The organism is Cutibacterium sp. KBN10P07758 (assembly GCF_050286205.1).
In the GTDB taxonomy this organism is placed as follows: domain Bacteria; phylum Actinomycetota; class Actinomycetes; order Propionibacteriales; family Propionibacteriaceae; genus Cutibacterium; species Cutibacterium acnes.
In genome coordinates this window covers 743,921-1,666,666 of sequence record NZ_JBNNQV010000001.1, presented here as the reverse complement: position 1 = coordinate 1,666,666, position 922,746 = coordinate 743,921, and the positions used below count along the sequence as shown (strand labels likewise).

The window sequence follows — 922,746 nt, the reverse complement described above, 5'->3', positions numbered from 1 at the left end:
CGGAGTCGCTAGTAATCGCAGATCAGCAACGCTGCGGTGAATACGTTCCCGGGGCTTGTACACACCGCCCGTCAAGTCATGAAAGTTGGTAACACCCGAAGCCGGTGGCCTAACCGTTGTGGGGGAGCCGTCGAAGGTGGGACTGGTGATTAGGACTAAGTCGTAACAAGGTAGCCGTACCGGAAGGTGCGGCTGGATCACCTCCTTTCTAAGGAGTTTTTGTGAGTGGAATGTTGGCGTCCTGCCTGTGATGGGTGGGGTTGGGGGCATGCTGTTGGGTTGTGGGGTATCACATGTGTGGTGGCCTGTGCGGTGCTGTGTTGCGTGCGTGTGTGCGTGATGTGGTGTTCGTGTGGTGGTTGAGAACTGTATAGTGGATGCGAGTATCTTTATTGTTGTATGTGTTTGTGCGACGTGGTGTTGTGCAAAGTTGTGTAGTGCGATCGGTGGATGCCTTGGCACCAAGAGCCGATGAAGGACGTTGTGACCTGCGATAAGCCCTGGGGAGTTGGTGAGCGAGCTGTGATCCGGGGATGTCCGAATGGGGAAACCTGGAATGTCCGGAGTAGTGTCCGGTGGCCCTGCCCTGAATGTATAGGGGTGTGGGTGGTAACGCGGGGAAGTGAAACATCTTAGTACCCGTAGGAAGAGAAAACAAGTGTGATTCCGTGAGTAGTGGCGAGCGAAAGCGGAGGAGGCTAAACCGTGTGTGTGTTCAAGCCGGCAGGTGTTGCATGTGCGGGGTTGTGGGGGCCTTGTGGTTCTGCTGCCGCAGGATTGGCCAGTGAGAAATGTTGCGTGAAGGTGAAGCGTCTGGGAAGGCGTACCGGAGTGGGTGAGAGTCCTGTAACTGTAAGCGTGGCACTGGTGTGGGGTTGCCCCGAGTAGCGTGGAACTCGTGGAATTTCGCGTGAATCTGGCGGGACCACCCGTCAAGCCTAAATACTCCTTGGTGACCGATAGTGGATGAGTACCGTGAGGGAAGGGTGAAAAGTACCCCGGGAGGGGAGTGAAAGAGTTCCTGAAACCGGTCGCATGCAAGCCGTCAGAGCCTGTGTGGTGATGGCGTGCCTTTTGAAGAATGAGCCTGCGAGTTAGTGATGCGTGGCGAGGTTAACCCGTGGTGGGGGAGTCGTAGCGAAAGCGAGTCCGATAAGGGCGTGAGTCGCGTGTTCTAGACCCGAAGCGGTGTGATCTATCCATGGCCAGGATGAAGCGTCGGTAAGACGTCGTGGAGGTCCGAACCCACTTCAGTTGAAAATGGAGGGGATGAGTTGTGGATAGGGGTGAAAGGCCAATCAAACACCGTGATAGCTGGTTCTCCCCGAAATGCATTTAGGTGCAGCGTTGCGTGGTTCTTGTTGGAGGTAGAGCACTGGATGGTCTAGGGGGCTTATCGGCTTACCGAAATCAGCCAAACTCCGAATGCTGGCAAGTGTAGCGTGGCAGTGAGACGGCGGGGGATAAGCTTCGTCGTCGAGAGGGAAACAGCCCAGATCATCAGCTAAGGCCCCTAAGTGGTGACTCAGTGGGAAAGGATGTGGAGTTGCGTAGACAACCAGGAGGTTGGCTTGGAAGCAGCCATCCTTGAAAGAGTGCGTAATAGCTCACTGGTCAAGTGATTCCGCGCCGATAATGTAGCGGGGCTTAAGTTATCCGCCGAAGCTGTGGCAACCTGTGTGGTTGGGTAGGGGAGCGTCGTGTCAGTGGTGAAGCTGCCGGGTGACTGTGTGGTGGAGTTGATGCGAGTGAGAATGCAGGCATGAGTAGCGTGTGACGGGTGGGAATCCCGTCCGCCGATTATCCAAGGGTTCCAGGGTCAAGTTTGTCTGCCCTGGGTGAGTCGGGTCCTAAGGCGAGGCCGACAGGCGTAGTCGATGGGTAACCAGTTGATATTCTGGTACCGGCTTGTCACCGTCCGTGTCGAGGTGTGTGATGCTAAGCATGTGAGCTTGTCTTGGGAGTGTTTTTGATGCTTCTGGGGTGGGTGAGTGTGTGAACCGATCATGTAGTAGGCAAGCTGCGGAGGGACGCAGTGAGGTAGCTCATCCCCGGTGATGGTTGTCCGGGGCTAAGTGTGTGGACTGTCTGGTAGGTAAATCCGCTGGGCGTGAAGGTTGAGGCATGATGGGGAGCCCACGGTTGTGGGTGAGTGAGTGATCCTGTACTGTCGAGAAAAGCTTCGTGAGCGAGGTGGCGGGTCCGCCCGTACCCTAAACCGACACTGGTGGATAGGTAGAGTATACCGAGGCGATCGAGTGAATCGTGGTGAAGGAACTCGGCAAAATGCCCCCGTAACTTTGGGATAAGGGGGACCTGAGCTGTCGTGCACCCGTGCGGTGTGGTGGCGGTGAGGGGCGCAGAGTCCAGGGGGAAACGACTGTTTACCAAAAACACAGGTCCGTGCGAAGTCGTAAGACGATGTATACGGACTGACTCCTGCCCGGTGCTGGAAGGTTAAGGGGAACTGTGAGTGTATGCGTAGCGGTGAACTTAAGCCCCAGTAAACGGCGGTGGTAACTATAACCATCCTAAGGTAGCGAAATTCCTTGTCGGGTAAGTTCCGACCTGCACGAATGGAGTAACGATTTCCCTACTGTCTCCACCATGAACTCGGTGAAATTGCATTACGAGTAAAGATGCTCGTTACGCGCAGCAGGACGGAAAGACCCCGGGACCTTTACTATAGTTTGGTATTGGTGATTGGGACGGTTTGTGTAGGATAGGTGGGAGACGTTGATGCGGCCACGCTAGTGGTGGTGGAGTCGTTGGTGAAATACCACTCTGATTGTTCTGGTTATCTCACTGTGGACCGTGATCCGGTTCAAGGACAGTGCCTGATGGGTAGTTTGACTGGGGCGGTCGCCTCCTAAAGGGTAACGGAGGCGCCCAAAGGTTCCCTCAGCCTGGTTGGTAATCAGGTGGTGAGTGTAAGTGCACAAGGGGGCTTGACTGTGAGACTGACAGGTCGAGCAGGGACGAAAGTCGGGACTAGTGATCTGACGGTGGCTTGTGGATGCGCCGTCACTCAACGGATAAAAGGTACCCCGGGGATAACAGGCTGATCTTGCCCGAGCGCTCATAGCGACGGCATGGTTTGGCACCTCGATGTCGGCTCGTCGCATCCTGGGGCTGGAGTCGGTCCCAAGGGTTGGGCTGTTCGCCCATTAAAGCGGCACGCGAGCTGGGTTCAGAACGTCGTGAGACAGTTCGGTCCCTATCCGCTGCGCGCGGAGGAATCTTGAGAAGGGCTGTCTTTAGTACGAGAGGACCGAGACGGACTGACCTCTGGTGTGCCAGTTGTTCTGCCAAGAGCATGGCTGGTTGGCTACGTCGGGTTGTGATAACCGCTGAAAGCATCTAAGCGGGAAGCACGCTTCAAGATAAGGGTTCCCACAGGAGTGTTCCTGGTAAGGTCCCCGAGAGATGATCGGGTTGATAGGCCAGACGTGGACGCATCGTAAGGTGTGGAGCTGACTGGTACTAATAGACCGAGGACTTTCATTAACACCATACGCGTGTGTGCGCGTGACTCGTATCCACTATACGGCTCCCAGCCCCTTCACGGGCGGCGCCGTTCATACATTAATGATATGGTTTTATCAGGTTTTCCGGTGGCCATAGTGGAAGGGAAACACCCGGTCCCATTCCGAACCCGGTCGTTAAGCCTTCCAACGCTGATGGTACTGCACGAGGGATCGTGTGGGAGAGTAAGACGCTGCCGGAATACTTATACTGTTCCTTCCCCCCAAGGGGGAAGGAGTATGCGTGTGTGGGTGTATCACCCCTCCAGCCAGACTGGCTGGAGGGGTGATACACCCACACACGCATACCCACACGCCCAGGCCCCAGCCAGACTATAGGTCGCATTATTGCTAGACATAACCAGGCCCGGGTGTAGGGGAATACGAGTGTGGCCTGACACCACACCACCAGATTATGTAGCCATGCCACGTGGGAGGCATGGCTAGCGTGTCCTAACACTCACTGAAACCACCACACCAACACTAACTGCTCGGCGCGCTAGCACTACGACCAGCCGGAGACGAGGTCGTCGTACTGCTTATAGCTTGGTAGGGAAATCGTAAGAACGCTTACCCAAGATTTCCCGCAAGAGACGTGCGGTTTGTTGATGGACCCCTTTTCCGACGCTCGTGTCTACTCGGCATCTGCTGTGTGTTAGAGAAGTGGTCTGAATCCGGCGATAGATGCGTCCTATCGTTCATGATGGCTCTGCTATTCCCCGACGTCTACGCGTCGGGGGTGTCCCGGTCGGTTCGCCATGAGGCCCATCTGTGCGGGAGAATGTCAGCATGGCAGATTCTTCCTCCCCTAATAATGGTCGATCTGGCGGAGGCCGTCGAGGCCCGGGCCGCAACGGATGGTCCAGTAAGTCTGGCGGACGCGGCGGTTGGACCTCTAAGTCCCGTGACCGTCGTGGTGACCATGAGCGTCGCGGGGGAGACAGCGGGCGTCGCTGGGCTGATGACCGCAAGCCACGGCGCGATGGCGGGCGTCGCTGGGACGATGATCGTAAACCACAGCGCAAAGGTGACGCAGACCGTCGTTGGCGTGATGACCGTGACTCTCGTCGAGACGATCAGCGTCGTCGAGATTTTCGTGGGAATCGGTGGGACGACAAGGATCAGCACGACAGTCGCCGTGACGTTCGGAAGGATGGGCGCGGCGACGGCCATCGCGATGATCGCTCGGTCGATAACACTGCCGTCCAACCCACCGAAACGCCCGCATCCGGTGAACCGATGGCTCCACTGGACTTCGATGAGAAAGCTCTTCCGGCACCGGTGCGTGCTGAGTTGCGTGGTGTCCCAGCCGACACCGCTCACATCATTGAGGGTCATCTGGTTGCTGCTGCTGAACTTCTCGACGAGGACCCGGCTCAGGCAAATGCCCACGCTCAGGCCGCTCGTCGACGCGCCCCGCGTCTGCCCATCCTGCGCGAAGTGGCTGCCGAGGCCGCATATCAGGCGGGCGAGTATGCCTCTGCCCTCAATGACTACCGTGCGCTTCGACGTATGACTGGTAACGACAACTTCCTTCCAGTGATAGCGGACTGTGAGCGTGCGCTAGGACGCCCGCAGGCAGCTCTTCGGCTCATCCGTGAAGGGCAGGAGGCGGGTCTTAACCCAGCCCAGCAGATCGAGCTCGTGCTTGTGCAAGCCGGTGCACGTCGTGATCTTGGCCAGAGAGATGAGGCTGTTCGCCTGCTTCGTGAAGCCGTCAAAAACCTTAAAGCTCCTACTGAGGCGACTGCGCGCCTGCACTACGCCTACGCCGAGACGCTGTTGGAGGAGGGTGACACAGCTGGCGCTCGAAAATGGTTCGTCTCAGCCCAGAGACACGATCCTGCCAACTTCCTCGACAGCCAGGACCGCATTGACATCATTGATGGTCGAGAGCCAAGCGGGGACCCTGCTGACGACATGCTCTTCATCGAAGACGACAATGAGGGCGAGGAGACAGACCAGTGAGCGATGCCCTCATTGATGAACATGACGCTGCCCTCTTTGACTTAGATGGAGTGGTCTACCTGGGGCCGGATCCGGTTCCTGCAGCACCTGACACCATTGCCGAATTACGGCGTCGCGGGGTCAAGGTCGGCTTCGTCACCAATAATGCCGCTCGTTCGGCTGAGGTTGTAGCTCAACACCTGACCGACATCGGTATCCCGACCGAGCCTAGCGACGTCGTCACCTCAGGACAGGCGATTTCTGATCTCGCTGCCGATACATTGCCTGCTGGCGCCAGGGTGCTCATCGTCGGGACGGAATCGTTACGCGATGAGGCGCGGGCACGCGGGTTGCAGCCGGTCGAGTCCGCTAGGGATGATCCTGTCGCCGTCATCCAGGGGTACGACTCACAGATTGCCTGGCCATTGCTCGAGGAGGCAGGATTCGCCTTGCAGGCGGGCGCGATGTGGTATGCCGCTAATCCAGACATCACTCGTCCAACGGATCGCGGCATTGTCCCGGGGATAGGTGCTCAGCTCCAAGTCGTCGCTACTACGTGCAATGCCGAGCCAGTTATCGCCGGAAAGCCCTACCGCCCGTTGTTGGAGGCCACCATTTCCCGATTAAGGTCTACCTCACCAATCTTTGTTGGGGACCGTTTAGACACCGACGTTCGTGGCGCAAACACGATGGATGTTGACTCGCTATTCGTCTTTACCGGTTCTCACGGTGTCGCTGACGTGCTAGCTGCTGCTCCTGAGGATCGGCCGCAGAATATTGCTGCCGATCTGTCCGGGTTGCTTGAGCCCAAGCGCGAGGTCGATGTGTCCGGCGACCGCGCGCGTTGCGGTGGGAGCATAGTGTCGGTGCACGCTGACCGAGAGGTCCGTGCGGAGAGTACTCCCGATGATATTTGCGGGCAGCTCGATGCCGTGGCCGCCATGATGGCCCTTGTCTATGGGTCGAATGTGACTATTCCCGACGATGCCGGGAGGCTCTTCGACAAGCTTCACTGAACGGTGTTCAATTGGTCCCAACGGCTGCCCATGTGGTCAGCCGCTCTATCTCGTCATGGGAAGGAACCCGATGTCGTCACGCAATGGTTTCCAGGCCACCGACCTGGCTCTTATCGCGGTATTTGCAGCCCTCGTCGCTGTGCTAGCCGTCATCCCGCCGATGTTCATGGTGGGGGCGGTCCCTTTTGCCCTTCAGATGGTTGCCGTCATGCTGGCGCCGATGGTGCTGGGAAGTATCCGTGGCGGATGTGCGGTAAGCTTATATATCCTTGTCGGCGCGCTGGGACTGCCCGTCTTTAGCGGTGGGTCTAGCGGGATTGGCGTCCTGGTGGGTCCCACTGGTGGGTATCTATGGGGATGGCTGATCGGCGCTTTCGTGGCGGGTGCAGTAGCTACTTCCGTGCTGCGTCGACGTCCACGTAAGTCGATGCTTCCGGTATGGCTTTTTGTCGTCGCACTAGTGGACCTAGTGTGCGTCTATCTTGGTGGCATCTTCGGGCTGATGGGCTTCGCGAAGTTGAGCTTGAATGCAGCCCTGGCAGCCAATCTTGTCTTGTTCGGCCTCGATGTGGTGAAGGGGATTTTGGCTTGTCTCATCGCTACTGCGGTGCTGACTGCCTTTCCCCGGCTCATGCCGTGATCGAGTTCACAAATGTCAGCGTTGACGTTGACGAGTATGACGTTGAGGGCCGCCACCGTCGGGTGAAGATTCTTAGCACGATGAACCTCATTGTGTCGGAGCGTAGGGTCGCCGTTATCGGCCCCAATGGGGCCGGCAAGTCGACCCTTCTCAGACTCGTTAATGGGCTAGTCGAGGCGACGGATGGCACCGTCACTGTCGATGGGATTAACCCCTCTGAGGATGGTCGTGCGGCCCGTCGCCACGTCGGCTACATCTTTACCAACCCGATGAGCCAGCTCGTCATGTCGACGCCAGTAGCTGATGTTGAATTGTCTCTTCGTCAACGGATTCGTAACCGACTTGAACGACATGAAGCGGCCATGCAGATCCTTGCCGATCAGGGACTGGAAGCCGTTGCTGGACGCAGTGTGCACGCTCTCTCAGGAGGGGAACGTCAATTGGTGTCCCTGGCGAGCGTACTGGCCGTCGAACCATCAGTCATCCTCGCCGACGAGCCAACAACCCTGCTGGATCTGCGAAACCGGGAGATGGTGCGGCACGCCTTTGAACGCTTGGATCAGCAAATCCTGTGCTGCACCCATGACCTGGAATTGGCGGCGTCGTTTGACCGAGTGCTGGCTGTCGAAGACGGTCGAATTGTCGACGACGGCGACCCGGGGGAGGTTATTGCCGACTATCGGGCCCGGATGGTGTCCGGTCAAGGCGGGGTCGTGCCTCGACGCGGTGGACAGGATAAGAGCCGATGAAGACTGACGCTTCGGCCTTCTTTGGCGGATACCGAGCTGGGAACAGTCCTGCTCACCGTATGCCAGTCTGGTCGAAGTACCTACTCGTTTTGCTCGTCGGCGTAACCCCCTTTTTCGTCAAACAGTGGTGGTTTTCCCTGGGCTGCCTGGTGGTGGCCGTCGTCATCAACCTGGTTGTTGCCAGGATCCCGGTGCGCACGGCGTTATCTATTGGTGTGCCGTTGTGGATCGCGAATGCTCTCATCCTCGCGTATCACTGTTTTTTCACGATGTGGCAACGAGGAGTGATATATGTTGCTGGGCTGCTGGCCTGTCTCTACATCGCCCGGCTGGTGACGTGCACCACGGATCCCGGTGCGCTCATGGACGCCATTGTGGCCTTGGCTCGGCCGCTGCGGCCGTTGGGTGCTAAACCTGAGAAATTCGCACTTACCATTGCGTTGATGTGGACCACAATTCCGTACCTCGTTGGATCCATAGGCCAGGTCAGGGACGCCGCTAAAGCACGCGGGTTGGAACGGTATAGCTGGAGGTTCCTCATTCCGATGTTCGTAGGGGCGGTCGGCCATGCTTTGGAGATTGGGGAGGCCCTCAAAGCTCGGGGGTTGGGGGGATGAAGAACCTTTCTGATGTCTATATCGTGATATCGATATTCACAGAGTGAAGAAGTTCTTCGGGGTCCGCAGTACTGCGTAGGCCTTACTGTCAACGGTGCTACAGCTTTAGTCAGCAGTTGGCGGTCCCCCTTGTGCGGGATCCTACCTGGGAGATATACGACGACGCTCACGAGATGATGTCTGAACACCAGATGCAGGCAGGACGTGAGTGCAATGCGACGATTAACGCTGTGGACACTGCGTGGCAGAAGACCTGCTACGCCGACGGATGAGGCTGCCGCCGATGGATGCACCAAGGTCTCGGAGGTGGCAGTCTGTCCCTGTGAGACTTGACCAGGCCCTTGTTGAAGCCGGACTGGCACGTTCCCGCACTCTTGCCACACGCCTAGTGCGGGAAGGCAGAGTGACGGTCAATAGAGTCGTCGTTACTAAACCGGCGATGAAAGTGAGTACCGCCGACGTGCTGGTCGCCGACGAAGAGGTGTGGGTGTCTCGCGGAGCACACAAACTTCTAGGTGCCTTGGATATCCTTGGCGTCCAAGTGCCGTCAAGAGTGCTTGATGCTGGTGCGTCCACCGGCGGGTTCACCCAAGTTGTGCTGTCACGGGGAGCCAAACTTGTGCATGCCGTCGATGTTGGTCACGACCAGATGTCTCCGGTGCTGCGGAATGATCCCCGTGTCATTGTTCATGAAGGCTTGAACTTGCGTGATCTTCAGCCTGCAGACCTGGCGGTTGACGGCGTTGTTGAGCCGGTGGACCTCGTGGTCGGAGATGTCTCTTTTATCTCCTTGACGATGATCCTTGAACCCATGTCAGCTGTTGTCAGCCCAGACGGCCTCATGCTGCTGCTGGTGAAGCCTCAATTTGAGGTTGGTCGCAAGGCTTTGGGAGCCCATGGCGTTGTCACGGACCCGGCCCTGCGCTTGCAGGCCATCGCGGGTGTCATGGCAGCAGCGGTAGATCTGGGTTGGCGTATGCGTGACGAGTGCGATAGCCCGTTGCCCGGGCAGGATGGAAACGTTGAGCACTTCGTCTTGCTGGAACGTACGGGTCGGTGACAGACGTCCGGGCAGATCATGGGCCGCTACTGTGGTCTTGTGAACGACACGAGCCCTTCGAGATACGTTGTCGTCGTCACCCATGCCACGCGGGACGACGCTTTTGACGCGGCTGCCGAATTCATCTCTGAAATGGCGGGGCGAGACATTGGTTGCGCGGTTCCGGATGATCAGGCGAAGCCGATGTTAAGCAAGCTGCCAGGGATCGATCTTGAAAGCTTGGGAGAGTTCGCCCACGAGGCGGAGGTGGTCGTCGTCTTTGGCGGCGACGGCACGATCTTGCGAGCTGCTGAATGGTCATTACCTCGCCACGTTCCCATGATTGGCGTCAACCTTGGCCATGTCGGTTTTCTGGCTGAGCTGGAGCGCTCCGATATGGCGGATCTAGTGAACAAGGTGTGTTCGCGCGACTACACCGTTGAGGATCGCCTCGTGCTTAAAACCACCGTCACCGAGCATTCCGGACAACACCGTTGGAGTTCTTTCGCCGTCAACGAGTTGTCTCTGGAAAAGGCAGCCCGGCGGCGCATGCTCGACGTTCTGGCGTCTGTCGACGAGTTGCCGGTGCAACGCTGGAGTTGCGACGGGATCCTGGTCTCGACCCCGACCGGATCGACGGCTTACGCGTTCTCAGCTGGCGGCCCGGTCATGTGGCCCGATCTCGATGCCATGCTCATGGTGCCGTTGAGCGCTCACGCTCTCTTTGCTCGGCCGCTGGTCATGAGTCCAGCTGCTCGAGTGGACCTTGACATCCAGCCAGACGGTTCAGAATCGGCGGTTCTGTGGTGCGACGGGCGCCGATCGTGCACCGTACGACCGGGGGAAAGAATCACCGTCGTCCGCCATCCCGACCGTCTGCGCATTGCTCGTCTGGCCGCGCAGCCCTTCACATCGCGTCTGGTCAAGAAGTTTGAGCTCCCGGTCAGCGGGTGGCGTCAGGGTCGTGACCGTCATCACCTAGAGGAGACTTCGTGATACGTAGTGTGCGAATTCGTGGACTCGGCGTCATCGATGAGACGGTCCTCGAACCCTCGTCCGCGCTGACGGCAGTCACCGGCGAGACCGGCGCCGGAAAGACCATGGTGGTCACCGGTATTGGTTTGCTGCTCGGCGACAAGGCTGACACTGGATTGGTCCGGCATGGCTGCGATCGTGCCGTCGTCGAAGCCGTCCTCGACACGCCTGATGCCGGTCGCGTCAGCGAGCTTGGCGGAACAGTCGAGGATGGCGAGGTTATCTGCGCTCGACACATCACGAGTCGTCGCTCTCGAGCGCTGCTTGGAGGAGCTCAAGTTACCGCTAGTCAGCTGGCCCACATCGTTGGGGATCAGGTGACCATCCATGGCCAATCTGAACAAGTGAGGTTGGTCGACGCAGCGCGGCAGCTCGACGTCGTTGACCGGGCTGCCGGAGATGAGCTGGCAGGCTACCTAAGTCGACATGCACAGCTGTGGTCGGAGTTTCGTGCTGCATCCCAGCGCCTTCAGCGCCTCAACGAGGATCGCGCTGGGGCCGAGATGGAACGCGAGGTGCTTACGCGTCGGGTCAGCGAGGTTGACGCTGTTGATCCTAAGCCCCATGAGGACGACGACCTCATCGCCGAGATGGCGGGGCTACAGGCTGCTCAGTCGATCCGGGAATCCTTGAACAAGGCTGATGTCCTGCTCAATGGGGTAGAGACGTCGACCGGTCCGCAGCCGGGTGCGCTTGCTTTGCTGGAACAGGCCGTACATGAGCTGGATGGCACTGGGGATGCTGATCCTCACGCTGCTGAGTTGGCTGAGCGCGCCCGCCAGATGTCGTATGACCTTACTGACCTCGCTGCTTCGGTCGCTGGCCATGCGGCTCGGGCTGAAGCTGATCCGCAACGGCTTGAGGAATTGGGGGGTCGTTTGGCGGCTATTCAGCGGCTGTTGAGGGCGCGCACCACTACCCTCGACGATCTCCTCGACTCCACTGCGGCAGACCGACACCGACTTGCTGAGCTTGACCCTGGCGCGACAGATCTCGATTTCTTGGGACAGCAGGTTGAACAACTGCGATTCGAGTTGAGGCGATCCGCGGACCACATGAGCGCGGTGCGCCGTCGCACGGCCGTCCGGCTTGCTGCTGAGGTGCGTCCTGAGCTGGCTGCTCTTGCGATGCCGCACGCCCGGCTGGAATTTCGTGTCGAGCCTGCACCTATGGGGCCACGCGGCGCTGACTCGGTGACGATCATGTTGGCGGCCAACCCCGGTTCCGATTTGGCCCCGTTGGCTAAGGCCGCCTCGGGCGGAGAGCTTTCACGAGTGAGACTGGCCTTAGAGGTCGTCGTGGCCCAACCCCAGGTTCCGCAAACTTTCGTCTTCGACGAGATCGATTCGGGCGTCGGAGGCACGGTCGGTATCGAGATCGGACGACGACTGCGTCAGTTGGCAAGACGGCACCAGGTCATTGTTGTCACTCACTTGGCCCAGGTGGCTGCCTTCGCGGACACGCATGTCGTTATCACTAAGGCTTCCGACGGGGCCATCACTAGTTCGGGGCTGCGCGAGGTCACTGGATCGGATCGGGAAATCGAACTGTCTCGGATGATGAGCGGCATGGTGGACTCAGAATCCGGGCTAGAACATGCTCATGACCTGCTGCGCGAGGCTGGTGAGATGGATTGATGACGGCGTTGGCGCATGGGACGACTGGACCATTTCGAAAAGAGCAACGCATTCATCATGGAGGCGACGGTGGTGACTCTGTCGACGAGTGCTGAAATAGAAACGGCGATCTATCTGGACCCGGTCGACGTGGGGCGATTCGTCGATACCGACGAGCTGGCGATCCTCATGACTTGTGCGCAGATGCACGGTCATTACCACATCCGGTGCCCCATCATGTCCAGAGTCCGGGCGTGAACACGATGCTTGTGATGGCTGACCTCATCCGACTTATGAGGCTGGCCACTCCGATTGCAGTTGACGTCGAATCAATGTACTTCGTTGCGGAGGGATGGGAACTGATCGACCCTCCACCTAAGAGCAAATGCGTACATACTTGATGTATGAATCGATGCGATGTTTCTCGCCGCATCTCGGTCATACACAGTGAGCAACGTTCGAGGTCCATGAACTTCGATCCGGATGTCGTGAGACGCGAAATATCGATGATGTATCCCTATGATCCGGAATATCCGTGGCCTGGGTATTCACCGGAGGTGATGGATGGTTCCTTGTCGTGGCGCATGCCTGACGATCTGGTCGTTGTGGAATGACTTTTCGACGCCATAACCATTTCTAAATGGACAGCCACCAGAGCTCCTTCATGCCGTTCCATTGACAGACGAGATTGACCATACAGGCGCGCTATGATCCTCAGCGTCGCGAGTCGGGTACGGTCGTGGGGGCTTGCCCCGAAGTCGTGGTGATCGGTTAGGCTGGAGGTCCGTGGGCACCGACAATCACTGCAGCAAGCACGTTTTCGTCACTGGAGGGGTCGTTTCCTCCCTGGGAAAGGGGCTCACGGCCTCCTCCCTCGGGTCGCTTCTGAAGGCGCGTGGCCTTAAGGTCACAATGCAGAAGCTGGACCCTTACCTCAACGTCGATCCGGGAACGATGAACCCGTTCCAGCATGGCGAGGTGTTCGTCACCGAGGACGGCGCGGAGACTGACCTCGACATCGGCCACTACGAGCGTTTCCTTAACGAGAACTTGTCAGGGCAGGCCAATGTGACCACTGGCAAGGTGTACTCCGCGGTCATCGCCAAGGAGCGTCGGGGCGACTACCTGGGAGACACTGTCCAGGTGATCCCCCATATCACTAACGAGATCAAGGAACGTATGTTGGCGATGGAGGAGGGCCATCCCGATGTTGTCATCCACGAGATCGGTGGCACCGTCGGCGACATCGAGTCGCTTCCTTTCCTCGAGGCCGCCCGCCAGGTGCGTCACGAGATCGGCCGGGAGAATGTTTTCTTCCTGCACGTCTCGCTTGTTCCTTACATCAAGCCGTCCGGCGAGATGAAGACCAAGCCCACCCAGCATTCGGTGGCCGCGTTACGTGAGGTCGGCATCCAGCCCGACGCCATCGTGTGTCGATCCGAGCGTCCAATTGGCAAGGGCATCAAGTCGAAGATCGCTCTCATGTGCGACGTCGAGGGCCCGGCCGTCGTCTCCTGTCCGGACGCTCCGTCGATCTACCTCATTCCGAAGGTTCTGCACCGTGAAGGTCTCGACGCCTACGTCGTGCAGAAGTTGAGCCTGTTTTTCCGCGACGTCGACTGGACAACCTGGGACGACCTGCTGGATCGCGTCCGTAAGCCGCGCAGCGAGGTGACCGTGGCCTTGGTCGGCAAGTACATCGACTTGCCGGACGCTTACCTGTCGGTGACCGAGGCGCTGCGAGCCGGCGGATTCGCCAACAAGGCGAAGGTCAACGTGGTGTGGGTGGCCTCCGATTCCTGCGCCACTGCCGAAGGTGCTGCCCAGCAGTTACGTGATGCTGATGCCATCTGCGTTCCGGGCGGGTTCGGGATCCGCGGTGTTGAGGGCAAAGTCGGTGCCATCCGCTACGCCCGCGAACACAAGGTTCCCTTCCTGGGGCTGTGCCTTGGCATGCAGTGCGCCGTCATTGAGGTTGCCCGCGATCTGGCTGGCATCAAGGATGCCGCATCCAGTGAGTTCGACTCACAAACCCCCGATCCGGTCATCGCGACGATGGCAGAGCAGGTCGAGGCAGTGGCCGGCAAGGCCGATCTCGGTGGAACGATGCGTCTGGGGGCCTACCCGGCCAAGCTTGCCAAGGACTCCCTGGTCGCCGAATTGTATGGCACGACGACAGTTACCGAACGCCACCGTCACCGTTACGAGGTCAACAACGCCTACCGTGACCGTCTGGAGCAGGCTGGGCTGCGTATTAGTGGTACTTCCCCCGATGGCGGCCTTGTTGAGTTTGTCGAGTTGGACCGTCAGACCCATCCGTACTTCGTGGCCACCCAGGCTCATCCTGAGCTCAAGTCCCGTCCGACTCACGCCCACCCGCTGTTCCGCGGACTCGTCGCAGCGGCCGTCGGGCATGCCAAAGCAGCATCGAAGGGAGCGGCCAAGGAGTCCTCCACCAAGGTGGCCGACAAGTGAGTCAGGAGCGCTGGGATAAGGACGAGTATTGGCAGGTCGTTGACCACCAGGTAAAGGCCACGGGACAGGTGTGCGATTTCATTGATGACGCGGTCATTACCCCGTCGGGGGAGCGGATCAACCGTCAATACGTGAGCCACCCCGGCGCAGTCGGCATCATCGCCCTTGACGATCAGGATCGCGTCGCGGTCGTCAGACAGTATCGTCACCCGGTGCGCATGGTGTTGGTCGAGCCGCCGGCTGGCCTGCTCGATGTCGAGGGAGAAGACTTTCTAGCGGCTGCCCAGCGTGAATTGGCTGAGGAGGCCATGTTGTCGGCCGACGATTGGCGGGTTCTCGTCGACATCGTCACCACTCCGGGCGGGTGCCAGGAGTCTTTGCGTATTTACCTGGCCCGGGGTCTTCATGAGGTACCGCGTCCCGAGGGATTCCTGCTAGAAGGCGAGGAAGTGTCGATGAAGGCTGGTTGGGAGCCGTTGGACGACCTTGTCGAGGCAATTTACGCCGGGCAATGCCAGTCTCCCACCCTCGTGACGGGCGTGATGGCTTTGGAACTGGCTCGTCGCACTGATCGAGTTAACGAGCTGCGTCCCGCTCATGCGCCGTGGCCGATTCGGGAGCGTCCTGGTGGTATTGACGGAGTTCGCGCAGAGTGACCTCGTTGGTCGGCGGTCAGGCCGAGGATTACTTGCGTCACCTTGTAGTGGAGCGGGGTCTGTCCGATAACACGGTGCAGGCCTACCGACGTGATCTGTTGCGTTACCAGGAATACCTTGGTTCGCGGGGGATCGGATCGTTAGCCGAAGTGACCCGTGTCGACGTCGAGGAGTTTCGACGCCATCTGGATCACATTGGCCTGGCCCCCGCGTCTGTGACGCGTTGTGTGGTTGCAGTACGAAATTTGCATCGTTTCGCAGTGGGGTCTGGGCAACTCCAGGCCGATGTCACCGCTGGGATGTCCCCAGGAACCCGTTCCCGTCGGCTCCCGAAAGCCTTGTCGATGGATCAAGTTGAGTCCTTGCTCGCTGCACCAGACACCAGTACGGTCGAGGGGCTACGGGACGCTGCCCTGCTGGAGCTGCTCTACGGTACGGGGGCGCGAGTTTCGGAGGTCTGTGCTCTTGACGTTGACGACATCCGTCCCGTGTTGGATGACCCTGACCTCGGTTTGAGGCTCATCGGCAAGGGGGATAAGGAGCGCATCGTTCCGCTGGGTAGCTACGCCGCTAAAGCCGTAGATGCCTGGTTAATAAGGGGACGTCCTGCATGGGCTGAGATTGGCAACGGGGAACATGCCCTACTGCTCAATACCCGCGGTCGGCGGCTGTCCCGACAGTCAGCGTGGGCTGTCATTCGTCGTGCCGGTGAGGCTGCCGGGCTCGACGTTGAGCACCTATCCCCGCACAGTCTTCGACACTCCTACGCCACCCACCTACTGGACGGTGGTGCCGATGTTCGTGTCGTGCAGGAGCTACTGGGGCATTCGTCCGTGACGACGACCCAGATCTACACCCTCGTGACGGCCGATCACCTGAGGGAGGTCTACCGCTCGTCGCACCCTCGCGCCGTCTAGGCTCAGCATTGCGGGTGGGTGTGGTTGTCGGTTGTGCCCACTATCGTTAGGAAGAGCAATATTGCCGCGACGTCGAGAGGAAGGTCACTACGTGTCCGAGACTGCCCCCGAACCGTTGTTCCGCGTACCCGGTCCGGGCCGGGAGGCCGAAGAGGCTGCCGAGAACTCGATCGGTCCGACCGGACGTCCGCTTCCTGACCTTACTGAGCCGACGCCGGCTCTCGGCGGCCCGAAACATGCCACCGTCATTTCGATGTGTAACCAGAAGGGTGGTGTCGGTAAGACAACAACCACCATCAACTTGGGTGCGGGACTGGCCGAATACGGACGACGCGTTCTGTTGGTGGACTTCGATCCGCAGGGCTCCCTCTCGGTGGGCTTGGGGATTAACCCCCATACTCTCGAAAATTCCATCTACACCCTGCTGATGTCGCCTCGTGACGACGTTCATGACGTCATCCAGCCCACTGAGACCGAGGGTATGGACTTGTTACCGGCTAATATTGATCTGTCTGCCGCTGAGGTGCAGCTCGTCAGCGAGGTGGCCCGCGAGCAGACCCTCAAACGGGTCATTGACCGGATCCGCGGCGAATACGACATGATCCTCATCGACTGTGCACCGTCGTTAGGTCTGCTCACCATCAACGCTCTGACCGCTTCCGACTACGTCATCATGCCTTTGGAATGCGAGTTCTTTGCCTTGCGCGGAATTGCTCTGCTCACCGACACTATTGAGAAGGTTCAGGACCGTCTCAACCCCGACTTGGAGGTCCTCGGCATCCTTGGAACCATGTTCGACCCGCGTACCCTGCACGCCCGGGAGGTCATGGAACGGGTGGTACAAGCCTTTGGTGACGTCGTATTCCACACCGTTATCAAGCGCACTATCAAGTTCCCCGAGACCACCGTCGCTGGGGAACCCATTACGAGCTACGCCTCCTCATCTCCGGGAGCTCAGGCCTACCGTGACCTGGCCAAGGAGGTACTGGCCCGATGCCGCGCCGCGTGAGCCTGCCGGGGGCGAACGAGCTTTTCCGTCCAACGGTTGGTAGCCACGAACCCCAGTCAGTTGAAGTTCCCCAACAGTCCAAGGCACACAGAGCACGCAAGACGTCTCAAGACGCCACCTCTCGTGGGAAACATGCTGGTAGCGGGCGAGTGCGCCATGATGAGAAGATCACCGTCTACGTCTCTACGGAGGAGCTCATCGCTCTGGAGACTGCGAGGCTGACAATGAGATCCCAGGGCATTAATGCTGATCGAGGCAGAATTGTGCGTGCCTCGGTGGCGATGGCCCTGGCCGATTTTGAGGAGAATGGTGAGGACTCTGCTCTCGCCCATCTCCTCACGACTGACTGAATACTTTAAGGACACATATGAGTAACGAGCAAGGCATCCGGCTGCAGAAGGTGCTGGCCCAGGCCGGTCTGGCATCCCGCCGTGCTGCTGAAGACATGATCGCGGCCGGAAGGGTTGAGGTCAATGGTGAACTCATCGTTGAGCAGGGGCGACGTGTTGACCCTGAGCGCGATGAGATCCGGGTCGATGGGTCCCGTATCCCGACTGCGCGGCGTCACGTCTACTACGTACTTAATAAGCCGCAGGGAGTTGTCTCTACTATGGACGATCCGGAAGGCCGCCCGTGCCTGTCCGACCTCGAAGGAGTGCCGCGCGGTATCCGTCTGTTTCACGTCGGTCGTCTCGACACTGAGACCTCGGGCCTCATCTTGCTGACCAATGATGGCGAATTCGCTAACCGGATGACCCACCCGTCCTACAAGGTTCTCAAGACCTACTTGGCAGATGTTGAGGGCCGCGTGGATGACAAAGTCATTCGCCGCCTTTCGAAAGGGCTGACCCTTGAAGACGGCCCTGTCAAGCCCGACGCCGTGCGCCTAGTACAGGCTGGCGAGGAGCATTCCTTGGTTGAGGTGAGCCTTCATGAGGGCCGCAACCGGATTGTGCGTCGCATCATGGATTCGGTCGCTCATCCAGTGCGTCGACTGTCTCGCACCGCGATCGGCCCGGTCCGATTGAAGCGGTTAGGGCGCGGAGATATGCGTGAACTTACCCATGAAGAACTGGGCCAGCTCCTCGACCTCGTCGAACTGTGAGTTCTCGCGCATGGCTGGAATTGTCCTCAAGCATCGCTCGGGTAACCTCAAGCAGGTGAGTTCGAACAAGTATCGTCTGGTCAACGCCGCGGCACTCGCTGCCGTCCTGTGCGTGTCGTCACTGGTCCTCGCTTCCTGTAACAAGTCGTCGTCGAGTCCGAAGCCTTCGGCGAGTGTCTCCAGCGTTTCGGCCCCCGCTTCTGCCAGCGCCAAGGCCTCCTCTTCCCCAACGAAGAAGCCGACTATGGTCACTAACCTCGACCAGATCAAGGTGTCTGGCGAGGACGGCAAGGCGCCAAAGGTTGAGGGAGCCTGGCCGCTAGCTATTGCTAAAACCGAGTCCAAAATCCTCAAGGAGGGCACAGGCGAAAAGGTCGACAAGAACGCCACCCTCAAAGTGAATTATGTCGGTGTCAACGGACGTACTGGCAAGGAATTCGACTCTTCCTATAAGCGTGGCACTACGGCTGACTTCCCATTGGCCCAGGTGGTTCCTGGATTCGCTAAGGGTCTTGTTGGAAAGCATCAGGGCGACCGAGTACTCATCATGATGCCCGGCTCTGACGGCTATGACTCCCAAGGTGGTGCCCCGCAAGCTGGCATCATGAAGGGTGACTCCCTTATTTTTGTCGTCGACATCGTTGCCATACCTTTGCCCAAGGCGACGGGTGAGACCGTCAAACCGGCGGCTGGTCTGCCCACCGTCAAGGAGGTGCAGGGTGCTCCCGCGGTAACCATCGGCAAGGCCACCAAGCCGAATAAACTCGTCGTCCAGCCCCTCATCAAGGGTAAGGGAGCTGCGGTTACTGCTCATGACTCCATCGACGTCAAGTACCGCACTTATGCTTGGTCCTCTGGGGAGCTCATTGAGGACGGATACTCCGGTGAGCCTGTGACTGGATCCATGAACTCCGTTATTCCTGGATGGAAGAAGGGATTGACTGGGCAGACCGTCGGTTCTCGGGTGATGCTCATCGTGCCGCCCGCTGACGCCTACCCGAACGGCAGCACTAACCCGCCGGTAAAGAAGGGCGAGACCCTGATCTACGTTATCGACATCCTTTCGGCTCAAAAAGAATCCTGAGTGGCGATGGCTTTGCGCGAGACATGTCGGCCGATATGTGTCTTAGGGTCGACGGGTCTCGCGCAGCACCGCCACATCGAGAACCGCATCACTCCACCACCCCATCGCTCCGCCAAGAGGCCTAGGATCTAAGCGGTGAATGCCCGCAACAGGGGTAGGCGGTGTCAGGGCCACATTGTTGACGAGCTCATGGGGATCAGCAACTTCAGGGAGTCCGAGGGAACGGCAGAGCCACGCCACGACCTGGCGGTGGTCAATACCTGAATCCACGAGATCGGACAGCCCCGCCGCACCCGCCGACTTTGACAAGCGTACCCCTCCTGGACCGGTGACAAGACCGGTGTGGGCGTAGACCGGAGGGATAAATCCGAGCAGTTCGGCCAACTGGGCTTGGCGAGGGGCCGAGGACCATAGGTCTCGGGCTCGAACGACCTGATCGACCCCTTGCAGACCGTCGTCGACGACTACCGCAAGGTTGTAGGCCGGCGTGCCGTCATTGCGCACCAGGACAAGATCGTCCACCCGTCCTCGAGCACAGCCGCGAGCGAGGTCGGTCGCTTCGAAAGTGTTCAGTTGACTGGCCAGTCGGGTGGCTGGCGCCCGGGTGGTCAGACGTTCGTGTCTCTGCTGGACGGTGAGGCGGCGGCAGGTACCCGGATACGGGCGCCAATCGGCCTTGTTGGGGGCGGTAGTGGCCGCAGCGATTTCCCTGCGAGTGCAAAAACAGGGGTAGGTTTCCAGACCCGCTACTGCGTCGGCGTACAAGTCGAGGCGCTCAGACTGTCGGACGACTGGACCATCCCAATCCAGACCTAGGGACTCCAGGTCGCGTAGTTGAGTCGAGGCAATTTTTCCGGCCGCGGCCACCCGCGCACGATCTAAATCCTCGATGCGTACCACGAACCGACGACCTGTCGAGCGTGCCAAAAGCCAGGCCGCTAATGCGGTGCGGAGGTTCCCCAGATGCAGTGCTGAGGTTGGGGAGGGGGCGAAACGGCCAGCTGCGTGTCGAAGACCGGAGTGAGTGGTGGCGAAATCGGTCACGAGCGGCAGTGTAGGCAACAATTGGGGTGACGCGGCGGGCATGCCCCCGTCAGATGGGTAGGCTGGGACGCTGGAAGGAGGGTGCCGATGGCTGCACAGCGTTCGGAGAGATTGGTTAACCTCGTCATCGCTCTCCTGGTCACCGACCGTCCTCTCACGCGTGCGCAGCTGCGTGACATGATCGAGGACTACCGCAAGGTTTCCGAGGTAGCGTTTCAACGGTCCTTTGAACGCGACAAAGAGGAGCTGCGTCGAATCGGTATCACCGTCGAATCGGTCACCCTCGACACCTTCTTCGGTGACGAGGTCGGCTACCGCATTCCCCGTGCCGATGTGGAGCTTCCCCCTGTCCAATTTACGCAAGCGGAGGCTGACGCTTTAGCGACCGCAGCCCGAGTGTGGCGCGAATCCGTCCTCGACGAGTCCTCCACGTCTGCCCTGGTGAAGTTGCGTGCCGCAGGAGTTGAGCCCGACACGGAGGCCGGCATCGCGACCCAGGTCGTCACTGGCGCAGACGCGCCATCGTTCTCTGATCTGTGGCGGGCCACTATTGACCGGTCCAGGGTCCGCTTCGGTTACCGAGGGGGAAAGCACCGTACCGTAGACCCCTGGCGAATGGCCTTGCGGCGTGGTCGTTGGTACCTCGTTGGACGAGACGTCGACCGCGATGAGCCACGACTATTTCGGCTGTCACGTATCAGTTCTGCCGTGACGACCGTGGGAGAACCCGGCGCCGTCGCGAGTCCTGAACCTGAGGTGATCGAGGCCCACCTCAATCGCCTCGAGCCACCTGAACCGGAGGAGGTTGACGTCACGATGGCCGTCGCCCCCGGAGTGCGTTTAGGGGTCATGACTACGCATGCCGAATGGGATGGGCCAGTTCCCGAGGGCTACGAAGTTGTTACCGGTGGGTTTGGCGGATATGACGAGGCCGCGACAGCCGTGCTACGCGCCGGCGGTCGTATCATCCTGCTTGCCCCCCAGGAGGCTCGCACTATATTAGCCGAGAGGATCAATGCCGTGCTGCGGTTGGAAGAGAACGCCTCATGACGGCTCGCACTGATACCGCCCGTCTGCTAGCTCTTATTCCCTATCTGCGATCTCACCCTGGGGTGGCCGTCACCGAGGTTGCCCGAGTGTTTGGTGTCAGCACTGACCGTGTGATTGCCGATCTCAAGATTTTATGGATGGTTGGTCTGCCCGGTGGGATGCCAGACGACCTCATCGACATTGACATGGACGCCGTCGACTCCGACGGCACCATCACCATCACCAATGCTGATGCCCTGCCACGGCCTATGCGTCTGACGCCCGACGAGGCGTGGTCTCTGCTGGCCGCCTTGCAAGTCATCGCCGATTTGGCTGACGACACCGTTCGTCCTGCAGTGGAATCCGCGGTAGAGAAGTTGCGCCAGGTCTGCCCGCAGGCTGGTCCAGATCCGGTGGAGGCCAGCCTCGAAGCCGATTACGACCCTCGCTCAGAGTGGTTCACCGGGGCCTGTGCTAACAAGTGGCGGATTGAGATCGTCCATCGACGCGGTGACGACCCTACTCCGCATACCCAGATCGTCGACCCGGTGCGTGTCGAAGTTCGCGACGGTCATCGCTACCTCGTCGGATGGTCGATGGCTCGCAAGCAGTGGCGCACGTGGCGGCTTGACCGCATCGTCACTGGCAGGCGAGTTGGGCACGCCACGAATCACGGACGTCCGCCCGAAACCCTCGAATGGTTCTCTGACGTCGTGGACGAGGTGACGCTGACCCTTGCTCCGCGCGCGGGCTGGGTTGCTGAGTATCACCCGGTGCGCCATGTTGAGAAGGACGGGGACGTGTGGAAGGTGACTTTTGCCGTCGCCTCTGCGACGTGGCTTGCTGAGCTCATGGTGGGCCTCGGACCAGATGTTCTCTCCGTTGACCCACCTCATGCTGCAGCTCCTGCCCTTCAGCTGGCGCGCGCTGCGGCTGCCGCAAATAGCATTGAGATTTCGAACCGTGAGGCGGTAGAGAAATCCTGATGTGGTGGATCTGGGTGTTGGTCTTTGCCGGTGTGCTGCTTGTCGTGGAGATCGTCGTTGGCACGATCTGGTTGTGGCGAAAGCTCGCGGCTATCTTGGGTGAGGTTGAGCGGGTAACCGGTCGACTCGATGAGTTGGCTCACATTCTCGAGGATGTCGATACCACGATGAACAAGGACATGACGGCTCCCGAAGCGCCCTGATCATCGTGGTAGCCTGAACGCCGATCGTCGAGTTGGTAGCCTTCCTGTGCGGTACGGGGATGGGATGCCAGCCAAGTCTGGAAGGAGAGCCTCAATGGCTCCTCTGCTCATTGCGAATGAAGCAACCATCATCATCATCGTGCTTCTCGCGCTCGTACTCTTCGGTGGTTCCCGCATCGCTGGCGTCGGTAAGGGTGCTGGCCGCGCTATCCGTGAGTTCAAGGAAGAAACAGCGGGTCTGAACAAGGGCAAGGATGCGAAGGCCGAGAAGGACATTGAGGCTACCGAGGCTGACGTCGCCAAGGACGAGACCAAGCCAACTGAGTGAGTCATGGCCACGGATACTCGGCAGTCCGATGAGGATCACCGCCGGTTTGCCCGATTCCGTCCGCCCCAGGCTGGGGAGGGCGGCACAATGTCGCTCCTGGACCACATCCGGGAGCTCCGTTACCGGATCATTGTGTCGTTTATAGCGGTGGTCATTACGAGCTCCGTGGCCTTTGTCTTTTACCGTCCGCTGGTTGAGATCGTCATGCATCCGTACCAGCAGGCGAGCCTCGCCATCAAGGCGAAGAACCCGAGGGCCTCCCTCCAGGTAGTCAATACTGGTGTCGTCGCCCCGTTCGTGCTGAATATGAGGGTGACCATTGTTGCTGGCCTCATTGCTGCCTGCCCCATTTGGCTCTATCAGGTCTGGGCTTTTATTGTTCCTGGCTTGCTCGTCAATGAGAAGAAGTGGGCTCTGCGATTCCTGGGATCGGCTATCCCCCTGTTTCTTCTAGGATCAGTACTGGGGTATTGGGTGCTCCCGAAGGGTATTGCCTTGATGCTGAACTTCACGCCTCACGGCATGGGCATTACCAACCTGCTCGACATGAATGCGTTCTTGGCACTGGAGATTCGCGTCATCTTGCTCTTTGGAGTGAGTTTCCTGCTGCCGGTGGTCTTGGTCTTGCTCAATCTGATTCACGTCTTGTCGTCTGCGCAGCTGAAGGCGGCACGGAAGTGGTCCATCTTTGGATTCTTCTGTCTGGGCGCTTTTGTGAACCCGTCTGGTGACCCAATTTCCATGTGCGCTTTGGCTATTCCGCTGAGCGTCATGTATGTCATTGCGGAATGGATTTGCCGCAGCAATGAACGTAAGCGCTCGACCGACAATATGGGTATTGATAAGTCAGAATTCGATATTCAGATCGATTGAGCGGTGTCAGTCACACCACAAGCGTTCAAGCCGCTGATATTTCGTGGCTTGCCACGGTCAAGGTGACCGGCTCGTTGTCATGGGATGGTGACGGCATGCGGATACGCTCGCGCCCCAGCGTCGTCGCCCGACCCCTTGTCGGGGTTCCCGGAGAGTCGTAGCCTCCCGCTAGGTTGGAGGTATGAGCGAGACTCTCGATCGGTTCATCGCCGGGCTGTCCTTTGAACCTGACGACTACCAGGTAAAGGCCTGCCAAGATCTCGATGACGGCGCGGGTGTTCTGGTGGCCGCTCCTACTGGAGCTGGCAAGACGGTGGTGGGGGAGTATGCCACTGATTTAGCTCTGGCATCGGGGCTGAAGTGCTTTTACACCACACCCATTAAGGCGCTGTCCAATCAAAAGTTCCATGACCTTGTCACTAGACACGGTGAAGACCAAGTAGGCCTTCTCACCGGTGACGTCACCATCAACTCCGAGGCACCAGTCATCGTCATGACGACTGAGGTATTGCGCAATATGATCTACCGCAATTCCCATACTCTCGACACCTTGGGGTGGGTGGTGCTGGATGAGGTGCACTACCTCGCGGACCGTTTCCGCGGCCCGGTGTGGGAAGAGGTCATCCTTGGGCTCGATCCGCGCGTCAAGATCGTTGGTCTTTCGGCAACCGTCTCTAATGCCGAGGAATTTGGGGAGTGGCTCGACGAGGTGCGTGGCGACGTCAGGGTCGTCGTATCCGAGCGTCGCCCGGTACCGCTTGTCCAACACGTAGCGGTGGCGCGGCGTCTTTATGAACTCTTCGATTCGCGCCGTCCTACGGAGGTCAACCCCGAACTAACCTCCATTGCCAAGGAGGAGGCCCGGTTCCAGCGTGATGACTCCCGTCGTCCGCGAGGGAGGTCTGGCAAGGGGAAACGCAGTGTGTCTTATGGAACTGGCCGATTCGGTGGGGCTTCGGCACAGCGTCGGGGGCGTGGCGGTCGGCGTCGTGGCCCTCGCAACCAGACGAGCCGTATCCAGGTGGTGCGTTCCCTCCACAAGGTCAACCTCTTGCCGGCCATCATCTTCGTGTTCTCCCGGAGCGGCTGTGACGCTGCTGTCAGCCAGCTGCTTAACACCGACCTGGTGCTCACTAGCCAGCAGGAAGCTCGTCAGTTGCGTCGCATCGCTCAACGCCGTGGGGAAGGATTGACTGACGAGGAACGCCGCGCGGTTGGCTGGAATCACTTCATGGCAGCCTTCGAACGTGGCATTGCTGCTCACCATGCCGGTCTGCTCCCGGTGATCAAAGCGATCGTTGAGGAGGGGTTCGTCGCGGGATTACTCAAGGTCGTCGTCGCTACCGAGACCCTCGCCCTGGGCATCAATATGCCAGCTCGTACCGTCGTGCTGGAAAAACTCGTCAAATACAATGGCCAGACTCACGCTGACATCACCCCCGGGGAATACACCCAGCTCACCGGACGCGCCGGACGTCGTGGGATCGACACCCAGGGGCACGCCGTCGTCTGCTGGCAACCAGGTATGGATCCGCGTGCGGTGGCCGGACTGGCGTCGCGTCGTACGTACCCGCTCAATTCGACCTTTGTGCCGACATACAACATGGCCGTCAACCTCGTTGGATCGATGGGGCGGGAAAAAGCTCGTGACCTACTGGAGCATTCCTTCGCACAGTTCCAAATCGATCGCAGATTGGGAGGCTCGGCAGTTCGCAACCGGCAAACCCAGGCCGACATCGAGGCCTACCTCAAGGCGGCCCATTGCGAAAGGGGAGATTTCACCGTATACGCCCGGTTGCGGGAAAACATTAGGGAGCTGGAACATGAGCAGGCGAGGTTGCGCAAAGTTGAACTTCCTAGCCAGGTTGCCGACTCACTGTCGAGCCTTGATCCTGGGGACATCATCGCCGTGCCATCTGGGCGTCACGCTGGGTGGGTCGTTGTCGTTGACCCTGGCACCCACGGCACGAGAGGTCAACGGCCTCGCCCCCTTGTCATGACTCCGGATCGGACGGTGATTCGTCTGGGGCATCAGGATATTGACGCCCCCGTTACGCGAGTAGCCGGCGTGAAAGTCCCGCGCCATTTCCACCCCGACAACCAGGCCGATCGTCGCTGCCTCGGCAAGGCCTTCGATCGGGTACTTGAGGGGCTGGGGAGGCCAGTGGTGAAGCCGCGTCGTGCTGCGGTGGATGCTGAGCTTTCCGACCAGATCACCGAGCTGCGCTCCCAGATGAAGGCTCATCCCTGCCACTCCTGCCCTGATCGCGAGTCCCATGCGCGTTTCGCTGAACGTGCCATGAGACTTCGCCGTCGCAGTGAGAGGGAATTGACGAAAGCACGCGCGAAGGCGACGTCGATTGCCACCCAGTTTGAGCGAATTGTGCTGGTACTGGAGGCTTTGGGATACCTCGGTACGGGTGGGGATACTGTCACGGACGCTGGCCGGATGCTTTCGGGGATCTATTCCGAACTCGACTTGGTGACGGCTGAGGCAATTCGGCGAGGCGTCTTTGACGGCCTGGATTGTCCGCAGTTGGCGGCGGTGTTATCGACCATCGTTCACGAGTCGCGGCCGGGGGACCGGGGCCACCTTCATCGCATGCCCGATGGGAAGAGCGAAGCGGCGGAGTCACAACTGCGTGCGGTCCGAGCCGAAATTGGTCTGCTCGAGCGTGACCACCGCATTGAGCGTCCCCGAGATCTCGACATTGGTTTTGCCGAGGCCAGCTATGCATGGGCTGCCGGTGCCGGTCTGGACACCGTACTCGACGACATGAGTGCTGGTGATTTTGTGCGCCGGGTGCGTCAGGTGTGCGATCTAGCTGGACAGATTGCCCATGCCGGGGTTGGGGAGAATCTGGCCCACACTTGTCGTCAAGTGGTGGGTGCCATGCAGCGTGGGGTTGTCACCATGGACCGCGAAGAAGACTGATTCGTGCGCCCACTAACAAGGGGGATGTGCGGCCCGGTAGCCTGAGGTCATGGCTGTGGCTATACGTGTCATTCCATGTCTGGACGTTAAGGATGGGCGGGTCGTTAAAGGGGTTAACTTCGTCGGTCTGCGCGATGCCGGTGATCCCGTGGAGCTAGCGGCGGAATACGGGCGGCTCGGTGCCGACGAGGTGACTTTCCTCGACATTTCTGCCTCAACAGAGGGGCGCGCCACCACTCGCGAGATGGTGACACGGTGCGCTGAGACAGTTTTCGTGCCCCTCACTGTAGGTGGTGGGGTGCGCGGGGTCGACGACGTCGATGTCCTGCTGAGGGCGGGAGCTGACAAAGTTGGTGTCAACACCGCAGCGATTGCTCATCCCGGGATGATCGACGAGGTCGCTGACCGGTTTGGCAATCAGGTCATCGTGTTGTCTGTCGATGCCCGTCGCGAACCAGATCGGCCATCCGGTTTTGGGGTGACGACCCATGGTGGCACCCGTTCGGCAGGGTTGGACGCCGTTGAGTGGGCTTGCCAAGCCGTGGAGCGTGGGGCAGGTGAGATTCTGCTCAATTCGATGGACGCCGATGGTACGGCTGATGGCTTCGATATTGAGATGATCGAGGCAGTGAGAGCAGCTGTCGACGTCCCCCTCATCGCTTCAGGTGGAGCTGGAAAGGTTGCCGATTTCGTCGAGGCGGCGCGCGCCGGAGTTGACGCGGTGCTCGCCGCGTCAGTTTTTCACTATCACACCCTGACGATCGCGCAGATCAAGGACGGCCTGCGTCATGCCGGCTTTGAGGTCCGCTGAGTGAACACGTACTGCACGCCTAGCCGATGTGGTAGTCATAACTTATGGACTGCCTTTTCTGCTCAATCGCTGCGGGAGACATCCCAGCGACGATCATTGACTCGGACGACGCCTCAGTCGCATTCCTCGACATCGAGCCTTTCCAGGATGGCCACACTCTCGTCATCCCGCGTAGGCACGTTACAAGCGTTCTCGACGATGATGGTGAGCTCGGACGTATCAGCCCGATGGTCACGAAGGTGGCTCGTCGCCTCGTGGACTCTCTGGGGGCTTCTGGAGTCAATGTCGTCTCAAACGCCGGTGAGGTTGCCGGTCAGAGTGTCCATCATCTGCACGTGCATGTCATTCCCCGGTACGACCGTGAGCCGGGCATCAACGCCATTCGGTCGGCCATGCCTCGTCGCCCTATTGAGGAGGTTGCGGCCATGGTGACTGGGGAATCGAATCGCAAATAGCTCATAATGTGAGACGTTTGTCCGAAACTGTTGACGGTTAGTCGTGCACACAAGGATCAGTGGCATGAACGACCAGCTTCTTGTTATTGGCTAGTGTCCTGATCCTCCCGGACAGCACGACCTGCCCGATATCTCTGCCTGGGTGCGTCAGTTACAGCGGATGAAAAACCTATGCACTCACATGGTGAAGAAACGCCCGAGGAAGAAATCTCCCCCCGCAGCAGGTCATCCAGCGCGTTGGTGCTTTGGCACCCCAAGACACCGTGCTCGGCATGGTGCGCCAGCGGCAGAACCTGTTCTTTTGATTGTCGGTTCTTTCACATGGATCTGCACTCCGACCCCTTACCAGACTTCGTCAAGCTTGCTGAAGCATTGGGGTGCGCTGTTTTCCGGGTCGCAGACCGGGCATGGTCGACGAGACGATCACAGCTGCCAACACGATCAATGACCGCCCGGTCGTGGTGGAATTCATCATCCGCACTGACGCCATGGTCTGGCCGATGGTGGCTTTCGGAGCCAGTAATGATGAAATCACGATCGCCCGAGATATGGCTCCGGACTGGGGTGACGTTGGAGACGACGTTGCTCCCGGCGACGAGGACAGCAACGATGATGAGGCCGGGAAGATGAGTTGACCAGACGCGTACTGTCGGTGTCGCCGACTGACGATCCCAGTGAGACCCGGATGACGATCGGAGTGGACGCCGTCTCCGCCCAGGCCCTTGAACAAATTATCAAGCAACTTAACAAACTCATTGAGATTCATAAGATCGCCGAACCAGAGCCGAGCACGGTCACCCGTGAGCTCATCCTGGTCAAAGTGCGTTCCAACGTCGAAAACCGTTCAAAGATCATCGACACCGTTGCTCTACGTCGTGCCAAGGCCGTCGACGCCTCACTGGAATCGCTGACGATCGAGGCCACCGGGTGACGTGAGAAGCTGGATGTGTTACTGCAGGTGCTGGAACACTTCGGAATTGTCGAACTTGTTCAATCCGGACAAGTGGCCCTCAACCGTGGTGTGGCTGTTCTCGGGGCGAAACGCCCCGGGTGACGTTCCCTAGATCCCAAGACAACCCAGACCCCCAACAAGGAGAGAAATACGCTATGGCAAAGATCTACTACGACGATGACGCCGATCTGTCCATCATCCAAAACCGTCAGGTTGCCGTCATCGGTTACGGTTCCCAAGGTCATGCTCACGCTCTCAACCTGCGCGACTCCGGTGTCGATGTGCGTGTCGGTCTGCGTGACGGCTCCTCGTCTATCGCCAAGGCTGAGGCTCAGGGGCTGCGGGTGCTGTCCATCGAGGATGCCTGCGAAGAGGCCGACTTAATTATGGTGCTCGTTCCCGACCAAAACCAGCGCCAGCTCTATGCTGAGCACATTGCCCCGCACCTCAAGGACGGTGACGCTCTCTTCTTCGCTCACGGCTTCAACGTCCACTTCGGCTACATCAAAGCTCCCCAGGGCGTCGACGTCTGTATGGTTGCCCCGAAGGGTCCCGGTCACATCGTGCGTCGGGAGTACTCTGATGGTCGCGGAGTCCCGGTGCTGGTGTGCGTCGAGCAGGATGCCTCTGGCATCGCCTGGGACCTCACGAGGTCTTACGCCAAGGCCCTCGGCGGTTTGCGCGCCGGCGGCATTGAAACGAGCTTCCGTGAGGAGACCGAGACCGATCTTTTCGGTGAGCAAGCGGTGCTGTGCGGTGGCCTGTCCCACCTCATCCAGGCCGGTTTTGAGACTCTCGTTACCGCCGGTTACCAGCCGGAGATGGCCTATTTTGAGGTTTGTCACGAGATGAAGATGATCGTCGACCTCATCATCGAAGGCGGTATCTCCAAGCTGCGTTGGTCAATTTCCGATACTGCTGAGTATGGCGACTACGTGTCTGGCCCGCGTGTGATCGACGACCACGTCAAAAAGAATATGAAGGCGGTCCTAGACGACATCCAAAATGGCGCCTTCGCTAAGCGTTTCATCGCCGATCAGGATGCCGGTGCTCCACAGTCCAAGAAATTTCGCGAGGGTGAGGCAAAGCATCCGATCGAGGCCACCGGTAAAGAGCTTCGCAAGATGTACTCCTGGCTGGCAGCTGCTGATGACGACTACACCGAAGGCAGCGTGGCTCGTTGAGCCTGCTGGCCTGACGTTGAGGGCCCGTAGGTACCGCGGGCCCTCAATTCTGTATCCTCTGCCTCGTCAGCCTCGAGCAGATAGCCGACAGGCAACGATGGCCGCCATGTCGGAGGCAAGCTGAATCTCGGTGGCGTGCACCTTCGGGTGGGTCAGCCAGGCCAGCCTGGTGGTATCGACGGTGCCATTGATGTCGTGGGGAGGAAAACCATGGCTGGGGGGCATATCGTCGATGACGACGAGGCCTCCGACCGAGACCGCCTTGAGAATCTCGTCAACATCGTGCGCTCTCGCTACTCGGATCGGTACCGAGAGCAGGCCGAAGGGGCCGTGATCGAGCAGGTCATCCCAGGTGCCCTCGATGACCTCGATATCGAGGTCAGCCAAGACCTCGCGAGCTCGGGCGCAGACCGTGGGATCTGGTTCGTAACTGACAACCCTGGTGCGTTTTCGTGCCCCCAGTCGTAGCCAGGCAGCTCCTGCCCCAGACCCCGTTTCGCACTCCCCAATGGCGCCATGTACCCCGGCCGCCAGGGTAGCCATGAATCGGCCGGTCTCATTGCGGGTGGTGGTGAAATAGCCCATCTCCAGTGCGTTATGGAGAGCTTTCGTCACCGGTTCAGGGATCTCGGGAATGGGTAACACGGGGCCATTCTGCCAGTCGGTATCTTCGAACTTTTTGTGAGGGCGGTTAGCTGGTAGTTGGTTGGGTCAGATGCGTTGGGCAATGTCTCGCCCGATCTCGCTGGTCGTTCGAGCGGGGCCGGAAGCCCTAGTGGCATTGTTCGCCGAGACAGCCTCGCGGACGCGGGCTGCATCCTCAGGGCGGTCAAGGTGATCTAGCAGCAATGCTATCGACAGGATCGCTGCCGTCGGGTCAGCCTTACCAGTGCCAGCAATGTCAGGCGCTGAGCCGTGCACCGGCTCAAACATCGACGGGAATTCGCCGGAGGTATTGATATTGGCGCTAGGGGCGAGCCCGACGCCACCGGTCACCGCTGAGGCAAGGTCGGTGATGATGTCACCGATGAGGTTGTCGGTGACGATGACGTCGAATCGCTGGGGGTCTCGTACCAGAGCGATCGTGACAGCGTCGACGTGCAAGTAGGTCGACGTGCAAGTAGTCAGTGGTGACACTCGGGAACTCTTGAACAACTTCGTCGACGATCCGACGCCACAAGGTTCCGGCATTGACGAGCACGTTGTGCTTGTGGATCAGGGCGAAATGGCCGCGCTCCAAATAAAACTGACGGCACCTCTGTCGAGTCAGGGGTAGCACCGACAGCGTCGAGCACGATGGCGACTTCCTGGGCAATCTCGGCCAGAGTGGAGTTGTCAAGAACCTCTCCCGTGGCCTTCCAATGTGCGGCGCCAAGATGGTACTCGTGGGTGGCAAAAGCATCAGATCCGACGGTCTGCTCCAGCACGTGGAGTGCCTGCTCGGTGACTTCGGGGCCAATTCCGTCGCCGCCGATGACGGCGGGTTGCGTTACGTCGTTGGTCATAGGTGAACCATACTCAGCACGTCCACGATATGATCCGTCGATTCAAAAAATGGAACGAATGGCTCGGCGTGGGTGTAATGTGTGGCTATGAGTTTGCGCTTTGCTTCTGCTGACGATCTGACGTGGTCCTCCGACGAGCGGATCGCGCTGGAACATGCCAATCCACGATTTGGTGCGGTCCTTGCCGACCATATGGCTGTTGCTACCTGGCAGGCCGGTGAAGGCTGGGGAGACGACGCCGTGGTCAACTACCACGGACTTGATATCAATCCTGGCAGCGCTGTGCTGCATTATGCCCAGGAGATTTTCGAGGGCCTGAAGGCTTACCGCCACGCTGACGGTTCTATCTGGCTCTTCCGCCCTGATCAGAACGGTGAGCGTTTTGTTCGGTCGGCCAAGCGTCTCGCCCTGCCCACGCTGCGAGTCGAAGACTTCGTTACTGCTTGTATGCGCTTGGTTGAGGTCGACTCCCGTTGGGTCCCTGAGCCCGGTGAGGGTGGAGAGAAGTCCCTCTACCTGCGGCCGTTCATGATCGCCTACCAGGATTTCCTCGGTCTTGCCGCGGCAAGTACCGTGCTGTTTTCCGTTATTGGTTCTCCCGTTGGCGCTTACTTTGTCAGCGGGGTGAAACCGCTGCGGCTCCTCGTCGAGCGTCGTCAAGCTCGAACGGCCCCCGGCGGTACCGGTGAGGCGAAGTGCGGTGGCAATTACGCAGCTTCGCTGCGTTCCCAGATCGATGCCAAGACCCGTGGCTGCAACGAGGTGCTCTTTGTCGATGCAGTTGAACATCGCTGGATCGAGGAACTGGGTGGTATGAACTTCATGGCCATCAGCAAGGACGGTCAGCTCGTCACCCCCGAGTTAGCTGGCACCATCCTACGTGGCGTGACTCGCAGATCCATTCTGGAAGTTGCCCCCGACCTCGGTCTTGAACCAGTGGAGCGCAAGATCGATGTTGACGAGCTCCTTGATGGCGTTCGCTCTGGCGAGTTCCCGGAAGTCTTCGCCTGCGGTACCGCCGCGGTTGTCACACCGATCGGCTCTTTCCTAGATGGAGATACCGACGTGAAGGTCTCTGAGCCCACCGGAAAGACCACGATGGAGATCCGTCGCCGTCTGCTGGATATCCAGTTCGGACGCGCTGAGGACACCCGTGGCTGGTTGAAGCGAGTCTGCTGACGGCGTCGACGTCCATTGGGGCCGGCCCCAATGATATGTTCACGACTGGGCTACGACGGTGTCGATGACAATGTCTTGCGGCTGGAAGGTTTGCCCGACGGTGAACGCGTTGGTCATGGCATCCTCGGCCCGCGCAATGGAGTCGGGGGTGTCGGTGAGCAGGGTGGCCAATGGCTGGCCTGTGACAACGCGGTCGCCGGGGCGAACTCTTAACATGATGCCAGCCGCAGCTTGCACCGGATCCTCTTTGCGGGCGCGTCCGGCACCCAAACGCCAGGCAGCTAGGCCAACGGACATGGCATCAATCCCGGTGATGACGCCAGCCTCGGTGGCGACGATGTCCTGGGTGTGGTGGGCCATCGGTAGTGGAGCGTCAGGGTCGCCGCCCTGGGCACGAACCATGTTGCGCCAGACATCCATTGCCTGGCCACTGGCGAGTACATCGGCCGGGTCGATGCCGTCCAATCCAGCCACCTTCACCATGTGACGGGCCAGGGCGACGGTGAGCTCGACGACGTCGGCAGGACCTCCGCCGGCTAACACCTCGAGGGATTCGGCAACCTCGATGCCGTTACCGCAGGCGTAACCCAGTGGGACGTCCATGTGGGTCAGTAGGGCGGTGGTACGCACCCCGGCGGCTTCACCTAGCTCGACGAGACGGCTGGCGAGTTCGCGGGCGTCCTTATCTGTCTTCATGAAGGCACCCGAGCCGGTCTTGACATCGAGGACGAGGCTGTCGGTGCCCTCTGCGATCTTCTTGCTCATGATGGACGAAGCGATCAGCGGGATGGACTCGACGGTGCCGGTAACGTCGCGCAGGGCGTAGAGCTTCTTGTCAGCAGGGGCTAGTCCCGGGCCCGCTGCGCAGATGACGGCGCCGACTTTCTCGAGCTGGGCGACCATCTCGTCATGAGAGAGATCCGCCCGCCATCCGGGAATGGCCTCCATCTTGTCGAGGGTGCCTCCGGTGTGGCCCAGGCCACGCCCAGACAGCTGTGGGACGGCAGCACCGCACGCGGCCACCAGGGGAGCCAGCGGCAAGGTAATTTTGTCGCCCACGCCGCCAGTGGAGTGCTTGTCGACAGTGGGGCGGGACAGCCCAGCGAAGGACATCCGCTCGCCCGACTTGATCATGGCCGTCGTCCAGGCTGACAGCTCAGCGTCGTCGAGCCCCTGGAAGTACACCGCCATCGCCATGGCAGACATCTGCTCGTCGGCGACGATGTCGTCGGTGTAGGCGCGGATAAGCCATGCGATTTGGTCGGAGTTGAGAGTCTGGCCTTCGCGCTTAGCGCGGATAAGGTCGACGACGGAATAGGTGCTGGTCATGGCGCAAGTATGACAGGGCTTACCCTTCTTCAGTGCGTGGATGCCCCGGTTATGTCGCGTTATGTCGTTAGTCTTAACTCATGCGTATTGCCCGGTTTGTCACCGCTGGTTCCGACCCTGCCTTCGGGATCGTAGAGCTTGCTGCCGATCATGGAGATCATCCCGAGACCATCGCCGTTATCACTGGAGACCCAGTGGCGGCACCGGTTCAATACACTGGTGCCCGTCACGACCTTGCCGATGTGCGGTTGCTGTCTCCGGTGATTCCGCGATCGAAGATCATTGGGGTTGGTCGTAACTACGCCGATCACGCCAGCGAACTGGGCAATGAGGTTCCCCACCAACCGCTTCTATTTGTTAAGCCGAATACCTCGGTTATCGGCCCTGACGAACCCATTGTGCGACCGACTGCGTCCTCCAACCTGCACTACGAGGGGGAGCTGGCCATCGTTATCGGACGGATCTGTAAGGACGTGCCAGAGGACAGAGCTCAGGAAGTCATCTTTGGGTTCACCGTTGCCAATGACGTCACTGCCCGCGATCTGCAAGATTCTGACGGTCACTGGGTTCGCGCCAAGGGGGCTGACACCTTCTGCCCGCTGGGGCCATGGATGGTTACCCACTTCTCCATTGCAGAAGCGTCTCACCGCCAGATTGTGACTCGACTAGACGGTAGGGAGGTTCAGCACGGTAATACCGACCAGATGGTCCACACCATCCCCAAGCTCATCTCCTATATCTCTTCGTTCATGACCTTGTTGCCGGGCGATGTCATCCTCACGGGTACCCCCGCTGGGGTCGGGCCGATGGAGCTCGGACAGCGCGTCGAGGTTGAAATTGAGGGGATCGGGACGCTAACGAACACTGTCGTGGAGGTCTGATGGCGGCTCGTGTCCTGTCCCGCCATGTGACGGTGACTGACCCCGAGCCACGGGTCGACTACACCCGGGTTCTCGTTGATTCGAGTGCTGGCCCGGGTCCCGGACTGCTGGGGCTCATCGGGTTGCTGTTGGGGTATGCCGTCGTCGTTCCGGGCTTGCTATACGCCTTCCTTGGCGTCGGTTGGCTCCTTGAGCGTACCGACGGGGAAAGGTTCAGCGCCTATTACACGCGAGCAGCCGGGTATCACACCGTCGGAGGGCTCATAGCCACACATGTAGCTCTAGCCAGCCTGATCGTCGTGGTGCTTGTGCTCGCCCGCTACCTTAACCATCGTGTGCCGCGATGGGTGGCTTCGGTACAACCAGGAATTCGCTGGAGATTCGGGTTGTTGGTGGGCCTTGTCGCTGTAGTGGTGCTCAACCTCACGCAGTTACTGGTACGAGGAGGGGTCAACGCCCATTACATCGTTCCCCGGCACTGGTGGGCGTGGTTGTTGGCAATCATCATAACTTCGCCGTTCCAAGCGATCGCCGAGGAGATGTTCTTTCGCGGCTACCTCATGAACGTCATCTCTGGACTGTCGGTGAACCTGCCGGAAAAAGCCGGGCGCTGGACGTCGGTAGTCGTCTCCGCACTGGTTTTTGCCTTCATGCATGGCACGCAAAACGCGTGGCTTTTCGCGGATCGATTCGCCTTTGGTTTGCTCGCCGGTTGGCTCGTCATCGTCACAGGAGGCATCGAGGCTGGCGTGGCGGCTCACGTCGTCAACAACCTTTTCGCCTTCGGTTATGCAGTCTTTCTGGGAGGGGTGTCGCAGGCCCGCGGCATGACCGCGATGAGTTGGGTGGATGCCGCGTGGGACGTTGGTGGCTTCTTGACGATCGCTCTTGCCGGATGGTGGATCGGAAGTCTCATGAGAGTGGCCCGACGGACACCCGCGTGACAAGGAGTTTCGCCCTGATTTGCAAAGTTGGTGGATGGGCCATTAGAGTTTCTCGTCGTTGCGCCACCGAGGTTCATCACGGTGGAATGACATTGGGGTATGGGGTAATTGGCAGCCCGACTGATTCTGGTTCAGTTAGTCCAGGTTCGAGTCCTGGTACCCCAGCGCGGGAAACCAAATCCATGAAGTTGCACAGATAGCGGATGGATTGCTAGAGTTTTCCAGCCCGGTTTGGAAACGAGTCGGGGGACAATCGAAGAAGGTTTTCAAGACCGAACTCGACGGTCATTGATAACTTCATGGCCCCGTAGTGCAGCGGCCTAGCACGCGGCCCTCTCAAGGCTGAAACGGCGGTTCGAATCCGCTCGGGGCTACCAATGGTAGATGGCCCGGATCTAGCAGGATCCGGGCCATGGCAGCATCTTGGCGAGATGCCATCCCCCAAGGTGCGAAGAATTACCCTCTCACACCCCTGGTCGCTTTGGGCAGCACTGTGACCCTCATTGCGCGGACCGGCGCAGCACCTCCGATAAGCGCTCTCCCGCCGCGACGACGGCAGGAGCGTGAATACGTCCCGGCTGACGGGTGAGACGCTCGATCGGTCCTGACACCGATATAGCCGCAATGACCTTTCCTGAGGGAGAGCGCACTGGGGCCGAGACCGATGCCACACCGGCCTCACGCTCACCGACAGATTGAGCCCAGCCGCGCTTGCGCACGGCTGCCAAGGTGACTTCGGAGAAGGCAGAGTGGCTTAAGCCACGGCGGATCTTGTCGACGTCTTCCCATGCCAGCAGGATCTGAGCGGCTGAACCGGCGTCCATCGACAACACCGACCCGACCGGAATGGTGTCGCGAAGACCGGTGGGACGTTCAGCAGCTGCGGCACAGACACGGCTGCCGGCCTGGCGTCGGTACAACTGAGCGGACTCACCTGTGATGTCACGCAGCCTGGCCAGGATCGGCCCGGAAGCCGCCAAGAGACGATCTTCGCCGGCGGCTGCGGCAAGTTCTGATAGCCGCGGGCCAAGAATGAAACGCCCCTGTAGATCGCGTCCGACGAAACGGTGGTGTTCCAGAGCGCGCGCCAAGCGATGGGCTGTCGGGCGAGCCAATCCGGTCATTTGAACCAGCCCTACTAAGGAGGCCGGTCCGGTCTCGAGGGCTGCCAATACGAGGGCGGCCTTGTCCAATACACCAACACCACTTGATTCGTCCATATGCCGATACTAGCGTTCCAAATCTTGACCGTCGAACCAAAATGGGTGTTGTCAAGAGGGGGATCACACTGCAAACAACGGATGGGAAGGTGCGGTGGGGAGGACGTTGAGCGAGAAACTCTGGGACGCTCACATCGTTCAGGCATGGGGCACGACGGGGAGCGTGATCTTCTCTACATCGACCTTCACCTCGTCCACGAGGTGACAAGTCCGCAGGCTTTCGATGAGCTTATTAGTTGGGCGCTCGGCTCGTCGTTCGGTTCTGACCATTGCCACCGAGGACCACAACATCCCTACCGTCGGCAGTATCGAGCCAATTGTTGACCCGGTCTCGCGCGCTCAGGTCGAGGCGTTGCGAGCCAACGCACCTGAGTTCGGTGTGCCGCCTTTAGGGGACGCCGATCAGGGGGTCGTGCACATCATCGGTCCCCAACTGGGTCTCACCCAGCCGGGGATGACTGTCGTCTGTGGTGACTCCCACACCTCTACACACGGCGCCTTCGGGGCCTTAGCCTTCGGTATCGGTACCAGCGAGGTTGAGCATGTGTTGGCTACCTAGACCCTCCCGCAGGTTCGTCCCACAACGATGGCCGTCATGGTGGATGGGGAAGTGCCTGAGGAGGTCACACCTAAGGACCTCATCCTGGCCCTCATCTCCGAGATCGGCACCGGTGGGGGACAAGGTCATATGGTCGAGTATCGCGGCGAGGCCATCGAGAAGATGTCGATGGAGGGTCGCATGACGATCTGCAATATGTCGATTGAGTGGGGAGCTCGCGTCGGCATGGTTGCTTCTGATGAGACCACCTTCACCTACCTCAAGGATCGTCCGCACGCTCCGCGTGGTGCACAGTGGGACAAGGCTGTCGCGTACTGGCGCACTCTGCGTACTGACGACGATGCGACCTTTGACGCTGAGATCCATGTGGACGCCTCGAATCTCGCCCCCCTTCGTTACCTGGGGTACCAACCCGGGGCAGGGAGTCCCCCCTAGGCGGTGTGGTGCCGGCCGTCGAAGACTTTGAGGACGAGGTAGCTCGCAGCGCAGCGTTTGGAGTACATGGATTTGACCCCGACGAGATCGGTTCCCGGTTTGCTGACATCTTTCGCAATAACTCTGCGAACAACGGCTTGTTACTGGCTCAGGTTGATCCCAAGGTCGTCGGAGAGTTGTGGGACTTTGCCGAGCAGCATCCTGGTGAGCAGCTCACCCTCTCCCTCGAGAATCGGACGATTAACCTTCCGGGTCGCACGACCTACCCGTTCCATATTGATGACGTCACGCGTCAGCGTCTGCTGGCCGGTCTTGACGCCGTCGGCGAGACCCTAGAACACGCAGACGATATCGCCGCATATGAGGCACATCGGCCGTCCTTCATGCCGACTACGTCTTGACCTGGCGCGCCTATCGATCAACCAACCCGGTCGATGATCGCTCGCAGAATCGACGAATCGGTAGGGTAGGGTAATCTAGCTCATTCAGGAGGGACAACCGTGGCTTTGCCCGCCGTGACTAACCCAGCCGACGCCCCCGGATTGATTTTCCGAATGGGGGTAGGGACGTTGTATCCGCTGGCTCGTATCCTGACGCGGTTTGATCATCACGGTGGCGAGAACCTTCCTGGCCCCGGGCCGGCGCTCATCGTCAGCAACCACATCTCGAATTACGACCCAGTCGTGCTGGGGGCTTTCCTTGTCGCCAACGGACGGTGGCCGCACTGGCTGGCGAAGAAAGAGCTGTTTTCAGTGCCGATCGTCGGCTGGGTGGCCTCGGCTAGTGGACAAATCCCGGTCGACCGGAAAGGTCCCAACCCGGCCAAGGTCCTCCACGACGCTAAGGCAGCCCTCGATAAGGGCATGACGGTCGTGATGTACCCCGAGGGTACGATCACCGCTGATCCGCTTCACTGGCCCATGACAGGACGCACAGGAGCGGCACGTCTGGCGCTGGAGACGGGTGTCCCCGTCATTCCAGTTGGACAATGGGGACCCCAAGAGGTCATGGGCTACAAGGAGATGACCTTCCCGAAACTGTGGCCGCGTAAGACCATGAAGCTGTACTGCGGCACCGATGTTGAGCTGTCAGACTTGCGAGGTCGTCACGACCTTGCGTCTGTCAGGGAGGCCACGAATCGGATCATGGACGCCATTGACGCCCAAGTTGCTCGGGTTCGGGGGGAGTTCCCACCGCCGGATCGCTACGACATGCGCAAAGGGGCACGTATTCCCAAGTCCATTGCTTCCGCGCGGCCAGTCGTCGACCCTCACTGAGGTACTGGCTCGGTAAGGTTGAGTGCCGTCATACGGAAAGGACCTCACATGAATCGCATCCACGTCGCTGTCATCTTCGGGGGGATGAGTTCGGAGCATTCGATCTCCTGCCTTTCGGCGGCGAACGTGGTAGCTGCGATTGACGCCGAACGATTCGATGTCTCCGGTGTCGGTATTAGCCCCGAGGGGATCTGGGTGCGATATGGGGCCGACGAAATCCTCGCTCTTCCCGGTACCGGACAACTTCCTACTGTCGAAGTGGGAGATCGTCCTCTGGTGTCGGTCAAACAGATGCCCGAGGGCACCTGCATCGTCGATACCGAGGGTAATGTCGATGCAGTCCAGGTGGTATTTCCAGTATTGCACGGACCATTCGGTGAAGACGGCACCATTCAGGGCCTGCTGGAGATGGCCGGGGTGCGATATGTCGGGTGCGGGGTGGCAGCCAGCGCTAACTGCATGGACAAGCACCTCACCAAGATGATCCTCTCGGAAGCTGGAGTATTGGTCGGACCCTACGTTGTCGTGCGTGATCATGAGTGGCGTGAGGACAGAAATGCTGTCCTCAAGGCTGCATCTCGCCTGGAATACCCGGTATTCGTGAAGCCGGCCCGCGGTGGATCTTCGATCGGCATTTCTCGCGTGACAAGCCCAGAACACCTGGAAACTGCGATTGAGATGGCCCGCGAGCACGACAGCAAAGTCCTCATTGAGCAGGGGATTCGTGGTCGCGAGATCGAGTGCTCTGTCATTGATGGCCGTCATGGTGCTGCCCCTCGGGCCTCCGTGCCCGGTGAGATTGTCGTTCATGACCCTGACGGCTTCTATGACTTCGAAGCTAAATACCTCAGTGGAGAGCAGAAAGCATCCGTTCAGGCTCATGCAAATCTGGACGATGCGACCCGCAGACGGGTGCAAAAAGTCGCGATCAAAGCGTTCCAGGTGCTTGGCTGTGAAGGGCTTGCCCGTATTGACACGTTCGTCACCCTTGACGGCGCCGTTTACGTGAATGAGCCCAACACCATGCCCGGATTTACCCGCAGCTCAGGATTCCCACTTATGTGGCAGGCCAGTGGCATGACGTACGCCCAGATTGTCAGTGAGCTCATTGAGTTGGCTTTGGAAAGGCCCCTCGGCCTGCGCTGATCGGGGTGTATCTCACTGGCAAGCACGTACTTGGGGCATTTTCTTAATGGCTGCTGAAAGATCGACCAGGGCGTCCGCCTGCGGGGCGTAACTAGTCGGAACCGTCACCTCGATGTTGCCTGCTCTCCCAATAGTGGTGAATCGCCAGCCGTCGTCAATCTGCTCAGAAAACCATCCGACATCGTTGACGACGTCACAGGGTGACGTTGGTTGGAGGCCAGCAGGCTTGTCGACCCCGCAGCGCAGCACGATATGCGGATCACCCCAGGTTGCCACGGTCGTGTCGTGGTCGTTGAGCGTCGCCCCGGCAACCGTTTGCGGTAAATCTGCCATGACTGCTCGACACCCCGCCGCAGCAGGGCCGCTGGGAGAAGGATGGGCGATCGGCTCATCCTGGCCGGAGCAGGCAGTGGTCAGGAGGAAGACCACTAGCAGGGTTGCGACCGGGGATGCATGATAGATGCGCACATATTCACGCTAGCGCCGATGACCGGTTGATAAGGAGATCCCATGGCCACCACGACGACCATTTCCCAGGTAGGGGAGTTTCCCCTCATCTCCTCGATGGTCGGCGACTTGACGATGGACCAGGCTGTCACTCTCGGCCCGGGAGACGATGGCGCGGTGTTCCAGGTAGACGGTTCCGCAGTTGTCTCGACCGACGTCCTCGTCGAGGAGGTTCACTTCCGGCGTCGATGGTCGACGGCGACCGACGTGGGCCGAAAGGCCGTCGCCGTCAACGTTTCCGACATCGAGGCAATGGGCGCCGTACCAGTAGCCCTCGTCGTCGGGTTTTCCGCTCCCGGTGATCTTCCGGCGTCCTGGGCCCGCGAATTCATGGCCGGGATGACCGCCGAGTCCCAGAAGGCAGGAGTCAGCGTCGTCGGTGGGGACACCACGGGCGGCCCGGTTGTCAGCATCGCCGTAACAGTTATCGGACAGACCGCTGGCATGGCACCTGTGCGTCGTGACGGTGCTGTACCCGGCGATGAAGTTGCGGTGATTGGCCAACTCGGTTTGGCAGCTGCCGGACTGGCCCTTCTCGGACGCGGTTTCCGTTCTCCACGTGCCGTTGTGGCTGCCCAGCGTTGTCCCGAGGTTCCCTACGGTCAAGGACGGGTGGCGGCTAAGGCTGGAGTACACGCCATGATTGACGTGTCGGATGGTCTGCTGGCTGATTTGGGCCATATCGCGGAGGCATCCGGATTCGCCATGGATATCGACACTGCGAAGCTGGATATCACCGAGTCAGTCCGCACCGTCGGTATGGCCACCGGTGTGGACCCGCTGACGTGGGTGCTTGCCGGTGGGGAGGATCATGCGTTGGCAGCGACTTTCGCTCCCGGCACTGTTCCGGATGGGTGGACCGTCGTCGGACGGGTCCTACCTCCCGATGAGGCACCAGATCCCACGGTTCTCGTTGATGGCCAAGTCTGGCAACAGGAACGAGGTTGGACCCACTTCCATTCCTGAGGTGGCGACGGCGTTTACAGTGCCGTCGAGTTTCGCGCCACGACTACCAATCCCGTGACTCCCCGCTTCACCTCTGGGCGGGTGGTGGCCATGGTTGATAACGTCAATGACATGGCGACCCGTGCGTCTTCCCCAGCGCGGCCCCGAAAGACGGCGGCGAAAAAATCGTCGCGTGGCTCGGGCGCGCGCTCGAACGGAAGCAACAAGAAAACGTCGGCCAGCTCGCGGAGCAGGTCGACGCCCTCCAGCGCGTCCACTTCCCCTAACCCGGTGGCCCAGGTGCTGTCAGCGACGTGGTCCGGCATTGCGAGGGGATTGGGAAGTATGATTCGTGGGATCGGTGGACGTCCTTCCGAACCTGATATCACTCATGACGGTACTGGCCTCGTGCTGTTGCTGCTGTCTGCCCTTGTCGCAGCTGGCTTTTGGTTCGACCTGCCGGGCGGGTTTGGCAATGGGTTGCGAATGGGAGTCTCGACGATCTTCGGGGCGCTGTCCTATGCCCTTCCGCTCTTCGGCCTAGCCGCGATGTGGCATACCCTGCGTCACCCAGTGACACTTGGGACCGGTGGACGCCAGGTGCTGGGCTGGGCTTGTTTCTTTCTTGGCTTACTTGGGGTTATCAATATTGCCCATGGCCTGCCGCGCCCCGATCATCCTGAGGTAGTGCGCGCCGCCGGCGGGATGCTCGGTTACATCTCCTCAAGTTTGTTCGCGGATCTGTTAACGAAATGGGTCGCTTTGCCGCTGCTCCTCGTCATGACGGCTCTAGGGGTGTTGCTGGTAGTGGGACGGCCGTTAATTGACGGTGTAACCCACATTCGTAGCGCTTCGCACCGGGCCGTGGTTAAGCCTCGTGAAATTGAGTCGCGTCGCGCCTATGACACCCCGCTGGTGGGGGATACCCTCGTCGATCACCGTGATGATGACGTCGATACCCAGCAGATGGATCCTGTTAAGGAGCGTCCTCGAAAGCGCAAGAGCAGTTCCGAGCGCACTAACGAGAGCCTTGACGCGATCTTTGATGCTGAAATTGTGGACGAGACGCCGTCGGCCTCAGCTGAGGAATCCCTGCCGCGTGACGTGCCGACGGACGATGAGCTGAATAAGGCGCGCACAACTGCCGGGTTGCCGCAGGGCTTTACCGTTCACGAACATACCGATCTCGAGCCGCCGGCTCATGAGCCGATGCCGGCCCGAGTGGAACAGTTGCAACTGTCCGGGGACATTGCCTACACCCTGCCGGCCTCGGAACTGTTGCGTCCAGGTTCAGTGCCGCAGGCGCGTACTGATGCCTCCGACGCTGTCGTTTCCAAGCTGTCAACGGTTTTCGACGAATTTGGTATCGATGCCCAGGTGACTGGCTATTCCCGTGGCCCGACGGTCACGCGATACGAGGTCGAGCTTGGTGCGGCCGTCAAGGTGGAGAAGGTCACCGCCTTGAGTAAGAATATCGCTTACGCTGTTGCTTCTCCCGACGTGCGTATCCTGTCGCCGATTCCTGGAAAATCCGCTATCGGTATTGAGATTCCAAACCGGGACAAGGAGGTCGTCTCCTTGGGCGACGTGCTGCGCTCTTCGAAGGCTCGCAATGATCACAATCCGCTGGTCGTCGGCCTGGGTAAGGATGTCGAGGGCGGATTTGTTATAGCCAACGTGGCCAAGATGCCCCATCTGCTGGTCGCTGGTGCCACTGGTTCCGGTAAATCGAGTTTCGTTAACTCCCTCATTACCTCGGTCATGATGCGAGCTACTCCTGACGAGGTGCGGATGATGCTCGTTGACCCCAAGCGGGTGGAGCTGACCCAGTATGAGGGGATTCCACACTTAGTGACGCCCATTATTACCAGCGCCAAGAAGGCCGCCGAAGCTCTGCAATGGGTCGTGCGTGAGATGGACCAGCGCTATGACGACCTGGCTGCGTTCGGATTCCGTCACGTCAAGGACTTCAATAAAGCTGTACAGGCTGGCGAGGTCACCTTGCCTCCGGGATCGGAACGGGTCTTGGCTCCCTACCCGTACCTGTTGGTCGTCGTTGACGAGCTGTCCGATCTCATGCTGGTAGCCCCTCGTGATGTTGAAGATTCCATCGTTCGTATTACCCAGTTGGCACGTGCTGCCGGTATCCACTTGGTGTTGGCTACTCAGCGTCCATCGACCGATGTGTGCACCGGTCTTATCAAGGCCAATATTCCGTCTCGGTTGGCTTTCGCGACCTCCTCAATGACCGATTCGCGAGTCATTTTGGACCAGCCGGGTGCCGAGAAGCTCGTTGGCCAGGGCGATGGGCTCTTCCTGCCGATGGGTGCTTCGAAGCCAGTGCGTGTGCAGGGAGCGTGGGTGTCTGATTCCGAGATCCATCAGGTTGTCTCCCATGTCAAGTCCCAGATGGAGGCTCATTATCGCGACGATGTCGCCGCCCCGACGGCCGCGATGAAGGTGGCTGAGGATATCGGTGACGACATGGAGCTTGTGCTGGAAGCGGCGAAGCTCGTGGTCGAGCTGCAACTGGGATCGACGTCAATGTTGCAGCGTAAGCTGCGTGTGGGCTTTGCTAAGGCGGGCCGTCTTATGGACATCCTCGAGACCCGTAATGTCGTGGGGCCGTCTGAGGGGTCTAAGGCGAGGGACGTTCTGGTCAAGCCTGATGACCTTGACGATGTGTTGGCCAATTTGCAGGCGGAGGGTTGAGCGATGATGTAGGGGAGGGTCCGAGCACTTGGCGCGGACCCTCCCCCACATGAACCCTGGATCACTCGGTGACGGGCAGAGGCTCCTTGTCGTACTTCTTCCATGCTTCGGGATGAGAATCCGAGATGACGAAGATAAGAAGGATGATATTGACGACGAAGATGGCGACGAAGAGAACGATGCCGATCGTCAGTAGGGCCATAGATGGTTTCCCGTCATTTGCGGCGGCGGATACAAGTGCGAGAATCATCATGATCGCGGACGCGATGCCGCAGAGAGTCGGCGCCATGACCCACCATCCCGAGTGGTTGACGTCGTGGAGACGGCGCACCGTGAGGGCCAAGCAAGGAATAATAATAGCGAGTAGCCAAGCAAGGGGCAGCATCGTGAAGATGACGCCGGATGTCGACATGGCGGAGAATTCGGTCGTGGAGTTCGAGGTAATGGCCGACATGAGACCGACGCCTTGGAGGATGGGCATGAGCGCCTGTATCGCGACGGCGATGATGAAGTTGAACAGAACGGTCCACCAGTACTCTGAGCGGGAGGCGCGGCCTCGAAAAACCGCATAGTTCTTGAAGAACAACTTGATGGCCAAGCCGAAGTCGACGTACGGGCGGCGATGATTCTCAGCTACTGGAAGGCCGCTCGAGTAGGGGGCGGGCATCTGGTAGGGATTGCTGGGCTGTCCGTAGGGATCACGTCCGGCCTCGCTCGGCCACCCTGAGACACCGGCCTCATCGGGTCGGTGTGGATTGTTCGGCTCCGTCATATGGACACCTCTTTTCGTGTGATTGATACTGGCGGGATGCACGGTATCGTAAAAACGTTTAATGTCCGTAGTTAATGCAGAAGCATGGACACCGTGGGCTGGAATGCCGTGCACTTGGCACGGCCATTCATTGTGGAAGTGGGCGCAGCCGGGCTCGAACCGGCGACCTCCAGCGTGTAAGGCAGGCGCTCTGACCAACTGAGCTATACGCCCCAGGTGCACTTACTCTACCGATGTATCACGTGAAGCACACTTCCCGGGTGGAGAATCATCGCACCGGAGTTGTCGCCACGTCCCTGTAGAGTTGCTCAACGTGGCATTGGTAGACCTTCAGCAGACCGTTGAGGACCTCGACGCATCCCTGTCCTCGATTGAGAATGTTCTCGATCCGGAGGCTAAGAAAGCGGAGATCGCGGACCTCGAGAGGCAGGTGGCCGTTCCCAATCTCTGGGACGACCAAGAGAATGCGCAGCGGGTGACTTCTCGACTGTCGGCCCTGCAGGCTGAGATTGAACGTCTGGAGCGGTTGCGCGCGCGGATCGAGGATGTCCACGTGCTGTTGGAATTCGCGGCTGCTGACGACAAGGAATCCCTAGCTGAGGCGACGACCGAGACGGTTAAGCTTCGTGAGGAGATTGACGCTCTCGAGGTGAGGACCTTGCTGTCGGGGCAATACGACGAGCGCGAGGCCGTCGTCACGATTCGTTCAGAGGCTGGCGGTGTTGACGCTGCCGATTTTGCGGAGATGCTGCTACGCATGTACCTGCGTTGGTCCGAACGTCACGGCTACAAGGTTGAAATCCTCGACACTTCGTACGCTGAAGAGGCAGGCATTAAGTCGGCGACGTTCGTCGTTCATGCCCCCTTCGCCTACGGCACTCTTTCGGTCGAGCAGGGCACCCACCGTCTGGTGCGCATTAGTCCCTTCGACAACCAGGGGCGCCGTCAGACATCCTTTGCCGGTGTCGAGGTGTTGCCCGTCGTTGAGGAGACCGACCACGTCGACATCCCAGAGTCCGATCTGCGCGTTGACGTCTTCCATGCCTCGGGCCCTGGTGGCCAGGGTGTGAATACCACCGACTCTGCCGTTCGTCTGACACACCTTCCGACCGGCATCGTAGTGAGCTGTCAGAATGAGCGTTCCCAAATTCAGAACAAGGCCGCCGCCTTGCGAGTTCTTCAGGCCAAGCTGCTTGAGAAAGCCCGTGAGGAACAGGAAGCCGAAATGAATTCATTGAAGTCGGAGGGCAACTCTTGGGGAGCCCAGATGCGCTCCTACGTGCTGCATCCCTACCAAATGGTCAAGGATTTGCGTACGAATCATGAGGTCGGTAACACTGATGCCGTCTTCGACGGAGATATCGACGACTTCATCGACGCTGGTATTCGTTGGCGTCGCAAGAACGAAACCGACTGACGGGGACAGACGTGATCACCTTCGATAGTGTCACAAAGACATATACCGGGCAGAGCCAAGCGGCTCTATCTGACGTCAATGTCGACATCGACAAGGGGGAGTTCGTTTTCCTCGTGGGTCAGTCCGGATCAGGGAAGTCGACCTTCATCCGACTCATCTTGCGTGAGTACCGACCCACCCGCGGCACCCTGTATGTCGCCGGGAAGAATCTTAACCAGTTGAGGTCGTGGAAGGTGCCCGCGTTGCGTCGCCAGATAGGCACGGTCTTCCAGGACTTCCGCCTGCTTCCGAGGAAGACGGTCTATGAGAACGTCGCCTTCGCGATGCAGGTTATCGGCAAGCCGACGAAGGAGATTCGCAGCGTCGTCCCCGAGACCCTTGAATTGGTTGGCCTTGATGGTAAACAAAAGCGGATGCCCGACGAACTTTCCGGTGGCGAGCAACAGCGCGTCGCTCTGGCTAGGGCTTTTGTTAACCGCCCCAAGATCCTCATCGCAGACGAGCCCACTGGAAACCTTGATCCGGATACTGCAGTGGGCATCATGAAAGTGCTTGATCGCATTAATCGCACTGGCACGACGGTCGTCATGGCTACCCATGATTCGACGATTGTCGACCAGATGAGGCGGCGAGTGATCGAACTCGAGTTCGGACATGTTGTCCGGGACGAGAACGAGGGCGTCTACCGTAATTCTTGAGATCCCCGACACGAGTACAGAACGAGGAAGTACATGCGTCACACCTTGCGAGAGACGTGGTCTGGACTACGCCGCAACGCAGCGATGACCCTGGCCGTCGTCGTCACCATGTGGGTGTCCCTGTCCCTATTCGGGGCGGCTCTATTGGCCACCCAGCAGGTCGGTCTGCTCAAGGGCAAGTGGTACGACAAGGTTGAGGTATCTGTCTTTCTGTGCGTGGATGGTGTTCCTGGGGCCCAATGCTCAGGCGAGAAAGCTGCCACCCAGGCCCAAAAGGACGCCATCCGTGAGGCATTGGAGTCAAACCCACAAGTTTCCCGCGTCTACTACGAATCCAAGCATGAGGCGTTCGAAGAGTATCAGCGTATCTATGCTGATTCTCCGGTGCGTGACGTCTTGACAGAGGACACCATCCAGGATTCGTATCGTGTCAAGCTGGTTGACCCTCAGCAGTACCAGGGGGTGGTGACGGAGGCTCAAAGTCTGCCGGGAGTGCAGTCGGTTGTCGACTTGCATAACGTATTGGACCCGATATTCCTGTGGATGAATGCTCTGAGATGGGTCACCTTTGGGATGTCTGTGCTTCTGCTCGTTGCGGCAGCCTTGCAGATTGGTAACACAATTCGGATGGCGGCTTTCTCCAGGCGTCGAGAATTGGGAATTATGAAACTTGTAGGTGCGTCCAACACCTATATCCTCATGCCCTTCCTCCTTGAATCTCTCATCGCAGGGCTTCTTGGCGCGCTGCTTGCTTGTGTGACCCTGGCTTTGGGCGCTGATGTGGTCGTCATGCGTAAAATGGCGCATTCTATTACGACGTTGGCATGGGTTGGGTGGCCCCAGGTGTGGAAGTCCATCGCGTGGATGGTTGTCGTAGCAGTCGTGCTATCTGTGGCGCCAGCCTACGTTGCAACAAAGAAGTACCTTAGAGTCTAATTTCTTCGTATAGGATGAAAGATCCTGTGTCGAAGGAGGTTTGTCATGCCCAGGGAGCAGGGGGTCAGGGTCGTTGCGCGTAACCGACGCGCCACCCATGACTACACCATCGGTGACACATGGGAGGCCGGGCTCGTTCTGCAGGGAACCGAGGTGAAGTCCCTGCGGGCTGGCAAGGCCACGTTGACTGATGCTTTCGCTCAGGTCGATGAACGCGGTGAGGTGTGGATGTATAACCTCCATATCCCCGAATATGCCTTCGGAACATGGCGAAATCACGACGTGATGCGCAAGCGCAAACTCTTGCTCAATAAGCGTGAGATCGCCAAGCTGTCCCGCGAGGCGGACGGTCCGGGCAAAACGATCGTTCCGTTGCAGCTCTACTTCAAGGACGGCTACGCCAAGGTCGAGATTGCCGTTGGCACCGGTAAGAGGGACTGGGATAAGCGCCAGGCGATCCGCGAACGCGATGCCAAGCGTGAAGCTCAGCGAGTTCTGGCAAATCGGGTGCGCAACCGCAAACGCTGAATCTTTGATGGCCGCCGTCGCACGTATAGGTGCGGGGTGGCCGTTCTCGATCACATTGTGAGTCGGGGTTGGTCTCGTGGGCGATCGAGTGTATAAATATGCACATGAGCGCAAAAGGATTCACTGTTGCCGTTGCCGGAGCTTCCGGGTATGCGGGAGCCGAAGTCGTACGCCTGCTGTCAGGGCATCCCGCGTTGACGATGGGAGATCTTGCTGCGCACAGCCAGGCTGGACTTCCATTGGCGCACGTCATGCCTCACCTTGTCGGTGTGGCTAAGGAGCGAACCCTTTCCGAGATCGACGTTGAGCGTCTCGCCTCCCACGACGCCGTCGTGCTGGCCTTGCCTCATGGGGCTTCCGGGCAGATTGTCCAGGAGCTTGTCAAGATGAATCCCGACCTTGTCATCGTCGATGCTGGAGCGGACTTTCGGTTGTTATCAGCGTCAGACTGGCAGCGTTGGTACGGCAGTGACCACGCTGGTACCTGGACGTATGGACTTCCCGAGCTGCCACGAGCTGAGGGCGGCTCGCAACGTGACATGCTGTCAGGTGCAACCCGCATCGCTGCGCCAGGGTGCAATGCCTCCGCGGTTGCCCTGGGACTGGCACCCCTCGTCGGCCTTGTTGACATTTCTCACTCGACAGCCACCCTTATAGTTGGGACATCCGGTGCTGGAAAATCCAGTCGTCCAGATCTCACATTCTCCCGAATGAGTGGGGGAGCCCATCCCTATTCGGTTGGTAACGCTCATCGTCACATTCCTGAAATTCTGCAGTCACTTCGCATGGCGGGAGCTGAGAAACCGCACCTGAGCGTTAGCGCCGTGCTGGTGCCGATGACCCGGGGAATTCTCGCCGTGTGCACCGCACCATCACAGGCTTCCTCTGATGATTTACTCGCGCGGTTGCGCGAGGTCTATGGTGACGAGCCACTCATTCACGTCACTAACGCCTACCCCGATACCCATGACGTCGTCGGGTCCGCTATGACGCACATCAATGCTGTGGGCGATCCTGATAACGGCCTTGCCACCATCGTTGTCGCTCTGGACAACCTTGTTAAAGGGACGGCTGGTGCCGTCATTCAATGTCTCAACGTGGCCTTTGGTCTCCCCGAGACTACGGGGTTGCCTCTCATTGGTCTTAATCCGTGACAGGAGGATTCATGTCGGTCACCTATCCACTCGGATTCCGCGCCGGGGGTATTCAGGCCGGGTTGCGAACCACCCCAGGCCTGGACCTTGCACTCATCGTCAACGATGGACCCGCCGACGTCGTTGCCGGGGTATTCACAACAAACCGCGTGTGCGCTGCGCCGGTCCAGTGGTCGCGTCATGCCACTGCCGACCACAAGGCTCGTGCTGTCATTGTCAACGCGGCTGTCGCTAACGCCTGTACCGGGATCAATGGCTTCGCCGACTGTCAGTGCGAGGCTGAGCATGTTGCGACCCTTCTCGAGTGCAAGCCGCACGAGGTCGTTATCGCCTCAACTGGAGTCATCGGAGTCAGGCTCGACATGCCGTCCATTCTGGTGGGAGCGAGCACTATCCACCGCGCCCTAGGCAGGGGAGACAACGCTGACGCCTCAGCGGCTCGAGCGATTATGACGACCGACACCGTCCCGAAAATGGCAACTGTCGATGCAGGCGGTGCGCGATTCGGCGGGATCGCTAAGGGCGCCGGAATGCTGGCTCCACAACTAGCGACGATGCTCGTCTTTCTTACTACTGACGCTATTGTCGACCCCGAGGAGTTCCAGGATTCCCTGGCCAAGGCATGTGACATCACCTTCAGTCGGGTTGACTCCGATGCCTGCATGTCGACCAATGACACAGTTGTCGCTATGGCCTCGGGGGCTTCCGGTATCAGCCTGACGGGTGATGAACTTACCGACGCACTCACCGAGCTGTGCGCCATCTTGGCTCGCCAGCTTGTCGCAGATGCTGAGGGATCCCACCACGATGTCAAAGTGACCGTTACAGGTGCCATCAGTACCGAAGCTGCTGTGGCGGTGGCCCGGGAGGTCACGCGTTCCAACCTCGTCAAAACGGCTATCGCAGGAAATGACCCCAACTGGGGTCGCATCCTCGCGGCGATCGGATGTGTTCCCGAGAATGTAGCTCCCTTCGATCCCGACCAAGTGGATGTGTCTATCAATGACATCCAGATCTGTAAGGCCGGGGGTATCGGGGAGGACCGCAACCTCGTCGATATGAGGCCACGAGAGGTTCACATCGATATTGAGCTGCATGCGGGTGACGCCGAAGCTGCGGTATGGACCAATGATCTGACCCACCAATACGTCGAAGAGAATAGCGCGTATACATCATGACCCTTGCTCTTGACATCCCCCTCAACGACACCCAGTTCTCGGCTCAGCGGAAATCTGAGGTCCTGGTAGAAGCGCTGCCTTGGATCAGGCGGTTTCAGGGCCGCACTGTCGTCGTGAAATATGGCGGCAACGCGATGGTTGATCCCGGCCTGCAGCAGGCCTTCGCCGACGACATTGTGTTTATGGCCTCTGTGGGGATTCGCCCTATTGTCGTCCACGGTGGTGGCCCTCAGATCAATGCGATGCTTGCTGAATCTGCTACCCCAGTGGAGTTCCGTAATGGTTTGCGGGTGACATCTCCGGAGGTCATGGAGGTTGTCCGGATGGTGCTCGTCGGGCAGGTGGGCCGTCAGCTCGTTAATCGAATCAACGCCTATGCGCCGCTAGCAGCTGGCATGTCAGGTGAGGACTCTGGACTTTTGTCGGCCCGGAAGTCGCGGGTAATTGTTGATGGCGAGCAAATAGACATGGGTTTGGTGGGAGACATCGTTGACGTCAACATCGATCTCGTTATCTCTATGCTTGATCGCGGTCAGATTCCGGTCATTGCACCGGTGAGTCCCGAGGTTGACGCGGCTGGTCGTCCCACCGGACAGGTTCTCAACGTCAATGCCGACACTGCCGCCACCGCTATTGCTCAGGCACTACGTGCGGAAAAGCTCGTCATGCTGACAAACGTCGCTGGTATTTATGGCACCTGGCCTGACCCTCACACTCTTATCTCTGAGGTCTCCGCGAGTGATTTGCGTGCCATGATTCCGCGTCTAGGTGAGGGTATGCGTCCGAAGGCGCAGGCTCTGCTTGATGCCATTGACGGCGGGGTCTCGAGTGCTGCGATTGTAGACGGACGCATTGAACACGCCCTTTTGCTGGAGATTTTCACTACCAGGGGCGTCGGAACAATGGCACGCAGCGACGACTATGTCTGAGAGGATGACGATGGCGGAGCAACAAACGAACGGCAATTGGCAAGAGCGCTACCGCAATGCACTTCTCGGCGTGTTTGGCAATCCTCAGCTGTGCCTAGACCACGGCCAGGGTTGCGTCGTTGTCGACAATGATGGCAAGGAATACCTGGACTTGCTGGCTGGAATTGCGGTCAACGCCTTGGGATATGCCCATCCAGCGTGGGTCGAGGCTGTGAGCCATCAGTCAGAGACACTGGCTCATGTCTCGAACTTTTTTACCACGGGGCCCCAGCTGGATCTCGCAGAAAAACTCCTCGCACTGGCGAAAGCACCAAAGGGGTCGGCAGTGTTTCTCTCGAACTCTGGTACTGAAGCCAATGAGGCGGCCATCAAGATCTGTTTGGCTCGTAAAAACGGACGTATCATCGCCCTTAATCATGCTTTCCACGGTCGTAGTCTCGGCGCTCTTTCGTTGACCCACAAGATCGCTTACCGTCAACCGTTCGGTCCCTCGGCTGTCGATGTCACCTTCATAGCTCCCGAAGACCCAGACGCATTAGCTAGTGAGCTAGACAGGGGCGATGTTTCCGGGGTCTTTATGGAACCCATTCAGGGTGAGGCTGGGGTCGTCCCCTTGTCGGATGAATACCTACAGCAGGTACGCGAGCTGACGGCCTGCCACGATGTCCTCATGGTCGTCGACGAGGTGCAATGTGGCATGGGACGTACCGGTCGCTGGTTTGCGCACCAGAGCGCCCACATCACCCCCGACGTGATGACTATGGCGAAAGCACTGGGAGGCGGCTTTCCTATCGGTGCGACGATGGCGTTCGGATCGGACGTATCTGGGATCCTCGCAGCCGGGCAGCACGGGACTACCTTCGGCGGCAACCCGCTAGCTTGTGCTGCGGCGTTAGCGGTCATTTCTACGATCGAATCCGATGATCTACTGACTCACGTCCGTCAGATCGGCACCTTGATGTCGACCGCGCTGCGCCAAAGTCATCCGCGCATTACAGAGGTACGGGGTACCGGTGCTCTCCTTGGCGTCCAGTTCGATTCGGACATCGCCGCCGATCTTGTCGCGGCTGCCCGCGATGCTGGGTTCATCGTCAACGCTGTTAACCCATCGACACTGAGGTTGGCCCCGCCCTACATCCTCACGAAGGCGGAGGCCGAGTCCTTCATCGCTGCCCTTCCCCGTCTCATTGACGCGGTGCAGGCCTGACGATCCTCCTTGATGCCGTGGGATGGGGTTTGAAGACGGTGTGAAGGACGGTAGGTAAGCTGAAAATCCCCGACAGAGGAGTTCTTTGTGACCACCGAACCGTACGACCATTCTCAGAACAACGCCCAGGCCGATCGCCCGATGGCGCTGTGGGGTGGACGATTCTCTGGCGGCCCGTCTGAGGCGTTGGCGGCGCTGTCAGTCTCCACCCAATTCGATTGGCGACTAGCCCGCCACGACATTGCTGGATCGAGTGCTCACGCCGGGGTACTTCATGCCGCAGGTCTCCTCGATGACGATCAGTACGAGGGGATGATGAAGGCTCTTAACGCCTTGGAGGAGGACGTTGTTTCGGGCCGTTTCGTGGCTCAGCCAGAGGACGAGGATGTCCATACTGCTCTGGAGCGCGGTCTCATGGAGCGTGCCGGGAAAGATCTCGGAGGACGGCTACGTGCCGGGCGTTCCCGCAACGACCAGATTATTGCTCTGCTGCGTCGCTACCTTCGTGAGGAAGCCCGCAGTCTTGCTGGGGAGCTTCTGGGACTCGCTCATGTGCTAAGTCGACAAGCCGAGGACGTCGGTGACGCGGTTATCGCTGGTCGTACCCACATGCAGCACGCCCAGCCGGTGTTGCTGGCTCACCAGCTGCTGGCCCACGCGTGGCCGCTGCTCCGCGACGTGCAGCGTTTTCGCGATCTCGATGCGCGACTGGATTGTTCGCCATACGGATCCGGGGCACTAGCAGGATCATCATTGGGTCTGGATCCAGAGGCGGTTGCACGTGATCTGGGGTTCTCGTCGTCAGTCCCGAATTCCATTGATGGTACTGCGGCTCGAGACGTTGTTGCTGAGTTCGCCTTCGTTGCCGCCCAGGTCGGAGTCGACTTATCGCGGTTGAGTGAAGAGATCATCATCTGGAATACCCGCGAGTTCGGTTACGTCACTCTCGACGATTCCTTCTCGACGGGTTCATCGATCATGCCGCAAAAAAAGAACCCGGACATCGCTGAGCTTGCCCGCGGCAAGGCAGGGCGTCTCATTGGTGATCTTGCCGGTCTCATGGCTTCCCTTAAGGGCCTGCCACTGGCCTACGCCCGTGACCTTCAGGAGGATAAAGAGCCGGTTTTCGACCAGATTGACCAGCTCCACCTGCTGTTGCCAGCTATCACTGGAATGGTGGACACCGCCGTGTTCAACACCGATCGCATGGCCGAGATGGCTGGTCAGGGGTTCTCATTGGCTACCGACGTTGCCGAGTGGTTGGTACGCCAGGGGGTTCCCTTCCGGGTCGCCCACGAGTTGTCCGGGGCTTGCGTGCGCGAGGCAGAGTCTCAGAATAAGGAGTTGGCCGATCTCACCGACCAGGAACTTACCGCGATCGATCCCCGTCTAACCCCGCAGGTGCGCGAGGTCATGACAGTTCAGGGGTCAGTACGCTCTCGGGCCGGACGCGGTGGGACCGCACCTGAGCGCGTCGCTGAGCAGATCACCGAGCTGCGCGAGGCCATTGCGGGCTTGCGCAGTTTCGGAGAGGCCGAAACCCGATGAATTGGGGGACCGACGACTCGTCGCTGCGGGTGACGAATGAGCAGCGAGACCGGGTTCTCGACCACATCAACGACGCTTATGCCCACGGTGCCATTGACGATATGGAGCGAGAACGCCGCACTGAAACCGCATTATTGGCGCGAACTCGCTGCGAACTCGACGAGAGCTATCGCAATCTGCCGTCCTTCAAGCCCTCCGTCCCCGAGGGGATCAGGACACCATTGCCGGACATCCCGGACAAAAGGCCTACGACGGGAGTCGGGCTGTGCGGTCTGTCAGCTCTGGTTAGTGGTCCGATTGGACCGGCTGTCGGTTTCGCGCTGACGGCTCAAGGGTCATGGGCGCACAGCAAGATCAAACTCCAGCTGGTGACCCAGATCGTATTCTTCGCCTTCGTGGCAGGCTTTGGTATAAGCCCGACGGGCTTTGGCTTGAATCACCGGAACGCGGGCTTCCTGTCACTGATCTGGACGGTGGTCACGATTGTGCAGGCAGTTCGAGGGTTCAAAGGGCAAGACTGAGACACAGGTATCGCGGTTGTGGGCGGCACCTATGACCACGGTCTACCTCAAGGTGAGTTCGGTTGGTTAGGCCTTGCTGTCGGTTCATCCTGGAAAGCATGAACAGTTGGCAGACGTGGCAAACCGGAAAAGATGGCTGGCTTGTCAACGACGTCGACCGTGATCGAGTCGTGGCCTTCTTGCGCGATGCCTACGTTGACGGTCGGCTCTCGCCCGACGACTTCGACGATAGGGTGACTCGCGCTTTGGGGGCGGTGACTCGCGCTGATCTCAATGCCGCCCTGACCGGACTAGCGGTCGTCGGTGGACAGGCTCACGGTTCGCGTATCGCCGCAGGCGAGACGTTGGCAGCTGGCGTCATTGGGCTGTCCCCATTGTTCCTTGGGCCTCTTGGGCCGATGCTGGGAGTTGCTATCTCGCCACGGGGGTCCTGGATACGTCGTCAGGCGGCCCAACAGGCCAATTTCCAGCTCGTCGCGCTGCTCCTGGCGATAGTGGTATTGGGAGTTGCCGTCAAAACGAACCTCATGATCGTGACCTTCCCATTCGTCGGTATGGCGTGGTTCGCTGGCACGATCATGCACGCTGCTAAAGCATTCGAGGGAATTGAGTGGACGAACCCCCTCCTACGGGTGATCCCGCTGAGATTTTTCGATGATGGACGACGGCGTGCGGTAGGTTCGTTAAGTCGTGGTCGATGAGATACACTTAACCAACACAACTCAACAGGGGGATGACTGGTTTCGACTTGGAATGGTTGTTCCAGGAGAAGCGGGCCGAGGACCCAGGGTCAACTCGTTAACGATCCTTGGAAACCTATAAGTGCTGAGAACACTCGCACTGACTTCGCTCTCGCTGCCTGATCAGTGATCGAAGGGTCAGCCCGGATGTAGCCTTCCGTCCGGATCCTGGCCTCGTTTAGAAGGCTTGCCGTACAGCTGTGGTCACGGGAGCTGTACGGGACGTTTCCGTGACTGGGCTTGTCTGCACCATGTCGGTGTGAGTGCAGGAGCCGAGCAATAACGACAGCATCGACTGCGCCCGGAGAATGTCTGGACGGTCTTTCAAGGACGCGGGTTCAATTCCCGCCATCTCCACTAGAGGGGAGTGTTGAACTCTGCAGCCGGAGTCAGCATTTTCTCATTTTGTCTACATGAGATTTCTGTGTGCGATCTCTTCTTCCCTGTTTTGTAGAACCGCGACGCTATGGTGGGAGTTTTTCGACCGGCGGAGTACTCCAGCAATGAGTCCTGTGTCTCATGCTCGCCCGTGCTGGCCTTCGCGTAGCGCTGGTTCAAGCACAGTGCGATGAATGGACAGGACTTTTACGGTCGCTTCGGTAAGGTAATCTGATTCTGGACATCGGAGATGTTCAGGTATCATTTCTTCCGAGGAGAAGAGAATTTCGTGTCATTCAATCCTGAATCCAATGTTCCTCCGCAGCGCGGCGAGGTTTCGTTCGCGTCCTAGCCGTATTCTGACCAGGATTGGCAGACCTATGGTCAGCCGTTGTCCTAAAGCCAGCAGCCATGTGACCCGCGCAGTGTCCCGCAGCCTTGCGCTCCGGCGTTTCAGATGGGCACTTTTGACACCAACCGGTCCCTGCTCAAGTACATTCTGCTGGGGATAATCACCTTCGGCATCTACGACGTCTGGGTGCTGGCCCGGGCCGGCGAGGACCTCAATGTCATCGCATCGCGGTGGGACGGCCGACGTACTATGAATTTCTGGCTCGTCGCCCTGGTGATCTCTCCGCTGACTATTGGAATTGCCATGTACATCTGGATGCATCAGGTCTGTGGGAGTATTGGGCGCGAACAGAATCGATGAGGCATGAAGTCTGGCGTGACGGCGGGGGATTTCTGGTTGTGGGCAGTGTTGGGCGGGTTCATCATCGTCGGCCCGTTTATCTTCATGCACAAGTTCCTGCACGCCGTGAATGCGCTGGCTGCCGACTATAACGTGCGCGGCTGACGTTGTCACTGATGCGGATCATGCTGTGGCGGTGCCAGTGACAGGGCCGATATCCTGATCAATTCGGTTGGCGTCAGCGCAGTGATAGCCGAGCTGTAGTGCAGCGTTTTCCGGACGGTTGTTCCAGGAGAAGTGGGGTGAGGGCCCAGGGTCAACTTGTTAACGATCGTTGGGAATCTATAAGTGCCGAGAATACTCGCACTGACTTCGCTCTTGCTGCCTGATCAGTGATCGAAGGGTCAGCCCGGATTCTGGTTTCGTTGCGATGACTTGCCGCCCAGTTGTTGTCGTGGTGACTGGGCGGAATTATTTCTACGATCGAGTTTGTTTGCACCATGTCGGTGTGAGTGCAGGAGCCGAGCAATAACGACAGCATCGACTGCGCCCGGAAAATGTCTGGACGGTCTTTCAAGGACGTGGGTTCAATTCCTGCCTCTCCACTAGGCAGAGACCCGCAGGCGCTTCTCGGTGACCCGTTTAGGGACTTGCCGTTCGTAGAAGGCGGTGAGCATGCCGGTCAAACCCAAACGCCTCTGCTCCCACCCTGGCTGTCCCGATTTCACTTCTGACGGATTCCGCACCGCGTACGTCAAAGCCGAGGACGTTTGTTACCGACGCTTTCAATGTGACTCGGCAATTAACAAGCGTTATGACCACCGGTGGCGTGAGCGTCCGGGACGCTCACGCCACGGCTCATCCGTTGTGCGAGCACTGCGTAGCGGTAGGACGGGTAACACCCGTGCAAGATGTGGGCCACGCCATCCCTCTCGAGAGGGATGGCGGCCATGACAAGGCGAACTTGAGGCCGTGCCACTCAGCCAAGACTGCCCGTGAGGACGTTTGGTGGAGGAAGGCTCCGCGCGTCTACTTCTACTAATGCGGCGCCGTTGCGCCATGTCTCGCGGGCCTCAACTTTGTGAGCTTCTGGGGCCAGTTCGCGCGACGTGGCGCATCCTCACGGCGTTGGTGAGAGGTTGGGGCCGTCGGGTCTTTAGAGTTGGCCGGCTCCTCAACGAGTGGGGCCAGCCACGCACAAACCCCGAATTCAAACATGATATTGGCCCTTAGCGGGTCAAGAAGCGACGTTAGCGTGCGAGGATCCTCGCGTAGGTGCGGGTTTTCTTGGCCGCCCACTCGTAGTGGGAACTGGTCGCCGACACAAAGTAGGAACCCAAGCTGGTCGTCCCCGTCCACCCGAAGTGCTTCTTGGTGAACAGCTCGTCGTTACTGAAACCTTCAATAATACCGAGTACGTGCTGGTGTGATGCCGCCAAGAGATCGCGAGCTGCTTCGTAGGTCGTATTCTGATGTTGGCGGACGAACTGTTCGTTGAGCGCGGCGTAGTTACGCCATGTGTACGGTTCAGGAGAGGGTGCCAGCCTGATTGGCACTGACCCATACGGTGACGAGATTGTGCCATTCATGCAGGTGGATCACGACGTCACGTAGGCACTTGTCGCGCTGCCAATGTGCCTCAGTACCGCCTGTCAACAGCGCTGCCGGGAATGGCGCGTGGGCTTGCTCGGGAGTGAATCCGTCCCACAGCGTCGTGAGCTTCTTGAAGGAGGCACTCGCTGCGGCCAGCAGTTCGCTCTTCGTCGTCGGTCTGGGCATGCGATCATCCTAAACGACCTGAACCGCACGGGCAGGATGGACTGGAGGCACCCTCGGCGCCGTGATCACGTGTGCAGGCCAGCTTTGAGGGTAAATCCGTGGTCCAGCTGTCGCGCGATACCGGTATCGAATACGTCACCCTTGGCCGCTATCTTCGGGTCAACGAGACCTGCCGATATCCGTGGTCTACCGGTGGCTCTCCATTTGGCAGTCAACGTTAAATCTCTTGTCCACGAAGCCGGGCAAAAGATGGGATGGACAGTCGAATAGAGAGGCCTCGGTCGTTTTGATAGCGCTCATGAGGCCACTTTATCGGCGTGGTAGTCGTCATCATCTTGAGTTGTGTCTTGCATAACCTTGATTGTGTAGGTCATATTTGGGGTGCGGAGTTGAGGTTCACGCAGGCACCGGGTCGGCAAGGCTCACGTGCGTCACGTCGTTGCTACTTGTGAACCCACTCCGATTGTCACCAAGTGTGGAGACGAAGGGCGGTCGTACATCGGGCCGACGAACTCGTTGAGGCGGCCACTGAGGCCCGCGGTGCGGGTAGGCCATCGCTGAGTTCCCCCGGCGTGCGTTCGCCGTCGGTGACCGTGCGGCTTCCCCAAGGACTCAACGCCAAGCTCGACCATGAAGCTGCGCGCACTGGGAAGCGACGCTCCGAGATTGTGCGTGAAGCGCTCGAGGCTGCGCTCGCATGAGGACTAGCCCCCCAACACCTGATACGCGCAGGTTAACGGCGCTCATGCTGCCGCCGCCTCGTCGGAGTCGATGAGGTCGGCAAAATCGTCGGTGCTGCCGTGAAGCCAGTGCAGGAAGGACAAGCCCTTCATGGTGACACGGATTGTGGGTGCGTGAGCCTCGAGTTCGCCTGTGCGATGGTTGAGGAATGGGCTGGAAAGCTTGTGGGCGAGCCTGCAGTTGTCGATTTAGGTCTGGTAGGCGTGCCATTGTTTACGCTCGCCTGACCGATAGGGCGGTCATGTCCATCCTGCCAGTTGTCGCGTCGAGCACGGCGACGAAGGTCTGGAGAATGTCTTGAGGGCGCGTTCACTCTCACCAGTCTAAAAAGCCTTGTCAGTCATCATTTTACCTTCCTTGTGATGTCGAAGAGCTTGGATTCAAGGCGGCCTGGTTCTCGAGCGCGTAGTACCAGATGGGTCATAGGGCGTCCTGATCTTCCACATTTTGGTGGCGATGTTCTTGACAGTGGAGATGTTCGATGCCTGCTGTTTCAACGTGCTGTTCTGGTTTTGCGTCATGCGGATATCGCGGGCCATTGCTGAATGGATGCCTTGATGAGTTTCGTGATCTGACTGATGTTGGCATGGTGAGTTCGTCTCCTTCTGGCTAGGTTGGGTGTCCTTGCATGATGGCCATGAACCTGTCCTAGCGGAGCCCATCAAGGTCCGGGGTCGTCGTCGTGGTCGGACTTGTGAGGCGCCGAACTGTATATTCCCGCCATATCGGCCCGTATTTGGGCGGTGGAAAGCTTGCGAGTGGGGACATGGTGACGGGTGCAAATGTCGCGCGCGAGAATGCGGTCTTCTCTACGGCACCCACATCTGGGTGATAACCACTGCTCGTGGATATAGGCATGTGGCCGGCTGGCAAATGAGGCATCGGAGTTGCTGTTGGAGCATATTTCTATGCTGATGTAATGGGTATGTAGGCGGGCGTGATGGACGACTGTATCCTCGAGTATACATCGAACCTCCATGGATATGTTACCCATGTAATGGGCAGGGGTGGATCGAGTTGTTGAGGTGACATATTCTGCTACTGGCACCGCTTGCCCTAATAAGGGCGACAATAGGAATCCAGAATCGGGGCATCGTGAGTGAAGTGCCGGCTGTTCTGGGATAGATTGTGGTGGCGTTCGTGATGACAGGGTGGAACATATATCGCGGCATTTCCTCCTCTCTTAGGTTGACTAGAAAGGGGATGTGACACCCATCGTCCTGGGTCTGACAAGGGTAGACGCTATAGCTTAGAAATATACATAAGTAAGATGTTTCTCGCAATGAAAGACGATATGTCACGAGCTTCCTGGTGCTGTTTCCCGACATGGAACTGTTAGTTTGAATCAATTTTGAACTGAGGACGCCAAGTTGACCCCCTGGTGTGCAACGATGCTTCTTGCTTGCAGTTGCGAGCAATTGTTCCCGATGAAAGGAACCCACAAATGAAGGTTAAGTTCTTAGCAGCGCCGCTGATTGTTGGTGCCTTGATGGCGCCGGCAGCTTTCTCTGGAGCGACAGCTTATGCTGCCCCGGTTGCCCCCATAGTTGCGGTGAGCGCCACTCAGCCCAATAAGACCCTTTCTGTTGCGGAAGCGCAGAAGGAGCTGCAGGTTGTCAATGCCCGTATTGCCTCGCTTCTGGATACCCAGAAGAGCGCAAAGGAAGCCTTCGCGCCCGCGAACGTCCTCAATATCATTGGCAAGCTCCTGGAGACGGCCAGACGGATCAAGGAAGCACTCGTCAACGTGATCAAGGGTGGGATTGCTTTCCTTAAGTCGATCCCCACTCGTGTCGAGTTGCTGGTAACGATGGTCGATACCGTCAACGGCGCAGCCCACACCTTGCAGGACAAGGCCCAGCCAGCCCACTCCCACGTGTTCCTTGAGTTGGTCCACGCCAGTGTGCTACTGGTGACCGTGAGCGCCACTAGCGATCAGCTGAAGGACGAAATGGCGGCTGTGAAGAAGGCTCTTGCGGAGGCTCAGAAGATGCCTGACCTCAAACCCAACGATGTGGCCACCTTCTACACCAAGACCAAGCTGTCCCGTGTGCTTCGCCAGATTCGTTTCGATCGCAACACCTGCGTGCTGCCCTTTAAGCGCTTGGGCACCATTTACTTCATGAGCCGTGCCCTGCTCAAGGCTACTGGTGTGCTGATGGAACCGCTGGTGCGTGTTTCCGAGGTCGATCAGGCCATCACGGACGTCAAGGCTGCCTACCAGGATGCCCTCAAGGCTCCCAACAGGTTGCTGACTCCGGCAGTGCCGTCCGTCTGCCTGCCTGCTCCGGCCGCCTCCTGATGCTGTTGTCCTGACACTTGCATCGAAATCATTTACGGCATGGGCCCATTCCTCTTGAGGGGTGGGCCCATGTTCGTGTTCACAGTCTCTTCTCCTCCGGGCTCGATTGAGGTGTCGGAGTGGGGCGCATGGTCACGTCCCGCCACGACGCCGGATGCGTCATCGCTGAAATGAACTACGGGGTGACTGGACACGCACCCAAGTGATGAAATACCTTGCCCTTTTTGGCTTTCGAAATCCGCTGGTCCAGCCGGGTCGGCGGGGACGGAATGCCTGTCGGTGTTATCGGGTCCTCGGCTCCCCTTTGGTATCCCGAGTGGGCTTATTGGCCCTGGCACATCTACGTCCCGAACTGGCCCCAGCTCACACCCCTGCGGGGCGTGGCGGCAACCCGTCAACGGCCTGGCACGTCGCATCGAGGTGGAATCGGGGTCGGTCTGTGATTATCTTAAGAGTCCGTTGACGATCGTGCCCCGGTTCCCTGCCCGTGGGTGACACAATGGACCTCGTGATACTCGCGAACCCTCTCAAGGTCGGTGACTTGCTTGTGGCAAGTCGCCAAATTGACGAGGGTATTTTCTACGAATCCGTCGTTTATCTCATCGACGTTGCTCTTGATGGCGTCCTTGGAGTTATCGTCAACCAACCATGCACAGCGGGAACCTTGCACAGACAACTTCCTGGCTGGGTGCATTTAGCTACCCCGCCGCAGGATCTCTTCCTCGGCGGTCCGATGTCGCCAAATGGGGCCATCTGCCTGGCCCGAGTGCAACGCTCGAGTGAGGAACCTCCCGGATGGCGACGTGTCCAAGGACTAACTGGTCTGCTCCACCTCGACACCCCGACTGAACTTGTGGAAGGTGCGTTCACCGACGTCCGGATCTTCGCGGGATACGCCGAATGGGTGCCCGGCCAGCTAGAGGCCGAACTCATTCGCGGAGACTGGATCAGAGCCGTGGCTCACCCCGAAGACATCTTCTCCTCTGAGCCGCGAGGTTTATGGCGGGCGGTGCTGCATCGTCAGAACGGCCCCGCGGCGTTGCTCGCAACGGCGACCGACACCCCTGCCCTCAACTGATCACCGGCCAGGAGTATGGGGGCTACCATATGCACCATCTCAGAATCCAGTCAGGAGGTCCACGGTGGACGCCGCCGGTGATTATGGGCCGATTCTTGTCGTTGACGACGACGCGGCCCTAGCGGAGATGCTTCAGCTTGTCCTCATCAAAGAAGGGTTCTCGACGGCATGGGTCGGGCACGGCAGTGATGTCATGGACGTATTCCGCGAGCACCGGCCCGCCCTGGTCCTTCTCGACCTCATGCTGCCCGGTCGTGACGGTATCCGGATCTGTCAGGACATCCGACGTGAGTCAGGCGTCCCGATCATCATGCTCACTGCCCGCACTGACACCCCTAATGTCGTCCAAGGACTTGGTGCTGGAGCCGACGACTACGTCTGTAAGCCGTTCCGGTCCGCCGAGCTCATTGCTCGTATTCGTGCCCGGTTGCGCACACCCGTTTCCCGGCGTGAGGAGGGCGAGGTCATTACCGTCGGGGATTTGACCATTGATCCCGTTGCCCATCTGGTTCAACTAGGAGGCGAGGAGATCTCACTCACTCCGTTGGAATACTCCCTGCTCGTTACGATGGCCCAATACCCCAATAGGGTATTTAGCAGGGAGACCCTGTTGCGTGAGGTATGGGGATACACCAACATCACCGATACTCGGTTGGTCAACGTCCATGTGCAGAGACTGCGTTCCAAGGTGGAGCGCAACGCGGACCACCCCCAGATGATCGTCACTGTTCGTGGCATCGGTTACCGCATCAACACCCCTGGGGAGGAAAGCTGATCACCCTGGCGGGGCGCGCCGGTCGTGGTTGGCGGCCGGGTTGGTGCCCATCATGGCTGACCGGACCTCGACGGCTGTGGTGGTCTTCCCTGCCGCTGCGCACGGTTACTGTCACTTTGTCGAGTAGCCTCGTCATTCTCATTGTTGGTGGCTTCTTCCTCGTTCGTCAGGCCACCGCGGGCATCGTTGAAGCTAAGCGCACCTCAGCCGTCGCCGAGACGACCGCGACCATCAATCGGATTCAGGGACAACTGCGCGACACCGATCTGCGTACGGCATCTTTCTATGAGCGGCTCAACCTTCTTGCCGACGACGCCGCGAGCCAGTCCGACCAATACCACGTCCTCATTCAGGGACCGGTTTCCGGCCTCATCTCCCAAGGCGTGTCCCCAGATTCGGTCCCGACGGACCTGACAGCGACGGTGGGGGAGTCCAACGGCATGTGGACTGCCCCCACGACGGTGCACTACACCGACCATGTCCGTCCAGATGTCCCCGGAATCGTCGTTGGGTCGACGCTGTGGTCGCCAGAGGCCAGCCAATCCATCCCGGTATATTTCATCTTTCCCGAGACTCAGGAGGTTGCTGCCGTCGAGCTATTGCGTCGCAGTGTCATTAGCGTCGGTGCTCTCATGGCCTTGGCTATTGCAGTTACGACCTATCTGGCGACTCGTCATATTTCCTTGCCGATTCGCCAAGCGTCCATTACTGCTTCAAAACTGGCCAAAGGCGCCCTTGACGAGCGGATGGTGGTGCGCGGGACCGACGATCTGGCGACCCTAGCATCGTCCATGAACGACATGGCTGCGCAGCTGGACCTACGCATCGGTGAGCTCGAGAAGTTGTCGAGTCTGCAACAGCAGTTCGTTTCTGACGTATCCCACGAGTTACGCACGCCGATGACGACGATGCGGATGGCCTCGGAAATGGTCGAGGCTAACCCGGACGATCCGGTGCAAGTGCGATCCGTGGAGCTCATGCGCGACCAGATGGAGCGGCTAGAACTGCTTCTCGCCGACCTGTTGGAGATCTCGCGGTTTGACGCCGGTGCTGCCCAACTCAGCCTAGAAGACTGTGACATTGTTGACTTGGTGCGGTCCGAGATCAGCGACGTCACACCGTTGGCCGATCGTCTAGGAGTATCGATCGTGCTCGTTGCCGAGGCTGCTCAGACCGCAGAGGTAGATCCGCGTCGTATCAGCCGCATCGTCCGAAACCTGGTATCCAACGCCGTCGAGCACGCCGAGCGCAAGACCGTTGAGGTTACGGTGGTGGGCAATGACTGTGCGGTGGGAGTCGCTGTGCGTGATCACGGTGTCGGGTTTGAGGCATGGCAAGCTGAGAAGGTCTTCGGACGATTCTGGCGAGGCGACCCATCACGGGTGCGTACTGTGGGCGGCAGTGGCCTAGGGCTGGCGATCTCGCGTCAGGATGCGAACCTTCATCATGGCTGGCTGACAGCCTGGGGACGCCCGAACCAGGGGGCCTACTTCCGATTGGTGGTTCCCAGACAGCCCGGCGGAGTCATCGTCAAGTCCCCGCTCCCCGCATCTCCGACCGATGCCGACCGCTCTGACGACGAGGAAGAACGATGACCCTACGCCCTTCCCGGCGTGCTGTGCTGTCAGCTGCTGCTGTTTTGCTCACCGGATGCTCCGAAGTACCATCCCAGGGCCCAGTGAAGCGAGCTGATGCTTTCCCGCGCCGCCGCGCGGGAAAGCATCGACGTCGCTCCCCATCCTCCTGCAGACGGCGCGTCCATCGACCTCGTGGTGGGCGGGTTCCTGCAGGCGATGGCGAGCGTGCGTGACGACTACCGGGTCGCGAGGTCTTACCTCACTAGCGACATTGCGGATCGATGGGATCCCCATGCGAAAGTCACCATCTATGACGCCACGAACCATAAGCCGGCCAGCACCGTCGCTACCGCAGCGCTTCAGGCCCCCGTGGTGGGGCAGATCGATTCCAGAGGCCACTATCATCCGACTAGTTCTCAAACTCTCAATCATGACTTCGGAATGGCGCAGGAATCGGGTCAGTGGCGTATCTCCCGGCCTCCAGAAGGGGTGCTCATTTCCCAGTACACCTTTCAACGGAGCTGGTCGACGATTCCCATCTACTTTTTGACAGAGGCGGCGGACCGCCTCGTGCCCGACGTCATTCATCTTCCCAGCGCCGCCGCCGACCCAGATGCCGCTCTTCGGGCGATGACAGCCGGGGTTCCCGAGCCTCTCGACGCGGTGCTGCGAACGGCCTTGCCGGACGGGGTGACGGTCACGGGGACGACGTCGGTGGATGCCGTCGGTGTGGTCACCGTTCCGTTGAGTGCTTCGGCGGCCCAACTGTCGCCATCCCAGCGGCGTCTGTTAGCCAGCCAGGTGACATGGACCCTGAATGGTTTCGCAGCGATATCGCGCATCCGGTTTACTGCCGGTGGCTCTCTGCTTTCGCTTCCGGAGGCGGCCGAAGATCAAAGCGTGTCCGCAGATCTTTACGCCGAGTTCATCCCCTTTCCCGCTACCCACTCACCGACCGTGGTCGCCGTCATCAAGGGGCAGATGGGGCGTGTCGCGGCCTCAGGACACAACTTCCGGATCATGCCCGGAGCACTGGGGCGAGGGGCGACCACGAACAACAGTGTGGCGGAGGTCGCATCTACTCAGTTTACGATGCCAATGATCTCCCCGCGCAGCCCAGGTGCGATCTGGCATGCGGTCTCAGCAGATCGACGTTCATTGCTCACCTGGCAGGAAGGTAGCGAGGATATCCAGGTGCTGGCCACCGGCGTGAACTTACGGCGGCCTCAAGTGCTTCGCGACCACAGCATCATGACCTTTTCGGACACGGATCCGACGCTGATCGTCGTCGGATCAGATGGCGCCCGAATGTCGACCGTCGTCGATCTCGGTGGGTGCAGGGTGACGTCGTTCAGCGTGGCCCCTGATGCGGTCCGGGTCGCCCTCGTCCTTGAACGGGGGAAGACACGTGCGCTGGGGATTGGGCTGCTGTCCCGCCAGGAAGGCGCGGTCCACCTCAGTCACATAACCGACATCCCGCTGTCCTCCTCAGACGTGAATCTGTCGATCATTACCGACGTTGCATGGCTATCTCAGACTCGGTTGTGCGTGCTGGGTCGTGCCATCGATGCTGGTGTCACGACCCCTTACGAGATCGTCGTCGACGGATCTGGCGCGACGTCAATGGGTCAGCTCACCGCCACTAGCATGGCGGCCGTCGTCGCGTTGCCGACGGAAATGGGCACCGAGGCGGTCGTGCTGTGCGAGGACGGGACGTTGCTGCTCCACGAGGAGAGTTTCCGCTGGCGTCAGATCCTTCAAGGTGTTAACGCCGTTGCGGTCACTACTTGACCCTTCCGCCGAAGCAGGCAGAGCCACGAAACTAATGGATCGTGAACACACTCGAATCGCTGGCGGATCTGTTTCTGGGGGCATGTTGTCCCGGTTGTACAGCGCCTGGAATCGGAATCTGTCAGGCGTGCCTGGAAGCCGTGAATCCGGCGCCACGGGTCATCCTTGACGGACCGCCCCCGATCATCGCCTGCATGGGCTACCACGGTCCGATTCCGGGGATCGTCACCGCCCACAAGGACCGCGGTGCTACGTGGCTCACTGATCAACTCGGCCAATGGCTGGCCTGTGGACTAGCACCGGCCGTGGCGGCCGCTCCTGGGCACGTTGACGTTGTCCCAGTGCCGTCATCGAGGCGGGCAGTCAGGAAACGAGGAGCTGACCATGCTGCCGACATGACTCGTTCGGCCTTGGAATGGCTTAAGGTACCTGGCGCAACCGTGAACCAGCTGTTGCATCGAACCCGTCAGGTGGCCGATCAGCTCGAGGTCGGCGATGAGCAGCGTGGTGTCAATCAACGAGGGTCTATGAGGGCCGATTCTGGGAGCGGAGACGTCATTATTGTTGATGATGTACGCACGTCCGGAGCGACGGTGGAGGAGGCCTGCCGCGCCTTGACCCGGTCGGGACGACAGGTGCTGGCCATCGTCGTCCTGGCTGACGCCGCGACCGCGACGCGATGGCCGTGATCACAATGAGATCCTCGGTATGATCACGAGGCTGGTCGCATCGTCACTGAGCGCGTTGAAGCTTGCCAAACATCTGTTGGGAGCGCCCCGTTTGGGCTAGCGTAGATGCATGGCACGACCGAACGGCACCCGGATCTCTCATCAGAGGGTGGAACACGGTCGTGCCTTTTGTGTCAGCGTCGGAAAGACCGATGCAAACCCCAGCGCAGGAGGTTGTCATGGAGGTCATCGTTTCGGGACGGCATTGCCACGTCAGTGACGACGTGCGCGCCCAAGTCGAGGACAGGCTCTCCGGGGTCGAAAAGTTGAAGGACCGGGTCCAGCGCGCCGAGGTGGTTTTCACCGCCCAAGGCACTAAGGGACCCAAAGACCAGGCCATGACGTGTGAGATCACGCTGCGCGCTAAGGGGCCGGTAGTGCGAGCCGTCGGACAGGCGGAGGACAAGATGGTTGCCTTTGACATGGCCGCCGATCGGCTTCGCACCCAGTTAGTCAAGGCTGCGGATCGTCGTCGCAGCCGCCGCGGGCTGCGTGTTTCCCAGGTCCTAGACGTTTTACCTGAGGAGAGCACTGACGATGCACCCGATATCCTCACCACAAGGACGATCGCAGGTGACGTGGAAGTCACCGGGGATAGCCCTATCTACGTTAAGGAGAAGATTTTCCAGGCTGTTCCTCTAACCCTGGCCCAGGCTCTCGACGAGATGGAACTAGTCGGTCACGATTTCTTCCTCTACCTTGATCAGGATTCCAAGCGGCCTAGCGTCGTCTACCGGCGTAAGAAGGGATACAACTACGGCGTCATCCATCTCGACCTTGACCACGAGTAACACTTACTGAGGTTTTGAGGTCGCGGCGATGCGGGTCTTCCCGCATCGCCGCTTGTCATGGGGGTAATCGACTTTCCGCAGCTTCCGGTGCCGGCATGGCAGAGATGCCGGCACCGCGTGTTCATGGGGTAGATCGAGCTGCGCGTTCTTGGTTCGGCCGAGGACCCCCTAGGATGGGGGCGGTGGCTTCCCTATGCCACTCGTCGGGCATATGCTCGGACGGTTACGACGTCTACTCCTTGAAGGACCCGCCCCGTGAACCTCATGGATCGCGTGCTGCACGCCGGTGAAGGCAAGATCATCCGCCGACTCAACCGCATTGTCGGCCAGGTCAACAGCATTGAGGAGGACTACGTCGCCATGGACGACGACGAGTTGGCCGGTCAGACCGCCGACTTCCGTCAACGTCTTGACAATGGCGAGAGTCTGGATCGTCTCCTCCCAGAAGCCTTCGCGACGGTACGTGAAGCCTCAAAGCGCGTGCTGGGTAAGCGACACTTCGATGTTCAGATCATGGGTGGTGCAGCCCTCCACCAATGCAACATTGCCGAGATGAAGACCGGTGAAGGCAAGACGCTGGTCGGTTTGCTTCCTGCCTACCTCGAGGGCCTGCTCGGCGAGGGTGTACATATCGTCACCGTCAATGACTACTTGGCTCGGGTGCAGTCAGAGCAGATGGGCCGTGTGCATCGGTTCCTAGGTTTGTCGATCTCGGCGATCCTGTCGGACATGCCGCCGATGGCCCGCAAGGAGGCCTATAAGGCCGATGTCACCTATGGCACGAACAACGAGTTTGGCTTCGACTACCTGCGTGACAATATGGCCAGTTCGCTCAGCGAGTGCGTGCAGCGCGGTCACCATTACGCGATTGTTGACGAGGTTGACTCCATTCTCGTTGACGAAGCTCGTACCCCGCTGATCATCTCTGGACCTGCCGAGGAGAACAAGCAGTGGTACCCGGAATTCGCCAAGATCGTCTCGCGGCTCGAACGCGACGTCGACTACGAGGTAGACGAGAAGAAACGCACCGTCTCTGTACTTGGGCACGGAATCACCGTCGTTGAGGAGAGGCTCGGTATCGAGAACCTTTATGAGTCAGCGAACACTCCGCTTATCGGGTACCTCAACAACGCCATCAAGGCCAAGGAGCTTTTCCACCGCGATAAGGACTACGTCGTCGTCGGTGGTGAAGTCCTCATCGTTGACGAGCACACCGGCCGGACCCTTGCTGGCCGTCGTTACAACGAAGGCCTCCACCAAGCCCTTGAGGCCAAAGAACACGTCGAGATCAAGGACGAGTATCAGACTCTCGCCACGATCACCCTGCAGAACTACTTCCGCATGTACGACAAGCTCGCCGGCATGACGGGTACCGCTAAGACCGAGGAAAGCGAGTTCCAGAAGATTTACGGTCTGGGAGTCATCCCGATCCCGACGAACCGTCCGATGATCCGCAAAGATCAGAAGGACCTCATTTACCGCACCGAGGATGCCAAGTTCGATGCCATCATCGCCGATGTTGTTGAGCGTCACGAGGCGGGCCAGCCGATCCTTATCGGCACTGCGTCGGTGGCCAAGTCGGAGCTGCTTTCCGAGAAGCTCAAGCGTGCCGGTGTTCCGCACAAGGTGCTGAACGCCAAGCACCATGAGTCTGAAGCCGCGATTGTCGCCTTAGCTGGCCGTAAGGGGGCCGTGACGGTGTCGACGAATATGGCTGGCCGTGGTACCGACATTATCCTCGGCGGCAACCCCGAGTTCCTCACTGAGCTTGACCTACGGGAAAAGGGCTTGGACCCCCTCGAGGACCAGGACGCGTACCAGACTGCGTGGAACAACACCCTGGCCAAGTATGAGGAGCAGTCCCAGGCTGAACACAATGAGGTCGAGGGGCTTGGCGGCCTTTATGTCATTGGCTCGGAACGTCACGAGTCTCGCCGTATCGACAATCAGTTGCGAGGACGTTCCGGTCGACAGGGCGACCCCGGTGAGTCGCGGTTCTATCTGTCGCTGCAGGACGAGCTCATGCGGCTATTCAAGCCCGAGGTCATTGACCGTGCCATGGTGACCCTCAAAATGCCCGAGGACATGCCCATCGAATCGAAGTGGGTGTCGCGACAGATTGAGAGTGCCCAGAAGCAGGTCGAAGCGCAGAACTTCGAGATGCGAAAGAACGTCCTTAAGTACGACGATGTCATGAACCGTCAGCGTCACGTCATCTATGGCGACCGTCGCAAAGTCTTGGAGGGGGCTGACGTTGAGGCTGAGTTGCGTGCGACTACCGACCGCGTTGTTGAGGCGGGCGTCCGCAAGTACGCCGAGGGTTACTCGGAGGACTGGGACCTTGACGCAATGTGGAACGAGATTGGGACTGTATATCCGGTTGGTTTGGACCTTGACGAGTATGCCGATTGCCAGGACGTTGAGGAACTTATTGAGGACTTTAAGGCCGACGCCCAGGAGGCCTACGATCGCCGCGAGTCCGAACTCGGCGAGGCAACTATGCGGCAGCTTGAGCGTGAAGTCCTGCTGACGGTATTGGATCGCAAATGGCGCGAGCACCTCTACGAGATGGACTACTTACGCGAAGGCATCGGTCTGCGAGCTATGGCGCAGCGTGATCCGTTGGTCGAGTACCAGCGCGAAGGTGGCGACATGTTCAACTCGATGATGGATTCTTTCAAGGAGGAGGTCGTCGGGTTCCTGTTCAACCTCGAGATTGAAACCGGCCCGCAGGTCGGCCTGGTCACCGACGATGGGGGCAACCCGGTCACGGCTGACTCAGTGCTTTCCAAGGGGAATCGTCCACGACGGGCCTTGACCTATTCGGCGCCGGATGAGCAAGGCGAGGCAGAGACAACCTCAGAAGGCGGACAGAAGCCCCGCGGCGAGGGGAACCGCGCCGCCAGAAGATCCGCGGCGTCGAAGAAGCCAAAGAATCGCCGCAATAAGAAGCGTCGGTGAGTGGTCGACGGCGCCAGTTCTACGTGGCTGGCGCCGTCGTTATTATCCCAGCCCGACGGTCTCACAGGTGATTTTCTTCAACGTCAATAACGTGGCCACTTTGGGGTTGAGGACCAGTTCGACGGCGTCGAGACGCCAGGCACGTTCCTCAAGTATCAGGCTGGTGGCCAGTGGTAACCGTCTGCCCCTGAGGTCAAGCAGACCCACACCGTCGACCCGGTTGTCGTCGTAACTTACGCGTGGCTCACCAACGAGGAGCATACGGCTCCAGCCCGGGCCGCGAGGCCAACGTCTCATCGTCGCAACTGCACGAGTGCTACTGGCCTTGACGAGCTGGCTCATAGGTCGTCGTCCAGCCATCGTCTCCACGATGATGATGTGGGCTGCGCGGGTGAGCCTTACCGCCTCGTAACGAGCTTGTGAGTCATCTCCGTTGCGGCTCAGTGTCGGTGCCGATGAGACGATACATAGTTCGTCAGGCCACCAATCCCGATCAAGTTCCAAGAAGATCCCGGAATGGTCTACCAGTGCCGAGTTGAGGGGTATAGGCGAGGATGTCGTCGTCATGTACCCAAGGACAACGCATGAGATACCGTAAGCGGAAGGGTTGTTCGGGAAATCTGTGGACAACTCTGGTGAGCGAATCGTTCCATCATCTGGGATGTCGCGAACCAATATATGGTTCTTGCTCGCACTTGAGTAGCGTGGATCATGGATCTGAGGCCACGCCGACCAAGGAGGGTTCAATTGTCGACATCCACCATCGTCTTCATCCCGACCAGTGCGGAGCGGGCTCATCAACTCGTTGCTGCACCGGGGAAACAGGTAACGGCTTTCACGGTTACTGAGGAGTTGCAATCCATCCTTGATGTCACCGATCCGGAGGAAACCGAGCATGCCGCCATGGTTATCGGTTCTGTGTGGGGATTAACCCACACTGGTCGACGCTTGGTACTCGTAGCTCACGTCCCGCCTGAGCAGATCACCGACCATGAGGAGGTCGACAACGGCGGAGTGACTCTGACACATCTCGAGCCTTCTCAGATCACCGCGTGGTTCGCTGATGATGACGACGCTCACTCACGGGAGGCGGCGGAGGCAGTCAAGGGCATGACTATTGATGACGCGTGGAACGACGTCACTATCCAAACCCTTATCGGTGAGCACGAGTTGTCATGGCATGACGTCACCGAGGAGCTTCCTGCGGTCAGCACCGACCCGGAGGGTTTCCGCGGTCTTGAGTGATGCTGACCGCCTCGCGTGGTCCGGTGTGGTGTTCAGTGAGAGGCCAACCAGTCGTTGCCAGCATCCTGTTGCATGTTAAATGCCTGAGTGATGTGAGGAGCTGCGGCTTTTTCGAGTTTCTTACCAACTAAAGGCACCGACACTGTGAAGGTTCCGGTATAGATAACCTCAGTTCCGGTGGCGTCGGGGCGCACTGATGCGTGTCCATCCGCTTTCGCAGGCATGCCTTGAGGGACGATCTGGAGGGTACCCTCGCGTGATCCGTTGGGGCCGGCCGGTTGCCACGACAGCGTCTGCTTGGCGGTCAGAGTCGAACCGACGAACGTGGTGATCTGGCTGGGGGCTGGCATAGCTACGTCCAAACTCAGTGAATCCCCTGTAACGACGGCGTTGCTGGTCGTGCCACCGCCACGACGGTGGACGTCTTGCCACCATGCCGGATCAGTCATCATAGCGACGACTTGGTCGGGGGTTGCGTCGAAATGGGCCCGTGAATTGATGTCCATGCCACCATGATGCCGGACGGTTACGGCACATCTCACACTATGCCTGTGCGTGGTGGTTCACGCCAAGGCATTGACCCTTGTAGAGTTCTCGATGAGGACCACGTGGAGGTGGCCCCGTGACCATGACGAAAGTGACCTGATCGTGTCAGAGATGGATGAAGTCATCCCGGCTCTCGTGGCAGCTGTGCAAGAGCAGCATGCCACCGGAGATCATTACCGTGACGATGCGATTCGTCAAGCGATGGAACACCAGGCGCAGCTTGCGCTGCGACCTGGGCCGGTTCGCGTTGACGTCATCGTCGATCCGCCGTGGTCAGACGGGCAGATAAATTCTGTTCAGGTCGTGACGGGTGACCGTCCTTTCCTTGTCGACACTGTGGCGTCCTGCTTGCTGAGGCACGGGTGGAGGGTCGAGGACGTCCGGCATCCGATCATCGGTGTGAAACGCGACCGCGGCACGATTGAGGCGGTCGGAATGCCCGGTCGGGGAGGTTGTGCCTCGGAGTCGTGGATCCACATTGATGCGACGGCCCCGCTTGGTACCGATATCGGACAGGCAGCCGAGCAACTTCGTGACGATTTGTGTGCGTGCCTTGATCAGGTTGTTTGTGCCACCGATGACTGGGGGGCAATGCATGAAGCAATGCTGCGCACTGCTGAGCTCGTCAGCGCTTCCTCAGGACCAGCCGATGATCGCGATTCGAGTCGTGAGTTACTTGAGTGGCTGGCTGATGATCACTTCATGTACCTCTCCTACCAGGAATTCACGGTTGATGGCGAGACGATGACTCCGGTCGCAGGTACTCATCTTGGCATCGCTGAGGAGGGGCCGCGATTTGACGCCGTTCCGCATAATGACGATAAGGCGACCGTTATCGTCACCAAGGATTCGGTGCGCTCGGCAGTACAACGCAATGGTTACCGCGATTACATCGGGGTAAGGATTCGTGACGAGCACGGCGCCGTCGTTGCTGAGCACCGGTTCCTTGGCCTGCTGGGGTCCGCGGCGTACACGGAGTCTGTGGCCCATATTCCGGTCTTGAGGGGTAAGGCGTCTCGTATCCTCGCGCTGTCTGGCTACCGCGCTAACTCTCATAGCGGAAAGGCGGTTGTTCGCACGATTGCTGAGTTCCCGCGTGATGACTTCTTTGAGGCGTCTGCCGAGGAACTCGTGCCGCTTATTATGGCCGTTGTCGATCTGCGTGAGAAGCAGCGCTTGCGTGCCCTGGTGCGTCGGGGCCCATGGGGTCGTTTTTTCCACCTTCTTGTCTTTGTTCCGGCAGATCGTTTCGACGCCAGCACTGTCGGCGTCGTTGAGGGAATTGTGGCTAAACGCACTGGCGCGGTGGAAGTTGACTCGACCACCATGATGGGGGAGTCCTCGCTGGTACGGATCACAGTGACAGCCAAGGTTGCTGATGGACAGGTGCTACCACCGATCGACGACGAGAAATTGCAGGCTGAACTTGCAGATGCCACCTCGAACTGGGATGACGAGTTCATCACCTTGGCCAGTGGCATTCCTAGCAACCGACGAGGAGTCGATTTCGGCCCCGAATACAAGCAAGAGTTCACCGCCAAGCAGGGCATTTTGGATCTGGAGCTCCTCAACGGCCTGGCTGAGGATGATCTGGGACTAGTGATGTATCGCCCCGATGACCCAGCTGATCCGTCTGATTTGCGACTAAAGATCTTCAACCAACGGGCTCCGATGACACTTTCTCAGGTGATGCCACACCTGTCGAGCCTGGGTGTTCAGATTATTGATGAACATCCCCATCGCATCATATTGCGCGGGCGAGAAGTGTGGCTGTTCGACCTTGGTCTGCAAACTCCTGGTGAGCTATGGAAGGTCGCTGGACGACGTCGTTTCACCGAGGCGTTTGCAGCGTCGTGGAAGGGGGAGTGCGAGTCTGACACCTTCTCCGGATTGGTGACTGAAGCTGGACTGTCGTGGTCCCAAGTAGCGATGCTGCGCTGTATCGCTCGGTACCTACGACAGCTCGGTAGCCCTTTCTCACAGACGTACATGGCGCGGGCTTTGCGGGCTAATCCGAACCTGGCAAGGGACCTAGTGGGGATCGTTGAGGCGAAGTTCGATCCCACTGCTTTTGATGATGGAGTTGATGCCGGTCCGCAGCGTTTGGCTAAGGTCGAGGAACTGTCCGAGTCCTTCCTCACTGACCTTGAGGAAGTGGCTTCGCTTGACCACGACCGCATCTTACGCATGATGCATGCCGTCATCAGAGCTATGATCCGTACGAACTGGTGGCAGAGCGGTCGACGGGCGTTGGCCTTCAAGGTCCGTCCTACCGATCTCGGCTTTGCCCCGGCCCCGCGGCCCAAGTTTGAGATTTTCGTCAACTCGCCACGAGTGTCCGGAACCCACCTGAGGTTTGGCGCCGTCGCGCGAGGTGGCCTGCGGTGGTCCGATCGCCCCGAGGATTTTCGCACCGAAGTACTCGGCTTGGTCAAGGCGCAGATGGTCAAAAATTCGGTTATCGTCCCGGCCGGTGCCAAGGGCGGATTTGTGCCTGCTCATCTACCTGATTCAACGACCAATCGCGCGGAATGGGCTGCGGAAGGCAAGGAGTGCTACCGCATTTTCGTGTCTTCGTTGCTGTCGCTGACAGATAACGTTGTTGAGGGCAAGGTCGTCGCACCTGAGGACGTGGTTCGTCACGACGGTGATGACCCGTACCTTGTTGTTGCGGCCGACAAAGGCACAGCCACCTTCTCTGATACCGCAAATGCCATCGCTGCCGAACACCACTTCTGGCTTGGTGACGCCTTCGCCTCTGGCGGTTCGCATGGCTACGACCACAAGGCGATGGGTATCACGGCCCGTGGCGCGTGGGAATCAGTCACTAGGCACCTGGCAGACCTAGGGATTGACCAGGCTACCGAGGATTTCACGTGCGTTGGCATCGGCGATATGTCGGGCGATGTCTTCGGTAATGGCATGCTGTTGAGCAGGCACATCAAATTGGTTGCTGCTTTCAACCACCGCCATGTTTTCGTCGATCCGAACCCAGATCCTGAGGCGTCGTGGCAAGAGCGTCGCCGTCTCTTTAACCTTCCTCGCTCAAGTTGGGGCGACTACGACTCTTCCCTTATCTCTGAGGGTGGTGGCGTCTGGGATCGCACCTTGAAGTCGATCCCAGTGAGCCCGCATATGCACGAGGCTTTAGGAATTGACGCTTCGGTGAACCGGATGACGCCCGATGACCTCATCTCCGCGATCCTGCGAGCCCCCGTCGATCTGTTGTGGAATGGCGGCATTGGTACCTATGTGCGCGCTACCAGTGAAACTGATGCTCAGGTAGGCGATCGTGCTAACGATCCGGTGCGTGTCACCGCCAAGGACGTTCGTGCGAAGGCTGCCGGTGAAGGTGGAAACCTAGGTTGGACTCAGGCTGGCCGTATCGAGTATGCCCGCAATGGTGGCCGCATTAACACCGACTTCATCGACAACTCGGCAGGAGTAGATACCTCGGACCACGAAGTCAACATCAAGATCCTCCTGGACGCTGAGGTTGCGGCAGGCCGAATCAGCGAACAAGAACGCGATGAATTGCTGCCGGCCATGGCGGATGATGTTGCTTCCCTAGTGTTGCGCCACAACCATTCACAAAACTTGGCCTTAGCTAACGCATTGAGCTCAGATGGCCCGACTGCGGGAGTGTTAGAAGCGTGGATGTGCGAGTTGGAAGAGTCGGGTCATCTTGATCGCGCTGTCGATACCATGCCGTCGACCACTGAAATGAACCGGAGAATGGCCGCAGGGGAGAGACTCGCTAGTCCGGAGCTGTGCACTCTGCTGGCTTGGACGAAGATCGCCCTGTGTGATGCCGTGCTGGCGACAGACTTGCCGGAGGATCCTTTCGTTGCGGACCGCTTGGTGGGCTACTTCCCGCCACTTTTGAGGGAGAGGTTCACTGAGCGGATGCCGACACATCGGCTGCACCGTGAGATCATCACGACCGAGGCCGTGAACCGTTTCGTAGATTCGCAGGGTATTACGGCCTACTACCGGTTGCACCTACAGACGGGGGCAGACATTGCCCAGGTCATCCGATGCCAGCTCGCAGCACGCTCGGTGTTCGGACTAGGGCGAGTCGAAACGGATCTCACCCACCTCGGGTTGGATGCTGTCCGTACCGCCAAGATTCGACTTGCATTGACAGATCTTGCCATGCATACCACCCGGTGGTTCCTCAACCATGGTGGCGCCGACGACATCGCTGGCACTATCGAGACCTACCGGCCTGGTGTAGCTACGCTTGTTGAGAAGTTGTCTGAGCGGCTGCTTGGCGACAGCGCGGATGCCTGGCAGGAGAAGGTCGACGAGGTCACCGAGCTTGGGCTTGATCGTTCTGACGCCGCAGTTGTTGCCGCTTATGACTGGAGCCCAGTACTCCTCAGCATCGTAGAGATTTCGGAAGAGGGCCACTCTCTTGACGAGGTTGCGGATGCTTATCTGACGCTGGCCCGCCGCGTCGACATGATTCGCCTCACCAGGCTCGTCGAGCAGCTTCCGCAGGATCGTCCGACGGATGCCAGAGTGCGGGCGAGTTTGCGAGAAGATCTGTTGCGAGTGATGTCGGACGCGACCCGACGCGCCCTTGTGATTGGAACAGACAATGTTCTGGCAGACGGTGGTCGTATTGTGAAGTCGATAGCGGCAAATCCGGATCTAGCGCACTGCGTCGTGATGGTCAGTGATCTACGGTCCGCCGTGGGCCAGGAGGTCACATTGTGAGAATTGATCTTCACACCCACTCCACGATCTCAGACGGGACAGACTCACCGACCCGCCTCATGATGAAAGCTGCCGGGAGTGGTTTAGACGTTGTCGCCCTGACCGATCACGACACCTTTGATGGGCTGGAGGAGGCCCAGGCAGCCGGACAGCGTTTTGGTGTCCGGCTGCTGCCCGGCTTCGAGATGACATGTCATATCGGCGGCCGAGACGTGCATCTGCTCGGTTACGGGGCCCGTCCCGACGATCCGGTATTAGGTAGGGAACTGCAGGCCACCCGAGCATCGCGAGCAGGACGTCTAGACGCTATCTGTCAACGGCTGTCTGACGCCGGGATGACGGTAACAATTGACGATGTGCACCGGACCTCCGGGTCTGCTTCCAGCCTGGGTCGCCCTCATGTCGCGGATGCAATGGTGGCTAAGGGATATGTCGAGGACCGTGATGAAGCCTTCCGCGACTGGTTGTCAGACGGAAAACCGGCCTATGTGCCAAGGCGCAGCGTGGCACTAGAGGAAGGCATTGACCTCATCCACAATGCCGGTGGTGTTGCTGTGCTCGCCCATCCGTGGGGAAGAGGAGCGCAGCAGGATCTCACCCCGCAGGTGATCGCGTCCCTGTCGGCGTACCACCAGCTGGACGGGATTGAAGTCGAGCATCAAGATCATGACCAGGTCGCTCGTCGGATGCTTTTCGACTTAGGCGGAAGGCTCGGATTGGTCCGGACTGGCGCAAGTGATTATCACGGGTCCGGCAAAAAGGATCACCAGTTGGGGTGCAATGTGACCCGTGAGACTGCGTATCGAGAGCTGGTGACGAGGATTCAGCTGCGCGGTGGAGTCCTTCGCGTCCGGTGAGACTGCTACAGTGACCACTATGACGAGTGCACCTGCGATTGCCACCTCGTGGTGGCGTCGCTGCGTGCGGCACTGACATTGTGATGGCCGCCTTGCCTGGCGGCGTCTCCTCGTCGCCGGGAGCGAGCGGCGAGGAAGGATTAACGATGACCAGCGACGTCCCCGGGATTGGCTCGAACGCCGCCACTTTGGCGCGTTCCCAGGCTCGCAGTGACAAGGTCGAGGCTGATTTGGCGGTCCATCCCGACAAGTGGCGCATTCTTACCGGGGACCGTCCTACTGGCAGCCTGCATATCGGTCACTACTTCGGGTCGCTGGCGAATCGGGTACGCCTGCAGAGCAAGGGCATTGAGTCTTTCCTTGTCGTCGCTGACTACCAGGTTATCTATGACCGCGACGGGGTCGGTGACCTGCAGGCCAATGTTATGTCGAATGTCGCCGATTACCTGGCAATCGGCATTGACCCAGCGCTTACCACGATTTTCACCCACTCAGCGCTGCCAGCTCTCAACCAGCTGCTGTTGCCCTTTTTGTCCTTGGTGACTGACGCTGAGCTGCGTCGCAATCCGACTGTCAAGGACGAGTTGGCTACGTCAGAGCGTCCGATGTCCGGTCTCATGCTCACCTTCCCTGTACATCAGGCCGCTGACATCCTCTTCTGTAAGGCGAACCTTGTTCCCGTCGGGCGTGATCAGCTTCCCCACATCGAGCAGACCCGTGTCATCGCGCGTCGTTTCGACGAGCGGTACGGGCGCGCCGAGGCCTCCAAGCCCGTCTTTCCCGAGCCTGAAGCATTGTTGTCGGCGACCCCGCACGTTCTCGGCTTGGACGGCACCAAGATGAGCAAGTCGAAGGGTAATGCCATCGAGCTCGGTATGACCGCAGATCAGACCGCAAAGCTTATCAAGAAGGCCAAGACCGACGCTGACCGTCACATCACGTGGGATCCGGAGAACCGCCCGGAGGTCTCCAACCTGCTGCTGCTCACCGCCCTGTGCGAACACGATGATCCGGCTACCATCGCTGAGGAAATTGGTGATGGTGGCTCTGGCACTCTCAAGAAACGTCTCACCGCTTCCCTCAACGACTATTTCGCCCCCATTCGAGAGCGTCGTGCCGAACTGGCAGCTGATGAGGGTCACCTTCGTGAGGTTCTTCGTGATGGTAATGCGAAGGCCGCTGCGGTAGCTGACCAGACGTTGGCGGAGGTGCGCGAAGCTATGAAAATGGTGTACTAAGGGAGTTGTTTCGTAGTCTTATCGCGCACCAGTGTGCCAGCAGCCTCATGGTGTGGGACCTCGTCAAAAAGTGATGTCTTCCTGGGCGTTGAGCTCGGGATGGCGCGCCTTGTTGCGTTTAACGGCTGGCCAGGCGACGAGCATAACGGCGATGTACACCAGGGATGCGGCCAATACAATTCGGTTCTGGGGATCGAGCACCATGAGGGCCGTCACCCCGGCCAAGCTGACGATTCCGAAGATACCCGTAATTGGGTAACCCGGCATATGGAAACCCGAATCTGTGATCCGACCCTCATTCACTTGTCGGCGCAACACCAACTGGCACCAGAAGATCGTCGCCCACGTCCAGATGACACCGACCGCAGCCGTGTTAATGGATATCTCGAAGGCACGCTCGGGAACGACGTACTCGAGTCCCACCCCCAGTAGGAAAACGCTGGCGGTCATAAGGATGCCACCGGAGGGTGTCTTGAATCGGTTGAGAGTACCCGCGAATTTTGGAGCTTCTCCCGCGGCCGCCAGCGATTTGAGGACTCGACCCGTCGCATACAGCCCGGAGTTCACTGAGGAGAACGCAGCGGTGATGACGACGATATTCATGGCGTCGCCTATCCATCCCACTCCCATGGCCGAGAATGCCGTAACGAAGGGCGATTCATCGGCGGAGTATTCCTTATACGGTAGCAACATGGCCAGCAAGGCCAAGGACCCTAGGTAGAACACAACGAGCCGGAAGACAACCGCATGGACGGCTTTGGGGATAACTTTGCGGGGATTCTGCGTCTCCCCGGAGGCGGTGCCCACTAACTCGATGGTGGCATAGGCGAAGATGACGCCTTGGATGACCAGGATGAGGGGCAGAACCCCCTGTGGGGCGAATCCGCCGTCGAATCTCCATAGGTTCGACACCGCCGCTCGGTGCCCACCGACGTTGACATGGGAGGCCACTAGGCCGATGGCCACGATGATAAACGCTGTCAAAGCCACAACCTTGAGCAACGCCGCCCAGAACTCGAATTCTCCGAATGCCTTAACACTGATGAGATTGACCGACACGAGGATCATCAAGGCGACAAGTGAGGGTACCCACATCAACAGGCTGGGCCACCAGAATTGCAGATAGGTACCGATGGCGGTCAACTCAGCGATGCCCGATGTCATCCAGTTCAGCATGTACATCCAGCCAACGGCATAGGCCCAGCGATCGCCAAGAAGTTCCCGGGCATAGGACACAAAAGAACCACTAGAGGGGCGGTGAATGACCAACTCGCCGAGCGCTCGCATGACGAGGAAGGCGATGACCGCGCAGAACGCGTAGGAGATGAGGACCGCTGGTCCGGCACTGCGCAGGCGGCTCCCTGCTCCAAGAAAGAGACCGACCCCGATCGCCCCGCCAATCGCCATCATCTGGACCTGGCGATTGGTCAGGGTCTCGGCATAACCTTGGTCGCCGCGATCGACGATCGGTTGGATCTCTTCAATTGTGGCGGCTCGGGGATCGTCACGGGTCGCGGTGACCTTGGGGCCTTGCGGATTGCCCTCGTGTGATCGCTGGGTTGTATGGGTCATCATCGACCTTCCAGTACGACTGATTAGGCTGCACGTGGTGTTCCGGTGAACCGGAAACGCCGCGCATTTTGTTCAGTGTAGGGGGTGATGCGGTCACTCCGTGGGCATCTGCCCGCACAAATTGTGGATCAGACGTGATCGTTACAGCCTGTTTGATGGTCGGTTGTGCAGGGCATTCCGGGCGCGTCGGTGTCTCGGCCGCGCCTCGCGCGGGCCGGCGACTATATCGTGATGGTTGCTGTTTGCTGCGTGTCGGTTTTGGTTTGCTTTCTGGTGAGGTGGCTGGGCCACGGGGTTGGGTGAGGAGCCCCTGACTACTTTGCCGTTGCGGCGGCGAATGCGCTTTCGCCGCGCTTTATCTCCATCCTTGGAAGCATCACGGGAGTGCCGCCGTGTGGCCTTCTCGTGGTGGGAGCCATCGTGGCCGTGGCGATGCTGTCGCCGTTTCTTCTCGGTAGCGGCCTTCTCAGGATCGATGATCTGTCCCTGAGCGTCCTCGGGTATGTCGAGATCGGTGTAGAGGTGGGGGGAGGTGGAATAAGTTTCGACTGGCTCGGACAGCTCGAGGTTGAGGGCCTTGTTGATGAGCTTCCAGCGGGTGACGTCAGCCCAATCTACGAGGGTGACGGCGAGGCCTTTGGCACCCGCGCGGCCGGTGCGACCAATGCGGTGGACGTATGTTTTCTCGTCTTCGGGACATTCATGGTTGATGACGTGGGACACCCCGGTGACGTCAATGCCACGGGCAGCGACATCGGTCGCCACCAGGATGGTCGCCTCGCCATGACGGAATTTCTTGAGCGCCTTTTCACGCGCGACCTGCGTGAGATCACCGTGGATGGCGCGGGTTTTGAAACCGCGGTCGTCGAGGTCGTCAGAAAGCCGCTGGCATGCACGCTTGGTGCGGCAGAAGATAATGACCTTCTCGACGTCGTTGGCCTGCAGAATGCGTCCAATGATCTCAATCTTGTCGAGGGGATGGGCCTGGTATACAAACTGCTGGGTGTCGGGCACCGTGGTCTGGGTGTCGGCTCCTTCGGCGCGGACGTGCACCGGACGACGCAGTTGGGACCGGGCTAGGGCCATAATCGGGGCCGGCATAGTGGCCGAAAACAGCATCGTCTGGCGAGAGGCTGGAGTGCGTCCGATGAGATTCTCGACGTCAGGCAGGAAGCCGAGATCGAGCATCTCGTCGGCCTCGTCAAGGACGACGATGCGCACATGGGACAGATCGAGGTCCTTGCGCTGGGATAGGTCAAGAAGGCGTCCAGGAGTACCGACGACAACATCGACCCCCGCTTTAAGTGCGTCAATCTGCGACTCATAACCAACCCCACCGTAGACGGTAAGGACGCGTGTGCCGCGGACAGAAGCGGCAGTGGAGATGTCTTTAGACACTTGGAGAGCTAGCTCCCGGGTAGGGCACATCACGAGTGCTTGGGGCTTGCCTTTGGTGGTGAGTTCTTCCCAACCTTCGTCACCGGGCAGGGTGATGCGCTGCAAGATGGTGATGCCGAAGGCGAGTGTTTTGCCAGTGCCAGTACGCGCCTGCCCAATAAGATCCGTGCCCTCGACGGCAATCGGGATCGACATGGCCTGGATCGGGAACGGGGAGACAATTCCCACCCCTTCCAGCGCCTGGCAGATATCTTCTCGGACGCCGAGGTCGGCGAAGGAGGTGGGAACGGAAACAGTAGTCTCGGTCAGTGTCTTGGCCTCTTCGTGCGTGGGCCCGTCAAGGCCCGGTGTCGTTCTTGTGACGTCGTTTAATGCCACGTCTGGTGTGGACCAGCGAAGATACGCGTTCGACACACCATCAATCATTTTACCTCTCATGCCATCAACCCTCTAACCTGATGGGGTGAGCGTCGACGACACGAACCCCAGCCACACCGCCGTTGCGACGATTTTTTGGTCTGTCTCGGCATCTTGCGCCCTGCATGGATTCTCGGCGATAGTTTCCGGCATGGCGTTAGCTCCCGGGCTTGCGGAACGGTTCCTCATCGTTGATCGCAGCGCCGAAATCCAGCGCATTCTGGCGGAGGTTAGGACGCGGCTCGCAGACCGCGAAACCCTCGCTGAGGTCGAGCCTCTCATCGGCTCGGTGGAGGAATACGTTCCCGCCCAGGACTGGTCGCAGGTCCTGTTGCGCGACCACATCGTGGTAAGCCTTATTTCCGACTTCCTGGATCGAGTTGAGCCAAATCTTGAGCCCCAGCTTCGTCCTAGAGGTGGGTCCTTTGGCCCGTGGTTGGGACGAAGTACTGGAAACCGGGTGAGGTGGGACGCCGCGATGCGCCAGGTCCTCGCAGCGCATCAAGACAAGTCTGGTGACTCTCTTTTTGCTCGGCGGCTTGTAGGTGAGGTGTTGTCAGTGGCCCAACGACTCTTTGCTCGACATCAGAGCCTCACCTCTGCACTGACTCAGGCTGGCGGCGGTGAATTCGATGATCTTGATCTCATCAATGAAGTGATGGCCGGCGTACTTGGCGCCCACGATCAGCGCATGATTGAACTTGGCTTGGAGCCCTAAGGACGCTCCGAAAGCTCCCACAGCTTCGTCGTGACTTAGGTCAGAGGGTTCCGAACCCCACTTGACGGCTATTGGGCTGGCCCAAATCGAGGTAGGCAATTCCATGAGCCGGAATGAGGACCTTGCGGCCTTTGGCATCAGTCAGAGTGAGGACGGCGTTCGGCTGAGCCAGACTCTCCCTGAGTTGCTGCTCGATGGTCTCGGCGCTCTCCTGAGCATCGATGCTGACTTCGCGCGCGGCGTTGACGATACCGATCTTAATCTCCATGAGTACCAACCTACCGTCGGATCAAGAATCCCGGCGCCACAGAGCCACCGTAATATTGTCATGACCGCCGCAATTATTGGCGTAGGCGATAAGTCCGTCGGCCACGCCTGCCGGAGAAGCGTGGCCGTGGTCATCAGTGTGCGCTTTACTGACGAGGTCGGCCATAAGCCGGGCGAAATCGCCGGCATCCGGTACGTGGTTCCATAATCCGTCGCTGCACACCAATAGCCATCCAGATTGCTGAGGTTTATAGGCCATGACACGAGGCGCAACGTCGGTAGCCGATGCGCCGATCCATTTTGTGATGGCATGAGCACCTATCCCCCTCTCGGCCTCTTCCCGAGACAATCCCAGGTCCATTTGGGCCTGGGCCATCGAATCATCAATCGAGAGGCGAATGGGGTCGCCGTCATCAGGGAACCAGTATGTACGAGTGTCGCCAATATTGCCGACGACAATGCGATCGTGGGTAGCAACTGCTGCAGCGAGTGTGCACGCACCGATCGGACCCGATCCACTGACTACCGCCTCATGGGCTTTCTGAAAGGTGCGTTCGAACAAGGTGACGGTGTCGTCATCGTTGATCGGCAGGCCCTGGTCCATTGTTGCCGCGAGGTAGTCACGCGCAGTGTGGGAGGCGACCCTGGCGCATTCCTCGGCTCCCTCAGTCGAGGACACGCCATCAGCGACGACAAGGACAATGTGATGTCCTGACCCGTCGATACCGAGCGCTGCGGCATCCTGATTGGTCTCGTGACGCAGCCCAATATGTGACGCACACGCGACATCTCCACGCGCTGCAGCTGCGTCAGTGAGGTCCACTCGTAAGGTGGCGGCGGTACCGGGTGTCACGGTGTAGGACTGGTCCGACTTGTTCATGAAAGTCCTCAGGCTGAGCGGGTGTTTTCCGCGTGGACCCTGGGGTCACGAATCGTGCTCACTTTGGTCGTGTGCCAGTGGTGGATGGACATCTACCGGCACGTCCATAGTGAGCTATTCGGCGCGCGGATGTGCCTCATCCGTATGAGGCAACAACTCCACTTTTTCATATCGCAGGCAGCTGCGGCTAGGAAATGACTCCTGACGACGCTGTTCTGTGTCATCAGCATCGGGCTTCGCTACCCCCTGTCGGAGGCATGTGGTGGCATGTGTGTCATGCATGGTTGGGATGGCCTCCAGACTCGAGTGCTTGCCGATGACGCCGGTACGGTTCTCGTCATGGGCGGGCCGGGCACGGGGCGGACGAGCGTATGCCTCGAAATTGCGGCGCGGCACGTTGCCTTTGGGGGGCGGTTGTCTGAAGTCTTGGTGTTGGCACAGACCAGACCGTCGGCCCAGGCGTTACGTACAGCGCTTGTTCGTCGACTCGGAGGTGCTCACCTAGACCCTCAGGTTATGACGGTCCACGCTCTCGCTCGTCGTATCGTCGCCTCCCCGTCGAAGCGGTTGCTCACGGCACCGGAACAGGAATTTCGGATGAGGGAACTGCTCGCGGCGCGAGACATGTCTGACTGGCCGGAGGAGTTACGTACTTGTGCTGGTACGGCTCAGTTTGCCTCTGATGTCCGGGTGATGGCGTCGCGTCTGCGGCAGGAAGGATGTGATCCGCAGGATTTGACTGAGGCAGGAACCGCATCGGGGGTGCCCGAATGGCGCGTGTTGGGGCCCTTCCTGGCCGACTATTTGGATGTTCTCGATTTGGAGGGGTCACTCGATTATGCCGAGGCTGTTCATCGGGCTCGGATTGCGTTAACTCGGCCGGGAGCTGATGTCGAGGTGCGATCACGGATCAAACTTCTGATCTGTGACGACCTGACGGAATGCGACCCGTCCCAAGTTCGTCTCCTTGCTCAGATCGCGCGATGCCACGTCCCCTGTGTATTGACTGCGGATCCCGACCAGACGATCTATGGGTTCCGCGGCGCAGTGGCGGAAAGGCTTGACGAGGTTATCGACGAGTTCCCTGACGTGTCGGTCCACCACCTGACAACGAATTATCGCAACAGTCAGCACATCGCTGAGGTTGTCGAGAGCTTGCGAACGGGGATGCCTGTGATGCCCTCATCGAGTCGGTTACGTCGCCGTGCTAATCACAGCACCTCCACTGAGGCAGGAACGGTGGCCGCGCTGCGAGCCCCTAGTATCACGCGATTGGTGAGAAAGATTGCCGGCACACTTCGTCATGCCCGCGTCGCTGATGGTGTGGCGTGGCGGAGTATGGCAGTGGTCACACGCCACGGCGGTGAGCTGGACGTGATTGCGACGATACTTGCCGCCGAGGGTATTCCGGTTCTGAGGTCGCGTGATGAATACGCGCTGTCGGATATCTACGCCGTTACGCATATCTTGAATGCGTTGGAGATGGCAGTGGCTCTGGCATCGGGGGCACAGCCCAGTGCTCGAGACGTTGCAACACTGCTGTCGAATCCGCTAGCTGGGATCGATCGCAGTGTTATTCATCGGTTAGAAACCTGGTGTCGGCTGGTGCGCGGCGTCGATGTCGACTGGGCGCTGCTAAAGGAGCTCGGTGCTGATCCGACGATCACGGCAGCTGGGAAGTCCGAGCGAACTGACGACGCTAGTCGATCCGAGGATGCCAGTACGGCAGAACTCGACACCGTATGCGAAGTGTACTCAGTGCCTCCAGGCTTACGGGCTCTCGCTCAGCCGCTAGCCGTGATGACTCAGCGGGTGCAACGTGCTGCGGATCTCTTGCGCTCTGGTGCTACGTGTCATGAAGCGTTGTGGGCTTTATGGCAGGGTAGTTCGTGGGCGGCGTCATTGCGTAGTCGAGCCGTGGCAGGAGATTCGACTGCTAACCGTGATCTGGATGGTTTGTGCTCTCTTTTTGACATGGCCGAGAGTGCTCAAACGATGGCGGGAATTGCAGGAGGCCAGCGTCTCATCGAAGTAGTGCGGCAGGAACAGATCCCAGCTGACCGAGCACGTGAATCCGATGAGGACCGTGATGGGGTGAACGTTGTGACGGCCCACCGCATTAAAGGTCGCGAATTCGACGTCGTTACCGTGTGTGGTCTCGAAGAAGGTAATTGGCCTGCTGGTAACCACACAGGGTCCCTTGTTCGCGCAGACCGCTGGTCTCCCGACGGCCTCGTAGCGGCGCCTGGATGGTCAGAAAACCTTCGGGCTGAAACGAGGCTATTACTCGTGGCATGTTCACGGGCGCGTCACCAGCTGCTGTTGTGTTCGGTCGACTCTGCTGAGGAGGGGAAACGCCCATCGGGGCTGGTCGCCGGACTTTCCCACATCGAGGACAATGCGGATTCGCTCAGTTTTACTAGCCTCACTGAACTCGTCGGCGAGCTGCGTCGAGTCATTGCTGATGAGTCTGAATCGCCGGGAGTTCGAGCCGAGGCTCAAGCACTACTTGATGATTTGCGCAACGAGGAGCATCACGGACGGCGATTGGTGCCACAAGCTGACCCGGCGACCTGGTGGCGCCAAGGGGTACCTCGCCAGGCCGACATGGCCGGGGAGATAGAGCTCAGCGCGTCCCATATCGGGGAATTGCTCACTTGCCCGAGACGATGGTTTATGACCCGCCGTGCCGGTGCCAGCAGCGGATCAGCGCTTCGGGCAAGTATTGGCTCTCTTGTACACCGGATCTGTGCGGGAAACATGGACCAGTGGTCACTACCTGAGGCCCTGGCCGAATTGGAAGCCGCATGGCCTGAAATCGAGTTGTCGGCAGAATGGCAGCGCAGCGCGGAACTTGCGGATGCGAAAGCAGCTGTGCAGCGCTTTGACGGGTGGTTGCAGTTACGTAACCGTCAGCTCATCGGAACTGAGGTGCGGGTCGACGGCACGATCACGGTGCCTTCCGGAACAGCACGAGTGCGGGGCAGCATCGATCGGCTCGAGCGCGACGCAGAAGGTGCGTATTACGTGGTGGATCTCAAAACGGGGACCAGCCAGAGCGATGAGATAAAACAATCTCACCGACTACAAATTGGTGTGTACCAAGCTGTCGTTGCATCTGGGGGAGTCGAAGCCATAGGTCCGGCGTCGGTGAGCGGCGCGGAATTAGTACATCTTCGGATTGGCGCAGGTATAGGCCAAGCAAATCCGAAAGTCGATTATCAGAGTGGTCTTGTTGATGTGCCTTGGCCTGACGAAGCCGAGCCTGTTGACGGCTGTTGTAACTGGGTCGAAGCCAGCGTCGATAAGGCATTGAGAATTGTTACATCGGGCGAGTATCCCGCAATTGCGAATAGGGGCTGCGGTCACTGTCCCGCTCGAGCAGGATGCCCCGCGCTGGTACCGATGGATCCGGCGACTGTCGGTTCTGACCGACGAAGGAATGTCCCATGACGAGCTTGATTGGTAACGCCCCGGTTGATGGCGTCGACGTGGCAGCGCTGCTAGGCATCCCCATTTCCGCCGAGCAGGAGCGAGCAGTTCAGGCGCCACTCAAACCCTGTGCGGTGATAGCTGGAGCAGGCACGGGTAAGACGACGGTGATGGCCGCTCGCGTGGTGTGGTTGGTTGCCAGCAGACTGGTAAGCCCGGAGGAAATCCTCGGGTTGACATTTACCAACAAGGCGACTGCGGAATTATCCGAGCGCATTGAATCCAACCTCACTCGGGTGGGCCTGTTGACGTCAGAGCAGCCCCGTCCGACAGTGGCGACCTATGACAGTTTTGCGGGGACACTGGTAAACGATTACGGAGCCTGGGACGGTATTAGCACGGGGGCACATCTCATAACTGGTGCCAGGGCTTACCAGCTCGCGGCGGAGGTCGTCATGGGACTTGACAAGGCTCCGCTGGCCGCTACCCATATGGGGCCAACGTTCATAGCCCAAGCTGTAGTGAAACTGGCTGGAGCCATGGCCTCACACGATGCGAGTCCGGGCAAGGTCAGGAGAGCTGATGCCCGGTGGCGCCAGATGCTCCTTGCCGCTCCGACAAAAAGGGGAGGGGATAGATACGCTGATATCGATAAATGGCTCTCGCGAGTCGATGAACGCGAAGAACTCCTTGATCTTGTTGCCGCCTATCAGAATCTCAAGAAAGAACGCGGATTGGTCGAGTTTGGCGACCGTATGGTTCAAGCCCTCCACCTAGTAACTCATCACCCGCGAGTGGGGGAGGAACTGAGGGCCAGATACCGTGTTGTTCTCCTCGACGAGTATCAAGATACATCGTCGGCCCAGGCTGATGTGCTTGCTGCCCTATTTTCGGGTCCGGACTCAGCTCATGGCATGGGCCACCCAGTGATGGCTGTCGGCGATCCGCTTCAGGCCATTTACGAATGGCGTGGCGCGGCCGCCAGTAACATCTTAGAATTTCACCGGCGCTTTCCGAATAAGGAAGGGACGCCAGCCCAGGTGCTCTCTCTCGCAACCAACCGCAGATGCGCCGATCAGATTATCAATGCGGCGAACGTAGCGTCAGAAGAGTTGCGACAAACGCTGTCGTCAGCGGTGGAGTCTGGCGATCATGACCCTGCTGACGATCGGGCTGAGGTGGCAGTTGGGCAGCCGCTTGTCGCGCCCGAGGGGAATCGACGTGGCGAGGTCACGGTGGCCGCATATCCTGACTGGGTTAAGGAATGTCAGGCGTGCGCCGATATCTTGGTGGAAGCCAAGGAACGTGGCACCATCGCACGCTGGTCTGATGCCGCAATCCTTGTTCGACGTAATTCAGACGTGGCCGACCTCTACGACTCCCTTACTGCTCGTGATGTCCCGGTGCGATTTGCGAACTTGTCTGGATTGCTTCGACTCCCGGACATTGCCATGGTGGTCGCTCATCTTCGGGTGTTGGTGGATCGTCAGGATGATGCGGCGATGGCGACTCTACTTGCCGCACCACGTCTTGGACTCAGTACGGATGATCTGGCGATGGTGTATCGGCGCGCCCGCGCTCTGGCGAAAGCTCGGGCCAAGGACGATGGGCTAGACCTCGATGATGTCGAGATCCACCTCTCTGACGCTGTGATGGAAGGACGACCCGGTGGTCATGAACGACTGCAGTGTGCCCTGAAACGGGTATGTGCCGAGATCGTCGAGGTTGACGCGCACCGGGCGGATAGCCCCGATGACTTGGTTCTGCGCATTGAGGCCATTACAGGACTCGTCGACGATATGGCTGCTGACGACCCGCACCGGAGTGCAGCACGGCGAGATCACCTGGATGCGCTGTGGAATGCGATACGTGAGGCTCGTCGCAGCGATCCCACTATGACGATCGCAGGAATCGTCACTTGGTTGGCGGCTGAAGAAGATGTTGGCGACGGGCTTCCCCGAGCCGCTACCGACGATCGCGACGCTGTAACGGTGTCGACAGTTCATGGAGCCAAAGGCCTGGAATGGCCGTTAGTCATCATCCCCGACATGGCTCAAGGTGTATTTCCGTCAACGTCGACTCCAGACAACTTCACCTCGGAGGCTGCTGTCCTGCCTTCCTTCGCTAGAGGAGATGCCAGCGACATTAGCCATCCACTATCGGGAAGTGTCGTCGATACTAAAGCGTACGTAGCGGCGCTCAAGGAGGATTCACAGTGGGCGGAGGCTCGACTCGCCTATGTGGCCCTTACCCGTGCCAAAGAACGATTGGTGGTGTCGTGGCATCAATGGCGCCCACGCCGCAAGGGTAGTTTAGGGCCAGGTCGATATGCAGACCTTCTCGCCGACATGCTTGGAACGGTGTGGCCGGACTTTGGTGAGCGTCCTGACGACGATATCCAGGCTGGCACGCCCTGGCCTGTGTTCGCTAAGGATGTGGGTCACGGCCTCATCGACAACACATCCCGGTCCGTTGATGATCCTGGACAGGCTGATCGGGTGAAGGCGTGGCGGACTGACGCTGATACTCTGCTCAAAGATGCGAGACGACACATCGATCTGCAGGATGAGGTGGCGCTTCCACCGCGCCTGACTACCTCGCAGATCGTGAGGCTCCACGCCAATCCGCAGGCGTTCCGGGACGATTTGCGCCGCCCAATGCCTCGACCAGCTGACAGAGGAGCTGGAATTGGTACAGCATTCCATGAGTGGGTGAGCCAACGGCTCGCGCCTGCAGAACCGATCCCGCTGTTTGATGCCGAGGAAATTGCGGAGCTTGACGAGGAGAGCATTACACAGGAGGCTGTCGCAGTTGAGCCTAGTGGTGCCGAGAACCGTGCGCTGCGGAGCCTTTGCCAAGCCTTTGAAGAGAGTCGCTGGGCGGGCGCCACTGTACTGGCAGTAGAGAAATCCTTTGTTATGACGATCGGTCAGACGGTCGTGCGTGGTCGTCTTGACGCCGTTGTCGCTGATCCGGATCACCCCGGAGATGAGCTCGTCATTGATTGGAAGACCTCACCACCACGCTCAGCAGACCCGCTCCAGCTATCCATCTACCGGTTGGCGTGGGCGCAGGCGAGGGGGATTGATCCGTCGAGGGTGCGGGCGGTGTTCCATCATGTTGGCGCAAATGAGACTATTAGCGCCGAACCTCTCTTAGATGCGGACCAGGTAGCAGCTATTTTGACGGCATCGTCTTCCGGGAACAGGCCGACGAAGAATGCGTCTGACGCGTGATAATCGGATGGTTCATAACGGGTATAAAGTGGCCGCGTGAATAGGATCAGTGATTCCCGCATCGTCGGGCGGCCTTTATTAGACCGCTGCCATGCTGATCGGAACGATGATAAGGCAAATCGGGCTAGGTGGGATGATCCGGCTGCCCAGTTGTTGCTCATTGATCCCTACGACAAGGTTGTCATGGCTCATGACAGGGTGGTCGCGGTTCCCACTGAGGGTGAGCGCGACGATCAGCACGACCTACTGCTTGGTGTCGTCGACGGGGTGCCTTGGTTTACCCGTCGTACCAATGAGCCACGTCCGGAGGCTCGGAGTGTGCGCGCGGTTGATCTTGTCCCGGTTGATCGGGAACTCGTCATGTCGGCGGTGGCAGCGCTGGCTTGGCATGAGAGCAACCCGTTATGCCCACGATGTGGGCAGTCCACCCGCGTTACGAGCGGTGGGCCGGCCCGAGTCTGTCCCCAGGGCCATTACGTATTCCCGCGTACAGACCCGGCCATCATTACCGCAGTACTTGACGACGAGGACCGCATCGTGCTTGCCCGTCAACGTTCCTGGGAACCGCATCGTAGGTCGGTATTGGCGGGATTCGTCGAAACTGGCGAACCAGCAGAGCATGCTGTGGTACGTGAGGTTGCCGAGGAAACAACTCTGACGATCACCTCGGCCTGCTATATAGGGTCGCAGGCATGGCCGTTCCCCCGATCGCTCATGTTCGGCTACGTAGCTCGGGCGACCGGAACCATCGATGTCGGCCACGACGAGCTAGCGGAGGCTAGTTTTCTCAGCCGTCAAGAAGTATCCGGCCAAGTTAATGCTGGGCGTCTCCAGTTGCCACCGACTCTGTCCATAGCAAGAGCCCTTATTGACGCGTGGTTAGAACACCGACTTCCGGAGCCAGAGAGCGGGTTTGACTTATCGGCCCCACTGAGGTGATAGCCCATCGACCTTGAGACTCCGGTCTCATCAGGAAGTGCGACTTTCTTCCCACCGGCGCTGAATCCCAGAACGTCGATCATTAGCCCGGTCAATCGCCCTCTCCACAGACTCCCTTGTGCCCACCACAGTGAGGTGTTCACGTGCACGCGTGATGGCGGTATAGAGCAACTCACGAGAGAGGAGGGGCGAGTCGGGTGGTGGCAGGACCACCGTTACGTCCGTGAATTGGCTGCCCTGCGCTTTGTGAATCGTCATCGCCTGTAAGGGTTGCAGCGATGGGATGAGGGAACAGGGCAACCGTCTGGGGACTCCACCGGGTCCCGGTAGAGCTATCGTGGGGACGGGCCTTGTTTCAACGATGACCCCGCAATCGCCGTTATTGACTCCCAATTGTGCGAGGTTATGCGTTACTATTGCAGTTTCGCCGAGAACCCACCGGCCTTGGCCAACACCAGGCAACACATCTGAAAGTACAGTAACCATGCGCTGAGACCACTCGTCTACCCCGTATGGCCCCTCTCGGTGAGCGCACAACAACCGGTGGGCATCGACGAGTTTGAGAGCAGCAGCGTCGGCACTAGCCTGAGCAAGCTCAAGCATTCTTGCCCCGGTGCGTGCGATCACCTCCGCGACCGCCGGAAGGTCGGCCATGGTGATACTCGCCGGGTCAGCGTCGATCCACGTAATACTGCGACGACCACTGATCGTCGCGATGCTATCGGGGGAAGGAGAGTCATGTGTCACGCCAGCAGCTGTCGCCAATACGTCCAACGCAGTGCTCTTGTCTCCCTCGCGTACCGCCTCCGACAGCCGTGCGATATCTCCTCTCGAGCGGTGGTTACAGGTGAGGATCGTGACAGGAAGCTGCGCTTGGAGGGCATCAGCCGACGAAACGATGTCGGCCAGGACACTACCGGCGTCCACCGAGACAAGCTGCCCTGGGTCCCCGACGAGAATTAGACGAGTTTGAGGCCCGATTGCAGAGAGGAGGCTAGCGGCCAGAGGCAGAGAAAGCATTGATGCTTCGTCAACGACGACGACTCCGAACGGAAGCTTGTGTTGCTCGTCATATCCGAATGAGGTTCCCGGCCCCTGCCATTTCAGCAGTGAGTGGACGGTAGTTGCGTCAGCAACAATCGGTTTCAGGTCATCGGGCATTCGCTCTGAAACTTGCGAAACTGAGTCACGCAAGCGTGCCGCTGCTTTGCCGCTGGGAGCCGCAAGGGCCACGGCTCCAAGATGAGGGTCAGCCTGTTGCAAGGCAGCTAGGAGGGCGCATACCGTAGTTGTCTTGCCGGTTCCGGGGCCACCTGCAAGCACACTAACTCGGTGCATAATTGCGGCGATGGCAGCATCAGCTTGAGCTGGATCCAACATAATTCCGGATGCTGCTAAGGCATTACTGATGCTGGAAACAACATCGTCGGCCGACACTGGGCCTTGGCTTGGCGGATCCGCAGCGAGGGTAGCGAGATCGCGGGCGACATCATGCTCAGCTTGCCAATATTTCTCTAGGTAGACCAGGTCATCATCAAGCCGAGCCGGCAACCGGTTGAGCGGATCATCACGGCCAGCAATGACGGGACTGGCCTCTAGCGTGGACAGCCACTCGCCTGGAGGTGGCCATTCCAATTCCGCGAATAGGGCTGCCTGGTCGCTGGTTTCGATGTCTGGAATTGCCGGATCAAGGATTTGCTGGCGGACGACGTTTGCGATTTCATGTGGGTCCCAGAACACGGACCCGCGCCGAAGCTCACGGCATGATAAAGCGATGGCGAGGCTGACATCGCAGTTGGTCTCGCCACCGATGCGGCACACTAGATTGGCTAAATGGATGTCGCTGGCCTCGAGGACTCCGGCTCGGGCGAAGGGCTCGAGCCGACTTCCTGCTGCTACCGGGACGAGGTCAGTCATGGAGACCTCCCAATCGCTCGCTGATCGCCTCAATGAGTTCAGGCCTCGGATGCCAGGTAAAAACTCCGTCAGGCATGTCACCGTCGGGTACTGGACGATCAGCCATACCTCGAACAAAAAGGTAGCCGATGGGGCCGAGATGGGTTGCGGGGTCGTATCCAGGCAGACTTGATGCCAGGAATCGATGCAAGGCTGCCGAATACAACAATCCTTGCAGCGGGTAGTGAGAACTGAACATCATGGTCCTCATCGTGTGTGCGTCATACATATGAGGACTGAGCTTGTGGACTCCAGGAATTCGGTTCGTCTTGTAATCGACAACTAGATGACGACCATCGGGTCGCCTTAAGACCGCATCGATCGAACCGGTGAGAAAGCCGCGTAGCGCCTGGTCGCCATTGGGGATATGGGCCAATATTTCGCCGTAGCCGCTGATGGGATCGTCGGGTGGCACCAGACTCGGATCGCAGAGGAGGGACGCTAGGTCTGTCATGGTGGTCGATCGTCCGGACTGGGCCATGGCAAGTTCGAAATTCATCTCAGCCAGTCGATCCGCCGGGGAAAAATCTGCCAAGGTCATGCCCGGGGCCAAGGGTCCGAGATCACTGTGAAGAACCTGCTCCAAACTGGTGGCGAGTTCGGATGGCGGGACGTCTGGTAAGGGCGACATTCGAAGGGCTCTGCGGGTGATTGAGAGTACCTCGCTGGAGAGGTCGATGGCCGCGGTGTCGATGTACTCAAGGACCGTGTGAACCAGGGTGCCGAAGGAGGTTCCTCCGGGTAACCCACACAGACCGGGGGCTGTGTCATCGACGGTCTCGTCGTCAACGGGTTCATCGATGAGGCCGTCAGTCATAGGTTCTGACACGGCTGCGTGGAGGTTGGCCGTCAGTCCTGAATATGAGGTTCGGGCAAACGCGGTGTCGAGTGGTCGCGTCAGCGTCCTAGGGACAACGCAGGCACGAGGCTGGGCGCTGACCGACCGGGTAAGGAGTTTCTGGTTAGCAGGCGCTATTACTGTCGCAATCGGTCCGGAGTTGAGCCAGGGGAGAGTTCCGGGGTCGGTCCCGGCAACGCCTGAGCCGAGCTCGCCCGTCGTGCGGTCCATCTCGACAAGGCGTTGGAAGGCGGACCATCGATGACGCAGAGGACAAGGGGACCACCATAGTCGTACAGCAGATCGGGCGCGGGTGAGGGCGACGTACAGCAAGCGAAGGTTCTCGCCCCGCTCGTCCTCTTCGTGGCTCTCGATTGCTATGGAACGATCGGTTCCCTGCGAACTGATGTCCAACACGCGCCGTTGCCCGTCGTGCCACACGATCGGACCATTGATGCTCTGCTTCGGCGCCCATCCATTGGTGATGTCAGGCAATAACACGACGGGGAATCCCAGACCCTTTGCCTCATGGATGGTCATGATGATGACAGCCTGTTGGTCACTATCAAGGCGACGGGGTTCGTCGTCGCCTGCCAGTTGCTGTTGCTCGCGGATCCACGCTGCGGTTGCCGTCGCCGTCAACCTTCCTTCACAGGCCGCAATATGCGCCTTTTGTGCCACCTGACGTAGATCGGTGACGTATCGCTCACCACCTGCCATGCTTACCAGACGCACCAGCACACCGGGGCGATGAAGGGCAGCCTCAACCGTTCCCCATACCCCCGTCATCGTCCAGGTACTCGACCAGCGAGCCAGGTCAATAGCCAGGTCAGAGCGCACCCGTGAATCGGATGCTGCCAAATCGGCTGGCGTTGCACCGATGAGGTCAGACAGGCACAATCTGGTCCGCAGCCTTTCATCGGTATTCTCGAGAGCCTCGAGCAAGGTTATAAGATCTTCAGCCGCCTGAGACGACCACACCGGTGAAGCACCAGAGAACACTGCAGGCTGATGGGCCTGTGATAGCGCTGTCGCAAGTTCGGCACCCCTGCGACGTGTTCGCACCAGGATCGCGATGTCGGTGGGGCGAAGTGGCCTTAACCCGTCGCCATCTTGAACGACCGTTCCGCCCTCGAGCATCATGATTACCTGATTAACGAGGTCTTCAGTGACGAACTGATCGGAGGTGGCTGTGTTGAGCTGCGCGCCGGCAGGAGCTTGGAGACAGCGGATCTGGAAGGGTTGAGACCAGTGGTAGCGCGGTCCATCGGTGGCCGCTGTCTTAATTCGAGATTCCTGATGATGGGCCGTCACTAACTCCATTGAGATATCGTGGCCCAACTGAGCGTTGCTAAAGAGGGTATTAACGGCCTCGACAATGGGCTTATCAGTTCGGTAGTTGACGTCAAGATGAAGGACATGGCTGGCAGATTGGGCCGCGTCTTGATAAGCGTGGATGTCAGCCCCTCGGAAGGCGTAGATCGACTGTTTTGGGTCGCCGATCAGCCAAAGGTTGCTGTGGCCGTGGAAGGCTCGCCGCAGTATCTCCCATTGCAGGGGATCAGTGTCTTGGAACTCGTCAACCATGACGAGTCCAAACCGATGAGCAAGCGTTGCGCAAGCTAACGGGCCACGGTATGGGTCACGAAGAGCCTTGACAAGATCGCCAATAAGGTCGTCAAAAGTATGAACCGACCGCGATTTGGAGCGTCTCCGGACGTCTTCTCGTACTGATAAGGCCCACAGCACGTCTTGCACAGGCGTGTCTGCATCGTCCTTGGAGAAGATCGGAACCTCGCCGTATTTCACCGCGACATCTCGAGATAGCTCGCGTTTGTCGCGCACTGAGGGCGGTCGGTCACAGTCGAGATACTGTGCCAGGTAGTGGTCATCGGATACCTCGGTTGCTAGGGGGGCAAGATCAGTCATCAGCACTGAGGACGGGTCATGGTCTGATAACACTCCCAACTCCACAAGCATTCGGGACGCGAACTCATGGGTGGTGGTGATAACCGCCCTGTCGAAGTTATCGAGAGCAGACTCCACTCGTGTGAGTCCTGCCTGGCCACATCGGATAAGCGACCAATCGCAGGGGTCAGAGGGTTCCCGGGCGCCTGCTAGTAGCAAACGGGTGTTGACAAGGCGTTCGTAGACTCGTCCGCGCAGCTCGCGGGCAGCTGATCGGTTGAAGGTCACCAGGAGAAGGTTCTCCATGTGAACCAGACCAGTCGCGATAGCTTTCGCGCACACCGCCGAGATGGTCCATGTCTTTCCAGTCCCGGCACTTGCTGCCAGCAGGACGGTTCCTTGTGGCAGTGGTTGAGTGATGTCAAAGGAGGTGTTGGTGGTCATGCCCTCCTCCCCGAATTCGAAAACTGTGCCATCGTCGATGGTGAAGACCCAGCCCCTCTCAACGCCTGCTTAATCGGATCGAAAAGCCATTCGGAAAGTTCCGTCAAGGTGGTACCTAACTCATGGCAGCAGGCGATGAGCTCACCCACATCGGTTCCCAAAAATGCCGCCCAGTTTGGATCCCATTCTCGCGACCACTGCACTTGGAGGGCGCTGGCTCCGGTGCGATAGTCGTTATGCGCCATGGGGGACAACTCGACGAGCGCGTGTGCCAATTTCACAGGCAACGGGATGAGTTGCTGGTTGCTCCACCAGGCGACTCGGGCGAGCCCAGCCAGGATGTCGCGAGCATGATCCGGCGCTGGGGAAGCCATCCGCAGGACGTCGCCGTTCGGGACCAGGACTCCAAACCATCCGGGTTCGTCAGTGGCGACGGTCACAGCGAGCAGATCGACCCACAGGTCGAGGAGCGGTCTAGCATTCGCCCGGGATGCGACAGCGTGGACAATCTGATGGTTCCTCACACCGACTCGACCATGCAGGTGAACTGGGTGCATGGGATCGACAATGAGTTCGTCAGGCCATAGCAATGGGGGGCTGTTACCCTCATCGAGATCGAAGTCAATTTCGATGAACTGCTCGTCTTGGTCGCCACGGAGCCGATTGGCCCTCTGACAAATCTGCATCGCGTCCTCAGCCAATTTGGTGACGATGTGCTGGCCCAGGTGCCCTGGAGGAGTAGAGCCGCGGAGCCGTTCAGCATTGATGGCGTCGTCTAGCAGAAAACCGTGTTCCAGGTCAGCCAGGATCCGGGAACGTATCCAGTATTTGTCTAATGAGCTTGGTGCCAGTGGCAGGTCGACCGGAAGGTCAGTAGATCTTTCATTAGCTGGTGCACCAGCACGGGCTCGCAAGAGCGTCCGTGCCGGGTGAGACAGGGCGAGAGTGAGGTCGATAAGGGACATCCGGGATTCAGGCAACTTGGCTACCGGGGGCAATACGACACGATGGGGTCGAGGCTGTGATCCAGGATGACACCCTGCCGCTGCGGCCGCGGTGTTGTCGAATCCACTCCAAGCGGTATCACTGTGATGAGAGAATTCATCGGCAGAGAATGGTTGCAAACCGTGTTTAACGCAACGCGGTGTTGCGGACTGCGCCTTGAGAGCTTGAGAGAGGGTTCTCGTAAAGGGGCCCGGCAGCACGGTGAGGTTGCTCACAGGGCTGCGCGCCTGCCTCACGACGACCAGGAGGGTTCTGGCTGACAGAGCGACGTCGAGAAGGTCTTGTCGTGCTTTAGCAGCCGGATCGAGGTTTTCATCTCGCAAGCCTTGAAGGAGATCGGCATGAACAGCTTCTTGGTCGGGGTCGACGACAATCACGACTTCGTGGTCGACGGGGGTAAGCTCACCCGGACGGCACACCTGAATTGATCCATCGAACCAGCTGTGCCGCCCACGATGGATGCCTGAGAGCCAGTTGAGGAGGTCAATGATCTCCTGGCGATCAAACTCTCTGTCTTCTGCGACCCCTTCCAGACCTGTCAGCAGGGCAAGAGTCTGTAGCGCCGATCGAGGAGCGTCTGCGGGAGCGGCAGCAAGGTTGTCAACGATCTGGCTGACCCGGCGTTTCCAGGTGGCAATCGGTGCAGGTGTTTCAGTGTCGAGGAACGCCTTGCGCATTCGGGATACGAGTTCAGCGAGTTTCCCGACGAGGGGGATTGTTGTCGATCCGACGTCAGTAATCGGCGTCACTGTCCCCAGATAAGTTGGTGGTGTAGACGACATCGCGATGGCGAGAATCATCCTTTCGATGCCAGCCAGCCAGGTCGATTGTTTGATCCGGCCCAGCCCTGCCTTGTCCCTTGCGGCAGGGTCAACTCCCCACCGGATATCGGCCTGGCTCACCAGCCGTTCAATCGCCTCCTGGTCGTCATCGGAGAATCCGAATCGAGTCTGCACCGCAGGCATGGCGCACAGACTGAGTAAGTCTTGTCCCGTGGCACGTGAGGAGGCCAGGCCCAAGATGGTCGTTACCGCTTCAGTGACGGGATTAACATGCTCGCGTTGCGGAGGGGTCGTGAACCGCAACTGATGTGCAGGGTGATCGATATCTGCCAAAGTCCCAGCGGAAAGAAGGTGGGCGGTGTCCTGGCGCCCGCAACATATGACGACGATGTCCCTGGGTTCCAAGGTTGGGTAGTCGGCGAGAGCTGCGCATACAACATCACGCACTACTTCGGCCTGACGATCAACTCCGTGGCATTGGTGTATTTCGACTGTTGGCAGCTCTTTGCGGTGGGTAACCGCGCTTTGCGCTGTACAGATCGATGACGATGTCCATCGCGCGGTCGTGGCAGAGCGCGCCCGGTCAAAGGTCCGCCACGGATCCGCACCACTAATGCCATGATCGAGATGGACGATGGTGACGTCGTGTGAGGCCGACAACGCTTCCGCCAAGCTGACGTCGTGCTGAGCCGTGGTCGTCGATGAAAACCACACGATCGGCGGTTCAGATCGTGACTGAGTGAGTATCGCGTCGACGAGGAGCTGGTGTCGGCTCACGGGGTCCGGAACATGGCATGGTTCGGCAAGAAGGGTACGCCACAGCGGGGCCCACCACGCGCGGGCGGGATCCAGGGGGTCACCCGCAAGGTCAGTATCACCCTGGTGAGTTGTGGGGGTGGCACCGTCGGCCCAGGCATTCAAGACGTCGTGAGAGTCGCGAGCTAGCGCGCAGATCGCGTCTGCAGCTTGTCGTGCAGTTGTCCATGTTGCACGCGGCACTCCTTGCCGACGGCTGGCTTCCAGATGGGCTGAAACAACCTCAAAACCGGGGGAATTGTTCTCAATGACGCGGCATATACGCAGGGCCAGGGACCCGGGCTGCCACGGATCGTTTTCCCGCTTGACTCCCAGGAGATCTTCCTCGAGTCGTTCTCGTAGGCCCAGCGGCGTTGTTGTATCGATACCGGCGGCGATTCCATGACGGCGGGCAAGGGATTGCAGCAAAGATCGAGACTGAGCATTGCCAGGAGCAACCAGAATCGGCCGGACGAATGGATCGGTGGTGGGCTCCGACAAAGCTGCTACGACGGCGTCACTGACGCAGCGCCAGGAATGGAAGACCTTCACCACACCGGCCATCGACGCACCTCCTCGTGATAGCTCGGCCTTCTGCCGAACTGATTAATCAGTTTAGTGGCGAGTCATGACAAGTTGACGAGTCAGCTGTGGTACACGTGCGGAACACTCACAATGCCACGGCGGCATGTTGCTGTCGGTCACGACCCTTATGGTGATCGCTGTGAGAACCCGAACGGCAGATGCGATTCTGGCGGCACTGGATCCTGAACAGGTTAAGGTTGCGAAGACCTTCGATGTTCCAGTGTGCGTCATAGCTGGTGCCGGGACAGGTAAAACTCGTGCTGTCACTCATCGCATTGCCTACGGCGCAGTGACAGGCAAGCTTGATCCGCGTCGTACCCTCGCGGTCACTTTTACGACTAAGGCAGCTGGCACGATGAGAGGTCGACTCGCCGATCTGGGGGTTGTTGGTGTGCAGGCTCGCACTATTCATTCTGCGGCGTTGCGGCAGATCAAGTTTTTCTGGCCTCGTGCATATAACTGTGAGTTGCCACCGGTGAGTGATTCTCGTTTCTCGATGGTGGCGGAGACGACCCATCGCATTGGTCTGGGCAATGACAAGGCGCTGCTGCGCGACTTGTCCGCCGAGATCTCGTGGGCGAAGGTCTCAAATGTGCCGACTGATCAATACGCATCCCTGGCTAGGGCGGAAGGCCGGGTGGTGGCGGGAGTTTCGGCAACTGACGTAGGACGCGTCCTCGCTGGATATGAGGCTGTGAAGAAGGAACGCTGCGTCATTGATCTGGACGATATTTTGTTGTGCGCGGTGGGATTGTTGGTTCAGCACCGTGACATCACTGAGGAGATTCGGGCTCGGTACCGACATTTCGTTGTCGACGAATACCAGGACGTTTCTCCGCTGCAGCATAGGTTGCTTGAACTGTGGTTTGGCGATCGAAATGATGTATGCGTCGTGGGAGATCCGCACCAGGCCATTCACTCTTATGCAGGCGCACGAGCTGACTACCTCCTCGACTTCGTTGCCGATCATCCTGGCGCTAAACGCATCGATTTGGTTCGCAACTACCGCTCCACTCCCGAGATCGTTCAGTTGGCCAATGAAGTTCTTGTCAACCGTATGACTCCAGAGGAGGCTCTGGAACATGGCAGGGGAGTCACATTGGTTTCGCGGGGTCGATCCGGTCCCGAGCCCATCTATCAAGCTCTCGGGGACGATGCCTCCGAAGCTTCAGCTGTAGCAATGTGGATTGAATCGCGCCATGCTGCGGGAATCCCATGGTCTGAGATTGCCGTCTTGTACCGGATTAATTCTCAGGCAGCCCAGCTTGAGACCGCGCTGGCCGAGAGGTCCATCCCATATCTTGTGAAGGGGTCTGAGCGCTTCTATGACAGGGGCGAGGTGCGACGCAGCCTTGACGCTTTGGCTCGGCTTGCTGCTGATGAACCAGGTGCGGATCCGCTACGGGCTTTTGATCGGATACTCGCAGCTCAAGGTTGGTCGGCTATTGCGCCCGACGGAGAAGGTGATGTCCGGCAACGGTGGGAATCGTTGCAAGCTTTGCACGACCTGACGGTCTCGGTTGTAGACGACGGGACGAGGACGCTGGAAGAACTGGCAGCCGTGTTCTCCCGTCGGGCGGCCACTCAGGAGGCGCCGGTCGGCGACGGCGTTACCTTGGCAACCTTGCATGCATCTAAGGGGCTCGAATGGGATGTCGTGGCCCTCTATGGCATAAATGACACGATGGTGCCCTTCATCATGGCTGAAGCTCCGGCTGAGGTGGCTTCGGAACGCCGGTTGTTGCATGTTGGCGTAACTCGAGCACGACGAGACCTGTGGGTCTCGTACTCGTGGTCTGGAGGGAACCGGGACCGGCAGGGGATCTCGCGATTTTTGCGCGGCCTCCCTGGGACGGGGGAAACGACCGACAAACCCCCGCGACATCGCCGGAAACGTCGTGCCACGATCACAGTCTGCTCGGTGTGCGGCAAAGCCCTTACGGCGGCCAGAGACCGAAAACTCGGCCATCACCTTGCCTGCGAGGTGGGGGTCGACCCAGTTCTCGTCGAGAGGTTGCGGCAGTGGCGCAGCGAACGCGCGGAAGCCGATCGAGTGCCAGCTTTCGTCATTCTCACGGACGCTACCTTGCTGGGCGTGGCGGAGAAACGACCTAACTCTATGGAAAGTTTATTGCAGGTCCCCGGAATTGGTAGGCGCAAGGCCGATCTTTACGCGGCTGATCTCATCAAGGTGCTGCACGGTTCCTCGGATAACCAACAGTGACATCCAGGCTGGGCTGGCACCTCAATACTGCGTTCGCCGGCAATGGTACGCACGTGGAAGGTTTTCGGTCGACGGGAGACCGTCGAGTCGCGGATAGATAGTGCGGCACGTTCAATTCGATTGACAAGCCACTCGGTGACTGCGGGATCGTACTCCCCCTCCTTCATACTGCGAGCCATCGTCACCCAGTCAGGGTCGCGGGCTGCCATCGCCATGTCAGCACAGTGTTGGCATCCGGGGCTGCCATCGCTGATAGGGCCAAGCACGGCCCAATGATGGCGTCCCCATGCGACGACCGACGGGATCCCCGCGCGATGACATTGCTCGGCCACATCGCGGCCTCCGAGGAGGGTGCGGGGGCAAATAACAACGACATGAACGTCAAGATTGGCATGCCCACTGATGCGACGAAGATCGCGGGTGTTTCCGGGCTCAGGCGTTCTTACCCACGTTGTGATGTCGATGCGACGCGCTGTGAGACCCCGCACCAGATCGTCGGAACAGCCATGATCACTGACGACCGCCACTCGAAGATCGCAGGGCTCGGTGGCTACGCCCGCTTCATATAAGTGATGCGCAACTTTTGCCGGGACTTCGACATGTCCATCGGCGCTTGCCGTCGCGCCGCGCAGTCGGAAAGACCGGCCATCCGGAGCGAGGAGGCGTAACCCGCCTGAAACCGGGACCCAAGGACAATCAAGTTCAACGTGCATGACCTGAGTTTTCCCAGGACCTGGGAGCTTACGTAAGTCCCGGCGAAGAAACGGGCAACACCATGAGGAAAATGGGCAACAACTTGAACCATTCGGACAACATCTCATGCCGTTGGGACAACACGTCGTCAGGACGCTACCGAAGCTGACTGGGAACGATACAGATACATAAAACCCCCGGACCATCACGATGTGCCTTCCCCTGCACATCTGAGATCCGGAGGCTAACGTCAATCTAGGACAGGCTCTAGTTCTCGTCAACTTCGTACGTCCTTTTGCCGAAGTCAGTGGTGTCAAAAGTGTCCTTCTCACCCGGCATGATGGGCGTTATGGCTGACATGGCTGTTCCGGACGAGATCATCGAGGCACGAGATGGTAGACCTGAGATCATCATTCGACGTAGCGCTCGTAGACGTCGCACCTTGAGCGCCAGGATGGAGGGGAGTTCCGTCCTCGTCATGGTGCCCATGGGTATGCGAAAGGCTGACCAGGATCGTCAAGTGATGGAACTGGTGGACAAGGTGACGAAGTCCGATGCTCGTCGGCGACACCATGACAGCAATGACGAACTGACTCGGCGCGCCCTTCGGTTGTGCCAGAAGTATCTCGATCCGCGTGTCAACGACACGGTCGAGCCGGCGTCGGTGCGGTGGGTGTCCAATCAGAACAGCCGCTGGGGTTCATGCACGCCGTCGACCGGTCAGATTAGGCTGTCTGACCGCATGATCGGATTCCCCGACTGGGTCGTTGACCATGTCTTAGCCCACGAGCTTTGCCACCTCGTGGAGGGCCATCACAATCGACGATTTCACGAATTGCTCGCCGGGTTCCCTAACGCCGAACGGGCGGAGGGTTTTCTGACTGGTTTTCAGTGGGCTGTTTCCGGGGAAGCTGATAACACCAGGAACGATCCTGACGATAACCCAGCGGATCAGTCGTCGTGACCGTGATCTCGCAGCAGCTTCTCTAACTCAGCGTCGAGGTCGTCGCCGCCCTCCGAGGGATCTTGGCGATCTCCCGAGACATAGCCCAGTGGATCGTCGAGGTCGGCGGCAGTGGGGACGAGGTCGGGGTGGTTCCACACATGGTCCCGCCCGACTGTTCCTCGGGCCTCGCGCAGCGCTGCCCACAGATTTACGGCATCGCGCACCCGGCGGGGACGTAACTCGAGACCGAGCAAGGACTGGAAGAAGACCTCTGCAGGGCCGGATGTGGCACGGCGACGTCGTACCGCCTCGGCAAGCTGATCGTGACTAGGAAGCCAGGTGCGAGCAACCTGGAAGGTTACCTCGTCAACCCATCCCTCAATAAGTGCCAACAGGGTCTCTAGACGCTGAAGCACGCCATCCTGCTCTGGTGTGCGGGTTGGCTCGAAGAGGCGTCCCCGTAAACGCTCCGACATTTCCTGGGCTTTTTCTGGCGTCAGCTGGGAGAGGTCGTCAATGTCGATGGCATCTTCAATAGCCGAGGAATCGATGCGGATCTCGCGAGCATAATGCTCGACCAGGGCTAGCAGTTGCGGGCCGAGCCAGCTCACCGCGTTGAATAGGCGTTGGCGAGCGGATTCACGCAGTACGAGGTAGAGCTCAACGTCCCTCGGATCGAGGTCTAGGTCGTTCCACGCGGCGGCGATATTGGTGGGGAGGATGACGACTTGGGGTACAGATAGCACCTGTAGGCCAATCTCGCTGCCGGTGACTGTTGAGGTCGACAATTCTGCGAGCCCCTGGGCCAGCTGGGCCCCGTACAGCATCGCTGACATCCTGCGCAGTACCGGGCCCATCATCTGGGTAAGTGCGGCCATCGGATCGTTGGGGCCGCCCGGGGACATCAGCCCGGTCATGGCTTCCGTGAGGGAGACCAGCACTGGCTCGACGACAGACTGCCAGGAGGAGAAGGTATGTTCAATCCACTCTGCACGACTCCAGCACGCTGGCTGGACGTTCACCTGAGCGAACTCGCATTCGCGGTCGAGCCAGCTCTCTGCAAGACGGGACGCATCGAGTAAAACTGTGCGTTCCTGCTGACCTGGCGCCGGGTCAGGGCCATGGGAAGCGGTGATGTGCCTAGCCATGTCTTTGATGTGAGACCAGTCGACTGGTCCATCACTCGGGTTTGTCCCGGGCATGCCAAACCCTACCGAACTACCGGATCCGAACATCTGTGACAACTGTGTCATAAATGAGGTGAGATCACCGCTGACGGGTAGGCCTAACTGCTGCATCATGCGACGCAATTGCTCAGCCATCTCCTCGGGGTCGGGTTGCCCAGGATTCTGGGGTCCGTCGTTCATTCCCGTCTCCGTTCGCTCGTCGTGCGGTCTTAACCAAGTCTAGGGCTGTGGCAGTCGTGGAAAAGTCATCGTTCGCAGCGGCTAACATGACCATCATGTCCGAGCCAACCACGCCCACGTCGCAGGCGCATGACTCTGGCGCGTCCGCCAACGTAATAGCAACGGTCGAGACCGAAATCCGGCAAACGGTGCGCTTTCCTACTCGCTGGACAGCGATCTCGTCTGCCCTCGTCGTGTTGCTATGCGTCTTGGCCTTAATTCTCGTCCCGATCCCGTTCGTGGCGCGGTCTCCCGGCCAGACCGTGAATCTGCTCTCGACGAACGAACGGGGCAAGCCAATGATTCAGGTCGACGGCTTGACCACTCGGCACGGTGAGGGCGAGATGCGGATGACGACCGTCTCTATCACCCGTGCTGATTCACGTCTCAGCATGGCCGAGGCGTTAGTCGCTCATCTGCGCGCGGACCATGACGTACTTCAGCGGGAGGCCATTTACCCGCCGGGACGGTCTCCTCAGCAGGTCGATGCTGATGAGTCGTACATGATGGACACATCAGAGCGTGACGCCGCCGTGGCCGCTTTACGAGCTGCCGGTCAACCTGTCACTGAGATGCCCATGGTCAGTGCTGTCAGTGCCGCAGGTCCGGCGCATGGAAAACTCGCGCCCGGGGATCTCATTGAGAAGGTGGATGGGAAACCAATGGCCTCCGTTCTCGACGTCGGCAAGGCCGTCCGGAAACATACGGTGGGGGACACCGTCGTGTTTGTGGTTCTGCGCAATTCGTCTGTGAAAACCATTGCGGTGACGACAGTTTCGTCAGTAAGTGATCGACGCGCCCCGGCAGTAGGTGTCACTATCGATACGGGCTACCGATATACCCCAACGATCACCTATAACATTCCGGGGGATATCGTCGGTCCATCTGCTGGGCTTGCGATGGCATTGTCGATTTACCAAATGGTGGCCCCGAACGACCTCATCGGTTCACTGCGGATCGCGGGAACTGGCGGCATTTCCCCAGACGGTAACGTTGTTGCTATTGGCGGAATTCAAGAGAAGATCGCGGGAGCTGAGCGCGACGGTGCGAAGATCTTCCTCGTTCCAGCCGGCAACTGCCGCGATATAAGTGGAGTCGAGACTTCCATGAGACTGGTCAAAGTATCGAGTCTTAAGGACGCCATCGCTGCTATCCAGAAAATCCGTGCCGGGGGAACGGGAATACCGCATTGTTGAATGATGAGGACGTGGAGATGACGCAGGATCCCCAGGTCGCACAGGGAGTATCAGAGTCGGCTGATGATGCCTTGATTGCGTGCTTGACTGAGATCGAGAGGTTTGTTGCTTCGTCGAGCTGGGGCGGTCCGCCTCGTCTATTCGCGCTGGTGCGTACCGTCGATCTTGTGAAAGCTGAGCCAGCGCTGGCTGGTCAGCTTGCCATCGGTAGCCATGACAGCTTGTCGAGTATCGAGCAGGACGACTTTCGTCCCGGTGAAGACCTTGCTCAGGCCCTTGCCACCACGACGTGGGGTGATGCTGTGGATGGGGCCGCTATCTGCGTCGAGAGGATATTCTTACCCGATGACTGCGCCGATGAGATACCTCACGATCCGGAAAAAGCTGCGGCGTTTGTAGCTGCTCATCCGAAACGTCAAGAGGTACGAGTGGTGGCCGGGGCGCTTCGCGATGGAAGCCACTACGGTGTCGCCCGTCTCGTCGAGCACCCCGACGAGCTTCTTGGCTCGATTGATCTGGTGCCTGCGCTGGAATCAGCCGTGCTGGAGACCCTGCGCTGACGACTTGGCGCGAAAACTGCCTTCTGGTCGGTAATGTGCGCGGTGGTGCCGCCACATCTAGGAGACGATCATGACGGATCATCAACCAGTCCATGAACAGGTCCGTGTCCAGGACCAGACCGACCACGGGCCACGTCGCACGCCCGGAAGATATCAGCGTTCACCTCGCGGAACGATGAAGTGCCGTCCTGTGATCGTCGCGATCATGCCGGGCATCCCGAAGCCGGTGTTGGAGACGGGTGTCGAATACGCGAAGGCCATGGGCAGCAAAATTGTGTTCGCGCACGTGGCGACGGACCGAGTCTCTAGTCCGTCGAACCCCGACACCAGCCATCCGCTTGACCCGACAGCGCAGCGGATCTCAATGGAAACTGCCAAGTCAGCCATTTATAGCGCTCTCGACGCTTTCATGTCTGACTATCCGGAAGCGGATTGGGAGCTGGTATATCTGTCTGGTTTGCCGGATCAGCAGTTGGCGCATCTAGCTCACACCATCAACGCTGGATGTTTCGTCCTTGGTACCCGTAGGCCCGGGTTCCGCGCTGGCGTTCAGGAGTGGTTGGACGGCTCGGTTGCCGTGCAGTTGGGACGCCGTCAGCTGCGGCCGGTCATCATCGTGCCGCTTCGAGGCGAGGATTGGAAACACCCACTCTGCTCGTGATGGCAGCAGGATCGTGGGCCGCTGTTCGTCGCCATCTCATCGGACGTTCCGTATCTCCAACGGGCTTGCTGCCGGACTGACGTGACGGCTGCGCCTCGCGCATGTTCTTGCACGTCAGGCGTGCTGTGGGGCATGAATCCTCCCTTCGAACATCCGGTTTGAGGCGAGTTCTGGCCAGTTTTGTAGAGTCTGCGACGAATCACATGTGATCCGGACGATCTGAGAAACTCTGGTCGACGTGGCCGCTCAATCTCGTTATTTTCTGAATAAACTGTGCTATCTTACATATTGGAGACGATACCCAAGGAGAAAGCGGTGGGGGAGCACCTACCTTTTGGGGGTATCTCTAGAAATTTTCTTGCTGGAGTGGTGTTATTGCGTATGAGGGTTCAATGTCTACGAATTGACTCATCCTGAAGTCCTTGTTCTGAGTGTTCTGCTCGACACCGTTTGCATCCTATGGGGAGTGGAAAACTATGTGCACCGTGAGTGCGCCCGCATGCGTGGCAGGATTGTCTAAATAATTTGGGAGGATATGTTGGGTTGGATGTGGTCGAAAAGCGTGAAAATCTCCGATGTAAATCCATTGTTTGGATCTCCAGTGTTCCAAGACGCACGTGCAGCCAAGTACTGAAGTTCATCTGCATACCTTTGCCTTCAGTATCACTGGCACGATCACCAACGTCGACCACACCATAACCGCCTAACTCGCCGCCGGAATGAACGGAACCCTCGACGTCAATCAGCTCAACGAACTTATCCCCGCCCTCGTCCTCAAAACTCGCCACCTTCGGCACTAACACCGAGCTGTCTAAGTCAATCTCAGCCGAGGAATGATGCATGGAGCGTCGGGGCCATGAATAGCCACGCCACATCCTGGCCTCGAATACATAAACTCACCAAAAAGCTGAGAGTTCCCATTTCTATTGACATCAACGGGTTATATATGTCTATAACAGAGGCGTCGGTAGCCCGGAATGTACATTACTTCTCCCCGGTTAGCGCCGACGATCTGATCCGCGACTCGATCGAGCAGATGGCCGCGAAACAGAGACGTAAGAACCAACGGTGAAGGCGGTGGCGCGGCCGGCTGCCGCGCCACCGCCTCAGCGAGTAAGGGACAGCGGAATGCTTGAAGACCAGCTCAGACTCCAAGGCCAAACCCACTCTGGGTTCTCGTCATCTCTCCCTACTTTTATCGCGAAGATAAACCGTTGTATCCCCGGCGGCGTCAAGGTAGGCGCTAATAGCCGAGCGCATAATGTCAGCGGGCTTGCGTCCAGTCTTAGTCGCGAGATCATCGAGCCGCGCATCTGTCACAACATCGAGGCGTACTTGGCGGTGCCGCAAGTTGCCTGTTTGACTGCGCCCGGTCCCGGCACGAGTGATCCGGCCAGCTTCGACATTGGGATATCCAGCCCACGCCAACGCGCGGCGCCCAGCAGCACGAGCAGCTGCGCCACGAAGTATCCGGCCCGGCACGGTCACGGGTGCATCCGACTCAGCCCATGCAGCCAACTCCGCGTCAAGTTCGTCAGTCATTGTTCTTCCTCCTCATTAATTCAAAGGTTTTCTTTCGACACTTCATGTCATGGAAAATTACGAGTGTGTGATCTGACCGCGTGTACCCCATGACCTCAATGGCCACCCCGGACAAGGCAGGCCTAATATGCAGGCTCGGATCACCATGTCTTGGGAACTCTTGACGCCTCGAAATCCTCTTCAACAGTCAGGGCATTGCGCATCTCGTAGAGCACGTCAGCCTCGGTAAAACGGTGTTTTTTAGCGCTCCGCTTAAGGATAATGCGCGCAGTAAATATTGTACGACGCTGTGGGGTCATAAGCCGAGCGTTCGAAAACGACCGTTTTCGGGCGCGTCGAGGGGTGGCGTGTAGTGAGGTCGACCGCTCTGCCGTGCGGGTTGTCGCGCGGTTGGATAAGAGTCTCGGCGTCGGGTGTGGGAGCTCATTTTGGGCTGCGCGGTGTCACGTCAGGATCTCAGTGTATTCAGGGTGATATGACGCCCCATCAGGTGTCTACGGGGTCGTCTTTGCTTTCGGTGCTGGTGATCCGGGGACGAAGTTGCCGTATCGGCGGATCAATTCGTGCTCGTGGTGGATCGGTGATCCCACTGCCCCTGATTACAACCGGTGGCGTCAGGACTGTCGCGCGTTGTCGAAGTCGGACAACGAGCTACGTGGGCCGTCAGTACCGGCAAGCAGCCGTACTGGATTTCAACTATGGCTCGCCGGCGCGTCATGGTGCTGAGTCGGGGGCAGCGATCTTTTTGCATTATGCGACGCGTTACACTGCTGGGTGTGTGAGTATGGACTCACTGTCAAAGCTGACTAACACGCTGCGATGGATTGACCCGGCTCAGAATCCCAAGATCATTATCTTGGGGTGAGATCGTGATTCATGCTGTCGCCTGCATGACTTCCTTGTAGCGCGTGCATGTGAGGTGATGTTAGCTTGCGGCATCGAGGTAGTCGATGAGGGCGGTGCGCATGATGTCGGAGGGGCTGCGCCCGGTCTCGGCCGCTCTCCTGTGCCCATCGTGGCTAGCGAGCGGGGCTGACCGCGGCGTTGATGCCGCGGTCCAGGATCATCCCGCAGACAGTGCACACGCATGTGCGTTCAGACAGGGGCAGCCCCGCCACAGGTTTGGACGAGTGGGAGCGAACCTTGGTGCCGTTCTAGCCGAATTTTCCTGACTCAAACGACTTGATGCGGAGCATCTTTCTTAAATCACCGCACATCGGCCGGACCCAGGGAACCTTTACCAGTGAAGGCATCCCTGGAAGGAAAACACACCGTGACTCCCGTAGCTTTACCGAGCATCGCTGATCTCGACCATGCCGTCAACAACCTCACCGACGCCCTTATCACCGCCACCGACGCCACCGAGACCAGTACCGACAGCGGCTGGTACATCGAAAGCGCCATCGAGGAGCTACGCACCGCCTTGACTGAAGTCGCTTCTCTCAGCCGCGCAGCAGGGGCCCCGGCATCACTGCTGGCCGGCGCATCGCGCGCATGGCAGGCCGGACAGGTCGAACTGATCGAAACCTCAGGACAGGTCGCCGACAACCTCATCGGCTGGCTGGCCGTCCACCCCGAGAAGGCAGCATGAACGGCCCCACCGGAGAAGGAAACAACGGATGCGAAGAAATCCTCGCCTTCATCGTTGTTGGTATCGGAGGGATAGCCCTGCTGAAGAAGATGGCCCCTAAAATCATCGGTCATCTCGGAGCATGGCTTCGCGATCACGGGCTGCTCGGCGTTCCCGGGCAGGGCCTGTTTGATCTTGGGTTGTTGGGGTCGGTTAGTGCTTCCCACCTGGTGGTCGCCGTGGGTGTGCTGATCGTGGTGGGCGCATTGGGGACTTGGTTCGCTGGTTGGGTCTTCGCGAGGGGCAGTCGGGGGTGTAGGTGACTGGTGAGTGGGCCCGGTGTGGTGCCGCGAATAGGTTTTCCCGGTCAGTGCTGGCTAGACACGTGTGGGAAGGCTCCACGGCCGGGCTGTCGCAGGAGGTGTGAGGATCACTCGTCGCCCAGGCTGAGTGCTGTTTTCTCGGCTCGGGTGAGCTGGGAGGGGTCTTCGCGCGGCTGGTCGGCGTGCCTCATAGAGTTGATGGTCTTAGCGCTGCGTTTGTAGAAGGCAGCTCGGGACAATCCGGCAGCCTGGGCGAGGAAGGTCACGGAAAGGCCAGCGTCGGCGGCGTCGCCGAGGATGTCGGTGAGGATGTTCTCGGCGACGCGCAGCTGGTTGGCTTGGTGGTTTCGGGCAGCGAGGGCGTGGTCGACGAGGGCCTGCCAGTTCTCGGGGATCACAGTCACCTTGGTGAGGGTGGTGGGGTCCTCGGGGGTGGTCCATCCGTGTCGGTGGAGTTCGTCGGCCAGTTGGGCTGGTGTGGTCGGGGTCGGGTCGGGGGTCCAGGTGTCGAGGGGAGTCCAGGTCCAGTCGTGGTCGGTGGTGCTCCAGATGCGGACGGTGATCTGGATGTCGGTGTGGGTAAGAACAGCGCGGTATAGATGCACGGGGACTCCTGGTAACTGGCTGCTGGCTGAGCCCTTCGATTCAACCATGTTTGTGTGGGGTCTCATGCGCAGTCGGCTAGCTCGAACAGGGCGGGCTGGAACGTTTCGGCATCCTCGGGCCCGGGCTGGGGCGAGGTAACCGGAGTCTGGGACGAGATAGGCGGGGTGCGGGGGTGGCCGCAGCGGCGGACGGGCTGGCTGATGAGCATGTCGTAGGTGGCCTGGATGCGGGCGGCGGATAGCCGGGTGACGTAGAGGGCCTTGGGGGTGGTGGCCAGGTCGAGGTCGGAACTGGTCAGCCAGCGGCTTAGATGCTCATCGGTCCAGCCGAGGGTGTGCAGGGCTACCAACAGCTCGCGGGATTCGCGGGCCGGGATACGGTCGGTGGACGCTGAGGCGAGATCATCGATGCCGATATCCATCAGGGCGCGAGCATCATTGATGCCGATCCATTCCACGGGTCGACCGTTGCGGCCGAATAGAAGCCGGTGCATGGAGGTGGGGGAGACCCCGGCCAAGGCGGCGACGATACGCCAGGGCATCCCGGAGACGTGCACGAGTCTCCTGGCCCAGGACCGGTAAAGAGGAGCCTCGGCGCGGTCGTCGGGTTTGTGGGTCCGGTCAATGTCAATGTCGCTGGTCATGTCGTTGTACCTCCGTTCACTGATGAAGGGTCCGGTAAGGGGCCTGAATGTGCGGAGGCGTCGCGTGATGCCATCCATCGGTGATGCGGGCGGCCTCGATAAGGGTGTCGAGGAAGCCGGGGTTGTCGGCGACCTGGTCGAGCCAGCGCCGGGCAGTCAGCTCGGCGTCCTTACTGAGAGGACGCACGCGGTGGCCGAGAGTGGGCCCGGTCAAAACGGTGACGTCCCACACCAGCAGCAGGGCCCCGGAAGGAAGGGACCTCATGGGGGACCGGCCGTGTCGGCGCAGTGCGATGCTGGGAGGCTCGCCCCAGAACCGTGCTGGCCCGCTGGGGGAGATGATGGCCACGCGGGGCGTGGTGGAGATGGTTGTGGGTTCGATCATGCCCCAAATGTGTAAATCATGGTTTACACATTTGGGAAGGGGTGAGACCGTGGTGATGGATTTATTGAAAAAGTGGCTGTGGTTCCGCACATCAACCCCGGCTGTGGCACCTTCATCTATGAAGGCGCAGAAGCAAGGAGAGACCATGAGGATCAACGCGACCCGGACCCCGCTGCCGCCGGTGCGAACCATGACCGCCAGCCAGTTGAAGATCGGGGACCTGGTTGCAGGCCACACCGCGGACGGCTCCTACCCGTTCCATGTCGAGAGAGCCGACAGCTACGACGGCATGGTCCACCTCCGTCTGATCGAGATCAGCCACGCTTCGGGACTCACCGATGAGCAGCACCCGGGCATCGAGTCGGTTCATGCTCCCGACGAGCCGGTCATCACTCTCTCGCGCCACTTCGGGGTCTGCTCCGAGTGCGGCAGGCTGTCGCCGTGTCCCGACGAGCTGGCTGAGCGTCGTTTGGAGAAACTATGGCAGGGCGAAGCCGAAGAAGCCGTTCACACATCAGCATGATTCAAGAGTCGTGGGAATTCTCCTTGTCATGGCATCGCAGCGAGATCACCGAGATCATGGCAGGACACCTTCGTTCTGCCTTGCTCATCCCGATCGCAGCAGGCGTGGAAGCCGCGATCATCTGGGCGTTAAGAGACTGGATCATCTGCGGGAACTGGCCTGGTCAGGGTGAGCTGGCCATGATCGGGGCCGCAACGCTCGTCGTCGTCGCGGTGATCATGGTGGCCCTCGAAGCCCACCACTGGCGTACCGCGACATGGCGAAGCTGGCAGACCACACCGGACTGGCATGGCGGAGCCTACGTGGCCCCGCCAGCGCGCCGCCACGGCCCCATGCTCATGTGCGTCCACGCCGTCCCCCGCACTCAAGGCCACGGCTCACAGATCCTCACACAAGTCTGCCAATGGGCCGACGAGCACGGTCTCACCCTCGAACTGAAGCCCTCCGGGCCCGCTGCGGAGCGGTTCTATAAGCGGTTTGGTTTCGTTAAGACGTCGCGGCGGGTCATGAGACGTGAGTGCCTGTCTGGGCGGGCGGATCCACACAAAGGCGTCTAGCACACTTGACTTTGCGTCAAATTAAATAGACACTGTGTCTAGCTCATTTGACAGATAGGGGAGGGTGAAATGCCCAGCTACCGAACCACCCCAGACGGGAAAGATTATCGTCTGGTCATCACAGTCACCGACGAGGTCACCACGTGCGTCATCGAACGCATCCGAGAGGGGACGTGGGTACCAGTCCAGACCTGGAACACCGACGTCACTGCCCGCACCCGCGCACCTGAGCGACGCCTCAAGATCACCGAGTCCGCCGCCAATCACGGCTGGCAAGTCCCCGCTGATGCATGGGGCCCCATCCGCCACAACCGAATCGTCGTCAAGACCATCCACCCCACAGGGTGGGCCTCCGTAGTGGCTGATGCCACCCGCCGCCGCGACGAAGCTCTAGCCCAGCTGGGAACCATTGACCTGGCCTGGCGTGACGTCCTTGCCGACGCTGCCGCCATCGGCCACCTGCCGGCCACCACCATCGCCGAGGCAGCAGGAGTGTCACGAGGCCGGGTCTACCAACTACGCGAAGAACAACGCGAGCGCATGAACGCCCTCGACGCCGGCCGCTCCCTGGCCCAAAGGAGGAAACCATGAGAGACGACCAGGAGCAGCGCCGTCCCGCCCCACATCGGCCCCCCGACCCCGAAACAGTGTGGCTAGACATCGACACCGCCCGGGGAGTCGACGCGGCCGGAAACGAGATCCTGCCAGTGCTGGGGGGACGACGCACCAAGCACGCGACCCTGTCAGACCTGCTAACAACCGCGCTACACCACAACGCCCGACGCCTGATCGTCTGCGGTAACATCCCCGACCAGCCTCAATCCTGGCTGCTGCCTGACACCCCCGCTCACACCCGCGAGTTCAACCAGGACTGGCACGTGCGGGGCCTGTTCATGCTGTCCGGGCGGCCCGCCCGAGGCCGGTTCACCCACAAAGAAACCGACCGCAACCTCGACATTCTGGTCGCTGATGAATGGTTCCCTGGCCAGACCCTCACCCCAATCCAGGCCCGCTGGGCATGGCGCGAATTAACCCACATCATCGCCACCAGAATCGACCGCGACTGGGCCCTCATGGACCGCCCCGGAGCAGAAGGAATCAACCTCTGGAAGCTACGGACCCCCGAGTCCTATCGCATGGAGCCGATGGACCCCGAACTGGGCGCACTCATCCAACACACCTCCCCTCAGCACCGCTACGAACTATGCGTCGACGACGGCAACCCCGAGGACCGCGAAAAGGGCTGGCGCCCCACCGTGCCTGCCGGCCCTATCCCTAACTTCGTGTACATCGACGGCCGATTCATGTATGCCGGATCAGTGACCGGAGAGATCGGTGCCGCACCCGCCACTCTGCTCAGCGCCACCGAAGCCCGCGACCTGTTCACCAACAACCCCTGGCACCCGGCCCGCTACCACATCCGCTTCACCGTGCCATCCTGGTGGGACGACATCGGCCTACTACCGGTCAAACGCACCAAAGGACGAGCAGGATGGTTTTGGCCCAACGTGCCCGGCACCACCCACGAAACATGGGTCGATACCGCCGAACTGAAACTAGCCATCGACGAAGGCTGGGACACCGAAGCCGGACCAGATGGGCCCATCACCCAGCCCATCGAGTTCCTCGAAGGGATCAAACTGACCAAAGTCGATCCCATCCGAGGATGGGTCAAAACCATCCAAGACATGATCGACATCGCCGAGAAACGCTGGGCAGACAAAAACCCCACCGCCACGACAATCCTCACCTCCGCGTTGAAAAACATGCTGCGCGTGACCATCGGCCAAATGTCGGCCTCCAACCCCGTCACCACCACCGTCGTCTACGACGCCGACGACATCCCCTCCGACATCGAAGGCTTCGACGTCATCCGCAACAAAACCGGTGACACCATCGCCTACCAATACCAAACCGCCCGCCGCCGCCCCGACCCCGACACCTGGCACCCCGAAATCGCCGCCCGCATCTGGGCCCTGTCCCGCGTACGCACCCTCAACACACCCATCGCCGACCCCACCACCGGAAAAAACGCCACAACCAAGGGAGGAGCACTACGCATGAACTCCCGCACCCTGCTGGCTATCCACGGCGACGCCATCTACACCAGCAACGTGCCCCCCTGGGCGCTCCCTGTGGCCCAGGGGGGCGGCGATGACGGCAAGGGCGGGCGGCTGCGTGTCAAAGGTGTCTTGCCGGGCCCTTTGGAAGCGCCTCAGACCGGATCGGAGCGGGCTGCTCTATCAGAGCAGGCCGAGCAAGTAGGACTCCCCGAGGAGGCGACCAGTGACTGAGCGTGACAATCGGGCTCAGGACCTGGTGCGCACCCTGTTAGCCGAAGGGTGGAGCCAAGCCGAGATTGCCCGACGAATCGGCCGAGACCCCCGCCTGGTGCGGTTCGTGCTAAAAGGGCTTAAGCCTGGCACCAACCTGGTCGAGGCGTTAACACAGTTGGAGCGGGGCGAGGAGGTTACCCCGCCCGGCGTCGGCATGATCGCAAAGGCCGGACCGCGAAGGTACGCGGTAAGCGCGGAAAACCATCTCACCGTCCCACCGAACCGGATGCCGAACTCCTGCACCCGAGACGAAGCCGCGCACCACAACAGTCCGACGAGGAGGTGCTGGGCGAGGAACACATTGAAACCCTGCCGAGGAAACGCCGCCACGGCACAACCCCGTCAACGAGTCAGCCCGAGCGCCTCGAACGGCAGATGCGCAAGCGCAACCTGCTGCGTCACGAGGTCACAAACCTGCCCCACCACCGTTCTTCCCACACACTCCAATTCCCTCGCGACAACGAGGATGCGCGAGGACAAGCCTCCGATCTGCTCACCGAGATCCTGTCAGAAGGCCGCGGCCAGCGGATGCACGCGAAACTATGGATCGAAGTCGATGAAGGTGGCCGTCGGGAGCTCCAGATGGTGCGGTTAGGGGATAAGGGCGGCTACGACTGCGGTTTCGCTTTGGAAGACGTGCGGATGTTCCGGGATGCGTTGTCGTGGCTAGAGGACCAGGCGGGTCAGCAGTATGGCAATGTCGCCGATAGGGGTCGGCTAGTCGGTGTAGAAATCGATGTTTGGTGAAAGCCATGATTTTGATGGGCAGACTTAGGCCTGCGAGCTTTGCGTAGGGATTGAGTTTGGGCACCGTACGGGGGTATGCGAGATGCCCAAGAGCATCATGATGCCTATGTATTTTTGTATTTGTGCATCGTGTGGTGGCGGGTTCGCCTCTCTCCCGCCGTCCTCGATGCTGGTGTGGTCTTGGTGAGGGTACAGTGCTAAGTGTCAATCTGGTAATGGATTGATGCCCCGGATGATCTGGGGAAGCTGACGAAAGTCGGAGCATCAGACCGTGTGGGGCAGTTTCAGGTTCCGTTGTGGATTCACGGACATCGGTGCCAAGGTGCCAATGCCGTCTGCGAGCCCCCCGGAACGCTTCTGTGAAGGAGCGATATGGCATCAACAATGGTACGTAAGCTTGTGTCGGAACTGGTGGTAGCGGCGGATCGGTTTTGTAAACCTATCCTGCAGGCCTTGTTCGACGTAGTGATCAACGACGGTCTCTTGGCTCCCAAGGGGGGATGATCCGGACACCGCCCATGCCTACCGCATCTGTGCTTCTGCGGTCATCAGTTAAGTATGGACAAGGATCGGAAGAGCATGATCTGTGAGGCATTGCCAATGCGATGGGTTCCATCCCGCGCCCCCCAAAAAAAGAGATAGTGCGGGTCCAGGGCTGTCGAGAGTCATCGTTGGTGCCTCGACAGACATCGCTGTAGTCGCCCATAATTTATCGGTTATAGAAGTCGGTCGATCTGCAAATTTCAATAGTCGTGATGCGGAACTATGAGATATCTTTCCCTAAGGTAAAATTGAAGAAAGTTTTCCTTATTCGTAGTAAACATACTAGAAACTGTCTTACTCAATGAAAAAGTGGTCCGAGTCATAGATCGGATATCTCAAGACCAGGTTGCCATTAATAGTGCATTGAGAGTTGATGAAATTGATGAAAATTAGTAGTAGCTGTGAGTTATCATCGTATCTTCCGCTAAACCAACTCGTATGGCATGAGGAATGTGAGACTTTGCGTCTCAAGCGTCTTACAAAATTGCTAGAACATGAAGCATTACGAGAAAGCATCCACGTAGCCCAAGGGGCACCTTACATCATCCTTGATGGAGCCCACAGGTGTCGAGCAGCTTTTTATTTAGGATTCGATTCCATACCAGCACATGTTGTCCCGATGGCTCCAGAGCAATCCGTATCTGGTTGGGTACATGTCTATAATACTCGGAAATTTTCTTTCATGCCACCATTGGTGCATGGGGAGGATCGGGGACCCACTATCGCTATTTTACACGATGGTGACTTGCGACAAGAAGTCCATTCGAAGAGCGATTTGGCCTCGGATCTATTTTATGCTTATTGGGATCTTGCGGAGCTCTTGGGTGGATTTTATTATCGACGTTCAGCGGATGTACCTGCTCAAGGACAGTCTGTGGAATGGGTTCTTCCTTCATGGGGAGCTATAGCCAAGATAGCTACTAATTACGGGCCACTACCAGCAGGTATAACTCGTTTCGGATCAGTTTTTTTCAAAAAGTGCCCACGATGCATTGCTGAGCGCGAAAAATCTATCATGAGTGATCCAGTACTTGATCGTGACGAGGTGAAGAGCCTAGCTGTCATGAAGGATTGAAAGAGATATTTAAGCCGCATCTCTCCTGGTGAGATATGATCTCTGTTAATGCTTTTCTCGAGGCGACTTGGAATTTTGATAATTACAAAATGATCTTAACTAAGATTGGGCAACCAACGAAGTTGCTCTTGAGGTTCTTCTGAACAGTGAGATGGTGGCAGTCCATCTAGTAATTCTTGCCCGCTGACGCAAGAGATGACGACTTCCTCGCCGTGGCCACAGACAGAGATCACATGCGAGTTATCGGCATCGCACCAACTATAAAACTGAATACCGTCTGTCATCCCTTCAGCTGGCGACAGCAAGGTTTGATCTATTACTGAAAAAGAATCTAACTGAACAGTGAGACCCAACCCCAGATATTTGAGGTATGCCTCCTTCCGTGTCCAGATCATCGCTCGAGCGATGGAGAGGGGAGCCGTAGCGGTTGTCCGCAAGGCCTCCACTTCTTCCACTGAAAAATCGTTCGAGACCACCGCTAAACCTGGCTCAGCGACTGCCTCGACGTCTACGCCTACAGGATGTGGGCTTGTGGCACAGACAATCCACTTCCCATCGTGCGACAAGTTGAACTTAGGACCATCGCGGTTTGCTAGTAGCGGCTTCCCGAAAGCGTTCTTCGATACCTCTGACTGTACTGGCACCTTGTAATCAAGCTTCAATGAATAGGCCCGGAGTTCGTCAGCTATGAGGCAGCGCAAGCAGTCATCGATTCGCACGTATCTTCGTGCTCTATCTCGTCGTTCAGGACTAGCTCTTTCCATCAGCTGTGGCAAGGCACTCTTGGGGAATGTATCGAGTGACACACGAGAGATGTAGATCAATTTTTGGTCCTCTCTTTTATGTGGTCCTATAAGGAGATAGACTAGCTCATGAAGTAGGTGACAAGTTACTTCAGCGTGTATCACTAGGGAGGTCACGCATATGTGTTGTTGTCTCTGTCATTCTATCAACGCCATTCGTAGGCAGGATCAACATGATCAAGATCCGTAACTTCTTGCCTAAACCTCTTCTAATAACGCCCATAGCCTGTACAAGACTCCTCATTATAATTTGCTTGTATGTTATGAAAACTTCCGATGGCATGTCATGCGCAGTAGGAGCACATAAATGATTGCAGGATCTATTGAAGAACTAGATGAAAACTCTCAATTTGTCCGCTTGAAAAATTCATTTCCTAAACATGATGTTTACGCAAAATTAGAAGGTTTAAACACTGCTGGTTCCGTAAAACTCAAGACGGCTATTGCACTCGTCGATAGCTTAGAAAAGCTTCATGGTCTTCAGCCAGGAGGTTGGGTCGTAGAGTCTTCTTCTGGGAGTTTAGGCATAGCACTTTCCGGTGTATGTGCGCGCCGAGGATACAAATTAACAATTGTTACAGATGTGAATGCAAATTCAAGGTCGATTTCGCATATGCGTGCACTGGGCGCGGAAGTGGAAGTTGTTCAATCATTGGATGCAGCGGGCGGATTTCTTGGGACGCGACTTGCTAGAGTTCGCGAATTAGTAGAGATGCCAGGAGGGCCTTTATGGACAAACCAGTACGAAAATGTAGCCAATCCTGAGGTTCATTCCAAGAAGACATATAGAGCGATCGTCGAAGAGTTAGGAGATCCTGATTACCTATTTGTAGGTGCTGGTACCACTGGCACGCTTATGGGTGTATCTAGGGCTGTCATGAAGCGTGGTTCATGCACCAAAGTTTGTGCTATTGATAGCACTGGTTCAGTGACTTTCGGAGGAGCTCCTTCGCGGCGATATATCCCTGGTCTAGGCGCTAGTGTAAAGCCACCAATCTTTGACGAAAAATTTCCTCTAAAACGGTATTATATTGATGAAATCGATACCGTGAGACAGTGCCGACGCATTGCGCAGGTAGAAGGATTTTTACCGGGTGGATCGACTGGCACTGTGCTAGCAGCTTTTGATGCTCTTCGAGATAAAATTCCCGAGGGAAGCCGCGTTGTCATTATTGCGCCGGATCTTGGTGAAAGGTATCTGGATGGAGTATATAACGACGATTGGGTTATGGAAAACTTTGGGGAATCAGCATTTAATTATGCCATTCGTCCTGTTGCGCACGAAGTGAAAGAAACGGAAGGTATTTAAATGACGAAATATGGTGAAATGCTAATTATAGACGCCAAGCTTGTCGAAACATTTTTAAAAGGCAGAGAGTCGTTTCTCATCGATCTTGTTGAACGTGTTTATCGAGCACATCACGCTGGAAATACAGTATGTCCCGATAGTTATTTTCTTCGGTTTCCAGATACTCCACGAGATCGTATCATAGCGTTGCCATCTTATATCAATGATCAAACCTGTGTGTCGGGAATTAAATGGATTTCTAGCTTTCCTGAGAATGTTGATCATGGGCTACAAAGAGCTTCAGCAGTCATCGTGCTAAATAACACAGATAACGGCTATGCTTATGCGTTCATCGAGGCCAGCCGCATTAGTGCGGCTCGTACAGCTGCCTCGGCTGCGCTTGCAGTTCGAGTTCTTCACGGTGCTCCTACGAGTATCGGTGTAGTAGGCAGTGGCCCTATCGCACAGACAACTTTACATTTTATTAAGTCGCTATACACGACAGCGGTTCCAGTGAAAATTCACGATTTAAATAGTGAATTAGTCGCACGTATAGTCACTCGCCACGGCCCCGAGTGTTCGGTAGTCAGTTTAGAAGAAGCTCTTGGCTGTGATCTCGTGCTATTAGCCACCAGCGCCGGAACTCCTTATGTGCCGATGAGTGTACGTTTCCAACCGAACCAGCTCGTTCTCAATATCTCGCTTCGTGATTTACACCCTGAGACCATTCGAACGGCTAATAACGTGTTTGATGATGTTGAACATTGCCTGAAGGCAAACACTACACCCCACCTCCTCGAACAATTGAACGGAAATCGAAATTTCATCACAGGCACACTGGCGGAATTCATATGCTCTGAGAAGCAGCTTGACCCTGATCATCCAACCGTATTCTCTCCTTTTGGTTTAGGAATTTTGGACCTTGCTGTTGCTCAAAGCTTGTACGAGCACGTTCAAATATCCGGCGATGGATTACGTGTTCCAGACTTTCACGGAGACATGAAACGGTGAATATAGAGTGATAAACCTTACCAAAAGTTTGGAAAAAAATGGGTTGAGCTTGCTCGCTACCGGGAGTGCACTGGTCGGGGAAAACGTCGACTGGCCTTTAGAACGCACACTCTACTCGTATTTAGTTGAATGGGCCCAGATCACTTCACATCACGTTACCGTAATAGATATTCATGGTGAAGAAATCACCTACGAAATGTTATTGAATCGAGTTAACAATCGAGCCTATCTCTTGGAAAAGAAACATGCCTTTGGGAGGGTAGTCATTTCAGAGCACTCGCGCGGTATCGAATGTCTTGTCGATATCCTAGCTTGTAGTGCCGTAGGTGCCATCTATACACCCATTGATCCTCAGTGGCCAGAGGCTCGTCGTAAACATATTAAGACGATCACGAACGCGGCCGCCATTTTCACTGAAAATACCTCGCACGTAACGGAAGCAAAGGCACCATTAGGAGTCACATTTCTGGAGCGTGTGGATGATCCTTTCAACACTCCAAGCTACTGCTTTTTCACCTCGGGTAGCACAGGTGAACCGAAAGGTGCGCTAATCGCGCATATGGGCATGATGAATCACTTGCATAGCAAAGCCCATCTCCTTCATCTTGGTGCTGACTCAGTTGTGGCCCAGACGGCACCCACCACCTTTGATGTATCCATTTGGCAATTTTGCTCAGCCTTACTGGTAGGCGGTGCAGTACGTATCGTCCCCAACGGTATTTCACAGGATCCGCATGAGCTTTTTTCTTTACTGAAAGAGAAACATATAACACACATTGAACTAGTTCCGACAGTATTTCGTGAACTTATTCACGAAATCGGGCCAAGCGTGTCTTTCTCTGGGCTTGAGTATGTTCTGGTGACTGGCGAAGAATTACCCCTTCGGTTGGCTAAAGACTGGGCAGAAAAATTCCCGTCTGTCCCGTTAATTAATGCGTATGGTCCTACGGAATGTTCTGACGATGTAACGCATGCGATCGTGGATGGCGAATCGCTTAACTCAGGTGAAGTTCCCATCGGAATTCCAATACCTAATGCGTCTTTATACGTCCTAGAGTATGCAGAAGGTACTTGGCGTCCAGTTCCTCCTGGAGCGCAAGGTGAGCTTTTTGTTGCTGGTCTTTGTGTGGGTTTAGGTTATATCGGAAGCCCAGATAAAACCGCTCAAGCATTTGCCAGGATTGACGGATACCCATTCCGAATATACCGCACCGGAGATCTCGTTCACCAGCGAGCGGATAGTCAACTGGTTTACGATGGCCGCGCTGATCGACAGATAAAAATTAGTGGAGTACGGATTGAGCCCGGTGAAATCGAGAACCGTATCCTTCAAGAAATCCCAGAGCTTGAAGACGTTGTAGTAGTTAAATTCCACCCTCGTGTCCGTGAACGTCGCGCAATGGTGCTCCGAGAAACGACGCACCAGTTTCTTCGCCAAGGAGACGCTAGCTTGGCTGCATTCTATCTTCCTCGCGCCGATTGTTTAATTACTCCCAAAATGCTTAATAATCGCGCGAAAAGCAGTCTCCCGAGAGTGATGTGTCCATCCCGTTGGATAGAGGTTACTGATATTCCCACTACTTCAAATGGCAAGGTAGATATTAAGTTATTAGAGCGCCGTGCTGGGGAACTGTTACTGAATGAAATTCAAGAGTCAAGAGAGGGATCCATTCCCGGTAGAGTTGAACAGAATCAGGACTCTTTCATTCTTCTCGTTCAGGACGTGCTTGGCACTCCTGTGAATCCAGAACTAACATTTATCGAATCCGGAGGCGATTCTCTTCGAGCAATTCAGCTAGCCAATATTGTCCGCTCACGAGGATCTTACGTAAGAGTACGAGATTTGCTTTCTTCATATACGTTAGGCTCTCTAGCAAAAGAATATCAAGCACAACAGATATCTCCGAAGAAATCGACCTCTGCAAAAAGATCTCCTTCCCGCTTTGATGACGTCAAAATTCCTTTGACTTGTGACATGAATCCGGCTCAGCAAGGAATTTATTTTCAATGGCTACTGGAGCCTGAAAGCCCTTACTATAATTATCAGATACTGTTAGAATGCGCTGGGTCGAACACCGATAGAATCCGTCGTGCTCTTGGCCAGGCATTACGGGCGAATCCACAGCTAATGGCGAAGTTTGGAGTGGATTCAACTGGGAGATTTACACAGACGTTTCCTATCTCTGCTATCGATATGGATGAAATCTCAATACACGAAGTGGCCTCTGCGCAAGAGGCTCGTAAGATCTGTTGGATGAAAGCAGCAGTCCCTTTTAACCTGGAGGAAGGTCCCGCTATCGCCGTGGACGAGATCCGTATAAATGGATATTCTACCTGGTTCGTTTTGACCATGAACGAGATCCTTATCGATGGCTGGGGAGCAATGAAGTTCATGGAACAGTTAATTTCTCTTTTTGAGTGTCGTAACATGGACGATCAGAAGATCGAAGTCAAGACAGCTATGACTTCAGCTCTGGAATATTTCCAACATCTGTCGAAACCTGAAGAGATATCCGCTGAAGCACGAGAATTTTGGTCAAAATCACTCGATGGAGTGAAATCATGTTTCCCATTGCGCGATACATTAAATAGTTCGTGTGATCCCTACGCTGCTTCTGTTATAGAGGTCTCTCTAGATGACGAAGCGACTGCTGAGATCCGTTCCACTGCGCATGCATTGAGTACAAGCCCATTTGCAGTATTTGTGGCTGCTTATTCGTTAGCGTTGGCAGCGGTCTCTGACCAACATGATTTTGTTGTCGGTGCACCAGTAGCAGGGCGAAACGATGAGTATGAAATTGGCGTCCCAACTCTGATGCTTAACATGATTGCAATACGAACTCGTATAGATGTCGAAAAGAAAATTAGTGACACAGTACGTTCGATGATATCTAATGTGACTGAAGCTGTCTCATTCGGTGACAGCGTATTTAGCAAGGTTGTTTCTGAGTTCGCTGATCACACGAACGAGGATCCATTGTTTAGCACGATGGTTAATATGCTTACTTACCCGTCTCTGGAGTTTTGGGATGGTAATCGAAGCCTTCACTTAACTGAATTGAATACTGGGTTTACGAAATATGATGCGTCTCTTTATATCCAGCGACACGGCGAAGATTATACCTTGCAACTTGCTTATAAAGTGGCGTATGTGACACCAGAACGCGCTAATAAAGTACTGGCTCTTACAGCGTGGTTCCTTACCTCTGATTGGCTCTCGGGGAAGACGACTGTCGCTAATGCCATAAAAACTGCCCTTAATGATTGTGATACATCTCAGATAACAATGCTCAAAAGCTATTGATGTAGTATGAAGGGAAATAAAGATGCAACCGTCACATGATTTGCTGGAGGGGTTTCGTAATATAGTCATTCAGAAACCAGGTGATGTCTGTCTGACCGGTCCCGCCGGCGAGCAATGCTCATGGGAACAGCTAGTTAAAAATATCCTTGCGTGGAGAAGGTGGTTCAACCGAAAACAAAGTGAGGGCGTTACTTTTGCTGCTCGACTCGATTTATCCGCCAAATCTGTTGCCCTTGTAATAGCAGCTGTGACGTTGCCTGTCAAAATTGCTTGGATTCCGTTGAATATTCCGGCTTCACGAGAGCGGGACATGATTATTAATCTTGGGCCTAAAACGGTTCTGATCGACGACTCAACAGCGGAAGAAGCGATTTTTGCAGGGAACTGGATAAGTGATGTCAGGTCCTTGACCTGGAGCGGTAAATCAAAATTCTTATATTTCACATCTGGATCAGAAGGAGTTCCGAAAGCCGTCCAAGTAGGAATGGATGCGGTGCGGAACCGTATCACGTGGATGTGGAACGCCTACCCTTACGAGTCAAGCGATCTTGTGGTCGTCCAGAAGCCACTCTCATTTGTTGCTTCATTTTGGGAAGTGTTGGGGACTCTGCTGGCAGGTGTTACTGGTGTTTTGATTACTAATATCGAGCGTAGCAGACCTGACGTGATGTTCGATCGACTTGCGTCTAGTGGTGCTACCCACCTTTTTACGACACCTCCAGCACTAGCCAGCTTGTGTGACATTGCCACAGAGCAAGGGAGCACTCTTCCTCAGCTCCGTCTAGCGTGCAGCAGTGCAGACCAGCTGATGGCAAGCGTTGTCCGTCAATTCTTCGAGATCGCGCCCCGTGCGCGAGTAGTGAATCTTTACGGAGCTACTGAGACGTCGGCTAACACAACAAGTTTCGAGGTTTCTCGGTCAGGTAGCATTCCGGACCCTATCCCCCTTGGCGAGCCGATCTGTGCTACGAAAATTGTAATTCGGGACATGAAAGGTAACGAAAAGTTATCTGGGGAAGAGGGGCAGATATGCGTACAGGGTGCCCCAGTGGCCGATGGATATATCGTTAATGGTCAACTCAGTCCAGGGGACGATGCGTTCTTTACACTTGGAAGTGGACAACGTGAAATACGGACTGGTGATCTGGGAATCATCAAGGATGGTGTCCTTTCACTGGTTGGCAGGCTCGATAATGCGGTAAATATCGCTGGATACAAGATCCACTTGGAAGAGGTTGAAAGAGCTGCAGCTCGAGTTGCTAACTCCACGAAACAATGTGGTGCAGTTTATCACCAAGGCAGTGGTGGATTTTTGGCGCTCGTGATTCCACGCGAATGGGAATCTCAGGTCACGACTTCTCGTCTTGCCGAATTTCTACCTTCCTATATGATTCCTCTCAAGATCGTAACTACGCAGAATGTTCCTAGATCAAGAACGGGAAAAATCGATCGGAGCGAGTGCCTGAAATTGGTAACACAGAGCGAACTCTACGATCACGACAGAATATCCCAAGGACAAATGCAGCGTAACAGTGTTCACGATCAAGTGCAAAATATCTGGGATATGGTCCTTGGAAAGAAGAGCCACGGTGAAGATCGTGATTTTTTCTCCGCAGGTGGAAATTCGTTGCGCGCTGTTCAGCTTTTGACCGCCATCGGTAAACAGTTTGGTGTTCGTGTCCCCTTGCGGAACTTCTATTCCAATCCAACGATTTCCTGCTTGGTCAGCTTGCTGATGCCTGTTGAGGAGCGCGAGCAGTGAATCCGGAAGTTTGGCAGCGTATTAGTTCAGCAACTACCTCTTGTTGCTCCACAGTCCTGATATTCCCTCCTACGGGTGCCGGAGCTCCTGCCTTTCAATCGATGTCTGTCTTAGAGGGGGATACTACAGTTTGGAGTTACTGCCCGCCTGGCAGGGGACAACGATTACTTGAACCCGGCATCAGAACCATGGGAGAGTTCGTCAGCAAGTTTCGATCATCCTTCGATATTCCGACTGGGCCGTTGATACTCGCCGGGGTTAGCTTTGGCGCGATGCTAGCGTTCGTAGCTGCTCATATTTTAGAAAATGACGGAATCTTCGCGACTCGTTTAGTTGCCTTATGCGGGCAAAGTCCTAAGAGTTACAGGGGGGAGCGAGAGGGATGGAACTTGGAACGTGCACGGCAGCGTATGCGTAGCTACGGATTGACTCCTAAAAGTATTCTGAACTCCGATGAATCCGATGATCTGTTTGTTCGCCCTACGCTCGATGATCTCTTACTGGCGGAATCGTGTTGTGGTAACCAACTTAAGCAGATTCATGTCCCTATAACCTGTGTTTCCGCTATTGATGATAAGATTGTTTCTTCCGAAGAGGCCATCCAATGGCGTGAAGCTACGAGTGAGACGTACAGATTGATCGAAGTGACCGGAGGGCATTATGCACATGAAGGTTTTAGAAGAAAGGAATGGTTAAATGTTTTCTCGTGACAGCGTAGTGGCTGAAAGAAACTGGGCAGTGTTGGTAGGTGTCACCACATCTGGATCTCATGCCTCAACGCGTTGGTTTAAAAGCTTCTATGAAGCGTGCCAGAAGCGCCACATAATGATATGTGGCGTAGATTTCGAGGAAGAACTAAAGAACAAAATTCCGCCGATTTCTGTTGATTGTTTAATTAGAATATCCGGACCCTACAGGAGAAGCTTAGATGCTGATGAGATCGCTAAAATAGCGACAGAAATTGAAACCCGATGCCCTGGAAGGGTAGCTCTTTCAACGGCACTGCGCGAAAATTATCAGTTGCAGAATAGTCTTTTAGCTGAAGCTATTGGTGTTGCTAGAAATACTGCTGATTGCATTGAACGTATCCAAGATAAACCAGCGTGCCGCGATGCGCTTCGAAAAGCTGGTATCTATCAGCCACAAAGCTTGCGTATTGTTGGAGTGACTTCTGATGGGTGCCTACAATTTAGTGATGCATCAGGTGCTGTCGTTGAAAAACCAACCGATAGCCCAAGAGGCTGGATTGTTAAGCCATCCATAGGAATGGGCAGTGTTGGCGTTAGACACATCTTAAATGTTGAAGATACTTCTGGACTTGATGCTGTCGTTCTCGAGGGGAATTACTGCTTAGAAGAGTTTATCACGGGTATTGAGTACTCAGTTGAGGGTATTGCTATAGATGGACGGGTATGCATCTACACAACCACAGCAAAAACAACCAATGAAGATTTCGTTGAAATTGGTCATATCCAGCCAGCTGATCTGAACAGTATATCCAGCAAACTTGAATTTGAAGAACAGCTTCAAAGCTGTGTAAATGCGCTTGGAATTGAGTGTGGAAATCTGCATGTTGAATTTTGGGTCACACCTGAGAAAAAAATTGTATGGGGAGAATTTCACGTGCGTCAAGGCGGAGATTTTATTGCGCCGGATCTTGTGTCAGCTGTGCGACCAGGGATCGACTACTATGGAAATCTGATTGATTCTTTGTGTGGACTTCCTCTCCATCCTTTGCCTGAGATAACCCAGTGTGCTGCTTCAAAGTTTATCGAAGCCTCGCCTGGAGTGGTATCAGAGGTTTCGCTCTATGACAGTGTCCCTGAAGAAATCGATTTGTATTGGGAATGCTTCCCAGGAGAAGTAGCACATGCAGTAAATGGTTCGCATGCAAGGGTAGCTGCTATTGTTGCCCGTGGCAATGACGAGCATACAGTGACTCAGTTATTGGATCGCGCTGCTAATGCTTGCGTAGTGCGTGTCGCTCCTGTAAGCAGAGATTAGTTGCGTGGCAGTAGATTTTACGGCGAGCAGTGAAACACACACCATGACTATATTATGCGGCACGCTACGATAACCTTGTTCGCAGCTTTAAACATCGTCGTCAGTCGCGTGGCTGGAGTTGTCAACGTCCAATATCGCCATCAAGGGTTTTCTGTCTCCTCTAGGAAGGATTGCACCTAATTATGAATAATTTCTCTACGCACAAACATGTTGAGATGCGTGATTGGGTCGCTGCTAATATGAGTTCCGTGTTCAACTATTCCCACAGCGGCTCGTGGTTGAGCTCTCGGTCGAGGTGTGTTCTGGCGTCATAGACCGACAGGCCATCAGCTATGTGAATGATCGGAACCAGTGAAGACAGCACCACTATTCGCACCCTTCGCCAACCTCTGGAACGACCGATAATCTTCGCATGAACCAAGAGCATAGATATAATGTCTAATATTCACTAGAGAAAGCTTTATGCATCGAATATGTCATACCAATATGAGCATTAAACTCGAAGATTCGTGCGGGAAGATAAAGTTTGTGATGAAGCGATTAAAGAAGCTGTTAGCGTCGTTGATTGGACTCAAGTCTAGGGGTGCCAGTGAAGACAATAGGGACACGAAGTAAACCGTCAAAATCGCGGCTTCCTGGGCGTGTATTCAACCTCATTATGGCAGACCAAGTTCTCAGCCAATCATCTTACTTTGCGTTGCTACCGGTCCTCCCTCTATTGCTTACATTGAAATTTGGAAGTACGCAGGAACGGCTCATCGCGGGGTCGGTAAGCGTGCTTACACTGATGACTCGTGGTGGTGCTCTATTTCTTGCTTCGCCACTTCACCGTTTATCAGTGCGAAGTTGCGTAAGAATTGCTCTTACTCTGATCTCGGTTTCTTACGCTGTTGTGGCGCTTACGGCAAACCCCTATGCGATAATTGCTGCTCTGGGCGCTGCGGGCCTAGGGTTCAGTGTTAATGGTACTGGTGTGCGAAGCTTTATAGCGCTAGCAACTCCTGATAGAGCTTCCCAGAACCGCGGTTTCGCTGTCATTCAAGTTGTCGCGAATTGCACTGCGGCGGTAGGTCCTATTATCGGTAATATGATACTTGATAGAAATATTTATGAGCAGTTTCTATTAGGAGTCAGTGTAGCGCTCTTTATCGCTGCGATATTAGCGCCAATGGCTGCCCCGAAAGGCGTGATGATGAGCGAAGGTTCCCTGAGGCCGCCGATGGGGATCAAAATTTTTCGTGAATTATTCAGGACGGCTGATGCGAGAAAAATAACGATCGTAGCACTAATAGGCAGTATCCTGATAGGGCAATTCTTTTCAAGTTTTTCCCTAGTCTTTTCTGCAATAGCGACAAGTTCTATGATGAGGTCGCTGTTCTATACAACTAATGGAGTGCTTGTCGTGTTGATTCAAATTCCGATATCTTTGCTTGTGGAACGCCAGCTAAAAATTGGAGTGAAAGTCCAGAAGATCATGATGTCAGGAGTGTGTACTCTTGGCATATCGATGCTATTCTTTAATGCTTCAAGGGGATTGCTTGGCGTAGTCCTTGTATTCTGTGGGGTGTTTATCTTTTCGTTGGGGGAGACGGTATTCACGCCAATTCTTAATGTTGCTTTTGCTAACCTCACCGAGGGCCGACCTGTCGTGGAATCGATGAACATGAGGCAGCTCACCTCTGCTGTAGGTGAGACGGTCGGTGTTTGGATAGGACTGTCCGTCTACAGCCAGTTGGAGCATGCCCATCTTGGCCTCATGTACTGGATTGCTTTGACAGCCCTGGCTGCTCTGTCGCTGCGTTGCAAATGATGATGGACAGTCCGTTCGATGGTTCCCAGACAGATCCTGTACCGGGCGGCTTTCTGGAAATTATGCTTGGAAGAAGCTACCGCGAGTCCTTTTACCAGATTGGACCATAATCGTACGGTTGTTTCGGAATGCTTTGTCGAACAGGGGTAGCTCTTAGAGCTTTCCTCGGTTTACCGCGCCCGTTTTTATAAAGGTGTGGTTAAGGAGGTGATATTAATGGCTATGGTTTCCTTTGAAGAGTGTCCTCAAGGGGTTGTTAGTGTCAGTGGCACGGTGCTGTTTCGAGGGTGGTCTGAATATGCTGCTTAATGGCAGTGTGAAGCGTTTCGGTGTTGGTGTGGGCTGTGTTGAAGTTGAATGGGCCGAATGTATCGAGACCGATTATTTGAGGTGTCTTAACTGATGTCGGCCGTTTTCGCCTTGGCCGGCTCGGGTGCGTCGGGGTGATGAGGATGTTGAGCCGGTGCGGTGGGCCACGATCGGATTTGATGGTGCGGGGCGGGTAATCGAGGTGGTGTTTGTTCGTGGCGCTGACGGGTCCGTATTGGTGATTCACGCGGATTGGTTGACGAAAGGGTTTCTGGCTTAGATGAGGAGGGCGAGATGAGTGAGTTTGTTGCCGACAATGGTGTTTTATTAGCGATGAGATGGTCAGTCGGTGGGCTGGTGAAGCTGAGTCAGGTTTTGAGGGGTTGCAGGTCGAGTCGTTCGGGGGTCGAGCTTGGGAGGAAGTGGAGACTGAACCCCTGGAACCTTGCACGATCCGAGTGAGTGCCAGCGTGTGGAGGCTGATCGAACGGGATGTGTCCCGGCAGGGCATGACCGTGTCTGCGTGGACTTGTCAAGCGCTCACCCGTGAGGTCACCCAGACCCTCAAAGCTAGCTGAGGGTCCAAGAGCCAGGGGCGCGTGGAGTCGTTGTGGGGCCGTGGTTTCCGTCGAGGCTGACGTGGGCCAGGTGCTCGAAAATGGCAGACCAGATGTGAGGCCTGCTGGCCGAGGTGCGAAAGTATCGAGATGTGCACTGGCTCGTGCTCAGACCGCAGAGGGAAAACTCGCCAAGTCCGACCTCGGACGTGCCCGACTTATCGACCAGAACCGGGCTTACCGGGCACAGTTGCGACACGATTTCTGGACATAGCACCCTGAGCCGGCGACCCGTTGCCCCTTCATGTGGTAATATTTTACTGCTTTTCGATTAAATCGACAGAAAGAAAAACAGTGAATCTCATTTCATTTGTCTGTGCATTCATTAATCCTCCGTTGAACATTAGCTCAATTTCTCTTTACTGATAAATTTATGAGCAAACGAGAAATTCTCCGCAGGGAACAAGAGCGCGAATCACTCAAGATGAAGCGCCGTAAGATCACCTATGTCGCCGTGGGCGTACTGGCCCTCTCTCTTATCATCTTTGGTACGATACTTGCTATTAATAAGTCCCGCCAGGGTCCCGCTATAGAGACTTCCCAGGATACGATCTCTAAGGCGATTGTCTCCATTCCTAAAAGCGTTTATGACAAGGTTGGCCCCGGTTCTTCGGAGCTCCAGGTCACCAAGATTGGGAATAAACCTGACAAGGACGGCAAGGTAAAGCTCTTTTATGTGGGGTCTGAGTTCTGCCCCTTCTGCGCGATGGAAAGACTCCCTCTCGCGGCAGCTTTGTCTCGATTCGGAACCTTCAGCGGGCTAAAAGACACCCTGTCAAGCCCGGCAGAAAAGGAACTTTCCAACATTCCTACGATTACTTTTAGGAACTACAAGTACAGCAGTAAGTATGTTGACTTGGACGCCTATGAGTTAGCCGATAGGGAAGGTCGGCAAATAGCAAACTTGCCGGAATCTAAGCAAGATATATTTAGCAAGTACAACCCAGGACGAGGCATCCCTTTCTCCTACTGGGGCGACATCACCACATCGAATCCCAGCTACATGCCTTGGATGGCGAGGGAAGATCCGAAAAACGTGGTAAAAGCTCTTTCTAATCCAAATTCAAAAGAAGCGCAGGCGATCGTAGGAGGGGCGAATCTCTTCACTGCCGAAATTTGCTCCAGGACTGGTAACAAACCTGCGAACGTCTGCACGTCGCCTGGCGTGAAGGCAGCAGCTGAAAAACTGAGGTGACCCGCAGCCTTGGTCTAGGCGCATGGCAAGACAAAACCCCTCGTGAGCAAGTCCAGTTCAGGAGGGGTTTCTGTGAGTGCAGGCTTGAGGCTGAGGGTGTGGTTTAGGCCGTGACCTCATCGCTTACGCGGTGTCTTGATCGGGTCGAGTCTCGAGCTGGTCACGAAGGGTGCGCTGGTAAGGGGTGTGGGGTCTTGACGCGGATCTGGTGGGCTCCTGTGAGGGGTGCAGCTCCTGTGGGAGTTGTCTCTTCATAAGATCTCGGAGTTGGTGTCGGCTGGGGGATCGTTGTATGTGGGCTGGGTTTTCTTCTCACACCACGCCGATACATAGATGTATTGATGCACTGATACATGTGTGTAATGATGCAGATATGTCACGGGTTATTTCTGTTGTTAACACCAAGGGTGGGGTTGGGAAGACGACCACGGCGGTCTACCTGGCTACGGCCCTGTCTTGCCAGGATCGGGTCGTCTTGTTGGATGCCGATCCGCAAGGATCGGCGACGTCTTGGGCTACTGATGCTTTTGAGGCCGGTGACCGGCTGAATTTTGAGGTCCGCCCGGCTAATGCCCCCATTGTCAGGCGTTGCCGTGACATCGATGCTGACTTGGTCTTTATTGACACTCCTCCTGGTGACTCTCAGACGGTTACCGCAGCCCTCGAGGTTGCTGATGTGGTTATTATCCCGACTGAGTCGGGGGACCTGGATATGGATCGAGCGTTGATGACCTACCAGGTGGCCCACGGCACGCGCCGGGCCTTGCTCTTCAACAAGGCCGATTGGACCAGGCAATACCGTGACGCCTATGAGGGGGCCGCCGCTGTCGAGGGCCTAGACGTTCTCGACGCGGAAGTTCATCGGCGGGTCGCCTATCGGCAAGCCATCGGGACCCGGCCAACAGATCTAGGAGAGTTCGCCCAGGTTGCTGCCCAGATCCAGGAGATGCTGAAGTGAGTAAGAACCGCAAGCCCACCGCCGCAGACAAGGCCAGCCGTTACACCGGTCGGATGGCGGCAAGTCAGGGAGCTAGTGTCTCTGAAACCTTTCAGTCAGCCAAGACTCCGATCACCGCGTTCAACGTCAAGCTACCCACCGCTACCCACACGGCGCTGAAGATGAGGGCCGTCGAGGAGCACACGACTATGAACGACCTTTTGCGCAAGGCCCTGGAACACACTTACGGCTTCCCTTACGACCCCTACCAGTAAGGGGACGAGACATAGGGTACGAGGCTGGCGACGTACTAGGTGCGTCGCCGGTCTCGTTGGTGATAAGGAAGTCGTGAAATCTGGGGGAGGTCTAACGGGGCCGGGCGTGTATCGATACCAACAGGTCACCGGCTCATGTCCGCTGGTGTCCTGGCGCAGCTGGAGCGAGCAGGCGTGACGAGTCCGAAGGAGTGAAAGTAATGAGCATGACAGCAGAAGTTGGGACGGTCTATGACGTGATCGCCCATCGTGAGGTCTCACCTGAGGCGAATTTCTGGGTATTCGAGATTCCGGCCCTCGGGGCGGTTGGGCAAGCAGTGAAGTTGGGTCAGGTCGCAGACGAGGCCCGCGGAATCATTACCGCCTGGGATGAGGATGGACCCGATGAGAAGGCGTTTAAGGTTCACGTTCGCTTGGATGGTGAGGCCGACGCCCGCCGCATGTGGGAAGAAGGTGAGGAGGAAGAGCACCAAGCCCGGAAGGTGCTTGATCACGCGGCCACACGCAAGCGTGAGGCCGTCACTCTGCTGAGGGTCGAGAAGAAATACAGCGCCACCGACACCGCCCGCGTGCTTGGGGTGACCCGCCAAAGGGTTTACCAACTCACCCGCTGATGCCCCTCTGAATACTTACCAGCTGCTCGAAAACCACCGTTTTCGAACGTGGCTCAGAATGGCAGATCCTGTCGATGAGACCGTCCTCCCACGGTCACGAGGCTCTTCCGCTGGGGCTGGCGACAAACCGGACTAGCCGCTACCGGATCAGCGACGATATTTCGGGAACCGAACTGTACGCGGCGGCGCGGCGAGTCTGACCGATTGATCATCACAGTGGCGACCGGGAGACCGACACTGACAAGAGTGAGGGGGCAGACACCTCTTGCCCCTCACATGCGCAACCCGAACCAGACCTCAGTCAGGTCGTTGGCTGCCGATTCACCTGACCTCACAGCGATCGGCTCACCATCGTCGCCGTGAGCTACGTGACATACCACGCGTTGCGGGTGAAACTAGCTTCCCGATAAACATCGTGCCAATCAACGTTAGTAGCCCAGCACGTCGCACACTACGCCCCACATAATCAGTAGCGGGATGTGAACCCGGACGTCGCTTACGCCAGTGATGTACAAAAAACGGCACCGCAATCGCCGCAGCAAGACAGGCGTACACAACCACATTACCTACCACGTGGTAGAAGTGTTTATAAGGAACATACTCAGCAAGAACAGCCGCCATGATCACTAGGACGGTACTATTGATCGCCACGACACCTACACCAACGATGTCTTGGATAATTTCAGCCACAATGTGCCCAAACCGTCCCGGATGTCTCTTGCTCATCGTTGCCACGTTCAACACATCCTGCCAGCGCAAAGACCCACTTATACATACACCATAACGGTGCCGCTCATGTCAGGCCAGCCCATACCGGACACACGTCCCTAGCGCCGGTTCCACTCTGATTGCGGGTAGCTGGGCGGCTCAGAGGTCGCAGTGGAAGAAGACCCCACTTTCCCTTCTTGGGATTCCCCCATGACACTGCTACCGGCCGCTTGAGCCCTGAAACAGCTCAGCTCAAACTACTGCAACAGAGTTCGTCAACCGGCATGCAGAATCGGTCCAGAAAGCCGCAGCTAACATTGCCTCGCCATGACCACTACAACTAGGCCTGTGCTCACCGCGCGGGCCTTCACCATAACGGTTGTTGGTACCAGTCTAATAGTGACACCCCTGAGGCCATCGCTTCACTTATCCCACGATGCTGACGTGCCGCCTCACGCAACGCACATCGTTTAACGGTAGCCCTCGAACTCCTGCTCGCGTCACCACTCCGACCGCCCAGCCTGGATCAACGCCCTCGGACTCGTACCCGACGCGATCACCAGCCCTGAACTGCGTGCACGTTGGGAACACGTCGCTCGGCGCATCAACGCCTACCGCGACTTCACTGGATGAACCACCCCAACATCATCCTGCCCGCACCTAACCAAGCATCAACAGCCCTGCCCACTACCACCGCACTGGCCACCCCACCACACCGGCACCTGACCATAACCCAACGCCTTTACCCGAATAGGAGACACGATTGACGATGGCAAGAAAAGAACTAGCGTGGCGGCCCCACATCGTAACAGTGAGATTGTGACTCCAGACACAAAGAAGCCCCCGGCTTCGGTCCGCGTCGTGCTGGACATCCCACCGGGGGTTGGGTGGGATGTCCTCAGACTCCCACTCCGTTTTCGTAGGAATAGGCTATTACGCAACATCGCGCTAACACAAACCTTGGAAGAAGCCGATGAACACACGACTGTTATGGCGCTTAGAGGACTACCAGGCTGCAGACCTCTACCAAATAGGGGGGTGTGGAGGAGTGTGTCACCAGTGTCACAGTGGATTTGACTAGGGGATTCACGAACCATTCCAGGACGACGGTCACGGCCACTATGACGCCGCGAGACGCTATCGGGCACCCGTAAACGCCACACCGATTGCGCCCGATGCAGCCCACCCTGTTCCGCTCGCTCACACCCACGAAGACGCTCAATCAAGCCTGCGCCTACTAACATCCACAGCCCGAAACACCGTCCGCCGCGACGACGACGTCAACTGCGACAACGTATCCACCCTCGGCCACGCCAGATCATCATCAGCAAAATTCGCCAATGCGGCCAACACCAACTTGTGAGTCGGATTCACAAGCGAGGCGTACTTTCGGGCTATACGGCAGACGAAGCTGTGGGGATCACTGTCAACTCACTCATGTTCAGAAAAAGGCTCACTCGGGTGGAGCTGGGGCGAGCTTTGGGGGTTACCCCAGCGGCCGCTGGGCGAAAGCTGCGCGGGGAGATTGGGTGGTCTATCGGCGACCTATTCCATGTTGCCGAATTTCTTGGTGTAGAGGTCAGTACTCTGCTGCCCGCGCGGGGTAGAAAAATCCCCGCCAACCCTGAAGCTGACGGGGAACTGGTAGCGGGGACAGGATTTGAACCTGTGACCTCCGGGTTATGAGCCCGGCGAGCTACCGAACTGCTCCACCCCGCGTCGGCTCGCTTCACTATACAGATCACACTGTTGCAGTACAAATCAGATGTGGGAAAGCCCGACCGAAAAGCCAATGGTGGTGGGTACTCATTCTCGGGCGCCCTACCACACTGATCTCGAGGGGTTCGCGTAGGGCGCACAGGGGGTCTATGCTCGCCGGCAGGGCGCCGAGCCCGAAGGGAGCATGACTAGACGATGCGAGACCAGCTCAAAGCTGCAGGGCTAGCCGTTGCGGTAGCTTTGTCGGCCACAGGAATCGCCGGTTGCCAGTCGACTGACGACAACGTACTCACCATCGGGGCAACAGCAGCCCCTCCAACCCTCGACTTAGTGTCCAACGCGGCCGCGGCGATTCCGCAGGTCCTGCTCTATAACGTTTATGAGACTCTCGTTCGGGTTAATGATTCGGGCAAGCTCGTCGGGTTGCTGGCGAAGTCGTGGAAGCTTTCTGATGACGGTCTGAGACTCACTTTTCGCCTTGACCCCAACGCCCGGTTCGCGTCTGGCGCCCGGGTGACTTCGGCTGCCGTCAAGGCTTCCCTAGAGCTTATGAGGGGTGCGTCGGCAAGCCCGGTGAATCAGGCAAACCTGGCTGCGATCAAGGCTATTCATACCCCGGATGACTCCACCGTCATCCTCGATCTGTCGAATCGCGACAACTTCCTATTGTTTAACCTGGCCAGCACGTCGGGAGTTGTCATCGATCCGGCGACGAAGGACCTGGCTACCCGACCTCAAGGGTCCGGACCCTATGTCGTCACTGAGTTCACCCCAGGACATTCGGTGACCTTGTCTCCGTCTCCGCGACCTTGGCACGAGGGGAATCGCCCTACCGTCCGCTTTGCTTACTATTCCGACCCGACATCTCAGACGGCAGCCCTGCTGTCGGGGGATCTCGACGTGGTCTCCGACATGACGACTCCGCAAGCGTTATCCCGGTTTACCGGTAACCCGAACTATCGGGTGTTACGTGGGACCACCAACGGCGAGGTGGTCCTCGGAATGAACAATACGTCGAAGGCTCTCTCAGACCGGCGGGTGCGTCAGGCCATCCTTATGGCGATTGACCGGAAGGGTCTGCTTGACGTCGTCTGGAACGGGCAGGGAACTCTCATCGGGTCGATGGTTCCTCCCACTGACCCCTGGTATACCGACCTGTCTCATACCTGGCCACATGATCCGGTCCGGGCACGAAAATTGCTTGCTGACGCCGGGTATGGCAACGGCCTTACTCTCAGGCTCCGTACAGCCGCATTGCCCTACGCGACTGCAGCGTCCAGGGTGGTGGCCTCTGAGCTTGCCCAGGTTGGCATCAACGTCGTCACCGACGAGCTGGAATTTCCCGCCCGTTGGCTCGATGTCGTTTACACCCATGCGGACTACGACCTCACGATCGTCGCCCATGTCGAGGCTCGCGACATTGTCAACTGGGCGAACCCGGATTACTACTGGCGTTACCACAATAAGGAATTTAATCGTCTTATCGAGTCGGCGCGCACTGGTCCGGCCGATCGCACCAACGAGACGATGATGCAGGCCAGCCGGATCCTGGCTACCGACGCCGCGGGTGGGTTTCTCTTCCTTATGCCGAAGATCACCATCAGCAAGTCTGGCATCACCGGTCTGCAACGCAACTCAACGTCAATGAGTTTCGATCTGACCAAGGTGAGGAGGTCGAAGTGACCGTCCTCAAACGTGTCTTAATTCCCTTAGGGGAGCTGCTGGTGTGGCTAATCGTCGCTTCCTTTGTCGTTTTTGCGCTACTCAGCTTGCTACCCGGGGATGTCGCTCAGGTTATTCTTGGCGCCAATGCCGACCCCAAAGCTGCTGCTACTGTGCGCTCTCGGCTTGGACTCGATCTTCCCTGGCCCCAGCGTTACTGGGACTGGATTAGTTCCCTAGTTCGGGGTGACCTTGGCACCTCAATGGTTTCCGCCGAACCCATCGGCCCGCAGATTGCTTCTCGTCTTGCGGTGACCGGCTGGTTGGTTGGGTTGTCCCTCGTGCTCGCTCTGCTGGTCTGCTTACCGGTAGGAGCGTATGCAGCTGTACATCGTCGGAAAAGTCGCGGCTTTGTGGCCTCAGCACTGTCCCAGGTTTTGATGAGCATTCCTGCCTTCTTAGCTGGCATCCTACTCATCTTGCTGTTCTCCGTGACTCTCGGTTGGTTACCGGCTGGCGGCTACGTTCCCCTGCATGAGGATGCCGGTGCATGGGCAGCCCACCTCATCTTGCCTGTGTTGTCTCTCTCGATCGTTCAGGCAGCCGTCATGATGCGGTATGTGCGCAGCGCCTTCATCGATGTGCTAACTGACGATCACATGCAGACGGCGCGGGCGGTCGGGTGGCGGCTGTGGCCGGCCCTGCATCGTCATGGGTTGCGCAATGCCTCGATCAGTCTGGCCACCGTGCTTGGACTTCAGGCCAGCGCGATGCTTGTTGGCGCCATCGTCGTGGAAGAAGTGTTCGTCATTCCTGGACTCGGGTCGTATCTTCTCGACGCAGTCAGCACCCGTGACTTGCTTGTCGTGAGCGACGTCGTCATGGTCATCGTGGCGATTGTGATGGCCATCTCTTATCTCACGGACCTCATCGTCGTCGTCCTCGATCCGCGCCTACGAACAACGATCCGCGCTGCTCAGGAGGAGCATTCATGAAACGGGCAGGTCTGGTCATTGGATGTGTGCTGGTTGGAATCGTCGTCATCGCGGGGGCGACTTCCGCAGTGTGGACTCCGCACGATCCCAATCTTGTTGTCCCAGCTGAACGGCTGACGGGGCCTAATGGGCAGTACTGGCTAGGCACTGACGGATTCGGTTCCGATATTGCCTCGCGAATGTTTGTGGGTGCTCGTACTTGTCTGCTCGTTGGCGTGGTCTCAGTGCTCATAGCAGCTGGTATCGGGGTGCCTTGGGGGGTTACCTCGGCAATGCTGCCTCGTCCGTGGTCAACAGTCGTTGGTCGAGCCGCAGACCTTCTCTACGCTTTCCCGGCCCTGTTGCTTGCCATCATCCTGGCGGCTGCCGTAGGCGGATCGACGCTGACAGGGATGATTGCGATCGGGGTATCGACGGTGCCAGTGTTCGCACGCATTACCCGAACTGCCAGCCGCCAGATCCTCGCGCAGGACTATGTGGTTGCCGCGCGCAGCTCCGGGATGGCATGGAGGTCTGTGGCTTTTAACCATGTTCTTCCCAATATCGCTCCACTGATTGGGGTGCAGGCCTCTGTCTCCTATGGCACGGCGATCTTGGCCGAGGCTGCGCTGAGCTACCTCGGTTTAGCGACACCGGCGACCGTCCCGACCTGGGGGCGTATGCTGCGGGACTCGCAGGTGTACCTTTTTGATTCACCCTGGTTGACCGTGGCGCCAGCCGTGGCTATCGCGGGAGCCGTGATGGGATTCACCCTTCTTGGTGACGGATTACGAGACTTCCTTGACCCGCGTTTGAGGGAGGTTCGTTGATGCCTTTGCTAGAGGTTAATGACTTGGTTGTCGACTTCGGACGGCATCGGCGGGTCGCTGTTGACCACGTGAGCTGGTCTCTGGAAGCCGGTGAGCGACTCGGACTCATCGGCGAGTCTGGGTCGGGCAAATCCGTCACAGCCCTGGCGATCATGGGCCTGCTGCCTGGCAACGCGCACGTGTCTGGCTCGGTGCGCTGGCGCGGTAAGGAGCTACTAGGTGCCTCGGACCATGCCATGTCGGCCCTTCGGGGCGGCAGTATTGGAATGGTTTTCCAGGAACCTATGACCGCTCTGGACCCAACTATGAAGGTCGGTCGGCAAGTAGGGGAGGTACCGCTCCTGCATCGCACCGTCACTCGCGGCCATGCTCGTGGACGCGTCCTTGAGATGCTTGAGCAGGTCGGTATTGAGGATCCAGCCAGGGTGATGGATTCCTATCCGCATCAACTGTCCGGTGGCCAGCGTCAACGGGTTCTGCTTGCCATGGCGTTGGTGAACTCGCCGGATCTGCTCATTTGTGACGAGCCGACGACCGCCTTGGACGTCACGGTGCAGTCTCAGGTACTGGCGACTATCGATGAGGTGCTTGACTCGGTTGGTGCCGCATGCCTATTTATTACCCACGATTTGGCGGTTGTCTCGCACATCTGCCGGGAGCTTATCGTCATGACGTCGGGCAAGGTCGTTGAAGCCGGATCAGCGCGTGATGTGTTATCTCACCCTGATCATCCTTACACTCGTCGCTTACTGCGGGCTGCCCGACTCGACCTTGTCGAGCCTGGGACGACAATCGCGTTGGAGGATTGATGACGGCTCAGATCGAGGTCGAGGATTTGCACCTGCACCTGGGATCAAGCAGTGGAGGCACCAATGCTCTTGATGGAGTTTCGCTGCACGTTAACGAAGGACAGCGGCTAGGTCTAGTCGGCGGGTCTGGCGCTGGAAAATCCACCCTGCTCAAGGCGATGATGGCGCTACGACAGCCAGATTCGGGGACTGTTCGTTTTAGGGGGACATCCCTCACAGATGCCAACGCTATCCGGGAGCTTCGGCGATCCGCTGCGATGGTGTTCCAGGATCCACGGTCCTCCCTCGACCCTCGTATGAGTATTGGAAGGGCGATCACTGAGCCGTTGCGGTCGCCGGTTGCACGACGAACGACTCGTCAGCAGCGCAAGGACAGGCTGGCGAAGGTCATGGTTGACGTTGGCCTGGATCCCGAATCTGCTAGTCGCTTCCCACACGAGTTCTCAGGCGGGCAACGACAACGTATCGCCATTGCGAGGGCCTTGGTGACTGAACCCGATGTCCTGGTTGCTGACGAACCCGTGTCGGCGCTGGATGTGTCGGTGCGGGCCCAGGTCCTTAACCTACTCAATGATCTAGTGAGGGAACGCGGTCTGACGATGATCTTCGTTTCCCATGACCTAGGCGTCGTGCGACATTTATGTGACACGGTAGCTGTCATGAGCGTCGGGCGGATCGTCGAGCGGGGTAAGCTCGCGGACGTGTACCGTGACCCGCAGCACGTGGTTACTCAGGAGCTACTAAGAGCGATTCCACGCATTCGCGTCGATGATTCCACCCATTGAGACGCCCGCAACGGGTCGCGCTTGCCCCCTCCATAAACTGGCGGTTATGAAGGCGCTGCTACTCGAAAACATCCATGACGAAGCGGTCCGAACACTGAAAAAGGCCGGATACGAGGTCGAGCGGGTAAGTGAGGCCCTTGACGAGGATGACCTCATCAGCGCCCTTGACGGAGTTGACCTGTTGGGCATCAGATCACGTACCCGCGTTACTCGTCGGGTCGTTGAGGCCTGCGGCGACAAGCTCCATGCGGTTGGCGCTTTTTGTATTGGCACTAATCAGATGGATCTTGATGCGTTAGCCGAGGCTGGCGTTCCCGCTTTTAATGCTCCTTATTCCAATACCCGTTCAGTCGTTGAGCTTGTCATGGCAGAGATCATCGCTCTAGCTCGTCGTTTAGGCGATCGCAATACTCAAATGCACAACGGTGTGTGGCGTAAGTCCGCAATTGGGTCGCACGAGATTCGTGGACGTCGACTAGGCATTATCGGCTACGGCAATATTGGCCAGCAGCTGTCGGTCGTGGCAGAGGCCATGGGCATGCAGGTGTTTTTCTATGACATCGCTGATGTTTTACCTATGGGCAACGCTCACAAGTGTGATTCCATGGAAGAGCTGCTTGGTAGCGTCGAGACGGTGTCTCTTCATATCGATGGACGCCCCAGCAACACCGATCTTATCGGGGATCGCGAATTCGCCATGATGCGACCGAGGTCCCTCTTTCTAAACTTGTCGCGAGGCAAGGTCGTCGACATCAATGCTCTGGTGGACAACCTACGTACTGGACACATCGCTGGCGCAGGAGTGGACGTGTATCCCGAAGAGCCGGCCTCCGGAAAAGAGCCCTTTATCTCTCCGTTGCGCGAGATGGACAATGTTATTCTGACCCCGCATATCGGCGGGTCCACCCAAGAGGCTCAAGTTGATATCGGTCGTTACGTCGCCGGGAAACTTATCGACTATGTAGATAACGGCGCGACCGGAATGAGTGTTAACATTCCTGAGATCACCCCATCGCCTCGCACGGGTGCTCGCATCGGCTATCTACATCGCAATGTCCCAGGTGTCATGGCGACCCTGAACCGACTCGTTGCTGATCAGGGGGGAAACGTCACTTACCAGGCTCTGGCGACGAAGGGCGAGCTCGGTTACTGCATTCTCGACATTGCGGAGACTGACAGTGGGCTGCTCGCCAATGTCACCGTTCTTGAGGGGACAATTCGGGCTCGTATCCTCTAACTGGCGATGCGCAGCGGGGACAGGGGCGTCCGGCGACCGGTGCTCACTCCTGGGGCTGGACCATGGCTAGGGCCTGGTCATGAAGGAAACCATTCGACGCCAGAGCATTCCCAGACCACGGGCCGTCTTTGCCATCGAGACCGGTGAACTTACCGCCCGCCTCGGTGACGATAGCGTCGAGGGCGGCCATGTCGTGCAGGCTGAGTTCCGGCTCGCATGCCACATCGACGACACCTTCTGCCACCATCATGTAAGACCAGAAATCGCCGAAGGCTCGGGTCCGCCACACCGACCGCATGAGTTCACCGAACCCGTGCCCTCGTCCGCTCTCGACCCATCCGTGCAGCGAAGAATAGGACAAGAACGCGTCGGCAAGATTGCGCACATTCGAGACGTGGATCGGTGTCGCTGAGGCCAGGGATTTGCCCGACCATGCTCCTGAGCCACGGGCTGCCCACCAGCGTCGCTTGAGGGCAGGAGCAGAGACCACAGATGCGACAATCTGGTCCTCGACGCTGAGGGCAATGAGGGTGGCCCACACTGGGACCCCACGCAGAAAATTCGCAGTGCCGTCGATCGGATCAATGATCCACCGGCGGGGTCCATCCCCGGTATCGGCACGTTCCTCGCCGTGGACGGCGTCCCGGGAGCGCATCCGAGACAGGGTTCTGCGCACCGAATCTTCGACGGCAAGGTCCGCGTCGGTGACTTCGGAATGGTCAGGCTTAGTCGAGACCGTCAGATCTCGGGCGCCAAAACGAGACATCGTCAAAGAATCAGCGTCGTCAGCGAGGATATGTGCCAGGCGGAGGTCATCGGTGTGGTCGGCCATATCCACACCATACTGGGATACCGGCAGATCGAGGAGATGAAGCCTCACGGTGCCTTGCGACTGGCGGCCGTAGGCTGAAGTTATGACGGCACACGAAACTCCCACCAAGGCTCCAGCGGAACCAGTCCCAACCGACGATCTGGTGATAACCCACTTGCGAGGCCGTTGACGTTTGTCTATAATGGCGTGCCTGGGTCCTCGTCAGTGTGGTTGCATATGGGCCTCGTGTCGTCGACCTCGGTACTCCCGAGCAACCTGCTACCCCGCCCTTCCACCTCATCGACAACGAGCACACTCTGCTGCGCGAGACAGACCTCGTCATTATGGACGCCATGTCGACGGGGTACTCCCGCGTCGTTGACGGACACGATCCCAACGAGTGGCACGGCTGGAGTAAAGACGTCGAACTGGTCAGCGAACTCATCCGGTTGTGGGTTACCCGCTACGGGCGCTGGGGGAGTCCGCTTTATCTTCTTGGCGAGTCGTATGGAACCGTCCGAGCCGTCAGTGTTGCGCAACGGTTGCAGGACACCTTCTCGATGTACCTCAACGGCATCATCCTGGTGTCGTCGGTTCTCGACTTTGGTACTCAAGATTTCGAGGACCTCACCTGGGATCGGGCGTGCATCGGTTTTCTTCCCACCTACGCGGCAAACGCCCATTACCACGGCCACAATGCCGATCGCACTCTCGAAGATGTCCTTGACGAGGCCGAGGGGTTTGCAGACGGCCCCTATCGCAAGGCGCTAGCTGCGGGCCACCGCCTCGATCCGGCTGACAGGGCCCAGGTTGTCGCCACTGTTTCGCGGCTCACAGGTCTGGACGTCAATTACATTGAGCGCGCTGATCTTCGTATTGAGCATGTGAGGTTCTGCACTGAGCTGCTGCGCAGCAAAGGTAAAGCCGTTGGTCGCATCGACGGACGTTATACGGGTGCTCTGCCGAGGCGGACTTACGAGGTCGCCGATACCGATCCTAGCGGGGACGATACTGTCGCCATTTTCGTACACGGCTTCTAGCACTCCCTGCGTAGCGAGCTTGGCGTCACCACGGAGTCGCAGTACAACCTCGGTCTGCTGTTGTATAAGAATTGGGACTATAAAGAGTTCCAGGGGTGTCCGGTCAACGTCACAGACAAGCTGGAACGCATTCTGCGGGCCTAGAAGGGGCTGCGTGTGCGTGTCGAGTACGCCCACTACGACCTGGCAACCCCGTACTTAGCGGCTCGAGACACCATCAACTATCTCAAGTTGGACGATCGCGCGCTTGATCGCATCGAAGAGGCTTTCTTCGACACCGGGCACATGCCTTACGTGGGATGCCGGGAGGAAGAAGCGGACGGTATCGCTACATTCATCCGGACGTCTCAGGGTGCTCCAAAATCGATAGCCAGGACGAGCTTGGCAACAAGAATTGAGCGTGCTCCCCGTCCGCTGATCAGCGGGGAGCGGTGGCGCTCAATAGCCGACGCAGCGAGTCCACCCGAGATTGCTGCACCCGTCCATCGGACACGGCGTCGTCGAGTGCACACTCTGGGCTGCTATTGGTGTGCTGGCATCCGCGAGGGCAGTCGACGGACACGGCATCGAGCTCTTCGAATCCGGCCAGGATGTCCCCAGTGGGGACGTGGGACAATCCGAAGGAGCGCACCCCTGGGGTATCGATGATCCAACCGCCTTCGGACAACGGGATCGCTTCAGCGCTAGTAGAGGTATGGCGTCCTCGCCCAGTGACGTCATTGACGTGGCCAGTGACCCGGTTGACACCAGGAACCAGAGCATTGATGAGGGTTGACTTACCAACACCCGAGTGGCCGACGAGAACGCTCACCTTGCCTCTGAGAAGTTGGTGCAACTCGGCAAGGTCTGCTCCGGGCTGGCTTGTGGTGACGGGTATTCCCAGCTGCGAATACATTGCGACGAAGTCGTCGCCGGAGGCGAGGTCAGCTTTAGTGAGACAGAGGATGGGGGAGACTCCCGCAGCATGGGCTGCCACAAGGATGCGATCGATTATGCCTGGACGCGGTGGGGGGTCAGCAAGAGCCGTAACGACGACCACCTGATCGGCATTAGCGACGATAGGGCGCTCATGGGGGTCAGTGTCGTCTGCGGTACGCCTGAGCACAGTGACGCGTTCTTCAGTGTGTACGATTCTAGCGAGGGATCCCTCGGCTCCCGACACGTCGCCGTCAAGCCGCACTTTATCGCCAACAATGACTGACTTCCGACCAAGCTGCCGGGCCTTGGCGGCGGTCACTTCCACACCGTCATCAAGACGACAGCGATAGCGGCCACGATCAATGGTGATAACGGTCCCAATCGGCAACGACGAGTAGTCAGGACGCTGCTTGGTTCGCGGCTTGGTGCGGCGCTTGGGACGGTCATAGGAGGACCAGTCACGCATGTCGATCCCAGAGGAGGCTAAACGTCGAGGAGACACGTCAAACCTCCTCGACGAGGTTGGCCCACATCTGCGGGAACTGCGGCATGGTCTTCGACGTGCAAGTGATGTCGTCGAGCTCAACCCCGTCGATGACAAGTCCAAGAAGAGCCCCGGCATGAGCCATTCGATGATCGGCGTAACATCCAAATTTTCCACCGTGCAGCTTGTCAGCACCTCGACCAGTGATGTCTAGGCCGTTGTCGGTTTGCTGGACCTCAACGCCCAACTTAGCCAGTTCGTGCTCGAGAGCGGCAAGGCGGTCTGTTTCGTGGCCGCGAATATGCGCCACACCACGGATACGCGAGCGGCCCCGAGCAAGAGAGGCCACAGCTGCAACGACTGGTGTAAGTTCACTGGCCTCATGGAGGTCGACGTCAAGAGGCCGCAACTCTTGCCAGCCTTGGGCGGCGATAGTCATTGAGCCGTCAACACGGGATACCATCGCTCCCATCTTTTCGGCGATCCCCATGAACTGTGCGCCAGGCTGGGTGCTGTCTGTCGGCCAACCAGGCACTGTCACAGACCCGCCGACAATTAAGGCAGCTGCGAGGAATACCGCGGCATTGGTGAGGTCGGGTTCGATGACGTCATCGAGGGCATGTATTGGTCCAGGTCGCACCACCCAGTGGCACGGCTCGTCTGAGACTACGGTGACACCTCGGTCCGCCAACATGGTACAGGTCATGGCGATGTGAGGGATCGACGGCACTGACGCCCCATTATGACGAAGGTCAATTCCCTGCGGGAAACGAGCTGAGGCTAGCAACAAGGCCGAGATGAATTGGCTCGATGTCGCCGAATCGATCGTGACCTTTGGGCCGCACATGCGGTCCGGGGCGTTCAGGGAAAACGGCAGTCGGTCAGAATCGACCTCGACGCCGAGCTGGCGCAACCCATTGAGAACTGGCGCGATAGGGCGTCGAGAGGCTTGCTCGTCTCCCACGAATCGGGTCTGTCCAGGCACCAGCGCGGCCACGACCGGAAGGAACCTCATCACGGTACCGGCCATTCCACACTCGATCGGGCCGGTCGGATGAGCCAGACCTGGCATGACTTGAACGGAGCCGGGGCCGATGGGCTGGATGTCTGCTCCGAGGAGCTGCAGCCCGGCTGACATGAGATAGGAATCTCGGGATGCCAAAACGCCCTCAAGGACGCTAGGCCCGTCACTGAGAGCTGCGAGGACAAGGGCACGGTTCGTCTGGGACTTTGACCCCGGGACCGTGACACGCCCCGCGAGAAGGCGCTCGGCTCGCGGGGCGTTCCACAGATGCTGGTCAGTCAGCAATCTTCTTCTGAGCTTTCTTGGCCTTTTTCTGAGCCTTCTTCTGAGTCTTAGCGGCTTTCTTCTGGGCCTTCTTCAGCTTCTTACGGGCCGATTTTGACAAGCCATCAACCGACGAGGTAATGGCTTTGCGCTGGCCGCTTGCTGCCGAGGAAACGCGGCGCTGGGTGTCGGCGGCGCGCCAGGCCAGGCTGGGGTGGCCTGCGGTGTCGCGGGAGGCCATCATCGCCCCACCGAGCAACGCGACGTTGCGCAGCAAGACGGAACGGGCGGCAGTGCGCTCATCCTTCGGTGAGGTCTTGTCGGGAATAGAGGCGAGCACATGCGGGACCATCGTTGCAGCAACGACGCCGGCGCCAGCGCGACGAGCAAGGCCGGTTGCCATTCCAAGGCCGCCGAAGGCCTGGGCAGCACCGGTGGCGCGGACCAGGGTCTTGGTGTCCTCAGGAATGTAGGCACTGATAGACGCCGGCAGCGCGTGCTGCACCACAGGGAGGAGACGGTCAACGACCGGCGCGGCATCTTCCACGAAGGAATCGGGCTTCATCGCGGAATTCGTCCCCTTAACGATGAAGTAACTGGCGAACATGGTCCGGCCCAAGCCTCGGATGATACTCATGGACATATGTCTACCGCGCCGAAGGCTTCTGCGGTAGCTAACTGGGCATAATTTTCGCCAGATGATGACTAGTTGCGGGAATACAGTAGCCTGGCATGTGTGTTGACGCACCATGACCGCTGCGCTTATCGCGCCCCGTACGTTGCGGAGGCCTCGCTTTTTCGAGGGCCAACGCTGTGCACTAAGCTGGCACACGATGATCACACGTGAATCCGAGGACAGGATGGATCGTCGCGTGGATGCGTCGGGCACCGTCGACGTCGCTGAAGAGACGAAAACCCAGAGGGCGCAACGTTTCGAGCGTGACGCCCTCGAATACCTTGACCAGCTCTATGGCGCCGCGCTGCGCATGACCCGCAACCCGGCTGACGCCGAAGATGTTGTCCAAGAGGCCTATGCCAAAGCTTTTTCCTCGTTCCACCAGTTCCGACCTGGTACGAACCTCAAGGCTTGGCTGTATCGCATTCTGACGAATACCTACATCAACTCGTACCGCAAGGCTCAGCGTCGCCCCCAGACATCAGATGACCAGGACGTCGAGGATTGGCAGATCGCTAAAGCTGCGTCCCATGACAGCAACGGTTTGCGGTCTGCCGAGTTGGAGGCCCTAGATGGGCTGCCTGACCAGCAGATTCTAGACGCTCTGGACGGGTTGTCGGATGAGTTCCGCCAGGTCGTTTTGCTGGCTGATGTCGAGGGCTTCGCGTACAAGGAAATCGCTGAAATCATGGGCACCCCAATCGGGACCGTGATGAGTCGGCTAAATCGTGCTCGCAAGCAGCTGCGTAAACAGTTGGTCGACGTCGCAGGCGCTCGAGGGATCGGTCCTCGCGCCGGGCAAGTAGATGAAGAGGATCTTGGTCGTTCTGCGATAGCCCGTAGAGCAGGAAGGGAGGGATGACGATGACCCAGTCCGCTGGTAACGAGGAATCCTGTTATTGGGTCATTGACCATCTCCAGGAATTCCTCCATGGAGAAATGAGTGAGCACGATGCTGATGCCTTCCGCCGTCACATCGCGGCGTGCGAAAGTTGCATGGATGAAGCCGATATGGAAGCTGCCGTCTCTCGAGCTCTCAAACGGTGCAACCGCACCGTCGCAGCTCCTATGCAGTTGCGGAGTCGTCTCGTGCAAATGCACGTCACGTATCGCTGGCAGGCCTGAGCTCGGTGTGAGTCCCTGAGCATGGGGGGGAGTCAGCACGACGAGTAAGGCCCCCGTCCCTAGGGACGGGGGCCTTACTATCCCAAACCTCAAGCGTTGGGACGCTTGCCGTGGTTGGCGCCCTTCTTACGACGCGCACGACGCTTACGACCAGTTTTGCCCATGGCGCTCTCCTTCCTGAGGGGTCATAAACCTCCCTACTGATGAAGGAGGGTCCGCGCGGATGCGCGGCAACGACGGTCAATTCTGCCGTATCGGGCGGTCTTGACCCAAATCGAATCACTCATTTTTGCTGATCTCGCTACCAGCTGGAGCTGGGTTGATTTCTGTCACTAGAGTGACGGCATGCCTGCCCTTAACCGCATCGTCGCCGACCGGACTCGTCTCGACGACGCCGATATCACCTGGCTCGAGGACCTCGTCGACGACTGGCAGATGCTTGCCGATACGTCGTTCTCCGACCTCATCTTGTGGGTTCCCGATAGGGACCCGAACGTATTCTGGGCCGTTGCCCAGGTGCGTCCAGATACTGGCCCGACTGCTCTGGAGGACGACGTCGTCGGTGAGTCTGTCGCTTATGATGACGAGAGCCTGGTCACCGAGGCCTTTATGAGCGCCGAGATGTGTGAAACCAGCGATAACAAACTGTCTGCAGGCATCCCGGTTGATATCTGGGCGATCCCGGTCGTTCGTCGTGGGGAAGTCATCGCTGTCGTCGAAAGGCACACCAATCAGATGGGGGTGAGGGCGCCGGGTAACACCGAGGATAACTACCTTGAAATCGCTGATATCCTCTCCGAAATGCTCCATCATGGTAGGTTCCCGCAGTTTCCGGGCTCTGACCGAGCGCTTGCTCCCAAGGTTACTGACGGCGTGATCCGCGTGGCCGCCACGGGCATGATCACGTTTGCCAGCCCGAACGCGCTATCGGCATTTCGTCGTCTAGGCCTTGCCGGTGACTTGGATGGGGAATACCTCATTCCGACGGTGCGAGAGCTGTGTCCGAGGCTGCGTGAAGTCGGTCAATCGCTGACCCTGGACTTAGAAGGGCGCTGGCTCACCGAGACTGATATCGAAAACTCTGATGCCACTGTGCGGGCTCGCGTCATTCCGCTGCAGACCTGGCTTGACGATGTTGAGGTTTCGGCTGGCACGTTGATCCTTATTCGTGATCTCACCGAGTTGCGGGACAGAGATCGCCAGCTCGTAACTAAAGATGCCACGATTAGGGAAATCCATCACCGGGTGAAGAATAACTTACAAACAGTTGCGGCACTGTTGCGGCTGCAGTCACGACGTATGAGTAACTCGGACGCGAAGGATGCCCTGAAACAGGCCATGGGAAGGGTATCGGCCATTGCTGTCGTCCACGAGATTCTCTCGCAGAACTTCGAGGAACAGGTGGCCTTTGACGAGGTTGCTGACCGTATCCTCCACATGGTCGGTGATGTGGCGGCTTCATCCGGGTCGGTGGTAGCTCGACGGGAAGGCAGCTTTGGCGAGGTCCCTGCTGAGACTGCTACCGCGTTGTCGCTGGCGACGACAGAGTTATGTCAAAACGCCATCGAGCATAGCCTGGATTCATCCTCTGGGAATGTCATCGTGCGGTCGCACCGCACCGATGACGCCCTTGTTGTCGACATTGTCAGCGACGGTAAACCGCTGCCAGAAGGGTTCTCGCTAGATAACCACCGCAGCTCGCTGGGATTGTCAATCGTGACGACCTTGATGCAGGACCTCGGTGGCACGTTCACCCTCGAGGACAACTCCGACCGGGTCGGAACCTGTGCCAGGCTCGTAATCCCGCTCCAGCGGCTGTGACCATCGACGAGCGGAGAACTGTGAGCAGGTCAGGAACGACGCACGCGGGAGCGGGACTGACGACGTTTGATAGCGCGCCTCTCGTCCTCGCTCATGCCGCCCCACACACCGTGGTCCTGGCCGGCTTCCAGAGCCCAGGCCAAGCACTCGGCGCGAACCTCGCACCGGGCACAGACCTTCTTCGCCTCCTCGATCTGGGCAAGGGCCGGGCCAGTGTTTCCAATCGGGAAGAACAGCTCGGGATCCTCACTCAGGCAGGCAGCCCTGTGGCGCCAGTCCATGCCTCTTCGACTCCTTCTCCCCGGCGCAACCCAGGGCACGTGTGATAAGTGCGGGCGGATAACCCATCGTGCCGCATAGCCGACGAAGTGACTATGCGGCAGGTAGCCATGAAAGTCTGGCAACCGGCGAATACTTTGGCAAGAGCATCCGCCGTAGGACGAACATCCTCGCATGAATCGCTCGGACGCGATGCACGTTGGTCCAGGCGAGCACGCTATGAGGAGTCCGCAGCCAGTTCGATTATGATACGTCCTTGGTCTACCCGCGCAGGAGTAAAGCCATGATTCCGTCAAGTGAACACGATGTGCGATCGTCTGTGAGTCATGGCAGGGTCCCCGCGGCCGTGTTGGTTGCCGTAGCTGGGACCTGGATCAGCACGGTGGTTTTACTCATTGTGGCCATCAGAGTTATGGTGTCGGGCCGTGACATCTTCGGTGCTGGGGTCGGGGCGATGCTCATAATTTATGCGAGTCTCGTAGCCCTGGTCGGATGGCTAGCCATCAAGGGTCGGTCTTCGGCCCAGGGATTGCTCGTGGCAAGCGGCATGTTGCACCTCGTGGTGTTGGTGTCGACGCAGCGTTCCGGTGGACCAGCGTGGTTCTGGGGCTTGGCCATCATCCCTGCAACAGTCATCGTCGCTTCTTTGGTGCCACGATCTCGGACCTGGCTTAGAGGCTGACACTCGGCTCCCTGGCCAAGACTGACCCGATTGCTGCGGGTTGGTGTATGCCGCCTACTCGTCCTCGTCGTCGAGCCTGGCGAGGAAGGTAGCAAGGCGTTCCACGGGAACCTCAAATTCAGGGTTGAGGTCGACAAAGTGACGCAACTCATCGGCGAGCCAGGTGAAGGTGATCTCCTCGTCTCCACGACGGTCTTCTAGTTCCTCGATACCTCTGTCAGTGAAATACATGGCCCCATCATGCACCACGGCGTCACCTGGTGAGAGATGGCGCCGTGGTGCACGTCGTCAGGTCGCTCAGGCCATAGCCTTCTCGAGTAACTCCTGCTCTTCACGGATGTGGACGCTGTGCTGTCCCACCGACGGAGCTGAGGACGGTGGGCGGGTGATGCCGACTAACCCATCAAAGAATCCTGGCAACTTCTCCGACATGGCCTGGGGCAGGTGGGTCAGCATGTAGTACCAGGCGCCCTGGTTCTCTGGCTCTTCTTGGACCCAGCGGACATCCGTGACGTTGGTGTAAGGCGCAAGAACCTCAGCCAACTCGTCGACTGGTAGCGGGTAGAGACGCTCCATCGGGATGATGGCGAGCTGTCCGTCAAGACTGGTGGCCTTACGTTGCTTGACTAGCTCCCACCGCGCCTTGCCAGAGCACAAGATAATCCTCGTAACGGCCGTCGGGTCGGTGATCGATGGGTCGGGTAGAACAGGACGCCACCTACCGGTGGTGAAGTCTTCGGGATCCGAGGTCGCCATCTTGTTGCGCAGCATCGATTTCGGCGTTGCGATAACGACTGGACGATGCATATTGACGTACGCGTGCTGACGCAATAAATGGCTGTAGCTTGCCGGGGTCGAGGGCTGGCAGACGGCCAAAGCGTCTTCACTGCATAGATTGAGGAAGCGCTCCAGACGGGCCGATGAGTGATCAGGCCCCTGACCTTCGTAACCGTGCGGCAGCAGCAGCACGACTCCCGACTTCTGACCCCACTTGGAGCCAGCCGAGGCGATGAACTCATCAATGATCGTCTGAGCACCGTTGGTGAAATCGCCGAATTGGGCTTCCCACAGCACCAGAGAATCCGGACGGGCGACAGAGTAGCCGTACTCAAATCCCATCGCTGCGTACTCGTTAAGCGGAGAATCGAAGACGTCGAGGTGCGCCTGTTCGCCTCCAAGGTGGTTAACCGGGACGTAGAACTCACCGGTTTCGTGATCTACCAGCGCCGCAAAACGCTGGGAGAAGGTGCCGCGGCGGCTGTCCTGACCGGCTAGACGGACGTGTACGCCATCACGCAGAAGGGAACCCAATGCGATCATCTCTCCGGTGGCCCAGTCAATACCGCCCTCACGGATATGCTTGGCGCGCCGTGTCATCTGTGGGGCGACCTTGGGGTGAGCATTGAAGCTTTCTGGCAGATTCTCATGAGCCCTGGCGACGGCCTCCATTGTGTCAGGCTCGACCTTGGTCTGGTGCAGGCCACTGTGCTTGACCGGGTAGTCTGGCACACCGCTGTAGGGCTCAGGCGTCGAGGTGGCTTCGCGAACCTCCTTGAACACTGTCTCCAGACGAGAGCGGAACTTTGTCATCACAGCCTCGGCGTCCTCGGTAGTGATATCGCCACGACCGATGAGGCTCTCGGTGTAGAGCTTGCGGGTCGAGCGCTTTTCAGCGATGAGGCCGTACATGTGCGGTTGTGTGAAGCTCGGATCGTCACCCTCGTTATGGCCGCGCCGGCGATAGCACACCACGTCAACGACGACATCGCGATGGAAGGTCTGGCGATACTCGTAGGCGATACGAGCCGCGTGGACCACCGATGCCGGGTCATCTCCGTTGACGTGGAGGACCGGTGCGCCAACAGCCTTAGCGACATCGGTGCAGTAGGTTGAGGAACGACCGTCGCGCGGGGAAGTGGTAAAGCCAACCTGATTGTTGACGATGACGTGAATGGTGCCGCCAGTGCGGTAGCCCCCAAGCTGGCTCATCTGCAGGGTTTCGTAGACGACACCCTGACCCGCGAACGCAGCGTCACCGTGCATGAGAATGGGCAGTACCGGGAAACCTTCGGGGTTGCCGAGGGCGTCAAGCTTGGCACGGCAGATACCTTCGAGAACCGGATCGACTGCCTCGAGGTGGCTGGGATTAGCGGCGACAGATGCCTTGATGGTGTTACCCGAGGCTGCGGTGAACTGGCCTTCATCACCGAGGTGGTACTTGACGTCACCGGACCCCTGAGAATTCACCGGCTCGGCATTGCCCTCGAATTCACGGAAGATCTGTCCGTAGGATTTCCCGATGATGTTGGCTAGCACATTGAGACGGCCACGGTGCGGCATGCCGATGCAGACTTCGTTGAGACCATCGTCAGCTGCGCGATTGCATAGGGCTGCCAGCAAGACGATGGCGGACTCGCCGCCTTCCAGGCTGAAACGCTTCTGACCGACGAACTTGGTCTGCAAGAAGGTCTCAAAGATCTCGGCCTCGTTGAGTTGGTCGAGGATCTGCAAATGCATCTTCCGAGAGAGCGGCTGATGCTCCTTCTCGAAACGGTCCTGGAACCACTTGCGCTGCTCATAGTCGGCGATGTGCATGTACTCGATGCCCATCTTCGAGGCGTACGAGTCACGCAAGATCGTGAGAATCTCGCGCAAGGACATCGTGGCGCGGCGCTGACCAGCGAAGTTCGCGATCGGGAAGGTACGGTCGAAGTCCCACAGCGTCAGCCCGTGGCTGTTGAGCATGAGGTCGCGGTGGAACCGCGGCCGGTACTCGATGGGATCGAGATCAGCCGATAGGTGTCCGAAACGACGCCACGCATCGATGAGTTCGATGACGCGAGCTTGCTTTCCTACCTGATCAGCGCGATTAGCAAGACGGTCACTTGCCCACTGAACCGGGGCGTAGGGGATGCGCAGTGACTCGAAGATGTCCTCATAGAAGCGGTCAGCTCCCAGCAACAACTGATGCATGCGGCGCAGGAATTCTCCGGACTGAGCACCCTGGATGATGCGATGGTCATAGGTAGAGGTGAGCGTCGTCACCTTGGAGATACCCAACTCCGCTATTCGAGTAGGGGAGTTGCCCTGATAGGCGGCGGGATAGTCAATCGATCCAACCCCGAGGATCATGCCCTGGCCAGGCATAAGGCGAGCGATGGAGTGATTGGTGCCAAAGCCACCCGGGTTCGTCAGGGAGGCGGTAACCCCCTTGAAATCGTCGACGGTCAGCTCATTAGTGCGCCCCTTCCGGACGATCTCCTCATAAGCTCGCCAGAAATCAAGGAAGTCCATCTGCTCGGCGCCCTTGATAGCAGGCACAACCAGCTTGCGCGATCCATCCGAGGCAATGACGTCGATGGCCATGCCGAGGTTGATCTGATGGTTTTCGATGAGGTGCGGTTTACCGTCAATCTCGGCATATGCATTGTTCATGGCGGACACCGTTTTGAGGGCCTGGACCATGGCATAAGCCAGGATATGGGTGAAGGAAACCTTGCCGCCTTTGGCCTTCTTAAGGAAGGAGTTGATCATGGTGCGCTGTTCGATGACCAATTGCATCGGTACGTCACGTACCGTCGTGGCCGTCGGCATGGTTAGCGACTGATCCATATTCTTGGCGGTGCGCATCGGCGCACCCTTCATTTTCGTTACCGTCGGCTCAACAGTCTCGAGCTTGGCGCTATGTCGCGGTGCGTCTGCGGACATTGGAGGACGCGGAGGCTGCTTTTGGGGCTTCGGGGCTGTGATGGGCGCGGGTTTCGCAGCAGGAACAGGCTGCGGCTTCGTCGCAGGCTTGGGGGCCGACGCGCCTGGGACATCCTTAGCGGCAGATTTAGTCACCGAGTCGGTGGACTCGACTGCCTCCTTGCGAAAGAACGTAGCCCAGGCCGGATCGACCGAATTCGGATCACTCTGATACTGGTCACGCATCTCTTCGATGAGCCAGTCGTTGGCTCCAAAATCAGGAGAGTTGTTGGACTTGTCGTGTGGGGCGGGACTCACCACTGCCTTCTTCCGTCAAACCGTCGTCTCGAGCGCTCGCGGAACCTTTAGACAGGCCCTTCGAGCTGCGCTGCTCTGTCTGTGTTTATCGACCCAGACGTGATGATGGTAGCCGGATTAGCCGTGTCATCCCAACAATTTAGACATATCGGGGAACAACTGGCGCCAATCCCCAAAATGTGATATAAATCACCGTTCATTAAGTGCGGCGTGACGCGGTCTCGCTGGCGTTACGGTCGGCTGTGCGGGCACGTGCATACGAAGGCTTGCCACCAACGTTGCGATGCACGCCGCAAAGGTCATGACGACCAGCATGTTGCGACTGACGAGCAACCAGCCGGTACTTGATGAACCCCCGAGGATCTTTTGGTAGTGCAGTGGGTACACCTGCTGGGTCATGAAGGTGGTGACGGCCATCAGCACGGCGACGATCCAGCACCACGTGCGTGCCCAGGATAGGGCGTCGGAATCACCAGGGTCCTTGGCCTCGGCCGAGACACGATCCAGGATCATTGCAGTCGGAGCGGCCCACCAAATGAAATACTGTGGAGACAGGGTCTTGTTAGCCACGATGAGGGCGCCAATGATGACGAGGTCTGCCATGACAGCGGTCCGGTGATCAAGGCCGTTTCGGTGCCACGAGACAACGGCCAAACCGATGGCTAGGGCGACCGCGAGCACCATGAGGCCGGTGGAGACGGACTTCCAGCTAGCCACGCTTGGGCCGAAGATCTCGTATGCGTTATAGCTCGACATCCTGACGGTGTGGTCGCCGTGAGGGTTGCGGAAATAGTGGAGCATCGGAATAGTGGCGGGCACCGATTCGATCTGCAGGCCGCGGCCGGACTGCCACGTCAGCGGTGAGACGAGACGTTCCCAGCCGCCCGCGAGAAGTGATGCCAGGGCGAGCCCAAAACCAGTGATAGTGAAGGCGATGAGACGCCGCACGGCAGCTCTATGTCGGGAGATCATGGGCAAGATGAGGAGGGCAGGCCATAATTTTGTCGCGGCACCTAATGCGATCATGGCGCCGCAGGCTGCCGGATGGCGTCGGTACCACAAGGCTGCCAGTCCCATGCAGACTGCAGGAACCATGTCGAAGCGATTCCACATGATCGGCCCAAGGAAGGGCACCAGGACGATCCACCACAGTGCCCCCGCGCGATGGCCGTCATGCCACATCGCCACTGCGAGGATGGCGTCGAGTAGCAGCATCGTCATTGAAAAGGCCATAGGGAAGTAGGTGTCGCCTCCGGCCCAATAGAGGGTTCGCATGAACCACACAACAGGCAGCGGGTATTCCGGCAGGACGGACGAATCTGGTTGTCCGCTCGACATCCACCACAGGTAGTACCGGAGGTCACCCGTGATGTAGTTCGATGACGGCTGGATAAAGACGTGAAGCATGACGAGTCGACCCACTGTCCACAGCACGATGGCACCTGCCGCAGAAAACAGCGCAGCTCGGGATCCTTGGCGAGCGGTTTTGGCGTCACGAAATGGCACGAACTGACACCCTACCTGATAAATCCAGGTACGCCGCTAAGGACATAGCTCGAGCGCTCCCGGAGGGATTCGAACCCTCGCTCCCGCCTCCGGAGGGCGGTGCTCTATCCCCTGAGCTACGGGAGCCGACAGGCCCGAAGGCCCCGACCACCTGTGGAGTTTAGCGCACCGGTGGGCTGCTCGCCATTCAAGATCGCGAGCATGGACACTCTGCGATCGTGTCGGTGGCCTCTGGCAAGGTGTAACCATGACGCACATGCACGTTGCCGGCTCGGTCCACGCCGACGTCGCAGCTGCCGGTCCGCAGTGGCTGACCTTGCCTGATGACGTTAACGCATTGGACCCTGCGCTCTGGTCAGCATCGACTGATCGTGATGACGATGGAATCGTTGAGGTGGCCGGGGTGACCGTCACCGAGCTGTTGTCGCAATACGGATCGCCTCTTTACGTGCTTGACGAGTCCGACCTCCGGCAGCGGGCACGGGCCTTCCGTGACGCTTTTTCCGAGTGGGACGTCTACTACGCCGGGAAAGCTTTTTTGACCCGCACGATCGCCTCATGGATTGACCAGGAGGGTCTGTTCCTAGATACCTGCACCGGCGGCGAGCTCATAACAGCCCTGCAAGGTGGGATGGATCCTGCCCGGATCGGGTTGCACGGGAATAACAAGTCAATTGACGAGCTTAAATTGGCTCTTAGCGTCGGAGTGGGGCGGATCATCGTCGACTCCCTAGATGAAATCATGCGCATCGAGCAATTGTGTCGGGAAAACGGCTGGCATGCCCGCGTCATGGTACGAGTAACTGCAGGTGTCGAAGCGCATACTCATGTATACATTGCCACCGCCCACGAGGATCAAAAATTTGGTTTCTCAATTACCAATGGCGCCGCGATGGTTGCCATGGTGAGGTGCCACACCAGTGACGCCATCGACCTGTTAGGCGTCCACTCCCACATCGGTTCTCAGATCTTCGATACCGCTGGTTTCGAGGTGGCGGCTCGTCGCACTATGAAGCTTCTCGAGCAGTTCCATCAGGCCACCGGGAGCGCCCTCCCCGAACTCGACCTTGGCGGTGGGTTCGGTATTGCCTACACCAGTCAAGATTCTCCGGCCACCGTCGAAAGCTTAGCTGGGGCCCTTCGCGAGATCGTCACCCTTGAAGCCCGGGGAAGGGGTATGGAGGTTCCCCATATTTCTCTGGAGCCCGGCCGTGCCATTGTAGGGCCGACGACGATGGCCCTATACACCGTCGGCACCGTGAAACCAGTCGACCTGGATACTGGTGCCCAGCGAATGTACGTCTCCGTCGATGGCGGGATGAGCGACAATATTCGCCCTGCCCTGTACGCTGCAGAGTACTCGGCTGTTATTGCCAACCGGACTTCGGAAGTGGCGCCGGTGCTGTGCCGCATTGTGGGCAAGCACTGTGAGGCCGGAGACATCTTGGTGCGCGACGTCTACCTGCCCGGTGACGTTTCCCCAGGGGATGTCATAGCGGTGCCCGGAGCCGGGGCCTACTCAAGGTCGATGGCTTCCAACTACAACCATGTACCGCGTCCGGCGGTCGTGAGCGTGAACGAGGACCGGGGTGTGTTGGTGCTGTTGCGCCGGGAGAACATCGACGACCTTCTTGCTCTCGATCCAGGGCCGATCCGTGCCGAGGTGCCATGCCCGTAACGCATCGAAAAGTCCTATTACGCACTATCTGTGAACTTTCATCAGCTGACAACAACGAGGTGAGGAAGAGATGACGAATACCACCGATTCCGCGTCAGCCCAGCCGATACGCGTGGCCTTGCTGGGGTGCGGGGTTGTGGGGTCCCAGGTGGCCCGGATGATTGAATCGAGGACGGAGGATATCGCCGCTCGAGTGGGGCGGCAGGTCGAGCTCGCTGGTATTGCTGTCGCCCATCCTGATCGCCCGCGCCAGGGCCTTGACTCGCGTCTTTTTACCGATGATCCCACAGTGCTCGTTAACCGGGACGATGTGGATATCGTCATCGAGCTCATCGGTGGCATCGACCCTGCCCGTCAGCTCCTGACAGCTGCCCTCGGCAAGGGGCACTCCGTTGTGACGGCGAATAAGGCCCTGTTGGCAGCTCACGGGACTGAGTTACACGCTGTGGCCGAGAGCAACGGCGTCGATCTGTACTACGAAGCTGCGGTAGCCGGGGCAATTCCGATCGTCCGCCCGCTGCGCGAGTCTCTTGTCGGAGATCAAATCACTCGTGTTATGGGCATCGTCAATGGCACGACCAACTACATCCTTGACCAAATGACGACTACGGGTGCCCGGTTCGATGAAGCCCTTGCCCAGGCGAAAGCTCAAGGGTATGCCGAGGCCGATCCGACGGCTGACGTGAAGGGTTATGACGCTGCGGCTAAGGCTGCGCTGCTGTCGTCGCTTGCGTTCCATACTCAGTTGCGCGGCGACCAGGTGTATCGAGAAGGGATTACCGAGATCACCCCAGATGACATCCTCGCTGCACATGATATGGATTGCGTCGTCAAGCTCTTAGCTGTGTGCCAGGCCGGCCCCGACGGTATTTCGGCTCGCGTCCATCCGGCCCTCGTTCCTGCAACCCATCCTTTGGGGAGTGTCTCAGGAGCCTTCAACGCGGTGTTCATCGAAGCTCGTGAAGCCGGACGCCTCATGTTCCTTGGCCCTGGAGCCGGAGGCTCTCCCACGGCATCAGCCGTTATGGGAGACCTCGTCACTGTGGCACGTAACCTCGTGCGAGGGGTTGCTGGTCCGCCTCAGGACGTCTACGGGGAGTTCCCGATCTTGCCCATGTCCGAGGTCCACACCCGGTTTCACCTACGGTTGCAAGTTCGTGACGAGCCCGGTGTGCTCGCCGAAGTCGCAAAGATCTTCGCCAGCCACAGGGTGTCCTTGCAGACTGTGCAACAGTCTGCAGTGGAGGGTACTGACCGCGCTGATGGATGGTCAGCTACCCTCAAGGTCCTCACTCACGAAGCCCGAGAATGTGACGTCGACGAGTGCGTCAACGAACTCACCGGCCATCACTACGTCAACTCCGATCCTCGTGTTATCCGAGTGGAGGGAATGTGATCATGAGCCAGCAGAATCGTCTCTTCGGCGTGATTGAGACCTATCGAGACCGTCTCCCTATGGACGGAATTGACCAGATCGTGACGTTGGGGGAGGGGGCGACCCCGTTGGTGCCTGCCCCACGATTGGGCGCCGAGCTTGACGCGACGGTATGGGTTAAAGTTGAAGGGGCCAATCCGACCGGATCGTTCAAGGATCGTGGCATGACGATGGCCATGACGAAAGCCCTTGCCGACGGCTCGAAAGCCGTGGTGTGTGCCTCTACCGGTAATACCTCTGCCTCGGCATCGGCTTACGCCTCCCGAGCCGGCATGACTCCGGTCGTGCTCCTTCCCCAGGGCAAGATTGCAGCTGGCAAACTCGCCCAGGCTGTTGTCCATGGCGGTCGAATCATCCAGATTCTCGGCAACTTCGACGATTGCCTGCGTATTGCCCGCGAGCTGGCCGAGAATTTCCCGGTCTCCCTGGTGAACTCGATCAATCCGTACCGCATCGAGGGACAGAAAACTGCTGCCTTTGAGGTCGTTGACGTTCTTGGTGACGCTCCTGATATCCACGCTCTTCCGGTGGGCAACGCAGGCAATATCACCGCCTATTGGAAGGGTTACCGCGAGTACGTAGCGGACGGTCCTGCCAGCCACACGCCGCGGATGTTCGGATTCCAAGCCGCTGGCGCAGCCCCCCTGGTGCTGGGCCACGACGTTAATGACCCGGAAACGGTAGCCACCGCTATTCGTATCGGTCGTCCGGCCTCCGGCAAGCTGGCGTTGGCCGCTCGAGACGAGTCGGAGGGGCTCATCGACGCTGTCACGGACGAGCAAATTCTTGACGCCCAGACTTTCCTAGCTGCTCGAGAGGGCATTTTTGTTGAGCCGGCATCAGCAGTCGGAGTGGCAGGTTTGTTCAAGTTGAAGTCCGAGGGACGCCTGGATCCTGGACTGCGCATCGTCGTCACGGTAACTGGAAACGGTCTGAAGGACATTGACACTGCATTGAGTCGCACTACCTGGTCAACCGAGGCTGTGGAAGCTTCGACTGACCAGGTTGCCGCTTTGTTGGACTTCTGTTCCTGAGGAATTGACGATGGACAACAGCGTGCGGGTGCGTGTTCCCGCTACTTCTGCGAACCTCGGTCCCGGTTATGACTGTATCGGCTTAGCTCTGGATCTATGGGATGAGGTTAGTGTCGGGGTACTCGATCGTCCCGGGGTGATGATCGACGTGACAGGGGAAGGGGCTGACACGGTTCCCCATGACGAATCCCACCTCGTGATGGCGACGTTACGCCAGGGTTTGGTGGAGCTGGGCTATCCCCACCCTGATGCTGGGTTGCATCTGACCGCTATCAACTCCATTCCGCAAAGCCGAGGTCTGGGATCGTCGGCTGCGGCCGTCGTGTCCGGGTTGGCATTGGCTTGGGGGCTGGCCCGCCCTGGGTTCCCGCTGGATCGCAGTGCGCTTCTGACGATGGCTGCCGCTATCGAGGGTCATCCGGACAATGCCGCTCCCGCGATCCTCGGGGGTGCGCAGTTGGCGTGGCTCGATGGCGAGGCCGTCAACCACATCGGCTTGACTGTCAACCCGTCCATTGTGTTTCGGGTATATGTTCCCGATCGCCTCGTACCAACGGCCTTGGCCCGTCAGGTGCTTCCCGAACAGGTCGACCGCGTTGACGCGGTCCATCAGGTCCTGGCGGCGTCACTGCTTGTCACTGCCCTGACAACCTCACCTGAACATCTCTTGGCGGCAACTCAGGACTGGATCCACCAACCATACCGGCGCGCTCTTATGCCGGAATCGGCAGCGCTCACGGATAGATTGCGCGGACGTGGCGTCGCCACTGTCATTTCTGGCGCTGGGCCTACCGTTCTGGCCCTGGGGAGCCGTGACCAACTCGAGAAGGTGTCTGACGTCGATACTGCCGGGTTCGTGGCACATGACCTAGTTCTTGGTGAAGGGGTCCATTTCTTCTGATCCTCGGTATGAACACGATCCGGTATGTGCGTTATAGTAGTGATGTAGCGCGCTGGACGTGCGCAAATCCCCACTGACGATCGTCTCGTGATCCCGGCGTCACAGTCTTGTCCCTGGGGACCATGTCTTCGGCGTTCGAGGGCCTCGAACGCCACACCACGGCCGGAGGTCCCTGCTCCGCAAACCGTTCGGTTCCCGTGGTGTCAGCCGCCCGACCTATAGTCGATTCCGACGGCAGGCCCGATGAAACCGCGCCCACCGGACGTTATACCGGCCGGGGCAGTTCGAAGGGACTTACGTGACTCAAACCTCACAGCCGGATGGATCCTTGGATCTGTCCACTAAGTTGCTCCCCGAGCTTCGTTCTATCGCTACTCAGATGGGAATTAAGGGAGCTCGTGGTATGCGCAAGGCTGACCTCATCGCGGCTATCTCTGAAGGGGGATATCCGGGAGTCGGGAGGCCAGCTGAGCGTCAGAATCGCGGTCAGGAATCCGGTACTTCTAGTGATGAGGGCCGGCAACAGCGCACCCAGCGACGCCGTCGCGCGGAGGCTTCTGAGGACTCCGAATTCAATAAATCTGCAGGGGGGAAGAAAACTCCGTCGGTAGGCGACCTACTCGACGCCGCCGAGGCTCAGAAACAAGCGGAAACAGCCAAGAAACCTGACGACCAAGATCCGGGTCAGCAGGATGGCGGAGCTGATCGCCCGGGCCGTGAGCGCGGTGACCGCAGTCGTCGAGGCGATTCACCTCGACGACGAGCCCGCAATACCTCACGAGAAAATTCCAACAGCAATTCTGGCGATAGCAACATCAACGACGAGGTTGGTGCCCGGCTTGAAGCGCTGTCTCGCGGTCAACGCGGTGAACGTAACCAGTCCGATCGTGGCCCTCAACATGATCACAACAACGACTCTTCTGTCGATTCCGACGACGAGTACGGTCGGTTCTCGGAATACGGCAATGGCGGGCGACGTTCTCGCCGCCGTCGCCAGCGTGACCGTCAAAACCGTCGCAAGCGTTCTAACGACCGCTACTCCGATTCAGAACCGAATGTGCGTGAGGACGACGTCCTTGTCCCGTGCTCGGGCATCCTCGACATTCGTGACCAGTATGCCTTTGTGCGCACTTCGGGATATCTTCCTGGCGCCAATGATGCCTATGTCTCGATGGCTATAGTGCGTCGGCACCGCCTGCGCAAAGGCGACGTCATCGTCGGTCAGATGCGTGCTCATCGCGAAGGGGAGAGGCGTGAAAAGTTCGCGCCGCTGGTCAAAATCGAGCAGGTTAATGGTGTTGATCCCGAGCAGATGAAGCAGCGTCCGGAGTTTTCTAAGCTCACTCCGCTGTATCCGCAGGAACGTCTGCGTCTCGAGGACGACCCCAAAAACATGACTGGGCGGATCATCGATCTCGTCAGTCCGATTGGTAAAGGCCAGCGCGGTCTCATCGTTTCGCCTCCAAAGGCTGGCAAGACGATGATCATGCAATCGATCGCAAACTCGATCACTCGCAATAACCCCGAAGTTCACCTCATGGTGGTGTTGGTCGACGAGCGCCCCGAGGAGGTCACTGACTTCCAGCGCACTGTCAGCGGCGAGGTCGTCGCATCGACTTTCGACCGCCCTGCTGACGACCATACTCAGCTGTCCGAGCTGGCCATCGAGCGTGCCAAACGTCTCGTGGAGCTTGGTCACGACGTCGTCATCTTGCTGGACGGCATCACTCGTCTGGGACGTGCGTACAACTTGGCTGCCCCTGCTTCCGGTCGGATCCTTTCCGGTGGTGTCGACTCAGCTGCTCTGTACCCGCCGAAGAAGTTCTTTGGCGCTGCTCGTAATATCGAACACGGTGGGTCCCTGACGATCCTCGCCACCGCTCTGGTTGAGACCGGGTCGAAGATGGACGAGGTGATCTTCGAGGAGTTCAAAGGCACTGGCAATATGGAGTTGCGGCTCCGTCGCGAATTTGCCAATAAGAGGCTGTTCCCTGCTATCGACGTTGACGCATCCGGTACCCGTCGCGAGGAATTGCTGCTGTCGCGCGAGGAGACAGCGATTATGTGGAAGCTGCGCAGAGTGCTGTCTGGTCTGGAAGGCTCTCAGGCTCTCGAAATGATGCTTTCGCGGCTACGTAAGACACAAACGAACGTGGAGTTCTTGTACACCATTTCGAAGACGACCCCTAACCAGGATTGATGTCGTCAGGTGGACCGTGGCTGGCCGTCAGGGGTAAACTGACGCGCCGGTTCCGGTTCACGCCCGTTCGTACCAGTCGGGCGACCCGGAGCGCGTTTGATAAGGAGATCACAACATGAAGCAGGGAATCCATCCCGATTACCGTGAGACGACCGTGGTGTGCACCTGTGGGAACACCTTCACTACCCGCAGCACTTCGCAGTCTGGCACCCTTAATGCTGACGTCTGCTCGAAGTGCCACCCGTTTTATACCGGCAAGCAGAAGATTCTTGACGCTGGTGGCCGCGTTGCCCGGTTCGAGCGCCGCTATGGCAAAAAGAACTGACGTCGTCTACACGTACTGACGTCGTCTATACCTATGACCATGACGCCGGGCTGCGGCTCGGCGTCATGGCTCGTTTCGGGGGTACAACACCCGACCCAGGCAACGCTGGTCAGGAGGGGGCATGAGCGAATCTGCGCAACAGGCGATTGATGAAGTTCGTCGTCGTCTGCGGGAGATCGAGACCCAGTTGGCCGATTCTGCGGTGCTATCAGACCCCTCTGCTATGGGAAGGCTCGGTAAGCGCCATGCACGCCTTCGCCATGTGGTGTCAGTCGCCGACCGCGTCGACCAGCTAAGGGCCGACGTTGAGGCAGCCGAGGATCTCACTGAGGAGGATCCCGCTTTTGGGCTGGAAGCTGAGAGGCTGCGTGGCCAATTGGACCTCGCCAGTACAGAGCTCACCGAGTTACTTGCCCCTTCTGACCCCCTGGATCAGGAAGATGCTTTAGTCGAAATCCACTCTGGCGAGGGTGGAGAAGAATCTGCCCTCTTTGCTGCTGATCTCTTACGGATGTATACCCGGTATGCCGAACGGGTGGGGTGGAGCGTTCGCGAGCTCACCAGCGAACCGACAGATCTGGGAGGATATCGCACGGTCGTGATTGCCGTTGCGGGGGTTCCATCGCGCCCAGCCTATGGCTACCTCAAGCATGAAGGTGGCGTCCACCGCGTGCAGCGGGTGCCAGTGACGGAGTCGTCGGGGCGTATTCATACCTCAGCAGTCGGAGTCCTTGTCATGCCGGATGTCGACGAGACTGAGGTCGATATTGACCCAGCTGAGGTTCGCGTTGACGTGTACCGGTCTTCGGGGCCAGGCGGCCAAGGAGTCAATACCACCGATTCGGCTGTTCGTCTTACCCACTTGCCTACCGGCATCGTCGCCAGCTGCCAAAATGAGCGCAGCCAGTTGCAGAACAAAGCGGAAGCGATGCGGATGTTGCGGGCAAAAGTCGCGGCCTTAGCGGCGCAACAGGCTGCTGATGAAAATGATCGAATGCGTCGAGACCAGGTGCGTACTGTCGATAGATCGGCTCGAGTGCGTACCTATAACTTTCCCGAGAATCGCCTGACAGATCATCGTATTGGGTACAAGTCCAGGAAACTTGACCAGATTCTGGCTGGCGACCTAGGTGATGTTCTAGACGCGCTCCATGCCGATGAGGTGAGGCGTCGGATGGCACAACGGCCCGAAGGTCAAGAATCCTAATGGCAGATCCCAGCCCATCTCTCCTCCTGGCACGAGCCACTCGACAACTGACCACCGCGGGGATTGAGACCCCGGCAGCAGATGCACGCATGTTGCTATGTGAAGCACTGAGAATCCAACCGTCACAACTCATTCGTGTGGCGAGCGTTAATGCTGATGATGAGGATCGTTTCAATCAGATGGTGGATCGGCGGCGAAGCGGGGAACCAGCGCAGTACATCATCGGTCATGCCTGGTTCCGTGGCCTTCGGCTGGAGGTCGGGCCAGGAGTGTTTATACCCCGCTTGGAGACCGAGTTGGTGGCCGAACAGTCCATCCAGGAGGCTCGACGATTGGTGATGTCTGGCGCTTTCCCTAGTGTGATCGATTTGTGCACCGGTACGGGAGCTATTGCTCTTGCGGTGGCTAGTGAAGTCCCGGGTTCCCGGGTCAGCGCCGTCGAAGTGGATGACGCTGCTCTGACGTGGACCCGACGCAATCTGTGCGACTCCGGAGTTGAGGTTCTCGCGGGCGACGCTTTGCGGGTACCTGACGATAGCCGACGGTTCGACGTCGTCGTCACAAATCCGCCGTACTTGCGTCGTAGTGATGCTTCGTCTATCCCTGGGGAAGTCACCGAACACGAGCCTGACCTTGCCTTATTCTCTGGTGACGACGGGCTCGACCTACCGCTGCTCCTCATCGGGCGAGCTGCCGAACTGCTTACGCCGAGCGGCCTGTTCGTCATGGAACACGACGAGACCCAACGTGAGGAGCTCGTCGCTGCGATGGCGACTTCCGATATGTGGGAGCAGATCGAGGACCATGATGATCTGGCAGGTAGGCCGAGGTTCGTCACGGCTCGCCGACGGTGCAAGGATGGATGCCATGGATGAGACTGACCAGACGATGGTCAATACCGACGAGCTGGCCGGGCCGGTCGCAGAAGAGAAGTCGACAGTCAGCGGTATCGAGCCAAGAGGAGACGCAGCGGCTGAAGATTCCGGGATTTCCCCGTTCATCCTTGACGTTGCTAATCCTGATTCCTGTGAAGACGCCCTAGAACAGGCTGCGGACGCTATTGCCGATGGTGAGTGCATCGTGCTACCGACCGACACCGTATACGGTATTGGTGCTGACGCCCTCAACGCTTTAGCAGTACAGCGTCTGCTCAACGCTAAGGAGCGGGGCCGCGATATGCCGCCGCCAGTTCTCGTCAGCGATTCGGTCGCGTTGCCAGCCCTATGCCAGCACATACCGGCGGGGGCAAAGGCTCTTGCCGAGAAGTACTGGCCTGGGGGTCTCACTCTTGTTTTGCGTGCTCAGGAGTCTCTTGGCATGGATTTGGGTGAGACTAACGGCACTCTTGCTGTTCGCGTGCCTGACCAGGACCAGACTCGCGAGTTGCTGCGCATGACTGGGCCGCTTGCCGTCTCTAGTGCGAATAAGTCTGGCCATCCAGCGGCCTTGACTGCGCAGGAAGCTGCCGATCAGTTGGGCGTTGAGGTGGCTGTCTACCTTGATGCCGGTCCAAGTCGGGTGGGGGAGTCTTCGACGATTATTGATTTTGTTTCGACGACGGACGGAAAAGTGGTGCGTCAGGGCGCCCTATCACTGGAGGCTATCCACGAGGTTACCCCTGACGTTATTGGGATGGAACCGCCGGCTATCGACCAAGATTCGTCCGAAAATCATGGTTCTGATGTTGCCCCGACCGAGGCCACATCGACGCAGTCAGAGATCGAGGGCTGACACTCGTCATGCGTGAATACCTCTTGGTGATGCTGACATCGGGTTTGACAACTTATCTGCTGTCTGGCTTGTGTCGGCAGGCTGCCCTCAGGTGGGGAGCTGTCGCCAAAGTGCGTTCACGGGATGTCCATACCGTCCCTATTCCTTACTTTGGCGGGGTGGCCATGCTGGGGGGAGTGGCCTTGGCGTGTCTGCTGGCCCGCAATATGCCTTTCCTGGGCCGCCATCTTCTGGTTGCTGACGACGCGTTGACGATCTGTCTGGCTGGTGTAGTGATCTGCGCTGTGGGTGTCGTCGATGACCTGCTCGACCTTCCTGCCTTGGCCAAGGCAGCTGGCCAGGTATTAGCGGCCGGCATCGTCGTCACGGGCGGAGTGCGAATGTTTTGGATCCCGCTGCCGAACTCCATCATTGCTTTGGGGACGCCTACTTCGATCTTGGTGACGGTGTTCTTCATTGTGTTGTGCGCCAATGCGGTGAATTTCATTGATGGACTTGACGGCCTGGCATCCGGTGTGGTGGCCATCGGGTCCTTGGCTTTCTTCTCATACACCTACCTGCTGGCTCACGAACAGGACTTTGTTGTTGCGACGACTACCAGTCTCATTACGGCTGCGACGGCGGGCGCCTGTCTCGGTTTTTTGCCCCACAACTGGCATCCGGCGAGGATGTTCATGGGTGATTCCGGAGCTCTGCTACTTGGCTTATTGCTAGCTACCTCGACGATCTCGTTGACCGGACAGATCGATTCGACGGCTCTGACAGCACGGGGCGGCGGATTGGTCCCCGCTTACTTGCCAATCGTCGTGCCACTGATGGTGCTGGCCATCCCTTTTCTGGACCTTGTCATGGGCTATGTCCGGAGGACATGGCGAGGGACGTGGTTCTTCGTTGCGGACAAGCAACACCTTCATCACCGCTTATTGCAACGAGGCCACTCTCACATGCGGGCTGTCTTGCTGATGTATCTATGGACCACCGTGCTCACCTTTGGGACGGTGTTTATTGGCCTGGAACAAACATGGTGGGCGATCGTAATCGTGGTAACGGGACTCGGAATGTGCGTACTCCTCACTATGGCGAATTCACATCACCCAGCCGCCCAGGCCTGAGATGACGACATCGTCACGCGTCATGTGTTACCTTTTCATCGAGGATGTCCTCAGCAGGCATACCGCCACTCGATTCATAGCGTCGCGTTGCCGAGTCCAGATGCCCTGCGTATTCACCACGGGAATCTGCGGCCGTGATCACGGGAGGATGATGAGATGGCACGTCTCGCCATGAGTCATGCCCGCGTTGACCGCCGTGCGCCGGTGACATCTCGTGTCGTGTCCCGTGTTTACCGAAGTGGGCTGCTATGGGCTACAATAGTCGGCCTGCTTGTGACCTTAGTGATGACCGTCATCGTTCGACCCCGCGTACCGTCAGCCTTCAGTGGTCTAGCTGGCACCGTCGTGGCGGTGGCGTTTTTGGCGTGCGGCCGTGGCGTTCATCTGCTCAACCGGAGCGGCTCCTGGCTTCTGGCCGTTGGGCTCTTCGTCATCCAAGTTAGTGTTCTGGGCGGCCTTGGGGCTCTGGCATCTGAGTACCGCACTGGGCTTATTCCGCTTCCATGCACATCAGCAATGATCGGGTCCTTGCTGGCCTGGACTGTCGGCGTGGTCCTAGCTGGTTGGCAGCCGCAGCGAATCTATGAAGATCCTGAAGATCACGATCCAGCCAATGCCGAGTGTCGTCAGGCCGATGGCGGTCTTCGATGAGTACTAGTGGGGTTATGGCTGCTAAAGTCAGCATAGACATGAGCACGAACTCAATGAGACGAACGAGTACCAGCTCCGCGCCGTCCAGTGACGGCGACGCTTGGGGTGTTTTGAGCTATGTCCTAGCGGGCATGCTGTTCTATGGTGGCATCGGCTGGCTGCTGTCAAGCCACTTCCATCAAGTGTGGATTTTTGTCGTCGGCATGATCGTCGGCTTTGCGGCGAGCGTTTATCTCATTGTTAAGCGCTACGGGGTCGTGCCCAACCAGAACAACGACCGGGAGGGTCAGTGAGCGGGATCGTGTCTCCTTTGGAGTTTCACACTCCAGGGCTCGAGGACTTCAAGTTCGGCGGGACCTTCGGGGTGGCTTGGATGGACAAGCCGTTCTGGCAAGTGATCATTGCATTCCTTGTTGTCATCGTCTTCTGGGTGTGGATAAGTCGCGGCCTTAAAGTTGTACCAGGCAAGCGTCAGGTCTTTGGCGAGTATTGTTACAACTTCATCCGTAATTCTCTGGCGCGAGACACCATCGGCCACGGATTTGAACCGTGGTTGCCATATCTGGTTGCCCTCTTCAGCTTTATCCTCATCAACAACTGGTTCGGTGAACTATTCGTCTTCATGTTCCCAACTTTTTCCCATGTCGGATACGTTTACGGCTTAGCTATAGTGTCCTGGTTCGTCTACGTCATCGCTGGGTTTAAGACCAAGGGAATTCGCTACCTTAAGGACTCGGTACTGCCGCCCGGCGTGCCCTGGTACCTACGGTGGTTCATCATCCCGCTGGAGTTCTTGTCAAACTTCGTCACCCGCCCACTAACGCTGTCGTTGCGACTGTTTGCCAACATGGTCGCCGGCCACTTGATCATCATGATCTTCGTCGTTGGTGGCGGATTCCTTCTCACTTACCCGTCCAGCATTATTTACAACGTTGCTGGCGGTCTCTCCCTGATCCTCAGCTTCGCGCTCTTTGCGCTGGAGTTGTTTGTGGGCTTTTTGCAGGCTTACGTATTTACCGTGCTGTCGGCTCAGTATGTAGCATCCTCGATGTCCGAGGAACACTGACGACACACCACCTCTAGGACCTCGTCGTCAAACCGACCGGCGACGAAGACAACGCCCCCGGACGGGGCACAAAATCCGGAAGGAAACACCATGGTACCCATGCTCATCGGTGGCTCGCTCAACGTGCTCGGCTATGGCCTGGCCGCCCTCGGCCCGGCTCTTGGCGTGGCGTGGATCTTCGCAGCCGTCATTAATGGCACCGCTCGTCAGCCTGAGGCTCGTCCGGCCATGATGACGACGGCATTCATTGGCTTCGCTGTGGTCGAGGCTCTCGCGCTGTTCGGTTTTATCCTCGCCTTCATCGTTAAGTGAGCCCGGACGTATGAACATCCTCGAGATGGATCTTGGGCCGCTTGCTCCTGAGCATCCCATCGAGATTATCGTCGGAGTCATCCTTGTGTTGCTCCTCACGTGGCTCATCGCCAAGGCGGTTGTTCCCCGTTTCGAGAAGCTTTACGAGGAGCGCACCGAGACGATTCAAGGTGGAATTGAGAGGGCTGAGAGGGCTCAGGCTGAGGCTAAAGCGGCTCTTGAGAAGTACCAGGCTCAGCTGGCCAGCGCGCGCGATGAGGCTGCCCAGATACGTGATGACGCGAAGAGTCAGGGAGCACAGATTATTGCGGAGATGCGTGCCAACGCCCAGGAAGAGGCCGATCGGATCACCGAGCGTGCCAACGCTCAAATCCAGGCCGAGCGCGATCAGGCGGTGCGCGAGGTGCGTGCCGAGATCGGCGGCCTTGCGACCACCCTGGCCAGTCGGATCGTGGGGGAGTCCCTACAAGACGACCAGCGCGTCCAGGCGACCGTCGACCGCTTCCTCTCATCGCTCGCCGACGAGCCCTCGGCGTCTAATTCGCGGACGGTGAATCGGGCATGACGACGGCGGTGGGCGCATCACAGCAGCTAGACGAGGTCGGCGACCGACGTGGTACAGGTACCGAGTTCGCTAATGAGATTTTCGCGGTCGTTGACGTCCTGAATCGTGAATCTGGCTTACGACGGGCAGTATCCGACACAGGTTCTGAGACCAAGGCTCGTCAAGGGCTTATCGACGCGGTTTTCACGTCGAAGGTCTCGCCCGATTGCAAGGAACTCCTGGACGCGACAACCACCTGTAAGTGGCGATCTCCGGCGGCGCTGACTCGCGCTCTGGAGCGGCAAGGGGTTCGTGCTGTGCTGCGTGGAGCCCGGCAAGCTGACCGCTTCGAGGCAGTTGCCGACGAGTTGTTCCACGTGAGCCGACTCGTGCGCGGGCAGGCTGCGCTGCAGGTGGCACTGGGTGATCCCAACCGTTCGGTGGCGGATCGCCAGGAGTTGCTCATGAAGTTGGTGGGAGGCCAAGTGAGCGAGGAAACCCTCGTATTGGCTCGCCGAGCTGTGGTGGCTTCCGACAGCACCTTCGAGCAGGTGATCGACGGGTACTTGCATGTTGCCGCCGAGATGGCTGATCGCAGGCGTGCGATCGTGACGACCGCCAAGGCACTGACCGACGCCCAGCGCGCGGAAATGGTGAAGCAACTAGAACGGATCACCGGCAGCCCGATCGAGTTGTCTGAAGTTGTTGACCCGACGGTGCTCGGGGGTGCGCTCATCAACCTCGGTGACGAGGTCATTGATTCGACGGTGGCCCACCGTTTGGACCAAGCCCGACGAGAACTGGGCTGACATACGTGACCCTCACCTCGGGTGCGGGATGGGGGAGCTTACAAGGAGACGCAATGGCGGAACTGACGATACGTCCGGAGGAGATCCGCGACGCCCTGGACAACTTCGTCCAGAATTACGAGCCGGAGACGGCGGTCCGTGAGGAGGTCGGCACCGTCGTCACATCTGGCGACGGTATCGCCCACGTCGAGGGGCTTCCCTCGGCCATGGCCAACGAGTTGCTGCGCTTCGAGAATGGAACCATGGGCATTGCCCTTAACTTAGAAGAGCGGCAAATCGGTGTGGTCGTGCTCGGCGATTCCGACGGTATTGATGAGGGATCGACTGTTCGTGGCACTGGGGAAGTGCTGTCTGTGCCGGTTGGCGAGGGATATCTCGGTCGCGTCGTGGACGCGATGGGTAACCCAGTTGATGGTCTCGGCGAGATCAAAGGTGTTGAGGGACGTCGTGCCCTCGAGATCCAGGCTGCCGGCGTTATGGACCGTCAGGAAGTTCGTGAGCCGTTGCAGACTGGTCTTAAAGCCATCGACTCGATGATCCCGATTGGTCGTGGTCAGCGTCAGCTCATCATCGGTGACCGCAAGACTGGTAAGACCGCCATTGCGATCGACACCATCATCAACCAGAAGGGCAACTGGGAATCTGGCGATCCTCAGAAGCAGGTTCGCTGCATCTACGTCGCCATTGGACAGAAGGGCTCGACTGTTGCGGAGGTGAAGGGTGCTCTGGAGAAGGCTGGTGCGATGGAGTACACCACCATCGTCCATGCCCCTGCCTCCGATCCTGCTGGCTTTAAGTACATCGCTCCCTACGCCGGTTCGGCCATTGGTCAGCACTGGATGTACCAGGGTAAGCACGTCCTGATCATCTTCGATGACCTGACCAAGCAGGCCGAGGCCTACCGAGCTATGTCGCTGCTGCTGCGTCGTCCTCCGGGCCGTGAAGCTTATCCCGGTGATGTCTTTTACCTACACTCCCGCCTGCTGGAGCGTTGCGCGAAGCTGTCCGACGACTTGGGTGGCGGTTCGATGACCGGTTTGCCGATCATCGAGACCAAGGCCAACGACGTCTCGGCCTTCATTCCGACGAACGTCATCTCTATTACCGATGGTCAGATCTTCCTCCAGTCGGATCTGTTCAACGCCAACCAGCGTCCGGCCGTCGACGTCGGTATCTCGGTTTCGCGAGTCGGTGGTGCTGCCCAGATTAAGGCAATGAAGTCGGTCGCTGGCACCTTGAAGATCTCTTTGGCTCAGTACCGCGATATGCAGGCCTTTGCGATGTTTGCCTCCGATTTGGATGACACGTCCCGTCGCCAGCTGGATCGTGGCGCTCGCCTTATGGAGCTACTCAAGCAGGGCCAATTCTCGCCCTACCCGGTAGAGGAGCAGGTCATTAGCGTGTGGGGTGGCACCACCGGCAAGTTCGACGATGTTCCGGTCGGCGATGTATTGCGGTTCGAGGGTGACGTTCTTGAGTACTTGCGTAGTCACAGCAACGTGCTCACGACGATCCGGGAAACCGGCAAGTTCGACGATGAGGCGAAAGATGCGGCGGCTGCTGCCTTTGAAGAGGTCAAGAAGGGATTCAAGACCTCTGATGGAAAGATGCTGGCTGGTCATGAAGAGTTCTCGCCGATGGCTGATGAGGACATCGACCAGGCCAAGATCGTTCGCGCGAAGAAGGGCTGAGCCGTGGCGTCGAACCTGCGTGAACTGCGGGAGAGGCGGAACTCCGTCGCAACGACGAAGAAGATTACTCGCGCGATGGAGTTGATTGCCTCATCGCGAATTATCAAAGCGCAAAACACCGTTAAAGCAGCGGGCCCGTACTCGCTGGAGCTGACTCGTGCGCTTTCGGCAGTAGCCGCCCATACTCACGAGGAACATCCGCTGACTTCGATGAATCCAGACCCAAAGCGATCTGCCGTGCTGGTTATTACCTCGGATCGTGGCCTGGCTGGCGCCTACTCGTCGAATGTGATCCGGACCGCTGAGGAGTTAACGACCGCCCTCCAGCCGAAACAGGAGATCGCGACGTACCTGTGTGGGCGCAAGGCAGTGCAGTACTTTGAATTCCGAGGACGCAAGGTCGACCATTTGTGGAGCGGCTTTTCTGATTCGCCGAGCTACCGGGATGCTAAGGATATCGCAGACCATCTCATTGAGGATTTTTTGCGACCGACTGAGGAGGGCGGTGTCGATGAGATCCATATGGTTTATACCGAGTTTGAATCGATGCTGACCCAGACCCCGAAGGTGATTCGTCTGCTGCCGTTGGCCGTCGTTGACCCGCAGGACACTCCAGAAGGTCAACTTGCTGAAGGCGATCCTGGCGTTGGAGCTAACGCTGAGGAGATCTTTCACGAGTACCGCTTTGAGCCTAATCCAGTGAGTGTGCTTGATGAGTTGCTACCGCTGTACGTCGCCAACCGCGTCCACTACGCCTTGCTGCAATCGGCTGCCTCGGAATTGGCTAGCCGTCAGCGTGCTATGAAGGCTGCTACCGACAATGCCGAGCAGCTCATCCAGACATTGACCCGGCAGGCCAACCAGGCTCGTCAGGCCGCCATTACCCAGGAAATCACCGAGATCGTGGGTGGCGCCGCTGCCCTTGCAGAGTCTGCCCCACAGGAGTGAGAGAGAACACCATGACTGCGACAACAATTACCCCCGAGACGAAGGACGAGGTGGTCGGCGTTGGGCGAGTCGTCCGCGTTATCGGCCCCGTCGTCGACGTCGAGTTTCCGGCCGGTCAGCTGCCGGAGATTCTCAACGCCCTGCACGTCGATGCTGAGGTGATGGGAGAGACTCATACCATCACCCTCGAGGTGGCCTTGCACATTGGCGAGAATGTCGTGCGAGCCATCTCCCTCAAACCGACTGACGGTATGCGCCGCGGCACTGAGGTGCGCGACACCGGTGCCCCGATTAGCGTGCCAGTGGGTGACGTCACTAAGGGTCACGTCTGGAATGTGACAGGTGACGTTCTTAACGCCGATCCCTCCACAATCGAGGTGACTGAGCGTTGGCCGATCCACCGGGATCCCCCGGCCTTCGATGACCTTGAGCCCGAGACCGAGATGCTGGAGACCGGTATTAAGGTCCTTGACTTGCTGACTCCTTACGTCAAGGGCGGCAAGATTGGCCTCTTTGGCGGCGCTGGTGTGGGTAAGACGGTGCTCATTCAGGAGATGATTTACCGTATCGCCCACAACTTCGGCGGTACCTCGGTTTTCGCCGGTGTCGGTGAACGTACCCGTGAGGGTAACGACCTCATCAACGAGATGGACGAGGCCGGTGTGCTCAAGGACACCGCTCTGGTATTCGGCCAGATGGACGAGCCCCCGGGCACGCGTTTGCGCATCGCTTTGACCGGTTTGACGATGGCTGAGTACTTCCGCGATGTTCAGAACCAGGACGTGCTGTTGTTCATCGACAACATCTTCCGGTTCTCCCAGGCTGGTTCTGAGGTTTCAACCCTGCTAGGTCGTATGCCCTCGGCGGTGGGCTACCAGCCCAACTTGGCCGACGAGATGGGCCAATTGCAGGAGCGAATCACCTCGACCCGTGGCCACTCCATCACCTCGATGCAGGCCGTCTACGTCCCCGCTGACGATTACACCGACCCGGCTCCGGCGACGACCTTCGCCCATCTGGATGCCACCACGGAGCTTTCTCGTGAGATTGCCTCTCGTGGCCTGTACCCGGCTGTGGACCCACTGACGTCGACCTCTCGTATCCTCGACCCGCTGTACGTAGGCCAGGAGCATTACGACACCGCTACTCAGGTCAAACAGATTCTGCAGCGCAACAAGGAGCTTCAGGACATCATCGCTATTCTCGGTGTGGATGAGCTGAGCGAAGAGGACAAGGTCACTGTGGCGAGGGCCCGCCGCATCCAGCAGTTCCTGTCCCAGAACACGTACACTGCCGAGAAATTCACTGGCGTCGCTGGATCGACGGTTCCGATTGCCGACACAGTTGAGGGATTCCAGATGATCTGCCGTGGCGACGTTGACCACATTCCCGAGCAGGCCTTCTTCAACGTTGGCAGCATGGACATGGTGATGGAGAACTGGGACAAGATGAAGAAGGAGGGCTGAGTCCTATGGACCACCCGCCGCTTCAAGTCAAAGTCGTCAGCGCCGATCGTGAGGTGTGGAAGGGGGAGTCGGTCAATATCATTGTTCGGACTACCGAGGGTGATATCGGTCTGCTCCCCGGTCATGAGGCCTTTCTTGCGGCCCTCGCGCCGTGCGCGGCCCAGATCATCACTACGGACGGTAACCGTGAGGTCATCGCTTGCGACGGTGGCTTCGTGGCTCTGGATAATGACGGACAAGTCTCGATCATCACCCAGTACGCCACCCGGTCTGAGGAGATCTCGGTTGACCAGGCGCGGCGTGATCGCGATAGCCTGCGAAAGAAGCTGAACGAGCATGAGCGTTCCGAGCAAGACCCAGAGGTCGTCCAGGACCTTACTCATCGTCTACATCTGGCCCAGGCCCAGATCGCTGCCGCTCGACTAGCCGGAAAGCAACGCTCCTGAGACAACTAGCCGTGGGTCGTTGTAGTGGCCGCTGCAACGACCCACGCTCCTGTCAGCGAGAAGTTAGGCTAGCCTTCGTAGACTGCCAGAAGTGCGCCGAATAGCGTTGGAACATGCACGTGTCCATCGCTCAACTCGGGTCTACTCAGATGCTGTCGACCTTGGCGATGGATGCTGTCATTGTTGGTCTCATTGTGTGTTGTGCCGTTCTCTACATGATGTGGCTTCTTATTAGGCACCGCGTTCTCATGCGTAGACGCGGTGCTTTTTTATGCGGTCTTCGCGTGATGGGTGGCCCCAAGCCGGGCGGCTGGATGATTGGGAGCGCTCGTTACGCTGATGGGGCCTTTGAATGGTACCGAGCTATCGACCCTCGCCACGTCCCAACGATCGTCTTGAGGCGGGGCGGTCTGGCCATGAGGGAGCACCACCCACCGGTCGTGGAGGACGCCTTGGCTTTAGCCTCTAACGCCTACGAAATTGTTACTCTTGAAACTGGGCATAGAGGCCGATCCTCGGTGTGCCAGATCGTTGTCGACCCTCGGGTTGTTACTGGGCTGATGTCGTGGCTGGAGGCCGCACCCCCTGGTGGCGTGGAGTACGCCACCGAAGGGCATCTCGTGTGATTATTCCTGGCCGTCGTTGGTCATCTGCGTGCTCGGGTTGCGTTCCCCGCCGGGAACCCACACCACCTCATCGGAGGAGTCTTCGCCAGCTTTATTTGCGGCTCGAGACAGGATAAATAGCAAATCGGAAAGGCGATTAAGGTAGGTGATTGCGAGCTCATTAACCCCGCCAGGTGTGGTTTCTGGATCATTCGATGTCTCGGTTCCGTAGATCTCGGCAGCTCGCCACGCAGCGCGCTCAGCCGTGCGGATAGCAGTACGGCAGACATGAAGTTGAGCACCCACGGGGTTGCCACCAGGAAGAATGAAAGACCTGAGAGTTGGCAACTGATCGCCGAATTCATCGCACCAGCGCTCTAGCCGATCGACACTCTCCTGGACAGTTCGCAGTGGTTCCCATTTTGGGTTAGCAACAAGTGGATTGGCTAGATCTGCTCCGACGTCGAACAGCTCGTTCTGGATGATGCCGAGAGCTTCTCGAACCTCTCTCGAGAGAACCTTCGTCGTGGTGTCGAGAGCAATTGCTAGGCCGATGCTGGCGTTGGCCTGATCGATGAGGCCGTAAGCCTCAACGCGGAGATCTGATTTTGCTGTCACAGAATTATCGACCAAGCGCGTAGAGCCATGATCGCCGGTACGGGTGTAGATCTTGGAAAGAATGACCATGATCCCAGCCTACGGTCGTTGCCAATGCTCGGAAGACGAACGGCGGGCGGGATTGTTTGCACTGTCTCGCCATCCTTGCCGAGATGGATACAGTTTTCCTGAGTATCGATTAAGCTGCCGAATCTGGTGACGGTGTTGCGCCTGCACTCATGGAGGTATTCCTCAGGTAGTGGCCAGATCCCGGAGCGTGTTGACGGCGTCGTCAAGCATGCTGCGAGTGAGCCGTCCGGTGTTCGTGTTCTGACGACTGACGTGGTAGCACCCCAGTACGACGATGATGGACCCGTCGGGCCGGACGAGTTGAGTGCGGGTGCCGTGACCAAAGCGGGGTGCAGGGCGCGGGACCTGCCATCCAAGACGACGGGCGGCTGCCAGGGTTGAGGTCCAGGCAATCTGCCCTAGGCACATCACTGCACGCAGGGCGGTTAAACGCGCTAGCTCATCATCAAACCAGATAGCGCAAGTGCGCTTCTCGTCGGGTCGAGGCCAGTTGTCTGGTGGTGCGCAGTGTACCGGGGCGATGATGCGACAGTCGTGAAGGGTGAGACCATCCGCAGCGTCAATGCTCTGTGCTTGTGAGGCAATGTCGGCGTCATATAAAGCGCGGTAAAGCCAGTCCCCGGACTGGTCACCGGTGAACATTCGTCCTGTGCGGTTAGCTCCGTGTGCGGCGGGAGCCAGGCCGATGATAACCATGCGAGCGGATGGATCGCCGAATGACGGTACGGGTCGCCCCCAATAAGGTTCATCACGCCATTGAGCGCGCTTAGTGACCGCTATGTCCTCGCGCCACTTGACGAGGCGCGGGCACGCGCGGCATACCGAAATAGTAGCGTCGAGATCCTCAAATTCGCTGCAGTGTGCAGCGATTCTCGCTGCATCCTCGGCGCATTTGGCGACGGGGGTGTCCGGTGATGCCGGATCTCCTGGCCATCCGCTGCCAGGGGCTACCGGTGACTCGAACAGGGTGGCGATACGTGGATGGGGGAGTGGTGTCATAGCTACTTCTTGATGATGCGGTCGTGTTGAGTGGCTCTTGGACGAAATGTTTCATGTGGTGGTGTCGGCTCATCACAGCTGTGACGACGAGGATTGCCATCACTAAGGCGTTGGTGACGGAGATGAGCGTTGGTGGCGACGAAGACGAGGTCAAGGGCTAGCTCAATGGTAGTGATGGTGGTCGTCTGTTCCTCCATGCTGGTGGACTCTGGTAATTGGCTCGCTCGTAGGCCCTCGATGCTGATGCTGTAGGCGTCATGTTTGTGCGCATTCATGCTGTTGGAATCTGGCGGTCGTGTCGGCGGGTGAATTATTACGGAAACCGGAGTATCCTCCCTGCCCGTGAGCTCAGAACACCCCATTCCCCAGCAATCTGGTCCGCTTGAGGCCGAGCTGGCGGCGGATCTCGTCCTTACCTGTGGACGAATCCAGCGGTTAGCGAAGCGGCGTGCTGGTATACCGCCTTCTTCCGTGACGTGGCGGGTGCTGCACACTCTCGAGGTGATGGGCACGATCAGCACCGGAACCTTGAGCCGCGTCGAGGGAACTAGACCCACGACGACGACAGACATCGTTGAGAGGCTTGAACGGGATGGGTTAGTAGCGCGACAACGTGATCCCCATGATGCCCGCAGTCGTCTCGTTGAGATTACGGATGCCGGGCGTGAGTACTGCCGCAACTGCGAACTGTCGGTGGGGGAGTCCGTCGTGCCGGCGCTAAACATGTTGAGCGATAGGGACCGAGATCTGCTGATGAGAGTTTTGCCCGCCTTGCGCCGGGCTGTCGAAGTGCTGTCCGAGAATGATGAGAGGACGACGAGGAATTGACGATGAGTAAAGAGCCTGTCAGACCGGCTGTGTGGGCGGTCACCATTGCGGTGGCGTTCTCCTACATGGGGGTTGGGGTGGTCGACCCGATTCTTCCCGAGATCTCTTCGGCCCTGAAGGCCAGCCCAGGTCAGACCGAGCTACTGTTCAGTACCTATCTCTTCGTGTCTGCAGCGTTGATGTTTTTTGCTTCCTGGGTCGCCACTCGCATTGGGCGCAAGAAGACCCTGCTCGTCGGCTTGGCTATCATCGTGACCTTCGCGGCGGCGTGCGCATTATCTGGGCATGTCGATCTCATCATTGGATTCCGCGGCGGTTGGGGGGTGGGCAACGCCCTGTTCGTCTCAACCGCTTTGGCCACGGTGTTAGGAGCATCCGCCGAACCCAGGCGAGCGATCATGCTCTACGAGGGTGCCTTGGGAGCTGGTATGGCTCTCGGTCCGCTCGTCGGCGGAGCCCTCGGATCGATCTCGTGGCGTGGCCCTTTCCTCGGCACAGCCGTTCTCATGGCTGTCGGACTGATCGCCATTGTTCTGTTCGTCCCGCCTACACCGATCGAACGATCTGCACGCCGCTCGGCAATCGAACCATTCCGTGCCCTCGTCGATTCGCGGGTGTCGATCCTCATGTTGGCGGCATTGGTCTACAACTATGGCTACTTCACCCTGCTGGCGTACGCGCCCTTTCCAGTAGCTGAAGCCTCCATTCGGGCCGGTGGTCAGTTCACGCCCTTGGATCTCGGCCTAGTGTTCTTTGGTTGGGGCTTGATGGTGGCGCTCGGATCGGTATGGCTTGGTCCCCGCGGTTGTGAGCATGTGGGGATTCGTCGAACGGTTGCGGTGACCTTGATCCTGTTCACCATCGACGAGATTGTCCTTGCCACCTGGATCTCCCCGATCCCACAAGTGATCGGGGTCGTTCTTGGTGGCCTGTTAATCGGGATCATTAACACTGCCATGACCGAGATCGTGATGTCGGCCAGTGACATCCAGCGCGAGGTGGCCTCTTCGGCCTATTCTGGTGTTCGGTTCCTCGGTGGCGCGTGTGCTCCAACCTTGGCTGGTGCCTTGAGCTCGATGTGGGGGATCGGAGGCCCGTATTACATTGGAGCCGTCGCCCTCGTCTTGACGATCATCCTGCTGTGGATTGACCGTCAACGTCGCATGCAAATGACCGCACACAGCGTTGCTTTGGGGTGATCTCCTCAACGACCTGGATCGGGTCTGGTAGACGAACACAGCCCAGGCGCGATGCGCAAAAGGTGCCCCGGAACTTTCGTACTATTCGATGGTGACTGATCGGATCAGTGGACTGGAAGTCCGTGACACCTCTCATGTTGAATAGTTGAATGCCAGGCCTGGATCAGAGGGGGAGACATGGTGAAGGTAGGTGACATTGAGGTTGTTCCTGGTTTCATTATCGCTGAGACAGATTTGCGGGAGAGATTTTCACACAGTTCTGGTCCTGGCGGGCAAGGGGTCAACACGACCGATTCCAGAGTGGAACTGATGTTTGACGTCGCTCGTTCCGGTGCCGTCCCGGACCGTCTACGCCCGGTAATCATGTCGGTATTGAAAAATCGACTCGTAGACGGTGTGTTGACGGTAACGGTTCATGATGAGCGGTCTCAGCTTGCGAATCGCAAGCTAGCTCGCGCTCGTCTCGTCGGACTGTTGCAAACGGCGTGCACTCAGCCGCGGCGACGTCGCGCCACCCGGCGTACTCGTGGATCCCAGCGTCGCCGCTTGGATGCTAAGAAACGGCGTGGTGAGCTCAAGAGGAATCGTCAACGTCCGACGTGGTGACGAGGATTTGTCTCCCGCAGTGCAATGCTCGTTGTGGAGGGGCAGTGTGAGGGGAAAGTTCCAGGCACCATCGTGCGGTGTCTCCTTCTGCAAAATGACATAATGTCTCTTATCGGTCAACTAGGTTAGCTGGGGAGACTTCCCACCAGCCTTGTCATTAGCCTGGGTCGTGGCAGGCGCAAGAACTGGGTTTATTGTCCCTGGTCGTTCGACGATCGATCATGCAGAGTGACGCTCACAAGCAGATCGACCAACGCTTTAGGCTGCTTTAGAAGAAGTCATACCTCGTAACCCCGCTCGTTGCTGGCGCACTGATTTTGCCCGCGGCACTGCCCGCCACGGCTGCACAGGCTAGTGCTCCTGCCCCCGCTGCCGTTTCGACCGTGAACAAGACGGCGCTGACCACCGATCAGATCAAGGCTGAGCGTTCTGCGCTTAACTCGCGCATCAACATGCTCCAAGAGACCCAGAAAGCCATTCCAGGGTCGCAGTACGCTGACCAGATTGAGGATCTTATTAAGACCGCTCTGGATCTCAGTGGCGCCATCGACACGATCGCTCACGGTGGCGTTCCAGCCTATGACCCGGCCACCATCGTGCCCCGCATCCACCTCGCCATCGACGCTGCTGATGCGATCAAGACCGGCAACACCACATTGCAGCACAAGGTCAAGAAGGCTCACGTTGAGCTTGGTCTTGAGATTGCCAAGGCGTCGATCGTCGCTATTAATCCGGCGAGCTCCGTCGCCCAGGTTCAAGACGAGATCAAAGCTCTCAAAGCTCGTATCGACAAGGTTTCCGCCTACCCTGATCTCAGCAAGGATGACACTGCGACTATCGCCTACAAGCAGACGCTGCGCAAGACAATCCACGAGGTCCGCGTCGGGCGCAACAAGAACATCGTTGGCAAAAAGGATCAGGCTGTCGTTGACACTCTGAACAAGGAAATCAGCAAGGCTGACAAAGTCCGTGCCAACGCGAAGTCCACGGTGGCTCAGGTTGACACTGCCGTCGATCAGCTTCGTGCCGCTTACCAGACCGCTCTCAACGCCCCCGACAAGGCGAAGAAGTGATCGACTCGTAACTTCCGGACATTTTCGCAGAGGCCGGCCACGGGAGGATTCCTCCTGTGGCCGGCCTTGTTCACCCTCAATCCGTGCCTGTGGTGGGGGCGAACGTCTTCAGTGGTGATCGGGATACATTAGTGAGGTGCAACTTGGCATTCGAGGGTCGGTGATGCGTGGTGAATGACTACTTGGTCAGGCGATCTTTCAACGTTCTGTACATCTGGATTGACGCAATCTTGCTACTGGCTTTCCTCTGCATACTGGCGCGAACACGGCGCCGTGCTGCCCTCGTCGTCGGATTGCTCGGTGGCGTCGCCTACCTCGTCGTCGATTACGGCTTCTTCTACGCTCTACTTGGAACGCGTACCGTCGTTGGCATGAGCGTCCTGCCACTGGAAATTTGGCTGTCATTCAGCTACGGCATTACGAATATGGCGTGGATGTGGCTATGGTTCGACGAGCCCGGAAACCGTTGGGAGTGGTCGATCCTTTTCCCCGCTGGGTGGCTGACCAGCGCTTTGGTCAGTCAGGGGTTCGGTGGAATGTTCCATAGTGTGCAGATTGCGCGTCATGTCAGCAGTTACCACGGCATCATGGTCGCTTTCGCGCTCGTTGGGTACGGATGGCTTGCGATGCACAACTTGCGTCACCCTGATGAGCGCTATTCGATTCGCTCGGCCTTGATAATCGGCATCGGCATCCAGTTCACCTGGGAGGCAGTGCTGATGATCTCGGGTATCAGGCCGTTGACATGGCACCCGCTTGTTATCGATTCTCTCATCGAGACGAATCTCGGCGCTCCGTTCATGTTGCTCATTGTGAAAGCTTGGCGCGCGCGCCATCCGAAGGAATTCCTGGCTCTACCAGTCCGCGCCCGACCGCCCGTGGCACAGCGCGAGTCTATATGAGGGATGATCTTGTTTCTCGACGCCTTCTACAGCGTCCTTGAGAGCCTCTGCGAGCGAAGGGCGCGGGTGTAGGTCTCCCCGGGGCTCGTTGTGGTCCCTCCTCTGCGTGACGCAGAGCCGTGTGATGAGGCGAAGTCATGACCGGGATCGATAGTTACGGTAGAAGCCGGCACGCGGGTATGTTGATATCGCCATTTAGCGATATCATCGCCATATGGCAATTGATACTGTCGATGAACCCGATGTCGAACTCGGTGACCTCACCCGTCTGGCGGCCGTCTTCAAAAGTCTCGGGGACCCTCACCGGCTCGTCATCGTCCAGCACCTGTTCCGTGGTGAACACCGCGTCACTGATCTGGTCGCTCATCTAGGGCTGGCTCAGTCGACGGTTTCTTCCCACGTCGCCACGCTGCGAGACGCCGGCCTGTTGGCAAGTCACGCTCATGGCCGGGCGATGTATTACACGTTGGCGCACCCACAACAAATTCGTCGTTTGATGCTGTTGGCTGACATTCTGATAAGAGACGGCGGGGAGTGCGCTGAGCTATGCGGCATGCTCGATGTTGAGTACCGTGGAGAACCCAGCGATGACCATATCGGCGGCAATGACGACGCAGTGAGGGAAGAATATTGAGCAATCACAGGCATGATCATTCTCTACCCTCGGACGCGGACTCCCGATACCTCGTTGCTGCGCTTACACTCCTGGCGGCGTTCATGATCACGGAGATCATCACAGCTGTCATCTCCGGGTCGCTGGCGCTGCTCTCCGACGCTGGCCACATGCTGTCGGACATTGGTGCCATCGCCATTGCCCTGTGGGCTGCGAGACTCACTCGGCGCCGTCCGCAGGGATCGTGGACGTGGGGTTGGAAACGAGCCGAGATCATGTCGGCTGCGGTCAATGGCGTCACGCTGCTCGTGGTCGCCATCCTCGTCGGAATCGAGGCTGTTCGACGCCTCGTCACTCCCCCTGCCGTTGGCGGAGGGCTGGTTATGGTCATCGCCGCTGTAGGCGTTGTCGTCAACGTCGCGGTTGCTTGGCTGGTGGCACGAGCCAATCGCCGTAGTCTCAACGTCGAAGGTGCCTACCAACATATTCTCACTGACCTATTCGGGTTCATCGGCACCTTGGTGGCGGGCCTGGTCATTGTGACGACCGGATGGACCCGTGCGGATGCCATTGCCTCCCTTATTATCTGTGGTCTTATGCTCCGCGCTGCGTGGTCCCTCCTTAGCCAGACGGGGCGGATACTGATGGAGGTTGCGCCCGCCTCCCTCGACCTTGATGAGGTGCGACACCATCTTATGGACCTTGACCATGTGAGATCGGTTCATGATCTCCACGCGTGGACGGTGTCGAGCGATCTACCAGCGCTCAGCGCCCATATCGTCGTCGAGGACTCCTGCTTCGCCGATGGTCATGCCCCCATCCTCTTGGCACAGATCCAGCAGTGCTTGTCGGGCCACTTCGACCTCGACCATTCGACGCTACAGCTAGAACCACCCCGGCACGCCGGCACCGAAAATCAAACGATGTGACGCGAAGGGGTCCCAGCTCGGAGGCTAGGACCCCATGATCTTGCATGATTACTGAGCTTCAACACATGTCACAGAAATCATGTCACGGAAAGATCAGAAGTTGATCATGTGTCCCTCGACGCCTTCCGCAGCATCCTTGAGAGCTTCCGACAGCGACGGGTGCGCGTGGATGTTGCGGCCGATCTCCTCAGCGGTGATGTCCCACAGCTGTGCCAAGGTTAGTTCGGGGAGCAACTCGGAGACGTCATGGCCGACTAGCGAGGCACCGAGAAGCTCGCCGTGACGGGCGTCGGCGACGATCTTCACGAAGCCGGTGCCATCGCCCAGACCCCACGCCTTGCCATTGGCGGCGAACGGGAATTTGGACACCTTGACGTCGTAGCCCTTTTCCCGGGCCTGGTCCTCCGAGTAACCGAAAGAACCAACCTGCGGCTGACAGTAGGTAGCGCGCGGAATCATGTCGTAGTTGATGGGCATGGTCTGTGCCCCAGCAATTGTCTCGGCGGCGACGACGCCTTGAGCCTCGGCGGTATGGGCCAGCATGAGCTTGGCGGTACAGTCGCCAATGGCGTAGATGCCGTCAACGTTGGTGCGCATAAAGTCGTCGATCTCGATGGCGCCACGCTCGGTGAGCTTCACGCCGGTCTTCTCCAGGCCGTAGCCCTCAACCCGCGGAGCGAATCCGACGGCTTGCAAAACGCGGTCGGCTTCAATGACCTTGGACTCCCCACCCTTCGACGGCGAGATGGTGACCTTGACCTTGTCACCGGAGTCGTCGATGGAATCGACCTTAGTGGAAGTCAGCACCTTAATGCCGAGTTTCTTGTAGGCCTTAGCCAGCTCGGCCGAGACCTCCTTGTCCTCGTTCGGGACCATACGATCGAGAAATTCAACGATGGTCACGTCACAGCCGTAATTAGCCAGCACATAGGCGAACTCAGTACCGATGGCTCCAGAACCGGCGATGACGATGGATCCAGGGACGGTGTCGGAAAGGATCTGTTCCTTGTAGGTGACGACCCGACCGGAGAGCTGGGTGCCTGGCAGAGTCTTGACGACCGAACCGACTGCGATGATCGCGTTGTCGAAAGTGATCTCGTCGGTCACCTTGCCGTCAGAGTCTTTAACAGAGATGGCCTTGGGGCCGGTGAACTCCCCCCAGCCGTTGAACTCGGTGATTTTGTTCTTCTTCATGAGGAAGTGGATGCCCTTGACCATGCGGGCAGACACTTCGCGGGAACGACTGAAGGCTTTGCCGAAGTCGACGGTGATGTCCCCGCCAATACCGAAGGTCTTGGCCTCCTTGGTGACGATGTGGGCTAGTTCTGCGTTGCGCAAAAGTGACTTGGTGGGGATGCAACCAACATTGAGGCAAACACCACCCCAATACTCCTTCTCGATGATGGCGGTCTTCTTACCGAGCTGGGCGGCACGAATGGCGGCAACATAGCCACCGGGGCCGGCTCCAAGGACAACGACGTCAAAATGTGAGCTCATAGGTAACACTCTAGTGGGAACATCGGTCTGTGACGAAGATCTCACTGAAGAGATCTCGACTGGCTTGCTCGACCCGTTCTTCCCGAGGGGAGGAACTCAGATCTGATATATCCTGGTCAGGAAATGAGTTGTCGTCGAAAGGATCTGCTGTGGACAACATCACCCCAGCTTCGGTCGGTCGTCTTATCCGCGACGCACGCAAGCAGCATGGAATGACGCAGAACCAATTGGCGGAGATCCTGAAGACCTCCCAGAGCGCTATCCACCGGGTGGAATCAGGCACGCAGAACCTCTCTCTGGAGTACATCAACCGCATCGCGGAGGCGTTAGAGTCTCCCATCATCACCCAGCCGGGAAGCGGTACCATGAATTACCGCATCGAAGGAGGTCATCAACTTTCGGGCTCTATCGAGGTGCGGTCCTCCAAAAACGCGGCCGTCGCGCTGCTATGCGCCTGTCTCATCAACAGGGGCCGTACCGTGCTACGCGGTATCGCCCACATCGAGGAGGTTAACCGCATTCTTGAGGTGCTGACCTCCATCGGCGTCACCTACGAGTGGTCTGACGACGAGCATGATCTCACCCTGATTCGTCCGGCTGAGCTCAACCTTGACGATATGGACATCGAGGCTGCCCGACGTACCCGAAGCGTCATCATGTTCCTCGGACCGTTGATGCGGTTCTACGACACCTTCAAACTCCCCTACGCCGGCGGCTGCAACCTCGGCGCTCGAACTGTCGAACCTCACCTGCAGGTGCTACGTGCTTTCGGCCTTGACGTTGTTGCCACCGAGGGCTTTTACCAGTGCCACGTCACCGATCACACCGTCAAGGAGCGTCACATCGTCCTGACTGAGCGTGGCGACACTGTTACCGAGAATGCTCTGCTGGCTGCCGCCCAGACCCCCGGCGTGACTGTGCTGCGTAATGCCAGCTCGAACTATATGGTTCAGGACTTGTGCGTGTTCCTATGCCAGCTCGGTGTGCAGATTGAGGGCATCGGAACGACGACCTTGCGAATCCGCGGCGTTGAAGAGATCGACGTTGATGTCGAGTACGCCCCGTCTGAAGATCCGATTGAGGCTATGAGCCTCCTCACGGCGGCGGTCGTCACCAAGTCGGAGCTGACGATCACACGCTGCCCGATCGAATTCCTTGAAATTGAGCTGGCGATCCTGTCTGAGATGGGTCTGGATTTCGACCTCTCCCCCGAGTACGTCTCTCGCAACGGGTTCACCCGTCTCGTTGATGTCACGGTGCGCCCCAGCAAGTTGCGAGCGGTAGCTGACAAAATCCACCCGATGCCCTTCCCGGGCCTCAACATCGACAACCTACCGTTCTTTGCGGTTATTGCTGCGGAGGCAGAAGGCCAGACCCTCATCCATGACTGGTGCTACGAGAATCGTGCGATCCACTTGCTCGACTTGGGCAAACTTGGCGCTGACGTTCAGCTGCTCGATCCGCACCGTCTCATCGTGCGGGGCCCGACCCGTTGGCGTGGTCGCGAACTCATCTGCCCGCCGGCCTTGCGTCCTGCCGTCTGTCTGCTATTGGCCGCTCTGGCCGCTTCGGGAGAAACGACCCTGCGCGACGTCTACATGATCAACCGCGGTTACGAAGATCTCCCGACCCGGCTTGGGGCGTTGGGAGCCAAGATCACCGTCTTCCATGGCTGAGCCGCGGCGTCCTCGGGCCACCAGTCCAACTCGTCACCAGGATGCGCCACGGTGCGCTCGAGGACAGTATGTACGACACCGGCTGCTTTACCGAGCGTGGCATCCAGTGGCTCCCCTTTCACCAACCCTGCGGTGAGAACGGCACTGGTGAGGTCGCCTGCGCCGTTGAAGTAACGGTCGAAGAGAGGGCCGTGGGTCAAAACAGCTCCCTCCCCCGTCACCCCGACCATCGCGATGCCGTCGCCACCGTCGTCGTGGTACGGCACCGAGGTGACGATGACGAGGTGCGGTCCGGTGAGACTTCGAGCCGCTCTGACGATGTCGTCAAGAGTGCGAGGCTCGGTTCCCGTCAGGATGCCCAGCTCGGCGAGGTTTGGCACCACGACGTCGGCGTGTTGAACGGCATCCGTCATCAATGACACGGTTTCGTCAGGGACGTATGCCCTGAGCTCGCCGTCTGGGGTCATGTCCCCCATGACGGGGTCGCAGACCCATATCGTGTCGGGGTGGAGGGCACGGCACCGCTCCACGGTTCGGAGCACTGCTGGCCCGGTGCGCGGGGTGAGGTACCCGGACAGCACCGCATCAACATGTTTGAGCTCACCATTGGAGTCAAGGGCGTTAACCATGGCGTCGATCTGCTCAGAATCGATAGGGATACCTGCGACGCTGGAGCGTCCATTGTGGTTTGACAACAGTGCTGTAGGCATCCCCCAGGCGCGCACGCCCATAGCCCGCATCACGGGAACAGCGATGCTGTTGCCGACGGTTCCCTGGACGACGTGGGACTGCAGCGATAAGACAGTAACGCTCACACTAGGCCATGGTAGTCACTCATCTGATACTTCTCCGGAGCACAATGGACTGCTGTGAGAGCCACTGACTATCCCTATTGCCAGAGTCCGTTCACCGTCTTAGCTCATCGTGGTGGTGCTGGCATGGCCGTCAACAAGGGAATTGAGAACACCCTTGCTGCCTTCGGCCACGCGGTCGAGGTGGGATGCACCTACCTTGAAACTGACGTTCACGCGACCAGCGACGGGGTGCTAGTGGCCTTCCACGATCCGATACTCGATCGCGTCACTGAATCAGGCGGAGTCATCGCCGCCATGCCGTGGCACAAGGTCAAACAAGCCAAGGTTGGTGGCGAACCGATCCCCACCTTAGATGAGATTTTCGACGCCTTTCCCGAGGCGTTCATCAATATCGACATCAAGCATGATGGCGCCACCATGCCGCTCATCGACGTTCTTTCCCGTCACCGGGCTTGGAGTCGGGTTTGCGTCGGGTCGTTCAGCAGTAAACGCATCCAGACCTTCCGTCGCCTGGTTCAGGGACGCACTGCGACTGCGGTGGGGCCGGTGGGAGTCGGCTGGGCTGTCATCGGCCCTCATAGCATGCAGATGGCACAGTCCCATGGGAATGCGTACCAGGTGCCGCATCGCTTGACCCGGTATGGGGTGCCCCTTGTGACACCGACCTTTATTAAAGCTGCCCATCGTCAGGGGCGAGCTGTTCACGTCTGGACGGTTAATGAGATCTCAGAGGCTCGAGAACTGATGGATATGGGGGTCGACGGCATCGTCACAGATCGCCCAGACCTCATGTGCGAGTTTGCCCGCGTTCATCAACCGAAAGAAGCGCCAACTCTCATCCCGCGGTGATCCCACTGTGATGGCTGACATTATCGGCCACTACCGTACGTCCACGAAGTGAACGTACGGTAGTGGCCATCCGTTCTGCTCCCCGAGATTTGTGACTTGTGGGATGCTGGGGTTATTGAGGCCCAACCAGGGCCTGATGCCTACAAGCAGGAAGGAGCATCATGGCCGACCGTGCGCTACGAGGCATGGGGTTAGGATCCAAGAGTTTTGAGGATGAAGAAGGCGTTGAGATGGCCGAACGCCAGCAAATTGGCTTTGACTGTCAAAACGGCCACCACTTCGAGCTCACTTTCTCCACCGAGGCAGAACTGCCGAGCTTGTGGGAGTGCCCGCGTTGCGGTGCAGAAGCGTTGCGTAGCGACGGTACTGATCCTCAGCGGAAGAAGCAGAAGCCGCAGCGCACCCACTGGGACATGCTTACTGAACGCCGCTCGATACCCGAACTTGAAGAATTACTTGCCGAAAGGCTGGATGAAATCCGTAAGGAGAATTAATCCCGCCGAGGTGCGCCCCGCGGACGCGATGTGATCCATGGGGCGCACGTCTGGTCAGTGGCGAGAACGACGCTCTTTGATGTCTCCGGCGATCTTTTCAGCTCGGTCCAAGGCCACGTGGCTAAGATCCTTGAGCTGGTGGGAACGGTAATCGAACCCCCACATGGTCGTGCGCAACAATGCTTCGACGACGATGTTCTTGCTCATTTTGGAGCTGCCGTACTCTCGTTCGATGAACTCGATCGGGACCTCAGCGACGGTCATGCCCTTCTTGAGGGTGCGCCAGGTGAGGTCGAGCTGGAAACAGTAACCAGCCGAGGCGACGTCGTCGAGTCCGATGGCGCGCAGGGTGTTAGCACGGAAGGCGTTGAATCCGCCGGTGGGATCTTTGACGCCGATCCCCAGGCACATCCGCGTCCACAGACCGCCACCTCGGGAGATGAGTTCGCGGTACTTTGGCCAGTTGACCACCGATCCACCCTTGACGTAGCGGGACCCTTTGACCATATCGGCCTGCTTAAGGGCTTTCAGCAGCAGCGGCAGTTGCTCAGGCTGGTGGGAGCCGTCGGCGTCCATTTCGACTAGGGCGTCATAGCCATGGTCAAGGCCCCAGTGGAATCCGGCCAGATATGCGGCTCCCAGGCCTTCCTTACCTTTGCGGTGCATAACGTGGACGTGGTCGTCGGCAGACGCAATGCGGTCGGCAATCTCTCCAGTACCGTCCGGCGAATTATCATCGGCGACCAGAACGTCGACGTTTGGGTTGGCGCGGCGGGTCCGCGCAACGATGGTCTCGACATTCTCGACCTCATTGTAGGTCGGAATGATGACAAGGACCTTGTCAAGCCGGACTTCAGTGTCGGTGGCGGACATTCCTCTCCGATCTGTTGTGATTCGCTTGTGCGAGCATAGCGCGACGGCGTTGCAGCAACGACATCGCGATAGCCCCTGCTGTCATAACGAGGACGATGATCCGCAACCATGGTGCAATCTGTACTCCGATGGTGAGGCCGGATTCGAGAGGTATAGTCACCGTGAAATGTGTATGGACTCCCTCCTCAGTGCGCAGTGCCACGGATCCGTCAGGGTTCACCAGCCCCGAGAAAGAATTCGTGGTTGAGACGACGATATGTCGTCCAGTCTCAACTGCCCTTGCCCTGGTGATCTGCCACTGTTGCGGTGTCTGGGCAGTGTCGATAAAAGATGAATTGTTGGACTGGACAGCCAGGATTTTCGCCCCGTGACGCACTGTGTCGGCGACCGTGCTGTCGTAGGCCACCTCGAAACAGACCACCACGCCAACCGGGACTCTCCGACCAGCAATGGTGGCATCAACAACGCCTGGAGTCGTCCCTGGGACGGATTGCCGTCCAATCTTTCCCAAGATAGGAATGAGCGGAAGGAAGAAGGACCGCGCGGGGATCCATTCGCCGAAAGGAACCAGGTTGCGTTTGTGATATGTCGACGTTGGTTGTGGTGACGATGGTGGCCACCACATAGATGTTGTCTGGCGCTCATTATGGCCGGGACCGTCAGTCACAGCACCAACTAAGGTCGGTCGATTCGAGAGAGTCAGCGCGCCTATAACGATCTGGTGACTTTCGAAATCGAGAACCGGATCGATATCGGTGGAGTTCTCCGGCCACAACACCATGTCGGGAGCCGGTCCGCCCGACGTCCTCTGCTCCGCGAGGGCCATGATTGTCTGGGAGAGATGATTGTCGGTGACCGAGCGTGCATATCCCATCGCGTATGGGCCGGCGGTTCCGTCCACTCCTCCCTGCACTACCAGGGTCCGCACGGAGCGTTGGTGTGAGATATCGCGGCTTACGACAGTGACACACATGGTCCCCGCCAAGGCGACGACGAGAAGCTCCGCGACGAAAACGATGCTGGCGCGACGCTGACTGCCTCCCCGGGCTGAGACGACATAGACTAATAGGCCGGACGCCAGGGCGACGAGGAAGCTCGTACCGATACTGCCCGCCCATCTGAGGACACCGACCCACGGTGTGTCGACGACTGTCCATGCCAGTCGTACCCAACCGAATCCGCCCAGCGGAATGGTGGCAGCCCCGATCTCAGTGGCCGTCCACACCATCGCCTGCCATACCGGTGTCCCTGGCAAGACGCTGACACACCGAATCGTCCACCCGGCCAGCAGACACCACAACGCCATGACAGCGATGAGAAGTATCGCCACCGGCGGGCCCATGACGCCTACCCAGGAAATGGTGGTGGTAAGCAGACCGATGCCGAAGAGATACCCCAGTCCTGCCGCGGCCCGACCACTGGCGTTGCGCACCAGCAGGATGAGCGCAGCGAGACCGGGAATGACGAGGATCCACCAGTTCAGTGGTTGGAACCCGGTACCGGTCGCGGCCCCGGCGGCAACAGCAGCTGTACCACGCAGCCACGAGGTGCGCCGCAGGCGAGAAATCACCGGGTTCCCAACATGCCGAGGTCGTCGAACATGGTGTCGAGGACGACGACTGTCTCTGTGCCGCAAAGACATTCTTTGCGAATACGCGTGAGCAACTGATCGAGGTGGCCGGCGCTGGGCGCTTGGACTCGTGCCAGATAGGACGCTGCCCCAGCGATGGAGTGACAGCCTCGTACTTCGGGGAAGGTACGTAGAATACCGGGTATCGTTTCGTCTTCTTCGGGATCGATGGGGTTGAGGAAGATAAATGCGGTGATACCCGCACCGATCGCCTCAAGGTTCAGCGTGGCGTGATATCCAGTGATGATCCCCTTGGCTTCAAGACGTTTGACACGTTGTTGGGCGGCTGAGGTCGATAGGCCGGTCTGGTGGCCGAGCTCGGTCCACGACATCCGACCGTCTTTTTCAAGCAGGGCGAGGATGTGACGATCGGTGGCTTCGAGGATCGGCGACCGATCCTCATCCTCTTCGTCGTGGTGTTTGGTCATGAATGGTTCCTCCCTGTCCCCGGCTCGACCCAATGGGATTTCAGCACACGAATGGTTGATCCGGCGAGCAAGTTTGGTGCGGCAGATGCTACCCGCGATGGACGTCCCCTGCCGTCCAGGCACACCCTGTTCACGACCTTGAGGTTAAAGCTTGCGAACCACTCCTCGAAGTCGGCGACCCCTGCATAGGACTGGCTAAGGGTGTCATGCCAGGGATACGGCAGATCGTGGGGAATCGGTATCTTCTCACCTATAATCTTAAGGCGGCTACGCCAGTACACGACGTTCAGCACCAGAAGGATAAGCACAGTCCCGATACGTGCCATTTCGGCACGCACCACATCAGGGCAGACAACCGCCTGCAAGATCTGGGACAAGATGACAACGTCATAGGAATCGTCGTGAAACTCTCCCAGATCCTCGTTGAGGTCCAACCCCAGTGCGAGCACTCTGGCCGACATCGCTGTGACCAACGACGGATGGTCGAGTTCGATCCCAGTGCCTAGGCAGTCCCTGGTGGTGATGAAGTGACGAAGGAGTAAACCGTCATCGCAGCCCAGGTCGAGAACCCGGGAGTAGGACGGTACCAGCGAGGCAACTATGCCGGGACGAAGTATCACAGCGCCGTCTCCTTCGTACACAGGTGGCCGGTGTGGCCCCAGGAAGACGCAATCGTTGCAAAGCTGACCGGGTTGATGCCGAACTCGCGCTCGACTGATTCGGGCTGACGGGATCGCCCGAACTTTTCGGCAAAAGCATCCTCCGATCAGTACGTGATGTGGGCGAGTATCCGGGCGATCGACAATTCGGTGTTGGGATGCGCGTCGTGGTAGTCGCCTTTGGCAAAGTCCGGATCCTAATCGAAGCTGGTCCCGTGGTGCCAGAACAACCCCCCAAAGGTTTGATGACATGACAAAGAAATGGCTAGTGTCAATGATGTGACCCGGCCCGATAGTGATATTCCACCACTCTGGACGGACTACACCGGGGTGAAATCCGGCTGCATGGGCATCACCAGTAAGCGCATGACAGGTATAGACCGCATTGTCGCTGGACGTATTGAGCTTCCCGTAGGTTTCGTAAGCGACAGTGATGTGATTGAGACGCCCATCTGCAACCAGATGAAGAGGGTCGTCCGGTATCGCGACAGTTGTGTACTGAGTCTCGACGGTACCGACACCGGGACTCTCTGAGCTGGTTCTAGGAGCTGGTAGACGGGATGACATCAACTCTATTCTGCCAGTTTTTGTCATCATGCATGTGACCCGGTTGTGAGCCACTACTCTCTTTGTCGTGCGCATGATAAATTTAGCCGACCTCGAACGCGTTCTAAAAGGTGTGACAGGCCGACCTCGGGTGGTGTGTGCTGGTTCCGGTGCCACTCCCCTGCCCCTCCTCGACGCCGTTGACCGATGCTTAGAGACGTGGCGATTTGCGTGTGTCAACGCCCCGGTTGGCGTGCCGACGCGCAAAGGAGTCATTCACCAGACGGTCTTTATTGGTCCCGGATCCCGTCACGCTGAGAATCTCGAATATGTCCCGTGCCGGTTGAGCCTTGCCCCACGACTCTACGAAGACCGTTTCGCCCCGGACATTCTCCTCCTCCACACCAGCACGCCTCACAACGGCGCGGTGAGCATGGGCATTGAGGTGCAGGTTCTCCCCGCTGCGCTGGAATCAGCGAAACGCCGAGGAGCCCTCGTTATTGCTCAGGTTAATCCCAGCATGCCCTATGTTTTCGGGGACGGAATTGTCGATGTTGACGACATCGATATCGGAGTCATTGTCGACACCCCGTTGCCGACGGCCGCTATGCCGTCGCCTGGCCCGACTGCGTGGAGGATTGGCGAGCTCGTAGCCTCCCGGGTACCCGACGGAGCAACCCTCCAAGTCGGTATCGGCGCTGTTCCTGACGCTGTGGTGGCGATGCTGCCTGATGATAGGGCCTTCGGCGTGTGGACTGAACTACTTACTGACTCGATCCGGCTGCTCGAGGAGGCTCACAGCCTTGACGACCGTCTCCTCACCGGGACTTTCGCCATGGGAACGCCTGCCCTTTATGAATGGTTAGATGAAAACCCGCGAGTACAGTTGTTGCGCTGCGAGAAAACGAATAATCCGAGTTTTATTGCAACTCAGCCGAAAATGGCTAGCATTAATGCGGCCCTGCAAGTCGACCTGTTCGGCCAAGTCAACGCCACCCGGCTGCGCGGAAAAATCCATTCTGGGATCGGTGGGTCAACTGATTTCCTGGTCGGGTCAATGCATTCCCCTGGCGGACAGGCGCTTATTGCCATGCTGAGTTGGCATCCAAAAGCTGACTGCTCGACGATTGTCGGACTGTTGGGCTCCCCTGCGTCAGCGACCCAGCCCTCGGTGGTCATCACCGAACAGGGCATCGCAGATCTTTTCGGGAAATCCCAAGAGGAGCAGGCGCGACAACTCATCGACAATGCCGCTCATCCTAATGCCCGAGAAAAACTCTGGCGCGAGGCCAAAGAGCTATCCCTGGTCTGACCTGTGGCCGTCACGTGATCGGGACGCGGGTACCTAGCAACGCGGCAAGGACCGTAATGACGCCGTTTTCGGTGTTCGGTGGTGCCACGTAATTCGATGCTTTGACAATGTTGGGATGGCCGTTGGCCATGGCAAAGGACCACTTCGCCATGGGCATCATCTCGAGGTCGTTGAGAAAGTCGCCAAAGATGGCTGTTTGATCAGCAGTGACGCCAAGGTCGCGCTGGACAGCCTCGACGGCACTGCCCTTGTTGACGCCTGGGTTCATGATGTCGACCCAGTTAGGGGTGGCGAGGATTACTTGGTGCTCGGGGGCGGTGCGCTGCATCGTCGGGTAGGTGGCCTCTGAGGCTTCCCTGAAGTCGTAGATGGAGAGCTTGATGACGTCGTCGGTGTGTTCGCTGAGATCCTTGACGATTCTGTGGCTGTGGTAGTAAGTCGCTACATGGGAAACGAAGGGGTCGTCTCCGCGCTCAAGGTAAGCGATGGATTTGGTGGCGACGACCAAGCCAACGTCATGGCCGTCGTTGCGAAGTTGCCGAACCCCTGTAATGACCTCACGGGTGAGGTTAGGATCGATGGTCGACGACGAGATATCGACACCGTCACGGACGACGTAGGTTCCGTTTTCCGCGATGATTGGCATGCCCTGCAAGTGAGAGCCGAACATCGTAGATAGTGTGGTGCATTGGCGGCCCGAGGCCGGTACGAAGGCGATGGCACGATCCCTCATCGTCTCCAGTAGGGGCCATAGCTGCGAGGGAATGTTCCCGTCGCCGTCAAGGAGGGTGCCATCCATGTCGGAGACCACCAGGCGAAGGTCGTCTGCGGGGGCAGGGAACGGGGTTGGATTTGGCATGTCCACCTGGTCAGGATAGCGAAATCGTCTTGCTGCGTGATCGGTATAAATACTGCACTGACTATGTGTGGGCGACGTCTGCAATGCAACGGGACGATCGGCTCCCTATACCAGTTTCGTGGTGGCGCTCGGTATGCCTACGGATTAGGCTCACCAGCGTGCCTTCATCGTCTCATGGTCGCACTAACGGCCGAAGAGCCCTCAGTTCTCGCCAGATGATGGCTCTGGACGCTGCTCGGCTGTACCACCTACGAGGGCTAGATCAGGCTGCTGTAGCACAGGTCCTGCACGTGTCACGTCCCCAGGTCTCGAAACTATTGGCAACCGCGCGTGAGTTGGGATACATCCGTACCCATGTTGTTGATCCACGCGAATCCGATCGGGAACTCGTGCAGACCCTGACTCAGCATTTTCGAATCGCCGGACTACTCCTCGTCAGTCCCTCCGGTCCGACGACCGGAGACCTGCTACACGCTCTGGGTGCCGGTGCTGCCCACTTGACGAGCAACCTCGTTCTCCCCGGTGAGGAAGATGCTTCGTTCTGGTGGTCACGGACGGTGCAAGCTTGCGCGCTGGAAATGGCCTGTGCGCCGCTGCGGCCGCGGGCTTTGTATCAATGTGCAGGCACGGCTCCGGGCCACGACATTCACCTCTCGATGAGAACGTTTATGGAACGCACGGATGTGGAAGTCCACCCCTGCCCAGTGCCATTGCTACATCCCAGTGTCACGGCGCGATTGACAGCCGAAGAATCACCAGAAGCGCGGCAACACGAGAGTCGACGTGCTAGCAGTGCCGTACTCATACTTGGCTCCTCTCGACAGGATATGGACCTTATCTGTCGTAGTGATCTGGTGACTTCGCAGGAACGCGAACAGATCCGTAGAAATGCGGTGGGACACCTTTGTGGGCGATTCATCGATGCTGATGGACGAGTGGTGGCCCCGACCTTGGGTCAACGCACCTCGAGCCCCACCCTGGCTCAGCTGCGTCGGAGTCGACGCACCGTGCTCATCACTCACGGAGCACATCAAGTCGAGTTTGTCCGCGCTGCGACATTAAGAGGTTATGTGGACCACATCGTCACGGACGTGTCTACCGCTGAGCTGCTTCTCAAGTACGCCTGACGACGGCCCCGCGTCATGTCGTGGCCTCGCATTGGCACGAATGTGCCACCCGAAAGGATGACGGCGGCCCTACAGTGATCGTTCTGAGCAAAGGAGTTCACATGAGCATTGCCGCTCTCATCGATCACACGCTGTTAGCCCCCGATGTCACGGCGCAGCACATCAGGACCCTGTGCCGCGAGGCCGTCGATCATGGTTTCGCCACTGTTTGTGTCAGCCCAACCCGGGTGAGGCTGGCAGCAGACGAGCTAGCCGGACACGCCCCACGTGTGTGTTCGGTCATCGGTTTCCCCTCTGGCGCACACCTGAGCGAGATTAGGGCCGCTGAAACCAAGGCTGCCGTCAATGATGGCGCTGATGAGATCGACATGGTCATCAACGTAGGAGCCGTCAAAGATGATGACTGGGACACCGTCGAGTCTGACATATCCGCCGTCGTCGACGCCGCCGGTATGGCCATAGTCAAGGTTATCCTTGAAGTCAGCGAGCTCACCGACGAGGAGATTACCCGTGCCTGCCAGGCCGCCGAACGGTGTGGAGCCGATTTCGTCAAGACATCTACGGGATACTCTCGACACGGTGCTACCGCCGAGGCTGTCTCACTTATGCGCCGTACTGTGGGCGATCGGCTAGGGGTCAAAGCATCCGGCGGCATTCGTACCCACAACGACGTGGCGACGATGCTAAGGGCTGGTGCCACCCGCATCGGTGCCTCCGCCGGGGTCGCCCTCCTTGTTGACGAGGAGGCACTGTGATCACCAAAGACACCACTGTCGTCAACGACACGGACGTGGATCGTGGCATCCCCAACGCGTCGTGGGGCCTCATCAAGGACCACACCTTGCAGTTGCGTGACGGATACCTGAATCGCACCCCATTCTTCCAATTCATTCTGCTGTCGATATGTTTCCCGATGTGGGGAATGGCGGTGAGCATGAACGACATCCTCATCACCCAATTTAAGGCTGTGTTTGCTCTTTCGGATCTTGCTAGTGCATTCGTGCAGTCAGCCTTTTACGGCGGCTATTTCCTTATCGCCATACCTGCGAGCCGAGTAATTCGTCGCACCAGCTACAAGACGGGCCTGCTCATTGGTTTGAGTGTGTACATTCTCGGATGCCTGTTGTTTTTCCCGGCTTCGCGTGTGGCTACGTATACGGTATTCTTAGCTGCCCTGTTTTCCATCGCCGTTGGCTTGTCTTTCTTGGAGACTTCAGCGAACACATATTCGTCGATGATCGGTGATCGGAAACATGCAACTCTGCGCCTTAATATTTCTCAGACATTCACGTCGTTGGGATTCTTGGGTGGGGCCCTCATGGGAAAATTCCTCGTGTTCACCGACGGCGCTGCGCTGCACGAGCGCGTAGCCCACGCCCACACGGTGGCTGAGCGCGAGGCTATCACCGCCGAAGCGTTGGGGCGTACGCTCGATCCCTACAGGATTATCATCATTATGTTGATAGTGCTCGTGGTGCTCATCGCCATCACCCAGTACCCGCACTCCAAGCCGTTGCGCAACGACGCGGAAGAAGCCAAAGCCCCCATCGGTGAAACTCTTGCATACCTAGCGAAGAACCGTTTGTTCCGTGCTGGAATTTTTACACAGTTCCTCTATGTGGGCTTGCAGACGTCATTATGGACCTTCACCATCCGGCTGGCTTTGAATCTTGATCCGGCATTAAACGAGCGTACTGCCGCGAACTATTTGATTGCTGCATTCATTTCTTTCTTCCTTGGAAAAACCATCGCCAACCTGCTCATGACCCGAATGAGCGAGAACGGCATTCTCATGGCGTATTCGTTGCTCGGAGTGTTATGTATCACTTACATCGTCGTGGTGCCAAGCTTCACAACCGTCTATGCAGCGGTGATCGCCTCGGCGCTGTTGGGGCCGGGATGGGCGACGATCTTCGCACGAAACCTTGACCTCATCGAGGACAAGCGCTACACCGAGACTGGCGGTGCGATCATCATTATGTCGATCATCGGTGGTGCTGCCATTCCAGTAGTGCAGGGCTTCCTGTCCGACACCACAGGATCCATGAGACTCAGTTTTATCGTAAACGCCTTCTGCTTCACCGCGATCTTCGTGTTCTTCTTAGTCGTCGATCGTCGCGATCAGAAACAAATCTGTGACATCGCACCTGCTGCTCTGAAGGAGGCCCCTCATGCCAACCACTGACCTCGAGATCATCCTGTACCCAGAACTGTTTGACGAAAGGCGACGTGACGTTCTCCGAACGGGTGAATGGATCGTAACTGCGTGGCGGTACTCCACCGGGATTGCGGCTTTGCGGATCAGCAATTCCCGTGGGTATATCGAGGCTCTTCCCTTTATGGGTCAGATTTTGTGGGATGCCGTGTTTGACGGTCAATCTCTACGAATGGACAATATGTTCGATATGCCAGTGCCGGCCAGGCAGATCGTCGAGACGTATGGGTGCTTCGCCTTCCACTCCGGTCTGCTGGCGGCGGGATGCCCGTCCCCAGAGGACGATCACCCACTACATGGAGAGTTTCCCTGTGCACCAATGCGCTCGGCAAGTCTTGTTACAAGGCACGAACCCTGTGGCGTTACTGCCGTCACATTGTCCAGTGAATATGAGTACCGCATAGGTTTCGGGCATCATTATTTTGCGCGACCCACTGTAACTCTGCGAGCCGGCTCAGCCATGTTTGACATCGGCCTTGAGGTCACCAATTTGTCAAAGTATCAATCGATGCCATTGCAGTACATATGCCACATGAACTATGCGTTTATTCCGGAGGCCCGGATGAGCCAGTCCTTGCCCGACGGAGCCTTCCAACTGCGTCGCAGCGTACCGAACCACGTGGCGCCAACACGCCAGTGGCTCCGGATTAATGAGGACATTCTCGCTGGAAAGATCGATGCTGACTCGTTGGTCGGTGCCGAGGCATTCGATCCCGAGATCGTGTATGTCGCAGACGACTTACCGCAATATGGCAAGACTGCCGAGTTCAGAATGCAGGCCCGTGCTCATCACAACTTCGTGACCCGCTTCCGTACAGACCAGTTCCCTGTCGCCACCCGGTGGATACTTCACAACGCAGATCAAAGGGTGGCCGCATACGTGCTGCCAGGTACCAGCAGGCCGGAGGGGCGACTGGCTGCCGAAGCTGCGGGAACCCTCATTCATCTGGATGCTGGTGCGACCCGCACGTTCTCTGTAACTACCGGGCTTCTTGCTCAAGGCGAGGCCTTTGACCGAAAGGCGCAGTGACATGGATATCGCCGTTGTTGGGTCCAATATGGTGGACCTCATCTCCTACATTCATCGCATGCCATCAGACGGTGAAACCGTCGAGGCTCCCGAATTCCGAATGGGATGCGGCGGCAAAGGTGCGAATCAGGCAGTAGCTGCGTCACGTCTCGGTGCAGAGGTCGTGATGGTCACCCGAGTGGGCAACGATGTGTTCGCCGACACCACGTTGGACAACTTTCGCAAAAACGGTATCGATACTACCCATGTGTTGCGTACCGATGCGAGCTCCGGGGTGGCACCGATCTTCGTCGATCCAGAATCGCGTAACTCCATCCTCATCATCAAGGGAGCTAACGCTCAGCTGAGTCCTGCTGATATCGAGGGTGCCCGACAAGACATTGCCACGTGCAAACTCATCATGCTGCAGCTGGAGATTCCGTTGGAGACGGTCTACGCCACGATTGAGTTAGGGGACGTACTGGGGATCCCAATACTCCTCAATCCGGCTCCGGTCGCACCAGAACTGGATCTTGAGCGAATCCGCGGAATTGAGTTCTTCATGCCGAACGAGTCCGAGCTTGAACTCATAACGGGGATGCCAGTAGACACCCTCGATGATATCGGCAAGGCTACTGATGTGCTGCTGGGAGCGGGCATCACGAATATCATCGTAACTTTGGGCTCGCGTGGTGCGATGTGGGCCCACGCAGAAGGACGCAAAATCATCAAGGCCCCGGTTGTTCAAGCCGTGGACACGACAGGTGCTGGCGATGCCTTCATAGGCTGCTTTGCTAAAGAATGGGTAGATCACGGCGACGTGATAGCTGCGATTCGTGCAGGAAACAGGTATGCGGCTGACTCGGTCACACGCCACGGAACTCAGAGCTCGTATGCCTTGGCCGATGGAAGTCTCCCGGAGTGGCTGAGATCATAGTGGGTCTGGGACATTGGGAACCCGGCCCCACCATCCGACGATCCCTGTAGTACCTAGAACAGGAGCCCGAGGAGCTTGTGACGTAGCTTACGAAACTAGGTATCGATCCGGCCGATCGAGCTCCACCGGGAAGTCTGCAATGAATCCGCTGGGCCTGGCGAGAAGACTACGACGCGATTTGATAGCGGCAGGGCCTCCTCGACGAGGCATTCCTCGCGGTGAGGAGGGCACGACACGAAACAGTTGCACATCCGGATCCGGCGGAGTCGGAATCCGTCTGGACGATAGCTCCGGAGGGCAGCACCATAGGGGGCTGAACTGGTGGTGACGACGAAACGGGCTGTGCTGCAGGTTAGAATGAGCGCAGATTACGTCGCAAAGCATCCCGGGCAACCGCTCTAAGATAGATCCGATCTGCGCTCACATCGGCTGTTAAGCCCGATAGGCCTAGGCATCAGCCCGGAGGCGTAGACTCGTGGGAACCTCAAAACGTCGGGCTGACAGGATTTAAAGCGAGTTGCTGTTTCCCCTAGCTAAATCGGTTGCATGCTTGGCTGGAATGCTTTTTGGGCACTTTTTTGGGCGCTTGTCTTTTTCTCTTCACCGACCGTGCCATCATCGAGGAAGCTGGACTGTGCAACAACAAACACTTCCGGCACACTTTTGTTATTTCATCAAGGTTTCCGGAAGTTTTCATTGTTTCGTCAACCTTTCCGACAGCTTCACGAACTGTTGACAATGACGACAATGACTCAAGTGCCAAAAGTTTCACACAATTGTCGAAAATTACTCCATCAGACACATGAGACAGTATTTCGGCTCCCCTGGCCACATATCGACTTCGCCCAGCCGCCGTTGAGACATCTTCGTCAATTGTGGAAATCATGTAATCAATGAGTGAAATTTCGTTATTGTCAACAAATTCGCGAAGTTCATCAACTGTGTGAAGTTTCCGGAAGCTTCGTCTAGTTTCGGTAAGTTTCCACAGATTTACGAAAGTGTTTGAACTCTTCTGCTTGTTACAGAGAGTCACAGGTAGTTGTTTTAGAGAAGTGTTTGGAGGCACGAGTAGTTGTTTCTGTAAGTGTTTCTGATATTGGTTGATGGCGCTGGTGGATGGTCTGCTGGTGTAGAAGTAGGAAAGGTGAGAAAGATGAAGTTTAGGGTAGATGCAAATGAAGCAAATAAGCACATGGTTATTATGTCTTTGGCTGGAATGAAAGCCGATGACTATTCTCCCAAGCAGAAGGACGGGAAGAACGTTCTATCTGAAGATGGGAAACAACTGTATTCGGTGCGCAACGTTCATGCCTACGATACGGATCGTCAGCGTGAGATGCAGAACACGTTCATCGCTGTAATGGAGCCTGCTGAGATTCATCCGATGGCTCGGTATGTCTTTGACGGCGATGTGTGGATCAAGCCCTACGCAATGAACGGGCGATTGGGTATGACGATTGAGGCTACTCGTCTTGTTTCAGTTAAGTGACAGTTGATTGTTGGATGGGCGGATGGTGTTGAGCACTGTCCGCCTCGTGGAGGTTTAAAATGTCTATAATTCAAGAGCATTTTGAGAGTAAGGATGTCCAGGCTCGGCAAGAGCATCCATTCATGTATCTGCTCGGGCAGGCTATTGGCTGGGTTGTTCGAACTATCTTCAGTTTCATTCGCTGGTCGTGGTTGTCGATTCTGTGGGTATGCGCTGCTGTATTGTTGATGAAGGCTATTTCTGGTTTCTGGGGCAAGTTCTTGGCTATTGCTGTGCTGCTCGTTCCGATTTTTATTCCTCAGACTCGGCGGTTTTCCTTCGCTGTTCACGATTGGCAAAGGTTTCGGGCACACCGATACGAGGTGAGGGCCCTTGAGAACGGAAATAAATTTTTGCGGCGTATGGGGCTTGTCCATGACGATGACACGACTTATAACGTGGCATTGTATTTCGGTGCCGATGAGTGTGTCCTTGCGTGTCATGAAATGATTCCCGGTCTTGCTCCGCAGCGCCTCATTGACTCGTGTAAGGCTTTCATGACCGATCTCGATGCCCAGTCAGTTCGATCTGAGAACCTGGGTGGTGGTCTATTTAATATTCACTTTATCTTGAATGATCCGCTTGATGCATCGACAGAAATTACCCAGCCCAAACCACTCGACCTCACAGATATGAGTGTTGAGATCGGCAAGGATGCTTTTGGAGATCCATTCCGTTTGAAACTTAAGGATACTGCCGGTGTACTGGTTGGTGGAGTTCCCGGTTCGGGAAAGTCGGCTTTTCTGAATGCTGCTTTGGGCTCGTATGCACTTGCTACCGACGATGTCTCGATGACCGTCATCGACTGTAAAGGTGGACAAGACTTCTCTGCTTATGAATCACGAGTCGATACGTTTATTTCTGAGGCGACGGATTTCACCGAAGTCCGTGACGTGCTGCGTAATACGGTTGAAGAGATGAACAAGCGAGTCAAAACGAATGGTGCTGTTCTGGGTGAGAGCAATTTTTGGAATGTGGCCCCTTCTGAACGTCGCTCTAAAGGTGTGAAGATGAAGCTTATCGTTATCGATGAAGCTCAGGCACTTTTCGATCTGAGTGGCATCACCGATAAGGAAGAGAAAAAACTTAGGCAAGAGATTACACGGGCATGTACAGACTTAGTGAAACGTGGTCGTAGTGCCGGTGTGCTCACAATCTTCGCTACGCAGAAGCCTACCGCCGATGCCATCCCCACCGCCATTCGAGACAATGTAAATGTGCGTATCGCCTTGCGTGTAACGACCTCGGAAGCAGAACGAGCCATCATGGGCTATGTTCCCGATGAGCTCGATGTTCCCCGTGCAACAAGTATTCCTGCGTCTCGTAAAGGAGGTGCAGTAATTGAGTCGGAAGGAGGCACGAGGAAGATGATCCGCTCCTACTACTTCCCTGAAAAGAAGCTCCGCGCTTTTCTGGCAGGGCATGGGGAAGCACTCGCGGAGCGATGCTGACCGGCGGCGTATTCAGAGCGCCGATTTCTCTAGTATTACAGGCGCTCTGTGACATGTGTCAACGGTATACAGAAATGCCTTTTAAAGACTTGTGAAGCCGCTTTTGATACAGTTGCGTGAGACACAACTATTTTATTTTTGTGACCAAATTGATGTGATGGGTGTGATGTGATGATGACTACGGATCGTTGCCGCGATTGGATGCTTACCTTGCCTGAGGAATACTACTCTCGAGACATCGTTGAGGACAAGCTGCGATCGTATGACTACATTGGACAACTGGAATCTGGTAAGGAGAGTGGCTATCGGCATTTCCAGATCTATGTTGAGAACAAAAATGCAATCAAGTTTGAGACACTGCGCTCCAAGTTTCCTAGGGGTCATTATGAACCGCGGCGTGAGTCTAAGTCGCAGTGTTTGAAGTATTGCACTAAATCTGATACTCGTGTGCCTGGACATTCTCTGCTTGCTGGTGGTAAATTTGTTGGCAAGGATGTGGACGAGTTGCTGAAGGATCGTTTGCCTAGGACGAAGAGAGATATATCTGCTGAGATTAGTGAAAAGATGCTTAAGGAAAACGTTCCCGCCAGTACTCTTATTCAGGATCCCCGATATGCCCAGTTTCTCAAATATATTGAGGCGCTAGAGACTATTCGTCTCAAGAATCTTGGCTTGGAGGATCGAGATGCTCTTGAAGTCCATTATCTATATGGTCCATCGCGTGTCGGCAAGACATATAAGATTTTGCATGGTTTGAACTACGATCTCACAGATATCTATCGGGTCTCGAATTTTAAGTATCCGTGGGATAACTATGAGGGGCAGTCGGTGCTGCTTCTGGATGAGTTTGCTGGTCAAATTTCCTTTGAATTTCTTCTTCAGGTGTTGGACAAATACCAGCTGGAGCTGAACGCACGTTACCGCAACAAGTGGGCCTGCTGGACGCAAGTCTGGATCGTTTCAAACTTGCCGATGGAGTCTCTGCCGTACTATCGCCGTGTCTCTCCTGAGCAGTGGAGGGCGTTGTGCATGCGGTTCACCTCGTATCAGCGAATGGAGTCAGATCGGAGTTTGGTCAATGTACCGTTTCCTTCTGCCTCGTAATCTGCATTGTACACATTGTGATGCTCATAGACGTTGCTTAGTCCTTCTAATGCCTTACGTTGTTGATCCGCATTGATGATCGTGTAATAGAGCGTCATTGCTTCTGAAGAATGGCCTAAAATGCTCATGGCTGTTTGAATATCGACTCCACCCCATGCCAGCCACGAGGCGCACATCTTCCGGCAGGTATGGGGCCGCCAATAGTGTTGTTCTTCTTTCCATTCTTGCCCTTCTTTGGCCATGTAGGTGACGATGGTGTTACGCCAGAGCTTGTTGTACATGGAGTACGTAATGGGGCCACCTGCAGGGGTGAGAAACACGAGATTGTTCCACTCTGGTGCTGCCGCTGTAAGGCTTTTCTGTCGCTGCAGTAGGAATGCTTCTTTCCATCTCTCGGGAAGCATGAGGGTGCGGTTCTTGCCGGTTTTGGTGCTGTTTTGGATAATGTAGGATCCATCGTTTTGCCTCATGAGCTGTTGCTTGATGGTGAGCTTGTTCATGCACTCATCGAAGCAATCCCATGTGAGTCCAAGGAGTTCAGCGCGTCTCAGCCCTAGAAGCATGGCAATGGTCAGTGTGTACCGATCGTGCAGTTCGCATTCTGGCTGTGCAAGCCATTTACACATCTTGTCCATAATGCGCGACCAATATTCGATGTGTGCTGTGTCCTTCTCCCCTGCTGCTGATCTCTGTCGAGGTGGGGTGAGCTGCTTCATGGGGTTGAGGTCGACTTCCCCCGCCTTCACCGCACTATTGAGGGCTGCATTCATGGTCTTGAAGATGTTGACCGGAATGGCGTGGCCTTGTTGAGCTCCAGCGGCGATAACCTCTTGTATTTCTTCTGCTGTGAGGCGTTTTACTGGTCTACTCCCGAGCTTGGGTGCGATCCATTGCTTGTACCTGATCTTGTGCTGCTGGGCCGTTTGAGGCTTCATCTGCTCGCTGGCTTGCTTGGTTGCTAGCCAGATGTTTACCCATTGATTGAGTGTGAGTCCTCCTCGTGGGCCAGTGGCTGTTCTGGTGCCATCGATGCGCTGACGAAGATTCTTGTTCAGGCGTTTTGTTGCCTCTGCTCTGGTGGCTCCTCGCCCGCGTACTCGCTGCTTGGTGCCATTCTTGTCGTAAAAGCTGCTCTCTGCGGTCCAGTACTCCCGTATATAGGTCTTGTCTTTGTAGGTACGTACTGACCTTTCCCTGTAATACATGAGGGGAGCAGTATACAACTTTTTTGGGCACCTTTTTGGGCGCAACCATCCCCTGCTGCGACCCACTGCCCCGCGTCATTGCGTGCTCAACAGCCTCTGGTCGGGCTGACAGGATTTGAACCTGCGACCCCTTGACCCCCAGTCAAGTGCGCTACCAAACTGCGCCACAGCCCGTTTGGATCACTCGGTGACCCGAAGAAGTACATTAGCGTACTTCCGTTCCGCCGACAAAACTGTTCACTTCCTCTGCCGCTTCGCCCGAGGTCGGATCTCCACATGGACGGGTGAACCGGCGAAGCCGAAGTCTTCACGCAGCCGCCTGATGATGAACCGCACATATCCTTGGTCGAATACCCCCGATGTGAACAGGGCGAACGTCGGCGGACAGTTGTGGGCTTGGGTCCCGAAGAGGATCCTCGGTTGTTTCCCTCCCCGCACCGGGTGTGGGTGGGCAGCTGCAAGACGTCCAAGGAATGCGTTGAGCTTGCCGGTCGAAATGCGCATCTCCCAGCCTTCTGCGGCCGTCTCAATAGCCTTCTCGAGCTTGTCGACATTCCGGCCGTTGAGCGCAGAGATGTTGACCCGCGGCGCCCACGAATAGGCCTGAACGTCGCGCTCGATCTCGCGCTCTAAATAGCGGCGTCGCTCTTCATCGGTCAAATCCCACTTGTTGTAGGCGATGACCATCGCCCGACCCGCATTCTCGACCATCGTGAGGATGCGAAGGTCCTGGTCGCTGATCGACTCCGAGGCATCAATGACGACCACGCAGACCTCGGCACGCTCGATGGCAGCCTGGGTGCGCAGTGAAGCGTAGTACTCGTGCCCGGAGGCCTCCTTGACCCTCTTGCGCAAACCAGCGGTGTCAATGAACTGATAGACGGTGCCACCAACGGTGACTAACTCATCAACGGGATCAACCGTCGTCCCGGAAATATCCGAGACGACTACGCGGTTCTGACGCGCTATACGGTTCAGAAGAGACGACTTGCCGACATTCGGCTTGCCCACAATGGCGACCCGACGCGGTCCGTCCGATGACTCGTAGCTAGCCTGCTCCTTCGGCAGTACCGCAATGAGCGCATCAAGAAGGTCACCTGAACCGCGTCCGTGCATGGCGGAAACGGGGTGGGGCTCCCCCAGTCCTAGGTTCCACATTGTCGCTGCTTCAGACTCGCCGCGTGCATTGTCGACCTTGTTGGCAGCTACCACGACGGGCTTACGAGACTGCCTCAGTACCTGGACGACGGCCTCATCTTCGTCGGTGGTGCCCACGTTCGCGTCAACGACGAAGAGAACGGCGTCAGCAGTTGAGATAGCCAATTCGGCCTGCTCGGCGATCATGGCCGCCATGCCAGAGGCATCGGAGGCCCAACCGCCGGTATCGACGAGGACGAACTGGCGACCAGACCACTCCGCGTCATAAGACACTCGGTCACGGGTCACTCCCGGGACATCCTGTACGACAGCTGCTCTGCGGCCAAGGATGCGATTGACGAGGGTGGATTTACCGACATTGGGCCGACCGACGACGGCAACAACAGGCTTGGGAAGAGCCTCCTCGATGTCGTCGCTGGGGTCGTTGCGAAACTCGGGCGAGTCAGACATGAAGGCACGCTCCTGCTAGGGGACTAAACCACGGTACACGGTGTGGCGCTAGGAAAAATACTGCTCAGCGCAGCGTGACGGGCACCAGATCAATGACAGCGTCGATGACTTGATCCAAATTGAGGTGGGTGGAGTCGACCACAGTGACCCCCTCAGCCGGCTCCTCAAAGGTCGACACAGTCGAATCGTCCCGGTCACGACGCACGATCGAATCAATGACCTGGGCCATATCGACTTTTTCCCCCAACTCAGCCTGACGCCGTGCGACGCGAATGGCCGGGTCAGCCACGAGAAGCACTCTAACCTGTGCGTCGGGGCATACCACAGTCGTGATGTCGCGTCCTTCCATCACGATACGACCACGGTCAGCTGCGACTTGACGCATGCGAGCAGTTAGAGCATCACGAACCGGCTGAATCGTTGCTACCGCAGACACTTTCGCACTGGTTTGCGGGTCTCGGATCTCCTTGGTGACATCTTCCCCATCGATTACGACGCGGTCATCGATAGCTGAGGTATCAATCTCTAGGTGACAGCTTTGAGCCACCTTGATGGCATCACGTGGATTCGTGGTCGGATCAATACCTAGATGAGCAACGCGGCAAGCTACCGCGCGGTACATCGATCCGGTGTCGAGGCGAGCTAGCCCGAGCCGGTTCGCGACCCCGCGAGAGGTCGACGACTTGCCGGACCCGCTGGGCCCGTCGATGGCAATGACGAGAGGTGAGGTTGACACGTTCTGCCTGCTTTACGATGGCGATCTGACGGGGCGAGACTATCGGCATCGACCGACACGTGTCAGGATCGTACCGACCAGCCGTGATTGCGCATCGACGCGGTCAACTGTTCGGCACGACTCGGGGCAACGTCAATCGACAAGAAACCAGTCTCACGGGCTGGATTATGTTCCACCGACAAGTCTTCGATATTGATTCCAGCAGCTTCGACGTCAGCAAATAATCGTGCCAAAGCACCAGGGGTGTCCGGAATCTCGACGACGACGGCAGTCGTCTCCACCATCTGATGCCCATGCTTACCTGCTACCTTGCGGGCGCCGGCCTGACCAACGCTGAGGAACTCTTCTAAGCGTTCCGAATCGTTAAGACGAGACAGCAAGTCATCGAGGTCGTCACGAATAGCTTCCAACTGGCTGCGGACCTCAACACAGTTGGAACTGAGGATCTGACGCCACATTGTCGTCTGGGAACGAGCGATCCGGGTGACGTCGCGAATGCCGGGCCCTGCGAGGCTCAGGTGCTCAGGACGAGCACGGCGCAAATTTGCCGCAGTGAGGATGCTCATGAGATGGGGTAGGTGAGACACCTCCGCGACCGCTCGATCGTGCTCGTGGGCATCCATGCTCACCACCCGAGCACCGCAGGCCCGGGCCAGAGCGACGACTTGTTGAACGTCATCGTAACGGTTGTCGGTGCGAGGGGCTACCACCCAGGTGCGGTCGACGAAGAGTTCGGTGGAGGCTGTCAGAGGGCCGGTGCACTGGGTTCCGGCCATGGGGTGGGAACCCACATAGCGGGAAATGTCGATTTCGTGCTCGGTAGCCAGCGTGGTCAACTCGGCCAACACAGCCCCCTTCACTGACGCGGTGTCGGTGACCACGGCTTGGGGATGTCGCGTCAGCCGCTCAACGACCGTCTGCGCGACAACGGCCGGTGGGGTCGCGATCACGATCATCCGGTACGCATCGTCAGCCAGGTTACCGAGTCTGCCCGCTCCGTGCCCGGCTGCAATGAGGGAATTATCGCGATCGATGTCCCACAGATGAACATCGGTTCCCTCCCGCATCAGGGCCTTACCGATGGATGCCCCAATAAGGCCGACACCAACGATAAGGACCGGTCCGGTTAACGTCGGCTCGACGCGATTAGGATCCGTCACCGTCGGCCTCCAACACGGTCGCGGCGTCGAGACGTCGGAAGTGACGACGCGTCGAGGCGTGGCGGTTAAGCAAACCCACCTCAAGGTTCGCGGGCTCAACGTCAAGGACATGTGCCGCAGCTCGCACGACCTCGGATACCGGCGCGTTATTGGGCAGGTCGAGGGAGTTCTCACCGGTTGCACCCATCAGGATGGGGCCTGTGCCGGCACGTACAGAACCGTCGAAATCAATCGTGTAAAAGCGATCCTCCGAGGGGACCAAGCCAAGCTCGGCGACCGTGACCTGGACTTGATAAGGCTTAACGTCGATGCGGGCAAACGTCTTGCCAATAATTCGCGCATACATACTGGCCAGGCTGCGTCCGGTGACGTCGAGGCGGCCGTAGGCGTAGGCGCGCAGGTCGGCAAAGCGGATACCGGCCACTCGGAGTTCGTCTGCCTCGTGAAACAGACCGACGGCTGCGAAGGCTAGACGATCGTGGATTTCAGAGACCGATCGCATGCCCTTAGGAAGGTCGGCTCCGCACTGACGCGCTAACAACGCGATCCCGTTGGCGCATCGAGCGACGACGATACCGTCGCCGCCATTGCGAATGGAATCTGAGACAAACGTGGAACGATCAGTTACCCACTCACTCGGTGGAACATAGGCTGGAACCGTCATCATTGGGCCTCCTCACGATCAGATTCGGCGGTGACCTGGTCGACTAGCCGTTTCGTCAGTACCGCCACCTCCTCGGTGGGCATTCGGGTCACGCCATGGGAATCTACACATGCCACTGTCGGGTACAGGCCGCGCGACAGATCAGGTCCCGACAGAGACGACGGGCTGTCATCGCTGATAGCTGTGTCAAGGGCGCGGATAGCCAGCGCCACGGATTCATCCCGATCCATCCCTGTTCGGTAGTCTTCGTTGAGAACGTCGCTTGCAAACAGAGCTCCCGACCCCACACAGGCATGGGAATGTTCTTCAGTTTGCCCGCCAGTACCGTCGTAGGAAAAGATCCGGCCGCGATGGGCCAACTCATCCCAGCCTGCCAGTAATGGTGTGACGGCGAGCCCCTGAGCCATCATCGTTCCATGAGAACGCACCAGACTTGACAGCCTGACGGCGCAGCCATCCATGCTGATCCGCTGTCCTTGAATCTTCTCGAGGTGGTCGACCTCAGCTTGGAACAGGCGAATCATCTCCCCTGCCAGGCCGGCTGCCCCGGCGACGCCAATAACGCACCGGTCGTCGGTGCCGAGAATACGGTCGACGTCGGTCTGACCGAGGCGTCTTGCCAATGCGGAGCCCAGATCAGCGGCAACGACGACTCCCCCGTTGTAGCGAATCGCCAGCACAGTTCTGCCGTGCCTCAACAGTTCGGGAACGCTGGTGTCGACGGTCGTCGGGGGTAAGAGTTCAGGAGCGACTCGCCGTAGAAGCACGGCGAAGGAATCGGTGGTCGTACTCGACATGAGGTAATCCCCATCGAGATCGGATAACGACAATGGCATGACCCTCCTCGTCACGACGACACTCGGGTTTTCTACCCTAGCCGACCGATTTGGGCTGGACCCTAGAGACGGATACCATTGGCATCCGATACCGGTGGTACCGCCACCGATCTAGTTCTGGATTCCTCGAAAGACGACAACTTGTGATGCCTGCCGCAGTAGAACGACCTCACCGCGATGAGGTGAGAAGCAGAATACTTGCCGCAGCCGCCCACAACTTTGAACGGGACGGCTATGTCGGCGCCAGTCTGCGACGCATTGCCACGGATGCCGGATTCACCAAGGGGGCGGTGTACTCCAACTTCGGATCGAAGCCCGATCTGTTTGGTCAGGTGTGCGCTGCCCGCCTTACTAACGGGGAGAGGGATCTTGTTGACGCTCTGTCCCCCATCCTGTCCAGTTGCGAACGTCCTGACGACCTCATGCGTAATATTAGTGAGAAGCTCACGGAAATTCTTCTGGAGGATGCCCCGTGGCAGGTGATCCTCGCGGAGTTCCGCGCCCTTGCTCGTCGCGACGCGGAGATCGCTAAAGCCTATTCGAAACTCCAATCACAGCGGATCGCCCAACTGGCCGAGTTGATGACCCAGTACGGTGTCCTTGACCACATCGAGTCCGCTGACGCTGCCAACCCACGCAGTCTCGCGGTGGTTGTCCTCAGTTTGGTCAATGTGCTTGCCTTGGAGTTTTCTGTGGCAAGTGCAGTTATTGACCGCCAGGTCATTACCGATGTCATCGAACGTGCAATCAGGGGGTTTCTTCAGTGATGCGTTTCTCGAAACGTCCTTCGGTCGACGCCCAGGCCGTCGAGGACGCCTCGGGAGCGGTGCTCTACGCCCGCGACCTGAATGCTCAAGGGCGTAAGGGAATGATCTTTGGCCCCCTTGATATGGACCTGGCGCCGCGACAACTGGCCGTCATTCACGGCCCTGCTGGGGCCGGCAAGTCAGCGCTTCTGCTAGCACTGTGCGGACGGTTCCGTCGAACGAGGGGAACCCTCATTATCGACGGTATCGACGCCATGGCAGAGCCCTACCGAGCTATCCAACGAACCTCTGTAGCTCGAATCGGTGACTACGTTGTGCCTGAAGATCGTCTGACTCTCAATGAATCTGTCGCTGAGCGATGTCACCTTGATGCCGTTAACCTCAAGAAGGCTGAAAGCAGGGTGCGTCAGATCGAAGAGATTGTCGGGTTTCGTATCGATCGCTCTTGCGAATTCGAGCAGCTTGAAGCCATTGAACGTGCCGTCGCATCCGTGGCCCTGGCCATGCTCAGACAGACCAAGGTGATCGTCATTGACGACGCGGACGTCATGGTGCCGCATAACCAGCAGAAATTGCTGTTCGAGATATTTTCGAGACTCACTGAGCTCGACGACTCGACGATTATTGCGGCCACCGTCGATGACGACATGGCACCACCGGGATCCCTGGATGTGGAACTGCCGGCTCACAACCGTGTCCATGCTGTCAGGGATATCCACACTAACAAGGATGCTGATGGCAACTCCCAGGACCCTGAAGCTCCCGAGGTGACACGGATTTCCCTCGAGAGCAAAGACAATATCCGGCCCGACGTCCCTCGAGAGATCTATAGCGCGCTCGATGACATATCCGACAACAACTCCTCGACAGAAAATGACTGTCCCGATGACTCCCCTCGGAGATAACGCATGCTGACTCGATTTATAAGGCTCGTACAGTTCGAGTTTCGGCGCTTTAAAGGACGCTCCAAACTCGGTTTAATCTTTATCCTTATCATTCCGCTACTCTATGGTGGTATTTATCTTCACGCTAACTGGGATCTGTACTCCAACACCAACAAGGTCAAGATCGCTGTTGTTAACCATGACAAGCCGGCTACATTCGGTGGACGTACAGTTAATGGCGGTCAAGAGTTTCAGAACTCCCTGAAGAAAAACCCGCGTTTCGATTGGCAGTTCTTGGGCACTGACGAAAATAAGGCCTATCAGGGGCTCCGTGACGCTGAGTACTTTATGATTATTGAGGTACCAGAGGATTTCTCGACAAATATCGTGTCAGCGGGGGACTTCAGGCCTGCGCGAGCGACCCTCCAACTTCACCGTGATGACGCGAACGGATTCATTATCGGTCTGTTGACCTCTCAGGTGCAGACTGCCTTGGAACAGGCCTTGGACCAGAGTGTCTCTGAAACGTATTTCAACGCGCTCTTCGTCAACCTGGGTGTCATCAAACAATCGCTATCGAAAGCGTCAGATGGATCTGCGCAGATCGATAATGGATTAAAGACTCTTGACGCTGGAGTCACCGAGATGAACAACAAGGTGTTGGGGGCAACGAAGGCTGTCGGTGATTCCACCACTACCGTCAACCAGGTGAATTCTGCGTTAGCGAATGCCGACTCAGCGGCAGCAAAGACGTCGAGCGCCGTTACTCAGACGCGCGTGGGTGCCCAGGCGATTACCGGCGCTGCTCAAAATGTCATGGCTGATTCCCAAGCTGTCAACTCAGCCATGGTTCCGCTTATTAATAACGTGACAAAGAATCTTCCTGCCTTGCAAAAACAGGCCAGGAATCTCGTGTCAGTGACCGGTACCCTGCAGAACCCCAACGGTGATTCTGTCATTAAGATTCAACACGACGTCACAGGTGTCGTTAATAAGGCGACTGCCCTTGCTGCGAAACACCCTGAACTCGCCGGCGATCCTGATTACATTGCCTTGGTAAAACAGATCAATGGCGCCGCGAGTTCTACCACAACCGTGTCGTCCAACATTGCAGCAGTGGCGAATGTGTCGGCTGGCCTTAACCTCAGCCTCAACCAACAGAATGCGGACACTCTAGCGAATAATGCCACTGCGGCGCTGGGGCGGCTCAACAAAGATGCGCAGCAAGTCAACAACGGGTTGGAAACGATTAACGGCGCCATGGACACCGCTGATTCAGTCGCTAAGGACCTTAATAAGGCCGTCAATGATGCCACTGACGCTGGTCGATCCTTTACTGCGAAAGCTCCTCAGATCGTATCCGGCGTCATGCAGCTGAGCAATGGACTGGGACAGCTCAAGACCGGTTCGGACAATCTGTCCAAGGGCGCGACTCAGCTCCATCGAGGTCTCGACTCTGGTGCCAAGCAAATCCCCGGCCTGTCGGACGATAAGCGTTCGAACCTGGCCAATATCATGAGCTCCCCAGTCGACATTGAGCAGACCATCCTTCACTCCGCGAAGTATTACGGTCGTGGGCTGGCGCCGATGTTCTTCTCGATCGCCATGTGGATTGCCTGCATCTCGACCTTCCTCGTCGTGCGTACCTTCTCCGGGCGCGCCATGACTGGTAGGGCGAACAGTCTGTCGATTGCCCTGGTTGGCTTCGGTCCACTAGCCGTCATCGCCTTGGCCGGTGCATACATCATGGCCTTTGGTGTATGGCTTATCTTAGGCTTAGATCCTGTTCATCCCTGGTATTTCATTGGATTTGTGACATTGGCATCTCTGTCGTGGATGATGCTGGCGTTCTGGATGAGGCTTATCTTTGGATCGCCCCAGACGGCAATCTTCCTTATCCTTCTGGTGCTCCAATTGCCCACCTGTGGCGGAACCTTCCCCGTGACGATGCTGCCGCCCGTCTACCAGAAACTGGCGGTTGTTATGCCGATGAAGTACTCCGTTGATGCTTTCCGTGTGCTCATCTCAGGTGGCCCGATGTCGACACTGGCACTTGGATTCGCTGTTGAGGGCGGTATCCTCGTCATCTCGATGATCATCACTTTGGTTCTTGTTCACCGCCACAAGCTGTTCCGCATGCGTGACTTGCACCCGCCGATGATCACTTCGACTTCTACAGCAGACTTCGCGTTCTCGGTCAGACCGCGATGAATGACGAATTGGCATCTCCATCGGTACGACGTGCGCTGGTCGCTGACGTTGTCTGCGTGATTCTCTTCGCGACGATGGGGAGGGCCAGCCACGGTGAGGTACTGTCACCGGGAGGTTTGCTTCGAACCGGCACCCCCTTTGTGCTGGGTCTCGTCGTCGGATGGGTCATCGTTGTAACGGCGCGTGTCGCGGCTCTGCGGTGGCTAGCTGGGGTGGTGCTGTGGGTATCCACCCTCATCGTCGGGATGGTGGTGCGCTACTTCACAGGTCAAGGCGTAGCGGTGATTTTTGTCACCGTCGCGGCAAGCTTCTTGGCTCTTACCCTCGTCGGTTGGCGAGCCATAGCAGCAGCCATCCGAGCAATGCGACGCAAAGAACACCCGTGACAAAAGAAGGAGGGCCGGCAGAATGACCCGCCGGCCCTCGTACAACGTGAGATAATAATTGTCAGTGACGGTCGTCACTTCTCCTCTTTGGGCAGCCGCCACTGGTCGTGCTCGGTGATATTGCGCGGACGCGGGCCGTGATAATCAGGGCCGTAGGCTCCCGGAGCGGGGCGACGTTTACGCATCGGTGCCGCCACCCCTGGCGCAAGACGACGTGAAATGACAAGGAATCCGGTATGGCCCGTCGTTCCGTGCGCCGGACGAATCGCCAGCCCTTCAGCATGCCAGTCACGCGTCGTCGTCTCGGTAGCCGATGGCTCAGTCCATCCGCCATGAGCGCGGAGAGTATCCATGACTCGCCCCATCTGAGTCGTTGTTGCGACATAACAGCACAGCACACCGCCAGGGACCAAAACCTTGCCCACCGTCTCGACGCACTCCCATGGGGCGAGCATGTCAAGGATAGCCCGGTCAATTGGTTCTGAGCTGATACCAGAGACCAGGTCAGACACTTTGAGATCCCACGTAGATGGAATCTCTCCGTAAAAGGATTCGACATTCTTGCGAGCGACATCAGCGAATTCCTGACGCCTTTCGTAGGAATGTAGGCACCCCTTCGTACCGATGGCACGCAACAGTGGGATCGACAGTCCCCCGGATCCAACGCCAGCTTCTAGTACTCGTGCCCCGGGGAAGATATCGGCCCACATGGTGATCTGGGCTGCTTCTTTGGGATAAATAATGGCGGCTTCGCGCGGCATCGATACTGTGAACTCACTCAGGATCGGGCGCATAGCCAAAAAGTCCAAACCACCGACAGAGGTGACGACCACTCCCTGAGGCCCTCCGATAAGGTCGTCATGACGTACCGCCCCCTTCGTGGTGTGGAAGATGCCGCCGGGTTGCAGAACGATCGAGTGCTTACGGCCCTTTGGGTCGGTGAGGGTGATTCTTTCGCCAGCGCGTAGGACTCCCCCACCGCCGTTAGCTACCGGGGCCGCTGGTTCGTCAGCGAGATGCCAGAGACTGACCACGTCAGCCAACGACAAACCTGACAGGTCGGGACGATGAACCCGCCGTGGACCTGGGCCGACCTTCGCCAGTCCGGTGACGGTCAGCACCGCAGCGCCGGCCGAGGTGGCCGAGGTTGCTCCCTTCGGGGAGTCCTCGATGGCCAGGCAATCAGTAATACTGACACCGAGGCGCTCAGCGGCAAGAAGATAAGGGTCCGGGGCAGGTTTAGCCGTCTCCGGGATGACATCATCGAAGGTTACGACAGTGTCGAAAGGGTTACCGATCCTCTCAGCCATGGCCTCCAATACCGGCTCGACAACAGCATGAGCAGACCCGGTGACGATCCCCATCGGGATACCGGCCTCGCGGATCTCGGTGAGGAGGTCCAAGACGCCGGGGCGCCAAGGCACATCACGTTCCCGATTGAACTGCGACACCATGGTGATGAGCTCACACCGGACGTCGTCGACGGTAACTGAACCGCCCAAGTCGGCAGCCATCGCCTCACAAACATCAGTCAGCGGTCCCCCGGTGAACTCATTGGCTTGTTCAGGTTCCCAGACGATCCCGTGTGAGGCGAGGATTGCCAATTCGGCCTCGACCCACCGGGACTCAGTGTCGACGAGAGTACCGTCGAAATCCCACAAGACAGCGGCGAAAAAACGGTCGGCGGTCGCGGTGTGCGTCTCACTTGGCATTGAAATAGTTTGCCTCCGGGTGATGGGTGACGAAGGCGTCGGTGCACTGTTCAGGATGAAGTTGGAACTCCTCTGACAGTTGTACACCGAATCCCCGTCGGATCGAATAGTTTCACCACCTTGGCGCGATCTTCGAGGTTCGGGCAGGCGGTGTAACCGAAACTGTACCGGCGCCACCATAGGGGTGGTGATCGATGGCGTCGACGCCAAGGGATTCACCGTCAACGTGACACCGGTTTCCGACCCCATGAGCATGGTCCCAGTAAGCGTCGTGGAGTCTGGACATGACGTCGGGACAGTGATGTTGAGGATTTCGTTGCAACCTTCGAGTCCTTGAAAATCGTCCACCGTCACGTCGCTGCTCTGCAGCATCGTGCCCATTGCCCTATCGATAACATGAACGTGCTGGGACACAGCGGTGCGAAGGGCCGTGAGTCGCAGACGAAGGCGGGGGCTAACCTTGGCACCATGCGATTTCGACACATGGACCGGCCATGGGTCGTAGTGGCCTTCGGCGGCTGGAATGACGCCGGAACGGCCGCTACCCAGGCGGCGAGTCTCATCGCTGAGTATTCCGACGCGAAAATATGGCGCACGATTGACGGCGAGGTGTTTCACGACTTTCGTCAAACCCGCCCCGCCATCACCGTCATGAACGACCTCGAAATCGTCAGTTGGCCGAGTACCGCCATCAGGGTCGGGAGATGGCAGGGCCAACCCATCGTGGTCGTCGATGGGCCTGAGCCGAGTTTGCGCTGGCGGACTTACTGCTTCCGGCTGCTACGGCGGCTGCGTAAACTCAATCCAGCTGGCCTTGTTGTTCTGGGCGCGATGGCCACCGACGTGGCCCACACACGACAGCTTCCAGTCATGGTGTCTGCCACCGATCCCAATCTCATCAGCGAGCTGGGGGCAGAGAAACTCGAATATGACGGGCCTACTGGTATCCCCTTTGTCTTCGTTACCGAGGCACGTCGTCACGGAATGAATGCCATCGGTCTATGGGTGGGAGTGCCACAGTATGCTTGTGAGTCGCTTTGTCCGCCCGCGGTGCAGGCCCTCTTGGTGCGGATCGAGGAACTCACTGGGATCGCGATCCCACAAGCTGGACTCGAAGAGGATAAACGGGATTGGGTTGCCGCAATCGATGAGGCCTTAGTCGATCACCCCGAGCTGGCCGAATACATCGCAGCGTTGGAGACCGAGCAGGATGCTGCGCTCTCGGAGGGACTGACAGGAGATGTCCTCGCGGTAGAGTTCCAGTCCTATCTACGCCATCGCGGTCATTAACACTGTGCGCGGACTGTCAGTGGGCACATACCTGCGCAGCCAAAGCCCGGTTGCGCAGTGAAGCGACGACGTGGTCGGGGTTGTCGGAACGGTACACGGCGGATCCTGCCACGAATGTGTCGGCTCCTGCTTCGGCAGCGCGTTCGATGGTGTCAGCTGAGACGCCGCCGTCAATTTGCAACCAGATATCCTTACGTGTCGCGTCAATGAGCTTGCGAGCCTTGCGGATCTTGGCAAGCACTGGGTCGAGGAATTTCTGGCCACCAAAACCAGGCTCGACTGTCATGAGGAGGATTTGGTCAAATTCAGTTAGGATGTCGGCGAGCTGTTCGACTGGGGTTGCCGGGCGCAGAGCTACCGACGCCCGTGCTCCCATCGACCGAAGCTCACGAGCGAGTTTGATTGGCGCGGTAGCAGCTTCCAGGTGGAAGGTGACCGATTGCGCTCCCGCCTCGACGTACTGCCGTGCCCACCGATCGGGATTTTCGATCATGAGGTGAACGTCAAACATGAGGTTAGTGGCTGGTCGCAACGATTCCACGAAGGGCGCCCCCATGACGAGATTCGGCACGAAATGGCCATCCATGACGTCGATGTGTAAACCGTCAGCTGAGGGGATGCGTCCTACCTCACTGGCGAGATTGGCGAGGTTGGCGTTGAGGATTGACGGTGTGATGCGAACTACCATGGTGCCAGCCTAAGGGATCGGGCAGACTCGGATGGATGCCGCTGACATGCTGAAAAGTTTGGAGGGGAGCCTCGGAATGTGTTGGCTAAGACTGAACTAGACCGCGGCAAACATTGCGCACGCGATCCTCAAGACCACCACAAGCAGTCTCGAGGATCGCGTCTGGGAATGAGATGTATCAGGCAACAGCTACGGGAGCGTCAGCGGCCGGCATACAGGAGGACGGTGAAGCCGGGGCGCTCTTTTTGTTGGGGGCCTTGAGAGCATCCTGGTAGGCGGCTTTCAGCTCTTTGATAGCTTGGTCGACATCGGCGACTCGCACCCACGCATTGCTACGGACCTGCCCAGCCCTGATAATGGCACGGTTGAGCAGACGGACAGCGTCCCTATCCTTGTAGTTGATGACACAGGTGTTGCGGTCGAAGCGGACCTGCACCATCAGGCGGCCCAGCTTGGCGCGTACGTACTTTGTAGCAACGTCAGTCGGCTTGAGGTCGGGCATGGCCTGAGCCGCAGCAATGGCCTTCTTCAGGGCCGCTACCTCGTCGGTCAGCTGGGCGGGGGTGGAATTAATGGTGATCAGCACATTGATAGCGTGAGCGATCGCAAGGAAGACGGTGGAGTGCGCGTTCTGCACCTTGTCCTGAAGGGTGAGGGTGGCGGTGTGCGTGGTATCACACATAGCTAGGAACAGCTCAACGCGAGCCGGAATCGATTTGGCGAAGGTAACGACACCCTTGACGATCTTCTCGAGTTGAGCCTTGAGCTGTTTGGCCTGTTTCAAAAGATCAGCGATGGTGTCGATGACTTCCATGGGAGACAGGGAAGCCTTAGCGACCTTCAGATCGTCGTTGAGCGACGTGATACGACCGTTGACACCCTCGAGCAACTTGTGTGCGTCTGCAGTGTTACTTGACACGGCGGGAATAGTCGGAACGGCAGCCTGAGCCGCGGGGGTGGAAAGAGTAGCTGGAACCATCAGGGCACCGGCAACCAACGGGGCCGCTATGAATTTGATCTTCATAGAGTTCTCCTCTTTTTCGACGAATTGTCCGCGACTTCGGACCCGTCTATCATCTCGTATGAGGCTCAACTTCGAGAATGCGAAAGCCTGTTGTTGCTCCGAAAGACGTCGTCGTATATACCAAGGAGCTCCACGAAACGATGTCCACTAAACTTTCGTACACCGTGCCGTGACTTAAATTGCCCCAGACGGTGGCTCTATGCACTCTACAAGGCTGCCAGCTACTGTCCTTAGCTCATGGCGTGGTTGCCTCGAGCTTCGGGCAACCACGCCAGACCGGTCTCACTTCGCGACGATACCCAGTGCGTTGAGAGCTGACTTCAGCGTGGATTGAGCTGTTTGGGCATCTTGCGCAGTTACTTGGATCATCTGATCATCATTGAGCCACACATATGCCTGATAAGAGGATGTCTTAGGACCGTTTCCGCTTGAGCTCACGGTTGTGTAAAGGGATGCCTTTTTAGAGATGTCTTGGTAGCCCTTGATTGGGGTTAGCTTCATGGTCATCGTCGTCTTATGACCCTGCAAGTCCATGGCCACATGACCGCACTTAGAAAATTGCTTGTCCTCGGTTTCGAACGACTTCTTCTGGCGACTCGACATGGTCGTATTGAAGGTGACAGTAGTTGGTGCCGACTGGTCGCTACCAATTGCGGAAATGATGTTATTGAGCTCCCCGCCAGTGACGCTGGAGATACTCTGTTTGAGGATCTTTCCGCATTCCGCAGGGGAAATTTTGGCCTGACTCATGACCTTGGTGACCTGGTTCATCTGGGCGGCGATCTGAGAATTGTCCACGATGGTGAACGTTTGGTTATTGATCTTCTTACTCGAGATGGCCTTGGTGAAGTCATCCTGGCTGAGATGCTTGGGTGCCTTAGTCTGCTCGTGCTCGACGGGTGTCGGGGACGCCGTGACCGACGTCGAGGAACGTGCGACAGTGGTGCTAGCGGGCGTACCGGTGGATGATGAATTATTCCCACATGCGACAAGACTGAAGGTCATTGCACCAGCCATGCCGAGCAGACAAGTCTTCATCAGCGTTGTGGTCATCCTGAGGTCTCCTAGTACAGATGTGCGGTATGAACTCGGATATTCGCAACGGGTAGCTTGAGCGCCCGCGCTCCCAGTCAGGGTAATTTTACCACGGATGGCGATCATGGACGCCAGATGAGGTGCGAACTCTCATTGCTCAATATGTACCTGACTCGTCGCGTTTGCGTAACAGTGCACAGAACATGGCATCGGTGCCGTGACGGTGTGGCCACAGCTGGATGGTGTTGGTGTTTCCAGACGCAGCAATATTAGGAATGTTAGGGAGCATGGCAGGAGCGTCGAGGACATCGACAGGTAGGGTCGCGCATGCAGAATTGATGATATCGATGGTTTCGGCTCGATGCGGTGAACACGTGACGTACCCAATGACCCCACCTGGTCGGGTGAGATTGACCGCTGAGATAAGAAGTCGACGCTGGAGCTGGGTTAACTCTTCGACGTCAGTTGGGGTACGACGCCACCGAGCTTCTGGGCGTCGGCGTAGCGACCCCAGACCGGAGCACGGAACGTCAGCAAGAACGGCGGCAAAAGACTGTTTCGGTAGTGGCGGGTGCGTGCCGTCGGCAGTCATAACGCGATGGTCGCCCGGGATGGTCCTGAGGGCTTTCGAAACGAGATCAGCACGATGCTCGTGCAGTTCCACTGCGGTCAAGCTGGTGTCGTGCTGGTTCGCGAGTCCAGCTAGCAGTGCGGATTTGCCGCCAGGGCCGGCACACAGGTCGAGCCACTGGCCAAAGCAGCTGTTTGCCTTGGCCGCGCGTACCAAGGCCAGGATGACGAGTTGGGAACCCTCGTCTTGTATGCCAGCTCGGCCTTCACGCACCGCAGCGACATCAGAGGGGTTTCCGGGACGCACAACTCCCCACGGGGAATATCGAGTCGGGGTCCCGGACCCAAGTTCGTCGCGCTGAGCGAGCCCGGGACGAACAACCAAGGTGGGGACCGGCGGCTCGTTATCGGCTAGCAAGGCGTCTTCCACCTCGTCTGCACCCAGACGGTCCTGAAAGGCTTTAACGATCCAGGTGGGATGAAGGGTACGCAACGCCATGACGTCAACGGCATCGCGTCCGCCGATCTCGGTAGCCCACTCCTCAAGGCTGTGGGTACTGATACGACGCGATATCGCGTTGACAAGGCCAGTGACGCGCTCCCCAATGACCTGACCAGCAAGATCAACCGATGACGCCACGGCTGCCCTCGTCGGCACCCTCATAGCCAGGATCTGATGTGCCGCCATGCGCAACACCACCCGGACTCCCGGCTGGAGTTTGGCGGGAGCCCGGCAGGAGGCGGCCTCAATAATGCGATCCCAAGTGCCCGTCCCACGGGAAGTTCCATCCACCAGTTCAGTGGCAAATGCCGCATCGCGCCCAGTCAACTTGGCAGCACGCAAGTGATCTGCCAGGGCTAGGTTGGCATAGGCGCCGTGGGTCTCCACCGCTAAGAGAGCGGAATAGGCCAGTCGTCGCGCTGGGTCAGCCTTACGACGTTTCTGATGCACACGCTGAGTCATCTCAGCCTAGTTCCAGCGTCGATGTCGGCCCCTCGGGCCCAGTCAGCCCCACTCATAGCTCTCTTACCGAAAGCTTGCACCTGCAGCAGCTCGAGGGGCTGCGAGCCAGTACCGAGAAACAGCTGCTTTCGGGTTGCGACGAGTTGACCAGGTTGGGCTGTCGCCACGGTGCTCGGGACGCCATCTCCGGCTTCAAGACAGCGGGTCCGCAGGATCTTGAAACGTTTGCCGTCTAATTCAGCCCACGCCCCAGGAGTTGGGGACACCCCTCGGACGAGGTTGTCGATCTCCTGGGCAGCAGCGGTGACGGTAACTCGGACGTCATCGGGATGGATTTGTGGAGCGATTGTCACTCCTTCAACAGATTGTGGCGTTGGCTCGACTCCCGCCTCAATGTCCTCCAAGGCCTCAATGACGAGAGGCGTTGCGGTATGAGCCAGCTCGTCAAGAAGCTCACCGGCTGTTGTCATCGGGCCTATAGGAACCGTCATGGTGCGGTATACCGGCCCGGCATCGAGGCTTTCAACTAGCTGAAAGACACAAGCGCCCGTCTCCTCATCCCCCGCCATGATGGCCCGTTGTATGGGAGCAGCGCCGCGCCATCGCGGTAGGAGAGAAAAGTGTAAGTTAATCCAGCCGTGTCGTGGTACTGCCAGCAGATCGGCGGGAATGAGACCTCCGTAGGCCACGACGACGGCTACGTCGGCATCGAGGGAAGTGATGGCATCGTGACCCTCGCCGGACTTCACGCTGGTCGCCTTAATGGCGGGGATACCGAGTTCCTCGGCAGCCTTGGCGACCGGGCATGGACGTGGAGTACGGTGCCGTCCTACTGCTGCATCCGGACGCGTCAGGACGGCAGCTACCTCGTGACGGGGATCGGCTACCAAGGCGGTAAGCGTTGGGACGGCCACGTCCGGGGTACCAGCAAAAAGAAGTCTCACACCGCAAGCCTACCGACCTCACAACAGGTTGGCCGGGTCGATGACCACGCGTAAGCTTCCTGGCTCGCGGCTCATAGTGTGCTTGGAACGTAGCCGAAATAGACCTTGGGAAAGCTCGGCGAGAGGCATCGTGCCACGAGGACGCACGATAATTCGATCCCGTTCCGATTCGCTGGCACGGCGTGGTTGTGGAGCTGGGCCAAGCATCTCAAGGTCGGTTCCGAACCACTCGCGTAGTCGCTGTGCCGCTGTAGCCACCGCTTTCGGGTCACCGTCGACAATTCCGCACGGCACCGCGGGCGGGAAATGTGCCTCCCGACGATCGGCGAGTTCACGTGTCGCCCACCCGACTGGATCATTTCGAACCATGGCCTGCAAGGCGGCGTCCTCCGAAGGCCCGACGATAACTGCCCGGCCCCCATCCCGCACTGATCGGACCAAGGCCAGGATTGCCATCCACCGATCGACGGTCTGCTCCACCGCCGCCAGGCCAGGCCTCGACAAGGAGGACACCGCATCCAGGATGACAGCACAGGCATAGCCCGATTCTGGTGTGGGTTCGGCCCCTGGGGTGGCAACGATTAATCGGGGAGTTGAATCGACCCTCTCCCGAACGTGATTGCCGGACGAATCAACCACGGGAACATCTGGAAATGCCCGGCCCAATTCTGCGGCCGTCGTCGTCGCTCCCACAATGCCTGACCTCACTTCAGTGGAGCCGCATTCGGGACAGCGCCACGGTGGTAAGTGACTGCCACACCAGGTGCAATGGAGGTTGACTCCAGATTCAGTACGCCGCCCGGTAACCGGTCCACCGCACGAAGAACATCGCACTGGAGTTCGGCAGCGTGCACACGATGGGGTGACGAGATCGCCAACTCGCGGAACGGAAACCAGAACGGGGCCATGCAACAATCCATCACGGATGGTCGTCATAGCAAGATCGGGAAGCCGAACTGATCGCGCCAACGGGTCACGTTCCATAGCGATATCGGAGTCACCGGGAATGCGAACCGGTGCACAGACTGCTCTCATCGTTGGACGGTCCGCGCCGATTCCGACGAGCCAACCTGACCCTAGCCACGAGGCGCTGCGCACCGAACAGGAATAGCTCGCCAATAACAACGCACAGTGGTCAATCTGGGCTCGCAGGGCAGCGACATCGCGGGTATTCGGGTATGGAGCTCGTGGTTCGTCATGGAGGTCGGATCCTTCATCCCAGACAGCGATCAATCCCAGGTCCGTCATTGGCGCCATGACGGCCGAGCGAGTTCCTACCACAACTTTCGCTGTGCCACGAATGACTGCCAGGTAGTGGCGCCAGCGCGTTGACGCTGGTTGATCAGCGTGGAGCACCGCGACGGTTCCAGCTCCTAAAACAGCTTGGAATCTCTCATGTAGGGTGATGACGTCGTCAACCGTTGGGCAACACACCACCGCACTGCGTCCTGACGTCAACGTGGCGCAGACTGCTTGCAGTAAACCGTTGCCCCAATCTCCGAGGTGATCATCATCCCCCGGACCACAAACTGGACTGACCCGCCAGTGGGCGCGAGGGCGTTCTCCGGCCTTAAGCAGTGCAAGGAAGCGGCGCCCCCGGTCTAAGGCCGTCAAGGTTCCAGACGGCATCGTCGTCATCGGCGTTGGCCACGGTGGAGGATTGGCTGCCTCTGTCGTGGCGTGCCGGGTAGGGATAGCCCATCTGAGCACCTCGTCCAGGGTGCCTGCCCAGTGGTCAGCCACATGACGGGCAAAGTTGAGCTGATCTGGTGTAGCAACTACCTGGTCGGACACCAGTTTTTCAACCGGGGCCAACGTGACCCCAGGCTGTTGCTCATGATCGACGGCCACCACGACGCCGTCACACAGCCGACCGGCGAGTTTGACCCGCACTCGTACCCCAACCTGGACTCGATCGACGAGGTCGTCAGGAATCAAATAGTCGAAAGGACGGTCAAGGTGGGCCAAACCGGAAGAGACGGCGACATGGGCGATCCATGACGTCGTCTCCAATAGCGGTGCGGTCATGGGGCACATGTTACGGCCCACCACCGACGGCGTCGCGGTGTGTTCTCTCAGAGACGGGCGGTTGCTGCCAAGGCCTCGGCGCGGTCCGTCAGCTCCCAGGTGACCCCGGGAAGCTCACGACCGAAGTGGCCACCAGCAACGAGCTGGGAATAGATCGGTCGCAGCAGGTCGAGGTCCGCGATGATCGCACCGGGTCGTAGATCAAAGACCTCACCGACAGCGCGCTCGATGACAGTCTCGGGCACGTGGTTGGTACCAAAGGTGTCAATACGGAATCCCACCGGGCGGGCAGCACCGATGGCGTAAGCCACTTGGCACTCGCAACGATCGGCTAGTCCAGCTGCGACGACGTTCTTGGCTACCCAGCGCATCGCATAGGCACCGGAACGGTCGACCTTGGACGGATCTTTGCCGGAGAAGGCACCTCCCCCATGACGTGCCATACCGCCATAAGTGTCGACGATGATCTTGCGGCCGGTCAGCCCGGCGTCACCCATAGGGCCGCCGATAACGAACTTGCCGGTCGGGTTAACGAGCACCCGCATGTCCTTATGATCGAGGTCGTAACGCTCCAACACCGGGTCAATTACAAGGCGACGGAGATCGGGGGTCATCGTCGCGTCCAGGTCGATTCCCGCACGATGCTGGCTCGACACGATGACGGTGTCCACCGCCACGGGTTTATCGTCCTCGTTGTAACGAATTGTCACCTGGGTCTTGCCGTCAGGGCACAGATAGTCCAGTGCACCTTCTTTGCGGACCTTTGTCAGCTGCAAGGACAGCGCATGGGCCATGTCAATAGGTAACGGCATGAGAGAAGGGGTCTCGGTGCACGCATATCCGAACATCAAGCCCTGGTCTCCAGCACCTTGGGAGTCAATAAGATCGGTGGAACCATGACGAGTTTCGTAGGCCGCGGTCACCCCTTGGGCAATGTCAGGGCTCTGAGCATCGATTGCGACCGAAACGCCACACGAAGCTCCGTCAAAACCCTTGGAAGACGAGTCGTAACCGATGTCAAGAATGCGGGAGCGGGCGATGTCGGCGATGTCGACATAGGCCTCGGTGGTGACCTCGCCACACACCATTACCTGCCCGGTCGTCACGACGGTTTCCACGGCAGCGTGAGAATGGGAGTCCTCGGTCAACATAGCATCAAGGACAGCGTCGGAAATGGCGTCGGCAATCTTGTCCGGGTGGCCTTCCGTTACTGATTCCGATGTGAACAGACGAGTAGGCATGACGTTTCCTGTCCGCGCGGCCACAAGCCGCGCATCGTGTTACTGAGTAGCCAGCAGCGCGCGGACCTCGTCAAGGATGGCGACAGCCGCCTGCGACTTCGATCCGGTGATACGACGACCCGGCCCCTGCTGGTGAACCATGGTTACGTCGGTGCCGACCTTGCCGAACACCTTTCCGCCGCTCACATCGTTCACGACCATAAGATCGCAACCCTTGCGTGCGAGCTTGGCCTGGGCCAGCTTCAAGAACTGGTCACGGTCTGGTGCCGTTTCGGCGGCAAATCCGACGACAACCCTGTTCTGTACCGATTGAGAACAGATGCGGGCCAGGACGTCGGGAGTCTGGTGAAGTTGGAGGGCCATCGTTGCACCTGTGGCGTCGTCGCCCTCGTGTTTTTTAATCTTGGTGTCAACAGCGACTGGCGCAAAGTCAGCTGCCGCAACGGCTTGGATGACAATATCGGCTTGCTTGGCTAGGTCGTCCATGGCCTCAGCAAGGTCTTCGGTGCTATCAATGCGGGTAATCTGCACGTCTGACGGTATAGCGACGTCAACGTGGGCAGCGACAACGTGGACATCGGCCCCGCGAGCAGCGGCGACTTGAGCGATAGCCCTGCCCATTCGACCTGACGACGAGTTACCGAGGTAACGCACAGGGTCGATGGCTTCCCGGGTTCCACCCAGGGAGATGACGACGCGTTTTCCAGCAAGGTCCTGCTGGGCCATCGCGGCGGCGCACTCAGGCACAGTGATGAGAAGATCAACGAATTCTGCAATCTCGTCGGGATCAGGTAGACGCCCCGGGCCTGAGTCACGACCAGTAAGGCGCCCAGTAGCTGGGGCCTTAACGACAAGGCCATGGCGACGTAGGGTCGCGACATTATCGACGGTTGCTGCGTTTTGCCACATTCCGGTGTGCATAGCAGGTGCGAGCAGCACCGGCGCTGACGTGGCGAGAACCGTCGTCGTCAGGAGGTCGTCGGCATGGCCTCCCGCAAGGCGCGCCAAGAGATCGGCAGTTGCTGGAGCCACCACGATGGCGTCGGCGCGCTCAGCCAAGCGGATATGCTCCACATCGGGAACGTCGTCAAAAACCTCGGTGTGGACCGGATGCCCACTCAGCGCCTCCCACGTCGGGCGTCCGACGAATTCAAGGGCAGCCCTAGTGGGGACAACGTGGACCTCGTGGCCGACCTCAGAGAGGAGCCGCGCGAGCAGGCATGCCTTGTAGGCGGCGATCCCTCCCCCGACACCAAGAACGACGACACTCACGCCGGTCTCAGATCAGGCGTTCGGATCAGCGAGGTCAGCGAAGGGGTCATCCAGCTCAATAGCCGGGGCCTCTTGGGCCGCAGCGGCCTGGGCGGCGATCTCCTCGGCATCCATCTCGTGGGCTTCGACGACGCCGGCCTGGATCTCACGCATGGCGATAGATAGTGGCTTCTCCTGGTTGGTGGTTTCCACCAGTGGGCCGACATTCTCCAGTAGGCCTTCCGCCAGCTGCGAGTAGTACGCATTGATCTGACGGGCGCGCTTCGCCGCGAAGAGGACGAGGCGGTACTTCGAGTCGACGTGCTCGAGGAGCTGGTCAATGGGCGGGTTGACGATGCCTTCAGGGGTGGTCTCAGTCAAGGAATGTCCTCCAGATATGGTCACAGACTTAGTAATTCTACCAGATGCGCAACTGCGTGATCTACGGTGTCGTTGACGACAACGGCGTCAAATTCATCCGCGTTGGCCAGCTCAACCTTTGCAGTCTCCAGACGCTGCTTCTGTTGCTCTGGTGTTTCCGTGCCGCGACCGATCAGACGGTGGACTAGCTCCTCCCATGAGGGTGGCGCGAGGAAGATCTGGGTCGCCTGAGGATAGGTTTCGCGAACTTGGCGAGCTCCCTGCAGATCGATTTCCAGCACGACCGTGCGATTGTCAGCAACTGCCCGTTCAACAGGACCGCGCGGTGTGCCGTACCGGTGGCTGTTATGGACGGTTGCCCACTCAAGGAGACCCTCGCCGTCAACGAGCTTGTCGAACTGCTCAGGGGTGATGAAGTCGTAATCGATCCCATCGCGTTCAGTGGGGCGCGGCGGACGGGTAGTCACCGACCTGGAAACGACGATCTCCGGATGGCTACGCAGCAGCGCCCCTACCACGGTCCCTTTACCAACTGCGGTAGGTCCGGAGACGACAGCCACGGTGACCGGGCCGGTGTGACGAAGCCCTCGGGCCTGAGGGATGACGGGGACGCTACTCATAGGAACACCTTAATGGTCCATAGCGACACAGTTGCGCCGAGGCGCGCGTCATCTTTAAGAGCGTTGGTCAAACTCAGCGCGTAGCCCGGCAATCTGATGGTGTCCTAGGCCCCGGATACGCCGGTTAGGGGCAATCTCAAGATGCTCCATGATTTCGGCTGCGCGCTTGTCCCCGACCCGTGGTAAAGCCTTGAGCAAGTCGACGACTTTGACGTGAGCGAGTACCTCGTCGTTGGCGGCCTTATCGAGAGCCTCAGACAGCGTTATATTCCCAGAGCGAACCTTGGCTTTGAAATCAGCACGGACTCTCCTTGCCCGTGTCGCTGCTTCACGAGCAGCCGAAAGCTGTTCAGGCGAAAGAGTGGGTATGGACACGAGCCCCTCCAATTCAAGTGTGCAGCGCCTCCGCGCGACAGCGGATGATCGTCTCCACCGGGGACCCGATGGAGACGATCGGCACATTAGTCCGCTTAGTCGTCGGTTGTGTCCTTTTTGTGGAGATCTGTAGCCAATTCATGATCTTTGGAAGTTGGGTGTTCTCCGCCGGTCAGCTCAAAATCATCAGCAGAATTTTCAGGATCGCTGGCATTTCCGCTAGTCGTGTCCACATTGCCCACCTCTGCAGGGAACGAGTCTGAACTGCTAGCCATGGATCCGACATCGTCAACTGTGATGGGCGGCTGCTCACTACCCCCGTCCGGCGCGGGGCAAGTTAAAGAGGCTGCGTCGTCGGACGGCTGATCCTCGACGCGGGCGGGCCCATGAGTGATGACCGCACCGAGAAGCCCATTGAGGAAAGGCGCCGAGTCGTCGGTCGAGAACTCTTCGCTCAACTCGATCGCCTCCGAAATCACCGCCGGATTCGGGGTATCCGTATGCAAGATCTCAAACGCACCGAGGCGGGCGAGAATACGGTCCACCCGCGGCATCCGGGCCAGTGTCCAGCCTTCAGAAAGGCAATCAGTCAGGACCGAGTCAAGGCCGACTTGGGTGGCTGCCACACCACGGACCAAATCAGCCGCGAACGGCCTCACTGGGTTGGTGAAGACACCTGGACGCGCTGCGAGGACTTCGAGCGGATCAGTACCTATGAGGTCTGCCTCGAACAGAATGTCGAGAGCCTGTTTACGGGCTTTGGACCGTGTCGAGAGGTCTGCGTGTTCTTGGATGTCCCCACTGACGCGCCTGACCTCGAGGTCGCCGATCCACTCGGTGGGGCCCTCGTCGTCAGGGGTGGGAACGGTATTCGTACTCACTTCTCGGAGATGCGGCCGAGGTAATCGCCGGAACGGGTGTCGACCTTGACCTTTTCACCCGTAGTGATGAACAGCGGCACCTGGATCTCACGACCAGTCTCGAGGGTCGCAGGCTTAGTGCCACCAGTGGAGCGGTCGCCCTGCAGGCCAGGTTCGGTGTAGGTGATCTCCAGCTCAACCGAGGCCGGCAGATCAATGTAGAGCGGGTTACCCTCGTGCAGAGCCACAGTTGCGGTCTGGTTCTCGAGCATGAAGTCCTTGGCATCGCCGACGACCTCGGTTGGAATCGGCAGCTGCTCGTAGGTTGACTCATCCATGAAGATGTAGGTGTCGCCATCCTGATAGAGGTACTGCATATCGCGACGATCGACCTCAGCCGATTCAATCTTGACGTCGGAGTTGAAGGTGCGATCAACGACTTTCCCGCTCAGCACGTGCTTGAGCTTGGTGCGCACGACAGTGTTGCCCTTACCCGGCTTATGGTGTTGGAACCAGATGACCGTCCACAGCTGGCCGTCAAGGTTGAGAACGGTGCCGTTCTTGATGTCATTGGTGGAGATAACCACAGGTCGGGCCCTTTCGGAGTCGTCGGATGGGGAGATGGACGGGTAGGGACAGCTAGTCGCTCTAGCCCACCCTCGATAAGTGTAGCGGAATCCCAGTGCGGCCCGTTGCTCAGGAAGGCGTTGCCTTAGGCACCGTACAGTCTCGCCTGGTGAGATATTAGTCACAAAATGGGGCCCTCGTGCTGGGCAGGTGGAGACCTGTTGAACATTGCAGAGTCACCGTCCGTTCACTGTGAGGCTGCCCCGCGCACCCCATGATCACGATAACGTGAGGCCATGTACGACCTCGGTTCCAGCCAGCTGCCGACTAGTTTCGACCCCGCTACGGACTCCGACCAGCACTCGCTGCGCGAGTTCATTGACCTGGTCGCTGATGCTGGATATGTCGTCGACTCCGATGAGCATGGTGACGACCCCGAACTCATCGCCCCTGACGGCTCTGCCGTGGAAACCTGGCACGAAGATTATCCGTACCCCAACCTCATGGATCGTCGTGAATACGAAACCCAAAAGAGACTGCTGCAGATTGAACTACTGAAACTCCAGTACTCGATCGACGATACCGGTGAGCGTCACGTCATCATCTTTGAAGGTCGCGACGCCGCAGGCAAAGGTGGGGCCATTAAGAGGTTTAGCGAACACCTCAATCCGCGTCGTTGCCGCGTCGTAGCCCTCGATAAGCCATCAGACCGCGAACTGGGCCAATGGAATTTCCAGCGTTACATTCAACACCTTCCTACGGCCGGCGAAATCGTGCTCTTTGACCGCTCGTGGTATAATCGTGGCGGCGTCGAACGGGTCATGGGGTTTTGCACCGATGAAGAGCATCGAATCTTCCTTCGGCAGGCTCCAATCCTCGAAGAGATGATGATCGAATCGGGCATTCATGTTACGAAGTTCTGGTTCTCGGTCACCCGGCAGGAGCAACGCACCCGGTTCGCAATTCGTCAGCTCGATCCAGTTCGTCGCTGGAAGCTCTCCCCGATGGACTTGGAGTCGCTGGGGCGCTGGGACGATTACACCCGTGCTAAAGAGGAGATGTTTGCCGCAACTGACACTGATGCCGCGCCGTGGATATGTATCAAGTCTAATGACAAAAAACGCGCGCGTCTTAATGCGATGAGGTACTTCTTGTCGCAATATGATTACGAAGGCAAAGATGTGGATGTCGTCGGACAGCCTGATCCGAGGTTAGTGCGTCGAGCTCGAGACATGGTTGGAGACTAAATGGTGCTGCCTCGACGAGGATGGGCGATAGTTGCCTTGATTACCGGGATTATGGCCAGCGGATGCGCAACCACGCCGCCACCTGACGACACCGGAGTACCCCTCCCTGCGGCCTCATCAAGCGCGTCGAAGGCCTCCTCCATGCCATCACGATCGACCGTTGAACCCACGCCTGCAAGGGCGACGTCCGCTACGCCCACGAAGATAGCCACCACCCAGCCATTGATCCATCGCAATACCAACGGATCACTAACTGTCACTGTCTCCGGGGACCTGCTCTGGCACCCTTCCACGTGGGGCACGGCGCGGGAGGATGGCCACGGAAAGAACGATTTCGCGCCGATCTTCGGAACCGTTGCTCCCATCCTTCGCAACGCCGACGTGTCGATCTGTCACGAGGAGGTACCTGTCGCTCCCAAAGGTTCTCAGTACTCCGGCTATCCAGAGTTCGCAGTGCCCGCTGAGATCGCCAAGGGGATCGCTGCTGTTGGATTCGACGCCTGCAGTACCGCCTCGAACCACTCCTTCGACCGTGGCTTGCCAGGTGTGAAGGCTACCCTTGACGCTCTGGACGCCGCACATGTTAAGCATTCCGGCACAGCCCGAACTAAAGAAGAGGCTGACACCCCCGTCATCGTGAGTCACGGCCTCAAGTTGGGTCTGGTCTCGGGAGCTTACGGCCTCAACGGATCGACTCCTCCCAAGGGCAAATCATGGGCGTGGAGTGACATTGAGGCAGACCACCTCATTAAGAGAGCAGAAGCGGCAAAGAAGGCTGGCGCAGATATCGTTATCGTCGCGGCTCACTCTGGCCTCGAATATCACCATGAGCCGACCGGGGAACAGATTCGGCTAGCGCAGCGCCTTACTGCATCTCCTGCCGTCGACATGGTTTACTGCCACCACAGCCATGTCGTTGAGCCATGGACGCGGATGAACGGCAAGATCGTCATGTATGGGCTGGGGAATCTCGTTGCCCAGCAGTCGTCTAACATGCCCGGTACCGACGAAGGAGTCGTCGGTCGGGTCACCTTCACGGTGCGATCTGGGAAGGTTTCGACGACGAAGGCTGAGTACATCCCGATCCTCATCGGTTCTAAGAACGACGGTCCGATCCGGATTCATGCCGTCGATACTGAACTTAAGTCGGGTATGGGGAATCAGGCGAGGCTCAAGAGTGCCCAACAAGATATTTCCCGAATCGTCACATCACTTGGGGTCGACGGCGTCACGGAGGCCTGAATGCCGACTGACCCGCAGCCACATGTTCATTTCCGAACGTTTTTACCGTGCGGAACACCGGTCGTAGCACTCGGCTAAAGCGGCCTCGTCAGGGTCGACGATCATGGCGACCTGACCGGGTTTGTGAATACCGACAAACCGCAACACTTGACGCCCGGTCTGCGGGTCTACCCTGGTTTTCTTGTCCACGTTCATCGTCTTGCGCAGATCTGCCCACTTAATCTCGTCACAGGTAACAGGCAATCCGATCTCAGACAGGATAGTGCGGGTGCGCGCAACGACCTCATCGGACAGTCCCAGGTACCGGTGCGACAGTTCGGCCGCAAACACCATGCCCACCGCGTCAGCCTCGCCATGACGCCACGTGAAATGCTTGTGGGCCTCAATAGCGTGGGCCAAGGTGTGACCATAGTTGAGCCTCTCGCGTCCGACCTCTTCTCTCGAAGACGTCCGCTCGTGCAGATCAGCGCTCACCACACCAGCCTTGACGGTAATCGCACGCGTCAGCACCTCAACGAAGGTCTGGGAAGTGACGTCGAGGGCCAACCGCGGATGGTTGGAGATGACGTCGAGAATCACCGGGTCTTTAATAAACCCGCATTTGACGATCTCAGCCAGGCCAGAACGCACCTCTCGCGCTGGCAGGGTCGTCAGCAGTTCCGTGTCACACAAGACGCCGATGGGCTCATGGAAGGCTCCAACAAGGTTTTTCCCGGCAGGAATGTTGACACCAGTTTTGCCGCCAATCGCAGCGTCGGCCATAGCCAGCACAGTCGTCGGAACGTGGATGACGTCAATCCCTCGCATCCATGTTGCGGCTAGAAACCCTGCAACATCGGTGGTAGCTCCTCCGCCAAACCCGACAATGATATCTCCACGGGTCATGTTGGCCTCGGCTAGCCGGCGCCAGCCATTAACGAGAACTTCAGGCGTTTTGGCGGCCTCAGCGTCGGGAACCTCGATGACCACAAGATCGTCAATACCAAAGCGAGGTACCAGATGCACCAGAGTCTGTGGGCAGACCACAGCTGCACGGCGTCCTGCCACCAAACCAGCCAACTCGTGGACCGCTCCTGAACCGATCCTCACCCGGTAAGGCTTGGTCGTGGCGACCTCAACAAGGTTCACGGCTACTCCTTTAAGTCGGCCAGTTCAGACACGATGACGTCGACGACTTGCTCCGGTGTCAGCGTGTCGGTGGCCACCCGGATCGTTGCGGGGCGCTGGTAAACCGCCCGCCTCTCCTTCATGAGGCGCACTAACTGCGAATGCACCTGGCCTCCCAGCAAGGGGCGACCAGTGTCTTTGAGCCCGACGCGATCGGCAGCAGTACGAGCCGAGACGTCCAGCCAGACAACGCACATTCGGTCCAGCGCGTTCCCGACCTCGACGTCGGCCGGAGCCCCCCCGCCGAGAGACACCACCCCGCCGCGCTCGATGGCGGCAAGCGTCTCTCGTCTCTCGACCTTGCGAAAATACGACTCTCCGTCAATGAGAAAAATCTCCGGAATATCACGACCCTCGGCCTGCTCAATCACGGCATCGACGTCGACGAACTCTTCTCCAAGGCGCTGGGCCAGCAACGGCCCGACGGTCGACTTGCCTGATCCAGGAGCACCGATGAGAGCTATCATGGGGCCACCGCCAGACCGCGCGCGGCAAGACGATCCAGGTAGGCCTGCGCATTGCGACGGGTCTCAGTTACTGAATCCCCGCCAAATTTCTCCAACGCGCACTCAGCCAACACCAATGCGGCCATGGCCTCAGCAACCACACCGGCGGCAGGAACCGCACACACGTCGGAACGCTGGTGGTGGGCATTGGCAGCTTCACCGGTGGTCACGTCTACGGTCGGCAATGCTCGCGGTACGGTGGCAATCGGTTTCATCGCCGCACGCACCCGTAGTATCTGACCAGTCGACATGCCACCCTCAGTGCCACCGGCACGATCACTCACTCGATGGATACCGCCCTCAGTCGGCTCCATCCAGTCGTGAGCCTGCGACCCTCGGCGACGGGTCAGGTCGAAACCGTCGCCAAACTCGACCCCCTTAATAGCTTGAATGCCCATCAAGGCTCCGGCAAGACGGGCGTCGAGCCGTCGGTCCCCCTGACTATGCGATCCCAACCCGGCCGGTAGACCGTAGGCCAGTACTTCCACGACACCTCCCAGGGTGTCGCCTTCCTTGCGGCAGGCCTCGATTTCCGCAACCATGCGCTTGCTCGTGACTGAATCGGCGCACCGCACTGGATCCGCATCGATACGGGTCAGATCGCTTGGATCCGGACGTGGACCATTTGGAGCTGAGACAGGGCCCAAGGACACCACGTGGGAAAGCACCTCGATGCCGAGAGACTGCTTAAGGAAAGCCTTCGCAATCGCTCCCAATGCGACGCGGGCGGCTGTCTCGCGGGCAGAGGCGCGCTCTAGGATTGGCCGGGCCTCATCAAAGTCGTATTTCTGCATGCCAGCAAGGTCAGCATGGCCTGGGCGGGGTCGCGTGAGCGCAGCTGCACGGGCATGCCCGGCCAGATCCTCGGGAGCTACCGGACCAGGAGCCATGACGGTGCGCCACTTCTCCCATTCCGAATTGCCGATCCGGATCGCAAGGGGATCGCCTAACGTCTCCCCGTGTCGGAATCCGGCAAGCAACTCCAACTCGTCAGCTTCGAAAGACATGCGGGCTCCTCGTCCCGCCCCGAGACGGCGACGTCGCAACTCCTCGGAAATCTCTACAGCCCCGACCTGGACGTGAGCCGGAATGCCCTCCATCGTCGCGACGAGAGCAGGGCCATGAGACTCCCCGGCAGTGAGATAACGCAGCATAACATTCAGTCTTTCAAAGGCGGGCGTGCTCAGCCAGGCCGTTCTGCGCTGTGGACCTCAAAACGTCCATCGGCACCGGGTAGCCAGTCATGAGTTGCACCTGGCCGACCGCCTGCCCAGCGAGCAGGTCCAAGCCGTCAATGACGGTTGCACCAGCGATCTTCCCAGCCACGGCCAAAGGGGTTGGCCAGGGATCATAGACGACGTCAAAGACCGCATTAGCTCGAGCAGCGAGATCTTCAGCACGCCTTATCAAGGAACCGGCTGGAACCGTCGAGACTATGAGGTTGCACCGCGGAGGCTCCGATTCGAAAGGCAACCAGGCAACACGAATGCCGAGGCCATCAGCAAGTTTAAGGATCTTCGTGGACCGTTCGCGCGAGCGCGACATCACGACGGCTTCGCCCGCTCCCATCCCAATGGCAGCCGCAAGAACAGACCGGGCTGTTGCGCCCGCCCCCAGCATGACAACCTTCTCGACATCAGTCACTCCCCTGGCACGAAGCGCAGCCTCTGCCCCCGTGACGTCGGTATTGCGGACGATGGTCGTGCCGTCACGACAAACCCAGGTATTCGCCGCTCCCAACATGTCAACCGTCGCGTCGGTCTCCCCCAACTCGACGAGATCGGCCTTGTGAGGCATCGTCACTGATAGCCCTCGCCAGGAACCGTCGAGCCCCTCAATAAAAGCACGCAAACCACCAGGCTCGACGTCGATGGCCTGGTAGGACCACTCCAGGCCGAGGACCTGGTATGCGGCGCGGTGAATTGCCGGGGACAAGGAGTGAGCCACTGGATGGCCAATCACCGCACAGTGCATCGCCAGTCCTCCTAGATCAGCACGTATTGTCCTAGCACTTCCCCTTGTGGTCCTGACACCAAGCTTGGAATTTCTTGACATTTTTCTCGTGCTCAGCCAGCGTCTTGGAATACGCCGTAGTGCCCTTGTCAGGATCTGTAACAACCCAATAAAGGTAGTCACTCTTAATCGGTGTCACAGCTGCCTCCATAGATGTCGCACCGGGGTTGTCGATAGGGGTAGGCGGCAAGCCGTTATACAAATAGGTGTTGTACGGCGAATCCTTGGCACGCTGTTCGTCGTTCGTTGTCAGCTTGCCTTCGACGTGGTTGGCGTAGAGCACCGTAGCATCCGACTCCAACTTCATTCCTTGTTGGAGGCGGTTGTAGATGATCCCGGCGATCATCTGCATATCTTTTGGCTTTTTGGCCTCTCTTTCCAAGATGGAGGCGACGATGAGGGCATCGTAGGGGCTACGTTTAATAGTCTGAGCCTGGCCAATGAAATTCATCGTGTTAACCTGCTTGGCGAACTGATTCGTTTGCATCTGCAGGATTTCTAGCGGAGTTGGATTTGACCCCACCTCATAGGTGTCGGGAAAGAGGAAGCCCTCTGGGCGCCCCTTGGCCCAGACCGGCAGGCCTAGTTTCGCAGTTTGCTTATACGCATTCTGGAAGCTGCCAACTGGCATCGTGGTTCCCTTGGCCATGATCCCGAACTGTTGCTCTGTGGTTAAGCCCTCGGGCAGGGTGACACGGGTGCGCTGGATATTGTCCGGATTGTCCAGAATGGACACGGCCTTTGCGGCGTTCATATGCGTCTTGAGCTTGTACTGACCAGCCTGAATAGTAACGTCAGATTCCGAATCGCGAAGGGCCTTGTTATATGCCTTCGTTGACTTGACGACGTCGTTATCGAGCAGGATCGAGCCAACTTCGCTTACCGATGCGCCAGCAGGTACCCGAACTAAGACGTCCTTCTCGCCATCTCCGAGGTAGTCGTCAGCAGACTTGTACGAGATGTAGCCGTCGTAGACCTTCACACCGACGAAGACGCACCCGCCGACGAGCACGGTCAGGGAAAGGATGACGGCGACCGCGCTGCGAAGTTTGTACCAAAATTCCGCCTTCGGGTCATCGTGCTCGTTGAACGGTCCGCTCACGAATCCGCCCCTCCCGTCGCCGTCTCCGATTGGCCTAATCGGACTTGCTCCAACACGTGTTCCAGTATGGCCACAGCAGCGGCCTGATCAATCACGCCACGCTGTTTACGTGCGTTGCGCCCCGCCTCGTGAAGTGCTCGAGCCGCCGTACGCGTGGTCATTCTCTCATCGACCCAGCGCACTGGGATCGGGTTAATAGCCTCGGCCAACTGGCGTCCGGCATCCCGAACGTCTTGCGCGGCCAACTGCTCGGTCCCATTAAGGGCAACCGGAAGCCCCATGATGACCTCAACTGGTTCGTACTCGGCAACGATTTCGGCCAAGCGCTGCACGGGGCGGTCGGCGGTATGCACCGTCTCAACAGGGAAGGCCAGAATCGCGTCGCGGTCGCTCGCGGCCACGCCAATCCGTGCTTTTCCCCAGTCGATGGCAAGTCTCACACCGCACAGAGACGTGTCCGGACGTTCGGCAGGGTTCACAGCGCGGTCAGTTCAGTGTTAACAGCACGCAGAGCGGCGTCGATACCGGTGGGGTCGCTGCCAGCCCCCTGGGCTATGTCGTCCTTACCGCCACCGCGGCCACCAATCGGAGCAACGCCGACCTTGATAAGAGCACCTGCTTTGGCACCAGCAGCGCGTGCTGACTCAGTGGTGGCGACGATCATGGCCGGCTTGTCATGAGTGCCGCCGATTAGGGTGACAACGGCGGGACGATCCTTGACGCGGGCTCGGATCTCAGCGGCGAGGGTACGCAAGTCGCTACCCGCGACACCTGGAACCTTGGCAGCGACGAGGTCGAAGGACCCGGCTGGAGTAGTCCCGGCAACGATGTCATCAACCTGACCCAAGAGCTCACGGGTTCGAGCAGCGCCGAGCTTACGCTCGGCCTCCTTGAGATCGGCCGCGAGCTTCGAGACACGGTCGGCGAGCTGATCCGGCTGCACCTTGAGGATTCCGGTCAACTCGTTGACGAGCGCCCGCTCAGCCGCCATGTGACGGAAAGCATCAGTGGAAACGAGGGCCTCGACGCGCCGGGTACCCGAACCGACCGACTGCTCCCCTAGCAGACTTAGCATGCCAATACGACCGGTGGAGGCAACGTGAGTGCCACCGCACAACTCGCGCGACCACGGGCCAGCCAGCTCGACGACACGCACGATCGGCGGGTACTTTTCGCCGAACATGGCCATCGCTCCCATGGCTTTGGCATCCTCCAGCGGCATCTGGGTATCAGTAACCTCGAAGTCGTCATGAATGGCAACGTTGCAACGCTCTTCGATTTCGTCTTTCAGAGAGTCTGACAGACCCTTGGTAGCGGAGAAATCAAAGCGCAGATAGCCGGGCTTGTTGTAGGAGCCGGCCTGGGTGGCCGATGGCCCTACGAGCTCGCGTAAAGCGGCATGGATGACATGGGTGGCGGTATGGGCCTGGCAGGCTCCAAAACGAGTGGCCGGGTTGACCAGGGCTGTCACCCGATCGCCAACGGCGAGATCACCGTCGAGATGTACCTTGTGGACGATCAGGCCTGGTACCGGACGCTGCACGTCAAGAACCTCAAAGTCGATCCCGTTGGCGCGAATGATGCCAGAATCAGAATCTTGGCCACCCATCTCGGCATAGAACGGGGTCTCGGCCAACACGATCTCGACGACGGCCCCCGGCTCAGCAGCCGTCACGGAAGTACCGTTAGCGATGATGCCAGTAACGGTGGTATCGACCGTCAAATCGGTGTAGCCGAGGAATGGGGTTTCACCGAGGGCACGAACTTGGGAGTAAGCCTCCCGATCCGTGAGTAGGCCCTTCTTCGCCTGAGAGTCAGCTTTAGCGCGGGCACGCTGCTCAGCCATGAGGGCGGTGAACTTGTTGCGATCAACCTCTAACCCTTGCTCGGCCGCCATTTCGAGAGTGAGGTCGATTGGGAACCCGTAAGTGTCGTGAAGCTGGAAGGCTTTCTCCCCCGAGAGGGTCTTTGACCCGGAGGCCTTAGTTTCGACCACGGCTGCATCGAGCATCGCGGTACCCGAGCTTAGAGTGCGTCGGAAGGTGTCCTCTTCCGCTGTGGCGGCACCGATGACGCGATCCCACTGGGTGAGGACATCAGGGAAGGAATCAGCCATAAGATCACGAGATACCGAGAGCAACTCGGGTAATATTGGATCCGCCACACCGAGCAGACGCATGGCGCGAACGACGCGACGCAGCAGACGACGCAACACATAACCGCGGGCCTCATTACCAGGGGTAACTCCGTCGGTCATGAGCATGAGACCGGAACGGACGTGGTCAGCAACTACGCGTAGTCGGACGTCGTCCTCGTGGCGAGCACCGTACCGCTTGCCCGACATCTCGGAAGCTTTCTCAATGACAGGGAATACCTGGTCAGTCTCGTACATATTGTCGACGCCCTGGAGCAGATAGGCAATACGTTCGAGACCGGCACCAGTGTCGATGTTAAGGCTGCGCAATGGGCCTGCGATGTCGAAGTCATCTTTAGCGCGCACCGCTGAGAGATCCTCGGTCTCGAATACGAGGTTCCAGATCTCAAGGTAACGGTCCTCATCTGCTTCTGGACCACCGTCGGGACCATAGGCTGGGCCACGATCGATGTAGATTTCCGAGCACGGGCCGCCGGGGCCGGGAACCCCCATATGCCAGTAGTTGTCCTTAAGGGAGCGACCCTGAATCTGCTCGTCAGGGATACCCGCAGCACGCCACGCCTCGCGCGCCTCAATGTCGCCCTCCGGATAGTCAGGGTGAAACCCAGGTCCAAGGACCGTCACCCAGATGCTGGCAGGATCGAAACCCAATCCGCCCTGTTCTGCCGGCTTAGTGACGAGCTCCCATGCGTACTGAATGGCCTCGTTCTTGAAGTAGTCACCGAAGGAGAAATTCCCCAACATCTGGAAGAAAGTGCCGTGACGAGTGGTCTTGCCAACCTCATCAATGTCTAAGGTGCGCACGCACTTCTGAATACTGGTGGCCCGCTTCCACGGGGAGGGCTCAGTGCCCATAAGGTAAGGCTTGAACGGCACCATGCCGGCGTTAACGAACAGCAAGGTGGGATCGTTGTAGAGCAGTGAGGCGCTCGGCACTACGGTATGACCCTTACTTTCAAAGAAGTCGACGAAGCGCTGTCCGATCTCCGCTGTTCTCATGCCTAGCCCTTCTTGACGTGGTCGCTTTTTGTGGCCCGTAAGGGCCGTCCCGTATCGGGACACCGCAGTCCAACCCTACCCGCACGTGCGGCCGGCGACATCTCACCGCGCCACAGAGGGGGTGCGTACTCGGCGTTCTACCAGATCAGTCTTGTTCGCCGCCGCCTTCGGCCGCAGTGGCGCTGTGGCTTACCTCGGTAGGACTGACCGTATTCTCAACCTGGGACTGACGCATCCGACGCTTCGGACGATGAATTGTTCGGCGCACTCCTTCACCAAAGGCCGCAGCCTTGACCATCGGCGTCCCGACGGTCTGGGTAAAGGTTTGGGCCAGCTCGGCGGCCTGGCCAGTAACGATGGTGCCATGCCCAGAAATGGTGTGGATGTCCTCGATCACCTGATCGAGTTTGGAAATCTCGCCATTGGTTATGACGACAGTGCTTTTAACCTCCTCGAGGATCGGCACAGTGGACTCGTCGACGTCACAAACAGCTTTGCGTACCTCGTCGAGGACGCCGCCAAGTTTGAGCAATGGAACCGCGCATAGCGCGACCAGCACTACCGCCGCGAGTGCTGCGATGAGTCCGGCTATCTGACCCAAGGTCATGACTTCTCCTCCTCAATATCTCGCCCAAGCAGCGCCCGTATCTGGCTCAGACGTTGTGCAATAGCAGCCTCATTGCCATGATCGGTCGGGTCGTAATACCGGGTCGAGGCGATATCGTCGGGCAGATACTGCTGCTTGGCAACCCCATGCGGGAAATTGTGGGCGTAACGATATCCGACGCCGTGGCCCAGATCGTGGGCTGATGAGTAGTGGGCGTCACGCAAGTGGGCGGGAACTTCGCCCCCCTTTCCAGCGCGTACATCGACCAGGGCCCCATCGATAGCGGTGATGACGGCGTTGGATTTCGGGGCGGTGGCTGCGGCAATGGTGGCCTGGGCTAGGTTGAGACGAGCCTCGGGCATCCCGATCAGTTGGACGGCCTGGGCTGCCGCGACACAGGTCTGGAGCACACTTGGGGCGGCCATCCCGATGTCTTCACTGGCGAGAATGATAAGGCGCCGTGCAATAAATCGGGGATCCTCCCCTGCCTCAATCATCCGGGCCAGGTAGTGCAGTGCGGCGTCAACGTCTGAGCCGCGCACGGATTTGATGAAAGCGCTGATGACATCGTAGTGCTGGTCGCCGTCACGGTCGTAGCGCACTGCGGCACGATCAACCGCAGTGGAGACGATCTGACTCGTGATCGTGTCAGTACCTGCCGCACTCGCCCCGGCAGCGGCCTCTTCAAGATAGGTGAGGGCGCGTCGTGCGTCTCCCGCAGCCAGTTGCAGCAGGTCAGCGCGAGCATCGTCCTCCAGGACGTAACGCCTGTCGGACTCAGTTCGCAGGCCGCGTGGATCGCTCAGGGCTCGATCGAGTAACGATGAAACGTCAGCCTCGGTGAGTGGCTTGAGGGTCAACAATAAGGAGCGCGACAACAGCGGGGAGATGACCGAAAAAGACGGGTTTTCGGTGGTCGCCGCGATGAGGGTCACGGTGCGGTTCTCCACTGCCGGGAGCAGGACGTCCTGCTGGGCCTTAGAGAAGCGGTGCACCTCGTCGACGAAGAGAACGGTCGGCTGTCCCAAGGCTAACTGACGTCGGGCAGTGTCAAGTTCCCGACGGATGTCTTTGACTCCGGCCGTTACAGCCGAGATCTCCACGAAGCGTCGGTTCGTGGCGTGGGAGACGACCGAGGCAATCGTCGTCTTACCAACCCCGGGAGGGCCCCACAAGAACACGCTCATGGCCCCGGTCCCCTCGGCCAGGCGGCGCAGGGGTGAACCGGGGGTCAGCAAATGCTGCTGCCCGACGATCTCATCAATGGTGCGCGGGCGAAGCCGAACTGCTAGTGGCGCGTCAGGGTTGGGAGTATCCAGGGACCCACCACTGGTCGCGTCGGATTGAGCCGACGTGACGTTGCCGAAGAGATCCTCACTCACCATGGCACCATATCGCCGCGTTGCGACAGCGAGCCGCTCACGTATGTTCGCGCAGTAACGCTCGGGCAGCGACTGATATCGCCGCCGCCCGTCGTCACCGGTCGTCACGTCGTGGACTTATATGCCTCCGCATTCGAGGTTTGACCGCCGGAAGGCTCCTTCGGCTTGGCATCGACGCCGGCTTCGCGCCGCTGGGCAGGGGTAATTGGTGCAGGAGCAGCCGTCAGCGGGTCATAGCCGTTACCAGTCTTCGGGAAGGCAATAACGTCACGGATAGTCTCGAAGCCGCCAAGCAGCATAACTAGACGATCCAAACCGAAGGCGATGCCACCGTGCGGCGGCGCGCCAAATTTGAAGGCATCCAGTAGGAAACCGAATTTCTCTTGGGCCTCTTCGGGGCCAATACCCATGACGTTGAAGACCCGCTCCTGAACGTCACGGCGATGGATACGGATCGACCCGCCGCCTACCTCGTTGCCGTTGACGACGAAGTCGTAAGCGTAAGCCAAAGCTGAACCCGGATCGGTGTCGAAGGTATCCAGGCAGTCGGGGGTCGGGCTGGTGAAGGCGTGGTGGACGGCGGTCCAGGCGCCCGTGCCAACGGCGACGTCGCCGGAAGCCTCTGCTTCCTTGGTGGGCTTGAACAACGGGGCGTCAACCACCCAGCAGAAAGCCCAGTCAGATGGATCAAAGAGTTCGCAACGGCGGCCGATTTCCAGACGGGCGGCGCCGAGTAGCTCTTGGGAGGAGGTCTTCGAGCCAGCAGCAAAGAAGATGGCATCACCAGGCTTGGCACCGACCTTCTCGGCGATGCCAGCCTTCTCCTCCTCGGAAATGTTTTTGGCAACTGGACCTTCTGGCACGCCCTCGTCAGAGATCGTGATGTAGGCCAGACCCTTGGCTCCGCGGGTGCGCGCCCACTCCTGCCAGGCGTCGAACTGACGGCGTGGCAGGGAGGCTCCGCCGGGCATCACCACGGCACCGACGTAGGGAGCCTGAAAGACCCGGAACGCAGTGTTGGCAAAGAAATCGGTAACCTCGGTGATCTCGTTGCCAAAGCGCAGATCCGGCTTGTCAGAGCCGTAGCGATCCATCGCCTCGTGCCAGGTGATGCGAGGTAACGGCGTCGGCATGTCGACGCCAATGATCTTCCAACAAGCCGCCATGGTCTCTTCAGCCAGCGCGATGACATCGTCCTGGTCAACGAAGCTCATCTCGACATCAAGCTGGGTGAACTCAGGCTGACGATCGGCACGGAAGTCCTCGTCACGGTAGCAACGAGCGATCTGGTAATAACGTTCCATACCCGAGACCATGAGCAGCTGTTTGAACAACTGAGGGCTCTGCGGCAGGGCGTACCAACAGCCCGGGGCCAGACGAGCCGGAACCAGAAAGTCGCGAGCGCCCTCAGGGGTAGACCGGGTCAGAGTCGGAGTCTCGATGTCATAAAAATTGTGACGATCCAGCACCTCACGAATGGCGTGGGTCACGTGAGAACGCAGCACCAGGGCTTCATGCTGATGCGGGCGGCGCAGGTCGAGGTAGCGGTACTTCAGACGGGCGTCCTCGCCGACACTGACGTGCTCGTCGATCTGGAAGGGTAGCGGCGCTGAAGGATTGAGCACCTCGAGCTCGGTGATGGCAACCTCAATCTCGCCGGTGGGTAGGTTCGGGTTGGCATTACCCTCTGGACGTGCCTCAACGACTCCGGTCACCCTGATGCAGTACTCGTTGCGCAGGTCGTGAGCGCCTGAGGACTCCAAAATCTCATCGCGGATGACGACCTGGGCCAGGCCTGAGGCGTCGCGAAGATCGATGAAGGCGACGCCACCGTGGTCGCGACGATGCCCAACCCATCCGGCGAGAGTCACTTCCTTGCCGATGTCGCTGGCTCGTAGGGTTCCTGCGTCATGGGTTCGCAGCACGTTTCATCCTTCCGTTGTCGCAGGCCACGCATAGACGGTACGGGCCGTAAAACAGCATACCGACGGGCCATGACTGTCGCCATCCGCACCCAGATGCCCATGAGCTGCCCAGCCATAGCATCCGAAACTACGGACGCCGTGGCGATCACAACCGCCACGGCGTCCGTCCCTCAAATCGGATCACACCTGGATCTCAGGGAACCACTCTTCGATCTGCTTACGCATAGCTTCATTTCCGCCAGAACGCTGATTGTGCTCGAGGATCCAGTCGCGGATCGACCCTCCGGCGAGTTCATTAATAGCATTACGCGCAGTCTGTGGGTCGTTGAGTATTTCTTTAAGCATTGAGACCGCTTCGTCGCTAGTGCGGTAGAAATACGGATAATCCTCAGGGACCGTCTTACGTGCCCAGGTGGTATCTGGGAAGACACCGATGGCACCGGCGACGAGAGCCTCGAGGTACTCGAAGCCATAGGCCTCGTTCTTGGCGGTGGCTAGGAAGGCCGTCATGCGGGCTAGGGACTCCCAGTACTCCTCGCGCTGACCGAAGAGGGGGCCAACCGAAGCCCACTTTGGCGACGACATCTTCATCGCCATGACGCTAGCGAGATCGCGCTGACTTAGACGGGCTTCCATTCTCACGTCCATGTCTGCAGCGACGCGGTTCATAACGTCGAGAAATATCTTCGGGCGTTTGGTTTCTGTGAGGTGAATCGCTGGGTAGAGAACCGTCGGAATTTCGGGATCAACGTGCTCGCGAGCGAGGTCATCACGAATGCCAGGCTGGATCCAAGCGACTCGGGCCTGGTGAGCCAGCGGGGAGATCGTCCAGCGGCGAACGAGCTCGGTCACCTCACCAGCAGTGCGCTCGCCAGAGCACAGTGTCGGGAAGAGGGCGTACGCGAGGCCCATAGCCGCAAAGTTCACTTTGTGGTGGTAGTGGGATGGGGGCAACCACTGAAGGTTAAGGATCTTGGGCTCGGCACCCTCGCGGTGCATGGTTTGGAAGACGCCAACCGAATCGATGACGTCGAGGTTGATGACAAGGGTTTCAAGCGGTTCAAGGCTGGTCAGCTTCCTGGCCTCGAATCCATCGCACTGACGATCCTCGTAGTTCACGACGACGGCCCCCGGGTACATGTCGAGAAGCCGCTCAACGAGAGCGGTTCCGCCCCCTCGACTAACAAGTCGACCCTGGTCGTCGACGATCGGACTGTCATCGAGAAAACCCATCTTGATTGCGATGGTCATTGGTCATCTCCCGTTATCTGTGGGCGTCAGGCGCGGCCATGCGCCAAGCTTTGACTGCGACTCTATCGCTAGCCGTGGCACTACGGTAAGTGAACCGACCTCTCCTGCGGCAAAAAGTGTTAACCGTTGATGGTCGGTCCAGTGAGGGTGCTCTGTAGGGCAGGCCCCTCCCGGCCGATGAGTTCTGCCGCCGGAAGATTTGCTAGGGACTGCAACCCAATGACGTAGCGAGCCGTGAAAATCCCCAGCAATTGCGAGAGTCCAAGAGAGGCCCGTATCCCCGCCTCTTCTGCACCGAATCGGGGAATGAGTAAATTGACAACTGGGGCCAAAATTTCCTCGGTGTAAAACTGACGCATCATGTCGAAGGCGTCAGGCTGGGTGAGAAGTGCCTGCACCACACCTTGCATTTGCGGATCCGGTCCTCCCAGGCCAAGGTGACCATCCCAAGCATCGATGAACGCCTTGACCAGGGCCTCCCCCAGATGATCAGGGTCAGTTCGCGAACACACCTCAGCAATAATCCGGTGCGGACCATTGGGAAGGGACATCGCCTCGTTGTAGAGGGATTGCTTAGATCCGAAGTAGTAGCTCACCAACGAGGTGTCCACCTCAGCTTCGCGGGCTATAGCTCTTAGGCTCACTGACTGGAAGTCACCGGCCAGAAAAAGGGAGCGGGCTGCGGCCAAAATAGCGGCTCTCGCAGCCCCAACCTCACCACGTGGACCACGACGAGACGATCGTGCGCACTGTGACTGAGACATGCCATGACCGTACTCCTCAATGACTTGGCTGAAAAAGCCCCCCTACTGCTGCGAAGTGATTTCCACGGTGATGAAATGGAGACATGGACGCACACATCGGCAATGCGATTCCACCGGACGCGCAGGACCTTCGGATGGGTCTTGACGTCGGATCAACGACGATCAAGGCCGTCATCCTCGATCCCGACGAGAACATCCTTTTCGAGGACTACAGACGTCACCACGCCGATATCACCGGCGCTATGGCCTCTCTGCTCGGCGACGCCGCCGATGCTCTTCCCGGCGCAAAGGTGCGCACGACCGTTACCGGATCGGCGGGATTGGGAACCGCAGAGGCATTGGGCCTTACTTTCATTCAGGAGGTCATGGCTGAGACGGCCGCCGTCCAACGTTGGAATCCCGACGCCGACGTGCTTCTCGAACTCGGTGGTGAGGATGCCAAGATCACCTACCTCAAGCCGGTCCCCGAACAGCGCATGAATGGTTCGTGTGCTGGTGGCACCGGTGCCTTCATCGACCAGATGGCTACCCTGCTGCACACCGACACTCCCGGCCTCAATGACCTCGCATCCCGGGCCAAGACCATCCATCCGATCGCCTCGCGCTGTGGTGTTTTTGCCAAGTCCGACCTTCAGCCCCTCATTAACGAGGGAGCCCGCCACGAAGATCTGGCTGCTTCGGTCCTGCAGGCTGTCGCCACTCAGTGCATTGCTGGCCTGGCATGTGGTCGCCCGATTCGAGGTAAGGTCATCTTCCTTGGCGGTCCGCTTCACTTTATGCCAAGTTTGCGAGACGCTTTCTCGCGCGTCCTCGACGGTAAGGTTGATGCGTACATTACCCCAGACCGCGCTCAGCTATACGTGGCTATGGGAGCAGCCCTGACGTCAACGTCTGAACCGGTAGATCTCGCGGAAACTGCGAAACGTTCACGACACGCTCGTACTCAAAACGGGATTTCCCAATCCATGCCACCGCTATTTCGTAGCGAGGAGGAATTGGACGAATTCAATCGGCGGCATTCTCACGCCAAGCTGCCACGCCTACCTTTACATGACGCTCGCGGTAGCCTCTTCCTGGGCATCGACGCCGGATCAACGACTATCAAGTCGGTCCTCATTGATGAGTCCCTCAACATTGTCGCCTCTCACTACGCCTCTAATGAGGGTGACCCGGTAAGCGCGGCGGTGCAAATCCTCGCCGACCTGTACGACACCATGCCAGCAGAGGCCACCATCGCCCGTACCTGCACCACTGGGTACGGTGAGGGGCTCGTTAAGGCTGCGCTAGAGGCCGAAGACGGCGAAGTCGAAACTATGGCCCATTACCGAGCCGCCGATCATCTGCTTCCCGGGGTGACCGCAATCATTGACATTGGTGGCCAGGACATGAAGTATTTGCGCGTCGTCGATCAAGTCATCGACTCTATCTCTGTCAACGAGGCGTGTTCGTCGGGATGCGGGTCCTTCTTGCAAACCTTTGCTGCCGGCATGGATACCGATATCGAATCATTCTCCTCCATGAGCCTGCTGGCTCAGCATCCGGTAGATCTAGGTAGTCGCTGCACCGTCTTTATGAACTCCTCAGTCAAGCAGGCACAAAAGGAGGGGGCCTCTCCCGCTGATATTGCTGCCGGACTGTCCTACTCAGTGGTTCGCAATGCCTTGTACAAGGTCATTAAGCTTACTGATCCGGCACAACTAGGGAACAAGGTTGTCGTCCAAGGTGGAACCTTCCTCAACAATGCCGTCCTACGTGCCTTCGAAAAGCTCACCGGTCGCGAGGTCGTTCGTCCCGCTGAGGCTGGCCTCATGGGAGCCTATGGAGCTGCCCTGACCGCTCACGCCCGGTTTCATGCCGGAGAGCCCACCACCTCTGAAGGTTTACGGGAGCGCGCTGAACTCGATGGTTTCGCTGTTGAGACTCATCGCGACGACTGCGCGTTGTGTCAAAATCACTGCCAACGCACCATCGCCACCTTCTCCGATGGTCGCGTGTTCGTCTCGGGTAACCGTTGCGACCGTGGCGCCGAGGTTAATAACCGCAAGATGGCCAAGCTTCCGAAGTCTGAGCTGCCCAATGTGTTCGAGGACAAGTACAAGAGGCTCTTTAGCTATCGGCGTTTGACGGCTAAGAAGGCCTTTCGCGGTGATTTAGGCCTGCCTCGCGCTCTCAACATGTACGAAAACTACCCATTCTGGTTCACGACTTTATCGGCACTCGGATACCGTGTCATGATCTCGGGACGCTCCTCCCATGCCCTATTCGAAAAAGGCATGGAATCGATTGCCAGCGAGAATATTTGTTATCCCGCTAAGCTCAACAACGGTCACGTTGAGGACCTTGTGCAGCGTGGGGTGAAACGGATTTTTGATCCCTGTATCCGCTATGAGCAGGTCAGCGTGGCCGACGCCGACGCGCACTTCAACTGCCCGGTGGTTGCCTCGTACCCCGAGGTCATCAGGGCTAACGTCGAAAGTCTACGAGACAAGGACGTCGAGCTTATCTCGCCCTTCCTCTCGCTGGCTGATCCTGACAAGCTTGCTGAGCGGCTGGCTGAGGTTTTCGCCGATGATGATGTCACCGTCGATGAAGCCCGACGCGCCATTGCCAAAGGTTTGGAGGAAGATAAGGCTTTCCATGACGAAATCCGGAAGATGGGCGAGGATGCCTTGGCCTATATGGCCGAACACAACGTCCCGGGAATCGTACTGGCAGGCCGTCCGTACCATGTCGATCCGGAGATCCATCACGGAATTCCCGAGATGGTGAACTCCTTGGGAATGGCGGTACTAACCGAGGACTCGGTAGCCCATCTGGGAGCCGACTTACTGGAACGTCCACTACGCGTGCGCGACCAGTGGATGTTCCACTCCCGCCTCTACCAGGCTGCCGCCTTCGTCGGATCCCGTCCCGACCTTGAGTTGGTTCAGCTGAATTCATTCGGCTGTGGCCTTGATGCCATCACCACCGATCAGGTGCGTGAGATCCTGGCCGCGCGCGACCGTATCTACACCACCCTAAAGATTGATGAGGTATCCAATCTGGGCGCGGCTCGCATCCGAATGCGCTCGCTGCAGGCCGCATCGAAGGAACGAGCTAGCCATAACCGCAACCTTGTAACTCATCCGTTATCGGATGACCGGGTGCCCTTCACCAAAGAGATGAAAGCTACTCACACTATTTTGGTGCCGCAGTTGGCCCCCTACCAAACCTCCATCGCCGAGGCTGCCTTGCGGGCCTCTGGCTATCAGGTCGAAGTACTGAAGCAAGCTTCCCGGGAGAACATTGATTATGGCCTGTCGGTGGTCAACAATGATGCTTGTTTCCCGGCTATTGTCGTCATTGGGCAACTCGTGTCGGCACTGAAATCCGGCAAGTACGACCTTGATCACACCACCCTTTTCCTTACTCAGACCGGCGGCATGTGCCGTGCCACCAATTACATCGGTCTGCTACGCAAGGCTCTCAAGGATGCCGGGTTTGGCAATATCCCGGTCATCGCAGCTTCCCTGCAAGGAGTCGAGGATAACCCGGGCTTCTCCCTGACTGCTCCCCTCATCCACCGCATGGTGCAGGCTATTACCCTTGGCGACCTGCTGCAGAAGGTGCATCTTCGTACCCGTCCTTACGAAGCAGTTCCAGGATCGGCTGATAGCCTCATGCGCCGCTGGACGACCATAGTGCGCGAGCATTTCCTGAACGGTGGACATTCCACGACTTGGGGACGCCGCACGTCCTACAAGGCCATGATCAACAGCATCGTTGACAATTTCGAACATCTCGAATTGGTCGATGGACCGCGTAAACCGCGGGTCGGTGTGCTTGGCGAGATTTTGGTGCAGTTCCACCCTGACGCCAATAACCACATCGTCGAGACCATCGAATCCGAGGGTTGTGAGGCTGTCCTGCCGGGCCTGATGTGGTTCGTCTACAACTGCTTGTCTGCTGGTGACTACAACTACAAGACCTTCGGCACCGACAAGTGGAGCCGTCACGTCAAAAAAGCTTTCCGAGCCCTGCTCATGCACTACCAGAAGCCGGTCACCACAGCATTGCGCAAGTCGACTCGGTTTGAAGTCCCGACCCCAATCACCGAACTCATGGCGGATGCCCAACGCATTGTTCAGCTCGGTAACCAGGCCGGTGAGGGCTGGTACCTCGTCGGTGAGATGGTCGATATGATCCGTGAGGGCGTACCGAATATCGCCGTTGTGCAGCCCTTCGCGTGCCTACCGAACCACGTCACCGGGCGTGGTATCTTCCGCGAGATCCGCCGTCAGTTCCCGCAGGCCAACGTGGTGTCTGTCGATTATGATCCGGGGGCTTCTCAAGTAAACCAGCTCAACCGCATCAAATTGATGGCCGCTACCGCTCGAGATCGCAACGTCAACGAGGAACGTGACGTCGGCCAGGCGGTGCGCCCGGAACCTGACGAGAAGATCCCAATCTCACCGCCGACAGCTTCACGCCCAGATCTCAAAGGGAAACCGGTTATGGAGCTGTTTGTGCATCTGTGAGGGTCCTTGGGACCCGGTGCTATTGTCACCGTCATGAAACTGGTTGGCACACATCCGATCCACACTGATCGGCTGGTGCTCCGCCGATGGTCAGTTGACGACGCCCAACAGATGTACGACAACTTGGCTAGTGACACCGAGGCCACCCGGTTTGTGACCTGGCCGCCGCATCCCAACGTCGACGCGACCCGGTTGCTGCTGACCGGTTGGGTACGCGGCTACGACGACCCCGCCACCTTCAATTGGGCAGTGTGGCTGGACGAGGTCATCATCGGGCAGATTGCTGTCGTGGACGTTGATACGAGAGTCAACCTCGCCGAACTGGGCTACTGCCTTGGCAAACGCTGGTGGAATCATGGCTACGCGACCGAAACGGTTAAAGCGGTGATGTCTTACTTGCTCGACACCGCTCAGGTCAACAAGGTTGAGGCCCGCCACGACCCGGCGAACATCGCCTCCGGGAGAGTAATGGAGAATGCGGGAATGGTCATCGAAGGGTTGCGGCGGGCATGTGTGATGGATTCGTGCGGCCCACGAGACTCCCAGTACCATGGCCTGCTGCGCAGCGAATGGAGAGGCCAGCAGGCTGATGACTGATCGTCGTGAGGTGACCTGCCGACGCTGGCGCGCTACCTTCTTCGTCCTCGCCTCGCTTGCCTCGCTTACCTGGGCCTTCGCGGGAGTGCTCAACCCGGCCATGAGCCAGCTGCACGCATTCGTTTCGGAGTATTCGGCGCGTGATCAGCCGTGGCGTTACCTCTTCCAGACCACCGATGTCATCATGGGGACATTGCTGTGTCTGGCAGGTCTGGCAACTCTCGTGTGGGCCCGACACCGCCCCCTCGGACGTCAGGGATGGTCGGGAGTCGGCTTCGTTGCAGGAGGGTTCTTCAGTGTCCTCGATGCCCTGGTTACGATGGACTGCTCTCCCACTCGTTCCCAAGCGTGCATGGCTGCTGAAGAGGCCGGACACGTCAGTGTGAACCACATAGTCCACGTCGGGACCTCGACGATTGTCGTCGTCGGATTCGCGCTACCGATCCTGCTGCTCAACTCGACCATGACGAGATTCCGCGGATTCGGCCTTGTGGTGACGTGGGCTTGGGTGGTTTTTACCCTCCTCAACGGCATCGGTGCCGTAGGTTGGTTTGTCGGCACACCGATGGACTACACGGGAATCTGGCAGCGATTCAGCTTGGGACTGGGAACGCTGTGGTGGCTCATTCTCGCTGCTGATGACATCGTCACGGCGCGTGTTCAAGATCGCGCGCGCTCCTGCTGAGTTCCCTCACGCGGTCGTAAGGTCCCAGGTTTACTGGGAGCCATCCTGGCCTGAGGTCACCAGGTACCGATCACACCGGGATGAAGGTCTTCGGTAGGCGGGTTCCACGCCCCAGCATCAGCCTCAACCTGATCGCCCGACCGAATGTCCTTGACGGTGTCGGCGTCACGGTAGTCGGCGTGTTTGACGCCCGGGAACCACACAAATGGTATGCCGCGACGATCAGCATGCTTGATCTGCTTCCCGAACTTGTCAGCCTTCGGAGCTACCTCGCATGGGATGCCGCGGGAACGCAATGCGGAAGCGATGACCTCCGAAGTAGCGCGATCCTCCTCAGTATTAACGGCAACGAGAACCGCCGAAGGAACCGAACGTGAGGAAGACAGCTCGCCGCGGGAAAGGATCGGCGCCAGCAAACGGGTGAGGCCCAGAGAGATGCCCACACCCGGGTAGACATGTTTACCATCGGAGGCAAGGGACTCATAACGACCTCCCGAGCACACTGAACCCATCGACTCGTGACCGGTGAGCTCAGTTTCGTAGACGGTTCCGGTGTAGTAGTCGAGCCCGCGCGCGATTTTGAGGTTGGCAACCATGCGTCCGGGAACCGCCTTATTAACGGCAGCAACTACCCGGTTGAGGGAGTCCAGGCCCTCTTCGAGCATGTCATTGGCCACCCCCAACTCGCGTACCTTGGCAATAAAGGAGTCGTCGGTCGACTGAATGGAGGCCAGAGCGACGCACTTAGCCGCGGCGTCATCAGAAAGGTTCAACTCGTCGACAAGCAGTTTGCGGACGGCGTCCGGGCCAATCTTGTCGTACTTGTCGACCCGCTGTAGCACCGCCATCGGATCGGCGATGCCGAGCCCGCGATAGAACCCTTCGGAGAGCTTGCGGTTGTTGACGTGCATCGTAACGGTCGGAAATCCCAGCTCAGTGTGCAGTCGTTCAAGGGCTGACAGCATCACTAGCGGGGTTTCGACGTCGTGGTGCTCAGCAAGGGTCTGGTCGCCAACAATGTCAATATCGGCCTGGGTGAACTCGCGGTAGCGACCCTCCTGCGGACGCTCGCCACGCCACACTTTCTGAATCTGGTACCGGCGGAACGGGAAATACAGATGTCCAGCATTCTCCAGTACGTAACGTGCAAACGGGACGGTCAGGTCGAAGTGCAGGCCAAGGCGATCCTTCCCGGAACGCGTGTCGTGCGGGTCGGCGTGCAGCCGGTCGACGACGTAGACTTCTTTGTCGATTTCTCCCTTGCGAGTGAGCTGTTCCATCGGCTCGACGGCGCGAGTACGAATCGGTGCGAAGCCATGAAGCTCGAAGGTCTCCTCAAGAATCCGGGTCACATGGTTCTCTACCATCTGTCCTGAGGGCAGGAACTCGGGAAAACCGGACAGGGGCTTGAGACGGGCCATGAGGAAATCCTTCGAAAAGTTGAGTACAACAGCGGGTCACCCCGCAGCCTTTATTGTGCCAGTCTGAGGGCGATCGGGTGCATTCGCATGCGGTGAGGCCTAGCGGCGCCCCAAGAACGGATTGGTCAGACGTTCATTGGCCATCGTCGTTGGTCCGCCGTGTCCGGGCAGCACATGGGTGGAATCATCCAGGGACCACACGACGTCGGAGAGGCTGTATGACATCTGGGCAGGGTCGCCGCCTGGCATGTCAGTACGTCCGATAGATCCGGCAAAAACGACGTCTCCTGACATGACGATGGGACCGAACTCGGCGTCGATCGTACGAATCATGGAACAACCCGGGGTGTGGCCCGGTGCATGCAAGAACTCCAGGTCGAGGTTGGCGAACTGGTGATGGGAGAAGGGCTCGACGTCGACGACTTGTTCTGGCTCACGCAGGGTCGTCGACCCATACCACTGTTCGATAAGCGGGCGGGCGAAATCGGAGAGCCCGGCCATCGGGTCGCTGAGCAGGTGACGGTCGTCACGAGGGCACAGCACCGGGATGCCGTACTCGTCCCCGACCTGTCGAGCAGAACCAATATGGTCGATGTGGCCGTGGGTCACAGCGATCGCCACTGGAACGAGATGATGGGTTCTCAGGGCATCACCAAGGAACTCTTCAGCGCCCATACCGGGATCGACGATGACGCACTCAGACCCCTGTTCGCGCGCTAGCAGATAGCAATTGGTCTGAAAAGGACCTGTGATAAAGGACGCGATGAACACGTTTGGCAGTTTATCGGGCAAGATGGGGCGTATGAGTCACGCACAAGCTCCGCAGTCCTTCGGCCGCGTCGATGATGACGGCACCGTTTACGTCCGAACTAGTGACGGGGAGAGGTCTGTCGGCCAGGTGCCGGACTCCACTAGCGAGGAAGCCCTTGAATTCTTCGTGCGCCGCTATCGCGCCCTCGAGACCGAGGTGTCGCTGCTGGAATCACGAGTGAGCTCGGGCACCGCCTCGCCGGAGGAGGCACGGTCGGCCGCCAGTAAACTCGTCACATCTATCCGTGAGGCCAATGCCGTTGGCGATCTGGAATCTCTCGCAGCCCGAGTGGAGGCATTGACCCCCACTATTGACGCCAAGGCGGAGACCCGCCGTGAGGAGCGCGCTGAAGCTAAGGCCCGCGCCAAGCAAGCTAAGGAGGAGATGGTAGCCCAGGCAGAGGCTATTGCTGCTGGCAGTGACTGGCGTGGTGGCATTGGAAAGTTCCGCGATCTACTTGACCAGTGGCGCCGTCTCCCCCGTATCGACAAGACGACTGACGACGAGTTGTGGCACCGTTTTTCCGGTGCTCGCACCGCATTTACCCGTCGTCGCAAGCAGCACATGGCTGAGCAGAACCACCTGCGCGAGCGCGCCCGCATCGTCAAGGAGCACATCATTGAGGAGGCTCGTCCGCTGGCCGAGTCGACCGCTTGGGGTGAGACCTCTCGCCAGTTCCGCGACCTCATGAACCGATGGAAGGCCGCCGGACCTGCTCCCCGCGATGTCGATGACAAGCTCTGGAAGGAGTTCCGCGCTATCCAGGACACGTTCTTCGACGCCCGCACCGCGGCCCAAAGCCAGCAGGATGAGGAATACCGCGGTAACCAGGAGGTCAAAGAGCAGCTCCTTGACGAAGCAGAAAAGGATATTCTGCCCGTCAAGGACATTGAAGAGGCCAAAGTCAAGCTCCGCGCATTCCTCGAAAAATTCAATGAGGTTGGTCGAGTTCCTCGCGACGCCATGAAACGTATTGACGCCCGCGTCCGTGACTTGGAGCGTCAGGTCCACTCCGCTGAGGAAGCCGAATGGAAACGCACCGATCCGCAGGCTCGCGAACGTGCTCGCGCCACCGTCGATATGTTCAGCGCCCACATCGACAAGCTGAACGCCCAGGTCGAGAAAGCTGAGGCCGCTGGTCGTACTAAGGATGCCGACAAGGCTCGCGAATCGATCAAGACCTACCAGACCTGGCTCGACGAGGCTCAGAAGGCACTCGACGAATTTAGCGCCTGATGGTCACCGCTGACGGCCTCGGAACACTTCCCAGACCCGGGGCCGTTGGCGTTCTAGGCAACCTTCAAGACTTCACACGGAAGACGTCGTAAACCCCCGAGATTCGACGAATCGACTCAGTAAGGTGCTTGAGGTGAGTCGGATCGGGGGCTTCGAAGGTAAGCCGCAATCGAGCGAGATGAGACTTTGACGTACTCATATTGGCTGAAATGACGCTTACCCCCTGCTCGGCGAAAACCCGAAAGGTATCGACCAACAAACCGGCACGATCAAGGCCTTCCACCTGGATAGTGACCTGATAGCTCTCTTGCCGATCATCAGACCACGACACCGAAACGATGCGCTCCGGGTGCTCAAGAAGATTCTTGGCATTGGAGCAATCCGTTCGATGTACTGAAACCCCGTCATAGCGCGTCACGAACCCCATGATGGGATCGCCGGGCAGCGGGGTACAGCACCGAGCCAGCTTCACAAGCATATCCGGATCGCCGTCGACCATAACCCCAGTTTCGCTACTGCGACGACGACGCGGCGCCTTGACGCCAACTGCCAGTTCTTCCTCGACGTCAGCGGTAGCCTCTTCCGGGCCGCCACCCAACGCGATGAGCTTCTCGACGACGGACTGGGCGCTGGCGTTGTGCTCTCCTACCGCCGCATACAAGGCGTTGATGCCGGGCACCCGGAGGTCGTCGGCCACCGCGCTGAGGTATTCGACAGTTAGCAACGACTGTAACGGCACACCGGCTTGACGTAGCTGCTTTGCAATAGCGTCCTTGCCGGCTTCAATGGACTCCTCGCGGCGCTCCTTAGTGAAGTAAGACTTAATCTTGGAACGAGCACGGGGAGAAGCGATGAACCCCAGCCAGTCCCGACTGGGACCCGCATCAGGCGCGTTCGACGTGAGGATATCGATGACGTCGCCGTTGTTAAGTTTGGTATCGAGGGTGACAAGTTTGCCGTTCACCCTGGCGCCAATACAGCGGTGACCAACCTCGGTATGGACGGCATAGGCGAAGTCAACCGGAGTGGCGCCCTGAGGAAGGCTCATAACATCGCCCTTGGGGGTAAAGACATACACCTCGCGAGAGTTAATCTCGAAGCGCAGCGAGTCCAGGAACTCGCTGGGATCAGATTCCTCCTTGGACCACTGGTTGAGAGACTGAACCCACGAAAGATCTGTGCCATCAGGCTGAATCCCCCGACCGACAGCATTGGGGTTTTCCTTATACTTCCAGTGGGCTGCTACACCATACTCAGCACGCCGGTGCATCTCGTGAGTGCGGATCTGCAACTCGACCGGCTGGCCGCCCGGCCCCAACACCGTGGTGTGCAAAGACTGGTACATGTTGTACTTGGGCATCGCGATGTAGTCCTTAAACCGACCCGGAAGAGGGTTCCATCGCACGTGCATGACACCGAGGGCTGCGTAACAATCGCGTGGAGTGTCGACAAGGATGCGCAGACCGGTGAGGTCGTAGATGTCAGAGAAATCCCGGCCCCGTACCACCATCTTTTGATAGATCGAGTAGTAATGCTTCGGTCGTCCGTAGACGATGGCCTTGATGCCTGCTTCGTCAAGGTCCTGACGAACGATTGTGATGACATCTTTGAGTTGGGCTTCCCGTTGCGGAGCCCGCTCCGCAACCATATGGACGATCTCGTCGTAGAGCTTCGGGTTAAGGGTGGAGAAGCACAGGTCTTCCAGCTCCCACTTGATGGCATTCATCCCAAGGCGGTGAGCTAGCGGGGCGAAAATCTCGAGGGTTTCCTTGGCAATACGGTTTTGCTTATCGGGACGTAGAAACCCTAACGTGCGCATATTATGCAGCCGATCTGCCAGCTTGATGACGAGAACCCGAATATCTCGGCTCATCGCGATGACCATCTTGCGAATGGTCTCAGCTTTCGCAGAATCCCCATATTGGACTTTGTCGAGCTTAGTGACCCCATCGACGAGAAGGGCGATTTCTTCACCGAAATCAGCAGTGAGCTGTTCGTTGGTGTAGGACGTGTCTTCGACGGTGTCGTGCAGGAGGCCGGCGCATAGAGTCCGCTCGTCCATGCCAAGCTCAGCGAGGATCATCGTCACCGCAAGTGGATGTGTGATGTAGGGGTCACCAGACTTACGAGACTGTCCGCGGTGGTAATGCTCAGCAGTGCGATATGCCCGCTCGATGATAGCGGTGTCGGCCTTGGGGTGGTTGGCCAGCACTACCGAAATTAAGGGATCCGTGACGCTTTGCGTCGGTGCTGGTGGTTTCGGCGTCCCCCACCGGACAATGCGCTCGCGCATCCGCATACGGGGCTGGGGACGCTGTTGGCCGGGCTTCGGCTTGCCCAGGGTTCCCTTGCCCGAACCGTACGGGCCATAGACGCTATCGTCGGTCATCGCGTCACCTCCTGGCAAGCTAGACCTCTCATTCTAGTGGTATGCCGCGTCTCAGTGTCGGTTGAGTGTGCTGCCCGAGGGCTAGGTGCAACCAGCGCTGACAGCAAAGTCAGTCCTCTAGCGCTGTTCTCAGCGCACCAGGTCGCTTTCAGTTTGTGATTCATGGCGACGTGGAACCGCTTTGCGCACGACCACGATGACGTCACCGGCCTGCAGCTGACCCACCGAAGGATCGTAGAAGTTGCGCAGCACGTCGTTTCGAATGACGGCTAGCACCCGTTCGTTTTGAATATCGGCTGGACGTGCGCCCACCTCGCTCTCGGAGACCATTCGCTGAACGACTTCCATGCCCTTGGAACTGGATAACAAATCGTCTACGACGGTACCAACGTACGGGTTAACCGACGACAGCCCGAGCAATCGTCCCACCGCGTCAGCAGATGTGACGACAGCGTCGGCACCAGATTCGCGCAGCAACGGGAGGTTCTCGTCCTCTCGACCGGAAACAACGATGTGACAACGCGGGTTGAGCTAGCGCACCGTCAGCGTCGTCAGAATCGCCGAGTCGTCTCGGTTGAGGGTAATGACGACCTCCCGCGCCTTACTAATCTCAGCTCGCCTCAAGAGATCACGGCGAGTGGCGTCTCCCTCGAAGGCGGCCAGCCCAGACCGGTTGGCCTCAGCTACAGCAGAGGGGCGGGAATCAATGACGACGATCTTCTCGACGGGGACATCGTGGTTACGCAACGTATTGACCGCGCTTCGACCTTTCGTGCCATACCCAATGACGACGGTGTGATTCCTCATACGCTTCCTCCAAGCACTATCGAGCAGGCCGCGTCGCCCCTCATTGGCCAGCATCTCAAGGGTGGTACCAACTAACAGCACCAGGAAAGTGATGCGTAGCGGCGTGATGATGAGGGCGTTAATGAGCCGCGCATGCGGCGCGACTGGGGTGATGTCACCGTAACCCGTGGTGGTGACGGTGACCGTTGAATAGTAAAAGGCGTCAATGAGCGAGACGCCGTCTCCAGCGGTGGAATCAACATACGAGTCTCGATCGACCCACACAATCAATGTACTGATCAGCAGCAATACCGCCGACCAGGCCAACCGCTTAACCAGCTCCCAAAAAGGTTCAGTCGCTTTGAATGGAAGCTTGACCCGAGCGGTCTGTTCGAAGACGCTATGGCGCCCCGAGGATTCGGGTGATTCCGAGACCATGATCAGATTGTGAGAACTGCGTTGACAGGACCGATTCCGGCGCGATCGAGTTTCTCGCGACCGCCCAGAGCCGACAGCTCTATGAGTACCGATACACCAACCAGTTCTGCGCCCAACTGCTCCACGAGGGAGGCCGTAGCGCGAACTGTGCCGGCTGTCGCGAGGACGTCATCGACGATGAGCACCTTGGAACCGGGCTGCACCGCATCCTGATGGACTGTCAGGGTCGCAGAGCCGTACTCCAGCACGAATGACTGAGAGTAGACGTCACCAGGAAGTTTCCCGGGTTTGCGGACAGGAACAAATCCGGCTCCGAGGGAGAGAGCTACCGGCCCGGCGAACATGAATCCACGTGCCTCCATACCGAGGACGACGTCCACGTCACGAGAAGCAGTGTCTACGAGTTCAGAGATCGCAGCCGCATAGCCATTGGGATTTGCCAGTAGCGGAGTGATGTCCTTAAAAGTGACCCCGGGCTCCGGAAAGTCCGGGACATCCCGGATCAGGCTGGCAATGAGGTCCTTACGGTAGGTCATTTCTTCCTCTCGGCACGGGTAGAACGACGTGGCTGGTGACGATCGCTCCCGGTGATAGTCGTAACGTCGCGTGGACCTTCCGCGGCAACGGTCTCAGCGGTTACCCGTGGTGCCTTCTGAGCGGCCCGCTCACGACGACGCAAAACACGCGCGGTGTGCTCTTTCATGGCTGGCTCGTGCTCACGCAATTGGGTAAACACCGGGGTTGCAATGAAGATCGAAGAGTAGGCACCAACGATCATTCCGACGAACAGGGCCAGACCAAGGTCTTCGAGCGGCCCGGACCCCAGCACAAAGGCACCAGCGAAGAGCAGCGCGGCGACAGGTAGCACGCCCACGATGGTGGTGTTAATAGACCGCACCAGCACCTGGTTGACGGCTCGGTTAGCGCCCTCAGCAAAGGTGTAATCACGCTTGTCGATGTCCTGGACGTTCTCGCGCACCTTGTCGAAGACCACGACGGTGTCGTACAACGAATAGCCCAGAATCGTTAGCACACCAATGACTGTTGACGGTGAAACCGTGAATCCAACCAACGCATAGATACCGATGGTGACGATGAGATCGTGTAAAAGGGCCACCAAAGCAGCAATAGACATCTTCCAATGCCGGAAATAGGCCCAAATCTGCAGCATCACCAAGACCAGGAATACGACCAACGCCTTAATGGCCTTGCCGGTGATCTGCTCACCCCACTGACTGCCGACCTTAGAGTAGGTGACCGAGCTCATCTTCGTCCCGGTGGCCTTAGCAATGGCCTCCTGAACCTTCGTAGTTTCGTCATTGTTAAGAGCCCGAGTCTGCACCTGGACAGCATCGGAGCCGAGGCTGACGACCTCGGTTGCGTCCATATCGGGAGCACCCGAGGACAGCACCGACTTTCGGACGTCGTCAATAGTAGAGGTAGCAACGTGGGCCGGAGCTCGGAACTGCACGCCACCCTTGAACTCAATACCGAGGTTCAGACCGCGTACTAGCAGGCCGATAAACGAGATGATGATGACGACTGCAGTGATGGTGTACCAGACCTTGCGGCGCTGGATAAACCCGTAGGAGATCTCACCGGTGTACAGGGCATGAGTGAAGCTACGCTTGCGCTTCTTGCCGGTCGCGCCATCACTAGGACGCTTTGTGGCAACAGACGACGTCTGGGCGTTCATGTCGTCAGTCATCTCAGGCCTCCTCCGACTCGATGGTGCGCTTTGCTCTTGAAGCAGATCGTCTGCTTCTCCGACCAAGCAGCTGGCTCTCAGTCACGCCCATATGCTCCGCCTCGAGGCCAGAACCGCGTCGACCTTGTCCCCAGAACCTTGTGCGTCCCAACACGGTCACGATGGGATGGGTGAAGAAGAAACAAATAATGAGGTCGATCACTGTGGTCAGACCGAGAGTGAAGGCAAATCCCTTCACCTGATCTACAGACAGCACGAACAAGACGATGGCAGACAATAGGGACACGCCGTCAGCCATGAGGATCGTGCCCCGGGCCTTTGCCCAACCAGTCTGAAGAGCCGTACGTAGTGTACGACCCTCGCGGATCTCGTCTCGGATGCGTTCAAAGTAAACGATAAAGGAGTCTGCTGTCACGCCGATGGCCACGATCGCGCCGGCGATACCAGCCAGCGAAAGGGTGAATCCGACGGCCTCGCCGAGCAACACCATGGCTGCGTAGGTAGTGATACCGGCAATGACGAGGGAGCCGAGGGTCACCAATCCCAGGCCCCGGTAGTACAGCAAGCAGTAGCCGCCGACCAGAATAAGGCCAATGATGCCAGCGATAATGCCAGCTCGAAGCTGCTCACCCCCAAGGGTGGGCGAAATGTTGTCGACGCTGGAAATATCGAACGACAGAGGAAGAGCACCGTATTTCAAGACGTTGGCGAGATCAGCCGCGCTGTTTTGGGTGAAGTGACCAGAGATCTGAGCCTCGCCACCGTTAATCGGGCAGGACGTGCCGGTATTGCCGTTGAGCTGCGGGGAAGAGATAACTTTACCATCGAGGACGACCGCAAACTGATTCTGTGGGCTCATCTTAGAACACAGGTATGTCGTAGCGTCACTGAACGAGGTGGTGCCAATGGAATTGAATTTCAAGTTAACCACGTAGGACAACTGCCCCTGCGGGATGCCTGAATCAGCACTGACGACCTGGGTGCCGGTAATGGCGACCGGGGACAACAAATATTTCATGGTGCGTTCACGATCACAGGTCACGAGTGGCTTATCACCTGGCGAATCAACCGACTTCGCACACTTATAGTCCTCGAAGGCCTTCTGATCTTCGGGCGTGGGCTTCCACTCCTCGGCAGCCTTTACCATCTTGGCAGCCGACTGAGGATCCTTCTCGTTGTACTGCGAAGCACTGGATGTGGTACCACCCTTGGAACTAGCAGACGCATCTGGGGCAGCCGAGGCGCTGGCACTGGGCTCAACAGTAGGAAGGGCAGATGGTGCAGATGGCTTTGCCTTTCCGGGGGTCGGGCTCTTCTGGCTCACTGGTTCCTCTGCATAAACCATACGGAATCCAAGTTGAGCGGTCTGACCGACCATCTCCACAAGCTTGGAGCTCTCGACGTTCGGGGCCGACACGACGATGTTGCGATCACCCATCGTCTTGACCGACGACTCGCCCACTCCGAGCGCGTTCACTCGCTGCCCGATGATGAGACGGGCCTGCTCGAGACTCGTCGCTGACGGAGCTTTGCCGTCTTCGGTCTTGGCTGTCAGAGTAACGGAGGTGCCTCCCCTGAGGTCCAAGCCGAGCTTGGGTGACCAAGTACGCATAACTCCCATGAGCACGTACATGACAATGATGATTACCAGGAAGATCACCAGGGTTCTACCCGGATGGTGTGTTCGCTTTTTCGTTGCCACGTCGAATAAATTCCTTGATCTTGGTGGATATCAGGCCTGCGGCTGCTCGTCAGAGGTATGAGCATTTACAGCCGACGCCTCGGGAGAGGTCAGCACATCATTCGCCGATTCGGTAGCGACATCGTCATGAACCGTGGAGTTCTCGGTCGGGACGTCGTCAGCGAACGCGAACTCCTCCTCGTCACCAGCGGGCCGAACAATCGCCTGCTTGAGAACGCTCACCTCAACGCCCGGGGCGAGCTCAACCACGGCCTGTTTGTCCCCGATATGGGTAATGGTTACGAACAGGCCGCTGCTCAGCACGACGCGAGTACCAACCTCAAGACGTGACTCGAGTTGAACGCGCTCCTCCTGCTGTTTTTTGACCTGCCGCTTACCCTGCCACAACGTGAAACCAATGAGCACGATAAAAATGATCAGCAGGGGCATGAATCCGCCCAGCGGGCTAGCGAGAAGAGGCATAAAACGTTCCTTGTCTTCGGGTGTGACCGGGGTCATGCTACCCCGACTCGGTCAATGTGGTCAGAACAGCCCCTCACCGGAACTGTCGGGAGGTGGTTCAAGGCCGAGATGTCGCCAAGCTCGATCAGTAGCGACGCGGCCCCTCGGGGTGCGCATGAGAAAACCAAGTCGTACCAGGAAAGGTTCAGCAACTTCCTCAACCGTCTGTGGCTCCTCCCCCACGCTAATAGCAAGGGTTGACAAGCCTACCGGCCCGCCCCCGAACTTTAGACACACCGCATGGAGAACCGCCCTGTCGAGGCGGTCCAGACCCAACGGATCAACCTCGTAGAGGTCAAGGGCGGTCTCGGCTCCTTGCGGCGTCACAGGAGACTCATGATGAACGTCTGCCCAGTCACGGACCCGTCGCAGCAAGCGGTTCGCGATACGGGGCGTACCGCGAGACCGCGACGCAATCGTGTGTGCCGCACCTTCAGCAAGCTCAACTCCGATGACCCCGGCCGATCGCGTCACGATCCGTTCGAGATCAGCTACCTCGTAGTAGTCAAGCTGGGCAGTAAAGCCGAAGCGGTCACGCAACGGCCCCGGAAGCAGCCCAGCTCGCGTTGTTGCCCCCACCAGGGTGAACGGTGGGATCTCAATCGGAATCGCGGTAGCTCCCGGCCCTTTACCCACAACAACGTCGACCCGGAAATCCTCCATAGCCAGGTAAAGCATTTCTTCGGCAGGCTTGGACATCCGGTGGATCTCGTCAAGAAAGAACACTTCGCCGGGTACTAACGAGGACAAGATCGCAGCCAGATCCCCGGCGTGCTGAATGGCAGGACCCGAGGAAATACGGATTGGTGCCGACATTTCGGAGGCAATAATCATGGCCAAGGTCGTCTTCCCAAGACCTGGCGGCCCCGACAGCAGAACATGGTCGGGGGTCGTACCACGGGACTTCGACGCGGCAAGGACCAGACCTAGTTGATCGGCGACTCGCTGTTGTCCTCCGAACTCTGCCAGCGCGCCAGGACGTAGAGCTGCTTCTTCAGCCTTTTCAGGGGGTTCGGCCGACGGATCGACGGGCGAGTGTTCCACCGACATTCTCCTTCCTGACGACTCTTATCAGTCTGCCAGAGGCATCCGACATGTCACCGCGCCAAACTACGCAATGCCGCTCGCATGAGGTTGCCGATGGTCATAGCTGGATCGGCTTCCTTGAGAGCAGCCACCTTGTCGACGGCCTTCTCCGCGTCTTTAGCCGACCAGCCCAAGCCGACCAGCCCTTCCGCCACCTGTTCCCGCCACGGTGCGACCACATGGGTCGCTCCGCTCACCGAAGCTCCACGTGGGGTAAGGGCTGCGACCTTGTCCTTGAGCTCCAGGATCATTTTCGCCGCACCCTTGCGACCAATTCCGGGAACGCGGCATAGAGTTGCGTCATCTTCTTCGGTTATCGCCGTGGCTAGCTGAGCAGCATCAAGGACACTCATAATCGCTGCAGCTAATTTGGGACCGACTCCCGACGCGGTTTGCACCAGCTCAAAAGCATCGCGATCATCAGCTTCGACGAACCCGTAAAGAGTCAGGGACTCCTCTCTCACAACCAGGGAGGTGTGCAGGGACATATCTTGGTTGATGCGAGCACTCGCAGCTGTGGCAGGAGGGCACAGCACCTTGATACCAACCCCATGATTGTCAAGGACGACCCACGTCGGGCCAGCGGCACTAACCATGCCGGAAAAATGGGAAATCACCGGGCTAGGTCCTTCCAAGAACGGGGTACACGCCGACCGCGTCGTTGCGTAGCCACAGCGGCTTCAATGCGACGAGCCGCCCCGCCACGCCACAGGTGGCAGATCGCCAAAGCGACAGCGTCGGCAGCATCAGCAGGCTTGGGAGGCGCCGATAGCCGCAACACCCGTGCCACCATGAAGCCCACCTGGGCTTTATCGGCTCGTCCTGAACCCGAGATTGCCGCTTTAACCTCACTTGGAGTGTGAAGAGCGACCGGAAGACCATGCCGGGCGGCAATCATCATCGCCATTCCGGCTGCCTGAGCGGTACCAGTTACTGTATTGCGGTTGTGTTGGGCAAACACTTTCTCGACAGCGACGGCATCCGGGCGGGTGTGGTCACGCCATTCCTCCAGCCCGTCGTGGATGCGCAGTAGTCGGTGTGCATGATCGAGGTCGGCAGGAGTACGAATGACGCCCACGGCAATGAGCTTCAGAGGCGATCCTAACCCACCTTCAACGACGCCAACCCCGCATCGGGTTAAACCAGGGTCGACCCCCATGACCCTTGTAACACGCGGGTCGGGGGTCGACTTTGGAATGCTCACTCCTCCTCGTCAAGAGCTGCTGCAACCTCGGCGGGGATATCAACGTTGGAGAACACGTTCTGGACGTCATCGAGATCTTCGAGAGCATCAAGGATCCTGTAAAGCTTGCGGGCGTCCTCAAGCTCGACACGCTGGGTGAAGTCTGGCTTGAACGACACCTCAGCGGAGTCGTAATCAATACCGGCATCCTGGACGGCTTTACGGACATCAACAACAGCGCTCGGATCCGAAATAATCTCAAAGACCTCGCCCTCATCAACGATGTCCTCAGGCTCAGCGTCGATGGTTGCCTCCATGAGCTGGTCCTCATCCACCTCACGGGTCTCTGTCTTGCGGCCCTCCTCAACCTCGTAGGTCTTCGAGACCGAGACAACACCCTTGCGCTGGAACAGACGCTGCACAGAACCGCCGTCAGCCATGGTTCCGCCGTTGCGGGTAACGGCCACGCGGACGTCAGAAACGGCGCGATTGCGATTGTCAGTCAGGCACTCGATAAGGATGGCAACGCCAGCGGGGCCATAGGCCTCGTACATAATCGTCTCGTAATTGACGGCGTCAGCGCCCTCACCAGACCCACGCTTCACAGCACGGGTGATGTTGTCGTTAGGAACCGAGCTCTTTTTCGCCTTCTGGATGGCGTCGTAGAGGGTCGGGTTGCCCGACGGGTCTCCACCCCCGAGGCGGGCGGCCACCTCAATATTCTTAATCAGGCGAGCGAAAAGCTTGCCGCGCTTGGCGTCAATGGCCGCCTTCTTGTGCTTGGTGGTGGCCCACTTGGAGTGACCGCTCATGAACGGTGTCTCCCTTCCTCGAATGTCGCAGTTATTGGCCCAGCGGGGCTAAGCATCCGGCGCAGGACGAGCCTACGCACACAATAGGACAGTCTACACTCCCCGTCTGAGAACGAATCAGAGGAAGAAAAACCACGATAAATCGACGCTCAGTCGGTAGGAGGCATCGGGGATGAATCAGCCGGGATGGGGGCCCGGCACACATCCAAGGCCGCAGGCAAGGTGAAATTGCCGACGTACAGAGCCGTCCCGACGATCGCGCCCTCAACACCGATCGGGACTAAACCGCGCAGGCGTCGCAAATCCTCCAGCGTGGCAATACCACCTGAAGCGACAACTTTGCCTTGGGTACGAGCGCAAATCCGCCCCAGAAGCTCGTAATTAGGGCCGGTTAGCATGCCATCACTGGCGACGTCGGTAACGACGTATCGCCTACACCCGGCGTCCTCCAAGCGCGCCAGAACGTCGAGAACCTTTCCGCCCTCGCGCGTCCATCCACGAGCCGTCAGCTGATCGCCACGCACGTCTAAGCCGATTGCTACTTGTTCGCCATAACGCCCGACGACTTCGTCACACCATTGAGGGTCCTCGAGGGCAGCGGTACCGATATTGACCCGGGTCGCGCCAGCGGACAACGCGGACTCGAGACTCCTTTGATCTCGGATACCACCCGAAACCTCAACGTTAATGTCCAACTGCTCAACGACGCTGCTGATGATCTTCGTATTGGATCCATGTCCGAAGGCAGCATCAAGGTCAACCAGGTGAATCCATTGGGCTCCCAGGCCTTGCCACTTCTGAGCGACATCGAGAGGGTCGCCAAATGCCCGTTCAGAACTGGCCACCCCCTGTTGCAGCTGGACGGCACGACCGCCCTGGACATCAACGGCTGGAAACAGCGTGAGTTCTCCGGTCACAGAATCAGGCTATCAACTCAGCTGATTCAGCCAGCGTGTGAGCAGAGCGAGACCTGCTGTCCCCGACTTTTCAGGATGGAACTGCGTGGACGTCACCGGACCATACTCTGCGGCTGCGACAAAGGTGGCTCCCTGATGGGTCGCAGTGGTGAAGTGGTCGTGAGGTCCGGTAACGACCACACCATAGGAATGGACGAAGTAGAACCTCTCTTGCACGCCCTGAAATAAGGCTGAGTCGGCGGCCGGTATCACCGTGTTCCACCCTATATGGGGCAGTCGCTCTGCCGGCAGCTCCTCAACGACACCAGGAAGAACACCAAGGCACTTGACGTCAACGTCGCGTTCACGTCCTCGCTCGAAAAGCATCTGATGGCCCACGCAGATACCCAGCAGAGGTCGTCCCTCGTCAACCCATTGACGGACAAGACGCGCCCCGCCCATAGCCCGCAACCCTGTCATACACGCCGCTAACGCTCCCACTCCGGGGAGGACGAGAGCGTCGGTATCGAGTAAGGCACTCGGGTCGTTGGAAACGATCACTTCGGCACCTACCTGACGCAATGCACGTCTAGCGGAGTGAAGGTTTCCTGATCCATGGTCGATAATGCCGACTCGCACCGGATCAGACATTGAGAGCGCCTTTAGTGCTGGGGACGCGACCGGCATTACGGGGATCCGGTGCTATCGCAATTCTCAGCGCTCGGGCCAGCGCTTTGAACTCGGCCTCGCAGATGTGGTGGGGGTCGCGTCCTGCCAGCAGACGCAGGTGGACGCACAGACCGGCGTTGAAAGCTAAGGACTGCACAACGTGGTAGGTCATCGCACCCGGGTAGGGCACGCCAGAACCACCAATACGAGCGTACGCCTGCCCCTCAGGTTCACCCGAACACACCACCCACGGTCGTCCGGCAACGTCGACAACGCATTGGGCAAGCGCCTCGTCGAGGGGAACCACGGCGTCACCAAAACGCGTGATACCGCATTTATCCCCCAAGGCCTGGGCAAGAGCCTGGCCTAAAGCAATAGCCGTGTCTTCAATACTGTGGTGACCATCGATCTCGACGTCACCGGAAGTAGTGATCGTCATATCGATACCTGAGTGCTTCGACAATGCCGTCAGCATATGGTCGTAAAATCCAACCCCAGTAGAAATGGTGGACTCCCCCGCCCCATCGAGATCAATTGCGACGTCGACAGTGGATTCCGAGGTCTCGCGGTAAACGCGAGCGCGACGATGGGTCATTGATCCTCCTCGAGGACGAGACGCGGAGCGGTGGGAAGGACGTCAAGCAAAGCGGTACGGAAAGCGTCGGTCTGGCGTGGAGTTCCGGCGCATACGCGCAAGTAACCAGTTGGTCCGACCTCTCGGATAAGCACGCCGCGATCAAGCAGCGCCTGGAATACCGCGTGACGATCAGCGAACCTGCCGAAGAGGACGAAGTTCGACTGTGAGGAAACGACGTCCAACCCGTGCAGTTGCAGCCAGTCCTCCAGGTTTACGCGGGTCTCACGCAACTCGTCGACCCGCGCAAGCATCTCAGGGGCATGAGCAAGGGAAACTCTCGCCACCACCTGTGACACGTCGGAGAGATGATAGGGCAGCCGCACCATCCGCAGCGCGTCAACGACGGCCGGTGCGGCCACCGCGTACCCCAGTCGGCCACCTGCCAGGGCGAAGGCCTTGGATAGGGTGCGCACCACAATGAGCCGACCGTACTTCGGAAGCAAAGCAATCGAGGAGTCCTCCGGAGCGTCTGTGAACTCCTGATATGCCTCGTCAACGACGACAATGGTGTCGGTGCCAGCACACACCTCGTCAATGACGGCGACCGGGATAGTGGTTCCGGTGGGGTTATTTGGCGTCGTCAGTAAGACGACATCCGGCTTGACCTCCTCGATTGCCGACAGTATCTCGTCAGTTGTCAGTCCCCAGGAGGCGTTGCGAGGACGAGTGACGTAATTCGTGTGAGTATTGCGGGCATACTCGGGATACATCGAGTAGGTCGGTGTGAAGGTCAGCACAGAGCGTCCTGGACCACCAAACGCCTGCAAAACATGGGTCATAACCTCGTTGGAGCCATTAGCAGGCCATATCTGGGAGCTGCTAATACCGAAGCCAATATATCGGGCCAGATCCTCGCGAAGGCCGGTGGCTTCCCGGTCGGGGTAGCGGTTAAGACTCTTGGCGGCCTTGGCAACAGCCTTGGCCATGTCCTTGCGCACCGCCTCCGATGGCGGATACGGATTTTCGTTGACGTTCAGGCGTACCGGGACGTCAAGCTGCGGAGCCCCGTATGGTTGTGCCCCGACAAGTTCCGAACGCAGCGGAAGATCCGCCAACTGGATAGAGTTAGGCTCCGGCTTAGCCACCGGACGGGGCTGGCTGGTCTGTCGATGCTGAGTCAACGTGACCTCCTCACAGTGATGGCATTGGCATGGCCGGGCAAGTTCTCCGCCAAGGCAAAAGCCTCAACGGAATCGGCCAGCTCAAGTAGGGCATCCTCGGTGTAATCGATGACGTGGACGGCGCGCATGAAGGAACGCACCGACAGACCAGACGAGTGGCAGGCTGCTCCTGCCGTGGGAAGGACGTGAGTGGATCCGGCTGAGTAGTCCCCAAGAGAGACAGGCGCCCACGGGCCGACGAAAATGGCGCCAGCGTTCCGGACCCGAGCAGCGACTGCGGCAGCATCAGCCGTCTGGATCTCGAGATGCTCGGCGGCATACGCATTGACCACTTCGAGGCCCTGATCAATATCACGTACCATGACGATGGCCGACTGCTTGGATGTCAGCGAGGTGCGAATGCGCTCGGAATGTAACGTGGCACTGACCATCGGGGCAAGTTCTCGTTGCACAGCTTCGGCCAGTGTGGTCGAGTCTGTGACAAGCACTGCGGCAGCCAGCGTGTCATGCTCAGCCTGGCTCATAAGATCAGCAGCAATGTGACGCGGGTCGGCAGTCTTATCGGCCAGGATGGCGATTTCGGTGGGCCCAGCCTCCGAATCGATGCCGACGGTGCCACGCAGGCAGCGCTTTGCCGCGACTACGTAGATGTTGCCTGGACCCGTAACCATGTCGACGCGCGGACAGGAATCTGCCTCGTCGGAGCCCTCAACGCCGTAAGCGAACATGGCGATCGCTTGGGCACCGCCGACGGCGTAGACCTCATTGACACCCAGTAGATGACACAGCGCCAAGATGCTCGGGTGCGGCAACCCACCAAACTCCGCCTGGGGCGGAGATGCTACAGCGATAGACGAAACACCGGCCTCCTGCGCAGGAACGACGTTCATGATGACCGACGATGCCAGCGGAGCGAACCCACCCGGAACGTAAAGGCCTACACGCCCGACCGGGACGATGCGCTGGCTCACCCGCGCGCCGCCTGCCACCTCAACCGGTTGGGAAGAGGCCTCCACCTCAGCTTCCTGACATACGTGACGACGACGTCGAATAGATTCGCTGAAAGCCCGACGCAAGGTGCCGTCGAGGTTCGCAGCTGCCGTGGCGAGAGCCTCGACCGGAACGCGCAGATGCTCGGGAACCACATGGTCGAATTTCTCGCTGTACTCACGTAGCGCCTCAACGCCACGATCCCTCACCGCAGAGCAGACGGGGATGACGGCCGCCATGGCGGCATCGACATCGAAGTCCGCGCGAGGCACGGCGCAACGCAGGTCGTCAGTGGTCTCACTGGTCACATCGACGATTCTCAGCACATTGCTAGTCTAATGAAGCCCCGGTCGACGTCTTTGCGCGTCCGGTCCGCGAAGCGCCACGTCTGGCCGCCAGCAGGGACGCGATGAGCATGGGCACCATGGCAGCGAGCAGCCATACCAGGACTGCCACCCAGGTATGGAGAGCGAAATCGATGGGGATAACCTCCCCAGACTTAGCTGAAGCGATCCGTTCGGCAAAAGAGTCCGGGCCGATAAGAACACCCACCCACCAACACGCTAGAGCCGACAGACATGCCGAGATCCCAGCGGCTAAAACACCCCAGGCTCCCCGCCGCCGCATGAGAACCCAGCTCAGACAGCCGATGATGAGTCCCACGACCAGACCGATGAGACAGTACGTAGCGTCAGTTGAGAAGACCTGGGTGAGACCCTTCTCCGTCGTCGTAGCTGCACCGTCAGAGCCGACGGTGTACGTCGGCAGGGTCACCATTGAGTGCCATAGCGGAGCAGCCAGTCCTCCAAGGACGATCCCCATCGCGATCACGAGCAGGCTCAGCCGCAAGATCGCAATCATACGGGCACGAGTCATCTCGTTCACTGCTGCCTCCTCGGGACGCACGACGGGCCAAGCAAAGCCTTGAGGTCTGCCATGAGCGGCTGACCTTGGGTGACCTTAAGTTCGTCGGCAAGCCGGAATGTTGTTGTCACTTTGCCGTCAATGAGCCGCAACCTCACCTCGGAACTACCCGGATGGTTGCGCAGCACCCCGCGCAGCTCTTCGAGCGTGCCACGGGTGCAGCGTCCGCGACGCATATCGATCGTCATTGGTGCCTTGCTAGCGTCAGTGAGATCAAGCAACCAGATGTCGTTGGCCGACATTTCAACCGTCTCATCGCGTTCCCGGACGAAGCCGCGTACCTTCAGGATGCTGTCCACCGCTAGCAAGGGTTCCACTCGTTGATAAACCTTTGGGAAACAGGCGATGGTGATGGACGCATCAAGGTCCTCCAGGGTCACTGAGGCCCAAATGTCACCGTTCTTAGTCGTACGCCGCACGATCTGGGTGACCATGCCGACCACGGTGTACCGGCCCTCGTGATGGCCCTCAGGATTAACGAGTTCCGCCACCGAAATATCTGATTCAGCCTCCAGAGCAGCCTCGAGCCCACGCAGCGGGTGGTCCGACACATAGAGACCGAGCATCTCGCGCTCGAAGGCGAGTTTGGTACTGCGATCCCAATCGTCGTCGGGAACGACCCTCTCGACCCCCATCTGAGTGGGCTGGGAATCATCCCCCATGCCGAATAGATCGTCTTGACCGTTGGCTTGGTTGCGCTTGATGTCGATGACGGCGTCGACGGCCTGCCCGTAGACAGCCATGAGCCCACGTCGAGAGTGACCCATAGAGTCGAAAGCGCCAGCCTTAATGAGGGACTCGATGAGTCTCTTATTGCATACTGTCAAGCTGACCTGATCGAGGAAGGTGAAGAAATCGGGGGCTGGACCGTTCTCCTCCCGGGCGCGAATAATCTCAGCTACGGCATTGGCCCCGACATTTCGGATGGCCCCCAGGCCGAACCGAATGTCCTCACCGACAGCGGTGAACTCAAGGGAGGATGCGTTGACGTCGGGAGGAAGGACGTTGATGTGCTGGGCGCGCATGTCGGCTAGGTACATTGCCATCTTGTCTTTATCGTCACCGACGCTCGTCAGCAGAGCAGCGCCGTATTCAGCCGGGTAGTTGGCCTTGAGGTAAGCCGTCCAATACGAGACAAGTCCATAGCCAGCAGCGTGGGATTTGTTAAAGGCGTATCCAGCGAAGGGGACCATGACGTCCCACAAAGTCTGGATGGCATCGTCGGAGTAACCGTGTTCACGCATACCCGCCTGGAAGGGGATGAAGTTTTCCTCCAGGATGTGCTTCTTTTTCTTACCCATCGCTCGGCGCAACAGGTCGGCGCCACCCAGGGTGTACCCGGCAAGTTTTCGGGCGATCGACATGATCTGCTCCTGGTACACAATGAGGTGGTACGTGGGAGCAAGGATCTCGTCGAGGTCTTCCTTGAGTTCGGGATGGATCGGAATGACCGGTTCCCGGTTGTTCTTACGCTGAGCATAAGAGATATGCGCATTAGCGCCCATAGGGCCCGGGCGATACAGGGCTAGCACGGCAACAATGTCGTCGAAGCATGTCGGACCCATGAGCCGCAGCAACGACCTCATGGCCGTGCCATCAAGCTGGAAGACGCCTAGGGTGTCGCCGCGCGCCAGCATCTCGTAGGTTGTCTTGTCATCAAGGGCGATGTTTTTGAGATCGACATCAATCCCCCGGTTGGCCTTGATGATCTTGATGCAATGATCCATGATACCGAGGTTGCGCAGGCCCAGGAAGTCCATCTTCATGAGCCCCATCTCCTCGAGCTGGGGGTACGCGAAGCCGGCAATGATCATGCCATCCTTATCGCGCTTGTGCATCGGCACGAGGTCAAGCAGTGGGGTACTCGACAGGATGAACGCGCAGGCGTGCACGCCGGTGCCTCGAATCAGCCCCTCGAGGCCTTTGGCAGTCTCAACAACCTTGGCTACGTCAGGGTTATCTGCCACCAGCTGACGGAACTCCTGGCCTTCGCCATACCTCTCGTGGGAGGAGTCGAAGATCTTGTCCAGTGGAACGCCCTTGCCCATCACGTCCGGGGGCATTGCCTTGGTGATCTTGTCGCCGAGGGCGAAGGGATAGCCGAGAATACGGTTAGCGTCTTTGACAGCGGCCTTCGCCTTAATCTTGCCGAAGGTGTTGACCTGGCTGGTGTACTCAGCCCCGTACTTGTGCGTGACGTAATCAATGACCTTGTCACGCTGACGATCGTCGAAGTCAAGGTCGATATCGGGTGGATTGACGCGCTCCGGGTTGAGGAACCTCTCGAACAGTAGACCGTGTTCTAGCGGGTTGATCGCGATAATGCCGGTCAGGTAGGCGACCAGGGAACCAGCCGCTGAACCACGTCCGGGCCCTACCGGTACCCCCATCGAACGTGCCGCGTTGCAAATATCGGAGACAACGAGGAAGTACGAGGAGAATCCCAGCGGTTCGATGACCGACAGCTCGGTCTCGAGACGCTCTAGGACCTCTTTGGGCGGGTTCGGACCGAATTTCTCGTCGAGTCCTTCCTGGAGTTTCTTACGCAGCCAGGACTCCTGAGTCTCCCCCTCAGGAACATCGAACTGCGGCATCCGGTCGACGTACTTAAACACCTCGTCGTAGGAGCCAATCATCTCGGTCAGCAGCAAGGTGTTGTCACAGGCCTCCGGATGGTCGGGGAACAGCGCCCGCATCTGCTCCGAGGATTTGATGTAGTAGCCGGAACCGTTGAACCGGAACCGGTTCGGATCGTCTTTGTTTCGGCCCACACCGACACACAGCAAAGAGTCGTGGGCGTCGGCCTGATCCTCAGTGACGTAGTGGGAGTCGTTGGTGACCAGCAACGGAATGTCTAGTTTTTTGGCCAGCTTCAGCAGGTCGGACCTCACCTGCTTTTCGATCGGGACGCCGTGGTCCATCAACTCACAAAAATAGTTTTCACGGCCAAAGATGTCCCGATAATCGGATGCAGCTTGGCAAGCTTCCTCAAACTGGCCGAGGCGCAGCCGGGTCTGCACCTCACCCGATGGGCAACCGGTCGAGGCGATGATGCCACCGGAGTACTGGCCCATGAGCTCGCGATCCATACGCGGTTTCATGTAGTAGCCCTCATAGGACGCCAAGGACGAGAGTCGGAAAAGGTCGTGCAGGCCTTCGGAATCCTTCGCCCACATCGTCATATGGGTGTACCGACCGCCGCCAGAGACGTCTTTGCCGCCCTCGGCATCCGGATCTCCTGCATCACGAGAGGTCCCCCAGAATTCCTGTACTCGTGACTTGCGGGTGCTCGGAGCGACGTACGCCTCGATACCAATGATCGGCTTAATGAGAGGATTCTGGTCCCCGTCGTACTTCTTGGAAATCTGGAAGAACTCGTAGGCACCGAACATATTTCCGTGGTCGGTCATCGCGACCGCAGGCATCCCTTGACGTGCCACCTCGGCGAAAAGTTTCTCGTTGCTGGCAGCGCCGTCCAGCATCGAGTATTCGGTGTGGGTGTGGAGGTGGACGAAGTCGGAACGGGCCACAGGCCCTCCTTTCACATTCCGACCCCAAGCCCTTGGGATCGTGCCTTGCGATCGTGCTGACCTAGACAGAGTAGTCGGCACCAAGGACATCTCGAATCACCCCTGGTGCGAACGCCAAGTATTGACGTACGACGTGGGTGAGACAATGTGTGAAGCTGTCGCGTGGGCAACGTGACGAGGCCAATTCTTTCTTGGCACCACCGTTGCCGTGGTGTTGTGACTTGTCGTTGGAAACCTGCGCCAAGTGGTCGACAGACTGTCCCACGACGTCGCAGCTAAAGTCAGTGTCGTGGCTTCGTCGCCGCTTATCAGACTGCTGAGCACCTTCATGCGTCTGGGGTGATTGCAGTCACGGCACTCGGGGCCAACCAGCGAGCGCGTGCAGCCGACAGCGAGACCCGTATTGCGCGATTAACCCTATGGGAGGTCGTCAACCCGCTAATCACCGGAATTGCGTCCGGGTATTAGCAGCGCCGTGCTCTTGACGTGGAGCCGAATGGGCGAACTGGCGACTTTGACACTAACTCTGACCTACCTGAGATGGGCAGGCCGAACCTTAGGTTGGGCAAACACCTGAAAAGCCGTGTTATCAGCTCGTAGCAGTATCGCGACATCGACCTGAGACTGGCCGACGGGGCGCTGCGGTTCCTTGACCGACGGATGATAATCGTCACGCGTCACGGTTGATCACCGCTTCCGATACATCGTTCTGTCACCAGGCCGGACGCGAACATCGGGGCCCGCGCGGGATGAAGGACTGAGGCAAGCTACTAAGGCCCGGGGACTCTCGGGACGGCGAAACGAAGGCAGTCATAGTGCGCGCCGCGTCGCCCGGTAGCCCCTCCTCACATCGACGCACCCACCTCATGGGACCGCGCCACAGAAATCTGTACCCTGCCGCATACCGGGCACCACGCGAAAACACTCAAGTAGCGCACCTTCCAAACTCATGATAATCGAGCAGTCACTTCCCTCCGTTCATACCTATGTCTCGAATTAGCCCAATCATGTGTTCAATGAGAGACTGTTCTGACATCGTCGTCATCAACTGATCTTGGGCATGGACGAGCAAAAGCGACATCGGCAGCGAGCCGTTGAGATCACGCGTGATGAGCTCGGTCTGCACATCATGGGCCTTCTTCAACTGTGTGTCCGCCTCAATCATGCATTGTTCACTCTCAGCCATCTCACCAGCCCGAGCTTTGTCAAGAGCCTGATACAGCGACGCACGCGCCTCACCAGCACTCGTGATGATGGTAAAAATGGCAGTTTCGATCTCTGACATCACCGCCCCACCATCCGGGCTGTCACTCCCACACTGTGAAGTCATGCTCCACCTTCTTCGCATCGTTCTTTTTTGAGTTGATCCCTGTCATACATCCTCATGAATGGATAATAGATGACAGTAGAGATTAATATATTTACAAGGCACAGAACGATAGCACGCCAGTCGCCACCTGTCGTCAAGAATGCGCCTATTGGAGCGGGCAACGTCCACGGCGGCTGAACAGCCATGTACGTGACAAAACCCCAACTGAACGCAAACCAAGTTACCACGCATAGCACCAACGGCGCGAGGAGGAAGGGTATAATAAAAAACGGATTCATCATGACCGGGAGACCGAACATGATCGGCTCACTAATATTGAATAGCGCAGGAACCGCGACCGCTCGCATGATTGACTTGGTATACCTTGCTCTCCCAACTAAAAACCCGGCAATAACTAGACCAATAGTCGCCCCAGAGCCACCAATGGAGACGAACCACTGAAAGAACGTTTCCGGTGCGATGTGAGGAGCCGGGACACCGGAAGCCACGGCGTCAGCGTTGTCGCTCAGATACTGTAACCACACCGGCCGGGCAACCGATCCAACTACCGAATCTCCGCTGATCCCGAAGAACCATAAAAATACGACTAAGAAAGCCGGTACTAATACTCCCGGTAACGAATCGCCAGCTTTAACTAGAGGTGACAGACCCTGCTGAACAACATCGACGAAGTCGATCTTAAAAACCACAGATATAAGGGTCATAACACCCATGATAATGAAGGCCGGAACGACCGCGCCAAAAGATCGGCTGACGGACTCAGGAACCTGTTCGGGCATCCTGAATGTCAGGTTATGCTTATAGCAGATGCGCATCACTTCAACGGCCAGCAGCGCTAAGATCATCGCAGGGAATAGCCCTTTTGAGCCTAGACTTTCAAGCGCCACATAGATTCCACCTCCAAGTGTCTTTGGGGTCAGGCTAAGTAGAAATGCAGCGACACCAAGTTGGCCACCAGCAAGGCCACTAAGATCATAACTACGAGCAAGACTTGAACCGACTCCGAAGCATACATATAGGGACATGATGCCGAACGTCATACGATATGGAATGAGAATCTGTTCCGCATGGTCCTTCGCCCACATGGCAAATCCCGACGTTTCAGGGACCGGCGGAGCTGCTATAATAAGAATTAAGCTGCCAGCGATGATGAAGGGGATAGCGGAAATTACACCGTCGCGAATAGCCCGGATATGTCGCTGCTCCGATATCATCGACATCGGGCCAGCCACTCTCCTATCCAAGAAGTTAAAGAACTTCTCCATGGCGATCACCCGAGATGTTCTTTGACAGTCTTTACCAGTTCTGAACCGCCAAGCGGACCGTAGGCAATCGGAGGAATCGCGCAAATCGGGATCCCATGTCGATCGGCGTACTGTTGAAAAGTCTTCAATCTATTTCGCACCTGGGGAGCGACCAAAACGAGATCCCATTCCCCTGCCGATATTTCGTCCTGCGCCTGCCCTGACCCGACAGCCTTAGCCCGGAGCGGCTCACCCAGCTTCTGGAATTCCTTCTCCAAATCCTTGAGAACGATCGCACTCGACATACCACCAGAGCAAACCAGTAAAACATTAGACATGACCAATCCTCCTTGATTGTGTATCAATCACCTATGAGAGGCGATGAAGTCGCGATACCAATAGAAACTATCTTTCGGCAACCGTTTATAAGTTCCCCGCCCTTCGTTGTCTGCGTCGACATAGACGACACCGTACCTTTTCTCCATTTCGCAACTACCGGCACTGACGATGTCAATGATGCCCCAAACGAAATATGCTTCTATATCTACACCCTCCCGCACGGCAAGCTCAGCCTGTTCCATATGGCGCTCGAGATATGATATTCTATAATTATCGTGGATACGCCCATCAGAGTCGACATTATCCCGCGCACCCAATCCATTCTCAGCAACCATTATGGGCTTCCGGTACCGGTCGTAAACCTTGTGAGCCGTAATCCTCAAACCCATGGGGTCTATCTGCCATCCCCACTCGGTAGCTTCCAAACTAGGGTTTCTCAATGTTGGTACCAGGTTTCCAGGGACTTGTTCACGTTTTTCGTCTACACTACAAATCGACGATGAATAGTACGAAAATGACACGATGTCACAGGTATTCGACCTGAGTATGCCACGGTCCTTGTCCGTGATGTCGAGTACTACCCCATGGTCGGCCAAGAACTTCTCTGTGTAATACCCGTATTCACCTGTTGCTAGTACATCTGCACACCACCACTGATTGATCTGCTCGTCGTGAACGAGCTTCATGTTGTCCTCAGGTGTGGGATGGAGCGCATAGTAATCGAAACAGCTCACCATGCACACGAACTTTCCTCGTGCTCCGATATCGCGACCGTATTTTGTTATGAGGGCGCTTGCTATCATTTGGTAATGAAGACCATTAAAGACTGACCGATAATCATAGGAGTAATCGATGGTTCCTATTATTCCGAGTCCATTATAAGGACTGAAATACCCGGAATTAATCTCGTTTACAGGAAGCCAATAGTCTACATTTTCTTGCCAGCGATCGACGACAAATTTCGCCATCTTAAGATACAGATCGATGACGTCACGATGTCGCCAACCTCCGTACTTGTCAACGATCGCAATCGGCATCGCATAGTGATTGATCGTGATGAAGACTTTAATTCCAGCATGTGCAAGGGTGCGAATAATCCGGTCATAGTACATCACCCCTTCCGGATTGGGCTGGTCCTCGAAACCAGTGGGAAATAGACGGGCCCAGCTAATCGAAAGACGATATACATCTAGGCCAAGACTGGTAATGTAGTGTAAGTCTGATTCCCAGTATTCGTAACCCCGCGATCCCATACGGAACGGGAACCGGCAGTCGTCAGAACGAGAATTCTTTGCGTTTCGAATATCAGCCTCGGTGAGGAGACGAGTTTGTATCGTATCATTCGATAGCCGCGGAATCCATCGACGACAGTCTTGGGTGTCCATTCCCTTTCCGTCGTAGAACCCGCCTTCATATTGACTGGCCGCGGTAGCCCCACCCCACAGAATGCGCTTCATCTCACGTACCTCCCATGAGCGCCTTGCGATCCGCTAAACCGTCTAGGCCAACAACTCTTAGCCTCGACCAACTGCTTCAACTCGTCCGGAGTCATATTCCTGTCGGCAGCAATTTCTGCCAACGGCGCACAGACGTCGGTGGGGCCCATCACCTCGGTGTTCCACACGTTCCAAGGTCGGTCGACTCGCGTTACGACAGCGCGATGAATCTTGTCTTCGGAGACACACTTAATTCCATAACCACCATTGATGTCGGTGTGCGATCCATTGGATGACCAATAGCGCACAGTTCCCACCCTATGCCTGGAACGGTTACTGTGACTCGACCGCCCTAAGACAACCACCATGTGGCCACGTTCATCCTTTCCGATTTCGTCATTCCAAAATATTTTCATGAAGTCGTACCTGCGGATACTCGCGAACATCTCGTTGCGATCCGCGAGGTTCGCATATTCGCCCGTAGTACCGATGTACAGGTTGGTACCAATTTTCAATTCATGGGCCAGTTCAGCCATGCCCGGTCCGTTGGCATTTGCACGCCCCCACGCTCCGACGCCATCGTTCTGGATCGGGTAGGGCCTGTGGTCCACCGTGTAAGGCTTCAGGTATTCCCACTCCTTCCTGGGCGGCATGACGCCGCAGGTTTTCTCGTATAGTTCAAGGCTCTTGAGCAGCAAAAGATAGGTGGCTGAGGAGCAAAACGACGGTGTCGCAAGGTAAGGGTCCACGCAAACGCCAGTCGCCGTGACCCGAACCGCACGGTCCAATCCTGTCCACGCTGTTTGTCGAAAGCCAGGCGGAATATTTCTGCCGGTGTGGTAGCCGCCGCCAGTAGGAAAGCACTGTAACGCGCGCTCAACACACTGCTGCCACATGACCCTCGGCCTTCCTAGGTCGGTCTTAGCCTCTGCTGTGGGAGCAGGACTCATCATCGCGGCCACCGTCGCGACGCACGTTGCCGACATTACGGTCCTGCGAGTGATTAACCTGTCAGTATTCATTGTCATCGTCTCCTGGAATCCGAACGAACCTCTAATGCATTCATCAGATCGACTTTGTGCAGCTCGACACCTCGTAAGCGCCCGGCCGCCCAGCATGCCCCGACGACCGGGTGGCTCGCATATGGGCACTCACCCAGCGAGTCCTCCATCATTGCCCGCAACGTGTTAGGTCGTTGGTGATTGTGGCTTGTGTTCGGCGCAAGCAAGCCTCCTGCCAGGATGACGTGCTCAGCACCAACACTCTTCACGGTCGTCACCAGCTCCGATGCCGCATCAGCCAGGATGATCGACGCGATCTTGTCGTCTTGAGCGGACAATACGATTTGAGCAAAGCTTGCGACGTCTGCCGGTCGAAGCTCCTTCGTCTTGCCAATGAGACCCTGAACGGTACATCCACGAGGCAATCCAAGAGCCTCAACAACCCCACGCGTGATAGTGGTGCTCGGGCCACGACGATCAAGGTCCGCCGCCGCAGCTCGCAAGGCTTTTCTCCCAATCCAATAGCCGGAGCCATGATCCCCCAGCAACCACCCAGCTCCATCTCGGCGATCGACACAGCGCCATTCCGAGAAGCGACCGGCTATCGCACCAGTACCTGCCACGAGAATCGAACCATCCCCCAAAACTGCGGCAGACCAGTAGGCAATCTCAATGTCGGTCACCACCTGAGGGGTGACATCTAGGCCGACGGCGCGAAATGCCTTCTCGACACTCTGACAGACGTCGTGATTCCCAGTCGGACCCGCGCCTGCGGCTCCGACGACAGCGGCTTCCACATGCACAACCGAAGATTGAGCCAACACCGTGCCTAGACAGTCATTGATAGCCTGCCATAAAGATTCGTGACTGACGCGTGCAATACGCTGATAACCCAGTATTTTCCCGCCCGCATCGGTAACGAGGGATCTCACACTCGTTCCGCCAATGTCAACTCCCAAGAAACACATAATCCTGCTCTTTCTCGTCATCACAGGAACGGGTCTCATTGGGCAGCTCTTCTTCCGTCAAAGTCACCGCCGCTCCCGTACGGTGCAATACGATGATCCACGCGTTGCCATACCGCTCGTACTCTAAATTCGGTAAGCCACGACGTAGCGGAGCTCGCAGTCCCATCTCTGCGAGAATAAAAGCCACCAGAAGACCGCGATCTGTGAACAATCGCGGTCGTTCCACACGCCACCTACTGGTGATTTCAGCGCCAGGACGCGGGCAGGAAGTACGACATCCGACGCGCTTCAGAGCGACCAGAGTGAAGGATTTCGCGTACTCGGTTTCAGGCACCTGTAGCGAGGCGAATATGACCTTGCTGTGCGAAGCAGCCTGGCGAGCAACCAGCCCACAACTCTCGTTGGTCAGATATACGGACCGCATCATCGATCAGTCCATAATGCGTTCGGCCATGGAATCCTTGAAACCGAACAGGTAAGTGAGCACAGCTCCCATGATTACTGAAATGAGCCAGCCACCGAGATACCAGCCCCACTTGCCGGCCGAAATCACCGGTGCCATGAGTAAGCCCGACAGGCCAAAGGCCTGGGAGCCAAACGTTCCGGAGTTCTGCGTCCCCCACGCTATAAAGGCACCTCCGAAACCGCCACCAAGACACGCGGTGAGGAAGGGGTACAGTAACGGTAACGAGACCCCGTAAATGAGGGGTTCGCCCACACCAAGGATGCCAATTGGTAGCGCGCTCTTAATCACAGATCGCAGTTTCGGATTCCTGGTTTTCATAAGAACGGCAATAGCCATTCCAACCTGAGCCGCGCCAGCCATCGCAAGAATGGGTAATAGTTCGGTAAAACCATGATTAGCGATGAGTTGAGCATGAATTGGGGTGAGTCCCTGATGAATGCCCAACATCACCATAGGCAAGAAGAAGGTTGCGAGGATAAATCCGCCGATGATTCCACCTTTAGCAAGGGCGAAGTCGACGAGCAGCCATGTGAGGCCCTTCATCAGCAAAGATGACAACGGCATGATCACAAAGATTGACGCTGCGGCGCCGAGGAGCAAAGTTACAGCCGGCACAAGAAAAAGTTCGATAGCCGCCGGGACGACCTTTCTCAACCGCCTTTCGATGACGGTGAACAGCCAGGCGGTGATCATGACGCCGATGACACCTCCCAGTCCGGGTTGAAGCTTCCCGAATATTGGGATCGTCAGCGGGATAGCTGCCGTCTTGTCGGTTGCTGCCGTACCCGCCAGAGCGGGCATATATGGAACCCCGCCCGCGATGAGGCCTAGCACCGGGCTGCCACCACATTCTTGAGCTGTGTTGTGGCCGACGATGAAGTTGAGCGAGGCAATAACGATCCCTCCCAGACCAACTAAAACCAGGAACCACCCGTCATCGGCAACCGTGGGGTCAATTGTCTTCCAAATCCCGCAGATGGCGGTCACTAGCCCACAGGCAATGAACCCTGGGATGATCGGGACGAAAATGTTCCCGATGTGACGGAACATCGCTTGAACCCGAGATGTTTGCGTGCCTCGGACCATCTTCTTGGTGCGAACGGCTATATCTGTATCACCTTCCAGGACTGAACTCGGCTCTGTTTCGACCACTGCAGAGTCCACACCTCGCTTTGCGGTGCCAGGCGGCGTGACTTGAGTCGTCGCGTCTGTGTCGGTGGCAGGAGTATAATCCACCGACCCCATGACCTCACCGAATGCTGACCGTAATCTTTCCGCGTGACCAGGCCCAACGACGACTTGCAGCTCCTTACCCTCGACGACTCCAAGGACCCCGGCCAGCCCATTGATGGCCTCAGCATCAGCAGTCTCGGGCCGGATGAGGTTGAGACGCAGCCGCGTCATGCAATTGGTAAAAGACGCGATATTGTCGGGCCCTCCAACAAGATCGAGTATTTCTCGTGCAAGTAAGTGATAGTCCATGACTTCCTCCCTGGAAGATTCACAGGCGAAGGTGGTTCTCATCGACGGCTACCCGGACTACGCCGCCCGCTTCAGCCAGTCGGGCTCGAGCTTGAGTCGCAGTCATCCCCAACAGCACCATGACAATGGCCGTCTTGGCATGTCCGCCAGCCTCGTGCAACGCCGTGATGGCATCATCACAGGAGCATCCCGTGGCAGCTATGACAATGGACATGGCCCGCTGCCGTAGCTTCTCGTTGCTCGGAGAGACGTCAACCATAAGGTTGCCATATGTTTTACCTAGGCCGACCATGGTTGCCGTGGAGATCATGTTGAGGACCAGCTTCTGCGCGGTCCCTGCTTTAAGGCGGGTCGATCCCGTGAGAACCTCAGGGCCAGCGTCGATTTCCACCGGAAGGTCTACTTCGCTGCTGATGACCGCACGATGGTTGCAACATACTGAAGCCGTCACTGCCCCAGCTCGCTTCGCAGCGCGCACCACACCTAGAACCCAAGGAGTTCGTCCTGAGGCTGCCAGACCGACGACGACGTCGTGGGGCCCAGGCTGAAGCATGTTCAACTCCTCAGCGCCACGATCCGCATCGTCTTCAGCTCCCTCCACGGCCTGAAACATCGCCTGCTGTCCACCTGCGATGAGGCCGACGACCATCGTGGGGTTGGTGCTAAACGTCGGTGGGCATTCCGCCGCATCGAGGACCCCTAGACGCCCACTCGTTCCGGCACCGGCATAGATCAAACGGCCTCCGGCCGACAGACCCTTTACTGCAGCCTCCACGACGGCAGCGATGGCTGAAAGTTGAGAAGCGATAGCATCCGGAACGCGGTGATCCTCGTCATTCATGAGGCGGAGCACGTCGAGGGTCGGCAACTGGTCGAGTTCTTCGCTGGCCGGGTTCCTTCCCTCAGTCGTTGCAAGATTCGTCAGGCTGTCCATGGAATCTCCTCCCCGAATCGAGACTTTGTGGTTCCATGTCTGCGATGACACACCACGAAACGCGCCATCCCCACGGTGTGAAATGATTGTACACAAAATCCAACTTTAATGGAAGGATGTTTCACATGGATGACAGCCTGCTGCCTCGGATCGATATGGCCAGAACGACCATGCGTCCTGCAGAGGCCCAGGTTGCCGCCGTCATACTGGCCAAGCCCGACTGGACACTCGCTGCTTCAACGAGCCAACTTGCTGAGGCTGCCGGCGTATCCCCCGCGACTGTCGTGCGCTTTTGCCGAGCCCTTGGGATGAGTGGTTATCGGGAGCTTCGCACCGAGCTTGCGCGCGACTTATCTCGACGCACCCTCGAGCTAGAGAGGTCCTCAGTGGCTGAAGGCACTATTACTCTCGACGACTCTCTAACCCAAATGATCACGAAGATCGCGTTCCATGAGGCTCGCACGATTGAGAATACTGCGCGGGCCGTTGACGCCGACGAGCTTGAGGCTGTCGCCAGCGCTATCTCGATCGCCCCGCGGACTGCGCTTTTCGGGGTCGGATCCAGCGGTCTTGTCGCAAGCGACCTATCTGAGAAACTGGAACGCATTGGCCTTGTCTGCCAGCATCATCAAGACACCCATATGCAGCTTGTTCATGCCGCATTGTGTAAACGTCCCTGCGTAGCCTTAGGAATCTCTTTTAGCGGTAACACCCAAGAAGTCGTTGAGGCTCTCACCGTGGCGCAAAAGCACGGCTCTACTACTGTCGCTATGACAGGCCTACCCGACTCTCCCGTCGGACGGCTTGCCGACCACGTCCTCGTCACTTCAGCACGCGAAACGCAGGTTCGCGCAGGTGCGATGTCCAGTCGGATGGCACAGCTAGCCGTTGTGGACTTTCTTTTCGCGCGCGTCGCCCAGCTGTGCATGGATGACCTCGAGACCCTCCTGAGTAGTACGCGAACCGCGGTAAGCACGCACAGAAAGTCCCTCACGTAGACTTAACGCATGTCGTCACAGACCCTCAGCAAGACCTGGAAGTCGATCTGGTGGATTCCGTTCACCAAGGGGATCCTCGCAATCGTTGCCGCAGTGGTGGCCCTGCTCTGGTCCCGCCAGACGATGACTGCTCTTGTGATCATCGTCGGTATCTACGCCATCATCGACTCCGTCATGACCCTTGTCAATGCCCAGGCCCTCCATGGCATGGCCGGCACCGGATTCATGAAGGGCTGGGGCATCATCGGCATCATCATCGGCGTGATCCTCATCCTTCATCCTGGATTCTCCTTGCACGTCATTGCCATCTTCATGGGAGTGTGGCTGGTGCTCCTGGGCGTGTTTGCTACCAGTTTCGCCCTGCCCTTGAGACTCGTCACGCAGAAAGCCTGGGGCTGGATGTTTGGGGGTGGCATCAGTCTATTCGTCCTGGGCATCGTCATCCTCGTTCATCCTGGATTCGGCGTAGTGGCCATGAGCTGGCTGCTAGCGCTCGGGGTACTGCTCTATGGCGTTGCTAACCTTGCCATTGCCGTAGGAATCCGCAAGATCACAAGCTCTATCTCGCTGGCGATGCGTCGCAACCCCCACAACACCATCATTGAAGGCGACGTGGTTGACAGCCCTGACACTTCAGCCCATCCCGAGCTGAAGTGATGATCTGATACACAGTAATTGCACCACTGTTGCTCCGGCCTCATTGCTAGGGGCTGCAGTCACGTCCGGAGTCATGCTCCCGTATCCAAGAAGATGGTCTATCGACTACTGCGACGACGGGGAACAACACGAAACCGATGTGAGCTGGTTGGTGAAGAAGCGGCACGTTCGAGTAACGGTGCATCAACGTCGGTCACTCTCCCGTCCTCAGCCAATGCCGAATACACTCGAGAGATGAGCCCCACATAATGCGCAAGCGGGAAGGCCCCAGCAGCAAACTCGTTCGGTGGCTCAACGACCGGGCTGTGACGCATATTAGTCAACAGCACGATCTGGATGTCACGTATCGGATCGACCATTGTGATTGTCCCGGTCCAGCCGGTATGCCCGAAGGCTGCCTTACTTGGCCCGCCATGGAAGTAGTAGTAGCCGTTCGTTCTCCAACCCAACCCGTAAGTCGCGCTATCACCATCAGGGGTGAGAAACCGACGCTGCACATCGGCGGGGAAGTACTCTCGGCCCTGGTACATGCCCTCGTTGGACATCAACTGCAGCAGCACCCCCAGATCGTCAGCGGTGGAGAAAAGCCCCGCATGCCCCGACACCCCAGACATGGTGTAGAAGGCTTTCTCGTCCTGAACCTGCCCACGAATAGTCTGGGTACGGATGAACACCGGGCTGCCGTCAGGACGAGTGCCGAAGCCGACATTACCGTCCCGGGTGTTACCGTTCAGCTCGGTCGCAGCAATGAGGTCGGGGGGTGTCCTGATGTCAAGTGGCCGGAATCCAGTCCGCTCGAGCCCCAGGCGACGGTAAACGCCCTCTTGGAGGTATTCGTCGAGGCGTTTACCGACGACCTGCTCGACGATCAGGCCAAGGATCATGTAGTCGACGTCGCTGTACGCCCTCTCGGTGTGCGGTGCATACATGAGAGGTGTACGGCAAATCCGGTCGATCACGTCAGTACGGTTCGAGATGTCGTCGAGGTTCTGCAGGTATAACTCGCCTGCCACTGTCGCGTTGGGATATTGCGGATCCGGAACGAGCCCACCTCGATGATGCATGAGGTCGACCAGTCGGATGGTCTTCTTGCCAGTGAATGGGCTTTTGATACCGCCGGGGCCCCCGACCGTCCACGAGCCGGTGTAGACCGTCGACTCGTCCCGGAAAGCCTCCCAGCCGGGAAAGGTACACACCTGACGCGACAGGTCGATCCGCCCCTGCCCCACAAGCATCTGCAAAGCCAGGTTGACCGCATACATTTTGGTATTCGAGGCGATATCGAAACGAGTCGTAGCCGTCACGGGAACCTGTTTGGCAGGGGGTAGCAGTCGCGCCTTGTGCACCGTGTGGTCAATGACCTCGGTGGAGTACTTGAGGGCCTGACCGGCATGATGACGCCAGGCAATCTGGCCATGACGGCAGACCAGCACACTCGTTCCGGAAAACCCGGCCTTGACCTGATCGTCGATCCAAGAGCCGACTCTGGCCAACTTAGACTGATCAAATCCCAGAGCGCCGACGTCGCGGCTGGTGCCAAGCACATCAAATCCAACATGCATCCGTTCCAAGGCGATAAGTTGACGGCCGACCCTAACCAACCTGACATCCCACAGCCGCCGCACGACACCGGCGGTAAGCCAGTACTGTCCACCAACGACCATCCCATCGACTGGCTGGATCATGAGGTTGGGCTCGTCGTGGAAGAACTTCTCCTCGAAGTTGCGGGCATGAAGATTGCGGCGAGTGTCGAAGGTCTCGACGTCGCCACCGCGTCGCACCGTCAGCAGGTCAGACGGAACACTAGACAGTCCATCGAATGGAACTGCCCCCCTCGACAGAGGCCAACCGGCGGCCCTCGCCAACCAGTCGACGCTGATCCAACACCGCCCGGACATCACTCGCACGCCTTCGGACGGGACCGGGAGGGCAGTGCGATAGGTGGCGGGATCCTCATGGTCGCCGTCACGCATGATCCACACTTGGTCAGCATCACCTCTGACTAGCCACCGCCAGCGTCCTGAATCCATGCGCACCGCGAACCTGCGTGACGGGACGCTCACGATAGCAACCCGCGACAAGGCCTCCGGACGGGTAGAGAATCGACGGATGCGACCGTCGAGACCTCGCACTTCCACCCGGCTCGTTGTCGGGGCACCTACGAGGTGAATCGTCAGGCCCCGAGTGTCAGATCCGAACGCTCGTAATGTCCGGTCTGCCAGCGGTGCAGTGACAATCGCTGTCATTGAAGCACCCAGTACGGTTCTGCGTCGGATATCGTCGATCATGGCGACAGACTAGACAGCCGGCGGCTCACGCCGGTCATTGCCCCTGGCATCGTCCTCGATGTCGAGTTCACAATCGAGACGGTCATCCAAGACACGAGCCCTCCGCTGGGAGGCCAAGGAGGCCCACCAGACACCCGCACCAATGATGCCCAAGAAGGACGCGGCCCCACCAAAGGCGCCCAGGACGAATCGTGGATCACTCTGGCTAGGTGCCGTAAGACCGATGACATCGAGTACCACAAACAGTGCCACGCACACCCACGTCAGCGCTTTGGCGTGGCGAATCATCGAGTCGAGCTCCTCCTCGTTACCGTTCACCCCAGCAGTTTCCTCCTGCACGGCGCCTCCTGTCGAGCCTAAGAGATCACCTCGGGACTACACCGTCATCTGACGATCCGACGGTTTTACCGGCTTCGGTAGCACCGACGGTGATCCTTTGAGATACGCATCAACACCGTGAGCAGCTGCGCGTCCCTCCGCGATGGCCCACACCACGAGGGACTGCCCGCGGCCAGCGTCACCACAGGCGAAAACCCCCGGCACATTAGTCTCATACGCATCATTTCTGATAATATTGCCCCGTCCGTCAAGTTCCAGCCCCAGCTCGGCAACAACACCGTCATACTCCGGATGAGCGAATCCCATCGCAAAGATCACTAGGTCGGCCGGCAGATCATGTTCGCTGCCCTCGTCCGCAATAAACACCCGGTTCTCATCGCGATGGCCTGAGACCACCCGAACTGCCTTGACGTGGCCCCGGTCATTACTGACGATCTCGACGGTGTTGGTCGAGTACACCCGCTGTCCGCCCTCTTCATTGGAGCTGGAGACCCGTAAAATGAGCGGATAAGTGGGCCAGGGATAGTTAGCCGATCGGTCCTTGGGCGGCTCCGGGTTGTACTGCAGCTGGGTAATTGAGGCCGCGCCCTGACGCACTGCGGTGCCTACACAGTCGTTGGCAGTGTCTCCGCCACCGATGATGACGACGTGCTTACCGTCGGCGCGGATCTGATCAAGCACCTCTGCCCCCGCCACGACGCGGTTTTGCTGAGTGAGATACTCCATGGCATAACAGACCCCGTCGAGCCCAATACCTGGAGCATCCAGCATGCGTGGAACGGTGGCACCAGTAGCCAAGACGACGGCGTCAAACCGCTCGCGTAGCTGCTCGCCAGTGATATCGACGCCGATCTCAGTATTCGTCTTGAAGACGGTACCCTCCAACGCCATCTGCTTAATCCGACGGTCGAGAACCGACTTTTCCATCTTAAAATCCGGAATGCCATAACGCAGCAACCCGCCGATGGCGTCGTCACGCTCGTAGACGACGACCGTATGCCCAGCACGGGTGAGCTGCTGGGCGGTTGCCAGTCCTGCGGGGCCAGATCCGACCACTGCAGCCGTCTTGAGTGAATGCCACTCAGGCACCACTGGAATGACGCGGCGGTCTTCCCAGGCCTTATCAATGATGGCAACCTCAACGTTCTTAATCGTTACCGGGGCGCGGTTAAGCCCTTCGACACACGCCGTCTCGCATGGAGCGGGGCACAATCGACCGGTGAACTCTGGAAAGTTGTTGGTGGTCTGCAAACAGCTGAGAGCCTCGCGCCATTCGTCTCGCCAGATGAGGTCGTTCCAGTCAGGGATGAGATTACCCAACGGACAGCCGGTATGGCAGAAGGGCACACCACAGTCCATGCACCGGCTCGCTTGGTCTGTAATGATGGGCAGCAGAGCGTGACCAGGTCCGCCTGGGTAGACCTCTTTCCAGTCCTGGACGCGCTCTTCGACTGGACGACGCTCCGCCTCCTGTCGAGTCACATTCATAAAGCCGTGCAGATCAGCCATGAGACACCTCCATGAACGTCGTCTCGTTCTCGTCCAGGCCGTGCTCCTCAGCGTCGACCATGGCCTTCATCATCGTGGCGTAGTCGCGCGGCAGCACTTTCATAAAGGACTCACGAATTCCGCCAGCCCCTTGTGCCAGAATCTCCCCGGCGAGGGTGGACCCAGTCTCGGTCTGGTGCAGCTCCAGCAGCTCGGTAACCCGATCAACATCGGCTTGTTCCATCGGGAGGGCGTCGACCATATCTGCATTGAGGCGGCTGACGTCGAGGTTGCGCACCCAAGCCATCCCGCCAGACATGCCAGCAGCAAAGTTCCGCCCGATAGCGCCAAGCACCAGCACTTCTCCCCCGGTCATGTATTCACAACCGTGATCGCCAACTCCCTCCACAACGGCAGTGACTCCCGAGTTTCGCACACAGAATCTTTCGCCCGCTTGACCACACAACAGGATTTCACCGGAGGTGGCACCGTAACCGACGACGTTTCCAGCAACGATCTGGTCACGTGGTTGAAACGGCGTTTTGAGCGGTGGAGCGACGATCACCCGACCGCCGGAGAGCCCCTTACCGACATAATCGTTGGCGTCACCGATGAGCCTCATCGTCATGCCCCGTGGCACGAAGGCGCCGAAACTCTGTCCAGCAGTACCGGTGAAGGTGAGGTCGATGGTGTTATCAGGAAGACCCTTGCCTTGGGTGGCAACCGTCACACGGCTACCCAACATAGTTCCCACGGTGCGGTCGACATTGCGAATGCTGACCTCCTGACGGACGGGGGTGCCATTAGTCAAAGCCTCAGTACACATGTCGATGAGCTTCATATCGAGACTTGTCTCGAGGTCATGATCCTGATCGCGAACGTGACGCAGCGGGGAGCCGTGGGGAAGATCCACCTGATGCAAAATCGGCGACAGGTCAAGACCCCTAGCCTTCCAGTGCGTGATGGCCTTGCGGGTATCCAGTGCCTCAACATGGCCAACAGCCTCGTCAATGGAGCGGAATCCGAGCTCAGCGAGAATTTCGCGAGTCTGCTCAGCCATCATCATCATGAAGTTGACGACGTGGTCGGGATCACCGGCGAATTTCTCACGCAATTCCGGATTCTGAGTAGCCACACCTACCGGGCAGGTGTCGGTATGGCACTTACGCATCATGACGCATCCCTCGACAATGAGCGCGGTAGTTGCGAACCCAAACTCTTCGGCGCCAAGCAAGGCAGCTACGACGACGTCGCGTCCGGTCTTGAGCTGACCGTCACACTGCACCACGATGCGGTCACGAAGACCATTAAGCAGCAAGGTCTGTTGAGCCTCGGCCAGGCCTAGTTCCCAGGGCCCACCAGCATGCTTGATCGAGGTTAGCGGAGCCGCACCGGTTCCACCGTCATGGCCCGAGATAAGTACAACGTCGGCCTTAGCCTTCGAAACGCCGGCAGCAACAGTGCCAACACCGGTCTCGGCCACTAGTTTGACGTGGATCCGAGCCCGAGGGTTAACGCACTTGAGGTCATGAATGAGCTGCTTGAGGTCCTCGATGGAGTAGATGTCGTGGTGCGGGGGCGGAGAGATGAGTCCGACGCCTGGGGTCGAGTGACGAGTTTTAGCTACCCACGGATAGACCTTCGAGCCGGGGAGCTGACCACCCTCGCCCGGTTTGGCTCCCTGAGCCATTTTGATCTGGATGTCGTCGGCGTTGACCAGGTACTCGCTGGTTACGCCGAATCGTCCCGATGCCACTTGCTTGATAGCCGAACGACGTTCTGGATCGTAGAGACGCTCAGGATCCTCGCCACCCTCTCCGGTATTCGATTTGCCTCCAATCCGGTTCATCGCGATGGCCAAGGTTTGGTGCGCCTCTATGGAAATCGAGCCGTAGCTCATCGCACCTGTGGAAAATCTCTTGACGATCTCGTTGGCTGGCTCGACTTCCGCGAGCGGCACTGCTGGACGAGCGTGACGGAACTCTAACAGGGACCGCAGGGTCATAAGCCTGGTTGAGTTGTCGTTGATATGGTCGGTGTAGCGACGGAATTGCTCGTAGTCATTGGTACGCGCAGCCAACTGCAGCCGGAATATCGACTCGGGATCGACGAGATGCTGCTCCCCCTCCCGACGCCACTGGTAGTGGCCGCCAGGTTTGAGGGTACGGTGGGCCAGATGCACCCCTGTCTCCGGATACGCGCTGAGGTGACGAGCCAGAATCTCTTGAGCGATCTCGGTCAGGCCGACCCCCGCGATGCGACTCGTCGTTCCGGTGAAGTACTCATCAATGAGTTCCTGCGATAACCCGGTAGCCTCGAAGATCTGGGCTCCGGTATACGACGAGATAGTGGATACACCCATCTTGCTCATCGTCTTAAGGACGCCCTTGCCAAGAGCCTTGTAAACGTTATGGATAGCAGTTTCAGGGTCAGTAGACACCCACACCTCGCGCCGGGCCATGTCCTCGGCTGACTCGAAGAGCAAATACGGGTTAACAGCCGAGGCACCATAACCCATGAGGAGGGCGACGTGGTGCACTTCGCGAACGTCACCAGCCTCGACGACGAGTCCGGCCCGGGTACGGGTCTTCTCCCTCACCAGGTGGTGGTGGATAGCTGAGGTGAGGAGCAGGGACGGGATCGGCGCCAGCTCGCGAGTGGCGTGGCGGTCCGAGAGCACAATGATGGTAGTCCCCTCAGCAATGGCCTCAGAAACTTCGGCACGAATCTCCTCGATACGCCGACGCAAGCCCTCGCCACCCTCTTCGACAACAAAGAGGCCCCTCACCACGTGGGTTTTGCGATCCGGATGCTCCCCGTCAGCGTCGATGTGAATGATCTTGGCAAGCTGGTCGGAATCGACGATCGGGTAGTTGACGACCACCTGCCGACATGATTCCGGGCCAGGCTCAAGCAGGTTCGCTTCCGGGCCGATGGTGCCCGTCAGGGAGGTGACAAGCTCCTCGCGAATAGCGTCCAAGGGCGGATTGGTTACCTGAGCGAAAAGCTGACTGAAATAGTCCCAGAGCATCCGCGGACGGTTAGATAGCACGGCCAGCGGGGTGTCGGTTCCCATCGCTCCAGTAGCCTCGACCCCCTGGTTTGCCATGGGGGCGACAAGCATCTTGAGCTCCTCAGAGGTATATCCGAAAAGCTGTTGACGCCGCGTCACCGACGCGTGAGAGTGAATGATGTGAGTTCGCTCTGGCAGGTCGTCGAGGTCGATGCGGCCCTGGTCAAGCCATTCCCCATAAGGCTTAGCAGAGGCCAGTCGAGCCTTAATATCAAGATCGTCAACAACCCGATGCTCTGTCAGGTCGACCAGGAACATCCGCCCTGGCTTAAGTCGTCCTTTCTCGACGACATGGGCGTCCGGCAAGTCAAGCACCCCCGACTCGGAGGCAAAGACAACAAGGCCGTCGTCGGTCACCCAGTAGCGCGCCGGGCGCAGACCGTTGCGGTCCAGCACCGCACCAATCTGGTTACCGTCAGTAAAAATGACACAAGCCGGACCATCCCATGGTTCCATGAGGAAAGAGTGGAACTCGTAGAAGTCGCGCAGTTCCTGAGACATCTCGGTGTTCTCTTGCCATGCCTCCGGGATCATCATAAGAACGGCGTGGGGCAAGGAGCGTCCACCCAGGTGAAGTAGCTCTAGAACTTCGTCAAAGGAGGCGGAGTCCGAACCAGACGGGGTGCAGATCGGGTAGAGACGGGCTAGATCGCCCGGAATGAGGTCGGACTGAAGCAGAGCTTCGCGAGCCTGCATCCAGCTACGGTTACCGCGCACTGTGTTGATTTCGCCGTTGTGAGCAATAAGGCGGTACGGATGGGCCAGCTCCCATGAAGGGAAGGTGTTGGTCGAGAACCGCGAATGGACCAGCGCGACAGCGCTAGATAGATCTGTGTCATGGAGTTCGGGGAAGACCTCCTCGAGTTGATGAGTCGTCAGCATGCCCTTGTAGACGAGCGTGCGCGAAGAGAGCGAAGCAAAGTACACCCCAGCTTCATGCTGGGCACGCCGCCGCAGCACGAACGCTAAATGTTCCAGGTCCATGCCAACACGACCATCGCGAGCGCGTATCAGTAGGTGTTCAAAATGGGGCATAGTACCCAGCGAGATTTCGGAGAGAGTATGGGTATGCACAGGAACTTCACGCCAACCCAACACCTTGATGCCCTCATCAGCAGCGATGAGTTCAATGGCAGCCCTGGCGCGAGCACGCTGAGCCTCGTCAACAGGCATGAAGGCTAGACCGACGGCATAGGATCCGGGCTCAGGCAGCCGGATTCCGGTGGTCCTCCGCAGGAAGGCGTCAGGGACCTGGACGAGGATGCCGGCGCCATCCCCCGCGGCTGGGTCGGCTCCAGTGGCACCACGGTGATCCAAGTTACGCAGTGCCTCAAGACCCTGCTCCACGATCTTATGGCTAGCCACCCCAGTCATGGTGGCCACGAAGGCCACCCCGCAAGCATCGTGCTCGAATTGGGGATCATAAAGGCCCTGTCGGGGGTGGTGGCCGAAGATCATCGGTGGTCCTTTCGACGGAGGCTGGGTGGGCCACGGTACGCAGACGCACCGGAAGACAGATTGTCACACAATGACCGCGCCTTGATACATACGTCCAATTCGTGGACTCATCACGACGAGATCACCGAGTTTTATGGGCTGGGCAAGAGCTGTGCTCGTCACCCTTGCCGTATCGGCGCTGCAGCACGATCAGTATGACGACCGCACCCGTAAAAACGACGAGAGCGGTAACGTCATTGAGCCGCCATTGTCCCACGTGATGGGCCGGATCGATGCGCAGCCGCTCCACCCAAAAACGACCAAAAGTGTAGATCGCCACGTACAGCGTGAACAGACGACCGTGATCGAGCGTCCAACGCCGATCGACCCACAATAGAAAGACAGCACCAACCAAGCTCCATACCAGCTCATAGAGGAAGGTGGGATGAAAGGTCGCGTACTGAAGATATCCCGCTGGGCGATGACTCAGGTCGATCTCAAGACCCCATGGCAGGCTCGTCGGGCGGCCAAAAAGCTCCTGGTTAAACCAGTTTCCCAACCGTCCGATCGCCTGGGCCGCCAGAATGCCCGGGGCAAGGGAATCTGCCACGGACGCGAAGCGAATGCCCTTGCGGCGGCAATATAGCCAGATCGCTAGACCACCTAGAGAAATGGCCCCCCAGATGCCTAGGCCACCCTGCCAGATGAAGAAGCAGTGGTACCACGTCCGACCCGGGCCAAAGTACAGCTGATGGTCGGTAATGACGTGGTAAAGCCGTCCACCAATAATTCCGGCAATGACAGCCAGGGCGCACAATTCCTCAAATTGTTCCTGCTTACCGCCACGAGCCTGATAGCGACGCCCACCACTGATATAGGCGACGACGATGCCCGCGAGGATGCATAGGGCGTAGATGTGGATGGTTAGCGGTCCAAGATGAAACGCTTCGATTGATGGGCTAGGGATCGATAGCTGACTCACTGGCGTTCCGCCCGCCGTACTCCGGCCGCCAGGTCGTCGACGATGGCGCACATCCGGTCAATTCCTACCGTCACTGAGTCCCCCCGATCCTCAGCCTCATCGGGGGTGGTGAGCCCTGAGCCACCCGCGGATGCCAGATCGCGAGCATAAGCGTCGACACCGTAGTGCTCGACAAGGTTCCAATAGGTCATAATCACGCACGGAGTTCCGGTCCCGGCCACGGCCTCTGTGGCCAATAGGGTGTCGCGAGTGCGTACCCCGCGCTCTAGAGCCCCGGTAGTGACGTGCTGAATGACGGTGCCGTCCATCATCGGGTCGGAGTAAGGCATTCCGATCACGACGAGGTCGACACCGGTCCCAGTAGTGCCCGTAGTCAGTGCCTTCATAGCATCGATCGAGTGAGGAACTGACGGGTGTCCCACCGGGAAGTAACCGACGAGGGCCGGGCGGTTCTCTTGGTGGGCCCTGAGGTAGACACTGGCGCTACCGGTCATTCCATACCTCCCGTAGTGGCGTCGACGCTGCCGTCCATGGCAAACCACTTCAGGGCAGTGTCAACATCTTTATCCCCGCGACCCGACACCGTGACGATGACCACTGACGGCTCGCCGTCGTGAGCAGGCAGGTCTTTCGCGATCTTAAGAACGCCGGCGACAGCGTGGGCCGACTCAATGGCCGGCATGATGCCTTCGGTGCGGGTGAGGGTACGTAGAGCCTCCATGGCCTCGCGGTCGTTGACCGGGAGGTAAGTAGCACGCTTCCGGGCCGCTAACCAAGAATGTTCGGGGCCAACTCCGGGATAGTCCAGGCCGGCCGATATGGAGTGAGATTCCATCGTCTGGCCGTCCGGATCTTGCAGAATGTAGGTGCGAGTGCCGTGCAGTACACCAACGGAACCCCTGGTGATCGATGCTGCATGGCGACCGGTCTCGACACCGTCACCGCCCGCCTCGAAACCGTAGAGACGAACCTCGGGGTCGTCGATGAACTCGGCGAACGATCCGATGGCATTCGACCCACCACCGACACACGCACAAATGGCGTCGGGAAGGCGTCCAACCCGATCAAGGCACTGCTGACGGGCCTCCGCAGAAATGACCCGCTGAAACTCTCGCACCAGTTTAGGGAACGGGTGTGGCCCAGAAGCGGTACCGATGAGGTAGTGGGTGTCCTCAACATGGGCCACCCAATCTCGCATGGCCTCGTTCATGGCGTCCTTCAACGTGCGCGAGCCGGCTTCCACTGCAATGACCTCGGCGCCCAACAGCTGCATGCGAGCCACATTGAGGGCCTGACGCTCAGTGTCGATCTGGCCCATATAGATCCGGCACTCCATGCCCATCATCGCGGCCACGGTTGCCGTCGCCACGCCATGCTGTCCAGCTCCCGTCTCCGCAATGAGACGGCGCTTGCCCATCTTTCGAGTCAGCAGGGCTTGGCCCAACACATTGTTGATCTTGTGAGAACCGGTGTGGTTCAGGTCCTCGCGCTTCAGAAGGACTCGCACCTGATGACCGGTCTGTTGAAAGATGTATTGAGAAAATCGCGGTGCCTCTGTAAGCGGAGAGGGGCGTCCGGCGTACTCCCGGCGCAGATCCTCCAGCTCAGTGAGAAAGTCAGGATCGGTTACCGCGGCCTCGAAGGTCCCCGTAAGCTGGCTAAGAGCAGCTTGGAGAGCTTCTGGAACGAATCGGCCACCGAAACGGTCGAAGTGTCCCCGAGCGTCGGGCAAGTCTCGTGCGGACATGATCGTCCTTTCCATTGAATGTCAGGGTCACACGGTGGCACGGTGGATCTTGCGCAATACTTGTGCTGGTTCACCGTGGCGGACCAGCATCTCCCCCACCAACACCGCGTCAGCACCAAGGTCATATACCTCGACGGCCTCGTCCACGCAAAGAATTCCGGATTCCGCCACCTTAACGACGTTTTCAGGCAGCTCACCAAGGAGTTCCCTGAAAATGGTCTTATCGACTTCGAGGGTCTTGAGGTTGCGCGCATTCACACCCACCACACGGGCACCAAGGGCTGTAGCTCGACTTACCTCTTCAGGGGTATGAACTTCAACTAGCGGGGTCATGCCCAGCTCGATGGCAAGGTCATATAGGCGTTGCAAGTCGTCGTCAGATAACGCGGCAACGATGAGGAGGATAAGGTCTGCCCCGTGTGCACGGGCTTCGAGCACCTGGTATTCCGCGACAACGAAATCCTTGCGGAGTACTGGGATCTCAACTTTCGCACGCACCGCGTCAAGGTCGGCCAGGGATCCTTGAAATCGGCGCTCCTCAGTCAGAACGCTGATAGCAGCGGCTCCACCGGAGCGGTACTGATCAGCCAGTGCGGCAGGGTCATGAATAGCAGCCAGCTGGCCGTTTGACGGGCTCGACCGCTTGATTTCTGAGATAACCGACAGGCCAGGCGCTGTCAGCCTCGGGATCGGATCGATAGCAGGGGCCACGAGCTCAGTGGCCTCACGAAGATTGTCCGAGGTAACCATGAGTTGGCGCTCATGAAGATCTTCGAGAACACCGGAAATGATTCCGTCAAGGACCGTTCCGGTAACAGTGGGCGGCATTCAGCGAGCCCCGCCGTAGCCCATAGCGCGCATCACCAGGGTGACGACTCCACCCAGCACAACTAAGGCGGCACCCATGATGCAGGTAGTCCAACTTGGCCCGGCCATTGCACCGACGGTAGCCACGATGAAGCCGATGAGGGCGACGATCGAACCTGCCCAGTTTGCGGGGCTCCCGCCGTACTGGTAGTGACGGGTGGCGCGATCAGCACTCATGTTCCCTCCGGTGGTCAGGCGCGGATTTTCCACGCAGCTGGTCAAAGATGCGGAGTGCACCCGCGAGTTGGTCGAGGATGGACGTCCGCAACTCGGTGAATCCAGTACAAATCCTACCCTGATGTACCATCAATACGGGTTTGCTGACCATTGTGTGAGCCGCTGCTGTCGCTATGGACCGACTTGTCAACGGTCGATTCCGATGATCCTGGACATGACGCCTCATTGTGGGACAGCGGGAGGGCTGACTCGACCTTCTCGGCTGGCACCTCTACAACATCACCGACTGTCGGATCCTCCCCCCTGTCTAAGGCATCCCAGACCGACCGAGGGTCACCGGTCAGCTCGCCTGTGCGCCGAGCGGATCGACTAGGCCAACGGTCTGCTAACACTGCTAGCCCAATTCCGCTCAGTATCGTCAATGCCCCAGCGACGAGGCATACCCAAGGCCATGCGCTGACATGAACCTGAGGAGCTCCTGCATCGACGCCCTGAGCAGCCCATTGATGCGCTGTGGCAGTGCGATGGGTAACCACGATGGCCACGATCCCTATCCCTACGAGAGCTTGCAGGACACCGGTGACGCGACGACCAATTGTCCTCACCACAAACAAAAAAGCCACAGTCACGATGAGCATCAACGCCGTGGCCGTCATCAGTCCACCCGTAACGTCGGCCCCCGTCAAACCGATTCCGGCTCGTTCGAGCCAGATACGACGCGAGGACACGCTGACAAGGACCGCCGTCATCATTGGGACAGCACCGAGCACGACCCGCCAGCCACTTGGGATCGGCGGCGTCACCGCTCATCCTCCCGCAGCGCGGACAGCGATCCGGAGCTCTGAACCACCTGGATAACCGCAACAGCTTTGCTCTCGCATTCGGCGTTGTCGCGCGATCCAACCAAACCCAGCACACTTCCGGCACCAGCCTGAACATGCCTCACCCGATCCTTAAGCGCCACGGTGCGACCACGCAGTCGAATTCTGGCGACGGAATAGGTCATTGCCCCAACAGGAGTGTCATCATCACTCACCAGCGCGGTTCGCACCGGCACGACCGTGTGATTGACAGCACGAGCCACGAACTCTTCACGCGAAGAGGCGACGTCGATCATGACTCGACCTCCTCGGCTAGCAAAACATCAGCATCAAAACAGGTGTGATCACCAGTGTGGCAGGCACCATCGACCTGGTCGACGCGCAGCAGGAGCGTATCTCCGTCACAGTCGAGTCTCACCGAACACACATGCTGAGTGTGACCAGAGGTTTCCCCCTTGACCCAGTACTCCTGACGAGAACGGGACCAATAAGTGGCCCGTCGGGTTGCTAAGGTGCGGGCCAAAGCAACGTCATCCATCCACGCCATCATGAGGACGTCCCCGGTCGCAGCGTCTTGCACCACGGCGGGCACCAGCCCAGCGTCATTACGGCGCAACCTTGCCGCGATTGCGGGGGCCAGGGTTGGTTCTTCAGTCTGCACGCGCCTCATTGAACACCGGACCACCGACACCTTGGACCGACGCCGCGTTTCGGACCGGTACTGGCAAGATGGACCCATAGCCCGAAGGAGGACCCGGATGTCCATTGCCCAAGACGAACGAGCTGGCTTGGCCGCAGATCTGTCACGACTCGGCCCCGACGCCCCGACACTGTGCAAGGGATGGACGGCCCGAGATCTGCTGACCCACCTCCTGTTAAGGGAGAACGACCCGCTTGCCGTCCCCGGGATGGCCGTCAACGTCTTTGACGCCGTCACTCAGGCGCGCGCCGACAGATTAGAAGCCTCAGGATCTTTCGAGAATCTCGTGGCCCGGTTCGCCCACGGTCCAGGTCGCTTCTCGGTCTTCCGCATCCCCGGTCTCGACTCCGCGGCTAACTCCATGGAGTACTTCATCCGCCATGAGGATCTGCTGCGAGCCCAACCCGACTGGCGTCCTCGAGAGCTCGGTCATCGGACCGAATTACGGTTGGCTGACATCATTCGCAAATACGGGCGGGCCCTCGCCCGCCGCTCTCCCGTCGGTGTACGCGTCGAGATGACTGGACAAACAGATCCTGTCACGCTCCACCCCGGCGATCGCATCGTCACCCTGGTCGGAAAGCCCTCGGAAGTCATTCTGCTTCTCACCGGACGCACATCGGTGGCCCAGGTGGATGTGCTTGGCGAGCCCGCAACGATCGCGGCGTTCATGCGCTCCGACCGCTCACTGTGAGTTAGCCGGAGCGCATTACGAGTCAGGACAGCTTCTCTAAGATGAGCTCCCTGACCCGCTTGGCGTCGGCCTGGCCCTTCATGACCTTCATAATCTGACCGATGAGGGCACCAGCGGCCTGCACCTTCCCACCACGGATCTTCTCCGCGATCTGCGGGTTAGCGGCGATGACATCGTCAACGGCGGAGCCCAAGGCCGCGTCGTCAGAGACGACAGCCAAGCCACGACCGTCGACAACCTGCTGGGGGTCCCCCTCACCAGCAATCACTCCGTCAATCACCTGACGAGCTAGTTTGTCGGTCAACGTGCCGTCATCGACGAGCTTTTGCAGCTGAGCGACCTGACAAGGCGTCATACCAACCTCGGCCAAGTCCACACCAGCCTCGTTGGCGCGACGCGACAGCTCAGTCAGCCACCATTTACGGGCCGCAGCGGGCTGGCAGCCGGCATCGACTGTCGCCTCGAGGAGGTCAAGGGCACCTGCGTTGACGGCCGAGGTCATGTCCGCTTCGGAGAACTGCCATTGGGACGACAGACGCGCCTTTTTGGCGGCTGGCAGCTCTGGCAACTCGGCACGCAGCTGCTCAACCCACTCCCGCGACGGTGCAATCGGCACCAGATCTGGCTCGGGGAAATAGCGGTAGTCCTCGGCGTCAGACTTGTCGCGTCCGGCGATGGTGTATTCGCCGGCCTCTTGCCACATTCGGGTCTGCTGACGGACCTTGCGTCCCTCAGACAGCAGGTATCCCTGACGCTGAATTTCGTACCTCAGCGCTCCTTCCACAGAGCGCAACGAGTTGACGTTCTTCGTCTCGGTACGGGTGCCTAACGTCTCGCTGCCACGCGGCATGAGGGAGACATTGGCGTCGCAACGTAGGTTGCCGCGCTCCATTCTGGCCTCGGAAACCCCAAGAGCGATCATGATGTCCCGTAACTGAGCCATATAGGCACGCGCAACTTGAGGTGCTTTGGCTCCCAGCCCACGGATCGGTTTAGTGACGATCTCGATGAGGGGAACACCGGCCCGGTTGTAGTCCATGAGGGAGTGACTAGCACCGGAAATACGCCCGTCGGAACCTCCGACATGGAGGGATTTTCCAGCGTCTTCCTCCATGTGAGCACGCTCGATCTCGACGCGAAAGGTCTCGCCATCGGCCTCGACGTCGAGCCAGCCGTCATAGCAAATTGGTTCGTCGTATTGGGAGGTCTGATAATTCTTCGTCATGTCCGGGTAGAAGTAGTTCTTCCGGGCCATGCGGCACCATTGGGCAATGTGACAGTTGAGAGCCAGACCAATCCGAATGGCCGATTCGACGGCATGACCGTTGATGGCCGGCATGGATCCGGGCAAACCCAGGCAAACCGGGCAAACATTGGTATTGGGATCCTTGTCAGTATCGGTTGAGCATCCGCAGAACATCTTGGTCGCGGTGGACAGCTCGACATGTACCTCCAGCCCGACGACCGGCTCATAATTGGCCATCACTTCGTCGTAGGGCAACAGCTCGTCGGTCATCGCTCTCCCCTCACTTCGGGAGCCTTCGCTAGCAGCGGGGCGCCCCACTTCTCATGTAGTAATCGTTCTAGAGCGGCCCCAACTCGGTAGATTCGATCGTCCGCCATGATTGGCGCCATCACCTGCATGCCGACGGGCATGCCGTCGGTCTCTGATAGACCGATCGGGAAAGATCCTGCGGGACTTCCGGCCATATTGGCCGGGACCGTGCATAGATCGGATCGGTACATCGCCATCGGGTCAGCAGTACGCTCACCCAGCCGGAAGGCAGTCGTTGGCGTGGCCGGTGACACGAGCACATCGCACATCTGCCATGCTTTCTCGAAGTCGCGTTGGATGAGGGTACGGACTTTCTGAGCCGAGCCGTAGTAGGCGTCATAGTACCCAGCCGACAAGGCATAGGTACCCAAGATGATGCGACGCTTGGCCTCGGCCCCAAGTCCAGCACCGCGGGTGGCTCGCATCACCTGCTCGGCAGAATGCTCGCCGTCGTCATTGACGCGTAAGCCGTAACGCATGGCGTCGTAACGAGCCAGGTTGCTAGACACCTCGGCAGGCTGAATAAGGTAATAAGCAGGTAAGGCGAGGTCAAAGTTCGGGCAAGAGACCTCAACGACCTCAGCCCCCGCCTCTATTAGCATCTCGACAGCCTCGTGGAACCGGGCCTCGACCTGGGGGTCGTAACCCTGCCCGCTCAACTCCGTGACGACGCCAATGCGCACGCCGGAAACGTCTGTTTGCCGCGCAGCCTCAACGACCGCCGGGGTGGGCTGATTAATCGTGGTCTGGTCCATAGCGTCGTGACCGGCAATGGCCTGATGGAGCAACGCGGCGTCAAGGACGGTACGGGCGCAGGGCCCAGGAGTATCCAAAGATGAAGCCATAGCGATGACGCCGTATCGGGAGGTCGAACCGTAGGTCGGCTTGATCCCGACGGTGCCGGTCACCGCTCCAGGCTGGCGGATCGAGCCACCGGTATCAGTGCCCAAAGCCAACGGGGCCTGGAAGGAAGCCAAGCTAGCCGCCGAACCACCACCGGAACCACCCGGTACCCGTTCAAGGTCCCAGGGATTATGGGTAGGCCCGAAGGCCGAAGTTTCCGTTGACGACCCCATAGCGAATTCATCAAGGTTCGTCTTGCCGAGGATCACCATTCCGGCATCCTTACAGCGGGTGACGATAGTGGAGTCGTACGGGGGGATCCACCCTTCGAGCATCTGGGAGGACGCTGTAGTGGCGATCCCTTTCGTGCAGAAAAGATCCTTAACAGCCAGCGGCACCCCCGCCAGCGGACCGAGATGCTCGCCATCTGCAATGCGGGCATCAATGCGACGAGCAGCGTCGAGAGCCCCAGCGTGGTCAACGAGCAGGAAGGCATGGATGTCGCCGTCAACCTCGCTAATGCGATCCAAATGCGCCTGGGTGACCTCTTCGCTAGAGATCTGTCGGGCCGCAATCCGCTCGCCTAACTCGGCGGCGGTCAACGTCAGAAGCTCGTTCACTGTGCCTCCTCGTCCAGGATGCGAGGCACGCGAAAACGTTGGTTCTCACTGCGCGGGGCCATGGCCAGAGCGTCATGGGAGGACATTGACTCCTTGATGACGTCCTCGCGGAAGACGTTAGACAGCAGCAAAGCGTGCGAAGTAGGTGGCACGTCGTCGGTGGCGACGCCTGACACTGCAGCTACTGCGTCGAGGATCGCGTCCAGCTGCGGAGCAAGATACGCGGTCTCGTCGTCAGTGAGATCGATGCGTGCCAGGCCGGCCAAACGGACGACGTCATCCGGCGTAAGGGCCACGATGAATCTCCTGGTTGACGGCATGGGGTGGGAATTCCCTTTAGCTATCCTAGAGCCACGAGCGCACGTGGCCACGAGAACGACTCCTATGCGGGCCGTGACCCGCCCAAACATTGCTGCGGTTTGGGGATCGTCGGACCAACCCGCAACAATGAGGGAGTGCTCATGATTCGTATTCAGCTGCCAGACACGCCGGGTTCCCTGGGCTCGGTGGCTACCGCTATGGGCACTGCCAATGCTGACATCTCTGCTATCGAGATCGTTGAAAAAGGCCCCGACTACGTCATCGATGACTTCATCTTGACCTTACCACCCACCACGATGCCTGACACCCTGGTGTCGGCCTGCGGCATGCTTGACGAAGTGCACGTCCTATGGCTTAGCCGGTATCCAGAGAATTGGAGCATTGAGTCCGATATCGCAGCCCTTAATAGGATGTCGGAGGACCCCGAGCATTCCGCGGAGATCTTGTGCGGTGCTGTTCCGGTCGTCTTCCACACCCAATGGGCGGCCCTTTTTGATGTTGACGAGCAGGTCATTATTTCGACCGCGCTCGCCCCCGAGTTCACTGCCGAGGGAATTGCGCGATTGGCCCCCATGGACCGCACCCACACTGCGGAGCTAGAAGCCGACTGGATGCCTGGATGGGGAGATACCATCATTGCTGTTGTTCCGTTGTCGCAAGGGCGTTGCCTGGTTGTCGGTCGTCAAGGTGGACCGGGGTTCCTGGCCTCCGAGCTCAACCGACTCCAGCACATGGCCGCATTAGCCAACTGAGGACGTATGGAGGTCTATCTCACCTGGCAGTTTTGGTACCAGGTCCTCTCGGCCTTCGCCTTTGGCGTCGCGTCAAGTCTCGTCCCGGTTCTCAATTCCGAGTTGTTTATTGTCGGAGCCCTGGGATCGCGATTATTAGGCCCCCTTGAGGTGGCATTGGGCCTGGCTCTTGGCCACGGGGTTGGCAAGCAGGTCATGTTCGTCGGCATCCGCAAAGGGTCAAACTCACGGTGGATCAAGCACAAAGAACCCAAGCCAGTCGCGGTGGGGTCCTGGCGATGGCGGCTGCGACGATGGAATGATCAGGCTGCGCACATCGTCGAGACCCCACGATGGGGAATGCCCCTGCTATTCTTTTCTGCCATCACTGGGATCCCGCCAGTGTATCTCGTTGTCATTTACGCCGCGACGACCAAGATGAATTTTTGGTGGTTTTCTTTGTGGGTGACGCTTGGATTCTTTATACGATGCTATTTGCTAGCCCTAGCAACCCAGTATGGGTTCCACTTCATTATCTGAATAAATAGGGGTCTGACAAGATACGTCAACCACCAACGACAATGATACGGAAGAAGTAATACCCCACTCCCACTAATACGGCAAGGGCGACGCTAAAGGCAATGGGGGCGAGAACCCTTTGGGCCTTTTTGCGTTTCGTCGTAGGCACTGCCGCCGGGGCCCACTGCTCCTCACCCACGCGCGGCCGGGTACGTACCGGAGTCTGGCCATCCAAATTGAGATTGGTGAAGAAGCCCACAGTCGAAACCCTACCTGCTCGCCTGGTCTAGCTGCTCGTCAACGAGGTCGCCAGCTCGCTTGACAGTGCGGCACACCTCGGCAGCGTCATGACGCGACCAGCCGGCCAGACCGCAGGCTGGGCTCAGGATGCCAGACTTCAACACAGCCGGATCAATCTCGAGACGCCTGACCAGCCACAGCACCCTGTCAATAAGACGATCAACAAGAGGTACTTTATCTACCTGCATGGTGTCGACAACCCCCATTCCAAGGCGCGCACCAGATTCCACCCACCCAGCAACCCGATCCAGGTTGAGCAGCGAGGCCACCTCGCACCACATCGTCGAGAATCCCGCTTTCCTCGCCAATACCCACGGTATCGGCGCTCCGCAACAGTGCATACCCACCTCAGCTTCTCCGCAGCCTGACACGACGGTCTGCCACAGCTGAACCGCTGTCGAACCTGCCATAGCTGGGTAGCGATACAAGCCAGACTGGGTGGGAACCGCGCCGGAAAGGACTGCGGGAGCTGAAGGTTCGTCAATCTGCAGTGTCCAGGTGACCCTCGGCATCCGCCGTCGCAGTTCCGCTATAAGCTGACTAACTCCCTCAGCCAGGCTCGTGGTGACGTCTGCTAGCGCCGATCCGTCGGCCAAGATTGACTCCCCTGCTCTCAGGTGCAGACCGGTCGCCAAGGTGAGGGGCCCAGCGAACGAGAGCTTGACACTGGCTTCCTTGTCGGCCAGGACTTCCTCGAGATCGTCGAGGTCGCTGCGCAACCAGGACCGTGCCGATCGAGCAGCGTGGTCAGTGGAATCAGCCAGCCGCCATCCCCCTGGACCGTGGTCGACTGGAAGGTCGACGAGCACAGCCGTTGCTCGTCCAATCATGTGGGCGCCTACCCCACGTGCTGGTAGCTCGGGCAAGGGTATGAGCTGGTCAAATGTCTCCGCCATCGCCGCCAGACTTCCGCGCATGTCGGTGCCTGGCAGGGAACCAATTCCGGTCGCAATCACGCTGCTTGCTCCGCCTTTACGCCAGCGCGGTCGGTACCGCAGATGGTGGCCGATCCGACGACAAGGTCACCGTCGTAAAAGACGGCTGCCTGGCCGGGAGCGACTCCACGCAGAGAATCCTCTAATTCAACGGCTACCCCGCCGGGAACTGCGGAAATTATGGCCGGTACCGGGTCTCCGTGGGCACGGACCTGGGCCTGACCGTGCCAAGTCTCGACAGGCTCGCTAGAACACCATACCGGCCGGATGGCCTCAATATGATGCACGGTTAGCCCCTCCGCTCCTCCGACGACCACGGTGTTGTTAACCGGCTCGATATCCAAGACGTAGCGCGGCTTGCCGTCGGGAGCCGGAACTCCCAATCGCAGACCACGCCGCTGGCCGATAGTGAAATGGTGATAGCCATTGTGGTGACCGACGAGGGCACCGGACTCGTCACGGATCTCACCATCTGCCGAGCCGATTTTCTCTGACAGCCAACCGGGAGTATCTCCATCAGGGATAAAGCAAATGTCATTGGAATCAGGCTTATCAGCCACAGATAATCCAAGCGCCGCAGCTTCCTGACGTACATTCATTTTAAGGGAATTCCCGAGGGGGAATAGCGAGTGAGACAGCTGGTCCTGGTTGAGGACCGCCAATACGTAGGACTGGTCTTTCCCCGGATCAACTGATCGATAGAGCTTCGTCACACCGTCAACGACCTTCGTCCGGGCGTAATGGCCGGTCGCCACAGCGTCGTATCCGAGGTCCAGCCCACGCTCTAGCAGGGCCGCGAACTTGATCCTCTCGTTGCAGCGCAGGCAGGGATTTGGGGTGCGACCGGCCCGGTATTCGGCGATGAAGGGGTCAATGACTTCCGCAACGAAACGGTCCGAAAAATCCCATACATAAAAGGGGATTCCCAGTCGGTCCGCAGCGCGCCGCGCGTCGAAGGAATCTTCCAGCGAGCAGCACCCTCGCGATCCCTCACGATGAGAGCGCGGGTTGCGTGACAAGGCCAGGTGAACCCCAGTGACGTCATGCCCAGCCTCGACGAGACGGGCTGCTGCGACAGCGGAGTCGACTCCTCCCGACATAGCGGCGAGAACCTTCACAGTGTGTCCTCTCACAGTGACGTAGTGTTGTGGCGGCTTGATCTGACCCCCGCATAGGGGGAACCTCAATGATAAGCGTTGACGCCCACTTACCGGGCTCCGCTTGCCTTGCGTATCGTTGCGGGTAAGGTGACGAGCAAACGATCGATATCGACATCGGTGGTGGTATATCCCATCGAAATTCTTAATCCCGAGGACGCAGCATCGTCGTCTCTCCCCATGGCAAGCATTGTTGGGGAGGGGCGCGATACTCCAGCGTGGCAGGCCGAACCGGCGGAGAGGTCAATGCCATCGCGGTCAGCGAGCATGACAAGATCAGTCCCGCGGGCTCCAGCAACACTAAGGTGAATGATCGACGGGCTAGTCATGGGCGCATCGTCAACAGTTACTTCAGGCTGTTGACGACACCACGCGATGACGCGCCGCCGCCACGACTGCCACCGGGCCGTCATGGTGTCGAACTCATCGACACAGGCGCGTAAAGCTGCGGCGAAGCCGCAGGCCAATGCCACCGGCTGGGTTCCCGAGCGCATGCCGTACTGCTGACCTCCCCCTGGGGAAACGGGGTGCAGTTCGACTCCCCGTTTCACCCAGAGTGCTCCAATCCCAACCGGCCCACCAATCTTGTGAGCGGAGAAGGAAGCGAGGTCTACCCCCCATCCGTCGAGGTCAACAGGGATGTGGCCAAGGGCCTGGACGGCGTCGGTATGCATGAGCGCCCCAGCCTGGTGGGCCGCCTCAGCGACCCGCGAGACGGGCTGGCAAGCTCCGGTCTCGTTGTTGACAGCCATGACGGAAACAACGTCAAGATTGCCGGAGTGTCCGCCCACCTCATCCGGGTCGACAAGCCCGGCATGGTTCACCGGTAGCAATTCACATCGCTTGCCAAGAAGCCACGGGGAGACCAGACCGCCGACGGCTGGATGTTCAACTGCTGACACCAGCGCGTGGCCGTCGCGAACAGCTCCCATCACCGCAAGCATGTCCGACTCGGTTCCTCCACTGGTGAACACAATCTCAAGCGGACCGACCCCTAGCAGGCTGGCGATCTCCTCGCGGGCATCCTCTAGAAGTGCCCGCGCTGCACGGCCTGAACCGTGAATGGCGCCAGGGTTGCCCGGTACCGTACATGCCATTGCCTCACGTGCCTCGCGGCGTAGTGGGGATGTTGCCGCATGGTCGAAGTAGGCGCGGTCGTGGTGTACTGATCCGGGCTTCAGCTGCGACATACCTGTCCTTCCTGGCGACTCCTCGACGCTACTGCCCAACAGCAAGACGTGGAAGGCGCGCATCATCGCCCTTACGGACGCTACGACCAACCAGATTAAACTGTGACGTCAGCCCGTTAATGTTCCGGCCATTATCCCCGACGAAAGGCCCCTATTGTGACCGACACCAACACGGCGCCATTCGACACCAGCGCCTTGGGCTCGACCCTCATTGACGGCGGCTGCCGCTTTGGGTTGTGGGCGCCTCGCGCGGAGCGTGTCGAGTTGGCCCTCGTGGCGGATGACGGGTCACAGGTTAACCACGACATGACCAGGGACGAGCACGGTGTCTGGACTGTTGAGGTCTCCGACGTCCAGGCCGGTCAGCGCTATGGGTACCGAGTCCACGGGCCGTGGGATCCTGACCGCGGCATGAGGTTCAACCCTGCCAAGCTATTGCTCGACCCTTATGCCAGGGCCATCACGGCAGGAGTCGATTATCACGGCCCGATTATGGACCACACGCCGGAATCCAACTACGAGCCTGACCTGACCGACGATGCGACGTCGGTCCCGCTCGCCGTCGTCATTGACGATCCCGGCCCGCCTACGCCTATTGCGCGCCGCCACGACATCAGCGAATCGGTCATCTATGAGACCCATGTCAAGGGCTACACCCGCCTGCACCCCCTCGTTCCTGAACACCTGCGCGGCACCTATGCCGGGCTTGCCTATCCGGCTGTTATCGAACACCTCAAGTCAATCGGAGTAACAGCCATCGAACTACTACCCGTCCAGCAGTTCGTCTCCGAGCCATTCATCGTTGGGCGCGGCTTATCCAATTACTGGGGTTACAACACCCTGGGTTTCTTTGCGCCGCATGCTGCCTACTGCTCCGTCGGCTCGATGGGAACCCAGGTGCGCGAGTTCAAGGACATGGTGACGTCTTTCCACGAGGCCGGCATCGAGGTTTTCCTCGATGTCGTCTACAACCACACTGGTGAGGGCGGCCATGAAGGACCGACTCTGTCTTTCCGCGGCATCGATCACGAGTCTTATTACCGCCTCACCAACGATCACCGCAATGACTATGACGTTACCGGCTGTGGCAATTCTGTGGACACCTCTCATCCGGAGGTCCTCGCCATGGTCCTCGACTCTTTGCGCTACTGGGTCACCGAGATGGGTGTTGACGGGTTCCGTTACGACCTTGCCACCACCCTCATCCGCGATAAGTCCCATGGGGTCGATCAGAACCACCTATTTAAACAAGCTCTGGTCGAAGATCCGATTCTCAACAAGGTCAAGCACATTGCTGAGCCCTGGGACCTCGGCCCATATGGCTATCAGGTAGGTGCCTGGGGGCCACATTGGAGCGAGTGGAACGACCGTTTCCGCAATTATGTCCGTGACTTTTGGCGTGGGGCCGTTCGCGGAGTCGAGGAGCTGGCAACCAGGCTCTGTGGGTCACCGGACCTGTATGGTCAGCCGACCTCCAGCGTCAACTTCATTACCGCTCACGACGGCTTCACGATGCGTGACCTGGTCACCTACAACATGAAGCATAACCAAGGCAACGGCGAGGATAACCACGACGGGTCTAATGACAACCGGGCCTGGAACTGTGGTTGGGAGGGCGAGACTACCGATCAGTCCATCGTCATGTTGCGGCATCGTCAGGTGCGCAACCTGGTCGCTACTTTGCTATTAGCTACCGGTGTACCAATGATCACCGCCGGTGACGAAATGGGACGCACCCAGCAGGGCAATAACAATGCATACTGCCAGGATTCCCCTATCTCGTGGATAGATTGGGAGGATGCCGAAGCATGGTCCGATGTGACCGACCTCGTCAAGATAATTACGGCACTGCGTCGCGAGCACCCCGCTCTTCGTCCATCAAGGTATCGTCATCACGATCCGGTCGGGGACGCGAACGATTCGTACCCGCGCCGTGCTGATCTAGCGTGGTTCTCCGGCCACGGCGGGGAAATGGTAAACAACGACTGGCATGACGAAAGCCGACGCACCCTCGGTATGTACACCAGTGACGACAATGAGGCCTTCCTCATCTGGTTTCACGCCGGTGACCGCCCGATCGAGATCATCTTGCCGAGCGTTCGATGGGGCGAATCGTGGCACGTTGTGGCCTCAACAGCTCTGCCTGGGGAGATTCCCGACGAAGCCGTACCAGCAGGACTATCGGTTACTCTGCCGAGCAGATGCGTCGTCGTCATGCAAGCCTCCCCTTTCGGCCTGACTGCACCGTTACGCGCCAAGCGCACACTTGGCGGGTGAGCGCGCCTTCACCCGCCGATCTCGCCGCTGTGGGTCCCTCATCCAATGGTCAGAGGCACTTCTTCCTCCTGTGAAGAGTCGGATCAATCCAAGATTGACGCTGGCTTGAATCATGACGCGTCGAAACGGGCCACGGTAGCCTGTGACTTGTGTGGAGGATCAATAGGCGAGACCGCCGTCACGACGAGAATGGCTCCGACGACGAGGAGGTGCAGGTCACTCCTTCGGCCCCAGAACCGTCACCCAAACCGATGGCTCCTGCCTCCCCCGCCGACTCCCCTAAGTCAGCCCCTGCTCCTGAACCATCACCCGTACCGCCGGAATTTCCAGCACCGCGTCGTGCTGCCGAGCATGCCTTTGGCAATAATGCTCTTTTCACTGCCACGAGCGCCATTGATTCTCCTGGATATCCCCCGCTACGCGGATTTGGACGTATCCCTGTACACAACGTCCGTCCCGAGGTCGAAAGTGGCCACCTGCCGATCTACTCGGTCGTCAATGAGGAATTCGAGGTCACCGCGAATGTGTTCCGCGAAGGCCACGACGCCGTCGGGGCTAGTGTCGTTCTCACCGATCCCGAGGGCAACCGTCACCTCACTGACATGCACCAGGTCGAGCCCTGGGGACTAGACATCTGGAAAGCCCGAGTCTCCGCTGACATCGAAGGCGACTGGGCTATGCACGTTGAAGGCTGGTCAGACACCTGGGGCACGTGGCATCACAACGCCAATGCCAAGCTCGCCGCTGCCATCGACGTCGAACTGGTGTGCGCCGAAGGCCATGCCCTCATAAACGAGGCGGTCCGGCACGCCGAGCAATCCGGGGATACTGACGCGATCACGGCTCTGCGCGAGACCGATGCCAACCTAACCCTTGACCGTGCCCCCGACTCGCTACAACAGGTCATCAACACCTACGCGTTCTGCGAGGCCATGCGAGTCCATGCCCCGCGGCTGTTGACCTCGCCCACACTCCCGGCCCCGCTGCGGGTGGAGAGACGTCGGGCCCTCTACGGGTCCTGGTACGAGTTTTTCCCGCGCTCTCAGGGTGCTTATGTCGATGCGGACGGTCACTGGGTTTCAGGTACTTTCGACACCTCCTGGGAGCGCCTGGACGCCGCCGCTGCGATGGGATTCGACGTCGTCTACCTGCCGCCGATCCATCCCATTGGCACAGCCTTCCGCAAGGGCAAGGACAACACCCTGACCCCAGGTCCGGACGATCCGGGATCGCCGTGGGCCATCGGATCGTCTGATGGCGGCCATGACACCATTCACCCCGACCTAGGCACCTTCGACGACCTCGACCGTTTCGTGGCCCACGCTCATGACCTAGGCATGGAGGTGGCCCTAGATTTTGCCTTGCAGGCCTCCCCAGACCACCCGTGGGTACACCAGCACCCGGAGTGGTTCACGACCCGCGTTGATGGCACCATCGCCTATGCAGAAAATCCACCCAAAAAGTATCAGGACATCTACCCGATCAACTTCGACAATGACCCTGACGGTATCTACCAGGAATGCTTGCGGCTGCTGGAGTTATGGATCTCCCACGGCGTGACGATTTTCCGCGTCGATAATCCACATACCAAGCCCCTGAATTTCTGGGCCTGGCTCATGGAACAGGTTCATCGTCGTCACCCCGAGGTCATCTTCCTGGCAGAGGCCTTCACCCGTCCCGAGATGATGGCTGCCCTCGGCAAGGTGGGTTTCCAACAGGGTTACTCCTATTTCACCTGGCGCACCACCAAGTGGGAGCTCGAAGCGTACCTCGACGAGGTCTCCCACCAGACCTCGCACTTCTACCGTCCAAACTTTTTCGTCAATACCCCAGACATCAACCCTATCTATCTCAATGACGGCAATCCGGCCGGCTTCGCTATCCGCGCGATCCTAGCCGCGACGATGAGCCCGTCGTGGGGCATGTACTCCGGATTTGAGATTTGCGAGCACGAGCCGCTGCCCGGACGCGAGGAGTACGCCCACTCCGAGAAGTACGAGTACCGGCCCCGCGATTACGATTCCGAGCCGAACATCACGCTGCTCGTCACTCGCCTCAACGAGATCCGTCGGGCTCACCCGGCGTTGCAGCAACTGCGTGACACTACGATCCATCACGCCCCACACGACAACGTCTTCGTGTTCTCCAAGAAAGCGGGAAATGACGTTGTGATCGTTGTTACCTCCTTGGATCCGGTATGGGGTGTTGAGTCTCAGATCATGCTCGATATGGCTGCCCTCGGCTTCGATAATGACGACACGTTCACCGTCCACGATGAGCTCACTGGAGCCGATTTCACGTGGGGCCAGCAAGCCTTCGTCAGGCTCTACCCCGCTCAGCCCGCCCATATCCTGCATGTGCGAAAGACCACCTCATGACCCATGTCCCCTGCACCCCCGCCGCGGAGATCCCTGAGACCCTGGCTCCTACCGGGGCTCTCGGGCTGACCTCGGCCCAGTTGCAGGCCAGACTCGATGAGATCCACCCGGTCGGTTCTATCGATCGCACCGAGACTGAATGGTTCCGCACCGCTGTCTTCTATGAGGTTCTGGTGCGATCCTTTAAGGACTCCAATGGTGACGGAATTGGCGACTTTAAAGGGCTGACGGGAAAACTCGATTACCTACAATGGCTCGGGGTGGATTGCCTATGGTTACCACCCTTCTATGACTCTCCTCTCCATGACGGAGGTTACGACATTCGTGACTATCGCTGGATCCGTGAGGAGCTGGGCACCATTGAGGACTTTAAGGTTTTCCTTGACGCAGCCCATGACCGTGGCCTTCGCGTCATCATCGACTTCGTCATGAACCACACCTCGGATTCCCATCCGTGGTTCCAGTCCTCACGCGCCGATCCGGATGGTCCTTACGGTAACTACTACGTATGGTCGGACACTGACGAGGCCTACTCCGATGCTCGTATCATCTTCTGCGATACCGAGGACTCGAATTGGTCCTGGGATTCCCAGCGTAAGCAGTTCTACTGGCACCGATTCTTCCATCACCAACCCGATCTCAACTTTGAAGAGCCTCGAGTTATGGAGGAAATGCTCGACGCCGTCCGCTTCTGGATGGACTTGGGTATTGACGGATTCCGACTCGACGCCGTCCCGTACCTCATTGAGGCCGAGGGCACGAACTGCGAGAACTTGCCAGGAACTCACAAGATCCTCAAGCAGCTGCGCGCCATGGTCGATGAAGAATACCCAGGCCGCATCCTGCTGTGTGAAGCTAACCAGTGGCCTGACGACGTCGTCGAGTATTTTGGCAACGGTGACGAATGCCAGATGGCCTTCCACTTTCCGGTCATGCCACGCCTGTACATGGGACTGCGTCGCGGTTCACGGGAGTGCATTAGCGAGATCCTGGCTCACACTCCACACATCCCGGACGGCTGCCAGTGGGGGACCTTCCTGCGCAACCACGACGAACTCACCCTCGAAATGGTGACCGAAGAAGATCGTCACTACATGTGGGAGGAATATGCTCCTGAATCCCGGTGGCGGTGCAACTTGGGCATTCGTCGCCGCTTGAGCCCTCTTGTCGATAACGACGATGCGAAGATCCGGCTACTTAACGCCATGTTGCTGTCCCTACCCGGCTCTCCGGTGCTGTACTACGGCGACGAGATTGGCATGGGGGACGATCCCTGGCTGCCTGACCGTGATGGGGTGCGTACCCCGATGCAGTGGGATGACTCGGAGACGGCTGGCTTTTCCACTGCCCTTCCAGAGGACTTTCATCTACCTCTCATCCGCACCTTTGGCCACGATCCAGAGCACGTCAATGTCGCCCGCCAGATGGACGACCCGTCCTCCTTGCTGGTGTGGACGCGTGCCATGCTCGGTATCCGCCGCCACCACCCCGTCTTTGGGACCGGCGAGTTCACCGATCTAGGCGGGCCGGACATGGCGGTGATGTCCTTCCTGCGTCACAACGAGCACGAAACGGTCCTGTGCCTGGCTAATTTCTCCGATACTGAGCGGATGGTTGCCCTTCACCTTCCACAATTCGCGGGCGTGACGGGCTCTTCTCTCATCCATGGTCAGGACGCGCAACCAGTAAAAGCTGACGGAACACTGTCCGTACCGTTGTGGCCATATGGCTATCGATGGCTGCAAATGTCCCGCGAGGAGAGGTCATGACCGTTTGGGACGACGCCACCGTACGGGAACGCGTCTGGGACCACATCAGTGGAGCCCGATGGTTCTCAGGTAAGGGCCGGTGTGGTTCCCTGACTAGGCTGCTGCCGTTGGCTCCCGTCGTCAACGAGCAAGATCTGCAAGTGCTCCCTGTCATCGCACATGTCGGTTATCCGCAGGCCGCCGACGAGTATTACCAGTTGCTTTTAGCATTACGCCCAGGACGCGTTGCTGGCCTGGCGGAGATCGTCGTCAACGGTCAACCTTTTACCGTCACTGACGCCACTGAGGATGAACTAGCTCTCACTGCTTGGGCTCGTATCCTCCTCGAGGGAACTCCTATCGCCATGGATGGATCGTGGCAGCTGCATCGCCGTCGAGCGGCCCCTGAGCCGGTTCGGTTCGTTAAGCGCTTCGGTGGTGAGCAATCGAACACCTCGTTCATGGTGGGCGACGCCATCATCATCAAAATGTTCCGCCGCCTGGAGCCCGGCGACAACCTTGACATTACCGTGCATAACGCCCTCAACGATGCCGGGATCTCATCGGTGGCCACATTGTACGGTTTTATGTCCGGACAGATCCCCGCTGAGGAACACATCCCGGTCGATCTAGCTATGATCATTGAGAGGTTGCCGCAGCCCCGGGATGGCTGGGAACTCATCACTGCCAAGGCAGTCGATCTCGTCGACGTCACCGACCTCGTAGCCGGTCTGGGACAGTGCTTACGCACCATTCACGAGGCACTGCGGCATACTTTTAGCACTGTCGAAATCGACGGGTCGCGCGTCGCCGACGATATGGTGCGCCGCCTTGACGCCGCTGTTGTCACAGCGCCAGCGCTGGCTCGCTACCGGGGCACGCTGACTGCCCGGTTTGAGAAGCTGCGCGGACGCCACCTCGCCGCCCAGCGAATCCACGGGGACTTTCACCTCGGCCAAACTCTACTGACACCTGGCGGCTGGCGGATCATCGACTTCGAGGGAGAACCCCTCAAACCCCTCGCCGAGCGACGGCTACCAGACTCCCGCTGGAGCGATGTTGCCGGGATGATGAGGTCGTTGTCCTACGCCACCTCAGCTCATGCCAGGCCGACGGCACCGCAGACTCTTACCTGGGCGCGCCGTGCCAGCGAGGCATTCCTGACGGGCTATGGCTGGCCGAATACCGCTGAACAGGACCTGCTGGCCGCCTACGAGGCTGACAAAGCTAGTTACGAAATCGTCTATGAAACCCTTAACCGACCGACATGGGTAGACATTCCACTGTCGGCTATTCGAGCAATGGGGCAGGATTGACGATGCTCAAACTCACCCACGGATTCCCGTTGGATTATCGAACTGACGGCCACACCAACGACATGCCAGGAGGACGACATGGCTCACGATGAGTTCGGAGGACTCACCGGTTGGGACCTCGAGGGGTTCCACTCTGGTGGGGACACGGAGGTGTGGAAGAGGCTCGGGTCCCATGTCGTCACTATCGACGACGATGAGCGCGGTCCCATCACCGGCACCCGCTTCGCTGTGTGGGCCCCAAATGCCCAGGCGGTTGAGGTCATCTCTGACTTCAACTGGTGGACTGGTGACCGTATGCGCCTCATCCCGGGGTCCGGAGTCTGGGGCACCTTCGTCGAAGGAGTCGACGAGGGAACCCTCTATAAGTTCCGCATTCAGGACCAGTGGGGTACCTGGCACGAAAAGGTTGACCCAATGGCCCGTTATTCAGAGCAAGCTCCTCAGAATGCTTCCATCGTCAACGAAACCCACTACGAATGGAATGACGATGAGTGGATCGCCCGCCGCGAGGCCTCCCGCGCTCACGCCGAACCGATGAGCGTCTACGAGGTCCATTTGGGCGGATGGCGTCACGGGCTGAGCTACCGAGAGTTGGCTGACCAGCTGGTGAGCTATGTCACTTGGCAGGGCTATACCCATGTGGAGTTCATGCCATTGGCTGAACACCCATTCGCTCCCTCCTGGGGATACCAGGTCACCGGGTACTTCTCTCCCACCAGCCGCTACGGATCTCCCGACGACCTGCGTTACCTCATCGATAAGCTACATCAGGCCGGCATCGGAGTCATCATGGATTGGGTTCCCGGCCACTTTCCCAAGGACGACTGGGCCCTGGGGCGCTTCGACGGCACCGCGCTTTACGAACACGCCGATCCACGCCAGGGCGAACACAAGGACTGGGGAACCTACATCTTCAACTACGGTCGCAACGAGGTGAAATCTTTCCTCGTCTCAAGCGCGCTGTACTGGATTAGCGAATTCCACGCCGACGGACTGCGCGTTGACGCCGTCGCCTCGATGCTCTACTTGGACTACTCTCGCGAAGAGGGCCAGTGGGTGCCCAACAAGTATGGCGGCCGGGAGAACCTAGAGGCCATTGACTTCTTGCGCTATGTCAACTCTCACTTGTATTCGCGCCACCCCGGCATCCTCATGATCGCTGAGGAGTCCACTAGTTTCCCCGGCGTCACCAAGCCGGTCGACGACGGTGGGCTGGGGTTCGGGTTCAAGTGGAATATGGGCTGGATGAACGACTCGCTGCGATATCTGGAGCTCAACCCATTCCACCGCCAGTACCACCATGGCGAGATGACCTTTGCCATGGTCTACCAATACTCAGAGAACTTCATCTTGCCGATTAGCCACGACGAGGTCGTGCATGGCAAAGGATCCATGATCACCAAGATTCCCGGTGACGACTGGCAACAGTTCGCGTCCCTGCGAGCCTTCTACTCCTACATGTGGTCTTTTCCCGGCAAACAGCTGGTGTTCATGGGTCAGGAATTTGGTCAGCGCCACGAGTTCGACGAGTCGGTAAGCCTTGAGTGGTTTGTCGCCGACCTGTGGGGACACGGCGGTCTCAAACGCCTCTTCCGCGACCTTAACAAGATTTACAAAGAAAACCCCGCATTGTGGCAGCTCGACAGCGATCCGCGCGGATTCGAGTGGATCAACGCCGACGATGCCGGTAACAACCTGTTCTCCTGGTTACGCCGTTCCGATGATGGATCGACGATTGCCTGCTTCACGAACTTCTCTCCCAATCCGCAGACCGACTATCGTATCGACCTACCGATGGAAGGGGTGTGGACCGAGATCCTCAACACCGATTCCCTGGAGTACGACGGCACCGGCGAGTTCGGCAATCTCGGCCAAATCGTAGCCGCCCCACTGCCAGCTCCCGATCGTCTCCGTGCGGTTGCCACAGTGTGCGTTCCGCCGATGGGATCGGTGTGGCTACGTCACAATCCGTCAGCAACCGCTGCCCTGCCCGGCGATCCGGGCGTGCAATGACCGTGCCACAGGAGGAATAATTCGTGGTCGATGACGAATCCGGTTCCGAGGATTTCAGAATCCAGGTCGAGGTGGTAGATGACTCCGGTCGGCTACTCCTTGATGATCCGCCATATCCGGAGGGTTTGACACGCGCTATCTCGCTGGCGTCCGACGACGCCATCATCGGGCACGACGTGCGTCGTCTCGAGGCACGGGTGGCCGTCGATGACGATGAGGTCATCCACGCCTTGCACCATGCTGGGTATCGTCGCGAGGGTCGGCTGCGCCAGGCGCGCGTGCGTGAAAACGGCTGGATAGACGAACACATCTATTCCCGACTGGCAACCGACGAGATCTATACCCGCACCGGCCACACCGGGATGCTCGATTCTGTTCTACCCACCAAACGGGTCATCTCCCACGTCCTCCTCCGTGATGATGCCGGGCGGGTGCTCATGTGCGAGACGACATATAAGCCGGATTGGGAACTGCCCGGGGGCGTCGTCGAACCTATAGAATCCCCGCATGCCGGAGCCGTCCGGGAATGCCGGGAGGAGTTAGGAACCCCCCTTGACATTCCGGGCACGCCGAGTCTCATCGACTGGATGCCTCCGGCGTTGGGATGGTCTGACGCTATCGAGTTCATCTATGACGCTGGTGTAGCCGAGCCAAGCCTCGTCAAGGTCATGCACCCAGCCGACTCGGAAATCAGTCGCCTGCATTGGGTCGAGCCGCAGCTGATACCCGATCACGTGACCGCACTGTCGGCCCGACGCATCGAGGCCATCTTGTCCGATTGCATGCCTCGCGCCACAGAAAACGGATTCCCTGTGTGAGGCCCGCGTTAGAAGGTTCGACCCTCCTGCCCCGGGGAGCCTCGACTGTGCCCCCCGAGAATCCGCGCGGCAGTCTCAGCACAGCGACGCGCTCGATAATGTTTGCGACGTATACATTACGCTATCTCACAACTCCCAGGAGATTCGCGACCGCAGCACCAAATCGGTGGATCAAGCCGGGACCTACCCCGGTGTGGTAACAGCATCCTGGAACGATTAGAATTCTGCCTCGCTGCCCTGGGCGGCAATATTACAGGAGGACCACATACATGTCATCACCCGCGTCCCAGATCGTGGATGCGGTGGGCGGCCCCGACAACATTGTCGGTCTCACTCACTGCGCCACTCGTCTGAGGTTCCAACTTCGCGATTCCTCGCCTATCGACAAGGCTGAGGTCGAAGCGATCCCAAGCGTCATGGGAGCCGTTCCTCAGTCGGGCAATCGCTACCAAATCGTCATCGGAGGCGCCGTTGCCGGCGTCTACAACGACATCATGGACCTACCCGCCATGAAAGGGCTTTCTTCCAGCAGCGGCAATCAGTCGGACGCGGACGTCAAGGCCGAGCATCGCTCCAAGGGTCCCCGAGGCAAGTTCTCGTGGCTCGACAACCTCTTCGAGTACCTGTCCGACTCTTTCCGGCCGATCATGGGTGCCCTGCTCGGCGCCTCCCTGTTCATCACGTTCATGGCCCTCATGGGTTCTCTGGGCGTCATCGGAAACTGGGCCGACTCGCGCGTCACCCTGCCCCCGAGCTGGCAATTCGTCAACTTGGCTTGGCAGTGTGTCTTCTACTTCCTGCCACTGTTGGTCGCCTACAACGCCACTAAGCGTCTGAATGCCGACCCGTGGGTTGGGTTCTCCGTCATGGCTGTCGTCATGCTGCCTGCGTTCACCGAGCTCGGCAAGACTGCCCATCCACTGACCCTCGGCGGATTCAAAGTCAACGTGGTCGACGTTTTCGGCCTACCGCTGACGATCTTTAATTACGGCTCCCAGGTGTTCCCGCCGCTCATCATGGCTGCAATCCTGGCCCCGCTGTACAAATGGCTCAAGAAGATCATCTCCCCCAATGTCCAGATGATCTTCGTACCCTTCCTCACCATGCTCATCATGATCCCGCTGACGGCCTTCCTCATCGGCCCGATCGGTGTCTACGCCGGTGCTGGGCTGGCCAACGGGCTCAAGGCGGTCAACGACGTCAGCCCTTTCATCTTCGCGGTCCTCATCCCCCTGCTGTACCCATTCATGGTTCCGTTGGGCCTACACTGGCCGCTCAACGCTGTCATGCTGCTCAACATCCAGACTCTGGGTTACGACTACATCCAGGGCCCGATGGGTGCGTGGAACTTTGCCTGTTTCGGTGCTACCGCTGGCGTTCTCTTCCTGTCTGTGCGTGACAAGGACGTGACAATGCGCCAGACCGCGATTGGCGCCCTAGCCGCCGGTCTGCTCGGTGGTATCTCCGAGCCCAGCCTCTACGGCATCCACCTGCGTTACAAAAAGATTTACCCATCCATGTTGGTCGGCTGTCTCGTCGGTGGTGTCATCATCGGTGCGGGCGGCGGTCTGCACACCCCGGCCTTTGTCTTCACTTCCCTGCTGACCATCCCGGCCTTCGACAAGATCGGGCTGTACTCGGTAGCGATCGCAGCTTCGTTCTTCACCGCGATGGCTCTGGTTATCGTGCGCGACTATCGTGATAACGACGAGAAGGCTGCAGCCAAGGCCCGTCGCCGTCAGGCCAGCGCTCACGAGGCAGAACCAACCGCCGCTGCCCCAGCTGCCGCCACCGAATCCATAACCGAGACCGCAACAGTCGAGGGGGCCGAGGCCCCGACTGCAGCCGAAGTTGCCGCCGAGGCCGTCACCGTCACCTCTCCTCTTGAGGGACGTGCCGTGCCAATCTCTGAAATCCCCGATCCGGTTTTCTCCACTGGTGTCGTCGGTGATGGCATCGCCATCGAGCCCACCAGCAACACTGTTGTCTGCCCAGCCGACGCCACCGTTGTCACCGCCCCGGATTCCGGCCACGCTTTCGGGCTCAAACTGGATTCGGGTGTCGAGCTACTCATCCATGTCGGCATCGATACCGTCGAGCTCGGTGGCAAAGGGTTTGACGTCAAGGTCAAGGCTGGCGATCACGTCAGTGCTGGACAGCCCCTGGTCGTTTTTGATCCCACCGTCATTGACGAAGCCGGATACTCCAAGATCACCCCGGTGTTAGTGACCAACGGGTTCGACTACTCCAACGTGACCGGCATTCCTGCTGACGACGTCACTACAGGTACCCCGGTGATCACTGTTGTGAAGTGAGTTCGAGGCAAACCGGGTAACCGGACCGCACCGTACCTCCACGATATGGAGGAGGCCGACACCGCGAATGGTGCCGGCCTCCTCCCGTCGTTATCAGTCTCACGACGTCGAGATCGGAGAAGAAACAATCGTCTCAGCAATGCTGCCGGGAACTTCTGCAGTGATAAGAGAACCGTCAGCTCGACGCAAACCCGAGATCGGATGGGTAACCCGCAGGCTAGGACGCAACGGCCCCTGATCGGACAACGGCACCCTCACCGGCTCAACCCCAATGTGGTAGAGCTCACCGCGCACTGTCACGTCGCGGTCATGGCCCGACAGAATCTGGAACGTAATGGCGTCACGTTCCAGGAAAACGAGCATGTGAGAGTCGCCAATGAGCATGTGGTGTTTGATCGACGTCCATTGGGCTGGAAGTCTCGGATCAAAACGCAAGTTCTCCCGGTCATTGCGCATGCCAACGAAACCGTGCACGAGGCATCCCCACACTCCACCGGTCGAGGCAACGTGAACTCCGTCCGAAGCGTTGTGATGGGTATCAGCCAGGTCGCAGAAGAGCGCGTCGAGAAAATAGCCCATCGCCATCTCCTGATGGCCAACTTCTGCCGCCATCACCGACTGGACTACCGCCGACAGACTCGAATCACCGGTGGTGATGGGGTCGTAATACTCAAAGTCAGCAAGCTTGACAGCCTGGGTGAATTGATCTCCCTGCAGGAACAAAGCCAGCACAACGTCTGCCTGCTTGAGTACCTGGAATCGGTAGATCACCAGCGGGTGATAATGCAGCAACAGCGGCCGCTTGTTATCAGGGGTGTTCTTGAGGTCCCAAAGCTCACGTGAAAGGAATTGGTCATCCTGCGGATGGATACCGAAGGTGTCGTCGAACGGGATCACCATCCCCGCCGCACACTCCTCCCAGCCACCAACTTCATCTTCGGTGAGGTCCAACTCTGAACACAGGTGCTCGTACCACAGTGGGTCCTCGTCACGCATACGCCTAATAACACCGGCGGCATCGATGAGGTTGGCCCTCGCCATAACGTTGGTGTAGAGGTTATTATTAACGACAGTGGTGTACTCGTCGGGCCCAGTAACCCCGTGGATGTGGAACTCTCGACCACCGTTGATACGCCAGAACCCAAGATCAGCCCACATTCGTGCGGTCTCGACGAGGACCGGTGCCGCGTCCCGGAAGAGGAAGGTCTTATCTTCGGTCGCCCGGGCGTGGTTCATAATCGCATGGACAATATCGGCATTGATGTGGTATTGAGCAGTACCCGCCGCGTAATAAGCTGACGCCTCCTCACCGGTGATTGTTCGCCACGGGAAAAGGGCACCTCGTTCAGACAACTCCTTAGCCCGACGTCGAGCTTGCGGAAGGGTATTCACCCGAAATCTCAGCGCATTCTCAGCGATTCTTGGATGAGTGTAGGTCAGCATCGGGATGACATAAACCTCAGTGTCCCAAAAGTAGTGACCTTCATAGCCTGACCCGGTTACACCCTTTACCGGAATGCCAAGTTGATCTGCACGGGCTGATGCCTGAGCAATCTGGAAAAGGTTCCACCTGACAGCCTGCTGAATACCGGTCGGGGCACCTTCGACCTCGACATCAGCCGTTGCCCAGTAATCATCAAGCCATGCACGTTGTTCGTCGTAGTAGACGTTGTGCCCCTGTTCACGCACTCGATCTAAGCTGCGGCGCACTCGGTCAAACAGTTCATGTACCGGCACGCCGCGAGAAGTGTGATAAGCAACCGCCTTATCGATGCGAATTGGTCGGCCTTGGGTGGCCTCAACACGATACACCCGTTTTCCCATCCCGGGCTCGGTATCGATAAGGGCCGCGTACTCATTTTCCGTGATGATCTCGTGATCGGCGCCTACAGCCAGGGTCATCCCCGAACGTGCGGTGCGGAATCCCAAAATCATGCGCCTGTCAGAGTGCCAATCTTTTTCAGGAATGAGTACCTTGTCGGCAAATTTACGAGCTTGGCGAGGGTCGGCAGTCTTCTCGATGTCGTCAGGTCGAGCGTGGTACTCGTCCATGCCGTCCTGACGGTTAAGGATTTGCGAGCTAATGACGATCGGGGCGTCGCCCTCGAGCATCGTCACCTCGATGCTAATCAGAGCCATGTGCCGGTGAGTGAAGGAGACCATCCGCGAGGTTGCCACCCGCAGCAACTTGCCCGCCGGAGTGCGCCATACCAGCTCCCGACGCAGGACACCCTCTCGGAAGTCGATCCACCGTTTATACGACTGGATCTCGTTGATGCTGAGCAGGAGCGGTTCGTCATCCACGTAGAGCTTCATAAGCTTGGCGTCCGGAACGTTGACAATCGTCTGACCGGTACGCGCGAAACCGTAGGCATTCTCAGCGTGATGGATGTCCCAAATTTCATGGAACCCGTTGATGTAGGTGCCGTGACTGAAAGAGTCGCGGCCCTCCGACGGATTACCACGCATACCGAGATAGCCATTACCAATTGAAAACAGCGTCTCAGTAGTTCCTAGATCATCTGTGCTGGGGGCAGTCTCAACAATCGCCCACGGATCGTCGGGAAAGCGCCATCGATCCATCGGGTCAGTGCCCGTCCGCGTCATGCCATCTCCTCAACCATCTCATCTAAGTCATCCACCACCCGGTCGGCGCCGGCCTCACGCAGCCGGTCGGCCCCGACACCACGGTTGACGCCAAGCACCATTCCAAATCCTCCGGCAGCTCCCGCGCGTACTCCCGACACCGCGTCCTCGACGACGACGCACTGTTCAGCAGGCACACCGAGTAGCTCCGCTCCTCTCAGGTACGTATCGGGGGCCGGCTTGCCGGGTAATCTTTCAGTCTTCGACCGGTTGCCGTCCACCAGCACTGAGAAATCCTCGACCATCCCCGCCGCCTTGAGCACTGCTGCGGCATTGCGTGACGATGAGACCACCGCCATCGCCATACCACTCTCGTGCAGCCTATCCACCCAACGTCGCGACCCCGGGTAAGGCTGGATGCCGTCCCGGGCCAGCACTGTATTGAACAGGTCGTTCTTGCGGTTGCCTAGCCCACAAATCGTCTGGGCAGCAGGGCCGTCAGACGGGTCACCCTCTGGAAGAGTGATGCCGCGGCTGGCAAAAAAATCGCGTACCCCATTATATCGGGGTTTGCCATCGACGTAGGCGAAATAATCCTCGTCGGTATAGGGGTTCTGGTCTTGGTGCCGCGATAACTCCTCGTTGAACATCTCCTGCCAAGCACGCATATGAATGAGCGCGGTGGGAGTCAGAACGCCATCGAGGTCGAACAGCACAGCATGGAACTTCTCATCGAGGGAGGGCGAGTCCATAATCCTCATGCTATTCACCATGTGGGGAAGGGTCATCTCGATTCGATCTCCAGGAGGTTGCTTGCGATCTCGCCTGCATCGAACGGCGGACACGATTCAGCTTCCTTGTGGGCTGAAATCCGTGGATTTCTGAAGCGAGTCATATGAATTGATCAGATGACTTCCCTGTCCTCCAGCTCACGCGCACACCAAACCAAGCGAACCTCAGAACAGCACGGCCGCCAACGAACGGCGAGCTGCGGCAACCTCGGGGGCAGATTGTCCGACCATCTCAAAAAGGTCAAGCAACCGGGTACGAGCAGTCTCGCGCTCCTCGTCATGGGTGGAACGCACCACCTGGATGATCCGGTTGAAGGCGTCAGCGGGACGTCCCCCCATAAGCTCGACATCCGCGGCAGCCAGCTGGGCGTCAACATCATCAGGACGCTGTTGGGCAGCGGTCAACAAGGCAGCAGGATCTTTACCATCCAACCGTCCAAGCAGTGCTGCTCCGTTACGGCCAGCGATAAGGACCGGATCGTTAGGCTCCGAGGCCAGTAATGCATCGTAGGCCGCGACAGCCTCGTCGAACTTTCCGGCATCCATGAGCTTCTCAGCTTCCACGGTACGAGGATCCGGGCCGACCGGTTCCTCACTGCTCACCTCGACCATCACCGGTTCCGCGCGCCCCACCATGCCCGCTGACGTAGCTGCCTGGATGACCTGCTCAGTGAGCTGACGGAACTGCTGCTCGTCGATGGTGCCCTGAGCCAGCGGGGCGAGTTGACCACCAATGACGGCAACGAGCATGGGAACGGCTTTAACCCCCAGACTCTGAGCCAGTCGGGGCTGGGCGTCGATATCGACGCGGACCAACAACCACTTACCCGCGGCCTCATCGGTAACCCGGCGCAGGAGCGACTCCATCTCTTTGGCGCCGTGGGCCTGAGGCGTGGTGAATTCCACCAGCACTGGATGTTGCACCGACTTTTGGAGTAGCGAGTTGAAGTTTTCTTCGGTGCCCTCGACCACCCAGGTCCTGGCAGTTGCCGAACCGACGTGGGCAGCCGGTCCAACAGGAGAGTCAGCGGAACTGGCTGCGGCCGCCAGCCCCGACAGATCGACGGCATCGTGACGATGAATCGAGTCAGAAGACATGTCATCCATTCAACCAGATGCACCGACCGAGCCTCGCCGAGATGGCTGACGATCATGACCGAGAACCACGTTAACGAGGTTGTTCCCGGCAGTAATCTGTTGTGGCGCACCAGTCGGTGAGAGAATGGCCGCATGGCTCATGAACGTGCTGGGAAACCTGCCCAGGAATCCGACCTCATCGATGTCGATGCCGTGTTGTCGGCCTACCACGACATCTCCCCCGATCCTTCGAACCCTGATCAGATGGTCGTCTTCGGCACGTCGGGTCACCGCGGCTCCTCTCTCGACGGCGCTTTCAATGACGCTCACATCGCCGCTACCACCCAGGCAATCGTGGAATACCGCACCTGTCAGGGAATCGATGGCCCGCTCTTCATTGGCAAGGACACCCATGCTTTATCCATGCCAGCATGGACGACCGCCATTGAGGTACTGTGCGCCAACGACGTCGAGGTCATCGCCGAGCATGACGATGAGTGGACTCCAACCCCTGCCGTCTCACGGGCCATCATTGTTCACAACCGTTTAAGCGAAGGACGCCAGGCTGACGGCATTGTCGTCACCCCCTCACACAACCCGCCACGCGATGGCGGATTCAAATACAACCCACCGCACGGTGGCCCGGCCGATACGGACGCCACCGGTTGGATTGCTGACCGCGCCAACGAGTTGCTCGCCGATCCATCTGGTATCCGTCGTAAACCTTATGAACAGGTGCGCAACGAGGTCTCCCGTTACGACTACCGCAGCGCATATTGCGACGATCTGCGCAATGCCATAGACCTCGACGCTATTGACGAGGCCGGCGTCCACATCGGCGCCGATCCGCTCGGTGGGGCCTCGGTTCAGTACTGGGAGTACATCGCAGACCACCTCGGTATTGACCTGACGGTCGTTAACCCCACGGTTGATCCAACTTGGCGATTCATGACCCTTGACTCTGACGGCAAGATCCGGATGGACTGCTCGTCCCCTTCAGCGATGGCCTCTCTCATCGCGAACAAGGATGCTTACGACATCGCGACTGGAAACGACGCCGACTCTGACCGCCACGGCATCGTCACGCCAGACGCCGGCCTTATGAATCCGAACGCCTACCTAGCTGTGGCGATTGGTTACCTCTTTGCTCATCGTCCAGGGTGGCGCCCTGACGCCGGTATCGGCAAGACTCTCGTGAGCTCCTCCCTCATCGATAAAGTGGCGGCTGACCTGGGACGTCGTCTCATTGAAGTACCAGTGGGTTTCAAGTGGTTCGTTCCTGGCCTCATGCGCGGGGATATCGGTTTTGGTGGCGAGGAATCAGCCGGAGCGTCGTTCCTTGATCTCGACGGCCAGACGTGGACCACGGATAAGGACGGCATCCTGCTGGCCCTGCTCGCTAGTGAGATTAAAGCTGTTACTGGCCGCTCCCCGTCCGAGCATTACGCCGATCTAGAGGACCGCTTCGGCAAGTCTTACTATGCCCGTATCGACGCCGATGCCAACCGCGAGCAGAAGGCCCGCCTCAAGGCTCTCTCCCCTGACGACGTCTCCGCTAACACTATCGCTGGCGAGAAAATCGAGAAGATCCTCACCAAAGCCCCAGGCAATGGCGCAGCGATTGGTGGTATCAAGGTCATGACCGAAAATGCCTGGTTCGCAGCTCGCCCTTCGGGCACCGAAGACAAGTACAAGATCTACGCTGAGTCCCTGCGTGATGCTGACCATTTGGCCGCCGTCCAGGAAGAGGCCCGCCACATCGTCGATCAAGCTCTCAAAGGCTGAAGGACCCAACGCAATATCGCCCCGACCCCTCGAAGTGGTCGGGGCGATATTGCGTTGCGTATGGTGGTTGTGGATAGGCCACATTGGTCCGCAGGCCAACCATCTCAATCACCCACTGGATCGTCAGATCGCACTCCTCTGACTCGTCGACATAGCTAATCTCAGGTAGACCCTCATCCCTCCAGACTCGAAGGCGACATGGCCGTAGCCGAACACCGCCCCAGGAACGGTGGTAGAACAGAAATATCAAAGATGCACGTCTGAGCATCGCGCCAGCTGCTGATCGGAAATCCCATGCACTCGCGCATAGCGGTAGTGACCAAACGGCCCATGTGACCGAGATGAAAGCGAGGCGCTCCCCACGCGGCTGCTATCACTGCCATGAGAAAGGGGGCGTCTCACCACAAGACTCCTTGCTCGACACGCAGCCGGACACAAGGGCGCTCTATCACCACTCTTGACGCAAGAATGGCCTGCTCACCGCGTCGGCATTATTTGTCCGGCGGCGAGCTGTGCGAACCACTGAGCACAGAGGCCACAGCGTTCCATCGCCTGCAGCACACCTGTGCATAAGGCTCCCGGAATACCTACCCCGCCTGGTTGGACCCTGGTGGACAGTGCAACGATTGGGCCATGGAGAACTTCAACAACGATCCTTTTGCGTGTATTGATCACGTCGGTTTTGCCGTCAAGGACATGGACGAGGCCATCAAGTACCACTGCGACGTGCTGGGCTTCCGGGTGCTCTTCCGTGAGAAGAACGAGGGACATGGCGTCGAGGAGGCCATGCTCGGTACCGGCAAGCGCGGCGAGGAGTCGACCGTCGTTCAGTTGCTCGCCCCGCTCAGCGAAGACAGCACCATTGGAAAGTACATTTCCAAGAATAAGAATATGATCCAGCAGGTGTGCTACCGCACCTACAACCTGGACAAGACGATCGCCACCCTCAAGGAGCGTGGCGCCGTCTTCACCGGCGAGCCCTCCATCGGAACCGCTGGCTCCCGTGTCATCTTCCTTCACCCCAAGTACACCGGCGGTCTCCTCATCGAGATCACCGAGCCCCCGGCCGGCGGCATGCCTTACAAGGACTAACGTCACGTCACTGAGGTTGACCCCGGGACCGGTTTATCTTGGCCCCGGGGTCTGTTTCGTTCCGGTGAGTTGCACAGTTGTCATTCGGTCTTGATTGGTACCGTTGGATTCACCTACTGGAAGGGGACCATCGGTGAGCACAAAAGACGTTTCTGACGGCCAGTTCGACGAAGAGACCGGACTCAACCTCTTCGACGACACCGCCAGCGCGGCCGGTAGTTTCACCCATTCAATGTGGGGTTACGACCGCACCAGCGTCGATAACTACGTCCGAGAGATTGAGCAACAGGTATCGACCCTGAAACAACTCACCCGGCACCTGCGTGGGCAGGTATCTCAGGCCCAGGCCGAGGCTACTCAGAGTGATTTCAAGCGTCTGGGGGTGCACGCGACCGAAATCCTAACCGCCGCCGAAGCCCAGGCTAAAGACATCGTCGCCATGGCCGGTCGCGAAGCCGAGCGCATCAAAGAGGAGGGACGCCGGGTTGCTGCCGATATGCGAGCCGCGGCCCAGACTGAGTCCGACGATATCCGGGTCGCAGGGCTAGCCAACCAGCGCGAGCTGCGCGATCAGGCGGCCAAGGATTCACGAACCGCAATCGAGCAGGCCCGCCTACAGGCCCGCACTATCGTTGAGCAGGCCGGCACTCATGCCGAGGCGATTGTTACCGAGGCTCGCACGAAGGCCGCCACCATCGATCAGAATACTCGCGCCCAGGTTGCCCAGATCCTCGATCAGGCTCGTTCGGAGGCCGCAACTATCACGACCAAGGCGCGGCAAGAAGCCGAGAACATTACTAACGAGGCCCGCACCAGCCACGATGAGGCCACAGCCAAAATCAAGCAGCTGCTCGAACAGGCGACCGTCCATCAGCAGGCCAGCAGCGACAATGTCACCAAGCGCACCCAGGAGGCCGACGCTATTCGTCAGAGCGCTCTGGAAGAGGCCGAGACCACACGCAACCAGGCTGCTCGTGACGCCGAGAATCGTATCGCGACTGCCCACCGTCAGGCCGCCATGATGAAGGAACGTCTCGAAGAGCAGTACGCCTGGCGTAAGGAACAGCTTGAGCGCGAAACTGCCGCTCTGCTCCAACGCAAGAAGGCTGTCATCGCGCAGCTCAATAATCTCAAGGCCCTGGCCGGAGAAGCCGAAAGCGATTACCCCGACACTGATCCCTTCGCTGAAGAAGCAGAGGGGGCGACCGCCGATGACGCCACCATCGTCATTAGTCCGAAGAGTTCACAGGCCCAGCAGAAACCAGCCGCCAGCCAGAATACTCAGGCCGATCAGTCGATGGCCGACGATAAGGAGACTGCTCCTCTCAACGACCCGGCCAGTCAGCGCACGCAGGTTATTCCGGCAGTCAAGGATGGTGAGTCCGCCCAACCCAGCGGTGCAACTGCTGCCGACGAGGCTGACAATGAGAAAACACAGGTCCTTCCTCAAGGCATTAGGCCTGGGAAGTGACGTTGATAACACGGCGGCGGGACCCTGGTCAGGAGGTCATAAGCCCCGCAGCCGTGTGCACGTCAGAAGAGACGGTCCTCCGGATGGTCCATGCCACGCAGAGCGTCGTAATCGATAGTGACGCACTCGATCCCGCGATCAACGGCTAGGGTACGCGCCTGCGGCTTGATCTTTTGGGCGGCGAAAACCCCGCGCACGCGATCACCTAACAAGTGATCTCTATTGAGCAGTTCAAGATACCGGGTGAGTTGCTCCACCCCATCCATCTCACCGCGCCTCTTGACTTCGACAGCGACATAGACCCCGTCGGCATCGCGACAAAGCAGGTCAACCGGACCGATAGGCGTCATGTACTCACGACGGACCAGCGACCAGCCATCGCCGAAAGTGTTAGGATTCTCAGCCAGTAATTCCTGGAGATGAGCCTCTACCCCATCCTTCTGCAGGCCCGGGTCAATACCCAATTCCTCGGTGACATCGAGCACCTTCGGTCCCAGCAGGATTTGGAGATGGTCGCCGGTCGGGGCGTCAACTTCCCAAACCTCTTCGGCGTCGACAGCGGCGGTGGCCGCCGGTTCATCGGGCAGGCAAGGACGAATCGTCAATGTGCACGGGGAACTCATCCAATTCAGGGGCTTATACGCCCGGTCGTCTGCGTGAACGCTTACCGAATTATCTGATTTGACGACGATGAGCCGCTTAGCCCACGGCAAATGGGCAGTAAGACGGCCGGTATAGTCGACCTGGCACTGGGCAATGACGAGACGCACGGTGTGGAACTCTACCTCGTCGCCCCTCGAACTCATTGACACAAGGTCCGTCTCTCGGCATTGTTCTCTCGGCCACCACGTGGGGCACAATGGGACCCATGGGTCGTCATCATGGTTCGCGCAAATGGCAGCGCCCGCCCCGACCCCTCAATACGGCTAGTCACCCGCGCCCTGAGCACAAGAGAGATGGTCAGCACGTCGTGCGCACGGTGCCCGCCGGCCGAGCGCTCAAGGTTTATACCTGTCCGGGGTGTCTGCATCCAATCCAGCCAGGAACCCCACATGTCGTTGCCTGGCCACATGAACCATCGATGTTCTCCAGGTCCCCGGTCGAGGAACGTCGTCACTGGCACACCGGGTGTTGGAGATCTCGCCCATGAATAAGCTTCATCTGACCACCCTCGGGAACGGCCAGCAGGACGTGTATTGGTGTCACGGGGTATTTGGGCAAGGAAAGAACTTCACCCGCGTGGCGAAGGATCTCCTTGCTACCGACCCCGACGCCTATCGCTGTATCCTCGTCGATCTGCCGAACCACGGCCGATCTCCCTGGACCCAAACTTTTTCTTATCGCGACATGGCCGACTCCTTGGCAGCCACCGTCAAAGCCACCAGTGGGAACCGTCCAGCCCACCTGCTGGGTCACTCGATGGGTGGCAAAGTTGTCATGCGGACGGTCCTCGACAACCCTGACTTAGCCCGTAGCCTCACCGTCGTCGACATGGCCCCGGTGGATTCGCGTCTCACACGCCTGGCACCTCTCGTCGACGCCATGAAGTCGGTGAATCTGACAGCCTTGACCACCCGCCGACAAGCCGAAGAGCACATGTCCGACGGGGTGCCTGACCCGAACATCCGGCAGTTCCTCTTGCAAAACTTGCGCCATGAAACCGGCAATCATGAACGCTGGTATTGGCAAATGAATCTCGATCTATTGGGCAATGGACTGTCCGATATCGGTTCCTGGCCGCCGGTTACCTCGATCTGGGAAGGGCCAGCGCTCTGGATCACCGCCGAGCAATCGGACTATGTCGGCCCCGACCATTCCCAAGCCATGCACGAACTTTTCCCCCAAGTGCGCCGAATCCGTATTAAGAATTCCGGCCACTGGGTGCATTCAGACCAGCCGGGAGTCTTCGTGCAAGTGCTAGCGGCCTTCCTATCACGGTGCCAGGGGCCTCTCACCCCTCGCTAAGGCTCAGCCCATCACAACCGAGCCAATCTTGGTGTCGACCTTTGGAGTAAGGCCATCGTCAGCGAGCCCCTTATGAGCGATGTCAGAGATGCTCCCAGCACCGTCCTTATCGATACTTCCAATGACGAGGAAGGAATCCGACAGCTTGGAGTCACCATAAACCAGGGCGAATTGCGAGCCCAGCCGATGCTGGGAATCGGCGACCAAGGCAAGAGTGCCGGAGCCAACTGATCCTCCGGCCTTGGCTTCCTTCTCAACGGGATAGGAGTATCCTGAACCACCATTCCCGGTTCCGGAAGGGTCACCGCACTGGAGGTACTTGGCATCTCCCGTAGATAATTTGTGACATGAGGTGTCGTTGTAATAGCCCTGCTCGGCCAACGAGATAAACGCGTTGGCGGCACAGGGGGCCATCGCCCGATCAACAGTAAGCACCACGGGAGCGTCATTAATCGTAAGAGTGACGGTGGTGGAACCAGTCTTTTCGATATTGTCAGAAGGCGGCATATCAACTGGGCGAGCAGCCTTGCCCGCGACGGCATAACCGCACGGACCGCTGGCCGCTGCGGGCGCTGGAGTGGTCGTCGCTGATGCCGTACCGGCAGCGTGCGTAGCCGCCCTGGAGTTGGCAGACCCACTCGTCGCAGACGGTAAGCTCGTCCACCACGCATCAGGGGAGTCGCTGACCCCGGGCACTGTTCCGTTGGTCTGTGAGCACCCGGCAAGCAAGGACAGCCCTGCCACGGCGACTGCGGTTGTTGCTCGGCGCGTCATCCTCATGTAATCCGTCCTTCGGTCGATTGGCGACGCGGTCAGGCTACCTATCAGCACAACGGAATAGAGTGAAGACTCACGGGGTTATACCAACCTGCCCCGACGGAAAGGAGGACGCCCATGGATCGGCAGAGCAATCGCTTCAGCTGGCATCCCGGAATCGTGGGTCCTGATCAGGAGGTGTCCGCTCTCATCACTCTGGTGCAGTCTTTTAGTGACACCGGTCTGGTACAGGCACGGGTGCGCGACGCCATCTTATCCCAGCTTCCCCACCACGAGCTCGGGGAATTCGACATTGATCTGTTGCTGGACCATCGCGATTCCCGTCAGCCCATCATCTTCGACACCGACCACTTCGAGGGGTACGAGCGCCCCCGCCTAGTGCTGCACGAAGTCACCGATCAACTTGGCCAAGCGTTCCTTGTATTGGAAGGCCCAGAGCCGGCTCTCGGCTGGGAATCGTTGGTGTCGTCTCTAACGAGTCTTGTCGACTCTATGGGGATCCGACTGACCGTCATTACCGATTCGATCCCGATACCGACCCCTCACACCCGTCCTGCCATAGTCACACGCTGGGCATCACGACCTGAACTCATTTTGGGCTCGACGTCTCCCTTCGGCCGCCTTCAGGTACCGGCCTCATTCCCCGTCGTACTCGGTCAGCGGTTGGGGGAAACGAACCACGCTGTCATCGGGCTTGCCTCCCATGTACCCCATTACTTAGCCGATCTGGATTATCCTGAATCGGCTCGCGCCCTCGTGGAGGCATTACGAGGAGCAACCGGCCTGGCACTACCCATCAACTCCTTGGCTGTAGCTGCCAACACAGTCCGCGCCGAGATCGATACCCAGGTCAATAATTCTGAAGAGCTCAAAGCTATGCTCCATGCTCTAGAGGAGCAGTATGACTCCCGGGTTGCCCAGCGAGAGCTCGGCACAACGCAAGTTGCCGTCCCAGATGCCGAGGACATCGGTGCTGAAGTCGAAGACTTCCTGCGCTCGATCGACGAGGATGATGGACCCAGCAACGACGATCCCGACACTCAAGGCTCTGGTCCCCGACGCAGTAGCGATGATACTTCCGACGACGACAAGCCTGATTATCACCCCCGCCGCGGGGGCGACCTGGACAACTGACGGCGGTGTCGGTACCCGAGCCTAGACTGCCCACCATGGATCTGGGAGTCGACCTAGGAACCACCTACAGTGCGGTGGCTGCTATGGAATTTACTCTGCGTCGGGAACGCAACCTTCTCGTCGATCTGGATTCAACGATCCTACATATTCCGATGGCCGAGGTGGCACGAGCGTGCAAGCCTCTCATAGATCGCACTATTGAGACGATGGAGCCACTATCCTCTCTGCTCAACGGTGCTAATTCTGACATCGCAGGCATCCACCTTGTGGGCGGGACGACATCTTTGCCCATCGTCCCGCGCCGTCTACGTGAGTTATGTGGCCGAAAGGTGCACCGCTCCCCTCATCCGACGCCTGCAACCGCCATCGGCCTGGCTGTCGCAGCCGACGCTGGCACCCTCGGCATCGGTGATCGTCTATCGCGTGGCTTCGGTGTTTTCCGTGAGACAGAATCCGGAGGTGGGATTGAGTTCGACGTCCTTACCGACCAAACTACTCGGATAGCGGGGACGACCATCATCACGAGAAAGTACCGCTGCCGCCACAACATTGGCGTATTCCGCTTTGTGGAGTTCTCGCGAACCGACGCCATCGGCGAGCCGGTAGGCGACCTCATTCCCCCTCGCTACCGTCGTTTCCCCCCTTGACGAAACCCTGCAACACTCCAGCGCTGAATTCGATGCTGACCAGGTCGAGGTGCAGGAAACCAATAACGGCCACGTCATTGAGGAGACTTACACTATTCTTGAAACTGGCATGATCACCGCGACAATTACCGACGTGGACACTGGCTGGTCTATTACTGCCACTAAGGGCCGGCCTACGACGAGCACCGGTACGGGTCGCGCATGAGCAAACCCAACCAGCCGTCGAAGCCTCGGCAGCTGATACGCAAACTCATCACAATTCATTCTGCCCCTGGGCGCAGCCGCCAGGCGGTCATCTCCGTCATCCCGATAGCTGTGTCCCTCGTGACTATGGGCCTGATCGTCAGCCCGACGCATGCGGCTATGGGCATGATAGGAGCAATGGGCGCCCTAGCCGGCAACAACAATGCTCCCTTGTCACGAGCCCGAATCCTTTTTGGAGTTGGTACTGCGACGATCTTTTCTCAATGCCTAGGCCTGATGTCGGTGCAGATCGAATGGCTTCTGCCCATCATCCTCGCTAGCTGGAGCCTGATCGTCATCTGGGTATGGCACGCCCTGCAGCTGGGCCCGCCGGGCCCACTTAATATTCTCTTCGCAGCCGCATTCGGCACCTATATGGCCAGTCGCGGCTGGACGGTCAGCACGGTATTCACTTCCACCGTGCCGTCCTTCCTCATCGCCGCTATCGTATCGATGATCATCATCCTCGCCTCTCCGCACCGCCCGGTCCGTGCCGCAGTTAAAAAGGCTGAAAACGCAGTCAACGCCTACTGCGAACCTGATGACGATGCCGACAGCCACGAAGTTGCACGACTACGTTCAGCGGCCCACGCGGCCATTCACCTAGCGTGGTGGGCCTACAATGACGGTCACTCCTCCGGCGTGGACAACCCGTCCGAGATGTCCGAGCTGTCGGATTTGCGAGCCCGCCTCATCACCGCCCACATGCGACTCGAGCACGAGCTGCGACTGGAAGCCTTCCCCTCGGCCGATGTTTCCCTGCCGGACCATGTCGACTGGACTCCGCTTGGTCGCCCCAAAGCCAGCTACCTGCTGCGAACTGCGCTGGAACGGGGATCGCGACCGACGATGGTGGCACTGCGCGCGGCAACAGGTGTCTTCTTCGCCTCTCTGCTTATGATCCTGTTACCGTTCGGCCATCCATACTGGGCGGTACTGAGCGTCCTCATCATGATTCACATGGACGCAACTCGCTCGGACATGACGATCCGCGCCATTCACCGGGTGCTCGGTACCGTCGTCGGCCTCGGCCTGTACCTGGCGATCGCCGCATTCGGCCCCTCAGGCTGGGTCAAGATCGGTCTCATCATCGTTTTCCTGTGGACCATGCAAGCCCTGGTGACGCGCAATTACGGTCTCGCCTGCATCTTTATCACCTGTTTCGCACTATTCATGACGCCACTAACAAAGCCCGGTCAGATGTACCAGCTCGCCCAGGACCGCATCGTCGAAACTATTGTGGGTTTGACAATCGGCATCGTCACCATCCACATCGTCGGTCGACGCGCCCCAGTACTGCTGGTGCGAAGTCAATATCGCCGAACCCTTCGTTCCATGATGCCAGTACTGAGATCCCTATCTCAGGGACGCACCAAAACCCCGCAAGCTCAGATCGAGCGCAATCAGATGGTCCACGAACTCATTCAAGGTTCGGCCTTGCTGTCGGCCACCCGTCCTGATGCTCCGCAGGCTTTACAAGACTGGTCCAAGGTAGACCGCACTGTCACCGAAACCGGCTACGACCTGCTTTCGGTCTGTTGGCACACTGGTAACGGACCGGTGCCTTGGGCTCGGCGGCTGCTGGCCGATATCGCCATCTTCATTACAGGTCTTCCGCCGATCTCGAGCCAGAACCTTGACGCCCACAGCGTCGCCGAAGAGATGGAGAAGATTCGGATGGATATGGTGACCTCTCTACCGGGGGTCAAGTGATCGAGTACAGCGTTCTAGCAGGCCCAGTTGAGACAGAACTTGAGATCAAGCGATCAGTCTTCCTCACCCGGCTGGTGCGCGTGACCTGTGAGGACGAGGCTCGGGAGGTTATCGCCCAGGCTCGGCACGACGGCCACAACGCCCGCCACCATGTCTCCGCCTTCGTACTGGGAGCAGATCGTGGGGTTCAGCGGTGCAATGACGACGGCGAACCTGCCGGCACAGCGGGAATGGCCACCTTGGCGGCCCTCACAGCGGCGGATCCGAGAGGAAATCCGGATCTGTCCGATGTCGTCGCCGTCACCAGTCGGTGGTTCGGCGGCATCAAGTTGGGGACCGGAGGTCTCACCCGGGCCTATGGGAACGCCGTTAGCAACGCTCTAACAGTGGCTGCCTTCCACCGACGGGTCATGATGGACACCTTTACGACTACCATCGGCCTGCGTCGAGCTGGTCACGAGGAGGGCGTTATCCGTGCCGCCGGGCATGACGTCACCAACGTGGAATACACCGCTAAGGGGTCCATCGTGACGTTGGCGTGCCGCGCCGACCGTGGGAGTCAGATGGCTATCGATCTGGCCAAGCTGCTGGGTCGCGAGGTCAGACTTACGCCGGCGCGCCAGTGTTGGGTCGACATCGAAGCGTGAAGAGACACACGAGGGGCTGCGGTAAGATGCCCTACGCTAGCGGCGTGCAGACATTTCAGCCCCGCAAGGTGGCAGTAGTCCACAACTCTGTCAAGACGCAGAACAACCCTCACTGGCACGACCTCATCGAAAAGAAGTGCCGTGAGCACTGCGGCGTCACCCCTGTTTTCTTCCCCACGACAGCCGACGACCACGGCCAGGGTCTAGCCTGTAAGGCCGTCGATGAGGGGGCCGAGATGGTCCTCGCCCTTGGGGGTGACGGCACCGTCCGTCAAGTCAGTGCAGGCCTAGCCAACACTGGGGTCCCCATGGGAATACTTGGGATGGGCACTGGGAACCTCTTGGCCCGTAACCTCGAGTTGCCGCATACCGATCTCGCCGCATCCCTCGATGCCGCGCTAACCCGCCCGGTTAGGGCAATTGATCTGGGCTATGTCCGATTCGATGAGTCCGAGGAAATCTGCTTTACCGTCATCATTGGGATGGGAATGGACGCCCAGACAATGGCCGGTACCCGAGACCGACTCAAGGACAAGGTCGGCTGGCTAGCCTATGTCGCCTCGGGTGCCCTGACCCTGGTGCAGCCGGGATTCCAAGTCAGAGCAAGCGTCGACGGACGCCGCCCCGTCATCACTCGGGCGCGAACGATGTTGGTCTGCAATTGCTCAGTACTTCCCGGCGGCGTCGTTCTCGTCGCCGACGGTCGCATTGACGATGGGGCCCTTGACGTCCTCACGCTGTCTCCCCATGGCATTGTCGGATGGATCGCCGTCCTCAACCACTTTGTCACCCGACATCGGCACGGCCATCGCCTCGTGCGCCACGCGACGTCGCGAACAGCCCTCGTCATGTCTGGTTCCGGCCCGATCCTGGCGGAAGTTGATGGAGACCCCATCGGCACAGTGACGACAATGAGGACCCGTGTAGCCCCAGGGGCCCTGCTCGTACGAGCCTGACAGCCTCGTCAAGCCGTGAGCCTGTGCTGCCGAGCTAAGGCGTGAGCGAGGTCGCGGCCACGATGGGCCGCGTTGTTAAGGAATGCTGGAAAATCCGCTACCGCATCACCGTCGGCAGAGTCGGACAGAATCCGCACCACAGCGAAAGGCACACCGAGACGATTGGCTGCCTGTGCTAGAGCCGCACCTTCCATTTCGACGGCGCTAGCCCCAAATGTGGCGCGTAGCCAGGCGACCTTCTCGGCCTGAGCGATGAACTGGTCTCCACTGACTATTGGCCCCGCCACCACTTGATGGCCACGAGGCTCCTCCAGCGCGCGCAATACGTCTAGCACTAGGGCGAAAAGGACGGGATCCGGTTCCCAGTACGGTGGTTCCCCAGGAACAGTACCGATCGGGTTACCAAATGCGGTGTCGTCAGCATCATGCTGCTGGAACCTATTGCCGACAACGACGTCACCGATTCCTAATCCGGGCGCGACAGCCCCAGCGACTCCGGTGAAGACGATGCGTGTTGCGCCAGCCTGAACCATTGCTGAAGCAGCTAACGCAGCATTCACCTTGCCGATACCGCATTTAGCCAGCACTACTGGGGTACCGTCTAACCGTCCGCGCAGTAATTCGCACGGACCATCAAGCTCTTCGACGTCGTCGAGGTCAGCTCGGATGAGGCGCACCTCATCCTCCATCGCCCCCATCAGACCAAGCACTCTCTTACAACCCTCCGTCAGCAAACCATGTCCATAGGCTTATGGCCTCATTCGAAAAGTGAGGGGTCCCCGGCACCCCGACGGGTGACGACCGCCTCACCGGAGGTGAAGTCAACCACCGTAGTCGGTTCGACGCCACAGTCCCCTGAGTCGAGGACAGCATCGAGTTGGTCACCGATCTCGTCTTGAACCTGCCAACCGTCGACCATAGGTGTGTCCTGACCGGGCAGGATGAGGGTGGAGGAGACAATGGGCTCATTCAATGCTTCCAGCAGGGCCAGGGCTGTCACATGCTCGGGAACGCGCACCCCAACGGTTTTCTTTCGCGGGTGCAGCATGACCTTCGGAACATCACGAGTGGCATTGAGAATGAAGGTATATCGCCCTGGCACAGCGGCACTGACGGCACGAAACACCCAGTTATCCATCTGGACATACTGGCCAACCTGCGCAAACTGGCTCATGACCAGGGTGAAGTGATGCTTGTCAGATAACTGGCGAAGTTTGCGAATCCGGTCCACGGCATCCTTATTCCCTAGCCGGGCACCGAAGGCATAACCCGTGTCTGTCGGGTAGGCGATAAGACCGCCATGGTGCAGGATGTCGACGATCTGATTGAGAGAACGCTGCTGCGGGTTCTCCGGGTGGACCGGAAAATACTTAGACACCTCATCATTGTATCGCTGCAACGGCCTCAGCGAGCCAGCAAAGTACACATTTCGCTCGCCCGACCGTGTACTTCGGTTAGTCCAATAAGGGCTAATAGACGAGTAGGCCGGGTGATTTCCGTCGCGACGCTGACGGCGTCTCCATTGACATCGATGACAAGCTGGCTTAGTCCATCCGCTTTAGCCCTTCGCGCGGATGCCTCCGCCGCCATACGAGCAGCACTAGACCCATCTTGACCGACGAGCTGTGCCGCGGATCCTTCCTCACACCCGGCTCGAGCCGCCTCGGCGGCAACAGTGTGGGCGACGCGTACTGCCCGAGATCGCTCTGCACCATCGACTGCCACCCCCGCGGATATCAGAAGGATTGGCAGTAACACGGTGACAAGAACAGACATACTCACGCCGCGATCGTCACGACGTCGCTGTGGGGAGACAGGGAAACGCCATCGCGAGAGCGGTGGGGTCGAGTGTCGATCGCACGAGGGATGCATCGTCATGCCAGCAGAACAGCACGACAACCATCGGTCCGGCAAGGGTTGACTTTTACTCCCCTGTGTGCCGGTTCGACACATACCATAGGCTTGCTAGCGTTACCCCACACGACAAACGAAAGGTTTCCCTATGGCCGTCAAGAAGGTCGCACTCCTCACCGCGGGCGGATTTGCGCCGTGCCTATCCACCGCGATCAGTGGATTGATCCAGCGCTACACCGAGGTAGCACCTGAGGTCGAGATCATCGCCTACAAGCACGGCTACGAGGGCCTGCTCAAGGGAGACTTCCTCGAGGTCACCGACACCGTTCGCAAGAATGCCGAGATCCTCAAGCGTTTTGGTGGATCCCCGATTGGCAACTCGCGGGTCAAGCTGACCAACGCCGCCGACCTCGTAAAGCGTGGTCTGGTCGCCGAAGGCGACGACCCGCTCAAGGTTGCCGCCGATCGTCTGGTTGCCGACGGGGTTGACATTTTGCACACCATCGGTGGTGACGACACTAATACCACCGCCGCCGATCTGGCCGCCTATCTGGCTGAGAATAACTACGGCCTCACCGTCGTTGGCCTGCCGAAGACCATCGATAACGACGTCGTGCCGATTCGTCAATCGCTAGGTGCTTGGACGGCTGCGGAACAAGGTTCCCGCTTTGCTCAGAACATCGTTGGCGAGCACAACTCCGGATCACGCATGCTCATCGTCCACGAAGTCATGGGCCGTAACTGCGGCTGGCTCACCGCCGCTACCGCCGCCAAATACCGCGAATGGCTCGATACTCAACAGTGGCTACCTGAGATCGGGCTGTCCAAGAAGGCCTGGGATGTCCACGCCGTATATGTCCCCGAGGCTCACATCGACCTTGAGGCCGAAGCCGCACGCCTCAACAAGGTCATGGACGAAGTTGGCAACGTCACTATCTTCCTGTCCGAGGGGGCTGGCCTGGACGCCATTATTGAGGAGATGGAAAAAGACGGTCAGGAAGTCCCGCGCGATCCCTTTGGTCACGTCAAGCTTGACAAGGTGAACCTGGGTGCTTGGTTCGGCAAACAGTTCGCCGACAAGCTCGGTGCCGAAAAGGTCATGGTCCAGAAGTCCGGCTACTTCTCCCGTTCGGCAGCCTCGAACGAAGCTGACCTGGAGCTCATCGGCCGCTGCACTGACCTCGCTGTCGATTGCGCCCTGGCCGGTAAGACTGGCGTTATCGGCCAGGACGAGGAGAACGGCGACACGTTGACGAACATCGCCTTCGATCGGATCAAGGGCGGCAAGCCTTTCGACACCACTCAGCCGTGGTTCACCGCCATGCTCAGCGAGATCGGGCAGGCCTGACAGCTATGGCCCAACAGTGGCCCTTCCGAATGAACGTGGTCCCCGTCGGGACTGGTTGACAACGGAAGGGCCACCTTGCGCTAAGCCCAAGTTGCCATTCGCTGCTGGGAGCGGCCGACCGCGAGCACGGAAAGGAACGCCCAGAACATCAGCAGCGCGAGGTAGATGAATACCAAGCCATATCCCAGCCGTTGAGCCAGATAAGAACTGAACATCGGTCCGGCAAAAGCCCCAAAAATGCCGTAGGCGCTGAAAGCCAGGCCGAAGATCGGACCAAAGTGCTTGATACCGAAAAGGGGCGTCAATAGCACAGGGGAGATCGTGAAGATAGTCCCCAAAGCGACGCCAGCCAGAAAAGCCACGACGATGAGTGCCCAGCCACTGGCGACGAACCCCAACAGCATGTAGCCAAAGGCGAGGGTCACGGATGTAACACCCCCGATCACCGTCGGGCCAATATGGTCGAGCAGCATCGCGTTAACCACCCGTATCAGTCCATTTCCGGAAACGAAAGCTGTGACGGCAGCCACCGCACTTACTTGCACCCCAATATCGTTAAGATGTGCGGAGTAAGTGGCAGCAAAAGTCATCATCGTAATGGCAGCCCCACCGCCAGCGAACCACATCGCCCACACCTGCCAGAATGCGGGAGTCCGCACAGCTTGAGCAGTTGTCACCGCCGGCCCAGAAATCTCTCTCCGCGCGACTGCCAACTCTTCCGCATGTTTTTTCTCAAGCCAATATGGGGTGGAAAGAAAAATCACCATCATCTGTGTCAGGGCGACGGCAACCATGAGCGTCAAAACCGTGGCTGTGAATCCCCAATTTCTCAGCATGCCCGCCACGATAGGGGCCGCCGCAGCAGCCGGAAGCGCAAAACTAGCGTTGACCAATCCGGTGACCAGTCCCAACCGTCGCGGGAACCATTCCTGGACTGCGGTCAATGAGGGAGAATAGGTGAAAGCCGAGGATGCCCCGGACAACAGCGCCCAAACATAAGCGATGGGTAGCGACCGTGGGTTAACCAGCACGACTGCTAGAGACACAAGCATAAGAACCGTCGCCACAACATACATCCAGCGGGTACCCACCTGCTGCCGGACGATCCCAGCGACATAAGTCAGCATCCCCGACGCAAGGACCGCGCACGTCGTCACCCAACCCAATGATGCGTCCGAGGCCTTCGTGACGGCCCCCCACCATGCGGTAAACAGGGGAGGCAACGTGAACATGACGACTCCGGGAAACAACGTACCCAGAAGACTGGCTGCTAAGGCGCAATTGGCTCTCCGTGACGAAGACCCTTGCAAAGTCGCAATTCCCTTTCTGGGTCCGAGAGGACCCGACGACGTGGGGACTTATCACACCTTGGACGAGCGCCACCAAGGCCACAGCTGGGCAGCTTAGTTGAAGTCGCCTCGCCGTGAGCGGACCAGACATCACACAACACGCAATCAGTGGTTCAACGTTCCTCGCGGCGTCGACCGAGTATGGCGCTAACTGCCATGCCCCCGATAGCACCGACAATACTCGCACCAATGATTGGCCAACGGTGAGGCTTGGTGTACGACGAGGCAACCGTGCCAGAACTCGCGGGTGCGTTGTCGAGGCTTACCGCGTCTTCCGTCTTATAACGCCATTGGTCTCCCCCATTGCTGTTTTCTCGAGCAACGCCATCAACGACCGTGTACCCCGGGGGAACGACCTCCTTATCATCCTCGTCGTCCTTCGTCGCCTGCTTAGCGGTGCGGTCCGCTAAGGCTGCTTCCCAGTGCCCTTCAGCCGTCATACAATCCTCGCGTCCAAGCAACGGCTCGTCGCAATCGTTCCATTCCTTATCGATAGCCGGCTGGTTCGCAGTCGCAATCCACGACGCAATAAAGAGGATCAATCGAGCGACGAGATCAAAGACCAGCATGACAATGATGATCGACCCGAAGGCTTGAACAGCTTTGTTAGAGTTGAAGGCCCGTACGAGGTATCCGGCACCCACCTGCACCAGCGCAAGGGCGAATCCAGCCGCCAGGGACCCTTTGAGAATTGGCGGCCAACTCGTCTTGACTCGCGTCATAACGGTGTATAAGAAAATGAAGAGGAGCCAACCCGCAATCGTCGTCGCCACTAGGCCTGCCAGCGTTAGCAACAAGCCGTATCCAGGAACCGAATCGAGGCCGGTCCACCGGGCCAGCATGCCGGTCATGGAGGAGCCAACCTGGGAGGTGATGATCGTCAATAAGGTCACCAGTAACAAACCGAGGAATGTGAGCATATCGGAGAGTTTGGCTCGCATGAAACCACGGTCATCACCAACCATGTCAAAGTCGGGAGCCCACTCCGCTTGAATTCCCTTGCGGATGTTTCCGACCCACCCAATTCCGGCCCACAACGCAGTCAGGATAGAGACAACGAACGCCCAGACAGATCCACCGACTTTCATGGCATTCTCAATGATGGCGCGAATCTGTTGCTTATCGCTGGATTCGGTAGCCAGGCCTACGACTGAATCCACGACCTGGTTAAGCAAGTAGGGGCTCAAACGGCTTAACACCAATCCCAACACCGCAAAGGCAAATGCAACGACCGGGATGATCGCCAGCACCGTGAAATAAGTAATGGACGCGGCGAAATGATTGCCAAGACGTCGGTTAAACCGGGTGTGGGCTCGCAGCAGATGGGCGATGCTGGGCCGCTTCATGATGGCGGTGATGGTGTCCTTCACGGGAGCCTCCTCGTTGAGATCATCGCATGGAGGAAGCTCTTGATGCACGCTCACCGATCGTAAGGAGGAAACCGAGCGAGATCATCTCCCCCTCGATGACCACGTAATCAGGAGGCGTGCTTGGCGATTCTGCGTGCAGTGAACTCGTCGAGCTCAGTGTCCACGACCGGATTGAGACGCTCGCTAGGCAGTTCGGCAAGACTTCCCTGAACGTCGCGCCACACCCCTCCTAGCGCAATAGCGAACATCCCCTGCCCGCCATGCAGCAGGTCAATGACTTCGTTGTCATTAGTGCACTCGTACACCGAGACCCCGTCGCTCATGAGAGTGACGCGAGAGAGGTCCTCAGCCCCGTTGCTGCGTAGATGGTCAATAGCCACCCGGATCTGTTGAAGAGATACCCCAGCGTCAAGGAGACGCTTAACAACCTTGAGCATGAGGATGTCGCGGAAAGAGTACAGGCGCTGACTTCCCGAGCCACGAGCTGCGCGAATCTCCGGACGAACCAAGCCGGTTCGCGCCCAGTAATCGAGCTGACGATAGCTAATGCCAGCAGCACCGGATGCGACCGGGCCTCGGAATCCGATGTCCTCAGGCAGCGGGGCAAAGTCTCCCTCGAAAAGAGCGTCCTGACCGCGACGCGCGTGGCCGTCGAGGGGAATCTCAACACTCGGCTGCTCACCGGTCGTTGCCATATCGTCACCCTTCACCAGTTCTACTCATGGTCTCATTGACGAAGCGTGGCGCCTCGCCGACGTCCTTGACGCTACGGCGCAAGCCTCCAGCAGCGTCGAAGCCACGCCGCCTGCCTCACATCGTTTGCACTCTCCTACCTCAAACATGCATTTCACTAGGTGTTTTACTGTAGCCTTAAGGTCAACCAGAGGTCGAGGGTCCCGGCCCAAAGTCGTCAGGGCTAACGTCATCAAGGAAGTGCCGGAACTCTTCGAGAGCGTCCTCAGGGCCAGCATCGAGGAGAATCCCGGCCGTGGAGATGACTTCCTCGGTGCACCAGATCGGTACTGGAAGACGTAGGGCAAGGGCCACCAGATCGGAGGGTCGAGCGTCGATACGCATATCGCCTAGCACCAGTTCACCGAACCAAATGCCGTCCTCAACCTTGGTAATGATGCACTGCGGCTCTTCCTCACACAGGACTGCGATGGCACGCGCCAGTAGGTCGTGGGTGAGGGGACGCACAGGCTCCGTTTCGTTGATGGCATCCGCAATAGCTGTTTTTTCAGGATCCGCGATCCATAAGGCAAGATGGCGTCGACCATCAGCTTCACGGAGCAGCAGCACCGCCGCTCCGGAGACAGGCTTGGTCCGAATCTCGGCAACCTCGAGCAAGACCATGCGATCAGCCTAGCGCGGACCCCATGTCGATCAGTTACCCGACCAATGTTCCAACATGTCGTAGACCATGGCGGTATGAGCGTGCATCATTACCTTGGTCGTCTCAGCAGCAATCTTTGAAGCCTGCTCAGGATGCCGCGCGTGTGGGATAAGGGCCTGTTCTATAAGTCCGGCTTCATGCTCCGCAGCCTGCCTGATGGCACGCATGTGACGAGTATCCATGCCGTAAGCCGCCAATCGACGTGCTGCGACACAGATAACGAGGGCCTCTTGACCGAAGTACGAGGCTCCCCGCTTGGGCCGTACCAGCTGGTGACGCTCAAGCTCCATGAGCATGGCCTCGGTAATGCCAGAGGCACGGATGAGTTCACGTCGGTTCATCCGGATAGGGCCACGGGTCCGGACAATTCCTTGACCTGTCGGCTGAGGCTGAGGATCAGGAGTCCCCTCGTTCTCAGTGGGCAAAGGAGGTGCCTCGGAAACCGGGGGCTCCTCGCCTCGGTCCATCATTTCCAAGTGGTCCCTGATGACCCGCAATGGTTGGAAGTGGTCACGCTGGCAGGTCAGGATATACCGCAATCTCTCGACGTCAGAATCGGAGTACTTGCGGTATCCCGATGGTGCCCTCTCAGGGGACAACAGGCCCTCGGACTCTAGAAATCGGATCTTGGAAATGCTCAGATCGGGAAAATCCGGTTTGAGAGTCTTCATGACCTGTCCGATAGTGCGGACAGACCTTGGCATCAGACGCGACCGGCCCCACTCGTCCCCGATGCCGTACCACCGGTGTGGTAGGTCATCCGGAACTTTCCGATCTGCACCTCGTCGCCATCGCGTAGGACCGCCGACCCATCGACAAGAGTGCGATTGACGTAAGTACCATTGAGACTGCCTTGGTCCTCAACGACCATTCGGCCATCTTGACGAATGAACTTCACATGGTGACGAGACACCGTGATGTCGTCAAGGAAGATATCGGAATGCGTAGAACGCCCTGCCGTCGTCTCGTCCTGATCCAGCAGAAATTGGGCGCCGAGATTCGGGCCACGTCGCACAATCAGCATGGCGTTCTCAGCAGGAAGATCGGCGATGTCCTGCAAGACGCCGGCTGGAAGATCCACATTGGGAGAGGTTTCTTCAGCCACCGTTGGTTCGGTAATGGTCGGGATCACGCCAGTGTTGTCCCCCGGTGTGTCAATGGGCACCCCAAGACGGGTCCCACATCGGGAGCAGAAGTTTGCGCCATCCTCACTGACGTGGCCGCACATGGGGCACTTATTCATGTTCGCGTCCTCGCTCTCGGGGGTCTCCGGAGTAGTCATTTTAGGGGTACCTCCCCCACGCTCGCGAGGTATTCGTCAGGGTCAAGCAACTCGTCCAACTGCTCGGGGTCTGACAGTCTCACGTCGAAGAGCCATCCGTCCCCCCACGGGTCCGCCTCAACCTGGTCAGCGTCAATCGACGGGTTCACCGCAACAACCTCTCCGGCTACTGGCGAAATAATCTCCCAGGTACGCACGGAAAACTCCACGTCTCCACAGGAATCCCCGGAAACGACCTCCTCACCGTCATCGGGAAGAGACACTGATTCCACCGGTCCAAAATGGTCCAGGAGGACTGACGTGACTCCGAGTCGCACCCGGCTACCGTTGCCGGGCCTAATCCACAGGTGATCCGAGGTGCACAATACATCATCGGGAATCTCGGTCATCACCACCTCCATGACACGGGCGACGTAAAAATCTTTATACTCGCAGAGTACCGCGCCGAGAGCATTGATGCCTGCCTCATCTCACCGGTGTGGCGTGGGTCATCGGTTGTGGACGGGCCACCGCCGTAATAGTGAGATCGCGCGAGGTCGTGACCTCGACACTGGCACCTACCTTGTCCGATTCCATCTGGGAAACCAAACCACCACGGAACTTCGCTCCCTCTTTGAGAGCGTGTGGTTGGCCAATAATCGTCAACGTGTACGGGCGGGTGACGGTCGTACCGCTGACTTGCAGGCCGTCTGGGCTTGCCGCAAACCATGTATCAGCAACGATACGCACCTTGTTATTGAGAACCATGGCTTCGGCCCCGGCATCACGCATCTCTTCAACGGCATCAAGCACCATATCTGAAGTAACCTTGTCCTCAGAATCATCAATGGTGATCTTGATACCGGGTCCGTGGACGGGGATCGTGCCAGCCAAGATTTTCATCCGAGTGAGCCGTTCTTCAGCTTCTTGCCGAGCCACCTTGCGCGAATCAGCACCCGACTGGAGGTCCCTTGTCGTAGCGCGTAGGTCAGCGATCTCAGAATCAAGCTGGCGTGACGAATCCGATAACGAATCCAACATCGTCACCAGGTCGGCCCGACTCATCGTCGAGTAGGCGTCCTGATCGTGCCGGGATCGTACTTGAGTGACGACCATGAATGAGCACAAACACAAGATGATGGCGACGAGGATCTGGCCAGTAGACACCGAGGCCAGATCCTTGCCGATCTTGCGCCAGTGATTCTCGGCCCACTCCCGTCGATCGTGATGATCAGGCATGAAGCACCTCACGCCGGATGGCGGCAGCATTAGTAAAGATGCGGATGCCTAAAACAACGACGACAGCGGTCGACAGTTGCGATCCCACGCCAATCTGGTCTCCCACCCAAACGATGAGAGCCGCAATGGCAACGTTGGACAAGAATGAGACGACAAAGACACGATCCGAGAAGGTATGGGCTAAATAGGCACGCACCGCACCAAAGATGGCGTCCAGAGCAGCGACGATCATGATCGGCAGATACGGCTGCAAACCGGGAGGTAGAGTCGGGTTAACCACGATACCGATAATGATCCCGACCACCAGGCCGATGAGCGCAATCATGGGTGTCCTTCCTATGTGCCATTGCCGTTCATCGTCTCATTGTCAACGATGAGGGCTCGCGTGACTCACCGATGCCTTCGATCCTGGAACTGAGACCCGATCCTTCGTCGTTACTTGGTAGGTGATTGACGAATTGTCCCTGAGATAGGTCATCCAACGGCCGCCAGGTGTATCTGCCAACTCGGCCGGCAGCTTCTGCGGTGAGCCAATAGCTTCGACAACGTACGGGCGAGACAGCGAAACGTAGTCCACCGTGATCGCCGATCCAGCAGAGCGAATCGCAGTGCGAGGTCCAATACGGTGTCCGTTGATGGCTACCGCTTCCGCCCCGGACTGCCACACCGCATTGACTAGCTTCCGCATATCCTTATCGCCAAGTTCATCGGCAGGAGCAGCATTCGCGTCATCAAGGATGATACGCACCCCTGGACCCGCCATCGGAATCATCGCGGAGTCTTGACCGGCCTCATCGTTGCGTGGCGTAGCCTCCGCAGCCTTCATGACATTAACAGACGCACGAAGCTTCGCCAATTCGGCGTGCTGGGCCGACTCGTGGGCCTGAGCTGATTGCACGTGGGCGACAAGATTTTTGCGTTCCCGCGCGTCTAAGGGGGCCCGTGCAACGGTCGACCGCCACGCGATACCAATGAGCACGCCCGTCACCAGAAGCAACGCCACCGCTATTACCCCGACTGGGCGGCGAGAGGTGGCGCCAGGGTTCCGATCGTGGTGTTCCTGGTAGCCCTGGTCCAAGGCCTGCCCGCGAACCTCCCTCAGCAAGTCCATTGACGCATCTGGACGCTGCTTCACGAATACTCACCCCGCGAACTGATGCGTGGCAGCGTCCGAACGATGCGGATGGTCTGAACTAGGTAGAGGAAGAAAGCCCACCAGTAGAGACCTGTCCCCCATACCGCGAAGGCCCATCCCAGCACCCTACACGCCGTCCATCCACCGGTACCGAAGCGCCCAAGTAACACCAGCGGGAAGGAGTACAGCAGGCAAAAGGTCGCTGCTTTTCCGACGAAGTGCACCGGCAGAGATGTAAATCCACGTGTACGCAGAGCTGGCATGAGACAGGCCATACACACGTCGCGAGCGATAAGGACAATCACCAGCCATAACGGAATTACGTCACGTAGAGTCAGGGCAATAACGGTTGCAAAGATGTAGAGACGGTCGGCAACCGGATCGAGCATCTGCCCAATGCGGGACACTTGGTGCCAGCGGCGGGCTATCCGACCGTCAAGCCAATCCGTCAGGCCTGCCACGGCAAGCACTGCGACTGCCCAACCGTCTGCGCGCGGCCCTAAAGCCAACCACAGGAAAATGGGTACACCGATGAGTCGGATGACCGACAGGACATTAGGAACCGTCCAGAACCGGTCGGTATCCCACGGGTTGGCCTCGGAAACTTCATTAGGCGGCAAGGTGCGCGTCACGACATCCACCCTAGTCATCGGCATCCCTCATCCGGGAGCCCGGCCACCCTGTGAAGTCCTTTCTCACGACTCACACGCCCGACGCACCGCCACCATCCGTTGGACGACGGTGATTGCTCCTGCCAGCGTCAGGTAGCACAACGCAATTGGCAGCGCTACCACACACCAGTGTGGGAAGGCTCCTACTCTGGCAAGCCCGGTGATCTCGATGGCCACCAGGCTCACCAGTAGACGGTCCGCACGAGTCGCGATGCCCACCTTAGCCTCCAGGGCGAGAGACTCAGCTTTGGCACGCACATAAGAGGTCGCCATACCGAAGACCAACGCCGCGCAAGCCATCGCTGTCCAGAGCACGCTGTTCCCTGGTCCTGCGAAGTACAAGGCCACTCCAGTAAAGATCGCGGCGTCACCGAAGCGGTCCAGGGTAGAGTCCAGGAAGGATCCCCATTGGGAGTGACGACCCAGTTTGCGAGCCATGTTGCCGTCAAGCGAATCGGAGAAGATAAACAGAGTAACCAACCATGGTCCCTGCCACAGCCAGCCCTGCGGGAAGCAGATAAGCGCCATCAGCACGGCGCCAATGGTTCCGATCCAGGTGACCACGTCAGGGGTGACATGGGCTCTCAGCAAGGCGTCGGCAATGGGATTCATGACCTTGGCCCAGCCAGCACGGAAGTGCTCAAGCATGACCCACCCACGCATCGGCAAGCATCTGGCGCCCATCGCCGAGCAATTGCGGTACAGCACGGACCCCGGCAACGATGGGCAGAAAGTTGGTATCGCCGGTCCACCGCGGGATGACGTGTTGATGCAGGTGCGCGGCAACCCCGGCACCACCGGATGCCCCCTGATTGATGCCTACGTTGAACCCTTGTGGACGGGACACCTCCTGGAGGGTCCGGATGGCATCCTGGGTGAGCTCGGCCATCTCGACGACTTCGTCTTGGGTTGCATCGACGTACCCAGCAACGTGGCGGTAAGGGCATACCAGCATGTGCCCAGGTCCGTAGGGATAAAGGTTCATAATGACGTAGCAGTGCTCGCCACGGTGGACGATAAGGGCGTCCTCGTCGCTACGCTGCGGGGCTCTACAGAAGGGACAACCATCCTCCGGCCGGTTACCTCGAGGCTTATTTTCACCAGAGATATACGCCATCCGATACGGGGTCCAGAACCTCCTGAAGGGATCCGGAACCCCGACCAGTTCCTCGGCGAACTCGAGACGGTAATCCTCAGTCATCAACGACTCCGCGCAGCGTCTCGGCAGTCGGATCGTCGTTGCGGTGCCGACTGTCCCAAGCTGCAATGATACGCACTGCCTCGTCCAGGACGACGCCATTGACCTGAGAGCCATCACGCAGCCGGAAGGATACGGCACCAGCCTCGGCATCCTCACCGCCCGCGATGAGGATGAAAGGCACCTTGTCCTTAGAGGCGTTGCGGATCTTCTTGCCAAACCGGTCCGAGGACAGGTCCGTCTCGACCCGAATCCCGCGGGAACCCAACACCTCTGCGAACCCGGTGACGTAGTCGTTAAAGGCCTCAGCCACCGGCACCAAGCGCACCTGGACCGGAGAGAGCCATACCGGGAAAGCACCGGCGTAATGCTCGGTAAGCACACCAATAAACCTCTCGACACTACCCAACTTGGCTGAGTGCAGCATGATCGGACGCTGATGGGTGCCGTCAGCAGCCGCGTATTCCAAGTCGAACCGCTCAGGCTGGTTAAAGTCATACTGAATCGTCGACATCTGCCAGGTACGCCCGATGGCATCCCTAACCTGCACCGAGACCTTCGGGCCATAGAAAGCCGCACCACCCGGATCAGGGACCAGCTGCAAACCAGTGCTACGGCACACCTGGTCGAGGGTGTCGGTGGCGACCTGCCAGTCCTCATCGGAACCGATGAATTTCTCCTTTTTCGCGCTGTCGCTCTCACGAGTAGACAGCTCGAGGTAAAAGTCATTGAGGCCAAAATCGGCCAGGATCGACAGGAAAAACTCGATCTGCTTCTTGATTTCGCCGGGGGCTTGCTCACGGGTGCAGTAGGTATGGGAGTCGTCCTGGGCAAAACCCCGCATACGAGTCAGTCCATGCACGACGCCCGACTTCTCGTAGCGATAATCGTGGCCCATCTCGAAAAACCGCAACGGCAACTCACGGTACGACCGACCCCGTGACCGGAATATGAGGTTATGCATCGGGCAATTCATAGCCTTGAGGTAATACTCCTGACCGGCTCGAGTGACGTTGCCCTCCTCATCTCGCTCCTCGTCGACAAGCATCGGCGGGAACATAGTGTCGGCGTAGTAGGGCAAGTGACCCGAGGTGTGGAACAGACCTCCCTTAGTGATCTCCGGAGTGTGGACAAAGTTGAACCCAGCCTCCATGTGACGAGCGATGACGTGTTCCTCGATGAGATGACGCAGCATCGCGCCCTTAGGGTGGAACACCACCAGGCCCGGGCCGATTTCCTCAGGGAAGGAGAACAGATCGAGCTCGGCTCCCAGCTTGCGGTGATCGCGCCGCTCGGCCTCTTTGATCCGCTGTTGGTAGGCCGCCAAGCCCTCACGGCTGGCCCAGGCTGTTCCGTAGATGCGCTGCAACTGGTCGTTGGCTTGGTCACCCTTCCAGTACGCGGCCGAGAACTTTGTCAGGGCGAAGGTATTGGCCAAGTACTTGGTCGAGGGCACATGGGGGCCGCGGCACAGATCCTTCCATGCCACCTCGCCATTGCGACGCACATTGTCGTAGATCGTCAGCTCGCCACCGCCGACTTCGACTGAGGCACCCTCAGCACCCTTACCCTTGGTGCCAATGAGCTCCAACTTGTAAGGCTGGTCGGCCAGCTCCTCGCGGGCGGACTCCTCAGTGGTGACCCGACGCACGAAGCGCTGATTCTCTTTGACGATCCGCTTCATCCGCTTCTCAAGCTCAGAAAGAACCTCGGGGGTGACGGGCTCAATATTGCCGAAGTCATAGTAGAACCCGTCGGTAATGAACGGACCAATACCCAAGTTCACCTCGGGGTACAGCTGCTGGACGGCCTGAGCCATGACGTGGGTAGCCGAGTGCCGGATGATGTTGAGCCCGTCCTCGCTGGTGGCCTCAACCGGCTCCACCTCGGCGCCATCATGGAGTTCACGCTGCAGATCGACGAGGTTGCCGTCGACCCGCATGGCAACGACGGCACGGTCGGAGCCGAAGAGATCCAGTCCGGTGGTCGTAGTGTCCACCTGCTGGGTCCTGGAGGTACCGGAACGGTGCAGGGTGATGCTGATGGACACGATTGACTTCCTCACTCGATTACAGTCCGACTGGTGCCGGACACTGTCTAATCATGCCGTACCCGGTGAGGTTGATTCGACCCCCGGGTCAACGAATGAAACCAATGTCTCGAGCTTTGGCGACAGCTGCACTTCGAGAGGTAACGCCAAGTTTGGTGTAGATATGCGACAGATGCGTCTTGACGGTCGCTTCTGACACCACGAGAAACTCCGCAATCTGTGCATTCGATAGTCCCTGCGCAGAAGCCTCCAAGACATCAAGCTCGCGGGCCGTCAGCGACGTTCGTGGCGAGCGCATACGAGCCATGAGGCGGGTAGCGACGGCTGGGGCCAGGGCTCCTTCGCCTCGTGCAGACCGGTGGATAGCCGACAGCAGGTCCTCAGCGGGGGCGTCCTTGAGGAGATAACCCGTAGCTCCGGCCTCTACCGCGGCCAAAATATCCGCATCCGTGTCGTAATTGGTAAGGATGAGGACTTCAGGCGCATTAGGTTGAGACCGAATCTTTCGCGTCACATCAACCCCAGAAGGCGCGTCGGCGTCGCTACTGAACTGCAAATCCAGCAGGACGAGATCGAGGTCAACGGTAGCTGTAGCAGCAAGAGCCTCGGAAGGGGTGGCTGCGGTCGCAACAATCTCAATGTCGGGATCGGTGTCTAGCAATGCCGTAACCCCGGCTCGGACCACCGGATGGTCATCTGCGATGAGGACGCGCACCGTCATGACGATTCTCCTTGGCTGTGGCGATCAATATGCGGTGATGCTGCACGGCAGGGAAGATCGACTTCAACGCGGGTGCCCTCCCCTGGTTTAGAGGTTAAAGAAACCTCGCCCGACGCGGCCTCAACCCGTTGCCGAATAGCTTGCAACCCAAATGCCCCGTCACGAACAGGCGCGTCCAGATCCATGCCGACCCCATCGTCACTAACTCTCAAGAGCACATGCCCGGGGTTGGGACGCACAATCCGGATCGACGCATGACGGGCGTGGGCGTGACGCACCACATTCGACATCGCTGCCTGGCATAGTCTCAGCAATGCCGTCTGGATCTCCATGGGTAAATCGGACGTATCCGGGCAGTCCACGTCGACGTGCAACCCACCGATTGACCATGTCGTGGCCCCAAGCCGTTCGAGTACCGCGGACAGTCCCTGATGGACGACCGTGGGCGGAGCCAACTCAGCAATGAGACCACGGGTCTCTGAAAGGGCGTCTGAGGAGGCGAGATGGGCGAGTCGAATCTGTTCGATGGCGGGGTGGTCAGGGGCAGTACGCTCCACCGCAGAAAGCAACAGTCCAATGCTTGACAGAGATTGAGCGACGGTGTCATGGATCTCACGGGCTAATCTGGCTCTCTCCTCCAGTACACCGGCCTGACGCTGGGAGTCAGCCAACCTCTTTTGTACCGCCAGCAAGTCCACATTGAGACGTTCCAACTCGGCCGCCTGAGCCTGCATGGCCTTGAGAGACAGACCGACGACGACTGCCACAGCGGCACCCGCGACTGGGCCGACGATTCCCCCCACACTCCAGCCACCGGTCAACCCGACCCCAAGCAGGATAGCCACCGCTCCGACGACGACCGCAACACATGCCTGCAGTGGCGGCAGATGATCCAAGTACACGAAGGACAGCGGGATCGTCAGATAGGCGGCATAAGGGAAATCAATAGCCAGCAGGATCGACACAACGACCATGACTGTCACCAACAACGGGCGCCACATTTCGCGGCGGGAACGGCTCATCACGTGGGTCCCCATAAGGGCGGTATACACAACGATGAGTAAGGCCGCCCATCCGAGGATTCGCCCCAAACGCGGCGGAGACAACACCAGGGCCATAACTAGGGTAAAGATGACAAGGCCAGCGAACAGCACCTGGATGCCAACCTGCATCCCCACCTCGATAGCCACCGCACGTCCCCGGTGACCGGCGTCCATGCCACGCCAACGGTACAGCCCATCCCGGGCTAATGTGGTTGTCCTCATCGGCCCCGAGTGTAGGTCCTGACGTAGGTGTAGCGCCGAGGCCCCTGTAACTCGGATCCGCACGTCGCACAATCCAAAGAATCGAGAGACGCCTCTGGCCAGAACCGACGCATGACCAAGTCGTACACCGATGCCAAGGTGTCTCGGGAAGATGGAGTGGACGACAGCCAACCCGTCGGTATCAATTTCACGCCAATTCGCGGTGGCATCGGCTCATCGCTCATCCAGCTCCGACTGCTCTGAAAGTTGCAGTGTCAATAACGAAGCGGAATCTCACATCGCCCGCAACCACCCGGTCATATGCCGCGTCGACCTCGTCAACCCCGATCTTTTCCACCCATGCCCCGAGGCGATGCTCGGCGCAGAAATCGAGCATATCCTGGGTCTGGGGGATGCCACCGATATTTGAACCGGCAAGCACCTTGGAACCGTTGATGAGAGAACCAACCTGCAGTCCAAGTTCCTCAGGTGGCAGACCGACACAAGCCATGACGCCACGCGGCTTGAGTAGCTTAAGGTAAGCCGACACGTCAATCAGAGCACTAATGGTGTTGAGTATGAAATCGAACTCTCCCCGGTGATCACGGAAGAAGTTGTCGTCGCTGGTAGCAAGGGTCCGCGTGGCCCCGAGCTTTTCGGCGAATTTCTCCTTGCGCAGGCTACGTGAGAGCACCGTAACATCCGCTCCTTTAGCAGCGGCAATCTGGACCCCCATATGGCCCAGTCCGCCGAGCCCCAGCACGGCTACCTTCTGGCCAGGTCCGACGTTCCACTGGGCGATCGGCGAATAGGTGGTGATGCCGGCGCACAGCAGCGGAGCTGCCTTTACGAAGTCCAGGGAATCGGGGATGCGGCAAACAAACCTCTCGTTGACGACGATTTTCTGAGAGTAGCCGCCCTGGGTGATACTTCCGTCGACATCATGGGCGTTGTAAGTACCGACCGGCCCGTTGAGACACGCCTGCTCCTCCCCGGCCTCGCACTGCTCACAGTGTCCGCACGAGTTGACCAGACATCCGACGCCTACTCGGTCTCCAGGTTTGTACTTCGTGACCTCGGAACCAACAGCCTCAACGATTCCGGCAATCTCATGACCGACGGTCAGCGGGAAGTGCGCCTGGCCCCACTCGTTGCGAATGGTGTGAATGTCAGAATGACAGATTCCAGCAGCTTTAATGTCGATGACGACGTCGTCGGGACGCGGGTCTCGTCGTTCAATCTCGACAACTTTGAAAGGCCGGTCCGGTCCATCCTTCTGAAGCGCCTTGACGATGATGGGCATGAATGAGCCTCCTTGATCCCTAATGTCTATCTCCCGGCACTGACGTAGCCACAATATTGCGGATTTGCCTATGACACGGGGCTAACTATGGAATCAGTCCTCCGAGCCGTTCTCCCCGGGGATCACACACAAGAAGCAACATTGGCTGAGAATACTCTGCCCAGCCACCAATGTCGGTGGGCGATGCGGGGTTCGAACCCGCGACCCCTTCGGTGTGAACGAAGTGCGCTACCACTGCGCCAACCGCCCGTTGCTGGTGAAACTATGCCAGAACCAGCACTGCTTGTCCAAGCCGGCCACAACATCGTTACTGGGTGGAAGCGTTTTGCGATCAAGTAGGGGTGATCGCCAGACCAACTTCAACATCGCAGCATGTGGCGACAGCGAGGATGATCCTCGGCCCATTCTCCGCCCGTCCCCCGTCGGTTGAGCTCATCGATCAGGAACCCGCAACACGCCGGCAGGCAACAGTGATGAAATTTAACCTGACTAGGAGAAACGCCAGGTTTCAAGGCGAGACGCCCACGTCGATTTGCATTGCCTGCGAAACATCCCCTAGAGTACTTTCTCGTCGCCCAGCAGGAACGACAAGGTGCGAAAGCTCCTCAAAGGCCCGCTGGCTAGCATGCGGACGTGGCTCAGTTGGTAGAGCATCACCTTGCCAAGGTGAGGGTCGCGGGTTCGAGTCCCGTCGTCCGCTCGGAGAGGTCTTTCGGACCTATCCACGTGGTGGAGTGGCCGAGAGGCGAGGCAACGGACTGCAAATCCGTGTACACGGGTTCAAATCCCGTCTCCACCTCGGGCGGTTGGCGCAGTGGTAGCGCGCTTCCCTGACACGGAAGAGGTCGCCAGTTCAAACCTGGCATCGCCCACAGAGCAGGGTTGGCCGACGACAAGTTGGCCAACCCTTTTGTCATCCCCACCCACTTGAATACCACTCCAACCGGCCACCTGCCGAACCCCAATTCAGACCCCACCCATTCAAGCCTGCTCAAGACGCCTCTTTTCAGCCTCGACATCGAAATTGGCGGGTGGCCAAGTGAGCTTCATCGACCGCATTGTCTCCAGCAGTATCCGTCCCATTGCCCAGTTGCGATACCACTTATGATCCGACGGGATGATGTACCAGGGTGCGACGTCGGGGTTACAGCGGCTCAGTAATTCGTTGTACGCCTCAATGTATTCCGCCCATTTCGACCGGGTATCAAGATCGCCCGGATCATACTTCCAGTACTTAGCAGGGTCATTGAGGCGGGCCGCCAGCCGTTCCTTCTGAACGCCCGGTGATATATGCAGGAAGCATTTGATGATGTTGGTGCCTCGAGCAGCCAGGTTCATCTCGAAATCGTTGATGAGGTCGTAACGCTTTTTCCAGACCTCCTCCTCGACGAGATTCTCGACGCGAGGGACCAGGACATCCTCGTAATGGGAGCGATCAAACACACCAAGCATTCCGGGTTCCGGCAGAGCCTTCTTGACGCGCCAAAGGAAGTCATGTCTGAGTTCCTCCTGCGTCGGGGCTTTGAAGCTGTGATGGTTGATGCCTTGCGGGTCGACCATCGCGACAACATGTCGTACCACTCCGCCTTTGCCGGCAGTGTCCAGCCCCTGTAACACGATCAGTACCCGACGGGCGTGGTCAGGGTTGTTGCGTCCGCGGGCGAAAAGTCTCTCTTGAAGCTCCGACAACTCCTCAGCCATCGGCTGGAACTGCTCGAGCGTCTCCCTTTTGCCTCCAGGAGCTTGCGGAGTGGCGTCGGTATTAATGCTGTTGACGTCAACGGGAGCTTGTGGGCAGCGCAACACGTCGGACAACTGGGGGAAGTTGTCGGCCATCGATCTCATCCTTCCTCGATTACTGTCCCCATCCTGCCGCTATCGCGGACCAGCAAGCCCGGAGACACCGACAAGACGATCACCATTTCTTGACATTTCACTGAACACAGAACGCGCGACACACGCCACCGGGGGGAGAGAGAGTTGAACCGCAAACACATCACAGCACTCGACGTACAACCACGACCGGTACTAACGGCCAACCAGTGGCACGAACGTTTAACCAACATGGAGCACCACTGAGCTGGACCGTCCCGTTGCGATGAACCATGTCCAGGGCGCACGGACAAAACCTGCGTGCACAGCCCGGATCAATAACCCACATGGGGAATCGCGCCGGGCCCGCACGCGCTCTAGGCTCTGTTCTCCCCGCTACCGGGGCAGTACGCTCGTCCCCTCAGGCATGACGGCGTCGCACCAGGCAGGACACGTCATAACCCACCCACAGCAACGCCAACCAGACGGGACCAACAACGAGTGCCACTCGGTAGCTCGGCATCATCGCCATGATGACCACCACGAGCGCCAGAAAAACCAACACCACGTAACTGGTGACGGGATTACCGGGCATCCGAAATTCCAACGCTGCGACACCTTCAGGACCGATCCTTCGCCGAAACTTTAGGTTGGTGATGATGATCATCGTCCAATTGATGACCCCAGAGATCAAGGCGATCGAGATGATGTACAAAAACACCTTTCCAGGAATCAAGTACGTCAGCAGCACCGCTGTTGCCGTCACCACCGAGGAGGCGAGCACTCCCACCCACGGCGCCCCCAGCCGATTCGTCTTCCAGAAGATCCCGGGAGCGTTGTGCTGAGCGGCCAAGCTGTAAAGCATCCGCCCGTTGGAGTATAGGCCCGAGTTGTAGGCCGACATGGAAGCGGTAAGCACCACAACATTGAGGATATTCGCCGCACCTGCGACTCCGATTTTGTCGAAGATCGTCACGAAGGGGCTGCCTGCCTTGCCGATCTGGTTCCATGGAAAAAGACACAACATGACCGAAATTGCACCGATGTAGAAAATGAGGATCCGATACACGACTTGATTGATCGCTCGCGGAATAGACCGACGCGGATCGTCAGCCTCCCCTGCCGTAATCCCGATGAGCTCGACCCCTCCAAAGCTGAACATCACCACGACAAAACCGCACAGCATCCCGCTGATGCCGGTTGGAAAGAATCCTCCGTGTCGCCACAGGTTACCTATCCCGGTCGGAGGGCCACCACCCAGGCCAGTTGCAATGATAAGGACACCCAGCACGATCATCGCAAGAATCGCGACGACTTTGATGACAGCGAACCAGAACTCGAATTCTCCGTAGGCTCTCACTGCCGTGAGGTTGATAATAGTAATGAGCACGAGAAAGGCCCCTGCGGACAACCACTCAGGTATCTGTGGGAACCAGAAGTTGACGTATTTTCCCACCACCGTAAGCTCAGCCATGGAGACGGCGATGTAGTTAAACCAGTAGTTGTAACCAGAGACGAATCCAGCGCGTGGGCTCCAGTTGCGGTAGGCGTAATAGCTGAAAGCCCCTGAAGTTGGGTGCTCAACGCTCATCTCTCCCAAGGCTCGCATGATGAGAAAGATCACAGCTCCGCCGATCAGATAGCACACCATGATGGCGGGCCCCGCCTGCTCGATAGACTCAGCTGCGCCATAGAACAAGCCCGTTCCGATCGCCCCGCCCAGGGCGATAAACTGGATGTGCCGGTTCTTCAGCCCCCGTTGAAGTCCTTGCTCCTGCTCTGTTCCACTCGGCGCTCCGGATCCCGCCGCACCGAAGCGTGACGGTACGGCGGGGCACCCAGCGGCCGGGGAAGAGCCTCCCAGCCGGGTGGACATCTCATCACCGAATTGGTTCGAGTCGACTTGTGAAATGGCGCAAGACCGGAGGCTCCCATGTAATGCGGTATCCGGGTACTTTTTCAGGCTCCCGGGCAATCTTGGTAACGGCCTCGGCGACGACGTCCATGTGAGACTGGGTGTAGACCCGTCGCGGCACTGCTAGCCGAGTGAACTCGAAGGGCGCCTGTTGCTCCTCCTGGGTAACGGGGTCCCGGTCCATAAGGTAAGAACCGATGTCGCAGGATCGAATTCCTGCATCCAAGTACAGTTGGGTAGCGAGCGCGTGCCCTGGGTACTGTTTCCACTCCAAATGCGGCAGCATGCGACCGGCGTCGATGAATACTGCATGACCGCCAACAGGGCTCTGGAAAGGCACGCCAGCCTCCTCGAGCTGGTCGCCAAGGTATTGGATTTGGCCGACACGGTACCGCTGCCAGTCCATGTCGAGTCCCTCCTCGAGGCCAACGGCCAACGCTTCCAAGTCGCGACCTGCCAATCCCCCATAGGTAAGGTAGCCCTCAAAGGAGATGACGTTGCTCTTGACCTTCTCAGCTAGTTCGCCATCTTCGCGGACGCCGAGCAAACCACCCATGTTGACGATGGCGTCCTTCTTCGCGCTCATGACGAACATGTCGCCGTAGCGGAACATCTCCGCGACGATATCGCGTAACGAACGGTCCTGACATCCCTCCTCGCGCTCATGGATGAAATAGGCGTTCTCGGCATAGCGAGCAGCGTCAAGACAGACTGGAATTGCGTACTTGTGAGCCACCTCGTAGGTCTCTCGCATGTTCTGCAGAGAAACCGGCTGACCGCCGACCGAGTTGTTGGTCACGGTCATGACGATCGCAGCAATGTCGTCCCCGTGCTCAGCAATGAGTTTCTCCAGGCCCGCGACATCCATGTTGCCCTTGAACGGGGCTACTTTGGCCGAATCCAAACCCTCCGAGCAGACATTGTCGACCGGACGCCCACCGGCAAGGCCGACGTGGGCACGTGTGGTGTCGAAGAAGGTGTTCGCCACCACGAGCTGGCCGGGACGAGAGACCAATAGCGGCATGAGCACTTTTTCCGCAGCACGGCCTTGATGCACCGGCTGAATGTAGCTGTAACCAAAGATACTGCCGGCAACGTCCATGAGGTGCATATAACTGCGCCCACCGGAGTACGCCTCGTCACCGCGCATCACGGCCGCCCACTGGGCATCACTCATCGCGCCGGTACCGGAATCGGTGAGCAGGTCGATGTAGACGGACTCGGCGGGTAGGCCGAACATGTTGTAATGTGCCCGTGCGAGGATGTTGGCGCGCTCCTCCCGGGAGGTCATCGCAATCGGTTCGACCATCTTGATCTTAAACGGTTCGGGGATGTACTTCATTGCACACTCCTTCGTGGGCCTGTAATACCTGCTGAACGGATGTTGACCAATTTCCGTTGATTCCCTCAACGGAAATTGCAATCCTCTCACCTCGCATCATACGTGTCAACGGTTTGTTGAACTTGATCACGCATCCGAGTACCACCGCGCCACATCCCCGGCTGCCCATCCTCACCTCGGAGACCCTATGAATCACATGTCAAGAGCTTCTCGGGAAGCGATGATCACCGCACTAGCCGGTCTCGTCGATCCTCTCAAACGATCCCTCATCGGCAGCAGCGAAGTCGTACTGCACGACCTGTCGAAAATGCCCAACAGCATCGTGGCCATCTCTGGTCACCTCACCAGTCGTAACATCGGCGACCCCGCAACCGAAGCGCTACTGCGCGCATGGCGCGAAGGAACTATGCAGACCCGGATCGGTTACGAAAGCACGTCCCCCGAAGGGCGGGCCCTGCGCTCTTCCACCATCCTCATCGAGGACGCTGACGGCCCGTTCGCCGCCTTATGCACAAACACCGATGTCTCTGTCTGGCAGGGAGTCCATGACATGACCGCCGCGATCCTGCACGGCGGGCCTTGGCCTGGGGAGACCCCGGCCCCCCAGATTCCCCACCACCAAGACCCACCACGTGACATCAAACAGGTAGCAGCCGGGTTGATGCGCGAAGCAATTGATCAGGTTGGCGTGCCGGTCAGCCTCATGCGTAAAGATCACAAGCTCCGCGTAGTCGACGAACTGCGCCGTCGCGGCTTCTTTCTGCTCAAAGACAGCATCGAGGCGACTGCGAACAGACTGAAGGTCTCGCGGTTCACCGTCTATAATTACCTCAACGAGCTTGAGGAACGCGGTGACGCCGATACCGACGACAGCGGTAAATCCGCCTGACGAGCCGAGGTAGACGACAGAGGTCGCAGGTTCAAACCTGACGTCGCCCACATTGATCAGCAACAAGGCGATCTATCATTTGTCACCCCCGACCCGACCAGCGTGGCAACTGGAGATCCTCCCATCCGTCCTCAACAGCCGTCGAAGACGTGCACACCGGTTCACAGCGATACTTCAGGCAAATTGAAAGCGTCACTTCGATAGGCTGAATGCAAAATGGAGGATTTGTCACCCTCAAGGACCGGAAGGAAGGGAGCAGTCCGATGGCAGCGCCAGTACTCGATCTCGTCCTCCCGGCCTTGTCCGAAACCTCCGCCAATCTCATCGGCCAGAGGTTACGCCAGCGGATGTCACACCTCCATCCCCACATCGAGTCTACGGTGAGCTTCGTCCCAGCTGCCGGGCAGTACAAGGCACCTCGGATCAAGCTTTCCTGGCGTGAACTGGTCCTGGTGCCCGTCAATGCCACCCACCTGCACTCCAATCCCCCACAAGTTGTCCAACACGCCGCAGAATTGCATCGCAGCCACCCGGACCTTGCCATCAAGGTGGCCCGCCCCACCGGACCAGCACCGGTGCTGCTCAACCTCGTCGATGCGCGATTGCGTCTGGCAGCTCATCGCGTCCATGCCCAGGAGCTGGACTCACTCGTATTGTCTTCCCCTGATGGCGGCGATTTACGTGGCGCGGCAATGCTGTCCAAGCTGACCCGGCTGTGGTCCCAGCATCATCACCTTCCGGTCCGCATCGCCACCAATCGTGGTGGGGCTACTGCGGTCGAGGAGGTCGTCGCCCGCCTGCGACAGGAAGGGCGCCGTCATATCGCAGTGGGAAGCCTGTGGATTTGCGACGACGAGAATTTCCGCATTCATACTCGCCGGGCTTTGCACGCCGGCGCCGAGGTTGTTGCCGCGCCGTTGGGAGACGACCCAGTACTTGCCTCACTCGCCTTCGAACGCTACTGCTCGGCAGCAATGGGGCTGGTCCCACAACCCACCGACAGCCCACCCCACCCACCTGAGCTCCACTCCAACTGACCGCCTGGTGAGCTCCTGGCCCAAGCGCCGTAGCACGTCGGACAGCTGGGGAAGGCCGTCGGTCATGAGTCTCATCCTTTCTCGATTACTACTTCCCGGTCTCGCCGCAATCCGGTAACTCAGGAATGCCGACAAGTCCCTCGCCGTTTCACTGAACACGGAACACGCGGCACATGCCATCGGAGGGAATATGGACCACGAACACACCGCGACATACGACCTACAGCCTCACCTCGTGCTCACCCCTGAACAGTGGCACGAGCGTCTAAGCGACGAGGAATACTACGTGTTGCGCGAAGCGGGGACCGAGGCTCCCTTTGTCGGCGAATACACCGATACCACCACCGAGGGCGTGTATCGCTGCCGTGCATGTGGAGCCGAGTTGTTCCGCTCTACCCAGAAGTTTCACTCCAGCTGTGGTTGGCCATCTTTCTATGCGCCGCTGGCTGAGGACCGGGTGCGGTACCTCAACGATGAGTCTCTTCCTGGTCGCCCACGCACCGAAGTGAGGTGTGCCCAGTGTGATTCCCACCTCGGCCACGTGTTTGCAGGCGAAGGTTTCGACACCCCCACTGACTTGAGGTATTGCATTAACTCCATCTGTTTGGACCTGGTACCAACCGACGAGACCACGTGATGGTACCGCGGTTGCAGACCGAAACCCTCAACCTCAACCGCATAGATCCGCAGCACGCGGCGCGTCGAGAGGGCGTCGCAGGTGTCAGCCCCCATAGCCTGAAAGGGTGATTCGGCAGATGTATCCCGTGGTTTTTGACGAGTTGCGTTCCCGGATCCTCGGCTATTCGTGGTCTGACAAGCTCGAGGTCCATGAGATCCCCGCTCCTACCCGCATCTCGCCGTTCTCGGTAGCAATTGAAGGTTCGGTCGCGATCAGGGAAGACGAACTCGGCAGCGGGCGTCTCATCCTGTTGCACGATCCTTCCGGTTCTGAAGCCTGGCAAGGCACCAGCCGTTTCGTCGCCATGATCCGAGCCGATGTTGATCCGTCAATGGCTTCTGACCCACTAGTGGGCCGCGTCGCGTGGTCATGGCTTACGGATTCTTTGGAATCTCACCACGCCGTCTACCATGCCGAAGCCGGTACCGTCACCTCAGTTGTGAGCCGGCCCTTCGGACAGCTCGCTGCAGACCCTGAGTCCAACCACATCGAGCTGCGTGCCTCGTGGACACCAACTTTCTCAACCGCCGAAGACGTCGATTCCCATTTGGGATCATGGAGTGACCTCTGCCTGCTCTCCTGCGGGGTCTCTCCCATTCCCGACGACATTGCCGCCATCTCTCCCCGACGGGCCGAATTCGCGTGAGCGACCTCCCTATCCTTGCTGAACCTCGCGAGGGAGTGCCGCCGGTCGTCAACACTCCCGACAGTCTCACGCACACCTGTCGGGCCCTCAGTAACGGGCATGGTCCGATTGCGATCGACACTGAACGAGCCCACGGGTTTCGCTATAGCCCCCGGGCTTGCCTCATCCAGCTACGCCGAGACGGATCGGGCACACACCTCGTCGATCCCCTCGCTCTCGGTGGAGCCGTCGGCCTCAAGCCTCTCGCCAAGGCGCTGGCTGGAACCCAGTGGATTCTTCACGCCGCCACGCAGGACATGCCCTGCCTTGCCATGGACGGCCTGCGTCCTGATGACCTCTTCGACACTGAACTGGCAGGTCGTCTTCTCAACCTGCCGAGGGTCAGCCTGGGCCCGATGGTCGAGCGTTACTGCGGAGTGACCCTACTTAAGGAGCACTCCGCCTCTGATTGGTCGCGTCGACCCCTCCCCCGCGATTGGCAGGTGTACGCGGCCCTTGACGTCGAACTCCTCAACGACCTCAGGGAAAAGATCCTTAGCGATCTTCATGAAGCTGGAAAAGAAGAATGGGCTCGTCAGGAATTTGCCCATCTTGTCGAGGTAGCAGCGGACTTGCCGAGCGAGGAACCAGGAATCGATCCGAAGCGCTGGCGCAAGCTTAGCCATATCGGTGATATTCACAGTCGGGCTGGACTGCAATTAGCGCACGATCTGTGGCTAGCACGAGAGAACCTCGCCCATGACCTCGATATTATGCCCGGACGTCTGCTCCGTGACGAAGCCTTGGTCGCCGCGGCTCGTCACTGCGACCGCACTGGCAACGTTGACGTCGAAACAGTTCTTGCCATCAGGGGATTTCATCGAGGACGGGCGAAAAAGTACCGCCAAACCTGGGCCGAGGCCATCAACCACGCACGAAGCGTGTCACCGACGAAGTATCCGCCGTTGCGGGAGCCATCCTCAGGCATCCCCCACCCCCGGTCGTGGGAGCGCCATCATCCGGAGGAAGCCGCACGGTGGGCAGCCGTAAGACCAGCCGTCAACGACGTGGCCGCCGACCATGACGTCCCACCCGAAAACCTCTGCACCCCAACATGGCTGAGGCATTTTGCATGGCAACCGCCTGAGGATTGTTCAGTCGAGGGGGTTGACGTTTTCCTGGAGGGGCTCGGCGCACGGCCGTGGCAACGGGAGATTCTCTCGGGGCCGCTAAGCGCGGTTATGGCCACGCTGTGAATCCCGGCATCCCCTTCACGAGTACTCACCATCAAGTTGGGCAACCAGTTGGCTGACGGCATCAGCGATACCTCGAGAATCTAAACCAAGCTCAGCCATGATTGCCGAACGCGAGTCGTGATCGAGGTAGCGCTGCGGAATGCCGAGGCTACGTATCGGTCGCCACATACCCCGCTGCGACAACGCATCAGCCAAATGAGATCCGAGCCCGGAAACGACTAGCCCGTCTTCAACACTAACGACTGCGCGAGCTCTTGCAGCTTCCTCAATAAGCCCGCCACACACGGGGAGAGACCACCTGGGGCTGACGACGCGAACCGGGGAGTCGAGTTGATCTACTGCAGCGAGAGCCTCTGCACAAAGCTGACCGTGGGCGACGAGAAGAATCCCATCCTCAGGACCATCACACAACACGTCGAGACCGTCATGGGAGGTCACAATGCGGATGTCGTCAGGTATGGGGTCCTTGGAATACCGGATGACTGTAGGACGGTCGTCAATGTCGACGGCTTCATTGAGCACGGACACGAGGTGCTGACGGTCACGTGGGGCCGACAGCATCAGACCAGGAACAATCCCGCACATAGCCATATCCCACATACCGTTGTGAGATGCGCCGTCAGTACCTGTGATACCAGCCCGATCCAGCACGATAGTCACACCCGCATGGTGCAACCCGGCATCCATAAGGAGCTGGTCAAAAGCACGATTAAGGAAGGTCGAGTAGAGAGCCACAACGGGGTGTAACCCTGCGGCGGCCATGCCAGCAGCAGATGTCACCGCATGCTGCTCGGCGATACCGACATCGAGAACCCGATCCGGGTGTCGGGCTGCGAACGGTGCGAGACCGACGGGGTGAAGCATGGCGGCGGTCACCCCGACAATATCGGGGCGCCTCTCCCCCAACTCAACCATGGCGCCAGCAAAAGCCTGGGTCCACGAAGCACCACCCGAAGCCTTAAGAGATGCACCAGTGACTGGGTCAATCCTTCCGACAGCGTGAAAATGATCCTCCTCATTAGCCTCAGCAGCAGCAAATCCCTTGCCCTTGGTCGTCATGACATGGACGATGACGGGATGCCCATAGCGCTTAGCAAGCTCGAGGGCTCGTTCGACAGAGAGGACATCGTGGCCATCAACCGGGCCGAGGTACTTGATACCCAAATCGGAGAAAATCCCATTGCCGATGAGGGCGTCTTTAACACCGGCCTTAGCGGCATGCATGAGACCGAAAACCTGCTTGCCGAGTGGCTTGTCGGTGACATGCCGCTTCATCCGGTCGAGAGCTTCCTCGTAGTGAGGATCAGTGCGGATAATGGCAAGTTGGTTCGCCAAACCCCCCACTGTCGGGGTGTAGGAACGGCCATTGTCGTTAACGACAATGACTAGACGAAGGCCCTGCTGGTCGGCGATGGAGTTCAGCGCCTCCCATGCCATTCCACCCGTCAACGCTCCGTCACCAATGACGGCGACGACGGTGCGATCCTCGCCCTGAGAAAGAAATCCCTTGGCCATGCCCTCGGCCCAAGACAACGAGGCCGAAGCGTGGGAGTTTTCCACCCAATCATGGACAGATTCCGCGCGACTGGGATACCCGGAAAGTCCCCCACGCTGGCGCAGCTTCTCAAAACCGTTCGCGCGCCCGGTAAGGATCTTATGGACGTAGCTCTGGTGACCGGTGTCAAAGATGATGGGGTCGTGGGGTGAGTCGAACACCCGGTGCAAGGCGATCGTCAACTCAACGACGCCGAGATTCGGCCCGAGGTGACCACCGGTACGCGATACTTTGTCGATAAGGAAGGCACGAATTTCCTCGGCGAGATCCTCGGCCTGCTTAGTGGTGAGTTTCCTCACGTCGTCGGGACAGCCGATGTCGTCGAGAAGAGCCATACGTGGCATCTTAGGACCTACCGCTGTCACACTGTGCCTCCTTAGCGCTCCATTTCGCCTCACGCTCACTATCTCGTCTCCTTCTCAGAGATGGAGTGGGCCCGCGCGGATGGGGCCAAAGACCGCCGCGCATAGCTGAGAGTGAGCCGGGCCAAGTTCCTCACCGCTACCCGCAGAAACTGGGGCTGGCCGGCCGATCACGAGGGAAGGGCCAACCCCGCACTGCCTTGAGGACAAGAGGCGGGTCTTATTACTGAAGGATATCTGAGGGTCGAACACAATCTCGAACACAATATGGGGCGGGAACCACCCGATTCCCGCCCCAGTACATCAACTACGTGCCATGTTCCTCAGCACATACTGCAAGATGCCACCGTTGAGGTAGTACAGCCGTTCTCCAGGGGTGTCAATGCGCACGACCGCGTCAAACTCGACGACCTCATCGTTGACGGCCTTGACGTGGACCGCCTCCGGGATCATCTCGTTAATCTTGTCAACACCGGTAATCTCGAAGGTTTCCTCGCCAGTCAGACCGAGGGAAGCGGCTGATTGGCCCTCCGGGAACTGCAGCGGCAGGACGCCCATTCCGATGAGGTTGGAGCGGTGGATGCGCTCGTAACTCTCAGCGATAACCGCCTTGACACCGAGCAGCTGGGTGCCTTTGGCAGCCCAGTCGCGCGAGGAACCAGAACCGTACTCCTTACCACCCAAGACGACCAACGGGATGCCTTGCTCGCGGTAATTCACCGAGGCGTCGTACACCGTCGTGACAGGCCCGTCAGCCTTGGTGAAATCACGGGTGAAGCCACCCTCAGTTCCTGAGGCAAGCTGATTGCGCAGCCGGATATTAGCGAAGGTACCACGCATCATGACCTCGTGATTCCCACGCCGGGAACCATAGGAGTTGAAGTCGCGGCACTCGACGCCATTGCCGGCCAACCACTGGCCGGCCGGAGAATCAGACTTAATGTTGCCCGCCGGGGAAATGTGGTCAGTGGTTACCGAGTCACCCAGCTTGAGCAGCACGCGAGCGCCAGTGATGTCACCAACCGGCTCCGGCTCAGCCTTCATACCGTCAAAGATCGGTAGCTTGCGTACATAGGTAGAAGCCGGGTCCCAAGCGAAGGTCTCACCCTCGGGGGTATCGAGCTCCTTCCAGCGCGGACCGCCATCGAAGACGTCAGCGTAACGCTCTGAGTACATCTCGGCGGAGATAGACGACCCGACGATCTCCTCAATCTCCTCGGTAGAGGGCCACAGATCAACCAAACGAACCTCACGACCATCCGGGGTGGTGGCGAGAACGTCATTGTTGAGGTCGATGTCCATAGTGCCGGCAATCGAGTAGATGACAACCAGCGGAGGGCTGGCTAGGTAGTTCATCGTGACGTCGGGGCTGATGCGACCCTCGAAGTTGCGGTTGCCAGACAGGACGGCCGTGACGGCCAGATCGTTCTCATTGATGGCAGCCGAGACTTCAGGAATAAGCGGGCCGGTGTTGCCAATACAGGTAGTGCAGCCATAGCCAACGAGGTCAAAACCCATCGCAGCAAGATGTTCAGAAAGCCCCGCACGCTCAAAGTAGTCAGTGACGACTTGGGAGCCCGGAGCCAGCGACGTCTTGACCCACGGCTTCGGAGCCAAGCCCAACTCGTGGGCCTTCTTGGCAACGAGACCGGCAGCGATCATGACGCTCGGGTTCGAAGTATTGGTACACGAGGTGATAGCGGCGACCGTCACGGCACCGTTGCGTAGCTCGAAGGAGCGACCGTCAGCGAGGGTAACGGGAACGGCCGCACCAGGGTTGGTGGTGTAGTCACCAACAGTCTTTTCGAAAGATTCCTTGGCCTCAGAGATAAGGATGCGATCCTGCGGGCGCTTCGGGCCAGCGATGGAGGGCTTGACCGTTGAGAGGTCGAGCTCTATGTATTCGGAATAGCGGGCCTCATGCTGCGGATCGTGCCACATACCCTGGGCCTTAGCATAGGCCTCGACGAGCTTGACCTGGGACTCGTCGCGACCGGTAAGACGCAGGTAGTCCAGGGTGACATCGTCGATCGGAAAGACAGCAATAGTCGACCCGTATTCGGGGCTCATATTGCCCAACGTAGCGCGGTTAGCTAGCGGCACAGCAGCAACGCCAGGACCGTAAAACTCGACGAATTTACCGACGACCTTATGCTCACGCAGCATCTGGGTGATCGTCAAGACGAGGTCGGTGGCGGTGACGCCATCGGACAGCTCACCGGAGAGCTTGAAGCCAACGACGCGCGGAACCAACATGGAGACTGGCTGACCGAGCATGGCGGCCTCGGCCTCGATGCCGCCAACACCCCAGCCAACGACGCCTAGCCCGTTGACCATGGTGGTGTGGGAGTCGGTGCCCACACAGGTATCTGGGTAGGCGACTTTGGTGCCGTCGTCGTCACGGATGAAGGTCACCCGGGCAAGGTGTTCGATGTTGACCTGGTGAACGATGCCAGTGCCCGGCGGAACGACGCGGAAGTTCTCGAACGCGCTCTGGCCCCAACGTAGGAACTGGTAACGCTCACGGTTGCGCTGGTACTCGATGTCCTTGTTCTGCTCGAAGGCTTCCGGAGTGCCAAAGCGCTCAACGATGACGGAGTGGTCAATGACCATCTCTGCTGGTGACAGTGGGTTGACCTTGCGGGGATCACCACCGAGGTCGGCAACAGCCTCGCGCATGGTGGCCAAGTCGACGATACAAGGCACGCCGGTGAAGTCCTGCATAATAACGCGGGCCGGAGTGAACTGGATCTCCTTGGACGGCTGGGCGTCGGCGTCCCAATGACCTAGTTCAGTGATCTGCTCGGCCGTGATGTTGGCGCCATCCTCGGTGCGTAACAGGTTCTCAAGCAGAACCTTGAGGCTATACGGAAGGTTGTCGGAACCATCAACCTTGGTGATGTCGTAGATCTCGTAAGACTGGCCGTCGACGTCGAGGATTCGCCTCGCGTTGAAGCTGTTGACACTCATGTGGACTCCTGACTGGTCGATGCGGTTCTCATCATCTCGCGTCGAGTCCCGCCCTCGTGGCGGAACAAGGTATCTTGACGTCAAGATACCTTGTCGAGAAGCCACCTCCAACTAAGGGAAGGCTTAGTTGGGAATGTATACTCAGTCGAGTCCTTCGAGTCGGGGATCTGTACCTAACTCATCATCGTCCGTCGTATCAAGAGGGCTGACCTCCGGTAGCTTGTTTGCCTTTCTGCATGCTGCTTTTCTCGACTTCACGAGCTCATCTCGCAGAGCATCGTCGCCCATAACGAGGTACACCAACCCGCAATCTTGCGGACCCGTCACGTACAGCTGACACAGACTGCATGGATCCCCGGGACGTAGCGGACATTTCGGAACTGGACCTGTCATCTCAGATCTTCGGTTCCAGAATCGCCACGGCTTCGACGTGATGAGTCATCGGGAAGACGTCAAAAGCACGGATTGATCGAGGCAGATACCCGTTGACGTCGAACAAGTGCAGATCGCGAGCCAAGGCGGCCGGGTCACAGGCGACATGAGCGATCGCCCGAGGCGAAGTCCGAGCCACAGCCTGGACGACAGTTTTCCCAGCACCCTTGCGTGGCGGATCCAGCACCACAATGTTGGCTTTAGGCGCCATCCGAGGTAGCACTCGCTCCACGCGGCCAGCGGTGAAACGGCCGCCCGGCACATTGCGTCGCGCCAACGCAACTGCCTGACGCGATACCTCAACACCACGGACTCGAACTCCACGATCGGCCAAGAGTCCTGCGAAGAGTCCAACACCGCAATACAGATCAAGAGCTTCGTCACCCTGCTGGGGTTCCAGGCTACCGATAACTGCATCCGCCAAGGCTTCAGCAGCCCCCGGATGCACCTGCCAAAACCCACCAGCGCCGACCTTCCACCGACGCTGGCCAACACGAGCTGTCATTGTCTCACCGCCAGCAACAAGCTGCCCATCTGCGATGACGCTCACTTCCGGATCCTCGCTTAGACAACTAGTCACCATGACAATCGCGTGCTCAGCCGTATTACAGGCAGCTTCAGCAGCAGGGCGGCCCGCAGGGTGCGCGATCGGGCAACCGCCTTCGGGAACTTGTACTAAATCATGACTACGATGACGACGCAGCGCTGGACGCTGGTTGAGGCTGCGATACTGCATGCGCGTACGCCAGCCCAGACCATCGGAGGAACCGGTAACAGCCTCCACAGTCCCCGCCCACTTAATCCCAGCGAGGCGACTGAGTTGCTCAGCGACGACACGCCGCTTAAGCTCGCGCTGAAACTCAACATCGACGTGTTGGAAGTCGCAACCCCCACACTCTCCCGCCACTGGGCATGGCGGAACAACGCGATGCGAATCGGCCGAGATGACGTCGACAGCCTGTCCAAACCAGTGCGAAGCCTTCGATATGTCGGTCAGCCGAACCCGGACCTCCTCCCCCGGCAACGCGCCGCGGACGAAGACTACCCTGCCATCGAGACGCGCCACGCAATAACCACCGTGAGCGATATTGCCCATGCCAAGGTCGAATTCATCGCCCTGGGACGCACCAACAGACTCATGCATTTATCTAAGTCTAAGGCCCTCGGTGGCATCTCAACGCCGGGGAGTGATGGTGGCACCAGGATCACGCCAAGAACGAGGATCGTTACGCTTCCAACGCTTTTCGAGAATCGCCGAGCTACGCAACTGGTAAGGAACTGAGGAGATAAGCACACCCGGCATAAAGTGTAGCCGGGCACGCGCGACGAGCGCCGTCTGGTTGTGCAGCAGATGTTCCCACCAGTGGCCAACGACGTACTCCGGAATAAAGACCTCGACCATGTCTCGCGGATTTTCGCTGCGGATACGGCGAATGTGATCGATTAACGGGTTGGTGATCTCGCGATATGGGGAAGCAATGATCCTGAGGGGGATGTCGATGTCCTCCTCGTCCCAGCGCTCCAGCAGGCGCTCCGTAGCGTCGGAGTCAACGTCGACGATGACAGCCTCCAAGAAAGTTGGGACAGTAGCCTTCGCGAACTGTATAGCCCTCATCGTCGGCTTGTTGAGGTCAGAAATCATGATCACCGCATGTACGCGCGAGGGCAAGGCGCGATCAGACGGGCTATTGAGCTCCAACTCGCGGGCCACCGAGTCGTAATGCTTCTTAATCGACGTCATGAGCACGTACACCACGGCCATCGCAATAAGCGCCAGATAAGCGCCATGAATGAACTTCGACGCCAAGATGATGATCAGAACGATACCGGTCCCGACCAAGCCAATGCCGTTAATGATCCTTGAGTGCTGCCAGCGGCGACGTTCCTTGGTCCCGGCCGAAGTATCGGTACGCAACAGGCGCGTCCAGTGGCGCATCATGCCGGTCTGGCTCACCGTGAAGGAGATAAAAACTCCAACTACGTAAAGCTGGATAAGCGCTGTCACGGAGGCGTTAAAGACCAGCACTAAAATGATGGCACCGGTGGCAAGGGTCAAGATGCCGTTGGAGTAGGCGAGACGGTCACCGCGGGCATGGAGACGACGCGGCAGGAAGCCGTCACGGGCGAGGATCGAGCCCAGCACCGGGAAACCGTTGAAGGCGGTGTTGGCAGCCAAGAACAAGATGATCATCGTACAGACGATCATGATGTAGAAGCCCGGTTTGAACGAGTCATAGAAGACGGTGCGCGCCAACTGACCAACAACCGTCACTTGCTCTTTAACAGCGTGTCCATGCGTATCGACGAGATGTGACTCCCCCGTCTCATCGAACATCTTGACACCGGTGACACTGGCCAAGACGAGAATGCCCATAAGCATCGAGACAGCAATCCCGCCAAGCATCGCCAACGTCGTGGCGGCGTTCTTTGACTTCGGTTCACGAAAAGACGGCACGCCGTTGGAGATCGCCTCGACCCCTGTCAATGCGGCACAGCCTGACGAGAAAGTACGCGCCATAAGAACGACGAAAGCAACACCGACCAAGCCGGTGTACTTCGGTGCACCGACGACGGTGAAATCTGCGGTTGGGGCGCGAAGATTGTCTCCTAGGACGAAGATCCTCGTGAGGCCCCACACCACCATGCAGATCACCGAGATCATGAAGGCATAGGTGGGGACAGCAAAGAATGTTCCTGATTCCCTCACGCCTCGTAAATTCATGGCGGTGAGAATGGCTATAACGACGGCCGCTGCAACACCTTCATGACCAGCGAGTCCGGGGATCATCGCCTCGGCGTTCTGGACACCCGACGACACCGAAACGGCCACTGTCAGCACATAATCGACGAGAAGCGCGCTGGCCACCACGAGCCCAAAACGTGGACTCAGGTTGGCTGTCGCAACCTCATAATCGCCACCGCCTGAGGGGTAAGCGTGCACTGTCTGGCGGTAGCTCATTACCACGATGAGCATGACCAAGGCGACGGCAATACCAATTTTCCACGAGAACGCGAACCCAGCAGTACCAGCCAAAGACAAGGTAATAAGGATCTCGTCGGGAGCGTATGCCACGCTCGAGAGCGCGTCGGAGGCGAACACGGGCAGCGCGATCCGCTTCGGAAGGAGAGTCTCGCCCAGCGCACTGCTCTCGAGTTTGCGCCCGATGAGCACCCTTTTGACGGCTTGGAAAACCTTCACGGCGGGCCACTCTACTTGCGTACGACATCATCGGCACGTCGCCACCACCATCCCATCCGGCAACCTCATCATCGTCAGGTCGACAAACGCCCGCAAACGAGACAGCTAGACCAGAACGCGGCACAATAGCACCGACAACTACGACACAGATGGGTGCCAGTGCCACCCATGAGGAGGGGTCACGTGCACATCATCATTATGGGGTGCGGCCGAGTTGGATCAAGCTTAGCCATCCTCTTGGAAAAGCGCGGGCACGACGTGTCAGTGATTGACATTGACGATAACTCGTTTCGCCGCTTAGGACCTGACTTTAAAGGGCGCACAGTCAAAGGCGTCGGATTCGACCGTTCTGTACTCGAAAAAGCTGGAATTCGAGAAGCTGATGGATTCGCCGCTGTTTCCAGTGGCGACAATTCCAACGTCCTGTCTGCCAGAGTGGTTCGCGAGGAATTCGGCATCGACAACGTCGTCGCCCGCATCTACGACCAGGGCCGGGCTGAAGTCTATGAGCGTCTTGGGATCCCCACGGTAGCTACCGTGCGGTGGGCTGCCGACCAAGTGTTGCGCAGTCTCATGCCGGAGGGATCTGAGCCGGCGTGGCGCGACCCATCCGGCCAGGTCCGTTTGATCCGTGTCAACACCCATACCGACTGGGTCGGGATGAAAATCTCCGCTATTCAGGAGCGCATCCACACCCCGCTGCCATTTTTATTGAGATTCGGTCAAGGCATGGTCCCCGACGGAGCCACCTTGCTGCAGGATGGCGACGTAGTCTATGCCGCAGTCGAGGTCGAGCGCATCACCGAAATCGAGGGCCTATTGGCCAAGCCGCCGGTCAAACGTTGATCGTCACGGACAACGCCGTTCACCCGAGGCAAGGAGAATCGTGAGAATCGTCATCGTTGGAGCCGGCAATGTCGGCCGATCCATTGCCCGTGAGCTCACCGCTCATGGACACCAAATCCTGCTTATCGACAAGAACCCGAAAGCTATGAAGCCCGACACCGTTCCCGAGGCGGAGTGGCTGTGCGCAGACGCATGTGAGCTGGCTACCTTGGAAGAGGCCCGCATTGACAACTGTGATATCGCTATTTCAGCCACGGGCGATGACAAGGTCAATCTAGTACACTCCCTGCTCGCGAAGACTGAGTTTGGGGTACCAAGGACAGTTGCCCGTGTCAATCACCCCGGGAACGAGTGGATGTTCGACCAGGTGTGGGGCGTCGATGTTGCCGTTTCAACCCCTCGGCTAATGGCTGCTTTAGTCGAGGAAGCCGTTACCGTCGGTGAATTGGTGCGCCTGTTTACCTTCCAGAAGGGACGCGCGAACCTTGTGGAGCTCACCCTGCCTGACAATTCACCCCGAGTCGGTGATCGTATTCGAGACATCTCGATGCCAGGAGACGCAGTTCTAGTCGCCATTATCCGCGATGGGCAAGGCCGAGCGCCCGAGCGTGAGGCCGCGTTGGAAGCTGGCGATGAGCTGCTCTTTATGATCTCGCCCAATTACGAGCCCGATCTGGTTGACCTGCTAGCGCCACGCTAACCATGACAAACCTCACGCCCAGTGGGAGTTGACTAGGCCGTGAGGCGAACGGAAATCGCAAGGCCCGCCGAAGCTACTTCTCAGTCGGGAAGAATTGTGTACCTGGGGTTGTATATAACCCGATGTCCATCAGCCTCGGTGATCATCCCCTCAACGTTCACGTGCCGACCAGCCCGCAGACCGGGAATGCGCCTGCGCCCCATCCAAATGAGAGTCACCGCACCGGTGCCATCCCTGAGCTCCGCTTCCAACCACCGATTACTCCCACGTGGGTTCAGGGTCAGCACCTCGATGCGGCCTTGGAGGGATGCGCGAGTACGCAATTTAGCCTCGGCAATCGTCGAAGCCCCAGCATCAAGACTAGAACGCTGCAGATCGTCATCAGCTAGGGCCTCATTGGACGCCGTCACACGGTGCAGCACTCGACGAAGCTTCGACTCACGATGAGCACGAGCATCGGTGCCTCGAACCATGATCAGGACTCCTCTGGACGCAACCCCTCAGGCACCCTCAAGGGGATAACGTCGCCAGGGACGCGCGGGCTGTCGTCACGATGCACCACAAGGTTGCAGAAGAACTCCAGCAGCAATTGCCCGGTAGCATCGAGCTTCTCGCCCAATGCCGACTCGCCCATAAGGACACCACGCAGCAACCAGCGCGGCCCTTGGGCCAACCAGGTGCGGGAGACGTGGTAGCCGTCCTCACCATCAGGGCCCTTCATCGGAACGATACGGCGCAGCTCAGCACCCATCGGGCCAGGACCGACGTTGGCCTCACCCCCCTGGGCTTCGGTTCCTCGCACCATCTCCTCATGGACCTCATCGATCATGAGGGTTGAAGCGGGAGCGGCAAACAGAGCAATCTCAATAGCCGAATTGCCCTGGACGACGAGCAGGCTCTGCACAGCACCCGAGGTCTGATCCAGCTGGATCTGCATCTGCATATTCTCAAATGGGGTAACGATGAGGGAGCCGAAGTCGATCCGCTCAACGTCGTCAGCGTCGAGATCAACCTCGTCAATATCGAAGGGGCCGTCTTCGCGATCGAGGTTGATTCGGTAGGCGGAGGTGTCTTCCTCCTCACTGGACTCATCCTCTTCGGGGGCCTCCTTGGCGTCGAGGTCGTCCGGAGCCTCCTCAGTAGTTTCGAAATCCTCGTCGATGACTTCATCCGTCTCGACGTCGTCGTTACGCTTCTTGCGACCGAACATTGTGTCCTTCCTCGACCGACACTGTGGTGTCAACGAATGCAGTCTATCCGTCAACCGGAGGCATAGCAGAAACGCCGGTGGAACCGTAGCCTCCTTGCCCGCGCTCAGTATCGTCGAGATCCTCGACCGGCTCAAAGATCGCCTCCGCTACCGGGACGACGACGAGTTGGGCGATCCTGGAACCAGCATCAAGATGTACTGGCTCCCGCGGATCGGTATTGACGAGCAGCACATTAATCTGCCCGCGGTACCCGGAATCGATCGTTCCAGGCGCATTGACGATCGATAGTCCGTGACGCGCGGCTAAGCCCGACCGGGGATTGACGAACCCGACATAACCGTCAGGCAGGGCGACACGCACTCCCGTCTCAACCATCGCCCGTTCCCCAGGGGCTAGATCGACATCGTGGCGGCAGGTGAGGTCGGCCCCGGCATCGCCAGGCATGGCATATCGAGGCATCGCCTCGGGAACCGCCACAGTGGGCACAACGACATCAGCCATGGTTGTCCTCCATAGAGTTCTCAGACAAGTTCTCGGAGCTGGACGGGGATCCCGGCACCACAATGTACTCACCGACAATGGCCGCCAGCTTGCCAGGACGACGTGTACTCACGATCCACGCCTGATGAGGATCAGCAGGGTCGGCAAGCCTCAAAACGAGCCCAGATCTAATCCACGGCCGAGTCACCAAAAACGACCCCACCTGATGGCTGGACCGCATCACCGAGTTCATGGTCTGGGCATCCATACCCCGCACCCGATCGACCCAATGCCACTCAATCCAGGAACGCCCAACGCCAAATCCTTCTTCAGTGACCACAATCCGCACGCTTCCAGCCTTGATGAAAGCCGCGACGACTACCACCACAACGATGACAGCCACGATGCCCCCGGTAGCCAGGCTCGTCCATGCTCCAATTGCGACGATGAGCGAAAGCGCCACCGCAGCCCCAATAAGCCACCACGACAACGGCGCCCAGAGCCTCTCGGAGTAGACCACTGATCCTGAAGGGAAATTCACCATCACAGCCTAATCGACGGACCGTCACGCCATATGATGACAACATGATCCCAGAAAAGATCCTATGGAAGGTTTACGCCGGCGCCCTTGGCGCGGTCACCACCATTGTGAGTCAGAAGGTCGTCGAAGGCGTGTGGAAATATGTCACTGGCGACGAGGAGACCCCTCAACCCGACGACCCCGAGATCTCGACGACGAAGGCACTTTCGTGGGCGCTCGCTAGCGGCATCGGCATTGCCGGATCTCAACTGCTCATGCACCGCTTCGTCAATAAACGTTGGATGAAGTTCAGCGCTGTCAACCCCATCACAGGCAAGAATCTCAATGCCGAAGACGACGACTGATCGTCTCCCGTGACAACAGCAACGGACCCCCGCCACTCTGGGCGGGGGTCCGTTCGTTCTCCTAGGAGATCAAACGCAGTCGACGCAGTAAAACTGGCCGTCGCGCTCCTCAGCTAGCTGAGAACGTCCCTTGACGAGAAAGCACGACGCACAGGTAAATTCGCCGGACTGACGAGGAAGGACACGAACCGTCAACTCCTCATGGGAAAGGTCAGCACCGGGCAGCTCGAAAGTCTCAGCGGCCTCGACCTCGTCCTCGTCGACCTTTCCAGAGTTCTTATCGTTGCGCTGGTTCTTGAGCTCCTCGATGGAGTCCTCACTGACCTCCTCATCAGTCTTACGCGGAGCGTCATAATCGGTAGCCATGGTCACCTTCCAGTAAGGACTCGAGACGTCGACAACTCGCTTGCTGCGAGCTGCGACCGCACAACATTCGCCCCCTTGTGTATCACACCTGTCAAGTCAGCAGACAGCGCGCAATGACATCTGAGCGGTAGCATCACGCCCGAAGGCAGTAAGTTGGTGACTCACACAGCCAAACCCCGGCCATCAAGGTCGGGAGGGAAGGTGGACGATGGACAGCGCTCTGAGCCCCCGCGAGATTCAATCGCGGATCCGTTCTGGGGCCACTGTCGAGGAAGTGGCCGTTGAGGCGGGCGTCGGCGTCGATCAGGTGGAACCATTCGCGGTGCCGGTCCTTGCTGAGTTGGACCACATCATCGAGGTTGCCATGACGTGCCCGGTTCGCCGCGCCGGCGCACCTGGATCGCACCGCACGTTAGGTACCGTGATCTCGCGAGTCGCCAAGGCCAACTCGATCCCTGAGGCGACAATCTCCTGGCGATCCTGGCGCCATGAGGACCGTACCTGGGCCCTTGAGGCGCGATGGCCTGCCTCCACGGAGGGCGCTCCCCACTCTGCGACCTTCCGGTTCGATCTCAAAGGACGCCACACCTCCCCCGAGGATGCCGGTGCGCGGTGGCTCGTCAACGATCGCTCCCCCGCGCCTGCCGAACCCTTACCTGAAGGGGCTTCAGACCCTGACCAGGAACCAACCCTCGATCTCAACGACGAGCTGGCGATCGTGCGGGCCGTCAGTAACCGTCAAAGCCAGACCGCTGATCCTGAGGCGGTCGCCGGAATGACGAAGCACGACGGGGTCTACGACTTCGACACCTCATCCCCAGCTGACACCGACATGCTCTACGAGATGCTTGCCGGGTTTCAAGAGGACTCGGTCAACATCTATGAAGGTCTCGCCACCCCAGTCCTTGACGCTGCGTCTCATCCGGAGGTGAATCAGGATCCTGAGCCAGCTACGCCCCAGGCTCCCCAGCCAGCCGGGGCTCCGCATGCCATCGAGACATCCCAACCAGATCAGGCTGGGGGGAAAAGCGAGGCCCAGCCACCCCATGACGACACCTCCGCGCAGGATACTGCGGCGTCGAAGCTACGCACATCGACGAAGAAGACCTCGACTTCGACTTCTCGCTCACAAGCGTCAGCTCAAGCTGCCGATGAGACTCCCCAGCAGGACGCCCTCGTCGAGGAGGGTAGCCGCCCCCGCAAGAAGCGCAAACCGCGTAAATCGAAGCGGGCGTCGATCCCTTCTTGGGATGAGATCATGTTCGGCGGCCCCACCCCGCATACCTGATATACCACCCACCGCGGGAAAATCCTTGACCGCACGCGAACCCTGGGGCCACGCTCGTCAGGACCTGGAGCCATCAAAAGGTAGGGTCTGCTCCGACAAGGTCGCCCTGGAAATTTCCCCGGTAATCCCTTGACGGTGGTGACGGCGGCATAGCACCTCATAATGGATCTCTGATCCACCACCGATGTCTCCGACGCCGACCTGGTCACCCTCACGCACCAACTTCCCATCCACGATGCGGGCATTATGGGTGGCAGGACGGCCGCACCAGCACAACGGCGAGACCGGGGGCTCAACGACGCGGTCGGCCAACTCAACGAGACGTTTTGATCCGGGAAATAGCTCTGTCCGAAAATCGGCCAGGATTCCGAAGCAGTAGACGTCGATGTCGAGGTCATCGACGACTCGAGCCAGCTGGTCGATCTGCTTAGTTCGGTAGAACTGGGCCTCGTCGCAAATGAGGTAATCAATTCGTCCTCCGCGACTCAGCCGCGAGACGATGTCCTGGTAGAGGTCCAGGGAGTCAGTGACCTCGACAGCTTCGACACTCAAACCAATCCGCGAGGTGATCCGAGCTCCACCAGAGCGGTCGTGCATCGCGTATCGCACCCCTTGGCGGTCGTGAGCGGACTGCGCATGGTCCATCTGCAGTGCGAGGGTGGACTTGCCAGAGTCCATCGGACCGGTGTGGAAAACAAGCTCAGCCATCCTCATCCTTCACAGATCTGGGCCAGCAATGGGATCCGCATTTCACACGGAGTGAGCGATCCGTGCATGCCCACGAGGGTGAGTTCCTTGGGGGTAGCGCGGCTCATGATGGCCCAATCACCACGAGTAATCGCTAGTACGTCACCGAAACGGGAACGGGTAGACACGTCAACTGGTCCAAACAGGTCAGCCGCAACAGCATCGTCGCCAATGACAACCTGAGCACGATCCCCGAGTACGCGTCGCCATCGTTGCGCGACCTCATCGGGACGACGAGTGTAAATGTGGCGGAACCGAGGCTCACCAGCCAACAAGGCAACGTCAGCGAGCAGTCCACCCTCGTCCTCCACCATGACGCGGTGGTCGTCGGGGATGTCAACCATGCCGTGATCAGCAGTGACGACCAGGGCGGTTCCAGGATCGAGCTCATCGAGAAGAGCACCAACGAGCTCGTCAACCCACATGAGGCGCGATCTCCATGCTGCCGACTGCCATCCTTCACCATGCCCAACGTGGTCAAGCGAACGCTCGTACACGTACGTCAGTGAAGCGTCACCCGAACGCGAGGCTTTAAGGGTTTTGTACACACGCTCATCGACATCGTCTTCGTCGCGGATGGGAATGAATCGCGGCCCACGTAGACTCGCGCGCGTCAACCCCGATCGCTGGAAGCGTGCTGGGCCGATGCTGCTCACCGTCACCCCAGCAGCAACTAGTGACTCAAACGCCGTAGGGTGCGGTTGGATGACCTCGGGATCATCCCCATTGACCCAGCTCAAGGCGTTCATGACGCGACCAGAGGGTGCGCGGAAGGTGTAACCAACAACGCCATGGCATCCGGGGACCGCGCCGGTACCGATACAGCTCAGCGAAGTAGCCGTCGTCGAGGGCACATAACAAGTCAGGTCGTGGCAGTTCTTCATCTCCGACAGAGTTGGGGCAAGATGGCGAAAATGCTCGAGGTTCTCCTGGCCCATTCCATCAACCAGCAGGAATACGTACCGTGTCGCATCAGGCAGCCCCAGGCCGGCCGGTCCCCCGCCCGTTAACGCCTGACCCATCGCGGGCACCAAATCAGAAAGGGTCCCGGGACCGGGCGGCATGAGATCAGCAGCAAGCAGGGAACTCATCGGGCTGCTCCAGTGACGGCCTGCATCCGCGTCGCGAATCCCATGAGACGCTCGACTTGATCGGCACCGTCGGCAGCCGGACTCATCCTGATGACGATGTCATCTCCACTGAATGTACCGGTATAACCATGGTTTGCGGTGCACATCGGGTCCCCGCACGTGGCTGGCTCGAGTTCAAGTCGTGAGACTGCCCCCCACGTCATCTGGAGCCAGGCTTCAACCGTGGTCGACGCAGGATCTGTACCGAATCGGTCAGGGTGCTGCACGACCCGTGTCAATACCACCGAACTCACGTGAGATAGCGGGATGGACTCGCTCGAGGTGATGGCTTGCAACTGGCCTCCCTCTGCGCGCTCGTCGGTGTGGCCAATCAGCATACGGGTAGCAGTACGCAGGATCAGGGTGAGATGACGATGAACCTCGTCGTTGTCGAAGGTCGCCTCTAGGTGCAGCAGATGGTCGAGAACTTCGTCCCCCGCCAAAGAGGTCTCAGCGAGGTCAATAACCAGCTCTGGGAAAAATCCGCAAGATTGGATCTCGGCTGCTAATGCAGCCGGCAGAGGGACTCGGGCTTGATCGGCAGACTGACTCACCGGCCCATCGTCCCACGATGAAGCCTGATCCAGTAATCTCCAAGACATGTCGAACCGGCCGTTCATCGGAGCCCGAGTCGAGGATGCCGTCCATAAGCGCCTCAACACGACACTGCGCAGACGAGGCTGGGTGCCGTGCGTCATCGGTTACCGCAGTTATGGATCGGCCACCCATCTGCGTGTACTCGGACGAGTCATCCTGACCAGTCCGCCCGGGCGGAACCCGGAGCAGAAACGTCAGCCAGATCGGTCTCCGCTAACTCGACGAAATCTGTTGTCCATCGAGTTATTGTCCCAACGTGGTTGGCGCAACTTCGTCGGCCTGCCTGCCCCAGGCGCAGAGGTCGTCGTCGACGTCAACGGTGAGAAAATCACAGTACGAGCAGACCGTGCCGGATACGTCGACGTGCGCATCAAAAATCACGGTTTACAACCAGGCTGGCATGAAGTCACCTTGTCAACCAGCGGTGATACCACGACGGCAAAGGTTCTCGTGGTGTCCCGGAACACTCGATTCGGAATCATCTCTGACATTGACGATACTGTCATCTCTACTTCCCTACCCCGGTCTCTCATCGCGGCTTGGAACTCCTTCGTGCTCACCGAGCAGGCCCGCAAATCCATTCCCGGCATGGCACGGATGTACCAGAAACTCCTGGAACGACATCCCGACGCCCCGGTGGTCTATGTGTCGACTGGCGCGTGGAATACCTACCCATTTTTGGTAAGGTTTCTGGCCCGCCACGGGTATCCGCAAGGGCCTTTGTTGCTGACCGACTGGGGCCCGACGAACACCGGATGGTTCCGTTCTGGGGTAGACCACAAGCGCACTGCTCTGCGCGAGTTGGCTCGTGACTTCCCTGACATTGAATGGGTCCTCGTCGGTGATGACGGACAGCACGACATCCGGATTTACTCCGAGTTTGACGAGCTTCAGCCGGGCCATACCCGAGCCATCGCCATCCGTGAACTCTCGACGACCCAGCAGGTGCTTGCCCATGGCACAACGACCGTGCTGGAGGATCGTCATCGAGTGCAGTGGACCCCTGAATCTGCGCCGCTGGTGCGCGCTCCCGACGGTGATCAGCTCGCCCCGCTCCTTGACAAGGTGCTCAACCACGAGGATCCCCCTCAGCCCTGATATGCAGATTTCGCGCCAATCAACCAAAATAGGTCGTTAGCGCGTGCTGCTTGGGAGGTAACGATGACTAAAAAGACGGTGGATGACGACTTCACCGAGAACATTATCGACGTCGACGTCTCCCGCGAGATGGAGAACAGCTTCCTGGAGTACGCATACTCCGTCATCTACTCCCGCGCCCTGCCTGACGCCCGGGACGGCCTCAAGCCCGTACAGCGCCGCATCCTTTACACCATGGGAGACATGGGAGTTCGCCCTGACCGTCCCCATGTGAAGTCAGCGCGAGTCGTCGGACAGGTCATGGGTCAGCTGCATCCCCACGGCGACGCTGCCATCTACGACGCCCTGGTACGCACCGCTCAGCCATGGGCGATGAGGCTCCCCCTCGTCGACGGTCACGGTAACTTCGGATCCCTTGACGCCGGCCCCGCTGCCATGCGTTACACCGAGTGTCGGATGGCACCGCCAGCTCTTACCATGATCGATGGGCTCGACGAAGACACCGTTGACTTCGAACCTAACTACGACGGCAAAGAGACCGAGCCCTCAGTGTTGCCGGCCGCCTTCCCGAACCTGCTCGTCAACGGGGCTTCGGGTATCGCAGTGGGTATGGCAACCAACATCCCACCACATAACCTCGTCGAGGTTGTGGCAGCTCTCCGTCATATGCTCGATCATCCAAACGCCGACCTTGACGAGATCATGAGGTTCGTGCCCGGACCGGATCTGCCGACCGGTGGACGAATCATCGGTCTTGATGGCATCGCCGACGCCTACTGCACCGGCCGTGGCTCCTTCAAGATCCGTGCTACCGCCCGCATCGAGAAGGTTTCTCCACGACGCCGCGGCATCGTCGTCACCGAGCTGCCGTACATGGTCGGACCAGAGCGAATCATCGACCAAATTAAGACCCTGGTGCAGTCCAAAAAGATCACCGGTATCGCCGACGTCAAGGACCTCACCGACCTGACCAACGGCACCCGTCTGGTCATTGAGGTCAAGAACGGCATCAACCCTGAAGCCCTGCTGGAGCGGCTCTACAAACTTACCAAGCTGGAGGATTCCTTCGCCATCAATGCGGTAAGTCTGGTGGAGGGACAACCCCGCACCTTAGGCCTGCTAGAAATGTTGCAGGTCTACCTCGACCACCGTCTCGACGTCACCCTGCGACGCACGAAGTTCCAACTCAACAAGGCCCAGGACAGGCTGCACCTCGTCGAGGGTCTGCTATTGGCCATCGTCGACATCGACGACGTCATCGCGATCATCCGCTCCTCCGAAGACGCCGCAGCAGCCCGTACCCGCCTCATGGGAACCTTCGACCTCGACGAGGTGCAGGCCAACTACATCCTGGACATGCAGCTGCGCCGCCTGACCAAGTTCTCCACTATCGAACTGGAATCTGAGCGTGACGAACTGCGCGAACGCATCGAAGGGCTAACGCTCATCGTCAATGATAAGGCCGAGTTGCGTCGCGTGGTGTCCGGAGAATTGGTCGAAGTGTCGTCCAAATACGGCACTCCGCGTCGCACTGTGCTGTTAGGAGCCGCGCCATCGGTCGCAGCAGCATCAGCCCCCCTCGAGGTGCCAGACGACCCGTGTTGGGTACTGCTGTCGGCAACTGGCTTGCTGGCCCGTATCGATACCGCCGACGGCCTTCCCAGTGACGGGGACAGGGCCACTCACGATGTCATCATCTCTAGCGCTCGCACCACCGCCCGTGGTGATTTCGGCATCATTACTAGTGCCGGTCGTCTCGTGCGTGTCCATGCTGTCGAACTCGCAAGCCTGCCGATAACCGCAACTGCGCCGTCAGTAGCCGGTGGCACCCCGCTAGCCGACCTTGTCGGTTTGGAGAAGGGCGAGCGAGCTCTAGCCGTGACAAGCCTGTCAGGAGCGGGCCCTTCCTTGGCTCTTGGTACCCGAAACGGCATCGTCAAGAGGGTCAACCCGGAACTACTCGGCAAGGAGTCTTGGGAGGTTATCGGTCTTAAGAACGGTGACGAGGTCGTCGGTGCCGTCGAAATGGGCGACGAGGACCTCGAACTGTGCTTCGTCACCCAGGGCGCCGCCCTGCTTCACTTCCCTGCATCCGCAGTGCGCCCGCAGGGACGCTCAGGTGGCGGTGTGGCCGGTATCAAGGCCAAGGATCCAGTGATTTTCTTTGGCGCTGCCCCCCGACGCGGATCCTCGGTGGTAACGGTGGCCGCATCTTCCCCCGCCGCCGCAGGTAAGGAACCCGGCTCGATCAAACTCACCCCCTTCGACCAGTACCCGCCCAAGGGACGAGCCACCGGTGGTATGAGGTGTCAGCGATTCCTCAAGGGAGAGACGGCCCTGGTGTTCGCTTGGATCGGCCCCGATCCGGCCGTGGCCTGTGCCGCGTCCGGGGTGCCCATCGAACTGCCAGCACCTAATATGCGTCGAGACGGCTCCGGTGATCAGGGACGTCAACCGATTCTGGCCGTCGGGAGTCGTCGTCACGGGTCTAACAAGGGTAATCCGGTATCCGACGGATCGAACGATGCATTGGATTCCGGTGACCCGTTATCGACTAATGAGAAGCAGATCGATTCCCAACCCGAACTGTTCAGCTGACCGATAGCGAGCGGGTTCTGGCCCGCTTGGCTTAGGCAATGCTCGCTATGCCGAATCCTTTGACCCAGCAGACCCGCCCGGACTGGCTGCTAGAGGAGTCTGATCCCATCTGTTCGGCATCAACCGGGTCGTCGTCGAAATATAACGTCACTACGCACGTCAATCGGGTTGCTGAGGGCTAATTCGTATGAGTCTTGCCGCGGATCTCAGCAGTGCTGACCGGAATCGTGGCCGCCAACCCCGCCAATAGCACGAGGACGATGCCCATGATTCCCCAGTACTGGTTGTTGTCACCACCGGTGATGGCATGGCCCACCGTGACAAAGAGGCCAAATAGTGCCGGTGCCAGGAACGAGACGGCTTTGCCAGTGGTCGCGTAGAGACCGAAGACCTCTCCCTGGTACCCGGGCGGGCAGATCTGAGTGAGGAGGCTCCGCGACGCGGACTGAGCCGGTCCGACGAAACCACACATGATGAGGCCGAGCACCCAAAACACCATGGCAGAACCAGCGTGGCCGATGAAAACACCCATACCGCACGCTGACAACACGATCAGTGAAAAAATGATGAGTCGCTTCGGACCGATGCGATCATCCAGGCGCCCCAGCAAGATTGTGGAAATTCCGGCGATAAGGTTGGCCACAATACCGAAGATGAGTACACCTGACGCACTGAATCCAAAGGTTTGACGAGCGAGTGGCCCACCGAATTGGAAAACGCCGTTGAGCCCGTCGCGGAACAAGGCGGAAGCGATAAGGAAAATGATCGTGTTACGGCTGACGTGCCAAATCCTCACCACGCTGCGCCACAGCTCGGCGTAGGAATGCCCGAGGGCCCGCAGACCATGCGGCCGGGGTTCAGACGATTCGATCGGCCGTGGATTATCGCGCAGGACACAAAAGGTGGGTAAGGTCAGCGCCAGGATCCATACCGCACAAAACAGCATCGCCACGCGGATGTTCATGCCTTCGTGGTTGGTTACTCCAAACCAACCCACTTTTGGTTTGATCCAGGCGATGTAGATGACGAGTAAGGCAATAATCCCACCCAGATAGCCCATACCCCATCCGAGACCGGAAATCCGTCCGACTTTGCCAGACTCTGCAACGTCATCAAGCATGCCGTTGTATAGGGAGCTCCCGACGTCCGAGATGACCGTCCCAATGCCCAACAGCACCAATCCGAAGACGAGATAGGACGGATGAGGCTTGACGAAAAAGAGCAATCCCGACATCACCGCGAGAGTCCAGGTAAGCCATTTCAGGGCAGTCACCTGCCGGCCTCGTCGACCTGCCCATTGCCCCACGACAGGTGCCAGCAAGGCAATGGTCAGGCCCGCCAAAGTCATGGTCCATGACAGCGCAGTGACAGTGCGGTCTTTGGACCCGAAGGCGTCGCCGACAAGATAGACGGCAAAGACGAAGGTGGTGATGACCGAAGCGAAGGGCTGGGTTCCTGGATCCCACATGGCCCAGGCGAAGACGCGTTTGCGTTGATCGGCCGGCACGTCGGTGTGGCTCATGGCTGTTGAGTCTACCGGTGCCTAACGAACCACGATCGCGCCTCGTCGAACCTCATCCCAGCACAATGGGGGCCCAGAAAGCTCCCAGTAGGACCGTCACCGCAATCGAGACGGTACCAGGAAGGACGAAGGGGTGGTTAAGGACGATACGTCCGACTCGCGTCGATCCGGTGTCGTCCATCTCCATAGCTGCAACCGTCGTGGGGTAGTTCGGCAGCAGGTAGTAGTTGGCCACAGCCGGGTAGCAAGCCAGCATCACCATCGGAGACAGACCGATCTTGGCCACCACCGGCATGAAGGCGACGGTCGTCGCAGCGTGGGAGAACATCAGTGGTGCAGCCAAGTACAGGATCACCGAAAGGAACCACGGGGCCGAATGCAGGATCGAGGCCCCCGCGTGGGTCAGGACATCCATATAGTTATTGACGAACATATTTCCCAGCCACGCCAGTCCCAGAATGCAGATCGCGGCAGACATTCCGGCCCGGAACGTCGTCTGGGTGGTGAGCTGCTTGACGTCCTCACGTGACATCATGCAGATGATCATCGCCGTCGTCAGCATAATGAGCATGATCGCCGCCGATGACGTCATAGGCGGTTTGGTGAGCACACCGACCTCTTCCGATGAGACAGTGGCGTAACCAACGACCACAACAAGAGCGACGAGGAAGGCAACAAGGCTGGGAATGGCAGTCCGTTTTGGCCTCCACCCAGTGTCGGCGACAGCAGCGTTGTGGCTCACCAGTCCCTTAGCCTCGCGTTCCTGATAGATCGGATCATCGATGAGATCCTTGCCCTGACGCGATGCCACGACGGCACCGACGGCACATCCGATGAAGGTGGTAGGGATCGTCACCGCGAGGATCTCAAGGTAACCCACTCCCAACGGCTCTAGAACTCCAACCAAGGCCAAGGTCGCCGCTGAGATCGGCGAGGATGCGACCGCGACTTGGGATGCCACAACGGCTATGGAAAGCGGCCTCGACGGCCGGATCTTATGTTCCTTAGCCACCTCCACGATAACGGGCAGCACTGAATAGGCGGTATGTCCAGTACCACACAGCAAGGAAAGCAGGAAGGTCGTCAGCGGCGCGAGGTAGTTGATCTGGTTGGGATGCTTGCGCAGCATGACCTCAGCCAGATGCACAAGATAGTCCATCCCGCCCGCGAGCTGGAGGGCAGCGATGGCGCAGATGACGGTCATGATAATGCCGATAACCGTCCAAGGGATGTCCTCAGCCACCTTCGTGTGAAGACCAGTGGCCACAAGGACGATACATCCCGCCCCTCCCGCGAGTCCGACGCCCACCCCACCGAGGCGCGAGCCGATGATGATAAAGATGATGGCCACGGCCAGGTGGAACCAGATCACCGTTGCAGCCCCCTTGCCGACGATCCCCCGTTAACGTTGCACGTGTCGTTGCGTCCGTCACCGGATCGTCGTATTCGACCCACCATGCCAGCTCCCCTGTTCCATATCTATCTATTTAGGGCCACAACATCACTCGTCATGGACCTCGAAAGAACCTTAGCGGAACACATTCCGTCACTAAGACGGCCTGCTGTAACTTGTCATACACACCTCACAGCGAGAACGATTGTGCATATAACGAACCCGTCGCCCCTAGGCCAACACTTAGACAGCGAGGAGCATGCGCCTCGCTAGACCTCGCGTCTCCGCGAGGCCACTGACGCGCAGGGACGCGAACGAGCCCTCTTAAGCGTCGATCTGTTCAGCATCGAGACGGTAAGCCCCCTCGACGATGAACTGTTTACGCGGGGCTACCTCATTGCCCATAAGGATCTCAAAGGTGCCCTCGGCCTCCGCGGCGTCGTCGACGGTGATGCGACGCAGAGTGCGATGGCGCGGGTCCATCGTCGTCTCCTTGAGTTGGGAAGCGTCCATCTCACCGAGACCTTTGTACCGCTGCGGTTCCTTGAACCGCACCCCTTTCTTCGCCAGTTGGGCGGCGGTGCGCTGGTACTCGGCATCGGTATAGGTGTATAGGTACTTGTCCATCCCCCGTTTAGGGTTGATGAGTTCGAATCGGTGCAACGGTGGTACCGCCGAGAACACCCGGCCAGCCTCCACCATTGGGCGCATATAACGGAAGAACAGGGTGGCCAGCAAGCAACGAATATGGGCACCATCGGAGTCGGCGTCGGCCATGAAGATGACCTTGCCATAACGGGCCTGGTCGAGGTCGAAGGTCTTGCCCGACCCGGCACCAACGACCTGGATGATCGAGGCGCACTCGGCGTTCTTGAGCATGGCACCGAGATCAGCCTTCTGCACATTGAGAATCTTGCCGCGTATCGGAAGCAAAGCCTGGTGCTCGGAGTTACGAGCCACGTTGGCCGTTCCGAGGGCGGAATCACCCTCGACGATGAACAGCTCGGTAACGTCCGGATCGGAAGATCGACAGTCCTTGAGCTTGGGCGGCAGGTGAGAGGATTCCAGAGCATTCTTACGACGCTGGTTCTCCTTGTGTGCCCGGGCAGCCACACGGGTCCGCGAAGCATTAACGACCTTCTCCATAAGGGCGCGTGCTACTGGTTTGTCAGCCGCCTTGGCCGAAGTGAGGAAGGCAGTCATCTTGTCCTCAACAATGCGCGCCACAAGGCGTCGAACCGGCGGAGTACCCAGCACCTCCTTGGTCTGACCCTCAAACTGGGGCTCTGCCAGGCTCACCGTCACCACGGCCGTCATCCCCTCAAGGACGTCATCCTTAACGATCTCTTCTGAGGACTTGAGGATGCGTGTCCCCTCTAGACCGGCACTGAAGGCTCGTAACAGACCCTGTTCGAACCCCTGAACGTGGGTGCCCCCCTTAGGAGTAGCGATGATGTTGACGAAGGAACGCACCGTAGTGTCGTAACCGGTCCCCCATCGCAGGGCGATGTCGACCCCGAGGTCCCGATCGACGTCGGTAGGCGTCATACCACCGTTCTCGTCAAGCATGGGGACGGTCTCGGTGAAGGAAGTCTCCCCCTGCAATCTCATGACATTGTTGACAGGCTGGTCAGTGGCGAGATACTCAGCGAACTCAGAGATGCCGCCATCGAAACGCATCGTTTCTGAGACCGTCTCCAGCACATCGCCAGTCTCAGGATCAGTCTGAATACCCCTCTCGTCAGTAATGACGATCTCCAAGCCGGGGACGAGGAAAGCCGTCTGACGAGCACGGTCAGCAAGTTTGGACCATGACAGCTTGGCATCAGGAAGGAAGATCTGACGATCGGGCCAGTACCGAACGCGAGTACCGGTCACACCACGCTTGGCCTTGCCTACTTTGCGCACCCCCGATCCAGGGGTAAAGGGGGCATCGGGGCCCTCCCCCTCAAAGACCCCAGGAACGCCACGGCGAAAGCTCATCCCCCACACCGTGGACTTGCGATCCACCTCCACATCCAAGCGCACTGAGACGGCATTGACGACCGAAGCACCGACGCCATGCAGCCCACCTGAGACGTTATAAGCCCCACCGCCGAATTTCCCGCCCGCATGCAGTTTGGTGTAAACCACTTCGAGGCCGCTGAGTCCGGTGCGCGGCTCGACGTCAACCGGGATGCCACGACCCTCGTCAGTAACGAGGATCGACCCGGCCTTCTCCAAAGTGACGGTGATGCGGCGTCCATACCCAGCAAGCGCCTCATCAACACCGTTGTCGAAGATTTCCCATAGACAGTGCATGAGACCGCGGGTATCCGTCGACCCGATGTACATGGCCGGACGCTTGCGTACCGCCTCGAGCCCCTCCAACACCAATAAATTCTTGGCGCCGTACTCCCGGCTAGTCGACGCCGTGCGCACGGTATCGCCCTTACCACGTGGCGTTTCCGAGCTGTTGGCTGATGAGGTCGAGATGTTGTCCATGGTCACGGTGGCAGCTTATCGACAGCCGACGACACGGAATCCCGGCACCGTGTTCGCCCCCAGCCATCCATCTTTCGATACGTATGGGAACATTCCGACGATAGCGTAGGTTGTCTAGTAGGTGATCCGATGATTCAGATGGAGGAGGTTGTCATGAGCACCACGATGATCGAACACCAAGCCCTCACCACTGCGGACCGTTGTGATCGTTGCGGCGCACAAGCCTATGTGCGCATCACGCTGCGCAACGGTGGCGAGCTCCTTTTCTGCGCGCACCATGCCCGAGCCCACGAAGACAAGCTCAAGCAAGTCGCCCTGCATATTCAGGATGACACCACCAAGCTCTCGTCCCATGTGTGAGGACCATCGTCGGCTGAGGCAGCGCTAGACCTATGTGCTGGCATGCCGACGAGCCACGGGAGCTACCCATCCATCATCACTGCGACTCGATGATGTCCTCGCGGATCAGCCGCTGCAGCTCTACCCCGCCGAGGGAATCGTCAACGGCACCGTCGGCCGCGTCGACGTGGAACCCATGGCGTTGGTAGAACGAAATGGCGCGAGCATTATCGGCAAAGACCCACACATAGGCCGACCGGTTCCCGATACAAGCATCGAGGAGGTTGTCTGACGCTCCGCAGTTTCGCGCCTCTGGCAGTACATGGAGGGTCGCGATCTCCCACGGTGTGGGAGCATCAGAACTTGTAGAGACCCGGGCCATGGCAACCCCGACAGTCCTCATATCGAGGCGATCAACAAGGATCTTGAAGATCGCACCATCATCCATAAAGTGGTTCCACTGCTCAATGGTGGTGTGGACGATACCGGGGCCAGTGACCTCGGTAAGGACGTCATTAGGGATCACCCCCTGGCCGATCTCTCGGACGCACACGGCCTGAACAGCCGCGGCTTCAGGCAGGTCCTCGTGACAGGCATCTCTGACGACGAAACGACCGGGAGCGGTGGCCGGTTCGTGCGCCGGTCTTGACGACGTGTCGACATTGACTGAAGTATCCATAACCCGATCCTACCGGCCCGAAGCCTCACAGAGGCCCGGTTCGCGACGGTCGATGGGGGGGTGGTACCGAACCCGGTACCACCCCCCATTCTCATCCCCGCAGCAATGCGGGAATACACCTCACACGAAGAACCGCGTCACCAGGTCCTTCGAGTAGTGGCACACCTCGTCGAAATTACCGAAACTCATAATTTCTCCGGCGTAGAAGGTGTTGCGACGACCCTGCATTCCCTCGACCTTCTCGTACCACCCGGCCTTGTAGTCCTCCGAGCTAACGTGCGGGAAGTAGTACCAGGTCTGCTCCTCGATGATCTTCTCGACCGGATGACCGAAGGTCTCCATGTCGTCGAGGACCATCTGGCGGCACTCCTCCTGAGTCTTGTCCGCGTAGTCCGGATGGTTACGTAGCAGGTAGGTCGTGATGATCTGGTGCGGATCATCAGCCCAGCGGTGGTAGTAAACCATGACGTGCCCGAGACGTTCGGGCCTCATGTTGTCGGGGACGTACCCGGAGATGGTCGGGTACTCCTTCACCAGGCAGGCATCCACCATGTACTGCTGGTGGATGATCTTCGAGAAGTACTCCCGCTCGTCATCGTCCGCGTCGGAGTAGTCGAGGAACTTTTCCAGTGGGACGGTGAGGACGAGGACGTCGGACTCGCGATCCCAGTCCGTGGTGTGGATGTGGACCTTGCCGTCCTCGCGGGTGATGCGAGTGATGTCAACGTTGCGTTCGGCCGGGTGCTCCAGGGTGGCGTTGAGGTGCTCGAACATCGCCTGGGTGCCGTCGGCCCACGTCCACAGATCTCCCTTGGCAAAGGACATCATGGTGACGAAGTCGAGGTACTTCAGCACGTAGGCGGCCGGGACGTTGTCGAAGTGCCCGTAGCCGAAGGCCGTGAAGGGGTTGATCCACAGGTCTCGGGCGGCCTCGCACCCGTTGAGGGCGAGGAACTCGTCGAAGGGCAGCATGAGGTCCTCGTGAACCTTGTTGTAGTGGCCGTTGGCGTCATATCCCTGGTACTTCGTCGCGAGCAACTGGCCCAGCTCCTGCACTGCTGCCATGACCTGCGGACCACGCACTGGATCCTTTTCCGGGACGTAGATCTCGCCGTCCTCGTGCAGGAACTCGCGACGCAGTTTCGGCCCGTCGACCTTGTCGCCAGTGCGATCCATGATCTCCTGGATGGTGTCGTAACTGGGGACGCCCATGATGGCCCCCATCTCATAACGACGGCCGTGGTAGTTCGGTGAGTGGCACTTGCCTCCGACATGGTCGGTGCGTTCCAGGATCGTGTAGTCGTGAAATCCGGCCTGTTCGAGGTACATTCCGGCAGCCAGCCCGGCCGGGCCAGCGCCGATGATGGCGATACGTGAATCCTTCGAGATGGACATCGTTCTTCCTTGTCGATGTAGTGGTGAATAAGTTCGGCGATGAATGGGGTCGGTAATGGTCTAGGTCGCGAAAGATCTCAGCGGGCAGTTCGCCGACCACGTGCCATCTCATCGAGATGTGCTGCCAGCTCCTTGGCACGCCGCTCGGCCTCGGCATCATTGGCGGCCGGGGTGTCCTCGGTCCACCCGTTACGGGCATTGTTGCCTTCGATGTCGGCGTGGTACTCCTCCCCCGGGGCAGGCGGCCAGTTGGGATCCTCGGTGAAGGAGGCCCGTTCGCTGGCCACTCGAGGGAAGTCGCGGGACCAGCGGATCTCCGGGTACGGAACGCGGTACTGCAGGTCGTCGTCAGTGCCGTAGGACTTGCCCATGAACCGCTGATAGGCGCGCAGGAACGATGTTCTTGCGAGCAGTTCCGACGGCAGCCTTCTCCAGCCCTTGGAACATCCGACGGTTCATCATGCCGCCGCCGTCCATCATGACCAGATCCATGAGGAAGACCGAGATCGGACTGGACTCCTCGGAGGCCGAGATGTTCCACCGGGAGTAGATGCGCGTCCGGTTGCCACTGTCGAGGGGTTCCAGGGCGATGACCCAACTCCAGCGGTTCCACGGCATTCCAGGCGGTAGCAGGAAACTTGCGCCCGGTGTCCTGGTGCCGTCACGGGTGTCAGCGAACCACACCAGATACTTGCCGGGGACCATGTCGGCGACCTCGGCACCGAAACCGGCGTAACTCCAACAGAACATGTCACCGGGCTTGTAGTAGTCCGGGGCCTGCCAAGCCTGTTCCACCATGAAGGTGTTGTCGACCGACAGTCCGAACATCTTCTCGAAGAAGGTGAAGGAGTAGAAGCCGGCGGTCGTGGTGTTGAGCTGGTAGACGTGCTTCCAGACCTCGTCGCAGGGGGCGTCGAGATCCTCCACATGGGTGAGGCGCTTGAAGCGCGGCGAACCTTCCGGGACGAGGTCGTCACCAGGAAGGGTCATCTTGTACTGCTCGGGAGTTCCGTTAACCTGGCTGGAATAGAACTTCGTCGCCCCTTTAAGAAATCCGTAAGCACCGAGGGCAGCGGCCACCGGCGCTGTGGCAAGGGCGGCAGCCTTGCACTTTCGTGGTGTTATGGACATGGCACTCCTTCGTGACTCACGGCCCGGGACCGGGTCGTCATCCCCTGAGCCGGTCCCACTACGTCGTCGTGGCGCATCGACACAAGAAATAAATAAATTTAATTTATCCTAGCTTGTCGCGAGCAAGAACCAAGGGGATTCAGCGAATCCAGCACTCCAGGACGTAGGCCGGATCCTCGTCGCGGTAATCGTCGAGATGACCATCGGGAGAGAATCCGTTACGGCGGTAGAATGCCTTGGCCTGGGTGTTGTCGGGATAGACCATGACATAGGCCCGGGAATCGCCGATGACGGTATTCATGAGGGCCTGGCCGAGCCCGGTGCCGTACAGACGAGAACGGACGTAGAGACTTTCCAGTTCCAGCGGAGTAGGTTCGTCAAGGTGCACCCCGGCCCAGGCGAATCCGAAGACCTAGAGAAGGCCATCAACGACTGACTCGGTGTCGACAGCCAGCCAAACATACTCGCCGTGGGACATCCGCGCGACGGCCGGCCTGTCTCCGGTAGCAACCTGTCTGATCCTGATAGCCATGGGTCCCTCCTGCGCGAAGATCCTATCGACCATGTCCCGTGAGTACGGTGGACGCGTGGCTGACACGAAAACCTCCCGTCATTCCTGGCTACGCATCACTTCCGGTCTCGTCGGGCTGATCCTGACCCTGCCGGTACTGGCGTGGTCAGTGGCCGCGATCCTCCCCTCACACAATGCCCTCACCTTCATCTCCTCCGTTCTGGTGGGATCGTTGGCTGTACCGGCTCTGGTCATCGCCGTCATCGCCTTCGTCCTCGCTCTTCTGGGACGAGGTGGTCTGCGAGTGGTGGCCGTTGTCTTCTCGGTGATGGCCCTCATCGTGCCAGTGGCGGCAACGGCGACGACGGCGTGGATCACGGACCGCGCCGGTGGACGTATCAACGTCGTCTCGGCAGCTGCGGTGTCGTCGATGTCCGACCACCCTGACGAAACGGTCCGGTATGGATCCGGCCCTGACGAGACGGCCCAGATCTACCGTGCCCATAACCACAATGCCCCGGTACTTGTCGACATTCATGGTGGAGGATGGAGCACCGACGCCACCATGCCCGCCACGTTGAGATGGTTTTCCGATCATGGCTGGTTAGTCATTCGCCCCTCGTACACCCTGGCCACCCAGGGCCACCCCACCTGGAATACCGCCCCAAAACAGGTCGCATGTGCCTGGGCCTGGAGCCTGTCCCACGTGAAAGAACTCGGTGGCGACCCTTCACAGGTATCGATCATGGGTGATTCCGCTGGTGGTGGAATGGCCATTAATCTCGCCTACGGCGCCGCCAGTGGAAAGTTGAAGAGTTCCTGCGGCTCAATACGGGCCCCGAAGTCAGTCCTCGCCCTCTATCCAACGGTGGATGTCGGTACCGTCGAGTCGGTCACCACACTGAGCGCGGGCAATGCCGCCAAAATGTATATCGGTGGCACCCCCAAGCAATTCCCCGACCGTTATCGCGCTGTCAACAGTTCCACCTGGATCACTCCTCAGGCACCACCAACAATGGTGATCCAGGGAAATCACGACACCTTTGTTCCGCCATCCAGTGTGCGGAAATTCGTCAATCGTGCCCGCCAGGCTGGAGTCCGGGTCGATCACGTACAGTTACCGATGCTCAATCACGCTTTCGATTCCCAGGCGCGCAACTCACTGGGATTCCAGGTCGTCACGAGCCTTGGGCAACGTTTCCTTACTGACCACTGAGCGAGTAGTCAGTACTCGAGCTAACGCCTCAAGATCGCCCGCGATATCAGTTGCCTGGTTCTGTATCCACCGCATCTGTAAGCCCTCAGCCGCGGCAACTACCAGTCGGATGGCCTGCTCATCGTCGATCCCGAGGGCCATTCTGACGACGTCGTGAACTCGCTGACGGTGTCGCTCCATGAAAGTATGGGCCGGGTGATAGGGATCGGCGGCGGCCACACTCATGTCGACAAAGAGCTTGGTCAGCCCCGGAGTGCGGGTCGTCTGAGCCAAGTATGCCCACACATGGTCAGGGTCGGTGAGGCCACCAGCATCGACCGCGTGAGCGTCACGAGCTTCAAGAATCGCCACGAATAATTCGTCCATCGATCCGAAGTAGTGCAGAACGCCTGCCTCCGTGAGCCCAACTTCGGCAGCGATGGCGGCCAGTGTGGGCCGCTCCCCCGAACTTGCGCCATAGAGCCGCAGAGCGACGTCAAGAATCTCAGCCCTACGAGCAACCCCCTTAGCGTATGGTCCACGTCGGGTGAGGCTCTTCGTCGTCACTGCCATGGACCCAACCTTAGGAGGAAATCCCAGAGTTATCCTCCCCAACCATCAGCGAATACCAAGTCGTGCTAGGTTTTAGGTGTACTTTGAGCCACCAAAGGAATCCTCATGAGTGCACCATTCCAGCTGACCTCTAGCGATCCGAGTGTCATCGATCCTGTCGGATTAGCCGCAGATACCCACGAGTGGATCGAGGCGGTGGTGCCAGGAGGAGTGCACGAAACCCTGATAGCGGCTGGGATCATCGCTCATCCATATGTAGAGGATCACGAAAAAGACTGTCGTTGGGTGGAGGATCGCGCCTGGTGGTATCGCGGAACGGTGCCGATCCCGGCGGGAGACGATCCGCTCGTATTGACCCTGACCGGCGTCGATACCGTTGCAGACATCTGGGTCAACGGACACCACGTCGGTCGTCATGCCAACCAGTACCGACCCTTCCAGGTTACGCTTCCGCCCATCGACGCCAACAAAGCCAAAGTACTCATCCGCTTCGCACCCCCATTAGATGGCCTGGCCGAGCCGCCAGCCACGAGAGCTATGGTCAACGCCGTCAGTGACTTCCTTAATGCCGCGGCCCCTCAGAACCTGGACGCCGAGCCTGGCTCGGGGATTCTCACCCTCGATCTGGCCGCGACTCGACGCCGTAAAGGCATGTTCTCGTGGGGATGGGATTTTGCTCCCCGTATCCCCTCGATCGGCCTGACGGGTCCCGTGGAGTTGACCCGTCGTTCACCGATCGAGGTGAGCCATCACGTCGACACGATGGCCATCGGTGACGGCGACAGTGCAGACGTCAACGTCGTGGTGTCCACTGTCCACCACGACGGCCCTGCACCCTGTACCGTTGATGTCACCCTCACTTCGCCAGATGGTGATCGCGTCAGTGGACACGCCCAATTCAAACATGGTTCAGCCACCGTGGATCTCCAGCTGGATAACCCGCAACTGTGGTGGACCCATGACCTGGGCAAGCCTTCCCTCTACCAGGTCGACATCAAGATCTGCGATAAGGACGCCAACACGATCGCTACTGATTCCGGCATGGCAGGTATCCGCACCATCGAGGTGGACTGCTCCCCCGACACAGACGATCCCGAAATCGACGGGCCTGCCCGTCACTTCACGTTCATTATCAATGGCGTGCCAGTCTTTGCCCGTGGCGCCAATCTGGTCCCGCAGTCGATGCTGCCGGGATCGGTGACTCCCCAGCAGGATCACGACCTTGTCCGAGCCTGCCGCGATGCCAATATGACGATGGTGCGCGTCTGGGGCGGCGGTGTCTACGCTTCCGACGCCTTCATGACTGCCTGTGACGAATACGGCATCCTCGTGTGGCACGACTTTATGTTCGCCTGCATTGACTATCCCGGCGACGATGAAGAGTTCATGTCCGAGGTCCGTACCGAGGCTGACTATCAAACCCGCCGTCTCGCTAATCATCCGAGTCTGGCGCTGTGGGCTGGAGGCAATGAGGTGCAGGCCATGCACCAGGCGGTCTGGAATAATCTTAACCCGGGCCCATGGGGATCCGAGATCTTCGACGAGGTCTTGCCTGAGGCGGTTCGTCGCAACAGCCCCACCGTGAACTATTGGGCCAACAGCCCGGCCACTGATGTTGACACCGACCCTCGCGTTAATGGCACCAGGGCCGGTGATCGTCACGCATGGGAAGTGTGGCATGGCGCGGACGTGGGAGCAGGGACGCACGAGGATTATTCCAGCCCTGCCGAAGCCATGCACTATCACCGCTATAGCTATGACACCGGGCGGTTCATTAGCGAGTTTGGCATCCACGCCAGTGCTGACCTACCCGCCCTCGGCAGGTGGTTAGGGAATGATCACCTCAACCTCGACGACCCCATTCTTCTCGCGCGTAATAAGGACACCCCGAAGGCCAAAGGGATGGCCCTCATTGATTACGAAGTAGGCAAACCGACATCGGTTCAGTCCTACGTCACCTACAGCCAGGTGGTGCAGGCCGAGGGACTCAAATTCGGCATCGAGCATTACCGGCGCCGTTGGCCTCACTGCGCTGGCGCCCTAGTGTGGCAGCTCAATGAACCTTGGCCTGGAATGACGTGGTCCCTGCTCGACCACGACCTCGGGGCCAAGCCGGGCTACTACGCTACAGCTCGAGCCTTCGCCCCGGCGCTGTCCATCCTGCGCCTGACTGACGATTCACTGGAGGTATGGGTCAGCAATGCGCGTCCCACCCGAGTCACCGATACCGTGACAGTCACAATCGAAGGATTTGACGGAAGCATCGACCAGACACATCGAATCAAAGTATCCGTTCCTGCGTCCACCTCCCAGATGGTGTGGTCAGTACCGCGCGCCCAGATCCCCGTCAACGGCAGCCACTACATATGGGTCGAAGGATCGGTTCTGCCTGCTAACCGACTCTTCCTGACACGCATCGGCGACCTCAACTTGCCCGAGGCGCACCTCGACGTCAAGGTAGACGTGACGGAACCAACTACGGCCACAGTGACGGTGGCAACGACGACGTTCGCCTACTTTGTGCGAGTTCTGACGCCGTGGCCGGGTGCGCGACCCGACATCTCAGCCCTTGATCTACGTCCCGGAACGAAGGCCGTCGTCACTGTGACTGGTCTTCCCGAAGGGTTCGACCCCGATGAGATCACAGTTCGCCACTTCCTCGACGACGTTGACCGATGACGTCGTCGGACTGACCGGCTCAACATGACGGGGGGCGCCCCAGTGGGCACCCCCCGTTCATCTGCTAAATCCTCAGTCGAGGTAGTCGCGCAGTACCTGAGAGCGACTCGGATGACGCAGTTTCGACATGGTCTTGGACTCGATCTGGCGGATGCGCTCCCGAGTAACACCGTAGACCTTGCCGATCTCATCCAGGGTCTTGGGCTGTCCGTCGGTCAAGCCGAATCGCATCGACACAACACCGGCCTCTCGCTCGGACAAGGTATCGAGGACATCATGCAGCTGCTCCTGCAACAGGGTGAAGTTGACGGCGTCTGCTGGCACGATGGCCTCAGAATCCTCAATAAGGTCACCAAACTCAGAATCGCCATCCTCACCCAGTGGGGTATGCAGCGAGATCGGCTCGCGACCGTATTTCTGCACCTCAATGACCTTCTCTGCGGTCATATCGAGTTCGCTGGCAAGCTCTTCCGGGGTGGGCTCACGACCTAGGTCCTGGAGCATCTGACGCTGGACGCGAGCCAGCTTGTTGATGACCTCGACCATATGCACAGGGATACGAATAGTACGAGCCTGGTCGGCCATGGCGCGGGTAATGGCCTGCTTGATCCACCACGTCGCGTACGTAGAGAATTTGTAGCCCTTGGTGTAGTCGAATTTCTCGACGGCACGAATGAGACCGAGGTTGCCCTCCTGAATGAGGTCAAGGAAGAGCATGCCGCGACCGGTGTAACGCTTAGCCAAGGAGACGACCAGACGGAGGTTGGCCTCCAATAGGTGGTTCTTCGCCACCTTGCCGTCCTCGGCGATCCACTCGTAATCCTCGCGGTCCTTCTCCCGGATCTTGGCATCCGGGTCGGCTAGCTGCTCGCCGGCAAACAGACCGGCCTCAATGCGCTTGGCGAGATCAACCTCTTCGACGGCATTGAGCAGAGCTACTTTGCCGATCTGCTTAAGGTAATCCTTAACGGGATCTGCGGTAGCGCCGGCGACCATGACGGTCTGCTCGGGCTCGTCAGCGTCATCGTTATCAGACAAGGAGAACGCCTCGGTCTCCTTGTTGATCTGCTGCTCGTCCTTAGCAGCCTCGGCCGGGTCGTAGTCACGCTCGTCAACATCGTCGAGGGAGCGCTTCTTGCCGCCAATAGTCAGCACAACGTCGTCACCGTCGCGCTCCACGGTCACATCGACCTCACCGGATGCGGCTTCGGCGACGGTCGTTTCCTTCTTCGCCTTAGTGGTCCGCCTCTTAGTTGTCGACTTTTTGGCACCACCGGACGACGCGTTTCCAACAGTCTTCGTACCCGAAGACTTCGTCGTCTTACTCGCCGCTGTCTTGGTGGACTTCGCGGCCGTCTTAGTGCTGGTGGGCTTCGTCGTGGTTTTGGCCCCAGATGACTTAGCCGTGGGAGTCTTGGCCCCACCAGCGGACTTGTGAGCCGACGACTGGCTTGCCTTCGTCGCAGTGGTCTTCTTCGCCCGACCGGTCGTACCGGTCTTAGCAGAGGTGGAACGTGTACTCTTCCTCGCGGTGGCTATCTTCGCCTCCTCGTCTGCAGCGGTGTTTGCAGTGCTGGACGTGGTGGTCGACACGGGTATCCTCTCCAAGGACTGACCAGTCCTTCAGTGCTGTCCCCTCCAAATGGGCCCATAAAAGATCGACGATCACCGCCCCATGAGACCCAAGGGCATACGACGCCCAGGAGGCGTCAAGACCCTGCATTTATTGTGGCATCATCCGCGCGTTAACACAAACTGGCTCTCACCAGTTCCCTTCTCCTGCCACGGAATGGCTGCGTCGAGCAGCCATGTACGACCACAGTCTGATCCTCTGATGTTACCCACGACCGCAGACACTCATCGGCCACTCAGGGATGACATTCGACCCTCTATGACGTTGATATAGGTGTCAACCAGTCCGACGGAGAAAGGCGAAGCATATGGACACCAAGTCCCGGGTTCGTACCACCGATGGCATTGATGGTAAGGACGCAGTCGGCCTCTACCTAGACGGGATCGCCCGCACGCCCCTACTCAACGCCGCAGAGGAGGTTGCGTTAGCCCGCCGGATCGAAGCGGGCGTGTTTGCACGCGCCATTCTCGAAGGCCACGCGGAAACCACATCGGATACCACCACTAAGGAACTACACCAGATTGCAGCCGACGGAGACGAAGCCCTGGCCCACTTCGTGCGCGCTAACCTGCGTCTGGTCGTGTCGGTGGCCCGCAAATACGGTCGGTCTCAGATGCCGTTACTTGACCTCGTGCAGGAAGGCAATACCGGGCTCATACGCGCCGTCGAGAAGTTCGACTACGCCAAGGGATTCAAGTTCTCGACCTACGCCACCTGGTGGGTCCGTCAGGCTATCAGCCGAGGCATCGCGCAGCAGGGTCGCATCGTCCGCCTTCCGGTGCACGTCGCTGAACAGGTGAATCAGGTGTCGGCTGCCCGCCGCAACCTCGAGCGTCAGCTGGGTCGCGAGCCCGAAACCTTCGAAATCGCCGACGAGTTGGAGATCACCGAGGAGCGTGTCATCGAGCTCATCCGCTTTGGACGTGACCACGTCTCTCTCGACGCTCCGGTTGAGGACGACGGCGACACTAGCCTGGGCGACCTCATCGCCCGCGAGACCTCTCCTGGTCCTGACGACATTGTGCTCGACGCCGAGGACCGCAGTCGACTTGAAGGGCTCCTTGACGATCTCGACGAGCGCTCTGCCGACGTGGTGCGTCGCCGCTACGGACTCGTCGATGGACGCCAAGCCAAGCTTGCCGACATCGGCAAGGTGTGGGGAATCACCGCCGAACGTGTGCGTCAGATCGAACGTGCTGCCCTAGCCAGCATGCGTCAACGTAACCTCGCCACGATGGCGGCCTGACATCTGCACACGGTGGCTCCGGACCCTTCCGGGGCCACCGTCGCGTTCAGAGGACATCACGTGCCACGGCCAAGCGGAAACGTTACTGAGGCGTCGAGGTCGTTCACATCTACCAGCCTCATGACCCCCTCCTGGCAGCAGGACGCGATGAGTTTGCCATCCTGCATCAGTCGGCCCATGGAGAAACCGAGCAGGCCTGATGCGCTCGGAGAAACCTGGTCGTAGAGCATCCAGCAGTCGGCCTCGGCAGTCCGGTGGAACCACATGGCGTGATCCAGCGATGCCGGATTGACGACCATACCCGATGGCACCGATCCCAGGTGTGGCATAACAGCACCAGCCATGAGACTGATATCGGAAATGTAGGCGAGGATCGCACGCTGCACAACGCGGTCGTCAGGAAGGCTCGCGGTGGTGCGTACCCACAAACTCAAGTGGGTGACGTGGTTGGGATCGACGAGCTGCGATCCGTCACCGGCCAACCGCACGTCGAGCGCATCCCACTCCTTGACGGTGGGCATAGGTCGCCCGAACATCTGTTCGAGGGCCTGGGCTAGGGTCGGACAGCGATCCGGGTCCGGAAGACAGTCCGGCATCGGATCGGAGTGCTCCGGGCCGTCCTCGCGGTTCTTGAAGGACAGTTCCGCGGTGAAGATCGTCCGACCGTGTTGGCGAGCGTTGACACGGCGAGTGCTGAAGGTGCGACCGTCACGAATTCTCTCGACATCAAAGATCATCGGCAGATCGGTGCGTCCAGCATGTAGGAACAGCGCGTGCATGGAATGGGCGGTCCGCTCAGGAATAGTGCGGGCACCAGCAACCAGAGCCTGAGCCAGTACCTGGCCCCCGAAGGTCCGCTGCCACGTCGTGTGTGGTTGCCGGCCTCGAAACAGATCGAGATCGAGGTCTTCAAGATCGAGCAGGTCAAGCAGTTCAGCAGTCGTCGATGGCACCTAACCACTGTGCCAGATCAGGCAACGTGTCATGGCAGCTCTCGCCAAGGCGGCGCACTCACTAGCAACAACGGTTGAAGAAATCGATCCGCGCCTGGAAGAACTGGGAGGGCGAAAGACCGAGCGTAGGCTCGGATCTCGCGCACATAGCCAGTGCACGACGTTAGGACAGCTTGGCTATCGCCATACGAATTCGCTTGGGTGACACACTGACACGAGTACCGAGTTTTTGAGCGAAGTACTGGACGCGCAACTCCTCCAGCATGAACCCAATCTCCTCGACCTCGGCGGGTAGTTTTCCAGCCGGTTGCTCCTCGCACAGGGCGTCATAGTCGGCCAGGAGAGGCTCCAGCTCGGCCATCTGGCGGGGATCGCGTGAAGGGTTGGTCATCAGGGACTCGATCCGCACGCTCACCCCCTGAATCCAGCGCGGCATGTCGTCATACCAAGGGTCCGGGGTGGCCGAAATGAAATTCTCGAAGACGAGGTCATTAATCTGAGCAACGATGTCAGCATGGATCGCCGGATCCGAGACAGTTGCCAGAGCCTGACGAGCAGCGACGACACGACTGAGGATCCTGCCAGCAGTACGCACCACTCGAGCCATCCGGTCGGCCTGGTCTTGACGAACGACTAGAGCGAGGTCGTCGAATGTCTTCTTGTCGCGAATCCCTGACAGATCACCCGCCTTCTCCTGAGCCACCGAAGCCACCGCCTTATGACGGGCATCGGCCAGTAAGGCTGGGACGCTGGGGTACGGAGACGTTGCCAGGGCCAGCTTGGTGGCGTTATCCATATGCGTAACAACCCACTTCGTCGGGTCAGGAAGGTTGAGGACAAGCAACTTCACGACGCCGGAAGCATGGCTGGTGCGCTGGGCACGAGGAGTGTCGAGGACGGTGGTGCCGACGGAGTCACCTTCATCGACCAGGCATGGGTAGCCGACGGCGTCAGGGCCCTTGCGCGACAGATCAACCCGTTTCGGAATTGGGTCGAAGGTCCACTCCTTCGCACCGTGGATCTGGGGTTGGCCCGCGGCCTTAGTCAAAGATTGGGACACCTTGGGAGCCAAATCAGTCTGCAGGGCGTCGAGATCCTCGGAGCGGGCAATGGGTGCGGGCTGAGATCCCTTGAGTTTGTCCTTACCATTCTTTTTGGATTTCTTACCGACAGGTCTTCCCTCGGCGTCAGTAATGTCGAAACCAATCCGCAAATGGGCCGGGATAGCGGCAATATTCCAGTCATCAGGGTTGATGATGACCCCGGTGAGAGTTCTCAGGGCTCGTCCGAGTTCATTGGTGAAGGGGGCGTGGCGGTCAGCATCGTGGTCTTCCAGCCAGGTTAGCGCCGCTCGGGCACGGTCGGGGGCAGGTACCAGTTGAGTGCGAATGCGCTTAGGAAGGGCGCGAATGAGTTCCGTCGCCAACTCGGTGCGCAAGCCTGGCACCTGCCAGCTGAACGGTGCTGTGGGCACCTGGTTGAGCAGTGCTAGCGGGATAGTGACGGTGACGCCGTCGTGCCCGGATCCCGGCTCAAAAACGTAGCGCACTGGAAGTTCGAGGTTTCCGACTTTCCAGTGGTCAGGGAAAGCGTCGGCGTCTACGGAGCCGGAGTCGACGAGATCGTCGATCGACAAGTCAAGCTGGTGACGGTCTTGCACCCGACGCCACCAAGCGTCGAAATGGGAACCAGAGACGATCCCGTCAGGAATCCGACGGTCGTAAAAAGCGAAGATGGCGTCGTCGTCGGCTACCAGGCCGCGCTGACGACTGCGCTCCTCAAGATCTGCGGCCTCGTCGCGAACTCGATCGTTGTGTTTGAGGAATCCATGATCGGATCGCCAGTTCCGCTCTACGAGAGCCGAACGGATAAAAATCTGTCGGGACGCCACCGGATCGATGCGGCCATAGGTGACGCGACGGTCAGCCCATAACGGCACCCCAAAGAGGGTGCCACGCTCAGTAGCGACCACTGACGCTGTTGATGCTGCCCAATGCGGAACCGCCCAGGAACGCCTGATGAGAGGGCCCGCAACCTCCTCCACCCACTCGGGCTGGACGGCGGCAACTGTCCTAGCCCACAGCCGAGAGGTCTCCACGAGCTCAACAGCCACGACAAGTTCGGGCGACTTACGCGCCAGCAGCGATCCGGGATTAATGGCGAACTTCGTGCCGCGAGCACCGAGGTATTCCTGAGGCCCGGGGCGCTGGCCGTGCCGTTTGGCCGGCTGCCGGACCTGGACCAGCCCGATGTGAGACAACAGTCCCGAGAGTAGGGCAACAAGAACCCGGTCGGTTGGGGCTGAGGTGCGGTTGACCTCCAGGTGCAGTTCCTTGGCGATCTGGCGGAGTTGGCCGTGCAAATCGTCCCACTCACGCACCCGCAGATAGTTGATGTACTCGGCCCGACACATTCGGCGGAAGGCTGAGGACCCCATTTGACGACGCTGGTGGCGCAGGTAACGCCATAGCCGGTGGATGGCCATGATGTCGCCACCCTCGTCAATGCCGCCCGCCTGGGGGCGTGGGGAGATCTTCCCCCTGGTGTGCGGGGTATGACGTGCCGGAGGTCCTGGTTTAGCAGTGTTGGCGGCCTCCTGGTGAATATGCTGGCGGCGGACCTGAGACCAATCCCCCACCTGGTTGTTATCGGTGTTGTCGGCCGCTTGGAGGGTCTGCAGTAGGTTGGCTTCGGTGGCAAAACGGCGATGAAAAGCGTCGGCCTCCTCGCGCTTATCTGCGGGACGCTCCCGGACGTCGCGAATCGATAGAGCCGCGACGATGACCAAGACCTCGGCCAGGCTACCTTGCCTCGCTCCTTCAAGGAGCATACGTCCCAGCCGTGGGTCCAATGGCACCCGGGCCAGCTGGTGTCCGATCTTTGTTAGGCGCGGAGCGTCACGGTGTCCCGGTTTGAGAGCTCCTAGTTCGTCGAGGAGCCGGATTCCGTCATTGATCCGGGAGCGGTCCGGGGCTTCGACGAAAGGAAAGTCGGTGATGGCTCCGAGCCTGGCCTGGGCCATCTGGAGGATGACCGCGGCTAAATTGGTGCGCAGGATCTCCGGCTCGGTGAATTCGGGACGAGACTCGAAACTGGTCTGGGAATACAGCCGGATGCAGATGCCCGGTGCCACGCGGCCACATCGTCCGGCGCGCTGGTTGGCGCTGGCCTGGGAGACCGGCTCGATAGGCAGGCACTGGACCTTGGTGCGCACCGAGTACCGCGAGATACGGGCAGTTCCCGGATCAATGACGTAGCGGATTCCAGGCACGGTCAGGGAGGTCTCGGCGACGTTGGTGGCCAGCACGATCCGTCGTCCGGTATGCGGAGTGAAAACCCGATGCTGTTCTGCGGCCGACAGGCGGGCAAAGAGTGGCAGGACTTCGGTGTTAGACAGATTGAGGTCCGCCAGCGCCTCGGCGGTCTCGCGGATCTCCTGCTCACCAGCTAGGAATACCAGGATGTCACCGCTCTCCTCGCGGCAAAGTTCCTGGACCGCCCGGCAGATACCGGTGACTTGGTCGACAACCTCGTCATCCGGGCTCGTCAGGGACGGGGCTGATGGACGATGGAGGAGCTCATCTTCGTCGTCAATGTCATCTTCGTCATCGGGGCGGATTTGCTCAGAGGGATCCAGCGGGCGATAACGCACCTCAACGGGGTACGTGCGCCCCGAGACCTCAATAACTGGCGCGTCGTCGAAGTGGGCGGAAAACCTGGCGGTGTCGATAGTGGCCGAGGTGATGATGACTTTGAGGTCTGGACGTCGTGGCAGCAACTGTTTCAGGTAACCCAGCAAGAAGTCGATATTGAGGCTGCGCTCGTGAGCCTCGTCAATAATGATGGTGTCATGGGCGCACAAGTCGCGATCGTGGGAAATCTCAGCAAGCAGTACTCCGTCAGTCATGACAGTCAGTGCGGTGTCGGAGGAAGCGCGCCGGGTGAAGCGCACTTGATAGCCGACCTGTTCCCCCAGCTCGACCCCCATTTCCTCGGCAACTCGTTCTGCGACGCTGCGCGCGGCGATCCGTCGGGGCTGGGTATGGGCAATCTGACGACGTCCCAAGGCCAGGCAGATCTTGGGCAGCTGGGTCGTCTTTCCCGAACCGGTCTCGCCTGCCACCACCACGACTTGGTGGTGCTTGATGAGGTCAGCAATCTCGTCGGCGTGTGCCGCTATCGGAAGGTCAGTGTCGAAGGTGACGACTCCCCCACCAGGCAGCTCACCTTCCAGTCGTGAATTAGGCATGACCGGTTTAGTCTATGCGGGGCTTCCAACACCCGGCGACCACTAGCCGTTATCAAGCCGAGAAGATCTCCGTCTATGTGGATTCGGTTGGCAATCTTGCCAATGCCTACGCACCTGGCCAACCGCCGGTAGCTTTCGCAATTCGGCTCGTAGGCGGGGATACTTCACCGATCAGGCCTCCACAGGGGTTCAGGGACGGTGCCTTCGTCGATCCCGGTGTTCGGCGTGATCTTAGTGTCACCACCCGCGGCATATCCGGCTGTCTCGAACCTGGCTGCACTATGACGACCATGGCCGACAGCGAGAGATCCGCAGACACGCCAGACGACTGTTTCCTCAACGTCAGTACATGGTGTTGTAGACGACGGTGAAACGCAGGCGAACGCGTCCTGAAGCCGCCGACGCGACGAGAACAGCAGGCCAGCAGCTCGATATCAGTGGCAGATAGCCAGCGGCGACTGAGCGTGCGCCATGATGCCGCGACTGACACCACCTGCGGTCCAGCCCAAAATCGGGTGCTTCTTCATACCAATCACGAGGAGGTCAACGTTGCCCGAGAGGTCGACTAAGGCGTCGACGGGTTCTCCGGACAGCACGCGGGTCTCGACCTCGACATGGGGATGCTTATTAGCGAGCGGCTTGACGACCTCGTTGAGTCGTTTGAGGGCCTCGTCGTGCACCTCTTCGGAGTCGTTACCAGGAACCGTCACTGCGAGCAGCTTGCAGCCACGGTGGTCAGCTTCAGCGAATCCGAATCCGACAGCTGCAGTTCCTACGCTCTGGGGGCCGACCGCGACCGCAACACATTTCTTGCCACCAGTCGGATCCGGGGTCGAAGCGCGGGAGATGACCACGACGGGCGCTGCCGACATGCCCGCCACAGCCACAGATGTCGACCCGACGAACATACGCTCCAGACCCGAGGTAGCGCGACGGCCGAGCACAACGAGCTGGGCATCGGCGCTGCGATCGGCCAGAATGGCCGCCGGGTTACCCAAGACGACCTCTCCAGAGATCCGATCGGGGTCCATCCCCCGCTCAGTCGCAACATGGATGGCGTCATCAACAACGACCTGACCGGCATCCTGCAGAGCGGTCGGGTCATAGACGACTCCCCAGGCGCCCGCAACGGCAGCGTCATCAACGGCGTGAAGGACAATAAGATCAGCATCTCTCTTGATCGCTGATGCTGCGGCGTAACGGGCGGCACGTAGGCCGTCCTCGGAGCCATCGACTCCGACGATGATGACAGTGCGTTGAGCCTTCGATGAGGTTCGGTCGTCAGTCATGGTGGTCCTCCTCAGTGAGACATCAAAGGCGTTGGCCCTTGTCACATTGTCCCACCATTTGCCCTGAGACAAAGGGGGTCCGGTCAGGAGCCCTCTTCAAAAGTGGTTCTCCCCCGCAGTTTGCGGGCCAATTCGTTGTCCAGCCCATCGGCCAGTCGGGACATGATGGAGACGGCCTGGTGAAGATGCGCGGCGACGAAAGGGCGGGCCATCACCGACATCGTCACGAACACTCGATCTTGATGAAGGGCGAAACGCCCGTAGCGGGATTGCACATTGAGGTCATTGAGTACCTCAACGGCACGAGAACGCCCCTCAACGTCATGGACGAGAGCAGCAAAAAGCAACAATTCCGAGGCATCGGGGGTGGTACGTACGAAGACCATGCACGTCCCTACTCGGATAGCAAAGTCGCCCTCGCTATCGCGGATGGCCGGATGGCCAAACATGTGGGACAACTCATCAGCAACGAGACGGTCGAGGTGATCTTTGTCTACCGGCATGATGGCGGGGACGCTAGCCGCCTCTGTAGGCGACAACGGGGGCTCAGGCTGCAAAATCTCCGCAAGCTGGTCGGGGGCCAGAAACACTGGATGGGGAACACCGAAAATGTCACGCAAAGTCGTTACTGTCAATTCGGCAAGTTGCTCAGAATCGTCCTGACTGCGGTACACCCAGTAGTTATCGGTTTGGTGGACCTTGCAGGTTCCAGGGGCCTGCCATCCTAGGGATCTCAGGCCGTCAAGCTGGCCCGACGTAAGGCATGCACTCTCCGGTAAACAGTTATTGCTGGATGCTTCGGCAAGAATCATCGCGGTATCGTCGCTGCAACCAGGATCATCTTGCACGAAGCGTATAAAGGGAGCCGTGTCGGTGCGCGCGGACAGGGTTGAGATCGTTAGTTCGCCGTCGTCGTCAATGACAGAGACGACCTCCGCCAGACGCTCGGCGAACTGGTCCCACGCCTGCGCTGTGCTGCGATCCAGATCGAACGCAAAGTCTGGTGGCTCGTCCATGGTTCCAACCTAGTAGGTCGCGCCGCTATCTGCAGCTGCCTCTCACGATCCTGCCATCCAACGCATAGCTATCAGCCTCTGGCAGCCGTTATGGACCACACATGGCGTGGGACACAACAGCGGGGGCGTAGCACCCGCCCCGCCCCCGCTCATAGCGTCATCAGCTACAGCCGCTAGTTGAACCGCACCCCTCGCAGACATAGCACGATCCCGAGGGACGCATCTTCGTCCCGCAAGTCAAGCACAGGGGGGCGTCAACTTCACGACCGATCTGCTCTTCGAGAAGCTCAGCACTGGTGTGTGCCTCACCAATCTGCTCGACCGCCTCCTGAGTTGCGAAAAGACCGGGCTGGTTAGCTCCGTCTTCATGCACCCGGACGCGGTCGGCCGGCGTGTCCTTGAGGGTCTCAGAGTCGATAAGCTCATCCTCCTCATCAGACAGGTAAGAACCCGTCTGGACATAGCGAGCACGCTCGGCAGCGGTGTAAATACCCAGCTCGGCACGCTCATCAAAGTCAAGGTAGTCGAGGGCCAGACGACGGAAGACATAGTCAATGATCGACGAGGAGATCCGAATATCGGGGTCGTCGGTCATGCCAGCTGGCTCAAACTTGAGGTTGGAGAACTTTTGAACGAAGGATTCCAGCGGCACGCCATATTGCAAGCCGATAGACACCGCGATAGAAAAAGCGTCCATAACACCGGCAAGGGTGGATCCCTGCTTACCAAGCTTGAGGAAGATCTCGCCCAAGCGCCCGGAGTCGTAAGCGCCAGTAGTGAGGTAACCGCCGGCTCCTGCGACCTGGAAGCTGGTGGTGCGGCCCATGCGCGACTTCGGTAGACGCTGACGACGCGGGCGGTACTCGATGCGAACTTCCGGCTCGGCCTTCTCTTCCTCTTCCTTTTTCTTGGCCTCAGAGAGAGGCTGACCGACCTTACAGTTGTCGCGGTAGACAGCCAGAGCCTTGAGGCCAAGCTTCCAACCCTCCATGTAAACCCCGGCGATATTCTCAACCGTAGAAGACTCCGGCAGGTTGACAGTCTTAGAGATAGCACCGGACAGGAAGGGCTGAACGGCAGCCATCATCCGTACGTGACCCATCGGGGCGATGAACCGGGCACCCATAGCGCAATCGAAAACCTCGTAGTGGGCCTCATCGAGATCAGGAGCACCAACGACCGAACCGTTGTCGGCGATGTAGGCGACGATCTTCTCAGCCTGCTCGGGGGTGTAGCCGAGGTTCTTGAGGGCACGCGGCACCGTCTGGTTGACGATCTGCATCGAGCCGCCGCCGACCATCTTCTTGAACTTGACCAGCGAGAAGTCTGGTTCGATACCGGTGGTATCGCAGTCCATCATGAAGCCAATGGTGCCAGTCGGGGCAAGAACGGACGCTTGGGCATTGCGGAAACCATTGGTATGCCCGAGCTTGACGACCTTGTCCCACTCTGCCTTGGCGGCGGTCAAGACAGCGGTGTCATTGTTGTGCAAAGGGTGAACCTGACGGTTGGCATCACGATGCCTAGCCATGACTGCCTGATGTGGCTCAGCGTTTTCGGAGTATCCGCCATAGGGACCGACGATGGCAGCCAGTTCAGCGGAACGCCGGTAGGAGACGCCAGTCATGAGGGACGTGATGGCAGCTGCGAGGGCACGTCCACCATCCGAGTCGTAACCCAGGCCCAGCGCCATGAGAAGGGCGCCCAGGTTGGCATATCCGATACCGAGCTGACGGAAGTTACGTGTCGTCTTACCAATGGCCTCAGTCGGGAAGTCAGCAAAGCAAATGGAGATATCCATCGCGGTGATGACGAGTTCAACAGCTCTGGTGAATTTCTCGACGTCGAAATGGTCATTTTCGTCGAGGAACTTCAGCAGGTTAAGGCTAGCCAAGTTACATGAGGAATTGTCTAGGCTCATGTACTCCGAGCACGGGTTGGACGCGTTGATTCGTCCGGAATTCGGGGTGGTATGCCAGGCATTGATGGTGTCGTCATATTGCAAGCCGGGATCGGCGCACTCCCAAGCAGCCTGAGCAATCTTGCCAAAAAGTTCCTTGGCGTCAACGGTGTCAAGCACCTTGTCAGGCTCGGTGCGGGACATCAGACCGAAGGGCTTACCCTGCTCAACAGCGGCCATGAAGGCGTCGGAGACACGCACCGAGTTGTTGGCGTTCTGATACTGAACGCTGACGATGTCGCGCCCGCCCAGGTCCATGTCGAACCCGGCATCGCGCAGAGCACGAATCTTGTCCTCCTCGCGCGCCTTGGTCTCGATGAACTCTTCGATATCGGGGTGATCGATGTCAAGGACGACCATCTTGGCAGCACGACGAGTGGCGCCGCCTGATTTGATGGTTCCCGCTGAAGCATCAGCACCACGCATAAAGGAGACTGGACCAGAAGCCGTACCACCGGAGCTCAGTAGTTCCTTCGAGGAACGGATACGAGAAATATTGAGACCAGCACCAGAACCACCTTTAAAGATGAATCCTTCTTCTCGGTACCAATTGAGGATCGACTCCATCGAGTCATCCACCGAAAGAATGAAGCAAGCGCTAACCTGTTGGGGACTCGTGGTACCGACGTTGAACCACACCGGGGAGTTGAAGCTGAAGTACTGGTGCACCAATAACCAGGTCAGTTCCTCGCCAAAGACCTTGGCGTCGTCATCAGACGCGAAATAACCGTTCTTACGCCCAGTGGTCACATAGGTATTGACGACTCGGTCGATGAGGGTCTTGAGGCTATCCTCGCGGGCCGGGGTACCTAGAGCACCACGGAAATACTTATTGGTAACGATGGTCGAGGCGTTAACGCTCCAGAAGTCGGGGAACTCGACCCCGCGCTGCTCAAAAACCACATCGCCGGTACGCCAGTTCGTTTGCACGACATCACGGCGTTCCCAGGTCACCTCGTCATAAGGATGAACACCTTCAGTGCTGAAGATGCGCTCAACGTGCAGCCCCTTAGAGCGGCTCGTCCTGCGTGGTGCGGACTTGGTCTCAGTCATGGCTCCCTCTGAATTTTCAGTGATACGGGTGGTTGGTGTCGGTACTTAGTGCGAACTGTGGCACGCTCGGCACACAGCTCGTCAGAACAGTGGCTCGTCCTGCTTTGAAAGCCGTTTACGACTCGAGGACTTCGTTTTATCGGAGGATTCGTCGCGCAACCGATCAATCTCAGTAGCGAAGTCCTCGATGGTGTTGTAGTTCAAGTAAACGCTGGCAAACCTCAGGTAGGCGATGGAATCAAGTTCACGCAGTGGCCCCAAGATCGCCAACCCGATTTCCTCGCTGGGTATCTCCGCGACTCCTCGGGCCCGTAGACCGTCCTCGACGCGTTGTCCCAGCAAAGCTAGATCGGCATCTGTGACCGGGCGTCCCTTGCATGCGTTGCGCACACCACGGATCACCTTGTCACGGGAGAAGGGCTCCTCGATGCCGTTGCGCTTGTGAACTGTCATCTGCATGCGTTCGATGGTCGTAAACCGTCGTTCACACATCGGGCACTGCCGCCTCCGACGGATCGCAGTACCGTCTTCGCATACCCGCGAATCCAGGACTCGAGAGTCATCATGCTGACAGAACGGGCAGCGCATCATCGCCTCCTTCCCCAACCTCACGAGGTTCCGAACAGCTGGCTTACCGTCGCTCTGGAAGACTACTCCTAACTGGGGCCAAAAACACAACTTATAGGGATCATGAAACTACCTGCCACAACATCTGGTATTCAAGGATGATTTTTCGAGGGCGATGCTGGACCGTGCGTCAAGTCGCCACGCGCGACACGCCGAAGACGAACGCCCCTGCGACCGGCCCCTCGTCAGGATCTGGCATCGGAGGGTGCCCCAGGTTGATGCGCGTCAACCTGGACAACGCCCATATGATCCTCATGCCCACTGGCAGGATCCCCTTGCCACATCTGGCCGAGGCGCCCTAGGGCGAGAATCACCCCGACGATCACGACAGCGATAGTTGCCAGCACAGCAGCATCCCAGAACCGGTTGTGAAGGGACTTACGGCGCGCAGTAGCGCTAGGGCGTCCCGCCATCAATTCCCGTCGATCGATAACGACCACCGGTTCGGCCAACTCATCCTGCCACGGTCCGACGACCAGGTCACCTCGGCGACTGGACGTCGTCTCGATATACCACTCGTACGTCTGAGCACTCATCGGATCACCTCTCTGTCGACGAGAGCCATCCGCTCCCGTCAGCGGCCCCGGGAGATATCCCGGGGAGGGTCCGGCGGCCAAAGGTCCGCCGGTGTCATCAATGACATTCCCCCGAACCGACAAGTTCGCCGTCATAACCATGGAACACGAGGAGAACAACCTAGTCAGAGCGGATTAGGTGCCCAGTTTTTGCCCCCACACTCCTCGCACGGAGCCAAAACGCCACTGATGGGGAAACTGTCGTAGCTGCCCTATACCGTGACTGCCATGATCACCGATACGCCCGGAACCGATACCTCGGACCCGGCCGCCGTCTCGTCGGCTGTTCCGTTCACGAATACCCGTGAGCCCTCTGCCAAGGAACGCGAAGTCTTGGCAGCCGTCAAGGAAGGGCTGCGTCGCGACGGCAAAGCCCCAACAGTTCGCGCCCTTGCTGAGATGACAGGAGCTGCGAGCACATCAACAGTCCAGCGGCGTATTTCGTCCCTCATCGATCTAGGGCTGCTACGTCGAACCAATGGCACCCTCGAGGTGGTCGAAGAAACCGTCGAGTCCAGCGATCCGCACGGACCGCAAGCCTTTCAAGTCAAACTCCTCAATCCGAGTAACGAAGAACACGATGAAACCGTCATCGCGGTGCCACCTCAGCTTCTAAGTCACGGCGAGCACGCAGTGATCATCGTCCGCGACGACGGAATGTCTCCCGATATCCACTCCGGAGATCTTGTAGTGGTGCGACGTATATCGGTAAGCGATCTGCCCGACGATCCACCTGAGACATACCTCGTAGCAGCCACAGCGGGCGGAACGACCGTCGTTCGCACTTTATCCAACGTCTCGGGACGGCGATGGCTGTTGGCATCCAACCCTACCCACTCACCAATCAATCTCGATGATGCTTCTCTGCTGGGTCAGGCTGTGTCCTTGCTGAGACGACTCTAAAGCGGCCCAATAAACCACCTAGCCGCAGGGCTCTCTCCCCTATCCTTGGTGTGCCTCGGCCGAAATCGATCACGACGAAAATACCGGGTCCGGGTCAAGAACTTCATCATTATTCCGCCAGTCTTCGCAACGCCCCAACAGCCATCTCTCGATCGGTCGTAGTCCAAAAGGGCGGCATCGACGCCCGCAGAAAATTGCCGTACCTAGCAGTCACCAGCCGTGGGTCGAGAACGGCGATCACCCCGCGATCGTCAGCACGACGGATGAGACGACCAGCCCCCTGGGCCAACAAGAGCGCGGCATGGCCAGCCGACACCGTCATAAATCCATTGCCACCAGCGTCCTCAACAGCCTTACTCCGGGCTGCCATGAGCGGGTCATCAGGACGTGGAAACGGAATCCGATCAATAACAACCAGACGGCAAGTGTCGCCAGGAATATCGACCCCCTGCCACAGCGACACAGTTCCAAATAGACAAGTACGCGGATCAGCCGCGAATCGCCGAGTGAGATCAGCCAGGTGCCCTTCTCCCTGGCACAGGACCGGAATATCAGGCATAGCACTGCGCATGTGCTCAGCAGCAGCTATAGCATTGCGCTGGGAAGAAAACAGTCCTAAAGTCCTCCCACCGGCTGCCCACACGAGCTCAGCAAGATCATCAAGAACCTCAGGTGCAATACCGTCGCGCCCCGGGCGGGGCAACGACCTACCGACATAAAGAATTCCTTGCTTTGAGTAGTCGAAAGGTGAACCAACATCAACTCCCCGCCATCCCATCTGAGTCTCGAGGATTTCCGGAGCGTCTCCCTCAATTTGCTCGAGCGGGGACAGTCCGACATCGCGCGCTATCGCGAGAAAATTACCACCAATGCATAAGGTCGCCGAGGTTAATATCGTCGTGGACTGAGCAAAGACATTCTCTCGTAGCAAGCCGCCAACACTCAGCGGAGCGACGTGAATGCTGCGGTATCCCTTCTCAGACTCAGAGACCCACACCACGTCGGCGGCGGCCAGCCTCACCATGCATTCGGCGGTCTCGAAAACCTCCCGCATCGCGGCTTGAGCCTGTGCTCTCTCCGCATCGACTGGTTCCCTAGAGTCCTCATCATTTCGGCCCAGCTGGCTGACTGCCACGCGAGCAAGGTCACGCAACACGGCACAGGTCTGGATGACTTGGGCGTCCGGCGTGGTGACCCGACCTGGGACGGTGGCCTCCAGGGCATGATCCATGGAATCAGCCTGATTCAACAGGTCGGCGCCCACGTCGTCATCGAGCCACGTCATAGCCCGCTTCGCCGTCGTCGTCACGATAGCTGGAGAGAGGTCCTTCGAAGCGGCCCTGGTAAACCGGTTTACCAACTCATGGGCTTCGTCGATAATGACCGTGTCATGCTCCGGTAGGACGCGTCCGCCATTGAGAGCATCGATCGCGAGCATCGCGTGATTGGTGACCACCAGGTCAGCATTTCGGGCCTGCTCCCGCGCAGCCTCCGAGAGGCACTCACTGCCAAATGGGCACCGCTGAACCCCAAGACACTCATTGGCTGGCACGCTCACCTGAGTCCATGCGAGCGGAGTATGGGCAGGAGCATCGTCGCGATCACCCAGTCCAGATTCCTCAACCTGTTTTTCGGCCCATTCCCGCAACATGACAACCTCGGCGCCCAGCGTAGATTCCGGAGCTGCTTCGACCTCCCGACCGTCGTCGGCGGCGGCGACAACGAGATCTGCGCCGGGGACGAGGGCATCCTGTCCCTTGGTGCGGGTTGAACCACCCCGCACCTTATGCAGGCAAATATGGTTGTTCCGTCCTTTGAGGACTGCCACCCTCGGCCTACGAGACAAAACCTTCTCAGATGCGTCAAGGATGGTCGGAATATCCTTGTAGGCAAGCTGAGTCTGCAAGGCAAGCGTAGCGGTAGCGACGATGACTTGTGCCCCTTTTTCGACGCAATAGACCAGGGCCGGAGCCAAGTACCCGAGGGACTTTCCCGTTCCTGTGCCGGCCTGGACCAACAAGTGCAGCTTGTCGCGCATAGCTTGGTCGACAGCTTTAGCCATCGCGACTTGGCCCGGCCTCTCTTGACCACCCATCTCAGAGACGGCAGTGCTGAGCAGGTCACGACACATCTGACTGACGTCTGCCGGCTCAGACCCCATCACAAGCCTCTTCGACCTCGGCCGCTAGAGCAGGGTGAAGGTGAGCGACGACATGAGTGCCATCAGCAGTGTGATCAATGAGTCCGATAGTTCCGTTGTGGTGAATCTTGTCCATAAGATCCCCACGCGCATAAGGAATAACGACGTCGACGCGCTGGGAAGGTATGGGAAGTCCGGCCTCGATGGCCTCGACAAGCTTATCGATTCCTTCACCTGTATGAGCAGAGACTAAGTAAGCCCCCGGGAAGGTAGAGCGCAAGGTCAAGATGGTTTCATCGCTAAGACGATCAATCTTGTTAAGGACGAGAATCTCAGGAATATTACTGGCCCCAATCCCCGACAGCACCCCGCGTACTGCGTCGACCTGGCCGAGTGGATCTGGATCATCTGCATCCACAACGTGGAGGAGCACATCGGCCATCGCCGTCTCCTCCAGAGTAGATGCAAAGGCCTCGACGAGGTCGTGCGGCAAGTGTCGAACAAATCCCACCGTGTCAGTGAGGGTGTAGACCCGACCGTCGGAGGTGGTGGCGCGTCGAGTCGTGGGGTCAAGGGTTGCAAACAGAGCATTCTCGACGAGTACCCCGGCGCGGGTAAGCCTGTTGAGCAAGGAAGACTTACCAGCGTTGGTGTACCCGACGATGGCCACTGATGGCACCTTGTTTCGGATGCGATCGGCCCGTTTGGAGGCACGGGTGGACTCGATGTGCGTGAGACGACGACGCAACACCGCAATCCGATGGCTAATACGTCGACGGTCAGTCTCGATACGGGTCTCACCGGGACCACGACCACCGATACCAGCACCTCCGGCGGCTCGTCCACCAGTCTGACGCGAGAGATTGCCGCCCCAACCACGCAATCTCTGCTTGAGATAATTAAGCTGGGCCAGCTCCACCTGAGTACGACCCTCAACGCTGCGCGCATGTTGAGCGAATATGTCGAGAATCAGGGCCGTCCGGTCCACAACTTTGACCTTGACCCGATCCTCGAGGTTGCGCAACTGAGCGGCGTCAAGTTCACCATCACAAATGACAGTATCGGCGCCAGTCGCCCACACCACCTCGGCAAGCTCTGCCACCTTGCCCGAACCAATGTACGTCGCCGGATCCGGGGTAGTCCGATGTTGCATGACAGCTTCGAGTACCTGAGATCCCGCCGTTTCAGCAAGGGCTTTCAGCTCCGCCATAGCGTTCTCGGCGTCTGCGGCAGTTCCCTGAGTCCACACCGAACACAGCACCACTCGTTCCAGCCTCAGTTGACGGTACTCAACCTCGGAAATATCCGACAGATCAGTTGACATACCTGGCACGCGTGTCAGCGATAGGCGTGCATCCAGATCAAATTGGTCACCGTCGTAGTCACTCTGATCCTCGCTAAAACCGTTGTTGTTCTTCAGCGCGTCTTCGCGCTCGTTATCGATTTGTTCGATCTCGCTCACCCGGTACCCATCCTCACGCCCCAATGCCATCGCGCTAAGTGTAGGAGGACGTTCCGACAGGTTGACAAGAGCGTGTTCGCCCTCTCATCCATTCGGCAGATCCACCTTGCCAGCGGCCAGGATCACGGCAGGACCGGTAAGGATAGCCCGGTAGCCGTCATCGGAAGGGCTCAGCGTGACGACGACTCGCCCACCTGGAACTTGGACGGTCCACGGTCCTCGATGTCCGGTGCGAGTGGCCATGGTTGCAGCAACTGCCACCGTCCCCGTACCGCAAGACATCGTCTCCCCCGAGCCCCTCTCATGGACTCGCATCGCCACGGTGTGCTGGTCTATCTGCTCGACAAATTCGACGTTGACGCCATCAGGGAATGCAGATCGTGGCCGCCAAGTCGGTGAGTCATTAAGGTTAATACCACAGACTGTGGTGTGGTCGGTCACAACAACAGCATGCGGGTTGCCCACGTCAACTTTGCACGCCGGCCACCACATATCTTGATGCTCGATGGTCACCTTGCCGGACTCAACCCGGACTGTTCCCATGGTCACGGACACATCGCCACCGTCATGCAGTCTGACATGGCGCACCCCAGCGCGCGTCGCGACGTCAGCCTCAGTAGTCGTCATGCGCCCGGTCTGGACGAGATAGCGTGCGAAGACACGCAAACCGTTGCCACACATTTCAGCGATCGTGCCATCAGCGTTGCGATAATCCATGAACCACAGGTCAGGATCGCCATTCCAGTCCTCAACATCTCCGGCTCGCAGAGCTTGCAAGGTACCGTCGGCCCCGATCCCGAATCGGCGATGGCACAGCCAACGCACCTGCGCGGAAGTCAGCGGGTCCTGCTGGTCGACGATGACGAAGTCATTGCCGGTACCGTGTCCTTTCCAGAAGGTCGTCATAGCGTCAATCCTCCTCGTCGGTCGTCAGGGCGGTCAACACCCTCGCCACAACCCGGTCATCAAGGTCTGGGGCGAGGGCATTGAACCACTCAATGCGATCGTCACGGCGGTACCACATGAGCTGTTTACGGGCGAAGCGACGAGTGCCAATGATGGTCCTACGACGGGCCTCATCCTCGTCGTAGTCCCCATTCAGATATTCCAGCACCTGGCGGTACCCCAACGCACGGCTCGCCGTCAGCCCTTCGCGGAGACCGACGTTAGCTAGGGAACGCACTTCGTCGACGAAACCGTATGCCCACATCTGGTCAACCCGATCGGCAATACGCTGGTCTATGTCTTTGCGCGACAGTTCTAAGCCCATTTGCACCGTCTTAGGCCAGTGGAGGGTCCCGTCGGGGATCGTGGCAGTAAAGGACCCTGTCAGGTCAATAACTTCGAGGGCACGAACGATTCGCCTGCCGTTGCCGGGCAAGATTGACTCAGCCGCCTTGGGATCGCGACGGGCAAGCTCGTCATGCAGAACTCGCGGCCCCTCGGCATCTAGCTTCTCCTGCCACCGAGCCCTCACTTCCGGATCAGTTGGCGGGATGGACATTTCGTCAATGATGGCCTTGGTGTACAGCGCAGACCCTCCCACCAAGACAGGGATGACACCACGCGACAGACAATCCTCGACGGCATCACGGGCCAGCGTCTGCATCAGTACTAGCGAGGAGGGCACAGTCACATCAAGAATCGACACCAGGTGATGCACTACCGTGCGCTGCTCGCGAAGTGTAGGGGTGGCAGTGCCAATGTCCATCCCGCGATACACCACCATCGAGTCAGTATTAATAATTTCGGCGGGGTGCTCATCGACATACAAGCGGCGGCACACTCGCACCGCTAGCCCTGATTTTCCGCTAGCAGTGGGCCCGACGAGGCAGATGACCGGCAAATTCACATATTCATTTTTGCGCACCGTCGCGACATCCTTACAACAACGCGTAGAGCGAAAAACCTCGCAAGGGTGGACTATCCCATGTGTAGCCTTGCAAGAGTCATCCCCGAGAGGGGGAAAACTCCCGAAAGGAGATCACATGGGACTCTTCGATAAGGCCAAGGACGCCATCAGCGACCGCCAGGACGACATCAAGAATCAGGCCAGCCAGCACAGCGATCAGGTCGAGCAGGGCATCGACAAGGCTGGCAACGCTGTCGACGACAAGACCGGCGGCAAGTTCTCCGATCAGATCGACAAGGGCCAGGACGCCCTCAAAGACAAGCTTGGCGACCTCTGAGTCGTCCACAACATAACGCAGTCTGTCCCAGGGACCCGCTCCGGATGGGAGCGGAAGTGCTGCAACACGAGGGGTGGTGCTCCATTGAGCGCCATCCCTCGTCTATCTTCCTCACTGTCCGTAAAATGCCATACCTGTAAGACCCATCGATCAGTGTCTCGGGACTCCCACGGTGGGAAGCCCGAGCACCGTAGAAGTACCCTGGGACACCTGCCCCTGACGGGCGTGCCACGCGTCTCCCCCGCGAGTACGACGTAAATTCACCAAGCCACCATCAGCGACCAAGTGATGCGGGTGACCAGACGTAATAACAACCTCACCGATATCACCGGGACGCGGCACATCATCACCGGGGTTAAGACTGACGTGAACCAAGCGGTTGTCACGGGCACGGCCCGTAACGCGATGGGTAGCTTCGTCCTTGCGACCCTCCCCTTGCGCAAACATGACCTCGACAGCCCGTCCAACCTGGGCCTTGTTCTCTTGCCAAGCAATGTCGTCAACGAGCTCGACAAGTTGCTCGTAGCGCTCCTGGACGACCGGTTTTGGAACCTGATCCTTCATGACGCCAGCCGGAGTGTTAGGACGGATGGAATATTGGAACGTGAAAGCCGCAGAGAATCTCGACTCCTCGACGATTCGCATCGTCTCGGCGAAATCTTTGTCGGTTTCACCCGGAAAACCGACAATGATATCAGTAGTAATAGCAGCGTGAGGGATGGCCTCGCGCACCCGGTCGAGGATGCCCAGGAACTTCGTGGATCGATACGAACGGCGCATCCGACGCAGCACCTCGTCAGAACCGGACTGCAGCGGCATGTGCAAGCTTGGCATGACGTTAGGAGTCTCAGCCATAGCCTCGATAACGTCGTCGGTAAAAGCGGCCGGATGCGGCGAGGTGAACCTCACCCTCTCTAGGCCGTCGATGTTTCCGCAGGCGCGAAGCAGCTTAGCAAAAGCGCCACGATCGCCGAATTGAACTCCATAGGAATTGACGTTTTGGCCTAGTAGCGTAATCTCCTGGACTCCCTCGTTAACGAGGGCACGGATCTCAGACAGGATCTCGCCGGGACGGCGGTCAGTTTCTTTGCCACGCAACTGCGGGACGATGCAAAAAGTACACGTATTATTGCAACCCACCGAGATGGACACCCACGCTGAGTAGGCGGAATCGCGCCTGGCAGGCAAATTCGATGGAAAGGTGACCAGAGACTCCTCAATCTCCACCTGAGCTGTTGCATTGTGGCGAGCTCTCTTAAGTAGAACCGGCAACGAACCAACGTTGTGGGTACCAAAAACGACGTCAACCCACGGAGCTCGCGCAACCACGGTGTCCTTGTCCTTCTGAGCCATGCAGCCGCCGACAGCTAGCTGCATCCCAGGATGGGCCGACTTTACTGCAGCCATGTGGCCGAGGGTGCCGTAAAGACGATTATCAGCGTTCTCTCGCACCGCGCAGGTGTTGAAGACGACGACATCAGCTGGCGCCAAGGTGTCAGTTCTAGGATCGGGAACGTAGCCGGCCTCCTCGAGAAGCCCGGCGATGCGCTCGGAGTCATGGACATTCATCTGACACCCGTAGGTCACGACCCGATAAGTCGGAGCCTCGGTGTGCTGCAAGGTATTATTGGGCATGGCGCACACACTCTACGTCATGTACCCGTCGCAACGTGTACTCGCTGACGAACGTGTCGATCACACCACCGTCTGAAGCACGAGCAGTATCCCGCCATAGACGAGGACAAACACCACCAACGGCCACACGAACTTCAGCCAGTGTGAGTACTTAATGTCCAGCATCTGCAGGGTTGCCATTACCAGGCCAGTAGGCGCCAAGAAGAGCATCGCGTACTGACCCCACTGATACGCACACAGCACAGTAGCCCGCGAGACTCCTGCGGTGTCTCCTAGCGGCGCCATGATCGGCAAGGCCAAGACTGCCAGTCCTGACGATGACGGCACGATGAAGCCGAGCAAAAAGAATACGATCAGCAAGGACAGTACAAAGACCGGACCGCTGACATGAGAGACGACCTTTGCCGACTCATACAGCAACGTGTCAGAAATCAATCCTTCATTGAGAATGTGGTTAATCCCACGCGCCAAGCCAATAATGAGAGAGACAGCAACAAGGCTAGATGACCCTGCACTAAAGGAGTCGACCAATTCTTTCTCACTGAGCTTGTTCGTCCCCGTAGCGGCAATAAGCATGATAATAATCGTAATAGCAAGAAAGGACGAAGCCATAGCTGGGAACCACCAGCCTCGAGCCATGACTCCCCAGACCATAATCGGGAAAGCTGCGGCAAAGAGGAACAGGATAACCTTACGCCGCCAGTCGAAACCGATCTCAGCACCGTCATTACCTAGCGACCACTGGGCTGCGAAAGCTTCTCGGTCTTCCCACGCATAGGAGAATCCAGGATTGGCCTTGACCTTCTTTGAGTACCACGCCAAATAGAGCACCACGGCAATAGCACCTCCGACAAGTCCAATGACGCGCCAGGTCATCCCTTCAGTAAGCCGGATACCAGCGGCGTTCGCACCAATTGCAGAGGAGAACGGATTGATAGTCGAGAAACAGGTACCAATCGATCCAGCAAGGAAAATTGAGCCCACAACAACGAGAGCATCATATCCCATTACTATAAATACCGGTGCTAAGATTGGATAGAAAGCAACTGCTTCTTCTTCGAGTCCACAGGTCGTGCCACCTACGATCATGAAGAGAGATACGAAGAGGACAAGCAAAAACTCCTTGCCCTTCGATCTCGCAGTAAGTCGACCAAGGCCAGCTTCGAATGCGCCGCTCGCCTTCACTACCCCAATGAGTCCGCCCAAAACGAGAATGAAGACAATAATGTCGACGGCCTCAATCGTGCCGGTCACCATCCCGTTAGTGATATCCCCAATGCCTGCGGGGTGAGAAGCGACCCGCTCATAGGTGCCTGGCACTGACACTGATCCCGTTATTGATCCCGATGTAAATTCCGAGATCTTCATTGCGACACCGTACTTGTCGAGAGTCGCCTGAGTTGCGGTATGCTTCGTCGTTGCTCCATTGGGGTCCACAATGACCAACTGGTTAGAGCCAGCGGCGTAACTCATCTTTGAGTAACTCCCCGCCGGAATAAACCAGGTACAGACAACAGCTAGCACCGTCAGTACAAAAAGGATGGTAAAAGCCGAGGGAACCCGTAGACGATGGCGGGCCTCGATAGCATCGTTACTAGACAAGGTGCACCTACTTTCTCCTCGCTACAGCGAAGCGACCGATGACGCTGACGGACCCTTCACTGGGCACCGTTACGCCATGAACAATAGCGTCACCACCGGAAATTCGTAGACACCGGGGTTTAAAGACTCGTGCCCGCAAAGCGCACGGCGCTAGTCTTTCGCCATGATCAATGACGCCATACTCCCCACCGGCACCCAGTATGAGATCTCCCATGGCCCTTGGCAGGCCATCGTCACGGAGCAGGGCGCCACCCTTCGCAGCCTTCACTATGAGGGAACAGACGTCATCAAATCCTTCGATGCTGATCAGTCGCCGACCTCATCTCAGGGCCAACAGCTCCTTCCTTGGCCCAACCGCATCCGTGACGGTCACTACACCTTCGACGGTATGGAGCAGCAGCTGGCCGTGAGCGAGGTCGATCGCCACAACGCTATTCACGGTCTAGTGGCATGGTCTCGCTGGTCTTTAGTGGAACATACCGACACATCGGTGACTCAAACAATCCGAATCATGGCTCGTCCTGGTTGGCCTGGAACCATCAGCGTGCGCCTTACCCACCGCTTAAGCGACGCCGGTCTAGCTGTTGAAGTCACCGCGCGCAATGTCGGTACGACAGCGGTGCCGTTTGGATACGCAGCACACCCCTATCTCTGCCTGGGTGGCACCATCGACGACTGGACAGTCGACGCCCCGTTTACCTCGTGGTTACAGGTCGATGATCGGCTGCTACCAATGCAGATGCGCGAGATGGATAGCATCCACACGCTGAACGGTCTCACGGTCGGACAGCGCACCTTCGATACCGCTTACACCGTGAAAGGCGACGGAACCGTCGGATCGCCCGCATGGCGTATCCGGGTCTCCAACGGTGAAACGAGCCACGAATTGTGGGGCGACGCCGCGATGAGCTGGGTGCAAATCTACACTCCAGACGACCGCCACAGTCTGGCCGTCGAACCAATGACCTGCGGCCCAGACGCATTTAATGAGGGCCCGACCCACGGTGACGTCATTCGACTAGAGCCCGGTAATGACGTCACACTGCACTGGGGCATCGCCTGACCCGCGGAAGCTCGAAAGGACAAGGACGGGAGGGCAGGATTCACGCGTCCCCGACGGTCTCTATTGCCTGGAACGAACGGATCACAGTAACCCGGGTCCGTCCGGGAACAGTGACCTGCTCCCCTATTGCAAGGGCGATCTGGCGGGCAAGGCGCGAGGCTTGGTGATCGTCGACGGCGCCCGGGTCGACAAGAATCTGCATCTCACGCCCTGCTTGCAGCGCAAACGCGCGCACGACCCCGGGAAAGCTGGTAGCTATCTCTTCGATGGTGTCCATCCGCCGAACGTGGGCTTCGAGGGACTCACGTCGAGCCCCAGGCCGAGCAGCAGAGATAGCATCCGCGGCCTTGACGATGAAGTCAGTGACACTCACCGGATCAATCTCGTCGTGATGAGCGGCGATAGCGTGAATAACCTCCTCCGATTCACCATAACGACGTGCTAGCTCGGCACCAATAGCAGCATGACTACTTCCCTCGACACCTGGAGTGAGGGATTTGCCGAGGTCGTGTAAAAACGCAGCCCGACGACAGATCTCGATATCAGCCCCAATTTCGGCAGCCAGGTTGGCTGCCAGCCGAGCGCACTCAACGCAGTGATCTAGCACCTGCTGACCATAGGAGGTTCGGAATCTCAATGAGCCGAGGATCGGCAGCAGACGGTCGTCAATATCGTCAATTCCCGCCCTCGACAGAGCGTCAGCGGCAGCATCCAGGCACATGTCCTCGATGCGGTCGACCGCTCGTTGATGGGCTCTTTCGATACTGATGGGGTGAATTCGCCCGTCCTCGACCAAATCGGTGAGAGCCTGCCGAGCCACCTCACGGCGCATTGGATCGAAGCAACTCAATAGCACGATCTCCGGGGTGTCATCAATGATGACGGTCACACCAGTGACTTGCTCAAAGGTGCGAATATTGCGACCCTCTCGACCAATGACTCGGCCTTTCATCTCGTTGCTAGGCAACGGCACGACACTGACGACGGTGTCAGCAACCATCTCGGAGGAACACCGCTGGATAACCTCCGCCACGATATGGCGAGCCCTAGCCTCAGCCGACGCCGTCGCCTCGGTGACGATGGCACGGGCACTGTTTTCGGCGAAGACGCGAGCCTCCCGTCCCAGATGCTCAACGAGCTCATCGCGGGCCTCACCGAGGGACATCCCGGCGACCCGTTCCAATTCGGTAACGATCTGACCATGACGTCGATCAAGCTCGGCATCACGCTCATCAAGTTGTGAACTACGTTCGGCTAGCTCCAACCGGTCCTGCTCGATCTTGTCGAGCCCCTCTTCGAGATGGCGGCGAGCTTCTTGCAGCCGGTGATCGCGTTCGGTCAGTTCTTCAACGGAGCGACGATTAATCTCTAAGAGAGCCTCGGCGCTACGCCGGGCTTGATCAGCATTGTCGGCACGGCGAGCTTCATCGGAGGCCCGGGTGCGGCTGGACTCGAGCTCCGCTCGAGCCTTAGCGACATCCTTGCGGCTATCGGCGAGATCTTGACTTGCCCGGGACAACCGTTCTTGACTTCGGGAGAGTTCCAAGGCCTTGACGTCGCGCTCTGACTCCGCTCGCTCCGCCCTCCTGCCAATGGCTCGACGGTCTGTCAGCGAGCCGATAATAGCTGCTACTGCGAGCACCGATACTGCGATGAGTGCGATGAGCATGGCCCTGTCCTCTCTCACATCCTGACTCGGATCTGCATCGTCGCCCTCATCGTGCCCGGTACGAGGACCGTCAGACACGAGGCAAGCGGTAAACGATATGACTTTAGTCGAACAGCCCAGTCGTCGGAGCCTCGGGGGGCTCCTCACCGAGCTCATCACGTGCCGCACAAATGGCAGCCCACGCAATATGGGGACCGTACCCTTTACGGGCCAGCGTCCCAAGGACTCGTCGAGTCAGCCGAGCTTCTTCAATTCCGCGTCCTGCACGCAGTTTGGTTATCGCCAGTTCCGTGGCGGCATCGAGTTCGTCAGCGTCGGTGATCTGAGACGTCGCATCCTCGATGACGTGAGAGTCGACCCCCTTACGAGACAGCTCGGCAGCCACGGCTCTACGTGATAATCCTCTCATCCCATGTCGAGATGCCGTCCAGCGGTTCGCAAAGTCAGCGTCGTCAATAAGCCCCACCTCGGTGAGGCGATCGAGGACCGCCTCACGCACAGGTTCGGGCACCCCTTTGGAATCGAGGATATCCGCGAGCTCACCGCGGGTATTAGCCCGACGATCCAGTCGCTTGAGGCAGATCTCCCGAGCTTCCTCATACCACTGGTCATCAGTCAATTCTGGCTGCAGATTCTGGCGTCGGCGACTCAGAATTCCACCTCGCCAGTTCGGGGATCGACACCTTCAGGGACCTCGGCTTCGCGCAGGCCAAGGTGAGTCAGGATCTTGTCCTCAATCTCATTGGCAACATCCGGGTTACCTCTGAGGAACTTTCGGACGTTCTCCTTACCCTGACCTAACTGCTCATTGTTGTAGCTGAACCACGAACCGGATTTGGTGATGATGCCGCAATCTACGCCCATGTCGATGAGGCTTCCCTCGCGAGAAATGCCCTGTCCGTAAAGGATGTCAAACTCTGCCTGCTTAAAAGGTGGGGCGACCTTGTTCTTGGCAACCTTGACACGAGTGCGGTTACCGACCATCTCTGATCCGTCTTTAAGAGTTTCGACACGCCGCACGTCGAGGCGCACGGACGAGTAGAACTTGAGGGCGCGACCACCTGTCGTTGTCTCCGGGGAGCCAAACATGACACCGATCTTCTCGCGCAGCTGATTAATGAAGATGGCAGTGGTACCGGCCGCATTCAACGCACCGGTCATCTTGCGCAGGGCCTGGCTCATAAGGCGGGCCTGCAAACCAACATGGGAATCACCCATCTCGCCCTCGATCTCAGCCTTCGGGGTCAGAGCGGCCACCGAGTCAACAACGATGAGCTCCAAGGCACCCGAGCGGACGAGGGTGTCAGCAATCTCGAGAGCCTGCTCACCATTGTCAGGCTGGCTCACCAGCAGGGAATCTGTATCGACCCCGAGTTTGCGTGCGTATTCCGGGTCGAGAGCGTGCTCGGCGTCAATAAAGGCACAGATGCCGCCTTCAGCCTGGGCATTAGCGATTGCGTGCAAAGCCACCGTCGTCTTGCCGGAGGATTCGGGACCATAGATCTCCACGATTCTGCCACGTGGGAGGCCTCCGACACCCAACGCGACGTCGAGGGCCACCGAGCCCGTGGGGATAGCGGCGATCTTAACGGTCTCCTGCTCGCCAAGGCGCATGATAGAGCCCTTGCCGTGCTGCTTCTCGATCTGCTGCAAGGCCGTGGCAAGGGCCTTTTCGCGGTCAGCGGTCGCTGCCATGTCGTTCCTTCCTCGAAGGCGGTCTCCCGCCCCATTTGACGCGCGGCACCGCCGCGACGTTGATCATATGTGGCGATGAGAGAACCCCACCGAGCTCCCTGAGCCATCACCCAAACTGTAGGAGCGGAGTCGGACAATTCGTCAGGCAATTTTGTACCTGTGGATAACTTGCCAACGTGCCCGTCCGCTCAGCTGTGGACAACCCTGCCAAATACCACCGACGACTATCGAGCACGCCATGTTCCGGTTTTGTTCCGCTGCTGTTCGGCTCCGCAACCATGTCACCGTCGCTGACCGCTACACCTCCAGATCACCGCAAGGAATCGGACAGCTCTAAGGTTTTCCAACACGCCCGCCAGATCATCTTAGCGTCGACTCCATCGGCCAACGCTTCCTGTACGGTCCGCGAGTCAAGACCCGGAACCGCCTGCTGCGCAGCCCAGATGCGGCAGTAGTCGTCGCCAAGCGCCTCGGCTAACCGCGTCCACAATTGGGTCTCTGTCATAGTCCAAGCCTATGCGCTCCCGCACAACCGAGCCCTGCCCATCCCAACCGCATGTACTCCCAGAGCCGTCACGAGCAACTAAGGGGCAATAGTGATCGTCAAGAAACGCCGTTACTGTGCTCACCGGTGTGGCCCTACCTGATCGAGACACCGGGGAATCGGCGCAACAGACTACGACACGGCATACCTGTCGTATCACGCTTCCATTGCCGAGCATCACGTGATGGGGGGCCACAAACGATGTCAACTATGCTGCACCCTTGCTCCCATCACTGCTACCAGCACGGTAGGATCAGCACAGAAACGCTCACAATGTCACGCAAGCCCGTCAGGCGAACTGGGAGGGGACAATGCCATCGGACGCCCATTCGACGTCTTCTCGCCGCAATGATCGTATGGTGGCCATTTTGGCTATGCTACGGGATCGCGACGAGGTTCCCCTCCGCGACATGGCATCAGCCTTGGGGGCCAGTGCGGCCACGATCCGGCGTGATGTCGTCTCCTTGGCCGAGCAAGGCTTGCTTATTCGTTCACACGGAACTGCGCGTCGCGCCGGAACTGGCGCCGAACTACCCGTCAATCTACGGGACGGTCGCCGTCGTCGTGCCAAAGAAGCCATTGCCCACGCCGTAGCTTCCGAACTGCCGATCGGACGTCACGCTATTGGTCTGACCGGCGGAACCACGACAACCGAAATCGTCCGGGCCCTGCATCATCGCCACGACCTGACCCTCATTACAAACTCCGTCAGCATTGCCCTCGAAGCTGCTAGTCAGGGCCAGCAGAGGGTCCTGATTACTGGTGGGGTTCTGCGACCATCTTCCCTCGAGCTCGTCGGTTCCTTGGCCGAATCCACCTTCAAACAGGTCAATGTCGGAACAGCCATCGTCGGCTGCGACGGCATGAGCGCCGAGGGTGGTCTGACGACTCATGACGGTATCGAGGCAGCTACTAACCACACCATGATCAAACGGGCAGCACACATTATTGCGGCTGTCGATGGGTCGAAAATCGGTCGAGTAACCCTCGCCAAACTGGCTGAGGCCAAGGACGTCGACCTCCTCATTACAGACGACTCTGCTGACCCCGAAGAACTAGCCCGGCTGCGCGCACTGGGTATCGCGATTCGAATCGTCCACGCGCCCATCGACTGACGGTCCCTCGGCCACCCGCTAGCGCGCTAACTATCCGCTGTCTCGTCCTAAATGTAGACGTTCCCGGTCCCGGGACCGGGAACCTGACAAGCTTGGTACGTTCAAGCCGCAACAGTGATGCGGTGTTCCGGGGCGTCTTCGTTCTTGAGCATCTTGTCACTGACAATGCGCATGAGATCGGACTGGGGAAGATCCAGAGCAGTGCAGATGGCCGAGATAAGCTCGCTAGAAGCTTCTTTCTGGCCTCGCTCCACCTCCGACAGGTATCCAAGGGACACGCGTGCGGCAGAAGACACCTCACGCAAGGTTCGCCCCTGTGCGAACCTCTGCTCCCGCAGAGACTCGCCGAGCATTTCACGCAACAGAGTTGATTTCATGGGTATCTCCTCCCAGGTGGTTCATCCATGACAACGCATCGCCTTCATGAAACATTCCCCACACCGCGGAATTTTTCACTTCTTGCTTGAGGTGCGCGTCCTCAGCCTTCCGAACCGAGAACAACCTCACATCCCAAATCGAGGAGACGCTCCACTGTGCCGCACCGAATCTCCTCGCGCGAACCCTCAAGTTGGAGACGTTTAACGACCGGGGCCCCGCGGTAGACCACCGCTATAAACACGGTCCCAGCCTGTTCGCCGTCCTGGGGATCAGGCCCAGCAACTCCGGTACATGCCATCCCGAGATCAGCGTCGCAAACCTTGCGACACCCCATGGCCATCTGGGCGGCAGTAATGGAGTTGATCACGCCGTTCTCCGCTATCCACTGTGCGTCGACCCTTGCCAGGGTCGATTTAAGCTCGCTGGCATAGGTGACCAGGCCGCCACGAAACACTGTTGATGCCCCCGGAACGGTGGTAATCGTCGCGGCGACAAGACCAGCCGTTAGAGATTCGCAGGTTGCGGCCGTCATTCCATGCTCAGACAGCACCGCAATGAGCCGACGGGCTCCTTCATCGCCAGTCATTTGAGCGTGCGCTTCCGGGCCGGCCTGGACTCGGTCATCTTTGCGCGGTTACGAATGAGAATGGCGTCGCGGATGTACACCAGGCCGGTAATCACTGTGAGGACGAAGGCAATGATCATGACCGCCCAGGCGATGACGTAGACAAAAGTAGGCATGCGCCACAAGCCCAGGCAGAACAGCGTAATCGCCAGCGACTGCATGGCCGTTTTCAGTTTGCCGCCCTTGTTAGCCGCCATCACCTTGTACTTGAGCATCTTCATTCGCATGACGGTGATGCCCCATTCACGCAACAGGATGATAATCGTCATCCACCACGGGAGTTCGCCGATAATCGAGAGGCCGATAAAGGCCATGCCGGTCAGTGCTTTGTCAGCAATCGAATCACCGATCTTGCCGAAGTTGGTGACGAGGTTGTATTTACGAGCAACCTTGCCATCGACGAAGTCGGTGAGGATCGCCACCATGAAAACGATCGTCGTTGTCGTCCGCCAGCCACCTTCATGAGCATGGGCTAATAGCATCCATCCGAAGATGGGAACCGCAACGACCCTCAGCAGGGTCAGCGCATTGGGAACGTTGATGCTGCTGGGACGGTCCTTCTTCGTGGCCATAGGCTCAGTATGTCGCGTGACGATGCCTCATGCGACTCACCGCCCTGGAAGCGACTCGGATTGATCACTTTTTGGCAGCGCGCTGAGATCGACGGCTAGTCGCGAGGCTTAGGCATTCGCAGGCCGCGCGACGAGATCAACACCGTCAGAACCGACGAACTCGACGTCGACGATGTCCCCCACGCTCACTGCGGCTGCGTCGACCAGGGTGACGCAGCCATCGACTTCCGGCCCCTGATGTTCGGCCCTGCCGATAACAGCCTCATCGATCTCCTCGACCATCACCCGCCCCCGGGTTCCAATCCGGTCCTCAGCACGCTGGGAAACGAGTTCGTCGGTCAGATCAGCGAGGTCTTCGCGACGAGCAGTGACGACGTCCTCGTCTACGTGTCCATCAAGTCCGGCGGCCTCGGTGCCCTCCTCGTCGGAGTAGGCGAAGACGCCTGCAACATCGAGGCGGGCGCGCTGTAAAAAGTCAGCCAAAACTGCGACGTCCGCATCGGTCTCACCAGGGAAGCCGGTAATGAAGTTCGACCTCAAACCGGCCTCCGGGCAGCGGGAGCGAATGGAATCGATGATATTCAGAAACGACTCGGCGTCACCGAATCGACGCATGCGACGCAGTAACGGTCCCGACGCGTGTTGGAAGGACAGATCGAAATAGGGCACGACCTTGTCGGTGGCCAATATCGTGTCAATAAGCCCCGGTCGCAGCTCTGCTGGCTGCAAATAAGACACTCGGATCCATTCCAGACCATCAACCTGATCAAGGTTGACGAGCAACTTCTCCAACAGCCTGAGATCTCCTAAATCTTTACCATAGGAACTGGAATTCTCGCTGACGAGGAATACTTCCTTGACGCCGTGGTCCACCAACCAACGAGCCTCCTCGACGATTTCTGCGATCGGGCGAGAAAGGTAAGAGCCGCGAAAACGCGGGATGGCACAGAACGCACAACGACGGTCACAGCCCGAGGCCATCTTCAGCGGTGCACTGGGCCCTGTCCCGAGCCGTCGCCGAGTGGCTCGGGGGCCGGAATCCGGAGTCACGGAGGCTGAAAGGTCGGGGGCCGTGCCGTGACCGGGAACAGAAACCTCAGCGCGTGCGGTTGGTCGATCGACCGGACTAATCGGCAACAGGGTACGTCGGTCACGGGGAACATGGGTCTCAAGCGATCCGCCGTCCAAGATGGTTCGCAACCGACCCGCGATGTCGCCGTAATCGTCAAAACCCAGCACCGCGTCAGCCTCAGGCAAAGACTCCGCGAGCTCACGCCCGTAACGCTCGGCCATGCACCCAACCGCAACGACTGAGGTCGTGATGCCATTCCCCTTGAGATCGGCGGCAGCCAGCAAGGTATCGACGGAATCCTTCTTGGCCTGCTCGATGAAGCCACAAGTATTGACGACAACGGTCTCCGCCTCAGCAGGGTCGTCGACGAGGCGGAACCCACCAGCCTCCATTCGGGCCGCAAGCTCCTCGGAGTCGACGTCGTTGCGGGCGCAGCCCATCGACACTAGATGGACTGTCATGAGGTGATCAGCGGCAGACACGAGACTCCTGATGGACGAGGTGGTTTCGACTGCATCCTACGCGTCTACCGTAGGATCCATGACCTTCCGCAAGACCGACCACCACAAGAACGCCATTGACTACGAGGTCGCCGGACTAATGTGGCTCGCTGCTGCCCGGCCAGATGGGGCCGGCATCGTCGAGGTGCTCGACCACGGCAAGGGATGGCTCACCGAACCCGAATTGTCCACTGGGCATCCCACCCGCGAGGCAGCCGAGGACTTTGGCCGCCGACTGGCTCACACCCACGCAGCCGGGGCCTCACACCTGGGGGCTGCACCTGACGGGTTTGTTCCCGACGATGGGTATATCGGCCGTGCTCCCCTGCCACTGCCGTCCGAACCAATCTCCTCCTGGGGAGAGTTTTACGCTCAGTACCGCATCGAACCATATATGGACAGTCTCGACGCTGACGCTCGCGCGATCATGTCCAAGCTCGTCGACCGCCTGGCAAGCGGGGCGCTTGATCACGATGAGCCGGCGTTAGTCACCTGCCCTGCAGCTCGCACCCACGGGGACATGTGGGCTGGCAACCTCATGTGGACCCCCGACGGTGTCGTCCTCATTGACCCTGCCGCTCAGGGTGGTCACGCCGAAGAAGATCTCGCGGCCTTGTCGGTATTCGGTGCCCCATTCGCCGAGCGAATCCGGGCCGCCTACAACGAGGAATCGCCACTGGCTGACGGCTGGGAGGACCGAATCGGGTTGCACCAACTCCATATGCTCATCGTGCATTGCTGGCTCTTCGGCGGCGGATACGTCGACCAGACCGTCGCGATCGCCCGGCGATGGGTGTGATCCCGTTTCGCGGTCACGTACCTCTCCCCGTGGTCCCATAGCAAACGGACCGGGCCACCACCAAGGTTCCATGCGGTCGGCGCATGACCACAACTGCTCGACGTGCAGGGCGAAAACGCCACTGCCACCCAACCAGCCAGCGTGTCTGACAACCCTGACACCCGAGCAGTTCGGCCGACCCGATAACCGCGAACCGTCTCTGTGATCAGCATTAGTGGCGGCTTTCAGGGCCGGGGCCGGAACACGCCGCACGACGTCGATGGCAAGGGCCTCGCCCGGCACCTGCTCCAGGAACCCACGCGGATTTGCCAACGAGATCGCGAGGGTTTGCCACCCGGAGACGAGACTCAGTCAGCGGGTCAAGAACGCCAGCGGGCTCATCAGTGCGCGTCCGACCAGGCTTGTGGATCCGACGACCACGTCGCCAACGTCGCCTGCTGCTCAGATGTGATCCGCCCAGACTCAGCAGCCACCTCGATCAGGATCGGATAATTCGACAGGGTATACAGCGGCACTCCCGCCTTCTCGAAGGCGCGGTGTCCCTTCTCCAGCTCGTAGGAGAAGAGAGCGAGGACGCCGACTACCGTCGATCCCTCACGCTCTACCGCCTGGGCGGCTTTGAGCACCGAGCCACCTGTGGAGATGAGGTCCTCGACCATGATGACCTTCGAATGAGCTGGAATACGCCCTTCAATCTGGTTGCCCCGCCCATGGTCCTTTGGAACAGAGCGCACATAGGCCATGGGTGCGCCAAGCCGATCGGCGGCAAGAGCAGCATGGGCAATGCCGGCAGTAGCAGTGCCGGCCACGACGTCGACCTGATGGAAATTGGTGCGAACAAGTGAAGCCAGCCCATCAGCAATGAGATCACGAGTCTGCGGATCCGAGAGGGTCACCCGATTGTCGCAGTAGATGGGCGAGTGTAGCCCGGATGCCCAAGTGAACGGGGCATCCGGAGACAGCGACACGGCCTCGATGGCTAGCAGGCGCTCAGCAAACTCGCGGGCGATCTCGTTATTGGTCACGGTCATTGCGATTTCCTCCAGGTCGTGTTGTCGTCAGGCCTTACGCCCGGCATTCCAGTCATCGCGAATAGCGTGATAAGCGGCTACCGGGTCGTCAGCTTTGGTAATGGGCCGCCCGACCACGATCGCCGAAGACCCCATCGAGGCGGCGTTGCCCGGAGTGGCGACCCTGGACTGATCCCCTACTGCGGACCCTGCCGGACGAATTCCCGGCGTGACGCGCAGGAAGTTTGGACCGGTTACCGAGGCGATATCGGCGGCCTCGTGAGCCGAACAGACGACTCCGGCCAGTCCAGCAGCCTGGGCGAGCTTGGCGTAGTTGCGCACCGACTCGACAAGCGGCACATCCACTAGCTGCTCAGTTTTCAACGCCTCCGGGGAGGTGGAGGTGAGTTGAGTAATGGCGATGACACGAGTGGTCTCGGCGGCATCTCCCAGGCCCTCAAGCGAAGCCTCCATCATGCTCCTACCACCGGCTGCATGGACGGTGAGTAGGTCCGCGCCCAGCCTGGAGAGGCTAGAAGCGGCACCCTTGACGGTATTGGGAATGTCGTGAAGCTTGAGGTCACAGAAGACGTCGTGCCCGGCCTCCTTGAGGCTGGTCACCACACTAGGCCCCGCTGCGTAAAACAACTCCATGCCGACTTTGACGAAAAGATTCTCCCCGTCGAATCGACCTACGAAGTCAAGAGCTGCCTCGGCGCTAGGAAGATCGAGAGCGATAATCGGGCGGGTGATGTCCATATGAACTCCTTGAGTGGTGGTCGGATCAACGAGACTGCCTAACCTGAGTCCGAAGGTCCTCAAGGCTGGCAATGCTTAAGTCGTCCATGAGAGGCTCAAGACCGTTAATGATCTTGGGGCAGGCCAACGGATCGGTGAAATTAGCGGTCCCGACGCCAACTGCCGAAGCCCCAGCCATCATGAGTTCGAGGGCGTCAGCACTTGTCATCACGCCGCCCATACCGATGACGGGGATGTCGACGACCCGGGTAACGGCGTCAATCATCCTCACCGCGATAGGCAGAACGGCTGGTCCAGACAGACCACCGGTGGCGTTAGCAATAACAGGCGTACGCCGTGCCAGGTTGATCCTCATCCCGGTGAGAGTGTTGATGAGGGTTAGACCGTCGGCACCGGCATCGGCGGTCGCACGCGCGATCTCGGTAATGTCGGTGACATTGGGCGACAACTTGACGTAGACAGGCACACTAGCGGCTGCGACGACGGCCTGCGTCAGGTCATGGGCTGCGGTCACATTAGTGCCGAAAGTAATTCCACCGCGCTTGACGTTGGGACAAGAGATGTTAATCTCCACAGCGGCCACATTGGGGGCCGTCGAGATGACCTCGCAGACCCTGACGTAGTCCTCGGTGGTGTAACCGGCGACGTTTGCGATGATGGGCAGGTCCGGAAAGTGCTCAGCCAACCACGGCAGCTTCTCGGCCATGACGACGTCGAGGCCAGGATTTTGCAGGCCGATGGCGTTGAGCATGCCTCCTGGGGTTTCGGCCACCCGAATAACCGGATTGCCACGGCGAGGCTCGAGGGTGGTCGCCTTGACCATGATCGACCCAAGCACCGACAGGTCGTAGTACTCCGCATACTCGGCGCCAAAACCAAAACACCCGCTGGCGGGCATGATCGGGTTCTTAAGGTTCAGGCCCGGAAGGGACACGGCCAATCTAGTCATAGCAGAACCTCCTCGGCCGCGAGCACGGGACCGTCGAAGCACACCCGAAACTGGTGATCGGGGTCTCGGGCATCACCGACGACGCAGGCGTAGCACGCGCCTACACCGCAAGCCATTCTCTCCTCCAGAGATAGCTGGGTACGCACGGTCGGCGCTAGTGCAGACTTCACCCATCTCAGCATGGGGAGAGGCCCGCAGGCCTGCACGAGATCGGGGACAAAACGGCGAGCCTCGTCAGTCTCGGCAATCTGAGCGACAGTCCCCTTCGTCCCGACCGACCCGTCGTCAGTGGAGACGAGAACCTCACCGAGCTGGCCGAAGCGCTCAGCCCAAAAGATGTCGTTTCGATCGCGGAATCCCAGCCGGAACTGCACCTCGACGCCACGTTCAACAAGTCGCCGTCCCAACAAGTACAGCGGCGGGATCCCAACTCCTCCACCAATAAGCAGGGCCCGCCCCTCGGGCTGAACCGCGTCAACGTCGAACCCATGACCGAGCGGACCCAAGACGTCTACCTCTGCCCCGATCGGCTTTACCGAGAGCGTGTCGGTTCCCTTCCCTACCACCCGAAAGACAAGGGTGTATCCCTCGTCATCGGCGTCCGCAATAGACAATGGCCGGCGCAGCACGTGTCCACCACCGAGCAACAGATCAAGAAAAGTCCCTGGTACAACGTGTGGCACAGGTTCATGAGGGATGAGTCGCACCGAATATATTCCGGTGGCAATCTCGTGACGGTCGGCAAGTCGCATCATCTGTGGGCCACGACGAAACCCAGTCGTCTTTGTCATCAGATCGACTCCGTCGAGAAGACCCGCGATTCCATGACCCGGCAAATCGCCGCAGCGGTATCCAGCGAGGTGAAAAGTGGGATGCCACGAGCGATGGCTTCGCGGCGAATCTGTTTACCGTCGATGATGGTGTCCTGGCCGTTGCCCATGACATTGATGACGGCGTCGCAGCCGTTGCGGCTAATGAGGTCGAGGACGGATTCCGTCGATCCAGCCTCCCCTGACCCAATCTTCTCAGCAACATCGATGCGCAAACCACCCTCGTCAAAGAAGCGAGCAGTACCCATCGTTCCCACGAGCTGGAACCCAATCCGATCGAAGCGACGAGCCAGCTGAAGTGCCTCTGGCTTGGCGTCATCGGTCACTGTGATGAGGATCTTGCCATATTCGGGAACATGTAGGTTCGCTGCCTCGAACACCTTGTACAGCGCCTTTTCGACGGTGTCGTCGGATCCCATGACCTCACCGGTCGACTTCATCTCCGGGCCAAGGTGGGAGTCAACGAGATCGAGTTTCGAGAAACTGAATACCGGGGACTTGACGTGGATGCGCTTCGAGAACGGCAATAGGCCAGGACGCAATCCCAGGTCAGCGAGGGTCTCGCCGAGGATGATTCGGGTGGCTACCTCAGCCATCGACACCCCAGTTACCTTCGATAGGAAGGGCACGGTACGCGAGGCTCTCGGGTTAGCCTCAATGACGTAGACCGTCTCCTCACCGGTCGCCGGATCATTGGCAACGACAAACTGGATGTTGAGGATCCCCTTGGTCTTAAGGCCTCGAGCCAGCTTCGTCGTCACCTCAATAATCCGGTCGGCAACCTGCTGGCTCATCCGCTGCGGCGGGTAGACGGCCATCGAGTCACCGGAGTGCACACCTGCGCGCTCGATGTGCTCCATGATGCCGGGGATCAGGACGTCAGTGCCGTCACAGATCGCGTCGACCTCACACTCCAGACCATTGAGGTAGCGATCCACCAACACCGGCTTGTCAGGGCTGGCATGCACAGCATCGCGCATGTACCGCTTAAGTTCCTCAGCACTCGTGACGATGGCCATAGCACGCCCACCGATGACGTATGAGGGGCGCACCAGTACCGGGTAACCGAGCTCCTCAGCGACTGCAAATGCCTCCTCGGAAGACCGTGCTGTGCCACCTGGGGCTTGCGGAATACCCAATTCGGCGAGCAGAGACTCGAATCCTTCCCGGTCCTCAGCACGGTCAAGATCGGCCACCTGGGTTCCCAAGATCGGCACCCCGGCCGCCGAGAGCGGTCCGGCCAAGTTAATCGCCGTCTGACCACCGAACTGGACGATGACACCGTCGGGCTGCTCGAGGTCGATGACGTTCATGACGTCCTCAAAGGTCAACGGCTCGAAATACAGCTTGTCGGAGATGGAGAAATCGGTAGACACCGTTTCCGGATTCGAGTTCATGATGATGGCCTCGTACCCGGCAGCCTGGATGGCCTTGACGGAGTGAACGGTAGCGTAGTCGAACTCGATCCCCTGGCCAATGCGGATCGGCCCGGAACCCAAGACGAGAACGCTAGGGCGCTGCGACTTTTTCGACTCGTTCTCCATTTCGTAGGTCGAGTAGAAGTATGGGGTTGAGGATTCGAACTCTCCGGCACAGGTATCGACCATCTTGTACACTGGCACAATCCCGTTGTCGACCCGACGAACCCGCACGTCATCAGGGGTCTCGCCCCAGATTCGTGCGATGGCCGGGTCGGAGAAGCCATTGCGCTTGGCAATCCATAGCGCCTCAGAGTCATCGGGGCAGGCTCGTAGCCTTTCCTCAATTTCGAGGATGTGGGCAACCTTGTCGAGGAAGAACACGTCGATCCTGGTCTGTTCGTGCAGCTCTTGCACCGTGCGTCCGCGTCGGATCGCCTCAGTCAGGCAAAACAGACGGTCGTCGCGAGCATGCAGCAACCGCTCCTCAAGGATGTCGTCAGGTAGATCAGCGACCTCACGCAGAGCTAAGTGGTCGACGCCGATCTCCAGAGAACGCACCGCCTTGAGCAGGGACTCCTCGATGGTGCGTCCCAAGGCCATGACCTCACCAGTCGCCTTCATCTGGGTGCCTAGACGACGATCAGCCTGAGCGAACTTGTCGAAGGGCCAGCGTGGGATCTTGGCGACGACGTAGTCAAGCATGGGCTCGAACATCGACCACGTCGTCCCGGTGACGGGGTTACGGATCTCGTCAAGGGTCAATCCGACGGCGATCTTGGCGGCGATCTTGGCGATCGGGTAGCCAGTGGCCTTTGAGGCCAGGGCTGAGGAGCGCGAAACTCGTGGGTTGACCTCGATGACGTAATACTGGAAGGAATTCGGATCGAGAGCGAGCTGGACGTTGCAGCCGCCCTCGATCCCAAGCCTCCGAACGATCTCAATCGAGGCATCGCGCAGCATCTCGTGTTCGACGTCGGTGAGGGTTTGGGTAGGAGCAAAAACGATGGAGTCGCCGGTGTGAACCCCGACAGGGTCAAAGTTCTCCATGGTGCAGACCACCATGGTGTTGTCAGCGCCATCGCGCATCATCTCGTACTCAATCTCCTTGAACCCAGCGATCGACTGCTCGATCAGGCACTCGGTGACCGGGGACAGCTCTAGCCCCTTCCCGACGATACGTACGAGTTCGGCCTCATCGCAGCACATACCACCGCCAGTGCCACCGAGGGTGTATGCGGGACGGACGATGAGCGGGTACCCAATGGTGTTCCCAACCTTGACCGCCTCATCAACGGTGTGAACGACCTCGGAGGCCGGAACCGGCTGACCCAGCTCATCCATGAGCTGCTTGAAAAGATCACGATCTTCGGCTTTCTCGATGGCCGAGAGCTTGGTGCCGAGCAACTCGATACCAAGTTCGTCAAGTATACCGGATTTAGCCAGCTCAGTGGCCATATTGAGGCCAGTTTGGCCCCCAAGGGTGGGGACGATGGCGTCGGGGCGCTCCCGACGCAAAATTGAAGAGACGAACTCGAGGGTGATCGGCTCGATGTAGACCTTGTCGGCGACGTCACGGTCAGTCATGATCGTGGCGGGATTGGAGTTGACGAGGATGACCTCGTACCCCTCCTCCTTGAGTGCCAAACAGGCCTGAGTACCGGCGTAGTCGAACTCGGCAGCCTGACCGATGAGGATCGGCCCGGACCCGATGACGAGAATGCGGTGCAGGTCGGTACGGCGGGGCATCAGTTCTGGCCTCCAGTGTGATTGGCGTCCATGAGAGCGACAAAGTCGTCGAAGACGTGAGCGGCATCGTGAGGTCCAGCGGCGGCGTCGGGGTGGTACTGCACCGAAAAAGAACCGAGTCGGGTATGACGCACACCCATGACGGTCTCATCATTAATCTCGATGTGGGTCACCTCCAACTCGGTGCCGGACACCGATTCGGGATCAACGACGTAGCCGTGGTTCTGGCTGGTGAAGTCGATCCGACCGGTCGACAGCTCGCGGACGGGGTGGTTGAAGCCGCGATGGCCGAAACGCAGCTTATAGGTATCGGCACCGTTAGCCAGAGCAAAGATCTGATGGCCCATGCAAATACCGAAGACCGGGTACCCCTCCTGCAGTTCTCGCACCACATCCTGTACCCCCGGGATGGATTTCGGGTCCCCGGGGCCGTTAGAAAGCATGATGCCGTCGGGCGCCAGGGCCCGCACCCGATCGGCTGAGATGTTCCACGGCACAACGGTCACGGCACAACCTCGCCTGCTCAGCTCCCGCAAGATGGAGTGCTTAAGACCGAAGTCGAAGAGCACCACACTGCGCCCGCCCAAGGGTGACGGGTAGGCGGTGCGGGTGGACACCTGGGCGATCTGGTCGGTAGGCAAGTGGATGTTTCGCAACTTCCCCAGCTCAGCGTCGAGATCAGCGTCAGGGGCCAGCAACACACCCTTCATGACTCCCGCGGTGCGCAACCGACGCACCAAAGCACGAGTATCAATCCCAGCCAGACCAGGGATGCCGTGGGTGGTGAGAAATTCGCCAAGGCTACGCCGATTGCGCCAGTTGCTAGCCAGTCGCGGCACCTCGCGGCAGATGACCCCGGCGGTCGTCGGGAATAGCGACTCCATATCATCACGGTTGATTCCGCAATTGCCAATAAGGGGGTAGGTGAAGGTGACGATTTGTCCGTTATAGGACTGGTCGGTCAAAGTTTCCTGGTAGCCGGTCATGCCGGTAGTGAAGACGACCTCGGCACTCACCTCACGATCGGCCCCGAAAGCCTCGCCCTGGTAGCTTGTCCCGTCGGCCAATAACAGGGTGCGTCTGCTCACTGCGGGTCTCCCATCTCGTGGTCGTCAGTCTTCCCTATCGGCTGGCCGCGACGGTAAACCGTCTGGCCACCGACCATCGTCAGCACGCAGTCACCGCGGACGGAACGACCAGCGAAGGGGGTGTTACGCCCCATCCCGGCTCCGTCCCCGGGAATAATCGTCATCTCGGTGCGCAAGTCGAAAGCGGCCAGGTCGGCCGGTCCTCCCACTCGCAGCCGACCGGCCTCCGGTATCCCGAAGGTCTCGGCCGGCCCGATGGTGAGCCAGTCGACAAGCTGGTCGAGTCGGAACCGCCGGTCAAGCACAAAGTTGGTGTACAGCAGGGCAAAGGTGTGCTCGTTAGTGATGACCCCAAAAGCGGCATCGCGGAAGGAACATGCCTTTTCTTCAGCCGCGTGCGGGGCGTTATCGGTGGCGATACAGGTCAAGGTCCCGTCACACAGACCCTCGACCATAGCGTTGAGGTCGTCACGGGTGCGCAGCGGCGGATTCATCTTGTAGAACCCATCATCGTCGGGGATGTCGTCGTCGGCCAGCAGCAGATGGTGCGGAGCCGCCTCACCGGTGACATTCGCGCCGTCCTCACGGCCCCGACGCAGAGTACGAATCGACTGCCGGGTCGAGGCGTGGCACAGATGGTAGTGGGCAGCAGTCTCCTCGGCGATCATGACGTCGCGGGCCACCTGCACAGTCTCGGTAAGACGAGTCATGGGAGGTAGGCCGAGTTCCCTAGCCCGACGTCCGTCGTTGATCACCCCGCCCCGCACCAGGGACTCGTCCTCGGCGTGAGCAGCGATCGGACGGTCGACCGCGGCGGCTGACCGCATCGCGTCGTACATGACTCCGGCCAGCTGCACTCCCTTGCCGTCATTGGAGAAGGCCACTGCCCCGGCCCGTGTCAAGGCCTCAACGTCAACAAGGTCATTGCCCGTCAGTCCAACAGTGATGGGGGCGATGGGCAACACCCGCACCACGGCCGATTCCTCAACCCTCCGGTTGAGGTCGGCCATGAGCTCGGGGCTATGGGGGTCAGGAACAGTATTGGGCATCGCACAAATCGTCGTCCAGCCGCCTCGGGCGGCCGCCGCAGTGCCTGAGGCGATAGTCTCCTTATGTTCCTGACCCGGCTCGCGCAGATGAACGTGCAGGTCCACCATCCCGGGAGTCACCAGAGCCCCACCAAGATCGACGACCTCAGCATCGGCCCCGTCGAGGGCGTTGGACCGCCCTCGTGAAATAGCCTCGATCCGCTCATCACGGATGAGGAGCTGGGAGGGAACCGGGGTGGCTCCCACCAGCATGGTCAGCCCGGTGAGGAGGACCCGGCGGCTCATTTTGTCTCCCTGCCGTGCAACACCTGTTCCAAAATAGCCATTCGCACCATAACTCCGTTCCCCATCTGCTCAAAAATACGAGACGAGGGAGCCTCTACGAGGTGACCGGAAATTTCACATCCTCGGTTTACAGGAGCCGGGTGCATGATGATCGCATGAGGCTTCATTCGCTCTGCGCGCTCGTCTGTGAGCCCAAACGTATGTAAGTAATCAGTTGCAGAGAAGTCTGGGCCAGCATCGAATCTCTCGTGCTGGACGCGTAGCATCATCGCGACGTCGACATCAGCAATGACCTCGTCGAGAGTCGCCATCGTGCCAAGTCGGGTGACGTCATGGTCCATCCACTCACGCGGTCCAGTAAAGACAACGTTGGCCCCAAGCCTGGTAAGGATTTGAGCATCAGAACGAGCTACTCGCGAGTGCACGATATCGCCGCTGATCGCAACCGTTAGACCGTCGACATGGCCAAACTCCTCAGCGATAGTCATGAGGTCCAGCATGCACTGACTAGGGTGTTGACCAGATCCATCCCCACCATTGACGACCGACAGGCCGAGCATCCCGGTTGCGAGCAGGTAATCGTAGTAGTGGTTGGTGGAGTGACGTATGACGGCAACCTCGGCGCCAATGGCGTCGACGGTGCGCACCGAGTCGTAGAGGCTCTCCCCCTTGGTGACGCTGGAGTGGCCCGGATCGAAGTCGAGGATCTTCATGCCGAGACGGTGCTCAGCCATCTGAAAGCTGGTCATCGTTCGGGTGGAGTTCTCGAAGAACATGTTGATAGCGACGTGACCCGGCTCCACGCGCGGAGCGTCACCGGCCTTGAATTGCCGACCACGCTCGATGATCCGCATGACGTCATCACTGGACATATCTTCGACCGACAAAAAGTGACGTCCGGTGTAGTCGGCGTCGAACTCTTCAACAACCTCAGTGCTCATCGGGAAGCCACCTTTCGAATCGTGACGGAGTCTTCGCCATCAACTTCGGTGACGTGGACGTCCACGGCCTCACCCAACGAAGTGGGGATGTTTTTACCAACGAAATCAGCGCGGACCGGAAGCTCTCGGTGGCCGCGATCAACCATGACCGCCAGCAGAATACGGTCGGGACGTCCGGTATCGACCAGGGCGTCAAGGGCCGCCCGGACGGTACGACCGGTGAACAGCACGTCGTCAACAAGCACGACGGTCTTACCAGCCAAGTTTGAAGGAACGTTATTGCCCGAGAGCACCGGGGTTTTCGGGCGCTCGCGGTGCTCATTGGGGTCGAGGTCGTCTCGATACAAGGTGATATCGAGCTCGCTGACAGGAACGTCGACATCGCCGAGGGAAGACAGCTTGGTAGCCATGCGCCGTGCAAGATACGCACCACGGGTGCGAATTCCGACGATGACCAACTGGTCGAGCCCCTCGTTGCGCTCGACGATTTCGTAACAAATTCTCGTCAGTGCCCGCTCCAAAGCCTTGGAATCGAGAACGGTCACTGGACCAGATGACTGGGTGAGTTGCATAGCAGGCTCCTACCTCTGGACACCGCAGGTGCGAGGGTAGAGCACGCCAGACGACGCGCATATACGCAATCGCCTACTGGCACGACCTTCGCGACCTCACGGGATCGCCATTAAAGGGCGTCTCTAGGAGAGTAGCACGACTCGAGACAGATCAGAGGACGTGGTCGGCCAGCACCGACTCAATACGCACTCTCTCATCGTCGGTGAACGGGGTAGTTCTAAGCGCATCGATATCCGAATCCAGTTGTGGTACCGAGGAAGCCCCCACAAGCACGCTGGTAATGCGGGGCTCACGCAGGATCCACGAGAGGGCCATCTGGGCCAACGTCTGGTCACGGTCTTTGGCAACCTCGTTGAGGGCAGCAATTGCAGCGCGGGTGACGTCGTCGATCTGATCGGGTCGCAGCGAGACCGCTCCCATGCCAGCACGCGACTGGGCGGGAACACCCCTCAGGTATTTGTCGGTGAGGATTCCCTGAGCCAACGGAGAGAAACAGATGATGCCCATCCCCTCCTGCTCACAGGTATCGACGAGACCATCCTCAATCCATCGATCAAACATGTTGTAACGCGGCTGGTGGATGAGTAACGGGGTGCCAAGGTCACGCGCAATGGTGGCAGCACGTTCTGTCTCCTTGGGATCATATGAGGAAATACCTGCATACAAGGCACGACCTGATCGCACGATCCGGTCGAGAGCTCCCATTGTCTCCTCGAGCGGAGTTTCCGGATCGAACCGGTGAGAATAAAAGATGTCGACGTAGTCCAGCCCCATCCGTTTAAGAGACTGGTCGCAGGAGGCGATGAGGTACTTGCGAGACCCACCCTGCCCATAAGGGCCTGGCCACATATCGTAGCCAGCCTTGGAACTAATAATGAGTTCGTCCCGGTAGGGCTTGAAATCAGTCGCCATGATGCGACCGAAATTGATCTCGGCCTGTCCATAGGGCGGACCGTAATTATTAGCGAGGTCGAAGTGGGTGATACCGCGATCGAAAGCGCGACGCAGCACGGCACGCTGCGTAGATCCGGGGTGAAAATCTCCAAAATTGTGCCACAGCCCTAGGGAGACAGCGGGGAGTAATAAGCCGCTCGTTCCGCAACGTCGATACTCCATGGTGTCGTAGCGATCCTGGGCTGCCTCATAGGTGCTCACTGCCATGGCGTCAGCGTACCTACAACCAGACGTGGTGAAAGGATGTGTCCATGACTTCGTCACACCGTGCCCTTCTCGTCGTGGACGTCCAGCCGACCTTCTGCGAGGGAGGCGCTCTGGCTGTCACGGGTGGCAATGCCTGCGCCGAGCGGATCGCGACGTATATCCCAACCCACTACAATTGTTACGACATGGTCGTCACCACTCAGGATTGGCATATTGATCCCGGTAACCATTTCTCCAACAACCCCGACTTTGTGGACTCCTGGCCGCCACATGGGGTTGTTGGCACCGACGAAGCTGAGATTCATCCGGCGATCGCTAAGATTCCTGTCGACGCACGGGTTAAGAAAGGCCAATACGCTGCAGCCTATTCCGGTTTCGAAGGGACTACCGAGGACGGGTCAATTCTCGAGACGGTATTGCGTGATCGCGGAATCGAGGCTGTCGACATCGTCGGCTTGGCTCTGTCCCACTGCGTCAAAGACACGGCTCTGGACGCCCAGCGTCTCGGGTTCGTCACGACATGCCTGACCGACCTCAGCGAGCCGGTCAGCCCAGAGATGGGCAACGCAGCCGTGGCGGTCATGGAAGATGCCGGAGTAACGGTCACCACTAGTTCACAGCTCTGAGCGTCACTGACGAACCTTCGTCATCCGTCTGGTAACCATCCGAGACCATCGCCGTCAAACTGTCCGACATCCCTGCTCAACTCAACGTCCCTGGAGAATTCCAGCACGTGCACTACGGGGAGGACAAATACATCGGTTATCGAGGTCTCGACACCACGAATTGTCCGGTCGCCTACCCCTTCGGTCACGGCCTGAGCTACACCAACTTCGCCTACCCCGGCCTTGATCTAGCCATCTGCCCTGTCACCGAGTCCACCGGGGCAAGACAAACCAGTGCTAACCGTCACCTTCACCGTCTCCAACACCGGAGACCGCGCCGGCGCTGCTGTGCCTCAGGTCTACCCGGGTTTCCCCAACACCACCATTGACCGCTGCGTGCGCGAGCTCAAAGCCTTCCGTCGTGTGGAACTAGAGCCCGGCCAGAGGCAGACGGTCACCGTCGCGCTGACCCGGCGCGACCTGTCCTACTGGGACATCCTGCCGCACCCCCTACGGAGCTATGCCGTAGGCAGCATATGAAAGAAGACGGGTCAGCGCCGCCCGCCGCGCGGGCGCACAATTTTGTGGGCTTGCCAGTCCTTACTAACGTCGTAGCTGGTGGTCAGCACCATTCCAGCGGTGTCTGTGCCGTCAGACAGATCAGCCGGATCGATAGTGCCCGGGCGTCCCACCTTCGGGGTGACGAGGACGATGAACCCGTCGTCAGACAAATCACGCATAGCATCAACCAAGCCGTCGGCTACATCACCGTCATCGGCACGCAACCACAACCAGACGATGTCAACGGCGTCGATCGAATCTTCAATCATGTCACCGTCGATGATGTCCATAACCTCTTGACGGAGGTCCTCGTCAACGTCATCGTCCCAACCGAGCTCCTGGACGACCTGCCCGGCCTCGAAACCGAGCTTGTCCAAATCGCTGCCGCTTCCCACGAAATCCTTCGCTTTCCCTTGCTCTGCGTGACAGGAAGTTCTCACCTTCATCAGTGTGCCAGAACATCCCGCCGACGACCACCGTGGGGCCTTTTCTTCGACGGTCACTGTCGAAGTCGCCGCCTTCCTTCCAAGGCTGTCGTCATGGCCTGCACGAGGGACGGGTTCGTCGACACCCGCAAGTCGTACGTCATGAAGACGCCATAACCGTCATGGATAGTTTGAGAAGCCATCGTCTGGATCATTTCGATCGACGTATGTCCCCAGTCAACTGCCGCCGCCCCCACATGACTTCGAGGCATACCCAGCACCGATGGTTCCTGATAGGTGCCATACCACGGGTTCCACGCATAATCGAGGTCATCTGATGCATTGCCCGCGGACGAAACAGTTCGATTAACCGATGGCCCAATCGAGTACAAGGTGAGGAGTTTATGAGGCCCTAGGTGGCGTCGCAGCGCACGAACAAACCAAACAAAAAAGTCTTCATTGGGCTGACCGGTACCATTTTTGCCATATTCGGAATATTCATCATCTAGGTCGACGCCATCAAGGTGATACCTATGAACAACACTTGCTACCTGAGCCGCGAACCGGTCAGCGTCATGCCGGGTTGGAAAGTTGGCGAATCCGGCGCCCTCATGATTGCCAAGGAGCGACAAGAGTACCTTCGTCCCACGACGCTGCAACGGACGAATCTGAGTTTCAGCAGCTCTGAGCGTTTCCATAACTCGCTCGTTCAGGTGCAGGTAAGCCGTGCACCCGTCATAGTTGATATTCGCCGCAAAAATCATAGCCAGATCGAAGACCGGGCGGTGAACCCCTTCTCGGACGAAGGCCCCGACAGTCGCGAGATCCTCGTGATTGACCTCGATGTAGACCGCAGTGGTCACTGCCCTAGAAGCCCTACGAGGCCTTGCAAACGCGATACCTGCGGGCGTCTGTGCCGTGATCAACGCCGTCGAAACTACCCCAACAGTACTAGCGAGCACGTGACGACGACTCAACCTCATGTGTCCTGCTCCTTTGATCTCCACCCCTCGCAGCGCCGTTACCACGAGAGCTAATTCGGTTTAGTTTAGACGCTAAAAAGGCTAGCAGGAGTATGGCGGAGGCAACGGACTTCAACGAAAACCGGGGCAGCCCACATCATGGAATGCCCCGGTTATTCGACGGTCTATCGATCAGGCGTCGCCACCAGCGTTACCGGACGCCCCCGCGTTGACGTTGAGGAGGTCGTACTTCTCGGCAGCCTTGGCAGGCCAGTCCTCGGGAACCTCACCACGCTCGACGAGCATCTGGAGGGCACGCACTGTCATGGACGGTCCATCGATGTGGAAGAATCGGCGCGCTGCCGCACGGGTGTCGGAGAACCCGAATCCGTCAGCACCTAAGGAGGCATAATCCCCCGGCACCCACTGGGCGATCTGATCGGGCACCTGACACGTGTAATCGGTGGTCGCAACGACTGGACCAGGGGCGTCGGCCAGGCATTGGGTGATATACGGGGTGCGCCTGCCCTGTTCGGGGTGTAGGAAAGTCTGTTCCTCGGCCTCCATAGCGTCACGACGTAGGTTGTTCCACGACGTCACCGACCACACGTCGGCAACAACGCCAAAGTCACCCTTAAGGAGCTGCTGAGCCTCAATGGCCCACGGCACGGCGACGCCGGAGGCCAGCAGCTGAACGCGGCGGGCATCCTCGCCGACGCCCTCAAAGGAGCCCTTCGAGAGCAGGTACATGCCCTTGACGATGCCCTCGGCGTCAACGCCCTCTGGCTCAGCCGGCTGGACGATCGGCTCGTTGTACACCGTCAGGTAGTACATGACGTCTTCGGCGTTCTCGCCGTACATGTGCTCCAGACCTGCCTGAACAATGTGGGAGATCTCGTAAGAATAAGCCGGATCGTAGGAGATGACAGCTGGGTTAGTCGCAGCCAGAACCGGCGAATGGCCATCCATGTGCTGGGTGCCCTCACCGGTCAGCGTGGTGCGTCCGGCAGTGGCGCCAATAATGAATCCCCTCGTCATCTGATCACCAGCTGCCCAGAAAGAATCACCGGTACGCTGGAACCCGAACATCGAGTAGAACAGGTAGATCGGCACCATCGGCACGCCCTGAGTGGAGTATGCCGAGCCTGCGGCAATGAAAGCAGCCGCCGAACCAGCCTCATTGATGCCAGTGTGAATGATCTGCCCGTTCTTGGCCTCGCGGTAGCTGAGCATGAGCTCGTGGTCGACAGGGGTGTAGTTCTGGCCGTGAGGATTGTAGATCTTGATCGTCGGGAAGAACGAGTCCATGCCAAAGGTACGGGCCTCGTCAGGAATGATCGGGACGACGTGCGGAGCGAAATTCTTGTCGCGCATAAGGTCCTTGAGCAGACGCACGAAGGCCATCGTGGTGGCGACCTCCTGTTTGCCCGACCCACGCTTGACACCATCGAAGGCCTTCTGCGCCGGGATGGGTAGTGGCGTGTGCCTCGTACGGCGCTCCGGCACGAAACCGCCGAGAGCGCGACGACGCTCCATGAGGTACTGGATGCGCTCGTCATCGGCTCCGGGATGGAAGTAGGGAGCACGGTAGGGGTCGGCCTCCAGCACCTTGTCCGAAATCGGAATTTCAAGACGATCGCGGAACTGCTTGAGGTCCTCAAGGGCCAGCTTCTTCATCTGGTGGGTAGCGTTGCGGCCCGCAAAGTGAGTACCAAGATCGTAACCTTTAATAGTGCAGGCAAGCACCACGGTCGGCGCTCCCTTGAACTGCGTAGCCGCCTTGTAGGCGTTGTAAATCTTGCGGTAGTCGTGACCGCCACGGCGTAACGCCCAAATCTGTTCGTCAGTCCACTTGTCGACCATCTTGGCAGTGCGCGGGTCGCGGCCAAAGAAGTGCTCGCGGACATAGGCGCCGTCGTTGGCCTTAAAGGTTTGGTAGTCGCCATCACGGGTGTTGTTCATGATATCAACGAGGGCACCGTCACGGTCTGCCTGCAGCAACGGGTCCCAGCCGGATCCCCAAATGACCTTGATGACGTTCCAGCCAGCACCACGGAAGACAGCCTCAAGTTCCTGGACAATCTTGCCGTTGCCACGCACCGGCCCGTCTAGACGCTGCAGGTTGCAGTTGATGACGAAGGTGAGGTTGTCGAGCTCCTCGTTGGCAGCGACCTGCAGGAATCCGCGCGACTCCGGCTCGTCCATCTCACCGTCGCCAAGGAAAGCCCACACGTGCTGATCTGCGCAGTCCTTGACACCGCGATTGGTGAGGTACTTATTCATAGACGCCTGGTAAATGGAATTCATCGGGCCCAGACCCATCGACACCGTCGGGAACTGCCAGAAGTCGGGCAACATGCGAGGGTGCGGGTAAGAGGGTAGACCATGCCCGGCCTTCGACTTCTCCTGACGGAACCCATCGAGATCGTCCTCGCTGAGACGCCCCTCCAAGAACGCGCGAGCGTACATACCGGGCGCGGCGTGCCCCTGGAAGAAAACTTGGTCACCGCCGCCGGGGGCGTCCTGCCCGCGCCAGAAGTGGTTCTGACCGACCTCGTAGAGGGTCACGGCAGAGGCATAGGTGGAGATATGACCGCCGACGCCAATACCGGGACGCTGCGCGCGATGCACGGTAATGGCGGAATTCCAGCGCAGCAAACGACGGATGTTCCGCTCGATCTCGGCGTCGCCGGGGTATTCTTCCTCGTCCTCGGCTGCAATGGTGTTGATGTAGTCGGTGGAGGTGAGCGCTGACAGCCCGAGACGACTGTGGCTACGAGCCCGCTCCAACATCTTGAGCAGCACGATCCGGGCACGATTCGGACCATCAGTCTCGACCATCTTGTCGAGGGACTCGATCCACTCCTGAGTCTCCTCGGGATCGACGTCAGGCAGGGTTGTCGGAAGTCCGTTGAGGACTGGTCCGCGTTCTTCGCGTGGGATCACGCCGGGTCCTTTCTCATCGACAGCGACGCACAACCGGCGACATCACCGGTGACGGTTCAAGGTGGCAGCCCGAGGGCCCGCCGTGAACTTATTGTGTCGTCTTATGGAAGAAAAGTCACTCGGAAGTACCGTAAATCACCCCAGCGCCTCATCCCCCGAATCTGTTCGCCATCTGCTGTCGCCCCTGCGCTTAAGGCATCACCCCACTAGACTGACCGAAGTCTCGCCGAGGGAGGCTTAGGTGGCCAGGAATGACATCGGGACGACGTCTACGCGTCGAATAGGCAGCGGACGTACGTCGAGTACCGGCCGTACGGTGGTGTCTTCTGACCGCACACGCAGAGCTATCGCTAAAAGATTGATGGCCCGCACCTCAGCTATGACGACGGCCACTCTAGAGGAAATGGGTCGTCGACACTCCTGGTTCCGTGATCTGTCAGCCGAAGAAAGATCGTGGATCTCGATCGTGGCTCGCTCAGGTATTGACGGCTTCGTCCAGTGGTTTGCTGACGATGACGCCGAGCCCTACTCCCCCACCGACGTCTTCGACGTGGCGCCCCGGTCCATGACCCGCAAGATCTCCTTGCACCAGACAGTCGAGCTCGTCCGCACCACGATCGACGTCGTTGAGGCACAAATTGAGACCGAAATGCCGCGCGGCGATCGCCAAGTGCTGCGCACTGCCATCGTCCACTACTCCCGCGAGGTGGCCTTCGCCGCCGCCGAGGTTTACGCGCGAGCCGCCGAACGTCGCGGTACCTGGGATGAACGTCTGGAATCCCTCGTCGTTGATGCGGTCGTGCGCGCCGACGCCGATGAACAGCTCATCTCGCGAGCTTCCACTCTCGGCTGGCGCCCGGGCATCAATCTCTGCGTCGTCGTCGGACGGGCCCCGACGACCGAGCATGAACTCCACGTGCTGCGACGTGATGGCGAACGCATGCAGATGACGGTGCTAGCCGCCGTACAGTCCGACCGGTTAGTTGTCATTTTGGCCGGTGAGAAACTGGTTGACGATCCAGCAGCCGTAGCCGCAAGCGAAGCTCTCGCAAACCACTTCGCGCCAGGACCAATCGTCGTCGGACCCGTCGTGGCCGACCTCACGCTGGCCCCGGCATCCGCTCGTGCCGCCCTCTCCGGAATACGTGCGGCACGAGCTTGGCCGGAAGGTCCGCAAGTCATGGCAGCCGTCGACTTATTGCCCGAGCAAGTCCTCTCCGGTGATACAGATGCCATTGCGTGGCTCGTCAACGAGGTCTACAGCCCCCTCGCGACAGCCAGTGGAGACCTCATGGACACAACTGTCTCCTTCCTCGATCACGGCTGCTCAGTGGAAGGCACGGGTCGGGCGATGTTCATTCACCCCAACACCGTGCGCTACCGACTTAAACGAATCCAAGACGTCACTGGCTACTCCCCGTCGGATCCTCGAGAAGCCTATGTGCTGCGCCTAGCAATCACTTTGGGGCGGCTGAGGAGCTGACGCCGTGAACCCATCTCGCATCTCGCACTCACCCCATCGAAGGCGAGTCAGCCTTGGGCCACCGAGCACCGTTGTTCCAATAGTCCTGGATCTCCTCAAGCGAGCGACCGGACGTTTCCGGGGCGTACCTCAGCAGGAATAGCAGCGCAACGACGAGGAGCCCACCGTAGACCCCGAATGTTCCTGCCAGCCCGATACCGTCGAGCATCGCAGCTCCCAATTGGGCAGTGATCGCATTCGCGATCAAGTCTGCCGTAAGCACCAGAGATGCACCGAGTGAGCGGTAGCGAGCCGGGAAAATCTCACCCGCGTAAACCCATACGATGGAACCGAAACCGAAAGTAAACCCCATAGTAAAAAGGGACATCTCAACGAGGCCAATAATACCGGCAACAGCACCTTCAAAACCACTCGCCAAATATGTCACGATGAGCACGATAGTCGCTACAATCATCGTAGATATTCCCGTGATAAGAACGAATCGACGCCCTACCTTATCAATAACGAGCATCGAGATGACAACACTTATCAATGATAGGAACTGCACCAAGGATGGCACCAGATAGGTTGTCGCAGTGTCAGTAAATCCCATTCGCGAATAGATTCCAGGCGCATAATAGATTGTTGCATTAATTCCAGTGATCTGGATTGAAAATCCCAGAACGATAGCAAAGATCGTGGCACGAGCCATGCCCCCATGGAACATCTCACGCAACCGCCCCCACACAGATCCAGAGGGCCGAGAAGACAACGAGTTGCGGATCTCATCGAGGCTCGGCTCAACCAATTCAGCAACCTCGATGCGCTCCATGGCACGACGAGCCTCATCTTCACGCCCCTTGAGCATGTACCAGGAGGGGGTTTCCTGGGTGCGAACAAGCATCAGGAGCACAATAAATGCTGGGACGGCTGCGACACCGAGAATCCAACGCCACGTGTCCGTAGGCAGCAGGGAATAACCGACGAGGTACCCCAAGATGATTCCGACGACGCACGTCACTTGATACGCGGTTGCCAGCCCGCCCCGCCGCGACGCCGGAGCGGATTCGGCGATAAACACCGGCACGACGGTAATGGAAAGCCCGATAGTGATACCCAACAGAACCCGCATAGCAAGGAACAGTCCAGCGGACGGGGAGATTGCTGTCAGGATAGCGAAAATAGTATATCCAGCCGCGATAACCAGCATTGACTTCTTACGTCCGATGGCATTCGCCATAGGGCCGCCAAGAATGGCACCTGCTATTTGACCTACCACGGAGGCCGTGTTGATGGCGCTATAGATACCAAAGTCTCGCTGTACAAATTGCAAAGCGGCCGCGGTATTAGAAATATCATAACCATAAGTGATTCCCAGGGCTGCTGCCGTCACCGCAATGAAGACGGCCCGGCTCGTCTGACTATTTCTCGTCGCACCAGCTGACCCGGAATCACCAGGCTTCATCTCTACGCGCGCATGACCATTCGACGCCATAAAACCGCTTTCTCTAAAACTGAATTGCAAACCTCAACCGAGCGCCTATTGCTCGGTCAAGACACTAACGCTACAGCTCACGGCCGTCACTGCGCCTCTCAGCACACCGCATCAGGTCGTTTCCGCCACCGAACTCGCCATCGTGGGAGCTAGGCTCTCATTATGAACGTCATGATCCCCGTTCGTCCGGACGGCTCAGTGGAGCCACGATTCGGTAAGGCGCCTATGGTAGCCGTCGCACAGGTTGACAACGACGGTCACGTCACCGACTGGCACACCTTTAAGGTTGAGTGGGACCGCCTCCATAATGAGGGCACTGAAGGTCGTCACCACGCCCGCATCGTTCGCTTCCTGCGTGAGCACGACGTCGTAGCATGCGTCGCCACCCACGCTGGGATGGGAATGCAGCGCACCCTGGCAGCGATGAAGGTCCCGTTACTGCCGGCCACGTTGCCTCGTGCTAGGGAATCAGTGGAGCACGCCATGATTTCGGCATATGCGGACACCAAGGGCACGGAGGAATCATGAAAGCAGCAATCATCGGAGCCGGGGCCATCGGCGGTTTCTACGGGGCGGCCCTCGCAGATGCCGGGATGGACGTCTCCTTCATCGCCCGTGGCAAAACCCTCATCGCCATCCGCGAGCACGGTCTGCGCCTGGTCGGCAATACGGAGTTGACCCTTGATGTACCCGTCACTGACGACGCAGCCGAGATCGGCCAGGTTGACGTCGTCTTGCTATGTACCAAGACCTTTCAAGTTGCAGAGGCCGCACGCACATACCTGCCCGCGCTTATGGGCCCCCACACCCTGGTCGTAACCACCCAAAATGGCGTCATCGCGCCGCACGAGCTTTCGGCGATTATTGGCCCTGAGCACGTCGCACCAGGGGTATGCCGACAGTGGGTCAAGATCGTGGAGCCAGGTCTGATTATGGACTTGGGCGGCCCTCGAATGTTCGAGGTCTCGACCATTGACGATTCCCCCAATACCCTCGTCAATGAGTTGCGAGAGGCTTGCCGGAAGGGCGGTCTCACCTCTCCCGACGTGGAGAACATCACCACCACTTTGTGGGTCAAGATGTGTTCCGTCGTCCCCCCAAGGAGCCTGTGGTGCAGTACTCGACGTCTCCTTGGGCGACCTCCTTGGTCCCTACCGCGATGTCTTCGCTCGGTGTATCGACGAAACTGTTCAGGTGGCTCGCGCTCACAGCGCCAGGATCGCCGACGACTTCATCGAGAAGAACCTCACATTCCTTGCTGGGCAGGATCCCGCGTCAACAACCTCCTTCCAGCGCGACATCCTTGCTGGACGCCCCAGCGAATACGCTGCTCAGGTAGGAGCTGTCCCCCGATTGGGTGACGAGGTCGGCGTCGATACTCCGATCAATGACGTCATTGCTGCCGTCCTAGGACGACGGGAAGCTCAGAATCGCGCCTGATACGACCCACACATCCGGTTTTTGGAGGATCCCCCCTGTCATTTTGTGGGGATCCCACAATGACCACCGTGGGTACTTCGTCGGTTCCCTGTCTCGCGTCCGACCCTTCAAGGGGGCACAGTGGGGATGTGCTTGCAATTGTTGCTCCCGGCCAAGGGGCCCAGAAACCAGGATTCCTGTCGGATTGGATGTCAGACGCCACTTTCTCTGACCACCTTGCGTGGCTCTCAGCAGTGGCAGATATCGATCTGGTGACCCATGGCACGACTTCCGACGAGGCAACCATCAAGGACACTGCGGTTGCCCAGCCACTGCTGGTCGCCGCCGCGCTGGCCACAGCCTGGTCAGTTGATCCCAAGATTTTCTCTCAGGCCGACCTGCTCGCCGGCCACTCTGTCGGGGAGATTGCCGCTGGCGCTGCTGCTGGGGCTTTCTCTGCCGAAGCCGCCATGGTTCTTGTGCGCGAGCGCGGTCGGGCCATGGCCGAGGCCGCGTCACGCACTGCCACCTCCATGACTGCTGTCATCGGGGGCGATGCCGACGAGGTGCTGACCGCCATTAAAGCCGCTGGGCTCACCCCAGCCAACCACAATGGCAAAGGCCAGATCGTAGCCGCAGGCACCGTCGAACAGCTCGAAGCTTTCGCAGCCGAGCCGCCGTCTCGTACCCGACTCTTCCCGTTGTCGGTCGCGGGGGCCTTCCACACGGCTCATATGGAACCGGCGGTCGATCACCTGCGCGAAGTAGCCGCTGCCATGCCGACCACGATCCCGACGGTGGCCCTGCTGTCCAACCTTGACGGAGCCGTCGTCGCAGATGGTCGCGAATTCGCTGATCGTCTGGTCCAGCAGGTGGCCCATCCGGTGCGATGGGACCTGTGCATGGACACCATGGCTCAGCGCAATATCACCGGACTGCTCGAACTCACGCCCGCCGGAACACTGACAGGCATCGCCAAGCGCAACTTGAAGGGAGTGGAGTTGTTCAACCTCAACACCCCCGATCAGATCCCGGCTGCCCGCGAGTTCATCACGACTCACTCCAGCAAGGAGAATGCATGACGGCCATCAAGACCCGTCCCGTCCACGGCTACTCGAAATTCCTGTCCACCGGATCAGCTCGCGGATCGCGAGTAGTCACCAACAAGGAGATGTGCACGCTCATCGACTCCACCCCAGAGTGGATCGAACAGCGTACCGGCATTACCGAGCGGCGCTGGGCCACCAACTCTGAGACTGTGGCGTCCATGGGCACCACAGCCGCGCGTACCGCCCTAGAGCGATCCGGGCTGGAGGCATCCCAGATCGATGCCATCATCGTGGCGACCGTGTCACATCATCGTCCTTCCCCCAGCTTGGCGGCTTACATCGCCCGGGAGCTCGGCTTGGGTGACGCTGCTGCGTTTGACCTCAACGGCGCATGTGCTGGGTTTTGCTACTCAACCGCTCTGGCTGACTCAATGATCCGCACCGGATCGGCGAATTACGTCCTCGTTATCGGCGTCGAGAAGCTCTCGGAAATGACGAATCTTGACGACCGCTCCACCGCCTTCCTCTTCTCTGACGGGGCTGGTGCCGCAATCATCGGTGCCAGCGATGAGCCGGGGATCGGCCCGGTGGTGTGGGGATCTCGCTCTGATCAGCTCAAAACTATCGAGCTCGAGGACTGGCCGACGGCTAGCGCTGATCCCAACAAGATTCACCCCCTCATTCGCATGGAAGGTCGCGCGGTCTTCAAGTGGGCTATGACTGACGTCGCCAAGCGCGCCGCCGAGGCCATCGCCGAGGCCGGAATCACCCCCGCCGACCTCGATGTCTTCATCCCCCATCAGGCTAACGACCGGATTACCGACGTCGTGTCCCGCCACCTCAAGCTGCCTGAGTCAGTGACGGTGTGTCACGACATCGCGGATATGGGAAACACCTCCGCCGCATCCGTGCCGATCGCTATTGACCGTATGCTTCAGCGTGGACAGGCCCACAGCGGGGACCTCGCCCTCATCATCGGATTCGGAGCCGGGCTGGTCTACGCCGGCCAAGTCATCCGCCTCCCCTGAACCCCACGTTCATCACGAGAAAAACACCCACAGACTTCGGGCGCACAGCCCGAGGATAACGACAAGAAGAGGAACAATCATCATGGCTGACAAAGACCAGATCCTTGCCGACATGGCTGACATCGTCAATGACATCACTGGTGTCGACCAGTCCGAGGTCACCCTTGAGAAGTTCTTCGTTGACGACCTCGACGTCGACTCGCTGTCCATGGTCGAGATCATCTACGCCTGCGACGAGAAGTTCGGCGTTGAGATCCCTGACGAAGAGTCCAAGAACATCAAGACCGTTGGCGACGCCGTCAACTACATCATCGAGCACCAGGGCTGACTTCCACGGCGTCCGGGGCTCGCCGGCCCCGGACTGCGGCCCACATAACCCATCCACCGATACTGGAGAACTCATGAGCGACGTCGTCATCACTGGTTTCGGGACCACCACACCGTTGGGACCCGACGCCCCTAGCACCTGGCAGGGGCTGCTGGAAGGGCGAAACGGGGTACACACCCTCGACTTCGACTGGATTGACGACGTTCCCGTCAAATTCGCCGCACCGGCGGTCGATGATCCGGCCAACCACCTGCCCCGTCCACAGGCTCGCCGTCTAGACCGCTCAAGCCAGCTGGCCCTTGTCGCTGCCAAGGAGGCCTGGGCCGACGCCGGCCTGGAGCTTCCCGAAGCCGACGACAACTCCGGTTCCAACGGCATCGACCCCGAACGCTTGGTGGTGTGCTGCGCTACCGGTATTGGTGGCCTGCACTCTTTGCTCGGCCAGTGGGACATTCAGAAAGACAAGGGCTTCAAACGGGTTAGTCCCTTTACCGTCCCGATGCTAATGGCCAATGCACCGGCGGCCAATATTGGCTTGATGGTGCATGCCAAGGCCGGCGTCCATACCCCCGTTTCGGCTTGCGCTTCATCTTCCGAAGCAATCTCGCTCGGCCTGGATCAGCTTCATCTGGGGCGAGCCGATATTGCCGTCGTCGGCGGCGCCGAGGCCATCATCCATCCGTTGCCGGTGGCCGCTTTCGCCCAAATGAAAGCCTTGTCGACTCGCAACGACGATCCTGAGCACGCTTCACGTCCATGGGACGTTGATCGTGACGGCTTCGTCATCGGCGAGGGAGCGGCGATCATGGTCATTGAGACACTCGAACATGCTCAAGCCCGCGGGGCAAAGATCTACGGCACTCTTGCCGGATCCGGTATTTCGGCTGATTCGCACGATATCGTTCAGCCAGATCCCACTGGTTCCGGCCAGGCATCCGCGATGCACAAGGCTCTTGCATCCGCCGGGCTATCCCCCTCCGACGTCAACCACGTCAACGCCCACGCCACCTCGACCCCACTCGGTGACACTGCGGAGGCCCACTCCATCGCCGCGGTCCTAGAGAAAGCCACTGACCAGGTGCTTGTCAACGGCACCAAGTCGATGACGGGACACCTGTTAGGTGGAGCTGGGGCTTTGGAATCCTTCGCAGCGGTGATGGCCCTACTGAAGCGTCAGGTGCCTGGCACCATCAACGTCGAACACCTCGAAGAGGGCTTGGAAATCAACGTCGTCACCGAGACGACCGACCTACCCGACGGTGATCTGGCTGCTCTTAATAACTCTTTCGGGTTCGGAGGGCACAACGTCACCTTGGCGTTCACTAACACCAACGCCACTCGCTGACATCCATGGGATGAGGGGGCTGGTCATCGTGATCAGCCCCCTCTCATGGTTCCTCGTCCTTGGACTCCCGACCGAGCAGCCCCTGTTACCCGGCAGACAGCCACGGCACCTGCAGCGACGGGTCACAGGCTCGATATGGTTCCAGCTCAACGTCCCACGGCTCGCCCAGCAAGTCGCAAATCTCATCGTCGAGACGTAGCCCAGTGCGACGTGCAGCGGTAATCGCCGAACGTAACCTCATCTCATCAACGAGAACCGAGCCGGCCTCATCGATGGGCGCGGAAAAAATACCCAGATCGGGAGTGACGCTCCAGCGATGCGGGGCAGCCCCTGTTTCGACGGTCAGCTCGACCCGCACCCGCTGCCAGGCGGCAAGCGTGGAAATGAACGTGCGGGCATCAACGACGTCACCACACCACGCCGATTCTGCTCTCCAAGTACCCGGTTCTACTGGTTGGCTGGTCCACCGCAGCGGCGCGGGCATGACAAACGCGGCATCGGCTGCCCATTCAATATGGCTGCGCAATGCCGTCGAAGCCGAGTGAATAAAGAGAGTTCCACTGGCCAGCTGTGTCGTTTCCACGGTCGTCCTCCCGGTACCACGTGCCTTCCCCTGCAGTGGTGCGGTACGGACTTATCGATAACGATAGACGACTGAACTTACGGACGCCATGTCCGTGCCGGATCGCGAGCGCCGAAGATGTCAGTGCCGATACGTACCTGGGTGGAACCATGAGCAATGGCGATCTCCAGATCCCCTGACATTCCCATGGACAATTCGGACCAGTCGCTAGTATCGCCCGCCTCCTGGCGCAGCTTCTCTTGAGTTGCGACAACGAGGTCAAAACAGTCGGCCACGGCCCGCTGGTCAGAACTATTGAGGGCCACCGTCATGAGCCCGCGCACATCGAGAGAATCAAAGGCGGCCAGTTCACGGGCGAAGTCGACAGCTTCCTCGGGAGCGATCCCAGATTTTTGAGGCTCAGCCGAGGAATTCACCTGGACCAATACCCGTAGTTGACGTCCTTCCTTTTGTAACCTCTTGTCGAGTTCATGGGCAATCTTGAGCGAATCGAGGGCTTGAAACTCGGTGGCGAAGCGGGCCACGTATTTGGCCTTGTTGGTCTGCAAGCCGCCGATGATGGACCATTCCAGCCCGGGGTGATTGGCATCCATGAGTTCAGATTTCGCGAGTGCATCTTGCACCTTGTTTTCGCCGAAAAGCCGGTAGCCAGCCCGATACGCCTCATCGACCATGCTGGGAGGCTTGGTTTTGGAGACTGGTAGCAACGACACCTCGCCGGGATTTCGATCACAAGCTCGGCAGGCATCATCAATGCGGGTACGCACCGCCGCTAGGTTGTCAGCCATACTCATGGGAAACTCCTTACAAGACGCCAACGAATCTACTCTGGAGGCAAGGGATTAGGGCCAACGGGCGCATAAACTGATGACGGAGGCCGCCGTCAGCACCACGAGAGCTAAGGCGACGCCAACGTACTTGTCAGTCACTTCCCCGAAAACCTTCTCATATCCCACCGATTGGGCGATGGACTTATAGACGTCTGACAACTGACCTAAGGACTCTGCGGAGAACTTCTCGCCTCCGGAGGCCTTCGCTATCGCCGCCAACTCATAGTGGTTAACAGGAACAGGCTGACGCTGGCCACCTTCGACGACATACCCGCCCGCGGTGCCGTAAGCGATGGTGTACACCGGCACATGCTGACGTCCGGCTTCCTTGGCTGCTTCAAGAGAAGGACGGCCAACATTCGTTGCACCGTCAGAAAGGAGCACGATCGCCGCTGGTGGCTTCTGTCCGGGATGTTTCGGATCGTCCGGAACCAGTTTGAGAGCGTTGAGGGAGGAATAAATCCCCTCGCCGATCGCGGTAGATGGCAGCACCTGGAGGTTCGTGATCGCAGTCGATACGGCGGCACGATCGGTCGTGGGGGGTACCACGACCTGAGCAGATGCTGCGAACTTCACCAAGGAGACATTGAACCGTGGCGGCAAATCCCCCAGGAAATCCTTCGCAGCAGTCTTAGCAGCGGAAAGTCGAGAGGGTTCAACGTCCGTCGCCACCATTGAGCGCGACACGTCAATAGCAACAACGACAGTCGCTCGATCTCTCGGTACCTCGTGGTAGGCCTTTGGCTGGGCGAATGCCAACACTATGATGGCCATCGAGAGTACTGACAACCCCATCGCCAGATGCTGCTTCCACGGCCGCGAGCTAGGCAACAACCGCTTCAACTCATTCCGACCCTGGTGCGGCTGGCGACGCCACATCACCACTACAAGGTAAACAGCGAGGAAGACTACCGGCACCACGAGCCACCACAGTCGTCCAGGGCGTCCAAAAGCAATCAGGGTCATCATGGCCATCTCACCGCCACTGACAAGGTGGCCAGCCCAGAGACGACGGCAAAGCAGAAGGCGTAGAAAGCCCACGTTGCCGTCACTTCCTTTCTTACCGGCTCGTAACCCACCGACGAGTGCACCTGCTGATAAACCTCCTGGAGCTTGTCCGCCGAGTCGGCGGTCCACGATTTAGCGTGAGTACGGTCGGCGACAGTAGATAAGAGTTTGGTATCGGGTGCAACTCTCTCTCGCTGCCCGTTAAGGTCGACATACCCGGTCTCGGTACCAAAGGCGATGGTGTACACCGGGACTTTGGCCGCGGCAGCTCGGTTGGCCGCCACCAGGGGAGAACCGCCTTGGGTATTATCCCCATCACTGAGCATGACAATGGCGGCCGGAGCCGGATTTTTAGACCCCCCGGGAGCCATCTTGACGGCTTCAAGAGACTTATCGATGGCGCCACCCAGCGCAGTGCCATCCTGCAGCTCGATCCCGTCAACAGCACGTAACACGGTAGGCCGGTCGGTCGACGGTGGCATCCGAATCTCCGGATGCTCGGAAATGCTCACCACTGCGACATTGAATCCGGTCGGAAGACTATTGATGAAATCCTTGGCCTTGGCCTTGGCCGCGGCGAGACGAGTGGGGGAAACGTCGTCAGCTTTCATCGACAAAGATGAGTCGATGGCAACAACGATAGTGGCGCGGTTGCGCGGCACCTGTTCGATACCCATCGGCCGAGCCCATGCAACAGTGGTAGTTGCCACGCATAGCAAAGCAGCAGCAACGGCGATGTGCCTCTTCCACTGCGGCTGCTTACTCATCACCGCGCCAAGGATGGCGGTATTGGTAAATCTCATCGCCGTAGATCGGCTGCGATGCGACGCCCAGATGTAGAAGACCAGCAGCACCGGGACGAGCAGCAACAGCCAGGGCACCCACGGCGACTTGACCTCAGGTAGGCCGAGAAAGAGCGGCGTCACTTGGTCACCCCCTGAGGCGGCTGATGCAAGATTGCAGCAGTGCGCCGGTATCCGAGGACGAAGCGTGCGATATCGGTAACCCAGTCGGAGTCGGTGCGCAGCTGTAGGTGTCCTGCCCCCGCACGTCGGATAGCCGCCGAGATACGCTCGCGCTGGGCGCGGGAGGCAGCGTTCATCCGCTCGCGGGTGGCCTTGTCAGCGGTATTGACATAGTGGGCGAAAGACGTTTCTGGGTCTCGGACCATGACGTCACCCACGTCGGGAAAGTCCAGCTCAGCAGCGTCAACAACTTCGATGCACAGCACCTGGTTTCGCACCGACAACCGACGTAGGGACCGTTCCCACTCCGGGCGATCATTGGGATTCAGAACATCGTCACCGGGAGAAAGGAAGTCAGAAACGACGACCTTCATACCGCGACGCCTCCCCGAGGCAGCGAGATTTTCGATGCCTTTGGCCAGAGTCACCTGTCCGGGAGCGTTGTCGGCGACGATCGGCTCAGTCAGCATCGAGCGCAGCAGTCCATAAAGGGCTGTTCGCCCGGACCGGGCCGGCAAACGACGCACCGAATCGGGGCGCATAATGACCCCGCCAAACCGGTCCCCCATTCGCTGGGAGAGAAAACCGATGGTCGCAATAGCGGCGATACCCAAGTCACGTTTCGTCATGGACACCGTGCCCCAGTTCATGGAACCGGTCACGTCGAGAAGTGCCCATACCTCGAGTTCACGGTCGACAATGGTCTCACGTACGTGGGGGACGGTGGTACGGGCTGTAACGGCCCAATCCATCATGCGCACATCGTCTTGACCGGGTTCGTAGGGACGGGCGTCGTTAACGTCGGCTCCAGTCCCGGGCAGCAGACCCAAGTGGTCACCGTGGAGGAATCCCTCCAATCGGCGCACGATCGTGAGTTCCAAGCGACGCAGCGCGGCCTCGGGGGCAAGCTGGTTAAGCGGCAGAGTCGCCCCAGTAGGTGGACTCACCAGCGTCTGCGCCACTGACGGTGCCTGCGGATCGCGAAATGTTGGTCGCGCCATAACGGACGCCTCAGAGCTGGGCGGGCGGGGTCGTCGGAGCAGGGTATTGGCCCAGATCGTTAGGGTAATTGTGCTGAGCAGTCTGACGCTGCTCCTCGTTCCACACCGGGGTTGGCGGCGGCACCATGGCGACAACCCTCTCAATAACGTCGGAAGCGGACACATTGTCAGCAATAGCGTCAAAGCTGAGCACCAAGCGGTGAGCCATAACATCAACAGCCACAGCCTGGACGTCGGTCGGAAGGACGTAATCGCGACCGTGGACCAGTGCCAAGGCTCGAGCCGCTGCGACTAGACCGAGGGTAGCTCGAGGGGAGCAACCAATTTGAATGACGTTGGCGAGGTCAGACATCCCGAAATCACCAGGATTACGGGTAGCCAGGACCAGACGCACGACGTACTCGGCGACCAGGTTGTGTACGAAGACGTCGGAGGCCATATCCTGCAGGGCGACGACAGCCTCAGGTGTCAACACTTGCTGAGGCTGGGGAGCCTTGACGCTCATCCGGCGTAAAATCTCAAATTCCTCATTTCCACGTGGGTATGGAACGTCGATCTTGAGCAAGAAGCGGTCGCGCTGAGCCTCGGGAAGCGGGTAGACACCCTCAGACTCCACCGGGTTCTGGGTAGCGATGACGCTAAATGGGTGAGGTGCGGGGAAAGTCTGCCCGGCGATCGATACCTGCCTTTCAGCCATGAGTTCGAGCATGGCCGACTGCACCTTTGCGGGAGCTCGGTTAATTTCATCGGCCAGCACGAAGTTCACGAAGACTGGACCGAGCTCGATATCGAAGGTTTCCTTCGATGCCGAGTAGATGCGGGTGCCGACGATGTCGGAAGGAACGAGGTCCGGGGTGAACTGGACGCGTGCGAAACTGCCGCCCAAAACGGTCGCAAAGGAGCGTACGGCAAGGGTCTTAGCGACGCCTGGAACACCCTCAAGAAGGATGTGGCCCTTGGCAAGCACCCCGACCATGAGCTGCTCGACCATGCGCTCCTGGCCAACGATGACCCGTTGTACTTGCCCGATGGCTTGACCGATGAGACGAGCTGCCTCGTCGTTCGACATCGGGGCATCCTGGTTCCCCTTACCGATGTCCTGACCATCCGAGTAGTGCTGGGTGCTCACTGACGTCTCCTGCCTGGCTTGCGCAAGACCCGCGACGGGCCCGCACTCACGATACCGTGACAGTGCCACAGCCCAAGAACGACGAAGAACCAGTGCCAGTAAGCACCCGTCGTTCGCGGGTCGTGGCCCAAATGTGGTGAGATGATAGACGATGTCGAGTAATCCATGGCCTCCTGAGGCACTACCCCTGCAACCGTCTGACCCGCCGCGGGTCGACGAGTTTTGGCTCGACGCCCGTCTCCTAACGATGCCATCAGGCACAGTGTTTTCCGCCCATGATGACGACGGTCAGGGTGTCCTCGTTATTGTGTTATCTCATGGCGCTGCCAGTGATCCCGCCTCATGGGACCGGCTTGCAGGGGAGGTCAACCATCTCCATTCCGACACTGTTATTGCCCGCGGTGGCGCCGGACAGAGCACAGGTCGCCTCAGTGGGCTGTACCGCCCCGGCACTGGTCCCGAAAACGGTGGTCCGTCGTTGGCCCCGTGGGTCGCCCTGGTCAATGATGGCTCACGTGCTGCAGTGGCAGAGGCACGCCGGATCCTCGACGCCGTCGACATGTCGGCTCTGTCGGGAACCCCGGTAGCTGGCCCAAGTTTCCGTTTGCACTGGATCGACGACACCGCCGCGGGCCGGGTTCATACGTGGCCGTTGCCGTGGCCAGGTCGTCGCGATAAGGCTGGTTGGTCAACCACCGTGATCGCCTGGTTACTGACCCTCTTCATCGCCTTGACAGGTCTGCTCATCGCAGTGCTGCTATTCCAAAATGTGCCGCCATCTCCCCCGCCTCCCCCGGTTCCGACGTCTGCATCGTCGAATCGTTCGGCACATAGCTCCTCAAGTCCCACCCCGAGTCGAAGTTCGGGACAGAGCGCATCGCCGTCTCACAGCAGCAAATCGCCGAGTCCCTCAAAGGGGCAGACCCCCTCACCGACTAGTACGTCCCCCTCGACAGGTCGTAGTGGGTCTCCTACGCCGTCGAATAATCCGTCGACGTCACCATCGCGCACCCCATCAATGCAGTCACCAGGTGCAGGCACCGGCACCTCGTCAGGTACCCCGACTGGACGAGGAAGGCTGTAATGATTGCGCTCATTGCCACTGATTTGGACGGCACTTTCCTGGGCGCCGACAAGCTGCCCAGTGCCGAAAACACCGAGGCCATGTTCGCTGCTGCAGATGCCGGCGTACACGTCGTCTTCGCCACCGGACGTCCCTACCGCTGGCTGACGGTCCTCGACCCATTCCGCCCGATCCACCCAACACTGTTGGCTTCCAACGGAGCGGTGAGCGTCAATGCCGCTACCGGAAAGGTTCTGCACGACCTATACATGACCCCGCAGACGGTCGCCGGCATTGTCTGTGACGTCCGCCAAGCACTCCCGCACGCCCTGTTTTGTACCGAGGAGGCCACCCAGTGGTTCTCCGAAGAAGGGTTCGACCGCTGGCAGATCAGCGGCCCGCCGGACGGTGAGGGCCAGATCGAGAGTTTCTTGGGAGATGATCACCGCATCGTCAAGCTGCTAGTGCGAACCTTTGGCTTTCCCAGCGACGAGTTGTTCCAGATCGTCAAACCTATCGTCGGGGACCGTGGCACAGTATCTCTTTCCGCAACAATGACGGATGGTCTGGTAGAGATCGCCGGACGGGGGGTCTCCAAAGGTTCAGCGTTGAAGCAGGTCTGCGATGATCTAGGCATCGATCCGGCCGACGCTGCCGCCTTCGGCGACATGCCAAACGACCTCACGATGCTGGAAACGGTCGGACACCCCTACATCGTGTCAGGTGCTCACCCGGTACTGCGCGACCGTGGATTCGCCATAATCGGCAACCACGACGAGTCGGCGGTGGGACGGAAGGTACGGGCTTTACTGGATTGAGTCGCGCGTCAACCCCAGACCCGCCTCACCGTCCTCCCCGGTCGTCATTACCCCCCCACCGACGAGGCTAGCGGTCGCCTTAACTTTGTCTGGAGGGCAGGGTATTGAAGACGACCTGGAAGGCAACCGGATCGTAGGTAAACCCGAGGCGGTCATCCCCGCCATCACTGGGCTCACCGCGGAAGGTAGATCCTGCAAGCTGCTGTGGCAACGACTCGACGTTGTGCCTGTCTGCACAGCGAGCTTCGGCGGCCGGGACGGTCAAGACCAGCCAACGTGGCTAGACCGTAAGACACTCGTGTGTGTTCGACGGGACGAGGCCAATATTTATTGACATAACAAGCCAGAAATGCGGCACTAGAACGAATATCACCGGCGATGTCGACCCATTCTCGAGGTAGGTCTAGAATGTTGTAATTAAGGGTGAATAGGAACAGGCCAGCCAATTTAAGCTGGGGCGCGTAAGGTGCCGATGAGAGTAACAGGGCAAGCACCTAGGACAGGCCTACACGTAACGTCGTTAATGCCTTTAAGATTGGCCCCCGCATGCGAATGCGAGTACTGCGAGGCCACGAGCCAGGTGTAGAACTGTGGTCCTGTGCCATTAAATGGCACGCCATCGGGACTATGCGGAGCGGCTACGTCGCCGGGGTGATCGGGAGTGATTCCCGAGTAGCCCGCGAGGTACTGGCCATCATGGTCATCGGTAGCGCAGTCGCGGCGGCCGCGACGACAGCGAGGACCGACCTGCGTAGCTTGGTAGATCTCAGGAATGCCACTCCTTATCGATAAATAACCTGGCCCCTATGCCAAGGTAACAATCACGCTACTGGGATAATGGTGCAGCCCCTGCAGCATCTCAACGCACAGTTTCTCGCTTGACGACAGGTCCATATACGTCATTTACCTGATACTTGAGCATCCGACTGAATGATTCCTTTCATCATGTGAATGAATGACCACCTACAGCACATTCATTCCGGGCTCGACGGACGATTTCACACTTCGACGCCACGGAACCCATAACCGCAGTGGCGGGCGCTAGCCAAGGACTACCCGGGTAAATTGCAGGATCGTATGAAGTGGGGCGTGCGGGGCTCGAACCCGCGACCCAGGGATTATGAGTCCCCTGCTCTGACCGGCTGAGCTAACGCCCCGAGACAAGTAGCTACCTTACCGGGTAAAACGTCCGCGAGCACCTTGCGTTGCTGACCCTGACGTCTGACCACCGAACGGCCCCGGTGGTTGACAGCCTCGCGGTAGCACTTCTGGGTGACGTCGTGGTGGCTGGAAGCCTCAAGCATGGCCATCCTCGTTATCGTGATGATGTTTGCCTTTGTTCGCCCCACGTGGCCTGCCAGAAGCCACCACTGCAGTGACCGGTATGCCTGATCGGAGCTATCAGCTGGACGGAAGTTGGCCATCAGATCGCGACTATGGAGCCAACCGCTATCTTTCCCGCGGCTGTGCTAGCCCTGCCAGAGCTGGCAAGATGAAAGGGGTGTTCCAATGCCGGTGAGCTCCGACCCCACCTTTACGCCATCGCCCACCTGGCCAATACTGCCTCCCTGTTACTGCCAGTCTCCAATCTCACCAAGTTGCTGACGGTAGCGGCGGTGACCAAAACTCACCTTCGAACGATTTCACTGCCATCATGGCTATACCCTGACTGCTGTCAATCAACAGTCTACCCGCAGTATTGGTACTGATCCCCATCGTTTTCCCTCCGGGTTGGGTGGCAGTTTTGACCATGCTTATCGGAGTCAATATCGGGCCGAACCTCAGCTGTGCTGGATTATTAGCGACTTTGTTATGGCGTCGCATCATCGAAGCACATCACCGGCCGGCCCGGCAGGTTTACTCGCCTCGGCGTACTCACGGTCCACGCAAACATCCTCATCTCGGTATGCACGATATGAGCAATGAGCGGGTTTCGGACTGAGACTGCGGTTAATCTGAGGTATCGTCAAGATGCCCCGGTGCCCACGTGATGCGAATGACGCACCCGGGCAATAACTGCACCGATGATTCCCGCCGCCAGCCAACCCAAACCCACAATGCGGGTCATCTCCTCAGTCTTTGCCAGAGCAACCAGGAGAGTAAGCGCACCAAGAATCGGGACAATGAGGTGACGCACCCAGTTGTGTGATCTTTCCTTGACGATGCACTGGACGATGACGTCAGCATGCAACAAGACATAACTAGACAGGGCCCCGAACGTCACCAGAGTCGTCATAGTTTCAACGTGAGAGTCAAAGGTGATAGCCAGGATCGCGGTAACGGTCGCTACGACGATGATGGCCACCCACGGGACGCCTTTGGAGTTGGTACGCGAGAGCGCCGGAGGCATGACCTTGTCACGAGCCATTGCGAAGATCAGCCGGGCCGTCGAGGAATGCGCGACCACAAGACAGGCAAAGATAGCGACAAAGGCGTTGACGACAATGAAGACCGGAATAAACCATGCTGGGCAGACGGTGTCAACGGCGTGATAGAAGGCCCGGTCAGTCGCCCCACCGGGGGCGAAATGAGTGGCATCGGAAACCAATCCGGCAGCCATCACCTGAATCCCGAACAAGACGGCGAGCAGACCAACAAGGGACAGGGTGGCTATGCCGACGGCACGGCCCCCACCACGGGCTTCCTCGTTCAGGGTGGCAACGGCGTCAAACCCCAGGTAACTCAGCGCCGCAATAGAGACGGCGGAAGCTACCGAAGTCCATGATGTTCCCGAACGCCACAACGCGTGCCAGCTCCAGACAACGCCTCCGCCAGCCAACCCAAGTCCGACGCACACCAGGAAGAAGGCGATCGTTGCGAGCTGGATGGTCAACAGCACGATGCCCACCCGTGTCGTGACAGTCATGCCCTGCAAATTGAGTGCCATAGAAGCGAACACAAAGACAAGGGAGAAAATCCCCATGGGGACGCTGGGCCAAATGTGGGACAGTGCGACCGCCGAGAGCACCGTGAGCAGTGCGGGCATAAGGATGTAGTCGAGCAGGATGAGCCATCCGGCTATGAATCCTGGGGTACGTCCCAAAGAGAAACGGGTGTACCCGTAAACCGATCCCGCTACCGGAAAGCGCAATGCCATTTCGCGGTAGCTGATAGCTGATAGCCCCATAACGGCTGCTGCTACCAGATATACCAACACCGGCACGCCTCCGGAACGGTTAACCACCAGCCCAAAGACGGCCACCGGGGCCATCGGGACGAAGAAGAGCAGCCCATAGACCAATAACGAGCCAAAGGGTAGCTGACGGTTGAGGCTGGGCTGGTAGCCCAGGTCCTTCAACTGGGAGTCAGGGGCGAGGGTTGTGCTCACTGAGTCTCTCCAAGGTTCCGGGCCGTCTGCTGGACGGCTTCGGGGTCTTTACCTATGCCAGCGGGAATGACTCCGACCAACGGAGCTCCGGCGGCATCCTCGATTTCTTCGAGGTTGCACCTCTCGGCAAGGTCGGGCCGGTCCGGCCACGAGCCGATGACGATAGCGTCGACCTGATGCCCCCGATCGCGGATGGCATTACAAGTCAAACCAGTGTGGTTGAGGGTACCGAGCACTGAGCGAGTGACGACGATGACGTGGGGCTCGTGCCCACGCCGGGTAAGAGCATCCATAAGGTCAAGGACTCCAGACCCGTCATTGTCCAAACCAACGAGGATGCCGCCTGCTCCTTCGACGAGGGTGGCGTCATGGCCGTCGGAGTCGACGAGGATGCGGGTTGCGACTTCCTCGATCGAGGGAATGGTCATACCAGCTCGGGCAGCCGACGTGGTCGGGGCCAGCGGTTCGGGGCAGCGCACATACTCCAGCACGTTGTCGGCGTCAATGCTGGCGAGCCGTCCAGCGTCGTGAACGTCGCCAGGCTCATCGTGATCCAGACCGGTCTGGTACGGCTTGATGATGGTGACATCTTTGCCAGATTGCTTGAGTGCTGAGGCGATGACCGCAGTAGTGACTGTCTTGCCGACGTCGGTGTCAGTTCCCGTAACGATGACAATTCCGTTGAGATCGGTAATGTTCATGATTCCTTCCGATAATCGGTACTGTCCTGAGCAGCATCAAGTTGATCTATGACAACGGCACGCATCCCAGCGGCCATGGCCTCCAGATCATCGTTGGTACAGATATAGGGCGGCATGGCGTAGACGAGATCACGGAAGGGTCGAAGCCACACCCCGTTCTCGACGGTCGTGCGAGTCGCCCGTCGCATGACAATCGGGGTGTCGACCTGGACCGCGGCGATAGCTCCGAAGACGCGGACGTCGATGACCCCGGGCACATTGCGCAGTGACGCTAGCTCCCTGGACATCACATCGGCGATGCGGGTGACGTCGTCGTTCCACTGTCCCTGGGAGATGATCGCTAGGCTCGCTGCAGCGACGGCACTGGCCAAAGGGTTTCCCATGAAAGTGGGGCCGTGCATAAGGGATCCGCCTGGGCCTCGGCTGACCTCACTGGCCAGCTCGTCGGAACACAGCACGGCCGACTGGGTCAGGTATCCGCCAGTCATGGATTTCCCAACCACCATGATGTCAGGAACGATATCGGCCCACTCGCATGCGAAAAGTTTGCCAGTCCGCCCAAATCCAGTAGCGACCTCGTCGGCGATAAGAACTAGGTCAAGTTCATCAGCACGACGGCGCAGGTGCTTCAGACAGGACGGAGACCACGGCCACATGCCTCCGGCTCCTTGCAAGATGGGCTCGACAATGATCCCGGCCAGGTCGTCGCGGTGGGTGTCCAGGATTTCATCGGCCTCGCTGCACCACGTCTCCACGTCGGCCTCGTCGGCGGCGAAAGAAGGAGGGCGCGGCAGGAAGATCTGCTGGGGAATAGAGTCGCTGAACATGGCGTGCATGCCACCGATAGGGTCGCACACGCTCATAGCACCGAGAGTGTCACCGTGATAGGCGCCTCGCAGAGCGGCAACGCGTGTCCTCGTCAAAGTGCCGCCGCGCGCTGCGGTGCGAGCGATTTGCACCTGACGAGCCAATTTGAGACTCACCTCGACGCCGACAGACCCGGAATCAGCCAGGAAGATCCGGTCGAGGGGCCCCGGGGCCAGGCGCACTAGGGACATGACGGCGTCAACCGCGGCCTTATGGGTGAGTCCGCCAAACATGACATGACTGAACTGGGAGCTTTGACGGTTGAGGGCCTCGTCGAGGACCGGGTTTCGGTAACCGTGAATCTGGCACCACCACGAGGCCATCGCATCGATGACCTCGTGGTGGTGTTCCCCATCATGCAGCTGCAGCCGGACTCCGTTGGCAGCCGTCACTGCAAGCATTGGGTCTGCCCCGATCGTCGGTGCGTAGGGGTGCCAGACATGACGTCGGTCATATTCGAGAAGCTGCTGTTCAGGACTCACAGCGAGGAATGCTAGCCGCCGTCCTTGAACAGTGTTCAGGAGGGGTCGTCATGAGCCCTTGCGGTAACTGTCAGACTTCCTCAGACACCTGGCGCAACCAGGTGCGGTGTACCCGGTCGTCGTCAGTCTCTTCAGGGTGGAATGACAGGGCGAGGACGTTCCTCTGCCTCACGCCGACGATGGCCCCGCTTACGTTGCCTGCCTCGTCAGGCAGCTGAGCAATGACCTCGACACCGGGTCCCACCCGGGTAATGACGGGAGCCCGGATGAAGGTAGCCGAGACCCCATCCCCAACCCCGTCGATGTCGAGGGTCCCCTCAAAGGAATCCAACTGGGACCCGAAGGCGTTGCGACGCACAGTAACGTCGAGCAAGCTGAGGGTGTGTTGGCCTTTTGCCGCGTCCTCCAGATCAGTAGCTAGCACGACGAGCCCAGCACAGGTGGCCAGCACCGGAAGGCCTCTGCGCACGGCATCTTTAAGCGGTTCCGCCAAGCTGAACGACCTCATGAGCTTGTCAATAACGGTCGACTCTCCGCCTGGTAAGACAATCCCGTCGAGACCCTGAAGATCAGCGCTCCGACGAACCCGACGAGTATTGGCCCCCAGCGACTCGAGAACCTCAATGTGCTCGGCGAACCCGCCCTGCAGGGCCACCACCCCGACAAGCGGGGCCATCTCACCAACCTCGCTCAGCCAGACGGTGCGGGGCTGGTACATCAGCGACATTGATGCCGACCATGGCCTCGCCCAAACCACGAGAAACCTCGGCAATTGTGTCGGGATCATCGTAGGCGGTCGTTGCCTTGACGATAGCCGCGGCCCGAGCGGCCGGGTTACCGGACTTGAAGATGCCCGAACCCACGAAGACGCCCTGGGCCCCCATCTGCATAACCAGGGCGGCATCGGCGGGAGTGGCCACTCCCCCAGCGACAAAAAGCACCACCGGCAGCTCTCCCGTGCGAGCTACCTCGGCAACGAGGTCGTAAGGAGCCTGCAGCTCTTTGGCCGCAACATAGAGCTCGTCGGGAGACATGCTGCTCAACCGCGCCATTTCAGCACGGATGGTACGCAAGTGACGGACGGCCTCGGAAACATCTCCGGTGCCCGCCTCTCCCTTAGATCGGATCATCGCAGCGCCCTCGGTGATGCGGCGCAGAGCCTCACCCAGGTTCGTCGCCCCACACACGAAGGGGACGCCAAAGGCCCACTTATCGATGTGATTGGCGTAGTCAGCCGGGCTAAGCACTTCCGACTCATCGATAAAGTCCACCCTGAGGGACTCGAGCACTTGAGCCTCGACGAAGTGGCCGATCCTGGCCTTGGCCATCACAGGGATGGAGACAGCCTCGATGATGCCCTCGATAAGGTCGGGGTCGCTCATCCTTGCCACGCCACCCTGAGCTCGGATATCGGCAGGGACTCTTTCCAGGGCCATAACGGCACAAGCTCCGGCATCCTCGGCGATCTTCGCCTGCTCGGGGGTGACGACGTCCATGATGACGCCACCCTTGAGCATGTCGGCCAGTCCACGCTTGACTCGTGTCGTTCCAGTGCTATTCGTTGCAGGGATGTGTTCACTCATGGACCCCATGAAATCCACGATTGTGGTTCATGACAAGATCCATATATGACCACTTTCGTTAGACCACTTTTCGGTCCACCGTCATGAGACCAGACCTCGTCGTCGACCTGCCGCTACACCTGCCTGACGATCCGCGACCGTTACCGGTCCGGATCTGCGAAGAAGTGCGTGGACTCATTATGGACGGCGTACTCGCTCCCGGGGATCACCTACCAAGCACCCGAGTCCTGTCAGCACAACTCAGGGTGTCACGGGGAACCGTCGTCGCCTCTTACGAACAGCTTGAAGCGGAGGGCTATCTCGTGGCCGCCGCCGGCTCAGGGACCCAGATCAATCCCGACCTGCGTGGCCTTCACCGTCGCTCTGCCACCACGGCATCGGTCCCCCGACCTCAACGCCATCGGGGAATCGACCTCACCCCTGGAGTCCCGGACACCGCTGGACTGGCGAACTCGGCATGGCGCTCGGCTTGGCATCGAAGTTGCGTCAACCCGTCCCGTATCACCGACCCGCTGGGCTCACCGCACCTGCGCCACGAAATTGCCGAACATCTGCGTCAGATGCGCAGCCTACTGGCCGATCCGCGTCAGGTCGTCGTCACTGGAGGCGCCCGAGCAGGGCTGGCAGAGCTCATCCAGGTGCTGTGTGATGGGTCCCGCCGCCTGACGATCGGTGTGGAAAGCCCGGGATACCCCAGCCTGAGGAGGGTACCGACGGCCCTCGGGCATCGGATCGTCGGGCTGCCGACCGACGACCAAGGTCTGGACCCTGCCAGCCTCCCCACCGGACGTGATAGGAAGCGCCTAGACGCTGTGCTCATCACCCCGAGCCACCAGTACCCGTGGGGCGGGTCACTGTCAGCAAGCCGCCGAGCAGCCGTCATCGAGTGGGCGGAGATGGCCTCATGCTGGATTGTCGAAGACGACTTCGATTCTGAACTGCGTCATGTAGGCGCGCCTCTGCCCGCCCTGGCCTCCCTAGACGAAGAGCACACCATCCTGTTAGGAACCTTCTCCTCCGTGCTCACCCCAGCGCTCGGGTGTGGCTATCTTGTCGTACCTCCTGATCTCGTCCATTCCTTCGCTCGGCAGCGTCGAGCTACCGGCCAACCCGTTCCAGCCATCGTCCAAGAAGCCGTGGCGGATTACCTCTCCACTGGAGCGCTGCGCCGGCGCACCCAACGAATGCGTCAGGTCTACCGACGTCGACGCCGCACCGTCATCGACACCTTGGGATCGTTACCGGGGACAACCCTGCAACCGATCGACGGCGGGCTGCACGCTGTCCTGGTATTTGATGGGTCCGAGGATGACGTCGTCCAGCGATGTCGGCAGGAGGGAGTCGGCGTCACACCATTGTCAGCATACTGGGGATCTAGCGACGCCGGAGTGGCAGGGATCGTCCTAGGTTTCGGCAGCCACGACGACGCGACCCTTGCTTCCGCGCTGAAGATCATCGCCGGTGTCGTAACCACGCATGGCCGCTTATCGTCGTAACAGGGTCATGCCATGGCCGGCACCCCAAACGATGCCGGTCATATACCTCACGAATATGTCCTCAATCGAGGAGGCCTTCGAAGAGAGCGGTCGACAGGTAGCGCTCACCAGTGTCAGCGATAACGACGACGATCGTCTTTCCCGCAAACTCTGGACGAGCGACTACCTGACCGGCAGCTTGCAGGGCCCCGCCACCGGAGATACCCGTGATAATGCCCTCTTCTGCGGCAGCGCGACGGGCGAAGGCGATGGCCTCATCACCGGGAACCAGCAGGATCCCGTCAACGACGGACTTGTCGAGGTTATCCGGGACAAAGCCCGGGCCCCAGCCCTGGATCTTGTGCGGAGCCTTGTCACCTTTAGTAATGACGGGGGACTCGGCGGGCTCGGCACCGAAGATCTTGATCTCGGGATCCTTCTCCTTGAGGTACTTGCCAGCGCCAGAGATGGTGCCACCGGTACCGATACCGGCGACGATGGCGTCGACCTCACCCTCGGTATCGTTCCAGATCTCCTCACCAGTGCAATCATGATGGATCGCAGGATTAGCGGGGTTATCGAACTGGCTGGCCAGGATGGCACCGGGGGTATTCTCGACGATCTCGGCAGCCTTGCTGTTGGCTCCTGGCACGCCGTCAGCGCCTGGGGTGAGCACCAGCTCGGCACCCAGCAGACGAATGATGGCGCGGCGCTCCTTCGACATTGTCTCAGGCATAGTGATGATGACCTTGTAACCGCGAGCCGCACCAACCAGAGCCAGACCGACACCTGTATTACCGGACGTGGCTTCAACAATCGTGCCTCCCGGATTGAGCTGGCCGGAAGCCTCAGCCGCGTCAACGATCGACGTAGCGATACGGTCCTTGACGCTCGAGGCCGGGTTATAGAACTCGAGCTTGGCCAATACGGTGGCCTGGGAGTCCGGGAACAGTTTATTGATCTTGACCAGCGGGGTATTGCCGATGAGCTCGGTAACGTCGTTAGCGATCTTCGCCATGGTGATAAGTCCTTTCGATTGACTATCCGGTGATTGCAATTGCTGATATGCGTAAGTGTGGGGTCATGTCTTTTCGGCGGTAATCTTCCGACCGGCATCACCTCTTTCCAACAAGATGGCCGGTACGGGTCATGGCGAATTCCATTCACGACGTTTCGACGACTCCAATACAGAAGTCACCTTGACTACGATCACCGAATGTCATGGATCATGATGCGCACCTCTTCAGACACGAGAGCGATATGCATCCACGGAGCCGCTCATGCTCGGCGTGCTGGCTAAATCAGCAACAACACCGACATATACACACCATCATGGCGGAGGTCATAACCGATTGACCGGCACGATTACTCCAGACACGGTGTGTGCTCACCATTCCACCTTTCCGCCAATTAGCCACGACCACCGACCGAACCGCAACATTTACCGGTTTTCGAGCTACTCCGTGCGGCGTCAGTCATCAATGGCGTCAGAAAGCATGCAAGCACAGCTGCCCTGACCTTTCAAGAAAATGCCGAATTTATCTTATATTACGAGATTATATATCACATTTCGACACAGACGCGATCTGCGAGGTCTCTCAGAAAGGCTGAGATTCCCTCGGTCTGATCACAGATGACATCGGCGTAGTCAGCCATTAATGGCTGCTCCCCGGAGAAACTGACCACGCGGGCACCAGGGTGCCCCGCATTGATCCACTCGGCTACCACTTCGAGAGCAGGGACATCACCCAAATCATCACCGCACATGATAAGAATCTGCGGCTCGACCTCGTCAATGAGCTCGCGTAAGGCCTGAGCCTTCGTCGTGACGGCCGATTTCACCTCGATGATATTGCGCCCATCTTCACAGTGCAGGTCCAGGTCGGTGGCGATCTCACGCACCCTCGGCACGGCGGTAGCCAGGGCATGAGTCGGGTCGGAGGCTCGCCGGGTGTGCAGTGCGACGGCGCGCCCTTTGTCCTCGGTCCAACAACCCTTATCTCGCGGATCCTCCCGGCCGAGCTCCTCCGCAAGCTCTTCAAGACGCCCCTTGGCGAGGCGCACCGCTTCAGGAACTTCCGGATCTCGCAGGACACCAGAGGCAGCGTCGTATCGCTCCACTCCGTACTGTCCAAGCACCACCAAGTGCTCTAAGCCTGGTTGCTGGTCGACGGCCGTCATACGTCGCACTGCTGCAACCTCTCGTCCGGTGACGATGGCCATCGCGGCTAACTTGCCGTCCATGCGGGACATCGCTTCCCGGGACTCCTGTGCCATCGTCGAGGCAGCAGGATCGTCAACGATGGGAGCCAAGGTCCCATCAAAGTCTAATGCGAGCACAACGGTGGCCGGAGCAGTCGCCACAGCGTCCAGGATCCCCCTTCCGGCATCGGTCAAAGCGGTCCACGACTTATCGGCTGGTACAGGACGGTCCGTCATGAGGCAATCGTCACACATACCAGACTCATGGTGGGTCCGAGCCGCCAAATAGCAAAGAATAACCTCGAATGGGAACCAACGGTTGGTAGCGTGAAAGTGGCCTTGCTGCACAGCATGACCGCCATGAGAGGTGTGATCAAAGATGTCGGAGACCGTCCAGGACAAGGTCGACTTCCTTGTCATTGCAAACCGCTTACCCGTAGACCGCAAGGTCGACGACGACGGCAGCGTTAGTTGGAAGTCCTCCCCCGGCGGCCTCGTCACCGCTTTGGAGCCTGTCATGCAACGCAAGGGCGGCGCATGGATCGGATGGCATGGCGCGCCTGACGAAGTCGTCAAACCCTTCCACCATGACGGTTATGACATCCACCCGGTGCCACTGAGCGCCCAGGAGGTCGAGGAGTACTACGAGGGGTTCTCTAACGCGACCCTGTGGCCGCTGTACCACGACTGCATTGTCGAGCCAGTCTTCCACCGTGAGTGGTGGGACGCATTCCAGAAGGTCAACAAGAGGTTTGCCGAGCAAGCTGCTGAACAGGCCGCAGAGGGCGCCACCGTGTGGGTGCAGGATTACCAGCTCAACCTCGTACCGAAGTACCTGCGTGAGATGCGACCAGATCTGCGCATTGGATTCTTCCTTCACATTCCGTTCCCGCCGATTGAGCTTTACAGCCGTCTGCCGTGGCGCGAAGAGCTCGTCGAGGGCTTGCTGGGAGCTGACCTCATCGGGTTCCAGACTCCCGGAGCTGCTGCCAATTTCCAGCGCTTGGCAAGGCACCGCCCGGGGGTCACTGCCGCTCGTGGTCGCGCTCATACCCCGGATGGCCGCACCGTCGTCATCCGTGACTTCCCGATCTCGATTGACTCACGTGGTTTCCATGAACTGGCCACCTCAGAGAAAGTCAAGGCTGAGGCTGCCAAGCTTCGCGAGGACCTAGGTCACCCAGGAACGATCATCTTCGGCGTCGACCGTCTCGACTACACCAAGGGTCTTCGCCAACGTATCCGTGCCGTCGGAGAGCTGTTCAAAGAGGGCAAGCTCGATCCCCACGAGGTCGTCTTCCTACAGCTAGCCACCCCGTCGCGGGAACGCGTCGAGGAATACAAGATCCTGCGCGACGACATCAACCTGCTCGTCGGCCAGATCAATTCGAAGGTCGGGTCGATCGCCAACCGCGCGCTGGTCTACCGCAATGAGTCAGTTCCGCGTGAAGTGCTAGCAGCGATGTACCAGATGGCTGATCTTATGCTCGTCACCCCGGTACGTGACGGCATGAACCTGGTCGCCAAAGAGTACATTGCCTGCCGCTCGAACGACGACTCCGCGCTGGTACTTTCCGAGTTCGCTGGTGCGGCCCGTGAGCTCAAGCAGGCCTACATGGTGAACCCGTATGACATTGACGGTATGAAGGCCACCATCATGAAAGCGCTTACGGACTCCCCCAAGATCAAGGCCCGCAAGATGCGTTCCATGCGTCGTCAAGTCTTCGACAAGACGATCGATGTCTGGGCAGACAACTTCCTCACCGAGCTAGAAGGCCAGTGAGGGCACATGGCTGGACCACCAGATGAGAAAGGACGAGACCGTTGAAACTGAGCGCCTTGGAGCAGATTCCGCTGTTTGTCGGACATGACGTCACCCAAACCCTTGACGAGACCGTCACCTTGGCACAAAAACTTGAGGAGATCGGTTTCCACCGGTTCTGGTTGGCCGAGCACCACAACACCGACCACTTCCTGTCGAGTGCGCCAGATCTGCTCATGGCGCGCATCGCGACGGCGACGCAGTCGATCCGGCTTGGGTCTGGCGGAGTGATGGCCATGCACTACGGGTCCCTGCAAATGGCGGAACGGTTTTCGACCCTCACAGCGTTCTTCGGTGATCGTATCGACATGGGGCTGGGCCGAGCTCCCGGCGGTGACATGCTCTCCGCCCATGCCCTCAATCAGGGGCAGGTCATCCGCCCTGAGGCCATTAATTCCCTCATCGCCGAAACGGTAGGGTTCGTGCGCGAAACGCTGCCGCCGAAGCATCCGTACGCAAAGGTCGTCGTGCCCCCGGCAGGTCAGATCCAGCCACAGACGTGGCTGCTGGGATCGTCGGGCCAGTCAGCGGCGTGGGCTGGTGAGCAGGGTATGGACTACGCCTACGCCCAGTTTTTCACCGGGCGCCAGGACACCGGGATCATGGATCACTACCGCGCGCACCTGTCCGACGGCTTCCCCGGCAGGACCCTCTCGGCAGTGTGTGTATCGGCTGCTCCGACACGACAGGAGGCCTTGGAGCAGTCGCTCATGGCGGCGAACTTCCGGGTGAGTCTGGGGACGGGGCGGCCGGTAACCTTTGTCACGGCCTCTCAAATGGACGCAGAGACCCGTTCGCTGCTGACGAGCTACGTCCTATCGAACGAGGACACGATTTTCGTTGGGGATTACGACGAGGTGGCCGACAAACTCACCGCCTTCCAGGATGCTCACCACGTCGACGAGTTGATGCTCATCAGTTACATCGACAACGTGCAGACCAAAGTGGAGCGGTACCGTCAGCTCGCAAAGCGGCTGATCTGACCGTGGGAGTGTCAGGGGGGTGCGGTCCATCGACCGTAGTTGCATTGAGGAGTGTTTAGCCCTATCTGGCCGACACGCGGTATCGAGTATTAGCTCTCAGGCCACGGCCCGACTTAATCTCCAGTAGGAAGTCACTTCAAAAAGCTCCCCCGACTGGACTCGAACCAGTAACCCTCTGATTAACAGTCAGATGCTCTGCCAATTGAGCTACAGGGGATCAGCGCCCTAGCGCAAGATGAAACATTAGCAGCATCGCTCGTGCGAAAACAAATCACGCCATGTGCACGCCCTCATACCACTGCACCGCATCACGTCATCCCCACTCGTTCTTCAGGGAATCAGTTGCCTCCATAACTGCCTGACGCGTCTCAGGATCGTTGAGGTCAGCCGAGTCTCTTGCCACCGCCGTCCAGGCAATGGCTCCATCGGCATCGGCCAGGCGTCCAGCCGGAATACGGCCCGCAATGAGGACATTCCCACCGTGCACAGGCACTGTTCTCGTCGCTGCAATGGACTCGGTAATCTTGGCTCGGAATACTTCGGGGATCTTGCCCGGTTTGCTCAATACCACTGAAGCGCTGGACCCATCCAGGAACTCCCAGCTGAGAGTCGACGCTTCACCATTCCACCTGCCGCGAACGATCTCGTGCCACGCCACCGCCGAGTCAACCTCGTCGGTGAGCACGACCAATCCCTCGGTCACGGCGATAACAATAGCCCCGTCGCCCCGCCCATGAGCGAGCACCTTCACGTCGTTAAACCCGAGAACAGCTCGCAGACGGGCCATCTCGTCAGCACTTGGTCCCTTCGTCCACCACATGCCCTCCATCCTGTCATGCAGCCACGACCTGCTGCAGATGACGCCTCAGCCGTCCGAGAGCTCGCTGCTCGATGCGTCTGACGTTCGACGCCGATAGTCCTAACTCATGGGCAACTGCAGTGATCGTCATAGGCTCACCTTCAAAACCGTGCCTCAGCTCCACGATGCGTCTCTCCTGACCCGTCAGCAGGCCAATGAGCCCAGACTCGGGATCGTCGCAACTTTTCTGAACAACAGCCACCTGCTCGAAAAAACTGGTTTCTACCTCCCAACATTCGACCCTCCTCTTCTCCACCCACATAACGTCCTTGCCCATCCGTGCCGCGATCGCATCACTACTGGGCACACTTTGCCAGCGTGCCGTCAGCTCCTCTTCGATACGAGCAACCTCCGCCGCCTCTCGCATCACTGACCGCGATCTGGCCCCGCTTAATCGAACAACCTCTTCACCGATGCGACGACGAATCCACGTCCAGGCAACGGTAGAAAACCGTGCTCCGCGACGCACGTCGTACCTCTCGATAGCCTCTCCCAATCCGATGCAGCCAGCTTGGATAAGGTCCTCGACGCTGCACCGGTAGGACACAGCCGCCTGACGAGCCTGGGTCAAGACGATCGCCAACATTTGACGCCACAGCGTTTGTCTGGCGCCCACTCCGTCGTCGGAGATCCTGCGCAGCTCTGCCTCACTGACCGGGACTGCTGCCAGGAAGTGCCCAGCGAGAATAGCATCAGCAATGGCACCAGCATCGAGCCTGCGAAACAGATCGTGCTCCTCCGCAGGATCCAAGATTCCGACGCCGTCGATGAAATCCGTGTATCTCATGGTCCGACAATGACGCGTATTGGACCATGATGGAACCTCTCATAGACAATCTGTGGACACAGAAAAAGTTGTCCACAGATGCCACGTTAGGCTGAGGCAGCTCCGCCCGCCACAATAAGACTCTTGCGTAGCGCCTCAAGGGTTACCAGATCAGAGAACATGGCGTTGTAGAGCTTGCGGTCCTGGTTCGGGTTCGTGCGTTGCAGGCGCGATTTCAGGTTGGCGATGTCGTCGGTAATTGACAATAGCCGCACCCGAGCCGCGTACGCCTCTGCGTAATCCCGGTCAGGCTCTTCGCGCAGCACCGACTCCACCAACAAGGCCACTTCAAGTTGCTTCACTTGCGGATCCGGGGTCGCCTCACTAACTTTCTCCGTCCATCTGTCCTGGCCACGCGGCACAGCCAGCACAGCCTCGAACACGGCCTGATAGGCCGGATGGCGCAAATCCTCGACCTCGACCTGGTCCCATTCTTCGTTAAAGAGGTCGGGATGTTGCAGAGCAAGTTTGAGGAATCCTCGTTCAGCTGACAAGGAAACATCAGCCGGATCTGGCCACGGGATCCCCGAACCTTGCTGCGGTTCAGGAGGGGGAACGATGGTCAACTGCGGCTCAGAACGATGCTGCCTTCGGGTATGCGAGACCTCTCGACGTACCAGGTCAACGTCAGTACCTACCACTTGGGAGAGCTCACGCAGATAGCCGTCCACTAAGGACTGGTCGCGAATGCTGGTAACTAGAGGGGCTGCTGCCCTAATGGCAGCAACACGGCCATCCGCACGATCAAGGTCGAACTGGCTAACTGTGTTCTCCATGACATAGCGGTACAGCGGGATTCGACGTGCTACGAGCTCTCGAACGGCTTCTGGTCCGCGTTGCATGAGTAGGTCGCACGGATCTAGCCCAGTGGGCTCGACGGCGACGTAGGTCTGAGAGGAGAACTGGTTATCGCCACGAAACACCTTGAGGGCTGCCTTCTGGCCGGCAGCGTCACCGTCAAAAGTGAAGATGACCTCTCCGTTGAGAGATCCGCTGTTGCCCATGAGGCGCTGAATGAGCCGAGCATGGTCATCGCCAAAAGCAGTGCCACAGGCCGCGACGGCGGTATCTATGCCGGACAGGTGCGCCGCCATGACGTCGGTGTACCCCTCGACGATGACGGCCTGGCTCTTCTTGCCGATGTTGGCCCGGGCCAGGTCCAGTCCGTACAGGACATGTGATTTTTTGTAGACCGGAGTTTCGGGGGTATTGACGTACTTGGCGGGCAGACGGTCATCGTCGTAGACCCGTCTAGCACCGAAGCCGAGCACGGACTTGCCCGAGTCTTTGATCGGCCACAACACTCGTCCCTGGAAAAAGTCCCATCCTTGGGAGCGCACCAGACCTGACTCAATGAGGACCTTGGGAGCAAAGCCCTTCGCCATCAGGTGGTCGCGCAGCACGTGGCCATCGCGCGGTGCGTAACCCATCCCGAACTGCACGGCAGCATCGGGAGAAAAACCTCGTCCAGCGACAAATTCCCGAGCGATACGACCCTCATCGGTCGACATCTGGGACTGGAAGAACTCCGCTGCTGCCTCATTGGCGGCGAGGATCTGCATCCGCAGGCCTGGCTCAAGGCCAGGACGACCATCGTCGATGATGCGTAGCTGGACGCCAACTTTGTCGGCAAGACGCTGAACAGCCTCGACGAAGGTGAGGTTGTCGATCTTCTGAACGAACGAGATCGTGTCGCCACCCTCACCGCAGCCGAAACAGTAGAACAGGCCGCGCGAGGGTGTCACTTGGAAGCTGGGGGTCTTCTCGTCGTGAAAGGGACATAGGCCTTTCAGAGAGTCGCCGCCGGCATGGCGCAAGGTGACGTACTCACCAACGACTTCGTCGATCCGGGCCCGTTCCCGAACCAGGGCGATGTCCTCCTCGTTGATCCGGCCAGCCATACCTACGATCCTACCCATGTGTGGCCGGAGCACCCGAATGGTGCAAAACTGTCCGCCGTGACCGTAAACCCTACTTGGCAGCTCGGGTTAGCAATGGTGCTGCTCGTCGCACTGGCCGTCATCGCTTCCCTTCTTGGACGTCTGGGTGTCGCCAAGGCTTCCGTTATCGCCTCTGTGCGGGCAGTGGTGCAGCTCGGAATCGTCTCCGTCATCCTTGCCTATGCTCTGGCCCATATGTGGGCGGCATGTCTATTCACGGTGCTCATGTTCGCCATCGCTGTGCATACGACTGCGAATCGTTCCGGGGTTTCTGCAGCATGGATGTGGGCGGCAATAGCCATGATCGCCGGCGTCCTTCCGGTGCTTCTTATCATCTTTGCGACTGGCTGTGCCCCGTTGAGTCCGGCGTCCCTGATCCCAGTGGCTGGCATCATCATCGGCAACATTATGAGTGGTCACACCTTGGCCTGCCGTCGTTTTTTCGCCGATTTGCGCGAGGGAATCGGCATCTTCGAGGCGGGCCTAGCTGTCGGTTTTCCACGTCGTGACGCCATTGCGCTGGTTACCGAACCCAGCGTCACCGAATCGGTACTGCCGACTGTCGACCGCACCGCGACCGTCGGTCTGGTGACCTTGCCGGGCGCCTTCGTCGGCGTGCTCTTAGGCGGAGGCTCAGCCCTGCAAGCAGGTGCTGCACAAGCCCTCGTTCTCATCGGCATTCTGGCTGGCCAGGCGGTAACCGTCATCGTCGCTCACGAACTCGTTAAAGGGGCCAAGCTGCTACCTGAAGATCTCACAGGCAAGCTTCACCCGTGAGTAAATTCATGCCGTCTTGTCAAAAGCCCCTACCCATACCTCTAGGCAGACGGCGTCGGTCCCATCCCAACAGCTCGGCGGCATGGGAAAAAGCGAATTGATCCGTCATTCCCCCCACATACGCGACGACCTGGTGAATCCGGTCAGCGTCAGTCTCCAGAAACTCTGTAGGCACCTGGTCTATATGGCCTTGGTAATAAGCCACCAGCCCATGCAAGACCTCGACGACAGCCTCTGCCTGCCCGAGTGACTCAGGGCGGGTATAAATCCGCTCATAGTTAAAAGCTCTCAGCGCTGCCAGGGCTTCAGCGACGTCTGCGGACATCCCGACTCGACCAGTAGCACAGGTAGTGTCAATGACACAGCGAATGAAAACCGACAGCTGGGTGCGTCGATCTGTTCCAGCCACCTCGGTAACAACCTGCGGCAATTCTTTAACGGTAACGATCCCTGCTTTGATGGCATCTTCAAGGTCGTGAGCACAGTAGGCAATCCGGTCGGCAAAAGAAACTACCTCTCCCTCCACCGTGCCTGGCGCCGGATGCGACCAGGAATGGTTACGAATGCCATCGAGAGTTTCAGCACACAAATTCAGGCTGGCCAAGCTGACGTCAGCTCCCCATGGACCGTGGTCAAATCCTTCCGGGATAAAGGCATCAAAGGCCTGCTCGGAGGCGTGCCCTCCCGGCCCGTGACCGCAGTCGTGGCCTAGGGCCATAGCATCGGCCAGGGTGATATTCGCCCCGATCCCCGCCGCGATCGACCGTGCGACCTGAGCCACTTCGAGGGCATGGGTGAGGCGAGTGCGCTGGTGATCAGTGGGGTGGACGACGACCTGGGTTTTGCCAGCCAGCCGTCGGAACGATGTGGAATGGACGATACGATCCCGATCACGCTCGAAACAGGTACGCTCCGGATCTGGATCCTCGGCAACGGCACGATTGCCGGCACCCCTAGCTCGAGTAGCTCCTGGACGCAGTAGCAGGTTCTCGCGCTCCTCGCGGGCTTCACGTCCAACGACCTCGCCGATGTCGATCCGCGCGGTACTCGATGGATGGGCGTGAACAATGTCGTCAAAGCCACGGTGGCCAGCCATTGTCAGAGCCCAGGCTCGAGCGCGTTCTCCCACTTCGGACATGTCCCTATACTGTCTTAACCAGAGTCGCGGGACCAGCCCGAGGCGAGATCATCCCCCGGAAGCGTCGATCTCAGCAGCGGACAGATCATCGTCGTCAAGGGTGTGAGTGTCCAGCCATCCGTGCGGCATGACGACCTTTCGCCGCGGGGCGCCCTGACGACCACGGGCCTTGCCAAGCTCCTTAATTGGGAAAGGGGCGTCGTGGTCAAGGGTGGCCAACAAGGAATCGAGTTCGTCGAAACTGGAAATCTGGCCGAGAACATGACGGGTTTCCCCACCTACGGGGAATCCCTTAAGGTACCAAGCCATATGTTTGCGCATGTCCACCAGACCATGCATTCCCTGATATTTCACCAACAGTTCGGCATGGCGACGGATCATGGCGCACACTTCACCCAAGGTCGGCAAGGTGGTGGTGTCACGACCGGCGAAGGCATCGGCCAAGTCACGGAACAGCCACGGACGACCGAGACAACCACGACCAACCTCGACGCCGGCACAACCCGTTTGCCCGACCATGGCCGTTGCGTCGCTGGCCTCCCAGATGTCACCGTTTCCAATGACGGGGACATCGACGGTCTTGACAAGCTCGCCAATGGCATCCCAGTGGGAGTGCCCAGCGTAGGCCTCGGCGACAGTGCGAGCGTGCAAACACACCGCAGCGGCGCCGGAATCGACCGCAGCCCGGGCTGAATCAATGTAGGTGATGTGCTCGGGGTCAATGCCGATCCGAGTCTTGACGGTGACCGGGACCCCATGGGCGTCACCGGCCTGGACAGCCGCAGAAACCACGGCCGCAAACCGGTCGAGCTTCCACGGCAGGACTCCCCCACCACCCTTGCGGGTGACCTTGGGCACTGGACAGCCGAAATTAAGGTCGACGTGATTGACTCCGTACTTCTCGCACAGGATCGATGTCGCCTCGCCCACCATTCCCGGGTCGACGCCATAGAGCTGAACGGACCGGACATCTTCACACTCGGCAAAGGCAAGCATGCCGTGGGTCTTGTGGTCCCCGTAAACCAGGCCACGCGACGTGATCATTTCGCAGACATACAGGCCCGCACCTTGTTCGGCACAAAGCTGGCGGAATGCGGCATTGGTAACGCCGGCCATGGGGGCCAGCACCACCGGGGTATCTACCGAAACGGTGCCACCAGAGGGCGCGATCAAGGTCAGGGGATCGGAAAACACCAGCCCATGGTAAGCGTGGCAATCCGGTTGAGCAGAAACCGTCGTGCCAGCGCCAGTGGCACAACGAGAAATCACGACCCGCATTGCCACACCATCCCGGCCACAGGCCGCTGCGGGCCGAGCACTACCCTCATGCTGTGATCATCCCTGACGAGAACCCATCTACCAGCCGGCGCTGGGACCGCCCTATTCCCCGAATCGGAGACACCACTTCTTCTGCCACCCGAGCCGCAGCTCCCACCGGATGGTCCCTGGGCGACCAGGTACAACAGGGGCTGGACACCGCTATCGATACTCGACGTGACATCCGCCGTTACCGCCACGACGACGTCCCCAAAGAACTCGTCAACACCGTGTTGTGGGCCGGCCATCGCGCTCCGAGCGTTGGCCATAGCCAGCCGTGGCGGTTCATCGTGGTGCGCGACGCCGACATTCGTGATCGCGCTGCCGTGATGGCCGACCGAGAGCGACTGCGTCAGGCTGAACTCCTCACCCCCGATCGGCGTGCCCACCTCCTCGACCTCCAGCTCGAGGGGATCCGCGAGGCCCCCGTCGGCATCGTCGTCGCATGTGACCGTCGAGCACCGGCCTCAGGGGTACTGGGACGCAACACGTTCACCGACGCCGACATGTGGAGTTGCGCCTGTGCCGTCGAGAATATGTGGCTCACTGCCCGAGCTCACGGCCTGGGGATGGGGTGGGTGACCCTCTTCCAGCCCGAAGAACTGGCCGAACTACTTCACCTTCCGAACGACGTTGAGACCCTGGGTTGGCTATGCCTAGGATGGCCCGACGAACGTCCTCCGGCTCCTGGCCTTGAGAGGCGCGGTTGGTCGCGTCGTGTGCCGCTCAGCGACGTCACCTTGGCGGACCGCTGGCCCGATAGTGCTCAGCCTGAGGCACCCGTTTCGGCCTTGCGTCAGACCCTGCACTCCCCCAATCGTTACCAGGTTGTCGCCGCTCACGACGACGCTGACCAGCTCCTCACCCCGCCCGGGTCTCTCGGCCTGCTCGACCAGACCCTCGACCGAGTCGAGGCTGCGGGTGGAACCGAGATCACCGGCGGCACCCTTGTCTTAGTCGGAGCGGACCACCCCGTCGCTCACCTCGACGTCACGGCGTTCGAGGCCTCGGTGACCCACGACGTCATGGCAGCCTCTGTCGCCGGAACCGGGCTGGGCGTTTCCACCGCAACTGCCGCCGGGCTGTCCCACCTTGTCGTCGACGCCGGGGTTGCTCAGCCGGTACAGGGTGCCAGGTCCGTCCGCATCCGCGGAGAGCGTGGCGACCTCCGCCACGCTGACGCCATGACCCCTGTCCAGGTAGAAGCTCTGCTGCGCGACGGGCAGGCCCTGGGGGCAGAAGCATCCCATGATGGACTGGTATGTCTCGGCGAAGTCGGGGTCGGTAACACCACCATCGCCACAGCCCTAGCCTGCGCTATGACCGGGTTGGGCCCCGACGAGGCCGTCGGTTTGGGAGCTGGAAGCGATACCGCCATGGTGGAACGTAAGGCCGAGATCATCAAGGCTGCTCTGACCCGTACTCACACCGACCCCAACGACCCCGAGCGCCTTCTTGCCGCCTTGGGAGGCCCTGAGTTCGCTGTTCTGGCAGGGGTGTGCCTGGGTGCCGCCGAGGCCGGCTCCCCGGTGGTCCTTGACGGTCTGGCTACCAGCGTCGCAGCCCTCATCGCGACCAAGTTCTCGCCGGGTCTCCACGGCTGGCTCGTCGCTTCGCAGGCATCACGAGAACAGGTTCATCACATTGTGCTGGCTGAGTTAGGCCTGGAAGCCCTCATGGAGTTGCGGATGCGCGCTGGCGAAGGCGTCGGAGCATGTTTTGGGGCCCAGATGATTCTCACCGGTCTGCAGGTTCGCCGTACCGCCGCGCGAACCTGCTGAGCTCGTGAACTTGTTTTCTTTAACCTTCTCTCCACATCATCGACGTCGTCACCGAGGAAGGACCGCCGTGTCGGCACCATCACCCACTTCGCCCCGATTCTCAACATTGGCCTGGACTTCGACTGCGCCCGCAACTGCATGCCGAGGGCTGGTACCCGGAACCTCCGGGTACCAGCCCTTCACTACGCGACCAAACGCTCAGTTGTCCTTACTGCCTGCTCCCCGGAATCCGGCACGCCAACGCTCCCGGTTGACCCGGGCGACGGCTACCAACGGAATGCTCACCGGGCAGGCCTCAACGCACTCGCCATACAGGGAACACGGACCGAACTCCTCATCAAGGGCGTTGATCATGCGTCGCGCACGCTTCGAACGCTCCTGACGCCCCTGCGGCATCATCGCCAAGTGCGACAGCTTCGCGCCGGCGAAAAGCATCGCCGCGCCATTTGGACAAGCCGCCACGCACGCTCCGCATCCAATACACGATGCGAAGTCGAGAGCTTGCTCGGCCTCGGCATGCGGCTGCGGCACCGAATCTGCATCAGGGGCCGTGCCCGTCATAACGTCGACCGTTCCACCGGCCTGTATCAGGTGATCCATGCTCGTACGGTCGATGGCTAGGTCACGGATGACCGGAAAGGCTGCCGAGCGGAATGGCTCAATTTTGAAATGGGTGATATGGGGGAATGCCCTCAAATGCTGACGACACGCCGGGGTATTCGGCAGCGGACCATGGGGCTTGCCGTTGACCATGAACCCACAGCACCCGCACACTCCCTCACGACAATCAGACTCGAAAACAATCGGATCACCGTCATTTTCGACGATCTGATCGTTGAGCCGGTCGAGCAATTCCAGCAGGCTCCACTCCGGCTCGGCATCTTCGACAACGTGGTGCTCAAAATGTCCTTTGGCGTCAGGGCCGTTCTGACGCCAGATATCCAGTTCCACCCTCATCGGTAATCCCTCACCTGCAGATCGATCAACGAGAACGACAACGGTTCGCTATGCCGCACCTTGGTGCCATCAGGACGTGTCTCCCATGCCGAAACCGCACACCAGTCACCGTCATTACGTTTGGCTTCACCGGCTTCGGTGGCGTACTCGTTACGGAAGTGTGCACCTGCCGATTCCCGGCGGTCCAGGGCGTCAAGAATCATGACCTCGCCGAGCTCGATGAAGTCGGCCACTCGACCGGCCTTCTCGAGTTCCTGGTTGAGTCGGTTTCCCGTTCCGACCACCTTGACGTCGCGCCAGAACTCCTCACGCAGCTCGCGCACCTTTGTAAGGGCGTCGAGCAGCCCGGCCTCGTCGCGGGCGACCCCGCACCCCTCATAGAGGATGTCGCCGAGCTTGCGGTGGAACCATTCCGGGCGGTGTGTTCCGCCGCAGTTGAGCAAGGCATCAGTGCGCTTCTGCACCCTCTCAATGGCTGCGCTGACCTCGGGGGCGTCCAGGGGTAACACGGGCTTTCCGACGAACCCAGCCAAATAGTTCGGCACCGTCAGTGGCAGGGTGAACCACCCGTCGACACTGGCCGACAGCAAGGAGTTAGCCCCCAATCGGTTCGCGCCGTGGTAGTTGTTTGACGCCTCACCACCGACGAACAGACCCGGGATGGTACTCATCTGGTCGTAGTCAACCCACAGACCGCCCATCGTAAAATGGGCTCCTGGGGCGATGCGCATGGGCACCTCGTAGGGATTCTCCCCCGTGGCGTCGAGATACATGTCGAACAAGTTGCCATAGCGCTCGGCAATCGTCTTCTTTCCTAGACGCTCAATGGCATCACGGAAATCCAGGTACACCGAGTTCTTAAGCGGGCCCACTCCGTGGCCGCTCTCGATCTGAGTCCGAGCATTGCGGGAGGCGACGTCGCGCGGCGTTAGGTTTCCGAAGGCCGGGTACTTGCGCTCCAAATAGTAGTCGCGCTCCTCTTCCGGGATGTCATTGGCTGGACGATCATCGCCGGCTTTCTTGGGCACCCAGATCCGGCCGTCGTTGCGCAACGACTCGCTCATGAGCGTGGTCTTGGACTGCCAGTGCGAACTGACGGGCAGCGCGGTCGGGTGGAACTGCACGAAGCAGGGGCTGGCGAAGTATGCACCTTGACGGTGAGCACGCCACGTCGCGGTGGCGTTGGACCCTTTGGCCAAGGTGGACCAGTGGTACACCGATCCATATCCGCCGGTGCATAGGATGACGACGTGGGCCGTCCATGCCTTGATCTCGCCGGTGAGAAGGTCACGGGTGACGATGCCCTGAGCCTTACCGTCAGCAACGATGAGGTCAAGCATCTCGGTGCGGTTGTGCATCGTCACCGAACCGGCATCAATTTGTGCCTGGAGGGCCTGGGAGCAGGCTACTTCGAGCTGCTGACCGGTCTCCCCGCGGGTGTAGTAGGTGCGCGAAACCTGCACGCCTCCGAAAGATCGAGTAGCCAACTGACCGCCATATTCTCGGGCGAACGGCGCGCCGATGGCGTACATATGGTCAATAACCCGTACCGATTCGGTGCCGAGTCGAACAACATCGGCCTCTCGGCCCCGGTAGTCACCACCCTTGACGGTGTCCTTGACGAACCTCTTAAGGGAATCGCCGTCAACCTTGCGGGCACGTGCAGCGTTGATACCTCCCTGGGCAGCAACTGAGTGGGCTCGACGCGGGGAATCGTGGAAGCAAAAAACGTCGACGTGGTAGCCGAGCTGGCCGAGGGTTGCGGCAACCCCGGAACCAGAGAGGCCGGTTCCCACCACGATGACGTTCATCTTGCGACGGTTCGCCGGATTGACGAGCTTGTACTCGCTTTGACGACGGGTCCACGCGGTGAGTGGATCCCCCTCGGGAGCCTTGCCGTCCAATTCGTCACCAACAAGGTAGCCGGCCTTCTTCTGCGCCGGGCCGAGAATGTCACGAGCCTTGGGACCCTTGGCAGCCCGTCTCGCCACCGACGACGACTCAGCCCGTCTGGGCTGGAGCTGCTCGGGTTTCACTAGTTCAGCGCCAGGCTCCTCGGGTCTAGCGCCCGCATGACGCCCAGTAATCATCTCGAGAGGCTTCTTGACGGCCTCAATCCAGTTATTCATGAGATCACCCCGGCAAGAATGAGCATGGGAAGTGCGCCGTTGCACACCACAATGGCCAGCGCGATGAGGAGACCAATCACCGTCCAAATAGCGCGCAGTCGGCGTCCTGTACCGCCAAAATCATTGATGGTGTTACGTACGCCCTGGGCGATGTGCAGCCCAATGATGATCATGACGACGGTGTAAAAGATCGCCATCCACGGACGCGACAGGCTGGCGACGAGGTTCTGGTATGCGGTGATGTGGATGTCAGGAGTTCCCTCATTAACTGGCGCCCGGAAGGATGAGGACTGTACGCCCATGCCCAAGGTCAGATCGAGGATATGCACCACGACGAAAGCCAAGATGACAATTCCTGACAGCACCATCGTGCGGGCTCCCCAACCCAGGGCCTTCATGTTATGCCGGGAAAATCGGCCGCGTGCTCGTCGCCCCCTCACCCAGATCGTCAGACCGGCCCACACATGCAAGACCAGGCACACAAGCAAAACAATCCGGAAGCACCACAAAACCCCACCGACGGGAAATAGCGGGTACAACACGGTTCGGAGAAACTCGGCGTAGGCGTTGTAATCTCCTGGCCCCATAAAGGCCTTCAGGTTTCCGACCATATGGACGAAGACGAATAACGCGAATATCGTCCCCGTAATGGCCATGATCAATTTTAATGTGACGTTGGAAGGACGTGCCGCGCTATGCGTATGAACCGCTACGGCATCTCCCCCGCGTTCAAGGTCACGACGGTCTCGAACGTCAGGCACACTCATGGAGTCATCACCCTTTCGCTGCTACGCGACCAGCCTAAACGATGATGTTTTCTCCAACGACACCGGGGTCAGGATAATCGTCGTGAGTGCCCCGACCCCGGTGTGCCGAGATGCTTTCATGCATAAAAGGTATAGCAGATCAGCAGCCGAGAAGTTTACCGCCGAGGTATTCCTCAACCTTGTCAATGCTGACACGCTGCTGAGCCATGGTGTCACGCTCACGAATCGTCACGGCGTCATCCTCAAGGGAATCGAAGTCGACGGTGATGCAGAACGGGGTACCAATCTCGTCCTGACGGCGGTAGCGCTTGCCAATAGCCTGGGCATCGTCGAAGTCAACATTCCAATGCTCACGTAAACGAGCAGCAAGATCGCGGGCCTTCGGCGACAAGTCAGAATTACGGCTCAGTGGCAGCACCGCAGCCTTGACCGGAGAAAGACGCGGATCCAGCTTAAGCACGGTGCGCTTGTCAACCCCACCCTTGGCGTTGGGTGCCTCATCCTCGGTGTAAGCATCCACCATGAAGGCCATGAGCGATCGAGTCAATCCTGCCGCCGGCTCAATAACATAAGGCAAGTAGCGCTTGTTGTTGGCCTGGTCGTAGTACGACAGATCCTTACCAGAGTGCCTGGAATGGTTACCCAAATCGAAATCAGTACGGTTAGCAATACCTTCAAGCTCACCCCAGTCAGACCCGGAAAACCCAAACTTGTACTCAACGTCGACAGTGCGCTTCGAGTAGTGGGAGAGCTTTTCTTTAGGATGCTCGTAGTGGCGCAGGTTATCCGGGTTGATGCCGAGATCGGTGTACCACGCGGTGCGAACGTCGATCCAGTACTGATGCCACTCCTCGTCGGTTCCGGGTTCGACGAAGAACTCCATCTCCATCTGCTCGAACTCACGGGTACGGAAGATGAAGTTCCCAGGCGTGATCTCGTTGCGGAACGACTTACCTGTCTGCGCGATGCCGAATGGCGGCTTCTTGCGGGCACTGGTGAGCACGTTCTGGAAATTGACGAAAATGCCCTGGGCGGTCTCGGGACGCAGGTAGTGCAGACCCGACTTATCCTCGACGGGGCCGAGGTAGGTCTTAAGCATCATGTTGAAGTCTCGGGGTTCGGTCCACTGCCCCTTGTTGCCGCAGTTGGGACAGTTGACCTCCTCGAGCGAGATGGAATCAGGGTCGGCGATCCCGTGCTTGGCGGCGTGGCCCTCCTGTAGATGATCAGCGCGCATCCGCTTGTGACACGACAGGCACTCGGTCAGAGGGTCGTTGAACACTCCGACGTGTCCCGAGGCCACCCACACCTCACGAGGCAGGATGACCGAGGAGTCAAGACCAACGACGTCATCGCGACGGGTGACCATGGCACGCCACCACTGCCTCTTAATGTTCTCCTTAAGCTCTACGCCGAATGGGCCGTAATCCCACGCAGCACGGGTGCCGCCATAGATCTCCCCACACGGGAAAACGAATCCGCGTCGCTTACAGAGGTTGATGACATTGTCGAGTGTGCTAGTGGAGGCCACAGCCGTCCCTTTCTTCCAAGTCCTCATTGGAGTGGACACCCGGATGGCGCCCACGCGGGCAGCGCCGCCTACGGAACATATCTGGGCGGCGAGGCCGTTAACTAGCTTAACGGTAACTACACTACGCATGACTACCTCGTCAGCCAGCAGACAACCACTGGGAAATCGACAAGCTACTGGAGTACATTTGGCCTAGTTCGACCCCCGGCAGTGAGGTGATCATGGTGGAGAATCGGCGGCGCACGACCAAACAGCGCCTTGCCATTCGTGCTCTGTTTGACGACGAGCCGTTCTTCCTCACCGCCCAGCAGGTCCATGATCAGCTACGCAACCGCGGAGATCAGGTTGGTCTGGCAACCGTCTATCGGAACTTGCAGACGATGGCTGAGGACGGAGAGCTCGATGCCATTCGCGCTGAAGACGGCGAAATGACCTATCGCCGTTGTTCCTCAGCGCACCACCATCACTTGGTATGCCGCAATTGCGGCAAGGCTGTCGAAATTGGGCCTGAGAAAATCCTGGAGGATTGGACTCGCGATATCGCCGCGAAATATGAGTTCAGCGAGACCGGCCACGAACTGGAATTGTTCGGAATCTGTTCGGAGTGCTCCGCAGTGCACACCAGGTCAGTGTCGTAATCAGCGACGCAGCCGGGGGATGACTAAGCCCAGCTCGCATGCTCTCACGAGAACCTCAAGACGACTACGCACTCCCAGTTTCTTTGCTAGATGACCAAGACGCTGCTTAACCGCGGACTCGCTGAGACATAGTTCATCTGCGATGGCAGCGTTCGACAACCCTTCGGCGAGAAGCTTCAGAACGTCGTCATCAGCATCAGACAATTTCACCGGAGTCAAATCAATCTGATGAGACCCCCCACCACAGGGCCGAGCTGAAAAGACCTCAACAACACCTCGGGCAATCTCCGGAGACACTGTCACTTGACCTGCCATGACAGCGCGAACCCCTGCGATAACGGCCTCCGGCTCAGATTCCTTCAGAAGGTATCCGGCAGCACCAGCAAGGATGGCCTCAACGACGATATCCCGACGAGCAAAAGTCGTCAGGGCAACAACACGGACCGAAGGATGGCGCGAGACGATCATTCGGGTAGCTGTGAGACCGTCCATTTCAGGCATCTTGAGGTCCATAAGGACAACGTCGGGCAATAGCTGATCAACAAGCTCAACGGCTTCACGACCATTAGTGGCCTGGCCGACAACCTCCATCTCCTCAACACGAGAGAAATAGCCGGCAAGAGCCTGCCTCATGATCGGATGATCGTCAGTAACCACGAGTCGAACTGACATCACTCCTCCTTACACTCACGTTGGGCGCTGCTGAGCCCAAGTGAACCTCCTCACCCACGGTGATCGCGCGGCGCCAACGATCAGACATATAACGCCTGCGACGCGAAGTATCTTGTCAACCTCACATTACTTCCCATCCTCGCATGCCGCAGCAGTCTGTATAGCAGCAGCGGGTTAGCAACGTGACTACCGGTAACCAAATGTCTATGGTCAGGCCGACCATCTGGCCAGATGATCAGCCAACCGGCGCATCCTGCGGCTTACTCTCTGCACGTGCTAGCCTCCTCGCATCACTTTTGCCTGACCGTTGTGGAGGGCCCCTCAAAGGAGATACATTGTGCCCATGAAGAAGATCATCACCGGCATCGTGGCTGTCTTAGCAATCAGCTCCTTCTCGGTCGCCGTCCCCGCTCAGGCCACCACTGACTCCGCCCCCACTCAGAACGCTGTGAATACGCAACCCAAGGCCCATGTTAAGGGAATCATAGACGGCCTTTGCACCCTCTACCCCGACTGGTGTTTTAACTGATCCCGCGCCTATGCCCAATGCATGGGCTGTCTAACACGCGGAGAACGCATCTAATGAATAGTGGTTCGCCTGGCCGTAGCTTCATCTTCAAAAAGAGCAGTCGAACCACTGTCGTTACGGCTATTACCATCGCCGTATTGGTGCTGTCCGGGCTGGACGATCTACGTGTAGCTGTCGTAACTCACCGGAGCGACAGTGCGACAGTCTGGATGGTTGTCGTATACGTCTTTAGTATGGCCGCGCTCTTATGTTGGAAGCATCCCCTGGTACAGGAATTGTTGCTTCTCGTTGGCCTGGTCAGCAGCGCCATCGCCGGAGACATAGCGTTTAGCATTCCGCTGTTGGTTGTGCTCGCCTTCTTAGCTAGCCAGCATGGCCTGAAGCGCCATTGTATTCCGCTGATTATCGGCGCCACGGTCATCGCTGCTATGGCGGCCGTTTATACGGAACGCTGGGTATCCATTTTTTTGGTGGCATGCCTTGCTTGCGCAATCGGCATCGGATTCGGCTCCGCTTTCCGCTGGCTCGATAACCGCCGCGAACAGGCCGAGGAACAAGCTGCCGACGCTCTTCAGCAGGCAGCGCATGCCCGCGAAGAAGAACGTCAACAGCTTGCGGCCGAGCTCCACGACGTCGTTGCCAAGGACCTCACCGTCATCACCATGCTGGCAGGTTCCTTACGCCTCAACACCGCCAATGAGGACGTCATCACGGCCTCCAAATCGATCGAAAACACGTCTAGAGCTGCCCTAGACGATCTTCAGCGTCTACTCTTAGTGCTGCGTAACCGTAACCTTCCATTCATCTCCTCTCCCACCCACGAGGACTCCGTCGAGGCTACGGTGGCCGCTATGGTCACGCGGCTGGAAACGCTCGGCTGGCATGTCGAGTCGTCGGTTGCGTGCGCTCCAATGCCGGTGAGCGTCTCCGATGCCATCAACCGAATACTTGACGAATCCACTGCCAATGTCATCAAGCACAACGGTCCCGCTACCGCCAGGATCACCGTCATGGATGAAGGGGACGACGTCGTAGTAACCGTCTCCAACCCCACCACCGACCCGGAGATAGAACCCGTTCGATCGACTGGAATGGGTATTGCTCGTCTCAAGGAGCGCGTCTCTCTTCTTCGTGGCAAGATCTCTATCGGTCTGCGCAATGGTTGGTGGGTGGTTAATGCCCGTATTCCACGCGCAAAGCCAGTTCGTGAGACCTGACCCGGGAACGACAATTGACGCGCCACGCCAACCGAAAAGACGAATCAGGGCTGAGCTCCGTATGCCGAAGGCCGCTCGTAGTGCAACTGATTTGCGATCAACGCTCCAGAAGGGGCATTGACCGCAAACCACGATCCATATGCCAAGACACAAATGCTGCCACCAGTCCGGACCCCTCCCGAACCCTCGACCACGCAACATCACGCGTCGCAGTCCAGTCCCCCACCAGCAAAGCCCGCAGGTACGAAATCGTCTCCTCGTGCGGATGAGGAGTTCCGGGCGGCTGACAATTAATACACACCACGCCCCCCAAACTGGGCGAAAAACCCTGGTGCGGCCCAGGTGTCCCACACCGGACACAGTCGACCAGATCCGGGGCATATCCGGATGCTGAAAGAGAGCGCAACAGGTAAGAGTCCAGCACCATCTCGGGTGGCCGTGGACCGTCCGTCGTCCCCTGGCCGAGCACCCGCAGAGCTCCTGCCAACAATCGGTATTGTGCCGGGGCCGGTTCACGGTCCACCGGCACCAGATGGTCGGCAGCCTCCACCATGACCTCAGCCGCGGTGAACAGAGAATAGTCCTGACGCAGCGGCGCCGAGTAAGGATGCAAACACTCCACCTGGGCGACGACGTCGAGATTGCGTCCCTGAACCAACTGCAGGTCAACCAGATTGAACGGATCCAGACGGGCACCAAATTTGCTGGAGGTGCGTCGAATCCCTCGTGCCACCGCCCGAATCTTGCCGTGCTCACGCGACAACATCGACACGATCCGATCAGCCTCACCTAGCTTGTGCGTGCGCAGAACGACGGCTTGGTCACGGTAGGTGGGCATGACACCTATTGTCTCCCCGTATGGCGTGCAGCCGAAACATGCTCTGCACAGAATCGCTGTGAGAGGGTAGGAGGTGTTCATCGCAGGTCGACTACCGTTGGAACCCCCCCCCAGGAGACGCCCATGGATTCCTTTGTCGCGCTGCTCGGCAGCGTCTGGTACCTGGTGCTCGTTGCTGCTATCAGTCCCGTCATGATCCTCAACGCAAACGCGGCAGTTCACGGTCAAAAGCAGAACCACGGTTGGGCTTTTGTCTCTGGGGCAGGTCTGGTGCTTGGCGCCATCGGCGTCACGAGTTTCGGCCTGCTGGGAAGCGCTGCCACCGACTTCGCCTCTCGTCAGCTGGCCTCACGTACCGTCGACCGTGTACTGGGCGTTTTACTCTTCTTATTCGGCTGCTATCTGGCGCGGACGAAATGGGTATCCCACCGCGTCCAAAAATCTCGAGTCAAGAAAACTTCTGGGCCGCGGTCCGCTGGTGCCCACGGCATGTTCACCTGGGGGGCTCTCGGAATGGCTACGAATTTCACTACCATTCCGCTATTCATCTCGTCGAGTCAGCGCATCGGGACTGCCGATCTGCCACTCGTCGTCAGAATCCTGACGCTCATTATCTCATGGTGGATCGTCCTCATTCCGGCATGGCTTCCAGTCGTCATTGATCGGCTGCGACCCAATTCCTCCGGTATTTCTGGGCGCACTCGGGAACGTATCAGTCATTGGACGAGCGTTGCCTCGATCATCGCCTGTCTCGGCTCCGGAATTATCATCGTGTGGACGACCCTGTGACATCATCGAGGCCTTGAACCTCGGATAACTTACCGTTGTCACCGTCACGAGGGCACCAGTCCGGCCCCACTACCGTCCTCGACGCCACTACGCTGTGACCCATGGCCCGAATCACACCGCGACCCCCGAAGCGCGGCCCGCTGCCGCATCCGTCTGGAGCTCGTCCACCCGAGCTGCCACCGGAACTCATCCCCCAACACGTCGCCATCGTCATGGACGGCAACGGACGTTGGGCCAGGCAACGCGGTCTTAGGCGCACTGAGGGTCACGCACGTGGCGAGGATGCTCTCTTCGATGTTATCGAGGGCGCCATCGAGATGGGTATCCCCTATTTGAGCGCCTATGCGTTTTCCACCGAAAACTGGAAGCGCTCGCCCGACGAAGTTCGGTGGCTTATGGGCTTCAATCGTGACGTCATCCACCGTCGTCGCGATCAACTCGACGCCATGGGAGTACGCATCCGTTGGGCTGGACGTCGTCCCAAGCTGTGGAAGTCAGTCATCAAGGAATTGGAATCAGCCGAGAAACAGTCAACTGATAACACCGTCCTCACCCTCCAGTTCTGCGTCAATTACGGCGGTCGGGCAGAGATCGTTGACGCGGTGCGTGATATTGCCCGGCTAGCCGCTGAGGGCAAGATCGATCCCGACCACATCACGGAGAAAACCTTCCGTACTCACCTTGACGAGCCCGAGGTCCCCGACGTCGACCTATTTTGGCGCTCCTCCGGGGAGCAGCGCACATCGAATTTCCTCCTGTGGCAATCGGCCTACGCCGAAATGGTATTTTCCGACGTCTTATGGCCCGACGTTGACCGCCGCGACCTCTGGGCCGCAGTGGTGGAATACGCCAAGCGGGACCGGAGGTTTGGTGGGGCCGTCCCCTATGAAGTCAACCCCACCCCATGATCACGGCATCATGACTCCCTATCCAAGGTTTGCCGACGGGAGCGGTTTACCGCGTTGACGACCGCGTTGAGGGAGGCCTGCGCGATATCAGGGTCAATGCCGACTCCCCATAGAATCTGCGAGGTCTCGCCATCCCCAATTTCACATTCGACGTATGCGGCGGCCTTGGCAGTACCGCCTGCGGTCATGGCGTGCTCAGAATAGTCGAGCACTTGCACGACGATGTCGAGGGAAGCCAGAGCGTCGATAAACGCCGACACCGCACCGTTGCCTTCGCCCCGGATCTGAACGTCCTCGCCATCAATCCGAAGGTTGGCGGTGAGCTGATGGGTACCGGTCTCGGTGGACGTCATGCGGCTCACCAACTTGATGCCGGGCACCTGCAGGTACTCGCGGTTAAACAGATCCCAGATCTCGTCATGGCTGATCTCGCGGGCTTGATCGTCGGTGTAATTCTGCACTGCACCGGAGAATTCGATCTGCAGACGACGCGGCAGGTCGACTTGGTGCTCGGTCTTCAGGAGGTAGGCCATGCCGCCCTTACCGGACTGACTGTTGACACGAATGACAGCCTCGTAGGTGCGCCCGACGTCGTGTGGGTCGATGGTCAGGTAGGGGGCCTGCCAGTCAACCTCGTGGATACCGATGCCCTGCTCCTGGGCCTGGCGTTCGAGGTCCTCCAGACCTTTCTTGATAGCGTCTTGGTGCGAGCCCGAAAAGGCTGTGAAGACGAGGTCGCCGGCGTAGGGCTGGCGTGCCGGCACCGGTAGTCCAGTGCAGTACTCGACGGTGCGGCGGATTTTTGGCATGTCAGAGAAGTCGATACCCGCGTCAACTCCCTGGCTGACAAGATTCATACCTAAGGTGACGAGATCAACGTTGCCGGTGCGCTCGCCGTGGCCAAAGAGACAGCCCTCGACGCGATCGGCGCCCGCCATCTGCGCGAACTCGGCGGCCGCAATCGCCGTGCCACGATCATTGTGCGGGTGCAAAGAGACGCACACGTGCTCACGATCACGGATATTGCGGCAGAAGTACTCGATTTGGTCGGCGTAGGTGTTCGGAGTGCCCATCTCGACGGTAGCCGGCAGATTAAGGATGATCTCACGGCCTGGCCCCGGCTGCCACACGTCCATCACGGAGTGACAGACCTCGATAGCGAAGTCCGTGCGGGTCTGGCTAAAGATCTCCGGAGAGTACTCGTAGCCGAACTCAACGTCGCCGAGGTACTTGTCGGCGTACCTGACGACCCACTCAGTACCACGGTGCGCCAGGTCAATGCACTGCTTTTCGTCGATGTTGAAGACAACGCGTCGGAAGAGTTCGGCAACTGCGTTATACATGTGGATAGTGGCACGGTGAGCGCCGACTAAGCTCTGCATGGTGCGCTCGATGAGATCCTCACGGGCCTGAGTCAGCACCGAGATGGTGACGTCGTCAGGGACAATGCCGGACTCAATAACCTGCCGAACGAAATCGAAATCCGTTTGAGAAGCTGAGGGGAAGCCAATTTCAATCTCCTTGTACCCCATCCCAACAAGAAGTTCGAACATCCGCATCTTGCGGGCTGGAGTCATGGGGTCAACAAGGGCCTGGTTGCCATCACGCAAATCAGTGGACAGCCACCGCGGAGCATCGCCCAAGGTCTTGTCTGGCCAGGTACGGTCCGGCAACTTGTGCGGAACGAAAGGTTTATAACGCCCGCTGGGCATCGGGCTGGTCAGCTGGCAGGGACGGGGCTGAATGTGCGTCATGGTATCTCCCGTGTGTGATGTGTAGGGCAGCCCAATCACCCGCAGCAAGGAGGCCGCCCCTTCAACGGGCCTCGCTGCGGCACACCAGGGGAAGCGCGCACGACATGCGGGTCACAGTACACCGCGATCGCCCCAGCATGGGATATTTCTCAAAATCGTCTCACGTGTGACATCACCCGCTGTCAGTGGGAATATCTGGGAATGTTGTTGCTTCACAATGCCAGAATCCTCGACCTCACCGACGGGTCGACGGGCAAGCCCACCGATGTACTGCTATCGGATCGCGTCCTTGCCCTCGGTCCCGAAGCGCAGCAGCAGGCCCACAGTGCGCGGGTGCGAAGTATTGACCTTGGCGGTCGCCTCCTCATGCCTGGTCTGTGGGACGAGCACGTCCACGTCGGGCAGTGGGCGTTGGCGTCCCGGAGATTCCTTGTTAGCCAAACCGCGAGTTGCGAGACGGTGCTCGAGGAAGTTGCCACCCATGTCAAACGAAGCGAAGGCAGCGACGAGCCGATTCTGCAGGGATTCGGGTTCCGTCCCTCGCTATGGGGCTCAAATCCCAACGCCCGTCAGCTTGACGCCGTCACCGGTGATCGTGCCGTTATCCTCGTCTCCGCCGACCTACATTCCTCGTGGTGCAATACCGCTGCTATGCGCAAACTCGGTATCGAGGGAGACGGATTTCTGCGCGAACAGACCAGTTTCGACGTCCAAACCCAGCTCTCACAGGTCAACCCTCACGTGTTGGATGGTTGGGTGGGAAGCTGCAGCACCGCGGCGGCGCGCCTGGGAATCACTGGCATCCGCGATATGGAGTTCAGCACTGACGTCGAGACGTGGCTACAGCGCGAAGCTGATGGCCGGTGCCCGCTACGAGTCGAGGTGAGTGTGTACCCCGAACGCCTGGACGAGGCAATTGCGCAGGGGCTGGCGACTGGCCAAGCCCCCGTCACTGATAAGCCTGGTCCAAGCCGAGTAGCTATGGGCCCACTTAAGGTCATCGTCGACGGGTCGATGTCGACGCGCACTGCCTGGTGCATGGATTCCTATCCGGCGGGAGCCGGTCCTGATGGGGCCGGAATTGACTCGGTGACGCCAGAGGATTTGGTCGACCTCATAAATCGAGCCAAAACTGGCAACCTGCAATGCGCGGCTCACGCCATAGGAGACCGAGCGGCCAAAGAGGTCCTCAATGCTTTCGAGGTGACCGGGATTTCTGGGTCGATCGAACACGCTCAAGTGCTCACTGACGCAGACGTTCGACGATTTGCAGCTCTCGGGGTGCGAGCAAGCGTCCAACCTCTACACCTCGTCGACGACCGGGACGCCACCGACGTCATGTGGTCAGACCGCGCTGATCGCTGCTTCCGGTTCGCCGACATGGTGAGAGCCGGGACCGAGTTAGCACTGGGATCAGACGCCCCAGTCTCCCCCGTCGATCCGTGGGGCGCGATCCGCGTGGCCGTCGAGAGAACCGGTGACCGGCGCCCAAGCTGGCACCCTGAGCAGGCTCTTACTCTGTCCCAGGCCATCACAGCCAGCACCCGTCACGTAACACAGGTGGTCACGGGCGGACCAGGAGACGTCATCGCTGTGGCCCACAATCCCTTCGACCTGTCCGGTGATGCATTGGCAGGCCTCACCAGCGACTTAACAGTCGTCGGTGGAGAGGTGACGGCCGCAGCACTGTGAGACCATCACTTCCCATCGACCCAATATTTCAAAACCCCAATCGATTGAGGTATTTCGGGTCGGACTGCCAGTTCGGCAACACCTTGACCTGAAGGTCTAAGTGGATTGGCGTTCCCAACAGAGCCGCGATCTGTCGCCTGGCGTGGGTACGAACCTGCTTGATATGGGAACCATGATGACCGATCATGATGCCCTTCTGGGAATCACGTTCCACTATGAGGGATGCGTAGACGTCCAGTAGGGGACGATCCTCCGGCTGACCTTCTCGAGGCCCCATCTCCACAATCTCCACAGCCAGAGAGTGGGGAAGCTCCTCGCGCACACCTTCAAGCGCCGCCTCGCGGATCAGCTCGGCGACAAGGGTTTCGGTCGGTTCGTCAGTCACCTCACCATCTGGGTAGTAGGCCGGCCCTTCAGGCAGCAGGGAAGCAATGACGTCGCGGACCTCGTCGATCTGCTCGCCGGAGACTGCAGAGCACGGGACGACTTCAACGAACTCGATGCCGACCTCTCCTTGCAGCTTGTCAATGGCGGCCAGATGCTCAGCCATCCGCGCCTTGGACACGAGGTCGGACTTCGTTGCCAGGGCGATAAGCGTGGGGCGACGAGGAAGTTCGGCGATTTCCGATACAAGATAGGTGTCACCTGGCCCAATTCGCTGGTTGGAAGGCAAACACACCCCGATAACGTCGACCTGGGTCCAAGTGTCGAAAACGAGGTCGTTGAGCCGCTGACCCAGTAGGGTGCGTGGCTTATGGAGTCCCGGGGTGTCGATGACGACGATCTGAGATTTCTCGTCAGTGACTACGCCACGGATGACGTGACGGGTGGTCTGAGGCTTCGAGGAGGCAATGGCGATCTTGGAACCAACCAGGGCGTTGGTGAGGGTCGATTTGCCGGCATTTGGGCGCCCGACGAAGCAGACGAACCCGGAGTGGAATCCGGCTCGGGTAGATTCAGCTACCCTGGCGGTCACATAGTCAACGTCGGAAATATCCTCGTCATCGCCATCCATGAGATCGGCCAACGAAGGCATCTCGTCGTCACTCATCGTCATACTCCTGATCGGGGGTTTCTTCGGGGGCCCGCTTTACCAGGCAGGTGTCCACCTGGTGACGGCGACCGGTCGCCTTCTCGGCGGTGATCTCTAACCCCTCCCAGATGATGACAGATCCCGGGATGGGTACTACAGACAGTTCCTTGGCCATGAGGCCACCAACCGTCTCGACGTCGTCATCGTCGACCTTAAGATCGAACAGTTCGCCCAGATCATCGACCGGCAAACGCGAGGATATTCGAAAGACGCCGTCTTCGATCTCTTCAGTGAGGGTGGGCTCGGCGTCATACTCGTCAACAATCTCGCCAACGATCTCCTCGACGATGTCCTCGATCGTCACTAGGCCAGCCGTGCCGCCAAACTCGTCCACGACGATGACGAGATGGTTACGGTCTCGCTGCATTTCGCGCAGCACCTGGTCGACGGGCTTAGAGTCTGGGCAGAGCGCGGCAGGCCGCATGATCGATTCGACGCTTTCGGTGGCGTAACCGTCAGGATTGTCGAGTACCCGCTGGGAGAGATCCTTGAGGTAGACGATGCCACGGATGTCGTCAAAGCCTTCGCCAACGACCGGAACTCGGGAAAACCCAGATCGCAGAGCCAAAGACATCGCCTGACGCAGATTCTTGGTCCGAGGAATATAGACCACGTCGGTACGCGGGACCATGACCTCCTTCGTAAGGGTGTCACCTAGCTCGAAGACTGAGTGGATCATCTCCCGCTCGCCGGCCTCAATGAGGTCGGAAGCCTCGGCGTAGTCGACCATCTCGCGTAGTTCAGCCTCAGAGGTAAAGGGACCTTCGGCATATCCCTTTCCGGGGGTCAGAGCGTTGCCGATGAGGATAAGCAAGGCCGCGATGGGGCCAAGGACGTGGGCAAGTACTCCCCAAGGACGAGACCAGAAGGTGCAGATGGCGGTGTCATGTTGGCGCCCCAAAGTGCGCGCAGCCACTCCCCATGTCAGGAAGTCAACAAGCACCATGATGGCCACGACGACGAGCACCTGCTGCCAGGGCAGGTCGAAGTGGCCGAAAATAAGGAGCGCGACAAGTGCTGTCGCTGTCACCTCGGAAATAACCCTCACTAGCATCGCGGTGTTGATAAACGGGGCAGGATCGGCGACCATGTCAAGTACTCGTTGGTGCGCAGCTTTACCGTCGGCAGCAAGCTCCTCGGCCTTGGAGTGAGACATGTGTTGAAGGGCCGTCTCCATGGCCACATTGAGGCTTGCCAACACTGTGAAGATGAAGGCGATCGCCAGAACGATCCATTCTTGCCGTGTCACCGCTGACCTGTCTGTTCTCGATGGTCATCCCATGCCGCGATGATCTCATCGTTAAGTCTGAACATGACGCGCTTCTCTCCGGGTTCAGCATGGTCGTGGCCGAGCAGGTGCAACAACCCGTGGATGAGGAGGTATTCCGCCTCCCCGTCGGGAGTGCGACCATTCTCAGCAGCTTGGCGAGCTGTGACGGTCGGGCACAGCACGATGTCACCGAGTAGCCCAGAAGGCGGATCCTCGTCGTCGCCGGGGGCACGCATCTCATCCATCGGGAAGCTCAGGACGTCGGTCGGACCAGGAAGACCCATGAATTTCTCGTGGTAAGCCTCCATCGTTTCCTCGTCGACGAGAATGATCGACAACTCCGAAGAGGGGTGGATACGCAACCAGTCGAGGGCAAATGTCGCCAGGCCGACAAGCCCCTCCTCATTAGACGGAGAACCAGACTCATTAGTGATGTCGATCATCGGGTCTTCCTATTCTTGCGCGAATTTTTGGCGCCACGGGACTCGCAGGCAACGTCGTAAGCAGCAACAATCTTGCCCACCAGACGGTGACGGACGACATCACGGCTGGTGAGGTTACAGAAGGCAATGTCGTCGATACCGTCGAGGATGCCCTGCACCACTCGTAAACCAGACTTCATACCACCGGGCAGGTCGACCTGAGTGATATCGCCGGTAACGACGATCTTTGAGCCGAAGCCGAGACGAGTGAGGAACATCTTCATCTGCTGCGATGATGTGTTCTGGGCCTCGTCCAAGATAACGAAGGCGTCGTTGAGAGTGCGGCCTCGCATATAGGCCAACGGTGCCACTTCAACAGTTCCGGCACCGACAAGACGTGGCACGGTATCGGGGTCGACCATGTCGCGTAGGGCGTCGTAGAGAGGACGCAAATAGGGGTCGATTTTCTCCGACAATGTGCCGGGTAGGTAACCGATTTTCTCTCCCGCCTCGACGGCCGGGCGGGTAAGGATAATCCGGCTCACCTGCTTGGTCTGAAGGGCCTGCACCGCCTTGGCCATCGCCAGATACGTCTTGCCCGTGCCAGCTGGGCCGATACCAAAGGTGACGGTGTTGGCGTCAATCGCGTCAACATACCGTTTTTGGTTCAGGGTCTTGGGTCGAACTGTCCTGCCGCGATTACTGAGGATGTCAGCCGTCATGATCTCGGCCGGGCCTTCTCCGTTGCGAGTCATGGCAACGACCCGATCGACGTCGTCGGCGGACAGGCCCTGGCCGGTGCGTATGATCGTGATCATCTCCGACAGGATGTCGCCAGCATCGGCCAAATCTGCGGGATGCCCAGCGAGGTGAATCTCGTTACCGCGTACCAAGATGTCGGCGTCAAGGGCGTCCTCAAGTCGTTTGAGGAATTCGTCATTGGGCCCGACCAAAGTCACCATGGGAATCGACGTGGGGACCGCGACGACGCGGCGCGCTGCGCCCTCTTTGCCGGTATCGGTGTTGTGGATGTGCAAGGTCGTGGTCAGGGTTCTCTCCGGTGTGACGGGAATGTGTACTCTCCCACTGTAGACGTAGCCGACGACGGTGCGGCGTACCAGGAGGTAGGGATGGGACTGGGCTGGCTCGATGATGCCGCGTTCGCCTTAGGCACCGAGCTGTCACTGAACAAGGTACTTCACGAGGGGGTGCGCACTAGCGTAGCCCGGTGCTGGGTAGATGGTTCGACGACAGCAACTGCGGGCGCGCGAACGGTCATAGCGAAATGTTTCCGATCAACATCGATGTCACATAATTCCGGCGGGCTGGGGATTGTCCGCGAGATTGCCGGTTTGGGGTGTCTTCCGGAGGCACCGCGGCTGTATGCAGCTGACCTAAGCCTGGGCGTAGTGGTTATGGGCGACGTGTCAGGGATGACCTTGGAATCGATCTTGACCGGCAACGACCCCTCAGCCGCTCTCATCGCCGCACAGATGTGGGGGCGAGCAACGGCGACCGTTATGGCGGCATCGATGCGGGAAATGTCTGATCGAGCGGCACGCGACGAGGTCATCCCCGCATTCCAGGACACCATCCGTCGTCTTGACCCACAGACGCGCTCAGCGGGTGGTCCAGCCTCGCCTCGTCTGCCAGGGCGAGGCCTGGAAAAAATGTGCGCTGCGCTAGAGACTGAAGTACCCGATGATGCGGAGCTCGACTTATTTGAGTCGCTACGAGGAGCCGAAGGAACCGAGGTCGTCACCCAAGCAGACCCGTGTCCAGGCAATGTGCTCGTCACCGAAGATCACGCCAGATTCGTCGACTACGAGGCCACCTCCATTCACCACCCGGCGGTCGACGTCGTCAATCTGGTGATGCCGTGGAGCAGTTGTGACGGGCTCGTGGGAGTCCCCGCAGAGTTTCTCGACGCCGTCCGCGAAGGTTTCCTAGATGGTTCCCGTTACGCAGGTTCTTGGTTGGCCGATGAACCGATGATCGGTCTGGCGGGGACAGCTGCAACACTTCAGTTGACCGAGCTATCTTTAGATTCTCTTCGTCGACACCATCCGAATCAACGAGGCGACATGGCTAGGCGTGCAATGGTGCACCGCTGGACATGGGCCGCAACACATGGCGTGCTGACACCGATCATCGCGGATCTGTGCGGGCGAATGGCGCATCGCGCAGTTCAGGATTGGGGATGGTCCAAACATCTGACCGTTGCAAACTGTTTTTCACACGAGAAACTCAGGAATCAGAGATGAACTCAATTTAATCAAGATTATGTCTGCACGCAAGGAATTTGGTGGCGTTATCACCTTCATCGTCCATCCAGATTTCATTCGGGATAATCGATTTTACCCGGTCATCCCGAAGACCATTCAAATGGTCATCAACGAAGCTGCGACCCGACCCGAGAAGCTGTACTTCATAGACCAGGACACGAGCGCTCCTGTCAAAAATACGGACAGCGAGATGCTCGTCATGGATGTCTCGGTCTTTACCGTTGGCAGAAATCTCGACAACTTAGTGGTCATGATTAATTTAGGAAAGTACTGGGGAAGCGGACCGGACGACGTCCCCAGAGCTGTCATTCGCACCCTCAGCCGGCCCTTGTCAGCGATCATGTTTGAAGAGATCCCCGAGCCACCACTAGACAAGAATGAAGAGGGATACTACTCTTTCATCTTAACATAGTCGGGCAAACCCACCCGTCTTTATTCAACTGGCGGCGCGCTATCCCCACCACCATGTCGAAGTCCAGTCGATTTGACCGTGAGTACTCGATCAAATCGACTGGACTTGGGCCTCGACACGCCTGGGCGACAATTCATCGCTCGGCGAATTCGTCACACACCTTCACTAGTTCGGAGGCAATTAATGGCTCAAATGCAGAGTGACCTGCCATCACGATTCGCAGATCGGCACTCGGCAAGGCTCGCGACAAATCGACGGCCGTGACGTCGGGGCAGCACATGTCGTAGCGTCCCTGAACGATAACAGTCGGGATGTCGGCCAGCTTGTGGGCATCACGCAGCAACTGCCCCTCAACCATGAACCCATGATTGACAAAGTAGTGGTTCTCGATGCGGGCGAAGGCCAGCGCGAAGTTTGGATCCGAGAACTCCTCGATGTGGGACGGGTCGAAGGACAACGAGGTCGTCACGCCCTCCCATGTCGTCCAGGCCACCGCGGCAGGACCGTGGACGTCGGGGTCGTCGTCCCACAGCAGGTCGTAGTAGGCGGCAATGTTGTCACGAGAAAAGTCATGCCCGACGCGGCGCAGCGGCTCGCAGAACTTGTTCCACAGCTCCGGGAAAACCTCGGAGGCACCGAAGTTGTAGTACCAGTCCAACTCCTGCTCACGCATGGTAAAGATGCCACGCAGCACGAGTTCGGTCACCCGCTCGGGATGGGTCTCGGCGTAAGCCAGCGACAAGCAGGATCCCCACGATCCGCCAAAGACCTCCCAGCGCTCAATGCCAAGCAACTCCCGGATCTTCTCAAGATCCTCAACAAGTTTCCACGTCGTATTGGTGGCCATCTCACGTGGAGTGTGAGCCTGGGCAATGTGCGGGGTAGACAGACCGCAGCCCCGCTGATCCAAGATGATGATGCGGTAGGCATCGGGGTTGAAGAAGCGACGCCGCTCGGTACCACCGCCACCACCAGGGCCACCATGCAGGAAAACCACCGGCTTGCCCTCAGGGTTGCCGCACTGTTCGACGTAGAGCTGCTGACCGTCACCCACGTCAACCATCTGGGTGTTATAGGGCTCAATCGGCGGATAGAGATCCCGGTGCGGGGTGATGTCCAGCTCGGAAGTAGCAAGAGTCACGGAAACCTCCTGTGGTCATGATCGTCATCTCGATGATATGCGCCAACACGGTTACCATTTCGCCGTGACGTCACACTCCACCAGCCTCAAATCATCCGCGGCATCCCGCCCTGCGTATGCCGATCGAGGGTCGGGGCACTACGACATCCTGCTCACCCTCATGTGCGTTGTCGTCATCCTGTCGAATATCGGCGGTTCAAAAGGGGTGCAGCTCGGCCCCATCACCACCGATAGCGGCTTTTTCTTGTTCCCGCTGGCCTATGTCATGGGAGATATCACCACCGAAATCTACGGGATCAAGGCAGCACGCCGCGCGATCGTCATGGGGTTTATCTGCGCGATCCTCTCTGTGCTGTGCTTCTGGGCTATCATCGCCCTTCCTGGATTCACCGATACCTACTCGGTAGCCCATGACACCGCCCTAAAAATGGCCCTCGGTCCGCTATGGCAGATGGTGCTCGCCGGAGCATGCGGATTTCTGGCCGGACAGTTTACAAACTCGGTCATCATGGTTCGACTCAAGGCCAAGTGGTTAGAGCGCGGTCTGGTCGGCCGACTGATGGGATCCACCGGTGCTGGCGAGGCCGTTGACACCATCATCTTCTGCGCGATCGCGGCACCTGTCGTCGGAATCACCAGCTTCGGCCAATGGTGCAACTACGCCTTCTTCGGGTTCTTGTGGAAAACCCTTGTCGAGTACGCCTGCATCCCCATCACGACTCGGATCATCGCCTGGATCAAAAAACACGAGCCAAGCTATCAGGAGAGGCTGGCAGTGGCCCGGAACTGACGCGATACCTCTGAATCATTGTCTCCATTCCTGCCAAGAAATGTCGATGGTGACGTTGCCGCCCGGTTTTCAGACCACTTCTTGGCAGGTATGGATGACATTACCGCTCGACCGTCGCGACGAAGCAAAACGGTGCGAGTTCCATCGGGGCCTGCCCCGTCAGATGCCATGACGTCGGACGTCACGCCACCGATTCGTTCTGCTTCCAGGCGTTCTTGAAGCTGACCCGACCGTTGGTCTGCAGGATCGAGCGTCGATAGATCCTCTCGCCGGCCAATACCGCAAACACGGTGAAACCGAGGGTCACAAAGATCGACACGATTGGTTCCCACCACTGCGCGCGATGACCGAGCATGCGCAGCGGCATAAAGACTACCGACGCGATCGGGACGTAGCTGCCGATCTTGGCGCTCATGCCATCAGGGTTCGACATCGAGAACACCACCCAGAAGTAGATGATCATGATGAGATACATCAGCGGAGAGGTGGTGTTCTGAACGTCCTCACTGCGCGAGGCCATTGACCCCGCAGCCGCGTACAGGCTTGCCAGCGCCACGAACCCGACGAGGAAGAACAGCAGGAACCACATCACCGACCACGACATCGCGAACGTGATGATGTTCGACCATTGCGAGAAGGACACGGCGAGCATGCTCAACCCGCAAATGATGATGAGCTGTCCAACCGCCAATACCGTGTTGCCTACGATTTTGCCGATGAGCAACTGACGGGCAGGCACCCCCGTCAACAGGATCTCCACGATCCTGGACTGCTTTTCCTCGACTACTGAGTTGGCGATCATCACGCCGTAATAGATCGCCGACATCATGAACAGGACACTGAAGACGATGGCCAGCATGTATCCGACAGCCTCCGATGTGCCGTCTGAGGGCTTCACCTGTCCTGTCTGAAGAGACATCCCCTTGGTCATAGTCGACGCATCGACCCCAGCAGCCTTGGTATTGTCAGCCACCGCTGCAACAGCCACGGCTCTCTCCATGGCCCCGGTGGACGACCCGTCAGCCGAGGGCGTCTTGTCGTACCCGTCGAGATGCCATTGGCCATCCTTCTGGTGAAGATAAACCATGTTGTCGTCATTCTGGAGCTCGCGATGGGCCTCGGCCTCATCAGCAGCCCGAACCACCTCGGTCTTGTCCGTCGATCCCCTGGCAGCCAAGTCCTGCTGAGCGACCTTGACGATAGCAGCGGCCTTGTCGTCGGTCACGACCACGCTGTCATGGTCGTGCTTGGAGGAGATGATGGACAACACCACGGAGATAGCCACGATGAGAAGCACCGTGATGATCATCGAGATAATGAATCCTTTGTCGCGCAGCTTGACGTCGACCTCGCGGGAAGCGACGAGACGCCAGGCCGATGATGTGTTCGTCATGACTGGGCCGCCTCTCGGTAGATCTCGCCCAGGCTCGGGCGAATATGGGTCAACTCGACCAGTCCGCCACGGTTCATCGACTCGGTGACGATGACGTCGAGGAGACGGTCAATCTGGTTGGGATCGGGGAATTCGATGACGGCAGTGGTGCCGTCGACGTCGACAACCGTCAGGCCGGGCAGCGAGCGCAACCAGCCAAGATCGCCACGGGCTTCCACCCGGTAACGCCGGGGACCGACTTCGCGCAATTCCTCTGTCGTGCCATTGGCAACCATGCGGCCCTTGTGCAGGATGACCATGCGGTCACACAGCCGGTCAATGAGATCGAGCTGATGGGAGCTGAAGAGGACCGGGACTCCTTGGGCGGTCTTCTCTCGCAATACATCGGCCATCGCGTCCACGGCCACCGGATCAAGTCCAGAGAAGGGCTCATCGAGGATGAGGACTGCCGGATCAGCAAGCAGCGATGCCGTTACCTGGATCCGCTGCTGGTTACCCAAGGACAACTTCTGCACCTGCTCGCGGGCATGATCAGCAAGCCCGAACCTGTCTAGGTATTCCATGGCCTCGGTGCGAGCCGTCTGTGTGGATGCCCCCTTGATTCGGGCGAGGTAGACGAGCTGATCGATGACCGGCTGCTTGGGATAGAGACCTCTCTCCTCAGGCATGTAACCGATGGTGCGGCGGTCCTCAGCCGTGATCGGCCTTCCTGACCACAACACCTGGCCGGAGGTGGGCTTAAGCACTCCGACGATCATCCGCATCGTCGTCGTCTTGCCAGCGCCATTGGCTCCGACAAAGCCCGTCATCCGACCCGCCGGGATGTCGAAGTTCAGATGGTCGACCGCCACTAGGTCCTCGAAGGCCCGGATGAGTTCCTCGACCCGTACCGACACCGGTTCTCGGTGGCACATGTCCGTGTCGATCATGGCTACCTCCTGCGTCCTCGATTTGCGATCACATGACCATCACACCCAATTTCTGGTCATTGCACATCGGCGGCAAGACGGATTTCAGTCTCGGGAAGGCTCCCCCACACGGATGAGTCCCGACTCGTAAGCCAGGGCGACGAGTTGAACCCGATCACGCAGGTCACACTTCATGAGGCAATTGGAAACATGGGTCTTGACGGTGGCTGCGGAGACGACAAGTTCCTCGGCGATCTCAGCATTGGACAGGCCCCGAGCCACCAATTTGGCCACCTCGATCTCGCGGGCGGTGAGCTGTTCGGCCTTGCTGCCGGTCACCGTGCCCCCCTGGTGCACCGACCGGGCGATAACTCGCCGGGTCACCTCGGGAGCCAGCAGGGCATGCCCGTCAGCGACCTGACGCAGACCGGCGACGAGCGACTCTGCGTCAGCATTCTTGAGCATGAATCCGCTGGCCCCGGCGTCGAGAGCATCGAAGAGGTAGTCGTCCCGGTCGAAGGTGGTGAGGATGACGACCTTGACGTCGCTGAACTCGCGGATCTTCGCGGTGGCCGCGACACCATCCATGACGGGCATCTGGACGTCCATGAGGACGACGTCGGGAGCGGTTTCCTTCACTACGTCCACGCCCTCAGCCCCGTTGGTGGCCTCCCCAACAACCGTGATGTCGGGCTCCACCGCGAGGATGAGGCGGAACCCTTGACGAACTAGTTTCTGGTCGTCGACCAGCACGACGCGCATCAGTCCTCCCCCTCCTTCATGTCCTCGTCCCTCACATTCTCACCCCGACGCATCGGTATGACGGCACGAACTCGCCATCCACCGATCTTGCGTGGACCCACCTCAATGGTGCCGCCCAGGGCCTTGACCCGCTCTGACATCCCGACGATTCCCACCTCGGTCGAGGGTGCCGATCGAATCGGGCGGCCGTTGTCGGTGACCTCCACCTCGACCTCGTCATCTCTGCAGCGCACCGACACCGTCACCTCGGAGGCGCTGGAATGGGCCTCCACATTGTTAAGGGATTCCTGGACGATTCGGTAACAGGTGTGACCCAGCTGTGGACCAACCAGGGAATCATCTCCCACTCGCAGCAACCGCACCGACGCGCGCCGGGGTTCGTTGCACAGTCGGTCAAGGTCAGCCAGGCTGAGGCGGGCACGTGGCTCGTCACCGGCCCGCAAGGATCCCAGCAGGGATCGCATCTCGGTGACAGCTTCCCGGGACTCCACTTCCACGGTTGCCAAGGCCTCCCGAGCCAGATCCGGATCGACGTCAAAGGCTCGACGAGCACCTGCGGCATGGATCCCCACGACCGACACGTGATGGGCCATCGAATCGTGCATCTCCCGGGCGATCCGCAACCTCTCGTCAAGAATTGCTTGCTCAGCAAGCTGGGTACGCTGCCGTTCGATTGTAGCGGCCTGACGGCGAACCTCGGCTAGGTCTCGTGCCCACAGCCAGGACACCTGTCCCACCAATGCGGCTCCGACGACGAAGGTGACATTGACGATCACATAGGTGAGGACGAGGTAGATGACCCCCTCCCCATTGCTGTCGGGATTAATGATCTTAAGCTGCTCGGTGAGCGACCTCCCGAAGGCCATCATCATGGCGACCCAGCCCATGATGACGACGAAGACCGCCAACATCGATCCCCACGCGATTCGACGTGTCCGTACCCACACCATGAGGGAGTAGTAGGAGAAGAAAAAGGCCAAGGTCGACACCCAGTTCGTCGCCATGTACGGCGTCGCATAGGTTCCGTTAATCCAGACGAGAGTCATGACGGCGGCCGAGGTGATTGGCATCACCCGTCGGAAGGAAAGAGCTACGGCAAGGACGATGACAACGATGACATCACCTGGTCCGAGGGTGTCAAGGTGGTCCTGAAGAGCCGCCAGCAACAGCCCGCCGGCACCCACGGCCAGGGCCACGAGCGCTCCGACGAGCACGTCAACAGCGGGCAGGAACCACACGACCGGGATCTGCCAGCCCTTATGCTCCGGCACTCGGCGACGCCATAGGTCGTCCATCGCCATGAAGGACACGATCGACTCTCGCACGCCCCCGAGCGTAACGAGTGGCACTGTCAGTCTCCTCCGTCGTAAGGATGAGTTTCCGGAGAACAGCCCTGTCAGTTAACCTTGGCCAGCCTCCCGCCGTTGGCATTCCACCGCCCCATGAACTCGGTCTCGAAAGCATCGAGGTCCCCGCTACACATGGCGCCCCGAATCTGGTCGACCAGTCTTACCGTCCAACGCTCGTTGTGGATCGTCGCCAAAGTGTTCGCGAGAAGCTCCTTAGCCTTGAACAGGTGGTGGATATAGGCGCGGGAATAGTGGGTGCATGTGTAGCAGTCGCAGTCGTCCTCCAACGGGCCGAAGTCTCGCCGGAACCGCGCGGTATCAACGTTGTAACGCCCGTCAACGGTGTAGATGGCAGCGTTACGGGCCACCCGGGAGGGGTTAACACAATCGAAGGTGTCGGCCCCCGCCCGACAGGCCGCGAAGAGGTCGTCGGGCTCGGAGATGCCCAACAAGTGACGGGGACGGTCCTCGGGAAGCTCCTCAGCACACCACGTCACGATTCGTCCCAGATTGGCTTTCTCGATGGCGCCGCCAATGCCGAACCCGTCGAAGCACTGACCGTCGATCTCCATGCCTGCCAAATCCCGGCAAGCCCTACGACGCAAATCTTGGTACTGGGCTCCCTGGATGACACCAAAAAGGGCTTGGTACGGCTTGCCGCTGCGCACCTCGGTGAGACGACGATGTTCGGCCAGGCAGCGCTCAGCCCACCGTCGGGTGCGCTCCAAGGCTTCTTCCTGATAAGCGCGGGTGTTCATGAGGGTGGTCAGCTCGTCGAAGGAGAACATGATGTCGGCGCCGAGGTGGTGCTGGATGCCCATCGACACCTCGGGAGTGAAACGATGTAGATCTCCATTGAGGGGACTGCGAAAAGTCACACCGTCGTCGTCGACCATCGCCTTACGATCGGCATCAGCGGCAATGACGTCAGCCTCGGTGAGCTGGGAAACGTCCATGGCTAGGGTCTTCTTGAAACCCGCACCGAGACTGAGCACCTGGAAGCCACCGGAATCAGTGAAGGTGGGGCCCGTCCAGTTCATGAATTGGCCCAGGCCGCCCGCCTCGTCGATCAACTCCGGACCGGGCTGCAGGAAAAGGTGGTAGGCGTTGGCGAGCACCGCCTGAGCTCCCAGTTGAACCACTGACTCGGGTAACAGGGCCTTAACCGTCGCCTTGGTGCCGACGACGACGAAGGCCGGCGTCTGGATGGCACCGTGCGGGGTGTGTATGAGGCCGGTACGTCCGCAAGCATTGTCCAGACGAGAGGTGACCTCGAAGCCAAATGTCATGGAGTTATTCTTGCAGGATGTCCGGAACCCACCGACCACGCAGGTTCGCAGGCCTGCCCGAGTGAGGGTTTAGCAACCACGGCGTTATGGTGGCGTTCGTGCGCGGAGCGATCTTGGTGTTCATGGCCATCCTCTCAGTGCAGTTCGGAGGTGCCTTCGCCGCAACCCTCATCCCCCATGTCGGAGCCTTAGGCACCGTGGCGCTGCGGATGTCTTTGGCGGCCCTCGTCCTGGCGCCGATCTTTCGGCCCCATGTGAAAGGCCATAACCGCGTTGACTGGACGAGGGTGCTGGCCCTGACCATCGCCTTGGCTGGCATGAATACCGTGTTCTATTTCTCGTTGGAACGCCTGCCCCTCGGTGTTGCGGTCACCGCCGAATTTCTGGGGCCATTGGGCATGGCAGCCCTCGGAAGCCGATCCCTACGTGACTGGCTCGCCATCTTGCTGGCTCTGTGCGGAGTGGTGGCAGTCTCAGGTGCGCTTACCGCCGACTGGGCCCACCTCGATCTCCTCGGTCTGGTACTCGCCCTTGTCGCAGGTGTTTTCTGGGCCCTCTATGCCAAATCGGCACAGTTAGTTGGGATGAGCTGGTCGAAACTGGAGGGGCTGTGGTGGGCCATCCTGCTCAGTTCGGTCGTGCTGGTACCGTTTGGCTTCGCCACTGCGGGGACGCGCCTCGTCGAGCCGTACCATCTCCTCACCGGAGCGGTTGTAGCCGTGATGTCGTCGGCCCTTCCCTACAGCCTGGAAATGTACGCGCTACGCCACATCGACACCACGGTCTACGGCATCTTGACCGGTGTCGAGCCGGCCGTCGCAGCAGCCGCAGGATTCTTCATCCTCGGCCAGAACCTCACTGGGTCACAAATGCTCGGGATGGCATTCGTCGTCACTGCGGCCTGGCTCGTCATGGCCGGCGGCCGACAACGGGAGTGACTAGGCTGGCAGTAACGGATCACGACCTCGAAAGGACCATCGATGGACGTCAACTCCCGTGTGCTTGAACCGCGCGGCCTGGAGAAGGTGGCCAAGCTCATCGATAGAGGGGTGCGCATCCCGAATCCGTTGACCGTCGACATTGATGAGGCAGTCGACATCGACAACATCAGTAGTGATGGAGTAGTCATCGGGCCTGGATGCCGAATCCGTGGCCGTCGGACTGTCATCTCAGCCGGGTGCATACTCGGGGATGAGGCCCCCATGACAATCCAGGACTGCCAACTTGGCACCGGGGTCAAGCTCAAGGGCGGGTTCGCCCAGGACGCTGTTTTCCTTGACGGGGCGAGCATGGGCTCAGGTGCCCACGTCCGCGGGGGCACTATCCTCGAGGAGGAGGCCAATGGGGCCCATACCGTCGGCCTCAAGCAAACCATCCTCATGCCCTTTGCCACCTTGGGGAGCCTCATCAACTTCTGTGATGTCCTCTTGGCCGGCGGCACCTCGAGGACAAACCATTCTGAGGTCGGTTCTTCCTACATTCATTTCAACTTCACTCCCGACGGGGATAAGACGACAGCCTCCCTTTTCGGCGATGTGCCGCGCGGGGTGCTGCTCGACCGTCATCCGATCTTCCTTGGTGGTCAGGGCGGTGCTGTCGGGCCGGTAGCCACCGGATTCGGCACCGTGGTCGGGGCAGGCTCAATCCTGCGTGACGACGTTCCCGAGGATGATCAGCTCGTGCTGCCCGCTCCCCCTGCGACACGTCAGCGTCCTGTCGCCCCGAACAGCTACTCCAAGCTCAACCGCATCATCGCCCATAACGTCTCGTATCTGGGCAATTTATCTGCTCTTGAGGCCTGGTACCGACAGATTCGTCGTCTCTTCATGTCCCATGATCGCCTCTCCGGATTGGTCTGGCAAGGTGCTCTCGACAACCTCGTCTCAGCGCGGAAAGAGCGAGTCAAGAGGCTTAAATCTCTCATCGGCAAAGTCCAGCCGACCGACGCTGGGCGCGCTCAATTGATCGACAACCGTGACGCCTTCCTCTCCTCCCTCGAGACGGCTGATTCCCCCGCACCTGCCGAGATAGTGCGTCTATGCGGTGCGGCCGCCAATTCTGGGGCCAACTACCTCGACGTTATCCAGTCCTTCGACGAAGCAGCCCGGAATCAGGTCGTCGAATGGCTGGGAACAATCGTCACTGCCCAGCAGGACCGGGCGCAGGAGGTCGTTGACCAGTTGCCATTGCCGTTCTGACTACGGTGTTCTTCCTCCGTGCCGGAATCTCGCCACGAAACTGTCACTAGCTCCGGAAAAAATGACGGCGCAAGGAGGAGCCATGACGACAACTACCGACGCAATACCGAAAGTAGATGACCTACGCACCCAAGGGGTGGCAATCCTTCGTCGTCTCGTCGGTCGCAACAATGCCGATTTCCACCCTGGACAGTGGGAGGCCATAGAGGCTCTGGTTGCCCACCACCGTCGAGCGCTCGTAGTCCAGCGCACCGGTTGGGGAAAGTCAGCGGTTTACTTTGTCGCTACCTTGTTACAGCGTGCCATCGGCTCAGGCCCGACCCTCATCGTCTCTCCACTTATCGCCCTCATGCGCGACCAGGTCGCTGCCGCAAAGCGAGCTAGCGTGCGCGCAGCGGCCATCTCATCGGCCAATGCCACCGAGTGGTCCGAAATCGCCCAACGCCTCGACGCCGACGAACTCGACGTTCTATTAGTCTCCCCCGAACGCCTGGTCAATCCCACATTCGCCAGTAGGCAGCTGCCCGAGCTCATAAAGCGAATGGGCATGTTGGTCATCGACGAAGCCCACTGCATCTCTGACTGGGGGCACGATTTTCGCCCCGATTACCGACGCATCCGTAACCTCGTCTCTGCCCTACCGGTTACGATCCCAGTACTTGCGACAACGGCGACCGCAAACTCACGTGTGGTCCAAGATGTGGCCGAGCAGATTGCCCCCAGCGCCGATGATGTGTTCATCCTTCGTGGGCCGTTAGCCCGGAAATCTCTGCGACTCGGCGTACTCAATCTGCCCAACCCTTCCGAACGGCTCGGTTGGCTCGTCCAGCACCTCAGTGAACTTCCCAAGTCGGGAATTATCTACTGCCTGACTGTTTCGACGGCCGAGGACACCGCGCGTGCTCTAACCACGGCCGGTCACAATGTGCGGGCTTACACCGGACGCACCGATGCCGAAGCAAGGACCGAACTCGAGAAAGCCCTGCGCAATAACCAGGTCAAGGCCTTAGTGGCGACCAGTGCCCTGGGCATGGGTTTCGACAAACCGGACCTCGGTTTCGTCGTGCACTTGGGTGCGCCGAGCTCTCCGATCGCGTACTACCAGCAGGTAGGCCGTGCCGGTCGCGCCACCGACAATGCCGATATCCTGTTGCTTCCGGGCCCGGAGGATCCTGACATTTGGACTTACTTCGCTACCTCCTCTATGCCCACCCAAGAACGAGCCGATGCCGTGCTCAGAGCACTCGCAGGTGGTCAGGCGCTCTCTATCTCAGCTCTGGAGACGCGGGTCGACATCAGGCGTAGCCAGTTAGAGCTATTGCTTAAAGTGATGGCCGTTGATGGCTCGGTCGTGAAGGTCCGAGATGGGTGGCAAGCCACCGGCAAGCCGTGGGTGCACGACACCGAACGGTACGAACGCATCTCCCAGGCACGTCGCGAGGAACAGCAGGCCATGCTCGGCTACGAGCGCTCAAGAACCTGTCGCATGACCTTGCTCACCGGGCAGCTGGACGACCCCTCCACGACTCCTTGCGGACGCTGCGACGTCTGTGCTGGCCCGTGGTACTCAGTCGAGGTCGATCAGTCAGCCGCTGTGAGAGCCGTCCAATCCCTCAACCGGGTGGGAGTTCCGGTGGAACCACGCACCGCCTGGCCCGTGGGGATGGATGCCCTCCAGGTTGCGCTCAAGGGTCGCATCAGTGCCGAGGAGATCGCTGCAGAGGGCCGCGTCATCGCGAGACTCTCCGATCTGGGTTGGGGAGGGGCGCTGCGCGACCTACTTCGCTCCGACACCAATGGTGTCCCTATCGACGCTGAGATCACCCCGGCGTTGGCCAAGGCGTGCTTGCGAGTGTTGGCCGAGTGGGACTGGGAGCAGCGTCCAGCCGCGATAGTACGGATCCCGTCGATCACTCGCCCACACCTCATTGATTCCCTGGCCTCGGGAATTGCACGGGTTGGCCACCTGCAAGACCTTGGGTGGTTGGACCTGGCGGATGGGTCCGCACGACTACAGTCATCCACGAACTCGGCTTACCGGCTCCGTGATGTCCATGATCGGTTCAGCGTCGGACCGGGGCTGATGTCTCGGTTATCCCATCTTGGCGGGGCATCGGTTCTGCTTATCGATGACGTCATCTCTAGCCGCTGGACGATGACGGTCGCTGCACGGTCGTTGAGACGAGCCGGATCCGGGCCCGTTCTTCCACTAGCCCTCGCCCTCACAGCCTGACCCACGCCGGGTCGAGGCCGCAGCTAGGCGCCAGGCTCGATAAACAGACGTAGATTCATCACCTAAACGCGAACGTTGCCACGTCGACGAGCCAATGACGGAGCGGGACGAGCCATCATGAGGCACGATAGAAGTAGCATCAAACCAGCCAGGAGGATTTTATGTCCCTTGCCAAGTTCACCGCGCGTTCCCTGCTGTCGGCCATCTTCATCACCGGAGGTCTGGACGAGATTAAGAAAGCCGATCAGCTTTCCGAAGCTGTCGACGGGCTCCTCTCGAAACTCCCGAAATCGTCCTGTTCCCAGATCCCCGATGTCGATTCAACCTTGCTGGTCAAGGTCAACGGAGCCACCATGCTGGCCGCCGGCTCCCTGCTGGCCCTTGGCATCAAGCCGCGCCTGGCCGCCACCGTCTTGGCCGCCCAGCTCGTGCCAGTAACCGCTGCTGGACATGCCTTCTGGGAGAAGGAAGGCGCAGAGAAGCAGGGCGACCAGATCCAGTTCTGCAAAAACCTCGGCCTGATCGGCAGCCTGCTCACCGTAGCCCTCGATGGCGCCAAGTAACGTCTCGCCCTCAGCGGCGACGCATAACAACAGGGTCGGACGGATGCCATCTGTCCGACCCCGTTGTTTATGTCAGCTATAAAACCAACACAACACAACTCCTTGACAACATAAACAGACAGATCCAGACTTGTTCACAGATCGATGGGGATCCTGCCAATGATCGGCAGCTGAACACACTGGAGTTCCGATGTCACTACCTGACGCGACGATCCACAAGAACCTGCAGGGACACGGCGCACGTGCCTCCGTCCAACGGCTCGGAGGATTCCTGGCCGGCATGATCATGCCGAATATCGGAGCCTTCATCGCTTGGGGCCTGTTAACGGCTCTTTTCATCGAAACGGGATGGGCACCCAATGCAACCCTCGCCAAGCTCGTTAACCCGATCCTGACCTATCTGCTTCCCGTCCTCATCGGCTACACCGGTGGAAAGATCGTCAACGGGACACGTGGTGGCGTCATCGGCGCGATCGCCACGATGGGCGTCGTCGTCGGCGCCGACATCACAATGTTCCTTGGCGCGATGGTAATAGGTCCCTTCGCAGCGTGGCTCCTCAAACAGGTCGACAAGCTCCTCGACGGCCGGATCCATTCCGGGTTCGAGATGCTCGTAGACAATTTCGAGATCGGCATTCTCGGCATGGCCCTGGCCGTCATCGGGCACCTGGGCGTCGAACCACTCGTCTCGACTCTCATGGGCTGGCTGGCGGCCGGGGTGGGATTTCTCGTGCATCACGGTCTGCTGCCACTCGCATCTCTCCTCGTCGAACCGGCGAAGGTCTTATTCCTTAACAACGCCGTTAACCATGGCATCTTCACTCCGCTGGGCATCCAAGAGGCCCATATCACCGGACGATCAATTCTCTTCATGGTTGAGTCGAATCCCGGCCCCGGCCTTGGCCTACTACTTGCCTACCAGTTCTTCGGTTCCCGTCAGATACGTCAGTCGACTCCGGGCGCCATCATCATCCACCTCTTTGGCGGCATCCACGAAATCTTCTTCCCATACGTACTTATGAAGCCCAAGACCATTCTCGCCACCATTGCCGGGGGCATGAGCGGTCTGGCGATCGGGGTCGCATTTCATGCCGGTCTCGTTGCCCCTGCCTCCCCAGGCTCGATCATCGCATGGTTCCTCATGTGCCAGCCCGGGCACTACCTGGCCATGGTTGCCGACTTCCTCGTCGCAACTGCCGTTTCCTTTGTGGTGGCAATGCTGCTCATCCGCAAGAATAGTACCCAGGATGACGTAGCGGGTGAGGGCCAGAACCCCACTGTCCCCACCACAATCGGGGCTCAAGCCCCGCTTACCAACATCTCCAAAGTCGTCATCGCTTGCGACGCAGGCATGGGTTCCTCGGTGATGGTCGCCTCCACCATGAAGAACAGACTGTCCCGGTACGGGGTCGAGGTCGCTCACACGGCCGTCGACCAGATTCCCTCGGATACACCCCTCATCCTCACTCAAGAAGGCCTCGTCGACCGCGCCCGCAGGCGCGCCCCAAGCGCCCGTATCGTTCCCTTTACGAACTATATGAATGATCCTGCTTTCGACCGCGTCGAGACCGAGGTTCGCGCAGCACATGATGACGCCGCCACCGCGCCTACTGATAACGGAGGACTCTCCCGGGCGTCCGATGCGAACAGCCATACCCACGTCGCCATCAGCGTGCTGCCCCGCGACGCCATCCGTCTGGGACAGCGCGCCACGAGCAAGGAGGAGGCCATCACCATGGCTGGCCAGGTGCTCATTGATGAGGGCGCCGCAGACGATGTCTACGTCAAAGGCATGCTCGCCAGGGAAAAGCAGATCTCAACCTATATGGGCGAGGGGGTCGCGATCCCCCACGGTGTCGATGAGGTCCGCGACCACATCGACAAGGCCACCCTAGGCTTCCTCCAATTCCCCGAGGGCGTTGAATGGGACGGGAACATCTGCACTGTCGTCATTCCTATCGCGTCGTCCAGCGACGAGCACCTCGAGATTATGGCAGCCCTCGCAAGAATCTTGTCTAATCCCGAAACCGCCCGGCAACTTCGTGAGGCGACATGCACCGACGAGGTCCTCAACCTCCTCGGTTCCCAGCAGGCATAATCAGCGGATCTATAGAAAGGCACACATCATGAAGGCATTGAGGTTCCACGCACCCGAGGATGTTCGTCTCGAAGACGTCCCCGAACCGGAATGCAAGCCCGACGAGATCAAGATCAAGGTTCGCAACTGCTCCACCTGTGGCACCGACGTCAAGATCCTTCACAACGGCCACCAGAACATCACCGGAGTCACGACAATGGGCCACGAAGTTGCTGGCGAGATCGTCGAAATCGGCTCCGAGGTGGCTGGCGACTGGAAGGTCGGCGATTGGGTCCAGTCGATCGCCGCTGTCCCGTGCGGGCAGTGCCACGAGTGCCGCAAAGGGTGGATGCAGGTCTGCCAAAACCAGACCAGCGTCGGTTATCAGTACGACGGTGGTTTTGCGGAATATATGATCGTCCCGCCGCAAGTACTCAAGGTAGACGGCCTCAATCGCATCCCCGACGACGTCGATTTCGACGAGGCCAGCGCCGCCGAACCTTTCGCCTGCGCCATCAACGCCCAGGAACAACTCGGCATCGAAAAAGGTGACTTCCTCGTCATCTTTGGCGCCGGCCCGATCGGGTGCATGCACACCCGTATCGCGCGTGGCGTGCACAAGGTCGGCACTATCGTCATGATTGACATCAACGCCGAACGCCTCGCAATGTCAGCCGCTGCCGTCAAGCCCGACATCACCATCGACGGTTCACAGGAGGATGTCGTCGCCAAGGTCATGGAACTTACCAACGGTCGCGGTGCCGACGTCATCATCACCGCGACCCCGGCCAACATCACCCAGGAACAGGCCTTGTCCATGGCTGCCCGCAATGGCCGTATTTCTTTCTTCGGCGGCCTGCCCAAGACGAACCCAACGATCACCTGCGACTCGAACCTGATCCATTACCGTCAACTCCACATCCACGGCGCCAATGGCTCGGCCCCCGAGCACAACAAACGTGCCTTGCAGTACATCGCCTCGGGACAGGTTCCGGTTAAGGATCTCATCACCCGTCACGTCAAACTCGACGACGTCATGACGGTCTTTGATATCGTCGCCAAGGGCGAAGCCATCAAAGTGACCGTCGAGCCCTGAACCCAACGCCAAGTTCTCAATCGCAAACGGTGAGGTTAGCCATAGCCCGCAACTGGGCTAAGCCGACCACACCGGCGGTCGAGGTTCTCAATACCCCGTCCGACACCGTCACAGGGCGTGCACCGGCCGCGACGAAGGCCTCCACTTCCTGGCTGGTGATGCCACCCTCTGGCCCGACGATGAAGATGACCTCACCGGATGCCGGCAGCTCCTGATGCACCAGCGGTTCACTGGCCGACTCGTGCAAAACGTAGGCGGCCTGGGCATTGCAAATCCGCTTAACAACTTCACGGGTCTGCGCTAGTTCTACCTGCGGCACAAGAAAACGTCGAGACTGTTTGGTGGCCTCACGGGCAGCCGCTTGCCACCTCGCGACGCCCTTGGCTTGCTTGTCGCCCTTCCATCGCACGATGCTCCGATCAGCCTGCCAGGCGAGGATTTCGTGAACTCCCATCTCGGTGAGGGTCGCCACCGCCAGCTCAGCTCTATCGGACTTCGGCAATGCTTGGACGGCGACCCATCGATGCGTGGTCGCGGGAGTATGGAGGATCTCAACGGTCTCGACGCTAACTGACCCCTTCGTCACCTCAATGGCAGGGCCGCGAACGGCATGACCCTGCCCGTCGGTGACGAGAACAGTCTCACCTACCCGAATGCGTCGAACCGAGCCAGCATGGTGGCCCTCTGCATCGGTGATTTCTACCACCGATCCGGGCACAGCTGCGGCGACCTCGCCAAAAAAGCAGGGGTCACTCATCCGCCAAAAGCTTCCTTGATGCGGGAAAACATGCCGCGACCGCCTGATTTCTCTACCGACGCCGAAGCATTGGTTTCTTCCCGAGCCTCAGCTAGCTGACGCAGCAAATCCTTCTGGTGGGAGTCAAGTTTCGTCGGTGTCTGGACGATGAACGTGACACCAAGATCACCACGCCCGTTGCGACGAAGCCTCGGCACGCCTCGTTCGGAAACGACGATCCGGGTTCCGGACTGGGTGCCGGCCGGCACCTCGACAGTGACGGTCTTAGTATCCTCGGCGAAGTCCTCGCGATCGGCTTCCAACGTGTGCATGAGGACCTTCGTCCCCAGCGCTGCGGCCGTCATCGGGATGGTGACAACCATCTCGAGGTCGTCACCGTGACGGGTAAAGACATCATGGGGACTGACCGTCATCTCGATATACAGGTCACCGGCCGGACCACCTCCGGGACCGACTTCTCCCTGGGAATCGAGATGGATGCGGTTGCCGTCAGCCACTCCGGCGGGAATCTTGACGTTGATCGTGCGAGTGGTGCGTACCCTCCCCTCACCGGAACACTCCTGGCAGGGATCAGGAATGACCGTACCGTAACCATGGCAGGTCGGGCAGGGTTGGCTGGTGCGGATATCACCAAGGAAGGAGCGCTGCACGGTAATGACCTCACCGCGCCCCTGACAGGTATCGCAGGTCACAGGCTCGGAACCGGACTGTGCGCCCTTACCCTGGCATTTCGGGCACACCACTGCGGTGTCGACTTCTAACGACTTGGTAACGCCAAAAACTGCCTCGGCGAGGCTAAGACGCATTCGGACCAGAGCGTCCTGGCCACGGCGGGTACGCGAGCGCGGGCCGCGGCCACCACCAGAACCAAAGGGAGAGCTGCCACCAAACATGGCGTCAACAAGATTGGTGAAATCGAATCCAGCACTGCTAAATCCGCCTTCGCCGAACCCGCCCATCCGGGCATTGGGATCACCGCCACGATCAAAAACGGCGCGCTTTTGCGGATCCTGGAGGACTTCATAAGCCTCTTGGACCTTTTTGAACTCCTCCTCTGATCCGGGCCCGGCAACATCGGGGTGGAGTTTCATAGCCTTACGGCGATACGCCTTCTTGATCTCGTCGGCACTCGCATCATGGGAAACGCCAAGAATCTCGTAGTAGTCGTTACTCAAGAATCATCCTTCTGCCAGGAACCGGCCCACATAACGGGCCACGGCTCGCACAGCTGCCATGGTTGAGGGGTAGTCCATTCGGGTCGGCCCGACGACGCCAAGACTCGACAAGGCATCCTCGGGACCGTAGGTGCTCGCCACTAACGAGGTCGATTGGAAAGGTACATCGGTGTTCTCGGCGCCGATGCGGACCGTAACCTCACCAGCCTCCCCCGCGGTTGCCTCGCCGAGCAGTCGCATAAGGACGACCTGCTCTTCAAGGGCCTCAAGGACGGGACGTACCGCTGTCTCCCACTGTGCACCGAATGCGGTGAGATTGGGAACCCCGGCGACCACAACCCGAGCAGATGGGTCGACGGCAAGGATCTCGAGAACGGTAGCAATCACCGACGCTGCCCGAGGCCCTTCGGCCGGTCCCAGGTCGTCAAGAAAGCGGTTGAGCGAGTCGGCCGCTTCAGCGACTGTCAATCCGACGAGAGTCTCATTTAGCCGGGTGCGAAGTGCAGCAAGACTCTGCTCGTCGTGGCCCGGAAGCTCAACGATCTGCTGCTCTACCGATCCCGACGACATGATGAGCACGATAAGGATACGATCGGTCGACAAACTCACCAATTCGAGGTGACGAATCGTCCCCGTCGTCGCCACCGGGTACTGCATAATCGCTACCTGGTGGGTGATTTGAGCAAGCAGGCGCACACTACGGCGCACGATGTCGTCAAGGTCCGCCGCCCCAGTCATGAATGCCTGAATGGCTCGTCGCTCAGGCGCCGAGAGCGGCTTGAGAGTAGCGATGCGGTCGACGAAGAGGCGGTACCCCTTGTCCGTAGGGATGCGCCCGGCGCTGGTGTGGGGGTGGGTAATGTACCCCTCCTCCTCTAGTACGGCCATGTCGTTACGGACGGTAGCCGGGGAAACGCGCAACCCGTGGCGTTCCACCAGCGCCTTTGAACCTACCGGCTCCTTGCTGGAGACGTAATCGGTGACGATGGCTTTGAGCACGTCGAGCTTGCGGTCGTCGAGCACAACCCCTCCTCACGCGATCCGGCCAAATGCACATCCCACTTTGGCACTCTCGGGTGCCGAGTGCCACCTTATCGCGTTCACACTCGGTCCTCCTGCCTCTCTCGCTGGCAGCACATTCCCCCCAAACGTGCCAGACTGGTGGCCATGTCGACGAATCCCGAGACTCCCCAATGGTTCGCCCTCACACCTCGGGTGTGGACAACCTCTGTTGAACCAGGGAGTGTCACTTGCGGACTGGTAGCTGGCGAGGACCACGTCCTCCTCATCGATACCGGATCGACTCCCGAGCAGGGGCATACCTTGGCGATGTCAGCAGCCCGCATGCTAGGCCGCCCCGTCGATCGAATCGTCGTCACCCATCACCACTACGACCACAGCGGTGGCCTACCCGGCATCACCGATGCTGAAGTGTGGATGCACGAGGCTGCGCTAGCTCACTGTCCCGACCTCCATGTCGACCACCCCGTATCTCTTATGGCGTATGTGAATTTGGGAGGATTGGGTGCCGAGGTTATCCATCCCGGCCCGGCTCACACCGACGGCGACCTCATTGTCATTGTGCGCGACGAAAAGATCACCTTCGTCGGAGACCTCGTAGAGACCGCAGGAGAACCACAATCTGACGAGACGACTGACGTCCGTGGTTGGCCACGGGCGATCGATTCGGTCATCACGGGCACCGACGGAGCCGGCATCTATGTTCCTGGACACGGCCAGCCCATAGATGCCACCGGCGTTATGAATCAGCGTGCCCAGCTCGCCGAGCGAATTCCCACGAATATCCCGCTCACCGACCGACATCTCCCTCTCCCCTGAAAGCCACAGCGAGGAGATTCAGCGCAGCAGTTTGGCAACCGTCTCATAAGCCTCTTCATCGGCGGCGACAATGAGCTTTCCGGAGGTTTCTCGCGAACCATATTCCGCCCCATCGACAGTACGCACTACTCCACCGACTTCTCGTACCATGAGCGCGCCAGGAAGGTGATCCCACGGGTAAGAGTGTTGATAGACGGTGACATCGTTCTCGTCCTGGCACACCAACGGATAATCCACCGCGCAGCACCATTTCGCCATTCGCCATTCCACCACAGGCGAGGGAATCTTGTAGGCCTCATGGGTGGTGGCAGCACGAACCGGAGAGTGGGAATCTCCTCGCGTCACCTCATCACCGTCGCACGTCACTCCGGCGCCATGCTCAGCGAACCACATGTGCCCGTACTGCGGCTGCCATATCCATCCTCTGACTGTTTCACCACGGCTGAGCTGAGCAAGCATGACGCCGTGATCAACAGACCCGTGCACGAAGTTCTTGGTGCCATCAATGGGGTCGATGACCCAGGCCAGGTCAGCATCGGAAACGGCATCAAGGATGGTTGGGTCGGCGAAGGCTGATTCCTCCCCCACGACAATACCGCCGGCATACTTGGTCACAGCGGCACCCAGCTCGCACTCGGCCTGACGATCGGCATCAGTAACGAAGTCCCCGGGCTTTTTCTGGTGGATTTGATGATCGTGGAGGGTCCGGAACCGGGGATCGATAACCCTGGCACTCACATCCCGGATGAGGTCAGACACCGTGTCGACGTCAATACTCATGCCATCTCCTCATTGTCCAGCTCGTCGACATGGTCACGCGTGACGAAATCGATAAGTTTCTCCATCTCCGTGTTAAAGCGGGGGTCTAAATCGTGCCAGTCGCGCACTCGTGCCAGCATGGCCTGCCAGGCCTTACCGACGTCAGCTTGGGTCGTGTGAGGCAGGCCCAGACGCTTCAGGGTGCCGAGTTTGAAGTCTTCGTCCATCGGGACCTCAGGCCATTCTTGACGGCCAATTCGTTGAGGTTTGATGGCCTGCCAGATGTCAATAAAGCGATGACCGGTAATCATGACATACTCGCTATACCCACCACGACGTACTTCGTCCGCTACCCGTGACTCTTTGGTGTCGGCAACGAGGTGGTCAACCAACACGCCAAGGCGATGCCCCGGACCAGGCTTAAACTCGGCGACGATCCCGACGAGGTCGTCCATGCCACCCATGTATTCCACAACGACCCCGACGTGGCGCAGGTCGTCGCCCCATATCTTTTCGACGAGTTCAGCGTCATGACGTCCCTCGACGTATATCCGGCTAGGAAGGGCAACTCGGGCCGGTTCAGCACCACCGGCGATGGACCCAGACGCCGTGTGTTTGATACTCGCGCTTCCTTGACGCGGGGGAATACACAGGTTGACGGGTCGCCCGTCCACCCAGAACCCCGGTCCAACGGGGAAGGATTTGCGTTTACCCTTGCGGTCCTCAAGCACAACCAGGCCGTTTTGCCACCCGACGACAGCCCCCACGAATCCGCTGGAAGGATCCTCAATGACCATGCCAAGTTCCAGTGGCATGTCAGCGCTCTTCTTCATGTGAGAGGTGCGCCAGCCGCTTGCAAGGACGTCGTGAGAGTACCGGTCGATCACGATAGCCACTGTATTGCCACGTGTGACAATGACGACAAGCCGCGCTAGCGGCCGACCTGACGACCTGGTGGATGAAGACGGCTAGACCAGGAGATCGGTAATGATTCGGTCAGCCACCATTCGACCTGACAAGTTGAGTACCAGCCGCCCCTCCTCCATTGTCCCGAGCCCCTGCTCGACAACCTCAGTAGCCCGCATACATTCGACCTCGGACAGATCCGCCATCGGCAACCCATCAGCCAAACGCAACCGAAGAAGCACCGTCTCCTCATGACGCTGCACATCACCAAGAACCTCATAGTCGTCAACGGGCAGCACTCTGTCACCCAGCACGTTCCGGTAGGTGGCAGGGTGTTTGACATTCCACCACCGCGTGCCAGCAACGTGAGAATGAGCCCCCGGGCCAATTCCCCACCAGTCGTACCCCAACCAGTACGCCATGTTGTGTCGACATCGGTGATCCCGGCCGCTGCGAGGACGAGCCCAGTTCGAGACCTCGTAGTTGACGTACCCAGCCTCGGTGAGAATCTTTTCGGTAAGCAGGTATTTGTCAGCGAGATCGTCCTCGTCAGTCATAGGTAGTTCTCCCCGACGGATTCTGCCCGCCAGCCGAGTTCCCTCTTCAACGATGAGGGAGTATGCGGAAATGTGGTCTGGCTCAGCCGTCAACGTGACGTCGAGGCTGTGTCGCCACGAGTCAAAGTTCTCCCCGGGGGCGCCGAAGATGAGATCCAAGCTGACGTCGTCGAATCCGACCTGGCGCGCCAGCTGTGCCATCTCGACGGCGCGTCCTGGCCGATGGCGACGATCTAAGACCGTCAAGACATACTCGTCGGCGGACTGCATTCCCATCGATAACCGGTTAATCCCGGCTTTCAGTAGGCCGGCTAAGACTTCTACGCTGAGGGTTTCGGGATTGGCCTCAGTGGTGACCTCGGCGTCAGGGTCAATCCCCCATAGGGTACGAATGTGATCGATGAGCTCCCCCAGCTGCACTGGGGAGAGCATCGTCGGAGTGCCGCCCCCAAAGAAGATCGTCGAAACCGGAGGCTGTGCATCCCCCAGCGCGTCAGCAGCCAGCTCGAGTTCCTGGTGGGCGGCGTCGAGATACCCCGCAACCGCGTCATCTCCCATCGCTGACAGCACGTAAGTGTTGAAGTCGCAGTACCCGCACCGCGATGCACAGAAGGGAACGTGGAGGTAGATGCTCCACGGCCCGTCAGCTGGATGAAGTTCTGGCAGGCTATTGTCGGCGTGCGTCATGGTCCTCCTCATTATGCGGGGGTACGGGGTACACTTTTGCATGATGTCACCTGACGCCTTCCGCGGCAGTTGTCAAAGATATCTGCCACGCAGCATAGCTCGTCAATTCATCCCGCACATCATCACGGCACGATAGCGTGACGACGATTCAGACAACTTTATAAACACCTCATAGGTATCCACATAGCAAATACCTGGCTCAATGTAATGAATACTCAACAGCTTGAGGATTTAACTGTCATGAAAAATCTCTCGCCGGCACTTCCTTCACGCATCCGCAGGTCTTGCCACTGCCGCCCTAACCGGATGCGGATCAAACACCCATAGTTTCTCACCCGATTCAAATTCTAGCGCCATGCCTGGTGGCTCCGGAAAGATCGTCCAGTGGTACCACGAATATGACGGGAGGGGCGTCTGACAGGCCTACAATCACTACGCCAAAGGATCTAGCAACGAAGTTGAGGCTGCAAAGAATTTTGCCCAATGGCTGTAGATCACACCGAACAGATAAACAGGTCAATTTTGCCAACTCCTACGGCACGCATATTCTGTCGCAGCCTGATCTCGCCGACACGTACTCACAGTCAATGCGGGCCTGGCAAGGACACCGCTGACATGGTCGACAAGCACGAGGGACGAGGACATGGCATACCCCGCCCCTCCCGGTAATGGCCTCAGTCCTCTAGGGTTGACAGGTCTCCCTCGTCTCCACCCAGGACACGAGCTTTGAGGACGCGACGCACGATCTTGCCGGAGCGGGTCTTCGGCAACTTGTCGACGAACTCGATGGTGTCAGGCTTGGCAATCGGCGAGAGGGTTTCGGCGACGTGTCCGCGGATATCAGAGACGAGATTCTTCGTCGGCTCGAAACTATGATTGAGTACAACGACCATATGGATCGCGTTGCGCTTCACTTCGTGAGGCAGCCCTATGGCCGCAGCCTCGGCGACGGCGGGGTGAAAGATCAGAGCGGACTCCACCTCAGCAGTACCGATGCGGTGACCGGATACCTTGATGACGTCGTCAGCACGTCCGATGATCCATATGTAGCCGTCATCATCGATTCGTGCGGAATCACCGGTGAGATAGACACCCGGGTACTTCGTCCAGTACGCCTCGAGGTATCGATCCGGATCCTTATACAGGGTGCGCATCATGGCCGGCCACGGGTTTTTGAGGACGAGGAAGCCCTCTTTGCCCGCAGGGAGCTCATGGCCCTCCTCGTCGACAACAGCAGCCTCCTGGCCAAAGACCGGACGCCCAACGGCACCTGGTTTGAGCGGCATCGACGGCACAGTGGTGATCTGGAACATGCCAGTTTCGGTCTGCCACCAGGTATCGGTGATCGGACACGTGCCGTCACCGACCACGTCGTGGAACCAGCGCCAAGCCTCCGGGTTGATGGACTCGCCAACCGAACCGAGTACGCGCAAACTGGACAGATCGTGTTTGCGCACCCAGGCGTCGCCAAAGCACATGAAAGTGCGAATAGCGGTTAGAGCGGTGTAGAAGCTAGTGATGCCGTAGTGCTCAATGAGCTGCCACCAGCCGTCGGGGTATGGATACGTCGGACCGCCCTCATGCATGAAGACGGTGGCACCGTTGAGCAGCGGGCCGTAGACGAGGTAGGAGTGTCCGTAATCCAGCCCGGATCAGCAGTACACCACCAGCGGTCCTCTTCCTTAATGTCGAAGCACTGCTTGAGGGTGATGTAGGTGCCAACCTGGTAGCCACCATGGGTATGAACGATGGCCTTCGGCTTGCCGGTGGACCCAGAGGTGTACAGAATGAACAGTGGGTCTTCTGAGACCACCTGGACGGTCTCGCACTTGCCTTTAGCGATCGGCAGCTTGCACAACTCGTCGTACCAGTGGTCACAAGTCAAGTCCATCGAAACCTCGGTCTTCGTATTGCGCACCACAATGACGTTCTCGACGGCCAGGGAGAACTTCACGACTCATCGACAATCTGCTTCATGGGAAAGACCTTGCCGTTAATCCACGAACCGTCGACGGTGATAACGACCTTCGACTCCGAGCCATCAATACGCGCGTTAAGAGCCTCCGACGAATAGCCTGCAAAAACCACCGAATGCACCGCACCAATCTTGGCGCAGGCCAACATCGCGAAAAAGATCTCCGGGATGCGAGGCAGATAAATAGTGACGACATCGCCCTTGCGCACGCCCATCGCCTTAAGAACATTGGCCATCTGCTCGACTTCTCGGTTGAGGGCGAAATAGGAAAAGGTACGCACCTCATCAGTGTTCTCACCGACCCAGATAAGGGCTAGATTATTGCGGCGGGCGGTACTGAGATGCCGATCCACCGCGTTGGTGACAATATTGGTCTTAGCGCCAGTGAACCATTGAAAGAAAGGCTTGTTCGAGTCGTCAAGGACCTTATCCCACGGCTTTGACCATTCCAGCTCTTGGGCCTGCTCGTCCCAGTACGCGATTAGGTCGGCCTTTGCCTTGCCCTCAAGCGTCTTCTAGCCTGAGACCCAGGCGTTGTCGACGATGTTCTGATCAGGTTCGAAGACGTCCTGTTGGTTCGTCATACGGTCCTCCTCGACCTTCCGCCGCTGTTGCGGCATCCGACATGTTGGGAACACTGGAACCACACAATGCGTCTTATGTGAAGAAAATCACATAAGTTCTTTGATTCTTCTTTGCCACACTGGGTACATGACTTCCTATCTGCCCCCGTCGTCCGCTCCTGTCCGCCGGCGTCAGGCCCCACCGCCGATCCGCACCAATTCCATTGCGAACAGCGCAGGTGTGATGGCCGTCGTCGTCGCGATCATGTGGATCCTCGAGGTCATCGACACCATGCTTGGCAACACTCTTGACCACTTCGGCATCCATTCCTGGACCGGGCAGGGGCTGTGGGAAATCTTCACTGCCCCATGGCTGCACTACGGTTGGGCACATCTGGCCGGCAATTCAGTGCCGCTGTTTGTCCTCGGAATGCTCGTGTACCTGGAGTCGACACGAACCTGGATCGTCTCAGGGCTGACGATCATGGTGTGCTCGGGACTTTTCGCGTGGTGTTTCAGCGCTCCCGGAACGATCACTCTGGGGGCGTCCGGGATCGTTTTCGGTTGGTTGGCCTATCTGCTGGTCCGCGGCCTGTTCACCAAGAGACTGCACGACATCCTGATAGCGATCATCGTATTCCTCATTTACGGATCAGTGCTGTGGGGAGTGCTGCCGGGCGCGGCAGGTGTCTCCTGGCAGGCTCACCTCGGCGGGGCGGTCGGTGGCGTCATCTCGGCGTCGCGGCTAGCTCGTCATTCCAGGTAGGCAGGCAGTGGTAACTTCCACCAGGTGAGCACCCTTCCTTTCGTTTCTGACACTTTTGATGCAGCCCGCTGGCGCGATGTTGACCTTCCCGGAGATCCGCTGACCGACATGACCTTCCATCGCCTCGTGTCTCGGGGCGAGTCTGACCACGCCCCGGCTGGGGAGGATCTGCCGGTGGTACGCATTGCCTTCGACCGCCCGGCCATCCGCAACGCCTTCCGCCCCCACACGGTTGACGAGTTGTACCGCTGTATCGACGCCGCTCGTTGCACCCCAGATGTTGCGGCACTCATCCTCACCGGCAATGGCCCTTCCCCGCGCGACGGTGGGTACGCCTTCTGCTCAGGCGGCGACCAACGGATCCGTGGGGCCGCCGGATACCAGTACGAGTCGCAGGAAACCTCCGGCGACGAGGACCTGGCCACCGACGCCCGACGCGAACGCGTCGAGAAGGGACGGCTGGGACGTCTCCACATCCTTGAGGTGCAACGCCTCATGCGTGCCACCCCCAAACCGATCATCGCCGCCATCCCTGGATGGACAACCGGCGGCGGCCACTCCCTCATGGTGGTAGCCGATATGGCCGTGGCCAGCCGCGAGTACGCCAGGTTTAAGCAGGTCGATGCCAACGTCGGTTCATTTGATGCCGGGTATGGCTCGGCCCTACTGGCACGCCAGATCGGTGACAAGCGAGCCCGCGAGATCTTCTTCCTCGCCGAAACATATGACGCCGAGCAGGCCGAAAAGTGGGGCGTCATCAACCGGGCCGTTGGCCACGCTGAATTGGAGAACACCGCCATTGAGTGGGGACTGACGATCGCTGGCAAATCCCCGCAGGCGATCCGGATGCTCAAGTATGCCTTTAATATGGTTGACGACGGCATCGCTGGTCAGCAGGCATTCGCTGGCGAGGCGACCCGGATGGCATATATGACCGAGGAAGCTCAGGAGGGACGTGACGCCTTCCTCGAGCACCGCTCCCCGGACTGGTCCGACTACCCCTATTACTTCTGAGGCCGTCGTGGGATCCGAGCTGACATCGCGGGTGCGGGTGGTACGCGTCGAGCGCACGCGCGAAGACGTCGACTGGCTGGCTGGGCGTCTGACCGAAGTGTTCGACGGGGCCCGGTCGGTGCTCGTGCCGGCCGGTGGCAACGAGTTGCCTCCGGCGGTGTTCCAAGATGTCGAGGACCGCACGGTGTGGCTGCCAGACGAGGTCGCCCTCGTCATGCGCACCTCGGGGTCGACCTCCGGGACCGGGCGTCTCGTCGGACTGTCGGCGACGCAGTTGCGAGCCTCGGGTACGGCCACCCGGGAGCGCTTGGGATGGCCATGCACGTGGGTGCTGGCCCTGCCTCCCCATCACATCGCTGGGCTGCAGGTCGTCGCCCGAGCCGTCGGCGACGGTCGCGAGGTCGTGGTGGTCGAGGGGCGCCTCGACGCTCCGGCTGTGGCGGCAGCCGTCGACGAGGCGGTAAACCGTCATGACGATGGCCGGGTGGCGATATCGGTGGTGCCTACCCAGTTGTCGCGGCTCCTCGACGACCCGGTTGGGACGGAGGCCCTGACCCGGTGTGCCGCGGTGCTCGTCGGCGGGGCCGCCGCGTCAACGTCGTTGCTGTCGCGGGCCCGGAAGGCTGGCGTCCCGGTACGGGTGACCTACGGCATGAGCGAGACCTGCGGCGGGTGCGTCTACGACGGGGTGCCACTCGAAGGGGTACGGGTCGACCTGACCGACGACAGCCGGGTGCGCATCGCCGGGCCGATGATCATGAGCGGCTATCTCGACGAAGGTCCGGTCGGGCCGTGGCTGGCCACCCAGGATCTCGGGCATTGGCAGAGTGGGCGCCTGGTCATCGACGGGCGCATCGACGACGTCATCAACTCGGGCGGGCTCAAGATCGCCGCCGGTCAGGTGCTCGACCAGATCCGGGCCACCGGCATGGTCCGCGACGGCCTCGTCCTTGGCTTGGCGGACGCCACCTGGGGCCAGGTTGTCACCGCCGTCGTCGTCCCGGGGCGGGGGTGGCGAGGTCCCGAGGCGCTGCGCGACCTCGTCGGACGACGTCTGGGACGCACCCATGCTCCGCGGGTCATCGTTGAGGTCGACGAGCTGCCGATGCTGGCGTCGGGCAAGATCGACCGAGTAGAGGTACGCCGAATAACGACGGCGACGCTAGAGTCCGGAGCAGCCTGGCGGGTGTGACCGCTGGTTTTCGGGGACATCACGCACAAGACGTCACCTGCGAAATCCTTGGTCCGCGCCGCGCCGATCATGCTGCGCTTGAGAGCCTCCTGTCTGATTCACACATGACAGGAGGCCCTGTGATGACACAATGTGTCCACTCGTCGTCTGAACACGTCTGTGAACAGCCATGACAATCGGAGAATGTAGAGTCCTCACGGCGCACTGAGATCGAGCGCATAGTGGACCACCGGGGTTTCCCACACGTCGAATCGCTCGGCCAGTTCGTTGACCTCATCCAAGCCCATGTCGCTCCATTCTTCGTCAACTCTGGACGTTTTCTGGCCTTCGGATATATCGACTCCACGACGTGGATCGCGGTCTTTTCGTCCGCAGTTACTATGCCGAATTTCATGATCGCGTCTCCCCATTGACTTTGACGATTTTCTGCGTCTGGTCGCCGTGGGTGAACTTCTCGAAAATCTTGACTTCTTGTCGCGGTCGGTCGAATTTGACGCATCACTTCTTGGGCGTTGGGTGCGACCACATTGTTTGCGTGCAACGTCGTGGTCGCACCCGTAGTCCGGGTCTCCCGCAAAGCATTGTGTGGGCTTCAGCAAGTAAGGTCGAGCCCGTGCTAAACCTGCTGCCCTGCTCTGACACCGTCTCGGCCCTGCCGGGAACGGCCTGGCTTGATGAAGTGCTCCACTGGGTGCCCGAGGGCGTCGACCCGTGGATCTGGTTGGCCCCCGACTCCGACGACGCCCCCGCCATGGTCGGCTGGGGCGTCACTCGACGCTTCACCGCATCCGGTCACGGAGCGGTCGAGTCCGCCTGGCGCCGGATGGCGTCCGAAGGGCAGGACCTCTTCGCCTTCGGCTCGTTTCCCTTCTCGCGCACCCAGGAAGGGTTCCTCGTGGTCCCGCAGGTGCTCATCCGACGTCGTCACCTCGGGGGGCCGACCGAGGTGACGAATCACCAGCGGCTCACCCGACGAACGTGGGGGCCCGAGCCGAAGAAACACCTGACCCGTAGACCGGCCATCGACGAAGCCACATGGACAGCGTCGGTTACCGCGGTGACCCAGCAGCTAGACCACGACGGGCAGCTCGAGAAGGTGGTATTGGCCGGGGCGGTCGACATCACCTCTGAGGTGCCCATCGACCGCAGTCAGGTCGCCTCACGACTGGCCGCACGGTTCCCCGGCTGCTGGACGTACAGCCACGACGGGCTGGTGGGGGCAACCCCCGAGCTGCTCGTCGACTGCCGCGACGGGCTCTTCCGCTGTCGGGTGCTGGCCGGCACCCGCAAACCGGCCTGGGCCCACGAGCTGCTCGACAACCCCAAGGAACGCCACGAACACGAGCTGGCGGTGGCCTCGGTCACCGGGCGACTGGCCCAGGCCGGGCTGACTGATCCTGTCATCCGCGGTCCTTTCCGTTTGGAGCTCCCCAATGTCGTCCACTTGGCGACCGATGTCACCGCTAGGGTGAACGGCTCCAACGCGGCGCGCATCGTCGATGCAATGCACCCGACCGCCGCCGTGTGCGGCACCCCCCGCGAGGCCTCTTACAAGCTCATCGCGCAGATAGAGCACTTGGACCGGGGACGGTTCGCCGGGCCGGTGGGCTGGATGAGCTCGGACGGGTCGGGACAGTGGGCCCTAGCGCTGCGCTGTGGACAATTCAGTGAGGACTCGCGCCAGGTGAGAATGTTCGCTGGAGCCGGAATCTTGCCAACCTCTGACCCTGCTAAGGAGTGGATCGAGGTTGGCGCCAAGATGGAAGCCTTCGGCGACGCCCTGCCCAACGGTCAGGTGAGTGGTACCGAAACGACCTGACGACCCACAACCGGTTCGTCGAGGAACTGGAGGTCGTCTGGAGAGACCCTCCGGTGACTCGCTCCGAGGGCGTGCGCGAGGGCGGCGGAATCGAGACGCTGAGGGGTCAAAAACATCCGTCGCAGCACAGGCGCGGGGGCAGCGGCGTGCTCAAGGCCGCTAAAAATCGCCCCACCACGGTCGTCCAGGACGACAACCTGCACGTCAGGTTCAGGTTCGGTCTCTCCCAACAGCAGGGACATGGCGTCGTGGGCGAAGGTGAGATCGCCGACGACAACACGCACCGGCCGACCGGTGCCCAACCCCACACCGATCGCCGTAGCGATGGTGCCGTCGATGCCTGCCAGCCCCCGGTTGGCCAGCGCCGTTGGAGCGATGTCGCCGGGCACAGCAAATCGATCGAAACAGCGGATGACTTCGGAGGCGCCAATGACAAGCACGGGGGCGTTCGGGGTCGTACAGGCCCACCAGATGTCGCGGCACAGGCGCTGCTTGGCGGTCGGTACGACGGGCCGGTCTGCGTCCTTCCAGCGGCCGAGCCACGCCGGGTCGGTATCGATCTCGGCCAGTTCCACCGGTCCCGTGACGACCCGGGCTACCCCGGCGACGTCAGTCCACCGACTGCGATCAGTTACGACGGTAACGTCGGGACGCGCTAACAGCCGCGACACCGGGCGCGACAAAGTGGGGTGGCCCAGGACGAGGACAGCCTCGACATCGTCGACCAACTCGCTACCCAGGACCGTCTGGTAGTCGGTGAGAGCGTTGTCCCCGACCCGGGAGCCCGAGGTGGGTTCGGCCAGCAGAGGCCATCCGCCCTGCTGTGCCAACTCGCGGGCGAGCGATCCGGCACCGTCCCCGGCCACGACGACCGTCCGGGCAGGCATCACCAGCGGCGTCGGTGCAGTCGGGAAGGAACTCACCCGACGGGGCACCAATGCCTGCGGCTGCCACGGCCCGTCAGGCACGAGCGAGTCACGAAAGCTCACGTTGAGGTGCACCGGGCCCGGGTCGGCGCTCAGCGCCCCGGTCGCGGCTGTCACAGCCCGTAGAACAAGAGCGTCGAGGCGTTCGTCGGCGGGGAATCCGGCCGGCACATCAGTGCTGAGACGTGGCGCGGACCCGAAGATCCCGGTTTGGACAGTCGTCTGGTTAGCCCCCGTGTGCCACATCTCGGCGGGACGGTCGGCCGAGAGGACGATAAGCGGCACCCCGGCAGCGTCGGCCTCGAGAACGGCCGGGTGAATGTTGGCCACCGCGGTGCCCGAGGTCGTGACTAACGCAGCCGGGCAGCCAGCCCGGCCCACCCCTAGGGCGACGAAACCAGCTGACCTCTCGTCCAGACGCACGTAAACCCGCAGCCATCCAGCAGTTTCAGCATCAGCCAACGCATACCCAATAGGGGCATCCCGGGATCCGGGGCAATACACGACGTGTTCGACCCCGGCCTCAACGAGAGCATTCACCAGACGTCGGGCGACTGCTGTAGAGGGGTTCACCTCAACTCCGTTCTCGCTCAACAAGGGCGGCCACGGTGAGAGCCAAACGCTGTGACCACCTCGGACACAGATCCGTATCCGACTCCTCAACCTCGACGTCAACCTCCCCGCGCCGCGGTCTCAGGTAACCGTCAACCGGAAGGAGTGGCGAGGCGCTGACATCACCCTGAAAAAGACGAATTGTCCCCAGCCCGCAGGCGTGGTCAAGGCTGGGCAGGGCCGCCGCTAGATAAGTAGCCAACCCGATCCCGATACTGGTGTCCAGGGCCGAGGAGACGACGGCTGGTAACCCGGTAGCATCGATGACCTCAAGGGCTCGGGCAACTCCACCCAACGGTTGTGCCTTAACGATGAGGAGATCGGCAGCACCGGCACGTGCCACCGCGAGTGGATCCTCAGCTCTACGTACTGACTCGTCAGCTGCCACCGGCACGTTGACCTTGCGTCTGACCTGGGCCAGCTCCGCCACGCTTGCGCAGGGCTGCTCGACATATTCCAGCCCTTCGGCTGCGGCGTCAAGCTCGGTAATCGCACGGACCGCTGCATCAACATCCCAGGCAGTGTTGGCGTCCACCCGAATGTGTCCGTCTGGCATGGCTTCGCGCACTGCGGCGACCCGTCGGCAATCCTCGCGCAGATCGCTACGAGGGTCAGCAACCTTGACCTTGGCCGTCAGGCAGGCCGACTCGGCAGCCATCCTCCCGGCACGATCCGCGTCGACGACGGGAATTGTGACATTTATCGGCACCCGATCTCGTCGCGCCACGGGTAGGCGCCGGGTAGCACCCTCGATTCCCGCGCGCAACCACGACGCTGACTCAACCGGGTCGTAGTCCCAAAACGGCGACCACTCTCCCCAACCTTCTGGACCGTGGAGCAGAGTTCCCTCCCGCACCTTAATGCCACGGAACCTCACTGTCAGAGGCACGGCGAATGCGAGCATCCGATCAATACCACGATCGGCCAGCATGGGCGGAACGTCTAATCGGTACGCCTTCAGACCCTTCACTTTTTCTCCGTGGACTCTCCGGTACGCAAGGCAGCTACAAAGGCCTCCTGAGGCACTTCCACCGAGCCGACGACCTTCATGCGCTTCTTACCAGCCTTCTGCTTCTCAAGCAGCTTGCGCTTACGGGAAATGTCACCGCCATAGCATTTGGCCAGCACGTCCTTACGAACGGCGCGAATGGTCTCACGAGCGATAACCCGCGCGCCAATGGCGGCCTGGACCGGCACCTCGAACTGCTGGCGCGGGATGAGTTCCTTAAGCTTGGCGGCCATCGCGACGCCGTAGGAATAAGACTTGTCGCGGTGGACGATCGAGCTTAAAGCGTCCACCGGATCTCCGTTGAGCAAAATGTCGACTTTAACGAGGTCGGCAGCCTGCTCACCGGCTTCGTGGTAGTCCAGCGAGGCATACCCTTTGGTTCGCGACTTGAGCTGGTCAAAGAAGTCGAAAACGATCTCCGAAAGCGGCAGACGGTACCGGATTTCCACTCGATCAGACGACAAATAATCCAAGCCTTGCTGAACACCACGACGCTGCTGACACAACTCAAGGATGGTGCCGATGTACTCGGCAGGACTGAGAATGGTGGCGTCAACGATGGGTTCACGCACCTCAGCGATCCGCCCGCTAGTCGGGTACTCCGACGGGTTTGTCACGGCGACAGTCGATCCGTCTTCCATGAGGACGTGGTGAACCACTGAGGGAGCTGTGGAGATGAGGTCAAGGTCGAACTCGCGCTCTAGACGCTCGCGCACGATCTCCATGTGCAGCAGCCCGAGGAACCCGACCCGAAAGCCAAAGCCCAGGGCCGTCGAGGTTTCAGGCTCGTAGACCAGGGCAGCGTCGTTGAGCTGCAACTTGTCGAGAGCATCACGCAAGTCAGGGAAATCCTTGGCATCAATCGGGAAGAGTCCCGAATACACCATTGGTTTGGGGTGCTGATAGCCGCCAAGATCTTTCTCAGAGGGCTTGGAGGCATTGGTGACAGTGTCGCCGACTCGGGATTGACGGACATCCTTGACGCCGGTGATGAGGTACCCGACCTCCCCCACCGACAGCCCCTGAGCCGGCACCATTTCTGGGGATATGACGCCAATCTCAAGCACCTCGTGTGCTGCGCCGGTACTCATCATAAGGATTTTCTCACGGTGGCGCAGAGCACCGTCAACGACGCGGACATACGTGACAACACCACGATACGTGTCATAGACCGAGTCAAAAATGAGGGCCCGAGCAGGCGCGTCGGCCACTCCCTCGGGGGCTGGCACCTTAGCGACGATGGTATCAAGCAGATCGCTGACGCCCTCACCAGTCTTTGCCGAAACTCGCAGCACCTCAGACTCGTCGCAACCAATGATTCCGGCAATCTCGGCGGCATGACGATCCGACTCAGCACCAGGCAAGTCGATCTTGTTGAGCACCGGAATGATCTCCAGATCAGCTTCCAAAGCCAGATACAGGTTGGCTAACGTCTGGGCTTCGATGCCCTGAGCCGCGTCGACGAGCAAAATCGCTCCTTCACAGGCCTGCAGAGATCTGGATACCTCGTAGGAGAAGTCGACGTGCCCAGGAGTGTCGATCATGTTGAGAAGGTGAGTGACACCGTCAACCTCCCACGGCATCCGCACTGCCTGGGACTTGATGGTGATTCCGCGTTCCCGCTCAATATCCATGCGGTCTAAGTACTGGGCGCGAGCACTGCGCTCGTCAAGGACACCAGTGATTTGCAACATCCGATCAGCTAGGGTCGACTTGCCGTGGTCAATGTGTGCAATGATACAGAAGTTCCGGATGACGGCCGGATCTGTACTGCCAGGCTGAGGCGCGGACATCTGCTCCCTCATATATCGATGATGGTGCCGGGGATGCCCGGCTCAACATGTAGTCTCTCACGCGCCAGTGACACTGTGCTTTCAGTTACGATCACACCGTCGCACACAACCCAGCTAGACTCAAACTATGGTCGCCGACGACAGCCTCGGACATGTGAGCCTTGATCCTTCCACCCAGCAGTCTTTCGACCTCCGCTGGGAGCACTACCTACCTGATCTATGGATCGGGCTGAGCAGGGTTTACGGAGACCGCGCCGATGAAACCCTGCAGAGAATCCGCGCCATCCTGCTAAAACGGTGTGCCGAACGTCCTGATGATCTCAAGCGCCTCGACGAAGCCCGCCTCCTGGAGCCCGACTGGCTTCAACAACCGACGATGATCGGTTATGCAACCTATACCGACCATTTCTCCGGCACCCTCAAAGGTATAAGCGATCACCTCGATCACCTCTGCGACATGGGTGTGCGCTATCTGCATCTCATGCCCCTGCTGCAACCTCGCCAAGGTACTGACGATGGTGGCTATGCCGTTGCGGACCATCGCACTATCCGCACGGATCTGGGCACTATGGATGACCTAGCTGACCTCACGGCTACCCTGCGTGCCCACGGCATATCCCTCGTCATGGACCTCATCGTTAACCACGTAGCGGCCGAGTATGAATGGGCTCGAAGAGCTCGGGCTGGTCAACAGAAGTACCGCGACTATTTCCATATTCTGTCGACTCAAGATGAGGTTGACGCCTGGGAGAAGAACCTTCCGGACGTTTTTCCGGACTTCGCGCATGGCAATTTCACCTGGGACGACGACTGCCAGGGGTGGGTATGGGCGACCTTCAACGAATTCCAGTGGGATCTCAACTGGGCTAACCCTGACGTTTTCTGCGAATTCCTCGACCTGATGTGTGTGCTGGCCAATCGCGGGGTCGAGGTGTTCCGCCTCGACGCCATCGCCTTCATCTGGAAGAAACTTGGCACCAACTGTCAGAACCTTCCGGAAATTCACGACATCACTCAGTCATTGCGTCAGGCAATACGGATCGTCGCGCCCGCCGTCGCTTTCATGGCCGATGCCATCGTTGGCCCCGACGATGTCACGGGATATTTCGGACGCGGGCGCCACTGGGGAAAAGTCTGCGACATGATCTATCACAACAGCCTCATGGTGCAGCTGTGGAGCGCCCTAGCTACCCGCGACGTCAGCCTCATGGAAACAGCGTTGAGTCGGACGCCCGACAAACCCTCGACAACAACCTGGGCCACCTACGCTCGATGCCACGACGACATCGGATGGACCGTCGATGATGCCGACGCCCGTGAAACTGGCCTTGACCCCGTCGCCCACCGGCAGTTCCTCTCCGACTTCTATTCCGGGACATTCCCCGGATCCTTCGCCCGTGGTCTGGTCTTCCAAGACAACCCGGTTACCGGCTACCGTCGAATTAGTGGCTCCTTAGCAAGCCTGGCGGGGCTGGAATCTGCCCTGGAGTCCGACGACCCAGCTGGTGTTGACGCTGCCATCGCCCGGATCGTTATGCTGCACATCGCGATCCTCGGGTACGGCGGAGTACCACTAATCTGGATGGGAGACGAGGTCGGGATGCTCAACGACGACTGGCAACGTGATCCCGGTCATGCCGACGACAACCGCTGGGTCCATCGACCTATGATGAACTGGTCGATGGTCAAGCAGGCCCACGCCGAGCCGCACAGCGTTCCTGGTCGAATATGGAACGGGGTGCGCCGGGCCATCAATGCCCGACACCGCAGCCCCGAGTTCCATGCCTCCGTCGACACAGTAGTCCTGCCTTCGCCTCACCGTAAGGTCATTATGTGGGGACGTCCACATCCGGAAGGCCGCATGATTGAGCTATACAACATCAGTGAGCACGAAGTGTGGTTCCCCATGGAAACCTTGCGCTCTGAGCTTGACGACGTCGTCACCGAGTTGCTAAGCGGGTTCGATTACGACTTGACTCCCATGAACCTGCGCCTCGCCCCCTATGAGTGCCTTTGGCTAAGCGACCGCTCTCAGGCCTGACCATGCGCAACTCACAGAGGTCGACTGATTTGGGTCCAGCTGCATTGATTTGGTAGCGTGTCCTGTCGCGCCTTTCTGGCGCACTCCACGTACATCGACCAAGGAATCAGAGGCTGCCCAGTGCCGAACATTAAGTCGCAGATCAAGCGCGTGAAGACCAATGAGAAGTCGCGCCAGCGCAACAAGGCTGTCAAGTCCGCCCTGCGCACCTACGTGCGCAACTTCCGTCGCGCGGCTGAGGCCGGCGACGTCGAGGCCGCTACTAAGGCCGCCAGGGTCGCTAACCGTCAGCTCGATAAGGCCGCATCGAAAGGCGTTATTCACAAGAACCAGGCCGCCAACCGCAAGTCGGCCATTTCCAAAAAGCTCAACTCGCTGGCCGCCTGAGTCTTCCTCTCCTGGTGAGTTCCAGGAGAATACACACAGCGCCTCGACCCACTGGGTGGTTGGGGCGCTTGATGTGTGTTCCCGATGGGAGAAGCACTAAGCCTACCCAACCGAGCCCCGATCAGGCTTGGCGAGCCTCGTCGATAGCGATAAGCATCGATTCCAAGGCATAATCGGGGTCAACAGCAGCCCCTTTGACGGCAGCATCGCACGTGTTGACGAGCCGGATAGCTCTTGCAACGCCAGCTTTGCTCCACGACCGAGCCTGCTTGTTGAGGGACTTGAGTTTCCATGGCGATACGCCAATAGTTTGGGCGAGTTGCTTATCCCCCATCCGCTGGCTTCGCAGATCCAGGTAGAGACCCACCGACCGCAGTCCGCGTGCCATCGCAGCGGTCACCGCAGCCGGTTGCACCCCGATCGACAAGGCCCAGCGTAAGGTCTCCAACGCATCAGGGAGCCGTCCTTCTAAGCTGGCGTCGGAAACATTAAAAGACGAGATCTCCGCCCTCCCACCGAAATAGGTCGTGACCTCCTCAGCTCCAACTCGCCCATTCGGGGAATCGCTCGCGAGCTGACCGACAGCTGCTGCCAGAGTGCGCAAATCGTTGCCGAGAGCCTGGTGCAGAGCATTAACGGCGTCGTGGTCCATGTCGAGGTGGCCTCGACGTGCCTCATTTACGATGAAGTCCGGGATTGCCCATGGTTTAGGGACATCGGCCTTGACGATCTCCACCTTGGCTTTCGTGAGTTTGGTCAGCAACCCTTTACCTTTGACCCCGCCTGGATGGACCAAGATGAGACACAGGGTGTCAGGAGGATTAGCTGCAGTGGTGGCAACAAGGTCAAACAGATCCTTGTCGAGATCAGACACAGCATTGACGACGACGATCGTCGCTTGACTAAACAGTGACCCTCCGGTGGCCTCAACGAATCGCCCAGCGTCGACTTCCCGACCTTCCAACTCGACGAGTTCGGCATCCGGAAACTCCCGACGGGCGGCCTTGATACGGGCGTCAACGGCCCTGTCTGACAACAGGGCCTCTGCACCCTGGACCAACAAAGCCGTGCCATAGACCGAGTTCACCTGTCCAAGGATGCCGCAGGATCGGTAGCCGCGCCAGTGAGCGAGTGAAGTCTGCATGGACCATACTCACTTTTCACCGTAGGTCTACCCAAATATCTCTCGTTTCGCCCCGGAGGGATCGACGGTAAATCCCCGAATCCGCTAGGGCCAGACTTCCACTATCGCCACATCGCACTGTTGAGAAATTCACCATAGATCCCGAGGTTTCAAAACAAACTTCACACAACACCCCTTCCTAATTAAAAGCCACGCTGCCACGAAAGAGCCAGAGATCAAAGGATTTTCTGATATCTGAAAGGCATCACTGTAATCGCACCATGAGTTACCGATGCATGATCCATCTCTCAAACATCAGCAGCCAAGGCAAACGTAGGCAACATGGCACATACCAAGGCTAGAATGCGCTGACTTAAAATATCGCATGTTCCCAGAATCGGTCTGATTGGTTCAGTGAGAATGCAGCCACTCCAACCGAGTACGCAGCAAGTCCATCGGGGCCGATTCATTTTTCGGCCCAGGAACTTCTCGGTATAGCTGGCCCCAACCGGCCTGCGGAGTTAGGTCATGGTGGCGGGAATAATCGAGCAAGGCACGATGTATTTCGCGTCGCATCTCACGCGGGTCGCTGATGGTGTCAATAGTGGATCCACCGCGACGCTGTAAAGCAACCGCCTCATCTCGTCGTGCCTGCCTCTCCTCGGCCTCCCTCGAGGCTTTGGACGCGCGGCGGGCCGAGGCGATGCGACGGGCCTGTTCGGCGCGAATCTTCTCGTCGCGGGCTAGCAAAGCCCGCTCCTGCTCAGGGCTGAGCAGACCGTCAAGGGCGAAGAGACCACCGTCCGAGGGAGCATACGTGTCGATGACCTCGCCGAGGATAGCGTCGGAAGCGACGGCCTGCCAGGTACCGGCGTTAGGGTCCGGCTCAGACCGCTCACGAGCGTCGAATTCCTCAATGAGGTCGGGCTCGGCGGGCGGACCGATAACGTGGTCGCGCACCTCCTCCATCTGGGACGCGAGATCGAGGAGTCGTCCCACCGCGGGCAGAAAGACCGTGGCCCGTTCACGACGGTTCCGGGCTCGAACCACACGTCCCACCATCTGGGCGAAGAATAGCGGGGTAGACGCCGTCGTCGAGTAGATGAGAACGGCTGCGTCCGGGACGTCAACACCCTCGGTGATAAGACGCACACACACCGCGCAAATCTTGTCTGGATTATCGCGGTAGGCGGCAAGTTTCTTAGCCGAGGCCGCGTCCTCCGAGAGGATCACGGACGGTTCATTGCCGGTAACGTCTCGCCAGACTTCGGCATATTCCTTAGCAACCTTCTGATTAGAGGCTGGGATAAGCACCTTGGCATGCGGGATCGTGCCCGATTCGCGTAGCTGGCTCACTCGTGCCCACGCTGCCGCCATGACATGGGCAATCCACTCGCCGTCAGAGTCCAAGGCGGTGCGCCAGGCCATCTCCTCATGAGCCTTGGTGAGTTCGGAATCACCGAGGATGGCCGTGTGGGTTTCACCCACAGCGTCAGTCCAGGTGGAGCGCCCGGTGTACGTAGCGAAGGTAACGGGACGCACCACGCCGTCACGCAGGGCATCGCCGTATCCATAGGTGTAGTCGGCTACCGACTCGAAGGCTCCATCACTAACTTCCTCATATCGAACGTGGGCAATCCTGGCCTCGTCAGACCGGAAGGGAGTTCCTGTCACGCCAAGTCGCCGCACGGCCCCTGAGAAGGCCTCAATGACGCCCGATCCCCAGCTCATGACATCGCCGGCGTGGTGTATCTCGTCGAAGATGACCAGGGTGCGCATATTGGTGGCGCGGGCTGCGTGTAGGGCCGGTTTTTGGGCGACTTGGGCATAGGTGACAACGCATCCGTGGCAATCGGGTGGGAGCGCCTCAGCATTGGTTGTATCGCGCAAGTCCAGCCCAAGTCCACGGGCCGCAGCAATCCACTGAGAGCGCAGGTGATCGGTCGGGCACACCACGATGACGCGGTTGATGACGTGGTCCTGCCACAGATGTGCAGCAACGGCCAGAGTGAACGTCGTCTTACCGGCTCCCGGGGTAGCACAAACCAGCCAGTCACGAGGGCTAGTAGCCAGGTATGAATCCAGCGCTTCTCGCTGCCAGGTGCGCAAACGCATCGGCATACGAGGCCCTTGAGCCGTGAACCGTGACGCCACCTGTTCTCCTTTCCGCAACAGCTCACTGTGAACCGACCGATCAGGTTAGCGCGGCCGTCCGACAGCTATCGACGACGTTCCCGACAACGCAGAACGTCACGACCGTGTTTGGACCAATACGGACCCACCATTGCGGGCCAATAGCACCGTCCCCTCAAGATCAGTGCGATGCAGCTGCATCCCCATCCGTTTAGCCAGAGATAATGCCTTGTACGAGGGATGTCCGAAGGGATTTCCCTGGCCAGCAGATGCCACCGCCACACTTGCCCCGGTCGCCGCCCAGAAACCCTCATCTTGACGGGCCGATCCGTGATGAGGCAGCACAAGGACATCACTCGACAAGTCCGTGCCTCCGGTCAGAATATGGTGCTGTTCTTCAGGCTCGGCGTCTCCGGGAAGCACAACTCTCAACTCGTCAACCGTCGCTTTGATCACAACCGACGAGTTGTTCTCGACAGCAGGCTCCTCCCCTGATTCATCTTTACCGGTATCGGAAAGCTGGGTTCCTCCCCATAGTTCAAGTTTTGCCGTTCCGGCCGTCATCACACGGCCCGGGTTAGCCACGACAACCCTGGCGCCCAGCTGCGCAGCCGTTTGCGCCACCCGCTTCGCTGACCAAGGAGGAGAGGACAGTTGGGACACGACGATGGCCCTCGTCAGGCCATGGTCATGAACGGCGTTCAGGCCGTCGACATGATCGGCGTGGAAGTGGCTGAGGATGACCATCGGCACCTGGGCAACGTCGAGGTCATCCAGACAACGACTCAGTCTGTGCGGATCTGGCCCAGTATCGACGACGACAGCCTCATGTGGGCCAGCACGCACCAGAGCCGCGCTGCCCTGACCGACGTCACAGATCGCCACCTGCCACTGTCCCGGCCAGCCTGGGAGGGGAGGACGCACGACCATCGCTGCTATGACTGCTAGTCCTGCAAGCGCAGTCAACCAAGGCTTCGCCAAGACCGTTGGAGTAATCAAGGCCAATCCCATACATAGCCCGGCCAGCACCCCAAGAGCCCATCCGCCTGCTGGCCACCTGATCAGACCAGATGGCGCCTTGGCACCAAAGTGAGCTATCCAGATAATCGGTTGGACACACCACCCGGCAAGCCGCCCGAACGGCATCCCCAGAGGCAGCCAGATGAAGGCGAGAAGCCCGGTCACCATCCCTAGTGTCGAGGCTGGTGGTACAAAGGGGGCGGCCGCGAGGTTGGCGACGAGGCCGGTAGTCGATACGGTGCCAGCCATCCAGGTGATGACGGGCTGAGTCGTCACCTGGGCTGCCCATGGCACTGTGACGCCTACCGCTAGCCAGGCTGGTGCCCATTCCATCGCGACCGACCACGGTTGAGCCCACCACAAGATGCCAGCCGTGGCGCAAACTGACAGCCAGAAACCCACCGATCCCACTAACCATGGATCGATAAGCATCAGCCCAGTCACCGCGACAGCTAAGGTTCGGATTCCACCGCGTCGGTCGAATGCGACCCCCGTCGCAGCCATGGCGACCACTCCCATCGCGGCCGCCCTCACCACCGAGGCTTCAGCCCGACACACCACCACAAACACGACGACGCCAGCTACCGACGTCGCCCTTAGCCCTCGCCGCTTCAGGCCGCACCACGCACCTATCCACCACAACAGGGCCGTCGTGGAGGCAAGATTGGCTCCAGACACGGCCATGAGATGGGTTAACGCCGTCACTCGGAACTCCTCGGACATCTCTTCCGAGACCGCAGCGGTGTCCCCCACAACAAGCGATGGAACGATAGCCCGTTGACCCTCTGGACATCCGGCGACAGCACTAACCAGACCGGCGCGAAAACGATTGACCCCACGGTCAAGAGGCCCGGGAGGTGCGACGACCCTCGGCGGGGCCCGTAGTTTCAGTACCGCTGCTTCAGCCCGGCCTTCCCGTGGCGGAGTCAGCAGTCCCCGCACCTGAACCTGTTGCCCGACGACCACCGTCGTCGCTGGGCCCGATGTGGATCCCGACGCCATGGCGACTATCCTTACCGATTGATCAATAGCCTGGGCTTCTGCGACGATGCGGTGGGCTACCAGAGTGATCATGACGGTGCTCCCACCCGAACCATTCACCTCGAAGATCCGTGGGTCGGCGGCGACGCGACCTGTCACCGTCACTGCGGCTCCTTCCTGGGCAAGCTCAGCAACACCGATGTGGTGGACAACGAGGTCGCGCATTCCGGCGCTCATGAGGACGGTCAACCCCACCGCGGCGGATACCACAACCAACCACGCCTTACGCTTTACCGCGATCATGCCTGCGGCAAGGCATCCAATTCCGGCACTAAGAATCATCCAGCGATGACCGCCGATACCGACAGCAGCCATCCCACATGCCGTGATGGCCACCGGGACCATGCGCACATCGGGGGTCGAAACAACCTGGCGTTGATAGTCATCACGGTGAGATTTAGACGGTGACATGCGGCTTGATCTTCTCGAACGTCTTTGCCCCGATCCCAGAAATCTCCCGTAATTGGTCGACCGAGGCGAACTGTCCGTGTTCCTGACGCCAAGCCATGATCTTGCCCGCCATTACTGGACCGACCCCGTCAATCGTCTCAAGCTCGCTTTGATTTGCAGTGTTGAGATTAACTGGAGCTTTATCGCTACCCGAAGCCGCTGCTACTCCAGAACTACGTCCCGACCCTCCAACAGCCCCCGCCGGACCGCCAGCGCTTTGGTCGGGTGGTGTCACCGCTCCGTCTCCACCCACGGGGATCCATACCTGACACCCGTCACAGACCGGGGCAGCAAGATTGAGACGACCGGGGTGGGCGCCCGCCGTCATCCCGCCCGCGGCTTCAATGGCATCAGCGACACGGGCGTTGGGATTAACCGTGTACACACCGGGATGCTTCACTCGTCCGGCCACGTGAACCTGGATGGGTGCGCCCACTGCGGGCGTCGTCGTTGCGACCGGGAGCGCGGCGGGCGTGGTGCTTTCGGACGACGCTTCTGACTCGGTTGTCTCCCTGCCGGGCATAGTCGTGCCCTCGGGCACCGTTGACACCATGACAGCGCCCGCTGGCACTTCGGTAGGTTTCGAGCGCATCAGCCAGACAGCGATGACGGACAACACCACAACGAGCAATACCCCCACTGCTGAGGCATGGACTCGGCTCACTGTTCGTCGAGGAGTTGGAGTCTCCTCCTGGGCCGGTTCCTCCTCCGCTGGGGTCGCCGAGCGCCGGGGCCCCAGGTTTCGGGCAGGCAGCCGCGCGATGAGGTCTTCAAGACGGTCTCGGTAGTCGTCGTTCATACCTTCAGTTGTCGTCGGGACAACCGAATTTCGCCAGGCAATTTCAAACCTGTGGATAACACGATGCGGCGGCCAGCCTGCTATCCACAGGCCCGCCGCCTCGTGCCGGAACGGGTTAAGTCGTTATTTCGCGACGATTGATATCATCTTCGGCAGCTTGGCAATGATCTTGACGATCTCCTTGCCTTCAGTAAACCGCTGCACATTAACGTCGGCTAAAGCCACCTCGCGGGCCTCGGCCTCGGTGATATCGGGGCTCACTGTGAGCTTAGCGCGTACCTTGCCCGTCACCTGGACGACCATGGTCACCTTGTCGGCTACCAGCAGCTTCTCGTCAGCAGTGGGCCAATGAGAGTTGGCAACGGAGGGCTCCAAGCCGAGCATCTCCCACATCTCCTCAGCCAAGTACGGGGCCACTAAAGATAGCGCCTGGGCAGTAAAGGTGACAGCCTCGCGCACTGCAGGATCAGCCGGGCCGCACCCCGAATCAATGGCCTTACGGGTGGCATTGACCAGTTCCATGATCCGCGCCACAACGACGTTGTAACGCCCGCCCTCCAGCAACTCGGTGATGTCGGCGATGCTGCGATGGGTAACCCGACGCAGGGTGGAGTCGCCTTGTGTCAGGTCAGCGTCAGGATCGCTCGTGACCTCAGAGGCCACGCGCCAGGCACGCTGCAAAAACTTTAGAGTCGAGGCCGGTGAGACGTCGGCCCAATCAATGTCCTCATCTGGCGGACCGGCGAAGATAACGGTGGTACGTACTGCGTCGACACCGAACTCGTCGATCTGCTTGCCGAGGTCCACGCCATTGCCCAGCGACTTCGACATTGCCCGGCCTTCATTGATGACCTGACCCTGGTTCATGAGCCGCTGGAACGGTTCAGTGAAGTCGACCATGCCGAGGTCATGCAGCACCTTGGTGAAGAACCGGGAGTACAGCAAGTGCATAGTGGCATGCTCAACGCCACCGATGTACTGGGCTACCGGCATCCAACGACGAACTGCCTCCACGTCAAACGGGCCCTTGTCATAGTGCGGACAGCAATAGCGCATGAAATACCACGACGAGTCCACGAAGGTGTCCATGGTGTCGGTGTCACGCTGGGCAGCTCCCCCACACGACGGGCAGGCCACCGAACGCCATTCGCTGGCCTCTTCACCAGCCAGCGGTGACGTACCCTTGGGCGCAAGTTCGGCACCGCGGAGATCGGGCAGCTTGACTGGCAGCTGATCGTCAGGGACCGGGACGTCGCCGCAGGACTCACAATGGATGATCGGGATGGGGCATCCCCAGAAACGCTGACGGCTTAGCAGCCAGTCGCGCAGCCGATAGGTGATTGTCGGCTCACCGATCCCCTTCTCGCCAAGGAACTCACACATTGTCGCGATGGCCTCAGTCTTAGTGGCGATGCCATCGAGGAATCCGGAGTTTTGATAAGCGCCATCACCCGTCGTAGCGACCCCAGACTCGCGAGGATCAGCCTCGCCAGTGTCGATGACCGGGATGACGTCAATGCCATATGTGCGGGCGAAGTCGAGGTCACGCTGGTCATGGGCGGGCACAGCCATGATGGCACCCGTCCCGTAGTCCGCCAGCACATAGTCACCAGCCCACACCGGAACCTTGGCACCATTGACAGGGTTAGTCGCCTCGACCCCGAGGGGCACCCCGGTCTTCTCGTGATCGGTGGCTTGCCGCTCAATTTCGGACTTCTTCTTGACCTCATCGAGGTAGGTTTCAAAGGCTGGCCGGGCCTCATCGGAGACGATCTCCTGGGCCAGGGCCGAGTCAGGAGCCACCACCATGAAGGTAGCTCCGTACAGGGTGTCCGGACGGGTGGTGAAAACCCTCACTGGCTCCTTGCGACCATCAATCGTGAAATCAACGTAGGCGCCTTCGGAACGACCGATCCAGTTGCGCTGCATCGACAGCACACGCTCGGGCCATTTACCCTCGATCTGGTCCATATCGTCGAGCAGACGCTGAGCGTAGTCAGTGATGCGGAAATACCACTGGTTGAGCTGACGCTTGGTGACGACAGCACCACAACGCTCGCAACACCCATCCTTGACCTGCTCGTTGGCGAGCACCGTCTGGTCGTTGGGGCACCAGTTAGCCCAGGAGTCCTTACGGTAGGCCAGTCCCTTTTCGAAGAAACGGTTAAACAGCCACTGGGTCCAGCGGTAGTACTCCTCATCGGAGGTGTGCAGCCTCATCGACCAGTCGAAGGAAACCGCGTACCGCTTAAAAGAGGCCGCCTGAGTGTCGATATTGCGGTAGGTCCATTCCGCAGGATGGGTCCCGTGCTTGATCGCGGCGTTCTCAGCCGGCAGACCGAAGGAGTCCCAGCCCACCGGGTGCAACACGTCGAATCCACGCAGACGCCAGTAACGGGCCAGCACATCGCCAATGGCGAACGCCTCAGCATGTCCCATGTGAAGGTCACCGGAGGGGTAGGCGAACATGTCAAGCACGTAGCGACGCTCCCTGGAGCCGTCATCAAGGGAGGCGAAGGTGCGGTGCTCCTCCCAATACTTGGACCACTTCTCTTGGGCTGCGACTGCGTCGTAGCCCGTTGTCTCGCGCACCTGGTCGCTCACGTCACACCTCTCGGATCCACTACGGGTCTAACCAGACCCGCGACACATATGGGTTTGAGTCTAGCGAAACCTCCCCACACCAAGCGTCAGGGTTCCCTGTCCTTCCTTGTAGGCAGTCTCGGACAAGGGCACAGTAACGGAGTGAGCATCACGGCGCACGGCGTGAACACGCCTAGGGAGGAGACGGAGATGTCCTCTATCCCGAACATGTCTGCCTTGGCCCTCGCCCACGACGCTTCTTCGACCGAATCAACTCGCTCTTCGACGCCCAGCCGTCAGCCTCACGAACCTGACAAGGGCACGGGTAGCCTCAATTCGAAACTCAATTGGTTACGTGCCGCAGTGCTGGGCGCCAACGACGGCATCATTTCGACAGCCGGCATCGTGATGGGCGTCGCTGGCGCCACCGTCAACCGTTCCTCCCTCCTTATTGCTGGTCTGGCTGGTCTGACCGCCGGCGCTTTGTCGATGGCTGGCGGCGAGTATGTCTCCGTGAGCTCCCAGCGCGACATTGAAAAGACCGTCATGGCTAAGGAAACCGCTGAGCTACGCGACTTCCCTGACGAGAAGCTTGAGGAGCTCACGGGGATCTACACGGAAAAGGGGTTGTCCCGTGGCACTGCTCGTCAGGTGGCTCTGGAACTCACCGCCCACGACCCGCTGCGTGCCCATGCCGAGGCCGAGCTAGGCCTTGACCCCGACGAATACACCAACCCGTGGCATGCCGCCTTCGCCTCGATGGCGGCGTTCACCGTCGGCGCCCTAGTGCCACTGCTGGCCATGGTATGTTCCCCGACGGCGACCCGGGTCTACATCACCATCACCGCAACGATCGTCGGCCTGTTCCTCACCGGTTTGGGCTCGGCTCTTGCCAGTGGCAGCGGAAAGACCCGTCCAGTCGCCCGCAATATCATCGTCGGTATGTGTTCCATGACGATCACCTATCTCACCGGTCACCTCGTCGGTACGCGGGTGTAACTTCCGCCGCTACGCCGATAAGTTGATCTCCTCGTCTACCTGCTCTTCTAAAAATGGGTGGGCAATCACTGCCGGGTCATGGTCCATCACGTCCCACAGCTTGGGCGGTACAAAAGCGTCAACGATGACTGTCAGCGCAGCTGGCAGGTCGGCTGTTCCCACCATGAATTCGCATCGCCGAGCGCACACCGCCGCCACTGCTCCTTCACCGCTCAACCATCCTGCCAGTCCGCACAGAGACAGCGGTGCTGGCGCCATCCGATCAGGAATGATCTCGACTGCTCGACTCCATATTCTGAGCCACCGTGACGCGTCGGCCCGTTCCATTGACATCCACAGTCTGCGCGCTACGTCGGAACGCTGGACGGCAACCGCTAGCTCCGTCACAACCGCATCGTTGATCTCATCGCCAGACTCAAAGAGGGCTTGACACCTGACCTCCACGGTGTTGTCATCTTTGCGGGAAAGCCGCCGCCGGGAATTGGCCAGGAGTCTGCGGGTATCTGGATCACAGGTGCGCCCAGGGCCCGAGAGTTTATCGACGAGGCTGGTGCGACTGGGCAGGACGGTTAGCCCGCGATAGACCGCTTCGGCTGCAATGGTCGGATCCGGAACAAAGCGGTGGTTTTCGCCACAACCCTGTTCATCGCAGAAGATACTGCGCCAATACTCACCGTCAGTCCACGCGGCGTCACCAATATTCATGCCCTTCATCGCCTCGACGGCCGATGCCAGAGTCACCATACCGCGATCTTGATCTTTGCTGAACGCTAAGACGACCGTTCGACCCTGCCCTGCCAAGGGACCGACCCGCGCAGCGAAGGCATTCATAGCCGGGGCGGATTCGAGGCCATCGAGATCAGCTCGGGCAACGAAACCCTGACACGCGGCACCGTCGTCGGCGACAATCATGAGCAGGCTCTCAGTAGGCTGAAATCCCAAGAGGTACGGCGCCAAGGTCACCGCTTCTTCGACGGTTCTGACGGTCAGCGGATCACGGTTATCAGCGGTGGAGGAATGTAGTGCTGTCATACCTCCAGTTGTCGTCTCGACCCCGCCACATTCGCCAAGCAATTTCGAATCTGTGGACAACTCCCATCTGCGCCACCTTGTCTTGACGCCATGCTGTGGACAACATCAGCCGCGCGCAACAACGTACAGTAGAGCCACCATGAACCAACCGCCTGACATCAACCAGTACCGGCCGCCGAAACGCCACGGCGGCTGGATCGCCGTCATCATCGTGACAGCGCTCGTCGTCGCGCTGGTCATCGTTGCACGCCGGGTCACGACCGAGCCGGCGAACCCCGTCACGCCGACGCCGTCCCCCATTGCGACATCCGCGTCCTCGACTCCGACGCCCATTCCGGCATCGGCTACTGCGGTCGCCTCCTCTTTACCCTTCTCCTCGAAGGATGATGACACCGAGGGGAGGTGGTCAATCGACCACGTGGAATGGGGACCTAACACCGTCACCCTGACGATGACCATCGCGGTCACCAAAGGTTCTTTGACCGACTACACCTTCTTCATCATGGAGAACCAGTCAACCGATATCCATCAGGCGAGCCAGCCCCCTACAGGCTCACTCGGCACTGGTGTATCCCAAGGCCACAAGGTTCACGGCACGATCACGATCGATTGTCCACGAACCGATGCCACCGTCATGCTTACCCACGGGTCAGGGATGTCCTCCCCCATTTCGGCATTAATGATCAGAGCGTAGCTCGCGCCTCATACAAAGCATGCGCATGAAGCGCGAGCCTGGCATCAGCCGACCTCTCAGTCAGCGCATCAGACAACCGCGATGCGCGGGTAACGCGGCTGCCACATCGCCGAGAACACCTTCTCAACTGGATTGTCCGTGACCTCGGTTGCCACGCCCTCCTCCATCGCCTGCTGGGCAACAGCAATGGCCACAGATGCCGACAATGGCCTTAGGCTCTTGATTGACGGCAACAGCGAAGCTCCCACAACGCGGTTATCGATATGCATCGCCACCGCCTCGGCAGCGACCGCGATCATGCCGCTAGTGACCCGGGACGCCCGAACAGCGATAGTTCCCAAACCAATTCCTGGGAACACCAGAGCGTTATTCGCCTGCGCGATCTGATAGGTCACACCATTGACCATGACTGGCTTGAACGGCGAACCGGTCGCGACCAAAGCACGTCCGTCAGTCCACGTGAGTACGTCGGACGGCAGGGCTTCAGCCTTACGGGTCGGGTTCGACAGTGGCATGATGACCGGACGCTCACACTGGGCAGCCATCGTCTTGACGATGTCCTCGGTGAAGGCACCGGGCTGGGCGGAGCAGCCGATAAGGATCGTCGGGTGGACGTTTCGTACCACGTCACCGAGCGTGTACTGGTCTGGGCTATCGAGGGTCCAGCCTTCCAACTCCTCTTTACTGCGGGCGAAGGGTTGCTGAAAGTCGCGCAGACGTAAACCTTCGCGCAACAAGCCATGGGATCCAAGCCCCCAGAAATGGGAGCGAGCCGTCTTTTCGTCAGCGCCCTGGCTCACCATAAGCTGCACCAGCAGGTTGGCAATTCCGGTACCAGCCGAGCCCGCCCCATGGATGACAATGCGGTGATCATTCAGCGGGATCCCCGACGACTTAACGGCGCTCAGCACTGCCGCGACGACGACAGCCGCGGTGCCCTGGATGTCGTCATTAAACGTGCAGTAGTCGTCGCGGTATTTGTTGAGAATCCGGGTGGCGTTGCCGGCCGCAAAATCCTCCCAGTGCAGTAGGGCGTGGGGGAACATCCGGTGAGCGGTCTCGACATATTGCTGGACGAACTCGTCGTAACGCTCGCCGCGCACGCGGGGGTGACGTACCCCAAGGTAGCCATCGTCGTTAAGACGTTCCATATTGTCGGTACCGACGTCGAGAATGACCGGGAGCACGCGGTGAGGGTGAATCCCTGCAGCTGCGGTGTATACGGCTAGCTTTCCTACCGTGATCGCGACGCCACCGACACCTTGGTCGCCGATGCCCAGGATGCCCTCCGCATCGGTGGCCACGATGAGGTCGACGTCGTCAGGGCCATGACCCAACTGTGCGAGAGCCTGCTCCATGTCTTCCGGATCATCGATGGACAGGTAGATGCCGCGCGGACGGTCGTACCAGTGGCTGTACTCCTCAATCGCTTTGCCGATGGTCGGCGTGTAAACGATTGGAAGCATCTCCTCAATATGCTCGGCAAGGAGGCGGAAATACAGCACCTCATTGCGGTCATGCATGTGGTTGAGGTACAGGTACTTGGCTAGGTCATCAGGCTGCGCCGAATACTGTGCGTAGACCCGCTTGAGCTGATCAGTGATTGTCATGACACCCGACGGCAACAGGCCGGTGAGACCAAGCGCCTTTCGCTGCTCGATAGTGAAGGCAGTGCCCCGATTGGCCAGAGGGTTCGTCAACACCTCCTGGCCACGGGCCGCAATCCTTAGAAGGCCTCCGTCGTCATCATGCGCATACTGAAAGGGAACTGACATATCCCCTAGCTTATGCGGTCAGCAGCACAGATGTTCATCGGGTCAAGCGATCGATGACAAAGTGTCACGCAGCCGTTCCGCTGAAGCCTTGAGAGAAGCGATTTCTTCGGTATCCATAGCAACGGGGACGACCCCCTCAATGCCGTCACGGGAGACAATGCAGGGCATCGATAGGGCCACCCCCGATATTCCGTGCATGTCCGTCATGACGCTCGACAATGGCAGAACGGAGCGGCCTGGACGGAGCAAAGCCTCGGCTAGACGAGCGCCCGTCAAGCCAATGGCGTAGTTCGTAGCGCCCTTGCCCTCAATAATCTTGTAAGCCGCGTAAGCCGCCTCGTGGGCTAGGTCAGCCAGTACATCCTCGGTAAACACCCGGTTACCGTCAACTGCCCAGTCGCGGATCGGTACACCGGAGATATTGGCTGTCGACCACAGCGGAAACTCCGAGTCGCCGTGCTCGCCCACAATGGTGGCATGGACATGACGCTGCTCGACGTTGGCCCACTGACGGATGAGCCAACGCAGCCGCGAGGTGTCGAGCATCGTACCGGTGGAAAAAACACGGTTGGCGGGCAATCCGGTGGCCTCCTGGGCAACGACGGTGAGGACGTCACACGGGTTGGTCACTAGCACGAACAGGGCGTTCGGGGATTGCTCAACGAGCTGTGGCATGAGGGAACGCAAAATATTGGCGTTGACGCCGGCGAGGTCTAGGCGAGTCTGGCCCGGCTTTTGTCTGGCCCCAGCAGTAATGAAGACGACGTCAGAGTCAGCAGTGTCGTGGACGTCAGCACCGCCCATGACCGAAGCAGGGGTGAACTGAGTGCCGTGGGCGAGATCCGCCACCTCGGCCTCGACCTTGTCCTTGGCGATGTCGTAGAGGGATACCAGGCCGGCCGATCCACGGATGAGGCAGGCGTAGGCCAGTGAAGAACCGACTGAACCAGCACCGACAACGGAAATTTTGGAGGCGCGACGAGTGGCGTCAAAAGTGCTCATGACGGTCATCTTAAGGTGCCTTCGCGCCTGATTCAGAACGCTGCGCACCAGGTCCGCTCATCTGAACAAGATGCCAGCATCTATGGCCATTTGTGCACGTCTCCACACCAGGCCATGGTCATCATTCCTTCGCCGTACGCCACGCCTCCGCAAGTTCCCGTGCACTGGACTTGGGGTCGGTACTCCGGCAAATCGCCGAGACGACGCTCAGGCCGTCACATCCCACCCGGGCTACGTCTTGAGCATCGGATGCGCTCACCCCACCGATGACGCACACCGGCCACGGGCTGGCGTTGACGACATCACGAATCTCAGCCAGGCCGAGCTCCCCAGCCTCAGGTTTGGTTCCAGTACCATGCAGGGCCCCAACTCCCAGATAGTCGACGATGTCACGCCCCTGGGACAGGGCGGCCTCCACATGGGCGGGAGTCTGAGCGGACAAGCCGATGAGTAGATCGTCGCCCAGAATCGCACGGGCCTGGTCGACCGGCATGTCAGACTGCCCAACATGGACACCATCGGCCCCAATTTCGGCAACGAGATGTACGCGGTCATCAATGATGAGGGGCACCCCTCCCGACACACAGATCTCTCTGACGCGTCGCCCCAAAGCGACGAACTCGTCATCGGACAAGTCGTGGTCGCGGAATTGGACCAGAGTCACCCCGCCGGCGATAGCGTGGCGCACGGTCTCAACAACCTCGTCAGGTCCGCCACACTGGGCGGTGTCGGTGACGAGGTAAACCGACAGATCAAATTCAGGCCGTGACATCACGGAGCCCTCCCCGCTCACCAACCTCGTCGGGTGATACCAGGAATAATTCGTCAACAAGAGCTTGCGCGAAAGCCCCCGGACCAGCACTGCGCTCAGCTGCCCGTTCGGCGGCCACACACAACATGGCGGTCGCGGACACGGCCGCGATGAGGTGGTCATTCTGGATTCCCGCAAAGGCTGCCGTGAGAGCTCCCAGTGAGCACCCAACTCCAGTAACCCGCGTCATCCACTCATGCCCCGATGACACGATCACATGCCGGTCCGCATCGAGGATGTGATCGACGGGGCCGCTAATGGCCACTACGCAGCCGTAACGGCGGACGAGCTGAGTCGCGGACGCCAAGGCATCCTCAACAGCATCTCCTGCCTCCGGACCTCGAGCGGAGGCACCAGTACCGGCCAATGCCAACACCTCAGAGGCGTTCGCCCGGATGACGGCTGGAGCGGCGACGTCCAAGGTATCCAGGGCCACCCGAGTGCGCCATGGCATGCCTACCCCCACCGGGTCAAGTACCCATGGTGTGTTGCTGCTTGCGGCACCGCGCGCAGCAGCAATCATGGCCTCAGCGGTCTCCCGGTAGGGAGTTCCGGTGTTGACGAGTACACCGTCGGCAATGGAGGCGAATCCCTCGGATTCCTCGGGATTGTCGACCATGGCAGGAACCGCCCCTGCAGACAGCAACACGTTAGCGGTGAAATTAGCCACGACGATGTTCGTCAGGCACTGCACCAGCGGCTTGTCTCGGCGTAATCGCTCTACAGATTCCGCCACCAAATTCGACAATTCAGTCATGTCAACCACTCCCTTCGCCGGCATGATCCGGACAGGTTCCGGCGGTCGGCACCTTCGTGGCGCCCTCTCAGCCCACAGCGATCAGTGGGCTCCCGCGTCGTTGCCTTCTAACCTACCGCCGTGCCGTGCGCTCACGACGGTCCTCGCCCTACTAATCGGGAAATGCCGTCTCAAACCAGCTCCAACTAGGCAAAGATCCGGGTGACACCATGCCGGCATAGCCCCCACCTTGACCCTGACGTTGAGGTTCTCGACGCTGCTACGTCAGAGGTTGCCGAGACCGAAACCTCGTTGTCATGGAGAGCTGTCGGGGACAAAGAGATGCTGTGCAACGGCCTATGACGACTTGACACGTTGGATTCCGCAACTGCAGCAGCCACCAGTGACGAGCACAACATCTATCACTGTAAAGGACAGCAAGGCCTGTAATGCCGTCTATCCATCGTGGACGCCGTTAAGGCCACCAAAGAACCTCCAGATGTCACTGTCAACGTCGTAAATCACTCCGCACCGCTCGATCTGGCGTGTCGAGGACCCCTAAACCACCCCGTCAAGTCACGGCCTCGGTCAATCCTTTGAGGCAGGTACAGGCCCTCGACATCAGGATCATCTAATTGGTCAGATCGTGTCGAGCGAGGTGCCACGAGTTTCGCGGGCAAACATGTACGTCATACCGCCAATGACTAGCAGCACAGCGAACAGGATGAATGCCGGAAATACCGCGTCCAGGGTGACATTCTGCTTGACGGCAGATCCGCCCACCATGAGTCCCATAAGCGCCGGACCGATGATCTTGGCGGTGGCGCCGATGCCGTAGCCCAGTCCCAGACCAGTCGAGCGAGCTTCGTTGGGGAATTGCTCGGCGCCGAAAGCATTGAGGATGCCGAAGGCGCCGTCGGCGAAGGCCATCGCAATGAGGACACCGACGAAGAAGATCTGCCAGCCCCAACCCAGGCGGGCCGAAAGGGCGATGATGAGAGTCCCGCCAGCACCGATGAGGCCAAACGACAACATGGTGGCTCTCCGACCAATGCGGTCTGCCAGCCATGCTGATAGGAAGCGCCCGATGAGATCGGCCAGGGAAACGAACATGAACAGGGTCCCGACTTGCTCGGGAGACTTGCCAAAGCCGGTCTTGAGCAGGGTCTGGCCCCACGACTGAATCGTAAAAGAGCCCAGAATGAAGCAGAATGATCCCAGACTGACGATGAGAAGACTCTTGCGGTATTTACCAAAGACAAGTGAGTAGGAAGCGTCTTGGACGTGTTCAACGGCAGGCAAATCTCCAATGTCGTCAGCGGGCATATCGAGTGCCCAGGCTAGGGCCTCGCGTGCTTCCTTATCACGCCCATGACTCTGTAGGAACCGTGGTGATTCGGGCACGAAACGGATCCACACCAGCAGGAAAACAGGAATGGCGCCCAAAGCGATGAGGGCACGCCAATTATCGCCCAGTGCATTTTGTGCTAACGACCCCAAGAACAGACCGAGGGGGATGAATACCGACGCCAGGCCGGCAAGAAGACCGCGCTGCTTAGCAGGCACGAACTCCTGGACGTAGGGAATCGAGGTGATATTAAGTCCGCCGACTCCGATCCCCACGCCAATACGCAAAATGGCGAGCATAATCCAGCCACGATCTGGGGTGAACACTGATACTACAGTGAACACGACGAACAGGAGCACGCACCAGAAGAAAGAGGAGCGGCGTCCGATCTTGTCGGCAAGACGTCCCCACATGATGGCACCAATGACCGTCCCCAGACCGGAACAGGCGAGAATGACGCCCGCCTCAGTGCCAGTCAGATTCCATGGCTTAGTCAGGACGGATACGACGAAACCCATGAGGAAGATATCAAAGAACTCGGAGATATTTCCGACGACGGCTAGGGCAACAAGATTCTTCTGATTGCGCGTTAAGGGACGCGAATCGATGAGGTCTAGAGCTGATTGTTTGGGTGTTGTTGAGGTGGACATGTGAGTGTGTCTCCTGTCTGCGCTGTGATCAGGTTCAGCGCAGAATGTCGGTATTCGGGGGAATATTGAGTTCGCTAGGGCTCACACGAGTCAGATCACCGTAATGGGTTAGAGCGTAGGCGGAGGTCCGCTGTCCATAATGGATTCCCTGCACCACGTCACCTCCGAGATACCCGTGAAGGGTTCCCGCGACAAAGGAGTCTCCCGCGCCCGGGCGGTCGATGACGGGCACCTGAACCACGGGGAACGTGCAGTCGCCGCGCTCGGCGTCCGAGAAGTACACACCATTGATTTGATCGGTAGACACGACCGTCGGGACCCCAAACAGTTCACGCAATTCGCGGCATGCCTGCTCCCCATCAGATTCGATGCCGAAGACGGCCTTGCCATCACGCACCGAGCAGAAGACAATATTCGACATCCTTGCAATTGGTTCCAACACCTCACGAGCGTGCTCCGGACCCCACAGCAGGGACCGGTAGTTGACGTCGAGGGCGACGGCAATGCCACGGCGGTGAGCCTCGTCAACGAAGTGACGCACCACAGCCGCAGTATTCTCGGTTAAGGCAGCGGTGATGCCAGTGACAAAGACCAGACGGGTATCGAGCAAGGCCTCCCAGTCGAGGTCCTCGACGGTGACGTCGCGGAACGGGGTGTGCTCCCGGTCGTAGAGCACGCGGGCAGGCATCGGATACTCACCGGGCTCCATGAAATACAACGCGACGCGCCCTTCGGGCTTCATACAGATGTGGGAAACGTCGACCCCAACACTGCGGAACTCGTTGACGACCCGATCAGTAAGATCGCCCTTCGGCATGACAGAGGCCCAACAGGTACTGCGCCCAAGTTGAGACAACAAGCCGGACACATTGGCCTCGGAGCAGGCTGCGGTGGCACGCAACTGCTGGGCATTAATGAGACGTTCACCCTTATAGCAGGTGAGCCGGATCTGCCCCTCGCCGATGGTCGAGATGTCGTAGGTCATGCCGTCACCCCCGTGGATGCTGCCGCAGTGCCGTAACGGTTGGTGTATCGATCGTGGTTGGAGTCGATCTCCGACTGTGGAAGTGGGGAGATCTCGCCGATGAGTTTGGCGTAGGTGAGGGTCTTGGCGACGTCCTCAACCATGACAGCTGCTTTGATGGCCTTCTCGATCGAGGTGCCGACAGTGAAGACACCATGCTTTTTGAGTAGCACCGCTGGCGACTGGTCAATGAACCTCATGATCTGCTCACCAATCTGTTCAGTGCCAATCTGGGCGTAGTCGCCGCACGGCACTGGCCCCCCAAACTCATCAGCGATGGCCGTCACTGCACAGGGGATGTCCTGGCCAGTGGCCGCCCACGCGGTGGCGAAGGTGGAATGGGTGTGGATAATGCTCCGAATGTCGTCGCGACGTCGGTAGACATACAAGTGTGAGGCGGTATCGGAGGACGCTCCTCGATGCCCCTCCACGACCTTGCCGTCAAGGTCGACAACAACCATATCGTCCGGGGTCATAGCGTCATACAGCATCCCGGACGGCTTGATGACGACAAGGCCGGTCTCAGGGTCCCGAGCGGACAGGTTGCCCGAGGTCCACGTCACAAGTCCATGACGGGGCAGTTCGAGGTTGCCTCGACAGACGTCTGTCTTGAGCTTTTCAAGCATGAAGGGTTCTCCTTTGAACAATAATGAAAATTTGTAGAGGCGCAGAACTGGGCGGCCCGGAATTCATGCCGAGCCCCCAGCCCAGGGTCAAAAGAGGGCGCGGCGAACCGGGATTCCAGCGGTCCTAAGATGCTCCTCTATGAACTGGCGTGCTGACGCACTGCGCGTGTTGGAATCGGGAGCGTCGTCGTTCCACATCTCGATCATCATTCGGCCGCGCCAACCCTGCTCAGCAAGGACAGCGAAGGACTCGTCCCAGTCGACGGTGCCCTCCCCCATTGGTACCCGACGAGGCTCGCCCGGCCTAACATCCTTGACGTGGATCGCGACCATGTGGCCCCGCCCGGCCTCGAGTTCGGTCACGACGTCAAGCTGTTGCTCGGCAATGTTGCCAAGGTCTGGGTACACCTGCAGGTAGGGCGAGTCGGCAAGCTTGACAAACTCCATCGCCTTCCGGATAGAGGTGACGTCGGTGCCGTCAACATTCTCGATGCCCATGACGACCCCCAGCCGTGCAGCCATCGGGACGGCATCGAGCAGGAGGTCGGTGTACCACTGCTCGGCATGGTCGTTCATCTGCTCGTAGTAGCAGTAATACCCCGCGACCTGAAGCACAGGAGCGCCAAGGTCGTGGCACAGCTGCAATCCTTCGCCCATCACCTCCCGAGCTCGCTGGCGCACGGCTGGGTCGGCACTACCAGGGCCAATACGCCGATGTACCGACAAGCAGACACCACCAATAGCGGTTTCTGTGGCCTCAACGCAATGGCGCACCATGCGACGCCGGCGCTGGTCCCATCCGAGCCGTGCCATCCTCTCTTCAGACTCATCGACGGACAGGTCGACGAAGCTGAATCCTGCCTCGGGTACCTGGTTTAGGAAGCGTCGCCAGTCGTCGTCGGTAGCCAAGGGGTTGCCGACGAGGGCTTTCTCATAGATGCCGAGGGTCACCCCGTCGGTCAGCGATTCGGTCATTGCGGCCACACCTCATCCAAGGTGGAGCGCAGTCGTTTCGCGGCAGCTTTGGGATCATCAGCAGCGACAATTGAGCGACCGGCAATTACGATGCCGACCGGATGCCCAGCGAAAACCGGAAGGTCTTCGGGGGTGATTCCTCCGGTGACGGTGACGGTGAATCCCATTCCTGCCAGCTCGTCGACCCGCCCGAGGTCTTCTGGTTTCCAGGAGAGGTCTCCGGCGGCCTCGCGGTCACGGGAACGCTTGACGATGACGTGTTGGACGCCGAGTGTGCGCCATCTGCGGGCACGCTCGGCGTCGTACCACTCGTCGGCGAGCTCGACTTGCACTTCACCGCCGAACTCCCCGGCCACTTTGCATACTTGGTCGATGGTTGTCAGGGATGCTCCGGCGACACAGGAGACGAGGTCGGCGCCTGCTTCAAAGCACATTCGGGCGATCTTGGCCCCGGCTTCGGCAATGCGAACGTCAGCAAGAATTGTCTTGTCAGGGTAGGCAGCCCGGATAGCCCGCACCGCATCCATTCCCTCACCAAGGACGAGGATGGTACCGCACTCGATGATGTCGATCTGGTCGACGGCGGTGGCCAACGGAGCCAGGGCCGACGGCAGATCATAGGTGTCAAGAGCGATCTGAAGTCGTGGCATCGTCGTCACCCGGCCAGCGGCTCGAAGCCGAAGAAGGTGGCCGCGTTGTTGATGAGGAGGTCGTTAACGTAGTCGCGGTCGACGCCTTCGTCTTCGACGAGACGTGGACAGAAGACGGCCGGATCGTAATCGATGCCTGAGACCGAACCGTAAACCTTTTGGTAAGAGGCCTTACCGGAGTCGGTGCCCAACAGAATCTGCTTGCCGTAGCCCTTCTCACCGAGGGTCTTCACGAGGTTGACGCGGGTGTTATCCGGGACGTACTTGATGCGGTTAGTGCCGTCCAGCTCGACGTAGCAGCCGAGCTTGCAGATCTGCTCGTGAACCCAGGGATCCCAGTTGCGCTGCATATGGCCGATAGCGATTTTGGCCGGATCAACACCCTGGTCAACAAGGAATCTTGCCTGCTCAGGGCCACAAGTTCCGGCCGTCACGTGGGTGTTAATGGGACAGCCGGTCTCCTTAGATGCGATGGCGACGGCTTGGCCGGACTTCTTTTCCCACTCGGTGATCTTGCCGTAGGCGGTGGCCCACTTGATGACGCCCGCCTTGACGTTGGTGCGCTCGACAATGGGGCCCATATAGTCGAAACGGTCGATGCCCTCAACGATGTCGGCGATGAGTAGATCGGCGATCTGAGTGACGGTGTACTGGTTGACCCAGCTCTGACGCCACTCGAGGTAGACCTTCTGCTGGTGGAATCCGGTGGCTTGGACGACCTGCAGCCCCGGAACCTTCTCGACGACCTGGAGGGTTTTGAGCACGCCGCGGCCTGAGGAGGCCGGGCACATGTCGATGATGGTTCCCCCAGCGGCCCAGCTCTTAGAGGCCTCGACGAAATATGTAGCCTCCTGGGCTGCCTTGTCGACGTCGTCAAGCAAGTGGTCAGGGTCGATGTAGACCTCCCCGGCTCCGACGCGGATGAGGTGATCGTGGGCATTGACGACGCCGAGGGTGTCGGGCGAAACGTCGCCATTGATGGTACGAACGACGGCCATTGGAGTGATTCCTCTCTCTCACGACTGTGTGACGGGAACCATTGAGCCGCCGCCACAGCAACCCCGCAAGGCCATGAGTTCACACATGTGAATTCATCCTAAGCAGAAAGGCTAGTATGGTGGCTTTACTTCCCGTTTTAACGGTGGACCTACCACAAAGATTCACATCTGTGAGACACTCATGACTGATCGCGAACACATCCAAACCTTGCTGACGGTCGCGCGGCGGTACTGGTTAGAGCAGGCCACTCAAGCCGAAATCGCCGCCGAGATCGGCTACTCCCGCTCGATGGTGTCCAGGCTTCTTGACGAGGCGAGGCGTCGCGGGATCATCACGTTCACAGTGCAGCATCCTTTGGAGCGAGCCATCGAGTTAGAGGACGCTCTGACACGCACCTTCGGGCTGACCTGCGCCCGAGTCGCGATGTCCAACGACAATGCCACGGCCGACGAGGTGGCGCGGATGGCAGCCGACCTGGTGACGACGTACATGCATCCCGATTCGGTAATCGCGTTGTCGAACGGGCGCGGGGTGGCGTCAGTGGTGCATGCGATGACGCCGATACGCCGTCCGGGGGCCACGGTGGTGCAGGCTATTGGTGGGACAGCCAAGGGAAATTTGTTGTTGGACTCTCCCGAGTTGTGCCGTCAGCTAGCAGAACGAATCGGGTGTGCATACCGGGTGATGCCGGCTCCGGTGCTGGTGTCGAATCCTCAGGCAGCGGCCGCGTTGAAGGCCGAGGAGTCAGTGGGTATGACGATCGCGATGGCCTCTCACGCAGACATCTTGGTGACCGGCGTAGGAACAGTCGGAATGCATTCGGTGGCGCCGATCTTCGACCACGTGATGTCGGAGCGCGCACACACAGAGTTGTTGTCACGCGGGGCCGTAGGACACATCTGCGGGCATCACGTCGATACCCGGGGTCGTCACATTGACGCAGACTTTTGTCAAGGGTTGATGGCAGTTCCGCTGGACCGGATTCCATCAATCACCCACGTCATCGTCAGCGCCTTTGGATCCGAAAAGGTGCCGGCCCTAACGGCAATTCTGCGAGGTAAATGGGTGACGGATCTGGTAACCGACATAGCGACGGCGAGGGCGGTGCTAGGCCATCTTGACTGAGATTCCAGTGGCTCGCCGGCTGTTAGGAACAGCATCCTGGCCGGGGGACGATTTCCGTGAACGCTGACGCCACACGGACCAGTATGGCAGGTTCACGGTTTCGCGTCCCAGTAGTTGGGCGAGCTTCTTTGAGGAGCGATCCCACTGCCGGGTCTAGTAAGACATCGGATTTGATACGCGTGGTCTTGCGTTGGCAGGTTTACGCTCAAGGGCTCTGATTATTGGCTCGCGTTGGCGGATACATGTTTCAGCGTTAGTGCCAGTCGAAACACACCCGTCGGTTGCCGCGATATGGATGACTTAGCAGTGAAGCTCTGGCCTTCCGACAATCTCGCGTCCCTACCCGGATTTTCACGACCTTCCACGACCAGACCCCCAACTGTGATATAGTTTCCATACGGCAACTATATTTGAGGGGAAACTAGAATGGACCTCCGAAGCATCCTGATGCATCTTCAGTGTGAGCTGGTCGCAGAGCGTTCCCTAGTGAATCCACTCGACATTTCCTGGCTGCAATACGATGTTCTCCTCCAGCTGGACAGAGAACACGAGATGCTGCCATCTGAGCTCAGTCTCGTCATGGGGATCTCACGCACGAAACTGTCTAAGGCGTTAAAGAGCTTGAAAGTTATGGGCTACGTTCGCCAGACCCCAAGCAAGTCAGACGGCAGAGAGCTGCGCACGTCCATAACTGAAAGCGGCAGACGCTTGCTCGAGGATATTTCGCTTCAGCACACCTCCCTGTACGAAACGGCGATTAGGTCGATGACGAAGGATGAGCTGGAGGTATTTGCTCGCTTGTCTGAAAAGCTGTCTTCTTCCCTCAAGCAGCAACGGATTGCGAGCCATGCGTAACCTCAGGAAGGATATCGTTTCGCGCAGCTCCGTGGGCTCGATCCAAATCCACGGTGCCAAGACACATAATCTGCGAGACGTCACAGTTTGCATCCCCAAGCATGCGCTTGTCGGCGTCGCCGGGGTTTCTGGTTCTGGAAAAACTTCCTTGGTATCTACTCTGGCAGCCGGGGCACAACAAGCCGTGTCCTCGCTTTTTCCGGCTTTTGTGCAAGCTAGGTTGAATACCTTGAAACCTGGCCTGGTCGATGGCTTGCAAGGTCTGACCTTCACCGCGATCGTCGGGCAAAAGAAATTCAGTGGAAATGCGCGCTCATCAGTGAGCACGGCCAGCGGTATCGCGCCATACCTGCGCCTGCTGTTCTCCCGGTCAGGGTCTCCCTCTGCAGGTTATTCTCCTTCGTACTCACCGAATGATCCGCGCGGCATGTGCATGGACTGCTCCGGCTTGGGCTATGTGGACGGTATCGACCTGCAAGAGCTTATCGCCCCCGACAGGAGCTTGAATGAAGGAGCTGTCCGCTTCCCCTCGTTCGAACCTGGAACTTATCGATGGAAACGTCTAGTGTGTTCTGGACTCTTCGACCCCGATGTGCCGTGGAAAGAACTGCCCGAGGCATCACGCAAGCTGCTCCTTCACGGCCAGGGAGTCCGTTTGGAGCGTCCCCTCACCGGCTATCCCAAACATGGCATCTTCGATGGGATCATTCCTCGCCTTAAAGCGTCATATTTGGAAAAAGCCAACGCGAAAACAACCGAGAAGGAAGATGCCGCACTGCGTAGGATCGTGAAGCGGGTCGTATGTCCTCATTGCCACGGTCAGCGCATTAACGAGGCAGCCCGCGCCAGTCGAATCGAGGGGCTCAACATTGCTGAAGCATCCCATTTGAGTATCGATGAATGCATTGCCTTTATCAAAACCATAACCGACGAGATAACTGAGGCACCCCGCCAAGCGGTTTTAGCAAGGCTGAACAACATGCGCGACATCGGCCTGGGGTATCTCAGCCTCGACCGTCCGACGGACACCCTTTCCGGCGGTGAAGCTCAACGGCTACGCCTCGTTAGCCTCTTGGACGCACCCATCACCGACGCAACTTTCGTGATGGATGAACCCTCAAGTGGACTGCACCCTGCCGATATCGAACGCCTGCTACGGTCGCTAAGGAAACTGCGGGACTCTGGGAACACTGTGATCATCGTCGAGCACAATCTGCAGGTCCTGGCCGCCTGCGATCATGTCGTTGAGCTCGGGCCGGGCGCGGGAGATGATGGCGGACGGGTTCTATTTGAGGGCAGCCCTCGGAGTTTGACCCGTAGCGACACCCCAACGGGAAAAGCACTGCGTGCAGGAATCCAACTGAATCGACGTTCTCGCCCCGCAACCGACGTCATAGAGGTCACTCACGCCCGCTGCAACAACCTGGGTGATGTGTCTGTGAGCTTTCCGGTCGGGGCACTCACGGTCGTATCTGGGGTGGCGGGTTCCGGAAAGAGTTCGCTGGCATCTGCTTTGGCCCAGCAGCACCCGGAAGTCACCATCATCGATCAATTGCCACTAGCAGCATCCAGCCGCTCCTCCATATTGACTGCTCTGGGTCTTGAATCCCCAATCCGTGAAGCCTTTTCCAAAATCTCAGGTTTGACTACCAGCTGGTTCAGCGCGAATGGGAAAGGCGCGTGCCCCTTGTGCAAGGGACGCGGCACGACACACGTAGACATGGCCTTCATGGATGACGTCCAAACACCGTGTGAGCGCTGCGGCGGCAGGAAGTTCAACGAAACCACGATGGCAGTCCGACTCCCAATGGGCTCGCTTAACCCCACGATCGCGGATGTTCTTGACAGCGGTTTGAATCAGGTCAGCGAACTATACGCCACCCAGGATGACGTGCTCACCGTCATATCCTTGCTCCAGCAGGTTGGCCTCGGCTATCTCACCTTGGGACGGACACTAAACACGCTCTCTGGCGGTGAGCTCCAGCGGATAAAGCTCGTCCAGTTCCTCAAGGAACATCGGGAGGAACAGGAAAGCGTGCTCGTATTAGATGAGATTACGACCGGATTACATCCCAAAGATGTAGAGCAATTGATCCAATTTTTACGCCGATTGTCCGAGAGGGGTGCAACCGCCATCGCGATCGACCATAACCCAGGGCTCATCTCTCAGGCCGATTACAACATCGATATCGGCCCAGGCGCGGGGACTCAAGGCGGCACGGTAGTCTTCACCGGAACAGCATGGGGACTGGCTAACTGTCCGGCGTCCACGACAGGAAAATGGCTTCACAAATTGGTCTGCTCACCCGCCGGCGTTGAACCAGCCCCATGAGTATTTTCTTGTGTTGACAGATGAAAACAGCAGGAGATCTGCTTGCCGAGTAGCCAGCGTTTTTCGCCGCTTTAGGATAAAGGAAATTCCGCCACCGTGGTGATTGACGGAGAAAAGGACAGTTATTTCCCTCTAGAGGTTTTCGGGCTTTTCACGGTTCGGGAGTGTTGTTGGGGTCTGGATCTGCCGGTTTCCAAGAGGGATCTGGTGGTGCCGTGGGTAAGGAGGGTCTGAAAGCTACGGGCGGTGCCGTGGAGGTGTTCGAGACATCCATTGATCGCTTCGGTGGGGCCGTTGCTGGAGTCATGGTGGTAAGAACGCGAGGATATCCTCGCCGCGCTTGGTCAGGACCCGGCCAAGCTTGCAGACCGCGGCAAGGCTGGTGGGGGCGGCTGAGGCAATTGAGTTAATCAAACGGGTCATGGTCTTCTTGCCCTCTGCTCGCGTGCTGGCGCGGTAGACGGCGAACATGCGCTAATAGACCCCTATGTGGCCTCGACTTCGACGTGCCGATCAGCGGCGAACAGCTCATTCACGCGCTGCTGTTGCTTGTCAGTGGGTAGATGATCTGCGCCGGTGGGGAGGGTTCGCTGATTCTGGTAAGCAGGTGGTGCCTGCGGTCCCGGGTGCTGTACAGCTCGATTTGGACCCGGCACCGACACAAGTCGAGCGCGTCACCTGCGAGGCGGATGACGTGGATGCGGTCCACGACCGTCGTGGCCTTGGGGATTTCTTCAGCCGCAGCCGTCTTGAAGCCGGCGAAACCGTCCATCGCGACGATTCAGATGCCGTCACGCCAAGTCCGGGATTGGGCCGGCAGCCAGGTCTTGAAGACCTGTTTCAAACGCTCTTCGACCATCGCCAGCCTCCTGCGCCCACGCGCCCTTCATACGTTTCGAACGTGAGTGAGTGTATTCCCAACGACCGCCAGTTTTGATCGCACTCACGTTCCACTCATGCGAACAACCAACCCCGCAACCCCTCCAGCCGCCGCAGCACCGTGCGGGCGCACCCGAATCAATCGGCGTCATCACCTATCAGAGATGGCTCGGCGCAGCATTCCCAATGCTTTCTCGAGCGACTCCGGTTCATGCCAGACAGGAAGCCGCAACATTGTCCGCTGCCCGTCATAAGCCGAATATCCCGGCCCCGGAGCCAGTCGAACCCCCACTCGTTTCGCAGGTTCAGCCAAAGCTGAGGAGTCATTGTGAGTATCGGCCCACAAACCAGTACCACTTTGTGATGCGGTCCACACCCACGCCGGAAACACGTCGCTAACAACCTCACATGTTGCCCCCCGGCCGGCTTGAAGAGCGCTCGTCGCTCTCGACGCGCTTCCCCCACATGCGTCATCAGGTTGGTGGCAACCACCTGGGTTGATATGGGGCTGGCAAGATCCTCCGCCTTGCGACGCTCGATCAGTTGCCGAATGCGCGTCGAACTGGCTCTCAACCATCCGATTCTCAGACCACCCCAAAACAGTTTCGACAGTGTTCCGATCGTGAGTACCAGATCATCGCTCATCTCTCCTGCCAACATGGGAGCGGGTAATCCCGATGCAGTGAGGTCATACGAGCAGCAATCCTCGACAACGGGAACACTATAGTGATCAAGCAAGGCAGCAAGGGCTTTGCGATGGCTGGGAGCCATCGTCAGACCAGTCGGATATGGATGTTCGTCTGGTAATAGAACATCGCTGGCGCACGTCGCAAATCGCGGTCAACGAGATCAAGAGCCAGACCTGCGACAGTCAGCATACGCCGGTGTTAACAGCGATCCGCTGCGGGACCGTGGGAACTCCATCACGAGCGAACGGTTCCGCGATAGCCGCACGCAATATGGGTAGTCCAGCCGGTTCAACAATCCCAAAAGCCTCCGCCACGGTTTGCCGAGATATTTGCAGGGCCAACTTCGACAACCACACCTGGAGTATTGCCCTTCTTCGCAACCAGCGGTACAACCATATAGGCCAATTCGTCTCAAGCAGCATGGTGCAGGCAGAATCACCGAACTACGGTCATGATGACATGATCACGAAGGAGTGTTTCATGGCCGCAATTGCTGTGTTCGGAACCTTGGATACCGAGGGAGACGAGCTCGACTGGCTTCGTCACCGCATTCTTACCAACGGCAGCAAGGTAGAGTCATCATCGATGTTGGCTCATTCTCCAACAGCCGCATAGCCGATTGAATTCCCCAAGCTCCTGGTTTCCACGATGTCTTCCGGAGATGCCAGAGCCTACGTGGGACAGGCCGACGTCACACTTATGTACTCCGTCGTTAACGTGGCCGACATCAATCACGTATCGCGCATGGTCTTCGCGAATGCATCCGCCGCTATCGCAGCCATGGTCAAAGAGTACGAAGAAGCTGGAATCGTCAGCAACACAGCTCACAACAAACCGGTCGCTGGCCTGACGATGTCCGGATTGACAACGCCCGCCGCTGACGAAGCCGCAAGACTTGGGTACGAAGTCCTCGTCTTCCACACAACTGATTCCGGTGAGAAATCGATGGAATAGCTCGCATCGTCTGGACTACTCACGGGAATATGTGACTAGGAGATCCAGATTAGAAGGCTATCCAGATGATTCCTCAAGAATTTTTCCATGTACTCGGTCGGACTCCTCCATGAGATGAAATAGTTCACAGGCGGCAGTCTCGGCAAAAGGAAACTACCCGCATAGCTATGTAGACGTGGTAGTGTAACCACCATGAAGAAAGAGCACGAACGTTCTCTCCCACTCGCTCTCCCGGACGATTATTTACTTCCGTATGGTACTGAGTTGACGCCGTCCTCATTCACGAAGACCATGGACAACACATACATCGTCGACGCCCTCGACTCCCACGGCAACCCGGCCCATTATGAAATCGCCGTCAATGGCAATCTCGCCAAGTGCACTATCGACGGGGAAGCAGCATCTTACGAGAATCCGTACTCACATCGAGATACCGGGGCGGAAGCCCCGATCCTTGATTGGTTCGACTGGATCGCATCCCAGGACGCTGCAGGGCACCGTTATCTTGATAGCGACATTTACGGTGGGCAAACCGTAGCAGCCAAACTATTCTGCGCAGAACACAACCTCGTTACCTACAGTTCAACCAAGTGCTGTGTCAGCAATTTCTCGACTCTGTCGGAGTTTCAGGAGTGGCTCGACAGCAGCGTGCTCCAGGAAACTCCCATGCGAGCCGAGGTGGTCGGCCTCTTGACAGACCCTGAGCAAGCGCGAAAACCCTTCAGCTACGCCTTCGACCTCCTCGACGCGATCGAGGGTCCAGATGCGGTGAGCGAGCTCAAACTTGCAACTGCTGGTGAAAAAGATTGTGGCCTGAGACTTACTTCCGCCAACTTTGGCGGCAATGAAATCCTCCTAGAAGATGGCCGTACCATGGGTAGAACGGTTTCCATGGTCAAGGCATGCTACGACGATGGCACCCAGCCCACATGGATGCATGCAATTGGATTCGTGCCGAAAACATACCTCCCCGAAATGAACGTCCGCGTCGTTCACGAAAATGACGCGGCTTGGTGGGGCATACTCGTCGACCAGTTGGACGTCTGTCTGGTCCTTCCCCGTCCTTCCGCCGAACGACAACTCGACACAAACGTCAAGGTCCATATGGACCGGGATGGCACCGAAGCGTTCATCCGGTTCTCCCCCACCGACGAGTGTGAACTAGTCAACCGACTCGACGACCGCTTCAAACGTAAATGGGGACGGTGGCTCGACTCATCCATCGTCCTCGACAATCGCGAGATCCAGGACGCTGTCACCCACATGGAGTCGATTCTTGACAAGGAATACGGAGGCCGAACGGCATGACTGAGAAACAGGTACGAACTGTCCTTCCAACCAAGGATGAGCCGAGAGCTCATCGCGGCCGCTCGACGGAATTCGATGATGGAGGCCCCGATGACTTCGACATCCCGGGTGAAGGCGGCGCGGCGTGCGCTTGGACCGAATCGCTTTGCGTTGACTCCGTCACGCGCTTCATTGTCCGGGTACCCGTCCAGGAAGGAATAGATCCGGAAATTGAGCGGTACTGTGACCGACATTGGGTGCTCAAGCTTGCCGAAATTATTGAGACGGATATGCCTATTTGTAAGCACTCTCTACGCGACCACGTCATTTCGACTGGTGAGCTAGTCGGGGATACTTGGGAGGTGCGTACCGAAGGCTAACTAACCCCGTCCGCCTTCGTCAACGGCGCCCTGCGCTGAACAGTGGGCCGCTCAAGTATTGCCAATCCGGTAGTTTTCTGCGAGCTCGCATAAGGTCTTCTCCATGGGCACCCGTAGGGCACTGCTCCACGGGAACACCGGCGAGTCGTGCCAGATGAGTGCGATCTCAATGGTGGCTCCCACCAGGGTCCAAGCCGAGATTCGCGAGCCCAATCCAGGACCCAGCATTTTCACTGATCGCACCCGCCCAGCAGTTGCGACCCGCTCAGCCTCCCCGGACCTGACTATATGAGTTATCGAGGTTCCAGCAGCTTCGAAGGAGCCCGGTGAATACCCTCTCGTCTCAACCACACAAGTACGGCTCGAACACGGCGGTTGTCGTCGGTGGGATCAAAGCCGAGCTTGATGAAGACGTTGGCCACGTGCTTGCTGACGCCGCTACGGCTCAAAAACAATCGCTCACCAATCTGAGAATTGGAGAGTCCTTGGGCCATGAGTTCTAGGACGTCCCGTTCCCGATCAGTCAACATGGCCAAACCGTCACTAGCAGCGCCGACGAGTGCGCGGGTGACTTCGGGGTCCACGACAGTTCCCCCGGCTACCACGTCGACGAGAGCCCGCGAGAACTCGGCAACATCCGAAACGCGCTCCTTGAGTAGATAGCCGAATGCCCCGTAGTCCAGGAGTCGGTCCAGATAGGCTGCCGCAACATACTGGGACAGTACGATGACAGGCAAAACCGGGCGCCCCTCAGCAAGTCGTTCACGGCGTAGCTCGTGAACGACTGCCAAACCGTCATCGGCCATCCGCGGGGGCATGCGGACATCTGTAACAATCGCCTCGATGTCGCTGAATCGTCCCGCCTGCAACAGAGTGTCGGCGTCGCCCACCTCGACGACGTGGTGCCCCATGGCTCGCAACAGTTGGCAAAGCCCAGCTCGTAACAGAGCCGAATCCTCAGCCAGTAGTACTTTCATCTCGGCCTCCTTCCTCATACAGCGGTCTTGCGAGGGATTTGTACACGCAATCGCCCACCGCCTGTGGCCTTATCTTGTCCGAACCAGAGGCTGCCGCCAAGCATCTCAGCTTGTTGCGTCAGGCCAGCCAGTCCAGAACTGTCCGGGGACACTGCTCCGTCCTGGGGACCGGTGCCATCATCGACGACCGTCACCTCGACTGACTCCGCATGCCAGGTGACAGTGACCGCGACAGCTGAGGCTCCTCCATGTCGAACAGCATTCGTCATGGCCTCGGCAACGGCGTGGTACAGCAGCACTGCTCCCGAAGAACTGACCTGCTGGTCGTGTCCATTCTCCTGGACCTGCACCGAGCCACGTAACCCGGAAAGGCCGACCAGCTCACGGACAGCCTCAGTCAGACCGGCCTCGTCGAGCACTCGAGGGTGGATCCCTCGGATGGTCGTGCGGAGCGCAGCAACAGCTCGTCCAGTGTTCTCCTGTGCAATCGCGATGGCTGCAAGGGCCTCCGGGTTGTCAGTTGACGCGAGCTGCGCTGTCGCCAGCGCTAGTTGTGTTGCAGTGAGGTACTGCTGCACACCATCGTGAAGCTCTCGCTCAATGCGTCTCCGTTCACTCGAGAATGAGTCCGTCAGCACCTTACGAGATCGCTGAAGATCGTCAACGGTCGTGCGCGTCATGGTGAGGAGCGCCCACACCGCCACGGACAACCCAGAGAGGACCCAACAGGAGACGATCTCGAGCATCAGAGTGATCAGCGACAGCGACGCCATGACGGGGCGGGCAAGCCCATCGCCCGGGTACCACCCGAAGAGGTCCCACCCATGCTGAGTCGTGATCGCCGCCCAGGCGAACGCACCGGCCAAAACCGATCCCATGGAGAGCACACCAAAGGCTGCCGCGCCCAGGAGCATCTGCACCAGGGCGCACAGCCAGGTACGCCAGTCGACACCGGGCGTGCGCGGACGCGGAACACGACATCCCCGCCAGAATGCCATTCCTCGCCACATATCGTCGCTCGCGGAACCGACTCCACCAATGAGGACCAGTCCTAGCAAAGACAGCAGGGCCATCGGACCACACAACACGGCGAGAACGAACGCGTGGGCAAGAGACTTGAGGTTCGCTGTCGAGAACACAAACCTAATCGGGTTCCAAGACCATCCGTTGGGCCATACCCGTCTCGTGACCGAGGAAGGCTCAACGGAATGCATTCTGTGAGGCTACCGCAGGCTCTGGCGTAAAGCAGTGGAGCCAGGTCCACTACAACTCGGTACTCATGTCCATTCCTTGGCAAAGGAGTTTTCGATGGAGTGAAGGACAAGGGATGACCCGGCTTAGAGAGGAACCACCAGTGCCGACTCTAGAGGTCAAAGAACTACACCATCGATTCGAAAAGGGTCCCGAAGTGCTCCGGGGTGTCAGCGTCACGTTCCAGTCGGGAACGATGACAGCAATCATGGGACCCTCGGGCTCGGGCAAGTCAACCCTTCTGAACTGCATATCGGGACTGGTCAGACCCAAAACAGGCAAAGTTCTCTACAACGGCGCAGATCTGACAGGGTTCAGCCAGAGCGACCTGGACAAGCTACACCGCAGATCGTGGGGGTTCATTTTCCAGTCCTACAACCTCGTTGACGCCTTGACATCTGCCGATAACGTCAAGCTACCGGCCTTGTTCGACCGCAAACGCATGGACAATGCAACCGTCGAAGCTGCGCTCGGACGCGTGGGAATGGCTGGATTCGCTCACCGATATCCAGATCAGCTATCAGGCGGGCAACGACAGCGTGTCGCCATCGCGCGTGCCATTGCTTCGACCCGGGAGGTCGTCTTCGCCGACGAACCCACCGGAGCGCTCGACAGTGAGTCTCGCCGCGAGGTAATGACTCATCTGGAGGCTCTTTCCCAGGCTGGATCAACTGTGATCATCGTGACTCACGACCCCGTCGTCGCCGCTTCGGCTTCTCGTGTGTTGTTTCTCTTCGACGGCCAGATCGCCGACGACAGCACCGGCATGGACGCCGTGGCAATCTCCAGTCGCATCGCTGCTTTGGAGGCACAGGCGTGCGGGAGCTGACTGTTCTGTCTGTGCGTCTGGTTCGTCAACACCTGACCCTGTATCTGGGCTGTCTGGCGACGATCGTAGCTACGGCAGCGCTGACATCGGCCGAAGCCGGACTGGTTCATGGGTTCTCTGACATCACCAGGGTGCACGTTGCGGGTTTCTCAACCGAAGAAGTTGCCACACAGTTACCCGGCATCCGAAGCATTCTGACCTTGTTGGCAGGGCTGGCAATCGCCATCAGCGGTGTCCTCATGATTACAGCCATCAGGCAAGTCATCGCATCCCGACAAGAGGAATTGGCGATGATGCGCCTCACGGGCGCCAGCCGTGGACTACTGGCGCGGATGATTGCCAGCGAGTCTTTCATCCTCGGCTTGCTCGCAGGCCTGCCCGGCGCCTTGATTGGCGCCGCACTAACCTATCCCTTGTTTCGGGGCATGCAAGCAGTCGGCTTCTTTGGTCGTACCATGACGATCGACTTCAGGTTCCCGGTAGGCAGCATGTTCGCGGTGACTGGGCTCATCGCCACTGTCGCCGCGACTGCGGGTTGTGTCGCTACTCGCATCAGCATTAGAGGTGACCTGCTGGCGTCCATTGCACCCATGGCTCGCCGCATGTCCTGGTGGCAGATCGCTTGGCGGTTCGTTCTAATACTGACGGGTGTCGTCAGTTTGGTTGTTTTGGACCCGCAGGGTATGGGAACCAACATCATTCTGATATTGCCGATATTGGCCGTGGTGCCGCTTCTTGCGGCAGCTCCTCTGGCGATGCCTATCGGGGCATGGGTCGTCGGGCGGATCGTCGGATTGTTCGCGCCAGGACCTGGCAAGTTGGCTGCCCGACGCGCCGCGAAGGATCGTATGCGCTATGCGCGCCTCGTCACTCCGGCGATCATCTCATGCGGCATTCTGGGAGGGTTCCTGGTCGCTAACGCACCCGATGAGCAGATGCGCACGCAAGCACTCACTGCACAGGTAGCCGCCGACACCGTGATTACCACCAATCTTGATGACGCTACTCCGATCGCCAAGGCCCTGGGCCACAAAACCCGCCAGCAGTCGCGGCTTGCCTCCCGATACCGAGTTGCCGGAGGCACCCGACGTATGTGGCACTTCACAGACGCGCCGGCGTTCGCCAAGCTGACCAACCTGCACATCACGGCGGGAGACATGTCCCGAGTTACGGGCACCAACATTGCAAGCGGGATTGGTAACTCAGTGGGCGATCGCATAGCCGTAGTGGACAACACTGGACATCCTGTGACCTTGACTGTTGTGGCGGTCTTCACCGACGAAGTGTATGAAGGGCTCATCTTTGACTGGGGCCAGATCAGCGCCCTCGGGCCAAAGAACACAACCGCCACCATCTTCACTAAGGGCCTGTCGACGGGAGAAGTCCGCTCCGTGCTGCAGTCTGAAGGCATCAGCGGAACCGTTTTCGACAAGACCGGCTTCGTTCAGTACATGTCAGATCTCCGCAGAGCCAACACCTATCGCTCCAATGTTGGCCTCTTCGCCACCGTCTACCTGATGTGCCTCATCGGAGTCATCCAGACCACCATCAGCAACGGACTGTCACGCCGCAAAGAATTCCAAGTACTGCGCTCGCTTGGAGTCAGCCGCCTCGGCATCCTGGCCACCGTCGGCGTCGAGGCAGCGATTCTGCAAGTTGTCACCGGCATCTTGGTGTTTTCTGTCATCTTGGCCCTGGGTTTCAGGTTTGCCTCCAACAACGGAACCTCGGCCTGGGCTGCCGTGTCAGCTGCACTGCCTACGACCGCTGGCGCGTTCTGCCTCATAGCCGTCCTCACCGTGGTCGCGCAGCTTATCGGGAGTCAAGTGTCACTGCGTTACAGCAGCAATTGAACTGGCCCGAGTAGCGCATGTGTCGGATCGACGTTTGATGAGGCTGTTCGCTGAAGTTTTGTCTCCGATCGCATGATTCCCATGTCGGGATATATAAGAGAGGGTTTGTCTACTACAAGACCCCGCCTATTACGCCTTGAGACTTCCCGACCGGATAGCTTGCGATAGCGGCTATTTTTACTAGTTTCGGCTACCGCGGCTAGCTGTTTGCGCTTATCAGCGGCGCTTCGCCATCGATCGGTAGACCTACGCAGAGAGTGTGACGACTCTGGCTCGGCCGCGCGAACCGTGTGTGCGCTGGTCGCGAGAGGTGTACCGGACATCGAAGTGGCCGCCGGAATCCTGTGTTGTGGACTCTCGGGGTCAGTCTGCTCGCTTACCTGAGATGGCTCAAACTTTTCTGACCGCCGCCGAAATCGTCGAGCTGGTCGCTGCCTACGAGGCCGGCGAGACGCTACGCAGGCTGGGCAAACAGTTCCACATCCACCGCCTGACCGCGACAGCCCATCTCGCACGCCGCGGCGTTCCCGTGCGCCAGCGAAGTCTGGGCTCTGTACAAAACAAAGGAGGCCGTCCGGGGCTACCAAGTCGGTTGCACGCCCGTGCAACTGGGCCGCCAGTTCGAGGTGGACGCGCAGACCATGCGTCGAACCATCACACGACAGCGGGTGTCGATCCGACCAGATGGACGACCTCGTCGGCCGTGGCTCGGGCAATTCCCACAACAGCACCTTCGAGCCACAGCTGGTCAAGAAACGTCAACGCCGCTTGTCAGACATGGACCTGATCCTCAGCTTGTTCGTGAAGGGCCTGACCACTGGAGAGATCGCCGCGCACTTTGCCGAGGTGCATGGCACGTCGGTGTCGAAGGACACGATCAGTTAGATCACTAGCGGGTCATCGACGAGGTGAACACGTGGATAACCCGCCTGCTAGAGAAGGTCTACGCAGCTACCTCCATTGATACGATCACCGATCTTGGTCTATGACAGACAGGTCCTATCCGGCGATGATCCGGCTTCGGCGCAACGCCTGGACCGAGTTCGTCCCGTTCCTGGATTACGACGTCGAGATCCGCAAGATCCTCTGCTCGACGAACGCGATCAAGTCGTTGAACACCCGCTTCCGCACGGTCATGCGGGCGCAGGGTCATTTCCCGACGCGCTGAAGGCCTTGTACCTGGCCGTGAGATCATTGAACCTCAAGGACACCGCACAGTTCCGGGCCCCGTACTCAAGCTGGCTCAGTGATCCGGGTAACACACGAGGCACTCATATCGGGGACGTGATTGGGTCAGATACCGCGGTGCTGATGGTAGTTCACGAAGCTGGACAGGGTCTTTTCGATGAGTTCCCGCAGCGCAAAGCTTGATGGGAACTCTGGTGAGTCTGGCCAGGCGAGCACCGTCTCAGTGATGGTCCCCACCAGGACCCGGGCGTAGATTCGCGAGTCCAATCCAGGCCCTAGCACCTCGCTGATGGCATCGGTCCAGGAAGTGGAACGCTGCCATAGGGCATTCACTAAAGTCTGGTTAGCTCGAACTAAGGCAACGCGCTCGGCCAGTTCCGCTTCCCAAGATGCTGCGTCTGCGAAGAAATCATCGAGAACATCTGGGATTTCGCCTGGGATACGAATTCGATCTAGCGCACCAATGGCATGATTCATTTGGTCAGTAGTGGCGACGCTGGTGACGACGGCTTCCTTGCTGCCGAAGTGTCGGTAGAAAGTCATGGCGGAGACGTCAGCGGCCTCGGTAATCTGTTCCACGGTCACGCTGTCAAAACCGTCCCGGGCAAACAACGTCAGGGCTGCTTCTCTAATAGCGCGACGAGTGGCGAGTTTCTTGCGATCGCGACGAAAAGACGAGGAGCGTAGAGGATGCCAGGGCGGCTCGGGAAGTGAAGCTTGATGAGCTGCATGACCGGCAAATTGGTGCAGTCGAGCAGTTGGTATCGGGTAAGGATTGAACTCGGTCGTTCTCGAACACGATTCTGATTTTCACCCAGTACCAAGAGACTCATGCGTTAGGACTTGGTGCCGCCCCCGGTTCCGGCGTCCGGGCGGGTCGTGTTCCCACTACCCCAAGGAACCCGGGTCGCCACCTCAGCATTCGGGATGCGCGTCCACCCCATCACCGGAGTAACCAAACTCCACCCCAGCGCTGACGACGACGCCCCGACCGCACCCCCATCCTTGCCGCCGACGACGGCATCGTCACCGCCGGACAACGCATCGGCAACGTCGACTCCGCCGGCTACTCCCCCGGCGGCCACTACGGCTACGCCCACATCACCGTCAAGCAAGGCAACCAACCATGAACATCTTTCCCGACATCAGCACCCTCGACGACCAGATCTAATCACGTCAACGCGCACGCCGGCGTGTGGAGCGGCAAAGAGCGATGGCAAGTAAAAGGTCAGGCAGGTTGCGTCTGCGAGGCTGCAGCCGTACGCCGGCGCGGGGCGGTACGTCACTGCGCGGCGGGATAACCTGATTTGGTGCAAACTGATCCGTTCGCCATCCTGCCGCTCGACAAGTGGAAGTGGCATCCCTCACCCCTTGCCGGACAGATCGTCTACGTGCTCACAAGCTCCGCATCGGGTGAACTCGACCTTGCACCCAAAAGCTGGGTTCAGATGGCAGGCTTCAACGGGCCGTTACTGAGCTTGGGATGCTCCAAGCACCATTGGACACACAACGACATCATGACCACGGGCCACTACACGGTGAGCTTCCCCACGGTCGAGCAGACGCGCTGCGCTGGGGCAATCGCACGGACTCCACGTGCCGAACGGGTCGCGGCGAGTGGTCTCACGCCAGTGCCGTCCTCCACAGCCGGAATCCCGCATCTGCGCGAATGCCCGGCTTACTGCGAATGCGAGCTGTACCGCGAAGTCGCGCTCGAGGGCGATGAGGTGCTGATCCTCGGCCAGATCCGTTGTTTAGCCGTGCACACCGATGTAATCGGACTAGGACCGGGCGAGATGTACTCCCGTCTGGCTCCCGGATTTTTCCTGGAACCCGGAGTTACGGGAACTTTGGCTCTAGAGGACTGACCACCTCTCTCGACAACGAAAAGCGCGGTAATTCAGCAGTTAAACATGCCCCGCACCACAAGCGGAGGCCAAGGCGCACCCACTTGGCAGACCTTCCTGATGCCCTGCCAGTCCGGGGCTTCTGACGGCAGGACTTCTGCTCATGAGGAACTTGTCGTGATTGATCTTGTTACTGCTGTAGTGCCGAACCTGCCACCCGACCGCATCCGCACCCTCCCGCTTGACACCGTCATCACGCTGCTGCACACGACGCCGACTTCGGCACACTGAACGCGGAATCAAACCCCGCCATCGCGCGCCGCGAAACCCGCACAGCCTCCTACGCCTCGATCCGCAAGATGCGCGGCAGGCCAGCTCAGATCCAAGCGAGAGGGCGGCTGCTGAGAGCACGAGTGGCCTTCATGCCGCAATGAAGGCGATGGAGGTGACAGGCAGGCCAACCCGCGTTTATCACACGTGTGATGATTTTGAATCATGGGTCATCTTGATGTTGCTACGGTGTCATACACGCTGCCTGACGGCCGACCATTGCTGCGTAACGTCGCGTTCAGCCTCGGAACGGGTGAGCAGGTAGCCGTCGTTGGCGCGAACGGCGCTGGCAAGAGCACGTTGCTGCGGATCGTCATGGGTCAACTGTCACCGGACTCGGGCATAGTGACTTGCGACGGTAACTTTGGCGTGATGGGTCAGTTCATCACGGGCCGGACAGTCAAGGAACTGCTACTGTCAGTCTCGCCACCGGAGATCTGCGTCGCAGCCGCACAGCTCGCACGCTCTGAAGCCATGATGAACAAGAAGGGCACCACCCAGTCACAGCTGGTCTACGCCTCAGCAATCTCTGAATGGGGCGAGGTGGGCGGCTATGACGTCGAGGTGTTGTGGGACGTCTGCACGGTCGCCGCTCTCGGGGTGCCCTTCGAGCGGTGTCGCCACCGGTCGTTGTCGACGTTGTCGAGTGGTGAGCAAAAGCGGGCTCGCGCTGGAGGCGCTGCTGCGTGGCCCAGATGATCTGCTGCTGTTGGATGAGCCGGACAACTCCCTGGACGTGCCAGGCAAGCGCTGGTTGGAAGAGCAGTTGCGCGCGACGGACAAGGGCGTGCTATACGTGAGTCACGACCGTGAGCTGCTGGCCCAGACGGCGACCTCGATCATTACACTGGAACTCGGCGTTGCGGGCAACACTGCGTGGACGCATCCGGGCGGGTTCGACACGTACCACCGTGCGCGGGAGCAGCGGTTCGAGCGGTTGGACGAGCTGCGCCGCCGCTGGGGCAACCTCGCGAGCAGTGCCTTCAGATGCGGCTGCACAGTGGGCGGACCGGGTAGCGCGTTGTGACCTGCGAGGCGCTGGAGGTGACGGGTCTGATGCGTGCATTCGATTTCGACGCGTTTTTCGGTGATCGGGTCGCAGTACTCGGCTGGAACGGGTCGAGTAAATCGCACTTCCTGCGCCTGCTCGCGGCCGGAGGCACTGACCCCGAACCGGGCCAGGAGCCTGTGAGCGACGCGGGGATCGAACCCGTGCCGCACGCGGGCGCCCCGACTTCGACCGGCGCACCGTCAGACGAGACCGCGCCACATTCACATCAGCCACCGTCAGCGCACAGCGCTCACCGATCCGGGCCCCGTGGTCCCCAGCAGCATCACCATCGGCCCGTCGGCTTCCGCGAGTTCTCTGTCAGGCGCTTCAGCTGCGCCGCCGTCGGGAACACCCCAGCCCGCTGCTGAGGCCTCGGCAGGCGCACCCGACGCGTCGGATCGGCCGTGACCGCACCGAAGTCCTGGGCGAAGCCCCTGTAGAAGTGGGAAGACGTGGCCGTCGCCCCGTGGACCACGAGTGAGGCGACCGGATCCGAAGCCGGGAGTCGCAGCACCCCCTCGATGTGCACGCCCGGAGAGATCGGGATCCGGACCTGCACGCATCGGGCGTCGCAGTAATCCCCTGCGGCCTCGGCGGCCGCCATAATCGGCTCTCCGCGACAAGCGCGGGGGCGCGCGGGAACCGCACGGCATGAGTGCCAGCAGATCGTTCGTGAGATGCTCAGGTTTCCGCATCGACCCCGCCTGTGACCCAAGCGTGCAGGAGCCCTGTCGTGGCCTCCGCCGTGTACCGCGCTCCGAGGGACGTCGATACCCCCTCGGGCGGGGCGATCCGGTACAGCTCCTCCATCAGGTCAGCCACCGCCTGCGCCGCGCCACGCGCGGACTAGGGCGATAGGGACTCTGCGGCGGCGAAGAGCGCCCGATGGGCGACATAGAGGTCGACGATCCTGCGCTGGGGCTCCGCGACCACGGTGGCCGGGTCGACCGCTCGCCCGGCCCGAGCCGCGAGGTGGACGTCAGCGATCTCACGATAGCCGTCGGCGAGCAGGGCGAAGGCCAGCTCACCGAGCGAGGAGTAGTGGGTGTAGAGCGCACCTCGGTTGATTCCGGCCGATTGCACGATCCACTCGACGGCCTCGAGGATCGACCGACGGGTCCTCTCCGCCCTGATGTCGACCGAAGCGCGGTTCGCGGTGCTCGATGTCGCTCGGCGCCTCCGAAGCCGTGTGGACCGTCACGACGACGCCGTTCCGGCGCCCGCGCGCTCCGCGCCCGAACGCCCGAGCAGGTAGGCGCCGACGAGACCGACGACGATGCCGACCACCGCGGTGATCCAGAGGATCGCCCAGCTTAGGGTATCTACGCCCAGCACCGTGAAGGGCTCGTTCCACGGCCCCCAGACAGGGACCCACGCACCCAGCAAATGGAGCTTGAGGAAGGCGATGGCGATCAACGGCCCCGCGACCGTCGTGGCCACCGCTCCCGCGACGGGGCGGCGGGAGGCCAGCACGAAAGCGAGGGCCCCGGGCACGTAGACGATGAAGTTCACGATCAGCAGGGGGATCGTGAACGTGTACCCCATGCCATCGCCTGGCGCATGTGATCGAAGTCGTGGACGGCGATGATGATGAGCAGCGCCAGGTTCGCCGCCATCAGCCAGAGCGCCGCATCGGTGCCGAACCGGAGGATGGCAGGGCCGATGATCACCGCGAAGAGGATCGCCAGCACGACGTGCATGACCGCCCCGGGGATCTGGCCGTGCATCGCCATCATCGCTACGTCCGCTGCCTCGAGGACGATCAGCGCCGTCAACATGATCCAGAGCAACGCAGCTTTCCGCCGCCCGCTCACACTTCCCATGACCTGCCCCCTCCGGCGACGAGCTCGGCCATCACACTCGACAAGCGCAATTTTAGACGCCAGATGAGCATATGTCTATCAGTCGGTGGTTGATCGCTGCGGTCGCCCGTCATGTGAGACGGACCGCAGACCGACCCCTTATCTGGAGTGCGCACTTCGTTTTCGTGCGCAGTGGGCTTGAGGCGTCCGGGAAGGCAGGTCCATGAGCTCCGATCAGCGAGAGCTCCGCGAGGGGCGGCGTCGGCCATGGAACCGTGTACCGCCTCTCCGCACCGAGGACGGCCTGTTCCGTACCGTCATCGCCGACCGGTCCGGCGCGTAGCGGAGTACGGATAGCAGGAGTGGGCGAGCGCGCCTCCCGGAGAGGAGCTGCTGCGCGAGGCGCAGGAGGCCGGGCTGTGAAGCCCCGGCATGTGGTGGCCCACTCGGTGTGGTCGGGCGGGCAGGCCCGTGGCGTCCACGGCAACCCGACCGGCGGCCGGCAGGTGTTCGGCTGGGTGGCGCCGGCCTCGGATGAGCCGAAGACGGTAGGCCAGGAGCGGCTGGTGGTGGGCCTGCAGGTCACGATCGGCGCCCAGCTGCTTCCGCTGATGACCCAGCTGGTGATATGGGCCACCACGCGGCTGGTTCCCATGCTCAAGCGCACCGGCGACTGGTTGAAGAATCACCACAGGCAGATCGCCGACCTGGCGCCCAAGATCCTCAAGGTGGCCCTAGCGCTGGCCGGGGTGTTCTCGGCGATCAAGCTAGTCAACATAGCGACCTCGCTCACCACGTCGATCCTCGGGCTGGTGGCCACCCCGGTCGGCCAGGTGGTGCTCGCCGTCGGCGCGGTCGCCGCCGCTATCGCCGGCCTCGTGGCGGCCCTCATCTACGCCTACCACCACTGTAGGGAGTTCCACGACGGGGGAACAAGGTGGTCCACGGCATCATGCAGGCCTGGCGTGGGCCGATCCGGCTCTTCACGGTGTGGGTGCCGCAGGCGGCGGTGGCGGGGGCGACGGTCTGCCAGCCCGCCCCTACACCCCAGCCTGCACCGAACCCTGAACCCACACCACGTTGAGGAGAACGACATGCAATTCATTCAGGCCGCGCACCATTCGGCCGACCCTAACCTTCCACCAACACGCGTCGTCATCCACGCCACCTGCCCTGACGTCGGATTCCCCTCCGCCTCCCGGGCGGGCCGGGCGGTGGGCACCGCCGGCTACTTAGCCTCCATCTCGGCGAGCGGATCCGCCCACTATGTGTGCGACGCCACCGAGACGGTCCAGTACCTGGGCGAGGACGTCATCGGCTGGCTTGCCCCGCCCAACGGCCACTCGATCGGCATCGAAATCTGCGCCGACGGGGGCTCACGGGCCTCCTTCAACAACCCCAGCCACGCCTACTCGCCTAAGCAGTGGCTGTCCCCACAGGTGTGGCTGGCGGTGGAGAAGGCCGCCCACCTCACCCGGCAGATCTGCCACAGGTATGCCATCCCCATGCGCAGGCTCACGGTCGCCGGCACACCTCGTCGAGGGTGCGTGAGGTGTCGGAGGCGGCGGTCAGTGTCGAGGGTGGCAGGGAACCGCCGGTGTCGGTGGATGTTCCTGACGGCCCGCCGCGGCGGGCCGGCGAGAGTGCAGGTTCGACTGCGGTGCCCCGCACGGTCGCCTGAGCGTGGCCCCCTTCTTGGCTGGCTGCCGGGAGGGGGCGCTTTCGTCATGCCCAGGCACTTGCCGAGCCCGGTTGGGGTAATCGTACCCGGTACGATCTCATCTAGATCTCAACAAGAAATCCCTAGTCAGCGCCGTACCCAGTTACGATCACCGGACTCTCCACCCGACTACCCCCAGAACCGCCCTACTCCATCGCCCGAGGGTAAGAAAAAGACCAGCTGACTAGGTGTTTTACCAGTCAGCCGGTCCTCACGACGAGTGGAGCATAGGGGATTCGAACCCCTGACCTCTTCCATGCCATGGAAGCGCGCTACCAACTGCGCCAATGCCCCAGAAACCCGCTCGTAGAGCGAGTCTCAAGTATCTCCCGTCCCCGGGCGACTCGTAGAACTTTAGCGGATCATGCCCCCTTTGCAAAATCGACGTCCACGGGCACCGGGACACCACAGTTATAGGCCATGAGACGCCATGGTGAAAGGAACCCTCTAGCCTCGACGACGTCCTCCGGCAGGTGGTCAACAATCGACCATGAACAGTTATCAAGACCGCCCAAGCATCGTGAGGCGCCATAGTCGCCGCCGAGCAGCCAGCAGATTCCGGTCCGCAGCGCAAACCCGTGGGCCACGAGGATGATCGTTCCTCCGGCGTACTGCGCGACAACGTCCTGACACACGGCAACGATTCGATCCGCGACCTCGCTCGCCGTCTCCCCATCGGCGCGCCGGTAATCGATAGGGCTGACCACACCTGCTGCGTACTCAGGGTCGTTGCGACGCAGGTCCGCAGCCCGTTGTCCCGACCAACGTCCGACATCGATCTCGATGAGTCGATCATCCAACTGCACGCCCAATCCAGCACAAGCGCCGATTGCCTGAGCTGTGTCGCGCGCACGTTGTAGCGGAGAAGCGATGATCGCGTCAGGTTCCATCGCGGCAATGACTTGAGCCACCGTAAATGCCTGACGGCGCCCCACCTCATCCAACGGCATGTCGAGACGGCCCTGGAGCCGACCCTCTACATTGAACGCCGTCCTGCCGTGCCGCACGAACACGAGACGCGTTCGATCGCTCACTGCGCGTCTGTCCCTACGTCCGTGGGGACAGACATCTCATCTTCAGGAAGTCGGAGATCGACCGACGGGCAGTCCTTCCACAGTCTCTCCAGGGAGTACAACTCGCGCTCCTCCTGATGCTGCACGTGCACCACGATGTCGATGTAGTCGAGTAGTACCCAGCGGTTCTCTCGTTCTCCCTCGCGACGTGCACGATGGGCCTTGTGCTCGTGCATGGCTTTGTCGACAGCATCTACGACCGCCGAGACCTGACGTTCGTTGGCCGCCGAGATGACAACGAAGATATCGGTAATGGCAAGATGCTCCGAGACATCGAGGGCAACGATATCGAAGCCCTTCTTGTCAAGGGCAGCGTATGCCACTACGCGGGCAAGCTCGATGGCATATTCAGTGGCGCTCAATGATCCTCCGGAGTGGTCTTGTCGTTGTTGTCGCGGTAAAGACCGCGCTTGTTGATGTACTGCACGATGCCGTCCGGCACGAGATACCAGATTGGCATGTCCTCGCTGACTCGCTGACGGCAATCAGTTGATGAGATGGCCATCGCAGGCACCTCGAGAAGAGTGACCTTCTCTGCTGGCAAGTGAGAAATGTCCTTAGTTCCCAGCGGCACCCCGGGCCGCGACACCCCGATAAAATGCGCCAGGTCAAACAATTCGTCGGCCCCACGCCAGGTAAGGATCTGACTCAGAGCATCAGCGCCAGTGATGAAGAACAGGTCCACATCACTGCCACGCTCCCGGCGCAGATCCTTGAGGGTGTCGACGGTGTACGTGTCCCCCGGACGATCGATATCGACCCGCGACACCGAAAAAGACGGATTCGACGCCGTCGCGATGACGGTCATGAGGTAGCGATCCTCGGCCTGCGAAACCCTGCGTCCCTTCTTTTGCCAAGGCACGCCGGTGGGAACGAAAACGACCTCGTCGAGGTCGAATCTGGCCGCAACCTCCGAGGCTGCGACGAGGTGGCCATGATGAATGGGGTCGAAGGTGCCACCCATCACCCCGAGCCGGTAGCGGCGTCCGTTGTGGACCCGCGCCAGCCCCAGCTCAACACTTGGCATCAGGAATGCGGCCGACCCTTGCCGATACCACGGACGATAGCCAACGCGATCAGCAGAACCAGCAGCGTCAAGATGCCGACGACGAGGGCCGACGACTCCATCAGGAGAGGAACGATACTCATGACGTCTCAGCCTATCCCACAACCGCCCCACGACAACCGTTAAACGGTCACGGACGGGTCTGACCGTCCCCGCGCAGGACATAGGTTGTCGTCGTCATTTCCCGCAGGCCCATCGGCCCGCGCGCATGGAGCTTCTGGGTAGAAATGCCGATCTCGGCACCGAATCCGAACTCGCCACCGTCAACGAATCGGCTGGAGCAATTCACCAGCACCGCCGCAGCATCAACGCTTGAAGCGAAAAACTCCTGCGAAGACATCGACTTAGTGACGATGGTTTCCGAATGTCCTGAACCATGCTTGGCGATGTGATCGACCGCTTCTTCCAGATCGTCCACAATGCGCAGCGCGAGGTCCAGGGACAAGTACTCGTTGTCATATTCATCAGGGGCGGCAGGAACGATCCTCGGATCCAGTCGGATGCTCTCTTCATCACCGTGTACCGTGACTCCGCGTTCGCTCATGGCGTCGACCAATGGGCGCACTGCCGAATCCGCAATTCCTCGATGCACCAAAACCGTCTCGATGGCATTGCACACGCTGGGACGCTGGGTTTTAGCATTGACGGCAATATTGACCGCCATCTCTACATCGGCGCTAACGTCAATGACGAGGTGGCAGTTGCCGGTCCCGGTCTGGATGACGGGAACCTTGGCTCCGGTCACGACGGCGTTGATGAGCCCGGCACCGCCGCGCGGAATGAGCAAGTCGACGTATCCTCGGGCAGTCATGAGTTCATCGGTGACCTCGTGGCCGCCCTCGACGAGTTGCACCGCCTCACGAATCTCCTCAGGCAGCCGGGATCGCATCGCCGCAATCACTGCCCGGTTGGACTCTAGGGCCGACGAAGATCCTCGCAACAGACACGCATTTCCAGACTTCAAGCAAATACCGGCCGCATCAGAGGTGACATTGGGGCGAGCCTCGTAAATGATCCCGATGACACCGATCGGCACCCGGACTTGTTCTACCTTGACCCCCAGCGGAGTGTGCCAGCCGCGCACCACCTCGCCGACGGAATCGTCGAGATGAGCAACCCCCTCCAAACCGACAGCCATCCCTTCGATCCGCTCCGGGGTAAGGGTCAAACGGTCGAGGAGAGCTTCGTCCATCCCAGCATCGCGACCGCGATCGACGTCAGCACCGTTGGCAGCAAGGATCTCGTCGACGCCTTTGCGTAACCCGATACCCATTGCCGCCAAAAGGTCGTCTTTGTCGATGCGACGCAGTCGACGCAACACCGTGGCGGCAGATCGGGCAGCTATGGCCTGTTCGATGACTCGCGAGCTCATGGCCATATGGTATTCGTCAGCTGAGCATCACTCACCTGATAACCAGACCGTGAGTCAGGACGTCACCCTTGACCCGCTACTTTTCTGGTTCCTCGACGACGGCTCAGCTTTACGACGACGACTCAGCACCATGGCATCGCGGTGGATGATCTCGCGAGAGGCCGCCGGGCCCATTTCTGCGGCCAGCCAGGCACTCGAACGTCCCCTCATGACGCGCACCTCATCATGGGAGAACTGGGCGATACCGCGACCAACAACTCGACCGTCGGAGGCCAGGATCGTCACTGGGTCGCCTGCTTGGAAATCCCCGTGTACCCGAGTCACACCCACCGCCAACAACGAGGAATGACGCTGTGTCAAAGCTTCGACAGCTCCGTCGTCGATGACGATCTGTCCCTGCGGGGTGGCAGCGTCGGCCAACCACAGCAACCGTCGGGGCCGTCGCGTCGCCAGCGGGCGGAAGTAGGTACCCACGGGGGCACCAGCCAGAACGTCCGGGGCATCCACCGCCGCTGCGAGTACCACCGGTACCCCGGCACAGGTGGCCATTCGGGCGGCTTCAAGTTTCGTGGTCATGCCGCCGGTTCCCACCCCCGAACCAGCTTTATGGGTATCGACATCCAATGTGTCGATGTCCTCCACAACCTCCACGCGACGAGCATCCGGTGAATCCGGATGGGCGGTGTACAAGGCGTCAACGTCAGAGAGCAGGATGAGGGCTTGAGCGCGCACCAGCTCGGCTACCAGGGCAGCAAGCCGATCATTATCGCCAAACCGAATTTCTCCGGTGGCGACCGTGTCGTTCTCGTTGACGATCGGCACGACGCCCAACCCCAGCAAAGTGTCGAGGGTTGACCAGGCATTGCGGTACGAGGTGGGCCGCACCAGGTCATTGACGGTGAGTAGTACCTGCCCCACCCGCAACCCGTGACTGGCAAACCTCGACGCGTAGTGAGCCAGTAAAATACCTTGTCCCACCGACGCGGCCGCTTGCTTGCCAGCCAAAGTGCGCGGACGATGAGTTATCCCCATGGCGGGAAATCCGGTGGCAATCGCCCCGGAACTCACCAGGACGACACGCCGGCCGACCGCGATGACCTCACTCAGCGCATCAACCAGGTCGTCAACACGACGAACGTCAATCCCGCCACCAGGAAGAGTCAAAGAGGAAGATCCGACCTTGACCACCAGGGTGGCGGCCCCGCATATGGCTCCACGCTGATCAGTCACGGCCCTCGAACCACTCCTCTTCGGCAACACGGGCGCGCCACGACTCTCCACGCAGGTCACGACCGACCTGACCATACTCCTCTCGGGCACGATGATATTCGCGGTCCATCTCCCGACGACGAGTAGCCGAAGGACGCTCGGACTTCAAGCGCTGGTCCTCGCCACGGCGAGACAGCAGCTCAGCGCCCGACTCAATCTGCGGGGCAAAGTCGAAAATGACGGCGTCCTCACCACCGACAGCGACAGCGTCACCAGCGATGGCGCCCACAGCCAACAATTCCTCCTCGACACCCAAACGATTCAGGCGATCCGACAAGTATCCGACGGCCTCTGGATTGTTGAAGTCAGTCTGGGCAACCCAGCGAGTCGGTTTGTCGCCAGTCACGCGCCACAGGAACCCGCCTTCGCCGTCACCCTGACGTTTGATGGAGAAAGCCTGGCGCTCATTCTTGGGCTCGGGTCGAATGACGATGCGCTCCGGCTCGGGCTCAGGCTCGTTGTCGCGGGCCTTCTCGACCAACTCGGCCATCGCGAATTTGAGCGAATTAAGCCCTTCCCCCGATTTCGTCGAGACTCGAAATACCGGCCAGCCACGCTCGGCGACGTCATCGAAGATGATATCGGCTAGATCAGCGGCATCAGGAACGTCAACCTTGTTGAGCACCACCAGGCGCGGACGATCCTCAAGCCCACCGTGGGCAATAAGCTCCCCTTCAATAACGTCGAGATCACTGACCGGGTCGCGGCCAGGCTCGTAGGTGGCGCAGTCAATGACGTGGACGATGGCTCGGCACCGCTCAATGTGGCGCAAAAAATCGAATCCCAGCCCCTTTCCCACAGACGCCCCTGGAATGAGGCCGGGCACGTCGGCAACGGTATATGTTGTCTCCCCCGCGACGACCACACCTAAGTTCGGCACCAGGGTGGTGAATGGGTAGTCAGCAATCTTCGGCTTAGCCCGCGAGATCGCCGCGATGAGGCTGGACTTTCCCGCCGAAGGAAATCCCACCAAGCCGATATCGGCGACCACCTTGAGCTCGAGCAGGATCTTGCGTTCCTCCCCGGCCTCACCGAGCAGGGCAAAACCGGGAGCCTTGCGAGCCGAGTTCGCAAGAGCTGCGTTACCGAGGCCACCGCGACCACCAGCCGCAACGACGAGTTCAGCCCCCACCCCAACGAGGTCTCCTAGCAGCTCGCCCGTGTCAGCGTCAGAGACGACCGTGCCCTCTGGGACGGCCAAGATCATGTCGGATCCATTGGCCCCAGCCTGGTTATCACCGCGTCCGGACTCGCCATTCGTCGCCTTACGGGTGGACTGCCAGTGATAGTCCACAAGAGTCGTCACTTGAGGATCAACGCGCAAGATTACAGACCCGCCATGGCCGCCGTTGCCACCGTCGGGGCCCCCCAACGGCTTGAACTTCTCACGCTTGACAGAGGCGCAGCCATGTCCTCCCTTGCCCGCCACGGCGGTCAGCGTCGCGCGGTCCACGAAGGACGGGATGGCCATGTTCTCTCCTCAGAAAATGGAATCGGGCCTTCCGACCCAGGACAGATAACCAGTTTAGACGCTAGGACGCGTCACCCGGCCCCCGTGATACGTCTCGAGCTCTCAGGCCTGTCCCGGTTGGTTCGATCCGGCGGAGTGCCTCGGCGGGGTGGGTTTGACCTTCGTAACATCTGTCGCGCGACGAGCCGACGACCCGGCCAGGTCGTCAGAAAAGTCACCGTGCCCGTTTTCTGACAGGTTTTCGCGACCCTCGACTGCCGGAACTTCCTGGGCACCTTCCATCTCAGCCTCGGACGCGGCACGCATCTGCAAACCGGTGTGGTGGGACAGCGGCACATCCTTGAGCAAGAAGGCCAACAAACCCGCAGCTGCAACCATCGGCGCCATCCACAAAAACAGCGGGGTTAAAGAGTTGACGTATGCCTCGATAATGCCGTTACGAATGAAATCGGGCATCTGATTGACGGCCCCCGGAGTCAGCGAGGCCGCAGCATGGTGCGAGCTCATGGCCCCCAGCGCCTTGAGGACCGCGGGGTTCTTGCTCGCGGCCAAGGACGTGAACAGATCGGTGACGCGGTTGGTCAGGCGGGTGGTGAAAGCCACACCAATAAGAGAGGCACCCAGGCACACACCAATTTGGCGGAAGAAGTTGTTGTGGCTGGTAGCGGTTCCAAGCAAGGTTGGGCGGACGTCGTTCTGCACCGCCATGACGAGCAGCTGGAAGAACATACCCATGCCCAAACCGAGGACGAAGGTATCGCCCATAATGCGCCACACTGGCGAGTTCTCGTTGAGGGTGGACATCAGCACCATGCCACCCGCCGCGACAATCGGGCCAATGATGATGAAGATACGGTACCGACCGATGCGAGAGGTAAGCAGACCAGTCACCGTCGAGGCCAGCAGAATCCCGATCGTCATGGGGATGAGCAGCAGGCCAGACACGGTAGCCGAGTAGCCATAGGTCATCTGCATATAGGTCGGCAGGTAAGCAAGCACACCGAACATCGCACCCATGGCCAGCATGCCGATAATCGTCGAGACGACGAAAGTGCGATTGCGGAAGAGCTCGAGCGGCAACACCGGATCCTCGATGCGACGCTCCACAAAGGGCAGCAGACCCCATGCTACGACCGTGATGACGCCCAGACCGATGATTTGCCACGACAACCAGTCGTACTGGGAACCGCCCCAGGTGGCGAGCAGCACGATCGCCACGGCACCGGCGTCCATGAGAGTCAGTCCAAGCCAGTCGATCTTGGCCGCCAGTTCGTGCTTGGGGAGTTTAAGAGCAAAGAGGCAGGCGATCCAGGCCACCACGCCAAGTGGCAGGTTGATCCAGAACACCCAGCGCCAGGAGATCGAGTCGGTGAGCCAGCCGCCCAGAAGCGGCCCAAGCACCGAGGAGACGCCGAACATCGCACCCATCGGCGCCATGTAAGCAGCGCGGACGCGCGGCGGAATGAGGTCTCCGGTGATCGCCTGGGACAAGATCATGAGGCCACCACCACCCAGGCCCTGAATGAAGCGGTAGAAAATGAACGTGATCATGGCGCCGGCGGTACCACAGAGGGCAGACCCCAACAGAAATAGACCAATGGCGATGAGATAAAGCGTCTTGCGGCCAATAAGGTCGGACAACCGGCCGTATAGCGGCATGCCTACCGTGATAGCAAGCGTATAAGCGGTGATGACCCATGCCATGTGCTCGACGCCGGACAGGTCACCGACGATGGTCGGAAGAGCCGTGGCGACGATCGTCTGGTCCAAGGAGGACAGGAACATCACCATCATGAGACAGAAGTAGACAACCCAGAACCGACGGTCCGGTCTGAACTTGACAGCGGCAGCAGCAGTTGCGGTCATGTAACAACTTTCGTAACGATCTGAGACAGATGGAATGGCGCGTTCGAACGCGCGCACGATGAGGGCCGTCAGGTCTAGATGGCCAGGGCTCGGCTCATGGCTTGGTCGACGACATGTCCGCGCTAAGCTCGGCGGACAGCCTGGCCCAGACGTCGACGACGCGGTCGAAGGTGTCGGCCACCTCGGCCGAGCTTCCCCCAGGACGAGCCACGACTGACTGGACGGCGCAGCGTTCCATTGCCTGGACAGTACCGACCAGGGCCAGCACCTCTAACGAGTCTTCAGACTTGCCCGTGCGCCGAGCGGAAGCAGCCACCAATGCCGCCCGCTGTCCTTCGACGGCCTCCTTGAAGGCCATTCGGAGTTCCGAGCTCTCCCGTCCGATTTTCATGAGGATGCAAAGATCATCGAAGTCGACGTTCGTCGCGCGCCAGCGAGCCTCCAGCAGATCACGAATGAGCGTGGCGAGAGGAGTCTCGACATCCGTGGCAAAGGCATCCAAGACCTCTTGCGGATAGGTAACGAGAGGCGGCAAGTAGACGTCATATTTGGATGGGAAATGGTTGAAGACGGTGCGCCGAGAGACCCCGGCACGCTCCGCAATGTCATCGACGGTGACGTCGTCGACCGGCTTTTCGATCGCTAGCTCAATGGCAGCACGACGAATGACGCCTTGAGTGCGAATTGCTGTCGGTGAAGCCACAGCAATAATTATGCACCGAGTGCAGGTTTTGCATCAAGTACATAAGGTGCACTCAGTGCATATATTGTCACTCCCTCGGTGAACGAGGGTGGCACCGGCGTCATCGGAAAGCGTTCCACGCCTTCCGTAAATATGGCCAAGCTCGCTGAGCGGACTCCCTCCATTGCTCAAGTGAGCCAGTAGCTCGGTGCACCCACCACCCAGCTTCTCGACCGGCCGACGGCGCCAACCACACCACCTCGACGACAACGGTCAGCACGCTCACGACAAGCGCCACTGCGACCATGCGGGCCCACATCCCGCGACGCTGGTGAGCTCCGGAAACGCTGCGGTCAGTCCGGGAAAACCACCGCGTAAACAACGCACCACCTAGGGCAATTACCAGGCTCGTGACAGCAGCCCCGATCATCGTCCCACCGATTCCGAGGCCTCCAACGACCCCAGTAGCAGCCGCAGAAGCACAGGCACCAGCGGCTACCTCATACGGGCGTGGCCACCGATGACGAGCCTGGGGCTGCGGCGCAGCGACCACACCACGATCTTGAGGGTCGCGAGCCTGCGAGGTAACTGACCGGCTGGGGCGAATCGGTGGCAGCGGTGCGGTGGTCCTGGGCAGCGATCCGGTAGGCCTAGGCGCATCAGATCCCGGCCCGATACGATACAGCCACCGTTCGTCCTCGCTGAGTTCCCGGTTGCCCACGATTCTCTGATCTCCCCTCATCATGGCGTTGATAACCACCAAGTCCTGAGAGTAGGTCGATATTCCGTCACTTCCAGTCATGTCGTCCTAGTGACGACCACAGTCGTGCCGAGGGTCCGACGATAGTCGCAATCACCGGCGGAACTCTCAGATAGAGACGAATCGATTAACACACATGTGCTCAACGTGTCTCAGACACAGATTGGCCCCCGCCTCATGGCGGGGGCCAATCACATCTATGTCGTGGGGATCAGGCCTCGACTGGAGCCTCCACAGGGGTCACGTTGACAACCCTACGACCGCGACGGGTACCAAACTCGACGTTGCCGTCGCGCAGGGCGAACAGGGTATCGTCGCCACCACGGCCGACCCCGTCACCAGGGTGGAAGTGGGTGCCGCGCTGACGAACAATAATCTCGCCAGCGTTGACAAGCTGACCGCCGAAACGCTTCACGCCGAGACGCTGGGCGTTGGAGTCACGACCGTTGCGCGAGGAAGACGCGCCTTTCTTATGTGCCATGTCTGTCTACCTCAGCCTTCGATTCCGGTGACCTTGACCTGGGTGTACTTCTGACGGTGCCCCTGGCGCTTCTTGTAGCCGGTCTTGTTCTTGTACTTGAGGATGCGGATCTTCGGGCCCTTGGTCTCGCCGAGAACCTCAGCGGTGACCTTGACCTTCCCGAGCGCGTCCTTGTCGGAGGTGACGGACTCGCCATCAACCACGAGGAGCGGGGTCAGCTCGATGCTGCTGCCCGCTTCGTCGGCGACCTTGTCAATCTCGACGACGTCACCCACTGCCACCTTGTGCTGGCGGCCGCCACTACGCACGATCGCGTACACGCCTGACCTACTCTCGTTCTTGTCGTACATTTCCGGGGACCGGAACCAGTGGCCCCGGACAAACCTGACCGACGATACACGTCGGACCGGCTGCTCATTTTACATTTCGTGCGGTGGACGGTCAAAACGACCATCTACCAACACCCTGTGGGCCTAAACCTCACTTGGAGTGGGACTTGCCCGACGAGCCTTTATGACCGCGACCACGACCCTTCGAGCGCTCGCCACCGTCGGCCGGAGCCTGGGAATCGACCGGCTTATCGAAGCGGCGGTAGCCGCGACCGCCACAGGCCTCGCACTGCTCAGTGAAAGCCTCAGCCAGCCCGGTACCGATCTTCTTGCGAGTCATTTGAACTAAGCCCAGCGATGTCACCTCAGCGACCTGGTGTCGGGTACGATCCCGGCCCAGGCATTCGGTGAGACGACGCACAAGAAGTTCACGGTTGGTCGGCAGCACCATGTCGATGAAGTCAATGACGATGATTCCGCCAATATCGCGCAGTCGTAGCTGACGCACGATCTCCTCAGCCGCCTCCAAGTTGTTAGCGGTGACAGTGGCCTCAAGGTTACCCGCTGACCCGGTGAACTTTCCGGTATTGACGTCGATCACCGTCATAGCCTCGGTGCGGTCAATGACAAGGGACCCTCCCGACGGGAGGTAAACCTTGCGCTCCAAAGCCTTCGCGACCTGCTCGTCAATGCGGTACTCGGCAAAGGGGTCCTTGTCGGTGTGCTCCCAATGGATTAGCCGCGACGTCATCTCCGGAGCCACGTGATCAACGTAGGCCTTAATGGTGTCGTAGGCGTCATCGGGGCCACCGTTGCCGGCGATGACAAGCTCGGAGAAGTCCGCAGTGAACAAGTCGCGGATGATACGCACCGTTAAATCAGGCTCGGTGTATAGCATCAGCGGAGCTTTGCTGTTGCTGACCTTGCGCTCAATGACCTCCCACTGAACCTTAAGACGGTTAATGTCACGGACCAGGTCTTCCTCGGTGGCTCCTTCCGCGGCAGTGCGCACGATGACGGAAGCATCCGACGGGATGTTGTTCTCAACGATTTTCTTAAGGCGTTTGCGCTCCGAATCAGCCAGCTTGCGAGAAATCCCCGAAAGGTGGCCGCCAGGCGAATAGACGACAAAGCGTCCGGGTACCGAAATATGGCTGGTCAAACGGGCACCCTTGGCACCCACCGGATCCTTGGTGACCTGTACCAGAACCTGGTCACCGGACTTTAGCACGTGCTCGATGCGCTTATCCTCGCCCTCCTTGCCATACTTGGCCCAATCAACCTCTCCGGCGTAGAGCACAGCGTTGCGACCACGACCAATGTCAATGAAGGCGGCCTCCATCGACGGCAGGACGTTCTGCACTTTGCCCAGGTAGATATTGCCGATCGAGGAGGTGGCAGAAGCGCGATCAACGTAATGCTCAACGAGCACCCCATCTTCCAGCACCGCCAGCTGAGAGTAGTCATCAGACTGACGCACAATCATCTTGCGGTCGACCGACTCGCGACGGGCCAGGAACTCCGCGTCGGTGATGACGGCACTGCGGCGACGTCCGGCGGCACGTCCTTCCCGACGACGCTGCTTCTTAGCCTCGACACGGGTCGAACCCTCGATGCCAGTGACCTCATCAGCCACCGACTGACGCGACCTCGGCTCGCGCACCTTGATGACGACGTCGCTGGGATCATCGTCAGAACCGCTGATGTCTTCGCCACGACGACGACGGCGGCGACGACGACGGTGGGTGGCGTCCGAGCTACTGGACTCAGAATCATTGTCAGAGCTGGTCTGTGAGTCGTCACTATCGCTCGACTCGTCCTCGGATGCGCTGTCCTCGGTATCTTCACTGCGACGACGGCGACGTCCACCGCGACGACGGCGACGACGGTTCTGGCCGTCCTCCTCGGTGTCAGCGGCAGTCTCCTCCACCGCATCCGTGGTGTCGTAATCAGACTTCTCGCTCTTCTTATCGGAACTGTGGCGGTCCTTGACCTCGCCCTTATCCTCCTCAACCGGGGCCACCTTGTCAGTACTCCCGGAGGTCTCCGCAGAGTGACTACCAGCCTCGGAAGGTCGAGTGGCACGACGGCGACGGCGCTTCGGCATAGCAGCCTCTCCCCCACCGATCTCAACGGCCAGAGAGTCGAGGATGTCGCTCGCTGAGCGCTCTTCGCCTTCTTTAAATCCAAAGGGGTTAGCTAGGGCACCCTCAACCTTGTGGTTACGAGCCCGGGCCTTGGCTTCAGTCAGTGCGACATTGATGGGATCGTCGTCAGCACCATCGCCCTTATTGGTCGCGGTCGTCGCCTCAGTCGTTTCCTCGACCTTTTCTGCGGTTCGAGAGGAGCGACGGCGAGTGGCGCGACGACGCTGGGAGGTACCCCGCTCTGCCTCGGTGGACGGCGCGGTTTCAGAAGCACCACGACGGGTACGACGCGGCTTCTCCTCGGTCCTTGTGTCCGCGGACTCGGGCTCCTCCGGCGTCGGCTCTAGGGCGACGACCTTCGGAACATCAGTCTTAACGTCGCGCGGAGTGCTCGTCGCCTTGCGACGTCGCCCCATCGGAGGACGCGGCAGATCAGAAACCTCCACATCGGAAGTAACAATCGAACCACCTGATCCTGCGGCAGCAATCGCCACGGGCGTGCCCATCGTCTCGACGGGGGCCGGAGCCCCAGCGGGGCGCGACGCGGCCCGACGACGTCGAGGAGCGGGAATTCCACTAGTGGAATTCCCGCCAGAGTTCAGTGTGGTGTTGTCAGTCTCGTCGAGCACTGTGCTCTCCTTGGCCTTTCGGCACGGTCAGTGCCCACCCGGGTCACGGCCCTGCAGGAGTTCTCCCACGGACGTATACACACGCCTCGCGCTGTACTGACGGCGTCGTTCCCCGGCATGGGGCAAAAGCTTGCGGTGAGCCCTCGAGTCCCCCGCGGTCGCCTCTCGGCGTCGCGGTACGAACCGTCGAGTGGGGTGGCACCCCGTTCACCTAAGCCCCAGTATGTCACGTCCCCCGCCGCGATGCCAGATTTCACACACTCGCTGGCTACTCACCACACTGTCACGGCAGCACCAGTGAACGGATCTGCCAGTGCGGTCGACACCCCGCTGGCGTCCTCGTTACAAGCCCCTTGGGCCAGCCGCGTCACTCGCGCCGCATCGACTGCCGGGCACCTTTTGGCTAAGGCTCGCAGCACATCATCAGGCCGAACTAACGGCGTGACGTGGCGCAGCATAAGGCGCACACATCCGTTGGCGACGTCCAGACCGATAAGCGCGGCACGGACATCGAAAGTACGCACACCTGACTTCGTCATCCGTTGCACGTCGACGGTTTCGGCCGTCATAACAGCCTCCACCGCCTCCGCTAGCCCCGGCACGTCGCCAGTAGGTTCAATCAGCCAAGCAGACGCTGTCAACAACTCGGCGAAAGGAGTGCGGTCGGTCTCAGCGACCTCCAACACCTCCATTCCCGGTGGCATCTCGCGACCCAAGACCGTCAGAACTTTCTGCGGATCGCACACCTCGGCCAGCGCCACTTCGAGGTACTCTGCCTCAGAAGCTGCTCCGGTAGCTGCCGCGTTGGCATAGGAAATACGCGGGTGTGGGCTAAATCCTGACGAATACGCCATCGGGATATGGGCCCGGTTGAGGGCCCGCTCAAAGGCACGAGCGAAGTCACGGTGAGAGGTAAATCTGGCAGTACCCCGTTTGGCGTACCGGATCCTGAGCCGCTGCTGCGGCGGGGCCTGCTGCTCTGGCTGTTGCTGCGCGCGCTTCGACATCGTCACGCCTCCTTCGACGGTGCGAGATCAGGCACCACCGGCGTCAGCGGGATCAGCGGATGTCCCGACGGTCCTACCTGAATCTCGGTGCCCATCTGCGGGCACACCCCGCAGTCATAGCAGGGATTCCAGCGACAGTCGTTGACGGCCTCGCCGTCCAGAGCATCCTGCCAGTCGTCCCATAGCCAGTCACGATCGAGCCCAGAATCCAAGTGGTCCCAGGGCAGTACCTCCTCGTAGTCGCGCTCACGGGTAGTAAACCAATCCAGTGAGACGCCCAGCGGCTCAAGTTCCCGCTCGCAGCAGGCAACCCAGCGATCGTAAGAGAAGTACTCATTCCAGCCGTCAAAAACTCCCCCGTCGCGCCACACAGCCTCAATGACGTTGCCAACACGGCGGTCACCGCGCGAAAGCAACCCCTCAATGATTCCTGGGCGTCCGTCGTGGTAGCGCATGCCTATCGACCGACCAAACTGACGATCGGCGCGGATGGAATCGCGCAGCACCGACAGACGATGATCAACCTCGTCAGCAGAGGCTTGAGCAGCCCACTGGAACGGAGTGTGAGGCTTGGGTACGAACCCACCAATGGAGATCGTGCAGCGAATATCTTTGCGCCCAGCAGCGGCTCGACCAGCCGCAACGACGTGGGACGCCATGTCGTGAATCCCCAACACGTCCTCGTCAGTCTCCGTGGGCAGACCGCACATGAAATACAGCTTGATCTGACGCCACCCGTTTCCGAAGGCCGTAGCAACTGTACGAATGAGATCTTCCTCGGTCACCTTCTTATTGATAACCCGACGCATTCGCTCGGATCCGCCTTCAGGAGCGAAGGTCAGACCGGAACGACGACCGTTACGGCTCAACTCGTTTGCTAGGTCGATATTGAAAGTATCGACACGGGTGCTTGGCAGGGACAGGGAAACGTTCGTACCCTCATACCGATCAGCTAACCCCTTGGTAATGTCGGAAATCTCCGAGTGGTCGGCGCTAGACAGACTCAACAGCCCGACTTCTTCCAGGCCGGTAGCCTGCAGTCCGCCATCGACCATCTGGGCGATGGCATCGATCGACCGCTCTCGCACCGGACGGGTGATCATACCCGCCTGACAGAACCGACAACCACGAGTACAACCCCGGAAGATTTCCACCGAGTAACGCTCATGGACAGTTTCAGCCACCGGCACGATGGGACGTTTCGGATACTGCCACTCGTCGAGATCCATGACGGTGTGCTTGGAAACGGTATAAGGAGCCTCTAGACGATTTGGGGCGACCTTGCCAATAGTCCCGTCGTCGAGGTACTCGACGTCATAAAAGCACGGCACGTAGATCCCACCTGTTGCGGCAAGCCTCACAAGCAGGCCTTCACGACCCCCAGGGCAACCCTCTTTCTTCCAGTCTCGGATGATCTCGGAAATCTCCAGACAAGCCTCTTCACCGTCACCGAGGACAGCAGCATCGATGAAATCAGCTACCGGCTCGGGGTTGAACGCAGCGTGACCGCCAATAAGGACGATGGGGTCAGTGTCGGTGCGGTCAGCTTGACGAACAGGGATACCGGCCAGGTCAATAGCGTTGAGCATGTTGGTGTAGCCCAACTCCGTAGACAGGGAGACCGACATGATGTCGAAATCGCGAACTGGCCGGTGACCGTCGAGAGTAAACTGGGGGATCCCGGCCGCCCTCATTTGCTTTTCCATATCCGGCCACACCGAATAGGTGCGCTCAGCCAAGATCCAATCACGCTCATTGAGCACCTCGTAGAGAATGGCCACGCCCTGGTTAGGCTGGCCAACCTCATACGCGTCGGGATACATCAAGACCCAGCGAACATCAACGTCCTGCCATTCCTTGACGATGCTGTTGTGCTCCCCGCCCACATACTGGATGGGCTTATTAACTCGGGACAGCAGCGGTTCAATCCGGCCAAGGAGATCCTGGGTATTCACGAACGGCCATGCTAGGTGGTCCGAGCCAGATTATGGAATCACACATCACACCAGGTGGGGGAACCAGAGGCCAATCTCGCGCTCAGCGGACTCGAGACAATCGGAAGCATGAACAAGGTTATGGTTCTTCTCCGTGCCGAAATCGCCACGGATCGTTCCAGGCAGAGCCTCAGCGCAGTCCGTTGCCCCGTTCATGGCACGGACAACCGAGATAACTCTGCGCCCCTCAAGCACCATGGCGACGAGCGGCCCCGAGGTGATGAACTCCTCCAACGCCGCGTAGTAGTCCCGACCGACATGCTCGGCATAGTGCTTACGGGCAGTCTTAGCGTCGATCGTACTCAGCTCCATCGCCCGCACGGTCAAACCTTTGGCCTCATACCTACCGATGATCTCACCCATAAGACGGCGCTTCACGGCATCCGGCTTTAACAGGACCAAGGTGCGTTCCTCGTCATTCATGAGCCCCAACCTATCGCAGCCAGGATCGACACCTCACCGCACCTCGGGGCTTCCATCGATACGCTTTCCTAGCACCATAATTGATACCCAGATGGCCGCGAAGATGATCCCGACGACGTACATCATCGGGGTGGCCAATCCGAGCAGAATGCCAAAGATTTGGAGAGTCCAGGACAACAGGTACCCCCACGTGCGTGGCACACCAATGGCGCACACAATCGAGACAACCATGCCGACACACCCCAGGATGATCGACATGACCACGCTGACCCCAGACACGAGGATCATTCCCGGGATGGCCAGTCCGAAGACAATAACCTCAAAGGCCAGGAAGCCCACCACAACCTTCGTCATCGGGTTACCGGCAGGAAGAGTGAGGATTCCACCCTTCCCCGCCCCGGGATGCGCGACCAACGTCACCAGCCCCCGTCGTCGCTCATATCATCGTCAGGCAACGGCTCGAGCTGATGCCCCTCCATGGCTTTGACCTGATCCTCAGATAGATCCGGGGTCTCAACGATGGCGGTCTGCGGAGCATCCAGCATGGTGCCATCCGGGCGAAGGATGGCTCGAGCCCGACCCGCCAAAACCACCGATCCGGCAATAAGAACCCCAGCCCCAGGACCACAGGAATCCGCGATGCGGAAAGCCTCCTCGAGCGCTTCGGGGACGTCAGTAACGCGGGTGAGATGATCATAATCCCAATGGGCTGACGCCTTGTCAGCTAGCTCGTCAACGCTCAGAGCGCGCGGAAGATCTGGCATTGAGGTGACGACGAGGTAGCTCACCGTATCCGAAAGCACCGCCAGCACACCGTCGACGTCTTTGTCAGCCATCGCTGCCACAACGGCGATTAAGGGCTCAACCTCGAACGACTCGCGCACTCCCGCTATAGCGGAGGCGGCGCCGTGCGGATTGTGGAAGGTATCGAGGATAACTAGCGGAGAACGTCGCACTACTTCAAGGCGAGCCGGAGCCTGCACAGCTGCCAGCCCCTGCTCAATAATTGCGGGCTTAAGCGGCCCAGTGAGAGCTTCCACAGCTGCCACCGCCTGAGCAGCATTGTGGGCCATATGCTCGCCAAAAACCGGCAAGAACAACTCTCCTAGAGGCCCAGATGCCGTCTGGATGCGAAGGACCTGACCTCCGATGGCGCTACGTCGATCCAATAAACCCCAGTCTGGACCCTCCAACAAAGGCTTGACGCCGGCATCGGCACACTGAGCCAACAACACCGGAGCAGCTTCCGCCTCCTGACCAGCAATGACGGGAGTGCACCCAGGCTTAATAATCCCGGCCTTCTCGGCAGCGATCTTGTCGAGACTATCGCCGAGAATATGCATATGGTCCATGGCGACGGGGGTAACAACAGCGATGTTCACATCAGCGACATTGGTCGCGTCCCAGCGTCCCCCTAAGCCCACCTCAACGACGGCGACGTCCACCGGCGCATCGGCGAAGGCGGCGAAGGCCATCGCTGTCATCACCTCAAAGAAGGTCATCTCGATGCCGTCGATGTGCTGGGCGTCAACCAGGCCCACCATGGGCTCAACTTGACGCCACGTCTCGTCAAAGAGATCGTGGCTGACGGGACGACCATCGATGCAGATGCGCTCAGTGACGTCCACCAGGTGCGGGGAGCAGTATCGACCTACCCGCAGACCAGCCGACCGCAGCAAAGAATCAACCATGATCGCCGTCGATCCCTTGCCGTTAGTACCGGCAATCTGGATGACGGGACAGGCCTGCTGTGGGTTACCGAGCAGGTCGAGGACGGCTCGCTCCCGATCCAAACCGGGGCCGATGCGATGCTCAGGCCAGCGAGCCGTCAACTCAGCGACAAGCTGATTATGGCTGCTCAATAGATGACCTCACCATCACGGCGACGTTGACGCAGGTTCTCCAATGCTTCTGCAAGAATCGCAGCGGCCTCGGCCTCGCTGCGACGCTCTTTCACGTAGGCCAGATGGGTCTTGTAAGGCACGATCTTGGGCGGGGCGGGCGGATTCGCCTGGTCGCGGTTAGCCGGCAGACCGCACCTAGGGCATTCCCAGGTGTCGGGGATCTCGGCCTCGGCGGCAAAGGCCGGACGGATCACGTGGTGGTTGGCGCAAAAGTACGAAACGTACTCGCGAGGAGCGGCCTCGCCGCGCTCTGCCTCTCCCATGGGGCCGGCACCGACACGACTTCCACGGATGGCACTTCCACCGGACATTCGTTCACTCTCCTCGAGGGGTCACAAAGCTGCCTAAGGGCAGCACTTTTTAGGGGTTGGGAAGGTACCCGCCTTCCCCTTGCGCTCCGGCGCGGCAGACGGCCGCCTAATTCCGGCTCAGGAATGGCTGTAGAGCACCAGTAGGACGATAATGGAAGCCAGCCACAGCAGGCCCATAACAATCGTCAGGCGGTCCAGATTTCGTTCAGCCATAGAAGTTCCGCCCATGGAGGTCGACACGCCTCCACCGAAGAGGTCTGACAGGCCGCCGCCCTTGCTCTTATGGAGGAGGACGAAGAGGGTAAGGATGACGCTGAGTACACACAGGATGATGGACATCGTCAGTACGGGCCAGGTCGTAAGGGGAGCCGAAATCACGTCGTACAGGGTAACCCACGTACCGCCACTTCCCCACATTGGATCCTCGAAATATGCGTGAATCGCGCTCGTAAATCAGAGGCTGGACGGGAACGGTCCCCGCACCATCAGGTGCGGGGACCGTCTTGAAACTGACTGATCAGGCCTCGTAGAAAGTTACAATCTTGGAGAAATCGCCAGCTTTGAGCGAGGCTCCGCCAACGAGAGCGCCGTCAACGTCTGGCTTGGCCATGATCTCAGCGACGTTGGCCGGTTTAACTGAACCACCGTACTGAATGCGCACCGCCTCGGCGGTCGGGGCGTCGTAAAGCTCCTTGACGGCCTCGCGGATGGCCTGGCAGACCTCCTGGGCATCGTCAGCGGTGGCAGTCTCGCCAGTGCCGATGGCCCAGATGGGCTCGTAGGCAATGACAAGCTTGGCGACCTGCTCGGCAGAAATGCCGTCAAGGTCGGCTTTGATCTGGCCAACGGTATGTTCGACGTGCTTGCCAGCCTTGCGAACCTCGAGGGCCTCGCCACAGCAGATGATTGGGGTCATTCCATTTTCGATGACCTTCTTAGCCTTGGCATTGACCAGTTCGTCGGACTCGTTGTGGTACTCGCGACGCTCGGAGTGGCCAACGACGACATAGCGGCAACCCAGCTTCGACAGCATGGCGCCGGACACCTCGCCGGTGTAAGCGCCATCGTCGTGAGCCGAAATATCCTGGGCACCGTAGGCGATCGGCAACTTGTCGCCATCAATGATGATGGCAACAGGACGGATATCGGTGAACGGCGGGATGACGACGGCCTCCGACTTGGAGGAGTCGTATCCCGCGGCCTTGAGGGCCTCACCGAGATCCTGGACGAGGGAGGTAGCAGCAACGTGGTCGAGGTTCATCTTCCAGTTGCCGGCCATGATCGGGGTACGGGACATCAGTTGTTCTCCTTGAGTACTGCGATTCCGGGTAGCTTCTTGCCCTCCATAAGCTCGAGGGAGGCGCCACCACCGGTAGAAATATGACCGAACTGATCGTCGGCGAAACCGAGGGTACGCACGGCGGAGGCGGAGTCTCCCCCGCCGACCACCGAAAGGCCGTCAACCTCGGTAAGAGCCTGGGCGACGGCCTTGGTGCCGAGCTCGAGGCCCTTGATCTCGAAAACGCCCATTGGTCCGTTCCAGAACACTGACTTGGCACCCTTGATCGCGTTGGCGTAAGCCTTCTCGGTCTCCGGACCGATGTCTACTGCCATCTTGTCGGAAGGAATCTCGTCAGCGGGCACGACGTCGATCTGACCGACAGTGCGGGCCTCGAAATCGATGTCGGAGACCACTCGCACGTCTACGGGAAGCAGGATCTGCTTGCCTGCAGCCTTGGCCTGTTCGAGATACTTCGTGCACGCGTCGATCGAATCTTCGTCAAGTAGGGAGTCACCGACCTCGAGACCCTTCGCCTTGAGGAAGGTGTACGCCATACCGCCACCAATAACGAGAGTGTCAGCGGCCTTGAGCAGGTTATCGATGACGGCAAGCTTGTCGGCGACCTTGGCACCACCGAGGACGACGACGAACGGCCGCTTCGGATCGGCGGTCAGGCCTTCGAGGACCTCTACCTCCTTGGCAACGAGGGAGCCAGCAGCGCTCGGCAGCAGCTTGGCAACGTCGTAGACGGAAGCCTGCTTGCGGTGCACAACGCCGAAGCCGTTGGAGACGTAAAACTCACCAAACGAGGCGTATTTCTGAGCGAGCTCAGCGCGCTCGGCCTCGTCCTTACTGGTCTCGCCCTTCTCGAAGCGGACGTTTTCGACCAAGGCGATCTCGCCATCAGCCAGCGACTCAGAGGTTTTAGTGGCGGAGGGACCAACGACGTCCCCAGCAAGCTTGACGTCAAGGTTCATAAGCTCACCGAGGCGCTTGGCAACTGGCGCCAGCGAGTACTTGGGATCGACGGCACCCTTGGGACGACCGAGGTGCGCGAGCACGGTGGTGCGAGCGCCAGCCTCATGCAGCTGGGTCAAAGTAGGCAGGGCAGCCTTAATACGGCCGTCGTCGGTGATCTTGTCCCCGTCGAGCGGGACATTGAAGTCGCAGCGAATGACGACGCGCTTACCGCGCAAGTCTCCGAGATCCTCAACAGATTTCATGTGGAAGCCCTTTCTTGAAGTGGTAGTCGTGAACGATGTTTCGCGAGCGTCGCGGCCCGGGTATAGATGACGGCCCCGCGCCCGCATGGGCACGGGGCCGTCATCAGCTCACGATGGTGAGATCAGGCAAGCTTGCTGGCGACGAGCTTGGTGAGGTCAACCAGACGGTTGGAGTAGCCCCACTCGTTGTCGTACCAGGAGAGGACCTTAACAAGGTTTCCGATGGCCTTGGTCTCGGTAGCATCGAAGATCGAGGAGTGCGGGTCGCCCTCGATGTCCTTCGACACGATCGGGTCCTCGGTGTAGGCCAGGATGCCCTTGAGCGGACCCTCGGCAGCCTTCTTAACGGCGGCCTGAACCTCCTCAACGGTGGTCTCCTTAGAGGTCTGGAAGGTCAGGTCAGTCAGAGAGCCGGTCGGGGTCGGAACGCGGACGGCAAGGCCGTCGAACTTGCCCTTGAGCTCCGGGAGGACCAGGGCCACAGCCTGAGCGGCACCGGTCTTGGTGGGGATCATGTTGAGGGCAGCGGCGCGGGCACGACGCAGATCCTTGTGAGGAGCATCCTGCAGACGCTGATCACCGGTGTAGGCGTGGACGGTAGTCATGATGCCGCGCTCGATACCGAAGGCGTCATTGAGGACTTTGGCAAGCGGAGCGAGGCAGTTGGTGGTGCAAGAAGCGTTCGAGATGATGTTGTGCTTCGCGTTGTCGTAGTCGCCATCGTTGACGCCCATGACGAAGGTGCCGTCGACGTTCTTGCCGGGAGCGGAGATGATGACCTTCTTGGCGCCGGCCTCAAAGTGGGCCTTGGCCTTCTCGCCATCAGTGAAGAGTCCAGTGGACTCGACGACGATTTCGGCGCCGAGCTCCTTCCAGGGCAGGTCAGCGGGGTTGCGCTCGGCGAGAACCTTGATGGTCTTGCCGTCAACGGTGATGGAGTCATCGTCGTAGCTGACCTCACCGGAGAAACGACCCATGATCGAGTCGTACTTCAGGAGGTGGGCCAGCGTCTTGGTGTCGGTGAGGTCGTTGACAGCGACCACCTCGAGGTCGGCGCCCTGCTCAGCAAGGGCGCGGAAGAAGTTACGGCCAATGCGGCCAAAACCGTTGATACCAACCTTGACGGTCATTAAGGGATCTCCTCCAAATGAGGTTTGTGCGTTCAGCACTCGGACATCTCTAAGCATAGCGACTAAGGGCAATGGACAAACCCTAGGGCCCATTACTAAGCCAATGCCACGGGCGAACGATCACCAGCACCGATCAGGTCATCGCACGAATGATCACAAGGTTGCACGAATACCTTCCCACGTGGGAATGGAGCCAGGCTTACGTTTACCCTGTAACCGCGCTGTAATGGCCGTCAGCCACGATCATCACGCATCTCGACAGGAAGGCTCTCCAACGTGGTGGGCTCGCCGTTGCTTCGGGCCGTCTTGTCCGCTAGAGCCAACAGGCGACGAATCCGACCAGCAATAGCATCCTTCGTCAACGGAGGCTCGTGCACCTTGCCCAATTCCTCCAAGCTGGCATTTCGATGCTCGAGTCGAAGTCGGCCAGCTGCTCTCAGATGGTCCGGAACGGAATCTCCGAGAATTTCTAGGGCTCGTTCCACCCGGGCACTAGCGGTAACAGCGGCTCGCGCAGAGCGACGCAAGTTAGCGTCGTCGAAATTAGCCAACCGATTGGCAGATGCTCGCACCTCCCGACGCAACCGACGATCTTCCCAAGCCAGCACAGATTCGTGTGCTCCCATGCGGGTGAGCATCGCCGAGATAGCGTCACCATCGCGTATCGTCACCCGATCGACGTGACGAGACTCACGTTGCTTCGCGGTGATGTCCAGACGCCGAGCAGCCCCGACGAGGGCCATGGCGGCCTCCTCACCGGGAGCGGTAATTTCCATCGCCATGGAGCGCCCCGGCTCGGTAAGCGATCCGCGGGCCAGGAAAGCTCCGCGCCACGCAGCGGCCTGGCAGCATCGTCCGCCACCCACAATAGGAACCGGAAGGCCCCGCACTGGACGCCCACGACGATCAAGCAGTCCGGTCAGACGAGCCAAATCAGCACCTCCGCGCACCATTCTTATGAGGTAGCGAGTGTTGCTGTGGAGCCCAGCGCCATTGACGACCACGAGATCAGTGTCAAAACCGAAGACTTCCTGAATGGACTGACGCAGTCGTCGCGCAGCTCCCCCCGTGTCGACTTCTGCCTCGATCGTAAGATGGCGATGCTGCACCAGATGGATGCCGCCAGCGAATCGTAGGGTGGCCGCGATCTCGGATCGGCGGCAGCACAGTTTCTGCACCGGCACTGTCGCAAGCTCGTTTTTCACCTGCAGGGTGAGCGCCATGTGGGTCTAGCCTCCGGAAGGGGTAACGGGAATAACAAGGTGATCTTAGGCGACGGTCAACGGGGCTGAACCCCCATGATGTTGGCATAGGCCGACGCTAGTCTCAGTGGATCGTGCCGGGCCGAGCCGTCACGCATAGCCAGATCGTCAACGACGATTTCAGCACCGAGATTGCGAGCAAACGATTCCAGATGAGGGTCCTGGCCGGCAAACCCGCGATCAACGAGAACGACGTCAAAGCGCATCCGTGGCTCATGCTCGGCGATAACCTCCAAATGCCGCGCTGGGCTAAACCCATCAGTTTCGTCAGCACCGGAGACATTAAGCGTGAGGATTTTTCGCGCCTTCGACTCCAGAATCGCGTCGACGATCTGCGGCACTAGCAGGTGGGGCATGACGGATGTGAACCACGACCCGGGACCGAGCACAAGGTTGTCAGACGCGTGAATCGCCTCCAGCACCTGGGGACACGCATCTGGCTCGGAAGGTTCTAGCCCCACCTTAAGGACCTCTGCCCGAGTCTTCGCGATGGTAGCTTGCCCAGTGAGGGTGTACTCCTCATCAGGCCGATTGGGGTCAAGACCAACGACTTGAGCACTGATGTCCAGTGGGGTGAGGGACATCGGCAGGACGCGTCCGCGAACGTCAAGAAGCTGACCCACCATGTCGAGCCCGGAAACCGGGTCGCCAAGTTCTTGCCATAGTCCGGCGATCAGGAGGTTGCCAATGGCGTGACCGGCGAGTTCGCCAGTTCCATTAAATCGAGCTTGCAGAACCTCAGCCCAAGTACGTCCTAAGCGGTCATCGGCACATAGAGCGGCCAAGGCGCGGCGGAGATCGCCGGGGGGCAGAATGTCGAACTCGTCGCGCAACCGACCTGAGGACCCACCGTTATCAGCAACGGTGACAACGGCGGTCAGCTGGTCAGTAAGACGGCGCAGTGCTCGCAGGGACACAGCCAGCCCATGTCCGCCGCCAAAGGCCGTAACGACCGGCAGCTTGGAGGGGGTTGACACCATCGTCATTCCTTCCCGAGGTCTCGGTGCAGGACGGCGGTACGGTGCCCCCGAGCTGCTAACCGAGTGGACAGCTCCTCGGAGATGGCGGTACTGCGATGCTTTCCGCCTGTGCAACCAACGGCCACCGTGACCTGCTTCTTGCCCTCCCGAAGATACCCCGGAGCCATGCCACCCAGGAGTTGTTCAACACGGTCAATGAACTCTGTGGCACCAGCTTGGGCCATCACATAGGAGGCAACGTCAGAAGACAGACCGGTCTTGGGACGCAGCTCAGGGACCCAATAAGGGTTTGGCAAGAAGCGGACGTCAAAGACGAGGTCAGCGTCGATCGGGACCCCACGCTTAAACCCGAAGGACATCACCTGGAATGCCAGCCCTTCGTCAATCCCCTCAGCAAAGGCATGGTCGATGCGTTGGGCTAGCTGGCGGGCAGTGATCGACGTGGTGTCGATGACGAGATCAGCCTCGGCTCGCAGGTCGGACAGCATCCGCCGCTCAAGGGCAACGGCGTCGAGCAGATGACCACCTTGTTGCAGCGGCAGCGGACGACGGCTGGACTCCTGGCGGCGCACAATTGTCTCATCGGACGCTTCCAAGAAGACGATGGCAGGGTCGATGCCGCGCTCGTCGAGCGCATTGACGGCCACCCCTAGGGCGTCAAACATGATGCGGCTACGCACATCGAGAACCACCGCTAGGCGATCAATGTTATTGGCGGCAATTTCGTCAACGAGGGCCCCCAACATAGCGGGCGGAAGATTATCGACGACGTACCAGCCAAGGTCCTCCACAGCGTGAGCTGCGGTACGACGCCCAGCACCAGAAATGCCGGTGATAATGACAACTCGTGGGGTCTTCGTCGTCTGCTCGGTGCTCACAGCTCAAGGGTAGTGCTTATCTCCCTGCGTCTGGGCCGTTGGCGTCAACAACCTCGCCAGTAGCGGTGTTGATGGCCTCGGCTGGTTTGTCCTGGGACAAAGCTGCGACAACTTCGCCAGCGAGTTTCGGGCCAAAGCCTGGCACCTCGACAATGTCGTCAACGGTGGCCTTGCGTAGCGACCGTACCGATCCAAAGTGGGAGACGAGCGCTTTGCGCCGGGTCTCTCCCAGCCCCGACACACCGTCGAGAACGGACTCCACCATGGCCTTGGAACGCTTAGACCGGTGAAAGGTAATAGCGAAACGGTGAGCCTCATCACGCAGACGCTGAAGCAGGTAGAGTCCTTCGGAAGTTCGCGGCAAAATGACCGGCCATTCCTCGTCAGGAAGCCACACCTCCTCCAGGCGCTTGGCCAGGCCACACAACGCGATTTCGTCCTCCAGGCCGAACTCTTCAAGCACCTGCTGGGCGGCATGCACCTGAGGCGCACCACCATCGACGACGATGAGGTGCGGGGCGTAGGCGAATTTCCGAGGGGATCCGGTAGTCGGATCGATAAGGGAGCCAACGTCGCCGTCAGGAGTTTGAGCAGCGGCCATGGCATCACGGTCCTCGATGAGGCGACGCAGTCGACGAGAAAGCACCTCGTGCATAGCGGCTAAGTCGTCGGACCCCTCAAATCCCTTGATGCTGAAACGACGGTACTCAGACTTGCGGGGCATACCGTCTTCGAAGACCACCATCGACCCGACGACATTGGTGCCCTGGATATGGGAAATGTCGTAGGACTCTATCCGTAGCGGGGCGCGGTCCAAGCCGAGTGACTCCTGAATTTCTTCCAGAGCGCGAGTACGGGTAGCAAGGTCAGAGGCCCGCTTGAGCTTGTGCTGGGCAAGAGTTTCCTGGGCATTGCGAGTGACGGTGTCCATGAGAGTCGCTTTGTCACCACGGCGCGGGACACGAATCTCGACGTGGGAGCCGCGTTCGGAGCTGAGAATCGTCGACATGACGTCGGGGTTCGTAGGCTCGGCGGAGACGATCACCAGTGGCGGAACAGCATTGCCGTGCCCATCGTCGCGGACCTGACCGTCACTGGCATTGACGCCGTACAACTGAGTCAGGAAGGTTTCCATGAGCTCGGCCTCGTCGGCATCGTCAGCACGATCAGCGACCCAACCGCGTTCACCACGGATGCGGCCACCTCGGACATGGAAAATCTTGACGCCGACCTCGAGCGGATCGAGCGCCATGGAGATGACGTCCGCGTCAGTACCATCACCAAGTACGACAGCGTTGCGCTCCAAAGTTTTGGATAAAGCGCCCAAGGAATCCCGGATCACCGCAGCGCGTTCAAATTCAAGGTTCTCAGAGGCCTCCGCCATCTGGGATTCAAGCCGCTTGACAATTTTCGTCGTCCGCCCGGCCATGAAATCACAGAACTCGTCAGCGATCTCGCGATGAGCCTGGGATGTGATCCGTTCAACGCAGGGAGCCGAACACTTACCGATATATCCGAGTAGGCAGGGACGTCCCTGGTTCTTCGCGCGGTTGAAAACTCCCGTCGAGCAAGAGCGCACCGGGAATACACGCAACAGGGTCTCGACGGTGTCGCGAATCGCCCAGGCCTGGCCAAAAGGTCCGTAATAACGCCACCCCTTGTGGTGCGCACCGCGCCCGACGAAGACGCGTGGATACTCATCGGTCCAGGTAAAACACAGCCACGGATAAGACTTGTCGTCGCGGTACATAACATTGAACCGCGGGTCGAATTCTTTGATCCAGGTGTATTCGAGCTGTAGGGACTCGACTTCGTTCTGAACTACCGTCCACTGCACGTGCGCTGCCGTCGTCACCATCCGCTGGGTGCGCGGGTGGAGAGCCGAGATGTCCTGGAAATAGGAATTCAATCGGTTGCGCAGGTTCTTAGCCTTGCCGACATAGATGACCTGGCCATGCGCATCACTGAATCGATAGACACCTGGCTGGGTAGGAATCGTGCCCGGAGCGGGACGGTAGCTGGACGGATCGGCCATGGGGTGAACTCTATGCGCAAGTAGCGAAATATCACTTCCCACTCACACCACGGACGTGACTTTAGGGAGCGGCACTGCCGTTGATGCCGCTCAACCGTCCCGCCGACGATCACAGGCACAAAGCCGACCGAGCGGGGCGGAGCCGGCAAACGTTGCTTGACGCCCTCGCGACCCACGACCATACCAAAGCGCTCACCCGGGCCACTGTTCACGTGCCAGGGAGCAGGGCGATACATTCGTCTCTCGGTGATGTCGTCGCGTCACAAACCTGCACGGTTGTCTTTCTTGTCCTTCGCAATCCCCCCTCAATAAACGTTTGACGCGGATACCACCGATGAGCGCGACGATCCCTGTGAGTATGAAACCGACTGCGAAAAGGCCAAGATTTGGATCAGATACAAGGGCCAGAAGCGCCAGCATCGTCGATATAACGGTCAGAACGAGGACGATGATCTCCAGGCGCTTTTCGGCTGCCTTCTCCAGCTGCTCTCGGCGGCGCTCCTGCTCCTTTCTGGCCTTGTCCATCGCAACATTGTCGATACGTCGGTGCACCTCGACAACTCGCACCAAGGATTCCTGTTCGTCCCGCAATTCCGTAAGCAAGACGGGAGTGCCAAGAACTTTCTGAAACTCGTTCAAGACGAGGGTTGCCTCACGACGCCCGGAAACCTCGGTGAACCACAGCCCATTAAGAAAAGCGGCCACCGAACGCTCACGATCGAGTAGCCTGTCTAACTCCTCATCGCCCCAATGGCCCTTCCCCACCAAGACGCGCGCCTCACTTTCGGCATTGCGATCAAGGTAGGTGCGTTGCCGTAGGCACAGAATCACGATGTCGAGCATTCTACTGTGACACAGCAGGCACAGGGCTCCAGCATGCTTGCGGTTACTCTCTTCGAGCAGCACCGGCTGGGTCATGACTGCCATGCCGGCTTCCTCGATCCTTACCCACGTCGCATCAAGGCAGAACATCCCGTCGTTCGCAGCATCACTCGTGTCACTAGGTGGAACTCCTCGGTAAATTCCGATCCCACCAGTTGCTAGGTGATACAGCCAGGCCTGCGCCGGAGTCCACGCCTTGTGGTGTCCGAAATAGGACGGGTGCCGCAAGTCCTGAGGATCCACTTCTGCGAAGGTCATGACGAAGATTCGGTTGCAATTAAGAAAGGGCGCCCCGCCAGCACCACAACCACGATCACGCGAACTGGCCTTCCCGCGGCCGCACCCAGCGTTGCCTTGGGAGAAGCCTCCCCATGAGTACAAACATCTTCCTAGACCGATGTCGCTCAGAAGACCAGATAAATACCTCGCACCGTCTCCTCCGGGGCGCTTCAGCCATGCGGCAGCCGTTTCGACCGCGGCGTCTGTGACGTCATCAAGCCGAAAATGCAGAACGGCGTAGTGGAATGCTTCACCACCCGCGACAGCCCCGAGACTATCCTCGTATTCCCGACGCTCAGCACCCAGGTAACTCAGACCTTCGGGAATGTTAAGAATAGACCCTTTATGCGATTTCCGCCTTTCCGCAACCTTCGCGCGAATAGCATCTTCCCTCGTTGCATCATAAACGGCGTGACGATACATCCTAACCGCGTCCCGAATCCTCCTCGAAAAATAGTATTTGTGAGGTTCATATGCTTGGTCTCGGGAAGATTGCAGTATATCTTCACTGCTCGAAACGAGAGAATCGAGAACCTCCGCCGGCCCGACAGTCTTCGATGCCATATTCTCAATGGGCTCGGTGACCCATTCCGGCCGATAGGGAACGACGACAGAGAAAGTCACTTTCCGCCACGTTTTTGAGACATTCCTTGCCGAATCATCGACTACCTCGATCGTCATCGAATACAACCTCCAACGCTCACCAATTCTCGTCACTCCTAGCCACGACGAGGTGCCTTCTCAGCTAACGCGGTTAGGGTAGTGGGAAAGGGTCGCCTACAGCCAACCCCGACATCCGAGGCAACGCCGATGCCGGGATGCCGCCTTTCAGCGGGACTCGCCGGTAGGCTGGAACTGTGCATCTTCTCCTCATCCGCCACGGCCAGTCCGAGAACAATGCCTTCGCTGCGCAGTCTGTCGAGACTTACCAGCAGGGTCGCAAGCCTGACCCGGAGCTCACCGAGCTTGGACGACGTCAAGCTCAGGCCCTAGGGAAGTGGATCGGATCGGTCTCTCCTCGGCCAACGAAGCTGTATGCCTCCCCCATGATGCGTACCATCCAGACGGCTGACCCGGTCGCTGAGGCCCTTGATCTTCCTATCATCATCAATGACCTCATCTTCGAGCGTCCAGGTCCAGTTCAGATCGTTGACGGCGTCGAAACCGGTCATCCAGGATCGCCGCGATCAGCTTTGTCGGCCATCACAGACCGTGCTGTTTTCCCCGAGTCCATCACCGAGGAAGGGTGGCGCGAAGCTCGCATCGAGACCGCCGCCGAGGCTGCTGACCGCGCCGGCAGAATCGCCAAGTGGATCCGCGATACCCACAATGATGACGAGTGCATCGCGATCGTCGCTCACGGCGCGATCGGATCCATGATGTTGCTGCATCTCATCGCCCCACAACTTGCCGCTGGTCTGCGAAACCACTCCATCGGCAGCGAACCGCACTGGATCGGGCTTCAGAACACCGCCACCTCGATGATCGAGTTGCACCCGGACGGGTACGAAGTTCATTGGATCAATCGCGTGGATCACCTTATCGAAGCCGGTATGGTTCACGGCGCCGTCGCCGCATCCACCGGCAACCCCGGTACCCGCTGAGCACGAAGGAGAGAAATGTCCCCCACCCGACGCGAGGTCCTGCGCACCGTTGGAAGTGTCACTGCCTTGGCCGCTACCAGCGCAGTCGCCGGATGCAACACCTTCCAGAACTCCAATGACGTTCACACCGGTCCAGCTACCGTCAAAGCAGCTGATGTCCCGGTCGGTGGAGGCGTCGTCATCGATGGCACCAACTTCGTCGTCACCCAACCCACCAAGGGAACCTTTAAGGGATTTGTGCGGGTGTGTCCGCACGCTGGCTGTCAGGTCGACGAGGTCCATGACGGGGCGATCCTGTGCCCTTGCCACGGATCGAAGTTCGCTATAACCGACGGTCACGTCACCCAGGGCCCGGCTACCTCCGGTCTGGGTAAGGCCACGGTCACGCAGAAGGGCGAAACTCTCACTATCAGCGGTTCCTAACGCCTGACCTTTTCTCAACGCGACTTCTTGCGTGGGCTCGTGGTCTTTTTTGCCTTCCTCCTGGCGGTGGTTTTCCTTTTCCCGGCGTCCGCTGGCGCTTCGACGAGCGCCGGTTCGTCCCCGACTGCTACCTCGTGCCCAGCCAGGATCTCCGAAAGATACTGGCCGGTGTAGGACCCCTCGACGGCGGCAACCTGCTCTGGAGTGCCCTCGGCGACAACGGTTCCGCCACCATTTCCTCCCTCGGGCCCCATGTCGATGATCCAATCGGCGGTTTTGATGACATCCAGATTGTGCTCAATGACGAAGACCGAGTTGCCTTGATCGACAAGACGTTGCAACACCAGCAGCAGCTTGCGGATGTCCTCGAAGTGCAGGCCGGTGGTGGGCTCGTCAAGGACATACAGGGTCCTACCCGTGGAACGTTTCTGCAACTCGGAGGCCAGCTTGATGCGCTGGGCCTCCCCACCAGATAGGGTCGTCGCGGGCTGGCCGAGCCTGACGTATCCCAAACCAACCTCGACGAGGGTCTGGAAGTGACGATGGATCGACGAAATCGGTTCGAAGAAGGTGCAAGCCTCCTCGATAGGCATATCCAAAACCTCAGCGATCGTTTTGCCTTTGTAATGGACCTCCAAAGTCTCACGGTTGTACCGAGCACCGTGGCACACCTCACAGGGCACATAGACGTCAGGTAGGAAGTTCATCTCGATTTTGATGGTGCCGTCACCCTGACAGTTCTCGCAGCGTCCACCCTTAATGTTGAAGGAGAACCGACCCGGCTGATAGCCGCGCATCTTAGCTTCGGGGGTCTGGGCAAAGAGAGCACGGATCTTGTCGAAGACACCGGTATAGGTGGCCGGATTCGATCTTGGTGTGCGTCCGATCGGCGATTGGTCGACGTGAATCACCTTGTCGATTTCCTCGACACCGGTGATCGTCTCATGCTTACCCGGTACCGTCCTGGCGCCATGGATACGATGCGCTAGCGATGTGTAGAGGATTTGGTTGACCAAAGTGGACTTGCCCGAGCCGCTCACCCCGGTGACGACGACGAGTTGCCCTAGCGGGAAGGTGACATTCATTCCCTTGAGGTTGTTCTCACGGGCTCCCCTGACGACGAGCTCACGTCCCGTGCAGGGGCGTCGGGTCGCCGGCAATGGGATCGACCTCTTGCCCGACAAGTACGCACCGGTCACGGACCTCTCACTGGCCAGCAGTTCGTCAACGGTTCCTGACACGACGACCTCACCACCGTGCTCACCGGCCCCTGGGCCGACGTCGACAACCCAGTCCGCCATCCGAATGGTGTCCTCATCATGCTCGACGACGATGAGGGTGTTACCGAGATCTCGCAATCTCACAAGGGTGTCGATGAGGCGTCGGTTGTCACGCTGGTGCAAGCCGATGGAGGGCTCATCAAGGACGTAGAGAACCCCAACCAAACCCGAACCAATCTGGGTAGCGAGTCGAATACGCTGAGCCTCACCACCTGACAGGGACCCCGCCGACCGTGACAAGGTGAGGTAGTCGAGACCGACATCGACAAGGAATCGCAGCCGGGCGCGAACCTCCTTGATAACTCGCCCCGCGATGGTGGCTTCCCGCTCGGTCAACGTCAACGCATTGAGGAATTCAGAAGCCTCCCCAATAGACATATCTGAGACCTCGGCGATGTTTCGCCCACCGACCGTTACGGCCAGGCTCGTCGGCTTGAGACGCTTGCCATGGCAATCTCGGCACGGGACCTCACGCAGATACTGGCCCCACCGGGAGCGTGCAGAGTCCGTCTCGGCCTCGTCGTAGCGTCGACGCACATAATGCAGCACTCCCTCGTAATTCTGCGAGTAGGTGCGCACCCGCCCGAATCGGTTGCGGTACGAGATCATGACCGGGTCGCCATCACCGTGCAGGACCAGCTTGCGAGCCTTTACTGGCAACTCGGACCACGGAAGAGTCGCGTCAAACCCGTGGTTCTCCGCCAGCCCAGCAAAGACGTGCTGGTAATGGTTCGCCACCCGTGGCCCAGACCAGGGCGCAATGGCTCCCTCAAGCAAGCTCAGACCGGAATCGGGGACGACCAATTCCGGGTCGACCTCGAGTGTCGCGCCCAGACCAGAACATGTCGGGCAAGCACCCCAGGGCCCATTGAAGGAGAACTGACGCGGCTCTAGCTCCTCGATGTCGATGTCATGCTGATTTGGGCAAGCCATCGTCTCGGAGAACCGACGCTCCCGGTGCGGATCAGACAGATCGCGGTCGACGAAATCGACGCCGACGATGCCGTGGGCCAGCCCCAACGCCGTCTCCACCGACTCGGTGAGGCGCTGCTTAGCCGACGGCTTGACTGCAATCCGATCAACGACGACGTCGATGTCGTGCTTGCGCTTCTTATCCAGCGGTGGCACCTGTCCAAGCCGATGAACGTCTCCATCCACCCGTACTCGGGTGAAGCCATCGGTCGTCAACTGTCGGAACAGCTCGACGTACTCACCTTTGCGTCCACGAATCACCGGGGCGAGGACTTGAAACTTAGTACCCTCGTCGAGCGCCATGAGGCGGTCGACAATCTGCTGCGGGGTCTGACGGCTGATGAGCTCGCCGCACACCGGGCAGTGGGGCTTACCGACGCGGGCCCAGAGCAGGCGCAGATAATCATGAATCTCTGTGATGGTGCCAACGGTCGAGCGAGGGTTGCGGGACGTGGACTTCTGATCGATGGAAACTGCCGGGCTGAGGCCCTCGATAAAGTCGACATCGGGCTTATCCATCTGACCCAGAAACTGGCGGGCATAGGAGGAAAGCGACTCCACATATCGACGCTGTCCCTCGGCGAAGATAGTGTCGAAAGCAAGGGAGGACTTGCCCGATCCCGACAGACCGGTGAACACAATCATGGCGTCCCTGGGAAGGTCCAGATTGACATTGCGCAGGTTGTGTTCCCGGGCGCCTCGGACGATGATGTGGTCACTCACAGGTGTCATCGTAGAGGCCGCGCAAGACAGTCCCGCAGTTCTGCGCGGCTGGCAGAACGGAACACGATAGCCTTTTCACATCACTATAAAATTGGCTCCATCCTTTCGTTCATCTGGCATGTTCCATCCCGTGGCATTAGGTTGGATGACATGAGCGCTGCCCAACGACCACCCGGTCTGTGTCCCAGCGCTCCCTTGCACGTGATCCGGGCTGCCAAACGTGAAGCCACGCAACGTCTTCTTGGCGCAACCATGGGACTATCCGACGACGAGTGGCAGGCGCCGAGTCGCCTGGCCGGATGGACCCGTGCCCACATCGCCACCCACATAGCCCGTAACGCCGAAGCCTTCGAGGCCGTCACGAAAGCGGTCATTACCAATCAGAAAGTCCCCCACCTCTACCCCTCCGACGAACTGCGCGACCGCGATATCGAACGCGGTTCGGAACGCGCCGGGCTGCAGCTGCAAATCGACCTCGATACCACCGCAGGCTCCCTCAACACCACCTTCGACGCGCTCGACGACATGGAACCTGGCACTGCAGTGTGGCTAACCAACGACATCCGCGTCGATGTCACTGATCTGCCAGCACTACGACTCGCAGAGATCGCTCTTCACCACGTCGACCTCGATCTCGGGATGACCGTCGATGACCTCCCCGACGTTTCCGCGCGTACTCTCCTGGAATGGGTCTGCTTCCGCCTGCGAGACCGTCCTGAGGTGCCCGCTATGCGTATCGTCTCTGATTCCGGCCTGACGGACCGCATTGGCGGGGTCGGATTCGCGACCACGGTCCATGGACCTGACGGCGCACTGGCAGGATGGCTATCGGGCCGAGGGGGAACTGAGCGTCTCGCCGGAGCTGACCAGCTCGCCGTCCCAATGCTCATCTGACAGGACAGCTGGCGGATTATCCGCTCGTCCCAGGAAGGAATCGTCATGCCGCTCTACCACGTCGATCCGGGCTCAGAAGCCGCCCTCATCAAGGTTAACGATGACGTTGACCTCATCAAAATCTCGGTAGGCACCATGGACAATAATGCCTACCTCATCCATCCCGGAGCGGGGCCCGCCATCCTCGTGGACGCAGCTGCCGAACCCGGTCGACTCAAAGCCCTCATCGGTGACGATGAAGTCGGAGCCGTTATTACGACCCATCGTCATCAGGACCATACCGGGGCCCTCGCGGAGATCGTTACTATGACGGGAGCCCAGCCGTGGTGTGGAGAACCCGACGCCGAGGCTATTGAGGCCACCACAGGAGTAACCTGCCGCACCATGTGGGACGGTGATCTGTTCCGTCTCGGAGACGTAGAACTCGACGTCATTGGACTGGTAGGCCATACCCGCGGATCCATCGCCTTACGTTTGCACGGTAACCCCAGCGATCACGTTCTCACTGGCGATTCTCTGTTCCCGGGTAGGCTCGGCAAAACTAGCGGAAGCCGAGAATTCGAAAGTCTCTACACCGACGTCTGCATGAAGATCTTCGCACCCGCGTCAGATACAACAGTTATCCATCCCGGGCATGGCGACGCCACAACCGTCGGAGAGGAACGTCCCAACCTTCCACTGTGGCGTGCCCGCGGCTGGTAAACGTCAGATCAGACGTCGGCTGTGGCATCGTCTTTACGACTTTTAATGAGACTCGCGACGGTGGTGAGAGCCAGGGTCACGGCGATAACGCCCAGCGAAACCCCGATCGAAACCTCACTGCTAAAGCCGAACCAGGCCTGGTCCAGTCCGTAGTGGTGCATCGCGTGGCCAATGAGCTTGAGGGCGATAAAGCCCAAAATCACGGCCAGTCCCAGCGACAAGTACACCAAACGTTCCAACAGGCTTCCGATAAGGAAATACAACTGGCGCAGACCCATGAGAGCAAAGACGTTAGCGGTAAGGATGAGATACCCCTCGCTGGTGAGACCATAGGACGCCGGAATCGAGTCGAGGGCGAAAAGCAAGTCCGTGGCGCCCAGGGCGACACAAACCATGAACATCGAGGTTGCGAGAGTTTTACCGTTCTCGCGAACGAAAAACTTCGTGCCACGGTAGTCACCAGTAGCCGGAACCGTGCGCCTGAACCACGCCATGAAGCGGCCATCCTCACCAGGATCCTCATCGTCGTCATCGTCACGGTGCCGATACTCACGCACCTGGTCAATTGCCGAATACAGCAGGAAAGCACCAAAGATGAAGAACACCCACGCCCAGGCCTCAAGAATGGCCTGTCCCAGAGCAATAAAAACACCCCGGAAAACGAGGGCGACGATGATACCTACCAGCAGGGCGAATTGCTGCAATTTCCGTGGGACGTTGAACTTTTCCATGAGGATGAGGAAGATAAACAGGTTGTCGATCGACAAGCTGTACTCGGTCAACCACACTGCGAAGAACTGTCCCCCTGCGGCATGGCCCTGTAGGATCCAGACGCCTAAGCCGAAGAGTACCGCCAAGCCGACGAAGACGCCGACGAAGGTGGCACACTCCTTGGCGGAGGGGATATGGGGGTTTCGCCCCAGGACGAGAACGTCGAAGAAGAGCAGAGCCCCCATCACGAGGATGGTGATGATCCAGACGTAAGCATGAACGTGCAAATCCCGGCCTCCAAAGGGATAGTCCGGAGGTCTCGTCCGCGCCGGTACGCCACATATCATCGCCTGACCGGGGCTGTGTAGCCGGACCGTGATGGCACGATCGTGATGACGACCACACTTTTCTCAGGAGTACTCCCCTCCAAGGAGTTCCATACTCGCACACCAGGGCCTCGACCGCGACTCCCGCCCCTGTCTACCGGTTGGCCTCCACCATCTGGCGCAACTCTTTCTTAAGATCGGCGATTTCGTCACGTAGCCGGGCAGCGACTTCAAACTTGAGTTCGCCAGCCGCAGAACGCATTTCGGTGGTGAGGTCGACGATGAGCTTGCCTAGATCCTCTTCGGCCATCTTCGAGACGTCGAGTCTCCTGCCTTGGGCGGCTCGCTGCTCGTCAGTGATCATCGAATTGTAGCCGCGGTGGCCTTTCCCATAGTTGAACTTCTCGACGAGCTCGTCAGTATCGGCACCTTCGCGAGCCAGCATCTCAGTGATGTCGCCGATCTTCTTGCGCAACGGCTGTGGATCGATCCCGTGTTCCTTGTTGTACGCCATCTGGATATCGCGACGACGATTTGTCTCGTCGATGGCGACCTGCATGGAATCAGTGATCTGGTCGGCGTACATGATGACCTGACCGTTGACGTTACGAGCAGCGCGGCCGACGGTCTGGATAAGGGACCGTTCAGAACGCAAAAAGCCTTCCTTGTCGGCGTCGAGGATCGCCACCAAGGAAACCTCCGGGAGGTCAAGTCCCTCTCGTAGCAGGTTGATACCGACAAGCACATCGAACTCGCCCATGCGCAACTCCTTGAGCAGCTCGATGCGTTTGAGTGTGTCGATCTCCGAGTGCAGGTAACGGGTGCGAATCCCGTGCTCCATGAGGTAGTCGGTGAGGTCTTCGGCCATCTTCTTCGTCAGAGTCGTCACCAAGACACGGTCGCCACGGTCCACTCGGGTACGAATTTCACCCATAAGGTCGTCAATCTGGCCACGCGTAGGCTTGACGATAATCTCCGGATCCACCAGACCTGTCGGACGAATGATTTGTTCGACGACGCCGTGAGCTCGTTCGGTCTCGTACGAACCGGGCGTGGCGGACAGGTAGACAGTCTGGCCGATCCGCTGGGTGAACTCGTCGAATTTGAGAGGACGGTTGTCCATGGCGCTGGGCAGTCGGAAACCATGTTCTACCAATGTCCGCTTGCGGCTCATGTCCCCCTCATACATCCCGCCAATCTGCGGGACGGTCACGTGGGATTCATCAATGACGAGCACAAAATCTTCCGGAAAGTAGTCAAGCAGACAGTTCGGGGCTGAGCCGGGAGCGCGTCCGTCGATGTGCCGCGAATAGTTTTCGATGCCAGCACAGGCACCGACCTGCTGCATCATCTCGATATCGTAGGTAGTACGCATACGTAACCGTTGGGCCTCCAACAGTTTCCCATCACGCTCTAGAACGGCCAGGCGCTCCTCGAGCTCCTGCTGGATGGACGCTATGGCCCGCTCCATACGTTCCGGGCCGGCGACATAGTGGGTAGCCGGGAACACGTAGACCTGCTCGTCCTCGCTGATGATCTCCCCGGTGAGTGGGTGCATCGTCGTGAGGGCCTCAATTTCGTCGCCGAAAAACTCGACACGCAGCGCATTCTCCTCATAAACCGGGAAAATCTCGAGGGTGTCCCCGCGCACCCGGAAGGTGCCGCGCTCCCCCGATATGTCGTTACGGACGTACTGGTTGGTGACGAGGTCGCGTAGCAACTCATCGCGATCCCACTCCTGGCCGACCTCCAGTGGAATCATCCGGTCTACGTATTCCTGTGGCGTGCCCAGGCCATAGATAGCTGAAACGGTTGACACCACGATGACGTCGCGACGGGTGAGCAGGGAGTTCGTCGCGGAGTGGCGCAACCTTTCAACTTCCTTGTTGAGGCTGGAATCTTTCTCGATGTAGGTATCCGTCTGTGGGATGTACGCCTCAGGTTGGTAGTAATCGTAGTAAGAGACGAAGTACTCGACGGCATTGTCAGGGAAGAAGGTACGTAGTTCCTGGGCAAACTGGGCGGCCAACGTCTTGTTGGGCTGCATGACGAGCATCGGGCGCTGCAGCCTCTCCGCCAGCCACGCCACCGTGGCCGTCTTGCCAGTACCGGTGGCGCCGAGCAGAACAACGTCCTGTTCACCACTGTTAACCCTCTTCTCCAACTCCGCAATGGCCTGCGGCTGGTCACCAGAAGGCTGAAACTCACTGACGACGTGAAAAGGGGCTACGCGGCGAGTGATGTCAGTGACAGGGCGCATAGCTCCACCCTAGTTCAAGCCACCCGCGATAGGATTAGCTAAAAGCATGCGACCGGGTTCGGGACGTCAGATCTGAAAGCCTGCATCTCCGGTCCCGATGAGCCTCGCTGGATGACCCTCTCCCTCCTGCTGGCAATGAAGCGTTTCAGTAGGAGAAGTTATAAGGAGGAAATCGTGTCCACCGTTTGGCGTCACTTCGCAGCAGTCCCTATCACGGGCCTGCTACTCGCTAGTACAGCCACTATTGCTATGGCCGACACCGTCAACCCGCCCGAGGGCGGAGTTTGGCGATACGGAGGTGGATACTCGGACTATTTTCACGGCTCGAAGAAACATGGCAGTTCAGTTCAAGGGGTCAACTTTGTGCGCTCGCCATGCGTCAAGGCCGGCAGTTGGTCCTATGCTCGCACCGATGCAGCACGGTTCGGGAACAAGGCTTGGTATCGCACCTGCTGACAACCCCATCACAGGCGGCACGCCCTACGGTGGGACGTGCCGCCTGATACCCCTCCACGGTCCGATCAGAAGGAAGCCGCCACAATGATGAGACGGCCCTCACCGGTATCCCTCCCCTACTTTCTGACGGCAGTTGTCGCCGTTCTTATGGCATCATTCCTGTTGGGCGCGGCAGAAACGGTGCTCCCCTCAGCTGGGCACCCCGTCATCGTTCTCGTCGAGGGAACACCAGACCGAAACGTCTCGGCGGTCGACTCGTGGATGTCCACGTATTCGCAACGACAACATGTGGCGGTCGGGCGTTGGCAGGCCGATTTGAACAATCCGGAGTCCTCTCGGGGGCTCTATTTGGTTTCCGCAGCCGGCGGCACTCTCAATCCCTTTCCTAAAGGGTTACCCGAATCTGTCATCGCAAATGATCACCCATATCGCCCACATGGATCAAGATCAGTCCACCGATCGCAGCGGCGAGTACCTCGTCTACGGCAACGCCGCCGATGCCACCACATTCGCCTCCGGAATGAGTGCATTGGGGTTTCGCTCCTCGGTACAAGGCCAGGTGAACCTGGGACTCGTTGCCAGCCATAATCCTGACATCATCAAGGCGTACGGCGGGATGATGGGGGGCATTAGTCGCCCTGGTCATGGCGGCGGTGTTCGCCCGGACTCGGCGTTACGGTATTCTCCGTTTGCACGGTCACTCGTGGCTGCATCATGCCAGCCGAGAAACTCTTCATGCGGTGTCCGTCGCAGCCATAGGCATAGGAGCAACGGCTTTGATCAGTGTGCCGATCCTCGGCTTTTACAACGGTTTAGCTCAATGGATGCGATGGTTTCGCTGGTCAGTCCAGATATGGATACTATCCGTCGCAGTACTCCTCACAGTCGAGATCGTGACGTTGGCCATCGCATGGTCAAGCGCAGAAATCCTGGCTCAGGTCAAGGGTCGAATGACCAGTCTCCCGGTCTTCTCCGCCTCGTATCTGCTTCGCTTTCCGGTGGCCATGTTGGCGATACTGCTGATAGTTTCAGTCACCTCTGCCACACGGGAACTGTGGCGCTATGAAGACCAACAAGCCCAATGGGCCACGGTCGATCGTCACGTGGGGCGGGTCGCACTCCGTGGCATCGGCTCGGCTGTCATCGACGCCGCCAGCGAGAAGCGTATGGTTGACGCAGTCGGCGCATGGCTGAGCGACGTGGACGAACACCACCGTCTCATCGTCGCAAACCTCAGTCCGGTTGACGTTGGTCTTCCTGCACCGATTCAGTTGTTCATCATCAATGACGAATACTGCCAACGTCATCCGGTACCGGCATGCGCTTCCTCCCCAAATGTATCCACCGTCACGGGAACCGTACCTGTATCACTGTCCTCAGTGGAACCCCGCATCCGCCATGCTATTGCCCAACAACTCTCCGCACCAGCAAAGGCCGGCAAGGCAACAATCAAGTGGTCGCGGCAAGAGGGCTCTCACGACTATTTCACCTACGGACCGCAGTCCCCCGAACAGGGTCTGTCGGCAACGATGACCGATCCCGTGATGATCCGCGTCCCCCTCAGGACTATTGTCAGGCGATGACCTCACGACAGCGTTGACTACCGGTGGAATTCTCCTACTCGATCCCAATTCCGAGTCCCGACGTGTCACGTCCAGTCCCTCGCTTGCCAGGGCAGTTGCCAGCATCTCACCTGCAGGGGCATCCACAGCCCAGAAAGCTTCCCAACAACGCCAACAGTTGCTGATCGCGAGCCTCGGCGCGCTCGCCAGCTTACTCACTGTCGTGGCAACGTCGGTGAGCATCACCGGAATGTACAGCACTGTGCACCGGCAACGAAGCTTGGTGCGCAAACTCCATGGGTGGTCGGGGCTCTACATGTTCCGACAAGTTGTCGCATGGGAAACCGGTTTGTGGGGCACCCTGGCCATAGTTATTGCATGGCGATCGGTGACCTCATGGCAGGCTGGACGAACCGAATCCATCGCGGAGGGAAGGCGACCCCATGACCTGCTGTCCTGGGCTTACACCGCACCGTGGGCTTGGGCAGGCACGGCAGGCGTGGGAATCGCGACTCTGAGCATTCTCTCCTATGCAGGTTCTATCGAACATTGAGGACGCGCGAAGCATGACGACAATGAATGGGACGGCAACCATGAACGAGAATAGCCCCGTGTTACGGGTGGAGAACCTCTCCAAGACCTTCGGTTCCAGAACCCTCTGGAAGGGCCATGACTTCCAGGCATCCGGCGGCGAGATAATCGCCCTACGTGGCCCTAGCGGTTGCGGAAAATCGATCCTATTGTCGACAATCGGTCTCCTCATTCGGCCCGACAGCGGCCACATCGTGATCGACGGCACGGACATCCTTACCATCCCGCGTCGACGGCACAAACGCGTCCGCCGTGAGACCATCGGCTACCTCTTTCAGGATTAGGCTCTGCTCGAGAGCGCTACGGTACGCGAAAACCTAGACATCGCGGCGCGCCCAAGACCCTTACTACCCAAGCCCTCCTTCGCATCCGCCTTGGAACGCGTTGGACTGCCCGGGCAGGAACAAACTCCCGTACACACCCTTAGCGGAGGCGAACAGCAGCGTGTCGCCTTGGCTCGATTGCTCCTCAAGCCGAGCCGGATCATCCTGACCGACGAACCCACGGCGTCACTTGACCGGGACAACGAGGACCTGGTCCTAAATCTTCTACAAGATCTCGCCAATGAAGGCAAAGTGATACTTCTCGCCACTCACAGCGGCCGAGTCGCGAGTCGTTGTTCGCGGGTGCTGTCACTGCACCACCATTAACTGCCCAACCGCCTCACGCCAAGGGACAGGAAGACTCGCTCTCAGTATCCTCGACCACGTGCGACCGACTCCGGTGGGCAGGTTCCTAGCCACTGTTAACCGCTGGGCCTGACCCCCGGAAAGCCTCGTACCACCCGACCCAACAACGGTACGCAATCCAGCCTCCATACCACCCACCTCATCAGCTAAACCAACCTCACCAAGAACACGCCACAACCGACGCGAGAAAGGCATCACCGCCGCCCCCCTGTAGCAGCTGACCGACTGCAGCACGGGTATGCATAGGCTGGGCGAAACCAAACCTCTCGCACCGATCAGAGCCTGCTCTTTCATGCTGCAGTTCCGGGAAGTACAACGTCATGACCGCCAACAACTAGAGGTCAACATAAGTTTTCTTCCCGCAACCTAACACCAAATCCATCCCGTGCGATCAGTCACTCCACCACAAGCCCGCAACTATCATTACAGCACGTTTATGCAACTCACAGGCATTGAGGATAGGACACATACCCACCCAACAGAAGCGCCACCGGACATCCTAAACACCCACCCCCAATAAACAGGCAAATTAGGGAGGGATATCATTCATCCCATCGACAACTGGACCGTCGAACAAGTCCGGATGTGGAGAGTTCTTTCTACGGTAGCCCTTCACCCTGACACCCTCTACCGGCCCTAGAAGCCAGAAGAGAGAAACCGCACACATAATAACAGGAGTTGAACAGTTGCACACACAGAAAACAGCCTGGAAGCGCATTAGTGCAGCTATAGCTGCAATACTGGCCATGACAATGGTCGGCTGCGGCACTTCAGATCCTTCAAAGGGAGGAGAATCCAGAGCAGAAGAAGCAAAGACGTCCTTCAGTGTAACCGACAGCTTCGGCCATAAAGTCGATTTTAAGACAAGACCACAGCGAGTATGCCTGTTGTCTGCGACACTACTCAGCATTTGGTATGACTTGGGCGGCACGGCGGCATGCACGCCATCCTTAACTGGAAATGAAAAACTTCAACCAGCCCATGCTGCAGCCATAAAGAAGGTCCCCAAGGTCGGCATGATATATGCTGTCAATTTAGAACGAATACTTGCTACAAACCCAGACCTCGTCATCGCACCTGGAGCCGTAAGCCAGAACGTAACAGACAAACTTTCTTCTCAAGGAATTCCTGTGTTGAACATCAAAACGAGGTCACTGGATGAGGTTCTCCAAACTTATCAAACCCTCGGTAAAGTACTCGGCCACACCAAAGAAGCCAAAAAGCGTTCCTCTCAAATTTCCGCACAGGTCAAGTCCACCGTTAACAAGATGCCAGCAGACGGCAAACGGGTCGCTATTCTGTTCGCAACAGCCACGTCAATATCACTAAAGTTAAACAACAGCATCGCCGGATCAATGGCCAAACTTCTCAAGTTGAAGAACATCGCTTCGTCGGCAATTCCAGATGACCCAAATGCCGAAACTGCCACGCTCAGTGTCGAGAAAATAACTCAGCAACAGCCCGATATCATCATGGTCACCTCAATGGTACAGAACAACGCACTAGCCCGGCAAATAGTGAACAGAGAATTGACCAGCAACCCATCCTGGCAGGCAGTGGATGCCGTACGAAAAAAGAAAATCATTTACCTGCCTCAACAATATTTCCTGTTCAACGGTGGCCCCAACTACCCAGATTCCGTGGCTTACATGGCAGCTTCTGTGCATCCGGAAATCTTTGGAAAACCCATTGAACCATGACAATACCCGCCAAAACAAAAACACTCACATCGACAACGGAGACAACGTCAAGTAACAGCCACCGAAGGCACCACCTCACGGCAATCGTATTCGTCATCCTTGTTGCGATCATGATCGTCAGCGTCATAACAGGGATCGGGTTCGGTTCGATACAGTTGTCACCCTCTGACGTAGTCAAAGGATTGTTCGGTCCGTCCGATTTCCAATGGCATAGGGTGGTATGGGGAGTGAGATTCCCCAGGGTCGTCCTTGCTGCCCTGGTCGGCATGAACCTTGCAACGTCGGGTGTGATTCTTCAAGCCGTGATGAGCAATCCCCTTGCCGATCCGAGCATCATCGGGGTCTCCTCGGGCGCAGGGCTTCTAGGAATAGGCACGCTGCTTATTTTCCCAGAACGAGCAAACCTTGTACCTGTAATGGCGTTCATCGGTGCGATGTTGGCAGCCATGGCAATCTATGCACTCGCATGGAGGGGTGGCGTTCAACCACTGCGAATCATCCTTTCCGGGGTTGCCGTCTCAGCGCTGTGCGGCGCAGGGATCTCCGCTGTCATGGTACTTATGGCCGACAATGTGCAAGGCGCTCTCATGTTCATGAATGGCAGCCTCGCCATGCGCAGTTGGGCCGAGGTGTCCATCATCTGGCCATATACCGTGGTAGGGATCATTGCCGCCGTTGTGCTGTCCCGCAGACTCGACATCATCACTCTGGGTGATCAAGTTGCACAAGGCATGGGAATGAACGTTCAAGCGAATCGCCTTGTCCTCACTGCCGTGGCGGCCCTCCTAGCCGCCAGCACAGTCAGCGCCATCGGGTTGCTCGGGTTCGTCGGTCTCATCGTGCCGCACATCATGCGGCTGATCGTCGGAAATCGCCACGTCATCCTGGTTCCAGCGTGTGTGCTCGCCGGAGCTGCATTAGTTATGCTGAGCGACACATGCAGTCGGGTCATCTTCGATCCTTTCGAGATACCGGTTGGCATCATGCTCACAGCACTGGGGGTTCCCTTCTTTCTTTTCCTCCTCAGAAAGACATTGTGAGATGGGAAATATCATGGAAACACCTATACTTTCCGGCTCCCACTTGAACGTCACCTTGGGCAATCACAAGATTCTCAATGACGTCTCCGTATCATTCCAGGCGGGAGTTATGCACGCCATACTTGGCCCCAACGGTTCTGGGAAGACCACCCTGGTACGCACGTTATGCGGAGCCCTCTCCCCCGAGTCAGGGAGCGTCAAATTCGATGGAACGGATCTATCCACGATGTCCGCATCCTGTATCGCGCGTCGTATTGCGATCGTCTGGCAGAGCGCGACCGCTCCCTCTGACCTCACCGTACGTCACCTCGTTGGCTACGGGAGATATGCCCACACACCGTGGTGGCAGATAAGGGACACCAGCGCCGACAACCATGTGGAACAAGCAATGGAGCTGGCCGATGTCACGTGCTTCGCCGATCGACGCGTCACCACTCTTTCAGGCGGAGAGCGACAGAAAGTGTGGCTGGCGGCGGCCCTGGCACAGGAACCCACTGTCCTTATCCTCGATGAGCCCACAACCTATCTGGATGTCACCCATCAACTGCGAGTCCTCGATCTTGTTCGATCGCTGAACCAGGAACGGGGAATCACCGTCATAGCCGTCATGCATGACCTCACTCAAGCCGCCCGCTATTGCGACAGATGCGCCATTCTTAAAAATGGCCAGCTGACACTCGAAGGACCACCTGACGCGCTATCCTCCGGGCCCATCGAAGAGAACTTCGACATCGAAGCGTGGATTACGACGGATCCCCAAGGCAAGCTCCCAGTCATCCAACCACGTCGCCCCTTGAAGGAAGCACGATGAAAATTACGTTCTTGACTGTGTTCCCCGATCTCGTGAAACATGTTTCCGAAGCAGCCAAGACCATTGATCCAAGCCACGATCTTCTCGAACTGCATTTCTTTAACTCTACCACGAGGCCCACTCCAGAAGAACTTGAGGCACTGACAAGAGCTATTCACGACAGCGATATCGTCGTCCTTGACGCCATGGGTGGTGACCCCCAGTGGATTCGGGCTACACGATTAACTTTGGACGACTTTGATGGGGCAGTCCTTTCTTGGGGAGCCGAGTTTATCGACAAGGTGAGATTAGGATCGTTCTCCATGGCGACAGCCCGCAATGCCATAGAAAAAACTGACAGCCACGCTGACATGAAACACATGCCGCCAGACATGAAGTCGATGCTCGGAAACACGGGAGCCCAAAAGAGCATTAAGGGCATACTGAATAGTGCCAAAAAAATGATTCCTATCATCACAGAAATGGGGTCATCCACAGACTCTGGAGGTGAAATCTCTGGGATAAATCGTGTACATGCCACAGTGAAAGGGATGCGAACCGCACCAAAATTTATGGCCGACGCGAAGAGATTTTCCGCGCTGGGTAAAGCCTTCCACTCGATGCGAGAACCGCAAGCAGATTTTTTCCTTCGCCATCTGCTTCATTTCGACGGCGGTCACCCAGAGGTCGTTGTGCCCACACCACCCGAGGCTCTAGCCCCTGCGAGCGTCGGTGCACCGTGGCCTAGTAGACACTTCTCCACCGTCGAAAAATACCGCCAGGAATGTGACGCTCCACACGGAAGACCCACTGTCGTCCTTCTTTACAGCGGCCTCACATATCCCTACGACAGTAACGATGTCGTACGCGCCTTAATGGATTCGTTACGTAAGGACTGCTGGGTTGTGCCCATCAGCATCGTGGCCGCCGGTGGCGAATCCTTGGAGGCTCTGCGCACACTTCTGAGCGAAGCCGCACCAAAACTTATTATCAGCATGCAGGGCTTCCGCATTGGCGGGGGGCCGATGGGGGGTGATGTTGATTCCAGCACGGCCATGCTCAAATCGATCAATGCCCCGATTATGCATCCCCTCATACTCTCCCGATACACCGAGAAACAATGGAACGAGTCACGACACGGCCTCGGTCAGAGTGAAGCCATGGTCATGCTCATGTTACCCGAAATGGACGGTTGTCTGGCCGAGATACCGATAGCGGCGATGACTGAGCCAGCTCAAAACACGACCACGGGAGTCGTCACATCGGTACTCGTGCCAATCCCAAAGCAAATTGAAAGATTTGCACGACGAGTTCGTGGCCAATTGAGACTATCGACAACTCCGGCTCCTCAGAAACGAATCGCACTCATTGGCTACGATTATCCTGCAGGAGAGGGGAACCTCCTCAACGGAGCCTTTCTGGACGTCAGCGAATCTATGGCGGCAATCATGCGCGAACTGTCGCACCGCGGCTATCAGACCAAGACCCCTAGTGGGCAACAACTTCTCAATGACTTACTGGCCCAAGCCGTAAACTCCCCTGAATATTCGCAGACTGTACGGCCGAAAACTTACCTACGCGCCGATGCCGAACAAGATCTGCCGCACCCCCGTGCGTGGCAAAGTATGGATGAAACACACCCAAGCCCAAGCGACTGCCCTATGACGACTCCTGAGGGCGATTTCATCATCCCCGCAGTCGACTACGGGAACGTCTTGGTCGGTATCCAACCAGGTCGTGGCTCAGTCAAGATGGCTACCACTGACACCCACGACACCACTCGTCCCCCACACCCGCAGTACGCCGGTTTCTACACATGGCTGAGCCAAATCTGGAAACCAGACGTCATCATCCATGTCGGAACACACGGCACCTTGGAATTCCTCCAAGGTAAAGAGAACGCGGTCAGCGCGGAATGCTTCCCCGACATGCTCATCGGTGATATCCCCCACGTGTACATCTATTACTGTGGAAACGCTGCAGAGGGGCTGATTGCGCGTCGTCGCGCACACGCGGTTCTCGTGAGTTATCAACCTCCCGTGATGCAACCCACAAGACTCGACGGTGAGTTGGCAGAACTAGACGATCTCATCTCCGAATACCGACGCAGTGTCACCCTCATGCCCCAAACCAGCGCCGAGTTGTTGGAACAGGTGCACGGACGCGCCACAGCTCTACATCTTCCGACCGATCTCGATGAACTCGAGGTAGAGCTAGCACGGACCAAGCGTTCGCTTGTCCCCATGGGTCTACACGTCTGGGGACAGGCTTATACCCCGCAGGAGGCTCGACTCATGGTGCGCGGAATGGCCGAGCACGGTTCATTTGACGGTGAACTAGCCCCCGCACTCTCCCCTAGCGAGCAGGCCAAGGTCGTCGGCAAGGTGCTGGGAGAGGTTTCAGACTCATCCAACGAAACATCTTTACCCGAAAAATCTGTGGAATCCAAAAACCCCGAAGACGAGGCGCTCACTCAGGGAGTCGGGTACCTGGCGTCTTGGGCACGAAATCTGTACGCGCGGCTACAACACAATGACGAGATAGAAGGTTTATTCCACGCCCTCGAAGGACGTCACGTTGATGCACGCTTAGGTGGCGATCCCATACGTAATCCAGAAGTCTTGCCCTCGGGGCATTCGCTGTACCAGTTCGACTCACGGCGAGTACCCACCCCCATCGCAGTGCGACGAGGGCGTGACATCGCCAACCACGTTTGTTCTGCCTACCGCGCCAGCCATGACGGCGCTGATCCCACCACGATCGCCGTCGTGCTGTGGGGATTGGAGACCACCCGTACCCAAGGTGAAACTTACGCCCAAATCCTGAGCCTTTTAGGAGTGCGGTCTTTGACACCACGACGTCCGAACTCTCCGCACTGGGAAATCATTCCAAGCAATGAACTTGAACGCCCAAGGGTGGATGTCGTCGTCACGATCTGCGGGTTTTTCCGCGACCTCTTCAGCAATCTCATCGATGAGTTAGACGACATTCTTCATGCGGTGGCGGCCCTGGACGAACCAGCTGACATCAATCCCCTCGCTGCCCGAACGCGTCAACAGGCACAAGCCATGCGTCAATCCGGCGAACCCGAAGAACGAATCGAAGCTCTGGCACACGCGCGAATTTTCGGGCCACCTCCAGGCCAATACGGTTCGGGGCTGACCGACATCGTCGATTCTGGACAATGGCAAAGTCCCGAAGACCTTGCCACGGCCTTCACAGCTGCTTCAGGCCACGTCTACACCCGTTATGATCACGGCTCCCATACAGACGGTCTCTATGACTCCCGGCTCAAAGATGTCGACCTCGTGTCGCAGACTCGATCGTCCAACGAGTACGAGATTACCGATCTCGACCACTATTTCGAATACTTAGGGGGATTGGGTAATTCAGTTCGCGCCGCCAAAGGTACATCAATCCCGATCCTTGTGACCGATACCACCCAAGATGAGGTGTACACGACTTCCGTTGGAAGGGCAGCTGCCAAGGGGCTGCGTACTCGCCTCCTCAACAAGGACTGGATGGAAGCCATGCTTGCCCACGGGCACCGTGGGGTCACTGAAATCGAGAAACGAGTCACCAATCTCGTCGGTCTAGCTGCTACGACAGACCAGATCGACGATTGGATGTTCGACGAGGTCTGCGACACCTACATCGATGATCCTGAGATGGTGCAAAGGCTATCGACATTAAATCCGCATTCCCTTGCCAGCATGGCCCAACGCATGGTCGAAGCACACGACAGGTCACTGTGGAACGCTAGCGCCGAGCACCTGGACAAGCTTCACGATCTCACTTTCAAGCTTGATTCCAGTTTGGAAGCTGGAACGCAAGAAATCGACTACCCATGAAGAGGCAGTCTCATAAAACCGAGAAAGGAATACTGATGACAAAAACACTTCCATACTTAGCAGTTACCTGCGCACTCGGGCTTCTCCTTACGGGCTGTTCACAGAGCTCTCAGGGATCGTCTCGTGTTACTCCCAGCGCAGCCCCGGATGCCACCATGACACCGAGTGGAAACGTATCCAAAGATCTCGATGTAAAGACCAAGGTCATCAAGGGGGCAGGACTAGCTATCACCGTAGACAAGGGCAAGCAGCAGGTAACTTTCCAGACTGTCGATCCCAAGACCAAGAAACCAATGAAGGATTGGTACATGTTCAACGAGAAAGCGCAAACGCTTTCTTGGCACAAGTGGGTATCCGCTATGGGTCAAGCCTTTGACTACACATTCTCCTTAACCACGCACAAGATGACCAAGATCAAAGATTTCCACCATAACGACATCACCCCCCAAGTAAAACAGATGGGATTCTGGAAACCAGCTCAAGACTCAACGAGCGATGCCGAAAAGCGTCTCGAAAAATACTTCAAGAATCGTTACGGAATGACCATCAAGCAGGCTGCTTCCGCTTGATGCCTCGTCATTTTCCCTTTGTAGCGATCGTGGGCCAGTCTGAACCCAGATTGGCCCTCACGCTGCTAGCCATCGATCCAATGATCGGTGGGGTCCTCATCACAGGCCCTCTCGGCACGGCCAAATCAACCTGTGCGAGGTCCTTCGTTGACCTCGTTCCAGGGATCGTCGTCCGTGACGTCACGGCAGGCACTACCGTGGACCGATTGATCGGCAGCATGGATCTCGAGGCTGCATTAGCCAGCGGACGGCCCCGTGATCATGTCGGCCTCCTCACCGAAGCCCAGGCTCTGTGCGCCGACGATGTTAACCTCTTTGATGACGCCGTAACAGCTGCCCTCATTGGTCGGCCCGAAGACCTACCCCTCATAGCAACAATGGCCGTAGGGGCGGACACCGTCCATCCCCAGCTCCTCGACCGCTTTGGTCTGTGCGCCGTGACTGTTCCCTGTCGTAACCCAAAGGACCGGGAGCTCATTGTCAATCATCGCCTTACGTTCGACGATGGCCCAGACTCCTTCATTACTACATGCACAGATGCCACCAATGAGGTCGTGAACCGTATTTGTGCTGCTCGAAACAAACTTCCTGACCTGGAATGGACCGACGCTGCACGAAACAAGTTCACAGAGCTCTTGACACAAGCGCATGCTCCCGGACAGCGCGCCGATCTTGGTTTGGCTCGATCGGCGACTGCTTACGCGGCGTGGCGGGGGGACAATAATGTCGTCGTCGAAGACGTCACTGCGGTGGCCGAACTCGTCCTGAGACACCGCCGGCGAAACTTGTCTTCGTCTCAGGCCCCCTCACCGGATCTCAATGATGCTCACTCCCACAGTGGCCCCTCATCGCCGCACGACGGAAACGAGCAACTGGATGAAAAAGGCCACGACGACAGCACGGCAGCTTCCCCGAGGGTCATCGCCCCTGAGGAAACCTTTAACGTACTCACATCCACCCCCGCAGCATATGACCGAACTCAACGTCGGGCCCGGGGACGCCGAATGGTCACCCGATCAGCAGATCTTCGGGGCCATGTGATCAGCTCACAACCGACTAGGCAACCGGTCGATCTGTCACTGCCGGCTACCCTACGAGCAGCTGCCCCTCACCAAAGAGCGCGGCGTGCATCAGGAGAGGGACGTGATGGGTTGTCCGTAGTCGTCAAACGCTCTGACTGGAGACGCAAGGTGCGCGAGAGTCGGACGTCGACTCTCGTCGTATTCATCGTCGACGCAAGTGGATCCATGGGTGCCCGGGGCCGAATGGCAGCCAGCAAGGCAGCAGTCATCGGCCTGCTCCAAGATGCCTACGTAAAACGTGATCGTGTCGCCGTGATCACGTTCTCTGGCAATAACGCTCAAGTGATCGTGCCTGCGACATCGAGTATCGAGCGTGCACAGCGGCTTCTGACGACGATGGCAGTCGGCGGACAGACGCCGCTGGCATCAGGGCTCTCATGCGCTGGAAGACTCATCGAGACAGAGTTGCGACGGGATTCTACCCTTCGCCCCGTCGCCATCGTGGTGACCGATGGTGGCGGTAACGTTGGACTTGACGGTCGGGTGGACCGAACTGCCACCAATCAGGCATCCGATGTCGCACAAACTTTGTCCGACGACACAAGAACCTCGTGGATCATCGTAGATACCTCCGTCAACCGAGTCCATCAAAGGGACTGCGAAGCACTGTCAGGAATTCTTCATGCGCCTCGCATGACCATCGACGATCTGCAATCCGGAGTCTTCATCCCTTTCATTCGATCCACGAGTCGAGCCCTTTCTTATTCTCAGAGAGATTGACATGGAAAAACCTATCTATCCTTTCGCAGCGATCGTTGGTCAGGAGGAGATGAAGCTTAGTCTTATCCTGTGCGCTATATACCCACGCTTATCAGGAGTGCTCATCCAAGGAGACAAGGGAACAGCAAAATCAACAGCCGTCAGAGGAATGGCGCAAATAATGCCTACCATTTCTCAGGTTGACGACGTTTATCATCTAAGCGCTGATGAGCAACATATCTACGGAGATCCTTTAGGGGTTCCAAGCTGCACGAATCTACAGCTTCGGCAAGTTCCAGTAGTGGAGCTACCGGTTGGGGTCACCGAAGACAGGGTTGCCGGGACACTTGACGTAGAAACAGCCTTAGTCCGGGGGCAGCAAAGGTTCCAGCCAGGCCTGCTAGCGTCGGCACACCGAGGAATACTGTACGTCGATGAGGTCAATCTTCTTGACGATCACATCGTCGACATCTTGCTGGATTCTGCAGCTATGGGAGTGAATACCGTTGAACGGGAAGGCATGAGCGTGATCCATCCATCCCGTTTCAGCTTGGTAGGAACGATGAATCCCGAAGAAGGCCAGCTACGTCCACAATTGCTGGATCGGTTCGGACTGTGCGTTACGGTCCAGGGAGAGACCGATCCCGAGGTACGGATGGAGATCGTACAACGTCGACTATCATTCGAAGACGATCCGGATGGATTTATTACAGAATGGTCCTCGCATAGCAGACGATTAGCCGAACGCATCGAAAATGCCATGACCCTAGTCCAATCCGTCGAGATTCCGAAAAATATTCTTTCCACAGCGGTACAGATCTGTCTGGATTCCAACATCGACGGCCATCGAGGCGACATCACCATCATTCACGCCGCAAGAGCCTTAGCAGCGTGGGCGGGACGAGACCGAATTATTCAGGACGATCTCGAAAAAGTCGCCCCCCTGGTCCTCAATCATCGGTTACAATATGCGTCGGGCGTCGCGCGGGCTCCACGCGGATAGACAAGATCAAGTAACAGGACCCCATCAAACACAAAGACCTCGGAGATACAACTAGACGGCACGGAAGGCTCCGGTTTCTTGGGGGTCTGGTGAGTCGGGGCTTGGGTCCCTAACGATATCGGTCCTGCCTGGCTTTTCCAGCATACGTGATAGCCCCCTCAACAACGCCCTACGGGCTAATGGAGTGGAGCCCAACGCGATCACAGCCGAACACTCAGTGATCTTGCTGCGACTGGAGGTCTATAACGGCAGTCACGATTCCTGTCGAGGCGGCCACGGCATGTGACCTGGTCAGTGCTTAATGCTCGATTCTAGCCACATGTGACACTGCGAGTCGAAAACGCCGTCAGCTACCAGAACTACTACGCGGCACTAACCACATACGCAACAACAAATAGGTGGGGCCAAATGACCCCCACCTATCACCGTCGTCAGCACATGCTGATCAACAAATAATCATCACACACCAGTATTAGGCAGTGACCCACTGCTACCGGATATGATCTGACCCGTCTTAGCATCAACCAGGACATCGTGACATTCCCGCTTCGTCGGAGACGCAGCGCTCTTTTTCACCAGAGAAGCAGAATTTTGCTTCGCAGCGGACGCGGAATCCGATTTGTCCCCCAACGAAACAGAGAAGTTATCCATTGAATGGCCCTTCTTATAGAAACCATTCCACACCTGTACGCCGTTCCCAGTCAAAACAACAGACGTCGCAGTAAAACCAGACCCGGATGGAACAACGGAAACATTCGCAAAGTCAACCCTACCTTTAAAGGGTGCCATTCCTCCAGCATTCAAGGTAAGCTTCATAACGCCTTTCCCATTCTTCAAAGAAAGGGACGGATCACTCAGCGATAGATCAAGGAGCCCATGCACCCCCGTAAAGTGAACACCGCCAGAAAAATTGAGATTTCCCGTCTTCGTGGCCCTATCGTAGTTACCCCCACTGAACGGGAAGTTGAACCGAGTCCCATCAGCGGAGGCTCCCCCCGACATCGTCCACTTGCCTTGCATCGGGCCCTTGAGAGCATTGACGAATGAGGTCGAAACCCCCCAGTTCATGCTGCCCTTGCCAACCTTGGCTGGCGTAGAGGTAGGTGACGTAGCCCTCGACGCTCCAGGGACGACCGTGCACACCTGCTTGCGGATAATCTTGTGAGCACCCGCGGACGGAGCCTCACCAGCAGCAGCCTCCGTCGCAGCATCCGACTGTGGCGCCATAATTGTGCTTTGGTCAGGTTTGGGAGCCACCGTCGGCTTCGGCTTAGCACTGGGCTTAGGAGACACTCTCGGCTTTGGTTTAACACTCGGCTTGGGAGCCACCGTCGGCTTTGGCTTAACACTCGGCTTAGGGGTAACACTCGGCTTGGGAGTCACCGTCGGTTCCGGGCGAGAGGATTGAGGCCCAAGCTTCAAGGACGAATCGATGTCATCCATGGGCTTTCCAGCTTGATAGAAACCAGCGAATGCATCGACAGCTTGGCTATTCAGCTTGACATTGGTTCCCACAACCTGAGCTGCATCGTTTTGACCCTGCGTGATAGAGCCGGTCATATCAACGAAAGTTATACGGCCATAGTCAACCGACTGCCCGACCATAGTCTTGGACTTCACGGACATAATCACATGATCATCGCCATTGTTAACGACAATCTCAGGGTCGGCGAGAGTAAGATCCATTCTTCCGCCAACACCGGTAAAATGAACAGAACCGGAGTACTTCACATCTGCCTTCTGCGCAGTGGAACTCAAGCTGCCTTTGCTCACCGGGAATGAAAATGCTTTGCCATTCCAACTTGCGCCGCTACTCGTGGACCACGATCCATGCATCATCATTTTTAGAGCATTCAAAAAATGAGAATTTATGGTCCATTGCATTGCACCCAATGCAACCTGCCGTTGACTCTGGTCTGCATCAGGTTGATCAGCCCAAGCTGGCCCGGTACTCATACCTACACTGGCAGCCACCGCAGCCACAGCCGCAAGCCGAACTACACGAGTAGCACGGCTAACAATACTCACCATCGCGTCTACTCCCTTCTGAGGAGCGGGGGTGGGAAACCTATATTCCCCAAGGATCCTCCGCAACCCACGACGGATGTTCCTTTCCACTCATCCTCCTGGCGTTCCGGCTTCCAGATGAATTAACACATCCAGGTCACGGTTGCGGGACAGCGCCGGAATACTCACCGGCTTCCCCACGAGGATAAGCTCTCAGCATCAGCTGATGGCGTAACTATAACATGGCATATATTCATCACATCGACCCCCTGAACCACTGACGATTTCCTCTCAGCCAAAGCGTTAAGCAAAGAAGCGTCCTCTGGATCGCATACTCTTCCCGGGTACTCATAGGAGATATTTTTGCATCAAGATAGGTCGATTGATGAACGTTAGTGCATGCAAATATTTTCCATCTCCCATATTCCAGGGCTCTTGTTCTCATGTAGCAGTTATCGCACATGTTCATGGAACATATAGATGTTCTTTGTCCGCCTTCGCTACCGCACAACCTTCGTAAAAGTCACCCGACAAACAATAGTCACATTTTTCCTCGTCGCCGATCAAAGCGGAGAGCTCCCCCAATCTGTGACCACACCCGATCGATCTGCGCGGGCAGATCCTCCAGCGGAACGCTGGTATCGATAACGACATCGGCAACTGCCAGACGTTCCTCACGAGAAGCCTGAGCGCGAATCCTCGCCCATGCATCGGCCTGACTGCACCCATCCCTCTCGACAACCCGACGTACCTGCTCAGCCGGATCGACGTCGGTCACCATCACGACATCGAACTCGTCGGCACGCCCAGTTTCGACGAGCAGCGGGATGTCATGGACAACGACCACGAGTCCATCGGCGGCCCGGGCTTCCTCGTCGACCCGATGGGCAGCTTCTTCTACCAGCGGATGAATAATGGCTTCAAGACGGCGACGCGCCTGCAAATCAGCAAACACGATCGACCCCAGAGCCGACCGATTAAGAGAACCATCAGCAACAAGAACCTCACGCCCAAAGGCCTCAACGACCCGAGCAAGCCCTTGCGTCCCCACCGCGACGACATCCCGGGAGAGCCGGTCATAATCGATAATGACAGCTCCACGCTCACCCAGCATCTGCGACACCGTCGACTTACCACTGGCAATACCACCAGTCAGACCCACCCGAACAACACCATCGGCCCCGGCGACCCAACCAGCTCGCGCAACATCCCGCGCCGTCGTCTCATCACCTACCACCGTGCGCCTCATATCCCGTCTCCCCCGGGCACCCTGCCAATTACCGACGCAGATGCTTCACAACCCTGCCACGATCCAACACAACAGTCTCACCACCACAATCGCATTCATGACTAATCTCCACCACAGTGACCCCAGGCAAACATCGCGCCAAATTCACACGAATCTCAGCTGCCAAATCAGGATCCACAGACGCAGTAAACTCATCAAGAATAAGGACCCTCGGCCGCTGCAGAATCACCCTGGCCACTGTTAACCGCTGAGCCTGACCCCCCGAAAGCCTCGTACCAGCCGGCCCAACAACGGTACGCAATCCAGCCTCCATACCACGCACCTCATCAGCTAAACCAACCTCACCAAGAACACGCCACAACTCACCATCACCAGCAGCAGGCACTACCAACCTCAAATTGTCAGCAATAGAAGCATTCAACAACTCCACCCGCTGCGAAACCACCCCAACACACCTACGCAACGAATCAAGAGTGAACGACGACACCGGCTCACCATCCACCAGAACCTGCCCAACATCCGGATCATGATGACGCAACAACAAATTCACCAACGTCGTCTTACCCGAACCCGACGCCCCCGTCACAACGACATGACCCCCAGCCGGAACACCCAAAGTGACATCCTCAAGCACCGCAGGCAACGGCACACCATCCGCGTCACGATAACAAAAACTCACACCCCGCCACTCCAGCGCCGGAGCATGATCCAAACACAATTCCTCCGGCCCATCAACAACTTCCACCGGTGAATAACTCAGACACCACAGACGCCTCGCAGCTGCCAACGAATGATCAAGATACCCGACAGCATCCTCCACACCCCGCAACCCCTCAACAACCCTTAAACCCGCAACCACCAAAACACACACCCCGATACCATCCACACCACCACTCACACCCACAACAGACACCCAAGCGACGATCCCCATCGTGGCGGCCACACAGGAGGCCCGACGCATGGCGGCATAACGGCGGGCTTTGGCGGACCCAGTAGCAATGTCCGCATCGAGACGAGCCATTTGCATAATCCGGTCGGACTGACGGCCATACCCGACGATCTCCGCGGCACCGAAGACCGAGTCCGTGAAGTGAGCAGCCAGTTCGCGTCTCACCCCAAGCATCTCGTGGGTGGCATCCAGACTGGCACGTGTCCCGATGACCAGCAGGGCCACGATGAGGACGACGAGGATAACGGCTGGAATGGCTACCACAAACCATCCGTATAGGACTCCCCCCGTAACCACAGCGACAAGCGGGGCCACGATGGCTGCCACCACGGGAGCGAAGGTGTGAGTATAGACCACCTCGATGCGCTCGACATCGCGAGTAAGACTGGCCAGCACATCGCCAGTACGCGAGTGCGAAACAACTGCCGGAGCCTTGGGCCACAGCTGGGAGAAAGCGTAGGTGCGCAATATCTCCAGGGCTTTGAAAGCCACATAGTGCCCGCTGAACTGCTCCAGATAGTAGGCGAGGGCCTGTACAGCTGCCAGCCCGACAACCCATCCCAACCACGCCCACGCTGACCAGCCGGCGGTAACAACAGCGACCATTCCCCCGGCGGCCATCGCGAACAGACCGATGTCGGCTAGCAGGTGAACAACCCTCATGAGGGCCGAAAAGTACAGCGGTGGGTGCACCGGACGGGTGATACTGGTGAGCCACCTCATGACTTGGCAGGTCGATGGTTCAGTCATGCCCAGTCCTCCGTCTCAGTTCGGTCATCCTCGATGGAATCGACATCGTCAGCCGGTAAGAGCGTGCCTGCGCTGACCCGCTGGACGTCGTGGGCCAGTCTCAACAACCGGCGACGATGTGTCACCATCACGACGGTGGTGTTGTCACTAATCTGCGAGATAGCGTCGATAATGCGGCGCTCGGAATCAACATCGACGTGAGACGTCGGCTCATCAAGCAGCAGGATGTTACGTCCTGACAGGAAAGCCCTGGCTAACGAGATCCGTTGAGCCTGCCCACCCGACATCAATCTTCCTTGCTCCCCCACATCGGAGTCCAGACCCTTCGGCATCGCCTCAACTTCGTCGGCCACGCCAGCTCGTCGTAATGCATCCCACATCTGCTCACGTGTGGCGTTCGGGTTCGCGATCGCAAGGTTGTCTGCCACGGTGCCCGCAAAGAGCCAGGTGCGCTGGTTCACCGAAGCACTAATACTCCTGATTGCCCCCGGTGCAGCTGTTAAGGCGTCGAGACCACTGACATAGACCTCCCCGCTCTTAGGAGGCAGAGTTCCGCTAAGGACAGAAAGCAACGTCGACTTGCCAGCCCCAGAACGGCCAATGATGGCGGTACGACCACCGTGGGTAATATCGAGGCTGACCCCGTGCAGGACCTCGGTTTCACTGTATCCGACGCTGACGTTACGCAGCCAAATAGTTCCGTCCTCTGGCACAGGGACATGAGCTGACCGCTGCGGTGTCGGCGTCGAGGATGCGGAATCCGAAGTCATTAGCGCTGACGGAGCCGCGTCGAACCACTTTCTCAGTGCCTTCTGAGAGGCGATACCCCCCATACCGATGTAGAAGAAAGCAGCGACCTGGTGCAGCGGTTCCAGCAGCAGCACCGACAGCAGCACGATGGTAATCGCCGAAGTCGCCGAAATATCGCCACCCTGCCACCTCGTCGTGGCCAAACCCGCAGCCATAGCGATGAAGAGCAGGGAGAACAGACCATCAACGACAACAATGACGATCTGATTGCCAGCCAATAGCTTCATGATGGTCCCGCGGTTAGTCTCACCTCGTCGACGCAGATCGTCCTCCACTCGCTGTCCCGCACCCAGCATTCGGATGAGGACGAGATTTGACAGAGCATCCAAGTAGCGAGCAGTAAGGCGGGCACGCTCACGACGAGAATCTGACGATCGCTTGCGAAACAGCTTGACGAATCCACCAATCAGCGTCGGAATGAGGGGGCAGGCTAGTAACACGACCAGGCCGGTGAACCAGTCCAAACCGACGAGGATGACCAGACACACCAACACCGGAGTGGCCAGGGCCGCAAGGATGTCAGGGAGAAAAACTTGACGATACTCACTGACCCGCTCAACATTATCGGTAGCTAAGGTAATGACTCGTTCCCCCTCGTCTGCGGCAGGCGGGCCAGTGAGGGATCGACGGTAAAGAACATCGAGAACCTTGGCGTGCAGAGCTGCCTCCTCAGCACGGGCGTGACGGCCCGACATCGACACCGCAGCCCCAGCCGCAACAGCCGCCACCACCCCACCGATGCCCATCGCCCAGTACCAGCCAGGAGCCGGGGCGAAATCCTCGAAACGACCACCGATAATTTGGCCTACTGCGACGAGGAAAAGGCAAGTAGCGACGACCTCCACAATATGAACGGCAGCCACACGTCGGGCTCGCGAACCCGACTGTGGCGACATCACCGATACTGAACCCGACATGGCTACCTTCGCTCATCGTGGCTGGCGGTTCGAGCGCGTCTCGGCAGGATGACGAGCTCCCCTCCCGGCAAGGCGACGACCTCGATGGGCCATCGATACACCGTGGTGAGATTATCCTCGGTGAGCACCTCCACAGCTGGCCCCACGGCCAGTATTTTTCCTCCGGACAACAAAGCGATCCGGTCGCAGCACGCTGCCGCCAACGCCACGTCGTGCATGACGGCAACGACCGCGCACCCCGCATCGGCCAATTCGTGACAGATCGCCATAGTGCGTTCCTGATGACAGATATCGAGGGCAGCAGTCGGCTCATCAAGGAAAACACAGGGTGCCTGCTGGGCAAGCACCCTGGCCAACGTCACCCGGGCGCGTTCGCCACCTGACAGACGCGTCACCTCTCGATCGACAAGGTCAGTGACCTCGGTACGTTCCATCGCCCTATCGACGATGACGGCGTCGTCAGGGCCGCGTGGATGTGGGGATCGTCCCATCATGACAATGTCGTGAACGAGATAGGAGAAAGGGAACTCGCTGAACTGGGGCATCACTGAGCGACGCAGCGCCAGCTGGGGACGAGAGAGCTTTTGAAGAGGCGCTCCGTCGAGTTCAACCGTTCCCTGCCAACCCTCAAGGTCACCACAGAGCACGCTCAGTAGGGTGGATTTACCCGCGCCGTTCGGCCCCAGCAAACCGACGAATTCACCTGCTTGGACGTCGAGGTTGATCCCGTCGAGGATCCTTCGCTCCCCGTAACAAAAGGTCACGTCCCGCGCACGGATCATCCCAGGGCCTTCTCACCACCCATGCCTCGTCTCAACAATATGAAGAAAGTAGGACCGCCAACGATGGCAGTAAAGATGCCAATGGGCAGATCGGCGTAGGGCACCACAGTTCGAGCAGCGATGTCGGACAGTGTGACCAACAGACAACCTCCCAACAAGGCAGACGGGATGAGCCATTTGTTGGCTGGCCCGATGAGCAGCCTCAAAACATGCGGCACTATGAGCCCCACAAATGTGATAACTCCGGCATAAGCCACCGCCGCCGAAGTTAGCAGTGCTGTCAAAGCTATCGATGACAACCGTAACCGATTGACGTTGACTCCCAAGTGCCCTGCAGCCCTCTCACCCAAGGCCAGAGTGTCGAGCTTGCCAGCAATAAGGATGGCCCAGACAATCCCGACACTGGCTACCGTCCCGACCGTTGCCACGTGACTCCAGGTTGTCCCGCTCAGGGATCCCATCTGCCAGAAGACAATTTGGTCCCGGGCGGTAGTCGGCGCAACATAAGTGGATATTGAGGTGATAGCCGAACACACGGCCGTCACCGCGATGCCAGTCAGAACTAGGGTCGTCGACTCAGCTCGTCGTCCGGACCGCGCCATAATGTAGACCGAACTGGCCGCAAGCAGTCCGGACACAAATGCCGCTGCCGGCACCCCGAACCCGGACAAAAAATTGGGGGCGACCACAATCATGATCGATGCCCCCACAGCCGCCCCCGATGACACGCCAATGACACCGGGTTCAGCGAGCGGATTGGAAAACAGCGCCTGCATGACGGCTCCGGCCACAGCAAGACTAGCCCCCACTAGCAGGCCAAGAACAATGCGCGGAAAGCGGATCTGCCACAGCACCGACTCGGCCATGGCGTCAGTGGCCGACCTCCCGAAAACGATTTTGATGACGTCGGCGGCCTCGACGCGGTACTGACCAACCATCGCTGACAACAGCACTAAACCACATACGATGATGACGAGGCAGATGGTGGAGATAACGCGAACCCGAGTCCGTCGCTCAATCCCAGAACGCTGGACAACCGGCTGTGACAGGGCGCTCATTTGACTCCGTACAAAGCCTTGGCCACAGCGGTCAGGACCTCCCCGGTTTGGGGCCCGAAAGACAGCGAGATTCCATCAGGAATGGAAATAACCCGTTGCTTGCGCCCTGCGGTGGTGTTAGCGACGCCAGCTCTAGCCAGCAGTCCCTTCATCCCCCCGGTGGAAGCAAGCCCATCCCTCATGACGAAGATCGCATCCGGGTTGATGGAGACCAGGGATTCGGCGTTGGCAGGTACGAGGGTCGTTATGCCTTTGTCGGAGGCGACGTCATCGGCACCCACCCCCTGGATAAGCTCGCTGGCCCCGTTCTCAGAACCAAGAATGAAGAAAACGCCAGCATTTCCGCGAACGTAGAGGAAAGCGACTCGCATCGGCTTGGCAGGTTTCCATGCTGCTATCTGCTTTTTGGCCTGGTCGATCTGCTCTTGGGTACGTTTCACCAGGGCTTCGCCTGCATCAGGCTTTCCGACGGCATCGGCAATAGTGCGAATAAGCTGAGGAGTGGAGCCGACACTGCGGTGGGGATCTACGAGCACCACCGGAATCCCGGATTTACGGAGCTGATCGAGGGCCTCCTTCGGACCCACGCTGCGGTCGGCGATGATGACCGACGGTTTCAGACCTGCGACGGCCTCGACGTTAAGAACGTGTCCGTTTTCTGTCACCACGGGGCGGTCATGCAACTGCTTTTCAGTGGAGGAAACAGTGCGCCCGACGATCTTGTCGCCCAATCCAAGTCCAATGAGGGTGCGTGACAAGGTGCCGTAGAGGTCAAGAGCGAGAATTCTCGAGGTGCTTTTGATCGTCACCTTGTTCCCCTCGACGTCAGTGACGGTCACTGGAAGTTTTTGGGCAGACGACCCCTCGACTGGCTTCGGATCAGGTAGTTCTGGCACTTCCGTGAGACCGCGAAGGGTGTGCGGGTCAGGCAAATCCCGCGCTGCCTGTGAAGTGGCTGATGCCGCCCTCGTCGACGATGTCGCGACGGACGGTACCGGCGTGGAGGATGTGGCAGGACCTTGGGAGGTCGAGGAGGAATGACCACAGCCGGCCACCAACATGGTCAGAGCCAAGCCGACTCCGGCAACTCGACGGTACATCCGGATCATGGTTCTCAACTTTCGAAACTCGTTTTCGGGAATGTAGCAGGGATGGGGACGAGTGCCCCCATCCCTGCCGGCACTTTGTCTGCGTGCGAAATGACGGCGTTCGACGAACGGATCAGATCCGGGCAGCGTAACGACGGCAGACGACCACCGTCGAGACCACGGCGGTGAGGGCGAGCCCTCCGACGATGCCGAGATCGATTTCGTCACTGGATGGGCCCTCAGCACCGGTGACGGGCAGTCCCCGTCCCGCACCCTTACCGGAGTCGTCACCGATGACCTTTCCGGTGACAGCGTCAACAGTGACGTTGTGGCAGACCTTCTCCGCTGACAAGGTGAGGTTCGTCGACAACGGGTTCATCGGCTCACCAGCCCTGTAAAAACCGGCAAAAGCCTTGGCCCCAGTCGCGGTCAGCTTGACCGGCGAACCTTTAATGGCGGCGTTACCGGAGACCGATACCCCGAAAGTGGCAAAATCAACGCGACCATAGTTGGTTTTCTTTCCATCCATCGAAGAGGACTTGACGTCAAGATAGAGGTGCCCAGTCGAGCCCTTGATCTGTAGGGAAGGCTCAGCCAGCGTCATGTCCAGAATGCCGTGATGGCCAGTCATGTGAACCGAGCCGGAGTACTTAAGAGATCCAGATTTGGTAGCAGGATCGAATGAGCCGCTGGTGAGAGGGAAAGTGAAGGCCGAACCGTTCCAGTTGGCGCCGCCCGAAAGCTTCCACGAGCCATTGGCAATAGGACCACGCAGGTAACTGGTGAAGGATGTTCGGATACCCCAGGTCAGCGAACCCGAGGTCACCTTGGACGCACCGATTGTGCAGACCTGTTTGGTCATGGTGCGATGGGCGGCCGGAGTCTGGGACCTGTGTTCTGCCGTCTTCTGCTGTGGTGTCGTGCTCTGCTTGTTCGGGCCGGCCTGCTTACTGGGCTTAACCTGCTTCGACGGGGCAGCTTGCTTACTCGGCTGCTTCGACGGGGCAATTGGGGTCTTCGGCCCTGTAGGAGCCGGTGTAGCTTCCCGATAGGTCACCGGAGTACGGGTATCGTCAGAGTGATCTGTCTTACCAACTCCATGAGCCTTCGTGGTGAGGACGACGAAATCCTTGCCTTGTTCAAAGGGAGGGGCTTTCATCGTGATGGTAAAAGACCCATCGTTATTCATCGGCCTACCTTGAGCGAACCGGGAGCCAATAGCTTTTTGACTCGGGGTATAGACCCAGATTGTCGATGGGGACTCCGTCGTGTCCTTGCTCGGGTCATAGCCGTAGAACTTGTCCGAATTGCCATAGAACTCGGGCACCGAGGCCGGTGCCACAGCAACGTAGACACCGAAGCCGGTAGTCGAGAATCCCTTCCCACTGATGGTGATATCACCTCCCTCCCGACCTACTGGTATCACGGTTACCGTCGGACCAGCTGCCCATGCCGCCGGAGTGATCAACACTCCGGTAAGGGCCAAGATGGCCCCGAGCACACTGGCGACGATTTTGCGCATGGCCGATGTGGTCATGAGACGTCCCCTTCGGTTGTGAATACGGCCCACCTTGGGCCACCTATAAGGTTAGCCTTGCCTAATTCGTGCGCGCAAGCATGAAACCGCGCCCCATAATCGGACTCCTACATCAAGCTGGCAAAGGAAGGACCGTTCGCCCCCCAAGCAGCCCAACAAACACAAACGAGGGGCTCCGCCATTATGGCGGAGCCCCTCAAAGTTTCGACGAAAAGTAGAATCAGTTATGGGTCAACTTGTCACGAAGAGCCTGCAGAGCCTCGTCGGACGCCAGCGAACCCTCAGCCGGGCCACTGGTGTAGGACGACTGGGCGCCACCATCGGTAAGAGCGGCTTCCTGATCGGCCTGCTCGGCCTCGATGACCTGCTTGCGGTGAGCCTCCCAGCGAGCCTGAGCCTCGGCGTACTGCTGCTCCCAAGCGATGCGCTGCTCGTCGTAACCCGGCTTCCACTCATTGGTCTCCGGATCAAAGCCCTCGGGGTAGATGTAGTTACCGTCCTCATCATAGGAGGCAGCCATCCCGTACAGCGACGGATCGAACTCGTCAGACTCCACGTCGATACCCTCGTTGGCCTGCTTAAGGGACAGCGAGATGCGGCGACGGTCGAGGTCGATGTCGATGATCTTGACCATGACATCGTCGTTGACGCTAACGACCTGCTCAGGGATTTCGACGTGGCGCTCGGCCAGCTCGGACACGTGGACCAGACCCTCAATGCCGTCCTCGACGCGGACGAAAGCGCCGAACGGAACGAGCTTGGTGACCTTGCCAGGAACAATCTGACCAATCTGGTGCAGACGGGCGAACGCCTGCCACGGATCCTCCTGGGTCGCCTTGAGAGACAGCGAGACGCGCTCACGATCCATGTCGACGTCCAGCACCTCGACAGTGACAGGCTGACCAACCTCGACGACCTCGCTCGGGTGGTCGATATGCTTCCAGGACAGCTCGGAGACGTGGACTAAGCCGTCCACACCGCCCAGGTCAACAAAGGCACCGAAGTTGACGATCGAGGAGACGACGCCCTTGCGGATCTGACCCTTCTGCAGCTGATGCAGGAAGTTCTGACGAACCTCAGACTGAGTCTGCTCGAGCCACGCACGACGCGACAGCACAACGTTGTTGCGGTTCTTGTCGAGCTCGATGATCTTGGCCTCGATCTCCTGACCCACGTAGGGCTGGAGGTCACGGACTCGGCGCATCTCAACAAGAGAGGCGGGAAGGAAGCCACGCAGGCCGATGTCGACAATAAGTCCACCCTTGACGACCTCGATGACGGTACCGGTGACGACGCCGTCTTCTTCCTTGATCTGCTCAATCGTGCCCCAGGCGCGCTCATACTGGGCACGCTTCTTGGACAGGATCAGACGACCTTCCTTGTCCTCCTTCTGCTGAACGAGGGCCTCGATCTCATCACCGACGTTGACTACCTCAAAGGGGTCCACGTCGTGCTTGATCGACAACTCTTTGGACGGGATGACACCTTCGGTCTTGTAACCGATGTCAAGGAGGACCTCGTCGCGGTCCACCTTGACGACGGTCCCAGAGACGATGTCGCCGTCATTGAAGTACTTGATGGTGGCGTCCACAGCGGCCAGAAAGGCCTCCGGGCTACCAAGGTCGTCAACCGCCACGGATCCATCGGCGGTGTTGGCGACATTCTGCTGGTCAGTGTCGACCGGGTTCGAGGTGGAGGCCTCAGTGGAGGAGGTCATGTAGTAGGACTCCGATTGATGTTATATGGCTTGAAACACGCCGCAGCCCCGACCGTGGGGTCGAGCACGATCTACTCCCGTCCGAGATCGCACAGACCACAACGCAGTAGCCAGCGTAATACCCGAAACCACGAAGGGTCAACCAACCTTCTTTTCATTAACGGTTCTTGCCGTGCTCACCGTCAACACGAAAGTTGAGCACAATAGGAGGTCTATCCTCCAAGAAGGTAGCCTACATCTGGATCCGTTCCCTCGGACCCCGTCCGCATTCGGGAAATCCATCCCGAGTCTGAACCCTCGCAAGCCCTGGAGGACATCACAGTTATGACCGATCGGTCTCCCCGACGCCAAGAACCTTCCACCAGGTCAACCCCGTCGAACAGTTCGACTACCCATGCCGGCGACAGCGCACAGCCGGGCGGCCCGAAGTGGCGAATCGTTGCGCTCGTGGTGGTCATTGCTCTCATCATCGCCGCTATCGCCGTTATCTTCATTCAGCGCAACAATGACAGCGACTCTGCTGCTGGAGCAGCATCATCAACCACCGCGACCACGACATCTAGCACGTCGGGCATTCCCGCCGCTTCGGCCGCGAAAAAAGGCCCGGTTCCAGCCGGCTGCATGAAAACCCCCAAGCCGATCGTGCCGGTGAAATATTCCATCGACGGGATGAAGGCGTCCGCGAAGGTACTATCCCGAGGCGTAGATGAGACTGGGGCCGCTGGGGCACCGCCAAAGAATGACTCCTCGTCAATGGCTTGGTTTAACCAAGGCCCGAAGATCGGTTCCGACAAGGGGAACACTGTGTTGACCGCGCATACTTACCACAAGGGTGGGGCTCTTGGTAACCGCCTCTACGACAAAAACAACGGCATTAAGAAGGGCGACATTATCCGCCTGACTGACAAGACGGGGCAGACCGTGTGTTATCGCTACGATCACGACACCAAGGTCATGGTCAAGGACTACAACCCTAATTCAAATATCCTTTACGACAACAATGGTCCGGCCCAGGCCGCCATTGTGATCTGCTGGGATTACGTCAAGAAAACTGGAGAATTTGACTCTCGCGTCATCTTCTACGCATATCCAGTCGCATGATTTTTATCAGGCTCCATAATTTCATCTAAGGCCACCCTGAGGCGAGCGCGCACATTCAGCCACTTCTATTCTGAGGCTTATGAACCGTAGTGCGCGCTCGCCCTTTCCATCCTCGCTCCTCACAGATCTTTTAGAGGCCCTTGGAGAAAGCAAGGTCAGCCAAGATCCGCTCGACCTCGCCGCAGTAGCTCCTGATGCATCCCACTACCTGCTCACTCCTAGCGTCCTCGTCCGCGCCGGATCCACCTCCGACGTCGCTGCAGCCATGGCGGCCGCCAAACGCCACAAGGTGGCTGTCAATTTCCGCTCCGGCGGAACGAGTCTGTCCGGGCAGGGCTTGACGAACGGTGTCATGGTCGACGCCCGACGGTCCTTCCGCGGCATTGAGGTGCTCGACGGCGGCCGCAAGGTTCGCGTCCAGCCTGGGGCGACGATCGTCGCCGTCAATTCCGTCCTTGCCAGGTACGGACGCAAACTCGGCCCCGACCCGGCGTCGTCAGTGGCATGCACCCTCGGCGGAGTGCTGGCCGACAACTCCTCGGGTATGAGTTGCGGCACCGTCGCCAATTCTTACCGCACCCTCGACTCCATGATCTTCGTGTTGGCATCAGGCACCGTCATTGACACCGCTGACCCACAATGTGAGGACAAACTGGCCCATGACGAGCCGGAACTCGTCGAGACACTCATGGCACTACGAGACCAATGCCGAGAGCAGGCCCGTGCCGACGAAATCACTTTCCAATTCTCGCGCAAGAACACGATGGGTTATGGGCTCAACGCCTTCCTCGACTACGACACTCCAGCGCAGATCCTCTCCCACCTCATGATCGGTTCGGAGGGGACCCTTGGATTCATCTCCTCGGCCGTTATGAACACCGTGAAGATCATGCCAAACCTGGCCACTGCCTTGCTCCACTTCCCCACTCTTGACGCTGCCACCAAGGCACTACCAGCTTTAGTGAAATCCGGGGTGACCGTCACTGAGCTGATGGATTCCTCGTCCCTCCAGTTGTGTCGCGATGACCCGGTCAACGGTCACATCATCCCGCCAGCTCCCGGGAGCGGAGATGCCGCTCTTCTCGTCGAGTACCACTGCCCAGATCGAAAATCACGAAATGAGGCTGTCGCAGCTGGCAACTCCGTCACCTCCGAACTGGATCTGGTCAATAAGCCCACGTTCACCGACGACCCCGCTGTGCGTGGCCCAATCTGGACCCTGCGCAGTGGCCTTTATGCCAAGGTCGCCGGCACACGGCAGTCGGGCCAGACAGCCCTGCTGGAGGACATCGCCGTTCCCGTCGAAAACCTCGCCGCGGTGTGCGAAGACCTGCAGCAACTTTTCAGCGAACACAATTACCCAGAGTCGATCATCTTCGGCCATGCCAAGGACGGGAACATTCACTTCCTCGTCATCGAAGACTTCCGCAACAAAGCGGGCTTGGATCGTTACGAAAAATTCACCGAGGACATGGTGACCCTTGTCCTCAATACCCACGGCACCCTCAAGGCCGAGCATGGCACCGGACGCATCATGGCGCCCTTCGTCGCACGCCAATACGGGCCTGACCTTTACCGAATCATGCGTCAGGTCAAAAAATCAGTGGACCCGGCAGGAGTGCTCAACCGCGGCACCATCATCACCGACGACCCGAAATTGCACCTCAAGGAGGTCAAGCTCACCCCAACTGTCCAAGATGAGGTCGATCGGTGTGTCGAATGTGGGTACTGCGAACCAGTCTGCCCGTCACGGGATCTCACATTGACGCCTCGCCAGCGGATCGTCATGCAACGCGCCATCGCTCAAGCACGAGCTGACGGGGATGAAGTGCTCGCGACCGACCTTGAAGAGCGTGCGACCTACCCGGTAGTGCAGACCTGTGCCGTTGACGGCATGTGCCAAACCAACTGTCCTGTACACATCAATACCGGCGATCTGGTACGGCGGTTCCGAGCCGAACATAACCCAGCAGCCTGGCAGGCCACCTGGGATCTAGCGGCTAAGGGGTGGGGGCCCTTCGTCACGGCAGCAAGCGCCGGGATGTCAGCGATCAAACCTGTTCCCGCAGCAGCAACCAATGTCCTCACCGGAGCTGCCCGCGCCGTCTTGGGAGCCGACCGTATTCCGCAAGTTTCCGATGAGTTGCCTGGTGGTGGTAAACGACGCAGCTCCGGTCACCGCAGCGCCCCGCATGGACGCCCCGAGGTGGTGTACCTGCGGCCTGTGTCAACACCATGTTCGGTGGCGTCATGCCGGGCGAGAAGACAACCGAGTTTGCGATAATTTCTCTGCTTACCGCGGCTGGGATCGGGGTGACTGTTCCTGAGGGGATCAACTCGCTGTGCTGCGGCACCCCGTGGAAATCCAAGGGGATGACACAGGGGTACGCGACGATGCGTCGTCGTGTGGTTGACATCATGCGCCAATCTACCCGAGACGGCGAACTGACGGTGATCTCCGACGCGGTGAGTTGCTCGGAAGGCTTCGTCCACGAGCTCGAGTATGAAGGTGTCAAGGACATTCGAGTAGTCGATGCTGTCCAGTACGTCGCCGACGAGGTTCTGCCTATCATGCCAGGGCTACCCAAGGTCGCGTCGGCGGCACTCCACCCAACATGCTCGTCGACCCGGATAGACTGGAACGCCTCGTTGCAGCGCTGTGCCGAAGCGGTGGCAGACGAAGTCGTCGTCGCCGACGCCTGGGGCTGCTGCGGGTTCGCTGGGGACCGCGGCATGCTACATCCAGAGCTCACCAAGTCAGCCACTCGCCGCGAGGCAACGGAGCTAGCAGAACGAGAATTCGACCTCTATCTGTCCGCCAACCGCACCTGCGAACTCGGCATGGAACGAGCTACGGGCAAGCCCTGGCGTCACGCCCTCTCGGTACTCGCCGAGCGCATGGTGGAGTATGCCCCAGCATGACCCCACGCATGAGAGCTTCTTCCAACGCTGCACGTCGGCACCGTTATCCACCGGGTTCACAATGGCCACTTCAATCCCGCGTAGCTCGACGGGGAATGGCGGTCGAGGTATGAGGGGCGTCTCAGGTGCCCCCATTCCGAATCCGGCTGGTTGGGAGTGGTATCAGTGCGCAGCATCGAACCAGGACCGTCCGACCCCAATTGACACCGTCAACGGGACCGATAGGTCCATGGCGTGTCCCATAGCGTTGGTAACGATCTCGCGAACCTTCTCCTCTTCACCCTTGGCAACCTCAAGGATGAGTTCATCATGAACCTGCAGCAACACCCGGCTTGTCAAAGCTGCCTCAGCAAGTTTCTGGTCGGTGGCGAGCATGGCCAGTTTGATGAGGTCCGCTGCCGATCCCTGAATGGGAGCGTTGAGGGCGGCACGCTCGGCCATGTCTCGGCGCTGACGGTTTGTTGAGGTGAGGTCAGGAAGGTAACGACGACGTCCCAGGAGAGTCTCGGTGTATCCCTGACGACGCGCCTGGTCAACGACTTCTTCGAGATACTCATGTACCTTTCCGAACCGGCTGAAGTAGTCGGCCATGAGTTCTTTAGCCTCACCCACGCTGACCTTGAGCTGGTTAGATAACCCATAGGCACTCAATCCATAGGCCAGTCCGTAATTCATGGCCTTGATCTTGGAACGTTGCGCCACGCTGACATCCTCGGGAGCAACGCCGAATACGTGTGATGCCGTCACGGTGTGAAAGTCCTGACCCGACTGGAAGGCGTCAATGAGAGATTGGTCCCCAGATACGTGCGCCATAATCCGCATCTCGATCTGCGAGTAGTCAGCGCTCAGGAGGGATTCGTACCCCTCACCGACAACAAACCCTTCGCGGATGCGTCGTCCCTCTTCGGTACGCATCGGAATGTTTTGAAGGTTCGGGTCCTTGCTCGACAATCTTCCAGTCACGGCAACCGTCTGCATATACGTGGTGTGGACTCGACCGTCATCACGGATCTCCTTGAGCAACCCATCAACGGTCTGACGCAACTTGATGGCGTCTCGGTGCTCGAGAAGATGGGCAAGGAAAGGATGCTCGGTCGTCTCGTACAACCCAGCCAGAGCGTCCGCGTCAGTCGTGTACCCGGACTTAGTACGCCGGGTCTTAGGCATATCGAGCTTGTCGAACAGCACTCCCTGCAACTGTTTAGGCGAGGACAGATTGATCTTCTCCCCAGCTGCTTCCCACGCAGCCTCCTGGGCTCGTGTTACCCGCTCGTCGAACTCGGAGCGCAACCCTTCAAAGATGTCCGTATCGACGGCGATACCGGCACGCTCCATTGAGATAAGGCACCTCTGTACCCCCATCTCGACATCATGCAGCAGCTCGGCCCCGCCGCGCGCCTCGACCTCTTTCTCCATGACGTCAGCCAGCCTGGTGACAGCCACTGCTCTCTCCATCGACTCAGCAAAATGGTCTTCCCCAAAATCGAGCATGGCCTGGTCAGAGTTTTCCTCTGCCTCACCCAGGGCGACGTTGAGGTGGGTACGTACCGCATCGTCAAACTTGTGGGCACGGCGATCTGGATGCAGCAAGTACGAGGCAAGCTCGGTATCACAGGTCAGGCCCGCGACCTCCCAGCCGCGCTCGGCGAGGGCCTCTACCGGACCCTTGGCTGAATGCATGACCTTAGGACGGTCTTTGTCGGCCAGCCAGGCGGCAAAGACGTCCTCGTCTTCAGGGCTCAACTCGGCGGCGTCGAACCACACTGCATTACCGTCGACGCCTCCCAGCGCGACAGCTTCCACATCTCCAGATCCACTTCCCCAGCTACCAGTGACGTCGACGCCTATGCGACCTGCAGTTGTGGACAGCCAATCATTCAATGTCCGTGGTTCCAGGACCGTCCCTGAGATCTCGAGGGTGTCGTCGACTTCATCGACCCCATCGGCATCAGATTCGGTGGCCAGGGCACGAACGCGGTCCCACAGGGTGCGAAATTCCAGGGTGTCAAAGACCGCGCGAGTAGCCTTCGGGTCCCAGGGATGACGGGCAAGCTCGGCCAGGGTGAGGTCAAGGTCAAGGTCACGGACCAAGGCATTGAGCTTGCGGTTACGGATGACGTCGTCGAGGTGATCGCGGAAGGACTGTCCCGCCTTCCCCTTAACGGTGTCGGCCTGACGGATGAGGTTTTCCAGACCGTCATAAGCCGTTAGCCACTTCACCGCTGTCTTAGGGCCAACACCGGGAACCCCGAGCAGATGGTCGGCGCTCTCCCCCACCAAAGCTGCCAGCTCCGGGTACCGTGCCGGAGGCACCAGGTATTTCTCCTCAACGGCCTCCGGCGTCATGCGAGCAAGGTCTGAAACGCCCTTGCGTGGGTAAAGCACCGTCACCTGATCGTTAACCAGCTGCATGGCGTCACGGTCCCCAGAAACCAGCAGCGTTTTGAATCCCTCTGTAGTCGCCCGGGTCGACAAAGTGGCAAGGATGTCGTCGGCCTCGTAGTTCTCCTTAGACAAGTGAACGATGCGAAGAGCATCGAGGACCTCTTTGATGAGGTCAATCTGACCGGGGAACTCTGGCGGAATAGCGGCACGACCGGCTTTGTACTCGGAGTATTCGGTGGTGCGGAAAGTGCCTCCGGCAAGATCCCATGCCACCGCGACGTGGGTGGGCTTCTCGTTACGCAGCAGGTTGATAAGCATCGCGACGAAGCCATGCACTGCATTAGTGTGCTGCCCCGTCGAGGTGGTGAAGTTCTCGACCGGCAGGGCGTAAAAAGCCCGGAAGGCCATCGAATGCCCGTCAAGGACCATGAGGATGGGCTGCGTCGTCTCGCTCATATCGTTGACTTTAGAGGACGCCACGGACAACGGGATGCGATCAAGGTGGCACACGGTGGCATGCTTCACCTGTGACGTATTCCGTTCCTGAACATCCGCTTCCCGACTGGCTGGCACAACTCGTCAGTCCTCTTGACGACAAGCTCGGCGTCAAAGTCCGAGAGATCTCACCTCACCGCTGCGTCGTCACCGCGCCGCTCGACGGCAATACCCAACCTATGGGCCTGTGGCACGGGGGCGGCTCGGGAGTCCTGGTGGAGACCGCCGGGTCGCTGGCAGCCATGGCCCACGCACGGACGCTCGAGCATTCAGCCGTGGGAACCGAACTGTCAGTCTCGCACCTGCGCCCGCCCCACGGTCATCAGGTCATCGCTACCGCGACAGCCGTGCATCTCGGTAAACGCACAACAACCCACATCGTCGAAATCGTCGACGATGAGGGCCGCATCTGTGCTATTGGAAGGATGACCTGTCAGGTCATCTAAAAGGACCAGCAGCCCGAGATCACTTCTCGCTCTCGGCGTGATCGATAACTCCTTGAGCGACCTCTCGCATTGACTTACGCAGATCCATGGCGGTCTTCTGGATCCACCGGAAGGCCTCTGGCTCAGTAAGGTCAAGGCTGGTCTGCAAAATACCCTTGGCCTGGTCGACAATTTTGCGCGACTCGAGGCGCTCCTCCAGGTCCATGACCTCGTCCTCAACGCCGCGGATCTCGGCAAAACGGGCCATAGCAATCTCGATAGCCGGAATGACATCCGAAGCATCGAAAGGCTTGACGACGTAGGCCATCGCACCCGCTTCTTTGGCACGTTTGATGAGGTCACGCTGTGAGAAAGCGGTCAGCATGACGACAGCACAGATACGGTCTTCGGCAATCTTGTCGGCCGCAGTGATGCCGTCCATCTTGGGCATCTTGACGTCCATGACGATCAGGTCGGGCTCGAGCTCGTTGGCAAGACGGACAGCCTCCTCGCCGTCGCTAGCTTGGCCGACAATCTCGTAACCATGCTCCTCGAGCAGCTCGACGAGATCGAGACGGATAAGAGCCTCGTCCTCGGCGACTACGACACGTGGATGTTCCGCCTCCGCCCCCGAGTCAGAGGTTGACCGAGTGAGGTCCTGTGGCTTGCTCACGGTGATTCCTTGCATGTCGAACGTTGACAACTCGGTTCAATCTTAGTGGTTATGAGGTCTTACCGCACATGCACATGCCCCGACTAGCGGATCTCCTCGTCTAGAGTGCCCGCCCAATCGACCCTCGTGAGCGGCGAATCGGCATCCGGGCGCAACTGTGGCACAATAGGCAAGCCGGCCCGAGTGGCGGAATGGTAGACGCGGCGCACTCAAAATGCGCTGTCCTTGCGGGCGTAGGGGTTCGACTCCCCTCTCGGGCACCGTCGGCTTATACCCGTGATCCCAGGGCTAGTCCCAGGATCGCTGCCAGTACTCCCGCAATCGCCATTCCCATACAGTGCAGCGCTCCCACGCGCCTCCCGCACCCGTATGCAGCACGCGCTGTTTCGACAGAGGCTGTGCTGAAGGTCGTAAACCCACCACAAAAGCCCGTTCCCAATGGCTCTTTGAGATTCTGTGAAAATCCCAGATGGTTGAGAGCTGCCGCAGTAATGAGCCCCAACAACAGCGATCCCATCACATTGATAACTAGGGTTCCTAGCGGAACTGGAACCGAGAACCGCGAGTTAATGCGCGAGTCAAGCAGGAAACGCGCTACCGCCCCAAGACCACCAGCCAGGCATACCCACAACATCGTCATGACGATCTTTTACCCATGACACAACGCACCGCGGCGATCACGACCCATGCCAACAATGCACCTGCCGCGACACTCGTCAAAAGATAGGCAATACCCCATAACCACTGCCCTGACATCACACGTTGGCCGGCTTCCACCGTGAGGGCGGAATAAGTCGTAAATCCACCTAACAATCCGGTACCGATGCATAGCCGCACCGCTCGACGAACCCCTCGGTCAGGGCCAGCGTGGACGAGCAGCTCGAGCAAAGTCGCCAGTACGAAAGCTCCGACAAGATTGATAGCCAACGTCCCCCACGGCACACCGTCTGCCCGGGACGGCCACGCATGGGCAATTACGGAGCGTATGAGAGTACCTAGGCATCCCCCCAGAAATACCAACCCCACCAGCACAGGACGACGATCGAGGAATCCCGATCTCATTGCCATGGTGAGGAATCCTTCCAGTCGACGATAGCGGTCAGCACCAGGAGTACCAGACGATGCTGATGATGGGATGCCCATCGAAGTCGACCATCTGGGAGGGGCACGATTGAGGTACTACGAGATCATTCATGCCCGATCTCCCTATGAGCCACGTATCTGCTCTATCACTAGGTCCAGCCGGGGCTCCTCGGAAACGCTAGGCCGCTTCGGGATGGGCCGTCCAGGAAAGCGACGACGTCCCTCACGGAATGAGGGACGTCGTAACGATCGAGGCATACCCGCGATCAGTCATCTTCCTTGATACGAAGGATGCGCAGATTGTTGGTCTTACCCGGAATATCCATCGGGGAACCGGACAACACGACGACGCGGTCACCGACCGGCACGAAACCCTTGTCGCGCAGGTACGCGTTAACCCAGCGGTACAGCTCCTCCGCATTCTTAAACACCGGGGTAACGACGGCGTGAGCGCCCCAGACCCAGGCGAGGGTCTTGGTCGTGGTCTCATCAGAGGTGAAAACGATGAGCGGGGTGCTCGGACGCAGACGAGCGATACGACGGGCGGTGTCACCGGACTTGGTAAAGGCCACGATGAACTTGGCCTCGGCGCGCTCAGCGATCTCAGCAGCTGCCTTCGACATGATGCCACTGGTGGTGTGCGGATCCCAGTCGATCTTGGCGATCTTGTCCAAGCCACGGGCCTCAGTAGACTCAACGATCTTGGCCATGGTGCGGACAGTCTCACCTGGGAAGTCACCAACGCTGGTCTCAGCGGACGTCATGACGCCGTCGGCGCCGTCAAGGATGGCGTTGGCGACGTCGGCGGCCTCAGCGCGGGTCGGGCGGGGAGCGTGGATCATCGACTCGAGCATCTGGGTGGCCACGATGACGGGCTTAGCCTGTAACCGAGCCTTCTCGATGATCTGCTTTTGGATCAGCGGAACCTCCTCGAGCGGGCACTCGACGGCCATATCGCCACGAGCAACCATGACGGCGTCAAAGACGTCAATAATCTCGTCCAGGTTCTCGATAGCCTGCGGCTTCTCGAGCTTGGCTATAACGGGGACGGTACGTCCCTCCTCGTCCATAATCTCGTGGACACGGTCGATGTCAGAGCCGTGTCGGACGAAGGACAGAGCAACAAGGTCGATGCCAGCTTTGAGAGCCCAGCGCAGGTTCTCCTCGTCCTTTTTGGTGAGGGCGGGAATAGACACGGCAACACCGGGGAGGTTGATGCCCTTGTGGTCGCCAACCGGGCCAGCGACAGTGCAGTGACAATTGACGTCGTTGCCGCTCACAGAGTCAACCTGGAGGACGGTCTTGCCGTCGTCGATGAGGATGACGTCGCCGGGCTTGCAGTCCTGGGGCAGACCCTTGAAAGTGGTGGAGACGCGCTCCTGATTGCCCACAATGTCGTCAGTGGTGATAGTGAACTTGCCACCAATCTTGAGGTCGATCTTGCCGTTCGACTCTCCTTCGGCCTTCTCGAACAGGCCGGTACGGATCTTCGGGCCTTGGAGGTCGGCCAAGGCTGCCACGTTGAGACCAAGCTCTTTCGAGACCGAGCGAACCAGGTCAAGACGCTCCTGGTGCTCGGAGTAGTCGCCGTGGCTCATGTTGAGACGGGCAATATTCATGCCAGCCTCCATGAGCTCCTTCATGGCGTCATGGCTGGTCACAGCGGGCCCAAGGGTATTCACAATCTTAGCTCTACGCACGCCTACACGATACCGCTCAAGGCAACGCGGGCCCGAGCCGGAATGCCAGTCACCGTCGGATGTACACTAGACGTTCACCTATAGTGCACAAATGACCACCACATACCGAGCGACTGCTCAGGCTTGCCTCACCACATCGAGAGCATTCTGGAGATCCGCCGGAAGATCAGCATGAAACGTTACCCACTCGCCACTGCCCGGATGGGTGAAAGACAGCTCACCAGCGTGCAACCATTGCCTCTCCAAACCCAATTCCTTCGCAAGCGCGGGGTCGCAACCGTAGAGCGGGTCCCCACAGCAGGGGTGCTTGATCGCCGCCATGTGCACGCGAATCTGGTGAGTCCGACCGGTTTCAAGGTGTACTTTGAGCAAGGTCGCATGCCGGAACGCCTCCACCGTCTCATAGTGGGTCACCGAGTGACGACCCCCATCGACAATGGCCATCTTCCAATCATGACGGTGATCGCGGCCGATCGGAGCGTCGATAGTACCTGTGAAGGGATCAGGGTGGCCCTGCACCAGGGCGAGATAGACCTTGTCAACGGTGCGGTCCCGAAAAGCCTGCTTCAACAAGGTATAAGCGTGCTCGCTTTTGGCCACCACCATGAGTCCGGATGTACCGACGTCAAGACGCTGAACGATCCCTTGACGCTCCGGTGCACCACTTGTGGAAATTGCGAATCCAGCTGCCGCGAGATGCTCGACGACACTTGGCCCCTCCCATCCCAAGGACGGGTGGGCAGCAACCCCGGCAGGCTTGTCAACGACGACAATGTCCGAGTCGTCGTGGATGATCCGCATCCCCTCAACGATCTGGGGGGTAATGGACGGCGTCGCGACAGGATCACAGAGATCGACGTCAAGCATCTGACCGGTGGCTACCCGGACCGACGCCCGAGAGACCTGCTGGCCGTCCAGAAAGACCCCGCCGTCTTCAATAAGGCTGCTGATCCGGGATCGGGATACCCCACTCATGCGAGCAGCAGCGACATCGACCCGTTCTCCGTCAAGACCGTCGGGTACTAACAGGACGCTCACATCCCCTCCTACTCATCACATCTCATGAATGGTCATCTATCTCAACCTGCATCGTCCTCGTGGTGCCCGAACACAGCCACCACTACGACGAGTATGGCGGTGCTCGTGATGAATATGTCGGCAACGTTGAATACCGCGAAATGCGGCAGGCTCATGAAGTCGACAACATGGCCACGCAGTGGACCAGGGGCTCGGAAAATCCGATCGGTCAGATTGCCGCAGACCCCGGCAATGAGCATGCCGCAGGCAATAAGAGACCAACGATGACGAGCGCGAGGCACCCCCCACACGCATACGGCAATAAGCATGGCGATCGCAAAAAGGCTAATCAACACAGTGGCTGTCGAGCCCATCGAAAAAGCCGCCCCGGGATTGCGGATCAGGCGCAGGGTGAGGAAACCACCGAACCAGCTCGGCGGGTCGTAAGGATCGAGACGGGCAACTGCCTCAGCTTTCGTCCATTGATCAAGTCCGTAGCCGAGCACACCTATGGCGACCATGACGACGCGCCAGCGCTTCAGCTGCCCACCTACCAACACGGTCGGGTTAGAGCTCACCGACGCTCTTGGCGCTGCTTGCACTTGACGCACATGGTGGCCCGCGGGAACGCCTGCAGCCGAGCTTTTCCAATCGGCTCGCCGCAGGATTCGCAGGTTCCCCAGGTGCCCCCGTCGAGAAGTTGAAGAGCCAGCTTCGACTGGTCGTACACAGCGCGAGCGTTACGGGTGACGGAGATCTCCTGATCGCGCTCGAACTGAGAGGAACCGACGTCGATGGTATCCATTCCAGCACCGTCATTCCCCTGCTTCATGAGGTCAGCAAGATCATTCTCGGCTTTGGCAAGGGCCGTGCCCATCCTCTGAACATCGGATTCAAGAGTGCCGACGATTTCGCTAATCTCATCGGCCGTCCACGGCTCATCGCCGTCACGCACCGGCAGGGATGCAGCAATCGCCTCGACATCGTGGTCTGACATGGAACTCTCCGTCGTCATGCGGGGATTGTCCCCGGCTCCGTGGTGTGTGCCGTTCATATCATCACCTACATGGGGGTGTCATGAACTGTGGGCCGACATTACACCCATGGCACTCACTCGTCATCCTCGTGGGTCTTCTCTACCCAAACACTGTATGACAACAACTCCATGCCCCCGATCCTTCGACCGAGAGCACGGAGCTTTACGACGTGTGCGCTTGTCAGTTTTGCTGCTGGCCGCGTCCGATGAGGGCATCCAAACGCGGGGTAGAGGAGCCACCGGGAGCAACACGGTTCTCAGACTTGAGAAGCTCAGGCAACTCTGCGGGCTCAAAAACGCCCTGGTCAAGGTTGTCGGCCTGGGCACGCAGGTGGGAAGTGAGGGCCTCGCGGTAGCTAGCCTCGAAGGAACGCAAGTGATCAACCCTCCCTGCAAGGTTGTCGCGCTCAGCCTCAAGCTCACGGAAGAGCTCCGTGCGGCGAGTCTGAGCGTCAGCATTAACCCTGTCGGCGTTGCTCTTAGCGTCAGAAGTCAACTTTTCAGCATTGACACGGGCACTAGATTCGATACGCTCAGCGCGGGTCTGGGCATCAACGGTAAGCTCATGGGCCTTGGTTTCAGCGGCCTGAACCTTGCGGCCAGCCTCACTCTCAGCCTCATGGACGACGCGCTCGGCATCCGCAAGAGCAAGCTCAACCATCCGGACGACAGCCGGAGAGGCCTCAGCACTGGTGGTGACAACGAGCTTCCTGACCCCGTCGTCGGTCGTCGCAGGCTGCTGCGCGACGGAGGACGTCCGGCTACGGGCGGCAAGGGACTGGGCATCACGAAGCTGTGCGCCAAGACGCTCATTTTCGCTGCGCAGGCGGGCGACCTCAGCCGGGTCAATATCCTGGCCAGGACGCCGTGCAGCCTGACGCAGCTCCTCGATCTGGGACTGCAGGGAGACCCTCTCCTGCTCCAACTGGCGGGCACGTTTCTCGGCGTCCTGCTGAGCAGCTTTGGCACGGTCAACCTCGCCGGAATTGACCGAGCGCCCATTCTGCTGGGAGCGGAGTTCCTCAACCTGAGCACGCAGGTGCTCGTTCTCGTTAAGGAGATCCTGATCCGGCCTCTGTTCCCCCGGCTCACCCGACCTGAGAGCCTCGACCTGGGCTTTAAGACGCTCATTCTCATCGGTGAGGGTCATAAACGCCGCTTCAACCTTGTCGACGAAGTCGTCAACTTCAATGGCGCGGTAGCCCTCCCCGGGGCGTTTGACCATCGGGAAACGAACCTTACGCACCTCTTCGAGGGTCAGCGTCATTGTGCACTCCAAGATGTCGGGAACAGTCAGGACCCGTGAGGCGGACCTATGATGGCCCGGGGTGGACACGAGATGACTTTAAGGCTACTCCACCAAGGCGCTCGCGTCACTTAGGAGGCTCAACCTCACCTTCGGAGTATGGATCGGTCTCATCACCAGAAGATGACGATAACAACTCGCTGGAGTATCGCCAATAGCACAAAAACGATGATGAACCCCACCGAGAACCCGACGTTGCCGAATCCCACCGGCGGCACCAGACGATCAAAGAACTTGATTGGCGGATCAGTCACGGTGTAGACCGCCTCAAACACTACAGCAAGGACACCGCGCGGCTCGAAACCCCGTATCAGAAGCGGTACCCAGGACATCAACATCCGCACGATGAGTAACACCGTGTAGATCTCAATGATCCAGGTGAGGATGGTGCCAGTCAGGATCATGGCTTCCTCGTCAAGACTGATTGAAGAATCCGCCGCTAGCGATGCGGGCCTTGTCCTCCGGAGTGACATTGACGTTGCGCGGGCACAGCAGGAAAACCTTGCTGGTCACCCTCTCGATGGTTCCGCGCAGGCCAAAGATGAGGCCAGCAGCGAAATCGACGAGACGTTTAGCGTCTGCATCGTCCATCTCAGTGAGGTTCATGATGACCGGAATACCTTCGCGGAACTGCTCACCGATGGTCCGCGCCTCGTTGTAGTTGCGCGGGTGGACGGTCAGGATGCGGTTAATGTCAGCGATGCTCGGCTCCTCAAGTTCCGAACGGCGACGGTGTTGAACCGCCTTGTGCCCCCGACCGTGCTGCTCATTGGAATCGTGATGATGCAACTGGGTCACCTCCGAAGATGGCTCATACCCGTCGTCGGAGTAGACCTCCGTGGTGAGCTCCTCGTCGGGAAGATCCTCCTCGTCGTACCGACGATCGTCAACGATCCCGACGTACGAGGCAATCTTCCTGCCGATTCCTGCCATCTGGAGCTCCTTCTCGTGGGCTTATCCCCGGGCGGGGTTCTCACCATTCAAGCCTGCCACTGATATTGCCACGGTTTGGTGGGACACGCGAACGTCTAAGACATCATGGACTGAGTACATCTGTCGTCAATGGGCGTCGTGAGCATTCCACACTAGGCCAGCTAGCCGACCAGCGCCATGATCTCGACGATGGGAAAAAAAGTCATCCCCTTCAAACGTGCAAGGATCCAGCCCCACAGCGGCCACACCCAGTGACTCGAGCTGAGCTAACGCTCCTGCACCTAGATCAAGGGCCGGAGCGCCCTGCCGAGTGACCGCACGAGTAGCTGGATACTTGGCCCAGACTTGCTCGGCCATCTCTGCGGGGACCTCGTAACACCTACCACAGATATGGGGACCCAACCACGCAAGCAACTCCGTGGCCCCCATGTCACACATGATCTTGACGGTCGCGGGCAACACACCTGCTAAGAATCCCACTCGCCCGGCGTGAGCGGCACCAACCACTCCAGCCTTTGGGTCTGCCAGCATAATCGGCATACAGTCGGCCACTCGAATAGCCAGCGCAACTCCGGGCAGATCGGTGACCATCGCGTCGGCAATGGGAAGCTTCGGCTGGCCCTCAACGCGATTCCCAAGATACCTCTGGGGAATCCATCCCTCGACGTCGTCTGGGCGGACCCGCCACACTTCGTTGCCATGTACTTGATGGCAAACCATCACCGGACCCAAGCCAAGCCGAGAACGAAGAGAGTCAACATGCTCGAGGACAGTGGGGTCTTCATCAGCGCGGCCGAGGTTAAATCCTTCAAAACCAGCACCCCCGCGTCCTTGTCCGGAAGCGTCGACACGATCAGTGAAGGCGACCCCGACGCCATGATTGGCACCGGGGTCGATAACGAATCTCAGCACGTCACTTCAGGAAGTCAGGGACATCAAGGTCGTCATCCGGCTCCTCAGGCGGATTAACAGGCTCCACAGGATGACTCTGCTGCTGTGACTGGGCCTTTCCGAACGGGCTGCCTTGAGTCTGCGGACGGATCGGCGTCGGCCGCTGGTTATCAGCGGGCTGACGGCTCGCAGACGAACTCGACCCAGCCGAGGTTGATGCAGCAGATCCCGTTCCAGCGCCAAAAACTCCCGCTGAAGACCGGTTGGTCATGGCAGGACGGGAAGCAGGACGCTGACTGATTCCAGGCTGCTTGGTGCTGGTGAGCTGGCCGTTCTCGAATCCAGCCGCGATAACCGTAACGCGCACCTCGTCACCGAGGGCGTCGTCGATGATCGTGCCGAAGATGATGTTGGCCTCGTCATGGGCAGCAGCCTCAATGAGATTGGCCGCGCTGGCAACTTCAAACAGGCCAAGGTCGGAACCACCAGCGATAGACAGCAAGACGCCGCGAGCGCCGTCGATGGACACTTCGAGCAGCGGAGACGAGATAGCCATCTCTGCGGCTGCCCGTGCACGGTCCTCTCCAGATGCACGACCAATACCCATGAGGGCGGATCCAGCATTCGACATGACCGATTTGACATCGGCGAAATCCAAGTTGATCTGGCCGGGGGTGGTGATGAGGTCAGTAATACCCGAAACACCTTGCATTAGCACCTGATCAGCCTGCTTGAAAGCGTCAAGAATGGCGATCTGCTGGTCGGTCATGTCCAGCAACTTGTCGTTCGGGATGACGATGAGGGTATCGACCTCGTCGCGCAGATTGTCAATGCCCTGCTCGGCCTGGGAGGACCGACGGTGGCCCTCAAAGGAGAACGGGCGGGTGACAACACCAATCGTCAAAGCGCCGAGGGATCGAGCGATCTTAGCGACGACGGGAGCAGCACCAGTGCCGGTTCCGCCGCCCTCACCAGCGGTGACGAAAACCATGTCGGCACCTTTGAGGGACTCCTCGATCTCGTCAGCATGGTCCTCGGCAGCCTGGCGTCCCTTATCCGGGTCAGCGCCGGCTCCCAAACCTCGAGTGAGGTCCCTGCCGATGTCAAGCTTAACGTCGGCGTCGCTCGTGAGGAGGGCCTGGGCATCGGTGTTGACGGCGAGGAACTCGACTCCCTTGAGCCCCGCCTCGATCATGCGGTTCACGGCATTGCAACCGCCACCGCCTACCCCCACGACCTTGATCACGGCGAGGTAGTTCTGGGATGGAATAGCCACTGGAGTTCTGCCTCACTCTTGTCTGACGGACCGGTCTAGGGGCAAGGCTATGAGCACGTCAAAAGGGTGTCCAACGCTGCAGCCAACCTTGACCTTGACCCTCAACCGTAGCTTGAGACTACTCAGCGAGAGGTCGGATGCTCAGGGGACGAGACGTCATAACGAGTCGCCTTGACGTGGAGCATCGCTGTGGTGACCTTGGCCTTGAGAACAGATTGATCCGCCGATCCCCACACCACCGTTCGCTTGCCCGACAGCACCACGACAATGGCATCGCGAGATGTGGCCTCGATATGGTCAACATGGCGTCTAAGCTCGGTGGGAAAGGAATCAGCGACGGTTGCGACGTCTCGCAATAAGCCACGATTTCCAGATGAGGTCGTCGCCCACACCACGTTCGGAGTGGGTTTCGCGGTTCGGTTAAAGATTCTCCCGGAGGGATCGATCCAGAGGTAGCCCCCAAGAGTCTTCACCTGATACGAGATCTTCAACTCGGTGATGTCAATGACGACAGTGTGCGGCCACTTCCGGTACACCTCAGCCTGTTGGACGATATCCATGCGCGTTTCGCGCGCAGCTACGTCGTCGGTGTTCACCCTGGCCAGCGGCTGACCCTTCGGGATCTTGGCGACTTGCTCGACTTGGGACGCCGTCACAAGGCGAGTGCCGTGTACCTCGATGGTGTTGACGCACAACAACGACGAGCTGCGGACGATCCACATCGCCACAAGGACGAGCACCACCACAGCGGCGACAACACCCGCAATGATCCGGTTACGCTTCCTACGGCGTCGACGTCGTAGCTCCATCGCGACGCTGATGTCGGAAACCGGCATCAAGCCTTGCCCTCCAGTAGGCCCACCAGAACCGGGCCAACTAAAGTGACATCTCCTGCGCCAAGGGTGATGACGAGGTCCCCAGGACGTACCTCTTCAGCGAGGGCCTCCGGAAGGTCCTGCTTATCGGGCACATACCGGGAATCCCCGCCTGCGGCGATAACGGCGTCGTGCACCAACTCGCCGGTCACACCGGGAATCGGATCCTCACGGGCCGGATATATGTCGGAAACGATGACCCGGTCTGCAAGGGTAAGCGCCGATCCGAACTCCCCGGCGAAATCTCTGGTACGGGAAAACAGATGAGGCTGGAAGCAGGCGATGACCCTCCCCTGCCCCGTCACGACACGACGTGCCGCGCCAAGGGTGGCGCGCAATTCGGTCGGGTGATGGGCGTAATCGTCAAAGACTGAGACGTCAGCAACCCGACCCACCAGTTGGAAGCGTCGCAACGTCCCCGTGAAGGATGCGATCCCGGTCAACAGATCCTGGTGACTAATTCCCAGCAGGGAACCGACGCAGTAGGCGGCTGCCGCATTAGAGAGGTTGTAGCGACCAGGCACCTGGAGCTCCAGGCGTCCCTGGGTAGGGCCATGAACGAGAGTCGCCGAAGCCGTCGTCCCATTTAAGTCAAGGTCAACGAGCCTGACCTCAGCTTGCTCAGATTCTCCGTAAGTAACGACTCGCACTGTGCCGGTGCTTTCCAGTCGGCAGGCCAATTCGGCTGCCCCCGGATCGTCGGCATTAGTCACGACGTAGCGCACCTCGGGACGGGTTGCCATCGACACGAAGCCGTCGAAGTACGCCTGCGGGGTACCCCAATTGTCTAGGTGATCGGCTTCCACATTGGTGACGACGACGATCTGGCTTGGGTACTGCAGGAAAGACCCATCGGATTCATCAGCCTCCACCACGAATGCTTCTCCCCCACCAAGATGGGAGGACATGCCCGTGGCAGCCAGTGGAGAGCCAATGACATAGGACGGGTCAGCTCCGGCACAATCGAGCATGGTGGCAACCATGCCGGTTGTCGTTGTCTTGCCGTGCGTACCAGCGATTGAGACGCCTTCCCGGCCGAGCATGAGTGCCGCCAAAGCGGCCGAGCGATGCCAGATCCGCAAACCCAGCCGGTGTGCCTCGACCAGCTCGGGGTTGTCAGGACGAATAGCCGAGGAGACGACCACGGTACGAGCCCCCGCCAGGTGGGACGGATCATGACCTACCCAGGTCTGAACGCCGAGACTTGCAAGGTCACGCAAATTAGCCGAGTCGACCTGGTCGGAGCCGCGCACCTCAACTCCCAAGTCGTGGTAAATCCGTGCCACACCGCTCATTCCGGCTCCGCCGATGGCGATGAAGTAGACCGGCCCTACGGCGCTGGGATCAAGTAGCTCGACAGGTTCCCGCAGTGACATGAGATATCTCCTCAACCAATCGTAGGGTCTATCGACGTCGCCGCCGAGATCACCCGGACCGCCATCTCCTCAGCAGCGTGAGCGGGCATGAGTCCCCGTCCTGCCGCTGACATCTGGGCAAGAACATCAGCATCATGGATGCGGGCAGTCTCCGCAAGGAGGCGCTCAACGTCCAGATCAGCATTAGCGACGACAACGCCAGCTCCGGCGTCGACCGCCGAGGTGGCATTGCGCGCCTGCTCGCCATTACCGTGCGGCAACGGCACATAGATAGTCGGCAAACCGACGGTCGCTGTTTCCACCACTGTTCCAGCGCCAGAACGGGCCACCATGAGGTCGGCAGCCGCATAAGCACTCGCCATGTCGTCAACGTATCCCATGGGCAACCATGACGCTCCGGTCAACTCGTCGGTAATCCTCGTAGCCCCCCGGATGTTCTTCGGCCCGAGCACGTGAAGAATCTGCACACCGTCTGCAAGTAGACGTGTCCGCGCAGCAACAACCGCCTCATTAATGGCCACCGCCCCCTGAGAGCCCCCCGACACCAACAAAGTTGGACGGTTGATGTCAAGACCAAGGTCAGCACGAGCACGGGCACAACGCTCAGCTCGGGCTTGCCCACTAGCGTCAGCCAAATCGGTGATCTGTGAACGCAACGGCATGCCAACAAACCGCGCTTTGGGCAAGGGCGTGTCGGGGAAAGCCGTACCGACGAAGACGGCAAAGCGTGCGGCAATCTTGTTTGCCAACCCCGGCACAGCATTCTGCTCGTGGATGACGACCGGGATCTTGGCTCGCCTGGCCGCTAAATACGCAGGCAACGACACGTAGCCACCAAACCCGACGACGACGTCGGTCTGGCGACGCTGAAGCACCTCGCCAGCCTTACGCACCGCCCCGGCTAGCCGAGCAGGAACCTTGAATAGGTCAGCATTAACGGTACGGGGCAACGGCACCGGCGGAATCATGTCAAGTTGCAGCCCCGCTTCCGGGATAACTCGTCCCTCGAGTCCCCTTGGCGTACCAATACACGAGACCGTCGCCCCACGTTCCTGCAGCGCCATCGCGGTCGCGATCAACGGCGATGTATGGCCAGCCGTTCCTCCGCCAGCCAAGACAACGTTTACCATGAGTACTCCTCTGGGGAAGAAAGACGGCAAATGAGGTTCAGATCAGCCACGGTTGCCACCATCGACGACGCTCGTTACTCGGGCCGGCTCAGTGCGTTGCGAGGCAGCAGTACTTCGCCGGGCATCAGGCTCGGTGCGGGCACATGCCAACAAAAGCCCCACTGCTAACAGCGCCGACACTAGTGCAGAACCACCGATAGAAATGAACGGAAGCGGGACGCCCACGACCGGCAAGAGGTTCAGCGATACAGACATGTTGATGAGGGCCTGAGCTGCAATCCACGCGGTGGCCGTCGACGCGGCTGAACGACGAAACAACGAATCCTGCCGCATCGCTGTGCGCACGCCAGCCCATATCAGCAAGGTAAACAGCAGGATGACACCCAGGGTACCCAGCAGGCCCATTTCCTCACCAAGAACGGCAAAGACGAAGTCGTTCTGAGCGCCATCATAAAGGCCGCCCCATTTCTGTCGGGAGGCACCGATACCAACACCCCACCAGCCACCGGTCGCCAGCGCATAAATCGCCGAAAGAGGCTGCTGGGAGGTGCTGGCGCCATTGTCTGGGTGCAGGAACGACAACACGCGCTCGGCGCGATAGGGGGTGATGGCAGTGAGCAGCAGCACCGCCAAGAGACCGAGGCCAATGAGGGCACCCAAATAACGCTTGGGCACTCCAAAGTTCCACATCTGGGCCAACATGATAAGGCCAATAATCATCGTTGTGCCGAGGTCTCCCTGAGCTACAACAAGCAGACCGACGACCCCATATAGACCAAGGTAACCCCCCACGCCCTTCGGAGTCGCCATCTCGCCACGTCGTGAAGACATGTAACTCGCCCCAAGGAGCACCAGGGCGAATTTTGCGAACTCTGAGGGCTGCAAACTAACCGGTCCGAGAGACAGCCATGACTGGTTTCCCTTTCCAGCGTCTGAACCCAAAAAGGTCAGCACCAAAACGAGCATGAGACACACGACGGCATAGGCGAACCCACCAAGTTGCCTCAGATGTGTCTCCGAGAGCCGCGACACCACGGCTGCCGCGATAGCGCCCACTACCAGGAACAGGATCTGACGAATCGCAAAGTGATAAGGCCCGTGACCCAGGGACTGGGAGTACACCGACGAGGATGACAATCCCATCAGCGCGCCAATACCGCACAGCAGCACGGTAGTAGCCAGGATGACGTAGTAATCCAGAAACGGCTGAGCCAGCAATCGGCGTGAGGAACCGTCACCACCGTCAAGTCGCAGTAAATGCCTCAACCAGCTGCCGGGAGTCCGGCGTCGGGTGGTACGGCGGACCCGTGAATCTACCGATTTCTCAGCCATCGGCATCTGGCCCGTCAACGTGTTGAGCAGCATTGGCAAAGTCCTCACCGCGTGCGGCATAGCCGGGCCAGATATCCAAGCTGGCACAGCCAGGTGCCATCAAGACGGTATCCCCAGGACGAGCCATCTTGGCAGCCTCGTGGACCGCACGAGCCATCGCCTCGCGGGACATGTCGTCAATGACGACGACCGGAACCTGTGGAGCATGCTCGGCCAAAGATCTCGCGATGATGCCGCGGTCAGTTCCCAGCACTACGACGCCACGCAGCTTGCCAGCATGAGTGGTCACGAGGTTGTCAAAATGCGTGCCCTTGGCCTGCCCACCAGCGATCCACACGATGTGTTCAAAGGCCCGCATCGAGGAGTTTGCAGCATGGGGGTTCGTCGCCTTGGAATCATCGACCCAGGTAATGCCACCGGCCTGGTGCACCGTCTCGATGCGGTGTCCACCAAGATGCAAGTCACGCAAACCCTGTCCGACGGCAGGCGCAGGAACACCAAAGGAGCGGGTCAGTGCCGCAGCAGCCAACGCGTTTTCGACATTGTGCGGAGCGAAAGGGTGCACGTCCTCAAGGCGAGCCAGCTTCATCGCCGAGGTCGCGCGCTGCTCAACGAAGGCACGATCGACGATGAGGCCGTCCACAATTCCGATCATGGACGGCCCCGGGGTCCCGGTCGTGAACCCGATAGCGCGAGCCCCCTCAACGACGTCGGCATCCTCCACCATGTGTTCGGTGGCGGGATCGGCAACGTTGTAGACGCAGGAGTTGGTCACCTGGTGGTAGATCCGAGCCTTATCGGCGGCGTACGAACCGAGCGGATCCGATTCGTGGGCGTACCACTCCAGGTGGTCTTGATGAAGGTTGAGCACTGCCGCGGAATGGAGAGACAGTGAGTTTGACCAGTGCAGCTGGAAGCTGGACAGCTCCACTGCAAAAACGTCGTAGTTGATCTCGTCAGCCATGGCCTCAAGGATGGGTCGGCCAATGTTACCGACAGCACATGCCTTCAGACCTGCCGCATGAAGAATCGACTCGGTCATCTGGGTAGTCGTCGTCTTGCCATTGGTGCCGGTAATCGCCAGCCACGGAATAACACGGTCGGGATGCATGAGGCGCCAGGCCAGTTCAGGCTCACCCCAAACGGGGATCCCTCGCGTAAGGGCACGAGCTACCAGCGGTTGGGTAGGACGCCAGCTAGGAGAGACGACGACGAGGTCCGTTTCCTCCGGCAAGTCGGATGCTGATCCGGGGCCCAAACGCACTTCGGCCCCGAGGACCTCCAGCAGACCACCTTTGTCACGGTGGGAGTCGTCATCGGAGTCGTCAAGGACGAGGACCGTGGCGTCAAGCTCAAGTAACGCGTCAGCGGCGGCATAGCCGGACGTGCCTAAACCAGCGATGACAACATGCACACCAGACCAGTCGAAGAGCCGGTCAGCCGCGCTGAGATCAACCTTTCCGGAGAACGTCACTGCCCTGCCACCCATTCTGCATAGAAGATTCCTAGGCCAGCCGAAACAGCAAGGCCGCAAATAATCCAGAACCTGATGACTACCGTCACCTCAGCCCACCCCTTCAGCTCAAAGTGATGGTGCAACGGGGCCATTTTAAAGACACGTTTTCCGCCAGTGATCTTAAACACACTGACCTGCAACATAACCGAGACCGTTTCGATGACGAAGAGAGCACCAATAATGACCAGGAGCAGCTCAGTGCGACTGACGACGGCCATACCGGCAACAGCGCCACCAAGAGCCAATGATCCTGTGTCGCCAAGAAAGATCTGGGCGGGCTTAGCATTCCACCACAGAAACCCAAAACACGCTCCGGCGATAGCGATGGCAACCACTGCAATATCGTGAGGGTCACGCACTGCATAACAGTGGTTTCCTGCGGTGGTCGGGCGAGAGCACCACTGATTGAACTGCCAGATGCTCAGCACGGTATAGGCGCCGAAAACCATCGTGGACGCACCGGTAGCTAAGCCGTCAAGACCGTCGGTGAGGTTGACAGCGTTGGAACTTCCTGAAATAAGCAGGATCACCCAGACGATGCCCAGCCAGACGGGTAGGTACAGCCACGAAATATCACGCAGGAAAGAGATAGCTGGCGACCCTGGCGTCACACCGTGGACATCAGGGAAATACATCACCCCGATAGCGAAAGTGATAGCGACAAAAGCCTGGCCGAGGAGCTTTCCTTTGGGTTTAAGACCCAAGGAACGCTGCTTAGAAATCTTTGTCCAGTCGTCAAGAAAACCGATGAAACCCAATCCCGAAAACAGCCACAACACCAGCAGCGCCGAGATGGAGGGATGGGTCCATGTCACCAGGTGTGCTACGAGGTACGCCAGCAGTACGGAGACAATAATGACAGCGCCGCCCATGGTCGGGGTGCCCTTTTTCGTCTTATGGGTTGTCGGGCCGTCGTCGCGAATGAACTGGCCATAGCCCTTCGCGGCGAGCCAATGGATGAACCACCGCGTGCCGACGAGGGTGCCGATCATTGACACCGCACCGGCGAGCAGGATGTTCTTCACGCCTGGGCCTCCCTTTCCTCGAACACTTCGCGTCCTACTCGCTCCAAGGCCAGACCTCTGGAAGCTTTGAGTAAAACGACATCGTGTGAGGTCCAACCTAGTGACCCAGAAGCACCTTCCACGGTGGAAACAATCACACGTGCGCCTTCGGCCCGGGCACCTTCGGCAATGTTCTCGGCCTCATCGCCAACAGCGATAATGACGTCGAATCCAGCGTGGGCTGCTAGCCGACCGGACTCGGCATTGAGACGAGCAGAGTCCTGTCCAAGCTCGAGCATGTCGCCCAAGACGGCGACGCCCCTAGTCTGAGGGTCCCGAACTCGGCGCGTCGCCAAGACATGCCCCATCGCTGTCAACGAAGCGGCCATCGAGTCAGGGTTGGCGTTGTAGCAGTCCTCGACCAGCACCAGGCCATCGGCGCGTTCACGCAACTGCATTCTCATAGCTGACCTGGACACGGCGTTGCTGAGCGCCTCGGCGATCCGAGTGACAGTTTGGTCATCGATGTCGTCATTCATAGCCAAGGCTGCCAGCGCAGCAGCAGTAGCAGCCACGGCATTTGCGACCTGATGAGCACCCATCGTCATCAGCCGGACAGGGCTACGCCAGGTGGACTCACCCCGGCGGGCGGCAAGGGTAAAGGAGTGACGATCCAGGTCGTCGGCATGGGTTGATTCGGCCCACACCTCGATGTCGGCATCTGGGCGACGATGGTCAGCATCAGGGCTGAACCATGCAATATGTCCACGGGTGCGCGGTGCCATCCCGGCGACAAGGGTATCGGCGGCGTTGAGCACAGCCCAACCGTCAACGCTGAGGGCCTCAACGATCTCACCCTTAGCCTGGGCAATGACCTCTCGCGAACCAAACTCGCCCAGGTGGGCATTCCCGACGTTGAGGACCATGGCTACGTCGGGAGTAACGATGGAGGTGAGCCAGGAGATATGACCCAGACCGCGAGTCCCCATTTCCGACACCAAGAAAGAGGTGTTCTCGTTACTGCGGCACGCCGTCAGAGGAACTCCGATTTCATTGTTGAACGATCCCACCGGAGCCACCGTTGGGCCAAAAGTCTCAAGGATCTGGGCCAGCATGTCCTTGGTGCTTGTCTTACCGCTGGAACCAGTCAAAGCGATGGTACGCATGCCACGTTCTCGTTCAGTCGCCACGACATGACGCGCCAGTCGAGATAGGCCGGCTTGACCATCGTCAACAACGAGATGGGGCAACTGTGCGTCGGTGCGCCGAGTGACCAGGACAGCGGCAGCGCCCGTGTCCTGAGCCGCCTGAGTGAAGTCATGACCGTCTACCCGGGTGCCGGGAAGAGCGATAAACAGAGCGCCCGGAGTTACCTTCCGGGTATCAATGACGACGTCCGGGCCCACCTGGGCAGAATCATTTACCGGTGCTGCTTCGACCCACTGCGCGAGGGTGGCAACGTCGAGAACTCTCATCGTGCCTGATCCTCCTCGCTCTGCCGGGCCATGATCTTCCATTCGGCCCGGATAACCTCACGATCGTCGAACGGCAGCACCTCACTGCCAATGTTCTGCCCGGTCTCATGTCCCTTGCCGAGCACGCAGATAACGTCGCCAGCCTCCGCCATCCGCAGGGCCTCGTTAATCGCCTCACGACGACGTCCCCCGTCGATCACAATGACCCCGTCACCAGCAGCTTCATGGGCCCCCTCCAGCACGGCTGCACGGATCACCGCAGGATCTTCGGTACGTGGGTTGTCATCAGTAACGATGACGATATCGGCACGCTCAGCGGCAATCTGGCCCATTGGACCACGCTTGGCCACGTCACGGTCTCCCCCAGCACCGAGCACGGCGATAAGACGGCCGCCATCGACTGACGACCGAGCGGCATCAAGAGCTGATGCAATCGCTTGCGGAGTGTGCGCAAAGTCCACGAGGGCCGTCGGGGCGTCATCTGCGAGATCGACCCGCTCCATACGGCCAGGCACCTGCGCGGAACACAAACCATCTGCAACATCGTCAAAAGCGAGCCCGGCAGCCTCGAGCATGGCCAGAGCCATAGCTGCGTTGCGGACATTGAATTCGCCGGGCAAGGACAGCTCGAGGGTGCGCTCCCCCGACGGAGTGCTCACGTCGAAAATTGCCCCGGCACGCGCGGCCTGCCATGACGTCACCTGATAGTCAGAGGGCTGATGGATTGACGTTGTCACGGCCTTAACCCCGTTGGCTTGCATACGCTCAACTAGCTGACGACCACGCGGGTCATCGACATTGATAACGCCAACCCGAGCCAGATCGGGGGTGAACAAACGGGCTTTAGCGTTGAAATAATTATCAAGGGTGTTATGGAAATCCAGATGGTCACGGCCCAGGTTGGTGAAAGCCACGACATCGAAACAGGTTCCATCCACCCGCTGCAAGGCCAGAGCGTGCGACGACACCTCTATCACGACGTCAGAAGCACCTCGCTCAGCCATCGCCGCGAATAGCCCTTGCAGATCTGGGGACTCCGGCGTCGTGACGGTGGTGCGAGCACTAGGCAACTCCTCACCGTCGAGCCGGAATCCAATTGTCCCGATAGTCCCAACATGGTGGCCAGCCGCACGCAATCCGGCCTCCACGAGGAAGGCCGTTGTGGTTTTACCGTTAGTCCCCGTAATACCAAACATCGTCATGGCATCCGAGGGGCGTCCAAAGATCTTAGCGGCCGCAACAGCCATGGCAGCGCGCGGATCGTCGACGACGATGATCGGCACACCCGCCTCCGCCGCCAGTGTGGCACCGTCCTCGTCGGTGAGCACTGCCACTGCACCCGACTCAACAGCAGAGGCAGCGAAACTCGCCCCGTGAGCATGCAGGCCGTGCAGACCGACGTAGAGATCGCCCGGGCGAACCTGGCGGGAGTCCAATGTGATCCCGGTGATCGCAGGACCGTTGTCATTAGCTCGGCAGCTGTCGAAGGAGGCCACTAGATCGGTCCACCCGACAGGATCACCCTGGGATGGTCGGAGGGCAGCACCAGCAGGTGGAGTGGGGGTGACAGTAGATTCAGGGCTCACGGCTGGTACTCCAAGGGTTCCTTGCGCGCTTTGTCGGTGGACGGTTGCACACCGTATCGCGGCAGGGCAACAGACATGAGTTGCCGCGCCGCTGGCTGTGCCACCGCCGTGCCAGTATGCCCGTTGGTGGGCTGATTGATGACAACGTACGTGAGAATACGCGGCTTCTCGATAGGAGCGACGGCAATAAACGACGAGATGTACCCGTGGTAGCAGTGACACTCAGGGTCAATCCGCTGGGCAGTACCCGTCTTGGCACCCATCCGGTAGTCCGGAATAGGTCGGCCCTTGGCGGTAGATACCACGTTCTCCATCATGTCGCGAACCTCCTCAGAGGCTCGTTGCGAGATCACTCTGCGGGTAGTCGTCTTAGGAATCTCGGAAGGCTCGCCGTGGCCGTCAACGGCAGACTTGATAATCGTCGGCGAGTGGTAGACCCCGCCATTGACGATTCCGGCAACGGCAGCGGCCTCCTGAAGAGCCGTCACTGACAGCCCCTGGCCGAACGCAACCTGGTCCCGGGTGTAGTCAGGCATAGTGGGCTTCGGTATCTGACCACTCGCCTCACCTGGCAGACCGATTCGGGTAGGAGCCCCTAGCCCGAATACCTTGAGATAAGACACCATGGTCGCCTTGTCTAACTTTCGGGCAAACAATGCCGTCCCAATATTTGACGAATGCACTAGCACCCCACGGGCGGTGAGGTACTCGGTGCCGTGAGGCTCAGCATCAGTGATCTTGCCGCCACCAGACGACAAAGCACGCGGAACGACGACGTGGCTATCGGGAGTGATGATCCCCTGATCGGTCAGCGCAGCCATAGTCAGGACTTTTTGCACCGATCCTGGCTCGTACGCATCCTGGATGACCCGATTGCGGGTCTGGTTCTCTTTAGCTTTGCCGGGCTTATTTGAGTCAAAAGTGGGCATTGACGCCATCGCCAGGACCTCACCATTAGTCACGTCCATCATGACGATCTCGCCGCTCTTTGCCTTGGCATTCTTAATCGCTGTACCGAGGGCCTGCTGAGCCATCAGCTGTAGCTGAGCGTCGAGAGTCAGAGTGTAACTTGTGCCGTCGACCGCAGGCACCAGAGTATTAGAACCCAGCGGAATACGGCCCCAGGTCGAGGCCTCATACGACTCTTTACCCGGCACACCAGCAAGCTGTTTGTTATGGGAGTATTCGAAACCGCCAGCTCCTTTGCCCTCGGCATTCACGAAGCCCACGACGTTGGAGGCAACCTGCCCCGACGGATAGGTACGGATCGGGTCATTTGAACTAAATACTCCGTACCAGCCACCTTGCTTCATGTCCTTCTTGATGAGGTCGAAGGTGTAGCTGTCAACGTGGTGGCGTACTACCGAGTAGCGGCTCAGCTTTCCCTTAGCATCAGTGGCCGTTACCGCCTTGCGGTAATCCTCCGGCTGCCCGCCCAATCGCGTAGCAAGGATCTTCGCGACGGCCTTAGGCGCAGCGGCTGCCTTCTCCTGTTGTTCACGAGTCATCGTCACCCGCTCGTCAACGCCGTTGCGGGAGATCATCCGAGGGTCCACAAAAACCAATACCGCAGGCTGGGTTTGCGCCATCACAATGCCATTGCGATCGGTGAGCTCGCCTCGGTTGGGCTGAAGAGCGTAGGTGTACTTCATCCTCGCCGCCGCCGACGCCGCATACGCAGGCGCCTCGATCGCCTGCAGTTGCAAAGCACGGCTAGCTAAGCTCACCGCAAGCACGAGAAATACCGCCATAACGATCGTCAAACGACCCCGTTGGGAAGCCATTTCGAGCACGGGCCTACTATGCGGCTCCCGACCCTCCAAGCGAGACCCAGGTCGCGCTCGCGCGGGACCACGGTTGGACGCGGGCCGCCTGGCGGACCCGGGCCGTGAGTTCGGGCCCGTAGGATGCCGGGAACTCACGGCTGGCCCACCTCAGGCTTAGCCGTCTCCCCGATGACTCCTGGTACCTCCTTGCCGTCGACCTTGGTCTGGGTTCCGATGACCTTGCCAGTACGCAGGTCAATATAGGAGCCGTAAGGATTCGGCCTCATGCCGAGCTTCTTGGCCTGTTCCTGGAGATTCTGCGGACCACGAAGGTGATCGACCTCAGCAGCCAGAACAGCCTGCTGGTGTTGCAAGACGTTGAGATTGCGCGTCTCCTGGGCAATCTGCATGGACTGCGCCTGGATGGTGGTGTTGAGCACCAACAGCCCGGCCAATCCAGCAGCTAACATGACAACAATGAGAATGGCAAAGCCCAGTCGCCCCATCTGCTGCTGACGCACCCGTTGCGGCAGTGCACGCAATACTGGACGCAACGAGGTAGGCCGTGCAGCAGCAGTCCTGGCCTGCTGTGGACGCGGTGCTAGTTCAGCGCTCATCGGCTCTCCTTGGTCGCATGCTGACGGTTAACGGGCCCAGATCGAACCCGCTCAATGACCCGCAACCGTGCCGAGGCGGATCGTGGATTGGTGGCCACCTCATCGGCGTCGGGACGTTCCGCCCCCCGAGTAACAGGGTTGAACTTTGCTGCCATTGACTCGGGGACCATCGGCAATCCGGCTGGGGCTGTATCCGCGCATGCGTCGCGGAAGGCCTCCTTGACGGGGCGGTCCTCCAGGGAGTGATAGGACAACACAGCGATCCGGCCGCCGACATCAAGACGATCGAGAGCTCGCGGGAGCACCGCGGGCAAGGTCTCCATCTCACGGTTAACGGCAATCCGCAGGGCCTGGAAGGTACGCTTGGCGGGATGGCTGTGGCGCTTGCGACGCACTGTGGCAGGAATAGCTTCGGTAATAATCTCGACGAGCCGCCCCGAAGTCTCGATGGGTTGGCGGTCACGTTCGGTAACGATGGCGCGAACAATGCGGTCAGCGAACTTTTCCTCACCGTACTCGCGAAGCATACGCACCAAGGCACCAGGATCAGACTCATTGAGGATCTGGGCAGCAGTACGACCACTGGACTGGTCCATCCGCATGTCCAGCGGGGAATCAACCGAGTACGAGAACCCGCGCTCAACCTCGTCAATTTGGAAAGAGGACAGCCCAAGGTCAAGCAGTACGGAGTCGACATAGTCCAGGCCGAGATCGTCAAGCACCTCAGGAAGTTCGTCATGAACAGCGTGGACGAGATGAACGCGGTCTGCAAAAGGCTCAAGCCGCGCCTCGGCCATTGTCAGGGCCTGCTGATCGCGATCGATACCGACCAACTCAACGTCAGGGAATCGCCTCAGAACAGCCTCAGCATGACCTCCCATACCGAGGGTGCCATCAACATGGACACGTCGACCACTCTTGAGAACGACAGCAAGAAGGTCGAGGATACGGGCACGCATGACGGGGATATGGACAGCATCGCTACCAATGGCATCGGTCGCCATGAGCATCCCTTCCCCGGCATGATATGCCAGCAACGTCTTCGACCGGTGTCGACGACCCGTGATCCGAGGTTCCGTTCCGGCTGAACCACCTGGCACAGGGGAAGTTGTGTCAGGGGGCCCGGTCGGCCCGGACCCGCGGACCGCGAGATCACTGTTCGGCGAAGACCTCCTCGTTCATATCGGCGAAGGCCTCCTCCTGAGCTTCGGAGTACTTCTCCCACTCGGTGGCGTCCCACACCTCAACTCGAGTAATCGCTCCCACCACGACGATCTCTTTATTAAGAGCGGCGTAGCGCCTCAGCATCGGCGGAATCATGACCCGCCCCTGCTTGTCAGGAGCGGTGTCGCTAGCCCCGGCTGCCAGCATGCGCTGATAGTCACGAACCTTCTTGACGCTCACCGATCCCTTGGCGATTTCCCGGGTCATCTCCACGAAAGTTTCGGTCGGGTAGATCGCCAGACACCTGTCCTGGCCTCTGGTGATGACCAACCCATCGTCCAACTCGTCGCGGAACTTCGCCGGTAGAAAGAAGCGGCCCTTCTCGTCGAGCTTGGGAGTATGCGTACCCAGAAACACCGGGCACCTCCTTGCTCCACGATCGAGGCAATTTCCTCCACTTGCCTCCACCATACTCCACGACGCTCCACCCCGTCACCTCCCTTACACCCTTTTCTCCGCTTCTCCCCACTTGCATCGCGTCATACAGCCGTCGCATGGCAACGAAGAATGTCGACATGAACTTGAGCAAGTCGCTCGAACCTGTTCCACGGCTCCCATCGCGATGGAAATAGCGTCACCGCCGCCAGATAACATGGGCTTCGGTCACTGCCGCGCACGCCAGGAGGATCCCGTTGAACCACCGAGAATCACAGCCGGTCATTCCGGCACACGCCCAGCCTCTTGAGACCGTTGATCCGCGTGCCGCATCAATTGATGGTGTGGTGGCCATCACTAACGCGGTCCGGTCGGCCGTCGCAGGGGCGATTGAGGGAAAGAGCGAACGCATCGATACCGCGCTTGTCGTCCTCCTTGCCCAAGGGCATCTGCTGGTGGAGGACGTCCCCGGTGTGGGTAAGACGACACTCGCTCGAGCACTAGGGCGCGCCATTGACTGCACCGTTCACCGCATTCAGTTCACTCCTGACCTACTCCCGTCAGACATCACCGGCGTCAGCGTCTATGACCAAGAGAAGCGGGAATTCGTCTTTAAACCTGGCGGGATTTTCGCCAACATTGTGGTGGGTGACGAAATCAACCGCGCCTCTCCCAAGACCCAGTCAGCTCTGCTCGAGGCCATGGGAGAACGTCAAGTCTCAGCAGATGGCCTGACTCATCCCCTCGAAGCCCCGTTCATGGTGATGGCCACCCAAAACCCCATTGAGATGGAGGGCACGTACCGCCTACCAGAGGCCCAACGTGACCGATTTATGGCTCGTATCACTATGGGTTATCCAACGCGATCAGCAGAGCTTGCCATGCTCGAGCATCATGGCGCGACCTCTCCTCTTGATGAGGTCAGACCAGTTACCGACACTCAGACGATCCGAAGGCTCATTTCGACCGTACTTGGAGTGCACGTAGCCGTTGACATTCACGAGTACGTCCTCGACATCATCGGCGCCACCCGCTCACACGAGAGCATTCGGTTGGGAGCATCTCCCCGCGCAGCCCTCCACTTGGTCCGCGCGTGCCGAGCTCGCGCGGCCATGAGTGGACGCGACTACGTCATCCCCGACGACGTTCAGGCTCTCGCTGCGCCGATCTTGGCTCACCGATTGGTCTTTTCTGGACGCAGTGGAATCGCCAGCCATGAGTCTGCCCGGGCAGCCGAGTCAGTCATTGGGTCAATTCTGCGTCAGGTTCCCCTGCCTGAGCGGGCGCATCAAGACCGATGAGCGCCGCCTCAACGTCCAGCGCCCCTCGCCGTCAGGGACTGCTCACACTACGAGGACGCACGGTCGGGATCGTGGGGATCGTGCTCACGATCATCGGCCTCAGCATTGACCAGCGTGGCCTGGCGAGAATTGGGTTTCTCCTTATCCTGCTGCCGCTGATAGCCATTAGTGTCGTCGCATGGTTTCGACCGCGCGTGCAGACCGCGCGTAGTCTCGCTCCAATGCGGATAGCGTTAGGCTCCCAAGCCTGCGAAACCGTCACGGTAGAGCGTCGTGGCGGACTACCACTTGGAGCAGCCCGATTCACCGATACCATCCCCGCGCCGCTAGGCCAGTCACGATGGTCGACGGCCACCATCCAGACCCCAGTCATACCTACTACACGTGGTCGATTCGTGATCGGCCCCGTCATGATGCGCACCGTCGACCCGTTTGGCATGGCCCGCCATCACACCGATCTCGGTCAGGTTGCCGAAGTCATTGTCACGCCAAGGATCGTCGATTTGGGCGCCTCCGGGGAGCTCGGGGGTCAGGGATTCGACACAAGGTCCTCAGCGATCCATGCCGGACGACGTGGTCCCGACGATGCCATGGTGCGCGATTGGCACACCGGAGACTCGGTGCGACGCATTCACTGGCGCTCCACCGCTCACCGCGGGGACCTCATGGTCCGATGCGAGGAGCAGGCCTGGAACCCATCCGTCGTCATCGTGTTGGATTCTCGGGCTCGGCGTCACGTTGGAACTGGCCCCGACGCATCCTTTGAATGGGCCGTCAACGCGGTGGCATCCATCTCGACGCGTCTGGCTTCCGACGGATACGTCACTCACGTGTGTGACTCATCCGGCACGCTCAAGGGCGATATTCTCGACGCCCTCGTCGACGAACCGCTGCGTCCCGACACCGCCCTGACCAAGGCTATCGAGTCATGCCAGGGAATTGACGGCCCGGCGATCGCCATCCTCGGCCGGTTGGAGACGACCGATATTGATCCTCTCGTGGACTTGAGACGGGACCGGGTCGCTGGCCTTGCCCTTGTCCTAGATTCCGATACCTTCACCGCTCGACGATTCCGCAGCCCCCTTGAGCAGGCCGAGGAGCACGAGCGTGCCGTCGCAGAGTTGGATGATGCTGGGTGGGCAGTCGTTCCCGTCGATTCTCGCACCTCTATCGATTCGGCATGGCAGAACTTGCTGCAGACCGCAAGGACGGCAGCTTTATGACAAACCCACGTCGTGCCGCTCAGCCTGTCACCCAGCTGTCCGAACATCTCGATCTGACCAAGGCATCTGAGTACCCCGGCCTTCTGGCTATTCACCTCGCGGTAGCCCTGGCCATGATGTTGGCCACCTTTTCGCTGATAGGGCTCACTACCGATCCGTCTTTTTGGATCGGTCCGACTGCCGTCATCGTCTTCCTCGAAGTCGTCGGCCTGCTGTGCCGACACCACCACTGGGACCACGCCGAGGTACAAGGCGTGCAAGCCATTCTCGTCGTCGTCATCGTCGTGATGATGGGAGGCATCAGTGCATCGGCGGTTGGTTCCTCCGGCTCATTCCCGGTTAATGCCCTTCATCTGTATCGCGACACCCTCACTCTGATCCAGACGACCGATGGACATCTTCCCCCGTCAATCGGGGTTATCTGGTTGACAACGACCGTGGTGGCGGTTCTGACTGTTCTGGCAGACCTGCTAACCATTACTCTCGAAAGCCCTGGGTGGTCTCTCGCTCCGCTGCTAGTTATCCATCTTGCGGCGGTTCTCATCGTCAGACACGACACGCCCTGGTGGAGTTTCGCCTTGGTCGCGGCGAGCTGGCTCATCATCCTCACCGTCGATCATGCGCTTCGAGGAGGTGGCCCTCTGACCTGGTTGGCCGCGGCTATATTCAGTATTATCGCCATCACGATCGCTACAGTGTTCGCCGCGATCGCACCCGTCTGGGGACATCTTGACTTCTCTCACCCAGCAGCGGCCCCGTCGAGTCCGGTACGGATGAGTGATCCGACCATCGAACTGCGTCGCAATCTCCATAACACATCGACGGCATCAGTCATCACCTACACCACTAATAGCCCTGACGGTGAATACCTGCGCATGACCTCCCTATCGAAGGTGACTGATCGAGGGTGGGGCCTCATCCCAGTTGATCTAGAACACTCTGCCCCTGAATCTGTACCGGGATTGTTTGGCCCGTCACGAACTCGTACGGTCGATATCAATATCACTGGGTTTTCTTCACAGTATTTACCCGCCCCCTATGGACCAATTGCTGCGGACGTCGATCAGACCTGGGCGTGGGACCCACAGGATCTGACGATTGTCTCAACCTCTGCTGATCACGACCATGCAACCTCCGATATGCAGTACAGCATTTCGGCGCAGGAGCCCGACCCCGATCCAGTAACCTTCGATAACGCGAAGGCCGGCACCCCAAATAACTCGGTGTACACCGAAGTCCCTGCTAACGTTCCATCCAGCATAAGGGACTTAACTAGCCGAATTATCAAGGGGAAATCTACCCCCGTAACCAAGGCCATCGCGATTCAAAACTGGCTTCGTGACAGCGCTCGATTCCATTACGACATCAACGCACCCGAAGGTGACGGCTATCAAGTACTGGAAAACTTCTTGCTGCGCACCCACCGTGGTTATTGCATCCATTTCGCGGCGTCAATGGCACTTATGGCACGACTTGAAGGTATTCCGTCACGCGTATCCGTGGGGTTCCTTCCCGGCGATCATGCAAGAGACACCTGGAAGATACGCGCCAACCAGATGCACGCTTGGCCCGAGTTGTACTTCCAGGACTACGGATGGGTTAGGTTCGAGCCGACCGCAGCGGTGGCACCAGCTCCCACCTGGACCGACAAGGAAACCACTATTCCTTCCCCCTCCTCCACCCCATCGTCATCCCCGACTCCTTCGACACAGACCTCCACCCCATCGCCTGAGCCATCCCCGGCAGCTGCACCTACTTCGACACCCACCAGCAGCCCCGCACCTATCAGTACCGCCGACCATGAAGGCTTCAATTGGGCACCTCTCAGTGCAGTCCTCGTCATTCTCGTCATACTCGCGCTGCCAATGCTCATTCGCATGCTCATCTCACGCCGCAGGATTACCCGTGGTTCGATAGCCGGCATTTGGCGGGAAATCCGCGACCTGTGGATCGATCACGGTTTGGCCTGGCCTGACGGTACCCCGCGTCGTCAAGCCGCGGCCTTAGTCACCGACATGGATCCGGACACCTCCGCTGCGGTCAAGAAGCTGGCCCTGGCAGAGGAGATGGACCGCTGGTCTAGCAAGGATGGTCATGACAACTCTCTTCCCGACGATCTCGGGGCTGTCAAGGCCTGGTTAGCACGAACCCCCACCCCCAGGCCACACTGGCTGGCGACCTGGTTACCGACATCCCTTGTCAAAAAGTGAAAGTCACCGCGACTGACGACGGAGTGTTACCTCGACTGACGTCGACGCCAGCGCTCTTCCATTCGAGCGGTGAAGGATTCGGAATGGGGCTCGCGTTGCCCACCACGTGGTCTAACTCCGCTGCTCCGTGGCATCACACCTCCACCGGTCGACAGCAGTACTCCGACGGCGAGGGCCATAATGGCGAAACCGACAACAGCAAGAACTCCACTGGTGAGGACCACCCCACCGACAACGCCCGCTAAACCCAGCAGCACCATGACAGACCCGAGAAGAATCTGACGGCGTCGAGCCCGACGATGCTGCATACGTCGCTGCTCTAAAGCATTGCGACTGGGGTGAGGACAAGTCGCGGAAGCACGCCGAGAGAAAGACCGAGCAAAGTCAAGATCGTCAGTGGACAGCGCTTCCTCAAGCTCGGCGAGCCGCCGCTGCTCCTCTGCTGACAAGGGCATCTCGAACTCCTACCTGACCTGCCGCGGAGTTCGCTGGAATGGACTCCGTCGTACGCCGCTCAGTCTACTTCCTCAGTTCTCCCTACGAGCAAGCACACGGTCCCTCGTCATGCCATACTTCGAAGCATGACTACGCTTCGACGTACACCACTGGCGGCCGTACACGAGAGCCTCGGAGCATCCTTCACCGATTTCGCGGGCTGGAACATGCCCGTGCGGTACTCCTCCGACCTGGCCGAACACCACGCCGTCCGCAAGAATGCCGGCATCTTCGACCTATCCCACATGGGAGAAATCAGGATCTCTGGCCCTGATTCTGGAGCTGCCCTCGATTACGCCTTGGCCGGCAAGCTCTCCGCTGTGGCGGAAGGCCGCGCGAAGTATTCCCTCCTACTCACAGACGAGGGGGGTGTCGTTGATGACCTCGTGACCTACCACCTGCCTGACGGTGACTACCTCGTCGTTGCCAATGCTGCCAATGCCGAAACTGATCTCGCAGAGTTCACCAAGCGCTGTGCACGGTTCGACGTCACCGTCACAGACGAGTCAGCCCAGACCGCCCTCGTCGCCGTGCAAGGCCCCAAAGCTGTGACGATCGTGCTGGCGGCCCTCCAGAAGGCTAATACCACCCTCGACTCCGACGAGGTCCGCGACGTCAAGTACTACCGTTGCCTCACCGGAGAACTGGATGGTTTCCCCGTGCTCGTCGCTCGCACCGGTTACACCGGGGAGGACGGCTACGAGCTGTACGTTCCGGCCGAAGCCGCCGAGCATCTGTGGCAGCTCCTCATGGACGCTGGCGGCGAGGATCTCACACCGTGCGGTCTCGCCTGCCGTGACACTCTGCGCCTGGAAGCCGGGATGCCTCTCTACGGACACGAATTGGGCACCGACATCCATCCCTCTCAAGCCGGGCTTGGGCGAGTCGTCAATTTCAAGAAGGAGGGCGACTTCGTCGGTCGCTGCGCCCTCGAGAACCGCGATACCACTACCGATCGTATGTTAGTCGGGCTGGCCGGGGAAGGGCGCCGAGCTGGGCGTGCTGGATATGCTGTCGTGAACGAGGGCAAAACGGTCGGAGCCATCACCTCCGGCATCCTCTCCCCCACTCTGGGTCATCCCATCGCAATGGCTTTCGTTGATCCTGACGTCGCTAAGACCGGCACCTCGCTTAGCGTTGATGTGCGGGGCAAAGCCCTCAACACTACCGTCGTCGAATTACCGTTCTACAAGCGGTCCTGACCCCAACCACAATCCCCACACAAAATACTTAGGAGCAGACATGGAACTGTCCGAACTCAAGTACTCCGCCGAGCACGAGTGGGTCGCCGTTGATGGTGACACCGTGACCGTAGGCATCACCGACTACGCCGCAGAGGCCCTGGGTGACGTCGTCTTTGTCGACGTCCCCGAGGTCGGCAGCGATGTTTCTGCCGGATCCGCCATTGGCGAGGTCGAATCGACTAAATCGGTCTCCGACCTCTTTAGCCCCGTGACGGGCACCGTCTCGGAAGTTAATGAGGCCATCACCGAGTCTCCCGAGCTTGTCAACTCCGATCCGTTCGGACAGGGATGGTTGTTCAAGGTTTCCGGTGGTCAGCTGGGTGACGACCTCATGGACCGTAACGCCTACCTCAAGCTCACCGCCGAGTGATGATCATGACTGACCACGCTGAGAATCGGTGCGGCCTCGAAGGGCCGCACCCTTTCTCGAGCCGCCACGTTGGATCCGTCGAAGACGACCTGCGATACATCGCCGAGACCATCGGGGTGACGAGTCCCGAGCAGATCATTCGCGACGCCATCCCAGCCTCTGTGCTCGACTCCAATGAGGGGGAGTCCTCCGTTCGCACCCCGAGCTTTCCCCCTGCCGCCGCCGAAACGACCGCTCGCGCTGAACTCGTCGAGATCGCCTCAGGAAACCGCGTTACTCGTGCCCTCATTGGGCGTGGCTACTACGGCACGCTTACCCCGTCGGTGATTCGCCGCAACATCCTGGAGAATCCCTCCTGGTACACCGCCTATACCCCGTACCAGCCCGAGATCTCCCAGGGCCGACTCGAGATGCTAACGATCTACCAGCAGCTCATCACCGACCTTACTAGGCTCGCCCTGGCAAACTCTTCCCTCCTCGATGAGGCAACCGCTGCTTCCGAGGGGATGCTGCTAGCCCGTCGCGCCGCTCGCAAGGTAAAGTTCAACCGCTTCTTGGTGCATACTCACCTCTTTGACCAGGTGCGAGACGTCGTCCTGGGCCACGCTGAAGCAACTGGAATTGAGGTTGTTGAGGCTGACCTTCGTGACCCACAGTCGTGGCGCCCCGAGGTTGAGGCTGGCTGCTTCGGCGTCCTCGCCCCTTATCCCGACAGCACTGGCGCACTGTGGAACCCTTCTGAAGTATTCGACGCTGTTCACAAAGTTGGCGGTATCACCATCGCCGAGTGTGACTTGCTCTCGCTAACTCTGCTGGCTCCGCCGGGTGAGCTAGGTGCTGACGTCGCCGTCGGCTCGTCGCAACGCTTCGGCGTCCCGATGGGTGATGGCGGACCGCACGCGGCTTACATGTCGGTTCGTTCTGGTCTGGAGCGTCAGATCCCAGGACGACTCGTCGGTGTGTCAACTGATGCTGACGGGAACCCCGCTTACCGGCTGGCCTTGCAGACCCGTGAACAGCACATCCGCCGTGACAAGGCCACGAGCAATATCTGTACCGCTCAGGTGCTCCTCGCTGTAGTCGCCGCTGCCTATGCCGTGTGGCACGGGCCGACGGGACTAACACGTATCGCCAGACAAGTCACAGATCGAGCCCATCAGCTTGCTAGCGCCTTGCGCGCAGCGGGTCTTGACGTCGCCGATCAGCAGTTTTTCGACACCATCCGCATACGCACGAAGGGCGGAGCGAAGGAGCTGTGGAACCGAGCCCGCGAAGGTGGGTACACCCTCGATCTCGTTGACGGGGACATCCTCCAGATATCGGTTGACGAGACCGTCACCGACGACGAGCTTCGGGAACTCACCCAGCTCCTGGGTGGCAATACTGACGAGATTCGTGGCCCGGCCGACGGGGCGTGGCCGGAGGATCTGCGCCGCACTTCCTCCTTCATGACGCATCCGGTCTTTTCCAGCTACCACACCGAGACCACCATGATGCGCTATCTCAAGCGTTTGGCGGATCGCGATTATGGTCTGGACCGCGGCATGATCCCGCTCGGTTCGTGCACGATGAAACTCAATGCCGCTGCCGAGATGGAGGCTATGACTTGGCCGGCTTTCTCACAGATGCACCCCTTCGCCCCGGTCGAGGACCAAGCCGGTAGCCTGCGCCTCATCCGTGACCTCGAGATCTGGTTGGCCGAGCTCACCGGCTATGACACTGTCTCCCTGCAGCCCAATGCAGGTTCCCAGGGCGAGTACACCGGTCTGGCAGCCATCCGTGGCTATCACGTCTCTCGCGGTGATACTGAGCGTAATGTGTGCCTGGTTCCGGCCTCCGCGCATGGCACTAATGCCGCCTCGGCCGCTTCGGCAGGCCTCAAGGTTGTCGTCGTCAAGTCACATGACGACGGCACTATCGACCGTGATGATCTGGCTGCCAAGATAGCTGCTAACGAGGGGCGCATCGCCGCGATCATGATCACCTACCCGTCAACTCACGGCGTCTATGAAGACGGCGTGCGACAGGTCTGCGACATGGTCCACGAGGCAGGCGGACAGGTCTACATCGACGGAGCAAACTTTAATGCCCTCGTCGGATGGGGACAGTTCGCCCGCATCGGCGGTGACGTGAGCCACCTCAACCTGCACAAGACCTTCGCCATCCCGCATGGAGGCGGCGGTCCTGGTGTTGGACCGGTTGCAGCGAAGGCTCACCTAGCTCCTTTCCTGCCCGGCCATCCCCTCAACCCGCGCAACGAGCATCCGCTCAATGGCGGCGGGACGGTTACCCACAACGGACATGCCGTATCTGCTGCGCCGTTTGGGTCGGTGTCCGTACTTCCTATTTCCTGGGCGTACCTGCGGCTCATGGGCCTAAAAGGATTGCAATTCGCGACTGAGGTGGCGGTTCTCAATGCCAACTACATCGCCCACCGACTCCACGACAAAATCCCGATCCTCTACACCGGACAGAATGGCTACGTGGCTCACGAATGCATTCTTGATCTACGTCCATTGACTGCCGAGACAGGGATCACCGTCGACGACGTCGCCAAGCGCCTCATCGACTACGGATTCCACGCCCCGACGATGAGCTTCCCGGTAGCTGGGACCCTCATGGTCGAGCCCACCGAATCGGAGGACCTCGCCGAGCTGGACCGCTTCTGCGACGCCATGCTGGCGATCGTCGAAGAAGCCCGAATGGTGCAGTCGGGCCACTGGCCGGCTGACGACAACCCGTTGATTAATGCTCCGCATCCAGCGGCTCGTCTGGTAGCCGACGAGTGGAACCACCCTTACTCCCGCGAGTTAGGCTGCTACCCCGGTATGCGTTTGGGGATCCAGCGTGACCAAGAACGTGGCCTGGACGTCAACACCGTCACCCGCATCCAAGCCAAGTACTGGCCGCCGGTGGGTCGTGTCGACAACACCTACGGTGACCGCCACCTGGTGTGTTCTTGCCCGCCTCCGGAGGCATTCGAAGACTGACCTGACGCACAGCTGGCCGGGTCCGGTCCAGATCGGACCCGGCCAGCTTGATGTATTACCCGGTTTAGTGTGCGACACCGGCCGGACCGCTCACCACCGTGGGCTGAGGCAATACTCGTCCGAGCCCCAGGACGAGGGCCCGGGTAGACTGCTCAGCCGCGTCCGGATCACTCATCGTGATAGCGTCAAGAATGTCGCGGTGCTGCACGAGATCGGCCCCGTCTTCACTTGTAAGGTTGCGGTCATCGTATTGTTCAGCAAAGTAGCCAAGCAGCATCGGAACATGGGCGATGTACAGCGGATTGCGAGTAGCAGCCAAAAGGCTTCGGTGAAAAGCGTGCTCATGTTTGGCGAAACTAGTCGAGTCATCATTTCGGATCGCCTCAGTCATACCGGAGACAGCGTCCTGTAATCCCTTGAGATCTGTGCCGTCAGCACGCTCAGCTGCAAGTCGAGCAGCCGTGGGTTCCAGGGCTATCCGCAATTCGTTCGTCCAGCTCATCTCCTGCTCACGCTTGTTGCCAGACATGTGCCAGTGCACCACCTTGGGTGACAACACGTCCCATTGGTTGGAAGGCAGTACCGTCACGCCGACGTGACGCCGGGAACGCACCAGGTTTAGGGATTCGAGGATCTTGACTGCTTCACGACAAACGGAACGGGACGCTGCTGATTCCTGCTCAATGTCCCCCAACCGCAGTACGTCACCGGCTTGCAAGTCACCGTCGACAATGCGAGCACCTAGACGACTGGCCACCGATGAAGCGAGGAATTCCTGAGACATGACAGGAACGATAACGCATGCCAAGCCGACAAGGCCCGATGCCTCTGGGAGGCCTCACTAAAGTGCATCTTTGGGACCGTGTAACAGCACCTTAGCAACACTAATATCCTATTCACAGGATACAAAAGTATGATTTCTTCTGTACTGACTCGACTCGCCTCGTTCCCCCATTATTTCGATGCTGCAAACATCGAGGAACTCATAGCCTGATGTGCCTCAGTGACGATTTGCCTCATCGCTGCGGCAGCGGCTTTGGCGTCATGGGCAGCTACGGCATCAGCCATGCTGCGATGGAATCCGATGGCTTCCTGTTTGGGCTCAAAGGGCATGAGACGGACACGCCCCTCTAGCACAGCAGCGACGATCCTGACAGGGGATGCCACCAACGGGTTATGAGAGGCCTGGAGCATGACCACCTCATCCGGGCCCATTGGCCGCCATTGGGCTGCTCAAAGCAGACCTCGGCATCACCCTCGGGCTCGGTGTCCTTATTGCCATACCGACGGTTGTTGTTGCTGGCCCGCTGTTCTCGCGGCTCGCAGCTCGATGGGTGCCCGTTGATGCGCCTGACCTCTTCCTTAATTCTGACGAGAATGGCCGTTGCGGTATTGTCCCTGGTCGCCCAAGGTTCTCCGTCACCTTGATGACCGTCCTGCTACCTGTCGTCCTCATGATGGGCAAGGCCCTCGCCGATATCTTCGCTCTCAAAGGCACCGCCGTCCGCAGTATCTTGGATTTCCTTGGCGAGCCGATGTTTGCCTTGCTGCTGACAACCCTGCTGGCGATCTTTACCCTGGGCAAGGTTTCCGGCATGAACCGGGACGCTATGAGCGACAGTGTGGGGGCGGCGCTGCCCCCGATCGCTGGCATCTTACTCACCGTCGCCGCCGGCGGTGGGTTTAAGCAGATCCTCGTCGACACTGGTATTGCCAAGCTACTAGGCAACGGCATTACCCAGTCCTCGATCTCCCCGCTACTGATGGCCTGGCTCGTCGCTGTCGTCATCCCGTTGGCGACCGGCTCAGCGACGGTGGCAACCGTCACCGCAGCCGGCATCCTGGAACCGGTGGCAGCCAGCTTGCCGTCCGCCCACGCGGCACTGCTGGTTCTGGCGATCGGCTGCGGTTCGGTTTTCTTCTCACACGTCAATGACGCCGGTTTCTGGCTCATCAAGGAATACTTCGGTATCTCAGTGGGACAAACCATTAAGAGTTGGTCGCTCATGGAGACGGCGCTGTCAGTCTGCGGAGTGCTCCTGGTACTGCTGGTCTCCGTCATCGTCTGACTTCACCGATACCTGACGCGCGACGGCCGGTCCCCGAATGAAGGAACCGGCCGACACGTCAATCTGAGAACTTCACTGCTCCTGGTGCTCACCTGAACCGACCTGAGCCTGGTCGGTCATGGCGTCGATGGTGGTCGAGCCGTGTCGGACCTCTACCTTGCGCGGCTTAGCAGTCTCAGCTACGGGGATCGTCAAAGTCAGCACGCCGTCGGTGTACTCGGCGGTGATGCGATCGGTAGCCAGGCCATGACCGAGGGTGAGTTGACGGGCGAAGGTGCCCATAGCCCGCTCACGGGACAGCCACTGCGCCTCCTTAGCCACCTTGGCGGCACGCTCGGCGCGAATCGTCAACGTGCGATCGTCGACGTCGATATCAATGGACGCTGGATCAACTCCTGGAAGGTCCACGGCGACGGTGTAGTCATCTCCTTCACGGTAGAGATCCATGGGAACGGCGACAGTCGCCGGCGTCCTGGTGACGTCGGAGAGCAGCCGGTCCATTTCACGGATGGGGTCAAAAGTACGAGCCATGTCAACACTCCTACGGCTTCAGTAGATTTCTGCCTCGACTCGGTTTGAGTCGTTATGACTCAATTTTAACCATGAGCACTCCCGACTCAATAACCAGGTTGAGCGCAGTTCGCTCAAGGATCACACGTCCTGGATCCCGTTATGCCGACGATTGGCGTATTTTCCATTCGTCAGGAATGGCACGGCGATGTCACAGAACTCGTCACCCTTGGTGATGTGGGTGCGGTGTCCGCCGTCAATGGTCATGATCCGAGCGTCAGGAAGGGCACGTGCCACGTCACTCAGCCGGTCCTGACGTAGGTACGACGCCTTGCCACCCCCGACGACAAGGACTGGCATGATCATCCGAGATAATCCATCCCACCACTGGGGGTGGGGTTTCAGTAGCTCACGGCTGACCTTCCACACCATTTTTGGGTCGAACCTCTTGCGTCCAGCAAACGCCGCAACCTCCATGAAGATGGCGTCGACGTACGTCCGCATCGGAGGTGGATCCTGACGAACTCGACGCGGTACGGGCATCTCCTCTAGCAAGACACGGTCGACGCGATCCGGCTGACGTTGTGCAACCATGGACGAGACCAGAGCCCCAAGGGAATGGCCTACTAAGGCGCACTTGTCGACCTTCAAAGCATCCATCTGCTCGATGACATCAGTCGCAAAAGCCTCAAGGGGATAGTCGGTCCCCGCCCCCCGACGGATGCCAATTGGGCCGTGTCCGAGTAAAGAGAGCTGATGGACGATGACACCTTCAATATTGAACGCCAGTACGAGCCCGCCCCAGGTCGTTGGCGAGCTGGTGATTCCATGGATGGCGACAACAGGAAGATCCGTGTTCACCTCTGGCACGATACCGTCAGTCGTTGGTTCAATCGGATCGTTGCAGGAGGCACAGATACGATGGGAACGGTCCATATCGTCGGAGACGAACTCGTCGCTCTGGCCGCCGCCTTACGGCTAGCCCAGATGAGGCATAAGGTCACCATTATCTCCTCCTCCCCGCGTTGGCTCGAGAGCGCTGAGCGTCCTCTTGCCCCTGAACTCGGCGCTACCCTCCAAATCCCCTCCGCATGGCGAGACCTGTTCGCCAAGTCAGGCCGGGCAATGGAAGCTGAATTGGTAGGTATAGGGCTCAATCTCGTTACAGAGCCCGATACTCAGATCAGCTCAAGTATGGCGGATATCTCCCTCCCGACGGACAGAGGTGCACAGATCCACACGGTCCGTGACAGGTACGGACACCGCATCGCTCATAAGTGGCGTGATGTTCTCGATCACGCCGACACCATCTGGCAAGCTCGGCGCCAGTACGGGGTCGAGCACGCGGTGACCTCCCGACCCGAGCCGCTCCCCGAGCCGCTCCACGTCGACCTTCCCTCCCCGCTGGCCGAGCTGTCAGCTGACGAAACAAGGCTCGCCATCACCCGGATCTTTGGCTGCTGGAATCTCGTCGGCCGTGATGGCCCAACTGATCTGCAACCCCTGTTGACCTTACTGAACAAGCGGCTGACCCGACGCGGTGTCATCGTTGATCCTTCACCGAATGACTCCCCAAACGCGATCATCGACACGACGGCACCAGCTCCCCGACGCTCCCGGTGGCATCGCCCGGCTCGTCCATGGAGTTCTCCCATCATCACTGTCAGCACCTCAGGCGAGATGCCCTCGAATCATGGCATGGCCCACCGGCTGGACTGGAAGGCCGAAGGGCTCGTCGAAACGTGGTCCTGGTGGGATGGCGCACAAGCCCGCCGGATCTGTCACGACTACACCCGTCCCATCCCGAATCCGGAACTGGGTACTGCGTGGTCGGCTTGGCGAGACCGTCCTCCCATGGTCTGGCGCCAAGAAGGACCAATCCCGGTACTAGCGGCCTCCCCCGCATCACATGGCGGCCCAGAACCTTGGGCCCGGCTGCTCACTGGAGCATTGGCTGCGTACCTGACCCACGAAAGACTCACCGGGGAAGATATCCGGCCAAGCAATAAGGCTATCGGTGCAGCCGGGCGCCCCAGAAGAAGTCACAGTTCCACTGACAGGGTCTCGACGCGTAGACTTGACCGTTAGCCCCACGGCACCGCGCCTGGAGGCAAACATCTCGTGAAGGACGACTTTGACCGCACACGATAGTTCGACCACCGACCCCCGCGTTGTGGAATCTGAGATCGCCAAGGAACAGGCCCACGTCGACCGCGTCCGCGCCCAATTGGAGATCGCCGAGAACAAAGCCCGCATGCTAGCCAAGGCCGGCCAAGACATGTACCGCTCGGACCGCACCAGTTGGGTTCGTGAAGAGGACGGCACGGCGATGTTTGAACGCGACGCCTTCTCTTATAACGCGGCAAAGAGATTAGCGGTCCTTGACGCTGAGCATGAAGGTCTGGTCTTCGGCCGACTTGATCTGACTGACGACGAGGTGCGTCACATCGGGAGAATCGGGGTACGGGACGCTGACTATGAGCCTCTCGTCATCGACTGGCGTGCCCGCGCTGCCGAGCCCTTTTACCGAGCCACCCCGTCTGATCCGATGGGTGTTGTTCGTCGCCGCGTCTTGCGCTGTCGCGACGACAAGGTCCTCGGCATCGAAGATGACCTGCTGGATTCCACCTCGCAGGCGAATCTGCCGATTATCGGCGAGGGAGCCCTCATGGCATCTCTCTCTCGGGCCCGCGACACTCGAATGCATTCAATCGTCTCGACGATCCAGGCCGAACAGGATGAGGCCATTCGCGCCCCTTACCAAGGCGTAACGACGATTATGGGCGGACCCGGCACCGGCAAGACGGTCGTCGCTCTGCACCGCGCAGCATTCCTGCTTTATTCTCATCGCACTCGGCTGGAGAATGGCGGGGTGCTCGTCATCGGGCCGTCATCGGTTTTCATGAGCTACATCGAGCGGGTACTACCCAGCCTCGGGGAAGACTCCGTAACACTGCGCTCAATAGGCCAGGTACCGTCGGATATCCTGCACTTCTCCTCTGACCGCCTCGATGAGCCCCGTACTGCCAATATCAAGGGCAGCCTTGAGATGGTTGACGTCCTCACCCGACTGGTCAATTTGCCCATGTCGGCGGATCCCGATTCCTTGCAGCTGCGAGTAACGGTCAAAGGCGAGGTTCTTACCCTCGATGCCTCCATCCTCGCGACGACTCGTCAACGCATCCTCAAGCGTAATCGCTACAACGACGGCAGGGAGGCCGTCGAGGTCTCGCTGCGCGACCAGCTGTGGGCACGAGTCCCGGCCGATGTCCTCGCCGCCCATGACCTCACAAGGGACGATTTCGACGAGTTAGTGTCCTCCCAGGCATCCTGGCGGATGCTCCTCAACGCCTGGTGGCCCGCCCTGTCGGCCTCCGACGCCCTCGCTCGGTTGGCCGATCCCGCAGTCGCCGAAGCAGTGACCCCCTACTGGAACGAGGAAACCCGTCAGCTTCTCGTCAGCTCTATCCCGACCGAAGCGGATCGACGTGGACGACGCAACTGGTCAATAGCCGATATGGCCCTGCTCGACGAGTTGGCCGCTCTGCTCGGCCCAGTTCCCCCCGAGCCCGATGCTGACGACCCGGTCTTTATCGAGGGAGGTGACGCCGAGGAGCTCGTCACCCTCGGCGATCGTCTCCATGAGTCCCGCCACATTGACGAGGACGAGCCTCGCGATACCTTCGCTCACGTTCTCGTCGACGAGGCCCAAGACATCTCCCCCATGCAGTGGCGGATGATCGGACGTCGAGGCCGCCAGGCTTCCTGGACGATCGTCGGGGATCCCGCCCAGTCTGCCTTCCCCCATCCCAACCAGACCAGAGCGGCCTTGGACGAATTGGTTGGTAATTCCCCGTCACGCACCTTCACCCTGACCAAGAACTACCGTTCCCCGGCCGAGGTTTTCGATCTCGCCGCCGACGTGGTTGTCAACGTCCAGCCCGACGCTGATCTTCCACAGGCGGTGCGCTGGGTTGGTGTCCGTCCCACAGTGGTACGCACTGACGACCTATGGGCACAGGTGCGCTTGCAGCTGGACGAGATGCTCACATCGGTGGACGGGACGATCGGTCTGGTGTGCCCGGCTGGCCTCGTCGAGCAGGCGCGCCGACTTGTCGACGATCCGCGCATCATCACGGTGACGACCATGCAGGCCAAGGGTCTTGAGTACGATGGTGCAGTAGTCGTCGATCCCGAGCGCATCGTCTCCGAGACCGGTAATCCTGCCGGTGGTGTCCGGTTGCTCTACGTCGCTTTGACCCGCCCTACCCAACGGTTAGCGGTAGTCGGGCTCAGGAAGCAAAAATCGCCTCATCGTTCCGAGGCGAACCAGCCCGTTCGAGGCGCCGCCACGCCAGCATGGTCCGAAGCTCTGTGGTCGCACGAGACCTGTTGAGGGTGTAGTGGTGGAGGCCGAGAGCGCCAACATTAAAGAGCTCACAGCCCATGTCACGCACCCTCTCTACCGATGCATGCCTCTGGGTGAACCCACTTGACGAGGCGGACAAGCTCAGTAGCGTTAGGTAACCCCCAGGGATGGGCCACCCAAGGCTGTCCCGCCCCACCCAGCATGTCACCGCGAATAGCTAGGATGTGGTCGATCCTGGACTCGGCGTAATCAGCGACCATCTGCTCCACATCAGCTACCGATTGGGCGACGCAGGTGAGATGACCGACGGTACGCAGACCGGTCGACACCATGTGCTGGGTGCACCGCAAAGCGCGGTCACACCGCGACCCATTCGCTCCATAGGCCACTGAAATGAAGTCCGGTGCCATCCCACGAGAGCATCAGTGGCACTCCACAGCCGAGCGCTCGCTGTGAGGGTCATAAACCCGAAAGAGTGCACAGGGCGCTCCCCCAAGGCCAACAGGTCAGCAGTGGTCGGCTTCTGGGACTACATAGGTGCGAGGCTAGGCGGCGCTCCCACCAGGTGGGCCAGACGTCCAGCGTACGGACTCGTTTCCGACCATTCGACGCCTCTATGCTGGCGCTATGTACCCCTTTGATCCGTCCTCTCCAGTCAGCGCTGACTTCCGCGACTCCGTGAGCGCAAGGATCCTCTCCTTCCTCGACGACGAAAAGCGGGTCATTGACGCGATCGGCGCCGAGCTGTCCCCCGTTCTCGACGCCGCTCGTGATTACACCGCAGGCGGCAAACGATTGCGCCCGGCCTTCTGCTATTGGGGTCATGCAGCTGCGGCGGACCAACCCATTGAACCCACTGGCCTGTTACAGGCAGCGGCGAGCCTCGAGTTTCTGCACGTGTCCGCCTTGGTCCACGACGACCTCATGGACCACTCCGACACCCGACGTGGATTGCCTTCGGTGCACCGTCGTTTCGAGGCGGCCCATGGCATTGCCCACGGAGACGGACCCGCTGAGCAATTCGGATGTGACATCGCGATCTTGCTCGGCGACCTGCTACTCATGTGGTCGTCACAGATGTTCACGTCCGCCCCAGTCAAAGCTGACAGGCTGGCAGCAGCCACCCCACTGCTTGACGCCATGCGCACCGAGGTCACCTGCGGCCAGGTCCTCGACGTCACCTCACAGTCGGGGATGGCGGGGTCCGACTCCGAATCTGCTCTCGACCTGGTTGGCCGGGTTGTGGAGTACAAGTGCGCCTCTTACACGGTCGTTCGTCCATGTCAGATTGGTGTGGCCTTGGCTGGAGGCTCTGACCGTCTACAACAGACGATGGCCGACTTCGGCTCCCCCATCGGACGGGCCTTCCAGTACCGCGACGATCTTCTTGGCGTCTTCGGCGACGCCGAGCTGACTGGCAAGCCCGCTGGCGACGATCTGAGAGAAGGCAAGCGGACTGTGCTCGTCGCCCATGCGCTCGATCGGGCCGACTCCCACGACGCTGCTCGCTTGAAGTCGTTGCTGGGTCGCCCCGACCTCGACGATGACGACGTCGCCACCGCCCGTCGTATCATCGAGACAAGTGGAGCCCGGGAGGCTGTCGAGTCAACAATTGTGCAGTGCCACGACCATGCCGTCGCAGTTCTCGACGACGCCGAGATGACCGATGCCGGCCGAATTGCCCTGCGGGAATTAGCCCGCCAATGCGTCGAGCGTCATTTCTGATACCACGATCCCGCAGCCTGAGTTTCACACCAGGAGGAGAGCGAAACCGTTGACCTCGTCCTCATCGAGACGCTGACCAATGGCCTTAACTAGCCGACCCCAATCCTGGGGATTGTCGCGCTCAAAGGGCTGCCATCCGGTCCATAACACTGCCGTGTCTCCACCCAGGTCAGCTAGGCAGTCACGCAGTGCGTCAAGGTTGTGTCCGTACCAGCTAGGAAATGACAGCGCGTGTCCAAAACCGGCAAGAACAGACCCTAAATCAGCGCCTCCGCTCATGTGCATGACGCGCCACCCAGCCTCGCGCCACGCCGTTGCCACCTTGATGGGGTCACAACTATGCGCCGGATCAACAAGAAGGATCCCTGAACCAATGGGGCCACCAGCTTCAGGACCTGAACCTGACTGAACGTCGACTGTCATCGGATGATCCTCTTAAACGTTGAGTAATGGTCCGGCGTCCAAAAACAGGTGGAGTCTGAACCGCACACGATGCGACGCGGTCCTCGACCCTGCGCTCCAGGAGTGGCGACGGTGTACTCGTGGTACCAGCCGTCCTTGTGATGAGGTAGTGCGCCACTGTTGTTGTGATAGACAATTCCGTCCCGGCTGAACGGAAAAGGCCCGCCGGAGTCAATGAGCTTGAGAGTCTGCCGAGCCTGGGTAGGCAGCTCGTTTTCCTGGATGGTGACCAGCCCAACAGACGACTGTGTGGTGGCCATGACGGTCATGGGGGCCGTGGTCGCGTTCGAGCCTGCCGCAGCTACATTACCGGGCGCTGAACAGCCTACGACGACAGCTGCTAGCAAGGTCACAATCCAGACGGACCACCGGTGAGACCGAAACCAGGTTGCAACAGTCATGGGATCAGCCTATGGACTCGCCGGTTCATCTTCCGATGCCCTCCGAGAGACTACGCATACACTTTGGAGTGGGCCGCACACCCCTTCTTCCCCGACCGTGCGTGAGGCGTAATCGTGAGCATGACCATGAGCACTGACCCCCTAGTGGGTCATACCCTCGAGGGTCGCTACGAGATCGTGTCCAAAATCGCTCGGGGCGGGATGGCGACCGTCTATCGAGCTCAAGATCTATGTCTTCCCCGCATCGTCGCAGTCAAGGTGATGCATGAGGGGCTCGATGCAGAACTCGCTGAGCGATTCGATTCCGAAGCGAAGGCCGCGGCCCGGCTCGTCAATCCCCATGTGGTATCAGTTTTCGACCAAGGAATGGACGGAGATCGTCCCTTCATCGTCATGGAGTACGTGCCCGGATGCACCCTACGCCACATCATCACCCAGGAAGCGCCGCTCACCCCGGTGCGCGCTTTGGATCTCCTCGAGCCAGTTGTCTCGGCCCTTGCCAGCGCCCACGAGGATGGCCTAGTGCATCGTGACGTCAAACCCGAAAACGTCCTCATCTCTGATCGTGGTCAGATCAAGGTGGCTGACTTTGGTCTGGCCCGAGCTGTAGGCAACCACACGATGTCAGCAACATCTGGGCAGCTCATTGGAACGGTGTCCTACATTCCACCTGAGCGGGTAACACGCGGTAGCTCCGATGAGCGTTCGGACATTTACTCAGCCGGCGTTGTACTTTTTGAGATGCTCACTGGGCACAAGCCCCATACTGGCGATTCCCCCATTCAGGTGGCATGGGCCCACGTCAATAAGGATGTTCCCGCGCCCTCACAGTACCTGGCCAATGGCACCAAAGCTGAGCACGATATCGCATGGCTCGTTCCGGGATACCTGGACGGCTTGGTACGTGCCTGCACCTCGCGCGATCCCGGGAAGCGCCCTGCGAATGGGAGGGCCCTACTCGACCTTCTTCGTCGTGTACGTCACGCACTGACGACCGGCCGCACGGACGATCCGGCCCTGGCCGCCCTCCAGAACACAGTGCCCCAGCCGAATGCTGTCATCGCCAATCCGGTAGCTCATGCACCCGGAGGTTCAACAGATCGATCCGCCCGCAGACGGAACGAACCGGTACGACCTGGCACGGCGTCAGTTCCGCCATGGTCTCGCACTGGTACTCCGGTATCGCCACCTACACCGGTCTCAATTCCGGATTCTCCACTGTCTCCTATAGACTGCCCTCCGGGGCGCATACCGACGCAACCAGCCAACCACTCTCAGCCGCGTCCGCGGCCGATACACCGGCGTGCTACCCAACCGGCATCCCGTTCCAGGCTGGCTCAGGACGCTGTTCATCGTCGCCGCCGCGGCGTCATCGCGGCTGTCTTCATTGTCCTGGTGGCAGTGTTGTGCGCCTACCTCGTCTTTCACTTCACCTCTTCCCGGTACTCGGCGAGCGAGCTGCACAGTACAAATTCAGTCGCACGGACGTGCGTTCACGGGGAATCATCCTGCATGCACACCGTCTCACAAAATATTTGACGCCAATCTTGGTTGCGGGGCGAAGATTCTCCCGCGTATCATGTGATTCGTGGTTGGTTTTCGTTCTTCGCGCCTTGCTGTGCCCGCTCTCCTTCTCATGGCTGCTCTGTGGGGTTCGACCCTCGTCGTCATGAAGGGTATCTATGCCCACATGAGCCCCGAGAACCTGCTAGCGTGTCGTTTCGCCATGGCGGCCGCCGCATTCGGAATCCTCTTCCCGAAGGCCTGGCGCGCCAATATGCGCACCATAGCCAAGGGGGTTACCCTCGGCGTGCTCTTTGCTGCCGGTCAGCTACTTCAGGCCATTGGACTCGGGACCACTCAGGCTGCCATGAACGGGTTCATCACCAGTCTCTATGTGGTCTTCACACCGCTATTGGCCGCTGTGATCTTTCGCAAAAAGGTCTCCACCGCCATCTGGGGAGCTGTGGCACTGGCGACTGTCGGCATGGGAGTGCTGGCTCTTGATCCCTCTACCCTCGGTAGCGGATTCGGTATCGGTCAGCTACTGACTCTGGCTTCCGCCGTGGCCTACGCCGGCCACATCGTGGCAACTGGACGCTTCGCCAACCCGTCCAACGTCACATCCCTCGGGCTGTACCAAACGATCACCGTCGCCATCGTCTGCACCATTGCAGCCCTGCCTGGAGGTCTGAGCGCCCCCACCCACATGGAGGATTGGCTTGCCCTGGCCTACTTGGCCATCATCTGCGGCACTTTGACAACTTTCATGCAGAGCTGGGGTCAAGCCCGGGTGGAATCGACCCGGGCCGCCGTCATCATGTGCACTGAGCCGCTGTGGGGCGCCGTCTTCGCTATTGGTCTCGGCGGCGAGCCACTCACCGGGCGCATTACTATCGGCGGTATCGCCATCCTGGCCGCCATGGCCTTAGTCGTCCGTCCGCCTCGTCGTCGCCGCGGCGCACCGCAGCATCACACCGAGCCCCCGGTAGTCCAGGTCGATCCGGCCTGGGCTACGAGGTTCGGCACGGACCGCATGCTTTGATCCCCGGCCCCGGGGTCAGCCTTGCGGCACCTCCCACGGCTGGCCGTCGCGTAGATCGTGGAAGGTGGTCGACACCATCTCCTGATGCCGATCAAAGGACAGTTGCCAGCCCCGCTCATTAAGTAGCCCCTCATGGATGAGAAAACCGTGCCGAGCCCCCACCGACCTCGCGAAGTCGACAGTTTCTTTCATCGCAGCCCACGGGGCATGAGCCGGGCAAGCCAACACGTCAACACCACGCGGGGTCTCATCTAGTTCGTCACCAGGGTGGTACAGGATCGTCCCAAGCCCCTCACCGATGAGGTATCCGACATTGCCGATCGGTTCCAGATCACGATGAATGACGGCATGGTGGCCTCCTACCGCCTCAATTCTCACCTCACCGATCTGCAACACGTCGCCTGGGGCAACAGGGTCAGCGTCAAGAGCCGGAATCTCATGGCAGGCCCCTTCTTCAGCACGCACCACCGCACCTGAGTTCGCGTCGACTAAGGCACCGATGTGCTCTGGGTCGACGTGATCGGGATGGCGATGGGTGACAAGGATGGCATCGAGATCAGTAAGTCCACGCCAGGACTTACTGAGGTTACCGGGGTCGACGAGGATTCGCTGCCCAGCTGCTTCAACGAGGATGCAGGAGTGTCCCAGATGCGTAATTCTCATACCCTCAGTGTTCCGCCAGCATCACGCGGCGGCAACCAGTTCAGTCACATTCGCGACCGGAACAATCCCACCGATAGGGGCCTTGAGGGGAGCTCCGGATCGATCATAGGTCGATGCTGCGGAACCTTGCCAGCGGACTGACGGCATCGCGCTTGATACGGCCGTCAGCCAATCTCTCAGCGATGATGAAGGCCAGTTCCAAGGACTGGTTCCGGTTCAGACGTGGGTCACAGGCGGTCTCGTAGCGGTTTGTCAGATCGGACTCTGCTAGCTTGTCGACACCGCCCAAGCACTCCGTGACGTCGTCCCCAGTCAACTCGATGTGCACACCGCCAGGCCAGGTACCTAACTCCTCATGGACGTCGAAGAACCCGTTAACCTCGTCGCACATGTCAGCAAACGACCGCGTCTTGTAGCCGTTATTCGTTTCGAAGGTGTTGCCGTGCATGGGGTCGCAGCTCCACACCACCTTGCGTCCAGTGGCTTCCACTGCCTCGATGACTCTCGGCAGGTTAGTACGCACAGCCTTGCTTCCCATTCGGGTGATGAAGGTCAGACGGCCAGGCTCATGGTCGGGGTCAAGGGCATCAGCGATAGCAACGGCGTCCTCCCCAGTCGTCGTCGGGCCAAGCTTGACCCCCAGCGGATTACGCACGTGGCGCAGGAACTCCACGTGAGCACCATCAATCTGACGGGTCCGCTCACCAATCCACAGCAAATGGCCAGAGCAATCGTAGGGTAGCTGGGAGCGCGAGTCGATCCGCGTCATAGCGTGCTCGTAGTCGATGAGCAGGGCTTCATGGCTAGCGTAAAAGTCAACGGTGGAGAGCTGATCGCCCTCGACTCCGCACGCCATCATGAACACCAACGCCCGTTCGATCTCCGCGGCCAGCGCCTCGTAACGAGCTTCCACATTGGAGTTACGCACAAAGTCAGCGTTCCATGCGTGAATGCCGCGAAGATCCGCAAAACCGCCGGTAGCGAAAGCTCGTACCAAGTTGAGAGTAGCTGCCGAAGCGTTGTACACCCCAATCAAACGCTTAGGATCATGCTCCCGAGCTTCCGGTGTGAACTCGAATCCGTTTACGGCGTCACCTCGGTAACTGGGCAGAGTGAGGCCGCGACGGGTCTCGGTGTCCTTAGATCTCGGCTTGGCGTACTGCCCAGCAATGCGACCCACCTTGACCACCGGAAGCTGACCTGCGTAGGTCATGACGACCGCCATTGACAGTAGTACTCGCAGCTTACTCTTAATGTTGTCGGCGTTTACCCCTGCAAAAGTCTCAGCACAATCGCCGCCTTGCAGCAAAAATGCCTTGCGGTTAGCCACTGCCGCAAGATAGGCACGAAGGTCATCGCATTCTCCGGCAAAGACCAACGGAGGCAAACTACGTAGCTGGTTGACGACCTCAGCGGTTGCCTGAGGATCGGGGTACGACGGCTGTTGCACCCGTGGCAGGGCATTGAGGGCCTCAAGACTGGGAACGCTCTGAGACATGGCGGGGATTCTACTTCCCACCATGACCTTCTTCAGTTCCGTTCCACCCCTCTGACGAGGCTAAGCCACCGCATCCGAAACACCAGCCCTGGGATTTTCACCTACCTGGATGAATATCGCGCTCAGCAAGCCGATCGGCCAAGGAAGCTTGTCGAGCTTGAAGCTGAGCGGCGAGACGGGCGTTCTCCTCCTCCCGGGCCAGTTCCTCGGCATCGCGAGCGCTCTCCTCTCGCGATCGCTCCTCAGCATCGCGACGATGCCTCCTACGGTCACGACGCAACTTTCGCATCTGAAACAGCCAGATGATCGGGTGAGGCCGTTGATCTGCCCGCACTGCTGGATAGTCCTGGTACGGCAAGCCTGTGAGCTTGCATAAGGCGAGCGCGACATCGTCAGCTGCAGCCCGCAAGACAGCGTGAGAATGGGGTGTCGCCGCGTGACGCGACATATCAACCGATGTTCCCAGGCTGAGCTGTCCCGCAACAACCTGAGCCGGCACGACGAGGGCTTCAGCATCGAGAGCCAGCCGCGCTACCTCAACGTCTAGACGATGAACCTGACTAGCCCAACTGCGTATCCCCTCGGGAGCCATAAGGACTACAGAGCCCTCGCATAAGTGGCGTAGAGCCTCAGCGTGGGCCTGAGTTCTCTCCATCCGACGACCGGACATGACATACACCTTGCTGACGCGTCCCGACAGGCAATGTTCGGCCGCAGCAAGATCACCGGGCCGATGCAGATGGATAGCGACGATGGTTGGTTGGGCAGGAAGAGGATGACCCGTCATCTCACCATGGGATCGACGCAACCACTTCATGACATCAGGCCTTCGTCACACGAGGCGGGGGCAGGGGCTTGCCGCCGGGCCTTGGTTTCACAAATTTCGAGACATCTTTGCCCTTGAGGTTGCCATGCTTGACCCGGAAACCATAAACATCAACGTAGCTCTGTCCGGTGAGATCGCTGATAGCACCCATGACCTCATCAGTAACCCACCGTAGGACGGCCGTTTCCTCAGTGCGGTCTGCCAGCACGTCGAAGTGCATCGGTTTACCGAAGATGAGGGTCGGATGGTCGAGCAGCGGGATACCCAACACCTTGCGTCTCACTGTCGTTCCGCTGATACCTACTGGGACCACAGGGGCTCCAGACCCCAGAGTCATCCGGGCGACGCCGGTCTTACCCTTGTATAAGCGACCATCTGATGAGCGGGTTCCCTCCGGGAAAATTCCGACGAGGCCCCCCTCGGCAAGTCGGCGTTCTACTGAACCCATGGCATTGACGCTAGTACGGCCACCCGAGCGATCCAGCGGCACCTGCTCGACTGCGCGCAAGAACCACGCGACGACCTTCGACCATAAGCCTCGGTCGCCAGCAAAAAGCTCTTTCTTCGCCGGATAGGTGAGTTTTCTGTCAATCATGGACGCGACGATGATGGGATCCAGGGCCGCAATGTGGTTGCACGCCAGGATCACCCCTCCTTCGGTGGGAATGTTCTCCTTACCGACGACGCGGGGGTGCCACAAGGCTCGCACTCCTGGTCCAAAGAGCGCATACTTGAAGAACTCGTACCACATGGGGCCTCCTCGGCGACCAAGCCTAGCGGCACCTCGAGTTCCCTAATGGGTGGAGGGATATGGAACACGACGGCAACGATGTCGATGCCGCCTTTGAAGCGCTCATCGCTCGCGAATTTGGGGAGGTCGTCACCGCCCCAGGTCGTCCTCGCCCGAATGGTTTACCGGCCCAACGGGCGCCGGCCCATATTCCGCAAGAGCCACCCCGTGACGCCGACGAGATGGATGAGCCGCTGCCCATGGAACCGGCAGCACCTCCCAGTCCAACGACGAAGGTGGGATTGGTTCTGGTGGCGATATGCATCGTTGCCGTCCTGCTGGACATGAGCGGAGTCAATGTGCCCCAAACCACGCTGATACTAGCCATCGCATCCGGAGGAGCAGGGATTAGCCTGCTCATCTGGCGGGCCATCACTCGGGCAGACCGCGATGATGAAGGCCCCTGGGGAAACCACTCACGTTTGTAGCGAGTCACTTGTCCCGAACAACCGGACCGGCGAGAGTTTCACTCAGGCTCTGACGCAAAGTACGGCGTGGCTTGCGGACAGCAGTACGACGACGTGGCCAGAACCCGCGAGCCATGCCCGGCGGTTCGTTGATGGAGTGGCGAGCCAAGTCTGCGGCGCCGATAAGCCCAGCATCGTTACCGAAATGTGCCTTCTGAATATCGGCCATCGGGCGGAACCCCCGGCCCGTCAGCGTGCGGGCATATACAGTGCGCGCAGGTTCAAGCAAGAGGTCTCCGGCGGCGCTCACTCCCCCACCAATGACAAAGAGATCTGGATCTAAGGCTGCTGCCAAGTTCGCCATTCCACGGCCCAGCCAGATGCCAATGTCTGCAATGAGCTCAATGGCAAGACGATCGCCATCGACCGCTGCGCGTGTGACATCAGGACCAATGAGGTTGCCCGGATTGCGGTCAGCTACATAACCCAACAGATCCTGAGCACCGGGAGCTCCCTCGGCAAGCAACGCTCGAGCATCCCTCACGAGGGAATTTCCGGAGGCGTATTGCTCCCAGCAACCACGGTTGCCACATGGGCACCAGTGGCCATCGGGAACCACCGTCATATGTCCGAATTCTCCGGCCATGCCGTATCGGCCGCGGAACATCCGCCCATTGATAACGAGTGCACCCCCGATACCCGTTCCCAACGTCAGGCACACCATGACCCGTGATCCTTGTCCGGCTCCGAACCGGAACTCAGCCCACGCGGCCGCATTGGCGTCATTATCGACGAGAACAGGCACAGTGATGCGCTCAGACAGACGATCGCGCAGCGGCTCATTACGCCATGCTAAATGCGGGGAAAACCGCACGAGCGCCTGTTCAGTGTCTATCCAGCCGGCTGCCCCGATGCCTACAGCACAGATAGGGAGGTTACGAGCCAATTCACGGACCGACTCAACGATAGCGTCCTCAACAGCCTCGGGGCTGCGCGAGGGTGTCAGGCGCTGAATACGCCGAACAATCTGGCCACTTTCATCTACGACACCAGCGGCAACCTTCGTGCCGCCAATATCTATGCCAACGCTAAGCAATGAAAATCAGCCGAAACGACGCGCGCCCTGGTATGAGGACTGTTGCGCTAGAACGGAGACTTTGATGCCAGTTCGCGGACTGGAGGCGTGAATAAACTTGCCATCACCGATGTACATACCGACATGGGTAATGCCCGGGTAGAAGAAGACCAAGTCGCCAGGCTGCAAATCGGAGGTCGATACGGGGGTGCCGGCTGCGTACTGAGCAGCCGCGGTGCGGGGAAGGCTAACCCCAGCCTTGCCCCAGGAAGCCATCATGAGGCCAGAGCAATCGTAGCCGGTCGGGCCAGTGCCGCCCCAGATGTAGGGCTTACCGAGTTGAGCCAGCGCGAAACTGAGGGCGCTCTGAGCGCGCGATGAAACCCCATGAGAGGGGTCAGGAATCGGCACTTGACTACCAGCTTGGGAAGCCTGGGTAGAACTGCTGGACGGCTGTCCCAGGGCGCTCTGCTGATCGGTGGGACGTCCGGTAGACCGGGACACCGCATGTGCAGCAGCGGCCTGGACCTCAGCAGTTTGTTGACGCTCAAGTTCAGCGCGCTGCTGGGCAGTCAGACGGTCAACAACCTGCTTGGCCTCCTGCTCCTTCTTCTTCGCGTCGGCCAACAGCTTGGCCTGTTGATTACGCTGACTCTCAATTGTCGCGCGATCAGCCTCAGCCTGGGACTTCATGGATTTCAGTCTGGCCTGCTCAGCCTGGAAATCCTGGAACTGCACGCTGGTGCGCTCCGTGACGTTTTGAATGGTCGCCAATTTGGACAGGAACTGCCCAGAGTCGCCACTTGCCACAAGCTGAGTAGCCATTGAGACACCGCCGCCGCTCTGGTAGTCACTCAGCGCGACGCGACCGAGAGCCTTGCGCATGGTGGCAACCTTGTCTGACTGGGCCTTAAGGTCTCTTTGCGAACGATCGAGATCCTTCTGAGCTTTGTCGAGGGCAGCCTGGGCCTCGGTGTAGTCCTCCTGTACTTTCGAGGTCTGCTCATCGAGCTGAGCCAAGCGAACCTTCGCCTGATCAATAGGATCAGGAGCGGCCTGAGCCCCCGGATCAACCGATGCCACTGTGCCGAGAAGGATTGCCCCCGTAATGGCAGCAAATGCGACGCCGCGTCCACGTCGAGGTGCGCCACCGCTCACCTGAGAAGCTCCATACCTGTGCTCCACTGTCTACCCTTCACCATCACCTGACCGCCCCTCGCCGCGTCATCACGCGGTGCGAGCCAAGTCATCCGTCCACCTGTGATTTGGTCGATCGGACCAGGACCGTCCCTGCCGACTGAGAGAATCTTATGCGGTCCTCAGGAGCGGGGCAACTTGTTACCAAAAACCGCTCACCATGACGCTCGCTCGCCACCTCCATCCACATGGAATACCGCGCTGACTAGGTTGTTCTCCGTACTCTGCTTGTATTCGCGGCGTTTTTGTCGCCACGCCTACCTACCGTGCCGATTATGAGCGCCGTGCCCCTTCAACCGTCTTTCGACGACCTGGGAACTTCCCTGTCCGAAGTCACCTTCTGCGTCGTCGACCTTGAGACTACCGGTACTAGCGAGGGCTCCCAGATCACCGAGATCGGAGCCGTGAAAGTGTGTGGAGGCCGCGTCGAAGGCGAGTTTCAAACCCTCGTCTGCCCAACCGGGCCTATCCCAGCTTCGGTACAGGTCCTCACCGGCATCACGCACGCCATGGTGCGCTCGGCTCCATCATTGAGCGCTGTACTACCTAGCTGGTTAGAGTTTAGTCGCAGCACGGCACTTGTAGCACACAATGCTCGTTTTGATATTGGTTTCCTTCAACGCGCCTACGCTCAACATGATTATCCCTGGGGCGACCCAGCCGTCGTCGACACCCTCGCGTTAGCTCGGTCAGTGCTTGCCCGCGGAGAGGTCCGAAATTACAAGCTCAGCACCTTATCTCGGCTATTCCACACCACGACGACGCCCTCACACCGCGCCCTTGCCGATGCGAGGGCCACCGTCGACGTCCTTCACGGACTCATCGACAGAGTCGGCAATCTCGGCGTGACGACCCTTGAAGACCTCTTAGAAATGACCCATCGGGTACCGCAGGCTCGGCGTCGCCGACGGGTGTGGGCTAAGGACCTTACCGAAGGGCCCGGAGTCTATTGGTTTTGCCTGGATAAACCTGCACCAGCACATCCGGAGGTCCTTTATGTCGGTAAGTCGGTCAACATCCGACGCCGAGTATCCCAATACTTCACAGCATCGGAAACACGACGCCGCATGGACGAGATGGTGCGAATAGCTACCGGCGTCAAAGCTCGCGAGTGCTCTACTCAGCTAGAAGCGGGGGTACGCGAACTACGCCTCATTGACGCTCACCAACCGCGCTACAACCATCGCTCTCGTCGGCAAGGATCGGTGTGGTGGGTTACCCTCACTCATGAGGCTCACCCGAGACTCGCCGTCGTGCAGCGAGCTCACCGCGATTCCCAACCGCCGTGGGGCCCTTTCATTAGCCGTCAAGCAGCGACTCGCGCGGCGATCATACTGGCTGAAGCTTTTGGCCTGCGACAGTGCAGTGGAGCTATGTCACGGCACCCTGATGGCTGTCCTCTCGCAGAGATGGGCCGTTGCTCAGCCCCATGTTTGAACCCCTACGTCGACTACTCCACCATCGTCGGCTTTGCTCGTCTCGCCATGACTGGCGACGTTCGCGACCTCACTGATCGGCTTGCTCAACGCATCGCACGGCTGTCCGCGGCAGAACGTTTCGAAGAGGCCGCAGAGTTCACCGAAGACGCCCAAGAGGTGCTGCGTGCCACCCGACGTCGTTCCCGACTGGTCTCTCTGGCATCCTGCCCTGAAATTGTCGCGGCGCGGCGCGATGGCGCCTCCTGGGAGATCCACGTCATTCGACATGGCCGCTTAGCGGGAGCTGGACGATGCCGTCTGGGTATTGATCCAATGCCCATTATTGACGCAGTGTGTGCCACCGCAGAAACCGTTTCTGCTCCGCCGGCCGGGCTACCAGCCTGCACTATTGAGGAGGCCGAGCTAGTGGCTTCCTGGTTTGAAGAACCTGGGGTGCGGCTAGTTGACGTCATCGGAGAATGGTCCTGGCCCGCCCATTGCTGGATGGACACCGATGATCTCGCTGCCCGGGTAGCCGCCTTACATCACCCAGGTCACAACGAGAGCGACGAGACAGACAGCCAAGACCGCCAGGCCCGCCCCCAGCTGACGCCGGTATGACGACCACCGAGTCTGCAACCATGCCCAACCAGAAACGGCTCCCACAACGACCGCCCCGATGTCAGCAACCCATGTATTGGAACCGACGACAATTGCCCAGATGATGAACATCGTTAATAACACGATGTCGGCACGAATGTCCTGCTTTTGAACGTATTTGACGACAGCCGATGCCGCCATCAACCCAAACAGACCGCACATCGACCCCTCAAAGGAGTACAGCACCCCAGCCAGGCTGATGGCCGCTGACCCACCCACGCCACATAACAGGTACAGGAACGCAAACTGTACTGAGCCGATCATGGGCTCAATCTGGTACCCGATGAGAACAAGGAGCAGGCCGGTGAGGACTGCACTGATAACCGAGGAGGTCGTCAAGGAGAAGACGAGTGGCCGCCAGACCTGGAAGTCAAAAGCCCTGGCAGACCCTGACGCCAACAGCGACGACAGCGGCGTCAATCGCGCCGCGATCGCGATGAGCAGGGTCACGACGGCCATAGCTACCGACGCCGGACACCTCAAAGGAACCGGACGGACGGGATGTTCACTCCAGCGGTCGAGCATGAATCTCCTCTGGCTCATGACCGTCAATCACAGGGAAATCAGAATATTCAGAATACTTGGAGGGGCCTCGAGGTGCGGTCACCTCGAGGCAGTATCCATTCCTACCAGGCTGACTACTCAGGCCAGCTCGACGCTTTCAATAACGACCGGCTCGACCGGACGGTCCATGCGGCCAGTGCGGACCTGGGCGATCTCGTCGACGACCTTTCGGGACTCTTCGTCAGCGACTTCACCAAAGATGGTATGACGACGGTTGAGGTGCGGCGTCGGGGCCACAGTGATGAAGAACTGGGACCCATTGGTACCCGGACCGGCATTGGCCATAGCCAGCAAGTAGGGCTTCGAGAAAGTGAGCTCTGGGTGAAACTCGTCGGCGAATCGGTACCCGGGACCGCCGGTACCGGTGCCGAGCGGGCAGCCGCCCTGAATCATGAACCCGTCAATGACGCGGTGGAAGGTCAAGCCGTCGTAGAACCTACCAGTGGTCGGCTGACCGGTGTGCGGATCGACGTACTCCTTCGTGCCGCCGGCCAGACCGACGAAATTGTCGACAGTCTTGGGAGCCTGATCGGCAAAGAGGTTAAGGACGATGTCGCCATGATTGGTGCGCAGAGTCGCGGTAGAGGCCACCTGCCTGCCTTCCTGTGAGAAACGATGTGGTCCCTTCTAGAATACTGACTGTTGCGTCAAACCGATCGGAATTGTTCCGCCAGCCGCCGTTTGGGACCACGAATCTCTGGTCTATGGACCATTTGGTCGATACCGTGGAAGGTGCTCGATCACGAGCCATATCCCATACGAATTGGAGGAACCGTGTCCTGCAAGAAGAAAGCTTCCCGCAAGACCGCCGCCGCAAGCAGCCCCAGCACGCTCAAGGAGCAGCGTGCCCAGGCGCTGGAGACCGCCGCCGCATACCTCGCCGCCGCCCAGGACAAGGCTGCTCCGCTGGCCGCGCAAGTCAACGACAAGCTCGGTCCCTTGACGGATCAGATCTCGGACAAGCTTGGTCCCCTCTCTGATCAGGCTGTTGAGGCTAGCAAAAAGGCCCTTGACGCCTCGAAGGAGTACACCCAGGAGAAGGTCGTTCCAGCCCTTCATCAGGCTTATGACACCTTCCAGAAGGATGTCTTGCCTGACCTTGAGGAGCGTGCCGAGAAGGTCATCTCTCACCCAGCCGTTGAGGAAGCCACCCGCCGTGGACAGGCTGCCTTCTCAGCCCTCAAGGGCGAGTCGACCGAACTGGCGGCCAAAGCCGGCATCGAGACGAAATCGGTCAAGAAGGCCAAGCACCGCAGCAAGTTTGGCAAGGTGTTCGGCACTCTCGCCGTCCTCGGCGGCATTTCTGCTGCGGTAGTTGTGGCCAGCCGCCGCTTCCTGAGCTCTTCCGACGACGGTTGGACAGCCCACGAGCCCAAGGTCACCTACTCTTGGACCCCTGGCGATAAGGACAACACTGACAGCCCCGCCCCGAACACTGACGAGAAACTCAAGGACACGCCATCCCCCAAACCCGAGACCAGCCGCGGTTCGAAGCCCGTTGCCAAACCGGCAGATAAGCCCGAGCCGAAGGAGGACAAGTCGGTTCCGGCTGACCCGGTCGCCGCCATGGCCGATGAGGGTGGCCCGGCTGCTGCTGCACCGGAGACTACCGCCGAGACCACTGCTTTCGTTGACGAGGGTGCCCGCTCCGAGACCACGACCAAGGATGGTGCGGTCAAGGCTCCTGAACAGGGCACGAAGGATGAGGGCAATAAGGCCACCTCATACGTCGGGGATAACCCGCCCGAGGGCTACGTGATTAAGGGCAACGACCGCTCGATGAAGTACCACGTCCCGGGCTCGGGTGGTTACGACCGCACCATTGCTGATGTGTGGTTTGCCACCGAGGAGGCTGCCCAGGCTGCCGGGTTCACCAAGGCCCAGCGCTGAGAGCCATTCCCGCCATCTCGACGGGGCTCGCCACCATGGTGGCGAGCCCCGTCGTCGCATATTTTCGTGCCAGCGCGTCAGGGGCGGAATGACAACGTTCAGATTCCGAAACAGCCCGAACAAACCCTAGCGTTAATTGTGATATGTATCACTATAAGTGACACGATACGTAACAGTTTTATAACAACACGCTATCGATGTCACGATAAGTGCCCGCGGCAGCACTTATGCCGGTTAGAAGAGTGTTCTGCCCACATCGTGCGGACACAAGCCACGACAGAAAGGCCTGTCACATGATCACTATGGATCTCGAGTCCTCGAAGACGTCGACTGCATGGGTCGACGCCCGCTTTTTCTCGCTCCATGTCCGTTCCCTCGTCCATGAATGCCGCGTTCCGTGGCGTGTCGTCGCCCTGCTCGCGCATGTCCCCAGTCGAATCGTCCAACGACTCGCTGGCCAGGGGGACCGTCCAATTCACCGCATCCGCGTCATCGACGCCGTGCGCATCCTGCATATCAGTATCGACGACATCAACGCAGCACGTGAACGCATCGTGCCAGCAGGAAGCACGCGCGCTCGGCTCCTCGCCCTCCACAAGGCCGGCTGTGACATTGCTGAGATCGCCACCATGCTGGACGTAACGATGTCCTACGCCGCGAACCTCATGAGCGGGGAAGAACAGATGTGCACTGAGATGACGCGACTACGCAGTCGGGCCGCATGCGAAGCTCGCGGCCTGCTCTCCACTGCCGAATCCATGGCGTCCATGTGAGTCGAGCCCATGTGGATCATCCTCGGCTCCGCGGTGGCGTGTGGCCTGGCGCTGTGGCATCTACGCGTCACGGTCCCGAATCTCGTCGAGCCAACCGTCGAAGAAGTGGGGGACGCGGTCCTGGCAATCAAACCCACATACGCCTCCCTCACCACCCCGACGCGTACCTTCGTCGTCGCCGTGACAGCAGCCGTATGCGGGGCCGCATCGGTCTGCGCGCCACCATGGGCATGGGGCGTGTGGTGGATCTGGTCGGGATCGGTGACTACTCTGGTCATCGTCGATTATGCGACGACCTTCTTACCACTGAAGTTATGGCGTCGCTGCGTAGCCGAGGCTGGGGTAGCGCTCCTGAGCGGAATCGTCCTGACGCGGCCGCCACGTCCACGGTGGCTCATTGCGTGTGTTTTGATCGCGGGAGTGTCAACAGGATTCTTCTGGCTCATGTGGCGACTTAATTCATCCCTCGGATACGGCGATGTCAGGCTTGCGGCGGGCACCGGCTTCCTGGGAGCGACGACGGCCGTACTCTCCCCGTACCCAGATTTCGTCCGCGCCGGGATGATGACTTTGCTCTCCTCCACCATCCTCGGAGCCGTTGTGGCCGTCATCGTCACCCTTGTTCGCAAACATCGCCCCTCACCATGGGGGTCGGCATTTGCCTATGGCCCAGCCCTATGGGCGGGCCCCTGGATGGCATTAGCAATCAGCCTTGGGTAACAGATATCCAACGGTTGAGATGGTCGTGTGCCGCTCCCGAATCAATCGATTGAGCGGCACGCTCCAACCTCTGGGCGAGCTGTGGAACGACGCCGTCATCAACCTGCAGGCCGTCTGCAACAGTGTTGAGTAGCACGACGTCACGCCTGGGCACGAGATCGGCTAGTAGGTCAGCCCAGGTGAATTCATCGACACGGAACCTCGAACATGGACCTCTTTCGAGCCACGTGGTTTGTTCAGCGGGGGCTTGTCACCTCAGGGGACTCAGTGGTGCCCGGCAGTCTCACGGCGTCTCAGCGGCATCGCCACGAATGCCACGAATCACTGAAGCCACCGTCTGAGGCAACGCCACCGGATCAACAGGGTGGGTCGCGATGGCGTCTGCATGGGACCAGGACGCCAACCAGGCGTCCGCGACGCGAGCCACCAGCAAGACGACCGGCGGGCAATTGTCAACCTCGTCCTTGAGCTGATGGCACACACCCATCCCACCGTAAGGAGCAGATTCGCCATCAGCGATCAGAACGTCATAATGACCACTACTCACGGCGTCAACCACCGAGGCCTGAGTAGCTGTCTCAACGACCTCGGCATGCGGAAGGTCCGGAGCGATCATCCCGGTCAAAGCGACCTTCACCTGCTCGCGGACAGCGTGATCGTCAGAATAGACGAGAACCTTGAGAGCGCCCGACAGCTCCCCGTGTTTGTCGCCCATGAGCGGTCCTTTCCCTCGAAGGCGTGGGACTGACATCTCGGTCACGACCGGATGCAACATGGCAGATGCTACAGCCTGAGGGCTATCTCTGCGCCCAGCACCGTCCTGCCTACTGAGACAAGCGGTATCACGAAAGTAAGCAAGTTACCACAGTGTGCCATCTAAACCCTTTCAGTCAACTTCGAATCACACTGGAACAGCGAAACAGCATGACCAATGACACATTTCCAGCCATAATGAGGCCGTGGCCACTTCAGCGCAGACTTCACAACGACCGACGGGAGCCATCCATCCGATCGCGCCGACACGACTTAACGCGCCGACAAGTCGTCCCGATGCCCTACCTATGGGTGTCTGGGTGTGGCTGGCCAGCGAACTCATGTTCTTCGCTGCACTCTTCGCGGCGTATTTCATGATTCGCCAAACAACCAGCGACATGGCCACAGCAGGTCAGCAGACCCTTTGGCAGAGCGAGTCCTCTCACCTCACAGTGGGGGCCGCCGCCATCAACACCCTGATCCTGGTGTTGTCCTCGGTTACCTGTCAGATGGGCGTTCACGCCGCTGAGCATGGCCAAGTTAAGCGCACCAAAGGCCTTGGAGCGATCACCTCTTGGGGCATGCGCGAGTGGTACACCCTGACCTTCATTATGGGCGCGGTGTTCATCGCTGGACAGCTCGCGGAGTACATCACTCTCATCGGTGAAGGCCACACCATCTCCTCGAGCGTCTATTTCTCGGCCTTTTTCATCGCTACCGGTTTCCACGGCTTGCACGTAACTGGCGGTTTGGTTCTGTTCTTGTTCACCCTTGCCCGCACCTACATGGCTCGGCGGTTCACCCACAAGCAAGCAGTCACGGCAATGGTCGTTTCCTATTACTGGCACTTCGTTGACGTCGTGTGGATCATCCTGTTCTCGGTGATCTACATCGTGCGCTGACGCCCCTACTCCAAGAAGGGTGACTGTGGTGATGAGATTCCTCTCCACGAAACGGCACAGCCGGGCAGCTAAACCCGTACTGTTGCTGCTGGCCTTGGTTCTGGTGGGGTGCGTGTACGCCTTCGTCAGTCCTTCGGCCTCTGGCCGCGCGGATACGAATGCGTCAACCCAGGTAGCCCGGGGCAAGGAAATCTTCCAGCAGAACTGCTCGTCTTGCCACGGCTTGAACGGCGAGGGCACCACTCAGGGCCCGTCTTTGGCCGGTGTAGGCGCAGCCGCAGTTGACTTCCAAATGGGTACTGGCCGTATGCCGATGGCGCGCCCCGAGGCCCAGGCCCCATCAAAGAAGACGAAGTTCACTGACGAGGAGACTGCCTCAGTTGGCGCATACGTTGCTTCCCTCGCTCCCGGACCAAAGGTCCCCTCCCCCCAGAGCCTCAATACCTCAAACTTGAAGGCTGAGGAACTAGCTCGAGGTGCTGAACTGTTCAAGACTAACTGTTCGGCCTGCCACAACATCGAGGGTCGCGGTGGCGCCCTCCCCGAGGGTGCTTATGCCCCCTCCCTCATGAAGACTTCCAACAAGCACATCTACGAAGCTATGCGCACTGGCCCGCAACAGATGCCGGTGTTCTCCAAATCCGTCATTACCGATCAGGACGCCCGCGAAATCATCGGCTACCTGCAGACCACTCATAGCGAACCCAATAATGGCGGCTTTGCCCTTGGCGGTATCGGTCCGGTCACCGAAGGCCTATTCGGTTGGATCATTGGCATCGGCGGCCTGGTCCTGGTCGCTGGATGGCTGGCACGGAAGGGGGCTCGCGCGAAGTGAGCGATAAATACACCGAACGCGATGACTTGCCGGTCGACAACCCGGGGGTCGAACCCCATGTTGAGCGTTACACCGACGCTAATCCAAAGGCCGGAAACCGCGCTTACCGACAGGTATTGACCCTCCTCAGCCTGGTCCCAGTCCTCGCTATTGCCTTCGTCGTCGTGTACTTCGCGGTCCCGCGTGACGCGACCGTCGAAATCGGTCCGTTGTACATGAACGCCTCTACCTTCGGACTGGGCCTGTGTGCAGGGCTCGCGGTGCTATTCATTGGCATCGCGTGCATCCACTGGGCCAAGCAGATCATGGGTGACGAAGAGATCATCCAGGAGCGGCATCCGGTCAATTCCGATGCCACTGATCGTAAGGAGTTTGCCAAACAGTGGCGTATTGGCGCTGAACAGTCGGGACTTTCTCGACGCAAACTCATCGGTGGAGCTCTCGGCGGCGCTATCGGCATCATGGCCGTACCGGCTATCGTCACCCTCGCTGATCTGGGTCCCAAGCCTGGACCGGGAACTCGTCGCGCGACGATCGAACGGACCATCTGGGCCGAAGGTGTGCGGCTGGTCAACGACGTCACCTTCCAGCCCATCAAAGCCTCCGATCTAGAGATCGGCCAGCTCGTCAACGCTGAGCCCGAGAACCTCAAGGAGCTTGAGGGAGTTGAGTTCCAGCGCGCAAAGGCCAAGGCTGCCATTCTCATCGTCCGGATGGATCTTGACTCCATCAAGATTCCTGAATCCCGTAAGGACTGGCAGGTTGGTGGCATCCTGTCGTATTCCAAGATCTGCACCCACGTCGGTTGTCCTGTCAACCTCTGGGAGCAGCAGACGCACCATCTGCTGTGCCCCTGCCACCAGTCAACCTTCGACTTGGGTGACTCCGGTGTTGTCGTCTTCGGCCCTGCCGGACGCTCACTGCCACAGCTACCCATCACCGTTGACGACAAGGGGTACCTGGTCGCTCGAAGCGACTTCACCGTTCCGGTGGGCCCGTCCTACTTTGAACGAGATTCTCGTCACGACTACAAGAAGGGTGACAACTGATGGCCCGGCCAACTGGCATCGCCGAAGAATCACCCACCCTGCGCACCGCAACGGCTGATGACAAGCCAACGGGTCGCGGGATGCGGATCGTCAACTGGCACGACGACCGTCTGGGTCTGGCCAAGATGGGTAAGGAAAATCTGCGCAAGGTTTTCCCTGACCATTGGTCATTCCTACTGGGCGAGATTGCCCTGTACTCGTTTGTTGCTCTGTTGCTCACAGGTGTATTCCTGACCATCTGGTTCAAACCGTCAATGGCCGAGGTCGACTACACCGGCCCATATCAGCTGCTCAAGGGAACGCCCATGTCGGAGGCCTTCGCCTCCACTCTGGACCTCTCCTTCGAGGTGCGTGGTGGCCTGTTAATTCGTCAGATCCACCACTGGGCCGCCATTCTCTTCGTGGCAGCGGCCACTGTGCACATGCTGCGTATCTTCTTTACTGGTGCCTTCCGCAAACCCCGTGAGATCAACTGGTTGATCGGCCTAGGTCTGTTCATGCTGGCCATGGTCGAGGGCTTCGCCGGCTACTCGCTACCCGATGACCTGCTGTCCGGCACTGGCCTCCGGTTCGCCGATGGTCTAATGCGCGCCATCCCGCTAGTAGGCACCTGGGTTGAGTTCTTCGTCTTCAACGGCGAGTTCCCGGGCACCGCAATTGTCCCCCGCCTGTACATGGTGCACATCCTGCTCATCCCAGCCCTGCTCCTGGGACTAGTGGCCGCCCACCTCGCGCTGGTCGTCTACCACAAGCACACTCAGTACCCGGGCCCCGGACGCACCGAGAAGAATGTCGTGGGTTACCCGCTGTTTCCGGTATACGCGGCCAAGGCCGGCGGTTTCTTTTTCGTGGTCTTTGGCGTGTTGACTCTCATGGGCACCTTCCTTCAGATCAACCCGGTCTGGAAATTCGGTCCCTATAACCCAGGCGAGGTAACGGCCGGGTCCCAACCCGACTGGTACATGGGCTGGCTTGAAGGTGCGGTACGTATCACCCCTAACTGGGAGTGGCACATCGGTCACACCACCTGGAGCTGGAACATCTTCCTTCCTGGCGTGTGCCTCATGGGCGTGTTGTTCACCCTGCTAGTCGCATGGCCCTTCGTTGAAAAGTGGATCACCGGTGACGAGTCTGAGCACCACCTGCTCGACCGCCCGCGCAACGTCCCGACTCGTACCGCGCTCGGCGTCGCCGCCATGAGTTGCTACGCCATGTTCTGGCTCTCAGGGGCCAACGACATTATCGCGACCCACTTCCACCTATCGCTGAACTCGATCACATACTTCATGCGTGGTGCGATCTTCGTCGTCCCGATCATCACCTACCAGATCACCAAGCGCATCTGCGTAGCCCTGCAGCGAGCAGACCGTCAGCGCCTACTCCTCGGGTCGCCCTCCGGCGAAATCATTCGCGAACCTAATGGTGCATTCCACGAGGCCCACGTACCGGTCAGCGACAATGAGGCCTGGACCCTCACTCAGCAAAAGACCTACCCCATCCTTACTGCCGGCTCGATCGATGATCGTGGTCGTAAGGTCAGCAAGAAGCGTGCTCGCTGGATGAAGTGGTTCCTCGGTGACAACGTCCCCACAGTAACCCGTGAAGAACTGGAGGCAGCCCGTTGTCACGCCGAGATCGGCTCCGGCGACTCCGCCCCCCAGGCAGAGATCGCCGACTGACCCCGCTCTACCTAGCGCGGAGGCCCTCTCGCTATGAGGGGGCCTGCGTCATATCCGGCCACGTAACTGCTGCCAGTTACGCTCCCACTCAGCTGGGTCCGGCGCATGGTCACGAAGCATCGTCGTTCCCCCGCCAAGGCCCTCTTCGTCCCAATGCTGACGAGCGTGAGCCATAAGGTGTTCAGGGAGAGTCCCCCGAACAGTCGTGACCCGCCACCAGTCCACTTCCTGACCCTCACACGCGATGATCGTGCCGACCCGCCGCGGCGACGTGCCCACGAGTTGGGCAACATCGGAATAGGACACTACGGTACCGGCGGGCAGAGCTTCTACTGCCGCGAGCACGTCGTCCACCGTCGAGGTCATGGTTCTAGTTTGCCGCGTCGCGGCATGACCCGAGGATAGTGACGTGGGACAATGGCTACGTGCGTTTTCTCAACGAGCAGCCGAACTACGACCTGACGTATAACGACGTCTTCATGGCACCAAACCGTTCCTCGGTGGGGTCCCGCATGAACGTCGACCTCACGTCAACAGACGGGCTAGGTACTCCTCTGCCCCTCGTAGTGGCCAATATGACCGCAATTTCCGGACGTCGCATGGCAGAGACCATCGCCAGGCGCGGAGGCATTGCGGTTCTGCCCCAAGATATCCCAGCAGATTTCGTCGCCCGGTCCATTCGGCGCGTCAAAGATGCGCATACTCGATTCGACACCCCGGTCACCGTCAACCCGACAACGACTGTCGGTGAGGCCATGAACTTGTTCAACAAACGCGCTCACGGCGTCGTCCTTGTCGTTGAAGATCATCGTCCGGTTGGTTTAGTCTCCCCCATCGAGGCTGAGGGCGTAGACCGATTCGCTCAATGCCATGAGGTCATGACAACCGACCTCACCTTGGTTGGTCCACAAGCAAGCCCAGACGACGTTTTCCAGACCCTTGCAGAGCGGCATCAGAAGGTCGCGGTAGCTGTTGACGAGGACGGGGTTCTCGTCGGCATCATGACGTCACGGGGTGCCCTACGCACCGAAATCTATCGTCCTGCTGTTGATCCTGACGGCCACCTTATGATCGGCACTGCGATTGGCATTAACGGCAACGTCGCCGAACGTGCCCGCAATGCCCTGGAATCCGGTTCGGACGTGCTCGTCATGGACACCGCCCATGGCCACCAGGACCAGATGATTCGCGCTATCGAGATCGCCGATGAGGCCCGCACAGCTTTTGAAACGAAGACTGGCCGACGAGTTTCCATCGTCGCCGGCAATATCGTTACCCGCAGCGGCACCCTCGATCTGCTGGAGGCGGGTGCGGACATCATTAAGGTCGGCGTCGGACCGGGCGCCATGTGCACCACTCGGATGCAGACCGGGGTGGGGCGTCCGCAGTTTTCGGCAGTGTTGGAGTGCGCCGAGGCTGCTGCTGAGGTTGATGGTGCCGTCTGGGCTGACGGTGGGGTGCGTCACCCCCGCGATGTTGCTCTTGCCCTTGCTGCAGGCGCCGGATCGGTCATGATTGGCTCGTGGTTCGCGGGTACCCACGAATCGACCGGGGCCATGCTCATCGACCACGATGGCCGGATGTACAAGGAGTCCTTCGGCATGGCCTCGGCTCGCGCCGTGCGTCACCGTACCCGTGAACGCAGTGCTTTCGAGCGAGCCCGCGCCGCCCTCTTCGAGGAAGGCATTTCCCAGTCCAAGATGTACCTGGATCCCCAGCGCCCTGGCGTCGAGGACCTCGTCGATTTCATCACCTCCGGGGTACGTTCCTCGTGTACCTACGCCGGAGCTGCTAATCTCACGGAATTTCATGAGAAGGCCGTGATTGGTGTGCAGTCGCCCTCTGGGTACGAGGAGGGCCGCCCGCTGCAACGCAGCTGGACGTGAGCCCACGGCGAACGTGTCTATATGTGACCTCCAACCCGAACCATCCGGTCCTAGTGTGGCCCCCATGACAGCACATCGGATTCTCGTGATTGGAGGCCACGGACACGTGGCCAAGCACTTCACCCAACTCGCCGCATCTCAGGGACGTCAGGTCGACTCGGTCATCCGACGCAACGACCAGGCACACGACGTCACCTCGTGGGGAGGTAACCCGGTCGTGACGGACGTCACTACCTTGCGCCCCTCACAGTGGGACGACCTCATCAGTAACCACGACGCTGTGGTGTGGTCGGCAGGAGCCGGTGGTAAGGGTGCGCCAGAAGACACTTACGCTGTCGACCGCGACGCCTGTACCGCCCTCGTTGACGCTATCGGACGCTCCCCTCACGGTCCGCGTTTTGTGCTTGTGTCCTGGTGCGGCAGCCCGAACCACGGTGTGCCCTCCGACAACTCTTTCTTCCCCTACGCCGACGCCAAAGCAGCCGCTGACCGTCACACCATGGACTCATCGATTCGGTGGACCATCCTTGGGCCGGTGACGCTGAGTCATGATCCGGCCTCGGGCGTGCGGATCCTCACCGAGGGCGAGGAATACGCTGGCACCACAGTCTCGCGTGAAACGGTCGCACAGGCCGCTCTAGCATGCCTTGACGACGGCACCACAGCGGGCAAGTTCATTCGGTTCTGTGACGGGCCAACGCCCATTGCCGAGGCGTTCTAGCCTCCCCCCACGACATCATTGTCGTTCGGTAGGCAGCAGGTCTCGGCATCGTTAACCATCGGGGCTTCGGCATTCCCACGATTCCGCGATACCGGCTGATCTGAGACGTCCAGCCTGAGCTTATGCAGGGCCCGTAGCACGCTGTGCCATCAGAACGTCACGTGTGTGTCGGGGTCAGCCAATACCCAAGACCCAAAGCATCTACAGATGCTAGCTGCATACTTGTCTAACGCACTATGGGCTTAGGAAACGAACACGTTCATAGCATTCCTAGGTTCTCAACGGACGTGCAACCCTTACCGTGTCGACGTTCAGGCCAGACACGAAAGGGATTGCACGTCCTTAACTGCACGATTTCGGCAGATGACGTCGAATGAGGACGACCACATCGACAAGTGACGAAGCGAACACTGGAGGTACCTCAGATCGCTTGGCAACTGGATCGGTCCCGCCGGTCGTGTCACACAGTCTGTGTAGGTGGTCGAGGATGACTGGGAGAAAGTCTAGCTGCACGGGAATCCATCGATGGCGAGGTCGATGCAGATCTTCGAGCAAACTCATCGAACGTGTCACCAGAAGAAGAGACAATCCAAGGCCGGTCCGCAACCTTATAGGGGTTCGCGCTCAACTACCCTGATCGATTCCCCAATCGCTAAAAAGCCCGATCCATTTACACAGAATGCCTGGCACGCCCTGACAGCCTCGTGTCATTACGCACACCCCACGGTGGCCGTACGAAGGGTTCGTGAGAAAATATATGTGATATGGTTCCTCGTTTCCGTGAATTTATCTGAGTGTCGTCACTCCTCTTGACCAGCCACAGTTCCATCGGATACTGTTCATCTCAGCGTTGGACGTTGCCGCCCAACCAGTCGGACGATAGGTCCATCCCTATTCCGCAAAAGGGAAGAATAATGAAATTCAAGAAGGTCGCGACTATTGTCGCGGGATTGACCGTGGCGATCCCCGTGAGCTTGGCAAGCCAAGCGAACGCAGGGAGTAACCTTTGCCCCTCCAAAACAGGTTTGTATCTACGAGGACAATAATTTCGTTGGCCTCATGGGATACCGACGCGCTGGCCTCGGCATTATGAATGTCAGTAGCAAAAATAATGACATTATGTCGTCATATGAAAACAAGTCAGGCACCAATGCGCGTTGGTACCATGATGCCGACGGCAAGGGTCGTTGCGTAACCATGCTCGCCTACCGGTCGGACAACGACATCAACACTTGGGATGATGATGAACTGACCTCGTGGGCAACGAACGGATCCTGCTAATAGCAAGAGGGGCGGCGCGCGTAGCTACCAGCACGCGCGCCGTCCCGCCTCATCACACAAAGGCAAGAATCATATGAATCCCACAGTCAGCGGGGAATCGCTGTCCAAAACGTTCATATCAGGCAGTACCCGAGTCCATGCGATCAACAACGTCAGCGTATCTTTCACCCATTCTGGAGTGCACCTCCTCATGGGAGAAAGCGGATCAGGAAAAAGCACCCTCATCAATCTCCTAGCTGGTCTGGATACCCCAGATTCGGGGTCCGTCTACGCAGAAGGCGTCACCGTATCTGATCAGAGCGAGGCGAACAGAGCCCGATTTCGATTACGCCACATCGCCGTCATCTTCCAGGACGACAACCTCATCGCTGAGTTGACCAATACCGAGAATATTGCGCTACCCCTGTGGGCGCAGGGCACATCGAAGTCCGATGCCACCGAAATCGCCCACGAAGCCATGCGAAAACTAGGAATCGAGTCATTGGGCAGACGCCACCCCGGCGAGGTCTCGGGTGGCCAACGGCAACGCGTCGGAGTTGCGCGAGCACTGGCCAGCGGGCAACACATCCTCCTTGCCGACGAACCAACTGGGGCGCTCGACTCCACGACGTCCGAAGGGCTCTTCGAGCTGCTGGGAAACCTCGCACACGACAACCAGATGTGCGTCATCGTGGCCACACACGATCCACTCGCCACGAAGCACTGCGACTCCGTCACTACCCTCTTGGACGGACAACTCGTCGCATGAACAGAAGACTAACGGCCCAGACATTCCACATCTGGACGCGAAACAAGCACCGTATCAATTTGTCATGTCCATTCGCAGTGGTGATTGCTTGCTTCATCGCCCTGTACCTGACGCTGTCATCCTTCGCCCTCACTGGTTCACAGAAAAGAATTAGTTATCTGGATGGTCATGACGCATCCATCACTATCAGCCAGACACAAACAACTCTGCGCCCTGCCCAGGGCACGGTAATCGATCGACTGAGAAAATCGGGGGCACGGAACATATCCGTCATCACCACTGGTTCCAGCTTCCAAATTGACGGCTTTCGTACCACCGGATTGTCGACAGGTTTCCACGATCGAATTCAATACATGGAATGGGCCTCGGGCTCACCCGCATCGCGATATCACCTGACCACTGGCCATTGGCCCTCCAGTCCGGGAGAAGTTGCCCTGTCCGAGCCTTTGGCCGCACGTCTCCACGACCCCAGTCGCATCCACGTCTTCTCCGACACCTCACGATTGCGGGTCGTGGGGACATTTCACGATGCCTACGCCACAGACGCTTTGGTGGCCATCGGCGCCGCGAGCGGTTGGAAATCCATGTCTGCCGCAGCATCCAAAGGATACCCGTCACTGTCGCCCATCGTGGAATACGTCTGGGATGGTCTGCCGCTCAGCACCGCCATACCCTTATTCAGCACGCTGTACGGGACTCCGACTGACTCACTTGTCACATCCAGCCGTGATGGAGCAAAGATCTCCGCAAGCCCCCAGGTATCGTTGGCCTCTCGAAGCCCCTATCTCGTGATGATCCCTTGCCTTTTGCTCACAGGTGCCGTCCAACTCACCGTGATGGCTAGGATCGCCACATCCATCCGCGCACAGCGGCAATCAATGCTGAAACTGGGGATCCCGCTATCAGCAACGCTCGCGTCCGCACTCGGCTCGGTCCTCGCCATCTGTCTGGCGGCATGGTCGGTAGGTGTATGTGGAGGCTGGATACTCGGAATGGCCCTTCGCAGATTCCTGGTGCCTCACCTACTCACACAACCCATCAGCCCACCGGTGTCGATCGCCCCATTAGCCATGACACTCCTGGCACTCACTGTCGCCATGAGTATCGCGGCCATTCCACTGACCGGCCCGCGGGCTGGTGGGCGAAACAGGACAACACCGCACCATGCCCGGTCGGCAACAACGCTACGGTGGGTCAGGCGAGTGGCTGGTGTCCTTCTCATTATCGGCGGACTACTCGCACTCCAAAACCGGACCCAACTCGACGACGTCATACATGGTGCCATCTTCGTCTCATCCGGAGCCGTCCTCCTCATGCCCGATCTCATTTCCGGAATCATCTCGGTCATCAAGCTTCCAACACCCGCTGGTCTGCTGGCCGTAAAGACGCTGCACTTCAACGATGCACGAATTCGGATCATGGGGTCAGCGTTGTGTCTATGCCTGGTGATCCCTGCCAGTGTCAACGTCATCATGACCTCATACCAGCAGTCAACGGCGGCGCTGAGCATGGCCCCACCGGACACCTTGATCCTGCAATCGCCAGATAGCAACCCCGTACCAAAAGACCTTCCGCGAAGCGTGCAGGCTGCGACCGGCATGAAGCGTGCCGTCAAGGTCGACATGCTCAGTGGCGAGATCACGTCGAACCATCACTCCGGAACCGCGCAGGCCGTCATGGTCGTATCATCCCCGGAAGACGCCGAACGAGTACTGAATATGAAGCTCACGACCGAGGAGCGAACACATCTCAATAACAGTTTCATGCTGTCATTTTCAGATGGCCCAGCAAAGACAATCCTCGCCCTAGACGATGGCCGCCGGGCCGCAATCCCATCCAGCCGGGTCGAGGTCAACCCGACATGGGCATACATCTATGGCGGCGTCATTGTGAAAGCGACCCTAGAACGAATCCGAGCCCAATCGATACCACACCAGTGGGTATACACGGGGGTCCAGAAAAGCGGCATCACTCAAGCCGTCAACTATGTCCACCGCCAAGGCCTCGATCCACAGCTACTCACCTACCACGTGGAACCGGAACCTCCTCAGATGCCGTTCGCTTGGTGGACGGTGTGCCTTACCCTCGTCATCATCGCAGCGGGTATCACCGCCAGCGTTTCCGCGTCATTGGGACACATTGCACGAAATCAGAGCCGGCAGCTACTCGCCATAGGACTCCCGAAACGGCTGGGGGCAATGATCCCCATCCTCGAGAGCATGCTTCTGGTCGGATTGTGCTCCGTCATCGCGAGCGTCCTGGCCATCGTTCCGGTCGTGGTCGGGCGAAGCCTGTCTGAGTCCTTCACATTATGGGTGCCGAAAGATTGGGTCATCCTGTGGTGTGCCGGGCTTGGACTACTGATTGTGTTGTCCCCTTTAGCAGGACTCCGCGCGATCAGGGCACGAGAGCGTACCGCCGATGCCCTGATCTAGCCCAAACACGGACATCGCCGCCGCGGTCTGATCCGTGGCGGCGATGGACGGTCAGTGAGCGTAATCCCCGCGGTAGTACTCAAAAGCCCAACCCGAGGCGGCCCAGATACCAATGCCCAGCCCGAGCAGAGAGATCCACCAGCCGAAGATCGGGCCGAGGCACATGATGGCGACAACGAGCGCGCACCAGAACGGCCAGATACTCTGTGGCGGGAAGAAACCGACCGGACCAGCCCCGTCGATCACCTCGGCATCCTTCTCGTCGGAGGGCCGAGGATTGATCTTCTTGGCGATGACCTGGACGTAGAAAAACACCATCAGGGCCATCGCCGCCGACAGCCCGAGCACCCAAGTGCCGGCCACTTCGTGTGCCGTGAACCAGTACACCGGGGTAACGACGAGGTAGAACAGGCCGAGCCCGCCAAATACCCAACGTTCCGGTTTCATCAGGCATCCTCCTTACCGGAGTGGACGAGTTCGCGCGGATTAGCTTCCCCAGTCTCGGGGGCCAGAGCGGCCTCCGGATGATTGATGTCGAAGGCCGGAGAGGTGGAGCGCACGCGGATCATCTTCGTGAAATTGTGGGCGGGCGGCGGGCATGAAGTAGCCCACTCGAGGGTACGGCCCCAACCCCACGGGTCAGCGACCTCGATATTCGGATCGTGACGAGTAATCCAGACGTTCCATGCGAACGGCAGCATCGAAATGGCCAGCAGGAAGGCGCCGAAGGTCGACACCTGGTTGAGTAAGGTGAATCCCTCCCATGCACCGTAGTCGGCAATACGACGCTGCATACCCTCAACACCAAGCCAGTGCTGAACGAGGAAGGTGGTGTGGAAACCGACGAACAGAGTCCAGAAGTGGATCTTGCCCCAGGTCTCGTTAAGCATGTGCCCAGTGATCTTCGGCCACCAATAGTAGAACCCGGCGAACATCGCGAAGACCACTGTGCCGAACAGCACATAGTGGAAATGGGCTACCACGAAGTAGGTGTCAGACACGTTGAAGTCCATCGGCGGGCTAGCGAGCATGACACCAGTGAGACCGCCGAACAGGAAGGTCGTCAAGAAGCCGATAGCAAAGAGCATCGGCGTGTCAAAGCTCAACGAGCCACCCCACATGGTGCCAATCCAGTTGAAAAACTTCACACCAGTCGGAACAGCGATCGTGAAGGTCATGAAGGAGAAGAACGGCAGGGAGACCGCGCCAGTCACGAACATGTGGTGGGCCCACACAGACACCGACAGACCACCGATAGCCAGGGTCGCGAATACCAGGCCGACATAGCCAAACACCGGCTTGCGACTGAACACTGGCAGCACCTCAGTGATGATGCCAAAGAACGGCAAGGCGATGACGTACACCTCCGGGTGCCCGAAGAACCAGAAGAGGTGCTGCCACAGGATCGGGCCACCATTCGCAGCGTCGAAGATATGGGCTCCCAGAGCCCGATCAGCCTCGAGAACGAGCAGACCAGCCGACAGGACTGGGAAGACGACCAGCACCATGATCGAGGTGATGAGGATATTCCAGGAGAAAATCGGCATCCGGAACATCGTCATGCCGGGGGTACGCATGAGAATGATCGTCGTCACAAAGTTGACAGCACCGAGGATGGACGACAAGCCAAGGAGGTACAGGCCCATCACCCACAGGTCCCCGCCGACTCCCGGTGAGTTGATGGCGTCCGATAGCGGCGCGTAGGCGAACCAACCAAAGCTGGCAGCACCACCAGGGGTGAGGAAGCCGCTACAGGCCATCAGGGAGCCGAAAAGGTACAGCCAGTACGCAAACTGGTTAATACGCGGGAACGCGACATCCGGGGCACCGATCTGAAGCGGCATGAAGAAGTTCGCGAACCCGGAAAACAGCGGGGTGGCAAACATCAGCAGCATGATCGTGCCGTGCATCGTGAAGAGCTGGTTGAAGGTCTCCTGGTGCATAAACTGCATACCTGGATATGCCAACTCGGCGCGAATAAGCAGGGCAAGGATGCCGCCAAAGACGAAGAAAAACAGCGACGTACCAAAGTACAGCCGGCCGATTTTCTTATGGTCGGTGGTCGTCATGTAATCCCAAACGAGGGCACCAAAGCTGGCCTTGCGACGCTCCTGGCGAGTAATGGCAGGAGGTGCGGTCCGCTGAGCAATGGATGCGCTGGTCACTTCTTCTCCCCCTCATTTGATTCGGTGGTGGTGAGGGCAGCAACCGAGTTCGCAGGCTTGATCTCACCGGTGTCGCCCTGAGCTTTGAGCTGCTGAAGGTGCTTGTTGTAGTCCTCGACCGACACCACGTGCACCTTGAAGATCATATTTGCGTGATAGGTACCACACAGCTCGGCGCACTTACCGTCGTAAACACCGATCCTCGTCGGAGTGAGGTCAAACTGGTTAGGATGGCCCGGAATGACGTCCATCTTGAAGTAGAAGGCCGGCACCCAGAACGAGTGGATAACATCAGCGGACTTGAGGCGGAAGCGCACTGACTGGCTCACCGGAAGGTACAGATTCGGAATCTTCTCGATAGTGCCAACCTCATGGGTGACAACACCACCGGCGTCAGGATTGTTGGCCTCCATATAGTTAAAAGTCCACGACCACTTCTGGCCGACAACATTAACGACATGTTGAGGGTCAGGGTTCTTGTCGAGCACCTTGTTCTCGGTACGAACGGTATAGAAGAACAGCACGCCGATCACAAGGAAAGGAACGATGGTGTAGAGCACTTCAAGCGGAAGGTGATACCGAGACTGGCGCGGAATCGCCGGGTCACCGTCCTTACGACGGAACTTGAAAGCGGCAAATCCGATGAGCCCCCATACGAATACGCCGATGACAAGCGCCGCAACCCAGGCGCCAATCCACATATTGCCCATGTGCACGGCGCGATCGGACGCCGGATCGACAAGACCGAGACGAGCTGCGCGCCCGGGGCCAGTACTGCCGCAGCCGCTGAGGGGCACCACCGCTATCGCTGCGGCACAGACGCCGCCGACTTTTCCGGCAGCACGCCTGCCACTTCGGGGCACGTTCCGGTCAAGGTCGTGTCGCCAGCTGACTCTGCGTCCCACGGTTCACCCTCCCCATTGCAAGCCCGCCCCCGACCCGACGATGGGAACAGGTAACTGTTGTGTCCGTCACATTGAACAATAGCGAAAATAAGGCGCTTCGTCCGCCCAGTAGGACTGACGAAACGCCTTAATGACTCCAACGAGCCTGCTCGGGAAGAGTTCCCGATCCTCAGAACCAGCTCAGTGGAAAGAGTCCCCACAAGCGCAGGTGCTAGTCGCGTTAGGGTTGTCGATAGTGAACCCCTGCTTTTCGATGGTGTCCATGAAGTCAATCGTGGCGCCAGCTAGGTATGGAGCGCTCATACGGTCAGTGACCACATCGACCCCGCCGTAGGTCTTTACAACGTCGCCCTCGAGGTGACGCTCGTCGAAGAACAGCTGATACCGCAGCCCCGAGCAACCGCCAGGCTGCACAGCCAGACGCAACGCGAGGTCGTCACGACCCTCTTGATCGAGCAGCGACTTCACCTTCGCGGCAGCCGCGTCGGTAAGGATGATTCCGTCAGTGGCGGGAGGGGTAAGGGCGTCGGTCATATGGGCTCCAAGAACGTGTGATGGACGATCCCGGGAGATGACCCGGGTGGTCGATCTTGATGGATCGGGCGGGTGTGTCGTCCCGTCGCAATATCCACTGTATCCGCAGCACGCCGTCCACACCGAACGGTACCGGTTCAGCGCGCAGCGGAACAAGGGCATTCAGGGGATCAACCGGGTATAAGACCGTCGCCGGCCGGGTTCTCCGACAGCCAGACTGAGACTTCCTCGATCGTCGCAGAAACGTCAGGAACGATGAGGTCCGAGTCGATGATGTTGTCGTCAGCAATCGGAGTACCAACAGTCCGCACCGTCGTCACCAGCTCAGTTAAGGCTTCGGTGAGCTCATTTTGCGAGGTTGTCCCGATAGCGTGCTCGACGCGGGCATCGATGCGATTGAGATGACCCATTTCGGTGTCGGGCACCTGCCACTGGCCTTCACCAACAATGCGAATGATCATGACTGATCCTCCTGACGTCGCACAGATCGCGATCCCGTATGCGGGTCCGTTCCGTTTTCGGCGCCGGACTCGAGCTCCGGGGCGGAACCATCACGCCCTGTCCCCAGCTGAGCCTTCAAAGCCGACAGCTCAGCATCGATGGCATGGTCGTTGGCCAGACTGTCGAGCTCCCGGGTGATGTCGTCGCCGTAGCTGCGAGTGGGATCCTCAATAGCACCACTGGCAATGAGTTCGTCCATGGCTCCAGCACGAGCCTGCAGTTCCATCGTCTTGTCCTCGGCGCGGGTGATCGCCATGCCGATGTCGCCCATCTCCTCATTAAGACCTGTGAAGGCCTCGTTGATGCGGGTCTGGGCTTCAGCTGCGGAGTAGGTAGCTTTGATGGTCTCTTTCTTGGTGCGGAAGGCATCCACTCGAGCCTGGAGGCGCTGCGACCCGCGGATGAGTTTCTCTTCCTCAGCCTGCAGGGTGGCATGCTGGGTCTGCAGATCATTGAGCTGGGCCTGCAGAGTTGCCTTACGGGTCAACGCCTCACGGGCGAGATCCTCACGACCCTGCTCGAGTGCCCGACTGGCAGCGTTCTGCATCTTGTCGACATCGGTCTGTAATTGATTCATCTGCAGCTCGACGCGCTTACGGCTCGTGGCGACGTCGGCGACGCCTCTGCGCACCTTCTGCAGCATATCGAGCTGACGCTGGTAGGAATAGTCGAGGGTCTCGCGCGGATCCTCGACCTTGTCGAGGGCCTTGTTCGCCTTAGAGCGGAAAACCGTCGAAAGTCGTGCAAATATACCAGCCATAGGTGGAGTCGAATCCTTCCCCTTCGGTGCTTGAGGACTCCGGGAAGTCGTCAGCGTTGCGGTTGCCTGATCATTAGGGTACGGGACTGCGCAACATCGGCAACAGCAATACCCGTACAATCTTCTCAGCCCAGACAGGGTTGCGCCAGCTGGAACAAGCCACCGGGCGCGCGAGGACGACACATAAAAGGATGGATCGTGGGACTGTTCCGCCCCTACGAGCAGGGAACCAGCAAGAAGACCGGACCGACGGAGGAGACCGTCGAGGCAGGGCCGGGATCCAGTACTGAGTCCTCCTCTTCCTCGGCTACCACAGCTCCCAGACGCGCTCCGAAGACCTCGTCAACCGGCAGAAAACAACGGGCTAGTAAGGGGGATCACGCCACTAAGAAGCCCGAAACGGCTGACCATAAGGCGCCTGTTGCACAGCCGAAGACCGTATCCCGGCACACCGCAAAGAAGGGGCCGACGCCAACCCGCGCCGAAGCCGAGGCTGCACGTCGTCACCGTCTCAATCCGACGCTGAGCAAGAAGGAGGCCCGCAAGCGCGAGCGCCTGGCCAAGCGTGAGCGCCAGGCCGCGGCTATGGAAGCGGCCGAGCGACGCCCAGAGCGGGGCTACCTGCGCGATTACATTGACTCGCGTTGGACTTTCAGCGAATTCATTATGCCGATCTTCCTGGCCGTCATGGTGATCTGGTTGGCCATGCTCTTTATCGCTCCAACCGCCGTGGGCGCCATCAATGCCATGTCCCTGGGCATGCTGATCGTGATGATCTTGTGGCTCATTGATTCCTGGCGCCTGTGGCACGGGGCGAAGAAGGGGATCCGAGCCCGTTACCCCAGCGCTCCCCTGCGTGGACTGTGGTCCTACCTCAACAATCGCGCTATGACGGTGCGTCGCTGGCGCAACCCGGCACCGCGCGTCGAGCGTGGCGAAAGAATTGACTCATAACTTTGTGGGACGCAGACGTGGCAGACATGATTGTCTTATAGGTATGAGTTACTCGTGGCTTTTTAAACAGTCCCGCATCACCGTCAAAGGCTCCGAACACCTCGGTGAGCTCGGAGCCGGGCAACAGTTCGAGTCCCAGGAGGAGGCCGAAGCATGGCTCTCTGAAACTTGGCCCGAGCTACAAGATGCTGGAATCGACGAAGTCACCCTTATGGAAGACGACGATGTCGTCTACGGCCCGATGGAACTGTCGGAAGGGTGATCGCGGACCCTCACGGTCTGCCAAGTCATCACCGCGCCAAAAGCTGTCAAGGCGATCCCCAGCCCAATAACAGTCGGACGGGACTGGGCTATAGAACGACGCCGTTGCTCGTACGTCTGCACGGTGTCGGTATGAGTTGCCGTGTACGTGGCCTTGTGACAGGTGTCTCCCGGATGCATCTCGACACCTCGACAAGAGACTGTGGGCGAGGCCATCACCATAATTCCCCACACCAGCAAGGCAACCCCGGCCGCAGCAACAACGACGTCGAGAACCAACCGAAGCTTGGGATGACTCGCACGGCCTAACGGTGCGCTGTGCTGTGCCGACGTTGTAGAGCCCACAAACTCACCATACTGGCGACTCATTACGACCGCGCCGCCACGCACTTGACATCCCTCGACTAGGCTGATCGACGAGGTGTCGCCCCGGGGAATGACCGGGCCCATCCCGAATTATCTACCGAATGGAACCTTCCACCGAATGAGAGGAATCCTCGTGGCCAACAGCACCCAGCTGCCCATCCGCCCGCGTCCCGACCTCAAGGTGTCGCGAAATGCCAACGGCGCCGACGTCGTGATTGCCGGTCTGGTCGAGGGTTCCCAAGGCCCCACCGTCCAGGGGCTGGCACCGCGCGCTGTCAAAGAAGCTGAAGAGACCTTCGGCGCCCCGCTCGTCGAAGTGGCCATTCGGGCCGGCGGATCTACCAAAATTGGTTCCACCGTGGTGCTGCCATGGTTTGGAAACAGCCTCGTTCTGGTTGGCTGCGGAGCTGAGGGATTCGATGGTGAGTCCCTGCGCAAGGCTGCCGGTTCGGGCGCTCGTGCCGCCGCTGACTTATCACACGGCAGCAGCCTCAAAGTAGCCGTTGACATGGGGACAGTCTCGGCCGAGCAGGTTCGAATCGCCGCCGAGGGGGCCTTACTCGGCTGCTACAAGGTGCCGACCATTACCGCAACCTCGAATGAGCCCGAGATCTCGACCGTCACGATAGTGTCCAATGCCCGTGGCGCTAAGCCCGAGCTCAACAAAGCCCGTATCCTTGCTGATGCCGTCTACACCGCCCGCGACTGGGTGGACGCTCCAGCCAACTTGCTCTACCCGAAGACTTTCGCCGCCTCGGTGCAATCCTGGTGCAACAACCTCTCGGACGTCACCGTCGACGTGCTCGACGAGAAAGCCCTGGGGCGTGGTGGCTTCGGCGGCATCCTCGCGGTAGGTGGAGGCTCAGCCCACTCCCCACGTCTGGTCCGCGTGGAATACGCCCCGGAAGGATCCACCACCACGCTGGCTCTAGTGGGCAAGGGCATTACCTTCGACTCTGGCGGCCTCAATATCAAGACTGCTGCCAATATGTACACCATGAAGTGCGATATGGGCGGTGCTGCTGCGGTACTCGCCGCTATCGGCGCGATTGCCCGCCTCGGGCTCAACGTTCGCGTGGTTGCTTACGGGTGTTTGGCAGAGAATATGCCGTCTGGATCAGGGTGGCGCCCCTCTGACGTCGTCACTATGTACGACGGGACAACAGTCGAGAATGGCAACTCCGACGCCGAGGGACGCATCGTGATGGCCGACGGCCTGGCCCGCGCGTGTGAGGACAACCCTGACTTCATCGTCGACATTTCCACCCTGACCGGCGCCTGCATGGTCGCTCTCGGTAACCACACCGCAGGTGTCATGACCTCGGGGGCCCAGGCAGCAGACACCTTGCTGGACGCTTCCGAGGCTGCCGGCGAGGACTTCTGGGAGCTTCCGATTACCGACGAGGTTCGCGAAGGCCTGCATTCTGACATTGCCGACGTCAAGTCCTCCGGCGCTCGCGAAGGCGGCGCGATGCTCGCTGCAGCTTTTCTGCAACGTTTCGTGACCCCAGGCATCGACTGGGCCCATCTCGACATCGCCGGCCCGGCGTACAACGAGGCCTCGGCCCATGACTACACCCCGATTCAAGGAACCGGGTTCGGAGTGCGCACTCTGGTCCAGCTCGCCGCACATATGGCTGGCTGATCATAAATATCACCACTGGGGGCAGGGGTTATAGACCCTTGCCCCTTGCCGTACTCGGATGACATTTTCTGAATCCAAAAATGGGACCAACTGCACATTTGGCCACAGTCAAGCTAGGCTTGCCACGAATCCGTCGCGGCTTGCAAAGGAGCTCCAACACATGTCGACCGAAGTCACTCTTCCTGCACTGGGCGAGTCCGTCACCGAAGGCACCGTGTCCCGCTGGCTCAAGGCTGTCGGAGACACCGTCGAGGCCGACGAACCCTTACTTGAGGTGTCCACCGACAAGGTCGATACCGAAGTCCCCTCCCCCGCCTCCGGCACCCTACTTGAGATCAAGGTCCCCGAAGACGAAGACGCCGAAGTCGGCGCCGTCCTAGCCATCATCGGCGACCCCTCCGAGTCGGGCTCTGCGCCTGCTGAGGCCCCCAGTGGCAATAATGAAGCTGCCGAACCGCAGCCCGAACCTGAGCCGGCTGCCGAGCGGAAGCCGGCTCCTTCCGGTGGTTCCGCTCAGGGAGTTGAGGTCACCCTGCCGGCTCTGGGCGAGTCCGTCACCGAAGGCACCGTGTCCCGCTGGCTCAAGGCTGTCGGAGACACCGTCGAGGCCGACGAACCCTTACTTGAGGTGTCCACCGACAAGGTCGATACCGAAGTCCCCTCCCCCGCCTCCGGCACCCTACTTGAGATCAAGGTCCCCGAAGACGAAGACGCCGAAGTCGGCGCCGTCCTAGCCATCATCGGCGACCCCTCTGCTGTCGAGTCGGCCCCTGCGCCTGCTAAGCCGACGGCTGAGCCCGCGGAGAAGGCCAAACCTGAGCCGGTGAAGAGCGAGGCCGAGGAGGCACCGGCGCCGACCGCGCCGAAGCCCGCCGAGGCTCCCAAACCCGCCGGGACCAATGAGGTCGCCCCACGCGCCACCAACCCGTCGTCGGACGTCTACGTCACCCCGCTAGTCCGCAAGCTCGCCCGGGAGAACAACGTCGACCTGTCGACGATCACCGGAACTGGTGTCGGGGGTCGTATTCGCAAGCAAGACGTACTAGCTGCAGCCGGTAAGTCTGGAGAAGCTCCCTCAGCTCCTCAGGCACCGGCTGCCGCCCCTGCCCCGGCTGCTCCGAAACCGGCTGGTTCAGCCCGTAAAGCCTCCCAGGAAGTCTCTCCGGAAGCTGCCGCTCTGCGCGGCACCACCGAGAAGATGAGCCGTCTACGCAAGGTCATCGCCTCGCGGATGGTTGAGTCACTGCAGATCTCGGCTCAGTTGACGGCCACCGTCGAGGTGGACATGACCGCTATCTCCCGCATCCGCAACGCTGAGAAGGCTGCTTTCAAGGCCCGCGAGGGAGTCGGTCTGTCCTACTTGCCTTTCATTACCAAGGCCGTCGTTGAAGCCCTCAAGGCCAATCCGACCTTCAACGCAAATATCGACACCGAGGTGGGGACGATTACCTACGGTTCTTCTGAGAACATCGGCATCGCCGTTGATACCCCGCGCGGGCTGCTGGTTCCGGTCATCAAGAACGCTGGTGATCTCAATATCGCTGGGCTGACCCACCAGATTGGCGATCTCGCTGCCCGCACCCGCGACAACAAGGTGACCCCTGACGAGCTGTCCGGCGGCACCTTCACCATCACCAACTATGGCTCGGCTGGAGCCCTCTTCGACACCCCGATCGTCAACCAGCCCGAGGTCGCCATCCTCGGCACCGGTGCTCTGGTTAAGCGCCCAGTCGTCGTCACCAACGAGTTCGGCGAGGATACCATCGCAGTCCGCGACATGATGTACCTCTCGCTGTCCTACGATCACCGGCTCATTGACGGCGCTGTGGCGGCTCGCTTCCTATCGGGCATCAAGGCTCGTCTGGAGGAGGGCGACTTCGCCGGAGAGTTCTGACCTTTGGAGACTAAGAAGAACGCGAGCCCGGGAAACTGAATACCCAGGGCAAGCCCGAGGCGGTGGGATCGATCCCACCGCCTCGCCATTTATGCCCGCCCCTTGCGAATGCTGCTCGGACTCGGCCGCTACGTCACCTCATTGCATGGCCGACACTATGATCGCAAGATGTGATGCAACAGGACCCTCCCACATCTCAGCCCCACACTCCACAGATAGTTGACGGGGTGAAGCCCCGCGGCTGGGTTGATCATCCCGCCGGACTACACTTCGAGTACCTGGGGATTGCAGATAGCCGTCCCACCCGCACTGAATACAACGAGTGCTGGGCGCATCAGCGCGAGGTGCACGCTGAGGTGTCCGCCCACCAGCGCCCCAACACAGTCATTTACGTCGAACATGATCCCGTCTACACAGCCGGACGACGCACCCGCAAGGAGGCTTATCCTTTCGACGGCACCCCGGTCGTTCCGGTGGACCGGGGCGGTGAAATCACCTGGCATGGCCCTGGTCAGCTTGTCGGCTACCCGATTGTCTTCTTGCAGCGCGGTATCGGCGTTGTCGATTATGTGCGCCGAGTAGAGGAAGCCGTTATCCGGCTCGTTGCCCAATACGGATTGCGTGCCGGGCGCGTCCCTGGACGAACCGGAGTGTGGTTCCCGTCCGATGGAATGGGACCCGAGCGAAAAGTGTGCGCCATCGGCATCCGCGTGTCTCGACAGACAGCGATGCACGGTTTCGCCCTCAACATCGACCCCGACACTGCTGGCTTCGACAACATTATTCCGTGCGGCATCTCCGACGCCGACGTGACCAGCATGGCACGCGAACTAAGACGTCTGCACGGCCCCGACGCCGAGGTTCCCTCTTTGCTAGAGGTGGCTGGCAACCTCGAGCCCATCCTCACTGAGATGATGTCGTTTCAGCCGTATGAGATGAGCCCAGACATTCCGCGTCGGGAACACCCAGCGTTCCTGCATCCCATGCCATGATCCTGTCCGTTCCCTCGGCTACAGTTCCCTCTACCCTGCCCCAAAGGAGATGTCGGTGACGTATCCCAGCCACGCCCGCACCACTGGACCGCTGTTAGCGGCCACAGGTGTCGCCATGGCCATCGTCGCCGCGGTGATTGGACGACTCCGTCCCCTGGAACCTCGTCTGCTGGGCAGGGAGAATCCAGACGTCCTCACTAGCGTCCTGCATGCCGTCGTCGAAACCCTGTTCTGGACAGCCCTGGTGTGGACGTTAACAGAGCTTGTTCGCGCCACCTTGTGCTCACCGCATCGGGATGTCGTCGATTCCACCCGCACCCGCGGACGCCGGGCATGGTTAGCCGCACAGATGTGGGTTGTACTGGCCCTGCTCATGATCCCGCTGGAATCCGCTGATTCCGCCGGTTTGACCTTCGAGCAGGCCTTCCTCGATCTCCCGACCTACATCACCTCAACCCCATCGGTAGCGGCTTGGCTCGTCGTCGCAGTCTTGGGGCTGCTGGTCGGCCTGCTTGCTCTGCTGAGCACCCATCTCGGCGGCCTCGTAGTGGCAAGCTTACTGACGGTCCTCGCCGCATTGCCGGTTCCCGTCACCGGGGCAATTTCGGTGGGCCTTAACCACGATTTCGCCACCGACTCCGGAGCTCTGGCCACCGTCGGCATGACAGTCGCCGCTGCTTGCGTTCTGGTCGAGGTCCTTGACGGCCCCCGCCCTGCCCTCACCGACCGTCTTATCTGGAAGCAACGCATCGGCGCCGCCGTAACCCTTGCTGGAAGCATTGTTGTCACCTGGCAAGGTCAGGCTGAGCGTTCCTGGGGCTCTGATCGATGGGGCGTGGCCCGCCTCATCGTGCTCGTCGCTACAGTTATCTGGGTCGTCATCACCTGGCTGCCACGTACCAGGATGCTGAGCTGGCTCGGGGTGACGATGGTGGCGGTCGTGCTGATCGTGACGGGAGCAGCAAATCAGCTCGTGCCACCGCGCTACCTCATTGGTCAAACCCCGGCTGTCAATTACCTCGGCTATGAACTACCGCCGGCACCCACAGCCGCCATCCTGCTGGCTCCCGGCCGTCCCAACATCGGTTTCTGGACTCTATCAGTCCTCGGAATCGTTGGCTATTACGTCGCTGTTAGGACCCTCAAGCGTCGTGGCGAAGCCTGGTCTGGGGCACGTATAGGCTCATGGATCGGGGCTTGGGCCGTGGTGATATATCTTGCCAGCACCGGGCTGTGGGAATACTCCTCAATGCAGTTCAGCTGGCACATGCTCGTTCATATGACCTTCAACATGCTGGTTCCGGCCCTACTGGTGCTGGGAGCGCCAATCACCCTCCTAAGACGGGTATTGCGTTCCGGAGACCAGATCAACGATGGTTTCAACGGACCCCATGACTGCCTCATGGCGACGCTGGAATGGCGTCCCACAAAGATCCTATTCGGCCCCTTCGCCGCATGGATCGTCTTTATTGTCAGCTTCTACGTCGTCTATTTCACCCCGATATTCGGCTACCTCATGCGCTACCATTGGGGGCACCAGTGGATGCTGCTGCATTTCCTCGTGGCCGGGTTCATGCTGTTTGAATACGTCATTGGCTTGGACGATCTACCAGTGTCACTGCCCCACATCGGCCGATTGGGGTTTGTCATTACAGCAATGCCTTTCCACTCGTTCTTCGCCGTCATCACGATGAATGCCCACCAGATCATCGGCAAGGATTTTTACGAGGCACTATCTATTCCGTGGGTTCCCAATCTGCATGACGACCAGAACGTCGGTGGCCAGATCACCTGGGCCACCGGCGAGATCCCGATGGCGCTGGTCCTCATCGCGCTGTGCGTGCAGTGGTTCATCTCGGACCGTCGCGACCAGCGGCGGGTCGATGCTTCTGAGGACGCCGACCTTGATGAGTCCCTAGCCGCCTACAACGACATGCTCGCCCGAATGGCTGGTCAGGAGATCAAGCCGCACGATCCAGGGACCAAGTCATGAGCACGGCCGCGATGAGTCCCCCAGACGAGGAGCAAACCGTCCTACATCCGCCGGTGCAGTTGCAGATCAGCGGGATGACCTGCGCTGCGTGCGCCACAACGATCGAGAAAAGGCTGTCCCGCATTGACGGGGTGCACGCGAGTGTCAATTTCGCCTCTGAGCGGGCGACGGTAACTGGCATGGGCGTCAAGGATGCGATAGCCGCTGTCAAGGATGCCGGCTACACCGCAGCCCTGCTCTCCGACATCGATCTAGCAGCCGAGGCAGAACGCCGCATCACCATGTTGAGGCGCCGCCTCATTGTGGCCGTGCTCCTGACCTTGCCCCTCATGGACATCGGCCTGGTCTTAGCTTTGGAACCACAATTACGTTTCCCCACGTGGGACTGGCTACTCGTCTCCCTCTCCCTACCGGTGGTTTTCTGGTCAGCGTGGCCATTCCACAAGGCAACATGGACAAATTTGCGCCACGGCATGACCTCCATGGATACCCTAGTTTCACTAGGGGTTTTAACCTCTTTCGGATGGTCGTTCATCTCCATCCTCATCGGCGCTCAAGACCAAGAGGGGTATTGGCTGGGCTACGGCATCACCCCGGCGGGGGCTGACACCCTGTACCTTGACGTCGCCGCCGGGGTGACCTGTTTTCTGCTAGCCGGACGCTACTTTGAAGCCCGCGCCAAGAGGTCGGCACGGTCTGTGCTAACAGCTTTGAGGCAGCTGGCTGCCAAGAATGCGCGGGTGTTGCGTAATGGAATCGAGACCGTCGTTCCCGTCGAGCAGCTACACCAGAGTGACCTCTTCGTTACCTTAGCCGGAGAGACTCTGGCCGCCGATGGGGAGGTTGTCGAGGGGTCTTCCAGTATCGATACGTCGATGATGACCGGCGAACCGATGCCCGCCGACGTCACTGTAGGGTCAGCGGTGCTCGGCGGAACGATGAACCTTACCGGGCGGATCGTGGCCAGAGCTACCGGAGTTGGTGACCACAGTCAGCTCGCCCACATGGCGGTGTTAGCCGAGGAGGCCCAAGCTCGCAAAGCCAACGTCCAGCGTCTGGTAGACAAGGTCGTCGAGATCTTTGTGCCAGCGGTTCTTGCCATCGTCGTCTTGACCTTCTTCGGTTGGTGGATCGCCGGGGCAGGAACCCGGCATGCCCTCTCGGCAGGCCTCTCGGTGCTTGTTATAGCCTGCCCGTGCGCCCTAGGTTTAGCGACGCCGACTGCCCTCATGGTTGGGGTTGGCCGAGGTGGTCAGCTGGGCATCCTCATTAAGGGGCCAGAAGCTCTGGAGGCGTCCGGTCGCATTGATACTGTGGTCCTTGATAAAACTGGTACTGTCACCAGCGGGGAGATGACTCTCGTCGCGACGCTTCCTGCCAAAGGACAGGACGTCGATCGCGCCCATCGTTACGCCGCCGCCCTGGACCAACACTCCACCCACCCGGTAGCCAAAGCTGTGGTAGCAGCTGTCAAAGGCACCATTCCAGCGTGCCCCAGCCCGCGCACCCTCGCTGGACGAGGCGTCAGTGGCGAGGTTGAGGGGCATCGTGTCATGGTTGGCAATCCTGCGTTTCTCACGGAGGCAGAGATCAAGATTCCCGCCGAGCTGAGCCACACCGTTGAGAAGGCAGCCGAAACAGGCCGTTCCGCCGTCCTGGTAGCGATCGACGGTCAGGCCGCAGCTGCCCTTGTCGTCGCCGACACCGTCAAACCCGAGGCCCCGGAAGTCATCGCCCAGCTCAAAAATATGGGGCTACGAACTGTTCTCCTCACTGGTGATTCGAAAGCCGCCGCAAAAGTCGTCGGAACACAACTTGGCACCGACGAGGTCCTGGCCGAGGTCCTACCCACCGACAAAGCCGAGGTCGTTGAGAGATTTCGCTCTAAAGGCCGCGTGGTCGCCATGGTAGGTGACGGCGTCAACGACGCCGCTGCCTTGGCAAGCTCCGATCTCGGCATGGCACTGGTCACCGGCACTGATATCGCGATGCGCAGCGCCGACATCATCTGCGTACGCCACCATCTCGGGGTCGTCCCAGACGCCATTGGGTTGTCGAGACGCACTCTGAGGACCATCCGCGGCAACCTCGCATGGGCTTTCATCTACAACATCGCAGCGATCCCGATCGCGGCCGCCGGTTTCCTGAACCCGCTGATATCCGGGCTTGCCATGAGCCTTTCGAGCCTCTTCGTCGTCACCCATTCCCTGAGACTTCGTAACTTCGGCACACGCAGTTAAACTGGCCGGCGTGAGTGTCGAAGCAGACGGTAGAAAGCTCCTCCGAGTCGAGGTCAAGAATTCTCAGACGCCCATCGAGAACAAACCCCACTGGATCAAGACTCGGGCCACAATGGGTCCGGAGTACCGCGACATGCGTCGCCGAATGATCGACGGAGATCTGCACACCGTGTGTCAAGAGGCTGGCTGCCCCAATATTTTCGAGTGTTGGGAGGATCGCGAGGCCACTTTCCTCATCGGCGGCGACCACTGCACCCGCCGTTGTGACTTCTGCCAGATCGAGTCGGCCAAGCCGGAAGGCTACGACAAAGACGAGCCGCGTCGCGTCACAGAGTCCGTCAAGCAGATGGGGCTGCGCTACGCTACCGTTACGTCGGTATGCCGAGACGACCTCGAGGACGAAGGTGCCTGGCTGTGCGCCGAGACGATTCGTCAAATCCACCAGGTAACTCCCGGCGTCGGCGTCGAGATGTTAGCCCAAGATTTTTCCGGCAAACAGGACCTGCTCGACATCGTCTTCGAAGCACGCCCGGAGGTCTTCGGTCACAACCTTGAGACGGTCCCCCGCATCTTCAAGCGCATTCGACCCGGATTCCGCTACGACCGTTCTTTGGCCGTCCTGGACTCTGCACATGAGGCCGGTCTGATCACCAAGTCAAATCTCATTCTTGGCATGGGCGAGACCCGTGAAGAAATTTCACAGGCCATGCGGGCGCTCCATGACGCCAACACCGACCTGCTGACGATCACCCAGTACCTGCGCCCGAACTCCTACCTACACCCCATCGACCGTTGGGTGACGCCTCAGGAGTTCGATGAGTTAGCCGAAGAGGCCCGCGAGATTGGATTTGTCGGTGTGATGAGCGGACCGCTTGTGCGATCCTCCTACCGGGCTGGCCGCCTCTATCGGCAGGCTATGGAAGCACGCGGCGAGCGTCCGGTGATGATCGTGACCGGGTACCGCGACGGTGCGAAACCTGCACCATTCGCGGCCAAGGAGTGACGGTGCGACCTCCTAGAGCTGGGACGCGCGTCGAACGGCTCGCATGAGGTGAGGCCGCCCCTGCATCAAAGTCACAACATCGAATAGCCATACAACGCTTCAAGATCGCCGGGAACGGGTCATCGCAGAACGGTTCCGGTCACGGCAAACGTCGTCTGCTGCCCGGGCTCCGCCTGAGCACGCAGTTGTGGATGCTGACGGGCCTTGCCCGGCATCGATACATCACTGTCAACGACCGCGAACGTCCCCTCTCGGCCAGGACCGCCACATCCAAAGGACCCATAAGCTCCGGTAGAATTGAGAAATATCCTCAATTCGTCGGTATCATCGGCGCACCTGACGTCGCCGCAGTGGAGATGAACAGTGTATGGTTTCTCCCATAAACCTCCTCACTGATTCTGTCGTAGGCCTACATATACCATCACCGCGGAAAGCACGGCAGCGGCTCATCGGGTGAACTGACCCGCTCGAGAGTGTCAATCATTCCTTTAAAACATCAACTTGGCCACGAAAAATGGTTTTCTTATTTCCATAGCATTATACTGACACACCTGCCCTTTTCCACGCCCACCACCTTGGAAGACATGCACATCCTGATACCCAACCCCGACCCAATCATTCCCTCTTTTTACCCACAACCGAACACGGGCCCCGGCCTTCCGCTCCTTAACGGACTCCGACTCCACCATCCGCATACACCCCAGCCATAGGCCTAGAAGCGCACCCGCAGCAAACACTTTGATCAAACCACTCTCCATCAGGAGCAGCATGACCACCATGCAAACCAGCAAACCCATACGCCCTCACATTGAAGATGCGTACTGAAATCCCAACCAACGTCAATCAACCACATTAACTCAATCAGCGATAGCCGTATGAACTGTTTCATTGACTCAACTTGACCGATTCAGTGCCATGCAAACACGTGATGATGAAGCTAACCTGGACACGCATCCGACACCCGATCAGGGGGTATTATTCCTGAAGACCAAATGCTCCACACTGGGATGAACTCAACCATATCGTGGGCACCTCAGAGCAGATCCTCAGAAAGGCACTTTCACCAGTTCTTGACCTCCAAGATTACAGGACGGAAGATCTCGAATTGCCCGCGCATTAACTTCATATTCGGTGTATTGGGCATACCATCTGGTCACGCCTGCAACAAGCCTAGACGGGTCTATGCACCGTCGTAGCCATACACCACACGGACCCCTGTCGGAATGACGCACGCCTGATCACAGCTCCAACAAATGTTGGCGGCGTACACGCCGTTCACCACACCGACCCCCATCCAAAATATCCGATACACTTCGCTTGCCTCGACCGGGGCATCCGCAACCAATAAACGGAGAACCTTTATGAAGAAGACCCATCTTGTAGCTCCCCTCCTTGTCGGCGCAATGCTCGTACCAGCGGCGCTGTCAGCTCCCAGTGCTCATGCTGTCGAGCCGACGACGACCATCTCGGCGACCAGCACCCACGAGCTCTCGGCCAGTGACGCTCGCAATAGCATCCAGCTTCTGAACGCACATATTGCGACCCTTCAGTCAGTACAGAAATCCGTCCCCGGTTCTGACTACTCTGACCAGATCCGAGATCTTCTCAAGGCTGCCTTCGACCTGCGTGGCCTCATCGAGACCCTTGCCCATGGGGGGATCCCGTTCTACGACCCTTCGACGATCATGCCGAGGATCAAGTTGGTCGCCACCACTATTGACACCATTCACACTGCTACCACCACTCTCCAAAACAAGGTCCGCCCCGCCCACGTCGAACTCGGTCTCGAAGTCACCAAGGCCGTCCTGCTGACCGCTAACCCAGCGACCACCGCCAAGGAACTCGACGCCGAGGGCACCGCCCTCAAGGCTCGCCTGGAAAAGGTCTCGCAGTACCCCGACCTCACCCCGAATGACGTTGCTACTGTGTACGTACGCACCAACTTCAGTAAGACGATCTGGCAGGTGCGCGCCAACCGTGACCGGTACATCCTTGGTCACAAGAGCGCCGCAGTGTACAAGACGCTCAATCACGCGATCACCAAGGCCGTCGGCGTTCGACTGAACCCAAAGACGACCGTAGGGAATATCCAGGCTGCACGCACCGAGCTCCTTGCGGCCTATCAGACCGCATTCAACTCCCCCGATGTCAAGAAGGCTGCCTGAGTCAGAACGCACTCGCTAACTGACATCAACACTCGGTGCCTTGCCCGCCTGCGTGCGGGCAAGGCACCGAGTGCGCTGTGCAGAAGAAAATTGTCTTTACGCGAGGCGCCGTAACACACATCTTCTCTCCGAGGCGGTGCGCACCACTATCGCCACCCTCATCCCTCGGGAAAACTTACCGAGCGTTTCCGGTAGCGTCGCCGCACAGCTTCGGCAATATCCATTCATTAGGGGGCGACAACCGTGACGATGCACCTTGATACCCGGGGTCACAACGACGTTCAACACCATGTCGAGATCCACGTGTACGTAGCCGTCGTCCAGACAGTTCATCGTCTCACGCGAGATCGCGGCATGATCAGCTACCACCGCCGTAAGCAGGCCAGCGCCTTGTACCAGGCGCCAGGCGCGCGTTAATCGACGTAATTCACCTGCACAGCGGAGTATACGGATCCGCCAACCATGAGTCATCATGTCAAGGACGTATGTACGCGGCATCGTAGCCTCCTACAGCCATGTATTCAGCACGATCTCAACTGGGTCGCAAAACCCACCCCGCAGAAATCGCACCAACAATCACGGATCACCGCCACCGATCATTTAGCGTGAGCGACCGGGAACATCGGCTTGCCAACATATCGGCAACCACTTATCTTCAAAATGTTGGACGTCTAACGTACTTCCTGGATCAACGACGATTGGGGGCTCATGGCCAGCTCAGACGACATCATCACCATCAAGGAGATGGGTGACAAGAGACGATGGTGGCAGTACTTAGACGCCACCAAATGGAAGCTCTTCATTGCAGCCCTTATTGGTGTCACCCTTGACGGCTACGACTTCGTGCTCATCACCTTGGCACTGCCAGAGATCAAGGCGGCCTTTGGCCTCACCCTGGTACAAAGCGCAGCGTTGGTGTCAGCAGCCTTCATCACACGGTGGCTGGGCGGACTAATCCTGGGCGGTGTTGGCGACAGGTTCGGACGCAAGCCAGCCATGATCATCGCAACCGTATTGTTCGCGATCGGCTCGCTCCTCATGGGATTTTCGCCGAACTTCATGTTCCTGTTCATTATGCGCATGGTCGTCGGCTTCGCGATGGCGGGAGAGTACGGGTCATCGGCAACATATGTCATCGAATCGTGGCACCCCCGAATCCGCGGCAAGGCATCGTCATTTCTATTGTCAGGCTATGCGATAGGCGCCATCCTGGCCGTCCAGGTCGACAAGTACTTAGTCCCATGGGTCGACAGTTGGCATGCCGGATGGGGTTGGAGAGCCCTGTTCATCACCGGAATCGTGCCCATCGCAGTGGCACTGTACATGCGACGTCGCCTCCCCGAAGCTAGCGACTGGGAAACGGCAAAGTCACGCGAGCGGGAAAAATCGTCCGAATCACGTGACGCTTTCCAGGTGCTGTTCAGCGGAAGGCGCATGTCACTAAACATCACACTCGTCATCGCGGCAATGGCAGGTCTACTAGCCATCTTCGCCCTCAACATCCTGCCTTTCTGGGGCGTCCTCGCCGTGGCCATAGCCTGTGGCGCCATCTTCGTGTGTCTCATCGTGCAATTTGATCCTCGACGCTGGGTCATCGGCATCGGAATCATGATCGTTATCCTTTCTGCCTTCATGTATGGATGGCCCATCCTTGGACTCTTGCCTACATACCTCACGGGTGCAGGATATGCAGCTTCCACCGTCGCCAATCTGCTAACGATCGCACAATTCGGCAACATGATTGGTTACTTTGTCACAGGCTTCATGGGAGACTGGATAGGAATGCTAAAGTGGTACTTCACGAGCATTCTCATAGCGCAGATCATCGTGTTTCCGCTATTCTTTGCGGGAATTAAGTCGGCATGGCTCATTGGGCTTCTACTGTTCTTCAACCAGTTGTTCGGCCAAGGTGTTTCAGGGCTAGCCCCTCGGTGGGTGTCGAGCTATTTCCCCGTCGAGCAGCGAGCTGCCGGAGTGGGGTTCATCTACAATGTCGGAGCTCTCGGCGGTGCAATTGGACCATTTGTGGGCGCCTCGCTGGCTAAGAGCCACGGTCTGGGATCGGCTCTAGGGGTGTTGTCCGTGGGCTTCGGCCTGATTGTTGTCCTTGGCGTTGGGCTGAATCTGCCACGCAAGCTACAGGCTCTCGTCAACCCAGAGGCCGTCCGACCCGAGGACGGAGATGACCGGTACATCAACAGCGGCGACCTTTCGAGCGAGTTTGCATCCAGCGAGTGCTAAATCGACAGCCAGAACACATATTCATATTCTCCAGCCAGAACGAGTCAGGGAAGCCACGAGGAGACGTCAATCATGACTATTACTGATACTTATACCGAGGAATTGGCGATTGACCTCACTGGGAGCGCCTTGATGCCGGCCCGAAAGGGCATGGACGTGCAACGAATCGACGGCGAGGACGGCTCACTTCTCGTGGAATTCAGCGCGACGTCCTCCGGATGCCTGTTCGAGCTTGTCGGAAAGAACGGACGGTTATCAGTCGATGTGGATGAAGACCGCTTGCTTGGCCGTATAGATCTGAACGGAGAATCTCGCAGTCTCGACGCCGAGGATGCGCTGGGCATGGCAGATGGCACGATTCACTCCGTCGGACTCACCGCCGATGAAACTGGGACGCATTTGTTTGCAGACGGTTACGAAACATTCTCCGCCACATTGCGGGTATGGTGCCAGGATCTGGGAGCAACCAATATTGTCATCAATCCGTCGGGCGTCCTCGACGTACGGCGATTCAAGATGTGGAACTCAGCCCTGTCCTTGCAAGCTATGGCGGCCAAGGCGCCGACGGCAACACCGTTCGTCGAGTTCGCTGGTTCTGAACTGTCGGCCCGCGACGCACGCCGTATCGGAGAACTCGCTCATGGCGCGCTCCGAGCAAGGACCCGTCTTCGTGGCAAAGGCCAGGGTGGAACCGTCCTCGCAGCCCAAGGGAGCGCCGGTGAACTGTCCTTCGAGATCGTCAACGGCGACCTGCTCCTGCACGTGGAAGTGGACGATGAACCCATCGCCCACGTGCGCGCTCCAGGCAAGTGGGACGACGGAAACTGGCATGACCTGGTAGCAATCAGTGGCCGGGGTGCCATTGATCTCTATGTTGACGGTTTCCTCGTGGCTCACGAGCCTGGTGAGGCATTCTTTGCCGATCTTGGCAAGGTGGAAAGGGTGACCGTCGGGAAGGACCTCGAAGGAGCACGGCTATTCGGGGAAGCACAGACGGCGTCCATCTTCAGCAGTGCGCTAACCGACGCCCAAGTCAAACGCCTAGCCAACGTGGCTCCTCTACGTACCCAAGCTCTCTTCGACACGGGATATCTGGGCTCGAAAAGTTACCGGATCCCATCGCTCATCAGACTTGATTCCGGAAGCTTCATCGCCGGGGCAGACCAACGTGTCAGCATTGCCAACGACAGCCCCAACGACATCAATTTCGTCATCCGTCGCAGCGAAGACGGTCGTCGGTGGGACGAGGCCCAGATAGTCCTCGAGTATCCCGGCGAGGGCGCCCTCGGAGCATCGGTTATCGACTCAGTTCTGTTCCAAGACCACAACTCGGGGCGCGTGTTCTGCTTGATCGACCAGTTCCCGGGTGGCGTGGGGCAGCCTAACGCCGAACCAGGGTCGGGCTTCGATGAGCAAGGTCGGCAGCTTCTGTTCGATCGCGATGCAACCGCCTACGTCATCGATGCAGAAGGCATCGTAACAACCGAGTCGGGGGAACCCACGGATTACACCGTTGACGAAACCGGAAACGTCTTCGCAGCCGGTGCCCCCGCCGGCAATATCCACTTGGCCACCGGAGTGGACCCCCACGAGTCCCTGCTGACCCTACGGACCTGCAACCTCATCCTCATCCACAGTGATGACGACGGACGGACATGGTCACGACCTATCAACCTGAACCCGGCTCTCAAGCAGCCTTGGATGCGGTTCCTCGGTACGTCACCGGGCAACGGAATTCAGTTGGAACACGGGACGCACCGAGGCCGACTCCTGGCACCGGTCTACTACAACCACGAGGAGGGAAAAACCTTTTCATGTGCCGCGGTGTACAGCGATGACGGGGGCCAGACATGGAACCTCGGTAAGTCACCGAATGACGAGCGCGAACTTTTCGGAAAGATCGTCAGTTCTCGAAATCTCAACGATGATCGCGGCTCGACCCATGAGTCAGCGTTAGTAGAAACCCCTGACGGGGTCGTGCACTCCTTCATGCGCAACCAACATCCCTCCGGACGGGTGGCGCACGCGGCCAGCGTCGACGGCGGCGAAACATGGGGCGAGGTGACGTTCGTCGAGCAACTGACCGAAATCTTCTCCCAGCCCAATGCCATTTCTGTCCGGGATGAGCTTGGAACCGAATCGGTGGTCTTTGCCAATGCGTCGATGATGCTCCCGTTCCGGGGTTGTGGTGTGCTGCGTCAAAGTTTCGACGGAGGCAAGACCTGGCCGCACAACCGCGTGCTCAACCCTCGCCATCATGTGTACCAATGCATGACTCAGCAAGACGAACAGACCCTGATCGTATTGTGGGAACGGGAGTGGCTAGGCTTGTTCCTGACAGAGGTCCCGTTGTCATGGCTTACCACTTCGCGCAGCACGCTGGAGTGATTCACACAGCAACACCAGATATCGCCCATTCAATGTAATCACGCTACGGAAGACTTAACGTTTAGGGATTCAGCATGCACCAACGGATTTCACGCCGATCCGCATTAATCTCTGGCGGGGCAGCCTTATTCTTGAGTGTGACAGGGCAGTTCTCTGAACACTCTCCTGCACTTGCGACACAAGAGGCAGACGTACTCGAGGTGTTCAACAGAGAGAATTCGCCATCACATTTTTTCCGCATACCGTTCATGGTGTCTACGGCCAATGACACATTGGTCATAGGCTGCGATGCAAATCGCGCGACAACAGGCGACTCCGCCGACAATATCGATGCCCTGATTCGCAGAAAACCCAATGCATCCCGTTACTCAATCTCCGACGGTTGGGAAGCCCCGTCACTGATAAAACCATTGGAGATGCGAGATTATTCGAACAAGTATGGGTACGCCCCCGCATCATCCTCCGTCATCGACGGCGCCATCATCGAGGATTCAGTTCGACATCGACTGATGATCGTCATTGATCTCTGGGCCTGGAACGGCGGAGTATTCGAACACCTCAACGTCTCCCCAGATGGCTCCGTCAACGATGGGCGCCCGCGAAAGTTCCCCCTGGGAGATGGCTTCGCCACCGTTGCCGGACGTGACATGCTCCTGCTCTCGACGCACAACGTCACAGGGGACGCCGACGGATTGAGGGGAAATATCAATCTGAACATCGACCGTTCCCAATTCGACCTCGTAGCTGACCTCGACGGCCCCCGCGACAAGCACGGTCGCATTCAGATTTATGAATTAATCGGTATACCTCGCCCGTATACCACCGCCGGAGTCGATGACTCAAATCTCGCTCTAGGACGACGATCAAGATACTCCTTGGACGACGGTTTCAACCTCTTCGAAGCAGGAATTCCTCTGTACGTGTTCCAGCACGGTTCAGCTCGCATCACTCCGATGCGCGTCTTCTACAAGGACTCGATACTTCAGGTCTTCAACACCAATCACATCGTGGAGATCTACTCATATGACGATGGCCGAACTTGAAACATGGGAAAACTGGTGACACGGCAGTTCAGACCCGTAGATTCTCGATACACGCTCGTCGCACCAGGTCGGTCCATTCAAATCCGCGCAGGGGAACATGCCGGACGCATCGTCGTTCCGACTTACATGATGCTACCTGCAGGAATTTCGTGCACCACTGTATACACCGACGATGGTGGGGAAACGTGGCAGCGGGGAACCCCGATGCCAGCCACTATCGACCTCCACGAAAGCGCGATCACAGAGGTTCTACCCGGCGTATTGCGCAGCTTCAACCGACATTCCGCTTCTTCCGGTGGGAAGGTGCTGACCGCCGAGAGCGTGGATGGGGGCCATTCCTGGAGTACGCTGACTTCCGCGTTCGGCGACGACGACCAAGGCGTCGCATGCCAAGTCTCCGCGCTCATGCTGAAGCAAACCATCGCATCACCTACGACCGGGGAACAGCTCCCTGCGCTCATTGTCGTCTCAGCAGATGACCGCAGGCGTCGACATGGCATTGCCCATGTGGCAGTTGTCCATCGATCCTCGAGAACGTTCGGACCGCGCTCCGAACTTGAATGGGTGAGTCACGCCGACATCACGAGCCCACAGACCCTCTTCGCCTATTCCTCGATCGCCCAGTTGTCTGACGGACGTGTTCTCGTGCTCTTCGAATCGTCACCTACGGACTCGTGGGCGGACGGGCTCCAACGTATGTACCTGCAGGAACTGGCGTCCTGACACCATATCGATGGGCACCAGCATCGGCCATGCTCTACCGGCATGAAGGCCCCGTGTCGTTTTTGGACTCCAGTCCTTCCTTGCCTCACCTGCGACGAGACGACGGGAATGGTCCGGCGGTAGAATTCACTAGTCACGGGGCGACCTGCGCCTCAGGAATTTGTCCCGCACACGTCCATCGACCCCGAGGAGCCGCGCACCATGCCCAAGAGCCAGGCAGCCAAGGAACTCGCCGCGAAGCAGAAAGCCCAGGCGAAGGCTGAGAAGGAGCGCCGCAAGCACTCCGACAACCCCAAGGACTGGGGCACCGGAAAGCAGCTTGTCGAGACGTTCAAGCTAACCCGCCAGGTTGATCCTCAGCTCCTCTGGTGGGTCATTGGCTCCTTTGTAGCAGGCGTCGTGGTGTTCACCGTCCTCGGTCTTATCCTCACCGATCTGTGGTGGGCATGGCTCATCGTTGGCATCTTTGCTGGTGCCGCTGCCGCTATGTGGGTCTTCCAGTGGCGCGCTAAGCGTTCCATGTATGCCCGGTTCAAGGGCCAGACCGGGTCAGCCGAGGTTGCCCTGTCTCTGCTCGACAAGAAGAAGTGGACCTCCACCCCCGCGATCGCGTTTACCCGGCAGCAGGATGTCGTTCACCGCGCTGTCGGTCCGGGCGGAATTGTCCTCATCGGCGAGGGGCACGGTAACGGCCTGCGTAACCTGCTGGCCACCGAAACCAAACGCCACGAGCAGGTCGCCTACGGCACTCCGGTGACGTCGATCATCATGGGCGACGGCAAAGGCCAGGTACCGCTAGAAGACCTCGACAAGCACATTAAGAAACTGCCCAAGACCCTCAGCACGAGTCAGGTGGACGAGGTCGTCAATCGTCTCAAGGCCCTTGACGCCATGCGCCCCAAAGTGCCGCTTCCTAAGGGCCCAATGCCAAGTTCTATGAAGGGCGCTCGCGCCGCCATGCGAGGACGCTGAGCCTCCGTTGGCCGGCACAAATATCGTCAACGCCGATCGCATCTCAAAGTCCTGGGGCACCCGAACGGTCCTCTCAGAGGTGTCTCTGGGGCTATCAACCGGGGACGTCATCGGCGTCGTGGGCCGCAACGGGGACGGCAAATCTACCCTCTTAGCCCTCCTCACTGGTTCCCTAGAACCCGACTCCGGGACAGTGACGCGTACTAATGGCATTTCCATAGGAGTGCTCGCCCAAGCTGAAACCCGCAGGGATCAGACCGTCCGCGACCTCGTCGTCGGAGGCCAACCCGACCACGTTTGGGCAGCTAACCGCGAGGCTCGTCCCATCGTCGAGGACATGCTTTCCGATATTGACCTCGACCGCGCTATGGCCGATCTTTCCGGTGGGGAACGACGGCGGGCTGCGCTGGTTTCAATCATGCTCGGAGACCACGACTTACTTGTTCTTGACGAGCCCACCAACCACCTCGACGTCGAGGCGGTGGCCTGGTTGGCCGGCCACCTGCGCCACCTACAGGAGCGCGGCGTGGCAATGCTCGTCGTCTCACACGACCGTTGGTTTCTTGACGAGATCTGCACTGACATCTGGGAGGTCCACGACGCAACCGTCGAGGCTTATCAGGGCGGATACTCGGCCTACACCTTAGCCCGGGTAGAACGAGCCCGCATCGCCGCCACTAATGAGGCCAAGCGTCAGAACCTGGCACGTAAGGAATTGGCGTGGTTGCGTCGAGGCGCCCCTGCCCGTAGCTCCAAACCGCGTTACCGAGTCGAGGCGGCCAATGCCCTCGTCGCCAATGTTCCCGAGCCGCGCGACAAGTTGGAGCTAGCACGCTTTTCCGCAACCCGGTTGGGCAAAGATGTGCTGGACCTCAACGAGGTTACCGTCACCGTCTCCTCCGATGAGCTTGGCGAGCGTACTCTACTTGACAAGGTGACATGGTCGATCGGCCCAGGCGACCGGATCGGCCTGATTGGCGTTAACGGAGCTGGCAAGACCACCCTACTCAACCTTTTTGACGGCTCTCGTAAGCCCGATTCTGGCCGGGTCAAACATGGAAAGACCCTGCGCCTGGCCCACCTGCGTCAGGAAGTTGACGACCTCGACTCAGCGATGACCGTTTTGGAATCTGTCAACGACGTCAAGGCGAGGACGAAACTGGCCACCGGTCGCGACGCCTCCGCCACCGACCTCTTGGAAGGATTCGGGTTCACCGGGCAGAAACTTGTCACCCGTATCGGCGACCTTTCCGGTGGCGAGCAACGCCGCCTTCAGCTGCTGCGCCTCCTCATGGACGAACCCAATGTACTCCTCCTCGATGAGCCGACTAACGACCTCGACATTGACACCCTGCGCCTACTCGAGGACTATCTCGATTCTTGGCCCGGCACGCTGATCGTCGTTTCCCACGACAGGTGGTTCCTGGAGCGGGTCTGCGACGTTGTTTGGGCCCTCATGGGAGATGGCACGGTGGCCCTCCTCCCAGGAGGAATTTCCCAATACCTAGAGCACCGCCGCAACCGTAACCCCGGCCCGTCGAAATCAAGCCGGGTAGGCAGTACCTCCCGGGTCGCCGAGCCAAAGATGGGTGCCGCCGAGCTGCGTCAGGCCCGTAAGAACATGGACAGGCTCGATCGTCAGATGGGAAAGGTCCGCGATGAGCTAGCTGCCCTGCATGAGGAAATGGCCGCCAAGGCCGACGACTACCAAGCCCTGGTAGACCTCCAAGCGAAGGCCAATGAACTCGACGAACGGATGACTAACCTTGAGAAGCAGTGGCTCGAGACCGCCGACATTGTGGAGGATCAGTGACCCTTCAAGACGATAGCCCCATCTCCGGGAAGCGACCGGCCTCATCCCTCTTCTGGCCAGCAATCGCGGTCATCATGACGACGGTGACGTGGACGTTGGCCATGCCGCGCCCAACAGACCTAAAGATATACCGCGACTGCGTACGCGCTATGTTGAATGATCCGAAAGCGCTATACACTGCGTCATCGGTCAATGGTCTGGGGTTTACCTACCCACCCTTCGCGGCGATCGCCCTCACCCCATTAGCTCTGATTCCGTCTCTGCCGGTAACGATCCTCCACTATGGTGTCAGTGCAATCGCTCTTGCCATCATGATTGATCTCATCTGGCGCCGTTGCGGGCACAAGCCTCAGCCATTGCTGGCGGCCATCTTCGTCGCAGTCTTGAACTTTAGCGAACCCATTGGGAAAACTTTTGTTTATGGACAGGTTAACCTGCAATTAGCCGCCCTCGTCGTTATTGACGTATTCCTGCTGCCTCGGAGGTGGCGCGGGGTGGGGGTCGGAGTGGCCACCGGATTCAAGCTCACTCCGGGCATCTTCGCCCTCTGGTATCTCGTCACGGGTCAATTCAAGGCAGCGCTTCGAGCCGCCGCGGCTGGTCTAGTCACGATCGCCATCGGGCTCGCGGTGATGCCCACAGCATCTTGGGAGTACTGGACCCACTACATGCTCACGCCGAACCGTCTGGGTGGGCTCACCTGGGCGGGCAATCAATCACTTTCGGGCATGTTGCTGCGCCTAGGCCATGGCAACCTCACACTCGTGTGGCTAGTTCTAGTCGCGCTGTGCTGCGCACTTGCCGGTATTGCATCTCGGCGGTTGTGGCAAGAAGGTGGGGCTGACCAGGTGTGGTCCCTGTTATGCGCCGGGCTGTGCGGATGCTTGGTGAGTCCCGTGTCATGGTCGCACCACTGGGTATGGGGGTCCTTAATCATCGTCGCCGGACTAGCCGACCGTCGTCGTTGCCAGCAGGTTCTAGCCCTCATTTGGGCTTTAGCCACACTGACATGGATGGTCTGGTGGTTTCCTGCCGGTCGTAACCGAGAACTCACCGCAGCATGGTGGCAGAAGATCCTGACCGACGCCTACGAATTCGTCGGCGTCGCTACCCTTATCGTCCTGCTGTCATCGATGGCTCAACCCACGGATCGGGCTCGCCAGTGATGCGGCTACGCAGGTCACGGCGCACGACCTCGATGCTCCACATCCAGACGATGTGACCCAACAACTCACTGAGATGTTCCTGCCACGGCTGGTGCCACGGCGCCGGAACGGTACCCAATCCCGGCATCACGATGACGTGAAAGACGACGTAGACGACGACACCAAACGCAACGCCCTGCCATAGTGTGATTTTCGGGAACCGTTCAGCGCCAACGCAATACGCGACGCCGAAGAAGATGGCAAATCCGAAGTGAATGATGAAGCTCATAACCGGCAAGCCATTGCCGTTGAAATACACCAGCGTGTGGGCAAAGTGATCGCTGAATCCCAGCTGCTCCAACAATTGCTGGGGCGGATTCGTTGCGTTTCGCTCAGGGGTGCGCGGTGGGAAAGGCACTTCCCACCCAAACTTGACGATCGCCGAGAAAATTCCGGCGACAACCCCTACCAGAGCCGCTACCTCAGGGTGACGACGGGCCCGATCAGTCGTGCTGGGCACAGACATTGGCATCCTGCTCAGGAAAGTCCAACCACTGGAACAATTGATCGCCGCAGGCAATCCGCTCCCCGGTAACAGCGGCGTCACCGATCCTTCCGCTGGAAGCGTCGAGGACGACGATCGGGCAGACCGCACTGCGGCCACCCGCAACGACCCCGGCCGGATTCCAGGTGATGAGTGGGTCTCCCACGACGACCTCGTGACCCTCCTCAGCATGAAGGGTGAACCCCTCCCCATCGAGCTGGACGGTGTCAATGCCAAGGTGTACGAGTACCCCGAACCCCTCTGCCTGGATGACGAAAGCGTGCGGGTGCAGCTTGACAATGCGTCCTGCCACCGGAGCCACTACAGTGACGTCGCCCTCACCCGTGGGTTCGAGGGCAACACCGGGCCCCACGAGACCCTGCGCAAAGACCGGATCAGGAACCTCGGACAACGGCATCAGGGTGCCGTCGAGAGGAGATGCGATAGCGGTCATCAGCGCAGATCCTCAATGTCCTCGGCCAGAGTGTCGGCCTCGGGGCCAACAACGACCTGAACGGACGTACCCTGCTGGACAACGCCGAAGGCACCAGCAGCCTTGAGCGCAGGCTCATCAACGAGGCTCGGATCGTCGACCTCGACGCGCAGTCGGGTGATGCAAGCCTCGAGGTCGTCGATGTTGTCGTCGCCGCCAAGGGCTGCCAGGATCTGTTCTGCCTTGCTCATGATGTCTCCTTGTTCTGGTTCGAGATGAACTCCGCCATGGAGGATCTTCGAACGAATACTGGCCCATCTCCTAAGTGGTCCAGACAACTAACACTGAACTCCATCAGACGTCCGAATGTCAAGATTCGGTCAGGATTCGCGATCTTCTTCCCATAAGTCCTCCAGATCTGAAGCCAGCAGGTCAGCGTCCGGGCCGACGATAACCTGAACGCTATGTCCTTGCACGGTGACCCCGTGCGCTCCAGCCCGGCGCAAAGCTTGCTCATCGACCTGCTCGCAACGACGAACCTGACACCGTAGCCGGGTTACGCATGGCTCGATCGACACGACATTGTCGACTCCACCCAAGGCCGCCAAGATGTGCTCGACGCGCTTCATCGTGAACCTCCTCGAGGTGGATACAGGGTTCTGTGTGGACCAGAGATCGGAACCCATAGTTTGTAACGATCCCCTCGGTACCAAGATCGGGAATAAGAGATCGCGGTATCGTCGGCGTAGGTACGACGGTTGATAGCCAATACAGCCGACCCGACGGGGATCTGCAGGTGCTCGCAGACCAGCGCGTCACCGCTGACAGCCTCGATCGCATCCTCGCCCCACGTAGGAACTAGCCCAGCTGCCGCCATCGCCCCATAAATACTCGCCGGAACGCCATCGGTCAACAGATCTGGCATCACTCGGGCAGCGATCCAGGTCCTTTCGACGGCCATCGGAACACCGTCAGCTAGCCGCACGCGGTAGATGTAATGGACTGGCTCCCCCGGCTCAATCCCTAGCCACACAGCCACGTCAGGAGCGGCGGAGATCTCCTCATCGCGCAGCACTCGGGTGTCTGGGATCATGCCGCGCTGACGCATCTCCTCACTAAAAGACGAGATGCGCGACTGCACATGCACTTTGGGAGCTCTGACATAGGTACCGCTGCCGCGACGACGCTCCAGCATTCCGCTACTCACCAGCGAATCAACCGCCTGGCGGACCGTCATGCGCGAGATACCGAACCGCTCAGCAAGCTCCCGCTCACTAGGCACGACATCCCCGACCGATAAGCGGGTGTCGATGAGCTCGACAAGGTAATCCCGCACGGTCACGTACTTCATGGGTGAATTATGCCTCGGGCGCAGTGCCACCAGCACCGATCACCGCGAAAGCCCCACCATGGTGACGTTCACAAACTCTGCACGTTGTCTTGACATGGCCGCCTCAGTGGTCTGTACTTCGGCGAGTGGTCCATACCACCCCTTGAACATGAGCACTCACTGTGGAGGAACTCCTATGGCGAAAGACGCTGTTGCCACCAGCACCAAGAAAAAACGGCAGATACCCGGGTTCTCCCAGATGCAGCGCATCGGGCGCTCCCTCATGCTCCCGATCGCGTCCCTGCCGGTTGCCGCGCTGCTTATGCGGTTCGGGTCTGCTGACGTTCTCGGAGCGGACGGACTCGCCAAGCACGCATCATGGATGCAGCCGGTCGCTGACGTATTAGCCGGTGCAGGCGGCGCAATCTTCGACAACCTACCTCTCATCTTTGCGCTGGGTGTGGCCGTCGGGTACGCCAAGAAGGCCGATGGATCGACCGCCCTGGCAGCCCTCGTCGGCTATCTCACCTTCACCGGTGCAGGCACCTCGGACAAGACCCAAGGAGGCGTGCTGCACGCCCTCGCTCCGTATTTCTCGCAGAAGACCGGAGTCATCAATTACGGCGTCCTCGGCGGCATCGTCATCGGTCTTATCGCGGCCAAAATGTACGAGAAATACCGCCGTACCAAGCTGCCAACGTACCTAGCCTTCTTTGGCGGCCGCCGCCTCGTGCCAATTGTCACCGCCGCCGCTTCCGTCGTCGCCGGCGTCATCATGGCTATCATTTACCCGGCCTTCGACTGGCTGTTCAATAAGCAGGTCGGCGGTTTCATCATGGCCCACGGGTCCAACCCAGGAACCGGATTCGTATTCGGCACCATCAACCGTCTCCTCATCCCCTTCGGCCTGCACCACCTGCTCAATTCGCTGCCGTGGTTCCAGCTCGGCAATTGCACCAACGCCGCCGGCGAGACTCTGCACGGTGACATCACCTGCTTCTTCAGTGGTGCGTCCGGCACGAATGCCTGGACCGGTTCTTTCATGACTGGCTTCTTCCCCATCATGATGTTCGCCTTGCCCGGAGCCGCCCTAGCGATCTACCACACGGCCAAGCCAGAGCGTAAGAAGCTCACCGGTGGCGTCATGATCTCAGTAGCGCTGACGGCCTTCCTCACCGGTATCACCGAGCCCCTCGAGTATGCCTTCGCCTACGTCGCCTTCCCGCTGTACCTGGTGCACGCGCTACTCACCGGGTCCTCCCTAGCGCTGTGCAACGCCTTGGGCATCAAGGACGGATTCGGTTTCTCGGCAGGTCTGACTGACTACATCATCAACTTCGGACGGGCCTCGGAGCTTTCTGGTGGCCCCGGCAAGGTGCTCCTGCTCATCCTCATCGGTTTGGTCTACGCCGTCATCTACTACGTCGTCTTCCGCTTCGCCATCACCAAGTGGAACCTGCGCACTCCCGGTCGCGAAGACGAGGGTAACGACACCACCGGTGGCGCCAGTGTCTTCGATGAGGCCCAACTAGCTGCCAGCGAGTCCACCGGTAAGGCAGACGCCCAAAAAGAGGGACGAATCTGATCTTCGAGTCTCCTACTCTCATGATGGCGCCCCTGGTTGAATACTGAGGGCATCATCATAATGCGTCACAAACAACTCAGTCACTCTGCGGCGCTGGCATTAATCGCCGCAATATTTGATCGAGGATGACGCCGATGATAATCGCTCCAATAATCCCCACGGTGGCAGCAAGAATGTGATTGTTGCCCAAGAAACTGGCTGCCCCAGCACCAATAGCGGTGGCATAGCAGGCCCACAATACTCCGGCTAGGGCGTCGATAGGTAGGAAAACCCGATATGAAAAACGAGTGGCCCCAGCCATCGCATTGACGACGACGCGGCCCCCAGGGATGTATCGGGCTACCAAGATGCACAGCGGGCCTCGGACCCTCAATTGATGGGTCGCCCATGCAACCGTCTTCTGCCGCTTCGGCCCACCGGTAAAGAGCTTAGTATGGCCAATCTGGCGTCCCACCCAATATGCAATATTGTCTCCGCAGATCGCGCCCGCAGCAGCTACCGGGATGATGAGCCACCGCGAAGGATGTCCAATTGCTGCCAAGGCGACGACGAGAGATTCGCTAGGAACCGGCGGGAAAAACCCATCGATGACGCATAGCCCCCACAACGCCCCAATAACCCAAGGATGTGGGGCATTGGCCGCAATGACGCCGTTGATACTCGCCATCCATGCGGTCAGATTCATGTCTGCCAGTCTTCCATCCGGACTCAACCAGCCATACCGTGGTCGGCAACCGCCTTTCGGTAGACCGTCTCCAACTGATCAACGACCGGAGCGGCCGCGAATCGGGAGCGGACGTACCCAGCGATCTGTTCGTGATCCCATGACCTAGCCAATACCTGGCACAGCCCTTCCGTCAGAGCGTCAACGTCACCGATTGGGACCACCACGCCGTTGGAATCATCAATGAACTCTTGAGGTCCGCCGCAAGCCGTCGTCAGAACAGGCAAGCCGGCTGCCAGTGCCTCGGCGCACGCGACACCGAAGGTCTCAGCATGGGAAGCCAAAGCAAAGGCGTCAGCCCCGGCGAGCTCCTCAGCGATACGGTCCCGCGATTGGGGACCCAGTAGGACAATGCGTGGATTACCGGCGGCAATGGCCTCCAGTTGGTGCCGCTGCGGTCCATCTCCGATGATTCTCAACTGAACCTCGGGAAGACGCTCAACAGCCTGAGCTAATTCAATCATGCCTTTTCCCGGGTTGAGGGTGGCGACGCTGACGACGATCGTCCCCTCATGTCGTCGATCAGGACGGTCAAACAGCTCGACGTCAACGATGTTGGGAACCACCGTTGAGGTCACGCCATGTCCAGCCAGCCTGTCGCAGAGCCCCTGGGATACGCTGATCACTGCGTCTGCCCGGTCACCCGCGATAATGATGTCTTCGTTGAGACGCTGATCCGGGTGAGCTAGGTGAGAATCGTGCTCGGTCCACACCAGCGGTTCCGGAAAGCCAGCCCGGGCGGCAGCAGCAGCGAATCTGGCGAAGTGGGCATGGCTGACGTCAGGGATGCCCCATTGCGAAGTCACGATGCGATGCAGGTGCCGGGCCGCAATGGCATGGACTCGGTGATCTATGCGCGCCGAGGCCGCTCCCAAGGGCACGTCCAGCCTCACCACCGTCATACCATCATTGCGATCTACGGCATGCTCTACCCGTGTCCCAAACTTCCGCCAGTGGCGAACCGAACGGGCATCAAGAACGGCCAGGATGACCTCGTGACCTTGCTGATGTAGAGCTACGGCCTGGTCGTACTCGAAGATCCCCCGCAACGGAGCCTCGGGGCTCGGAATCCCCCGAGACAAAACCATGACGCGCATATATCTCACTTGCGATTGACGACAACAGTACCGAGCACGAGATCGTCCAGTCCGCGACGTTCGGCACCAATAACAACAGCGGGAATGACGAGGCATTTCATGGCGGTCCGAGCGACTGCTCGCCACCACCCTACCGGGCCGAGATCGTCGAGGCGGACGACCGCCACACGGGCCACGATCTGGCCGAAGGAACCGCCTGTCATGGCGGTAAATAGGACGGACTCGACGAAGAACACCGCCATCGGCATCCACATAGGCCAGCCTCCGCCCCGGATGACTGCTGGGCCAAAGATGGCGCTGGCCAATACCATAGAGGCACCCCAGTCGATGATGAGGGCACCGATGCGTTTGCACCAACTAGCCAGTGAACCGCGCCCCTCAGCGGGCAGCCCGATCGAGACTCCTGGGGCTGCCTCGGTTCCACTCACCCGGTGAATCCTACCGGCACGACCTGTTACACGCTCGAAACACAACAGTGACGGTCGAGCAACTCATACGAACTACCGTAAAGCACATCACCAGTCATGTTGATGGAGGAAAGATGTTCGAAGGTCCCGACGACCTGCTTGCCTATGTCAAGAAGGAGGGCATCGAGATGATCGATGTCCGCTTCTGTGACCTTATCGGTATCATGCAGCACTTCACCGTTCCCGCCCGAGAGTTCGACAAGGACCAGTACGAGAACGGTCTGGCCTTCGACGGATCCTCTATTCGGGGTTTCCAGAAGATTAACGAGTCGGACATGGCCCTACTACCCGATCCGACGACCGCCTGGATCGACCCCTTCCGCGAGCGCAAAACCCTTATCGTGAATTTCAACGTCCATGACCCCATTACGAAGGAGGCCTACAGCCGCGATCCGCGCAACATCGCGCGTAAGGCCGAGGCTTACCTCGCATCTACTGGGATCGGCGATACTGCCTTCTTCGCTCCTGAAGCTGAGTTTTACGTCTTCGACGACATTCGCTTCGACACCCGTCAGAACACCTCGTACTACTCCATCGACTCCGAGGCTGGAGCGTGGAACACTGGACGTACCGAGGATGGCGGCAACCGCGGATACAAGGTGAAATACAAGGGCGGATATTTTCCGGTCGCCCCGACCGACCATTTTGGTGATCTGCGTGACGAAATCGTCACCATCATGGAGCGCCTTGGCATGAAGGTCGAGCGCGCCCACCATGAGGTGGGCACAGCAGGTCAAGCCGAGATCAATTGGCGTTTCGACACCCTGTCGCGCAGCGCTGACGATGTCATGAAGTTTAAGTACATCGTCAAGAACGTCGCCTGGCAGCACGGCAAGACGGCCACTTTCATGCCGAAGCCGATCTTCGGAGACAACGGCTCGGGCATGCATGTTCACTCTTCGATCTGGAAGGGCGGCGAACCTCTGTTCTTTGACGAGTCCGGATACGCCCAACTCTCTGACATGGCCCGCTACTACATCGGCGGCATCCTCAAGCACGCACCGTCGCTGCTGGCCTTCACTAACCCCTCGGCCAACTCGTACCACCGTCTGGTGCCGGGCTTCGAGGCCCCAGTCAATCTGGTGTATTCACAGCGCAACCGCTCCGCCTGCATGCGTATCCCGATCACCGGCCCAAATCCGAAGGCCAAGCGCGTCGAATTCCGTTGCCCAGATCCGTCTGCCAACCCTTACATGGCCTTTGCCGCCCTGCTACTGGCCGGCCTGGACGGCATCCAGAACAAGATCGAGCCGCCCGCGCCGGTCGACAAGGACATCTACGAGCTCCCTCCTGAGGAGCATGCCGCCATGGATCACGTGCCGGGCAACCTGGGTGCGGTCCTCGACAATCTCGAGGCCGACCACGAGTTTCTCCTTGCCGGTGACGTGTTCACCCCGGATCTCATCGAGACCTGGGTCGAACTCAAGCGTGGCGACCTGGCTGCCCTGCAGCAACGTCCGCACCCCTACGAGTTCGACCTGTACTACGACATCTGAGTCGTTCTACTCGCCGGGGGCGCAACTACGGTTGCTCCCCTGGCGGCGTATAAAACAAGCCTCGAACTACACACCCCCAACTCAGTCCGACCATCTCACTGCGGCTTCAGGCACTGGAACGGCGTCGGAGCCACCGGGTCCTGTCGAAGATTCGCCGGTTAAAGCGTAGGAGCTCCCTAGGTCTAGGCATCCCACCAGCATCGCCGTTGTCGTCCCCACTTTGGCTTCCAGCCGCCATGCCCCGCGGTGCTCACAGTCGCCATTGGAATGCCAGGACAGCTCCCAACTCGTGACCTTCCCGGGAGCCAATCGCTTTGACCTGGCCTTGGGGTCATAAGGTTGCCACGCCACTGGCACTCGAGCTCCAGCCTCGGTGATCTGGCGAAGCTGTGGCATGACGGGCAGGATCATCACCGAAGACCCGCAATTACGAATCGTCAACACCGTGATCCGTGCGCCCAGAGCCGCATCGACATCACTGAACGCCATAGCGGCCTTCTCACCTCGGCGACACGTCAATGCCCCTTGCGCTCCACCGACGTTGGTCACTCGTTGCGACGTGGCACTGGTCATCCGTTGCGGCGTAGCGCTGGCCTGTGAAAGCGGTGAATACCTCGGCGTCAAAGTCACTGATGAGGTAGGCACGACGGCCTCAGGCACCGCAGGGGTAGTTCTGGAGCACCCGACGATGGCTGCTACGGCTGCGACAACCGCCACTACACGCCCAATTTTCATCGCAGCGCCATAGTCACGATAGGCCAGAAAGCCAATACAAGAACCAGCATGATGCCGTTGATCCATGGCCGCGACGCTAGCAGGGCGATGTATTCTCGCAGCATCGCGCTAGGCAGGAAGTAAGTCGCCGTCGGCGCGCCAAGAACTCGGACTCGCAGCCCCTGGCGGCGACACAATTCAGCGGCCCGCACTGCGTGGTAAGAACTCGTCGCCACCACCACTTGTGGGTTCTGACGTTGACGAGCCGCCTCGGCACGCCGTGACGGTACCGACCTCACCTGTGTGGGCATGACCTGCCGGCTCAAAGAGATGTTCTCGTCGGTATTCGCAGCCTGGTTCTCCACAACGACACACTCGCGAGGAATTCCGTGCTCGACCAGATATTCAGCCATCGCTTCCCCCTCGGCGCGTGGCTCGTCGTCACCTTTACCGCCCGAAGGGATGATCACAGAGTGAAATCCAGCGTCGCGATCGGTACGCCACTGGCCGATGCCACGGTCTAAGCGACTTGCCAACAGCTTCGGCACCTTACCTTTAACGAGAGCTGATCCGAGCACGACGATCTGGTGATTTCCCGGCAATGGCTTGGCGCGGTGGATGACAAACACAGACGCCAGGTAGCCGAGAAATCCGAAAGACAGCCATCCCAGGGCCATCGTCGCCGAAATACCTGCCACAGCCCATGGCTCGAACGGGGAAAACACCGATCGCAAACACCACGCCATCAGGACCAACAGCCCCACGCCAAGCGCCCCGGATAAAACGTTCGACAGCGAACGCCCCTCCTTACGCCACATCTCGACGCCATTAACGATGAGGAGAAAAGGCAGGACGGCGGTCCCTAGGGCAGCAACGACCACCAGCGTACCGACGATGAGGGACCCGATCACCGGAACGGTCCTTACGATGATCCCGGCTGCTGTCAGACCGGCCATGCCAAGACCGACGGCCAGAACAATACCGTTGCTCCACGCGCCGGGGCGTCGATCGACCAACCAGGCATAGAATGCGAGAGGAACCACGCACAGGGCAAGTCCAATCATCATCTCGCCCCGCCCCACCGCGTTAACAACTCGCCTATCATCCCGAGATCCTGCCACGCACCGACTGCGAAGGAACCGAGCTAGCAACCGAGGTGACATCTGGTTGCCTGGCTATATCGGACACGATTGGGAACCTTCTTGCAACAGTCATGCACACCACCATCGTTCGGTGAACGGCCATAGCCTCACGCTACCGTGAAGCTATGGCAGACAATTCCTCTCGCACCTCTATCCCGCAATCCTGCAGCGACCAGATCACTGTCAGCCAGGTGCGCGCCACTCTGGATCAGTGGTATCCGCCGTCCCTGGCAGAATCGTGGGATGCCCCCGGTCTGGTGTGCGGGGATCCCGACGACACCGTCAAGCGGATCGTTTGCGCCCTGGAGGCCACTGACACCGTCGTTGATGCCGCCATCGAGGCCCACGCCGATATGCTCGTCGTTCACCATCCTCTTCTGATGCGAGGCGCCACGTCGGTGGCAGCGGATACCCCAAAAGGACGCATCGTTCACCGACTTATTCGCCACCGCATTGCCCTCATGAGTGCCCATACCAACGCCGACGCCGCAGTCGGCGGAGTCAATGACGTGCTCGCTCGGTTGTTGGGGGTGACCGTCGAGTGCCCCCTGGAACCGGCAGCGCAGCCAGTCGACCTGTGGGGAGTCCAAGTACCAGTCGATGCTGCTGAGGCACTGCGCAATGCCCTCTTCGGGGCGGGGGCGGGGCAATTTGACGGCTACGACCTGTGCAGTTTCGAGTCTGTGGGGCGTGGCCAGTTCCGCCCCCTAAGCGGGTCTCATCCGGCCCTCGGCACCACCAACCAGGTTGAAACCGTCGAGGAAGTACGCATCCACGTCGTCGCGCCGGCCATGATGCGCTCCACGATACGCAAGGCCCTTGTTGATGCTCACCCCTATGAGGTACCCGCCTACGATGTGAAAACCATCGACTCTGGATCCCGTCCTGGACCTGCCACGCCAGGAATCGGGCGCATCGGGCACCTCGACGAGCCAATGACCCTCCGCAGTTTTACCCAGCGCGTATCCGAACGGCTCCCCCACACTGTGTGGGGGGTGCGAACCGCAGGTAACCCGGATCAGCTCATCACCACAGTCGCTCTATGTTCTGGCGCCGGAGACTCTCTCCTCGACGCCGCGGCAGCCAGCGGTGCTGACGTCTACCTCACTAGCGACCTGCGTCACCACCCGGCTGACGAGCATCTTCGCGCCAACGGCCCTGCCCTCATCGACACCGCCCACTGGGCATCTGAGTCTCCCTGGTGCGCCGACGTTGCACGCCGCCTCCATGACGAACTAGGGCTCCCCTGCCAGGATCTAGGTATCCGAACTGACCCGTGGACCATTGGAACGACAGTGGCACAATAGAGGGACGTGACAAGCACTGATCCCCACGACTACCGAGACGACATTCGTCATGATCGCGAATTCGTTAATGACACCGAAGCGGTCATTCGGTTGGGATCAATGTTGCTGTCTTCTGGCACCGGCTCCTATCGAGTGAAGAGAGCCATGTGCGATGCCGGGCTTGCCCTGGGCATTGACCGACTTGATGCCAGCGTCAGCCTTACCGAGATCACCGCAACTGCCCACCGCGGGGACAACTTCCGCACTGTCGCACGCGAGGTCTACCGGGTGCGCGTCGACTCCTCGCGTATCGCCGCCCTTGAGGATCTTGCCCACAATCTGCCGGCTGGCACGACCGGGCGCGAGCTGGAATCACGATTGGATTACATTTCACGTACGGTGCGTCCCAAGTGGGCAGAATGGCAAACGGTTCTCGCTGGTGGCGTCGCGTGCGCTGGATTCGCCATCCTCAATAAGTTCTCTCTTGCTGACTCTCTCGTAGTTCTCGCGGCGGCGTCAGTCGGCCAGTTCGTGCGCGGCCGACTTAACCGTCGCTGGCTCAATCAATTCGGAGTCGCAGCTCTGGCCTCGGCCGCAGCCTGTTTGATCTACCTCATGTTGGCAGATTTGCTGACTAATACTGGCCTGCATACCATCCACGGCCCAGGTTACGTCGCCTCTCTACTGTTCCTCGTACCAGGCTTCCCCATGATCACTTCGATCCTTGACATGGTTCGTATGGACTTCACGGCGGGTTTAAGTCGGGCAACTTATTCCGTCGGTCTCATACTTGCCGCGACTATGTCTGCCTGGGTATTCTCAGCGGCTACTGGCCTGCAACCGCTGCCTGCTCAGACGGTTTTTCCGTACCCCTGGGCGTGGTTTGCCTATGCGGTAGCGACAGCATGCGGAGTCGCCGGATTCGCCATCCTCTTCAATTCCTCACCGTGCACGGTGGCATGGGCTGCAGCTCTAGGAGCTTGTGGGAACCTCTGCCGCCTTGCCCTTGTCGGCGTCAATCTTCCGGCCCAGTTGGCGGCTGGAGTTGGTGGTATAGTTATTGGTTTCCTCGCAAGCCCGCTATCGGTCCGAACCAAGCTGCCACGCATTACATTGACAGTTCCGGCCTGCGTCATCATGGTCCCCGGCGCATCGATGTACCGCACTGTTTACTGGCTCAACGGACAGGATATGACGAAGGCACTGACCTTCGGCGTCGACGCCGTCCTCACCGTCATTCTCATCGCATGCGGATTGGCGGTAGCTCGTATGTGCACAGATCCTGCGTGGGCCCGAAACCTACCGGTCCCCAGCCCCCACGCCTTCAAATTCTCCGAGGACAATCACTGATTCCAAAACACCGCGTCGACGACCCGTGATGCGCGTCGACAATGCCGCAAATGATCCTCGACGAGGTGCTCAGATGCTCCTTGACCCATTCCCGAGGCCTTAGCGATGACGTCGAGATCCGTTGAGTCCGACGGAATAACGTCACTCGGACGGCCCCTCACCACCATGATCGCGTTACGCAATCGGCTCGCCGCCAACCATGAGTCGCACAGTTTGGCGTGCTGACCCTCGTCAATGTAACCAGCCGCCAAGGCGGCGTTGAGGGCGTCAATCGTCGAGGTGGTGCGTAGAGCTGGGTCATGGCCGGCATGCTGCAATTGAATGATCTGGGCTGTCCACTCAATATCGGATAGTCCTCCAGGCCCTAGCTTGAGGTGCCGCCTCGGGTCCACTCCACGAGGAATCCGCTCCGATTCCATTCGCGCCTTAAGCTTGCGAATTTCAGCCAGCTGACTTCCCGTCAGACCGTCAGCGGGGTAGCGCACCTGATCGACGTATTCCAACAGCTCATTCGTCAACTCCCGGTCGCCGGCACCGTGACTAGCCCGCAGCAGGGCCTGGGATTCCCACGTGCTTGACCACTTTCCGTAGTATTTCCGATAGCTCTCCAGGCTCCGTACCATCGGACCGGATCGGCCTTCCGGGCGCAGATCGGCATCCAAAACCACAGCGGGGTCCGCCCCGTGTTTGCAGAGCAGGTTGCGTAGCTTAGTGACGATTTTCAGCGCCTTCTCCCCGACTCCCGGCCCGTCACCGACGACGAACAGGCAATCAGCGTCGGACGCGTATGACAGCTCCTGACCACCCCAACGGCCCATCGCGACGATTCCGATCGGCGGGGCGTCCTCGACCTCCCGCGACACCGCGGTCAAGGCAGCATCGATAGTCGCCCCGGTGAGATCGGTCAAAGCTTGGCCGATACGCCGAATGCCAGTGACGTTGAGGATATCGGCGACAAGGATCCGGAAAAGCTCGCGACGTCGTACTGCCCGGATCGCCCCAACCGCTTCCTCGACGTCATGGTGACGTCGCGCCACAGCGTTCATTTGTCGGGCGAGATCCTCCCGGCTTAACGGAGTGAGGTCGTCATCGACGAGCACCTGGACGGTCTCCGGCGCACGGGTCAGCACGTCGACGGCATACCGGGACGTCGACAACACCACCGCTAATCGCTGAGCCATCGCCCCTTCGTCACGCAGGGCTCTGAGGTACCACGGGGACTCCCCCAGCGCCTCAGATACTTGACGGAAAGCAAGCAACCCATGGTCGGGACTGGGGCCGTCAGCCAGCCACGCGAGCATCGCCGGCATGAGCGCGGTCTGAATACGTACCGCTCGGCTGGTGCCGCTGGTGAGCGCTTCGATATGACGAAGTCCGGCGTCCTCGTCGTGAAATCCCAGCGCACTTAGACGCACCTTCGCAGCCTCCGCACTCATCCGCAGATCCTGGGTGGGAATGCGCGCTACTGCCTCGACTACCGGCGAGTAGAAAACCTGGCCATGGGCCCGCAGCACCGCCTTCGACGTCGCTGTCCAGACCCTGCGGACTTCGTCTGCGGTACGCAGGCCGACGGCACGTGCTAGACGACGCAACCCGTCCTCATCGTCTGGGAGAAGATGGGTACGTCGCAGCCGGAACATCTGCACGCGATGCTCCATAACGCGCTCTAACCGGTATGCCTCCTTAAGGCGTTCAGCCGCGCCTCGCGAGATATACCCGCCCGCAGCAAGGGCACGCAGGGCCGGCAAGGTGGCGCGTACCCTCAGCGACTCGTCCTGACGCCCGTGTACCAACTGCAACAGTTGTGCGGTGAATTCGACGTCCCTCAGCCCCCCGGCACCAAGCTTGATTTCGCGGCCTTTGTTCTTAGCAGCAATAAGAGAGACCACTCTGGTGCGCATTGCGCGAGTTTCTGGTACGAATCCTTCGGCCTCTCCCACCTGCCACACCATCGGGGAGACCATCTCAACAAATCGCTGACCCAAGTCCAGATCGCCGGCCATCGGACGGGCCTTGAGCAAGGCTTGGAACTCCCAGTTCTTCGCCCATTTCTCGTAATACGTGCGCATTGAATCCATGGTGCGCACCAACGGCCCGGCATTGCCCTCTGGACGCAGAGCAGCGTCTACCTGCCAGATTGACCCAGCCCCCGAGTGGGCCGAGCACATTCTCGCCACTGAGGCTGCCAGTTTGGTCGCGATAGTCACCGCGCTGGCGCCTGAAACATCGTCATTGGCCGGTTCAGCGACATACATGACGTCGACGTCAGAAATGTAGTTAAGTTCCTGAGCCCCGCACTTTCCCATCGCGATAATGGCTAGCCGAGCATCGGCATGATCAGGGCAGTCGGCTCGGGCTAAGGCCAGGGCCGCAGTGACAATACCGTCAGCCAGATCGGCTAGTTCAGCTGCGACATCCTCAATAATCTCGGTTGGGTCGTCAGCGCTGACATCTCGCGACGCAATCCGCACTAAATGGCGCCGGTTCGCCAATCTCAGCCGATCTGATGCCGGGCCAGTCGGCGTCCCGGCAACCGTAAACTCACCTTCTTTATGCGCACCTACGACCTCAAGCAGATCGTCACAGATCTCGTCGTGACCAAGGCGAACCGGATCGCGGATGACCTCCGCGAGGTCGTCAGGGTGGGCAATAAGGTGGCGGCCCAATTCACTGGATGCGCCCAAGAGACGAACCAACCGGCAGGCGGAAGCGTCATGATCGAGCACTTCGCCGAGGCACTGCGCGGAGTCCTGTGCAAGTTCAGCAAGGACGTTGAGGGCTAGGTCCGGGTCACAGCACGTCTCAAGGTGATGCTCCCAATCCGCCAGTCGATTGGGGTCGGCCCCTATGTTCTCCGCGATTCGGTGATGGTTGGCTGAGGCCGCATCAGTGTCCATCACTCCCAGACGCAGTAGGTCTATCGTGACACTCGACTTGCGATCCACCGCGACCACCTCCTCGGTGGCACATTAGCCGACGAGGGGCACCGACGTGTTGCCCAGTCGTCACGTCAGCGTCGAGTGGGTGTACGGTCCGTGCAACCCGATGCCCCTAGTCTTGTTGAGGTGACGATCATGGCAGCACGCGCAGAGCGCAGCGTGAAGCGGTTGGCAACCACATGGGTAGCGACCGCCCGCTGTTTGCTGCCTCAGCCCAACACTGACCCTCTTGACCCCGGTGAAGCTCAGCTGTGGGGTCGCCACCACATTGCCCATCTCATGGTGATTTTCACCGACACCCTGCAAACGGTGACGACGCCGACGACCATCAGACCGATGACCTTGGCACGGGTGATCGACGAACGTCGCAAAGCCACCAATACCCTGGCAGCCATCGGCCATGAAGTGATTGCCGACGACACCGCTAGCCGTCTTGCCAGTCAGGCCCAACGTCTTCTGGATAACGTAGAGTCGGTATTGCTCGCCACCCCCGGGCCGCCTGCGACAGTGGATTCTCTTGTGGGACCAGTGCGCGTGACGGACCAACTGCGAGCCACCCTGCTCGCCATGGCTGCTATGGGGTTGCACGACGGCATCGATATTCCGTCTGGGGCGATTATTGAAAGCTGCCGTACCTTATCAGCCGTTCTCGATGAAACCCACGGTGGTCGCACGATCGAGCTTCGGGTACCACCTGCGTGCGCGGTTCAACTGGCGGCTATTGAGTCGGGCCCCAACCACCACCGGGGCACTCCACCCAATGTGGCCGAGACCGCTCCTGTCACCTTCCTGCAGTTGGCAACTGGCTTCTCACACTGGCCAGAAATGCGCTCAGCAGGACGAGTTCAGGCGTCTGGGTCCCACGTCGACGACGTTGCTGGCGTGTTCCCAGTCGTTGATATGGCCGGAGTTTTCCGCGACATTTTTGCCGACGACTAGACGCCAGCTCCAACCTGTCTAGAGGTGTGGCAGGTAGCGATCAAGCTCGAACTGGCTGACCTGCCGGTTGTACTCCTCAAATTCCGCCCTCTTATTGCGTAAGAAATAATCGTAGACGTGTTCGCCGAGGGTCTCAGCCACGAGCTCGGACTCCTCCATGCAGCGGATCGCAGCACCCAGACTTTGCGGCAGCTGCTTGATCCCCAGTGCGTGACGCTCGCGAGCTGACAACTGCCACACGTCGTCGGATGCCTCCTCTGGAAGCGGTAGCTCCTTCTCGATGCCGTCCAAACCAGCAGCAAGTACCAAGGAATACGCCAGATATGGGTTGGCAGCAGAATCGATAGAACGCAACTCCACCCGAGCCGAGGAAGCCTTGTCGGGCTTATACATCGGAATACGAACCAGTGCTGAACGATTATTGCGACCCCAGCAAATGTAGTTAGGCGCCTCTCCCCCACCGGAAAGCCGACGGTAGGAGTTAACCCACTGGTTCGTCACGGCGATGATCTCCGGAGCATGGTGCAAAAGACCGGCGACGAAATACTTCGCAACCGGCGACATGCGAGCCTCGTCAGCCGCGTCATAGAAGGCATTGGTGTCCCCCTCAAAGAGGGAGACGTGAGAATGCATACCTGACCCGGCGTGATCGGTAAAAGGCTTAGGCATGAAGGTGGCCTTGATCCCCTTGAGGGAAGCGATCTCCCGAATGACTACCCGGAAGGTCATGATGTTGTCGGCCATCGTCAGCGCATCGGCGTAACGAAGGTCAATTTCGTGCTGTCCAGGAGCGGCCTCGTGGTGGCTGAACTCTACCGAAATACCCATCTGTTCCAGGACGTTGATGGCGTCGCGACGGAAGTCGGTGCCCGCTCCCAAGGTGGTGTGGTCGAAGTAGCCACCGTTGTCCAGCGCCACCGGGGATTCCCCAGGATGATGCTCATCGTTAAGCAGGTAGAACTCAATCTCTGGGTGAACATAGAAGGTAAAACCCATTTCTGCGGCACGACCCATCGTCCTCTTGAGGACGTGACGAGGATCAGCTGCAGAGGAGGTTCCGTCAGGATTGGTGATATCGCAGAACATCCTGGCCGTGCTGGTGCCAGAACGCCATGGCAGAACTTGGAAGGTGGCCGGATCGGGGTGGGCCACCATATCTGCCTCGTAGACGCGGGCATACCCCTCGATAGCTGAGCCGTCGAAGCCCACGCCTTCAACGAAAGCTCCCTCAACTTCAGCCGGGGCGATGGCAACAGATTTCAGGGATCCCAGCACGTCCGTGAACCACAGCCTTACGAAACGGATGTTGCGTTCCTCCATAGAACGCAGGACGAATTCAGTCTGCCTGCTCACCTTTCCAGTGTGCCCGTTATGTGTTTCGAGCTGGTAACAAGGTTGGTCATGGCTTCGGTAGACTGCTGACATGGCTTCGGGTCCTCAAGCGGGGTGGTATCGAGACCCTGACGGCACGCCGGATCGCTATCGCTGGTTTGACGGCGAGCGGTGGACCGACCGCACTACCACCTCCCCCGATCCTGCCCCGCAGCACAGCGGAAAAGGCCACCGGGAACATGACAACGGTCGCAGCTCTAGTTGGCTCTGGGCAATTATCATCGTCATCCTCGTCGTCGCTGTCGTTGTTGCGTTCGCTTTACATCGCAGCACATCTTCAGATCACAACGCCGAGCCTGATCTCAACTCGTCGTCCCCGACGGTCTCGGCCTGGAATGAGAAGTCGACCACCCCGTCTGCCAGTTCCTCTGCCGTCACCTGCCCGCGAGGCCAACACCCTGGAAATCAGGATTCCAACGACGGCCGTTTGCATGGCGGTGGCGTCTCGGTGGAGTCCATACCGAACTGGCGTCATGAAAACCTCACCCTGCCATGGGTCATGGGGCAGTCAGCACAGATCGACGACGTCTATCCCGGGTGGATGAGCGTGTCCGGAGTTGGTGGCTTGCCGGTTGCCGAGGGGTTCTCTGATCCTCAGACGGCCGCAACAATGATGATGGATTGCTTCGCCAGTTCCGACTATTACGCGGGGTACACCGGAGAGAAGGAAATCCGCTCGGAGGCCCTCACCATCGACGGTCATCCGGCGTGGTGGAAGCGCAGTGAGGTCTACGTCTCGCTGCCCAGCCTGCCTCAGGTGCGCGGCGATGTTGTTGACGTCGTGGTCGTGAATACGGGCCAAACCGACTTCCTCGGGATGTACTTCAATTCCGCCACGATCGGTGACTCAACCCGTCAGACCCTGGTAGATCACGCCCGGCAGTCCCTCAAAGTGGATTGACGGTTCAGTCGTCATCCTCGTCGTCGCTCAAGCGCGGATCGTTCTCCTAAACATCGTTAACATCGTTTCGCGCTGCCACTGTGTCTAGCACCTCGGTCTGGAGGTTGGTAGGAGCCAAGATGATTCACTGCCTTGCATTCAACTAACCCCTCGACAGTGTGGTGTCTGAAACACCAGAGATACTCACCCTGCTCGGCCATGAGACCCGCTTCATGTGGGTTCGACGGCGGCGCCCTGATGTAGCCCGTATAACCCTCAAGATTGCCGCCAACTCCGTGACCAAGAGCGCGTCGTCATGGCGACCCTCATTGCCCTGCACCGCTCCTGATACATACTTGGCATTTATAGACGAAGAAGAGAGACACGAACCACGGCACGCTCACACGACCTAGACTGGACCGACGTGAGTGCCATCAAGCCGTATCCCCAGAGTCCTCGTCGTCATGTCCCCGGAAACATTGCCCGTCCCCCCTACGTCGGCCTGGGCGACGTCCCGGAAACCTATGATGGCTCCCACGTACAGTCAGCCGAGACGATCGCTGCCATGGAAGAGGCTGGACGGATCGCCTGTGGTGCCATGTACGAGGCCGGAAAAGCCGTCGAGCCCGGAGTCACCACCGACGAACTCGACCGCATCGCTCACGAATACATGTGCGACCACGGCGCCTACCCATCGACCCTCGATTACCGTAACTACCCCAAATCGTGTTGCACCAGCGTCAACGAAGTTATCTGTCACGGCATCCCTGACTCGCGCCCGCTCGAGGACGGCGACATCGTCAAGATCGACGTCACCGCTTACAAAAACGGCGTGCACGGCGACAACTGCTACACCTTCGGTTGCGGCAACGTTGACCAAGCATCTCTGGACCTCATCGACCATACTCAGCAGGCAATGAACCGCGCCATCAAGGCCGTTAAACCCGGCCGCTCGATTTCCATCATCGGCCGGATCATCGAGAACTACGCCAAGCGTTTCGGCCATGGCGTGGTGCGTGACTACACCGGCCACGGTGTTCACAGCGCCTTCCACTCCGGTCTCGTCGTCTTCCACTACGACGAACCGCGCTATGACGTCACCCTCGAGGAGGGCATGACGCTAACCATCGAGCCGATGCTCACCCTGGGAGACCAATCCAACCATCAGTGGGACGACGGCTGGACAGTCCTCACCAATGACGGTTCGCGGTGCGCTCAGTTCGAGCAGACCCTCGTCGTCGAGAAGGATGGAGCGCGAATCCTCACCACCCTGGAGTGACGATCTTCAAGGTTTGACGGCTGCCTGGGTCCGGCGAGCTCGCTGTATCGCCAGGTCTGGAATGGTAACGGCACCCGCCACGGCGCGGGTACATTCCCCACGCGGATGCGAGAGCACATCGGTAGTTGGCCCCTCCCCGACGATGCGGTCTCGACTGAGCACCTTGACGTGCACCAACACGGTGAAGATCGTTACTCACGTCATATCGTTACGGGACCCCGATCATTTTCGTCAGCCAGCGGGTCGCGGAAGGTGATCCAGCGGCACCGGAAGAATCCCGACGGCGTAGTCTTTTCTATCGGATTTGTCGGACGAAGGGATGGGACGCGCCATCCCGATTCCCACGACGCGGTTGGAATGAACGGCACCACTGGAGGTCACTGTGGACACTGTCCCACCCCGTACGTACAACAACTCAAACTTCCCCGAAGGTCTGCCCGCCGTCAGCCTGTCGGACGAGGAGCGAGCCCGTCAGCAACGATGGACACCGCTGCGCGTGACGATCTGGATCCTCATCTCCGCTATCGCCGGGCTGGGCTGGTGGATGCTCGCCGTACGACGCGGCGAAACGGTCAACGGCATCTGGTTCGTCTTCGCGGCCATCGGTTCGTATTTCATCGGCTACCGGTTCTACGCCAAGTACATTCAGGACAAGCTCGTCCATCCCGACGACAGCCGGGCTACCCCCGCCGAGTATGACTACAATGGACGAGATTTCGTCCCCACGGATCGCCGCATCCTCTACGGCCACCACTTCGCCGCCATCGCTGGTGCCGGCCCCCTCGTCGGCCCGGTACTCTCAGCTCAGATGGGCTATCTCCCAAGCACGATCTGGATCATCGTCGGCGTCATCTTGGCAGGAGCCGTCCAGGATTACCTTGTTCTCGTCATCTCGATGAGACGCGGTGGACGGTCCCTCGGACAGATGGCCAGAGAGGAATTGGGGCGCTTCGGAGGCATCGCGGCGCTCATCGCCACTCTCACGATCATGCTCATCATCGTGGCCATCCTGGCTATGGTCGTCGTCAACTCCCTGGCCGCCTCCTCATGGGGTGTGTGGAGCGTCGGACTGACTATCCCCATCGCCCTGCTCATGGGCTTCTACCTGCGTTATCTGCGCCCTGGCAAAGTATTTGAGGTCTCGATCATCGGCATCGTCCTGCTCGTGCTGGCCATTGCCTCGGGGGCCTGGATCGAGAACACTGCCGTTGCCAGTGCTCTCCACTTGAGCAAGCCGTTTTTGGCCTGGGCCATCATCATTTACGGATTCATCGCCGCAGTACTCCCCGTATGGATGCTGCTGGCTCCCCGTGACTACTTGTCTACCTTCATGAAGGTCGGCGTGATCGCGATGTTGGCGATCTCGATCGTCATCGTCCGCCCGGTCATCAACGTGCCAGCAATGACGGTCTATGCCACCAACGGTGCGGGCCCCGTGTTCTCCGGAAAACTCTTCCCCTTCCTCTTCGTAACTATCGCGTGTGGAGCGCTATCGGGATTCCACGCCACGATCTCCTCTGGAACCACCCCAAAGCTCATCGAAAAGGAATCCCAGGCACGTCTCATCGGCTACGGCGGCATGCTCATGGAGTCCTTCGTAGCAATCATGGCTCTGGTGGCCGCCCTGTCGGTGGACCGGGGCATTTACTTCGCTATGAATTCCCCAGCCGGTGCGACGGGCAATACCGTCAAGTCCGCCATCGCTTACGTCAATTCTTTGGGCTTGTCGAGTGTGCACGCCAACGCTAACACTCTCACGACGACAGCCAAGCTCGTCGGCGAAACATCGATCGTCAGTCGAACCGGTGGCGCCCCCACCCTGGCTGTTGGTCTAGCGACGATCATGCACAAGATCTTTGGTGGCGAGGCCATGATGAGCTTCTGGTACCACTTCGCGATCATGTTCGAGGCCCTGTTCATCCTCACCTCGGTCGACGCTGGCACCCGCGTCGCCCGGTTCATGCTCTCCGATGCGCTGGGTAACTTCTGGCCGCGCCTCAAGGACCACTCGTGGAAGGTTGGCTCCTGGCTGACTACCGCGATCATGGTGGCTGGCTGGGGCTCGATTCTGCTCATGGGCGTCACCGCAACACTCTCTTCCCGCTCTTCGGCATTGCCAACCAGCTGCTGGCAGCTGTCGCCCTGTCGATCTGCTTGGTGATCTTCGCCCGGGCTGGTCACACGTGGCGGCTGCTCATCATCTTCGTACCGATGCTCTTCACCGCCATTATCACGGTTTACGGGTCCTGGTTGAAGATCTTCTCCCCCGACCCGAAGCTCGGTTACTGGGCCAATCACATGACCTACAAGCGGGCCATCGCTGACGGCAAGACCTCGCTGGGGCAAGCCAAGAACATTGACGAAATGCACACCGTCGTCGGCAACACCGCCATTCAAGGAACGATGTCGATCATCTTCGTCGTCTGCGCCCTCATCGTCATGATCGTGGCCTGTATCCGCACTGTTCAGGCGCTGCGTGGTCGCAACATCATCGACACCGAAGACCCAGCCAAGCCGTCCAAAATCTTCGCTCCCAGTGGTCTCATGCCCACCAAGGCTGAGAGGGATCTGCAGGTTGAGTGGGACGCCTTCTACGAGGAGCACCCTGAGCTTGACCTGGAAAGTGTCCACAAGGACAAGGAGCACGCGTGACCGCCGCACCCCAACATCAACCAACCGACCCATTGTGGCGACGATGCTGGTCGTCTCTGAGATGGTGGGTACGCGGCGTCACCGGCGCCGACGCCTACGACAATTATCTTGAGTGGTGTCGTCGCACTCGTCACGAGCCGATGTCGGAGAAGGCATTCTGGCGTGACCAGTGTGATCGTCAGGATCGCAATCCACAAGCACGGTGTTGCTGACCCCCGCTTACTGACACCTTGCCCATCGGACTCATCACTGACGGGAGGGGCCGATGAGGTCCTCGACGATACGATCAAGGTTGTCAGCAGTCAGCTGGATGCACCTGCCGTCTGGCCACACGATAATGAGCGGGGCGTGGTTGCAAGGGAACATGCACCCGGTCACCGTAACGAGGATCTCAGTGTCAAGGGCATGGGCTAGCTTGTCCTTCAGTCGGGCGTGCAGGTCGGCTGCTCCGGCTGCATTGCAGCGCGGCCCGCGGCATGCCAGCAGGTGGTGTCTGAAGGGTGGGAACTCCTGCCAGGCCGGGCTACGCAGTGGGGCTTCGGACCCGGTAACGGCTCGCCACTCATTCGATATCGTCTGCCCAGGCCGCACCGCCCCAGCATGGACGACAACGTTTGGCCCGTCCGCATGGTCACGAACCCACTGCCCTGCTACCCGGCGCAACCAGGACAGCGGCACAGGCCCATCCTCGCTACTCCAACCGACGAGTTCGATTCGGGTGTCATCGATCGAGTCAAGAACATCAATGAGCGTCGGACCGGGGCCCTGTAGGTGAGCAGTACAGTCGGCTGCCACCTGCTGGGTCATCGCTCGGTCCAAGTCGATGGCGTCGTCCCATCGGAGGGATACTGCGATACGCGTCGTCATGTCTGCAGTCCGTTCCAGGTGAAGCCGCGCCTCGAGGAGGACCAAACCTCACCGTCGACACCAAAGTGGTCACGGACAAGGTCAGGCGTCAGCACTGTGCTCGCCGGTCCGCCAGCAACCATGCGACCCGAGTCGAGCACGATGAGGTCGTCGGCGTAGGCGGCAGCCAAGTCGAGGTCATGAATGACAGTGACCGTCGTCAGGCCGAGTCCTCGGACCCGCTCCAGGAGGTCGATCTGGTGTGGCAAGTCAAGGTGATTTGTCGGCTCGTCAAGGAATAAGATCTCGGGCTCCTGTGCCAAGGCACGAGCCAGCTGTACCCGTTGCCTCTCTCCTCCTGACAGGGAAGACCATGCCCTATCAGTAAGCTCGGAGACCCCGGTCGTCGCCATGGCCTTCTCGACAACGTCATCGTCATGTCCCTGTCTGCGACTGAGATTGCCCATTCGCCATCGGCCCAGATGCGGGATGCGGCCAAGCTGGACGACATCGCGCACCGTCAGTTCGACATGGGCCGACGGATTCTGCTCCAAAAGCGCCATCATCCTGGAGCGCTCCTTGGCGCCGATCCGGGCGAGGTCACGCTTGCCCAGCCACACTCGTCCCATGCCTGGCTTGCGAAGCCCCGCGAGCAAGTGGAGCAGGGTCGTCTTGCCGGATCCGTTGAGGCCGATAATCATCGTCATCATCTGAGGCCGAACGTCCACACTGACCCCTGACAGGATCGTCTTTCCATCCACGCTCCAACCAAGAGCCTCGGCCCTCAGCACTGCTGACGTTGTCACCGTTGTCATGATCTCGAGGCCTGTCGACGCAAAAGCACGACTAGCACCGGGGCCCCGACGATCGCGGTGATGACGCCCACGGGGATTTCGGTATCGGGACGTAAACATCGTGCAGCGGTGTCTGACCACACCATGAGCAGCGCTCCGGCCAGGGCAGATATCGGCAGAAGACGAGCGTGACGCGACCCAGTCCAGAATCTCACGATATGGGGAACCGTGAGCCCGACGAAGCCGATGGGTCCAGCGAACGCCACGCTGAGGGCCGTCAGCAGAGCCGTGCTGACCATGATTGCCCAGCGGACAGTGTTCACCGGAACACCCAACGACATCGCACTGATGTCTCCAAATGCGAAAGCGTCAAGGATGTGGCACAAAGCCATCCCGACGACCAGCGCCGGCACGGTGGCAACAACCAGCGTGATCGTCGATCCCCACCTCAGCCCGGCGAAGGACCCAAGGGTCCATGACAGAGCTGAACGGGCCGCATTCGACTCCCCGAAGATCATGATCATCACCGACACCGCTGCTCCGCACAACTGGCCCACGGCCACACCGGCCAAGATTGTTCGGCCGGCAGGCAATTCCCCTGATCTGCCCGTGGCCATCGTCAGCACCATGACCAAGGCTACGACGGCTCCAATGAAGGAGGCCAGGGTCATAAGGACCGACTGCCCGAGGGTGCTGGAAATCCCGACGATCAGGACGAAGACCGCCCCGACCGACGCCCCGCTGGAGATACCTAGTAGGTACGGATCAGCCAGATCGTTGCCGGTCAAGGTCTGCAACACCGCGCCGCACATCGCCAACAAAGCACCGACGGCCATCGATCCGATGACACGCGGGGCCCTCATTTGCCATACGATCTGGTCGTTGAGGACCGTCACGTCGGCTCCTTCAATGAGCCGAAAGCGTCGCGCCACCACCCGCGCCACATCGGAAACCGGAACCCGAACTGCCCCGATCCCCAGGACTACGAGGGCACTGCCGATCAGGGCAGCAACGACAATGCCGAGCAGGAGCCAACTGCGCCAGCGGCTCACTTCCCGGTAACCCTGGCCAGGCCGTCGTTGAGAGTCTTTGCTCCGTCAACCAGCTCGGCGCCAGGGGTAGTCTGGGAAAATGGCACGGTGACGAATTTGTTGTCTTTAACCGCCTTCATCTGGCTGAGAACGGGGTCCTTCTTCAGATAGGCGATCTTGTCCTTAGCTGTCGACCAGTCGGCGTCTGCAACGACGATGACATCGGGGTTGGAACCAACGATCTTCTCCCACGAACCGTCAGCCCAGCCCCCATCGAGGTTCGCAAACAGATTCTTGGCCCCAACAGCGTCCATGAGCAGCTGTGGGCCGCCATGGCCAGCGCCGATGAACGGAACCTTGTCACCCGAGTCGAACCACACTATCGAGGTCCCGTTGCCGTGTTTGTTACCGGAGACCTCTTTGAGGGACATGCGCTGTTCAGCGATGACCTTGTCGGCGGCATCTTTCTGCCCGATAAGGGTTCCAACCTCTCGCATCTCCTTCCACACATTCTCCCACGTGGCCTCAGCTGACGGGGTGCCTTTAGGGCATCCAAAGGGGCTGATATATGTGGCGATTCCCTGCTTCTTCAATTCCTCACGTGTTCCCACCGCCTTGTCGGTGAAAGCACTCGAATACGAGGACACCGCCAGATCGGGTTTGGCAGATAGGAAGGTCTCCTTAGACGGGTACTCTTTGGCGAGCACCTTGACCGAGTCGTAAGCCTTCTTCCATTTCTTCGGAATCCCACTGTCAAGATACGCGGTCCCCGCGAGCTTGGACTCACCACCGATAGCCAGCACATCCTCGGTGGCCCCTTGATTAAGAGTCACGGCCCGGGTCGCCGGCTTGTCGAGGGTAACCTTCTGGCCACAGTTGGTGATGGTGATAGGTCCAGCGTTGGACTGGGACGCCGACGCTGAAGAAGAAGCTGACGAGTCCTTGGGGGCGCCAGCACATCCGGCAAGCATGATGACGGGGAGCATCGAGACCGCGACAGCTCGGCGAAGGAATTTCGGGGTGGCAGGCATGGCGAAACTAGCTTTCTGTGATCGGCGTGCGCGGCCGGGCAACAACAGGGCGTCGTCAGGTGGTCTTCGGGCTCGACTTCGTCTCCGTTCCCGGCGCCTTCCCAGTGCGCATGGCGCCAGTGGTTCAAGTCGGGGCGGATCAGTCATACCGCTGCGCGTCAGCTCCGGCTTTTCACCGGATTCCAGCGCTGGTGTGGTCACCAGCAACCTGACGCGAGGATTTTAGCACCCCCTTCGCATACCGCTATCCAGGGCCTCCACGACAGCGGCACCGATGACGATCGCGTTCACCGAGCGCGGCGTTTTCGGCAGCTTCCACATGGGGATCAGACCATATTGATGCACTGACGATCCCTAAATACGCGAGCCGCCGATACGGCCCCGAGCGAGGCCCCTCAGTTCGCCTGACGCATGCCGCTCTGCGCAGCCTGCCAGCGCTTCCCGCAACCTCACCACGCGTTTGCCGGGTTCGGGGTTGGCGACGTGAGCCGTGTCACAAGTTCACGAGCTGGCTCACCCGTCCGCGAGAGACGCCCATGATCACAGCAGAGTCGGATACAGAGTAGCCAGCTGCACGCAGATGTTGAGCTGCGGCACGCGACTGGCGTGCCGCCATTTCGGTGGCCTCAGCTGCGGCACGGGTAGCCTCGCGCGCCTGTGCAACCTCGTCGGCAAGTGCTCCGATCTCGGGAATGATGGTGATGTCGACGTCGGCATGATCGACGCTCTCATCCATGGTGTCGAGATAGTCGACAACCTGCTGACGGGCATTACACAGGTTGCGAACCTGGGTGTGCTGTTGCTCGCCAATTTCAAGTTCCCAGCCGCCCGACCAGCGGGTAGCGGTGACAATGAGGCTGTTCATTGCTGCTTGCTCCTCTCGATTGCGTCGAGGGCGTCCTTGACGACCTTCGGCGAGCATTCGGTGGTCTGGGTGATGATGGTCCACGTGGTGCCGTTGCGCCACTTCTCGTGGTCGCCCTTGCCTTGAGTTGGGGTAAAGCCAGCCTCACGCAGCAGCCCGACGAGTTTGCGGTACTTCATCGGCTTGACCATGAGTCATAAGTTAGCCCACCTATACACGCAATGTAAAGCCGGGGTAAATATATCGTGATTCTGCTGTTACTCCACTGTTATGCGGCATCTCATATGGTCACGCTCATGGGCGGTGAGCTGGATGATCCGGGGCGTGCTCCCGCCACAGCCAGGCCATCGCTCACGGCACTTGGCCGCCCGACTGAAGCAATCGTGATGCCCGCAACCTTTACTATCTCGCGAGCCGTTGCAGCATGACCAGCAGCCACACCTCAGAAGAAAGAAGGCCGCCCCCGCAGCGGCGGGGACGGCCAGAGCAATAACTGAAAGGGGAGCTATGCTCATCGCTCAGCTTAGCTCTTTCACCTAGCAGAATCAGTCTGTTCGTGTCGTCACTATCGACGGTGATCCGTGATTCGTCCCGGCGGACCTGTGCAACGCGCCCGCTCCGCACCACCCATCACACAACGAAAGCCGACTCCCACACAAGGCGGGGTCGGCACGGAGCAAGTTTGGTTCCCTCATTGCGCCACAGGACGCAGCGGCATGAGTGAACTCATGCCCATGTACGTTGCGCATGGGATACCAGCTCTTGCCGCTCAGGACACAATTCCACGAGGAATTTATACGAACGACACGCCGCCCCATAACTGACCAAAGCCACATCGTTTAACCTAGTCAGATCCATATTTTAGGGACGAGCCATCCTATAAGCCGGGTTCTGTAGCCCCGCCGGGCCGGTGATCATCCATCTGTGAACACCATTGCTGGTGTCCTCCAGCCTTTCGGCTGCGCAGCCTACCCGAACACTCAAGCGAGCAACCCTCAAACGCGTCCGCGACCTCACGGTCTTCTTGGCCTTGCTCCAGGTGGGGTTTGCCATGCCGTCACCGTCACCGATGACGCGGTGGGCACTTACTCCACCGTTTCACCCTCACCGGCTCGAAACCGGCAGTCTGTTCTCTGTGGCACTTTCCCGCGGGTCACCCCGGGTGGGCGTTACCCACCACCCTGCTCTATGGAGCCCGGACTTTCCTCGACAACTCACCGCTGCCGCGATCACCCGGATGGCTCGTCCGACCGCTAATTCTACGGATATCCCGGCATCACCGCCACAAGAAGGGCTCAGATGGACTCTCCGGTACGCACCAGGATGCGATCGCATTCCTCGCATCGCACCACTTCATCGTCACCAGCTGCCTCGTATCTGCGCAGGTCAGCGGCATTGGTGGCAATGCCGCATCCCTCGCATACCCCGTGCACCAGCTTTGCGCACCCCATACCGGTGCGCTCGCGCAGCAGTTCGTATAGCTTGAAGAGGTCGGTCGGAATGCCTCCTGCCTGGGTCTGGCGCACCCGTCGCAGTTCGCTCAGCTCGTCGTCAATACCCTTGAGACCAGCGTCGCGGGATGCCAGTACAGTCCGAATGTGTCCGTCAAGCTCAATACGGCGTCGATCAGCGTCGGCATGGGCCCTCTCGGCATCCTCGACGGCCTGCATGGCGTCAAGCTCGTCGTCCTCTAATCGAGAGATGCGCCGCCCTAGGTGCTCAATTTCCTCGGTCAGGCCACGCAACGCTTTATGGTCGGTGATGGTGCCCGCATCCACGGTTTTCTGGTTGCGCTCCATTCGGGCGCGAGCTGGTTCGAGGTCGCCCTCGATACGTTCCTGCTCCATTTTGGCGTCCGACAGAGCGGTAGATTTAGCGACGACCTCCTCCGCAAGCGTTCGCCGCTGCACTGCAAGGTCCTTGAGTTCGGCCAACTCGGGCAAAGTCCGACGACGATGCTCTGCTTGAGCGATCCGCCGATCGGTCTGAGCAAGGTCCAGAAGCTTCCACTGATCCTGTGCCGCAGCTTTCACGCTTGCCTCCTCGTTCCGTGGCCCTGTTGACATGTGAGGCTCAGCCTACCTCCAGTCGGTATGGCGCTGAGCATATGCGCGATGACCTGTCCTAGAGCGAGTTCTGGCTCCCTAACACCCAGCGTGAACTTTTGGCGGTAGCTATCCCCACTGATGCTGTCTATTCGGCAACTAACTTTCGGACAATCCTGCCGCAACTCCTTATGGACATGGGCATCAGCATGTCTATGCTCTTTTTATCGCATACCTCCGCACCTCTAAGAAAGACTGATCAGTAATGGCACCCCTTCGCCCTAGCATTGCCATAGCAGCAGTCGCGCTTTCTTTACTAGCAGTGACGACCACTGCGGCATCTGCCCAAGAAAACTTGGTGGGTAGGCGGGATGACGGCGCAACCACCACAGGATTAGGCGGGAGGAGCTACACCTATTACTGTCCGCGATAAGAAGCTTGCCAATAGCAACTATGTCAACAAGAGCCAGCGGATTGGTGATTGCACCATCGAGACCAAGGGTGGCACCTGCACAATCAGCTCTGGAATGTCAGCAACCAGGACCGTCCAGCTGGCCCTCGGAGCCAGCAGGGACAATATCAGCGCCCAACTGTCCCTCTCTTCTGCTACTACACAAAGCGTTACGGTAGGATGCACTTCTCCTGCAATGGCGGCAGGAAAAGTATGGACGGCTTGGCCTACGGGAAACTTGTGGCAGTATCGAATCAACAAGCGTGTTCACGAAAGGAGATCCGATGGAATGGATTACGACGGCGGAACTAGCGATCTCCTGAAGGCATTTGACCCCTCGCAGACCAGAATCTCTTGCGGACTCAGATGAAAGTCTTGAAACTCGCTGCATTGACGCTGGCTGCAATACTTTCTGCGACCGCCAGCGCCTGTACAAAGACGCCCCATAAGTCATCTCCTGAAAATACTTCCTTAGCGATATCTGATCTTCCCGGAAGGCCGATAAGTGACGTCGGAGCAAGGATCAGGAAGGATACTTCTCTCTACGTACAAGACGCTTCTCCGATCGTCGGGATGAAACCTTCATATAACGCATCTCAGCAGTCTTCGGATCAATGGACCATCCTAGCTGCCTGTGCAGATGAAACATCCGTTGAAACATCTCACAAAATTCAGGTTTCAGTTATACCAACAACGAAAATATCCCCCTCCATAAGAAAGTCAATTTCTAGCCATAGATTTAACTATACAGTCGATTGCTCTGAGTAGAAAAAATCCTTCTGAATTCTAACCATCACGCAACGCGACGCCCTCACTGACCGGCCTGTTTGTCCGCAACCACCACGGCGAAGCCGTAATTCGATACCTGCCCTGTGGAGGTCACGTTGGTTCGATAGGCGACGGGTACCTAACTAACCCGGGTGTAGGGGGACTAGACTGACCTGGACAGAGGACCGGCATTGCGTCTGTGCGGCCCCATAAAAGCCCTCTGGACCCCAAGACTTCCGTGTCACCGAGACCTACACTAGAGGGGATACTCAACAATCAGCGGAGGTCCGAATATGACCGAGACGAGGTCCACAGAGCTCAACGAACAACTGCGGCAAGCCGAAAAACAAAGGATCCCCAAGCGTCAGACCCCGTTCTCAAAAGCCTTCGTCGAGTTCATCCCTACCGACTGGGCCCCCTATCCCGACGAGCTGCCCGAACCGCTCAGCTCGGCGCCTTCGGCTACCGCACACCGTGATGCCTTAGCCGCCCGCTTCGATAGCGATCGCCTCGTCATCCCCGCTGGCCATCTCATGCGTCGCAACAACGACTGCGATTACCCTTTCCGCCCCAACACCGCCTTCGCCTACTACTCGGGCTTAGGCACCGACAGGGAGCCCAACGCGGTCCTAGTCGTCGATACGACCGCGGAAACTCGCGATGTGCTGTACTTCAAGCCGCGTGCGCCCCGCACCGACCGCGAGTTCTATGCTGATCCAACCTACGGTGAGATGTGGGTTGGCCAGCGAGAGTCCCTTGAGGAAATGGCGGCCATGACGGGACTCGTCTGCCGTGACATCTCCCAACTCGACGACGCCCTGTCGACCGGAGACGCCACAGTGCGCGTTATTCGCGACGCCGACGAGACTGTCACCGCCACCGTCGACTCATTGCGTCCTCGGGGCTCTGAAGACGCCGACGACGAGTTCTACGAGTTTTCCTCAGCCGCCCGCTTCTGCAAAGACGATTGGGAGGTCGAGCAACTGCGGGATGCCTGCCGCAAATCCAAGGTGGGTTTTGAATCCATGATCGCTGAGATCCCGGAAGCCGTCCGCAAGGGGCGAGGCGAGCGTTGGATGGAAGGCACCTTCGGACGTGTCGCTCGTCATCTTGGCAATGAGGTGGGCTACGGCTCGATCTGCGCAGCCGGCGACCACGCCAACACGCTGCACTGGGTACGCAACGACGGCGACCTGCGCCCCGGCGAACTTATCCTTATCGACGCTGGGATCGAGGTCGACTCCCTTTACACCGCCGACATCACCCGCACCCTACCGATCTCGGGAACCTTCTCTCCCGCCCAGCGTCGCGTCTACCAGGCCGTCCTTGAGGCTCAGGACGCGGCAGCTGCCGTCGCGAAAGTTGGCCACGACCATGCCGAGATCCATCAGGCCGCCATTCGCGTCATCTGCGAGTATCTGCACGAGTGGGGCATCCTTCCAGTCAGCGTCGAGGAGTCGCTGTCCCCCGAAGGCGGGCAGCACCGCCGGTGGATGGTTCACGGCACGTCGCACCACCTCGGTCTAGATGTCCACGACTGTAACCAGGCACGTCGTCAGGATTACTCCGGACCGCTCAAGAAGGGTATGTGCGTCTCTGACGAGCCGGGTATCTACTTCAAACAAACCGACCTACTGGTCCCCGAGGAGTTCCGCGGTATCGGTGTACGCATTGAGGACGACCTGTGCATCACTGACGGTGAGCCTGAGTGGCTATCCAAGGATTGCCCGCGTCAGGTCGACGAGATCGAGGCCTGGATGCAAGAGATCTGGGGACGCGCTTGCCACTGATCCAGTGTCGATGCGCGGTGTCCAGACTTCTCAGCCTCTGGCACTGCGCATCGTCGCCGTCATGGTCAGGCACAGGATGAGCACGGCGGGGATCGCGTGCAAGGTTCCCAGACCGTGGCTGGATCCGTTAACGGCGATGAGCACCCCGACGACGAGCTCAATGACGATGAACACAGCGCAGAGAATGTCCCAGCCATTGCGACGCCCCCAGCGAGCCACGAGGGAAACGATCGCGAGCAGCATTCCGATTCCCATGATGGCCTGCTGAGCAATCCAGCCAGCGAAAGGTCCGTCCCCGGCACCACGTACGAACATCGCCCAGCCCATACAACGGGTCAGCGACCCGCAACCGGCCACCTGCACAGCGAAGAAGTGGCCGATAACGAGGAAGGCGACAGCTCCAATCCCAAGCTTGGTCCGCCCATTCCATCTCCACGACGACCGTGGCTTACGCGCAACAAAGTAAGCCCGCCACATAGCTCCCATCGAGATAATCGCGGCAAGCAGGTCGAAAGAGGCCTCAACCGAGTTAATCCCCCACTTGATGGTCATCATACCGAACACGCCGGACGTCAACGCCCCCAACAGAGCTACGATCGGGAGGGCAGCCAGCAGCTTGTCAGCATGTCGATACACCATGCCGACGATGACGCTGGCGAGCGCGAACAGACCCACCGAGGCCGAAATGACGCGATGGATGAACTCGACCCGCGGCTGGGTAGCGTCCAACGGGGTGAGACGACCGACATAACAACCGGGCCAGTTCGGGCACGAGGCCGAGGCATCAGTGGCACACACCGTCGATCCCAGCGCCAACGTGACAGTGATGGCGACAGCAGTGACGGCGAAAAGAACCACGACCCCTCTCGGCACGGCGTTCCTAGTTGTGACGGTGTTGGCCATAACATTCCTCGATGGTGCTGATTGCCGTTTGTCGGCACAGGTGCCGAAGGCGCGGACTGTCTGATACTGCCACCACCGCCGGGCACGCCCGTCGGCAGGCCCCCAAAAACAAATCAGCCTTCGAAAGCCTTCGCCCTCATGAATGGCATATCAGACACCATCTCACGGGCCTGTGCAGCCACCTTGTGTTCAGCGAGCACCTCATAGTGGGTAGCCACGACTTGCTGGACAGAGTTAAAGTCCCTCTCTCCACCACTCATCGAGTACGTAATAGCGGCGGTAATCATGCCGATAACCACACCAACGATGAGTCCGGTCAGCAGCAGGGAGAGAACGGCCCCGCCTGGGGTGAAGAACATCATCATGAGGCCGACGAGAAGGCCCATCCCGAGTCCTGACACCGCCCCTTGGCCGAGCACCGAGCCCCACGTGCGACGTCCGGTAACGCGCTCCACCGTTTTGAGGTCTGTCCCGACGATGCAGAGATTTTCGACCGGAAATTCCTTATCGGACAGCTGGTCGACAATCTTCTGGGCGGTCGCGTAGTCATCAACCACGACGACCGACTGCGGGTACTCCAGATTGAATATGGCACTCGCTCTGCCCGGGACCACACTTAACATCACGGCTTCCTCCTTGAGGTAAGCATCAGTTTACGGGTAAGCACCGACAGCTTCTTGCTCTCGTCTCGCAGCGTTAATGTTTGCCGCCTGGGTATATTTTGCGGGGTGAACAGGTCCCAATCGGTATTCATCTCTCGGATTCGTGGCCTTCCTGTCATGGATGCCAGTGGCGACCAGGTCGGTAAGGTCAGGGATGTCGTCGTCCAGATGCGTACGCCGGGGCGCGCCCCGCTGGTGCGCGGGCTCGTCGTCGAGCTATTCGCCCGTCGACGAATCTTCGTCCCGATGGTCCGAGTGCACGCCATTGACGCGGTTCAGATCATGATCTCGGGAACCGTCAACACCCGAGTGTTCTCTCGCAGAGTCTCCGAGACCCTCGTCATCGAAGACCTCTTCGACCGCACTTTCCGCCGCAATGGCACGCCAGTATGGGTCATGGACGTTTCAATGGCTCCCGTGCGCAGCCGCGAGTGGGAGATTAATGAGGTGGCCCTCGCCGAATCTGGGCGCAGTCGATTCATCCGCAAGGCTCCCAGTAACCCGACCATCGTCGATTGGCGCGAAGTCCCCTCCCTCGTGCTCGCCTCGCGCCAGTCCACTGAGAGAACCATCGCCGAGATGCATGAGATGAAGCCAGCGGACATGGCCCGGGAACTTCACGACATGAACCCGCATCGCCGTGCAGAAGTCGCCATGGCCCTGGACGACGACCAGCTTGCCAACGCCATCGAGGAACTTCCCGAGGACGAGCAGGTTTCCCTCATCACCGTCCTCGACCCCGACCGCGCCGCCGACATCCTCGAAGAGATGGACCCCGACGACGCCGCCGACCTAATCAAAGAGCTCCCCGATACCACCGCCCACCAGTTGCTGGCGCGCATGGAGCCCGACGACGCCGACGACGTCCGCTCCCTGATGGCCTACGACGAGTTCACTGCGGGAGCCATGATGACCCCTGAGCCCGTCATCGTTGCCGCCGACGCGACTGTCGCTGACGCCTTGGCTTTGGTACGTAACGAAGACATCACACCAGCCGAGGCATCCATGGTCTTCGTGTGCCGTCCTCCCACCGAAACCCCTACCGGCCGTTACCTGGGAGCGGTACACGTGCAACGGCTCCTGCGCGAACCTCCTTCGACGATGGTCTCAGCGATCATCGACTCCGACCTTGAGCCCATGCACACCGATGCCCCGGTAGGCGCGGTGAGCCGCTACTTCGCTACCTATAACCTCGTCGTCGTTCCCGTCGTCAACGATGCGAACCAGCTGGTTGGGGCGGTAGCCGTTGACGACCTTCTTGACCATCTGCTACCCGCCGACTGGCGCGGCGACCAGATGGACGGCGAATTCGTGGAGGTGAACCATGGCTGATAACGATCAGTGGCTGCATGACGCTGACCGCCTCGACATCCCGGGACCACGCAAGGTCAAACGCCCTCGAGTACAGCTGGACTCCGAGAAGTTCGGGCAGTTCGCGGAGGCCACCGCGCGGTTTATGGGCACGGCAAAGTTCCTCGTCTACATGACGGTGATCGTATGCAGCTGGGTCATCTGGAATCTCGTAGCAATCTATAAGTTGCGCTTCGACCCGTACCCGTTCATCCTGCTCAATCTGTTCTTCTCTACCCAAGCTTCTTACTCCGCTCCCCTCATCCTGCTGGCGCAGAATCGCCAGGAGGACCGGGATCGGGTGTCGATGGCTGAGGATCGTCGGGTCGCCGCCCAGTCTCGTGCCGACATGGAGTTCCTGGCCCGGGAGGTCGCATCCATTCGGATGCAGATGGGCGAGTTGGCCACGCGCGATTATTTGCGCTCGGAGCTACGCGACGAGTTGCGCTCCCTGCTCGAGGAGATCGAGGCCTCACCGGCCTCCCACTAACTGACCCGGTTCGCGACGAGCGAGTTGTCGCATCGGGCCAACGGTGTGTAGACAAGTCAGCATGAGCACCGAGAACCCAGTGGTTAAGGCCATTGCCGATGCGTTGTCGCACGTCAATGACCCCGAGATCAAACGCCCCATTACCGATCTCAACATGATTGATGAGATTACCGTCGACGAGCAGGGACGCGCTTTCGTCCGCATCCTGCTGACCGTCGCCGGGTGTCCCCTCAAGACCGAGCTACGTGAGCAGGCCACCGAGGCTGTGCGCAGCGTTGACGGGGTGACCAGTGTTTCCGTCGAACTCGGCACCATGACCGACGAACAGCGCGATGCTCTCAAAGTTCAGCTGCGCGGCGACGTCCCCGAACGCGTCATTCCCTTTGCCCAACCGGGGAACACCACCAAAGTCATCGCGGTTTCCTCGGGTAAAGGTGGCGTCGGCAAATCTTCTGTCACCGTCAACCTGGCCCTGGCCCTGGCTCAGCTCGGCCGCGAGGTTGGTCTACTGGACGCCGACATCTACGGCCACTCGGTGCCTGACATGCTCGGCCTAGGGGATGCCCACCCCACTCCTCTTGATGACATGCTGCTTCCGGTTCCTGGACTTGGCATTAAGTCGATCAGCATCGGCATGATGAAGCCCAACAAGTCCGACGTCATCGCTTGGCGCGGACCGATCCTCGACCGGGCACTCACTCAGCTGCTGGCCGACGTTCACTGGGGCGATCTTGACTACCTCCTCATCGATCTTCCGCCTGGCACCGGCGACATCGCCATGAGTCTGGGACAGAAGCTGCCCAACGCTGAGGTACTTGTCGTCACCACCCCGCAGCAGGCCGCATCCGAGGTGGCTGAGCGTGCCGGCACGATGGCTGGAATCATGCAGCAACGGGTGTTAGGCGTCGTGGAGAACATGTCATGGCTGGAAGTGACCGCGCCAAAGTCCCGCGAGACCTTCCGCGTCGAACTGTTCGGCACCGGTGGCGGTCAAAAGGCTGCCGACGCACTGTCAGAACGTCTGGGCACCACGATCCCGTTGCTCGGCCAGATCCCACTCGACGTCGAACTGCGCAGCGGCGGTGACGACGGCGACCCGATCGTCATCACCCACCCGGACTCGCCCGCAGCCGAGGCCATCACCGAACTCGCCAAGACCATTGACGCGCGCCCGCGTGGTCTGGTCGGCATAAATCTGGGGGTTCAACCCGTCAGTCACTGATTGAACGTACTCACGGGCCCGCTGGGGCGATCCTCGTGTGCTGTATCTTTAGGCCATGTATCACCATTCATGGCATTCCCCGGATGCACGACGCCGAGGCGTCACCCGGTGGGCGACCACCTTCATTGCTGCCCTTACTGCCGCCTGCATGGCACAGATGCCTGCACAGGCCTCGCCCCATACCAGCGACGCCGCTCCCCACATCGCAACGTCAAAGACCATCACCGACGCCGGCCCCATCGGGCAGTCCGGCCGTTGGTACACCGACGGTCAGGGTCGCGCTATCCTCACCGCCGGCGTCAACATGGTCTCTAAACGTCACCCATACAGTCCCGAAGCCGATGGATTCGATGACGCCGACGCTGCCTGGTTACAGAAGAACGGCTTCGATTCGGTGCGCCTGGGAGTCATATGGAAGGGGGTCGAGCCCAAGCCCGGAGAGTACGACGACGCCTACCTGGCCAGCATCACCCGCACAGTAAGAACACTTCGCGCTCACGGCATAATGACCCTCTTGGACGCTCACCAGGACATGTATAACGAGAAGTTCGAGGGTGAGGGAGCCCCCGACTGGGCCGTTCTCGACAAGGGAGCACCGAATCTGCTCAAGGTTGGCTTCCCCGCCAACCAGGTCTTCAACCTCGGACTCATCAAGGCTTACGACAGTTTCCTGGACAATGCCAAGGGCCCGGGCGGAGTGGGCTTGCAGGATCGTTACGCGGCCATGTGGAAGCACGTCGCACAGGTCGTCGGGCAGGAACCCGGCGTCATGGGATACGACATTATCAACGAGCCTTGGCCGGGACATCACTACCCCATCTGCTACGTTGCCTTCGGCTGGTGCGGCCGAGCGATGGTGTCCTTGGACACCTTGTACGAGAAAGTCGGCAGAGCCATCACCTCGGTCGACCCCGACGGCATCGTCACCTACGAGCCCTACTCAACGTGGAACATGGGGCTGGACAGCCGCCCAGCCCGCCCATCCTCACCGAAGGCTGCCATTTCTTGGCACGTCTACTGCCCCATGAACGCAATCTTCGGCTCCTACGTCGGGTGCAATCTCCCCGACACTCGCACCTTCCACAACGCCGACCAGGCAGCCCAGTTCAACAACTCAGCCTCCTTGCTCAGTGAATTCGGGGCCACCAAAGACCCCGGCACTCTCATGGGGGTCACATCCAAGGCTCGCGCCCATCTGGTCGGCTGGCTGTACTGGACGTACAACGGAAACTCCGACCCGACAACCCAGAATGCTGCAGACGAGGAGCTCGTCCGTCATATCAACCGTCCGGGACCTGTCACCGACGAACAAGTGGACCACACCAAGCTCGCCATTCTGGCGGTACCGCACCTGCGCGCCGCTGCGGGCACCCCGACCTCGACGACCTGGGACCAGTCCACCCGGACGTACCAGGCCACGTGGACGGCTAAACGTGTCGCCGGTGACGGTGACTTCGCGGCAGGATCCGTCTCCGAGATCGCCGTCCCGGCTATCCACTACCCCAATGGTTACAAGGTCGAGGTGAAGGGCGCCAAGGTCATTTCCAAAGCCGGAGACACACGCCTGCAGGTCAGCTCCACCGGAGAAGGCCCGGTAAGCGTCACCATCACCCCTGCCGGTCAGGCCTAAGCCACTTGTGGCACGAACAACCTATGCCAGACGCCCCTTGACAAGATGGCATGCAGCACTCGTGGCACAAGGGGCTCGAACGTGATGTGGTGGGCCACCCAATACCAGGTGGCCCACCACATCACAGATAGGTCATCATGTAAGGAATCACATTAGGTGGCCTCGAGGTCAAAGGGGACGGGAACGGCCTCGTCATGAACGACTGAGGAGGGTGCCGAAACGGGAGTTTCCGGAAGGCCCTCGGAGTTACGAATGTCAGCCAAGCCCAAGTCGAGGTCGGAGCGGACGTCGGACAAATCAGCCTTAATTTCGTCAATGTCGTCCTGCAAGCTATCCAGGACGTACTTGCGCACAAAATTCTGCGGCTTGAGGTCCTGGTAGTCCAGATCGGCGAACTGCGGACCCAGCTCGCTGCGAAGCTGATCGCGCGTGTTGTTCGCGATGTCCTTGAGGTAATGGTAAATGCGCGCCGCTTTGCGGGCCATCTCGGGCAGCTTGTCCGGCCCAAACATGAGCACAGCAATGACGATGAGTACCGCGATTTCCGCTGGACCTGCTGTGGACATGGCCTTTACCTTACCCCTGGCTTCGAGCTCCCAATGTCATGGCGAGGTTGTCACAGCTGAGTGCGATCCAACACACCGAAGAAAGTCTCAGCCTGCTCAGGAGTCGGCATCGTCTGAGGGGGACGCACCCTACCGACGGTAAACCCCTGGTGAGCCAGTCCCGCCTTAACCATGGTGGCCCCCTGAGCTGCAAAGACACCGGTAAGCACTGGCAGGATCTCCCGGTAGGTCGACAATGCCTCGTCAATTCGGCCGTCAACATATGCGTCGATGACCTCGTGCATGCGTCGACCGGTGAAATGGGTTGACGTGCCGACGAGGCCAACTCCACCCACTGACAGCAATGCCGGAGTGATGGCATCGTCACCGGAGTAGTAGGCCAGAGTGGTGCTGGCCATCACCGTCGCTGACTCAACCACAAGCCCCTTGGCGTCCTTGACGGCCACAATCCGTGCATGGTCGGCCAGTTCAATGAGGGTCTTCGTCTCAATCGGAGTACCGGTGCGTCCCGGAATGTCATAAAGCATGATCGGCAGGTCGGTGGCATCGGCAACAGCGGTGAAGTGCTCAATGATCCCAGCCTGTGAGGGCTTGGAGTAGTAGGGGGTGACGACAAGTAGACCGTCAGCTCCAGCCTCGGCAGCCTGGTGAGCCAGTTCGATGGTGTGAGCGGTGTCATTGGTTCCGACTCCGGCTACAACCGCAGCATCCGATCCGACAGCCTCGACGACAGCCTTAACGATCTCAGCCTTCTCAGAATCAGTCGTGGTCGGCGATTCCCCCGTCGTGCCGTTGACGACAATGCCGTCATTGTTTTGTTCCTCAACGAGCTTGTGCGCCAACTCGCCAGTCCGACGCAGGTCCACCGCCCCGTCGAACGTCATCGGAGTCACCATGGCCGTAAGCAGACGGCCAAAAACGGGAGCGGACATGCAAAACCTCCTTGTATAGCTGGTGCCCATGGTAGCCACGAGATGGCCTCAGCGGGATAGGCTGTTAGTGTGAGTCCAGCACAGCCCAGACATCAAGTCCCCGACGCCCGGTCGTGGGAGTACGCCGACGGCTTCGTCGCACCCTCCCCGGCTCTACAGGAGGCCCGCGAAGCAGCCCGCGCTGATCAGTGGGAAGTGCTCGGCAACGGCACCACCGCCTTGCTGACCTTCTTGGCGCGCACCATGCAGGCCGGGAGCGTCGTCACCATCGGCACTGACGCCGGAGTCTCAGGGCTGGCCCTCTTGGAGGGCATGACCGATCATGGTGTCTTGACCAGCATCGACCCCGACGCTGAGCGTCAGGCTGCTGCCCGTAAGGTTCTGAGCCTGGCCCGTATCCGCTCTAATCAGGTGCGCCTCATCACCGGGACTCCGCTGGATGTGCTACCTAAACTGCGTGATGGCGCCTACGACATAGTGCTCATCAATGGCGACCGACTTGAATACGTGGAATACGTCTCCCAGGCCCTACGCTTACTCCGCCCCGGAGGCGTTGTTGTCGTTAACGACGCGCTGGCCAACAACCACATCGCTGATCCGGATAATGAGGACGATGACACCCTCATCATCCGCGAAACCCTCGACTCGGTGCTAGAGACCGAAGAATTCACCCCGGTGCTGCTACCCGTTGGTGAAGGTTTGCTGTTGGCCACGAAAAGTTGAGCTTGCGCGTCTGACGCAAGACAAAACGAATCGGCTCCCCGAAAAATGGGGAGCCGATTCGTGCGTCCTGAAGATCGCTCAATCAATAGGGAACCGTGATTCCTTTACCGACCACCGTCACACCGCCTGGGGAGACGGTGAATCCACGAGCACGGTCGTGGTCGTGGTCGACACCCACTTGGGCACCGTCAGGAACAATGACATTCTTGTCGAGGATCGCACGGTGGACCGTCGCATTGGAACCAATCGCCACATTGTTCATGACGATTGACTCATCGACTCGAGCCCACCGTTCGATGCGAGCCCGCGGGCCTAACACCGTGCGATAGATGTCGGTGCCGGAAATGATGCACCCGGCAGAGACCAGGGTGTCGTCGCAGGACCCGCGCATCACGAACTTGGCACCGGGGGCCTGTTCCTGCATGGTCCAGATGGGCCAGTCCGGGTTGTACAGGTTGAACTCCGGCTCGACCGAGACCAGATCCATGTGCGCGTCGTGGTAAGCATCAATGGTGCCCACGTCCCGCCAGTAGTCGGCATCCTTCTCAGTGTTGCCAGGAACCTCGTTGTCACGAAAGTCGTACACCTGCGCGTCAGCGGCGTTGACGAATCTCGGAATAACGTCGCCACCCATGTCGTGCCGCGAGTCGGCGCTGTGGGCGTCGTCGTGGAGGGCCTGGACCAGGGCCTCGCGGCTGAAGATGTAGTTACCCATCGAGGCGAAAGACTCGTCCGAAGCGTCCGGCAGACCAGGCGGATCAGCCGGTTTTTCGAGGAACTCGGTGATCTTATGGTTCTGGTCAGCATCAATAATTCCGAAGGCAGAAGCGTCTTTGCGAGGCACTCGGATACCGGCGACGGTGCATCCCAGCCCGGAGTCGATGTGATACTGCAACATGGCGTCGACATCCATCCGATAAATGTTGTCGGCGCCAAAGACCACAACGTAGTCGGGACTCTGGTCATTGATGAGGTTGAGGGACTGGTAGATGGCGTCAGCACTTCCCTGGTACCACCGCGGCCCAAGACGCTGCTGGGCCGGGACCGGGGTCACATAGGAGCCCAGCATGGTCGACATCCGCCAGGTGATGGAGATGTGACGGTCAAGTGAGTGAGACTTGTACTGGGTCAGCACAGCGATCTGAGTGAGCCCTGAATTCGCCAGATTGGACAGCACAAAGTCGATAAGACGGTAGGTACCACCAAAGGGAACGGCTGGTTTGGCCCGGTCCATCGTGAGAGGCATAAGGCGTTTGCCTTCGCCGCCAGCGAGGACGATGGATAGAACCTTGGGACGCGTCTTTGCCATGGTCCTCAATCTACCGTCACCGAACACCCATGCAGGCAATCATCACAAGGTCAGCTGCACAATGTCGACGAGAGTTTTCAGTCTGTTGACCGCACCGCAACGCTACTACCCCACCGAGGCCGTCTTTGTGGGACGATCAAGCCATGTACGTGTCCGTCCTGACCCGCGAATATCCTCCTACCATCTATGGCGGCGCCGGCGTCCACGTCGCGCAACTCGTCCCCCAGCTTCGCACCCTCATCGACGTCGATGTGCAGTGCATGGGACAGCCGCGTGAAGGAGCCACCGCCCACGCTGAGAACTATCCGGAAGGTGCCAACGGCGCGCTGCGGGCCTTCGGCGCAGACCTGTCCATGGTCGATGCCATCCCTGACGAGGTCGACCTCGTCCATTCCCACACGTGGTATACCAATCTCGCTGGTTTGCTCGCCGGTGTTTTCCACGACGTCCCGCACGTCATCAGCGCTCACTCATTGGAGCCCGACCGTCCCTGGAAGGCAGAGCAGCTCGGTGGCGGTTACAGACTGTCATCCTGGGCAGAAAAGACCGCCTACGACGCCGCAGACGCCGTAATCGCGGTCTCTGAAGGCATGAGGGCCGACGTACTGCGGGCCTATCCCGAATTAGATCCTGACAAGGTGCATGTGGTGCGCAATGGGGTCAACACGGACGAGTTCCATCCCGTCACCGAGACCGATGTGTGCCGTGACATCGGGATGGACCCTGACCGACCTTCGGTGGTCTTCGTCGGGCGCATTACACGACAGAAAGGATTGGTCCACTTGGTGCATGCCGCTACTGAGCTTGATCCTGAGACCCAGCTCGTTTTGCTGGCCGGCGCCCCGGATACCCCACAGATTGGAGAGGAGTTCAAAGCCGCCCTCGAGGAGGTTCGTTCCAGCCGCCGAGCGCCGGTTATCTGGGTGCCGGAGATGCTCCCCCGCTCGTCGGTACGCCAGGTGTTCTCTGCCGCTACAGTCTTTGCCTGCCCTTCGGTCTATGAGCCACTGGGCATTGTCAACCTGGAGGCTATGGCCTGCGCTACGCCGGTAGTGGCATCTCGAGTTGGCGGTATACCGGAGGTTGTCGTCGACGGATCGACCGGGCATCTCGTCGACGGGGTCCCAACCGACTTGTCGACCCCAGAAGATGTCGCGACCTTCGAGTCCGCCTTCGCAGCCGCTATCAACGACCTCACTCGAAACATGGAACGCGCCAAAGCTTTCGGAACCGCTGGTCGTCAGCGTTGCATTGACGAATTCTCCTGGCCTCGAATCGCTGCGCAAACCGTCGAGGTCTACCAGACGGCAATCAAGCGTCACGGCTGACGGTTCACTTTGTACGATCGTGCCCGGCTTCTTCGAGCCGGGCACGATCGTTAGTCATCTGCGTCAGCCGACGACGTCCTTGAAACACGCGAGCAGTTCCTGGGCTTCGTCTGCGTTGAGTTCAACAACCAGCCGACCGCCACCTTCGACTGGAACGCGCATGATGATGCCACGGCCCTCCTTCGTGACCTCCATGGGACCGTCACCGGTACGGGGCTTCATAGCTGCCATGTCACTCTTCCTCAATCACTGGGCAGTGGTGCATCTTCCATTATTCCGTATCCGGGCCCGTGGCGTCAGGGATGGGCCTACCCGTAGTCGTGAGATCGGGTCCTTGGCCGGTCTCCATCTGGGAAGCCAGACGGTCGAGGAGCTGATCCACCTGACTCATTGAGTAGCCCCGTGGCACCACTGCGAAGCGAACTGAGCGCAGGCTCTCAGCACTCAAATCGCCCTCGGGAAGATCCGGGGCCGGACGGTCATCTACGATTGGCGGGACCTGTCCAAACTTCCCAGACCCCGCCATGACGGCGAGCCCGATGACGATGATGACGACAACAACAAGTAACCATGCCATGTCAGACCCCTCAACGAAAGAATTGGACGACAACCTCGGTTAGGTCATCGCGACGCTAACCACGTGTGCAGCGCCCGGTAGCACTCATCCAGTGAGCCAAGACGACAACACTCATCCACCTGATGAGCGCACAGCGCATTCCCCGGCCCGAAGTTAACAGCCGGTATTCCGAGTTGCCCGAAACGGGCAACGTCGGTCCACCCGTACTTAGGACCCGGTTCCCCGCCCACCGCAGCAACGAAAGACTTCGCCAACGGACGATCGAGCCCTGGTCTGGCGGGAGCCGACAGGTCAAGAACGTTCATCGGCCACTCATGGAAGAGATCCTCCATGTACTGCCGAGCCTGTTCGGTCGTCTTGTCGGGGGCGAACCGATAATTAATCTGAATAGTAGCGGTGGGGGGAATAACGTTACCGGCCACACCGGCGTCGAGCATCGTCGCATTGAGGCCCTCACGGAAGGTCAGCCCGTCAACCTCAACAAACGGGTCCCGTTCTTGCCAGCGGTTGAGACGCTCCAAAACGGCGGACAGATCATGGATCGCATTGTGCCCGACCCACGAACGAGCTGAATGGGCCGCCCGCCCCGGCACCTCAAGGGTGAAACGCATGGTTCCCTGACAACCACCCTCCACCCGGCCATCGGTGGGTTCCATGAGGATGGCGAAGTCACCGTCGATGAGGTCAGGGCGCCAAGAGGCAATCTTCTCCAGACCGTTGTGCTCGGCCGCGATCTCCTCACACTCATAGAACGCCCAAGTGACATCCCTCACCGGATTCTCAAGGCTCACAGCCAAGGCGAGCGCGACGGCGATACCGCCCTTCATGTCGCACGTGCCCCTACCCACGAGGTAATCCCCGTCCGACCGCTGCTCAATATAGGACGGCAAGTTCTCGACGACCGGAACGGTGTCGAGGTGACCAGCAATGACGACCCGTTCCGAACGCCCAAGGTGAGTACGGGCAATGACAGAGTTACCGAGTCTCGTCACCTCAAGATGCCGATGTGGTGCCAACGTCTCCTCCACAGCATCGGCAATAGGCGCCTCGTGCATGGACACCGACTCGATGTCGACGAGTCGACGAAAGAGCTCGTGCAGGTCGCCCGTCGGCTTCAAGTCCATGCCGGACACCCTACCAGGGTTGCCACGGACCAGTCCGAGGAAAACGTGCGAAAGACGACCCTGAGATTGCTATGGTGAACGCACTTGACACATTACGCATTGCGGCATAGCGAGGTGACAAAATTGGTTCAACGAATGACGGCAAAAGGCCATCACCGACGTCAAAAACTCATCCGATCAGCAGCATCATTGTTGAACAGTGGTGGCCCTAGCGCCGTCACCATGAGAGCTGCAGCACGCATGGCAGATCTCTCACCCTCCTCTACCGTGTATTACTTTGATGACCACGAAGAACTCCTGGCTGAAGCCGCCAAACTCAATATTCGAGCGTGGGCTCACATCGCTGAAACGATTGCGGACGAGGCTGAAAACCATCGCCCCAAAACCGGGGTGGATGACGTGATCGAATACCTGATTCGAGCAATGATCACACGCCCAGCTCCTCTTCTCGGACATTACCTCGAGCTCATCTCAGCAGGAGACAACGAAACCATCTCCAACGCCTACCACGCCGGACGCGGCCGGCTGAACAATGCCATATCACGCATTCTCGCCGTCGCTAACCTCCCCTACCCAGCAGAGCTCGTGATCGCCGTCATCGACGGCGGAATCGTCACAGCGCTGTCTGAGGGACGCGATCCCCATGCAACCGTCGAAGTCCTTCTTCGCCAGCTGATCAGCCTGCCGACACACAAAGCCCCGATGTCACAAGCCCCGCCCACAACGGACTGAGACGGAGTCCCCCTAGACGACCTCACTGAGGTCACGCCCCGTGTGCTCATGCGAAGCGACCATGGCGCACAGGGACAGGAGCGAGACTGCTGTCAGGTACCACGCGGGTGCCAAACGTGAACCAGTCACCCCGATAACCCAAGTACAAACGGCAGACGCTGTACCTCCAAACACGGCATTCGCCAGATTCTGACTCACCGCGAAACCGGTGTATCGAAGTTCCGTCGGGAACGACTCGGCCAAATAACTCGCCATCGTGCCATCATTGGCAGTGAGGAAAAGACACAACACTCCCTCTGCAAGGCATGCCTTCCACAGCTGTCCAGTTCCCATGACGATGAACAGAGGAACCGAAAAAAGGACGAAGCCCACACTGGCCACAACCAGCATGCGCTTTCGCCCTACATGATCAGAGAGCCAACCCATCACGAAGATTGCCAGCAGGTAGAACAAGAGGCTGATATTCACCGAGAGGAAGGACGCTCGAGAACTGAAACCTAGTTCATTCGACAGATATGTCGGCAGGTAAGTGAGGACGAGATAGAACCCCACCGCATTAAGCGATGCGACTCCGATGCTCACCAATAAAGATCGCTGGTGCTCACGCAAAAGTGTCTTCAATGGCCCAAGCCCCACGGCGGCTCCCGTTTCGCTCTCGCTGAGCTCCTGATACACCGGGGAATCCTCGAGCTCGAGCCACACGTGGCGAGCCAACAGACCCAGTGGTCCGGCCGCCAGAAAAGGCAACCGCCATCCCCACGTTCCCACCGCCCCTTGCGGCAAACAGCCTGCGATCATCGCAGCGCTCAGGGATCCCATGAGCAGACCCGCCGCCGTCGAAGCTGGGACGATGGACACGTAGCATCCGCGGCGGCAGGCGGGTGCATATTCGGCCAAGAACGTGGCCGCCCCTGCATACTCCCCGGATGCGGAGAAACCTTGAACCATCCGACACACGAGCAGGCCGATGGGCGCGAACGCCCCTGCCACGGCGAAAGAAGGCAAACAACCGATAAGGAAGGATGCGACGGCCATCATGAGGATGGAGACTGAAAGGGACCATCTGCGACCGTATTTGTCCCCCCAGCACCCCCAGAGCACCGCTCCAATCGGGCGGAGTAGGAAGGACAGGGCGAATATGGCGAATGTCTGAACAAGAGCGTCCCTACTTGTTCCTTGGGGGAAGAACACTCTGGAGATTATCACTGCCAAATATGAATACGTGGCATAGTCGAACCACTCCACGAAGTTCCCTAGAAACGAGGCAACAATGACCTTCCTGACGACCCTCGAGCGGTCCTCCGACATCAACACAGCCCCATTTCAACCGCAGTCAGGGACACTTCGCTCGTCCTTCGGCAGGTGATCACGACCGAACAGCTCAAAGACAACAGGACCCGCTCCTCCTAGCACGATCAGGGCCCCACCAATCGAGCTGGTTAAGGTAAGCGACTCGCCCCACACAAGCCACCCTAGCAGGAGTGCGATGACACACTCCCAGTACGCGGTCGTGGAGAGCTCCACGGCTTTCAAGTTCTTTCCCGCCACGACCAACAAACCAATAGCCCCCAGGCCACATACCGCAAATAAGACAATCGCCCACAACCAATTTCTTCCGGTCATAACAGCAACTGGATTAGTTTGGTCTAAGAACACAATCCTCAGTGCCAACACCACCGATGCACCTACTGTACCGAAAACGAAATTCCAGAATCCTCGTATTTCTGAGGGAACGTCACCTCTGTAGCGATAGAAAAATAGTGCCAGGCCATAAAAAACACCCGAACCCAATCCAAACAAATCTCCAAGCGGTTTTCGAGGAAGACCTTCTACAGCGCCGAATTGCAGCCCGAAAGATACCACAGAGCCACCGCCCAGCTGCACCAAACCGACCGTAAGAAGCATGCCCGTGAACACCAGCATGAAGAAAATACCGTTCCGAAGACCCACTCTCTCCTTCAGAAAGATCCTTGCGAGAATCGTCGCGAAGAGCGGACCGGTATAAATGAGGAATACCGCGTTAGCGATCGTCGTCATGAGGGTGGCTGAAACATACAAGGCCAACGATGTGCCTATCGCTAGTCCGCCTCCGACGATGGCCGGTGAGATCCGGATACGGCGAAGCTCAGACCATTTTCCAAGTATGACGATGATAAGCAGAAATCCCAGGACCCCGACCATCATCCTACCAGTGGCCAAAAAATCACCGATGATGTACTTACTGCCCGTCGTGGGATCCACAGGAGTGCTGAGACGCCCGAAAGTACCCACCAGCCCCATACCCGTTGCAGAAAGAAGCATGGACACGAATCCCACTTTCTGGTTCATCGTACCGACGCCTGGAACTTCCTGTTTGACGTTGATGATGCCCGGCTCCATGTCCATGACATGCTCCTTTTTGCTAGGCGTGATACTGCCATATCAGGCTCGGCGGCCCGGTAACGGACAACGCAAGTTCCGTACCGAGCCACCGAGATCCGTCAGTCATGACATGACCACGGGGTTTTCTCACACCAAGGTCGGGTCGTCGACCTGATTCGGGAAATAGTCCTCACAGGTACCTTCGCGATATACATCAGCCGTGGCGCAGTGGAGACCTCCACCGAATGGGTACGCGTCACGGAAGGCGACCGGGATGACGTTCATACCCAGCTTGTCCATCTGCTCCATCTGATGAACTTCCGAAGCCTCGCAGATGACCGTCTTCGGATCAAGTACCAAGCAGTTCATTGATAGCCACACAGACGAGTAGCACAATTCTGGAGGCGTGTCGTGCGCCGGCTGAGCAGCATCAACGATCTGCCAGTCATTGGCCTCGAAGATCTTCCTCTGCTCCTGCGGCAGTGGACGATTCGGGTTGTTGATGATGAGCCCCGGACGAAGCGGCACAAAGGTCGCGTCGATATGGATCGGGTACGGATCCCCAGGGAAATTCACCGCGTGAACGCGGAAATCGGGGTAGTAACGCTTAAACCACTCCATTGACTTCCGGTTCGTCGTCAGACCGTGCTGGATGAAGAGATCCTTACCCATCCGCATGACATCGGCCGCATCCCACATGGGCTCGACCTCCGTCGTGACGAAATCCTTGGCCGCAGTGCGCTCAAGACGCTCTTCGAGCGAAACCCGCTCGTCATAGTAGTTGTGCTTGTAGCTCTTATCGGTGAGACGCGGGCGTGGAGCCTGTGTCCACTTGAATTCCGGATCATCCTCAAAATAGGAGTTCATGAGAGGCCAGTAGGCCAAGTATTCGAAATACCGACAGCGGAACGAATTAGCTGAGGCCATGATTTCGCTGCCAATAGTAAGCAGGATGTCCCGAGGAGGCATGCACGTCATCATCGAGTCGTTACGGAAATCGGGGGTGCCAATGGCCTGATTCCACTGGAGCGGAGTCGGACGATCGACCTGGACTCCGTGCTTCTCGAGAACATCGACAAGATTGTCGAGCTGTGCATTCGCCTTCTCAACCGTCTCGAGCGGACGCGGCCCCCACATCCCTCGCATGGCAGAATCCACCGGAACCTTCTCGGAAGTCGCCGGCTCCTCTGGCGGAATGACGGAGTTATCCGCACGTCCGACGATAACTCGTTTCAGCGGATCCCAGTCGTTCCATGAATTAACAATCTTGGTCATCATTGATCCTTTCCTTGTTTTCCCATTGGCCGGCGCCACCATCTCGAAGGCGCACGCACCGCTATCCTTGTCGAGTCACTTGTGCATCCCGCAAAACTCATCGAGACCACATGGGCCACTCACCGATGAAACAGCAGGGTCGCCGGCGTCTGCGCTCGTCGCCGCCGGGGACACTTCAGTAAATCGGGCACGCACCGACCAGCCACAATCAGAAACTGCGGACTGCTGCGTGTTCATCGATCTCCCCTGCCTCACCGTTGAGGAACCATCACGACGTTTTCAACAATAGCGCAAAGTAATACATGTGTACAAGACCTTCACACAGCTTTCTTAGTTCCGTTTCTCCTCACCGTCTTGTCGGCGCTGCTGGTTAGACTCAGTGCATGACGCAGACGACGACTTCGCAGACCGCCTCGGCCGACCGCCGAGCCTGGGGATGGGGCTTGGCCACCGTCCATGAGGACGGGGGCGTGCTGGATACCTGGTACCCTGAGCCTCAGCTGGGCTGCCCCGACGACTCTTCCGCCCCTGCTGATCTGCACCGAGTAACCGAAGCTGGTCGTGACGCTATCCGCAATGTGCACACTGAGGTGGTGCACACTGTCATCGATCTCGACGCCGCGCCGGTCGACGTTTCCGACGCATATTTGCGCCTGCACCTTCTGTCGTCCCGCTTAGCTATTCCCCGCACCATCAACCTCGATGGCATCTTCGGCGTACTCCCAAACAATGCCTGGACGACGATCGGCCCGATCCGCATGGCCGATCTCGAAAAGGCCCGCATGGAGGCACGCATTGCCCATGCCCCCTTCACCGTTCTTCTGATCGACAAATTCCCGCGCATGGTTGACTTTGTCGTCCCCACTGGTGTGCGCATTGGTGACGCCGACCGAGTCCGCCTGGGGGCTCACCTAGCCGTGGGAACCACCGTCATGCACGAAGGGTTCGTCAACTTCAACGCCGGTACGCTAGGCCACTCGATGGTCGAAGGACGCATCAGCCAGGGTGTCATTGTGGGCGACGGCACCGATATCGGCGGCGGAGCCTCCATCATGGGGACCCTCTCAGGTGGCGGCAAAGAGCGGGTGACAATTGGTCGCGGCTGCCTGCTTGGTGCTGAGGCCGGAATCGGCATTTCCCTGGGTGACAACTGCGTCGTCGAGGCTGGCCTCTACGTCACTGCAGGCACCAAAGTAACTCTGCCTAACGGCAAGGTTGTCAAGGCCTCTGAGCTCTCCGGCGCCAGCGACATCCTCTACATTCGTGATTCAACGACGGGGATCGTCAAGGCGCGCGGCCGCGGTAACCACAAGATCGAACTCAACTCGGATTTGCATCAGAACTGACATGACGAAGCCCTCTCCCCGCCGGACCCGCCCTGCGGCTACGCGACAACGACGTAAACGTCGGTCTGCCAACCCTGTGAGGTCGATTGCCGCCCTCATGGTGGTACTGACGATCCTGGCCGGGCTGGGCTGGGGAGGCTACAAAGTATGGAAGGCCGTCGACCCCTTCGCCACGACGGAGCCTGAGGGTTGCCGAGTGGTGGTCTTAGGCCAGTCCTACGACCTCGATTTAGAGCAATCCCAGAACGCCGCCATCATCACTGCCGAGTCAATCCGCCGTGGCCTTCCGACCCGTGCGGCCGCCATCGCTCTGACAACGGCTATGCAGGAATCAAAGCTACGCAATATTGACTACGGGGATCGCGACTCCCTCGGGTTATTCCAACAGCGTCCCTCCCAGGGGTGGGGAACCGCCAAGCAGATCATGGATCCGTGGTATTCGTCGGGAAAGTTCTACGGGGAACTGGTGAAGTTCAGCAACTGGAAGACCGTCAGTATCAATGACGCCGCCCAGCAAGTACAGCGATCCGGATATCCCGAGGCCTACCGCAAACATGAGCCGCTAGCGAAGGCATGGGCTTCAGCACTCACGGGTCATTCTCCCTCAGCATTGACCTGCATCAATAGATCCTCCAAGACGACAACCGTTCAGGAACTCGCCCGCACGGCACGTAGGGCACTTGCACCGAAGGTCGCCACCCAAGTAACTGGCCCAACGGTGACATTTACCGCTACTGACCCGGTACTTGTGCGCGCGGCAGTGGCGTTGACGATGGCAAGCACGAGCCTGGGGCCAATCGACCGCGCGACGGTCGCAACGACGAGCTGGAGAGCAGACTCCGAGCATTACGCCTCATGGGGCGCGGCCGCCGGTCCCTCAGCGAGCCCAGCTGCCAGCGGGACGGGCTGGGTCTCCGGCACCGTCACCGCTCGGAGCTAGTCAAGGCTGTATCCGCTGGGCGGCGGCATTAATCCTCTCGTCGGTAGCCGTCAGTCCGATACGGACATGGTCGGAACCACCGGCAACGTAAAAATCACCGGGAGAACAGAGAATTCCCAGATCGGCTAGTCGATCCAGAGTAACCCGGCAGTCCTCGTCGTGAGTCGCCCACAGGTACAGCGACCCTTCGGAATGGTCGATACGGAAGCCGGCCTTCTCCAAAGCTGGCTTCAGGACATTGCGACGTAGCCGGTACCGCTTCACTTGCTCAAGCACATGGGAGCGATCTGCCAGGGCAGCCTGCATAGCAGCTACCACCGGGGCTGGAATCATGAGTCCCGAGTGCTTACGCACGGTGAGTAGCTCACTGGTCAACTCAGCATCCCCAACGGCAAACCCCGCGCGGTAGCCGGCCATATTCGATCGCTTGGACATCGACAGGCAGGCCAGTAAGCCGGTGACGTCACCGCTGTTGACTCTCTCGTCTAGGACCGAAACCGACTCCCCTTCCCAGACAAACTCGCCATAGCACTCGTCGGAGGCCAGCACAGCCCCCGTGCTGCGCGCCAGATCCACCCATGCTTTCATCTCGTCAAGGTCGAGGACGCGACCTGACGGGTTGGCCGGGGAATTAATCCAGATAAGGTCAGGTGCGACATCGACCTCGTCAGGCTCATTAACGGCAACAATCTTGGCCCCAGCAAGCTGAGCACCAACCCGGTAGGTCGGATAGGCGCACGCTGGTATGACGATGGTCGAATCCGGCCCCAGTCCAAGCTGGCCAGGCAGGGAGGCCACCAACTCTTTGGTCCCGATAACTGGCAGAACGCTAGTCTCCTCAAGGCTGGCGGGCGCACCCCAGACCTGTTTCATGTGATCCAGGATTCCGGCTCGCAGGGCAGGAGTCCCCCACACCTGCGGGTAACCGTGAGCGTCACCAGCCGCCGTAAGCGCCGCGATGGCAACGCCCGGGGCGGGATCGACCGGCGTACCCATCGACAAATCGACGATGCCGTCGGGATGGGACTGAGCCTTACGCCTGGCCTCGGCGATGGTATCCCAAGGAAAGGTAGGCAGGCTGGCAGAGACGTTACGGCGACTCATTCGCCCTGTGGGGGCAGGGTTTCGACGGCCGGGTGGTCCTTGTGGGTCGGGCCAAGCCGCGCAGCACCGCCCGGGGATCCCAGCTCGTTAAAGAACTCGGCGTTGATGTCAAGGAACTTCTCCTGGTCGCCGGGCAGGTCATCCTCGTAGTAGATAGCCTCGACGGGGCACACGGGCTCACAGGCACCGCAATCAACGCACTCCTCAGGGTGAATATAAAGGCTACGCTCACCCTCGTAAATGCAGTCGACAGGGCACTCTTCGACGCAAGCACGATCCTTGACGTCCACGCAGGGCAGACCGATGACGTAGGTCACGTCTTCTCCTTGTTCCGGCCCTAACAAGGGGCCTGATAGACATTCACGGTTATCATAGTGCCGCCTCGCGACACTCACCCCCAGCATGCAACGATGCCCACGACCGTCAGTCAGTCGCGGGCATCGAAAACAGGTTGCGGCGCCGTCAAAGAGCAGCTACCAGAGCGTCAACGCTTGCCTTCGCATCACCGAAGAGCATCCGGGTGTTATCGGCGAAGAACAACGGGTTCTCCACACCGGCATATCCGGGCTTCATGGAGCGCTTGAAAACAACCACCTCATGGCCTTCCCAGACGTGGAGCACTGGCATACCCGAAATCGGGGTACCAGGATCCATAGCGGCAGGGTTAACGGTGTCGTTGGCGCCAATGACCAGGACAACGTCAGCGTCGGCGAAGTCGTCATTGATCTCGTCCATCTCCATGACGATGTCGTAGGGGACGTGGGCTTCGGCGAGCAACACATTCATGTGACCGGGCAGACGGCCGGCTACCGGATGGATCGCGAACTTAACGTCCACACCATTGTCGCGCAGCTTCTTAGCCAATTCGGCGACTGGGTACTGGGCCTGAGCCACGGCCATGCCGTATCCGGGAGCAATAATGACCGAGGACGCTTCAGACAGCTGGGAAGCCAACTCGTCAGCCTTGATCTCAGTGATCTCCCCCGCAGGACCCTCACCCTCAACCGCCGGGGCATCGCCAAAACCACCGAGGATGACCGACACGAAAGAGCGGTTCATAGCCTTGCACATGATGTAGGACAGGATGGCGCCGGAGAAGCCGACGAGGGCACCGGTGACGATAAGCACCGGGATGTGCAAACTAAATCCGGAGAAGGCAGCTGCCCAACCGGAGTAGCTGTTCAGCATCGAAATGACGACTGGCATATCCGCGCCACCGATAGCGGCGACGAGGTGGAAGCCGAGGAACAGCGAGGCCAGAGTCAGTAGCGCCAGCGGCAGCCACGCAATACCACCAGAAACATTGGAGAACCAGATACCGCAGGCGATGATAACGACCAGCAGACCAAGGTTGATCCAATTACGACCTGGCAGGGTCAGTGGCTTTGAAGCGACTTTGCCCGAGAGCTTGCCCCAGGCCACCAGCGATCCCGTGAAGGTAAGAGCGCCAATGAAGATGCCAATCCAGATCTCGGAAAGCTGGAAGGTGCTGGCACCGGTTCCCTCCTCAGCGAACGCGTTGAACCCGATAAGTACAGCGGCCAGACCGACGAAGGAGTGCAGCTGAGCGATGAGCTCAGGCATTCCGGTCATCTCGACCTTAACGGCCTTCCACACGCCGAAAGCGCCGCCAATAAGCATCGGGATGAAGAGCAAAACGATGGATACCGGCGAGTATCCCGGCAACTTCACCAGAGCGACGATCGTCGCGACAATCGCGATGACCATGCCGAGAATGCCATAGGCATTACCCTTCTTAGAAGTCTCAAATTTAGACAGACCGGCCAGGGCAAAGATGAACAGTAGGCCTGCGACGATGAAGGATGCGTTGACGAAATTCACCAACGACCCGGCCAACGGGGCAATAAGAAGTGTTGACGTCATGGATCAGGCCTTCCTGAACATCTTGAGCATGCGCTGGGTGACCGTGAAGCCGCCAAAGATGTTGATACTGGCAATAAGCACAGTCAACGCGGCGACAATCCGGATACCCCACGATTCACTGCCGAGTTGGGTGATCGCACCAACGATGATGATGCCGCTGATAGCGTTCGTGACACTCATAAGCGGGGTGTGGAGTGCGTGGGTGACGTTCCACACCACGTAGTAGCCAACGACGACCGCGATGGCGAAGGTGCCAAACAAGGCTACGAATTCCATCGGGGAGAAGGTCAACAGGGCAATCAGCGCGATCGACAGCACTGCGACGATGCCGAAGGTCTGCGGCCACGGGCGCGGCTTTTTCTCCGGGGTGGCCGGAGCACTGGCAATCTCGGCTTTGGCGACAGGCTTGGGCGCGGCAGCGACCTGTACCGGAGGTGGAGGGAAAGCCACCTGACCTTCGTGGCACACCGTCATAGTGCGGATGACCTCGTCGTCAAAGTTAAGGACGAGCTCGCCGTTCTTTTCCGGGGTGGCCAGTTTAAGCAAATTGACGAGGTTGGTGCCGTAAAGCTGGCTGGCCTGACCAGGCAGGCGAGACGGCAGATCAGTGTAACCAATAATCTTCACACCGTTATCGGTGACATAGGACTCACCGGGGCGAGTCAACTCGCAGTTGCCACCCCCTAGGGCAGCAAGGTCAACGATGACGCTGCCAGGCTTCATCGCGTAGACCATCTCGGCAGTGATGAGTTTGGGGGACGGCTTGCCAGGGATAGCAGCCGTGGTGATGATGACATCGTCCTTGCCAGCCTGTTCCATGTACAACTCGGCGGCGCGGGCGTTGTAGTCGTCGCTCGTCTCTTTGGCGTAGCCGTCAGAACTGACGCCTTGGTCAGAATCTCCGGTTCGCACGTGTAGGAAGGTGGCGCCCATCGACTGCACCTGCTCAGCGGTCTCGGGGCGGACATCGGTGGCGTAAACCTCGGCACCCATCGAATTGGCGGCGCCCAGTGCAGCCAAACCGGCGACGCCAGTACCGATGACGAAGACTTTGGCCGGCGGAACCTTGCCTGCCGCAGTGACCTGGCCACCGAAGGTGCGTCCGTAGGCGAATGCCGCCTCGACGACGGCGCGGTAACCGGAGATATTGGCCATCGAAGACAGTGCGTCCATCGACTGGGCGCGCGAAATGCGCGGGACCATATCCATGCTGAGACCGGTGACGCCAGCTGCGGCCAGCTTCTCGGTAAGGGCGAGGTCCTGGCGGGGATGGAGAAAGGTGACGAGGACGGCTCCTGCGCGCATGAGGGAGATCTGGTCGTCGGTGGGTTCGTTGACGGCCAGTACGAGGTCAGCCTTCCACGCCTCCCCCGGTTCGACAATCCTTGCTCCGGCCTCTTCATACGCGCGGTCAGGCTGAGCAGCATGCTCGCCAGCTCCGGCCTCGACGACCACCTCGTAGCCGAGTTTGAGTAGGGCGGGAACAGTCGTCGGAGTCGCGGCGACCCGATTCTCACCTGGGAGTAACTCCCGTGGGATTCCGATGATCATGATGGTGACTTTACGGCCAAACGTCCTTACCCACGACACCGGGGTTGCACGTTTCCCCAGATTGGGGGCTATGTGGAGTGAAAAATGGCGCACCCCACTTGCAGTAACCCACCGCATCTTCGAAGGAAATCAGCTGCTCGGATGAGGCCCCTTGAGGTCAGAAGCCGGGTCCAAGGCTGCGGCTGGGCAAGGGGCTGACCCCACTGGTCCTGAGACGGTTCTGGGAATCCGGGTTATCCATAACCAGTGGTATCAGACATCGCCCCTACAGTGAGCAGGCCACAGCGGTGACCGCCCGAGGCGAGTGTTCCACTAGGCAGATACCCGCCGTAGTCCCCTACTTGGTCACTATAGTTACCGTCCATGGACGTCAACATCCGCACCATGGAGGAGCGCGATCTTCCTGCCGCAAGCCGCATCTACAACCAGAGCGCCGTAGCAACCACCTACTCTTACACAGTGGTCAACACCAACGTCGAGGACCGTCTGTCCTGGTGGCGCGAACTGATAGCCGATAGCAGACCACTCCTGGTAGCAGAGGTCGACGGAACAATGGCGGGATACGCCAATTACCACCGTTTCCGCGAGGGTGGCGGGTACGACGTCACAGCGGAGGTGACGATCTGGCTCGATCCCCAGGCGCGAGGACAAGGGGTGGGACGCAAACTCATGACCGAGCTCATCCGCCGCGCCCGTGCAGATGATCGCCTGCGCAACCTCCTGTCGGTGATCGATTCGGACAATGAGCGCAGCATCAGTTTCCACTCGGCGATGGGCTTCGTCGAAGTCGGGCGACTGCCGCACATCGCGTACAAACTAGGCAACTGGCGTACTGCAGTGCTCATGCAATTAACTCTTGATTGATCGTTGTCGGTCACGTCGCCACCGACCAGGCCCGCCACCGGTCCCACACCGCAAGGCGATGTCGGCTGCGGCATCGCTAAGGTTGCTCTATGACCGCGTACCATGCTGACGCCAGTGACCTCGAAGGCAAAGAGATCCTCACCTGGGAGACCTTCGGTGACGCCGCCGAAGAATTAGCTGCCCAGATTCATCATTCGGGGTTCGATCCCGAGATCCTCATCGCCGTGGCACGCGGCGGCATGATCCCTGGCGGAGCCCTCACGTATTCCCTCGGGGTCAAACTCACCGACGCCATCAATGTCGAGTTCTACACCGACGTCCAGGAAACCCTCCCCGATCCCGTTCTGTTGGCCCCGATGCTTGACACCGAATCCATCAGGAACAAGCGAATTCTGATCGTCGACGACGTTGTTGATTCCGGTCGCACCCTGGCCCTGGTACTCGAGTTGCTGCGCGGCTTCGAAGCCGACGTCCGCTCGGCGGTGCTCTATGCCAAGCCCACGACCGTCATCAACCCGGACTTCGTGTGGAAAGCCACGGACAAGTGGATCGTGTTTCCCTGGAGCGCGAAACCTCCGGTCGGTCAACGTTGAGCGCGAAACCTCCCGTTGCTCAACGCTGACTTCGACAGCACGGATCCGACTGCGACGACCACCTCGTGGAAGGACACTGCTCCCGGATCAGGCGTTCCCAGCGACTTGTCCCCCAGCGGGCGCGCCCGACCGACCGTGGCTGTCACCTCGGAGGTCGCCTGAGCTGCCATGTCGGCAGCATGACAGGCTGATTCCCAAGCCTGCGGCAGCGGATCAGACGAGGACTCGAGGGTCGTGACGAAGGGGTCCATGGCATCAACCATCGTTTTATCGCCGACGCTAGCCCCTCCCAGCCGGATAACAGCGTCGAGGGCTGCTCGAGCCGCCCGAGGGATGGTGTCCTCGCCTGCCGGGTCCTCGTCACCAAGTACCGCTCCGATGGCGGTCAGCACTGCTCCCCATAACGCACCTGAGGTCCCTCCAGCATGCTCAGACCATGCTGAGCCGGCCGCATTGAGAGTCGTTGCCGCAGCGGCACCGTCCCCGCTCACCCGTCGTGCCTCAGCAAGGGCAGCCCGGGACCCACGTGCCATGCCAATACCGTGGTCACCGTCGCCAGCCACAGAATCGAGACGGCCCAACTCGCTACTGCGTTCCGACAACCTCGTCGCCACCACTTCCAGAGCTTCGACGATAACGCCCGCAAGACTCCCGGAAGCTCGAGATCCCGGGTTAGCAACCATGACCCGCTCAACCTCCTGGGGCAGCGGCGTGGTATCAAAATCCACCTGACCGACAGTTCCGCGTCGGTACGCGGGAGTGTCGCATGCTGCCAACCACAACGGCTCGATGACGTCGTCGAGCCACACCAGAGTCAGGGAGACTCCGGCCATGTCGAGGCTGGTGACAAATTCTCCCACCTGCGGATCGACAATTGCCAGGCCAGCTTTCTCAAGATGACGGCTGATGTCATTCCACAGTACGAAGAGCTCCTCGTATTTAGTACTGCCCAGCCCGTTAACGATCGGCACCACTCGAGTCCCAGGATTCTCGGGCCGGTCAGCCAGCAATCTGTTAACGAGCATGGCAGCCACCTCGTCTGCGGTGCCCAAGGTCTCATCGTGAATGCCGGGCTCACCGTGGATCCCCATGCCCACGCCCATCTGGCCTGCCTCGACTCGGAATAGAGGCTCGTCGGCTCCCGGCAAAGTGCAGCCTGCAAAGGCCACTCCGAGGGACCGAGTGCGATCGTTAACCCGGTCAAATATCGCGACGACCTCGTCAATGTCCCGGCCCTCCTCACAGGCCGCCGCTGTGACCTTGAAGACCGGCAGGTCGCCAGCAATTCCCCGACGCTTGAGATGGTCCGGCGCCGAAGCAATGTCGTCAGTAACGAGCAGGCAACGCGCGTCGATCCCCTCGCTACGAAGCCGCTCTGCTGCTTGCCCAAAGTGCAGGACGTCCCCGGCGTAGTTGCCGAATCCAATGAGGAGCCCGGCGCCACGATCAGCGGCTTTGCACACTGCATAAGCCTGGGAGGCCGAGGGAGAGGAGAAGATGTTCCCGCACACAGCACCATCAGCGAAGCCAGGACCGACCCAACCTGCAAAGGCCGGGTAATGTCCCGATCCCCCACCGACGACGAGGGCAACCTTGCGATCGGTACGGGCGGCGCGAACAACTCCCCCGAATACCGGCCTCAGATGGTTCGGGAAAGCGCTGACAAGCCCCGCGACCGCCTGAGATGGGAAATTATCGGGATTATTCACAAGTCGGGTCATATCTGGGTCTCCTGTCATCATCGTCGATGGTGTTTTCCCCATGTCACATGGTAATTGGCGCCTGCGCAGCCTGCCCGACGTAACAGAAATGCGACACTAGAACTGACGAAGGAGATCACATGACGCACACCATGCCAGCTCTAGTTCTCAATGGCCCCGGAGACGTCCAGGTAGCCGAAAAACCCATACCCACGCCTGGTCCCGGAGAGGTCGTGCTGGCCGTCGAGGCGACGACAATCTGCGGCACCGACCTACGCATCATTTCCGGTGAGAAAACCGCCGGGGTGCGCCCCGGGGTCACCCTCGGTCACGAGATCGCCGGAAGGATCGCCTCCCTCGGCGAGGGGGTGGAAGGACTGGTTGTCGGGCAACAGGCAACTATCTCCATCGTCGTCTCCTGCGGCACCTGCCGGGCTTGCCTCGCAGGACGGGATCACTTATGTAGCCACTGCGAGCTCGTCGGTTACGGCCTTGATGGTGGCCTCGCGCCGTGGTTGTGTGTGCCAGCCCAAGCGGTCTCTCGCGGCAACATCATCCCGGTAGCTACGGAGATACCAGCTACGCGGCTGGCCCTGGCGGAACCTCTCTCCTGTGTTCTTAACGGACATCGCCGTCATGGCGGGGTGAACCCTGGGGAGACTGTTGTCATCATCGGCGGCGGGGCTATCGGCCTGCTTCATACCGCGCTCAACCTGGCATGCGGGGCTGGGCGAGTCATCCTGTGTGAGAAGCACGCGGATCGACGCGACCGCGCCGCAGCCATGGGAGCGGTGACGACCTGTCCGGAACACCTTTCCGAGGTTGTCACCGAGCACACCGGCGGATACGGGGCCGAGCTTGTCATCGTCGCTATCGGTCGTAACGAATTGACCGAGGAATCCCTTAACCTCGCGGCCCCGGGCGGACGCGTGAGCTGGTTTGCTGGTTTCCCCAAAGGATCAACGACGACCATCACCCCCAATACGGTGCATTACCAAGAGCTGACGATCTCCGGAGGATCGAATGCCAGTCGAGCAGACGTTCACCGGGCGGTCGACATGCTCGGACGGGGAAATATCGACGAAACCCCCATTGTCACTCACACTTTTGGCCTGTCCCAGTGGACCGAAGCTGTTGACGCCGTGCGCGGTCACGTCGGTGTCAAGATCGCTATCGATCCCCGCCGTTAAGTCGCACCCCGTCACGCAGCGACTGCCGCCTCACAATCTCACCGAGAGGACCCCAGCATCCGGGTTGCCGAATCGGTGCGCTGTCATCGAGACCGACTGCTCTCGCAGGAAAGGTAGAAGTTCAACCTGTGGGGCACTGGTGACCTCGTTGGCCCACAAGGCTAAATCGGGATCACCGTCAGCCTCATCGGCAGCGCGGGAGGGATTACCACCGACGAGCCGTACTCGGCTAGCCCCTAGGCTAGCGTACCAGTCCTCGTCGCTAGCAGTGGTGACGGCCACACCGACCGAACGCAACGCCCGGCCCAACCCTTCGCCAAGACTCGGGTCCAGGCACACCGAGATATTGTCGCCGGCAGCCAGGAGTCCCGCAGCAACAACGCGAGCGACATCAACCAGTTTGGCGTCAGCACAGCCTCTTACCTGTGTCGAGGCCGGGCGATACCTCAAGATGTTGCGCTCTTTTTCCAGCCCGCCAACGTCGATAGAACGTCCAAACCACTCATCCCACTCGCGAGCATCGCGGGCGACCGCGTCAAGAAGCCAGGCACGCTCGTCACGAGTAACCAACCCCTCGATGTGGCCGACGAACTGCTCGACCAGAGCACAGGGACGGTCTGCCGGAGTCGGGGCCGACACCTCAGCTCGACGCCAAGTCCCCAACACCTGTAAATAGTGGTAGCCACCGGCCTTGGCACCTGGACCGACCGCTGAACGCTTCCAACCACCGAAGGGTTGGCGACCGACGATGGCTCCCGTGATGCTCCGGTTGACGTAGAGGTTTCCAGCATTGGCCCTCTCGGCCCAGAACTCGATCTCGGCGGGGTCCAGAGAGTGCAGGCCGGCCGTCAAACCGAAAGCGGTGCCGTTCTGATACGCGATAGCGGTGGCTAAGTCAGGAGCGTACATAATTCCGGTAATCGGGCCGAAGTACTCAGTGAGGTGGTACGGATCCCCCGGTTTGATGCCACTGCGCACGCCGGGAGACCAGTACCGGCCTTCCTCGTCGATGCGCACCGGTTCCAGGGCCCATTCCTGGCCCGGGTCAAGCTTCGTCAAACCATCGAGCAATTTGCCGCTGGCGGGCTCGGCAAGCGGACCCATCTGGGAGCGCAGGTCCGACGGCGATCCCACCCGAATTGAGGAGGCGGCGTCAAGGATCTGGTGGCGCAATCGCTGAGACCGATAGGCCTGACCCACCAGGATAATGAGCGATGCTGCCGAGCACTTCTGTCCGGCATTGCCGAAAGCCGACTTGATGATGTCGGCTGCGGCCAAGTCGTAGTCAGCGTTCTCTGTGACGATAATGGAGTTCTTGCCACTAGTCTCGGCCAGCACTGGCAGGTCATGACGCCACGACCGGAACAGCTTGGCCGTTTCCCAAGCTCCCGTGAGGATGACCCGATCGACCTCGGGGTGGCTCACCAGGTGTTTACCAGCCTCATTTTCCTCAACATCGACGAGCTGCAGAACGTCCCGCGGGATCCCAGCCTCCCACAGGCATTCAGAGATGACGGCAGCACAGTGGCGGGCCTGTGGAGCGGGCTTGAGTAGTACTGACGATCCGGCGGCCAGAGCGGCAAGGGTGGATCCGGCGGTAATAGACAGGGCGAAGTTCCACGGCGGGGTGACGACGGTCACTCGTGGCGGCACAAACTGGGCACCGTCGACGCCCTCGAGCTCCTCGGCTCGGTCGACATACCAAGCAGCAAAGTCGATAGCCTCAGAAACCTCGACGTCACCTTCGGCCAGGATCTTGCCGGTCTCAGCACCGGCCACTGCCAAAAGGTCGCCCCGGCGAGTAGCGAAAGCGTGCGTCACCGTGCGCAGTATTTCGGCACGTGCGTTCCCGCCACGCCCAGCCCAGGAGTGTTGAGCCTCAAGGGCGGTGGCAATGACGGCATTAACCTCGGCAATGGTGTCGAGGTGGTTGTTTGCCAGGGTGGACTCCCCCAGCTCACAGCCCTTCATCTTCTCGGCAACCTCACCGGCCCAGACGCGGATATTGGGCAGAGAGGGATCAGAGTCAGTGGACTGGACAAACCCATTGGAAAGATCCGGCGCCCGATCAGGCTCTTGCTCACGACGAGGCTTCGGCACTTCTCGAGTAATCCCAGCCACTGCAGTGCGGAACCTCGCCTCTTCGCGAGCGAAAAGTTGGGAATCGTGGCCGAGCTGAAAAATAGCCGACATGAAGTTTTCACTAGCAGCATTCTCTTCTAGCCGACGTACCAGATAGCTGATCGCCACATCAAAGTGGGCAGGATCGACAACCGGCGTGTAGAGCAGCAGCCCACCAACATCAGCTCCGATGCGTTCAACCTGGTCAGGAGCCATGCCGAGCAGCATCTCGAATTCGACCCGGTCGCGAACCCCACGATGCTCACAAAGCAGCTTCGTCAGTGCAATGTCAAAGAGATTGTGGCCAGCGACGCCATACCGCACCGAATGGGTACGTTCGGGAGTCAGCGCCCAGTCCAGAATTCGTTTGTAGTTGGTGTCAGTGGCAAGTTTGGAAGGCCACGGGGTCTGCTGCCACCCGTGAATCTCGGCATCTACCTTCTCCATCGCGAGATTGGCGCCCTTGACCAACCGCACTTTGATCCCCGCCCCACCGGCAGCGGTACGACGGTCAGCCCACTCAACAAGACCTTGCAGAGCGGACAGCGAGTCGGGCAGGTAGGCCTGAAGGACAATGCCAGCCTCCACATGACGCAATTCGGGGCGGTCAAGGAGCTTCTGGAAGACTTCCATTGTCAGATCAAGGTCGTGATATTCCTCCATGTCGAGGTTGATGAACTTCGGCTTCGGGGAGTTCTCAGCCAAGTGGTACAGCGGCAGCAGCTGCTCAACGACCTCGTCGACCGTCGCCTTGTGAGCCCATAAGTCGAGCTGGTTGACGACAGCCGAAATCTTGATCGAGACGTAGTCAACATCCTCGCGGGCCAGTAGAGCCATCGTCCCTTCGAGGCGGGATGCCGCCTCGCGATCGCCCAACACAGCTTCGCCCAGGAGGTTGAGGTTAAGCCTGACACCCGCACTCCGCAGTGCTTTGAGGGTGCGAGTCAACTGTGCCGGTCGCGCATCAACGACGAGATGGCCCACCAGCTGCCGCAAGGCATGGCGTGCAGCTGGGACGACGACGTTAGGAGCTACGGGGGCCATTCGTCCGCCTGCCCGCACCGCCACCTGCAGTGCAGCAGGCAGAAAAGAACAATCCACCTTTGCCAGTTCCGCAAGATTCGCCGCTGCGGTGCGAGCGTCCTCAGGGCGGACAACCCGATCTATAAAGGCCAGAGTGAAAGGCAGACCAGCCGGGTGGGACAGCACGTCGGAGAGCAATCCCGCAGCGATCTGTGCACGATCTGTCCGTCGCTTCGATGCACCGTTGGCATCTCGTAACCAGGTGTGGACTTGGTCAACCGCCTCGTCAGCCAGGTCAGCAGGGCGTGGGGATGGGGAGCCCCAAGTATCAGCGTCGATGCTCATGACATGACTGTAGCCCGAGCAGACAACAACGCACGTACACAGCCCAACGATGTAAGAATATCGCTGCGAATACCTCGAGAGGACAGCTCATGACGCAGACCGCCACCAAAACGAATGCGACGACGCACAAGGGCATCGAGACAACCGGAATCGAGATCGTCAAAGAATCACAGCGCACCGCACGGCCCCAGGACCTTTTCCTTCCCTGGTTCGCCTCAAATGTCTCGGTCTTTGGCATGAGCTATGGAGCCTTCATGTTGGGATTCGGGGTGTCCTTCTGGCAGGCGATAGCCGCCACCCTCGTCGGCGTCATCGTCTCTTTCGGGTTCTGCGGCATTATCGCGATCGCCGGTAAACGCGGCTCCGCACCAACGATGGTGCTGTCTCGGGCAGCCTTTGGTACCCAGGGCAACAAGATCCCCGGGGTCATCTCCTGGATGACCTCGATTGGTTGGGAAACATCTCTCGCTATTACAGCCGTCTTAGCGACGACGACGATCTTCCGCCGACTGGGCTGGAGCTCCGGGAACTCGGTCAAGATCTGCGCCACTATCATCGTGGCCTTTCTCATTGTCGGCGGTGCTGTGGCTGGTTATCACATCATCATGAAGTTGCAGGCCGTTTTGACCTGGATTACCGGTATCCTTACCGTGATTTATCTAGTGATGGCGGTCAGCCATATCGACTGGCACGCCGCAACATCTTTGCCTGCGGCATCCTTCCCAGCCTTCGTCGGCACGCTCACCCTCATCATGACTGGCACCGGGCTGGGCTGGACGAATATCGCTGCCGACTGGTCACGTTACCAGTCGCGCACATCTCCCGGGTTCGCCATCGCCTTCTGGAATGTCTTTGGGGCCTCTTTGCCGCTCGTCATCCTCATTACCGGTGGATTGCTCTTAGCTGCATCCTCAAAAAAATCTATCCGACGCCATTGGGGCCGATCCCATTGGCGCGCTAGCAACCATCCTGCCGACGTGGTTCCTCATCCCGTTCTTGTTGGCTGCGATCCTCTCCCTGTTGGCCGGTGCCATCAACGGCATCTATTCGTCTGGACTCACCTTGCTCACCCTGGGAATCCGAGTCCCACGCCCAGCAGCTTCTCTCATTGACGGGACGATTCTCACCATCGGGACCCTGTACGTCGTCTTCGTGGCTCCGAACTTTATCTCCCCCTTCCAGTCCTTCTTGGTGACGCTGGGTGTGCCGCTCTCAGGATGGACCGGCATCATGATGGCCGATATCACCCTGCGCCGCCGTCCCTACGACGAGGCCGATCTCTTCAATGGCTCTGGGCGCTACGGTCATTTCGACCCCATCTCAATCATCACCTTCGTCATCGTGACCGTCATCGGGTGGGGATTGGTCGTCAACACCTACGAGGGCGTCAATTGGAACGACTGGCAGGGATTTCTGCTTGGGCCCATTGGATTGGGTGGGCGTGAAGGTGATTGGGCCCACGCCAACCTTGGAGTATTCGGGGCCCTCGTCCTCGGCTATGTTGTTACCCTCATCGCCCGGCGCGGCACCGTGCGTCGTCAGGAGTCACGATGAGCCAGACGTGGCTAATTGTCATTGACCCCCAGACAATCTTCGCGTCCCCCACGTCCCCGTGGGGCTCTCCTGCCTTCCCCACTATCATCGACCCGATAGATCGCATGGTCGCTGCCTTCCATGGCCGAACCATCGTGACGCGCTGGATTCCCACGGCTACTCGCTGTGGATCTTGGTGTGACTACTTCGACCGCTGGACCTTTGCAGACCGTCCCGCAAATGACCCGATATTCGACCTTGTCGATGAAGCTCAGCCATGGGCAGAACGACCGACGATCGATGTCGCCACCTTCGGCAAGTGGGGATCTCAGCTGTCAGCCGTGACCGGTGAACACCCCCACCTCCTGCTAGCCGGCGTTTCGACCGACTGTTGCGTCATCACGACAGCCTTGGCCGCCGCCGATGCTGGGGCTTGGGTAAAAGTTGTGTCTGACGCCTGCGCCGGATCCGCACCGGATAACCACGAGGCGGCCTTGACCGTCATGGATCTGTATTCCCCTCAGATCGACGTCGTGACCAGTTCGCAAGTCCTTGCGACCCTCGCCTAAGGCTGTAGATAACCGATTTTCTTGGTCATCCTGGCTTCTTTGGACGCCCTGGCTTGCCGATGCGCTTCATGAATACGACAATGGTTATCACTTGCGTACTGGAAAGGGACCATCACACATGCATCGACATCTTCTGGCCATTGCCACTCTCAGCGCCTGTGCTCTGGCAATGGCAGGCTGCTCCAACTCCGGGCCAGACTCGGGATCCGGCCCGTCCGCCAGTTCTGACAAGGTTGACGTCGTCGCTTCGACTAACGTCTGGGGCTCGGTCGCCCAGGCGATCGGCGGGGACAAGGTCAATGTGCACTCCATCATCGACAGCCCCGATCAGGACCCGCACGACTACGAAGCCACCGCCAAGGACAAGCTCGCCTTCTCGAAAGCCAAGATCGCCATTACTAACGGCGGCGGCTATGACGACTGGGCTACCAAACTCGTGAAGAGCACCAGTCCCCAGGCGGACTTCATTGACGCTGTCGAGACCTCTGGCCTCAAGAAACCCGGCGACAAGGAATTCAACGAACATGTCTTCTACTCGATCGATAGCGTTCGCAAGGTGGCCAAGGTCGTTGAGTCTGATTTGGTCAAGACCTCGCCGGATAACAAGTCCACCTTCGAAACCAACCTCAAGGACTTCGAGTCCAAGCTCACCGACCTCAAGGCCCGTGCCACCAAGGTCGGTAAAAAGCATCCACATAGCACCGCTATCGCCACCGAGCCGGTAGCCGGCTACTTACTTGAGGACATGAAGATCAAGAACATCACCCCTGACGAGTTCGTCGGACAGTCTGAAACTGAGGCCGGTCCATCCACCAAGGTCGTTCACGAGACCACCGACCTGCTGACCCAGAAGAAAGCTTCCATCCTTCTCGTCAACGGCCAAACCAGCGACGACGTCACCAAGGCCCTCCAGAAGGCTGCCAGTAAAGCAAACGTCCACGAGGTCGGCGTCTGGGAGACCTTCCCGGAGGGCGTCGACAACTACCCAGACTTCATTGGCAAGGCCATCGACTCCATCGACAAGGGCTTAGCTTGACACTCGTGACATCACATCATTCTGACACCGCCGGGACGACGATGAGGATCGAGCCTGCCAGGCTCACCGACGCCAAGGTCGCCTTCGGGAACCGGGTGCTGTGGTCGGGACTCAATCTCATTGTCGAACCCGGCGAATTTATCGCCGTTCTGGGCCCCAACGGGGTGGGTAAGACCACCCTGTTACGAGTCCTGTTAGGGCAGATTCCGCTAACGGCCGGGACCGCTATGGTCGCTGGCCGTCCGGTGCGCCGCGGTTCGACCCATATCGGCTACGTCCCTCAGCAACGATCCCTCGAGACGACTGCTCCCATCCGTGGGCGCGACCTCGTCGGGATGGGAATTGACGGGCACAAGTGGGGGTTCGGCTGGTTTAGCCGGTCGCGGCGGCGCCGTATTGACGAAGCCATCGCCTCAGTCGGCGCCACAGCCTTCGCTAATGCGCCGCTGACGATGATGTCGGGTGGTGAGCAGCAGAGATTGCGTATCGCCCAGGCGCTCGTTACTAATCCTCAGTTGTTGCTGTGTGACGAACCGCTGTCCAGCCTCGACCTGCGCCACCAGCAAGAGGTCACCCGACTCATCGACAATGCGCGCCGGACCCGCAACCTCGGGGTGCTCTTCGTCACCCACGAGATCAACCCCGTGCTGCCCTACGTCGACCGGGTGGTCTACGTCGCGGGCGGCAAGGTTCGCGTTGGCACTCCCGACGAGGTGCTGCGATCGGACGTTCTCAGCGAAATGTATGGGTCCCACGTCGAGGTGTTCCATCGCGGTAATCGCATCATTGTCCTTGCTGACGAAGAGCGCTCGACCCACCTGCATGCCCCGGGCCGACGAATCTGAGGAAATGGGCTGACATGGTTTTCTCCACAATTATCAATTTCGACAGCTTCAGCCAATTGGTGCCGCTAGTCCGCGGATCGATCATTGCCGGGATCATCCTCGGTGTGCTTGCAGGCCTTATCGGCCCGATGATCCATGCTCGAGATCTAGCCTTCGCTATCCACGGCACGTCGGAGCTTTCCTTCGCAGGTGCTGCGGTGGCCCTGTTCTTCGGAGCATCGGTGACCAAAGGCGCCGTCGTCGGATCCCTCGTAGCTGCCCTCATCCTGGGACTACTGGGTGTCAAAGCAGCAGAACGCAATGCCTCTATCGGCATCATGCTGCCTTTCGGCATGGGAATTGGTGTGCTCTTCTTGAGCCTGTACAAAGGCAGGTCGTCCAATAAATTCGGCCTACTTACAGGACAGATCGTCGCAGTGGATACCACGGAATTGAGCACCCTCGTCGTCGTAGCGATCTTCGTAGCAGTGTGTCTGGGTATTATCTGGAGACCATTATTCTTCGCCTCAGTGGATCCTGAAGCCGCCAAGGCGCGCGGGGTCCCAATGCGGTTCCTATCGATTGTTTTCATGCTGCTGCTCGGCCTCACTACAGCTATGGCAGTACAGCTTGTCGGTGCCCTGCTGGTACTGAGTCTGCTCATCACTCCGACGGCCGCTGCTGCCAAAGTAACGGCCCATCCATTGGCGATGTCGTTGCTATCTATCGTGTTTGCAACGGTCTCTGCCGTCGGAGGAATCATGCTGTCGTTGGGGCCAGGCTTGCCTATTAGCCCCTACGTAACGACGGTAAGCTTCCTCATTTACCTCGTGTGTCTAGGGTTGGGAGCTATTCGTCAGCGCCGTGGCTGGAGCCGCCGAATCGTCTGATATCCCTACAACAGTCCCGTCGACACCACTTGCCGACAGGATGTTGCCATCTCGGCGTCACGATGTCGTCACCTGAACGCAGTGAGCTGGCACGGTATTCCGTCGAGAAGATGATTCATGCATTGCTATATCAAGCCGGTAAAGTTCGAGATCGTCAAAGTCCGCCGCAACAATGGCGGCACTAATCAGGTCATTAGGGACGGCACCCCGATGAACGGTGTTGCCAGCTGACGGCTCCCCCTGCTTCACACCCGAAGCCATCCGGCACTTCTCACACCGTGACGCCTTCGCTTCCGTCAGGCAACCAGCAATTGCCCCGTACTGGAGTTTGAGCACCGCATGGCTATCGCTCCTTGTCTACGTGGTATCCCTCACAGCCGATAGCTGAAAACGAGGCGCACCAGTCGCAAACGCAGTGACCATAATGGCAAGCACACTGACCGCCCACATAGTGACGGGTAGCGCCGCAATGGTGGGGTCGAAGGATTGATTCGCGTCGGTCGATCCGATCGCGGCATTGATCGCCCAGCCAGCCAGAACTCCAACCACCAGTGACATCGTCTGGGCTGGCAGAATCGTGACGATCATCTGCATCAAGAAGGATCTTCGCAGGATACGGGCGGGAGTACCCACGGCTTGTTGAACGGCAATGGTACGCCGCATTCCCCAGCGCAATTCGACAAAAGCTGCAGTACATGCCACCAGGATCAGCAGGAATCCGGCCGCCAGGCCGCTACGCACGATTCCCTGCTGTTGGATAAACGCCTGTAGAGTGTCGGGATTTTCGGCCCCGGCGTAGGCCGCATAGGACGGCGCAGCTCCGTGGAGTTGATCCACAAGCCGATCGAGGTCGCCAGTTGTGGAGTCTGCGGTGAACTCCAGGATGTCTGGTGTGAGACCTGCCAGTCTCGGATCGTTGCGAGCGAGGAGGGCGTCATCGTCATAGGTGACGGGTAGGCGGCTGACGGGCTTGATGGTACGGACCGTGGTGTGTTTATCGTGGCCAAAGGTCCATGTCGATGACGCGTCTCGCCTCGTTGCCGGCGTCCTGGGACAGGATCGCGGATAGGGATCGAAGGCGGCCAAGTCAGCGCAGGAGGCCGCGACGAGGGTACGACCGTCGGTAGCCGTGTAGATCATACGTCGGGGCCGGGTGACGCGCCGGAGGGCTTGCTGTTCGGTGGCGGTCCGGTCGGTGAAGGGGACCTGGACGAGGACGTGGTGGGGGTCCCCCGCAGTATCGTGGGTGCCAGAAACGAGGAATCCCGATCCAAATCCAGCTAGACCGACCATAATCGTCAATGCGATCACCATCGCAGCGGAATCTAGATAGTGAGCCCGAGCCAGGGTCAACCCAAGACGGGTGGGCAGTCTCAGCTGTTCACGGCCGGCACACCATACGATGATGAGGTGGGCTGACATGACGGCACCGAGAGTTCCAAACACCGCTGCGCCCATGATGTATCCAGCGGCGTGGTCCCCCAGGCGCTGGCCGTCGTGGGCGAGTGCCATCGTCAGGCAGATCCAGCCCTCCAGACCGATCGCAGCCACCACGAGGAGAAGACCAACGATCCCGAGCAGATGACGCACTGTCCCAAGCCGGGCACGGCGGCGCGGGGGGCGGCGTGAAGCCAGCAGCCTTCGCAGGGCGCGACGGGCCAACCAGCCACTCGCGATCACCATGATGACGACGATGATGAGCCACTCAGGCCATCTCAGCCTCGCCTGCCAGGGCCACCACGTTAACCCGAGCGTCCCACTCGATCCAAGGGCGTTTTGAACGGGAATGAACAGTGCCAACCCGAGCAGAGCGCCTAGGCCAGCGGTCCCAGAAACCTCGACGGCGAAGACCTGGCCACACCAGTCGGGGTCGCATCCCATGCGCACCAACGTCATGAACCTGTCGCGGCGCGAGGCAGCCGATAGGCTCAGTGACGTCCACAACAACACGGCTGCCGGCAGCGCCACCAGTCCGATCACCTCGATCCACACGGTACGCGACGACACCCCAGAATCACCGATTCTGGTCAAGCCGAAGGCCTTCAGCTCGCGGCAACCAGCCTGATCGGAGGTGGTCGTAATCGAGAACAGTTCATCGGGTGAAGCCAAAGCGGCCCGATCCACCACCACCGGATCGATTGTGCCTAAGCTAGAGATGTTCACGACCCCGGCGTCCATCAACGACTTCAGACGCGGGGACACGATGGTGTGACCAGGTTGGGGCCAGTGCTTTAGTCCTGGGGGTAGGCGGTCAGCAGGGTGGTTCACCACGAAACTCGTCCAGGGCGTACCGTCGACCTGTAATTCCTGCACCTTGAAACCGGTATGCCCGTCAGCAGGCTCATCCGGAGCAAGGATGGGGGTACGCGCGTCACGCACTTCCTGCTGCTGAGCGGTGACGCGAGGCAGGGTGACACCCACCGCTAACCCGAGTGTGGCCAAGGCCACACCGACAATCATGACCAACGATCGCACCCGCTCATGACGACCCGCCCCACGGCTCAATCGCAACGCCAGACGCACACCTTTCACGACGCGTCCCCCACGATCCGCCCATCGGCCAAACGAATGATCCGAGCATTTCCCGGCAACGTGTGTTCATCATGGGTAACCATCACCAAAGTGGAACCCTCGGCGCGAACCAGTTCGTCTAGCAAGTCGATTACGGCATGGCGGTTCGTGGTGTCCAAAGCGCCAGTAGGTTCGTCGGCCAGAACGACCGCCGGACGGTGTGCCAGGGCACGACCCACGGCAGCACGCTGTGCCTGGCCTCCCGACACCTCGCTGGGCCTCCGCTTGTTGCTCTCGCTCAGGTCAAGGATCTCGGCAAGGTGGTCGGCGCGCTTCAGTGCGTCCCGGCGCCCAGTGCCAAGAAGCTCAAGTGGCAGGGCAATGTTGTCACGCAATGTGAGCTCGGGAACCAGTTCAGAGTTCTGAAACACCAGGCCGATCGTTTGCAACCGCCACGCCGCACGCCGCCTGTCATCTAGCCCGTATACATCCACATCGCCATGTACGACCCGCCCTCTCGTCGGCGCCTCCAAACCGGCAAGGCACATCAACAATGTTGACTTACCCGAACCAGAAGCACCGACGACCACGTTCACTGATCCCGCAGGCATGACCAGCGAGACACCGTCCAATGCGGGTCGGCCCGCGTGGGGGAACTGCATGACCACGTTGTGACATATCAAGGAGTGCCGGTTGAGCATGGGGTAGCCAATCCGTCGAGGTTCAAAGCAATCATCAGGTGGTAATTCGCTAAACCATGACCGCCATCCCAATGCTCCCACATGCGCGCCCCAACTTGGATTTATGCCATGTTATGCATACTTATACGTTATGTCGTGTCACCTGGGCCCGGTGAACTGGCGCGCTATGTCGTCGAGGTGTACACCGGGGTCGCTCCGGTGTTGGCCACCGAGCCGAATGGCGTCAAGCCCGCAATCGGTGAGCTGTACCTCGACGTCACCAAGCTGGCATGGACCGCTGATCCGTCCGGCAACACCTCCGAGAGGATCGCAATAACCTCGGTGGGGGCCACCGTCACGCTGTCGAACGACTCCGACGGCCCCGGCCACCACTGCTCCCGAGGCCCCGGCTCCGACGACTGCTGCTCCGGGCACCTCGGCCTCGATCGACGACAACGGTTGCGGTCCGCCGCACACCGGCGTCTGATCACAACCCGTATTGCGGTCGCATCGACACCAGTTTGACGATCTCGTCATCGGGCAGTTCCCGCAGTCCGTCGCGACGCTCGAGTAGGTAGGTGATCTGCGCCGTGTACTCGAGACGCTCCATGGCCATGTACGCGGCCCAGACGTCAGGTCCCCAGGTGAACGCTCCGTGGTATTCCATGAGGCAGACGGTGTGAGTCTTTGCGTACTTCGACGTCGCTTCAACAACACCCGGTGTCGACGGGGTGGCGTAATCAGCCAGCGGCACCTCGGGCATGACAATCGAGGATTCCGGCATGAGCTGTTCGGTTAGAGCTCACTCTCGAATAGCCATCACCATGGCGTACACGGGGTGAGCGTGAACTGCTCCGCTAATGCTGGGATTGGCCCGATACTGGGCCAAGTTCATGAGGGCCTCACTCGTCGGTCGGTATCCCTCGCACGGCGGTTCGACGACGGTTCCGACGAGGACCAGGTACGCGGACGGAAGATGTCCTTGGTCTCAATGTTGTGCATCGAGACCGGGATGCGCAGCATGGCTGCCAGGGTGAGAACGTCAGCGCCGATATGGCTGTACCCCGTCGAGGTGTGGTTAGCTCCCCACTTATCCATCCAGTCATAAACGCTACTGAAGGCTCCGCTCGAGGGAATGCGCGACACGAAGAACGTTGTCGGCCACGTCGGGTCCGCCCGCTCAACGATGGTGTCTGTCCCCTCGTCCGGGAGCGTCCGTCCCTCGACAATCTGCAGGGTCGGTCCAACTCCAGCGACCATGTTCATACGAACCGCTGTCACCGTCGTGTCCCCCACCGTCGTGAAGTGGGTCGAGAATCCGCCGCCCGGGAAGTACTCCTGGGTCGCCGAGTGGAAGGTCGTCGCAGCGAGATCGGCCTGGATGTCGTCCTCGGTGAGATCCCACCAGTGCTTGATGACGGGAGTGCCGTCCGCCTCGGCCTCGCATTCTGTCGCGTTGAGAGTGCTCGCGCCGGAATTCCTGAAATCGACGAAACCACCAGCGGCACGACCGGTCAGCTCATGACCGGTGACGCGGCGAACGGCCTCCGGGCTCCAATAGGTACGGACATCGCTAAAGAACTGAGGACGCTGAGTGAGGAGGCTGCCGAGCAGCATCGCTATCCCGTTGAGGGCATCTCCCTCGGTGGCAAAGACCTGGGGCTGACGCAGTCCATCCGAGTCGAAGCTGGTGTTGAGCAGGGTTTCCATGACGTCGCCGTTCAGCTTGCCATCAGTCCACTGACGCTTGCCCTGGAAGCCGGCGGCGATGGCGTCGTAACCACCGGCCTCTTCCTTGAATCCCATGTCGGCCAGACGCAAATTGCCGTTCATGAGGTCTCGGGCAACCAGCACCATCTTGACCGAATACTCCAGCTGTTCACGCTTGTCAGCATCGCTGTGCTGCTTGTCAGCCGGATTTCGGTCCTCACCGATGCTGAGACCCATGCCATCGCCCACTTCCACTCAACGTGGTCATAGATACCCGCGGTGATCCTGCGGCCGAGTTCCACCATGTCGATGTACTGGCTGCGCATGCCCAAGTAATCCTGAAGGGCCTGCTCAGGGACATGACATCCGGCAATGCCCATCGACACGGTGCCCATCGCCAAGTAGCTCCGGACTCTCATGAGCCCGACTGCCAGGGCGGCTCGTCCGAAGCTGAGAATCCGGGCCGAGACGTCGTCAGTGAGGGCGTCGTCGGCATTCTGAACATCATGACCGTAGATGGCGAAGGCCAGAATACCCAGCTGTGTGTAGGCCGCCATGGCCGCAGCCACGGTGACGGCTCCAGAACGTTCAGTGGCGTTGAACCCCCTCGCGTGCGGAATGTCCGGAGTCAGGTCGAGGATTTCGGCGATGCAGTCCCACGAGGCGGTGACGGTGAGATCCGCACAGACACCCATAGCCTCGAGCGCACACCACGACGGCGTCCGTCGATGAGAAGTCGCATTCCGATGGCAGAGTTCAGAGAGCGGGTCTTGACGTCGATGTCAGGGGCGTCAAAGCATGGAAAACCTTCCAGATATGTGATGAGGACGAGATCGCACTGCTCAGTGCTCGATGAGCTCCAGTCCGATTGCGTACTGGGTAGGAGAAGCGGGAACCTCGATGACGGTGCGACCGTCACGGGTCTGGGTTTCGAGGACAGGTCCGCCAAGAACACGGGCCTGGCGGTACTCGCCTTCAACGACGAGGCGATCCGCACCGACGACATCCTCATTGGCGACGCCCCAGGCGAACAGGTGGGAATCCTTCGTCGTGAGATACCACTCGAGGTTGTCGCCCTGAGCGGAAATTTCGGGATCAGCAGGACGAGCAGCCATGATCCCCTCCCCACAGACGTCCATCCACCCGCCGATCTCCCGGAGTCCTCGACGGACCGAATCGGGCATGTGGCCCGTGGCGTCAGGGCCAATACCGAGCAGGTAATTCCCGCCTCGCGAGACGATCTTGATGAGGTTCGCAATGATCAAGCTCGTCGGCTTGGCCGGATCGTCCGGCGACAGGGAGCACCATTCCTTCGTCAGCGTCAGGCAGGCTTCCCACGGATAGTCAAGGATATCCTCCGGAATCTCTTGTTCCGGAGTCCGATAATTCTCGTGGGGGCCATGCACCGCTCGATCGACGACGATGATTCCCGGCTGTATTTCGCGCGCACGAGTGGCAATGTCATCGATACCAATAGGTTCCTCAGGCGTACTAACCCAACCGGCATCAAGCCACAACACGTTCATCGGACCGTAATTGGAAAGGATCTCGGTGATCTGGTCCATGGTGAAATCAACGAACCGCTGCCAGCGCTCGGGCTGGGCTTCAAGGTCGTAATTGTGAAAACGATCATGGATCCGCTTGGAACGGTCCCAGTAGCAGGCATGCGACCAATCGGCTTTGGAGAAATATGCACCAGTTTCCAGTCCTGCGCCCCGGAAGGCATCGACGACCTCGCGCAGGATGTCCCGACGCAGACCGGACGACTCTGACGTCGCCTTGAGGTTGGTGTACCCCGAGTCGTACATGCAGAACCCATCGTGGTGCTTCGTCGTGAAAACGCAGTACGTCATTCCGGCGTCAGCACAGGCATGGGCCCATTCGGAAGCGTCAAAGTCCTCGCCCCGAAAGGTCTTGGCCTGATCGTAATACCAGTCCTGGTAACCGGCGTCATCGTTCGGGTCACCCGGGAATTGGGGCGCCTTGTCGGTAAACCAACCCAGGTCGTCGCGATGCAGGGACCATGACCCTCCCTGACCAATGGCGGAGTAGATACCCCAGTGGACGATAACGCCGAAGGTGAGGTCCTGCCAGTGCTTGAGGTTCTTGACGACCAGGGGGTCGGTCGGCCATTGGTATCCGGGGTCCTCAGACCCTCCGAGAGCGCCGGCTGCCTCCAGCTCTGCGGGATCGAGATCAGCATTGTCGGTCATGGTTCACTTCCTTGTGTCGGGGGAAAGGCATGGGAGTCCCAAATGTCATAAGTGCGTTGTGTGGATGGGTGAGGGTGGCACAGCTCAGAACTTCAGTCCGCCTTCCTCGATGCCACGGAAGAAGTAGCGCTGGGAGGCTAAGAACACCAAGAAGATGGGGATCACGGCAGTAATGGCGCCAGCGAGCACGATTCGGTAGTCCGTTCCGAATGAGGACTGCAGCTGCGCGATACCGATCATCATCGTGTAGTTCGAGGAGGACTGAGTGATGAGCAGCGGCCACAGATAGTCCTGCCACGCGAAGATGAAGGCTGTCAGGCCGACGACGAGGGATCCCTTGACCTGTGGCAGGAAGATGGTGAAGAACCTTCGCACTTCACCCGCACCGTCGATATAGGCGGCGTCCTCGATCTCATCCGGGATACCGAGGAATGCGGCCCGCATGAGGCGCACATGGAAGGGTCCGATCATGCCTGGAGGCCAGATACCGATGATGGTGTCGTAGAACCCGAAGGAACGGACCTGCGAGTACAACGACAGCATGATCGATTCAAAGGGGAAGATCAGAGCTGACAGGGCAACGGCCGTCACCACGCCTCGACCCGGCCATCCCTTGCGGGAGAGCATGTAGCCACAGACCGAGGAGAAGACCAGGGCAGAGACGATGTTGAGGCCGCACACCGCGAACAAGTTGGCGATGTACCTCACGATGTCAGTAGTACGGAACAGCTCACCGAACGCGTTGAGGGACCAGTGCTGCGGGAATGCCGTGGCTCCCTTCCCGTAGATCGGATCTCCGGAGCTCTTGAAGGCTCCCAGCAGTGGGAGAAACACCGGGCTCACGAGGACGACAAAGACCACGAGTAGGGCGATGTAGTGTCTGAAGAGACCCCAACCATGGAATTTGGACTTGTTGATGGAGCGTTTGCGCACGCACAGTGCCGAACTCGCAGGAAAAACAGTGGATGTGGTCACCGGTATCACTTCTCACCAGAGCGACGGTTAAAAACCTGACCGATAATGATGAAACCAACGGTCATGACGAAGAGGAAGACGGCGGCAGCCGATCATCGAGAGGATTGAGACAAGGGCCATCATAATCTTCATGCCGGGGACGGTGACCGTAAAGAAGGACTTCACAGCGCCTGCACCATCGATGACTGCGGCCTCGTAGAGGAGCTTGTCGATATTCGCCAGCGCTGTCAGATACATCAGCATGTAGTAGGGAACTCCAGACCACAGGGTTATGAGGCACGACGAGATGATCAACCACCAGCGCCCAGTGAGGAACGGCACCGGGGAGTTGATCAAGCCGGAGCCAACGAGGAAGTTGTTGACCAGACCGTTGTCCTTGAGGATCGCACTCCACGCCAATGCGATGACCACCAGAGATGAGATGGCCGACAGGTAGAAGAGAGTACGAAAAATGCCAATACCGGGGACATGCTCTTTGACAAAAACACCGAGGATCAGGGGAAGCATTGTCATTAACGGGACGACGATAATCGCGTAGACGATTGAGTTCAGAACAGCATTCCATAATGCGTCGTCTGCGAAGATTTTTCCGTAATTTCCAAAACCGACCCAGTTTCCCCCTCTCCCAACGGAGTCGTATCAGTAAAGGAAAGCCTGAGCGTATTGAAGAACGGATACACGTAGAAGTAGATAACGAGAAGTAGCGGGACCCCGACCCACAGATACGGCACCCATGGTTTTCGGAATCGTGCTGATCCATTCACAGCCTGTATGCGTCCATGGCGGTGACCACCCGAACGCCGTGAACCTCGAGGACGAGACATGAAGAACCTTTTCGTATGTGAGCGGGGGTGAATTCCTGGTCCGGACACGGAGGGGCGACCGTGCCCCATCCCACCAAGGATGACGTCACCAAGGGAGCTTCGCCAGCATCTTGTTCATCTTGTCCTGAGCAGTGTTCAGGGCATCCTGCGGCTTGGAATCACCCATAATGGCAAGGTTGACATTGTCAGCCAACGCGGCGCTGACGCCATGCGTGACATAGAAGTCAGGCATGTAGGCCTCAGCCTTGGTCGCTTCCTTGGCGCAGATGGCGCGAGCCTGAGCGAAGGCATCCTTGCCCTGCTCCACACCGGTGATCCACTCTGCGAAAGCGGCCGCGAGCGAAGCGTTCTTGGTCTTCTTCGAGATCGCGATGTATTGCCCGGAAAACAGCGGCTTGATGCCGTCATTGAGAGGCTCTGGGCCAACACCGGTACGGGCATATGCCTGGGGGGCATTCTTTTGGATGTTGCGAAGAAAGGACGCATTCGGCGTGCCGAAAGCCAGGGATCCTTCACCGTAGACCTTGGACCGATGGAGGCCCCCGGCAATCGAGTCCTTCGAAATTCCCCCTTGGCATACATGTCGGCCATCGTCGTCAGCCAGAGTAACGCGTTGGATTCCGAGGCAAAAGTGAACTTGGTGAAGTCGTCATTCATGACCTTGACGCCGAGGGCACGCCATTCCGCGAGCATGTACCACGACGTGTTGCCATAGACCGCCTGCTTGCCGGCAGCGGTGATTTTCTTGGCGAAGTCGAGGTACTCGGTCATCGTCTTCGGCGGGATTTCGGGATCGAGGCCAACATCCTTGAAAATGTCCTTGTTGTACGTCACGACGAACGGGCCGAAGTACCAGGGCAGAGCGGTGTGCTCGTTGTCCTTGCCGAGTTTGAGTTTGCCCCAGACGTCCGGGACGAACTTGTCGCCGATACCGGGCACCGAAGTCTCGATATCGAGCAGGTAATCAGCCCTCGACAGAGCCATGATGGTCGAGGACGACATATTGACGACGTCAGCCATCGTGCCATTGGACGCCTGAGTCACCATCGTGGTGTCGAAGTCGTCAGTGCCCGGCAGATCCGTCCACTTGATCGTGCATCCGGAATGCTCTTTCTCGAACTTCTTGATGAGGTCGTTGAAGAACCCGTCAAAGGTTCCCTTCAGACCCTGAGCCTGGAAGGTGATCTCGCCCGACAACGTGTCCAGGTTGAGTTGCGACGCCTTCGCCGTAGCAGAGCCGCCCTTGTCGCCACCTTCCCCACACGCGGACAGTCCGACACCTGCAGCCAGCGTAGCGCCCAGACCGAGGTCACGGCGCCGCGAAATTGGCAACGAATCTGACATGAGGACCTCCATTGGTCTTCCACCCACGGACACGTGGCCCACGCGCGTAGACGTCGACTTCTATCGTCGAGTTAATGGGAGCGTAGCACCAAATGCGAGCGCAAACAAACAGGCGCGCAAAAAATTCCGTGAACCATTCAACCGTGCTTTTTGCAATAATGAGCATCATCGTCGATCGACCCGATCGACGTCGCTCAGCAGCCCCGCCCAACCTCCAGGTGAATCGCCATGTCATCAAGAGCAACCCTCAGCGACGTCGCCAAAGCATGCGGCGTCTCCTCGCAAACCGTCTCCCGGGCGCTCAACGACAGTCCACTCGTCCGACCTGAGACCAGAGCCAAGGTCATGACCGCCGTCGAGACCGTCGGATATGAACCAAACCTCGCCGCCCGCGCCCTCGCAGCTGGCGGATCACGGGCGGTTGGAATCTTGCTGACGACCCGTCTGACTCACGGCATGTCCACAACCTTCACCGCACTGGTAGGCACACTGCGGGAGCATAGTCGCCCATTCGTCCTCGACACCGCGATCGAGAATGACGAGGAATCCCTACGCGCCGCTCTGGCTCGACTCCGCGGCTACAGCGTCCAGGCAACCATCTTGCTGGCACAACGAGCCAAATCCGTTGCCATCGCATCCCAGCAACGCCACGGCGACAAGCTGGTCTCTGTCATCGCAGGGCACCCCGACTCCCCCGAGTCACCAATTGTCGCGATCGACCAAGCACTGGGAGCCCGTCTAGCCACTAAACACCTCATCGAACAGGGCTACCGGAATCTTCTCCATGTCCCTGGCGACCTGGAATGGCAGGACGCGTCAGAACGGCTTTCCTCCTACATCGCCGTCTGCAAAGAGGTCGGCATCGACCCTGCATGGATGCCAGCCAATTCCTGGGGAGCCGAAGCCGGGGCAGCCGTGGCTGAAGAACTTATCGCCGGACATCTCCCCGACGCGGTTCTCGCTGGCAACGATGACATCGCCATTGGCATGTGTCACACATTCCTCACTCATGGCGTGAGGATCCCCGACGACATCGGCATTGTGGGATTCGACGACATCCCTCAAGCTCGCTGGATGACCCCATCCCTCACCACGGTCGTCCAGGACTTCGAAGCACTCGGACGCCAAGCAGTCGAGGCCGCGGAAGCCCTCATCGCTGGAGAGGCTCCGGAGTCGTGCCAGCTCTCCCCCACTTTGGCGGTGAGGCACTCGTCACGCCGGCACTAAAGGACGTTCCAATATGAAGTTATATCCTGCTATGTATAATGATGCATTTTGCGGTGTCACTCCGACACCGAGCCCTCCCTCAATGCCAATATCATCAAGTCGCTCAACAACGACCCCACCATCGCCACGATAGTTCCCAACGACATCAAAATCCGGCACCCTCCACAACGGCGCCACAGCCAACTACACACCCGCACAGTCATCGACACCGACGGATCCACCATCATCAGCTACGACAGCGCTGGTCTTCATCCGGGGTCTTGTGACGAACCCAACTATCAGTGGTCAGTAGTGTGGCTGTACTTGCGTGAGGTCAAAATCATTACTGGTATCAGTTACACCATCCTGCTGACGCGGCAATGCCCCTCGGAACCGCCGTAGCACTTCTCATGGCCATCATGAGGCAGTCCCACATTCTCCATTGGGGTGCCCTTCGGAGATCTACAATTCGCCAGCGTCGAGACAGAAAAGGTCGTCACAGCGCTAGCAGCCGCCATCATCGGTCTGGGCCTCAACGAGGGCGCCTACCTGGCCGAAATCACCCGCTCAGGTTTGGAATCCGTCGACGTCGGCCAGACTGAAGCAGCCAAAGCCTTGGGCATGAAACCGTCCCTCATCATGCGACGCGCTATTGTTCCTCAGGCGATGCGAGTCATCATCCCTCCGCCGGGCAACGAGACCATCGGCATGCTCAAGACGACCTCGCTAGTTCTTGCTTTGCCCTTCACTCTCGATCTGCAATATGCCACCAGCGCCATCGCGAACTGCACCTACGCTCCAATTCCCCTCCTCGTCGTCGCTGCCTGCTGGTACCTCGTTATGACGAGTGTCCTCATGATCGGGCAACATTTCCTCGAGCAGTACTTCGGTCGCGGATTCAACGGGAGGTCTTCGTCGAAGCGGCTGCGCCGCCAGGCCGCCATCCAGGCGGCTGGAACTACGTATAAGAACATTGCCCTGGAGGTCGAGCAGTGAGCACATCCGCCGAAGCATTTGCAAGCGCCGAACCGATGGTGCACATCACAGGGCTGCACAAGGAGTTTGGACCCCTGCACATCCTCAAAGGAATCGACCTCGACGTCGCCCCTGGTGAGGTCTGCGTCCTGATCGGCCCGTCAGGCTCCGGAAAATCTACCTTGTTGCGGTGCATCAATCAGCTGGAAACCTTCGAAGTCGGGGAAATCTGGGTCGGTGGTCAACGTGTGGGCTACGAACACGACCCGCTCCCCGACGGCCGGCTCAAGAGGCTTTCTGACAAAGGCATTGCCGCCCAGCGCGCTCGCGTCGGCATGGTCTTCCAACGTTTTAATCTCTTCCCTCATATGACCGCCTTGGGCAACGTCATGGAGGCCCCCATCAAGGTGTCGGGACTTACCAAGGAAGAGGCGAAGCCGCTGGCCATGTCTTTGTTAGACCGTGTCGGCATGGCTGATCGGGCTAACCACTACCCCACTGAGCTGTCCGGTGGCCAGCAACAGCGGGTCGCCATTGCTCGCGCTATGGCCATGAAGCCCGAACTCATGCTCTTCGACGAACCTACCTCGGCCCTTGACCCCGAACTCGTCGGCGAAGTGCTGAACGTCCTCAAGGACCTTGCCGGCGAAGGTATGACGATGATCGTTGTTACCCACGAGATGGGATTTGCCCGCGAAGTCGCCGACCACGTCGTGTTTATGGATGACGGAGTCGTCGTCGAAACTGGCTCCGCCAGTCAGGTCATTGGTAACCCGAAATCTAACCGCCTACGCGGGTTTATCGATTCTGTGCTATGAAATGTCGTGTCGTCATGACACAGTGACGGTGTGCATGACGACCAGATGATCAGGCTCGGCCAATATCTCAAGTTCGCCAACCTTGCCGAGACTGGCGGGCAAGCCCGCGAACTTATCGCATCGGGGATGGTCAGCGTCAATGGCGAGGTGGAGACCCGGCGGGGACGTCAGCTCCACCCCGGTGACGAGGTGACGGTCACGAACGGCGGGCAGACCGTCACAGCGACTGTCGATCTCACCGAGCCTGACGTCCCCTGGTGATACCGCGCATACCTATCAACGTGACGAGTGGCCTGAACCATATGGCCCAGGTCACTCATCATTGACAGAATCCTAGCAATCAGGCCGATTTTGCAGCCTTGACCGCCTTGCGGGCATCAACAATGCCCGTACCGCAACCGGTCTTGCATTTAGCCGGGTTCACCGACTGTTTGAGGATTTCCTTGATCCTCGCGGGGGTGAGGTTCGGGTTGGCCGCGATCATGAGAGCAACAACGGCGGAGACGTGCGGGGCAGCCTGGGAGGTGCCCTCCATGTAGCCGTAGGTCGGGGCCGCAGGAGTCGTTTCGCCGTTATTCAGGGTGGATAGGATCATGTCACCGGTGCGGTCGTCACCGCCAGGAGCGGACACGTCAACGGTCGAACCGTAATTCGAGAAGTACGACTGGGCACCAGTCTCACCGGTAGCTCCGACAACGACCACATTGCGGCAGTTGCCGGGTGTCGACTTACGGACGTCCATCGCCTCGTTACCGGCTGCCACAACGACGGTAGATCCGCGAGAGACGGCCGCATCAATGGCTCGCTGATACGTGATCGGGCAGTAGTTAGACGGACCGCCGAGGCTCAGATTAATGACCTTAGCGGGGTTGTGGTTAGTGGGAACACCCGGAACCTCGCCACCAGAGGCCCACGTAATACCGTCGGCAATATCGACGTCGGTCCCACCGCAATGACCTAGCGCTCGAACCGGCAGGATCTTGGCGCCAGGGGCGGCTCCTGCGACACCCCTAGCATTGTTGGTCGCAGCGCCAATAATGCCCGCCACGTGGGTCCCATGCCACGACGACGGCACGTCACGCCGGGTGCAGGCCCCCGCACGAGTCCAATCGCCCTCATCGGAGGGATCCGAATCGCGACCGTTACCATCGCCGGCGGCATAACGATCAGAGATGAAGTCGTAGCCAGGTAGGACCTTGCCATCCAGATCCGGGTGCTTGGTGATGCCGGAGTCGATGACGGCCACGGTCACTCCGGATCCTGTGTTGGTTGCCCATGCGCCGGGAGCGTCAATCCCGTTCTCAGAATTCAGGCCCCATTGACGGTTCCAATACTGGTCGTTCGGGGCCGACGACACTGCAGCAGGATGGACACCGGTGTTCTCATTAATCGTCATATGCAAGACGGGCTCGACGGATTCCACCTCCGGGTTGCGTTCGATCTCAGATGCAAAAGCCTTAGCCGCCGTAGCATTGAGCCCTTGAGAAACCTGAACCGACATGGAGTTGTTGGCACGCGCCAATGACTCAGTGACGTGGGCACCTCGCACCTTCGCAGCACGATCCACTAACCCTCGCAGAGACGTGCTGGTTGCCTGCATCGCGGAGGCGGCATGAGCGGTCCTAACGCGCTGGGCAGAGGCCGAACGGTCCTTAAGATGAACGACGAATCCGCTGGTGGACTGTATAGAATCGGAAGTGCGCAGCGGTGAGATAGTGAAGCCAGGAGCGGCGCTGCTGGGGACTGCGGTCGCGACAAGTGATGCGCCGGTGATCGCACAGAGCATCAAGGTCAACGTACGGCGTAGTGCCATATGTCCATTCCTCTCAGTTTGCTGAAGGTGAAACGAACCTAGGATGACAGTGGGTCATTTATTTAGACATAGCCTGACACAGCCTATAAATGTCTCGCACGACAATCGAGAAATCTCCCTGAAATACGACCGAGCTCGCCTGGATAGCGAGTGTGCGTCCGGCATGACGAAGTCGGGGGCACTAAACGTCCCCAGTTACTTCTGCTGGCTGGCCCATCAGCTCAGGACCCGCTCGTTAACTCTCCCTGAGCCCACGGAAGGCTCGGCACGGCACGAGCAAAGGCACGCAGAATCTCCTCGGCCCCCTCCAGAGCGCTAGTAGCCTCGATACCCAGACCGGCCTCAATGCGCTCTGCCGTCTGCTGAACGCTGGGGTCGGTATCAAGTGACTCCAAGATCTCGTTGCGGACCATATTCCACAGCCATTCCCGCTGCTGCTCAGTACGACGAATTTGGAGGGAACCATCCTTCTCTAGATACGCGCGGTGGTCAACAATCGCCTGCCAGACATCGTCAAGGCCCTCCTTGGTGTACGAAGAGCAGGTGAGCACCGGAACACGACGCTTGTCCGCGTCAGAGGAGACAAGCTTCATAGCAATTGAGAGATCTCGGGCGGAGACTCGCGCATTACCCGCATTGTCGCCGTCAGCCTTGTTAACCGCGACGACATCAGCCAGCTCCAGAATCCCTTTCTTAATGCCCTGAAGCTGGTCACCAGTTCCAGCAACCGAGAGCATAAGGAAGGTATCGACCATTCCAGCCACCGCCACTTCAGACTGGCCAACGCCCACGGTCTCAACGAGGACGACGTTGTAGCCAGCCGCCTCCATGACGATCATGGACTCGCGAGTCGCACGGGCAACGCCACCAAGGTGGCCCCCCGAGGGTGAGGGACGCACAAACGCCTCGTCACGATTAGCCAGATCGCCCATCCGGGTGCGGTCACCAAGAATCGAACCACCGGTTCGCGTCGAAGAGGGATCGACGGCCAAAACCGCGACCTTGTAGCCAAACTCATCGATGAGTCTGCCGCCCACGGCGTTAATAAAGGTGGATTTGCCGGCACCCGGAACGCCAGAGATACCAACTCGAATGGCATCACCGGTGCGCGGCGCTAGCTGACGCAGCATCTCGCGCGCCATCTCACGATGAGCCGGCTTGCTCGACTCCACCAGAGTCAGCGCCCTGGCAATGTGCTGGCGGCTCCCGGCCAGAACTTGCTCAACCAGTTCGGGGACGTCGATCGGCATGATCACCATTTCTTTCATCAGGTGGGTACTTCTACCGTACCGCCCGAAGACGACGTTTACGGTTGCAGCCCCATCCCCCGTGGTTTTCCGTAGTATCCCAACATCGGGAGCTCACGAGGCCTTCGAAACCTAGGCTCCGAAGGCCTCGTTCAGGTTAGCAACCTATCGGGCTCAGTCGTCGTTGTGCGCGGCGAGCAGCTTCTCCATCAACTCAACGGCAGCGTCCGGGATAACGGTGCCAGGCGGATAGATGGCCGCCGCGCCATCCTTGCGCAGCTCGTCGAAGTCCTGGGTCGGAATGACGCCACCGACGACAATCATGATGTCGGAGCGACCAAGCTTGTCCAGTTCCTTACGCAGGGCCGGCACTAGCGTAAGGTGCCCGGCGGCCAGTGAGGAGACACCGACAACGTGGACGTCACCCTCAACAGCCTGTCGAGCAGTCTCCTCCGGGGTCTGGAACAGCGGGCCGACATCAACGTCCATACCAAGGTCAGCATAAGCGGTCGCGACGACCTTCTGGCCACGGTCGTGACCATCCTGGCCCATCTTCGCGATCATGATACGCGGACGACGGCCTTCCTTCTCCTCAAACTGCTTGATGAGCTCGTGGACCTTCTTAGTGGACTCAGAATTGCCGGCTGCCTTGCTGTACACGCCTTCAATGGTACGGATCTGGGCAGTGTAACGCCCGAAGACCTTCTCCATTGCGTCAGACATCTCACCGACAGACGCATCTGCGCGGCCAGCGTCAATGCACAGCTTGAGCAGGTTACGGTCAGGATCACTCGGATCCGGGTTGGCAGCTGCCCAGGTGATCTTCTCCAGAGCGGCCTGGCACGCCTCCTCGTCGCGGTTGGCGCGCAGCTGCTCGAGTTTGGCCTTCTGTTCCTTGAGTACCTGAGTGTTGTCGACCTTGAGGACCTCGAGGGGCTCCTCCTCGTCGAGACGGTACTTGTTGACGCCGATGAGGGGCTGACGACCCGAGTCGATACGAGCCTGGGTACGAGCAGCAGCTTCCTCGATGCGCATCTTCGGGATGCCCTTCTCAATGGCCTTGGCCATACCACCGGCCTTCTCGACCTCCTGGATGTGAGCCCAGGCCTTGCGAGCCAGCTCGAGGGTAAGCTTCTCGACGTAGGCCGAGCCGCTCCAAGGATCGATAACGCGGCAGGTGCCCGACTCCTGCTGGATGAACAGCTGGGTGTTTCGAGCAATACGGGCGGAGAAGTCGGTCGGCAGAGCGATGGCCTCGTCGAGAGAGTTCGTGTGCAGGGACTGAGTGTGTCCCTGAGTGGCTCCCATGGCCTCCACACAAGTACGAATCACGTTGTTGTAAACGTCCTGGGCTGTCAACGACCAGCCAGAGGTCTGCGAGTGAGTGCGTAAGCTCATCGACTTCGGATTCTTCGGGTTGAACTGGTGCACCAGCTTGGCCCACAGCATGCGGGCCGCACGCATCTTGGCGACCTCCATGAAGAAGTTGGTGCCAATGGCCCAGAAGAAGGAAAGACGCGGCGCAAACTGGTCGACCTGTAGGCCCACCGACTCACCGGCGCGAATGTAATCAACGCCGTCGGCCAGAGTGTAGGCCATCTCGATATCGGCGGTAGCGCCAGCTTCTTGCATGTGGTAGCCGGAGATCGAGATGGAGTTCCACTTCGGCATGTTCGCGCTGGTGTACGCGAAGATGTCGGAGATAATCCGCATCGAAGGCAGCGGCGGGTAGATGTACGTGTTACGAACCATGAACTCCTTGAGGATGTCGTTCTGGATCGTTCCGGCGAGCTGCTCGGGCTTGGCGCCTTGCTCCTCAGCGGTAACAACGTACAGGGCAAGAATCGGCAGCACTGCGCCGTTCATCGTCATGGACACCGACATGCGGTCCAGCGGGATGCCCGCAAAGAGCTCACGCATGTCCAGGATGGAGTCCACGGCCACGCCTGCCATACCGACATCGCCGGGAACACGCGGGTTGTCAGAGTCGTAGCCGCGATGGGTCGGCAGGTCGAAGGCGACCGACAGGCCCTTCTGACCGGCGGCCAGGTTACGACGGTAGAACGCGTTGGACTCTTTAGCGGTGGAGAATCCGGCGTACTGGCGAATCGTCCACGGCCGGAAGGCATACATGGTGGCGTACGGGCCATGTGTGAATGGTGGCAGACCGGCGTAGGTGTCTAGCCAGTCCATGTCACCGTAGACGTCCTCGGAGTAGAGGTGACCAACCGGAATTTGCTCCGGAGTGGTCCAGGGCTCCTGCTCACCGGCGGCCGCAGCCAATCTGGCGAACTGCTCCTGCGCATCTGCGGGAACCGAAGAATCCCCGAGGTTAATGGAATCGAAACGAGGCAGGGTGGTCACTTGGCAACTCCCAACGTGTCCAGAGTGGCGGTCAGGACGTCCACGACGTCCATCCCGAGGTAGATGCGCCCGTCGATGACCTTCTCGGCCTCGGCGGCATCATCACCGAATTCCTTGAAGGCACCTGACAGGTAAACCAGCTTGGCGCCAGCCTCCTTGAGGGCCTTGGCGACCTCGAGACCTTGAGCCGCGTAGGTCTTGGCGTTCGAGCACAGGTCGGCGATATCAGCACCAGACTCCTTAAAGGCCTTCACGACCTCCTCGGTGGTGCCCCCCTCACACTCGGGGGTTTCCATGCCGGCGATGTGCCATACCGGGGCGGAGAATCCCTCGCGCGGGCCAAAGTCACGGCGGGTTCCCAGGCAGGCCAGGAACACTTTTGGACGCTCAGGGCAAGTGGCAGAGCGATCAACGAGGGCCTCGAAGACCTCGGCGTCACGGTGCCATTCCAGACCCTCACGGGCCGGGGCTGCTGGATACGGTTTGGTCTCGACGGACTTGGCATCGAGCAGCGGGAACTCACTGACGGCCGTAATCGGCTGCTTGCGAGTGGCAAGACGCTTGGCACGCTCGGTGTTGAGCTTGTCGAGCTCGGTGCGGACATGGTCGCCGGTGAGGGCGGCAGCCATGCCACCAGCAGCCTCGACGGCCTGGAACTCGGCCCAACCGGCATCCTCCAACTTCTTGGTGAGTGCCTCGACATAGAAGGAGCCACCAGCTGGATCATTAGCGCGACCAATATTCGACTCTTCAGCGAGAATGATGCCGGTGTTGCGAGCGATACGACGAGAGAAGTCACTCTTCGGTAAACCAATAGCGGCGTCGAAAGGCAAGGTCGTGACCGCCTCAGCGCCACCGACAGCAGCACCGAAGGTTGCGATCGTGCCACGAAGGATATTGACGTAAGGATCGTCGCGAGTGAGCTCGCGCCAGCTGGTGACCGCTTCTTGACGGGCACCACGCTTAGCAGCCGGTACCTCGAAGACCTCGCCAACACGGTTCCACAAGGTACGTAGGGCACGCAGACGGGAAATAGTGAGGAACTCGTCGTGGGTGGCCGTGACGCGGAAGTTGATGGAATCGAAGGCCTGCTCAGCTGTCAGCCCCTGCTCAATGAAAGCTCGGACGTACTCAACGCCGGTCGCGACAGCCCACGCGAGTTCGTGCACGTCGCCAGCACCGGCGTTGTGGTAGATCGTGGCGTCAACGACGAAGGGGCGGGAGTTCTTGTAATTCTCGGTCTTCTTGACCCACTCGGCCATCCCGGACAAGTCTGGGTTACCGCCATTAAGGGCCGCAAAACCGATGGGGTCCAGACCGAGGTTAAACGACAGCTTGTCAGCATCGATCTTGGACTCAATGTAAACATCAAGGAGAGCCTGAGCAGCGGCCTCCTGGTCATCACGGCTAGAGACCTCAACCTTGGCCAGGTCGAGCAACACATCCTTGAGGTCACCCGCAATGTCCTCGGGCTTAATGGCGTCAGCCCCGACCCGCAGCCACAGGGACGTCACGCCACGCTCAAGGTCGGCGATAACGGCCTTTTTAGTGAACGCGACATCGGGATCCTCATGAAGGGCCCGGACATCCCATGCATCCATGCCGCCTTCACGGATCGTGGTACCACGAGTGAACGGCGGCACGCCCGGAACACCGAGCTTCTCGGGGGCATCCTGACGCCGGTACATCGGCTCGATCTGGATGCCGTCGACCGTAGTCGGCTCGAGGCGCTTCATTCCCTGCTCGATGTTGAGTTCCTTGCCCTCGGGACGACCCCGGTTCAGAACCTTAAGGACCGCCTCCTCCCACTGCTCGTGGGTGACCTTCGGGAAGTCCCCGGCCAGGCTCAACTCCTCAGGCATCCTGTCCTCGACGGACTTGGATGCGAGGTTGTCAGGATCAGTCATTCGTTAGACTCCTGCTCCGCTGTGGATGGTTGGACGACCTCGGTCGGCCCTCGAGACCTCGGACGCTGTGGTACACGCGTAGTGCACCACACGCTCTGGCAGGTATTCGGACTCGTGGGCACCTCGTCTGCCGACGAGTCCTACGTCACCGCTTCCCAGACCGAAGCCCAGTGCTTGATCGCTGCCAAACCGATTCGAGAACCGGATAAGCGACGATGGTGATGTCGTTCCCACTCACCGCTGCGGGGCAGTTCCGGAGTCTCACCGGATTCCCTCTTACCGCCTCAAAATCCCACGAAGGATTCCTTGGCACCAGCAGGTACGATACTAGGCCGCGCACAACCACCTCCGTGCAGCGGGGTCACAAGTGCACGATTGTGCACATGCAGGATGAACGGCCGCGCAGTAACTGCTAGAGCCTGCGGTACTGGGCTCAGTTAGCCGCTTTGGACATGACCCCCGTACTCACCAGCCATTCACCAGCGGCCCACGAGGTGTTAGCCTCGCCGCTATTGACAGCTGAGCCGCTGACAAGGAGGTCAATCATGGCATTGCAGGAAATCGAATTCACTTCACGCAACAGACGCGACACCATCCAGGCATGGGCTTACGAACCAGTGGGAACGCCGGCGGCCGTCGTCCAGATCATCCACGGTCTGGGTGAGCACTCACGCCGCTACCTGCACATGATTTCAGCTCTGCTAGATGCGAGCTTTATCGTCGTCGCTGACGACCATGCCGGCCACGGTCGCACCGCCATGCAGTCGGGCCAGTGGGCTGACGCGGGCGACAACTCCGCCGAGGTTGTCATTTCCGACGAGCTCACACTGCAGCAGCAGTTGACAGGCCACCCTGGGTGGTCTTCGGTCACAGTTGGGGTTCCCTGATTGCCCGTGCGATGGCTACCCGCCCCAACGCCCGCCTCGACGGCTTAGCACTAGGCGGCGTCGTGGCGCAGCTACGCGGCCTCGAGACCACCCTTGACCACGAGGCGCTCGCGAAGGCCATGGCGACCAACCCGGCCGGTCCCGCCCCCGAGTCCCTCGTCGCCCAAATGTTTGACGGATGTACTGACCGCTTGAGCGAAGGCGACGGCCCCACCGGCTGGGTGGCTCGTAACAGGGACGTGGTTGCCGACTACGGCAAAGATAAGTTCAATAATTTCGGTGCCCAAATGAGCACGCGCTTCCTGCAGGGTTTCGCCGACATCTACGACATGGCTAACGGGGAGGGCTTCTATGCGGCGATGCCGAAGATCCCCATCGCCTTGTTTGCGGGCAGCGAGGATCCTGCGGGCAACTTCGGCACCGGCGTGCAGGCTGTCGCGCAACGCCTGCGAAGGGACGGGCACGACGTCGAGCTACACCTATACGACGGCCTGCGCCACGAGGTGCACAACGAGCCCGAGTCGCGTGCCGACGTGGAATCGAGCCTCGTCACCTTCGTAGATCGAGTGGCCAAGAGGAATTAGGCGGTCGCGATAGTGATCGTTGCAGGGCTCACCCTGGACGGCGAGCCCTGCAACGAGGTGTTGCCGGAGGCCGGAAAAAGGTGACTGGTGTCGTACGCCACATCGCTGCCTTAAACTCATGGGGACCCCCGAAAGGACCTCCCGTGAAGATTGCCGTTGCAGGATTGGGCTACGTCGGAATGGCCAATGCCGTGTTGCTGGCCCAGCATAACAGCGTCGTCGCTATCGATATCGACGCTGAGCGGGTCGATATGGTCAACAACCGGCATACCACCATCGTTGATCCCCTCATAGCGGAGTACTTGGCCCATCACAACCTGGACCTGCGCGCCACCACCGACCCGCAGGAAGCGTACCGGGGAGCAGACTTCGTCGTCATCGCCACCCCGACCAACTATGACCCTGGCCAAAACTACTTCGACACCTCAAGCGTCGACGAGGTCCTTGATCTGGTCCAGGAACTCGCCCCTCACACGACGACCGTCATTAAATCAACAATCCCGGTGGGCTTCGTCGAGGGCGTTCGCAAGGAGCGCTCCGGGCTTGACGTCATCTTCTCCCCCGAGTTCCTGCGAGAAGGTAAGGCTCTGTTCGATAACCTTCACCCCTCGCGGATCGTCGTCGGGGCGGACTCCCCCAAAGCCCACCTCTTCGCCGACCTCATGGCTGCCGGGGCCGTTGACACCAATGTCCCGGTGCTCTTCGTCGGTGCCACCGAGGCCGAGGCCATCAAGCTCTTCGCCAACACCTACCTGGCGATGCGGGTGTCCTTCTTCAACGAGCTCGACACCTATGCCTCCCAGCGCGGGCTGTCTACCCGTCAAGTCATTGACGGGGTCTGCCTCGATCCTCGCATTGGCAACCACTACAACAACCCGTCCTTCGGGTACGGCGGTTACTGCCTGCCTAAAGACACCCGTCAACTATTAGCCAATTACCAGGACGTGCCACAGACCCTCATCCAGGCCATCGTCGACTCCAACACCGTGCGCAAAGACTTTATCGCCTCTGACATCATTGCCAGGGACCCGAAACGGGTGGGGATCTTCCGTCTGGTCATGAAGGCAGGTTCGGACAACTTCCGTTCCTCCTCGATCCAAGGCGTCATGAAACGCATCAAGGCGAAGGGCATCGAGGTGGTCGTCTACGAGCCGACCTTTGACGGCGACGAGTTTTTCCACTCGGAGGTCACCAAGAACCTTGCCTTCTTCAAAGCTAACTGCGACGTCATCATTGCCAACCGGATGTCACCGGATTTATCCGATGTCGCTGACAAGGTCTACACCCGGGATCTCTTCGGTGGGGACTGACCCGGGCGATGCCGGTCACAAGGATCAGGCTCCGCTAGACCAAACGACCTGACCGGCTTCCCGGATGAGAACCGAGCAGCCATCGCGCACATCAAGTTCGACGATAAGAGGTTCGACCCCCGGCACGCCGGTGCGATAGACATAGCGTTCGTTCGTGAGATCCAGGGACTCGGTGCGAGCGTCCACCAACCACGGATGTCGGCGCCGCAAGCCAAGCAGGCTTTGATGAGCGCGCAGGGTGTCGGCGCCGAGGTTCGACAAATCCGCCGGGCTGGCGGGGAATACCGGGCGAATATCGTCGTCGCCTCCGAACCTCTCTTCTTTGACTCCACGATAAGCTAGCTCGTCCCCGTAATAGATGAGCGGGATACCTCCAATGGTGGCGAGTATCGCGGTTGCGAGAACTGCGCCGTCCTGTCCCACCCTCGAGGCGATACGGGTGACGTCATGGTTGCCGACGAAGGTCATCGGGGTGAAGGCATCGCTGAACTCGTTATGGCGGCCCAAAGCATGATCTAGCTCGAAAAAGTTACGAGACTCGATAGAGGACCAGATCCCTTTCCATAACTCGTACTGGGTCACCGAATCCATCCCCGAGGCTCGAACGATACTCGCATAGTCGCCGTGAATAACTTCACCGAAGATCCACACTTCAGGGTACTTCTCTCGCACCGAGGGCAGCACCGCAGCCCAGAACTCAGGATTGACGGAATAGGCGGCGTCCAGCCGCCAGCCGTCAACACCGCGACCGCACCAATAGTTCATGATCCGGGTGACATGTTCCCGCACTGCGGGGTTGTCGTGGTTGAGTGCGACCAGGTCACTATGACCCTCGAAAACGTCGAGGCGCCCCGCACACCAGCGAACCATGCGGCCGGCGTCTGAATCGGGCCCAGCACTCTGCGCATCCTGCACGATGCGGTTGCGACGCGAGACGTGGTTGAACACCCCGTCGAGCAGTACTGACAGACCACGAGCATGGGCGGCCTGAAGCAGGTGATCGAAGTCATCGTCGTCGCCTAGCCGAGGGTCGATAGTGAAGTAGTCCAAGGTGTCGTAGCCGTGGCTAGCCGAGGAAAAGACCGGCCCTAAGGCCAGACTTGAACAGCCCAGTGCCACGGCATGGTCAAGCCAGGCTCCCAGATGAGCGAGACGATGACTCACCTCCTGAGATTCCAGTCGTGCCGGAGCTCCGACGAACCCCAGGGGATAGACGTGCCACCCAATGAGGTGGTCAACCCATCCGGGCCGATAAGCCATGATGCCTCCCCGTTTGTCACGGCCGATCAATTACCACCATCATGTCAGTCGTGATGAAGATCGGCCGTTGAAAGGTCGGCATGAGGCGCCTTGGTGACAATCTTGTGACCGACCCACAACGCCAGGAATACCGGAATGCTGATGTAAGCGACGATCATGTCGGTGACATCACCGCTGAGAACTGCGTCACGTCCCTGGCCGAGAGTAACGATGACGCACAACACCCCGGCGACGATAGGACCGGCAGGATACCAGCGCGCCCGATACGGCAACTCGGACAGGTCGTGCCCCTGAGCCTGAAAGGCGCGCCGGAACTGGATATGGCATATCGCAATACCGATCCATGCGATGAATCCACACAGACCAGAGATATTGACCAACCAGGTGTATGCCTGGCCTGACCCCACCAGAGATGTAGCAAAACAGGCCGCGCCGACAAGAGTAGTGACGATAAGAGCCGGCACCGGGACACCTCGTCGACTAGTACGGCCAAGGATGCGAGGAGCTTTGCCCTCACGCGCTAGGGCGTAAAGCATTCGGGTGGACGCATAAAGACCAGAGTTACCAGCCGAAAGCACCGAGGTAAGGATGACCGCATTCATGACAGCCGCCGCAGCAGCAACACCGGCCCGCTTTAGGACCAACGTAAACGGGCTGACAGCAACATCGGTGACCTCGCCCGCAAGCAGGTGCGGGTCAGTATAAGGCAGCAACAAACCGATAACGGCGATGGCACCGATGTAGAAGATCATGATCCGCCAGAAAATCTGACGAGTGGCCTTGGGGATCGTCATTCGGGGGTCTTTCGATTCTCCTGCAGCAATGCCGATGAGCTCGGTGCCCTGGAAGGAGAATCCAGCAATAAGAAAGACAGTCAGGATGCCACCGAACCCGTGAACGAAGGGCGCGTCACCGCGACGCCAATGAGATAGACCAGGAGATGTCCCCATCACGCCAGCGATCATGAGGATCCCAAGCACCAGGAAGACGATAACTGCCGTCACCTTGATGATGGCGAACCAGAACTCGCTCTCACCATACGCGCGGGCAGACAAGACATTCAGGAGGAAGAGCAACGCCAGGAATCCGACCGACCACATCCAGGCCGGTACACCGGGCCACCAGTAGGCCATAACGATGGAGGCAGCAGCTAATTCAGCAGCGACCGTGATGGCCCAGTTGAACCAGTAATTCCACCCCAATGCGAAGCCAAAGGAAGGCGAGACGAATCTGGTGGCATAGGTTTCGAATGCGCCTGGCACCGGGAGATAGGAGCTCATCTCGCCGAGAGACTGCATAAGCAAGAAGACCATAAGCCCCATAGCGAAGTAGGCAACCAGAGCTCCACCCGGCCCAGCTTGGGAGATGGTGGCACCAGATGCCACGAACAGGCCAGTACCAATGGCCCCGCCGATTGCGATCATGTTCATGTGCCGCGAGGAGAGCCCGCGCTTCAATTCGCCGTCCATGGTGGTCCTCAGATAGGAGCGCCCCGCCCTGCTGAACGAAGCGTCGGCCACTGTACCGCCCTCCCCCACCTCCTTACTCAATACTCCGTATGTCGATACGCGGCACAAAATCAGGGGCGCCCCGACTTTATGCCAAAACGCCCCTCAAAACCGACGTGAATCAGGCCTTGGACGCAGCCTCGAGGGCAGCGTCGTAATCCGGCTCGGTAGTGATCTCATCGACGAGCTGGGTGTAGGTAACCTTTCCCTCAGCGTTCACGACGATGATGGCGCGCGCGAGCAGATGCTGCATCGGGCCATCGGCGAGGGTAACGCCAAGGTCCTTACCAAAATGGGAGCGGAAGGCCGAGGCGACAACGACGTTCTTGATGCCCTCCGCACCGCAGAAGCGAGCCTGGGCGAATGGAAGGTCACGAGAAACACATAAGACGATGGTGTCGTCGAGTCCAGCGGCTTTCTCGTTGAAGGTGCGCACACTCGTTGCACACACTCCGGTGTCCACACTCGGGAAAATGTTGAGGACGAGCTTCTTGCCCTTCAACTCATCGCTTCTCAGCTCCGACAAGTCACTCTTGACGAGAGCGAACGACGGCAACAAGGAACCGACCTGAGGAAGGTCCCCGACGGTGTTAAGGGGTTTTCCCATGAAAGCGGTAGTAGCCATGTCGGTACCCTATGCAGGCCAGACCATCGACCACGAGTATTCGGCAGATGATTCACTCATGGGCGAACACAGCCGACACCTCGTCCAGAGCGCAAACTTCGTCGCTGGACAAGACGAGGTCGGGAGCGGCTAGCAAAGCATCAAGCTGGTCGATAGTGCGCGCCGAAGCAATAGGTGCGGTAACCCCTTTAGCCAGTAGCCACGCCAATGAGACCGAGGTCACCTCGACGCGATGGTCCCCAGCAATCTGACGCAATTGATCGAGGACAGCGAAGGCCGCCTTCTCGTGCTCGGCGTCAGGCAAGTACGCCGCCATCATGGATTCTCGGGTGACACCGTGCAGGTCGTTCCGCGTGGCGTACTTGCCTGTGAGGAACCCCGACGCCAGCGAAAAGTACGGGAGGAGGGCCAGACTGTACTCACTGGCGAGCTGACCATAGCCCTGCGGATCCTCAACGTCTGCGCGATGCAACAAGTTGTACTGGGGCTGCAATGCCACCGGGCTGGCTAGTCCTTCATGCTCGGCCACCTCAAGCCACTTCTGCTCGCGGGCCACCGAGAAATTCGACAAGCCAACCCAGCGCACCTTGCCAGCCTTGACAAGCTTGTCAAAAGCCGTTGCCATGTCCTCGATCTGCTGGGTGTCGTCGTCGAAGTGGGCGTAGTAGAGATCAATGTGGTCGGTATGGAGCCGGGCCAGGGAAGCGTCAACTGCGGCAGAGATGTTCTCCGGCGCCAAGCCCTTGAACTCTGGGTGGGTAGCAACTTTCGTGGCAATAACGATGTCGTCACGTCGCCCGCCTTGTTCCAACCAAGAACCAATGATTCGCTCGGACTCGCCCCCGTTATTGCCGTCGGCCCAATGGGAATAGCCGTCAGCGGTGTCGACCAGCGATCCCCCGGCACCAAGGAAAGCGTCGAGGATGGCATGGGAGTCGTGTTCATCAGCCGTCCAGCCGAAGGTATTGGCCCCCAAAACCAATGGTCTGATGTCCAGATCTGTGCCAGGGATACGAGTCATGAGACCTCCTAGACGATGCCCGGGATCAGGACCGGTCAACCAGATCGATGTCAACCATGATCTCGGTGGCAATGGCTTCTAGTTCCGAGCGTAGATCGTCGAGGGTCGTCGCGTTTGTAATCCGGCACTGCACCTGCGCCTCAAAGAGGATGCCGTCCCCCATCGGGGCCTCACGCAACCCAGTCGAAAGATCGTCGATGGTGACCCCGAGGCGAGCCATGGTAGCCGTTACTTTATGGATGATGCCCGGATGGTCGTGGCCGACGAGGTGAACCACCAAGGCAGCCTCGCCCTCATCCTGCTGCGGGGTAGTATCAGTAACAGTGACCCGCAAGCCCTTGACCTCAAGACCGGCTAGGTCAGCCTTAAGAGGCTCGACCTTAGAACTTTTGATGTCAACGAGGACAATCCCCGCGAAGGCACCAGCGAGCCGTGCCATACGGCTATCAAGCCAATTTCCGTCGTAATGGGCAACAATTTCAGACAAGTCGGAGACGAGCCCGGAGCGGTCGGCGCCGACCACGGTGAGAAGGAGCTGAGTCATGACACGAGTCTACGCGGCCCCGGTCACCACCGCGCCCTGGTAGTCGCAGTGGGGCCATCAAACTCCGTGAAACCGGCATCAACGACTCTCACCCGAGCAACATCAGAGTCCCAATGCTCAACCGTGGGTGTAACAACGCGAACTCGAAATCCGTCGTGGCGCCAGGTTTCCAGAGTGTGGCGGTCATCGTCGTTACCGAAGCTCATAGCCTCGTGGGCGAGCTGGGCGGCATGGCCACACTGAGCGCAAGCCTTGCCGGTAGTCATCTCAATGCGAGGGTTAATTTCTATCGTGACAACGGGTTCGGTAGTGGCGGAATCGCCGTCGGCAGGCAAGTTGGTGCCGGCGACCTGAAGTTTGTCGATCTGCTTGGGCTGCGGGTGCACCGGGGCTGGAACGAAGGCCCGTACCCTGGCTGGACCAGTTTCGGGACTGGCATACGGGGGTGGATCCTGGCTGATGGTGACGCCGTCGAGAACCTGGACGTCGTCCCATCTCTTTCCAGAGGCGCGGCGGACGATCTTGCGGATGCGCTTGTCAGACCACTGCCGCACGGCGTCATGCCATGGGCCTCCCGGTTGGGTACGAGGATCATCGAGAAGAAAGACGACGGCTCGCGCTGCCGCCTCGCAAGCGTCTACCTGACGTGCCGGGTGATGTTTATCACGAAGTAGCACCAGTTGCATTGCCCAGGGGTCGGGTTCGTGGTCGGGTGTAGTCACCCGTGGCACGATACCGGTCAGACCGACAACGGAACAGACGACACATCACTGTGTCATTGTGAAAACTCTCCTCAGCGCTGTGCCGCGCACTGGCCTTTGTGAGCGCTCGCCCGTGACAAAGCGCCAATCTCGCCATGGCGCTCCATCAATTCACTGCAACCAGTCCCTTGGCTGGCAACCCTGTCTCAGCCATTTCGCGGAACAACCTTGCAAGATCTTCTCCTTCAACTCCGACCTTACAAACAACGAGGACAGTGTCGTCACCCGCGATGGTGCCAAGCACTGTATGGACACCCGAGGTGTCAATAGCTGAACCCAAATATTGTGCTGCGCCCGGAGGAGTCTTAATTACCACCGCACCGTTATTGTAATTGACAGCGATGCACAGTGAGTGACACATACGAGCCAAATGGTTCCGAGCAGGCAGCCCCGTCGTCATTTGGGAAGGATGCTCACCCTCAGGAATGCTGTATTGAAAATTCCCCAACTGATCTCGACCGCGCGCCGCCCCTACATCCTTGAGGTCTCGGGAAAGAGTGCCCTGGCTCACGACTATTCCCTCGGCAGCTAGCCTACGCGCCAATTCAGCTTGGGAAGATATCTGCTCAGATCGAATTAAAGCGCTAATGCGCGACAGCCTTGCCGCCCTAGATATGAGAACCGGTCTGTGATCATCGTTCGACAACGACATCGCCCCTTTCGCACACACCCGTCACGAATACCCTAGAGCCTTAACCCATGGCAACCCCGCCGGGACTCTCTAGCGTCGTCGTGTACTTTGTACACGGCATGCTACTATCCCGGCGGGGTTTCAGTTCATCGCTGTCAGGGGATGATGGCAGTCCCGTGCGTGCCCGCGACCAGACCTTGGATGTCTTCCAACGACCCGATCACAGCACGTTTCCCGGTAGCCAACGCAAAGTTGCAGGCGGCCTTAACCTTCGGACCCATCGAGCCAGCGGCAAACTCCGTGTTGAGGGCATCCGATGCGTGCATCTGCTCGATGCGCTCCTGATCAGGCTCTCCCCAGTTGCGGAACACACCGGCCACATCGGTAGCGATGACCAGCAGGTCCGCGTCGACACGCACGGCGAGTTCGGCTGACGCAAGATCCTTGTCAATGACTGCCTCAGCCCCGTGCAGAATACCGTCCTCGTCGTAGACGCAGGGGACGCCGCCGCCTCCGGCACACACCACCATGACGCCGGAATCCACCAACTGGCGGATCGCCTTCTGCTCGATGATGTTCCTGGGCTGCGGGGACGCGACCACACGCCGGTAGTACTCTCCGTCCGGGGCTATCGTCCAGCCCTTCTCAGCCGCCAGGCGCCTGGCAGTTGCCTCGTCGTAGACCGGGCCGATCGGTTTCGTGGGATGCTTGAAAGCAGGATCATCTGCGTCGACGACTGTCATCGTGATCATGGTGACGATCTGCTGATCCTGAGGCATCACATTGCCGAGTTCCTGCTCGATCATGTAGCCGATCATGGCCTGTGACTCTGCGCCCAGGACATCCAGCGGATAGATACCGACTTCCTCGTAGGCTGTCGATTGCAGAGCCAACAGACCTACCTGGGGGCCATTACCATGGGCTACAACGACCTCGTGATCGACCGCAACCTCCTTGATGTGGTTTGCGGCGATGCGCACATTGGCACGCTGATTCTCCGCCGTCATGGTCTCGCCACGCCGCAGCAACGCGTTACCACCAAGTGCAACCAAAATCCTCATATTCTTCCTCAGATCACTCGTCAGGCCAGGGAGGACACCAGGACGGCCTTGATGGTGTGCATGCGATTTTCCGCTTGGTCAAACGCGATGCAGGCAGGCGACTCGAACACGGACTCCGTCACCTCAATGCCATTGGCCAGCTCCGGGTAGGTCTTGGCAACCTCAGCACCAACCGCCGTCTCACTGTTGTGGAATGCCGGCAGGCAGTGCATCACCTTGACGCGCGGGTTACCAGCAGCCTTGACCAACGCATCATTGATCTGGAACGGCAGCAAGGTGCCGACCCGCTCGCTCCAGCTCTCCACAGGCTCGCCCATGGACACCCACACGTCGGTGTGGATGAAGTCGACATCGCGCACGGCCTCCTCCGCAGAAGCGGTCACCAGCACCTTGCCACCGGACTGCTCGGCCCACTCGCGGCAACGTTCCACCAATTCGGCCTCAGGCTGCAGCCCCTCGGGAGCACCGATACGCACATCCATGCCGAGCTTGGCACCCAGCAGCAGGAGCGAACGGCCCATGTTGTTGCGCCCGTCGCCGACGTAAGCGAACTTGATCTCGTGGAACGGTTTCTCAGCATGCTCACGCATGGTGAGAGCGTCAGCGAGCATCTGGGTCGGGTGGAACTCGTCGGTCAGGCCATTGAAAACCGGGACACCTGCGTATTCAGCCAGCTCTTCCACCACCGACTGGTGGAACCCGCGGTACTCGATGCCGTCATACATACGCCCCAGGACGCGGGCCGTGTCCTTCATGGACTCCTTGTGGCCAATGTGAGATCCGCTGGGCCCCAAGTAGGTCACGTGAGCACCCTGGTCGTGAGCCGCCACCTCGAAGGCACAACGGGTACGAGTCGACGCCTTCTCGAAAATGAGGGCAATGTTCTTCCCCTTGAGGAGCGGCTGCTCCGTCCCGCAGTACTTGGCTTCTTTGAGATCTGCAGCCAAGCCGACAAGGAACTTGATTTCCTCAGTACTATGATGCGCCAACGACAACAAATGACGATTCTTCAGATTAAAAGCCATGATCTGATATTCCTTCCTTGATATGTCCGCTTCGTGCGGCGGACGCATATTACCTGTTTCGCTTTGGGACTTATCAGTAATCCACCGGATCACGAGTGATCGGGCAGGTCATGCAGTGGCCGCCCCCTCGACCGCGTCCCAGCTCGGCGGCCTTGATTTCGACAACCTCCACCCCGGCCTTCGCGAGCAAAGCATTGGTCGCGGTGTTGCGGTCGTATCCAACGACGACACCGGGCTCAAGAGCTACCACATTATTGCCGTCATCCCACTGCTCGCGTTGGGCTTCCCAGCAGTCGCCACCCGTCTCGACGGTACGCAGACCATCCAGTCCCAAGGAGCTGGCGACGACATCGGTGAAATGACGGTCGTCGACGCGCACCGAGAAGCCCGCCGCCTCGCTGCTGGGCTCGAGCACTAGCGGGGTGATGGTATCGACCACTGGCTTGTAAAGAGTCACGAGATCGACGTCGCAGAAACTAAACACCGTGTCGAGATGCATGGAGGCCCGGTCCGGCGCCATGGCCGCGACCACCATCCTGCGTGCTGCATTCTGGGCAAACAGGGAACGCGCCACCTGGGTGATGGCCTGCCACGAGGATCGCTCACCCATTCCGATAAGTACCGTGCCGTTGCCAACCGGCATGATGTCGCCACCCTCGAGGGTGGACATGCCATGATCAGCCTCGGCGCAGCCGTACCAGATCTTGAAGTCACGCTCGGCGAAGATGGGGTGATGAGTGTAAATGGCGCTAGCCAGGACGGTTTCCTGCTGACGAGCCGGCCAACGCATTGGGTTGAAGGTAACACCGCCGAAAATCCATGCCGTGGTATCTCGAGTGAACTGAGTATTGGGCAGCGGCGGAATGAGAAATTCATTTTCACTGTGCGCCTTGATAAGCGCACCAAGAACGTGCTTGCGTCTGTCCGCAGGCACTTCGCCGTAAGCTACGCCACCAATGAGATACTCGGCCAAGGTGTCCGAAGGCATGTCATTGAGCCAGTCCCGAACATCCTCGTCAACACCCAGCCCAACCGCGTTGGGGGACAACTTCCGGTCAAGTACCCAGGAACGACCCTCAGAGATATCAAGAACCTCGGACAACAGTTGATGCATTTCATGAACGACAATTCCACGTTCCCGCATCTTGGCCACGAAATCTCGATGATCTTCCTGTGCTTTTTCGACCCACAGGACGTCATCGAAGAGCAATTCTCTACAATTGCTTGGAGTGAGCCGACGATGCGCCAGACGCGGCTCGCACACCATCACCTCACGAAGCTTGCCAACTTCCGACCATGCACCAATGGGAGTAGTCATTTCTTAACCTTTCATCGTGGGGAAACAAGTTCCCTGCCATGGCAATCACCGCAGCACCGTAGGATTGCCCTCTTACATCACTGATTGTGTATATATTTATGAGTTTCCACATTAAGGGTGGGTGGAGCAATCACGTCAAGGAAAGCCTCCCGGTAACTATGGAAATGATGGATACCACGGAAATCAACGCCAGCAGGACAAGAACGCCGATCTCGTAGGGTTTGAAAATCCGTTTGGCCCGCAGCTCACGCTTGGCCCAGACGAACACTGCAGCACCAGGCAAGTAGAGCAGGGCCGCAAGCATGAGAGCATCCGCGCCTGCGGCAACGACGAGCCAGATGCCGTACAAGGTTGCGACAGTTGCGACCACGGCATCACGCACTCGCTGTGATCGGGGACCGTTCTCATAGGTTTCGCCCTTGATCACCATCTTCAGGGCGAATGCGGCTGACAGCAGGTACGGCACCAGGATGAGGGCGGCAGCCAGGGTCGCCATCGCCAAGTAAGCACCGTCCCACAACACCGTCATGACAAGGCATATCTGGGAGACGATGTTGGTGATCCACAAAGCGGGAGCTGGAGCCTCATGTTTGTTGATCCGTCCGAACAGTTTCGGCATGGTGCCGTCCTCACCCGGCACCTGCATCGTCTCACCGCACAGTAGGATCCAGGCCAGTAGAGCCCCAAGCAGGGAAATGATGACACCAGCACTGACAAGCACCGAGCCCCACGGCCCGACGACAGAGGACAGAACATCACCCATAGACGCGTCGGGCAAGCCGGCCAGCTTGGCCCGATGCATGATCCCCATGCTCAGGAGGTTGACACCGATGAGGAGAACCAGGACGAAGAGAAAACCACCAACAGTCGCCTTGCCCACATCAGAACGTTTGCGAGCACGCTTCGAGTAGATCGACGCACCCTCGATCCCAATAAACACCCACACGGTGACGAGCATCATGCTCTTGGTCTGGGCAAAGACACTGCCCAAGCCCGCGTGGCTCCCCCAGAAGTCCTCGGTAAACACACCAACATCGAACGCAACAGCACAAATGGCAATGAATGTTATCAACGGCACAATCTTGGCAATTGTCGCGATCGTGTTGACAAAAGCAGCAGTACGAACCCCAGCCAGAACGAGAGCGTGGGTCAACCACAGCAGAACTGACGCCGCAAGCACCGCCCACACGGTGTTACCACCCGCGAAAGCAGGAACAAACTTGCCAACGGTCGAGAAAAGCAGCACCAAATACCCGACGTTGCCAATGAGGGCAGAGAGCCAATAGCCCCACGCCGAGTTGAACCCGATGAAATCACCAAATCCCGCCTTGGCATAGGCATAGATGCCGTTATCCAGATCAGGACGACGGATAGCCAACTTCTGATAGACCATCGCCAAACAGATCATTCCGATCCCGGTGATCGTCCAACCAATCACCATAGGACCTGGACTAGCGGCAGCAGCAATATTCTGCGGAAGCGAAAAAATACCGCCGCCGATCATGGAACCGACGACAAGAGAAAGCATTGCGGGGAATGACAGCTTCCCAACATTGACGTCTTCACCCATGGATACTTCTGTAGACGCCTGTCCAACGACTTGCTCAGCCATACTCACCTCATAACCCTTCGCCACACCATTGTTGCGATGGCCAGCTGGCGAAGCGCCTGGCCCCAGAATGACCATAGGGAGGATCTACAGCGGACGTCAACTGATCCTAAACCAGCATCTAGCGCCATATTCAATTAATATTGAAACCTTATTCAACAACGCAAAAATACATCCATCAGAAGGCTGCTTCACACCCGTTCCCAACCAAGCGCCAAGCGAATCTAATGACGTCTTAGCAGATCTATATTCATCCGAGAGTCATCCCCGAGAACCAGCGATCGCAAGCCGCGACGCCGCAGGCACCCCTACCAGGTCACTGCCACCCCTCAGGACACACTCCTCCATCGAGATGAACCCCATCCAACCATGGATACCGATCACAACGGCTCTAGACAGCTCAACGTCGAACCCATCCTATGAAACATGATACGAGCCGGCCAGTCCACTGGTATACGCATAGTTTCTGCAAAGACAGATCAGCAGCAACCAGTCAGACAAGCTGACGTCCGACTCAGAATCATCCATAACCACGGCAGTGACGCCCACCGTATCTTAGGCATGTTCATCGAAATAACGTGGCCCTTGGCAAGCGCGCTCAACGGCCCACCACCTTCGTCATCAATTCATTTTTTGGCTGCTCCTTCTCACAAACCATTGTATGTTCCGCAAGCCCGAAGCTACGCGCACGCTTCATCCCATGCTGAAATGATTCCGGGCCTTTCACTCACATATCTAGACTCGAACACATAATAGGTCGAGCAACCGCTGGGCTGTGGCAGCGGACGAGGCCGGATTTTGACCAGTGACCAGCGTCTTGTCCGTAACGACGTAACTATCACCGTCAGGACCCTTGCTGTACCGAGCGCCTGCCTGCTTCAGGGAGTCCTCTACGAGGAAGGGAACGACGCCAGTCAGGCCGGCGGCCTCCTCCTCACCGTCGGTGAAACCGGTCACCGAACGATCGGTAACAAACAGCGTTCCATCGTGTTTTTTGACGGTGTGCAACACACCGGGGGCATGACATACCAGACCCAGCGGCCGCCCCACGGCGTCGCTATCCAAGATGATCTGCTGCGAGGTGGGATCGTCCGCCAGATCCCACAGCGGACCGTGGCCACCCGGGTAGAACACCGCGTCGAACGTGGCGATATCGACCTCCGACAACGGGGTGGTGGTCGCCAAGGCACGTTTGGCCTGCTCGTCAACATCGAAACGGCGAGTGGCATCGGTCTGCATCTGCGGCAGCGAACTCGTCGGGTCGATCGGCGGTTGCCCACCCCGCGGCGAGGCTAGGGTGACGTCGTGTCCGGCGTCACAGAACACGTAATAGGGGGCGGCGAACTCCTCTAGCCAGAAACCCGTCTTGCGGCCGGTATCACCCAGCTGGTTGTGGGACGTGAGAATCATGAGGATTCGAGACATGGAGGGTGTTCCTTTCGCTGTGTCGTGCGGTGGCGCTTTTCGCAATATCCGTCGCGTGGCGCCGGAGCGCTCGATGCCCCCGAGGGCTGACCTAGAAGCGTCCCCAGGAGCACCTGACGTCAGTCGTCGACGACGGTGACGTCAACGCGGATATTGCCCCGAGTGGCGTTCGAGTAGGGACACACCTGGTGGGCCTTATCGGCAAGCCGCTGGGCCTCGTCGTGCGGCAGAGCCGGGATAACGACCTCCAGGGCGACGGCAAGGCCAAACCCCTCCCCGGCCTGACCGATTGAAACCCGTGCGCCCACCGAGGAGTCGCCAAGGTCCTTTTTTGCCTGGCGGGCCACCATCTGCAGGGCGGAGTGGAAGCATGCGGCATAGCCAGCCGCAAACAGCTGCTCCGGGTTCGTGCCCTTACCGCTACCACCCATCTCGACGGGAACAGCCAGATCCTCAGACACGCGGCCGTCGGGACTTTGGACGTGACCATTGCGGCCGGCACCGGTAGCAATAGCCTCGGTGGTGTAGACGGGCTCGATCTCGATCATGGTGTCTCCTTACTCGCTGGACGAATGTGCGCTGACGTTTCTGTCGTGCAGCGTTATAAGAAACATAGCGCGCAACTAAGTTGTGTCCAATCTTGTTGTGCATCTAATATCCTCCCCGTTGTGCACGATCAAACGCTCGACCTCGACGACCAATTCTGTTTCTCCCTCTACCGAGCTAGCAGGGCGGTCACGCGCGCCTACCGACCGCTGCTCGAAGGCATCGGTCTCACCTACCCCCAGTACCTAGCCATGCTGGTGTTGTGGCACGCTGAGGGTCCGGTAGGCGTCAATGACATCGGAACGCGATTACACCTCGATAGCGGCACCCTGACTCCCCTATTGCGCCGCCTGGAAGACGCCGGCTTCATCACCAGAGCCTGGAGCAACGACGACGAACGGCGGCGCATCATCAGTCTCACAGAGGGAGGGCGCTCGTTACGTCACCAGGCCGCCGGTTTACCTGAGCGGATGCTAGCGCTGTATCCCACCCCGCCACAGGAGCTGGCCCAGGTAAAGGCATTTCTCGACGACCTGGCCACCCAGCTTGAGTGATGACTCAATGCCCCATGCGAGACGATTAGACGACATTGTCAGCATGGGATTCACGAGCCACTCTCGGTGCCCGAACCCCAATTGCGGTATGACGAAAGGTCCCCTTTCATCGTGCATATGCTCCTACTGGCGATCATCTACTTGGCTTTCATCAGCCTGGGTCTGCCCGACTCCCTGGTCGGCGCAGGATGGCCAGCCATGCATGAAAGCCTCGGCGTACCGCTGTCATGTGCAGGGTTCATAACCTTCATCATCGCCACCGGGACCATCATCTCGAGCCTGATGTCCGACCGGCTTACAACGCGTTTCGGCCCAGGACGAGTGACTGCGGCAAGTGTCGCGCTGACAGCCGCGGCACTGTTCGGCTTTTCCTTCTCGACTCAGTTTTGGGTGCTGTGCCTGTGGGCGATGCCGTATGGACTAGGAGCTGGAACGGTCGACGCCGCACTCAACAACTATGCAGCCCTGCATTACACCGCTCGGCACATGAACTGGCTGCACGGCTGTTGGGGACTCGGAGCATCGATCAGCCCGTTCATCATGAGCCAGGCGTTAAGTAGCGGTCACGGATGGCCGTCGGCCTATCGCACGGTCGGAACTCTGCAGGCCATACTGACAGCGATCGTCACCGTCAGTCTTCCGTTGTGGAACAAGACGCGGAAGATCAACGGCGGTGGCTCCGCAAAGCTGTTCGACCACGTGCCGACACGCGCGGCCTTGGCGACCCCGGGAGTTCCTGCCGTTCTAGGGGCCTTCTTCTCGTACTGTGCTGTCGAGAGCACCTCGATGCTATGGGCGGCATCGTACCTGGTGTCGGTGCGAGGGACGGACGGCGCGACCGCCGCAGCGTTCGCGTCTCTCTTCGTCCTGGGGATCACCGCCGGCCGGTTCTTGGCCGGGTTCGTAGCCGAACGCATCGGTGACCGGATGCTCGTGCGTGGCGGGTTCATCACGGTAGGAGTTGGCGTCGTCCTCGTCGGGCTACCCGGTGTGCCGTCATGGGTCGCCCTGGCAGGTCTGGTCATCGCAGGGCTTGGGTCCGCACCGATCTACCCTGCGATCATCCACTCCACCCCAACCACCTTTGGCGCGCACAACTCACAAGCGATCATCGGCATCCAGATGGCCGCAGCATACGTCGTGACGACGCTCGCTCCCCCACTGTTCGGGGCGATATCAGCCAACACCGGATTATGGACACTACCTCTGTACCTGATCGTCCTCGTCATCTTCGGCCTGGTAATGTCCGAGCATGTTACACGACGCGAGCGCGCCAGAGCACAAGACGGGTAGTCTCGACACGTTCGTCGTCGAGCCGGTTCGCGTCGATCCGACATATCTATCTGGAGGCTCCCATGGCCGTTCCGGTTGACTTCACTACCGTCTCGGCCCAGGGGCTGGAAACCTCCGAGCACCCCGAGGCCTTGGCAGGTTTACGCGCCAACGAAGCACGGTATTTCCACAACAAGTTCAAGCACACGTTTGAGGTGTCGCCTGCCAGTGAGGAGCCCTACGCACTCGCATGGGTAACCCAGATTCTGGCCGAAGAACGTGACATCACCATTGCCTCCCCAGCCCTGGAGATCAGCATCAATGACGTTGAGGGAATCCACTGGGTGCATGTGTTTTACGCGTCGGGCCTGGCGATCAACGTGCTGTGGACGGTGGCGAATTCCGGAAAACGGGCAGTAGGGTTCAAGCTGTGTGACGGCATGGACCAACCAGCTGAGTTGTCCGCGTTCAAGTTCGCCCGGCAACGCTCAAAACTCGCCGGAACCATCCGCGGTAGCTACTTCGTCATCAAGGGTGACTACCCGTACTGACGCCTACGTACCGGGCTAGCCACACCAGGCTTATGAAGCGACGAGAAATCAGTGCTCCGAAGGGCCCGAACGTTCGATTACTTCGAGTCGGTGAGCTTGAATAGGAGCTGCTTAGCGCGGCGGCGCTCTACCTCAGGATCCGTCGCCTGAATGAACTCCGTAGCGTTGAAGCCATCACCTCGACGGCGATTCTGTGGCGGTTCTAGGCCCTCAATAAGAAGGGCTTCCATGGTGGAAACGAGCATATCGACGGCAAAATTTCCACACGGCACATCACCGAGCGTCCCGTCATCTTTCGCGATTAGCACACCAAACCAAGAGAACCGGTCCCAGCGACCTGCAAGGCGATCGCGCGTGTGATCCCACAGGCGGGGCCCCAAACGTGGCTCAGTAATACGGCCTACGCAGATCACTCTCTCACCGGAGTAAAGAATGTAGACGCCGACCTGACCAGAAAAGTTAACGGGTTTAGCAACCTTCAACTGGGCCCCTAAGAGGGTCTGTCCGCACTTGTCCCAATCCACTTCGTCACGTCTCCAAAACATGCCGAAAGCGTTAAGAAATCCGTTGTTTTCCTCACCCGCCTCAAGTGCAGTCGGCGGGATCACCCCGCGGGAATCCGGCAACTCAGTCTCCGACTCCTCGGGAGGCACCGACTGTGGCGTCCTTAAGCTGTACACACCTCGATCTACGCGGACGACATTCTTCCGCAAGGTCGTGGAGATCGTGGCAGCCACCGTCGCAGCGGGGGTAGCGCCAGTTTGTTGACGGAGACCGCTGTCCAAGATGCGCTGAGCGATCTCGGAGTAGTGCAAGGGCTCCTTGGCTTCCGACAGCACCTTGAGGATGGCCTTTGGCTACGGCATGTTATTCATACCAATAAGGCTACGCCAAAGATATGACGGATCTCAGATGCGGTTAAGCCAAGTAAGTATCAAACCAGAGCTACACGTTAAATCGGAATTCCGCTACGTCACCGTCCTGCATAACGTACTCCTTGCCCTCCAACCGCAACTTCCCAGCAGCCTGGGCCTCCTTTTCGCCGCCAAATTCAACAAGGTCGCCGAAGGACACCACCTGGGCCTTGATGAACCCCTTCTGGAAGTCGGTATGGATGACGCCAGCAGCCTCAGGGGCGGTGTCGCCCTTGTGAATCGTCCATGCGCGGGACTCCTTCTCCCCCGCAGTTAGGAAGGTCTGTAGACCAAGAGTGTCGAAGCCCACCCGCGCGAGCTTGTCTAGACCGGGTTCCTCGATACCCGCATCCGCAAGGAACTCAGCAGCGTCCTCGGGCTCCATCTCGGCCAGTTCAGCCTCAAACTCAGCATCCAAGAAGATCGCCTCAGCAGGAGCCACCAACTTCTCCATCTTGGCCTGGAAATCGGCGTCAGCGAGCTGATCCTGGTCACAGTTAAAGACGTAGATGAAGGGCTTTGTCGTCAGCAGGAAGAGGTCATGCAACGGCTCGGGATCGAGCCCGGCTGAGAAGATCGTCTTGCCCTCTTCGAGCACCGCCTTAGCCTGCTCCCACGCCTCGACTTTGGGACGAGACTCCTTCTTGATCGCGGCTTCTTTTTGCAACTTGGGCAGTTGCTTCTCCATCGTCTGCAGATCAGCGAGCACGAGCTCTGTAGTAATGGTCTCGATGTCGTCGGAGGGATCGACGTGACCGTTGACGTGGGTGACATCGTCGTCTGCGAAACACCTTGTCACCTGGCAGATGGCGTCGGCTTCACGAATGTTAGAGAGGAACTCGTTGCCCATCCCCTCACCTTTGCTAGCGCCTTTGACGATTCCGGCGATGTCGACGAAGGACACCGTCGCAGGAATGGTCTTAGCGGAATGAAACATCTCCGTCAGCACATCGAGGCGCTTGTCCGGCACCCCGACCACGCCAACATTCGGCTCAATGGTCGCGAAGGGGTAGTTCGCCGCCAAGACGTCATTCTTGGTCAGCGCGTTGAACAGAGTCGACTTGCCGGCGTTGGGAAGACCGACGATTCCAATCGTAAGTGCCACGTTCGGCCACTCTACCGTTCAGCCGGCACCCAACCCACTAACCACCTCCCATCAGCGCTCCACACGGGAACGTCGGGTCATATGCTTGAGGCTCAGTCAATGTGGCCGAGTACTGTCGGCACATTGACTGGACTTGGAACCAATCGGCTCAGGCTCCAGCCCAGTAGGCCCCCAGCGCCTTGGACAGGTACGTCAGGTCGGCCGTACCGGCAAGTTCACGAGTGGAATGCATCGACATCAGCGGCACTCCGACGTCAACCGTCAGCATGCCAAGCCTCGTCGCCGTCAGCGGCCCGATCGTCGAGCCGCACGGGACCGAGTTATTCGACACGAAGTTCTGGGTCGGCACCCCAGCAGCAGCGCACGCCCGCTGCCACAGAGCCCCACCCACGCCATCAGTGGCATAACGCTGATGAGCGTTAATCTTGAGTAATGGCCCCTCATTGAGCAGCGGGTGATTCGCCGGATCGAACTTCTCAACGTAGTTGGGATGCACACCGTGCCCGGCATCTGAAGACACACATGAGGACTTGGCAATCATTGCCCGGTAGGCCGCACCCGTCATCCCGAACCCCTCAGCGATGCGCACCAAGACGTCCTCGAGGAACGGCCCGCAGGCACCCGACCTTGTCGCCGAACCGACCTCTTCATGGTCGAAGCAGGCCATGACTGCCACGTCGCTGGTCGGCTTGACGTCAACGAATGCCGCGACCGAGGAGTGAACCGAAGACAGATTGTCCATACGCTGGCTGGCTAGAAATTCCCCATAGGGTCCGATGACGGCCGGGGACTGGGTCAAATGGGCGAAAACGTCGTGGAAGGCCAGTTCGTCGCGCTTGATCCCAGCCGCCTCACACAGCAGGTCCTCAACGTCAAGGTCGGGCTTCCCGACCGACAGAATCGGCATGAGGTGACGCTGGCGGTCCAGCTTGAGGTCGTCGTTTACGGTGCGATCCAGATGCGGCGCAAGCTGGCTGATGCGCAAAATCGGCCCGGTTCGCACTAAATGAGCCTGACCGTCGCAAGTGACGAGGCGCCCGGACAGCCCAAGATCACGATCGAGCCAGGAATTCAGTAGGCCACCGCCGTAGACCTCCATACCGACCTGCTGCCAACCCTGGTTTGTAACGGTGGCGTTCGGCTTAAGCTTGAAGGACGGGGAGTCGGTATGGGAACCGACGATCCTCGCCCCCAGCTGCGGAGTCACTTTCTCTGGAGTGATCCAGGCGATGACAGCTCCATCCCGCACCACGTACCGGCGCCCTTCGACGGATGGCCACGACTCGGTCTCCTCTAGACGCTGAAATCCGGCCTGCTCCAGCCGCCGCGTCAGCTCCACCACAGCGTGATACGAGGTGGGAGATGCTTCCACGAAAGAGATGATGTCGCGGATGTGATCCGAAGTCGGGACGCTCTTGTCAGCCATGACGACCATTCAACCATCACCCGCTGTTCTTCACGACGAAACACGACCCTGGCTGAATGTGTCAGACCCTACTGGGACCCTCGTGGCATGACGAACATCGTGGTCGGGCTTATCGGACTAGCTATCGGTGTGGCCTTGGGGTGGCTCATCGCGCAATTGCGCACGTCCCAGCGCATTGCCGAAGCCACCTCGGCGGCACGTGTGGCTACCGAGCGGCTGGAAGCAGCAGAGAAGATCGCCACCGATCGTGACGCCTTGGCCACTCTGTTCAAGGCTTTATCCGCCCAGAGCATGGCTGACCAGAACGAACGCGCTACCCAGTCGGCACAGCGGACAATGAGCGACGCCCAGCGCCTGCTGGCACCCGTGTCCCTCGCCCTCGAACGACTTGACCGGCGCCTAGCTGAAGTCGAGCAAGAGCGTACCGACATGACGGCAAGCTTGCGCGAACAAGTCGCCGGGGTGAGCACGGCCGGAGAGAGCCTGCGCAAAGAGACCGCCAGTCTCGTCGCCGCATTGCGCAAACCTCAGATCCGGGGAGCGTGGGGCGAGATGCAACTGCAGCGCACTGCAGAGGTCGCCGGAATGCTCGAACACTGTGACTTCCAAACCCAGCAGACGACCACAGCCCAAGGCGCCCCGCAACGCCCCGATATGACGGTGAAGCTCTCAGGTCGACGGTGTATCCATGTCGACGCCAAGACGCCGCTGGCCGCATTTCTTGAGGCCGCGCAGTGCGACGATGCTGAGGAATACGACGCCCAGATGGCCCGTTTCGCACGCCATGTTCGCACCCACATCGACCAGCTCTCGGCCAAGGGTTACTGGCGCACCGACCTCGACTCCCCCGAGTTCGTCGTGTGCTTCCTGCCTTCCGATGCCTTACTTCAGGCTGCACTGCAGGAGATACCCGACCTCCACGAGTACGCTAACCGACGCGGGATCGTGCTGGCCAGCCCATCAGTACTCATTCCGATGCTACGCACGGTCGCCCTAGCCTGGCGGCAGGAGGCCGTCGCGAGATCTGCGACAGAAGTCGCAGCACTAGGACGCGACCTTCACAAGCGTCTAGGAACCCTGGCCGGCAACCTCGACAAAATGGGACGATCCCTGACCTCGACGGTGCGAGCCTACAATTCGGCCCTGGGTAGCCTCGAGACAAGGGTCCTCGTCCAAGCCAGACGTTTCGAACATCTCGGGGTAACCGCCGACGACATCGCGTCCCCGGCCCCCATCGAAGAGGCGGTACGCCCCCTCACCTCGCCGGAACTGACCGAGAACCAGACTGAGGTGGGCCTTCCGGAATGAACCTCACTTGGCCGTCGTGCGACGTTTTCGCAGTTGAGGCGGCAAGGCGAAGGACAACGACTCCTCAATGAGGGTCTCTTCCTCAGCCGGCGGCCAACCCTTCGAGATGAGCAGATCGATCACCCCCTGGACGAGGGCCTCCGGCACCGATGCCCCCGAGGTCACGCCGATGGTGGACACACCGTCGAGCCAGGTCTCCTCGATCTCTCCTGCGTTATCCACCCGATAGGAGGCTTTGGCCCCCGATTCGAGGGCGACCTCCACCAAACGGCCAGTGTTGGACGAGTTCTTCGATCCCACCACGATGACAAGGTCACATTGAGGAGCCATCTGCTTGACGGCGTGCTGCCGGTTCTGGGTGGCGTAGCAGATGTCGTCGGAAGGCGGATCGATGAGCTGAGGATGTAGGTCGCGAATCCGATCGACGGTCTCCACCGTCTCGTCGACACTCAGCGTTGTCTGGGACAGCCACGCCACGGGACGGTCGCGGTCTAACGCCAACCCATCAACATCCGCGGGAGTCTGCACCAGGGTGATGTTCTCGGGAGCCTCGCCAGTCGTCCCCTCGACCTCCTCGTGACCGGCATGACCAATAAGGAGGATCTGGGTGTCTTGGTTAGCGAACCTTTTGGCCTCGTGATGCACCTTCGTCACCAGTGGGCACGTTGCGTCAATAGTACGAAGACCACGATCGGTGGCCTCTTTCTTAACTTGCGGGGACACGCCGTGAGCCGAGAACACCACGAGGGCATCGTCGGGCACTTCGTCGAGCTCATCAACGAAGATCGCTCCGCGCCCCTCCAAGGTCTCCACGACGTGGCGGTTGTGGACGATCTGCTTGCGCACGTACACCGGAGCGCCATACACCTCTAGCGCCTTCTCAACGGTCACCACCGCACGATCAACGCCTGCGCAGTATCCACGCGGAGCAGCTAAGTACAGCTTCTTATTCGTGCACGCCCCCGTAACAGCCATGATCCTGAGTCTACGGGTACGTCGGCATCTGACGAACCCGTTCAAGTTCGCCTGCCGAGGACCCGCAGAAAGTCCGTTTACCTAAAATTCCCTGAAGGTGCATCCGTGGTGTCCCTCAGGTGCCATTTTTATTTCCTAAGTTCTGGGTTATGAGCGCTCCTCATGACACACACGTATCCAGACGACTGCGCCGAGGTCTCGCCTCGGCGTGTGCCGTTGTTACCGCAATAGCAGCCTTCTCCCCAGCTCATGCGGCTCCGTCTCCCAACAAGGCCGGGCCGATGTCGGGTTCTACTGGCCGCACTACCGTCGGTCAGCTGCTGACTCCAGCCGGTCAGCTCACCACCCTTGGTGACCTCCCGCTCAATGAGGCTTTATCCCCCGATGGCAGGTACCTCATCGTCAGCAATAACGGTCAGGGAACCCAGTCCCTGCAGGTCATCAAAACTGCCACTGGCAAGGTCGTCCAGACCATCCCCTATAAGTCTCCCGAAAGCCTGTACATGGGGCTGGCCTTCAGCCCTGACGGCACGCACCTGTTCGCCAGCGCTGCTGGCAACCACAAGATCCGCACGTACCACTTCGACTGTGGCAAACTCGTGGAAACCAGCGCTATCCAGATGCCGGTCGTCAGCCCGAAGCTCACAAAGGTCAACCTGTACCCGGCTGGGCTCGCCGTCACGAATGACAGCAAACGCCTCGTCGTGGCAGATCAGCTCGCTGATGCCGTCTCCGTCATCGACTTGGCCACCAACAAGATTCAGACGACCCACATCGGGCACCGCCCGGTCTGGGTGACCCTCTCCAAGGACTCCACCAAAGCGTTCGTCTCTTCCCAAGGCGGGGCCGACGTCGCCGAGGTTGACATCACCAAATCCCAGCCACTGGCGACCCACAAAATCAACGTAGGCTTCCATCCCAACAAGTCCGTGCTGACCCCCGATGGCAAGTCCCTCTACGTCGCTAATGGTGACGCCGACACCATCTCAGTGGTCGACGTCGCATCTCATCGCCAGACCGCCACCATCCCGGTCAACCGCAACGGTTCCAAACTGGTAGGTGCCAATCCGACCGGTCTGGCTCTCTCCCAAGACGGCAAGCGTCTCTACGTCACCAACTCGGGACACAATGAGGTTGCCGTCATCAACGCCGCAACTCGCAAGGTTATCGGGGACATTCCGACTGGCTGGTACCCGACGCAGGTCCTCGCCCATGACGGCAAGCTGAGCATCACTTCGGCCAAAGGGCTGGGAGCCGGGCCGAACAACGGCCCGGGCCACCCCAATCCCACCGACCCGCGCGATACCGCCGAGAACCAGTACTCCGGTTCCATGATCAAAGGCCTGCTCTCCACCGTCAGCGAGCCTGACGCAGCGACCCTGGCCAAGCTGACAGCTACCGTGGAAAAGAACAACACCGCTAACGATCCTGCCCGCAGTAGCGCGGTCCCCAACCAGATCGGCACTACGTCGAGCAAGATCAAGCACGTCATCTACATCGTGCGGGAAAACCGCACCTTCGATCAAGAACTGGGTTCCAACGGCCGCGGTAATGCCGATCCGTCGCTCAACCTCTTCGGTGAGGAGTCGGCTCCCAACACCCGTGCCCTGGCTCGTCAATTCACGACCTTCGACAACTTCTACGCCGACGCCGAAGTCTCGGCCAATGGATGGAACTGGGTCTCTCAGGCAAACTCGAATCCGTGGTCAGAGGAGATGTGGCCGTCAAATTACTCCGGTCGTGGCGCGCCATACCCGGCCGAAAGCAACGACCCGGACTCCCGCGCGAAGGAGCACGATTCATACTTCTGGGAACACTTGTCGAAAAACAACATCAGCTTCCGCAATTACGGCTTTTACACCACGCTCGACAAGAAGGGCAAGGCTCACGGAGTCGACAAGAAGATCCTCGATCCGAACACCGATCACGACTTCATCGGCTGGAGCTTGGACTGCCCGGATTCGGCTAGGTCCTTCGCACCGATGGCCAAAAACTGCGGGCCGAAATCTCGTGTTGACGAGTGGAAGTCCGACTTCAATAAACAGCTCGCTAAGGGAAGCGTTCCGACGGTCCAGTTGGTTCGTTTCGGCAACGACCACACCCAGGCCACCAAAGTCGGGGTCCCGACTCCCCAGGCCTACGTCGCAGACAACGATCAGGCCATCGGCCAGCTCGTCGAGACCGTATCCCATTCCCCCATCTGGAAGGACACCGCGATCTTCCTCACTGAGGACGATGCCCAGAACGGTCCCGACCACGTCGACGCGCACCGCACCATCGGCGAGGTCATCAGCCCATATACCCGCACTGGTGGGGTCGATTCCACCTTTTACTCGACAGTATCGATGCTGCACACAATGGAGGGCATTCTCGGTATAGGTCCGCTGACCCAATTCGACGCCTTTTCTACCCCGATGTCCGCCGCCTTCACCGATAAGCCCGACCTGACCCCCTACCAGGCGGCCAGTCCGTCCTATGACATGAAGACGCTCAACACCCCCAAAGCCCCGATGGCCAAGGAGTCCGGCGAGCAGGACACCACAAAGGAGGATGACATTGACGAGCAAGTGTTCAACAAGGCCATCTGGAAAGCCGTCAAAGGCGCCAGATCCACGATGCCCGAACCGAAGCACTCGGTGATCCAGTCCGGCCCCGTGTTGACCTATGACGATGATGACGACGAGGGCGAAAAACTCAAGCCTGGAGATGTCGACCTGGATGAACTAGGCAGCTACTCCAAGGATGCCAAAGGGTTCCCGGTGTGGACTCCTGACGACAAGCGGTTCGATCCTGCGCAAGGCATCGATCCCTGCTCTCCCAAACCGGGTCCAACGCTGACGCCAACCGTTCCCACCGCCGTCATGCCCAGCAACAGCACCCACAGAGGTGAGGGCCGTCACCCAGGCCTTCCGCGCACTGGAGTGTGATCGTTTGAGGAGTTCGGGCCGCTGCCTGTTATGGTGACGGCCCGACGCTTCTGTCGTCATTGTTGGCTAGCGTAGTGCCCATGGTCGAGCCGAACGCCGCCGACAATCCGCGCTCCCTGGCGTGGGTCGTCAACGCCGTCAAGGGGTGGGTAGAGCGCTGCGGAGCCATCTGGGTGCAAGCCCAGGTAATCGAGATCACCAGGCGCTCCAGTCCGACACAGTTCCTCACCCTGCGCGACCCCATCGAGGAGATTTCGGCCAGCGCCACCTGCCATCGCAGGGTCCTCGACGCCGCCGGACCAATCGAGACGGGCATGACGGTTACCGCCCTCATCCGACCGACAGTGTGGTCGCGCACTGGGAGGCTCTCCTTCGAAATCTCCGAGATCACCCCCACCGGTGAGGGCCAGCTCCTCGCCCAACTAGAGAGACGCAAACGACTTCTCGAGGCTGAAGGGCTCTTCGATGTCACCCTCCATAGGCCGATTCCCGTTTTGCCCCGCGGCATCGGTCTCATCACCGGAGCTGGCTCCGATGCTGAACGTGACGTCCAGCGTCATGCCACGTTGCGCTGGCCTGCCGCCCGATTCGTCGTCCACAACACCCGGGTACAGGGCCCCATGGCGGCCCAACAGATCATCGCCGCCCTCGCTGACCTTGACGCCGACCCCACCGTCGATGTCATCGTCATTGCCCGCGGTGGTGGCCCCTTGGAAGACCTCCTCCCCTTCAGCGACGAAGCTCTGGTGAGAGCGGTTTACGCCACCCGGACTCCCGTCGTTTCGGCCATCGGTCATGACCGTGACAATCCGATTCTCGATCTCGTCGCTGACCTACGCGCGTCGACGCCCACTGACGCGGGCAAGCTCATCGTCCCGGATGCTGCTGAGCAGTCCCAAGCTATCGAGACAGCCAGAGCTCAACTTCGCCAGGCCGTTACGAGGTTCATCGACGTCGAAAGCGGACACCTCTCTCAGATCCGCTCCCGCCCAGTAATGGTCAATCCAGCAGCCACTCTCGATATCGCGGTAGAAAGGCTCGACTCCACACTGCAACGTCTACGTCTTGCTACTCACCGCGTCCTGGACGCCGAGAGCCGCGACGTCAACCACATGCTTGAGCGCGTGCGAGCAATGTCGCCCAAGGCCACCTTGGATCGCGGCTACGCCATCCTCGCCGACACGGAGGGCGACTCCATCACCTCAGTCAATGACACCAACGCACGCGCGAACCTATCGGTCTACCTGTCTGACGGTACCCTCAGCGTCACCGTCGATTCTCTCGACCGCCGCACCCCAAACCGTCCCACCTTCCAGGAGGACTCATGACCGACACTACCCCGAACTCAGCTCCCGAGGAACCGGAAATCACCTACGAGGCTGCACGCGACGAACTAGTCGAAATCGTCACCCGGCTCGAATCCGGTGGGATCTCCCTAGCCGAAACCATGACTTTGTGGGAGCGCGGCGAGAAACTAGCTGACATCTGCCAGTCATGGCTCAACGGGGCGCGGGCCCGCATCGAAGCGGCACGATCTGACGCCGAAACCGCGCAGCCCTGACGCCGAGCGGCCCACATGCCGAAAGGTCAAGACGTCGTCAGCATCCCCGCAAAGTCGGTGAGAACTCGATAATCAGTGTCCGCAACGACCACCGCCGTCGCGGAGCCAATCTTTGTCACCAAGGCGTGGGTGCGATCGTCTGGGCTGACCATCTTCGTCCAGATATATCGGCCCACCGAGACCTTGCCGTCTTCAGTGGCCGACCTTGTCACGGAGGCGACGAATGCCCTGCCAGGTTCATCGGACTGATCCACCGCCAGGTAGACGTTCTTGCTTGTCAGAAATCCCAACTCCCACCGGTCCCCTGCGGAGATGGTGTTGCCTACCCAGCGATCCCCCTTGTTGGCATAGCGGGCCTTGGTCGGCCGCCAAACCTCCGGAACCTCCTTGGGAGCCAGCACCGGGTATCCCGCACGGGATCGCGCCGACGCCACCACTGGCTTCCAGTCGACCTGCTGGATATTTGGCTCATCAGGGGTTCTGGTGAAGAACCACACGATGAGCATCACCGGGACGAGGATGATCGCCAGGGACAGAAGCATGTCCTTGACACCGGCTCTGGGATTGCGTGGCACTTGTTGATTGTTGCAGATGCCACCCACACCGTCGCCTCAGTTCACTTCAGCCGACCATATCCTCCATCATCGATGTCACCAGAGCAGCAATCGGGGAGCGCTCCGAGCGAGTCAAGGTGACATGCCCGAACAGGTCGTGGCCCCGCAGCCTCTCCACAACCGCTGCCACTCCGTCGTAGCGACCAACGCGGAGATTATCCCGTTGGGCGACATCGTGGGTGAGCACCACCCGCGAATTCTGGCCAATACGCGAGAGCACCGTCAACAACACGTTGCGCTCCAGGGACTGAGCCTCATCGACGATAACGAAGGCGTCGTGCAAGGACCGACCTCGAATGTGTGTCAGCGGCAGGATCTCGAGCATTCCGCGCGACATCACCTCTTCAATGACGTAGTTATTCGTCACGCTAGTGAGGGTGTCGAGGACTGCCTGCCCCCACGGGGCCATCTTGTCTCCCTCGTCACCGGGCAAGTAGCCCAGATCCTGGCCCCCCACAGCATAGAGCGGCCGGAACACCATGACCTTCTTGTGGAGTTGGCGTTCCATGACCGCCTCAAGACCTGCGCATAGAGCGAGAGCTGACTTCCCTGTTCCGGCCCGTCCTCCCATCGAGACGATTCCAACCTGGGGATCAAGCAATATATCGAGTGCTATTCGCTGTTCTGCGGAGCGGCCGCGAATCCCGAAAGCTTCCTGATCATTCGGGACAAGACGGGCAGAGGCGTCCGACATCCGCCGAGCCAAAGCTGTTCCGTTCGGCCCCTCCAACACCAGTCCGGCGTGCACCGGAATCTCGTCGAAAATCGAATCGACGACGCTCCCCTCCTCGTAAAGGGTCGAGATCATCTCGTCCGGAACCTCGAGGTTCACCATGCCGGTCCAACCGCTGCTGGGGACGAGCTCGTGACGGTATTCCTCAGCTTCCAAGCCAATCGCCGAAGCTTTGACACGCAGGGGCAAGTCCTTCGTCACCAAGACGACCGAGTGCCCGGCCAGTCGGTAGCTTTGCGCGACCGCCAGGATGCGAGTGTCGTTGTCCCCCAGCCGGAAACCGTCAGGTAGACACAGTGGGTCGGAATGATTGAGCTCGACGAGCAGCACACCTCCCTCGTTATTGACCGGCACTGGTCCTACGAGGCCGCCATTCTCAAGCCTCAGCCGGTCGAGGATGCGCAGCGCTGCGCGGGCAAAGTGTCCCAGTTCGGGGTGATGACGCTTACCCTCTAATTCAGTGATGACGACGATCGGCACGACCACCTCATGCTCGGCGAAATTGAGCAAAGCGCGGGGGTCAGACAGCAAGACCGAGGTGTCGAGGACGTAGGTTCGCCTCCCCTCAGGTGCCTCCGGGATCAGGCTGTGGGCTCGCTCGGAGCCTTCTGGACGGACGGACACGAAAACCTCCCGTGACGTGAGAGGTCGCATCGAGGAAGGAAACGTCATCGAGGCGTCGAAAGCGGCCCCTCTAGCATCAAATGTAGAACCAGCGTGGTGGCATCGGAGCGGGTGGTTCTCCCATTCGCTCAGAGTTCACCAGCTGGTCAGATGACGGCAAGCCCAATAGCAACGGCGTGACAGATCGCTGCCACCGCCGTGCAACTGTGGAAAACCTCGTGGAACCCAAACCAGGTAGGTGAAGGATTGGGTTTCTGACGGGCATAGGAGATTGCTCCGACGGTGTAAAACACCCCGCCAATGAGGATAAGAATGACGACTGCCGGCCCGCATGTGCGCCAGAATTGAGGGAGCCACCACAGCGCTGTCCATCCCATGACGACGTAGAGGATCGTTGAGGCCCATCGGGGCACGCCGTTCCATACGAATCGGAACGCGACCCCGAGCAGCGCGCAGGCCCAAATAATCGCCAATAAGATCACCCGAGATGCGCCGGTCGCCAGGGAGACAGCCAACGGGGTATACGTTCCAGCAATAAACACGGCGATGTTGGCGTGATCGATGCGTCGCAAAACATCCTTGACTTTCGCACCCCATGGCACTCGGTGATAGACCGCTGAATTCCCGAACAGCTCTAGGCCGGTAAGCATCCACACCCCGACGGCAAATCGGTTTCCCCAAGTCGGCGTAGCAATCATGAGGCCAACTCCGGCGAGCAAGATCAGCGGGGCCATCACGGTGTGAACCCAACCACGCAGCCGCGGTTTAGGAAGCACCGAACTACGATTCTTGGTCTTGCTGCTGCACCCGGTCGCCATGCGTCGTCCTCCCCTCACCTACTGCAAACCTACGGTTCGGTAGGTTTCTTTTTCCAGCCTACCTTGCCCTATACCCACGACGCGATCTCGCCTCATAACGCGAGCTAGCAACCGTTTGTGCCAGGCACTGACTAATCTGGACCTATGAGCAGCCTGGACCACCGCCTGTCGAAGGTCAGTGAGACCCTCGACCGCATGCACCCGTCCGGTCTGCTGTACACCACCTACGAGGCTCGTCTCCTCGACCAACTCGACCGCAGCCGTCTACCCCAGCACGTCGCAGTCCTGGCTGACGGCAACCGTCGCTGGGCCCGCCTCAACGCTCCGGGAGAACCCTTGGTGGCTGGCTACGAGGCGGGGGCAGATCGCCTTAGAGAGTTTTGCACATGGTGCGACGCTGTTGGCATCCCAATCATCACCTTGTGGGTGCTGTCGACTGACAACCTACAACGAGCCGAAACCGGCGAGCTCGGACCACTACTCAAGGTCATCGAGTCCCTCGTCGACTCGTTAGCAGATAATTCACGGTGGCGGGTCCAGGCCGTTGGCGACCTTGATCTTCTCCCAGACGACATGGCCGAATCGCTGTGTCGGGCCGGTCGCACCTCCATCGGGCATGTCGGTATGCATATCAACGTCGCGGTAGCTTACGGAGGCCGTCATGAACTGCGTGACGCCTTCCGTTCCCTCCTGGCCGAAGAGGCGGAGAAAGGCACCAGCCTGGCTGACTTAGCCCGAACCCTGGAAATCGACCAGATCGAGGACCACCTGTACACGCGGGGCCAGCCTGACCCTGACCTCATTATCCGCACCTCAGGAGAGCAGCGTCTTTCCGGATTCCTCATGTGGCAAAGCGCCCATTCAGAGTTCTACTTCTGCGAGGCGTTGTGGCCCGATTTTCGCAAGGTTGACTTCCTGCGGGCGCTGCGCTCCTTCACCCAGCGGGAGCGGCGCTATGGTCGCTAATCCGCTGCTGGGGCGACGACCTCAGGCTCGCCGCCAGAGCGGTTCTTTGAGGTCCAGGTAGTCGGTTACCGGCTCAAAGCACACCGCGCCGCGGCATACCCAACAGGTCGGTTGACCATCACGCGGGACGCGCTCGTTGAACCAAGTGCCAAACCCAGAGTCCTCGTTAAGTCGACGCATGATCGCTGACCCTGCTGGGGCCATTCGCCACGCCGCAGCGGCCAGGTCACTAGGCTCGTCGGTCGTATCCGCGATAACGACTCCTGCCGGCTTGAGACCACGACGGGCCTCGTCAGTAATGAGGAAGTCTGCCACGGCCCAACCGGCGAATCGCGGCGTTGCTGACACCACTGGAAGTAGGGCCACGGAGGCCTTGTTGGCACGCTCGATGAAATCGGCACGCTCGGCCATGAGCCCCACTCTGCGCAGGGCCATGACCATGGCCGCGGTCGGGCTGGGGCAGGCGTCGTCAGTCAGCGTGTGAGCGGTCACCGTCAGCAGGAATGAATCCTCGGCGTCAAGAAAACTGCCATCGACAGCGCTGAATCGAGCAACCGCCTCGCCAAGCACCTCGACGGCATGATCTAGCCACACCGACTCCCCCGTTGCCCCGGCCAAGCCAGCAAAGGACAGCGCGACCCAAGCGTAATCCTCACACACCGCCGGAACTCCCGGACGATCGTGGAAAGAAGTGCGCAGTGCCATGCCGTGATCCCAATGCGCGGTCCACAACGAGTCGGCGAGCTCGCGGGCCTGCTCCACCCATGACCATTCGCGCAGGATCATGCCGGCCTCGACGAGACCGTCAATGAGCATGGCGTTCCACGCTGTGATCGCCTTTTCGTCACGAGCAGGGGCACTGCGACGCCCCCGGGCCTCGAGCAAAGTGTCCATGTCGGCGTTAATGCGCTCCCACTCGACGCGCCCGCGCAGCTGTAGAGTGCCCAAACCGTTGTCGTTACAAGGCTCGAGATGCACGAGGGGGCGCAGCCACTCGGCCTCGTCGGTTCCTAATGCGTCCGTAATCAGATCTTGATTCCATAGGTAGTAGATGCCCTCGTGAGTGTGTCCAGCGGCATCGTCGGAATCGGCGTCCAGACCGGCGGCATACAGACCGTTGGGCAGCCGCATCTCTCGATTGAGCCATGCTACGGTGCGACGAGCGGCGTGGGAGTACAGATCACGGCGATCGGAGTCGTGGTCGGCAGTGCGACGCCAACAACGGGCCATCGTTGCCAGTAACAGGGCATTGTCATAGAGCATTTTCTCAAAGTGCGGCACCACCCATTGTGAGTCGGTGGAGTAACGGTGGAATCCGCCACCGACCTGGTCGAAAATGCCACCGCGAACCAAATGCTCACACGTGTTCTGGGCCATGTCGAGGCTGGTCGGGTCGCCCTTGACGAGCAAGGCGTCGAGCAGGGTGGGCATCGGGAACTTCGTCGGACTTCCGAAACCGCCGTGGACGATGTCGTAGTCGGCTCCGACAGCGTCAATGAGCTCCCCAGCGATCGGACGGGCAACCTCGGGGTCCTTCTCAACAGGGCGCAGGTGCTCGACGATTGCCTCCGCGGAAGACACCACTTCGTCACGACGCTCACGCCACGCCCCACCGAGAGCTTCCACGAGCTCGACGAACCCCGGCAACCTGCCACGGCGCACCGGCGGAAAGTAGGTTCCGGCAAAGAATGGCTTGCCCTCAGGAGTGAGGAACACGGTATTAGGCCACCCACCCTGGCCGGTCATCGCCAAGGTCACCTGCATCAGCGCCGCGTCGACCTCGGGGCGCTCCTCTCGATCGACCTTAACGGGGACGACATTGGCGTTGACGACCTCAGCCACCTCCGGGTCGCTGAAAGACTCCAGCGCCATAACGTGGCACCAGTGGCAGCTCGAGTAGCCCACTGAAACCATGACAGGCACGTCCCGACTACGGGCCTCGTCGAACGCTTCTTCTCCCCAGGGGAACCAGTCGACAGGATTCGCGGCGTGCTGGATAAGGTACGGGCTGGTGGACTCGCCAAGGTAATTAGGCATAGCAGTCAGCCTACGAGGACAACCCCATTCTCGACCACTGGTCAGCCTGGTCTGGGTGGAGTCCCGTCGATTGAGGCTCAGATGCCGCGATTCGCGTCTTCTCTGTGACTCTCCTTGAGGGCCGGGCCGCAAGGAACCTCGTCAAAGTCGATACCGCGGATGTTGTGACGAATACTGATCCACGCGACGACGCCGAAGACAGCCAAAACGAGGCAGCACAGAAAGTTAGCGAGGCCGGTACTCACAAGTTGGGCTGCAAGAACTGTCATGCTGACAGCCTACGCCCTAGGGCACAATGGGCCACGTGCCAACCCCTGACCATTCTCTCACTGACGAGGCCCGCGAGCGCATCGCGAATCGCTACCCCAGCCCTCGCCGCGCACCGTGGGTCGTCCTCATCATCGTGCTGGCGGTCATCCTCATCGGATGGACAGTATGGACGGGGCTCTATCACGCCGATCAGCCGATCCGAGCCAGCTTGCACGGTTACCAGGCGGTGTCCGATTCGCGCGTCGACGTCACCATCAAGCTGCACCGTCCCGACCCATCCGTCGCAGGCTCCTGCACATTGGTCGCAACCGGGGCTGACCATGTACGCGTTGGGGAGACGACGGTGACGTTCCCAGCAAGCTCATCGCAGGATGAAACAATCCGCGCCAGCGTTAAGACCTTCTCGCGGGCTGTCACCGCCGATCTGGAGAAGTGTGGACCGATCAGGTGACACTCGCGGTAGACTGAATAGATGCCTGAGTCTGAAGACACTGTGTGGCTGACCCAAGAGGCCTTCGATAAGCTCACCCAGGAGCTGGAGTACCTCAAAGGCGAAGGCCGCACCGCCATTGCCAACAAGATTGCCGACGCCCGTTCGGAAGGCGACCTTTCTGAGAACGGCGGCTACCATGCCGCCCGTGAGGAGCAGGGGCAGGCCGAGGCCCGCATCCGTCAACTCGAGCAGATGCTGCGTAACGCTGAGGTGGGCGAGGCCCCGTCCTCTCCCGACGAGGTCGTGCCAGGTTCCAAGGTGACGGTCTGCTACTTTGACGACGAGTCCGACACCGACACTTTCCTGCTGGGATCGCGTCAGGTGATGGGCCTTGACGATTCCGTCAACGTCTCCGTCTATTCGCCGCAATCTCCCCTTGGCGGCGCCATTTTGGGCCATTCGAAGGGCGAGTCGACCGAATACCAGGCTCCCAATGGCAAGACGATCAAGGTGACGATCCTTAACGTCGAGCCGTTCGAGGAGTGACACTCACCAATCGTCACACGCATTGTCGTACAACATCGCTAATCGCTATGAGGGCAGGGCGCCATGCACCCTGCCCTCATCGTGTTCTGCCTGATATCGCTACCTCACAGCGCGCGAACGGCAATCCGCCCGACCAGGCACGTAAGGTCGAGACGGGCAGATCCGTTGCCCATGACGTATTCGTCAACCTCTCCACCTTCGGGCCAGGAGATCATGCCGGTCTGCGCCTTGCCCCGCACTGACACGTTGGAACCGCCCGCCAGCTTGATGTTGAGATTGCCCGACTCGACGCGAATCTGGGAGCGACCAGTATCGATGCGCCCGGTGATGCTGCCACTTCCCGCTTGGAAGAGCCCATCCTCAATCTGGTGCACTCCGTCGATCTCGGTAACACCAGCAGTAACACGCACACGCCCGAACCTCTCGACTCCGCTGGCCCGCAGCGAGCCACCGGACAGCTCGATGTCAACAGGAAGATCAGGATGCACCCGAACCGTCACCTCACGGCCGAAGCTCAAGTCCTTGACCCCGTCCATACCGGTCGGGAAGCGGAATCTCTTGAGGACGCCGAGGTCCGGAGCCAGATGTCCATCGATCCCGATTTCAACAACCCGTCCAATGCGTCGCCGGGTGTGTTTGCCCCCAATCTGCACACCTGGAATCGATCGGTCCCCGATAAGCCGAATTCGACGTCCGCTGCAGTTGATGCGTACCCGGTCCAGATCCGTCGTCATGTCGACACTTCTCTCCGAATCGTTGCCTCCGCTGGCTCGGCGCGACCCGGACGACACCGTCGAGGCGACGGTTTCTCCGACGCTCTCAGCCATTCCGGACACGACTCGCCATGCAGACCGAAGTCCTTCCTTCGCCTCGGAGGGAATGGTAAACCCACCTAGCGAACTGCTATCAGCCCCCGGAGCGTCATCCTCAGAAGCCCCGTGCCGGGGGCCCGGGCCGCAATCGGGGCCACTCGTGACCCCAGACGTGGGCTGGTCTTGTCCAGCGGCAGCGATACGGCGGCTCGCCTCGGCGGTGTCTATCCTCCCGGCAGCAAGGTCTTCGAGGATAGCGGTGATGTCAGCGCTCATGACATCAACTTTACGGGGGAGCCCAACAGGTTAATGTTCACGTGTGCTCAGCAGCCAGGTCATCGTGGTTTGGCGGGACTTCGTTCGCCGGGGTCTCGGGGTTCAAAGCCTTGATGAAGGCTACCCCAAAGGCAACGATCGGAATGGCGAACAGAGCGCCCACGATGCCGGAGATGATGGCACCGACAGCAATACCGAGCAGCACGATGAGCGGATGAATGGAGACGGCCTTGCCCAACAGGAAGGGCTGCAGGACGTGTCCCTCAATCTGCATGACGGCCACGAAAACGATAAGCATGATGAAGGCCTTGAAGAATCCAAGCGTCACCAACACCACGCCGACGGCGACGACACCAGCCGTCAGCGCACCGACAATGGGAACGAAGGCCAAGATGAATGTCAGAGCGCCAATCGCCACTGACATTGACGACCCGATAATAGCGGCTCCGATCCCGGCGCCCAGACCATCGACAAATGCGACGATGACCGCAGCGCGCACATAGGCGACCAGCGCAACCCAGCCGCGCTTCGCGGCGTCGAGGATTGCGGCACGATGCTCGCGCGGGATCAAAACCGCCGATTTCTCGGCCAATTTGTCGCCCTCGTAGACGAAAAAGAACGTTGCAAACAGCGCCATTACAAGACCGGCGCCGAACCGTCCGATCTGGGAACCGGCAGCAGCAGTCGAGGCGATGCGCCCTTGAGAGCCGGCCATGGCTGCCTCGGCCTTCTGCATGAGGTGGGTAAGTTGAGCCTCATTGGTGTGCAAGGGGCTCTTGGCCAGCCACTGCAGAGCCTGTTTGAAGCTAGCGACACTTTGGTCACCCAACTGACGCCACTGCAGAGCGATCTGGGCTCCGACGAGAGTGAACACCCCACCAACAAGGATGACAAGGAGCAATAAGCAGATTCCCGACGCGATACCGCGATGGATGTGATGTCGCGACAACCAGTTGGCTAGTGGCCACATGGCAGCAGTAAGCATAAGAGCCACCGCGACTGGCACGGACACCTCAGAAGCCGCGTGGAGCACTTGGTAGAGGCCATAGATGAAGGCCGCAATAACGATCATCCGCCAACACCATCCGGCAGCGGTGCGCACACCATTAGGGACGTCTTCGACGGGAGTAGGGACGGGCTGAGTAGCAACGTTAGCGGCCTCGGACGTGGAGGTGACGCCAACCGTCTCATCCATAGCCCCGGCGTGCGAAGATGCCGGTGACGACGTGGGGGTCTTCCTACCCGAGCTAAAGAGCTTCATGGGTTCCTTCCAGGATAGCGTGGTGGGGCTGCGGTCTCAAAAGGCGCGATCACAGGGTAGCGTCATGCATGTCATCCGTATGTATTCTCTTGGAGGCCACCGTGGTTGCTCATCCCGTTGCTGAACTCGTCACCCCCGACTGGGCAGAGGCATTAACAGGAGTGGAACCCCGGATCCACGAGATGGGCGACTTCCTACGAGCGGAGACAGCTGCCGGGAGAGGCTTTTTACCTCATGGTGACCGTATTCTACGTGCTTTCTCCCGTCCGATGGCTGATGTTCGCGTACTTATCGTCGGTCAGGACCCCTACCCGACGCCCGGGCATCCGGTGGGTTTGAGTTTTTCAGTGGAGCGGGATGTCCGACCGCTGCCGCGGTCCTTGCAAAACATCTACACCGAGTTGCAGTCAGATCTCGGTATTGCCCCATGTGAGCACGGTGATCTCACCGGCTGGTTTGAACAGGGCGTACTGCTTCTCAACAGGTGTCTAACAGTCCAGCCGGGGCGGCCAGCATCCCATCGAGGCAAGGGATGGGAGGAGGTCACCCAGACGGCGATCGAAGCTTTGGTGGCGCGCGGCGGTCCGCTGGTGGCGATCCTGTGGGGACGCGATGCGCAGTCCCTAGAGCCCATGCTGGGCAAAGTTCCTATTGTAAAGTCCTCGCACCCCTCCCCCATGTCAGCCCGGTACGGTTTTTTCGGATCTCGACCGTTTAGTCGCACGAATGAATTGCTCGTACAGCAAGGGGCCGACCCCATCAACTGGGATTTGTCGTCCCACTAATCGACTCGGCTCATGGCATCTTTCACGTCAGTCCTGTTCAGGATGTCGGAAGAGCGAGATGGCCGACGCAGCTAGTCCGCCCCACACCGTGACCATCGCACTGATCATCATGATGATCGCTGAAGTGCTCATGACAGGGCTCCTTCCTCGGTTTCTTGGAAGTTTTCGCAGGCCAGCTCCTCCTCGTGGGTAAGCTCATGATGAATCGCCGAGCGATGTGGCCACGGGATGAGTGACAGCACTATCGCCAGAACGACGAGGAGGATGGACATTCCCCAGCCGAAGATCCCAACGAAGTTTCTGGGCATTTCGCCATATCCCTTACTCGCGACAGTGATGATCTCCGTGATCCACAGGCTCAGCAAGACCAGCGGGGCGACAACACTGACCAGGGCCATCCACACCTTGTTGACCTGGAACGAGGAGTACTCGTTGAGGTGATCGCGCAACACCGGCAGCTTCCGCAGCGCCCAGGAAATGACGAGGCATGCGAGCAGGGCAACCCCAACGATGCCGATGTTGTTGATGAAGTGGTCGGTAACGTCGAGCAGATTGAGACCAGTCGTCGTCGGAAACAACACGATCGACGCAATCGCCGTCACACCGCCAATAATCCAGGTCGCAGCTTTACGTGAGATACCCGTCTTTTCTCGGAAAGCAGCGATGACGACCTCGAGCAAGCTGATCATTGAGGTGATGCCGGCGAAGACCAGGGAGACGAAGAACAGCACTCCCAGAATTGGTCCGACAGCACCGGCCTGGCTGATGATCTGTGGGAAAGCGATGAAGGCCAGGCCAATACCCGAGCCGGCGACCTCACTCACCGGCTTACCGGAAGCGGTCGCCATAAATCCCAGAGCAGCGAAGACGCCGAGGCCCGCGAGGATTTCGAACGAAGAGTTCGCGAATCCGACGACCAGGCCAGATCCTGTCAGGTCAGACTTCGGCTTGAGGTAGGAGGCGTAGGTCACCATGATCCCGAACCCCACCGATAGCGAGAAAAAGATCTGACCGTAAGCCGCCATCCACACCCGATAGTTGCCCAGCGCACCCCACGACGGGGTGAACAATGCATTAAGTCCAACCGAGGCCCCGTCAAGGGTAAGAGCGACGATAACCAGAGTAATGAACATCACCGCGAGCAGCGGCATAAAGATCCACGATGCCCGGGTAATGCCCTTCTCGACGCCGGTAGCCATGATGGCAAGCACAAAAAGCCATAGCAACAACAATGGCCAGAACACTCCAGACACGAAGTGGAACTCGACGTCAACGTTGCTAGCCACGTGCAGGAAGCTGCCCGTAAGGAACCCCTCCGGGTCGTGTCCCCACGTTTTCGTCACAGAGAACCCGACATAGCGAATGGCCCAGGCAATGATGACCGCATAGTAGATGACGATCACCCAACAGATGAGGGTCTGCCACCACCCGATGGCCTCCATGCGCCTGTGGAGACGGCGTAGAGCCATCGGCGGAGAGCCTCGGAACTTATGCCCGACGGCGTAGTCGAGGAAGAGCAACGGAATACCAGCGGTGAGCAGCGCTACCAGATAAGGCACGATGAAGGCTCCACCACCATTGCTATAGGCGACATAAGGGAACCTCCAGATATTGCCCAAGCCGACCGCAGAACCGATCGCAGCGATGAGAAAGGCGCCTCGGCCGACGAAACTCTCACGCCGCTGGGGCTTTCGAGTGGCTCTCCCCCCACCTGCGACGGTTGCGCCGGACTGCGCAGGGTCAGACATGTTGATCCTTTCGTGCAGTGAACTTTGGTGACAAAGTCTCACATACTGAAGGGAGGAGACCGGATCATGGACCATCCACTGAGATAGGCAGGAATGGATCGCTGACGTGATTCGTTGAACCCGTAACGAGAGAGCTGGCCTGCGAGGAGACAGCACATGAATAAAACCGAGATGGTCTCATCGGAGAACGCACTACCAGGGGGTCATACCCCAGTGCTGGCGATGCCGTTCTTCCACCGAGTGACCGGAGACCGGCTCGATCGTCCCTTCCCAAGCTCAGAGACGATCTACCTAGCCATGGGCTGTTTTTGGGGAGCCGAAAAGCTGTTTTGGAACACTGACGGAGTACTGCAGACCGCCGTCGGGTACATGGGCGGTCTCACCCCTAACCCCACCTACCGCGAGGTGTACACGGGATGCACCGGACACGCCGAAACCGTTCGAGTAACCTACGACCCCACTCAGGTCTCGACCGAGGCGATCCTCACTATCTTCCTGGAAAACCATGACCCTACTCAGGGAATGCGCCAGGGCAACGACGTGGGCACACAGTACCGTTCGGCGATCTGGTGCACCACCACCGAACAGTTCATGACGGCCACCACTGTCAAGGGCTCTTACCAAGCCAACCTACTCAACGCGGGCTATGGAGCCATCACGACCGCGATCTCCATGGCCAACGGCGTCGAGTTTTACCTGGCGGAGGCCGAGCACCAGCAGTATCTCGAAGACAACCCCTTCGGTTACTGCCCCGTTCACGCCACCGGGGTATGCCTCGCCGGCTCGTGAGCGAAGTAGATCTCTCCCACGTCCTACGATCAATGCACTTGGTCGCGACTCAGGGCACGATGTAGTTGCCACACCACCGGAGCATCATGGATACGACCACTACTAAAGGAGATGTATGAAGTACCGCCAGATCGGACCATTCCGTACGTCAGCAATTGCCTACGGCTCGATGCCGCTGTCTATTGAGGGCCGTCCCGACCGCGAGACCGCGATCAACATCCTCCATGACGTCCTCGACGCGGGATGCACCCACATTGACACCGCTTGGGCCTATTACGAGTCAGGAGGCGTGGAGCAGTACGGCGAAAGGCTCGTCACCGATGCCTTGGCGTCATGGGATGGTGACCATTCGACAATCTCGGTGGCCACTAAAGTCGGGCACTTTCGCTGTTTCAACGACGCCGGGCAACCCGTCTGGGATGTTGATGGGTCACCGGAACGACTGCGTCGCGACGCGAAGCTCTCGGCTGAGGCATTGCGTACCGACCAGATCGATCTATTGTATTTGCATCGCCCTGACCCCAAGGTCGAATACGAAGGCATGGTGCGGACTCTGGCCGGAATCCTCGACGACGGTTTGGCGCGTACCGCAGGCATCTCTAATGCCAATCCCGACCAGATTCGACTGGCCCACAGCATCCTCGGTGATCGTCTCGTGGCGGTGCAGAACCAGTTCTCCCCAGGATTTCTATCCTCGCGTCCGGAACTGGAGCTATGCGGCGAACTCGGCCTAGCCTTCGTCGCGTGGAGCCCGCTGGGCGGGTATCGTCGTCCCCTCGACGAGGACGCATTCGCGGCCTTCCAGCGCATCGCCGACGCCCGTGGCATCAGCCGGGCACAGGTCATCCTTGCTTGGGAGCTGAGCAAGGGCCCGCACGTCATCCCGATTCCCGGGTCCCACCGTTCCCAGACGATTCTTGATTCCCTCAGGTCCGTCGACGTCACGCTGAACGACGAGGAGCTTGCCCAGCTTCCGTGATAGCTCCTCGAGGTGGCCGAGTGCACTCGGTGATCGCTCCTCTCACGCTTCGACGCGCTCTTTCGCCTGGCGCTTGGTCCACCGGTACAGGAACGCGATTGCAGCGGCGAAGGTGATCACGCCAACGATCCCAGCGCCGCTGTCCCATGACTCAGGCGCGATGGCAATGGCGTCCTCGGATCCCGCGGCCGCGATCATGGCAGCATAGATGACACCGAAGATTGACTCACCGACGATGAGGCCCGTGGCCAGCAAGATTCCGGTCCGCTTTTTACCTTCGACATCACCGGCGGTGTGGGCCGCCCACTTGTCGAACAGCCAGCCAAGCGCGGCGCCAATCGGAATCGTCAAAGACAGGGTCATCGGCAAGTACATGCCCATCCCGACGGCTAGCGGCGGAAGGGAGAACTTCTTGGTGGTGTGAGTGAGGATCTCGTCGACGACGATAACGCCGATACCCACCAGGGCACCAATCCCCATGAGTCCCCAGTCAAGAGCCCCGCCGAAGACGCCAGTCGCCAGCGAGGAAATAAGGGTAGCTTGTGGGGCTTGCAAAGCGTTCGGACCAGCACCGGGGGCACCCTGGAAACCAAAGGCGCTCTGCATGAGCTGCATGACGGGCGGGATGATCGCCGAACCAAAAATAACTCCGATGATCAGCGCAATCTGCTGTTTCCACGGCGTCGAACCAACCAACTGACCAGTCTTGAGGTCCTGCAGGTTGTCATTCGAGATCGTCGCGATACCAAAGACGATGGATGCGGTAAACAGGGTATAGGCCACCAGCTTAACCGTCTCACCACCACCAACAGCACCATAGGTGAGTTTGATGAGGAGAGCAGCCACCAGGACGACCAGGATGCCAACGCCGGAAATCGGGCTATTGGATGCACCGATGAGACCAGCCATGTAACCGCACACAGAAGCAACAGCCAGACCGACGAGCAGGATGAACGCCAAGCTGACGATGATGACGCCGGTCATGGACCGCGATACAACCATGTCGCGAGCAAATCCCCACAGCATGAAACCGATCGGGATCATCGAGATCAACACCACGGTGAGGACAACAGAAACCGGTAGGTCACGCTCGGTCAGTGGGACTTCGCCGCCCTCGTGACGTGTCTTGGAGGAACTTATGGAATCGCTGATGCCCTTGACGATGGGGCCAATGACCTTGACAAGAGTCCAGATAGCCGCAACACCGATGGTGCCAGCACCGACGAAGCGGACATCGCTAGTGAAGACGTCCTGAATCACCGTAAGGTCGCTACCAACTTTGCCGGATACCCGCCACGGCAGGATCGCACCGTACGAAATAAAGAGACCGACGAGGATGGCCGCGGCCACGGCAATACCAACCAAGTGACCGACGCCAATGAGCGCCATCGACATGCTCACGCCAACCATCGAGCCGCTACTGTCGCCCGTCTTGAAAGGCTTGGTCAGCGCCGACTTCACAAGCTTAAGATCCGACAACAGGGCGTACGCTGCAGAGACCACAGAACCGACGATGATGACTCGCAGACCCACCTTGTTAGCCTCGGCGGCACCAGCGGAATCGCCTACTTTGAGCACCTCAGCTCCTGCGACGCCCTCCGGGTAGGGAAGATCCGAGCCTGTCACGAGGGCCCGACGCAGCGGAATCGAATACATAACGCCGAGGATGCCGCCAACTAGACAGATAGCTAGGGTGGTCCAGTACGGGAAACCTGACCACCAGCCGACCATGATAAGTCCGGGCAGCACGAAAATAATCGCGGAGAGGGTGCCGGCCGCCGACGCGATCGTCTGGACAATGTTGTTCTCTTCGACCGAGTGTCCCTTGAAGTGACGCAGCACGGCCATCGAGATGACGGCAGCAGGAATAGACGTGGCGAAGGTCAAACCGACCTTGAGCCCGAGGTAAACATTCGCCGCGGTGAAAATCAACGTCATGAGGCCACCGAGGACGATGCCTCGGAAGGTCAATTCACGTACTGAGGTTCCCGGCCGTCGGGCCGGCGCTGACGAGCTCGATAGGTCAGACATGTTCCCCTTCTTCCATAAGATGGCTTGACCACTATGCCACCATCAGAGCCCCAAGGTATGGAAAGCAACGTCCTTCACGCCAATTGTCGTCTCCCGGACTTCGGGAACACCCAAATACTCAACATCAAATAGACGTAAAGGCCCTCAACGCAAGCGGCGGTGAACCTAGCGAGCTCAAAATGAACGCCCAAGGATTCCAGCAAGGACGACAATCCCAGGGTTAGGCACACGTAATTCGTCACCATCGTCACCACGTAGCGTCCGCTCTGACGACCGAGGTTACCGTGAGAGTGGAAGTTCAGCCATCGATTCACAACGAATGAGTAGACAGCCGACAGCCCGTATCCCAGGGACACCGACACCGGATACGGCAAACCTACCCCTCGGAAGAAAACGGCCAATAGGCTCATATCGATAAGGAACCCCAACCCGTTGATAATGCAGTAACCGATGAAGGTAACGGGCAGGCCAGACAAGGGAAACGGCAGGACGGAGTGAACCGTCAAGCATCCTCTCGCGAACGCGCGGGGAACAGAACGCCGGGGAACCTTTCTAGCCCGGATGCGCCTCGCACTTGTTACCACAAACCTATTCTTGCAGCCCTATCAAGGATCGTCGTCACCGATCGGTAACCTGACGTCATGGCTACGACGAGACGGGCAACCCCCGCAGACCTACCTTTCATGGTCCACGTCCTGAGACATGCGGCAGGCGGTACATCCGGGCCGCTCGACGTCGAAGAGTGCCGCACAAATCCAGCTATCGCACATTACATCGATGGCTGGACGCCCGACCAAGTAGGGCTTATCTGTCTTGTTGACGACACCCCCGTCGGCGCCGCATGGGTCCGCAATTTGCCTGCCTCGGACCCAGGTTATGGATTTGTTGCCCCCGGAATCCCAGAACTGGTCATCGCAATCTCCCCTCACCACCGTGAGCAGGGGCTCGGCGGATACCTTCTGGAAAGCCTCCTCGACACGTGCAGTGCGAACGGAATTAAGTCTGTAAGTCTCAGTGTTGGTGTTGGTGTTGGGTGGTTGGTGCGGGTGTGTCGTCGGGTGGGGTTTGTGGTGGTGTCGTATCGTGGTAGGCGTGTGGTTATGTTGCGTGTCGACCAGACTCTAGGTTGTTGTGGCTAGCCGGCCCTGGTGTGCATGGTTGGTCCACATACTTTGATTGTGATGGTTTCTGGTCGTAGTGCTAGCGCGCCGAGCAGTTAGTGTTGGTGTGGTGGTTTCAGTGAGTGTTAGGACACGCTAGCCATGCCTCCCACGTGGCATGGCTACATAATCTGGTGGTGTGGTGTCAGGCCACACTCGTATTCCCCTACACCCGGGCCTGGTTATGTCTAGCAATAATGCGACCTATAGTCTGGCTGGGGCCTGGGCGTGTGGGTATGCGTGTGTGGGTGTATCACCCCTCCAGCCAGACTGGCTGGAGGGGTGATACACCCACACACGCATACTCCTTCCCCCTTGGGGGGAAGGAACAGTATAAGTATTCCGGCAGCGTCTTACTCTCCCACACGATCCCTCGTGCAGTACCATCAGCGTTGGAAGGCTTAACGACCGGGTTCGGAATGGGACCGGGTGTTTCCCTTCCACTATGGCCACCGGAAAACCTGATAAAACCATATCATTAATGTATGAACGGCGCCGCCCGTGAAGGGGCTGGGAGCCGTATAGTGGATACGAGTCACGCGCACACACGCGTATGGTGTTAATGAAAGTCCTCGGTCTATTAGTACCAGTCAGCTCCACACCTTACGATGCGTCCACGTCTGGCCTATCAACCCGATCATCTCTCGGGGACCTTACCAGGAACACTCCTGTGGGAACCCTTATCTTGAAGCGTGCTTCCCGCTTAGATGCTTTCAGCGGTTATCACAACCCGACGTAGCCAACCAGCCATGCTCTTGGCAGAACAACTGGCACACCAGAGGTCAGTCCGTCTCGGTCCTCTCGTACTAAAGACAGCCCTTCTCAAGATTCCTCCGCGCGCAGCGGATAGGGACCGAACTGTCTCACGACGTTCTGAACCCAGCTCGCGTGCCGCTTTAATGGGCGAACAGCCCAACCCTTGGGACCGACTCCAGCCCCAGGATGCGACGAGCCGACATCGAGGTGCCAAACCATGCCGTCGCTATGAGCGCTCGGGCAAGATCAGCCTGTTATCCCCGGGGTACCTTTTATCCGTTGAGTGACGGCGCATCCACAAGCCACCGTCAGATCACTAGTCCCGACTTTCGTCCCTGCTCGACCTGTCAGTCTCACAGTCAAGCCCCCTTGTGCACTTACACTCACCACCTGATTACCAACCAGGCTGAGGGAACCTTTGGGCGCCTCCGTTACCCTTTAGGAGGCGACCGCCCCAGTCAAACTACCCATCAGGCACTGTCCTTGAACCGGATCACGGTCCACAGTGAGATAACCAGAACAATCAGAGTGGTATTTCACCAACGACTCCACCACCACTAGCGTGGCCGCATCAACGTCTCCCACCTATCCTACACAAACCGTCCCAATCACCAATACCAAACTATAGTAAAGGTCCCGGGGTCTTTCCGTCCTGCTGCGCGTAACGAGCATCTTTACTCGTAATGCAATTTCACCGAGTTCATGGTGGAGACAGTAGGGAAATCGTTACTCCATTCGTGCAGGTCGGAACTTACCCGACAAGGAATTTCGCTACCTTAGGATGGTTATAGTTACCACCGCCGTTTACTGGGGCTTAAGTTCACCGCTACGCATACACTCACAGTTCCCCTTAACCTTCCAGCACCGGGCAGGAGTCAGTCCGTATACATCGTCTTACGACTTCGCACGGACCTGTGTTTTTGGTAAACAGTCGTTTCCCCCTGGACTCTGCGCCCCTCACCGCCACCACACCGCACGGGTGCACGACAGCTCAGGTCCCCCTTATCCCAAAGTTACGGGGGCATTTTGCCGAGTTCCTTCACCACGATTCACTCGATCGCCTCGGTATACTCTACCTATCCACCAGTGTCGGTTTAGGGTACGGGCGGACCCGCCACCTCGCTCACGAAGCTTTTCTCGACAGTACAGGATCACTCACTCACCCACAACCGTGGGCTCCCCATCATGCCTCAACCTTCACGCCCAGCGGATTTACCTACCAGACAGTCCACACACTTAGCCCCGGACAACCATCACCGGGGATGAGCTACCTCACTGCGTCCCTCCGCAGCTTGCCTACTACATGATCGGTTCACACACTCACCCACCCCAGAAGCATCAAAAACACTCCCAAGACAAGCTCACATGCTTAGCATCACACACCTCGACACGGACGGTGACAAGCCGGTACCAGAATATCAACTGGTTACCCATCGACTACGCCTGTCGGCCTCGCCTTAGGACCCGACTCACCCAGGGCAGACAAACTTGACCCTGGAACCCTTGGATAATCGGCGGACGGGATTCCCACCCGTCACACGCTACTCATGCCTGCATTCTCACTCGCATCAACTCCACCACACAGTCACCCGGCAGCTTCACCACTGACACGACGCTCCCCTACCCAACCACACAGGTTGCCACAGCTTCGGCGGATAACTTAAGCCCCGCTACATTATCGGCGCGGAATCACTTGACCAGTGAGCTATTACGCACTCTTTCAAGGATGGCTGCTTCCAAGCCAACCTCCTGGTTGTCTACGCAACTCCACATCCTTTCCCACTGAGTCACCACTTAGGGGCCTTAGCTGATGATCTGGGCTGTTTCCCTCTCGACGACGAAGCTTATCCCCCGCCGTCTCACTGCCACGCTACACTTGCCAGCATTCGGAGTTTGGCTGATTTCGGTAAGCCGATAAGCCCCCTAGACCATCCAGTGCTCTACCTCCAACAAGAACCACGCAACGCTGCACCTAAATGCATTTCGGGGAGAACCAGCTATCACGGTGTTTGATTGGCCTTTCACCCCTATCCACAACTCATCCCCTCCATTTTCAACTGAAGTGGGTTCGGACCTCCACGACGTCTTACCGACGCTTCATCCTGGCCATGGATAGATCACACCGCTTCGGGTCTAGAACACGCGACTCACGCCCTTATCGGACTCGCTTTCGCTACGACTCCCCCACCACGGGTTAACCTCGCCACGCATCACTAACTCGCAGGCTCATTCTTCAAAAGGCACGCCATCACCACACAGGCTCTGACGGCTTGCATGCGACCGGTTTCAGGAACTCTTTCACTCCCCTCCCGGGGTACTTTTCACCCTTCCCTCACGGTACTCATCCACTATCGGTCACCAAGGAGTATTTAGGCTTGACGGGTGGTCCCGCCAGATTCACGCGAAATTCCACGAGTTCCACGCTACTCGGGGCAACCCCACACCAGTGCCACGCTTACAGTTACAGGACTCTCACCCACTCCGGTACGCCTTCCCAGACGCTTCACCTTCACGCAACATTTCTCACTGGCCAATCCTGCGGCAGCAGAACCACAAGGCCCCCACAACCCCGCACATGCAACACCTGCCGGCTTGAACACACACACGGTTTAGCCTCCTCCGCTTTCGCTCGCCACTACTCACGGAATCACACTTGTTTTCTCTTCCTACGGGTACTAAGATGTTTCACTTCCCCGCGTTACCACCCACACCCCTATACATTCAGGGCAGGGCCACCGGACACTACTCCGGACATTCCAGGTTTCCCCATTCGGACATCCCCGGATCACAGCTCGCTCACCAACTCCCCAGGGCTTATCGCAGGTCACAACGTCCTTCATCGGCTCTTGGTGCCAAGGCATCCACCGATCGCACTACACAACTTTGCACAACACCACGTCGCACAAACACATACAACAATAAAGATACTCGCATCCACTATACAGTTCTCAACCACCACACGAACACCACATCACGCACACACGCACGCAACACAGCACCGCACAGGCCACCACACATGTGATACCCCACAACCCAACAGCATGCCCCCAACCCCACCCATCACAGGCAGGACGCCAACATTCCACTCACAAAAACTCCTTAGAAAGGAGGTGATCCAGCCGCACCTTCCGGTACGGCTACCTTGTTACGACTTAGTCCTAATCACCAGTCCCACCTTCGACGGCTCCCCCACAACGGTTAGGCCACCGGCTTCGGGTGTTACCAACTTTCATGACTTGACGGGCGGTGTGTACAAGCCCCGGGAACGTATTCACCGCAGCGTTGCTGATCTGCGATTACTAGCGACTCCGACTTCATGAGGTCGAGTTGCAGACCCCAATCCGAACTGAGACCGGCTTTCCGAGATTCGCTCACCCTCACAGGCTCGCCACTCTCTGTACCAGCCATTGTAGCATGCGTGAAGCCCTGGACATAAGGGGCATGATGACTTGACGTCATCCCCACCTTCCTCCGAGTTGACCCCGGCGGTCTCCACTGAGTCCCCACCATAACGTGCTGGCAACAGTGAACAAGGGTTGCGCTCGTTGCGGGACTTAACCCAACATCTCACGACACGAGCTGACGACAGCCATGCACCACCTGTGAACCGACCCCAAAAGAGGCACACCCATCTCTGAGCGCTCCCGATCCATGTCAAACCCAGGTAAGGTTCTACGCGTTGCATCGAATTAATCCGCATGCTCCGCCGCTTGTGCGGGGCCCCGTCAATTCCTTTGAGTTTTAGCCTTGCGGCCGTACTCCCCAGGCGGGGTACTTAAAGCGTTAGCTACGGCACGGAACCCGTGGAATGGACCCCACACCTAGTACCCACCGTTTACAGCGTGGACTACCAGGGTATCTAAGCCTGTTCGCTCCCCACGCTTTCGCTCCTCAGCGTCAGGAAAGGCCCAGAGAACCGCCTTCGCCACTGGTGTTCCTCCTGATATCTGCGCATTCCACCGCTCCACCAGGAATTCCATTCTCCCCTACCTTCCTCAAGTCAACCCGTATCGAAAGCACGCTCAGGGTTAAGCCCCAAGATTACACTTCCGACGCGATCAACCACCTACGAGCCCTTTACGCCCAATAAATCCGGACAACGCTCGCACCCTACGTATCACCGCGGCTGCTGGCACGTAGTTAGCCGGTGCTTCTTTACCCATTACCGTCACTCACGCTTCGTCACAGGCGAAAGCGGTTTACAACCCGAAGGCCGTCATCCCGCACGCGGCGTTGCTGCATCAGGCTTCCGCCCATTGTGCAATATTCCCCACTGCTGCCTCCCGTAGGAGTCTGGGCCGTATCTCAGTCCCAATGTGGCCGGTCACCCTCTCAGGCCGGCTACCCGTCAAAGCCTTGGTAAGCCACTACCCCACCAACAAGCTGATAAGCCGCGAGTCCATCCCCAACCGCCGAAACTTTCCAACCCCCACCATGCAGCAGGAGCTCCTATCCGGTATTAGCCCCAGTTTCCTGAAGTTATCCCAAAGTCAAGGGCAGGTTACTCACGTGTTACTCACCCGTTCGCCACTCGAGCACCCCACAAAAGCAGGGCCTTTCCGTTCGACTTGCATGTGTTAAGCACGCCGCCAGCGTTCGTCCTGAGCCAGGATCAAACTCTCCAATGAAAAAATATCACCCACCCACACACGCGCACACAGCACGCACACAGGCAACAGTGACACCACGAAGAATCCAATACACTAACCCCAAACACTGACCAAAAAAATTCAGTCACATGTCCAGAATCACAAAGGAATCATAAACAAATCCGACACATCCACAACAAACAGATGCATCAAAACTATTGACTATCAAAGACACACTGTTGAGTTCTCAAACATCACACCCACCACAACAATCCCCACACAAACCATGCAGAAACCATCACAAGGCGACCCGACCAACCCTACCACACCAACCCCGAAACCACAAAACCACGATCCCAGAACCAGCCAGCAGAACCAGCCAGCAGAACCAGCCAGCAGAACCAGCCAGCAGAACCAGCCAGCAGAACCAGCCAGCAGAACCAGCCAGCAGAACCAGCCAGCAGAACCAGCCAGCAGAACCAGCCAGCAGAACCAGCCAGCAGAACCAGCCAGCAGAACCAGCCAGCAGAACCAGCCAGCAGAACCAGCCAGCAGAACCAGCCAGCAGAACCAGCCAGCAGAACCAGCCAGCAGAACCAGCCAGCAGAACCAGCCAGCAGAACCAGCCAACCACACCACCACCAAAGCAGCAGCCCGGAAAACCATACCCGAACACTCCCCCGCCGTCAAACCCGACAAGAAAACATCCAAACACAGCCACCACCAAGAACCACACACGCAGCCCCCAACGGCCCGACACACACTACACACACCCCCACCACCAACACAAACCCACACCCACCAACCAGCAACACCCCTAGTCAGAAGGCCTTCACCGGAAGTCACGCGACTTCGTTGGTACTGACAGATCCAGGGCCTCTAGTCGATCTGCCTGCAAACTCATCACTCCTTCATTCCCTCTCTCGAGGATTCCTCGCACCACCAAAGCCCGCGACGCTCGGGCAACACGTCGATAATGTCTCCACACCCCCGGAGTGACGATGACGTTGAGCAGACCGGTTTCGTCCTCCAGGTTGAGGAAGGTCACTCCTCCAGCCGTCCCGGGTCGTTGACGGTGGGTTACCACCCCGGCGACCTCAATACGTCGTCTGGCCTCAACACCATCTAACCGGTCGACTTGCACCACACCCCGTCGATTAAGGGCATCTCGTACCTGACGGACCGGGTGATCAGTCGTACTAATACTGGTGGCGCGGAGGTCGTCACCCAGTAATTCCATCTGAGTAGGTTCGGGAAGTAGAGGAGGTTGGGTGACCACCTGAACGTCCAGCTGTCCTGGGGCGACACCATTTATCTGGCCGATCTGCCACAAAGCACCGCGTCTGGAGCCAACGAGATCGTCGAAAGCACCGGCCAGAGCAAGTGCCTCGACCTCCTCACCGCTCAGATCAACCCGACGGGCAAGATCGTCAAGGCTGACGAAAGATTCGCGTTCCCTCTCCTCAACAATCCGAGTCGCCGTCTCGATACTGATACCGGAAACATCGGAAAGTCCCAGCCTCACGGCGAAGTGGGTATCGCGACGATGATCACCATCATCACGATTAGGATCAAAGGCCCCGATCTCGGATTCGTCGTGGTCGTGGAGACACTCATCTATCCCTGTTTCCAATTCTTCACTACCGAGCTCTTCACAGCACGCATCCAACAACTCCAGATCTGCGCCTACTGAAGACCTCGCCACATCAGGACGTCTCGTCACCACCCCATGCCGTCGGGCATCAGCTACCAAGGTTGCCGAGGAGTAGAACCCCATCGGCTGACTGCGCAGCAGGGCCGCCAGAAAGACCGCCGGATAGTGGAGCTTGATCCAGGCCGAGGTGTAGACCAACCCGGCGAAACTCAGAGCATGAGACTCGGCAAACCCGAAATTCGCGAAAGATTCGATGCGGGCGTAGATGCCTTGGGCTGTGTCGTCGTCAATCCCATTGGCAGCCATCCCCTCGAAAAGTTTGGTACACAGCGAGTCGATACGCTCTACCCTCCGCTTGGACCCCATAGCTCGACGTAACAGATCAGCATCGGCAGCTGTACAGTTGCCCACCGTGGTAGCCATCTGCATAAGCTGTTCTTGAAAGAGCGGAATACCCAGGGTGCGCTCGAGCACCGGCTCCAGCAGCGGGTGGGGATAGGTGACTGGTTCAGCGCCGGTACGTCGACGGATGTAGGGATGTACTGCACCTCCCTGCACCGGGCCAGGACGAATAAGTCCGATTTCCACAGCTAGATCGTAGAAACAGCGCGGTTTGAGACGCGGCAAGGCACCAATCTGGGCGCGGCTTTCTACCTGGAATACCCCGATGCTGTCACCGCGACACAACATGTCGTAAACCCCCGGCTCATTGCGTGGAATAGAGGCCAAAGTCCAGAAGCGTCCGCAATGCTGGGAGATGAGGTCAAAGGAAATACTCAATGCCGAGAGCATCCCCAACCCAAGCAGATCGAACTTCACCAACCCCATCCAGGCACAGTCTTCTTTGTCCCACTGCAGCACCGTGCGACCAAACATTCGAGCCGGCTCAATGGGGCAGATGCGTCCTACTGGTTCTCGCGTCAGCACCATTCCAGCTGAGTGGATGCCTAGGTGACGTGGCAGACCCATTACCTGTTGGGCGAGGGTGGTGACATCGTCAGGAATCTCGGAGCCATCAGGATCGTGGGGCAAGGGCGGCACCGATCGCCTCTCCATTTGACGCGACCACGCGTCTTGCTGGCCCTGGGAATAACCGAGGGCCTTAGCCATGTCACGGACGGCACTGCGTGGACGATAGGTGATGACATCGGCTACCTGAGCAGCATTGCGCCTACCGTATTTGGCGTAGACGTACTGGATGACCTCCTCGCGACGACGAGCGTCGAAGTCGACGTCGATGTCGGGTTCCTCCTCGCGTAACACCGACAGGAACCTCTCGAAAGGCAAGCCATAGAAGACCGGGTCGACGACGGTAATTCCCAGGACATAACAGACTGCCGAAGCCGCAGCCGATCCACGTCCCTGACACAAAATTCCCTGCGACTGCGCAAACTCCACAATGTCGGAGACAATGAGGAAATATCCGGCGAAACCCCGATTCTCAATGAGGTTAAGCTCGGTAGCCAGGCGGTCCTTGGCTACCGGATCTTCCCCGTAGCACGCCCGACGTCCCTCCTCTACCAAGTGACGCAACCAGCTGATGGGAGTATGGCCGTCGGGCACTTTCTGGTCGGGCAGACGAGGACGCACCGACTTCAAGTGGAAAGCCGTCCTCTCAGCCACTGACACCGTGTTGTCCACCGCATCTCGATGACGACTGAAAAGATCTGCCATCTCAGCGCCACTACGCAGCCGTGCCACCGGGCCGGGAGGCAACCACCCGTCCATCTCGTCGAGACTGCGTCGGGCTCGCACCGCTGACAAGGCACAGGCCAACTCAAACTGCTCGGCCCCGGCGTAATGAGCAGCCGTCGTCGCCACCGTCAACAAACTGTGACGAGAAGCTAGTTCTGCGAGGAGGTCGTTGTCGCGGGAATCAGTGGGAGCCCGGTGGTCGGTCAGTTCAACTAGGACATTGTCGATGCCAAAAAGGTCAACCAGACGACGCAGCTCCGCCTCGGCCTGCAGCATTCCCCTAACTAAGCCTTGCCTTACCGCTCCTTTGCGGCACCCGGTAAGGACAGTCCAGTGCCCGTCGGCTACCTCGGCTAGATGGTCGAGATCGTGCACCGGACGGCCCTTGCGACCTCCCTCGACCAGATAAGCATCGGTGAGAGCCTCAGCCAGACGTCGATACCCTTCCGGCCCATTGGCCAGCACGAGTAAATGACTACCCATCGGGTCGACCACCCCGTTCTGCGGCTCAGGAACACCAATCGACAGTTCCGACCCGATGATGGTAGAAAGACCACAGGCTTCAGCAGCCTCGGCCATCCTGACTACTCCGTAGAGACCATCATGATCGGTCAAAGCCAGTCCTGATAGCCCTAGCTCTACCGCCCGAATGACGAGATCTTCGGGACTGGAAGCGCCGTCAAGGAAACTGTAAGAGGAATGACAGTGCAATTCGGCATAGGGCACTACCGGCCCCTCCGGCCGGACTGGGTGACGGTCAAAAGGTTTGCGGACGTGACGGTAACCGACCTGGTCAGCGTGGCTCTCCTGGTGACCATGGGGAGCAGGTCTCCCAAAAATACGTCCTTCTAGTTCACGCCAAGGAATTGGCGGATTGTGATAGCTCACCGCAATCACGCCTCGTCGTATCGAGCCTCGATCCACCAGCGGTCAGCCGACCCTGCCAACACCCAGGCCTGTTGATCCTCGGTGATCAGTTGCACCCTTTCCACTGAAACGGTCGGGGTACTCCACCACCTCTGGCGTACCGGCCATGGCCCTGCCCACGCGATAACACGCCGCCGCAACGTGCCGTCGTGGAACCACCCAGGAGTAATAGTGGGCAAATCCGAGGAGGTCGTTAGAGGCATACCATCCGTCGTCTCTAACCGGGCCGGCAGGGGGCGGGAGTACACGATCCCGGGGGCCGGGCCATCTAAGTGACCGGGCCAGGGACGATCCACCGGGCGAGCATTTTCAACAACCGTCCCAAAGGGGACGAGTCGGCGTCGATCCTTGAGCATCCGGCCACCGGCGACCTCCCCCACCAAGACCCCCTCAGGGCCCAGCCTCTCCTGCAACTGAGAGATGACGTGGACGAGGTGCTCAGTGGGCCTGGCACCAAACAGCCCCTCAGCAGCTTCCCCCGCGCGATGGATGGTGGGAACGATGCGCACCGCCTGTACGCCTGATTGACAGAACTCGTCAGCACCAAACTCGTCGATAACACGCGGAAGGTCATTAAGTTGACGCGACAATCGCCCTAGCAGATCGTCACCGCTGAACTGCCAAGGCTGACGCCAGGTGTGCTCGGAGAAACCGGTAGTAGCTCGCAACAAAATGCGGGCCTGGGAGCACACCCGCCCGGTCTCTGCCAGACGTGTCATAAATTCCTCCACCACCGGACGTACCTTGGCAACAACCTGAGCACCAGAAGGCTCCGGGTCATCAAAGACGACCTCCATAGCGTCGTCATCCTGGGGACGTCGAGACGACAACATTGTGACGTCCATCCCCCGGGCCCAGTCATGAGCACGCTGACCGGCATCAGCAAACCGCTGCACGACGTGTTGACGATCTAGATCAGCGAAGGCGCCCATTGTCGTCAGACCGAGTTGGCGCAAAGTTCGCACCAATTCCCCATCGGCCCGTCCTGTGCGAGCCAACACCGAGACGTCGTAGGGAGCCAAAAAAGCTCGAGATGTTCCTGAGGCGAGAAAGACGGGGCCCCGTTTCCCCTCACCGCTACTGTCGGTAGCCGCCACCTCGGCAGCGAATAGGCCGTCAGCTACCGATATCCCCACGTGGGGATATCCAATATGGGTCAAGACATTGACCATACGCTCAGCAGCAGCAACCTCATCGCCATAGAAACGAGCTACACCGCGAGCTGCTACCGCAGCCACACCTGGTCGCACCACGTGGACTGAAGGGGCCACGGACTTTTCGATCTCACGGACCACCTCGTCGAAGAGGACCTCCTCAGAGGCAGAATCGTAAGGCACCACAACGCCCTCGGGACAGCGTAATTGGGCCGCTCGCACCCGCAGGCCGGGAATCACACCTTCCTCGGCCGCACGTGCACAACAGTCGATGACTACACCACGGTCAGCAATCATAAGCGGGGCGTCACCAGGGTGACGCCGAGATGCGGCCACAATCCGCCACTGTGGGATCACCATCAAGAGGACCCGGACCGGAAAGGGGCTCAGTCGTTCAGCAAGCATCCGCCCTCTCCTTGGCAGAGTGCACCCCAGCACCAGTGCGAACTAACCTCACTGAACGGTTGCGGTGGTGCCTGACCACCGTTACCTCAAGTTCTTGGGCTGATAGACAGCCATACCCCTGCCCGAGGCCCCGCCAACCGATCGTGCGTACATCGATTCGAGCAGCCGGATTGGGCCAGGGCCCCAGCACTACCAGAGTTGAACCTCGGGAACGCAACCGAGCTGTTAATCGTCTTCCCGCTGTTATCGGCAGCGGTGGCGGAGCTACAGCGAGGACAACATCGAGCCCCTCAATGAGGGTAGCTACCGTCTCGAGCCAGTTCCCTGGATCGGGCACGAGCACCAACCGGGACAGCTCGACTCCCCACTGCCGCGCCGCCTCGACGCTCAACTCGGGCAGGCCTACCACTCCACACCAGCCGTGGGTGAGTAATCCCAGCCCGACCGAAGACGCCCCGTCTAATCGGTACACCGCAGGCATGAGCCCACCAGGAAAGAGCGGCTGAAGCAACGGGTGAATAGCATGACCGTTAGGCACCTCTAACCCATCAACACCACGGCTCACCAATGCGTCGACGTCGACCATCGCACCCCCTATGTCCGGCATCCAGCAACCTTCCGAAAACTGACGAGAATCACCGTGACACGCGTGCCCGACAGCTTTACCGATGGGTCTCCAGAACAACAGCGAACACCCTTGTCAATTCATATTGGTGTGGCTCTAAAAGCGCCGTCATCCACGGTTGAGCACTTCGATGCCGTCATCCCTTCCTGCCATGATTGGGACTATGACCTCGTCACCTCAAAGACACCGCAGCTCCCCGCAGCTGCAACTGGCCCTACTGGCCGGACGGACAGCTGCAACGGTCTCCCGCATAGCGGGGAAGGGCTCAGGAGCGTCCATCCGAGGTCGGGTGGCAATGAAACTGGCCCCCAGGGCCTTGCCCGAACTCTTGGCGGGACGTCGCATCGCAAGCGTCACCGGGACCAACGGCAAGACCACGACGACCCACTTCCTCACTGCCGCAGTGCGGGCCGGGACCTCCGACAGTCAGCGGTCCGTCGTCACCAACGCTGACGGTGCAAACCTGCATCACGGCATCGTCTCAGCTCTGGGACAAGCTCCTGACGCCACTATCGCGGTGCTGGAGACCGACGAACGAGTCGTCGCTGATGTCGTAGCAATGGGCTCCCCGGAGGTGCTGGTGCTGCTCAACTTCAGCCGCGACCAGCTTGACCGCAATCACGAGCTGACTTTCCTGGGTCGTGATTGGCGGGTGGCCCTCGAGAAGGCAGCCGAACGCGGACCGACAGTGGTTGCTAATGCCTGCGACCCACTCATCGTGTGGGTGTGTCAAAAAGCTCGTCACGTCATTTGGGTAGATACCAAGCCCCGCTGGACAGCCGACGCGACGCTGTGCCCCAACTGTGGTGCCGTCCTTACCCATAGCGATCAAGGCTGGGACTGTCCTGGATGCGAATTACAGCAGCCAGCCGCTGATTGGTGGGTAGAAGACCACGACGCCGTTGAGGCTTCGGGACGGCGCTTCCACCTTGACGTCCAAGTGCCGGGATCTTTCAACCTCACCAACGCTACTTGTGCTCTCGCAGCGGCTATCCATATGGGTATCCAGCCTGAGGACGCCTTGCGTGGGATCGCCACAGTGAAATCCCCCGCTGGCCGCTACGCTACCTGCACCATCAGTGGCACTCGCTGCCGTCTACTGCTGTCAAAGAATCCCGCCGGCTGGACAGAATCTCTGCCGCTGACGACCTCAGATCCACTGGTGCTGGCCATTGACGCAGTGGCCGCCGACGGCAAAGACGTCTCGTGGCTATGGGATGTTGACTACGAACAGCTAGCCGGAAGAACCGTCATCTGTGCTGGGCCGCGTGCCCTTGACCTGGCCGTCAGATTGCAATACGCCGAGGTGAAGCACATCGTCATTGAGGACCTCTCTCAGGCCCTCTCCTCCCCGCTCCTGGCCGGAAAGTGGGACGCCGAACACCCTATTGACGTGCTGTCAACCTATACACCTTTCCAGAAACTGCGCCGACTCGGAGGACTGGCATGAACATCGACCGTCCCAAGATCGTCCTGCTGTACCAGTCCCTGTTGGGCATCTACGGCGACCACGGCAATGCCGTCGTCCTCACTAAACGACTGCAATGGCGTGGCATCGACGCCGAGCTCCTCATCGTCGAGCCTGGTCAGCCTGTGCCCACCGACGGGGCCGTTTACCTGCTGGGGGGCGGAGAAGACACCGCCCAGATCACCGCCGTACAAGAGCTCGAAGCTGATGGCGGGCTGTTCACCGCCCTCGACGACGGCGCAATGCTTTTTGCAGTGTGCGCCGGCTACCAGATCTGCGGAAAGTCCTTCACCATTGGGGCCCGTAATGAGGTCATCAAAGGGCTAGGGCTCCTCGACGCTGAAACTCGACGTGGCCCAGAGCGTGCCGTCGGGGAGGTGCTGCACATCTGGACTCAATCCGACAGCAATACCTATCCCATTACCGGTTTCGAAAATCATGGCGGCTGGACCGAACTCGGTTCCGACGCCAAACCGCTTGCTGCCGTAGAGATTGGCTGGGGCAATGGCAACCGTCGTGACGAAGGGGCTGTGCAAGGTCGCGTCATCGGCACGTATCCTCACGGACCAGTACTGGTACGCAACCCGCAGCTAGCCGACCACGTGCTTGAAATGGCTCTAGGACGCCGTTTAGAGCCCCTCGATATACCGGAGATGGCGGCGCTGCGACAGCGTCGGATCGAGGCTGTGCGAACCGATCGGTCATGAGCTTGTCACTTCGATTTTGCATCGTGACCGAAGTCCGCTAATGTTATCTCTTGTCGGCGCTGCTAGCTCAATTGGCAGAGCAGCTGACTCTTAATCAGCGGGTTCAGGGTTCGAGTCCCTGGCGGCGCACCGAAGTGAAAGTCGTTTTGCCACTAGAAGTGGCAAAACGACTTTTTCATATCCTCTACAGCCAATCCCGACCAGCAGCATACGGTTCTGAACTGATCACCTGCACGATTATTCACCCCATTGATGAAATACTGTGCAGACATGCTGGGGAGGCAGTGTAGGGTGCTGCCTAAAGTTGTGACCTGTCGCACCTGCAGAAAGTCGCTGATGCGCACGTGATGTCGCTGCCGACATCGCTGTATCAAGGAGGAAGAAGTCACATGATGCACTACACACACTCCCGCCGAGCCTTTATCCAGGGCTCTGTCGGAGCACTGGCGCTCAGTGCCTTAGCAGCCTGCTCTAGCGGGGACTCGAAGGGCTCGGAATCCAACAAACCCGCAGCCAAAGAGGGAGACTTCACCGGTGAGGGCCCGATCAGCTGGGTCCAGGGCAAAGACCTCTCCGGTGGCATGGTCCAGAAGCGACTCGACGAGTGGAACGCAAAGTACCCCAAGGAAAAAGTCTCCCTCATTGAGCTGTCCTCGGAGGCTGATCAGCAACGCCAGTCACTCATCAACGCTGCCCAGACGAACTCTGCGGCTTACGACGTCATCGGCCTTGATCTGGTGTGGGTAGCCGAGTTCGCCGCTAACCGTTGGATCGTCGAAATCCCGTCAGACACAAAACCCGTCGGCGTCATCGACTCGGTGTGGGAAACCGGGTCCTACCGCGGCAAACAGTACGCCGTCCCGTACACCACTGACGCACCGATTATGTACTACCGCAAAGACTTCCTTGAACAAGCCAAGGTTGAGATCCCCAAAACCTGGGAAGACGTTAAAAAGGCCACCGAAGCCGTCCGCAAGCTTCCCGGTATGCAGAACATCGGCGGCTTTGGTGGTCAATGGGCCAAATACGAGGGGCTGACCTGCAACATCGCCGAGTTCATCAACACCTGCGGTGGTGCGATCGTCGACGACTCAGGCAAGGTGACCGTCGACTCTCCGGAGTCCATCAAAGGCATCCAGACAGCCATCGACGCCTTCAAATCCAAACTCATCCCGACCGCTGCTCTGGAGTGGAAGGAAGAGGACAGCCGCAATGGCTTCGAGTCTGGCAAAGTCCTCTTCCTACGTAACTGGCCTTACCAATACGGCAACGATCTTAAGGAACTCGGCCCCGACAAGTTCGGTCTTGCCCCGTTGCCGTCCATTGATGGCAAGGCCTACACGCCGGCCCTGGGCGGCCACAACTGCGCTATCACTACTAACTGCAAGAACAAGGCCACAGCCCTTAAGTTTGTCAAGTGGTGGACCAGCAAGGAGTCTGAGCAGTACAACCTCGAGAAGCAGTCCAACGCCCCCATCTACGGCGAGCTGTACACCAAGGACGAGAACGTCAAGAAGCTCCCGTATCTGCCAACTTTGAAAGCCTCCCTCGACGCTGCTAAGGGGCGTCCGCACGCTGTCGCCTATGGTGACGTCACTGCGGCCATCCAGGATGCCATCTACCCAGCTCTGCAGGGCAAGACTGATGCCGAAAGCGCGGCCAAGCAACTGGCCGAGAAGCTGAAGACGATCATCAAGAACTGACTGTCATTCGACCACATGGACACGGCGGGGCGGGTCACCTACCCCGCCGTACCTATGGATCTTGCTCGCACCACCCGGCCAACAGCGCCAGGGAACAAGGAGCTTTACCATGACCACTGCAACAGTGGAACAGACCAACAAAAGGTCTTCGCGGGCCAAGTCCCAAGAACGTCTAGCCCTAGCACTCATCGCACCTACCCTTATCGTCTTGACGATTGTTATCGTCATCCCCGTCATTCAGTCGGTGAAGCAAACCCTCTACGGCCAGCCCGGGCTGGATCCAGAAACCGGATTCGTCAACGAGACCGAGCCGTTCGTCGGGATGAAGAACTTCGCCGACATTTTCACCGGCTCCGGGGAGAGATTCTGGACCGCCTTCTGGAACACCACCTTGTTCGGTGTCGTTACGGTCGTGCTCGAGACCATCCTCGGCGTCATCATGGCGCTCATCATGCACCGGGCGATGGCCGGACGTGGCATCGTCCGAGCCGCCATTCTGGTTCCTTGGGCTATTCCCACCGCCGTCTCAGCCATTTTGTGGGGCTGGATCTTTAACCAGAATGGTGTGGCGAATGCCATCATCGGCACGCATATCATGTGGGCCTCGGGCAATTGGACGGCCAAGTGGTCGATCATCATTGCCGACGTTTGGAAGACGGCTCCGTACATCGGTCTATTGACACTTGCCGGTCTGCAAGTGATTCCGACTGAGGTTTACGAAGCGGCCAAGGTGGATGGTGCCAATGCGTGGAAGAGATTCGTCTCCATCACTTTGCCCTTGGTTAAACCGGCACTGGTCGTCGCCGTGTTGTTCCGGGCCCTTGATGCTCTGCGTATGTTCGACCTGCCGTTTATTCTCGTGGGGCCGCGTATGAAGTCAGTTGAGACACTGTCCATGCTGGTCCAGGATGAGGCTTCTAACCTGCGGTACGGCGCTGCTGCTGCGTACGCGATCATCCTGTTCCTCTACGTGTTCATCATCGCATTCGCGTTCATCAAGATCCTCGGAGCTGACCTCGTCGGCGACGAACACAAATACAAGAAGATGAAAGCCACCACCTTCGTCTCTGGTGGACGTCCGGGTGGACGTCGTGCCCGGCAGAAAGCCAATGCTGTACAAGCCGCAGCTAGCAAGGAGGCGGCGTCATGAGCACCGTAACTGCAACTGCGCCGGGGACCTTCGACCAGGAGACCCATCACAAGAAAAACACCTGGGCCAAGGTGCTGCCGATCATCGGCATCGTCCTCATCGTCATCTACTGCCTGGCGCCGTTCTACTGGATACTGGTGTCCTCGCTGCGTCCCGACTCGGAGATCTTCGACAATACCTGGTGGCCAGCCCATCCGTCGATGGAGAATTACCAGGCAGTCTTCCAGCCGAGCAACAACTTTCTGCGCGGCTTGCTGAACTCCCTCATTGTCTCCGTCGCAGTGACGGTCATTGCTCTGCTCATCGCCACCTTCGCGTCTTACGCGCTCGCGCGCCTAGATTTCCGCGGCAAGGGCGGATTCCTCATTCTCATCATCGCGACGTCGATGTTCCCACTGGTGGCCATCATCGTGCCGCTGCTGAAGAATTTCTCGGCATGGCATTGGATTAACACCTACCAGGCCATGATCATCCCGGACCTGTCGTTCTCCCTGCCTCTAGCAGTGTGGAACCTTACGACCTTCTTCAAGCAGATGCCCGACGAGTTGGAGCAGGCGGCCATGATTGACGGCTGCTCCCCGGCTCAGGCTTTTCGCAAGATCATCCTCCCGCTGGCGGCCCCCGGCATCTTCACCACCGCGATCATCGTCTTCATTGGTGCGTGGAACGAGTTCCTCGTCGCCGTCACCATGATCAACGATCCGGAGATGGAGCCCGCCACAGTCTTGCTGTCGAAGTTCACCGGAGCCTCACAGTTCAACTCCCCGTTCGGCTCCCAAATGGCTGCTGGCGTCATCATGACGGTGCCACTAGTCATCATGGTGCTGGTATTCCAGCGTCGCATTGTCGCAGGCCTGGCTGCTGGCGGTATCAAATGATGCGGTAACACAGTGTGGCTCCGGTCCACCATGGGCCGGAGCCACACCTGCTTTGCGCTGTGACCGCTGTTTGCTAGGCGGCACTGTTCTCACGCTCGGCAGCCGCTTGTGCACGCAGCACGGCGGCCTGTTTGAGCATTTTTTCGGCAAGGTTGCTTACCGACGAGTCATCGGTATCGAGCTTGCCGTACTTCTTAGCGTTCTTCTTGCCGAGCTTGGCATTTTTCTTGGCAGCTTTAACGTCTTCCTTACGACGCTGCTTGGCATCTTTACGAACCCGCTTCGCCTGAGAAAGCTGCAGCTTCTCAAGTTTGCGACGAGCGGTAGCGCCGGTAGCGCGACCGACTATCGCGCGCAGCACAATGATGCTGACGACGCCGGCCGCGAGCGCACCTGCGGCCATCGCGATCCGCTGCACGCGCCAGCCATTCTCATCTTTGACTTGGCTCTTGACCTGATCAAACTCACCCTGCACAAAATCACGGGCACGATCAGATGCTTCACGCTTGAGGGTTGCCGGATGCACCTCCTCCACGAGGTTCTCCACCCCGGCTGCCAGGCGAGCACGGGTCGCTGCAATATCCCGCCTGATCTCATCGGCAGTGCGCTCGTCCTTCGCCTTCGACTTGCTATCAGCCATGTGACCCCTCCTGGTGCCGTGTCTGCGCTTTGCGCCGGCGTGGGCGCGGCGCTGGTCTGGCAACAGCCTATATCGTTGAGGTCATGAGCACCCGTCTTCAGCCCGGTAATGCGGCCCCTGATTTTACTCTGCCCGCCGCCAGCGGCGACCACATCACGCTTTCAGACTTCACCGGCAAGCGTGTCATCGTGTACTTCTATCCCGCCGCCATGACGCCCGGATGCACAACCCAGGCTGTCGATTTCACCGCTCATTTGGACGAGTTTGAGGAGGCTGGGTACAAAGTACTGGGGATCTCCCCCGATCCCGTCGCCAAGCTGCAAAAGTTCGTCGCCAAGGAATCGTTGACCCTGACTTTGCTCTCCGATGAGGGCAAAGAGGTTATGAAAGCCTACGGGGCCTACGGATCCAAGAACGTCTATGGTAAAGAGATCGTCGGGGTCATTCGCTCCACCTTCGTCGTCGACGTTGCTGAGGACGGTTCGTGCAAAGTCACCGAAGCCCAGTACAATGTTCGAGCCAAGGGTCATGTCGACAAGCTCTGCAAGGAGCTTAAAATCGACTGTTGATTCGGGAATGCTCGAGGGCCTTGGCGGCCCAGGGGCGGTAGCGTCCCTATGCCGGAGTGGTGGAATTGGTAGACACGCAGGATTTAGGTTCCTGTGCCTTGTGGTGTGAGGGTTCGAGTCCCTTCTCCGGCACCGCAGCAAGGTCTGTGACCGTCGCCCGGGCAGATCGCTCGGTCCAGTTGAGGGGGCAAGTGCCTCCAAAGGATCATCGCTTAGTGAAGCAGCTGGGCAGCCCTCTGGTACGCGATGGCTTCCCGAATATGCTCGGCAGCATCAGCCCAGGCGTCGCGCTGGGGAGAGGCTGTCAGCCTCGAAGCATTCCGCCATCTACCAGTTTCCGGTGCCACGCCGAGCAGTCACCGTGAATGTTGCGGCTCACCACTCCCCACCCTTTCCCGAGCACGGACTCAAACTGGCCGAAGCAAGTGTACGAGCGAGGTGGTGTCGTCAACCTCGGTGTGACACTTGAGGGTACGATTCACGCATCGGCCCCCTTGCCGTATACTGAGGCCAGTTTCTAGTCGTGGGGGTTTGCATGAACTGCTCGTTTAACCGTCGTCAACGATCATGGCTTGCCGCAATGGTTTCCGGTATGACCGTGATCACTTTCGTGCCAGCCGCCGTTGCCCACGCATCAGAAACCCAACTACCTGAGGAGTCGTCGTCCTCGAGCGCTCCTTCCTCCAGCGATCACGCAATGGGGTCTCAGATCAAAAAGCATGAGCACGAAACTGCGGTGACCAATCGGGTGCAGAGCTTGACGATAGATACCGAACCTGAGGGAATGGACGTCTCGAGCCATGATGGGAACGTTGACTGGCCAGCGAAGGTTTCTTCGGGGATGTCATTTGCATGGGTGAAAGCCACCGAGGGAACGTCATATCAAAACCCGTTCTACGCATCCCAGTACAACGGGTCCCAGAGCGCCGGTCTGATCCGGGGTGCCTATCACTTTGCCTTGCCATCGAACTCGTCTGGGCAGGCCCAGGCGACGTATTTCTCCGATCATGGCGGCGGATGGTCGGAGGACGGCTACACCCTGCCCGGGGTCGTGGACCTGGAGTACAACCCGTACGGCGAGAATGCCTGCTATGGGTTGAGTCAGACCGCGATGGCCTCATGGATCCGTGATTTCGTGTCCACCTATCAAGAACGGTGGGACAGGGCTCCCATGATTTACACGTCCACGAGTTGGTGGAACATGTGTGTGGGGTCAGCAGCCTCGGACATCACGGCTGTCGCACCGTTATGGATCGCCCGATACTCCTCCACCGTAGGGGAATTACCGTCGGGATGGGACGCATGGACAATGTGGCAGTACTCGAATACCGGTTACGACCATGACCGGATGGCCGGAACCCGCGAAGACCTCGAGAAATTCGCAACCAACGAAACTGCGACGCCACGTCACTAGCCCCTGCCGATGAAAAAGACTCATCTCAAGAATGACATGACGACGACTTCGATAGAGACTTATTCTGGCAACACCAAGCGCCTACCCAGCAACAGGAAGGACGATCAGCGGAGCTGAGATAAACGACGAATGCCTTGCCGCCGAAGGTAACACACCTTGGTATGCCACTATTTAGCAATCTGTAATCTTGGATCAGAGTCGCCATGGCAGCGCCAATTGATCTGACCCTGCACTTCTTCTTTACTGGAGTCACACATCGACGCTAAGAATCGTGTCCGTAGAGCCGCATCCACCGGCACACCTCGCTG

The 922,746-nt window shown here is 59.1% G+C and carries 865 protein-coding genes, 16 tRNA genes, 6 rRNA genes, 3 other RNA genes, 22 pseudogenes and 3 riboswitches (1 of these 915 running past the window's edge); of the genes and pseudogenes, 413 read left to right on the top strand and 499 right to left on the bottom strand.

The features are described from left to right. From ACOYO3_RS08250 to ACOYO3_RS08160, 19 genes are all read left to right on the top strand, one after another. Positions 1-208, top strand: a 16S ribosomal RNA gene (locus ACOYO3_RS08250); it begins 1,317 nt to the left of the window's first position. Positions 209-423: 215 nt separating this feature from the next. After that, positions 424-3,506 (top strand): 23S ribosomal RNA (locus tag ACOYO3_RS08245). A gap of 104 nt (positions 3,507-3,610) precedes the next feature. Continuing rightward, a 5S ribosomal RNA gene (gene rrf / locus ACOYO3_RS08240) occupies positions 3,611-3,727 on the top strand. A gap of 586 nt (positions 3,728-4,313) precedes the next feature. After that, the gene (locus tag ACOYO3_RS08235) at positions 4,314-5,492 is read left to right on the top strand and encodes a tetratricopeptide repeat protein (protein WP_011183856.1); all 1,179 of its coding nucleotides are present in this window, start codon (positions 4,314-4,316) and stop codon (positions 5,490-5,492) included. Beyond that, positions 5,489-6,487, top strand: coding sequence for an HAD-IIA family hydrolase (locus tag ACOYO3_RS08230; RefSeq protein ID WP_002517938.1), 999 nt, complete (start codon positions 5,489-5,491; stop codon positions 6,485-6,487). Before ACOYO3_RS08235 ends, ACOYO3_RS08230 begins: the two co-directional genes overlap by 4 nt. Before the next feature lie 55 nt (positions 6,488-6,542). Next, positions 6,543-7,127, top strand: a complete 585-nt coding sequence (locus ACOYO3_RS08225; protein ID WP_002519389.1) for a biotin transporter BioY — start codon at positions 6,543-6,545, stop codon at positions 7,125-7,127. After that, on the top strand, positions 7,124-7,876 hold the full coding sequence (locus tag ACOYO3_RS08220; protein WP_002516487.1) for an energy-coupling factor ABC transporter ATP-binding protein: 753 nt from the start codon (positions 7,124-7,126) through the stop codon (positions 7,874-7,876). The genes ACOYO3_RS08225 and ACOYO3_RS08220 overlap by 4 nt, the downstream gene beginning before the upstream one ends. Then, positions 7,873-8,493 (top strand): energy-coupling factor transporter transmembrane component T family protein, encoded by a 621-nt coding sequence (locus ACOYO3_RS08215; protein WP_002524877.1) that lies wholly within the window; start codon positions 7,873-7,875, stop codon positions 8,491-8,493. Before ACOYO3_RS08220 ends, ACOYO3_RS08215 begins: the two co-directional genes overlap by 4 nt. 268 nt (positions 8,494-8,761) lie before the next feature. Beyond that, positions 8,762-9,553, top strand: a complete 792-nt coding sequence (locus ACOYO3_RS08210; RefSeq protein ID WP_048738477.1) for a TlyA family RNA methyltransferase — start codon at positions 8,762-8,764, stop codon at positions 9,551-9,553. Positions 9,554-9,571: 18 nt separating this feature from the next. Further along, the gene (locus tag ACOYO3_RS08205) at positions 9,572-10,528 is read left to right on the top strand and encodes an NAD kinase (RefSeq protein ID WP_002524878.1); all 957 of its coding nucleotides are present in this window, start codon (positions 9,572-9,574) and stop codon (positions 10,526-10,528) included. Then, on the top strand, positions 10,525-12,204 hold the full coding sequence (recN, locus tag ACOYO3_RS08200; RefSeq protein ID WP_002524879.1) for a DNA repair protein RecN: 1,680 nt from the start codon (positions 10,525-10,527) through the stop codon (positions 12,202-12,204). Before ACOYO3_RS08205 ends, recN begins: the two co-directional genes overlap by 4 nt. Positions 12,205-12,219: 15 nt before the next feature. Then, positions 12,220-12,441, top strand: coding sequence for a hypothetical protein (locus ACOYO3_RS08195; RefSeq protein WP_002524165.1), 222 nt, complete (start codon positions 12,220-12,222; stop codon positions 12,439-12,441). Between the two features lie 146 nt (positions 12,442-12,587). Next, positions 12,588-12,797 (top strand): hypothetical protein, encoded by a 210-nt coding sequence (locus ACOYO3_RS08190; RefSeq protein WP_011183851.1) that lies wholly within the window; start codon positions 12,588-12,590, stop codon positions 12,795-12,797. Positions 12,798-12,969: 172 nt separating this feature from the next. Continuing rightward, on the top strand, positions 12,970-14,658 hold the full coding sequence (locus tag ACOYO3_RS08185; protein ID WP_002517885.1) for a CTP synthase: 1,689 nt from the start codon (positions 12,970-12,972) through the stop codon (positions 14,656-14,658). Continuing rightward, entirely contained in the window at positions 14,655-15,314 is a 660-nt protein-coding gene (locus tag ACOYO3_RS08180) for an NUDIX domain-containing protein (protein WP_002516495.1), read from the top strand. The genes ACOYO3_RS08185 and ACOYO3_RS08180 overlap by 4 nt, the downstream gene beginning before the upstream one ends. Continuing rightward, positions 15,311-16,231, top strand: coding sequence for a site-specific tyrosine recombinase XerD (locus tag ACOYO3_RS08175; protein ID WP_002516497.1), 921 nt, complete (start codon positions 15,311-15,313; stop codon positions 16,229-16,231). The genes ACOYO3_RS08180 and ACOYO3_RS08175 overlap by 4 nt, the downstream gene beginning before the upstream one ends. A gap of 91 nt (positions 16,232-16,322) precedes the next feature. After that, complete coding sequence (locus tag ACOYO3_RS08170; protein WP_002519394.1) at positions 16,323-17,240, top strand: ParA family protein; 918 nt, start codon at positions 16,323-16,325, stop codon at positions 17,238-17,240. Next, positions 17,225-17,590, top strand: a complete 366-nt coding sequence (locus tag ACOYO3_RS08165) for a hypothetical protein (protein ID WP_002516502.1) — start codon at positions 17,225-17,227, stop codon at positions 17,588-17,590. Before ACOYO3_RS08170 ends, ACOYO3_RS08165 begins: the two co-directional genes overlap by 16 nt. Positions 17,591-17,607: 17 nt before the next feature. Next, positions 17,608-18,345, top strand: a complete 738-nt coding sequence (locus ACOYO3_RS08160; RefSeq protein ID WP_002516481.1) for a pseudouridine synthase — start codon at positions 17,608-17,610, stop codon at positions 18,343-18,345. Here the strand turns inward: ACOYO3_RS08160 and ACOYO3_RS08155 are convergent. Beyond that, positions 18,274-18,558 (bottom strand): hypothetical protein, encoded by a 285-nt coding sequence (locus ACOYO3_RS08155; protein WP_306472435.1) that lies wholly within the window; start codon positions 18,556-18,558, stop codon positions 18,274-18,276. The genes ACOYO3_RS08160 and ACOYO3_RS08155 overlap by 72 nt on opposite strands. On the opposite strand from ACOYO3_RS08155, the gene ACOYO3_RS08150 reads away from it, so the two are divergent. Further along, positions 18,458-19,429 carry an FKBP-type peptidyl-prolyl cis-trans isomerase gene (locus tag ACOYO3_RS08150; protein ID WP_312845782.1) on the top strand — a complete coding sequence of 324 codons (972 nt, stop codon included), beginning with the start codon at positions 18,458-18,460 and terminating at the stop codon, positions 19,427-19,429. The genes ACOYO3_RS08155 and ACOYO3_RS08150 overlap by 101 nt on opposite strands. A 42-nt stretch (positions 19,430-19,471) precedes the next feature. Here ACOYO3_RS08150 and gluQRS read toward each other — a convergent pair whose 3' ends face one another. Beyond that, entirely contained in the window at positions 19,472-20,473 is a 1,002-nt protein-coding gene (gene gluQRS / locus ACOYO3_RS08145) for a tRNA glutamyl-Q(34) synthetase GluQRS (protein ID WP_172967016.1), read from the bottom strand. An 87-nt stretch (positions 20,474-20,560) separates the two neighbouring features. On the opposite strand from gluQRS, the gene ACOYO3_RS08140 reads away from it, so the two are divergent. From ACOYO3_RS08140 to ilvC, 12 genes and pseudogenes are all read left to right on the top strand, one after another. After that, on the top strand, positions 20,561-21,523 hold the full coding sequence (locus ACOYO3_RS08140) for a helix-turn-helix transcriptional regulator (protein ID WP_002524882.1): 963 nt from the start codon (positions 20,561-20,563) through the stop codon (positions 21,521-21,523). Then, positions 21,520-22,488, top strand: a complete 969-nt coding sequence (locus ACOYO3_RS08135; protein ID WP_002517741.1) for a WYL domain-containing protein — start codon at positions 21,520-21,522, stop codon at positions 22,486-22,488. Before ACOYO3_RS08140 ends, ACOYO3_RS08135 begins: the two co-directional genes overlap by 4 nt. Then, positions 22,488-22,691 (top strand): hypothetical protein, encoded by a 204-nt coding sequence (locus tag ACOYO3_RS08130; RefSeq protein ID WP_002517985.1) that lies wholly within the window; start codon positions 22,488-22,490, stop codon positions 22,689-22,691. Before ACOYO3_RS08135 ends, ACOYO3_RS08130 begins: the two co-directional genes overlap by 1 nt. Positions 22,692-22,785: 94 nt before the next feature. Next, the gene (locus ACOYO3_RS08125) at positions 22,786-23,019 is read left to right on the top strand and encodes a twin-arginine translocase TatA/TatE family subunit (protein WP_002513313.1); all 234 of its coding nucleotides are present in this window, start codon (positions 22,786-22,788) and stop codon (positions 23,017-23,019) included. Between the two features lie 3 nt (positions 23,020-23,022). Next, positions 23,023-23,892, top strand: a complete 870-nt coding sequence (tatC, locus tag ACOYO3_RS08120) for a twin-arginine translocase subunit TatC (protein WP_002524883.1) — start codon at positions 23,023-23,025, stop codon at positions 23,890-23,892. Next, positions 23,889-24,053, top strand: coding sequence for a hypothetical protein (locus tag ACOYO3_RS08115; protein ID WP_002517924.1), 165 nt, complete (start codon positions 23,889-23,891; stop codon positions 24,051-24,053). Before tatC ends, ACOYO3_RS08115 begins: the two co-directional genes overlap by 4 nt. A 20-nt stretch (positions 24,054-24,073) precedes the next feature. Beyond that, positions 24,074-26,827, top strand: a complete 2,754-nt coding sequence (locus ACOYO3_RS08110; RefSeq protein ID WP_427305844.1) for a DEAD/DEAH box helicase — start codon at positions 24,074-24,076, stop codon at positions 26,825-26,827. A gap of 49 nt (positions 26,828-26,876) precedes the next feature. Beyond that, entirely contained in the window at positions 26,877-27,638 is a 762-nt protein-coding gene (hisF, locus tag ACOYO3_RS08105; protein ID WP_002516482.1) for an imidazole glycerol phosphate synthase subunit HisF, read from the top strand. Between the two features lie 44 nt (positions 27,639-27,682). After that, positions 27,683-28,093, top strand: a complete 411-nt coding sequence (locus ACOYO3_RS08100; RefSeq protein ID WP_002516512.1) for an HIT family protein — start codon at positions 27,683-27,685, stop codon at positions 28,091-28,093. Positions 28,094-28,500: 407 nt separating this feature from the next. Next, positions 28,501-28,728: a hypothetical protein gene (locus ACOYO3_RS08095; protein ID WP_002516488.1), complete on the top strand. Its 228-nt coding sequence runs from the start codon at positions 28,501-28,503 to the stop codon at positions 28,726-28,728. A 17-nt stretch (positions 28,729-28,745) separates the two neighbouring features. Further along, positions 28,746-29,147, top strand: a pseudogene (ilvN, locus tag ACOYO3_RS08090) (acetolactate synthase small subunit). A 53-nt stretch (positions 29,148-29,200) separates the two neighbouring features. After that, positions 29,201-30,229 (top strand): ketol-acid reductoisomerase, encoded by a 1,029-nt coding sequence (gene ilvC / locus ACOYO3_RS08085; protein ID WP_002516503.1) that lies wholly within the window; start codon positions 29,201-29,203, stop codon positions 30,227-30,229. A gap of 66 nt (positions 30,230-30,295) precedes the next feature. On the opposite strand, the gene ACOYO3_RS08080 is transcribed toward ilvC, so the two are convergent. The 3 genes from ACOYO3_RS08080 to ACOYO3_RS08070 form a co-directional block, all read right to left on the bottom strand. Beyond that, entirely contained in the window at positions 30,296-30,874 is a 579-nt protein-coding gene (locus tag ACOYO3_RS08080; RefSeq protein ID WP_002516506.1) for a hypothetical protein, read from the bottom strand. A gap of 66 nt (positions 30,875-30,940) precedes the next feature. Next, positions 30,941-31,333 carry an isocitrate/isopropylmalate family dehydrogenase gene (locus tag ACOYO3_RS08075; RefSeq protein WP_002524884.1) on the bottom strand — a complete coding sequence of 131 codons (393 nt, stop codon included), beginning with the start codon at positions 31,331-31,333 and terminating at the stop codon, positions 30,941-30,943. Between the two features lie 20 nt (positions 31,334-31,353). Further along, positions 31,354-31,734, bottom strand: a complete 381-nt coding sequence (locus ACOYO3_RS08070; protein WP_002517791.1) for an isocitrate/isopropylmalate family dehydrogenase — start codon at positions 31,732-31,734, stop codon at positions 31,354-31,356. An 87-nt stretch (positions 31,735-31,821) separates the two neighbouring features. Here ACOYO3_RS08070 and ACOYO3_RS08065 point away from each other — a divergent pair, with 87 nt between their 5' ends. After that, positions 31,822-32,913: a branched-chain amino acid aminotransferase gene (locus ACOYO3_RS08065; protein ID WP_002517769.1), complete on the top strand. Its 1,092-nt coding sequence runs from the start codon at positions 31,822-31,824 to the stop codon at positions 32,911-32,913. A gap of 39 nt (positions 32,914-32,952) precedes the next feature. Here the strand turns inward: ACOYO3_RS08065 and ACOYO3_RS08060 are convergent, their stop codons facing one another. Beyond that, entirely contained in the window at positions 32,953-34,242 is a 1,290-nt protein-coding gene (locus ACOYO3_RS08060) for a thymidine phosphorylase (RefSeq protein ID WP_002516498.1), read from the bottom strand. An 80-nt stretch (positions 34,243-34,322) separates the two neighbouring features. On the opposite strand from ACOYO3_RS08060, the gene ACOYO3_RS08055 reads away from it, so the two are divergent. The 4 genes from ACOYO3_RS08055 to ACOYO3_RS08040 all read left to right on the top strand — a co-directional run bounded on the left by ACOYO3_RS08055 (position 34,323) and on the right by ACOYO3_RS08040 (position 36,444). After that, positions 34,323-35,123, top strand: coding sequence for a fumarylacetoacetate hydrolase family protein (locus tag ACOYO3_RS08055; RefSeq protein WP_002516499.1), 801 nt, complete (start codon positions 34,323-34,325; stop codon positions 35,121-35,123). Continuing rightward, complete coding sequence (locus tag ACOYO3_RS08050) at positions 35,123-36,067, top strand: CPBP family intramembrane glutamic endopeptidase (RefSeq protein WP_002517751.1); 945 nt, start codon at positions 35,123-35,125, stop codon at positions 36,065-36,067. Before ACOYO3_RS08055 ends, ACOYO3_RS08050 begins: the two co-directional genes overlap by 1 nt. A 93-nt stretch (positions 36,068-36,160) precedes the next feature. Continuing rightward, a tRNA-Gln gene (locus ACOYO3_RS08045) sits at positions 36,161-36,232 on the top strand. A 136-nt stretch (positions 36,233-36,368) separates the two neighbouring features. Further along, positions 36,369-36,444: transfer RNA gene (locus tag ACOYO3_RS08040), tRNA-Glu, on the top strand. 123 nt (positions 36,445-36,567) lie between these two features. Here ACOYO3_RS08040 and ACOYO3_RS08035 read toward each other — a convergent pair. Then, positions 36,568-37,287, bottom strand: a complete 720-nt coding sequence (locus ACOYO3_RS08035; protein ID WP_002524885.1) for an IclR family transcriptional regulator — start codon at positions 37,285-37,287, stop codon at positions 36,568-36,570. 144 nt (positions 37,288-37,431) lie between these two features. On the opposite strand from ACOYO3_RS08035, the gene ACOYO3_RS08030 reads away from it, so the two are divergent. The 5 genes and pseudogenes from ACOYO3_RS08030 to ACOYO3_RS08010 all read left to right on the top strand — a co-directional run bounded on the left by ACOYO3_RS08030 (position 37,432) and on the right by ACOYO3_RS08010 (position 40,704). Then, entirely contained in the window at positions 37,432-37,611 is a 180-nt protein-coding gene (locus ACOYO3_RS08030) for a hypothetical protein (RefSeq protein ID WP_002519402.1), read from the top strand. Continuing rightward, a pseudogene (locus tag ACOYO3_RS08025) lies at positions 37,550-38,281 on the top strand (aconitase family protein). Before ACOYO3_RS08030 ends, ACOYO3_RS08025 begins: the two are co-directional and overlap by 62 nt. A 5-nt stretch (positions 38,282-38,286) precedes the next feature. Continuing rightward, positions 38,287-38,682 carry a hypothetical protein gene (locus ACOYO3_RS08020; protein WP_002519403.1) on the top strand — a complete coding sequence of 132 codons (396 nt, stop codon included), beginning with the start codon at positions 38,287-38,289 and terminating at the stop codon, positions 38,680-38,682. A gap of 153 nt (positions 38,683-38,835) precedes the next feature. Further along, the gene (locus ACOYO3_RS08015; protein WP_002524887.1) at positions 38,836-39,558 is read left to right on the top strand and encodes a lysophospholipid acyltransferase family protein; all 723 of its coding nucleotides are present in this window, start codon (positions 38,836-38,838) and stop codon (positions 39,556-39,558) included. Between the two features lie 48 nt (positions 39,559-39,606). Next, positions 39,607-40,704, top strand: coding sequence for a D-alanine--D-alanine ligase family protein (locus ACOYO3_RS08010; protein ID WP_002517935.1), 1,098 nt, complete (start codon positions 39,607-39,609; stop codon positions 40,702-40,704). Between the two features lie 12 nt (positions 40,705-40,716). Here the strand turns inward: ACOYO3_RS08010 and ACOYO3_RS08005 are convergent, their stop codons facing one another. Further along, complete coding sequence (locus ACOYO3_RS08005) at positions 40,717-41,172, bottom strand: DUF3515 domain-containing protein (RefSeq protein WP_002515347.1); 456 nt, start codon at positions 41,170-41,172, stop codon at positions 40,717-40,719. A 42-nt stretch (positions 41,173-41,214) separates the two neighbouring features. Between ACOYO3_RS08005 and ACOYO3_RS08000 the strand changes: the two genes are divergently transcribed. Continuing rightward, positions 41,215-42,177: a thiamine-phosphate kinase gene (locus ACOYO3_RS08000; RefSeq protein WP_427305842.1), complete on the top strand. Its 963-nt coding sequence runs from the start codon at positions 41,215-41,217 to the stop codon at positions 42,175-42,177. Between the two features lie 14 nt (positions 42,178-42,191). Here the strand turns inward: ACOYO3_RS08000 and ACOYO3_RS07995 are convergent, their stop codons facing one another. After that, complete coding sequence (locus ACOYO3_RS07995; RefSeq protein ID WP_002519406.1) at positions 42,192-42,482, bottom strand: hypothetical protein; 291 nt, start codon at positions 42,480-42,482, stop codon at positions 42,192-42,194. A gap of 19 nt (positions 42,483-42,501) precedes the next feature. On the opposite strand from ACOYO3_RS07995, the gene ACOYO3_RS07990 reads away from it, so the two are divergent. Then, a complete protein-coding gene (locus ACOYO3_RS07990; RefSeq protein WP_002519407.1) occupies positions 42,502-44,868 on the top strand; it encodes an FtsK/SpoIIIE family DNA translocase in 2,367 nt (788 codons plus the stop codon). Positions 44,869-44,929: 61 nt separating this feature from the next. On the opposite strand, the gene ACOYO3_RS07985 is transcribed toward ACOYO3_RS07990, so the two are convergent. Both ACOYO3_RS07985 and ACOYO3_RS07980 read right to left on the bottom strand, forming a co-directional pair. Next, entirely contained in the window at positions 44,930-45,640 is a 711-nt protein-coding gene (locus ACOYO3_RS07985; protein WP_002550832.1) for a DUF805 domain-containing protein, read from the bottom strand. 139 nt (positions 45,641-45,779) lie between these two features. Next, positions 45,780-45,853: transfer RNA gene (locus ACOYO3_RS07980), tRNA-Val, on the bottom strand. A 100-nt stretch (positions 45,854-45,953) separates the two neighbouring features. On the opposite strand from ACOYO3_RS07980, the gene prfB reads away from it, so the two are divergent. The 16 genes from prfB (at position 45,954) to ACOYO3_RS07900 (ending at position 58,607) form a co-directional block, all read left to right on the top strand. Further along, a complete protein-coding gene (prfB, locus tag ACOYO3_RS07975; RefSeq protein WP_014166977.1) occupies positions 45,954-47,057 on the top strand; it encodes a peptide chain release factor 2 in 1,104 nt (367 codons plus the stop codon). A gap of 11 nt (positions 47,058-47,068) precedes the next feature. Then, positions 47,069-47,755, top strand: coding sequence for a cell division ATP-binding protein FtsE (gene ftsE, locus ACOYO3_RS07970; protein WP_002513339.1), 687 nt, complete (start codon positions 47,069-47,071; stop codon positions 47,753-47,755). A 33-nt stretch (positions 47,756-47,788) separates the two neighbouring features. Beyond that, positions 47,789-48,691 carry a permease-like cell division protein FtsX gene (ftsX, locus tag ACOYO3_RS07965; protein ID WP_002550830.1) on the top strand — a complete coding sequence of 301 codons (903 nt, stop codon included), beginning with the start codon at positions 47,789-47,791 and terminating at the stop codon, positions 48,689-48,691. Between the two features lie 45 nt (positions 48,692-48,736). Further along, positions 48,737-49,219, top strand: coding sequence for an SsrA-binding protein SmpB (gene smpB / locus ACOYO3_RS07960; RefSeq protein ID WP_002524138.1), 483 nt, complete (start codon positions 48,737-48,739; stop codon positions 49,217-49,219). A gap of 98 nt (positions 49,220-49,317) precedes the next feature. After that, positions 49,318-50,373 (top strand): N-acetyl-gamma-glutamyl-phosphate reductase, encoded by a 1,056-nt coding sequence (gene argC / locus ACOYO3_RS07955; protein ID WP_427305841.1) that lies wholly within the window; start codon positions 49,318-49,320, stop codon positions 50,371-50,373. Between the two features lie 11 nt (positions 50,374-50,384). Then, positions 50,385-51,551 (top strand): bifunctional glutamate N-acetyltransferase/amino-acid acetyltransferase ArgJ, encoded by a 1,167-nt coding sequence (argJ, locus tag ACOYO3_RS07950; RefSeq protein WP_002524136.1) that lies wholly within the window; start codon positions 50,385-50,387, stop codon positions 51,549-51,551. Next, a complete protein-coding gene (gene argB / locus ACOYO3_RS07945) occupies positions 51,548-52,480 on the top strand; it encodes an acetylglutamate kinase (RefSeq protein WP_002516381.1) in 933 nt (310 codons plus the stop codon). The genes argJ and argB overlap by 4 nt, the downstream gene beginning before the upstream one ends. Further along, positions 52,473-53,687, top strand: a complete 1,215-nt coding sequence (locus ACOYO3_RS07940) for an acetylornithine transaminase (RefSeq protein ID WP_002524889.1) — start codon at positions 52,473-52,475, stop codon at positions 53,685-53,687. The genes argB and ACOYO3_RS07940 overlap by 8 nt, the downstream gene beginning before the upstream one ends. Positions 53,688-53,828: 141 nt before the next feature. Beyond that, positions 53,829-55,235 carry an argininosuccinate lyase gene (gene argH / locus ACOYO3_RS07935; RefSeq protein WP_002519413.1) on the top strand — a complete coding sequence of 469 codons (1,407 nt, stop codon included), beginning with the start codon at positions 53,829-53,831 and terminating at the stop codon, positions 55,233-55,235. Continuing rightward, a complete protein-coding gene (locus ACOYO3_RS07930) occupies positions 55,232-55,756 on the top strand; it encodes a DUF1707 SHOCT-like domain-containing protein (RefSeq protein ID WP_002516418.1) in 525 nt (174 codons plus the stop codon). The genes argH and ACOYO3_RS07930 overlap by 4 nt, the downstream gene beginning before the upstream one ends. 98 nt (positions 55,757-55,854) lie before the next feature. Then, positions 55,855-56,457 carry a DUF1707 SHOCT-like domain-containing protein gene (locus tag ACOYO3_RS07925; protein ID WP_002516421.1) on the top strand — a complete coding sequence of 201 codons (603 nt, stop codon included), beginning with the start codon at positions 55,855-55,857 and terminating at the stop codon, positions 56,455-56,457. Positions 56,458-56,485: 28 nt separating this feature from the next. Further along, positions 56,486-56,856: a transfer-messenger RNA gene (gene ssrA / locus ACOYO3_RS07920) on the top strand. A 475-nt stretch (positions 56,857-57,331) separates the two neighbouring features. After that, complete coding sequence (locus tag ACOYO3_RS07915) at positions 57,332-57,586, top strand: DUF4234 domain-containing protein (RefSeq protein ID WP_002516388.1); 255 nt, start codon at positions 57,332-57,334, stop codon at positions 57,584-57,586. A gap of 3 nt (positions 57,587-57,589) precedes the next feature. Further along, positions 57,590-57,730: a hypothetical protein gene (locus ACOYO3_RS07910; protein WP_002547901.1), complete on the top strand. Its 141-nt coding sequence runs from the start codon at positions 57,590-57,592 to the stop codon at positions 57,728-57,730. A gap of 102 nt (positions 57,731-57,832) precedes the next feature. Then, positions 57,833-58,173: a transfer-messenger RNA gene (ssrA, locus tag ACOYO3_RS07905) on the top strand. Between the two features lie 206 nt (positions 58,174-58,379). Further along, entirely contained in the window at positions 58,380-58,607 is a 228-nt protein-coding gene (locus tag ACOYO3_RS07900) for a hypothetical protein (protein ID WP_002520177.1), read from the top strand. A gap of 208 nt (positions 58,608-58,815) precedes the next feature. Here the strand turns inward: ACOYO3_RS07900 and ACOYO3_RS07895 are convergent, their stop codons facing one another. The 3 genes from ACOYO3_RS07895 to ACOYO3_RS07885 form a co-directional block, all read right to left on the bottom strand. After that, positions 58,816-59,154, bottom strand: coding sequence for a ClbS/DfsB family four-helix bundle protein (locus tag ACOYO3_RS07895; protein ID WP_023031345.1), 339 nt, complete (start codon positions 59,152-59,154; stop codon positions 58,816-58,818). Next, entirely contained in the window at positions 59,093-59,344 is a 252-nt protein-coding gene (locus ACOYO3_RS07890) for a ClbS/DfsB family four-helix bundle protein (protein ID WP_002516402.1), read from the bottom strand. Before ACOYO3_RS07890 ends, ACOYO3_RS07895 begins: the two co-directional genes overlap by 62 nt. Before the next feature lie 65 nt (positions 59,345-59,409). Then, a complete protein-coding gene (locus ACOYO3_RS07885; protein WP_002517794.1) occupies positions 59,410-59,559 on the bottom strand; it encodes a hypothetical protein in 150 nt (49 codons plus the stop codon). A 258-nt stretch (positions 59,560-59,817) separates the two neighbouring features. Here ACOYO3_RS07885 and ACOYO3_RS07880 point away from each other — a divergent pair, with 258 nt between their 5' ends. After that, on the top strand, positions 59,818-60,045 hold the full coding sequence (locus tag ACOYO3_RS07880) for a ribbon-helix-helix protein, CopG family (protein WP_002519420.1): 228 nt from the start codon (positions 59,818-59,820) through the stop codon (positions 60,043-60,045). Positions 60,046-60,465: 420 nt separating this feature from the next. Here the strand turns inward: ACOYO3_RS07880 and ACOYO3_RS07875 are convergent, their stop codons facing one another. From ACOYO3_RS07875 to ACOYO3_RS07865, 3 genes are read right to left on the bottom strand one after another with little or no spacing between them, the layout of a single operon-like run. Next, positions 60,466-60,747: a hypothetical protein gene (locus tag ACOYO3_RS07875; protein WP_427305840.1), complete on the bottom strand. Its 282-nt coding sequence runs from the start codon at positions 60,745-60,747 to the stop codon at positions 60,466-60,468. Continuing rightward, a complete protein-coding gene (locus ACOYO3_RS07870; RefSeq protein ID WP_002519423.1) occupies positions 60,747-61,133 on the bottom strand; it encodes a hypothetical protein in 387 nt (128 codons plus the stop codon). Before ACOYO3_RS07870 ends, ACOYO3_RS07875 begins: the two co-directional genes overlap by 1 nt. Further along, entirely contained in the window at positions 61,072-61,503 is a 432-nt protein-coding gene (locus ACOYO3_RS07865; RefSeq protein ID WP_002524891.1) for a hypothetical protein, read from the bottom strand. The genes ACOYO3_RS07870 and ACOYO3_RS07865 overlap by 62 nt, the downstream gene beginning before the upstream one ends. 26 nt (positions 61,504-61,529) lie before the next feature. Between ACOYO3_RS07865 and camp1 the strand changes: the two genes are divergently transcribed. The 8 genes and pseudogenes from camp1 to secA all read left to right on the top strand — a co-directional run bounded on the left by camp1 (position 61,530) and on the right by secA (position 72,088). Continuing rightward, a complete protein-coding gene (camp1, locus tag ACOYO3_RS07860) occupies positions 61,530-62,387 on the top strand; it encodes a CAMP factor pore-forming toxin 1 (RefSeq protein WP_002524892.1) in 858 nt (285 codons plus the stop codon). A 499-nt stretch (positions 62,388-62,886) separates the two neighbouring features. Next, positions 62,887-63,465, top strand: coding sequence for a YqgE/AlgH family protein (locus tag ACOYO3_RS07855; RefSeq protein ID WP_002516393.1), 579 nt, complete (start codon positions 62,887-62,889; stop codon positions 63,463-63,465). Positions 63,466-63,529: 64 nt separating this feature from the next. Then, positions 63,530-64,240, top strand: a complete 711-nt coding sequence (gene mtrA, locus ACOYO3_RS07850; RefSeq protein ID WP_427305839.1) for an MtrAB system response regulator MtrA — start codon at positions 63,530-63,532, stop codon at positions 64,238-64,240. Positions 64,241-64,329: 89 nt separating this feature from the next. After that, entirely contained in the window at positions 64,330-65,835 is a 1,506-nt protein-coding gene (mtrB, locus tag ACOYO3_RS07845; protein WP_255994056.1) for an MtrAB system histidine kinase MtrB, read from the top strand. Next, positions 65,832-67,608, top strand: a pseudogene (locus ACOYO3_RS07840) (LpqB family beta-propeller domain-containing protein). Before mtrB ends, ACOYO3_RS07840 begins: the two are co-directional and overlap by 4 nt. Positions 67,609-67,802: 194 nt before the next feature. Then, entirely contained in the window at positions 67,803-68,297 is a 495-nt protein-coding gene (locus tag ACOYO3_RS07835; RefSeq protein WP_002519427.1) for a ComF family protein, read from the top strand. Between the two features lie 218 nt (positions 68,298-68,515). Further along, entirely contained in the window at positions 68,516-69,127 is a 612-nt protein-coding gene (gene hpf, locus ACOYO3_RS07830; RefSeq protein ID WP_002516401.1) for a ribosome hibernation-promoting factor, HPF/YfiA family, read from the top strand. Positions 69,128-69,391: 264 nt separating this feature from the next. After that, entirely contained in the window at positions 69,392-72,088 is a 2,697-nt protein-coding gene (gene secA, locus ACOYO3_RS07825; RefSeq protein WP_427305923.1) for a preprotein translocase subunit SecA, read from the top strand. Positions 72,089-72,130: 42 nt separating this feature from the next. Here the strand turns inward: secA and ACOYO3_RS07820 are convergent, their stop codons facing one another. Beyond that, positions 72,131-72,655 carry a hypothetical protein gene (locus ACOYO3_RS07820; RefSeq protein WP_002521497.1) on the bottom strand — a complete coding sequence of 175 codons (525 nt, stop codon included), beginning with the start codon at positions 72,653-72,655 and terminating at the stop codon, positions 72,131-72,133. A gap of 180 nt (positions 72,656-72,835) precedes the next feature. Between ACOYO3_RS07820 and ACOYO3_RS07815 the strand changes: the two genes are divergently transcribed. Beyond that, the gene (locus ACOYO3_RS07815) at positions 72,836-73,333 is read left to right on the top strand and encodes a DUF6912 family protein (RefSeq protein ID WP_002516400.1); all 498 of its coding nucleotides are present in this window, start codon (positions 72,836-72,838) and stop codon (positions 73,331-73,333) included. A gap of 32 nt (positions 73,334-73,365) precedes the next feature. Here the strand turns inward: ACOYO3_RS07815 and ACOYO3_RS07810 are convergent, their stop codons facing one another. Beyond that, the gene (locus tag ACOYO3_RS07810; RefSeq protein WP_002516408.1) at positions 73,366-73,839 is read right to left on the bottom strand and encodes a DUF2505 domain-containing protein; all 474 of its coding nucleotides are present in this window, start codon (positions 73,837-73,839) and stop codon (positions 73,366-73,368) included. A gap of 91 nt (positions 73,840-73,930) precedes the next feature. On the opposite strand from ACOYO3_RS07810, the gene ACOYO3_RS07805 reads away from it, so the two are divergent. The 3 genes from ACOYO3_RS07805 (at position 73,931) to trpS (ending at position 80,696) form a co-directional block, all read left to right on the top strand. Next, on the top strand, positions 73,931-78,601 hold the full coding sequence (locus ACOYO3_RS07805; RefSeq protein WP_014167265.1) for an NAD-glutamate dehydrogenase: 4,671 nt from the start codon (positions 73,931-73,933) through the stop codon (positions 78,599-78,601). A gap of 2 nt (positions 78,602-78,603) precedes the next feature. Beyond that, positions 78,604-79,458: a PHP domain-containing protein gene (locus tag ACOYO3_RS07800; RefSeq protein WP_073842158.1), complete on the top strand. Its 855-nt coding sequence runs from the start codon at positions 78,604-78,606 to the stop codon at positions 79,456-79,458. Positions 79,459-79,541: 83 nt separating this feature from the next. Further along, a complete protein-coding gene (trpS, locus tag ACOYO3_RS07795; RefSeq protein ID WP_002519433.1) occupies positions 79,542-80,696 on the top strand; it encodes a tryptophan--tRNA ligase in 1,155 nt (384 codons plus the stop codon). A gap of 63 nt (positions 80,697-80,759) precedes the next feature. Here the strand turns inward: trpS and ACOYO3_RS07790 are convergent, their stop codons facing one another. Continuing rightward, positions 80,760-82,271 (bottom strand): amino acid permease, encoded by a 1,512-nt coding sequence (locus tag ACOYO3_RS07790; protein ID WP_002516416.1) that lies wholly within the window; start codon positions 82,269-82,271, stop codon positions 80,760-80,762. Between the two features lie 138 nt (positions 82,272-82,409). Next, positions 82,410-84,104 (bottom strand): DEAD/DEAH box helicase, encoded by a 1,695-nt coding sequence (locus ACOYO3_RS07785; RefSeq protein WP_002522270.1) that lies wholly within the window; start codon positions 84,102-84,104, stop codon positions 82,410-82,412. Between the two features lie 130 nt (positions 84,105-84,234). Here ACOYO3_RS07785 and ACOYO3_RS07780 point away from each other — a divergent pair, with 130 nt between their 5' ends. Beyond that, on the top strand, positions 84,235-84,801 hold the full coding sequence (locus tag ACOYO3_RS07780) for a hypothetical protein (protein ID WP_002520186.1): 567 nt from the start codon (positions 84,235-84,237) through the stop codon (positions 84,799-84,801). A 40-nt stretch (positions 84,802-84,841) separates the two neighbouring features. Here the strand turns inward: ACOYO3_RS07780 and ACOYO3_RS07775 are convergent, their stop codons facing one another. Beyond that, positions 84,842-85,069, bottom strand: a complete 228-nt coding sequence (locus ACOYO3_RS07775; RefSeq protein WP_002516412.1) for a DUF3107 domain-containing protein — start codon at positions 85,067-85,069, stop codon at positions 84,842-84,844. 21 nt (positions 85,070-85,090) lie between these two features. Further along, complete coding sequence (locus tag ACOYO3_RS07770) at positions 85,091-85,948, bottom strand: PP2C family protein-serine/threonine phosphatase (protein ID WP_002517761.1); 858 nt, start codon at positions 85,946-85,948, stop codon at positions 85,091-85,093. A gap of 267 nt (positions 85,949-86,215) precedes the next feature. Between ACOYO3_RS07770 and ACOYO3_RS07765 the strand changes: the two genes are divergently transcribed. From ACOYO3_RS07765 to nudC, 3 genes are read left to right on the top strand one after another with little or no spacing between them, the layout of a single operon-like run. After that, the gene (locus tag ACOYO3_RS07765) at positions 86,216-89,401 is read left to right on the top strand and encodes an ATP-dependent helicase (protein WP_002520187.1); all 3,186 of its coding nucleotides are present in this window, start codon (positions 86,216-86,218) and stop codon (positions 89,399-89,401) included. Beyond that, positions 89,398-92,616 (top strand): ATP-dependent DNA helicase, encoded by a 3,219-nt coding sequence (locus ACOYO3_RS07760; protein WP_002517954.1) that lies wholly within the window; start codon positions 89,398-89,400, stop codon positions 92,614-92,616. Before ACOYO3_RS07765 ends, ACOYO3_RS07760 begins: the two co-directional genes overlap by 4 nt. Positions 92,617-92,652: 36 nt before the next feature. Then, positions 92,653-93,555, top strand: a complete 903-nt coding sequence (gene nudC, locus ACOYO3_RS07755; protein WP_002517923.1) for an NAD(+) diphosphatase — start codon at positions 92,653-92,655, stop codon at positions 93,553-93,555. 30 nt (positions 93,556-93,585) lie between these two features. Here nudC and recD read toward each other — a convergent pair whose 3' ends face one another. From recD to ACOYO3_RS07740, 3 genes are read right to left on the bottom strand one after another with little or no spacing between them, the layout of a single operon-like run. After that, positions 93,586-95,472, bottom strand: a complete 1,887-nt coding sequence (gene recD, locus ACOYO3_RS07750; protein ID WP_002524899.1) for an exodeoxyribonuclease V subunit alpha — start codon at positions 95,470-95,472, stop codon at positions 93,586-93,588. Continuing rightward, positions 95,465-98,701: a UvrD-helicase domain-containing protein gene (locus ACOYO3_RS07745; protein WP_002516406.1), complete on the bottom strand. Its 3,237-nt coding sequence runs from the start codon at positions 98,699-98,701 to the stop codon at positions 95,465-95,467. The genes recD and ACOYO3_RS07745 overlap by 8 nt, the downstream gene beginning before the upstream one ends. Further along, a complete protein-coding gene (locus ACOYO3_RS07740; protein ID WP_002516399.1) occupies positions 98,698-101,847 on the bottom strand; it encodes an exodeoxyribonuclease V subunit gamma in 3,150 nt (1,049 codons plus the stop codon). Before ACOYO3_RS07740 ends, ACOYO3_RS07745 begins: the two co-directional genes overlap by 4 nt. Positions 101,848-101,971: 124 nt before the next feature. On the opposite strand from ACOYO3_RS07740, the gene ACOYO3_RS07735 reads away from it, so the two are divergent. Then, the gene (locus ACOYO3_RS07735) at positions 101,972-104,092 is read left to right on the top strand and encodes an ATP-dependent DNA helicase UvrD2 (RefSeq protein ID WP_427305838.1); all 2,121 of its coding nucleotides are present in this window, start codon (positions 101,972-101,974) and stop codon (positions 104,090-104,092) included. On the opposite strand, the gene ACOYO3_RS07730 is transcribed toward ACOYO3_RS07735, so the two are convergent. Beyond that, complete coding sequence (locus ACOYO3_RS07730) at positions 104,038-104,994, bottom strand: hypothetical protein (protein WP_002524901.1); 957 nt, start codon at positions 104,992-104,994, stop codon at positions 104,038-104,040. The two genes, ACOYO3_RS07735 and ACOYO3_RS07730, sit on opposite strands and share 55 nt — an antisense overlap. A 128-nt stretch (positions 104,995-105,122) precedes the next feature. Here ACOYO3_RS07730 and ACOYO3_RS07725 point away from each other — a divergent pair, with 128 nt between their 5' ends. Continuing rightward, positions 105,123-105,749 carry a M48 metallopeptidase family protein gene (locus ACOYO3_RS07725; RefSeq protein ID WP_002519440.1) on the top strand — a complete coding sequence of 209 codons (627 nt, stop codon included), beginning with the start codon at positions 105,123-105,125 and terminating at the stop codon, positions 105,747-105,749. Here ACOYO3_RS07725 and ACOYO3_RS07720 read toward each other — a convergent pair. Beyond that, positions 105,737-107,098 (bottom strand): zinc-dependent metalloprotease, encoded by a 1,362-nt coding sequence (locus ACOYO3_RS07720; protein ID WP_002513394.1) that lies wholly within the window; start codon positions 107,096-107,098, stop codon positions 105,737-105,739. The two genes, ACOYO3_RS07725 and ACOYO3_RS07720, sit on opposite strands and share 13 nt — an antisense overlap. A gap of 86 nt (positions 107,099-107,184) precedes the next feature. Here ACOYO3_RS07720 and ACOYO3_RS07715 point away from each other — a divergent pair, with 86 nt between their 5' ends. The 3 genes from ACOYO3_RS07715 to ACOYO3_RS07705 all read left to right on the top strand — a co-directional run bounded on the left by ACOYO3_RS07715 (position 107,185) and on the right by ACOYO3_RS07705 (position 109,554). Beyond that, positions 107,185-108,333, top strand: coding sequence for a YlbL family protein (locus ACOYO3_RS07715; protein ID WP_002524902.1), 1,149 nt, complete (start codon positions 107,185-107,187; stop codon positions 108,331-108,333). After that, positions 108,330-108,893, top strand: a complete 564-nt coding sequence (locus tag ACOYO3_RS07710) for a PPA1309 family protein (protein WP_002513396.1) — start codon at positions 108,330-108,332, stop codon at positions 108,891-108,893. The genes ACOYO3_RS07715 and ACOYO3_RS07710 overlap by 4 nt, the downstream gene beginning before the upstream one ends. A gap of 175 nt (positions 108,894-109,068) precedes the next feature. Continuing rightward, on the top strand, positions 109,069-109,554 hold the full coding sequence (locus ACOYO3_RS07705) for a universal stress protein (RefSeq protein WP_002519443.1): 486 nt from the start codon (positions 109,069-109,071) through the stop codon (positions 109,552-109,554). A 389-nt stretch (positions 109,555-109,943) separates the two neighbouring features. Here ACOYO3_RS07705 and ACOYO3_RS07700 read toward each other — a convergent pair whose 3' ends face one another. Beyond that, the gene (locus ACOYO3_RS07700; protein WP_002519444.1) at positions 109,944-110,396 is read right to left on the bottom strand and encodes a hypothetical protein; all 453 of its coding nucleotides are present in this window, start codon (positions 110,394-110,396) and stop codon (positions 109,944-109,946) included. Positions 110,397-110,410: 14 nt separating this feature from the next. Between ACOYO3_RS07700 and ACOYO3_RS07695 the strand changes: the two genes are divergently transcribed. Continuing rightward, the gene (locus tag ACOYO3_RS07695) at positions 110,411-110,626 is read left to right on the top strand and encodes a hypothetical protein (protein WP_002519445.1); all 216 of its coding nucleotides are present in this window, start codon (positions 110,411-110,413) and stop codon (positions 110,624-110,626) included. A 107-nt stretch (positions 110,627-110,733) separates the two neighbouring features. Here the strand turns inward: ACOYO3_RS07695 and ACOYO3_RS07690 are convergent, their stop codons facing one another. Further along, positions 110,734-111,096, bottom strand: coding sequence for a hypothetical protein (locus ACOYO3_RS07690; protein WP_002517838.1), 363 nt, complete (start codon positions 111,094-111,096; stop codon positions 110,734-110,736). A gap of 140 nt (positions 111,097-111,236) precedes the next feature. After that, complete coding sequence (locus ACOYO3_RS07685) at positions 111,237-111,395, bottom strand: hypothetical protein (RefSeq protein WP_002513399.1); 159 nt, start codon at positions 111,393-111,395, stop codon at positions 111,237-111,239. A 669-nt stretch (positions 111,396-112,064) separates the two neighbouring features. On the opposite strand from ACOYO3_RS07685, the gene ACOYO3_RS07680 reads away from it, so the two are divergent. The 3 genes from ACOYO3_RS07680 to ACOYO3_RS07670 all read left to right on the top strand — a co-directional run bounded on the left by ACOYO3_RS07680 (position 112,065) and on the right by ACOYO3_RS07670 (position 112,989). Then, positions 112,065-112,268 (top strand): hypothetical protein, encoded by a 204-nt coding sequence (locus tag ACOYO3_RS07680; protein WP_002519446.1) that lies wholly within the window; start codon positions 112,065-112,067, stop codon positions 112,266-112,268. A 101-nt stretch (positions 112,269-112,369) separates the two neighbouring features. Further along, the gene (locus tag ACOYO3_RS07675) at positions 112,370-112,687 is read left to right on the top strand and encodes an IolC protein (RefSeq protein ID WP_002513401.1); all 318 of its coding nucleotides are present in this window, start codon (positions 112,370-112,372) and stop codon (positions 112,685-112,687) included. Further along, complete coding sequence (locus ACOYO3_RS07670; protein WP_002516396.1) at positions 112,684-112,989, top strand: hypothetical protein; 306 nt, start codon at positions 112,684-112,686, stop codon at positions 112,987-112,989. The genes ACOYO3_RS07675 and ACOYO3_RS07670 overlap by 4 nt, the downstream gene beginning before the upstream one ends. A 107-nt stretch (positions 112,990-113,096) precedes the next feature. On the opposite strand, the gene ACOYO3_RS07665 is transcribed toward ACOYO3_RS07670, so the two are convergent. From ACOYO3_RS07665 to ACOYO3_RS07655, 3 genes are read right to left on the bottom strand one after another with little or no spacing between them, the layout of a single operon-like run. After that, positions 113,097-113,642, bottom strand: coding sequence for a hypothetical protein (locus ACOYO3_RS07665; protein ID WP_002524903.1), 546 nt, complete (start codon positions 113,640-113,642; stop codon positions 113,097-113,099). Between the two features lie 14 nt (positions 113,643-113,656). Next, complete coding sequence (locus tag ACOYO3_RS07660) at positions 113,657-114,238, bottom strand: hypothetical protein (RefSeq protein ID WP_002513404.1); 582 nt, start codon at positions 114,236-114,238, stop codon at positions 113,657-113,659. A gap of 16 nt (positions 114,239-114,254) precedes the next feature. Beyond that, positions 114,255-114,503, bottom strand: coding sequence for a hypothetical protein (locus ACOYO3_RS07655; RefSeq protein WP_002513405.1), 249 nt, complete (start codon positions 114,501-114,503; stop codon positions 114,255-114,257). Between the two features lie 28 nt (positions 114,504-114,531). Between ACOYO3_RS07655 and ACOYO3_RS07650 the strand changes: the two genes are divergently transcribed. The 6 genes and pseudogenes from ACOYO3_RS07650 (at position 114,532) to ACOYO3_RS07625 (ending at position 120,404) form a co-directional block, all read left to right on the top strand. Next, complete coding sequence (locus tag ACOYO3_RS07650) at positions 114,532-115,146, top strand: hypothetical protein (RefSeq protein WP_002519659.1); 615 nt, start codon at positions 114,532-114,534, stop codon at positions 115,144-115,146. Then, positions 115,143-115,703, top strand: coding sequence for a GNAT family N-acetyltransferase (locus ACOYO3_RS07645; protein ID WP_002517970.1), 561 nt, complete (start codon positions 115,143-115,145; stop codon positions 115,701-115,703). Before ACOYO3_RS07650 ends, ACOYO3_RS07645 begins: the two co-directional genes overlap by 4 nt. 69 nt (positions 115,704-115,772) lie before the next feature. Beyond that, on the top strand, positions 115,773-116,294 hold the full coding sequence (locus ACOYO3_RS07640; protein ID WP_002513409.1) for a hypothetical protein: 522 nt from the start codon (positions 115,773-115,775) through the stop codon (positions 116,292-116,294). After that, positions 116,291-117,997, top strand: a complete 1,707-nt coding sequence (locus ACOYO3_RS07635) for a hypothetical protein (RefSeq protein WP_002524904.1) — start codon at positions 116,291-116,293, stop codon at positions 117,995-117,997. Before ACOYO3_RS07640 ends, ACOYO3_RS07635 begins: the two co-directional genes overlap by 4 nt. Continuing rightward, positions 117,990-118,786: pseudogene (locus ACOYO3_RS07630) on the top strand (helix-turn-helix domain containing protein). The gene ACOYO3_RS07635 and the pseudogene ACOYO3_RS07630 overlap by 8 nt, the downstream one beginning before the upstream one ends. Before the next feature lie 925 nt (positions 118,787-119,711). Then, positions 119,712-120,404 carry a transcriptional regulator gene (locus ACOYO3_RS07625; protein WP_002547649.1) on the top strand — a complete coding sequence of 231 codons (693 nt, stop codon included), beginning with the start codon at positions 119,712-119,714 and terminating at the stop codon, positions 120,402-120,404. A 95-nt stretch (positions 120,405-120,499) separates the two neighbouring features. On the opposite strand, the gene ACOYO3_RS07620 is transcribed toward ACOYO3_RS07625, so the two are convergent. After that, complete coding sequence (locus ACOYO3_RS07620; protein ID WP_002526556.1) at positions 120,500-121,324, bottom strand: 4'-phosphopantetheinyl transferase family protein; 825 nt, start codon at positions 121,322-121,324, stop codon at positions 120,500-120,502. Positions 121,325-121,514: 190 nt separating this feature from the next. Between ACOYO3_RS07620 and sbnA the strand changes: the two genes are divergently transcribed. The 3 genes and pseudogenes from sbnA to ACOYO3_RS07605 form a co-directional block, all read left to right on the top strand. Further along, positions 121,515-122,516 carry a 2,3-diaminopropionate biosynthesis protein SbnA gene (gene sbnA / locus ACOYO3_RS07615; RefSeq protein ID WP_002513414.1) on the top strand — a complete coding sequence of 334 codons (1,002 nt, stop codon included), beginning with the start codon at positions 121,515-121,517 and terminating at the stop codon, positions 122,514-122,516. Then, positions 122,517-123,506: a 2,3-diaminopropionate biosynthesis protein SbnB gene (gene sbnB, locus ACOYO3_RS07610; RefSeq protein ID WP_002529432.1), complete on the top strand. Its 990-nt coding sequence runs from the start codon at positions 122,517-122,519 to the stop codon at positions 123,504-123,506. Positions 123,507-123,513: 7 nt separating this feature from the next. After that, positions 123,514-124,587, top strand: a pseudogene (locus tag ACOYO3_RS07605) (AMP-binding protein); the annotation flags it as partial. A 51-nt stretch (positions 124,588-124,638) separates the two neighbouring features. On the opposite strand, the gene ACOYO3_RS07600 reads toward ACOYO3_RS07605, so the two are convergent. After that, the gene (locus ACOYO3_RS07600) at positions 124,639-124,944 is read right to left on the bottom strand and encodes a hypothetical protein (protein ID WP_002524909.1); all 306 of its coding nucleotides are present in this window, start codon (positions 124,942-124,944) and stop codon (positions 124,639-124,641) included. On the opposite strand from ACOYO3_RS07600, the pseudogene ACOYO3_RS07595 reads away from it, so the two are divergent. From ACOYO3_RS07595 to ACOYO3_RS07530, 14 genes and pseudogenes are all read left to right on the top strand, one after another. Continuing rightward, positions 124,906-125,325 (top strand): annotated as a pseudogene (locus tag ACOYO3_RS07595) (phosphopantetheine-binding protein); the annotation flags it as partial. The gene ACOYO3_RS07600 and the pseudogene ACOYO3_RS07595 sit on opposite strands and share 39 nt — an antisense overlap. Before the next feature lie 156 nt (positions 125,326-125,481). Beyond that, positions 125,482-126,810, top strand: coding sequence for a condensation domain-containing protein (locus ACOYO3_RS07590; protein ID WP_427305921.1), 1,329 nt, complete (start codon positions 125,482-125,484; stop codon positions 126,808-126,810). Positions 126,811-127,120: 310 nt separating this feature from the next. Next, positions 127,121-128,572, top strand: a complete 1,452-nt coding sequence (locus ACOYO3_RS07585) for a non-ribosomal peptide synthetase (protein WP_002524911.1) — start codon at positions 127,121-127,123, stop codon at positions 128,570-128,572. After that, entirely contained in the window at positions 128,569-129,282 is a 714-nt protein-coding gene (locus ACOYO3_RS07580; protein WP_002524912.1) for a thioesterase II family protein, read from the top strand. The genes ACOYO3_RS07585 and ACOYO3_RS07580 overlap by 4 nt, the downstream gene beginning before the upstream one ends. Further along, positions 129,269-130,576, top strand: a complete 1,308-nt coding sequence (locus tag ACOYO3_RS07575) for an ATP-grasp domain-containing protein (RefSeq protein ID WP_002524913.1) — start codon at positions 129,269-129,271, stop codon at positions 130,574-130,576. The genes ACOYO3_RS07580 and ACOYO3_RS07575 overlap by 14 nt, the downstream gene beginning before the upstream one ends. Positions 130,577-131,234: 658 nt before the next feature. After that, entirely contained in the window at positions 131,235-132,386 is a 1,152-nt protein-coding gene (locus tag ACOYO3_RS07570) for an MFS transporter (protein WP_023031531.1), read from the top strand. A gap of 463 nt (positions 132,387-132,849) precedes the next feature. After that, positions 132,850-132,975: a hypothetical protein gene (locus tag ACOYO3_RS07565; RefSeq protein ID WP_002513422.1), complete on the top strand. Its 126-nt coding sequence runs from the start codon at positions 132,850-132,852 to the stop codon at positions 132,973-132,975. 58 nt (positions 132,976-133,033) lie between these two features. Continuing rightward, positions 133,034-133,273, top strand: a complete 240-nt coding sequence (locus tag ACOYO3_RS07560; protein WP_002513423.1) for a hypothetical protein — start codon at positions 133,034-133,036, stop codon at positions 133,271-133,273. Between the two features lie 40 nt (positions 133,274-133,313). Then, positions 133,314-133,526 (top strand): hypothetical protein, encoded by a 213-nt coding sequence (locus ACOYO3_RS07555; protein ID WP_002516836.1) that lies wholly within the window; start codon positions 133,314-133,316, stop codon positions 133,524-133,526. 159 nt (positions 133,527-133,685) lie between these two features. After that, on the top strand, positions 133,686-134,507 hold the full coding sequence (locus tag ACOYO3_RS07550) for a DUF929 family protein (RefSeq protein ID WP_002517842.1): 822 nt from the start codon (positions 133,686-133,688) through the stop codon (positions 134,505-134,507). A 373-nt stretch (positions 134,508-134,880) separates the two neighbouring features. Beyond that, positions 134,881-135,465 carry a ParA family protein gene (locus ACOYO3_RS07545; RefSeq protein WP_002517727.1) on the top strand — a complete coding sequence of 195 codons (585 nt, stop codon included), beginning with the start codon at positions 134,881-134,883 and terminating at the stop codon, positions 135,463-135,465. Continuing rightward, entirely contained in the window at positions 135,462-135,719 is a 258-nt protein-coding gene (locus ACOYO3_RS07540) for a hypothetical protein (protein WP_002513427.1), read from the top strand. Before ACOYO3_RS07545 ends, ACOYO3_RS07540 begins: the two co-directional genes overlap by 4 nt. A 200-nt stretch (positions 135,720-135,919) precedes the next feature. Continuing rightward, complete coding sequence (locus ACOYO3_RS07535; RefSeq protein WP_002524917.1) at positions 135,920-136,333, top strand: hypothetical protein; 414 nt, start codon at positions 135,920-135,922, stop codon at positions 136,331-136,333. Positions 136,334-136,407: 74 nt separating this feature from the next. Further along, positions 136,408-136,533 (top strand): hypothetical protein, encoded by a 126-nt coding sequence (locus tag ACOYO3_RS07530; RefSeq protein WP_002518895.1) that lies wholly within the window; start codon positions 136,408-136,410, stop codon positions 136,531-136,533. 145 nt (positions 136,534-136,678) lie between these two features. Here ACOYO3_RS07530 and ACOYO3_RS07525 read toward each other — a convergent pair whose 3' ends face one another. The 3 genes and pseudogenes from ACOYO3_RS07525 to ACOYO3_RS07515 all read right to left on the bottom strand — a co-directional run bounded on the left by ACOYO3_RS07525 (position 136,679) and on the right by ACOYO3_RS07515 (position 138,415). Continuing rightward, positions 136,679-137,074, bottom strand: a complete 396-nt coding sequence (locus ACOYO3_RS07525) for a hypothetical protein (protein WP_002518896.1) — start codon at positions 137,072-137,074, stop codon at positions 136,679-136,681. Between the two features lie 638 nt (positions 137,075-137,712). Further along, positions 137,713-138,263 (bottom strand): annotated as a pseudogene (locus ACOYO3_RS07520) (hypothetical protein). Continuing rightward, the gene (locus ACOYO3_RS07515) at positions 138,260-138,415 is read right to left on the bottom strand and encodes a helix-turn-helix domain-containing protein (protein WP_002516837.1); all 156 of its coding nucleotides are present in this window, start codon (positions 138,413-138,415) and stop codon (positions 138,260-138,262) included. Before ACOYO3_RS07515 ends, ACOYO3_RS07520 begins: the two are co-directional and overlap by 4 nt. 63 nt (positions 138,416-138,478) lie before the next feature. Between ACOYO3_RS07515 and ACOYO3_RS07510 the strand changes: the two genes are divergently transcribed. Next, positions 138,479-138,727 (top strand): helix-turn-helix domain-containing protein, encoded by a 249-nt coding sequence (locus ACOYO3_RS07510; protein WP_014167252.1) that lies wholly within the window; start codon positions 138,479-138,481, stop codon positions 138,725-138,727. Here ACOYO3_RS07510 and ACOYO3_RS07505 read toward each other — a convergent pair. Then, a tRNA-Met gene (locus ACOYO3_RS07505) sits at positions 138,684-138,760 on the bottom strand. The genes ACOYO3_RS07510 and ACOYO3_RS07505 overlap by 44 nt on opposite strands. A gap of 195 nt (positions 138,761-138,955) precedes the next feature. Here ACOYO3_RS07505 and ACOYO3_RS07500 point away from each other — a divergent pair. From ACOYO3_RS07500 to serA, 6 genes are read left to right on the top strand one after another with little or no spacing between them, the layout of a single operon-like run. Next, positions 138,956-140,443, top strand: a complete 1,488-nt coding sequence (locus tag ACOYO3_RS07500) for an ABC transporter substrate-binding protein (RefSeq protein ID WP_002516792.1) — start codon at positions 138,956-138,958, stop codon at positions 140,441-140,443. Beyond that, positions 140,440-141,417, top strand: coding sequence for an ABC transporter permease (locus tag ACOYO3_RS07495; protein WP_002524920.1), 978 nt, complete (start codon positions 140,440-140,442; stop codon positions 141,415-141,417). The genes ACOYO3_RS07500 and ACOYO3_RS07495 overlap by 4 nt, the downstream gene beginning before the upstream one ends. After that, positions 141,414-142,226, top strand: coding sequence for an ABC transporter permease (locus ACOYO3_RS07490; RefSeq protein WP_002524921.1), 813 nt, complete (start codon positions 141,414-141,416; stop codon positions 142,224-142,226). The genes ACOYO3_RS07495 and ACOYO3_RS07490 overlap by 4 nt, the downstream gene beginning before the upstream one ends. Then, positions 142,226-143,035: an ATP-binding cassette domain-containing protein gene (locus ACOYO3_RS07485; protein WP_002516854.1), complete on the top strand. Its 810-nt coding sequence runs from the start codon at positions 142,226-142,228 to the stop codon at positions 143,033-143,035. The genes ACOYO3_RS07490 and ACOYO3_RS07485 overlap by 1 nt, the downstream gene beginning before the upstream one ends. Then, positions 143,035-143,820: an ABC transporter ATP-binding protein gene (locus tag ACOYO3_RS07480; RefSeq protein WP_002516865.1), complete on the top strand. Its 786-nt coding sequence runs from the start codon at positions 143,035-143,037 to the stop codon at positions 143,818-143,820. The genes ACOYO3_RS07485 and ACOYO3_RS07480 overlap by 1 nt, the downstream gene beginning before the upstream one ends. A gap of 46 nt (positions 143,821-143,866) precedes the next feature. Further along, positions 143,867-145,057 carry a phosphoglycerate dehydrogenase gene (serA, locus tag ACOYO3_RS07475; protein WP_002517979.1) on the top strand — a complete coding sequence of 397 codons (1,191 nt, stop codon included), beginning with the start codon at positions 143,867-143,869 and terminating at the stop codon, positions 145,055-145,057. A 43-nt stretch (positions 145,058-145,100) separates the two neighbouring features. Here serA and ACOYO3_RS07470 read toward each other — a convergent pair whose 3' ends face one another. After that, a complete protein-coding gene (locus ACOYO3_RS07470) occupies positions 145,101-145,889 on the bottom strand; it encodes an inositol monophosphatase family protein (protein ID WP_002518899.1) in 789 nt (262 codons plus the stop codon). Between the two features lie 206 nt (positions 145,890-146,095). Here ACOYO3_RS07470 and ACOYO3_RS07465 point away from each other — a divergent pair, with 206 nt between their 5' ends. Beyond that, positions 146,096-146,908 (top strand): hypothetical protein, encoded by an 813-nt coding sequence (locus ACOYO3_RS07465; RefSeq protein WP_002517797.1) that lies wholly within the window; start codon positions 146,096-146,098, stop codon positions 146,906-146,908. Between the two features lie 418 nt (positions 146,909-147,326). Here the strand turns inward: ACOYO3_RS07465 and rsgA are convergent, their stop codons facing one another. From rsgA to ACOYO3_RS07450, 3 genes are read right to left on the bottom strand one after another with little or no spacing between them, the layout of a single operon-like run. Next, entirely contained in the window at positions 147,327-148,328 is a 1,002-nt protein-coding gene (gene rsgA, locus ACOYO3_RS07460; protein WP_002513438.1) for a ribosome small subunit-dependent GTPase A, read from the bottom strand. Between the two features lies 1 nt (position 148,329). Then, positions 148,330-149,619 carry a 3-phosphoshikimate 1-carboxyvinyltransferase gene (aroA, locus tag ACOYO3_RS07455; RefSeq protein ID WP_002516846.1) on the bottom strand — a complete coding sequence of 430 codons (1,290 nt, stop codon included), beginning with the start codon at positions 149,617-149,619 and terminating at the stop codon, positions 148,330-148,332. Next, positions 149,609-150,241 (bottom strand): DoxX family membrane protein, encoded by a 633-nt coding sequence (locus tag ACOYO3_RS07450; RefSeq protein ID WP_002521536.1) that lies wholly within the window; start codon positions 150,239-150,241, stop codon positions 149,609-149,611. The genes aroA and ACOYO3_RS07450 overlap by 11 nt, the downstream gene beginning before the upstream one ends. 190 nt (positions 150,242-150,431) lie before the next feature. Here ACOYO3_RS07450 and ACOYO3_RS07445 point away from each other — a divergent pair, with 190 nt between their 5' ends. Both ACOYO3_RS07445 and ACOYO3_RS07440 read left to right on the top strand, forming a co-directional pair. Continuing rightward, the gene (locus ACOYO3_RS07445; protein ID WP_027584993.1) at positions 150,432-151,136 is read left to right on the top strand and encodes a sigma-70 family RNA polymerase sigma factor; all 705 of its coding nucleotides are present in this window, start codon (positions 150,432-150,434) and stop codon (positions 151,134-151,136) included. Beyond that, the gene (locus ACOYO3_RS07440) at positions 151,133-151,399 is read left to right on the top strand and encodes an anti-sigma factor RsrA (protein WP_002513442.1); all 267 of its coding nucleotides are present in this window, start codon (positions 151,133-151,135) and stop codon (positions 151,397-151,399) included. The genes ACOYO3_RS07445 and ACOYO3_RS07440 overlap by 4 nt, the downstream gene beginning before the upstream one ends. Positions 151,400-151,488: 89 nt before the next feature. Here the strand turns inward: ACOYO3_RS07440 and ACOYO3_RS07435 are convergent, their stop codons facing one another. Continuing rightward, positions 151,489-151,563, bottom strand: coding sequence for a 50S ribosomal protein bL37 (locus ACOYO3_RS07435; RefSeq protein WP_369797015.1), 75 nt, complete (start codon positions 151,561-151,563; stop codon positions 151,489-151,491). Positions 151,564-151,744: 181 nt separating this feature from the next. Between ACOYO3_RS07435 and ACOYO3_RS07430 the strand changes: the two genes are divergently transcribed. Beyond that, the gene (locus tag ACOYO3_RS07430; protein WP_002517987.1) at positions 151,745-153,220 is read left to right on the top strand and encodes a sensor histidine kinase; all 1,476 of its coding nucleotides are present in this window, start codon (positions 151,745-151,747) and stop codon (positions 153,218-153,220) included. A gap of 29 nt (positions 153,221-153,249) precedes the next feature. On the opposite strand, the gene ACOYO3_RS07425 is transcribed toward ACOYO3_RS07430, so the two are convergent. Beyond that, positions 153,250-153,501 carry a WhiB family transcriptional regulator gene (locus ACOYO3_RS07425; protein ID WP_002513444.1) on the bottom strand — a complete coding sequence of 84 codons (252 nt, stop codon included), beginning with the start codon at positions 153,499-153,501 and terminating at the stop codon, positions 153,250-153,252. A 281-nt stretch (positions 153,502-153,782) separates the two neighbouring features. Between ACOYO3_RS07425 and ACOYO3_RS07420 the strand changes: the two genes are divergently transcribed. Next, positions 153,783-154,181 (top strand): hypothetical protein, encoded by a 399-nt coding sequence (locus ACOYO3_RS07420; protein ID WP_002521539.1) that lies wholly within the window; start codon positions 153,783-153,785, stop codon positions 154,179-154,181. Positions 154,182-154,235: 54 nt separating this feature from the next. Here the strand turns inward: ACOYO3_RS07420 and ACOYO3_RS07415 are convergent, their stop codons facing one another. From ACOYO3_RS07415 to ACOYO3_RS07400, 4 genes are all read right to left on the bottom strand, one after another. Then, a complete protein-coding gene (locus ACOYO3_RS07415) occupies positions 154,236-154,412 on the bottom strand; it encodes a DUF6104 family protein (protein WP_002518904.1) in 177 nt (58 codons plus the stop codon). A gap of 66 nt (positions 154,413-154,478) precedes the next feature. Then, positions 154,479-158,189 carry a multifunctional oxoglutarate decarboxylase/oxoglutarate dehydrogenase thiamine pyrophosphate-binding subunit/dihydrolipoyllysine-residue succinyltransferase subunit gene (locus tag ACOYO3_RS07410; RefSeq protein WP_002524922.1) on the bottom strand — a complete coding sequence of 1,237 codons (3,711 nt, stop codon included), beginning with the start codon at positions 158,187-158,189 and terminating at the stop codon, positions 154,479-154,481. 186 nt (positions 158,190-158,375) lie between these two features. Beyond that, positions 158,376-159,593, bottom strand: coding sequence for a glycosyltransferase family 87 protein (locus tag ACOYO3_RS07405; RefSeq protein ID WP_002524923.1), 1,218 nt, complete (start codon positions 159,591-159,593; stop codon positions 158,376-158,378). 153 nt (positions 159,594-159,746) lie between these two features. After that, positions 159,747-159,818 (bottom strand) — tRNA-Arg (locus ACOYO3_RS07400). Positions 159,819-159,939: 121 nt separating this feature from the next. On the opposite strand from ACOYO3_RS07400, the gene lysA reads away from it, so the two are divergent. From lysA to ACOYO3_RS07295, 21 genes are all read left to right on the top strand, one after another. Beyond that, complete coding sequence (gene lysA / locus ACOYO3_RS07395) at positions 159,940-161,370, top strand: diaminopimelate decarboxylase (RefSeq protein ID WP_427305835.1); 1,431 nt, start codon at positions 159,940-159,942, stop codon at positions 161,368-161,370. A gap of 70 nt (positions 161,371-161,440) precedes the next feature. Further along, on the top strand, positions 161,441-162,766 hold the full coding sequence (locus ACOYO3_RS07390; protein WP_427305834.1) for a homoserine dehydrogenase: 1,326 nt from the start codon (positions 161,441-161,443) through the stop codon (positions 162,764-162,766). Beyond that, a complete protein-coding gene (thrC, locus tag ACOYO3_RS07385; protein ID WP_002517967.1) occupies positions 162,763-163,839 on the top strand; it encodes a threonine synthase in 1,077 nt (358 codons plus the stop codon). Before ACOYO3_RS07390 ends, thrC begins: the two co-directional genes overlap by 4 nt. Before the next feature lie 10 nt (positions 163,840-163,849). Continuing rightward, the gene (gene thrB, locus ACOYO3_RS07380; RefSeq protein WP_002517688.1) at positions 163,850-164,740 is read left to right on the top strand and encodes a homoserine kinase; all 891 of its coding nucleotides are present in this window, start codon (positions 163,850-163,852) and stop codon (positions 164,738-164,740) included. A gap of 298 nt (positions 164,741-165,038) precedes the next feature. Continuing rightward, positions 165,039-166,940, top strand: a complete 1,902-nt coding sequence (rho, locus tag ACOYO3_RS07375) for a transcription termination factor Rho (protein WP_002550808.1) — start codon at positions 165,039-165,041, stop codon at positions 166,938-166,940. Between the two features lie 115 nt (positions 166,941-167,055). Then, complete coding sequence (rpmE, locus tag ACOYO3_RS07370; protein ID WP_002513455.1) at positions 167,056-167,265, top strand: 50S ribosomal protein L31; 210 nt, start codon at positions 167,056-167,058, stop codon at positions 167,263-167,265. A 121-nt stretch (positions 167,266-167,386) separates the two neighbouring features. Continuing rightward, on the top strand, positions 167,387-168,472 hold the full coding sequence (prfA, locus tag ACOYO3_RS07365) for a peptide chain release factor 1 (RefSeq protein ID WP_002517757.1): 1,086 nt from the start codon (positions 167,387-167,389) through the stop codon (positions 168,470-168,472). Next, positions 168,472-169,347 (top strand): peptide chain release factor N(5)-glutamine methyltransferase, encoded by an 876-nt coding sequence (gene prmC / locus ACOYO3_RS07360; RefSeq protein ID WP_002524082.1) that lies wholly within the window; start codon positions 168,472-168,474, stop codon positions 169,345-169,347. Before prfA ends, prmC begins: the two co-directional genes overlap by 1 nt. Further along, positions 169,331-170,203, top strand: coding sequence for an L-threonylcarbamoyladenylate synthase (locus tag ACOYO3_RS07355; RefSeq protein ID WP_002524926.1), 873 nt, complete (start codon positions 169,331-169,333; stop codon positions 170,201-170,203). The genes prmC and ACOYO3_RS07355 overlap by 17 nt, the downstream gene beginning before the upstream one ends. 8 nt (positions 170,204-170,211) lie before the next feature. Then, positions 170,212-171,315 carry an MraY family glycosyltransferase gene (locus ACOYO3_RS07350; RefSeq protein ID WP_002516839.1) on the top strand — a complete coding sequence of 368 codons (1,104 nt, stop codon included), beginning with the start codon at positions 170,212-170,214 and terminating at the stop codon, positions 171,313-171,315. Positions 171,316-171,471: 156 nt separating this feature from the next. Beyond that, a complete protein-coding gene (locus ACOYO3_RS07345; protein WP_002544083.1) occupies positions 171,472-171,966 on the top strand; it encodes a hypothetical protein in 495 nt (164 codons plus the stop codon). 14 nt (positions 171,967-171,980) lie between these two features. Continuing rightward, on the top strand, positions 171,981-172,259 hold the full coding sequence (locus ACOYO3_RS07340; RefSeq protein ID WP_002518912.1) for an AtpZ/AtpI family protein: 279 nt from the start codon (positions 171,981-171,983) through the stop codon (positions 172,257-172,259). Beyond that, the gene (atpB, locus tag ACOYO3_RS07335) at positions 172,256-173,032 is read left to right on the top strand and encodes a F0F1 ATP synthase subunit A (RefSeq protein ID WP_002524927.1); all 777 of its coding nucleotides are present in this window, start codon (positions 172,256-172,258) and stop codon (positions 173,030-173,032) included. Before ACOYO3_RS07340 ends, atpB begins: the two co-directional genes overlap by 4 nt. 90 nt (positions 173,033-173,122) lie before the next feature. Continuing rightward, complete coding sequence (gene atpE / locus ACOYO3_RS07330) at positions 173,123-173,344, top strand: ATP synthase F0 subunit C (protein WP_002516779.1); 222 nt, start codon at positions 173,123-173,125, stop codon at positions 173,342-173,344. Between the two features lie 10 nt (positions 173,345-173,354). Next, positions 173,355-173,909, top strand: coding sequence for a F0F1 ATP synthase subunit B (locus ACOYO3_RS07325; RefSeq protein WP_002516771.1), 555 nt, complete (start codon positions 173,355-173,357; stop codon positions 173,907-173,909). Beyond that, complete coding sequence (locus ACOYO3_RS07320) at positions 173,906-174,697, top strand: F0F1 ATP synthase subunit delta (RefSeq protein ID WP_002517837.1); 792 nt, start codon at positions 173,906-173,908, stop codon at positions 174,695-174,697. The genes ACOYO3_RS07325 and ACOYO3_RS07320 overlap by 4 nt, the downstream gene beginning before the upstream one ends. 53 nt (positions 174,698-174,750) lie before the next feature. Beyond that, a complete protein-coding gene (gene atpA, locus ACOYO3_RS07315) occupies positions 174,751-176,388 on the top strand; it encodes a F0F1 ATP synthase subunit alpha (protein WP_002516787.1) in 1,638 nt (545 codons plus the stop codon). A 3-nt stretch (positions 176,389-176,391) separates the two neighbouring features. Beyond that, on the top strand, positions 176,392-177,336 hold the full coding sequence (locus ACOYO3_RS07310; RefSeq protein ID WP_002516850.1) for a F0F1 ATP synthase subunit gamma: 945 nt from the start codon (positions 176,392-176,394) through the stop codon (positions 177,334-177,336). Between the two features lie 11 nt (positions 177,337-177,347). Next, a complete protein-coding gene (gene atpD, locus ACOYO3_RS07305) occupies positions 177,348-178,802 on the top strand; it encodes a F0F1 ATP synthase subunit beta (RefSeq protein WP_002517950.1) in 1,455 nt (484 codons plus the stop codon). A gap of 5 nt (positions 178,803-178,807) precedes the next feature. Further along, complete coding sequence (locus tag ACOYO3_RS07300; protein WP_002516827.1) at positions 178,808-179,248, top strand: F0F1 ATP synthase subunit epsilon; 441 nt, start codon at positions 178,808-178,810, stop codon at positions 179,246-179,248. A gap of 113 nt (positions 179,249-179,361) precedes the next feature. Beyond that, positions 179,362-179,874, top strand: coding sequence for a DUF2550 domain-containing protein (locus tag ACOYO3_RS07295; RefSeq protein ID WP_002518915.1), 513 nt, complete (start codon positions 179,362-179,364; stop codon positions 179,872-179,874). Here ACOYO3_RS07295 and ACOYO3_RS07290 read toward each other — a convergent pair whose 3' ends face one another. The 3 genes from ACOYO3_RS07290 to ACOYO3_RS07280 all read right to left on the bottom strand — a co-directional run bounded on the left by ACOYO3_RS07290 (position 179,875) and on the right by ACOYO3_RS07280 (position 181,814). Beyond that, the gene (locus ACOYO3_RS07290) at positions 179,875-180,540 is read right to left on the bottom strand and encodes a cob(I)yrinic acid a,c-diamide adenosyltransferase (protein ID WP_002516791.1); all 666 of its coding nucleotides are present in this window, start codon (positions 180,538-180,540) and stop codon (positions 179,875-179,877) included. A gap of 162 nt (positions 180,541-180,702) precedes the next feature. Then, a complete protein-coding gene (locus tag ACOYO3_RS07285) occupies positions 180,703-181,539 on the bottom strand; it encodes a uracil-DNA glycosylase (RefSeq protein WP_002517763.1) in 837 nt (278 codons plus the stop codon). A gap of 2 nt (positions 181,540-181,541) precedes the next feature. Continuing rightward, the gene (locus ACOYO3_RS07280; RefSeq protein ID WP_002516808.1) at positions 181,542-181,814 is read right to left on the bottom strand and encodes a hypothetical protein; all 273 of its coding nucleotides are present in this window, start codon (positions 181,812-181,814) and stop codon (positions 181,542-181,544) included. A gap of 208 nt (positions 181,815-182,022) precedes the next feature. Here ACOYO3_RS07280 and ACOYO3_RS07275 point away from each other — a divergent pair, with 208 nt between their 5' ends. The 5 genes from ACOYO3_RS07275 (at position 182,023) to ACOYO3_RS07255 (ending at position 186,147) form a co-directional block, all read left to right on the top strand. After that, positions 182,023-182,367 carry a MarR family winged helix-turn-helix transcriptional regulator gene (locus ACOYO3_RS07275; RefSeq protein ID WP_002518917.1) on the top strand — a complete coding sequence of 115 codons (345 nt, stop codon included), beginning with the start codon at positions 182,023-182,025 and terminating at the stop codon, positions 182,365-182,367. Positions 182,368-182,369: 2 nt separating this feature from the next. After that, positions 182,370-183,566 carry an MFS transporter gene (locus ACOYO3_RS07270; RefSeq protein WP_002516856.1) on the top strand — a complete coding sequence of 399 codons (1,197 nt, stop codon included), beginning with the start codon at positions 182,370-182,372 and terminating at the stop codon, positions 183,564-183,566. A gap of 177 nt (positions 183,567-183,743) precedes the next feature. Then, positions 183,744-184,172 carry an alternative ribosome rescue aminoacyl-tRNA hydrolase ArfB gene (gene arfB / locus ACOYO3_RS07265; RefSeq protein ID WP_002524074.1) on the top strand — a complete coding sequence of 143 codons (429 nt, stop codon included), beginning with the start codon at positions 183,744-183,746 and terminating at the stop codon, positions 184,170-184,172. A 311-nt stretch (positions 184,173-184,483) separates the two neighbouring features. After that, entirely contained in the window at positions 184,484-185,245 is a 762-nt protein-coding gene (camp4, locus tag ACOYO3_RS07260; protein ID WP_152079302.1) for a CAMP factor pore-forming toxin 4, read from the top strand. Between the two features lie 167 nt (positions 185,246-185,412). After that, positions 185,413-186,147, top strand: a complete 735-nt coding sequence (locus ACOYO3_RS07255) for a hypothetical protein (protein WP_002517930.1) — start codon at positions 185,413-185,415, stop codon at positions 186,145-186,147. A gap of 154 nt (positions 186,148-186,301) precedes the next feature. On the opposite strand, the gene ACOYO3_RS07250 is transcribed toward ACOYO3_RS07255, so the two are convergent. Then, positions 186,302-186,514, bottom strand: coding sequence for a hypothetical protein (locus tag ACOYO3_RS07250; protein ID WP_002518919.1), 213 nt, complete (start codon positions 186,512-186,514; stop codon positions 186,302-186,304). Here ACOYO3_RS07250 and ACOYO3_RS07245 point away from each other — a divergent pair. Beyond that, complete coding sequence (locus ACOYO3_RS07245) at positions 186,416-186,781, top strand: ArsR/SmtB family transcription factor (RefSeq protein ID WP_225070455.1); 366 nt, start codon at positions 186,416-186,418, stop codon at positions 186,779-186,781. The genes ACOYO3_RS07250 and ACOYO3_RS07245 overlap by 99 nt on opposite strands. Then, entirely contained in the window at positions 186,778-187,689 is a 912-nt protein-coding gene (locus ACOYO3_RS07240; protein ID WP_002516825.1) for a cation diffusion facilitator family transporter, read from the top strand. The genes ACOYO3_RS07245 and ACOYO3_RS07240 overlap by 4 nt, the downstream gene beginning before the upstream one ends. Before the next feature lie 93 nt (positions 187,690-187,782). On the opposite strand, the gene lpdA is transcribed toward ACOYO3_RS07240, so the two are convergent. Next, complete coding sequence (lpdA, locus tag ACOYO3_RS07235; RefSeq protein WP_002521561.1) at positions 187,783-189,186, bottom strand: dihydrolipoyl dehydrogenase; 1,404 nt, start codon at positions 189,184-189,186, stop codon at positions 187,783-187,785. Between the two features lie 149 nt (positions 189,187-189,335). Between lpdA and ACOYO3_RS07230 the strand changes: the two genes are divergently transcribed. After that, the gene (locus ACOYO3_RS07230) at positions 189,336-190,862 is read left to right on the top strand and encodes a helix-turn-helix domain-containing protein (protein WP_002517919.1); all 1,527 of its coding nucleotides are present in this window, start codon (positions 189,336-189,338) and stop codon (positions 190,860-190,862) included. Here the strand turns inward: ACOYO3_RS07230 and pdxY are convergent. Further along, positions 190,799-191,677, bottom strand: coding sequence for a pyridoxal kinase (gene pdxY / locus ACOYO3_RS07225; RefSeq protein WP_002524933.1), 879 nt, complete (start codon positions 191,675-191,677; stop codon positions 190,799-190,801). The two genes, ACOYO3_RS07230 and pdxY, sit on opposite strands and share 64 nt — an antisense overlap. Positions 191,678-191,731: 54 nt before the next feature. On the opposite strand from pdxY, the gene ACOYO3_RS07220 reads away from it, so the two are divergent. Together ACOYO3_RS07220 and ACOYO3_RS07215 are read left to right on the top strand one after the other, a co-directional pair. Further along, positions 191,732-192,526 (top strand): glycerophosphodiester phosphodiesterase, encoded by a 795-nt coding sequence (locus ACOYO3_RS07220; protein ID WP_002517875.1) that lies wholly within the window; start codon positions 191,732-191,734, stop codon positions 192,524-192,526. A gap of 161 nt (positions 192,527-192,687) precedes the next feature. Then, positions 192,688-193,020, top strand: a complete 333-nt coding sequence (locus tag ACOYO3_RS07215; protein ID WP_002513486.1) for an RNA polymerase-binding protein RbpA — start codon at positions 192,688-192,690, stop codon at positions 193,018-193,020. A 54-nt stretch (positions 193,021-193,074) separates the two neighbouring features. Here ACOYO3_RS07215 and ACOYO3_RS07210 read toward each other — a convergent pair whose 3' ends face one another. From ACOYO3_RS07210 to ACOYO3_RS07195, 4 genes are read right to left on the bottom strand one after another with little or no spacing between them, the layout of a single operon-like run. Then, complete coding sequence (locus ACOYO3_RS07210) at positions 193,075-193,893, bottom strand: polyprenol monophosphomannose synthase (RefSeq protein ID WP_002516800.1); 819 nt, start codon at positions 193,891-193,893, stop codon at positions 193,075-193,077. After that, positions 193,874-195,463 (bottom strand): apolipoprotein N-acyltransferase, encoded by a 1,590-nt coding sequence (lnt, locus tag ACOYO3_RS07205; RefSeq protein WP_002524934.1) that lies wholly within the window; start codon positions 195,461-195,463, stop codon positions 193,874-193,876. The genes ACOYO3_RS07210 and lnt overlap by 20 nt, the downstream gene beginning before the upstream one ends. Beyond that, the gene (locus ACOYO3_RS07200; protein WP_002513489.1) at positions 195,460-195,951 is read right to left on the bottom strand and encodes an Lrp/AsnC family transcriptional regulator; all 492 of its coding nucleotides are present in this window, start codon (positions 195,949-195,951) and stop codon (positions 195,460-195,462) included. The genes lnt and ACOYO3_RS07200 overlap by 4 nt, the downstream gene beginning before the upstream one ends. Beyond that, the gene (locus tag ACOYO3_RS07195) at positions 195,948-196,592 is read right to left on the bottom strand and encodes a methionine biosynthesis protein MetW (protein ID WP_002518925.1); all 645 of its coding nucleotides are present in this window, start codon (positions 196,590-196,592) and stop codon (positions 195,948-195,950) included. Before ACOYO3_RS07195 ends, ACOYO3_RS07200 begins: the two co-directional genes overlap by 4 nt. Before the next feature lie 279 nt (positions 196,593-196,871). Here ACOYO3_RS07195 and ACOYO3_RS07190 point away from each other — a divergent pair, with 279 nt between their 5' ends. Both ACOYO3_RS07190 and ACOYO3_RS07185 read left to right on the top strand, forming a co-directional pair. Continuing rightward, the gene (locus tag ACOYO3_RS07190; protein WP_002520547.1) at positions 196,872-197,144 is read left to right on the top strand and encodes a hypothetical protein; all 273 of its coding nucleotides are present in this window, start codon (positions 196,872-196,874) and stop codon (positions 197,142-197,144) included. 106 nt (positions 197,145-197,250) lie between these two features. After that, positions 197,251-198,468 (top strand): acetyl-CoA hydrolase/transferase family protein, encoded by a 1,218-nt coding sequence (locus tag ACOYO3_RS07185; RefSeq protein WP_002518927.1) that lies wholly within the window; start codon positions 197,251-197,253, stop codon positions 198,466-198,468. A 10-nt stretch (positions 198,469-198,478) separates the two neighbouring features. Here the strand turns inward: ACOYO3_RS07185 and ACOYO3_RS07180 are convergent, their stop codons facing one another. Further along, positions 198,479-199,327, bottom strand: a complete 849-nt coding sequence (locus ACOYO3_RS07180) for a Cof-type HAD-IIB family hydrolase (RefSeq protein WP_002516778.1) — start codon at positions 199,325-199,327, stop codon at positions 198,479-198,481. Between the two features lie 215 nt (positions 199,328-199,542). Between ACOYO3_RS07180 and ACOYO3_RS07175 the strand changes: the two genes are divergently transcribed. The 8 genes from ACOYO3_RS07175 to ACOYO3_RS07140 all read left to right on the top strand — a co-directional run bounded on the left by ACOYO3_RS07175 (position 199,543) and on the right by ACOYO3_RS07140 (position 208,698). Further along, the gene (locus ACOYO3_RS07175; RefSeq protein ID WP_002518928.1) at positions 199,543-200,454 is read left to right on the top strand and encodes a sugar-binding transcriptional regulator; all 912 of its coding nucleotides are present in this window, start codon (positions 199,543-199,545) and stop codon (positions 200,452-200,454) included. A 101-nt stretch (positions 200,455-200,555) separates the two neighbouring features. Continuing rightward, a complete protein-coding gene (gene deoC / locus ACOYO3_RS07170) occupies positions 200,556-201,209 on the top strand; it encodes a deoxyribose-phosphate aldolase (RefSeq protein ID WP_002517775.1) in 654 nt (217 codons plus the stop codon). After that, complete coding sequence (fucP, locus tag ACOYO3_RS07165; RefSeq protein WP_002525647.1) at positions 201,206-202,639, top strand: L-fucose:H+ symporter permease; 1,434 nt, start codon at positions 201,206-201,208, stop codon at positions 202,637-202,639. Before deoC ends, fucP begins: the two co-directional genes overlap by 4 nt. Beyond that, positions 202,626-203,699 (top strand): aldose 1-epimerase family protein, encoded by a 1,074-nt coding sequence (locus tag ACOYO3_RS07160; protein ID WP_002517868.1) that lies wholly within the window; start codon positions 202,626-202,628, stop codon positions 203,697-203,699. Before fucP ends, ACOYO3_RS07160 begins: the two co-directional genes overlap by 14 nt. A gap of 1 nt (position 203,700) precedes the next feature. Then, on the top strand, positions 203,701-204,615 hold the full coding sequence (gene rbsK, locus ACOYO3_RS07155; RefSeq protein ID WP_002524936.1) for a ribokinase: 915 nt from the start codon (positions 203,701-203,703) through the stop codon (positions 204,613-204,615). Between the two features lie 1,153 nt (positions 204,616-205,768). Beyond that, the gene (locus ACOYO3_RS07150; RefSeq protein WP_002524938.1) at positions 205,769-206,104 is read left to right on the top strand and encodes a hypothetical protein; all 336 of its coding nucleotides are present in this window, start codon (positions 205,769-205,771) and stop codon (positions 206,102-206,104) included. Between the two features lie 122 nt (positions 206,105-206,226). Beyond that, on the top strand, positions 206,227-207,594 hold the full coding sequence (locus ACOYO3_RS07145) for an FtsK/SpoIIIE domain-containing protein (protein ID WP_230619966.1): 1,368 nt from the start codon (positions 206,227-206,229) through the stop codon (positions 207,592-207,594). A gap of 171 nt (positions 207,595-207,765) precedes the next feature. Beyond that, positions 207,766-208,698 carry a hypothetical protein gene (locus ACOYO3_RS07140; RefSeq protein ID WP_230619964.1) on the top strand — a complete coding sequence of 311 codons (933 nt, stop codon included), beginning with the start codon at positions 207,766-207,768 and terminating at the stop codon, positions 208,696-208,698. Here the strand turns inward: ACOYO3_RS07140 and ACOYO3_RS07135 are convergent. From ACOYO3_RS07135 to prcB, 7 genes and pseudogenes are all read right to left on the bottom strand, one after another. Next, positions 208,641-209,903: a tyrosine-type recombinase/integrase gene (locus ACOYO3_RS07135; RefSeq protein ID WP_002524940.1), complete on the bottom strand. Its 1,263-nt coding sequence runs from the start codon at positions 209,901-209,903 to the stop codon at positions 208,641-208,643. The two genes, ACOYO3_RS07140 and ACOYO3_RS07135, sit on opposite strands and share 58 nt — an antisense overlap. Positions 209,904-210,000: 97 nt before the next feature. Further along, positions 210,001-210,077 (bottom strand) — tRNA-Pro (locus ACOYO3_RS07130). Between the two features lie 63 nt (positions 210,078-210,140). Next, positions 210,141-211,511 (bottom strand): ribosome biogenesis GTPase Der, encoded by a 1,371-nt coding sequence (gene der, locus ACOYO3_RS07125; protein WP_002517922.1) that lies wholly within the window; start codon positions 211,509-211,511, stop codon positions 210,141-210,143. 64 nt (positions 211,512-211,575) lie between these two features. Further along, positions 211,576-212,247, bottom strand: coding sequence for a (d)CMP kinase (cmk, locus tag ACOYO3_RS07120; RefSeq protein WP_002516760.1), 672 nt, complete (start codon positions 212,245-212,247; stop codon positions 211,576-211,578). Between the two features lie 62 nt (positions 212,248-212,309). After that, a complete protein-coding gene (locus ACOYO3_RS07115; RefSeq protein ID WP_011183816.1) occupies positions 212,310-213,581 on the bottom strand; it encodes a prephenate dehydrogenase in 1,272 nt (423 codons plus the stop codon). Then, positions 213,484-214,071 (bottom strand): annotated as a pseudogene (gene prcA, locus ACOYO3_RS07110) (proteasome subunit alpha); the annotation flags it as partial. The gene ACOYO3_RS07115 and the pseudogene prcA, both read right to left, overlap by 98 nt. Beyond that, a complete protein-coding gene (gene prcB, locus ACOYO3_RS07105; RefSeq protein ID WP_002516776.1) occupies positions 214,071-214,907 on the bottom strand; it encodes a proteasome subunit beta in 837 nt (278 codons plus the stop codon). The gene prcB and the pseudogene prcA, both read right to left, overlap by 1 nt. 146 nt (positions 214,908-215,053) lie before the next feature. Here prcB and ACOYO3_RS07100 point away from each other — a divergent pair, with 146 nt between their 5' ends. The 4 genes from ACOYO3_RS07100 to ACOYO3_RS07085 are packed head-to-tail and all read left to right on the top strand — an operon-like array spanning position 215,054 to position 219,155. Next, the gene (locus tag ACOYO3_RS07100) at positions 215,054-215,674 is read left to right on the top strand and encodes a TetR/AcrR family transcriptional regulator (protein ID WP_002524050.1); all 621 of its coding nucleotides are present in this window, start codon (positions 215,054-215,056) and stop codon (positions 215,672-215,674) included. Beyond that, the gene (locus ACOYO3_RS07095; protein ID WP_002525644.1) at positions 215,674-216,579 is read left to right on the top strand and encodes an ATP-binding cassette domain-containing protein; all 906 of its coding nucleotides are present in this window, start codon (positions 215,674-215,676) and stop codon (positions 216,577-216,579) included. The genes ACOYO3_RS07100 and ACOYO3_RS07095 overlap by 1 nt, the downstream gene beginning before the upstream one ends. A gap of 3 nt (positions 216,580-216,582) precedes the next feature. Further along, positions 216,583-218,769, top strand: coding sequence for a YhgE/Pip domain-containing protein (locus tag ACOYO3_RS07090; protein ID WP_002517765.1), 2,187 nt, complete (start codon positions 216,583-216,585; stop codon positions 218,767-218,769). Next, positions 218,766-219,155, top strand: a complete 390-nt coding sequence (locus ACOYO3_RS07085; protein ID WP_002516797.1) for a DUF3054 domain-containing protein — start codon at positions 218,766-218,768, stop codon at positions 219,153-219,155. The genes ACOYO3_RS07090 and ACOYO3_RS07085 overlap by 4 nt, the downstream gene beginning before the upstream one ends. Positions 219,156-219,229: 74 nt before the next feature. On the opposite strand, the gene ACOYO3_RS07080 is transcribed toward ACOYO3_RS07085, so the two are convergent. Continuing rightward, positions 219,230-221,248 (bottom strand): HAD-IA family hydrolase, encoded by a 2,019-nt coding sequence (locus ACOYO3_RS07080; RefSeq protein WP_002524942.1) that lies wholly within the window; start codon positions 221,246-221,248, stop codon positions 219,230-219,232. A 15-nt stretch (positions 221,249-221,263) separates the two neighbouring features. On the opposite strand from ACOYO3_RS07080, the gene ACOYO3_RS07075 reads away from it, so the two are divergent. Further along, the gene (locus ACOYO3_RS07075; protein WP_002518933.1) at positions 221,264-222,157 is read left to right on the top strand and encodes a proteasome assembly chaperone family protein; all 894 of its coding nucleotides are present in this window, start codon (positions 221,264-221,266) and stop codon (positions 222,155-222,157) included. A 16-nt stretch (positions 222,158-222,173) separates the two neighbouring features. Here ACOYO3_RS07075 and rpe read toward each other — a convergent pair whose 3' ends face one another. The 13 genes from rpe to efp all read right to left on the bottom strand — a co-directional run bounded on the left by rpe (position 222,174) and on the right by efp (position 234,725). Further along, positions 222,174-222,845, bottom strand: a complete 672-nt coding sequence (gene rpe, locus ACOYO3_RS07070; RefSeq protein WP_002516775.1) for a ribulose-phosphate 3-epimerase — start codon at positions 222,843-222,845, stop codon at positions 222,174-222,176. Positions 222,846-223,023: 178 nt separating this feature from the next. After that, positions 223,024-223,869 (bottom strand): CAMP factor family pore-forming toxin, encoded by an 846-nt coding sequence (locus ACOYO3_RS07065; RefSeq protein WP_002520539.1) that lies wholly within the window; start codon positions 223,867-223,869, stop codon positions 223,024-223,026. Between the two features lie 282 nt (positions 223,870-224,151). Next, complete coding sequence (locus ACOYO3_RS07060) at positions 224,152-224,922, bottom strand: hypothetical protein (protein WP_002516761.1); 771 nt, start codon at positions 224,920-224,922, stop codon at positions 224,152-224,154. A 139-nt stretch (positions 224,923-225,061) separates the two neighbouring features. Beyond that, entirely contained in the window at positions 225,062-226,438 is a 1,377-nt protein-coding gene (locus ACOYO3_RS07055) for an RsmB/NOP family class I SAM-dependent RNA methyltransferase (protein ID WP_002516859.1), read from the bottom strand. Further along, entirely contained in the window at positions 226,435-227,382 is a 948-nt protein-coding gene (gene fmt, locus ACOYO3_RS07050; RefSeq protein WP_002517988.1) for a methionyl-tRNA formyltransferase, read from the bottom strand. The genes ACOYO3_RS07055 and fmt overlap by 4 nt, the downstream gene beginning before the upstream one ends. 18 nt (positions 227,383-227,400) lie before the next feature. Further along, positions 227,401-229,419 carry a primosomal protein N' gene (locus ACOYO3_RS07045; protein ID WP_002524943.1) on the bottom strand — a complete coding sequence of 673 codons (2,019 nt, stop codon included), beginning with the start codon at positions 229,417-229,419 and terminating at the stop codon, positions 227,401-227,403. Between the two features lie 38 nt (positions 229,420-229,457). Then, a complete protein-coding gene (gene metK, locus ACOYO3_RS07040; RefSeq protein WP_002517758.1) occupies positions 229,458-230,651 on the bottom strand; it encodes a methionine adenosyltransferase in 1,194 nt (397 codons plus the stop codon). Positions 230,652-230,690: 39 nt separating this feature from the next. Next, positions 230,691-231,923 (bottom strand): bifunctional phosphopantothenoylcysteine decarboxylase/phosphopantothenate--cysteine ligase CoaBC, encoded by a 1,233-nt coding sequence (gene coaBC / locus ACOYO3_RS07035; RefSeq protein WP_002517880.1) that lies wholly within the window; start codon positions 231,921-231,923, stop codon positions 230,691-230,693. Positions 231,924-231,935: 12 nt separating this feature from the next. After that, a complete protein-coding gene (gene rpoZ / locus ACOYO3_RS07030) occupies positions 231,936-232,283 on the bottom strand; it encodes a DNA-directed RNA polymerase subunit omega (RefSeq protein WP_002516821.1) in 348 nt (115 codons plus the stop codon). A 20-nt stretch (positions 232,284-232,303) separates the two neighbouring features. Next, positions 232,304-232,903, bottom strand: coding sequence for a guanylate kinase (gene gmk / locus ACOYO3_RS07025; protein ID WP_002516820.1), 600 nt, complete (start codon positions 232,901-232,903; stop codon positions 232,304-232,306). Positions 232,904-232,957: 54 nt separating this feature from the next. Further along, on the bottom strand, positions 232,958-233,290 hold the full coding sequence (gene mihF, locus ACOYO3_RS07020; protein WP_002524945.1) for an integration host factor, actinobacterial type: 333 nt from the start codon (positions 233,288-233,290) through the stop codon (positions 232,958-232,960). 83 nt (positions 233,291-233,373) lie between these two features. Further along, complete coding sequence (gene nusB, locus ACOYO3_RS07015) at positions 233,374-234,159, bottom strand: transcription antitermination factor NusB (RefSeq protein ID WP_002516819.1); 786 nt, start codon at positions 234,157-234,159, stop codon at positions 233,374-233,376. Then, positions 234,156-234,725 (bottom strand): elongation factor P, encoded by a 570-nt coding sequence (efp, locus tag ACOYO3_RS07010; protein WP_002516794.1) that lies wholly within the window; start codon positions 234,723-234,725, stop codon positions 234,156-234,158. Before efp ends, nusB begins: the two co-directional genes overlap by 4 nt. Positions 234,726-235,001: 276 nt before the next feature. On the opposite strand from efp, the gene ppk2 reads away from it, so the two are divergent. Continuing rightward, positions 235,002-235,952, top strand: coding sequence for a polyphosphate kinase 2 (gene ppk2, locus ACOYO3_RS07005; RefSeq protein WP_002513526.1), 951 nt, complete (start codon positions 235,002-235,004; stop codon positions 235,950-235,952). On the opposite strand, the gene ACOYO3_RS07000 is transcribed toward ppk2, so the two are convergent. Then, positions 235,949-236,167, bottom strand: a complete 219-nt coding sequence (locus ACOYO3_RS07000) for a hypothetical protein (RefSeq protein WP_002516823.1) — start codon at positions 236,165-236,167, stop codon at positions 235,949-235,951. The two genes, ppk2 and ACOYO3_RS07000, sit on opposite strands and share 4 nt — an antisense overlap. Before the next feature lie 7 nt (positions 236,168-236,174). On the opposite strand from ACOYO3_RS07000, the gene ACOYO3_RS06995 reads away from it, so the two are divergent. Next, positions 236,175-237,194, top strand: a complete 1,020-nt coding sequence (locus ACOYO3_RS06995) for a CapA family protein (protein ID WP_002516806.1) — start codon at positions 236,175-236,177, stop codon at positions 237,192-237,194. A 42-nt stretch (positions 237,195-237,236) separates the two neighbouring features. Here ACOYO3_RS06995 and ACOYO3_RS06990 read toward each other — a convergent pair whose 3' ends face one another. The 12 genes from ACOYO3_RS06990 to ACOYO3_RS06935 form a co-directional block, all read right to left on the bottom strand. After that, the gene (locus tag ACOYO3_RS06990) at positions 237,237-238,322 is read right to left on the bottom strand and encodes a 3-dehydroquinate synthase family protein (protein WP_002516868.1); all 1,086 of its coding nucleotides are present in this window, start codon (positions 238,320-238,322) and stop codon (positions 237,237-237,239) included. Positions 238,323-238,324: 2 nt separating this feature from the next. After that, positions 238,325-238,828 carry a shikimate kinase gene (locus tag ACOYO3_RS06985; RefSeq protein ID WP_002516811.1) on the bottom strand — a complete coding sequence of 168 codons (504 nt, stop codon included), beginning with the start codon at positions 238,826-238,828 and terminating at the stop codon, positions 238,325-238,327. Then, positions 238,825-240,021, bottom strand: coding sequence for a chorismate synthase (gene aroC / locus ACOYO3_RS06980; protein ID WP_002517990.1), 1,197 nt, complete (start codon positions 240,019-240,021; stop codon positions 238,825-238,827). Before aroC ends, ACOYO3_RS06985 begins: the two co-directional genes overlap by 4 nt. A gap of 13 nt (positions 240,022-240,034) precedes the next feature. Further along, the gene (locus tag ACOYO3_RS06975) at positions 240,035-240,841 is read right to left on the bottom strand and encodes a shikimate dehydrogenase (RefSeq protein ID WP_002524946.1); all 807 of its coding nucleotides are present in this window, start codon (positions 240,839-240,841) and stop codon (positions 240,035-240,037) included. A gap of 31 nt (positions 240,842-240,872) precedes the next feature. After that, the gene (gene mltG / locus ACOYO3_RS06970) at positions 240,873-241,982 is read right to left on the bottom strand and encodes an endolytic transglycosylase MltG (protein ID WP_002517973.1); all 1,110 of its coding nucleotides are present in this window, start codon (positions 241,980-241,982) and stop codon (positions 240,873-240,875) included. Next, positions 241,979-242,422, bottom strand: coding sequence for a Holliday junction resolvase RuvX (gene ruvX / locus ACOYO3_RS06965; protein ID WP_002518938.1), 444 nt, complete (start codon positions 242,420-242,422; stop codon positions 241,979-241,981). The genes mltG and ruvX overlap by 4 nt, the downstream gene beginning before the upstream one ends. A 35-nt stretch (positions 242,423-242,457) precedes the next feature. Next, a complete protein-coding gene (gene alaS / locus ACOYO3_RS06960; RefSeq protein ID WP_427305822.1) occupies positions 242,458-245,136 on the bottom strand; it encodes an alanine--tRNA ligase in 2,679 nt (892 codons plus the stop codon). Between the two features lie 145 nt (positions 245,137-245,281). After that, on the bottom strand, positions 245,282-245,743 hold the full coding sequence (locus ACOYO3_RS06955) for a DUF948 domain-containing protein (protein ID WP_002517843.1): 462 nt from the start codon (positions 245,741-245,743) through the stop codon (positions 245,282-245,284). After that, positions 245,740-247,128, bottom strand: a complete 1,389-nt coding sequence (locus ACOYO3_RS06950) for a replication-associated recombination protein A (RefSeq protein WP_002524030.1) — start codon at positions 247,126-247,128, stop codon at positions 245,740-245,742. Before ACOYO3_RS06950 ends, ACOYO3_RS06955 begins: the two co-directional genes overlap by 4 nt. 101 nt (positions 247,129-247,229) lie before the next feature. Beyond that, positions 247,230-249,050 (bottom strand): aspartate--tRNA ligase, encoded by a 1,821-nt coding sequence (gene aspS, locus ACOYO3_RS06945; RefSeq protein WP_002517846.1) that lies wholly within the window; start codon positions 249,048-249,050, stop codon positions 247,230-247,232. 180 nt (positions 249,051-249,230) lie between these two features. Further along, positions 249,231-250,301 (bottom strand): hypothetical protein, encoded by a 1,071-nt coding sequence (locus tag ACOYO3_RS06940; protein WP_002524948.1) that lies wholly within the window; start codon positions 250,299-250,301, stop codon positions 249,231-249,233. A 119-nt stretch (positions 250,302-250,420) separates the two neighbouring features. Continuing rightward, entirely contained in the window at positions 250,421-251,065 is a 645-nt protein-coding gene (locus ACOYO3_RS06935) for a TetR family transcriptional regulator (RefSeq protein ID WP_002517748.1), read from the bottom strand. Between the two features lie 83 nt (positions 251,066-251,148). Between ACOYO3_RS06935 and ACOYO3_RS06930 the strand changes: the two genes are divergently transcribed. From ACOYO3_RS06930 to ACOYO3_RS06920, 3 genes are read left to right on the top strand one after another with little or no spacing between them, the layout of a single operon-like run. After that, positions 251,149-255,582, top strand: coding sequence for an acyl-CoA dehydratase activase-related protein (locus ACOYO3_RS06930; protein WP_002517818.1), 4,434 nt, complete (start codon positions 251,149-251,151; stop codon positions 255,580-255,582). A 33-nt stretch (positions 255,583-255,615) separates the two neighbouring features. Then, positions 255,616-256,179 (top strand): GNAT family N-acetyltransferase, encoded by a 564-nt coding sequence (locus tag ACOYO3_RS06925; RefSeq protein ID WP_002524949.1) that lies wholly within the window; start codon positions 255,616-255,618, stop codon positions 256,177-256,179. Further along, positions 256,172-256,864 (top strand): DUF998 domain-containing protein, encoded by a 693-nt coding sequence (locus ACOYO3_RS06920; protein ID WP_002517697.1) that lies wholly within the window; start codon positions 256,172-256,174, stop codon positions 256,862-256,864. Before ACOYO3_RS06925 ends, ACOYO3_RS06920 begins: the two co-directional genes overlap by 8 nt. A gap of 56 nt (positions 256,865-256,920) precedes the next feature. Here ACOYO3_RS06920 and hisS read toward each other — a convergent pair whose 3' ends face one another. Together hisS and ACOYO3_RS06910 are read right to left on the bottom strand one after the other, a co-directional pair. Then, a complete protein-coding gene (gene hisS / locus ACOYO3_RS06915; RefSeq protein ID WP_002517998.1) occupies positions 256,921-258,285 on the bottom strand; it encodes a histidine--tRNA ligase in 1,365 nt (454 codons plus the stop codon). A 99-nt stretch (positions 258,286-258,384) separates the two neighbouring features. After that, complete coding sequence (locus ACOYO3_RS06910; protein WP_014167245.1) at positions 258,385-259,056, bottom strand: MBL fold metallo-hydrolase; 672 nt, start codon at positions 259,054-259,056, stop codon at positions 258,385-258,387. Here ACOYO3_RS06910 and ACOYO3_RS06905 point away from each other — a divergent pair. Beyond that, on the top strand, positions 259,034-260,332 hold the full coding sequence (locus ACOYO3_RS06905) for a DUF349 domain-containing protein (protein ID WP_002524953.1): 1,299 nt from the start codon (positions 259,034-259,036) through the stop codon (positions 260,330-260,332). The genes ACOYO3_RS06910 and ACOYO3_RS06905 overlap by 23 nt on opposite strands. A 64-nt stretch (positions 260,333-260,396) precedes the next feature. Here ACOYO3_RS06905 and ACOYO3_RS06900 read toward each other — a convergent pair whose 3' ends face one another. From ACOYO3_RS06900 to murQ, 27 genes and pseudogenes are all read right to left on the bottom strand, one after another. After that, entirely contained in the window at positions 260,397-262,721 is a 2,325-nt protein-coding gene (locus ACOYO3_RS06900) for a RelA/SpoT family protein (protein ID WP_002524954.1), read from the bottom strand. A gap of 129 nt (positions 262,722-262,850) precedes the next feature. Further along, positions 262,851-263,945, bottom strand: a pseudogene (locus ACOYO3_RS06895) (potassium channel family protein). A 2-nt stretch (positions 263,946-263,947) separates the two neighbouring features. After that, positions 263,948-264,481, bottom strand: a complete 534-nt coding sequence (locus ACOYO3_RS06890; protein ID WP_002517735.1) for an adenine phosphoribosyltransferase — start codon at positions 264,479-264,481, stop codon at positions 263,948-263,950. Further along, the gene (secF, locus tag ACOYO3_RS06885; protein WP_002517917.1) at positions 264,478-265,653 is read right to left on the bottom strand and encodes a protein translocase subunit SecF; all 1,176 of its coding nucleotides are present in this window, start codon (positions 265,651-265,653) and stop codon (positions 264,478-264,480) included. Before secF ends, ACOYO3_RS06890 begins: the two co-directional genes overlap by 4 nt. A 1-nt stretch (position 265,654) precedes the next feature. After that, a complete protein-coding gene (gene secD / locus ACOYO3_RS06880) occupies positions 265,655-267,313 on the bottom strand; it encodes a protein translocase subunit SecD (RefSeq protein ID WP_002516599.1) in 1,659 nt (552 codons plus the stop codon). 72 nt (positions 267,314-267,385) lie between these two features. Beyond that, entirely contained in the window at positions 267,386-267,853 is a 468-nt protein-coding gene (yajC, locus tag ACOYO3_RS06875) for a preprotein translocase subunit YajC (RefSeq protein WP_002518947.1), read from the bottom strand. A 24-nt stretch (positions 267,854-267,877) separates the two neighbouring features. Next, a complete protein-coding gene (gene ruvB / locus ACOYO3_RS06870) occupies positions 267,878-268,906 on the bottom strand; it encodes a Holliday junction branch migration DNA helicase RuvB (RefSeq protein ID WP_002521605.1) in 1,029 nt (342 codons plus the stop codon). A 47-nt stretch (positions 268,907-268,953) separates the two neighbouring features. Continuing rightward, positions 268,954-269,559 carry a Holliday junction branch migration protein RuvA gene (gene ruvA / locus ACOYO3_RS06865; protein ID WP_002516588.1) on the bottom strand — a complete coding sequence of 202 codons (606 nt, stop codon included), beginning with the start codon at positions 269,557-269,559 and terminating at the stop codon, positions 268,954-268,956. Then, a complete protein-coding gene (ruvC, locus tag ACOYO3_RS06860; protein WP_002516591.1) occupies positions 269,556-270,101 on the bottom strand; it encodes a crossover junction endodeoxyribonuclease RuvC in 546 nt (181 codons plus the stop codon). The genes ruvA and ruvC overlap by 4 nt, the downstream gene beginning before the upstream one ends. A gap of 41 nt (positions 270,102-270,142) precedes the next feature. Then, positions 270,143-270,937: a YebC/PmpR family DNA-binding transcriptional regulator gene (locus ACOYO3_RS06855; RefSeq protein WP_002516621.1), complete on the bottom strand. Its 795-nt coding sequence runs from the start codon at positions 270,935-270,937 to the stop codon at positions 270,143-270,145. Between the two features lie 149 nt (positions 270,938-271,086). After that, complete coding sequence (gene priA / locus ACOYO3_RS06850; RefSeq protein ID WP_002516577.1) at positions 271,087-271,854, bottom strand: bifunctional 1-(5-phosphoribosyl)-5-((5-phosphoribosylamino)methylideneamino)imidazole-4-carboxamide isomerase/phosphoribosylanthranilate isomerase PriA; 768 nt, start codon at positions 271,852-271,854, stop codon at positions 271,087-271,089. Between the two features lie 12 nt (positions 271,855-271,866). Continuing rightward, a complete protein-coding gene (hisH, locus tag ACOYO3_RS06845) occupies positions 271,867-272,484 on the bottom strand; it encodes an imidazole glycerol phosphate synthase subunit HisH (protein WP_002517978.1) in 618 nt (205 codons plus the stop codon). Then, complete coding sequence (hisB, locus tag ACOYO3_RS06840; protein ID WP_002516582.1) at positions 272,477-273,097, bottom strand: imidazoleglycerol-phosphate dehydratase HisB; 621 nt, start codon at positions 273,095-273,097, stop codon at positions 272,477-272,479. Before hisB ends, hisH begins: the two co-directional genes overlap by 8 nt. Beyond that, positions 273,094-274,224 carry a histidinol-phosphate transaminase gene (locus ACOYO3_RS06835; protein ID WP_002518951.1) on the bottom strand — a complete coding sequence of 377 codons (1,131 nt, stop codon included), beginning with the start codon at positions 274,222-274,224 and terminating at the stop codon, positions 273,094-273,096. The genes hisB and ACOYO3_RS06835 overlap by 4 nt, the downstream gene beginning before the upstream one ends. A 32-nt stretch (positions 274,225-274,256) precedes the next feature. Further along, positions 274,257-275,576 (bottom strand): histidinol dehydrogenase, encoded by a 1,320-nt coding sequence (hisD, locus tag ACOYO3_RS06830; protein WP_002517847.1) that lies wholly within the window; start codon positions 275,574-275,576, stop codon positions 274,257-274,259. Positions 275,577-275,580: 4 nt separating this feature from the next. Continuing rightward, entirely contained in the window at positions 275,581-276,111 is a 531-nt protein-coding gene (locus tag ACOYO3_RS06825; RefSeq protein WP_002518952.1) for a hypothetical protein, read from the bottom strand. A 20-nt stretch (positions 276,112-276,131) separates the two neighbouring features. Beyond that, entirely contained in the window at positions 276,132-279,704 is a 3,573-nt protein-coding gene (gene dnaE, locus ACOYO3_RS06820; protein ID WP_002524958.1) for a DNA polymerase III subunit alpha, read from the bottom strand. 61 nt (positions 279,705-279,765) lie between these two features. After that, complete coding sequence (locus ACOYO3_RS06815; RefSeq protein ID WP_002525639.1) at positions 279,766-279,969, bottom strand: hypothetical protein; 204 nt, start codon at positions 279,967-279,969, stop codon at positions 279,766-279,768. Positions 279,970-280,668: 699 nt separating this feature from the next. Further along, a complete protein-coding gene (locus ACOYO3_RS06810) occupies positions 280,669-281,034 on the bottom strand; it encodes a PTS lactose/cellobiose transporter subunit IIA (RefSeq protein WP_002518953.1) in 366 nt (121 codons plus the stop codon). Beyond that, complete coding sequence (locus ACOYO3_RS06805) at positions 281,031-282,308, bottom strand: PTS sugar transporter subunit IIC (protein WP_002524961.1); 1,278 nt, start codon at positions 282,306-282,308, stop codon at positions 281,031-281,033. The genes ACOYO3_RS06810 and ACOYO3_RS06805 overlap by 4 nt, the downstream gene beginning before the upstream one ends. Beyond that, a complete protein-coding gene (locus tag ACOYO3_RS06800; RefSeq protein ID WP_002516586.1) occupies positions 282,305-282,616 on the bottom strand; it encodes a PTS sugar transporter subunit IIB in 312 nt (103 codons plus the stop codon). The genes ACOYO3_RS06805 and ACOYO3_RS06800 overlap by 4 nt, the downstream gene beginning before the upstream one ends. A gap of 27 nt (positions 282,617-282,643) precedes the next feature. Then, positions 282,644-284,074: a glycoside hydrolase family 1 protein gene (locus tag ACOYO3_RS06795; protein WP_002520523.1), complete on the bottom strand. Its 1,431-nt coding sequence runs from the start codon at positions 284,072-284,074 to the stop codon at positions 282,644-282,646. Beyond that, a complete protein-coding gene (locus ACOYO3_RS06790; RefSeq protein WP_002518957.1) occupies positions 284,071-285,081 on the bottom strand; it encodes a hypothetical protein in 1,011 nt (336 codons plus the stop codon). The genes ACOYO3_RS06795 and ACOYO3_RS06790 overlap by 4 nt, the downstream gene beginning before the upstream one ends. Beyond that, entirely contained in the window at positions 285,078-286,043 is a 966-nt protein-coding gene (locus ACOYO3_RS06785; RefSeq protein ID WP_002520522.1) for an N-acetylglucosamine kinase, read from the bottom strand. Before ACOYO3_RS06785 ends, ACOYO3_RS06790 begins: the two co-directional genes overlap by 4 nt. Continuing rightward, positions 286,003-286,449: a hypothetical protein gene (locus ACOYO3_RS06780; RefSeq protein WP_002518959.1), complete on the bottom strand. Its 447-nt coding sequence runs from the start codon at positions 286,447-286,449 to the stop codon at positions 286,003-286,005. The genes ACOYO3_RS06785 and ACOYO3_RS06780 overlap by 41 nt, the downstream gene beginning before the upstream one ends. 3 nt (positions 286,450-286,452) lie before the next feature. After that, the gene (locus ACOYO3_RS06775; protein ID WP_002524962.1) at positions 286,453-288,012 is read right to left on the bottom strand and encodes a PTS transporter subunit EIIC; all 1,560 of its coding nucleotides are present in this window, start codon (positions 288,010-288,012) and stop codon (positions 286,453-286,455) included. Further along, positions 287,990-288,904, bottom strand: a complete 915-nt coding sequence (gene murQ / locus ACOYO3_RS06770) for an N-acetylmuramic acid 6-phosphate etherase (RefSeq protein ID WP_002517840.1) — start codon at positions 288,902-288,904, stop codon at positions 287,990-287,992. The genes ACOYO3_RS06775 and murQ overlap by 23 nt, the downstream gene beginning before the upstream one ends. A 116-nt stretch (positions 288,905-289,020) precedes the next feature. Here murQ and ACOYO3_RS06765 point away from each other — a divergent pair, with 116 nt between their 5' ends. Beyond that, positions 289,021-289,902, top strand: coding sequence for a MurR/RpiR family transcriptional regulator (locus tag ACOYO3_RS06765; RefSeq protein ID WP_002524963.1), 882 nt, complete (start codon positions 289,021-289,023; stop codon positions 289,900-289,902). Positions 289,903-289,911: 9 nt separating this feature from the next. Further along, positions 289,912-290,559 carry an HdeD family acid-resistance protein gene (locus ACOYO3_RS06760; protein WP_002516601.1) on the top strand — a complete coding sequence of 216 codons (648 nt, stop codon included), beginning with the start codon at positions 289,912-289,914 and terminating at the stop codon, positions 290,557-290,559. A 98-nt stretch (positions 290,560-290,657) separates the two neighbouring features. Here ACOYO3_RS06760 and pbp4b read toward each other — a convergent pair whose 3' ends face one another. The 12 genes from pbp4b to hisI all read right to left on the bottom strand — a co-directional run bounded on the left by pbp4b (position 290,658) and on the right by hisI (position 304,448). Next, positions 290,658-292,847, bottom strand: coding sequence for a penicillin binding protein PBP4B (gene pbp4b / locus ACOYO3_RS06755; RefSeq protein WP_023031329.1), 2,190 nt, complete (start codon positions 292,845-292,847; stop codon positions 290,658-290,660). Between the two features lie 9 nt (positions 292,848-292,856). Beyond that, positions 292,857-293,186, bottom strand: coding sequence for a hypothetical protein (locus tag ACOYO3_RS06750; protein WP_002516580.1), 330 nt, complete (start codon positions 293,184-293,186; stop codon positions 292,857-292,859). A gap of 36 nt (positions 293,187-293,222) precedes the next feature. Then, the gene (locus ACOYO3_RS06745) at positions 293,223-294,695 is read right to left on the bottom strand and encodes a glutamate synthase subunit beta (RefSeq protein WP_002517912.1); all 1,473 of its coding nucleotides are present in this window, start codon (positions 294,693-294,695) and stop codon (positions 293,223-293,225) included. Next, on the bottom strand, positions 294,688-299,205 hold the full coding sequence (gene gltB, locus ACOYO3_RS06740) for a glutamate synthase large subunit (RefSeq protein WP_427305821.1): 4,518 nt from the start codon (positions 299,203-299,205) through the stop codon (positions 294,688-294,690). The genes ACOYO3_RS06745 and gltB overlap by 8 nt, the downstream gene beginning before the upstream one ends. A gap of 121 nt (positions 299,206-299,326) precedes the next feature. After that, positions 299,327-300,166 (bottom strand): prolipoprotein diacylglyceryl transferase, encoded by an 840-nt coding sequence (lgt, locus tag ACOYO3_RS06735; protein WP_002516596.1) that lies wholly within the window; start codon positions 300,164-300,166, stop codon positions 299,327-299,329. Next, complete coding sequence (locus tag ACOYO3_RS06730) at positions 300,163-300,660, bottom strand: tryptophan synthase subunit alpha (RefSeq protein ID WP_002516612.1); 498 nt, start codon at positions 300,658-300,660, stop codon at positions 300,163-300,165. The genes lgt and ACOYO3_RS06730 overlap by 4 nt, the downstream gene beginning before the upstream one ends. After that, positions 300,657-301,928: a tryptophan synthase subunit beta gene (gene trpB / locus ACOYO3_RS06725; RefSeq protein WP_002516592.1), complete on the bottom strand. Its 1,272-nt coding sequence runs from the start codon at positions 301,926-301,928 to the stop codon at positions 300,657-300,659. The genes ACOYO3_RS06730 and trpB overlap by 4 nt, the downstream gene beginning before the upstream one ends. Before the next feature lie 12 nt (positions 301,929-301,940). Continuing rightward, positions 301,941-302,741 (bottom strand): indole-3-glycerol phosphate synthase TrpC, encoded by an 801-nt coding sequence (gene trpC, locus ACOYO3_RS06720; RefSeq protein ID WP_002516614.1) that lies wholly within the window; start codon positions 302,739-302,741, stop codon positions 301,941-301,943. Next, positions 302,742-302,957, bottom strand: a complete 216-nt coding sequence (locus tag ACOYO3_RS06715; protein WP_002516587.1) for an HGxxPAAW family protein — start codon at positions 302,955-302,957, stop codon at positions 302,742-302,744. 113 nt (positions 302,958-303,070) lie between these two features. Continuing rightward, a complete protein-coding gene (locus ACOYO3_RS06710; RefSeq protein ID WP_002518963.1) occupies positions 303,071-303,709 on the bottom strand; it encodes a Trp biosynthesis-associated membrane protein in 639 nt (212 codons plus the stop codon). Positions 303,710-303,756: 47 nt separating this feature from the next. Next, positions 303,757-304,074, bottom strand: a complete 318-nt coding sequence (locus ACOYO3_RS06705; RefSeq protein WP_002516611.1) for a hypothetical protein — start codon at positions 304,072-304,074, stop codon at positions 303,757-303,759. Beyond that, the gene (hisI, locus tag ACOYO3_RS06700) at positions 304,071-304,448 is read right to left on the bottom strand and encodes a phosphoribosyl-AMP cyclohydrolase (protein WP_002520514.1); all 378 of its coding nucleotides are present in this window, start codon (positions 304,446-304,448) and stop codon (positions 304,071-304,073) included. Before hisI ends, ACOYO3_RS06705 begins: the two co-directional genes overlap by 4 nt. 88 nt (positions 304,449-304,536) lie before the next feature. On the opposite strand from hisI, the gene ACOYO3_RS06695 reads away from it, so the two are divergent. Continuing rightward, a complete protein-coding gene (locus tag ACOYO3_RS06695; RefSeq protein WP_002517941.1) occupies positions 304,537-305,172 on the top strand; it encodes a TIGR03085 family metal-binding protein in 636 nt (211 codons plus the stop codon). 22 nt (positions 305,173-305,194) lie between these two features. Here ACOYO3_RS06695 and gatB read toward each other — a convergent pair whose 3' ends face one another. Genes gatB through gatC form a run of 3 tightly spaced genes read right to left on the bottom strand, consistent with a single transcriptional unit; the run spans position 305,195 to position 308,510 of the window. Further along, positions 305,195-306,688 (bottom strand): Asp-tRNA(Asn)/Glu-tRNA(Gln) amidotransferase subunit GatB, encoded by a 1,494-nt coding sequence (gene gatB / locus ACOYO3_RS06690; RefSeq protein ID WP_002516598.1) that lies wholly within the window; start codon positions 306,686-306,688, stop codon positions 305,195-305,197. Further along, positions 306,685-308,190 carry an Asp-tRNA(Asn)/Glu-tRNA(Gln) amidotransferase subunit GatA gene (gatA, locus tag ACOYO3_RS06685; protein ID WP_002516620.1) on the bottom strand — a complete coding sequence of 502 codons (1,506 nt, stop codon included), beginning with the start codon at positions 308,188-308,190 and terminating at the stop codon, positions 306,685-306,687. Before gatA ends, gatB begins: the two co-directional genes overlap by 4 nt. After that, positions 308,187-308,510, bottom strand: coding sequence for an Asp-tRNA(Asn)/Glu-tRNA(Gln) amidotransferase subunit GatC (gene gatC, locus ACOYO3_RS06680; RefSeq protein ID WP_002520513.1), 324 nt, complete (start codon positions 308,508-308,510; stop codon positions 308,187-308,189). The genes gatA and gatC overlap by 4 nt, the downstream gene beginning before the upstream one ends. Positions 308,511-308,651: 141 nt before the next feature. On the opposite strand from gatC, the gene ACOYO3_RS06675 reads away from it, so the two are divergent. After that, positions 308,652-309,263, top strand: coding sequence for an amino acid-binding protein (locus tag ACOYO3_RS06675; RefSeq protein WP_002516610.1), 612 nt, complete (start codon positions 308,652-308,654; stop codon positions 309,261-309,263). A gap of 6 nt (positions 309,264-309,269) precedes the next feature. Next, on the top strand, positions 309,270-309,782 hold the full coding sequence (locus ACOYO3_RS06670; protein ID WP_002516602.1) for a hypothetical protein: 513 nt from the start codon (positions 309,270-309,272) through the stop codon (positions 309,780-309,782). Between the two features lie 25 nt (positions 309,783-309,807). Here ACOYO3_RS06670 and ACOYO3_RS06665 read toward each other — a convergent pair whose 3' ends face one another. The 4 genes from ACOYO3_RS06665 to ACOYO3_RS06650 all read right to left on the bottom strand — a co-directional run bounded on the left by ACOYO3_RS06665 (position 309,808) and on the right by ACOYO3_RS06650 (position 313,409). Then, positions 309,808-310,020 (bottom strand): hypothetical protein, encoded by a 213-nt coding sequence (locus tag ACOYO3_RS06665; RefSeq protein WP_002516608.1) that lies wholly within the window; start codon positions 310,018-310,020, stop codon positions 309,808-309,810. Between the two features lie 10 nt (positions 310,021-310,030). Continuing rightward, on the bottom strand, positions 310,031-311,017 hold the full coding sequence (locus ACOYO3_RS06660; RefSeq protein WP_002547829.1) for a methionine synthase: 987 nt from the start codon (positions 311,015-311,017) through the stop codon (positions 310,031-310,033). Further along, positions 311,014-312,114, bottom strand: a complete 1,101-nt coding sequence (gene mnmA, locus ACOYO3_RS06655) for a tRNA 2-thiouridine(34) synthase MnmA (protein WP_002517945.1) — start codon at positions 312,112-312,114, stop codon at positions 311,014-311,016. Before mnmA ends, ACOYO3_RS06660 begins: the two co-directional genes overlap by 4 nt. Before the next feature lie 89 nt (positions 312,115-312,203). Further along, entirely contained in the window at positions 312,204-313,409 is a 1,206-nt protein-coding gene (locus ACOYO3_RS06650) for a cysteine desulfurase family protein (protein ID WP_002524966.1), read from the bottom strand. Positions 313,410-313,499: 90 nt separating this feature from the next. Between ACOYO3_RS06650 and glgX the strand changes: the two genes are divergently transcribed. From glgX to ACOYO3_RS06615, 7 genes are all read left to right on the top strand, one after another. After that, positions 313,500-315,620 (top strand): glycogen debranching protein GlgX, encoded by a 2,121-nt coding sequence (gene glgX, locus ACOYO3_RS06645; RefSeq protein WP_002524967.1) that lies wholly within the window; start codon positions 313,500-313,502, stop codon positions 315,618-315,620. A 251-nt stretch (positions 315,621-315,871) separates the two neighbouring features. Further along, on the top strand, positions 315,872-317,998 hold the full coding sequence (locus ACOYO3_RS06640; RefSeq protein ID WP_235693412.1) for an alpha-1,4-glucan--maltose-1-phosphate maltosyltransferase: 2,127 nt from the start codon (positions 315,872-315,874) through the stop codon (positions 317,996-317,998). Beyond that, positions 317,995-319,767, top strand: coding sequence for a maltose alpha-D-glucosyltransferase (gene treS / locus ACOYO3_RS06635; protein WP_002523988.1), 1,773 nt, complete (start codon positions 317,995-317,997; stop codon positions 319,765-319,767). The genes ACOYO3_RS06640 and treS overlap by 4 nt, the downstream gene beginning before the upstream one ends. Further along, entirely contained in the window at positions 319,764-321,062 is a 1,299-nt protein-coding gene (locus ACOYO3_RS06630; RefSeq protein WP_002524969.1) for a phosphotransferase, read from the top strand. The genes treS and ACOYO3_RS06630 overlap by 4 nt, the downstream gene beginning before the upstream one ends. A gap of 78 nt (positions 321,063-321,140) precedes the next feature. After that, positions 321,141-323,075 (top strand): 1,4-alpha-glucan branching protein GlgB, encoded by a 1,935-nt coding sequence (glgB, locus tag ACOYO3_RS06625; RefSeq protein ID WP_002524970.1) that lies wholly within the window; start codon positions 321,141-321,143, stop codon positions 323,073-323,075. Positions 323,076-323,098: 23 nt separating this feature from the next. Next, the gene (locus ACOYO3_RS06620; protein WP_427305820.1) at positions 323,099-323,893 is read left to right on the top strand and encodes an NUDIX hydrolase; all 795 of its coding nucleotides are present in this window, start codon (positions 323,099-323,101) and stop codon (positions 323,891-323,893) included. A gap of 269 nt (positions 323,894-324,162) precedes the next feature. Next, positions 324,163-326,208: a glucose PTS transporter subunit IIA gene (locus tag ACOYO3_RS06615; RefSeq protein ID WP_002517782.1), complete on the top strand. Its 2,046-nt coding sequence runs from the start codon at positions 324,163-324,165 to the stop codon at positions 326,206-326,208. A 99-nt stretch (positions 326,209-326,307) separates the two neighbouring features. Here the strand turns inward: ACOYO3_RS06615 and ACOYO3_RS06610 are convergent, their stop codons facing one another. The 3 genes from ACOYO3_RS06610 to ACOYO3_RS06600 all read right to left on the bottom strand — a co-directional run bounded on the left by ACOYO3_RS06610 (position 326,308) and on the right by ACOYO3_RS06600 (position 330,692). Then, positions 326,308-328,815, bottom strand: a complete 2,508-nt coding sequence (locus ACOYO3_RS06610; RefSeq protein ID WP_002524973.1) for a glycoside hydrolase family 65 protein — start codon at positions 328,813-328,815, stop codon at positions 326,308-326,310. Then, entirely contained in the window at positions 328,812-329,582 is a 771-nt protein-coding gene (locus tag ACOYO3_RS06605; RefSeq protein WP_002520504.1) for an HAD family hydrolase, read from the bottom strand. The genes ACOYO3_RS06610 and ACOYO3_RS06605 overlap by 4 nt, the downstream gene beginning before the upstream one ends. Before the next feature lie 168 nt (positions 329,583-329,750). Continuing rightward, positions 329,751-330,692 carry a tetratricopeptide repeat protein gene (locus ACOYO3_RS06600; RefSeq protein ID WP_002515004.1) on the bottom strand — a complete coding sequence of 314 codons (942 nt, stop codon included), beginning with the start codon at positions 330,690-330,692 and terminating at the stop codon, positions 329,751-329,753. Between the two features lie 123 nt (positions 330,693-330,815). Between ACOYO3_RS06600 and pgm the strand changes: the two genes are divergently transcribed. After that, positions 330,816-332,447: a phosphoglucomutase (alpha-D-glucose-1,6-bisphosphate-dependent) gene (gene pgm, locus ACOYO3_RS06595; RefSeq protein ID WP_002514990.1), complete on the top strand. Its 1,632-nt coding sequence runs from the start codon at positions 330,816-330,818 to the stop codon at positions 332,445-332,447. Here pgm and ACOYO3_RS06590 read toward each other — a convergent pair. Next, entirely contained in the window at positions 332,437-332,715 is a 279-nt protein-coding gene (locus ACOYO3_RS06590) for a hypothetical protein (RefSeq protein ID WP_002520502.1), read from the bottom strand. The two genes, pgm and ACOYO3_RS06590, sit on opposite strands and share 11 nt — an antisense overlap. A gap of 365 nt (positions 332,716-333,080) precedes the next feature. Here ACOYO3_RS06590 and ACOYO3_RS06585 point away from each other — a divergent pair, with 365 nt between their 5' ends. Beyond that, positions 333,081-333,539: a VOC family protein gene (locus ACOYO3_RS06585; RefSeq protein WP_002513611.1), complete on the top strand. Its 459-nt coding sequence runs from the start codon at positions 333,081-333,083 to the stop codon at positions 333,537-333,539. A gap of 133 nt (positions 333,540-333,672) precedes the next feature. Beyond that, positions 333,673-335,010: a DivIVA domain-containing protein gene (locus tag ACOYO3_RS06580; RefSeq protein ID WP_002517975.1), complete on the top strand. Its 1,338-nt coding sequence runs from the start codon at positions 333,673-333,675 to the stop codon at positions 335,008-335,010. A gap of 62 nt (positions 335,011-335,072) precedes the next feature. Here the strand turns inward: ACOYO3_RS06580 and nucS are convergent, their stop codons facing one another. Beyond that, entirely contained in the window at positions 335,073-335,816 is a 744-nt protein-coding gene (gene nucS / locus ACOYO3_RS06575; protein WP_002518973.1) for an endonuclease NucS, read from the bottom strand. Positions 335,817-336,156: 340 nt separating this feature from the next. Here nucS and ACOYO3_RS06570 point away from each other — a divergent pair, with 340 nt between their 5' ends. Beyond that, a complete protein-coding gene (locus ACOYO3_RS06570) occupies positions 336,157-336,975 on the top strand; it encodes an alpha/beta fold hydrolase (protein WP_002517905.1) in 819 nt (272 codons plus the stop codon). 3 nt (positions 336,976-336,978) lie between these two features. Here the strand turns inward: ACOYO3_RS06570 and ACOYO3_RS06565 are convergent, their stop codons facing one another. Next, positions 336,979-337,482 carry a peptidylprolyl isomerase gene (locus tag ACOYO3_RS06565; protein ID WP_002524974.1) on the bottom strand — a complete coding sequence of 168 codons (504 nt, stop codon included), beginning with the start codon at positions 337,480-337,482 and terminating at the stop codon, positions 336,979-336,981. A gap of 70 nt (positions 337,483-337,552) precedes the next feature. On the opposite strand from ACOYO3_RS06565, the gene ACOYO3_RS06560 reads away from it, so the two are divergent. The 7 genes from ACOYO3_RS06560 (at position 337,553) to ACOYO3_RS06530 (ending at position 343,092) form a co-directional block, all read left to right on the top strand. Next, positions 337,553-337,759 (top strand): hypothetical protein, encoded by a 207-nt coding sequence (locus ACOYO3_RS06560; protein ID WP_002518976.1) that lies wholly within the window; start codon positions 337,553-337,555, stop codon positions 337,757-337,759. Positions 337,760-337,869: 110 nt separating this feature from the next. Beyond that, on the top strand, positions 337,870-338,886 hold the full coding sequence (locus tag ACOYO3_RS06555; RefSeq protein ID WP_002514993.1) for a PAC2 family protein: 1,017 nt from the start codon (positions 337,870-337,872) through the stop codon (positions 338,884-338,886). Positions 338,887-338,921: 35 nt separating this feature from the next. After that, positions 338,922-339,533 carry an Hsp70 family protein gene (locus ACOYO3_RS06550; RefSeq protein ID WP_002524976.1) on the top strand — a complete coding sequence of 204 codons (612 nt, stop codon included), beginning with the start codon at positions 338,922-338,924 and terminating at the stop codon, positions 339,531-339,533. 49 nt (positions 339,534-339,582) lie between these two features. Continuing rightward, positions 339,583-339,738 (top strand): hypothetical protein, encoded by a 156-nt coding sequence (locus tag ACOYO3_RS06545; protein WP_002517725.1) that lies wholly within the window; start codon positions 339,583-339,585, stop codon positions 339,736-339,738. After that, positions 339,735-341,489, top strand: coding sequence for an FUSC family protein (locus tag ACOYO3_RS06540; RefSeq protein ID WP_002514998.1), 1,755 nt, complete (start codon positions 339,735-339,737; stop codon positions 341,487-341,489). The genes ACOYO3_RS06545 and ACOYO3_RS06540 overlap by 4 nt, the downstream gene beginning before the upstream one ends. Continuing rightward, complete coding sequence (locus ACOYO3_RS06535) at positions 341,486-342,136, top strand: IMPACT family protein (RefSeq protein WP_427305819.1); 651 nt, start codon at positions 341,486-341,488, stop codon at positions 342,134-342,136. The genes ACOYO3_RS06540 and ACOYO3_RS06535 overlap by 4 nt, the downstream gene beginning before the upstream one ends. A gap of 26 nt (positions 342,137-342,162) precedes the next feature. Then, on the top strand, positions 342,163-343,092 hold the full coding sequence (locus tag ACOYO3_RS06530; RefSeq protein ID WP_002515033.1) for a diacylglycerol/lipid kinase family protein: 930 nt from the start codon (positions 342,163-342,165) through the stop codon (positions 343,090-343,092). Positions 343,093-343,100: 8 nt separating this feature from the next. Here ACOYO3_RS06530 and ACOYO3_RS06525 read toward each other — a convergent pair whose 3' ends face one another. Genes ACOYO3_RS06525 through ACOYO3_RS06515 form a run of 3 tightly spaced genes read right to left on the bottom strand, consistent with a single transcriptional unit; the run spans position 343,101 to position 344,817 of the window. Then, a complete protein-coding gene (locus ACOYO3_RS06525) occupies positions 343,101-343,790 on the bottom strand; it encodes a 5'-methylthioadenosine/adenosylhomocysteine nucleosidase (RefSeq protein WP_002518978.1) in 690 nt (229 codons plus the stop codon). Positions 343,791-343,849: 59 nt separating this feature from the next. Continuing rightward, on the bottom strand, positions 343,850-344,470 hold the full coding sequence (locus ACOYO3_RS06520; protein ID WP_002551083.1) for an L-threonylcarbamoyladenylate synthase: 621 nt from the start codon (positions 344,468-344,470) through the stop codon (positions 343,850-343,852). A 26-nt stretch (positions 344,471-344,496) separates the two neighbouring features. Next, positions 344,497-344,817 carry a hypothetical protein gene (locus tag ACOYO3_RS06515; protein WP_002515031.1) on the bottom strand — a complete coding sequence of 107 codons (321 nt, stop codon included), beginning with the start codon at positions 344,815-344,817 and terminating at the stop codon, positions 344,497-344,499. A 277-nt stretch (positions 344,818-345,094) separates the two neighbouring features. On the opposite strand from ACOYO3_RS06515, the gene ACOYO3_RS06510 reads away from it, so the two are divergent. Beyond that, complete coding sequence (locus ACOYO3_RS06510; RefSeq protein WP_002517706.1) at positions 345,095-346,294, top strand: pyrophosphate--fructose-6-phosphate 1-phosphotransferase; 1,200 nt, start codon at positions 345,095-345,097, stop codon at positions 346,292-346,294. 80 nt (positions 346,295-346,374) lie between these two features. Here the strand turns inward: ACOYO3_RS06510 and ACOYO3_RS06505 are convergent, their stop codons facing one another. The 16 genes from ACOYO3_RS06505 to ACOYO3_RS06430 all read right to left on the bottom strand — a co-directional run bounded on the left by ACOYO3_RS06505 (position 346,375) and on the right by ACOYO3_RS06430 (position 359,901). After that, positions 346,375-347,526, bottom strand: coding sequence for an MFS transporter (locus ACOYO3_RS06505; RefSeq protein ID WP_002515017.1), 1,152 nt, complete (start codon positions 347,524-347,526; stop codon positions 346,375-346,377). Positions 347,527-347,756: 230 nt separating this feature from the next. Continuing rightward, positions 347,757-349,067, bottom strand: a complete 1,311-nt coding sequence (locus ACOYO3_RS06500; protein ID WP_002525635.1) for a YhjD/YihY/BrkB family envelope integrity protein — start codon at positions 349,065-349,067, stop codon at positions 347,757-347,759. A 53-nt stretch (positions 349,068-349,120) separates the two neighbouring features. After that, positions 349,121-349,708: a MerR family transcriptional regulator gene (locus tag ACOYO3_RS06495; protein WP_002518983.1), complete on the bottom strand. Its 588-nt coding sequence runs from the start codon at positions 349,706-349,708 to the stop codon at positions 349,121-349,123. A gap of 181 nt (positions 349,709-349,889) precedes the next feature. Continuing rightward, positions 349,890-350,369 (bottom strand): bifunctional nuclease family protein, encoded by a 480-nt coding sequence (locus ACOYO3_RS06490; RefSeq protein ID WP_002517877.1) that lies wholly within the window; start codon positions 350,367-350,369, stop codon positions 349,890-349,892. Positions 350,370-350,399: 30 nt separating this feature from the next. After that, positions 350,400-351,113: a MerR family transcriptional regulator gene (locus ACOYO3_RS06485; RefSeq protein ID WP_002513631.1), complete on the bottom strand. Its 714-nt coding sequence runs from the start codon at positions 351,111-351,113 to the stop codon at positions 350,400-350,402. Then, positions 351,113-351,691: an FHA domain-containing protein gene (locus ACOYO3_RS06480; RefSeq protein ID WP_002515030.1), complete on the bottom strand. Its 579-nt coding sequence runs from the start codon at positions 351,689-351,691 to the stop codon at positions 351,113-351,115. The genes ACOYO3_RS06485 and ACOYO3_RS06480 overlap by 1 nt, the downstream gene beginning before the upstream one ends. Next, positions 351,688-352,092 carry a glycine cleavage system protein H gene (locus tag ACOYO3_RS06475; RefSeq protein WP_002523969.1) on the bottom strand — a complete coding sequence of 135 codons (405 nt, stop codon included), beginning with the start codon at positions 352,090-352,092 and terminating at the stop codon, positions 351,688-351,690. The genes ACOYO3_RS06480 and ACOYO3_RS06475 overlap by 4 nt, the downstream gene beginning before the upstream one ends. A 64-nt stretch (positions 352,093-352,156) precedes the next feature. Beyond that, a complete protein-coding gene (locus ACOYO3_RS06470) occupies positions 352,157-352,909 on the bottom strand; it encodes a DUF881 domain-containing protein (RefSeq protein ID WP_427305818.1) in 753 nt (250 codons plus the stop codon). After that, positions 352,902-353,234: a small basic family protein gene (locus ACOYO3_RS06465; RefSeq protein ID WP_002513635.1), complete on the bottom strand. Its 333-nt coding sequence runs from the start codon at positions 353,232-353,234 to the stop codon at positions 352,902-352,904. Before ACOYO3_RS06465 ends, ACOYO3_RS06470 begins: the two co-directional genes overlap by 8 nt. Positions 353,235-353,276: 42 nt before the next feature. Beyond that, positions 353,277-354,020 (bottom strand): DUF881 domain-containing protein, encoded by a 744-nt coding sequence (locus ACOYO3_RS06460; protein ID WP_002518985.1) that lies wholly within the window; start codon positions 354,018-354,020, stop codon positions 353,277-353,279. Positions 354,021-354,040: 20 nt separating this feature from the next. Continuing rightward, entirely contained in the window at positions 354,041-354,700 is a 660-nt protein-coding gene (locus ACOYO3_RS06455; RefSeq protein WP_002518986.1) for a CDP-alcohol phosphatidyltransferase family protein, read from the bottom strand. 39 nt (positions 354,701-354,739) lie between these two features. Continuing rightward, complete coding sequence (gene pgsA, locus ACOYO3_RS06450; protein WP_002513638.1) at positions 354,740-355,363, bottom strand: phosphatidylinositol phosphate synthase; 624 nt, start codon at positions 355,361-355,363, stop codon at positions 354,740-354,742. Beyond that, positions 355,356-355,916 carry an HIT family protein gene (locus ACOYO3_RS06445; RefSeq protein ID WP_002515011.1) on the bottom strand — a complete coding sequence of 187 codons (561 nt, stop codon included), beginning with the start codon at positions 355,914-355,916 and terminating at the stop codon, positions 355,356-355,358. The genes pgsA (ACOYO3_RS06450) and ACOYO3_RS06445 overlap by 8 nt, the downstream gene beginning before the upstream one ends. Further along, complete coding sequence (gene thrS, locus ACOYO3_RS06440) at positions 355,909-357,978, bottom strand: threonine--tRNA ligase (RefSeq protein ID WP_002520495.1); 2,070 nt, start codon at positions 357,976-357,978, stop codon at positions 355,909-355,911. The genes ACOYO3_RS06445 and thrS overlap by 8 nt, the downstream gene beginning before the upstream one ends. Before the next feature lie 73 nt (positions 357,979-358,051). Then, positions 358,052-358,684 carry a response regulator gene (locus ACOYO3_RS06435; protein WP_002515016.1) on the bottom strand — a complete coding sequence of 211 codons (633 nt, stop codon included), beginning with the start codon at positions 358,682-358,684 and terminating at the stop codon, positions 358,052-358,054. Continuing rightward, positions 358,681-359,901, bottom strand: a complete 1,221-nt coding sequence (locus ACOYO3_RS06430; protein ID WP_002517718.1) for a sensor histidine kinase — start codon at positions 359,899-359,901, stop codon at positions 358,681-358,683. The genes ACOYO3_RS06435 and ACOYO3_RS06430 overlap by 4 nt, the downstream gene beginning before the upstream one ends. Before the next feature lie 159 nt (positions 359,902-360,060). Between ACOYO3_RS06430 and ACOYO3_RS06425 the strand changes: the two genes are divergently transcribed. Next, entirely contained in the window at positions 360,061-360,192 is a 132-nt protein-coding gene (locus tag ACOYO3_RS06425) for a hypothetical protein (RefSeq protein ID WP_002515015.1), read from the top strand. Here the strand turns inward: ACOYO3_RS06425 and ACOYO3_RS06420 are convergent. Continuing rightward, the gene (locus tag ACOYO3_RS06420; protein WP_002524980.1) at positions 360,170-361,231 is read right to left on the bottom strand and encodes an NAD(P)-dependent alcohol dehydrogenase; all 1,062 of its coding nucleotides are present in this window, start codon (positions 361,229-361,231) and stop codon (positions 360,170-360,172) included. The two genes, ACOYO3_RS06425 and ACOYO3_RS06420, sit on opposite strands and share 23 nt — an antisense overlap. Positions 361,232-361,408: 177 nt before the next feature. Next, positions 361,409-361,480 (bottom strand) — tRNA-Val (locus tag ACOYO3_RS06415). 378 nt (positions 361,481-361,858) lie between these two features. Between ACOYO3_RS06415 and ACOYO3_RS06410 the strand changes: the two genes are divergently transcribed. The 3 genes from ACOYO3_RS06410 to ACOYO3_RS06400 all read left to right on the top strand — a co-directional run bounded on the left by ACOYO3_RS06410 (position 361,859) and on the right by ACOYO3_RS06400 (position 362,103). After that, positions 361,859-361,931, top strand: a tRNA-Gly gene (locus ACOYO3_RS06410). 28 nt (positions 361,932-361,959) lie between these two features. Next, positions 361,960-362,030, top strand: a tRNA-Cys gene (locus ACOYO3_RS06405). A 1-nt stretch (position 362,031) separates the two neighbouring features. Beyond that, positions 362,032-362,103, top strand: a tRNA-Val gene (locus ACOYO3_RS06400). A 109-nt stretch (positions 362,104-362,212) separates the two neighbouring features. On the opposite strand, the gene ACOYO3_RS06395 is transcribed toward ACOYO3_RS06400, so the two are convergent. The 3 genes from ACOYO3_RS06395 to ACOYO3_RS06385 form a co-directional block, all read right to left on the bottom strand. After that, positions 362,213-363,067 carry a PPK2 family polyphosphate kinase gene (locus tag ACOYO3_RS06395; protein ID WP_002515034.1) on the bottom strand — a complete coding sequence of 285 codons (855 nt, stop codon included), beginning with the start codon at positions 363,065-363,067 and terminating at the stop codon, positions 362,213-362,215. Between the two features lie 397 nt (positions 363,068-363,464). After that, positions 363,465-364,919 (bottom strand): amino acid permease, encoded by a 1,455-nt coding sequence (locus ACOYO3_RS06390; RefSeq protein ID WP_002517916.1) that lies wholly within the window; start codon positions 364,917-364,919, stop codon positions 363,465-363,467. Positions 364,920-364,923: 4 nt separating this feature from the next. Then, positions 364,924-366,300, bottom strand: coding sequence for a tryptophanase (locus ACOYO3_RS06385; RefSeq protein ID WP_002517780.1), 1,377 nt, complete (start codon positions 366,298-366,300; stop codon positions 364,924-364,926). Between the two features lie 220 nt (positions 366,301-366,520). Here ACOYO3_RS06385 and ACOYO3_RS06380 point away from each other — a divergent pair, with 220 nt between their 5' ends. The 5 genes from ACOYO3_RS06380 (at position 366,521) to ACOYO3_RS06360 (ending at position 370,786) form a co-directional block, all read left to right on the top strand. Then, complete coding sequence (locus tag ACOYO3_RS06380) at positions 366,521-367,189, top strand: helix-turn-helix transcriptional regulator (RefSeq protein ID WP_002520491.1); 669 nt, start codon at positions 366,521-366,523, stop codon at positions 367,187-367,189. A 263-nt stretch (positions 367,190-367,452) separates the two neighbouring features. Continuing rightward, the gene (locus ACOYO3_RS06375; protein ID WP_002515028.1) at positions 367,453-368,226 is read left to right on the top strand and encodes a sirohydrochlorin chelatase; all 774 of its coding nucleotides are present in this window, start codon (positions 367,453-367,455) and stop codon (positions 368,224-368,226) included. Positions 368,227-368,416: 190 nt separating this feature from the next. Next, a complete protein-coding gene (gene msrB, locus ACOYO3_RS06370; RefSeq protein ID WP_002517829.1) occupies positions 368,417-368,863 on the top strand; it encodes a peptide-methionine (R)-S-oxide reductase MsrB in 447 nt (148 codons plus the stop codon). 118 nt (positions 368,864-368,981) lie between these two features. After that, on the top strand, positions 368,982-369,551 hold the full coding sequence (locus tag ACOYO3_RS06365) for a DUF3000 domain-containing protein (RefSeq protein WP_002515032.1): 570 nt from the start codon (positions 368,982-368,984) through the stop codon (positions 369,549-369,551). After that, a complete protein-coding gene (locus tag ACOYO3_RS06360) occupies positions 369,548-370,786 on the top strand; it encodes a ribonuclease D (protein WP_002518990.1) in 1,239 nt (412 codons plus the stop codon). The genes ACOYO3_RS06365 and ACOYO3_RS06360 overlap by 4 nt, the downstream gene beginning before the upstream one ends. 15 nt (positions 370,787-370,801) lie before the next feature. Here the strand turns inward: ACOYO3_RS06360 and dxs are convergent, their stop codons facing one another. From dxs to ACOYO3_RS06335, 5 genes are all read right to left on the bottom strand, one after another. Next, complete coding sequence (dxs, locus tag ACOYO3_RS06355; protein WP_002518991.1) at positions 370,802-372,676, bottom strand: 1-deoxy-D-xylulose-5-phosphate synthase; 1,875 nt, start codon at positions 372,674-372,676, stop codon at positions 370,802-370,804. 330 nt (positions 372,677-373,006) lie between these two features. Continuing rightward, the gene (gene acnA, locus ACOYO3_RS06350; RefSeq protein WP_002517957.1) at positions 373,007-375,673 is read right to left on the bottom strand and encodes an aconitate hydratase AcnA; all 2,667 of its coding nucleotides are present in this window, start codon (positions 375,671-375,673) and stop codon (positions 373,007-373,009) included. A gap of 141 nt (positions 375,674-375,814) precedes the next feature. Then, complete coding sequence (locus ACOYO3_RS06345) at positions 375,815-376,066, bottom strand: DUF6767 domain-containing protein (protein ID WP_073842160.1); 252 nt, start codon at positions 376,064-376,066, stop codon at positions 375,815-375,817. 1 nt (position 376,067) lies between these two features. Next, a complete protein-coding gene (locus tag ACOYO3_RS06340) occupies positions 376,068-377,249 on the bottom strand; it encodes a class I SAM-dependent RNA methyltransferase (protein ID WP_002515454.1) in 1,182 nt (393 codons plus the stop codon). 30 nt (positions 377,250-377,279) lie between these two features. Beyond that, positions 377,280-379,304, bottom strand: a complete 2,025-nt coding sequence (locus ACOYO3_RS06335) for an APC family permease (protein ID WP_002515643.1) — start codon at positions 379,302-379,304, stop codon at positions 377,280-377,282. A gap of 168 nt (positions 379,305-379,472) precedes the next feature. Between ACOYO3_RS06335 and ACOYO3_RS06330 the strand changes: the two genes are divergently transcribed. Beyond that, positions 379,473-380,150 carry a potassium channel family protein gene (locus ACOYO3_RS06330; protein WP_002518994.1) on the top strand — a complete coding sequence of 226 codons (678 nt, stop codon included), beginning with the start codon at positions 379,473-379,475 and terminating at the stop codon, positions 380,148-380,150. A 40-nt stretch (positions 380,151-380,190) separates the two neighbouring features. Then, on the top strand, positions 380,191-380,850 hold the full coding sequence (locus ACOYO3_RS06325) for a potassium channel family protein (RefSeq protein ID WP_002515588.1): 660 nt from the start codon (positions 380,191-380,193) through the stop codon (positions 380,848-380,850). An 80-nt stretch (positions 380,851-380,930) separates the two neighbouring features. Here ACOYO3_RS06325 and ACOYO3_RS06320 read toward each other — a convergent pair whose 3' ends face one another. Genes ACOYO3_RS06320 through ACOYO3_RS06305 form a run of 4 tightly spaced genes read right to left on the bottom strand, consistent with a single transcriptional unit; the run spans position 380,931 to position 383,085 of the window. Beyond that, the gene (locus tag ACOYO3_RS06320; protein ID WP_002515558.1) at positions 380,931-381,323 is read right to left on the bottom strand and encodes an OB-fold nucleic acid binding domain-containing protein; all 393 of its coding nucleotides are present in this window, start codon (positions 381,321-381,323) and stop codon (positions 380,931-380,933) included. 2 nt (positions 381,324-381,325) lie between these two features. Continuing rightward, positions 381,326-382,060, bottom strand: coding sequence for a DUF3710 domain-containing protein (locus ACOYO3_RS06315; RefSeq protein ID WP_002515495.1), 735 nt, complete (start codon positions 382,058-382,060; stop codon positions 381,326-381,328). A 43-nt stretch (positions 382,061-382,103) separates the two neighbouring features. Then, a complete protein-coding gene (dut, locus tag ACOYO3_RS06310; protein WP_002517815.1) occupies positions 382,104-382,562 on the bottom strand; it encodes a dUTP diphosphatase in 459 nt (152 codons plus the stop codon). Next, positions 382,555-383,085, bottom strand: coding sequence for a DUF3093 domain-containing protein (locus tag ACOYO3_RS06305; protein WP_002517731.1), 531 nt, complete (start codon positions 383,083-383,085; stop codon positions 382,555-382,557). The genes dut and ACOYO3_RS06305 overlap by 8 nt, the downstream gene beginning before the upstream one ends. A gap of 41 nt (positions 383,086-383,126) precedes the next feature. On the opposite strand from ACOYO3_RS06305, the gene ACOYO3_RS06300 reads away from it, so the two are divergent. Continuing rightward, positions 383,127-383,426 (top strand): DUF4235 domain-containing protein, encoded by a 300-nt coding sequence (locus ACOYO3_RS06300; RefSeq protein WP_002515515.1) that lies wholly within the window; start codon positions 383,127-383,129, stop codon positions 383,424-383,426. 69 nt (positions 383,427-383,495) lie between these two features. On the opposite strand, the gene ACOYO3_RS06295 is transcribed toward ACOYO3_RS06300, so the two are convergent. Next, positions 383,496-383,792 carry a DUF4193 domain-containing protein gene (locus tag ACOYO3_RS06295; protein ID WP_002515578.1) on the bottom strand — a complete coding sequence of 99 codons (297 nt, stop codon included), beginning with the start codon at positions 383,790-383,792 and terminating at the stop codon, positions 383,496-383,498. A gap of 208 nt (positions 383,793-384,000) precedes the next feature. Here ACOYO3_RS06295 and sepH point away from each other — a divergent pair, with 208 nt between their 5' ends. Continuing rightward, the gene (sepH, locus tag ACOYO3_RS06290) at positions 384,001-385,080 is read left to right on the top strand and encodes a septation protein SepH (RefSeq protein ID WP_002515686.1); all 1,080 of its coding nucleotides are present in this window, start codon (positions 384,001-384,003) and stop codon (positions 385,078-385,080) included. Between the two features lie 57 nt (positions 385,081-385,137). Here the strand turns inward: sepH and ACOYO3_RS06285 are convergent, their stop codons facing one another. Genes ACOYO3_RS06285 through ACOYO3_RS06275 form a run of 3 tightly spaced genes read right to left on the bottom strand, consistent with a single transcriptional unit; the run spans position 385,138 to position 387,577 of the window. Then, a complete protein-coding gene (locus ACOYO3_RS06285; RefSeq protein WP_002518996.1) occupies positions 385,138-385,794 on the bottom strand; it encodes a thymidine kinase in 657 nt (218 codons plus the stop codon). Continuing rightward, positions 385,791-386,918 (bottom strand): alkaline phosphatase family protein, encoded by a 1,128-nt coding sequence (locus ACOYO3_RS06280; RefSeq protein WP_002515631.1) that lies wholly within the window; start codon positions 386,916-386,918, stop codon positions 385,791-385,793. Before ACOYO3_RS06280 ends, ACOYO3_RS06285 begins: the two co-directional genes overlap by 4 nt. Next, complete coding sequence (locus ACOYO3_RS06275) at positions 386,915-387,577, bottom strand: DUF5998 family protein (protein ID WP_002524984.1); 663 nt, start codon at positions 387,575-387,577, stop codon at positions 386,915-386,917. Before ACOYO3_RS06275 ends, ACOYO3_RS06280 begins: the two co-directional genes overlap by 4 nt. Here ACOYO3_RS06275 and ACOYO3_RS06270 point away from each other — a divergent pair. Both ACOYO3_RS06270 and ACOYO3_RS06265 read left to right on the top strand, forming a co-directional pair. Then, positions 387,558-388,652, top strand: a complete 1,095-nt coding sequence (locus tag ACOYO3_RS06270; RefSeq protein ID WP_014172500.1) for an App1 family protein — start codon at positions 387,558-387,560, stop codon at positions 388,650-388,652. The two genes, ACOYO3_RS06275 and ACOYO3_RS06270, sit on opposite strands and share 20 nt — an antisense overlap. A gap of 63 nt (positions 388,653-388,715) precedes the next feature. Next, entirely contained in the window at positions 388,716-391,250 is a 2,535-nt protein-coding gene (locus tag ACOYO3_RS06265) for a DNA gyrase/topoisomerase IV subunit A (protein WP_002515470.1), read from the top strand. 178 nt (positions 391,251-391,428) lie between these two features. On the opposite strand, the gene ACOYO3_RS06260 is transcribed toward ACOYO3_RS06265, so the two are convergent. From ACOYO3_RS06260 to ACOYO3_RS06250, 3 genes are all read right to left on the bottom strand, one after another. After that, a complete protein-coding gene (locus ACOYO3_RS06260; protein ID WP_002515437.1) occupies positions 391,429-392,772 on the bottom strand; it encodes an MFS transporter in 1,344 nt (447 codons plus the stop codon). A 52-nt stretch (positions 392,773-392,824) separates the two neighbouring features. After that, positions 392,825-394,144, bottom strand: coding sequence for an anaerobic C4-dicarboxylate transporter family protein (locus ACOYO3_RS06255; RefSeq protein WP_002513675.1), 1,320 nt, complete (start codon positions 394,142-394,144; stop codon positions 392,825-392,827). A 345-nt stretch (positions 394,145-394,489) separates the two neighbouring features. Next, positions 394,490-396,649 (bottom strand): DNA gyrase/topoisomerase IV subunit B, encoded by a 2,160-nt coding sequence (locus tag ACOYO3_RS06250; RefSeq protein ID WP_002518999.1) that lies wholly within the window; start codon positions 396,647-396,649, stop codon positions 394,490-394,492. Positions 396,650-396,778: 129 nt separating this feature from the next. Here ACOYO3_RS06250 and ACOYO3_RS06245 point away from each other — a divergent pair, with 129 nt between their 5' ends. Next, entirely contained in the window at positions 396,779-397,009 is a 231-nt protein-coding gene (locus tag ACOYO3_RS06245; protein ID WP_002515496.1) for a DUF7455 domain-containing protein, read from the top strand. Between the two features lie 76 nt (positions 397,010-397,085). Here ACOYO3_RS06245 and ACOYO3_RS06240 read toward each other — a convergent pair whose 3' ends face one another. From ACOYO3_RS06240 to ACOYO3_RS06220, 5 genes and pseudogenes are all read right to left on the bottom strand, one after another. Continuing rightward, a complete protein-coding gene (locus tag ACOYO3_RS06240) occupies positions 397,086-397,667 on the bottom strand; it encodes a GNAT family N-acetyltransferase (RefSeq protein ID WP_002515622.1) in 582 nt (193 codons plus the stop codon). A 120-nt stretch (positions 397,668-397,787) separates the two neighbouring features. Continuing rightward, positions 397,788-399,062: an FAD-dependent oxidoreductase gene (locus ACOYO3_RS06235; protein WP_427305816.1), complete on the bottom strand. Its 1,275-nt coding sequence runs from the start codon at positions 399,060-399,062 to the stop codon at positions 397,788-397,790. A 77-nt stretch (positions 399,063-399,139) separates the two neighbouring features. Continuing rightward, positions 399,140-399,433 (bottom strand): hypothetical protein, encoded by a 294-nt coding sequence (locus ACOYO3_RS06230; protein ID WP_002515516.1) that lies wholly within the window; start codon positions 399,431-399,433, stop codon positions 399,140-399,142. Then, complete coding sequence (locus ACOYO3_RS06225; RefSeq protein WP_002517798.1) at positions 399,411-400,193, bottom strand: hypothetical protein; 783 nt, start codon at positions 400,191-400,193, stop codon at positions 399,411-399,413. Before ACOYO3_RS06225 ends, ACOYO3_RS06230 begins: the two co-directional genes overlap by 23 nt. 139 nt (positions 400,194-400,332) lie before the next feature. Beyond that, a pseudogene (locus tag ACOYO3_RS06220) lies at positions 400,333-400,587 on the bottom strand (GNAT family N-acetyltransferase); the annotation flags it as partial. 169 nt (positions 400,588-400,756) lie between these two features. On the opposite strand from ACOYO3_RS06220, the gene ACOYO3_RS06215 reads away from it, so the two are divergent. Beyond that, the gene (locus ACOYO3_RS06215; protein WP_002515456.1) at positions 400,757-401,920 is read left to right on the top strand and encodes an alpha/beta hydrolase; all 1,164 of its coding nucleotides are present in this window, start codon (positions 400,757-400,759) and stop codon (positions 401,918-401,920) included. On the opposite strand, the gene ACOYO3_RS06210 is transcribed toward ACOYO3_RS06215, so the two are convergent. Then, on the bottom strand, positions 401,864-402,472 hold the full coding sequence (locus tag ACOYO3_RS06210; RefSeq protein WP_002519001.1) for a TetR/AcrR family transcriptional regulator: 609 nt from the start codon (positions 402,470-402,472) through the stop codon (positions 401,864-401,866). The genes ACOYO3_RS06215 and ACOYO3_RS06210 overlap by 57 nt on opposite strands. 105 nt (positions 402,473-402,577) lie before the next feature. Between ACOYO3_RS06210 and ACOYO3_RS06205 the strand changes: the two genes are divergently transcribed. Next, positions 402,578-405,151: a glycoside hydrolase family 2 protein gene (locus ACOYO3_RS06205; protein ID WP_427305814.1), complete on the top strand. Its 2,574-nt coding sequence runs from the start codon at positions 402,578-402,580 to the stop codon at positions 405,149-405,151. Between the two features lie 72 nt (positions 405,152-405,223). Here ACOYO3_RS06205 and ACOYO3_RS06200 read toward each other — a convergent pair whose 3' ends face one another. Then, positions 405,224-406,759 (bottom strand): RNA polymerase sigma factor, encoded by a 1,536-nt coding sequence (locus tag ACOYO3_RS06200; protein ID WP_002519002.1) that lies wholly within the window; start codon positions 406,757-406,759, stop codon positions 405,224-405,226. A 332-nt stretch (positions 406,760-407,091) separates the two neighbouring features. On the opposite strand from ACOYO3_RS06200, the gene ACOYO3_RS06195 reads away from it, so the two are divergent. After that, complete coding sequence (locus ACOYO3_RS06195) at positions 407,092-408,030, top strand: sigma-70 family RNA polymerase sigma factor (RefSeq protein WP_002515632.1); 939 nt, start codon at positions 407,092-407,094, stop codon at positions 408,028-408,030. A 56-nt stretch (positions 408,031-408,086) separates the two neighbouring features. Here ACOYO3_RS06195 and ACOYO3_RS06190 read toward each other — a convergent pair whose 3' ends face one another. Both ACOYO3_RS06190 and hrpA read right to left on the bottom strand, forming a co-directional pair. Beyond that, on the bottom strand, positions 408,087-408,983 hold the full coding sequence (locus ACOYO3_RS06190) for an acyl-CoA thioesterase (protein WP_002515462.1): 897 nt from the start codon (positions 408,981-408,983) through the stop codon (positions 408,087-408,089). A gap of 163 nt (positions 408,984-409,146) precedes the next feature. Next, on the bottom strand, positions 409,147-413,232 hold the full coding sequence (gene hrpA / locus ACOYO3_RS06185; RefSeq protein WP_002524986.1) for an ATP-dependent RNA helicase HrpA: 4,086 nt from the start codon (positions 413,230-413,232) through the stop codon (positions 409,147-409,149). Positions 413,233-413,309: 77 nt separating this feature from the next. Here hrpA and ACOYO3_RS06180 point away from each other — a divergent pair, with 77 nt between their 5' ends. Beyond that, complete coding sequence (locus ACOYO3_RS06180) at positions 413,310-413,603, top strand: hypothetical protein (protein ID WP_002524987.1); 294 nt, start codon at positions 413,310-413,312, stop codon at positions 413,601-413,603. A 63-nt stretch (positions 413,604-413,666) separates the two neighbouring features. On the opposite strand, the gene ACOYO3_RS06175 is transcribed toward ACOYO3_RS06180, so the two are convergent. From ACOYO3_RS06175 to ACOYO3_RS06155, 5 genes are all read right to left on the bottom strand, one after another. Further along, positions 413,667-414,521, bottom strand: a complete 855-nt coding sequence (locus ACOYO3_RS06175; RefSeq protein WP_427305813.1) for a universal stress protein — start codon at positions 414,519-414,521, stop codon at positions 413,667-413,669. 83 nt (positions 414,522-414,604) lie between these two features. Next, positions 414,605-415,537, bottom strand: coding sequence for a T3SS (YopN, CesT) and YbjN peptide-binding chaperone 1 (locus ACOYO3_RS06170; protein WP_002523936.1), 933 nt, complete (start codon positions 415,535-415,537; stop codon positions 414,605-414,607). Between the two features lie 160 nt (positions 415,538-415,697). Next, a complete protein-coding gene (locus ACOYO3_RS06165; protein ID WP_002524989.1) occupies positions 415,698-418,550 on the bottom strand; it encodes a vitamin B12-dependent ribonucleotide reductase in 2,853 nt (950 codons plus the stop codon). 81 nt (positions 418,551-418,631) lie between these two features. Beyond that, positions 418,632-419,138: a transcriptional regulator NrdR gene (nrdR, locus tag ACOYO3_RS06160; protein ID WP_002517883.1), complete on the bottom strand. Its 507-nt coding sequence runs from the start codon at positions 419,136-419,138 to the stop codon at positions 418,632-418,634. Between the two features lie 224 nt (positions 419,139-419,362). Further along, a complete protein-coding gene (locus tag ACOYO3_RS06155) occupies positions 419,363-419,713 on the bottom strand; it encodes a hypothetical protein (RefSeq protein WP_002524990.1) in 351 nt (116 codons plus the stop codon). A 267-nt stretch (positions 419,714-419,980) separates the two neighbouring features. Here ACOYO3_RS06155 and ACOYO3_RS06150 point away from each other — a divergent pair, with 267 nt between their 5' ends. Further along, complete coding sequence (locus tag ACOYO3_RS06150) at positions 419,981-420,655, top strand: LexA family protein (RefSeq protein WP_002519005.1); 675 nt, start codon at positions 419,981-419,983, stop codon at positions 420,653-420,655. Positions 420,656-420,764: 109 nt separating this feature from the next. On the opposite strand, the gene ACOYO3_RS06145 is transcribed toward ACOYO3_RS06150, so the two are convergent. From ACOYO3_RS06145 to miaA, 4 genes are read right to left on the bottom strand one after another with little or no spacing between them, the layout of a single operon-like run. Beyond that, positions 420,765-422,816 carry an ATP-dependent DNA helicase gene (locus tag ACOYO3_RS06145; RefSeq protein WP_002525856.1) on the bottom strand — a complete coding sequence of 684 codons (2,052 nt, stop codon included), beginning with the start codon at positions 422,814-422,816 and terminating at the stop codon, positions 420,765-420,767. Continuing rightward, on the bottom strand, positions 422,806-424,287 hold the full coding sequence (gene hflX, locus ACOYO3_RS06140) for a GTPase HflX (protein ID WP_002524992.1): 1,482 nt from the start codon (positions 424,285-424,287) through the stop codon (positions 422,806-422,808). Before hflX ends, ACOYO3_RS06145 begins: the two co-directional genes overlap by 11 nt. Before the next feature lie 54 nt (positions 424,288-424,341). After that, complete coding sequence (gene dapF / locus ACOYO3_RS06135; protein ID WP_002524993.1) at positions 424,342-425,163, bottom strand: diaminopimelate epimerase; 822 nt, start codon at positions 425,161-425,163, stop codon at positions 424,342-424,344. Between the two features lie 4 nt (positions 425,164-425,167). After that, positions 425,168-426,043 carry a tRNA (adenosine(37)-N6)-dimethylallyltransferase MiaA gene (gene miaA / locus ACOYO3_RS06130; RefSeq protein WP_230606558.1) on the bottom strand — a complete coding sequence of 292 codons (876 nt, stop codon included), beginning with the start codon at positions 426,041-426,043 and terminating at the stop codon, positions 425,168-425,170. Between the two features lie 202 nt (positions 426,044-426,245). Here miaA and ACOYO3_RS06125 point away from each other — a divergent pair, with 202 nt between their 5' ends. Next, complete coding sequence (locus tag ACOYO3_RS06125; protein WP_002523929.1) at positions 426,246-426,446, top strand: antitoxin; 201 nt, start codon at positions 426,246-426,248, stop codon at positions 426,444-426,446. Between the two features lie 150 nt (positions 426,447-426,596). On the opposite strand, the gene miaB is transcribed toward ACOYO3_RS06125, so the two are convergent. Together miaB and ACOYO3_RS06115 are read right to left on the bottom strand one after the other, a co-directional pair. After that, positions 426,597-428,081 (bottom strand): tRNA (N6-isopentenyl adenosine(37)-C2)-methylthiotransferase MiaB, encoded by a 1,485-nt coding sequence (gene miaB, locus ACOYO3_RS06120; protein ID WP_427305811.1) that lies wholly within the window; start codon positions 428,079-428,081, stop codon positions 426,597-426,599. A 60-nt stretch (positions 428,082-428,141) separates the two neighbouring features. Continuing rightward, the gene (locus ACOYO3_RS06115) at positions 428,142-429,683 is read right to left on the bottom strand and encodes a YfcC family protein (RefSeq protein ID WP_002515612.1); all 1,542 of its coding nucleotides are present in this window, start codon (positions 429,681-429,683) and stop codon (positions 428,142-428,144) included. A 163-nt stretch (positions 429,684-429,846) separates the two neighbouring features. Here ACOYO3_RS06115 and ACOYO3_RS06110 point away from each other — a divergent pair, with 163 nt between their 5' ends. Continuing rightward, positions 429,847-430,746 (top strand): aldose 1-epimerase family protein, encoded by a 900-nt coding sequence (locus tag ACOYO3_RS06110; protein WP_002515534.1) that lies wholly within the window; start codon positions 429,847-429,849, stop codon positions 430,744-430,746. 40 nt (positions 430,747-430,786) lie between these two features. Here ACOYO3_RS06110 and rny read toward each other — a convergent pair whose 3' ends face one another. Genes rny through recA form a run of 3 tightly spaced genes read right to left on the bottom strand, consistent with a single transcriptional unit; the run spans position 430,787 to position 434,110 of the window. Next, on the bottom strand, positions 430,787-432,493 hold the full coding sequence (gene rny / locus ACOYO3_RS06105; protein WP_427305810.1) for a ribonuclease Y: 1,707 nt from the start codon (positions 432,491-432,493) through the stop codon (positions 430,787-430,789). 25 nt (positions 432,494-432,518) lie between these two features. Continuing rightward, positions 432,519-433,067: a recombination regulator RecX gene (gene recX / locus ACOYO3_RS06100; RefSeq protein WP_074323620.1), complete on the bottom strand. Its 549-nt coding sequence runs from the start codon at positions 433,065-433,067 to the stop codon at positions 432,519-432,521. After that, a complete protein-coding gene (recA, locus tag ACOYO3_RS06095; RefSeq protein WP_002515492.1) occupies positions 433,064-434,110 on the bottom strand; it encodes a recombinase RecA in 1,047 nt (348 codons plus the stop codon). Before recA ends, recX begins: the two co-directional genes overlap by 4 nt. Before the next feature lie 151 nt (positions 434,111-434,261). On the opposite strand from recA, the gene ACOYO3_RS06090 reads away from it, so the two are divergent. Continuing rightward, complete coding sequence (locus ACOYO3_RS06090; protein ID WP_002523923.1) at positions 434,262-434,447, top strand: hypothetical protein; 186 nt, start codon at positions 434,262-434,264, stop codon at positions 434,445-434,447. Here the strand turns inward: ACOYO3_RS06090 and ACOYO3_RS06085 are convergent. After that, the gene (locus ACOYO3_RS06085; protein ID WP_002515520.1) at positions 434,421-434,615 is read right to left on the bottom strand and encodes a DUF3046 domain-containing protein; all 195 of its coding nucleotides are present in this window, start codon (positions 434,613-434,615) and stop codon (positions 434,421-434,423) included. The two genes, ACOYO3_RS06090 and ACOYO3_RS06085, sit on opposite strands and share 27 nt — an antisense overlap. A 395-nt stretch (positions 434,616-435,010) precedes the next feature. Between ACOYO3_RS06085 and ACOYO3_RS06080 the strand changes: the two genes are divergently transcribed. Then, a complete protein-coding gene (locus ACOYO3_RS06080; RefSeq protein ID WP_002517774.1) occupies positions 435,011-435,769 on the top strand; it encodes a DeoR/GlpR family DNA-binding transcription regulator in 759 nt (252 codons plus the stop codon). 101 nt (positions 435,770-435,870) lie between these two features. Here the strand turns inward: ACOYO3_RS06080 and ACOYO3_RS06075 are convergent, their stop codons facing one another. The 4 genes from ACOYO3_RS06075 to rimO all read right to left on the bottom strand — a co-directional run bounded on the left by ACOYO3_RS06075 (position 435,871) and on the right by rimO (position 438,877). Then, a complete protein-coding gene (locus ACOYO3_RS06075) occupies positions 435,871-436,146 on the bottom strand; it encodes a helix-turn-helix domain-containing protein (protein WP_002513709.1) in 276 nt (91 codons plus the stop codon). Positions 436,147-436,247: 101 nt separating this feature from the next. Continuing rightward, entirely contained in the window at positions 436,248-436,733 is a 486-nt protein-coding gene (locus ACOYO3_RS06070) for a CinA family protein (RefSeq protein WP_002524996.1), read from the bottom strand. Next, positions 436,730-437,344 (bottom strand): CDP-diacylglycerol--glycerol-3-phosphate 3-phosphatidyltransferase, encoded by a 615-nt coding sequence (pgsA, locus tag ACOYO3_RS06065; RefSeq protein ID WP_002517845.1) that lies wholly within the window; start codon positions 437,342-437,344, stop codon positions 436,730-436,732. The genes ACOYO3_RS06070 and pgsA (ACOYO3_RS06065) overlap by 4 nt, the downstream gene beginning before the upstream one ends. A gap of 108 nt (positions 437,345-437,452) precedes the next feature. Further along, on the bottom strand, positions 437,453-438,877 hold the full coding sequence (rimO, locus tag ACOYO3_RS06060) for a 30S ribosomal protein S12 methylthiotransferase RimO (protein WP_002520470.1): 1,425 nt from the start codon (positions 438,875-438,877) through the stop codon (positions 437,453-437,455). A 31-nt stretch (positions 438,878-438,908) separates the two neighbouring features. On the opposite strand from rimO, the gene ACOYO3_RS06055 reads away from it, so the two are divergent. Beyond that, positions 438,909-439,715, top strand: a complete 807-nt coding sequence (locus tag ACOYO3_RS06055; RefSeq protein ID WP_002515547.1) for a fructosamine kinase family protein — start codon at positions 438,909-438,911, stop codon at positions 439,713-439,715. A 380-nt stretch (positions 439,716-440,095) separates the two neighbouring features. On the opposite strand, the gene pyrE is transcribed toward ACOYO3_RS06055, so the two are convergent. From pyrE to mgrA, 10 genes are all read right to left on the bottom strand, one after another. Continuing rightward, complete coding sequence (pyrE, locus tag ACOYO3_RS06050; protein WP_002517721.1) at positions 440,096-440,746, bottom strand: orotate phosphoribosyltransferase; 651 nt, start codon at positions 440,744-440,746, stop codon at positions 440,096-440,098. A 27-nt stretch (positions 440,747-440,773) separates the two neighbouring features. Beyond that, on the bottom strand, positions 440,774-441,484 hold the full coding sequence (gene pyrF, locus ACOYO3_RS06045; protein WP_002524998.1) for an orotidine-5'-phosphate decarboxylase: 711 nt from the start codon (positions 441,482-441,484) through the stop codon (positions 440,774-440,776). A 25-nt stretch (positions 441,485-441,509) separates the two neighbouring features. Continuing rightward, positions 441,510-442,433 carry a dihydroorotate dehydrogenase gene (locus ACOYO3_RS06040; protein ID WP_002517834.1) on the bottom strand — a complete coding sequence of 308 codons (924 nt, stop codon included), beginning with the start codon at positions 442,431-442,433 and terminating at the stop codon, positions 441,510-441,512. Further along, positions 442,430-443,224 carry a dihydroorotate dehydrogenase electron transfer subunit gene (locus tag ACOYO3_RS06035; RefSeq protein WP_002517886.1) on the bottom strand — a complete coding sequence of 265 codons (795 nt, stop codon included), beginning with the start codon at positions 443,222-443,224 and terminating at the stop codon, positions 442,430-442,432. The genes ACOYO3_RS06040 and ACOYO3_RS06035 overlap by 4 nt, the downstream gene beginning before the upstream one ends. Beyond that, complete coding sequence (carB, locus tag ACOYO3_RS06030) at positions 443,224-446,430, bottom strand: carbamoyl-phosphate synthase large subunit (protein ID WP_002524999.1); 3,207 nt, start codon at positions 446,428-446,430, stop codon at positions 443,224-443,226. The genes ACOYO3_RS06035 and carB overlap by 1 nt, the downstream gene beginning before the upstream one ends. Continuing rightward, positions 446,430-447,518 (bottom strand): carbamoyl phosphate synthase small subunit, encoded by a 1,089-nt coding sequence (locus tag ACOYO3_RS06025; RefSeq protein WP_002525000.1) that lies wholly within the window; start codon positions 447,516-447,518, stop codon positions 446,430-446,432. The genes carB and ACOYO3_RS06025 overlap by 1 nt, the downstream gene beginning before the upstream one ends. Beyond that, the gene (locus tag ACOYO3_RS06020) at positions 447,515-448,852 is read right to left on the bottom strand and encodes a dihydroorotase (protein ID WP_002525001.1); all 1,338 of its coding nucleotides are present in this window, start codon (positions 448,850-448,852) and stop codon (positions 447,515-447,517) included. Before ACOYO3_RS06020 ends, ACOYO3_RS06025 begins: the two co-directional genes overlap by 4 nt. Next, on the bottom strand, positions 448,849-449,793 hold the full coding sequence (locus ACOYO3_RS06015; RefSeq protein WP_002517819.1) for an aspartate carbamoyltransferase catalytic subunit: 945 nt from the start codon (positions 449,791-449,793) through the stop codon (positions 448,849-448,851). Before ACOYO3_RS06015 ends, ACOYO3_RS06020 begins: the two co-directional genes overlap by 4 nt. Continuing rightward, the gene (gene pyrR, locus ACOYO3_RS06010; protein ID WP_002517689.1) at positions 449,790-450,365 is read right to left on the bottom strand and encodes a bifunctional pyr operon transcriptional regulator/uracil phosphoribosyltransferase PyrR; all 576 of its coding nucleotides are present in this window, start codon (positions 450,363-450,365) and stop codon (positions 449,790-449,792) included. Before pyrR ends, ACOYO3_RS06015 begins: the two co-directional genes overlap by 4 nt. 151 nt (positions 450,366-450,516) lie before the next feature. Further along, positions 450,517-451,527 (bottom strand): L-glyceraldehyde 3-phosphate reductase, encoded by a 1,011-nt coding sequence (mgrA, locus tag ACOYO3_RS06005; protein ID WP_002517809.1) that lies wholly within the window; start codon positions 451,525-451,527, stop codon positions 450,517-450,519. 44 nt (positions 451,528-451,571) lie between these two features. On the opposite strand from mgrA, the gene ACOYO3_RS06000 reads away from it, so the two are divergent. Together ACOYO3_RS06000 and ACOYO3_RS05995 are read left to right on the top strand one after the other, a co-directional pair. Then, complete coding sequence (locus ACOYO3_RS06000; protein WP_002515543.1) at positions 451,572-452,153, top strand: isochorismatase family protein; 582 nt, start codon at positions 451,572-451,574, stop codon at positions 452,151-452,153. Positions 452,154-452,426: 273 nt separating this feature from the next. Continuing rightward, positions 452,427-452,672, top strand: a complete 246-nt coding sequence (locus ACOYO3_RS05995) for a fibronectin type III-like domain-contianing protein (RefSeq protein WP_002517864.1) — start codon at positions 452,427-452,429, stop codon at positions 452,670-452,672. An 11-nt stretch (positions 452,673-452,683) separates the two neighbouring features. On the opposite strand, the gene ACOYO3_RS05990 is transcribed toward ACOYO3_RS05995, so the two are convergent. From ACOYO3_RS05990 to aceE, 3 genes are all read right to left on the bottom strand, one after another. Continuing rightward, complete coding sequence (locus ACOYO3_RS05990; RefSeq protein WP_002523914.1) at positions 452,684-453,139, bottom strand: DUF3052 domain-containing protein; 456 nt, start codon at positions 453,137-453,139, stop codon at positions 452,684-452,686. Positions 453,140-453,192: 53 nt separating this feature from the next. Next, positions 453,193-453,981 carry an endo-beta-N-acetylglucosaminidase H gene (locus tag ACOYO3_RS05985; RefSeq protein WP_002525002.1) on the bottom strand — a complete coding sequence of 263 codons (789 nt, stop codon included), beginning with the start codon at positions 453,979-453,981 and terminating at the stop codon, positions 453,193-453,195. A gap of 291 nt (positions 453,982-454,272) precedes the next feature. Further along, positions 454,273-457,059: a pyruvate dehydrogenase (acetyl-transferring), homodimeric type gene (gene aceE, locus ACOYO3_RS05980; protein WP_002525003.1), complete on the bottom strand. Its 2,787-nt coding sequence runs from the start codon at positions 457,057-457,059 to the stop codon at positions 454,273-454,275. Between the two features lie 328 nt (positions 457,060-457,387). Here aceE and ACOYO3_RS05975 point away from each other — a divergent pair, with 328 nt between their 5' ends. Next, on the top strand, positions 457,388-458,509 hold the full coding sequence (locus ACOYO3_RS05975) for a PucR family transcriptional regulator (RefSeq protein ID WP_002525627.1): 1,122 nt from the start codon (positions 457,388-457,390) through the stop codon (positions 458,507-458,509). A 28-nt stretch (positions 458,510-458,537) separates the two neighbouring features. On the opposite strand, the gene ACOYO3_RS05970 is transcribed toward ACOYO3_RS05975, so the two are convergent. Beyond that, positions 458,538-459,983 carry a sugar porter family MFS transporter gene (locus ACOYO3_RS05970; RefSeq protein ID WP_002525004.1) on the bottom strand — a complete coding sequence of 482 codons (1,446 nt, stop codon included), beginning with the start codon at positions 459,981-459,983 and terminating at the stop codon, positions 458,538-458,540. Between the two features lie 162 nt (positions 459,984-460,145). On the opposite strand from ACOYO3_RS05970, the gene ACOYO3_RS05965 reads away from it, so the two are divergent. The 6 genes and pseudogenes from ACOYO3_RS05965 to ACOYO3_RS05940 all read left to right on the top strand — a co-directional run bounded on the left by ACOYO3_RS05965 (position 460,146) and on the right by ACOYO3_RS05940 (position 465,152). Next, positions 460,146-460,511: a NifB/NifX family molybdenum-iron cluster-binding protein gene (locus ACOYO3_RS05965; RefSeq protein ID WP_002517707.1), complete on the top strand. Its 366-nt coding sequence runs from the start codon at positions 460,146-460,148 to the stop codon at positions 460,509-460,511. Next, positions 460,508-461,423 (top strand): annotated as a pseudogene (locus tag ACOYO3_RS05960) (2-dehydropantoate 2-reductase). The gene ACOYO3_RS05965 and the pseudogene ACOYO3_RS05960 overlap by 4 nt, the downstream one beginning before the upstream one ends. Before the next feature lie 188 nt (positions 461,424-461,611). Continuing rightward, on the top strand, positions 461,612-462,484 hold the full coding sequence (locus ACOYO3_RS05955; protein WP_002519019.1) for an ACP S-malonyltransferase: 873 nt from the start codon (positions 461,612-461,614) through the stop codon (positions 462,482-462,484). Then, positions 462,481-463,479: a beta-ketoacyl-ACP synthase III gene (locus ACOYO3_RS05950; RefSeq protein ID WP_002515642.1), complete on the top strand. Its 999-nt coding sequence runs from the start codon at positions 462,481-462,483 to the stop codon at positions 463,477-463,479. The genes ACOYO3_RS05955 and ACOYO3_RS05950 overlap by 4 nt, the downstream gene beginning before the upstream one ends. An 82-nt stretch (positions 463,480-463,561) precedes the next feature. Beyond that, positions 463,562-463,807 (top strand): acyl carrier protein, encoded by a 246-nt coding sequence (locus ACOYO3_RS05945; RefSeq protein ID WP_002517752.1) that lies wholly within the window; start codon positions 463,562-463,564, stop codon positions 463,805-463,807. Between the two features lie 73 nt (positions 463,808-463,880). Then, on the top strand, positions 463,881-465,152 hold the full coding sequence (locus tag ACOYO3_RS05940; protein WP_002515524.1) for a beta-ketoacyl-[acyl-carrier-protein] synthase family protein: 1,272 nt from the start codon (positions 463,881-463,883) through the stop codon (positions 465,150-465,152). A gap of 85 nt (positions 465,153-465,237) precedes the next feature. Here the strand turns inward: ACOYO3_RS05940 and ACOYO3_RS05935 are convergent, their stop codons facing one another. The 6 genes from ACOYO3_RS05935 to ACOYO3_RS05910 form a co-directional block, all read right to left on the bottom strand. Beyond that, on the bottom strand, positions 465,238-465,735 hold the full coding sequence (locus ACOYO3_RS05935) for a DUF3145 family protein (protein ID WP_002515458.1): 498 nt from the start codon (positions 465,733-465,735) through the stop codon (positions 465,238-465,240). Positions 465,736-465,812: 77 nt separating this feature from the next. After that, the gene (locus ACOYO3_RS05930) at positions 465,813-466,529 is read right to left on the bottom strand and encodes a YggS family pyridoxal phosphate-dependent enzyme (RefSeq protein WP_002515636.1); all 717 of its coding nucleotides are present in this window, start codon (positions 466,527-466,529) and stop codon (positions 465,813-465,815) included. 48 nt (positions 466,530-466,577) lie between these two features. Then, the gene (locus ACOYO3_RS05925) at positions 466,578-467,540 is read right to left on the bottom strand and encodes a VWA domain-containing protein (RefSeq protein ID WP_002517699.1); all 963 of its coding nucleotides are present in this window, start codon (positions 467,538-467,540) and stop codon (positions 466,578-466,580) included. Continuing rightward, positions 467,531-468,499: a VWA domain-containing protein gene (locus tag ACOYO3_RS05920; RefSeq protein WP_002515503.1), complete on the bottom strand. Its 969-nt coding sequence runs from the start codon at positions 468,497-468,499 to the stop codon at positions 467,531-467,533. The genes ACOYO3_RS05925 and ACOYO3_RS05920 overlap by 10 nt, the downstream gene beginning before the upstream one ends. Next, the gene (locus tag ACOYO3_RS05915) at positions 468,496-469,500 is read right to left on the bottom strand and encodes a DUF58 domain-containing protein (protein ID WP_002525007.1); all 1,005 of its coding nucleotides are present in this window, start codon (positions 469,498-469,500) and stop codon (positions 468,496-468,498) included. The genes ACOYO3_RS05920 and ACOYO3_RS05915 overlap by 4 nt, the downstream gene beginning before the upstream one ends. Positions 469,501-469,549: 49 nt before the next feature. Next, positions 469,550-470,737, bottom strand: a complete 1,188-nt coding sequence (locus tag ACOYO3_RS05910; RefSeq protein ID WP_002519023.1) for an AAA family ATPase — start codon at positions 470,735-470,737, stop codon at positions 469,550-469,552. 82 nt (positions 470,738-470,819) lie between these two features. On the opposite strand from ACOYO3_RS05910, the gene ACOYO3_RS05905 reads away from it, so the two are divergent. Both ACOYO3_RS05905 and ACOYO3_RS05900 read left to right on the top strand, forming a co-directional pair. Then, positions 470,820-471,752: a hypothetical protein gene (locus tag ACOYO3_RS05905; RefSeq protein WP_002519024.1), complete on the top strand. Its 933-nt coding sequence runs from the start codon at positions 470,820-470,822 to the stop codon at positions 471,750-471,752. Next, on the top strand, positions 471,752-472,549 hold the full coding sequence (locus ACOYO3_RS05900; RefSeq protein WP_002515449.1) for an HAD hydrolase family protein: 798 nt from the start codon (positions 471,752-471,754) through the stop codon (positions 472,547-472,549). Before ACOYO3_RS05905 ends, ACOYO3_RS05900 begins: the two co-directional genes overlap by 1 nt. A gap of 79 nt (positions 472,550-472,628) precedes the next feature. On the opposite strand, the gene ACOYO3_RS05895 is transcribed toward ACOYO3_RS05900, so the two are convergent. After that, the gene (locus ACOYO3_RS05895) at positions 472,629-472,814 is read right to left on the bottom strand and encodes a hypothetical protein (RefSeq protein ID WP_002519025.1); all 186 of its coding nucleotides are present in this window, start codon (positions 472,812-472,814) and stop codon (positions 472,629-472,631) included. A 281-nt stretch (positions 472,815-473,095) separates the two neighbouring features. Here ACOYO3_RS05895 and ACOYO3_RS05890 point away from each other — a divergent pair, with 281 nt between their 5' ends. Next, the gene (locus tag ACOYO3_RS05890) at positions 473,096-473,341 is read left to right on the top strand and encodes a hypothetical protein (RefSeq protein ID WP_008599484.1); all 246 of its coding nucleotides are present in this window, start codon (positions 473,096-473,098) and stop codon (positions 473,339-473,341) included. 291 nt (positions 473,342-473,632) lie between these two features. Here the strand turns inward: ACOYO3_RS05890 and ACOYO3_RS05885 are convergent. Beyond that, positions 473,633-473,706 (bottom strand) — tRNA-Ile (locus ACOYO3_RS05885). A 218-nt stretch (positions 473,707-473,924) separates the two neighbouring features. Here ACOYO3_RS05885 and ACOYO3_RS05880 point away from each other — a divergent pair. Then, a complete protein-coding gene (locus tag ACOYO3_RS05880; RefSeq protein WP_002524242.1) occupies positions 473,925-474,068 on the top strand; it encodes a hypothetical protein in 144 nt (47 codons plus the stop codon). A gap of 231 nt (positions 474,069-474,299) precedes the next feature. Continuing rightward, positions 474,300-474,491, top strand: coding sequence for a hypothetical protein (locus tag ACOYO3_RS05875; RefSeq protein ID WP_002515668.1), 192 nt, complete (start codon positions 474,300-474,302; stop codon positions 474,489-474,491). Between the two features lie 24 nt (positions 474,492-474,515). On the opposite strand, the gene ACOYO3_RS05870 is transcribed toward ACOYO3_RS05875, so the two are convergent. The 5 genes from ACOYO3_RS05870 to pdxS all read right to left on the bottom strand — a co-directional run bounded on the left by ACOYO3_RS05870 (position 474,516) and on the right by pdxS (position 479,444). Beyond that, complete coding sequence (locus ACOYO3_RS05870) at positions 474,516-475,877, bottom strand: APC family permease (RefSeq protein ID WP_427305805.1); 1,362 nt, start codon at positions 475,875-475,877, stop codon at positions 474,516-474,518. After that, positions 475,874-476,578 carry a dethiobiotin synthase gene (gene bioD / locus ACOYO3_RS05865; RefSeq protein WP_002515672.1) on the bottom strand — a complete coding sequence of 235 codons (705 nt, stop codon included), beginning with the start codon at positions 476,576-476,578 and terminating at the stop codon, positions 475,874-475,876. Before bioD ends, ACOYO3_RS05870 begins: the two co-directional genes overlap by 4 nt. Beyond that, a complete protein-coding gene (gene bioA / locus ACOYO3_RS05860; RefSeq protein WP_014172492.1) occupies positions 476,575-477,927 on the bottom strand; it encodes an adenosylmethionine--8-amino-7-oxononanoate transaminase in 1,353 nt (450 codons plus the stop codon). The genes bioD and bioA overlap by 4 nt, the downstream gene beginning before the upstream one ends. A 70-nt stretch (positions 477,928-477,997) precedes the next feature. Then, a complete protein-coding gene (pdxT, locus tag ACOYO3_RS05855; RefSeq protein WP_002519029.1) occupies positions 477,998-478,645 on the bottom strand; it encodes a pyridoxal 5'-phosphate synthase glutaminase subunit PdxT in 648 nt (215 codons plus the stop codon). Next, positions 478,605-479,444 (bottom strand): pyridoxal 5'-phosphate synthase lyase subunit PdxS, encoded by an 840-nt coding sequence (gene pdxS, locus ACOYO3_RS05850; protein ID WP_002519030.1) that lies wholly within the window; start codon positions 479,442-479,444, stop codon positions 478,605-478,607. The genes pdxT and pdxS overlap by 41 nt, the downstream gene beginning before the upstream one ends. Positions 479,445-479,593: 149 nt before the next feature. Here pdxS and ACOYO3_RS05845 point away from each other — a divergent pair, with 149 nt between their 5' ends. Next, positions 479,594-481,006, top strand: a complete 1,413-nt coding sequence (locus ACOYO3_RS05845; protein WP_002515681.1) for a PLP-dependent aminotransferase family protein — start codon at positions 479,594-479,596, stop codon at positions 481,004-481,006. Positions 481,007-481,067: 61 nt separating this feature from the next. On the opposite strand, the gene cysK is transcribed toward ACOYO3_RS05845, so the two are convergent. Continuing rightward, positions 481,068-482,003 (bottom strand): cysteine synthase A, encoded by a 936-nt coding sequence (cysK, locus tag ACOYO3_RS05840; RefSeq protein WP_002515499.1) that lies wholly within the window; start codon positions 482,001-482,003, stop codon positions 481,068-481,070. Between the two features lie 262 nt (positions 482,004-482,265). Here cysK and ACOYO3_RS05835 point away from each other — a divergent pair, with 262 nt between their 5' ends. Further along, the gene (locus ACOYO3_RS05835; protein ID WP_002525011.1) at positions 482,266-482,502 is read left to right on the top strand and encodes a hypothetical protein; all 237 of its coding nucleotides are present in this window, start codon (positions 482,266-482,268) and stop codon (positions 482,500-482,502) included. Between the two features lie 46 nt (positions 482,503-482,548). Here ACOYO3_RS05835 and otsB read toward each other — a convergent pair whose 3' ends face one another. Then, positions 482,549-483,442, bottom strand: coding sequence for a trehalose-phosphatase (otsB, locus tag ACOYO3_RS05830; protein ID WP_002525012.1), 894 nt, complete (start codon positions 483,440-483,442; stop codon positions 482,549-482,551). Between the two features lie 124 nt (positions 483,443-483,566). Between otsB and ACOYO3_RS05825 the strand changes: the two genes are divergently transcribed. Together ACOYO3_RS05825 and ACOYO3_RS05820 are read left to right on the top strand one after the other, a co-directional pair. Then, positions 483,567-484,970, top strand: coding sequence for an alpha,alpha-trehalose-phosphate synthase (UDP-forming) (locus tag ACOYO3_RS05825; RefSeq protein WP_002515541.1), 1,404 nt, complete (start codon positions 483,567-483,569; stop codon positions 484,968-484,970). Positions 484,971-485,011: 41 nt separating this feature from the next. Beyond that, positions 485,012-485,992: an MsnO8 family LLM class oxidoreductase gene (locus ACOYO3_RS05820; RefSeq protein WP_002525013.1), complete on the top strand. Its 981-nt coding sequence runs from the start codon at positions 485,012-485,014 to the stop codon at positions 485,990-485,992. A 144-nt stretch (positions 485,993-486,136) separates the two neighbouring features. Here the strand turns inward: ACOYO3_RS05820 and ACOYO3_RS05815 are convergent. The 4 genes from ACOYO3_RS05815 to dnaG form a co-directional block, all read right to left on the bottom strand. After that, positions 486,137-486,209, bottom strand: a tRNA-Asn gene (locus ACOYO3_RS05815). 96 nt (positions 486,210-486,305) lie between these two features. Continuing rightward, a complete protein-coding gene (locus tag ACOYO3_RS05810; RefSeq protein WP_002519036.1) occupies positions 486,306-486,821 on the bottom strand; it encodes a hypothetical protein in 516 nt (171 codons plus the stop codon). A gap of 4 nt (positions 486,822-486,825) precedes the next feature. Then, the gene (locus ACOYO3_RS05805; RefSeq protein WP_002515538.1) at positions 486,826-487,638 is read right to left on the bottom strand and encodes a sigma-70 family RNA polymerase sigma factor; all 813 of its coding nucleotides are present in this window, start codon (positions 487,636-487,638) and stop codon (positions 486,826-486,828) included. An 86-nt stretch (positions 487,639-487,724) separates the two neighbouring features. Next, complete coding sequence (dnaG, locus tag ACOYO3_RS05800) at positions 487,725-489,596, bottom strand: DNA primase (RefSeq protein ID WP_002525014.1); 1,872 nt, start codon at positions 489,594-489,596, stop codon at positions 487,725-487,727. 39 nt (positions 489,597-489,635) lie between these two features. Here dnaG and ACOYO3_RS05795 point away from each other — a divergent pair, with 39 nt between their 5' ends. Then, a complete protein-coding gene (locus tag ACOYO3_RS05795) occupies positions 489,636-490,394 on the top strand; it encodes an ABC transporter permease (RefSeq protein WP_370686903.1) in 759 nt (252 codons plus the stop codon). A 19-nt stretch (positions 490,395-490,413) separates the two neighbouring features. Here ACOYO3_RS05795 and ACOYO3_RS05790 read toward each other — a convergent pair whose 3' ends face one another. Continuing rightward, positions 490,414-491,532 carry an HD domain-containing protein gene (locus ACOYO3_RS05790; protein WP_002525624.1) on the bottom strand — a complete coding sequence of 373 codons (1,119 nt, stop codon included), beginning with the start codon at positions 491,530-491,532 and terminating at the stop codon, positions 490,414-490,416. A 48-nt stretch (positions 491,533-491,580) separates the two neighbouring features. Beyond that, the gene (gene dusB, locus ACOYO3_RS05785) at positions 491,581-492,810 is read right to left on the bottom strand and encodes a tRNA dihydrouridine synthase DusB (RefSeq protein ID WP_014172488.1); all 1,230 of its coding nucleotides are present in this window, start codon (positions 492,808-492,810) and stop codon (positions 491,581-491,583) included. A 53-nt stretch (positions 492,811-492,863) separates the two neighbouring features. On the opposite strand from dusB, the gene bluB reads away from it, so the two are divergent. Next, positions 492,864-494,630, top strand: coding sequence for a 5,6-dimethylbenzimidazole synthase (bluB, locus tag ACOYO3_RS05780; protein ID WP_002515596.1), 1,767 nt, complete (start codon positions 492,864-492,866; stop codon positions 494,628-494,630). Between the two features lie 198 nt (positions 494,631-494,828). Here the strand turns inward: bluB and ACOYO3_RS05775 are convergent, their stop codons facing one another. From ACOYO3_RS05775 to ACOYO3_RS05760, 4 genes are all read right to left on the bottom strand, one after another. Further along, complete coding sequence (locus ACOYO3_RS05775) at positions 494,829-495,587, bottom strand: succinate dehydrogenase/fumarate reductase iron-sulfur subunit (protein ID WP_002515518.1); 759 nt, start codon at positions 495,585-495,587, stop codon at positions 494,829-494,831. Next, positions 495,584-497,716: a fumarate reductase/succinate dehydrogenase flavoprotein subunit gene (locus ACOYO3_RS05770; protein ID WP_002517810.1), complete on the bottom strand. Its 2,133-nt coding sequence runs from the start codon at positions 497,714-497,716 to the stop codon at positions 495,584-495,586. Before ACOYO3_RS05770 ends, ACOYO3_RS05775 begins: the two co-directional genes overlap by 4 nt. After that, positions 497,713-498,477: a succinate dehydrogenase cytochrome b subunit gene (locus ACOYO3_RS05765; RefSeq protein ID WP_256267182.1), complete on the bottom strand. Its 765-nt coding sequence runs from the start codon at positions 498,475-498,477 to the stop codon at positions 497,713-497,715. The genes ACOYO3_RS05770 and ACOYO3_RS05765 overlap by 4 nt, the downstream gene beginning before the upstream one ends. Before the next feature lie 145 nt (positions 498,478-498,622). After that, on the bottom strand, positions 498,623-500,041 hold the full coding sequence (locus ACOYO3_RS05760) for a glycine--tRNA ligase (RefSeq protein WP_120362962.1): 1,419 nt from the start codon (positions 500,039-500,041) through the stop codon (positions 498,623-498,625). A 194-nt stretch (positions 500,042-500,235) separates the two neighbouring features. Between ACOYO3_RS05760 and ACOYO3_RS05755 the strand changes: the two genes are divergently transcribed. Continuing rightward, positions 500,236-500,652 (top strand): Fur family transcriptional regulator, encoded by a 417-nt coding sequence (locus ACOYO3_RS05755; protein WP_002519043.1) that lies wholly within the window; start codon positions 500,236-500,238, stop codon positions 500,650-500,652. Here the strand turns inward: ACOYO3_RS05755 and ACOYO3_RS05750 are convergent, their stop codons facing one another. Next, on the bottom strand, positions 500,653-501,324 hold the full coding sequence (locus ACOYO3_RS05750) for a response regulator (protein ID WP_002513775.1): 672 nt from the start codon (positions 501,322-501,324) through the stop codon (positions 500,653-500,655). It lies immediately after the preceding gene. A gap of 343 nt (positions 501,325-501,667) precedes the next feature. Here ACOYO3_RS05750 and ACOYO3_RS05745 point away from each other — a divergent pair, with 343 nt between their 5' ends. Together ACOYO3_RS05745 and ACOYO3_RS05740 are read left to right on the top strand one after the other, a co-directional pair. After that, positions 501,668-501,853, top strand: coding sequence for a hypothetical protein (locus ACOYO3_RS05745; RefSeq protein WP_002519044.1), 186 nt, complete (start codon positions 501,668-501,670; stop codon positions 501,851-501,853). 53 nt (positions 501,854-501,906) lie between these two features. Beyond that, a complete protein-coding gene (locus ACOYO3_RS05740) occupies positions 501,907-503,070 on the top strand; it encodes a sensor histidine kinase (RefSeq protein ID WP_002525017.1) in 1,164 nt (387 codons plus the stop codon). Between the two features lie 97 nt (positions 503,071-503,167). On the opposite strand, the gene recO is transcribed toward ACOYO3_RS05740, so the two are convergent. Continuing rightward, positions 503,168-503,908, bottom strand: a complete 741-nt coding sequence (gene recO / locus ACOYO3_RS05735) for a DNA repair protein RecO (RefSeq protein WP_002513778.1) — start codon at positions 503,906-503,908, stop codon at positions 503,168-503,170. Positions 503,909-504,031: 123 nt separating this feature from the next. Between recO and ACOYO3_RS05730 the strand changes: the two genes are divergently transcribed. Continuing rightward, positions 504,032-504,697 (top strand): membrane protein, encoded by a 666-nt coding sequence (locus ACOYO3_RS05730; RefSeq protein WP_002513779.1) that lies wholly within the window; start codon positions 504,032-504,034, stop codon positions 504,695-504,697. A gap of 212 nt (positions 504,698-504,909) precedes the next feature. Then, positions 504,910-505,605 carry an isoprenyl transferase gene (locus ACOYO3_RS05725; RefSeq protein WP_002525018.1) on the top strand — a complete coding sequence of 232 codons (696 nt, stop codon included), beginning with the start codon at positions 504,910-504,912 and terminating at the stop codon, positions 505,603-505,605. An 8-nt stretch (positions 505,606-505,613) separates the two neighbouring features. On the opposite strand, the gene leuA is transcribed toward ACOYO3_RS05725, so the two are convergent. Further along, positions 505,614-507,359: a 2-isopropylmalate synthase gene (leuA, locus tag ACOYO3_RS05720; RefSeq protein ID WP_002515536.1), complete on the bottom strand. Its 1,746-nt coding sequence runs from the start codon at positions 507,357-507,359 to the stop codon at positions 505,614-505,616. A gap of 201 nt (positions 507,360-507,560) precedes the next feature. Here leuA and ACOYO3_RS05715 point away from each other — a divergent pair, with 201 nt between their 5' ends. Next, positions 507,561-509,051 (top strand): amidohydrolase, encoded by a 1,491-nt coding sequence (locus ACOYO3_RS05715; protein ID WP_002520451.1) that lies wholly within the window; start codon positions 507,561-507,563, stop codon positions 509,049-509,051. A gap of 28 nt (positions 509,052-509,079) precedes the next feature. On the opposite strand, the gene era is transcribed toward ACOYO3_RS05715, so the two are convergent. From era to ACOYO3_RS05695, 4 genes are read right to left on the bottom strand one after another with little or no spacing between them, the layout of a single operon-like run. Next, positions 509,080-510,108, bottom strand: coding sequence for a GTPase Era (gene era, locus ACOYO3_RS05710; protein ID WP_002525019.1), 1,029 nt, complete (start codon positions 510,106-510,108; stop codon positions 509,080-509,082). After that, entirely contained in the window at positions 510,095-511,393 is a 1,299-nt protein-coding gene (locus ACOYO3_RS05705) for a hemolysin family protein (protein WP_002515624.1), read from the bottom strand. Before ACOYO3_RS05705 ends, era begins: the two co-directional genes overlap by 14 nt. Further along, entirely contained in the window at positions 511,390-511,857 is a 468-nt protein-coding gene (gene ybeY, locus ACOYO3_RS05700; RefSeq protein WP_002515592.1) for an rRNA maturation RNase YbeY, read from the bottom strand. Before ybeY ends, ACOYO3_RS05705 begins: the two co-directional genes overlap by 4 nt. Further along, positions 511,854-512,873, bottom strand: coding sequence for a PhoH family protein (locus ACOYO3_RS05695; RefSeq protein WP_002525020.1), 1,020 nt, complete (start codon positions 512,871-512,873; stop codon positions 511,854-511,856). Before ACOYO3_RS05695 ends, ybeY begins: the two co-directional genes overlap by 4 nt. Positions 512,874-512,909: 36 nt before the next feature. Between ACOYO3_RS05695 and ACOYO3_RS05690 the strand changes: the two genes are divergently transcribed. Both ACOYO3_RS05690 and ACOYO3_RS05685 read left to right on the top strand, forming a co-directional pair. After that, the gene (locus ACOYO3_RS05690) at positions 512,910-514,100 is read left to right on the top strand and encodes a phosphotransferase (protein ID WP_002519047.1); all 1,191 of its coding nucleotides are present in this window, start codon (positions 512,910-512,912) and stop codon (positions 514,098-514,100) included. Positions 514,101-514,119: 19 nt separating this feature from the next. Then, positions 514,120-514,533, top strand: a complete 414-nt coding sequence (locus ACOYO3_RS05685) for a hypothetical protein (RefSeq protein ID WP_002515444.1) — start codon at positions 514,120-514,122, stop codon at positions 514,531-514,533. 133 nt (positions 514,534-514,666) lie between these two features. Here the strand turns inward: ACOYO3_RS05685 and pip are convergent, their stop codons facing one another. Beyond that, positions 514,667-515,674 (bottom strand): prolyl aminopeptidase, encoded by a 1,008-nt coding sequence (gene pip / locus ACOYO3_RS05680; RefSeq protein WP_002517848.1) that lies wholly within the window; start codon positions 515,672-515,674, stop codon positions 514,667-514,669. A gap of 37 nt (positions 515,675-515,711) precedes the next feature. On the opposite strand from pip, the gene ACOYO3_RS05675 reads away from it, so the two are divergent. Beyond that, positions 515,712-516,464, top strand: coding sequence for a queuosine precursor transporter (locus tag ACOYO3_RS05675; protein WP_002515537.1), 753 nt, complete (start codon positions 515,712-515,714; stop codon positions 516,462-516,464). A 181-nt stretch (positions 516,465-516,645) separates the two neighbouring features. On the opposite strand, the gene ACOYO3_RS05670 is transcribed toward ACOYO3_RS05675, so the two are convergent. From ACOYO3_RS05670 to tgt, 5 genes are all read right to left on the bottom strand, one after another. Continuing rightward, entirely contained in the window at positions 516,646-517,857 is a 1,212-nt protein-coding gene (locus tag ACOYO3_RS05670; protein ID WP_002520450.1) for an ABC transporter permease, read from the bottom strand. Continuing rightward, the gene (locus ACOYO3_RS05665; protein ID WP_002515665.1) at positions 517,854-518,786 is read right to left on the bottom strand and encodes an ABC transporter ATP-binding protein; all 933 of its coding nucleotides are present in this window, start codon (positions 518,784-518,786) and stop codon (positions 517,854-517,856) included. The genes ACOYO3_RS05670 and ACOYO3_RS05665 overlap by 4 nt, the downstream gene beginning before the upstream one ends. An 84-nt stretch (positions 518,787-518,870) precedes the next feature. Beyond that, positions 518,871-519,527, bottom strand: coding sequence for a response regulator (locus ACOYO3_RS05660; RefSeq protein WP_002519049.1), 657 nt, complete (start codon positions 519,525-519,527; stop codon positions 518,871-518,873). After that, complete coding sequence (locus ACOYO3_RS05655) at positions 519,527-520,876, bottom strand: sensor histidine kinase (protein WP_002515606.1); 1,350 nt, start codon at positions 520,874-520,876, stop codon at positions 519,527-519,529. Before ACOYO3_RS05655 ends, ACOYO3_RS05660 begins: the two co-directional genes overlap by 1 nt. Before the next feature lie 47 nt (positions 520,877-520,923). After that, positions 520,924-522,165 carry a tRNA guanosine(34) transglycosylase Tgt gene (tgt, locus tag ACOYO3_RS05650; RefSeq protein WP_002515674.1) on the bottom strand — a complete coding sequence of 414 codons (1,242 nt, stop codon included), beginning with the start codon at positions 522,163-522,165 and terminating at the stop codon, positions 520,924-520,926. Between the two features lie 86 nt (positions 522,166-522,251). Here tgt and ACOYO3_RS05645 point away from each other — a divergent pair, with 86 nt between their 5' ends. From ACOYO3_RS05645 to ACOYO3_RS05620, 6 genes are all read left to right on the top strand, one after another. After that, a complete protein-coding gene (locus ACOYO3_RS05645) occupies positions 522,252-523,103 on the top strand; it encodes an EamA family transporter (RefSeq protein ID WP_002525022.1) in 852 nt (283 codons plus the stop codon). 42 nt (positions 523,104-523,145) lie between these two features. Beyond that, positions 523,146-524,363 carry a UDP-N-acetylglucosamine pyrophosphorylase gene (locus ACOYO3_RS05640; protein WP_002525023.1) on the top strand — a complete coding sequence of 406 codons (1,218 nt, stop codon included), beginning with the start codon at positions 523,146-523,148 and terminating at the stop codon, positions 524,361-524,363. 61 nt (positions 524,364-524,424) lie between these two features. Continuing rightward, positions 524,425-526,596, top strand: a complete 2,172-nt coding sequence (locus tag ACOYO3_RS05635; RefSeq protein WP_002525024.1) for a RecQ family ATP-dependent DNA helicase — start codon at positions 524,425-524,427, stop codon at positions 526,594-526,596. A 161-nt stretch (positions 526,597-526,757) separates the two neighbouring features. Then, positions 526,758-527,159 (top strand): DoxX family protein, encoded by a 402-nt coding sequence (locus tag ACOYO3_RS05630; protein WP_002515656.1) that lies wholly within the window; start codon positions 526,758-526,760, stop codon positions 527,157-527,159. A 190-nt stretch (positions 527,160-527,349) separates the two neighbouring features. Continuing rightward, on the top strand, positions 527,350-529,257 hold the full coding sequence (locus tag ACOYO3_RS05625; RefSeq protein WP_002515640.1) for a PTS mannitol transporter subunit IICBA: 1,908 nt from the start codon (positions 527,350-527,352) through the stop codon (positions 529,255-529,257). Between the two features lie 28 nt (positions 529,258-529,285). Beyond that, positions 529,286-530,332: a zinc-dependent dehydrogenase gene (locus tag ACOYO3_RS05620; protein WP_002515577.1), complete on the top strand. Its 1,047-nt coding sequence runs from the start codon at positions 529,286-529,288 to the stop codon at positions 530,330-530,332. 16 nt (positions 530,333-530,348) lie between these two features. Here the strand turns inward: ACOYO3_RS05620 and ACOYO3_RS05615 are convergent, their stop codons facing one another. The 3 genes from ACOYO3_RS05615 to hrcA are packed head-to-tail and all read right to left on the bottom strand — an operon-like array spanning position 530,349 to position 533,287. Next, positions 530,349-531,089, bottom strand: a complete 741-nt coding sequence (locus ACOYO3_RS05615; protein WP_427305804.1) for a 16S rRNA (uracil(1498)-N(3))-methyltransferase — start codon at positions 531,087-531,089, stop codon at positions 530,349-530,351. Beyond that, the gene (dnaJ, locus tag ACOYO3_RS05610; protein WP_002517898.1) at positions 531,086-532,264 is read right to left on the bottom strand and encodes a molecular chaperone DnaJ; all 1,179 of its coding nucleotides are present in this window, start codon (positions 532,262-532,264) and stop codon (positions 531,086-531,088) included. The genes ACOYO3_RS05615 and dnaJ overlap by 4 nt, the downstream gene beginning before the upstream one ends. Positions 532,265-532,267: 3 nt before the next feature. Further along, positions 532,268-533,287 carry a heat-inducible transcriptional repressor HrcA gene (hrcA, locus tag ACOYO3_RS05605; RefSeq protein WP_002525026.1) on the bottom strand — a complete coding sequence of 340 codons (1,020 nt, stop codon included), beginning with the start codon at positions 533,285-533,287 and terminating at the stop codon, positions 532,268-532,270. 144 nt (positions 533,288-533,431) lie between these two features. On the opposite strand from hrcA, the gene ACOYO3_RS05600 reads away from it, so the two are divergent. Continuing rightward, positions 533,432-534,103, top strand: coding sequence for an MBL fold metallo-hydrolase (locus ACOYO3_RS05600; protein ID WP_002519053.1), 672 nt, complete (start codon positions 533,432-533,434; stop codon positions 534,101-534,103). Positions 534,104-534,121: 18 nt separating this feature from the next. Here the strand turns inward: ACOYO3_RS05600 and ACOYO3_RS05595 are convergent, their stop codons facing one another. The 3 genes from ACOYO3_RS05595 to hemW all read right to left on the bottom strand — a co-directional run bounded on the left by ACOYO3_RS05595 (position 534,122) and on the right by hemW (position 537,024). Beyond that, positions 534,122-534,883: an inositol monophosphatase family protein gene (locus tag ACOYO3_RS05595; RefSeq protein WP_002515619.1), complete on the bottom strand. Its 762-nt coding sequence runs from the start codon at positions 534,881-534,883 to the stop codon at positions 534,122-534,124. Next, a complete protein-coding gene (locus tag ACOYO3_RS05590) occupies positions 534,880-535,758 on the bottom strand; it encodes a DUF3097 domain-containing protein (RefSeq protein ID WP_002517754.1) in 879 nt (292 codons plus the stop codon). The genes ACOYO3_RS05595 and ACOYO3_RS05590 overlap by 4 nt, the downstream gene beginning before the upstream one ends. Positions 535,759-535,830: 72 nt before the next feature. After that, positions 535,831-537,024 carry a radical SAM family heme chaperone HemW gene (gene hemW / locus ACOYO3_RS05585; RefSeq protein ID WP_002519054.1) on the bottom strand — a complete coding sequence of 398 codons (1,194 nt, stop codon included), beginning with the start codon at positions 537,022-537,024 and terminating at the stop codon, positions 535,831-535,833. On the opposite strand from hemW, the gene ACOYO3_RS05580 reads away from it, so the two are divergent. Next, entirely contained in the window at positions 537,011-537,148 is a 138-nt protein-coding gene (locus ACOYO3_RS05580; protein WP_002519055.1) for a hypothetical protein, read from the top strand. The genes hemW and ACOYO3_RS05580 overlap by 14 nt on opposite strands. A gap of 111 nt (positions 537,149-537,259) precedes the next feature. Beyond that, positions 537,260-537,430: a twin-arginine translocation signal domain-containing protein gene (locus tag ACOYO3_RS05575; RefSeq protein ID WP_226807274.1), complete on the top strand. Its 171-nt coding sequence runs from the start codon at positions 537,260-537,262 to the stop codon at positions 537,428-537,430. A 256-nt stretch (positions 537,431-537,686) separates the two neighbouring features. Here ACOYO3_RS05575 and ACOYO3_RS05570 read toward each other — a convergent pair whose 3' ends face one another. From ACOYO3_RS05570 to ACOYO3_RS05560, 3 genes and pseudogenes are all read right to left on the bottom strand, one after another. Beyond that, positions 537,687-538,166 (bottom strand): AMP-binding enzyme, encoded by a 480-nt coding sequence (locus ACOYO3_RS05570; RefSeq protein WP_328587357.1) that lies wholly within the window; start codon positions 538,164-538,166, stop codon positions 537,687-537,689. Positions 538,167-538,220: 54 nt separating this feature from the next. Further along, positions 538,221-538,903: pseudogene (locus tag ACOYO3_RS05565) on the bottom strand (AMP-binding protein); the annotation flags it as partial. Between the two features lie 59 nt (positions 538,904-538,962). Next, a complete protein-coding gene (locus ACOYO3_RS05560; protein WP_002525028.1) occupies positions 538,963-539,340 on the bottom strand; it encodes an AMP-binding protein in 378 nt (125 codons plus the stop codon). A gap of 454 nt (positions 539,341-539,794) precedes the next feature. Here ACOYO3_RS05560 and ACOYO3_RS05555 point away from each other — a divergent pair, with 454 nt between their 5' ends. The 5 genes from ACOYO3_RS05555 to ACOYO3_RS05535 all read left to right on the top strand — a co-directional run bounded on the left by ACOYO3_RS05555 (position 539,795) and on the right by ACOYO3_RS05535 (position 544,341). Further along, positions 539,795-540,316, top strand: a complete 522-nt coding sequence (locus ACOYO3_RS05555) for a rhomboid family intramembrane serine protease (RefSeq protein WP_002515517.1) — start codon at positions 539,795-539,797, stop codon at positions 540,314-540,316. 24 nt (positions 540,317-540,340) lie between these two features. Next, positions 540,341-541,330, top strand: a complete 990-nt coding sequence (locus ACOYO3_RS05550; RefSeq protein ID WP_002515597.1) for a 1,4-dihydroxy-2-naphthoyl-CoA synthase — start codon at positions 540,341-540,343, stop codon at positions 541,328-541,330. A 7-nt stretch (positions 541,331-541,337) separates the two neighbouring features. After that, a complete protein-coding gene (locus ACOYO3_RS05545; protein ID WP_002515630.1) occupies positions 541,338-542,522 on the top strand; it encodes an AMP-binding protein in 1,185 nt (394 codons plus the stop codon). 221 nt (positions 542,523-542,743) lie between these two features. Beyond that, on the top strand, positions 542,744-542,935 hold the full coding sequence (locus tag ACOYO3_RS05540; protein WP_002515669.1) for a hypothetical protein: 192 nt from the start codon (positions 542,744-542,746) through the stop codon (positions 542,933-542,935). 200 nt (positions 542,936-543,135) lie between these two features. Next, positions 543,136-544,341, top strand: coding sequence for an isochorismate synthase (locus ACOYO3_RS05535; RefSeq protein WP_002515532.1), 1,206 nt, complete (start codon positions 543,136-543,138; stop codon positions 544,339-544,341). Here the strand turns inward: ACOYO3_RS05535 and menD are convergent. Genes menD through lepA form a run of 3 tightly spaced genes read right to left on the bottom strand, consistent with a single transcriptional unit; the run spans position 544,314 to position 548,693 of the window. Beyond that, positions 544,314-545,840 (bottom strand): 2-succinyl-5-enolpyruvyl-6-hydroxy-3-cyclohexene-1-carboxylic-acid synthase, encoded by a 1,527-nt coding sequence (gene menD / locus ACOYO3_RS05530; protein ID WP_014172484.1) that lies wholly within the window; start codon positions 545,838-545,840, stop codon positions 544,314-544,316. The two genes, ACOYO3_RS05535 and menD, sit on opposite strands and share 28 nt — an antisense overlap. A 1-nt stretch (position 545,841) precedes the next feature. Beyond that, a complete protein-coding gene (locus ACOYO3_RS05525; RefSeq protein ID WP_002515608.1) occupies positions 545,842-546,849 on the bottom strand; it encodes an o-succinylbenzoate synthase in 1,008 nt (335 codons plus the stop codon). Then, positions 546,846-548,693, bottom strand: a complete 1,848-nt coding sequence (lepA, locus tag ACOYO3_RS05520; protein ID WP_002519059.1) for a translation elongation factor 4 — start codon at positions 548,691-548,693, stop codon at positions 546,846-546,848. Before lepA ends, ACOYO3_RS05525 begins: the two co-directional genes overlap by 4 nt. A gap of 115 nt (positions 548,694-548,808) precedes the next feature. On the opposite strand from lepA, the gene ACOYO3_RS05515 reads away from it, so the two are divergent. Then, complete coding sequence (locus ACOYO3_RS05515) at positions 548,809-550,722, top strand: alpha-amylase family protein (RefSeq protein ID WP_002525030.1); 1,914 nt, start codon at positions 548,809-548,811, stop codon at positions 550,720-550,722. 120 nt (positions 550,723-550,842) lie between these two features. Next, positions 550,843-551,109 (top strand): 30S ribosomal protein S20, encoded by a 267-nt coding sequence (rpsT, locus tag ACOYO3_RS05510; RefSeq protein ID WP_002515457.1) that lies wholly within the window; start codon positions 550,843-550,845, stop codon positions 551,107-551,109. 121 nt (positions 551,110-551,230) lie between these two features. On the opposite strand, the gene holA is transcribed toward rpsT, so the two are convergent. From holA to leuS, 5 genes are all read right to left on the bottom strand, one after another. Further along, positions 551,231-552,253: a DNA polymerase III subunit delta gene (gene holA, locus ACOYO3_RS05505; protein ID WP_002515598.1), complete on the bottom strand. Its 1,023-nt coding sequence runs from the start codon at positions 552,251-552,253 to the stop codon at positions 551,231-551,233. A 390-nt stretch (positions 552,254-552,643) separates the two neighbouring features. Then, a complete protein-coding gene (locus tag ACOYO3_RS05500) occupies positions 552,644-554,353 on the bottom strand; it encodes a DEAD/DEAH box helicase (protein WP_002525031.1) in 1,710 nt (569 codons plus the stop codon). 129 nt (positions 554,354-554,482) lie between these two features. Then, positions 554,483-556,771: a ComEC/Rec2 family competence protein gene (locus tag ACOYO3_RS05495; protein WP_002517974.1), complete on the bottom strand. Its 2,289-nt coding sequence runs from the start codon at positions 556,769-556,771 to the stop codon at positions 554,483-554,485. Positions 556,772-556,823: 52 nt separating this feature from the next. Next, positions 556,824-557,675 carry a helix-hairpin-helix domain-containing protein gene (locus tag ACOYO3_RS05490; RefSeq protein ID WP_002525032.1) on the bottom strand — a complete coding sequence of 284 codons (852 nt, stop codon included), beginning with the start codon at positions 557,673-557,675 and terminating at the stop codon, positions 556,824-556,826. Between the two features lie 123 nt (positions 557,676-557,798). After that, on the bottom strand, positions 557,799-560,279 hold the full coding sequence (gene leuS / locus ACOYO3_RS05485) for a leucine--tRNA ligase (protein ID WP_002525619.1): 2,481 nt from the start codon (positions 560,277-560,279) through the stop codon (positions 557,799-557,801). Positions 560,280-560,327: 48 nt separating this feature from the next. Between leuS and ACOYO3_RS05480 the strand changes: the two genes are divergently transcribed. Next, positions 560,328-561,257 (top strand): VIT1/CCC1 transporter family protein, encoded by a 930-nt coding sequence (locus ACOYO3_RS05480; protein WP_002525034.1) that lies wholly within the window; start codon positions 560,328-560,330, stop codon positions 561,255-561,257. Positions 561,258-561,266: 9 nt separating this feature from the next. Here the strand turns inward: ACOYO3_RS05480 and ACOYO3_RS05475 are convergent, their stop codons facing one another. Next, positions 561,267-562,289, bottom strand: a complete 1,023-nt coding sequence (locus ACOYO3_RS05475) for a DUF4192 domain-containing protein (RefSeq protein ID WP_002519064.1) — start codon at positions 562,287-562,289, stop codon at positions 561,267-561,269. Positions 562,290-562,394: 105 nt separating this feature from the next. Continuing rightward, positions 562,395-562,748 carry a hypothetical protein gene (locus tag ACOYO3_RS05470; protein WP_002519065.1) on the bottom strand — a complete coding sequence of 118 codons (354 nt, stop codon included), beginning with the start codon at positions 562,746-562,748 and terminating at the stop codon, positions 562,395-562,397. Here ACOYO3_RS05470 and ACOYO3_RS05465 point away from each other — a divergent pair. Next, complete coding sequence (locus ACOYO3_RS05465) at positions 562,741-562,983, top strand: hypothetical protein (RefSeq protein WP_002519066.1); 243 nt, start codon at positions 562,741-562,743, stop codon at positions 562,981-562,983. The genes ACOYO3_RS05470 and ACOYO3_RS05465 overlap by 8 nt on opposite strands. A gap of 68 nt (positions 562,984-563,051) precedes the next feature. Here ACOYO3_RS05465 and ACOYO3_RS05460 read toward each other — a convergent pair whose 3' ends face one another. From ACOYO3_RS05460 to ACOYO3_RS05415, 10 genes are all read right to left on the bottom strand, one after another. Continuing rightward, a complete protein-coding gene (locus tag ACOYO3_RS05460; protein ID WP_002517790.1) occupies positions 563,052-564,758 on the bottom strand; it encodes an NAD-dependent malic enzyme in 1,707 nt (568 codons plus the stop codon). A 42-nt stretch (positions 564,759-564,800) separates the two neighbouring features. Then, entirely contained in the window at positions 564,801-565,769 is a 969-nt protein-coding gene (locus ACOYO3_RS05455) for an L-lactate dehydrogenase (protein ID WP_002515491.1), read from the bottom strand. Between the two features lie 112 nt (positions 565,770-565,881). Further along, entirely contained in the window at positions 565,882-566,532 is a 651-nt protein-coding gene (gene thiE, locus ACOYO3_RS05450) for a thiamine phosphate synthase (RefSeq protein WP_002515453.1), read from the bottom strand. Next, entirely contained in the window at positions 566,519-567,352 is an 834-nt protein-coding gene (gene thiM, locus ACOYO3_RS05445; RefSeq protein ID WP_002515615.1) for a hydroxyethylthiazole kinase, read from the bottom strand. Before thiM ends, thiE begins: the two co-directional genes overlap by 14 nt. Beyond that, a riboswitch (TPP riboswitch) is annotated at positions 567,321-567,434 on the bottom strand. It overlaps the preceding gene by 32 nt. A gap of 512 nt (positions 567,435-567,946) precedes the next feature. Beyond that, positions 567,947-569,305, bottom strand: a complete 1,359-nt coding sequence (locus ACOYO3_RS05440) for an MFS transporter (RefSeq protein ID WP_427305801.1) — start codon at positions 569,303-569,305, stop codon at positions 567,947-567,949. A 34-nt stretch (positions 569,306-569,339) separates the two neighbouring features. Then, entirely contained in the window at positions 569,340-570,290 is a 951-nt protein-coding gene (locus ACOYO3_RS05435; protein WP_002513840.1) for a sugar kinase, read from the bottom strand. Further along, positions 570,287-570,955 carry an L-ribulose-5-phosphate 4-epimerase gene (locus ACOYO3_RS05430; protein ID WP_002517932.1) on the bottom strand — a complete coding sequence of 223 codons (669 nt, stop codon included), beginning with the start codon at positions 570,953-570,955 and terminating at the stop codon, positions 570,287-570,289. Before ACOYO3_RS05430 ends, ACOYO3_RS05435 begins: the two co-directional genes overlap by 4 nt. An 87-nt stretch (positions 570,956-571,042) precedes the next feature. Next, complete coding sequence (locus ACOYO3_RS05425; protein ID WP_002515514.1) at positions 571,043-571,930, bottom strand: L-ribulose-5-phosphate 3-epimerase; 888 nt, start codon at positions 571,928-571,930, stop codon at positions 571,043-571,045. Then, positions 571,927-572,580, bottom strand: a complete 654-nt coding sequence (locus ACOYO3_RS05420) for an orotidine 5'-phosphate decarboxylase / HUMPS family protein (RefSeq protein ID WP_427305800.1) — start codon at positions 572,578-572,580, stop codon at positions 571,927-571,929. Before ACOYO3_RS05420 ends, ACOYO3_RS05425 begins: the two co-directional genes overlap by 4 nt. A 5-nt stretch (positions 572,581-572,585) precedes the next feature. Beyond that, on the bottom strand, positions 572,586-573,578 hold the full coding sequence (locus ACOYO3_RS05415) for a phosphotriesterase family protein (RefSeq protein ID WP_002517918.1): 993 nt from the start codon (positions 573,576-573,578) through the stop codon (positions 572,586-572,588). A 181-nt stretch (positions 573,579-573,759) separates the two neighbouring features. Here ACOYO3_RS05415 and ACOYO3_RS05410 point away from each other — a divergent pair, with 181 nt between their 5' ends. The 3 genes from ACOYO3_RS05410 (at position 573,760) to ACOYO3_RS05400 (ending at position 577,891) form a co-directional block, all read left to right on the top strand. After that, positions 573,760-574,704: a sugar-binding transcriptional regulator gene (locus tag ACOYO3_RS05410; protein ID WP_002515447.1), complete on the top strand. Its 945-nt coding sequence runs from the start codon at positions 573,760-573,762 to the stop codon at positions 574,702-574,704. Between the two features lie 426 nt (positions 574,705-575,130). Next, positions 575,131-575,559: a MarR family winged helix-turn-helix transcriptional regulator gene (locus ACOYO3_RS05405; protein ID WP_002519070.1), complete on the top strand. Its 429-nt coding sequence runs from the start codon at positions 575,131-575,133 to the stop codon at positions 575,557-575,559. 427 nt (positions 575,560-575,986) lie between these two features. Continuing rightward, positions 575,987-577,891, top strand: coding sequence for an ATP-binding cassette domain-containing protein (locus ACOYO3_RS05400; RefSeq protein ID WP_002519071.1), 1,905 nt, complete (start codon positions 575,987-575,989; stop codon positions 577,889-577,891). 122 nt (positions 577,892-578,013) lie between these two features. Here the strand turns inward: ACOYO3_RS05400 and ACOYO3_RS05395 are convergent. From ACOYO3_RS05395 to ACOYO3_RS05380, 4 genes and pseudogenes are all read right to left on the bottom strand, one after another. Beyond that, a pseudogene (locus ACOYO3_RS05395) lies at positions 578,014-578,762 on the bottom strand (transposase); the annotation flags it as partial. A 146-nt stretch (positions 578,763-578,908) separates the two neighbouring features. Next, positions 578,909-579,430: a hypothetical protein gene (locus ACOYO3_RS05390; RefSeq protein ID WP_002525035.1), complete on the bottom strand. Its 522-nt coding sequence runs from the start codon at positions 579,428-579,430 to the stop codon at positions 578,909-578,911. Between the two features lie 113 nt (positions 579,431-579,543). Then, positions 579,544-579,648, bottom strand: a complete 105-nt coding sequence (locus tag ACOYO3_RS05385; RefSeq protein ID WP_002551052.1) for a hypothetical protein — start codon at positions 579,646-579,648, stop codon at positions 579,544-579,546. Continuing rightward, complete coding sequence (locus ACOYO3_RS05380) at positions 579,642-579,881, bottom strand: hypothetical protein (RefSeq protein ID WP_002520425.1); 240 nt, start codon at positions 579,879-579,881, stop codon at positions 579,642-579,644. The genes ACOYO3_RS05385 and ACOYO3_RS05380 overlap by 7 nt, the downstream gene beginning before the upstream one ends. Between ACOYO3_RS05380 and ACOYO3_RS05375 the strand changes: the two genes are divergently transcribed. From ACOYO3_RS05375 to ACOYO3_RS05360, 4 genes are all read left to right on the top strand, one after another. Continuing rightward, on the top strand, positions 579,880-580,074 hold the full coding sequence (locus tag ACOYO3_RS05375) for a hypothetical protein (protein ID WP_002519074.1): 195 nt from the start codon (positions 579,880-579,882) through the stop codon (positions 580,072-580,074). The two genes, ACOYO3_RS05380 and ACOYO3_RS05375, sit on opposite strands and share 2 nt — an antisense overlap. Before the next feature lie 3 nt (positions 580,075-580,077). Further along, entirely contained in the window at positions 580,078-580,413 is a 336-nt protein-coding gene (locus ACOYO3_RS05370) for a Tm-1-like ATP-binding domain-containing protein (protein WP_420481807.1), read from the top strand. Between the two features lie 192 nt (positions 580,414-580,605). Further along, positions 580,606-581,721, top strand: coding sequence for a hypothetical protein (locus ACOYO3_RS05365; RefSeq protein WP_002520424.1), 1,116 nt, complete (start codon positions 580,606-580,608; stop codon positions 581,719-581,721). Then, complete coding sequence (locus tag ACOYO3_RS05360) at positions 581,718-582,080, top strand: hypothetical protein (RefSeq protein ID WP_002515479.1); 363 nt, start codon at positions 581,718-581,720, stop codon at positions 582,078-582,080. The genes ACOYO3_RS05365 and ACOYO3_RS05360 overlap by 4 nt, the downstream gene beginning before the upstream one ends. A gap of 293 nt (positions 582,081-582,373) precedes the next feature. Here ACOYO3_RS05360 and ACOYO3_RS05355 read toward each other — a convergent pair whose 3' ends face one another. After that, entirely contained in the window at positions 582,374-583,075 is a 702-nt protein-coding gene (locus ACOYO3_RS05355; RefSeq protein WP_002519078.1) for a response regulator transcription factor, read from the bottom strand. Next, positions 583,072-584,196: a sensor histidine kinase gene (locus tag ACOYO3_RS05350; RefSeq protein ID WP_002519079.1), complete on the bottom strand. Its 1,125-nt coding sequence runs from the start codon at positions 584,194-584,196 to the stop codon at positions 583,072-583,074. The genes ACOYO3_RS05355 and ACOYO3_RS05350 overlap by 4 nt, the downstream gene beginning before the upstream one ends. 188 nt (positions 584,197-584,384) lie before the next feature. On the opposite strand from ACOYO3_RS05350, the gene ACOYO3_RS05345 reads away from it, so the two are divergent. The 3 genes and pseudogenes from ACOYO3_RS05345 to ACOYO3_RS05335 all read left to right on the top strand — a co-directional run. Then, positions 584,385-585,137: an ABC transporter ATP-binding protein gene (locus ACOYO3_RS05345; RefSeq protein ID WP_002519080.1), complete on the top strand. Its 753-nt coding sequence runs from the start codon at positions 584,385-584,387 to the stop codon at positions 585,135-585,137. Beyond that, a complete protein-coding gene (locus ACOYO3_RS05340; protein WP_002515670.1) occupies positions 585,125-586,990 on the top strand; it encodes an FtsX-like permease family protein in 1,866 nt (621 codons plus the stop codon). The genes ACOYO3_RS05345 and ACOYO3_RS05340 overlap by 13 nt, the downstream gene beginning before the upstream one ends. A 729-nt stretch (positions 586,991-587,719) precedes the next feature. Continuing rightward, positions 587,720-588,196: pseudogene (locus ACOYO3_RS05335) on the top strand (transposase); the annotation flags it as partial. 87 nt (positions 588,197-588,283) lie between these two features. Here the strand turns inward: ACOYO3_RS05335 and ACOYO3_RS05330 are convergent. From ACOYO3_RS05330 to ACOYO3_RS05320, 3 genes are read right to left on the bottom strand one after another with little or no spacing between them, the layout of a single operon-like run. Continuing rightward, the gene (locus ACOYO3_RS05330) at positions 588,284-588,790 is read right to left on the bottom strand and encodes a TetR/AcrR family transcriptional regulator (protein WP_002525039.1); all 507 of its coding nucleotides are present in this window, start codon (positions 588,788-588,790) and stop codon (positions 588,284-588,286) included. Between the two features lie 2 nt (positions 588,791-588,792). Next, entirely contained in the window at positions 588,793-589,011 is a 219-nt protein-coding gene (locus ACOYO3_RS05325; protein ID WP_002525040.1) for a hypothetical protein, read from the bottom strand. A gap of 3 nt (positions 589,012-589,014) precedes the next feature. Next, positions 589,015-589,302, bottom strand: a complete 288-nt coding sequence (locus ACOYO3_RS05320) for a hypothetical protein (protein ID WP_002515682.1) — start codon at positions 589,300-589,302, stop codon at positions 589,015-589,017. Positions 589,303-589,485: 183 nt separating this feature from the next. Between ACOYO3_RS05320 and ACOYO3_RS05315 the strand changes: the two genes are divergently transcribed. The 5 genes from ACOYO3_RS05315 to ACOYO3_RS05295 all read left to right on the top strand — a co-directional run bounded on the left by ACOYO3_RS05315 (position 589,486) and on the right by ACOYO3_RS05295 (position 591,774). Next, complete coding sequence (locus ACOYO3_RS05315; protein ID WP_002525041.1) at positions 589,486-590,046, top strand: flavin reductase family protein; 561 nt, start codon at positions 589,486-589,488, stop codon at positions 590,044-590,046. A 45-nt stretch (positions 590,047-590,091) separates the two neighbouring features. After that, the gene (locus tag ACOYO3_RS05310; protein WP_002529929.1) at positions 590,092-590,316 is read left to right on the top strand and encodes a hypothetical protein; all 225 of its coding nucleotides are present in this window, start codon (positions 590,092-590,094) and stop codon (positions 590,314-590,316) included. Positions 590,317-590,520: 204 nt separating this feature from the next. After that, complete coding sequence (locus ACOYO3_RS05305) at positions 590,521-591,054, top strand: ATP-binding cassette domain-containing protein (protein ID WP_002515505.1); 534 nt, start codon at positions 590,521-590,523, stop codon at positions 591,052-591,054. Then, positions 591,005-591,382, top strand: coding sequence for a hypothetical protein (locus ACOYO3_RS05300; RefSeq protein ID WP_002515528.1), 378 nt, complete (start codon positions 591,005-591,007; stop codon positions 591,380-591,382). Before ACOYO3_RS05305 ends, ACOYO3_RS05300 begins: the two co-directional genes overlap by 50 nt. Continuing rightward, the gene (locus tag ACOYO3_RS05295) at positions 591,379-591,774 is read left to right on the top strand and encodes a hypothetical protein (RefSeq protein ID WP_002529409.1); all 396 of its coding nucleotides are present in this window, start codon (positions 591,379-591,381) and stop codon (positions 591,772-591,774) included. Before ACOYO3_RS05300 ends, ACOYO3_RS05295 begins: the two co-directional genes overlap by 4 nt. On the opposite strand, the gene ACOYO3_RS05290 is transcribed toward ACOYO3_RS05295, so the two are convergent. From ACOYO3_RS05290 to ACOYO3_RS05275, 4 genes are all read right to left on the bottom strand, one after another. Beyond that, entirely contained in the window at positions 591,690-592,010 is a 321-nt protein-coding gene (locus tag ACOYO3_RS05290) for a hypothetical protein (RefSeq protein ID WP_002520417.1), read from the bottom strand. The genes ACOYO3_RS05295 and ACOYO3_RS05290 overlap by 85 nt on opposite strands. A gap of 242 nt (positions 592,011-592,252) precedes the next feature. Further along, a complete protein-coding gene (locus ACOYO3_RS05285; protein WP_002515510.1) occupies positions 592,253-592,489 on the bottom strand; it encodes a hypothetical protein in 237 nt (78 codons plus the stop codon). A 114-nt stretch (positions 592,490-592,603) separates the two neighbouring features. Next, positions 592,604-592,951 (bottom strand): hypothetical protein, encoded by a 348-nt coding sequence (locus tag ACOYO3_RS05280; protein ID WP_002515452.1) that lies wholly within the window; start codon positions 592,949-592,951, stop codon positions 592,604-592,606. Then, a complete protein-coding gene (locus ACOYO3_RS05275) occupies positions 592,921-593,229 on the bottom strand; it encodes a hypothetical protein (RefSeq protein WP_002515687.1) in 309 nt (102 codons plus the stop codon). The genes ACOYO3_RS05280 and ACOYO3_RS05275 overlap by 31 nt, the downstream gene beginning before the upstream one ends. Before the next feature lie 413 nt (positions 593,230-593,642). Here ACOYO3_RS05275 and ACOYO3_RS05270 point away from each other — a divergent pair, with 413 nt between their 5' ends. After that, complete coding sequence (locus ACOYO3_RS05270) at positions 593,643-595,112, top strand: peptidoglycan recognition protein family protein (protein WP_002520416.1); 1,470 nt, start codon at positions 593,643-593,645, stop codon at positions 595,110-595,112. Positions 595,113-595,149: 37 nt separating this feature from the next. Here the strand turns inward: ACOYO3_RS05270 and ACOYO3_RS05265 are convergent. The 29 genes from ACOYO3_RS05265 to ACOYO3_RS05125 form a co-directional block, all read right to left on the bottom strand. Next, positions 595,150-595,222, bottom strand: a tRNA-Ala gene (locus ACOYO3_RS05265). A 68-nt stretch (positions 595,223-595,290) separates the two neighbouring features. Next, a complete protein-coding gene (locus ACOYO3_RS05260; protein WP_002515504.1) occupies positions 595,291-595,962 on the bottom strand; it encodes a histidine phosphatase family protein in 672 nt (223 codons plus the stop codon). Continuing rightward, positions 595,959-596,363 (bottom strand): ribosome silencing factor, encoded by a 405-nt coding sequence (gene rsfS / locus ACOYO3_RS05255; RefSeq protein ID WP_002515554.1) that lies wholly within the window; start codon positions 596,361-596,363, stop codon positions 595,959-595,961. The genes ACOYO3_RS05260 and rsfS overlap by 4 nt, the downstream gene beginning before the upstream one ends. Next, positions 596,360-597,028, bottom strand: coding sequence for a nicotinate-nucleotide adenylyltransferase (nadD, locus tag ACOYO3_RS05250; RefSeq protein ID WP_002515455.1), 669 nt, complete (start codon positions 597,026-597,028; stop codon positions 596,360-596,362). The genes rsfS and nadD overlap by 4 nt, the downstream gene beginning before the upstream one ends. Continuing rightward, entirely contained in the window at positions 597,028-597,150 is a 123-nt protein-coding gene (locus tag ACOYO3_RS05245; protein ID WP_002515513.1) for a hypothetical protein, read from the bottom strand. Before ACOYO3_RS05245 ends, nadD begins: the two co-directional genes overlap by 1 nt. A 47-nt stretch (positions 597,151-597,197) precedes the next feature. Beyond that, positions 597,198-598,445 (bottom strand): glutamate-5-semialdehyde dehydrogenase, encoded by a 1,248-nt coding sequence (locus ACOYO3_RS05240; protein WP_002520415.1) that lies wholly within the window; start codon positions 598,443-598,445, stop codon positions 597,198-597,200. Positions 598,446-598,493: 48 nt separating this feature from the next. Beyond that, complete coding sequence (proB, locus tag ACOYO3_RS05235; protein WP_002520414.1) at positions 598,494-599,669, bottom strand: glutamate 5-kinase; 1,176 nt, start codon at positions 599,667-599,669, stop codon at positions 598,494-598,496. After that, entirely contained in the window at positions 599,662-601,179 is a 1,518-nt protein-coding gene (gene obgE, locus ACOYO3_RS05230; protein ID WP_002519089.1) for a GTPase ObgE, read from the bottom strand. The genes proB and obgE overlap by 8 nt, the downstream gene beginning before the upstream one ends. A 102-nt stretch (positions 601,180-601,281) precedes the next feature. Next, the gene (locus ACOYO3_RS05225; protein WP_002520412.1) at positions 601,282-603,045 is read right to left on the bottom strand and encodes an MDR family MFS transporter; all 1,764 of its coding nucleotides are present in this window, start codon (positions 603,043-603,045) and stop codon (positions 601,282-601,284) included. A gap of 94 nt (positions 603,046-603,139) precedes the next feature. Next, complete coding sequence (locus ACOYO3_RS05220; protein ID WP_002515460.1) at positions 603,140-603,748, bottom strand: TetR/AcrR family transcriptional regulator; 609 nt, start codon at positions 603,746-603,748, stop codon at positions 603,140-603,142. A gap of 100 nt (positions 603,749-603,848) precedes the next feature. Continuing rightward, on the bottom strand, positions 603,849-604,529 hold the full coding sequence (locus ACOYO3_RS05215; RefSeq protein WP_427305797.1) for a hypothetical protein: 681 nt from the start codon (positions 604,527-604,529) through the stop codon (positions 603,849-603,851). 169 nt (positions 604,530-604,698) lie between these two features. After that, complete coding sequence (rpmA, locus tag ACOYO3_RS05210) at positions 604,699-604,968, bottom strand: 50S ribosomal protein L27 (protein WP_002513859.1); 270 nt, start codon at positions 604,966-604,968, stop codon at positions 604,699-604,701. A gap of 11 nt (positions 604,969-604,979) precedes the next feature. Beyond that, the gene (rplU, locus tag ACOYO3_RS05205; protein ID WP_002515641.1) at positions 604,980-605,288 is read right to left on the bottom strand and encodes a 50S ribosomal protein L21; all 309 of its coding nucleotides are present in this window, start codon (positions 605,286-605,288) and stop codon (positions 604,980-604,982) included. Between the two features lie 160 nt (positions 605,289-605,448). Then, positions 605,449-608,073 carry an Rne/Rng family ribonuclease gene (locus ACOYO3_RS05200; protein ID WP_002515555.1) on the bottom strand — a complete coding sequence of 875 codons (2,625 nt, stop codon included), beginning with the start codon at positions 608,071-608,073 and terminating at the stop codon, positions 605,449-605,451. Between the two features lie 272 nt (positions 608,074-608,345). Further along, positions 608,346-609,080, bottom strand: a complete 735-nt coding sequence (locus ACOYO3_RS05195; RefSeq protein WP_002515476.1) for a TIGR03936 family radical SAM-associated protein — start codon at positions 609,078-609,080, stop codon at positions 608,346-608,348. A 2-nt stretch (positions 609,081-609,082) separates the two neighbouring features. Further along, entirely contained in the window at positions 609,083-611,035 is a 1,953-nt protein-coding gene (locus ACOYO3_RS05190) for a TIGR03960 family B12-binding radical SAM protein (protein ID WP_002515684.1), read from the bottom strand. 45 nt (positions 611,036-611,080) lie between these two features. Then, complete coding sequence (ndk, locus tag ACOYO3_RS05185; RefSeq protein ID WP_002515614.1) at positions 611,081-611,497, bottom strand: nucleoside-diphosphate kinase; 417 nt, start codon at positions 611,495-611,497, stop codon at positions 611,081-611,083. 33 nt (positions 611,498-611,530) lie between these two features. Then, positions 611,531-611,917, bottom strand: coding sequence for a DUF4233 domain-containing protein (locus ACOYO3_RS05180; protein WP_002518350.1), 387 nt, complete (start codon positions 611,915-611,917; stop codon positions 611,531-611,533). Further along, a complete protein-coding gene (locus ACOYO3_RS05175; protein WP_002525045.1) occupies positions 611,914-613,359 on the bottom strand; it encodes a bifunctional folylpolyglutamate synthase/dihydrofolate synthase in 1,446 nt (481 codons plus the stop codon). The genes ACOYO3_RS05180 and ACOYO3_RS05175 overlap by 4 nt, the downstream gene beginning before the upstream one ends. Then, positions 613,356-613,712, bottom strand: coding sequence for an RNA polymerase-binding protein RbpA (locus ACOYO3_RS05170; RefSeq protein ID WP_002513867.1), 357 nt, complete (start codon positions 613,710-613,712; stop codon positions 613,356-613,358). The genes ACOYO3_RS05175 and ACOYO3_RS05170 overlap by 4 nt, the downstream gene beginning before the upstream one ends. Positions 613,713-613,829: 117 nt before the next feature. Further along, positions 613,830-614,051, bottom strand: coding sequence for a preprotein translocase subunit SecG (gene secG, locus ACOYO3_RS05165; RefSeq protein ID WP_007400818.1), 222 nt, complete (start codon positions 614,049-614,051; stop codon positions 613,830-613,832). A gap of 178 nt (positions 614,052-614,229) precedes the next feature. Then, positions 614,230-615,009 carry a triose-phosphate isomerase gene (gene tpiA / locus ACOYO3_RS05160; protein ID WP_002515576.1) on the bottom strand — a complete coding sequence of 260 codons (780 nt, stop codon included), beginning with the start codon at positions 615,007-615,009 and terminating at the stop codon, positions 614,230-614,232. Further along, a complete protein-coding gene (locus tag ACOYO3_RS05155) occupies positions 615,009-616,217 on the bottom strand; it encodes a phosphoglycerate kinase (RefSeq protein ID WP_002515585.1) in 1,209 nt (402 codons plus the stop codon). The genes tpiA and ACOYO3_RS05155 overlap by 1 nt, the downstream gene beginning before the upstream one ends. A 122-nt stretch (positions 616,218-616,339) precedes the next feature. Continuing rightward, positions 616,340-617,347 carry a type I glyceraldehyde-3-phosphate dehydrogenase gene (gene gap / locus ACOYO3_RS05150; RefSeq protein WP_002515621.1) on the bottom strand — a complete coding sequence of 336 codons (1,008 nt, stop codon included), beginning with the start codon at positions 617,345-617,347 and terminating at the stop codon, positions 616,340-616,342. Positions 617,348-617,580: 233 nt separating this feature from the next. Continuing rightward, complete coding sequence (gene whiA, locus ACOYO3_RS05145) at positions 617,581-618,570, bottom strand: DNA-binding protein WhiA (RefSeq protein WP_002515546.1); 990 nt, start codon at positions 618,568-618,570, stop codon at positions 617,581-617,583. A gap of 56 nt (positions 618,571-618,626) precedes the next feature. Continuing rightward, positions 618,627-619,595, bottom strand: a complete 969-nt coding sequence (locus ACOYO3_RS05140) for a gluconeogenesis factor YvcK family protein (RefSeq protein ID WP_002519094.1) — start codon at positions 619,593-619,595, stop codon at positions 618,627-618,629. Beyond that, complete coding sequence (gene rapZ, locus ACOYO3_RS05135; RefSeq protein WP_002515678.1) at positions 619,592-620,467, bottom strand: RNase adapter RapZ; 876 nt, start codon at positions 620,465-620,467, stop codon at positions 619,592-619,594. Before rapZ ends, ACOYO3_RS05140 begins: the two co-directional genes overlap by 4 nt. Positions 620,468-620,483: 16 nt before the next feature. After that, positions 620,484-622,502 carry an excinuclease ABC subunit UvrC gene (gene uvrC, locus ACOYO3_RS05130; RefSeq protein WP_427305796.1) on the bottom strand — a complete coding sequence of 673 codons (2,019 nt, stop codon included), beginning with the start codon at positions 622,500-622,502 and terminating at the stop codon, positions 620,484-620,486. A 192-nt stretch (positions 622,503-622,694) separates the two neighbouring features. Further along, on the bottom strand, positions 622,695-624,344 hold the full coding sequence (locus tag ACOYO3_RS05125) for a hypothetical protein (protein WP_002525046.1): 1,650 nt from the start codon (positions 624,342-624,344) through the stop codon (positions 622,695-622,697). 176 nt (positions 624,345-624,520) lie between these two features. On the opposite strand from ACOYO3_RS05125, the gene ACOYO3_RS05120 reads away from it, so the two are divergent. Further along, entirely contained in the window at positions 624,521-625,267 is a 747-nt protein-coding gene (locus ACOYO3_RS05120; protein WP_002515635.1) for a histidine phosphatase family protein, read from the top strand. Positions 625,268-625,282: 15 nt separating this feature from the next. After that, positions 625,283-625,690, top strand: coding sequence for a Rieske (2Fe-2S) protein (locus ACOYO3_RS05115; protein ID WP_002515646.1), 408 nt, complete (start codon positions 625,283-625,285; stop codon positions 625,688-625,690). A 14-nt stretch (positions 625,691-625,704) separates the two neighbouring features. Here the strand turns inward: ACOYO3_RS05115 and uvrA are convergent, their stop codons facing one another. Further along, positions 625,705-628,674 (bottom strand): excinuclease ABC subunit UvrA, encoded by a 2,970-nt coding sequence (gene uvrA, locus ACOYO3_RS05110; protein ID WP_002519095.1) that lies wholly within the window; start codon positions 628,672-628,674, stop codon positions 625,705-625,707. Between the two features lie 141 nt (positions 628,675-628,815). Between uvrA and ACOYO3_RS05105 the strand changes: the two genes are divergently transcribed. Beyond that, entirely contained in the window at positions 628,816-629,559 is a 744-nt protein-coding gene (locus tag ACOYO3_RS05105; protein WP_002550711.1) for a maleylpyruvate isomerase family mycothiol-dependent enzyme, read from the top strand. A gap of 45 nt (positions 629,560-629,604) precedes the next feature. Next, on the top strand, positions 629,605-630,261 hold the full coding sequence (locus ACOYO3_RS05100) for an MBL fold metallo-hydrolase (RefSeq protein WP_002515583.1): 657 nt from the start codon (positions 629,605-629,607) through the stop codon (positions 630,259-630,261). Between the two features lie 8 nt (positions 630,262-630,269). On the opposite strand, the gene ACOYO3_RS05095 is transcribed toward ACOYO3_RS05100, so the two are convergent. Together ACOYO3_RS05095 and uvrB are read right to left on the bottom strand one after the other, a co-directional pair. Continuing rightward, entirely contained in the window at positions 630,270-631,259 is a 990-nt protein-coding gene (locus ACOYO3_RS05095) for a TerC family protein (RefSeq protein ID WP_002515659.1), read from the bottom strand. 193 nt (positions 631,260-631,452) lie between these two features. Next, positions 631,453-633,558, bottom strand: a complete 2,106-nt coding sequence (gene uvrB / locus ACOYO3_RS05090) for an excinuclease ABC subunit UvrB (RefSeq protein WP_002515506.1) — start codon at positions 633,556-633,558, stop codon at positions 631,453-631,455. 174 nt (positions 633,559-633,732) lie between these two features. On the opposite strand from uvrB, the gene ACOYO3_RS05085 reads away from it, so the two are divergent. The 5 genes and pseudogenes from ACOYO3_RS05085 (at position 633,733) to ACOYO3_RS05065 (ending at position 636,817) form a co-directional block, all read left to right on the top strand. Further along, the gene (locus ACOYO3_RS05085; RefSeq protein WP_427305795.1) at positions 633,733-634,014 is read left to right on the top strand and encodes a lactococcin 972 family bacteriocin; all 282 of its coding nucleotides are present in this window, start codon (positions 633,733-633,735) and stop codon (positions 634,012-634,014) included. Positions 634,015-634,098: 84 nt separating this feature from the next. After that, complete coding sequence (locus ACOYO3_RS05080; protein WP_002525047.1) at positions 634,099-634,602, top strand: hypothetical protein; 504 nt, start codon at positions 634,099-634,101, stop codon at positions 634,600-634,602. A gap of 56 nt (positions 634,603-634,658) precedes the next feature. Beyond that, positions 634,659-635,597 carry a hypothetical protein gene (locus tag ACOYO3_RS05075; protein ID WP_002519099.1) on the top strand — a complete coding sequence of 313 codons (939 nt, stop codon included), beginning with the start codon at positions 634,659-634,661 and terminating at the stop codon, positions 635,595-635,597. A gap of 262 nt (positions 635,598-635,859) precedes the next feature. Then, positions 635,860-636,129, top strand: coding sequence for a hypothetical protein (locus tag ACOYO3_RS05070; RefSeq protein WP_002515633.1), 270 nt, complete (start codon positions 635,860-635,862; stop codon positions 636,127-636,129). Then, positions 636,107-636,817, top strand: a pseudogene (locus ACOYO3_RS05065) (ATP-binding cassette domain-containing protein). The gene ACOYO3_RS05070 and the pseudogene ACOYO3_RS05065 overlap by 23 nt, the downstream one beginning before the upstream one ends. Here ACOYO3_RS05065 and ACOYO3_RS05060 read toward each other — a convergent pair. Together ACOYO3_RS05060 and ACOYO3_RS05055 are read right to left on the bottom strand one after the other, a co-directional pair. Continuing rightward, positions 636,800-637,051 (bottom strand): hypothetical protein, encoded by a 252-nt coding sequence (locus ACOYO3_RS05060; RefSeq protein WP_002525611.1) that lies wholly within the window; start codon positions 637,049-637,051, stop codon positions 636,800-636,802. The pseudogene ACOYO3_RS05065 and the gene ACOYO3_RS05060 overlap by 18 nt on opposite strands. Positions 637,052-637,385: 334 nt before the next feature. Further along, entirely contained in the window at positions 637,386-637,625 is a 240-nt protein-coding gene (locus tag ACOYO3_RS05055; RefSeq protein WP_002522413.1) for a hypothetical protein, read from the bottom strand. Between ACOYO3_RS05055 and ACOYO3_RS05050 the strand changes: the two genes are divergently transcribed. From ACOYO3_RS05050 to ACOYO3_RS05020, 7 genes are all read left to right on the top strand, one after another. Then, the gene (locus ACOYO3_RS05050; RefSeq protein ID WP_328593222.1) at positions 637,603-638,556 is read left to right on the top strand and encodes an ABC transporter substrate-binding protein; all 954 of its coding nucleotides are present in this window, start codon (positions 637,603-637,605) and stop codon (positions 638,554-638,556) included. The two genes, ACOYO3_RS05055 and ACOYO3_RS05050, sit on opposite strands and share 23 nt — an antisense overlap. After that, entirely contained in the window at positions 638,553-639,596 is a 1,044-nt protein-coding gene (locus tag ACOYO3_RS05045; protein WP_427305794.1) for a FecCD family ABC transporter permease, read from the top strand. Before ACOYO3_RS05050 ends, ACOYO3_RS05045 begins: the two co-directional genes overlap by 4 nt. Position 639,597: 1 nt before the next feature. Then, complete coding sequence (locus ACOYO3_RS05040) at positions 639,598-640,407, top strand: ABC transporter ATP-binding protein (RefSeq protein ID WP_002519105.1); 810 nt, start codon at positions 639,598-639,600, stop codon at positions 640,405-640,407. Beyond that, complete coding sequence (locus ACOYO3_RS05035; RefSeq protein WP_427305793.1) at positions 640,404-644,237, top strand: cobaltochelatase subunit CobN; 3,834 nt, start codon at positions 640,404-640,406, stop codon at positions 644,235-644,237. Before ACOYO3_RS05040 ends, ACOYO3_RS05035 begins: the two co-directional genes overlap by 4 nt. Positions 644,238-644,392: 155 nt before the next feature. Beyond that, positions 644,393-644,806, top strand: a complete 414-nt coding sequence (locus ACOYO3_RS05030; RefSeq protein WP_002515041.1) for a hypothetical protein — start codon at positions 644,393-644,395, stop codon at positions 644,804-644,806. Further along, positions 644,806-646,608: a VWA domain-containing protein gene (locus ACOYO3_RS05025; protein WP_427305792.1), complete on the top strand. Its 1,803-nt coding sequence runs from the start codon at positions 644,806-644,808 to the stop codon at positions 646,606-646,608. The genes ACOYO3_RS05030 and ACOYO3_RS05025 overlap by 1 nt, the downstream gene beginning before the upstream one ends. 1 nt (position 646,609) lies before the next feature. Continuing rightward, positions 646,610-647,590, top strand: coding sequence for an ATP-binding protein (locus ACOYO3_RS05020; protein WP_002515047.1), 981 nt, complete (start codon positions 646,610-646,612; stop codon positions 647,588-647,590). A gap of 459 nt (positions 647,591-648,049) precedes the next feature. Here ACOYO3_RS05020 and ACOYO3_RS05015 read toward each other — a convergent pair whose 3' ends face one another. From ACOYO3_RS05015 to rpsA, 9 genes are all read right to left on the bottom strand, one after another. Beyond that, complete coding sequence (locus ACOYO3_RS05015) at positions 648,050-649,708, bottom strand: HtaA domain-containing protein (protein ID WP_193371710.1); 1,659 nt, start codon at positions 649,706-649,708, stop codon at positions 648,050-648,052. Positions 649,709-650,138: 430 nt separating this feature from the next. Then, a complete protein-coding gene (gene coaE, locus ACOYO3_RS05010) occupies positions 650,139-650,846 on the bottom strand; it encodes a dephospho-CoA kinase (protein ID WP_002519108.1) in 708 nt (235 codons plus the stop codon). 28 nt (positions 650,847-650,874) lie between these two features. Continuing rightward, positions 650,875-652,518: an amino acid ABC transporter ATP-binding/permease protein gene (locus ACOYO3_RS05005; protein ID WP_002520400.1), complete on the bottom strand. Its 1,644-nt coding sequence runs from the start codon at positions 652,516-652,518 to the stop codon at positions 650,875-650,877. A gap of 23 nt (positions 652,519-652,541) precedes the next feature. Then, a complete protein-coding gene (locus ACOYO3_RS05000; protein ID WP_427305791.1) occupies positions 652,542-654,272 on the bottom strand; it encodes an ABC transporter ATP-binding protein/permease in 1,731 nt (576 codons plus the stop codon). Positions 654,273-654,274: 2 nt separating this feature from the next. Beyond that, positions 654,275-655,054, bottom strand: coding sequence for a heme ABC transporter ATP-binding protein (locus ACOYO3_RS04995; RefSeq protein ID WP_002516170.1), 780 nt, complete (start codon positions 655,052-655,054; stop codon positions 654,275-654,277). Beyond that, positions 655,051-656,112, bottom strand: coding sequence for a FecCD family ABC transporter permease (locus tag ACOYO3_RS04990; protein WP_002516169.1), 1,062 nt, complete (start codon positions 656,110-656,112; stop codon positions 655,051-655,053). Before ACOYO3_RS04990 ends, ACOYO3_RS04995 begins: the two co-directional genes overlap by 4 nt. Next, positions 656,109-656,951, bottom strand: coding sequence for a heme/hemin ABC transporter substrate-binding protein (locus tag ACOYO3_RS04985; protein ID WP_002519111.1), 843 nt, complete (start codon positions 656,949-656,951; stop codon positions 656,109-656,111). The genes ACOYO3_RS04990 and ACOYO3_RS04985 overlap by 4 nt, the downstream gene beginning before the upstream one ends. 382 nt (positions 656,952-657,333) lie before the next feature. Beyond that, entirely contained in the window at positions 657,334-658,737 is a 1,404-nt protein-coding gene (locus ACOYO3_RS04980; protein WP_002519112.1) for an HtaA domain-containing protein, read from the bottom strand. Between the two features lie 220 nt (positions 658,738-658,957). After that, entirely contained in the window at positions 658,958-660,454 is a 1,497-nt protein-coding gene (gene rpsA / locus ACOYO3_RS04975; RefSeq protein WP_002516168.1) for a 30S ribosomal protein S1, read from the bottom strand. A gap of 447 nt (positions 660,455-660,901) precedes the next feature. On the opposite strand from rpsA, the gene ACOYO3_RS04970 reads away from it, so the two are divergent. From ACOYO3_RS04970 to ACOYO3_RS04960, 3 genes are all read left to right on the top strand, one after another. Continuing rightward, complete coding sequence (locus tag ACOYO3_RS04970) at positions 660,902-661,555, top strand: class F sortase (protein ID WP_002525057.1); 654 nt, start codon at positions 660,902-660,904, stop codon at positions 661,553-661,555. A 79-nt stretch (positions 661,556-661,634) separates the two neighbouring features. Beyond that, positions 661,635-663,839 carry an FAD-binding and (Fe-S)-binding domain-containing protein gene (locus ACOYO3_RS04965; protein ID WP_427305790.1) on the top strand — a complete coding sequence of 735 codons (2,205 nt, stop codon included), beginning with the start codon at positions 661,635-661,637 and terminating at the stop codon, positions 663,837-663,839. After that, positions 663,791-664,477 (top strand): (Fe-S)-binding protein, encoded by a 687-nt coding sequence (locus ACOYO3_RS04960; RefSeq protein WP_002515219.1) that lies wholly within the window; start codon positions 663,791-663,793, stop codon positions 664,475-664,477. Before ACOYO3_RS04965 ends, ACOYO3_RS04960 begins: the two co-directional genes overlap by 49 nt. A gap of 162 nt (positions 664,478-664,639) precedes the next feature. Here ACOYO3_RS04960 and polA read toward each other — a convergent pair whose 3' ends face one another. After that, positions 664,640-667,318: a DNA polymerase I gene (gene polA, locus ACOYO3_RS04955; protein ID WP_002519115.1), complete on the bottom strand. Its 2,679-nt coding sequence runs from the start codon at positions 667,316-667,318 to the stop codon at positions 664,640-664,642. 71 nt (positions 667,319-667,389) lie between these two features. On the opposite strand from polA, the gene ACOYO3_RS04950 reads away from it, so the two are divergent. Continuing rightward, positions 667,390-667,803 carry a PaaI family thioesterase gene (locus ACOYO3_RS04950; RefSeq protein WP_002515267.1) on the top strand — a complete coding sequence of 138 codons (414 nt, stop codon included), beginning with the start codon at positions 667,390-667,392 and terminating at the stop codon, positions 667,801-667,803. Positions 667,804-667,822: 19 nt separating this feature from the next. On the opposite strand, the gene ACOYO3_RS04945 is transcribed toward ACOYO3_RS04950, so the two are convergent. Further along, positions 667,823-668,470 (bottom strand): ANTAR domain-containing response regulator, encoded by a 648-nt coding sequence (locus ACOYO3_RS04945; protein WP_002518251.1) that lies wholly within the window; start codon positions 668,468-668,470, stop codon positions 667,823-667,825. Positions 668,471-668,632: 162 nt separating this feature from the next. Here ACOYO3_RS04945 and ACOYO3_RS04940 point away from each other — a divergent pair. Beyond that, a tRNA-Leu gene (locus tag ACOYO3_RS04940) sits at positions 668,633-668,715 on the top strand. A gap of 8 nt (positions 668,716-668,723) precedes the next feature. Here the strand turns inward: ACOYO3_RS04940 and ACOYO3_RS04935 are convergent. The 23 genes from ACOYO3_RS04935 to mraZ all read right to left on the bottom strand — a co-directional run bounded on the left by ACOYO3_RS04935 (position 668,724) and on the right by mraZ (position 691,955). Further along, a complete protein-coding gene (locus tag ACOYO3_RS04935) occupies positions 668,724-669,095 on the bottom strand; it encodes a fluoride efflux transporter FluC (RefSeq protein WP_002515225.1) in 372 nt (123 codons plus the stop codon). Then, complete coding sequence (locus ACOYO3_RS04930) at positions 669,092-669,598, bottom strand: fluoride efflux transporter FluC (RefSeq protein WP_002515243.1); 507 nt, start codon at positions 669,596-669,598, stop codon at positions 669,092-669,094. The genes ACOYO3_RS04935 and ACOYO3_RS04930 overlap by 4 nt, the downstream gene beginning before the upstream one ends. A gap of 206 nt (positions 669,599-669,804) precedes the next feature. After that, a complete protein-coding gene (gene pyk, locus ACOYO3_RS04925; RefSeq protein WP_002518284.1) occupies positions 669,805-671,238 on the bottom strand; it encodes a pyruvate kinase in 1,434 nt (477 codons plus the stop codon). A 117-nt stretch (positions 671,239-671,355) separates the two neighbouring features. Beyond that, positions 671,356-672,276: an RluA family pseudouridine synthase gene (locus tag ACOYO3_RS04920; protein ID WP_002515250.1), complete on the bottom strand. Its 921-nt coding sequence runs from the start codon at positions 672,274-672,276 to the stop codon at positions 671,356-671,358. 41 nt (positions 672,277-672,317) lie between these two features. Further along, positions 672,318-672,833, bottom strand: coding sequence for a signal peptidase II (locus ACOYO3_RS04915; RefSeq protein ID WP_002519117.1), 516 nt, complete (start codon positions 672,831-672,833; stop codon positions 672,318-672,320). Beyond that, complete coding sequence (locus ACOYO3_RS04910; protein WP_002519118.1) at positions 672,830-673,309, bottom strand: TraR/DksA family transcriptional regulator; 480 nt, start codon at positions 673,307-673,309, stop codon at positions 672,830-672,832. The genes ACOYO3_RS04915 and ACOYO3_RS04910 overlap by 4 nt, the downstream gene beginning before the upstream one ends. 163 nt (positions 673,310-673,472) lie before the next feature. Beyond that, entirely contained in the window at positions 673,473-674,558 is a 1,086-nt protein-coding gene (locus ACOYO3_RS04905; RefSeq protein ID WP_002515284.1) for a DivIVA domain-containing protein, read from the bottom strand. Positions 674,559-674,710: 152 nt separating this feature from the next. Then, the gene (locus tag ACOYO3_RS04900; protein WP_002515277.1) at positions 674,711-675,001 is read right to left on the bottom strand and encodes a YggT family protein; all 291 of its coding nucleotides are present in this window, start codon (positions 674,999-675,001) and stop codon (positions 674,711-674,713) included. 10 nt (positions 675,002-675,011) lie between these two features. After that, positions 675,012-675,530, bottom strand: coding sequence for a cell division protein SepF (locus tag ACOYO3_RS04895; protein WP_002515332.1), 519 nt, complete (start codon positions 675,528-675,530; stop codon positions 675,012-675,014). A gap of 126 nt (positions 675,531-675,656) precedes the next feature. After that, positions 675,657-676,442 carry a peptidoglycan editing factor PgeF gene (gene pgeF / locus ACOYO3_RS04890; RefSeq protein ID WP_002515222.1) on the bottom strand — a complete coding sequence of 262 codons (786 nt, stop codon included), beginning with the start codon at positions 676,440-676,442 and terminating at the stop codon, positions 675,657-675,659. Position 676,443: 1 nt separating this feature from the next. Next, positions 676,444-677,697 (bottom strand): cell division protein FtsZ, encoded by a 1,254-nt coding sequence (gene ftsZ / locus ACOYO3_RS04885; RefSeq protein WP_002515334.1) that lies wholly within the window; start codon positions 677,695-677,697, stop codon positions 676,444-676,446. Between the two features lie 122 nt (positions 677,698-677,819). Then, a complete protein-coding gene (locus ACOYO3_RS04880; RefSeq protein WP_002520394.1) occupies positions 677,820-678,533 on the bottom strand; it encodes a cell division protein FtsQ/DivIB in 714 nt (237 codons plus the stop codon). Next, positions 678,533-679,948 (bottom strand): UDP-N-acetylmuramate--L-alanine ligase, encoded by a 1,416-nt coding sequence (gene murC / locus ACOYO3_RS04875; RefSeq protein WP_002515297.1) that lies wholly within the window; start codon positions 679,946-679,948, stop codon positions 678,533-678,535. Before murC ends, ACOYO3_RS04880 begins: the two co-directional genes overlap by 1 nt. Positions 679,949-679,959: 11 nt before the next feature. Continuing rightward, positions 679,960-681,078, bottom strand: coding sequence for an undecaprenyldiphospho-muramoylpentapeptide beta-N-acetylglucosaminyltransferase (gene murG / locus ACOYO3_RS04870; RefSeq protein ID WP_002515244.1), 1,119 nt, complete (start codon positions 681,076-681,078; stop codon positions 679,960-679,962). Between the two features lie 42 nt (positions 681,079-681,120). Continuing rightward, positions 681,121-682,296: a putative lipid II flippase FtsW gene (gene ftsW, locus ACOYO3_RS04865; RefSeq protein WP_002519122.1), complete on the bottom strand. Its 1,176-nt coding sequence runs from the start codon at positions 682,294-682,296 to the stop codon at positions 681,121-681,123. Between the two features lie 106 nt (positions 682,297-682,402). Continuing rightward, entirely contained in the window at positions 682,403-683,899 is a 1,497-nt protein-coding gene (gene murD, locus ACOYO3_RS04860) for a UDP-N-acetylmuramoyl-L-alanine--D-glutamate ligase (protein WP_002515281.1), read from the bottom strand. Continuing rightward, positions 683,881-684,951: a phospho-N-acetylmuramoyl-pentapeptide-transferase gene (gene mraY, locus ACOYO3_RS04855; RefSeq protein ID WP_002520392.1), complete on the bottom strand. Its 1,071-nt coding sequence runs from the start codon at positions 684,949-684,951 to the stop codon at positions 683,881-683,883. Before mraY ends, murD begins: the two co-directional genes overlap by 19 nt. Further along, positions 684,948-686,405: a UDP-N-acetylmuramoyl-tripeptide--D-alanyl-D-alanine ligase gene (locus ACOYO3_RS04850; RefSeq protein ID WP_002515270.1), complete on the bottom strand. Its 1,458-nt coding sequence runs from the start codon at positions 686,403-686,405 to the stop codon at positions 684,948-684,950. The genes mraY and ACOYO3_RS04850 overlap by 4 nt, the downstream gene beginning before the upstream one ends. Next, a complete protein-coding gene (locus ACOYO3_RS04845; RefSeq protein ID WP_002525061.1) occupies positions 686,402-687,901 on the bottom strand; it encodes a UDP-N-acetylmuramoyl-L-alanyl-D-glutamate--2,6-diaminopimelate ligase in 1,500 nt (499 codons plus the stop codon). Before ACOYO3_RS04845 ends, ACOYO3_RS04850 begins: the two co-directional genes overlap by 4 nt. Before the next feature lie 86 nt (positions 687,902-687,987). After that, positions 687,988-689,775, bottom strand: coding sequence for a peptidoglycan D,D-transpeptidase FtsI family protein (locus ACOYO3_RS04840; protein ID WP_002525062.1), 1,788 nt, complete (start codon positions 689,773-689,775; stop codon positions 687,988-687,990). Between the two features lie 134 nt (positions 689,776-689,909). Further along, positions 689,910-690,263, bottom strand: a complete 354-nt coding sequence (locus tag ACOYO3_RS04835) for a septum formation initiator family protein (RefSeq protein ID WP_002519125.1) — start codon at positions 690,261-690,263, stop codon at positions 689,910-689,912. Between the two features lie 107 nt (positions 690,264-690,370). Further along, positions 690,371-691,384 (bottom strand): 16S rRNA (cytosine(1402)-N(4))-methyltransferase RsmH, encoded by a 1,014-nt coding sequence (gene rsmH / locus ACOYO3_RS04830; RefSeq protein WP_002519126.1) that lies wholly within the window; start codon positions 691,382-691,384, stop codon positions 690,371-690,373. A gap of 142 nt (positions 691,385-691,526) precedes the next feature. Beyond that, complete coding sequence (gene mraZ, locus ACOYO3_RS04825; protein ID WP_002513933.1) at positions 691,527-691,955, bottom strand: division/cell wall cluster transcriptional repressor MraZ; 429 nt, start codon at positions 691,953-691,955, stop codon at positions 691,527-691,529. 275 nt (positions 691,956-692,230) lie between these two features. On the opposite strand from mraZ, the gene ACOYO3_RS04820 reads away from it, so the two are divergent. Genes ACOYO3_RS04820 through ACOYO3_RS04810 form a run of 3 tightly spaced genes read left to right on the top strand, consistent with a single transcriptional unit; the run spans position 692,231 to position 696,707 of the window. After that, complete coding sequence (locus ACOYO3_RS04820; protein WP_002515251.1) at positions 692,231-693,274, top strand: AAA family ATPase; 1,044 nt, start codon at positions 692,231-692,233, stop codon at positions 693,272-693,274. Continuing rightward, entirely contained in the window at positions 693,271-694,497 is a 1,227-nt protein-coding gene (locus ACOYO3_RS04815; protein ID WP_002515248.1) for a DUF58 domain-containing protein, read from the top strand. The genes ACOYO3_RS04820 and ACOYO3_RS04815 overlap by 4 nt, the downstream gene beginning before the upstream one ends. Further along, entirely contained in the window at positions 694,494-696,707 is a 2,214-nt protein-coding gene (locus tag ACOYO3_RS04810) for a transglutaminaseTgpA domain-containing protein (protein WP_002525063.1), read from the top strand. The genes ACOYO3_RS04815 and ACOYO3_RS04810 overlap by 4 nt, the downstream gene beginning before the upstream one ends. Before the next feature lie 26 nt (positions 696,708-696,733). Here ACOYO3_RS04810 and ACOYO3_RS04805 read toward each other — a convergent pair whose 3' ends face one another. Then, on the bottom strand, positions 696,734-697,162 hold the full coding sequence (locus ACOYO3_RS04805; protein WP_002515269.1) for a DUF3040 domain-containing protein: 429 nt from the start codon (positions 697,160-697,162) through the stop codon (positions 696,734-696,736). A 126-nt stretch (positions 697,163-697,288) separates the two neighbouring features. Here ACOYO3_RS04805 and gcvT point away from each other — a divergent pair, with 126 nt between their 5' ends. From gcvT to gcvP, 3 genes are read left to right on the top strand one after another with little or no spacing between them, the layout of a single operon-like run. Continuing rightward, complete coding sequence (gene gcvT / locus ACOYO3_RS04800) at positions 697,289-698,404, top strand: glycine cleavage system aminomethyltransferase GcvT (RefSeq protein WP_002515245.1); 1,116 nt, start codon at positions 697,289-697,291, stop codon at positions 698,402-698,404. A 40-nt stretch (positions 698,405-698,444) separates the two neighbouring features. Next, a complete protein-coding gene (gene gcvH / locus ACOYO3_RS04795; protein WP_002515331.1) occupies positions 698,445-698,816 on the top strand; it encodes a glycine cleavage system protein GcvH in 372 nt (123 codons plus the stop codon). Continuing rightward, complete coding sequence (gene gcvP / locus ACOYO3_RS04790) at positions 698,816-701,806, top strand: aminomethyl-transferring glycine dehydrogenase (protein ID WP_002525065.1); 2,991 nt, start codon at positions 698,816-698,818, stop codon at positions 701,804-701,806. The genes gcvH and gcvP overlap by 1 nt, the downstream gene beginning before the upstream one ends. A 64-nt stretch (positions 701,807-701,870) precedes the next feature. Here the strand turns inward: gcvP and ACOYO3_RS04785 are convergent, their stop codons facing one another. Together ACOYO3_RS04785 and ACOYO3_RS04780 are read right to left on the bottom strand one after the other, a co-directional pair. Next, positions 701,871-702,590: a FadR/GntR family transcriptional regulator gene (locus ACOYO3_RS04785; RefSeq protein ID WP_002515309.1), complete on the bottom strand. Its 720-nt coding sequence runs from the start codon at positions 702,588-702,590 to the stop codon at positions 701,871-701,873. Between the two features lie 170 nt (positions 702,591-702,760). Then, complete coding sequence (locus tag ACOYO3_RS04780) at positions 702,761-703,021, bottom strand: FCD domain-containing protein (protein ID WP_002518246.1); 261 nt, start codon at positions 703,019-703,021, stop codon at positions 702,761-702,763. Between ACOYO3_RS04780 and ACOYO3_RS04775 the strand changes: the two are divergent. Continuing rightward, a pseudogene (locus ACOYO3_RS04775) lies at positions 703,003-703,875 on the top strand (gluconate transporter); the annotation flags it as partial. The gene ACOYO3_RS04780 and the pseudogene ACOYO3_RS04775 overlap by 19 nt on opposite strands. 72 nt (positions 703,876-703,947) lie before the next feature. Here the strand turns inward: ACOYO3_RS04775 and ACOYO3_RS04770 are convergent. Next, positions 703,948-704,406: an Hsp20/alpha crystallin family protein gene (locus ACOYO3_RS04770; RefSeq protein ID WP_002515319.1), complete on the bottom strand. Its 459-nt coding sequence runs from the start codon at positions 704,404-704,406 to the stop codon at positions 703,948-703,950. Positions 704,407-704,526: 120 nt separating this feature from the next. After that, entirely contained in the window at positions 704,527-705,321 is a 795-nt protein-coding gene (locus tag ACOYO3_RS04765) for an alpha/beta fold hydrolase (RefSeq protein ID WP_002515316.1), read from the bottom strand. On the opposite strand from ACOYO3_RS04765, the gene ACOYO3_RS04760 reads away from it, so the two are divergent. Further along, positions 705,307-706,473, top strand: a complete 1,167-nt coding sequence (locus ACOYO3_RS04760; RefSeq protein ID WP_002515325.1) for a hypothetical protein — start codon at positions 705,307-705,309, stop codon at positions 706,471-706,473. The genes ACOYO3_RS04765 and ACOYO3_RS04760 overlap by 15 nt on opposite strands. 85 nt (positions 706,474-706,558) lie before the next feature. Further along, positions 706,559-708,781, top strand: coding sequence for a HelD family protein (locus tag ACOYO3_RS04755; protein WP_427305919.1), 2,223 nt, complete (start codon positions 706,559-706,561; stop codon positions 708,779-708,781). Between the two features lie 53 nt (positions 708,782-708,834). Here ACOYO3_RS04755 and ACOYO3_RS04750 read toward each other — a convergent pair whose 3' ends face one another. Beyond that, positions 708,835-709,164 (bottom strand): methylenetetrahydrofolate reductase, encoded by a 330-nt coding sequence (locus ACOYO3_RS04750; RefSeq protein ID WP_002515233.1) that lies wholly within the window; start codon positions 709,162-709,164, stop codon positions 708,835-708,837. A 217-nt stretch (positions 709,165-709,381) separates the two neighbouring features. Between ACOYO3_RS04750 and ACOYO3_RS04745 the strand changes: the two genes are divergently transcribed. Further along, positions 709,382-710,479: a polyprenyl synthetase family protein gene (locus tag ACOYO3_RS04745; RefSeq protein ID WP_002515272.1), complete on the top strand. Its 1,098-nt coding sequence runs from the start codon at positions 709,382-709,384 to the stop codon at positions 710,477-710,479. Between the two features lie 24 nt (positions 710,480-710,503). Here ACOYO3_RS04745 and ACOYO3_RS04740 read toward each other — a convergent pair whose 3' ends face one another. Together ACOYO3_RS04740 and ACOYO3_RS04735 are read right to left on the bottom strand one after the other, a co-directional pair. After that, the gene (locus ACOYO3_RS04740) at positions 710,504-710,902 is read right to left on the bottom strand and encodes a barstar family protein (protein WP_002515255.1); all 399 of its coding nucleotides are present in this window, start codon (positions 710,900-710,902) and stop codon (positions 710,504-710,506) included. Further along, positions 710,899-711,342, bottom strand: a complete 444-nt coding sequence (locus ACOYO3_RS04735; RefSeq protein ID WP_002515268.1) for a ribonuclease domain-containing protein — start codon at positions 711,340-711,342, stop codon at positions 710,899-710,901. Before ACOYO3_RS04735 ends, ACOYO3_RS04740 begins: the two co-directional genes overlap by 4 nt. A 120-nt stretch (positions 711,343-711,462) precedes the next feature. Between ACOYO3_RS04735 and ACOYO3_RS04730 the strand changes: the two genes are divergently transcribed. Together ACOYO3_RS04730 and ACOYO3_RS04725 are read left to right on the top strand one after the other, a co-directional pair. After that, positions 711,463-712,881, top strand: coding sequence for a protein kinase domain-containing protein (locus ACOYO3_RS04730; RefSeq protein WP_002525067.1), 1,419 nt, complete (start codon positions 711,463-711,465; stop codon positions 712,879-712,881). A gap of 49 nt (positions 712,882-712,930) precedes the next feature. Next, entirely contained in the window at positions 712,931-713,887 is a 957-nt protein-coding gene (locus tag ACOYO3_RS04725) for a DMT family transporter (protein ID WP_002515216.1), read from the top strand. A 15-nt stretch (positions 713,888-713,902) separates the two neighbouring features. Here the strand turns inward: ACOYO3_RS04725 and ACOYO3_RS04720 are convergent, their stop codons facing one another. From ACOYO3_RS04720 to ACOYO3_RS04705, 4 genes are all read right to left on the bottom strand, one after another. Continuing rightward, entirely contained in the window at positions 713,903-714,550 is a 648-nt protein-coding gene (locus ACOYO3_RS04720) for an MBL fold metallo-hydrolase (RefSeq protein ID WP_002515285.1), read from the bottom strand. A 103-nt stretch (positions 714,551-714,653) separates the two neighbouring features. Further along, positions 714,654-716,072 (bottom strand): class II 3-deoxy-7-phosphoheptulonate synthase, encoded by a 1,419-nt coding sequence (locus tag ACOYO3_RS04715; protein ID WP_002519136.1) that lies wholly within the window; start codon positions 716,070-716,072, stop codon positions 714,654-714,656. Positions 716,073-716,145: 73 nt separating this feature from the next. Further along, the gene (locus tag ACOYO3_RS04710; protein ID WP_002519137.1) at positions 716,146-716,703 is read right to left on the bottom strand and encodes a hypothetical protein; all 558 of its coding nucleotides are present in this window, start codon (positions 716,701-716,703) and stop codon (positions 716,146-716,148) included. A 166-nt stretch (positions 716,704-716,869) separates the two neighbouring features. Next, on the bottom strand, positions 716,870-717,625 hold the full coding sequence (locus tag ACOYO3_RS04705) for a lysophospholipid acyltransferase family protein (protein WP_002515236.1): 756 nt from the start codon (positions 717,623-717,625) through the stop codon (positions 716,870-716,872). Positions 717,626-717,684: 59 nt separating this feature from the next. Between ACOYO3_RS04705 and ACOYO3_RS04700 the strand changes: the two genes are divergently transcribed. Next, on the top strand, positions 717,685-718,092 hold the full coding sequence (locus ACOYO3_RS04700) for a hypothetical protein (RefSeq protein ID WP_002515273.1): 408 nt from the start codon (positions 717,685-717,687) through the stop codon (positions 718,090-718,092). 4 nt (positions 718,093-718,096) lie between these two features. Here the strand turns inward: ACOYO3_RS04700 and ACOYO3_RS04695 are convergent, their stop codons facing one another. Further along, entirely contained in the window at positions 718,097-719,167 is a 1,071-nt protein-coding gene (locus ACOYO3_RS04695) for an ROK family glucokinase (RefSeq protein WP_002515305.1), read from the bottom strand. A 6-nt stretch (positions 719,168-719,173) separates the two neighbouring features. Further along, positions 719,174-720,304, bottom strand: a complete 1,131-nt coding sequence (locus ACOYO3_RS04690) for a C40 family peptidase (RefSeq protein WP_014172470.1) — start codon at positions 720,302-720,304, stop codon at positions 719,174-719,176. 177 nt (positions 720,305-720,481) lie between these two features. Between ACOYO3_RS04690 and ACOYO3_RS04685 the strand changes: the two genes are divergently transcribed. Next, the gene (locus tag ACOYO3_RS04685) at positions 720,482-720,622 is read left to right on the top strand and encodes a hypothetical protein (protein ID WP_002519139.1); all 141 of its coding nucleotides are present in this window, start codon (positions 720,482-720,484) and stop codon (positions 720,620-720,622) included. Beyond that, complete coding sequence (locus ACOYO3_RS04680; RefSeq protein WP_002520378.1) at positions 720,619-722,382, top strand: DEDD exonuclease domain-containing protein; 1,764 nt, start codon at positions 720,619-720,621, stop codon at positions 722,380-722,382. The genes ACOYO3_RS04685 and ACOYO3_RS04680 overlap by 4 nt, the downstream gene beginning before the upstream one ends. Here the strand turns inward: ACOYO3_RS04680 and ACOYO3_RS04675 are convergent. Further along, a complete protein-coding gene (locus ACOYO3_RS04675; protein ID WP_002519141.1) occupies positions 722,302-722,880 on the bottom strand; it encodes a rhomboid family intramembrane serine protease in 579 nt (192 codons plus the stop codon). The genes ACOYO3_RS04680 and ACOYO3_RS04675 overlap by 81 nt on opposite strands. 183 nt (positions 722,881-723,063) lie before the next feature. Then, positions 723,064-723,576, bottom strand: coding sequence for a peptidylprolyl isomerase (locus ACOYO3_RS04670; protein WP_002525071.1), 513 nt, complete (start codon positions 723,574-723,576; stop codon positions 723,064-723,066). 183 nt (positions 723,577-723,759) lie between these two features. Here ACOYO3_RS04670 and ACOYO3_RS04665 point away from each other — a divergent pair, with 183 nt between their 5' ends. The 3 genes from ACOYO3_RS04665 (at position 723,760) to ACOYO3_RS04655 (ending at position 726,368) form a co-directional block, all read left to right on the top strand. Then, on the top strand, positions 723,760-724,875 hold the full coding sequence (locus ACOYO3_RS04665) for a DUF5324 family protein (RefSeq protein ID WP_002515240.1): 1,116 nt from the start codon (positions 723,760-723,762) through the stop codon (positions 724,873-724,875). Positions 724,876-725,168: 293 nt separating this feature from the next. Beyond that, entirely contained in the window at positions 725,169-725,648 is a 480-nt protein-coding gene (locus tag ACOYO3_RS04660) for a hypothetical protein (RefSeq protein WP_002515220.1), read from the top strand. 9 nt (positions 725,649-725,657) lie between these two features. Beyond that, the gene (locus ACOYO3_RS04655) at positions 725,658-726,368 is read left to right on the top strand and encodes a leader peptidase (prepilin peptidase)/N-methyltransferase (protein ID WP_427305785.1); all 711 of its coding nucleotides are present in this window, start codon (positions 725,658-725,660) and stop codon (positions 726,366-726,368) included. Here ACOYO3_RS04655 and ACOYO3_RS04650 read toward each other — a convergent pair. Further along, positions 726,355-726,522 (bottom strand): DUF1421 domain-containing protein, encoded by a 168-nt coding sequence (locus ACOYO3_RS04650; protein WP_002520377.1) that lies wholly within the window; start codon positions 726,520-726,522, stop codon positions 726,355-726,357. The genes ACOYO3_RS04655 and ACOYO3_RS04650 overlap by 14 nt on opposite strands. Positions 726,523-726,651: 129 nt before the next feature. After that, positions 726,652-727,143: a response regulator transcription factor gene (locus ACOYO3_RS04645; protein WP_002519143.1), complete on the bottom strand. Its 492-nt coding sequence runs from the start codon at positions 727,141-727,143 to the stop codon at positions 726,652-726,654. A 286-nt stretch (positions 727,144-727,429) separates the two neighbouring features. Between ACOYO3_RS04645 and ACOYO3_RS04640 the strand changes: the two genes are divergently transcribed. From ACOYO3_RS04640 to ACOYO3_RS04625, 4 genes are read left to right on the top strand one after another with little or no spacing between them, the layout of a single operon-like run. After that, positions 727,430-728,023: a cytochrome c oxidase subunit 3 gene (locus tag ACOYO3_RS04640; protein ID WP_427305918.1), complete on the top strand. Its 594-nt coding sequence runs from the start codon at positions 727,430-727,432 to the stop codon at positions 728,021-728,023. A 31-nt stretch (positions 728,024-728,054) separates the two neighbouring features. Further along, complete coding sequence (locus ACOYO3_RS04635; protein ID WP_002520374.1) at positions 728,055-728,858, top strand: cytochrome bc1 complex diheme cytochrome c subunit; 804 nt, start codon at positions 728,055-728,057, stop codon at positions 728,856-728,858. Further along, complete coding sequence (locus tag ACOYO3_RS04630) at positions 728,825-729,907, top strand: cytochrome bc1 complex Rieske iron-sulfur subunit (protein WP_002520373.1); 1,083 nt, start codon at positions 728,825-728,827, stop codon at positions 729,905-729,907. Before ACOYO3_RS04635 ends, ACOYO3_RS04630 begins: the two co-directional genes overlap by 34 nt. Continuing rightward, positions 729,907-731,586, top strand: a complete 1,680-nt coding sequence (locus ACOYO3_RS04625; protein WP_002525072.1) for a cytochrome bc1 complex cytochrome b subunit — start codon at positions 729,907-729,909, stop codon at positions 731,584-731,586. Before ACOYO3_RS04630 ends, ACOYO3_RS04625 begins: the two co-directional genes overlap by 1 nt. A 48-nt stretch (positions 731,587-731,634) precedes the next feature. Here ACOYO3_RS04625 and ACOYO3_RS04620 read toward each other — a convergent pair whose 3' ends face one another. After that, positions 731,635-731,952 carry an MGMT family protein gene (locus ACOYO3_RS04620; protein WP_002520371.1) on the bottom strand — a complete coding sequence of 106 codons (318 nt, stop codon included), beginning with the start codon at positions 731,950-731,952 and terminating at the stop codon, positions 731,635-731,637. A gap of 38 nt (positions 731,953-731,990) precedes the next feature. On the opposite strand from ACOYO3_RS04620, the gene ACOYO3_RS04615 reads away from it, so the two are divergent. Next, positions 731,991-733,472: a GuaB1 family IMP dehydrogenase-related protein gene (locus tag ACOYO3_RS04615; RefSeq protein WP_002525832.1), complete on the top strand. Its 1,482-nt coding sequence runs from the start codon at positions 731,991-731,993 to the stop codon at positions 733,470-733,472. Positions 733,473-733,536: 64 nt separating this feature from the next. Then, complete coding sequence (locus ACOYO3_RS04610; protein ID WP_002520370.1) at positions 733,537-734,193, top strand: NAD(P)H-binding protein; 657 nt, start codon at positions 733,537-733,539, stop codon at positions 734,191-734,193. A 342-nt stretch (positions 734,194-734,535) separates the two neighbouring features. Here ACOYO3_RS04610 and ACOYO3_RS04605 read toward each other — a convergent pair whose 3' ends face one another. Beyond that, complete coding sequence (locus ACOYO3_RS04605; protein ID WP_002520369.1) at positions 734,536-734,754, bottom strand: hypothetical protein; 219 nt, start codon at positions 734,752-734,754, stop codon at positions 734,536-734,538. A 498-nt stretch (positions 734,755-735,252) separates the two neighbouring features. On the opposite strand from ACOYO3_RS04605, the gene ACOYO3_RS04600 reads away from it, so the two are divergent. From ACOYO3_RS04600 to ACOYO3_RS04590, 3 genes are all read left to right on the top strand, one after another. Further along, positions 735,253-735,474, top strand: coding sequence for a hypothetical protein (locus ACOYO3_RS04600; protein ID WP_002513979.1), 222 nt, complete (start codon positions 735,253-735,255; stop codon positions 735,472-735,474). Between the two features lie 73 nt (positions 735,475-735,547). Beyond that, a complete protein-coding gene (locus ACOYO3_RS04595; RefSeq protein WP_002518261.1) occupies positions 735,548-736,222 on the top strand; it encodes an ABC transporter ATP-binding protein in 675 nt (224 codons plus the stop codon). Next, the gene (locus ACOYO3_RS04590) at positions 736,219-738,657 is read left to right on the top strand and encodes a hypothetical protein (protein ID WP_002525076.1); all 2,439 of its coding nucleotides are present in this window, start codon (positions 736,219-736,221) and stop codon (positions 738,655-738,657) included. The genes ACOYO3_RS04595 and ACOYO3_RS04590 overlap by 4 nt, the downstream gene beginning before the upstream one ends. Before the next feature lie 51 nt (positions 738,658-738,708). Here the strand turns inward: ACOYO3_RS04590 and ACOYO3_RS04585 are convergent, their stop codons facing one another. From ACOYO3_RS04585 to ACOYO3_RS04560, 6 genes are all read right to left on the bottom strand, one after another. Next, positions 738,709-739,104, bottom strand: a complete 396-nt coding sequence (locus ACOYO3_RS04585) for a cytochrome c oxidase subunit 4 (RefSeq protein WP_002518338.1) — start codon at positions 739,102-739,104, stop codon at positions 738,709-738,711. Further along, a complete protein-coding gene (gene ctaD, locus ACOYO3_RS04580) occupies positions 739,104-740,822 on the bottom strand; it encodes an aa3-type cytochrome oxidase subunit I (RefSeq protein WP_002518277.1) in 1,719 nt (572 codons plus the stop codon). The genes ACOYO3_RS04585 and ctaD overlap by 1 nt, the downstream gene beginning before the upstream one ends. Further along, positions 740,819-741,532 carry an aa3-type cytochrome oxidase subunit II gene (gene coxB, locus ACOYO3_RS04575; RefSeq protein ID WP_002519151.1) on the bottom strand — a complete coding sequence of 238 codons (714 nt, stop codon included), beginning with the start codon at positions 741,530-741,532 and terminating at the stop codon, positions 740,819-740,821. The genes ctaD and coxB overlap by 4 nt, the downstream gene beginning before the upstream one ends. Before the next feature lie 375 nt (positions 741,533-741,907). After that, positions 741,908-742,261 (bottom strand): iron-sulfur cluster insertion protein ErpA, encoded by a 354-nt coding sequence (gene erpA / locus ACOYO3_RS04570; RefSeq protein ID WP_002515279.1) that lies wholly within the window; start codon positions 742,259-742,261, stop codon positions 741,908-741,910. A gap of 170 nt (positions 742,262-742,431) precedes the next feature. Then, positions 742,432-742,722 carry a PspA-associated protein PspAA gene (pspAA, locus tag ACOYO3_RS04565; RefSeq protein ID WP_002515291.1) on the bottom strand — a complete coding sequence of 97 codons (291 nt, stop codon included), beginning with the start codon at positions 742,720-742,722 and terminating at the stop codon, positions 742,432-742,434. Then, positions 742,719-743,522 carry a PspA/IM30 family protein gene (locus ACOYO3_RS04560; RefSeq protein WP_002515315.1) on the bottom strand — a complete coding sequence of 268 codons (804 nt, stop codon included), beginning with the start codon at positions 743,520-743,522 and terminating at the stop codon, positions 742,719-742,721. Before ACOYO3_RS04560 ends, pspAA begins: the two co-directional genes overlap by 4 nt. A gap of 198 nt (positions 743,523-743,720) precedes the next feature. Between ACOYO3_RS04560 and ACOYO3_RS04555 the strand changes: the two genes are divergently transcribed. Together ACOYO3_RS04555 and ACOYO3_RS04550 are read left to right on the top strand one after the other, a co-directional pair. Continuing rightward, positions 743,721-744,476, top strand: coding sequence for a DUF3043 domain-containing protein (locus ACOYO3_RS04555; protein ID WP_002520365.1), 756 nt, complete (start codon positions 743,721-743,723; stop codon positions 744,474-744,476). A gap of 43 nt (positions 744,477-744,519) precedes the next feature. Beyond that, positions 744,520-744,738: a hypothetical protein gene (locus tag ACOYO3_RS04550; RefSeq protein WP_002515303.1), complete on the top strand. Its 219-nt coding sequence runs from the start codon at positions 744,520-744,522 to the stop codon at positions 744,736-744,738. Here the strand turns inward: ACOYO3_RS04550 and ACOYO3_RS04545 are convergent. Then, entirely contained in the window at positions 744,708-745,187 is a 480-nt protein-coding gene (locus ACOYO3_RS04545) for a hypothetical protein (protein WP_002519153.1), read from the bottom strand. The genes ACOYO3_RS04550 and ACOYO3_RS04545 overlap by 31 nt on opposite strands. Before the next feature lie 34 nt (positions 745,188-745,221). On the opposite strand from ACOYO3_RS04545, the gene ACOYO3_RS04540 reads away from it, so the two are divergent. The 6 genes from ACOYO3_RS04540 to lipA all read left to right on the top strand — a co-directional run bounded on the left by ACOYO3_RS04540 (position 745,222) and on the right by lipA (position 754,870). Further along, the gene (locus ACOYO3_RS04540; protein WP_002519154.1) at positions 745,222-746,748 is read left to right on the top strand and encodes a leucyl aminopeptidase; all 1,527 of its coding nucleotides are present in this window, start codon (positions 745,222-745,224) and stop codon (positions 746,746-746,748) included. A gap of 160 nt (positions 746,749-746,908) precedes the next feature. Continuing rightward, a complete protein-coding gene (sucB, locus tag ACOYO3_RS04535; RefSeq protein WP_002525077.1) occupies positions 746,909-748,642 on the top strand; it encodes a 2-oxoglutarate dehydrogenase, E2 component, dihydrolipoamide succinyltransferase in 1,734 nt (577 codons plus the stop codon). A 173-nt stretch (positions 748,643-748,815) separates the two neighbouring features. Continuing rightward, entirely contained in the window at positions 748,816-749,634 is an 819-nt protein-coding gene (gene lipB, locus ACOYO3_RS04530) for a lipoyl(octanoyl) transferase LipB (RefSeq protein WP_002547834.1), read from the top strand. 49 nt (positions 749,635-749,683) lie between these two features. Continuing rightward, positions 749,684-751,627 (top strand): cytochrome c oxidase assembly protein, encoded by a 1,944-nt coding sequence (locus ACOYO3_RS04525; protein WP_002525078.1) that lies wholly within the window; start codon positions 749,684-749,686, stop codon positions 751,625-751,627. Further along, the gene (locus ACOYO3_RS04520; RefSeq protein WP_002520361.1) at positions 751,624-753,867 is read left to right on the top strand and encodes a heavy metal translocating P-type ATPase; all 2,244 of its coding nucleotides are present in this window, start codon (positions 751,624-751,626) and stop codon (positions 753,865-753,867) included. The genes ACOYO3_RS04525 and ACOYO3_RS04520 overlap by 4 nt, the downstream gene beginning before the upstream one ends. A 10-nt stretch (positions 753,868-753,877) precedes the next feature. Beyond that, a complete protein-coding gene (gene lipA / locus ACOYO3_RS04515) occupies positions 753,878-754,870 on the top strand; it encodes a lipoyl synthase (protein ID WP_002520360.1) in 993 nt (330 codons plus the stop codon). Positions 754,871-754,989: 119 nt separating this feature from the next. On the opposite strand, the gene ACOYO3_RS04510 is transcribed toward lipA, so the two are convergent. Further along, complete coding sequence (locus ACOYO3_RS04510) at positions 754,990-755,184, bottom strand: hypothetical protein (protein ID WP_002522425.1); 195 nt, start codon at positions 755,182-755,184, stop codon at positions 754,990-754,992. Between the two features lie 174 nt (positions 755,185-755,358). Beyond that, positions 755,359-755,667, bottom strand: a complete 309-nt coding sequence (locus tag ACOYO3_RS04505) for a hypothetical protein (protein ID WP_002520359.1) — start codon at positions 755,665-755,667, stop codon at positions 755,359-755,361. A gap of 564 nt (positions 755,668-756,231) precedes the next feature. Here ACOYO3_RS04505 and camp2 point away from each other — a divergent pair. Next, positions 756,232-757,035, top strand: coding sequence for a CAMP factor pore-forming toxin 2 (gene camp2, locus ACOYO3_RS04500; protein ID WP_002547903.1), 804 nt, complete (start codon positions 756,232-756,234; stop codon positions 757,033-757,035). Between the two features lie 96 nt (positions 757,036-757,131). On the opposite strand, the gene ACOYO3_RS04495 is transcribed toward camp2, so the two are convergent. Then, a complete protein-coding gene (locus tag ACOYO3_RS04495; RefSeq protein WP_002520357.1) occupies positions 757,132-757,533 on the bottom strand; it encodes a hypothetical protein in 402 nt (133 codons plus the stop codon). A 210-nt stretch (positions 757,534-757,743) separates the two neighbouring features. On the opposite strand from ACOYO3_RS04495, the gene ACOYO3_RS04490 reads away from it, so the two are divergent. The 6 genes and pseudogenes from ACOYO3_RS04490 to ACOYO3_RS04465 all read left to right on the top strand — a co-directional run bounded on the left by ACOYO3_RS04490 (position 757,744) and on the right by ACOYO3_RS04465 (position 767,381). After that, positions 757,744-759,276, top strand: coding sequence for an MFS transporter (locus ACOYO3_RS04490; RefSeq protein WP_002525081.1), 1,533 nt, complete (start codon positions 757,744-757,746; stop codon positions 759,274-759,276). A gap of 72 nt (positions 759,277-759,348) precedes the next feature. Next, a complete protein-coding gene (locus tag ACOYO3_RS04485) occupies positions 759,349-761,664 on the top strand; it encodes a sialidase family protein (protein WP_002525082.1) in 2,316 nt (771 codons plus the stop codon). A 248-nt stretch (positions 761,665-761,912) separates the two neighbouring features. Further along, positions 761,913-763,430, top strand: a pseudogene (locus tag ACOYO3_RS04480) (exo-alpha-sialidase). A gap of 201 nt (positions 763,431-763,631) precedes the next feature. Further along, positions 763,632-764,402 carry a DUF4191 domain-containing protein gene (locus ACOYO3_RS04475; RefSeq protein ID WP_002515262.1) on the top strand — a complete coding sequence of 257 codons (771 nt, stop codon included), beginning with the start codon at positions 763,632-763,634 and terminating at the stop codon, positions 764,400-764,402. Between the two features lie 7 nt (positions 764,403-764,409). Further along, complete coding sequence (locus tag ACOYO3_RS04470; RefSeq protein ID WP_002520352.1) at positions 764,410-766,215, top strand: ABC-F family ATP-binding cassette domain-containing protein; 1,806 nt, start codon at positions 764,410-764,412, stop codon at positions 766,213-766,215. A 101-nt stretch (positions 766,216-766,316) separates the two neighbouring features. Further along, positions 766,317-767,381, top strand: a complete 1,065-nt coding sequence (locus tag ACOYO3_RS04465) for a glycosyltransferase 87 family protein (protein ID WP_002520351.1) — start codon at positions 766,317-766,319, stop codon at positions 767,379-767,381. On the opposite strand, the gene ACOYO3_RS04460 is transcribed toward ACOYO3_RS04465, so the two are convergent. The 5 genes from ACOYO3_RS04460 to ACOYO3_RS04440 form a co-directional block, all read right to left on the bottom strand. Continuing rightward, entirely contained in the window at positions 767,329-767,886 is a 558-nt protein-coding gene (locus tag ACOYO3_RS04460; protein WP_002519166.1) for a YagU family protein, read from the bottom strand. The genes ACOYO3_RS04465 and ACOYO3_RS04460 overlap by 53 nt on opposite strands. After that, positions 767,864-768,358, bottom strand: coding sequence for a PTS sugar transporter subunit IIA (locus ACOYO3_RS04455; RefSeq protein WP_002525086.1), 495 nt, complete (start codon positions 768,356-768,358; stop codon positions 767,864-767,866). Before ACOYO3_RS04455 ends, ACOYO3_RS04460 begins: the two co-directional genes overlap by 23 nt. Then, positions 768,358-768,588 carry a PTS transporter subunit EIIB gene (locus ACOYO3_RS04450; protein ID WP_002515246.1) on the bottom strand — a complete coding sequence of 77 codons (231 nt, stop codon included), beginning with the start codon at positions 768,586-768,588 and terminating at the stop codon, positions 768,358-768,360. The genes ACOYO3_RS04455 and ACOYO3_RS04450 overlap by 1 nt, the downstream gene beginning before the upstream one ends. 129 nt (positions 768,589-768,717) lie before the next feature. Continuing rightward, the gene (locus ACOYO3_RS04445; protein ID WP_002515308.1) at positions 768,718-768,966 is read right to left on the bottom strand and encodes a glucose PTS transporter subunit EIIB; all 249 of its coding nucleotides are present in this window, start codon (positions 768,964-768,966) and stop codon (positions 768,718-768,720) included. After that, positions 768,963-769,688 (bottom strand): GntR family transcriptional regulator, encoded by a 726-nt coding sequence (locus ACOYO3_RS04440; RefSeq protein WP_002518313.1) that lies wholly within the window; start codon positions 769,686-769,688, stop codon positions 768,963-768,965. Before ACOYO3_RS04440 ends, ACOYO3_RS04445 begins: the two co-directional genes overlap by 4 nt. Positions 769,689-769,863: 175 nt before the next feature. Between ACOYO3_RS04440 and ACOYO3_RS04435 the strand changes: the two genes are divergently transcribed. After that, on the top strand, positions 769,864-771,252 hold the full coding sequence (locus tag ACOYO3_RS04435) for a PTS transporter subunit EIIC (RefSeq protein ID WP_002515258.1): 1,389 nt from the start codon (positions 769,864-769,866) through the stop codon (positions 771,250-771,252). Positions 771,253-771,328: 76 nt separating this feature from the next. On the opposite strand, the gene ACOYO3_RS04430 is transcribed toward ACOYO3_RS04435, so the two are convergent. Genes ACOYO3_RS04430 through ACOYO3_RS04420 form a run of 3 tightly spaced genes read right to left on the bottom strand, consistent with a single transcriptional unit; the run spans position 771,329 to position 773,501 of the window. Next, positions 771,329-771,937: a DedA family protein gene (locus ACOYO3_RS04430; RefSeq protein WP_002515218.1), complete on the bottom strand. Its 609-nt coding sequence runs from the start codon at positions 771,935-771,937 to the stop codon at positions 771,329-771,331. 23 nt (positions 771,938-771,960) lie between these two features. Continuing rightward, a complete protein-coding gene (locus ACOYO3_RS04425) occupies positions 771,961-773,073 on the bottom strand; it encodes a glycosyltransferase (protein WP_002515253.1) in 1,113 nt (370 codons plus the stop codon). Positions 773,074-773,078: 5 nt separating this feature from the next. Next, positions 773,079-773,501, bottom strand: coding sequence for an RDD family protein (locus tag ACOYO3_RS04420; RefSeq protein ID WP_002518346.1), 423 nt, complete (start codon positions 773,499-773,501; stop codon positions 773,079-773,081). Positions 773,502-773,614: 113 nt separating this feature from the next. On the opposite strand from ACOYO3_RS04420, the gene glnA reads away from it, so the two are divergent. Further along, on the top strand, positions 773,615-775,036 hold the full coding sequence (glnA, locus tag ACOYO3_RS04415) for a type I glutamate--ammonia ligase (protein ID WP_002519168.1): 1,422 nt from the start codon (positions 773,615-773,617) through the stop codon (positions 775,034-775,036). Positions 775,037-775,117: 81 nt separating this feature from the next. On the opposite strand, the gene ACOYO3_RS04410 is transcribed toward glnA, so the two are convergent. Together ACOYO3_RS04410 and ACOYO3_RS04405 are read right to left on the bottom strand one after the other, a co-directional pair. After that, the gene (locus ACOYO3_RS04410) at positions 775,118-775,525 is read right to left on the bottom strand and encodes a hypothetical protein (RefSeq protein WP_002515320.1); all 408 of its coding nucleotides are present in this window, start codon (positions 775,523-775,525) and stop codon (positions 775,118-775,120) included. 242 nt (positions 775,526-775,767) lie between these two features. After that, positions 775,768-776,817, bottom strand: a complete 1,050-nt coding sequence (locus ACOYO3_RS04405; protein ID WP_002515261.1) for a YdcF family protein — start codon at positions 776,815-776,817, stop codon at positions 775,768-775,770. A gap of 200 nt (positions 776,818-777,017) precedes the next feature. On the opposite strand from ACOYO3_RS04405, the gene ACOYO3_RS04400 reads away from it, so the two are divergent. Together ACOYO3_RS04400 and ACOYO3_RS04395 are read left to right on the top strand one after the other, a co-directional pair. Further along, complete coding sequence (locus ACOYO3_RS04400; RefSeq protein WP_002515326.1) at positions 777,018-778,199, top strand: Nif3-like dinuclear metal center hexameric protein; 1,182 nt, start codon at positions 777,018-777,020, stop codon at positions 778,197-778,199. Between the two features lie 6 nt (positions 778,200-778,205). Beyond that, positions 778,206-779,528 carry a threonine/serine ThrE exporter family protein gene (locus ACOYO3_RS04395; RefSeq protein WP_002547889.1) on the top strand — a complete coding sequence of 441 codons (1,323 nt, stop codon included), beginning with the start codon at positions 778,206-778,208 and terminating at the stop codon, positions 779,526-779,528. Here the strand turns inward: ACOYO3_RS04395 and ACOYO3_RS04390 are convergent. Continuing rightward, complete coding sequence (locus tag ACOYO3_RS04390; protein ID WP_014172460.1) at positions 779,522-782,473, bottom strand: bifunctional [glutamine synthetase] adenylyltransferase/[glutamine synthetase]-adenylyl-L-tyrosine phosphorylase; 2,952 nt, start codon at positions 782,471-782,473, stop codon at positions 779,522-779,524. The two genes, ACOYO3_RS04395 and ACOYO3_RS04390, sit on opposite strands and share 7 nt — an antisense overlap. A gap of 129 nt (positions 782,474-782,602) precedes the next feature. Here ACOYO3_RS04390 and ACOYO3_RS04385 point away from each other — a divergent pair, with 129 nt between their 5' ends. Then, complete coding sequence (locus ACOYO3_RS04385) at positions 782,603-783,406, top strand: sterol carrier family protein (protein ID WP_002519173.1); 804 nt, start codon at positions 782,603-782,605, stop codon at positions 783,404-783,406. An 18-nt stretch (positions 783,407-783,424) separates the two neighbouring features. Here ACOYO3_RS04385 and ACOYO3_RS04380 read toward each other — a convergent pair whose 3' ends face one another. Then, positions 783,425-784,726 carry a glutamine synthetase family protein gene (locus ACOYO3_RS04380; RefSeq protein WP_002519174.1) on the bottom strand — a complete coding sequence of 434 codons (1,302 nt, stop codon included), beginning with the start codon at positions 784,724-784,726 and terminating at the stop codon, positions 783,425-783,427. 103 nt (positions 784,727-784,829) lie between these two features. On the opposite strand from ACOYO3_RS04380, the pseudogene ACOYO3_RS04375 reads away from it, so the two are divergent. The 4 genes and pseudogenes from ACOYO3_RS04375 to map all read left to right on the top strand — a co-directional run. Next, positions 784,830-784,901: pseudogene (locus ACOYO3_RS04375) on the top strand (hypothetical protein); the annotation flags it as partial. A gap of 396 nt (positions 784,902-785,297) precedes the next feature. Beyond that, on the top strand, positions 785,298-785,699 hold the full coding sequence (locus ACOYO3_RS04370) for a hypothetical protein (RefSeq protein ID WP_002519175.1): 402 nt from the start codon (positions 785,298-785,300) through the stop codon (positions 785,697-785,699). 161 nt (positions 785,700-785,860) lie between these two features. Then, positions 785,861-786,091 (top strand): hypothetical protein, encoded by a 231-nt coding sequence (locus ACOYO3_RS04365; protein WP_002519176.1) that lies wholly within the window; start codon positions 785,861-785,863, stop codon positions 786,089-786,091. Positions 786,092-786,243: 152 nt separating this feature from the next. Then, positions 786,244-786,957: a type I methionyl aminopeptidase gene (gene map, locus ACOYO3_RS04360; RefSeq protein WP_002519177.1), complete on the top strand. Its 714-nt coding sequence runs from the start codon at positions 786,244-786,246 to the stop codon at positions 786,955-786,957. 6 nt (positions 786,958-786,963) lie between these two features. On the opposite strand, the gene ACOYO3_RS04355 is transcribed toward map, so the two are convergent. Further along, positions 786,964-787,137: a hypothetical protein gene (locus ACOYO3_RS04355; RefSeq protein WP_002515310.1), complete on the bottom strand. Its 174-nt coding sequence runs from the start codon at positions 787,135-787,137 to the stop codon at positions 786,964-786,966. Positions 787,138-787,339: 202 nt separating this feature from the next. Between ACOYO3_RS04355 and ACOYO3_RS04350 the strand changes: the two are divergent. Both ACOYO3_RS04350 and ACOYO3_RS04345 read left to right on the top strand, forming a co-directional pair. Beyond that, a pseudogene (locus tag ACOYO3_RS04350) lies at positions 787,340-789,609 on the top strand (carbon starvation CstA family protein). Then, complete coding sequence (locus tag ACOYO3_RS04345) at positions 789,606-789,821, top strand: CstA-like transporter-associated (seleno)protein (protein WP_002515300.1); 216 nt, start codon at positions 789,606-789,608, stop codon at positions 789,819-789,821. Before ACOYO3_RS04350 ends, ACOYO3_RS04345 begins: the two are co-directional and overlap by 4 nt. A 34-nt stretch (positions 789,822-789,855) precedes the next feature. Here the strand turns inward: ACOYO3_RS04345 and ACOYO3_RS04340 are convergent, their stop codons facing one another. The 9 genes from ACOYO3_RS04340 to ACOYO3_RS04300 all read right to left on the bottom strand — a co-directional run bounded on the left by ACOYO3_RS04340 (position 789,856) and on the right by ACOYO3_RS04300 (position 797,108). Next, positions 789,856-790,476, bottom strand: a complete 621-nt coding sequence (locus tag ACOYO3_RS04340; RefSeq protein ID WP_002520346.1) for a (2Fe-2S) ferredoxin domain-containing protein — start codon at positions 790,474-790,476, stop codon at positions 789,856-789,858. Next, positions 790,473-791,270, bottom strand: a complete 798-nt coding sequence (locus ACOYO3_RS04335) for an ABC transporter ATP-binding protein (RefSeq protein ID WP_002515247.1) — start codon at positions 791,268-791,270, stop codon at positions 790,473-790,475. The genes ACOYO3_RS04340 and ACOYO3_RS04335 overlap by 4 nt, the downstream gene beginning before the upstream one ends. Continuing rightward, entirely contained in the window at positions 791,267-792,301 is a 1,035-nt protein-coding gene (locus tag ACOYO3_RS04330; RefSeq protein ID WP_002515301.1) for a FecCD family ABC transporter permease, read from the bottom strand. Before ACOYO3_RS04330 ends, ACOYO3_RS04335 begins: the two co-directional genes overlap by 4 nt. Further along, a complete protein-coding gene (locus ACOYO3_RS04325) occupies positions 792,298-793,311 on the bottom strand; it encodes an ABC transporter substrate-binding protein (protein WP_002515265.1) in 1,014 nt (337 codons plus the stop codon). Before ACOYO3_RS04325 ends, ACOYO3_RS04330 begins: the two co-directional genes overlap by 4 nt. Before the next feature lie 41 nt (positions 793,312-793,352). Then, positions 793,353-793,538: riboswitch (cobalamin riboswitch) on the bottom strand. Between the two features lie 266 nt (positions 793,539-793,804). Beyond that, on the bottom strand, positions 793,805-794,176 hold the full coding sequence (locus tag ACOYO3_RS04320; RefSeq protein ID WP_002515176.1) for a hypothetical protein: 372 nt from the start codon (positions 794,174-794,176) through the stop codon (positions 793,805-793,807). Then, positions 794,173-794,367 (bottom strand): hypothetical protein, encoded by a 195-nt coding sequence (locus ACOYO3_RS04315; RefSeq protein WP_002515140.1) that lies wholly within the window; start codon positions 794,365-794,367, stop codon positions 794,173-794,175. Before ACOYO3_RS04315 ends, ACOYO3_RS04320 begins: the two co-directional genes overlap by 4 nt. A gap of 673 nt (positions 794,368-795,040) precedes the next feature. After that, positions 795,041-795,421, bottom strand: an RNA gene (rnpB, locus tag ACOYO3_RS04310) — RNase P RNA component class A. A 50-nt stretch (positions 795,422-795,471) separates the two neighbouring features. Next, positions 795,472-796,242, bottom strand: coding sequence for a zinc ribbon domain-containing protein (locus ACOYO3_RS04305; protein WP_002520344.1), 771 nt, complete (start codon positions 796,240-796,242; stop codon positions 795,472-795,474). Positions 796,243-796,751: 509 nt separating this feature from the next. Next, positions 796,752-797,108, bottom strand: coding sequence for a hypothetical protein (locus tag ACOYO3_RS04300; protein ID WP_002519182.1), 357 nt, complete (start codon positions 797,106-797,108; stop codon positions 796,752-796,754). 625 nt (positions 797,109-797,733) lie between these two features. On the opposite strand from ACOYO3_RS04300, the gene ACOYO3_RS04295 reads away from it, so the two are divergent. Continuing rightward, a complete protein-coding gene (locus ACOYO3_RS04295) occupies positions 797,734-799,230 on the top strand; it encodes an aminopeptidase P family protein (protein ID WP_002515159.1) in 1,497 nt (498 codons plus the stop codon). A 30-nt stretch (positions 799,231-799,260) separates the two neighbouring features. Here the strand turns inward: ACOYO3_RS04295 and ACOYO3_RS04290 are convergent, their stop codons facing one another. Together ACOYO3_RS04290 and ACOYO3_RS04285 are read right to left on the bottom strand one after the other, a co-directional pair. Next, complete coding sequence (locus tag ACOYO3_RS04290) at positions 799,261-800,133, bottom strand: COX15/CtaA family protein (RefSeq protein WP_427305782.1); 873 nt, start codon at positions 800,131-800,133, stop codon at positions 799,261-799,263. Between the two features lie 113 nt (positions 800,134-800,246). Further along, a complete protein-coding gene (locus ACOYO3_RS04285; protein WP_002515149.1) occupies positions 800,247-800,756 on the bottom strand; it encodes a general stress protein in 510 nt (169 codons plus the stop codon). A 105-nt stretch (positions 800,757-800,861) separates the two neighbouring features. Here ACOYO3_RS04285 and ACOYO3_RS04280 point away from each other — a divergent pair, with 105 nt between their 5' ends. From ACOYO3_RS04280 to ACOYO3_RS04265, 4 genes are all read left to right on the top strand, one after another. Further along, entirely contained in the window at positions 800,862-802,127 is a 1,266-nt protein-coding gene (locus ACOYO3_RS04280) for a magnesium transporter MgtE N-terminal domain-containing protein (protein ID WP_002515179.1), read from the top strand. After that, positions 802,120-802,635: a DUF1003 domain-containing protein gene (locus ACOYO3_RS04275; RefSeq protein WP_002514054.1), complete on the top strand. Its 516-nt coding sequence runs from the start codon at positions 802,120-802,122 to the stop codon at positions 802,633-802,635. The genes ACOYO3_RS04280 and ACOYO3_RS04275 overlap by 8 nt, the downstream gene beginning before the upstream one ends. A gap of 61 nt (positions 802,636-802,696) precedes the next feature. Further along, positions 802,697-803,857, top strand: a complete 1,161-nt coding sequence (locus ACOYO3_RS04270) for an Mrp/NBP35 family ATP-binding protein (protein ID WP_002518252.1) — start codon at positions 802,697-802,699, stop codon at positions 803,855-803,857. A 148-nt stretch (positions 803,858-804,005) separates the two neighbouring features. Beyond that, positions 804,006-805,487, top strand: coding sequence for a glycoside hydrolase family 5 protein (locus tag ACOYO3_RS04265; protein WP_002519184.1), 1,482 nt, complete (start codon positions 804,006-804,008; stop codon positions 805,485-805,487). 152 nt (positions 805,488-805,639) lie between these two features. On the opposite strand, the gene ACOYO3_RS04260 is transcribed toward ACOYO3_RS04265, so the two are convergent. Continuing rightward, complete coding sequence (locus ACOYO3_RS04260) at positions 805,640-806,053, bottom strand: sec-independent translocase (RefSeq protein ID WP_002515145.1); 414 nt, start codon at positions 806,051-806,053, stop codon at positions 805,640-805,642. A 50-nt stretch (positions 806,054-806,103) separates the two neighbouring features. Further along, entirely contained in the window at positions 806,104-806,985 is an 882-nt protein-coding gene (dapA, locus tag ACOYO3_RS04255; RefSeq protein ID WP_002514058.1) for a 4-hydroxy-tetrahydrodipicolinate synthase, read from the bottom strand. Between the two features lie 69 nt (positions 806,986-807,054). On the opposite strand from dapA, the gene ACOYO3_RS04250 reads away from it, so the two are divergent. Beyond that, entirely contained in the window at positions 807,055-807,708 is a 654-nt protein-coding gene (locus ACOYO3_RS04250; protein ID WP_002514059.1) for an O-methyltransferase, read from the top strand. 82 nt (positions 807,709-807,790) lie between these two features. Here ACOYO3_RS04250 and glgC read toward each other — a convergent pair whose 3' ends face one another. Next, positions 807,791-809,017: a glucose-1-phosphate adenylyltransferase gene (gene glgC, locus ACOYO3_RS04245; RefSeq protein WP_002515129.1), complete on the bottom strand. Its 1,227-nt coding sequence runs from the start codon at positions 809,015-809,017 to the stop codon at positions 807,791-807,793. A 143-nt stretch (positions 809,018-809,160) separates the two neighbouring features. Here glgC and glgA point away from each other — a divergent pair, with 143 nt between their 5' ends. Next, complete coding sequence (gene glgA, locus ACOYO3_RS04240; RefSeq protein WP_427305780.1) at positions 809,161-810,345, top strand: glycogen synthase; 1,185 nt, start codon at positions 809,161-809,163, stop codon at positions 810,343-810,345. A gap of 63 nt (positions 810,346-810,408) precedes the next feature. On the opposite strand, the gene ACOYO3_RS04235 is transcribed toward glgA, so the two are convergent. From ACOYO3_RS04235 to dapE, 3 genes are read right to left on the bottom strand one after another with little or no spacing between them, the layout of a single operon-like run. Continuing rightward, on the bottom strand, positions 810,409-810,576 hold the full coding sequence (locus ACOYO3_RS04235; protein WP_002514062.1) for a DUF3117 domain-containing protein: 168 nt from the start codon (positions 810,574-810,576) through the stop codon (positions 810,409-810,411). A 40-nt stretch (positions 810,577-810,616) separates the two neighbouring features. Beyond that, entirely contained in the window at positions 810,617-810,922 is a 306-nt protein-coding gene (locus ACOYO3_RS04230; protein WP_002520341.1) for a DivIVA domain-containing protein, read from the bottom strand. 44 nt (positions 810,923-810,966) lie between these two features. Beyond that, positions 810,967-812,046 carry a succinyl-diaminopimelate desuccinylase gene (gene dapE / locus ACOYO3_RS04225; RefSeq protein ID WP_002525091.1) on the bottom strand — a complete coding sequence of 360 codons (1,080 nt, stop codon included), beginning with the start codon at positions 812,044-812,046 and terminating at the stop codon, positions 810,967-810,969. Positions 812,047-812,169: 123 nt separating this feature from the next. Between dapE and ACOYO3_RS04220 the strand changes: the two genes are divergently transcribed. Next, the gene (locus ACOYO3_RS04220) at positions 812,170-812,778 is read left to right on the top strand and encodes a TetR/AcrR family transcriptional regulator (protein ID WP_002518106.1); all 609 of its coding nucleotides are present in this window, start codon (positions 812,170-812,172) and stop codon (positions 812,776-812,778) included. Positions 812,779-812,790: 12 nt separating this feature from the next. Here the strand turns inward: ACOYO3_RS04220 and ACOYO3_RS04215 are convergent, their stop codons facing one another. The 3 genes from ACOYO3_RS04215 to ACOYO3_RS04205 all read right to left on the bottom strand — a co-directional run bounded on the left by ACOYO3_RS04215 (position 812,791) and on the right by ACOYO3_RS04205 (position 816,417). After that, complete coding sequence (locus tag ACOYO3_RS04215) at positions 812,791-814,086, bottom strand: MFS transporter (protein WP_002520338.1); 1,296 nt, start codon at positions 814,084-814,086, stop codon at positions 812,791-812,793. Positions 814,087-814,101: 15 nt separating this feature from the next. Continuing rightward, positions 814,102-815,163 (bottom strand): DMT family transporter, encoded by a 1,062-nt coding sequence (locus tag ACOYO3_RS04210; protein ID WP_002518131.1) that lies wholly within the window; start codon positions 815,161-815,163, stop codon positions 814,102-814,104. 123 nt (positions 815,164-815,286) lie between these two features. After that, positions 815,287-816,417, bottom strand: a complete 1,131-nt coding sequence (locus ACOYO3_RS04205) for a serine/threonine protein kinase (RefSeq protein ID WP_002515213.1) — start codon at positions 816,415-816,417, stop codon at positions 815,287-815,289. Here ACOYO3_RS04205 and ACOYO3_RS04200 point away from each other — a divergent pair. The 3 genes from ACOYO3_RS04200 (at position 816,407) to ACOYO3_RS04190 (ending at position 818,700) form a co-directional block, all read left to right on the top strand. Continuing rightward, on the top strand, positions 816,407-816,703 hold the full coding sequence (locus ACOYO3_RS04200) for a hypothetical protein (protein ID WP_002519188.1): 297 nt from the start codon (positions 816,407-816,409) through the stop codon (positions 816,701-816,703). The two genes, ACOYO3_RS04205 and ACOYO3_RS04200, sit on opposite strands and share 11 nt — an antisense overlap. A gap of 94 nt (positions 816,704-816,797) precedes the next feature. Then, a complete protein-coding gene (gene dapD, locus ACOYO3_RS04195; protein ID WP_002515195.1) occupies positions 816,798-817,760 on the top strand; it encodes a 2,3,4,5-tetrahydropyridine-2,6-dicarboxylate N-succinyltransferase in 963 nt (320 codons plus the stop codon). Between the two features lies 1 nt (position 817,761). Beyond that, positions 817,762-818,700 carry a hypothetical protein gene (locus ACOYO3_RS04190; protein WP_002515118.1) on the top strand — a complete coding sequence of 313 codons (939 nt, stop codon included), beginning with the start codon at positions 817,762-817,764 and terminating at the stop codon, positions 818,698-818,700. Here the strand turns inward: ACOYO3_RS04190 and dapC are convergent, their stop codons facing one another. The 4 genes from dapC to ACOYO3_RS04170 form a co-directional block, all read right to left on the bottom strand. Further along, positions 818,701-819,804, bottom strand: a complete 1,104-nt coding sequence (gene dapC, locus ACOYO3_RS04185) for a succinyldiaminopimelate transaminase (RefSeq protein WP_002518122.1) — start codon at positions 819,802-819,804, stop codon at positions 818,701-818,703. It lies immediately after the preceding gene. Continuing rightward, on the bottom strand, positions 819,801-820,121 hold the full coding sequence (fdxA, locus tag ACOYO3_RS04180; protein ID WP_002515134.1) for a ferredoxin: 321 nt from the start codon (positions 820,119-820,121) through the stop codon (positions 819,801-819,803). Before fdxA ends, dapC begins: the two co-directional genes overlap by 4 nt. 145 nt (positions 820,122-820,266) lie before the next feature. Continuing rightward, on the bottom strand, positions 820,267-821,688 hold the full coding sequence (locus ACOYO3_RS04175; protein ID WP_002515155.1) for an NAD(P)(+) transhydrogenase (Re/Si-specific) subunit beta: 1,422 nt from the start codon (positions 821,686-821,688) through the stop codon (positions 820,267-820,269). A 3-nt stretch (positions 821,689-821,691) separates the two neighbouring features. Beyond that, a complete protein-coding gene (locus ACOYO3_RS04170) occupies positions 821,692-823,239 on the bottom strand; it encodes a Re/Si-specific NAD(P)(+) transhydrogenase subunit alpha (protein ID WP_427305778.1) in 1,548 nt (515 codons plus the stop codon). Between the two features lie 363 nt (positions 823,240-823,602). Here ACOYO3_RS04170 and ACOYO3_RS04165 point away from each other — a divergent pair, with 363 nt between their 5' ends. Together ACOYO3_RS04165 and ACOYO3_RS04160 are read left to right on the top strand one after the other, a co-directional pair. Next, the gene (locus ACOYO3_RS04165; protein ID WP_002515156.1) at positions 823,603-824,103 is read left to right on the top strand and encodes a GNAT family N-acetyltransferase; all 501 of its coding nucleotides are present in this window, start codon (positions 823,603-823,605) and stop codon (positions 824,101-824,103) included. An 89-nt stretch (positions 824,104-824,192) separates the two neighbouring features. Further along, the gene (locus tag ACOYO3_RS04160) at positions 824,193-824,696 is read left to right on the top strand and encodes a phosphoribosyltransferase (protein ID WP_002518094.1); all 504 of its coding nucleotides are present in this window, start codon (positions 824,193-824,195) and stop codon (positions 824,694-824,696) included. Here the strand turns inward: ACOYO3_RS04160 and ACOYO3_RS04155 are convergent. Next, a complete protein-coding gene (locus ACOYO3_RS04155; RefSeq protein ID WP_014172457.1) occupies positions 824,687-826,417 on the bottom strand; it encodes a dihydroxyacetone kinase family protein in 1,731 nt (576 codons plus the stop codon). The genes ACOYO3_RS04160 and ACOYO3_RS04155 overlap by 10 nt on opposite strands. A 119-nt stretch (positions 826,418-826,536) precedes the next feature. Between ACOYO3_RS04155 and ACOYO3_RS04150 the strand changes: the two genes are divergently transcribed. After that, positions 826,537-827,586: an alcohol dehydrogenase catalytic domain-containing protein gene (locus ACOYO3_RS04150; RefSeq protein ID WP_002525093.1), complete on the top strand. Its 1,050-nt coding sequence runs from the start codon at positions 826,537-826,539 to the stop codon at positions 827,584-827,586. 30 nt (positions 827,587-827,616) lie between these two features. Here ACOYO3_RS04150 and ACOYO3_RS04145 read toward each other — a convergent pair whose 3' ends face one another. Further along, entirely contained in the window at positions 827,617-831,075 is a 3,459-nt protein-coding gene (locus ACOYO3_RS04145) for a bifunctional proline dehydrogenase/L-glutamate gamma-semialdehyde dehydrogenase (protein WP_002525094.1), read from the bottom strand. Positions 831,076-831,164: 89 nt separating this feature from the next. Between ACOYO3_RS04145 and ACOYO3_RS04140 the strand changes: the two are divergent. From ACOYO3_RS04140 to ACOYO3_RS04120, 5 genes and pseudogenes are all read left to right on the top strand, one after another. Next, positions 831,165-832,629, top strand: a pseudogene (locus ACOYO3_RS04140) (purine-cytosine permease family protein). Continuing rightward, positions 832,626-833,177, top strand: a complete 552-nt coding sequence (locus ACOYO3_RS04135) for a cysteine hydrolase family protein (protein WP_002515200.1) — start codon at positions 832,626-832,628, stop codon at positions 833,175-833,177. Before ACOYO3_RS04140 ends, ACOYO3_RS04135 begins: the two are co-directional and overlap by 4 nt. Positions 833,178-833,295: 118 nt before the next feature. After that, positions 833,296-834,213, top strand: coding sequence for a metal ABC transporter solute-binding protein, Zn/Mn family (locus ACOYO3_RS04130; protein ID WP_002525097.1), 918 nt, complete (start codon positions 833,296-833,298; stop codon positions 834,211-834,213). Positions 834,214-834,254: 41 nt separating this feature from the next. After that, the gene (locus tag ACOYO3_RS04125; protein WP_002519194.1) at positions 834,255-835,058 is read left to right on the top strand and encodes a metal ABC transporter ATP-binding protein; all 804 of its coding nucleotides are present in this window, start codon (positions 834,255-834,257) and stop codon (positions 835,056-835,058) included. Positions 835,059-835,072: 14 nt separating this feature from the next. Continuing rightward, positions 835,073-835,927, top strand: a complete 855-nt coding sequence (locus ACOYO3_RS04120; RefSeq protein WP_002515209.1) for a metal ABC transporter permease — start codon at positions 835,073-835,075, stop codon at positions 835,925-835,927. 57 nt (positions 835,928-835,984) lie between these two features. Here the strand turns inward: ACOYO3_RS04120 and ACOYO3_RS04115 are convergent, their stop codons facing one another. The 3 genes from ACOYO3_RS04115 to ACOYO3_RS04105 all read right to left on the bottom strand — a co-directional run bounded on the left by ACOYO3_RS04115 (position 835,985) and on the right by ACOYO3_RS04105 (position 839,139). Then, a complete protein-coding gene (locus ACOYO3_RS04115) occupies positions 835,985-836,263 on the bottom strand; it encodes a hypothetical protein (protein ID WP_002519195.1) in 279 nt (92 codons plus the stop codon). Positions 836,264-836,284: 21 nt separating this feature from the next. Beyond that, positions 836,285-838,387, bottom strand: coding sequence for an FtsX-like permease family protein (locus tag ACOYO3_RS04110; RefSeq protein ID WP_002520331.1), 2,103 nt, complete (start codon positions 838,385-838,387; stop codon positions 836,285-836,287). A gap of 68 nt (positions 838,388-838,455) precedes the next feature. Next, entirely contained in the window at positions 838,456-839,139 is a 684-nt protein-coding gene (locus ACOYO3_RS04105; protein ID WP_002519197.1) for an ABC transporter ATP-binding protein, read from the bottom strand. A gap of 81 nt (positions 839,140-839,220) precedes the next feature. Here ACOYO3_RS04105 and ACOYO3_RS04100 point away from each other — a divergent pair, with 81 nt between their 5' ends. Beyond that, positions 839,221-839,643, top strand: coding sequence for a hypothetical protein (locus ACOYO3_RS04100; RefSeq protein WP_002519198.1), 423 nt, complete (start codon positions 839,221-839,223; stop codon positions 839,641-839,643). On the opposite strand, the pseudogene ACOYO3_RS04095 reads toward ACOYO3_RS04100, so the two are convergent. From ACOYO3_RS04095 to ACOYO3_RS04065, 7 genes and pseudogenes are all read right to left on the bottom strand, one after another. Beyond that, positions 839,606-840,013, bottom strand: a pseudogene (locus ACOYO3_RS04095) (class II aldolase/adducin family protein). The gene ACOYO3_RS04100 and the pseudogene ACOYO3_RS04095 sit on opposite strands and share 38 nt — an antisense overlap. Further along, positions 840,013-841,488: pseudogene (locus tag ACOYO3_RS04090) on the bottom strand (hypothetical protein); the annotation flags it as partial. The pseudogenes ACOYO3_RS04095 and ACOYO3_RS04090, both read right to left, overlap by 1 nt. A 182-nt stretch (positions 841,489-841,670) precedes the next feature. After that, the gene (locus ACOYO3_RS04085) at positions 841,671-843,041 is read right to left on the bottom strand and encodes an alpha-L-fucosidase (protein ID WP_002520328.1); all 1,371 of its coding nucleotides are present in this window, start codon (positions 843,039-843,041) and stop codon (positions 841,671-841,673) included. An 84-nt stretch (positions 843,042-843,125) separates the two neighbouring features. Further along, on the bottom strand, positions 843,126-843,974 hold the full coding sequence (locus tag ACOYO3_RS04080) for a carbohydrate ABC transporter permease (RefSeq protein ID WP_002525098.1): 849 nt from the start codon (positions 843,972-843,974) through the stop codon (positions 843,126-843,128). A 69-nt stretch (positions 843,975-844,043) separates the two neighbouring features. Then, entirely contained in the window at positions 844,044-844,529 is a 486-nt protein-coding gene (locus ACOYO3_RS04075) for a carbohydrate ABC transporter permease (protein WP_002525099.1), read from the bottom strand. Positions 844,530-844,564: 35 nt separating this feature from the next. Then, positions 844,565-844,888 (bottom strand): sugar ABC transporter permease, encoded by a 324-nt coding sequence (locus ACOYO3_RS04070; RefSeq protein WP_002519201.1) that lies wholly within the window; start codon positions 844,886-844,888, stop codon positions 844,565-844,567. 87 nt (positions 844,889-844,975) lie between these two features. Beyond that, on the bottom strand, positions 844,976-846,196 hold the full coding sequence (locus ACOYO3_RS04065) for an ABC transporter substrate-binding protein (protein ID WP_002525100.1): 1,221 nt from the start codon (positions 846,194-846,196) through the stop codon (positions 844,976-844,978). A gap of 216 nt (positions 846,197-846,412) precedes the next feature. Here ACOYO3_RS04065 and ACOYO3_RS04060 point away from each other — a divergent pair, with 216 nt between their 5' ends. From ACOYO3_RS04060 to ACOYO3_RS04040, 5 genes are read left to right on the top strand one after another with little or no spacing between them, the layout of a single operon-like run. Then, positions 846,413-847,411, top strand: a complete 999-nt coding sequence (locus ACOYO3_RS04060) for a LacI family DNA-binding transcriptional regulator (protein ID WP_002515112.1) — start codon at positions 846,413-846,415, stop codon at positions 847,409-847,411. Positions 847,412-847,459: 48 nt separating this feature from the next. Continuing rightward, entirely contained in the window at positions 847,460-847,792 is a 333-nt protein-coding gene (locus ACOYO3_RS04055) for a hypothetical protein (protein WP_427305776.1), read from the top strand. A gap of 45 nt (positions 847,793-847,837) precedes the next feature. Next, complete coding sequence (locus tag ACOYO3_RS04050; protein ID WP_427305774.1) at positions 847,838-848,386, top strand: amino acid ABC transporter permease; 549 nt, start codon at positions 847,838-847,840, stop codon at positions 848,384-848,386. A 35-nt stretch (positions 848,387-848,421) separates the two neighbouring features. Next, positions 848,422-849,183 carry an amino acid ABC transporter ATP-binding protein gene (locus tag ACOYO3_RS04045; RefSeq protein WP_002519205.1) on the top strand — a complete coding sequence of 254 codons (762 nt, stop codon included), beginning with the start codon at positions 848,422-848,424 and terminating at the stop codon, positions 849,181-849,183. Positions 849,184-849,228: 45 nt separating this feature from the next. After that, complete coding sequence (locus ACOYO3_RS04040) at positions 849,229-849,444, top strand: RNA-binding S4 domain-containing protein (protein ID WP_002519206.1); 216 nt, start codon at positions 849,229-849,231, stop codon at positions 849,442-849,444. A gap of 79 nt (positions 849,445-849,523) precedes the next feature. Here the strand turns inward: ACOYO3_RS04040 and ACOYO3_RS04035 are convergent, their stop codons facing one another. From ACOYO3_RS04035 to mutA, 4 genes are all read right to left on the bottom strand, one after another. Next, entirely contained in the window at positions 849,524-850,996 is a 1,473-nt protein-coding gene (locus ACOYO3_RS04035) for a S8 family serine peptidase (RefSeq protein WP_002515193.1), read from the bottom strand. Positions 850,997-851,217: 221 nt separating this feature from the next. Continuing rightward, positions 851,218-852,264 (bottom strand): methylmalonyl Co-A mutase-associated GTPase MeaB, encoded by a 1,047-nt coding sequence (gene meaB, locus ACOYO3_RS04030; protein ID WP_002519207.1) that lies wholly within the window; start codon positions 852,262-852,264, stop codon positions 851,218-851,220. Between the two features lie 153 nt (positions 852,265-852,417). Beyond that, positions 852,418-854,607: a methylmalonyl-CoA mutase gene (gene scpA, locus ACOYO3_RS04025; RefSeq protein ID WP_002515157.1), complete on the bottom strand. Its 2,190-nt coding sequence runs from the start codon at positions 854,605-854,607 to the stop codon at positions 852,418-852,420. Beyond that, complete coding sequence (gene mutA / locus ACOYO3_RS04020) at positions 854,604-856,514, bottom strand: methylmalonyl-CoA mutase small subunit (RefSeq protein WP_002515197.1); 1,911 nt, start codon at positions 856,512-856,514, stop codon at positions 854,604-854,606. Before mutA ends, scpA begins: the two co-directional genes overlap by 4 nt. An 80-nt stretch (positions 856,515-856,594) precedes the next feature. Further along, a riboswitch (cobalamin riboswitch) is annotated at positions 856,595-856,846 on the bottom strand. A 213-nt stretch (positions 856,847-857,059) separates the two neighbouring features. Here mutA and ACOYO3_RS04015 point away from each other — a divergent pair. From ACOYO3_RS04015 to ACOYO3_RS04005, 3 genes are all read left to right on the top strand, one after another. Then, positions 857,060-857,401 carry an alpha/beta hydrolase gene (locus tag ACOYO3_RS04015; RefSeq protein ID WP_427305773.1) on the top strand — a complete coding sequence of 114 codons (342 nt, stop codon included), beginning with the start codon at positions 857,060-857,062 and terminating at the stop codon, positions 857,399-857,401. Further along, entirely contained in the window at positions 857,371-857,985 is a 615-nt protein-coding gene (locus ACOYO3_RS04010) for a serine aminopeptidase domain-containing protein (protein ID WP_002515183.1), read from the top strand. Before ACOYO3_RS04015 ends, ACOYO3_RS04010 begins: the two co-directional genes overlap by 31 nt. A 143-nt stretch (positions 857,986-858,128) precedes the next feature. Next, a complete protein-coding gene (locus ACOYO3_RS04005) occupies positions 858,129-859,295 on the top strand; it encodes a nucleotide sugar dehydrogenase (protein ID WP_002515177.1) in 1,167 nt (388 codons plus the stop codon). A 24-nt stretch (positions 859,296-859,319) separates the two neighbouring features. Here ACOYO3_RS04005 and ACOYO3_RS04000 read toward each other — a convergent pair whose 3' ends face one another. The 13 genes from ACOYO3_RS04000 to ACOYO3_RS03940 all read right to left on the bottom strand — a co-directional run bounded on the left by ACOYO3_RS04000 (position 859,320) and on the right by ACOYO3_RS03940 (position 872,631). Further along, on the bottom strand, positions 859,320-860,555 hold the full coding sequence (locus ACOYO3_RS04000; protein WP_427305772.1) for an alpha-amylase family protein: 1,236 nt from the start codon (positions 860,553-860,555) through the stop codon (positions 859,320-859,322). Between the two features lie 44 nt (positions 860,556-860,599). Next, the gene (locus ACOYO3_RS03995) at positions 860,600-862,105 is read right to left on the bottom strand and encodes an amino acid permease (RefSeq protein WP_002519211.1); all 1,506 of its coding nucleotides are present in this window, start codon (positions 862,103-862,105) and stop codon (positions 860,600-860,602) included. 79 nt (positions 862,106-862,184) lie between these two features. Continuing rightward, positions 862,185-862,688 carry a thiol peroxidase gene (gene tpx, locus ACOYO3_RS03990; RefSeq protein ID WP_002518107.1) on the bottom strand — a complete coding sequence of 168 codons (504 nt, stop codon included), beginning with the start codon at positions 862,686-862,688 and terminating at the stop codon, positions 862,185-862,187. Between the two features lie 52 nt (positions 862,689-862,740). Next, entirely contained in the window at positions 862,741-863,709 is a 969-nt protein-coding gene (locus ACOYO3_RS03985; RefSeq protein ID WP_002525102.1) for an aldo/keto reductase, read from the bottom strand. A gap of 25 nt (positions 863,710-863,734) precedes the next feature. Next, positions 863,735-864,253: a glycine cleavage system protein R gene (locus ACOYO3_RS03980; protein ID WP_002518126.1), complete on the bottom strand. Its 519-nt coding sequence runs from the start codon at positions 864,251-864,253 to the stop codon at positions 863,735-863,737. Positions 864,254-864,276: 23 nt separating this feature from the next. Continuing rightward, positions 864,277-864,939, bottom strand: a complete 663-nt coding sequence (locus tag ACOYO3_RS03975; RefSeq protein ID WP_002519212.1) for a peptidyl-tRNA hydrolase — start codon at positions 864,937-864,939, stop codon at positions 864,277-864,279. Between the two features lie 181 nt (positions 864,940-865,120). After that, entirely contained in the window at positions 865,121-865,666 is a 546-nt protein-coding gene (locus ACOYO3_RS03970) for an arginine repressor (protein WP_002519213.1), read from the bottom strand. Positions 865,667-865,800: 134 nt separating this feature from the next. After that, positions 865,801-866,706 (bottom strand): carbamate kinase, encoded by a 906-nt coding sequence (gene arcC, locus ACOYO3_RS03965; protein ID WP_002515151.1) that lies wholly within the window; start codon positions 866,704-866,706, stop codon positions 865,801-865,803. Between the two features lie 20 nt (positions 866,707-866,726). After that, a complete protein-coding gene (locus ACOYO3_RS03960; protein ID WP_002518130.1) occupies positions 866,727-867,731 on the bottom strand; it encodes an ornithine carbamoyltransferase in 1,005 nt (334 codons plus the stop codon). A 73-nt stretch (positions 867,732-867,804) separates the two neighbouring features. Then, on the bottom strand, positions 867,805-869,049 hold the full coding sequence (locus ACOYO3_RS03955) for an arginine deiminase (protein WP_002515158.1): 1,245 nt from the start codon (positions 869,047-869,049) through the stop codon (positions 867,805-867,807). A 130-nt stretch (positions 869,050-869,179) separates the two neighbouring features. Beyond that, positions 869,180-870,736: a basic amino acid/polyamine antiporter gene (locus ACOYO3_RS03950; RefSeq protein ID WP_002518090.1), complete on the bottom strand. Its 1,557-nt coding sequence runs from the start codon at positions 870,734-870,736 to the stop codon at positions 869,180-869,182. Positions 870,737-871,393: 657 nt separating this feature from the next. Next, positions 871,394-872,083: a type 1 glutamine amidotransferase domain-containing protein gene (locus ACOYO3_RS03945; protein ID WP_002515117.1), complete on the bottom strand. Its 690-nt coding sequence runs from the start codon at positions 872,081-872,083 to the stop codon at positions 871,394-871,396. Positions 872,084-872,202: 119 nt separating this feature from the next. Next, on the bottom strand, positions 872,203-872,631 hold the full coding sequence (locus tag ACOYO3_RS03940) for an organic hydroperoxide resistance protein (protein WP_002518125.1): 429 nt from the start codon (positions 872,629-872,631) through the stop codon (positions 872,203-872,205). A 120-nt stretch (positions 872,632-872,751) separates the two neighbouring features. On the opposite strand from ACOYO3_RS03940, the gene ACOYO3_RS03935 reads away from it, so the two are divergent. The 3 genes from ACOYO3_RS03935 (at position 872,752) to ACOYO3_RS03925 (ending at position 875,006) form a co-directional block, all read left to right on the top strand. Next, on the top strand, positions 872,752-873,183 hold the full coding sequence (locus tag ACOYO3_RS03935) for a MarR family winged helix-turn-helix transcriptional regulator (RefSeq protein ID WP_002518127.1): 432 nt from the start codon (positions 872,752-872,754) through the stop codon (positions 873,181-873,183). A 117-nt stretch (positions 873,184-873,300) separates the two neighbouring features. Next, positions 873,301-874,476 (top strand): MFS transporter, encoded by a 1,176-nt coding sequence (locus ACOYO3_RS03930; RefSeq protein WP_002525103.1) that lies wholly within the window; start codon positions 873,301-873,303, stop codon positions 874,474-874,476. Between the two features lie 62 nt (positions 874,477-874,538). Then, positions 874,539-875,006 carry a hypothetical protein gene (locus ACOYO3_RS03925; RefSeq protein WP_002515161.1) on the top strand — a complete coding sequence of 156 codons (468 nt, stop codon included), beginning with the start codon at positions 874,539-874,541 and terminating at the stop codon, positions 875,004-875,006. Between the two features lie 77 nt (positions 875,007-875,083). Here ACOYO3_RS03925 and ACOYO3_RS03920 read toward each other — a convergent pair whose 3' ends face one another. The 3 genes from ACOYO3_RS03920 to ACOYO3_RS03910 all read right to left on the bottom strand — a co-directional run bounded on the left by ACOYO3_RS03920 (position 875,084) and on the right by ACOYO3_RS03910 (position 878,460). Then, a complete protein-coding gene (locus ACOYO3_RS03920; RefSeq protein WP_002525104.1) occupies positions 875,084-875,845 on the bottom strand; it encodes an HTH domain-containing protein in 762 nt (253 codons plus the stop codon). A 106-nt stretch (positions 875,846-875,951) separates the two neighbouring features. Further along, the gene (ychF, locus tag ACOYO3_RS03915) at positions 875,952-877,025 is read right to left on the bottom strand and encodes a redox-regulated ATPase YchF (protein WP_002525105.1); all 1,074 of its coding nucleotides are present in this window, start codon (positions 877,023-877,025) and stop codon (positions 875,952-875,954) included. 148 nt (positions 877,026-877,173) lie between these two features. After that, positions 877,174-878,460, bottom strand: coding sequence for a M18 family aminopeptidase (locus ACOYO3_RS03910; protein ID WP_002525106.1), 1,287 nt, complete (start codon positions 878,458-878,460; stop codon positions 877,174-877,176). Between the two features lie 78 nt (positions 878,461-878,538). On the opposite strand from ACOYO3_RS03910, the gene rmuC reads away from it, so the two are divergent. Beyond that, positions 878,539-879,759: a DNA recombination protein RmuC gene (gene rmuC, locus ACOYO3_RS03905; RefSeq protein ID WP_002525107.1), complete on the top strand. Its 1,221-nt coding sequence runs from the start codon at positions 878,539-878,541 to the stop codon at positions 879,757-879,759. Positions 879,760-879,762: 3 nt separating this feature from the next. On the opposite strand, the gene ACOYO3_RS03900 is transcribed toward rmuC, so the two are convergent. Next, positions 879,763-880,734 (bottom strand): 4-hydroxy-3-methylbut-2-enyl diphosphate reductase, encoded by a 972-nt coding sequence (locus tag ACOYO3_RS03900; protein WP_002515204.1) that lies wholly within the window; start codon positions 880,732-880,734, stop codon positions 879,763-879,765. 149 nt (positions 880,735-880,883) lie between these two features. On the opposite strand from ACOYO3_RS03900, the gene ACOYO3_RS03895 reads away from it, so the two are divergent. The 3 genes from ACOYO3_RS03895 (at position 880,884) to ACOYO3_RS03885 (ending at position 885,222) form a co-directional block, all read left to right on the top strand. Further along, positions 880,884-883,661: an alkaline phosphatase family protein gene (locus ACOYO3_RS03895; protein ID WP_272868361.1), complete on the top strand. Its 2,778-nt coding sequence runs from the start codon at positions 880,884-880,886 to the stop codon at positions 883,659-883,661. Positions 883,662-883,741: 80 nt separating this feature from the next. Continuing rightward, positions 883,742-884,989: an exodeoxyribonuclease VII large subunit gene (gene xseA, locus ACOYO3_RS03890; RefSeq protein WP_427305770.1), complete on the top strand. Its 1,248-nt coding sequence runs from the start codon at positions 883,742-883,744 to the stop codon at positions 884,987-884,989. After that, on the top strand, positions 884,986-885,222 hold the full coding sequence (locus ACOYO3_RS03885; protein ID WP_002514130.1) for an exodeoxyribonuclease VII small subunit: 237 nt from the start codon (positions 884,986-884,988) through the stop codon (positions 885,220-885,222). The genes xseA and ACOYO3_RS03885 overlap by 4 nt, the downstream gene beginning before the upstream one ends. A 26-nt stretch (positions 885,223-885,248) precedes the next feature. On the opposite strand, the gene ACOYO3_RS03880 is transcribed toward ACOYO3_RS03885, so the two are convergent. The 3 genes from ACOYO3_RS03880 to trhA form a co-directional block, all read right to left on the bottom strand. Then, complete coding sequence (locus ACOYO3_RS03880; protein ID WP_002519221.1) at positions 885,249-885,764, bottom strand: DUF4245 domain-containing protein; 516 nt, start codon at positions 885,762-885,764, stop codon at positions 885,249-885,251. A 79-nt stretch (positions 885,765-885,843) separates the two neighbouring features. Beyond that, positions 885,844-887,223 (bottom strand): PhoH family protein, encoded by a 1,380-nt coding sequence (locus tag ACOYO3_RS03875; protein WP_002519222.1) that lies wholly within the window; start codon positions 887,221-887,223, stop codon positions 885,844-885,846. 116 nt (positions 887,224-887,339) lie between these two features. Continuing rightward, positions 887,340-888,011 (bottom strand): PAQR family membrane homeostasis protein TrhA, encoded by a 672-nt coding sequence (gene trhA / locus ACOYO3_RS03870; RefSeq protein WP_002515115.1) that lies wholly within the window; start codon positions 888,009-888,011, stop codon positions 887,340-887,342. A gap of 144 nt (positions 888,012-888,155) precedes the next feature. On the opposite strand from trhA, the gene uppS reads away from it, so the two are divergent. Beyond that, positions 888,156-888,977, top strand: a complete 822-nt coding sequence (uppS, locus tag ACOYO3_RS03865; RefSeq protein ID WP_002515120.1) for a polyprenyl diphosphate synthase — start codon at positions 888,156-888,158, stop codon at positions 888,975-888,977. A 21-nt stretch (positions 888,978-888,998) separates the two neighbouring features. On the opposite strand, the gene ACOYO3_RS03860 is transcribed toward uppS, so the two are convergent. Further along, positions 888,999-891,014, bottom strand: a complete 2,016-nt coding sequence (locus tag ACOYO3_RS03860; protein ID WP_002520314.1) for a thioredoxin domain-containing protein — start codon at positions 891,012-891,014, stop codon at positions 888,999-889,001. A gap of 77 nt (positions 891,015-891,091) precedes the next feature. After that, a complete protein-coding gene (locus ACOYO3_RS03855) occupies positions 891,092-891,283 on the bottom strand; it encodes a hypothetical protein (protein ID WP_002518097.1) in 192 nt (63 codons plus the stop codon). Between the two features lie 26 nt (positions 891,284-891,309). Here ACOYO3_RS03855 and ACOYO3_RS03850 point away from each other — a divergent pair, with 26 nt between their 5' ends. Both ACOYO3_RS03850 and greA read left to right on the top strand, forming a co-directional pair. Further along, entirely contained in the window at positions 891,310-891,735 is a 426-nt protein-coding gene (locus ACOYO3_RS03850; protein WP_002515144.1) for a DUF4307 domain-containing protein, read from the top strand. A 21-nt stretch (positions 891,736-891,756) separates the two neighbouring features. Beyond that, complete coding sequence (gene greA, locus ACOYO3_RS03845; protein ID WP_002515205.1) at positions 891,757-892,263, top strand: transcription elongation factor GreA; 507 nt, start codon at positions 891,757-891,759, stop codon at positions 892,261-892,263. A 104-nt stretch (positions 892,264-892,367) separates the two neighbouring features. On the opposite strand, the gene ACOYO3_RS03840 is transcribed toward greA, so the two are convergent. Next, positions 892,368-892,997: a hypothetical protein gene (locus ACOYO3_RS03840; RefSeq protein WP_002547780.1), complete on the bottom strand. Its 630-nt coding sequence runs from the start codon at positions 892,995-892,997 to the stop codon at positions 892,368-892,370. Between ACOYO3_RS03840 and ACOYO3_RS03835 the strand changes: the two genes are divergently transcribed. Further along, positions 892,996-893,385: a hypothetical protein gene (locus tag ACOYO3_RS03835; RefSeq protein ID WP_002525109.1), complete on the top strand. Its 390-nt coding sequence runs from the start codon at positions 892,996-892,998 to the stop codon at positions 893,383-893,385. The genes ACOYO3_RS03840 and ACOYO3_RS03835 overlap by 2 nt on opposite strands. Before the next feature lie 3 nt (positions 893,386-893,388). Here ACOYO3_RS03835 and ACOYO3_RS03830 read toward each other — a convergent pair whose 3' ends face one another. Further along, a complete protein-coding gene (locus ACOYO3_RS03830) occupies positions 893,389-894,546 on the bottom strand; it encodes an AI-2E family transporter (RefSeq protein WP_002526176.1) in 1,158 nt (385 codons plus the stop codon). A 134-nt stretch (positions 894,547-894,680) separates the two neighbouring features. Between ACOYO3_RS03830 and ACOYO3_RS03825 the strand changes: the two genes are divergently transcribed. Beyond that, the gene (locus ACOYO3_RS03825; protein WP_002519227.1) at positions 894,681-895,397 is read left to right on the top strand and encodes a uracil-DNA glycosylase; all 717 of its coding nucleotides are present in this window, start codon (positions 894,681-894,683) and stop codon (positions 895,395-895,397) included. Between the two features lie 27 nt (positions 895,398-895,424). Here ACOYO3_RS03825 and ACOYO3_RS03820 read toward each other — a convergent pair whose 3' ends face one another. Both ACOYO3_RS03820 and ACOYO3_RS03815 read right to left on the bottom strand, forming a co-directional pair. After that, on the bottom strand, positions 895,425-895,529 hold the full coding sequence (locus ACOYO3_RS03820; protein ID WP_002551003.1) for a methionine/alanine import family NSS transporter small subunit: 105 nt from the start codon (positions 895,527-895,529) through the stop codon (positions 895,425-895,427). Next, complete coding sequence (locus ACOYO3_RS03815; protein WP_427305768.1) at positions 895,526-897,145, bottom strand: sodium-dependent transporter; 1,620 nt, start codon at positions 897,143-897,145, stop codon at positions 895,526-895,528. The genes ACOYO3_RS03820 and ACOYO3_RS03815 overlap by 4 nt, the downstream gene beginning before the upstream one ends. Before the next feature lie 156 nt (positions 897,146-897,301). Here ACOYO3_RS03815 and msrA point away from each other — a divergent pair, with 156 nt between their 5' ends. Both msrA and ACOYO3_RS03805 read left to right on the top strand, forming a co-directional pair. Then, positions 897,302-897,934, top strand: coding sequence for a peptide-methionine (S)-S-oxide reductase MsrA (msrA, locus tag ACOYO3_RS03810; RefSeq protein ID WP_002518120.1), 633 nt, complete (start codon positions 897,302-897,304; stop codon positions 897,932-897,934). A 115-nt stretch (positions 897,935-898,049) separates the two neighbouring features. Further along, a complete protein-coding gene (locus ACOYO3_RS03805) occupies positions 898,050-898,913 on the top strand; it encodes an aldo/keto reductase (protein ID WP_002515128.1) in 864 nt (287 codons plus the stop codon). 42 nt (positions 898,914-898,955) lie between these two features. On the opposite strand, the gene ACOYO3_RS03800 is transcribed toward ACOYO3_RS03805, so the two are convergent. Continuing rightward, positions 898,956-900,884: an OPT family oligopeptide transporter gene (locus ACOYO3_RS03800; RefSeq protein ID WP_002520312.1), complete on the bottom strand. Its 1,929-nt coding sequence runs from the start codon at positions 900,882-900,884 to the stop codon at positions 898,956-898,958. 134 nt (positions 900,885-901,018) lie between these two features. Then, positions 901,019-901,450, bottom strand: a complete 432-nt coding sequence (locus ACOYO3_RS03795; protein ID WP_002518136.1) for a GtrA family protein — start codon at positions 901,448-901,450, stop codon at positions 901,019-901,021. 135 nt (positions 901,451-901,585) lie between these two features. Here ACOYO3_RS03795 and ACOYO3_RS03790 point away from each other — a divergent pair, with 135 nt between their 5' ends. Beyond that, positions 901,586-902,083, top strand: coding sequence for a GNAT family N-acetyltransferase (locus ACOYO3_RS03790; protein WP_002525111.1), 498 nt, complete (start codon positions 901,586-901,588; stop codon positions 902,081-902,083). A 361-nt stretch (positions 902,084-902,444) separates the two neighbouring features. On the opposite strand, the gene rrf (ACOYO3_RS03785) is transcribed toward ACOYO3_RS03790, so the two are convergent. The 5 genes from rrf (ACOYO3_RS03785) to ACOYO3_RS03765 all read right to left on the bottom strand — a co-directional run bounded on the left by rrf (ACOYO3_RS03785) (position 902,445) and on the right by ACOYO3_RS03765 (position 911,524). Next, a 5S ribosomal RNA gene (gene rrf / locus ACOYO3_RS03785) occupies positions 902,445-902,561 on the bottom strand. A gap of 104 nt (positions 902,562-902,665) precedes the next feature. Then, positions 902,666-905,748 (bottom strand): 23S ribosomal RNA (locus tag ACOYO3_RS03780). Positions 905,749-905,963: 215 nt separating this feature from the next. Then, positions 905,964-907,488, bottom strand: a 16S ribosomal RNA gene (locus ACOYO3_RS03775). A gap of 186 nt (positions 907,489-907,674) precedes the next feature. Further along, on the bottom strand, positions 907,675-908,148 hold the full coding sequence (locus ACOYO3_RS03770) for a hypothetical protein (RefSeq protein WP_427305934.1): 474 nt from the start codon (positions 908,146-908,148) through the stop codon (positions 907,675-907,677). 133 nt (positions 908,149-908,281) lie between these two features. After that, the gene (locus ACOYO3_RS03765; protein WP_074323643.1) at positions 908,282-911,524 is read right to left on the bottom strand and encodes an error-prone DNA polymerase; all 3,243 of its coding nucleotides are present in this window, start codon (positions 911,522-911,524) and stop codon (positions 908,282-908,284) included. Here ACOYO3_RS03765 and ACOYO3_RS03760 point away from each other — a divergent pair. Beyond that, positions 911,498-911,650 carry a hypothetical protein gene (locus ACOYO3_RS03760; RefSeq protein ID WP_002524837.1) on the top strand — a complete coding sequence of 51 codons (153 nt, stop codon included), beginning with the start codon at positions 911,498-911,500 and terminating at the stop codon, positions 911,648-911,650. The genes ACOYO3_RS03765 and ACOYO3_RS03760 overlap by 27 nt on opposite strands. Before the next feature lie 41 nt (positions 911,651-911,691). Here ACOYO3_RS03760 and ACOYO3_RS03755 read toward each other — a convergent pair whose 3' ends face one another. Both ACOYO3_RS03755 and ACOYO3_RS03750 read right to left on the bottom strand, forming a co-directional pair. Beyond that, complete coding sequence (locus tag ACOYO3_RS03755; RefSeq protein WP_002524838.1) at positions 911,692-913,284, bottom strand: Y-family DNA polymerase; 1,593 nt, start codon at positions 913,282-913,284, stop codon at positions 911,692-911,694. Further along, positions 913,274-913,870 (bottom strand): hypothetical protein, encoded by a 597-nt coding sequence (locus ACOYO3_RS03750; RefSeq protein ID WP_002529453.1) that lies wholly within the window; start codon positions 913,868-913,870, stop codon positions 913,274-913,276. The genes ACOYO3_RS03755 and ACOYO3_RS03750 overlap by 11 nt, the downstream gene beginning before the upstream one ends. A gap of 334 nt (positions 913,871-914,204) precedes the next feature. On the opposite strand from ACOYO3_RS03750, the gene ACOYO3_RS03745 reads away from it, so the two are divergent. From ACOYO3_RS03745 to ACOYO3_RS03720, 6 genes are all read left to right on the top strand, one after another. After that, entirely contained in the window at positions 914,205-915,359 is a 1,155-nt protein-coding gene (locus tag ACOYO3_RS03745) for a Mur ligase family protein (protein WP_002524840.1), read from the top strand. Continuing rightward, a complete protein-coding gene (locus ACOYO3_RS03740; protein WP_002524841.1) occupies positions 915,356-916,084 on the top strand; it encodes a type 1 glutamine amidotransferase in 729 nt (242 codons plus the stop codon). The genes ACOYO3_RS03745 and ACOYO3_RS03740 overlap by 4 nt, the downstream gene beginning before the upstream one ends. 56 nt (positions 916,085-916,140) lie before the next feature. Next, positions 916,141-916,213 (top strand) — tRNA-Lys (locus ACOYO3_RS03735). Positions 916,214-916,473: 260 nt separating this feature from the next. After that, on the top strand, positions 916,474-917,787 hold the full coding sequence (locus ACOYO3_RS03730; RefSeq protein ID WP_002524842.1) for an ABC transporter substrate-binding protein: 1,314 nt from the start codon (positions 916,474-916,476) through the stop codon (positions 917,785-917,787). A gap of 109 nt (positions 917,788-917,896) precedes the next feature. Further along, on the top strand, positions 917,897-918,937 hold the full coding sequence (locus ACOYO3_RS03725) for a carbohydrate ABC transporter permease (protein WP_002529576.1): 1,041 nt from the start codon (positions 917,897-917,899) through the stop codon (positions 918,935-918,937). Beyond that, the gene (locus ACOYO3_RS03720; RefSeq protein WP_002524844.1) at positions 918,934-919,815 is read left to right on the top strand and encodes a carbohydrate ABC transporter permease; all 882 of its coding nucleotides are present in this window, start codon (positions 918,934-918,936) and stop codon (positions 919,813-919,815) included. The genes ACOYO3_RS03725 and ACOYO3_RS03720 overlap by 4 nt, the downstream gene beginning before the upstream one ends. Before the next feature lie 73 nt (positions 919,816-919,888). Here ACOYO3_RS03720 and ACOYO3_RS03715 read toward each other — a convergent pair whose 3' ends face one another. Beyond that, positions 919,889-920,455, bottom strand: a complete 567-nt coding sequence (locus tag ACOYO3_RS03715) for a DUF3618 domain-containing protein (RefSeq protein ID WP_002524845.1) — start codon at positions 920,453-920,455, stop codon at positions 919,889-919,891. 83 nt (positions 920,456-920,538) lie between these two features. Between ACOYO3_RS03715 and bcp the strand changes: the two genes are divergently transcribed. Together bcp and ACOYO3_RS03705 are read left to right on the top strand one after the other, a co-directional pair. After that, on the top strand, positions 920,539-921,024 hold the full coding sequence (gene bcp, locus ACOYO3_RS03710) for a thioredoxin-dependent thiol peroxidase (protein WP_002524846.1): 486 nt from the start codon (positions 920,539-920,541) through the stop codon (positions 921,022-921,024). A 50-nt stretch (positions 921,025-921,074) separates the two neighbouring features. Beyond that, positions 921,075-921,156, top strand: a tRNA-Leu gene (locus ACOYO3_RS03705). An 80-nt stretch (positions 921,157-921,236) separates the two neighbouring features. On the opposite strand, the gene ACOYO3_RS03700 is transcribed toward ACOYO3_RS03705, so the two are convergent. Next, positions 921,237-921,371, bottom strand: a complete 135-nt coding sequence (locus tag ACOYO3_RS03700) for a hypothetical protein (protein ID WP_002525669.1) — start codon at positions 921,369-921,371, stop codon at positions 921,237-921,239. 233 nt (positions 921,372-921,604) lie between these two features. On the opposite strand from ACOYO3_RS03700, the gene ACOYO3_RS03695 reads away from it, so the two are divergent. After that, entirely contained in the window at positions 921,605-922,438 is an 834-nt protein-coding gene (locus ACOYO3_RS03695; RefSeq protein ID WP_002524849.1) for a lysozyme, read from the top strand. Positions 922,439-922,746: the final 308 nt, after the last annotated feature.

Coding starts and splice junctions, on each gene's coding strand:
- ACOYO3_RS08235 (WP_011183856.1), top strand. CDS start 4,314: ATGGCAGATTCTTCCTCCCCTAATAATGGTCGATCTGGCGGAGGCCGT.
- ACOYO3_RS08225 (WP_002519389.1), top strand. CDS start 6,543: ATGGGAAGGAACCCGATGTCGTCACGCAATGGTTTCCAGGCCACCGAC.
- ACOYO3_RS08215 (WP_002524877.1), top strand. CDS start 7,873: ATGAAGACTGACGCTTCGGCCTTCTTTGGCGGATACCGAGCTGGGAAC.
- ACOYO3_RS08210 (WP_048738477.1), top strand. CDS start 8,762: ATGAGGCTGCCGCCGATGGATGCACCAAGGTCTCGGAGGTGGCAGTCT.
- ACOYO3_RS08205 (WP_002524878.1), top strand. CDS start 9,572: ATGGGCCGCTACTGTGGTCTTGTGAACGACACGAGCCCTTCGAGATAC.
- ACOYO3_RS08195 (WP_002524165.1), top strand. CDS start 12,220: ATGGGACGACTGGACCATTTCGAAAAGAGCAACGCATTCATCATGGAG.
- ACOYO3_RS08190 (WP_011183851.1), top strand. CDS start 12,588: ATGAATCGATGCGATGTTTCTCGCCGCATCTCGGTCATACACAGTGAG.
- ACOYO3_RS08165 (WP_002516502.1), top strand. CDS start 17,225: ATGCCGCGCCGCGTGAGCCTGCCGGGGGCGAACGAGCTTTTCCGTCCA.
- ACOYO3_RS08160 (WP_002516481.1), top strand. CDS start 17,608: ATGAGTAACGAGCAAGGCATCCGGCTGCAGAAGGTGCTGGCCCAGGCC.
- ACOYO3_RS08140 (WP_002524882.1), top strand. CDS start 20,561: ATGGCTGCACAGCGTTCGGAGAGATTGGTTAACCTCGTCATCGCTCTC.
- ACOYO3_RS08135 (WP_002517741.1), top strand. CDS start 21,520: ATGACGGCTCGCACTGATACCGCCCGTCTGCTAGCTCTTATTCCCTAT.
- ACOYO3_RS08130 (WP_002517985.1), top strand. CDS start 22,488: ATGTGGTGGATCTGGGTGTTGGTCTTTGCCGGTGTGCTGCTTGTCGTG.
- ACOYO3_RS08125 (WP_002513313.1), top strand. CDS start 22,786: ATGGCTCCTCTGCTCATTGCGAATGAAGCAACCATCATCATCATCGTG.
- tatC (WP_002524883.1), top strand. CDS start 23,023: ATGGCCACGGATACTCGGCAGTCCGATGAGGATCACCGCCGGTTTGCC.
- ACOYO3_RS08110 (WP_427305844.1), top strand. CDS start 24,074: ATGAGCGAGACTCTCGATCGGTTCATCGCCGGGCTGTCCTTTGAACCT.
- hisF (WP_002516482.1), top strand. CDS start 26,877: ATGGCTGTGGCTATACGTGTCATTCCATGTCTGGACGTTAAGGATGGG.
- ACOYO3_RS08100 (WP_002516512.1), top strand. CDS start 27,683: ATGGACTGCCTTTTCTGCTCAATCGCTGCGGGAGACATCCCAGCGACG.
- ACOYO3_RS08095 (WP_002516488.1), top strand. CDS start 28,501: ATGGTCGACGAGACGATCACAGCTGCCAACACGATCAATGACCGCCCG.
- ilvC (WP_002516503.1), top strand. CDS start 29,201: ATGGCAAAGATCTACTACGACGATGACGCCGATCTGTCCATCATCCAA.
- ACOYO3_RS08070 (WP_002517791.1), bottom strand. CDS start 31,734: ATGACCAACGACGTAACGCAACCCGCCGTCATCGGCGGCGACGGAATT.
- ACOYO3_RS08065 (WP_002517769.1), top strand. CDS start 31,822: ATGAGTTTGCGCTTTGCTTCTGCTGACGATCTGACGTGGTCCTCCGAC.
- ACOYO3_RS08060 (WP_002516498.1), bottom strand. CDS start 34,242: ATGACCAGCACCTATTCCGTCGTCGACCTTATCCGCGCTAAGCGCGAA.
- ACOYO3_RS08055 (WP_002516499.1), top strand. CDS start 34,323: ATGCGTATTGCCCGGTTTGTCACCGCTGGTTCCGACCCTGCCTTCGGG.
- ACOYO3_RS08050 (WP_002517751.1), top strand. CDS start 35,123: ATGGCGGCTCGTGTCCTGTCCCGCCATGTGACGGTGACTGACCCCGAG.
- ACOYO3_RS08035 (WP_002524885.1), bottom strand. CDS start 37,287: ATGGACGAATCAAGTGGTGTTGGTGTATTGGACAAGGCCGCCCTCGTA.
- ACOYO3_RS08030 (WP_002519402.1), top strand. CDS start 37,432: ATGGGGCACGACGGGGAGCGTGATCTTCTCTACATCGACCTTCACCTC.
- ACOYO3_RS08015 (WP_002524887.1), top strand. CDS start 38,836: ATGGGGGTAGGGACGTTGTATCCGCTGGCTCGTATCCTGACGCGGTTT.
- ACOYO3_RS08010 (WP_002517935.1), top strand. CDS start 39,607: ATGAATCGCATCCACGTCGCTGTCATCTTCGGGGGGATGAGTTCGGAG.
- ACOYO3_RS08000 (WP_427305842.1), top strand. CDS start 41,215: ATGGCCACCACGACGACCATTTCCCAGGTAGGGGAGTTTCCCCTCATC.
- ACOYO3_RS07995 (WP_002519406.1), bottom strand. CDS start 42,482: ATGCCGGACCACGTCGCTGACAGCACCTGGGCCACCGGGTTAGGGGAA.
- ACOYO3_RS07990 (WP_002519407.1), top strand. CDS start 42,502: ATGATTCGTGGGATCGGTGGACGTCCTTCCGAACCTGATATCACTCAT.
- ACOYO3_RS07985 (WP_002550832.1), bottom strand. CDS start 45,640: ATGACGGAGCCGAACAATCCACACCGACCCGATGAGGCCGGTGTCTCA.
- ftsX (WP_002550830.1), top strand. CDS start 47,789: ATGCGTCACACCTTGCGAGAGACGTGGTCTGGACTACGCCGCAACGCA.
- smpB (WP_002524138.1), top strand. CDS start 48,737: ATGCCCAGGGAGCAGGGGGTCAGGGTCGTTGCGCGTAACCGACGCGCC.
- argC (WP_427305841.1), top strand. CDS start 49,318: ATGCACATGAGCGCAAAAGGATTCACTGTTGCCGTTGCCGGAGCTTCC.
- argJ (WP_002524136.1), top strand. CDS start 50,385: ATGTCGGTCACCTATCCACTCGGATTCCGCGCCGGGGGTATTCAGGCC.
- argB (WP_002516381.1), top strand. CDS start 51,548: ATGACCCTTGCTCTTGACATCCCCCTCAACGACACCCAGTTCTCGGCT.
- ACOYO3_RS07940 (WP_002524889.1), top strand. CDS start 52,473: ATGTCTGAGAGGATGACGATGGCGGAGCAACAAACGAACGGCAATTGG.
- argH (WP_002519413.1), top strand. CDS start 53,829: ATGGCGCTGTGGGGTGGACGATTCTCTGGCGGCCCGTCTGAGGCGTTG.
- ACOYO3_RS07930 (WP_002516418.1), top strand. CDS start 55,232: ATGAATTGGGGGACCGACGACTCGTCGCTGCGGGTGACGAATGAGCAG.
- ACOYO3_RS07925 (WP_002516421.1), top strand. CDS start 55,855: ATGAACAGTTGGCAGACGTGGCAAACCGGAAAAGATGGCTGGCTTGTC.
- ACOYO3_RS07915 (WP_002516388.1), top strand. CDS start 57,332: ATGGGCACTTTTGACACCAACCGGTCCCTGCTCAAGTACATTCTGCTG.
- ACOYO3_RS07910 (WP_002547901.1), top strand. CDS start 57,590: ATGAAGTCTGGCGTGACGGCGGGGGATTTCTGGTTGTGGGCAGTGTTG.
- ACOYO3_RS07900 (WP_002520177.1), top strand. CDS start 58,380: ATGACCACCGGTGGCGTGAGCGTCCGGGACGCTCACGCCACGGCTCAT.
- ACOYO3_RS07895 (WP_023031345.1), bottom strand. CDS start 59,154: ATGAATGGCACAATCTCGTCACCGTATGGGTCAGTGCCAATCAGGCTG.
- ACOYO3_RS07890 (WP_002516402.1), bottom strand. CDS start 59,344: ATGCCCAGACCGACGACGAAGAGCGAACTGCTGGCCGCAGCGAGTGCC.
- ACOYO3_RS07875 (WP_427305840.1), bottom strand. CDS start 60,747: ATGGGCTCCGCTAGGACAGGTTCATGGCCATCATGCAAGGACACCCAA.
- camp1 (WP_002524892.1), top strand. CDS start 61,530: ATGAAGGTTAAGTTCTTAGCAGCGCCGCTGATTGTTGGTGCCTTGATG.
- ACOYO3_RS07855 (WP_002516393.1), top strand. CDS start 62,887: ATGGACCTCGTGATACTCGCGAACCCTCTCAAGGTCGGTGACTTGCTT.
- ACOYO3_RS07835 (WP_002519427.1), top strand. CDS start 67,803: ATGGGCTACCACGGTCCGATTCCGGGGATCGTCACCGCCCACAAGGAC.
- hpf (WP_002516401.1), top strand. CDS start 68,516: ATGGAGGTCATCGTTTCGGGACGGCATTGCCACGTCAGTGACGACGTG.
- secA (WP_427305923.1), top strand. CDS start 69,392: ATGGATCGCGTGCTGCACGCCGGTGAAGGCAAGATCATCCGCCGACTC.
- ACOYO3_RS07820 (WP_002521497.1), bottom strand. CDS start 72,655: ATGACGACGACATCCTCGCCTATACCCCTCAACTCGGCACTGGTAGAC.
- ACOYO3_RS07810 (WP_002516408.1), bottom strand. CDS start 73,839: ATGGACATCAATTCACGGGCCCATTTCGACGCAACCCCCGACCAAGTC.
- ACOYO3_RS07805 (WP_014167265.1), top strand. CDS start 73,931: ATGAGGACCACGTGGAGGTGGCCCCGTGACCATGACGAAAGTGACCTG.
- trpS (WP_002519433.1), top strand. CDS start 79,542: ATGGCCGCCTTGCCTGGCGGCGTCTCCTCGTCGCCGGGAGCGAGCGGC.
- ACOYO3_RS07790 (WP_002516416.1), bottom strand. CDS start 82,271: ATGATGACCCATACAACCCAGCGATCACACGAGGGCAATCCGCAAGGC.
- ACOYO3_RS07785 (WP_002522270.1), bottom strand. CDS start 84,104: ATGAGAGGTAAAATGATTGATGGTGTGTCGAACGCGTATCTTCGCTGG.
- ACOYO3_RS07780 (WP_002520186.1), top strand. CDS start 84,235: ATGGCGTTAGCTCCCGGGCTTGCGGAACGGTTCCTCATCGTTGATCGC.
- ACOYO3_RS07775 (WP_002516412.1), bottom strand. CDS start 85,069: ATGGAGATTAAGATCGGTATCGTCAACGCCGCGCGCGAAGTCAGCATC.
- ACOYO3_RS07770 (WP_002517761.1), bottom strand. CDS start 85,948: ATGAACAAGTCGGACCAGTCCTACACCGTGACACCCGGTACCGCCGCC.
- ACOYO3_RS07765 (WP_002520187.1), top strand. CDS start 86,216: ATGTGTGTCATGCATGGTTGGGATGGCCTCCAGACTCGAGTGCTTGCC.
- ACOYO3_RS07760 (WP_002517954.1), top strand. CDS start 89,398: ATGACGAGCTTGATTGGTAACGCCCCGGTTGATGGCGTCGACGTGGCA.
- recD (WP_002524899.1), bottom strand. CDS start 95,472: ATGACTGACCTCGTCCCGGTAGCAGCAGGAAGTCGGCTCGAGCCCTTC.
- ACOYO3_RS07745 (WP_002516406.1), bottom strand. CDS start 98,701: ATGACCACCAACACCTCCTTTGACATCACTCAACCACTGCCACAAGGA.
- ACOYO3_RS07740 (WP_002516399.1), bottom strand. CDS start 101,847: ATGGCCGGTGTGGTGAAGGTCTTCCATTCCTGGCGCTGCGTCAGTGAC.
- ACOYO3_RS07735 (WP_427305838.1), top strand. CDS start 101,972: ATGTTGCTGTCGGTCACGACCCTTATGGTGATCGCTGTGAGAACCCGA.
- ACOYO3_RS07725 (WP_002519440.1), top strand. CDS start 105,123: ATGATGGGCGTTATGGCTGACATGGCTGTTCCGGACGAGATCATCGAG.
- ACOYO3_RS07720 (WP_002513394.1), bottom strand. CDS start 107,098: ATGAACGACGGACCCCAGAATCCTGGGCAACCCGACCCCGAGGAGATG.
- ACOYO3_RS07715 (WP_002524902.1), top strand. CDS start 107,185: ATGACCATCATGTCCGAGCCAACCACGCCCACGTCGCAGGCGCATGAC.
- ACOYO3_RS07705 (WP_002519443.1), top strand. CDS start 109,069: ATGAAGTGCCGTCCTGTGATCGTCGCGATCATGCCGGGCATCCCGAAG.
- ACOYO3_RS07700 (WP_002519444.1), bottom strand. CDS start 110,396: ATGCATCATTCCTCGGCTGAGATTGACTTAGACAGCTCGGTGTTAGTG.
- ACOYO3_RS07695 (WP_002519445.1), top strand. CDS start 110,411: ATGAATAGCCACGCCACATCCTGGCCTCGAATACATAAACTCACCAAA.
- ACOYO3_RS07690 (WP_002517838.1), bottom strand. CDS start 111,096: ATGACTGACGAACTTGACGCGGAGTTGGCTGCATGGGCTGAGTCGGAT.
- ACOYO3_RS07685 (WP_002513399.1), bottom strand. CDS start 111,395: ATGACCCCACAGCGTCGTACAATATTTACTGCGCGCATTATCCTTAAG.
- ACOYO3_RS07680 (WP_002519446.1), top strand. CDS start 112,065: ATGTCGGAGGGGCTGCGCCCGGTCTCGGCCGCTCTCCTGTGCCCATCG.
- ACOYO3_RS07670 (WP_002516396.1), top strand. CDS start 112,684: ATGAACGGCCCCACCGGAGAAGGAAACAACGGATGCGAAGAAATCCTC.
- ACOYO3_RS07665 (WP_002524903.1), bottom strand. CDS start 113,642: ATGGTTGAATCGAAGGGCTCAGCCAGCAGCCAGTTACCAGGAGTCCCC.
- ACOYO3_RS07660 (WP_002513404.1), bottom strand. CDS start 114,238: ATGACCAGCGACATTGACATTGACCGGACCCACAAACCCGACGACCGC.
- ACOYO3_RS07655 (WP_002513405.1), bottom strand. CDS start 114,503: ATGAGGTCCCTTCCTTCCGGGGCCCTGCTGCTGGTGTGGGACGTCACC.
- ACOYO3_RS07650 (WP_002519659.1), top strand. CDS start 114,532: ATGCTGGGAGGCTCGCCCCAGAACCGTGCTGGCCCGCTGGGGGAGATG.
- ACOYO3_RS07645 (WP_002517970.1), top strand. CDS start 115,143: ATGATTCAAGAGTCGTGGGAATTCTCCTTGTCATGGCATCGCAGCGAG.
- ACOYO3_RS07640 (WP_002513409.1), top strand. CDS start 115,773: ATGCCCAGCTACCGAACCACCCCAGACGGGAAAGATTATCGTCTGGTC.
- ACOYO3_RS07635 (WP_002524904.1), top strand. CDS start 116,291: ATGAGAGACGACCAGGAGCAGCGCCGTCCCGCCCCACATCGGCCCCCC.
- ACOYO3_RS07625 (WP_002547649.1), top strand. CDS start 119,712: ATGAAAATTAGTAGTAGCTGTGAGTTATCATCGTATCTTCCGCTAAAC.
- sbnA (WP_002513414.1), top strand. CDS start 121,515: ATGATTGCAGGATCTATTGAAGAACTAGATGAAAACTCTCAATTTGTC.
- sbnB (WP_002529432.1), top strand. CDS start 122,517: ATGACGAAATATGGTGAAATGCTAATTATAGACGCCAAGCTTGTCGAA.
- ACOYO3_RS07590 (WP_427305921.1), top strand. CDS start 125,482: ATGAATCCGGCTCAGCAAGGAATTTATTTTCAATGGCTACTGGAGCCT.
- ACOYO3_RS07585 (WP_002524911.1), top strand. CDS start 127,121: ATGATTATTAATCTTGGGCCTAAAACGGTTCTGATCGACGACTCAACA.
- ACOYO3_RS07575 (WP_002524913.1), top strand. CDS start 129,269: ATGTTTTCTCGTGACAGCGTAGTGGCTGAAAGAAACTGGGCAGTGTTG.
- ACOYO3_RS07570 (WP_023031531.1), top strand. CDS start 131,235: ATGGCAGACCAAGTTCTCAGCCAATCATCTTACTTTGCGTTGCTACCG.
- ACOYO3_RS07560 (WP_002513423.1), top strand. CDS start 133,034: ATGGTCAGTCGGTGGGCTGGTGAAGCTGAGTCAGGTTTTGAGGGGTTG.
- ACOYO3_RS07550 (WP_002517842.1), top strand. CDS start 133,686: ATGAGCAAACGAGAAATTCTCCGCAGGGAACAAGAGCGCGAATCACTC.
- ACOYO3_RS07545 (WP_002517727.1), top strand. CDS start 134,881: ATGTCACGGGTTATTTCTGTTGTTAACACCAAGGGTGGGGTTGGGAAG.
- ACOYO3_RS07535 (WP_002524917.1), top strand. CDS start 135,920: ATGAGCATGACAGCAGAAGTTGGGACGGTCTATGACGTGATCGCCCAT.
- ACOYO3_RS07530 (WP_002518895.1), top strand. CDS start 136,408: ATGAGACCGTCCTCCCACGGTCACGAGGCTCTTCCGCTGGGGCTGGCG.
- ACOYO3_RS07510 (WP_014167252.1), top strand. CDS start 138,479: ATGTTCAGAAAAAGGCTCACTCGGGTGGAGCTGGGGCGAGCTTTGGGG.
- ACOYO3_RS07500 (WP_002516792.1), top strand. CDS start 138,956: ATGCGAGACCAGCTCAAAGCTGCAGGGCTAGCCGTTGCGGTAGCTTTG.
- ACOYO3_RS07490 (WP_002524921.1), top strand. CDS start 141,414: ATGAAACGGGCAGGTCTGGTCATTGGATGTGTGCTGGTTGGAATCGTC.
- ACOYO3_RS07485 (WP_002516854.1), top strand. CDS start 142,226: ATGCCTTTGCTAGAGGTTAATGACTTGGTTGTCGACTTCGGACGGCAT.
- ACOYO3_RS07480 (WP_002516865.1), top strand. CDS start 143,035: ATGACGGCTCAGATCGAGGTCGAGGATTTGCACCTGCACCTGGGATCA.
- serA (WP_002517979.1), top strand. CDS start 143,867: ATGAAGGCGCTGCTACTCGAAAACATCCATGACGAAGCGGTCCGAACA.
- ACOYO3_RS07470 (WP_002518899.1), bottom strand. CDS start 145,889: ATGGCCGACCACACCGATGACCTCCGCCTGGCACATATCCTCGCTGAC.
- ACOYO3_RS07450 (WP_002521536.1), bottom strand. CDS start 150,241: ATGTCCATGAGTATCATCCGAGGCTTGGGCCGGACCATGTTCGCCAGT.
- ACOYO3_RS07445 (WP_027584993.1), top strand. CDS start 150,432: ATGATCACACGTGAATCCGAGGACAGGATGGATCGTCGCGTGGATGCG.
- ACOYO3_RS07440 (WP_002513442.1), top strand. CDS start 151,133: ATGACGATGACCCAGTCCGCTGGTAACGAGGAATCCTGTTATTGGGTC.
- ACOYO3_RS07430 (WP_002517987.1), top strand. CDS start 151,745: ATGCCTGCCCTTAACCGCATCGTCGCCGACCGGACTCGTCTCGACGAC.
- ACOYO3_RS07425 (WP_002513444.1), bottom strand. CDS start 153,501: ATGGACTGGCGCCACAGGGCTGCCTGCCTGAGTGAGGATCCCGAGCTG.
- ACOYO3_RS07420 (WP_002521539.1), top strand. CDS start 153,783: ATGATTCCGTCAAGTGAACACGATGTGCGATCGTCTGTGAGTCATGGC.
- ACOYO3_RS07415 (WP_002518904.1), bottom strand. CDS start 154,412: ATGTATTTCACTGACAGAGGTATCGAGGAACTAGAAGACCGTCGTGGA.
- ACOYO3_RS07405 (WP_002524923.1), bottom strand. CDS start 159,593: ATGCTTCACGTCTTTATCCAGCCGTCATCGAACTACATCACGGGTGAC.
- lysA (WP_427305835.1), top strand. CDS start 159,940: ATGACGCACATGCACGTTGCCGGCTCGGTCCACGCCGACGTCGCAGCT.
- ACOYO3_RS07390 (WP_427305834.1), top strand. CDS start 161,441: ATGACGAATACCACCGATTCCGCGTCAGCCCAGCCGATACGCGTGGCC.
- thrB (WP_002517688.1), top strand. CDS start 163,850: ATGGACAACAGCGTGCGGGTGCGTGTTCCCGCTACTTCTGCGAACCTC.
- rpmE (WP_002513455.1), top strand. CDS start 167,056: ATGAAGCAGGGAATCCATCCCGATTACCGTGAGACGACCGTGGTGTGC.
- prfA (WP_002517757.1), top strand. CDS start 167,387: ATGAGCGAATCTGCGCAACAGGCGATTGATGAAGTTCGTCGTCGTCTG.
- prmC (WP_002524082.1), top strand. CDS start 168,472: ATGGCAGATCCCAGCCCATCTCTCCTCCTGGCACGAGCCACTCGACAA.
- ACOYO3_RS07355 (WP_002524926.1), top strand. CDS start 169,331: ATGGATGCCATGGATGAGACTGACCAGACGATGGTCAATACCGACGAG.
- ACOYO3_RS07350 (WP_002516839.1), top strand. CDS start 170,212: ATGCGTGAATACCTCTTGGTGATGCTGACATCGGGTTTGACAACTTAT.
- ACOYO3_RS07345 (WP_002544083.1), top strand. CDS start 171,472: ATGGCACGTCTCGCCATGAGTCATGCCCGCGTTGACCGCCGTGCGCCG.
- ACOYO3_RS07340 (WP_002518912.1), top strand. CDS start 171,981: ATGGCTGCTAAAGTCAGCATAGACATGAGCACGAACTCAATGAGACGA.
- atpE (WP_002516779.1), top strand. CDS start 173,123: ATGGTACCCATGCTCATCGGTGGCTCGCTCAACGTGCTCGGCTATGGC.
- ACOYO3_RS07325 (WP_002516771.1), top strand. CDS start 173,355: ATGAACATCCTCGAGATGGATCTTGGGCCGCTTGCTCCTGAGCATCCC.
- ACOYO3_RS07320 (WP_002517837.1), top strand. CDS start 173,906: ATGACGACGGCGGTGGGCGCATCACAGCAGCTAGACGAGGTCGGCGAC.
- atpA (WP_002516787.1), top strand. CDS start 174,751: ATGGCGGAACTGACGATACGTCCGGAGGAGATCCGCGACGCCCTGGAC.
- atpD (WP_002517950.1), top strand. CDS start 177,348: ATGACTGCGACAACAATTACCCCCGAGACGAAGGACGAGGTGGTCGGC.
- ACOYO3_RS07300 (WP_002516827.1), top strand. CDS start 178,808: ATGGACCACCCGCCGCTTCAAGTCAAAGTCGTCAGCGCCGATCGTGAG.
- ACOYO3_RS07295 (WP_002518915.1), top strand. CDS start 179,362: ATGCACGTGTCCATCGCTCAACTCGGGTCTACTCAGATGCTGTCGACC.
- ACOYO3_RS07290 (WP_002516791.1), bottom strand. CDS start 180,540: ATGGTCATTCTTTCCAAGATCTACACCCGTACCGGCGATCATGGCTCT.
- ACOYO3_RS07285 (WP_002517763.1), bottom strand. CDS start 181,539: ATGACACCACTCCCCCATCCACGTATCGCCACCCTGTTCGAGTCACCG.
- ACOYO3_RS07280 (WP_002516808.1), bottom strand. CDS start 181,814: ATGAATGCGCACAAACATGACGCCTACAGCATCAGCATCGAGGGCCTA.
- ACOYO3_RS07270 (WP_002516856.1), top strand. CDS start 182,370: ATGAGTAAAGAGCCTGTCAGACCGGCTGTGTGGGCGGTCACCATTGCG.
- arfB (WP_002524074.1), top strand. CDS start 183,744: ATGGTGAAGGTAGGTGACATTGAGGTTGTTCCTGGTTTCATTATCGCT.
- ACOYO3_RS07250 (WP_002518919.1), bottom strand. CDS start 186,514: ATGAGCGACCAGATCAGTGACGCGGTGTTCACCACGGAACAGGTGCTG.
- lpdA (WP_002521561.1), bottom strand. CDS start 189,186: ATGAGCTCACATTTTGACGTCGTTGTCCTTGGAGCCGGCCCCGGTGGC.
- ACOYO3_RS07215 (WP_002513486.1), top strand. CDS start 192,688: ATGGCCGACCGTGCGCTACGAGGCATGGGGTTAGGATCCAAGAGTTTT.
- ACOYO3_RS07210 (WP_002516800.1), bottom strand. CDS start 193,893: ATGTCCGCCACCGACACTGAAGTCCGGCTTGACAAGGTCCTTGTCATC.
- ACOYO3_RS07200 (WP_002513489.1), bottom strand. CDS start 195,951: ATGACCAAACACCACGACGAAGAGGATGAGGATCGGTCGCCGATCCTC.
- ACOYO3_RS07190 (WP_002520547.1), top strand. CDS start 196,872: ATGGCTAGTGTCAATGATGTGACCCGGCCCGATAGTGATATTCCACCA.
- ACOYO3_RS07185 (WP_002518927.1), top strand. CDS start 197,251: ATGATAAATTTAGCCGACCTCGAACGCGTTCTAAAAGGTGTGACAGGC.
- ACOYO3_RS07180 (WP_002516778.1), bottom strand. CDS start 199,327: ATGCCAAATCCAACCCCGTTCCCTGCCCCCGCAGACGACCTTCGCCTG.
- ACOYO3_RS07175 (WP_002518928.1), top strand. CDS start 199,543: ATGATGGCTCTGGACGCTGCTCGGCTGTACCACCTACGAGGGCTAGAT.
- deoC (WP_002517775.1), top strand. CDS start 200,556: ATGAGCATTGCCGCTCTCATCGATCACACGCTGTTAGCCCCCGATGTC.
- ACOYO3_RS07160 (WP_002517868.1), top strand. CDS start 202,626: ATGCCAACCACTGACCTCGAGATCATCCTGTACCCAGAACTGTTTGAC.
- rbsK (WP_002524936.1), top strand. CDS start 203,701: ATGGATATCGCCGTTGTTGGGTCCAATATGGTGGACCTCATCTCCTAC.
- ACOYO3_RS07150 (WP_002524938.1), top strand. CDS start 205,769: ATGAAGTTTAGGGTAGATGCAAATGAAGCAAATAAGCACATGGTTATT.
- ACOYO3_RS07145 (WP_230619966.1), top strand. CDS start 206,227: ATGTATCTGCTCGGGCAGGCTATTGGCTGGGTTGTTCGAACTATCTTC.
- ACOYO3_RS07140 (WP_230619964.1), top strand. CDS start 207,766: ATGATGACTACGGATCGTTGCCGCGATTGGATGCTTACCTTGCCTGAG.
- ACOYO3_RS07135 (WP_002524940.1), bottom strand. CDS start 209,903: ATGTATTACAGGGAAAGGTCAGTACGTACCTACAAAGACAAGACCTAT.
- der (WP_002517922.1), bottom strand. CDS start 211,511: ATGTCTGACTCGCCCGAGTTTCGCAACGACCCCAGCGACGACATCGAG.
- prcB (WP_002516776.1), bottom strand. CDS start 214,907: ATGCCATTGTCGTTATCCGATCTCGATGGGGATTACCTCATGTCGAGT.
- ACOYO3_RS07100 (WP_002524050.1), top strand. CDS start 215,054: ATGCCTGCCGCAGTAGAACGACCTCACCGCGATGAGGTGAGAAGCAGA.
- ACOYO3_RS07095 (WP_002525644.1), top strand. CDS start 215,674: ATGCGTTTCTCGAAACGTCCTTCGGTCGACGCCCAGGCCGTCGAGGAC.
- ACOYO3_RS07090 (WP_002517765.1), top strand. CDS start 216,583: ATGCTGACTCGATTTATAAGGCTCGTACAGTTCGAGTTTCGGCGCTTT.
- ACOYO3_RS07085 (WP_002516797.1), top strand. CDS start 218,766: ATGAATGACGAATTGGCATCTCCATCGGTACGACGTGCGCTGGTCGCT.
- ACOYO3_RS07080 (WP_002524942.1), bottom strand. CDS start 221,248: ATGGGCACGATGCTGCAGAGCAGCGACGTGACGGTGGACGATTTTCAA.
- ACOYO3_RS07075 (WP_002518933.1), top strand. CDS start 221,264: ATGAACGTGCTGGGACACAGCGGTGCGAAGGGCCGTGAGTCGCAGACG.
- rpe (WP_002516775.1), bottom strand. CDS start 222,845: ATGGTAGTTCGCATCACACCGTCAATCCTCAACGCCAACCTCGCCAAT.
- ACOYO3_RS07065 (WP_002520539.1), bottom strand. CDS start 223,869: ATGAAGATCAAATTCATAGCGGCCCCGTTGGTTGCCGGTGCCCTGATG.
- ACOYO3_RS07060 (WP_002516761.1), bottom strand. CDS start 224,922: ATGACCACAACGCTGATGAAGACTTGTCTGCTCGGCATGGCTGGTGCA.
- ACOYO3_RS07055 (WP_002516859.1), bottom strand. CDS start 226,438: ATGACTCAGCGTGTGCATCAGAAACGTCGTAAGGCTGACCCAGCGCGA.
- ACOYO3_RS07045 (WP_002524943.1), bottom strand. CDS start 229,419: ATGTGCCCCATGACCGCACCGCTATTGGAGACGACGTCATGGATCGCC.
- metK (WP_002517758.1), bottom strand. CDS start 230,651: ATGCCTACTCGTCTGTTCACATCGGAATCAGTAACGGAAGGCCACCCG.
- gmk (WP_002516820.1), bottom strand. CDS start 232,903: ATGAGTAGCGTCCCCGTCATCCCTCAGGCCCGAGGGCTTCGTCACACC.
- ppk2 (WP_002513526.1), top strand. CDS start 235,002: ATGTACGACCTCGGTTCCAGCCAGCTGCCGACTAGTTTCGACCCCGCT.
- ACOYO3_RS06985 (WP_002516811.1), bottom strand. CDS start 238,828: ATGATAGCTCTCATCGGTGCTCCTGGATCAGGCAAGTCGACCGTCGGG.
- aroC (WP_002517990.1), bottom strand. CDS start 240,021: ATGCTGCGTTATCTCACTGCCGGGGAGTCTCATGGCCCTGCTCTCGTC.
- ACOYO3_RS06975 (WP_002524946.1), bottom strand. CDS start 240,841: ATGCACTGTGCGGTGATTGGCCATCCAGTGGCTCACTCCTTGTCCCCG.
- alaS (WP_427305822.1), bottom strand. CDS start 245,136: ATGAGAACAGCGGAGATCGGACAGCGCTTCGTCGACTTCTTTGAAAGT.
- ACOYO3_RS06955 (WP_002517843.1), bottom strand. CDS start 245,743: ATGACCTTGGGTCAGATAGCCGGACTCATCGCAGCACTCGCGGCGGTA.
- ACOYO3_RS06950 (WP_002524030.1), bottom strand. CDS start 247,128: ATGGTGAGTGAGGATCTCTTCGGCAACGTCACGTCGGCTCAATCCGAC.
- ACOYO3_RS06940 (WP_002524948.1), bottom strand. CDS start 250,301: ATGACCATCGCAATCAAGATGGGTTTTCTCGATGACAGTCCGATCGTC.
- ACOYO3_RS06935 (WP_002517748.1), bottom strand. CDS start 251,065: ATGTCTCAGTCACAGTGCGCACGATCGTCTCGTCGTGGTCCACGTGGT.
- ACOYO3_RS06930 (WP_002517818.1), top strand. CDS start 251,149: ATGGACGCACACATCGGCAATGCGATTCCACCGGACGCGCAGGACCTT.
- ACOYO3_RS06925 (WP_002524949.1), top strand. CDS start 255,616: ATGAAACTGGTTGGCACACATCCGATCCACACTGATCGGCTGGTGCTC.
- ACOYO3_RS06920 (WP_002517697.1), top strand. CDS start 256,172: ATGACTGATCGTCGTGAGGTGACCTGCCGACGCTGGCGCGCTACCTTC.
- hisS (WP_002517998.1), bottom strand. CDS start 258,285: ATGGCCCGTCTCAAGCCCCTGTCCGGTTTTCCCGAGTTCCTGCCCTCA.
- ACOYO3_RS06900 (WP_002524954.1), bottom strand. CDS start 262,721: ATGACCGACGATAGCGTCTATGGCCCGTACGGTTCGGGCAAGGGAACC.
- ACOYO3_RS06890 (WP_002517735.1), bottom strand. CDS start 264,481: ATGACCTACCGTAAGGACCTCATTGCCAGCCTGATCCGGGATGTCCCG.
- secF (WP_002517917.1), bottom strand. CDS start 265,653: ATGACTGACGACATGAACGCCCAGACGTCGTCTGTTGCCACAAAGCGT.
- yajC (WP_002518947.1), bottom strand. CDS start 267,853: ATGACCCCGGTCACACCCGAAGACAAGGAACGTTTTATGCCTCTTCTC.
- ruvB (WP_002521605.1), bottom strand. CDS start 268,906: ATGTCGGTGGAACACTCGCCCGTCGATCCGTCGGCCGAACCCCCTGAA.
- ruvC (WP_002516591.1), bottom strand. CDS start 270,101: ATGGGGGTCGACCCTGGTTTAACCCGATGCGGGGTTGGCGTCGTTGAA.
- ACOYO3_RS06855 (WP_002516621.1), bottom strand. CDS start 270,937: ATGAGCGGTCACTCCAAGTGGGCCACCACCAAGCACAAGAAGGCGGCC.
- hisH (WP_002517978.1), bottom strand. CDS start 272,484: ATGTCTGATCCGGTGCGAGTCGGCATTATCGACCATGGATCAGGAAAC.
- hisB (WP_002516582.1), bottom strand. CDS start 273,097: ATGACCCATCGTCGCGCTCGCGTTTACCGCGAGACCTCGGAATCCACT.
- ACOYO3_RS06825 (WP_002518952.1), bottom strand. CDS start 276,111: ATGATTGCGATCTTGCGGCTGAGCCTGCTCGTGATCGCGATGGGGATC.
- ACOYO3_RS06810 (WP_002518953.1), bottom strand. CDS start 281,034: ATGACTTCACAGTGTGGGAGTGACAGCCCGGATGGTGGGGCGGTGATG.
- ACOYO3_RS06800 (WP_002516586.1), bottom strand. CDS start 282,616: ATGTCTAATGTTTTACTGGTTTGCTCTGGTGGTATGTCGAGTGCGATC.
- ACOYO3_RS06795 (WP_002520523.1), bottom strand. CDS start 284,074: ATGAAGCGCATTCTGTGGGGTGGGGCTACCGCGGCCAGTCAATATGAA.
- ACOYO3_RS06790 (WP_002518957.1), bottom strand. CDS start 285,081: ATGACAATGAATACTGACAGGTTAATCACTCGCAGGACCGTAATGTCG.
- ACOYO3_RS06785 (WP_002520522.1), bottom strand. CDS start 286,043: ATGACGAGAAAGAGCAGGATTATGTGTTTCTTGGGAGTTGACATTGGC.
- ACOYO3_RS06780 (WP_002518959.1), bottom strand. CDS start 286,449: ATGATGCGGTCCGTATATCTGACCAACGAGAGTTGTGGGCTGGTTGCT.
- ACOYO3_RS06775 (WP_002524962.1), bottom strand. CDS start 288,012: ATGAGAACCACCTTCGCCTGTGAATCTTCCAGGGAGGAAGTCATGGAC.
- murQ (WP_002517840.1), bottom strand. CDS start 288,904: ATGGACAGCCTGACGAATCTTGCAACGACTGAGGGAAGGAACCCGGCC.
- ACOYO3_RS06765 (WP_002524963.1), top strand. CDS start 289,021: ATGTTTCACATGGATGACAGCCTGCTGCCTCGGATCGATATGGCCAGA.
- ACOYO3_RS06760 (WP_002516601.1), top strand. CDS start 289,912: ATGTCGTCACAGACCCTCAGCAAGACCTGGAAGTCGATCTGGTGGATT.
- pbp4b (WP_023031329.1), bottom strand. CDS start 292,847: ATGATCGACGATATCCGACGCAGAACCGTACTGGGTGCTTCAATGACA.
- ACOYO3_RS06745 (WP_002517912.1), bottom strand. CDS start 294,695: ATGGCTGATCTGCACGGCTTTATGAATGTGACTCGACAGGAGGCGGAG.
- gltB (WP_427305821.1), bottom strand. CDS start 299,205: ATGATCTTCGGCCACCACCCCCGACAGGGCCTTTATGATCCCCAATTC.
- ACOYO3_RS06730 (WP_002516612.1), bottom strand. CDS start 300,660: ATGACCGGTAGCGCCAGTGTCTACCTCAGGGCCCACCAAGAGAACCGC.
- trpB (WP_002516592.1), bottom strand. CDS start 301,928: ATGGAAAGGACGATCATGTCCGCACGAGACTTGCCCGACGCTCGGGGA.
- trpC (WP_002516614.1), bottom strand. CDS start 302,741: ATGCCGCCCACTGTTACCGGAACGGTCCTTGACGGAATCATTTCCGGT.
- ACOYO3_RS06715 (WP_002516587.1), bottom strand. CDS start 302,957: ATGAGTGCTGATCGCGCCACCCGTCACTACCAGTACGGCGGGAGCCCC.
- ACOYO3_RS06710 (WP_002518963.1), bottom strand. CDS start 303,709: ATGATGACGGCGGTCCTTGTCAGCGTGTCCTCGCGTCGTATCTGGCTC.
- ACOYO3_RS06705 (WP_002516611.1), bottom strand. CDS start 304,074: ATGATCGACGTCGCCTCTTCGCGTGAAGAGTTCGTGGCTCGTGCTGTC.
- hisI (WP_002520514.1), bottom strand. CDS start 304,448: ATGAGGCGCGTGCAGACTGAAGAACCAACCCTGGCCCCCGCAATCGCG.
- ACOYO3_RS06695 (WP_002517941.1), top strand. CDS start 304,537: ATGTCCATTGCCCAAGACGAACGAGCTGGCTTGGCCGCAGATCTGTCA.
- gatB (WP_002516598.1), bottom strand. CDS start 306,688: ATGACCGACGAGCTGTTGCCCTACGACGAAGTGATGGCCAATTATGAG.
- gatC (WP_002520513.1), bottom strand. CDS start 308,510: ATGCCGTCAACCAGGAGATTCATCGTGGCCCTTACGCCGGATGACGTC.
- ACOYO3_RS06675 (WP_002516610.1), top strand. CDS start 308,652: ATGATTCGTATTCAGCTGCCAGACACGCCGGGTTCCCTGGGCTCGGTG.
- ACOYO3_RS06670 (WP_002516602.1), top strand. CDS start 309,270: ATGGAGGTCTATCTCACCTGGCAGTTTTGGTACCAGGTCCTCTCGGCC.
- ACOYO3_RS06650 (WP_002524966.1), bottom strand. CDS start 313,409: ATGATGCGCGCCTTCCACGTCTTGCTGTTGGGCAGTAGCGTCGAGGAG.
- ACOYO3_RS06640 (WP_235693412.1), top strand. CDS start 315,872: ATGGCTCCTGCCTCCCCCGCCGACTCCCCTAAGTCAGCCCCTGCTCCT.
- treS (WP_002523988.1), top strand. CDS start 317,995: ATGACCCATGTCCCCTGCACCCCCGCCGCGGAGATCCCTGAGACCCTG.
- ACOYO3_RS06630 (WP_002524969.1), top strand. CDS start 319,764: ATGACCGTTTGGGACGACGCCACCGTACGGGAACGCGTCTGGGACCAC.
- glgB (WP_002524970.1), top strand. CDS start 321,141: ATGGCTCACGATGAGTTCGGAGGACTCACCGGTTGGGACCTCGAGGGG.
- ACOYO3_RS06615 (WP_002517782.1), top strand. CDS start 324,163: ATGTCATCACCCGCGTCCCAGATCGTGGATGCGGTGGGCGGCCCCGAC.
- ACOYO3_RS06610 (WP_002524973.1), bottom strand. CDS start 328,815: ATGACGCGGACGGGCACTGACCCGATGGATCGATGGCGCTTTCCCGAC.
- ACOYO3_RS06605 (WP_002520504.1), bottom strand. CDS start 329,582: ATGACCCTTCCCCACATGGTGAATAGCATGAGGATTATGGACTCGCCC.
- ACOYO3_RS06600 (WP_002515004.1), bottom strand. CDS start 330,692: ATGGATGACATGTCTTCTGACTCGATTCATCGTCACGATGCCGTCGAT.
- pgm (WP_002514990.1), top strand. CDS start 330,816: ATGGCTCATGAACGTGCTGGGAAACCTGCCCAGGAATCCGACCTCATC.
- ACOYO3_RS06590 (WP_002520502.1), bottom strand. CDS start 332,715: ATGCTCAGACGTGCATCTTTGATATTTCTGTTCTACCACCGTTCCTGG.
- ACOYO3_RS06585 (WP_002513611.1), top strand. CDS start 333,081: ATGGAGAACTTCAACAACGATCCTTTTGCGTGTATTGATCACGTCGGT.
- nucS (WP_002518973.1), bottom strand. CDS start 335,816: ATGAGTTCGAGGGGCGACGAGGTAGAGTTCCACACCGTGCGTCTCGTC.
- ACOYO3_RS06570 (WP_002517905.1), top strand. CDS start 336,157: ATGAATAAGCTTCATCTGACCACCCTCGGGAACGGCCAGCAGGACGTG.
- ACOYO3_RS06565 (WP_002524974.1), bottom strand. CDS start 337,482: ATGCCGCCTTCTGACAATATCGAAAAGACTGGTTCCACCACCGTCACT.
- ACOYO3_RS06555 (WP_002514993.1), top strand. CDS start 337,870: ATGGATCGGCAGAGCAATCGCTTCAGCTGGCATCCCGGAATCGTGGGT.
- ACOYO3_RS06550 (WP_002524976.1), top strand. CDS start 338,922: ATGGATCTGGGAGTCGACCTAGGAACCACCTACAGTGCGGTGGCTGCT.
- ACOYO3_RS06540 (WP_002514998.1), top strand. CDS start 339,735: ATGAGCAAACCCAACCAGCCGTCGAAGCCTCGGCAGCTGATACGCAAA.
- ACOYO3_RS06530 (WP_002515033.1), top strand. CDS start 342,163: ATGCCCTACGCTAGCGGCGTGCAGACATTTCAGCCCCGCAAGGTGGCA.
- ACOYO3_RS06525 (WP_002518978.1), bottom strand. CDS start 343,790: ATGGGGGCGATGGAGGATGAGGTGCGCCTCATCCGAGCTGACCTCGAC.
- ACOYO3_RS06510 (WP_002517706.1), top strand. CDS start 345,095: ATGGCCGTCAAGAAGGTCGCACTCCTCACCGCGGGCGGATTTGCGCCG.
- ACOYO3_RS06505 (WP_002515017.1), bottom strand. CDS start 347,526: ATGTTCACGTTGCCTCCCCTGTTTACCGCATGGTGGGGGGCCGTCACG.
- ACOYO3_RS06495 (WP_002518983.1), bottom strand. CDS start 349,708: ATGGCAACGACCGGTGAGCAGCCGAGTGTTGAGATTCCCCTCGACGGC.
- ACOYO3_RS06490 (WP_002517877.1), bottom strand. CDS start 350,369: ATGGTCTTGCTCGAGGTTGCCGAGATTCGGACCAAGCCTGTCTCCGGA.
- ACOYO3_RS06485 (WP_002513631.1), bottom strand. CDS start 351,113: ATGCCAAGGTCTGTCCGCACTATCGGACAGGTCATGAAGACTCTCAAA.
- ACOYO3_RS06480 (WP_002515030.1), bottom strand. CDS start 351,691: ATGACTACTCCGGAGACCCCCGAGAGCGAGGACGCGAACATGAATAAG.
- ACOYO3_RS06475 (WP_002523969.1), bottom strand. CDS start 352,092: ATGGAGGTGGTGATGACCGAGATTCCCGATGATGTATTGTGCACCTCG.
- ACOYO3_RS06470 (WP_427305818.1), bottom strand. CDS start 352,909: ATGCCTGATCATCACGATCGACGGGAGTGGGCCGAGAATCACTGGCGC.
- ACOYO3_RS06465 (WP_002513635.1), bottom strand. CDS start 353,234: ATGATTGCGCTCATCGGCCTGGTGGTCGGGATCATTATCGGTATCGTG.
- ACOYO3_RS06460 (WP_002518985.1), bottom strand. CDS start 354,020: ATGGACTTGCTGAGGGAGGTTCGCGGGCAGGCCTTGGACCAGGGCTAC.
- ACOYO3_RS06455 (WP_002518986.1), bottom strand. CDS start 354,700: ATGCCGATGACTAGGGTGGATGTCGTGACGCGCACCTTGCCGCCTAAT.
- pgsA (WP_002513638.1), bottom strand. CDS start 355,363: ATGCTTGAGCACTTCCGTGCTGGCTGGGCCAAGGTCATGAATCCCATT.
- ACOYO3_RS06445 (WP_002515011.1), bottom strand. CDS start 355,916: ATGACTGAGGATTACCGTCTCGAGTTCGCCGAGGAACTGGTCGGGGTT.
- ACOYO3_RS06435 (WP_002515016.1), bottom strand. CDS start 358,684: ATGACGGTGCGCGTCCTCATCGCAGATGACCATCCGGTGGTCCGAGCC.
- ACOYO3_RS06430 (WP_002517718.1), bottom strand. CDS start 359,901: ATGGACGCCGGTCACCGGGGACGTGCGGTGGCTATCGAGGTGGGGATG.
- ACOYO3_RS06425 (WP_002515015.1), top strand. CDS start 360,061: ATGACCAAGTCGTACACCGATGCCAAGGTGTCTCGGGAAGATGGAGTG.
- ACOYO3_RS06420 (WP_002524980.1), bottom strand. CDS start 361,231: ATGCCCATCATCGTCAAGGCGCTTCAGAAGGATGGACCGGACCGGCCT.
- ACOYO3_RS06395 (WP_002515034.1), bottom strand. CDS start 363,067: ATGGCCGACAACTTCCCCCAGTTGTCCGACGTGTTGCGCTGCCCACAA.
- ACOYO3_RS06390 (WP_002517916.1), bottom strand. CDS start 364,919: ATGTCCACCCGGCTGGGAGGCTCTTCCCCGGCCGCTGGGTGCCCCGCC.
- ACOYO3_RS06385 (WP_002517780.1), bottom strand. CDS start 366,300: ATGAAGTACATCCCCGAACCGTTTAAGATCAAGATGGTCGAACCGATT.
- ACOYO3_RS06380 (WP_002520491.1), top strand. CDS start 366,521: ATGATCACCGCACTAGCCGGTCTCGTCGATCCTCTCAAACGATCCCTC.
- ACOYO3_RS06375 (WP_002515028.1), top strand. CDS start 367,453: ATGGCAGCGCCAGTACTCGATCTCGTCCTCCCGGCCTTGTCCGAAACC.
- msrB (WP_002517829.1), top strand. CDS start 368,417: ATGGACCACGAACACACCGCGACATACGACCTACAGCCTCACCTCGTG.
- ACOYO3_RS06365 (WP_002515032.1), top strand. CDS start 368,982: ATGTATCCCGTGGTTTTTGACGAGTTGCGTTCCCGGATCCTCGGCTAT.
- dxs (WP_002518991.1), bottom strand. CDS start 372,676: ATGGCTCTTCTCGACGACATCGGCTGTCCCGACGACGTGAGGAAACTC.
- acnA (WP_002517957.1), bottom strand. CDS start 375,673: ATGAGTGTCAACAGCTTCAACGCGAGGCGAATCCTCGACGTCGACGGC.
- ACOYO3_RS06345 (WP_073842160.1), bottom strand. CDS start 376,066: ATGACAGGTCCAGTTCCGAAATGTCCGCTACGTCCCGGGGATCCATGC.
- ACOYO3_RS06340 (WP_002515454.1), bottom strand. CDS start 377,249: ATGCATGAGTCTGTTGGTGCGTCCCAGGGCGATGAATTCGACCTTGGC.
- ACOYO3_RS06330 (WP_002518994.1), top strand. CDS start 379,473: ATGAGGAGGGGTCACGTGCACATCATCATTATGGGGTGCGGCCGAGTT.
- ACOYO3_RS06320 (WP_002515558.1), bottom strand. CDS start 381,323: ATGGTTCGAGGCACCGATGCTCGTGCTCATCGTGAGTCGAAGCTTCGT.
- ACOYO3_RS06315 (WP_002515495.1), bottom strand. CDS start 382,060: ATGTTCGGTCGCAAGAAGCGTAACGACGACGTCGAGACGGATGAAGTC.
- dut (WP_002517815.1), bottom strand. CDS start 382,562: ATGGCTGATGTCGTTGTGCCCACTGTGGCGGTTCCCGAGGCGATGCCT.
- ACOYO3_RS06305 (WP_002517731.1), bottom strand. CDS start 383,085: ATGGTGAATTTCCCTTCAGGATCAGTGGTCTACTCCGAGAGGCTCTGG.
- ACOYO3_RS06300 (WP_002515515.1), top strand. CDS start 383,127: ATGATCCCAGAAAAGATCCTATGGAAGGTTTACGCCGGCGCCCTTGGC.
- ACOYO3_RS06295 (WP_002515578.1), bottom strand. CDS start 383,792: ATGGCTACCGATTATGACGCTCCGCGTAAGACTGATGAGGAGGTCAGT.
- sepH (WP_002515686.1), top strand. CDS start 384,001: ATGGACAGCGCTCTGAGCCCCCGCGAGATTCAATCGCGGATCCGTTCT.
- ACOYO3_RS06285 (WP_002518996.1), bottom strand. CDS start 385,794: ATGAGGATGGCTGAGCTTGTTTTCCACACCGGTCCGATGGACTCTGGC.
- ACOYO3_RS06280 (WP_002515631.1), bottom strand. CDS start 386,918: ATGAGTTCCCTGCTTGCTGCTGATCTCATGCCGCCCGGTCCCGGGACC.
- ACOYO3_RS06270 (WP_014172500.1), top strand. CDS start 387,558: ATGTCGAACCGGCCGTTCATCGGAGCCCGAGTCGAGGATGCCGTCCAT.
- ACOYO3_RS06275 (WP_002524984.1), bottom strand. CDS start 387,577: ATGAACGGCCGGTTCGACATGTCTTGGAGATTACTGGATCAGGCTTCA.
- ACOYO3_RS06265 (WP_002515470.1), top strand. CDS start 388,716: ATGACTAAAAAGACGGTGGATGACGACTTCACCGAGAACATTATCGAC.
- ACOYO3_RS06260 (WP_002515437.1), bottom strand. CDS start 392,772: ATGAGCCACACCGACGTGCCGGCCGATCAACGCAAACGCGTCTTCGCC.
- ACOYO3_RS06250 (WP_002518999.1), bottom strand. CDS start 396,649: ATGGACAACATCTCGACCTCATCAGCCAACAGCTCGGAAACGCCACGT.
- ACOYO3_RS06245 (WP_002515496.1), top strand. CDS start 396,779: ATGATTCAGATGGAGGAGGTTGTCATGAGCACCACGATGATCGAACAC.
- ACOYO3_RS06240 (WP_002515622.1), bottom strand. CDS start 397,667: ATGGATACTTCAGTCAATGTCGACACGTCGTCAAGACCGGCGCACGAA.
- ACOYO3_RS06235 (WP_427305816.1), bottom strand. CDS start 399,062: ATGTCCATCTCGAAGGATTCACGTATCGCCATCATCGGCGCTGGCCCG.
- ACOYO3_RS06230 (WP_002515516.1), bottom strand. CDS start 399,433: ATGGGCAAGTCCTACGGCACTGACGACGACCTGCAGTACCGCGTTCCG.
- ACOYO3_RS06225 (WP_002517798.1), bottom strand. CDS start 400,193: ATGTCCATAACACCACGAAAGTGCAAGGCTGCCGCCCTTGCCACAGCG.
- ACOYO3_RS06215 (WP_002515456.1), top strand. CDS start 400,757: ATGTCCCGTGAGTACGGTGGACGCGTGGCTGACACGAAAACCTCCCGT.
- ACOYO3_RS06210 (WP_002519001.1), bottom strand. CDS start 402,472: ATGGCAGTGACGACGAAGAGCCTCACCCGACGTGGACCATACGCTAAG.
- ACOYO3_RS06205 (WP_427305814.1), top strand. CDS start 402,578: ATGAGTGCACCATTCCAGCTGACCTCTAGCGATCCGAGTGTCATCGAT.
- ACOYO3_RS06195 (WP_002515632.1), top strand. CDS start 407,092: ATGGACACCAAGTCCCGGGTTCGTACCACCGATGGCATTGATGGTAAG.
- hrpA (WP_002524986.1), bottom strand. CDS start 413,232: ATGCCTAATTCACGACTGGAAGGTGAGCTGCCTGGTGGGGGAGTCGTC.
- ACOYO3_RS06175 (WP_427305813.1), bottom strand. CDS start 414,521: ATGACTGACGACCGAACCTCATCGAAGGCTCAACGCACTGTCATCATC.
- ACOYO3_RS06170 (WP_002523936.1), bottom strand. CDS start 415,537: ATGGACGAGCCACCAGACTTTGCGTTCGATCTGGATCGCAGCACAGCG.
- ACOYO3_RS06165 (WP_002524989.1), bottom strand. CDS start 418,550: ATGACTGAGACCAAGTCCGCACCACGCAGGACGAGCCGCTCTAAGGGG.
- nrdR (WP_002517883.1), bottom strand. CDS start 419,138: ATGCGCTGCCCGTTCTGTCAGCATGATGACTCTCGAGTCCTGGATTCG.
- ACOYO3_RS06155 (WP_002524990.1), bottom strand. CDS start 419,713: ATGAGTGCTCAGACGTACGAGTGGTATATCGAGACGACGTCCAGTCGC.
- ACOYO3_RS06150 (WP_002519005.1), top strand. CDS start 419,981: ATGATCACCGATACGCCCGGAACCGATACCTCGGACCCGGCCGCCGTC.
- ACOYO3_RS06145 (WP_002525856.1), bottom strand. CDS start 422,816: ATGGGGTCTGAGCCGGCAGACGTCAGTCAGATGTGTCGTGACCTGCTC.
- hflX (WP_002524992.1), bottom strand. CDS start 424,287: ATGGCATTGGGGCGTGAGGATGGGTACCGGGTGAGCGAGATCGAACAA.
- dapF (WP_002524993.1), bottom strand. CDS start 425,163: ATGACGACCTTCTGGAAAGGACACGGTACCGGCAATGACTTCGTCATC.
- ACOYO3_RS06125 (WP_002523929.1), top strand. CDS start 426,246: ATGGGACTCTTCGATAAGGCCAAGGACGCCATCAGCGACCGCCAGGAC.
- miaB (WP_427305811.1), bottom strand. CDS start 428,081: ATGCCCAATAATACCTTGCAGCACACCGAGGCTCCGACTTATCGGGTC.
- ACOYO3_RS06110 (WP_002515534.1), top strand. CDS start 429,847: ATGATCAATGACGCCATACTCCCCACCGGCACCCAGTATGAGATCTCC.
- recA (WP_002515492.1), bottom strand. CDS start 434,110: ATGGCAGCGACCGCTGACCGCGAAAAGGCCCTTGCCACGGCCTTGCAG.
- ACOYO3_RS06085 (WP_002515520.1), bottom strand. CDS start 434,615: ATGACAGAGACCCAATTGTGGACGCGGTTAGCCGAGGCGCTTGGCGAC.
- ACOYO3_RS06080 (WP_002517774.1), top strand. CDS start 435,011: ATGGTGGCCATTTTGGCTATGCTACGGGATCGCGACGAGGTTCCCCTC.
- ACOYO3_RS06075 (WP_002513709.1), bottom strand. CDS start 436,146: ATGAAATCAACTCTGTTGCGTGAAATGCTCGGCGAGTCTCTGCGGGAG.
- ACOYO3_RS06070 (WP_002524996.1), bottom strand. CDS start 436,733: ATGACTGGCGATGAAGGAGCCCGTCGGCTCATTGCGGTGCTGTCTGAG.
- pgsA (WP_002517845.1), bottom strand. CDS start 437,344: ATGGCCACGAAGAAGGACCGTCCCAGCAGCATCAACGTTCCCAATGCG.
- rimO (WP_002520470.1), bottom strand. CDS start 438,877: ATGACAGTCCATCTAGTGTCGATGGGCTGCGCCCGCAACGACGTCGAC.
- ACOYO3_RS06055 (WP_002515547.1), top strand. CDS start 438,909: ATGGACGAGGTGGTTTCGACTGCATCCTACGCGTCTACCGTAGGATCC.
- pyrE (WP_002517721.1), bottom strand. CDS start 440,746: ATGACCGTGACCAATAACGAGATCGCCCGCGAGTTTGCTGAGCGCCTG.
- pyrF (WP_002524998.1), bottom strand. CDS start 441,484: ATGGACATCACCCGCCCGATTATCGCTCTCGATCTTCCTAGCGCCGAG.
- ACOYO3_RS06040 (WP_002517834.1), bottom strand. CDS start 442,433: ATGACTAGATTGGCCGTGTCCCTTCCGGGCCTGAACCTTAAGAACCCG.
- ACOYO3_RS06035 (WP_002517886.1), bottom strand. CDS start 443,224: ATGACAAAGACGACTGGGTTTCGTCGTGGCCCACAGATGATGCGACTT.
- carB (WP_002524999.1), bottom strand. CDS start 446,430: ATGCCCCGCCGTACCGACCTGCACCGCATTCTCGTCATCGGGTCCGGG.
- ACOYO3_RS06020 (WP_002525001.1), bottom strand. CDS start 448,852: ATGAGCCGCCGGGTCCTCCTCACCGGGCTGACCATGCTGGTGGGAGCC.
- ACOYO3_RS06015 (WP_002517819.1), bottom strand. CDS start 449,793: ATGAGCACTGAGGTTGTTGAAGAGTTCGACGCCGACTACACCGGACGT.
- pyrR (WP_002517689.1), bottom strand. CDS start 450,365: ATGCAACTCACCCAGTCATCTGGTCCAGTGACCGTTCTCGATTCCAAG.
- mgrA (WP_002517809.1), bottom strand. CDS start 451,527: ATGGCAGTGAGCACCTATGAGGCAGCCCAGGATCGCTACGACACCATG.
- ACOYO3_RS06000 (WP_002515543.1), top strand. CDS start 451,572: ATGACTTCGTCACACCGTGCCCTTCTCGTCGTGGACGTCCAGCCGACC.
- ACOYO3_RS05990 (WP_002523914.1), bottom strand. CDS start 453,139: ATGAAGGTGAGAACTTCCTGTCACGCAGAGCAAGGGAAAGCGAAGGAT.
- ACOYO3_RS05975 (WP_002525627.1), top strand. CDS start 457,388: ATGGCCCGCACCTCAGCTATGACGACGGCCACTCTAGAGGAAATGGGT.
- ACOYO3_RS05970 (WP_002525004.1), bottom strand. CDS start 459,983: ATGGCGTCGAATGGTCATGCGCGCGTAGAGATGAAGCCTGGTGATTCC.
- ACOYO3_RS05965 (WP_002517707.1), top strand. CDS start 460,146: ATGAACGTCATGATCCCCGTTCGTCCGGACGGCTCAGTGGAGCCACGA.
- ACOYO3_RS05955 (WP_002519019.1), top strand. CDS start 461,612: ATGTCAGACGCCACTTTCTCTGACCACCTTGCGTGGCTCTCAGCAGTG.
- ACOYO3_RS05950 (WP_002515642.1), top strand. CDS start 462,481: ATGACGGCCATCAAGACCCGTCCCGTCCACGGCTACTCGAAATTCCTG.
- ACOYO3_RS05945 (WP_002517752.1), top strand. CDS start 463,562: ATGGCTGACAAAGACCAGATCCTTGCCGACATGGCTGACATCGTCAAT.
- ACOYO3_RS05940 (WP_002515524.1), top strand. CDS start 463,881: ATGAGCGACGTCGTCATCACTGGTTTCGGGACCACCACACCGTTGGGA.
- ACOYO3_RS05930 (WP_002515636.1), bottom strand. CDS start 466,529: ATGAGTATGGCTGACAACCTAGCGGCGGTGCGTACCCGCATTGATGAT.
- ACOYO3_RS05925 (WP_002517699.1), bottom strand. CDS start 467,540: ATGGCCATGATGACCCTGATTGCTTTTGGACGCCCTGGACGACTGTGG.
- ACOYO3_RS05905 (WP_002519024.1), top strand. CDS start 470,820: ATGTCGAGTAATCCATGGCCTCCTGAGGCACTACCCCTGCAACCGTCT.
- ACOYO3_RS05900 (WP_002515449.1), top strand. CDS start 471,752: ATGATTGCGCTCATTGCCACTGATTTGGACGGCACTTTCCTGGGCGCC.
- ACOYO3_RS05890 (WP_008599484.1), top strand. CDS start 473,096: ATGCGAATGCGAGTACTGCGAGGCCACGAGCCAGGTGTAGAACTGTGG.
- ACOYO3_RS05875 (WP_002515668.1), top strand. CDS start 474,300: ATGCTTATCGGAGTCAATATCGGGCCGAACCTCAGCTGTGCTGGATTA.
- bioD (WP_002515672.1), bottom strand. CDS start 476,578: ATGAACATTACCGATCTCAACGGAATTGTCATCGTTACGGGAACTGAC.
- pdxT (WP_002519029.1), bottom strand. CDS start 478,645: ATGTACCAGCCCCGCACCGTCTGGCTGAGCGAGGTTGGTGAGATGGCC.
- pdxS (WP_002519030.1), bottom strand. CDS start 479,444: ATGCTCAAGGGTGGCGTCATCATGGACGTCGTCACCCCCGAGCAGGCG.
- ACOYO3_RS05845 (WP_002515681.1), top strand. CDS start 479,594: ATGAGACCAGACCTCGTCGTCGACCTGCCGCTACACCTGCCTGACGAT.
- cysK (WP_002515499.1), bottom strand. CDS start 482,003: ATGGCGAAGATCGCTAACGACGTTACCGAGCTCATCGGCAATACCCCG.
- ACOYO3_RS05835 (WP_002525011.1), top strand. CDS start 482,266: ATGCTCGGCGTGCTGGCTAAATCAGCAACAACACCGACATATACACAC.
- otsB (WP_002525012.1), bottom strand. CDS start 483,442: ATGTGTGACGATTGCCTCATGACGGACCGTCCTGTACCAGCCGATAAG.
- ACOYO3_RS05825 (WP_002515541.1), top strand. CDS start 483,567: ATGTCGGAGACCGTCCAGGACAAGGTCGACTTCCTTGTCATTGCAAAC.
- ACOYO3_RS05810 (WP_002519036.1), bottom strand. CDS start 486,821: ATGGAGGGCATGTGGTGGACGAAGGGACCAAGTGCTGACGAGATGGCC.
- ACOYO3_RS05805 (WP_002515538.1), bottom strand. CDS start 487,638: ATGAGATACACGGATTTCATCGACGGCGTCGGAATCTTGGATCCTGCG.
- dnaG (WP_002525014.1), bottom strand. CDS start 489,596: ATGGGTAGGATCGTAGGTATGGCTGGCCGGATCAACGAGGAGGACATC.
- ACOYO3_RS05790 (WP_002525624.1), bottom strand. CDS start 491,532: ATGTCCGAAGTGGGAGAACGCGCTCGAGCCTGGGCTCTGACAATGGCT.
- dusB (WP_014172488.1), bottom strand. CDS start 492,810: ATGCGGGTCGTGATTTCTCGTTGTGCCACTGGCGCTGGCACGACGGTT.
- ACOYO3_RS05775 (WP_002515518.1), bottom strand. CDS start 495,587: ATGAGGGTGGAACTGGATATCTGGCGTCAGAACGGCCCTGACGCCAAA.
- ACOYO3_RS05770 (WP_002517810.1), bottom strand. CDS start 497,716: ATGAATAACTGGATTGAGGCCGTCAAGAAGCCTCTCGAGATGATTACT.
- ACOYO3_RS05760 (WP_120362962.1), bottom strand. CDS start 500,041: ATGAGGACTTGGAAGAAAGGGACGGCTGTGGCCTCCACTAGCACACTC.
- ACOYO3_RS05755 (WP_002519043.1), top strand. CDS start 500,236: ATGGTGGAGAATCGGCGGCGCACGACCAAACAGCGCCTTGCCATTCGT.
- ACOYO3_RS05750 (WP_002513775.1), bottom strand. CDS start 501,324: ATGTCAGTTCGACTCGTGGTTACTGACGATCATCCGATCATGAGGCAG.
- ACOYO3_RS05745 (WP_002519044.1), top strand. CDS start 501,668: ATGAAGAAGATCATCACCGGCATCGTGGCTGTCTTAGCAATCAGCTCC.
- ACOYO3_RS05740 (WP_002525017.1), top strand. CDS start 501,907: ATGAATAGTGGTTCGCCTGGCCGTAGCTTCATCTTCAAAAAGAGCAGT.
- recO (WP_002513778.1), bottom strand. CDS start 503,908: ATGCCCACCTACCGTGACCAAGCCGTCGTTCTGCGCACGCACAAGCTA.
- ACOYO3_RS05730 (WP_002513779.1), top strand. CDS start 504,032: ATGGATTCCTTTGTCGCGCTGCTCGGCAGCGTCTGGTACCTGGTGCTC.
- ACOYO3_RS05725 (WP_002525018.1), top strand. CDS start 504,910: ATGGACGGCAACGGACGTTGGGCCAGGCAACGCGGTCTTAGGCGCACT.
- leuA (WP_002515536.1), bottom strand. CDS start 507,359: ATGACGCACATTCAGCCCCGTCCCTGCCAGCTGACCAGCCCGATGCCC.
- ACOYO3_RS05715 (WP_002520451.1), top strand. CDS start 507,561: ATGTTGTTGCTTCACAATGCCAGAATCCTCGACCTCACCGACGGGTCG.
- era (WP_002525019.1), bottom strand. CDS start 510,108: ATGACGATGAGTGACGACGAGATGCCTTCGTTGGCCGATCTCATGGAT.
- ybeY (WP_002515592.1), bottom strand. CDS start 511,857: ATGATCGACATCACTAATGAGTCTGGTTCTCCGTCTAATGAGGAGGGG.
- ACOYO3_RS05685 (WP_002515444.1), top strand. CDS start 514,120: ATGTCTGCACGCAAGGAATTTGGTGGCGTTATCACCTTCATCGTCCAT.
- ACOYO3_RS05675 (WP_002515537.1), top strand. CDS start 515,712: ATGCGCCAACACGGTTACCATTTCGCCGTGACGTCACACTCCACCAGC.
- ACOYO3_RS05670 (WP_002520450.1), bottom strand. CDS start 517,857: ATGACGAACACATCATCGGCCTGGCGTCTCGTCGCTTCCCGCGAGGTC.
- ACOYO3_RS05665 (WP_002515665.1), bottom strand. CDS start 518,786: ATGATCGACACGGACATGTGCCACCGAGAACCGGTGTCGGTACGGGTC.
- ACOYO3_RS05660 (WP_002519049.1), bottom strand. CDS start 519,527: ATGCGCGTCGTGCTGGTCGACGACCAGAAACTAGTTCGTCAAGGGTTC.
- tgt (WP_002515674.1), bottom strand. CDS start 522,165: ATGACATTTGGCTTCGAGGTCACCTCTCGTCTGGACAATGCTTGCGGA.
- ACOYO3_RS05645 (WP_002525022.1), top strand. CDS start 522,252: ATGGTGGCGTTCGTGCGCGGAGCGATCTTGGTGTTCATGGCCATCCTC.
- ACOYO3_RS05640 (WP_002525023.1), top strand. CDS start 523,146: ATGGACGTCAACTCCCGTGTGCTTGAACCGCGCGGCCTGGAGAAGGTG.
- ACOYO3_RS05635 (WP_002525024.1), top strand. CDS start 524,425: ATGACGGCGCAAGGAGGAGCCATGACGACAACTACCGACGCAATACCG.
- ACOYO3_RS05630 (WP_002515656.1), top strand. CDS start 526,758: ATGTCCCTTGCCAAGTTCACCGCGCGTTCCCTGCTGTCGGCCATCTTC.
- ACOYO3_RS05625 (WP_002515640.1), top strand. CDS start 527,350: ATGTCACTACCTGACGCGACGATCCACAAGAACCTGCAGGGACACGGC.
- ACOYO3_RS05620 (WP_002515577.1), top strand. CDS start 529,286: ATGAAGGCATTGAGGTTCCACGCACCCGAGGATGTTCGTCTCGAAGAC.
- ACOYO3_RS05615 (WP_427305804.1), bottom strand. CDS start 531,089: ATGAGTGACCCCTGCTTTTTTGGCGAGGTCGCCGCAGCTGTGCCCGGA.
- ACOYO3_RS05600 (WP_002519053.1), top strand. CDS start 533,432: ATGTCGACGAATCCCGAGACTCCCCAATGGTTCGCCCTCACACCTCGG.
- ACOYO3_RS05595 (WP_002515619.1), bottom strand. CDS start 534,883: ATGAGTATTGACGTCGACACGGTGTCTGACCTCATCCGGGATGTGAGT.
- ACOYO3_RS05580 (WP_002519055.1), top strand. CDS start 537,011: ATGGTCCTCCTCATTATGCGGGGGTACGGGGTACACTTTTGCATGATG.
- hemW (WP_002519054.1), bottom strand. CDS start 537,024: ATGAGGAGGACCATGACGCACGCCGACAATAGCCTGCCAGAACTTCAT.
- ACOYO3_RS05570 (WP_328587357.1), bottom strand. CDS start 538,166: ATGCGCACCCTGTATAAGGATCCGGATCGATACCTCGAGGCGTACTGG.
- ACOYO3_RS05555 (WP_002515517.1), top strand. CDS start 539,795: ATGGCCGTCGTCGTCGCGATCATGTGGATCCTCGAGGTCATCGACACC.
- lepA (WP_002519059.1), bottom strand. CDS start 548,693: ATGAGGGAGCAGATGTCCGCGCCTCAGCCTGGCAGTACAGATCCGGCC.
- ACOYO3_RS05515 (WP_002525030.1), top strand. CDS start 548,809: ATGGTCGCCGACGACAGCCTCGGACATGTGAGCCTTGATCCTTCCACC.
- holA (WP_002515598.1), bottom strand. CDS start 552,253: ATGCAGACTTCACTCGCTCACTGGCGCGGCTACCGATCCTGCGGCATC.
- ACOYO3_RS05500 (WP_002525031.1), bottom strand. CDS start 554,353: ATGCCGATGCGTTTGCGCACCTGGCAGCGAGAAGCGCTGGATTCATAC.
- ACOYO3_RS05495 (WP_002517974.1), bottom strand. CDS start 556,771: ATGGTCCCGGTGGCCATCACGGCATGTGGGATGGCTGCTGTCGGTATC.
- ACOYO3_RS05490 (WP_002525032.1), bottom strand. CDS start 557,675: ATGAACGACGACTACCGAGACCGTCTTGAAGACCTCATCGCGCGGCTG.
- ACOYO3_RS05480 (WP_002525034.1), top strand. CDS start 560,328: ATGGGTTTGAGTCTAGCGAAACCTCCCCACACCAAGCGTCAGGGTTCC.
- ACOYO3_RS05475 (WP_002519064.1), bottom strand. CDS start 562,289: ATGACAGCACTACATTCCTCCACCGCTGATAACCGTGATCCGCTGACC.
- ACOYO3_RS05465 (WP_002519066.1), top strand. CDS start 562,741: ATGACCATCGCGGTCACCAAAGGTTCTTTGACCGACTACACCTTCTTC.
- ACOYO3_RS05470 (WP_002519065.1), bottom strand. CDS start 562,748: ATGGTCATCGTCAGGGTGACGGTGTTAGGTCCCCATTCCACGTGGTCG.
- ACOYO3_RS05460 (WP_002517790.1), bottom strand. CDS start 564,758: ATGTCAGTTCCCTTTCAGTATGCGCATGATGACGACGGAGGCCTTCTA.
- ACOYO3_RS05455 (WP_002515491.1), bottom strand. CDS start 565,769: ATGACCGTCATGAGCACTTTTGACGCCACTCGTCGCGCCTCCAAAATT.
- thiE (WP_002515453.1), bottom strand. CDS start 566,532: ATGTCACGGCCTGAATTTGATCTGTCGGTTTACCTCGTCACCGACACC.
- thiM (WP_002515615.1), bottom strand. CDS start 567,352: ATGCCGGCGAAGGGAGTGGTTGACATGACTGAATTGTCGAATTTGGTG.
- ACOYO3_RS05440 (WP_427305801.1), bottom strand. CDS start 569,305: ATGTCCACCTCAACAACACCCAAACAATCAGCTCTAGACCTCATCGAT.
- ACOYO3_RS05435 (WP_002513840.1), bottom strand. CDS start 570,290: ATGACCTACGACATCTCGACCATCGGCGAGGGGCAGATCCGGCTCACC.
- ACOYO3_RS05430 (WP_002517932.1), bottom strand. CDS start 570,955: ATGCTTGAAAAGCTCAAGACAGACGTCTGTCGAGGCAACCTCGAACTG.
- ACOYO3_RS05425 (WP_002515514.1), bottom strand. CDS start 571,930: ATGACCGAATCGCTGACCGACGGGGTGACCCTCGGCATCTATGAGAAA.
- ACOYO3_RS05420 (WP_427305800.1), bottom strand. CDS start 572,580: ATGCCACGACTTCAGATCGCTCTTGACACCTATGATCTGCCGTCGGCC.
- ACOYO3_RS05415 (WP_002517918.1), bottom strand. CDS start 573,578: ATGGCCGTCGTTCGTACCATCAATGGCGACGTTTCGCCCGACACCCTC.
- ACOYO3_RS05410 (WP_002515447.1), top strand. CDS start 573,760: ATGACTGATCGCGAACACATCCAAACCTTGCTGACGGTCGCGCGGCGG.
- ACOYO3_RS05405 (WP_002519070.1), top strand. CDS start 575,131: ATGGACCTCCGAAGCATCCTGATGCATCTTCAGTGTGAGCTGGTCGCA.
- ACOYO3_RS05400 (WP_002519071.1), top strand. CDS start 575,987: ATGTGCATGGACTGCTCCGGCTTGGGCTATGTGGACGGTATCGACCTG.
- ACOYO3_RS05390 (WP_002525035.1), bottom strand. CDS start 579,430: ATGTTGGCAGGAGAGATGAGCGATGATCTGGTACTCACGATCGGAACA.
- ACOYO3_RS05385 (WP_002551052.1), bottom strand. CDS start 579,648: ATGCTGACTGTCGCAGGTCTGGCTCTTGATCTCGTTGACCGCGATTTG.
- ACOYO3_RS05375 (WP_002519074.1), top strand. CDS start 579,880: ATGGTGCAGGCAGAATCACCGAACTACGGTCATGATGACATGATCACG.
- ACOYO3_RS05380 (WP_002520425.1), bottom strand. CDS start 579,881: ATGCTGCTTGAGACGAATTGGCCTATATGGTTGTACCGCTGGTTGCGA.
- ACOYO3_RS05365 (WP_002520424.1), top strand. CDS start 580,606: ATGAAGAAAGAGCACGAACGTTCTCTCCCACTCGCTCTCCCGGACGAT.
- ACOYO3_RS05360 (WP_002515479.1), top strand. CDS start 581,718: ATGACTGAGAAACAGGTACGAACTGTCCTTCCAACCAAGGATGAGCCG.
- ACOYO3_RS05355 (WP_002519078.1), bottom strand. CDS start 583,075: ATGAGGAAGGAGGCCGAGATGAAAGTACTACTGGCTGAGGATTCGGCT.
- ACOYO3_RS05345 (WP_002519080.1), top strand. CDS start 584,385: ATGACCCGGCTTAGAGAGGAACCACCAGTGCCGACTCTAGAGGTCAAA.
- ACOYO3_RS05325 (WP_002525040.1), bottom strand. CDS start 589,011: ATGAGTCTCTTGGTACTGGGTGAAAATCAGAATCGTGTTCGAGAACGA.
- ACOYO3_RS05310 (WP_002529929.1), top strand. CDS start 590,092: ATGCCCCGCACCACAAGCGGAGGCCAAGGCGCACCCACTTGGCAGACC.
- ACOYO3_RS05305 (WP_002515505.1), top strand. CDS start 590,521: ATGGGTCATCTTGATGTTGCTACGGTGTCATACACGCTGCCTGACGGC.
- ACOYO3_RS05290 (WP_002520417.1), bottom strand. CDS start 592,010: ATGGCGGCCGCCGAGGCCGCAGGGGATTACTGCGACGCCCGATGCGTG.
- ACOYO3_RS05280 (WP_002515452.1), bottom strand. CDS start 592,951: ATGGGGTACACGTTCACGATCCCCCTGCTGATCGTGAACTTCATCGTC.
- ACOYO3_RS05275 (WP_002515687.1), bottom strand. CDS start 593,229: ATGGGAAGTGTGAGCGGGCGGCGGAAAGCTGCGTTGCTCTGGATCATG.
- nadD (WP_002515455.1), bottom strand. CDS start 597,028: ATGCCAAGTGTTGAGCTGGGGCTGGCGCGGGTCCACAACGGACGCCGC.
- ACOYO3_RS05245 (WP_002515513.1), bottom strand. CDS start 597,150: ATGAGTATCGTTCCTCTCCTGATGGAGTCGTCGGCCCTCGTCGTCGGC.
- ACOYO3_RS05240 (WP_002520415.1), bottom strand. CDS start 598,445: ATGGCCATGAGCTCGCGAGTCATCGAACAGGCCATAGCTGCCCGATCT.
- obgE (WP_002519089.1), bottom strand. CDS start 601,179: ATGGCCATCCCGTCCTTCGTGGACCGCGCGACGCTGACCGCCGTGGCG.
- ACOYO3_RS05225 (WP_002520412.1), bottom strand. CDS start 603,045: ATGACCGCAACTGCTGCTGCCGCTGTCAAGTTCAGACCGGACCGTCGG.
- ACOYO3_RS05215 (WP_427305797.1), bottom strand. CDS start 604,529: ATGACTGGAAGTGACGGAATATCGACCTACTCTCAGGACTTGGTGGTT.
- rpmA (WP_002513859.1), bottom strand. CDS start 604,968: ATGGCACATAAGAAAGGCGCGTCTTCCTCGCGCAACGGTCGTGACTCC.
- ACOYO3_RS05195 (WP_002515476.1), bottom strand. CDS start 609,080: ATGTCGAAGCGCGCGCAGCAACAGCCAGAGCAGCAGGCCCCGCCGCAG.
- ndk (WP_002515614.1), bottom strand. CDS start 611,497: ATGAATGACGAGGAACGCACCTTGGTCCTGTTAAAGCCGGATGCCGTG.
- ACOYO3_RS05170 (WP_002513867.1), bottom strand. CDS start 613,712: ATGTCCGGTGGAAGTGCCATCCGTGGAAGTCGTGTCGGTGCCGGCCCC.
- secG (WP_007400818.1), bottom strand. CDS start 614,051: ATGTCCATCATCCTGTGTGTACTCAGCGTCATCCTTACCCTCTTCGTC.
- tpiA (WP_002515576.1), bottom strand. CDS start 615,009: ATGTCCCGTACCCCGATCATGGCCGGCAACTGGAAGATGAACCTCGAC.
- ACOYO3_RS05155 (WP_002515585.1), bottom strand. CDS start 616,217: ATGAAATCTGTTGAGGATCTCGGAGACTTGCGCGGTAAGCGCGTCGTC.
- gap (WP_002515621.1), bottom strand. CDS start 617,347: ATGACCGTCAAGGTTGGTATCAACGGTTTTGGCCGCATTGGCCGTAAC.
- whiA (WP_002515546.1), bottom strand. CDS start 618,570: ATGGCGCTCACCCTGCAGGTGAAAAACGAGCTTGCGACAGTGCCGGTG.
- ACOYO3_RS05140 (WP_002519094.1), bottom strand. CDS start 619,595: ATGACGATGGTGTCAACCCCCTCCAAGCTGCCGGTCGTTACGGCCTTT.
- uvrC (WP_427305796.1), bottom strand. CDS start 622,502: ATGGCCGATCCGTCCAGCTACCGTCCCGCTCCGGGCACGATTCCTACC.
- ACOYO3_RS05125 (WP_002525046.1), bottom strand. CDS start 624,344: ATGACGATCGAGGTAGTCGATGATTCGGCAAGGAATGTCTCAAAAACG.
- ACOYO3_RS05115 (WP_002515646.1), top strand. CDS start 625,283: ATGTCCCCCACCCGACGCGAGGTCCTGCGCACCGTTGGAAGTGTCACT.
- uvrA (WP_002519095.1), bottom strand. CDS start 628,674: ATGACACCTGTGAGTGACCACATCATCGTCCGAGGCGCCCGGGAACAC.
- ACOYO3_RS05105 (WP_002550711.1), top strand. CDS start 628,816: ATGAGCGCTGCCCAACGACCACCCGGTCTGTGTCCCAGCGCTCCCTTG.
- ACOYO3_RS05100 (WP_002515583.1), top strand. CDS start 629,605: ATGCCGCTCTACCACGTCGATCCGGGCTCAGAAGCCGCCCTCATCAAG.
- uvrB (WP_002515506.1), bottom strand. CDS start 633,558: ATGCGCCCTGTCACTGACATCACTCGCCGCGTAGCCCCTTTTCACGTC.
- ACOYO3_RS05080 (WP_002525047.1), top strand. CDS start 634,099: ATGATGAGACGGCCCTCACCGGTATCCCTCCCCTACTTTCTGACGGCA.
- ACOYO3_RS05075 (WP_002519099.1), top strand. CDS start 634,659: ATGGCGGCGGTGTTCGCCCGGACTCGGCGTTACGGTATTCTCCGTTTG.
- ACOYO3_RS05060 (WP_002525611.1), bottom strand. CDS start 637,051: ATGCCTTTCTCGCGTCGGTTGTGGCGTGTTCTTGGTGAGGTTGGTTTA.
- ACOYO3_RS05050 (WP_328593222.1), top strand. CDS start 637,603: ATGACAATGGTCGGCTGCGGCACTTCAGATCCTTCAAAGGGAGGAGAA.
- ACOYO3_RS05045 (WP_427305794.1), top strand. CDS start 638,553: ATGACAATACCCGCCAAAACAAAAACACTCACATCGACAACGGAGACA.
- ACOYO3_RS05040 (WP_002519105.1), top strand. CDS start 639,598: ATGGGAAATATCATGGAAACACCTATACTTTCCGGCTCCCACTTGAAC.
- ACOYO3_RS05035 (WP_427305793.1), top strand. CDS start 640,404: ATGAAAATTACGTTCTTGACTGTGTTCCCCGATCTCGTGAAACATGTT.
- ACOYO3_RS05030 (WP_002515041.1), top strand. CDS start 644,393: ATGACACCGAGTGGAAACGTATCCAAAGATCTCGATGTAAAGACCAAG.
- ACOYO3_RS05025 (WP_427305792.1), top strand. CDS start 644,806: ATGCCTCGTCATTTTCCCTTTGTAGCGATCGTGGGCCAGTCTGAACCC.
- ACOYO3_RS05020 (WP_002515047.1), top strand. CDS start 646,610: ATGGAAAAACCTATCTATCCTTTCGCAGCGATCGTTGGTCAGGAGGAG.
- coaE (WP_002519108.1), bottom strand. CDS start 650,846: ATGAGGCGCACGGTGGTAGGTGATGAGACGACGGCGCGGGATGTTGCG.
- ACOYO3_RS05005 (WP_002520400.1), bottom strand. CDS start 652,518: ATGAGGTGGCTCACCAGTATCACCCGTCCGGTGCACCCACCGCTGTAC.
- ACOYO3_RS05000 (WP_427305791.1), bottom strand. CDS start 654,272: ATGTCGGGTTCAGTATCGGTGATGTCGCCACAGTCGGGTTCGCGAGCC.
- ACOYO3_RS04995 (WP_002516170.1), bottom strand. CDS start 655,054: ATGATCCGTGCGCGGGACGTGACCTTTTGTTACGGGGAGCGAAGGATC.
- ACOYO3_RS04990 (WP_002516169.1), bottom strand. CDS start 656,112: ATGAGCGCCCTGTCACAGCCGGTTGTCCAGCGTTCTGGGATTGAGCGA.
- ACOYO3_RS04980 (WP_002519112.1), bottom strand. CDS start 658,737: ATGACCACATCGGCCATGCGCAAAATCGTCGCCAGTGTGCTCGGGGCC.
- rpsA (WP_002516168.1), bottom strand. CDS start 660,454: ATGACCTCCTCCACTGAGGCCTCCACCTCGAACCCGGTCGACACTGAC.
- ACOYO3_RS04965 (WP_427305790.1), top strand. CDS start 661,635: ATGAACCGTAGTGCGCGCTCGCCCTTTCCATCCTCGCTCCTCACAGAT.
- ACOYO3_RS04960 (WP_002515219.1), top strand. CDS start 663,791: ATGTTCGGTGGCGTCATGCCGGGCGAGAAGACAACCGAGTTTGCGATA.
- polA (WP_002519115.1), bottom strand. CDS start 667,318: ATGAGCGAGACGACGCAGCCCATCCTCATGGTCCTTGACGGGCATTCG.
- ACOYO3_RS04945 (WP_002518251.1), bottom strand. CDS start 668,470: ATGCAAGGAATCACCGTGAGCAAGCCACAGGACCTCACTCGGTCAACC.
- ACOYO3_RS04935 (WP_002515225.1), bottom strand. CDS start 669,095: ATGACGATGTTGTGGGTATGCCTGGCTGGTGGTCTTGGGGCGGTAGCG.
- ACOYO3_RS04930 (WP_002515243.1), bottom strand. CDS start 669,598: ATGGGCATCCCATCATCAGCATCGTCTGGTACTCCTGGTGCTGACCGC.
- ACOYO3_RS04910 (WP_002519118.1), bottom strand. CDS start 673,309: ATGAACGGCACACACCACGGAGCCGGGGACAATCCCCGCATGACGACG.
- ACOYO3_RS04905 (WP_002515284.1), bottom strand. CDS start 674,558: ATGACGCTGACCCTCGAAGAGGTGCGTAAGGTTCGTTTCCCGATGGTC.
- ACOYO3_RS04900 (WP_002515277.1), bottom strand. CDS start 675,001: ATGATCCTGACTGGCACCATCCTCACCTGGATCATTGAGATCTACACG.
- ACOYO3_RS04895 (WP_002515332.1), bottom strand. CDS start 675,530: ATGGCAGGAATCGGCAGGAAGATTGCCTCGTACGTCGGGATCGTTGAC.
- ACOYO3_RS04880 (WP_002520394.1), bottom strand. CDS start 678,533: ATGCCGGTTTCCGACATCAGCGTCGCGATGGAGCTACGACGTCGACGC.
- murC (WP_002515297.1), bottom strand. CDS start 679,948: ATGTCACTGCGGGAACCTGTCGAGCTACTTGATCCCAGCGCCGTAGGG.
- murG (WP_002515244.1), bottom strand. CDS start 681,078: ATGGTAAACGTTGTCTTGGCTGGCGGAGGAACGGCTGGCCATACATCG.
- murD (WP_002515281.1), bottom strand. CDS start 683,899: ATGGGTGGCAGGGCAGTGACGTTCTCCGGAAAGGTTGATCTCAGCGCG.
- ACOYO3_RS04850 (WP_002515270.1), bottom strand. CDS start 686,405: ATGAGAGTTCTCGACGTTGCCACCCTCGCGCAGTGGGTCGAAGCAGCA.
- ACOYO3_RS04840 (WP_002525062.1), bottom strand. CDS start 689,775: ATGGCTTCCCAACGGGGTCGTTTGACGATCGTTATGGCGGTATTTCTC.
- ACOYO3_RS04835 (WP_002519125.1), bottom strand. CDS start 690,263: ATGGGGCGACTGGGCTTTGCCATTCTCATTGTTGTCATGTTAGCTGCT.
- rsmH (WP_002519126.1), bottom strand. CDS start 691,384: ATGCTCATGGCGACCGATGCCATTGGTAGCGATGCTGTCCATATCCCC.
- ACOYO3_RS04815 (WP_002515248.1), top strand. CDS start 693,271: ATGAGCGCCGCCTCAACGTCCAGCGCCCCTCGCCGTCAGGGACTGCTC.
- ACOYO3_RS04810 (WP_002525063.1), top strand. CDS start 694,494: ATGACAAACCCACGTCGTGCCGCTCAGCCTGTCACCCAGCTGTCCGAA.
- ACOYO3_RS04805 (WP_002515269.1), bottom strand. CDS start 697,162: ATGCCCTTGTCAGCAGAGGAGCAGCGGCGGCTCGCCGAGCTTGAGGAA.
- gcvT (WP_002515245.1), top strand. CDS start 697,289: ATGACTACGCTTCGACGTACACCACTGGCGGCCGTACACGAGAGCCTC.
- gcvH (WP_002515331.1), top strand. CDS start 698,445: ATGGAACTGTCCGAACTCAAGTACTCCGCCGAGCACGAGTGGGTCGCC.
- gcvP (WP_002525065.1), top strand. CDS start 698,816: ATGATCATGACTGACCACGCTGAGAATCGGTGCGGCCTCGAAGGGCCG.
- ACOYO3_RS04785 (WP_002515309.1), bottom strand. CDS start 702,590: ATGTCTCAGGAATTCCTCGCTTCATCGGTGGCCAGTCGTCTAGGTGCT.
- ACOYO3_RS04780 (WP_002518246.1), bottom strand. CDS start 703,021: ATGGGCCCGGATGAGGTGGTCATGCTCCAGGCCTCTCATAACCCGTTG.
- ACOYO3_RS04770 (WP_002515319.1), bottom strand. CDS start 704,406: ATGGCTCGTACTTTTGACCCCATCCGTGAAATGGACCGGCTGCTCTCC.
- ACOYO3_RS04760 (WP_002515325.1), top strand. CDS start 705,307: ATGGGAACGGTCCATATCGTCGGAGACGAACTCGTCGCTCTGGCCGCC.
- ACOYO3_RS04765 (WP_002515316.1), bottom strand. CDS start 705,321: ATGGACCGTTCCCATCGTATCTGTGCCTCCTGCAACGATCCGATTGAA.
- ACOYO3_RS04750 (WP_002515233.1), bottom strand. CDS start 709,164: ATGGCACCGGACTTCATTTCAGTGGCCTATGGAGCGAATGGGTCGCGG.
- ACOYO3_RS04745 (WP_002515272.1), top strand. CDS start 709,382: ATGTACCCCTTTGATCCGTCCTCTCCAGTCAGCGCTGACTTCCGCGAC.
- ACOYO3_RS04740 (WP_002515255.1), bottom strand. CDS start 710,902: ATGACAGTCGACGTTCAGTCAGGTTCAGGTCCTGAAGCTGGTGGCCCC.
- ACOYO3_RS04735 (WP_002515268.1), bottom strand. CDS start 711,342: ATGACTGTTGCAACCTGGTTTCGGTCTCACCGGTGGTCCGTCTGGATT.
- ACOYO3_RS04730 (WP_002525067.1), top strand. CDS start 711,463: ATGACCATGAGCACTGACCCCCTAGTGGGTCATACCCTCGAGGGTCGC.
- ACOYO3_RS04720 (WP_002515285.1), bottom strand. CDS start 714,550: ATGAGAATTACGCATCTGGGACACTCCTGCATCCTCGTTGAAGCAGCT.
- ACOYO3_RS04715 (WP_002519136.1), bottom strand. CDS start 716,072: ATGGTGGGAAGTAGAATCCCCGCCATGTCTCAGAGCGTTCCCAGTCTT.
- ACOYO3_RS04710 (WP_002519137.1), bottom strand. CDS start 716,703: ATGGAGAGAACTCAGGCCCACGCTGAGGCTCTACGCCACTTATGCGAG.
- ACOYO3_RS04705 (WP_002515236.1), bottom strand. CDS start 717,625: ATGTGGTACGAGTTCTTCAAGTATGCGCTCTTTGGACCAGGAGTGCGA.
- ACOYO3_RS04700 (WP_002515273.1), top strand. CDS start 717,685: ATGGAACACGACGGCAACGATGTCGATGCCGCCTTTGAAGCGCTCATC.
- ACOYO3_RS04680 (WP_002520378.1), top strand. CDS start 720,619: ATGAGCGCCGTGCCCCTTCAACCGTCTTTCGACGACCTGGGAACTTCC.
- ACOYO3_RS04675 (WP_002519141.1), bottom strand. CDS start 722,880: ATGGCCGTCGTGACCCTGCTCATCGCGATCGCGGCGCGATTGACGCCG.
- ACOYO3_RS04660 (WP_002515220.1), top strand. CDS start 725,169: ATGATCACTATGGATCTCGAGTCCTCGAAGACGTCGACTGCATGGGTC.
- ACOYO3_RS04655 (WP_427305785.1), top strand. CDS start 725,658: ATGTGGATCATCCTCGGCTCCGCGGTGGCGTGTGGCCTGGCGCTGTGG.
- ACOYO3_RS04645 (WP_002519143.1), bottom strand. CDS start 727,143: ATGTTGCATCCGGTCGTGACCGAGATGTCAGTCCCACGCCTTCGAGGG.
- ACOYO3_RS04640 (WP_427305918.1), top strand. CDS start 727,430: ATGGGTGTCTGGGTGTGGCTGGCCAGCGAACTCATGTTCTTCGCTGCA.
- ACOYO3_RS04635 (WP_002520374.1), top strand. CDS start 728,055: ATGAGATTCCTCTCCACGAAACGGCACAGCCGGGCAGCTAAACCCGTA.
- ACOYO3_RS04630 (WP_002520373.1), top strand. CDS start 728,825: ATGGCTGGCACGGAAGGGGGCTCGCGCGAAGTGAGCGATAAATACACC.
- ACOYO3_RS04625 (WP_002525072.1), top strand. CDS start 729,907: ATGGCCCGGCCAACTGGCATCGCCGAAGAATCACCCACCCTGCGCACC.
- ACOYO3_RS04620 (WP_002520371.1), bottom strand. CDS start 731,952: ATGACCTCGACGGTGGACGACGTGCTCGCGGCAGTAGAAGCTCTGCCC.
- ACOYO3_RS04610 (WP_002520370.1), top strand. CDS start 733,537: ATGACAGCACATCGGATTCTCGTGATTGGAGGCCACGGACACGTGGCC.
- ACOYO3_RS04605 (WP_002520369.1), bottom strand. CDS start 734,754: ATGAGTTTGCTCGAAGATCTGCATCGACCTCGCCATCGATGGATTCCC.
- ACOYO3_RS04600 (WP_002513979.1), top strand. CDS start 735,253: ATGGGATACCGACGCGCTGGCCTCGGCATTATGAATGTCAGTAGCAAA.
- ACOYO3_RS04595 (WP_002518261.1), top strand. CDS start 735,548: ATGAATCCCACAGTCAGCGGGGAATCGCTGTCCAAAACGTTCATATCA.
- ACOYO3_RS04590 (WP_002525076.1), top strand. CDS start 736,219: ATGAACAGAAGACTAACGGCCCAGACATTCCACATCTGGACGCGAAAC.
- ACOYO3_RS04585 (WP_002518338.1), bottom strand. CDS start 739,104: ATGAAACCGGAACGTTGGGTATTTGGCGGGCTCGGCCTGTTCTACCTC.
- coxB (WP_002519151.1), bottom strand. CDS start 741,532: ATGGGCAATATGTGGATTGGCGCCTGGGTTGCGGCGCTTGTCATCGGC.
- erpA (WP_002515279.1), bottom strand. CDS start 742,261: ATGACCGACGCCCTTACCCCTCCCGCCACTGACGGAATCATCCTTACC.
- pspAA (WP_002515291.1), bottom strand. CDS start 742,722: ATGATCATTCGCATTGTTGGTGAAGGCCAGTGGCAGGTGCCCGACACC.
- ACOYO3_RS04560 (WP_002515315.1), bottom strand. CDS start 743,522: ATGGCTGGTATATTTGCACGACTTTCGACGGTTTTCCGCTCTAAGGCG.
- ACOYO3_RS04550 (WP_002515303.1), top strand. CDS start 744,520: ATGAGTTACTCGTGGCTTTTTAAACAGTCCCGCATCACCGTCAAAGGC.
- ACOYO3_RS04545 (WP_002519153.1), bottom strand. CDS start 745,187: ATGGGCCCGGTCATTCCCCGGGGCGACACCTCGTCGATCAGCCTAGTC.
- ACOYO3_RS04540 (WP_002519154.1), top strand. CDS start 745,222: ATGAGAGGAATCCTCGTGGCCAACAGCACCCAGCTGCCCATCCGCCCG.
- sucB (WP_002525077.1), top strand. CDS start 746,909: ATGTCGACCGAAGTCACTCTTCCTGCACTGGGCGAGTCCGTCACCGAA.
- lipB (WP_002547834.1), top strand. CDS start 748,816: ATGCAACAGGACCCTCCCACATCTCAGCCCCACACTCCACAGATAGTT.
- ACOYO3_RS04525 (WP_002525078.1), top strand. CDS start 749,684: ATGTCGGTGACGTATCCCAGCCACGCCCGCACCACTGGACCGCTGTTA.
- ACOYO3_RS04520 (WP_002520361.1), top strand. CDS start 751,624: ATGAGCACGGCCGCGATGAGTCCCCCAGACGAGGAGCAAACCGTCCTA.
- ACOYO3_RS04505 (WP_002520359.1), bottom strand. CDS start 755,667: ATGGGTTTGCTGGTTTGCATGGTGGTCATGCTGCTCCTGATGGAGAGT.
- camp2 (WP_002547903.1), top strand. CDS start 756,232: ATGAAGAAGACCCATCTTGTAGCTCCCCTCCTTGTCGGCGCAATGCTC.
- ACOYO3_RS04495 (WP_002520357.1), bottom strand. CDS start 757,533: ATGCCGCGTACATACGTCCTTGACATGATGACTCATGGTTGGCGGATC.
- ACOYO3_RS04490 (WP_002525081.1), top strand. CDS start 757,744: ATGGCCAGCTCAGACGACATCATCACCATCAAGGAGATGGGTGACAAG.
- ACOYO3_RS04485 (WP_002525082.1), top strand. CDS start 759,349: ATGACTATTACTGATACTTATACCGAGGAATTGGCGATTGACCTCACT.
- ACOYO3_RS04475 (WP_002515262.1), top strand. CDS start 763,632: ATGCCCAAGAGCCAGGCAGCCAAGGAACTCGCCGCGAAGCAGAAAGCC.
- ACOYO3_RS04465 (WP_002520351.1), top strand. CDS start 766,317: ATGCCGCGCCCAACAGACCTAAAGATATACCGCGACTGCGTACGCGCT.
- ACOYO3_RS04460 (WP_002519166.1), bottom strand. CDS start 767,886: ATGTCTGTGCCCAGCACGACTGATCGGGCCCGTCGTCACCCTGAGGTA.
- ACOYO3_RS04455 (WP_002525086.1), bottom strand. CDS start 768,358: ATGACCGCTATCGCATCTCCTCTCGACGGCACCCTGATGCCGTTGTCC.
- ACOYO3_RS04450 (WP_002515246.1), bottom strand. CDS start 768,588: ATGAGCAAGGCAGAACAGATCCTGGCAGCCCTTGGCGGCGACGACAAC.
- ACOYO3_RS04445 (WP_002515308.1), bottom strand. CDS start 768,966: ATGAAGCGCGTCGAGCACATCTTGGCGGCCTTGGGTGGAGTCGACAAT.
- ACOYO3_RS04440 (WP_002518313.1), bottom strand. CDS start 769,688: ATGAAGTACGTGACCGTGCGGGATTACCTTGTCGAGCTCATCGACACC.
- ACOYO3_RS04435 (WP_002515258.1), top strand. CDS start 769,864: ATGGCGAAAGACGCTGTTGCCACCAGCACCAAGAAAAAACGGCAGATA.
- ACOYO3_RS04430 (WP_002515218.1), bottom strand. CDS start 771,937: ATGAATCTGACCGCATGGATGGCGAGTATCAACGGCGTCATTGCGGCC.
- ACOYO3_RS04425 (WP_002515253.1), bottom strand. CDS start 773,073: ATGCGCGTCATGGTTTTGTCTCGGGGGATTCCGAGCCCCGAGGCTCCG.
- glnA (WP_002519168.1), top strand. CDS start 773,615: ATGTTCGAAGGTCCCGACGACCTGCTTGCCTATGTCAAGAAGGAGGGC.
- ACOYO3_RS04410 (WP_002515320.1), bottom strand. CDS start 775,525: ATGGCGTTCAGTGATGTCGATGCGGCTCTGGGCGCACGGATCACGGTG.
- ACOYO3_RS04405 (WP_002515261.1), bottom strand. CDS start 776,817: ATGATGATTGGACTTGCCCTGTGCGTGGTTCCTCTCGCATTCTATGCC.
- ACOYO3_RS04400 (WP_002515326.1), top strand. CDS start 777,018: ATGGCAGACAATTCCTCTCGCACCTCTATCCCGCAATCCTGCAGCGAC.
- ACOYO3_RS04385 (WP_002519173.1), top strand. CDS start 782,603: ATGGCAGCACGCGCAGAGCGCAGCGTGAAGCGGTTGGCAACCACATGG.
- ACOYO3_RS04380 (WP_002519174.1), bottom strand. CDS start 784,726: ATGGAGGAACGCAACATCCGTTTCGTAAGGCTGTGGTTCACGGACGTG.
- ACOYO3_RS04370 (WP_002519175.1), top strand. CDS start 785,298: ATGGGGCAGTCAGCACAGATCGACGACGTCTATCCCGGGTGGATGAGC.
- map (WP_002519177.1), top strand. CDS start 786,244: ATGGAAGAGGCTGGACGGATCGCCTGTGGTGCCATGTACGAGGCCGGA.
- ACOYO3_RS04340 (WP_002520346.1), bottom strand. CDS start 790,476: ATGACGACGCGTATCGCAGTATCCCTCCGATGGGACGACGCCATCGAC.
- ACOYO3_RS04335 (WP_002515247.1), bottom strand. CDS start 791,270: ATGACAACGGTGACAACGTCAGCAGTGCTGAGGGCCGAGGCTCTTGGT.
- ACOYO3_RS04325 (WP_002515265.1), bottom strand. CDS start 793,311: ATGCCTGCCACCCCGAAATTCCTTCGCCGAGCTGTCGCGGTCTCGATG.
- ACOYO3_RS04320 (WP_002515176.1), bottom strand. CDS start 794,176: ATGAACAGCCTCATTGTCACCGCTACCCGCTGGTCGGGCGGCTGGGAA.
- ACOYO3_RS04315 (WP_002515140.1), bottom strand. CDS start 794,367: ATGGTCAAGCCGATGAAGTACCGCAAACTCGTCGGGCTGCTGCGTGAG.
- ACOYO3_RS04305 (WP_002520344.1), bottom strand. CDS start 796,242: ATGTCAACAGGGCCACGGAACGAGGAGGCAAGCGTGAAAGCTGCGGCA.
- ACOYO3_RS04295 (WP_002515159.1), top strand. CDS start 797,734: ATGACCGAGACGAGGTCCACAGAGCTCAACGAACAACTGCGGCAAGCC.
- ACOYO3_RS04290 (WP_427305782.1), bottom strand. CDS start 800,133: ATGGCCAACACCGTCACAACTAGGAACGCCGTGCCGAGAGGGGTCGTG.
- ACOYO3_RS04285 (WP_002515149.1), bottom strand. CDS start 800,756: ATGTTAAGTGTGGTCCCGGGCAGAGCGAGTGCCATATTCAATCTGGAG.
- ACOYO3_RS04275 (WP_002514054.1), top strand. CDS start 802,120: ATGGCTGATAACGATCAGTGGCTGCATGACGCTGACCGCCTCGACATC.
- ACOYO3_RS04270 (WP_002518252.1), top strand. CDS start 802,697: ATGAGCACCGAGAACCCAGTGGTTAAGGCCATTGCCGATGCGTTGTCG.
- ACOYO3_RS04265 (WP_002519184.1), top strand. CDS start 804,006: ATGGCACAGATGCCTGCACAGGCCTCGCCCCATACCAGCGACGCCGCT.
- ACOYO3_RS04260 (WP_002515145.1), bottom strand. CDS start 806,053: ATGTCCACAGCAGGTCCAGCGGAAATCGCGGTACTCATCGTCATTGCT.
- dapA (WP_002514058.1), bottom strand. CDS start 806,985: ATGTCCGCTCCCGTTTTTGGCCGTCTGCTTACGGCCATGGTGACTCCG.
- glgC (WP_002515129.1), bottom strand. CDS start 809,017: ATGGCAAAGACGCGTCCCAAGGTTCTATCCATCGTCCTCGCTGGCGGC.
- glgA (WP_427305780.1), top strand. CDS start 809,161: ATGTACGTGTCCGTCCTGACCCGCGAATATCCTCCTACCATCTATGGC.
- ACOYO3_RS04235 (WP_002514062.1), bottom strand. CDS start 810,576: ATGGCAGCTATGAAGCCCCGTACCGGTGACGGTCCCATGGAGGTCACG.
- ACOYO3_RS04230 (WP_002520341.1), bottom strand. CDS start 810,922: ATGGCATGGTTACTTGTTGTTGTCGTCATCATCGTCATCGGGCTCGCC.
- dapE (WP_002525091.1), bottom strand. CDS start 812,046: ATGGACTTGAAGCCGACGGGCGACCTGCACGAGCTCTTTCGTCGACTC.
- ACOYO3_RS04215 (WP_002520338.1), bottom strand. CDS start 814,086: ATGTCGGAGGACCGCTCGAGGGTCGTCAGGAAGGTCATTGTTGCCTCG.
- ACOYO3_RS04210 (WP_002518131.1), bottom strand. CDS start 815,163: ATGGACATGGAGCCGGGCATCATCAACGTCAAACAGGAAGTTCCAGGC.
- ACOYO3_RS04205 (WP_002515213.1), bottom strand. CDS start 816,417: ATGATGACCAAGATTGTTAATTCATGGAACGACTGGGATCCGCTGAAA.
- dapD (WP_002515195.1), top strand. CDS start 816,798: ATGACGCAGACGACGACTTCGCAGACCGCCTCGGCCGACCGCCGAGCC.
- ACOYO3_RS04190 (WP_002515118.1), top strand. CDS start 817,762: ATGACGAAGCCCTCTCCCCGCCGGACCCGCCCTGCGGCTACGCGACAA.
- dapC (WP_002518122.1), bottom strand. CDS start 819,804: ATGAGTCGCCGTAACGTCTCTGCCAGCCTGCCTACCTTTCCTTGGGAT.
- ACOYO3_RS04175 (WP_002515155.1), bottom strand. CDS start 821,688: ATGACGTCAACACTTCTTATTGCCCCGTTGGCCGGGTCGTTGGTGAAT.
- ACOYO3_RS04170 (WP_427305778.1), bottom strand. CDS start 823,239: ATGATCATCGGAATCCCACGGGAGTTACTCCCAGGTGAGAATCGGGTC.
- ACOYO3_RS04165 (WP_002515156.1), top strand. CDS start 823,603: ATGGACGTCAACATCCGCACCATGGAGGAGCGCGATCTTCCTGCCGCA.
- ACOYO3_RS04160 (WP_002518094.1), top strand. CDS start 824,193: ATGACCGCGTACCATGCTGACGCCAGTGACCTCGAAGGCAAAGAGATC.
- ACOYO3_RS04155 (WP_014172457.1), bottom strand. CDS start 826,417: ATGACCCGACTTGTGAATAATCCCGATAATTTCCCATCTCAGGCGGTC.
- ACOYO3_RS04150 (WP_002525093.1), top strand. CDS start 826,537: ATGACGCACACCATGCCAGCTCTAGTTCTCAATGGCCCCGGAGACGTC.
- ACOYO3_RS04145 (WP_002525094.1), bottom strand. CDS start 831,075: ATGAGCATCGACGCTGATACTTGGGGCTCCCCATCCCCACGCCCTGCT.
- ACOYO3_RS04135 (WP_002515200.1), top strand. CDS start 832,626: ATGAGCCAGACGTGGCTAATTGTCATTGACCCCCAGACAATCTTCGCG.
- ACOYO3_RS04130 (WP_002525097.1), top strand. CDS start 833,296: ATGCATCGACATCTTCTGGCCATTGCCACTCTCAGCGCCTGTGCTCTG.
- ACOYO3_RS04125 (WP_002519194.1), top strand. CDS start 834,255: ATGAGGATCGAGCCTGCCAGGCTCACCGACGCCAAGGTCGCCTTCGGG.
- ACOYO3_RS04120 (WP_002515209.1), top strand. CDS start 835,073: ATGGTTTTCTCCACAATTATCAATTTCGACAGCTTCAGCCAATTGGTG.
- ACOYO3_RS04110 (WP_002520331.1), bottom strand. CDS start 838,387: ATGATTGTCGGTGTGGCCTTGGCCACACTCGGGTTAGCGGTGGGTGTC.
- ACOYO3_RS04105 (WP_002519197.1), bottom strand. CDS start 839,139: ATGCTCAACCGGCACTCCTTGATATGTCACAACGTGGTCATGCAGTTC.
- ACOYO3_RS04100 (WP_002519198.1), top strand. CDS start 839,221: ATGCGCGCCCCAACTTGGATTTATGCCATGTTATGCATACTTATACGT.
- ACOYO3_RS04085 (WP_002520328.1), bottom strand. CDS start 843,041: ATGACCGACAATGCTGATCTCGATCCCGCAGAGCTGGAGGCAGCCGGC.
- ACOYO3_RS04075 (WP_002525099.1), bottom strand. CDS start 844,529: ATGACAATGCTTCCCCTGATCCTCGGTGTTTTTGTCAAAGAGCATGTC.
- ACOYO3_RS04065 (WP_002525100.1), bottom strand. CDS start 846,196: ATGGAGGTCCTCATGTCAGATTCGTTGCCAATTTCGCGGCGCCGTGAC.
- ACOYO3_RS04060 (WP_002515112.1), top strand. CDS start 846,413: ATGTCATCAAGAGCAACCCTCAGCGACGTCGCCAAAGCATGCGGCGTC.
- ACOYO3_RS04045 (WP_002519205.1), top strand. CDS start 848,422: ATGGTGCACATCACAGGGCTGCACAAGGAGTTTGGACCCCTGCACATC.
- ACOYO3_RS04040 (WP_002519206.1), top strand. CDS start 849,229: ATGATCAGGCTCGGCCAATATCTCAAGTTCGCCAACCTTGCCGAGACT.
- ACOYO3_RS04035 (WP_002515193.1), bottom strand. CDS start 850,996: ATGGCACTACGCCGTACGTTGACCTTGATGCTCTGTGCGATCACCGGC.
- meaB (WP_002519207.1), bottom strand. CDS start 852,264: ATGAAAGAAATGGTGATCATGCCGATCGACGTCCCCGAACTGGTTGAG.
- mutA (WP_002515197.1), bottom strand. CDS start 856,514: ATGACTGATCCTGACAACCTCGCATCCAAGTCCGTCGAGGACAGGATG.
- ACOYO3_RS04015 (WP_427305773.1), top strand. CDS start 857,060: ATGGCATTGCAGGAAATCGAATTCACTTCACGCAACAGACGCGACACC.
- ACOYO3_RS04000 (WP_427305772.1), bottom strand. CDS start 860,555: ATGGCTTATCGGCCCGGATGGGTTGACCACCTCATTGGGTGGCACGTC.
- tpx (WP_002518107.1), bottom strand. CDS start 862,688: ATGGCTACTACCGCTTTCATGGGAAAACCCCTTAACACCGTCGGGGAC.
- ACOYO3_RS03985 (WP_002525102.1), bottom strand. CDS start 863,709: ATGACTCGTATCCCTGGCACAGATCTGGACATCAGACCATTGGTTTTG.
- ACOYO3_RS03980 (WP_002518126.1), bottom strand. CDS start 864,253: ATGACTCAGCTCCTTCTCACCGTGGTCGGCGCCGACCGCTCCGGGCTC.
- ACOYO3_RS03975 (WP_002519212.1), bottom strand. CDS start 864,939: ATGCAACTGGTGCTACTTCGTGATAAACATCACCCGGCACGTCAGGTA.
- ACOYO3_RS03970 (WP_002519213.1), bottom strand. CDS start 865,666: ATGTCGTTGTCGAACGATGATCACAGACCGGTTCTCATATCTAGGGCG.
- arcC (WP_002515151.1), bottom strand. CDS start 866,706: ATGAGGATTTTGGTTGCACTTGGTGGTAACGCGTTGCTGCGGCGTGGC.
- ACOYO3_RS03960 (WP_002518130.1), bottom strand. CDS start 867,731: ATGGCTTTTAATCTGAAGAATCGTCATTTGTTGTCGTTGGCGCATCAT.
- ACOYO3_RS03955 (WP_002515158.1), bottom strand. CDS start 869,049: ATGACTACTCCCATTGGTGCATGGTCGGAAGTTGGCAAGCTTCGTGAG.
- ACOYO3_RS03950 (WP_002518090.1), bottom strand. CDS start 870,736: ATGGTCATTCTGGGGCCAGGCGCTTCGCCAGCTGGCCATCGCAACAAT.
- ACOYO3_RS03945 (WP_002515117.1), bottom strand. CDS start 872,083: ATGTCTCGAATCCTCATGATTCTCACGTCCCACAACCAGCTGGGTGAT.
- ACOYO3_RS03940 (WP_002518125.1), bottom strand. CDS start 872,631: ATGATCGAGATCGAGCCCGTCTACACCACCGAGGCTATTGCTACCGGT.
- ACOYO3_RS03930 (WP_002525103.1), top strand. CDS start 873,301: ATGCTCCTACTGGCGATCATCTACTTGGCTTTCATCAGCCTGGGTCTG.
- ACOYO3_RS03925 (WP_002515161.1), top strand. CDS start 874,539: ATGGCCGTTCCGGTTGACTTCACTACCGTCTCGGCCCAGGGGCTGGAA.
- ACOYO3_RS03910 (WP_002525106.1), bottom strand. CDS start 878,460: ATGGTCGTCATGGCTGACAAGAGCGTCCCGACTTCGGATCACATCCGC.
- rmuC (WP_002525107.1), top strand. CDS start 878,539: ATGACGAACATCGTGGTCGGGCTTATCGGACTAGCTATCGGTGTGGCC.
- ACOYO3_RS03900 (WP_002515204.1), bottom strand. CDS start 880,734: ATGGCTGTTACGGGGGCGTGCACGAATAAGAAGCTGTACTTAGCTGCT.
- ACOYO3_RS03895 (WP_272868361.1), top strand. CDS start 880,884: ATGAGCGCTCCTCATGACACACACGTATCCAGACGACTGCGCCGAGGT.
- xseA (WP_427305770.1), top strand. CDS start 883,742: ATGGTCGAGCCGAACGCCGCCGACAATCCGCGCTCCCTGGCGTGGGTC.
- ACOYO3_RS03885 (WP_002514130.1), top strand. CDS start 884,986: ATGACCGACACTACCCCGAACTCAGCTCCCGAGGAACCGGAAATCACC.
- ACOYO3_RS03880 (WP_002519221.1), bottom strand. CDS start 885,764: ATGCTTCTGTCCCTGGCGATCATCCTCGTCCCGGTGATGCTCATCGTG.
- ACOYO3_RS03875 (WP_002519222.1), bottom strand. CDS start 887,223: ATGCGACCTCTCACGTCACGGGAGGTTTTCGTGTCCGTCCGTCCAGAA.
- trhA (WP_002515115.1), bottom strand. CDS start 888,011: ATGGCGACCGGGTGCAGCAGCAAGACCAAGAATCGTAGTTCGGTGCTT.
- uppS (WP_002515120.1), top strand. CDS start 888,156: ATGAGCAGCCTGGACCACCGCCTGTCGAAGGTCAGTGAGACCCTCGAC.
- ACOYO3_RS03860 (WP_002520314.1), bottom strand. CDS start 891,014: ATGCCTAATTACCTTGGCGAGTCCACCAGCCCGTACCTTATCCAGCAC.
- ACOYO3_RS03855 (WP_002518097.1), bottom strand. CDS start 891,283: ATGACAGTTCTTGCAGCCCAACTTGTGAGTACCGGCCTCGCTAACTTT.
- ACOYO3_RS03850 (WP_002515144.1), top strand. CDS start 891,310: ATGGGCCACGTGCCAACCCCTGACCATTCTCTCACTGACGAGGCCCGC.
- greA (WP_002515205.1), top strand. CDS start 891,757: ATGCCTGAGTCTGAAGACACTGTGTGGCTGACCCAAGAGGCCTTCGAT.
- ACOYO3_RS03835 (WP_002525109.1), top strand. CDS start 892,996: ATGTCGACACTTCTCTCCGAATCGTTGCCTCCGCTGGCTCGGCGCGAC.
- ACOYO3_RS03840 (WP_002547780.1), bottom strand. CDS start 892,997: ATGACGACGGATCTGGACCGGGTACGCATCAACTGCAGCGGACGTCGA.
- ACOYO3_RS03830 (WP_002526176.1), bottom strand. CDS start 894,546: ATGGATGAGACGGTTGGCGTCACCTCCACGTCCGAGGCCGCTAACGTT.
- ACOYO3_RS03825 (WP_002519227.1), top strand. CDS start 894,681: ATGTCATCCGTATGTATTCTCTTGGAGGCCACCGTGGTTGCTCATCCC.
- ACOYO3_RS03820 (WP_002551003.1), bottom strand. CDS start 895,529: ATGAGCACTTCAGCGATCATCATGATGATCAGTGCGATGGTCACGGTG.
- ACOYO3_RS03815 (WP_427305768.1), bottom strand. CDS start 897,145: ATGTCTGACCCTGCGCAGTCCGGCGCAACCGTCGCAGGTGGGGGGAGA.
- msrA (WP_002518120.1), top strand. CDS start 897,302: ATGAATAAAACCGAGATGGTCTCATCGGAGAACGCACTACCAGGGGGT.
- ACOYO3_RS03805 (WP_002515128.1), top strand. CDS start 898,050: ATGAAGTACCGCCAGATCGGACCATTCCGTACGTCAGCAATTGCCTAC.
- ACOYO3_RS03790 (WP_002525111.1), top strand. CDS start 901,586: ATGGCTACGACGAGACGGGCAACCCCCGCAGACCTACCTTTCATGGTC.
- ACOYO3_RS03760 (WP_002524837.1), top strand. CDS start 911,498: ATGACAGTGCAATTCGGCATAGGGCACTACCGGCCCCTCCGGCCGGAC.
- ACOYO3_RS03755 (WP_002524838.1), bottom strand. CDS start 913,284: ATGCTTGCTGAACGACTGAGCCCCTTTCCGGTCCGGGTCCTCTTGATG.
- ACOYO3_RS03750 (WP_002529453.1), bottom strand. CDS start 913,870: ATGGTCGACGTCGACGCATTGGTGAGCCGTGGTGTTGATGGGTTAGAG.
- ACOYO3_RS03745 (WP_002524840.1), top strand. CDS start 914,205: ATGAAACTGGCCCCCAGGGCCTTGCCCGAACTCTTGGCGGGACGTCGC.
- ACOYO3_RS03740 (WP_002524841.1), top strand. CDS start 915,356: ATGAACATCGACCGTCCCAAGATCGTCCTGCTGTACCAGTCCCTGTTG.
- ACOYO3_RS03730 (WP_002524842.1), top strand. CDS start 916,474: ATGATGCACTACACACACTCCCGCCGAGCCTTTATCCAGGGCTCTGTC.
- ACOYO3_RS03725 (WP_002529576.1), top strand. CDS start 917,897: ATGACCACTGCAACAGTGGAACAGACCAACAAAAGGTCTTCGCGGGCC.
- ACOYO3_RS03720 (WP_002524844.1), top strand. CDS start 918,934: ATGAGCACCGTAACTGCAACTGCGCCGGGGACCTTCGACCAGGAGACC.
- ACOYO3_RS03715 (WP_002524845.1), bottom strand. CDS start 920,455: ATGGCTGATAGCAAGTCGAAGGCGAAGGACGAGCGCACTGCCGATGAG.
- bcp (WP_002524846.1), top strand. CDS start 920,539: ATGAGCACCCGTCTTCAGCCCGGTAATGCGGCCCCTGATTTTACTCTG.
- ACOYO3_RS03695 (WP_002524849.1), top strand. CDS start 921,605: ATGGTTTCCGGTATGACCGTGATCACTTTCGTGCCAGCCGCCGTTGCC.